Below are 706,203 nucleotides of genomic sequence, written 5' to 3' on the forward strand. Positions count from 1 at the left end.
CGTTCGTCCTGAGCCAGGATCAAACTCTCCATTAAAGACCAACCGAAGTTGGTTTATAGAAAGAGCGATAAGCTCATTTTTAATGCTAGCGATTCTTCTTTATAAAAGAAGAAATCTTTGTTTCATCATCCATTTGTTCAGTTTTCAAAGAACTTGTCTGTTCTCGTTCGTTCAACGAGCCAGGAATTAGATCATATCATGCTAGTTGATTTCTTGTCAAATCTTTTTTTTCGATTATCTTTTCAGCAACCTCGCTTCAAGAAATGATACTCTCAAAGCAACGTCTAATAATATATCATACCTAAAGTTATTTAGCAAGCATTTATTTATATCTATTTTATTTCCTACTATACAACAGATAATAAGGCAGCCACCCCGCCCCAGAGCGGAATGACTGCACTCATTGCAAAACTATTATTCTTGTTCCAGCAGTCTGATAAATTCATCCTCATCTTCTATGGTGTCAATTCCGAGCTGTTGGGCCTTAGCCAGCTTACTCCCAGCCTTTTCACCAGCTATGACTAGATCCGTCTTTTTCGATACAGCCCCCGCAACTTTGGCTCCCAGCGCCTCCAGCTTGGATGCAGCTTCGTCACGCGTAAGCTGATGCAAGGTACCTGTAAGCACGACCGTTTTGCCACTGAAAAAGCTGTCTGTCTTCTTCTCCTGCGGAGCTTCAGGGGCCTGAGCTTTCACCCCTAGAGACAGCATCTTCTCAATTCCCGCCTGAGTAAATGGATCTGCAAAGAAAGCAACAATGCTTTCGGCTACAATCCCGCCCACATCCGGTAGTTCTATCAGTTCTTCCACCGTAGCGGACATCGTCTTGTGCAAATCACGGTAGTGTTCAGCCAACATGCGTGTTGTTGCTTTACCGGTATTCGGTATACCCAGAGCATAAAGGAAAGAAGCCAAATCTCTCTCTTTACTCTTTTCAAGTGCCGCCAAGAGGTTACTGGCCTTTTTCTCACCAAACCGCTCCAGCTTCACAAGATCATCATATTGGAGTGTATACAGATCCGCAGGCTCGCGCACTTCCAGTTCGTCATGCAGCTGTATGGCCGTTTTGTCACTGAATGTCTCAATATCCATAGCATCACGTGAAGCAAAATGGGAAATACGAGCTACAATTTGTGGTTTACAACCCAGCTTATTGTCGCAAAATAAATGGGCACCTCGCTGCTGCAACGGAAACCCGCAGGCTGGACAATGATCTGGTACGACAATTTCCTCTCCGTCGTGCTCAGATGTTACCTTTCCTAATATCTCCGGAATGACATCGTTTGAGCGACGGATAAACACACGTGCACCCAAAGCAAACTTCAGGTTTTTGCGCTCGATGTCACCAGCATTGTTCAGTGTACAATTTTGTACAGTGACTCCCGCCAGTTCTACCGGCTCTACCCTTGCAAGTGGGGTGATTTTACCCGTTCGTCCTACATTCCACTCAACCGAGTTAAGCACCGTTGTTGTTTCCTCGGCTTCGAACTTATAGGCCACCGCCCAGCGCGGGAATTTATCGGTATACCCGAGAGCCTCACGTGTGCGCATATCTGTAATTTTCAATACTGCCCCATCAATGAGGTAATCCAATCCGGCACGAGATTCTTCAATCTCAATCAGTTGCTCCATTACATCTTCAAAATTATCAAAGTAAGTCAGGTAAGGGTTTACCTTAAAATGATTTTCACGCAGGAAAGTCATCATTTCCTGGTGGCTGTTAAACTGGATACGGTCTGCATAACCCACATTGTAGAAAAATGCATTCAATCGCCGTTCTGCTGTCACTTTGGGATTCAAGTTACGCAAAGCGCCAGCTGCGGCGTTGCGTGCGTTTTTAAGAGGGTCAGCGGCAGTCTCATTATATTTGGACAGTACAGAGAGATTCATTATCCCTTCTCCCTGTACTTCAATTGTTCCATTTCGAAAAGGAATTGTAAGTGGCACGGATTTAATCGTCTTCACCTGTGCCAGTATTCCCTCACCCACCACGCCATTACCGCGGGTAGAAGCCTGTACCAGCTGTCCATCAGTATACGTCAGGTTCAGCGTTAGACCATCAAATTTAAGTTCTATCGCATAACCTGGAGATGGCAAAGGTTGCTCTGGGTTCTTGGTATTGTAATCATTGACCAGCTTCACGACACGCGCGTTCCATGCACGCAGCTGTTCCATATTCTGAGCTTTATCAAGGCTCCATAATGGGGCAAGGTGGCGATGCGGTGTGAACCCTTTGAGTAACTCCCCGCCCACACGCTGTGTCGGCGAATCCGGCAGCACAAGACCGCTCGTCTGTTCAAGCGCTACCAGCTCGTCATAAAGCACATCATATTCTTTGTCGCTGATCTTGGGTTCATCCAGTGTGTAGTAATGATAGTTATATGTGTTCAGTTCAGCAACAAGCTGCTCCATCCTGTGCATTGGGTTCATGCAGGCGTATCCCTCCGGGAACTTCATCAGGGCAGAGGTCCTAAGCCAAGCTGCCACTCATGAGGTTCGAGATTTAATGATGTTTGAAATTTATTCTACTTTTGTAATCGGTGCAAAGCCAGCTAACAGTCGTTTAACCCCTACTGGAGCCGGGAAAGCAATTTGAAGCTCCATATCATTGCCCGTCCCTTTTACAGCTACAATAGTTCCAATCCCCCATTTACCATGCTGTACCTTGTCTCCAGCAGCAAAAATGGAGGGACCTCCTGCCAAAGCAGCCGGAGTGGGTTTCGCGGATGAAGATGTCGTTACTGTTACTCGGGGTGACGCGGAAGCGGACGAACCACTACGGCTCATCGTATCAAACGAGCGTTCTCCACCAAAGTTGCTGCCACTACCTTTATTCAGTCCGCGCCCACCATAAGATCCGCCTACATTGCCTGAACGACGGTAGCGGTCACGTTTGATGATCGTATCCTCTTTTAACTCGTCCGGAATCTCTTCGAGAAAGCGGGAAGGCGGGTTAGCTGTGGTGCGGCCAAACAGAGTGCGCATCTGTGCGCATGTAAGGAACAGTTGCTCCTCTGCACGGGTGATCCCGACATACGCCAATCTGCGCTCTTCCTCCAGCTCTTCGTTATCCAGAAAGGCACGACTATGAGGGAATACTCCCTCCTCCATACCGACAATAAATACGATGGGAAACTCCAATCCTTTGGCGCTATGCATGGTCATCAATACAACCGCATCGCTTTGCTCTTCTTCATCGTCATTCATGGAATCAATATCGGCAATCAGCGCAAGGTCGGTCAGGAAGGAGACGAGTGACTTGTCTTCCGCTCCTTTTTCAAATTCCATGGTTACCGACAGGAACTCATCAATATTCTCCAAACGTGAGCGTGACTCGAGTGTATTCTCGTTTTGCAGCTCCAAGCGATACTGGGTGGTTTCCAGCATTTTTTCTGTTAACTCGGTAACCGACAGGTAGTCTACCATCCGACTTAAACCTTCGATCATATCGTAAAACTCTACCAACGCATTGCGCGTACGTCCTGCAAAGCCCAAATCGTCTACAACTTGAAGGACACGGAAAATTGAAACTCCCCGTTCTGCTGCAGCTGCCTGCAATTTGCCGACGGTTGTGTCTCCGATGCTTCGTTTTGGCACATTAATGATTCGGATCAAGCTGATGTCGTCGTCAGGATTGGAGAGCAGGCGAAGATACGCCAGCAAATCCTTAATTTCCTTCCGATCATAGAACTTGATACCGCCCACGATCTGGTAAGGAATATCCGATTTAATCAAAATTTCCTCGACAACCCGAGACTGAGCATTCGTACGGTACAAAATGGCATGATGGCTATAGGTTTTGCCCGCATTAATATTCTTATGAATTTCGGAGGCGATAAAGTAGCCCTCATCATGCTCAGAGTCAGCACGATAAACTTTAATCTTGGCTCCGCCTTCTTTGTCAGTCCATAGTTTTTTCGGCTTGCGGCCTGTATTTTGACCAATCACTTCGTTGGCAGCATTGAGAATATTTGAGGTGGACCGGTAGTTCTGCTCCAGCAAAATGGTGCGCGCTTCCGGGTAGTCCTCTTCAAAATTCAAAATGTTGCTAATATCCGCACCCCGCCACCGATAGATGGATTGGTCACTGTCACCTACTACGCAAATCCGGTGATGCTTGTCGGCCAGCATTTTGCACAGCATGTACTGCGCACGGTTCGTATCCTGATATTCATCAACATGAATGTATTGGAATTTTTTCTGATAGAAATCCAGTACCTCAGGTACTTCTTTAAAAAGCTGAATCGTTGCCATGATCAAATCATCAAAATCAAGAGAGTTGTTATTTTTGAGTCGTTGTTGGTACTTGGTATATACCTTCGCCACAATCCCCTCAAAATAGTCGCCAATCTTGCGTTCATACATTTCGGGAGTGACCAGTTCATTTTTAGCCGTACTCATCATAGACTGAACCGCTTTGGGCTCAAACTTTTTGGTGTCTATATTCAGATCCTTCATGCAGCTCCGAATGACAGACAATTGATCCGTAGAATCCAAAATGCTGAAATTCGAGGTAAATCCAATCCGCTCGATATCCCGACGTAAAATACGCACACACATCGAGTGGAAGGTGGATACCCACACATCTCTTCCCTGCGGGCCAATCAGCTTGGATACGCGATCCTGCATCTCACGCGCGGCCTTGTTCGTAAAGGTAATCGCCAAAATGCCCCATGGAGCCGTCTTGCGGGTCGCGATGAGGTAGGCTATTCGGTGCGTGAGTACCCGTGTTTTACCACTGCCTGCGCCAGCCATAATCAGCAGTGGACCATCTACCGCCTCCACCGCCTGACGCTGAGGCGGATTAAGGCGAGCTACCGCCTCGTGTATATCTATTGATTGCATGCGTGCATGCTCCTTTCCCTGAGCTTCCATAAATTCACGTTCTATACTTCCAATTTCACAGCTACCGTCTCCAGCGCTTTCGCCAAGTCACGATAAATGATGTTTCCTACTACAATGGTGTCACAAACAGCAGCCGCTTGTAACGCGGTAGATTTATCCACGATACCTCCCCCGTATAGGACACGAGAGCGCTCCGTACTGCGATGTATTTTCTGCACCAGCTCCATATCCCCAAAAGCACCGCTATATTCCACATATACAATCGGTAGATGCATGAGCTTGTCAGCAATCTGTGCATATGAGGCGGCTGATGTAGCACCCAGCGAAGTATCTGCTCCGGTAAGCTTAGCAACCGTAGAATCACCGTTCAAAACAATATATCCTTCCGCCACAAGCAAATCCCACGGGATCATATAACCAAACTGTTCAATCGCACGTTGGTGCTGCCCTAGAATCCAATTACTGTCAGTGGTATTTAGTACCATGGGAATCATATATAGATCAAACCCCGGCACAACAGCCTCCAGATCGGACACCTCAAGCACACACGGCACCTCATAACGCCGAACTCGTGACAGCAAATCCACCGTATTTTCATAGGTAATACCTGAGGAACCTCCTACCATAATCGCATCCGTACCAGACATACACACGGCGTCAAGCGCACCATCATCCAGTTCCTTGTCAGGATCAAGCTTAAACACATGCCTCCATGATTGAATTGAATCTGCCAACACACATTCCTCCAGCATTCATTGCTTTTGTCATGATCCAGGCGAGCCGAATTCCAATATCCAAAAGCGTTCTATGCTAAGTCTATGATAGTGCTTAAAAGGTGTCAATGTTCGTATCAAATGGGAACACCCCGTTCAGACAACTCATGGTCGTAACGCATACAACCAACTGCGTTCACTAAGTTCTTTTTCCGTTAAAATATCTGTATAGAAACCTCGTACACCCATCTGTTCATACTCAGCCGCATCCTTCAACTCATTAATGGTATTTACGTAGCACACCGCCCCTGCCTGACGCAAACTTTCCACTAAAGCTCCACTCACCCGATTCTCTGGTAAAGTTACTGCCGTTATATCATTTTGTTGTACAAATCGAATGATCTGGTCGTCCTTATCTTCTGTGGCATAGAGCGTATATATAATGGATGGGTAAGGATAAATACTTCGTAACGTTCGCAACATTTCTTCATTATAAATTTGAGGAACAATACGGGACAAAAGCTCGGGGTTTTTCTCCTGTGCCTGACGAGTCAGTTGCGCAAACAACTGTTTGATTTGGGCAGGGTCCTGTTCTTTCGTATCGGTCACAATATAAGCATCCGGGTATGTTTCCAATAAATCCAATACATCCTTCCAATCTACTGGGGTATAGGAACCGTGTATGGGGGTGTTCTTAAATTGATGATAGCTCCAAGGTTTTCCGCCCTGTTCCGTAGCAACTGCATGTTCCTGTTGCATTTGCTCTGTAAAAGATTCTGTCCATTCATGGCGCGCCACCAATTGTCCATCCGATGTAAACATCAGGTCGACCTCGAATACGCGGCTGCCTTTTTTATAATTTTCCACAAACGCTTCACGCGCATTAGTATAGGCCAAACCATCAACGGCTCCCATGGCATGCGAAATCACACGGTGCGCGGTAAAGCCAGTATGTTCTTCTGTAGATTTTCCTTTGTATGCCAGTAAAAATGTGCCGATTAACATTAAAAGAATAACCGCAACAATCAATCGTTTCATGGGGTGTCACATCCTTTTCGTACAGGTCAATACCCCACATACGCATGCTCAAAACAACTGCCAGACGCAAAAGCACCCTCCGGCTAAACCGAAGGGTGCTTCTGTATTAATACGCGTTCTTGAAACCGTTGCGAATCGTGCGGAAAATAATTTTAATATCGAATAAGAGCGACCAGTTCTCAATATAGAAGATGTCATGCTTAATCCGTTCCTCAATAGATGTATCTCCACGCAACCCGTTGCTCTGTGCCCAGCCTGTGATTCCAGGACGAACATGATGCTTCACCATGTATTTTGGAATTTCCTCACGAAACTGATCCACATAATAGGGGCGTTCTGGGCGTGGACCAACGACACTCATATCACCCAGCAGAACGTTGAAAAATTGAGGTAGCTCGTCGAGACTCGTTTTACGAATAAAAGTACCAAAACGTGTGCGTCTTGGGTCATTAGCAGTCGTCCAGCCCGTATCTTCAGTTCCAGGAGGTAACACCTTCATCGAACGAAATTTGTACATTCGGAAGGTGCGACGATTCAAGCCCACCCGCTCCTGCTTAAAAATGATGGGCCCTCTGGATGTGATCATTACACCAATCGCCACTGCCAGCATGATCGGAGACGTCAGAAGAATCGCGAATAAAGAGAATAAAATATCGAATAGACGCTTAAACAATCGATTCCCCGCCACATCCAGTGGAATATCCCGTACATTAATCATCGGCATACCTGCAAAGTTATCAAAGTACGGACGAGCCGGCAAATAATCGAAAAAGTCGGGGATTATAAGCGTGCGCACTCCAGCCTTTTCACACATGTTGATAATCTTGGGGTACTTATCATGGGCATCCAGCGGAAGCGCCAGAATGACCTCGTCAATCATCAGACGCGACAGCGTAGCCTCCAATTGATCTAAGCCTCCAAGAATCGGGCGGAAATGCGCCGCTTCCTCTTCACTCCAATGCCGCTTATCATCCAGAAAACCCACGACCTCGTATCCTAGATCAGGATACTGTCCAAGATTATGATAAAATCGTTGGCCTAGAGTACCCGCCCCGAGAATAAGCATGAACTGCTTGTTGTACCCTTTTTGACGGAGAGCTTTAAGAACTTGCTTCAAAAAGAACCGGTAAAACAAAATAAGCAGCACATTCCCAACCATATAGATCGCCAGATAGGACCGCGAGATGTCGATTTGCTTCACGAAGAACATCACACTCAACAGCACGAACAGGCCAACAATATGAATTTGGGTGACGCGGAATACGTCATCTGCAAACCGCTTTTTGCGTTTGGGCGAATAGAGCGAGAATAGCATTCCTAGCACTACAGCAATCAGGCCGTAGATTAAGCTCCAGCCTCCATATACTTGAATAGGAAGCGGTTCTTTATAGGTGATCCATTCACTTTCAAATTTGAAAAACCAAGCGATCAGAAAGGACAACTGAATGACCGCGAAATCCGCCACAATATATAATTGGGTTAAAAAACGCTGATTTCTGCGTATCATGCTTTCACCTCAGTACGAGATTGTTCCCCGCTGTCCGGCTTGACCGGTGCGGACAACTTATTTTTTAGAAAGGCCATTCCAAATTTTACGGTAATTCCTGCATATACAGCCATATTGGTGATCCAACTATATTGCTGTTTATAATGCTTACGATGAAATACCCACATAGCTCTATGAAACTCATAAATAATTTTCAAAGGACGACGGCGAGCGCTGCCCCCTTTGATATGAATAATATATGTGCGCGGGTAGTAGTAAATGCCCCACCCGGCTTGCTTAATCCGGTAACACCAGTCAATATCCTCACCATACATAAAAAAGGTTTCGTCCAAGCCACCAACCTGGTCAATTGTCTCTCGGCGCACCAGCATAAAAGCACCTACCAGTACATCTACAGGATACTCATCGTCCGGGCTTAGATGCCCAAGCTGATATTGATTGTACTTCGGGTTATCCGGGTAACGCTTCGACCAGCCGAAAGCGTAGTAAAAAGAAGCTGACGGCGTTGGAAATCCTCGCTTACAAGCCTTGTCTAATGATCCATCCGGCAAGATGACCTTACAGCCCGTTGCTCCCATCTCCGGATGCGTATCCATAAACTGAATCATTATATCCAGCGTGTCCGGTTGCACCAACGTATCGGAGTTCAATAACAATACATAACGCCCGCTGGCTACTTCCATCCCCTGGTTGTTCGCCTTGGCAAAACCTGTATTATTCTTATTGGCTATCAACGTAATCTCCGGGTATGCAGCACGAATAGCCTCAACAGATCCGTCACTAGAGTGATTATCAATCACAATCACTTCATATCGGTACTGCGAGTTTGACGCATACACCGATTGCAAACAATCCAGCGTCAATCGACACGTATTATAGTTGACGACCAGTATGCTTACATCCATATTTAAAACGCTCCTGACAAATTCAGTAATCTATTCTACTATCGCCTATTATAGCATACCGCGCAGACCACGGGGCGCAAAAAAGCACATAACTTGTAACCTTACATAGTTAGCAAAATTTCAAAAAATTCGATTCCAGTCGCTCCAAAGTGCAAATATAGACAAACGAAACCATTTCGATCTATATATAGTTCATTGGAAGTCGTTTATTAGATTTTTGTAAAATCCTCGGTTGAGGTCTAAAATTCATCGTGGTAAGATATACATGGAAAAAGGGCTGGTGCCAGCCAGCCCCTGCGCAACCAACGCTCCAAGAGCGGACGGTTTTGGAACAATCAGGCCGAAAATAGACCCTTCCTTGCGGGGGCGGTCTATTTTCGTTTGTTAAACTCTAACAGTGTGACGATTAACGCCCCGAACGTCAGCATTAAACTGAGCGCCTCAAACACTGTCACAGGCTTCACCCCCCTCCTCGGGAGAGTTAGCCGACCGCCCTTGGCAGCTCTATCGGTTGCACGTTTCAATTATACTATATTTTTCCATAAAGGAACACGCATTCGATGGTATTTTGATAAATTCAATGTATTATTGAGCTTTTGATTTATTTTGATGATGACGAAGGGTAATCTTCTTTCTAAGTTGCCTTCTTTTCCCCCTAAGCTTGGGCAGTTCTTTAAAAAAAGTCTTCCAAGCTACAAGTACTTTGGGCTCTCTGAAAAGAAAATACAGATTACTTGCTATCTCATATGAAAGGAGAAAAATAATATTTCTCATCCATTCAGAGAAAGTATCATTTTTATACATCATTTTATAACGATTAATATATGAAAGTCTTCTCACAAACAACGATTGGGATGTACGACTCGTTTCCTTCCAACCACGTTCATGGTAGGCTATTGCTCTAGCATCATAGTAAGCTTCCCAGCCGAGCAAGGCTGCTCGCCAAGCTACATCTACATCTTCTTTGTATGCAAAAAAGCTTTCATCAAAAAACTCACCATTTAGACCAATGTCATTAATCATTCGCCGTGAATACAAAGCTGCTGCGCCTGAAACACCAAATACCTTTCCTGACTCTGACCACTGAACTGAAGGCTCTCCTGCTCCTCGATCAAAAGCTCTTCTGGCTGAATTCATAACAATACCCGTGCTATCTATCATCTCCCGGTTCGCTTTACGCAGCAATTGACCTGTAGCGCTGCCTATACGCTGATTATGCTCCATCACTGCAACCAGGCGCTCAATGTAATCAGGTTCTATAGTAACGTCTGGGTTAAGTACTAGCACATAGTCCGTATCGTTCAACGCTATTGCTTGATTATGGCCAGGGGCAAAACCAACATTTTGGACATTAGAGACAAACTTGAATTTTGAACCAAACAAATGCGCTATTTCTTTAACTTGTTCCTCTGTCTGATCCTTGGATTGATTATCTATGATAACCACTGCTTGTAGGGGGTAGCTTTGCTTGCTGACAGCCTCTAAGCACTCTTGGATATCTTTTTCACTGTTATACGTTACAATATGAACACTTACGGATTTAATCATAGATTTCATGTTCCTCGTTTATGAGATTTTGGCGTATTTACTCCAGATGTTCTTATTCCTATCATAGAGCAAACCAGCATAATTTCAAAGAGCTGCTACAGTCTATAGATTGTTATATACCACAATAGACGCAGTGATATGGAAAATGTTTCAATAAAACAAAAAAGCCGAGTATGAACTCGACTTTTTCAAATGATTATTGAGACCAAATATATTTGAAGTTAGGCCTATTTCTAAGCTTTTAGGTGCACAGTAAAATCTTCCTTATGATTGACTGCAATAATTCTGTATAAAATCACGCAATCCCTCACGCCAGTCGCGCAAATCATTCAATCCATTGGTTCGAATCGCTACATGCTCCATAACAGAATTACGTGGCCGCGCTGCTGGTCTGGGGAATTGCTCTGTGCTGCATGGCTCCAATTTCGCTGTGATCTTGGCATCTAATATTTCCGCTGCATCCTGTAAAATAGCTTGCGTAAATTCATACCAGGTACAGGAGCCGCTATTGGATGCATGGTATACGCCGTACTTCTCCGTTTGAATCAATTTCGCCAAAAAGCGTGCCAGATCCACCGTATAGGTAGGTGAACCCTTCTGATCATTCACTACCTGGAGGAGCGGCTTCTCCTGTCCAAGCTTCAGCATCGTTTTGACAAAATTGTTCCCATGCAATCCATATACCCAAGATGTACGAACAATAAAATACCTAGAGGAAAGTGTTTGGGTCAATACCTCTCCCGCCCGTTTGGACTTTCCGTAGATACTCTGCGGATTGGTATTATCGTACTCATGATATGGCTGCTTTGCCGTTCCATCGAACACATAATCTGTGCTGATATAAACTAGCTTGGCTCCTACCTTTTCCGCAGCCAGTACCATATTACGTGTGCCTACCGCGTTGACTTGATAAGCCCCGTCTACATCGGTCTCCGCTGCATCCACAGCCGTATACGCTGCACAGTGGATTACGGCATCAGGTTGGTACTGTTCCACGATCTTCACAGCCTGCTCCAAATCCGTGATATCTAATTGTTCGCGATCGTAACCCAGGACATCATGTCCTTGCTCCTGAAAAACCTTTACTACATCTTTACCAAGTTGACCGGATGCTCCAGTAACCAATACCTTCATTTTACGCATCCCCCAAGCGGGAACCGTACTGTTTAGCATAGTAGTGTTGGTATTCGCCGGATTGAATACGAGTCCACCATTCTTCGTTGTCTAAATACCAGCGAATCGTTTCTTTAATGCCGGTTTCAAAAGAGTGCTTTGGCTTCCAGCCCAGCTCATTCATGGTCTTCGTTGGATCAATGCCATAACGGCGGTCATGTCCTGGACGATCCTGCACATACGAAATCAGAGATTCTGGCTTACCCAGCTCCTCTAATACAGTTTTGACGATATGCACATTTGTCCGCTCGTTATTTCCCCCGATATTGTATACTTCACCCAGTTTACCCTGATGAATGACTAGATCAATTGCGCTGCAATGATCCTCTACATACAACCAGTCGCGAATGTTCAAGCCATCCCCGTATACAGGTAGCTGTTGGTCGCTCAATGCACGTGAGATCATTAGCGGGATCAATTTTTCAGGAAACTGATATGGACCGTAGTTGTTAGAACAACGCGTGATGTTCACTGGTAAACCGAAGGTTTCATGATATGCACGAACTAGCAGATCGCCGCCTGCCTTGGATGCAGAATAAGGACTATTAGGCTGCAACGGAGTTTCCTCCGTAAACAAGCCTGTTTCTCCCAAAGATCCATACACCTCATCTGTTGATACCTGTACAAACTTGGCCACGTTATATTTCTTGGCCGCGTCCAGTAGCACTTGCGTACCCAATACGTTTGTTTTCACAAACACTTCCGGTTCCAGAATACTCCGATCCACATGTGACTCCGCTGCAAAATTAACCACCACATCAATTCCCTGCTGCATCAGCTGGTCAATCGCTTGAGTATCAGTGATATCTGCCTTGATGAAGCTATGCTTGGGGTTATTTTCAATGGATTTCAAATTTTCCAGGTTACCTGCATAGGTAAGAGCATCTATATTTACAATTTCATAATCTGGATGCTGTTTAAGCATATACAATACAAAGTTACTGCCTATAAATCCGGCCCCACCGGTAACAAGAAGTTTCATACAGACCTCCTAAGCTGAGCAATGTCTAAAGTATATTAGACTTCTGACTCATTTTCTTAACTCAAAAGCATACAAAGTAATAATTTGTACTAGCTTCTAATCAAAATTAATTTCTGCATCTGTCAGAACCGGCTGCTGTCTATCCTTCTCTGACAGTATCGCCTTGGAGGTAGGCCAGTCAATACTCAATTTAGGGTCATTCCACAGTATCCCTCTGTCGTGCATAGGAGAGTAATATTCATCAACCTTATACAACACCTGAGTATTTGGAACAAGCGTACAAAAACCATGAGCAAAGCCCTTAGGTACCAGTAACTGGCGATGATTATACTCACTTAGAATGACACTCATCCATTGCCCAAACGTAGGAGAACTTTTTCGAATGTCCAAAATCACATCATAGATAGCACCTGTGAGTACCCTGATAAGTTTCGTTTGTGCTTTCGGATTTAATTGATAATGCAAACCACGTATAACTCCTGCGTCAACAGAAAGGGATTGGTTATCCTGAACAAATGTATGGGTCATCCCCTCATCTTGCATAACCTGTTGATTATAACTTTCCATAAAAAAACCACGTTGATCACCATGAACAATTGGCTCTATTACATTGGCGCCTGCCAACCTTAAAGGTATCACCTTCATGCTATACGTCCTTCCCTCAATGCTGTGAAACTTTGCTTTACAACTTTAACTTGCCAAATTCCTCACCAAATATAATCTTTTGCGAGAGTTCATTTGCTCTGGCAAGCGAAGTATGCGTTCCTGCATCCGTCCACCAACCTTGAAGAATATCATAGGTCAATGTTCCGTTAGCAATATACGCATTATTAACGTCTGTAATCTCCAATTCTCCACGTGTCGAAGGTTTTAGGGTTTTCACAATATTAAAAACATTATGATCAAACATGTAAATGCCCGTAACTGCATAATCGCTTTTAGGCATCTGAGGTTTTTCTTCTATAGATAGAATACGTTGATTTTGAATTTCTGCCACACCAAATCGCTGCGGATCATGGACCTTTTGCAATAATAATTTAGCACCAACATTCTGTTTACGAAAATTTTGCACAAACGGAGAGATATCATCCTCAAACACATTGTCCCCCAAAATGACGACCATTTGATCTTTGCCAACGAAATGCTCTGCCAGATCTAACGCCTGCGCAATGCCACCCGCTTCGTCCTGTACCTTATATGTAAAGGTTACGCCCATATCACGACCGCTTCCAAGCAGATTTACAACATCCCCCATGTGTTCTTTACCTGTTACAATAAGGATGTCCGTAATATCAGCTTTTTTCAGCTTATATATGGAATGAAAGATCATGGGATACTTACCGACAGGAAGCAAATGCTTATTGGTTACCTTGGTTAAAGGAAAAAGGCGAGAACCAGTCCCGCCCGCAAGAATTATACCTTTCATGATAACACCCCTCTACTTAAATGAAATTTTTCTGTTTCCTATATACCCTAAAATAGTATATAAACCTGAGGAGAACAATATAGATAAATTATTATATACTGTTCTATTTATAGGAAGACTAGCACCTTCAAATATTAAGATTAGTAAGTAACCTAAGTAATAAGCAATACAATAAGATGTTACACTCACAGCTATGAATTTTATAGAACTCTTTAGAATAGATACATCTGATTTAAATGTAAATCTTCTATTCAATATAAAACTGCTTATCATGCCTATAGCATTACCAATACTAGTAGAAATCCAGTAATTTAAGGAAAATACATTATAAAATAAATAAATTGCCGATAACCCAATAAGAGTGTTAATAATCCCCACTAAAAGATACCTTGTAAAGCTATTGTTAAATATCATCTTTTGTAGATGCAACCTCTCTATCAGAATAAATTGACTCTGTATAAATAAAATTATCATTGAAATTAATCTCTTCTTTAACTATATAAAGAGGCCTTCTTTTAGTTTCGTTATAAATACGACCTACATATTCGCCAATAATGCCAAGAGTTATTAACTGGACGCCTCCAAAAAACAAAATTGCTACCATCAAAGAAGGATACCCGGGCACTGTCTCAATACCTAAAAGCGTTCTAATAATTAGAAACCCAGCATACAAAAGTGACAAAATTGATATAGTAAAGCCTAAATACATTGCAACTTGGAGAGGGGCAAAGCTAAAAGAGGTGATTCCTTCAATAGCGAAGTTCCAAAGCTTCCAATAATTAAAACTGGTTTTACCAGCATATCTAGGTTCTCTATTATATTCAATACTCGTCTGTCTAAAGCCTACCCAACTAAATAATCCTTTCATAAAACGATGGTGTTCTGGTAAGCGGTTTATCTCATCAACAACTTGTCGTGACATTAGGCGAAAATCTCCTGTATCAGCTGGTATGTCCACTCGGGTAATTTTTTTCATAAACCTGTAGAAAAGGTGAGCTGTTGTTTTTTTTAAGAATGTTTCACCATCTCTTTTCAATCTAGTAGCATATACTACATCGTACCCTTCACTCCATTTTTTGACCATTTCAGGAATAACTTCAGGAGGATCCTGAAGATCTGCATCAATTGGGACTACTACATCACCTTTAGAATATTTTAACCCCGCAGACATTGCAATTTCTTTACCAAAATTCCTAGACAATTCGATAACTTTAATATGATGATCATTTTCTGCGAGCAACTTCAACTTTTCTAAAGTTCTATCTTTACTACCATCGTTAATACAAACTATTTCGTAATTATAGTTGTTCAAGTTCATAACTTGAGAAATTTTATTATAAAATAAATCGATATTATCTTCTTCATTATACATTGGAACTATTAATGAAATAGTTAGTTGATTCATAATAATCTCCTTAAAATCAATCTATTTGAGTAAATAAACATCTATTTACTATAACAAGTAACATCATAGGCTAAAAACAAAAATCCTCCAATGGGAGTTCCAGGCATCCACCTGTCTAAATCCAATGGAAGGATTTTTATATGGATAAAAAATATATACTATACAATAGCTCATAAAAAGACCCCGTGATAGTGACCTTCCCCCTCAAGGGTTCCTCTAGTCAACGGGACTGCAGCAACTTCCATTTAAAACAAAAACATACATATAGCTTTTTATTTTAGTTACTGCACTTCATATGCAAGCAGCATTAAAAATAATTTATTTTCCTAATCATTGAAAAAGGATGTTCCAAGCCAAGGCAAGATTATTTGTATTACTCTACAGGTTTTCCATTAACAAGATATAAGCTCCTAATATAAAGCTATATAGGCTGTATCGCCTTTAATAATCACTTGATTATCCTCATAACTGTTCCAGTCGCGTTCTAGAAAATACTGATTATAAATCTTTTTATCCATCTCCACCATTTCAAATTCTCTTCCAGTTACTACTGATAAAAGCGGTAATGCGGCCCAGTCAATACTTAACGCTCTTGAATGAATATCATAACTATTAGAGGTGACATAGGACCAAGTTGGATTAGTATCGTTAACTAACGCGATCTTAGTAACTCTTTTATTTGATAAAGTTTCATAGCGCTCAATCTTATTGTACATTTGTTGTGCTATTGCTTTATCAAGGGCATTGGTTACATTGTTATTAATGCCTATATTTTGTACGCCTAGAAAACTAACACAAATAAAAATAATAATATAAATTATACTTAAATATGATTTTTTTGAGTTTGAGTTACAATTAAGAAAAGTAAAAAGTATGCCTAATATTGATGGAAATGCCATGAATACAACTATCCCTCTTGGCGTTAAAAATCCATCATTTGCAATAGCAAAAGGAGCAACAATTAAAAGAAAAGTTAAAAAAATCAAACCTAGTTGAAATAAGAAAATCCCTTTAGTTTTATATATCTTTAAATCTTTAAAAATAATAAATGATAAAGAAACTATTAATAATATAAAAATAATAATAAATATAAATTGGGGAATTAGTTTATCACTATCAATCCAAAGCATTTTTTGAGCTTTAATAATATTCCAAATATTTGAGAATATTTTTGCTAGAGAAAAATCAGTCCTATGTCTACTGCTCAGTCTTTCTAGCAAGCTATTCGCTAAAATTGCCACAGTATATATAAAAACAACCATAACACTTCGCGAATAAACTTTTGCCATAGATTCTTTCCAATTTTTTAAAAAGAAAAGTGAAATAGCTAACATGACATAATATGGACCTATACCTTGATAGAAACACAAAGTAGCGAAAATCAAGATGAGAGAAATCATAATTTTCTTCACGCCTAAATCGCCAAATACAATTGTGTTTACAGCAATAACACACAAAAGTGTTCCAATAGAATAACACATTATAACTTCTGGAAAAATAAAAAGAGTAGCCATAAAAACATTATTAAATAGAGTAACTGAAGCAAGAAACAAGGTCAGAATCGATATATTCGTCCATTCTGATTTTATAGTTAATAAAGATTTTAGAAAAAGATAATGTGATAAAGAAAAAAATACAATTGATAAGAAAGTAAATATTGACTGGTTGTTCGCCAGACTAACATTAAAATAACCCAGAATATTCAAAAAAGAAAATGTCAATAATCTTCCTGCTCTAAATATGTCTTGCTCTATAACTGGCTTGGTATAAACATAAGTGTCAACTGCATAATGTGGATTTATGAAAATACCATAGAAAAGGAGGCAGGTAAAAAAACAACATATAAAAAGTATACTATTACGCCTTTGATTTTGAACAACCGTGATCATTATATCTATTTATCCTCCATGTTTTTGCATCAGATTCACAACTATTTATTAAATAAAATGTTTCTTATTTTACTTAATAATATTCCGGCCCTAGACTCATCCATAAACCTTTGATATTTACTAATAATTTTCCAAGTTCTCATACTATAAATTTTCTGCAACTCTAGGGAAGCCAATCCTTCTATAAGATCGCTTTTTTCATTTTCTTGTATGCCAGTTGATTTATTTAATTTCGAATTAAAATTAATTCTTTCATTCCAAATCCATTCTAAATCAGCCTCGCGTTGTAAAAACTCGCAATATAAAGTAATGTAATCATCAATTAAATTTGGCATTTTCTGCATGGCCTTAACTAAATCACTTTCAAGCGTTCCCTTGTCCGATATAAGCTTCAATAGTTCTTCTTCCAATTTTTGTATTAATAGGTTTTTATCAAATGATTCAATAATTTTCGCTCTGCAATTTTCACTTTTTCTCTGATACGTTTCTGAATCTTTCAATAAATCCATAATTGCAGTCACATACTGATCAATTTCCTTTTGACTGTATTCTTTACCAATTTCTATATCAATAAATTCTGTTTTTTTCTGTAAAAAAGGAAGGAGTTTTCCAACTCGATCGTCCACAAGTTCTTTTTGTCCACCTACGTCTGAACTAATAACGGGAACGCCCATTGCCATTGATTCATATGCTGTTAATGCAAGTCCTTCTCTAATTGAACATATTAAAGTTAAATCACTGACCTTATAGAAAGGTTTCATATTACTTTGCCTTCCTACTAAATAAATATTGTCCTCAAGCTTATCTTTTTTAATTTTCTGCTTAAGTTCTTCAAATTGGGGTCCATCCCCAACAACGAGAAATACAATATCAGGTATTTTTTCTATAATTTTCTTAGCTATAGCAAGCATTAAAAAGGGCCTTTTTTGCTCAGCTATTCTACATGGAAATAACACAACAGGACGGTCATTGTTGATTCCGAGTTGTGTCTTAATTTTAGATTTTGGAAACTTAGTAGGATCATACTCATCTATGTCCACACCAATATACAAAGTTTCAACATCACTTTGTTTCCTATTAAATGTTTTTATCATTAGTTCTCTTAGATGATCATTACATACATACGTCTTGTCAATTATATCACTAACTACTGCAGAAGTCCTTGCATATCCACCTGCTCTCCATCCCATTTCTTCCATGTGGACATAGTCTATAATTTTAAGATCAGGAAACTCCTTTTTTAACCACGGAATTAAGTAGTATCCATAGTAGCTATTTGAAACCATTACAACATTTATTTTTCTAGTTTTTATAAAATAATGTATAAATGCACTCCAATCTTTTACATCAAGAAATGTAGTTAAGTCAAAAATATCATTCGTATGTTTTTCAAATCTTTGCCTCCAACTTGAATCACCGGGATTTGTAGTAATTACCGACACTTCAAACTGGTCTTTATTTAAGCGAGATACAACATCAAGATTAAAGAGGTCAGCTCCACCCATTACCATATGTGGTAAGATCATCAGCATTTTCGTCTTATCATTTAGTTTCAGATTATTTCTAGTCCAATCCCATTTTCGAGGTTTTTCAAAATTGACACCTCTGAACCTAGGAAACTCAATTGCCTGGACATTGGTATCAACGTTTTTTCCTGTTTTTTTTATAATACTCATTGCATTTTCATGCCTAGCTACATTTTTACTAGTATTTGACAATCCGCCTGTGTCTGTTTTTCGATACCAGAAACCATACCAACTCATGTGAACCGGATACTTCCCTTTTGAAAGTAACTTAAGCCACAGAGCCCAGTCCTCATAATGTAGACTTTCAGAAACGTCATATCCCCCAACTTCAAAGAAATCTTTCTTTCTGATTCCGGCTGTGCATGTAAGTAAGTTTTCTGTTTTCATTTGCTCAGCACTAAAACTTTTCTTCCAAAGATATTCTTGGTTCTCAAATCCTAAACTATCACTATATGTCCAACTCGCTTGAGGGTTACAATAAAGAGACCAATAAACACATTCAATATAAGTAGGGTCAAGTAGATCATCAGCATCAAGCGGTATGATTATTTCAGTAGAAGATAATTCGACACCTTTATTTCGCGCAACAGATGGACCACCATTCTCCTGATGGTGTAATATAATTCTACTATCGCTGTCAGCAAGTTCAACAAGCATCTCAACATCTATTTTGTTGTTACTTCCATCATTGACAATAATCCATTCGAAATACGGAAAGGTTTGGTTGAATAAACTATTTGCCGTTTGCTCTATATATTTAGCGCTATTGTAAAATGGTGTAATAACGCTGACCAAGGGAGTCTCAACATGATCAACTTTTTTTTTATTTATTTTAATTCCCGGCTGTTGTGTATAGTTATAATCCAATTTTCAAACTCCTTTATCACTTATCATTAAGTTCTTTTTCTAAACTCTCTTTTGCCTCTATCAGCTGCTGATTCCACATTTTTAAATCATCTATAATAAAATTTTTGTTCCCCACTTCCTTTTTATAGTTTTCTAATTGGTTTTCAAGCCAATTTTTTCCCTTTTCCAGTTCATCAATCCAAACTTTCATATCTTCTACAACCTTAAATTGTATTGATAGATTTTCTTTATGATCACTAAGTTGCCCTTCTAACCATTTTTTCCCCTCTATTAATTCATTATTATATTTTTTCAAATCGATAATTGCATTCTCTTTAGAGTTAAGTTCAGATTCAAGTCTTTCAAGTTGACTTTCCAACCATTTTTTACCTTCTTCTTGTTTTGCGGCCCAATCCTTAAAGTCTAAAATAATAGGATAAACCTGATCATAGAACTCTAAAGCTTCAGTAAACTTTTCATCTAGAATTAAACTATATAATTTCCGGTTTAATTTATCCTTAGGCTCAATTCCTTTTTCATTACATTGTTTAAAAAACCAGTACATATTCTTGATGATACCTTTTTTTCGAGAATTAGATAATAAATGGCTAGAAAAAATATTATTGATATTGAAATCTATATATTTAACCAAAATAATCTCAAAAAGATTTTCTTTGTTAAATTTTCTAAAAAGATCATATGCAAGTAACTGGCTTTTATTGATTCCATAAAAATATTTTTCATCTAAAATATAACTAATTGATTTACTTTCTTTATTCCTAATTCTATAGTTATACACAATATCATTAAAAAAATATATTCCATTAGCACTTAATAAAGCATGAATATTGAATACAAAATCTTGAGAAACAATTTTCTCAGGAAATTCAATATTATTATTCTCTATAAATGATTTATTGTAAATTTTTGTCCATATCGAAGGAGCAATCTCTAATAACTGTTGATTATCCTCTATAGATTGTGAATCAATTTTATCAGGAAATCCCTTAGGCAAAACATTATTTTCCAAAATAATGCTACCGTCTTCTGATATAGATCTATATGAAGCAAAAGCAAAGTCAATATTTTTTTCTGATATTTTCTGATATAGTGAGTCACAAGCATTATCAGTATAATAATCATCTGGATCTAAAAACATTATATATTTTGCGCTCGCATTCTTAATGCCTATATTTCGCGGTTTTCCAGCGGCTCCACTACTGCTGCTCAAATGTATAGAGATAACGTTGGAATTCTCACTGGCAAATTTATCAATGATATTCTTACTTTCATCAGTAGAATTATCATCAACCATGATGACCTCTATATTATTAAATCCAATCGTTTGTCTTTTAAGAGAATCAAATGCTTCGGGAAGATATTTTTCAACATTATATATAGGTACAATTACACTGATCTTGTAATCCATATAACCAAACACCTCCTATATAAGTTCTCAAGGTCTTCCTATTGAATTATAGTTAATCCCTGAATCAATCATATCAGATCTTCTATAACAATTTCGTCCATCATAAACATTTGGGGATTTCATTAATTTTTTAAACTGACTGGGCTCAATTTGTTTTATCTGGTCCCATTCTGTAAAGATAAAGCAAACTTCCGAATCCTGTAATGCAATTTCAGGTGTTTTGGCATATGTAACTTTATTAGAATATATTTTTTTTACATTATCCATTCCCACCGGATCGTAAACCTCAACAATTGCTCCTTCACCAAGTAAAATATCAATATTGTTTATAGATGGTGCCTCACGTAAATCGTCAGTACCTGGCTTGAATGTCAGCCCTAGTACAGTAACTTTAATTCCATTAAAAGAAGAAAATTGTTTCTTAGCTTTCTGTATCAATCTTGTTTTTTGTAATTCATTTACCTCTATAGCAGCTCTAACGGTCCTTAATTCGTAGCCACGGTCTTTAGATAACCAATGTAATGATTTAGTATCTTTCGGAAAGCATGAGCCACCATATCCAATGCCCGCATTCAAAAATTTTGTTCCTATTCTATCATCAAAACTCATACCATGAGTAACTTCTCCAATATCTGCACCTACCAACTCGCATAAGTTAGCTATATCATTAATGAATGATATTTTCAGAGCTAAGAAGTCGTTAGAAGCATATTTGATCATTTCTGCACTAGTTCGACTTGTTATTACAAAAGGTCTATTAAAAGGTGCATATATCTGCTTTAGTAAGTTAGCAGCTTCTTGTGAATTAGCTCCAATAATAATACGACTAGCTTCCATTGTATCTCTAATTGCTGTTCCCTGGGATAAAAATTCCGGATTCGATAATACTTCTATATTAATATTATTGCTAACATTTTTTTTCATAAACCTTTCCACTTCGTCACTTGTCCCTACAGGAACTGTTGATTTAAGAACTATCGAACAATCACTTTGAAGGTTTTCAGTTATTTCGTTTGATACTTCATATACATAAGTTAAATTAGCAGAACCGTCAACATTTTCTGGTGTTTCTACTGCTATAAAGATAATTTCCGCCTCTTTATAAGCAGTCTTAAAATCAGAAGTAAATAGTATATTATGGTTTTTCTTCAATAATCCTTCTAATCCATTTTCATAAAAAGGGGGGATTCCTAACTTCAACAATTCAATTTTCTTTTGATTTTTATCTACACAAACCACCTCATGTCCTATTTCAGCTAAACATATACCAGTAACCAATCCAACATATCCGGTCCCCGCAATTGCTATTTTCACATAAAATCCCCCTCTAATTCCATTTTAATAAGTGTAAAATACTCCTTGAAGTATTATCGTTTTTTCACTTACGATAAATAACATTCTTAATTAATTTAATAAACGAATTTATATAACCGAAAAGATAAACTGAAAGGCAAAAAAGGAAGGGACCCTCCGTTAATCCTTGCTTAAGATATTCTCGCCTAATTTTACGATCGTATATAAGATGTCTAGTTAGTGAGGTATTCGTATAGTAATTCTCGCCACTATTCAAAGCATCTATCCTCTTATGATAGTTAGCCAAAGCCTTTGGTATAACACCAATTTTATATTCCAAGTAAAAACGCATATTAAATTCCCAGTCACCGAGCAAAGGTATATCTTTACGATATCCTCCTATCCTGTCATATGCTTCTCTTTTGTAGACAAACGAATTAGTTGTAAATAGGTTACACCTAGCTATTTTCCAACCATAAATTCTACGTAGTCTGTTATTGAAGTCATAACTATTAATAAAACAGATCTCGCTATTTTCTAATGTTTCCTCAATGATGGTAGTCTGAGTAACAACACCATCCAATTCCTTGTTTTCATTTAATAATGAAACGCATTCTTCTAAAAAAAAAGGAGCCCATGTATCATCATCATCCAAAAGTGTGACATAGTATCCGGTACTCTTTGAAACTCCAAGATTAATTAATTCATCTATATGAAGATTGCTATTTATATGAAGAAGTATAATATCATTCGAGCTTTTGGATTTGAAATAATGCATAATTGACTCAATTGAATCTATATTTTCTCCTGAATTGACAAGCACTATCTCCCAATTTGAATAGGTTTGTGACATGATACTCTCAATTGCCCTTTTAAGGAGAATAGGTCTGTCCTTTGTTCTAACAACTACAGAAATCTTATCCACTCTAATCACCTAGGAAATATTTTTGTATTTCTCTACAACCTTGGATATTTCATCAACAAGAACTAGCTCCCCTTTATTCAATAACAGAGCCCTTTGACACAATTTCTCGACTTGTTTTATAGAGTGCGAGACAAATAAAACAGTGGTACCTTTATTTATTAGCGAAGAAATATATGCTTCGCATTTTTCCTGAAACTTAAAATCACCAACAGATAAAACTTCATCTACAATTAATATATCTGGGTCTACAATTGTAGCTATAGAGAATGCAAGTCTGGCTAGCATACCTGAAGAATAATTTTTCAAAGGTACATCTATAAATTCATGAAGCTCCGAGAAATCAACAATTCTATCAAAGCATTCGCTCATAAACTTGTTAGAGTGACCGAATACCGCCCCATTTAAAAATATATTTTCTCGCCCTGTTAAATCGAGGTTGAATCCTGCACTTAATTCTATTAAAGGAGCTATGGTTCCGTTAACAGCAACTGTACCAGAAGTAGGCTTTAAAACTCCTGCAATGACCTTGAGTAATGTGCTCTTACCAGCACCATTTAATCCTACCAAACCAAAAACTTCTCCTTTTTTTATTTCGAATGAAATATTTTTCAAGGCATTAAACTCCTGATAAAAAAGTTGCCCTTTTATTAACTTTAAAATGTGTTCCTTTAAGTTATCTACCTTTTCCTGACTCATATTGAAGGTCATAGATACATCTTTGACCTCAATTGCCAATTCGCTGTCCATGTAATATCACATCCATTTATATATATAGAATAAAATCATCTTGCTTTCTTCGGAAAACTAAAAGTCCGATTATCAAGGTTACAACTCCTATTGATGCACAAATCAAATGCTGTTGTAGAGTAGGTGTAACACCGTACATAACTACATCCCTAAACATCTGAAGAGTGTAATAGAGTGGATTTAACTCAAATACTATTTTCAAATTATCAGGTATAATGCTCATTGGAAAAAATTGAGGCGTAAAATACATCCATGCGGTAAGAAGAACCTCGTATAAATATTTCAAATCTCTAAAGAAAACAGTGTATGCTGATAGAATAAAACTCAATCCAACACCAAATAAAAAGGTATAAAACAAAGGAATTGGAATTAGAAAAAGGTTAGGAGTCAATTTTACTCCTCCACTAACTATCGCAACTATAACTAATGCTATCAAAGCAAATGCAGTATTAACTAATGATGAGAAGCATTTAGAAAGCGGAAAAATATATTTGGGAATATAGACTTTTTTAATTAATGAAGCATTGCCAACTACAGAATCCATCGCCATAATAGTTCCACTTGAAAATAGATCCCAAATTATTCTTCCTGTTAGTACATATATCGCAAAATGTGGTATATTACTTTTGAATAGCGAAGCAAATACCATCGTTAAAACAATCATCATCATTAATGGTTGAAGGACACTCCAAATTACTCCTAATATTGAACGACGATATTTTATTTTAATATCGTTGATTACAAGTTGTTTTAATAAATATCGGTATTTATTAAAGTTCAAAAAATATTTCTGCATAATTTGCATAATTACCCCCAACTAGGTCTTAACATATTCACCTATTAATATTGATTAATTTAGTAATAAATTGGAATAATGGATTGGACTTAAAACTATATAGATAACGTTTAAAGTAATACTTGTTCTTACTAAAATAGACAATATCCTTTAACAGGGATATAGGGTTCTTTTTTAGTGTTAAGACTCCTTTGATGTAACTAAGAAATTGAAAAACCCTATTACTTGATATTGCGGTAATTTCATATTCCACGTACAAAGAAGTATAGTCATCAATTAGTCTTGGAAATGCTTTAAGATGCTCAGATATTCTCCTGTTATTTTCTTTACTACGTTGATATTTCCATGCTGTAAATTCTTCCTCAAAGTAACGGATCATATTAGTTTTCGTGAAGCCTTGTTCAATTCTTTCACGACATTGCTTGCTCACTTTTTCTTTATCTGCTTTATTCATACTAAGAATATCAAAAAGAGCAGCTACATATTCATCTACTTCTTCTTTCATAAAATGACGATTATCTAAGTCAGCCTCTTCATTTTGATAAAGGGGTATTACCCTACCCACCTCATTATTAATTAGTTCCTTCTGCCCCCCCACATCAGAGGTAACTACAGGTACTCCCATTGCTAATGATTCATAAGCTGTTAAACTTAATCCTTCTTTAAGTGAGCAGACGAGTGTGACCTGACTATCTCGGTAATAAGGTCTCATATCGTCCTGCCGTCCAACACATAATATTGTTTGCTGTAGTTTCTCCTTTTTTATTGAGCTTAATAGCTCATCCCATTGTGGACCATCTCCTACAACGATTACAATGACATTAGGCAACTGTGCTTTTAGCTTTTTTGTAATTTCAACCATTAAAAATGGTCTCTTTTGCGGATGAAGTCTACATGGAAACAAAATTAAAGGCTGATTTTGATTAATATTAAGAGAGGCCCTTATTTGACCTTCCTTCACATAATTCGGATTAAATTCTTCTTCATCAACACCAATATAAAGTGTTTCTACTTCATCATTTTTTTTATCAAAGGATTCAATCATGACATGTCTCAAATGATCGTTACATACGTAAGTTTTTTCTATAAAGTCACTGAGAGCACTTGAAGTCCTTGCATACCCCCCTGCACGCCAATACCACTCTTCCATGTGGACATAATCAATAATAGATATATTGGGAAACTCTTTTCTCAACCATGGGATTAAGTAGTATCCATAGTAGCTATTTGAAATAAACAAGACATCTATTTTTCTAGAAGTTATATAATAATGAATGAATGAACTCCAATATTCCATATCCAAAAAAGTTGTAAGATCAAATATATCAGTAACATGTTTCTCAAATCGTTGTCTCCATGTCGAATCACCCGGATTAGTTGTAATAATAGACATTTCAAATTTCTGTTTATCGATTCTGGAGACTATATCCAAATTAAACAAATCTGCTCCCCCCATTACCATATGAGGAAGAAGCATTAGCACTTTAGTTTTAGTACTCGTATTGATTGGAGCTCTATCCCAATTCCATTTTTGAGGTTTAGGAAATCCTTTTTTTAGATTGTATCTAGGAAATTCAATTGCTTTAATATCCGTAATACTTCTACCAACTTCCTTAATTAAATGGGAAGATTTTTTTTGAATATTTTTATTGGATTTTAAGTGTCCTAAAACACCATTATTAGTTCGTCGATACCAAAACCCGTACCATCCCATATGAACAGGAATTTTCTTCGCATTCAACAACTTAAGCCATAAGTGCCAATCTTCGTTAAAATAGGTTTCATTTGTTCCATATAATCCGACTTCATATAAATCTTTTTTTCGTATGCCAGCAGTACAGGTTAACAGATTCTCAATTTTCATTAGTTTCGAATTGAAAGGCTTTCTCCAAAGATACTCTTCATTCTGAAAACCTATACTATCTGTATAACTCCAGCTTGCTTCTGGATTAGTGTATAATGACCAATAGACACATTCTAAATAAGTAGGTTCAATTAGATCATCTGCATCAAGCGGTACAATGATCTCTGCTTGCGACTGATTAATCGCAAAGTTTCTTGCAGCAGATGGTCCAACATTTTCAATATGAAAGATTCGAATACGTTTTTCTAGTTTCCCCAATTCTTCCAGCAGCAAAACAGCTTCTTTGTTAATACTTCCATCATCTACAACAATCCATTCAAAATAGGGAAAAGTTTGGTTTATTACACTATTAAAAGTTTGATAAAAATACTCCTTTGAATTATAAAAAGGGGTAATAATGCTGATCAAAGGATTTTCATCGTCACTTGTATAATTAGCTAGTTTCACTCTACCAGGGGTTTGCTTATAGTTAAAATTAGAACTCAAAATGGTTACCTCCTGCCGTCGGCAGTTGCTTATTGATTGACTCATCTACGAGAAAAGGGGATTGTAGCCCTTGTCGAGTTCAGTATACGGGAAACATGCCAAAACGTCGACCCGTCACGGTAAAAGATCGGCTGTTTTTAAATGCTAATTTTTGGTGGAATTTATTTCTGACTTGGTCCTTTTTTTAATACTGAGACGAGTCTCTTCTTCCACTTTGTAATCGCACGCTCATACAGGTAGGTCACTAACATTGCGCTGGAAATAATGAACAGGAATCGCGCTATAAAGTATTTTGAAACCAATGGAAGATGCTCCCCATAAAAATTCAGTATATAAATTGAGAATATATGAAAAAAATAAAGATTTAACGATAATTTTGAATAAAAATATATAAAACGATTAAAAATTAGTTTTTGCACCCATGGCTTGTTAAAAATCAAATACAAAATGAAACTCACAAACAATCCATAACTGATATAATATATGGTTGGAGGGTATTTGAAGTCTTGTGTAGACTTAAAATTGTACAATACCATGAAGATAATAAATGTTGATAAAAATCCCCCTACCATTATTAATATTTCTTTTTTATTTAAGTTTTTAAACCTGATTCCTACAGCAGCAACCAGACAATATCCAAACGGTGTAAGAATATAAATTTGCAGGTTTTCCCCTAATGTCATCGGTAGTAATCCGTTTAGTTTAACCAAATAATGATGCAATATATATAAAGAAAATATTATAAGAAAGTAATGTTTATTATTTTCGAGTTGCCCACTTAATCGAAGGAGAAACGGGTTCAACAGTGAAACTACAAAAAAAACATACATGACCCAAACGTATCCTATCCCTCCATGAAAAGTGAAAGATAATACCATTGTCTTAACATTAAAAAATATATCTTCATTCGAAAAGAGAGAAAACATAAAAAATAGGGTGAAGAAAATCGACAAAAATATCCATGTACTAACAATTAATCTTTTAAATCTTTTTAGTGCATAACGATTGTAGTCTACTGGCTTTTCTTTTTGACTAATATAAAAAGAATTTCCCATTAATAGAACCATAAGTACTACATCAAAATTTCTAATTCGAAATAATAATTCATTTGGTGAAGCATGGGCCATCACAATGCTTATGATAGCTATGAATCTAAGAATATCCACAGTGCGACTTCTTTCGGTAGCTGTATTCAAAAATCTATCTTCCTTTCACGATCAACAATAAAAAAACCATGCTTACCCACGTGCCCTTGTTGGAGTAGAGAAAGAGACCACCCCGCTTAACGTTTCGGTGTTACATAAGACGAAGAAGCAGAAAAAGCTATCTTCCGTTTTAAAAAATGAAGCTGTTTACACAAAAGAGACTGCTAATTACCATCATCGCTAGTATCTTTTGTGTGTTAAGTCTTCTTTTTTGGCTCAATATAACAGAGGTCTGCTATAAGACGATTTATCATTGGATCTATGTGAAACGTTTTGGCGGCTGGGGAAGTTCGCGTATTGCGTCATATAGAGGATAACGGCGTAAACCTCCTGAAACACTTGGACGCTGTAGGCCAATTAGCCAGCAACCAAATGAATCCGCAAGCGGACTACCTTTGGTTATTGAGAACTCGACACCGTGGTATCCAGGCTTGGAAAAAGCACGGCTTGTGCTGAAACCTTTAATAAGCGTAAAACCCGAATGTATATTACTCTCAAGAAGCCTGGTCGAACCGTACATCCCAGGGAAGTCGCTTTTAGGGTTCTTGCCAGTCAATACCCGGCCGCGGCGGTTTTGACTGATACAGCGGATCGAGTTGTTATCCAGGCTTGGAACATTTTCACCACGTAAAAGTGTACTTCGCGGATCACTACGCCTCCTAGCAACGAGGATCCAATGATAACGGCAATGGCCCCCTTCGAAAATCCCCCCTCTTAGGAGATGTTTTGGCTGAGTTGTCGCACTTAGCTTGGCAATCCGTCTCAATCTTTAGTTCAACTTAAACAGAAGCTATCATAGGCTACTTTTTTATAACAAAAAAGTAAGCGTGGTGTCCTTAAAAAAGTTCGTATACTTCTAAGATTTGACAAACCAACAAACGTATTCTACTTTATTTCTTCAAACCAGTTCACTCTTTTCGTTACTGAACTGGTTCCTTTTAAAAGGGTATGCTAAAATGTTGACGTATCTACAAGAAAAGGAGATTGTAAACCTTGTCGAATCCAGTATACGGGAAACAGGCCAAAACGTCGACTCGTGACGATAAAAGGCCGGCTATGTTTTGGGTGTTAATTGTTGGCATGATTCTGTTTTTAGCTTGGGCTCCCTTCCAGGCTGCACTTTTTAATGGTCAAATGCTCGACTTTGAGAAGCCTCTGTATTGGGCTTTGATCATCAGCACGATTCTATTGATTTTAGGAATTGTAACCTATTATAAAAAATTCAAGCTGGAAGAGCAAAGGGATTGGCTGGCTGTATTAGTACTGCTGCTTCCCCTGTCTTATGTGCTTTCACTGACTTCAGCAGCTTCGCATTACCTGGCCATGAATATGGTGGTGGTACAGTGCATATATGCCGCTCTGTTTATCATCTCAATCTATCTACTCCAGGATCGCTTAGGCAATAAGATTATTCACAATCTGATTATGACTGTTGCTTATGTCATTGTAGGCTTTGGCTTTATTAACTGGTTTGGACAGTGGGTACTTGCCGGCAAGATGGTAGGCTGGTTTACCCAATATGTATACCAGTATCGTTATACCAATGCAGTTATGACAGATACAAATGGTCTCCGGCTGACATCCGTGTTTCAATATGCGAATACATATGCGGCCTTTCTAATGGCTTTTCTATTCGCTGCCGTTTTCTGTCTGATGAAATCAAAACTATGGTATGGCAAGGCTATTCACGGCTTCATGTTGGTGCCTATTCTGGTCTCGCTGTTCCTGACCTTGTCACGGGGCGGTCTGGTTATGCTGCCAGTCGTGTTCGTCCTGCTCTTGCTTTTCCTTAAACCTGCACGCCAAATTATATGGATTTTGCATTGCGCCATTGCTGGTGTAGCGTCAATATCTATCTTGTCGCCGATTACAAATATGGGATTACAACTCAATAAGACCTACAACGGCGGAGAGGCTGCCAAGGCTTGGGGATTACTTATTGGAGTCTCCCTTGCTGTCGCTGTCGTACTGTGGCTTGTTGAACGTTATCTGGCACCAAGGTTGGAAAGTGCCCTCACAGGGTGGACTTCCCGTAAGTTATCCAACCTGTGGCTGCCTGTCGGATCAGTTGTGGTGATTGGCTTGCTGGCTTTTCTGTTTATTGGAACTGGCCTACGCAGTGTTCTGCCTGAAAACGTCCAGGTCCGGTTTGAAAATATCAATTTCCGGCAGCATAGTGTACTAGAACGACTTGTATTCTATCAGGATGCTGCCAAATCGATTAAAGATCATCCTGTTATTGGCACCGGCGGCGGCGGTTGGGCTACTTTATATGAGAAATACCAAGACTATCCTTACACAAGCCGTCAGGCCCATAACTTCTTCATGCAGTACCTGGTTGAAGTTGGTATTCTCGGTTTTGTAATTTTCATGTCTTTCATCTTATTTATTTTCTACAAATATATCCGTAACTATATTAGACAAAATGATGAAGAACGGGATTCTCACTTTCTGTATCTCATTTTGGCGCTCTCGATCTTACTTCATAGCTTGCTGGACTTTAATCTGAGCTACGTGTTCATGGGCATACTGATATTTATGAGTCTTGGTGGTATGGCCGCTGCTATGGACAGCAAACCTCTTAGACGCTTGTCCATGAGTACTTCTGGTTTCCGAATCATGTATAGTGCAGTCATCGGCATTCTAAGCATTGTGGTGCTTTTTGCAGGTCTCCGCTTTGTGCAATCGGCCAATGCTGCCACATCTGCCAAACAGATCATGGCGGTCAGCACATCTTTTGAGGAAATCCAAAGTGCCATTAATAAGGATCTTGAACTTCGTCCTACGCACCCAGATTCGGTTATAAGATTGGCTGCACTGTACAAGAATGTGTATGATCAAACGAAAAAAGAGGAATTTTATAATGCTGCAATAGAGGTACTTAATACGGGCCTGAAGGCAGAACCGTATAATAAAATCATGTATAACTCCAAAGTTAACCTTTTAAAAGCAAAAGGTGAGCATGAGCAAGCCTTCAGTATTTTGGAAAATAACATTTCCAACTTCAAATGGGACAATGACTGGTACAACATGTTGATTACTCAAGCTTACTCTATTGGTGATAAGGCACGTGAACAGAAGGACACCGCCAAGGAGCAGAAATATTTCCAAGCAGGCCTTGCTGCATACCAGCAGGTTCTGGATGGGATAGCTCATATTAAGACGGTTCCACCTGAAATTCAGTTGACACGTACTTTTGAGGTAACTCCAGGTATTGCGCTCAGCACTGGCAAAATTGAATTCATGTCAGGCAAGCCTGCAGAGGCTGCCAGCATCCTGAAAAACGGTCTGAAGGACGATTTGAGTGATGCTACGAATCGTGAGGTCGCCCGCTACTATATCGCTGCTCTGCAACAGCAGGGACAGGATGACAAAGCATTGTACGATAAGCTGATTAAAGCTGATCCGAAGGAGAAGGAGCAAATTGCTCAGTTAAAATCGGAGAAATAGTATAGAAAAAGAGACTATCAGATGATGTTATATCATCCGGTAGTCTCTTTTTTATTTGGAGAAAGAGAGGTTTGGTGAGGTGTTTATTTTTGTTGATCAATATCTTCAATAACCTGTCTCATATAAGCCAGTACTTCATCCTTGATTTCGTTATGCTGTAGAGCATAATGGATCGTTGTTTCAATGAATCCCAATTTCTCGCCAACGTCATGGCGATTCCCGTCAAATTCGTAGGCCAGGATCGGATTCTTTTCTCCCAATTTGGACAATGCATCCGTCAACTGAATCTCCCCGCCTACTCCCGCAGATTGCTGACCCAGGATATCAAAAATATCAGGCGTCAAGATATAACGTCCCATGATCGCCAAGTTGGAGGTTGCTTCTTCCTTCTTTGGCTTTTCTACCAATCGTTCCGCTTCAGAGATTTTGGAAGTAAGTGCATGACCTTCAACTATGCCGTAACGATGTACCTCGTTCCAATCCACTTGTTTTACACCTACAACAGAACGCTGATACTCATCGAACACGTCTATCATCTGTTTGAGGCACGGATTCTCAGACTCAACGATGTCATCCCCTAAAAGGACGGCAAAAGGTTCGTCACCGATAAACTTACGTGCACACCAGATAGCGTGCCCCAACCCTTTGGGTTCCTTTTGACGAATATAGTGGATATCTGCCATCTCCGATGGTTTACGCACTTCATTGAGCAGATCCCATTTTTCCTTCGCAGTCAAATTATGCTCCAGCTCAAAGGAGTAGTCAAAATGATCCTCAATCGCCCTTTTGCCTTTACCAGTAACGATAATGATATCCTCTATACCAGATGCAACAGCCTCTTCAATAATATATTGAATTGTTGGTTTATCTACAATGGGAAGCATCTCTTTAGGCATGGCTTTCGTAGCAGGAAGGAACCGGGTTCCTAATCCCGCAGCAGGAATAATCGCTTTACGGATTTTCATAGGTTAAAACTCCTTTTGTCTTCAATATAACGGATAGATATACTGTCTATGATTATAACAGGAAGATAGATGAATTTGATAGGTTAAAGAAGAAGACATCTTCCCTCAAAGAGAACATGTCTTCTAATCACTTGCTTTCTATATGAATATATTATGCTGCCGGAATCTTTCTGGCTCCCGAACAAATATACAGTTATTTACTTCACCAGCTGCCCACGTGTAACACCCAACTGATTCGTCGCTTTCAGCGTCTTCCATACTTGTGTTCCACTGATTTCTCCGCGCAGGGCACGGTTATAGAGATCAATAACCTCATGCACTTGCTCCGGTGTCTCCTCTAAAAATTCCACGCGGTAACGGGACACGCCCAGCTCCAGGAAGTTGGACAGATATTCCGCGCCGGATTGCTCAATCGCGTTGTACACCGTGTTGCGGCAGCCTTCGTCCACACGGACCGGATGGGACATACCAATTCGATCACGCAGGGATGCGCGATGGTCCTCACACGGACGTCCACAGTTAGTGTAGTCGGTGCCTTCACTCATAAAGGTACAGTATACGCAATGTTCAGTATGGAACATGGGCATATGCTGCTGGATCACGATCTCCAGCTTATCGGTACGCGTACGTCTGAGCATATCGACCATTTGCTGAATGTTCAGATCGTACGAAGGCGTAACCAGGTCGCAGCCGGAATCCAGGAACAGATCAGCCGCTTTATGGTTGGCTATGTTCAGCGAGAAGTCACCAATCAATTGCGGGTGATGTGCGTCCGGGTTCTCCAACCGATGTCGCAAGTAGAAATACAGTGCCCCTGGATTGCGTACCAACACAGCATCCGGCTTCAAGCGCAGGATGTTGTTGTGGTAGCCATTTTCACCCGGCATGTGAATACGCGGGGTCGCCAGCGCAATTCGGCGGCCTGCAGCGTGCACAGCCTCTACGGCTGCCGGGAATTGCTTGATGAACTCGAAGTCGGCGTAGATGAATTCCACGCCGGCCTCGAGCGCAGCCTCCACCTGAGGGAGGCTGCGGCACAACGCGGTCAGCTCTGCCTGACCGCGTGCCACAGACGATGCCGGAGTCGATGCATCGTCATACACCTCGACCGCCCGCTTCGTGTACACGGGCGGTTTGGGACGCTCGCCCGCGAGCAGTTCCACCGCCTGGCGGCGGATACTGTTCAGCTCGCGCATCGGCACGATGACGTCCCCATGCAGATGGACGTCCAGCTCTTCCAGCTGGAACACCGTTCCGCCCAGTCGGCCGAACTGCTCTTCGAGCAGTTCATGCGTCATCGGACGCTTCTGGGCAATTTCGAGTTCCAGCTCGGAGTCCACGCGGACCGTTGTGCCTTTCTGCACGTCGGTCCACCATGTCGACAGCGGTTGCCCTGGGGAGCCGCTGACTCGTACATGTACCGGGAAGACCCGGTACGGCTTGTCGGTGTCGTACGACTGGCGCAAACGCTTGTCCAGCGCTGGGTCGTTGGTCTTCCAAATGCGGTCGCCCACGTGTACACGGCGCAGATCCACATCGTTGCGTCCCGCTACGATGTCAATGATCCAGCCTTCTCCGGCTTCGCCTTCAATCTTCACGCCCTTGCGGCGGATATCGTATACGCGTCCGCCTTCTTCCTTTTGCGTGGGATCTCCCGCATCGAATACAATACCATCGCCACGCTTGAGTGGGGCATCAATACGGCACACTACACCATCACGAAGGATTTGTTCCACTCGGCCCAGATACACCCCACGGCTTTTCGGGAACGTACCGTCAACCAGCTTCTTGTTATTGGTCCCTTCGAGAAAACCGTGCGTAAAGCCGCGTGAAAAGCTCTGCTGCAGCTCGCGAATATCTTCTTTGCTGGTCTTGGACGTATCGCCATCAAAATACTTATCAATGGCCTTGCGGTACTTGCTGACCACATTCGCCACATATTCAGGTGTTTTCAGTCGTCCTTCAATTTTAAAAGAAACAACACCCGCGTCGATCAGTTCAGGCATCAAGTCAATCGCTGCCAGATCCTTAGGTGACAGCAGATACGTCACATCTGCCATTGGTTTCTGCTCTCCGTCCACCATCAGATCGTAAGGCAAACGACATGCCTGTGCACACTCACCACGGTTAGCAGAGCGGCCGCCCCACATTTCTGAAGTCAGGCATTGGCCAGAATAAGATACGCATAACGCTCCATGTACGAATACCTCCATTGGAAGTCTCGCCTGATCGCCTATTTTTTGGATCTGTTTCAGGTTGTTTTCGCGTCCAAGCACGACCCGTTCCATATTGTACGGCTTTGTAAACTCTACCGCTTCCGGCGAGGTAATCGTCATTTGGGTAGAACCATGAATCGGAAAATCCGGTGAAATGTCGCGGATCATTTTCACCAATCCCATATCTTGGACAATTAAGGCATCGACTCCGGCATCAATACAGGCATCGACCAGCTCCTTAGCGTCCTCCAACTCGTTTTCAAATACCAATATATTGAATGTTAAAAAACCTTTAACTCCATAGCTATGCAAAAACGCCATAATTTCAGGCAGTTCCTCCATGCGAAAATTATTCGCTCGTGCTCGTGCATTGAACTTTTCCACCCCAAAAAAGATCGCATCGGCTCCGTTCGCCACCGCCGCACGCATGCAATCCCAATCACCTGCTGGTGCGAGAAGCTCGACATCTTCTCTTCGTACTGCTGATTTCATTATTGCCCTCCCCATATGCTGAAAACGAATGATCCCCCGAGGAATAATCGTTGTTTTCAGGGCAGCTATGCTGCTTACTTGGTAATCTCATGGATGTTCCATAGACTCATTCCAAAGCTGATCATGTTTAGTCAGGGGAATGGAAGCCTACTAAGAATCATATTTTAAATCCTATCCGTCTCTATCATCTTGTCCGATCATCCACACACTGAACCATCGGTTCCTCGCGTGAATTACATCCAACTCAAAAAATCCGCATCACAAACATCTGCGGCAGAATCATTCTTATCTTGTAACTAATCTAGTGTACCAGACTGCGACCTAAGCTTCTACACTTTCCAAGCGATTCCTTTAAAAAATAATACTAAAAACACCTCCAATCCCGTCAAGCGGTGCTTTGGAGGTGAGTCATCCTATCATTAACTAGGCAAAACTATACTTCGCAAGCATTTCTCCCCAGGGTGATATCCCCTTCTCCCTGAAGCCTGATTTACTATATAGCTTTCTAGCTAGTTCATTGTCTGGTTTATACCCAATCATGATAACATCCGTCCTATCACTGGCTTTCCTTATTTCGTCGATAACCAGCAACATCGCATTGTAGCCATAACCTTGACCTTGAAATCTTTCGTCAATCATAAATCGGTAAACCCAGTAATTTCCGTCATCCGGGTCTAAACCATACATTGTAAAACCAATTAATTCGTCATCATTATAAATTGCTTTAGATAAAAATCCATCTAAAAACTGACACTCCGCAATCGAAAAAAGGTTAGATACCATAAATCTTTTTTGCTCAGGTGTCGGTTCAAGTTCGGCACATGCTTCCCAATTATGTTTGTCGACTGCTTTTAGCGTAATCATTTTGGATTCCTCCTATACGGGGAAATCCGTATAGACTTCCCTAGTGCTTACTTCACTCATTATAAGATTGGTGGTATTTGGCGGGCGCCAGTGAAGCGGGCCATTTGAATCCGAAGAAGCGTCAGCGATCGTAGGATCAAATGGCACGCGTAGCGCTTCCCCCACAACCTCGCCAATCTTTTACCTACACCTTCTACTTCACAAAATTAAACGAATTTAACGTCGAATCCAGTGCGTTAGACTGTACAGCCGTGTTGTTCGCATCATTTAATGTTGTTGTCACAGTATACGTTTTTCCGTCACGTTCCAAAACCAATTGGTGGCCTGTGTAGCCAATGCCTTCCTCTATACGATGGAATGTAAAGGACACTGCAGGAACACCAGCAAACGTTACGTCCTTAACTTCCTCAACTTTGAGGTTTTTGTAGTTCTTTGCTTGCTTATCATAGAAATCCTTAAGCTGGGATACCGTTAGTTCAAATGATTGGTCGTTGTCGATTTTGATGGAAAAACGACCTCCGGTAAACTGGTACTCTACATCGCCCAATTCAAATTGATCGCTAATCGCGGTCCAATATCGTGGGATATTCACCGTATATTCATAGGCTTTTGACGTCTTTTTGACCGTTTTCGTTTTGTCCGTCAAATAGTCGTCTTCTTCCAACTGTCCAAAGTTACTTGCTACGGTTTGAAAATCGATTTGAAGCGAGGAGATGAGCGCGTTGAACTGATCATTTCCTTTGCTTACTTTTTCAGGCACTGCGTATTCAGCCAAATAGCGGTATCCATTTTGCTGAATCAGCACATTGTACTCTTTGACCCATCCATCACCAAAATTATAGCGGTACTCCTGTACTAACCCTTGAACGCCTGCAACCTCCAGCGGATACGTCTTCTGTGCCTCATAAGCCGTAGACACAAATGAATCGCTCAGCCATTTTTGCAATTGCTGGCCCCAGTTCTCCAACTTTCCATCCGCTGGAGCCGAGGTTATTTTCATGCGGAAGCTCGATCCATCATTACTTTCATATTGCATCCGTTGATCGTCCATTTTCCAGCCTGCGGGTATGCTGAGTGACACACCGTAGTCTGGATTTCCAGCCTCGCGTGTGCCTCCTACGACAGTGGACAAGTCTTTAATACTTTTATCCTGCGCATTAAAGGAGGTTTTGAAGGAATTTAACAGTCCCGCATACTGGGCCAGATCTTTATAATTCGTTGCTTTAGCATCGGAAAAATAAACTACATACAATCGTCCGTTGTCATAGTACTGACGATTTTCCCACAATACGCCGTCCCCATCCTTCGTAATGACACGAGCATAAGGTACCTTCGCTTTCGGGAAGGATTTTCGATCGATCACAGTTTCTCCCGTTTCCTTGGCTGCCTGCACTAATTGTTGCAACAGATCGTCCGCATTCAGTGGAACCGGCTGTGACGCTGTGTGCACCTCCATATAGTAGGCACTGTTCTCATCCATAAAAGTGGAGATACTCTCATCTCCACCTCCCTGACCGATGACGAGACCTGTTGGATAGTTCATAGACCAGCCATAGTAACTGTTCCCGATCTGCGTCTTGCCCTCATCATTATCAATGTTCGGTGTCTCTTCAGCTACCGTGCCCGCCTCTTCTTGTGCTTCCATCCGAATAATGATTCCGGCGCTGTTCTTCTCCAACTTACCGCCAAGCCCTTCTGCTACTTGACGCAGAGGCACCATGAGAATACCTGATGACATTTCCGGTGGAGCTGGAAGTGTCACCTTGTGACCTCTCACCCAAGCAGTACGGCTACCAATGGTCAGCGATACAACATGAGTTCCGCTAGTGATTTTAACCACATTATCTTCAGCCAATCGAATTTTGCTGTTAAATGCCTTTTTAAAAATACCAGCTGGAACCATCAGTGCACCACTTTTTGAATATGGCTTCGTAATATTGGCATTATGGCCGTTCACGATGGCTGTATTGCTGCCGCTTTGCAACCGCAATTCCAGCATGGTTTTATCTTGATCTGCTGCAACTGCTGGCAAAGCGGAAAGCAGAAGGGACAATGCGACAGCGCCGACCCCCAGCTTACGCATCATTTTTCTTTGAATATGCTTCACAGTAAATCTCCCTTTAGCTTTATTTTATAGATTCAAGAGCCGTTATTGTTCACTTTCCAGTAGTTGCCCCTTAAGCTGGCTCCGATGTTTCCTTAGGAAGCGCTACGCCGCCATCTTCAGCGGCCTCCGAACCGTTCGAATCTTCACCATCTTCTCCAGACTGAATGGACTCATAGATTTCACCATTATCCTGTGTCAGTACTAGCTTGCGCTTCACAATATCACCGTCCGACTGCATTAGTACACTCACCGTTTGACCTGGTTGATAGTTTTTAAGCAGCTCATTGACATCAATGGCCGAAGCCACACGCTTACCGTTAATGCTATACAGCTCATCGCCTTCCTTGATTTTGGCCTGAATGGCATTGGCTGAGGTAATTTTCGTAACTTTCAGAGGGTCCTCGGTAGGTAATCCAACGATAGCTGACCAGCTCTCTTCCAGACTCAGACCAAGACTGGCGCGCCGAACCTCTCCGTATTTGAAAAATTGGCCGATGACATATTTCACCGTATCCGACGGAATTGAAAAGCCCATATTTTCAATGCCGACCGCCGAGAATTTCATCGTATTGATCCCAATGACCTCACCCTTGAGATTGACCAACGGACCGCCGCTGTTACCAGGATTGATCGCGGTATCACTTTGGATCAAACGATAAGCAGCGTTGACACCACGGTTCAGCCCGCTAACAACACCTGAGGTTGCCGAATTGCGAAGTGAAAAGGATATAGGCGTACCAATAGCCACTACCTGCTCACCTACCTGTAGACTGTTCGTTGAAGCTGCCAAGGTAGCGGGTTTGAGACCGCTTGCCTTGATTTTGACTAATGCCAAGTCACTGATCGGATCGCTGTAGCTGTCGGTGATTCCGTAAGATTTTCCGTCCGAGGTTACGACCACGGCATCACCTAATCCTTCGATAACATGCGCATTCGTCACAATCCATCCATCGGTACGAATGATGACACCCGTGCCGTGAGCCAGGTTGTATCGATCTCCTCCTGCTACGGTCTCTCCCGTGGCTGAACGGCCTATGATACCGACCACAGAAGGAGATACATTTTTAACCACCTGCGGCACACGATCGGCCGATAACGTATATGTACCATTTGCGCTGTTATATGCGCCGCTGGTTCCTAATGCTTTATTCATATCGCTTACGTTAACATAGACTCCACCATTAATGACTTTGGCCTTTAACGCAGTTCCACTGCTGGCTGCACCTGCCGTTCCAGAAACACATAGAGCGCTGCCCAAAGCCAGAACAACTGCCCTTTTCCCCATCTTACGCATATACTCACCATTTCCTCTCTTACATGACCCTGTTCTATCAGTTAGTCCAAATCTACCATAGAGGGGACACGTATACAATCGCTTTAAGCCCTATCTTTTTCTAAAAGGCGCCGTTTGCTACATCCCTGTCCTCTCATGCTATTTATATTATAAATTTTCCAAATCCTTATATCAAAAAAATAAGCAAAAACGATAAATAATCGTTATACCGTTTAGGTCATTCCTTCGTTTACGGGCATAACCAACTATGATACCATCACATTATATCTTAGTTTTATTGTCGGAAATAAAGAATAAAATCATGAGTCCTCTATCCAAAACACTAAAGTATAAATAAGCACCCACAGGAGGTTAAAAGAATGGCCTACGAACCAATCTGGAACGCTCATCCCGATAAGCTTAACAAATTCGAGTTAGTCAAGCTGGAAAAGGACGGTCTCGACGTAATCCGTACCATTATCGAAAACTATGCCAACGAAGGCTATGACTCGATCTCTGCGGACGATATGGACCGTTTCAAATGGGCTGGGGTATACCAGCAAAAGCCCAAGGATGGTCATTTCATGATGCGGGTCCGCATCAACACAGGGATCATGACTTCAGCACAGGCACATGCATTGGCAGACATATCCGCGCTATACGGACGCGGTCTTGTGGATGTCACCACTCGCCAGGCGATTCAATTTCACTGGCTGACGGTCGAAAGCTTGCCCGATATTTTCGAAAGACTGGAAAAAGTCAATTTGTATTCCTTTGAAGCCTGTGGAGACTGCCCGCGTACCATTGTCGGTAATCCGCTGGCTGGCATCGATCCCAATGAATTGGTGGATACCCAGGAGATTGTAGATGAAGTAAACCGCTTTTTCTTATTAAATCGAGACTTCTCCAATCTGCCACGTAAGTACAAAATGTCTATCTCCGGTAATACGTACAACAATGCACAGGCTGAAATTAACGACCTGTCCTTCACTCCGGCCACCAAGATCCTCGACGGAAAAGAAGTGATCGGCTTCCATGTGATGGTTGGTGGAGGTTTGTCCGCCAAGCCACATATGGCACAGTCTCTGGATTTGTTTGTTCGTCCTGAGGAAGTACTGAAGGTTGCTATTGCTGTCACCACCATTTTCCGTGATTACGGCTATCGGGAAAAACGGCACCATGCCCGCTTGAAATTCCTCGTTGCCGATTGGGGCCCAGACAAATTTCTGGCTAAGCTCACCGAGTACATCGGTGAAATGCCCGGACGAGGCGAGGACAAAACGATTGGCTGGCAAGCCGCCTATTTTGACGGTGTGCATCCTCAAGCCCAAAAAGGTCTGAACTATGTCGGTCTGAACGTGCCTGTCGGTCGCCTTAGTGCTGACGAGTTACATGAACTGGCCGACCTGGCTGACCGCTATGGCGATGGTCAGATTCGTACCACGATGTCGCAAAATATTTTGCTGAGCGGCGTGCCGGATGAGCAAGTGGATGAACTACTGGAAGCCCCCGTGCTGCAACGCCTGACACCACAGCCCAAGCATTTTATGAGTCGTACGGTATCGTGCACAGGAAATGAGTTTTGCAATCTGGCGATAGTGGAAACCAAGAAACGGGCGGTTGACGTTGCCGAGTATTTGGATCAGCACGTACAATTGGATGAAAAAGTGCGCATTCATTTTATCGGCTGCCCGAATTCCTGCGGTCAAAAGCATATTGCGGACATTGGTCTGCAAGGCTCGCTTATTAAGACACCGGAGGGCTTGGTCGACGCGTTCGACATCGCTGTCGGCGGAGCGCTTGGAGCAGGCGCCCAGTTTAACAAGGCGCTCAAAGGTCGCGTACGCGGGGATCAGGTTGGACCTGTACTGGCAGAGCTCATTCTGTTCTACAAAGAAAACAGGAGCGCTGGCGAAAGCTTTTACGCATATGTACAGCGTGTAGGTATTCCGACTTTCCAGGAAAAGCTGTCTGCCATTTTACAATCCAGCCACGTTGCATCCTAAATATAGAGTCTATTAACAGCCTGCTTGTATCACATATACAAGCAGGCTGTTTCTGATCGTCATACAACCTCGCAATATCGTTTCCCTCAATTCCACAAAAAAAGACACCGGATTACTCCGGTATCAATATTTTCGCAAAATCCAGTACTGTTGGCTTATGAGCTCCTGTTGTAGATGTCACCACCACGTAGCCTGAAGGTATCTTGTATATCAATCCCGTATCGTATCGGATGCCGAAGGAATTATCCTCCTTATAATGAGTCCTCGTTTCCCACACCTTCGTACCGTTTCCTTTCAGGCCTGTAATAGTGATGCCATGCATCTTCGTGGTTTTACCCAGTGGATCATATTGATCACTGAACTGGACATACAACTGCTCCTCAGGCAGATACACCCGGTCGGCCGTATAGTCCTCTGTATTACTAAATAATTGTAGACCATTACTAAGCACCTGTGTACGCTTGCTGTTTCCTTTAAGCCCTGTTACAGCAATATGACCGCTCGGCAACTCACGTACTGCGGCAATTTCTTTACCTGATCCTAAGTCCAGATGGATGTCACGAATATCGCGACCATATACATCTGCTTGTACCCCAACGGGACCATCTGAGCTGTTCAAAAGCGCATAATATCCATTGTGACTGCCGACCAGCCAACCCGAGGTCACTCCGGCCGTCGTTCGATTCCATTGTAGATCGCCAGTTTCAGTGTATTTGAGTACAGTGAAGGACTGCTCCGCAAGGTTTAGATAGGAGACCAGGAAACTGCCATCCTCCAGTGTCTCCAAACCAACGTGAGAATCCTGCCCATGAGATATCAAGCCATCTGTGGGTAATGTTTTGGACCACAAGGTGTTTCCATCCTCGTCCAATCGGGAAGCCTGCAACTCTCGTATTCCGTTCGGTTTTGTATAATCAATCAGAAACAGCAAGCCCCTATCCGGCGTCTCCCGCTGGACTCCCCTGCTGCTTGTCCCGGGTTGTACGTTCAGGTCCTGCTGATGTTTCCATACAGCCTCCACAGAACTGTCCAGCTTGCCATATGTGACGTGTACTACACTTGCTTCTGTATCGTCCTCGACGTTCAGCATTAAAAACCCACCATTCGCTGCGGGTTGAATGTAATCATGAGCGTTTTCTAAATCCTTAATACTGCCAATTGCTGCACTTGTTTCGATTTCGGCTTGTTTGGGCGCAAACGCTTCAGACACCTCGGAGGCATAGGACGGTGCAGCACTATAACCCATCAAACATGCCGCCAAAGCAGCTCCTGCTGCCCATGAATATACACGTGTACGTAAAACTCTACTTTGCTTAATCTTCAAGCGTTCCAGCTCCCTTCATGACTTCCTCAAAGATGTTGTATGAACCTTAGATGTGATAAAACTACAGACGGTTTCGCTTCAACTTGTAATGGTTGTCACGCGGGCAAGGAACTCCGTATGATGCTAAGTAATCAATTATATATTTACCTCTTCAAGCCCGAGCCTAAACATCAAAAACTCTAAAATTTAAAGACTACTCAGAGACTTTCTGTCGATGAATATACGTATAGATTTATTATTCCAGCGCTTGGTAAACTATGTGTCACATGCTTTAACGCAGGAATTTGATAAAAGTTTTCTTTTTTTACAAAAAAAATAAAACCCTGCAAGACGAAGGCATCAATACACTATTCGTATTCTGCCTTCCTGCCTGTGCAGGGTTTTTAAATCGTACGTTAAATGGTATCTATAGATCGACTGTCTGAAGCGCTTGACTACGCTGGGTATCCCGTTCAAGGATCGGCTTTAAGTATCGACCTGTATAGGATTCTTCGACTTTCACGAGTTGCTCCGGTGTCCCGGTAGCCAAGATCGTTCCACCGCCGCTTCCGCCTTCCGGTCCCAAATCAATCAGATAATCGGCTGTTTTAATCACATCCAGATTATGCTCAATAACCAGCACCGTCTCTCCTGAATCAACCAAACGATGCAGCACCGTCAATAATCGATCAATATCGTGAACATGCAGACCGGTTGTCGGCTCGTCCAATATATAAATGGTTTTTCCTGTGCTACGACGATACAATTCGGAGGCCAGCTTCACGCGCTGTGCTTCACCGCCAGACAAGGTAGTCGCAGGTTGACCCAGCTTGATATACCCCAATCCTACATCCATCAGCGTCTGGATCTTACGATGAATCTTCGGAATATTTTCAAAAAACTCCGTTGCATCCTCAACCGTCATCTCCAGCACATCGGCAATACTTTTGCCTTTGTATTTAACCTCCAGGGTCTCCCGGTTATAACGCTTGCCTTTGCACACTTCGCATGGAACATACACATCCGGCAGAAAATGCATCTCAATCTTGATGATACCGTCGCCTCTACAAGCTTCACAACGGCCTCCCTTAACGTTAAAGCTAAAGCGGCCTTTCTTGTAGCCTCGTACTTTGGCCTCGTTCGTCTGCGAGAATAAATCACGGATATCATCAAATACACCAGTATACGTTGCAGGATTGGAACGCGGTGTACGGCCAATTGGCGATTGATCGATCTCAACAACCTTTTCGATATGTTCTAGCCCGCGAATTTCTTTATGCTGTCCTGGACGTACTCTCGCCCGGTTCAGATCACGCGCCAACGTTTTGTACAAAATTTCGTTGACCAGTGTCGATTTTCCAGAGCCGGATACACCAGTAACAGCTGAGAAAACACCCAACGGAATTTTGACATTCACATTTTTGAGATTGTTCTCCTTGGCTCCGCGAATCTCCAGCCACTTTTCAGCAGGCTTGCGCCGCTCGGTATTGACCGGAATGAACTTGCGTCCGCTCAAATACTGCCCGGTTAAGGAATTCGGGTCTTCCATAACTTCCTGCGGAGTTCCCTGCGACATGATCATCCCACCATGGATTCCAGCTCCTGGCCCAATATCAATGATATAGTCCGCCGCCATCATCGTATCTTCGTCATGCTCCACCACAATCAACGTATTGCCGAGATTCCGCATATGCTCCAAAGCACTTATCAGACGGTCATTATCTCGCTGATGCAGACCGATACTAGGCTCGTCCAAAATATAAAGCACACCCATCAGACTGGACCCGATCTGTGTCGCCAATCGGATACGCTGTGCTTCACCGCCTGACAACGTGCCTGCCGCACGGCTTAAAGTCAGGTATTCCAGACCAACGTTAACGAGGAATCCCAATCGGCTGTTAATTTCTTTTAAAATGAGATTGGCAATCGACTTCTCCTTCTCACTCAGCTCCAGTGTATGGAAAAAGTTTGAAGCTTCACCGATAGACAAAGCTGTCACAAAAGCTATGTTACGCTCTTGAATGGTTACCGACAGACTTTCTTTTTTTAGTCGGTGTCCCTTACAGGTGTTACATGGCTTTGCACTCATAAAGCCTTCAATAAATTCACGTATACCTTCAGAAGCCGTATCACGATAACGACGCTCCAGATTGGGGATAATCCCCTCAAAGGTCACATAGGCTTCCTTACGTTGACCAAAATCATTCTCATAGCGGAAACGGATCTTCTGCTCACCCGTTCCATGTAAAATGAGGTTCATTTGTTCTGTCGTCAATTGACTAACAGGAATGTCCTGCGGAATACCGTAGTGCTCGCATACTGATTGTAAAAATTGAGGATAATAAGTGGAAGTTCCACCACTCCAAGCCTGAAACGCTCCATCTTCCACATTTTTTTCAGGATCGGGAATGAGCAGATCAGGATCAACTACCATTTTAACTCCTAACCCATCACAATCCGGACAAGCGCCGAACGGACTATTAAAGGAAAACATTCTTGGAGACAGTTCATCTATGCTGAATCCACAAATAGGGCATGCAAAGTTGGAGCTGAAACGCAACTCCTCTTGCCCCATAATGTCTACAAGCAACTGCCCACCTGAAAGATTCAGTGCCGTCTCAATAGAGTCAGACAGACGCGCACGTACATCTTCTTTAACTACGATGCGGTCTACGACCACTTCAATCGAGTGCTTCTTGTTCTTTTCCAGCTCAATCTTCTCAGACAATTCACGTAGTTCTCCATTCACACGTACCCGTACAAAACCCTGCTTGGCTATATCCGTGAACAGTGTTTTATGTTCACCTTTGCGGCCGGATACCAATGGAGCCAGAATCTGAAGTCTTGTCTTTTCAGGATACTGCAAAATGCGGTCTACCATCTGTTCAACGGTCTGTGAAGTGATTTCAATGCCATGTTCAGGACAATGAGGATGACCCACCCGAGCAAACAACAACCGTAGGTAGTCATAGATTTCGGTAACCGTTCCGACAGTAGAACGCGGATTCCGACTTGTTGTTTTCTGGTCAATGGAAATGGCAGGAGACAGACCGTCAATCGAATCAACGTCTGGTTTCTCCATTTGCCCGAGGAATTGACGGGCATACGCAGATAAAGATTCCACATACCGCCGTTGCCCTTCCGCATAGATCGTATCGAAAGCCAGTGACGATTTACCTGAGCCGCTAAGCCCTGTCAGGACGACGAACTTGTCCCGTGGAATCGTCACGTCAATATTTTTGAGATTATGCGCGCGTGCGCCTTTGATGATGATGCTTTCATTCGCCAAATGTTTCATCTCCTTAGCCGTAGTTCACGTCATGCTATATCGCATTGGATTATCCCATGGAAGTGATATATCGCAAAGAGAACGACCACATAGGCCGCCCTCACTATTTTTAAAAGCAAAGCAATCAAACATTTTATTTTCATATATTTTGCTTCTAGCTTATTCTCAATGTTTAATCAGCTCGTAACTCCAGCAAAGCGTCACGCAGCTCGGCTGCCCGTTCGAACTGTAGGTTCTTGGCGGCGTCTTTCATCTCTGCTTCCAGACGCTGAATGAGTGATTGACGCTCCTTCTTGGAAAGTTTACCCGTCTCATTAGGAAGGTAATCATTCTTAGACTCTGCCACCTTGGTTGCTTCAATAACATCACGAATCTTTTTACGGATGGTTTGCGGGGTAATCCCATGTTCTTCATTGTACTGAATTTGGATCGCACGACGACGTTCCGTTTCCTTTATCGCTTTATCCATAGAATCGGTAATCTTATCGCCGTACATAATAACACGACCGTCACTGTTCCGTGCTGCCCGTCCGATCGTCTGAATCAGAGAGCGCTCAGAACGCAGGAAGCCTTCTTTGTCCGCATCCAAAATCGCGACCAGCGATACTTCCGGCAAATCGAGGCCTTCCCGCAACAAGTTGATCCCGATTAGCACGTCGAAGGTCCCTAGACGAAGATCCCGCAAAATAGCCATCCGCTCCAACGTCTTAATCTCGGAGTGCATATACCGAACCTTGATGCCTACTTCTTTTAAATAGTCAGTCAAATCTTCAGACATCTTCTTCGTAAGTGTAGTCACCAGCACCCGTTCTTCACGTTCTACGCGAAGCCGTATTTCACTAATGAGATCATCAATCTGCCCCTTGCTCGGACGCACCTCAATAATCGGATCAAGAAGCCCGGTAGGACGAATAATCTGCTGTACCATCGTTTCGCATTTCTCCATCTCATAAGGTCCTGGAGTAGCCGATACATAGATGATCTGACTTACCTTGTCCTCGAACTCTTCAAACTTCAACGGGCGATTATCCAATGCAGATGGCAAACGAAATCCATGTTCTACCAGTACATTCTTACGTGCTTGGTCACCGTTATACATGGCACGAATCTGCGGCAATGTAACATGGGACTCGTCAATGACGATCAGCATATCATCCGGGAAATAATCCATCAGCGTATATGGTGTCGCTCCTCGCTCGCGGAATGTAAGTGGACCTGAATAATTCTCGACGCCGGAACAAAAGCCAACCTCTTTCATCATCTCGATATCATAGCGGGTACGTTGTTCCAAACGTTGTGCCTCTAAGAGCTTCCCTTGCTCCTTCAACTCCGCTAATCGCTCTTCAAGCTCACGTTCAATGTTGACCAATGCTACCTTCATCGTATCCTCATGAGTAACGAAGTGAGATGCCGGGAAAATGGCAATATGATCACGTTCACCGATCAATTCACCCGTAAGCACATTAATCTCGGTAATTCGTTCAATTTCATCCCCGAACAGTTCTACACGTATAGCGTGTTCCCCATGGGAAGCCGGGAATATCTCCACAACATCCCCCCGTACACGGAAAGTACCCCGCACGAAGTTGATATCGTTCCGCTGATATTGAATATCGACCAAGCGGGACAAAATCTGATTGCGGGGTTTCTCCATGCCGACTCTAAGTGAAAGCAGCAGGCTTGAATATTCTTTCGGTGAACCCAAACCATAAATGCAGGAGACACTCGCTACAATAATAACGTCACGACGCTCAAACAGAGAGCTTGTCGCTGAGTGGCGAAGTTTATCAATCTCCTCATTGATGCTGGAATCCTTCTCAATATACGTATCGGAAGACGGAATGTATGCTTCCGGTTGATAGTAATCATAGTAGCTGACAAAATAATCGACTGAGTTATTCGGAAAAAACTCTTTAAACTCACTCGCCAGTTGAGCAGCCAAAGTCTTATTATGTGCAATAACCAGCGTAGGCCGATTCAACTTGGCAATGGTCTGTGCGATGGTAAACGTCTTACCTGTTCCCGTAGCACCCAATAGCGTTTGATGCTTCTTTCCTTCTGCAATTCCCTCTACCAATTCAAAAATGGCCTGAGGCTGATCGCCTTGAGGTTGGAATTCCGACTGAATTTCAAAAGTCTTATCGCTAACAACGATATCACTCATTGCCCTGCATCACCCTTATCGTCTAAAATGGAAACATCATGATTTTACACCAGTCGAGCTTTAACGTCTTTACCTGTAACTCTATGTCGATATTTCCCGAGCAATGATACTTGGGAAATATGGTTGGATAAGAATGTTTGTTCCCGTATTATACCTCTTTCTTACCGTGGATGCAAACGATAAGTCTTGAATAGGAGTGAATTAAATTTTGGATATCACCATCGTATTGGGCATCATCGCCGGAATCATAGCATTAATCGGTGGCTTCTTATGGGAAGGCGGCGAATTTACAGGGCTGCTTCAAGGTACATCGGCTCTCATTGTATTTGGGGGGACTTTCGCCGCAGTTGTGATCAGCTACCCAGCTTCCAAGCTGAAGACGATCCCCACCGCCCTACGGATGGCATTTAGCCGTGAGGACAATCCTACGAAGCAATATATAGAAGATTTGGTTTCCATGGCTGCCACCTCACGCCGATCCGGTGTGCTTGCGCTAGAGCGTACTTCATCAGAGCATCCGAATGCATTTTTGCGTGAAGGTCTTCAGTTGGTCATCGACGGCACCGAGCAGGAGCAGATCAAACAGATTTTAGAGCTTGAGTTAGATGCCATTGAACACAAACATGAAGGGTACGCCAAAATATTCGAATCCGCAGGCGGTTATGCCCCTACGATGGGGATTATCGGTACTGTCATGGGCCTTATCCATGTACTGGGCAGCCTGACCGAGCCTACTGCGCTTGGTCCGTCCATTGCTGTTGCTTTTATCGCAACACTATACGGCGTTGCTAGCGCCAATCTGATCTTCCTGCCCATCGCATCCAAAATAAGAGCTGCCAGTGAGAGTGAAATTATCACTATGGATTTGCTGCTGCAAGGTATTCTGGCTATCCAAAACGGAGAGAATCCAAAGCTTGTACGCAAAAAGTTGGAGTTCTTTATCCGCTCAGAGCAAAATATAGATCACAAACCGCCTCGTCGCTCACGCACAGAGGACGCTTCTCCAAAGGAGGACTTCCATGAGAGCGCGCGGTAAGCGCCGTGGGGGTCAAGGAGGCGGCGGAGACCATCGTGACCGCTGGATGATTACCTATGCCGATCTGATCACCCTGCTGCTCATATTTTTCGTTGTGATGTATGCCATGAGTAGTCTGGATGCTAAAAAATACGATGTCGTTGTTCAATCCCTCCAGGATACGTTCCACAAAGGAGATTCTATTTTGGAGCAAGGCTCGGGCATTACAGGTACTGCCGATCGTTACACCAGCAAGAATCCACCCACGACCAAGCAACCAGCAGCCGATAAAAAGGAAGCTGGATCGACAAAGCTCACCGAACGTGAACAAGCATTCCGCACGCAGGAAAAAGAGCTGCAAAATCTAATGGGTGTCATTCAAGAATATATTACGGACAACAAACTGGAAAACCAGATTTTCGTGTCAGATCAGCCGCGTGGTATTGTCATTACGCTAAATGACCGCTTTTTATTCGATCAAGGTAGAGCAGCACTCAAGCAAGGCTCTGCCAACACGCTATCTAAGTTGGCCAGTCTGTTTCGAGATTTGAAAACACCGATTAGCATTGAGGGCCATACGGACAACATCCCGTTCACACGCTCCTCGAACTCATCGACGTATAAGGACAACTGGGAGCTTTCCGGCGCACGGGCACTATCTGTACTCCGATTCTTTCTCGACAGAGAGCAACTTTCACCCTCAGGATTTCAGTATGCGGGTTATGCAGATACCCGGCCGGTTGGTGACAATAGCACCGAAGCTGGACGACAAAAAAACCGTCGTGTCGAAATCACTGTGCTGCGCCAGCTTCAACAGTAAAACCCAAAAACCTCCTGAGTCACGCAGTAACGTGAATCGGGAGGTTTTTTTGATGCCTATTTACATTAATACATGGCTTCCGCTCTGATGTAGACGCAGAACAATAAACCGTACGAACAACGTTTATAAGAGCGGCGTACGAGATGCAATAGAGATTATTTTGTTTATTCTATATCCCACTATGTATTAGAAGCCCTGGTGAAGTTAGGTTTTATCTTGTCATGATACTTGATAATTAATAAGATAGGACAAGCTCGTGTTGCTTCTCTTGTATTTGTGAACTTTGGGGTATGCTCTGTTGTCTGCGATAGCTATATTTCCAGTCACTGTATTTATTAAGGAGTCGATCCAACTCCATGGACTTGATTAACACCCGCCGATCCTTCAATCCCACCTCATTCGCCAAATCATTTAGTTCCTTCCGCTTTTCTTCGATGCATTCCTCCAATTGTTTCCATTTCACATCAATAAACCTCCTGTTCGGTGTGGTATTTACATTAGTTTACAAGCTGATACCTTCCCTACAGGTTAAAAATATAATAAAACCCAATTCATCCCTTTAACGGGGCGAATCAAAAAACCAGCCTCAGTAAGGCTGGTTTTTTGATAACTATTAACCTCCTGCACCATGTCCAAAAACAACAATGTTATGAGAGAATGCTAAAAAGCTAAAAAAACCCATAATCAGCATGTATTTAAGGTTTTTTACTCGCATTGATTAAAACCTCCTCCATGATACCTTCATATTCTGATTTTTGGTCTTTTGTTGCTTTGTTTCTAAACCTTTCAAATAATGCTGTACAAATCATAAACTTTTCTTTACTGCTGATTTCCAGACATTTCTTCAAGCTTTTTAAAACATAATAGATGCCTTTTTCATGGGAAAGGTTATTAAACATATATATGGCCAGTTGGTAACACAAATCAGCATAAGTGTCATAACTAAATGACTGTTTATAGTAGCTGGCTTCCATAGATAATTCATTATTAAATGAGGCCAATTCATGAGAAAACTGTTGGAGAATATGTTCAATTAAAAAACCGTGCTTGTTAGCCGACTCTACTATCGTTAATAAACCCAACAAAATCTCGGGTGGGTTATTTTTCAGAAATTGAATATACATTGGTAAACTACTTGTATCGCCCATAAGAATTTTCAAGCTAAGTTGATTAGCATTTGCCCAAAGGGTGAACTTTTGTACTTCTTTTTGTCCAATTCCCCCTAAATCTTCAAACCAACTCAAATCAGCATAGCCAGAAATATACTTCATGGCCTCCTCATATCTTTCTTGTTTTTCCAATGCAATTCCCTTCATCAAATAACCTTGACCATAGTAGACAACTAAATGTCTTTCAGTTTTCAATGTAAAACTCTTTTTATTAGTTTCTCTACTTTTACATACAATAGTTGTAAGCGCTCTTAATTCATCCGCATAACGCTCCGCTTCTTTCCATTGATGCAAATTGTGATAAAGATTTAACAGTTTAAGCAAACCATCTAAATGATATTCTAAGGGTACCCGATTTCTAAAGGGTACAAATCTTAGTGCGGCCTCCAAATTTCTTTCCATACTTTCACTAACAGAGATTGAAAAAATTCTATAATGACTAATTGCCAACCTCTCTGAATGTTGGTATTTCTCATTTTCAATGACACATTCATAGAAAGGAATTGCCTCTTTTAACTTCCCTTCTTCATAAAGCTCCTCTGCCAAAGCAAAGATTGTTGGAATGTGGTTAAGATCTTCCATTAAGCGTGAAAGCACTTTCTCAACACATCGCAAGTTTCCCACTTCAACACAACGAATCAGGAATGGCTTAACCCTTTTCCAATGTGGTCTTCCATCATAAAAACATTCATCCACATACAGATCATATAACCAGCCCTCTGGATAATTAAAGGCTTTGGTAATCAAGTCCATTTGTCTTACAGATATAGGTTTAGGTGGATTTCCGTTAAGCATAGCACTAAATATGCCCCGGTTAAGCCCCGTAGCTTGTCCAAAACTATTAAAAGTGTAGCCACCTAGTTTTAATTCTTTCTCAATTTCCGAACGGATCGTGGTTGCATTTTCCAATAAAAACACCCCCGGCGTATTCAGAGGATTTTAAAAAATCACCCTCCTCGACAATCAATTACAATATACTAGAAATTATATGAATAAATTGGATGATGGTCAACCCCTTTTCTACACTGTTTTATTATATTATGGAATTTGATGTTATTAAAATAGTTCTCACAAGAACTAAATGTCGAATAATTAAGGCAATTCAATTACCTCCACGCTTAATCTAGCTTTGTCTACACTCATACTATAGGAGTGTGGATGTCTATGGAAACAACGAAACTATTAGGAACAAAAATCCGTCAATTTCGAAAATTGCGGGGTATTACACAAGAACAGTTAGCAGAAGCATCCGATTCAACAGGTTCCTATATCGGCAAGTTGGAGCGCGGTGAGGTCAATGTGCAGATCAAAACACTGGAGAAAATAGCCGAGGCACTGAACACAAACGTATTCGCACTTTTTGACTATAATCCATATGAAGAACTCAAAAGCCAGCCCTGGATTTGGGAATGCATTCGTATACTTTCCCAGCAGAATGAAGCAGGGCAAAATAAAGCTTATCGTATTTTAAAAGAACTGTTTACCTCTTCAGAGCGTGAGCTTTCTGAAAATAACTTCGATGATTCAGGCAACTAACTAAAAAATTAACTTTTTCACGAGTAGTCATACACGTAATATGTCAAAAGGACTATATAATTTACTTAGAGTAGTAGATTATATAGCCCTTTTGTATTCTAAGAAGTCATTTCCTTGATATTGTTCTCCACTGCTTTAATCACTTTTTCATATTCTGTCCGTTGTTCATGTGTCGAATGACCCTTATATTTCTCAAACAACAACGTGATAGACTTGATATAGTAAGCCTTATCGTTTAACTGTGAAGTTGCTTTTAAACTATTCAGCATACAGTCTATTGCCTCAGAATAGTTCGCTTTATTAAAATAGTAGCGACTAAGCTCAAGAAAAAAACGGGAATAGTTTGCTAGATTATAATTCGTCTTGTAATAAGAAATATTTGTACGTAAGTCTCTAAACTCATTAATATTCTCTCCAAAAAGAATTAAAATTTCGTCTATCATATAATTATAAGTATTGGCAGACTCTAATATGGTTAGTAACCCAAGTAATATTTCCTGAGGATTATTCCTAATAAGTTCTACATAGGCAGGTAAATTAGTCATATCTCCCATCAGAATTTCTAAATTCAAGCGGTTTGCTTCCGCCCACATTTCAAATTTCCGTGCCTCTAACATACCAACCTCATCTAGACCTTCAAAATCAGTTAAATTTGCATAGTAGGGGATGAACTCCATAGCTTTTTTGTATAACCCCTGTTTCTCGTAGGCATTCCCCTGCGTTAAATAGGCTTGACCATAATAGACGATTAGATGTCTTTCTGTATTTAAAGGCTTAACTTCACGTTTTCTTAATCTAGCCTGAATCTGTTGCTGATAAATATTTGTAGCAATTACCTCAAGTTCTCTTGTATATTGTATAGTTGTCTCACAGTCATCAACTTGGTAGTACACATTTGCCAGCTTTAATAAAGCATCCAGTTGATGATTTTCAGGCAAGTTTCTGCGATATGGAGCAAATTTTATAGCTTGTTGACGATTATTCTCCAGATCTTTGTTTAAAGAGCAAGAAAATAGCCTATATTGGCTGACAGCCAGCCGCTCCGAGTGGTAATATCTCTCATTCTCTACCACACACTCGTAAAAGGGTATCGCTTCCTTTTCCTTGCCTGCTTCGTGCAGTTCTTCTGCAAACTCAAATACCGTCGATACATAGGACAAGTCCTCGGTTAGCCTCGACAATACCCTTCGAATACAGTCCTTTCTTCCTAACTCCACACAACGCATTAAAAAAGGCTTAATCCGTTTCCAGTGCCCTTTCCCCTCGTAAAAGCATTCATCTATGTACAACTCATACAACCAGCCTTCGGGATACCCTAATGCCTTAGTAATCAAGTCCATCTGCCGAACGGAGATCGGCTTGGGTGGGTTACTGTTCAGCATGGTGCTGAATGTACCACGGTTAATACCAGATATTTTACTAAAACTGCTAAAAGTATATCCCCTTAGCTTGAGTTCGGTCTCTATCGTCGAGCGGATCGTAGGTGTATGTTCCATTTCAATCCCCCTCAATATAGTTACAGATATATCGTAGGTCATACTTAACATGTGATTTCGACCATAAGAACTTCGGTTTATTACAAAATAACGAAAATAGTGAAATATATGGTCTATATAGTCATTTTATTTTATGATGCCTTAGAAGGAAGTCTTTTTTTAATGAATTCCGTGATATTTGAAAAGTTGAATGAAGTACATAAAGAGAAGCATAAAAGCAAACTTCAAGTTTTTTTGTTTGAATGTCACAAAAGCATACCTTTTTCAGTTATATAGGCAGAAGGGAGGGACGTTAATGGAAAAACTAAATACAAATAATCAAAACACAGATATCAATCTTGTCATAGAGCAGGTTCAAGCAGGCGACAAACAAGCATACACACATGTCATACGGCGTTATCAACAACAGATTTTTTTATACTGCTACTATTTACTTAAAAATCGGGAAGAAGCAGAAGATGCTGCTCAAGAAATATTCATTAGAGGGCTAGAACATATACATCATTTTGTACCTACCGTCTCTTTTTCAGCTTGGCTTTACAAAATCGCTCAAAACCACTGTACTGACTTATTAAAAAGAAACGCTAGAACATTCAAGTCCTTCATTCAGTACAAACTGAATCTAAAGCAACAGCCAATACACGAATATACAAATTTAATTCACGAGTTACTGGATCAGTTAACATTAAAAGATCGTCAGATTTTATTATTACGTTCGCTTGAGGATTACAACTACGAAGAGATTGCTACAATTATGGGTCTGAAATCATCCACGATCCGAAAAAGATATGAGCGACTCCGTAAAAAGCTAATCAACTACAATGAAAAGGGAGGAAAACAAATTGAGCACTCATTTAAACCCGGAAGATAAAGAAATTGAGCACTTACAAAAGCTCATTCGGAATACCCCATTCCAAGTGGATTTAATAGATAGAACTATGGAACGCTATAGTAATATGAAAACAAGACGCTATGAGCGCTCTAACTCTCGTTCAAAAAGGGTTCGCAATACTTTTTTCGGAACCTCCGCTGCACTTGTAGTAGCGTTTGCACTTGTCGTTAGTACTGGTTTTATTTCACCAACAATGGCTGCATCCTTAAAACAAATTCCAGGTATTGATTCTATATTCCAGCTTGCTGGTGATCTTGGTTTACAAACAGCGGACGAAAAAGGGCTACTATCCAAACCAAATCTTAGTGACACTCACGATGGCCTGACTCTCAGCGTACCGGAGGTCATGTTTGATGGAACACGTGTATCCATTGCCTTAGAACGACAAACCACTGATAAAAGATTTTTAAACACCGAATTACCCTTATTACTTGATGACTTAATATTTTTTATTAATGGAAAAGAAATCAACTCTTCTTATGCGCCTGCAAACACTACTAACTCTATTGACCCATATATGATACCTGGAAAAAATAAAAACTCAACAATTATACAGTTTTCAGATTTACGCAACCAAGGAGGTAAATCTTTCCCAGATAAGTTTGATTTAACAATTTCCATGCCTGTCTCTGGTATCAAGCAGCCCTTCAAAATAGAAATTCCAGTGGAAAAAAACACAAAAAATAACCTGACTTTTACGCCATCTCTTAAACGAAAGTACCAAAACATTGACTATACTCTCGAAAAAGTTGAGTTCACGCCTATTACAACCAGCATCACTACTCGCATAAAGCTACCTACTAATTCGAAAATTTCGTCACTTCCTTTTTTGAGTTATGAACTTTACGATGATAAAGGAAAGCAACTGAATTTTATTAGCAACAATGGTTGGAGTGCTACGGATGGAAACGTTCTGATAAATGATTCAAGATTTGAACCTTTCATCTCTCCCCCCAAAGCAATTACTATAAAGGTCTACAAAAATATCTTAAACAAGGATGATAAGAGCAAATTTGAACTAGGGAAAGATGGAAATCCGAAAATAGAGTATTTCCCTGATCTGGAGATTACTTACCCAATTAATCCGTAAAAATAAGTAAGTGAAGGAAGTGAAGCGTACTTCACCTCCTTCACTGCATATAAATACTATCTTTCAACCTTAAAAGTATAAACTCCAAGTTTGTCTCCATTAGATTTAAAGGCTTCAACCTGAGCTGAACCATAGCCAATCATCTTAGCTTTATTTCCATGAAGTTCGACAACATCACTTCCATACAAAATCATCCAGTTAGAACCATCCATTTTATACGTGCTACCTATGCCTAAACGAAGTACGGGACTATCCTGCTTTGTAATAGGTGGCTTTTCTCCGTTGGCAGGACTAAAGGTTACGGTTACTTTTGCTGGAGCTCCAACAGATATTGTTGAACTTACTGGTGAAGCGGATGCTATTCCCCCTAAAGATAAAGCTAACGCAGAAATTGATAGTGCTAAGATTGCTTTTTTCATTTGTCATTTCTCCTCTTTAATAGTCTTTTTTAAAAGCTCTTAAGCTACTAAATACCTTGCTTTATGTCTATGGCTACGTTTCTGTTACATTTTTTCACCTCCTTCCATCTAATTAATTCCATTCTAATTCTTGATGTGTTACAAAAAGAATAGGAATAAACATATCATTTCATTTTTTACAAAATAATCATATAGGGGTTTTCTCGTATAAAAAAATGAGCAGGTAGGATACTAAATCCCCCTGCTTATTTCAGCGATAGTATTTATATCATTTTAATTAGCTGTCGGTTCGGTTCCCCAGACAAGTATGCCGTTATGGTACAAGGTAGCCTTCGCATGATCGGCGAATGAAGTCTGCGTGCCTTTATACGAGTAATCGTCACTTTCGTTATAGTTCGACCAGTCTGTTTTATGAATACGGGTTTGAATTTCGCCCGTGCTTCCTCCAGGTGCTAACACGCCTGCATCCGAGTTGAAGCTGACTTCCAAATAATAATCAGCACCGGTTGCAGCGTTATCCATTTTAACCAACTTACCATTCAGCTTTGAGCAGCTCAGCGTCGCATAGTCGCAGTTGAATGTCTGCGCGCGGTCGCCGTCGATCGTGTAGTAGTAGCGAATTTTCAACTCGTTGATCGGTACAGAGGCTGTACCTTTGTTTACAATTTGGAAATGCGGGTTCAAGTGATTGTCGTTCACATTTGTATCCGCTGTGCGATACTGGAGCACCAGTCCCGTTGTCGGCTGCTGAGTATCCGCTTTCGGCGCTGCGCTAGCCGTGTTCGAAACCGTTTGACCTGCATCGTTCTTCGCTACGACTTGGTAATAGTACATCGTGTCTGCCGTTACGGCTATGTCGGTGTAGCTGCTTCCGTATACATCGCTCGCTACTGTGGCGAAAGCGCCGTTTTCAGCCGTCGAACGCTTCACTTCATAGCTTGCTGCATTCGCTGATGCTGTCCAGCTCAGCTTTACTTTCGCCGTTTCGCCCGCTGCGTTCAGCGTGAAGCTGCCCGGTACTGGTGGCTGCTCGGTAATACCATACGTTTTTAAGTTAGTCGGGAGCTTTTCAAGCGTAATGACGTTCGGATGATTATACACTTTTTTCAGATGCTCAAGACTGTTTTGTTTGCCGTCTCTCAAGAAATCCCCATACCATGTAGCGAACCAGCTCCAATGGGCTTGATACGCCTTCATCAGATCAGGGTCCGGGATAGGTCCGTTTTCGCTCATGGCAACTAACTTTTTGTCCTTACCCAACGTAACAAGGTCTTCGTATTTTGCAATTTGTGGGTTGTAGTCGCCTGCTTGCGGATAAGAGTCGAAGCTCAAAATATCCACATACTCATCCCCTGGATACCAGTCGGGAGCAACAGAGTTCCAGACCCAGATCAGATTGTTCAATTTGTGCACATTAGTCAAACGGTCGTGCATCAAAATATATAATTTTTTAACAGGCTCAGGACCTTTAGCGCCCCACCAGAACCATTTCCCTTCCGCTTCGTGCAAAGGACGGAACAGCACAGGAACTTTCGCATCCTGCAACTTCTTCAATTGCCCTGCAATCACATCGATGTCGCGAATAAGCAATTTATAATCTTCGGACTCTGGATGATTCATCGCATATTCTATATCGAATGTAGTCGAATCGGCATAGAAGCCTCTCCACCATTCTTTTCCCTGCGTATCGATCAGACCTTTCGGCGCGTTCCAGTGCCATGCAAAGGTAACAATTCCCCCTTGCTTATCCCATTCAATCGCCTTTTCCGTCTCTGTGGAACTAAGACCGTGTTCCGCTCTACTTGGCGAATAGTCGATCAGGTCAAGCGCTGCAATAGCCGGCTTTTTACCTACATTGGCTTGAAGCCAATCAATTTCGGTTATTTCCTCTTGACCGGAAAGCATATTCTTCCCGTATTGATCAACCAGATAGTTCATCAATGCCCTTGCTTCTACCGTCGCATTCGGATTGGTGAGCGTTTTGGTTACCGCATGTGGTGGACGGTCAGCAGCTGGCTCCAGCTTGACGTAGTCGATATCATACCAGCCCCAGCCTGTTTCAAAACCGATCGTGTTCGCCCCTGCATTCAACAGAACCTTGCCTCCGGAAGTTTCTTTAAAATCAGCCGTTTTCCAAAGTACTAGCTCGCCAGACGCTTTGCCGTTTAAAGAGAAATTCGTGCGTTTGTCATCATGAGGCGAACGGTAGCCGATTGTAAGATTGTACAAGCCTGCCGCCTCTGCCTGGATCGTCATCGTCAGGGAATCCCCTGCATTGTGGAAATTGGTTACATAACCAGTACCGGAGAAGCCGGTCCCGCTGGATTCCACAATGGTTCCCTTCAGCGTGCCATCTTCGGCTTCATAGCGATCCTGTCCGTCTACAGGCGTTCGCGGAACCGCTTTCAAAACATTGGATTCGCTCGTTCCCGCCTTTGTTTGTGCGGTTATTTTATAATAATAAGAAGTGCCGTTCGTTACGTTCGTATCCGTATAAGACGTTTCGGCCAAGTTGGATGCTACAGCAGCAAAAGGACCGTTTTCATACGTCGCCCGCTGTACACTGTAACCTACAACTCCGCTGGAAGCGTCCCAGGACAAATCGACTTTCCCATCGCCAGCCTCCGCCCTCAGCGCAAAGCTTTCAGGACCTTCCCCAGGCGGCACAGACGTATCATTGCCGGCAGTCAACACGATGTGATAAGCCGTCAAAGGCGGTACTGTATAGGTAAAGCGGTTGCCTGAAATTTGCGTGATTGGCGCTGCTTCCTTAATTTGCGAGCTATTTTTGTCGAAGCCCCATACTTTACCGGAACCGTAATTCGTCTCGCCGGAAAGATCAAATTGGGCAGCGAATGCGCTATCCATGCTTTTGTTCATGACAACGAGGTGCAGTTCTTTGTAGGATGCATCCGTTACGGAAGCATGCACCGAGCTATTAACAATATCCGACGTTTGCGCATGAACGCTGATATCACCGAAAGTAGAGCTTTTTCCGTCATAATTGCGGTAAAGCTTGTAAGCGGCACTAACGTAGTTGTTGGCACCATCCTTTAACTTCCAGTAGTTTGCCATATAAACGTCGTTTTTGCCCAAGATGCCTAACACATCGGTCATAGCGATACCGCCGGAAATATCATTTTCGCCACCGTAGCTATACTCGGTCAAGGCCAGCTTGGTTCCCGGGTAATACTGATTCACCGACTGCTTTAATCGAGGCAGTAAAGGCAAGAATTCACTGTTCCATTGAGCGATCCAGCTATCTTCCTTGTAGGTCGGGTCCCACAAGGTACGAGGCGCCTGCATTCTGGCCTTCTTCGTCTCGTCATTGCCTACCTCATTCGTAATTCGTATGCCTCCACCCATCGCTTCAGGATACCAGTGCACATCGAAAACATCCAGCAATCTCTTGCCTTCAGCTTGCGAACTGAGGCGCATTTGATCGAGGTAATAATCCACGAACCAGCTGTAGTTGCCTTTTACAGAGTTCCAATCAGGTGCAGTTTGAAGATCTTTATAGGCGCCAAAACCGTAAAGGACGGGCCCAAAAATTTCCGCACCCGCGTCAACCGCCTTAACGGCTTTGGATAAACTTACCGACCGCTCTACCAACTCTTTCGCTCCGACCTTTTCACCATGAATGCGCGGATGCGTATGCGACCAGAGAGCGGGTTCATTGTCGAGCGAGTATCCTTTCACACCTGTTTTTGTTGAAGCAGAGCCATACTTTTCCACTAAAAAGTTGACGAATTCATCCGCATAAACCTGATTGTCTTTCAGATCAGGCTGCAATTGAAATGGCGCATTTTTAGCGTTTACGACCTCATTCCACCGAGCGGAAGGAGCCTTTTCGCTTTCCTGCACACTTCCGTTTCCATCCTTGGCCACATAACCGGCCATCGGCAGCGTAACTAAAGAATAAGTGCCCTGCTTCAGCGATTGATCGTGAAACGAGGTTGCCACCGCACCTGGCTTTTCACATTCGGCTTTTGTCAATCCGGCGTTGTCGCATAAATAGCTATCGCTGGACTGCATCCAGTCGCTTCCTGCATTGGACATATTGTTTTCCCAGTTATATCCGGTCATTCGATTGCCACCAAGTCGTCTGGCAGTCAGATTCTCATCGCCTGACAACTCCTGATTCGTACCGTAAATATAAGGGCTAATAGGCTTACGATCCTTGGATGTATCGACTTTAATGGTAACAGTCTTTGCCGTTTGACCGTGAACTACAGTTGGAGTCGGTAGAGCACCCCCTACTATAATCGTGTATGCCATGACGACAGGCAGCCATTTGGAACGTTTGGACCAAATACTACTATTTTTCGCCTTCATGCCGTTTTCCTCCCTTCAATTTAAAAAGAGCGGCACCCATACGAATGCCCCTCCTTGAGGCTTTAAGGCCCCTTCCCTGTCCCCAAACGAGCTTATCGTTCCGTTGCAGCGTCATATCCCTGCTTGAAATGTTCCAGCCGAAAACAACACCCTCTTTCTTTGAAACTGGATTTATAATATTACCTTAACACAAAGGTATATTGACATTTTTAACTATTATTTTAATTAGATAGTATTAATTTCTTAAATAACTATATAGCTTGAGTATCCCAATAGCTCTTGCTCATCCACACTCGTCTTCCCTAGCGCACTTTATCCTTTTGAATAAGCTTATAATAGATGCGTGCAGGCTCTGATTCTCCAGTGGATAAAATGTATTCTGCCAAAGGTGCGCACAGCTTTTGGAGATAAAAGGAGTACAACAGCTCGGCCGTGTCAAAATGAATTTTCAACACTTGCTTCATCAAGCCTTCGAATTTGGAGTAATCCAGTTCTTCCGGGGTAATATCAAACGGGTATTCAGGAAAGGTTTTTTTCTGAATTTCAACAAACTGCTCCCTAAGCTTCGGTTGATTACCTGAACGGGCAGCCGAGAAATTCATCATAAAAAAAGATACAAAATCTGTCTCACGATCACTTAACTCATAGTACTCACACCAACGCATGAATATCAGCGGTTTTACCATATATAAATCTCCTTTAACAAAAGTTCAGATTTATCATGAATCTTACAAAAATCTAGCAGGTTCCATCTTATGTAATATATAGGTTAAGCCCCATTTTAAAATATGATTCCTTAAATGAATTTTGCTTTTTAACATATCCCCTTCTTATATATCCATAAAAGTGCACAACAAAAAAAGACCGTTTCAGCATCTCAATGACGCTGACCAAGTCTTCTCATAATCATCCGTATATTCACATTCGTATTTATTCTAATCCTCTACATAGCTGCAAAGTTACAGGCTGCAAGTGAACACATAAGCGGGCGGGACATTGCAGTTTACCTTTTTAATCTGAATGTCAGCAAAAAAGGTGCGGAAAAAATTGTGTTTGACCTTGCTGTACTGGAACGTAATAAATTTGCCTTCCTGGCCCAAAACCTCAGCCGTTTGTCCCAAAATAAGGCTGGATAATGCAGCGGGCAAGCTGGTGAAAGGGAGCCCTGACACGACATAATCCACCTTTGGGACCTCATACTGTCGTATATACTGAGCTACATGCTCAGCTGATCCGTGAATAATGTGTACCTTCTCCAAGTGTCCGTACTTGCTTTGTAGCGTTTTGTAAAACGATTCATTAGCTTCAATTACTAAAAGTAGCGTTTCTGGACGCTTGTTCAAAATAAGCTCTTGCGTAAACACACCGGTCCCAGCACCATATTCAATAATGCACGATGCTTTGTCAAAGTAAATCGGTGTGGCAATTTGTTTGGCCAACTGTCTTGAGCTGGGTATAACAGCGCCTACGCTGCGTGGATGCCTGATGTACTCTCGAATAAAGTGGATCGCGTTCATCTTTTCCTCTCCCTGCTTGAAACACATGATAGGCATTCGGTTCATCAACGCTTCTTATTACATATTCATTGTATACCGATCAGAATATTGATTTCAAGCAGGCTACTGTCGGCATATAAAAAGAGCGTAGTCTTATTCGACTCTAATCAAATAATGACTACCCTCTTGTTGTAACATCTATTTGTCCATGGTATCCAAATGTGCCTTCTCTGCCTGCGATGCCTGTCCAGCTTTACGTTGGCGTGCGCCTATGTGCATGGCAACAATCCGGTAGATGGAGGCTGGCTGTATGGATACGGCCCAGCTCGCGTCTGCATCAGGTGCAAGCACAACCCCTAGCTGGTGATGATCGCCATCGTACATGCCTCGCTGCACAAACTTGCTCTCGCCCTGCAGATTGCGTACCTCCAGCTTACAAAAAGCAGAGTTGATCCGCAAGGCCTGGTGTAACTCGGCACGGGTATTCACAACAATCCCATTCACGCGGTAAATGGCCTCGCCCGGCAGTATGCCCATGGCTGTCGCCGGACTGTCTGGCAGCACAGCGAGAACACGCATCCCTTGCTCTGGATGGACAAACATCGGGCTAAGACGACTTTCCTCTATATTACCATACCAGATCAGCGCCTCATGAGCCAGAAAGGAGAATAACGCTGCTAACAATATCAGCGGACTCCACCATGCAGCCAGCAAGCTCAGCAGAAGTAAAGCCACACTGTACAGGAGCAAACGGTTCGAAGTAAGTACCGCCTTCTGTCGTGGTAGCTGGCCTAGCGTCACGCTGCTGAAGCCCATCAGGACTGGCAAGGCTGCCAGCATATACCCGGTTCCGGCATCGCCGCCGAACAAAGGTGTCCAGGGAAGCGTAAATCCTCCCTGAGTCGGTACCAGCAACAACAACGGAATGGGCCAGAGGTCTTCCATTCGATAGCCGCCAACTAATCTTCCGCGTTTGCCCTCGACAAACAGTGGAGTGGCCGCCTTCCCCCCTTGCCAGCGAACCAACAGCGCCTCAGCCACATGCAGCACGGCGACCAACACCAACAGTGCTGGAATATCCAATCCACGGATAGCTGCTACTGATGTTCCGAGCGCTCCCCCAGGTTGCCAGCCACTGGCCACATTTAGGAAAAATTGAACCACACCTAGCAGACCTACCGAATAAGCGAGACACAGGTAACGGACGCGTACCAGCATGAGCAGTAATGTTGCTACCCACAGGCACACGATGGAAGCCGGGTTCAGATGCACGCTGACGAACATTCCGAGAGCGGATAGCGCCATTCCAGCAAGCAAACCACTCCATACGACACGCCAGGTCTCTGAAGCCCAGCTATGCATTTTGGTATGAAATAGCTTGCGCTCCAGCAGCATTTGCCGACGATAACCAAGTGCTACAATGAGTATTGAGATATAATAAAACGGCTGCAAAAGCAGGTACAAGCAAGCATTTAAGACGCTCCATCCCCATTGTAATGCCCATTCCAAGTCCATTCACACTCCTTATGCCCCTGGCCCGCTGTATAGCGGATCACGTACATTTCATATCCATTTATTCTATATGAAATTGCCAACGTAGGGAAGACAAACCGACAGACTGCAAATAAATCCCAATATAAAAGGAGGCTGTTTCCAGCCCCCTTGTTGTAGCCTCACTATTATTTCGCTACGCTTGTCTTCATTTCCTTCCGAATCTCTTCAATCCCCTGCTTGAGTTGATTATCATTTTTCGGATCACGAATTTTCTCAATCAGCTTGGCTTCCATCGCTGCTGCTGTCTTCGCATCAATGATGCCGCTAGCCGTCAGCTTCGCTTGTTTTTGAAAAGCAATAACAGAGCTTTCAGTTACTTCGTCAAAATAGCCATCCTCGCGACCTGGTTTGTAACCCAAGCCTTGTAGAATGATTTGTGCATTTTTCACATCACTGCTATTCATATTGTATTTCAGGGACTTTTCTTTATTCAGCGGTGCTGCTGTGAAGTATTCAGGCTGTTCGACCGCGATATTCGGCTTAATCCCTTTTTTATGAATCCACGTTCCATTTGGCGTTAACCATTTGGCAATCGTGATTTTAAGCAGGCTACCGTCACCCATTTGCTTGTCATAGCTGGTTTGTACAGTACCTTTACCAAAGGAATTTTCCCCGATCAACACGGCACCTGCGGATTGCTGGAGAGCACCTGCCAGAATTTCGGACGCACTTGCGCTACCTTTATTCATTAGCAAAGTCACAGGGTAATTTTTGCGTGAACCTTTGGATTTCTCTTCTTCACGCTTCTGATTCTTGTCTTCCACTTGTACAATCGTTTTACCAGAAGGTACAAATTGCTGTGCAATATCAATGACCACGGAAAGCACGCCGCCCGGGTTATTACGCACGTCAATGACGAGCCCTTTAAGCCCTTGTTTTTCGAGCTTCGCTAACTCTTCCTTGAAACGTTCTGCTGTATTCAAGGAGAACTGGGTGATCGTGATGACGCCTACACCGTCGCTTTCCATATGAGCCGTTACAGTTTCCATATCAATGTTGTCACGGGTAATCGTGTATTCGAGCGGATCAGGAGAGCCACTGCGCTGAATTTTGACTTTCGCCTGACTGCCTTTAGGTCCACGGATTTTGGAAACGGCCTTGTTTAGATCCAATCCGTCCAGTGTTTCACCATTAACAGACAAAATAATATCCTTAGAGCGTAACCCTGCCTTTTCAGCCGGGGAGCCTTTAATTGGCGTGACTACAACTACTTTCCCGTTTTCCGCTGCTACTTCAGCTCCGATCCCGGTAAAAGAACCTTCTATGGATTGCTCGAATTGTTGTGCAGTTTCTTTACCCATATAAGAGGAATACGGGTCGCCGAGCGACTCCATCATACCATTGATGGCGCCATCCACTAGCTTGGTACGATCCACATCCTGATAATATTGTCCCTGAATCAAGTCCATCGCCGTCTCAATTTTGCGGATATCACTTCTGGAGGTAGAACTGCTACCTGTCACACTCGCCAGCAGTCCTTCGCCCAGAGCGCTGTTCCCTACTGTAGTCGTTCCAGTATAGGCAAAAGTGAGCAGACTGCCGCCAAGCAGCCCGATCACCATCAAGAGTACCGCTGTACTTTTTTTCAACATCTAATCGTCCACCGCCTTCTCATTATCTTGTATCCTATTGCCTTACAACGCATGTCCATTCACGCAGTATACGTTTAGCTTGTACGGAATATGTTAATTGTATCCTACTCCGTGTCTCAATGCACATGTTCCTCATCGGGTAACAAGCTATGAAAGCAAAGCCCTATCTACAACCGTAATGGCTACAAATAGGGCTTACCTTATCTACTATAAATAGTTCATTGGATTTACAGGTTTGTTATTCTCGCGCACCTCAAAATGACAGTGAGGTCCTGTGGAATTGCCCGTCGAACCAACTTCCGCAATTTTTTGACCGCGCTTCACAGTCTGCCCGGTATGAACCACCGTACCGCCATTGCGAATGTGTCCGTATAGGGTCCATAGCCCGTCTCCATGGTCAATCACAACCGTATTTCCATAGCCACTCCACCATTCGGCAACAATGACAACACCATCTTCGGCTGCATGAATATCGGTTCCCTGAGGAGCCGCCATATCAACACCTGTGTGGCCTTTAAGCTTGCCAGTAATCGGATGTACCCGCATGCCAAAAGTAGATGAAAGTCGGTAATGGGATACAGGCGAAGCCAATGTGCCCGTTCCGCCTGTATACGTGCTGGCTGCCGCATGGCTGGAATTCGAGGCGGCACCTGAGGATGAAGATGCATATCGTTTGGCTTCAGCCGCACGTGCAGCCGCTCTAGCGCGTGCTGCTTTGGCAGCCTGCTCCGCTCTAAGCTTGTTCTTCTCCTGCACCAGACCCACACGTTTGTTAGCGAGTGCTACCAGCATGTCATTTTGCTCTTCGCTGATTTCATCTGACTCAGCTATATCATGATCGTAATTGGAAATCAGTCTTTGCTTCTCTTTTTCCTTCGAATTCAGTTCTGCTTTGGCGTCCTGCTTGAGCGCATACAGCTTCTTGGCATTTTTATATTCCGTGTCCAGCTGTTTCTTCTTGCTTACGACCAATGCCTTGTCCTTTTTATGCTCGTCCAACAGGATTTGATCCTGCTCCACGATCGTTTTCAGGGAATCTACTCGGCTGAGAAAGTCACTAAAACTGGACGAAGACATAAGCACGTCCATATATGAGACGGTTCCATCCGTATACATCAAGCGCACACGGGTTTCCAGCATTTTTTCCCGTGACTGGATACGATCAATGGCCTCGGCTAAATCTTTTTTAGTCGCACGCAGATTATCTTCCGTTTGATCAATCTGAACCGCAACACGAGTCAGCTGATCACTGACGCTGTTAATCTGAGCAAGCACAATTTTCAGGTTTTGCACGGTTTTATTTTTGTAATGTTGGGCATACTGTTTATCTTGAGCAGCCTTTTCCTGTTGTTGCTTGGCAGATTGGGCCTGCTTTTCCAATTTGTTCAGCTGCGAATTGATTTCACTCATGCTTTTGGCATATCCGTCAGAAGGCTGGATTAGCAATGCGGCTACCAAGGTAGCGGCCAACACAGATCCTGTTTTTTTCAACTTGCACTCCCCATCCTTTATCGCAAAATAACACCGGGCTTCCCCGTACTAATTGATATCGACCACGACGTCCAACCCGCGCTTCTTATACTTTTAAGAACTTGCGCATGGACAGGGTACTGCCAACAATTCCGACCAGCATCCCCAAAATAATCAGCAATGCACTCAACTGAATCCAAATGCCTTCAAGTGGCATAAGCTTCAACATATTCAGAGCTATATCACCCTGTACGGCTGTGAGCAAACGCTGATAGCCAGTAAATAAAATACCTACGGTAATCAAGGAACCAATGAGACCGATAAGCGCACCTTCGATAAAAAACGGCCAGCGTATAAAAAAGTTGGTCGCACCGACCAGCTTCATAATGCCAATCTCTCTGCGTCGTGCCAATATGGTCACTCGAATCGTATTCGAGATAAGGAACATGGACATGATCGCCAGTCCGGCGACGAATATAAAGCCTACATTACGAATAAGCTTCGTAATCGTAAAGAGTGTCTCTACGGTGCCTTTTCCATAACGAACCTTTAAAATCGGCTTCTCTGGATGCAACGTATTCAGCTTCTCAATCTTTTCGGCCACAAATGGAACCGTTGTTGGTTCAATAACTTCTACTACAATTTTGTCCGGTAACGGATTGCTGTCCTTATCAAAACCCTCCAGCAGCTCCTTGCCGCTGTCTCCCAGATCTTTGCGCAGCTCCTCCAAACCCTGAGCTTTAGTCACAAAGGTCGTTTTGCTGATTTCCGGCATCGCCGCAATTTCCTTTTGCAGTGTTTCGCGCATGTTCTGCTCTACATTTAGCTCCAGAAATACGTTAACCTCCACCTGACTATCTGCCTGATCAGCCAGGGAATTGACGTTGAGCACCAGCATGATAAATACGCCCAATATAAGTAATGACACAATAATCGAGGTGACGGATGCCACGGACATCCAGCCATTGCGGAATATGTTTTTGAAACCTTCCCGCACATGACGTAAGAAGGTATTAAAAGTCATATCCGTACTCCCCTCTTACCTGATCCCTTACGATGTTGCCATTTTCAATGGCAATTACACGTTTACGCATGGAGTTCACGATGTCCTTATTGTGGGTCGCCATTACAATAGTCGTGCCTCGAAAATTAATTTCGTCCAGCAACTGCATGATCTCCCACGATGTTTCGGGGTCCAGATTTCCCGTAGGTTCATCGGCAATGATCACGGAAGGATTGTTTACGATGGCCCGTGCAATCGCTACACGCTGTTGCTCCCCACCGGAAAGCTGGGCAGGCTCACGATTCATTTTTGTTTTCAAGCCAACCAGTTCAAGCACTTCGGGTACCCGTTTGCGAATCAGCTTCTTGGGAGCTTCAATAACTTCCATAGCAAAAGCCACATTCTCATAAGCCGTCAAACGCGGCAAAAGCCGGAAATCCTGAAAAATGACTCCGATGTTACGACGAACGTAGGGAATTTTACGCTGCTTGAGCTTCCCGATATTAAAACCATTGACTGAAATTTGCCCCTTGGTAGGTACTTCTTCTCTATAAATAAGCTTCATAAAAGTCGATTTCCCCGCTCCAGACGGGCCGACTACGTATACAAATTCATTACGGTCAATTCTAACCGATACTCCTTGAAGTGCGTGGGTTCCGTTAGTATAGGTCTTCCACACATCCTGCATTTCAATCACTCGATCACTTCCCGCTGCTTAATCATATTACGCATAACCTAATATCCATTCGACATATTCCATGCATTTCCTTTAAAAACTTCTCTATTTCATCATACCGTTTATCATTGTAACAAATTTGTTACCTAAATAGTACCGAAAGTTTTCTGCTTTCGGCACATATATATGAATATTATGGCACACGAATCGCTATCAAGCTTATCAGACAGGAGACATCTGCACTATGAAAAAAATTCATTTATCTGTCATTTGGATATGGTCTGGTGTTCTGGCGCTGGCCATGTTGTGGGGAGGACTTCATCTGTACGCCGACAGACAAACACTGCCGGAGGGAGTGAGAGTCGGAGGAGTCAACGTAGGAAGCATGGATAAAACAACCGCTCTCCAGCTGGTGGATAAAAAACTGGCTGCATTAAAGCAGCGCCCACTGCTTCTGACGGACAGTGACAGCAGTGCACAGGATATAAAACTTACACTCGGGGAAGCAGGAATTCATTATAAAGCGGAGGCATTTCGGAATGCCGTGAAGGCACTCAGCTCGGAGCATCTATGGACTCGTGTGCAGACACGTTTTAGCTTCGAGAAGGAATGGTCTATCACATCTTTCCGACAGGAGGAGATATTAAGGGCCCAATTCGGAGCCGATTGGGAGGAGCAACGATATGGCATGCCTATCAATGCTGTGCGACAGATTGACGGGAATGATCAGGTTCGTTATATTCCGGGGCGCTCTGCCCGACGCCTAGATTGGCCCAGATTGGACGCCGCACTAGATAAGGCGCTGCCCAAGGATTTTACCGATTCGGAAGAGCCCGTACGAGTGGAATTACCTTTCCGTCAGCTGGAACCGAAAATTTCGGTGGACAGTCTACGGAACGAAGGGATTGAGCGTAAAATCGTACAGTTCTCCACCAGTCTCGGCAGTAGCTCGGAAGGACGCGTGTATAACGTTAATTCAGCGGCAAGCACCGTTGATGGTCTAATTCTTAAGCCAGGTGACATATTCGACTACGGTCAATTGATTGCCAAGGCTGAGCGCACTCATGGCTTTCGTGAAGCTCCAGTGATCGTCAACGGTCAGTTGGAGTCCGGCATAGGCGGCGGGATTTGTCAGGTATCCAGCACGGTATATAATGCAGCGCTGCGAGTCGGTTTGGACATTGTTGAGCGCCGCAACCATTCTTTGCCAGTCAGCTACCTACCCAAAGGTCAGGATGCGACTTTTGCTACAGGGTCCATTAATTTTCGTTTTAGAAACAATACAGGCAAACATTTACTACTTCGTGCGGCTGTCCAAAACCGAACGCTTACTGTTAAATTTTTTGGTACATTTCCGTCCAATGTTTCGTATGAACTGGAATCCCATACGGTTCGCGTACTTCCCATACCGGAGAAGAGACTCCGTAATGACTCACTTTCCCCCGGCTTCTATCAAGTACTTCGGCAGGGCAAGGAAGGGTATGTGGTAGAAACATTCCGGGTAAAAAAGGTAGACGGAAAAACTGTAGATCGCACCCGAATCAGCCGCGATACGTACCGAGCGCAGCAACGCATTATAGCTAGTTATGGCGGTGGCACATCGTCTGAGCCACAAACACGTGAACCCGAGAAGTCTATTGTCGAGGACGGTATAAGCGAATAAACGAAAAATCCCCCTTCCACTGTCGGCTGGACTTGTTCCAGACAGAGTGAAAGGGGGATTTTAGCTATAAATTACTCGCTGCGTTTACCCAAAACAGAAATTTCTACAGGCTCACTTTCGTTACCGTCTGCATCTTCAGCTTTGATTACCAGCCTAACCGTTGCTTTTTGAGTAAGCACACTGATACTAAATGTGCCATCATCTTTGGCTACTGCACTACCGATAGGCAGTTCGTTGGAATAGGCGGTTACTGTGGAACCTGCTTTAGCTGTCCCCGTAATTGTACCTTCTCCATCATACACATTGTTGACTTTCAGTACTCCCGTAGTTGCAACTGTGTCTGTAGTGCTATCTGTAGTCGTATCCGTAGTTGTGTCGGTATCTGTGTTGGTATCTATTGTTGTAGAGTTGTCCGTAGTCGTGCTATCTGTGCTGGTACTTGTGCTGCTATCTCCTGTTTCGCTGCCAGAAGTAGTTGACGTGTTACCATAAGTGGAATCTGTCACGTTGCTGTATGTGGAGTCCGTCACCGTTCCACCAGGAGTCGTCGTCAGATTATCGACAGAGCTCAGGTTGTAACCGGAAGCAGCGTCCAGAATAGCAATCGCCTCTGCACGAGTCAGCGACTTCAGTGGCTGGAATTTACCATCCGGATAACCGTTGATGATTTTTTGCTCCGCAGCTGCCGCTACACTTTTCTTCGCCCAAGATCCAATTTTGTCGGAGTCAATGAATTTAGTAACATCTGCTGCGTTACCCGCAGTCAGTCCAATAGCTTTGCCTACGATAGCCGCAGCCTCTTGACGTGTTACCTTACCATTTGGTTTAAGCTTGTTATCTGCATAGCCGCTTATGTAACCTGCATTCACGGCACTTGTCAGCTCGTTGTATGCCCAGTGAGAAGCTGGAACATCTGTGAACGTTCTGCTTCCATTACCGTTTACTTTCACACCACCCGCATATGTTACGTCTGTCACTGCTGGAGTTTCCTGTGTGAACGTTCCCAAGCTGCGATTCAAAAGAACAATAAATTCGGCACGTGTGATCGCCGCATCTGGTTTTACCGCGCCGTCCAATTGTCCTGTGGCTGACCAGCGTTGCACCTGATCTCCTGCCCAATGTCCACTTGTAGTTTGAGGAGCAGCTGCCGCTGCGCTGAATGCGCTAAGAATAAGACCTGTACTCAATACACCTGTAACTGTGTTTCTTAACTTTTTTCCCATGCTATAAATTCCTCCTCTGATTGGATTCATCATTCTTTTTTAAACACTTTACCAGAAATCAAACCCAAATAACCCCCAAATTAAAAAAATCGTCCCATATAACCATACCCCCACCTAATGTAGGATAAATAAGAAGCGGGACTTAATACCTAGTTATTCACTTGGATATGTATATTTAGACAGGCTAAGGTATACTGAATGAATAATCGGTCATATGCTGGAACACCGCAATGAGGTCACAAAACCCTAGGAAAAGAGGTCTTCTTATGGCTCTTATTCAATGTCAGTTTTATTCGGAAGTTCTAGGTCTGAGCACATCCATGAATGTTATTCTTCCTCAGGCAACCCGTTCGCAAATCGGACTAGAGGGCAAGCAAGGAACCGGGCCACATCCGACGCTATATTTGCTGCATGGCCTGTCGGACGATGATTCAACCTGGTTGCGTCGAACCTCCATTGAACGCTATGTCGCCTCATTGGGCCTAGCTGTCGTCATGCCCCAGGTACATCGGAGTTTCTATACGAATATGGAGCAAGGAGCGGCTTATTGGACCTTTATCAGTGAAGAATTGCCGTCTTTGGCACGTTCATTCTTTCCTCTGTCCGACAAGCGTGAAGACAATTTTGTAGCCGGGCTTTCTATGGGTGGATATGGTGCTTTCAAACTGGCACTACAGCATCCAGAGCGTTTTGCAGCCGCTGCGAGCCTTTCGGGAGTCATGGATTTACACGCATCACGCACCGATCCTATGCAAAATGCGATGAGTCCAGCGGAATGGCTTAACATTTTTGGTCCAGATGAAATACGTGGAACGGATCACGACTTGCTGGAACTGTTACAACGTCATGCTGCCTTGGGGACCTCGCTTCCCCGGCTTTACCAATGCTGCGGCACGGAGGATTTCCTCTATAAGGGAAATCGGGCTTTCCGTGAAACATGTAATACTACCGGAGTTCCGCTGACCTACGAAGAAGGTCCTGGGGCTCATGAATGGGGATACTGGGACGCGAAAATTCAGGATGTACTGGCGTGGCTACCACTCAAAGAGCACTAAACAGGTTAAAAAAATCCCCGCAACTTCCCTCATCGCACCATGGCGAAGGGATAGGCTCGGGGATTTTTTTGCACATTACGGATTTGTCGTGGTCTCCGTCGATGGAGATTCTTTAGTTAGTGACTTGGGTAGCACCTTGTACAAGCGCCACTCACCGTTAAACTCACGTTCAAGCTGGACCCATGGAGCGCCTTTTTCATATAAATTCGGATATACCATATTGATTTTACTCAGTGGCATGCCTGACATGATCTTAGGTACAAGGATATAATCCACATGGTTATCCTGCGGATAACTTAATGCCTTATTGAACGAATAATCACTGGTGATCAGGAAGCGTTTGGGATATTGGCTGTAGACAATCATGGTGTAGGCTGAAGCCGAATCGGTCATAATGGTAGACTTCGGCAGATGCTCATCCAACCAGACGGCAATCTTACGATCTGACTCCTGTCTCACATAGTTCACATTACCCGTTCGTGTGAGAAAGCTGTTCTCATCCGGTGCAATATCCGGGCGAGTCAACGCATAGGAAAGTAATCCAGCGGTAAGCAGCAGACTGACGGATACCAGGCCAAAGGCTGCCCTCCGCCATCGTCCTTGAAGCTGGCTCAGCTCATAGGGTAACCAAGCTACAGTAATTGGGAACACGTACATAAAATAACGAAACCACCCATACGAAGATTGCTTCATCATGAGTAAAAACTGCAACCCCGGCACTGACAGGAACAGCAGCAAAATAATCAGCGTTCCCCATCGGAACAAGCGTCCACTCAACAGACGAATGAACAGAATAGCAAACAACGGTACCGAATACCAGAGTGTTTTGGAAGCAATAAATTTCAAGGCCACCAGCGGATTGGAGAAAATCTCTACAAACTTATCATCATTCAGCAGCTCTGCCGATTGGGCTGTGTTCGAATACTCCGAATTCAGGAAGTAAAAAGCATTCCCCATAATGAGATAGTTGAAGAAAATCCACAACAGCCCAGAAAAGACCACGGGGAGCAGAAGCAGTAACCAAGTTGCCTCGACCTTGTGCAGTTTTTCTCGCAAGGCCAGCTCACGTCTGCCCATGTTTCGATGTAGAAACAGGATCGCCAATACCACTCCACCCGCCATTGCCACGCCCAGAGGAACCGCTTCATAGCGAGTCCAGAACGCCATGGCAAGCGCTAATCCAGAAACAATCAGGCTTGCCGTCATGCGATCCTTGAGCCACAATGCAAACTCAATCACCGTCATCATAATGAAATATATGTATAGCGAATCGCTCAGCCCATTGGCACCAAACAGTAAAATAAACGGATTCAGTGCATACAGCAGTGCCAGCATGATGCTCATCCCTGAGCTAAGCCCTGTTCTGACCCCCGCCCGATACAGCAACATAGCGGTCAAAGCGGCAAAGGTAGCACTAAGAATGACAGCAGCCAATCCATAGGTGGCTAATGCCGGAAAGATTGGATACAGCAGTAGAATCACCATTTCCAGAAGACTAGGTAGTGGATTCCAGATAAATCCGATTGCGCCCAGATGCGGGTCACGGCTGTACAACACATAAAATGCATTAGCTACGCGACTGAGCGCGTCTGTGTGCATATATCCCAGAACATAGCTGAAATAGATGCCCGCAGACAACTCCAATGCAAGTATAAATACAAACAGACCTATAGCCATCCATCTGCTTGCAGACCATTTGCGAAAGGACATTCCTCTCGTTCCCCCTCAAACTTCTTGCGGTGATACAGCTGTAGCCCACTCACACCCTACAGCTGTATTCTTCCCTCCGCTACGATGCACTAAAATATAATAATTATTTCGATTCTTCATGCTTTATTTTGTACAGTCGCCACTGCCCGTCAAAGTCATGTACCAGTGAGGCCCACGACGCTCCCTTTTCGAATAAATCAGGATAGCTCCGGTTTACCTGATCCAGCGGTACCCCATCCACCAAGCGCGTGACCAAGACATAATCCACCTTGGAAGCAGGCAGATCCATCAAAGATTCTCCAAAATCAAAATCACTCGTAATCATAAACTTCTTCGGAATTTTGCTGCTCAAAATGATCGGATAGGCGGCATAAGAATCTGTCAAAATGAGAGATGTACCATAATGCTCATCCAGCCACGGCGCTATTTTCCGCTCAATAATTTGACGTTCGTAGCTTTCATTACCACTATGCGTCAAATAGCTGTGTTCATCTGCTGCAATCGCGGGGTTCGTCAGTGCGTAGGATAACAAGCATGCTGTTACCAACATTCCTGCTGTTACCAGAGAGATTCCGATCCCCCTCATTTTTCCCTTCAATAAACTTAGCTCATACGGCAACCAAGCCACCGTAATCGGGAACACATACATAAAATATCGGAACCACCCAAAAGAAGACTGCTTGAGCATCAGCAAAAGCTGAAGTCCAGGCACCGATAAAAAGATTGCTAATAGCGTAAGCGTGCTCCAACTCAACAGACGTTTGTCCAACAATCGTATGAGCAAAATGGCAATCAACGGAGCAGCATACCATAAGGTTCGTTGCCCGATAAACTTTAGCATCAGCACAGGGTGGGCAAACATGGCCACAAAGCGTTGATCCTCTAACAAAGCCGCTGATTGTGTGGAATTGGAATATTGCGAGCGTAAAAAGTAAAGCGGATCGCCCATGATAATCCAGTTAAAAAAGAGCCACAGCAGACCGGAAAAAACAAGTGGCAACAACAATAGAAGCCATGTCGCTTCCACCTTGTACAGGCGCTCTTTTAAAGACAATTCCGTTCTAACCATCTCTTTGTTTGTACGCCACCTATGCAGAAAAAAGATCGTCAGCAATACACCCAAAGCCATCGCAACGCCAAGCGGAACCGCTTCATAGCGTACCCAAAAAGCCAGTGCAAGCGCAAAACCGGATACGATCAAATTCGCCGCCTTGCGATCCTTCAACCACATACAAAATCGACTCACTGTCAACAAGATGAAAAAGATATATGGCGAGTCACTTAAGCCGTTGAAGCCAAACAGAAACATAAATGGATTCAGTGAAAATAATAGCGCAATCAGCAAGCTGGTTGCACCGTGAAGCCCCAACTGTTTGCCCGTCGCATACAATAATGCCGCGCTCGCCCCTGCAAACAGGCTGCTCACAATTACTGCCGCCAGCCCGTGGGAAGCGAGTACTGGCAATAAAGGATAAAACAACAGCACAATCAGTTCCATCAAACTGGGCAGGGGATTCCATACAAACCCGATAGCACCCAAGTGTGGGTCACGACTGTATAGCACATAAAATGCGTTAGCCACTCGACTGAGCGCATCGGTATGCATATAACCAAGATACCATGCAAAATACACACCCACGGCCAGTTCAAGGGCAGTAATACAAGCAAACAATGATAGAAATTTTCCGTGTTTTCTTAAAATCATGAAACCTCTTTCTGACGCTGTTGCGGAACGGAGAAGATCCAGTAGCGGTTCCAGAAATAATTATGAACAGGCACGATGATGGTAGTTAGTACTTCACCGATCAGATACGACCAACCGATCCAGTGAATGGTCACGTACATCAGAGCGGCATTTAAGAGCAAGCCACAGGTACAGACCAATAAATATTTAAGAAACTGGGTGCGGCTTCCCTCGCCGGTAGGCTCGAACGTCCAGTTTCGGTTCAGCACATACGAAACGAGCAATGTAACCACGAATCCGATTGTAGTAGCCGTTACTGCTGGTACCGTAAACAACTCCACCAGCAGCACAAGCACACCAACATGGATACCTGTACCCAGCAACCCCACAATACCGTATTTAATGATTGGATACTTTAGATATGAACGTCTGATCATGTTGATTAAACTCCCTGTCCACCCACAATCGGTCAGCATTCGCCCGTTTATCTGCTATCAGATAGCGAGGCCTAGCTTTGACTTCGTGATATATGGCGGCAATATATTCTCCTACCACTCCAATCGACAGCATGAGTACACTGCCAATAATCAAGAGCAGCAAAATTACAGTGGTAAAACCGGTCACAGCGTCACCCGTTAATTTGCGCATTAAGGTCTGAATCCCTAATACGACTGAAATCAGCATAAAAATGAGGCCCATCAGACTTACTACCCGCAACGGTACTGTTGAAAACGAAACGATCGCTTCTGCTGCCAGTCGAATCAGCCCTAACGGACTCCAGCGGCTTGGCCCCTCTTCGCGTGGAGCCACCCGGAATGAAATCTGGGTTTTGCGGAAACCTAGCCAGGCTGTCATCCCGCGGAAAAACGGCATCCGCTCTGGCATCGCCATCCAGGCATCCACCACTCGTCGATCCAGTAGCTTATAATCGGAGGCATCCTTGAGATTAAAGCCCGTCAAGCGGTTCAGGGTCGCGTAGAACAATGAAGCACCGAGCTTTTTGCCCACCGACTCTTCTCCCCGAAATTCTTTCACACATTCGACCAAATCATAACCTTCATTTTGCCATAAGCGTACCATTTCTCCAATCATTTCAGGAGGATGCTGCAAATCACCGTCCATGACAATAATCGCATCGCCAGAGGCATTTTCCAGACCTGCGCACAACGCCAGCTCCTTACCGAAATTCCGACTCAGCCGGAGCGCGAGCAAAGAGGGCATACGACGGGACAATTCGGACAGCTTGAGCCACGTATCGTCTTTGGAACCATCATCTACTATGATGAGCTCATAGCGTGAGGTGACAACAGACAATACCCCATCAATCACCTTAAGCGACCGCTCGAGATGTGAGCTTTCATTGTACATGGGAATGACGACGGATAAAAAAGGTGTTTTTGTCTCCATTCTTGCTCCTTCTTTCTTCATATTCAGGAGGACTGTGCCGGGGTATCATCCAAGTCGTGCATATCGGTCAGACCATGCGTGGTCTTCTCCCAATAGAACGGCTTGGTAATGAGCTGCCAAGCGGCTTTCACCGCAGCTATACTCATAAGTACCCAATATAACGGCGAGAGTAGCCCGTATTTGACCATCGCGTATGAAAATGTTCGTTCACCGCGCTCTTCCAGTTCCCCGATGACCCAATACATTCCGGCCACATTACTGAATACGAACAGAAAGTTACCGATATAAAACTCCGCGCTGGCCAGGTAATACACATAACCCGGGAATAGCTTGGGAATAAAGGACAACTCCCAGCCAAACCATAAAATAAGCAACCCCCAAAAAATCGGATTCAGCAACGGCAACATCGGAGTTGCCAGAATCATCACCTGAAAGCCGAAAAAGCCTTTCCAGCCCACTTCGCGCACCAGCTTAACCGGATTTCGCATATGAACCAGCCATGTCTGCATATACCCCTTGATCCAGCGTGACCGCTGACGAATCCAGTTGCCCACGCGGCTGTTAGCTTCCTCCCATGTGCGGGAATCGACAATAGCAGTTTTGTAGCCGCCTTTATACAGACGTATGCCCAGATCGGCATCCTCGGTTACATTGTAGGGGTCCCACGCATTAATATCTTTTAATACAGATACCCGAAAATGATTGGATGTGCCGCCTAAAGGAATTGGGGTATCTAACTGCATAATACCCGGCAGCAGTAGCTCGAACCACATACTGTATTCTTGAGTGAACCAGCGGGTCAGCAGATTTTGTGTACTATTAAAGTAGTTAAGCTTCGCTTGAATACACGCATAATGCTCAGGGAGTGAATCGAACGCTGCAATGACCTTTTTAAGCTGATCAGCGTCGGGACGATCCTCAGCATCGTAAATCACGACAAACTCGCCACGTGCCCGAATAAGTCCGTAATTACATGCCTTCGGCTTGGTTTTCGGCAAACCGTCTGGAACGACCAGTGTCGTGTAATAGGCCGGCAGCTTCATTTCCCGAAGTAGCTCAATCGTCTCTATGTCGTCCTCTTCAATCAGCAGCCGCACATCCAGCTTGGACTTTGGATAATCCAGTTGCTCCAAATTCCGCAATAACATCGGAAGCACGCCCGCTTCCTTATACATAGGTACAAGAATGGTATAGATCGGCAGTTTCTTTTCATCCATGGCGTCAACCTCTTCCTTCGTGAAACGAAGCTGCGCCCCACGTCGGGAACCGAGATAAATGATGCCAAATTTAAATAGCGTCATGGCAAAATAAAACAGCTGAATCATCATATTGATGATCAACACCGTTTTCCAACTGTTCCAGAGGAGACCGAGCAGTGTAATCATACCCATGGCCGCGAACACCCAGAGCTGTCCCTTTGTAAAGGTCGTCCGTGCTGAATTGTGTGGTTCTTTTTCCAATAGCCCGGTCGTGCTCTCCTGCATCATTTCTTCACCGTAGATTTTACCCCAGAGCTGCTCCATCTCTTCCTTCGTAGCAAGCACCTGCTCTACCGGCATACCCAAAATTTCCTCCAGCTTCAAGCGTCGCTCTTCTGGCAGCGGATCGCTGACCGCCACAATATAACGGTTCATATATTGATGGATGACGACCACGCCATATGCCATCGCCACTTGCTCGGGTAGTTTATACGCCGCATCCAGCGCGAGTTCCTCACCAATACGCCCGATTCGGTTCTGTGTAGCAATCGCGCGGTACAGATCCGCAGGTTCCAGCATTTGCAATGACAGCAAGATGTCTCCCAGTAGCCCGCCGCTCTTCGCCTGGAACTCCAGTGCGCGCTCCAGTTGTTCCGGTAATATATAGCCGGAACGAACCAGCATATCGCCTAGGCGCTCCTTGGACTCGTCGCCGCCAACCTGTTCTTGGAGCTGCTCAGCCGTAATGAAGCCCATCTCTACAAGAATATCGCCCAGCCTGCCACCGTAGCGCTTCTGGTTGCGGATGGCATCTGTCAGCTGATCGCGGGTAATCATCCCGTTCTCCACCAATTGATCCCCCAGACGGGCCTTGCCGTTTCGTCCGCTCTGCGTTCCTCTTGCGGCCTCTTCGCCTTCCGTACCAGAGATACTGGAAGCAGCGCCCATAGCGGTTCCTACCGCTACCTGTTCCTGCCCAGATGCATATTGGACTTGAGCCTCCTGCACCTGTCCATCCTGTAACCCTTCATCCAGCAATTGTTCCACAGCTGCTGCTGTATCATTGGCGTTCTGTATCGCCTGGATACGAAGTTCTGTATCCTGAAGTCGCCGTTCCAACTCTTCGATATGAAAATCAAGCTTGTACAGCACCGGGGCCTGCTCTAACCGCTGAGCCTCTAGCTGTTGTTGCAGTTGTTCGATTCGCTGACGCTCTTCTTTTATTCTTCTCTTGGTTTGGCGAATTGAAACTCCTCCAACCTGCCACCTAAGCTTGTCACCCATGAATTCCCGCCCTTTCAATCCAGCGCCGCTCTTCCGCAAGCGCATCCGCAAGCAGCTGCTTTAACTCCGCATCCCGCTGCTTTTTCCGTTCCAGCGCCGCGTGGAAAAGTTCCCGCTCCTCACGCAGTAACTCCTCCGCTTGCACCCGTTCCTCATGCAATGAAGATATCAGTTGATCGGCTTCAGAAGCGCGATAACCGATCCAAGCGCTCTTTAACTGACGCGCCGTCCTTTTAGTTCTCATAATACCTCCCTGGATCATCCCGACTCTGCCTTCAGCTACGTCGCTACTTTAGAGCTTTTACTTACCGTTCTCCCAAAACCAGGACATACCTATGTTCTCATTCAAGCCCTTCATTTACACATTTATGAAATTCGCCTGATCAAAAGAGCCCCTAGTAACTTGACATTTATTTATTGAATATAGTTCTTGTCCTATTGAATTGGTAATTCGATGAAAAACTTAGTGCTATTCTACCATAATCATCATAGGTGTAGTATACAAAAATGTAAATTCTAGAAACTTTCACACCAGTGTATTAATAGGTATTTGGAACTATGAATTAATGCCCCAAAAAACACAAAAGACACCGCGAACGGTGCCTTTGAAACCTAGATTGCTAATTCCTTAAAATTTGATTTTACACAGCATCCCGCTGCTATGCAAGAGAATAATATCTTTCTTTACTGATTAATTTTTCGGCTTGTGCCCTGCAAACCATGTTGATGTATTCGCCAGGAGCTGTTCACTGCGCCCAATAGCTGCCTGTACCTGCCCGGTAGCGGTTCCACCATATACATTCCGTGCATTCACTACCGCTTCCGGTTGAAGTACCTCATAGATACGCTCGTCAAACAGATCCGAAAACTGCTGGAATTCGTCCAGTGTCAGATCAAGCAAGTATTTTCCATGCTGGATGCAATACAGTACGGTTTTGCCAATGACCTCATGCGCCTGACGGAACGGAAGCCCTTTGCCGACCAAGAAGTCCGCAATATCCGTTGCGTTGGAAAAATCCTGATTGACCGCTTGACGCATACGATCCTTGTTCACCTTCATCGTGGCGATCATCGGTGCGAACAGTTGCAAGGCTCCTTCCAGCGTGGCAACGGTATCGAACATCCCTTCCTTGTCCTCCTGCATATCCTTGTTGTATGCCAGCGGCAAGGATTTCAATACAGTCAACAAGCCCACGAGGTTTCCATAGACACGTCCGGTTTTACCACGTACCAGCTCCGGTACGTCCGGGTTTTTCTTCTGCGGCATAATACTGCTGCCTGTGCAAAAAGCATCATCCAGCTCGACAAAACCAAACTCCGTGCTACTCCATAGCACCAATTCTTCGCTCAGACGAGACAAATGCGTCATAATCAGCGAGGCGCCAGCCAGGAACTCTACGATAAAATCCCGGTCGCTGACGGCATCGAGGCTATTTTCATATACACCATCAAATCCCAGTTGCTCGGCTACAAAGTGACGGTCGATCGGAAAAGTGGTCCCGGCCAAAGCGCCAGCACCGAGCGGCAACACGTTAATCCGCTTATAGCTGTCTTTGAGTCGGTCAATATCACGTTCCAGCATAGACACATACGCCAGCAGATGATGTGCAAATAAAATAGGCTGCGCACGCTGCAAGTGTGTGTATCCAGGTACAATCGTGTCCAGATTATCCTTTGCCTGGCCGATTAATGCAGCTTGTACGTCATGCAGCATACCCACCAGCGATACCACACGTCCGCGCAAATACAAGTGCATATCTGTTGCTACCTGATCGTTACGGCTGCGCCCCGTGTGCAGCTTACCTCCGACCGGACCAATGGCCTCGATTAAATTTTTTTCGATATTCATGTGAATATCCTCATCCGAAACGGAAAATTCAATTTCCCCACGGCGGATATGCTCCAGGACCGTGTGCAGTCCTTCCTTGATCGTGTCTGCATCCTCCTGCGGAATAATTCCGCATTTCCCCAGCATGGCCACATGAGCCAAACTGCCTTGAATATCTTCTTCCGCCAATGCCTGATCAAACCCGATAGAAGCCGTATATTCCTCTACCAGCTTATTCGTTTGCTTCGTAAACCGTCCGCCCCATAGCTTACTCATTGCATGATCCCCTCTCTGCAATACAAGCCGCCCTCGTCGTTTGGACAAGAACGGCCCGCATCCCGTACATTTTTTTAGGTTACATCATTATTTATGATTTTGTGTTACGCCCGCGTTGACCTTTAAACGCAGAGCATTCAAGCGGATAAAGCCTGTTGCATCGCCTTGATCGTAGGCTTGTGTCGGATCGGCTTCCATGGTTGCAATGTCCGGGTTGTACAAGCTAACCGGACTTTTAACGCCTGCGCCGATAACGTTGCCTTTGTACAGCTTCACGCGCACGGTACCACTGACATTTTTCTGACTCTCATGAACCAGGGCCTGCAAAGCGACACGTTCCGGTGCGAACCAGAAACCATTATAAACCAAGGTAGCATAACGGGTAATCAGACTATCACGCAGATTCATAACCTCGCGATCCATCGTGATGGATTCCATTTTGCGGTGAGCTGTGAACAGGATCGTACCGCCCGGCGTCTCATAGACTCCCCGACTTTTCATGCCGACAAAACGGTTCTCTACCATATCCACACGTCCGATACCATGCTTGCCACCGAGCTCATTCAGTTTTTCCATCACTTGCAATGGACTTAGCTGTTCTCCGTTCAAAGCGACGCAGTTACCTGCTTCAAATTCCAACTCCAAATATTCTGCTTCATCAGGAGCGTCCTCAGGCGCGTTGCTGAGCAAGAACATTCCTTTATTTTCAGGAGCACTTGGATCAAACCAAGGGTCCTCCAGCACGCCGCTTTCATAGCTGATATGCAGCAGATTACGGTCCATGGAGTATGGTTTGGCTGCAGAAGCAGTTACCGGAATGTCGTGTTTTTCCGCATAGGCAATCATTTCTGCACGGCCCGGGAACTGATTGCGGAACTCTTCCAGCCGCCAAGGTGCGATCACCTTGATATCCGGCGTCAACGCCGCCGCGTTCAGCTCGAAGCGTACCTGATCGTTACCTTTGCCTGTTGCCCCGTGAGCAATGGCTGTTGCTCCCTCGGCAATCGCAATATCGACCATCCGCTTAGCGATCAATGGACGTGCAATACTCGTTCCGAGCAAATATTGTCCTTCATATAAAGCACCTGCCTGAAACATCGGATAGATAAAATCCTTGGCGAATTCATCACGCAGATCATCAATGTACACTTTGGAAGCCCCTGTAGCGAGTGCTTTTTCCTCCAAACCGTCCAGTTCTTCCTTTTGACCAATATCTGCGGTGAATGCGATGATTTCAGCATCATAAGTTTCTTTGAGCCATTTCAGAATGACCGACGTATCCAGACCGCCGGAATATGCGAGTACGATTTTTTCTTTTGCCATTGTTGAAGTCCTCCCCGAATGCTTCTAGCCTTTATCTTCTTTACCTATCAATACCTATCAACCTTATGCCATTAAAGCAACTAGCAACGCTTTTTGCGCATGCAGACGATTCTCCGCTTCATCAAAGATGACCGAATTCGGACCATCGATTACGCCTGCGCTCACTTCTTCCCCACGATGCGCAGGGAGACAATGCAGGAATAAATAATCCGGCTTCGCCAGCTTGACCAGTTCCTCATTCACCTGGAAGTCGGCAAAAGCAAGCTCCCGCTCCTTCTGCTCTTCCTCAAACCCCATGCTCGCCCACACATCTGTGTAGATCGCATCCGCATCTTGTACTGCTTTCTGCGGACTCTGGGTTATAACGATCTCACTCCCTGTCTGTTTGGCAATTTCACGGGAAGCTGCGACCACATTCGGGTCGGGCTCGTAACCAGCTGGACTTGCAATGGACACATGCACTCCGAGCTTCGCTCCACCAATCAAGAGGGAATGCGCCATATTGTTACCGTCTCCGATGTAAGCCAATTTGAGCCCTTTTAGCTTACCCTTTTGCTCATACAAGGTTTGATAATCGGCTAGTACTTGGCATGGATGCGCCAAATCACTCAATCCATTGATCACAGGAACGGACGCATAACGTGCCAACTCTACCACATTATCGTGCCCAAAGGTACGAATCATAATGCCATCCAGATAACGTGACATGACTTGAGCCATGTCGCTAATCGGTTCGCCGCGTCCCAGTTGAATGTCATTTTTGCTGAGGAAAAGGGCATGCCCGCCCAATTGATACATACCGACTTCGAAAGATACCCGTGTACGTGTAGAGGATTTTTCGAAAATCAGTCCGAGCGTTTTCCCTTTTAACGGCTGATAAGTTTCCCCGTTTTTGTGCTTACGCTTAATTTCAATGGCGAGATCAATTAAATACTGGATTTCCTCTGGAGAGTAATCGTCCAGCTCCAGGAAGTCCCGTCCTTTCAAATTCATCTGCTGCAGTGCGCCGCTCTGGCTCATGCTATCGTCTCCTTTTACACTCTAGTCTATGATAATTTGGCCTTTACACTAAGCCAAATGCTCCCGAAACAATTCAGCAATCAAGGTTACAGCCTGATCTATTTCGTCTTTCGTTACATACAAGTTAGGCAACAGACGAATCACGTTTGGTCCTGCCGTAATGAACAGAATGCCCTTCTTCTGTCCTGCCAAAACAAGCTCCGCTACCGGTTCCGCACACTCAATACCAACCATCAGACCTTTTCCACGGATATCCTTTACAAAAGGACTATCTCCAAGCTGCTTTTGCAGACTATGGAAAAGGTAATCTCCCATCTCAGCTGCACGTTCTGGTAGCTTGTCATCAATAATCGTTTCAATAGTAGCTTGAACCGCTGCCATAGCAAGTGGCGTACCTCCAAAGGTAGAACCATGACTGCCCGCTGTGAACGCTTCACGCAAGTGTCCCTTGCCTAGCATCGCACCCACAGAGAAACCACTGCCCAGTCCTTTCGCCAATGTAAAGATATCCGGCTCTATACCATAATGCTCAAAGGAAAACAGTTTGCCCGTCCGTCCCATACCTGTTTGTACCTCGTCAATGATCAGTAGCAAACCATGCTCGCGGCACAGCTTTGTAATCACATCTACGAAAGCAGGGTCTACCGGATACATACCACCTTCGGCCTGCACCATTTCCAGCATAATTGCCGCCGTATGCTCACTGATGGCTGCTTTGAGCGCTGTCTGATCGTGAAGCGGAACGCTTTTGAACCCGGCAGGAAGCGGTAAAAAACCCTCTTTTACTTTCTCCTGACCCGTAGCGGTCAAGGTTGCCAGCGTCCGTCCGTGAAAGGATTGCGTGAACGTAATGATTTCGTAGCGACCGGTCTGCTTTACCTTCTGGTGGTAACGACGCGCCAGCTTAATTGCAGCTTCGTTCGCTTCGGCCCCGCTGTTGCAGAAAAACACGGCATCTGCGCTGCTATTGGCTGTCAGCAAGGCAGCAGCCCGTTCTTGCCCCGGAATATGAAACAGATTGGACACATGCCACAATTCATCGATTTGTTTTTTCAATCGTTCAGCTACTGCTTGAGGCGCATGGCCGAGATTGGTAACGGCAATGCCTGACATGAAATCCAGATAACGCTTGCCCTGATCGTCCCACAGCCAGCTTCCTTGTCCTTTCACCAGTGTAAGCGGGTATCTTGCGTAGGTTGGAAAAAGGGAGCTTTCTGTCTGCGCTTTTGCCGACACCTTTTCCGTTTGCACTCCGCTTCCATCCGTACTTGGCATTTCCTCGCTCACCAGCGTATTCGGTTCCTTACTCATTATGTTCACGCTCCTTTATCGTTTGGTTATATAGGTCGAGCTATATATTGCAATTACTGCATACGCACGATGCGTGTTCCAATCGATTCTCCGCCCAGCACACGGCTTAGTACCTGCGGTTCGCTACCGTTCACAATGACGACTTCCTTCACTTTGCCATGGATACAGGCAATAGCCGCTCTCACTTTCGGGATCATACCACCATATATTTCACCTGTGCTGATCATATCCTCAATCTCCTGTACAGTGATAGAATCCAGCACTTTCTTTTCTCCGCCATACTTCTTCAATATGCCTGGTACATCTGTAACGACGATCATCCGACTGACCCCCAGATGAGAGGCTACCGCACCCGCCGCTGTATCCGCATTAATGTTGTAACGCTGACCAGATCGATCAATCCCGATGGGTGCAATAACAGGCATATAGTCCATATCCAGTACACCTGTAATAATCGAGGCTTGAACGGACGTTACCTCTCCGACCCAACCGACCTCAGCGGCGTTCGACACAGGCTTGGATTCGATTAAATAGCCATCACTGCCTGACAACCCCAACGCTCGGCCCCCATGCATCCCTATTCTACGTACAATCTGCTTGTTAATGCTGCCTGCCAGTACCATTTCCACGACATCCAGCACGGGTTCGGTCGTTTTGCGTAATCCATGAATAAACTCTGTTTCGATCCCAAGCTTCGCCAAGTTGTCGGAAATCGCAGGGCCACCGCCATGTACAATGACAGGTTGAAGACCTTCCGACTGCAAATGCGCCAAATCTTCAAAAAAGGAATCAGGTAACGCAGCCAGCGTACTTCCTCCGCATTTCATCACAAAATTACGACGTGCCACTCCCGCATGATTCGCTTGATCCGCGTGTTCCACTGCCGATTGCATATCATCTCTCCTTTTCTTCTCTGCATATCCGTGCAATTTTCAAATGATACTGGACTTCCATCCGCTCGTTGCTTCTATTATCTACTATCCTTATTCAATCCGTATTATTCTGGTATCTATGTCCGATAAGCAGCGTTAATCCGCACATAATCATAGGTTAAGTCACAGCCCCATGCTGTAGCAGTTCCGTTCCCGTGATGCAAATCAACAATAATTTGCACCGTATCTCCCCTCAAATAGGCTAGCGCCTCTTCTTCGTCAAAAGCGACCGGACTCGATTGGCTTAGCACAACAATATCACCCAAGCGAATATCTACCGTATCTGGATTAACGGGCTCTCCAGCACGCCCTACGGCCGCAATAATCCGTCCCCAATTCGCATCTGCTCCGAAGACGGCTGACTTGACCAGACTGGACCCAACCACCGTCTTGGCTATCGCTTGAGCGGACGCATCGCTTACCGCTCCGCTTACAGACACCTCTACCAACTTCGTAGCACCCTCTCCATCGCGAGCAATTGCCTTCGCCAGCTCTCGGCAGATATAGGTGAACGCCTCGGCAAAAGCGTCCCAATCGGGATGCCCAACGTTCAGCTCACGATTGCCAGCCAGTCCGCTCGCCATGGCGATTAGCATATCGTTCGTGCTCGTATCCCCATCCACCGTAATCATATTAAAGCTGGTATCCGTTGCCTGCTTTAATAGTTGATGAAGCGCCGTCTGTCCGATCGCTGCATCACAGGTCATAAAAGCGAGCATTGTTGCCATATTCGGATGTATCATGCCAGATCCCTTGGCCGCCCCGGCGATGTGTACGGTCACACCGTCCACTTCAACCGCCACACACGCTTCCTTTTTAACTAAATCCGTTGTCAGAATGGCTTGCGTAAATTGCTCTGCTCCATCGTTTGCCCCGTTCATACGGTCAGGTAAGGAGGATATACCGCCAAGCACACAATCCATTTTCAAATGCTCGCCGATCACGCCCGTCGAGGCGACGGCTACATTGCTCTCAGCAACACCCAGTTCATGAGCCGCAGCCGAACGCATAGCGTAGGCATCCTGCTCTCCTTGTTGTCCCGTGCAGGCGTTGGCGTTCCCGCTGTTCACCACTACTGCCTGCAATCGGCCATCTGCCAAGCTCTCGCGGGTCACCTTCAGCGGTGCAGCCTGAAACACATTGGTGGTGTACACCGCAGCAGCTGTCGCTTCTACCTCGCAACGAATTGCCCCCATATCGTTGCGGTTCGAATTTTTCAGTCCGCAGTGTAATCCCCCGGCTGTAAAGCCACGCGGAGTTACGATGTTGCCTCCGTTTACTACTGTAAACTCTACTTTGCCCATAATTATGTGCCCTCGTTCGCAACATATTCGATGAATGACAGCTGCCTGTATTCGAAATTCCGCTCGCTGACGTTTCCGTATCCATGTTGCGGTTACTTGCTACTTACGGATATACCGGTATGAAGCCCAGCCCGAGGTTCTCCTCCCATCCCATCATCAAATTTAAATTCTGAATCGCCTGTCCAGCGGCACCCTTCACAACATTATCAATGACGGAAATAATCGTAAGGCGCCCGGTTCGAGCATCTGCTGCAAAACCGATGTCGCAGTAATTCGAACCCAATACTTCCTTCGTTGCTGGCCATATACCTTCACCACGTACACGGACAAAAGGATGCCCTTTATAATAATCCCGGTATAACCCGATAAGATCCTGATCTGTATGGTCACCCTTCAGCGTGACATAAATTGTACTCATAATTCCTCGGGTCATGGGAACAAGTTGTGTCGTAAACGTAATCGTAACGTCCTCGCCCGCAATATCACCCAGTACCTGTTCGATCTCAGGGATGTGCTGGTGCTTATTCACCTTATAAGCTTTAAAATTCTCGTTCATTTCCGCATAATGCGAAACGAGGCTTGTTCCCCTACCTGAGCCGGATACCCCGGATTTGGCATCTACAATCAGCGACCGATGGTCAATCCAATCCGCTTTCAGTGCAGGAATAATGCCCAGCAATGTTGCGGTCGGATAACAGCCTGGATTAGAAATAAAAGAAACGCCCGCCAGCTTTTCTGCATACACCTCACTGAGTCCGTATACTGCTTGCTTGAGATACTCGGGTGAAGCGGCAGGCTTTTTATACCATGCTTCATACGTTTCTCCGCTTCGAAGCCTGAAGTCCCCGGAAAGGTCAATGACCTTCAGTCCGGCATCAAGAAGCTGCGGCACTAACTTAGTACTAACGCCCGATGGCGTAGCAGTGAAAACCAGATCGGCCTTGGCAGCAATTTCGTGGACTTCGACACCGTCCAAATCCTGCACCACAATGTCCGTCAGATGTGGAAACCCGTCACTGATTGGGACACCCGCGCTGGATGAAGAAATAACAGATACAATCTCTACTTGCGGATGATGAACCAAAAAACGAATCAGCTCCACCCCGCCATACCCGGTGGAACCGACAATTGCCACTTTTAACTTGCTGCTCACAGACCTTCCTCCATTCCGTTCCTATGAAATATGTATTATTATACGACTCTATTCATATAAATACAACACCTCATGTCATGTTATTCCTCCAAATTTAAAATATGCGCTCTTACCTATTCTTTTGACGGGCAGGCAGTACAGGCTATAATAAAGGAAATAAAAAATAAACAGAGGGCCTCTTGAATACAGTCTGCCGTTTTGCATAAAGAAAAGGGGGATATTCCCTTTAAATTATTTCACATATTGGTATTCATCTCGATTGGTCATTTGCTGCACTTTATGAACTTGTTGAACATGAAGGGAGTACACGTAGCACTACACACAAGAGCAAATCACATGGGCTGCATCTAGTGAATCTGCGCAGAGGAGCCGCTGAAGCGGATAATTGGGGTCGAAAATAAACCAAAACGTTAGGAGTGCTACACATCGAAACATATACAGCGAATATCGTTATAGATGCAAAAGCAAAGTTAGGCGAGGGGCCTAGCTGGGATCAGCGGTTTCAACGTTTATTTTGGGTCGATATTGAAGGTTTTCAATTGCATATCTATGATCCCTCTACGTGTACAGATCGTACAATAGATGTTGGTGAACATATTGGTGCAGTTGTACCTTATCTCAAAAATAAAGTAATCGTAGCGCTGATTAGTGGTCTATATTGTTTGGATATTGAGACAGGGGCCAAAGTATTGATTCATGATCCTGAGGAAGGTAGACTAGGTAATCGTTTTAATGATGGAAAATGCGATCCTGCAGGGCGTTTTTTAGCAGGAACAATGAGCCTAAATGACGAACACGCGCAAGGGGCATTGTATAGTTTGAGCACAAAAGGCCATGTCTCCTTACTGGTTGATAAAGCCTCCATATCTAATGGATTAGCCTGGAGCGCAGATCATCGTACAATGTATTACATTGATACTCCAACATTGGAGGTCGTCTCCTTCGATTACGATGTGGCACAAGGTACGATTAGGAATAAGCAACTGGTGGCTAGATTGGATGAAAGTGAAGGGTATCCAGATGGCATGACAATCGATGCGGAGGGCATGTTGTGGATCGCGAGATGGGGCGGTAAACGTGTCTCCCGTATCCATCCTGCTCATGGAGAAGTGATTGCTGAGGTGTCACTCCCCGTCAATTGTGTGACTTCGTGCGCTTTTGGCGGTGAACATCTGGATGAGTTATATATTACGACTGCTCAAGATGATGATAGTGCCGATCAACCCTTAGCAGGCGGTCTATTCATGGTGAAAACAGGCGTAAAAGGGACGCCAACCTCGTATTTCAATCAAGGACAAACGGCAAATTGGCTTGAACGATTAGTAAAAAGAATCTAGTAAAGCCATTCTGAAGAGAGAGGAGCCCACTACATAAGTGGGCTCTCCTGCATGGATTCATTTAAGAGCATGCCTCCAGAAGGCCCTCTTGGTTTCAGCTTTCCTTCTTAAACCCTTCACCCAATACTTCACGAGTATTACTAATAATCACAAAGGCTTCTGGGTCTACCAAACGGACGAGCGTTTTAAGGCGAGTTACCTCGTTTTGTCCGACTACAACCATAAGCACAGGACGTTCTTCGTTCGTGTAACCGCCCCGTCCCGCCAGCTCTGTCAATCCCCGGTCTAAATCCTGCAAAATAGCCTGCGTGATCGTTTCTTTCTGATTGGATATGATGTAAGCCACTTTGGAGTAGCTCAGTCCCATTTCCACGGCATCAATGACCTTGCCCGTTACAAACAAGCCGATCAACGCATACAGCGCCCGTTCCGGCGAGAGGGCGAAACCAGCCAGTGTAATCACCGTGCCATCCATCAACATGACACAGAGAGAAAGACTAAAACCCGTATACTTTTGAATAATCTGCGCCAAAATAGCCAGTCCACCCGTCGAGCCCCTACCCCGAAACACGGTACCCAAACCCAGCCCTACTCCGATTCCACCATATAGCGAAGCCAGCAACGGATTTGTTGTCGGTACTGCCCAGTCCTTCGTCACATAAACGAATAGCGGGAGCATAATACTTCCCAGCAGAGAACGCAAACCGTATTTTTTCCCTAACAGCAGTACCCCTGCTATAAATAACGGAATATTCATTCCCCACTGCGTATAGGCTGGTTCCAGGCCAAACAGGTCCTCGCCCAAGATTGACAAGCCCGATACACCCCCGGATGCAATCCGGTTTGGGAGCAAGAACATGTTAAAGGTCAGCGCTGTAATGAAAGAGCCGAGTATAATCAGCAAAATATCGGTCACGTTGCGTGCGGGTCCGCTGGCGGCAATCAGAGGCTTGCGTCGTCTTCGGCGGGCAGCGGGAGGATTCAATTGAAACATCATTCGTGTTCTCCTTTAGTTAAAAAATACCGTTACACAAAAATTCCTACAGTCCGCAGGCACATGGTCTGCGGACTGTAGGAAAACGTACAGGCTATTATTCTGCGTCCAGCTTAATTTGGCTGCGCAGGTAACCATCGATGAATGGATCGAGATCGCCATCCATGACAGCTCCTACGTTGCCAGTCTCCACGCTAGTACGGTGATCCTTAACCATGCTGTATGGATGGAACACGTAGGAGCGAATTTGGCTACCCCATGCAATATCGGACTGTTCTCCGCGGATTTCGTCCAATTGCTGACGTTGCTCTTCGATCTTACGCTCGTAGAGCTTGGAACGGAGCATCGTCATGGCACGCTCTCGGTTCTTGATCTGGGAACGTTCATTCTGACAGGTCACGACAATACCGGAAGGTAAATGCGTAATCCGAACGGCTGAATCGGTCGTATTAATATGCTGACCGCCCGCACCACTGGCCCGGTACGTATCAATTTTGAGATCTTCCGTGCGGATTTCAATGTCCACATCATCCGCAATTTCAGGCACCACATCACAGGATACGAACGATGTATGCCGACGGCCGGAGGAATCAAATGGAGAGATACGAACCAGCCGATGCACGCCTTTCTCCGCTTTCAAATAGCCGTAGGCATTATAACCTTTGATCAATAGTGTTACACTCTTAATCCCTGCTTCATCACCCGCTAGATAATCCAGGGTCTCTACCTTAAAGCCCCGTTTTTCAGCCCAGCGTGTATACATCCGTAGCAACATTTGTCCCCAGTCTTGGGACTCAGTTCCGCCTGCTCCCGGATGCAACTCCAGAATGGCATTAAGTTTGTCATACGGCTGATTCAAAAGCAATTGCAATTCAAACTCCTGAAGCTTGCTCAGCAGAGAAGTGACACTGTTCTCGATCTCTCCAGCCAGTGTTTCATCGCCTTCCTCATCAGCCAGCTCAGCCATCATGCCAGCGTCTTCATATTCCTGACGAAGCTGTTCATAGCTGTCTACTGATGACTTAACAGCGTTCATTTCTGCAATTACACCTTGAGCCTTATCATTATCATCCCAAAAGTCAGGTGCAGCCATCTTTACTTCAAAGTTTGCAATCATTTCCTGTTTGAGATCTAAGTCAAAGAGACCCCCTAAGGTTTGTTAGTTTCTTGCCTATTTCTCGCAAATCATGCTTTACACTTGGATCAATCATGATGTCATTCTCCTTTTAATATATGGTTAGGGGGATGGAGCGTTGTGAGTTACGGCTGGTGGGTAGGCGCTGCGCGAATGATTTGATCTTACGATCGCTGTTGCAGCGAGATGCCCTTGATTGGATTAACACATTCAAAGGTGGGCATCTCACTGCAAAGGCGAACGCTGACGCTTCTCCAGATTCAAATCCTCCGCTTCGCTACCAACCGCCGTAAAGTCAAACGACTTATAGATAATCGGCTCAGGTATGTGAGCCGAGTCAAGAGCTGAATTAACTGACAAGCAAGCTAAGATCCTCTTGCTTGTCATAATTGTTTTCAAAAAATTTAAGAGCAATTAACCATCCACCAATATTCAAACTGATCCTCCAACAGAGAGCTATAAGTTGAACACATCAGTCTCACCCCTGTATGGCACAAAATGGCCGACGGTCAGTGGTTGAACTGCCGCCTGCCATTATATGCACTGCAGGGAATAGTGTATCTCAAGATCTCTCCCTTAATTTCCATCCGTTATTTTCTACGCGGACGCGAAGGAGCGGATTTCTTTTTAGGAGCCGCGGGTTCACCACTCGTCGAGATTTTGTCTTCGTCGATGACAGCTTGACGCTCTTGATTGGATTCAATTTGTGCTTTCATGATGTATGTCGCTACTTCCTCTTGGATGCTAGCAATCATAGCATGGAACATTTCGAAGCCTTCAAATTGATATTCGCGCAGCGGATCGGTACCGCCGTAAGCACGCAAGTGAATACCTTGACGCAATTGATCCATAGCATCAATATGGTCCATCCATTTGCTATCGACTGCACGCAGTACGATAACTTTCTCGAACTCGCGTACCATATCTTCGCCAATCATTTCTTCACGGCTGTGGTATCTGTTGGTAACTTTTTCGAAGATCATATCCACGATCTCCTCTTTTTCCTTGCCCCACAGGTCGTCACGTGTAAGTGTATTTTCCTCAAGCAGGTTGTTGTTCACATACTCTGCTACTTCTTCAAGTTCCCAGTTTTCAGGAATGTCATCACCGCAATGAGCTTCCACCACACGCTCAATGACAGGCTTGATCATGTCAAACACAATTTCCTTGATGTTTTCTGATTCCAGCACCTCACGGCGTTGCTTGTAAATAATAGCACGCTGCTGGTTCATTACATCATCATACTGGAGAACGACTTTACGCTGATCAAAGTTGTTGCCTTCGACACGTTTTTGAGCTGATTCGATAGCACGTGTAATCATACGGCTCTCGATAGGTTGGTCTTCCTCGAAACCCAACCGCTCCATCATATTCAGTACGTTGTCCGCACCAAAACGCTTCATTAGCTCATCGCCCAGTGATAAGTAAAATTGCGTAGAGCCCGGATCACCCTGACGTCCTGCACGTCCGCGAAGCTGATTATCAATACGACGGGATTCATGACGTTCTGTACCGATGATGTGCAAACCACCGAGTTCTGATACGCCTTCGCCCAGTACGATGTCAGTACCGCGTCCAGCCATGTTGGTAGCGATAGTAACTGCGCCAGCTTCACCTGCACGGGAAATAATCTCAGCTTCCTCAGCATGATACTTGGCGTTAAGCACTTTGTGACGAACGCCTTTGCGTTTCAGCATTTCAGAAAGAAGCTCCGAGTTTTCAATAGAAACCGTACCTACTAATATCGGCTGGTTCTTTTTGTTACGCTCCAGGATTTCATCTACCACTGCATGGAATTTGCCTTTCACGCTCTTGTACACTACGTCAGGCATATCCACACGCTGGTTGGGGCGATTCGTCGGAATTTGGAGCACTTCCAGACCATATATTTTTTTGAATTCTTCTTCTTCTGTTTTCGCTGTACCCGTCATCCCCGCCAATTTGCGGTACATACGGAAATAGTTTTGGAATGTAATCGTCGCTAGCGTCATGCTTTCATTTTGTACAATGATGTTTTCCTTCGCTTCAATGGCTTGATGCAAACCATCACTATAACGGCGTCCAGCCATCAGACGACCTGTAAACTCATCGACAATCAGAACCTCACCGTCAGCTACGACATAATCCACATCCAAACGCATAATAGCATTAGCCTTCAATGCCTGTACAATGTGATGATTGATTGTAACACTTTCCTGATCGTACAAGTTTTCGAGACCAAAGAAATTCTCGGCCTTGGATACGCCGTTTTCGGTCAAAGCAACCGACTTCACCTTAATATCCAGCGTGTAATCTTCTTCAACATTCAGGCTCTTTACAAAACGGTCGGCCGCGAAATACAGCTCTGTCGATTTCTGAGCTTGTCCTGAAATAATCAATGGTGTACGAGCTTCATCGACGAGAATGGAATCGACCTCATCAATGATACAGAAGTACAACGGACGTTGAACCATCTGTTCTTTGTAAAGCACCATATTATCGCGCAGATAATCGAACCCGAACTCGTTGTTTGTACCGTACGTGATATCACAAGCATACGCTTCCTGCTTGGCGGCATGATCCATATTGGCCAAATTCAGCCCTACGGACATTCCCAGGAAGTTATAAATCTGTCCCATTTCTCCGCTGTCACGTTGCGCCAAATAGTCATTGACCGTAACCACGTGCACGCCTTTGCCCAACAGAGCATTCAAATAAACCGGCAGTGTTCCTACCAGTGTTTTACCTTCACCGGTTTTCATCTCGGCAATTTTACCTTCATGCAGCGCAATACCGCCGAGCATCTGTACGTCATAATGACGTTTGCCCAGCACCCGCTTGGACGCTTCACGAACAGTTGCAAAAGCTTCCGGCAAGATTTCTTCAGCCGTAGTCCCCTGTTCGACCCGAGCTTTAAATTCCGCCGTCTTCGCTTGCAACTCCTCATCCGAGAGCTTTTCAAAATCCGGCTCTATCTTATTGATCAGTTCAACCGTCTTCATTAAACGCTTGACGTCACGTTCATTGGTATCTCCGAAGATTTTCTTAACAATTCCTAGCATGGTTTACCCCTTTCGCGCAAAACAATTAATAGAATCAATTTCACAATTAGAAAGGGTCCATGATGAAATTGATTCCCGATATGTTTGACAGGCCCGGCTGTACCAGCCCATCGTGCGATGTTCTTTGCATAAATTGTAACAGTTTGTAGGACATGCCGCAACACAAGCAGCCTCAGATTTGCATCCGGTTAAAGATACCAAAACAATTGACGCACGAAATACACAACTTGGTTACACTTATCCAAGTTTAATTTTCCTTACATTTACAAAAAAAACATATAAAAGAGCCCTATCCCGCCAGGTTCGCAAGGATAAGGCTCGTGTTGTTTTCATTTTCCTAATATCCATGAAGCATGCTTCAATCGAAATCGTTCTATTCATTTTAAAATGTGAAAAGTTCCTACTTACAGGCTATTCCCGTTCGATCAGACCGTATTTACCATCATTGCGCTTGTAAACTACATTAACTTCTTCGTTGTCAATATTGGAAAATACAAAGAAATTATGTCCAACCATGTTCATTTGAAGAATAGCTTCTTCCACATCCATAGGTTTCAATAAGAAACGCTTGGTGCGGACGACTTCCAGCTCATCCAGTTCTACATCCTCATCTTCAGCAACAGCCACGCCACCTGCCGGATCTTCCACAAAAAGGGTTTTCAAACTGCCTTCCTGACGGAATTTTCGGTTTAGCTTGGTTTTGTGCTTGCGAATTTGCCGTTCAAGCTTGTCTACCACGGCATCAATGGATGCATACATGTCATCGCTCTCGTCTTCGGCACGGAGTACAAGCCCCGGCAAAGGAATGGTTACTTCTACAGTGTGCAAATCTCTGGTTGTGCTTAACGTTACACTTCCATCAGACGTCGGGGGTGCATCGAAATACTTTTCAAGTCTGCTGAATTTCTTATCAACGTAGTCCTTCAAAGCGTCGGTAACCTCGATCTGTTGACCTCGTACTGTTAAGTTCATAGGGCACGCCTCCTTTGCCCCTTCAGTATAGCACATATGTTATCGCCAAGTAAAAAAAGAGACCAACATTCCGAAGCTATTTTACAAAATTCTTCTTTTTTCGCTAAAACGCTTCCGATAACGTCATTCTTTGAAAACAGGTATGTTTAAAATCGACTTGCATACATATGTGAATAATGAGTGCATATACGAATATTGCTCCGCTGACGTCATGACAAACAACTATTTTGGGCTTCATGCTAAGCGATTTTTATCGAAAAAGGGGGTGTCCCTTTCCCGCTGGACAGGTACATGGACTTGTGCGGTATGCAAGGCCTGGTTACAACCCAGACAATTTATACGAAAGGATTATTACACCCAGCCTAGCTGGCTCTTCCCTATACGGAGATCCCAAGATAACGGATTTGGAAGAGATGGAAAGTAGGAAGCTAATCCATGGCTTTTATTCAGCGTTACGTAACGAACCAGACGGGGGCTGTCACCTTTATAGGGAATACACTTGGGCTGGCACGCTCTAATTCGGTAGGAGTGCCGGGAACAACGACCAGCATTGGCGCGTTCATCACAACCAATACAGCCTCTCGCTTCGGCACGTATCCATTTGGCACGACTTCTGCCTTTACCAGTAACTCATCGACAGCATTCCTTGTGCTCCCTGCGGGCAGTACGGTGCTGTATGCTGAGCTTATTTGGGGAGGAAGTTATGCCAATGGCAGTACTAATGTATTGTCTAGCGCCAGCAACCCGGTCACATTTCAGACACCTGCTTTATCTACTACGGTCAGCCCTGAATCTGCAACATCAGTCAACGTCACCAGTCTCAGTACCTATGTGAGAACAACGAATGTCACAAATCTGGTCATTCAAGGCGGTGCAGGGGCATACACAGTCGGAAATGTGACGGGCACCATCACGGTTCCCGATTCCACCAACACCAACCATGCCGGCTGGACGCTGGCTGTGGTGTACAATAACCCATCTCTGCCCTTCCGTAACCTGTCGCTACGTGTTGGTGGTGAAGGGGTCAGTACTGCTACAGGCTCGGTCAATGTGGTGGTGAGTGGCTTTGCCACGCCCGTACAGGGGACTTTGCGTGGTAGGGCGCTGATTAGCGCCCAAGAGGGTGACGTGGACATCACTGGTGACCGTGCGTTGTTTGGACCTACCACATCCAGTTTGACTGCGCTGTCTGGGCCTAATAATTTTTCAACTAATTTTTTCGCTTCTCAAATAAACGGAGACGACGGTACATTGGTCACGACCGGGACCTTCGGTACAACTAATGCCGTGAATGGGGCACCTGGAACGCAGGTGACGGGCGGAAGGCAAGGTTGGGACATTACCAATGTCGATATTTCCTCCACGCTGCTCAACAGCCAAACCACAGGCGTCCTCCAGCTGACAACAAATGGCGACATTTACACTGTAAATGCCAATGCCATTCAAATTGATATCAATGCTCCGCTGGTGACCCTGACCAAAACTGCCAGCTCTACAGGCTTGGTTATTGGCGATACAGTTACCTATACGGTTAACATTTCGAATACGGGGCTCGTCAGTGCTTCCAACACAGTGCTTACCGATACCATACCAGCCGGGGCTACCTTCGTACCCGGCAGTGTTGTTGTCGCGGGCACAGCCCAGCCAACGGCCAATCCCGCTACAGGTATCACAGTGGGCAGTGTAGCTCCTGCTTCCACGGTGACCATTACATTCCGTGCAACTGTCACTTCATTGCCAGCAAACACCCAGCTGGGCAATCAGGCATCGGCATCCTTTTCCTTCCAAACCGTGCCTGGAGGACCTGTCATTTCCGGCAACGTTCCGTCCAACACTGCCAGTACACCAATCTACCAACCTGTTATTGGGATTGTTAAAAGTGCCAATACAACGGCTGCTACCGTTGGAGATACGATTACGTACACGTTTCAGATATCCAACACGGGCAGCATTGCTGCAAATCTCAGCTTTTCGGAGAGCATTCCCGCTGGATCATCCTTCATACCAAGCAGTGTGACCATTGGTGGTTCTTCCGTGCCTGCTGCCAATCCCGCTACTGGTTTTTCAGTAGGAACGATTAATACAGGTGCTACTATACCCGTGACATTCCAGACCCTCGTCAACGCGGTTCCCGCCTCTGGTAATTTGACCGATCAGGCGGCTTACACGTATACCTTTACACCGCCTGACGGACGTGTATTGAACGGAAGCGGGACGTCCAACACGCTCACCATTCCCATATCCTCACCAAATGTGACCGTGACAAAAGCCTCTTCCCTGGCGGCAGCCGCAGTCGGAGAGACTGTTCAATTTACCATAACCGCCACAAACAACGGAATCGCCAATGTGACCAATGTAGTCGTTACCGATCCGCTGCCAAGCGGAGTTGCCTTTGTACCTGGTAGCGTCACCGTGAACGGAACTGCTTCTGCGACTGCTACACCTGTGAATGGCATTCCGATCGGCACTTTAGCTCCAGGCGCATCGGTTACGGTTGTATTTCGGGCAGCCATTAATTCTCTGCCTTCTCCTGCACAGATCAACAATCGTGCAACTGTCAGCTTCACTTCTGGGGCCTTTACCGGATCATCTTTGTCCAATCTTGTAACCATACCTGTCGTTATTGCAGCGCCGACGATTACCAAAAGCGCCAGCTCCAACCGTGCCAGCGTTGGCGGGACGATTACTTATTCATTTCTCATCGCTAATACCGGAACAGCCGTATTAAACACGACCCTGACGGAAACTGTACCGACAGGCTCCACCTTTATTCCCGGAAGCGTCATTGTCGGCGGGTCCTCAGTGCCAGGCGCCAATCCTAATACGGGAATTTCAGTGGGCACCGTAAGCCCTGGTGCACAAATTACAGTCTCATTCCGGACGACAGTGGATTCCCTACCACCCGGGGGTGGGTTAAACGATCAGGGCCTACTCCAATATTCATATCAGTTGCAAGACGGAAGAACCCTGTCGGGCTCGCTTCTTTCCAATATTGTTTCCGTATCGATTTCGCTTCCCAACGTAGCAGTAACCAAGTCTGCGGGATTCACATCCGTTAGTGTTGGCGAAACGCTGACCTACAGCGTGAACGCCGTTAATAACGGAATTGACCCCATCACAAACACCGTGATTACCGATCCACTCCCTGGCAGCGTTTCATTTGTACCCGGGAGCGTAACCGTCGGTGGTTCACCTGTGAGCACAGCCGACCCAAGAAGTGGCATTCCAGTCGGCACCATTGGCGCAGGCGCATCCGTACAGGTGTCCTATGCTGTGCTAGTCAATGCCGTTCCGTCCGTACAGCCGCTGCAAAACACAGCCAGAGTCAGCTTCACCAGCGGTGCTTTTACCGGAACATCCCAGACAAATACCGTCTCTGTGCCGGTTTATCAGCCTCGCATCAGTGTGGCCAAATCTGCAAATACAACAGCAGCTACGATAGGCGACACGATTCTGTACACATTGTTAGTCACGAACAGCGGCAACTATAATGCTTCTGTAACGCTGACAGATGCTATTCCTGTCGGGTCCACGTTTATGGAGAACAGCGTGGTAATCAATGGTGTTAGTCAGCCCGGAGCCAGTCCAGCAGCAGGTATTTTCATCGGAACCGTGTCGCCGCAAAGCCCTATCACACTGACATTCCAAACTGTAGTGGCTTCTCTTCCAACACCATCCCAACTGACAGACCAGGCCACCGCCGCCATTTCCTTTACGTTGCCCGATGGGCGAGTGAGAACAGATAGCACATCGTCCAACGTGTTATCCATTCCTGTGTCAGCGCCGAATGTGTCCATTTCGAAGACTGCAGACCGTTTCACCGCCATTCCGGGTGATTCGGTGTTATACACCCTGACCGTACTCAACAACGGAATCCAGACCGTGAGCAATGTGGTCGTTTCCGATCCTATCCCGACCGGCTCTCAATTCACTGCGGGTAGCGTAACGCTGAATGGCTCCACAATAGCCAGTGGAGATCCATCTTTAGGTATCATAATTGGGAGCATTGCCGCTGGAGGGGGAGCTACGATCACTTTCAGGGCAACGGTATCCTCTCCATTGCCAAGTCCGCCGCAGCTCACCAATCAATCGCGTGTCAGCTACACCAGCGGTGCTTTTTCAGGCGTATCCGTATCTAACCCGGTGACAGTGGCTTTGAACGCTCCGGTGTTAAGCGTAAGCAAAACCGCCGAGCCTATATCAGCCACAGTCGGAAACATCGTAACGTACTCTGTGGCAGTAACCAACAGCGGTAATATTGCAGCTACTGCCACATTGATAGACAATATCCCCGCAGGCTCAGCACTGGTACCGAACAGTGTGGTCGTCAACGGTGTTCCTATTCCCGGTGCCAGTCCCGAAACAGGTCTGTCTATTGGCTCCATTGCACCTGGAGCCGTAACTCAAACAACTTTTCAGGTGGTGATTACTTCCGTGCCTTTACCTCCCCAACTCACCGACCAGGCGAATATCAGCTTTTCCTTTCAACCGCCGGATGGCCGGATTGTTAACGGCAATGTTTCGTCCAATATTGTCACAATTCCTGTATCATCACCCAATGTGCAGGTAAGCAAAAGTGCTTCGGTAGCTGACGCAGTTCCCGGTGATACAATAACTTATACCATTACAGCTACCAATAGCGGAGTCCAAACCGTGACGGATGTTCGGGTAAACGATACGATCCCGTCGGGCTCCACTTTTGTTCCTGGCTCGGTTATTGTAAATGGAACGACATTGCCGTCAGCCAGCCCCTTAACGGGGATTCCAATCGGCTCCATCGCTGCTGGAGCGTCAACAACCGTCACCTTTTCCGTGTCTGTCAACAGCCTGCCTGACCCACCTCAGCTGAGTGATCAGGCTACAGTTTCTTTTACCAGCGGTACACTGAACTTCACATCACTCTCCAACACAGTTGTCGTCCCTGTTTACCAGCCTATTATCAGTCTTGTTAAAACCGCAAATACGAGTCAAGCAACGGTAGGCGACACCGTAGTCTATACACTCACCGCCCAAAATACAGGTAATCTAGCAGCGACCGCCACCTTCACCGATGTCATTCCATCAGGCTCCTCCTTTATACCGAATAGCGTCACCGTGAACGGTCTGCCTGTTGCTGGAGCCAATCCCCAATCAGGGATATTGGTCGGAAACATTGCAGCAGGGGCTTCTGTCGCTCTTACCTTTCAAGTCGTCATTAACGCTGTCCCTGCTGGCCTGGGTCTATTAAATCAGGGTTCGGCCACATTCACCTTCCAGCCGCCTGACGGCCGCACATTAAATGGAAGCGTACAATCGAATCCGGTGTTCATTCCCGTGTCCAATCCGAATGTCACCGTGACCAAAACGGTCAATCAGACCTCTGTAGCCTTCGGCGATACCATTACGTATACCATTAACGCAGTAAATAGCGGTATTACACCTGTAACGGGAACTGTCTTTATCGACCCGATTGCTGATGGCACTACTTTTATACCTAACTCCGTACAAGTCAATGGTGTCAGTATACCGGGAGCCAACATCGCCACAGGTGTATCCGTAGGCACTATCCCTGCTGCCAGCTCAGTAACGGTCACCTTCCAGACCACGGTAACATCCTTGCCAGCGTCAGGTTTGTCAACGGATCAGGCAACGGTCTCCTTTAATTCCGGGGCTTTCGCAGGTCAATCCGCATCGAATCAGGTCAGCCTGCCTGTATTTCAGCCAATCTTGAATGTGACCAATACCCTCAGTGCAGATCGTGCAACCGTAGGGAATACACTTGGCTTTTTCATCACTGTAACCAATACTGGCAACGCGCCCGCAGAAACGGTCGTGCTTGATCTGTTGTCCAGCTCGCTTAGTCTGAATCAAAATAGCGTACTGGTCAACGGTTCGCCCATTCCCGGAGCAGACCCGATTACAGGCATTAATATCGGTTCGGTCGCCCCAGGTGCGACGGTAACCGTCTCGTTTAGCGCCGTGGTCATATCAGTACCACCAGGCTCCATACTAACCAACCAGGCCACTGTGAACTATACGTTCCAGCTACCAGATGGACGAACGCTGACTGGAAATGGTGCAGCCCTACCTGTATCCATTCCGATCTCATCACCGAATGTTACAGCCACGAAGGCAGCTGATGTGGCTGTCGCTGTCGTGGGTGATTCTGTCCCCTATGTCATAACTGCGTTTAATAATGGACTCGATCCTGTTACTAACGTAATCGTCACGGATACTATTCCTTTTGGAACTGCCTTTGTCCCGGGCAGCGTTACAATCAATGGCACTCCTGTTGTTACAGCTAACCCGCAAAACGGCATTCCTGTCGGAACGCTTGGAGCTGGCGGCGGAGCCACCATTCGCTTTTTGCTTAACGTACAATCACTGCCTTCGCCAGCGTCCATTACTAATGAAGCGACTGTCAGCTTTACTTCAGGTGCATTTAACGGATTTTCGGTATCCAATCCCGTTACCATCCCTGTGTATCAACCGATCGTCACTGTAACTAAAAGCGCGGGAACGGGAAGAGCTACGGTTGGAGATACTGTAACCTATACATTCTCCGTTACAAACTCTGGAAACATCGGCGCAGATACCGTCCTTAGTGATCCCATCCCGGCAGGGGCTGCCTTTATCCCTAATAGTGTAGTGATCAATGGCACCGCCGCACCTGGCTCAGATCCAAGTGTTGGGATTCCATTAGGTATCATAGGTGCAGCTACGACCGTCACTCTGACCTTTCAGGCAGTCATTACCTCACTGCCCGCATCAGGTACATTGGTTAATCAGGCGACTGCAGCTTACAGCTATCAACCTCCAGATGGTCGTGTCCTGACTGGAAGTGCAGTATCTCCGTCCGTGACCGTCTCAGTCTCTTCGCCAGATGTGGACGTTATCAAAACAGCCTCCGCTACAGATGCCGTAGTCGGAGATACCATTACGTATACTGTGATTGCTACGAATAACGGAATCAGTCAAGTCGTCAATGCCGTTGTATCTGATCAACTGCCGCCCGGCACCAGCTTTGTTCCGGGTAGCGTAACCGTGAATGGAACTTCGGTACCTGCTGCGTCGCCAAGCTCCGGTATCCCTGTGGGCACCATTGCTGTAGGTGGTTCGGCAGCAGTTACATTCCAGGTCTCCGTCGTTAGTCTGCCGCAACCGCCGCAAATAACCAATCAAGCGACCGTCAGCTTTACTTCAGGCGCGTTGACCACGTCTTCGCAATCCGATCCGGTCACCTTGCCCGTTTATCAGCCGATCATCGGCCTGACCAAAACCGTCAATACCGTCAATACACAGATCGGGTCCACATTGGTCTATACCCTGACGCTCACCAATACCGGAAATATTGCCGTTATACCTGTGCTGTCGGATAACATTCCTGCTGGCTCTGAACTACTGCCTAACAGCGTAGTCGTTAACGGCATCCTTGTACCAGGGGCTTCGCCAGTTACAGGCATAACGCTCGGATCACTGGCCCCTTCAGGCAGTATTACAGTGAGCTTCCAAACCATCGTCTCGTCTCTGCCAACTCCGCCTATATTGACCGACCAAGGGCAAGCGAACTTTACGTACTCACCGCCAGATGGTAGGGTGCTGAGTGGTTCCGTCACATCCAATACAGTCAATGTTGCTGTGTCTGCACCTAATATTCAGGTGACGAAAACATCCAGTCTGGCAGCCGCTGTAGTCGGAGATACGATCAGATATACACTGAGCATCACGAATAGTGGCGTGGATTCAGTCACAGATACTGTTGTAACCGATACAATTCCTGCAGGTACCTCCTTCGTTCCGGGCAGTGTCCTAATCGACGGAGTAGCCTTCCCTAATGCCTCTCCGGTTGCTGGAATTGCCATTGGAAACGTCGCACCTGGAAATACATTCGTCGTCAGTTTCCAGACAACTGTCCAGTCTTTGCCGCAGCCACCACTGCTCACAGATATTGCAGCCGTCACGTTTACTAGCGGAACGTTCACTGGCACTGCCTTTTCCGATCCACTCATCGTACCTGTGTTCCAACCGTTAATTGCAATTACTAAAGCATCTAGCACTCTTAACGCCTCCGTCGGCGATACACTGACCTACACGATTACGGCCGTGAATAGCGGCAATATTGCAGCAGCGCTTACCATCAGCGATAATATCCCAGCCGGATCGACTTTCCTTGCCAACAGTGTCAGCATTGCTGGCAGTCCGCAACCTGGATTGTCCATCGAAACTGGCGTTCCAGTTGGATCCGTGCTGCCAGGCGGAACGGTATCCGTAACGTTCCAAACCGTTATCAATACTCTGCCTAATCCACAGGTACTGGTCGATCAGGCATCAGGCTCATTCACTTTCCAACCACCAGATGGCAGAACTGTATCCGGATCAGCTGTATCCAATTCAGTTAGTATCTCTGTATCCTCACCAGACGTTAGCATCGTCAAGGGAACGGCGGCTACTGACGCCATTATTGGCGATATCATCACCTACACACTGGCTGTCTCCAACAATGGGATCAGTACAGCCAATAATATAGTGGTTTCAGATATGATTGCGGCGGGAAGCTCCTTTGTAAACGGCAGTGTTACCATAAACGGAACTTCCTTCCCTGATGGAAACCCTGGCTTTGGCATTGCCATCGATAGCCTCGCTCCAGGAGCCGTTGCTACCGTTACGTTCCAGGTTCGAGTCGACTTCTTGCCCACACCGGCACAATTAACTAATCAGGCATCCGTTAGCTTTACCAGCGGAGTATTTACTGGCAGCTCAACATCTAATGTGATAACCATTTCGGTCTTCCAGCCGATCCTGACAGCAGTCAAAACAAGCAATACCAATAATGCCACAGTCGGAGACATCATCACTTACACGATTGTCGTATCCAACACGGGTAACATTGCAGCCTCGACTACTGTAAGTGACAATATTCCAGACGGCTCTGTATTCCTTCCGAACACCGTCTCGATTAACGGCATTGCAGCTCCCGGTGCAAGCCCGGTTTCCGGCATCCCGACTCCAGCCATACCACCAGGACAATCGGCAACCGTCACTTTCCAAGTGCTGGTATCTTCCATCCCTGCAACCGTATTACTGGTCGATCAGGCTGAGGTAGACTATCGCTTTAATGCACCAGATGGGCGAGAGGCAGGCGGTTTCCATTTATCCAACATTGTTAAGGTAGCCGTGTCACCGCTAGACATCACATTAAGCAAAAGCGTAAGCTCACCTTTCGCCACTACTGACGATACCTTGACGTATGAACTCGTGATCCTCAACGAGGATACGAATACCGTGCAAGATGCCCGTTTGCTGGACACTTTGCCAGAGGACATCGAGTTTATTACAGGTTCAGTTCAGATTAATGGATCTACGGTGGCAGAAAGCGATCCCGGCACTGGCATAGCTTTGCCACCGTTAGAAGCGAATACCAAGACTGTCATATCCTTCGATGTCCGTATCACAGCGACAGAACAGCCAGGGCCACGTACGAATCAGGCGCGCTTGTTACTCTCAAATGGTGAAGAAGCCAGTGCCGTTTTGTCCAATGCTGTCACCATTGCCTTACTTCAGCCTGTGGTGAAACTGACGAAATTAGCCAGCACGGAGAGCGTACAGCCAGGCCAAAGCATCACCTATTCCATCGTCACAGAAAATACGGGAAATATCGGTGCGTTTGGCTTGTTAACGGACTCATTGCCATCGGAGCTTTCTTTTGTTCCCGGCTCTGTTTCGGTTAATGGAACCCCTCATTATGGGGTCATTCCAGGGCAAGGCATTGCCCTAGGTACCATCGCACCAGGAGAAAAAACGACTACCGTCTTCTCCGCGCTTGTCGTTCGTGCCTCCGAGTCTGGCACACTGGTGAATCAAGCTTCGCTGGCTTACTCCTACCAGCTGCCGGATGGACGAAGCACGAATCTGGTAACTGCTTCACCTTCTGTCTCGGTTAAAGTAGCTCCTACTGCTAGAGGAGCCTTGTCAGCCGTGCTACGCACAACAGTGTCTACTGTCGCATTAGGCGATGCTGTGCCTTATCAGCTGACTCTTGTTAACGATGGAGGCTCGGTCATTACCGATGTAGTGTTAGCCGATTACGTACCGAATGGAACCATCATAAACCCGGATAGCTTGAGAATTAACGGTTCTCCACCTGCTTCTAGCAAGCCGGGTGAACCATTATTTATCGGCAGCTTACAGGCGGGACAGACAATGGATGTATCCTACAGCGTGAACGTTCAGTCTCTGCCTCTCGGAGGACGTCTAAACAATAGCGTACGGCTTCAATATGCTGGCAGTGACGGTGCGAGCGAGGTTACCAGCAACACCGTGACTATAACTGTTTTTGATCCACAGCTTGCCGCAAGTATCTCTACGGAAAATACGGAGGCCATCGCAGGAGAAAGCCTTACTTATACGGTACTGCTCAACAACTTTGGCAACGTAACATCCGAAGTTACACTGCAACATTTCATTCCTGCCGGGACTCTATTGATTCCTGACAGCATACATTTGAATGGTCAGTCACTGTCGGGAGTCGATCCTGCCGTCGGTGTTAGCCTTGGGTCTGTGGAACCCGGACAGTCATTGACACTGACTTATCAAGTGACCGTATTAGAGACGCCTCCATCCGGCTACATCGTAAATCAAGCTGTCTTTGCCTACTCGTTTACGTTACCTGGAGGAAGAGTCGTATCGGGGACATTGAATACCAATACCGTTACGATCCCAGTTGTATTCCCACTGCTCGAATTAGTAAAAAAGGTGAGTACCACGGATGCCTCTGTAGGCGACACACTCACCTTCACCATACAGATTACTAACAAAGGGGGAATCACAGCGCAGTATCCGCTGTTCACAGACCCGTTGCCGCATGGACTCATTTATGTACCCAACAGCCTGACTATTCAAGAAAAAGCACAGCCAGGCGCTAATCTCGCTGCAGGTATCACGCTCCCGGATATTGCACCAGGGGAGACGCTCACCCTTACATTACAGGCACAAATCCGTGAAGCACCTGCAGATGGAACATTCAGCAACCAGGCCACCATCGAATATACCTCACGTCGTAGTGGAGGAGAGACCATTCAGGAAACCTCCCAGACCAACACCGTCGGCGTGACCGTTATTGCAGCCACCCCTAAACTTACGCTTAGCTCCAGCGCTTTGCGTGTCGGCCAAGAAGATACCCTGTCCTTTATCGTCCATGTGGAAAACATCGGAAACACCCCACTGGAAGAGCTCTTGCTCACTGCACCATTTGCAGCCGAAGATTTCATTTTGCTACGAACTGTCACCGTGAATTCTGTGCCACTTCCGCATCCTAACCTGCTCCAAGGTATTCCGTTAGGTCGGCTTGATCCAAACCACAAAGCAGTCATCGTATTCTCTTTCGACATCGAATCTGCGCTCCGCGCGTATCTGATCGCCCAGGTTATCCTGCGCTATCAATTCCGTTATCCAGACGGAAGCGTAGAGAAACAATCTGCCTCCTCCAATACCATTTTTGTGGAAATGGCTGACTTTGATGGTTCTCTAGAGTAAAAGTTCTATTGTGTTGAGCTCCTTACCACCGGGTAAGGGGCTTTTTTATGTAATTAGAAAACATAAAAAAGCCCTGGAATATATTCCAGGGCAGTTGCTAGCGCGTTATCCATTGCTAACCATCTTACCAATTATGTAGGTCGGCTATGCCGGGGATGATTATAATTTGGTTACGTTAGCGGCTTGTGGTCCACGTGCGCCTTCGACAATGTCGAACTCCACGTCTTGTCCTTCTTCAAGTGTTTTGAAGCCTTCTGTTTGAATTGCGGAAAAATGTACAAATACGTCGCCGCCGTCAGATGTTTCAATGAAACCATAACCTTTTTCTGCGTTAAACCATTTTACTTTACCTTGCATGCACTAACATTCCCTTCGTCATCAAATGAAGTGAAGCTCTCGCCCACATTTCCGACTATACCACCCAAAGTTATCCATTGTCAATTGGAATTGATAATGTTTTCATGTATAGTTATTCCATATATAATACAATGGGTAAATAGTCAATAACTTTGTTCCTTGAACGATTAGAACTTGGACTAAAGTAGACTTACTAATCATGTTTTAAACTATATTTTAGTGCCTGAAACAATAAATTGATAGATTTTTTTGTATAGGTCTTTTTTTCATTTAAACTCAATTAGTAGCTTTACAAATGTAAAAAAAGCTCTCGTCCACACAATATAACGTGTTGGGCAAGAGCTTTTTAAATTTATTTCCTACGATCCATTAGAAAGCTATCAGGCGTATAGTTAGTTTCATAAGCATTACGTTGCGATTTGGCTATATTTCTTTGGACAAGCCAATTTTGGGCTTCCTGTTTTAGCGATTGCATATGCTGATCAATTATTGCATCATGGCTTAGAATAGACTCTAATTTCTGTTTTTGCTCTGCTGTCATGGGCGTATTTATCAAGACACTCAGCAGTTTATTCACCTTCATTTGACGAACTTCGACAAAAATCTCAATTTCCTCGTAATTTGTCTCATTCAGTCGAAGTATGAATTGTTGGGTTAGTTGCTCTAATTGAGATAAAGCGTCATTTATCATAGCTTACTGTTCCGTTGACAATGACATACCTACCGTCAGCTTGTTCACTGCAATCCAAGTTTCACGCAATTCTTGCAGATAACCCAGAACTTCTTCACCTGACTCAATCTTTTTCTTGATATTGGTTTGAACTAATAAATAGTTCATATACTCATATAAAGCATATAAATTTTTGGAAATGTCATACGAGTAGTTTAACGTGGACATTAGCTCACTAATAATGGTTTGAGCTTTGACCAAGTTTATGTTGGTCTTAGCAATATCATTGGATGATATCCCATCAAGCCCAGCCTTTACAAAGCGAATGGCACCATCATATAACATAATAATGAGCTGCCCCGGAGTAGAGGTCTGCACCGAAGACTGTTTATATTTTTCATAAGGAGATGAGATCAAACGAATCACCCTTTTCTAGACTATTGTAAAAAGCTTGTCAAACTGGACGACTGCGACTGATACTTGCTCATAGCCGATTCCATAGCCGAAAACTGCTTGTAATAGCGTGTTTCAGCATCAGCAAGTTTTTTGGTCATCTCTGTAATATCGCTATTATAGTTCTTAAGCTGCTTTCCCATTATACTGTCTGCCTTTAAGGTCATACTAGCGTCTGTATCGAATTTTGATGTACCTGCTTTTTTTACAAACATGTCTAACGTAGTATCAAGCTTACTTCTTAATTCGCTAAAGAGAGGCTTGCTGTTTATATCATCAGATGACCCTTTGAAAATATTCAAAACCTTATCGGGATCTGCCGTCAAAGCAGCCTTCAGCTTCTCTTCATTAATTTGTAATTTACCATTCTCATAATATTGGCCTGTAGTAATACCAACCGAACTTAAATCACCTAATTTACTGGAAATAATCATTCGCATAGAAGACACAGCAGAACTTACTATGGAATCATTTTTCAGAAGACCACTTTTCGCCTTTTCTTCCCACTGCTTAATTTCATCTTCCTTCATGTCTTTCCTTTGATCGGCTGTCAGTGGAGGGAAATCGCGATACTTTTGTTCACTTAGTTTCTTATTAAATGTACTTAATAGGTCATTATAAGCATCCACAAAAGATTTAATGGTCTCCATAGCTTTTGTTGGATCTGATTGGGTTGTTATTTGGGCTGGTCCAGTGGTTCCCGTGGTCTCTAACAGAGTCAGTGACACTCCATTAACAACAAGGGAGTTCTTATCAGGATTATAAGTTTTAGAACTCGAATCCGCGGTATTCGTTACTATAACTTCCCCTTTTTCAGCCGCCTTTACATCTGAAGAGCTAATTTGGAATAAGTCCATAAGCGTACTGCTTTTAACCTGCTTATCCGCACCTGTTAATTTAATATTATTGCTATCCCCATAGTCTTTAGCTGTAATGGAGAACTTGCCGCTGATTTCATCAAAGGTTGCTGTTACGTTCGCCCCTTCTGAATTGATACGGGCCATCACTGCAGATATTGTATCGGTTTTAAGAAAAGTGATTGTTTTGTCATTGATATTTAACTCATAAGTATCTGACGCACTCCCACCTGCAATTTGCTCCAATGTAGTATTTTTAGTAGCATCTGCCGTACTGCTTCCGGCAGTACGTAGGCCTGTAGAGGTCTGCATATTGGACTTTGTTGCTAACTTGTTAACGACTACAGACATAGGTGTAGAACTAGCATCAGCATTAGCTTCCGCTTTAATAGCCGTTGTATTACCAGTTAACGTTGCTTTCTGAGTGTTCATTGCCTCTGACTTACTCATGCTGGATAGTTTGTCTCTAAATTGTACGATTTTAGTATTTAATTCACGATAGCTATCACGCGTCCACTCTAATGTCTGCTTCTGCTGATTCAGCTTGTTTAATGGAGACTTCTTCGCAGTCATTAATGAGGTGACCATACTGTCTATATCCATTCCTGAGAAACCGTTTATACGCATTTCATTTCCTCCTTATACTTTTTCATCGATAAGAATCCCTGCAATTTCCATCATCTTTGCTACTAAATCAAGGGTCTTTTCAGGAGGAATCTCTCGAATCAATTCCCCGGTGTCTTTATTGAGAACTTTGACCAAGATCTGATGTGTTTTTTCATGCACACTCATTTCTAACGTGGTTGTAGGTCCCTGAAGAGCTTTAACAGCTCTATCTATTGCCTTAATAAGTTGCTCATCCCCCATGGAGAATGAAACTCCCTGCCTTTCAAGCTTGCTTAATTCTGATCCATTTCTCACGGCCTGTATTTGCTGGCTATCCTGATTTGCTATAGCATCGCTATGTTGGCTTACGCCATTTGCTTTGCCACTCACCGCATTCGTCGAAAGAGAGAATTGCAGATTCATCTTACAACCTCCGATGGGATTATTTATTATATTTATCGGTTCCCAATGCATGAGTTTGAATAGAATGATTAAAATTGATTACCTCTATACATGTCGGTCATTGAAACTGCAAACTTTCATTTCTGACATATAAAATAAAGGTAACCCCCCCAAAAAAATGTCCGCTTGAGGGTTCTACCTTTATTTCATATGAAAACTAAAGAAGTAATGGCCATTTGTATAGATTAGTTTCATACTGTGCAATATAATTTTCTTTTATCCATCCAAACAATCTGCTTCATATTCAGCAATTTGCCGCTCACACAGTTCCTTTATATCTCTGCCTTGCAAATAACCAGCAACCCATTGAATAGTAGCCTCCAATGCTCTATCCAACTGCCACCTTGGAGCCCAATTAAGCTCCTTCAACGCCTTGGAGCAGTCCAGCTTGAGCATATTTGCTTCATGCATATGATCCTGTCTTATTACCTGATACCCAGGATGCTCATAAGGCCATTTGCTGAGCATCTGTTCGACTATCCATTCAACTGACCTAGCATCGCCGTCTCGCGGTCCAAAATTCCAGGCTTGAGCAAAATCGTCGCCGCCTTCTAAGTATAAGTTTTGGCAAAGCAGTAGATATCCCGATAAGGGCTCAAGCACATGTTGCCAAGGGCGGATAGCCTCAGGATTTCGTATTTGAATCTGCCTTCCACTCCTCAATGAGTTAACCAAATCAGGAATTAATCGATCTTCTGCCCAATCACCTCCACCGATCACATTGCCGGCTCTTGCCGTTGCCACTCTTATCTCGGATGATTGAAAAAAGGATCGACGATATGCTGAGGTAACCAGCTCCGAACAAGCTTTGCTACTAGAATATGGATCATGTCCACCCAGAGTATCAACCTCCCGGTATCCCCACTGCCATTCCTGATTCTCATAACATTTGTCCGTTGTAACATTTAATATAACACGTACCGAAGGACAACTACGTGCAGCCTCCATTACATTAACTGTACCCATTACATTTGTGGCGTATGTGTCGACAGGACTTTCATATGATCTTCTAACCAGGGGTTGTGCTGCCATATGAATAATGATCTCAGGGTTTGCCTTCTGCATGGATTGTTTAAGCTTTTCAAAGTCTGTTACATTCCCATCTGTTATAGACTCGACCAGAACATCCCCTATATTACCTAAATCAAATAAAGATGGAGTTGAGGGGATATCCACAGAATAACCTGTAATATGTGCACCCATACTATGAAGCCATAGGCTAAGCCAACCTCCTTTGAATCCTGTATGACCAGTGAGAAATACACTTTTTCCAAACCAAAAGTTACGATTTACAATACCCGTTTTCCCCATACAAGCTTCTCTACTTTCATATAGATTCATTTCCAATGTAGCTCATTTGATATATTTCATACGTACTATTCAATAAGGACTTCAGGTAATTCACTTCATTTTCTCTTCCATTACCCAAAAACTGAGCTATGTTCTCAACCATTTGGTCACTCTCAGGATTACGTTGTGGAGCATAATTCACAATTGAATAAAGTTCAAAACCATTAATTCTTGCTTGTGCACAAACCATATCTCGAATGTAGATTTTACGATCATGAACTGAATTTGACGAATTCAACATTTCATACAATGACTCGATACTAATAATGTTGTTAACCGTGAAGACCAACTTACCATTAGCATTCATTGTGTGAGAAAGGCTATAAAAGATTGTTTGCAGATTATCTGAATAACAATCCAGTGGTTTTTCAATGTATACTAAGTCAATACTTTTTTTCATAACTTCTGGTAGCTGGTTTAAACTATCGAGTGGAAATACTTGTTCTGCAATACTACTAACATCCACATCATACTTCCGCTCTGTTGTACTAACAGATAACTTTGGCTTTTTTCCATGTAATGACCAAATACGATTTTTTATTTGCAATAAAGTAGCTCCGCACTTTACATCAATACCTAGAATTGAATTCACCCCGGACAGAAGATTAGCCTCTATATCTAGGTATGTCGAACTCATACGCGCGTCCACCCAAGCGTCAAGTCCATATTTTTCTTTGAATGTTTCCCGACCTTCTTCAAGAGAATTGGTCTGATGGTCAGTTACCGTAGTCAGACTACCGTAATGATGCGTTACTGTATCTCCACAATATATGAGCTTATAACCAGCACGTCTAATTCTAAAACTTATATCATCATCCAGAAATTCACCACGGAAAAAGCGAGTATCGTAATATCCTATCCTGTTTAGAAGTGCTGTTGGACAACATAAAACGTTAGGTAGTAATACCACGCGTTCTTCCCATTTAGAGGGATCGCTTACATTGTACTCTTTAGCTTTTTCTTGAAAATCCTCTTTGGATATAAACGGAATAGAAATCTGCTGCAAGTTAGAAATAGAGGTTGCTCCTGGAGAGACAAATCCGATTTGATCATCTGATTCAATGCAAATAATTAAGTTTTCCAACCAATTTGGAGTAAAAATAAAGTCGTTACATACAGCTGCAGAGTATTTCCCTTCTGCTGCCATCAGGCCCATGTTAAATCCTTTAACAAGATGTATATTATATTTTAAGTGGATAACTTTCGCACCTGGAATAGAATCAAAATACTCTTTAGTTCCATCTGTAGATCCGTTATCTACTAAAATCAATTCATAATCTACATTATTAGTATTCATTAAAATGCTCTCCACACAATCTCTCGTATAATTGAGATTATTGTATGCTAATAAAACGATACTAACTTTACAGAGTGAATTCGCACCTTTTGCAGAAATATCATCATGATCCACGACTCCTATTTCAGGATAGAACCGCGGATAATCTCGTTTGCTAACCAAATCCTCTGCAATGTAGGCAATCTCAAACTCCAATATTCTATACAATGAACTAAAATGGAAGCGAAAATCATATAAAAATAGTCCCACATTATCATGAGTTGCATTCTCTTTAAGCTCATTGATATAAAATAGAATATTAGCATTAATTTCCTTCACGCGGTTAGGTATAGATAATGTAGCAGTGAAACTCTCCACCACACTCAGTAATTCTGACAGATCATCCAGTATTGCAAGATCCGAGATATTTAATTCACCACTTTGAATACAATTTTCCAAATGCCTGATTCCTTCATGTCCAGCTTGCAAAGACTGAAGGAGTTGAGTAGCTGTATAATTATCCATCTTACTCTCCCTTTTGTAACAAAACTGAAACTCCATCGGTATTCATATCAAAGTCTCCCCAACTTTCATCCTTCTTTGAAATAATTAAACGCTCGCTCTCAGGCCAATTTATTCCAAACACTTGATCATTCCAACGAACCCCAGACTCATGGGAGGGAGTATGATTTTCACTCATCAAATAGTGGATTATTGTATTATCTGTCATTGTTTGATAACCATGTGCAAATCCTTTGGGTATATATAAAGATAAGCAATTTTTATCAGATAGCGTTAGACCATACCACTTTCCAAACGTAGAGCTTTCACGATTAAGGTCTATAATAACGTCATAGATTGCGCCATTAAAACAAGTAACAATTTTATCTTCACAATAAGGAGGTAATTGAAAGTGCATACCTCTAAGAGTCCCAGCATTCTCATTAAATGTCACGTTAGATTGAGTCATTTCAAAAGAAATCCCACAGCTTATCATTGTCTCTTTACAAAAACTTCTAGCAAAGTACCCCCGATTGTCTTTAATAGGCTCTAGTTCAATTACTGCTGCTTGGTTCAAAGGTGTAGAATGAATTAACATCAATATCCCCCTATAATGTGCCACAAGCTATTTAATAACAAGTCTGTTCATGGTTAACAAACTTTTGCAGTGAAGTTAACCCAGTCAAAAATACGTTTTCCATTCGTACCTTCAACCAAATCGATATTCAACCTATTATATTTGAGTATTCCTTTATATCAATACGTAAGAAGGGCCTTCAGCATCTCATTCACAAATATTTCTATATTATCTTCCGGTAAAATTTCTAAATCGTTATATAAACTTGTAAATTGGAATTGAACGACCTGGTCATCTCCTTCTGGGCGAATGATCTGTACAGGAAGATTAAATTTTTCCAAAGCAACTTTTTGAACAAGATTTGCATAATGTAAGATGCTCATAGTTTCCTTTCCATAAGCATGTATAACACGATCAACCGGTTTTTTCTCTAGTGTCCATAGTATTTTTTTACACACATCAGAAATGCCTACAAAATTACGAATCTGATTACCTGGAGTTAAAAGGGTTATTCGTTGTTGCTCTACTGCTTCCTTACAAAACAGAAAAGGTACCAAATTCCATCTCTTGAATTTCCCTAAATTTGCCGGGACTCCAAAAAGATTAGAAGGACGGACTATCCATGCATTGATCTGTTTGTTACGATCAAACATTCTGACAGTTTGTTCAGCTGTATAATGTGCAAGTCCGTAATCATTACTTGGCGTGACATAGGAATCCTCTCTTAATAGTCCACTTTGCTTGCCAAAAACATGAAAACTGGAGATATATATAAAGTCACGAATGTTATTATTCTTACAGAAATCGATTGCTGCATGTATTCCAGCTGCATTTTCTGATAAGGCCCGATAAGGATCATGTCTGTAAAGATCTTCAGTTGGTGAAACCGTGTGTATCATCGCATCAATACCATGATAATTTAAGACAGATACCTTGGATGGAATTGAGAAATCCATCATAATATCTCCATCCGAGTCCCGTGTGGCCGTGATAACTTTGTAATTATTGGATCTTAGTAACTGTGCTATGTGAAGGCCTATATAACCACTTGCACCACTGATTAAGACTGTCCTCACTTTTAGAGACCATCTCCATTCGGTATGATTGGGACATTGAAAAACGATTGCACCCAAGATGTGCTAGACTTTTTAACATAATGTTGCCCAGTATCGATATGACGATAATACAACGACCTACTCTTCAAATCTTTATTTCTTAGCAAAGCCTGGTTTCCAATTGTAACCAGATCCCCTACAGTACAATCACCTATAATCGATGACTGAGGAGCCAAAATAACTCCTTTTCCTAGCTTAGGATAGATTCCATTAACGGCACCTACAGTAGATCCTTGATAACACACAAAAAAATCACTGTAGGATGCTTTGCCTAATACAGCACCACCATGTACAATGAGAAAAATGTTTGGCATCCCCGCATCATACATGCATAATACACCATTTAAAGTCTTATTTAGATTAAAAAGCTTGGATGCCAGTTCAGTATCTTCATATCTCTTCCATACCGAGTTGGATAAAAACCATAAAAACAAAGTATACTGATCTGAATGCAGATGAGAGAAAAATGTAGTCCCTTTGCGATGATATGCTTGTAAAGCTACATGCTGAAAGCAATACTCCGTACGTTCAAGCGCTTGATTAAATGATTGGTTGAATAATGTATCTTTACGCAATAAACGATTATCTGGATAAAAATTATTTAACTGCTGAAAAACATAATTTTGCAGATCATCTGTGCTTAAAGTTATTTTAAACATATTCCACTCCATAGATTACGTTTTATGAATCCGACCATACTTTCCAGGGAGCCTTCTGTTTTTCCCAAAGCTCATCAAGGATAATCTTTTCACGTATAGTATCCATAGGCTGCCAGAAGCTGTGGTGTCTATAAACGTTCAATTCCCCATCACGTGCCAGGTTTTGCAAAGGTTCTTGCTCCAAAATTGTTTTCTCAGTATCTTGTATATAATTGAATACTTCAGGCTGGCAAACCATAAACCCGCCATTAATCCAGCCTCCATCCCCTTTTACTTTTTCCGTAAAACCTGTAACGGACTCACCCTCCAATTCAAGTCGACCAAATCTTCCATCTGGTTGTACGCCAGTAATCGTAGCCAATTTGCCACCTTCTTTATGGCACTTTACCAGCTTCCCAATATTAATATCTGCCAAACCATCGCCATAGGTGAGCATAAATGAATTGTTCCCCACATAAGGTTCAATACGCTTTATACGACTGCCAGTCATTGTATTTAAACCCGTTTCAACCAAAGTGACTTTCCATGGTTCCACTGAATTTTGATGAACTTCTACAGTGTTTCCAGAGCCAGAAGAGAAGTCATAGGTAATTGCCTCTGACATATGTCGATAATAATTGGCAAAATACTCTTTAATAATATAACCTTTATAACCCAAACAGATAATGAATTCATTATATCCATAATAAGAATAGGTCTTCATGATATGCCACAGTATTGGCGCATCACCGATTTCAATCATAGGCTTAGGTCTTATATAGGATTCTTCGCTAATTCGTGTTCCTCTGCCCCCTGCCAAAATAACAACTTTCACCTCTACTCACTTCCCTATCTGATATTCAAACACAATGACCTCACCAAATCACATATAAAAATGGTTACATTCCACTTTCAGTGAAACATTCTACCCAGACATTAAAACTTTCGATAACTCTTGATTCCAGCACAGAAAGTGCTTGTGGAAAATCCCTATCATACGCAATTCGAAAATCCAGAAGAGAATTTTTTAACACATTAGTATTAATTTTCAAGTCTTTGTTATTATATTTCTCGCAAAGCGGGATTATTTCTTTCTCCAGTTGATTTGCTGCCTGCACTGTACCAAAGATAAGTGTTTGAATTGTTTCTGATTTCCCCTCTGAAATGTTATTATATATAAATTGGATAGCTTCCTTCATAGTTTCAACCAGCTGTACAATACCTTCTCGATCATAGTCAAACTCAGAAGTCATTTTTAATAACATATCTTTGTCTTCTTGAGTTATTCTCTTATACCAGACGAGACTTTGATTGAACCGATTATAGGATCTGCCGAAAATATCATCCAAGGCTTTAATTACTCCTGTATGATAACCCTCTATACCGTCTAAATGCTTGTTGTCACCATGCAAAAGATGAGGAGGAAGTTCATCTGCATAACACTCACAATCATGCCCCATTAATAGTCCGCCGACTTTAATTTTTCTTATTCCTTTGATTATATCCTGATAAACATAGTCATACGTATGGTTAGCGTCCACAAAAATAATATCAAAATAATCATCCTGTAGAATGTCCATGCCCACCGTTGAATCGCACACAATAGGCTTTATATTATCATAAACACCGGCATATCTCATTACGCTCTTAAAATGTTCAAACGCATTTTCATAATTTGCAATATTATGGCTTGTTGTATCCGGGCTACCCTGCCACGTATCCATACAGAATAAGATATTACTATCTGAGAACGTTTTGAGACTATTTGCAAAGAAATAACTTGAACATCCGAACCAACTTCCTACCTCTAGAGCCCTGATCTCAGTATGTTTCCCCGCCATTAATTCGTTGTATATAAGACTTGTAAGTGCCACGATATCAATCATCGTAGTTTCGCCGTAAGTATACTTTTGTATAGTTGAATAGTTTTCTAGCATGTGAATGTATTCTTGTAACAGCTTTGGCGAACTTATCGTTGTAAGGTTATTGTGAATCCCACCGAAATGTAGAACAGTTTCCGAAACATTATTTTGTGTATTTATTAACTTCACTTCATCATTTTGAAATGTTATTTCGATCACTGGAATTCCCCCATTAATTTAGATGTAATAAAAGATCAAGCTTATGGCATATATTAGTCCAATTAAAATTAGTTTCTGCGAAATTTTGAATTTCACAACATGTATGCTCCAATCTTATATTGTCATTACAAACCTCCATTAATATTTCAGATAATCTATAAGGATCATCTATAGGAAAAAGGGTTCCAAGTGTGCTTTCATTGGTAATATCAAAAGCCGGGTCAATTTCGGTAGAAACGATAAAGCAACCGTTATTAGCAGCTTCCGTGAAAACTAACGGGAACCCTTCGTATCTCGAAGTCAAACAAAAAATTTTAGCTTTTCTGTATTCATTTTCGATAATTTTCCTATTTTCTATTGGACCAACTAATTCAACCCTGTCTCTAAGCTCAGGATTTTCATTGAAAAACTCATGAGTATATTGAATGAAATGTTCCTCAACATTTCCTACAAGTTTAAGCCTCCAGTCAGGAATTTCTGAAGCAACTAATTTAAACGCTTCTAACATAGTTTCATTAGCTTTTTGGTGAGTTCCAATTCTCCCGACTGTTAAAATAACGTTTTCCTTTTCATTAAAATTCACGCTTGGACTTGAATGAAAATTATAAAATCCATTTGGAACATACTCTATTTTTAAGGGCCACTTTTTGTTTAAATAATGGTATAGTTTCTTACTTTCAACGCTGATTACATCGCATTTTTTAAGCGTCTCAAATAGATTATCCGTTAAATCAATGCTATTCATCCAATATATATTGGCGTCTAGCTTTAAATAGATTTTCCCCTTCGGATTTATACTTTTGTATTTCTCCATCCAACTTAACGTAAATGGATAAATTCCCATTAAGAATAATATATCAATCTCTTCTGCTCGTTGTGAAAGATAATCATTACCATCTGTTAAGATGTCTCCTCTATTTTCAACAGAATCGATTTTCAAGCCCTTTACTTCATCGTCTATATAAGGAAAATCCTCAATGCCATAACATGCTATTACAGAATCATAATCATGATATTTATGAAGAATAAACGGTATCATCCCCAGATCCTTAGTGAGATGAACATTTAAACATTCTGGCCACAGGGCTACCAAACGAGGCTTATTTTCTAACGTGAAATTTCCCATGTATACTCCTTATTTTGAGCATTCTATTATTTATTAAAAATTCTGTTTAGACCATGCACATAATGGGAACTTACGATTTATTTGAGTTAGGAGAGAATTCTTTGCAATTTGATCATCCACTCTTTCATATAACTCGTAAGCTCTCTCATAAGCCACATAATCATCACTAACTTCAAGTAATTTTGTATAAAAAAGCTGTGCATCTTGATAATATTCAGAACTAAGGCAGACATCACCCAGCATCTTAATAATACTTATGTTCCTTGGATGTTGTTCAAACAGTTTAACTAATAGATCAATGGCTATCTCGTTAAAACCATAACTCACAAGGTGCTCACAGACTTTAACCTTCACATTAACACTTCCTTGCCACAAATAATTCAATAACTTTTCAAATGTCTCGAACTCTTGTAATCGAATTAAATGCATCAGTACCCTTTCTAGTATATACTCTAAATGTGGTGTTAACTTAGCATCTCCTGAAGGTTCATCCATTATGATTTTGTATAGTTTTTTTTGTTCCTTTTGACTTAGATTAAGTAGTGTTTGGGCCCTTCCAAATAGAGTTTTATCTTTGAGAATCATCGATAATAATAAAATGTCCTCTCCGTTTTGCTCATCCATACCTTCTATTTCCAACCACAAGGCTTGTGCTCCATCATAATCCCTAGCATATTGTTGTGCAGTAGCCATTACATTATCTTGAACAGTCACGTTATACTCTGTCAGATATCTTTGCAAGAGGGGGTGTCTCAATTGATACATCACTTCTAACATTTTTTCCAGCTGACCACTATTTGATATCGGATACAACTGGTTTGTACTTACGAATACTTCTTCTAATGGAACATTTGCTTTCTCTATGATTTTAAAATATTTCCCCATAATCGGCGCAAAGTCATTTTTCAGCTTAAAAGCTTCTAAAATATGTTCATAACTCTTCGTCAAATCATTTTGCAGTTCATACCATTCTGCTAATCTAAAGTGTGCTATATAACTCCCATGACCTTCCGTAACGGTAATGCCTTGATCACCGATATCAAGACATTTTGTCATCGTATCTATAGCATCTCTATAGTGATTTATTTCCATATAGTAAAGTGCTTGTAGATGAAGCAGGTCTACCTCTGTAGGATGAACCACTACAGCTTCTTGCAAAATTTGTAAAGCTTCATTATACCTTTCCATTTCCCCTAAGCTTCGACATAAAGTAATGATCAAATCTGAAGCGATTGTTAAGTTTTTACTCATTGGGTAAGCCCTCTTCAGAAAGGTTATTGCTTTTTCATATTTCCCAACCCACATATAGGTTCTTCCCATATTAAATAGGTTATACACCGTTGGGTTTTCTTCAACTTCCTTCAACATAAGAGGGAGATTTCTTTTGGCTTTTTCCCTTCCCTCCATCATTTCATTTGTATAGCCAGTATGCATAATAACAAGTCCAGCTTGTCCACTTATCAAATTACGTTCTTCGTCCATAATATTCAAATGTTCATGAAGGCGGTTCTGATAATATAGGTCTTTACTATTTGAAAAAATTCGGATCGCCAAATGGTTTAAAGCACGTTCAAATGACATAATATTGTGTATTTTTGTGAAATAGTAGTCTGCACCTGAGGTAATTTCCTTTTGTAAATCAGCAGATTCTTCTAGATACTCGTCTGCGTCTAACACTAAAATATAGTCGGTAGTGGCAAATTTAATAGATTCATTTCTAGCAGCTGCAAAATTATTATTCCAATCCATATGATGTACATCATTAGTATATTCTTTAGCGATATTAACGGTTTCATCTGTTGAACCTGTATCTACAATTACAATTTGATCTACTTTGTTCTTTACGCTATCAAGACACCTTCTAAGATGCTCTTGCTCGTTTTTTACAATCATACATAACGCAATTGTTTTCATCATGTATTCCTCTCATTTCGCATTTACGAATCAGTTAGTATATATATCGGTTAATTGATAATTATAAGTTAGATTCGACTTATAAAATATGAAGGTAACAATAATTCCATATATGTAAAATATATTTTTAAAATCCAATAATCACACAGTCCCCTTCTCCAGCCGTACATCAGGTTTGCCGCTATAACCTTTCCAATGTTCGTAATCATGGCATGCAGATTACAATTGGTGGTTTCAATCTGTATTGACGAGTAAATATATCTTATCTTGGACAGTTGAACTCCTCCACTTTTCCCTTGTATCACAATGGCTATCACGCTCACGATAAATCAGTAAATAAATTAAGAAGGAGCAACAAAAGCAAAATTTAGCACAGAACTCAATCATGATAATACGTATGATGCCATCGAAAAATGAATCCGTCTACTACTAGAGACAGTATTGTTACAGAAGGATCGGCTACAAATGAATGAATAAAATAAAAAAAGGAAGTTAGAAGTAGTGGTTTTGTAGATATTCGGAGGGGGCAGAAAAAAGTAATAAAAGTATAGATTCATGTTTGAGGTGGAAACACATTCAACAAACTTAATTACCTGAGTAACAACTTAAGTTCCCGACCAAATTATAATTAGGTCGGGACGTTGATCTTGAAGCAGGCACAGAATTTTTGTTGTTAAAGCGTAACATCGTTTAATGTGCCCTGTGAGCTTGAGCGGTTTTAAGTTCATCGAAAAATCCCTGTATGGTATGCTGACACTACCTACAACCTTTTGAATATAGGAAAGGAGGAAAAAGAGTATAAATATCACGCAATCCCACTTTATTCTAATTGTTTTAGAACACTATTTCTCCAAGTCTGCAGTAGATATCTAACTCTATTGTAGTAGAGGAACTCATATATTTTTCACCGCGTGGTCAATGACTGCTTGCTTCAATTTTATTGCAATACCGTGCAAATAAGTCTCTTGACAGAAGATATTTGACATAGACCTGTACGTGTTCTGGATTATCTTTTTTTTCATCTATAAGCTTATCCACCAAAAAAAATTTTAAAGAATATCAACTTCATATAATCTTAAATAGTTTTGGCATCAATACAGTAAACCTCTTCTATATAGAATCGTCGATTTAAAACAAGATTTAAGTTTTTAGATTTTCAGAATATCCATTCCTCACAACAAAAATTTCGATTCATATTTTACATCAGATATATTAAAGGGAATTTTCAGACACAGGGACAATGCCCGAACGTTTTGCTTGCCTTAAGTTTCCCTTATCACACCATTCGATTTCAATCGTTACATTCTTAGAAGAGACTATTAGCTGCAAAGAATAATTACCTTATATATTTATTTTCTTTCTAATACAAAGGATCTGATCTTACTCACTACATATTCAATTTTTTCCTCGGTTAATCCCGGGTATACTCCGACCAAAAAAGTATCACGCATGATTTTATCAGTGTTTTTAAGGTCACCGCTAATTCGATAATTAACATTGCTGAATGCAGGTTGACGAGTTAGATTCCCAGCAAATAGCATGCGCGTTTGGATGCGATTTGCTTCCAAATAAGAAACAATCTCATTTTTCGTAAACTTTACGCCGTCCTGCACAGTCAGAATGAAACCGAACCAACTTGGATCAGATTTTTCAGTTGCTCTTGGAAGAAGAAAGTACTCTTCCAGATCCTTCAAACCTTCATATAGCCGTTTAAAGTTATCTTTACGTGCTTGAGTGAAAGTAGGGACCTTTTTAAGTTGTTCCACTCCAATGGCCGCTTGCATCTCAGTAACACGTAGATTATAACCAATATGAGAGTAAGTGTATTTATGATCATACCCATATGGTAAAGAACCTAATTCCCAACCAAAACGCTTATTACAAGTATTATCGCAACCTGATGGGCACCAACAATCTCTTCCCCAGTCTCTAAATGATTCGATAATTGACTTTAGCAGAGCATTATTAGTATAGACTGCACCACCTTCACCCATAGTCATGTGATGGGGAGGGTAAAAGCTTGATGTACCGATATCCCCATGCGTACCTGTGAGTTTGTCATTAAATGTAGAACCAAGAGCGTCACAGTTATCTTCAATCACCCACAAATTATATTTCGTAGCAATTTCCATAACTCTATCTAATTTAAATGGATTTCCCATTGTGTGTGCAATCATAATGGCTTTTGTCTTCGGTGTGATAGCTTCTTCAATACGATCAACAATGATGTTATATGTACCTAACTCAACATCAATAAAAACAGGAATCGCACCGTTCTGAACGATTGGAGTAACTGTAGTTGGGAACCCTGCAGCTACCGTGATTACTTCATCGCCCGGTTTGATCTGACGATCTTTCAGTTTTGGGGATGTTAACGTAGAAAACGCTAAGAGGTTAGCTGAAGAACCTGAGTTAGTAAGGAGTGCGTATCTTACACCTAGAAACTCTGCATATTCTTTTTCGAATTGTTTGTTATAACGACCGGCGGTAAGCCAAAAGTCCAAGGAAGAATCCACCAAACTTCGCATTTCCTTTTCGTCATACACACGCCCACCATATGATACCGTAGAAGATTTTGAATCAAATCCTTTATTTTTATCAAGATGGAATAATTCATAATACCCTTCTACCTTAAAAAGAATATCCAAGCGTAAAACTTTCTCAAGCAAAACAGGGGATATAGTAGTTACAAGTTCTAACTTATCCATCTTGATAATAGTCCTCAAACGTATATCAAGATACAAGGACTCAGTTTCCATCGGGATTTCAAGATGGTATTTATCCGAATGATTTTCCGGATAAACGTTTGAGAGGATATATACGCTAACCTCATTAACATTAACCTCATAAATTAACGCCTTCAGACCAGCACACTTACTCTCAATTATGCTTCCGATATTCAAAATTTTACACTCCTTATTATTCACTCGACTTTTTTAAAACATTAAGCAGATCCTTTTTTACAAAAAATCTTTAGAAAGTACAGATATATTTCATTCCAACAGCGTACCGGATCAAGCTAAAATTCGCAACTATCTTCTCAAGCACTCCAACCTCTATAATTTACCTAGTACACTCTTCTTAACAGGAGCAACCTTGCTCGAAATCTTGTTTACATACTCTGTTTCTTTTACCTACATCGCCTTTTGCAGTAAAAGTTTCTGGGTTTAATCCACAGTCTAAACCTGGCGCATACTAGCCGTCTATGAAGTTCGAATTCCTCAAGGTGAAGATATTCCCTGAATTCCTTCCGATTCTACCTCGCTGTGGGTATATCCACTTTATACTAACGGATGATAATACCATTGTCATTCGAAAATTCACATTTCAGATAATCTGCACTGAGGCATAAAAAAAACTGCTGAGAATAATCTCAGCAGTTCCATTAAAAAAACGATTAACGAAGCAATTGAAGAACGGCTTGCGGTTGTTGGTTTGCTTGTGCCAACATAGCTTGGGAAGCTTGAGCAAGAATATTGTTTTTCGTTTGGTTCATCATTTCTTTAGCCATGTCTACGTCACGAACACGGGATTCAGCAGCAGACAGGTTCTCGGAAGTAGTTCCCAGGTTGTTGATTGTGTGCTCCAAACGGTTTTGGTTTGCACCCAGTTTAGCACGCTCGGAAGATACCGATTTAATAGCAGCATCCAGAGTTGAAATAGCTGCGTTAGCACCTGTTTGAGTGGAGATAGAAACAGCGGAAATGCCCAATGATGCAGCACTCATGTTTCCAATAGACAATTTAATATTTTGGTCGATGTTAGCACCAATGTGGAAAACTGCACCACTGACACCAGCGCCGTCCAGCAATTTTTTAGTATTGAATTCAGTATCTGTGGAGATACGTGTTACTTCTGTTGTCAATTCTGCTACTTCTTTTTGAAGTTCCTGACGGTCAGCATCAGTATTTGTATCATTCGCAGATTGTACAGCCAGTTCACGAACACGTTGCAGAATGCTGTGTGTTTCGTTCAATGCACCTTCAGCTGTTTGGATCAAAGAGATGCCATCTTGAGCATTTTTGGAAGCCATGTCCAAACCGCGGATTTGACCACGCATTTTTTCGGAAATTGCCAAACCAGCAGCATCGTCACCAGCACGGTTGATACGAAGACCAGAAGACAGCTTTTCGATTGCTTTGTTTGTGTTAGTAGTGTTCGCGTTCAATTGACGGTGAGTGTTCATTGCAGCGATATTGTGATTGATAATCATTTTAAATTTCCTCCCTGAAGGTAAATGTCCCACATCCATGTGGTTTATTGTTGTTACAGCTATCCGTTGAAGTCGGCCGCCCCTCCGCAATAGCTTGTACTATATATATCGACATTCTCGTCGATCTTTTAATAGCATTTTAGGATTTTTTTTATTTTTCGTTATTTTTATTTATCATCTTGCGTAAAGCATCCAAATTTAACTGCGTATGGGCAGCAGATTCACGATTGGACTCTTGAATGGATAAATAGATTTCTTTGCGAAAGATGTCCATCTGTTTGGGAGCTGAAATTCCTATACGCACTGTATCTCCCTCTACTCCGAGCACCGTCACCTCAATGTGATCCTGAATGATAATAGACTCGCCTTTCTTACGCGAAAGTACCAGCATGATTATTCACCTTCCTTTGAACGGATGGTTTCGTCTTCCTTAGTGGGCCGCAGTGAATGCTTGGTCGAATACGGAGACTGGTGCAAAACAACCTGCTTGGCTTGCCTATTATCAGGATTGAATACCAAAGGTGCCAATAAATTGATCGTTGAGTTTTCTACCTGCTCATGTACTGTTAATATGCTGCGTACGACTAAATTAGATTCAATCTCCAATTCTTCCGTTTCACTATCAGGTAATTCAAACTCATATTTAGGATAAAAAATAAAAGGATCCACTAAGACAAAAGATAGTTCTTTCTGCTGAAGGGACTGGAGATAGTAAAAGGGTGCCTCATCATGATCAAGCAACACAAACTCAGTCGTCTCCTCAAATCCCGGAATTCCTTTTTCAAATCGATATACTTCTTTTTCATTAACTTCAATGTCACCCCAAATAGATGTGGATATAATCACTAATATTCCTCCAATATTTAATCAGATATATACATTTTATTATAAAAAAAAGGCTATAGTCGGCTTGAATAACCTCTATAACCTTACTTATTTTACATCGCGACATCAATTTCAGGTGGAATATAGGCCACTGATGGATACTGCTGCATATAAATCTCCAGTTTCCCCCGGGTATACTCAATCTCTGGACGATTAACGGTAACATGCATTTCCGATACAGCAGGTGTATATGTAATATCAGGTGCACGCGTTTCAACACGAATATCGACATTATCCATAGATGCTGGCCCCCTAAATTCAGGAAGCACATGCGTTCCAGTATCCTCTCCAAAAACATTAGCTACCGTATTCCCAGGAATGTGAATATCCGCCATTCGGTTACCTTGCTCCACTTTATGCGCAAGAGCTTGTAAAAAAATCTGTGGCACCCCTGAATAAATTCGATTATTCATCTCAAGGTAATTTCCACCGTTATAGGCAGAGAAGGCTGCACTTTGATCTATGGTCAGCTGTGGCTTATACTGGTGAATTTCCAGTTGAGCACGTCGTGTCGTTAATTCCATATCTGCCGAGGGCTGTCGAATCGAATACTGCCCTGGGTCTGCATCAATGTGCAGGATAGCCGGAGTTTGCCGGATCTGAAGCGTCGGAATGATGGACATCTTTCCCCCTCCTTAGACTATCTTAAGAAATCAACTAATGATGCGGATATTATTTTAGCTCCAGCTGACAAAGAAGCATTGTAAATATTCTCTTGGATCTTGGAATTCATTAAAAGCTCAGCGTAATCCGCATCTTCCGTTTTAGACTGCAAGTCCGTTAAGTTTACTTCCAGATCGCTTAAACGGTTTTGCATTAGCTCAACGCGGTTGGATTTAGCCCCCATTTCCGACCGGACCTTCAGCATTTTGTCCATACGCGTATCAATATTGGCCAGTTGATCCCCACTTGCTTTAATATCACCACTTGCCAAAGCCGCAGATAGCTGATTAAAAATAGTAAATAAATTATCGGTATCCGCGCTTGTTCCTACGACTTCATTGCCAGTAACATTAATAGGCAAAGCTACATTTTCACCTACTATAAAATTAACATTACCTGTATCCGTAGCAATTAATGCTGCTCCAGACGTATCATGCGTATTATCAGCATTCAAAGGGAAGTCATAAGGCTTCTTGTCGTAGGTCTGACCATTGAATATATATTTTCCGTTCAATTGGCTGTTCACAACATCAATCATTTGTTCCTTAAGCTGACCAATTTCTTTGTTGATACTGTCCAGCGCAGATTGTGGATTAGTTCCCGTAGAGGCCTGTACTGTAAGTTCACGTACTCTTTGCATAATTTGGCCTGCCTGATCCATGACCGTATCATTAAAATCAAGCCAAGACACTGCGCTGTCCACATTCCGTTGGTATTGTTCATTTGAAGACAATTCAGAGCGGTACCTTAAGGAATACGTAATCCCTACAGGATCATCAGAGGGCTTGTTCAGCTTACGTCCGGTAGCCATCTGGTTCTGCGTATTATTCATACGCTCAGAATTTCGATTCAAATTCAGCAAAAGCTGTGAGCTTAGCATATTGTTAGTAACTCGCATAATTATATCCCTCCGTAATTAAATACCCTTGTATACAGACTAAGATATTTAATCCCCATTCTTATCTTCCAACTACACCTGTGGAATTAATTAATTTATCCAATAACTGATCGAATGTGGTCATAAACCGAGCAGCGGCGCTGTAGGCATGCTGAAACTTGATCATATTGGACATTTCTTCATCCAGTGAAACACCACTCACAGACTGGCGCATAGTTTCCACCTGAGATACGAGGGCTGTCGAGTTTTGTGTCTGTCTTGTTGCTTCTTGAGCCTCTATACCCAACTGACCAACCATAGAACTGAAAAAGCTATCAATAGTAGCCGTGTTCCCTGTAGAAACAGAAGTGAAATTGTTTAATTTCAAATTGGACATGAGGGATGCCAATGTGTTATTACCCTTAACCAATTCCTCAGTAGGAGCAGTGCCTGTTACCCGAAGGGATGCTGCAATAGCGTTAGGATTATCTACTATAGCAGTGTTTAACGTGATATTACCTGCTGTTATTGTCCCACCATTATTTGAAGTTACAAAAAAAGGTTTACCCGCAACCATATTACCGTTAGCATCTTTATCTTCTTGGGTATAACCCAGTTGATGCAAACCATTAAGACCTTTAACTGTAACTGTTAAATCCGATTGAAGTGTTCGGCTGGTTCCAGTATAAGTCACTCCATTCAGTACAGTGCCTTCTGGCAATACTGAGCCTTTAGGTAGCGTTACAGAAATATCACCGTTTGCCAATGTGTTGGCGAGGTTATCCATTTGTGCAGTATAATCTGCTACAAATTGATCTCTGGAGATGATCATTCCATGTACTTCTCCACCTTGTAAATCATTGGAGGCAAAAGCGGCTTGTAAAAAAGCGCCGTTAATTCCAGTAGTCGGTGCAAACCCAGTTACTAATGCTTGACCACCCATATTAACGTTGTAGCCTTGATCAGTATCAGTTACCGTGACATTAACGATTTTTGAAATTTTATCGACGATCAAATCGCGCTGGTCACGAAGATCATTAGCGTTATCTCCCAAGCCTTCAATTTTAGTAATTGATTGATTCAGGTCCGCTATGGAATTCACATAACTTTGTAGCTCGCTAGACTTAGCCTCCACATTTGAGGTTAAATCCGCAGATAGATTGCTTAACTGTTTACTCATATGATTCATTGCATCAGTCAATGCAAGTGCGTTTTCCTTTACAATAGTTCGTGCAGTTACACTTTCTGGGTCTTTGCTTAAATCAGACCAAGATTTATAAAAGTTATCCAAAACCTTCCGAATCCCTGTATCGGATGGCTCATTCATAATCTGTTGTAGCTTATCAAGGGTATTACTTCGAATTGTCCAACTGCCCAGTTCGGTATTTTCTCCGCGATACTGGCTATCCAAGAACTTCTCACGAATACGTTCAATAGCGTCAAATTCAACACCTGTTCCCAATTGACCAGGTACATTAGAACGATTAATACCATAAGCCTCCATGGGGATGGAAGCCTTCATTTTGACCGTCTGCCGTGTGTAGCCTTCTGTGTTAGCGTTAGCTATGTTGTGTCCTGTTGTATTTAAAGCTGCCGTTTGTGTAAAAAGGCTTCTTTTAGCTGTTTCTATGGAATGAAATGTGGATGGCACTCTATTTTCCTCCTCGGATCAAGCCTTAGTGTCGAACAATCCAGGTCGTGCAAGTTGATTACTTTTCTGATCTGGATGCATATAAGTCATCTCCTGATTAGGACGACCTACAAGTAGATCTAACGAGTAATCAATAAACACCAACGATTGCTCGATGAGCTTTTGATTGATTGCATTAATTTCCTTTAATTCTGAAAGGGTGTGGGATAAGCGGCTCTGGACACTGAGGAGTTTGTTCTTATCTTCAGGATCAAAAACAAGGCGTGCCAGCTCGGTTATAGTCAAGTTAAGCTGAGACTTAATACCACGTTCACGAAGAAGCTCATACGAAACCTCCATACGAGCTTCCTCCAGCTGTTCCACCTGTTTAAGGAGTCTGGATTCCTGATTCAAATGCTGAACCAGGCTATCCATATCATTTTCCATAACAATCTTTTTTTTGCTTTTTGCTAGTTCTAACAAGATAAGATGCTTTTGGTCTAGCTGTTCCAGCACATCAATCAATCGATCTAAAGGCATATTCCTTCACCTAGCTTTCGGAAGACTGCTTGAAGTAAGGTAACAGCTTCTCTGCAATTTTATCGGCATCCACACGATAGGTTCCAGAAGCTACTTGCTGCTTAAGCTCCTGAATTTTCTTAACACGGTCTGCATCACTGCTGCGGTTCAGCATTTCCATTGCTTCCGGAGAAATCGAAACCTCATCCTTGCGGCGGGACTTCTTAAGCTCCTCTTGACGTCCTGTTTCAATATTTCGCTGATATGGATTAATAGCTCCGATGCGGTTGGTCTCGTTAATTTTCATAACTTCCACCTTCCTTAGTTATTTGATATGGTCAGAATGTATCAGACGACATAGCGTCGAACATGGTTCGTATTATGCCTCACTTCTTTATTTTGTGCATGTTGCTAAAAATAAAAAAACCGATAAGCTCTATAAAGATTATCGGCGGTATTTGAAACTTTTTGAATAGCTGAATGCGTTTTTAATTCCCCTGTACTACTTTCCACGAAGTTTATCAATCGCGCTGTAGGTACCTGAGCCCATATTATTACTTTGATCCTGATTACTACTTTCGCGTACAGCCTGATGCAGGTCTTTAGTCAGACGTGTTCGACAAGAATCGCACATATGCCCTTCACGAATCGGTATCCCGCATACCTCGCAAGGATACGTCATATTGGGCGCATTAGCAATGGAAATACGTCCCTCACGTATAAATGTCGTGATTTGCTTTACAGATACCTCAGTAGCCTCTGAAAGCTCATGCATATGAATGCCCTTATTTTCACGTATATGTTTGACACAGCGTTCGTATTCAATTTCAATTTCTTTAATACAGTTCTGACAGATTCCCCTGACGTTCTTAATAAACAGCTTTCCACAGCGAGGACAGTTATCCAAATTCATCCTCTGTAGCGCCCCTTTCCAATTTCCGATCTTTAATTACTTTTATCCTTACATTAACTTATAATGAACAGCCTCGTCTAGCAAATATTTCAAAAAAAGATTTTCGGATTTTACACAATTGCACATTTTATAAGTTATCATATTTAAAAGTATAAGAGAGGATGATCCATCAGCAAAAGTTTCTCTATATTTATATGCATCAATAATCAATGTCATATAAAATTAAGAAAGCCCATGAAAGCTAATAGCTCAGCCTAGTGCATGTATCTATTTATCGTCAAACATTACACCGTACTTTAGATAGAAAATAAAATAAGCGCCATTCCAGTTATTTTCGGGAATAGCGCTTCATTATACAATTAAAATAGCTATATATGAATATGAGTAAATGTAGAAATTAATTATCAAGATGAGGGAAAAACCGGGCGAAACAATCCTCAGAAGAATTCATGTTCACCTGTGCCCCGAATGACATCAAGGAAATCCTGTAAATCCGGGGGAACGGCGCCCATACGAATGCTCCGCACATGGAGTGTGGGTATTCATAAATCTCATGGACCTAACATCATCTCAACTTATAACATATCTGAAATCAAGCTAGATGCATCAGTGGAAATTTGCAGCCCAAAAAAACAAGCTATTTCACAAATAATTATTCAAAAAAGCATTGTTTTAATAGAGGCCTTCCCGTATACTATAGTCAAACGCTTGGTTTAAAAAACACACTTCATTATACATTTATAATGATATTTATTTATTTGTGTTTGCCTGCGGTACTTGCAGTTCTTGGCCTACTTTAACCAGGTTGTTGATTTTAACCAGTTCTTCAACAGTTACACCGTATTTTTCAGCAATAGAAGCCAATGTGTCGCCCTCTTGAACATTTACTGTTATTGTATTTACAGTTGCTGGTGTTTCAGTTGTAGTCGTTGCTGGTTTTGTGGTTGTTGCTTGATTGTTGTTCTCAGTAGCTGGTTGAGCTGGTGTTGTAGCTGCTGCATCTTTAGTAGTTACAGTCCCAAAAACTTTTGTTTCAAATGCTTTTTGCGCTTCTTCTTGCTGTTTGATGATCAGTTGCTCTTCAGCTTGATCCTTATTATGGTCAGAGTTCGATTTTGCCATTACTTGACCTGTTGCAAGTGGACTCAACAAAGATACTGCACCTAAACTAACTGCCAACATGCTAGATACTGCTACTTTTTTCATTACGTTTTTCATGATTTGTTCTCTCCTCTTTTTAGCTTTAAATTTTAATTAACTGCTTTACTACTGAGCGAGACACTCCCAATGTCCGCTCTTTAGTCATTAGCTAATCACTTATTACCAATCATGTTAGCTATCAACAGATAGAAATTGTACTCCTCTTTTCCAAAAAAATCAACCTCTAAATTGAAATATTCTGTTTTCATCCCTCACTTCCTTACTTTTTGTTTGTCTCTATATTTTTTATTATATACCTCTCTCTAGCTCGTTGTCAAATCCTGCTGATTGTACGGCTTAAAAGACCTTTGCTCTATCATTTAATCCTTCTTACAAGAGAATTATAACCTCTTTTTCATAGTTTCAAGCAAAATTTCATGGAAAATACTAGATATTTAGACTTATGATCTTGCTAAGGTCAGGCAAAAAATAGTCAAATGTATTCCTTGCTCTGATGCTTTTTCTCTCAAAACACGTGCACACGCCTGCAATGTGCTTCCCGTTGTATAAATATCATCTACAAGCAAAACGGTAACGGAAAGCTTGTTCTCCATAACACATTGAGATTCAGTTTTTAAAATAAAAGACTTCATCAAATTTGTCATATTGGGGTGGACAGAAAACGCGTTATTCATGGTGTTCATGCGTTCCTTTTTGGATTTAAAACTTTGTTTGCCTGTATCTTGTGGACGAGCAAGTAAAGATAGGAAGGGGAGCTTATTCCGCCTAGCAATCTCTTCTGCCAAGATCCGAGCCTGATTGAAGCCTCGCTCCGTCAGCCTCTTCTCACTTACCGGGACACAGGTCACTACATCTACACTCCACAAAGATTGCTTGAAACGAGAATGTTTAAAACTTGCAAACTCATACCTCATCGCCTGATAGGCTCGATTCATGATCTCGCCCAGCAAGGAGCCATACTTTTCATTTCCACGATATTTGAACTGCCCAATCCATTCTCTCATCATCGGTGTATAGCTGGTTGCACTCCGATTGCACACATAGTAACGTACTAATCGGTCAAGCCTTACGCAATCCGGGCAAGACGTCGGACGTCCACAATAAACACAACGAATATTGTAAACCCAAGGAATTTGAAGCGAACAAGAAGTACAAATTCCGGGAAATTCGGAAAAACGCCCTGTGAGAGTGCCGCAAGCCATACATGTTTGGGACTGGCGATGGAATAACCAATTCAAAAATAGACGGGTTGTTGGAATCATCCCCATACCAGTATGCACCTTTCTTGGTAGTTTACGTACCGACTTTGTTTCAGGTTTCACATTTCAAAAAAACTTTTTTTATTTAATGCATTTAGTGCTTCGCCTCCTTCAGGTATCCTCTTTTCCGAGCCAGTGCATTCATACGTTTAATCTGTCTAATTGCTCTCTTTTGACCTCGAGTCCATTGGGGGGATGTAAAAATAACACCTCCACATGGGTCATCCTTGGACCTTCCTGCGCGACCCGCCATTTGGACAAGAGAGGCTTCATCAAAAAGACCGCTGTCCGCGTCTAATACGTACACATCACTCCGTGGAACAGTTACCCCTCGCTCCAAAATAGTCGTTGTAACCAGCACACGTATTTCAGTAGCTCGAAATAAGCGCACTTTAGTGGTTCTTTCTTCATCCTGTGAGGAGGTGCCTGCAATAGGTAAATCAGGTAATTGTTTAATCAGCAGCTTCACAAGTCCCTGAATATGTGAGATCCGTGTCACAAACAGGAAAACCTGTGCCCCACGTTTTATGGATACGCGTAGGCGTTGAATAAAGGATGCGGGAAGCCGACCTTTTTGCAGCCAATGTTGCACTGAAGCAGTCCCCAGACGAAATGGGACAGGTAGAGGGTGACGATGAAAACGAACGGGAACCTTGGCGTATGGCAGTAGACCGCGTGCAGCCTCTTTCTGCAAGGATTGCGGTGGTGTAGCAGACAAATAGATAAACTTTCCCTTCGGCTTACATACTGCTTGTGCAGCAAAGGCAAGCATAGGATCATTGTGATAAGGGAACGCGTCTATCTCATCAATTACAACCAAATCAAAGGCTTGACGATAACGCAATAGCTGATGTGTCGTAGCCAGTGTCAACTGTCCCCTTTGCCACCGTTCTGCGCTCCCCCCATAGAGCGTCACCATGCTCACATCGGGAAAAGCGATGGCCAAACGAGGCGCTAACTCCAGTACCACATCACGGCGTGGTGTTGCCACAAGTGCCGTTCCTCCGTGGTCCAACACATATTGCAATAGCGGAAACATCATTTCCGTCTTGCCTGCGCCTGTTACAGCCCAGAGCAGAAAACGTTCTACCGTGGTATCAGGTACCTGCCGATCAGCGTTATGCCTCGCACCTTCTCCAGGTTTCGGCGAAGACTGCTTGCTGCGGGCAAGGTTGCTGCCCTGCGAAGCGGCAGCATCTGATCCCCGGCGCGCAACCCTAACGCGCCGGAACAACGCCCGGAGCCCACGGCCTTCCGGGCGAAAACGTCCCCGCACTTCGCCGTGCGGTGCGGCCAAAAAGCGCAGCGCCGCTTCGGCGGCGGCACGTTGTGCAGGGCTCAGCCCCCAGCGGTCGAGTTCCGTCGCCGGGGCCCTGCCTGCTGTGCACGGCAGGACGGGTTTTGCTACGCCACGAAGCAGCAGCGAGCATTCACGGCTGCGCCCGAGTGCGAGACATGTCTCGCAGTAAGCGCACGCCTTACGTCCGCACGATGCGCAGCTCGTGCGGTGCACTACCCCGCTGCCACAACGATTGCAGCGAAGTTCATGCGTACGCGCGGCAGACCAGCGCGTACGTGGTGCTGGAGCGAGGCCAGCAGCAAAGCTGAGTCGGCCTTGCAGATATGCAAGTTGTGCAGCGGATCGCCAAGTATGCTCCAAACCTGGCGCTGCCTCTGCCAGCAGCGCTTCGACTTCCGGAACGAGTAACTGGCGTCCTGACAACAAATTAGCCAGTTCATTCGCTTGTCGTGTTAAACACTCCCTATCCAATCCATCAATTTCCGTGATGAGACTCCTTTTTTGAATAGAACGTAAAACTCCGTCTGTTTCCCGTCCCTCATCCCCACCTTTTGTGCAGTAAGTCCACCCTTGTACATGATCGCAAATGCATATATTTTCTACTCCTCCAGACAAAATTCGTTCTCCATCAAAAGGCTCAAGAGCCAGTTCACTTTTTAGCTGTGCGAGAATATAAGCCCACCACTGCCGTTTTCCCCATCGCTCCATATTTGCTAATTCCTTAAATGTTTCGCACAGCCTTGTCCCCCAGGACAAGGGAAGCTCATCTCCTAATAACACCCATCTTTCGACAACATTCTCTTGCCCCTCATCTTGATTCATCCACCATGTCATATCTACTCGAATATCCGCAGATAATCGGAGAGTCCAATTCCCTTTATACCTCACTGCATATACTACAATCTTCACCTTCCCCTGCTCCTCCCATTCATGATTTTTGCGGTTTTTGTTACCCCAGAGAACAGCAAAAAAGCACACTCCTATGGCTAATAGCCTGAAGTGTGCTTCACATCAAGTAGATCTCAACGAAATCCCTGTCGTCTTGCCTATGCAACTGTTTTAAAACATTTATATCCGATTTTAACCACGATGTCCACAATCCCCTATCGCTAAGGAACAAATGGGGCGTCCGCCAACGACTTGACCGTTCTAAGATCAATAACAACCTGCTTTTCACCGCCTGACTTCGGTAAGACCGGGTTCCCCGGTGAAAAACGACTTGAAATGACTGAAACATCCATATGACTATAGCGTAGTAGCCGTGTCAGAATCGGTAGCGTATCGTCCATAGATTCATCATCCAGTACCGTCACATGTAGCGGCCTCCGGTGTAGCCAGGCAAGTATGTTCAGCGAACGCATCACCCATTCCACACGATCTCCGTCATTGGACGTAATCACAATATAGCGAGTCGCGCGATGACCCGGAGATATTGCGCGTGAATCTTCACCATTGTGATAAGCCTGAACCGCCTGTCGTATATACATAAGATGAACGACTGCGGCTCCCACACCGTATATAAGCAATATCCAAACCAAGTGAGCCGTCACGAGGGTTCCACCTCCTCCTATAGCGACAATATATGCCGTATAACAGGAAGAGGTGTCACGGTTATGTACTGGGTTTCCGTATGAGCGGACATATCGCTCCCAAAGAAAGGCGGTACAGCATTCATATCTATTAGCAGCTGCATCGTCTAATGCATGGAAAGACTACACTTTACAGCGTAACCCATCCATATTTAATTGAGTTAATAACTGCTTGTGTACGGTCATCAACTTCCATTTTTTGCAGAATGCTGCTGACATGGTTTTTGACCGTTTTCTCACTAATGAATAAATATTCACCGATCATCTTGTTGCTCTTACCTTCAGCCATCAGACGCAGCACTTCAGCTTCACGACGGGTCAATGGATTATTTTCACCTGCGACAAACTTCACGCCGGCTTCCTTCGTATGACCTTCAGCCATAGCCCCTGTTTCATTCAGGTAGGTCATCCGGCGAAGCTGCTGAATGAGCTTACCCGTTACCTTCGGATGGATAAACGCATATCCTTCATGAACCGAACGAATTGCATTAATGAGGGACTCGGCCTCCATATCTTTTAACAGATAACCATTGGCTCCCTTGCGCAACGTCTCGAATACATAGCTTTCATCATCATGAATGGATAAAATGATAACTTTGACATCCGGGAACATCTCACGCAGTTTTTCGGTTGCCTCTACACCATTTTCAATTGGCATATTAATGTCCATCAGAACAATATCTGGTTTCTCTACGTTACAGAATTCCAACACTTGAATACCATCGCCACATTCTCCGATGACCTCAATGTCGTCCTCCATATTCAAAATACGTTTAAGTCCTTCACGGAACAACTGATGATCGTCCGCTAAGAGAACTTTAATGGGTGCATTGCTAATTTCCTGATTTTCCATGTTGTTACTCCTTTCCCTTTTCCACGTTGGTTGGGATATGAATCACTATCTTGGTGCCTTGATTCTCAGCTGATTCGATCTCCATTCTCCCCTCGAGCAGTTCAACCCTTTCCCGCATACCAATCAGACCAAAATGCCCATGATCTTTGCTTTTTTGCTGAAAAAGCTCTGGCTTAAAGCCCAAACCATTATCCTGCACCACGATTTTTACAAGCTGCGCCTGATAGGTAATCTCAACAAGCACATAGGTAGGATAAGCATGCTTGGCAGCGTTGGTCAAAGCTTCCTGGATCAGACGGTAAATGGCTGCTTCCATCGCGGAAGAGAGACGGTGTTCCTTGCCCCTTGTTTCAAAAAGCGATCTAATTTTCGTTTTTTCTTCAAAATCCTGCACATATTTCCGGAGCGTCGGAATAAGTCCCAGGTCATCCAGGGCCATAGGACGCAAATTGAAAATGACCTTTCGCATTTCCTCAAGACTGGAGCGAACCTGTTTCTTCAAGTCTACTATTTCGTCCTGAACCATCTTAAATTCCTGCTTGGCGATCATTCTTTCCACAATTTCCGTCCTAAGCACTAGATGCGCAAGGAGCTGCGCAGGTCCATCGTGAATTTCACGGGATATACGTTTGCGCTCCTCTTCCTGAGCCAAAATAATTTTCAGACCAATAAACTGCCGGTTTTTGGCCGATTCGATGATCCGCGTCACTTGCCCCAATTCACCCGACAAATATTCCAGCACGACCCCCATCTGCGAACCGATGGTTTCAGCGCGCTCGACAGAAGCCTCGACACTTTTGGCCCGCTTTTGAAGATCATCTCTTCTGGCTTTGAGATACATTTCCTTCTCGCGGAAAATCATCACATCGAGTTGAAGCTGTGTTGCCTTCTCATAAGCCTGCTTGATATCCTCTTCCGAATAGCGAACGAAGTCGCGGCTGACCTCAGTCAACCGAATGCGGGACCGCCGATAGTTCATTTCCAGCTGGTCCACCTTTTCGATCGTTTCTGCTGTTTCCTTCAAGACGCTCTGGAGCTCCTGATTTAACGTGACCAGCTCGGTCCGGGCCGTGTCCAATATTTCGAACATCTGATATTTGCTGTTCTCCATCACCTGGATGGCATTTTTAATGACTCGGTCTATGATATCGGCTTGAAAGTCCACAAATGTTCTACTCCAATCCTAGCATTTCAAGTATATATCATACCATATCATGACTGGAGGGTGATGGTCTTCGTTTCTTGTTCCCATTTTACAGTCATTCCTAACTGCTCAGATACGAGTCTTAACGGGACTAAAGTCCTACCCCCTAGCACAATGGGTGCAACATCAGTGCTTTGACGCTTCCCGTTCAGAACAACTTCTTTTTTCCCTACGGTCAAATCCATCAGCACACCGCCGCGCATAATGGTGATCCGCTGATCGCCCGCATTCCATTTGGCTTGTCCGCCAAATGCGTCCAGTACATACTTGATCGGAACATACGTTGAACCATCGCGAGTCATCGGAGCGGCATCAATCGTGGTCGGCGTTCCGTTCACCGTCATTGATTTTTGTCCAATCGTCATTTGAGCTGTTCCTTTTTTGAGTCCTTCTGTACCGACCGTTCCCGGTGTATTAAAAGAAATATTATCAAAAGCAATATTACCTGTTTTAGCACGCTCGTCCTGACCCTCCGCTACATTGACCACATAAAGACGCTTCAGCTTCGCCGGATACGAAATATTCAAACCGCTCATATCTGCGTTAATGGTTTTCCAGCCGTTCCAGTCGATCACTTTAGCGAGATCAATATATGCTGTTTTGCCTTGAGCATCCTCTAACTCCGCACGCAGCCAGTTCAGACTCTTATCCCCTCTGACATCAATCGAGATGGAAGTAGCCGCCTGTTCAAGTGTTTTCCCGGATGTGCCGTTCAATTGAGCGTAAGCATACATTTTACCACTGCCATTCGTCATATCGTAGTTCAGCTCTAGCACTTTGGAATTGGCATGGTCGCCATCTCCTTGTACAACAGCCGCTGTGCCGGTAACACCTTCCACATTCGAAGTAAAATCAACCGGATACGAAACATTTTCGAAGTTCTCCCAGTTGTTTGTACTTGCTCCGCCCGCAGACAGGAAGACGACAGCGCTGAAACCATCATAGCGACCGATGGCATAGCCCGTTTTCACGCCTGCATCCACTGTATTTACCGTAAGCTGATTGTCCTTGACACTTCCCTTAAAGCCGATGAACTCCCATTTGAGCGCATCTGACGTAATGCTGACACTCTGTCCATCTTTTGTCTTTGCCGTTACCGGTACAGCCATTTTAGCTCCAGCGGTAAGCGAGCCACTTCCAGTGCCAGCGGTAAGTGATGAAATTTCATCTGCTCCAAGCACCGTGACCTTGGTTGTAGCGCTGGCTGAGCCACTGGATGCCGTTAAAGTAGCAGTTCCCGGTTTGGCTCCCTTTACAGCGCCGCCGCTCACTGAAACAACAGCCGGATTGCTGGATTTCCACGTCACTTGTACTTTCGAGGTATCGAATGGATTGTAGTAGTTGTCATAACCTTTGAAGGAATAGCTTCCGGTCTGACCAATCAGCAGCGTTTTATTGCCCTTGATGGTGAAGCCTTTGAGCGTTCCTTTAGGAGCATTGGTATATACCCCCACTCCATTTACAATACTACGCTGCTCTGTGCCATATTCTGTATTGAACGTAAGCCCCGCTGTCGTATCTCCCAAATCACGAGTCACCATGGTGGTAGAGCCGCCCCCGTCAAGGTTCATACCTTTCCAGACGCCAATATCTTTCATCAGCGTTTGCAACTCGCTCAGGGATACACCAACGCTGTTCCCATTCTTCTCAACAGCAATGACATAAGCGTAACGCTTGTCACGAGAATATCCCAGAGCTGTACGCGCACGCGTCCCGCCTATGCTTGTTGTGCTTCGAGAAAAAGAAGTTTTCTGACCGTCATTTACTAATATGGTATGTCCACCAATCATCATTTGAAGGTTAGAAGGATCTACTTCGCTCCCTGTCGATTTAACCCGAAGGTGATAGCTTGTTTCTACCGTCTGTCCCACGGTCAGATGCGCTTTGGCATAATCAGCAGCTTTACCATGAGTACGTAAAATATAGCCATCCTGCGGAACGGTCATATTCAACGTAGCATTGTCGGAGACTTGTGTAACCACACCATTTTGTACCAATATCTCGGTGGGCGTTGTCGAACTGTTTTTGGGCCGCTCAATCGCTTTCCAAGCAGATGTATAAATATACATAGCATTAGAGTGGCTATAGCCGCCCCCACTCGTCTCAGGCGAATACGAAGCCTTGTTCATCCCTGCCAAAGAGAAGGACGACCCATCTCCAGCTTTTACTGTACCTTCAAAAGTAAACTGCTCCACCATGGGAGAACCATCCTTGGTTACAGCAAAGGCATACATACCCGTTAAATCAGACGGAGTAGACATCAACACACCCTTGGATACTTGTCCACCGATCGGCGCTCCCTCGCTGGAGGTATTAAAATAATCTCCGTTTACACCAGCAACCGCGCCGGTCTCTTTTGCCATGCCACCTGTACTCTGACGGGTCGTAAACTGTCCATTCTTCCCCGTCATGACATCCAGCTTGACGTACGGATTTTGTAAGTCCACTCGAATGATATCAGCCAGCGCTGTTCCTTTGGACCCTTTAAAACGATATTTCAATAATGTTGCACCCGAAGTAATGATCTCTTCGCCAAATTTTACAGTTGAACCAGAGGCTGCACTTGCGATTGGAGCAGACATCCAACCATTCAAGGGGATTACAGCCCCAGTTCCAGCAAACGGACCGACCCATAATACCCCTGCCAGTGTTAATACGGCCCATCTTTTAGCAATTCCTCTGCCATTTACTTTCACTTCACTCTGTTTCTTATTACTTAAAAACATTTGGATAATAGCTCCCATCTCCAGTGTATTCAAACGGTTTTATTCCGCACGTGTACTCTATCAATAAACAAAAAAATCCTCTTATGTTAATAGACTTATTATATAGGCAAAAGTTACGAAAATCCCGTCAACTAATTCATAAAATCTAAAACGATGAATTGACGAATGCAATATCGGCGCACTATAATACATTCGAACTTATTAGTTCAAATAATACTGATTAGTTCACAATTTCAATTATGACCCTATCGGAAGGATTGATAATCATGAATAAACAACGGGCCATCATCATATTCACTTTATCCCTGAGCATCGCAATGACCGGATGTTCTACAGAAAAAAAAGATGCCGCTCTAGGCTCATCTGCACAGCCAACCGTTGTGCGCACCGCAATCGTCAAATCCACGCCACTTCATACGGCCTATAACTTGTCAGGCACTCTTCAGGCTTATGAGGAGAACACACTGGCTTTCCAAAATGGAGGCACTGTAGCCAGTGCATATCTCACTGTCGGTACTGCTGTACAGAAGGGCGCCGTTATTGCTAGTCTGGATGACGCTGACTACAAGCTTCAGGTGGCACAGGCGACAGCCTCCATCTTGGAGGCACAGGCTGGTATTGATAACGCACAGGCTAATTTACAGGCTGCTACCTCCGCGATTCAATCCGCCGATGCCGGCATTACAGGAGCTCGCGCGAATGTTAACAAGGTCAATAAAGGCGCACGTGCTCAAGAGAAGCAACAAGCGCAAGCTACTGTAGATAAGGCACAAAGCGCTTATAACAAGGCCAAGACGGATAGCGAGCGTACACAGAAGCTATTTGAGGCAGGAGCTGCTACCGCATCAGATAATGAAAATGCTCGCCTGAATGCTACCGCAGCCCTGAAAGACCTAGAACAAGCCAAGGAATCCCTGTCCCTTTTGCTGGAAGGAGCCACAGCCGAAGATCATCAATCCGCCCAAGCTTCCTTTCAAGATGCGCTTGCAGGTAAAAGCAAAGCCCTCGCGGCCAGTGAACAGGCTGCAGCTTCCCAAAAACAAGCCCATGCCAACTACGAAAAAGCCCTTGTTGCCAAGGGGCAGGCAGAACTTGCACTTTCACGCACACGTCTAATCTCTCCTGTGAACGGTGTAATCTTAGACAAAATCGTGAATACAGGTGATTTGGTCGCGTCAGGGCAAGCCGTCTATCGCATAGGCTCCATCGACCGCCTCAAAGTACTGCTTCCTGTACCAGACAGTGAAATTAAGGATTGGAAAAAGGGTCAACAAGTAGAAGTGGCGCTCTATGAAGAGACTCGTCAAGGTACGGTGTCTAACGTCTATCCTTCGACCAGCACCGACACGGGAAGGGTTAACGTAGAGATTGTTATAAACAATCCACAGCGAGACTGGTTACCCGGTCAGGTCATTAAAGCTGCTCAACAGGTGACCGACAAGAATGGGATTCTCGTTCCTGCCGAAGCAGTCATTAACACGGGAAGCAAGCCTTTTATTTTCAAAGACATTCAAGGAAAAGCTGTTAAAACCCCTGTGGAGCTTGGTAATCAGGTTGTAGATAATCAGTTGCAAATCGTATCGGGACTTCGTGAAGGCGAACGTATTATCGTTAAAGGGGCAGAAAACCTGTTTGATGGAAATGCGATTCAGTCGGAGGAAGGCGGACGCCCATGATTGAGTACATCGTAAAAAAACGAAAAATTACATTGCTGTTTTTTGTCATGCTGATTTTGGTCGGAATCTTCGGCTTTTTCCAGTTACCACAGCAGGAAATGCCGGATGTCACCATACAAAATGCCACGGTAACAACAGTCTACCCTGGTGCTTCACCACAAAAAGTAGAACAAACCGTAACCAAAGAGCTGGAGAAACGCATTAAGGAAGTTGAAGGTGTTAAAACGATTAGTTCGACTTCTGGTAACGGATTCTCCTCTATTTTAATCGAATCCAAAAACGGAGTTGATCCTCAAACGGTTTGGGATAATATGCGTAAAAAAGTGCAGGATGCACAAGCTGATCTTCCTCAAGGCGCTGAAGTGCCTGTTGTAAATGACAAGCTAACCAGCTCTTTTATCGGCTCCTATGCCCTAACAGCTGACTCTTCCGCACCACTGTATAAACTAAATGATTTAACAACAACTTGGAAAGATCAACTCAACACCATTTCTGGCGTATCTAGCGTCAAATTCAATGGTCTCCCTGATCAAGAAGTACGTGTTCATATTGACAACCAGAAGCTTCAGCAATACCAGCTGTCATGGGGACAAGTAGCTCAAGCGATCCAGTCTCAAATTGATCGGGTTCCTACTGGTAATATTGAATACAACGGACGTACCTATCAACTTATTGTTCGCGAAACCGAAAAAGCTGATGAATTGAATCAGGTCCTTTTGACACGCACCAAAGAAGGTAATCCTGTATATTTGAGAGATGTCGGCACAACGGAGCTGGCACATCCTAATACAGAATACTTTGCCTATGTAGAGGGTAAACCGGCCATTACGCTAAGTATTGGAGCAGAAACAGGCACAGATATCCCTTCTATGAGCGAAAAGGTCAATACCAAGCTCAAAGAACTGGAGAAAACACTTCCCGCAGGTGTTCACTTTCAAACTCTTTTTGCACAAAAGGATCAGGTAAGCCATATCTTTGACGACTTAAAGCGTGAAACGATTCTTGCGATTGCGGCCGTTATTCTCGTTTGTATGTTGGGGCTGAATTTGCTCACCTCTGCATTTGTTGCACTGGCCATTCCTATTTCGGTTTCGATTGCCATTATCTTTTTGCCTATGTTCGGCATCACTCTAAATCAGATTTCCGTTGTCGGTCTGATCATCGTACTCGGCATACTCGTGGATGATGCCGTAGTTGTAAATGATAATATTGAGCGTAGACTTACGGAATTAGGAGAATCACCCTCAGTCGCAGCTGTAAAAGGTACCAAAGAGGTCATGCTTTCTATTTTGGTTGCAACTCTGGCTACCATCTCAGCTTTCGCGCCATTGTTGTTTCTTCCTGGAAATGTAGGTGCCTTTATTAAACCTATTCCTGCTATTGTCTCCCTGACCATGCTTGCCTCTATGATCATGTCGCTCACCATCATCCCTATTTTTCGAGAATGGTATGAGAAGCGCAGACAGGCTCGTCACCCTCAGGGTAAGTCTAAACCAGCAGGCTTGCTCGGTCAGCAGATTCATTCTTTAAACAAGCTCTATTCACAAAAACTGATGCCTAAGGTCATTCAGCGTCCCTTGTTGACAGCCATGGTCGGACTCATGCTTGGAACAGCCGCCTATGGATTAGTTCCCTTTACCTCAGTTGAACTTTTTCCTGAGTCGGAAGATCCTCATGTTGCACTAAATGTAAAAATGCCTGTAGGCACTTCAATTGCGGAAACCGACCAGGTCGTTAAAGACCTGGCAGGCTGGGTGAAAAAGCAACCTGAAACTTCCAAGGTCGTCTACAGCGCTGGAGGGACTGCCCCACAACTGTTTAGTGACATTAATAGTTCGGGTGGAAATATTAGTTATAACGAAACGGTGGGGCAGATTGCTGTCGTCGGCAAAGAAAACGTATTCGATCTCAATACGACAGTTGATGCTTGGGAACAACATGTTAAGAAATCCTACCCTGGAGTTACAGTTACGATGTATGTTCCTCGTCTCGGGATTCCAGTGGGTAAGCCCGTTTCTATTCGTATCTCAGGTCAGGATCTGAATGAACTGCAAACCCTTGCCCAGAAGGCAAAGGAGCAGATCGCGACAGTAGAAGGCACAACAGGCATCGTGGATGATATAGGAATTGAACGATATGCATTGGAGCTTGAGGTCAACAAACAAGCGATGGATCAATACCTGGTAAGTTACACAGATTTGACTCGCACCCTGCTTCTATTAAAAGAAGGAGCCCAAGTCAGCCAATTTGATACTGGAAACAGTCTGGTAGATATTAAAATGTATTTGAATCACAGCGACGAGGAGCCAAGTAAGCTTTTCCAACAATTAAGTGTAGTTAATGCAGCTGGTAAGCAAATTCCATTAAACCAGCTTGTCCAGATTAAGCCGTCATTTGCTATTCAGCAAATCAAGCATTACAATATGGAGCGGACGATTACGGTGGAAGCCGATTTGAACGGACGAACTGCAAGCGAAGCGATGGTTGATGTTGAAAGTAAGCTGGCGCAAATGAAGTTCCCAGAAGGCTACAAATGGGAGGTTGGTGGGGAAACCTCTGACCAATCGACCATATTCAAGGACTTAGGACAGCTGGCGATCGTTGTAGTCTTGCTCATTTTACTCTTGATTACTATGCAATTTTATTCTCTCTCCATTCCTATTATTATTATGACGACCGTGTACCTAGCAGCAGCCGGCGGGATTATTGGTATTTTCTTGACCGGTATGCCTATTGGTTTTATGAGCATCATGGGAATTATTGCACTCGCGGGCATTGTTGTGCGGAATGGGATTGTGTTAATTGAATTTATCGAGGATGCACGACATGAAGGAATGGAATTAAAGGAAGCCGTAATACAGGCGGCCGCTGCTCGCTTCAGACCGATTTTATTGACATCTTTGGCAGCTATTGTAGGTATGATTCCATTAGCACTATTGGGAAGCCTGCTCTTTAAGCCACTGGCGTTTACCGTCATTTTTGGTTTGTTATTCTCGACCTTGTTAACCTTGTTTGTCGTGCCGTCCTTGTATATGATCATGGCCAAGTACAAGATGCGCCGTCAACTCAAAAAACAGCAACACACAGTTATCACACGTGACCAACCTTTGTGATGTATGAAGTGAATTCGATGCTGTCGAGTTGGCCGGTCCCTAGGGGGAAGTATGTATGGAAAGTAAGAAAAATGATATTTTACAGGCAGCCATTCGGCTGTTCTCCAGAAAAGGCTATTATTCAACATCTGTTGAAGAAATCGCCAAAGAAAGTGGGATGGCGAAGGCATCCTTCTATAAATATTTTCAGGGAAAAGAAGAACTTCCTCTAGAAATGTGTATCATTCTGGAAAATAACATTGAACAAGACATCCGGGCTCTCTACAGCAAACCTAATCTTTCTAAGCACGATAAACTGCACGGTTTTATTGTACTTTACTTGAAAAATCTCGTTGAAAACAAAGTGTATCTCATGATGGATCTTCCTGAGCCTTCCATGCTTATTTTTCAGAATGAACAACTTAATTACGCATTCGAGAATCATGAATACAAATTGTACAGATGGGTTCGCGACTGCCTGATCGATATTTTTGGACCGAGCATTGAAGATCATGCATGGGATATGACCTTTGTACTTAAAAGCATTGTGTTTGAATATATTCGCTTCTTTGCCGATCGGATGAATGATGAAACGATTGAACATCTAACACAGTTTATTATCTTCTTATCCAGTTCCTTGGCAACCAGCCTGAACAATGCTGATTCAGCTCCACATTTGTTCTGGAGCAAGCAAGGCTGGTTACCTGAAAGTGCTCTAAGTAACCCCTTTGACCAAGGCCGTCAAATTAACAGCCTTCTCCACTCCTTGGAAGACAGTATACTGCTGTCTTCGTGGAGTTCAGAGGAGAAACAGGAGTGTCAGCAAATCTACGCTCATTTAAAGGAAGAGGCTCTGAAATCGAACCCTCAAAAAGGCCTCCTGAAAGCCCTTTTTGCGTATTTGGAGCAGTACAAGGAACTGCAAAAGGTTTGTCGTTTACTTAAAAATTTATTGGACCATGCACCGATATCCGAGTAGTCACTCAGTATTCGGTACTTCGGTGCAAATTCATACTTAACAGCGAAACACATCAAAAAAAGACTGTTCATGCAAAGCATGAAACAGTCTTTTTGGGTTATTGCTTTTATTTTGATAATATACGAGGAATTACAGCCCTGCTTGTTCTTTTAGAATTTCAGCTTTATCTACGCTCTCCCATGGTACATCCAAATCTGTACGGCCAAAGTGACCGTAGGCAGCAGTTTGCTTATAAATTGGACGACGCAGATCCAACATGCGAATGATGCCTGTTGGGCGCAGATCAAAGTTATTTCGGATCAATTCAACTAGCTTCTCATCGCTTACTTTACCCGTACCGTATGTATCGACGTTAATCGAAACAGGCGTAGCTACACCAATGGCATAAGCAAGCTGAATTTCCACTTTGTCTGCCAATCCAGCTGCCACGAGGTTTTTCGCTACATAACGAGCAGCGTAAGCAGCGGAACGGTCCACCTTGGTCGGATCTTTACCGGAGAATGCTCCCCCGCCGTGACGCGCATAACCACCATACGTGTCCACAATAATTTTACGGCCTGTTAGACCTGCATCTCCTTGAGGACCACCGATAACAAAGCGTCCTGTCGGATTAATGTAATATTTGGTTTGCTCATCCAGTAATTCGGCAGGAACAACTGGCAAAATAACCTTTTCTTTGATATCTGCTTGAATTTGCTCCAAAGTAGTATCCTCCGCATGCTGCGTAGAAACCACAATAGCATCAATACGAACAGGTTTACCATTTTCATACTCTACCGTTACTTGGGTTTTGCCGTCTGGACGAAGGTAATTCAGTGTTCCATCCTTACGTACTTCAGACAAGCGTCGTGCAATACGGTGAGACATAGCGATAGGCAAAGGCATCAACTCAGGTGTCTCGTTCGTAGCAAAACCAAACATCAATCCTTGATCTCCAGCCCCAATGTTTTCCGTTTCTTTATCTACTTCGGCAGGATCACGGCTTTCCAAGGCAGCATTAACCCCTTGAGCAATGTCCGGCGACTGTTCATTCAAAGAAGTCAATACAGCGCAAGTATTATAGTCGAAACCGTATTTCGCACGTGTATAGCCAATTTCCTTAATCGTATTACGTACAATGGATGGAATATCCACGTATTCCGATTTGGAGCTGATTTCACCAATGACGAGAACGAGACCAGTAGCTACCGATACTTCACATGCTACCCGTGCATTAGGGTCATTAGCCAGAAAGGCGTCCAATACAGCATCGGATATCTGATCACAGATTTTATCCGGATGGCCTTCTGTTACAGACTCGGACGTGAACAAATGGCGGCCTTTTACAGACATGAATTTCAACCTCCCACAATTAAAATACATGAGGATTTATTAAAAAATCCTGACATGGCAATGGCATTATTCAGATACCTTCAAGCCAACAAATGGCGGGAGATATCTTGTTACCTTATTAATAAAAAATGAACCTTTTCCGGTAGGAAAAGGTTGCGTACAAGCCTCAAATGCCATGATATCCTATTTAAAACAAGGTGTCAATTCGTGCAGCCTAATTACAACATTCGAAATTGAGGTAAGTTTACATGCAAATCATTTTCGATTCACATGTAAATAACCCCAGTTTATACGCTACTATATGTTAAAAAACTGTAGAAATTATTGCTATTTACAATGTACCAAATTCAGATAAGCTACGTTCAGCAGATTGTATCAGTCGCTTAGTAATTTCACCACCAACTGAACCGTTCTGTCTTGAAGTCAAATCACGCCATGCTACATTTTGGCCCCCCGCAAACTCCCCCAATTCTGCAGCAAATTCACTGTCAGCATTGGGATGTATATGAGTATATTGAGGATTATAAACTGGTAGCCCAAACTCAGCAGCGATCTCATACTTCAAATCATCTAACCTGGCACGGCTTTCGGGAATTAATCGTCTTTGACCTCTTGACGCCATCGTATACACCCTCCACTAAACATATTGTCTTTCATGGGGTTAGTGTGCAGCGATTAGGTTCAATTTAGCCAAGAACAATTTGCTATCCCAAGCAGTATTTAAGAAAAAGGCCACCGAAAGCAGCTTATATACAAAAACAGTTTATTGAACAGTGTAACCGCCTCGTACCATAACGACCAGACCAAACTTCTGACCTTCTTTTACTTGAATACCTCTTCCTTCTCTAGGAAAGGATAATAAATGATTTTTTTCGACAGCCTGATTATGGACAATTTCCGTTCCAGAAGTAATATCAATAGCACCACTGGCATCCATACTATACACAACAGCATAACCATTACGTAAAATAAACTCTGACCCTGCTTTGGCAATCAGTTTTTGACCAGGCTTTACATCAACTACCTTTAAAGCCTCTGTCTGCTCTGGTGTGAAAGTTTTTCCTGCACCAGAAGCTCCTGACGCTGTTGTGTTAGAAGTAGTGTTTGTTGTTGGAGTTGTTGGAGTAGTCGAACTAGTCGTTTTACTACTCGTATTACTTGCTGGTGCTCCGCCTTTAATTGCCTGAGCAATTTTTTGGTCAACATAGCTTTTGGTTACGACTGGATCATCAGCTGTGCCAGGTTGTCCAGAACTGGAGGCACCATTAACTGAATTGTTCATTAAGGAACCAGCAACAATTCCTCCACCAAGTAAAACAGCAGCCAGCGATACTTTATAGCGTGATTTCATGAAATCCTCCTACTGCAGGTTATAACAAGTATAGTTAGGCATAAATTATTGCGCGCTTGCTCCAGCGGAACCTTGCATAGCCCAAGGCTTATTGAAAGCCAGCTTCAAAGTATCAATATTTGCAACTATATCTTCGGCCTGTTGCTCAGCAGTAGTGACTTTCAAATTAGCTTCATAAACCTGAAGCTCTGTAGCCAACCCAACATCAAATTGTTTCTTAGCCATATCAGCCGCACTTCTAGCACTCACCAAGCCAGCTTGAATCTGTGAATATTGACTTTCCAACGCTTTGATGTTGTTATAGATTGTTCTTACTGCTTCTTCGAGTTGTCTCTTTGTACCCTCTGTTGCATACTGAGCTTTCTCGACATTAAGTTGTTCAGCTTCATAAGGCGTATTTCCTGGAGTACTAAAGTTGTAAAGTTTCAAACTCAATTCAGCTAAATCCACTTTTTGCTCACTCAACCAAATGGCAGTACTGCTAGTAAGTACTTGGCTTACTTTAGTTTCCACATTATCTTTAAACTCATAATAGACAGGCTTATCCTTCAATTCATAACGTTGCTCCGGTTTGTAGCCAATCACTTGGTTCAACGACACATAAGCACTATCCAAATCTTTTTTTGCTTTTTCTAAAGCAGCTTGATTTTGAGTCACCTGATTGGTTGCTTGTGTAACCTCATAATCACTCGACATTTGATTGTCTCTTTTAATTTGTGCAACTTTTAGCTTGCGCTCCGCATCTTCAATATTCAATGCAGCCAACTTGACGGCATTCTGCTTTTGAAGGAGCTTGTTATAAAGATCCTTTACGTTATATTCAATACCTTCTTTGGTCATATCCAAGTTCTTTTTAGCAGCCTCGTAGTTAAGGTTAGTCTGAGCATAACCTTTGAAAGCTTTATCAGAAGCTTCATCACCTGCTTCTGCTGGAACAAAGTCAATATTCTTGCCAGCTTCCTTCATGATTTTCCCAGTTTGATCAATATTCGTTTCTGCTGTTTTAACTGTAGTACTATCAGCTATAGCCAGTTTAACTGCATCATCATAGGTCAACGAATCATTATAATAGGTATCATAAGTAACTTGAGTCACAGGAGCTGTGAGAGGCTTGCTGGACAAACTATTGGCTTCGCCAACTGTACTTCCATCTACTTGGTTTGAAATAGTAATTGTACGTGTACTTTGATCCCAATTTACTTTGGCGCCTAATGATTGGCTCACAAAACGTAAAGGAACAAGTACTTGACCCTTTTGAATTTGAGTCGCTGCATCGAGCTGTACAGGATTACTATTTTTATAAGCAAGCTTGGAACCAACATTTAAAGCCAATGTATCTTCATTTTTAGATGCTGTCACTTTTTTAGCTTTGCTGTCCCAATCGACTTTCGCACCCAAGCTTTCGAAAACACCACGGAGAGGCACCAAGGTTGTATTTTGACTAACAACTGGGGACTGGGTATATTGCTGTGTTACACCGTTAATAATAACCTTTATATCACCTGGTTGAGCTCCTGCAAGACTGGCGAACGCAGAAGAAAGAACCAATGTGGACAGTACTGCCACTCCAAAACGTTTCATAATTTCTCTCCTTTGTCAATAAGACTAATAAAAGAAAAGGGCTCCAAAAGGAACCCTCTTCTCATCTAATTCAGTTAACTCAAAAGAGTTGCTCTTAAATTAGTTGTTGTTTTCAACAGTTACTGTTTTAGCAGTTGCATCATAGTTGATGGATGCATCCAGCGCTCTGCTCACCCAGAAGATAGGCAGTACAGTACGGTTTTTGTTAGTTACAGCTTTAACGTCCATACGAACCACAGAACCGTTAATAGTCAACAGGTTTGTGTTCAGTTTGATTTGAGCAACGCGGTCACCTTTAATCAGGGTAACTGTGGAAGTTGCTTTGTCAAACAGGATGTTTTGTGGGGATACACCCAAAGCTTCAGCTGCATAACGTACTGGCAAGTAAGTGCGTCCGTTTTCAGCATAAGCAGCTACATCAGAAGTTTTACTTTCGCCGTTCACAGTGTAGGAAGTGCTTCCCAGTGTGAAGACAGCTTTAGTTTTAGTAGCACCTGGAGCTGGAGTTCCAACAGTTGCGATTGCTACTTCAGCAGCTGCAGTGTTGTTGTCTTTCCAGTTTTGAGTGTTGTCAGTTGCGCCTTTGTATGCAGTGTAAGAAACTGCGCTACCTTTCAGCTTAGCAACGATGTCACCTTGAGCTACAGTACGGTCAACAGTCAGCTTAGGAGCCGAGATTGTGATTGTACTTGGAGTAGCACTTTCGCTGTCGATGTAGAAGCTCAGACGGCCTTTGTTGCTTTCGCCGTAAGTATCAGTAGATACGCTCTTCACTTTAACGTCACCAGCTGTAACTTTTACTTCTGGAGTAGAAGCAAAACGTACGCCTGTTGGCAATTCCAAGATTACTTCACGGCTACCGTCTTTCTTAACGAAAGCTTCTTTAGCAGCTTCAGTGATTGTGATATCGCCAACTTGTTGATCGCCCAGACCGATTGTCAGGGTTGGTTTGGAAGCAGCAGCCAGAGTAACTGCTTGTTTCACAGTTGCAACCTTAACAGTACCGCTCAGACCTTGGCTACCAGCAACATCAACGTTCAGATCGCCGGAGAAACCTGGTTGCGTAGCAACTTCAACGTTTTTCAGTTTCAAAGTACCAGCATCAGTTGTGCTGTTAGCGCTGTTGAAAGTCAATTTCAAAGTACGTTTGTCAGAGTCAGTATAGGAAACTTCTGCTCCGCCCAAACCGTTAGTGTTCTCCATAGAACCGGAGAAGTTGCTTCCTGGGGTATTGCTTTCAAAAGTTGACTGCCAACGAGCACCTTCAGGCAGACGCAAAGTTACAGTACGTCCTTTTACGAAAGAACCAGCAACAGTTTCTTTAATTGTTACATCACCAATTTTTTGCTCATCATGACCAGCAAGAATTGTTGTTGGAGTAGCAACGGAAACGCCACCACCGATTTGACCATAGCTACCTACTACGAGGGAGCTAACATCAGTTGTTGCATTACCAGAGATACTAACTGTTACGTCGCCTTCTTTAGCACTGTTTTCATCATCAACATAGAATCCTACAGGCAATTGGAAAGAAGTTTGAGCATCACTTACTGTTTTCAAAGACAAAGTAAGAGTATCGCCATCAGTAGAGTAGTTCACATCTGATGGTTTAATTGCTTTGTCTGTCTTGGAAGTAAACAAAATAGTAGCTGGGGATTTAGGAGCTGAATCCCATTTGAAACCGCTAGGCAATTTCAATTTAATGTTATTATTACCCAAAGAACCAGCAGTTTCTTCTTTAACTTTCAAAGTTGCAGTAAAGTTTTCTTCACTGGAAACTGTATCAGCAGCAGACAAAGATACTTGACCGGAAGAAACTACGTTTGCAATTGTTGCTTCACCGCTAGTAAAACCACTTGCAGAAGCTGCATCAAAAGTAGCTTTTACAGGTCCATTGCTAGGTCCGTTAACATTAATTTTACCAAAGTTCAGGTAAAGATCAACGCTATCTTTAGAGTTAGTAAAGTTGAAAGTCACTTTTGCAGAGTTATTAGTGAGTTTCTCTACAGTCACACCTTCACCCGGAACATATCCTGTTTCTGCACGAGCTGCAGCATCATCATTGTTATCGCCTGGATCAACGTAAACACCCAAACCATAAGTAGAATCAATAGCAGTAGGAACAACACCAGGATCAGTAGCGAATTCAAAGCCTTTAGGCAATGTAACTGTGAAAGATTCATTCTTACCAACAGAAGCTTGGCTTACGTTAACTTTCACTCTACCCAGAGTAGTGTTAGTAGTTTGGCTCGAACCAATACTAGGAGTATTAACAGCAACATAGCTAGAAGCCGCATGAATTGCAGTTGGTGCAGTCAATGCTGCGATTGGAGCTGCTACACCAGCAACCAATGTTGCTGTTGCCAGCACGTTGATCATTTTTTTATTAAACTTTGTCATAACCTTTTTTTCTCCTCCTTGAATATAACCAGAAATATTATTTTTGTCTTTTTGTCGGATCTTGTCACTCATCAGTCGTTACACCTCCTTTCCGAGCTTTATGAGAACCCTTATAAAATGATATCTGTGACAATATCACAGAAGCTTGGAATCTAGTTGAAAGAAAGCGACCATTTATGACGTACTCCAGTATTATACAATGTGATAACAATGCAGTAAAGATTTTTTTTAGCGAATTTTGTCTTTACGCTTTTGTACCCCTTTGTTTCATACTCACCCAATTAGACGTAGCATGGGTTCAAAAAGTTGCGTCCGTTTCAAAAAAAATTTTTATTTTTTTTTGATTATGTATTCCGCTTTCCACAGTCATAATTATACTATTGAACCTGTTCCTCCGTCATCCTACAACTTTTACCTTCTCAACCTTAAATGTACAAGGGTTATTTTCGTACATCTAAGTCGGTCTTTAATGGAGTATATTCGTTAAGAATTATCCATAGAATATATAAAGTACATAAAGTCTATAGATTCCCTTGAAATCTAATACTCTAATACACTTTAAGTAGTAGGAATGACGGAGTAACAGTGATTTACGGTATATAACCGAGACAAATTACTTCACTACATTAATCTTCGCGCCATCCGTAAGCAGACTAACGCCCTTAACGACAACATTTTGTCCTTCAGCAAGCCCCTTGGTTACCTCAACCTGTTTGGCACTCTCCTGGCCTGTCTGCACTTCTACCCGCTTAGCAACAGTTCCCTCCACTACATAAGCATACTTCTTCCCTGCCTGCTCCGTAATGGCATCCTGCGATACCAAAATGTTTTTAGGAGCTTCTGATTTCATGTATACAGTTACAACCATCCCTGATTTTAATTCACCAGAACCATTAGGGACTGAAATCTCGACAGGATATGCCTTGAGATCATTATCCATTACCGGATTGACAGCCGATACTTTGGCCTCAATTCGCTTATTTAACGAGTCCACGCCTACAGTTACAGATGAACCCACCTGCAACTTAAGAAGCTCAGATTCAGAAACGTTAACTTTGGCAATAATAGGATTGGTATTCGCTATTGTAGCAACCGCAGATTGTGCACTAACCATTTGCCCCTGGGTTCCTGTTACTACCGATATCGTGCCGGAAATTGGAGCTTTGACTACAGCATCCACCAATTGACTACGAGCTGTGTCTAAACTGGACTTAGCCTGATTGACAGAAGCACGAGCTACGTCAATGCCCGTTTTCTGTTGTGCAAGACGTAATGACTTTTGAGCATTATTATATGTTGTTTGCGCACTTTCCTTAGACGTTTGTGCATTATGAAGTGTGATCTGTGCATTCTCCACCGCAGTTACAGCCCTTCTATGCGCTATTTGAGACTGCTCTAACTCGGATTGAGAAAGAGCACCCGCACTAAACAGCTGTTGGTTGCGATTAAGCGTATTTTGAGCATCACGCACAGAACTCTGAGCATCTACCAGACTGGTCTGAGCTTGAGTGATCGTGTTGTCTTGCTGGACAAGCGCACTTTTGGCTTGATCCACGCTGGATTCTGCCTGCTGCACCGATTGCGCTGCACCTGACTCTGCCTGCTTTAAATTGGCCAGGGCAACCTGGTACGACTCCTGGGATTGCTTAATGGAGTCCCGCAAGTCCTTTTGGTCTATAGTAAACAATGTGTCGCCCTTATTTACTTTTTGCCCCACTGTAAGGTTAATGCTTTGAATTTTGCCACTAATTTTCGGAGACACCTGAGCCGTCTCTTTAGGAGCAAAGCTACCAATGATACCTGTTGAATCGTTAATGCTGCCCTTGGTGACTTTTGCCACTTGGACCGGAGTGGCCTGTTGGGCCGTAGTCGGTGCGGCAGGGGCCTCCCCCCCACCGCAACCCGCTAATGCAACTGATAAAAGCAAAGTTGTAGCAATCAGAGCACTTTTTTTATTCATTATGTTTCTCCACCTCACCTTATATATGAACACTTTTTTGTAGTTTCGCTTCTTTTTTCAATTCTCTCTTCGCTTGTCTTTTTAATTTCCGATTCTTACGTTTTTGTATCATATTATCCATGATGACGTAGACTACCGGAATAAGAATCAATGTAATAACAGCTGCGAAGGATAACCCGAATACAACAACAACAGCCATCGGTGCTTGTGTTTCGTTACCCTCTCCTGTAGCGAATGCCATTGGGAGCAAAGCTAGTACAGTAGCCAGCGTGGTCATCAAAATCGGACGCAACCGCTCAGAAGCTCCATGAATAATAGCTTCATCCCGATCTTGGCCGTCTTTTCGGAGCTGAATTATAAAGTCAATCATAACAATGGCATTGTTGACGACCAAACCGACGAGCATGATGTAACCCGTCAAAGCTGAAACGCTGAGACTCGCCCCGGTTACAGCTAAACCGATAAGCACACCAATTACCGTAGGTGGAACGGAAAACATAATAACAAACGGTGTGAGCAACGATTCGAACTGTCCTGCCATAACCATATAAATGAGCACGACAGATAGCAAAATAGCTATCGCTAAGTTCATGAAAGACTCCATCATTTGTTCATTTTGGCCGCCACCCGTATCTGCACTGTAGCCCTCTGGGAAGTGAGTAGTCTTCAAAAGAGCATCTATTTTTTGATTAATAGTAAGGATATCCCCTGTTCCGCCAATATCAGCTGTAATCTGCACTTGACGCGTTTGGTCTTCACGAGTAACAGTATCGGGTACAGTCCGTTTATCAATACTTACTACGGAAGACAAAGGTACATCAATACCTTGAGGAGTGGTAATCCGCAAGGCTTGTAGATTTGACAAATCATGGCGATTTTGCTCTGGCAATGATATCTTCACATCAATCTGATCTTCACCTGTACGATAGCTTGTAGCGACTGATCCATTAAAAGACGTATTCACTGCAGATAAGATTTGAGTTGCTGATAAGCCATATCGACTCGCAAGCTCCCGATTAACGGTAATCTCATATTCTTCGCGAACCGCACTCAAGCTACTTTTCACATTAACCGTACCCGGTATTTTTTTCACGTCCGCAACGAGATTGTCCGAGAGTTCTCTCAGGACGTCAATATCGTCACCTTTTAGATTAATGTTAACAGCCGCACCGCTTGAAAGGCCTGTTGTGGACGTTAGTGTGATCTCTGCATCCGGAATACTATCAAATTTCTTACGAAGGCCCTCAACTACAACATCTGTTGGCTGATGCCCATCCTTGAGCGTAACACTTAAATCTGCCGAGTTGGTTGGAGTTGCACCTGAAAAGGCAGAATTGCCACCAGACCCAACTGTCACTGTCATTTTATCCAAATCAGGAACTTTCAATATTTCTTTTTCTATATCTTGAACAACCTTTTCCGTTTCTTCCAAGACCGTTCCATTAGGAAGTTTCACATTAACTGTGAATTCCCCAGTATCGGATGCTGGGATAAATTCAGCCTTAACGAAAGGAACTAGAGCCCCAGCTGCCACGAACATTAATAAAGTAATAATTAACACAGATTTTCTATGGTTGATTCCCCACTTCAGTACACGGCGATACCCACCCTTAAATTTCTCGAAGCCAATATTAAACCACACAATAGGGTTAACACCCTTATAAGTACCTGAAGAGTATATGGATTCATCCGGTACGGTAGGTAGCCAACGTGAACCGAGCATCGGCACAATCAGAAGGGATACGACCAAGGCTGCAATGTGAGAGAAAATAACTGTTAACGCCAACGGTTTAAATAGAACTCCCGCTATTCCATCAACAAAAACAACTGGTAAAAATACTACGATCTGCGCAAGTGCAGATGCCATAACGGCATTACCCACCTGCTTGGAGCCATCAATAGCCCCTTGTAGCATACTCTTCCCTTCATGCCGCTGTCTAAAAATATTCTCAATAATAACAACGGCAAAGTCGACAAAGGATCCTAGCCCCAGAAGCAAACCGCTAAGTGAAATAATATTAATGGTTTGTCCGGTGAAATACATCATCATAAATGTTGCTACGAAAGAAATTGGAATAACAATAGTAGCAATAATGGTAGAACGTATACTATTCAAAAATAACAGCAACACAATGGCTGCGATAATAAGTCCCAATATAGCATGCTCTACTAGTGAGTGTACGGAGTCGCTAATAGGTTTGGAAGCGTCTGTTACCATCTCCAGTTGAGTCCCCGGAGGTAATTCCTTCCGTATGGAATCTAAACTTTCCTTCACAGAATTGGCGATGGAAAGGGTATTTCCCCCTGTAGCTTTAGTAACAGAAATATTGACACTTGGCTTTCCATTATAGGTAGAAATGGTCGTAACTTCATCCAAGGAATCTTCAACTGTCGCAATGTCCTTTAGCTTAACGCTTCCTTTCCCTACTGGAATTGGCGTTTCACCCATTTCTGAAACAGCTTTATACTCACCTTGAACCCGAAGTTGAATTTCTGTAGTGCCTCGGTAGACCGAACCAGCAGAACCAGCTACGTTATTAGACGATAGCGCCTGGTTAATTTGATCCAGCGTAATGCCATAGCTTTGAAGCTTGGCCTGATCTACAGTAATCTTCACAAGCCGTTCTTGCCCACCTGACATGCTGACTGAAGCTACACCCGCAATTCTTTCAAGCCTCGGCTGGATAATATCTTTAGCAATAGGCTTCAGCTTGTTAATCTCTTGGTCCCCTGTAAAAGAGAGGGTAATAACCGGCGTTGCATTAAGATCTAATTTAAGTACGCGCGGTGAATTTGCCGCCTTTGGAAGAGACCCTCTGACCCCATCAATTTTGTCTCGCATGTCGAGGGTTGCCTGATTTATATCTACTCCCCAATTAAATTGAATGATGACCATAGATGATCCTTCTGAAGATTCGGACTGGATCGTATCTACATTCTCAATAGAAGCCAGACTCTTTTCAATAGGTTTGGTCACCAATTCCTCAACTTCCGTCGGTGTCGAGTTCGGAATACTGGTCGCTACCACAGCGATAGGCAACTTCATATCCGGCATCTGCTCGACAGGAAGCCTTAACGCAAAAATACCGCCCCCGATTAGCAAAGCAATAATTAACATAAATACTGTTACAGGACGGCGTATTGAAAACTGAGACATCTCATCACTCCCCACTCACTTCTCTATGTAATATTTAAGCACACTCATCCACTACTACGATGAAATAGGCGTAAAGTTTCAGATAAATGTGCAAAAAAAACATATAAAAAAATAATAAACACATTTTGAGATAAACGCTTAAAAAAAAACAGTTAATTACATACGTTTAATGTGAATCGAAAATAAAAAACGTTGTAATGCTTAGCCAAAGTTTTCATCTCATTGATATTATGGCATAGGCCCTTAATCCCAGTCAAATAGCTGATTTATAAAAAACATCCCTCACATGTATATGAAAGGGAATTACCATTTCGCATGGAGGGATGTTTAATAAACTCAGGTGTTTTGTTGATTAGATTTTAGGAAGCAGTTTTTTATCAGCCATAACTTTAGCTACAATAATCGCTGCATCTCCGCGCAAGGTCAAGGAAGTAGGATTAAACATATATCCTTTTTTCAGATCACTTGCATCCACAGGCGACCCTGTGATAAAACCTTTCTTGGCGATAGCCAATATAGATGCTTGCGCATAGTAATCAATCTTGTCCGCATCTTTAAAGGTCTTAGACAGGTTCTTCATGATTTTGTCATGATCTGTTTCCAGCTTCAAATTCAATGCCTTGGCAATAATGACTGCTGCATCTTGACGCGTGATTACATCTTCCGGCATAAAGATTCTTGGTTGTGAACCTTTGACAATACCGGCACGCGCAGCTGTTTCAATATAACGATAATCGTATAGAGCATCTGCTGATATCGTATTTGGAATAGACACGTCGTCGAAATGCTTCGCTCCACTGAAATTAAGCGGAATTTGCAGACCTTTGACAATCATAGACGTGAACTCGCCTCTTTTAATGTAGCTGTCAGGTCCAAAGCTATTAATTGGATCCATTGGGTTCATGACACCTTTGGCCAAGATAGCTTCGATGTAATCTCTAGCGTATTTGTGCTTAATGACATCACTATACGTTTCTCCAACCTTAGCAACTACATAGTAGCCAAAACGATCAAACGGTACCTTAATGGTATGTTTTTTCGGATCCACTACACCACCAATGTTCTGCCAATCTTTAAGATCAGAATCGAAATAGAACACTGTCATTTGTTTCCCTGCATCCTGAGCAATACTGCTATCATACGTCAGCGTCAATGTAGCACGCTTGGATGGTACTAACTCGTTAGATGGGTCGCGCCAGTAGAAGTTTTTGATCTTGCTACTGTCATTTTGCGACTTGTTAGCCAATTGATAAGGATCAGCACCATAAGTTACCGGATCGTAATCATCCGTTTTAATGTCATCTGCTGTACCTGGATCAATCCAGAATACCGGACTCGACATATTAAAGCGGGCCGGAAAATCTCTGTTGAAGTATCTACTTCCATCTGCAATCAAGCTCTGCATATCGGACAATGCTTTTTCAGTTTCAAATTCATGACGGTCAACCACACCATCTTCGCTATTTGCTATTGCAAAGTACAAATTGTGACCAGAGAAAACCTGGTTTTTGAACTGTTGCGGTTGATCGTAGTCCCGACGAATCAGACTCGTTCCCTTTGCAAAAGCAAGTGTAAGATTACCATCGAACACTTTGTGCGATGTTTTCATCGCTTCCATGTACTGCTCGCCAGGGATATTAGTAGGCACATATTTAACAGTAATGGTCTGTTTCAGTTTTTCTTTACCTACAGTAACCACTACGTCAATTTTATTATCTTTGTTGGCTTTTAGACCTGTAACGATGGCTTTGTAAGTTGATGGATAATCAATGGTGCCATCATAATCAGAGTCGAAACCCTCTTGAACTGCTGTTTCTTTACCTACCGTAACACTATCTGCATTACCTGCATTTACAACAACTTGCACAAAGTTTTGATTCACGATTCTCTTTTCAGGGAGCGGACGCAAAATATCAAAAGATGTGGATTGACCGGATACTTGCAGTCGGAAAGTAGCAAATGGTCCGCTCTTACCGCTATTGTACAAGGTAATATTATAAGCTATTGGTGTTCCATCTTGCGAAATAGTTTGGTTTTTCAACACAAAGCTGAAATACTTTTTGTCCGGATGGTAGTACACAAGCAGGTCTTTTAAATCTTTATTTGTAAATTTGTCTGTAGTAGAACCGGAATTGTATGTTGTCTTAGCATCTTCTGCTGAGAAAAACTCGTTACTCAGTGTCCAGTTGACTTCACTGTCATCCGATCCCTTAATCTCCAAAATATATTGATCTTTATTAGCAATATCACTTAACGAACCATTTACCTGATCTGCTTTACCCAAATCAGCAATACTGAAAGTACCAAATACATTGATATTTTTCAGAGATGTATTGTAGTTGGTATCATCCACTTTGGTGAAATTAGCATCTTTTGATTTCGGAGCAATTTCGCTATATTTCGGCGTATTGCTCAAGCCGCTAACTGGTGTAAAAGGGATGATTCCTTGTGTGTTGGGAACAGGAATTACTGGAATATTCGTCTGTGTAAAGTTTACTTTTACCGTATTGCTGTACTCAATACCTGGCTTGTATACAAACTTGATTTCATTATTCCCGTTCGCCAAGGCATTGGCTGCGGCTGTGTCCGAGGAAGCAGCAAGCTTGAAGTCCGCTCCTGAACCATCCAAATCAACCAATACATTATTAATATACAGGAATACATTTCGGTTACTTCCAGTGTAATGAATATCTGCTGCATTGCTCACATCAAGCAATTTACCTTTAAAGTAGCCCAGTTGAGTCAATTTATAGGTATTCAAGTTTGAGCTGGATGTATTCAACGGAATTTGTTGCCCATCATAAATCGTATCGTATTTCATGAACGGACCCTGCAACAGATTCACCGTTGCTTTAATTAACTTGGTCGAGTCACCATTCAGATAAAAATTCAGTACATTTTGTCCTTCTTTAGGCAAAGTGTCTACATAAGCAACAATTTTCTTCACTTGCGTTGACTTACCATTAATTGTACGAATCACATCTTGAGGCGACCCTACAGTATGAACGGATACTCCAGAAAGCTCACTAATTGAAGAAGGTGCGCCATTAACAACGATAAACTCCATACCTACAGGTACAGATGCAGCATCTGTAGTCTTGTTCTTCATAGAGCTACCTGTTAATTTCATAGCTTCATCTAGGGCAGCTGCCTGATCAGACCCGCTTCCTTTAGTTCTGTTCAACAATTGAGTATTAAAATCAGGAAGATAGTTAACATCATCAATATACGGCTGAGTGCTGCTGCGCAATGTAAATTGGACAGCCGATGGAGCTGGAGGTGTACTGCTATCCGTATAAGTTATGCCCAGGGATGCTCTGGTCAAATGATCAAGTACAGCTTCCGAAGGTACAGTCACCTGAAATGGATATACTTTATAACCATTTGAAGTAACTACATTTGCAGTATCAATTGTGGCATCAACCCCAGTCGCACTACCCACAGCACTACCATTGTTACTCACATCGGTAAAACGTGCATTGATTGTGGCCACTCCTGGATCAGTTGCACCGCCTGGCACTAAAACATTACCTTTTAAAACCACACCACTTGTAGACGATACGGTAAAGTCAGGCGAAGTGGTCAAATCAGCAGAAACATTCCCATCCTTATTCAGGGTCAAATCAGAAAATTCCGGTTTACCCGTATAAATCGTAATTTCACGTGTAACTGTGAGGGCCTGAGTTCCGTTGCCCACTTTAATAGTCACTATATTTTTACCTGGACTGAGTACCACACTACCTGTTAATTTATATGCGGTATAAGAGTTAACTGTATACGTATTACTGCTTTTTGCAGACGTGAGCGTAACACTGTCAGCATTAGGAGCCGTACCTTGAATGACTACTTTCACATCATCCGTACCGCTATTGCGTGCGTCTGTCAGCACCGCTGTCTGATTCTCAAGCAACTGTTCGGTTTCACCATTCAACGTAGCAGATAGATCATAAAGCTTAGGCCCATCCTGATACTCAATGTAAATGGAGTCCTTCATATCAGCCGAATTTTGGCTACTTTGAAATGTAATCCGGTTCAAACCAGGAAACAGTTTAATGTCTGTAACTTTAAGCGTAGAGCCACTGACTGTAATTCCGCCTTTTTGACTCTCGTTCTTATTAACCACGTTAAGGTTTGTTCCATTTTTAGAGAGTTGGAATACACTATAAGATATAGTACTTCCGTTCACTCCGTTAATCGTACCGTTAACTGTAACTCGGTCAGTGTTTACCATTCTAGCCGAATCCACATCATATTTTTCACTTGGAAAAATAAAATAAGTTCCCGTCGCAGCATGAGCCGTACCTACCAGGGCCGCCGGCACCAAGCCAATGATGAGACCAACCGTCAGCAACATGGATAGCAATCGTTTCAAATCATTGTCCTCCTTTGATTCTGTCGCACCTTGGGGTACGTAATCATTCAATACTTTTTTTATCGGTAGTAAACATACAAAAAATTAGTAAATTCTCAAAAAAGGAGGGAGTTTTTTTACAGCAAACATCAAAAAAGCCTTCAAACCCGCGGTATACCGCCAAGCTTGAAGGCTTACTTTTTAAATTAAAATTATAATTTCGAACGCGTTTGGGAATCTGGCTTAGCCAGCAACCGAATCAGTGTGTTTATAACTGGGCGTTTGGTTTTGCCAACAAGACCAATAACCTCTGCACCAATCTGTAGGAAGAACATCATAATACAAATCACGACAAAGGTGACCCAGTTCGCTTCATTAAGCGCAGCAGAAGATTGAATCACGGCCAATACACCGAAAAATGCCGCAATACCGTAGATAATCAACACCGTCTGTCTGTGACTGAAACCTAGTTCGCGTAAGCAGTGATGCAAATGACCTTTATCCGGAGAGAAAATCGGTTTTTTCTGCAACTTGCGACGAATGATAGCAAAGAATGTATCTGACAAAGGTACACCGATAATAATCAATGGCGTAATAAAAGATACGATAGCAATTTGCTTGAAACCAAGCATGGATAGCATGGCCAGACAGAAACCTAAAAATAATGACCCTGTATCACCCATAAATATTTTCGCAGGATGAAAGTTGAAAAATAAAAATCCGATAATACTGCCCAGCAGTACAAGACAAAGCATAGCTACCATGTAATTGCCCATCAATACCGACATCACAAAGATAGTCCCAATCGCAATTCCTGAGACACCTGCAGCCAGTCCATCCAGACCGTCAATCAAATTGATGGCATTCGTTACACCTACGATCCAGAAAATCGTAAGCGGAATGGAAATCCAGCTTTCCAAAGATGAGTATGCATCCTGAAAAGGTACATTTACAAAATCTACACGAATATCAAAAGCAAACACGACCATACACGCAACGGCAATTTGAGCCAAAAATTTCAATTTTGCATTGAGATCAAAACGATCATCGAGAGCACCAATCAGTGTAATCAGCGTGCCGCCAATCAGAAAGGCTGCGATAAAGTTAATATCCCGAGAGGACAGCATTCCGTCAGGCACAAAAGGTAACACCGCCAATAAGGACAACAGAAATGCCAAGAAAATCCCCAGTCCGCCAAGACGCGGCATAATTCGGGTATGTACTTTTCGGGCATTCGGTACATCGACGGCTCCAACCTTCACAGCGAATTTCTTGACGAGCGGTGTCAGTAACAGCGCAAGTCCCAGTGCCATGATGAACCCAATAATATAGATCAATAACATTTGATCATTCGACCCCCAATTTTAAAGCAATCCCTTTTCAGATGTAACCGCATTGAATTATACTCTGATCAAAAATAAATACCAAGCTTCATATTCTGGCAAATTAGCGGGTTTTGAAGGCAGATTCAAGCTATTTATCACACTTTTGTGACGTTTTCTTTTTCGCGCATCACTTTCGCGGCGAATTTCGGCAGCGCAAGCATTCTTTTGTATCGGCTTGGCTCTTTGAGGAGTCTATATAACCATTCAGCCCGTAGCTTTTGGAACAATTTAGGTGCGCGTTTGGTTCTGCCTGATATAACATCGAAGCTACCGCCAACCCCCATCATCACCGGTACACCCAGTTGTTCCTTATATTTACCAATCCAGGGTTCCTGTGTGTCCGCTCCACGTGCTACAAACAACAAATCGGGATTTGCTTCACGAATGGCTGCAATCACCGCTTCATCCTCTTTAGGTCCAAAAAAGCCATCACGCTTGCCACAAACCGTAATCCGGGGATAAAGCTCATGTACCCGCTTTGCGGTCGCTTGAATCACCTCAGATGTTGATCCCAGTAAATAAACCTTCCAATGATAGTTTTCTCCAGCTGCAAGTAATTCATGTAACAAGTCAAAGCCCGCTACCCGCTCAGGTACAGGATGTCCTACATAGTTTGCAGCCCAGACCACGCCAGTCCCATCTGGAACAATCAACTCTGCCTGTTTCATCACGTCCATGTACACTGGATCTTCCAATGCAGCCATTACCATAATCGGATTGGCAGTGATCACTTGATGGGGCCGGCGAGACTCCACTGCTTGAATTAATACATTTAATGTATCTTTCATATTAAGCCTTGATACCGGAACACCGAAAATCGGGACGGTAGGCACATTCGTAACCTTATCAACTGTCACTGTATCCATCATCCTTTGCGACACAAGTAATTAACGATATGCTGTGCCGGTAAGCGAGCCTCACTTTTTAACAAAGCAATGGCCGCTCCCTGGCTCTCGATCCATTGACTTCGCTGATCCAGCAACCGCATAGACTCATTAGCCAGCGTTTGTCCATCCAGTGCCTCTGTAGTGCCTACAGGCTGGCTACCGACACGGCTGAGGAAATGATCAATTTTGGGATCGTAGGATATCCCCAACGGAGGCACCTGGTGGGATGCTGCATAGATCAAGCTGTGTAATCGCATCCCGATCATCAAACTGCAACGACTGACTTCCAAAAGCATCTGTTGAGGATCGGTGACTTGATCGCACATGCTGACAAGGCTTCCCGTCCCCCTAATATCCCCCAACAAATCCATTACCATCCTTGAAGCCTGCTCGTCATCAGGCAGATGGAAAGGTAAAAAGCGTAAGTGTACACGGCGCTCAGCAGCTAATTTTTTCAAGCCGTCCGCAATAGCCGTTAAATCGCGACGCTCCTTATCCCAGTAACGTACAGATACACCAACGATCGGAAGTTTATCCTTATCCGTTTCAGTTGCTGCTTTATGCAGCTCGGAACCCGAGGGCAATGGAAGCCCCATTACCGGATCAGGAACAACTTCGACAACCGGGTTCTTTAGTTTCATAGTACCCAGTAGTGCGGCAGACTGCTCATCTCTTACAGAAACATATTCACAGCGCTGAAACACAGAACGGATCATAGGATAAAATATCTTCCGTTGTACCGGACCAATGCCCTGAGCATATACAAACGTCGGTTTTCCAGCCCATTGGGCCAGTTTCAGAATCGCCAGATAATACGGAATAGTTTTAGGGCTTGTTGCATCCTGGAGCAAACTCCCGCCGCCACTTATTAGCCCATCGCTGTTTTTAATCGCTCTACGAACTTCCCCTAGACTCATCCGTGGTACAGCTTCTACTCCGTACATTTTCTGTGTCCAAGCGGGGTCAGAAGACAGAACAACAGGCTTGATTGTAATCCCCGCCTGACGACTCTCCTCCTCTAAAGCTGTCAAAATCGACTTAAGCACCGCCTCATCTCCACTATTGTTAAAGCCGTAATAACCCGAGATGATTATCGTTTGAGCTGTGGTGACCATTTCTTCCAACACCCTTCCAGCACTTGCCACACGACAATTGCGATGATTCCCAGCACCAGGCCCAAGCCCAATCCTAACAGCCCGCGACTAAGCGACAATGCCGCTGGAGAGTGAATGTGAGCAAAGGTATCCACCATAGAGGCTTGACCAATAGCAGCTATAATCAGCAAATAGATTGCTTTGCGATATTTCAAAGCCAGGAATGCCCCTGCAATAAACAGTGGGTGAGCCATCAAAAATTCCTTATTGCGCGGACGTACACCAAACGCATTTTCAAGGAAGTTCCGGAAGACCAACTCCGTGTTCGACACCGTACCCGCATTTCCGGTACGAGTCAAATAGTAATAACCTGCGGCTGCGATAACAGCCAGTGCGATAACCCACAATACAGTAATCGGCGTACGTAGCAGCTTGGAAATTTCCTCCCGTATAGAAACGCCACGATAAAAGAAAATATATATCGCTGCCAAGAAGATCGGCAGAACGTGAAGCAAGCTTACACCTCTAAATTGATTCAGCACAAGGCTGTAGGCAATACTGTTCAACAGCGCAATAACGAAAGGCACCGCAGCCAGCGACAAAATCGCCGTCTGCACGTACAGTATAAACGTTTGAATCAAACGCTGACCTACAGAAAGTTCAGCACCCTGTTCACGTTTAATTCTAATCGTACGCACAGCGATGATCATTGCAACCGTAGGTCCGCTAATCGCTGCGAGTAGGGCCAGGCCTTGCTCCATCAAGCTAGAGTTCAAAACATAAAGTCCTGCTGAACCTACCAAGCCAAGTGCAAATGCCAGCAAAGTCAATGCCGGGACGAAATAGGACACCATAATGGAGAAGAATGCCAGTGCACCTAGTACGACAATCATTTTCAGATAGCGCTGAATGGACGAATCGACGACTTGGAACGGTTCAGCCTGTCCGAGTTCAAACCCCTTTTTCTCCATCCGTTGTACAGCGTTACCCGGCTTGTCCAAGCTGTGGATTAGGTTATCTACCGAATCCTTCACCTTGGCTTCAGCAATACTACGGCTAGGCGCGGTATTCAGATACAACATGCGAATATTACGGTCCTTGGTGGCCAATGCAAAACGATCGGCCAACGTTTCAACATCGAGCGTTGAATCTTTATCGCTCAATGAGTATAAACGCACAACGTTATAGTGGATATCGTAAGCGAGCTTATTGAAGCCTGCTTGCGGTTTTTTTAAGTTTTCGATAGCAGCTAGGCCAATATCGTATTTGTTCAGCAATTTAGCAAATGCCGCTAAGCTATGCTCTTTCTCGTTATCGGTGAAGCCTTTGACTGAATCACCTTCAAACAAAATGCGTTTTACACCATTTTGCTGAAAGGAAGCAAGCATCTCTTCCGTCAACTCCTGGTTGTAAGGAAGACTGTCGCTCATCCGTGGAACAATAAAAAATCCTTTGCTCCGAAGCTGCTTCATCGCAATCGGGTCAGGCTGCATGGGCTTGAGATATGCATCCTCTGGAGATGTTTCCACAACTAAACCTTCCTGTCCCTGATAAGTCCAAGGTTTTACATTGATGTCCAGGCTTGTAAACGTACGTAAAATTAACGGCTTTAATGCCTCGGCATTTTCTTTATCAGCGAAAACAATATACGTAAAATTCTCATTTGCAGGTGAAAGCCGTTTTTCCATATCGGCAACGTTCTGAGTCGTATAGGTTACGACGCGACCCGCTTTACGGAAATCATCCAACGTACTTTCATACATCGCCATGCTGTTCACACCCGCTTGCTGTAAGCGGTCAAGTTGCTCATTCAGATAGTCCTGCGGGTGAGCCTGATACGAGGCTGCCTCCGTCAAATCCCGATAATCGAATACAATCTCTACTTTTTTACTCGAGGATTCTGTCTTCACACGATCGGCGATGACTGGAATGGAAGCCAGCAAGCCGACAGCCACCAAAATCCATAACCATTTTCGAGAAGCCGTATTCCAATACTGCCATTTCTGATACACCAAAGAACCTCCTTAATATTCGGGATTTTGCAAAATTCAATGCTGCCCACCTTGTCGTACTCAGCCTTTTGGTAGGTCACTCATTGAATTTTGCAAAATCCTCCGTTGCCGGAATAAGCCTATTTTCCCAAAGCCTCTTCCAGGTTATTCTGCAATACAGAAATGACCTCCACGGCGTACTGCCCTTTGCCGTGAGAGGTCACCGATTACTATATCTTATCCAATTACCTTAACCTATTCTATTATAAAGGGATTTTTCTCAAGCGTCTACGCGAGCCATAACAGCATCGACCAGATGGCTGATTCTTTGCTCCGCGTCTGACAGCGAGGAACCGCGTACCGCAAAGTATACTTTGATTTTCGGCTCTGTGCCCGAAGGGCGCAGGCAAAACCACGAACCGTCCTCCAGTAAGAATTTGAGTACATTTTCCTGTGGAAGTCCGTCCAGACCTTGTGAGTAGTCCAGTACCTTGTCTACCTTCACGCCTGCAATCTCTTGAGGCGCGTTGCTACGCCAATCGGTCATTTTGCCCTGAATTTGTGCCACTCCATCCTTACCCTTAAGGGTACGAGACTCCAGCTTCTCAAGGAAGTAGCCAAACTGCTCGTACAGCTCTTGTAAAACATCATAGAGCGTCTTACCTTGTGTGCTGTAATAAGCAGCAGCTTCAGCGATCAGCATAGCCGCCAAGACAGCATCCTTATCGCGAGCATAATTCCCTGCCAAATAACCATAGCTCTCTTCATAGCCAAACAGGTAGGTGTACTCGCCAGTTTGGTCAAATTGGTTCATTTTCTCGCCAATATACTTGAAGCCAGTTAGCGTGTTAAACACGGTTGCTCCAAAATGTTCGGCAATGACTGCACCCATTTCGCTGGTTACGATGGTTTTGATAACAGCCCCATTATTCGGAAGCTTGCCTGTTTCTTTCAGTTGATTCAACAAGTAGTAAACCATGATCGCGCCAGACTGATTACCGGACAATACCACATATTCGCCATCACGGTTTTTCACAACTGCACCCATACGGTCAGCATCGGGGTCTGTTCCGATCAACAGATCTGCACCAATTTTCTCACCCAGCGCAATTGCCAGCTTAAACGCATCACGTTCTTCTGGGTTTGGCGACTTGACAGTCGAAAATTCAGCATCTGGCAACTCTTGCTCAGGCACAATATGCACCTGTTCAAAACCAATTTTCTCCAGCACACGACGAACCGGTACATTTCCAGTGCCATGGAGAGGTGTAAACACAACTTTGAAGTTTTTGCCTGGTCCGGCTGCAATCAGCTCACGGTTCACACTCACACTGGCTACCGTATCTACAAACGCTTCATCTTCCTCTTCTCCAAGCCAAACCAACAATCCCTGTGCCTCTGCTTCCTCACGTGTCAGACTGCGAATGTCGGCAAACGAAGGAACCTCGCGGATATAACCAATTACCTGTTCAGCCTGATCTGGAACAAGCTGACCCCCTTCATCGTTGTATACCTTGTATCCATTATACTCAGGAGGATTGTGACTCGCTGTCACAACAATCCCTCCACTGGCTCCCAAATGACGTACACTAAACGAAAGCTGTGGCGTTGGACGCAAGGAAGGGAACAACTTAGCCACGATACCATTGCCCGCCAGCACCAAAGCTGCATCCAGAGCAAATTCTGGTGAAAAATGACGCGAATCATGTGCAATAACAACCGAAGGTTTGCCTTCTTTACCAGCATGCTGTTCTAAAATATAGCGAGCCAGCCCTTGAGTCGCCCGTCCAATGACGTAACGGTTCATCCGGTTACTTCCTGCCCCGATCACTCCACGCAGACCGCCTGTACCAAATTCCAGCTCTTTGTAAAAGCGATCCTCCAGTTCCTGCTCGTTGCCTTCCAATGCGCGCAACTCCTGTTTGGTCTCTTCATCAATATAAGGGTCTTGCAGCCAGCTCTCAATGCCTTCTAGTGCTTTTTTACTCAACTGCGTCATACGGAATTTCCCCTCTCCATTTTTGGGTTGTCAAAACAGGATTTCTATGTACACATGCACTCAGTACGTCGTGCTTATGTCGGCAGAGCTTTATTTATTGGGGAGGGTCAGATAAAGCAAACATAATTTCGCCCTCAGCTACTACCGTATCGCCTACTTTAGCCGTAGCTTTCCCTTTGCCAAATGCGCCTTTGGAACGAGTGATTTCCACTTCAAGCGTCAGTGTATCCCCAGGAACCACCTGCCCACGGAAACGGAAACCATCCAACCCTGCCAAGAACCCGATTTTGCCACGATTGCTCTCTAGGTGCAGTAATGCGACAGCCCCAACTTGAGCCAGTGCTTCGGTGATCAACACACCAGGCATAACAGGATACCCCGGAAAATGTCCAATGAAATGAGGCTCATTCATCGTTACATTTTTAATGCCTACTGCTCTTTTCCCTTCCTCCAGCTCAATAATACGATCCACCAATAAAAAAGGCGCTCGATGTGGGATAATCTCCTGAATTTGATTAACATCCAATTGCAATTTGTCCATTTACCTTAATAACTCCTCCCGCTTGCAGGTTTGACTCTGTATCAGTCATGAGTTACTGCAAGCATAATATTACCCCGCTTACGCTGCATAAAAACAGCTCATAACGGCAACAATGTTAGATATCCTTCACCTACTGCAGAAGTGGAGGTTGAGATAAGGGGCTTTTTCCGCCGGTTATGCAACCTGAGGCGCGAAGAAGCCCTTTTGCCCGTGCTTGGTTTTACCCCGCAGTGTTATAAACTTCCCCATCATTATACAGTTAACAGATGCAAAAAGAAAATTACGCGGAAGTACCATATTGGGTGCTCCTATTATGGGTAAAGTGGAGCTTCAATTGAGCAAAGGGGGACAGGCTGCGGGAATGGATCATTCTTCCGATCGCTGTTAACCTCGGATTTTTTCAATGTATAAGAATTCAAGGGTAAAATCCGAGGTTAAAGGCGAACGCTATCGCTTCTTCAGAACGATTCCATCCCCTCCGCCGAGTTACTCTTGGCTCAAAAAGAAAGCTCGCTTCAATAATGCTCGCTTGCCGTGAAGGGCAGAGAAAACCGAAGGCCTCTGTGATGGCCTTCATTGGCCACAATCCATGCGTGCTACGCTGGAGGCCCCTCCCTTAAAAGCATAACAAAACCCTGCGCCACTGGCACAGGGTTTTGTTATATACTACCCACACAAATTGCGGGTGGTTTATTTTAATAAAAGTGGCCTGATGGCGGGTAGCCAGCGGAGCGGGCAGAATTGTTCTGAAGAAGCGCAGCGTTTGCCTTTATCCCCGGATTCAAACCTCCAATGTTTTATAATCAAAAGGAATCTGGGGATAACAGCAATCGGAAGAACAATCTGCACGCGGAGCGGTCTTTTCCCGCCACCCCACTCTTTTAAAGTAAAATTAAGGCGCAAATATAAGATCAATGACATGCTGCCAGGTTTTCCACTCGAACACGCCTGACAACCCTTGCTTACCTACAATTACATATCCTGCAATTAAGCCGCCTAACAGCGATAACAGGAGCAGCAACGGAACTATGAAATAACGAGCAGTACGCCAGCGGGACTTCGTCTTTTCAGGCACCGGACGGGAATCAGATTGTTCTTCTTTCATCACCAAATCCTTAAGCCCTCAGATTGTTGGCCAGGTTCATCATCGTATCGCTAGAAGTTAGTGCCCGTGCCGCCATTTGATACATCCGCTGAACTTGCATCATATCCGTCATTTCGCCCGCTAAATCCACATTAGATTCCTCAAGATAACCGGAACGCACAGATACGTCCGCTGGAACTGCACCTGCCACACCTGCTGCTCCGAATACATTTGCCTCTGTTACACCATTCAACAACACGAATAGGTTATCATCCCGCTGTTCCAGTCCTTCTGGACGCTGTACATCCATTAGCTTGATTCTCTGACCAACCGTCGGATTCCCAATTCCATTAGCACGAATCAGCAATTCGCCATCCGAGTTAATAGCCACCTTGGAACCCGCTGGAGCAGTCACAGGAACATCATTGTTATCCAGCACGGAGTAACCTTCAGCAGTGGTCAACATCATCGTCGCACTATCATTCGGATCAGGAACAAAATGAAAGCTACCGTCACGGGTCCAAGCTTTTTGCCCATTTCCCTGGACTTCAAACATGGCATTACCTTGAATCGCCAGATCGGTAGGAAGTCCCGTCTCCTTGAGCGGACCTTGCTCCATATTTTTCATGATTGCGGCCGTTTTAACTCCGTAGCCCAAATTATAGCCGAGCGGCATGGCTCGTCCATTTTGGAGATACGTTGAAGGCTGTTGCTGCACATTGGCCAATACATCTTCAAAGGAACCCTGTTTACTCTTATAACCAACTGTATTGATATTAGCAATATTATCGGCAATTAAATCCAAACGCTGCTGCACACTGGCCATAGATACCATTGCGCCAATCATGGAGTTGTTCATCACTTACCCCCTGTTATACACGGCCTACTTCATTAACGGCCTTGTCCAAGCTTTTATCGTAAAATTGAATTACCTTCTGATTCGCCTCATACGCTCTTAACGCAGCCATCATATCCACCATCGACTGTGAAGCATCTACATTAGATACCTCCAGATAACCTTGACGAACGGACACAGCATCATTAGCGGTCATCATTCTAGCTGTAGCACCATCAGTATCATTCAGGCGGAAATTCCCATTGCCCTCACGAACGAGCTGGTACGGACGATCAATGACACTAATACCGAGCGTCGTCCCTAATGTCTGGTTGGACTGGCTATCTACCAATTCGCCTCGCTCATTTACTTTAAGCGCTGAGACAGCCCCCGTCAATTGAATTGGCTTTCCATTCGTATCCAGCACCGCTGAGCCAGTCGATGAAAGCAATGCTCCCGCTCCATTTACTTGAAAATGTCCATCACGTGTATAACGAACGTTACCATTACTGTCCCGCACCGAAAAAAACGCTTCTGGACGGTAGGTGACTTCACCGTTAGCATTGATGAATTTCCCTGCCTGATCAAAAGCCATAGGTTGACCAGTAGCTGGGTCGTTCACATTAATATTGGACTGTATCGCGAAATCCGTCGCTTGTCCACTGTCCTTTAATGCTCCCTGAATGTAAGGGGAGAGGCTTTCCTCAGCAAAAACGCCAGTATTGAGCTTGCCGACCGTACGGTCCGGGTTATCAGGGTTACCACCCGTCATGGAAATAAGCATTTCGGGGAAAGAACGCTGAACACTGTTCTCCTGTTTGTATCCCGTCGTATTCATATTAGCAATATTTTGCGTCACGGTGTCATGGCGTCGTTGTTGTGTCATCAATCCGGCGGCCGCAGTATATAAACCTCTCAACATGTATGGTGCACCCCAATCCTATACTCTGCTAAAATCATATGCTCGCGCGGAGGCAGGCAACCTGTCTGACCGCACACGAGTCTCTTATAGTCACTATCGGCAGATTAGAACTTTTTCTTAACCACATGATCCAAATTATCCAGCATAATTCCTGTACCTTTAACGACACAATGCATCGGATCTTCGGCAACCAGTACCGGAACACGCAACTCTTCAGCAAGCAGCTCGTCCAATCCGCTAAGCAAGGCACCGCCACCAGTCAAAATAACACCACGGTCAATAATATCAGCTGACAGTTCCGGTGGGGTCTGCTCCAATACAAACTTGGCCGCGGCAACAATCGCCGACACAGGATCTTTAAGCGCATCCTGCACTTCATCCGCAGAAATACTTAACGTTTTGGGCAATCCGGATACCATATCCCGTCCACGGATGTCCATTTCTGCACGCCGTCCGCTCGGATGCACAGTTCCGATAGCAATCTTGATATCCTCAGCCGTACGTTCCCCGATCAAAAGCTTGTACTTCGTTTTTACATATTTCATTATGGCTGTATCAAATTTGTCCCCTGCCATTTTAATGGAAGAAGCTGTTACGACATCCCCCATAGAGAGGACTGCAACGTCAGTCGTTCCGCCACCAATATCCACTACCATGTTGCCGCTAGGCTCAAAAATATCCATTCCTGCCCCGATGGCAGCCGCTTTTGGTTCTTCCTCCAAAAATACTTCCTTGGCCCCGCTACGCTCCGCCGCTTCACGAATCGCTTTTTGCTCCACTGAGGTAATGTTCGTCGGCGCACAAATTAGAATACGAGGGTGGCTGTACCAGCTTTTTCCCCCTACCCGATTGATAAAATATTTTAACATCGCTTCTGTTACTTCAAAATCGGCGATGACACCATCACGTAATGGACGGATGGCTATGATATTACCAGGAGTACGTCCCACCATACGGCGCGCTTCCTCTCCGACAGCCAGAACTCTTTTTGTATCGCTTTCTATCGCGACAACGGAAGGTTCGTCAAGAACAACCCCCTTCCCTTTGACGTGGATAAGCACGTTGGCCGTACCGAGGTCGATACCGATATCATTACTGAACATATTAAAAAGGCCCCCAAAGTGATATTTTAAAAGCTAAGATTCGACAAGAAGCGGCAAATATATGTATAAACCTACGGTTACATGTCATTTTTCGTCTTGTACCATCTTTTAACATATCATACTTCAGGGGGTTGATTCAATGGCTTTGCCAGCCAATTCACTATATATTTTTAGGACTTGCCGGAAACGAGGATCTCCCTTCGTTTGCCACTCGTTTTTTTGTACTTAATTTTCGTCGCTTCTCCTCCCCTCAGATGGCGGATGGATTTATGGTATTCGAGAATGTGCTTCACCTGATCGGCAAGATCCGGGTTGATTTCAGGCAGCCGTTCGGTCAGATCTTTATGCACCGTGCTCTTGGAGACACCAAATTCCTTGGCAATCGTACGGACCGTATTCCTTGTTTCCACGATACAGCGACCGATTTTGATGGTCCGTTCCTTGATGTAATCGTGCACGCTCCCGCCTCCCTACTGTGGATAGTTTGGTACATTATATGAGGAGCGTGCCTATATATTCGCGGTTTGGCGGGAAGACATGCTTCGGAAGGCCTATTTATTTGGCAAAAGCAGCTTATGTTTACCTTATGCACAAAAACTACACAAGAAAAAAGCAGGGAATATGGATTCCCCGCTTTGCATGCAAAGCCATGACCAAATTTATTTTTTAGGAAGCAGACCTGCTGGATTCACCGGCTTGTCATCCTGATACACTTCAAAATGCAGATGTGTTTTCAAATCCTTTTCAAGCTCGTTACGACCCGCTGAAGCAATCACATCGTTTTGTTTCACTTGATCGCCTTCTTTTACTTTCAGATCACTCAAGCTTTGGTACACCGTTTTGAGATTATTATCATGCGTGATTTCTACGACATTACCTACCAGCGGATGTTGTTCTACACGGGATACTTTGCCACTCAGGGCGGCTCTCACTTCAAACGCCTGATCGTCGGCCCGGGAAAGATCAATTCCAGTGTTAGCGGTAAATGTTTTATCGTACTCTACCATAGCTGCCGCCTGCTCATCAGCTGTTGCGTTCTCATCAAAGAACGGCTTTACGACTTGTACTGCGCCAGCATCTGTCACTGGCCATGCGATATTTTCCGACTGGGCAACTACTTCCACGCTTTCTGGCTGTTGTCCGTTAACATCGGTATTCACTGCACTTGTGCTTTGTACCGATGGACTAGCTGGGTCAGGTTTGAAAGACTTCTGGCTGGCATCCTGATAGACCCACACTAAGGTTAGTATAATGGCTGCTGCGGCAATGTAGGCTGCCGGGTATGCCCACCTTTTGGACAACAGCTTTTTCCACGAAGACGGCCGTGAAGCTCTTCCACCCTGAAAGGTTTTGGGTGTTTCTTCATGGTTTTGGTTCTGGTTTTTATTTTGTTCATTCATTTGCTCATCACCTCAGTAACCAGTGTTACCGGGTGCAACTCTTTTATACTTCAAAGTTTCGAAATATTTACTAACTTAGAATACGAGAGGCTAACGCAAAAGAAATGCCAGTATAATAGTGAAGGAGAATTTGGGTGGCAGTATGACCTTCCTTGGCCATTCCATTGGCTCCCCACTGACTCATACCAACACCATGACCATAACCATAGGTTGTTATAGCAATCCGATCCCCTTCAGCCTTCCACGTAAACTCAGCCGAACGTAACCCCAGTTTGTTACGGATTTCCGGCCCTGTAAAGATTGAGCCACCAACCTCAATCTTCTTGATGCGATGTCCTTCCGTCTTGGAGAGTATACGAATCTCTGGCATACTTCCTCCTCCAGTAGAGGCGGCAATTGCAGTACGACTCAATCCCAATCTATCGAACACACTCTGACGGCTCAGTGTGACGGTATCTGTATAACGCGGGGCCAACTGCTTGTCCCATGGACTTGACACACTTCGTAAATAGGGTACTGGCTTCGCCCATACATCCTCTGAATTTTCGGTATAGCCGTTGCTAGTAGAAAAAAAAGATGCCGTTATGGGCTTCCCCTCATATACCATGATCGTATCCTTGGTGTCTCGTACAGCCTGCTGAATTTTAGCCAGCTCTGCGGATTTACCAGAACGCCCCCATTCTCTAGTAAGTTTGGCTTTGGAGATATAAGCCTGATGTTTAACAGTATCCGTCACATCAGCTCCCGCCGGCGCACCGCTAGTGTCATCAGCCAGCAAACGTCGGGCAATGAAGGTACGCGCGGCAATAGCCTGTGCTTTTAGTGCCTCGCGCTCGAAGCTGGGCGGCATTTCGGCGGCTACTACGCCGACAATGTATTGCTCCAGCGGTAACGTCTCCGTGCGACCGGTAGACGTAACGTACACGCGCACGTCCGGCTCTGCTGCCACCGGCACGCTGCGCGCTGGAGCAGCGGGCACCGCCGGTATCGGCGGGACGCCCGGCAAGCGCGTGACGGGCGTCTCGCCCTTTGCCGTCACGCTAGGCGCAGCTGGTGCTGCCGTGCGACTGCTCGGCGGCAACGGCTGCGCCGTCTGGCGAGGCCACGCCATTAGCGCGGGCACAGCCATGGCAAGCACCAGCACCCCTGCCATGGCAGCGAATGGCAGCCATGGGCGTCTACTGCCCCAGCGCGGGGTACGCCCGGCGGATGGACGCAGGTGCGGCAGCGTCACTTGCAGCGGGGTTGCAGCGCGTGTGTCATGGGCCGCTGCTCCAGCGATAGGCAGAGCCGTATCAACGGAGTTCACAGCGGAAGGCACGGCTGTTGTACGCCGATTGGGCTTGACGCCAGTCGGCAATGTACCTCTTGTGTCCGGCTGCTGTTGCATAAGCTTATTTTTCTGTAACGAAGTAGCTATAGAGCCAGAGCGTTCCTCCGCAAGTGAAGCCTGGCAATGTTCCTTAGGATGATGAATGGGTATACGGATGCGAACCTGTGAATCTTTCATAGGCTGAAACCTCCATCAAAGGGCTAAGTGTCCGGCTGGAAGTACAGATATACTCCAGCAGATATTTTCAATCATATGAAGTCGTCCACTTTGATAGAACCATTTTAAGAGAACTGAAAGAATGAAAAAGACTGGCTGCAAACAACAAAAAACCAAGCCCTTTCGGACTTGGTTCTTTATTGTTCAAGAATATACTTATGCAACATGAAGCTACATACGTTAAGGCTTAGGCGAGGGAAGGCTGGATCTTCTTAAACAGATTCCCCGACGTCTCTTCCGGCATTACGCGCTCTGTACTGGGTGAATGATCCAGTTTGGACTCTTCCACGGTCACTCTGTAAATGTCCGCTCCCAATCCAGTCAGCTTCTCAGCCAAATGAACGTAACCGCGATCGATGTGATGTACGCCGGATACCTCCGTTGTACCTTCCGCAATGAGTCCGGTCAGAATTAACGCAGCACCTGCACGCAAATCTGTAGAGGTTACTTTCGCACCTGTCAGCTTAGCATTACCAGTTACAATGGCGGAACGACCTTCGACCTTAATTTCGGCATTCATGAGATGAAATTCATCCACATGCATGAAACGATTTTCAAACACGGTTTCCGTAATAATGCTCGTTCCTTCAGCGGCAAGTTGAAGTGCCATCATCTGAGACTGCATATCGGTAGGAAAACCAGGATAAGGCAATGTTTTAACATCAACGGCCTTTAACGGCTTATCTGCAATGACACGAATTCCGTTCTCATCAGGTTGAATGGTTACACCCATTTCTTCCATCTTGGAAATAACCGGTCCCAAATGATCGGATATTGCGCCTTCTACATATACGTTCCCGCCTGTGATCGCAGCAGCAACCATATAAGTACCTGCTTCTACCCGGTCGGGAATGACGGTATGTTTTACACCATGCAGCTTCTCGACGCCTTCAATACGAATAACGCCCGTACCCGCACCGCGTACTTTGGCACCCATTCCATTCAGGAAATTTGCGAGATCAACAATCTCAGGTTCCTTAGCAGCATTCTCGATGGTAGTTACGCCCTCAGCAAGAGTAGCGGCCATCATAATATTCTCGGTTGCTCCTACGCTGGCTACATCCAAATAAACTTTAGCTCCACGCAGACGCCCGTTACTTTTAGCTTCAATAAAACCTTGGCCCAGGCTAATCTCCGCGCCCAATGCCTCAAACCCCTTTAAATGCTGATCAATTGGTCGCGTTCCGATTGCGCATCCGCCTGGAAGCGAGATTCTTGTACGTCCCAAACGTGTAAGCAGCGGTCCCATAACCAAGAATGATGCGCGCATTTTCCTAACCCACTCGTAAGGGGCTTCACAGGAAATTATCTTCCGCGCGTCAACACGAATGACCTCATCTTGGTATGTAACGCCTGCTCCTAAGGACTCCAGCACTTTGTTAATGGTCATCACATCGTCTAGAGGAGGTGCATCAATAATAACACTTTCTCCTTCTTCTCCTAGCAGAGAAGCGGCGATGATCGGCAGAACTGAGTTTTTGGCTCCGCTGACTTTGACACTCCCGGTCAATCTGTTGCCACCGCGGACGATAAATTTGCTCATCTATGGTTCCCTCCGCGCGTCATTTCCCTTTTCCATTCTGGAAAAAAAGAACATATTCCGCTATTTTCATGCCTTGCTTTTTCATTACATAAAAAAACAAGGTTTTACTAATACCCTAACTGCCATCATACCACTGATTAAAACAAGTATACAAGCGTTTTTTGTACTTGATGACCATTGTACTCTAACTGATTCAGCCAGCTATACATGTATGGTTCTTTTGTTTACCATTGTTAACAATATGACGCGATGTTATTCGACAATTCCCGCAGAGACACAGTCATAAGGTCATATAACCCGCCTACTTCATGTTAAAACAAATTCTAGAGCATCTGGCTCCAAGAGATGTAGCTCAACAGGAACCCAGAAACCAACTGTCCCAAGATTATAGCAAGAAACAAGTGCAGCAATCTGCCCTGCGGTCCTTTGGGTTGCCGGATTAACAAATCCAGCTTCAAGCTCTGTAAAGCCCACCAAGCTAACGCTATACAGATAAGCGACACGATCATGGAGATCAGCGCGGTCATACTCGCCGATTGACTTAGCTGTTCAGCCAATTGCTGTTTCCCGTTCAACCATAATTCCTCCCATCTGCGTCACAGACTTCTTTATAATACTCGGCGAACGCCTAATATGCCAGTGCTATTTCTGCTTTTAGGACATTTTTTTCGACAAAATGTGATTAATCACTTCTGTTTTGTGAATTTAAAAGGTACTAAATACCTAGCAACCGGGCAAGAAATAGGACTGTACATTTTGGTAATAACAGCTAAAAAAAGGGCCCGATCACAGTGATCGAAGGAAGCAAGGTTCTCCCTCACCTTCTACCGGACATTCTTTGGCAGAAGTTATGAAGTGGTCTCCTTGTCGTTCCATCCGTATACTATGCCGAACCCTTTTAAAATTCCACTTAAAATCCAATATTAATTCTTATTGGTTCTGATGCTTGTAGCATTTAAACGGTTAAGCGCCCGTTGCAGAGCTACTTCCGCCCGATGGTGATCTATCTGTTCCTGTTTGCTCTGGAGCCGCAGTTCTGCCCGCTCCCTTGCCGCACGGGCACGCTCCACATCAATTTCTTCGGAACGTTCCGCACTCTCAGCCAAAATGACCACTTTATCCTTGCGGACTTCAAGAAAGCCCCCATTGACCGCGATCACTTCGGTTTGACCACCGATTTTAATGCGTATCGGTGCAATCTTCAAGGGAGTGACCAAGGGAAGGTGTCCGGGTAAAATCCCAAGATCGCCTTCCGAGCCGCGAACACTGATGCTGTTTACCTGTTCTGTATAGACCAGGCGCTCCGGCGTCACAATCTCTAGTAAATACGTGCTCACTTGAATCCCTCCTGGAAGCTGTCCACAGACAGCTCACTTCGTAAGGCTCGGCTATTCTTCGCCTGTTGTTTACAACGTTTTAGCTTTTTCAACTGCTTCTTCGATGGCTCCTACAAAAAGGAAAGCCGCTTCTGGAAGATGGTCATACTTGCCTTCCAAAATTTCTTTGAAGCTTCGTACAGTTTCTTTAACCGGCACATATTTACCTGGGAAGCCGTTAAATGCTTCGGCAACGTGGAAAGGTTGAGAAAGGAAACGCTGGATTTTACGTGCACGTGCTACCAACATTTTATCTTCTTCACTCAGCTCATCCATACCCAAGATCGCAATGATATCCTGAAGCTCATTGTAGCGGGCCAAAATTTGTTTTACCCCTTGCGCTACATTGTAATGCTCTTCACCCACAACGTCTGGAGCCAAAATACGGGAGCTTGATGCGAGTGGATCAACCGCCGGGTAAATACCCATTTCGGAAATTTTACGTTCCAGATTCGTTGTAGCATCCAAATGGGCAAACGTCGTAGCAGGAGCCGGGTCAGTGTAGTCATCCGCAGGCACATAGATCGCCTGAATGGAAGTAACAGAACCTTTTTTAGTAGAAGTAATCCGTTCTTGCAATTGACCCATCTCAGTAGCCAGCGTAGGCTGGTAACCTACTGCTGAAGGCATACGTCCCAACAAGGCCGAAACCTCAGAACCCGCTTGAGTAAAGCGGAAAATGTTATCAATAAAGAGCAACACGTCACGGCCTTCTTGGTCACGGAAGTATTCCGCCATCGTCAGACCTGTGAGAGCTACACGCAAACGTGCACCCGGAGGTTCGTTCATTTGTCCGAACACCATCGCTGTTTTGTTGATAACGCCGGAATCTCTCATTTCATGATACAAGTCATTTCCTTCACGTGTGCGTTCACCTACACCCGCAAATACAGAAATACCACCATGCTCCTGAGCGATATTGTTAATCAATTCTTGAATGGTTACAGTTTTACCTACACCAGCACCACCAAACAATCCGACTTTACCACCTTTGGCATAAGGAGCTAGCAAATCGATAACTTTAATACCTGTTTCGAGCATCTCTGCTTGAGTTGTCAGCTCATCGAAAGAAGGAGCTTGACGGTGAATCGGATTTCTAGCCGTTTCACTCATATCAGCACCATTATCAATTGGCGTTCCAAGTACGTTAAATACGCGTCCAAGAGTAGCTTCGCCGACAGGTACTGAAATAGGTGCTCCCAGATCTATGGCTTCAGCTCCACGAACCAGACCATCTGTGGAAGACATGGCAATACAACGCACACGGTTGTCACCTAGATGTTTTGAAGCTTCGAGCGTCAGGTCAATTTTGACTCCGCTCTCCAGCACAGTCCCAATATGAATGGCATTCAGGATTTCCGGAAGCTGTCCACGTTCGAACTCAACGTCGACAACCGGACCCATGATGCTCACTACGCGTCCTTTGTTCATCTTTTGGTTTCCCTCCTACAAGCTTGCACAGCCGCAAATCCGAACCACTCTGATTTGTTTTGCGCCCGCAATTTATCATAATAGTGTAGACATGCTATAAAACAGTCGCAACAAGCCTGATTAAGACTGAGCGCTTGCCCCTGCAACGATTTCCGTAATTTCCTGGGTAATAGCCGCTTGACGAGCACGGTTATAGGTCAAGGAAAGCTCACCAATTAACTTGGAAGCATTCTTCGTAGCAGATCCCATCGCCGTCATCTTCGCTCCCAGTTCACTAGCTTTACCATCCAGCAAAGCGCCGTAAATGAGCGTTTCCGCGTAACGCGGCAGCAATACTTCCAGCACTCCTTCTGGTGAAGGCTCATACTCATAGTTAATTGAGGATGAAGCTGTAGCTGAATCCGGTGTTGCCATTGGTAACAGACGGTCAACTGTTGGAATTTGAGTCAATGCGTTGACAAAGCGGTTATAGCATAGATAAAGCTCATCAAATTCTTTAAGTTCAAAGCCTTGTACAGCCTTGCTTGCAATTGTTTTGATATCTGCAAAAGCAGGTGTATCTGACAGATCTGTTACCGATTCAGCGATAGGAAATTCACGACGTCTGAAATAATCCCGTCCTTTTCGCCCAATGATGAAAATCACAAATTCATCCTGTGAACGGTGACGTTCAGCAATCGTCTGCGTAACCTGTCGCAAAATATTGGCGTTATAACCACCAGCCAGACCACGATCAGATGTAATGATGAGATAAGCAGTCTTTTTAACCGGACGCGTTTCCAGCATTGGATGCTTGATGTTATTCGCTCCAGAAGCAATGCTACTCACAACTTCCTTAAGCTTTTCTGAGTAAGGACGAGCCGACTCCGCTTTCTCCTGAGCTTTTCTCAGCTTGGATGCAGCGACCATTTCCATCGCTTTCGTGATCTGTTTCGTACTCTGCACACTTTTAATCTGACGTTTAATCTCGCGCATACCTTTTGCCATGATTTCACCACCTTTAAGCTCTAGCAAAGCCAAAGCTAACTTCGTAAGCAATCCCTTAGCTTAGCTTGGACCAAGTCTAAGCACTTCGTAAGATTCAAATCCAGCCGGACATATGTTAAAGGGCCTGTTATAGAGGGTAAAACATGCCAAGGAAGCCAAAACCCGGAGGGCACGCTTCCTTAGGACATCTTTCATCATAAACAGGCAATTCCAATGTATTAAACCGACGTGGCGAATGATTTTTTGAATTTCTCGATAGCCGCCTTCAAAGCCGCTTCGTTATCAGCCACCAAGTCTTTCGTGTCGCGGATAGATTGAAGCACGTCCTGATGGTCAGACACCATGAAAGACAGGAAGTCTTTTTCAAAACGTTTTACATCCGCTACAGGGATATCATCAAGGAAGCCTTTTACTGCAGTATACAAGCTCACTACTTGTTGCTCTACAGCAAGCGGTTGGTTAACGCCCTGTTTCAGAATTTCCATCATGCGTGCGCCGCGATCCAGACGGGCTTTTGTGGATTTATCCAAGTCGGACCCGAATTGGGAGAACGCTTGAAGCTCACGATATTGAGCAAGATCCAGACGCAGGGAACCTGCTACCTTTTTCATCGCTTTAATCTGAGCAGAACCACCTACACGAGATACGGAAATACCTACGTTGATCGCTGGACGTTGCCCTGCATAGAACAAGTCAGCTTCCAGGAAGATCTGTCCATCCGTGATGGAAATAACGTTAGTTGGGATATATGCAGAAACGTCGGAAGCCTGTGTCTCGATGAACGGCAATGCGGTAAGTGATCCGCCGCCCAACTCATCATTCAGCTTCGCTGCACGTTCCAGCAAGCGAGAGTGAAGATAGAAAACGTCACCCGGATAAGCTTCACGACCCGGTGGACGACGCAGCAACAGGGACAATTCCCGGTAAGCTGACGCTTGTTTAGTCAAGTCATCATAAACAACAAGGACATGCTCGCCTTTGTACATGAAATACTCACCCATGGCGCAGCCAGAGTAAGGAGCAATGTACAGCAATGGTGATGGTTCGGAAGCAGATGCCGTAACGACAATCGTGTATTCCAGCGCACCGTGACGACGCAATGTTTCAACAACTTGAGCTACCGTGGATTGTTTTTGACCAATAGCGACATAAATACATTTCATGCCATTGCCTTTTTGGTTCAAAATTGCATCGATTGCGATAGAAGTTTTACCTGTTTGACGGTCACCGATGATCAACTCACGTTGACCACGACCAATCGGAACCATCGCATCAATAGCTTTAATCCCCGTCTGCATAGGCTCATGTACCGATTTACGGGCCATAACACCTGGAGCCTGACTTTCAACCGGACGGAATTCTGTTGTAGCAATCGGTCCTTTACCGTCTACCGGTTGTCCCAGTGGGTTAACTACACGTCCGATCAGCGCTTCCCCTACAGGGACCTGCATGATCTGACCTGTACGTTTTACTTGACCGCCTTCACGAATGTCGGAGAATTGACCCAAAATAACAACACCGACATTGCTTTCTTCCACGTTGAGCGCCAAGCCCAATACGCCAGTGTCGAATTCAACCAATTCACCGGCCATAACTTTTTCCAGTCCGTAGACGCGGGCAATACCGTCGCCGACTTCAACAACAGTGCCGACTTCAACGACCTCGATATCATTTTTATATTGTTCAATCTGACTTTTAATCAATGAACTGATTTCCTCAGGTTTGATACTCAAGTGTGTTCACCCCTATCTTCTATACTCGTCTGTTAAAGGATTTCTCGAGACGATCCAGCTTGCCGGCCAGACTGCCGTCGTACAGTGTATCGCCGATAACCACTTTCAATCCGCCCAGCAGACTCGGGTCCACTATATTTTCCACGCGGATTGTTTTATGTTCACGGGCTCCGAATTGCTCGGCTACCGCTGTTTTTTCCTGATCACTTAAAGCATAAGTCGAATACACCTTTGCATGAGCAAGCCCCAGCTTATATTCCTGAATATCGAGGTATCCGGCAAGGAGAGATTCGAACAAATCTGCTCTACTACGCTGAATCAACAGTTTGATCGTGTTAATTAGCGAAGCAGACAGCTTGCCTTCAAAACTGTTAGCCAGAACTTGAAGCTTGACCGTTTCCGTAATGTTAGGAGAATTAATGAATTTACGGATTTCAGCATCCCCCGATACAGCCTCTACAAAAGCACGTAGCTCCTGCTCGGTTTCCATAATGGTCTGTTCTTGCTCTGCCACTTCAAACAAAGCTTTCGCATACCGTTTGGCAACTACCGTATCCCGGCTCATGCTTTGCCTCCTACCTCTTTAAGGTATTGGTCGACAAGCTCTCCTTGGACTTGGTCTTCCTTGATTTCCTTTTGAATCAGTTTGGAAGCAATTTGTACCGAAGCTTTACCCACTTCGCTGCGCAGTTCGGCAACCGCCTTATTACGCTCGCTTGTGATTTCACGAACAGCTTCGTCTTTCAGGCGGACAGCTTCGTCTTTAGCCTGAACAATAATTTGCTCCGCTTGCTTGTTACCTGTTTGTTTTGACTGCTCAATAATGTCGTACGCTTCCTTACGTGCCTGCTGGAGAGCCTGCTTTTGCTCCTCAACATAAGCAGCAGCCTGTTCACGCGTCTGTGCCGCTTCATTCATTTGCTGTAATACAAGCTGACGGCGCTTCTCCATAACGGAAAAGAGAGGGCCGAATGCATAACGCGTCAGTAACCAGTACAAGATCAAAAATGCAATGATTGTGAAAACGATACTTGTCCAATTTAAACTCAATTGAAGTCACTCCTTTCCGGTGAACGTCGGTCCTAGTTATCTCTTAAGCCAAGCAACAAAGAAGGCGCGGATGGCTGTGGCCTTCCCCGCCAAACCTTGCAAGTTTCAAATTATTATGCCTTAGCGTAGAAAATAAACGCCAGAACGACCCCGATAATAGGCAAGGCTTCAACCAGACCTACACCGATAAACATTACCGTTTGCAAAGTTGATTTAGCCTCAGGCTGACGAGCGATACCTTCAACTGTTTTACTTACGATCAGACCGTTACCAATACCTGCGCCGAGCGCACCCAAACCTACTGCGATAGCTGCTGCTATTAATGCCCAAGCTCCCATTTAAAAATCCTCCTTAGAGATGTGTATTTGTGTTATACATGTATTTGCAGTTAAGAGCGAAGCGTACTCCTGAACTTAACTAAAAACCCGAAACTAAATTTACCTAATGCTCTTCTTCATGCGTGTCAATTGCCTGTGAAATATATACGAACGTCAAAATGGTGAAGACGAACGCCTGAATACTGCCGACAAAAATACTAAACCCTTGCCAGACAACGAGTCCCAATACGGAAGCAATCCAGCCTCCTACACCAAGTGCTGTCAATTTCAGCAGGACACTGATCAAAACTTCGCCAGCAAAAATATTACCGAATAGACGCATACCATGTGTCAACAGTTTTGAAAACTGCTCAATCAAGTTAATTGGCAAAAAGAATGGAAATGGCTGAACGTAATGCTTGAAGTAAGCTTTGGTATTACGGAAGATCCCTAGGAAATGAACCAGGACAAAGATCATCAAAGCCAATCCAATGGATACCCCTGCATCTGCGGTAGGTGATTTCCACCAGCTGATGCCTACATGGGCAACTTCGCCCGGGTGAGACGCCTGTGCTTGTTCTAATGCTTCTTTGACTGGAATGATTTCATGTCCAAATACTTGGGCACTTTGCGCATTATCGAATTCGGTCACAATCCCGAACGGTAAGCCCAGCATATTCCCTACGAAAATGAACATGATCAGCGTCATCCCCAAGGAGAGGAACGGCTTCCCTTTTTTCAAATCCATCGTGCTGGTAATCAGTCCTTGAACGAATTCTACGACCCATTCCATAAAATTTTGCAGCTTGCTTGGATTGTCCACAGACAAATTGCGGGTTGCAGCAAATGCCAGTCCAAATACAATCGCACAAGTCACAATAAGCATAATAATGACGGACAAGTCAATGTTAAACCCGCCCAATTCGATAATCGGTGATTCATGCAACATGTTTTCTCACCCCTTTCTCAGTTGAGCCATCATTTTTCCTGTAGCGCGAATATGATGCCTATAATTAAAAGAAGAAATTGTCCAGTCACCAGGCTTGCCATTACAGCGATCTCATGGAAATAGGCCGGAAATTCTAGCGCCAGCACTACTGCCAAAATAGAGGTCCCTACTCGAACGCCAAAGCCAATGCCCACCTTTTTCTTCTTGCCTTCACCGGCGGCTGCACTTGCAACCTGTCGAATTTTGTAGGCCATATACAGCACATTAAGACAGCTTACTCCCGTTCCCAGAATGATTCCGTGAGCAATGTCACGATGTTGGGGCATGAAGGCGGAGACCAGGAAACACAGAGCCATAATACCAAGCGCTACGATCCATAACATTTTTTGCATACGGGTCATCTCATTCATGGTTATCCCTCAGTACCTTTCCGATCACAAGGGCAATACTTAATGCGCCTACAACCAAGCCTGCGAGAACGCTTACGCCAATCCAAATTCCGGAGCCACCAAGTTTGGCATCAATCCATTTTCCGACATAGAAACCACCCAGTGTGCATATCGCCAAATCAATGCCGATCGCGCTCACCAGTCCTATAGCCTTAAAGGCATTTCCGGTGTTATTTCGGTTGTTGTTTTGCTTGGAAGGTTTGACCACTTTTCCATGTCACCCCTGCAATTCCAGTCCATTTTACTTAAATATAAGATGCTTTGTCAATTGAGATATTTTAGCGCCCTAAAGTATAAAATCAAACGACAAAGCATCTTAAATTGCTGTATCCCTTGGTAACCGTACAGTTTAACTGTATGCTTGCCTTGTAAAGAATAATTATATCGGACGAACACCTTTTGTGAACATTGTGTGAAATTCTTCAGGACGTTCGGTTTGAACACCATAATGGTGCAAAATCGCATTGACAATTCTTACTGATGCTTGTCCATCGCCGTAAGGATTCGCTGCCTGGCTCATAGATTCGTACAACGCGGAATCTGTCAAAAGTGCCTTGGTCCGATTGTACACGTTCTCTTCACTCGTACCCACCAGTTCCAAGGTGCCCGCTTCAATTCCTTCCGGTCTTTCAGTCGTATCACGCAGCACCAGAACAGGTACTCCGAACGAAGGTGCTTCTTCCTGAAGCCCACCGGAATCCGTAAGGATCAGATGTGTATGTGGATAAAAATTGTGAAGATCCACGACATCCAGCGGATCAATCAGCTTAATACGCGGATGGTTGCCTAAAATCTCAAATGCAGGTTCCTTCACAGCCGGACTCGGATGAACCGGATAAACAATAGCGATATCCTCAAACTCATCCGCAATTCGCTTAACCGCATTAAAAATCTGACGATGCGGTTCCCCTTGGGATTCCCGGCGATGTGCTGTCATGAGAACCAGACGTTTGCCCTGAGCCCAGTCCAGTACGGGATGCTCGTAATCCTGGCGAACCGTATACTGAAATACGTCAGTTACTGTATTGCCTGTAACATATATTCGCGATTCAGGCTTATTTTCCTTCCGCAAATTTCCAGCCGATAAAGAAGTAGGCGAGAAATGCAGATCAGACAGCACGCCTGTGAGCTGACGGTTCATTTCTTCAGGATATGGAGAAAGCTTGTTCCACGTCCGCAAACCCGCTTCCACATGCCCTACTTCAATCTGCTGCATAAAGGCTGCATAGCTGGCCAGGAAAGTCGTCAGCGTATCACCGTGAACTAACACGATATCGGGCTTGGCCTCACGCAATACAGGCTCCAGACCTTGAAGTACCCGCATGGAGATTTCATTCAGTGTTTGGCGATCCTTCATTACGTCCAGATCATAGTCAGGGTGAATATTGAAAACTTCCAGAACCTGATCAAGCATCTGGCGATGTTGAGCCGTAACGCATACCACGGACTCGATATGCTCCGGATGACGCTGAAGCTCCAAAATAAGAGGAGCCATCTTAATCGCTTCCGGACGCACACCAAAAATTGTCATCACTTTGATTTTGGACATTTTCTGTTGAACCCCTTTTCATAATAAATGTCCGCTTCACAGGTCTTCCATTATTCAGAAAAACGACCTGTCATAACGTCCATAGATTTTGCCGAACCGCCAAGGGCAGTCTACTTGGTTCCGTACAAGCGGTCTCCCGCGTCGCCAAGACCCGGAATGATGTATCCATGATCATCCAGACGCTCGTCCAATGCAGCGACATAGATGTCTACATCAGGATGCGCATCCTGCACAGCTTTGACTCCTTCAGGAGCAGCAATCAGATTCATCATTTTAATTTGAGTACAGCCTCTCTTTTTCAATACATCAATCGCCGCAATTGCCGAACCACCCGTTGCAAGCATCGGATCAATCACGATCAATTCGCGCTCAGTTACATCTGTAGGCAGCTTCGTATAGTATTCTACGGGTTGCAGCGTCTCAGGATCGCGGAACAGTCCCACATGGCCTACCTTTGCTGCAGGCAGCAGCTTTACTACGCCATCCAGCATACCCAAGCCTGCACGCAGAATCGGAATAAGACCCAGCATACGTCCTGAAATCACTTTACCTTCTGTCTCAGCAACCGGTGTCTGCACCGTAATGCTTTCCAGCGGGATATCCCGTGTAATTTCATAAGCCATCAATGTTGCTACTTCATCCACCAGCTCGCGGAAATCCTTGGTGTTGGTCCGCACATCGCGGATAAATGTAAGCTTGTGTTGGATCAAAGGGTGATCGCAAACCACCAGTTTTGCCATAATATATTCCCTCCGTTGCTTCTTCAGATACTGTGTTATTTTTAATTACTTAGCAAGTATCCTTCATAAATCCTAATCATTATATCATTCTAACCGTGCTTTTACACTAAAGGCTATATGTACAAAAATCATAAACTAAAATTAGTATATCATTATATAGGTACTACTTAATCTTAAAGCTCAATGAACAAGAGACTGTCAAGTGACAGTCTCTTGCCAAAGTATTTCTTGATTAATTATAATATTACCATACCGCTTTCCCACTGCATGTATACGTGCAATTTGAACTACATGAAAAAGTACATGTGGTTGCACAACCACCTGTACAGGAAAAGCTACATGTTCCACAATAGCCTTGAACATCTTCTCTATTTCCAACATTTCTTTTGGAAAATAAGTTTCTCATATTTTTCACCTCCTTTCAGGTGTAAATATCAAACCATTATGCATTAACTTCACTCATTACCAAGTTTATTTCATTAGTATTAAAATCTATGGTCCAGTTAGAGTTTGGGTGCCTTTTCCATTGATACTTTTTAGAAGTACAAGTCCACCAGTTCTCCATAGCAACCATAGTCTGACCGAGATCTTTCACAATCCTCTCATATAAATCATTATGAATCATTGCAGTATCGGTAAAAGTATTTATTAGTTCTTGCAATGCAGTTTTTCGTTCATACATTTGTAAGATTTCTTCTTTTTCGGATTCCAGAACGACTCCTACTATTTCGTTTTTCATAATTTGCACCCCTTAGTTAAATAAATTTATTGATTAATCAATTGCTTTGACTTTGTTTTATAAAAATTATGAATAGGATCTAAATAATCTATACTTTTTAAAGCATTTCTAAATATTATCCCTTCTTTCTCTAAACAATTTTTAATCTGAACTGAACATTCCCTTTCAATATGACTAATGACACATTGAATTTCAGAAGGTACATTGATCTGAGTAGTGAGCTTATGATTTAAATATTTACATCTGCTGCAGTGGAATGCATCACATCCCTTGCATAAGGGTGATTGTTCCAAGCCCACTAATTCATTTGTTTGCAGTTTTGTATCTAGATCAAGATTGCACATATATTTTTCAGGGTCTTCAAAGTAAAAAGCAGGGCACATATAAATTCTTCCATTGGGGGCAAGTGTGAATGTATTCTCTCCAGCACCACAGTTACACATTTTATCCAGTTCTAAAATATCAGTCAGTACATTAATTTCCAAGGGTCTTCCCTCTTTATAACTTTCAATTATCAACGTTGAGAGTTTACTTAACTCTCTTTCATAATTCTCCAAATTTTCTTTCTTCCAAAGTTCGATATCATCTAAAATAAGGTTAATTCTATTAAAGTCAAGCTTTAAAACTTTAATAAACCTTTCGATATTAGGTATATTTCCTTTATTGATTTTGAGAATGCATAATTGATTATTATTATTTTTATCTATTTTTCTTTGAATTTGATATATGTCGTTGTCAAAAATTTGTATAAACTTGTTATCATTGTAATAATTCGTTTTACTCATTCGTAGTATTGAAGCATCAGCGTAAGGAAAATCTCCTAATAGTATAGGCGTCAATTTATGTTTTTCACAAAACTCCAGCCCAAGCTTATAAGTCTCCTCATCCATATATTCACTTTCTAATCTAATTTTACTTTTGTATGAACAATGCGTTGTTATGTGATCCGACTCCAAAAACATTAAGTACTTCTCTTTCCCATCCGGTACTGTTACTGTTGGTTTAATTCCCGTTCTTTTCTCAAATTCGTACCAGAAGTAATCATTTGCATTACAATTTGCTTTATGCATCTTACATATAAAAGTTGCCCTTTGAAATATAGTATCAGTAGATGCCGTATCATAATTATGTCCCACACACCATGCGCATCCAGTTGCAACTTCACAATTGATACATTCTTCCTTACTTTGATTTTGAAGATTAAGTAACATAAAGGGTCTTAAACGGTTTTTATCAATGCCAGTGTGTATATTACCGATCGAGTATCCGGGTCTATTGCTCAAGGAATAATCAACGAATCTAACACATGGGAAAAAGTCACCTTTATAATCTATAGCAAGCATTTTTCCAACTCCACAAAAATTCTGATTAAGCTTTTCCTCATCAAGTGGTTTACCTAAATTTTCTTCAAAAAATCTTACGTTATGATCCTTCCATAGATCGTGTTCTAGAATATAATCTGCTAATTCTTTGAGTTGGTTCTCAAAAATCTGGTCGTCTCCTTCCTCCCACACATCTTCAAATATTACATTTGCTGATACATCATTTATCCCTAAATCCCATAAACTAATTATACTATCTTTAAGGTGTGGTAAATCATCGTGTGAAAAGGTAGCCTTAGTATGACTGTTTGGAAACTGTTTCTGCCATAACGAAATATTATTCTTCACAAGATCGTATGAACCACTGCCATCAGGAAAAACTCTTTGCAGATCATGTTTGGTCTTATTTCCGTCTACACTAATTCCAATATTCAACTTACTATGATTCTTCTTAATAAATCTCTGAACCTTAGGCGTATGGTATAAAAGACCGTTCGACGAGAAATTAAAACGATAATTGTTAAACCAGAGATGATCCAATTGATACATCTGAATTTTTATATAATCACAAATTTTATCAATTAAATCAATTTCCAGGAATGGCTCGCCTCCAATAAAGTCCCAAATCACAGCTTTTTCTGGAAAATCTTCCGGATGACTCAATATATAATCAACTGCTTTTTTGGCAACATCAAATGTCATTTTATTTTTATGATTTTTACCCACTATATAACAATACTTACAAGCTAAGTTGCAGTCCTCTGTAACGCAAAAAGTAATTTGTTTCCCTTCTTCTGATCTCCACTCTTCTACGGTTTTACCCAACATATAGTTCAGTGTACTCATATTCTTCCTCCCAAAGTTCCCCTTTTTAATAATGAATTTATTTCATCATACCTAAAGTCTATTTTGCTAATTAATCTGGCTATATGACCACTTATGAAAGCTGCTGCTATACTTGAACCAATTAGATGCTTATAATTAGGAATTTCATCAATTTTTTTCACATTATTAACATTATCGCAAGCATAAAAATACTTATTAGTATAACAATAATTTTCTGGATCTAAATTAGACGTGCTCTTGACCCCAATAACATTCGCTAATCGAGCAGGTAGAGATCTCACTTTATCGTTATTAGCAGCAGCTACTACAAAGATTTTATGGTCTTGAGCTTCACAAGACAATCTTTTCAGCGGTTTTGCATATCTCAAGCTTTTGGTTCCAAGACTCATATGAACAATGTCAGGATTATATTCTATTGCTCTCTTAAAAGCATAAAGTAATAATCTTCCGTCAGATCTTAATTCTTCATTTAATATGTTCATACTTATAAACTCAATATTTGGTGTGATATGCTTTATTGCCATTGCAACTGCTGTACCATGATCGTTATTATATGAAAATTCATTTTTCTCCAATACAGTACCATTTCTATCTAAGCTAAAACGTATAGATTCTTTTACATGTTCTACGAGCCCCCCTTTGTCTATGTCTATTCCGCTATCCAACACCACAATTTTGACAGGTCTAAAAGCAAAAGTATTCGTTTGTCTCACACTCTTCCTCCTTATCATTAGATTGACATTTCAGAATTAAATAGATCTATATAATTTTTGTTATTAGTTAAACTAGTATGGATACCACTCTCAATAACCTTTCCTTGATCAAGAATGATAATTTTGTCACAATCAATAACATTAGATAAATGATGCGCTATAATAACTATTGTATGATTATGAGAGAGTAAGTTAAGTGTGCTATTAATAAAGTACTGTGACTCATTGTCAACAGAAGAAGTTGGTTCATCCAACAAAATAATTCTAGTATTCCTTAATATAGCCCTTGCAATTGCAAGCCTTTGTTTTTCCCCCCCCGATAAATTGGTACCGTTTTCACCAATTATAGTCTCATACCCATTTGGCAAATTAATAATAACATCATGTATGTAGGCCTTTTTACAAGCTTCATAAAGGTCCTCAATAGTAGTATCAGGATTAGCAACAAGCAAATTTTCTTTTATTGATCCACCAAAAAAATAGGGTGCCTGTTGAACAAGCGTAATATACTTCCTAAGACTAATTTCATCTATTTCTTGCAAGTCATAATCATCAATATATATCTGACCACTTATAGGCGAATAAAATCTAAGCAATATATTGAAAATTGTCGATTTACCAGCACCACTTCTTCCTACAATTGCTGTTTTGGAGAAAGGTGCAATTTCAAAGCTTACATTATCAAGTATTACACGATCTGTCTCATAGGAAAAAAACACGTTTTTAAAATTTATACTGCCCTTTAGATTTTCTGAATTTCCATTATTTTCAAATTTAAATTTGTATTCTTTTCTATCCATAACTGCAAATATTCTTTCAAGTGATACAACTAATCTTTGAAAATCAGTGTTAAATTCTGTAACTTGCATTAGTGAATTAATTAATTGAAATGAATATGTGTTTAAAGCAATAAAAATTTCTATAGATAATGTTTTAGTTTCAACAACAAGATATGCACCTATCAAAATAATAAGGATTTGGATAATAAAGCTAACAATCTGGGCAAGGTTCTGAGAAATAGCCTGTAAATGTACAATTCTAATTTTTTTTGATTTAAGTTCTTCCGTGGCTGTGCCGAAGTTAATTAAATTCTGATCTCGTATATTAAGATTTCTAATTTCCTTAATACCAATAAATGACTGCTGAACTATGAAATATATATAATCATTAATACTGGAGGCTTCAGTACTTCTAGCTTTAATATGCTTAGAAAATAATTTTATAATCAAATATAAAACTGGAATTAGTGCAACAATCAAGAGAGCTAATTTCCATTCAATGAAAAAAAGAGTTATACCTATAGCTAAAGACGTTAGTAAATTCACGATAAAGTGTACCGACTTACCCACAATGACGTCGGCAACGACCTCGGTATCATTGTGTAATTTAGAAATAAATTCAGACACACCTATTTTATCAAAATCATAAATTGATAAGTTCATTATTTTCTTATATAACGTTTGTTTTAAGTTTAAAATAATAGATTCATTTAAAAACGAAAAAAGGTGTGCTCTTCCGAGATTAACTAGAGTCTGAATTAAAAAGAATATTATAAAATAGAATGTAAATTTATATAGTTCATTTAAGTTTTGATTATATAAGGAAGTAAGAATTTTTGCCCATAATAAAGGTTGAGCAAGACTTAATATAACTGAAACTACTATCACACCTATATTTACTAAAAATTTCAATTTATAAGGACGAATTAGCACCCACATTCGTCCTAGTAATTTCAAGGTTATTGGATGTTTAATATAATCCATAATCTAGCCTCTCGCCTTGTGACTTTAAACTCTCTAAACAAATAATAATACAATTCATTCCATATTAATGTGATCATTCTCTCAAATAAATATTTTTTTGAATAAAAGCAATTTATATACAATAATATGCAAATTAAAAAGCTTATCCGATAAATGAATCGGAAAGCTTTCTCATCTACGTTTATCTATACTTCAAATTGTCCCATGCCCCCTGAAATTGCTGAAGCATTTCGTCCTTCGTGATAACCCCTGCAATATAGGCTTGCATACTACTGCTTAAATCCTGATTTAGCCCTTTCGGGAAGCGTTGAAAGTTCCAACTCCATATCTTGCCTTCCCTCACATGCCGAGATATTTCTGCACCTAGATCACCTGTCGTCTCGTCACTGGACGTGATACTTTTGAAGGCAGGAACAAACTTAAATTCCTTGATGATATAATGTTTGCCTGTTTCTGATGTGACCAACCAATTGAGGAATTCTTTTGCCTCCTGCTTCACAGGCGAATTTTTATTGATCACCCAGTTCGAGGCCACTCCCACCGCGAGTCTACCTCCTGTGGAGGGATCATTGTCTATAGGCGTAGGCAGAATACCCAAATTCAAGTTAGGATTAATTCCATCCATTTGCGGTTGCGTCCAGTTCCCCTGGTGCATCATAGCAGCCTTACCTGTCGAAAACAGTGTCACTTGTGTATTGTAATCCGTCGTGAGCGGATTGCGGTTCCCATATTTTATAGTCAGGTCAAGCAACTTTACCCATTGATCGAACACGGGGTTACCGGGGATGCGAGCCGTTCCTTTGTTTAAATCCTCAACGTAACTTTCCGGGTTCGGCTGTCTGGCAAACGGGATATTGATAAAATGGTTCCCCAGAACCCACCATTCCGCATACCCGTTAGCAAAAGGTATAATCCCTGCCGCTTTCAGTCGCTTGGCTGCTTGCTCCAGTTCATCTATCGTCTGAGGCAGTTTGGTTATGCCCGCTTTTTTAAATAAATCCTTGTTATAAACAAATCCAAATCCTTCCAGATTCATAGGCTGTCCATAAATCTTACCGTTAACCGTCATCGGCTTACGAGCGAAATCGTCCAGATCCTTCACCCATGGCTGATCCGACAAATCCTCCAAGTACTCCAACCACGTATCGCGGTCTTGGTAGCCCTCATTTGTAAAAATGTCCGGCTGATCGCCTGATGCGAATTTTGCCTTCAACGAAGCACCGTAGTCCGTACCACCACCGACAGATTGGATATCCAGCTTGATGCCAGGGTGGGTCTTTTCATATTCAGCCTTCAGCTTGTTTAACGGTTCCGATATCTCTACTTTGAATTGATAAATGTGTATCGTTTTTGTCTTACTCTGTTGAGCCTTCGTATTTCCACAACCTGCAAGTGTACATGCGAGCAGCACCATCAAGGAGATGACAAGTAACGCTGTTTTTTTCATCGATTATCTCTCCCTTCAGCCTTTGACCGCGCCGGCTGCAATGCCAGAAACGATGTATTTTTGCATCACCAGAAAAAACACAACAATTGGCGTGATCCCCAACACCAGTGCTGGCAGCGCCAAGTCCCATTGCTTGGTGTACTGACCAAACAACATATAGGTTGCAATCGGAATGGTACGCAGCTCAGGATCATTCAAAATGAGTGAAGGCAACAGATAGTCATTCCAGATCCATAAGGTATTCAAGATAAGCACGGTTACGAACATAGGCAGCAGCAGCGGACAAACGATGCGAAAGAACACCCCGTACCGGGATGAACCGTCCACCCTTGCCGCCTGCTCGATCTCAATAGGTACCGCTTTAATAAAGCCATGAAAAAGAAAAACGGATAAAGGCGCTCCAAAACCCAGATAACATAAGATCAGTCCCGGTATACTGTTGTTCAAGCTCAATACGTTGGACACTTCCATAAGCGGCAACATAATCGATTGAAAGGGAACTACCATCGCAGCCACAAGCAAACCGAACAGGAACCGATTAAAACGAGTGTCATGCCGAACCATCTGGTAAGCGGCCATCGAGCTGATTAGTAGCAAAAGCGCATTACTGACGATCGTGACAATCAGTGAATTCCCCAGTGCTGTGGGAAAGTTTATTTTATTCCAGGCGTTAGCATAGTTTTCAAAACGGAAGGTTGTCGGCCACGAAGCGGAATGGGCCAAAATGTCGCCAAAGGATTTAACGGAGTTTACGAGCAAAAAATAAAACGGAACCAGAAAGATTAACCCGATCACAATTAGCATTATTTCAGCAGCCCATGTGCCCAAACGATAGTTTGACGTTTTTCCCATTACATTTCGACCTCCTTTTTCTTCGTGAGACGCACCTGAATGCTGGTTATGATTGCAACGACCACAAAGAAAATCATAGCTTTGGCAGTCCCTAATCCAAGTCGATTATTTGTAAACGCTTCATTATATATGTCCAACGCTACAGACTCTGTCGACTTGAAAGGTCCCCCCTTTGTGAGAGCCAAATTCAACTCAAATATTTTAAAGGACCAGGATATCGCCAGGAACAAGCAGACGGTCACCGCTGGCATAATAAGTGGCACTACAATATGACGCAGAATCTGTCTTCGGCTCGCACCGTCGATTTGTGCCGATTCAATAAGGGCATGCGGGACATTATTTAACGAGGATATGTAAATAACCATGAGATAACCTGCATATTGCCACACAAACACAATGACAGTTCCCCAAAAAGCAGTTGGCCCATCACCCAGCCACGGCAGTTTAAAAAAAGAAAGCCCTGTTGCCTCACCTACTGCAGAAAAGCCGCGTACAAATATAAATTGCCAGATAAAGCCGAGCAGCAAGCCGCCAATCATATTGGGCATAAAAAATACAGTTCGCAGTGCATTACGGGTACGCAACGGTTTGGTAAGTGCATAGGCTAGGAAAAAGCCAATCAGGTTCGTCAGAACGACACCACATACGGTAAACCGGACCGTAAACCAGAATGCATTACGAAAATCTGGATCATCCCTAAAAATATGAATGTAATTCCCCAGTCCGAGCCATCGGATATTTTCAGATACTCCATCCCAGTTGGTCATAGAATAATACAGCCCCAGCAGGAACGGAATGACCATAATCAAGACAAAAAACAACGCCATCGGTCCTACAAATACGAGTTGCTGCAAAAATTGCGCGGATTTTCTTTGACTCAATGCAATCACTCCTTTGTCGTCGATCATGAAGGATAGCGCGCATAAACCCTTACTGTAATCGCTTATTACCCAAAAATGTATGTTTCGAGTCGTTCGGAAGCAAAAAAAGACTGTTCTCCTCCGGCTTACGGAAGGAAAACAGCCTATAACATAAAAATTATGAATGTCGATGAATTAGTATTGAGTTCCTGGATAAATCGGGAACTTATCTGTCAACTCGCCAACCGCTTGGCTTGCTTTGGACAATACAGTATCATCTTTCGGGTTTTTAAGGGTTTCAGCAATGATTTTACCGATTTTGACCATAGCCTCTTCATCCATACCACGAGATGTTGCAGCAGGTGTACCAATACGAATTCCGCTTGTTACGAATGGACTGGTCGGGTCAAAAGGAATCGCATTTTTATTGACTGTGATGCCCACGGAATCCAATACATGCTCCGCTTCTTTACCTGTGATATTCAAATTGCGCGTATCCAACAGCATCAGATGGTTATCCGTACCACCGGATACAATGTTAATCCCTTCAGCCAACAGTGTTTCAGCCAGCACCTGTGCGTTGCGAACTACGTTTTGCGCATAGGTTTTGAACGATGGCTGGAGCGCTTCACCCAAAGCAACCGCTTTGGACGCGATCACATGCATCAGTGGCCCCCCTTGAGTACCAGGGAAAATAGCTTTATCAATCGCTTGCGCCCATGCTTTGCGAGTCAGAATCAGACCCCCACGCGGACCACGCAGCGTTTTGTGTGTCGTTGTTGTTACAAATTGGGCATGCGGAACTGGACTTGGGTGAATTCCCGCTGCCACGAGACCAGCGATATGTGCCATATCCACCATAAACAGAGCGCCTACATCATTGGCAATGGAAGCAAAAGCTTCAAAATCAATAGTACGCGGATATGCACTCGCGCCAGCTACAATCAGACGAGGACGGTGCTTAAAGGCTGCCTTGCGCACTTCATCGTAGTCGATGCGGAAGTTGTCTTCGCGTACACCGTAAGCAGCAAAGTTATACAACAAGCCGGAAGCGTTAACCGGACTTCCGTGTGTTAAATGGCCACCATGCGCCAGATTCATACCCAGTACAGTATCTCCAGGTTTGAGAGCTGCCAGATACACCGCCATGTTGGCTTGTGCTCCAGAGTGAGGCTGCACGTTAGCATGCTCGGCGCCGAACAATTCTTTTGCGCGGTCACGTGCGATGTCTTCAACGATATCTACATGCTCACAGCCACCATAGTAGCGTTTGTTCGGATAACCTTCAGCATATTTATTCGTCAGCACGGAGCCCATGGCTTCCATTACTGCTTCACTGACAATGTTCTCGGATGCGATTAACTCGATATTGTGGCGTTGTCGTTTCAGTTCAAGTCCCATTGCTTCCATCACTGCCGGGTCACTTTTACGCAGGTGTTCCATCATGATTGATTACTCCCTCTCCATAGTCAATTGTTGGGTATACAAGCAAACGCCTGCTCCTCTGTTGGGTACCTCATCATCAATGCAAAAAAGATTAGTACAAACATGCCGCCATGCCAAATGCTAATCGCAGTTTCCGCCGACTTCTTGCTCCAAACTATACACTGCCCGTTGTCCACCAATAAGCGGAGGACGGGTGAATGCCGCTGTCACACGTGCTTCGCCAATCCAGCGAAGACTTGGGCGAAATGGAACAGCAATGGGTCGCAGATGCATGCCAATCAGCGTTTCGCCGATGTCTATCCCGGCATGGGCCTGCACGTTCGCCGCCAAACACGCGTCACTCATAGAACGATAGGCGACGGTGGCCATAGAGCCTCCTGCTGTACGAACAGGAACAGCTGCAACCTCCGTCAGTCCCAGTCGCTCCAGCACAGCCCGTTCAACGACCAGCGCTCGGTTCAAATGCTCACAGCATTGAAACGCCACATCAAAGCCATACTTCCTGCGGACGGACTCTACTCCAGACAACAGTTGCTGAGCCACATCGAGCGCTCCCGCCGTACCAATCCGACTTCCAGCCACTTCACTTGTGCTAACGCCAATAACTAGCAGGCGGCCAGCCTTGAGACTGGCTGCTTCTGCGATTTCCCGCACGACAGAAGTGGTCTGTGCTTCCAGCGAAATCTCATGATCCAATTGTCCCACTATTGGAACCTCCTTTGGTTGAACAGCCTCTCAGAGACTAGGCACGGTCTCATGCCCCAAATTCAACACACTCTCTCCTGATCACAATCTGACTATATTATAGCCGATGTTTCAGATTTCGAGCAGAAAAAATGGAAGAACCTTTAAAGGAATCAACTCTCAGCTAACAATCTGGCTCAACTTGTATATGAAAAAAAGAGCAGTCCACACCTATGTGGAATTGCTCTTTTGCCCAGGCGACCGGCCGTATATCCGATGCTCCATCGTGGTTAATCCCACTTTTGTCGCCAGTTACATCGGATTCTCATTTTTCCACCTTATCTTAACGGATTAGCCGCCGAAAATCAACAGATTCCGTACAAAACAGATGAGTAATACCAATTTTATTCGGAAGAAGCCTTTAGCTTGTCCAGCAGCTTATGCAGCGCCGTACGGATTTCCGCAGCTGTGACATCGTAGTCTTCTCGCGAACCGCCAAACGGATCTGAAATATCAAAGCCCGGAATCCGTTGGTGTAATTCAATCATTCGTTCACGCTCCTGCGCCGATAGCTCTTGTCCGAGTGAAGCCATCAACTGCTGTGAAGCATATAACCCATCCAACTCCTGTACATCATTCAACACCTCATCCCGGTTCTCCACATATTCCTTAAGCGTAAATACTTTGCCCGCCGTTTGGGGAAAGCGCTGAATGACGTGCTGTTTATGTCCTTGCGTCAAGGTTAAGATCAGATGCGCCCACCCGGCAAGCCCGTCGCTCAAAGGGGTTGAAGTGATCTGATCGGATATATCGTGATCACGTAGAACCGCCTCTGCATGTCGGGATATCGGCGCGCCTTCCATCGCGGCTACTCCCGCAGAACGCACTTCCAGTTCTAGCCCCTGCTCAGCAGCCAACTTACGCAGCATCCCTTCAGCCATTGGACTGCGACAGGTATTCCCTGTGCATACGAATAAGATATTCTTCAACGTTTTCACCCCCCGTATGTTAAAAAAATATATAAACAGAGGATTACTATAATCCTAATCCTTTACGATAACCCTGCACTTATTTTACACTGTCTACGCTAAAATCAAAACATAAACATAAAGCCGAATGCCAACAAAATGGCACCACCCACTGCTTCCCCATAATCTCCTAGATTACGGCTGACCTTGCGACCCAGCAGCAGGCCCAGCATCGCCATTGCTCCCCCGCAAAAACCAAACGCCAGAACGGATAGCACCAGATCACTCTGGAACATACCTAGTGACACTCCTACAGAAAATGAGTCAACGCTCACCCCAAGTGCAAACAGCAAAAGGCCTAAAGGCGAACGATGATCCAATACCTGTACGCCGTCCCCTTTAAAGGAATTATACACCATATGCCCGCCCAAAAGGATGAGTAGACCCCCTGCGAAGTAGGCCGTCACATGACCTAATAAAGAACTCATATAATGGCCTGTGAACATTCCCAGTAATGGCATCAGAATGTGAAAAAAGCCAATGACAGTACTGATGCGCAGCACGTCTCGCAGGCGTATCCCCTTCATGCCGATCCCTACGCCCAGTGATAACGCATCCATTCCTAGCGCTACCGCCATGATCAGAATCGTTACAACCTGCCCGGCATGGGCAGAGGCTGCCAGCATACTCCATCCCTCCATTATCCGTCTGTTCTTGTACACGTTATGCGGACAAGGGGCAAATCAGTACAAGCATGTACTGAAAGTACCCAATACCGAGACGAGGAGGGAGGAAAATTTAATATAAGAGGCTCTGATTCGACATAAGCTACAAGCGGACGATTCGGTGACCTGCCGCTTTAAGCAGGCGGTTCATGACGGCGTCTCCCAATCCCTTCGGCGGACAGGATTCCGCCAAAATGTAGGTGACGCCGTCCTCGTCGCAGCGACGCAGCACGCCGTACAGGCGCTGCGCCGCCTCATGGAGCGCGTCCAGCTTGCCTAGCGTGTAGACGCGTTCTCCGGCGTAACCGGCGGCATGCTCGTCGAACGCGAGCACTGCCGTGCGCTCTCCGCGCGCGGAAGCCTCCGCCAGCGCGGCGCGAATCCAGCCCGTCACCTCAACGGACGACGGGCCTTGTACCACGCTCAAGCGGCCTCGCGGCGCGTAGTGCGTGTACTTCATGCCTGGCGAGCGCGGCGCCGGGCTGTCCGCGTCTTCCCCGGGCGTAACAGTCAACGCCGGGTCCAGTACGACGGCGCGAGCAACCGCAGCGAGCTGCTCAGCCGTCACGCCGCCGGGGCGCAGGATGGTGACGGTTCCGTCGTCACCCGCCTGCACCACCGTGGACTCCAGCCCCACCCCCGTGGGACCTCCGTCCAAAATGCCGCCGATGCGGCCCTCCAGATCCTCTCGCACATGCTGTGCAAGGGTGGGACTGGGTCTTCCCGACCGGTTGGCGCTTGGCGCAGCCAGTGGACAACCCGCTTCAGCGATCAAACGAAGGGCTATCGGATGATCCGGCATGCGTACACCGACTGTATCCAGCCCGGCTGTCACACGCGATGACAGTGCCTGCGGCACTACCGGCAATACGAGAGTCAGCGGTCCCGGCCAGAACATATTTATCAGCGCTCGGGCCGTATCGTTTATTTCTGCTACCATACCCTCTAATTGATCAGCATCAGAAATATGTACAATGAGCGGGTTATCGGAGGGACGTCCTTTGGCAGCGAATACCGCCTCCACCGCTTTTGTACTACGAGCATCGGCCCCCAGGCCGTACACGGTCTCCGTAGGAAAGGCTACCGTCTCTCCAGCTTGGAGGAGTACGCCAGCCTCCCGTATGCCCTTTTCCGCCGCGATCCGAGTCTGTTCAGCCCAAACTTGGTCAGAAACATCCCCGTCAATGTTGCTCACAGGAACCAAACATCTTACATCCCACCATTGGGTATGGGAAGACCTCAATGCCTGCTTCAGCTCGCAATTTTCCTGTTCGTCCAGCTTTTGCTCCGATTTTTCCTTTTGCACAAAATCTCCGCGCAAGTCTTGCATTTGATTCGATTTATCACTCATATCAGATCATCCCATATCTTATTGTCATATACAGGCCAGTGATTTCGCTTGATCCTATAAGGCTACTTTGAAAGATCAGTTTATTTGGCTCTGCCATGTGTGTATCTATCGTAAGCTCCATTATAGCATATGGGGAAACTTACACTCCTCAACGTTTAGGCAAACAAGCCACTCACCCAGCTACACAGTCCCGCAAGTGCATCCCACAGAAAAAAACGTACTTCCGGCTCCTTGTCAGCGGCATTCGTCCGACTTTCTCCGTGATCCGTTTTTGCTGATACCGTTTGTGCCGCTGCTTCCCCACTGCCTGCATCAATAAAGCACAGCGGAGGAAACAGCACGCACCACCAATTTTGCCCTTTTCCTTGCCCCAGCGTAACCCGAAGCGCTTCATAATTTCCTGCTGGGTAGACCAGACCACCGTACATTTTCGTCGGGAAAGGTACGCTCGCCAGTTCCACCTGATGATCATATGCAATGCCGCGACGAGCCAGTTCCGTACCTACCAAACGGTCAATTTCAGGTAAATGAGCACCAATCAATGATCTAGCTTGATCTAAGCTTTGCGGGTTTTCCAGCTCACCCACCCAGGCATTCATCTGCTGTACAATAGCGTCCCGTATTTCGCGTTTAACCAGCTGATCCTCCGGACGATCCGAGTTGGCCAAAATACGCAGTCGAATGGAGTCATGTGGAATCACATTCAGCCCTGTTGTAGCTACTCCTGATGCTAAGGTTCCTCTTGTTCCAGTGGTCATAGCAGCATCCGTCTTTTGACCTTCCCAAGACATCATTAATATCGAAATACAAAATAGTATCATTGCAGCTTGCTTGATCCAATTTTTCATCTTCGTCTCCCCCAAACCCAAACTCTATCATGTCTATCAGTCTGTCCGGTTTGGGAGAGTCTAAACCTATGAATCTTATAAAAGATTCAGGAACACTTTACAGATTTTCTTCAATACACCCTCAAATCATGCTACACCAAGCTTCTGACCCTCACCGAGGAATATAAAAAAGCCCAGATTTCACAATCTGGACTCTTTCGTTGCACCGTTTCAACTCACACAAATGCCAATCAGATTCAAGCCAAATCCACCTGCACTAGGCTTTTTTCGCCTTCGTCAAGCTTACTCTGGAAGGCTGCGGCAGATCGTCCTCCAGCTCTTGGCCGTGCACCTTAATACTCATAACCAAGCCGATACTAGCCATGTTAATAAGCAACGAGGTACCACCATAACTTATGAACGGGAGCGTAATCCCGGTAAGCGGCATAATGCCCAGAAACGCACCAATATTCTCAAAAATCTGGTACAGCAACATGGACACAATCCCGACAATAATATACGGTCCGGCGCGATCCCGGCATTCCAGCGAAATCAGGATCATTCGGTGAATCAAAATAAAATATAACAATAGCAGCACTGAAGAGCCTACAAAGCCAAATTCCTCCGCTACGACCACAAAAATAGAATCCGCGTACGTATAAGGAACACGCCCGGACTGTACCGAGGTTCCTTGCAAAAAGCCCTTGCCCATCATCCCGCCAGAGGCTATCGCCAGCTTGGCATTTTTGGTATGATAAGACGCCTTCGCGGTTGCCTCTTCCGGTACCAACCAAGGGTCCAAACGCTCAACCCAGTGACTACGGCCAATCCCCTTCATAAAGGAATCAATCTCATCGTGAAACGAAATATAAGCCTTGATTCCGCCGCCAACAGCGACTGCAAATACGATGAATCCGATCAACGCATGGGATGCCTTCACATTACCAATCCATAGCATACCGATGACGATGACAATGTAACCGAGCGCATTACCCAAGTCATTTTGTGCCATAACCATGGCAAACGGGACAAAGCTCACCAGAGCGACTGGAAGAACATCCTGAATAAAATACAGCTTGCTCTTGCGCTTTTTGATCAGCATATAAGTCAGAAAAATGATAAGGACCAGCTTGAATACCTCAGCAGGCTGAAGATTCAAGCCACCAACTTTCAGAAAGCCCTGAGAGTTGTTAACCGTCCCGCCAAAAAATCCGAGACCCAGCAGGAATATTCCGCCCCCATATACGTAGAGGGCTTTTTTAATGAATATCCGAAAATCGACTATCGCTAAACCCAAGATCGCCACAAAACCCAATATATAATACCCGATCATCTTTTGATAGTCATTGCCGTGCTCTGCCAAGTTCGTAGGTCCCCTACCTGCGCTGTATACCGTTATGATACTAATCGCCATGAGCAAAACCAGAATAAAGATAACCGGACCGTCAATTTTTTTCAATTTCTGAAGCATGATTTCCCCCTGAGCCGTTTCTCGGTCATACTCCTCTTATTCTAAAGGAAAGACTCGCAAAAAGAAAATGCAGCACTACTCCGAGACACCTAGGACATGTCGTTCGATCCCAGCAAGGTCAGGAACGATTATAATGTTCTTCCAATGACCCGCCTGTTCCAGCAGGTCAGCCACGTCTCTGGCCTGTCCCATCCCCAATTCAAACCCGATTAGCCGGGGCGGAGCCTGAAGGAGTCCGAGCTGCTCCAGCATTGCCCGATACGGGCCGAGCCCGTCAGGACCACCATCCAACGCCATCCGCGGCTCATGGTCGCGGACCTCCGGCTGTAAGCCAGCGATGTCAGCAGCCGGGATGTACGGCGGGTTGGACACGAGAATGTCCACCGTCGTTCCCGCAAATGGCGCCAGCAGATCGCCCTCGCGGAATTCTACGGCTGCGCCGTTCGCAGCAGCGTTATGAGCCGCTACTTTTAAGGCGGCAGCCGAAATATCCCCTGCCGCCACGCGCCAGCTCGGTCGCTCAGCCGCCAGCGTCACGGCAATCGCACCGCTGCCCGCGCCGATGTCGAGCGCCTGCGGAGCGCCGCTTGGCCACAGCCGATCACCGTGCTGGAGTATCGCCTCGACGAGCAGTTCTGTCTCCGGGCGTGGGATCAGCACCGACGGCGAAACCATGAACGGGCGGCCATAGAATTCCTGCCGTCCGATAATATACTGCGCCGGTTCACCCGCAGCTTTGCGGGCTATGATCCGTTCCCACGCCTCCTTGGCGGTGGAAGGGAACGGATCACCCAGAGCGGCGTAAAACGCCGTACCTTCCAACCCGAGCACATGCTCCAGCAGCAAACGGGCATTATGCTGCGGCTCCAGAACGCCACAGCTTCCTAAAAAAGAAGAAGCCTCAACTAAGGCTTCTCTGACACTCATGTTCCGTTCCGGCGACATCCGATACACACAATCGCGTTCGTTTCCCAAAACTTAAACCTCTTGTTCCATCAAATCAGCCTGCTCTGCAATCGTGAGCGCCGATACGATTTCTTCGATCTCCCCGTTCATCACCTGGTCCAACTTATGCATAGTTAGGCCAATACGATGATCCGTTACACGGCTTTGCGGGAAATTGTAGGTACGTATACGCTCACTGCGGTCTCCAGTACCTACTTTGCTCTTACGCTCGCCTGCATATTTGGCTTCCTCTTCCTGACGCAACATATCCGAAATACGGGCACGCAAAACTTGCAGCGCCTTCTCCTTATTGGAGTTCTGGGATTTTCCGTCCTGACAGGTTGCCATAATACCTGTTGGCATATGCGTTACACGCACCGCCGACTTGGTCGTATTAACGGACTGTCCGCCCGCACCACTGGAACAGAACGTATCCACGCGAATATCCTTATCGGAAATTTCAATATCCACTTCTTCGGCCTCAGGCATAACGGATACTGTAGATGTCGACGTATGAATACGCCCACCTGATTCCGTCGTCGGAATCCGCTGTACGCGGTGTGCGCCGCTTTCGAATTTCATCTTGCTGTATGCACCACGACCGTTAATCATGAAAATAACCTCTTTAAAGCCCCCGAGATCATTCATGTTCGCGTCCATCAGCTCTACACGCCAGCCTTGAGTATCGGCATAACGAGTATACATCCGATACAAGTCAGCTGCGAACAGTGCCGCTTCGTCACCACCTGCTGCACCACGAATCTCAATAATAACGTTCTTATCATCATTCGGGTCCTTTGGCAGCAGCAAAATACGGATTTTTTCATCCAGCTCCCGCTTGCGAACACTCAGTTCTTCAATCTCCATTTTGACCATTTCACGCATCTCGTCGTCCAGCTTTTCACCCTGCATGGTTTTTGCAGCTTCCAGCTCTTCAACGACATTTTTATATTCGGTATATGCTTCATAAGCAGGCTGTAAATCAGACTGTTCTTTGGAATAATCTCTAAGTTTTTTGCTATCGTTCGCTACATCCGGATCGCAGAGCAGTTCGCTCAGTTTATCGTAGCGGTCCGCCAATGATTGCAATCGGTCCAACAAGCGATTCACCTCTTCAGTTAAATTAATATGAAACCAGCTTCAATTTCACTGGCTACAGCTCTTTATTATACCAACTAATTCATGAATTAGCTACAAGAAATACTGACTAATTTAGGATTTTGCAAAAATCCACACAACATGCAAAACAATAAAAAAAGTCGCCGCCCTAATATAGGCAGCGACCACGTAATCTAGCACCTTTCAGAACACACATACATGAAGTCATCGTCTTTTATATATCCGAATCAGGTATTGTATTCTGGAAATTATATATTAAACATTAAAACGGAAATGCATAACGTCTCCGTCCTGCACTACATATTCCTTACCTTCCAGACGAAGCTGACCACGTTCCTTAGCCCCGTTCATCGAACCAGCAGCGACCAAATCGTTGTAGGATACAACCTCGGCACGAATAAACCCGCGTTCAAAATCCGTATGAATTACGCCCGCAGCACCCGGTGCCTTCGTTCCTTTGTGAATCGTCCAAGCGCGTACTTCCTGCACACCTGCTGTGAAATACGTATACAGGCCCAGCAAGCGATAAGCTGCTTTAATCAGACGGTTCAATCCAGATTCAGCTAATCCCAGCTCCTCGAGGAACATCGCCTTGTCTTCGCCTTCCAGTTCAGCGATTTCAGATTCTACCTTGGCGCTGATCGGCACCACTTCTGCATTTTCCGCCACGGCAAAATCGCGTACCTTTTGCACATATGGATTGCTGTCCGCTTCCGTTACGCCATCTTCGCTAACATTAGCTGCGTAGAGTACAGGCTTCATCGTAAGCAAATGAAGATCGCGTACAATCAACCGTTCTTCATCCGACAACTCTAAGCTACGCGCAGGTTTATCAGCATACAGCGATTCCTTGATCCGCTCCAACACTTCTACCTCTTGGGTGTACTGCTTGTTGCCACCCTTCATGTTTTTGCGGGAACGTTCAATACGCTTGTCTACACTTTCGATATCCGCCAGAATCAGTTCCAAATTAATGGTCTGAATGTCGCTGATCGGGTCAATTTTGCCGTCCACATGGGTAATGTTCTCATCTTCAAAGCAACGTACCACATGTACAATCGCATCCACTTCACGAATATGAGCCAAAAACTTGTTACCCAGACCCTCGCCCTTGCTCGCACCGCGCACAAGTCCTGCAATATCAACAAATTCAAATGCCGTTGGCACCGTTTTATTCGGCACAACCAGTTCGGTCAGCTTATCCAGCCGCTCGTCTGGTACTTCAACGACGCCTACATTGGGGTCAATCGTACAAAATGGATAGTTTGCGGATTCCGCACCCGCCTGCGTTATTGCGTTAAAAAGTGTTGATTTGCCCACGTTCGGCAAGCCCACAATCCCCGCTTTTAAAGCCATAATCAGAACAACTCCCGTTTATATAAAATATGCGTTATGCCATCCGTTAGTTTACCAACCCACATTATATATGAGAACCTATACACGCGGCAAGCATACGGTTATGAAATTCAGGATATTGCTATATCCCTATTTAGATTTCTTTGCTCATCTGGATATCTGTAATCCGATAGCCCGACTTGCGATATACATGCAAAGCTCGCTCATTATGCCCAAATACATGCAAACCGATGCGTACAGCTCCCAGCCTGCGAGCCTCCTGTTCCAAAGCCTCCATCGCCAGCGTGCCTAGACCCCTCCCCTGGTATGAATCGTATACAAGAATATCCAGTAGAAAAGCTTCTTTTCCTTGCACGCCGTCCGTAATATTGAACCAGATGTAGCCAGCTTCCTCCTGACTCTGCCCCCCGGCATCGGAAAACATCAACATATACAGGTGAGCATGAGGTGTGTCTAGTCTCTGTGGCAGGTATCGAGCAAAACTTTCTGCCGCACGTTCTGGTGCTTCTTCTACCGTCCATGTACCTGCTTGGATTTTCTCATCCGCATAGTCGGCAAGCGAGCGTTGTTCAAATCGATCATATTGCTCTGCATTCATCGGAACCAATGTAATAAGTCCGCTCATCCGTTTACCTTCTTTCTTAGTCGAGTCGTATCTTTGAGTCCTTCTATTCCATCTACCCCAATACCAAACATAACCGTGCGGAGTTCCAGTTCGACCTGCTCCAAACGTGCCTCCAGCGCTTCCCTAGAGGCAACCGCAGAACCGAGCAAAGAACGCCCGAAGCCTGCCATGTCAGCTCCCAAAGCAAGCGCCTTCGCTGCATCGACACCGTCCCTCAGTCCACCGCTGCCGATCAGAGCACCATGTGGCTGAGCGGCTCTGACTTCCACGATACAATCAGCGGTCGAGTTGCCCCAATCCGCAAATGCCTCCGCCGCCGCGCGACGCACAGGATCAGGATTGCGAAATTTCTCCACTTGGCTCCAGCTTGTCCCGCCTGCGCCAGCGACATCTATAAAGGCTGCACCCGCATCATACAGTCTCGATGCCGTCTCGCCATCTATGCCCCAACCTACTTCCTTCACTCCTACAGGCACTGAAAGCTGACGACACAACTCCTCAATGCGCTGAAGCAAACCACTAAAATCCAAATTCCCTTCAGGTTGAAAAATCTCCTGCAATCCGTTCAAATGCAGCACCAACATATCTGCTCCGGCAATTTCCACTGCACGGCGACAATCGTCCACGCCAAATCCGTAGTTCAGCTGCACCGCACCCAGATTGGCAAGGATCGGGATACTGGGTGCCAGACGGCGAACCGCAAAGGTTGAAGCCAGTTCCTCCCTTTCCACCGCAGCCCGTACCGAACCGACCCCCAATGCCCAGCCGCGTCTCTCCGCTGTCTCTGCTAGTCGCTCATTAATCGCTCCTGTCTCGGCGCTACCGCCTGTCATGGAGCTAATAAGCAGCGGTGTTCGTACAGCTCGTCCTAAAAAAGTAGTATCCAGACGAACCTCGTCAAAATGCAACTCCGGCAGAGCGCAGTGCTTAAAGGCATATCGCTCCAGCCCACTGGTGATGCCATGTCCGGCTACATCTTCTTGCAAACAAAGGCGGACGTGCTCAATCTTCCGTTCGCCTGTCCTCGCGGCAGGCAACAAAGAGCCGGATCTATTAAAACCGTCAGGTGCTCCTTTTTCATTTTCTGTACTACTCATCTATGTTCCACCTCATCCAAAGTCACTCTGTTTATTGTATCAAGTTCAAGAAGCACAAATAAGACCGTTCCCGAACACGGTAACCGATCTATTTATCGTCTCTTATATTCAATACCGTAGCCCTTAAAGTGGCTGTTTTAAGATACTTTCATTGTATCATGGATGGAAAAATATATACACGATCGTGAACATTTTTTCTTACCCATGGCCATGTTCAAATTTTGCAATAAACCAGTTATTTCGGAAACTCTACAGAAAAGCCGCTCCTAATGGAGCTGCCGCTTTTCTGCAAAATGCCTATTCGAAAGGACGATCCCTATCCCAGCAAGATAAAGGTCATACAATCTCCTTCATCCCTTCATCGAATCAGGTACAGATGAAATGCTTTCTGCTTGTTCCTTCGTACGCCCATGCCCAAATTTGAATACCAGAATACCACCAATAATGACCAATACTCCGATCAACTTGTTAAAGGTAAACGGAATCTTTTCTAATCCCAGCCATCCTAACGAATCCCACAACAGGGCCGTACCTAATTGCGCCGTCAATACTATGGAGATCGCATAGGTCGGGCCAAGTCGCTTCATTCCTTGCACCAGACAGAACACAACACCGACACCAATCATGCCACTGAACCAGTACCACGGCTGCATATGCTGTAAAGTAAATGTATTTTTCCCTTCAAAAATAAGACTTCCGAGTAAGGAAGCCACGAACCCTGTTCCCAGCACCAATGTTGTTGTAGCCCACGATCCTGTCCGTTCATTCACCTTATTATTGAATATCGTTTGCAAACTGACCAAGGCACCTGCGATAATCGCCAATACAATTCCTAATAACATATGTTAACTCTCCCTTGATGATCCTTGATATTCTTCTGCTTTTATAAAAGCCCATATTACAATGATTCATAAATATTATGTCCTGCCAGTTCGCTCAAACCTTTTCTGTCTCTAATGACAATGTAGCCTTTTGTCCGTTCAACCCATCCATCTTCAATCATTTTGCGAATAACACGGTTGAGATGTCTATAGCTGGTTCCGATCAAATTCGCCACATCTACCAGACTGGATGCACGTAATTCCTCATGAAAAGCCGTATTCGATTCGTCAAAAGAAACCGATAGCAGGTAGCTCGCCAGCCTGACTTCCACCGGATACATGAGATTGAAACTGGAAAAGTCGGAGTCCAGGCAAAACTTTCGCGTGACAATATCCAATAGAAATTGCAGCAAAGGAGCATAGTCTCTGCCGTATTTGTTCATCCATTGGTGGTGAATACCGATCACATAGATCGGAGACACTGCCTCTACTGTGTTGATGACGTGACTACTCCGAATATATTCAACATCTCCTATAACCTCGATCGGTGTTTTGAAGCAAAGGATCAGGGTTTTCCCTTCGGTAGAGCTGGTATAAATCTTGACCTTGCCCTGCACCAGTATATATAGATGCTCGATGGGGTCCCCCTGTAAACAGAGCTTTTCCCCTTGCTCCAAACGATGCAACGACAAATAAGGATGTAGTGGCTCGTAGAGTATGGATTCCAACTCATGCAGCTGCAAAAAATATTTTAGCTGCTCTTGATCCTGAATTTCTCTCATTCCTAAGCTCACCTTCAATCTCTACATTCTAAGCTTTCTTTACAAGTTAAATTTCTATTTTAAAGCTTCAGAATAATTACACCCGCGATCATCATACCAATACCTATAAATTGTGGCAGCTTCATCTTTTGCTTCACTATACCGAACCATCCCTTAATATCTACCAGGAAGGTTAAACATAACTGCGCAATCAACAACGCCGAGATCGTGAACGTAACCCCAATATGTTGGATTGCCGTGACTTCACTAAATATAATAATTGCTGCAAAGGCACCGCCCCAAAGATACATCGGCTTCACCTGTTTCAGTTCAGCCACATTGCCATCCCTTGTAAACATCCAGACTAATGCTGCCAAAATAAAGCCTATTAGCTGAGTAACAGTGGCCGCCTGCCATGTACCGATATCCTGACTAATCCGTGTATTCGCTACCCCCTGTAGCGTAATACACGCTCCTCCCAGAAAAGCAAACAAGATTCCTCTCATAAATCGTTATTCTCCCCATGTAAATGACTTTTCTATATATTAAATTATAGGGCAGACTTTCTATAAAGGACATATGTCCTCAACGAATAGTAAACCATCTTACATTTCATTCTATTTAGTATCCGCGTCAATCCTGTACACTTGCGTTAATAACTTGACAGTATCCCATCATAAAACTGCATGTTCCGGCACGATAAAATGGAATGCAGCATTCAATTGAGGAGTTGATCGTCATATGACTACACGTGATCCGCTGCATTCTGTGCCGGAATATCAAAGAAGAACTGAGAAAAAGGGTCGGGCTTTTAAAATCGCCATTCTGGTACTTATCCTCTGGCTGATTACCGTCATGCTGTATCAGACCCATAAACCCTTGCCTCCGTTCGTCTCTTATGAGAGTCAGGAGTATTCGACCCATGAGGTAAACTTCTGGACAGATTTGACCTATCCCACCGGGGATGGAAGCACTGCACAGCATGAAGGTCAAATTTTGAATCGTATGCTCGGGATCATTGATGAAGCTGAGCAATTTATTGTCATCGACCTATTTCTGTTCAATGACTATAAGCATAAAGGTCAGCACTTCCCCCAAGTCAGCGCACAAATGACCGATCATCTTATTGCCAAAAAGAAAGCTCATCCGGATATGCCTATCTTTTTCATTACAGATGAAGTCAATACCAACTACAATTCTGCCCCCAATCCTTTGTTGGAGAATATGAAGCGAGCAGGGATTCAAGTCGTGCAGACCGATGTAGACCCGTTGCGGGACTCCACCCCCATCTATTCGGCAGTGTGGCGTACCTTTTTCCAATGGTTCGGGCAGCAGGGCACAGGTTGGATTCCCAACCTGATGGCCAGTGACGGACCTGATGTTACGGCTCGCTCCTATCTTAAGCTGTTGAACGTCAAGGCCAATCACCGAAAATTGGTTGCCAACGAACAGACAGCGCTCATTTCTACAGGCAACGTGCACGACGCGAGCGCCTATCACTCCAATGTAGCGCTGGAGGTGAAGGGGCCTATCATCGGAGACATTTTACAAACAGAGCAGGCGGTGTTGGACTTTTCGGGCGGTGGACAGCTTCCTGCCTATACACCAAAGGCCGAACCCAAAGTTCCATCGAGTAAGGACAGCTATCGGATCAAATATCTAACTGAGGGCAAGGTGTACACCTCAGTTCTGGATGGCATTGCGCAGACGAAGAAAGGTGACAGCATTCATATGGGCATGTTTTATTTGGCTGACCGCAAAGTATTGAACAGCCTGCTGGATGCCTCTGCGCTCGGTGTAAACATCCAATTGCTGCTGGACCCCAATGAAAACGCGTTTGGTCAGGAAAAAATCGGCATCCCCAATCGTCCGGTTGCCCAGGAGTTGTCCGATAAATCGGGCGGGAACATTCAAATTCGCTGGTATCATACCACCCATGAGCAGTTCCATACCAAACTGATTTATATCGCCAAGGCGCAAGGAGAGCATATCATTTGGGGTGGCTCTACCAATCTGACCCCCCGTAATCTGGATGATTTGAATCTGGAAAATGAATTGTGGGTGGCCGCTCCGGCGGACAGCAAGCTGACCCGACAGGTTGCGGCCTATTTTGATAAGCTATGGAATAATCAGGGGGCTGAATACAGTTTGGATCTAGCAGCTTACGAGGATCATTCAACATTTTGGAAAGATATTATATACCGTCTACAGGATATTTTAGGCTTTACTACATTTTAACTACGGGATACCGCTGTAGTGAATTCGTTTATGCTTACAGCAGCGGTGAAAGCAGCCGCGCGAGCGATTCCATCAAACGTTTGAACAGACGTTTTTTCATGAATTCTTCGCGTACGATCAGACTGGCAGAGTGCAAATCTCGTTCGTAGTCTGTTACCATCTGCTGCACACTGTGCGTTTGAATTAACAGGGCGTTAACTTCAAAATTTAAATGAAAGCTACGCATATCCATATTGGCTGTCCCGATCGTCGCAACTTCCCCGTCAATGATGAGGAGCTTGGAGTGGAGGAACCCCTTTTCATATTCATATACCTTGACTCCAACCTCCAGTAACGACTGGAAGTACGAATGAGACGCGAGAAACGGTAGCCATTTATCCGGTTTTGCGGGAAACAGAATACGCACGTCCAACCCGGACAAGGCAGCCATCCGTAAGGCAGTCAGGATATCTTCATCCGGGATAAAATAAGGAGTGGCAATCCAGACTGATTTTCGGGCGGACGTGATCATGGAGAAAAAGAGATTTTTGAGCACTCTCCGCTCATTATCCGGGCCACTGGCAATAATCTGCACGCCTCCGTCCGTAATTGGTTCAATATTGGGAGACAGATATTCGCTATCGAGCACCGACTCACCCGTCATGTGAAGCCAATCTTGTAGAAATATAAGCTGCAACGTCCGTACAGCTTCGCCCTTCACAATCATATGCGTATCACGCCAAAAGCCATAGGCTTTGTTGCGGCTGAGATACTCATCTCCCACATTTAGACCGCCAATTAATCCGATATTACCGTCGATGACTACAATTTTACGGTGATTACGATAGTTTACCCGGCTGGAGAAGAACAAGATCCGAGCGCCGCCGTACGCAACAACCTCTACTCCTGCATCTCTCATTTCCTTCAAAAATGACTTCGACAACTGAATACTGCCCACCGCATCGTACATAAACCGAACCTTAACACCCGCTTTAGCCTTTTCGATCAGAATTTTTTGAATGCTGGTACCGATATCATCCGACCGGAAAATGTAATATTCCATATGGATATGATGCTGCGCCTTGCGCAGTTCTTCCAGCAAAGTGGAGAAGGTTTCATCTCCATTGTTCAGAATTTGAGTTTCTGTCGCAAAATAAATCGGGGAGCGGGCCAGTCTGCGGGCCAAACGCATTAACTGCTGCTGCTCACCTGTAAAGCAGGTCAGATCTCGTTTGACTCGCAAAGCATCCTTTTCTATGCGGTCGTAAGCCTGTTGGTCACGTAATGCCTTTTTATCATACTTGCGACGCTTGAATACATTTTGCCCAAACAGAAAATAAAGAGGAAGTCCAACGACTGGCAGCAATGCCAGCAGCAAAATCCAGGACATCGTAGTGGAGGGATTACGATTCTCCGTAAAAATAATCAGACTGATGGAGATCACTGTCAGGGTGGAAAAAATACTGATGACAGTTCCTTCATTTTTGCCGATGTAATTAAACAAGCCAAAATAATAAATAATAAACACCATAGCCGCGATCAATACGGCCAGTAAGCTTCGCCTCATAACTAACCTCACTTCCAGTGGACTGCATTTGACAAGTATTCTTCATTATATTGTACATGAGCCCCTTATTTCTTCCCACTTATTTATTAAAATGTTGATAAAAAAAATCCAAAGAAAAGCTTTATACAAAACGCAATGATGCTGGGTTGACACTTACTTTTTTTCGTGCAAGAATAAACTAACGAACGTTAGGTAGGTGACAATAATGGGGATGGAAGAGATTCGAAAGGCCGCTCTTTTTCAATTTGCCACCAATGGGTATGAGGGAGCCTCCTTGAGCAGTATTGCCGCTGAGGTCGGTATCCGAAAACCGTCTATATACGCGCATTTCCAAGGCAAGGAGGATCTGTTTCTACAGGTGGCTAGGTACGCTTTTCAAGAGCAGAATCTACGTATTTTCGAATACTTTACGGAACGTAAAGATCAGCCGCTTAAGCATACCCTGCATGACTTCTTGTTTTGGATGGGACAGGAATATGAGAGCAACGACTCAGCCAAGTTTATGCTTCGCTTTTCCTTCTTTCCGCCTGTATCGTTGTATCACGAGGTGCTGAATATTGTTAATCCTTTTCTGGATAAAATGGAGCGAAAATTAACTCGCCGCCTCCGGAATACACGGGATCGGGAACCCTTTGGGCATATGGAGCCAGTGGATGTGGCTTTGGCTTACATGACCCTGGTGGACGGGGTCATGGTGGAGCTCCTATACAGTGGAAGCATCAACTACCACCGAAGGCTGAACGCTGCATGGCCTATTTTTTGGCGTGGGATTACGTTAGCCTCACCTCATGAAGCGTGAAGCCGTCGAACTTATAAAATTTATTTTTAAGGAGAACATTCATCATGAATCGCAGTTGGATTTACGTTTTTGTTGGAGGCCTGATTGAGGTGGTATGGGTATCGGGTTTGAAGCATGCGGACTCTATACTCGCCTGGACTGTAACGGTGCTGGCCGTGGTGGCCAGCTTTTATTTAATCATGAAGGCTGCGAACCGACTGCCTGTAGGCACAGTGTATGCTGTATTCACCGGACTAGGGACAGGGGGAACAGTCGTAGGCGAAATGCTGCTATTCGGAGAACCGTTTCAATGGTCCAAAACACTATTAATCGCCCTTTTGCTGGCAGGTGTGGTCGGTCTGAAGTTAGTTACCGACCGTGATGTTCAGGAAGGGAGTGGCGCATAATGGCTTGGATTGCACTGGTTATCGCGGGGTGCTCGGAAGTGTTAGGAATCATCGGTATGAAGGGAGTTACGGTGGGCAAAGGCTGGAAGTCCTTAGTGCTTATGGTCCTATCCTTTGTTCTTAGCTTCTCTCTACTCAGCTATGCCATGAAAAGTTTGCCTATGGGCACCTCCTATGCGGTATGGACAGGCATCGGAACGGTTGGCAGCACAATTACAGGCATGTTCTTGTACGGTGAACAAAAAAGCGTACTGCGCGTTTTATTCATCGCCATGATTCTTGCCGCAGCATTGGGATTAAAGCTAATATCTTAGCATGAGCGAATGGCATCAAATATTGCGAATTGCTGATCTTAAAGGAGTGACGCCTTGTGATTACCACCGTAACGCTTAACGCGGCTGTGGATAAAATCTACACGGTTGCAGGCTTCGGTTTGAATGCCGTCCACCGCATTGAAGGCGGCCTGACGGTACCGGGCGGCAAGGGCGTGAATGCCGCCCGCGTCATCCGCACGCTAGGCGAGCCTGTACGAGCGACCGGGTTTGCTGCTGGACACACGGGACGGCTGCTCATTGACGGGTTGAGCGCAGAAGGCGTAAGCGCCGATTTCATTGAAACGGCACATGGGGAGACCCGTCTCGCCATTACCGTGCTCGACCCGTCCGCGCGCACGCAGACCGAGCTGATTGAGAGCGGACCGACCGTTGGGCCGCTTGAATTAGCCGCACTGCGGCGCAAAATCGAGACCCTTGCCGAGGATTCGGCTTGGGTCGTCCTCTCCGGCAGCCTGCCACCCGGCTGCCCGCCCGATCTGTACGCCGAGCTGTGCACGCTGGCGAAGGCGCGCGGCGCGCGGGTAGCGCTGGACGCGAGCGGTGAGGCGCTGCGCTTGGGGCTGCGCGGAAAGCCCGACCTCGTGAAGCCTAACGAGGACGAGGCTGCTCGCTTCGCGGGAATTGACGCCGCGCGCCCGGATGCCGCTGAAGCAGCGGCATCAAAGCTGCTGGAAGCCGGAGCGCAGCTGGCCGTCATCTCGCTCGGCGCGCGCGGGGCGCTGGCGGTAACGCACGATGCGCGCTACCGCGTGAGCCTGCCAGACGCGGACATTGTCAGCGCGCTCGGCAGCGGTGACGCTATGGTCGCCGGGCTGGTCACCGGCGCAGCTACGGGGCTGGATCTCCCTGCCATGCTACGGCAGGGAGCGGCCTGCGGCACAGCGGCAGCTCTGCACGCCATGGCCGGGAAGATCGAGCTCCAGGACGTGAAGCGTCTGGAGCAGGGCATTACGGTGACGCTGTTGTAATTCAGCGTCATTTTTTTATTTCATCCAAGCATTCGCTTATCTTCATTTCACAAATACAGTTATTCCGAATGCTCTATATTCCAAATGTGGGTTTTCGAGTTGCTTACAGCAAAACCCTGTTTTCCAGTATATTTTTCATACAAATATGCGACTTCGAAGGCCCCAGCTTAACTAATGAATCCTGAAGCTCTGCAATTTCCTCTACCGACGCGGTTTGCACCTTAATGAGATAATTAAATTCCCCACTGATGCGAAATAAATCGGTGACTTCCTTCGCCTCTCTACAAAATTCAACCAACTCTTGGCAATGTTCCGTCTTTATTAGAATAAATGTAGTCGTTCCTCGATTCAGTTCCCGTAAATTAAATACGGTACTATATCCCGAAATAATCCCTCGTTCTTCAAGCTTGATTACCCTTTCTTTAACAGACGGCTGTGACATCGAAATTTCTTTACTGATTTGGGAAATAGTTATCCGAGCATCATGCTGTAGCAATTTCATGATTTTGTGATCTATATCGTCTATGTGATGCTGCATATCGAGCCCCTCCTGACCTGAATTTTAAAAAATAATATTTTTCACCCAAATTATCTTTTATTTCATAACTAATATAGTATAAAGATCTTATTTTAAGTATATATGTCCTCAATAATTATTCATATAATAAGGCTTACTCACATATAAAGGAGGATCTGAAATGAGTGTAAAGGGACTAGCGCATGTTGCCATACAAGCCCGTGACTATCAAGCGACCATTGCATTTTATACCAAGGTATTGGGATTTAAAAGAGGACATCACTGGAGTCTTCCGTCTTTTCGAATTCAAGAGGCTTCCATGCTGATCTCACCCGATCAGAGAACCTGTCTCGAAATTTTTGATAATGATGCTGTCATTCCTGCCCAAGGAAAAAAAGCTGCATCCGAGCAAGAGATTGCCCACGGGGCTTTATTACACTTGGCATTTTACGTAGACAATGTGGATGAAATATATCAAAAAGCCCTTGCCCACGGAGCAAGAACCTTTGTGGAACCCAATCAGCTTACACTTGGTGAACCTCCTCTAGTTGTAACAAATGCATTAGTCCACAGCCCCAATGGTGAGGTTATCGAATTTATCGAGGATGTTGATTTTGATATGTCCTTATCTAGCAATAAGTAATTCTCATAGCTATTAAACGGTTCCTAAAAAACATCCGATATATTGATTATCGCTTTGTTTAAAGGAGTAGATTATCATCTCAATTGATTTCAATGTGTATTGGTTTCATTTTAGTTCCGATTTGCTGATGCCATTGTTCAGCTTGATTGGACTGCTACTCATCTATTTTGGATTCAGAACGATCCGTCGTCATCGTTATCGCAAACGCAACTGGGTCCGTACCAAAGGGCAAATCGTAGATGCGCATATCGAAGTAGACATTGATGTCGTTCCCTTTGACCGAGACGATCCAGTAGATACTAGCTACACCCGCCGATTAAAGGTGCGCTTCTATACAGCTTCAGGTGAAGCCGTAGAATTCTGGAATCCTTATAGTACCAACCTAAGCCTCAACCGGGTTGGCAGCAAGATTAAGGTATTATACAATCCATCTAACCCTCGGGACGCCCGAATTGCAGGTGGTGTAAATGGTGCAGGCTGTCTGGCCTTTATGCTGTTTTTGATCGGTGTTCCCTTTGCTTTGAGCGGGGTATTCGCTGTATTGAAGTTTTTCCTTTAACCAGGCTTGGATCACATACTGGTAATAAAATTTATCGCCATATACATTGCCAGGCCTAAAATAATCAGTGCCGATATTTTGTTGAGCACAGTCCCAAACTTCCCTTCTGAATCCATACGTCCCACGAGACGCCCTGCCGTTGCCAGACCGATAAACCATATCCAAGATACGGACACGGCGGCCAGACCAAAGGCCCAGCGTTCCCCGGCGTCATATTGGAGGGAACTGGTTCCAATTACGCCAACCGTGTCGAGTATGGCATGTGGATTCAATAGCGATACCGAAGCGGCAAAAATCATCTGGCGTTTCGGCCGCATCGCCTGACTTTCTCCCGAGGAAGCTGCCTTCGATCTCCATAAAGTCCAGGCCATATACAGCAGAAACAAACAGCCCGCCGCATAAAGTACGTTCGTGAGCCATAGAAATTGCTGCAAAATAAGAGACACGCCCCCAACCGCCAGCGTGATCAGGATTGTATCACAGACACCCGCTGTAATGACAGCTGGCAGTGCATTGCGAAACCGAGACTGGGACGCCCCCTGATTAAACACAAATACATTTTGTACCCCCAAAGGCAAAATCAATCCCAATGCCAATAAAACGGCATGTATAATAGCTTCCAGCATAATTATATTCCCCCAAATTTAGTCCATCATATTTCTCTAGTATTTGCTCTCCTAAATAGTCCTCGCGCAGGAAGCTTGTACGTTTCTAATCCTCTCGTATTTCCTTTAAATTCTTCACGTTCTGCGTGTTCTGTTGTACACTATGCTTCAACTGCTCTAACGCAAGCTCGTAGTCCCGCGGATTATTCATATTGAACGCGGCCTTATGCCACATGTCTTCACTCACCCGCGGCAAATCCTCTACCGTCGCATAACGAACGTTCAGCTTGTTCAACCAATCGGTGAGACGAAGCTGTCTATTGCGCAAACATTCCTCGGCAGACGGCAGCACGCTCCGATGGTACACAGCCAGCAACGGATGTATACGTCCATCCATAGAAGGTATTACTGCTTGCAATGTTGGTTCCGTCGTTCCATGCAACTCCATCCATTTCTCAGTTACAACGAGCAGGTCTTGCAGCACCTCTAGCTGTATAAAAGGCATATCACAAGCGACAACCATTCCCCACTCCGTAGTAGATGCAGATAATCCCGCATGAATACCGCTTAGGGGTCCCATACCTGGAAAAACATCAGACACAGTTTCCATATCACTCAGACCATATCCTTGGTTGTCACGAGTGACTACGACAACCCGCTGGGCAGCCTGCTGCAATGTAGTATACGTCCGTTCAAGCATAGTGGCTCCATTGATCTCAAGCAAAGCCTTATCCTGTCCCATTCGGCTGGAACGTCCTCCTGCGACGATAATACCAGTCACTTTCACAAATAAATCCTCCTTTTTTTCAGAAAACAATTGCAAATATGCATATGAATTTTTGAACAAAATTTAATTATTACATAATTGTTAATTTATTGGTTTGTTAACCCTTTCAACACATGATACATTGGAATAAAGAACCTCCCCACAGATCGGCATCGATGCGCAGTTCTCTATCGGGCTAAGAAAGGAATGGCTTGTCTTGCAAAAGAGAGAAATTCAAGAGACTCCTCTATATTCCTTAAAACTGTATAATTTTTTTCTATATGGAGCTATGGTCATTTTCTCCAGCTTCTTCCCGTTGTATCTGCAAGATATCGGCATGGACAAGCTGGAGATCGGGAGTCTGATGGCCATCGGGCCTTTTGTATCCGTATTCGCGAACCCTTTTTGGGGCTATACAAGCGACCGGAGCCGTAACCTCCGACGTATTCTGCTATTTATGATTATAGGTACCTTGTTATTGCTACAAGCTTTGTTTCATGTCCATACGTATATCATGATTTATGTGTCGATGATTGGTTTTTATTTTTTCCAAAGCCCTTTATTTGCGCAAAGCAACAGCCTAATTCTCAGCTATATTGAGGGCACAGACCGGAAATTTGGTGCATTCCGTATATGGGGCTCTTTCGGTTGGGCAGTGACAGCAGCAGTTGCTGGCATAGTTATTGACCAAACGGGGATATCCAGCATATCCACCATCTTTACGGTACTTCTTCTGGCTGCATTGATCTGCACCTTGTCGATTCCACCACTGAAAAGCACTGTGGAGACAGCAACCATCCATTTACGCGGCTTTGGCAGTGTTTTAATGAACGGATACTTTATATCCTTTATTTTATTGGGCATCCTTGTATCCATCCCGAATTCAATCAACAGCGCCTTTATGTCCCTGTACATCACCGAGCTGGGTGGGTCCAAACAGATGCTTGGTTTTGCTGTTTTTATGTCATCGGTATTCGAAATTATTGTATTTTTGCTGTTTGATCGCTTCTTGAAGAAAAGAATGACCGTGATGGTCGGCTGTTTGGCACTCGTCAGTTTGCTGTTTGCCTTACGTTGGGAACTGATGGCTCTGGCCACAGACCCGATTCAGATTGTGTTCATTCAGGCACTTCATTGCGTCACCTTCGGTGGATACTTCTATGTAGGCACCCAGTTGACCGTCCTATTTACCCCTGCAGCATACCGATCATCCGGACAGGCCGTATATACCTTGACCTGGAGTGGTATATCCGGTATCGTAGCAGGTTTTGCGGGAGGTTGGCTATTCCAGAACTTTGGTGGAGAAATGATGTACCATGCAGGGGTGTTCTTCGCCCTACTTGGATCTGCGGGATTCGCTATCATGTGGTATATGCTGTACAAGAACGGTTATCAGCCAGGACTGCCAGCGGGCACAAACGAATAGAAGAAGCCCCTTAACAACACTAGAGGAATGAGCTATCCTCTCTTCCCTTCTGGTTAGCAAAGACAATAGAGTATCGTCAAGTCAATGATCATGTATAAAGAGTGTGCATGCGTAAAATAAAGGAGTCTGCCGACGGCAGACTCCTTTTCAACTTGGTCGCACGAAGCTACCATCTCTCTCACACTTTCCACCAGCCTATTGCTTAGGCAATTGGAAAGAGCTTTTCAACGATACAACACGGTTAAATACAGGCTGACCCGGTTGGGAAAGCTTCGGATCGACACTGAAATAACCATGACGGAAAAATTGGAACTTGTCCTGTGATTGAGCTTCTTTCATGTTCGGCTCGACATAGCCATGAGCAATTTCCAAAGAGTTCGGGTTCAATTGGTCAAGGAATGTTTTTTCCGATGCATCCTCTTCAATCTCTTCCGTGTCCTCTGCGTTAATCAAAGGCTCATACAAACGGAATTCGGCAGGTACAGCCTGAGTAGCCTCTACCCAGTGGATCGTGCCTTTCACTTTACGTCCAGTAAAGCCTGATCCGCTCTTGGTTTCTACATCATAGGTACAGTGGATTTCCGTTACATTTCCGTCTGCGTCCTTAATCACATCGTTACATTTAATGAAGTAAGCATGCTTGAGACGTACTTCATTACCAGGGAACAAACGGAAGTATTTGCTCGGCGGATTTTCCATGAAGTCCTCACGCTCAATATAAATCTCACGGGAAAACGGTATTTGACGTGTACCGAGTTCCGGATTTTCAGTATTGTTTTCCGCCTCCAGCATTTCAACTTGTCCTTCAGGATAGTTTGTGATAACTACCTTCAACGGATCTATGACTGCCATGGTGCGGGGTGCCTTAAGCTTCAAATCCTCACGTACAAAATGCTCCAGTACCTGCAAATCGATGACTCCGTAGGCTTTGGAAATGCCTGTCTCATATACGAAGCTGCGGATGGCCTCCGGCGTGTAGCCGCGACGACGTAAACCGGAAATCGTCGGCATACGCGGATCATCCCAACCATCTACGTGCTTTTCATCGACCAGAAGCTTGAGCTTACGCTTGCTGGTTACGGTTTGAGCCAGGTTCAGCCGTCCAAATTCGTATTGGTGCGGTACCTTTTCCATCTCACATTCAGCTACAACCCAATCATACAGCGGGCGCTGATCTTCGAATTCCAGCGAACAGAGCGAGTGCGTTACTCCCTCAATCGCATCTTCCAGCGGATGAGCATAGGAGTACATTGGATAGATGCACCATGTGTCGCCTGTATTGTGATGTGCTGTGTGTGAAATGCGGTAAATAACTGGATCACGTAAATTAATATTTCCTGAAGCCATATCAATTTTGGCACGCAGCACCTTTTCACCATTTTGGTATTTGCCTGCACGCATCTCTTCAAACAGCTTCAGATTGTCTTCCACACTGCGATCCCGATAAGGGCTATTTTGCCCCGGTTCGGTCAGTGTACCACGAGTTTCACGGATTTGGTCCGCGCTTTGGTCATCCACGTAGGCTTTACCCTTTTGAATCAGCAGGATGGCACGCTTGTACATTTCTTCGAAATAATTGGAGGCAAAATGTTTTTCCTCCCATTCATAACCGAGCCACTTCACGTCCTCCTGAATGGAGTTCACGTATTCCGTGTCTTCCTTCGCCGGATTGGTGTCGTCAAAACGCAGATTTGTGCGTCCTCCGAATTCATCTCCCAACGAGAAATTGATCCAGATAGCTTTGGCATGTCCAATATGCAAATATCCGTTTGGTTCAGGCGGAAATCGTGTAACAACCTCCTTTACCTTACCCGTACGTAAATCCTCTTCAATAACATTTTTAATAAAATTGGGGGGAGTGATCGGCTTCTCCACGCTAATCAACCTTTCTTCCGTATAATCTGTGTAAAACCTGTTCCCTTAAATATACCCTTTCACACCGCATAACTCAATAAAATGAAAATCCTTATGCTCTCTTCAGCAAAAAAAGTGACAAGTTATGAAAAAGAGTTAACATTTTCGGCAAATAAATTCGTTATAGTGTATATATCTTTTATTTTGCCCGGAAAAGGAGACCCACCCGTGTTTAAGCTGCTCATTGTGATCCTGCTGTCTATGCTTTTGTCCTCTTCCGTCATGACTTCCGGCCATCCTTCATCGGACCCAGTGAACGAAACCGTACAATCTCGTCCGCTAGCCAGCGCTCCAGAAGACTCATCCGTCCGCTTATATGCCGTTAATCCGTCACAGGGATTATTCCAATCAGCTGTACTGGAAATCGGCCAGCAACGCCGCACATTCCGATGGTCAGGCTCGGCGGATATCTCCACCGCACCACAATTATTTTACAGGGATGTGAACGGGGATGATGTCCGTGAAGCCGTCGTGATCCTCACTCGTGCCTCGGGAACGGGTGTCGAATTGCAGGAATTGCATATTGTTAACGCACGCACGATGGAAGAATATGCGGTCGAATCGGCAGTAGATGCTGTGTCCCAGCGCGTACATAGCTCAGTGGAGCTACGTGACCACAACCGCCAGGTTCATATTGCTGTCACGATTGACGGTGTTACACACACGATAAACCCTAAAGCATCCGTATTTTACGATGATCCAGCCCAATTTACAAAGTATCTCGATTTTAGCTCTGTCGTAATGTATGATGCTGAACAGCTTCCTCTGCAAGCCACTGTATCTGGCAGTGTATCCCCAACCGAATTTGTAGGGGATTTGGATCTAAAATATGTATACGAGCATGAACGGTTCCGGGTGGGACCTATTGAATTTGAAGCTTCCTCTCCCTTTTGACGACTCTCGCAGAATAAGGTAGCATGGGATTAAATGCTAGACTGGCTGGTTTAGCGATTTTCCGAGTGAAAGAGGGGATCAATCATGTTTACATATGCGTTGGACGAACGCACAGTCCTTCGGCCGCTCACCAAGGAGCATGTGCAGCCTCTGTTTGAGCTGATCGAAATGTCCCGTGACCGCCTGCGTCAATGGCTTCCATGGGTAGACTCTACCACGGAAATCAGCCACACAGAGCAGTTCGTGCAGGGCGCCTTGAAACAAGCCGCAGAGAACGGTAGTCTGACCGCCGGAATTTGGATAGACAACGAGCTTGCTGGCATCATCAGCTACCATGAGATCAATTGGACTCACCGCTCCGTTAGCATCGGATACTGGCTTGGACACGGGTACGAAGGACAAGGTCTAATGACCAGCGCCTGCCGCGTATTCGTTGAATATGCTTTGATGGAGCTGGACTTGCATCGGGTCGAAATCCGTTGCGCAACTACAAACCGCCGCAGCCGCGGTATTCCGGAACGTTTGGGCTTTGTGCTCGAAGGCATTGTACGCGAAGCGGAATTGCTGCCCGACGGCTACATGAACCACGCAGTGTACGGTATGCTCCAAAATGAATGGAAGCAACTTCGGTAATATTGTATTGTACAACAACGCCGCAGACCTGATCAGGTCTGCGGCGTTGTTGGTTTAGGCCGGGCATACAACCGAATTGCTGTCTGTAGCCTCCCGCCTATTTCAAGAAATAGGCCATTAACACATCATCTACGAATTGGCCTGCTATGTAAAACTCCTCATGCAAACGTCCTTCAATCGCGAAACCGCTTTTTTCATAAAACATAAGGGCTTCCGTGTTGCATGAGAGTACACGCAAACTCAACTTACGTATGCCCTCCGCAGCTGCAATGTCCTTCATGGAGTTCATGAGGGCCGTCCCAATACCTTTGCGATGATAAGCTGGATGTACAGCTATATTTATTTCGAGTACATGACAGTTACTAGCCAACAGCGTTGGAGGACGAAATCCAATATACCCGCAGAGTACTTCCTGTTCGATGGCAACCAGTTGAGAGCCTGGAGGCGTATTGCGCAGAAACTCTCCACGCGACTTCCAAGACAATGAAGCGGGAGCCGTGCGTTCATTCCATACCAATTCATCCAGCGCGATCAGATCAGGAGCATCCTTCATCTCCGAATGACGTATCGTCAAGGGTTGACTTGTAAACAATTCCTTTCAATCCTTCCTGTGAAGGCTTTCCTGAAGCAATAACTACAACCATCCGTCACTATTGTACCATAATCACAGCATATTACTGCACTTTTATTAGGACTTAAGAACTGGGAGCATCCACCTTGGACGTCGTAGTATCCAAAGTATCCGAATGATGCCGGAAACGGTTCAACCAACTATGCAGGACGAAAAACAGGATCGACAACACCGCTACGCCTGATGCCAGCCAAAGTGTAGGCGGTAACCCACCGCCATCATACAACTTCCCCATAATATAAGGCCCCATTACCCGTCCGGCTGCGCCAATGCCCCCCACAAGCCCAATGTAAAAGGGTGCACCCCGACCTCCATGATCAGACAGGAATGCTGGAACCGCAGGTGCAATCAGCATTTCTCCCAGGGTCGCCAGAACCATAGCGAATATCATTCCAGTATAGTTCTGTGTGCCCAGCATGACAATATAAGCCGCCAAATAAAATCCTCCGGCCCATGTCATTTGCGCTGAAGCGTGATGAGCGTACAGTCGTTTTATCCAAAAAATAATGGGTTGTGCGGCAAAAATAAGGATACCATTCAGTGTCCATAGTAATCCATACATCGTTTTAGGCAAGCCCTGCTCAATAATATGGGGAGACACTCCTGTATTCCAGATCGAATTCCCGAACCATAAAAAAAGCGAACCTAACCCCACAAAGAGATACAGTCTGGTATCACGAAACAGCAATCGAGCTGGTATTTCCTCTCTTTTTTTCACGGACTTACTGAGCTGCACTTCTCCCTCTTCCCGATCCACCCTGCTTAGATAAGACCAGAAGAATCCAGCAAATACCGCAGAAGTCACTCCGTTCATCACGAAGCTGAGCTGATAGGAAAGGTCAGCCAGAACGCCACTCAATCCCGTACCCACGGCAACCCCAATATTGTTAGCGACATAAATAATATTAAACAGCTCACCACGACGGTCAGCAAAACGAAAACCTACAAAGGCCTGAATCGCAGGCACAGATACGACATTAAAAAAACCGATAAAGCCCATCATGATGACAAACGCTACCCAATGGCCACTGGTAAATGGAAGCGCGAGAAGTCCCAGCGCGTTCATCGCGAGTGAGCCAACAATCAGTTTTTTGGCTCCAATACGGTGATAGAGGGCTCCGCCCAGCACTTGACCAAAAATTCCGCCCAGAGATTGCACTAAAATCGCAATCCCTGCATCTCCCATACTACGGTTTAGCTCGTCAAACACATACATGCTAACTAACGGCCACATCAGGGAACTTCCAGCGGAATTAATCAGGCTAGCAACGAGAAACACTTTCACTTCTTTCGGATAAGACTCCAACCATTTCATATCTTTTGTTTCTCCTTTTGCATCTGACGCCATAAAAGGCATTATCTCATTGGCGCTTCACATTCACCACCGTTGAGAAGAAAGTAGCCCCCTGTCCCATATCCGACAGCCGATCAGAGGTTAACACATTGGCACGCTGTCTGCGTCCTTTGCCTTCCCACCATAATCCCTGACTAATCACTGTACCGGGCAGCATTAGATCGGTGACTTTCGCTTTCAGCTCATACGTCCCCCGATCATTCCATACGGTAACCAGGTCCCCATCCGCGATGTCCCTTGTCTGAGCATCCTCCGGGTGAATTTGTAGCAAGGGCTCCCGCTCCAGTCGCTGATGCTTGGGCAAGTTAGCGAAAGTAGAATTCAGAAAATTATGGTTTGGCGGTGAAATAAACATTAATGGATGCCGCTCGTCCGCTTGCGGTCGATGCTCTCCGTCGTACCCTTCAATCAGCGGCACATAAGAAGGCATCGCGGGCAGACCTGCTTGTTTCATTTTTTCCGAATACAACTCAATCTTGCCTGAAGGCGTGGTTAAACGATCCAAATAAGTAGCCTTTGGCGTCATATCGAGCTTTACAAAAGGTGACTTCTTTAAGGCTTCCAAAGTTACACCGTTGAGATAAGGGTTCGTTGGATTATCAAGCGCGCCCACTATCATGTCCTCTTCACTTTCCGTAAAGGCAGCTTCGTCAAAGCCCATAGCCCGTCCGAGCAGGCTAAACAGCTTATAATTGCTTTTGCTTTCCCCGAGCGGAGCAATGACGGGTTCCTGCATCTGAACATAGTGATGCCAGTAGGATTTATATAGGTCTGTACCTTCAAAGGAAGATGCTGCAGGCAGCACAATATCGGCATAACGGGCCGTATCCGTAAGAAACAGGTCATGAACGACTGTGAACAAATCCTCTCGTCCAAATCCTTCAGTCACCCGTTCCGAATCGGGGGCTACAACTACCGGGTTACTGCAGTATACGAATAACGCCTTAATCGGCTGTTCCTTTTGTAGCAGCGCTTCTCCGATCCGGTTCATGTTGATCACCCGTGCATCCGGATTCTGTCGCAGATCAGGACGCGCCAGATTGGCGCCGTTAAACTTGCCATAAGCGCCATTAGAGCGTGACGCTCCCCCGCCGTGCTTCAGCCATTGTCCAGTGAGCGCAGGCAAGCATGTAACCGCACGTACGTTCATACCGCCATTATCATGATGCTGAAGCCCATTGCCGATATTGATATACGCTGCTCGCGCAGTTCCGTACATTTCCGCCAAACGGATGATATCCGCTTCCGGTACGCCGGTAATCCGCGAAACTCGCTCTGGTGTATATGTCTTAACATGCTCGCGCAGTTCCTCATGGCCTACCGTGTAGCGATGTAAAAATTCGTCGTCCGTCAGTCCCTGAGCGAACAGCACATTCATAACACCCAGCGCAAGCGCCGTATCCGTCCCCGGATATAACGGAATGAACCAATCCGCCCATTGCGCCGTCCGGTTGCGATGAACGTCAATAACGACCACCTTAGCACCTTTTTTACGTGCTTTCTCAGCCAAAACGACCTGATGCATGTTAGTGCTAATGACATTTCCACCCCACACAATAATGAGGTCTGCATCCTCCGTGTCCTCCGGGCTGGTGCCGCCCTTAAAACCCATAACGGACGCCCAGCCTTCATTCCCTGCCACGCTACATATCGTCTGATCCAGTTGGCTTGAACCCAGCGCATTAAAAAATCTGCGGTCCATTCCATCCACACTCAATACGCCCATATTGCCATAAAAGCTGTAGGGGAGAATAGATTCCGGTCCGTCCGTACGTATCAGCTCCTTGAACCGACCTGTAATGGTATCGACTGCCTCCTCCCAGCTAATACGTTCAAATTTCCCTTCTCCTTTGGGGCCTATACGTTTCAACGGATAGAGCACCCGATCAGGATCATATACCCGCTCCGTCATATTGCGAACTTTGTTACAAATAGCCCCTTTGGTAATAGGATGATCCGGGTTCCCAGTCACCTTGACTATCTTTCCATTTTCCTTGTGAAGCAGGAGCCCACACGTATCCGGGCAATCTAACGGGCATACAGCCGGAAAAATACCATCCTGCTGCTCCGTCATCCGCTGTCCCCTTTGTAAGTCTTGTTGAAGCGTGGCCTCAGGAGGCGCGCTATTGCGATGATCCATAGTGTTGATGCTCCTTTCCGTTACCGTTTCCAAAAATTACACTGATCTTATCATATCCACAGCTTTGGCCTATGGCAAGAGAAGGATTCTCCCATACAGCCGCTCTCCAAAATATTAAAAAAATCCGTCTGCTGCATAGAGCAAAACGGATTTTTTTTAGAATCATAATTTTTTTTCAACATCCTGTTTCATCATTTCTTACCGAGGGTAAAAGAGATCAAGGCATTATGGGACGAGAGCACACTCATCCTCCATGCCAAATCATGGACCACTCCCAAAAAAATCCGCCATGACAGGTTTCGTTCCCCCGGGCCTGTCATGGCGGATTTGCTTTGTTCATTGCTGTTTAAAGTACCGTAATTAAGCAGGACCACTCAACGGATTTGATGTGCAACCGAAGAAGTAGTTGGAGATTCATTCACTGGATGTGCGTTGGTTTGAGGCTTTTTCAAATAGGCCAACCAGTAGGCTCCAGCCACAAACAGGCTACCTCCTACCAAATTCCCCAGCCAGACCGGAATGAAGTTCATAACATAATCTGCCCACGAAAAGTGGCCTGCAAAAATAGCCGCCGGAATGAGAAACATATTGGCAACAACGTGCTGAAATCCAATAGCGACAAAGGCCATTGTCGGGAACCAAATCCCCATGATTTTGCCACCGATAGAGTCTGTGCTATATGCCAGCCATACAGCCAGTGCTACGAGCCAGTTACATCCTATACCCGATATAAAAGACTGCAAAAAGCTTTCATGTAGCTTATGTCCTGCCATATCCACCACTTTGTCCAGGTAAGGGCCCGTTTCTGTCAAACCCAGTACATGCCCAAAGAAAAATGCAACGAATAACGCACCTGCAAAATTACTGAGCGTAATAATCGCCAAATTACGAAGCATGGCTCCTGTCTTAATCCGTCCTGCCCATCTCGCCAAAGGGACCGCCATCATATTGCCGGTCAGCAATTCTCCGCCGGCGATCAAAACTAATACCAAACCTACGGGGAACACCGCAGCTCCAATAAAGGTGGCAATGCTTCCCCATTCTTTAGGCGCACTTGCAATAACACGTATATCCAGCAAAAACCCGAGTGCAATAAATGCACCTGCCAAAAATCCCAGTACCACCGCCACAGTCCACGGGTTGTTCGCCTTGGCCACTCCTGTTTCCACCGTCTTTTCAGCAATTTGCCCCGGTTTATAGCTCGCCATATGTCCCCGCTCCTTTAATATCTTTTCACTAAAATATTCTTCTTTCATATTTTATTTAAAATCAGTGATTATGTTTGTGAAAAAAATCACTTTCTCAACTATAAAAAAAACAGCCCTTGGAAAAAGGACTGTCTTTCTGTATTATTACATCTACTGCGCTACTACGCGCTTTACATTTAGTTGTATTCTTCCTTTTCAACTGCTCTCAAGAACCAAATAACTCCACCGAGGCCTACCAGGGCCACGACTACAAGAAAAAGGATATAAAACAAATCCATAAGCTACTTACCCCCTAATCCTTATGCTACTCTATATTGTACTATAAGGATTCGTCCGTACGTCTCAGATTGTTGACAAACTTATGAACAATGTCACAGACAAATCTAATTATACAGTAACTGGGTTCCGTTCTGATATTGTAGGCAATGCTTGTAAACCTGCTGCATTCAGGAAATTCCAAGGCTTGTTATAATGCGGCTGGAAGAAGAAATCGACAAAGGCCAACTGGTCAATGGTCATATGATTTTGAATGGCTACGGATAGTGTGTTAATGGATTGCGTCAAATCCACCTTCGACATAATTTGAGCCCCCAAAATTCTTCGTGTCTCCTGCTCATATACCACTTTCAGTAATACCTTTTCGGAGGTTGGCATAAATTCAGGCCGGTAGCTGTCCTCAATGGTTACAGCTTCTACAGTCATGCCTTCGTCCGTTGCCGCCGCTTCCGTCAAGCCTGTTCCTGCAATATTGTCTTCGTAAATTTTGATACCCGAAGTTCCTTGGGTTCCCATGTAGGCAATGGTTGGTTGTACCAGATTACGTGCTACCAGTGTACCCATACGAACTGCGTTGGTTGCCAAAGGGATATAAGCCGTTTTACCTGTCGGATTGTAGCGGATTGCACAACTATCACCTGCTGCAAACACGTCCGGGCAGCTACTTTGCATATAGTTATCCACAATGATCGCACCGTTAGGCAACATATCTACCTGACCTTTGAGCAGATCCGTTTGAGGTCGGAAACCGATGCAGAGAATAACAAGCTCTGTTTCATATTCTCCTTTAGAGGTCACCACTTTAGTCACCTTACCGTTCGTACCCTCAAAACGACTCACCGTCTCGCCAAGCACCAGCTTAATGCCATGTTCCTTCAGGGAACTTTCAATCCGGTCTGTATACTCATGGTCCAAATACTTATTCAATATACGATCAGCACTGTCGATCAGCGTTACGTTTTTACCGTTCATTTGGAAAGCTTCTACCAGTTCAACACCAATGTATCCAGCCCCGACGACTGTAATGTTCTGTACGTGCTGGGCTTTCTCAATGATATCATTGGAATGATTATAGTTTTTACAGAGCAAAATATGATCAAGTTCAATGCCCTCCAGCTTTGGAATAATGGGCCATGATCCTGTGGTCACAATTAATTTATCAAATGTGTCTGTAAATTCTTCACCTGTTTGGAGATTACGTGCATGCAGCGTCTTGCCTGCCGTATCCACACTCGTTACCTCATGAAGCATCTTGGTCACTACACCCAAGTCAGACAGTTGATCTGGAGACGAATAAAACAGGCCGTGTGGATCTTTAACGACACCACCTACATACAGCGCAATACCACAAGATAAAAATGAAATATTATCATTACGCTCGTAAACGGTAATTTCTGCATCTGGATAACATTTAGCTGTGTTGACGATAGCTGCCGTGCCTGCGTGTGTACATCCGATAACTGCTACTTTCATGTTAAATTCCTCCTTGGTGTGTGGGCATAAAATGTATAATAATTGTGAATAGTTTCACGTAAACAGCTCGTTTGCGTTTGTGATTTATTTCACTTCATGCGCTTATTATAGTGTGATATTTTTCACATTACAATAGCTTTTCGTGATATTCACAATTTGTCCACATTTAAAAAAGAAAGGATATACAAAATCAACGGTTTGCTGAAATATTTTTTTGCTCCATTCAGTTTTCCCTGTAAGCCCCCTGATTATGCCCTTGGAATCGACTTTCACATGATGCGCCCCCCCTTAAACAAATGCACATGTAGAGAACAAAAAAAGGTCCGTTTCCCGGAGACACGCAGGAAATCAGACCTTTTTAAACATATACTTTGGAGTTAAGGCAAAGCTACTATAGCAATTGCTCAATGGCTGCTTTCATCGCTTCTGGTGACTCCTTCGGTTCAAAACGACCCACAGGTACGCCTTCACGATTCACAATGAATTTCGTGAAATTCCACTGAATTGTTCCATCTTCCTGTTCTCCAGGCTGTTGCTTTTTCAAATATTCAAACAGAGGCGCTGTATCCGGTCCGTTGACGTCCACTTTGGCGAATACCGGGAAACTAACCCCGTAATTCAGTTGGCAAAATTCAGCCGCTTCCTCGCTGCTGCCCGGCTCCTGACCGCCAAATTGGTTGCAAGGAAAGCCTAATACAACTAATCCCCGATCCTTATATTCATCATAAAGCTTTTGCAAATCCCCATATTGCGGGGTAAGGCCACATTTACTGGCGGTATTCGCAATAACCAGCACCTTACCGGTGTAAGTATCCAGAGAAACCTCCTGATTCGCTGGTGTTACGGCATTATGTGAATAGACAGACATACAGCATCCTCCTTCGTGTCGCTTGGTTTAGGTTACATAACCTATTTTAACCAAAAGGTGACGGACATGCCAACATTCGCAGATCCTTTACCGTGATGCCATCACTTCGAGTCTGCGTTCTTCACGTTCGGAAGCGGACATTTTTGGGCAAGCATAACAATACCGCTGGCCTCCACCTGTCTTGTAATATTGGCAACAGGACGGTTTCATGTAGGTATTTTCACCGGGGCGGTAAGGATTGTCCAATTCAATGAGACGAACCGTAAACGGATTTCTTTTACGCCCGAATACCTCTCCCTTCAGCTCACGTGTCACATACATATAATCTTGTTCAAAGCGCTCCACATCCTGAGGATCAGTCAACGATGGCTGTACTCTATCCTTAAAATACAGCAATGTCAACGGAAACTGTCCCCACATTTGCCCAATAGATGCGCTTCCCACTGCAGCTATTGCCTCCATTATGGGCCGCATCTGCAAACTGTAAAAGTCACGTAACACTTGCTGAGCCTTTTCGGAAGAAGGGTCATCCCCATTGTTCCGCGTATTGTCCAGCTCTGTGAGGTCGATGACCTGGAGGCTAATAGAGGGATATTGACCTTCATAACAAATATGAAATCTGAGATTAGATACGGACAGATCCAAACGGCGTTCACACAGTGACACCATAAAATGCTGTGCAAACACGAGACCACGCAACTGGTTCACAAAATAAACGGCTGCGGTTAAATCGTCTTCAGCACGCAGAAGATCGCCGTAATACTCCATCACAGAACGGATCTTCTCTGGTTCAAGCCATTCGGCCACTGGCCCGGAATATACTGCATCCTCCGGCGTGACTCTCACTATTTTCGCTAGTTGCTCAAGCTGATCGTAATCCAGTGGTTTCATGGTATGTCCTCTTTAACCTCTTGCCGCTACTTGTGCTCTAGCATCACGTCGCTCAGCAACAGAACCCATGAGTTTCTTATCTTCCACATTCATTTCTTTTACTGCTTGGCTCACCGCAGGCTGTCCAGCCAAAGCATACGGAAGACAGAGCGGTACACCCGTACGAGGATCTGCTACAATATCCGCCTCGATCCCGAACACCTCACGCAGCACATCAGGGGACATAACCTCTGTTGGAGTTCCTACCGCCTCGGCCTTCCCCTTTTTGATTGCAATCATATGCTGAGCATACCGGGCGGCATGGTTTAAATCATGCACGACCATAACAATGGTGCGCTTCTCCGAAGTATTTAGATACTCTAGCAAATGCAGCACTTCCAGTTGATGTGCCATATCTAAAAATGTCGTCGGCTCATCTAGAAACAAAATATCCGTATCCTGCGCAAGCGCCATAGCAATCCAGGCACGCTGACGCTGACCGCCAGAAAGCTGATCAATCGGACGATCGTGGAACTCGCTCATTCCCGTTACTTGAATGGCCCACTCCACCATTTTGCGATCTTCCGCTTTCATAGAACCAAAACCTTTTTGATAGGGAAAACGTCCGTAAGATACCAGTTCCGTCACGGTTAATCCTTCCGGTGCAGTCGGATTTTGTGGCAAAATAGCCAGCTGCTTAGCTACTTCCCGGGTGGATTGCTTATGAATGGATTTACCGTCAAGCAGAACACTGCCGCCCTTAGGATTCATGATGCGAGCCATCGTCTTCAGAATGGTGGACTTGCCAGAACCATTTGCGCCCACCAAGGCTGTGATTTTCCCTTGCGGTATTTCTACGTTCAGATCTTCTACAATCAATCGATCTTCATAAGCAATATCCAGATTTGCCGTTTTCAGACGAAACATTTGGAATCATCCCTTTCCCTTATCCAATATATATAGTCACGGGCTTAACGCACGACTTTCATCAAAACTTCATTCTATCTTTATATAATAAAGATATTGATAATCATTATCAAGTGTTAACTGGTTTATTTCCTATATCATACAGTGCATATCATCTAATATTCCCTCAAAAAATTCAAAAAAAGATCACAGCTCCTCGAAGCTGTGATCTTTTAAATCCGGCGAATCGCATTATGACTGTATAGAAGACAGTCCAAATGCTTCAGCCATGAGACGTATAGATTTTATTTTGGCATCAAAGTCGTGAATAATGCTCGCAACCATGATCTCCTGTGCATTATAGTCCTTACTTAACTGCTCAATCTGACGCTTCACCTGTTCGGGCGAACCGACCACCATACGTTTGCGATTCTCACGAATCCGCATCCGGTCAAACGGCGTATACGGATACGCCAGTGCCTTTTCGACGGAAGGTGTTCCAGCGGAGCGCATTCCCTGCTCTAATAGAACAAGAGACAAGTCCATACTGGAAGCCAACCGATTCGCCTCCTCTTCGGTATCCGCACAGATCGCAAAAACGGCAACAAGTGAACGCGGTTGGTCACTATGCTGGGAAGGCTGGAAGCTTTCCTGGTATTCCTTCATAGCCCCTGTGCCGCCTTCACCATTAATGAACTGTGCAAACGCAAAGCCCACGCCACGCTCGGCTGCCAGACCTGCGCTATCACCACTGGAGCCGAGCAACCACATTTCCGGTACAGTTTCTATAAGCGGCATCGCCTGTAGCGAACCGAAACGGTGATTATTGCCCGTGCTGTCATGTAAATAAGCTAACAGGTCATCCAACTGCTCAGGGTATAGATCTACACCACCTCGCATTTTGCCTTCTTGCAGGGCTCTGGTAGCAATGGGCATTCCTCCGGGCGCTCGTCCCAGACCTAAATCAATGCGTCCCGGATACAATCCCTCCAGCACACGGAAGTTTTCCGCTACTTTATAAGCGCTGTAATGGGGCAGCATCACACCACCCGACCCCACTCGAATGGTTGAGGTACGTGCGGCCAGATGTGAAATCAGTACCTCCGGACTGGAGCCTGCGAGATTTGCGGCAGAATGATGCTCTGATACCCAAAAGCGATGATAACCCAAGCGTTCCGCCTCTATAGCAAGCTCAGCGGTCTTTTGTAATGCTTGTGCATGCGTCATGCCTTCCGATACCGGAGATTGGTCAAGAATGCTGAGTTTTATCATAAAAGTCTGACCTTTCTATTTTGGAATAAGGATAGGCATTAATTATAGCACGCGAAGCCACAGTTACCCAAGAGGGGGCAATATCGATTTTATAGTGGAAAAGTTTATTTTTCGTAAAGACTTGTGTTCCCTTTATCCGCCTCATAGAGATGCGAACGCTTTTTAAAGAAACTGTACAAATGTGTAACGATTACTTTCAAGACAGCATACCCCGGAACCGCCAGTACGATTCCCACCACACCAAACAAATTGCCTGCCGTCAGAATAACAAAGATAATCGTGATCGGATGTACTCGAAGAGATTTGCCCATAATTTGTGGAGAAATAAATTTACCCTCAATGAGCTGTACGACTGTCCACACGATAACCATCTTGAGCAGCATAATCGGTGAGGTGACCAAGGCTACAATTAACGCAGGTGTAATGGCAATGACGGGACCTAAGTAGGGGACAACGCTCGTAAAGGACGCAATGACTGCAAGCGTCAGAGAGTAGTCTAATCCAATGATTAGGTAACCAATATACAACAACGCCCCAATACAGAAGCTGACAATAATCTGCCCACGAATATAGGAACTGACCTGATGATTCATCTCGGTCATAATGCGATCTGTTTCTTTACGAAACATAGGCGGGAGCATTTTCAGGATAAACTGTGGCAGCTTGTGTCCATCTTTTAGCAAGTAGAACAGAATAAATGGAACCGTGGCAATCGCAAGTACCGTTTCTGTAACCACGCCCAAAAAGCTGCCCACACCCGTCCATGCATTATTAATAAAGCTAGATAACTTTTCAGAAGCTTTGGAGGCCAGCTCAGATGGATTAATTTGAATGGTGTTCTGGAACTGGTTTACAAAATCGCTGCCGATCAGTTTCTCGAATTGTCGTTGTACTTGCTCGCTATAGGCAGGGAAATTCTGGATAAGCCCCTGTATTTGATCGCGGATTACAGGTACCACCGATGTAACCACAATCGCAATAACCCCTATAATGAGCAAAAACAGTACAACAATGGAGTATATTCGTTTCACCTTGTTACGCTCCAGTACATCAACCAACGGGTTGAACAGATAGTACAACACGCCGGATAAAATGACAGGGAGAATTATCGTTTTTAACAACACCATGACAGGTGTGAATATGTATGAAATTTTGGTAAGCACCAAGATATTCAAGCCGATCAGCAGCAGTACCAGCAGGAATAACACAAACTTGTTGTTCAGAAAAAACTTCTTGAATCGGTCTTTCCATGCCGGAGTTATTTCCACACCACATTCCCCTTCTCTTTACACAAATGAGTAGACGTTCTTCATAGATACGATATATTTTTGGAACAAAATATACAAGGTTATACCCAAATAAACACAAAAGCAAACAAAGTTGTACGTCATCGTACGAACTTCGCTTGCTTTCGAGGGTTATGGAGTATCATTTATCGTGGTTGCAGCATCCACCGTCGTGGTCACAGGTTTGTTCTCCTGTTCAAAAAGATTCTGTATGAAGCGCTTGAGCTTTCTTTCGTCTACACCCAACACCTGCGCACCCTTAATGGTTTCACCGCGCACCAATTCATTCGGCGGGATTTGCTGCTTCGCTACTGTTGTTGCATCGATATTAAAGCCCAATGAAGCCAATTGCAGCATTTCCGTAGTGCTGAGATTCGTTTCAATATAAGGAGAAATGCTATTTAAAATACTCGGCAGTTTAATTAGAGATGAGGTTGACTGAATTTTACCGCCAAGCTCGGTAATGAATTTGCGTTGCCGTTCCGTACGCGTAAAATCGGAAGTTGCATCATGACGGAAGCGTACATATTGCAAGGCTGTTTTACCGTCCATGTGCTGCATTCCCTTTTTCAAATCAATATCAAACTGGTGTTTATCTGCCTTGGAGGTATAGTGCATATCTTTTTCAACATCCAGGTCAATACCACCCACAGAATCAACCAGCGCAATAAAGCCATTAAAATCAGTATATACATAATATTGAATCGGTATGCCCAGCAGGTCGCTCACGGTCTGTCTGGTCAAATCCGGTCCACCGTAGGAAAAAGCAGCATTCAATCGACTTTGCCCATGACCTGGGATATTGACGTACGTATCACGAAGAATCGACATAAGTGTAGCCTTTTTCGTAACCGGATCAATAGAAGCAACCATAACGGAGTCAGAACGCCCTGAATCCTCTCCACGGGAGTCGCCGCCTAGCAGCAGAATATTCACTCTTTCTGTCCCATCCCATTCCGGTGGGAGCGATACCTCTACAGGTTGTACATTGGTTTGAGTTTGTGCCTGCGGTTTGAATTTCGAATCCTGTCCGGAAGCAACCGAAATTTGATTCGTAAAATGATAAATAGAATACGTATAATAACCGCCCACTAAAAGAACCGCTGCAGTCACAGAAATGCCTAACCATTTTAAAAATTTTCGCATATTTTCGGGTAACCTCGCTTTTATTCATCATCGTTCGGCTTTTAAAAGCATACCCTTCCTGCAAGTTATCTGTCAATTTGTGTCGTCTGTTCTAGTGGTCGTCCGCATACCATGGATTCAAATGGACAAGCACCTCATAAACCCGCGGTTCCCGCTTCATAACAGCCCCCTTAATCAGTCGGATAATATCGTGTCCCTGCTGAATCGTCAAAGAGGCATCCACTGAAGCGCGGATATCCACGATGATATAATGGCCGTGCTCACGGGCACGGATACGGTCAATACGTTGAACCTCGGCTACACTCAGTGCGGCTGCGGCGTAGCTTTCAATTTCCTCCGTTGCAATCGCTTTTTCCATAAGTACATCTATGGATTCACGGCCCATTTCCCACGCCAATTTCAGAACTAGCAATGCCACTACAAATCCCGCAATAGGGTCGCCGTAAGATAAGATTGAAATGCTCCAGTGCTCCCCAATTAGCCCTAAGCCGATACCCAGTACAGCAGCCCCAGAGGCGTACACATCAGCGAGATGATCTTTTGCCGTTGCAATAAGACCCTGACTATTGGCCGCTCTCCCGATACGAATCGTGTAAATATACAGCCACTGTTTCCAGAGCAAGGAAATAATAGCGGCTACCAATGCCAGTATATGCTCCTGTGGCATCGGTTCGAACAGTGCTGCAATGGAATGATAGCCGATAAATATGCCCGCTCCAAACAATATGACCGCCACCACGCTTGCACCGATCACTTCTGCTTTGCCGTGACCATAAGGATGATCCTCATCCGGCGGCTGGCTGGATATGCGCATCGCTCCCAGTGCCGTCGCAGAGGCAATCACGTCTCCGGCATTATGCACACCATCGGCTACCAGCACCTTACTGTTGAACATAAGTCCTGTAATAATCTTAATGCCGGTTAATAGGATGTTGCTAATCAGGCTGATCCATGCTGAGACCATGGCGCGCTTGCCCATATCCTGTTCCTGCATGATGTATAACCCCTCCAAATTTATCTTTTGAAAAATGTATCCTAAACGCTAATCGTGTATTTCAAGGTAGCTCCGCTACTCATGTCATCTTATGGTGCCGCTCCTTCAGCGGTATGGATGAAGATTACAATAGCCCCGGAAGATGAGCCTCCCCGGGGCTATTATGATAACCATAGTGGAGTATTCTATGAGAATACTCCTGTTTTAACTATCTGGACCGTCCGCGACGGCCTCCTTGTCCTTGACCACCACGCGGGCCGCCTTTGGCTTGTCCACCGCGGCCACCTTGGCCTCCGCGTGCAGAACCGCCGCTGCTGCGGTCATATCCACCGCGTTCGCTGCTTTGTCCTGCCGAGCGGCCCTGACCTCCGCGTGCAGAACCGCCGCTACTGCGGTCATACCCGCCACGCTCGCTGCTTTGTCCTGTCGAGCGGCCTTGGCCTCCGCGTGCAGAACCGCTGCTGCTGCGGTCATATCCGCCGCGCTCGCTGCTGCCGCGGCTAGAGCGACGTTCGCCGCTTGCACTGTCACGACGGCCCGCCTGTTCGCGGCCGCTGCCCCGGCGCCCACCGCCGGAGTCGTTGCCGCCGTAGGAACGGCGGTCGTTTCTGCCCGAACGGCGTTCTCGACCCTGCCGATCAGCCGTATCGGAAGCAGGTCTACGCTGTCCGCCGCCCTCACTGCTGGTGAATGTGACACCAGCAACTCTTTGGATGTTCCGAAGCTCTGGAACATCCCTTGGCGTCGCGAGCGTCACCGCCACGCCTTTGCCTCCGGCACGGCCGGTACGCCCGATGCGGTGGATGTAGCTTTCGGCATCCTGCGGCATGTCATAGTTAAAGACATGCGTGACGCCTTCTACATCCAAGCCGCGTGCAGCTACATCAGTCGCTACGAGCAATTGGAGTTTCGCTTCCCGGAACGCCTTCATCACTTGCTCCCGCTTGTTCTGGGACAAATCTCCGTGAAGCTCACCGCTCTCGAAGCCCATCTCTTGCAGCTCTTCGTTCAGTTTGGCAGCTCGTCGCTTCGTACGGCAGAAAATAACAGCCAAGTACGGACGATCTGTATTCAGCATATCCACCAATGCCTGTTGCTTACCACGGTCTGTTGTTTGCACAACGACCTGACGGATTTGGCTCACCGGAACGGAAGAAGCGGATTTCACTTTGACATCTACGGGTTCGTTCATATATACACGAGCCAGCTTGCGAATACCGGCTGGCATCGTAGCGGAAAACAGCATCGTCTGTCTCCGGTAAGGAACCTCCTGAAGAATCGTCTCCACATCGTTCAAAAAGCCCATGTGTAACATTTGGTCGGCTTCGTCCAGGACCAGCATTTTAATGCCACCCAGATCCAGCGTGCCACGTCTCAGGTGATCCAGCAGTCGCCCAGGTGTACCAATAATCAGTTGTGCGCCGCCTTTCAGTTTACGAAGCTGACGCTCTACGTCCTGTCCTCCATATACAGCCAGTAATGACAGGTTCGGCTCCGTAGCAGCCAAGCATTTTGCTTCCTCCGTAATCTGAAGCGCCAGTTCACGCGTAGGTGCAATCACGAGCGCCTGTGGGTGTCGCTTATCCAAATTCAGCTTTTGTAGAATCGGCAGTAAAAACGCAAGTGTCTTCCCGGTTCCCGTATGTGCCTCGGCGATAACATCCTGACCTTCCATCAACAGTGGAATCGACTCCTGCTGTACAGGAGTTGGGGATGAAATTCCCTGTTCTTTTAAGGCTTCTACCCAATGCTGCTCTACGCCTAATGCTGCAAAATTCTTCAAGTGGTATTCACTTCCCTTATCTGTATTCAATATGTGTCACGTAAAATAGGTTCATGTGCCATATGACATCTATCGTTCCATAGTTCAGAATTCCCATTTTTGTATCGGTTCTCATTCTACCCTTTTCAGGAAGGGAGCTTATCCGTTATCGTTGAATCTGTTCATGTAACCAACATACGGCCGCCATGCGGCTCAGGCCCGTTCCATGTATGACTTTCCTAGTATACGCGAAGTTGAACTGGTTTCCAAACGATTTTAATGAACAGTACCACAGTCAATGTAAAAGGTGAATTCAATCTTCATGTCATATATTATGGTATAAGAATTGGTAATTCATGAATAAAGGATGGATGCTTGTGGTTAACAACCTGCAAGAGCTGCTCCGCATTGTAACCGATGATGAATTGATTCCGCTGATGCTAGCTATCGAGGCTCCCAGTATCAAATCATCCTATAACAAAGGGACAACGCCGGAAGTGTACATTCTTTTGTCCAATGACCCCATGTGCCAATCTTCTAATCATTGCGGCATGCTCGTTTCAATCCGTCAGGACGTTTATGAAAATATCGACCAAGCAATCGTCGAAGACGTTATGATGAAGCTGAGCCAGTGGTTAAAGGCACACAAGCTGCTACACAGCCCGCGTAACTTTTATGCTGGCAGTAAAGCACGCGCTATTATGGATATTGTTCCATTTATGCTCGAACAGGATACACCGGATATGAAGTATATTTTTCAATCGTGGACTCCGTTCCCTTTACCACACACTTAAACAATCCGCCATACCATTAACCCTAGGAGGCTGCAATTTATGCAAATTCAAGTTCAAAAGGTTGAAAAAAAAGAGAACGAATATCTCATTCATTATCAAGCCGGGGGAGCGTTGCCGTTCGTTCCGCATGATATTGTTCTGATCCATGGCAAACAGTATTTTATAGGCACGATTTTGAAAGTAGAGCCGGAACAAGCCCTTGTACGTATCAATCCAGAATATGAAGACCAACTGGCAGGGTCCATCGGACTGGAACTGGCTTTCTCTCCAACCGTTTCTATTCAAGGTGCAGACAGCATTGTTGAAAAGCTCGGCTATTTTCCTCCCTTTCATTATGACCGAATTACGGCTGCTAATATGACGAAAGACCAGATTACGCTGACGATTGAGCTATCCTACGCTAGCGTGCTTGTCCCTAGATCACCGGATCTGGAGCCTTCGGCTGAGGCACCTGTAATCCCTGAAGCTCCAGCAAAAGACGTCCCACGCTATGCAGTGACTTTTACATTTCTGGAAACCAAAGAACATGTATTAACTCCTGTAGAAACAGAAAACATCATCTTGCAGCTTGATTTCCGCTATGAAGAAGCAGACATGGTCGTTGATATCGATGCCTTGTCGGGACTGTCAGGTAGCTTTCTGTGCAGAGGTATCCGCGCAGAGATTAAGGAACTGAATGAATAAACAGGAGGCTCGCGAGCTGTTACGTTGTCATTCTTTTATTCACGATGATCTGGATCATCCCAAAATGCAAAACGGATTTCTAGGGATGCTCCGCCCCTTCCAGGGAGAACTGATTGAGGATAATTTCCATGAGCTGATGACCATCATTGAAGTTCTGGCAGATGAGTTGGAGAAACCATCCGTAGAACGGGAGCTGATTGCCGCTCTGTGGGGGATTTGCCAATATACACGGGCATGGGCATTGTATCCTGATAGTATGCTGCAGCGAAACAATCTGCTGACCGTAGCGCAGATCAACACCCTCGACGATTGGATGGATACGATCTCCTATGCGGTTATGGTGCTGTTGGAGGGTGGCGGACCGGAAGAAGCTTTATCGAGCTACAGACATGAGAGTTGATCCGCAGTGATACATATTTCTTAGTCAAGGAGGCCGCTTTTGCATTGCTTCGCGCACATAAAAGCATGCCTTTCGCACAACATGCTCTGAAACAATTAGTAGAGCATGAGGAATTCGGTGCATCTGCCAAACGGGAGCTTTCCACATCATCGACATCCAAAGGAGAATCACTCTACTTATGCGTGTAAGAATATTTATATTCATATTGATTATCGGAATTATATGTGTGCCTGCCTATTTCATTATGAGCAGCTTTGGGTTATTTCAAAATGAAAAGGTGCTTGTACATTACAAGCTTGCCATTGAGGTAAAGGATAAAAAGTATGATGCCTGGCCTTTAATTAGCAGCTATACCGCTATAGATAAAAAAGGGGACAATCGTCAGCTCTACTATCAGGCGGAGGGCTCAGGCATAGAGTATCTGTTTCAACTAGCCTACGGACACTATGAACTCCGACCCTCCAAGGAAAATCCCTTTCTGGACGGGGGAGTCCACTACACCATGGACCATCCTGAGTATGTGCGTGAGGAAAAGCAGTATGAGAATGCTAACGACTACACGGAATTAACCCATTATTACAATCAGCAGGAACAGATCATTTATACCTATAATCCCGAAGCCAAGCTCGATAAAACATACGTCCGTTCCATCATCACCGCTGGGATGACTCGCACAACCGGTAGATCAAGCCGTGCGGTAAAGGATGACTATATCAATATCAGCAAGCTGTTTAAGGATAAGCTAGGAGTAAATGTAAAGGTCGATGTGGATGAGGACAACAAAATCGTCACCTTATCTATGACATGATCTCACAAATGATGCCCCACTAGCGATTAATGATGAATTTCTGGATGAAATCAATCATGTCGAGAATGCTTTGTTGATTGGTGCAGATGCGGGCGACAATTTCTACGTTCTGATATGTAATGAATACACCGCGTATGTGTACTACTGGGACCGCACACATCTTCATGCTTATGATGACAAACTGAACTATGATATTGCAGAGCAGGACCAATGTGGACATTTGTATCTGGTGGCAACAGACTTTACAACGTTATTTAACCAGGTAATTGAACGACTCAACGAGCAGAAAGGGAGGTCTACTAATGACAGAAATACATAATCCTAAATGGGGACCGGCTTATTTGGAAGGTTGGGTTGTACCCGAAAACCCGGAGGCATGGATTGAGCAGGAGTGGACAGGTAAGCTCCGTTCACAGGCCGGACATACGAAATTCCACATTTTTTATTATGGAGAGCTTATGGACGAGCTTATCGCTGTAACTGAATTTGCACCCCAGCTCATTATTGCAGAAGATGCAGTCACAGGTGAACAGATCGTGATTTTTGACGGAACCCGCCATGGTTACGATGCTCTGCTATGCGAAGTTTATACCAAGGAACAGCAGAACAATCGCACTCCCCTGCTGCCCTATCTGGACGAAGATGGTGAAGATACTTTCGAGGTAAGCTTGACCGCTTTTTATAATGTGGATTGGGATGACGAGTTTGCAGACGATGTGGATGAGAATGGACAGTTAGAGCTGATCAACGGCGAACGATGCGATTTTGAAGATGCGAAGCGGAACGGCTATGATGCGATCAGCATTACGATTACCAGCGCTAAAGGTCTAAAAACAGAGATCATTCAGGAAGAGCTGGCCTGACGATGGTGTTCAAAAGAATCAAGCATCGGGAAGGCGATATTTTTGTTATTCCCATGCATGACGGCCGATTTGCGGTATGTCAGGTGATCTGCGCACTGTATGGTAGATTCAAAAAAGCGTTGTTAAAAAGGCTCGAATGTATAAGGGAATGGTGTACGATCTGTGCCCAATACCGACTTTACGCGCTCTTCATCCACCAACGCTTCGACGAGGCTATACAAATCCGAGGCTGCATACCGAAAATTGCCCCATGTGCGTAGATTCAAAGCATAGATTGGGAATTCTCCCCGTTCATCAGGCGATTGAATATCCCAAATCAGCAGGTCATTCCCTTCACTGGAAGCGAAGGGAACCGCATGCTCCAAAAGTTCTGGAAAGCCATCTGGCTCCAGCGCCGCTTCTTGTAAAACCTCTTCCGATTCGAGTAAATCATCAAACCAGGCCCGCCAGTCATGATAACGATGAAGCCATGAATCCGGGTGATCGCCAAGAGGAATATGAATGTTCCATAAGCCGCATAGTCGCCCGTAACCAAGAGTTTTGACATAATCTATATAAGAAGGCGGAAAACCCATACCATTTTCAAAACGATGTTCTATTAGAAAAGTCTCGTCATAATAAGCCTGAAACTGCGGACGTTGCAGCCCTGTAAAAATGCTCATGTTCGCCCTCTCCTTTTGCACGTCCTATTCACCTTTTCACCCTTCGGTGCATTGAAAAGGCCATTTTCAAGTGTTAAAATGGGAATAAGATGTATATTCTAAAAAAAGAGTGAAGATGCGTCAACATCCTCACTCTTTGGCAACAGCCGCTTTTAAGGGCGGTAGCCGTGTCAAAGGATGATCATTGAAATAGACCGCTTGCCTTTGTCGAGGGCGGTCTATTTCTTTTTATGGAAGGAAAGAATCAGGACCGTCACCTCCTTTACAGGAGACTAGCCGACCGCCCATCTAAGCCATTCTGTTGTTGAGGAATATTATAACATATGAATCATAAAATTTACGTTTTTACGCTCTTTCCGAAAAGGAGGAACGAATATGGAGCAAAAGCGCTTCAAAGATGAACATGGATATAAATATGACTTTGCCGCCGTGATCTGGAGAGGAGAACAAGTAGCTGTTCACTGTCCCCGTTGTCAGGGCCAAGCTTTTATTTCCAGATCCAAAAAAGACTGTTATTACGTTGTTCGATGCTCTCATTGTTACTACACGTATCAGCAGCCAGAATCTTATACATTCTATGCACGCGGCGTATGCAACCATTGTGAGCGGTATTTTAATATCGAAATCCATGATGACCGAACGAAACTCCATAAAAATACGAATATAAACTGTCCGCACTGTGAGACACGCAATCAGGTTCCGGTGCATCGTGTTCAATCACGCGAATGGCATACGGACGTGATCCAAAACGGAAAAGACCCTATTTTCCAGCTCCAGCTGTACTTCCTTGATTACTATCGGGGTAAACCTGTCTGGGCTCTTAACCGGATACACCTGAATTACCTGCTCTCCTATATCTCTGCCGAGTTGCGGGAAAAGCCTACATCCGGTATGATGCGTACGGCTTCCCATTCCATTCCCAAGTACATTAAGGATGCGAAGAATCGCCAGGCCATCTTAAAGATATTACAAAAGCTACAGCATAAGCCACCGGCTAAGAGAGGAGCCTCCATACATGAGCATACAAACTTTTGACAGCCTTGAAGCACTGGTCCATGCCGTTGACCAAACAGAAATCAATGAATGGGTATTTGCCAATCTGGAACGTGTTCAAAGTAATCCGCTCAATTCTACCTACTACATCATTCCCGAGGAAGAATTGTGGGAGCTGGAGGATGCCGGTCTCACCGTCACCAATCATCGTGATGAAAGTATCCCTACATCTCTGCCAGACCATCACGTGCAATCTTGGCTGGAGGTGGCGACTGTACAGGATGTCATTGAAGTGTTACGCCACAGCGGAAGCGAGCCGGATATTGAACGCATTGCGCAGGGACTGCGATATTATCATGAATATGATGCTTTTATGGAATAAGCGTCTCCAGCAACTCTTTCACCTCAGGGACAGCCTGCTTCAGGCTGTTTTTTAGTTTCTTCGCGCCACCCCATATACGATAAACAAGCACCTCTTGTTCATAGTCCTCCAGCTTCTCAAGCTCCTCCACCAGTACCTGTGCCTGCTCTACAGTTTCGATTCCGGATGACTTCAGGGGTTTGGCAGACTCGTTGCTTGCCAGTAGAATCCTCGTCCAAACGGGGATCGTGTCAGGTGTTAGCCCATGCGCTTCGGCAAAAGCAGCCGCGTAACCATCCTGTACGGACTGATGCTCACTGTCCACCAGCTTCATATAACGATTCACTAATGGGAAATAGTTCGTTCCTTTCAGTCCTAATCCCATTACCGCATAGGTTCCCGGCATCGCCGACTTTTCACCGGGCTCTACATCGTTATACCATTTGAATTCTTCCATCACGGTTTCGGCATATTCAGCCAGCAACGGATGCAGTGACGGATACTCAAGTGCATTGGCGAAGAAACGATGTAGCGTAGATTTAGCCAACTTGGGTACAGGCAGGTAGTTTTTCACCTTGCTTTTGAACTTCATCCGATATTCCTTGGTAAAGCCCTTCTTTAAAATATCGCATAAATATACAAGTGCTTCTCTATAGCTTTCTTCTTCCTCTGAACGAATCTGAATCTCCAATGTTTGCAAAATGTCATTAGCTTGGCAGATGACTCGCTCGCTTGTATGTAACGCTGGGATGCTTCCTGATCCGCTCTCAAGCCACACGGAAGCCTGCTCCGAGCCTAGCTGTGCAGCAATCTCCAAATATTTCTGCCGTGCATCGGCATCGGTCGAACCCACCCGCATCGCAGTAAGCAGGAACATCTCCATGGCTGGCGCGGGAATTTCCGAAGGGAGAATATCGGGCTTCACTTTATAATCCAACCCATAGCTTTTTTCCCGATCCGCATATTTCAGCAAAAATTCATCTTCAGCCCAATGCTTTAAGCCACTGCTGAGCTGATACCTCCATGCTTCCTCACGCTTGCGGCTGACCTTCACTTTGGCATCCATTATATGGAGCAACTCATCCACCCGCTGGGCATCTATAGCGTACAAATGAGGATCAAGCAAGTGTCTCACTAAGAAGAAATCGTCCTCTTCCTTCGGAATAGCTCTACTGGAGGGGTTGAGCTTCTGCTCCACAAACTGCTGGATAGTGGCTAACAGTTGCTGCCGTTTATCTTCATTTAGGAGTGAGAATGTAAAATGATTGGCCTTATTCTCCAAGACCACTTCCAGATGAAAATCCAGCCGATAACGAAAGAACATGGAGCTGAATTCTTCCGAATTAAATAGCGCCTCTATCCGTTCCCTAAACACAGGCATCCATTCGTCCTGAACCTGCTGCAGTGTTACCCCCTTCGTAAAACCAGAAATCTCCATGTTCGGTCTACGATGATCCCAATCAAACGGTTCGTAGGTATCCACCCACAGCCCATCCTTCTTACAGGTAACTTTTAAGTATTCATGAATCCCTTCGTGAAGGACACTTTTGATTTGGAATTCGGCGATGCGCTTTTGCTCAGAAGCGTACGCCTCATCAATCGCCTCAAAAATTGGATCTATGTAGGCTTGTACCCCTGATGTTGTCATAAGATGTGTTCCTCCTTCATCCCCTCACAAATTGTAGTTCCTATGGAATTAAGATAGACTAATCTATAACTATTTTATTTCCTAATTATAGCATATCTCTCATTTACTTTTGATCTCTATCCCTATAGATAGAGTGCCGGAAAGCAGGTGCATCCTACATGTATTGGGTTTCCACACAACATACGACGGTGGCTGCCGATGAACTGACAACTTTTGAACTACCTATGGATTAACTTTACCCCCTTCCTATGTAGCATTCCTCACCCGCTACGGGCCGGGGACCTATTGCGGCCTGCTAATGATTGAAAGGCCTGATCCTCAACTATTGCAAGCCTATGCGGATTACGAACTGTGGACGCATGATGATAATTGCCCAATTACAGCGCAGCAGCTGGGTGAGTGCGTGGTCATTGGCAGCTCCATAGATGGTGACTTCCTAGCGATTCACCCTCAGGTCGAAGGCTTGCTGTGGCTGCCAACGAGCAAGCCCTGGATTTCGCTCCGGCATCCATACAAGCATTGGCTCAGCAGTTTAAACAGCATTTTGCCTCAAATCTATGGATTGAAAATGAGCATATCTGCATGGCTTTTCTTCAGACTCTATGCGGATACGTGCGTTTTAACTATGCATATGGACGCGAAGTGGCGATCATTTATGAACCGAAAGCGATAGCACTTCGTGATGAAATTCTAGCATTCTTGCAAAAAGAGCATTGTCGGGTTGTAGAGTAAGAGGAGGACGAATACGAATGACAGTACATTTTGCACAAACCTTAGAAAAACTGGAACAAGTCGTTGATCGTCTGAGACAAAGTGGGATGCCTGATGTGGTATACCAATGGACGGAGGGGATTTCTACAGGTGAACTAACTGAGCTGGAGGAACGGCTGCGGATGCCTTTGCCTGCCTCCCTGTCTGAATTAATACAGCGGTGTGGCAGCTTAAATTTACTATGGTGCCTCCCCCCACACTGTATTGTAGCTGATGGACCGGAGTGTTCATATAAAAACAGCAATGATCTTGAACAAGAGCAGATTATCCTAGACGATATCACAGGAGAATTTGGCTGGAATCATGAGTATATTGGCTATTTTACATCCTATGGGGAAGATACCGATTCAGCAGCGGACGAGCAACGATATCTGATCCTTAATTATAATGGTGCGGGTGATCCGATACTGCTTGATATGGCGACATCCACTACAGAGCCAGCGGTGTTCTGCTATCATCACGAGCTGGACCAGTTCACGCTGCTTGCGGAAAATCTACCTGCCTATATAGACACCATGCTCACCTTGCATGGGCTATGGCTATGGGATTGGTTTAAAGTGGCCGATGAGCATGGCATTCAGCTAAACAGCCCACCACTGCAATTCTGGCTACGCTGGTTGAACATGTTTTGCACGATGAAACTGGAGGATGCGCAGTCGTTGGAGAAGCTGATCCATTACACCACCATGCATGGCGTAGATCATCCTGCTGTGTTGCAGGCTTTTCAAGCCTATGATCCAAAGGATATTTTTCTTGCCTGGGAGCAGCACTGGCAGAACATTCAGCATAGCCAGGTTCCATTCTCTACTTGGGCCGTTTTGGTAGGGGAGACCGCGGGGATGGGGGCCGCTAATTGGGTCCGCTCCTTGTGGGAACCGGAAACCGCGCAAGCATGGACATCTTTAGCTCAAAACAATACCCTACATGCTAAGGGTGCATTTGTGTCCACACGTGCCTATCTGAGCGCCCGTTGCCTACCCGAGCAGGAAGGCTTGGTATGTGTTTGCAATCACCTGCTGCTACAGGATTCGGCTGCAGAAGACAAATTAGAAGGATACACCGCTAATGGGCAGCTACAGCATTTTCGTTCACCACAGATCATTAACTGGATGCGGGATAAAGTCAATCATCCGGTGGATGGCTGGGCAATACTTTTTGCTCACTCCCGTCCTACAGCTGAGCAGTTGATTGAATGGCTATCCGATAGCGAGCTTCATCAGAAAATTGCAACGGAGGCGCTGGATATCATGATTCATCGGGATCTCCTTCCCGCTCTGGAAGCAGACGCTTGGGCCAATATCTCAGATCTGCTTCTTGCTTCTTTACAGCTCGTTATGCTCAAAAAAGATAAACGGCGCATTGAAGCCGTGCTTAAGCAGCTTTCAGACGCGGATTCGCATGTACAGTGATGCGAGGTAAAGAAAGTTAGCCGCTGCGTCAGCGACTTAACCCTCTGAGGAAAGTATCTATAGTGAATGCGATCAATTCATCATTGGATTTTGCCATAGGAAGTTCAAAATTCAGGAGCAAAGAAGTCAATCCGTGCAGCATGCTCCATACGGATCTGGCGATCAGGCGCTCATCTCCTTGCATGATGCAGCCTTCCTCCATAGCGGCTTTGAGCCCAGCTTCAAGCAGCTCAAAGCCTTTAAAACGCCCACTGTCTATAAGGCTGACTAAGCTTACAGATTCCAGGTTGCTGATAAACAGGATGTTGTAATATTCCGGGTTAGCCGTTCCAAAACGAACATACGCATCAGATACCGTTTTCAGTGTGTCCAGAGCGTTCAATCCCGCTGCCTGTGCTTCATCCACACGCTGCTGAAGAGCCTGCAGGAACAAGGTATTTCCTTCTACCAGCAGTTCACGGACCACGGCTTCCTTATTGGCAAAATAATGATAAATAGTTGTTGGTGAATATTCGATCTGATCTGCAATTTTGCGCATGGAGACTTCGGCATATCCTTGATTCAGGAAAAGCGACCGGGCGGCCTCAATGATTTTCCGGCGGATCTCACTGCTTTCACGTTCTCGGCGTTTGATATGTTTCATGAGTAGATGTACTTGCCCTTTCTGCCTACCCCAATTTGGCGGCGATACGATCAGCTTCCATTATACCCGAGTTCATAACCCCTTGAAACCCACCCCCAGGCTGTGTCCAGGCCCCTACCAATGACAGACGATTCACGGCTGATTTGTGCTTCAGTCTTTTTATACCGGACTGCCGGACCGTTTGTGCGTAGCCATAAACGGCCCCGTCGGGATTAGCGGTATAACGCTGCATCGTGCGCGGTGTGCCCAACTCGGCCACCACTACCTTGCTGCGAAAACCTGGATACAGCTGTTCTAGACATCCCAGTATCTGCTGTGTCACGGCTTCTTTTTTGGCTTTATATTCGGGACGTGCGGCAGGCCAGTTCTCCAATCTGTCCAAAAATGTAATTGCAATGACACCCTTTCCCGGTTCATTGAGCTTAGGGTCCATGGCGTTATAATTTGTGAGCATCCAGTTGCCTTTGGTATACTGGCCGCTCATCATAACTTCATAGTCTTTTTCCGAATCCGGCTCATTGCACAGGATTAAGTCTTCTTCGGTGATGCCAAGCTCATGAGGCTCACATGATAATCCCAGATATAGCTGGGTGAGAGACGTGCCAGTCTCCAGACTGCTGACAGCTTCCAGCTCACGACGGGCAGCATCATGGTTTTCCAGTAGGCGGCCATACGTATGATGGGGACTGATACCAGACACAATCCAGTTGGCTTTATATACATCGCCTTTTTTCAATCGGACTCCAACTGCTTTACCGCGTTCGAGTATAATCTCAGATACTTGACTGCGCAGGTGAACTTCTCCTCCCGCTGACTTAATAGCGTCAACCAATGCATTGGATAAAGCCTGTGCGCCTCCCTCAATGTAGTACGTCCCCTCCAAATGATAGCCGATCCAGGGAATGAAAAAATACAAGGCTGCAAGCCGTTTTGGAGGCAATCCATAATAGGCCCACAGCGCGGTAAAAAATTCCGTGAATCGTTCAGACAACCCGAATTGTCTTACAGCTTCCCAGGTTGTCATTTGCGTCCAGCGGAAGAAGGTTCCTGCTTTGAGCAGGCCAACCGCCTTGCGCCAGGAAGTGAGAGTAGAAAAAGCAGAAAAGCCTGTTTCAAAACGGCGAATGCCCGCGAATAAACTGTCAATGCCTGACACCTCAGCAGGAAACATATTTTTGAGGAGCTGCACATACTCCTGAACATCGGACGGAATATCAATGGTCTGTCCTTCCCAACGAATGGAGTAAGGGTGCTTTTTGCGGAGAGGAACAATTCGCTGGTCCGCATTGCAGTCCTTTAACAGCCGACCGAAGCTGCCCTCCTCGAGTCCGCCGACACCGTGCAAGGAGACATCAAAGGTATATCCCTTTCTTGTAAATTCAGTTGCGAAACCGCCAGCCAAAGTATGGCTTTCAAAAACAGCTGTTCGGTAACCGAGCGCGGAAAGTCTTGCTGCACAGGACAAGCCACCCAGTCCTGCACCGATGACAATAACATCGTATTGGTTCATGATTTCATCCCCTTTTGTTAACATCGTTATATAAGTTAACACTGTTAAGTTAAGGAGATTATATACCACAATATTACCGTTGAAAAGCCCGGTATCTTGGTTGCCCGCTATAGATGAATACCATGAGTTCGACATATCCACTTCTAATTGCAAGTTGCTTTAAGGATTTTTGTAGAATCATCCGTAACGAAAGTAAAACTTTTTTTTAAAAAACACCCAAAAATGTAGCGCTTTCACTTGTCAGATTCCAATGAAGGTGTTATCCTTCAAGTGGGATTGTTACTGAAAAGGCAAAACCCGAGTACACACGTGTACCCGGAGTTTGCCTTTTTTTGATTTGTATGAATTCCACAGCTTACAGTCAACCATCCCGAACATGTAGTAAGCGCTTTAAAAAATGACACCAAAGGAGATTAATCTCATGCAAAGAAGACGTTTTGCCCTTGTTTTATTATCTTTCGTGTTCATGTTAACGATCTTTTTCCCATCCTCCAGCTCTGCCGCAGCAGCCGATGTCCCAGCGCCACAGGCTACCCTGCTTACTCAGGTACAGCCTTTGGGTGAAGTCGTTTCTGCTGTCGTACTGAAATACAGCACCAATATTGACGGGGCATCCTTATCCACGTCCAGCTTTCAGGTTCAATCTGTACTCAATGATGTATATACCGACAGAACCGTAACCGGTGTATATACCAATGATACTGGAGCCATCACCAACCGCAGTACTTATGGTAAATATGTCGTGATTGAGCTGGATACACAAGATAAAAATGCAAGTACCCTTACTTACGATGCAACAAGCGCAGTTAACCGCATCAACACGCTGAATTATACGATTAGTCAAAAGAAAGATATTGCAACTTCAAAGAAAACAGTCATCCCAGCCTCTACACAGACTGTAAAAGCAACGGATAAAATTACACCAATCGTGGACGATTTCCAAAAAAACACCTTTGAAAATAAAGAAGGCTTCAAGCTGAACTACTTTACATTTGAACCTAAAGTAGAACCAGGCAAAACCTACCCGTTGGTTGTATTCCTGCACGGAAACGGCGAACGCGGTGATGGAAACGGAGTCAACCTGTTAGCGAATGCTGGTGCTGTCACTTGGGCTTCTCCTGAGCAGCAAGCCAAACACCCATCCTTCGTCATCGCTCCTCAAAGCCCGATTGACCTGGAGCATAAATTCATTTGGGCGGATGAGCCACGCAACAGCGCTGTAGCCGATTTGGTACGTGATACGGCGTTAAAATACCCGATCGATACCAACCGAATCTATATTGTTGGTATTTCTCAAGGAGCCATGGGAACGTGGAGATTGTTGGAAAAAAATCTGGACTTGTTCGCCGCAGGTGTGCCGATTGCCGGTTTGACCAACTATGAAAAAGCCGTTAACATGTATGCGCCTGTTGAACCTACACACGTCGAGGCATTGAAAAACGTTCCTATTTGGGCCTTCCATGCTGCAGACGATACCACAGTAAGTCCTAAAAACTCGCAAGAAATGGTCGCTGCCATTAAAGCACAAAACGGAAACCTCATTCACTTCACTGAATACGAAGCAGGGATTATCAAACCTACAGGACACTTTTCCTGGGTTCCCGCTTTGCAAAATCAGGATATGATTGAATGGCTGTTTGCACAAAAGAAATAAATGTAGTTTTTGTATTAAAACCGAACTTAAAAGTTTCATATTGTGCCACTACGCAGTCGGATAGTGCTTCCCATCGCCACCGCCCCCGGATTTCTTGAACAAAGCCTTTTATAGAGTAGTAATCCGGGGAGGTGATGCTTCCGAAGCGCGCTTTCCTACGGAAAGCTTTTAAAGCGATCGCTTCGCTTGTACAGCACTATTCCGTCTACTCCGTTTTTATGTTCATTTTGAGTTTGGTTTTTTTATATCTCCAAATAATGCGCCAGAACGGTTCGATACCCGCCTGGCGCTTTTTTATTATTCAAAAAAAGACACCTACTTTCCTGTGTACCACCATCAGGAAGGCAGGTGCAATATCAAAACGAGGAGACTGAAAAATTTGACACTGGTATTGCCATTTGCAGTTAACTTGGAACCTGCTACTTCGCGCGTTTCGCAGCTTTGATCGTTCTCAAAGCTCGTCTGCGGGTTACCTTGTTCGGACTCCGAAGCTGTCTTCTGGCAGTTGCCACATCTGCTTTAGCCATGTGCACATCACCATCCTATTCACTTAGGCTCATATTGGGAGCATGCACCTAAAGACTGTTATTAATGATTATGATTCTCATTATCATTTAAAATTATATAATGAAATCTACTATCATGCAAGAGCTTTGGGGGTGGAAGTATGTATCTTTATTAAGGAGTTGCCAATGACCCCTTTCCCCCATATTAATAAAGAAGCGTTGGGCTTGTAGTCCCAACACTTCTTTATAGTAAAACAACAACTTATACTATGATTAATCCACTTTGCCGCCCTCTACGACCAATTGATCTGTAAAGCCTTCTCCGTAAACAGAGGTCAGTGTGTCCTTGTAGGCTTGATGCACAAAGTTTTCCTTGCCTAATGTAGCCAGCTCATTGTTGATCCAGTCTAATAACTCCTTATTTCCCTTTGCTACTGCGGGTGCAATCGTATCTTGACCACCAAAGGCCGGGATAGTTACGGTAAAGCCAGGGTTGGCTTTTGCCCAGGCGATCAGCTCTGTATTATCGTTGGCAATGGCGGCGCCGCGTTTGTCTTTGAGGGCTGAGAAGATTTCTGTGTATTGATCGAATTTAAGCAGCTTGATATCAGGGTAATTTTTCGTGAAATAGGTTTCAGCCGTTGTTCCCTTTGCGACAATCAGCTTCTGATCCGAATTCTTCAATTGGTCAATCGTGGTGATTGGAGCGCTATCAGGCGACACAATGCCAAAGGATAATTTCATATACGGGTTGGCAAAATCGACTTTTTCCTTACGCTCATCCGTCACCGTAAAGTTAGCCATGATGATATCTACCTTGTTGGATTCCAAATAGGCGACCCGGCTGGCAGCATCCACCAGAACAAATTCCACCTTGGACTCGTCACCCAAGAGATCTTTGGCGAACCGCTTCGCAATATAGACGTCAAAGCCTTGATTCTTCCCTTCCGAATCCACGTAGCCAAAAGGCGGCTTATCTGCAAATACACCTATTCGAATCTTGCCATTCTTTTTAATATCCTTAATCGAAGCAAATTTAGCCGAGCCTGAACTACCGTTGGTATTTCCGCCTCCTGCACATCCCGCCAAACCAACAATCAGCAAGCTCAAAGCCAGTAATAACGTCGTGAACTTCATTCCTTTTCTCATCTGTATTCATCCCCCTGTTTATATCGTTTCGTACTGAAATATATCCAGAAAGTGCTGGGCACGCTCTGTTTCCGGTTGGGTAAAAAATTGCTGTGGCGTAGTCATTTCGCATATCTGTCCTTGATCCATAAAAACGATACGATCCCCTACCGACTTGGCAAATCCCATTTCATGCGTCACGATAATCATGGTCATGCCCTGCTGTGCCAGCTCTCGCATGACATCCAGCACCTCTCTGACCATTTCCGGGTCCAAGGATGCGGTGACTTCATCAAAGAGCATAATTTCTGGGTTCATACACAGGGCGCGCACAATTGCAATCCGTTGCTTTTGCCCGCCTGATAATTGTCTCGGATACGCATCTTTGCGATCCAGCAGACCCACTCGCTCCAATAGCTGCTCCGCTTGCTCAAGTGCCTCCTGCTTGCTTCTCCGCTGAACTTTAAGCGGGCCGAGTAGTATATTTTCTAAGACCGTCATATGCGGAAACAGCTCGTAGTTCTGGAACACCATTCCGATATGCTGCCGCACCTCACGCCAATTCACTTTCTTATCCGTCAGGTCCTGCCCTCTATAACGGATATCTCCACTCTGGACCGGCTCCAGACCATTGAGACATCGGAGGAGCGTGCTTTTTCCACATCCCGAAGGACCGAGAACGACCACGACTTCCCCTTTCGTTACGTCCAGATTAATCTGTTGCAGTACTTTTCGGTCTTCGAAGCTTTTGTGCAGCCCTCGAATTTCGAGTAAAACCTCCACAGCCTCTCCCATGACATCCACCCCATCCTGCTAATTTTGCCATCTGCGTTCAAATCTTTTGGAAAGTCTGGATAACGGATAGCATACGAGAAAATACAATATGAAAATAAAGCCGTACACCCAGAAGGATGCCGAGGGCGCCTTGATTACACCAAGCTCAATAATCTGCTGCCCGACCTTGACCACTTCCACTACACCGATCAGCACCACTAATGAAGTGGTTTTGATCATCCGTGTCGCCAGATTAATAGAACCGGGAAGCATTCGGCGCACCGCCTGGGGAATGAGCACATAGCGGTATAACTGTCCATATGTCAATCCCAATGCCTGCCCGGATTCCACCTGATGCTTGGGCAGTGATTCCAATGCACCACGAACGATGTCACCAATCTCGGCCGCTCCCCACAGGCTGAATACGATAATTGCTGTCAATTCCCCGCTGATATTCACATTCAACAAAGGAGTAAATCCAAAATATACGACATACAACCATACCAGAATTGGAATAATGCGGAATGTCTCCAAATATAATTTCAGCACAAACCGAATCGGTCTTGATTTTAAGGTGCGCAGCAACCCCATCAAAATGCCTAGTAGAGTACCGATAATAATGGAAAGTAACGCAATCTCCAGCGTAACGAGCAATCCCCCTAATAGACGCTCGAAATTGGAACCTTCAAAGAGCACATTAATCCCCGAATTCAGCATATCGCACCTTCCTTTCCACCCACGTCAGCAGTATCGACAAAGGTAAAAGCAGGACGAGATATGCCAATACCAGCAGAATTAGCGATTCTGTTGTTTTGTAGTACATGCCAATCAGGTCTTTTGCGACATTCATCAGATCTAATAAGGCAATGGCGCCAACAATGGAAGTCTCCTTGAGCAAAAATATCGCATTCGCTCCCAGAGACGGAACACTGATGGCAAAAGCCTGTGGCAAAATAACATATCTCGCCAGTTGTATCTTGGACAGTCCGAGACTCAGCCCGGATTCCGTCTGGGTTTTACTCACTGCTTCCATTCCCCCACGGAACGCCTCAGCCATATAACCCCCGCCCAAAAAGGTCATGCCCACAATGGCACACGTCATTTCGCTCATATGCAGACCTATTTTCGTAAACCCGTAATACAGAAAATATAACTGTACAAGCAGCGGCGTATTTCGGGAAAGCTCAATATAGGCAACAACGATGCCGCTAATTCCCCTTACCTTGTAATACAGTACTGTGCTGCACAGCAAACCGACGACTAATGAAAATAGAATAGCAAAAAAGGCGATCTTCAATGTCAACCACATAGCTTCTCCATATAACGGCAAGCTCTCTACAATAAACTCCCAGTCTAAGTTCATATGTGTATACCTTTCGATTTTCAATTATTCCTATGTACTTGCTCTGCTTAATAACAATGATTGTATTCCTGCCCAATTATTACGTCAATACTTTGATGAAAATTTGTCATATTTATCTATGATTCAGGAAGAAAAGTGTTGTTTTATTTCAGAAATAAATAAAAAAAGCTTGAAATGAATAAATTTCATTTCAAGCTTTGATTTATGCTATACGATTCATCATACGAGCGGCTCGGTAACAAGAGGGCCGCCGAGCTTCTCTACAATTAAACGGCTCTCCTCATTTAATCCCCGCAGGGTGATGGATTTGCCGGATTTCGTATACTTTTGTAACACCTTGCCGATGGCAGTAACTGCGGAGTGATCCCAAATATGGGAATGACTGAAGTCCACCACGACACGTTCTGGATCATCCGAAGGTTCGAAATGATCGACAAAATGAGTCGTTGAAGCAAAAAACATCGGACCCCTGACATGGTACACCTTTTCGTCGTTGTTCTCCGTTGCGCTGATGCGAATTTTAGCCATTTTCCAGCCAAAATGCAGAGCACTCAGCAGTACGCCTACGATCACGCCCTTAGACAAATCATGCGTAGCCACCACAATGATCACCGTGACCACCATAATAAACGTGTCCGCCTTGGGTACCTTAGCAATGTTTCGGAGCGATTTCCAGTCTACGGTTCCGATACACACCATAAACATGACTCCTACCAATGCACCCATTGGCACTTCCTTTACAACCCCGCCAAGCACGAGCAGCAGAAAGGCCAAGAATACCCCAGCCGTAAAAGTGGACAAACGCCCTCTTCCACCTGAGCTGACATTAATGACGGATTGTCCGATCATGGCACAACCACCCATACCACCAAAAAAGCCATTTACAAAGTTGGCAATCCCTTGCCCGCGGGCTTCCCGGTTTTTATTGCTCTTCGTTTCGGTCATTTCATCCAAAATACTGGCTGTCAGCAGCGATTCCAGCAGTCCAACCAGTGCCATCGTAAAGGAATACGGCAACAAAATCCGCAAAGTATGCCACGACCACTCAATTTGCGGCAAATGGAATGAAGGCAGCGAGCTGGTTAGCGTACCGATATCTCCTACCGTTTTCACATTCAATCCAAATACATACGTAATGATCGTCATGATGATGATTGCCGTCAATGGAGCAGGAATGCTTTTCACAAATCTCGGTAAAATATACACAATGAGCAGCGTCCCCGCTACCATCGCGTACATGATCCAATTAGCTCCATGAAAGTGGGTGAGTTGCGCCATAAAGACGAGGATCGCCAGCGCATTCACAAATCCGGTCATAACCGGCTGCGAAATAAAGCTGATAAAGCGACCTATTTTCAAAACACCCAGTAGCACTTGAATGATTCCTGCCAAAATGGTAGCTGCAAACAGATATTCCACGCCATGATCCTTCACCAGGCCAACGACCAGTACCGCTACCGCTCCAGTAGCTGCCGAGATCATCGCCGGACGTCCACCTGCAAAAGAGATGACAATTGCCATCGAGATGGAGGCGTACAGTCCGACCATGGGATTGACCCCTGCAATGATCGAGAAGGCAATCGCCTCGGGAATTAGTGCTAGCGCCACGGTCATGCCCGCAAGTATATCGGCCCGGATATTACCGAACCATTGTTGTCTAAGATTCATACCGTCTCGTTCCAGCCTCCTATATTTACGGAGAGTAGCGTGTTGACTCGCACCCCGTGTGTTTCGGGTCTCCGTCCAGCGACCAATCGCCAAGGCTCTCCTATCATTCAGTTCGTCTCTCTCAAACGAACCCGGTCCGTTACATTCAGTCCATCATTATAACGTAAGGAATTCGCAGAGACGAATGAGTTAAAAGGCTGTTTACAGAAAGAAATCATCTATTTCCTTGAAATAACGATCATTATCTTCATCTTATTCGTTTTCTTATAATTAAAATTTTCGCAATTTCTGTACAAGCTCCGATAGGGATTCAGCAATCTCAGAGTTCGCATGCTGCTGGAGTAAGCTTTCAAAGTCAGGCAGTGCTTGCTTCAATAATCGATAACTATAGTCATAATAACTCCAAAAAGCTACCGGATCATAACCGCGTGCTTCTTCCTCTTCCCACTCCAGTTCATCTTCTTCTGGATCGCTGTCTGCCGGCCATAGATATTTTTCGTCCAGCAGCATGGTTAGGGATTCTACAGACTTCTGTGAATCCTCTTGTGCGTTTTCCATGTCCAATGCTCCAACAACCGCATGGTACAGTTCCAACTCACTCCGCGTGATATCATCCGAATTTCTCATATGCATATTACGCAATAAGAAAAGTAACACCCATGGCGTAACCTGCCACAATGTGCCTTGATGCTCTATCAGATCAGCAATGGCTGCGTACTCCCCGTTGGATATCAATTGTGGCAACTTCGTGCCCCTACCATAAGGAGTAGTCAGGCGGTGCCATGGCACATCTGCAATTTGGAGATTATTCATCTTATGTGTATCCATAAGTTTTCCTTTCTGGTCAGTATCTAGAATCTTCCCGATTTAAAAATGGAATATAGCAAAAAGGCAACCATTAAGAGGGCCACAACAAAGCCGATTTCAATGGCAGGTACATTCCACAGCATGGTCGCCTGATGATTCAGCGATGAACCGATAATCAGTCCGACCATAATAATGCTGAACGCTAATAGCACGATACTGAATGACAGGCGGTTGCTGATCTGATCCAGCCTGCGCAGAAGCATTTCCAGCTCCGGCACAGTAACCTCCAGCTTAAGCTTGCCCTTGCTGATAATCGAGGCCAAATGCCTCGCATGTCCTGGCAGTTCCATCAGCGTCTCCACCAGCTCAGTCGCACCACCCAGCAGCTTGCCTCGGATACGACGACCGCTGAAGCGTTCCTTCAACAGCTTGTTACCAAAGGGCTCAGCCAAAGCGATAATACTAAGATCGGGGTCCAGATGCTCCACGACCCCCTCCAGTGTCAGCAACGCCTTGCCTAGCAACAGGACGTCCGACGGCAAACCAATCCGATGGCGCTGCGCTGCGCCAAATAGGTCGTTCAAAGCATCACCAATACTGACCTGTGAGAAAGGAACGTCTGAGTAATCTTCGCGTATCTTGTCCAGATCGGCACGCAGCGCATTCAGGTCGGTGTCCGGTTCGACCAGACCCAAACGTTCGATAGACCGAACCATGGCATCGGTATTTTTGCGCATCAGGGCAATAATGAGGGAAGCGAGATGATTCTTCATCTCTTCGCTCAACCTTCCCGTCATGCCAAAGTCCAAATAAGCAAGACTGCCATTTTTCAAAACGAGTAAATTCCCCGGATGGGGATCGGCATGAAAAAATCCCTCTATAAAAATTTGATGCAGCATGCTGTTCACCAGCCGCTGCGCCAGTTCTTTCAAGTTATATCCACGGCGTAATAGCTCTTCACGACTACCCAAGTGAGTTCCGTCTAGAAACTCCATAGTCAGTATACGGGAAGAGGTATGATCCCAGTATATTTTCGGAATATAGATATGTGGGTCCTGCTCAAATTGGAGCGCAATCTTCTCTGTATTACGGGCTTCATGGTTGTAATCCAGCTCCTGAATGAGCGATCTCCCTAGCTCCTCCACCATCTGGCGAAGCTGATACCGCTCTACCCATTCCCAGCGCTTGGCTGCCATAGCGGTTAGTTCCCGCAAAATGTCCAAATCTCGCCGAATGATGCGATTAACGCCAGGACGCTGGATTTTAATGGCGACCATTTCGCCGCTGTGCAGCTTGCCCAGATGCACTTGCCCGATCGAAGCAGCAGCCAGCGGAACATCGTCAAAACGAACCAGTATGTCCTCTAATGACGTGTTCAGCTCTTGCTCCAGAATGCCACGCGCCGTTTCAGATGAAAACGGTGGTACCTGATCCTGAAGCTTAACCAGCTCACGGATAATAGGCTCCGGCAGCAGGTCAGCACGTGTGCTTGCCAACTGTCCAAGCTTGATGAATGCAGGCCCCAGATCCTCCAGCACAAGTCGAATCCGTTCACCTAGCGTTTTGGACTCGGGAGTTTCTCTCGTCAGCCACTTGCGAGGCAATGACAGCAGCTGGAACAGTCCCATTTCTTCCACCATATAGCCAAAGCCATGACGCGCCAGCGCCATGGCAATTTCCCGGTAACGACCGGCGTGCTTCATACGAACCGCCATTTTAATCCAGCCGGTTCGCTTCTTCAGCGTCGCTCGAACCCGTAAGCGCCGCCTTTTCTTTTTCCAGCTCCGCTACCTGTTTTTCCAACAATGCCACACGCTGCTCCAAACTTGTAACATCATTTTCGGTAGGTACTTCCAGCTCCTGCAAAATGCGGCTAACCTGTTCGCGGATCACTGTTTTGAATTGTCCCTGTTCCTCTGCCCCTCGTTCGATCAGACGATCGACCAACGCTTTGGATTCCGAGGGCGCAAGTTCTCCCCGGTTTACAAGATCCTCGACGGCTTTCTCCACCTTTTCTTTGCTGACAACGGTGAGGCCCCACCCCAATGAGATGGCTTTTTTGAACAAATCGCTCATAATATATCCTCCCCTACCTGTGATTACCTATAGTATAACCTGAAAAGGGGAGCCGCATAAAGTTCGCAGCTCCCCTTCCTCAATGAATGGAATGATCTATGTTTAACCTGGAAAGCGTCCAGCCCACTTGGCAGCCTGAAGCAGCAGCTTGCGGTATCCCTCGTGTTGGAAGCTTGGCTGATTATGTCCAGGCATCAAATAGACGATCCGACCCAAGCCATAGGACAGTGACCATGCCGCCGGCCACCACTGGCCTTCGTGTTCATATTCCATCAGTAGTGTTTTTTCAGTGAATGGATCAAAATCAAAACGATACGGCTCCTCTTGCATCTCAAACGGCTCAATTCCTTCCATAATCGGATGATCCGGCTCCGTTACTTTGAAGGAAAGTGGACCTGCAGCCGGGTGTCGCAAGAAACGTGCCCCCATTAACTGTGCAATTTCATACCGTCCTTGCAATGTGATTCCGTTATGCAGCACAAGCAATCCACCCCCGCCGCTAACATAAGACAGCAATCCTGCTGTTTGTTGAGGTGACAGAACCTCCTTGCGGCTATCGCAGTACGAGATACATAGATCAAATGAGGTTAGATTTTCCTTGAGCAGCATTTTACGATTCTCACTACACTGTACCGTCATCCAATCCTGTAAAATATGGCTAATCTCTTCGTCCACCCCTTGCAGCGGGTGAAACTCCGGATACGAATAATCTCCTAACAACAATGCTTTTCTTTTTTCCATGATAAATCCTCCTTGCCTGACTTGTATATAAGGACTTTAAAGGCGGGGCCCGTGTCATTTATTCTTGTTTGTGGGGTCAAAACGCTCAGAAAATTCCGTTTGGCCCTTATCCATTTCCCATAACACCGCCATCATTGTCCGAGCTACGGCATATATAAATAATTCTACAGACGACCTATTAAATCCTTTAGCAGACGATTATAGCATATATGTTCGCTCGGAATAAACTTATTAAAACTTATTCAAAATTTATAAATCTGAACGATGGCGATTCGGCCTGTTTATGGTATACTCGTAAGAAAAAAAGTGCGTCCATGCTTGATTAACAATGAAGGGCGCTTTTTGTAAGAATTTATGCTTGCGGTTATAGAATTGATAAGAATTGCCTCAAACCTTATACATTCTATAAATCTTAAAAAACCGGGGAGGTTGCATGAATGAAAAGGACTGGAATGACCCGGCCCTTGGACAGCTTGGGGCGAATTGTGCTTCCTAAAGAGTTGCGCATGACGATGGAGATTGACATCGGCGATCCATTAGAGTTTTTTATTGAAGACCAGACACTCATGCTCCGTAAGTACAAATCAACCAACTGTATATTTTGCGGTGCGGTTGATACCAACACCTACTTTAAAGATCAGTTTATCTGCGATGAATGTGCAGCCTCGATGAAAACGGAAGATTTAGTTCCGGTCACAGCGACTGAAACCCATTCACCCCCACTTAAGCAAAATATGCATATGAAAAAAATTTATCAGCGCACAGACGTTATTTTGGAAAAGATGAGAGAGCTTATGGAAGAACATCCAGCATCTTCACAAAAGCAACTTGCCTCCATGCTTGGCGTGAGCCAGGGAAGGATTTCCCAGCTGAAAAAGCTCATGTAAGCGAGTCACCAAAAAAGTAATGTATACGCTTCCATACTATGTAAGGTTTAAATCTATTGAAATTTAGAAAAGCCGGACCCTTTAGGGGACTCGGCTTTTTTCGTTTATATGAAGTAGTGGACTCGTTTGCAAACCTATTGACCGTAAGCCCGGCATTGTTCTACCCAGCGTGCTGCCGCCTTGGGAAGAGATGCAAGATGAACATGCGTGTAGGCTGCCAAAAGGTTCCCTTTCGCATAGCCCTCGCTCTGGAGACCACGCATCCCCTTGGTTTGATAGGCGTAGGAGTAGGGGGCGGATGATTCATCATAGTGCATGACAGAATAATGAAATTCATGTCCCCGAATGGTCTCTCCAGCTTCCAGCAGCAAGCAATCCTGCAAAGCGGTTGCTTCCCGGTATCCCAGTGCAGCCCGTTTCTTTTGCATGCGGACGTCCGACGGAATAACCCCGGCCATGTGATAGGCATTCCCCATACGATCCGTAAGTGTCCGTGCCAGTACCATATAACCGCCGCATTCGGCGAATACTGGCATATCCCGGCTTACCGCGTTGCGGATATCTTCCAAAAAGCCCGTATTTGCAGCGATATCTGCGGCAAACTCTTCGGGGAAACCGCCGCCCAGGTATAGGCCGCTTGCCTGCTCAGGTACGCGTTCTCCCGCCAGCGGACTGAAATAGACAATCTCTGCTCCCGCCTGACGTAGCAAATCCATATTTTCCGGGTAGTAAAAATTGAACGCCGCATCTCTGGCGACGGCGATGACGGGACGTTCCCCGGTATCAGCTTCATGCCCTGCTGATGGAAGCCAATCCGGGGGAAACAACGGTTGTGCGGGCAGAGACAACGGCGGAGCCGAATCCGCCAATGCCCGCAGTGCATCCAGATCCGTACCCGCGCGGATCAGCTCTGCCGCCCGTTGGAAAAGCGGCTCCAGCTCGCCGCGTTCCACAGCGGGTACTAAACCCAGATGACGCTCGGGAATATCCAGCCCGTCATCACGCTTTAACCAGCCGAGCACGGGGATGCCGCACTCCTGCTCAATCGCCTTTTTGACGATGCCATAGTGCCCTTGGCTACCGCAGCGATTCACAATTACGCCCACAATGCGCAGCTTGGGCTCCAAGCGCTGAAAGCCGAGCACAATAGCGGCGGCGCTTCGTGCCATACTGCGCACGTCGACCACCAGCAATACAGGACTGTCCGTCAGCATGGCGATCTCAGCGGTCGAGCCGGTGTTGCTGAGCGGGTCCTTGCCGTCATACAGCCCCATGACGCCTTCAATCACGGAAATATCCGCGCCTTCGGAAGCACGGATAAAGGTTTCACGCACCGTATCCGGTGAGGTCATCCATGAATCCAGATTACGGGAAGAAGTCCCGGTCGCGGCAGTATGATAGGTCGGATCGATATAATCCGGCCCGCATTTAAACCCCTGCACTCGCAGGCCGCTGTCGGCGAACGCCTTCATCAGCCCGAGGGTAACAGTCGTTTTGCCTGCGCCGCTGCCTGTTCCGGCAACAACAATACGGCTTCTGCGCGTAGCGGCAGACGGATCAGACTGTACAACCTGCTTCATGACGTCAGTCATAGGAAACCCGCGCTACAGACAGCGTCATATTGCCGCTTTTTTTCTTCTCCAGCAGCCAATGGTCTGCACCAGAAGACAACAAGGCTGAAGGTTCACTGACCCCATATGCGCCAGTGTATTTGAAGACGGTTTCCGATGGATTGGGAAGCTGAACCGTATTCAGCTCTGACGGAGTATACGTCACCAGTTCCCAACCGTATTTGGCGCAAAGGGCAAGTAAGCCCTCTTCGTCCTTTTTCAGATCAATGGTGGCAATATTCCGTACGCTTTTCACGGACAAACGCAGCTCTTGCAAGGTGTCCAGCACACCCGCCTCCAGTTCCTCCAATGCAGTCCCACGGTTGCAGCCGATGCCGAGCACCAAGCTTTTCGGACGGTACAGCACGCCATTAGAAAGAAGCTGCTGCTCTTCCTCCGGCTCCAATAAACGGTCACTCACGACCAACGCGGCGTTAAACGGTTCTTGCAATGCTTCTGCCGTCGAAGCATATACCTTGATATGTCCAGGTACAGGCTTGTCATAACGCCACCAGTTCCGTTCGCCTGTCTCTTGTATAAGCGCAACAGGCTCCTCGTTCACAACAGCAGCGCTCACAGGAGTCGCCTTGTCGAAGCTATCGACCACCCAACCCAATTCCCGACCAAACATGTCCACCGGGATCGTGCCCTGCACGTCCGATGCAGTCGTGATTACAGCACGTGCGCCTAGTACAGCCGCTACATGGCGGGTCAATTCATTGGCGCCACCCAAATGGCCAGACAATACGCTAATGACATGCTCGCCACGATCATCAATGACAACTACCGCCGGGTCTACCTTTTTATCCACCAAAATTGGTGCAATCATACGAACCACTGCACCGAGAGATATAAACAAAATAATACCGTTATATTGTTTAAATAAATCCGGCAAAATCAGCTTGACCGAGCCTTCAAACAATTGAATGCCACGCTGCTGCTCGTCGCCACGCTCAAACTTGGACATGTAATACACATCCGTGCCCGGAAAGCTGGCTCCCAAATTGCGGACCATTTCCACTCCATGCTTCGTGATCGCCACAGCGGCAAATGGATTACTCACCGGGCTTCACTCCCTTCCGGTAGCCATGGGTGAACGACTTGTCATACAGCTTGGAACGATGCGCGTCCTTGTCCACCAGTCCCGGATCGAGCGCCCAGCCTGCCAAAATCATGGCATGCATCGTTATGCCTGCTGCACGCAAATCGGCGGGTAATTGAGCAAGCGTCGTGCGTACGATCTTTTGGTCCGGCCAGGTCGCACGCTGCACAACTGCTACAGGTGTGTCCTCACTCCAGCCTGCCGCCAGAAACTCAACGACCACCTTCTTTGCCAGCGTTGCGCTGAGGAACAGTGCCACTGTACAGTGATGGGATGCCAAGTCACGCAGCTTTTCCCGATCCGGTACAGGTGTACGGCCTTCGGCACGCGTCAGAATGACCGTCTGCGTCAGGTCAGGCACAGTTAGCTCTGCACCCAGCACCGCCGCAGAAGCAAAGACCGAGCTGACGCCTGGTACGATTTCATATGCTACTCCGCGCTGCTTCAGCAACACCATTTGCTCCAAAATGGCACCGTACACTGCCGGATCACCTGTATGTACGCGAGCTACACTGCGTCCAGCCTGCACAGCCTCGCTCATAATCTCGACCTGCCGCTCCAAATCCATGCCTGAGCTTTGCAGTACCTGCGCCTCTGGCTTGGCCGTGGCAATCAGCTCGTCGTTCACGAGTGAATCCGTGTACAATACCACATCGGCCGTGCGTAGAATCCGGGAGCCTTTGACAGTAATCAGCTCCGGGTCGCCTGGACCTGCTCCTACGATATATACTTTGGGCTCCAACGTCATTTGCTCACCACCATTAAACTCAAATATTCAAGCTCCTGTCCGCGCAGCTCACGTGCGTCGCGCCATACCATTTCATAAGGGGAAGTGACCTTGGTAATGACTGATGCACGGTCCCCAAGATGGAGTTCATCCAGCACATCCAAAATCAAATCCAGCACCTTGGCAACCTTGATAAACACGACCGTATCGTGATTCTCAATCGCCCGCTTCATCGCTTCCCGATCATCCGTAGCCGGAATAATACCGACCTGCTGATCTCCGTCTGCCAAAGGCAATTCCAGCGCTGCCGCCGCTCCCAACACAGACGAAATGCCCGGAATAGATACAATCGGCACCTCAGGATGGATATCCTTCATGAGCCGTGCCAAATGAATAAAGGTACTGTACAGATTAGGGTCTCCCTCTGTGACAAAGGCTACATCCTTGCCTTGGCTCAGTGCCTCCCAGCAAGCAACCACCGTTTTGTTCCACTCACGCTCCAGTACAACCGGGTCCTTGGTCATTGGAAAAATGAGTCCCAGCATCTCCTTTTCCTCCGGGTTGACGTACAACTCCACGATCTCGTGAGCATACGACTTACCTCCCCGGCGTTTCTTCGGATAAGCCACAACTGCACATTCCTGAATCATGCGATACGCCTTGACTGTAATCAGCTCGGGATCACCCGGCCCCACGCCTACGCCGTAAAGTGTTCCTGTTGCCGCCGTATTCATGCTGTCTCTCTCCCCCTCTTGAATTACCAGCTTACTCCCCTGCTACTTCGTCAGCCACGTCCACCGACGGCTGTCCTGTAATAACATATATCGGATTGAGTCCCTCAAAACGAGTCATATTCAAAATCGGCTTGCTGCGCGCTGTTTGCAATAACGTCACTGAAGTTTCGAGACCTGCTGCTTGCATCGCCTTCATCCCATCATGCAGCGTCTCAATCGTTGCAGCATTCACTACAATTCGTCCATCCTTCCGCAGACGGGAAGCACACAGACGAATCAGTTCGGCCAATTCCCCCCCGCTCCCGCCGATAAACACCGCATCCGGGTCTGGCAGATCTTCCAGTCCGGCAGGCGCTTTGGCATGAATAACCGGGAAATCGGTACGGAATTTGATTTTGTTTGCTTCGACATTAGCCAGATCGCCTTCGTTCTTCTCAATGGCAAATACTTGCCCATACTTGGCCAGCCGCGCACATTCCACCGCTACAGAGCCGGAACCTGCGCCGATATCCCATACGATGCTTCGCTCGGTCAGACGCAGCTCGGACAAGCTGAATACGCGTACTTCACGCTTCGTGATCAGTCCTTTTTCCGGCTTACGCTGGTGAAATTCCGCATCCTCGAAGCCAAATCCCCGACGAATTGCAGGCACGTCTTCACCCTTACGGCGGCGCAAAATAACTACATTCAGTGGTTGGAACGTTCTCTGCGCCATCTCATCCAACGTATAATGCTGATACGCCTCATCCGGTCCGCCCAAATGCTCGCCGACAAAGGCCTCATATTCCGTCATGCCATAATGCAGCAGATAGGCAGCGACTGCGGCGGGATGATTTCGGTCGTCCGTCAGCAGCGCGACCTTGTTCTGTCCATCGATCCGCTGCGCCAATCCGGTCATCGGACGGCCGTGTACGCTTTCCAGCACCGCATCCTGCCAACTTTCACCGAGACGCGCAAACGCCAGCTGAACCGAGCTGAGATGCGGCAAAATATCCAGATGTTCCGCCCCCAGCTTGGTAGACAAATAACCTGCAATTCCAAAAAAAAGCGGATCGCCTGACGCAAGCACGACAATATCCTTGTCCTTACGCAACCGTCCCAATTCTTCTACCACGGCAGATAAGCCGCTCTTTAATGTTCGTTTTTCCCCTGCGAATGCCTTGAAAAAGGCTAGCTGGCGTTCTCCACCAACCAGCAGGTCGGCACGCTCAATGTGCTCCAGCGTCTCCTGCGACAGACCTGCCGCTCCATTTTCACCGATACCAATGACACGAATCACTCTACTCACCGACTCTCGCCCTCCCCAGCACGTTCCCTTTCATCGTTACCAGTACCATTTCCACGACAATTCCACCACCTGCATGGTCCAGACAATGCTGACATCCATAGGTACACAGCTTTTCAAAAAAGCTAAGCGCATTCGCTTCGGTCATCATATCCGCCACCTGCGTAGCTGTATTGGCCTCTGCCACTGCCGCTGCAAGCGACTCGTCCACACCTGCTTCACGCGCGACCTCAGCCAAAAAGCCAAAATCCACCGGAGCGCTCTTGGAGTGTACCATCATGACACCTTGAGCTACCTTCGACAGCTTGCCAGGCATACCGACGAGAATAATCTTTTTCATTCCCAACCGTTTCCCATGCTTAATGGCAAAGCCGACAAAATCCCCCATCTGAATAAAGGCCTCTTCCGTCAGCTGATCGTACATTTGCATGGCATATTTTTCACTGCTGCCGCCTGTGGTCAGGACTATTTCCTGGCAGTTCATCGCTTGTGCAACCGATATGGCCTGCACGACGCTGGCTTTATAAGCTGACGTGGAAAACGGAACGACCACACCACGCGTGCCTAGTATGGAAATACCGCCAAGAATGCCAAGACGCCCGTTCAGCGTTTTCTTGGCGATTTCTTCGCCGTCCGGTACGCTGATGACGACACGGACACCTTTGGCCGATCCGTGCTCTTCAAGCACGCCTGTCACAGCCTCCATAATCATACGTCGCGGCACCGGATTAATCGCTGCTTCCCCGACAGGCACAGGCAGACCGGGCTTCGTTACCCGCCCTACGCCGATGCCGCCATCCAGCTCAATACCCGGCTCCTCGCGCCAGCTAACAGAGGCGATAATTTTCGCCTGATGCGTGGCATCTGGGTCATCGCCACCGTCTTTGATCGTCGTGCAGGAAGCTTCGTCCGCGTCCAACACAGGCTCGATCAGCTCAAACGCATGATCGAATCCCGCGGGCAGCGATATCACTGCTTCCTTCGGTGGAATGCCCGTGATGAGCAGTTGTACCGCTCCTTTGGCCACTGCAGCCGCACAAGCTCCAGTCGTAAAACCTGAACGCATTGGCTTGTCCGGCGCGGGAGCTTCACCGCTTTTCATCCGTTTGGGCCTGTTGGCGGACGCCGCTTCCTTTTCCATGCCAATTCCTCCTTAACCTCTTCTGCTGATCATGTTCTAATTCATTTCATGATACAGCAAACGGACAACCGCATCTAGCGGATAGCCATTAAGGAGATCGCATTCAATGCTGCTACGACAATTGTACTGCCACCCTTGCGTCCAATATTCGTAATGAACGGAATATCCAGCTTGCGCAGCTCATCCTTGGATTCTGCTGCCGATACGAAACCGACGGGCATGCCAATCACCAGTCCGGGCTTAGCCGCTCCTTCTTTTACCAGACGGATCAACTCCAGCAACGCTGTCGGCGCATTACCAATGGCATAAATGCCACCTTCGCCCGCCTGAATCGCTTTGCGCATCGAAATAATGGCGCGTGTCGTATTCAGTCTTTTCGCTTCTTCCATGACGTCAGGGTCAGATATGTACACATGCACATCCCCGCCAAATTGACGGATACGATCCTTGCTCAGCCCCGCTTGAATCATCTGCACATCCGCCACTACCTGCTGTCCTGCGCGAATAGCTGCAATCCCAGCTTCAATCGCCTTTGGATGAAACACCATGCTGCGGCCCAGCTCAAAATCAGCAGATGCATGAATGACACGCTGTACAACGGGATATTGCTCTGCTGTAAAAGGATGCTCTCCCAATTCTTCTGTGATCATCTCGAAGCTTTTGCCCTCAATTTCCTGCGGCTGCACCGTTAGCGGTTTGAATTCTGTTTTAAAATCCATGGTAGACCACTCCCTTATGGAAAATTAGAAAATAGTTTAGGAAAATGACAATTCATTGCTACAAAATCATAGATACCTCTTAAAAACACCTGTTTTAAGATGACTATATTTTAAATACATGCCAGAAGTCGTTCCTGATGGACTGGACTCGCAGGGGTAAGGCTCAACTCAAATTGAAGTTCTCTCTTTTGTTGTGCGCAGTGCGTCGATGACTCCGCCGAAATGATCAAATACTGTGCCAAATTCCACTTCCGGCCTGGAAATCAAAAGTACGTGAATCCCCAGCTCCAATGCAGATTGAACCTTTTCATCCACTGCTCCCGTGCGTCCGCTTTCCTTGGTGACCATCACGGTCGTGCCATAGTGCTTGTACAATGCTTCGTTCATCTCGCGGGAAAAGGGTCCCTGCATGGCAATAATATTCTTTTGCTCCATGCCCAGTTCGCCGCATTTCTCCATATTGTCCAAGCGCGGCAGCATGCGTGCAACCAGACGAATCTCCGGGTCTCCGAGTAAATGCTTGGTGAACGTGCCGAGCGTCTTACTGCCTGTCGTAAGCATTACAGAGCCTTTGAGTTGCTTCGCTTCTAATGCGGCCTCTTCATAGGAAGACACGATGTGGAGCAATGGATGATTGTCATACACCAGTCCCGCCCGCTCGTAGCGAATATAAGGAACTCCGGATTCGCGAGCGGCTGTCATTGCATTCGCATGTGCTTCTTCTGCAAAAGGATGACTGGCATCAACAACCGCCTGTATTCCCTGCTTCCGAATCATTGCACTCATTTCATCGGCTGTCATTCGGCCTGTACGTACGTCCAGTCCTGCCTCGGACAAGCTGGCTGCCGCGCTTTCGGTTACAACCGAGGTCAATACGTTGAAGCCATGGTCACGGATTTGCAGCGCCAATTCCCGAGCATCGCTCGTTCCACATAGCATGAATATCATGAGCCCTTCACCTGCCCGCTTCCATTCACTACAGATGGCGTATGAGAATGCTCGTGATGGTGATCATGGTCATCATGGCTGTGAGCATGGACATGCTCATGAGTGTGATCGTGGCTGTGTGTATGGTGATCATGATGATCGTGCTCATGTGCATGATGATGGTGATGATGCTCATGATCGTGATGGTGGTCATGGTCGTGGTGATGATGGTGGTGCTCCTGCGCCTCCAGACGGAACTGGCAGTTATCACAATTGGCCGTAACCTTGCCGAACAAGCCTTCCTTAGCTCGCTCCAGCACCAGTTCAATCAATTGAGGATGGAAACCAAAATATCCTCCCATTTCCACTTGTAATGTAGGGTGAGCCTCGGCAAATTCCTGGGTCATTTCTCCGATGCGCTTAATCAGCACACCCGTGAACAGAAAATAGGGAAGCACGATAATCTTTTTGGCCCCCAGTCGTACACAACGCTCCAATCCATCGGGAAAAGAAGGCTGCGTCACACCGATAAAGCTGCTCTCTACCCACGTATAAGAAAGCTGTTCCCATAGCATACGGGTGATTTTGAAAAAGTCACTGTTCGCATCTGGATCGCTACTTCCGCGTCCTAACACAAGTACCGCCGTTTCTTCGTCGGATACCTCGGCAAATGCCTCTACAGCGCTATTCATTCCCGCTGGAACTGCAACCGGACGGGCCTCTTTCAAGCGGCTTTGCAGAATGCTGACGATTTTCTCGTGAACGCCAATCGGGCGTCCATATACAAATTCCACCTGCGGATATTTTGCTTTTGCCCGATCAATAGCCATCGGAATATCAATTTTGGCATGTACCGCTGCGAACAAGATAATCGGAATGAGAACGACACGCGTCGCACCTTTCTCCACACATGTTTGCATCCCATCAGCAATGCTGGGACGTGCCAACTCCAAGAAACAGGTTTCCACGCACATATCCGGTACCCGGTCTGCCACTGCCTGTGCAAATTCCAGCAGTTCCTGGTTCCCCTCCGGGTCCCGACTTCCATGTCCAACTAACAATATTGCATCCACTGCTGTTTTTTCCTCCTCTTTAATAGGGATAGCCTGCATGACGCCCTATTTTATATATATGCTTGTATCCAGTTCATCAGGCCTTCAGTCCATTAATCACCACAAACCGCATTCACTTCTACCGTTGCTGGTGCATCTTCATGCCGGAAACCCGCAACGACACCTACACGTTTAAAAAATTTATGAAAACGCTCATTCGGATGCCCTTTTTCCTTATATTCAGCGATGACGTTCTCCACAATGTCAGTAATTTGATCACTCGGAATCCCTTCCGCTACGGGCTGAGCGGCATGAGCATTGCGACCGAATTTTTTGCCACCAAGGAAGAGGTCGTATCCTCCCTTGCGATAGACGATGCCGATATCCTCTAGCACCGCTCCATAGCAGGCCATACCGCATCCATTCAAAGCAATGCTCGTTTCCTTGGGTGCCTGTAATCCGCCAAGTACAACCTGTAAATGCTCAGCCACAGGCACAGCGTCATCCTTCTCCATATTGCAGAAGTCGCACGCCTTCACCTTAAACACATCGCCAATCGGCATGACAATGAATCGTTCATCCCGCAGCCGTCCGACCAGTTCCTCGGGGTCTGCACACGGTACGCGCAGCACGATCTGATGATCTGGCGTGTATTCCAGCTCGCCGTCATCACCCGCTACCTCGGCGAGCAGCGCCATCTGGCGAGCGGTGAACTTCTTGTTTCCCACCCCCGGGGAAACGCCCACCTCAAATAGCGCAGGCTTGCCAAAGCCGCCTGTCGCCATCCCGACCGGGGCCCCCGCTCCGGCCACCGCTGACGTTCCGGCGGTGCTCTCGACAGTAGGCGCTTGCCCGCCCCAGCGAGCGTTGGCTGCGCCAGGCAGCTTGCCGCCAACAGCGAGGCGGCTTAGTGCCTCTGCCGCCAGCGATGCCGGGGCTGCTGCGCCGGTTTGCACAGCGGTCGTTGCCTGCACGGCAGCCATCGCTTGCGGGCGTGCCTGCGTCGCAACCGCAGCGCCGCTCGCGGAGGGTATAGCGGGCGTAGTCGGGGCTGCGCCTGCCTGCGGTGTATCCTCTTGTGCGCCCAGCGACCACGGCTCCGCTTCCGTGCGGAGACGCTGATGTGGCTTGAGCGCTTGCTCGGTCGCATCCAGCGTGTATTTGCGCTGATATCCGCGCGGAGTCACGATCAAGCCGTCATACACCGTTGTCGAGGAATTGCCGATGATTACAGTTGTCAGCATCCCGATGTCATGATTCAGCATATCTTCCAGCGTCGTTACAATAACTTGCTGACGTTCACGATAAGCACTTTTCACCAACCCAACTGGAGTTTGCGGATCGCGGTAACGCAGCAAAATGGACTGCGTCTCCACAATCTGGCGGGTACGCCGACCACTGCGCGGGTTGTATAATGCAATCACAAAATCGGCCGAAGCCGCTGCTTCTACACGCTTCACAATCGTTTCCCATGGGGTCAGATGATCACTCAGACTGATCGTGCAAGCATCATGCATAACTGGCGCCCCCAACAGTGAAGCACAGGACTGAATAGCCGATATCCCCGGCACGACTTCTACCTCAACCCCGTCCTCGCGTCGCCAGCCTTTTTGCATCAGCACTTCGTACACCAGCCCTGCCATACCATAGACTCCTGCATCTCCACTGGAAATGACAGCTACCTTCTTGCCCATCTCTGCTTGGCGAACCGCCTCCTGCGCACGGCTCACTTCCTCTGTCATCCCTGTGCGTACAATCTCTTGTCCGTTCAACAACGGACGGATCAAATCAACGTAGGTATTGTAGCCGATAATGACCTCACTTTCGGCCAGCGCATCCAGCGCCCGTTTTGTGATATGTTCCATATCTCCTGGTCCAAATCCAATCACCAGCAATTTTCCTAATGGGCTCATCGTGCTCCTCCTATTCACCCTTTTCAGGGCAGCTATCCTATCTATTTCAATGATTTATGGACATCCTGTAACTCAAAAAACCCCATCCTGCCCGGATGGGGTTTCTATGTACGTATCTCTCATCAGACGAACAAACAGCGTAAGAAGACACTATTTGTCTTCCTCCAGCCTGCCGTTGTTTTCCACCTGTCTGTTTACGCTTCAAACGCTGCTGCACGTTCATATCCACGCAAACCTCTAACCAACATGGAAAAAGCAACGTGTGCCTGATTTCCTGATTTCGTACACCCATCCTCTCCGCGAAGGTTAACGGTGCATACAGATCAAGGTAGGTCTCCTGGCTTGGCATCAACAGATTCTTTCGTCTTCCCCGTTTTTCACGAGTGACCATTTAAAAAAATCCTCTTCCTTACAGTGGCGGGACCGCTCGGGATTTGCACCCGATTCCCTGTTACCCTTTGCTCAACCGCAAAGGCACCTTGTCTGTCCGCTATTTGATTATGGGTCTTATCATAACCTTGCCTCAATCAGTTGTGCAAGCACGAAAAACGCTTTATTTCAAGTTCTCTGCTTTATTTTTTAACATATGTAGCAATTCGTCCGGGTCGGCAGAGATGCTTAGTAGCGCTGGATGCTCAGACCCAGTAAACCCTTCTTGCACGCTATGACGCACCATTTCTACTAACGGGTCAAAATATCCATTCACATTCAGCAGCCCAATCGGCTTGCGATGAATGCCAATTTGCGCCCAGCACAATACCTCGAACAGCTCTTCAAAGGTTCCCAAGCCACCCGGAAGGGCAATAAACGCATCGGCCATCTCGCTCATTGCCGCTTTACGCTCATGCATGCTTGCTACCTCAATAAATTCGGTAACCCCCCGATGAATGATCTCTGCATCAAATAACAGGGTGGGCATAATGCCAGTGACCTGACCGTCACCCGCCAGCATTCCATCCGCCACCTCTCCCATCAGCCCCCTACTGGAGCCACCGTAGATCAGACGGATATGATGGCGAGCCATGGCTTCTCCCAGCTTGCCTGCCGCTTCAACATATACCGATGAATGTCCAGGTCTGGACCCGGCAAATACACAAATAGAATTCATTAACGTCTCAGCTCCTGTCCTAAGTATCATGCATCGAAACTTATTCATTATATTAGCTAAATATTTTCGCTATAACAAAAATCTTTGTCGATGCATGTCCAATAAAAAAAGATAAAGACCTCGCAGGCCCTTATCTTTATTTTACGCTGTATCCAAAAATATAAGTTCATTTTTAGCATACTATATTTATAATTTCTATCTCATTTCAATGACCATTCACGATCTTCAAACCACAGCCATGCACCGAATCGTTATGTTCAAAATATTTGCCCAGCTCCACCATCATTGCGCCCATGCGCTCTTCGGTTGGAAACACGACTCGATCAATCCCCTCTTCCACAATAGACTGCGCAGTCACCTTCCCTACTGATACAGCAATCACATCCTCACGGAAAGCTTCCAATAATTCCTCAATTCGATTTTGCTCTCTCGCATATTGGGCTAAAAATCGAATTTGCGGACCACTCGTGAACGTAACAGCATCAACATTACGATGGATAACATCCTCCAGTAACGCCTGCAATTTTGCTTCCTCAGGTGGGATATGCTTATAAGGAAGTACCTGGCGGGTCACTGCCCCCTGCTCGTCCAGCCACTTTACCAACCGTGGGGCTGGATCGCCATGCAGTTGCAACAATACTTCTTTTCCCTTCAGATCGTATGGGGCGAAAGCTCCTGTCAATCCGATCAAACTTCCGTCCTCGTCTCGTACTGCTGGCGTAAAGCCACGCTTTTTGAGTCCATTGACCGTCTTGTAACCCCGCGCTGCAATGTTGGAAGATTGCAGCAACTCCATAATCTGCTCAGCCACGCCCATATCCTCTGCCATATCGAACAGGGCATCCAGCCCCATACCTGTCGTGAAGATGTACCAGTCCGGAGGGTGCTTCACCCACGATACAACAGCGTTGCGCAGCTCGATATCATCCAGAAAAACGGTACCCTGGGCCGGGCGCTGTACTGGCTCACCCCCCATCTTCACAACTAGCAGCGCCATTTCTTCTGCTTTACGGGGACCAGCAAGAGCGACTCTCTTGCCTGCCATGCGTTGTGCCATTCTGTTGCCTCCCTTGTAGATGTCGTATTTCTTTCTACCAAGTATACAATCAGAGGGGTAAAAGACAAATAAGAATTACTTTTCCGATGAATACAGTAATCTTATAAGTGGCCGTGTCCTGTTCTGCCTTCATGCTGGCTTTCTTTCTGACTACTGCTATCCCGCTCTCCGTTAGATGCCCTATCATCTCCGCCTTTCCCTTTAGATTTGGGTCGGAGCAACATCCATAGCAACAAAGGCATGATAACAAAAAAAATGATCATCACCGCGGTCCACTCCCGGCTGAACTCATAAATTTGCACAATGTTGGAGAACAGCATAAACGAACAGACATAGCCTAACAAACCTACGGGCCAAACCATCAGGCTCCCCCAGGCTTGGGCAAACATCCGCTTTACCGCCAAACTGGTAACGTACAGATCAACCCCAATCTTCGTAAGAAAAGTCGGTACAGTCAGTGCTGCCACGAACAAGTCGAACCGATCCAGAAAGTCCGTTAGCTGCAATTGACGCACCAGTTCATACGATGGATAAAACAGCCGTGACAAGATAGGAACACCAATAACCAACTCGGATAGCAGCACCAGCATGGTCAGAAAAGCGGTTCCGAGCAAATGCCCAAACCACGCACTACGCCCACTATAGCTCTTCCCAGAAATCACAAAGGGGACTATCATAATATCGGCCATATAACCCAGCATGCGCCAACTCCCCTTGATTACTCCCTCTACTTCTGGATGTAAGTAGGGTCTCAGCATCGAAAAATCCATATTACGCCCAAAAAAAAGCGGCATGGTCAACAGCGTCACAATCAACAGCGGTATAAAATTCTCGGTCATATTCACGATGGTGCTTATTCCGCCTTTAGCCATAAATACCAGAGTCAACAGCACAATAAGAGAAGTGACCACAATCGGAGTCAGCGGCAAAAGCACCACCTCCACCAGATCCGTAATAATCCTCAAATCCCGTGCAAAGATGATCAGGAATAAAATAAGGTAGATTGCAAGCAGCACACGGCCCAGCACAGGGTGAGAGCTCACCATCGCCTGCATCAGATCCTGATTAGGGAACCGGCGTTTAAGTTTCAACATCGCCCAGATCGGCAAGCAGAGCACGATAGCCGCAATTATACAGGTCCAGTAAGCATGCTGATTCGCGTGATCCGCTGCCTGCGTCGGAGCATGTATAAGGGTAATACCGACCTCCATCAATACACCAAGCAGCGCAATTTGTCTGGTTGTGAACTGTTTCATGCAGGTACATCCTCCTTTTGCCCGCAGGCATCCATTACACGATTTACAACGTAGGGGGGAGCCACATGGCAATAAAACGGGTTAGCCATGTAGCCACATAAACGGTGCTCTTCGTTGATGTTCCGTAAATCCAGATACCAATGCTAATAACATACAGTACGCGGGAGACCCAGCGATTGATGGCTGGGGCATTGTGAATATTTTTACGGTCCATCAGATACATGAAGAGCATAACCAGCACCAAAGGTAACAGAAATACTTTATTCATTGGATTTGCTCCTTTTTGACCCCGAATGGTTTGGTGACCGCACCGATATTCTCAATATGCACGACCGGATTTATGGTGACCTTCACCTTGGGATACAGTTGTTCCCATTGGGGTTTGATCCGTTTCCATTCATACGGTTGACTCGTAATAATAGCCCGGCCCAAACCAAGTACGTCTGAACGATACTTTTGCTGAATCACCTGAACAGCCTCTCCCAGCTCCCTCTTAATTTCCTCGGCTGTCTGCTGCTCCAGCCACTTCAAATTTTCCTCGTTGGAAATATCGAAACTCGTCTCATTTTCCTTCACATTCCCATTGCAGTTCATATGAATGGTCATTCGAATCTCATCCCCTTGAATATGGGGCTTAATTTGGACTTTATTTTCGATGAGGTGTACAGATATGTAACCTCTACCTTTGGGAGGGGGAATAAATATTTCTGTCTCCTTGGCTTGCTCCATACCCAAAAGCAGAAACCGACTGAGGTGGTTATCAATAATTCCTGTTAACCTGTCTTTGCGAAACACAGCCAGTCCATCGACCTGAATATTCGTTTTCTTGTCTTTAAGGTTAGGGGGCCCATTCTTCACCAGAGACATTACTGGTACCACCGGGTCAACGCCTTCCAGCAGGACGGAATTCATCAACAGCTTAACGGAACGAGGTTTTTTCATATAGGAAATATTGAGCTCACGCACCATTTCTGCTGGATATTGCTCTATCGGAGCATCTGCCTGAAGCAATTCCATCGTTGAACCCTTCGTAATAACAACCAGGGACGACAGACGGTTCTGCGGAACACGTGCCAGTACATCCATCATTTTGCTAATCCCTTCTCGTGCCAGCGCCTCGCCGAACAGCAGCACCCGCCGATGGGAGTAATTGAGTGTTCGTGAAACTCCGCGCTGTTCCTCGGTACTTGCTCCTCGAAAGCTTGGGCCTATTTTGGACTCCAGATAGTAGGATTTCGTACCACTGGTACCTCCCCCTCCTCCTGTACTGCCCGAAGATCCGAGTTGTCCGGGTAGAGCGATTTGCATCGTTACCCGGTATTGATCGCCTTCCTTGTCCAGCCCGGTACCCATCACGAAAGCCACATCATTCACTTCACGGCGATCCCAGCATCCTCCCAAGAGAACAGAGCATAGCAGCAGACAACAGAGCACAGCGACTTTACGTATTTGTTGTGTATTCGATTTGGGCTTCATCACCATCCCTCCTCGCTTTTAGGCGTTCCATTCATCTTTTCCTTCGCTCGTTTGTTGTTGTCTTTACCAATCCAGGAAGGACGTTTGGTCATTTTCCACCAAGGCGCGCGGACGACGATATCCTTTTGATCCATATGGTTGTATGGGCTATATCCACTCATATAAGGGACACCAAACGAGGTTAGCTTGGTTAGATGCGTAGCAATCAGCGTTGTCGCAATAATGATCCCAAACAATCCGAATAAACCCGCCATCAGCATGATGGGAAATCGCAGCAGACGAACCGTGATGGCAAAGTTAAAACGCGGTATGGTAAACGACGCAATACCTGTGAGCGACACAACAATGACTATGGGCGCCGATACGATTCCTGCCTGTACTGCGGCCTGCCCAATGACGAGCGCACCAAGAATACTGACGGCCTGACCGACCGTTTTGGGGAGACGAATCCCTGCTTCCCGTAATGCCTCAAAGGAAATCTCCATCATCAATGCTTCCACCAGTGCTGGAAAAGGGATGGATTCGCGAGCCGCCGCAATACTCAGGATGAGCGTCGTCGGCAGCATATCATGATGAAAGGTCGTCACCGCTACATATAATGCAGGCAGAAAGAGAGCCATTATGAGAAAAAGAAAACGAATCCAGCGCACCATATTACTGATGAAAAAGCGCTCGTAATAATCCTCGCTCGCTTGCATCATCTGCCACATGGTGACTGGCCCAATCAGAGCAAAAGGCGTTCCGTCCACAAAAATGGCAAAACGTCCTTCCAGTAACTGCGCAGTGACGGTATCCGGACGTTCAGTGTATTCCATTTGCGGAAACGGTGAAAACGGATGATCCTCAATCAGTTCCTCAATATACCCCGTCTCCAGAACACCATCAATTTTAATATCGCTGAGCCGTTTTTTTACATCCTCCACCAGCTTCGAATCTATGATCCCTTCAATATAAGTAAGGACGACGCTCGTTTGAGTTTCTGTTCCGATGGTCATGCTGTACATCTTGAGCTTGGAGGTCTTCAGCTTGAAGCGTAACAGTGCCGTATTAACGCGAAGAGTCTCAGTGAAGCCCTCACGCGGACCTCGAATAACCGCTTCTGTCTGTGGTTCCTCTACGCCACGACGGACACCGCCCTTGGCGCTAAAAATATACGCACGAGGCGTGCCATCTACGAACAAGGCGGCATTGCCGTCCAGTATCGCTGCCGATACCATCTTCCATTCGTCCATCGTTTTGGTCTGGGACATGGAGATACGAGTTTCATCCAGCGGCTCCAATTTGCCGTTCACTTCAGGGTCCTTGAGCATCATGCCCAGAATGACAGGCCGCAGGATATGATCCTGCAAATCCTCCGATTTTACCGTACCTTCAAAATAAGCCAACACCCCTTTGCGTTCAGGGGAAATCATGAGCTCTCGATAGACGATATCAGAGCAATCCTTGAAAATATCACGCAAAGCAATCAAATTGTCTTCCACACTGCTACGTAGCGGCTGTTCCAGCCACGAAGACTCAGGCAGTCCTTTAGGCACATTGGAATTTCGTGTCTTGCTGTCTGCGGCTGGAATCGCTCTCCGGCTCCACGGTGGCTTCGGCAACTTGGGAAAGCGCCCTTTCTTCATCGTTATTCCCCCTTTACGAATGAGCCGAACAGATAATATGACATATAGGATGTACCAGCCTGCAAAGGATTATGTATCCAATGAACTCAACATATTGAACGGATAACAAAAAGACCCTGCAATGATGCAGAGCCTTTGAAAAATCCATTATATATCTGAAAATTTATGATAAAGGAATGATTAATCTCCCCAATACTCCTCGGGATGGTATTCAATCTCAGAACCAGCTTCGAACGTAAGCTTATCTGTCTGATCATGATATTCCACGCTTTCCGGGGTGACGTAATACCAATGCTTCACCAGGGGGCCATCATCTACCGGGGTTACAAAACGAAATACGTTCAACTCCCCGCTATAACGCACAATCGCCTCCGCCATCTCACGCGGCAACTCTTGAAGCGTAAAGCGAAACACACCGTCCACCGATTCAAAATGACAATCGAAACTCTGCTTGCGGCTGTCAGCAAAGCTACGTCCCGTGACGGCATGCTTGATCAGCCATGTTTCCTGCTGCGCCATTGTGCGCACCTCCTTTTAGGGCAAATCAATCAACATATAAAAAACAGAATCTTCTGCTTTCAGTGAGAGCTTCGGCTCCTGCTCAATACGAGCGGAATCGCGTCCTTGCAGAATATGTTCACCGTTCACACGCAGCGAGCCTTCGATGACGAACAGGAACACGCGCCGACCCTCGGCCTGTGTGAATTCTACTTGTTCTCCAGGCTGAAGCTTGCTTAAATAAATCGTTAAATCCTGGTTGATTGCAGCTATTTCACCCTCCGTGCCTGGTACGCGCTTTCCGGCAACGACAGGCAGAAGCTGACCGTAAAGACGCTCAGGATTGAATGCTGTAGCCTCATATGACGGTTTCAGTCCTCTCGTATGCGGGCTAAACCACAATTGCAGCAGACTGACATCCTCCGTTTGTGAAGCGTTGTGCTCCGTATGAATGATGCCGTGGCCCGCTGACATTCGCTGAATGCCTCCAAAACGGGTTACCGCTACATGTCCACGGTTGTCTTCATGACGCAGTTCCCCATACAGCACAATCGAAACAATCTCCATATCACTGTGCGGATGCGCCCCAAATCCCCGTCCCGGTGCGATGACATCGTCATTACAGACACGCATAGGGCCAAACGCTGTATTGTTCTCATCCTGATACTCCGCGAATGAAAAGCTGTGACTTCCCCGCAACCAGCCCTTATCGAAGCTGAATCGGGAAGCCGCCGGATATATTGTAAACATAATAGCCCTCCTTCAGGAAGAAAAATGAGATCAAATCCCTCTCATTGTAACCGAGCCCAAGCGATAAAGCTACGCCTCTGTCTGAGTGATAATCTCATCTATAAAAGACTGCAAAGTACTGGTAACAAAGGCTTCCTTACGCCGGATAAACACCGTTGTTACTTCATTGTATGGCTCAGGCATCGCATGACCGCATACAAGGCCTTGAGCCACCAGGCCGCTGATCGACGATTCGGGAAAAACAGTCATTCCAATACCGGCCGCCACACTGCCGATAATTGTCTCAAATGTCCCAAACTCCATAATCTGCTTGGGAATAATCCCCTCCATCTTGAGCCAAGTTTCCAGCCGTCCCCGGTAGCCGCAACCTTTTTTATACAGCAGGAGTGGACGGGTTGTAAGATCCTCGACAGAAAAATCATCTCCTTGGGATACGAGGACCAGTTTTTCCTGAAACACATCAAACTGTTCAATCAGCGGATGCTTGACCGGCCCGGTCACAAAAGCTCCATCCAGCCGCATTTCTGCAACCTCCTGCACCAGAGACTCTGTAACCCCGGCCTTGAGGGACAACTCGACATCCGGGTACTTGCTATAGTAAGCATGTAAAATGGCCGGGAGGGCAATGACAGTCTCCACAATGCCAATCTCCAGTACCCCAGAAGGTGTAGAGGTATTCTGAAACGCATGTTTCATTTCCTCAAATTGCGATAAAATGCTTTTCGTATATTGCAGCAGACGCTTGCCCTCTGCATTGAGGATCATTCCCCGCTTATGTCTATTAAATAAAGGCGTTTGCAGTTCCTTTTCGAGCAGCTTGATTCTGGCCGTTACATTGGACTGGACATAGCTAAGCTCGGCTGCAGCCTTGCTGACACTGCCATGCGCAGCCACCGTCTGGAAAATGTTTAAATCGTTCAGATCCACTACTGCTCCCCCTTATTGTGAAGGACAAGGGGCCATCAAAATTGACGCGCCTTGTCACTTATTATCATTTTAAATGATCATAATGTTTATTTTCAATCATTTTACCAACAGCTTCCTATCCTTTATGATGTGTCCATAAGATATGTCCGCTGAGACCGGCAAGGAGGAGCTTTTGTACATCATGAACAGACAAATCATGACCGGATCTTTATTATGCCTAATCGCCAGTATGTCCTGGGGGGCGATGTTTCCGGTTTCGCACATTGCATTACAACATATCAATCCACTGTACTTTTCATTTTTGCGCTATTTATCGGTTACACTCATTTTAGTCGTGCTATTGTGGCTCAAAGAGGGACGGACGGCATTTCGCTTTGAGGGCAAGGGCAAGACGTTGTTATTCTTTGGGACCATGGGATTCACCATTTATAATATGGCCGTTTTCCAGGGACAGCACGCGATGGGGGCAGCAGGTACTCTGGTAGCTTCTATAATGGAAGTGCTAATGCCGATGATTTCCATTGCGATGGTGTGGATCATGACCCGTAAAATGCCTCCGAAATATACACTAATCAGCATGGTGATTGCGCTGGCTGGGGCTTTACTTGTGATCACGAACGGAAAATGGACCTTTTTCACACTTGCCGGACAACATTTACTGCCGCTGCTGCTTATTTTCGTAGGCGTCGTCGGATGGGTCGTATATTCCATGGGAGGCAGCCACTTTGCAGGATGGTCTACTCTTCGGTATTCAACCCTAACCTGCCTGCTTGGAACTCTCGTCTCCTTCGTAGTCGTCACATTTGCCTCTGCTTTCAACTGGATTGTGGTGCCGGACTGGCAGGCTGTGTGGTCAGTTAAATACGAAATGAGCTTTATGATCCTGCTTCCAGGGCTAGCTGCCCTGCTTAGCTGGAATGCCGGAATCCGAAAGCTGTCTCCACTGAACGGAATTCTATTTATTAACTTTGTACCGATTACCACGCTGGTACTCATGTACTTCCAAGGTTATGTCATTAGCCGTTTTGAACTATATGGGACAGTGCTAGTCATTTTCGCACTGATTCTGAACAATATGTTTCAGAGAAGTTCGCTGCGTCCTTCCGACAGCTCACGGGATGTCCGTTTCCGCCTGGATCGCCGCAAGTCCTTCCAACGTTAACTTCTAACCCTGCAAACCAGAAATTATGCTAAACACATTAAAAAAAGCGCCTGTATACAGAGTACAATCTCCTGTATCCGGGCGCTTTTTATCATTTTAGGATTTTCCTTCAACCTGAAAACGTCCAACCAGTTCGCGCAATTCCTCTGCCATTTGGCTCAGGTCCGCTGTAGATGAAGCAATTTCCTCAATAGAAGCGAGCTGTTGCTCAGCCGCTGCTGAGATCGACTCGGTGTTGCTCGCTGCCTCGTCCGAAATGTGGGCAATATCGCTCATAATATCTACGACACCTACAGTCCCCCGTGCCATTTCCTGAGTCACTCCGGTAATGTCATTGATATGTACCATAGCTCGTTCCACGGCCTGGCTGATCTCCGCAAAGGATTGCTCAGACGTGGTTACCGAATCAATGCCTTCCGTCACCCGTGTCCGCGCTTGATGCATAGCGCCCAGAGCATGATTCATATCCACCTGCATCGCTTCAATGCGCTCCGAGATCAAAGTAGCCGATTTCGCTGATTCCTCAGCTAGCTTACGTACCTCCGTGGCGACCACGGCAAATCCCTTACCATGATCCCCAGCACGTGCGGCCTCAATGGACGCATTCAGAGCTAACAGATTCGTCTGTTTGGCAATACCGGATATAACGCTGATAATATTCACGATTTCACCGGAGCGCTCATTGAGAGAGTCCATGGCCTGTCCGAGATCGTTAACGGTCTCGTCGATGTCATGCATCTTCTGGACAGCCTGCGTAGCAGCCTTGCTGCCCTCCTGAGCCGACTCGGCGTTCATCTTCACATGTTCAGATACGCCCACCATACGCTCGGATACGTTCGCTGCTTGCTGAGCAAGCTCCTCCATATTTACGGAGCCGTGCTTGACGCTCTCCACCTGACGTTCGCTGCCCACAGCTACTTCCTGGATAGCAATGGTGACATGCTCAATCGCTTGGGTTGTCTGATCTGCACCCGCAGCCAGCTCCTCCGCTGAAGAACTTACCCGATCTGTCGTTTCGTGTACGCTTCGAATCATCGTGCGCAAACTATCCACCATGGTTTGAAAGTGAGCAGACAATTCGCCCACCTCATCCGTTTTTCCAGTTTCCAAATCGCCCGTCAAATCTCCTTCACTGATTCGTTCTGCTGATTTTTGCAGCTTACGAATCGGTACCAAAACAGAACGGGTAATCAGGAAAATCGCGATAAGCGCAATCACCAGTGAGGCAGCCAGCACGAAAATGGTTACATAACGCATGGCAGCGGTGGCATCGCTAATCTCGGATTGATAGAAGGTACCTGCAATTTTCCAGCCGGTATCCGTATTCGTTACATAGGTCAAATATTTCTCGCGACCTTCATGCATATAGTTGAAGTTCCCGCTCGGCGCAGTATACAACCTATCAAGCGAATTCTCCTGAGGAGATGAGCCCGCTTTAGCCGTAGGATGGACTACGAATTTCTTCGTATGATCCAAAATGATGATATACCCCTCCTGGCCCACTTTGATAGAGGCCAGTTTACGTACACTCTCCAGATTTAGAGAAATCCCGATAACCCCGGACTTGTCGGAAAGCGTCTGAGATACTACGACAACAGGAATACCCGATGAATTGATGATCACAGGCGTAATTGCAACCTTACCGGGCTGCTTCATCGCTTCGATGTACCATGGGCGTGTGCGAGGGTCAAATGTCCCTTCATCCTCCTTGGGCACCCCCCGGATCATCAGCCCCTCCGGTGTACCAACAAAAATATCCGTTGCATCTTCGTGCAAACCCTTGTATTGGATCAGCTTGGGCTGAATCAAAGGGCTGTTTCGACCATCTATCATCGAACCGTCCAGACGCTCCGCCAAATAACTCGCATCTTTAATTTTACTGGCGATTGCGTATTCAATAATTGAGTTAGCTGTCGCTACCCCCTGATTCGCACTGCCGTGGAGCTGTTTCTCCATAGCATTATATGATGATTTATAGGTCGCAGTGGAAATACTTAAGCTCGGAATCAGCAAAACAAGTAAAAAGCCTAAACTTAGCTTGTTCCTGAGTGTCCATATCGTTTTTCTCTTTCGCGTTGTTCCCATGTTTTTTCCCCTTTGCTCATAAACCGATATATTTGAATTACATTCCGTGTTAGTTATATCGGTTGAAAGTAGCAAATGATTTACAATAAAATTTCACAAAGGAGAAAAACAAAAACCGCGCCCTATAAGACTAAGGACGCGGTTATATGAACATTTAGACCTGTACGTTACTGTTTTCAGCCTTTTTGCGGCCAAATAACTGATCCACTGCCAGAAAACGTCCACCGACAAGCGCTTGCTGAAGGCTGGTGAACAGAATCAGCAGATCAAATTCAATCGAGCCAAAAGGCTGTCCTTTTTTAGCGGTTAGCAATACACCAATCATAACAATGGTCAATGCCGCTCCAGCCAGTCGTGTTCCGATACCCAGAACCAGTGCAATTCCTCCAACCAGCTCAACCGTAGCGACCACAGGGGCCATCCAACCAGGGAGTCCGATACTTTGGAAGAAGCCGGAGGTTCCGTCTAATCCCTGAAACTTTTGTGCACCGTGAACGATAAAAATAACCCCTGTAAAGATTCGTACCAACAATAATCCAATATTCATAAGCGTTTGATTCATTTGCTCATCTCCTTTTAAATTGTATAAAAATCCTGCAACAAACTACATAGTGTAGTGTATTGCACATTGAGAATCGGGAGCGCGAAAAGCGCCACCCGTAAGAAACATCTTGTCCAACTAGATTAGCGCCAGTGCGAACATAAGTGTCAGCATCACTAGCACATAGCTGGAAAACATAATCGAACGCCAAGGCATTTGAATGACAGGTTCTTGCTGAGGGTCTAAAATACGTGAGATACGATAATTAATGGACGTTTCTGCAAACGAGGAACAAGCGGCCGAGTTTACCAGGCGAGTATTGGCAGGTGTCATACTCAGAAGCTTGAGCAATGCGCTCCCAATCCCAACTGGTGAACCGGCTCGATGAATCGCTTCGTTATCAGCCAAAATTTCACGGGCCGTCTTATAATGATTGGTAATGTGACGCAGCACCGGCAAGTAAAACAGCTGTTTAGCACACACTTGCAGCAACCAGGTCTTCAACGGATCATAATGTTTCATATGATAGGCTTCGTGGTATATGACAGCCTCTTCCTCGTGCTTGTCCAGTACGGACAATAGTGCAGAGGACAATACAATGCGTGGCTTCCATAATCCCATGGTAAAGGCGGCTGGCTTGGCATAATCAATGACCCATATCCGATCGGTCCCGAGTTCATGATATCGCTCACCCAGTGCTTCGGTCAGCGGGAGGTCACGCATTCGGTGCAGTCTGCGAAAAGCTGCCCTGGTAGCCATACACTGTCTGACTGCTTCTCCTCCGGCGATAGCGAAGGTAACGAAAACCAGCCCGCTGAGCGCATCCACCATGTAGCCAATTCCGTAGTGCTGCAACAAACTTCTGCAAATTTGAAACACGTTATAATTCAATTTCCAGCCGAAAACATGCTGCCCGGCGTACATACCCATCTGTATAAGGGCGAAACCCGAAATCAAGGCGCCTGCTGTAAACAGTAATTTAGAACGTGTTTTCCACATCGCTACATATCCTTTTTCCATTGTTTAATTTTTTGTTCCAGACGTTCGATCAACTTCGGATCGGCCACCTCCAGAGCATCAATCATATGATTGACAGCAAGCGGACCAAATTCATCCACCAATTCGTGACTCAGTCCCTTGGATTGCTCATCCATGAACTCTTCCCTACTTAAAACTGGACGATATAAAGACGTTCTCCCACGTATACTCTTACTCAGTATTCCCTTGTCCACTAAACGGTTCATCACGGTCATTACCGTATTGAAGTTAAAGTCCCGATCCCCCTCCAACGCGGTCTGCACTTCTTTGATACTCCGATCCGAAGTGGACCATAAAATATCCATAATCTTGGCTTCCAGAGGCCCGAAAAATCGGTTAAGCCCGGTTTCGCCAGCTTTAAAATTCAGTCGTTTCATAAGAAGCACCTCACACTACCGATTGTAGTGTATATATCCGGCTAAAGTCAACCGTCACACCTAATGTCAGTTTCTTCATGTAATCATATACAAACCGCCGAATGTCTCCATCCGGCGGAAATTCATCGGTATTCATAACTTTCAGGTCAATCTGCCAATCTGTATCCTACACCTCTTACGGTTGCAATATATTCAGGTTCCGCAGGTCGATCATCTAGCTTCTTACGCAAACTTTTGACGTGCACATCTACAACGTTACTGCCGCCTACAAAATCCGTCTCCCAGATATCGTGCATCATTTGCTCGCGAGAGATCACTTTGCCTTGAGCATCAATCAACTTCAGCAGCAAATCGTATTCTGTTTTAGTCAGATTCAGTTGACTCTCTTCTTTATATACCAGCATTTTATCTCGGTCAATCCAGATGTCCTTGAACACCGTACGACGGCTGGCTTGCGCTGCCTGACGGGAAGCGGCAGGATGGCGTACAATCATCCGTTCAATGTCATGCACCATATGATTGGAAGCCAGCGGCCACACCAGCACCTCTTCTGAAGGAAGCAGCTCATTCGCATGTACAGACACCCGATCCTGAACCACGTACATAACCGGTGTGTCTTTCATGTGTTCTACCTCCAGACGATTGCGAATATCCAGTAATTCACTCTGTGGTTCGGTGGCGGTCAAATCGTAAATCAACAGATCGCTTCCCAGATGACGCTGCACTTCAGGCTCCCAGCGATGAAAAACCATCACATCAAAACACGCATCTGACAACGTACTCACCAACCCGTGAACTACACCCGGTACCGAACTGATTAGAATGATACGACGTGTGGTCGGACAATACAAAGGCTCATTAGAGGGAACGGTCTGCACCGTAGGTGTAGAGGGAGCTGCTAACATCGATGTCCAACTACCCTTCACCCGTCTAGGCATGTCAGCCACTTTGAAACGATTCGTTATCTGATTCGCTTGCTTTGACATTCCTTACACACTCCTCCGAATACGACATGGGCATGGGCAATAGTATACCCCGTTTCATGCGCAACCGTGTCAATCCAATCATGTGGGACTTCACTCATCACTTCATCTACCCGGCCGCATACCTGACAAATAATATGCTGATGATCGTCCATCCGTCCGTCATAACGACTAGCAGCTTCCCCCAGCTTCAATTCACGGATTAATTCCTTATCCGTCAAATAACGCAGTGAATTATATACCGTTCCATAGGCCAGATTATATCCGCGCTCCATCAACCGATTCATAACATCGGCCGCAGTAGGATGATCGTGAGCTTCACGAACCACATCATATACCGCTTGGCGCTGCGAAGTTAAATTTAAAGTTCTCATAGCGCATCTCCCTTAACCAACGCAGATTATATTAATTACAAACTTACAATCATAATAAAGATCAATTTAGAATAAGTATAAATCTTAATTTATTTCAAGTCAATGGGATCGGATAAATTGAACGGCTTTGCAACACAATGTATACATGGTACATCTCAGCTCATACACATCGGAGGAATATTTATGAAGGTATTGTGGATATTTACACTCTTTATGATGCTTATGCTCGGCACCATCCTGCTAGTGAACTGGCTATTCGGTACTCATACCCCGTGGGAGCCCATGGCATTGGCTTTTAGCACTATGCGTCCATCCGAATATATCGTATTGGCAGGAATGCTATTGTTGTTCTTTGTAACCGTAGGCAAAAAGCAAATTGGATACTCATTTCAATTCCTTTTCTCACGATGGTCGCGTTTTCTGAGAGTTCCCTCTTCTAACTCTGCTTCTTCGCACAAGAGCCAGCAGAAAAAACAGAACGGGGAAAATGTAAACAAATAATGGATGAATATAGATTAGGGACTGTCGCCCAAATTCAAAATGCTCGCTCAGGCTTGGCGTTTCTATCTGAGACCACAATAAAACAATGACACCGCAGGAAAGCAGCGTTTTTCGGTATGGTAAACCAAATATATCAGATATCGCTATCGCGGCTGCATAAAAGAACAGAGCCACTTTAAAAAAGTCGCCGATGATAACGGACATCAGTACAATTACATCGGGACGTTGCACATATTCCGAAAGCTGTACATTCGCAAATGTACTTAGTAATGGAAAAATAGAGCACTCTGTTATAGCCGTACCTAGCACGGTTACATTTAATATCGCGACTTCAATTAAAACGATCCCCCCAGCTAAAATGCCCCCATAACCTGCTCTGGTCATCTGTGAAGGCTTATGTACACAAGGGATAAACATCATGAAACAGATCATTTCACCGTATGGGTTGGCCAGACGTTCCCTTATGGCTGATCTGAGCACAGGTTTAAAGCCCTGACTCATTACGGGCTTCAGCTCTTTCAGACGAATGCTGCCCGATAAGATTAATAATGTATTTCCCAAGATAATAACGATGTATTCCGTTCATATTCGTTATCCAAATTAATAATGACTGAGTTTCCCAGAATAAAATGAAACATGAGAATGTGCATTTGCCCGGTGCTGATATATGTTTTGTTGGCAAAACGTTGACTCACGACGCATTCTCCTCTCCTTTTTTATTCCGAGTCTTTTTCAGCCATGACACGATAAGCAGCAAGAAAGGAAAAAACACGGCAAATATCGGAAACAGCCATTTCAGCACAAACTCGCCTATTACAAGATGGTGTTGATAGCCCAGAGCCATCAATACGCAAGAAACGAGCATGATCAGCCCAAACGGCAGGAGCAATTTACGGTAAGATATTCTTAATACATCCTCCGCAGCCTTAACCGCCGCATAATAGAAGATGAAGATTTTGAAAAAATCAAAAATAATAACGGTCATGACGCCGATGACATCTACCCTGTCGATAAAATCAGATATTTCTACCTTACTGATCATCGAGAGCAGCGGGTAATTCGCCCGTTTGAACACGTTCTCTCCCAGTGCAAGCACATTGGACAATGTAACAACAGACAGGAGCAGCCCCCCCAACAATACAGCGGTCACCCCTACCCCATTGGCACGGTAGCCCTTTTTTAATGTGGGGAGGATCATAGCAAACGTAACCATCTCGCCGTACGGGAGCATCACGGCTTGCGAATAAACAACTTGCCATATCGGCTGCCAGCCATGCTCGGCTATGGGCAATATATTGCCCACATCCACAATGCCTGCCAACAAAATCAATATATTCGTAGCCAGGCCCAGCAGCAGCAGCAAAATCAACATGATGATGGCCGTCCGGCCTGCAACCTCGATTCCCAGATGCATCACATACATCACAAGTCCAATCATCAAGGCACAGATGACTGTCAACGGCGTATGCTGAAGTGTCCGGTCGGCAATCAGTATCCCCGTGTCCCGAAGATCCCGTGCTCCGCCGTAAAGAAAAAACACGATATATATAAAAGCAAGCGCACTCCCTGCTTTCTTGCCGAAAAGGGTTCTGCAGTACTGCGTCATGAGCAAGTCGGGAAAGCGTCGGTGAAGGCTGCCATAGCATACAAAAAGCATTGCCCCAAAAACCGTGGAAATGAGGATGGCGATCCATGCATCCTTCCCCGCATTCCTTCCGGGAATAGACATCATGGATGTGCCCATCTCAAACAGCACCATAAGAGAGATCATCTCTTTTGCGTCCATCTGTGTCTTTTTCATGGCCTTCCCTCCTTGTTCTATTTCCACTAGTCTGATTCCCCCTTGGAATATGGGTTAGTCCGCGACTGCGTGTGTTTCAGTACAGAAGTCACTTGAATACGGACGGTGCTTTCCGCAAAATAACGTCTCCATTCGGAAGAGAGTTTTTCCCATTTTTTAGGATAACTCCTCTCCAGCGCAAGGCCGAAGCCTATTACATCGCTGTGGGTACGCTGTACCTCCCTGACTGTTGAACTGATCACTTTTTTCGTCTCCTCTGTCCATTGCTCCTGCAATCTTTTCATCGCCTCCGAACTTTGCAAGTTAATCGGGCACTCGGCTTCCTGTACCGCCCCGGTCTGTTTTAAGTTAATCACAAAAACAGGCTCCCCTTGCTCCATCTGAGTGTGTATATTGGTTGCAGAGAACAAGGTTTCGATGCCAATAGTTTCCCCATTCTTACCGCAGTTCAATGTTGTTTGGGCACTTTTTACCTTGTTGTTGATCATAGACAGTCCAATGGCCTGTTCATCGTCCAACCAGCGGACAAGCCGGTCCTTTTGGAACACCCCCATTCCGTTAATATGAACAATTGCTTTCGGTAAAATATTGTCCACATTGTTCTTGCTTGGGGCCTGCTCCAAATTCCCATCGACCTCTATGCCCGTCAGCACAGGACCGCCACCCTTATTGGACATGCTGCGAATGACATCGTCGATAGTCACCGCGTAATCCCCGGCATACAAACGCTCCGATGTTTCCAGCTTTCCTGAAATATCATTGGCGGGAATACGGCCGATCGCGGTCATGATTGCCAGCACATCCTTCCCAGTATTACCGCGTGCCACCATCATTTTCACCGGCAGCCGGATTTCTGTAGACCTTTCCAGAAAATCCAGCGTATCGCCGATTCCAGCCCGTGCCAGCTTTTCTCCAATAACGACCAGTCTGGTATGCGCCAGAGAAATGATCCGCGAAACCCTCTGTGAAGCTCTACGGATCGCTTGAAACAGATTCTTGCCCTTTTCCTGATACAAGACGACAGGGGTGGCTCCTCTCGCTTTAGCTCCAGCTATTTCATCTGCCACGATTACCTGCAGGGAAACCGCATAGCCCGACTCCCCATCCTCATCAATACCTATAGCCGCTACTACTGCCCTCTGATTCAGCTCCACGGAATCCCAACAGCCAGATAGAAGTGGCATCAATAACAGCCCCGTCAAACTCAGAATCCACACTCTCCACTTGAGGGTTATTGTTCTCCGTTCATTCCCCTTCCCCTGATGCACCCTGAACGCCCCCCTCCTGCATCGGTGAAGTTTTATTGGAAGGGGAAATTCCGCTTCCATCCTTCATTCGTTTCTGATTCGTAGATGCGATACTTTTAGGACGTTTCCGCATCATCCAAAATGGGAGCCGCAATACGGCATCCTTTTGACTCTCCAGCACGAAGGGACTGAAAGGGGCCATGTAGGGCACTCCAAAAGAACGCAGACTGTTCATATGGGCGATCAGCGCAATCAACCCCAATGTAATGCCATACAGCCCCATAAACGCCGCCAATATCATAAAAACAAACCTGAACAGTCTCCCGGCTACCGCCATGTTATATGTCGGAATCGCGTAGCTGGCAATCCCCGTCAGCGCTACTACAATCGTGAGCAGCGGGGTGACAATTCCAGCCTCCACAGCCGCTTGTCCCAATACAAGCGCACCGATAACGGATACCGTTTGTCCGCCCACACGCGGCATTCGAATACCTGCTTCTCGCAAGATTTCAAAGGTGATTTCCAAAATAAACGCCTCCAGAAATGCCGGAAAAGGAACGGATTCCCGCTGTGCTAGTATGCTGATCAGTAGTGGGGTTGGTATCATTTCATAATGATAAGTGGTTAAGGCGATGTAGAGAGAAGGTCCCAAAATCAGAATAATAAAGCTGATATACCGGATGAGTCGGACGACTGTCGCCATGTCGTAACGTTCCGAATAATCGGAAGAACTTTGAAAGAATTGAGCAAATATAGTGGGCATCACCAGTACAAATGGATTTCCATCGACGATGAGTGCCACCCGACCCTCCATAATGTTGCTGCTTATCGTATCCGGTCTTTCTGAGTTATAGATCGTTGGAAATGGTGTGAGATTTTGGTCCTGTATCATCTCTTCCACCATGCCGGCTTCGAATATTGCGTCAATATTGATGGATTTTACCCGTTGACGAACTTCATCTACGACACTTGCATCTGCAATATTCTTCATATACAGTATGGCCACATTCGTGAGGGACGTGCTTCCCACTTTGAACATTTCCATCGTAAGATCGGAGCTTTTAATCCGTCGGCGTACAAGAGAGATATTCGTGAACAGGGATTCCACAAATCCGTCCTTCGGTCCCTGGACGGCAGACTGTGTGGAAGGCTCGTTGACCGCCCGTACCTCTCCTCCACGTGTGCCGCACGCAATGGTCTTGTTACAGCCCTCCAGTAAAATAATCGTATCTCCCATTAAGAGTTGTTCCATCATGGAATTCCAATCATCGCATTCCTTCACTTCACCCAGTTCCAGCGCATGAGCCTGTATCCGATTGTAAAGCTCTTCTGCACTTTCTACCTCAGCAGCCACCTCGGCAGATGGGCGGCTAAGCAATGATTTCATGACGAGCTCATTCACCGTATCCGTCTTGACCATACTATCTAGAAATACAATGGCGGCAGGAACATCCGCCTTTAGGCCGACATTAAAACGGCGAATCAAGAAGTCTGGGCTGTTAGACGTCGATTCCTTAATTTGCTGCAAGTTGGTATCCAAATGAGCCTCGATCTTTAAAGAACGTGAAGAATTTTCTTTATTCTTGTCCGCATCCGACTTTTTATTATGTTTGCGATAGGGATAGCGAATCATGAGCAAACCTCATCTCCAGTAAGGCAGCAATAGTTACCGCCCATTTTTCCTTATTCTTGTATCTTTGGAGTATGCTCAATCTATTCCCAGTTATGCACCAAACATGTGAACGAAACGCTATAAGCGCACTCGCGTAATAAATTTCAATAAATTCTTCATTTGCAAGCTTAATGTCAGTTTTTTTGATAAAATGAAGGAATATGCCTCTCGGGAGGGTTAGCATCTTGTTCAGTACGTTTTTTGTAAATACCTGTATCCTTGTCACCTTTTTGTACATAACCGGCCTTATATCACAAAGATATAAAATCCGGCTGCACACCTTGAAGCGTAAGATACATTGGATTGGAGGCGCCCTTTTTGGGTGCTACGGCATTGTTATGATGTACTATTCAATTCCAGTAGGATTTAATACGATTGCCGATCTTCGTCATTTGGCCATCGTAGCTACCGCAACGTATATCGGCGCCCCAGCAGCACTCATGGCTACCCTGTTTATATGTGTAGGTAGATTATTACTGTTTGGTATTAACACTCAAGCCATCGTAGGCGCTATTTTTATGATGCTCGCTGGGCTGGGGTGTGCTTTATTGTCACATCTGTCCTGGTCACGTTTACCCAAGCTGATTATGATGAACGTTTTTGCTTTGGGCATTATATTCTGTCCTCTTATGATTAATTTGAAAAATCTTGATGATGTTCTGCACGTGTATCCGCTCCAATTCTTCATTTCCATGGTCGGCGGATGTCTTCTGTACCTCATTGCTGAATCTATCAACACATCCAATGAGCTGTTACTTCGACTGGAGCATACCTCCTACACAGACCATCTCACTAATTTAAGCAACAGAAGACAGCTTGAGTTTTCATTGGAAGAGAAGCTCCCTCAAGCTCGCCAACGTCATGAGCACTTATCTGTACTGGTGTTGGATATTGATCACTTCAAGGAAGTCAACGATACCTACGGACATGCAGCAGGAGATGCAGTGCTGCGCCAACTTGGGCAGATTTTAATGGAAAAATGTCGTCCTAATGATGTAGTCACCCGCAGCGGGGGGGAAGAATTCACCGTGCTTTTGCCGAATTGTGCTTTTCGACAAGCGCTACGCATAGCTAATCAGATTCTTAGTGGAGTAAATCAGCACGAGTTTATTTTAGCGGACGATCTTGTTCTTAAAGTCACGGTGTCCATCGGCGTGACGACCTTTCCTGGTACCGGGGAAGATATGTCCGGAGCAGCCCTGCTGGAGCAGGCAGATAAAGCACTATACGAAGCTAAAAATGCAGGACGTAACCGGGTTTGCTCATATGAAATATAATTTGAGACATGACCATTTCATAGAAATAGCCGATACAACCCTCTCTTGAGAGTCGTATCGGCTATTATCATTTTGAATCTTCATTATGATTGCATTTCCCTACCACGAGTGATGTACGATTGGCAAGTGAAGCCAGCGTATGGGACCCCCATACTTCTAGCATACGTTGTTCGCTCTCGGCTAAAATTTCGGATACGGCTATCGCCAACTCCTCACAAAAAGGATTGGTTTCCGGTTCATGCATCATACCCGGGAAAATTGGATCACATATTTCAATGGCGTGGTATATATCGGCAAGTGTAATATGGTCGGCCGAACGGGTAAGCACATAGCCTCCCTCACGACCTTCGCGTGCTGCAATCAAATCTGCCTGTACAAGTCGTGTCAGCACCCTGCGCACCAAAGTGACTTCGCAGTCAATGGAACGGGCAATAGAACCGCTGGCACAGAGTTCTCCGTGCTTTTCCAAATAGACAAGCGCCTTTACCGCCACCCCAAGCCATTTGGGCGTTGCGGTGCGTAGTCGTTTTTCACTATTCAAATGAGATGACACCCCTAAGCTGTAGAAACTTCGTTGAATGCATTGTACGTGATGTCAGAAGTAAGTTCAAGCCTGAAAGCCGGAATCCTCTGTAGCATTAGCGCCCAAAGTAAAATGAGCTAGCCGCACTTCCCCGCTCAACAACAGGTATACATCACGTGTGCCAGAGACTGAATGTACCGCTTCCGCGAGCGTAGTCCATGCTTGCGCCCCTCCTGTATTGCCCACGTTCACACGTGCCACAGCTTCGCTGTCCGGCGCATCCAAACGCAGCTCAATTGTGGCATCGCTGCTGTTGCCTGACACGCGGCACTGAAGCTCGACCACACTCACCGTATCCATGTCTACGCCATGAAAGACAATCCAACCGGAACGTTGAGGTGTGCGCGGACGTACACAGGCCTCCCTTTGCTCCTTGCTTTCATCCAGTGCGATGTCGGAGCAATCATCAAAGTTTTCAGCGCGGATACTTCGTCCGGCTTGGCGTGGCGGAATAACTTCGCCACGAACGTACACAGGGTGCTCCAACCGGATATCCGCTGAGGAAGCGCCTGCCAGCAGTGTATATTCCCCCGTTTCAACGCAATAGCAATCCCGTGTAACATCCCAAATTGCCCAATCCTTCATCCGAATCGTAAAGGAAACCGTTCGCGTCTCACCTGCCTCTAAGCGAATACGTTGAAAACCGCACAATGTCTTCAGTGGTCGCTTTACTCGTGAGGCACCGGGCCGTACATAGAGTTGTACAACCTCTTCACCAGCAGCTACGCCCCGATTCGTCACCTCTACCCACACCTGGAGCGTATCCACGGCATCCAGTGCAGCAATAGACTTTAGGCTATCCTTTGGGGCATCCGTACGCAGGTCATTATATTCAAAAGGCGAATACGTCAATCCATGACCAAACGGATATAAAGGTTCACCTTCAAAATATTGATAGGTACGACCGCCGCGAATAATATCGTAATCTTTAATGTCGCCTAATTGATCCTCGCTCTGAACCCAAGTCATGTTCAAACGCCCCGCTGGCGCGTAGTCTCCAAATAACACATCCGCTATTGCTGTACCATGCTCTTGTCCCGCATGAGACGTGTATACGATCGCTGGAATATGCTCCTGAACCCAAGGGATGGCAAATGGATAGCTGCCCGTCAGAACCACAATCGTATTCGGATTGACGCGATACACTTCCTCGATAAGCCGTTGCTGGGAAGCTGGCAGTTCCAAGCCTGGACGGTCATTCTCTTCCTTTCCATTGATGAGCGGGTGATTTCCAACAAATACAATTGCTGTATCTGCCGCTTGCGCAGCGGCTATCGCTTCCGCTAAACCATCTGACACCGTCTCTACCTGGAATGTTGTATGGCTCTGTCCTGAAAATGTCGAGGCTGTCGAGACGTTACTCCCTACAGCGTTAGGTGCGGAGCTTTCAGCTACTTTTAATGAGCCCTCCGTTCCCGCAATCACTGGTTTGCCATTCCATGTTGTCCACAGATGCTCTCCTTGTTCAACAGGAGTCAGCCCAAAGACCTCTTTGACATACCAGCCATACGCTTCATCAGCTGTCACACGGAGCGTCTCCTCATCACTCGTCACGTAAGTACCCAGATGCTCATCATGTAACGTCACACTGCCATAGCCCCAATCCGTCATGGTCAATACCGTGGGCTCTCCATCCTGGGACAGGCGCATCTCACCAGAAGAATCGACTGTGAGCTTCGCTCCGTCATTCGCCGCCGTCAAGGTCACGCGATTCTTGGCATCACGGTACACGACGCGTTCCCTTGCATCATCGCCTTCCAGTTTGGCACGAATCGCCTCCAGCGGTGTAACCCGGTAGGGCAGCGTACCGGAATACCAGTCGCGGTACACCTCATTGCCATGCGTACCAATGACCGCTACTTTGCCGCACCGGGCAGGGTTCAAAGGCAAGAGTTCATGCTCATTTTTAAGCAATACGATCTGCTCCCTCGCCGCACGCAACGACAATTCACAGGCTTGCTCTGTCAGGAGAGCTTCCTCTCCGATTGAGGCATAAGGATTGTCTGCCGCCGGATCAAATTCCCCCAAACGAAAACGGACACGGAACGTATGGAACAATGCCCGATCCAAGTCTTCTTCTTGTAGCGTTCCTTGTGCCAAGGCTTCACGAATCGCCTGTTTGGAGAGCTCTGCATCATCTGTAATGCTGTCAATTCCCGCCCGAATAGATTCGGCCACACCTGGCGTGTGGGAATCGTAATACTGATGATCGTTGACAATCCCCATGACATCACCCGCATCACTTACGACAAAGCCGTCCATCCCCCATTCGTCCCTGACAATATCGTTAACCCCATGATATAACGTAGCAGGTGTTCCATTAATCAGGTTGTAAGAAGTCATCATCGACTGGGCACCGCCTTCCGTAAAAGGCTTCTCAAAGGCTCTTAGGTAATATTCTCGCAGGTTTCGTGGATCTATACTGGAGGAGCCACTTCCCCGATCCACTTCATTATTGTTACCCAGAAAATGTTTTAAAGTGGCAACCGCTTTCAAATATACCGGATGATCCCCCTGTATCCCCTTGACTAACTCCTTTGACAGCTCTCCCGTCAAATATGGATCTTCGCCGTAAGCTTCCTCATTGCGTCCCCACCTCGGGTCACGCTCCATATCCACTGTAGGTGCCCACAGGGTCAGACCGTTTAATTTGGGATCACGACGATAGTACACACGCGCCTCATCTGCGATAACAGAGCCGATGAGGCGCATTAATTCCGTATCCCAAGTACATGCCAATCCTACAGGCTGAGGAAATGAAGTCGCCTCACCCAACCACGCTATCCCGTGTGCCGCTTCCGTACCGTGCTTATAAGCTGCGACTCCCAATCGGTCAATGGCCGGCTGGTATTGCAACATGGATTCAACCTTTTCCTCCAAGGTTAGTCGCGACACAAGATCCCGTACACGCTCATCCAGATGAATCTTCGGATCTTGAAATAAATATTCGATACCCGTTGTTTCATGACTCATATCCGTCATCTCCCTAGCTTAATTAAGATGATAAAAAGTTCATTCATGAAAGCGTTTTAATATATCATAGCTAAAAAGGGGTACCCCGGCAACAATACCGAAAACATCCTATACTGGTTGAAAGAGAGACCGCAGCATAAAGACAAAAAAAGTTGTATTTTACCTTCAATATACAAAGCTAAAAATAATATTTTTTGGTATAATCAGGATATATCACTAAAGGAGGAAGCGCTAATGAAAAATACCGGAATGACAAGGCCTCTCGATCAATTGGGGCGGATTGTACTCCCTAAGGAAATGCGCACCACAATGGATATCAATATCGGTGATTCACTTGAATTTTTCGTAGATGAAGAAGGGTTTGTACTAAGAAAATATACCGGTGTCTCCTGCAAATTTTGCGGCGCGGTGGATCATTTAACTTATTTTCGCGACAGCTTTATTTGCGCAGAGTGCATCCAGGTATTAAAGACCGATGAAAATGTGCATGCCACAAGCACCGATGCTATCCAGGCTCAAGAAGATTCTAAGCCGACCCGAACCAACACAACCTGGCAACCCAAGCAATCTAGAGTGCAGCAAGGTGAAATGGTAAAAAAGCTACGCAAGCTGATTCAGGAACACCCGAACCTGCCACAAAAAGTATATGCCGAAATGCTAGATATTTCCCAAGGCCGGGTGTCCCAGTTGAAAAAGCTACTCTAAACCTTCTCAAAACAATATCCCAAGATCATATACTATGTACTCGCAAGCCTATCATTTTCATCGCAACTACGATGGCCAGATATAGAGTAAGGTGCATATCCGTGGATGTGTCCCTTACTCTGTATCTGGCTTTTTTATGCTGCCCGCTCCTACCAATGTGACAATAGTCACATACTCTCAATGTATACGTATATACAATATATAGATCGAAACAATTGGTTAACACAAGATATCATCAATATGTTGTTTTTGTGAAAAATATATATATTTTACTATATGGAGGGTTTTACGATGAAGGTGCTGGAGGAACATCAATTATACGACATCGGCGAGCGGGTCATTGGGGCACAAGATCTGGACATGCTGCGGGAGAATGCAAATTTGAATGGGGAATCGTTCAGCGGCAAAATGAGCAAGCTTGGGTCTGAGTATGCCAAATGGTATGCGCGCCTGCGGGTACTTCCGCCTGAACTGACGAACGCGATTGACCACGGGTATGTATATGTTCACGATTTGGACCAATATGCACTCGGAACTACAAATTGTATCTTTATCCCTTTTGGTCGTTTACTGCGAGACGGCTTCAATACAGGCAACGGCTCTGTGCGCACACCGCAAACGATTATGTCTGCTATGGCACTAGTCGCCATCATATTCCAGTCTCAGCAAAACAGCCAATTCGGAGGTGTCTCTGCCAATAAAATCGATTGGGACCTTGCCCCATACGTTGCCCGGTCCTTCCGCAAGCATCTGCGCAAGGGACTCCGGTTGTTCGAGGAAGAGATAGAATCCAGTCTGTCTGACGACGAACTACATATGGCCAATCCCCATTTGCAAGAAGTCTGCCCTCGTTCCTACGCATTCGCACGCGAAGAAACGGAGACGGAAACCCGGCAGGCTGCTGAATCGCTCATTCATAACCTGAACACCATGAGCAGTCGAGCGGGGGGACAGATTCCATTCACTTCACTGAATTACGGAATGTGCACGTCTGCTGAGGGACGACTTGTTACTCAATCGCTGCTGGAGGCCACTATTCGCGGCTTGGGCAGCGGGGAAACTCCTATTTTTCCACAACATATTTTCCAATGTAAAGAGGGAATCAACCAGGCAGAAGGCGACATCAATTATGATTTGTTCTTACGGGCGGTAGAATGCTCTAGCAGACGGATGTATCCCAATTTTGTGAATGTGGATGCCACCTTCAACTTGCCTTTTTACCGTGCTGATGATCCAGACACCATTATAGCGACAATGGGTTGCCGTACCCGCACCATTTCTGACCGTTTCGGTAGAAACCGGCAGAGTGGCAAGGGGAATCTCTCCTTCAATACCATTAATCTGGTGCGGCTTGGCATTGAGTATGGTATTTGCACAGGCAAACGCCTGACACCTGACCGTGATCGCTTTGATGCGAGACTAGAAGAAGTTATGCGCATTGCGGTAGATGGCCTAATTCATCGCTATCAAATCCAGACCAGCCAACCGGCCAAAGCCTCGGACTTTATGATGCGCGAAGGGGTATGGGAAGGTGGAGAACAACTGGCACCAGATGACAAGGTGGGAGGCGTACTAAAACACGGTACGCTTTCGATCGGGTTCATCGGGCTGGCTGAGTGCATGAAGGCACTATATGGGAAACACCACGGGGAGGATGATTTTGTATACCGAGAGGCACAGCGAATCATCACTTCCATGCGCGTGTATTGCGATCGAATGAGTGAATATCACAATTTAAATATTACATTGTTCGCTACGCCTGCCGAAGGTCTGTCGGGCAAGTTCACATTGCTGGATCAACGTGATTTCGGGATTATTCCTGAGGTAAATGATCGAGAATATTACACGAATTCTTTTCATATTCCCGTGTATTACACGCTCCCGGCTGCTCGTAAAATCAGCTTGGAAGCTCCGTTCCATAACCTATGCAACGCTGGTGCGATTTCATACATTGAGCTGGACGGTAATGCGCGGAATAACCCGGATGCGTTTCTTAAAATTGTTCAGTACGCGCTGCATCAGAACATCGGCTATTTCTCCATCAACCATCCGGTGGATCGTTGTACGGAATGTGGTTATGAAGGGATTATCGGGACAAGCTGCCCCCAATGCGGCACAGATGAGGAGCACACACACTTTCAGCGCTTACGTCGGGTAACCGGATATCTGACAGGAGATTATACCGTTCGCTTTAATGCCGCAAAACAGGCAGAAGTTCGAGACCGGGTGAAACATAAGTGAATTTGTGTGGCTACATTCCGGAATCTCTGAACGAAGGATACGGCCTGCGCACCGTTGTGTTCATTAGCGGTTGCCGTCATGCCTGTCCTGGATGCTTTAATCCAGAGTCATGGAGCTTCCGTGCAGGCGAGCCATTCACCCCCCAACGACAACAGGAGGTCATTCGTGACATCATGGAAAATCCGTTGTTGGACGGACTGACTCTCTGCGGGGGAGACCCGTTTTTCTCAGCAGCAGAATGCTCGCAATTTGTGCGTGACTTCCGCGAAGCCTGTCCCGACCGAACCGTGTGGGCTTACACTGGCTTTGTCTATGAAGATCTACTCACAGATCCGGAGCGACAGGAACTGGCGCTTTTGTGCGATGTGATTGTGGACGGTCGTTTTGTAGAACAGCAAAAGGACCTGACCCTTCCCTTCCGGGGCAGTCGCAACCAGCGTCTGGTAGATGTGAAAGCCAGTATTCAGGCAGGTTATGCCGTTTCATTGACATAAGGCGATGCTTACCCAGCAAGCAAGATGCTATATCTAATCTAAGACAAGCCCCCATCATGGGTAAGGCTTGTCTTTTTTCATATGGCTAACAGATTCCATTGGAGTTTCTATTGCGCATCCTGTAAGTTTCACTTATGATGGTGAACAAGTATACGAGTGCATAATTATTCGTCATACCTTAACCGCATAGCTTGGAGATAGGTGTCTGTTCTATTCAGATCAGGCTTAAAAGGGAAGCCGGTGCAAATCCGGCACGGTCCCGCCACTGTAAACGGGGAACTTTCAGCTGTTCATATATCCACTGGTCCACAGACCGGGAAGGAATGCTGAGCGTCATGATCCGTAAGTCAGGAGACCTGCCTATTTTAACAACATCGCAAGTACCTACGGAAGATAGGGAGGTGTTAAGAGCAGTCGCCGTATTTTTGATTTTTTAATCACGGAGGCATTCTTTCCCTTACTTATTTTTAACCTTGGGGGAAGAATGCCTTTTTTGGTACGTAAAAGTAAAACAGCTACCCGCTAGGAGGAAAAGTACATGTCCATTATTGAATGGCCTGAATTGTCCGGCTTAATTAGCAGTAATCTGGGATATCCGCGTATCGGCGAAAATCGGGAATGGAAGAAAGCACTGGAACGCTTCTGGAACGGCAGCATTAACGAAAGCGAACTGCAGACGGAGATGAAAAGATTACGGTTGGAGCATCTGAGCAAGCAGCGGGACAAGGGGATTGATCGCATTCCTGTCGGAGACTTCTCCTATTACGATCACATGCTGGATACATCTGTGATGTTCGGTCTGGTTCCCGAACGGTTCAACTATCGTCCCGCGGGTCCGGTTCCTCTATCCGTGTATTTCGGGATCGCTCGTGGACAGAAGGGAGCAACCGCCAGTGAAATGACCAAATGGATGAATACCAATTATCACTACATCGTTCCTGAATTGGCGAATGCAGTTCCGGTGTTCACTGAAAATAAACCTTTACAGGCTTATCGTGAAGCAAAACAAGAACTAGGTATTGATGGGAAACCGGTCCTCATCGGCCCCTATTCATTCGTTACCCTTTCCAAAGGCTATGATCGTAAGGAGCTTGCCTCTATTATAAGAACCTTCCTGCCTTTATACACCCGTGTCCTGTCTGAACTAGCAGCAGAAGGTGTTCAGTGGGTCCAAATCGATGAACCTGTCCTGACCACCTCATTCCCAGTAGAGGATCTGGACATTATCCAGGAAGTCTATGAAGCTTTGAACCAAGCTGCGCCCTCCTTAAATATAATGCTGCAAACCTACTTTGGCAGCCTAGATCATTATGAGCGTCTGTCCGTACTTCCAGTACAGGGGCTGGGTCTTGATTTTGTGTATGATGATGGCGAAAATCTTCAGCATATATTGCAGCATGGCTTTCCTAAAGGAAAAACGCTGGGCGCTGGTGTCATTGACGGACGCAATATATGGCGCAGCGACCTGAACGCTGTAGCTGCTCTGCTGGGTCAGTTAGCAGAACAGACCACTGCCGAGCAGCTTATCGTACAGCCATCATGCAGTCTGCTGCATGTGCCAGTCAGCCTGGAGGCAGAGCACAAGCTGGACAAGGAGCTGGTGCAAGCGCTGGCCTTTGCTGATGAAAAGCTAGAGGAAATCGCCATCCTGACGGCTGCACTTGGCAAACACGATCCATCCGCACTCACCAAGCTTGGACAAAGTACAGATGCGGTAGCCCGTTTCAACAGTTCAGCGGCACGCGTACAGACAGCTGCCGATCTGGCCGACCTGTTGGCCAAAGAGCCTCTGTCACGCAGCGTTCCTTTCGCCGAGCGTCGTGAGATTCAGCAAAATAAGCTAAAGTTGCCTCCACTGCCTACGACGACCATTGGTAGCTTCCCGCAAACCGCCGAGATCCGCAAGGCCCGCCTGCACTATCGCAAAGGAGAATGGTCTGCCGAGCAATACCGAACGTTCATCCAACAGCAAATCAAGGAATGGATTGATATCCAAGAGGACATTGGCATTGACGTGCTTGTACATGGAGAATTTGAGCGGACCGACATGGTTGAATTTTTTGGCGAAAAGCTGAACGGCTTTGCTTTTACGCAAAACGGATGGGTGCAGTCCTACGGCTCCCGCTGTGTCAAACCGCCGATTATATACGGAGACGTTTCCTTCGATCAGCCCATGACCGTGGAAGAAACGGCATTCGCCCAATCGTTAACTTCCAAGCCTGTTAAGGGAATGCTTACGGGTCCTGTGACCATTTTGAACTGGTCTTTCGAACGTAATGATATTCCACGCAGTCAAGTTGCTTTACAGTTGGCTCTGGCACTACGGGCAGAGGTAGAGGCACTGGAACAAGCGGGCATCGGCATGATTCAGGTCGATGAGCCTGCAATTCGTGAAGGGCTTCCGCTGAAAAAAGAACAGCAGCAAGCCTATCTGGATTGGGCGGTTCAAGCCTTCCTTGTGACCACGGCCACCGTTGAGCCAGCGACCCAAATCCATACGCATATGTGCTATTCCGAATTTCAGCATATGATTCAGTCCATCTCCGATATGGATGCCGACGTTATATCTATTGAAACCTCGCGAAGCCACGGAGAACTGATTGTCAGCTTTGAAGATCAGGTATACGACAAAGGCATCGGTCTGGGCGTGTACGATATCCACAGCCCGTGCATCCCCGATGTATCTGAAATGCTAAGCATGATCCAGCGTGCCCTGCGCGTACTGCCATCAGATTTGTTCTGGGTTAATCCGGATTGTGGTCTGAAAACCCGTACCAAAGAGGAATCTGTCGCCGCCTTGCGACAAATGGTACAAGCGGCTCAAGCAGCCCGGGCTGCATTGGCTGTATCCAACTAATTTTTTTATCGTATCCAATCGCGCCATCATTTTCGCCTTATCCTATTCCCCTTTCCGGCCCTTATTGCTAAAAGCTAGGAAGGGGGATTTATTCTAGATCATATAATGTATATACGCCTTGAATATGCTCCATTTTCATCTGCTTCATATGTACGCCTAAGCCATGTTCTCGATCCCAGGAGCAACTAAAATTCAAATACAGTTCATCCTTTGCCGATGAGTCGGAAATCAGTATAGACATAAGCTGTATTCGATCCAACAATTGTTCCGGCCGCTCCACATAAGGCGCATATTCATCTGGGTCCTCTCCCCATGTACTGTAAGCATTCCGGTACTTTTCCACTATGCCAGCATAATGATGGTGTATGGACTCCAACACTTGAGGATGAATAGTTGACGAATATTCCATATACTGCTCCCATGTCTTTTTTTGCAACTGTGTAGGTTCTTCTATAGTCTGTGCCTGTTCTTCGGAGTCGGCTCCCATGATAAATTCGACTTCTACTTCCGAGGGCTGCCCGCAAAAATCAACATGTACTACACCACGCAGAACAATCTCCTCAGATACATCCCAAGACTCATCATCGTGTTCCAGTTCCATATACCAGTGTTTCCAATTCACCCTTTACCACCTCTTCATAAAAAGTAATCTTTAAACCTATTGAATACTTTACAATCTATCATTTTAATGAATGAAATTAAAGCGGCATCCTATTTGGGCTTCCAGCCAGATTTCGAGGAATTTCCAAATGAAACTACTTTTTTCTACAACATTCGCTATTCAATAAAGCCTTCAAGAAAGAAAATCTGCCCATTTCGGCACAAATATTTTATTATTAAAAATTTAGTACCTTGCATTAATCAGTACATGATGTTAAATTATACCTGACTACTGTTCTATAATTAGTACCCGTGACAAATTATGCACAAACACACGTTTCTTCCCCTTATTCCGAACGACACCTATGAATCATTGATAACATCCAGGAAGGGAGCACCGCTCGTGAATGTGAACATCCAATTCAAAAAAGGGGTACTGGAACTGTGCGTTCTAGTTCTAATTGGACGCAGAGACCGTTATGGCTACGAGTTGGCTCAAGCCGTCTCCCGTCATATTGAAGTAGCTGAGGGTGCCCTATATCCACTGCTTCGCCGTCTGGTATCAGAAGGATACTGCACAACGTATTTACAGGAATCGACCGAGGGACCTCCCCGTAAATATTATCGGCTGACTGATACTGGAAGCCATTATACAAAAATACTTACGCGGGAATGGAATGATTTTGTCCATCATGTCGCAAGCCTACTGGAGGAAGGAAATTCCGATGAATAGAAAACAGTTTCTTACAGAGGTGGAGCAGCGTCTTTCTCCTCTCCCTGCAGAGGTACGCAATGAGCTGCTTAGTGATTTGAGCCAGCATTTTGACTACGGGTTGGTCAATGGAAAAAGCGAAAGTGAGATTGCCAATGAGCTGGGTAACCCAGAGGATATTGCCCGAGAAGCGTTGGATGATCCCAATGCAGCTTGGAACGCTTCTCCTCCGCTTCGCCAGGGAAGCTTCGCACGCAATCTTTTTACTTTCTTAGGACTGCTGTTTCTCAACTTGCTGATCTCCATCCCGATTATGGCTACCCTATGGGTAGTATGGGTTTCATTGACCGTGGTAGCGGTCAGCTTCATTGCAGCCCCCCTTCTCGCCGTTACTGATTATGCGCTGAACAGCACCTTTTACCCGGCCAAATTCTTTTTCTCTATCACGATGACGGGTATAGGTCTATTGCTGCTGCCTGGAGTACGTTATCTCTTACTCCTTATGGTCAAAGGCACAGTACGATACTGGAAATGGAATCAGACTACCCTGAGGGGAGCTTACTAACAACATGAATAAAAAGTGGTTTATTGCAGCAGGTCTGTGCATTGTGATCGGTGTAGCCGGAATGGTGGCTTACGGTGCCCCATGGAGTCAACAAGTCATGAAGGAAACAACTGCGATTAACAAAAAATGGACGTTCACACGTGGTCAGCTACAGAAGCTGAAAGTGGACAGTTCTGATGATGTCTCTATTTTGTTTACTCCCGGCTCTGGCGACCAAGGTACGATACGCATTAGTGGAGAAGTTCAGACAAAGGTAGCCGACCAAATTCATAATGCCCGAATTGAGAACGGTAAGCTTACGATTCACTCGGAGCCGGCCGCTTCCTTGTCATTTCTTTCGATCACCCCTGATTTAGATCAAACGATTACCGTAGAGATGCCCTCCGGCGAAACACTAACTGACCTACAGGTAGATGCACATTCAGGGAATGTAAAACTTCAAGATGCCTCCGTGCAGAATACTTCCATCACCGCTACTTCAGGCACTGCCGAGATTACAAACCTCCAAAGTACCCACCTGATCGCAAATTTAACATCCGGCAATTTTACAGCCAGTCAGCTTGCAGCAGATCTGGAGTTGAAGCTTACTTCAGGCGATGTTACCATCCGCGAATATAGCGGTAATGGCCTTATTTCCCTAACCTCAGGGGAGACAAATATTACGCAACGTGCCGTAGCCAACTTGGAAGTGAATGCTGATTCTGGTGACGTGAAGATTAAACAAGCTCCCGATTTTAAAGGTGTGTATAATGTCCACTCTGACTCTGGGAGTATAGATACTCCCGAGTCTGTTCCCGGTAGTGTGAACGTGATAAAGGTAGAAACCACCTCAGGGGATATTAATATTTCCAAATAGGAGACCTCTAGATGAATACCTCATCAGAGGCGAAGTTTGGTTCAATGAGTTTAACCTTGTATAATGTAACCATGTGCTCACATGCACAACCACGTTATGGAGTGAAAAGGAGGAGACTGGATGGAACTTAAGAATAAAACAGCCATTATTACAGGAGCCAGCAAAGGAATCGGTAAAGCAATTGCCGAAACTTTAGCCAAGGAAGGCGTTAACCTGGGATTAATCTCACGAACATTGACTGACCTGCAAAAGCTGCAGGATTCGCTGGGGAGTACATACGGTGTGAAAGTGATGAGTGCTGTTGCAGATATATCGGATCGTGCACAGGCCGCTGCCGCTGTAGCTTCACTGGAACACGAGTTGGGCGCTGTCGATATTTTGATCAACAATGCAGGCATTGCTACCTTTGGCACAGTCGCAGATATGGACCCCGAAGAGTGGGAACGTATTATTCGCGTAAACCTTATGGGAACCTATTATGTTACACATGCTGCTCTTCCAAGCATGCTGGCACAAAAGAGCGGAAACATTATTAATATCTCTTCGACGGCAGGAGAACGAGGTTTTGCAACAGGCTCGGCATATTGCGCATCCAAATTTGCTTTGATGGGCTTCACGGAAGCACTGATGCAGGAAGTTCGCAAATCCAATATTCGCGTCACCGCGCTGACTCCAAGTACTGTCAATACAGAACTGGCGGCAAACGCAGGATTGCCTATTGGTGATGAGGATCGCATGCTTCAACCGCAGGATTTGGCCGATCTGACATTAGCCGCATTGAAACTGCCTCCACGGGTTCAATTAAAAGTAGCCGGTATTTGGACAACCAACCCACAGTAATTCGACATGACATCTTAGATTCATTGGCTGTACCATGCTCCGGCAGACGTAATTGTTCGTCATGCCGGAGCTTTTTTTTCAGCATAGCTATACCAAAACAAACTGTAATATAAGCGCTTTGTACTTCCAGCATATATACATACAATTCCTACAACTATAAGCGCATTTCAGGAAAGGGGAAAAATGATGAAGAACACAGGAATGACACGGCCATTAGACCATTTGGGCCGCATTGTGCTGCCCAAGGAGCTGCGCAATTCTATGAATATTAATATTGGAGATGCCCTCGATTTTTTTATTACCCCAGAGGGACTGATGATTCGCAAGTATACGGGGGTTTCTTGCTATTTTTGTGGTGCCGTAGATCATTTGAGCTATTTTAGGGATCATCTGATATGTAAAAGTTGTATTGAAAATCTGAAGAGCGATAATCCTTCCAGTCATTTGAGTGAATCCCGTCCTGTCCAGCCCAAGAAAAGAAGGAGTTACAGAAATCAGAATGATCTCCTGAATAAACTAAAACAGCTCATGCAGGAGCATCCTAATGTATCTCAAAAAGAATTAGCCGAAATGCTCGAACTATCCCAAGGACGCGTGTCGCAGCTTAAAAAGCTACTTCTTTAAATCATCCGACCCGATCTCGTCTGTTCTAATCAACAAAAAAAGAGCCTGACGGCTCTTGGATCATCATCGTTACGCAATGTCGGACTGCTCTATAACCGGGACCCGATAGGCCAGCAAGGACTCGTCTATTACGGCAGAAATAAACGTTGCTTCTATTTCAGGCACCAGTCTAAGCGCATAATTCCATGCGTTTTCTTCAATTTGCAGCGCAAGTCGTTGCCGGGTCCCTATCCCGTTCTCTTGCTCCAACGCATCGGAGAGGTCCACTAATTCCGTATCGGCGGCGTGCCCGATCTCATGTGCAAGCACAACCGTAAAATACTCCTCAACTCGATCAACGCTGCCGAACATCTGTACACACTGTGTTTCAATAACATCCGTATACATGGTAATGGCGTGAGCATTCATGGCATACTTGCCCCCAATCAGCCTTCCACCAGGAAAACGTTTCTCCAGCTTGACTGTCACACCTATAGCAGCCCGTTCCAACAGCTCAGCGACAATGCGCTCTGCCTGATTTCTTTCCAACTTAGCTTCGCTCCTCAAACCAGGATATATAAAGTTATATTTACTTTAAACTTATGAAATCATGGATGTGTTCATACCATATACAGTACGATATTATACCTTTTTACAAAGGAGAATACCATGTCAGAAGATTATTATATAGGTTGGGGAACGCTTGCCCTGATTAATGCCGGCTTGGCACAGTCCAAAAATCGGAGCGGGCTAAATTGGTTTCTGCTCTCCCTATTAATAGGGCCACTGGCTACCCTTTTTATCGTTGCATGGGATAAGCTGGAGTCCTAATCCAGCCATTAGGTCATTCCCATCGTTATCCGGAATGAAAAGGGCAGCCTTGGCGCTTCTGCTGAAGCACTGTGTCTGTTGCTGTACTAGTAGCCTGTCTCGACGTATACGGCTTCTCTTGAACTCCGAAATTCGGCTTCACAAGCCGATTATCATAGGAGCTATGAAAAATATGCGTTGTCGCCGGGGATAGCGGGGGGATCAGCCATGTCCAATTGCCTGTCAGTGCGCGCCCAGCCTTGGCTTCTCGTTCCTCAAACAGCTGAAATTGTGCCGCTGCGGTATGGTGGTCGACAATGCTGACTCCCGCTTTTTTAAAAGAATGCAGCACAGCAATATTCAATTCCACCAGCGCCCGATCACGCCAAAGCGTTGTTTCACTCGTCGTATCCAGCCCCATCAGCTTAGCCACCTGTGGCAACATATTATAGCGGAAGGTATCCGCAAAATTACGGGCGCCGATTTCTGTTCCCATATACCAGCCGTTAAAGGGAGCCGCTGTATAGATGATACCGCCAATCTCCAGCGTCATGTCCGAAATCATAGGCACGGCATACCAACGTAATCCCAAGGAAGCGAAACCCGAAAGTTCTGGATGCTCAATGGCTACCTCCATCACCAAATGTTCAGGAATATCAAATAGCTCTGGAGACCGTCCGCCTGCTTCCACAACCAGTGGCAATATATCAAAAGGAGTCATCGCCCCTTGCCAGCCCATGTCTCTACAAGCTTGGGTAAAATCCACCGAGGCCGGGTCTCCTATGATCCCTTGATCGGTTTCATATCCAGCGTAACGAATGAGTTGATGGTTCCAGATGCGGATATTCGGCTGCCCCGGCTTGGAGGCACGAAATACAGTAAGCGTTGGCTTAATTTTACCGCCATTCGTTCCTATGCGTATATGCTCCAGTAGCTCGCTGGCCACCTCCGTCGCATCTGATGCGCCCCGCGCATCCCTGACCAAAAGCTTGTCCCAAAATAAGCGCCCGATGCAACGATTGCTATTGCGCCAAGCCATGAGCGCTCCGTGCTCCAGCTCTTCGTAAGTATGATCATACGTGCCCGTAGCCTCTATGTCGTAACGAATATTAAGAAGCCGGGCTTCCGCTTCATCGCGGCTTCGGCCCAGCTCCTCATAACATGTATATATAAACTGCTCCGCTTCATGCAAAAGCTGTTGTTTTACTTCCATAACATACACCCCATCCCGGCAGCTCCATGACTCTAGAGCCCGTGGTCTTCCACGCCTTCTCGTCATTATACTCCAGTGGCAGACTGGAACCAACGGGATGTGTATCTTGTTCACCTGATCTCCATATACATGGAAATATACACCAATTAATTATCCCAAATACGCACTCAGCATCCAGATATGTTTATCCATTGCTTCTCTCAAGCCGTTAAGAAGATCCTCTGTCGCTTTATCCTGTGCTGCTTCCGCTGCTTCCATCCCATTAGCCAGTTCAACAGTGATGGTTTTAAAATCAGCAACAACGGACTTCACCATATCGTCAGCTGTCTGCTCACCTGAGGACTCCTGAATAGCTGAAAGTTGCAAATGCTCCTTCAAGGTCGCAGCCGGACGGCCACCAATAGCTAACAAACGTTCAGCAATCGTATCTAGATTAGCTGTTGCTTCATTGTAAAGCTCTTCAAATTTAGCATGCAGTGTGAAGAATTTAGGTCCTTTCACATACCAGTGGAAATAATGCAGTTTCGTATACAATACAGACCAGGTAGCTACCTGACGATTCAATGCCTTGTGCAATTCTTGAATAGCCTCTTGTGTAGGTGCGTTCGTATGATTTAATGTACTCATGTTAAAATCCCCTCTCGTTTTCATTCAAAATATAGTTGGTGTAAAGCTTGGATACTCGTTAACAGTAGTGTCTGATTTTCTTCAAAATCCCATGCGTGAATCCAATAAATATTTATTAATTTAGACTTAATCTAAATCCTGTTTTAATTATAACACTGTGTCGATGTTTTTCAAGTCTTAATTCGGTTTTAATCATGAAGATTACGTGAATTGATTGTAAATCAAACTCTATAGGCAATAGGATATCCAGAATCAAGACTTATTTATCTTTTATACATAGGTTACATCAATAGGAGTAAAGAAGATGTTAACTTTGTCTGCTAAAGTATCTGTATTGTAGGCAAAGTCCATAACCTACTACCTCATACCTAGCCACGACAAAAAAGAGCCGGCCCGTAAGAGGGTCGGCTCTTTTATTATTCTTACATCTCTGAAGGTTCCACGATTAAGGATACAACCTTGCCAGCATTTACATCAATCAGGCCGTGATCGGTAATTTTCAAGGCCGGGCTGACCGGCAAAGAATGCGTACTCAGCGACATGATTGGATTGTAATGGCGGTAGCCCAGAGACAGCAAGGCTGAACGAAGCTCCTTCACATGGGCCGCAACCATTTCCAGCGGTCCTTCTGTTAAAATCCCGCCTACGGTTAACGGCAAATGGGACAGCACCTTGCCATTTTCAACTACGCAAAAGCCACCTTGGCTGGATAGAACCGTATTCGCAGCCAGTATCATATCTTGCTTGTTATGCCCTACGACCAGCAAGTTATGGTTATCGTGCGAATAGGTGGTTGCCACTGCCCCACGTTTAATCGTATCTCCCCCGATCAAACCGTAAGCACGATTGCCATTCTTTCCATACCGTTCAAACGTAGCAATGAGTCCATGTTCACCATGTTCCCATACCAGTTCACCCTGCTCCACATGTGCAGGTGCAATCCGTTCGCTCGTAAAAGTTGAGCCATCCTTGACCATCATAATACGACATTGATGTGTGCCATCAGCTACATCCATCTTTACCGTAAAATCCTGCTCCGTGAGCGGATTGAGCTTCACACTTTGATAAAAATGGGCGGGGAAGCGGCTTTTTATCGGTGCTTGATGGTATTCCTCGAACTTATCGAATACCTTGAGTCCGTCCTTATAGACTTGCTCCACATCAAATTGACCAAGATCGGACAGCAGTACAAAGTCAGCTATTTTTCCCGGTGCAATTGTTCCGCGGTCATGCATTCGCATCCGTGCAGCAGGAGTAAACGTAGCTGCATAAATGGCATCCTCAGGCTTCATGCCCATTCCGATTGCTTTACTTACAATATGGTTCAGATGCCCTCGCTCTACGAAAGAGTCTGGCATCACATCATCCGTTACGAAGCAAAAATGCTGTGCCACATCTTCCTGAATAAGATAGTCCATCACTTCAGGGGTCATGGATTTTTCTTGGATTTCAATAAACATTCCGGCAGCCATCCGCGCCTTCATACCTTCAATACTTTGGTGAGTATGGTCCGAGCCTATTCCCGCATAGATCAACTGATGCAGGTCCAGATCAAGCAGTTGCGGCGTATGGCCTTCAATGATCAGCTCCGGGTAGTGCTCACGAACATGGCGTAAGATGCGATTCGTCTTGCTCTCCGGATCACGAATGACATCCACATAGTTCATAATTTCACCCAGGCAGATCATTTCGCCGGTTTGCAGTAGCGCATCAATCTCGGGAATACCAATCTCGCCCCCTGAGGTTTCGAGCGGCGTTGCCGGGACAGAGCTTGGAATGCCGTAGAACATATCAGCCACGCAATCTTTGCTGGCTTCCATCATTTCCTGAATGCCTTCCAATCCGAAAACATTCGCCATTTCGTGCGGTTCCGGTACAATCGTCGTTACCCCATTGCGAATCAGCCCATAGGAAAAGGTTGCCGGTGTCACCATGGTACTTTCGATATGCAAATGGATGTCGATCAGGCCAGGAATCATATATTTCCCGTGCCCTTCGACAATTTCAGCCACCTCGAAAGACTCCAGACCACGCTGACCGATATACATAAACTTACCGCCAAGTATAGCTACATTACCTTCTTCGAACGTCTTGTAGTAACTGTTATACACCTTAACTTGTAAAATCATTTTGTCTGCACGCATGATGTATCTCCTTCATCGAACCCGCTGATTATTGGACCAGCACCATTTTATCTGCCGGAAAATGCAGGGTAACCCGCTGACCACTCAGGTAAGGCGTATCCATTTCCTGATTAGCCGTAAAGTTGCCTTTCGCCGTTTCTACCACATACTGATAGCTACGCCCCAGGTAAGTACTTACTTTAATAATACCGGGAAGCTCATTTTCCCCTGTCTCGTTGCCTTCTGTTCGAATGACCAAATCATCCGGGCGAATAGCGCCCTGACGAGCACCCGGTTGGTTAGTACCCTGATTACGCGCTACGCCGAACGAAAGATCGCCTGTATTCAGTCGAATACGATCACCTTCTTCAGTACGCTCGTCAAAACTTAGAAAATTATTAAACCCAATAAAACGGGCGACAAATTCGGTCGTCGGATATTTAAAAATGGTCGATGGAGCATCTAATTGTTCGATGTTCCCCTTATTCATAATCGCAACCTGGTCAGAAATCGAAAAACATTCCTCCTGATCATGCGATACATACACAGTAGTGATGCCCAGTTCCTGTTGAATACGGCGGATTTCCACACGCATATTTACACGCAGGTTAGCATCCAAGTTACTCAGAGGTTCATCAAACAACAGCAGATCGGGTTCAATCACAAGCGCTCGCGCAATCGCAACACGTTGACGCTGTCCGCCTGACAATTCACCGGGGAAACGTTTTTCAAATCCCCCCAGGCTAACGGTATCCAGCATGGTCATAACGCGGCGTTTCACATCATCTTCCTTTACCTTACGTAACCGCAGACCAAAGGCAACATTATCAAAAACGGACAAATGCGGGAAGAGTGCATAACTTTGGAATACAAAGCCGAAGTTCCGTTTATTCACCGGAACCCGAGTATAATCCTTATCGCCAAACAAAAATGTTCCTTGTTTAGCTTCGAGAAATCCTGCAATGAGACGAAGTGTGGTCGTTTTGCCACAACCACTCGGTCCGAGCAACGAGAGCAATTGCCCCCGTTCGAGCTGCAAATCGAAATCCTGCAAGATCAGTTGGTTGTCATAAGCGACCGATACGCGATCCAGAGTAAGCAGTGCCATAAGGTTGAAGCCTCCATTACCTTTTAGTGAAGTAAGACAATCCCATCAGTCGTTCAATCAAGAACATCAGGATACCGGTTAAAATCATTAGCATAACCGAAATCGCTGCAATCGTCGGATCAAAATAATTTTCGACGTAAGTCAGCATTTGAATGGGCAGGGTGCTGAAGCCCGGTCCTGTCATGAAGACGGAGATGTCGACATTGTTGAATGATTCCAGAAAGGCAATCAGGATAGCCGCAATAATACCTGAGCGGATGTTGGGCAGAACCACCTTGAAAAAGGTTTCCAGCCGTCCAGCCCCCAAACTAAGCGCTGCTTCCTCAATCGCAAAATCAAAGTTAGACAAACTGGATGCAATGACTCTAATAATGAACGGCAACATAATCACCGTATGTCCGATCAATAGTCCAGCATATACTGGTAAATGGTAAACAATGATCAAATAGCGCAGCAGTGTAAAACCAAGAACGATACCCGGTATAAGCAACGGGGAAAGGAACAAAGCATTCAGCGCATCCTTCCCGCGAAACGAAAAGCGACTAAGTGCATAGGCGGCAGGCATACCGATCAGCAGTGCCAAGATGTTGCCTAGCAGAGAGACGACAATGGACGTTTTGAACGTGGACATAAACAAATCCACTTCAAAAATATTTTCATACCAGCGCAAAGAAAAGCCCTGCGGAGGAAATTTTAATACCGTGCCCGGCTCGAAAGAAGTGACCGATATGATCAACAGCGGACCGAGCAGAAAGATGAAGACCAGCAGGCTAAAGAAGCCTAGTCCGTAATGTTTCTCCCGCATATCCACCTACCCCTTCGGATTGAGTTTATGGGCCGCCTTATTTAAGAGACCGACCACGATAAATGTAATAACAATCATAATTGTTGCAATAACAGAAGCTAAAAACCAGTCGTTTAGCGTCATCGCGTTCTGATACAAAAATGTAGCAATAACCCGCTGTTTTCCTCCAAGTAGTGCTGGTGTCGTATATGCAGTCAGGCTGCCTACGAAAACGAGAATGCTTCCAATGATCAGGCCCGGCACAGACAGCGGAAATACGATTTTACGAAATGCGCTGAATCTGGAAGCCCCGAGGCTCTGAGCAGCATGAACAAGATCACCGTCGATATTTTCGAGCACACCAATCAGTGAAATAATCATCAGCGGTAAAAACAAATGAACCAGACCAATAATCATCGCTGCCGGGGTGTACAAAATATTCAGCGGCTCATCTACAAGTCCTAAACCGATGAGCACGTTATTTAACAGCCCCTTGCGACCCAGAATGACCATCCAGCTGAATGACCGCACCACCGGACTCGTCAATAAGGGAAAGATAGCCAGCGCAAGCAAAATACCTTTACGACGCGGGGCCTTTTGCGAAATATAATAAGCCGTCGGGAAGCCGAGTAATACGCACACGAGTGTCGTTACGACACTGACTTCCAGCGTAGTCAGCAATATTTTCAGAAAATAAGGGTCCTTGAAGAAATGGAGATAGCCTTCTAGGGTGAATGAGCTGTTCTGTACGAAGGTCGAACCGATCGTCAACACAATCGGAATGACCATGAACACCGCCAGAAAGAGCAGACCTGGCAGCAGCAGCCAATACAAGTATGTTTTCTTCATGGGTAGCTCCTTGCGGTTATCAAAATGTTATTCCTTATTCAGCACCTGGATAAACAGCTCCAGAAAAGCTTCGCTGTCCACCTGTTCGCACACATTCATATTGGGGCTATGATTGAGGCGGTTCTGCACATCGCCCACCGTTTGTCCGTCACATATACGACTGGAGGTTTCCACGTCGACATACAACGACGAGGTATGTACTAACCTCGAATTTAATGCGACACCCACGGCAAGCGGGTCATGAAGCGCACACGCTTTTACCCCGTTGCGTTCTTCATAACGCTTGGTATAAACAGCCGTACTTTCAGCTACATAATTACGAATTGCAGGATGGGACAGATGAGCAATATGATCGGCAGTCAGCAGAGCCTTCCGTGTTACATCCAGTCCCACCTGTATCAACCGACCAAATCCTGCATGAAATACGATCCGTGCGGCTTCAGGGTCAGCATACATGTTGTACTCCGCTACAGGTGTAATATTGCCGCACCCGTGAATAACACCGCCCATAAAAATGACCTCATCGACGTGATCCGTCAGTTCGGGACACTTCAGCAGCGCCAGTGCCAAATTGGTGAGCGGCCCGGTGCAAATGAGCGTCACTTCCCCCCGGTGAGCCATCACGGTATCGATGATGATATCCGGCGCAAAACCTTCGGACGCAGACATCGCTGGGACTACTCCACTCAATGCACCTCCAATGCCGTCTTCTCCATGGACACGGTGCTCGTGCAGACCTTTACGTATTAAGGGAGCCTCCGCCCCCCGATAAACCGGAATATCCGGTCTATCCAAAAGGTCGAGGATTTTGCATGTGTTCAATGTTGCTTGTTTAAGTGAAACATTACCGCATACTGTAGTAATCGCTTGGATATCCAACTGACCACTTTTGGCGGCCAGTAAAATACCCAACGCATCATCAATGCCCGTATCTACATCTAATATGACCTTTTTCATTACTGTGCTACTTCCCGGTTCCAGCGATCTGTCCATGCCTTGATATGATCGTTAACGAACTTCATATCCAGCTTGGTCAACTTGTTCACTACATCTGTACCGTACGTAATTCCTTCTGTATCCGCACCGGACAGTACCACCTGCGTGTTCACCGGAGAATCAACCTTCGCCTTGGCGGATTTTTCTTGAACTTCCTTGCTCAGCTGCCAGTTGATAAATTCCTCAGCCAGCTCCTTCTGGTCGGAGCCTTTCACTACATTAATCGTGTTCATTACTGCGTAAGCACCTTCACTAGGTGCTACAAATTTCGCTCCTGGCACAGCCGCCTGCAAATCTTTGAAGTACATTTCCATGATCGGACCGCCCGCAATTTCTTGTTGACTAAACATGTTCACGAACTCGGACGTTTTGCTATAAAACTTAACGATATTCGGACTCAGCTCTTTCAGTTTTCCGAAGGCTTGGTCTTCATTAAACTCCTTACTCCCCGCTACCTTGGAGGCTGCATCTACCATCATCGGTCCGGCAGTCGCCGTAATATTCGGCAAAGTCACGTTTCCTTTGAACTCAGTTCCCCACAGGTCAGCCCAAGAGGTCACATTCTTTTTCACCAGCTCCGGATTATAGGCAATACCGAGACGCCCGACCGTATAAGCAGGACCATACTCCTCACCCAGCGGCGCTTTGGCAATATCATAAATTTGGTTCAGGTTCGGCACCTTGCTGCGATCCAGCTTCTCAAACAATCCCTGTTGGATTCCCTGTTGAGCATAATAATCAGACAGATAAATCAGATCGACATCAGTGCTGCCTTGACCGATTTTGTTCAATCGCTCCGCGTTATTTCCGATTTCTACAACAATATCAACGTTATGTTCCTTTTCAAAAGGCTCGTACACTTCTTTATTAAAAAAGTCCTCGGAGAAGCCCCATGTGGAAATAACTAGTTTCTTCTTCCCATCAGCTGAGCCATCTTTTCCATCTGCCTGACCGCCAGTAGCATTACTGCCGCAACCTGCCAGTACCACGGATGCCAAGGTCACAGCCATAAACCCTTTAAACCATTTTTTCATATGAAACTCCCCCTATTTTTTTATTATGCACACCTTATGACACAAAAAAGAAAAGTACTCTTGTAAAACAAGAATACTTTTCTTCGTAAACAAAGAATAAGTTGATCCCGCTGCGCGTTATAACAGGTTCTCCCCTCAGATAGATCCGAAGCGAAAAGCCGAATATCCAATTTTATTAGGATTCTTTCAGTATGATGTTCGTAATTGCCCACTGCGTTGCTGAATCATAATCACGCAGTAAAGCTTCTATATCGAGCTCCATATCCTCAATCAGCTTCTCGCGAAGTCTCTTCTTGTACAGCATGGACATTCGGAAATCCACTTCCAGCTTCAAGCCGGGGGCTTCCACTTCCAATGCCGCCGAGCGTGGAGAACGCCGGTGCTTCGCCACAAAGGTAACAATGTTGTTCTCAACGGTGGCCCGCAGCAGCGTGGTCCCGAAGCCGAACAGTTCCTTTGAAACTTCATTGTAAATCTGGCACATCCGCTTCTTGCTTTCGTTACTGTCGAGCAGCGTCATGAACCCACCCTCATCAGCATATTACGTACAATCAATCTTTCAACACGATAGATTATACATAAATATACGATAAATAGCAAACAAAAATCCCTAATCTAATAACATATGATGCGAAAAAGCGAACAATATGTCGAACTTTGTAGCTTTTCAACATTTTTACACTTTTTCGTCTAACCCTTAAGTTTTCGAACACTGCTATATTCCCCGCAGGAAAATTAAAGTAGACTACAAAGTCGTTATCGTCACCTCTCTGGGAGAATATTTTTTTCTACTACTATATATGTAGTTTTTATACGCATTTAACCGTACCCCGCGGGAGCCCCCTAGCGATTGTACGGTTTTTTATGTTATGTAGCTGACTGGCCAGATGGGAACCCCTTCAAGAAAAAGCCGATTGAATCCACGAGGACACTACAAGAGTAGCTGGCCACAGCAGCATAAAGTTAGCTATGATATACGCCTTCTTAAAAGCATAACGATGATAAAAATACCAACAGCTCCATGAGATAAATACTCCTATCGGGTAGCTCATTATGACATAGGCAAAAATATAACTGATGAGATAATCTCCAGCTGTTGGTGCATCGAAAGAAAATACGACCACCATCAGCATGGCCGGATAGGCAAATAGCGTTAAGCCATAAACGATATTCAATATAAGTAAAATGACAAATGCATTTTGATCTTTCATGATGTTCTCCTAACTATTGCAGTCTGCCTGTATCACCATTGTGCAGCCCGTTTGCGTCTCTCCTCACGCCGATCAGCTTCTTCCATTTTCCGAATATAACGTTTCAACTGCTCTTTATGATCGTCCAATTCCTGTATTCGTACAGTTGTACCTTGGAGAAACGTCTCCATTTTACGTGTTAATTCAGCAGCCGATTCGCCCCTCCAGTCTTGCAGACGACCATATATATTCCTCATCTGCTGCTCCTGATGCTGAAGTCTTTGCTTTAGCTGCTCGCATTGCTGAACAGCCCTACGCAGATCCCCCAGGCTCAAAGATATTCTACTCATCTCTTTTGCCTCCCGTTGTGTTCTTCCAGCTGCTCTTTTTTATTGATCCACCATCGTAAATTCCTGGCCCTTGCGATCTATATACTCTGCTATCTCTGTAATCGATTCCTGATACCAGCGATTGATCCGATCCAGCGTTGCCGTTGCACTATGCGCAATTAGGGTCAAAGACTGACTTTCACTTGTCCCGATATGAGCCTGAAATAACTGGATGGATGCTCGGGTATCGCTAGAAAATCCATGCAGGCTGGAACGCATCTGGTTAGCCGCATGCTTTAGCTCCTCAGGTGTTAATTGAATTGTGCCCCCATTTTTGTTGCCTACAAAATATGCACCGCCATTGGAGCGACCATTCTGTTGTCCTACTCCCAGGATATTCACTCCCAGTGCATTAGCAGCAAACTGCCCGAAGGCCCCCATTTGTCCACCGTAACGTTCAACCAGATCGCCCATGACTTCCTTGAGCTCTGCTCGCGCGGCCAGCATCTGCTCGTACGCCTGCACCCGTGGATTGCCTTCCACCAATTGACCGTCCATGGTGTACAGTGGATTGCTGATATTACCGGTACGATCGTCAAATGTAAAGTGCGCCATTCTATGAGTATGCTCTCCCCCTAATAAAGAATTATAGAACTTGGTGAATGCATCTTGCTGCATCATAGGCAATGTAATCGGAACATAAACAATAGGAGTCCATTTGGGGCCAAGAATAAGTCTTTCCAATTCGTTTTTTCTTTCCATGGGAATTGAAACAGGAATAGTAAACTTGGCTGCATTGGCAGTCTTATAATCACTCCCAATATGATACGTTTCTCCTACATGTTGATTAGCTTTAGTAGCTCCCCCGCCAACGGTATCTCCGGGATGGGCAAAAGCCACATTTGTTTTCTTAAACTCTCCTGCTTCTACCCTCTTTTGAAGATCCTCAGGTAGTAAGTGTACAATACCGGGAGCATTAAAACTCACGGATGATAATCCGTTCCGTACCGCAACGTACTCTGCTTCGGCTCCTCCAAGAGAATGGCCTGTTGTAGAGATTTCAGCAGATGGATACTTTTTCTTCACTTCATCGTACAAGTTTTGGGCATGCGTAAATTGATTATTTTGATACTGTGTCTCATATTGTTTAAATGAACTTTGCACCTGTGGAGGGAAGGTTTTTACCTCTTCCGGATTATTTACATAATAATCATGAATTTGATTCAGAGTTTTCGCCCGTCCACCTACGACATCGTTGATATCCGTTTCCCAGTCCATTGCTACACTCCACTTGGGGCGATCCGGCGGCTCTGTTCCTCTATAACCGATAATCACCTGATTGGTTTTTTCATTATGGAATACAGTCGCATCGAATCCAGAACCGTTCGTGTCATGTAATAGTTTCTCATCAAGTTTTGCTACTTCCCAGCCTGGAGGGGTTTGATCCTTGTAACCCTTTGGATGAGGTTCCCTTTCATAAGCTTGGTCGGCAAGCTGCCAATATATCTTGTCTTCAATGAATGTCAATGTATATTCCCACCTTGTTTACTAAGTAAATATATTATAAAGTTACATAATAGAGGTAAAATAATCAAAAAGGAGCTCATCAAATTGTATAGAAATTTAAGGATTGCTCTTACAATTATTCTAGTCACCATCCTTATAGGAGGTTGCTCAAGCATGTCCAGTAAGGAAAAGGAAGAAACCGTAAAAGCAGCCACAGCTAGCGGCGTAAAATATATTAAATCCCACTATAATTCCGACTTCACTTTAAAAAAGTATGAAATAGAGGAAAATACCGTTCATGCAAGAATTCATCTTTATGGCTATATAAAAGGAAACAATAAAGATACCATCATTATTTCATATGATTTAGACTCGAAAGAAGTTGTCAATGTTACGGGACCGGATTGGTTTATTGATAGTAGAATTATAGACAAGAATGCACCTTTCTCCTAAAGAAAGCGAGACGTATCTGTTACATAAAATAAGATTCGCTTTATTCAGTAATCAAGTTCACTCTTCCATTCTCAGGAAGTAGTATCATTATAATGTATTATGTTTATTTCGAGTATCAATCGGAATACAAATGAGAACAAAGTCGGAGAGGATTGCATTATTGATCATAATTCATACCTAATAACGATTAGGACTTTGTAACTGTATGTTAGAAGAAATTTGCATATATGAACATAATTTTCAGAGGTTGTATTGAGCTAATCCTTATATTGGCTATAATGATCTATTCTATTATTAACAAACAAAGCAATAAGGTTCCTGGGTATATAATAAGGAGATAATAAGGAGAAGAATACAACTTGAAGAAGAAAAAGGTTTGGGGAAGCATCCTTATATTACTTTCAATCCTTGTCGGAATCTTTTGTTACATGCAATATACAGCAAATACAGAAAAAGAAGCATACGTTCAATCTGGCATACCCATCGGAAAAGAATACATTAAGAAGTATTATAATGCCGATTTTGTTTACCAAAATAACGAGTTTATTGGCAGTTACGTTAACTCTACCGTTTATCTCCGTGGCTATATAAAAGGGCATGAAGGCCAAATCATATCTATTGCTTATGATTATAAAACCAAAGAAGTGATCGACGTCTCTGGACCTGCTTGGTTCATCGATAGTAGAAATCCTAAAAAGAATTAGAATATTGAACCATGATTGCAGAAAAGGCTCCCTAGGAGCCTTTTTCAGTCGTCGTTAGTCATATTTAACGCTATTCACCTTAGGTGCTATGCTTAGTTACATGAATAAAAGGATATTCGCCTTTGCTTATTTTACGTTTCCACTCTTGTATCATGTCTTCTTGGGTAGGCGGTTTCTCATTCACGATTGCTCCTGTAGTTACTTTAGCCATGGTTTACCCTCTCTTGATGGTTTTAGTTATTGCGTCTTTATCTTTTCTCCAGTCATTTTGATGTTACCATCCATTTCTACCAAACTCGTTTTACATTTTAAACCGATAGCATCCTTCGCAGTGACCTGTATTGTATTACCCGCGTTGAATACCAGGTTCCCGTCAGCTTTTACACGGATATCCTTTTTGCTTCGCAGTTCAATTCCATGGTCATCCAGTAGTCGAATCACCACTTCATCGTCGTTCCCCGTAATTAAAATTTCGTTTTTCTCAAATATAATGGCTTTGCGGTACTTGGTCATAAAGATTTTTGTCGACGGGTCCTTAATAAAGTCACCGCCTTTGGATCTCTTGCGGATCGAGTGGGTTACGATGGCATCTTTTTCTGTAGAGGTCGGAAAGTAGATATCTACAAAGTCAAACAGCTCTGGCATGCAGTACCATCCGGTATTCCCTTCCGATGTATAAAATGTAGCCGTTGGAAAAGCGTAGGTTTCCTTGACGTTAGGCTTGACCTTGTCCATTTCATAAAAGAAAACTTTCACATGATCCTGTTCAATTCCAATAACCTTGGACTTCAGCGAGATGCCACGAATACTCTCATTTACAATCAAATCCTGTTTCATTCCATCCGATGTGGTCAGCACATATTCATGCCACAAGACACTATGCCGTATAAACGCAACCGATTGCAGGACGTATAATGCTTTCCCTTTAAATTTAACCTCCGCCCCAATTTGCAGCAGGACATCTCTAGCTCCTGTCGTTTGCACTTTATAATATAAAAAGTTGTCATCCTTGCTGGCTCCTGGTTTGGTTTTTCTGGTCATCGAGTAGTTATACTGTTTGAGCTCACCTTGATTGACACCATCCGGTAATCCAAAATAAAACTGCGGTTTGTCTCCAATCGGATCAGGTATCAGTCCCCAACCAAGCCGAGACGCTATACGTTTCAGAAACAACCAGTCCGTCTCATCAAATTGCATCGTAAATTCCTGTAGAAGCTGATCTTTTAAGCGGCTCGTACAATTCGCTTTGGGATATGATTTGAGTACATGTTCAAGCAATGCCTGCACCTTCATCTTCACATTTTGAAAAGATTGTCTATGAATCACTTCATCCAACTGGCTTGTATAGGATAGGGCTTCGACGACCAAATAGGCTACATTGGACACCAACTTGATTCTGAACTGTGTGACTAATCCCCTAAATAATACAATCTGCTTCTGATCATCATTCACATAAGAAACGACTAACTTCGCCCCTGCCTCCATATGATCTGTGTACTCTTCCATTTGGGCACCCGTTAACACACCCGTCAAAAAGACTTTCACATGCTCATTCATTTTCTGTACAACTTTAACTTTTGGATTTTTAAGAGATAAAACTGTTCCATTATACTTGATGATTGGATATCCCATGTTACCGCTCCCTTTTGTCGGTTAGTTTACGTTTATCCGTTGTTTGCTTACGTATTGAATGACATCTTTAATGGTTTGATTATGTCCTTGATCGTTGAGAGCCTCATCTAATGTAGGAATCGTGGTAAAAGTTTTATTTTTTTTCTGAAAATATATGTCCGCTATTGGGAATGGAACTACACCCTGGGGACCGGCCCCTGTAATGTATTCCCCAATGATCACGATATCGGAGTATCCATCGTGATTCACATCTTTGAAAGAAATAGCCTTTACTCCCTCCAACATGCCGTTATTATTTCCACTAAATTCAGGGAGAGTATATAAAATAGTACCTGCGTTATCTAATAGAAAAAAACTCGCCTGATTTAACCCATTGGTATCCCTTGTAGCGGATACAAACTTTACTTCTCCCCACCCATTCAGGTTGGTAGTAAAGGATTGGCTTTTGTCTATGGCATATTGATTGTGGTCTATTTTTCGCTGTACTTCCCCATCAACATTAGATGATTTAAATTCTTGGTATATTTCAACTCCTTTTCGAGAAAATTGAACGATTACATTTGGAACCATATCACTTGTAATCAAGAAACCATCCATATTCTCTGAAATCCCTATATTCATTTCTATATGCTGCTGGTTTTCTACAGTTAGTGTGTTATCTTCGATACTCAGGTCCCAAAAATCAGTAGAATTGATTATATTAGTGAAACTATGATTCTTCTCAGACCATTTTTGATTATCTAACTCCCAAGAAGAAACAAATACAGGCTTAGGTGAATACAAAGAAAGGTAACCTCCCAATAAAAGCTCTACCTTACCTTTATAAGTACTAACCACAAAATCTGTAACCTTCTGTGCATCTTCATTCAAAACTAATTGAGCACGTACATGTCCCTCATCATTCCACCACTGAATAATTGTAAAATTATTTTCCAACGTACCCTTTAGATCAATAGGAGCTTGAAAATTAATAACTCTAACATTCAATTTGTTGTCTTTAAGAACTACCACTTTAGTCGACGAAACAACCGTTTCATCAAGTATGTCACTAAGTTCATCACCCTTTATTTTTGTACTATCCTGCATATTCATTAGAGCAACTAAACCCGATGTAAACTGCTCCAAGTTGCTTTGTCTTATATCACTCTTTAAATCTTCACTTTTAATGTTACTTAGTTTACTTTTCAATTGTTCCAACTCAATTTGAAAAGAACCGCTTGAGTTTATGTCATTAATATGAGACGAGCCCCTATCTGATTCTGATTGGAAGTTAGCACATCCATCCAAGGTAATACACAACAATAACAATAGAAGAAAAAGCAAGATTCTCATTTAATCCATATCTCCATTTTCACTTATAATGATTATTTGCCAGATTGAAGTCACGTTGAAGATCATAGGATTTACCATGCACAGTTCCGGTTCCATTAACAATGGTAAATTTTCTAGAACTTACGTCTTCCCTATATTTCGCTTTCGATTTATCAACTGCTGCTTGAGCTATAACTTTCAAAGCTTCCTGTTCACTCAGGTTTCCGCTTTTTATCTTCTGCTGAATCGTGTTTGTCTGCGATTGTTTAAATCCACCATTTTGTACAGCTATATCAAAGGCAAGAGCCAGTCCTCTTTCTGTTTTAAGATTAAAATCATTCGCTATAGAGTAGGCTTTGTTGATATACTTGTCCATTGCTTTGTTCTGTATTTCTTGAAATTCTTTTGAATTACACATAGCAATCAGTTGCGCTTTCCAATCTGACTTTATCTTATTACGATTATCATTTATAGACCTTGCCCAATTCATTTGATCTTGCTTAGATCCTTGCAAGGCTTTTGCTAATGAGGCGTAATTCTCTCCGAATATTTTTTTTGCCTGATTATTATATTTATTCACAAATGATATTAACATTGGTTGTAGAGTACCTTGCCCTATATTCCACTGTAAAATCCCTAAAGAAAGGCCTTGATTGTCAAAATTACCAGCTATGTTGGTATAGCCACTTCCTTCAAAAGAAGCCGTAATTTTTATAGCCTTTTGTATAGTATCATCTTTCTGAGTCGTTGCAGGCTTATCAGTTTTTTCTGTAGTCTTAGTAGTGTTTTTCTCTATAGGCTTTTCTTCCACCAACGGTTGCGATTTGCTATACTTCCCAATAATCGCCTGTGCTTCTTGACTATACTTATCCATTGCAGCTTTTAAGGTTTTTGGGTCTTTACTTAGATCCTTGCCATCGATGATGCCATGATCATGAGCCGTATACCATTTTACTGTAAAATCAGTTAACTTATCGGCATCTGCCTTAGACGTTTTGGCAATTGTATTAATCAAAGTGACTTTATCGCGAAGAGCTTTACCTGCATTTTCTGCCGCTTTCTTTTGCTTGATATTCCCGCTTGCCTCAGCGTTCATCCAACGAACGGTTTCTTTTTGCATCTGCTCTTGAGCCCACTTGGGAAACGTAGCTATTTCGCGTAATTTGCTTCGAAGTCCCTCTGCCAGCTTTTGCGCTTTACGCATGCCAACCTCGTCACCATTGGCTTGAGCGATGTACCAATCCTCTTTGTATTTACGCATCCAGGTCTGGGCCCAATCAGGATAATTCAGTTTTTGCTTCTTCTGTTCTGCTGCAAGGTCAAAAGCCTTAGCTTTTCTGTGCGCATTAGCAGTTGTTAAAGCTTTCAACATAGGTGTTGCGCCAAACGTTGGTTCTTTCCACTTCATATGCCTTCTCCTTTGTTAGAAATGCTTAGAAGAATCGTATCTCCGACATACAGGTATCGTGATATTTGCTTCCTTTCTCTACTGCCTCAATCGTTATTTTTACGAATGAAGTATGAATGGCACTATTGGGAAACTCATTACTCAAAAAATCATTATCTACCATTATGGTCTGCCCATTCGAGAACTCTAGTTTCATTCGCTTAACTCTGTTATTTACTTGGAAAGCATTAGATGACTTAGCCAAGCCATTGATGAGTTCGAAACCCCTCAATTCTTGCACAGAGCCAAAATCAACCTTGACCCACTCTCCAATCCCGTCTCCCTTAACTCCTTCGCACCAAGCTGTGCTTGCATCTCCATCCATGATGTTACGGGCAGCATAGGAGTTCCCTGCTTGATCAGAAAGCGTAGAAGATGCGCTAATCTTCTTTGCCGGGATACTTTTCTGATATTTCATTAAATCCGTTGTAGTCTGTACCCATTGTGTAGGGGACACGTTATAGCCTATCCTGTAGAATACATTAGAGTATTTTATAGACAGACCTGTTTGAATATCTTGTTGTTGCATTTCACCCTTTGAATTCACATAAGCAACCCTGTGGTTATCTAAAGTTAAAACAGGAGATTCTGTGGCTTTCATCAGTTGCTTCTTCTCTCCTGTCTGTATATTGAACATATACGACTTATCATTATCATAAGAAGAGAGAAGCAATTGATCGTTATAAAGCCACTGTTCAATCTGTATTCCCTCTATCCCTAGCTTGATTTGTTGAATTTGCTTTTTCTTAGACAAGTCATAGATCAATACATTATGTTTACGATCTACAAGGGCAAATTGGTTACCGTCAGGTGAAAACACTGGAAGATTGAGATAGTGACCATCATTCAAACGCCCCAATGCTTCAGTTTTCTGTCCTCGGTTCATATAATAAAAACCGGCATCATCATCTGTGTAAACACATTTGCGTAAGTCAGGAGACATAACAGCGTAGTCCCTATTCGGCACCTTAAATTCATATAATTTCTTTGTGGTAGATAGATCAAAGATTTTGATCACTAAATAATTCAATTCGGTTGACTCTCTACATAAGGCAATACGCCTGCCATCATCCGAGAACCCAGCCAGATACAACTCATATTCAGGATACGTTTTACCTTCACTTGCATGTAATTCACCTATAATGTCATCTAAATCAATATAGGTATTACCTGTAGGATCATCCATGTCAGCTAAAAAATCCATAGGCATATTTCCATTTTCCGCTTCAAACAACAACCAATTTATGGGCCTTTTTGCTGGAGGAAGTTTCTTGGGCTGAGAGACAGCAGCATGAGTTTCATTCTGCTCCCGCGCTTTTTGGTCCCCATTCGATTGTATACACCCGCCTAGTATAGAAAAGATCAAGACGAGCAACGCAATTTTATTTATCTGCATCATAGATTTTCCTCATTTTCTACAATTCATCACAATAACTTCAGCTCACCTATACATGTATTTGGGAAGTCCGCGCCTTTTTTCACTTCCAGGATGGTAATCTTAACGAAAGAAGTCCGTATAGGTTCATCAAATTTGAAACGTGCGTCACTGCCCTCAAACACTTCAGATTGCCCATTCGAAAAATCAAGTTTCATTTTTTTGATTTTACTTACGTCTAAATACTTATTATTAACCCACATGAAGTTATCGGTTATATCTATACCTCTCACCTCTTGAGTTGAACCCAAATCTATAGTTACCGTTTCCCCTACTCCGCCCCCCTTGGTACCTTCACACCAAGAGGTTGAATAATTTCCATCCGTTAAATTGTCCACATTAAAAGAACGAATACCCTGAATAGGTAGCGTAGAAGAGGCAATAATTCTTTTCACTTTAACCTTGTTGCTATACTTCATATAATTGGTTTTTGCTTCGATCCACTGTATTGGAGCCGTGCGTATTCCTTGGTTTTTAGTAAAAGAGGATATATCCTCCTTTCTTCCATCGCTCAGATGAACCAGATACATTTTTGAAGCTTCGTATTCTGCGGACAGCGCCAATTTCTGATCAGGGGATAGTATAAATGGTGCCGTACTTTTAGTTATCCACCTTTTTTCTCCGCTCTCTATATCAAATGAATAGACATCTTTTGTGTAATTGTCGTCCTCTTCAGAAAGTGTATAAATTAATTTATCTTCTTGATCCCATTGCAAAAGCGAAACCATAGACCCTGCAAGTAAACGTTTTGCTCCACTAATGCCGGACAGATTCAGCATGATGATACCTGGTTGGTCATTTTCCTCAAAACAGAATCTAGTGCCATCTGGAGAAAATAATCCTGAACTAATGATACCTAAATCTATTTTACGTTTCCCAAGGTCTATTTTTGTCGCTTTCCTCTTTACTGCATCATATAAATACACTTGCCCATTCAACTCATAAAGATATTTACTTAAATCAGGAGAGACTACAGGGTAAGACGTTGAAGGCAGTTCAAACTCGGACTCTTTTTTTCCTGAGTTCAGATCATATACCTCAAGAATGTGTTTTTCGTCCCCTTCTTCCACATCAGAGATTGTCCTTACGATCGCCATTCGACTTCCATCATTTAACACTCTACTGACAGTTACTTGGGAGCCGCGATATTTTATTCGCTCTTCTTTAGTTTGCATCGCATCTACCAAGTCATCGATTCGTATATAGGTCTTCCCTGTAGGATCATCTAAATTGGTCAAAAATTGAGTCGGATATGGGTCTTCTTCTCCATTTAAAAGCCACCGTGCTTCTTTTTCAGTAACATTTCTATTATCTTGTGTGACCCTGTGTGATGATATTTCTTGGGGGTGAGGAGACGGGACAGCTTCCTCTCCTTTAAACCCACTACATGCTGATATAATGGCTACAAAACTAACAATCAGTATGATTTTTATAAAATTCACTTTCTTACCACTTCCTCTTCCGTTCTCAATTAAAGCCTACCTAGCTAAACGGGGCAGTACTTTTTTCTCCTGAGAGAATACCTTAGAATCAAATATTATTATGATGTTTAAGCTATTACTTACTTTCTTATTTATAATTGATTGAGCCATCATTTTGTATAATACGTCTAACTGCGATAACGTTTGAATATATAAGACCATAACCTTTTCCCCAATTTGTGTTTAATTTATCTATTGTTACATTATGAGATGGCTTGTGATCCTTTTTCATTTCGGCAAGATTTTCTGCTTGACCATGCTCGTGAATGAACTTTCCATCTCCCACATATATTCCTACATGATCTACTTTGAATTTGGTTTTCCCCCCACTCCCCCAATCAAATAAGATTAAGTCACCTAACTTCAGATTTTTATAATCTCCACTGGATCGCAAACTTTTGTAGTCAACCTCTGTCCCCCGAAGGATTTGATCTCCTGTATTACCGCCTATATGCACATTTAATATGGTCAAGTACACGGAGGAACTAAAATCAGAGCAGTCCATATATATAGGAGGATTATTGGGATCAAGCTTCATTGTTGTAATTTTTTTATCCCTACAATAAGGAATCTTTCCTAAAAACTTCTTAGCGAATTCTACGATTGCTTTCCTTTTCTCCTCGGCAGAACTGTTGGATGGTGTAGGCTTCGTTTCCTCCTTCTGCGGCTTTTCAGGAGTAGTCGGTGGCTTCTTGCCCGGTTCCATTTTCGTTGTTGTCGTCGATGGAACTGCTGGCGTTGCAGCCTTATTAACCTTGGGCCATGGAAGAACGCCATTGGCTACTTGATGTAGGTACACTGCGAGCACATCACGTCCATAGCCCTTATTCTCCAGGCCGTATTTTTTCGCAAAATCTTGCAGTGCGGCGTTAAGCGCCTTATCCCAATCGCCTGTAGTTGGAAGCTTGTACGAGAAGCTATCTGGATACTTCTGGGCAAGCTTGTTCAAATTCTCCCTGGCAAGCTGGCTGTTCACGCCATACTTACTTCGCAGAGCAGCCGCTTCCTTGGCTAAAGCCTTTTGATCAGCAACGGTCAGCTTATGGGCTGCATCTGAATATTGCCCGGACAGCTCCTCCAGCCGATTCGCATCCAGATAGGATTTGGCTGAATGCCCACGAATCAGCTCGTTGATTAGCACATTGTCACGCAGTTGGTTGGCGAGAAGATGCATCTGCTTTTGCTTGGCCTTGTCGTTGGCGCCATGTGCTTCCCACCATTGGGACGTGTATTCGTGCATTTGCGCTCTGGCCCAGGCAGGCATACGATCTATTTCTGCCACCTGTTGGCGCAATTGCTTGGCCTTGGCTGCTGCTTCCTTGGCCCCCTTTTTATCCCCTGTTGCCACGGCTTTGTAGTAGTCCGTTTTATATTGTAAAAGCAAATTCTGCACCCATTGCGGATACCCTTTTCCCTTCAATTCTTGAATCAGGGATTTATAGGCTTTCAGTTCGGCATCAGGCACCTGATTTTTCATGAACTTACTAGCCTTGATATGAAGTGTTCCATCGGTTCGGATATAGCTGGTTTTGCACGTTAGAGATATTTCGCGTGTAGCGTTCATTTGTACTTTTTTGCCGTGCAGCACCAGGTCTGTATCGGCGTGAAAGGTGAGATCATGATGACTATACACGTGAATACCGGATGCAGGGTTTAAGCGTACAAATATTTTTTCTTTCTGGGTGGAGAGGGCTAATTCCTTATCATCGAATCTCGCCACTTTTTGTGTTTTGGTATGAAACAGCTTTCTTGACGGCTTGCTGATTTCATCTCCTTTGTAGTCTCTTTTACGCAGGGATTGAACCACACGAGCTTCCTTTTCTTTGTTAGATGGAAAATACAAATGGACATGATCCCCTAGCTCAGGCATGCAATGCCAACCGATCCCATCCCCGGTATACGTGGTGGGGTAAGAGAACCAGCACCCCTCAACTTTGGACTGCATAGAATCCACGGACAAGTGAAGTTTAACGGATTCGTTTTCACTATTTAAATCAATAACTTTCCCTTCAATAGAGGTACCTTTGATTAACGGGTTATGTATAACCTCCCTCGGAATGCCTGCTCCCGGAACGAGAACGTAGCCATATGTCATAATGCCTTGCTTCATCTCTGCATGAATCTGATCAATAACCCAATGCTTTCGTTGAAACATGACGACATCTCCAAGTTCAAAACGCTTCGTATCCTCCACTTCAGCATATGTATACTGGGGACCTGACTTTGTTTTTTGGAGGGAAAAGTTAATGCTACGCAATTCACCTTTTACCTGTTCTTTCGATTCACCTAACCATAATCTCGGGAACACGGATGTAATCTCGGCAATGAGTCCAGTTTGCAGATGAGAGGCCATTCTTTTTAGAAACTCCCAATCACTCTCCTCATACTGAATAGTAAAGCCGCCCAGCTTTTGATCGCTGTCCGCCAGGTCAATAAAATCCCCATGTGGATAGGCATCTATAAGTTCGCGGAACAGTTGATAATACGTCAAGTTGCTGTTTTGAAACGAACGGTTTTTCCGTTGTTGATCCAATAAATATGTAAAAGACGCAGCCTCAAGGTACATGTGATATACGCCATTTTTGAAGGCAATTCTAATATTGGTGACCATTCCTTTAAAGATGCTAACTGTCCCTCGGTCTTCATCCGTCTCATATACCTCTAGCACATCTTCATCGTAAGCTAATCCATCATACTTTGCATGATCCTCATCCGGTATGAGAGCAGTGATGTACACCTTGCCGTGCTCATTTATCTTCTGTGTCAATTCAAAATCAAGTAGCCGGATAATTTCATACGGTGCATTCACTCTAATATTTCCATAAGTCAGCATAGTTCCTGCCAGTCCCATCTTACTCCCCCCGTTTGCTTTTCATATGATGCAAATCCTACAATCTGTTAGCTATTCCTGCCCATCTGTCGTGAATGAAATTTTGCCGCACCACATGCATAAGTTCGTGGAGCAGCTCATAAGAGCCGGAGATTGATCTACGTATACATCCTTTTTTCCATTCAACCAAGGCATAGAAACGCTCGGTTTGCAGGGCTGCGGAATGATTTTCCCGGAATTTCCTTTGTTAGCAGAAGAGACTGCAGGATTATGCATACTACGGCACATTCCGAATGCAGGGATATGCGTCTGTGGATGAAAATCCTCAATATTCCCCTGCAATTTATCGCCAATGCTAATTCCCCTGTTAGCTGAAACACTAAATTTTCCCGTATGACTTCCATAGCTACAATGTATCTGTGCCCCATCTACTACATAGCTCTCACTCATTCTTGGACTCTCCTTTGTATAGATGGCCCCTCTGTATCGACCTTTTGTAATTTCAAGCCTGACAGATTGAACTTCAAAATACATTCAGCCACATCGAGGTCTACAATGATATGATGATTGGCATCCTGAATCCTGAATATTTTATGATTCTCTACTTTATATTCATCTAGAATGATTTTCTTCAGTGTACCGTCCCTATGATATTCACTACGTGGTGATAAACATATCAGGCTAGGCGGATTTGCCAGCCAATACCTTGTTTGCTGCATTCGCTGCATATCGGCAAAAACAACCAACTTCCAGCTTAATCCGTATTGATATATATCAAATATTTCCTTTAGTTGTTCCGAAACGATGGATACCGGATGCTCTATAAAATCAATATAGTCCGCATCACCTGATACATAAAATTGTAAAATAGATTCTTCATCGGCACGTGATGAGCCTTCTGCCCATTCCAACAACTGCCTGCGATTTGTCTCTACTGGATACATATACTCCGTAATACGATTATCCTGTTGAATCATGTAGTACTCCATAAGCTGTTGAATACACCACCTCACTGATTCCTTTATACTCCCCTATTCTTACTTCCAAATCGTCCTCACATTTCAACGCCTTGAATTCAGGTAAATGTACAGCTTGCTGAATAGCATCCTTCGCTAATTTCAGAATATATTGATGGAATTCCCCTGTAGCCTGGAGTACAAATCGCTCCACATCAGGCTGAAAAATCTTATTCATATAGGGTTTTCGAAGCTGATTCAATTCATCCTCCAATTCTGCTAAAAAGCTGAATGCCCAGCCTGCATCATAGATTCCATAACAAGGTTGAGGATCAAAGAACCAATTTTTATCATAGGCTTCGACCACATAGTTATAGTTACGGTCCATCAGATACGTGCGCCTCATAGAATAGGTAATGTATCCGATCCTCGTCTTGGCCACTTCTGCAGAATGGGCTTGCAGGCAGATCGATTGAAAGGATTGAATAAAAGAAGAGATGAGCTCATCTTTTCTCTGTTCATATAAAGACGCTGCTTGATGTAATTTCTGGTTCAATGCATCTTCTGCATAGGTCTTAAGGAAGTGTTGTAGGGCTTCCTGTCTATTCATAATTCCACCTCTGAACCTATTATATAGAATATTTACATGATATTACTGGTTCTATCCTCCTGTTTTATTACACAATTTTCATATCATGAGATTACATATGAATTTATGAAAACAGAATGGAAATAATCATATTTTTTCGTGAATGTGTAATATTATATACGAAAATTCTCCAAGAAAGGCCAGCATTAGACCTAAGAAATGAAGGTTTGTGCAAGCGAATAGGTAAATCGAAGTAGAAGACTCAGGTTTATAACGAAATAATCATGTATAATTAATAATACGCTCCAGCAATACTTTCAGAGGACTAGGAATGGGATACACAAACCATTAGAGTTTTGTTAACCACCACTTTGCATCAAGATTGGAGACATATGACTACTTCACCTACAGGTTTTTATAATAGTATTCAAGAGGCTACCGCGCATGTCATTGATGTGTTGAGTGATATTTTACATGTTAATACCATTTTTATTGCCGCTAATGATGGGGTTACAAATGTAATTGTAGATTCATTTAACCGGGAAGAGGTGCTGGTTCGTAATGGAGAGGAGCTTCCTTTTGAGCTTAGCTATTGCAGTCTGGTGCTGAACCATTCTGCGGATTACCTCACCATTTCGGAAACGTCTACTCATCCACAAACACGTGATTTAGATGCGACTAAAACCATTGGAAACCACTCATTTACAGGAATCCCTATTCGCATGAAAAATGGTCAGGCTTACGGAACCATTTGTATCTTGGACGCGCCATCTGTACATTTGACAGAATCAGAACTGAAGGCACTACAGGCTATGGCCGTATTTCTGGGGTATGTAGTTGAACTGGAGAAAGGCAAGATCGATGCTGAAATCTCTTCCATGAGCAAGCTGGATTTGATATCTTCCCTGAGTAATAAAATTCGGTTTTCGCTGACCGAAATATGGGGAGCCACCGATCTCATGCTGACGACGGAGTTAACCGAGGAACAACAGCAATATATGAGCATCATGGAGTCGAGCAGTCGCTCGCTCATGACGTTATTGAGTAATATTTTGGATTACAGCCATATGGAATCCAGGCAGATTGATGATATTGAAGATCCATTTGATCTGAGAACGATGATGGAAAATGTGTTGAGCCTGTATGCAGAAGTAGCCGCGCAGCGGAATCTAGAGTTGAAGCTCGACTGGAATCTCACCAGCTCGCCTATTTTTATCGGGGATGAAGCTAAAATTCGCCGTATGCTGATTAATTTGGTAGATAATGCAGTAAAGTTTACAAGCACAGGAGCTGTCATCTTATCTGCAACCGCCCAATCCGTGACCGATGCACCTGAGGTTGAACTGGAATTAAAGGTGAAGGATACTGGGATCGGTATATCTCCTAACAAACTGAAATTGTGGCTTGAGCATGACCGTGGGAACTCTCCCTCATATGGCAATCCAGGATTGGGTTGGCAGATTACCAAACATCTATTAAAACGAATGAATGGTAAAATGACTGGGATCAGTGAACCTGGTAGCGGGACAGAAATAACGCTCCAGTTCACTCTGAAAACATACCAGGAGTCAGCATGAAATAGGGACTAACCTGTTATAAATATAGGACACATCATGTAATAGAAGCCCGTGACGCATAACGTCACGGGCTTTATGTTATGGTTACGTGTCACTAGGCAGTATTATCACCCTATGCCGCACGTTTGTGCATAGTCAGACTTAGTAACGTTTGGGAGCAGCCAGCTTGGCCAAATCCGCCATATACGTAAAAAAGGCTTCTGGATCTGTATCGTATACCAGGTTCACAGGACGTCCCTCTGCCTGTTCCACCGTTCTGCCCTGACTTGGACCTTCTGCGATAACGCTGCAATGCACCGTCTTTTTCTTGACAATGTCCGGGCGTCCTACGGATGCAGTGGTCAGTACATCCCACAAGTAGTAGGTTGAGTTCGTTTCGCTATAGACGAGCGGCGGACATCCAGCATAGCAATTACCCAAGAAATCCACGCCTTCATATCGGCGCTCGGCCGCCCAACGATTGCGTACTGATGGAGTTAATGGCACTTTGCTTGTGCTTTCCAGCGCTACCAGATCAATCGTGATGCCGCTTTGCCACACCCGATATGCCGCTTCTGGGTCCCAGAACACATTCCACTCTGCTGTGCCGTCATGCTCCGGCTCCTCCACATTCCCTTTTTCAAAGGTGCCGCCCATCCATACCAGCTTTTCGATCTTTGCTTCAATATCCGGTGCTTCATCCAGCGCTCGCGCCAGATCGGTTAGCGGTCCAGTGAATAGCAACAGCGTCTTACCTTCAGCTCCGCGTACCTTTTCGATCAGATGCTGATGAGCTGGCAGGGATGAAAGTGGAGCTTCCATTCGCCCCGATTCATTCAGTACCGGTAATGCATCCACATAGAAGGAATGTAAACGCCAAGCAGCAGGAAACGGATTTTTACCGCGTGAATTAGACTTTGCGACTTCCACAGGCCCTTTATTTTGTCCAAAACGATCAATAATTTTACGGCTGGCATCCGTTGCAGGCTCCAGATAACCATCTGCTGGAATCACCGATACTCCGGTCAAATGAATCTGTTCCATCTGAAGCAACATAAACAGGGATACTAGATCATCCACTCCACCATCATGATTAAAATAAACGTTTGTCTGACTCATCTGTCTCTTCCTTCCTTTATCCCCGTAAAACAGGCTTGTTCTTATCGGCAACCACCCTTCATTATGCCTGATCGCTTCACAGGAGTAAATGTGCGATAGTGTGTGGATCAGGGATTTTTTGCTTACTCCATGCTTAAGATAGGTAGAAATGTGTGTAATAACAGGGTAGAATCATGGGTCCTAATCGGAAGCGTATGAAGGAGAGATGCATATGACAGCCCGAACAATAGAAGAGTTGGAGCAGATCCGTAGAGAGTGTAAATCCATGGTGACGAAAAGGGCTGCGGCTTCTGGTGGAGCGGTATTAGTTCCAGTTCCAGGGGCTGACGTTCTTGCAGATGTTGGCATTTTGATGCAGCTACTGCCAGCCATTAATGGAAAATTCGAATTATCTGAGAAGCAGCTGGAAGGTCTGGACGCAGAAACAAAATCCATGGTGTATGGTTTTATCACCTCAATTGGCAGCAAGCTGATCGGGCGACTCATCACCCGTGAAGTTATCGTGCAGATTTTGCAAAAAATGGGCATTCGTATCGCTACCAAGCAGGTTAGCAAGTTTGTCCCCCTTCTGGGGCAAGGGCTAGCCGCGGCAATTGGCTTTACTGCTATGCGAACCATTGGTAATCGGCATGTCGATCAATGTTATGAAGTAGCCAAACGCTTGCTGGAGCAGCGAACTGCCGCAGATACCGCGCGCAACTGGACAGTTCCACAGCAACCTCTAGAGCCTGTGGGAGTGGATCATTTGCCAAACCGGGACCCGGGAGCAGCGATTCCACTACTGCCGGCACCCCCTAAAGATTAAGTTCTTCACATTCGAGTCAACCATCCATTTCACCCGCACGGGGTACCGCAGATCGAGACGGGTCCTGTATCCCGTGCTTTTTAGCCTTCCACCTTGGCTCCATAGGAGCGGGCCACCGCTACTGCCTGCTCGATATCCAACTTGGCTCCGGTGATGTCCAGATCTTTAAAATTCACGCCATCCATCTTCGCACCGCGCAGGTCTGTTCCTTGAAGATGGGCTTTGTGCAGTCTTACCCGGGTAAGATCCGCCTCCCGCAAATCTGCTTTTTCCAAATTGCATTCGGATAAGTCGGCTTCCTTGAATCGTATTTTTCGCAAATCTTGTTTTCTTAAATCTGTATGACGCAAATTCGTATAAGACCAGTCTCCGCCCGTAATTGTGATACCATCCATATTCGCCCCCGCAAAATCTGAACCTACCAGCTTGCAGTTATCAAACCGAACTACAAACAGATTGGCGCTGGTGAACAAACAATTGGTAAAAGCAGACTCCTTGTAGTGAGATGCATTCAGAATGGCTCCGGTAAAATCACAGTCCACAAAAGTACAGCTTTCCACGAGGGACTCATTCATCTCCACACCCCGAAAGCGACATCGGGTAAACTCACAATTTCTCCACTCGCCTTCTCTGGCATCCATTGAGCCAAAATCACGGGCTTCATAGACCTCATCTGTATAAAAGAACATGTTCTCTCTCCTATTCCTTACTCCCTATATTAGGAATTCAGCATTTCGGCAAGGACCGCTCAAAACCGCCCTTCATTTTTCCCAGTAAACCCTTCATCATCTTATGATCCTGCGGCGTAAACTCAGACATACACGACCGAATCAACTTCGTATAATAAGGGACTATCTTACTTAACAGCTCTCGTCCTGCCTCTTTTAATCCGACAGTCACCATCCGTCCGTCACTCTCATGAGCCACACGTTCAATCATGCCATCTCGCTCTAATCCGTCGATCAGCCCCGTCATGGTTCCACGCGTCACATCAGCTTTTTCCGCCAACTCTGATGGTGTCATGCGATGCGGCGAGTGGCAATGCAACAGGCTAAGAACAATAATCCGACCCTGAGAAGCCCCCAACTTGCTAAGATCCGTATCCATTTCTCTGAAAATACCATTAGCCAAGCGCGCAAATGTCACAAAAGTCTCTATATTATCCACTTCGGCATCTTCATGCCCAAAGCTACGCAGCACCCCGCGTATGGAGTCATTATGAAAATTAAAGTTCATAGTCTATCCATTCCTTCCTTAATCCCGCTTGTTCCGTCAGACGGTAGCTTTTCCATTCGTCAGGCAGCAAAGAAGCATATGGTTCCTTGGCAAAACGATCATCTACCAGGACCAGCAATCCTTCGTCGTGCTCCGTGCGAATAAGTCTGCCACCTGCCTGAAGAACCTTGTTCATTCCCGGATATACATACGCATAGTCGAAACCATTCCGTCCCTGTTCCGAAAAATAATCCCGCAGCACATCCCGCTCTGCTCCAATTTGCGGCAAGCCGACGCCGACGACCACTACCCCATTTAAGCGATCCCCAGGTAAATCGACACCTTCAGCAAACACACCACCCAATACGGCAAAGCCAAGCAAGGTGTGCTCTTGCCCAGGCTGGAAGGCCTCTAGAAATTGATCCCGCTCTGGTTCGGTCATCCCCGGACTTTGTACCAACGTATTTGCGGACACGTCCCGAAGCATGAATTCCTCATACACCTCACGCAGATAAGGATAGGACGGGAAAAATACAAGGATATTTCCTTTCCGTTCCACAACCAATGCAGCCAGCATATCCGCAATCGCCCCTTTGGAACGCTCACGATCCCGATAACGGATGGAGAGCGGCAGCAGACGTACATCCCACTGCTCCTGATGGAAGGGCGAAGGAACCTGTAACGTATAATCTTCCTCGTTTGCTCCAAGCATGTCCCGGTAATAAGCAAGCGGTGTCAACGTCGCGGAAAAATAAATGGCTGAGCGGTAGCCCTTAATAGCTTGTCCCAACAAGTGAGAAGGATCGAGGCAGAACAGCTTGACCCTCACTTCACTGCGTCCTGCTTCCACAAAAGTAACGTACCGTTCATCATATAAAGCTGCAATTCGCAGCATATTCTGAGCGGTAAAATACGTATCTAGAAGCAATGCATAAGCCGTATCCTCACCGCTTGCATGGCTTGTACTGCCCCCCGTCACCAGTTCACGTTCAGCTGCTTCTACAAAAGGCACCAACAGCTCCAGTACCTCTTGCGGTGCTGCTGTCTCCACTGCTTTTCCTGTATCTGCATATTGCTTGCGCAGCGTAATCATATGTGCGTTCACTGCACTCGCAGCCGCAGCAATCTCCGGGCTTAGCAACTTAAATTCCCGTTTCAGTTCCAAAAAAGAAGATTTCAAAATTTCCGCCGAAAACATGTCCCGGCCGCGTTCTACCAGATTATGCGCCTCATCCACCAGTACAACACCTTTTCGCTTGTGCTCCTCCAGCAATCTTTTCAAAGAAATCCGTGGATCGAAAACATAATTATAATCACTGATTATACCACCCGAGGCATACGCCACATCCAGCGAAAATTCAAAGGGACATACCTTATGCTTGCGCGCATAATGCTCAATCACCGCCCGAGTCATTAACGTCTCATTCGCCAAAATATCGGAAACCGCACCGTTGATCCGGTCGTAATAGCCCTCGCACATGCTGCATGATCCAGCATCACAATCATTTTCATCCTTGAAGCAAATTTTATCCTTCGCAGTCAAAGTCACCACATGCATGTGCAGCCCTTGGACCTGCATTCTGGCGTAAGCTTCTTCGGCTGCTGCCCGAGTGGTGGTACGAGCCGTCACATAATATACTCGTCTCACCAACCCTTCGCCGATCGCCTTAATCGCAGGAAACAAGGTGGATACCGTTTTACCAATACCTGTAGGTGCTTTGGCAAACAGGTTAACCCCTTCGGCAATCGTCTTGTACACCGAACCCGCGAGCGTTCGCTGACCCGAACGATACGTGTCAAAGGGAAAGTTCAACATAGCAATGCTGGCATCCCGCTTTTCCGCATGTGCTCTCAGCAGGAATGCATACGGTGCATAACCAGCAATCATCTCCTGTGCAAAAGCTTCTAGCTCAGTAAAGGATAGTTCCCGTCTGAATCGGCGAATGTCTTCACTGTGTGCCTGTACATAAGTAAGCTGGACCTGCATCGAATGATGTTGTTCCTCACGAGCAATCATATAGGCATACAGAAATGCTTGTGCCCAGTGTATAGGTTGGCCGTCACCCTGAATATCTTCGAGGGGCAAAGAGGTCGATTTAATTTCATCGACCGTCCATACGCCATCCAGCTCAATCAGTCCGTCACAACGGCCTTCAATGATAAACAATTCGTCCTTATACGGAATTTCTGTACGTAAATGTACCTCTTTGCGGTCATGCTCCTTGTAACCTTTCTGGATAACCTGATGCACGCGAGTTCCTTCGAGCATACTGCTATTCGATCGAAAGCCGCTATGAATGCTGCCGCTCCGATGCACATATTCCACAAGTGGACGCACCGATATGTGAATTGGTTCCTTCATACGATCACCCGTTCCGGTCATAGTCCTTTCACTGTACCACGTAGATAAACGAAACGTAAGGGACATAAGAATCGTTTGTATTCAATTGGTATTCACTCATGCCTACTTTTTACCGAAATATAGAAACGAGGCCTTTTGCTTTATTCCCCACGATACTACAACTCTCAATACAGCATAAAGGATAGGGATATGTTAAAAGAATTAATTAACAATTTTGCGTTATTAACAAGCTTCTTATTCTTTGGAAATTTATTTTTCCGGAAATATGAACGTTACCTAAAAAAACATGTATTCATTTATCGGGTAATGAACGGTTTAATGCTGGGTCTGTTTGGCATTCTGTTAATGATGACCGGTTTATGGGTCCGTGGGCACTTTGTGGTCGATCTGCGCCAATTGGCGATTATCATATCTGTTTATATGGGAGGATCGGTATCCGGTCTGCTGACCACCTTGATCATAAGCCTGTACCGTATTTACATCACAGGTGGTTGGACAGATGTTTCTCTGACTGCTGCCGTCAATTGTTTCATGACACTGGGCATTTCACTTATCTTTATTCGAGAAAAAAGCCTAACACTCCGCAAGTGGATGTCGGCCGTACTTGGAGCTGCTGTAGTGTCGCTGTTATCTACTTTCTTTGTAGTTAACCCTCCTGATAATGAATCTATTATAATAATCACAACTGTTAAGTTGCTTGGCGGCCTGTTCACTTATTTTATGATGTCCTATATCAAAAAAACAGAACGGGCTGTTCATCTGCTGGAAGAAGCTGCAAATCGGGATCATTTAACCGGACTCTACAGTCCACGTGCTTTCGATGCGCTATTTGAAGAGGTCTTTCATACTTCCAAGACTACAAAACAACCCTTTGGACTCGTGATGCTGGATATTGACCACTTTAAAAATATTAATGATACGTATGGTCATTTGAACGGAGATACCGTCTTAAGCCAATTGGGAATGCTGTTAACCCGGGAATCTACAACGAGGGCGTACCCCTCCCGTAAGGGCGGAGAGGAATTTGCCATTCTGATTGGAAATTGTGATAGTCAGAAAGCAGCAAGCTTTGCCGAAAAAATTCGGAAAGCTGTGGAAAATGAACGTTTTCTTTTGAATGACGGAACCTCGATCTCTCTAACCGTATCCATCGGAGCAGGCAGTTCACCTGTCATTGCATCGAGGCACTTACTGGAAAAGTCAGATGAGGCATTATATGAAGCTAAGCGTTCAGGACGCAATCAGGTGAAACTGGCAAAACCATAGATATTAGTCGCTAAATGTCAGGAAAGCTGGATTATTGTTAATAAAAAGTGGTAAAATGGAAATAACATCGTTATCAAAAAAACTTCTGCCGCTAGTGGAGACATGCCTTACAATCGACATGGGGGGTGGGCTTTGTGAACCTCGAACAATTGGAAAAACTCATGGAAAAAGAACGCCGTGAACTGAATCGCATGGCTGACTTACACGGATTAAAAGATGAACGTGTATTGGACAAATCCTCCAGACTTGACCGTATTATGGACAAGTACCTTCACACCAAGCGTGCAATAAACCAAACACACTCATAGAAGCAAGCTACATCGCTGCCCCTCAGGGCAGCTTTTTTATGATGTAAGCAGTATTCGTCCTCCTTCGGTACACATCTGCATCGTACTCACCTTCTCGCGGACTGACTACTTCCCGCCATATTCCGTCCGCAACAATTGCTGTGTGAACGATATCCATTCTCTGGCGGCAAAGGACAGATAACGATCGTTCCGCCAGATCATCCCCAAATGCCAAGGAATGACGGGGTCCACCAATGGAAGAACACGCAAGCGCTCAGAATCCAGATCTCGGCATATAGCCTCCGGCAACAGCGCTACTCCCAGGTTTGCAGCAACCATTTCGCTAATCAGATCCCATTGCGAGCTTTCGTAGACTACACGCGGCTGAAAGCCAGCACGGACACATTCGGCAATGATACGGTCATGCAGCGTAAAATCCTCACGAAACAGTACAAACGCCTCCTCCGCCAGCGCAGATAACGGTACCTCCTTGCACTCTGCCAATGCATGCGTAGGATGAACGAGCAAGTTCAGCTTTTCCTCCACAAACAGAAATGTCTCAAACATATCTCCAACCGCAGGCAGCACAATCACCCCGATATCCAATGCCCCGGCTTCTACGTCCTGTTCCACTTTCTTCGCCCCGTCCTCAAATAATTGAATGGTCACATCAGGATATGCCTTATGAAATTCTCCAATGACACGCGGAAAAAAGCTCGATCCGACCATAGGGGGCAGGCCAATACGGATATGTCCTTTTTTCAGGTTCATCAAATCACTCAGCTCCGAGGACAGGCTCTGAAAGGACTTTACAATCGCTTGTGCTTGAAGCTCAATTACCTTGCCCGCGTCCGTCAGTTCGATTCTTTTGCCAATTCGGTCGAACAAAGCGACCCCCAGTTCATCTTCCAGACTTTTAATCGTCTTACTGATCGTCGGCTGGGTAATAAACATGCTCTGGGCTGCCTTTGTAAAGCTACGCAACCGCGCGACTTCCAAAAAATATTGTAAATGTCGGATATCCAAACCTACACCTTCTCCCATAGACAAACGGAATAGATTACATTCTTTATATGCATTTTACTCATGAAAGCTTGTGATGTAAAATTTCATTACAGTTTGAAAATAACCGATCTCAAAGATAGGAGCCATTATATATGAAAAGCTTCATACGCGGTGTCCTCCAGATCGCCGTCCTGATGGCCTTTTCGCTCATCCTGAACGCGGTAGTCTCCTGGCTCCACCTGCCTGTACCCGGTAGTATCATTGGTATGCTGATCCTTTTTATTCTGCTGCAAACCGGCTTGGTCCGACTAAGCTGGATTGAAGTTGGCGCAAACTGGTTGCTGGCCGAGCTGCTATTATTCTTTATTCCCTCCGCTGTCGGCGTTATGAATTATTGGCCGATGCTGGAACACGATGGTATGAGCATCATGCTGGTCGTGTTGCTCGGCACCTTTCTGGTGATGGCCTGCACAGGTATGGTCGCCAGTCTGCTTGGTAAACGAAAGGAGCATAAATCATCATGACCGGTCTTCTATGTATTGTATTGACACTCGCTATTTACTGGATGGCCAAACGCATGTACCGCACACTGCCCAAGGTGTATTTGTCTCCATTGCTCATTACACCTATTGTTATCATTTTGATTTTGACGCTGACGGGTGTGAACTACCGTTCTTATAATTCGGGGGCTCGCTTGCTGTCCATGCTGCTACAGCCAGCTACGATTGCATTTGCGGTCCCTTTGTACCGATATTTCCCTGTGTTAAAAAAACACGCGACTCAAATCGTGCTTAGCGTGCTGTCTGGGTCTGTTGTAGCCGTGTTGTCCTCCATGGCGCTTGCCAAGTGGATGCATCTGAATTCTTCGTTGCTGAGCAGCCTGATTCCTCGCTCCATTACGACACCCATTGCGATGAATGTATCGCAAACGATTGGCGGCAATCCGACGGTCACGGCTGTATTCGTTATTCTGACCGGATTGAGCGGTCTTATTATCGGTCCGATGATTGTAAAACTGTTCCGTATTGAAAATGAAGTCTCACGTGGGGTGCTGCTCGGTACCGGTGCTCATGGTACTGGCACTTCCAAAGCCTTCGAGTTCAGTTCGCTGACGGGGACGATATCCAGCATCTCGATGGTGCTCGCCGCTCTCTTTACCTTGGCAGCCGCTCCGTTCCTGTTCCACTTGATGCTGTAAACAATCTGTATACAAAGAAGCAGCGATTCTCCTGTTATTGAAGAATCGCTGCTTCTTTGCTTTCAGTCCATGTCTCAAAGCAATGGGCGGCTCAAGGATATAACTCCCCTCGCTGCATCAAATAGCTTTAACGTCGCCGGGTTTCGTCTCTACCTCTACAGGCGTTACAGCTTCATACAGGTAAGCATCCAGCTCAGCCGTATATTGTCGTTCTTGCGCGGCGCTCCAGCCTGCATGTTCGGACATTAATGCAATGGCGGGCTGTTTCCAGCGCTTCACCTCGTCAATCTGGAAAAATAGCGCCCCCGTTCGGCGTATGAAAAAATCAGACGGTGTCACCGTCATTTCCTGTTCCATCGCATACAGGAGCGGGACACGCACTTCCACAGGCAGTGCCGCTTCCTTCTCGGTAGCCTCCTTCATGCTGCGTGCCGCTATGGCAAACAGCCGCTCTGTATTGGAGCCATAGCGGGTTGCCCATGCTCTAGCCGTTTCCGGCGACAGGCCGAGCGCAACACCCGCTGCGGCTTTCTTGCTCACGAAGGAGCCCCAGCCCGCCGAGCCGCCTACGCTGCCTCCTGAAATTGGGATATGCCTGGTGCGGCATGCCCGGAAGCTTTGCCCGTGCAAGCGTCCCAGCTCCCGTACCGCACGATCCACGACGAGTTCGGACATTTTCCGGTAGCCCGTCAGCTTGCCGCCTGCAATCGTGATCAGACCTGAACGGGATTCCCAAATTTCGTCCTTGCGTGAAATTTCCGAAGGACTTTTACCGTCTTCATAAATGAGCGGCCGTACCCCTGCCCAACTGGATTCTACATCCGTAACAGTCAGTTTCACATCTGGGAACATTCCGTTGATCGCTTGAAGCACATAGGCCCGATCTTCGGCGGTCATCCGAGGATGCGCCGTATCCCCTTCATACACCGTGTCGGTCGTACCTGCATAGGTTTTTCCATCACGTGGGATGGCAAATACCATGCGTCCATCTGGTGTATCGAAGTACACTGCCTGTTTGAGTGGAAAGCGCTCAGCATCGAACACCAGGTGAATACCTTTCGTCAGGCGTAGCACCTTGCCCTCTTTGGAGCGATCCATTTCCCGCAACGTATCTACCCATGGTCCGGCCGCATTAATAACCAGTGAAGCTCGAATTTCGTATGGCTTTCCCGTTACCCGATCCGTTACGCTTGCACCGCTTATTCGTCCTTCGTCATACAGCAGCTTGTCAGCCTTGGCATAGTTCACCGCCAGCGCCCCTCGTGTAACAGCTTCCTTCATGACCTCAATCGTCAGGCGAGCGTCATCTGTGCGGTACTCCACATAGCTGCCGCTTCCCTTCAGTCCATCACGCTTCAGCAAAGGCTCGCGCTCTAGCGTAGCCTGGATGTCCAGCATCCGACGGCGCTCACTACGCTTAACACCAGCAAGGAAATCATATACCAGCAGCCCGACAGAGGTGGTGAATGCGTTAAACGTGCCGCCCTTGTGAAAAGGAAGCAGCATACGCTCCGGTATGGTCACATGTGGGCCATTTTCGAATACGATGGCCCGCTCCTTCCCGACCTCGGCTACCATCTTAACTTCAAACTGCTTCAAATAACGAAGACCACCATGCACTAGCTTGGTCGAGCGGCTGGACGTACCTGCTGCAAAATCCTGCATCTCCACCAGTGCTGTCTTCAAACCACGATCCGCCGCATCCAGCGCAATACCCGCCCCTGTAATACCGCCGCCAATGATTAAAATATCAAAATGCTCATGTCCCATTCGTTCCAAAACAGCGGTTCTCTCCTGCGCAGCAAATCCCTGTTCTCCCATCATGTATCCCTCCAGCTTTGTATATATTCACGATGCAATCTGCCAACCGAATCATCATAAGGTACAAAAAAAGACCACGAACATCGCTACGGCGGATGCCGAGCGGTTCATGGTCTCTCCAAGTCTCCTGACGAGTATTAACTTATCTATATCGTAGCACACACGCTACGCTATGAAAAGGGAAATCTGCCTGTTGCCAGATGGCTGCCTTCTATCGTAAAACCATCCCTACTTGAACGCCATTGCGGCATGAACTGCCTTTTTCCAGCCACCATAAAGCCCAGTTCGCACGTCTTCACTCATGGACGGAGTAAAGGTATGATCACTTTGCGCATATCCCCGGACTTCATCCAGACTGCTCCAAAACCCAACTGCCAGTCCCGCTAAATACGCCGCACCGAGTGCAGTTGTCTCGTTCACAGCAGGTCGTTCTACAGGCAGATCGAGAATATCGCTCTGGAACTGCATCAGGAACTCGTTCATCACTGCACCTCCATCTACACGCATTGAACGCACAGGTACACCCGAATCGCTCGCCATGGCAGTTAGGACATCTTTAGTCTGGTAGGCCAGTGATTCCAGTACCGCTCGTATAAAGTGCTCCTTGGTCGTTCCCCGCGTCAAACCAAATGTCGCACCGCGCACGTCACTGTCCCAATACGGGCTGCCCAGACCCACAAATGCCGGGACAAAATATACCCCTTCCGTCGAGGTCACACGCGCCGCATACGCTTCACTATCTTTGGCTTCGCGGAACATACGCAACCCATCACGCAGCCACTGAATAGCAGATCCGGCTACAAAAATGCTGCCCTCCAGCGCATACTTCACCTGACCGTTCAGCCCCCATGCAATGGTTGTAATCAGTCCATGCCCCGATTCACAGGGTTCATCTCCGGTATTCATCAACATAAAGCATCCCGTACCGTAAGTATTTTTAATCATGCCCTTGTCAAAGCACCCCTGACCGAACAGAGCTGCTTGCTGATCACCCGCCGCTCCGGCAATAGGGATTTCCTGTCCAAAAAAGTGATAATCCACCGTATGCGCATATATCTCAGAAGATGATTTCACCTCTGGTAGCATAGACGAAGGAACGCCGAGAATATTCAGCAACTCCTCATCCCATTTTAGCTCATAAATGTTGTACATGAGTGTGCGGGCCGCATTGGAGTAGTCCGTTACATGTGCTTTACCACCAGACAATCTCCAGATTAGCCAGGTATCAATCGTACCCAACAGCAAATCCCCGCGCTCTGCTTGAGCTCGTGCCCCTTCGACGTTGTCGAGTATCCATTTGACCTTAGTGCCAGAAAAGTAGGATCAATGAGTAGTCCCGTTTTGCTATGAAAAATATGATCAAATCCACGGCTTTTCAATTCCTCGCAGATCCCGGCTGTTTGCCGTGACTGCCATACCAGTGCATGATATACAGGCAGACCCGTATGTTTATCCCACACCACTACGGTTTCCCGTTGATTCGTAATACCAATCCCGGCAATTTGGCTGGCTTTCACACCTGATTCCGACAAGCAGGAGGCGATGACAGCCAAAATAGAGCTCCATATTTCATTTGCGTTTTGCTCTACCCACCCCGGCTGGGGAAAATACTGTGGGAACTCCCGTTGTGCCTTGTATACCACTTTTCCCTGCCGATCAAACAAAATGGCCCGCGAACTGGTTGTGCCCTGATCCAAGGCAAGAATGTATTGCTCCATCGTTTCCCAGCCTCCTTGCATATTTATGTATTGTTGCCCACTTGATTCAAATAAAAGCTATTGCTTATAATGCTCGAACAGTTGTTTATTGGAGGTCGTAACTGCTGTAGCTCCCGCAGCCAACGCCGCTTCCACATCTTCAGGGGTGCGAATAAGTCCGCCCGCCAAAATAGGAATGCCCGTGCGTTCGCTGACCTCCTTAATCATCGGCGGAACAACACCGGGCAGCACCTCAATATAATCAGGTCGTGTTTTTTCCACCAGCGCGTAGCTTTTTTCCAGCGCAATCGTATCGAGCAGGAACACCCGCTGTACAGCAAGAATCCCCTTCTTTTTAGCGGTTGCAATCACCCCGGACCGGGTCGAAATAATCCCAAACGGCTTAATTTCCTGACACAAATATTCAGCCGCATACTCGTCATTCTTCAAGCCTTGCACCAGATCGGCATGCAGGAGCATTTGCTTGCTGCGACTTCTAGCCATCTGGTACAGGTTGCGCAGCTGCGCTACATGCGTATCCAGAAAAACAGCATACTCATAAGAACTGTCCAAAATACCCTCCAGCTGCTTCATATGCTTAGCTGCAGGTAAAATGCGTTGTCCCTGAAATGGCATGGATATCCCCCTTAGGCTGAATGTCGATCAAACTCATTCAAATTTTATATTATCACTCTGTTCGACGAACGTGAAGCGGTTTCATTGCAGATATGTATAAAGGCTGCCTTCCCTGCAATAGATGTCAGCAGGAAGAAGACAGCCTAATCGTTCAAAGGAACTGGATCAAATCACACGACGGCACCCTTAAAACACTCTATAGTGTACTAGCCCTCAAACCCTTGGCGCAGCCATGAGGTAGCGAGCGTGATCGCACCGCGCTTGGCCGCGGTTTCCGACAATGGGTTCAGCATCACAAAGTCGTGGATGATGCCCTGAAAGCGTGCAGCGGTTACCTCTACCCCTGCTTCACGCAGCTTGTTCGCATAGGCCTCACCTTCATCGCGCAGCACATCGGCCTCGCCTGTAATGACCAGCGCACGCGGTAGCCCTTTGAGCTGTTCTGTGGTGGCACGTAACGGGGACGCCGTAATCTGCGCTCGTTCATTGGGATCTGTCGTATATTGATCCCAAAACCATTGCATTCCTTCGCGGCTTAGGAAATATCCTGTGGCGAACTCCTTGTAGGATTCCGTGTCAAAGGAAGCGTCCGTCACCGGATAAAATAACAACTGCTGCCGGATGGCAGGACCACTGCGTTCTTTGGCCAGCAGCGTTACAGCCGCGGTCATGTTGCCGCCGACACTGTCTCCGGCTATCGTCAGCGTATCGGGCTTCAGTCCATGCTCGCGCCCATGCTGTGCCACCCATTGAACGACCGCGTAAATTTCCTCAATCGCCGTCGGATATTTAGCTTCAGGTGCCAAGCTATATTCCGGGAATACAACGGCTGCCTGTGAGCCGACTGCCAATTCACGAATCAGACGATCATGCGTGTGGGCATTACCGAATACCCAGCCTGCTCCGTGAATATATACAATGACCGGCAGATCGCTTGTCACTTGTTGTGGACGAACAATTCTGACCTTTACCTCACCGCCAGGCCCACCTGGAATAGTTAGATCTTCTACATCTGCGGCAGGTTTGTCTGCTGGACCGGATTGAACCTCATTGACCGTTTCACGTCCTTTTTCAGGACCCAAATCATATAGAAACGGAGGCTTGGCATTATCGTCTGCAAATTTCTGTGCTGCGGGTTCAAGCTGTACTTTTTTACTCATATCGGTTCACTCTTCCCTTCTTATTCTGTGGTCTACATATATCCAAAATGGCTTAAGTTTGCTCATTCAGGTTCACCTTATATATTTAAACGAGTTCCTCTCTTTCCAATCGGAGGACTTTAGTTTGCCCAACAGAAGAGCTTGACTTTTATTTTGTATTGTAACTATAATAGTTACATATTAAAGTTCGTAAATGCACTGGGTACACTTACGATCAAACGAATGAATCATCCACATCATATTTATAGGAGGCTATCTATTATGAAAATTGCAGTTATTGGTGCAACCGGTAAAGCAGGAAGTAATATCGTAAAAGAAGCATTAGACAGAGGGCATGAAGTAACCGCCATCGTCCGTGACTCGGCTAAAGTAACAGAAAATCGTGCTACTGTAGTACAAAAAGACGTTTTTGATCTGAAAACAGATGATCTGAAAGGCTTTGACGTAGTCGTTAATGCATTTGCCGCTCCACTCGGACAAGAGCATCTGCATGTCGATGCAGGTAACGTACTAATTGAAGGCCTGCGTAATGTATCCGGTACTCGCCTGATTGTTGTAGGTGGTGCAGGCAGCTTGTTCACTGACGAATCCCAAACACTTTTGGTAAAAGATGCTCCCGGCTTCCCTGATTTCGTATATCCAACAGCAAATAACCAAGGAAAAAACCTGGAAATTTTGCGTGGTACCAGCGACCTGAACTGGACTTTCATTAGTCCTTCTGCGGAATTTTCTCTGGGTAAACGCACAGGCTCTTACCAAGTGGGAAAAGACACGCTGTTGGTTAATTCCAAAGGTGCAAGCTATGTCAGCTACGAAGATTATGCGGTCGCCGTAGTGGACGAAATCGAAAAACCACAACATCTGAACCAACGTTTCACTGTCGTATCCGAGTCCTAATTACTGTATTCTCGCAGCATATTTAGCATAAAAAAGACCCTTTGCCCATTCTCTCATGCAGCACGCTATGAGAAATTGAACCCGAAGGGTCTTTTTGTTATGACCTGTTGATACTCTCGTTATGACTTGTCAGTGCTGACCTTTTTTTCTGTATCGTGAGCGGAAGTCTCCCTCTTATCGCTAAAACACAGCTTGAGAATCGGAGGCGAAGCCAAGGTCGTCAGAATGATGGCAATGATCACCGATGTAAAATATTGCTGTGCCAACAGACCCGACTGTAGACCGGTAGCTGCGATAATAAGTGCGACCTCGCCGCGAGATATCATCCCGGAGCCGATCGCAAGGGCAGAACGGTTATCGAAGCCCGTCAGCCGCGCCCCGAGTCCTCCCCCGATTAGCTTTGTCACCAGCGCAATCAGTGTCAAAACAACAACAAATCCGAGCTGCTGCCCTACTCCCTCAAAGGAAACATTTAATCCGATGCTGACAAAAAATACAGGAACAAAGATGGAATAAGCGATGGGTTCCACCTTTTCTTCTACGACGTGCTTAAAGCTGGTTTGTGCAATGGCAATCCCGGCCGCAAAGGCTCCGATAATCCCTGCCATCCCCAACATATCCGCAAAATACGCAAACCCAAAGCAAATAATCAACGCAGTCGTGATGACCGCTTCAGTCACCTTGAGCGGAGCAAGTATTTTCATAATCCATGGAACAACGAACCAGCCCCCCAGAATAGCTACGACGAAGAAAACTAGCTTTTTGCCAACAAGAAGTCCCAGCGAAGTTTCTCCACCCATACCGAATATACTCATTACTACCGCTAGCAGCACCACGACAAGCACATCATCCAGCACTGCCGCACCCAAAATGGTTGAGCCTTCCCGGGTATTCAGCTTATTCATATCCTTGAGTACCTGTACCGTAATGCTTACCGAGGTAGCACTCAGAATAATTCCTAGAAACCAGCCTTCATGTACCGAGAATCCAAAAGCTTCCCCTACACCAAAACCACAAATTAGCGGTAAAATAATACCTCCAACCGCCACAGCTACCGCAGGCTTCCAGTTACGTCGAAGTTGATCCAAATCCGTCTCCAGTCCAGCAATGAACATCAGCAGCAGCACGCCGATTTCAGACATATCATGAATCAGTGAATCATTCTGAACCCATCCCAATACGGCTGGACCCAGGACAATTCCTGCGATCAGCTTTCCCAACACCGCTGGTTGACCGAGCTTGACAGACAAATGACCCGCGACTTTTGTGAACAATAGAATTAGCAGAAGATATAGTATAAATTGCATAGGCTGATAACCTCCTTTTATTTAATCCTTGAACTCATCTGCGCATAACCCACAATATTGAAGATACTGATAATCATAAAATGCTAAACAAACGTGCAAAATATGTGTCTGACCTGAAACAAACGGCTCGCAAAATAAAAAGGGAAACCCGAAATACAGCACAGGTTCCCCTAAAAAAGACATAAAGGAGCCTTGGTGACAGGCTCCTCCGGTAAATTCATATATTCTTTTAATGTTGTCGGTCATACTTGCGCAAACAAGCAATTTTATCTTTTAATTATATCTCTTCTGCAAACCCGTGTAAACGTGTTGAATCAATTTTCTGCTTTTTTCACATAGCGGTCGCGGTATTCGTGGTCCAGCATACTCATCAGAATCGAATCATGGTATTCATAATTGTAGAATAAAGCATCCCGCTGCACACCTTCGCGCTGAAAGCCTACTTTTTCATAGCAACGAATGGCGCGTTCATTAAAATCAAATACATTCAGCTCAATCCGATGCAGATTACAGATACCGAATCCGTAACCCAGCATGAGTACAAGCGCTTCGGTGCCGTAGCCTTTCCCCTGATTTCCCTGCTCATTGATCGCAATACGGATGTTGGCACTGCGGTTTAGGCTGTCCATATCCTGCAGGGCTATATCCCCAATGACACGATCATCTTCGCGAAGCGCAATCAACAGCAGCAGGCTTGAGGTGTCCTGTCCTTTAGCTTCAATATATCGGGCAATTTGATCCTTGGTAAAGCTGCGTTGTGTGCCTGTCAGCCTCCGCACATCTTGATGGAACAATGTATTATAGTATAGCTCGGTGTCCTCTACGTTAACGGGACGCAAGTACACCCGTGATCCTTCAAGTAACCGTGCCACAGGCTCTGAGGCTGAAGTTTGTTGAGTCATCATGATCTCTCCCATGCTAAAAATATAAATGACGAAAATCAAAGCAAATTATTGTGCAAGTTCGACTACGCAAGGTCTGCATTTTGCTCTGTAGTCAGGCTAGAATCAGCGAGGGACTCGCGCCAAATTACGGATTGAAGCAGCAGGCCTGCCAAACCCAAGATTCCAACAGTCATCCCGATCCAGACAAAAGCCGTTCCCGCCCCTGCTATTCGGATCAATACTCCCCCTGCAAGCGGGGAAACGACCATGATTGCTCCAATCACGGTACTTTGGATACCAAAGACGCGCCCCACCATATCAGCAGGGGTTTTGGCTTGTAATATATAATTCTGGGTGATAATGTACAGGCCGTTGCCCACGCCCAGCACGGCCCCAATCATAAGCAGTCCGGGCAATCCTGTTCCGGGTTGTGCCCAGCCTAAAGCAGCAATAGCTCCGCCAACCAGCACATATCCACCACCGAGCCCCCAGCCTGCGCTTATGCGATTCAAGCGATTAAGCACAAGCATGCAGCCGACGGCGCCAGCACCAATGGCTGAAACCAGCCAGCCAAGCAGTGATTCATTACCCGGAGCAAGCACCCGCAGCAATGTAGGGAACTGGTAGTCGATCATGAGAATGGCGATCAAACCGAAAAGTCCGAATATAAGCGTATGCAAAAGCATTCGACTGCGCCATAAGAACGCCCAGCCCTCACGCCATTGGTTGAAAAAACGAGATGCGCGGACATGCTCCTCCCGCATTTTGGCTTCATCGGCCTTAGGCGCTGTATGCGCAGCCGACTTTCCTTGCTGCCCGGCTGCAACAGCTTGTTGGTCTGCGCTGACCAGCGCCGGACCGATTCCCCGCAACGGCCACAGCAGCAGGCCGGAACAGAGACGCAGCAATGCATTGAGAATAATGCATGCCTGAGGGGACAACACAGTCAAGGTCATAGCGCCCAGTAATGGCCCCGCCACTTTGGAAGCCTGATTGACCAGCCCATTCAGCGAGGTCGCCCGAAACAGGTCGTCGCTGGCGACTACCGTGCGGGTTAAGCCTTGCTGTGAAGGCATTTGGAATACGCCAGCCGCCGCACGCAGACCGAGCAAAGGCAGCAGCCACGCCGGGCCCGGGACGGCGAGGATCGCCAGCGTCAATAAGGCAATAGCTGCATCGCAGACGATCATCAGCCGGGCCTTGTGTACCCGGTCGGCTAACGTGCCCGCGATGGAACCCAGCAGCAGACCCGGTAGGGCCATCACTACCGGAATCAGCGCAATCATCATAGGGTCGGCTTCCCAGCGATAGGCAACAAGCACCTGAATGGCGATAGCATCAAACCAATCGCCAAAGGAGGCAGCCGTGTGCGCCGCAAACATCCGCCGAAAACGGCCATTGCGCCAAATGCTAGGCGTGGATTGCAGTTCTTTCTTTTCCTTCATTATCTACTCACCCTGCTCTCATTTTCAGCTTCTTTTAGCTATAAGAACATTCTAGCGGGTCTATATCAGAGGAAAATCAGACAGCTAAAAACATCAGACGACAGAAAGTGTTTGCTCCAACCAGTGCCTTAGCGCCTGACGATGCAGTGTTAAACTGTTATCCCTGTCAAGCCGATCATATTGAGCCGCATATTTCTCTTCCAGCGCGGGATAAGAACCGCAGAGCTTCAAAAAACCGCGGATTTGGCAGACGGCCTTGATTTTTAGCAAATTCTGTTTAGCCATATCAAGGGTATCCAACCCTTCATCCATAAGCCGCTCGGCATTGTTCACATCTCCAGTACGCAAAAGCATAAGTCCGCGCATCATGCGATAACGGCCCAGTTCACGCAAATACGGAGCCTCCGACAGCATGCCTTCCAGACGATCAGACAGTTCCGCAGCCTTTTCCATTTGATTGGAAACCAGATGCATGTACATCTCCATCAGTGCAACAGGCATCACAAATTTATCGAGATCATCCCGCTCCATGACCCTCCAGGTAAGTGGTAGACCTGCCTGTGCGCGTTCAGGTTCTCCATTTTCCACATAAGCCTCCAAAATGTTGAGAATGCGTAATTCCCGTTCCTGTTCACTGGACAGCAGCCTGCTGGAAAGCGCACACTCACATAGAGCAATCTCCTCATTCGTTACCCCTGCTGTGCCCGTAAATAGCAGCAACATCCAATACAATCGGTCTACAAGGGCAAAATCCTCCCGCTTCAAGAACCAGGACACATCCGCCTGTACAAAACGGGTATACATTTGATAAAAGGCGGACATTTGAAAACCCATCTGCTCCTGCTGGGCAGCCAGCGCTACGATGGAATTTCCCTGCCCCAACAGCTGGTATTTCCGGAAAAGTCCATGTACGGCGTCCTGCACCTCCTGATCGAGCAAGGACGGATGATTCTGTGGCTGCACGTCAGTCAAGGTCAAGCTGTAGCCATACCCTCTAACCGTATGAATACGGAGCCCATCCCATGACTTCAGTTTTTTGCGTAATCTGTAGATATGATCATCCACCGTACGCTCCACCGGATACTCCAGCGGCCACACACGATCCAGCAGTTGTTCCCGGGTGAACACCTGATTCCGGTTATCGTACAGAAAGCGCAACAGCGCAAATTCTTTAGCCAACAACATAACACGATCTGCATTACAGACCACGCTGTAGCCATCTGCATCAAATTGTAGCCTGATCATCCACCTCGCCTCCGACATATCGTTTCTTAGCTGCACCTAGCCCTATAAACATAAGCAACACACTCAGACACAAGAGCAGCAGCAGCGGGATTGTCCAGCCTTGCGTCGCATCATGCAAATAACCGAACAGCGTCGGTCCTGTTGCTGCTAGCAAATAACCAAAGGATTGTGCCATACCAGACAGCTCTGCTGCCTGCTGCGGTGTCCGCGTCCGCAAATTAAAGAACATCATCACTAACGGGAAAGCAAAACCACCCGCTATACCGATACAAATGACCCAAATCACACTCCACTGTGTAGCCCCAAGCAGAAATCCACCCAAACCGATAAAATACAGCGCAGCCATAATCAGAACCAATACCCGCTGATCCTTCACCCGCGCTGCCCAAATAGGCACAATAAAAGTAAATGGCATTTGTGAAAACTGCAGCACGGACAGCATCCATCCCGCAGTCTCTGAATCCATCCCCTGTCCGCTCATCATTTCGGGAAACCAAGCGGCAGGAACATAGAACAGGGCAGATTGCAGCCCCATAAACAGCGTCACCTTCCAAGCCAAAGACGATGTATACACATTCACGGTTCGCGCGGACACTGCCGCTTTATTGGCTGTTTTGCGCGCCTTAAGGAGCTGGGGCACCCAGAGTAAAATACCTACGACACCCACAATCGCCCATATTCCCAAAGCACCTCGCCAGCCCATACCTCCGTTCAGAGCCAGCGGTATACTCAGCCCGGATGCTGTTGCAGCAACCACATTCATGGATACTGAGTATACGCCGGTCATCAGTCCGCTGTTGCGAGGAAACTCCTCTTTGATCAGACTGGGCAGCAACACATTACACACGGCAATAGCCAGTCCCAGCATGGCGGTCCCGACAAATAATGCGGTCACCCCCAGCGTTGAGCGCACCACAATACCTGCGGTCAACAGCAGCAAGGCTGCAAAAATAATAAGAGATGACCCGAAGCGGCGCGACAGTTTGGCTACAAAAGGCGACAACAGAGCAAAAGCCAGCAACGGCAATGTCGTTAATAGGCCACTCAGTGTATTCGAAATATGCAAAGAATCCTTAATCAAACCGATAAGAGGTCCTACCGAGGTAATCGAGGCGCGCAGATTGGCACCTACCAGAATGATCCCTATGGCAAGCACCCAAGGACCGGCATGCCACAAAGATTTGTATACCAAAGCTCGTTGGTGTTGCTGTGAACTCATCTCTCCATTCTCCTATCTATCTGTGTTATGCTCAAAGGCTCCAACCAAGTGTACGGCTGGAGCCTAGCAATTTTTATCTCATTAAATTATAAAGGCATTCGTGCCATATGCATAGGACGGATCGAAACAGCGCTCCAAGTCTTCAAGTTCAGCATATAGCTTCATTAAAAAATAAAAGCTGCCTGAAAGGATAGTTTCCTTTTGAGGCAGCTTTCAGTTCATAAACTTCGATGCGACCAGCGCTGCTTAACGTACCAGCCAGCCGCCGTCCACCGCCAAGATATGACCGTTCATATAGTCGGAACCCTGACTAGCGAGGAAAACCACAACTCCCATCAAATCAGACGGATCGCCCCAACGACCCGCAGGAATACGCGACAAGATTTCTTGATTGCGACTTTCATCCGCACGGATTGGAGCTGTATTTGCCGTAGCAATATAACCCGGTGCAATCGCATTAATCTGAACGTTATGAACCGCCAGCTCATTCGCAAATGCCTTGGTCAAACCAGCTACCGCATGCTTGCTCGCTGTATACGGCGGAACGAATTTGCCACCCTGAAAAGCAAGCATAGAAGCGACATTGATAATCTTCCCGCTTTTTTGCTCTACCATCACCTTTGCCACTTCCTGGCTCAGGTGATATACGGCATTCAGGTTAATCTCCATAACAGCGTCCCAATCCTCATCTTTATACTCCAGCAGAGGGGCGCGACGAATCGTACCTGCATTGTTTACAAGGATATCAATTTTACCGAATTCATTGACGCATTCTTCTACAATTTTTTTAATGGATTCTTTCTCTGTCAGATCAGCCTGATAAAAGGCAACCTTCACACCCGTTGGCTCCAGCAAACGTCTTGTTTCTTCATATTCATCATTGTTAGCTACAATGAACAGATTTGCACCTGCTTTGGCCAAAGCTACGGAATATCCTTGACCCAAACCAGTGTTGCCTCCTGTTACAATCGCCGTTTTACCTTTTAGACTGAAAAAATCCAATGAAAAATTGTCCAGACCCATGCCTACGCCTCCATCACAAATTAGTTTAAAACCTATAATTCCTGAAGCCTACAGCGCTGCGCGTACTTCCTTATATTTAGCTACATAACGTGCTGCATTTTCTGTGATCAAGTCGTAGCGACCTTCCTTGGCTGGAGCCGTCAAATTACCCCCAATTCCCACGGCTACACATCCGTTACGCAGCCAGGTTTCCATATTGTCCAGATCAACGCCACCAGTTGGCATAATCTGTACATGAGGCATTGGACCTCTGACAGCCTTAACAAAGTCCGCCCCCATTGCACTGCCTGGGAACAACTTCACGACATCGCTACCCAATTTCATGGCTTCCTTGATCTCATTCAGCGTCATACAGCCGGGCATATAAGGAATCGCGTACAAATTGCATAGCTTCGCTGTTTCTTCTTCAAAAGAAGGACTCACGACAAACTCTGCTCCGGCTAGAATAGCAATTCTTGCCGTCAGTGACTCCAGTACCGTTCCTGCACCAATTACTGCCCGATCCTTAAATTCGTCTCTCAATCTTCGAATGACCTGATCCGCATCCGGCGTTGTAAACGTAAGCTCAATATTATCCAAGCCGCCTTCAATGCAGGCTTTAGACATTAGATATGCTTCCTCCGCCGTGTTTCCCCGAATGACTGCGACGACACCTACTGAAGTGATATGTTCCAAAACTTTCTTTTTCGTCATGTTCCTGATCCTTTCCACGAATGGGATGACCATGTACCCTCAGCCACTTGCAGATTCACGCCCCAATACACTAATTGGATTAACGCAACTCGCTCATGGCAACCTGATCCATGTCTTTGTATGTTTTATTTTCACCGGCCATGCCCCAAATGAAGGTATAGCTGCCCGTAGCCGCACCGCAGTGGATAGACCAAGGTGGAGAAATAACGGCTTCATCATTTTTCATCACCAGATGGCGCGTTTCGTTCGGTTCACCCATCAGGTGGAACATTCTCGCATTCTCATCCAGTTCAAAGTAGAAATACACTTCCATCCGACGGTCATGAACATGTGTCGGCATGGAGTTCCACACACTGCCGTTCTCCAACGTCGTCATCCCCATAACCAATTGGCAACTTTGAATGCCTTCATCATGGATAAAGCGACGCAACGTACGGTTGTTAGCTGTTTCCTGCGAACCCAGACTTTCAGACGGTACATCGGCAAAAGACTGCTTCGTCGTCGGATACGTGGTATGAGCCAGGGCCGAAACGATATAAAATTTCGCCGGCTTTTCACTGGAATCGCTTTCAAAGATCAACTCCTTGCCCCCTCTGCCTACATAGAGACAGTCTTTTGTGGCCAGCTCGTAAGTTTCACCGTCCACCTTGACCGTACCGCTGCCGCCGACATTAAAAATGCCCAGTTCGCGGCGCTCCAGGAAAGTTTCTGCTTTGATTTGATCGTTACCTTCCAGCGCAACAGATTTATTCACGGGATAAATGCCCCCGATAATGACACGATCTTCATGCGTATAGACCAGCTTTACCTCCTCAGGTACAAACAGTTCCTGGATCAAATAGTGCTGACGCAACTCTTCAGTCGTAAAATGCTTGGCATGTTCGGGATGAGTTGAATAACGCATTTCCATAAAAACATTCCTCCTGTTTAGATAAACTTTTTTATCAACGGAATTGTTATAAAAGCGGTTTCTAACTCTACTTCTTAGCTAGAATTGTAATAATTATCTAAGAGGGTGTCAACCCAAAACTTCACTATTCCTAGAAAAACCCTTAGTACATACGAAGTTTTACACACTTTTTACCTTTTGATAAACAAAACCACATTTTTTTATCTGTATTACCTAAAAAGTTTTTAGCCAATATATCAACTTCATCATTGTGAAAAACCGATTTATGTGATAATTTCAATTTATTCAGTTGGTGCATGCGCTTACAGATTAAGTTTACTAAACATAAGGAGGAATACAAATGACCGCAACATTGGATGCTGTTACCTTCGGAGAACCGATGGCCATGTTTTATGCCAATGAAGCAGGCTCTCTGGATGAGGTGCGTTCATTCACCAAAGCGTTGGCCGGGGCAGAGACGAATGTTTCAGCCGGTTTGGCGCGTTTGGGTCTACGGGCGGGACTCGTGACCAAACTCGGCGAGGATACGTTCGGCAAGTTCATTGCCAGTGCGCTACGTCAGGAAGGGATCGACACACAGAACGTCATGTTTACCAAAGACCACTCTACCGGCATGCTGATTAAATCCAAAGTTACAAGTGGGGACCCCGAGGTGGAATATTTCCGCAAACATTCCGCCGCTTCTACATTAAGCATCGCAGATTTTAACGAGGCTTACTTTTCCGGAGCTCGCCATCTGCATTTTACAGGTATTTCTGTCGCCCTCTCCCCTGAGTGCCGTGATTTCGCACGTCATGCGCGGCAATTTATGAAAAAGGCTGGCAAAACCGTATCCTTTGATCCGAACCTTAGACCTAAGTTATGGCCTGACACGAAAACGATGGTGGAGGCGATTAATGAGGCATCTGAGGGGTGCGACTGGCTTCTACCCGGCATTCATGAAGGTAAAATATTAACAGGCTACACCTCACCGGAGGATATCGCTTCGTTCTACCTCGATCGCGGCACCTCGCTGGTCATTATCAAGCTGGGAACCGAAGGCGCCTATTACAAATCCGCAGATGCGGAGGGATATGTCAAACGTTTCCGCGTAGATCATGTCGTGGATACCGTCGGTGCCGGTGACGGATTTGCCGCAGGCGTTATCAGCGCGCTGCTGGAGGGCTTGCCCCTGGCAGAAGCAGTCAAACGCGGGAATGCCCTCGGCGCACTGGCCGTCATGTCAGCCGGAGATATGGACGGCTATCCGACACGAGCCGAGCTGGAATCCTTTTTGCTCAGCGCCAGCACAAATTAGTCGGGGTTTATTCCCCGCATAACCTTCACCGCTATAAGCGCAAGCTCAACAAGGCCGAATCCAAAGTCAGCCTTAACTTCCAATAGCCCGTATTCGCGTTTGTACGATCTGAGCAGCATACGCATACTCAGATCGTACAAAGGAATACGGGCTATTTTTATAATATATGACACATTGCTCGTCTACAGTGTTTTGACGGATTCTCCCCGATTGATATCCGGCACAAATCGGTAAATAATCGGGACTGATTCTCCGCCTTCCTCAATGCTGGACAGCAGTGTTTTTGCCGCCTGCTTCCCCATATCCGCAATGGGTTGTGTAATGGTCGTAATCGGCGGATTGTAAATATGGGCAAACTCCGCATCGTCAATCCCGATAATGGACAGCTCTGCCGGAATACGTATACGACGGGCATTCACATACTTCAACACCTCAGCCAACACGATATCATTCCCGGCCAACAGCGCAGTCGGCGGCTCCGGCAGTTGGAACAACTCCTTCAGCGTCTGCTGGATTTCTTCTCTCGGCACACTGTGCATATATTCTTCACGAGATGGCAAGCCATGCTCCTCCAGCGCCTTTTTGTATCCGCTTAGCCGCTCCACTCGTGGAGTAATCCGATTCAGGCCAAGGGGCAAGGTAATCAGCGCAATTCGCTCATGCTTGTGAGCCACAAGTTCCTGAATCGCCAGCTTAATCGCCATTTCGTTATCCAGTAGCAGGCTGCGCGTATTTACCCCATCTACCAAACGGTCCAAAAACACTAACGGATACTTTTCACGAATGAGCTGGTTGTAAATATCTGCATGCTTGCCTGTCGGGAAGATGATCAGGCCATCTACCTGCCGAGCCTTGAGCATCTCAATATACTGACCCTCCTTGTCTGGATTTTCATCGGCGTTGCAAATAATCACCTGAATGCCAAAACGCTGCAATTCCTCCTCAATCGCACGGATAGACTGGATCGAAAGGGTATAGTCAATGTTGGCTACAATGACCCCCACCATAAACGTCCGGTTTTGCTTCAAGCTGCGGGCCAGCCCGTTAGGCTGATAGTTCAGCTCTTGAATAACCTCGGCAATCCGGTCTCTGGTCTGGTCGCTCATATATTTATATCGTTTGTTCAGAAATTGCGAGACAGTGCTTTTAGACACTCCTGCCTTCTGGGCAACATCTTCAATCGTCGGCTTCTTCATCGGTACACTCCTTGTCTTTCATGTACTGCGTTAGTGCAACAAAAGTATATCTTTTTTTTAGTAAATTTACCATACTTCTATTTATGGATGCCATTATGATATAAGTCGAACTTCAAAGTTGCCTATCGTGCCCCCGTGTAGAAGTATGGTTCTCCAGCAGCAAAAAGAGGCAGTTCAAGATGTTCTCTTGAACTGCCTCCGCGTACACAACTTTATCGAAAAGCTAGGTTCCAGCTGGCCCTAAATGCTGCTCGACATCAATGTGCCGGAACGGGCGTTGCAGACTGATCTGGTGTATCGTGCTCGACCAGCGCATGCTTTTCCCATAAACGGCTTTTCCAGCGGGCATACATGATGACAGCACGAGTCCATTCATCAGCAGCAATGGCCAGCCACACACCGGCGAGCCCCATGTCCAGCTTGAACACAAGCAGATAACCAAGCGGCAAGCTCATACAGACCATGGAGATCAGACCCATAAAGACCGGGAACTTCGCATCTCCAGCAGCACGTAACGAGTTAATAATGACGATATTCGTGGTCCGGCCAGTTTCTAGCAGAATGCTAAGTAAAATGACCTGTGCTCCCAAACGAATAATTTCAGGGTTTTCCGTGAACAAACCAAGCAAGGGAACACGGAAAAAGATGACCACCGCATCAATAATCACGGTCACGAGCAACGCCCATTTCACACTGGTCAGTACACGTTTATAGGCAGTATCCTTCTGTCTGGCTCCCACGAGCCTTCCTACCACAATAGCCGTACCCATACCGACTGCCATACTGAACAAGTAAATATAGCTTGAAATATTATTCGCATATTGACGTGTCGCCATTGCTTCTGCGCCCAGATAAGTCACGTACAGTGTGAAGATGAGCTGACACGACTGATACATAATGGACTCCAGCGCGGATGGTACACCAATGCGCAATATTTTAGAGATGAACTTTTTGGACAATTGGACGTAATATTTCCACTCGACACGAACCTCAGTGACCCGGTACATCAGCCAGAAGAAGATCAGGAGACAAATAAAGCGGCTACCTACTGTAGAAATAGCAGCACCTTCTACTCCAAGTGCAGGCATTCCCCAATGCCCAAAAATCAAAACATAGTTGCCGACCACGTGGATCACGTTCATAAAAACCGATACATACATTGTTTCTTTGGTAAAACCATGTGTACGAATAGTCGCCGCCAGCGCATTAATCAATGCTTGAAGAAAAATGGCACCTCCGACGATGCTCATATAAGACTCCGCGTAAGCCAGAATCTCACCCTGGACATTCAGCCATTGCAACATGTGCGTACCAAATACGAGAAAAATTACGCTAAGCAAAAGACCTACCATCAAATTCAACGTAATGGCCGTACCTGTAACCTGGGCCGCTTCGACTAGTTTCTTAGAACCGATATATTGAGCTACGACGATAGCAGCGCCGTTGCCGATAACCTCCAGTACAAGGATAGCAATTGAAATAATTTGATTGGACGCGCCCACACCCGACACCGCATTATCAGATACAGAACTGATCATGAATGTGTCGACGCTCCCCATTAGCATAAACAGAAACAATTCAAGGAAAATAGGCCATGTTAAACGGAACAAATTCAGTTCCTTAGCTTCGGACAATACCGAACCTTTTTTTAGTGCTCTGGTTGTCATTCATTCACCTTTCTTCATAGATTTATTTAACGATCAAAAGGTATGTTAGCACAGTCATTCTGAAAATACATCCCGTTTACGTAAAATGATTTGCAAAATGCGTAAGAATTCATTTATCACCCTCTTTATAATTGATTATCGAACTTTATTGAAACAGGATATTGCAAGAATATATCAGTAGTCTGGTCTTTTCGACGCAATTATGAGCTAAAGAGTATAATAGAATACGAGCCTGTGAGCATTGCCGCTGACAGGTTGTGAAGATTGTTGTATGCTTCCTAAGCATAATTTGTGAATTAAAGATGGAATATATAGGATATCCATAGGGTTAAAAGGTAATAAAGGAGGCTTTTACAGATGACTCAATCATTTCAAGCTCTTGTCGTCGATCAGACACAGGACGGTGAAGTTCAAGCAGAGGTACGTTCTCTGGAAGCTAGCAGTTTACCTGCTGGAGAAGTATTGATTCGTGTCGCTTATTCCAGCATCAATTATAAAGATGGGCTTGCTGCCCTCAAGGATGGCAATATTGTCAAATCCTATCCGTTCGTACCAGGCATAGATTGCTCGGGAACCGTCGTCTCTTCGGAGGATAGCCGCTTTAGCGAAGGACAAGCGGTGCTCGTTACCGGATATGGGCTGGGTGTGTCTCAATTCGGAGGATTCAGCCAATATGCACGCGTGCCTGCGGACTGGGTGGTTCCACTTCCAAACGGACTCACGCCGAGAGAGGCAATGATTTTCGGGACAGCCGGATTCACCGCAGCCCTGTCGTTATATCGACTGGAACAAAACGGCGTTACTCCCGAGCAGGGCAAGGTACTCGTCACCGGAGCGACGGGCGGCGTAGGCGGGGCAGCCATTGCCTTGCTGAACAAGAGAGGCTACCATGTCGTAGCCAGCAGTGGCAAGGCCGATGCGCTCGATTACCTCAAGGCGCTCGGAGCAGCCGAGGTTATTTCCCGCGAGGAGGTCTACGACGGTGCGGAGAGCATCCGCCCGCTGGGCAAGCAGCTTTGGCAAGCAGCTGTTGATCCTGTAGGCGGAAAGCCGCTCGCTTCGCTGCTCAGCCAGATCGCCTACAACGGCTCCGTTGCCGTGAGCGGCCTGACGGCAGGCACCAAGCTGCCTACGACGGTGCTGCCGTTTATTTTGCGCGGCGTAAGTCTGCTGGGCATAGACTCTGTCTTCTGCCCATACGACACTCGCGTAGCAATCTGGAAGCGGCTCGGCAGCGAATGGAAGCCGGAACAGCTGGAGCAGCTCGTTGAGCGCGAAGTCGGATTGGCCGACCTGCCAAGCGCGCTCGAAGACATACTTGCAGCCCGCTCGCAAGGAAGAACGCTAGTACGGCTGGTTGACTAAGCGGAGTAGTCCGCAAGCTATCCATTGACGTGTTTTCGCGTGAAGAAGTGTCATCCCTTAGGGTCTAGCTTAGGAACATGTAAGAAGCCTGTAAATCTGCAATTTTGAGATTTACAGGCTTCTTTTTTCGTGTGGTACATTTGAAGCAGACGGTTTACTTTTCGCAACCAAATGAACCTTTTGAGAACCTCAGTTGTTATATAGATAAACTGCACGAGAAAGGAGAGCACATCATTGGAGAGCAATCGAGAGTTGTTTGATTTGTATCAACGAGATGTATACCGAACCTGCTACTACATGGTACATAATGCATCGGATGCAGAGGATTTAACGCAGGAAGTGTTTATCATCCTGTTTCGCAGCAATCGTGAACAGATCGAACAACTAAAAGCCTGGATTATGAAGATTACGGTCAATCATTGTCTGAATCACCTTAAACGCCAGAAAAGCCTGCATTTGAAGGTATCGGCTAATCCCTATCTATTTAGCGGGGCGGAAGGTAAACCTGTAGACAGGCTGGTGGAAGAACGCGAATCGGCAGAGGAATGGGCCGTTTATATGAATCGCCTTCCGGCCAAAATCCGCGCTGTGCTGACACTCCGCTATATGCATGATTTCACGCTGGCGGAAATATCCAAACTGCTAGAAATTCCGCTGGGAACCGTCAAATCGAGGACTCACAAAGGACTAAAGTTATTGGAGCAAATATTGCGGGATGCAGGGGTACAAATTCCCGAGATGGAAGGAGAGAACTATGAACAACATAGAAAAGGCATTGAAGCGCAAGTTAAATGATGATTCGGAAATGGCCTATCCTGACTTCGGTGAGATGTGGAACCGGATGGAACAGACAGGGCATACTGCCCCTACGCTAACCGACACTTCCGATTCATTCACTCCCCACCGACACAGAAACTGGCGCAAAATAGCTATTGCCGCCTCTCTAAGCGCACTTCTGGTTGCAGTTCCTGTCTATGCCGCCATCCACTACAACTGGGACAATCTGCTACGCGGAAGAAGTGGCATCCAGACAGCATTAAAGCAAAACCTCGGGCAACCGTTGGAGCAGTCCGTGACCAGAGACGGAGTGAAGCTGACGCTGCATACCGCTATTGTTGATGAAAACCGGACCGTGATTCTGTACAGCTTGGAGGTCGGAAAACGAGCAGACAACGAGTTTTGGAATGTCAAAGGCGTATCGCTAAAAAGTGCCGCGGGGGAAAGCAGTGCAGGGGAATATAACTTTCAGCAATGGGACCCGAAAAATCAACGGTACAACGGGTACTTTGAAAGTGACTGGACACCGCAGCAAGAAACAGAGAACGTGCAGCTGACCATAGATCATATAGAGCTCACCAGCGTTCAGGAACTGGATTTGCCGCTCGATATTCGGTCGCCTCAAATACAGACGTTCAAGCTGGATCGTAGCGGCTTACAAGATATGAAGGTACAGGTATTCGAACAAGGTAAGGACAAACTGATGCTGTCCTCAGCGATTACCTTCGATTCGTCCATACCAAAGAGATGGGACAATCCACAAATTATTGCCTACAAAGGCGACGAGCCTGTGATGTCGCAGCCTGGAGGGGCTTTTGGCAAACCCGGTGATAACGGGGAGTATACCGCACAACAATATTTTACTAAAGCAGATATACCGGAAGGACAGACTGCTTTCAAACTGCAATATGCACAAACTGAGAAAAGTATACATGAACCCATAAACTTTGATCTGCAGCTAAGCAAGAAGAAAATGGAAAGCGGGACGATTAAAAGTGCGCTGAATATCCCACTGGAGAAAGGCAATCCAAATGTTTTGCTAGAACAAATGATTGTCACACCTACGCAAATCCGTGTCACGATCAGAAGCAAGGAGAAATTCGCCATGTTACCTTATCAAAAGTACTTTCTTTCTGTGAACGGCACAACATTAGAAGGTAGTCGTTGGTCTTCACCTGATCAGGAACACGATCTGAACACGATCCGTTTTGAACGACCTTCCAATCTTGTGATTACCAAGGACACTCCTATTACTTTTACAGGCAAATACAAGGTTACGACCCATTCGGATGACAAAACGCCACAGCGTTTAACTGATATTTCTGAGCAAAAACAGACACTAACGACGCAAGTCGGTGGCTATCCTGTGAAGTGGACCTACTACAAACAAGGATCAGACTTATTCGTAGAAACCGAAAGCGAGGATGCTCACTTTGGAGGGATTAACCAGACGCATATTGGCCTGGGTAAAGAACGGATTATCGGCAAGCCGATCACAGCCAATTTTGCCGGAGACGGCAATAACAAGGCAGTGGATGTCTACAAGAACTTCAAAAAGAAGGAAGCTTCTATCTATATGTTCTACTATACAACGGACGACCCGGAAGCAGAGACAACCGTACCCTTGCAGCCTCTGACAAGCAACAGCAAAGCATCCAAATAGCAATGCTATAAAAAGAGGGTCCTCTATACCTGTGTGAACCGTGGTATAGGGAACCCCTTTTTATTTTCCTATGAAGGCACAGTCTGCCTGGAACGATTGACTCCCGTCCTACTTTACAGAACCTTGCGTAACGCCATTGATAATCCATTTTTGTGCAATCAGATAGACAATAATCATCGGCAGCAAGGCCATCAGGTACGAGGCAAAGGCCAGATTAAAGTCGGTATTGAACTGCCCCTGAAATACATACTGGACGAGCGGTAGCGTATATTGCTCCGCATCGCTGATAATAATGAGCGGCAGCAGGAAGTCGTTATATGTGGACAGGCAGGTGAGAATCCCCACGGTAGCACTGATCGGTGCCATCAACGGAAAAATAATTCGCCAGAACGTGCCCCATGTCGTCGCCCCGTCTACCGTAGCCGCCTCTTCCAGCGCCACCGGAATGGAACGGATATAGCCGACATAGACGAAAACATTAAACGCCAAACCATACACCGTATGCAGCATAATCAGGCCAAACAGATTGGTCATATGAAGTCCCGAGGCCAATTTAACAATCGGCAACATAATGATCGGGAACGGAATGAACATGGCGCTCACAAAGTAAAAATATAATCCCTTAAACAAGCGTCGCTGCATATTACGGGCAATCGCATAAGCGACCATCGAATTGGTTAGCAAAGTCAATATGACCGTCGATGTCGTGACCATTACACTGTTCTGAAAAGCGCTGAAGAAGTTGGTCATTTCTACTGCACGACTAAAATTTTCCCAATGCAGCTCGGTCGGAAAGGCAAAGGCGGAGTGCGCCATCTGTTCGGGATTTTTAAGTGCTATCGTTACCGTCATATAGAGGGGAAACAGGATAAATATTGTCCCCAACGCTACCAGAAGCAGCACAGGCCAGTTGGTACGTCTGCTTGTTTTCATCAGTTATCCATCTCCCTTCTCTGGAGGAATCGCAGCTGTAAGATGGAAATGATCGCGATCACAATAAAGTAAATAACAGAGTTAGCCGACTGATAAGCAAATTCTCCGCCTTTAAATCCCCCGGTGTATATCAGGTGGGAAATCGACTGGGTGGCTCGTCCCGGCCCGCCATTCGTCAAAGCCACGATCTGATCGAACACCATCAGGGAATTTTTCATCGCCAATACCATATTAATCGTGAAAAACGGAGCAATTAACGGAAAGGTAATGCTCCAGAATTCGCGCCATTTACCCGCACCGTCCAGGTTGGACGCCTCATACAGACTTGTCGGAATGGTTTGCAGCCCGGCCAGATAGAGAATCGTATTAAAGGCAATCCCCTGCCATACAGCTACGATGACAACCCCCACCCAAGCCAGTTGTTCACTGCCCAAAATGTTCGTCGACAATGAGGTAATACCTAAATTTTGCCCCCAAATCGTAAACACGTTCGAGAACAAGTAATTGAATATGTAACCCACGATCAACACGCTCAAAATATTAGGCAGAAAATAAATACCGCGGAAAAAGTTACGAAACCGTATTTTAGCATTCAGCCCTAGCGCAATCAGCAAACTAAGGATATTAGTCGCAATGGTAACCACAATCGCAAATTTGAAAGTAAACCAGTATGCGTTCCCCACATTGTCGTCCTGAAACAAATTAATATAGTTCTTAAACCCGACAAAGTGATACTGATGACCAAAGCCGTTCCAGTTCGTAAGCGAATAATAAAAGCCCTGCAAGGCAGGCAAGGTCAAAAATACAAAAAACAATAGCACCGCCGGCACCGTCATCCAGTAAAAAGTCGTTAGTCGCTTATTCATGTCTCCTCCTCCTCTCCTATCGGCGGTTAGCTACCTTATCCCATTCTCGGTCCAGCTTGGCCAGATAAGCGTCGATGTCTCTGTTTTGCAGGAAGGCCTGCACAATCGAATTCAATTGGACCGCCTTGGGAATATAGTGATCGGCAAAATCAACGACGCGACCCGATTTAAAATACGGCAACAGCTCTGCCACACTCGGATCATCCTGCGTGACTCCCTTCACCGCCGAAAACAGCGTTTGCTCTGTAATGTATTGCTTGCTGTTCTCCGGCTTCAACAAGAAGGCAATGAACTCCTCGGCTTCCTTTTTATGCGGAGTGCTCTCCGATACGGCTAATAGCGTATCTATACCGGACACCAGCTTGACCGCCTTTTCGTCATTCCCTGTTGGTAATGGGAAAAATCCAAGCTCCACTTTCGGATTGGCTTTGCGAATTTCAGATATGGCCCACGAGCCCTGAATGTACATCAATCCCTGCCCGTTAGCGAAGGCACGGTTACCATCGGCATAGTTTTTGCCAAAATTATCACCATGTCCGTATTTCAGTAGCTCCAGCTGCTTTTCCGCAACCTCGCGGTACTTGTCCTGAAAAGTGACCTGATTTTCACGCCGTTGTAGGAAAAAATCAATGCCCACCAGATTCGGGCCCAGCGCATTAAAGGGGAGGTTCGTTTGCCAATCATCTTTATATGTAAAATAGAACGGGATTTTTCCAGCTGCCTTGATCTTTTGCGCCGTTGCAATCAGCTCATCCCACGTTTTGGGTACCCGTAATCCCATTTCCTTGAAAAGCGTTTTGTTATACATCACACCATTCGCATTCGCAGCATAAGGAATTCCATACACGGGATCGGCCCCGGTTACATCCTTAAGCATTTTGAGGTAAATCGGGTCAATCGTACGTGGCAATTCTGTATTCGCCAGGTCCGTAAAAATACCACTTTGTGCCAAAATGGAGTAGGTATCGGTGGCCCCAAGCCCTACAATGTCAGGTACATCGTTTTTGACAACCCGGGTCAATAACACAGTCTCTGCCTCTGGCGGGTTGACCTGTGTCACTTCAATACCGGGATGTTCCTGATTGAATTGAGAGATTAGCTTATCGAATGAACCCTTGGCCTCCGGCTTGTTTTGAAAAAACTCAATTTTCACCTTACCCGAAGCATCGTCCTTGTTGCATGCGCTTACAAAAAAAGCCAATAAAAGGATCGCCGCCAGTGTAGACAGCTTTTTGACCCAACACCACATGCTCATACCTCCTTTTCCCCTATGTCAATCTATGCGGGACTAGACAATTAATACCCGTCCCTTATGGAAAAGAAACGATACTGCTACAACAATCTGATAACAGGAGGAACCAATGTTAAAAAAGATCCAATTGACCCTCAAACGGTCGGTTGGATCTTTCTTTTACTTTTATGATGTTCAGGTTACAAGTCTTATTTCTAAACAATCTTTTTTTCCCATCGTGTAAAACTAATAATGATACTTACCAGAATCAATCCACCTGCACACATCCAAAAATTAAAAGAACTGTCTACTCTTAAAGCAAGCATTATTTGCTGAAATGGGTCCATTAACATAATGAGGGGCCTAAACAACTCAAAGAGAAATACGGATAAGATAAGAATCACTATATAAGCAAATAGTGGCCGTGACACGAACAAACATACAGTGCTACTCAACATGAGCTTTACCAAGCAAACCAGCGTTAATACCAAATAAAACGAAAGTATGTAGGGTACGGCATCTGATGGGGAAGAGGCGACGGATGAACCATATTTAAAAAAAGTAGAGCTGTGTGGGAAAAACAACCATCCAGCGAATACACCTATAAGCAAGCTTGTCCCCATAAAAATGGCCGTTGAGACTGATAGTGCGAGCAACTTGGCAAACCAAAAATGAAAACGTCGATACGGTCGTAGCATATATAGCCTATATGCTCCAGAATAGAGATCGCCGCTTAACTGATCCACGTACAGAATGGGCAGGATTGCTGTAACTAGAAATAAGGCAACCTCACTCATCATCAGCCACGGCAGGTTCAGATTATTTACGACCACAGTTCCTTCACCAAAACGTAAGACCTTCGTACCCGTTACTTTATGGCTCCATATAATTGCAACCACGATGAATATATAGGCTATATATAATAAAAGAGTGGATTTGCGATTCCAAATTCGTTCCATTTCACTTCGCCAGATTGCCAGCATGAGGAAATCCCCCCCTAATACAGATAATCATCAGTCACAAAACGGCGGTATGCGCCCCAAGTAAACAAGATCAGATATAGACTAACAACAGTGATAATCGCCCCATTCACAGACGAATTGCCCATTAAGGACCTATCTAATCCTGTATGCTGCATATATGGAATAATCATAAATGCGATCACATTGTATAGGTATGGGATATGGGAAACAAAAGAGGCCAATTTTAAATATAATGAATCAAACAATAGAGAACCCAGATTGTATACCATACAAACACCGATGGCATACGTTACACTTTTGCTATACATAGCGACGAAACAATAGAAGGAGCATATTGCTAATAATGAGGCAAGCGCCCAACCATAGTATTTAAGCATCTGCAGTCCTTGAGATTCGGACAACCCCGCATCACTTACATCATATGAAAGAGTCCATACTTCAACGATCACCTGCGATGATACTGCAAATACAATGAGAAGAAACAAAATAGTAGCATTTAAAACCAGCAGTTTACTCCAGAAAATCTGTCCGCGGGTAAATCGGCGCATAAATAACAACCGCAGTTGCCCGCTTCGAAATTCCTCTGTATATACAGCAGCAGCTAAAGCAGCTACAGCTATGTTGCATACTAAAAACAAATTCTCACGCAGACCAGTAACGACAAAGTTTAAAGATAATACCTCAACAGGAACCTTCATCGTGCGCAAAAAATATACTCCTGTCGAACAAGCAAGCAGCGGCGTACATAACACCATGAGCCAGAACCACTTTCGTCTCCATAATCGCTCGAACTCACTGTATATTAATGATTTCATAGTCCCATCAATCCCATGAAAGCATCCTCTAGCCGTTGGCCGTCCTCTACTAGTTGATCAGCAGGTCCCTGCCAAACTAGCCTGCCCTCTTTGATAACAATGAGTTCGTCACACATCTGTTGCAGTTCATCCAACAGATGACTGGAGATAAAAAAGGCATAATTCGCTGAATCACGTAGCTGAAGCACGATATCTCTCAGCTCCCGCATTCCCATAGGATCAAGCCCATTAGACGGTTCATCCAGCAATAAAAGCTCAGGAGCACCCAGCATGGACTGCGCAATACCTAGCCTTTGCTTCATTCCCAGCGAATAGGTCTTCACCTTGTCATCTCCCCGTGTTTCCAGTCTCACCTTTGTAAGCAACTCTTCAATATGTATCTCCCGATCTGAGGGCACAATCTCAGAGTGTAACCGTGACAAATTGCGCAAAACCTGTCTGCCTGTCATATAATCAAAAAAGACCGGAGATTCAATGATAGCCCCCACCTTGGACAGCGCCTTTTCCCGATCCGTCTGTACATCATATGAAGCTATCTTTACAGAGCCGCTGGTTGGCTGCATTAATCCGGTCATGATTCGCATCATTGTAGTTTTACCAGCTCCATTAGGTCCGATGAATCCATATATCTTCCCTTTCTGAAGCTTAAAGGAAACACGGTCTAACAAATGCCTTTTCCCCATTCTTTTCGTTACCTGACTGACCTCCAGCAAGGAGTCTGACATACTATTCCCTCCATCCATAACAAATCACAACATAGCCAACGCGTGCATTTGATATGTAAGATCATGATGGACAACACAGACTTCGCTTAACAATGAAACAAATTATTTATTCAATTTAAAAAATATCACATGTTGCGAAATGCAAACAACTCACTTTATATGTAAAATATAATGATAATGACACATCAATACCATTTATCTTAATTAATGGTCATTAATTTTCGTGATGATATCTTTGTCTTTACGCTGCAAAAAAGGTAGCCCCTCAGTAAACGCTCTACCTCAGGGCTACCCTCTATATAAAATAAACTGTTTTCTATCCAGTAACTACTAACCTGTCACCTACTCCAGTTCAACCCACTCGCCGAGCAACGTGTCCAGCTCCGCTTGCAGTCGCTCACGCGCGTCCCACAGCTCCGCCATGTGTATCGTGTCGTCGCTTGTGCCGAGCAGCTCCAGCTCGGCATCCGCCGCCACCAATTCTGCTTCTTTGGCGGCGATGGCCTGCTCCAACCGCTCGCTGGATGCAGCGGGCGTGCGTGATGGCTTCGCGGCGGCCTTCGCTTCGCGTGCTCCAGACCCGGTAGCGGGCGAGCCCAAGCGACCTGAGCGTGCACGGCTCGCATCGTCTTCCGTAGTCGCTCCCGTATGCACAGCCGCCCCCATGCCATTGCTCGCTGCACTGGAATGTACAGCTGAGCCCGAGCCCGAGCCGCCACCCGATGCGGCTCTGCTTGCAGATGTCGGGCGTGTCCCGGTATCCCCCTCGCTCTGTAGACGAGCGTTCTCCAGCTCACGCTTCTTCGCTCGGTACTCATCAAAGCTGCCTAGATAAAAGGTCAGCTTTCCAGCCTCCAGCTCCCACACGCGCCCTGCCAGCTTGTTCACAAAGTAGCGGTCATGTGAAATCGCCAGCACCGTTCCCGTGTAGGTGTCCAGCGCTTCCTCCAGTGCCTCGCGTGAGTCAATGTCCAGATGGTTCGTCGGCTCATCCAGCACCAACAAATTTGGCTTTTTCATGACCAGCAACGCCAGCCGCAAGCGGGACCATTCGCCACCGGACAGCATGCTCACGGGCTTAAACACATCGGCACCGTAAAATAAATACTTCGCTAGCAACCCGCGTGCCTCGCCTTCTTCCACCCCTGCTTCCTCCTTGAAGTAGGCAAGCACAGTCGCCCGGCTATTCCGTTCTCTTTCTTGCTGCGCCAAATATCCGTACTCCACGCGCGCACCCCACTGGACCGTGCCTGCATCTGCGCTTTCCTGACCAAGCAGAAGCTTGAGCAACGTCGTTTTACCTGACCCATTATCACCCAGCAAGGCCACCTTTTCGCCAAATTCCAGACTACCCGTTGCCCCGTTTAATATCTGTCGCTCTCCATAGGCTTTAACAATTTCTTCAAACTGCAGTACTCGGCGACCGGAACGATCCTCCAGCTTTAAGTGAAATTCCGCCCCCTGCGGGTCCAATACAGGCCGCTTCACCAGTTCCATGCGCTCCAACGCCTTACGAATGGAGGCTGCTTTTTTGAAAAACTTTTCGTTATCGCCATTGCGACCCCACTCTTCAAAACGCCGAATGGCCTCTTTCATCTTTTTGATCCGCTTTTGCTGTTCCTTATAATCTTCAAATTGTAGTAGCAATCGTTCTTCCTTTTCCTTCACATAGCCGCTGTAGTTCGTATAATACGTAAACGCCTCGCCATCCTCAAGCTCAATCATTTTAACGGCGACCCGATCCAGAAAATAACGATCATGAGATACAACCACACACGCACCTGTATAGCCCTGCAAAAATTGCTCCAGCCACTCCAGCCCTTTCAAATCCAGATGGTTGGTCGGCTCATCCAGCAGCAGCAAATCCGGTCGTCCGATGAGCTGTGATGCCAGCGCTATTTTTGTTTTCTCTCCACCCGACAGCGAGCCGAAGCTGCGCGTATACATGCCTTTGGGAATACGCAGCCCATCCGCTACCTGGTCAATGTTTGCATCCATTTCATAGCCACCATTGCGTTCAAACCGTTCCTGCAAGGCAGCATACGATTGCAGTAGCTTCTCCAGAAGGCTCGCATCCGCTGCCACAACCGGATCTGACATTTCCCGTTCCAGTGTGGTCATCTGATTACGGCAATCCTTCAGCTCACGATAGGCGTAAGCAAGCGTTTCGTACACAGTGAAGCTCTCAAACTCCGCCGGAATTTGCGGTAAATAGCCAATTTTTGTATCCTTGGCGATGACGAGCTGCCCTTCATCCGGGCGGGACAAACGTGCGATTAGGCGTAATAGGGTGGTTTTACCGCTTCCGTTGCGGCCGATGAGCCCCACCTTTTCTCCCGTATGGATATCAAACGATGCACCATCCAAAATCAGATTAGCAGCGTGGTATTTTTTCAATTGTTGACCGTTTACTATATACATGTTCAGGCTCTCCTTTATTTAGGAAGACCCTTACCCGGGTAACACAAAAAGAGCCGCAGGAGCAACCCCGCGACTCTTCGGAAGATACAGCAATCCGTTCGAGTTAAGGTAGGCGTCTTCTCGCGATGTTTACAACCGTATGATTAAAATTGGACAGACTTCTCCCGTTGTATGGAAAAGCATGAACAATGCCAGCCATAGCAATCGGCAGCTGGCTAATACGGTTGTTCAGCATCTCGTGATTCACCTACCTCACCTCCTTCTTCATAATTGTGTGTAGTATAACATGTTTGCTCGTATTATGAAAGAGGACGATGGTCCATCGAACTATGAAACAGAGTGGTGTCCTCTGACAGCCTGCGAAGTCCCGGCTCTGGTAATCGAAAATACGCCGCAGACAAAAGCAACAATCACAAATGCCCCACCTACCCAAGCGTTCGTGGCAACAGATTCACTATTCTCAATCACTACTCCTCCCAAGGCAGAGCCGAGAGCGATCCCGACCTGGAGCGCGGAGAAATTAAAGCTTTGCTGAATACTACCCGATTCGGGTGCATTTTCAATAAGATAACTTTGCATCGGGGGCGACAAGGCCCAACTCAGTATGCCCCAGATAATCAGTAGTGGCGCAAATACATAAATCGAGTGAATTGAGAATGGCAGCAAGAACATCACGGCGATAAACACGCCTACGACGACTAGAATACTTTTCGCTGTGCCGAACCGATCTGCCAAAGAGCCGCCAATAAAACCACCGCTCACTGCCGCCAGCCCAAAGACAAAATAGGCCACACTAACCCACGAAGCGTTCAAGCCCATCATATTTTCTAAAAACGGAGTGAAATACGCATATAACGTGTAATGGCCCGCCAGTGTCAGCGTGGTCACCAAATGAGCACTGATGACTTTAACATTTTTTAAGGATTTCAACTGATCACGCATAGGTACAACATGTTCTGTCGGAATCCGCTCCATAAACAAGTTGATAACGATCATAGCAACGACCGTCAACAAAGCAATGATCAGGAAAAGCACCCGCCAGCCAAATGCATTTCCAATCAGCACCCCGGCTGGAATACCTAGAACGATGGAGGAGCTAACCCCCATGGAGATGACACCGAGGACACGGGCTTGATAAGCCTTGGACACCACTTTGACTGCAATGGTCAGTGACAATGTAACGATCAGCGACCCGCTTGCAGCGGTAATGATACGGGATACAAACAAGACTGCATAATTCGGACTCCAGAAGGCCAGCAGACTTCCCAGAATAAAGATAAACATCGACCACAGGTACAGTCGTTTTCGTTCAATTTTGGCTGTCAACGCCAACAGAGTTGGCCCAGCAATAGCATACACGAGCGCATAGATCATGATAAGCTGTCCTGCCGTGCTTACGGAGACATTCAAATCCTGTGCAATTTGGGGTAGCACGCCACCGATAATCAGCTCCACCAGCCCCACCGTAAAGGTCGCAATCGTTAAAATAACTACTTTGAAGTTCATTACATTAGCTCCTTTGCTGTCATGTAAATTCCCTCGTATTACGCAAAAAAATCCTGACCACAAGAAATGTACAAGACGTACACTTTTTGTAATCAGGATTTATCGGTTCCTGGTAGAGACCCTCAAACCATATTATTGAGGTTATACAAATGGGGCATTCATTTATTACGCATTCACGAAGGTTATAGCTATTACTATAAAGGAGCCTGCGGCTAAGTTCAACCCCCTACAGCCGCAAAAATTCGCTCATAGCACGATCTGACAGATAAGGTAGGTACTCATGACCGTATTCGTGATACAGGAGTATTTCCTTGTCTGATACGATTTTATTGTACACCGCAAACTGCGTGGAAGGCGGACAGATGATGTCCGACAGCCCTGTCACAAACAACACACGACCACAAATACGATCTGCCAAATGTTGAATATCGATGTAGCCTAGTCGGTGAAAGAGCTCCTCCTCGCGCAGATGGTTCGGATCAAACCAACGAAAATAATAAACCAGTTCTTCATATGCAGATGTAGTGGCATCCAGCGCCCAGGCTCTTTTATAGTCCGACAGAAACGGATATACCGGAACTGCCATACGGACACGCGGCTCCAATGCAGCACAGGCAACCGTTAAGGCCCCTCCCTGGGAGCAGCCAAATGCGCCGATCCGTTCAGGGTCGACCTGCTCCATAGACATCAGAATGCGCACTGTCTGCACGGTATCCAAAAATACATTGCGGTAATACAACCGATCCGGGTCCGGGTCGTCAATCCCTCGGATGATATGGCCGCGTACCGTCGTTCCCTGAACCTGCAAATTGTCCTCGGACAGCCCACCTTGCCCCCGGCAATCCATGGCCAGCACGGTGAATCCGTGTGCCGCATAGCTTACCTTGTCGAACCAGTCGCCACTGTCGCAGGAATATCCATGAAACATGGCCAAAGCTGGCCCTTGTTCCGCAAGGTGCTTGGGACGAGCCAGCTTCCCATGAACCTTTGCTCCGCCCACTCCAGTAAAATATAGATGGTAACACTCCACCATCGGAGAGATAAAATCAGCAGGCTCCAGTGTATAATCAAGCGGCTGCCGCTCCAGCTCCTGTAATGCCCGTTCCCAGTATGCGTCAAAATCCGGTGGCTTCGGGTTACTCCCCATATATGACTGCAATTGCTGTAAAGACATATCCTCCGGCATTCAAGTTCCACCTACATCCGGCCTGACTCACGGTCGTCTGCGACCACTTCATCCGTTGCGATGACATACTTCATAATGTCGGACACTGTCGTGTATGCAATACCTACATACGTGTCAGCGGCTCCATAATAAATCGCAATCCGCCCGGTGTCCGCATCATGCAGCGTAGCACACGGGAACACCACATTCGGCACAAACCCCCGTTCTTCGTACCATTCCTCCGGGGTCAACACGAAATTCGAGGAACGATATTTAACTTTAGACGGATCATCCAGGTCAAGAACGGCTACGCCCATACTGTAAACCAGCCCATTGCACGTGCCCGTCACCCCGTGGTAGAACATCAGCCAGCCCTCTGTCGTCTCAATCGGAGCCGGTCCGCCGCCAATCTTTACCGATTGCCACCAGCCCTGTCCGCCCTTGCTCATGACATGACGGTGCTTGCCCCAATAGACCAAGTCAGGACTTTCACTCAGAAAAATGTCGCCAAACGGTGTATGTCCGCTGTCGCTCGGACGAGATAGCAACATAAAGTTTCCATTTAGCTTGCGGGGCAACAGCACACCATTACGATTAAACGGCAGGAACGGATTTTCCAATCGTACAAAGCTTTTAAAATCCTTCGTTTGTGCTATCCCCAATGCTGCACCGTAAAAATCTGTACACCAGATGATATAATACGTGTCCTCCACGCGAACCAGACGCGGATCGTAAGCATAATTTGGCTGATAATCGTTCCCTTCCTCATCAACCAAATGCAAACGTTCTGTCTCAATGTCCCAAGCCAACCCGTCGTCACTCCAGCCTAGGTGCAAATGCGGACGTCCATTAATCGTTTCAGCCCGGAATACTCCTACAAACCGTCCCTCATACGGAGCTACTGCACTGTTGAAAATACGGGCAATGCCCGGTACCGGATTCCGTCCAATGACCGGATTCTCACTATGTCTCCATACCGGAGCCTCACTGCCTTCAGGCTTATCCTGCCACGGCATTTCCGGCAGACTACCTCCCACAATTCGTACGCTATCTACTCCCAAATCCACATTCAATTTATTCATACGTGTATTCCCCTCTCACCGAGATATTTGATTCGCCAGATTTTCGATTTCGCCATTATTCTATTTCACCGAACCCTGCGCGAAACCGTTATAGATATATTTTTGTAATGATAAAAACGCAATCAGCGTCGGAATAATGGCAATGATTATGCCCGCGCTAATGACTTCCCATTGCGAGCCATATGGCCCTTTAAACTTGAACAGCGCCGTCGATATGACCTGAAGGCTTGTTTTGGGCATATACAGGAACGGGGTGTAAAAGTCGTTGTAAATATTAACGCCCTTGATAATGATCACCGTCACAATGGCAGGCTTCAGCAGGGGCAAGATAATGCGCCAGTAGATCGTCAGATAGGAGGCCCCATCCAGCATGGCCGATTCATCCAGCGCCACCGCGATGGAATCCAGAAATTGCAGAAAAATATACACCGCAATAATATCCGTTCCCAAATACAGCAAGATCGCCGCCCAAGGCGTGTTAAACAGTTCCAGCTTGTTGATAATTTGGAATGTCGACACCTGTGTCGTCACCCCCGGAATGAGCGTGGCGAGCAAGAACGCACCCAGCATGAGACTTTTGCCCTTAAATTTAAAACGGTTCAAAATATACGCAATCATGGAACCGGTCAACGTAGCTCCGATGATTGAAATCAACAGGATAAAAGCTGTGTTCACAAATCCGGTTAGCATATTTCCGTTAATAAAGGCTTTGGTATAGTTAGCCCAATTCAGCCAGTTTACGGGGGGAGTCAGAGGACTGGTTGCCGCATATTCAGCCTTCGTCTTCAAAGATGCAAACAAAATTACGACAATCGGCAGCAGTGCAATGAACGCACCTAGTAGTAGCGCGGCATACTTGATGCTGCTACCCAGTATTCTTTTCAGCTTATACATGATTAGTCCTCCTCTCCCCGAATTAGCAACCGTTGAAGCAGCGTAACAGCAATCACGATCAGCAGCAGAACGACTGCCATCGCTGAGGCCAAACCGACCTTGCTGTATTTGAATGCCACATCAAGCGTCTGAATGACGAATGTTTCACTGCCGTTAGAGCCACCGGTCATAATATACGGGATGTCGAACGCACTGATCGCCCCGCTAATCGCCAAGATGAGATTCAACTGCAAAATCCGCTTGATACTCGGCAAAATAATAGAGCGGAACTGATGCCAGCGGTTAGCCCCGTCTATATCAGACGCTTCATACAGATCACTGGATATGGAAGAAATCGCACCGAGAAACACGATAAAGTTAAAGCCCATGTATCTCCAGATCGACGTGCCAGCCAGCGAAATATTGATAATCTCCGGGTTGCCCAGCCACAGCTTGACATACGAACCCAGCCCCATCGCCTGAAGCAGTGTATCAAGGGTACCGTCTGGCTTAAAAAAGAATAAAAAAATAAAACCAATAGCTACCCCGTTCATCAGGGAAGGAAAAAACAAAACGCCTTTAAAGAAATTTTTAAACCAGGTTTGAAAGCTGAGAATGGTTGCAAAATAAAGGGCCAGCCCCATCTGTACAAACGTGGCTACAAAGTAATACAGACTGACCTTAAACACCGAGAAATACTCGGGGTCGGTAAAGATTTTGATATAGTTTTCAAAACCCACATATTCCAGACGCTTACTATAGCCGTTCCAGTCCGAAAAGCTGTACTTAAACATAATGATCACTGGCAAGTACGCAAAAGTGATCAGCAGCGCTAGCGGAATAATTGAAAAGGCAACAATAATCGCCAATCTTTGTTTGGAGTAGCTGAGATTCGAAAATTTTAACATGCTGCACCTCCTGGCTATCCGTCCATCGACTGCTACGTCGATCCTTTCTTTTCGTCAGTTCAGATGGCTATTTCGCTTCCTTTGCAGCCACTTCAGCACGCGCCTTCACCCATGCGTCGTTCAGATCCTTCATAATGGTGTCATACGATTCCGGGCGGTTACCGACCGCTGCCTCAATAATGCGTTTTTTGAAGTCAGGCTGCCACAAGCCGATTTCTCCCTTTTTGTCGATTTTATCGACAATCCCTTCCTGTCCTTTTGGAGACGGAGTAAGCGTTTCAAAAACGACTCCCTGATCTTCGTATTGTTTCAAAATGCTAGGCATTGGGGCACCCTTCAGCGGGCTAATGCTACCTGCCTGCTCGACGGCATAGTTGGACTTTTCGGTAAACCAATCCACCCAGGCACGGGCCGCCGGTTTATTTTCACTGTTTACGTTAATACCGAGGTTAAAATCACCAGCTAGAGGCACAAGTACCTTGGAGGCATTCGTCGGGAAAGGCATAAAACCGATATCATCCTTGTTAGAAGCTGTGCTTTTGATCTGGTCAATCGCCCAAGAGCCAAGCACCATTGTACCGATTTTGCCTTGAGCGAGATCCGCCTTGGAGGTCTCCCAATCTGTAGTCGTTGGATCTTTTTCAATCAGGCCTTTTTTAGCCGCATCGTACAGGACCTTATACAGTTCATAGTGGGGCTGGCCCTTCGTGAAATTGTCATCTGTATTCGGTTGTGTGACATTCACATATTCCTTCGTACCCGCCAATGTTGCCAGACTAGACTCCCACTGGGTCAGTGCCCAACCAGAGGCATAGTTCGTAAACAGCGGTACTGCCTTGGTTTTGTCCTTAATCTGCTGTAACGCTGTCAGGAATTGGTCCGGTGTTTTGGGAAGCTGCGTGATTCCTGCGTCCTTGAACACCTTTTTGTTATAAATCACACCAGAGTAAACCATCGCAATTGGAATACCGTAGCTGTTATGATCCACCGTACGTTCTTCAAGGCCGGTATACTTGTTTTTCATCTCCTCATAAGTACCCAGCGGCTCGAAAAAGTTGGGCAGCTCTTCAACTGGAATACTGCCAGGAATCAGCAAAACATCTCCATAATCCCTGGTCCCCATCCGGATTTTAATTTGACCCTCATAATCGGCCAATGCCTGAAAATTGACCTTCACGTTCGGATAAAGTTTGTTAAATTCCTTGGCGTAATCCTGAAATACGGTATCCACAATATCAGTCCGCTGTGTGATAACCGTAATTTCACCTTCCACACCCTTCGGATCAGAGCTGGCAGCTGGCTCATCCTTCTTTGAGGTACAGCCAGTAAACAGCCCCGCTAACAAAACCACGGATAGTAATGACATCAAAACCTTGGACAACTTCATGAGACGACTCCTCCTGTTGTTTTCAAATAAGGTTATCGTTAAAGTAACAAAATCATTTTATTATGTTAGCGCTTACTGTGTCAATTACAATATTCTTTTTGTAAAGTGGAATGGGTCGCATCTTATGAAAAAACACCAATTTAGCATGGTTGACAGTTTACAAACAGCTAGATATGATACTCCTGTAAAGTTAACGATAACTTAATAATTTATTTTCCGAAGGAGGCTTTGTCTCTTGGAAACATTACTGGACGAAATTAGACAGGAATGGAAGGAACACATACTCCCATTCTGGCTTGGACTGAAGGATGAGACACACGGTGGGTTTTACGGCGAGGTGGACGTGGATCTGCACATTCATAACCAAGCCGACAAAGGAGGGATTGCCACTGCACGGCTACTCTGGTCATTCTCGGCGGCTGCCCGTGTAACAGGGGAAGATACCTATGCAGAAGCCGCACGACATGCATTCACATTCCTGCGAGATCACCTGCTTGATCCATTACATGGAGGAATGTACTGGATGGTGGACTACACCGGGCAACCCGTGGACACGTGCAAGCATGTATACGCGCAGGCATTCGCGATCTATGCGATAGCAGAGTATGCACGTGCCACAGACGACCCGAATGCATTACCACTAGCTATGGGGCTGTTCCACCTGCTGGAGCAAAAAGGATATGATCCCACCCGGCAGGCATACGGCGAACAATATGACCGCTCGTGGAACACGCAGCCTAATGAGCTACTCAGCGAAAATGGGGTTACCGCGCATATCACCATGAATACGCATATTCATGTTTTGGAGGCGTACACCCAATTGCTGCGCGTCTGGCCAAATGAAGAGGTTCGAGAGGCACTGACGAACGTACTGGATATTTTATATCATCGTGTTTACGATCCTTCTGCCCGACGACTGGGGGTATTTTTCGACCGTGAATGGCGCTCTCTGCTTGACCTAACCTCATATGGTCACGACATCGAAGCCAGCTGGTTGATTGAGGACGCTATGAGTGTGTTGGGTTATTACCCGTCAGAATACGTGGATATGGTGATAGATATTGCCAATGCGGTAGCAGAGCGCGCTGTTCAGCTGGACGGATCGCTCATCAATGAGCGGGAAGGAGAGCGGGTAGACACCTCACGTATCTGGTGGGTACAGGCCGAGGGGATGGTTGGTTTTTATAATGCGTTTCAACGTACAAAAGACGAACGTTTTTTGCAAATTGTGGAAAATCTATGGTCCTATACCCGGCAACATATCATCGATCCGCGCCCCGGAGGCGAATGGTTCTGGTCAGTTCAAGCGGATGGTAAGCCTGATGCGAGAGAGATTGCAGGACCCTGGAAGTGCCCTTATCACAACAGCCGATTTTGCATAGAAATGCTAGAAAGGATGGAAAACCAATGATCCATAGCAAATATAATGAGCTGCGGTTGCAGCAAGAGGAACTGATTACACGCCCCAATGAGGTTAAAACTACCTTTTATAATGGTATCTACGAACGCTACATCTACCCAGTGCTCACACGCCATCATGTTCCACTTCACTGGCGGTTTGATCTGGATGCGCAAACCAATCCCTTTTTCATGGAGCGGCTGGGTGTAAATGCGGCATTGAATCCAGGGGCGATCTATCATGAAGGAAAATACATTCTTGTTTCGCGCACAGAGGGACTGGATCGAAAGTCATTTTTTGCTTTGGCAGAGAGCGATAACGGCATTGATCAATTTCGATTCATTGACGCTCCCCTCGTATGGGAGGATATCGACCCGGAAGAAACAAATATGTACGATATGCGATTGGTAAAGCATGAGGACGGCTGGATTTACGGTATTTATTGCTCGGAAAAAAAGGACCCTGACGCACCACCCCACGATACCTCCAGTGCTGTCGCTCAGGCCGGACTGGTCCGCACTCGTGATCTTCGTACATGGACCCGGCTTCCCAACATCACTACCCAGTCCCCACAGCAGCGCAACGTTGTCTTGCACCCTGAATTTGTGGACGGTCAATATGCCTTCTATACTCGTCCCCAGGACGGGTTTATTTCCACCGGTTCAGGCGGAGGCATCGCCTTCGGCCTGTGCAAAGATATTACACAACCCGTGATTGAACACGAAACCGTCATTGATGAGCGCTGTTATCATACGGTGTACGAAGCCAAGAACGGACAGGGGCCTGCCCCGATCAAGACCAGTCGCGGCTGGATTCATATCGCTCACGGGGTACGCAATACAGCCGCCGGGCTGCGGTATGTGCTGTATACCTTTGCCACCAGTCTGGAAGACCCTACGCGCGTCATTGCTAAGCCCGGCGGGCACTTTCTGGCTCCTTATGATGAGGAACGCGTGGGCGACGTTTCGAATGTTATTTTTTGCAACGGGGCTGTTGTTAACGAGCAAGATGAAGTCTTTATTTACTACGCGTCCAGCGATACCCGTATTCACGTAGCGACGACCACCATCGCTCGACTGGAAGACTACACCTTCAATACACCATCCGATCCCTTGCGCTCTCTCGGCAGCGCCGCTGTTCGCCGTGAGCTAATTCATCACAATGAAGCGCTATTGCAAGCACTCTCCCGTCCTTCCCAGCAGACATAGGCCGCAAGCTTTATCCTGCTTGCGGAACCATGTATACTATCCATAGAACAACTGTTACCCGCAGGCTAATAGTTATTCTATGGGCAGCTACGCTGCTAGGTTTTTTTGGATTTTACAGGCGGCTAAGCTACGGATATATTCCCCAGCATTTTGCATCCATTCTCTGGATTAGGCAAAATGCTTATCTTTTTAAAATTGGAAGGCGGAACAGGAATGAAGAGCAACGTAACGATGCGGGATATTGCAGATAAGCTGGGAGTAAGCAGCGTGACCGTGTCGAAGGCGCTCAATGACAAGGATGGGGTTAGCGAGGAGCTAAAAGAGCGTATTAAGACGCTCGCGGGCGAAATGGGTTATCGTTTCAATACCGTTGCCAAGTCCATGAAGGAGGGCCTCACCTATAACATAGGTGTTGTCATTCCTGAACGTTTTACTGGCCCCGGCCAATCGTTTTATCTGCACATCTACCAGCAAATTTCACGGGCACTGGAGCCATACGGCTACTATGGCATCCTTCACATCCTTCATCGCGAAGACGAAGAACAGCTTAATCTGCCACGTATCTATTACGACCGCAAGGTGGACGGCTTCATTCTCCTGGGTCAAGTGAGCAAGCCATATATCGAGCTGGTACAAACCATGGATCTACCCAAAATGTTTCTCGATTTTTATGATGAACATGCCGATATCGACTCCGTGGTGACGGATAATTTCTACGGAGCCTATGAGCTGACCAACTATTTGATCGCCCAGGGGCATCGTGATATTGCATATGTAGGCAATATCTATTCCACCAGTAGTATTCAGGATCGTTTCCTCGGCTACTATAAATCCTTGCTGGAGCACAGACTGCCCCTCCGTAACGAGTGGGTGCTCAGTGACCGGGACGACGAAGGTGCTTTTGTTGAAATGGAGCTGCCTCAGCCGCTACCGACTGCCTTTGTATGTAACTGCGATCAGGTCGCTCACAATCTGGTACACAAGCTCATTGCTCTGGGATACCGCGTGCCTGAGGACTGCTCTGTAGTCGGATTTGACAACGATGTATATGCCACTCTTATTGTTCCGCAACTGACCACAGTCGGCGTAGACATCGAGCAGATGGCACGTACCGCGATTGATTCGATGATGAAAAAAATAAGTCATCCCGGCGGCCGCTTTGGTCGAGTCCTCGTGCAGGGTCATATTGTATATCGTGATTCCGTACAGCCCATCCAGAGACCATGATCAACACACACTTTACTTGGGGAAAGGTCACCCCTACCCCAATATTCACAACCAAAAGCCGCTCAGCATGTCGCTGGAGCGGCTTTTGGCGTTCATAAATTCTGCAGTGTGATCATCGTACTCACTTTCAATGGTGGATTTTTCAAAATCCTGGATTAGGAGCGCTGGGCGACAAAGGAATTGCCCGCCCGATTGAGAATCGGCAGCATCCGCATTTCCTGCCCCATCGAGGCTTGACAAAATGGACAAGCTGGCTCGTTCAAAAAGGTGAAATCCGTTCGCATCCAACCGTTGCAACCCTCGTTTGTACACGACCAAATAGCCGTATTTTCCTCTGGAATGATTTCCGGGGCCTGGCGTCTGTACATCTATATCCCCCCTCGGTTTTTATAGGGTAATATCCCCTGTCGGCTTACTGTTAGTTCCCACCTGTGCGGGTATTAATATGCTCCAACCTCCAAAAAATATGCGCAATTTACCAAAATGTTTATTTACGGATAGCCTTAGTCCAGAAGCCGCCATGAAACTGCTTCGGCTCTACCGTAATGACAAAAGCCTTAGGGTCCAGCTCCAGAATGGACTGATACAGCTTATTCTGGTTTTTTCGTTTGGCCAAAATTTCCATTACCAGGCGCTCTCCATCACGTCCACTGCCCAGCCAGGCTGTGACGCCGTATCCTTTGTCCCGCAGCGCATTGGCAATTCCTCCATTGATCTCATTGCTGATCACCTTAACGGTGACATAACCGAGCGCTATTTTTTCCTCAATCCATGCTCCAATAAGAATGCCCAATGCATAGCCAATGGCGTATACTGCAAGACTTGCCACTTGATCCAGGTACTTAAGCACAACATTCAAGCCCAATACATAGACCGTAACCTCCACGGTGCTAATGAGCGCAGCAATGTACTTCTGTCCTTTCAGCGTCAGAATCATGCGCAGTGTATACGCCGATACGTAAATAATTTGAATAACGAGAATAAACAATAAAATTTTGAGCATGCGCTCACTCCCCACTTCACGTTCTGATTTAATCCGTATCCAACATTATACCCCCGTCTGTGATATACAGCCTCTGGTTTCGTATTACCCTCGCTCGGGTAATGACTAACTACAGCATGCTGAATGAAAGTTCGATCACATAAGGAGGGCTATAACATGAAGGATAACGGAACTAGCGATAAAATCAAAGGTAATGTGAACAAAGCCAAAGGTGAAATCAAGGATCAAATCGGGAACGCTACCGATAATAAGTCCCTTCAAGCCGAAGGCAAACTGGATAAGGCCAAAGGCCATCTTCAGGAAACAGCAGGCAAACTGAAGGACGGCAAATAATCCTGAATGGATAACCTCGACGCACTGTTTTACCAACAAGTCACGCTGTCTTGTGCAGCGGGCTTGTTTTGTGTTGTTCGGATACTTTTGGAAAAACTTTTGCGCAAACAGGGCAACTTTTACGGTTGCTGTTGCGTCTAACCAATATAAGCACAACCCATAATGACTCTCCAAGCTGTTGGATTTTGTAGGCATTAATGTTACTCTAGTCTATGAACCAGGCTATAATTCTTAAATAAAGGGGTAGACCAACGAATGAAATCACTGAAATCTATCAAAAAACCTGTCATCATCACTGCCGTATCCGCCTTGGCCATATCCGGGGCTCTTTTCAGCCAATCCACATATGCCGCACAAGTGACTAAGCCGATCCAAGCAGTATATAACAATATTAAAATTATCTACAACGGAACCGAGGTTCCTGCTGATGCTAAAACAGAACCATTTCTGCTGGATGGCGTGACGTATATCCCACTGAAGCTGGCAGGTACAGCTTTGGATAAAAAAGTAACATGGGATGGAACAAACAAACGCGTAGTCATTGCCGACAACGGCGTTCCCATTGATCAGTCTACAGTTACTGCGTTGAACAACCAGATTACGACGCTGACTCAAGAGCTCAACACAGCGAAAGCAGCGAACACGACGAAAGACGCTACCATCGCTCAATTGCAAAAAGACAACCAGACGCTAAAAGATGAAGCAAGCAAAAATAGCTCTAGCTCCTTGAAGGATCTTCAAAAGAAGCTGAACGATGATCACAGCGATGCCTATAGCACCAACTCTGATATCACGTTGGATGGTAACAAAAGCGATATTACGGTGACCATCGAAATGACGAAATCCAGATGGACTGACCTCACCGACAGCAGAAAGGAAAGCTACCTGGAAGACATCGGTGAAGATATTTTGAAAGAGTATAAAGATGCCGATATAGAGGGTACGGTTAAAAACTCCAGTAATAGGGATAAAATGGCAACTTTTACAATAAACAGCAGAGGCAAGGTTTCTTTGAGGGATGTAGCTTCTTCTCTGGATGCAAGTACGATCCAACGTAACTTGTCCGATAGATATGGCACCTATAATGGGGTCGGCTTTGATTTCACAGTAAGAGGCGACAGCAGTGAAGCTATCGTCGAAGTTTATGTAAATTCGGATGACTGGAATAAATTGTCAAACAATCAAAAAAACAACCTGACAGACGGCGTTACTGATTATCTTAAAGATAAACAGTCTGTATCCAAAGTCGTTGGATATGTACGTAATAAAGGAAACAATAGTCAAATCATTACCTTCTAAGATTAATCTTTCAAAAAAAGCGACAAAGGCCCTTAAGCCTTTGTCGCTTTTTTATGATGTACAAGCAACATACATTCCACTACTTAATTAATCTGCCAACAGAAGTAATATATATTATATAGTCTTTATCCGCATCGATTGTATCGATATTTCTCGTATAAACCAGATTACCGGGACTGGTTATTTTAACTTTGTAAAACATACTGGGTTTAGAATAAGGATTTACACTATAGGTCCCTTTGCTATACACAATCAGAGGATTAAAGTCGATTTGCCTGGAAGCAGGTGATAAGCTGCTCTCGTACATAGCATGAATATTCAATACACCTTGCCTTTGATCCCAGCCAAAGGAAATAAGATCAAAGGCATTCGCATCAATGACTTGGGCCAAGTCTTGTCCCTTAAACCTCATAAGAACTGGACTTTCCGTAAAGCTGTCATGCCTTAGCTTCAATAAGCCACGCTTGGTATCCCACTCCATCTTCGCATCTGTATCCTTCAACAAAATGGATACTGGTAAAAACATCGCATTACTTTTCATGATGGGGACTGTATCCATTGTCACTGGCTCACCATTAACCGATATTTCAGGTGATCCGATCGTAGCCGCTACATTACGGCCCAACAGATCAACCGAAGCAGTTTTGTTCGCTGCATTATAAGTTACTTTGCCGCCCAGTATATCCTCAGCCGCTTGGAGCGGTATAAGCAGTCTCCCCTTCTTATCCACAAAGGGTGATGCAGGGTAGGTGTATAAAACGTAATGATCATTGACCTTCAGGTGTATGGGGGTTTGAGCTTGAGCTGATGTCGAATTCGAGTGTGCACCAGCAAAACTTAGTAGAATCATAAGGCAGACCAACAGTCTGATTTTCATTTATAATGCTCTCCTTTGTTAGCGTTTAGGCTAAAATAAAAATTTGTTTAAGCAACCTTCTTATAGTTACTTTTTCTTAATTAGATTACCCTCACAAAATCACAACGTCAACCATAATTTATAATTTTTACCTAACAGCCATATAATTCATAAATACATTAATAATACTCATAAACATAAAGGTATTTAGCAATAAAAGCAGAATATATCACTGTACTCCAATTCAGAAAGGGGCAAATGTGTATGATGAGAAGTTTTGTTAAACGTAAGGTCAGGAAAAGTATTGCAATAATACTAACATTATTATTAGCAATCGCAAGCGCACCATTAGGTGCAAGTGCAATAGACGCGGCGGTAACGGTGCCAGACCAGAATAATAAGCAGGATGCGCCAACCTTCTCTAATGTATCGGTTCATGACCCTTCCATTGTCAAAGACGGTGACACTTATTATGTATTTGGGTCACACATCTCTGCGGCGAAGTCAAAAGATCTTACAAACTGGACTTCTTTTGCAAACGGTTACACTACGCCTGGGAACACACTCTACGGGGATTTATCGAAGAATCTAGCTGGATCTTTCGCTTGGGCGGGTGAGAATGATGCGGATAGTAAGGGAGGATTCTCGGTATGGGCGCCCGATGTATTTTGGAATGAGCATTATGTCAATGAGGATGGGACAAAAGGGGCATATATGATTTATTATAGTGCATCTTCCACCTACATTCGTTCCGCGATCGGCATTGCAGTTGCACCCAAAATCGAGGGTCCATATCAATATGTGGATACCATTATACACACTGGTTTTACGAAGGAGACTGCATTCGATAAAGATAGCAAGGTAGATAAAAAATGGACAAATACGCCGATTCAACAACTCATTAAGGAAGGCAAGCTTGAGGGTCTCAGACCGGGATGGTTTAATACCGATGGTTCTTATGCGAACCGGATGTTCCCAAATGCAATCGATGCAAGCGTCTTTTACGATGCAAATGGGCGCTTGTGGATGACGTATGGATCATGGTCCGGGGGAATATTTTTACTGGAGCTAGATAAGGCAACTGGCAAACCCATGTATCCAGGTCAAGATGGAACTACGGAGGACGGCCGTCTGATTGATCGTTATTTTGGCATTAAGATCGCAGGTGGATACGGTGAGTCCGGGGAAGGTCCGTATATTGAATACAACCCAAAAACGGGTTATTACTATTTGTATGTAACCTACGGCGGTCTTGCAGCCGACGGAGGGTATAACATGAGGTTATTCCGTTCCAAGAAACCGACAGGACCTTATAAAGATGCCAAAGGACAGAATGCTGTTTTGCCGGCAAACACCAAAAATACAACTTATGGCAACAAGTTGATAGGTAATTTCTTGTTCGATAGTAAAATAGGCGACCCCGGTACAGGCACTGGATACGGCTATGTTTCCCCTGGACACAATTCTGTATACACCGATCCTGCTACTGGACAAATGTTTGTCGTCTTTCATACCCGATTCCCTCAGCAGGGGGAGACACATGAGCTGCGTGTACACCAAATGTTCATGAATCAGGATGACTGGCCTGTCGTAGCTCCTTACCGTTACGGTGGCGAGACGCTTACAAAGCTGGATGAGAAACAATTCATTGGCGATTATCAATATATTAATCATGGCAGTGATTCTTCGGCTACGATCAAGAATACACAATTCATTCAGCTTAGAGCAGATCATACCATCGAAGGCGATGTGCAAGGAACATGGCGCAAGTCGGGAGATGCGAATATCCAATTAACACTGGATGGTGCTGTATTGGATGGGGTGTTCTTAAGACAATGGGATCAGGTTACGAATCAATACATCCTGGCGTTTACAGTTTTATCGAATAAAGGTGAAATGGCTTGGGGCAGTAAGCTCCCTGATATGACCGATACGACAGTAGTGGACAGTGTGTATCGTGAGTTAGATCTTGGCGATACAAGTCGGGTGACGGCTAGCCTGAATCTTCCGAAGGAAGGCAGTCGGCAAACCCGGATTACCTGGAAAACTTCAGACCAAAGCGTCATTACGGATACAGGTGAAATCAAGCGTCCAGGAATCGGAGAAAAGGCTGCATCTGCCACTTTGACGGCTACCATTACCAAAGGAGAACGTAGTCGGGACAAAGTTTTTAACATCACGGTATCCCCTTATGAGAAAGCAACATTGACTGCGTCATACACATTTGAAAATAATCTGGAGGATCAGCAGGATGCTTTTGCTAATGGCAAAGTTATCGGTGACCGAATCGATCGCCAGGGAGGAAGTGTATCCTACGCTGAAGGCGTAAAGGGCCAAGCTATAGTCCTTGATGGAAAGTCAGGCATTGCTCTACCTGGAGGACTCATATCCAGCTCAGCATATTCCGTTTCACTGTGGGTAAAACCAAGCGATTTAACTCTGCATACACCAACCTTCTTTGGAGCTATGGATAGTAACCACTGGATTAGCCTTCTGCCCAGAGGACCCGAGAAGGATAATACAATGGTCTGGTCCGGCAGCTCACTTTGGTATACCGGCAGTACTGGCCTAAAGATCAAAACAAATGAATGGACCCATCTCGCCTTCACTGTAGAACGTGGGGTGTTAGCCGTGTATGTGAATGGCGAGCTTCAATTTATCGGCTCAGAATTCCCAGATGTCTTTACCTCCAAATCTGGAACATTCAGCTTAGGTGTCAACTGGTGGGACCCTGCGTTCAAAGGATCTATTGATGAGCTGAGTATATTTGAAGGTGCGCTCCCCCCTGTACAGGTGGCAGAGCTAGCGAAGATGAAGTGAATTAAGACTAATGAATCGTAAGCAACTCTAGTGTCGAAAAGAAAAGCTACAAAAAAAGAGAGCGCTGAATAGCGCTCTCAGGCTGTCGAGAAACCCCCTGTTTTTTGCAGGGGGTTTAAAACTGTCTTAGTGGTCTAAAAACTAGGGTCCTCAGATCGTTTTAAATCGATTTTTGTTTTAAAAGATGCGTCTCCCCATATAAAAATAGAAGTGTCGAAAAGTCCTCTGGACTTTCTCGACACTCTGAGAGCGCTGAATAGCGCTCTCTTCCAATGAAACATATAAAATATAAGGAATATTAATAGGCCAATGCAAAAAGTCCTTTGATGTGGGACAAGTAACGGATGTTACTGCCTTCCTTCATCAAAGTAGCTACAGCGCCTTTCAGTTGGGTGCCATTCGCGCCTACAGTACCGATCGCGTCTGTTCTGCCCAAGCTGCCCAGTGTACCGGAGAATACTGGTGTAAAGCGTTCCATTTTCGCTCCGTTGAAATAAGCAAAGATGTTGTAACCAACTAATTCGCCCATTTGCCAAGCCAACTGTGCAGTTGGAGGGTATGGACGCTCGCCTTCACCCGGGAACACCACTGCGCTGTCGCCAGCGAGGAAGATGTCTTCGTGAGAAGTCGATTGCAGTGCACCATTCACAGTTGCGCGACCACGGTTTACTTCGATACCAGATGCGCCAACCAGTGCATTACCTTGTACGCCGCCTGTCCAGATCAGTGTGTTCGTTTTGATCGAACGTCCGTCTTTCAAGAGAACTTCGTCAGCTTTCATTTCTGTAATCGGAACACCCGCTACGATTTGAACGCCACGTTTTTCAAGGCTTGTTACTGCACGATCAACCAGTGGTTGAGGGAAGCCTGCCAAAATAGATGGTCCAGCTTCTACGCAATACAAGTTGATATCTTCGTAGTTAATACCTTTTTCGCGACAAATTACAGGCAATTTGTCAGCATATTCACCCACCAGCTCAACGCCTGTGAGACCGCCACCACCGATAACGATTGTAGCGTCTGCTTGGTTACCGGATTGCTTGTAAGCATCCAGACGAGCTTCCACATGTGCGCGAATGCGATTGGCTTCTGCCACTGATTTCAGCGTGAAGCTATGCTCTTGCAGTCCTGGAATACCGAAGTAAGCCGTTTCGCTGCCCAGGGAAATAACGAGAGCGTCATAGCTCAACGTAGCGCCACTGGCCAAGGTTACTTTTTTATCGTCAGGCTTGATTTCGGAAACAGTATCCACTTTCAGGATAATTTCTTTGTTACGCAGCAGCTTTTCCAAAGGAAGCGCAACAGCTTTTTCGGCAATTGTACCTGCCGCCAAACGGTGCAGTTCTGTAATAATTTGGTGCGACGCAAAGCGGTTAACCACTGTAATGGTGGCTTGGCTAGCGTCCATATGCTGGCGTGCTGTAAGAGCGGCTAGCAATCCGCCGTACCCGCCGCCCAAGATCAAAATTTGCTTCGACATGTCCATCCTCCGTTCTCGATCAGGTAATTATTTGCTTTCGCGTTGGCGCTCATTCAGAATATCCAGGAAAGCCTGGCTGAAACGCAGCGTTTTTTGTACATTCGGATCTTTAAGCATTTTGAGCAGGCCAAACAGACCTACACTGCCGTCCGTAGTTTGCACACGGTCATTTGCTTCAATTGCAGCAGAAGCCAATCCTTTAGCCGAATCTGTAACAGGCTTCACAAACTCTCCCATGGAGCTTTTCATATCTCCGATAAAGACAGGGTCAGTCGCCAGACTGCGAGCTACATCATAAGCGTCGGTCATCAAAGTAACCATCTCAGTCAACTTGGGCAGATTCTCTACCAGTACGGTCAGCGATTGCTGAACCTCCGGTTTCATCAATTGGTCCAGTACATCCCGAGACTCTTTGGTAGCTTCTTGTGTTACTGCCACCTCTTGTTGGTTTTCAGACATGCGTGAACGTCCTCCTTTACTGTGAAAATAGAAGTCCATCCTCTCTCGTAACCTGTATCCATAAACTCTAGCAATAAAACGTTCATTGAATTCACGCCCTTAAACATGCAAGAAGCACAGCTTAAACCGGCCTATACCCTACAGGGCAAGACTGATTTATCGCAGATGCCAATTGTATATTGCTCAGACGTTATTCTGTTGTTACTGCTGCGGAATATCCCACGAAGCGCTCCTTCGTGACTACAACAGGCCGAAACGGAACCCTATACCTCTATATTACACCTTTCACGACACAATCGTCGAAGAAATTTTAAATTTGCACAAATTTCTGCAAAATTTTTATTGTTATTTTAGATAAAAATTAGAATAAGCTCGATTTTTGTCCAAGTTTCCCTTAAAAAAAGGGTCATCTTATGCTAGAGGAGGGTAATAAAGAGAGTGCGTTTTAGTTCGATAATATGAAAATAACACAAAATATATTCATACGGAGGTTTTAAATGATGGCTAAAACATTTGGAGATATGGTTCAAGAAGCGAGGCAGCACGTTCAGGGCATTGATTCACAGGAGGCACGTCAGCGAATGGAGGCAAATCCAGATACATTCGTTATCGATGTACAGGACTCCCATGATGCAGGCGCTTGCGGTCTGATTCGCGGAAGCGCCAATATTTCATTGGGCATGCTGCCCATCCGCGCTGACTTGGAGGTTCCACAGGATTTGCGTGACGAACGTCTACGTGACCGTAACCGCCCCATTATCACCACTTGTGGGGCAGGTGGACAAGCTGCATTGGCAGCTTATACACTCCAGCAGATGGGCTTTACCAATGTAGCTTTTATCGAAGGCGGAACAACAGCCTGGAAGGAATCCGGCTTTGAAGTAGAACTGTACTAAGGGACCTACGCTCCAAGAATCGCCCTACGTATGTAGGGTGCCTTCAGAAGCGTCAGGATTATCAGGTGCTTCGAAATCATCAGGAGACGGCTGCGGCACACCAGACTCAATAAACTCATCTACATCGCGGGCAGCCTTAACTTGATTGCATTCATTGCAAGCACATACACAATTGACCGGCGTCGTGTGCCCCCCTTTTGCCCGAGGCAGTAAATGATCAATCGTGTCACCGTAGCCCCCGCAAAAAAAGCAAGTATAACGGTCACGCTTAAGCACATATTGACGAAATTCCTTGTTGCTATACAGTCTACGCACGGTGTATGGATTAACAATCACCGCCATACGCTCTCTGACCAGGGTCATGGCCAGATCAAGCTCAATCTCTTGATGCCAGCGTCTCCCCTGGTCGGTTTTGCCTCTTAGCCGAATCATGCCATTGCGATTGAGCCGCAACGCCCGGGTATCCGCAGGCTTCAGCCTGCTAAGCAGATGCCGAACCCGTTGCCGATGGCGCTCACGCGCTTTGTCCGTGACCGGCTTCCTGCGGGGGCGTTGTGCCTCCATAGGTAGCGACGCCTCTAGGCTGTGCGCAGCCGTATTTGCTTCAAGGCTATGCTGCATCACGGGAGCAGCCGAGGGATTTGTTTCCTCGCCGGAGGGAGCGGACGTAGCCGCACGTTCTTGTGGGGCCAATCCTCGGCAGGAACGGCAAGGACCACGCCGGGAATAAGGACCAGCCCGGCGACCCGTTCTGCGCTGAAAGTCCGTTAAAGGTTTCATCTCCTGACAATACGTACATTTTTTAATCAGCGGTTTGCTCGCTTCATCCTTGTTCTGCTGCGGTTCTGTCACGTCCACTCCTCCTTTCCTCTGTTGCTCGCGCTTCACAGTTTGCCCAAAACCCGAACTATTGTTAAGTTAGATTCATTTTACCGTTTTCACGTTCTCTTTTCTAGCTACCCGAGTCGTTGTGAACACTCAGGTATAACAAATTTTAATGATTCAGCATACGTTATACAGCGATCCTTGTTCTTCATTCAGCATCATATTGACCGTCTGACGTTTAGCCCCCCTCACTTGGTGGGTAACTTGTTATATATGAAGGAGGGACGTACATGAAAAGGAACCATACGATGATGCAATTTTTCGAGTGGAATGTCGAAGCTGACGGTTCTCACTGGAAAAAGCTTACCCGCCTGGCGCCGGAACTGAAGGCCAAAGGAATTGACGCGATATGGATTCCACCTGTCACCAAAGGCCAATCGCCCGAGGATACGGGATACGGCGTCTATGACCTTTATGATCTGGGCGAATTTGACCAAAAAGGTGCGGTGCGCACCAAATACGGAACCAGGGAAGACCTGCTGGAGGCTGTTGCCGCCTGTGTTCGCCACGGCGTGGCCGTCTATGTCGATCTGGTCATGAATCATAAGGCCGGCGCGGATGAAACTGAAGTATTCAAGGTCGTCGAGGTTAACCCGGATAACCGCAATGAAGTCATTTCCGAGCCCTTTGATATCGAAGGCTGGACTAAATTTACGTTCCCCGGCCGTCAAGGTCAGTATTCCACATTTCAATGGAACTTTGAACATTTTAACGGAACCGATTACGATGCAAGCCAGGACCGGACAGGAATCTATCGTATTTTAGGTAAAAACAAAAGCTGGAGCGAAAATGTAGATGATGAATTCGGCAATTATGATTATTTAATGTTCGCCAATATTGACTATAATCATCAGGATGTGCGCAAAGAGATGATCCGTTGGGGGAAATGGCTGATAGATACTCTGCAATGCAACGGATTCCGTCTGGATGCAATCAAGCATATTAATCATGAATTTGTACGAGAGTTTGCTACAGAAATGATTAAAAAACGCGGGCAGGACTTTTATATGGTAGGCGAGTTTTGGAAACCGGATCTGGAATCGTGTCAAAAGTTCCTGGATACCATTGATTATAAAATCGACCTGTTTGACGTATCCCTCCACTACAAACTACATAGCGCTTCCTTGGGTGGCAAGGATTTCGATTTAAGCACCATTTTCGAGGATACGCTTGTTCATACCCATCCCCTGAACTCGGTTACTTTTGTCGATAATCATGATTCCCAGCCGCATGAAGCGCTCGAATCCTGGGTGGAGGACTGGTTTAAGCCTAGCGCCTATGCACTCATCTTGCTGCGCAAGGACGGTTATCCCTGTGTGTTCTACGGCGATTACTACGGTATCCAGGGGCAAACGCCCGTGAAAGGCAAGCAGGCTGAGCTAGACCCGCTTCTATATGCCCGGTACCATAAAGCTTATGGTGAGCAAAAAGATTATTTCGATGATCCCCATACGATTGGATGGGTTCGTCAAGGCGTGCCTGAGCTGGAAGGCTCCGGATGTGCTGTGGTGATCACCAACGCAAATGACGGAGAAAAGCGCATGTTCGTAGGCAAACAACGTGCAGGGGAAGAATGGATGGATTTGACCGGACATCACGATCATACCGTAAAAATTGAGCAGGATGGCTACGGCATATTTCCCGTTCGTGCCGGCAGTGTATCGGTGTGGGCACTTCCCGCAGAGGAAGACAGCCAGGAAACAGAAGAAGAGGAAGCGAACGCTTAATCTATACCCAACACAAAGAGGACAGGATGCGAGGAAGCGCCCTGTCCTCTTCGTGTATGGAAAGTCACTCCGTTACCTTGCTTTGGTTGGCCACGGCCTGCTTCTTAGCCTCTACATGACTCGGATCACCGAGATAAAAACGCCGGATAGGATCTATATGCTCATCCAGCTCGTACACCAGTGGAATGCCTGTCGGAATATTCAAATCCAGCAAGGCGGTTTCGTCCAGATTCTCCATATACTTGATTAAGGCCCGCAAAGTATTACCATGTGCAGAAATGATAACTCGATCCTTTTTGAGAATCAAAGGGACAATCCGCTGCTTCCAAAACTCACCGACCCGATGCACGGTGTCCTCCAGGCTTTCCCCAAGCGGCAGCTCTTCTGGCTTAATATTGCGATAACGCTCTTCCCGATGCGGACTCCGCTCGTCCTGCTCATCCAGCATGGGGGGCCGCACCGTCAGACTACGCCGCCAGATATGAACCTGTTCCTCGCCGTATTGCACGGCGGAATCCAGCTTGCTAAGCCCCTGAAGAGCACCGTAATGGCGTTCATTCAGCTTCCATGATTTCTGCACAGGTATCCAGAGATGATCCAGCTCATCCAAGATGTGATACAGCGTGCGGATAGATCGTTTTAGCACAGAGGCGAATGCCAAATCAAACGTATAACCAGCCCCCTTGAGAATACGTCCCGCCTCAATGGCCTCATGAATCCCTTGTTCAGTCAGGTCCACGTCCGTCCAGCCCGTAAACAGGTTTTGTCGGTTATACACGCTCTGTCCATGCCTAACCAGCACCACTTGATACATGCACTCACTCCTCTCCTGTCTGTCTTTATGTTTTACCCAACTTCTATGTATTTAACGTAAAATGCAATTTTTAAACCGTCTATTTAATACAAAAAAGGACGGCATTCAGCCATCCTTTTCTTCTCACCCTGCACTTAGTCCCTCTTACTGAATTTGGCCAACAGATCCAAAATCCGTACATACAGCCATACTAGAGTCACCAGCAATGCAAAAGCACCATACCATTCCATATATTTGGGTGCGCCTTGATCTGCTTGCTCTTCAATAAAATTGAAATCAACCAGCAGATTCAAAGCCGCAATGATCACGATAAATAAGCTAATGCCAATACCCAGCCAACCTGTTTCATGGATATAGGGAACATTCATACCGAAAAAGTTCAAAATAAAATCAACCAGCGTCACCAGAAAAATCGCCATCGTACACAGGACAACGAATGAGATAAAGCCGCGTGTCACCTTGATGATTCGCTGTGTGTACATAAAGAGCATCAAGAACAAGATACCCACGGTCAGCAAAATGGCATTGGCTACAATTCCAGGGTACTCATACTCCATAAAAGCTGAAACGCCACCCAAAGCAAAACCACTCAGAATCCCATATACAGGAGAGAGTAATGGAGCCGTTTTGGGAAAAAAGGATATCGCAAGTGCTACGCCTGCCATACCAATAAAGCCTGCCGTCAGCAAGGATAGCACCTCTACGGTTCCTTCGTAGGTCATGTACCAGGTAATACTTCCAGAGACGATGAGCAGAACCAGCAGAAGCAACGTTTTGTTCACCGTTCCTCCGATGGTCATGCGTTGTTCACTAGCTTCTCTTTCATCTTCGCGCAAAAAGATGTCATCACGTAAAACCGGATTGCTAAAGCTCATACAGGGTACTCCTTTTCGATGTTGTTGTTTGCTATGCTATATGTATATATCGGCACAATATGAAAAAAGTTTCAGAAAATTTCAAACAAAAAAACTCTAACCTTGCCATACGGCAAAGCTAGAGTTAGAGGATCAGGTCGTTACAGGTTAAAAATCAGCTGTCGCAATCTGGATCGTACCCGTAGCTGCTCCAGCTGCGGTAGTCTGCAGAGCAGCTACCAGCAGTAAAGCAACCTCTAACGTGAGGCTGTTAGTTGGGGGGATAACATAAGTGATCACAGGTGCATTGACACGAGTTACGACAAGATCGATCGGTGCCGGACCGTTATTATTAACGGTAATTGTAGCATTCGCGCCACCGTTCAAGTTTTCAAAGTATGATTTACCAATATTAGCTGCGAGAGAATAGAATTGCTGAGGTAAAAGAATCGCCATAGTTTTCACCTCCCTTGCGCTTGATAGTGTATTCTATGCTTCCAATCTACGAGCGTAACGTTAAGTGACTCAGTAATAAGACACAATTTGAAAGACTTATAGATTAACGTACCCTAACCTATGCTAAAAAGGAGTTGCCCTCTCAGATTCTTTGCAGAATCTGCGGACAACTCCTTATTAAATAATAGAAGTATCAGACAGTATAAAAGCAGTTAGCAGGATTGTATGTTGCCTTTGCTTCCTTATTGCACGTCAATGCTCAATTCCTGCAAACCGAAACGAGAAGGCGCTGAAACCTTCACGCGGATATTGCCAGCCTCACCCTTTGTACGAATCCAGAATGCAATACGTCCACCAATTAGGGATAAGCTTGAAGGACCGATCAATTCACCCACTCCCTCGACCTCCACCGAAACAGGATCTGCATAGAACGGCAGGGCATTGCCGTATTCATCCAGAGCATCCACTACTACTCGGGTTACGTCCCAATCGCCAGCTTCCAGTACCATATCATCTGCAGCTACCCGTAGCTCTGTCAGCACCGGATTACGTGAATAGTATTTGCGGATCACTTCTTGCCCGTCTACGTACCCAATGAATACAGCGTCTTCCCACTTCATGCCCCAGTGGCCTGTCAGCTCGTCGATCACGACAGGGGGGTTAGGAAGCGCCGGGTACTTCTCTCGATTCGGACGATAAATACCTTTGCGCTCATGACCGTAGATGAACTCCACCTCATCGCAATTGGTGAACACGACCAGCGGCACGATACCCCCGATATTCCGCTCGCCACGAGACCAGTAAGTGACCGGCTCCATAACGATTTCCTGTTCGACGTTCTTCTGGCTTCGATACACACTGGCTGCAAATTTAGGCAGGCGGAACATATCCATGACACCGTGGTAGCAGATTTTATCACCGGAACCAAAATCAGCATGCGTGTTATAGTCAAAAGCACACCAGCCAATCGCTCCGGCAATGCCCTCATCGGCATAGGAAGCATTTTGGACCCGCGTATGGCGCAGTGCATGCTCCATTACCCGTTCCTCCTGGTCAAAACGTTTCGTCGGGTACATATGCCCGTTATATTCCGTTACCAGATAAGGGACCGGATGATCCAGCTTTGTAACGAGAGACGGCTGGCGCAAGCCTGTCGTTTCGCCATCTACGCCTTCTGTATCGTCATACGTATCAAAATTGCGGATTTCCTTCGCCAAATATTTTTTGTGCCCACCATCATGAACAAAATCATTTATCGTATATACATCTTCCAGCAGCTCACTGCCTACAATATAACGCACACCACCCGTAGCACGGGTCGGATCTAGCTTTCGTGCCAGCTCATTGGTACGCGTGTACAGATCATGGTCATCCTGCGACTCATTAATTCGTACGCCCCAGATTACAATGGAGGGATGATTTCTATCACGGATAATCATGTCCTCTACGTCCCTCACCGCCTGCTCCTTCCACGCTTCACCGCCAATATGCTGCCAACCCGGAATCTCTTCGAAAACGAGCAATCCGATTTCATCACAGCGGTCTAGAAAATGACGGGACTGAGGGTAGTGGGATGTCCGTACCATATTCAGCCCCAGCTCCTCCTTGAGCACATCTGCATCACGACGCTGCGCTCTTTTGGGCATAGCATAGCCAACGTACGGATAGGACTGGTGACGGTTCAAGCCGAGCAGCTTGATCTTCCGCCCGTTCAAGTAAAAGCCGTCCGTCTGAAATTCAGCCTCGCGGAAGCCAAAGCGCACGGTCACCTGATCCAACTCCTCTCCGCCTCGTAGCAGCGTCAACTTCGCTTCATACAGCTTGGGATCATCTATATCCCAAAGCCGCAGGCCGCCCAGCTCTTTCAGCTCCAGCGTTACTTCCGTCGCCGTCACCGCTGCCAGCTCGGTCTCCGCCTTTACGCTCGCTCCGTCCAGCAATTGCAGCACGACCGTCAAGTCGTCCTGCTGATCGCCGATGCCCTCCAGCTCCACGACCACACGCACCGCCTTATTTGCCGCAAGCGGCTCCGGTGTCTGAATGAATATCGTTCCAAGGTGTACAGGCTCCACTATTCGCAGCTGCACTTCGCGGTAAATACCGCCATAGGTCAGATAGTCAATGACTGCCCCAAAGGGAGGGATGTCGTCCCGTTCCGTGGAATCGACAATGACTGTGAGCACATTGGAGCCGCCATACTCGGCAAGTTCGGTCAATTCAACGCTGAACGGTGTATATCCACCTTTATGCTCCCCCGCTTTTACCCCGTTTAGATATACCTGGGCATAGGTCATGACTCCTTCAAAATCAACATACACTCGCTTACCTTTGGCATCTGCCGGAATGTTCAGCTCTCTTTTATACGTAGAAATAAACTGAAATGCCTTGTCGTCAAAATAATTATACGGAAGCTCTACATTGGTGTGCGGCAGCTGAATTGGCTCATACCGACCTGCATCAATGCCTGCGCTTATTTCGCTCTCGACATATTCAGGAAGGTAAAACCATTGGTCATTCAACGGCAAAATGGTACGCATGGGCAGTCACCTCAACCTTTTATTTTCCACTCTTACACCATAGTAGAATATTTAAGTAAAAATGATGAGTAAAACTTAGTAAAATAAATATATGTTCAATGTAAGCATTTCCAAGACAATTGTCAATCCATTTTTGTATCTTTTCATACCAAAAACAGCCCCGGAAGGCGGGGCTGTTCAAATCCATAGCGTCGATTTTATTTGGTATCGGTATGCAGCGGCGCACTGCTGTTGCGAATCATTAGCTCGGTCGGAATGATGACCTTGCGCCCCACCTCGTTTGCACCGTTGCGTACCGTATGCAGCAAGAGCTGAGCGCCCGTTTCTCCCATCAGTTCGGTATGCGTTTTGACTGTTGACAGAGATGGGGTCAAATATTCCGCTGTCGGAATATCATTGAAGCCAACAATTGAGATACGTTCCGGCACCGCAAGGTGATGCTGCTCCAGCGCCTTCAACACCCCAATAGCCACCGAATCGCTCGCGACAAAGAAGGCTGTAGGCAGGTTTTCTGGTCCTGCCAGAATAGCCGCTTCCATCGCACGGAAGCCGTCTGCCGCTGTTCCTCCGCACACATGAATATCATCCGACGTGCATAGCCTATGCTGTTCCTGATACCGCAAAAACGTCTCATAGCGGGCATCTAGCTCGACTTGTTCGGAATCATGGGACTGCTCATCCTTACCCATACCTACATATCCGATGTGACGATGGCCCGCGCCCATCAAATAATCCAGTGCATCAGCCGCAGCGTGAGCAAGGTCAATGACCACATAGTCTGCCCCTGTACGCTCTACCGGATGATCCAGAAAGACGCAAGGAATGGGCAGTTCCAGCATACGTTTTACCTCTTCACTGCTAAAATGCCCCAGCACGATCAGTCCATGTAGCCCTTCGGATAATGCCTTCAGTGTAGTTAGGTCCTCTCTTCTGAAAATACGCTCCAGCTGCGCCCCACTTTGGCGGCACTCTTTTTCCACGCCAAACCGAATAGATAGATAATAAGGGTCTTCCAGTTCCTCGTACGCACTAAACCAGTGCACCATACCTAACCGGATGGGTCCCTCTGCCTTCTTGCGGGGCTGACGACCAATACCGCCATTTTTACGTTTAACCGTCGTATATTTCATGCGCTCGGCAACCTCAAAAATTTTACGCCGCGTTTCCTCTGATACAGACAGTGTTTCATCATAATTCAGCACTCGGGAGACCGTGGATATCGAAACCTCTGCCTCCTGGGCGATATCTTTTAACGTAGGCATTGCAGACTCCTTTAATCGTTTTACTCTATTTTTACTTTTATTTTACTATTATCTTACTCGTCTCCCCTGTGCAACACAACCCGTCATTCCTAAAAGGGTCAACCATTTTTTTCATATTATAAGCCTAATCATGATAAAATACGTACCATAATAGAAATGACACTAAGGAGGATACACACATGAAACAGGAACTGATTGACCGCCTGACTACATACGTTCAGGTAGATACCCAATCTGATGAAAGCAGCCACACTTGCCCCACTACACCCGGACAGCTCACATTGGGCAACCTCTTGGTGGGCGAATTGAAAGCCATTGGTATGACAGACGTAACTATTGATGATAATGGTTATGTGATGGCGACCCTTCCTTCCAATACGGATAAAGAGGTTCCCGTCATCGGTTTTCTCGCTCACCTCGATACGGCTACCGAACTGACTGGCGCAGGGGTAAAGCCGCAATTGACGGAGAACTATGATGGGGGCGATATCACGCTGAATGCTTCGCTTGGTGTGGTTCTTTCTCCACGTGAGTTTCCCGAACTAACTCAATATAAAGGCCACACCCTGATCACAACAGATGGTACCACCCTGCTCGGTGCAGACAACAAAGCCGGGATCGCAGAAATCATGACAGCTATCCACTACCTGATTGACCATCCAGAAATTCAACATGGCAAAATTCGCGTTGCCTTTACACCGGACGAAGAGATTGGAAGAGGGCCGGAACGCTTTGATGTAGCCGCTTTTGGCGCTGAATATGCCTATACGGTAGACGGCGGACCGCTCGGAGAACTGGAGTATGAGAGCTTTAACGCCGCAGCCGCCCATATTACCATTCACGGTGTGAACGTGCATCCCGGTACGGCTAAAAACAAAATGATCCACGCTGCCAAAATCGCTATGGAGCTGCACAGTCGGTTACCTGCAAACGAAGCCCCAGAATATACAGACGGATATGATGGCTTCTATCATCTCTTGGAGTCTACAGGCACGGCAGAACAAGCTAAGCTATACTATATTATCCGTGATTTTGACCGCGAGAGCTTTGAAAACCGGAAAGCTTATTTAACAAATGTAGTCAAAGAGCTGCAGGCCGCATATGGAGAAAACCGTATTGCGCTGGAATTGAGAGATCAGTATTACAACATGAAAGAGAAAATAGAGCCAGTCAAGCATATCGTCGATGTCGCTTATGAAGCAATGACAAAACTGAATATCGAACCCATTATTAAGCCGATTCGTGGCGGTACAGACGGTTCACAGCTATCCTACATGGGACTGCCTACCCCGAATATTTTTACAGGCGGGGAGAACTACCACGGTAAGTTTGAATACGTGTCGGTGGACAACATGGTACTTGCTACCAAAGTTATTGTGGAAATCGCACAACTGTTCGAGCAACGCGGCAAGTGAACTACCTATACACAGCACTGACACGTTAAGATTAAATAGAAGGCATATCGTTCCGTAATGGAAACGGTATGCCTTTTTTTCTGAAGCTTTCATTTCCCTTTAAATTTTCAATATCTTTATAACTTTTATCCGTCTTTAGACCGACAACTATATACGAGACTATAAAAAATATATCTAGTAAAGAAAGGTAGGTTATCTATTTGAATACAATAGATGCATTAATTGCAGCCATTCCCTACATACAACAGATTATGCGTGAGAAAGTGACCCTTGCTCTCTTCGACCGCACTCATGTCCTTATGTATACCCAATCGGAGGGTATGGACCTCGGCTTTGAAACGGGCTCGGAGCTGCTCGAAGACTATAAAGATTTTGCCATGCTTAAAAATGGACGTGAGCCCAGCCTGACCCACATCCCTGCTGAAATCCTAGGGTTTCCTCTTGACATGATCAGTATTCCTGTATTTGACGAGAAAGGTGAAGTCATCGCAGCATTTGCGGCCTCTTATAATTTGACTAACAAAAATCAACTGGATCAAATCGTATCCGAGAACCTCTCCATCACTGAGCAGCTCATTGATATGGTACAGCATGTGGCGGCTCATTCCGAGGAGCTTCAGGCAACCAGTGAACAGATTTTGAAAAACACCCAAATCGCCGTACAAAACTCGGGTAAAATCAATCAGGTAGCTGTGTTCATCAAGGAAATTTCTGATCAAACCAACCTGCTTGGATTGAATGCAGCGATCGAGGCCGCGCGTGTCGGAGAAGCAGGTGCAGGCTTTGGTATCGTCGCTCAAGAGGTTCGCAAGCTATCCGTAGAATCCAAAAAGGCGACGGTCGATATTGAAGGAGCCCTTAAGGATGTACAAAACTCCATGCGTCAAATGGAGCAGGAAATTGAGCAAATTGTTTCTTCTTCTCAGGAGCAGGCGACTCTGGTAGGCTCTTTCACTGAAGTGATGGAGCGTATGCAAAAGGCGAGTGAAACGATGCAACATCTGGCCAATGACCTGACTTCGTATGTCGTAAAATAAATCTTGGCATAAAAGAGGGGAGCACACTGATCGCAAATGCGTAAAAGTGTGCTCCTTTTATGTACAAAAGCCCTATCGGGCTTGAAGGTCTAATTCTGACTCAAGCAGTATAAGAAAAAACACCATGATTTGAAGGAATTACAGGGTCTAACCCTCCCAAAATATTTCCCACCGGAAGAGCAATACTAAGAAACGCCAAGACCATAGTTACCGAGATTAATGCCTTTTTCATTATGAAGCCCCCTTAATAAAATGGTTTGGTATTGCTCTCGCTGTGATGGTGTTGCCAAATCTCGATAAGTCTCAAACAGAGCAACCAGTGTCCTGAAATCGGCATCCGCTTCTACACTGGCAGAGAATTGCAGAGAATCAAGGACATAATTTAAGGCAACAGAATACTGCTTCTTCTTGAAATGGTAAATGGCCAATTGGTTGACCAGTTTTAAATAATATACGCGGTTTGCTCTATCTTCATAACCTTCAAATATCTTAATATCATCGGCAAAATCGTTCAGCAGGTCGTCTATATTCCAATTATTCAGGTTAGCTGCTTCGGCAATACCAACCAATCCTGGAAGTAGCTCCTCGTCATTGTCGTGAAGAAATTGAACGTACTCAGGCAAAAGTTCCCTTCTCCCCGAAAGTAATTCAATCGTAAATAAATTGGCCTTGGCGAGGAAACGGAATCTCTCTACTTCTTCGTGACCGCTCTGATCCAGCCCCATAAACCAACCCATTTCGCTATACTTCATAATATAGTTTCTGGCTTCCTCATACTTGCCCATATTCTGATAGTAAATAGATTTCGCCAAATAACTGTAAGCATAATAAAACACTAGCGGGTGTTTGGTGTCCAATGTCTCATACTTGCCGTCTGCAGCATTTCTCAGTTGGGTGTGATACAGGTTTTCAGCCAACGTATGCAGATAGTCTGCTACTTTGTTCGCTTCATCCCAATCATTATGTGTGTAGCTGATTCTAAACAACTCACAAGCTTTATCGAGTTCGTGGCTGTCCGACAACAAATAAATGGCTTCCCTTTGGTTCAGGACCTCTTCCACTAAAACCCGCCTCCCTATCCTGAAAATTGCGATTACCCCTTAGCACAGCGGCTACTCTTCAGGGTAGTTATACTCTTAGCCTCCATTTTTTGTATACCATTATATTACAAATATAGTCAAAACCTAACTTGAAGTCAATTCAATCATCACTACCTTCTTTTTTTGCAACCTTACATTGCTGTGTACGGTTATCGGTTATGAATAGTCGACTCCCCTTATAGAAATAATGCTAAAAGAAAACAAAATGTAGGCTCTCTCATGGATGGTTTTTATGATGCTATAGTATCGTGGGGGTAACTACGTTACGAATTAGTGCGTACTTTTCAACCGGGTAGCTGGGCCTTACAATCAAACCTGTGCATGAAACTAAAGTATAGATTGATACTCAACAGAGCATGTACCTGTTCATCAAAATATAAATTCACTTAAGGAGTGAAGTTAATAACATGGAACTTCAATTGGCTTTAGACTTAGTAGATATCCCGCAAGGGATTGCATTGGTAAAAGAAGTAGAGTCGTATATTGATATCGTAGAAATCGGTACGCCGATTGTCATCAATGAAGGACTTCATGCAGTAAAAGCAATGAAAGAAGCATTCCCGAATCTGAAAGTGCTGGCTGACCTGAAGGTTATGGATGCAGGGGGCTATGAAGTGCTAAAAGCTTCCGAGGCTGGTGCAGATATCGTTACGATTTTGGCTGTAGCTGAAGATGCAACAATCAAAGGCGCAGTAGAAGAAGCGAAAAAACAAGGCGGCAAAAAAATCCTGGTGGATATGATCGGTGTTAAAAACCTGGAGCAACGTGCGAAAGAAATCGACGCTCTGGGCGTTGACTACATCTGTGTGCATACAGGCTACGATCTGCAAGCTGAAGGACAAAGCCCGTTCGAAGCACTGCAAACCGTCAAAAAAGTCGTGAAAAACTCCAAAACTGCTGTGGCTGGCGGTATTAAGCTGAGCACATTGGCTGAAGTCGTAAAGGCTCAACCGGATCTGGTTATCGTCGGCGGTGGTATCACTGGCGAGGACGACAAAAAGGCTGTAGCTTCCCAAATGCAACAGCTCATCAAACAAGGTTAACCCCAATGGAAACCTCTCAATATTTATCTGAGGTACTCAAGGAGCTACAATTGGTTCCACAATTGATCAGTGATACGGAATCGGAACAGCTGATCCATTCCATCGCCGTTGCCAATAAGGTATTCGTGGCAGGTGCGGGCCGCTCAGGGTTCATGATTCGCTCGCTGGCAATGCGGCTGATGCATATGGGAATTCAAGCTTACGTAGTCGGGGAAACCGTAACTCCCGGTTTGGGCGAGGGCGACCTGCTCATTATCGGTTCAGGCTCTGGTGAAACCAAAAGCCTGATCTCCATGGCAGAAAAAGCAAAGAAACTCGGAGCCTCTCTGGCGCTACTAACCACTTCTCCCGGTTCCACCATTGGCAAACTGGCCGATATCATCGTCAAGCTGCCTGGTGCGGCCAAGGACCGGTCCAACAAGGACTACCAGACGATCCAGCCCATGGGCTCATTGTTTGAGCAAACCCTGCTGTTGTACGGTGACGCATTGGTACTCAGAACGATGGATCTGCGCAAGCTGACCTCCAAATCTATGTTTGGTCAACACGCCAATTTGGAATAAAAGTGCACTCCTTTACGATAGCAAAGCAGGCTGTTCTTTACATGTCACATGTGAAGAACAGCCTGCTTTTATGCTTGTATAAGGCGACGTTCGATACAGCATAGAATAAGGCAAAACAAGCCCGGCATGTATTCAAACCATTTATTCGTTGTTCCCTGCTGGCAACGACGGGACTTTGGACGGATCAGCAAGTGCCCAATAGGCATATTTGGCCTTTAACCGTTCGTCGAATAGTAGCGGTTTATCCAACCGGGCTATCGGAAACGTGCTGAGCCACGTATTTCCATCATCCGTACCCCAAATCGTCACATTGCTGATATGTTCCTGCTGTCTTGAAAACATATCGAACAGCGCCCGATAGCGGTGAGCCTGCCGGATGAGCATAGATTCTGGAATCGTTTCATAGCGATCTGTGTCATTGGAATAAAGACCCATATCCAGCTCGGTAATTTGATTATCCAGACCAAGCGAAGCAAACTTCTCTATGGACTGCTCAATCTCGCTAATAGCGGGAAACTCCAGGCGGATATGCGATTGGTGACCTACCCCGTCAATCGGTACACCTTTAGCGAGCAGATCACGTACCAAATTGTACAGAAAATCCCGTTTCTTCGGCTCATGCGTGTTGTAATCGTTAATGAATAGCCGTGCGTTCGGACCCGTCGCTTCCCTCGTGACACGGAATGCTTTTTCAATATAATCAGTACCGGTAATCTGATACCACTTGCTGCGGCGCATGCCATCCGGCTGATCAGGATCAATGACCTCATTCACCACATCCCAATCGGTGATGACATTTTTATATCGGGCTGCAACAGCGCGTATATGCGTCTCCAGCCGATCCAGCAAAAGCTTTTTATTCTCAGCAGTCGGCGTCATCGGCTGTCCATTCTTATCCTTGAACATCCAATCCCCAGTTTGGTTATGCCACACCAAAGTATGGAAGCGAATTTCCAGTCCATGCTGTCTAGCAAACTGCACAATTTGGTCTGCTTCCTCCCAATGGAATTGTCCCTCGGACGGTTGTAAGGAGATCGGCTTCATCGCATTCCCTGCAACGACGCTGTTAAAATGCTTCTGTACCAACTCTCCGTAAGCCCCTTCGGTCTGGAAGGCTTCAATCGCCGTGCCAATGCTAAACTGCCCCCCATATAATCCATACAAAGAAGGAATGTCCTTTTCAATAGCCAGCGGTGGTACAAGTGACAGCTCGAAATCATCCATATAAAAGGAAGACGTTCCTTCTGCCGTTTCCAAATACATGGAAACGGTGTCTGCATCATGCGCAAGCGTATACATACCAGACAAATGCATCCATCCCCCTGTCGTAGTAGCCGTGTCGCCTACAACAGTTTCATACGCACTATCCCCTTGGTGATCACGCTGTACGCTGAGCCTCACCTTGGCAGGCTGCTCACCCGGCGCCAGCTTCACCCAGGTACTGACCGTATATCGGCTGCCCTTTTGCATCGTAGCAGTCACATCCAGCTTGGGTCCGGCATATGTCTTTTGTCTGCCTGTTGTCAGCAGACTGTATGAGCCGCTTCGTGCATCGGCGTCCGAAACCTGCACGGTCTCATCTCCCATACGGGACACCCATCCTTGAGCCGTACCATCTTCAAACCCGGATACGATACCATTGGCCGGCTCCGGTGGCGTCTTCGATACCTGTGTTATTTCTATCTCATCCACATAGTAGGCCTGCGCGGGATTCGAGCTTTCCACATACAGCTTCAATGCATCCATCCCCCCGGTAAAAGTATATTTCCCCTGAAGTTTGACCCACGATGTATCCGCCGTCTCCGTCTGCGTCACCGTCTTCCATGTCGTAGTCCCGCCTGTGGGCTGCTGCTCCACTGTAAGTTTAACCATGCTCGGAACCGCAGAATGACCATCCAGCTTCACATAGCCACTAATTTCATACTCCACATCCGGCTGCAACAGCGACTTCACATCCAGCTCCGCCCCGTTCCAAGCCGCTGTACGAGCGGTTGCCTTCAGACTGTGCGTGCCGCCATATGCTGCTTCCGTGACGGATGCAATTTGGGTTTAAGTTCCTCGCGGCTTCCAGCCGTCGCTGTTTCCTTGCTCAAATCCATACGTTCCAATGGTCTTATGAATACTACCCGCCGATAGCACCACATCCGAAACGGGCGGGGAATGTTCTATAGACGGAGCTGCCTTCACTACAGACGCTCCCCACCAACCGACAGGCGATAACAACAGCGCTCCAGCCAGTACCAGACAAAAAGGCTTAACCCAACATGACCGCAAAGCAATCCCTCCCGTACTCCAATTTTTTGGAATTGGTATTTGGCACCATTGGTTTTCATTTACTATCCTTTGACACCGCCCAAGGTCATACCCTTCACAAAGTATTTTTGCAAAAAGGGATACACTAAAATAATAGGTACTGAAGCGACAATCGTCATCGTGGCCCGAATCGAGGTAGGCGTGACCGACTTCGCCAGATTTTCCGAACCAGCGAATTGGCTCGCATAGTCCTGACCGTTAACAGACGTGTTAGAATTTTGCAGGATTTTCATCAGCTCATATTGAAGAGTGCTCCATTGCTCATATGATGAATTGTACAAAAACACATCGAACCAGGAATTCCATTGTGCCACCGCTGTAAACAGCGACACCGTCGCCAGTACGGGAACACACAGCGGCAAAACGATGCGCATAAAAGTGGCAAACTCCCCAGCCCCGTCAATACGCGCCGACTCCAAAATCCCTTCCGGCAATCCCTCAATAAAGGAGCGAATGACAATCACATTAAACACCCCAATCAATCCCGGCACGACATACACCCAGAAAGTCCCCAGCATCCCAAGCTCACGAATCAGGAGAAAGTTCGGAATTAATCCACCGCTAAAATACATCGTTAAAATAAAAGCAATCGAAACAAATTTGCGCAGCACATATTCCGGCCGGCTGATCGTGTACGCCACCATCGCGCAGCAAAACACCGAAGTCACTGTGCCTACAACTGTACGTAATACAGAAATCAGCGTAGCATGGAAAATCGTCGCTTCCTTGAACACAAATTCATAATTACTCCACGTAAATTCACGCGGCCACAAATAGATCCCGCCCCGAATCGAATCATTCGCTTCATTTAACGAAACCGCCAGCGTATTTAAAAACGGATACAGCGTGAACACCATCAGGCAGAGCATAAACCCGATATTGCACGCATCAAAAATTCGATCTGAGGGGGCCCGAAATCGCCCGTGTACGGCCTTCCCTTTGCCCATGACTTCCGCTCCTTTCTAAAAAATAGCTTAAGCACCCAGCCATGTAATTTATACGATTAGTATTGTTGAAGCTCTGGTGCTATTAATTGAAACGGTTATATTAGTGGCTACAATAATAGGAATTCGAGTAAAAATCTGAGTAGCTATTTGAGCAGACTCTTATTGATTATTAGTGGCAATTAGAAGTTGTAAGGTCAGCGAAGCGGCCTGCTAAAAATCCACTGACTTGCACCTGTAGTATGCATGAGCACGCACCTTCTGTTATCGCCTCGAATAGCACTGTCCCAAAGACACCCTTCAATGGCGATAGCGAAGCTGAGCCAGCTACCATGACGCATTTACCCAAGGAAGCGCGAGTCACGCGCCTTCCTTAAGCTCTCCCCTGCCCTACCCTCAGTTCTCCAAAAAAGTGACTTTACGGCGGGTAGCAGCGGAGCGGGCGGAATTGTTCTGAAGAAGCGGAGCGTTCGCCTTTATCCCCGGATTTTAACCTATGATCTTTATTCCAATAAGAAAATACGGGGATAACAGCGATCGGAAGAACAATCCGCACGCGAAGCGGCCGTCCCCCACCATAACTCACTCCTTTTTCAGAACAGCCTCTCCTCCCCTAACCGCTTCGCAATATGATTGGCGCTAAACAGTAAGATGAAGCTGACCACCGTTTTGAACATCCCAGCAGCAATAGAAAGTGAGAAATTGCCCATCTGGATACCATATTTCAGCACGAAAATATCCAGATTTTCCGAGTAATCCACGTTCATACCGTTGCCCAGTAAGTATTGCGGCTCAAAGCCGGATTCCAGTAAATTGCCGATGTTCATAATGAGCAGGATGATAAATACAGGCTTCAACCCCGGTAATGTCACATGCCAAATCCGCTGAAAACGCCCTGCTCCGTCCATTTCGGCTGCCTCATACTGCGAGGGATCAATCATCGTCATCGCGGCCAAATAAATGATGGTGTTCCAGCCGACATTTTTCCATACCTCCGATGCACCGAGAATGCCCCAAAAATAGCTCCCCTCGCCCAGCCACAGAATAGGCTCCTTAATCAACCCCAGCCACATCAGCACCTCATTGATGATGCCGCCATCCGCAGACAGCGCCGTACTGATGATGCTAGCCGCGACCACCCACGAAATAAAATGTGGCAGATAGCTGACCGTCTGCACGACCCGCTTGAACATGATCTGACGAAGCTCATTCAGCAAAATCGCTAATGTTATAGCGGTGACAAAGCCCAGCACCAGATTAATAAAGCTCATCGCCAGCGTATTGCGCATGACCCGCAGAAAGTGTTCATCCTGAAATAGAAAATGGAAATGTTTTAATCCGACCCATTGCTGATCGAGCAACTTGCGGGCAGGCTTAAAATCCTGAAAGGCAATCGTCCAGCCCCAGATGGGCAAATACTTGAAGATGAACAGCCAGATTAAAAAAGGGACGGACATCCATACCAGTGCCCGTTGCTGATTCAGCTTGTGCATAAATCCCCTAAAGCCGGTTCGCCGCGAGGGCGGCAAATGATCCGAGGAGATCGTGACAGGTGGTGGTGACGAGTGGCCCATAGCTGCTTCCTCCTTTACTTTTTACCGGGATTTTCGATTTTTTTGGCAACCTCCTTCGTGATCAGCTCCTCATACGCCTTTACATCCAGCTTGTTGAATTCATTGGTGTATTCATTCCAAATTGCATCAAACTGCTCCGGTGCAGATAGCACCAAACGCGGGAAATATTTGCGCTGTAGGTCCCCCTTCTTTTGCTGGAAGAGCTGCGCAGTTGAGCCTTGAGCAATCGGAATACTCCAGGCCGGATACCATGGTCGCTCGTCAGGTGCGGAAAACATTTGCGAGAAGGACTCTACACCATAGACTTTTAGTAGCTTTTTATCTCCCTCGGTGTAGGACATACGCGCAACCTCAGGCTGCCGTCCGGGGCCAACCGAGTTGCCGTCAGGCAGGGTAGAACCGCTACCGTATCGCGGCCAACTGTATTCAAAATATTTGAACCCAAATGATTCGCGGAACGCGTCCTGACCAGTCTGCTTAATTTGCTCCTCAGTCCGGTAAAAGCGTCCTTTTTTATCTACATCATAGGTTTCTCCCTTGATTCCCCAGTTGGATAATATCTGGTTTTCGTCCGTCAGCAGGTTGTCAAAAAATTTGATGATACGCACCGGGTCCTTGGCACTGACCGTAATTCCTATGCCTCGGTTATTAACGAATGATGAAGGATCAATGTACTGATCCTTTATATTCTGGTCGTATACAACAGGCAGCCCTATATACTCCATATCATCATTGCCCGATTGCTTGGAAGCCTCTTGCAGATTATTCAGGGCCTGCCCCGCCTGCCAGCGGTAGTCGAAAAAGCCCAGCACCTTACCCGAGGTCAGCTTTGCCAAATATTGATCGTAATTGTCCACAAAGGACGATTTATCAAATAGGCCCTCTACATTGAGCTGATTTAGCTCTTTCAGATACCGCTTTGTGATTTCCATATCTCCATAATCCGTGGCCCGGTGTGTTTTCATATCAATAATCGTGCCGCCATCATTCGGATAGCCTGCCAGATGCATCGGCGCGTTCGTAAGAGCATAAAACCTATCCTGCGTGGTTAACGCTAGGTACCCAGTCAAGCCCTCATCTGCATGCTTTTTCGCATAGTTACGAATCAGAGCTAAATACTCGTCAAGTGTTTTGATTTTTGGATATCCCGCTTCTTTTAATACCCTGCGTTGCACCCAAAAGGCTCCTTGCTCTAAGTTAGGCGCAGGTAAATAATCGCCTACCACCGCACTTAGCGGCAGAAAGTAAATGTTCCCATCCTCCGCCTTCATCAAGTTGTAGTACGGTCCATATACACGCTTAATATTTGGTCCATATTTGTCGATCAAATCATTCAGGGGAATAAAAGCCCCGGCATCCAGCAGCTTATCGATCGTGCCATCCGGTACTATGACATCCGGGTAATCGTTACTGGCAATAAATGTACCGATCTTCGTATTGGAATCACCCACCAAATGCTCCAGCTTCCAGTTTACCCCCGTCTGATCCTCCAGGATTTTGCCGATCCGCGTTTCATTGGTATTAATGTCCCTCCCCGCAGTGGCATTAAAATACGTGAATGTGACCTTCTCCTTGCTATCTCCTGACGCCGGCTCCTTGCCCGAGCTCCCTGAGCAAGCAGCGATCATAGACGCCATCATAACCATTACCAGACTGATGATTCCGAACCTTTTGCTTGTCATGCCAGACCCTCCCCTTTCGCCCTCTTTTGTCGATTGTGTGTGAATATCGTGCGCACGTACCTCAAGCACTGAGAATCCCGCACACCCTAAATTGTAAGCACTTTCATTTTATAAAATGCTGTTCATTTCGTTCACCTGTCAATCTAAAGGTGTTACTTAGAAAACTATAGGTAAAGCTTCTTCAACGCAAAATAGGTACTACTCTCCATCTCACTCCCGATCCGCAGGAATCCTAATTCGAATCTCCGTACCCTCGCCGGGTGCACTGCGAATGGCAAGCTCAAAGCGGCTCCCGTAGTAAAGTTTAAGACGATATATGACATTTTGTAGACCTATACGCTCACCCATTTCTTCCTGCCTTTGCATGTAACTATATAAGCGTTGTACCTGTTCCTCAGACATGCCCACCCCATCATCCCGAACCGTTAGAATCAGTTGTCCTTCCTCATGCTCAAAATGAATCTCAATGCGTCCTCCATGCTTTAGCGGCTCAATGCCGTGGATGCTTGCATTTTCAACCAGTGTCAGCGCGACCATTTTGGGAAGCAGATTGTCTAAGTCTTCAGAGCGCGCCTGCACTTCGTACTGTATTCGCTCACCAAAGCGATATTGCTGGATTTCCAGAAAACAACGGATCAGCTCCAGCTCCTCCCGCAAAGTAACCCGATCCTTGTTCCACACCAGCGAATTGCGGAAAATCCGTGCCATGTTATGAATAATGCGCGCTGTCTCATCCTCATGCTTCATCAAGCTCCGCATGCGAATCGTCTCCAGTGCATTGAACAGAAAATGTGGGTTGATCTGGCTGTGAAGTGCATTCAACTGGGCATGTCTGCGCTGAATTTCCAGATTTTTTCGCTGTATATCGGCCATATAGACATCGTTAATCAGTCGCTTTATTTTCAGCGTCATCCGATTAAACTCACCTGTTAATTGCCCGATCTCATCTCGCGACTCTATACCGCGAATCAGCTCAAAATGCTGGTTTTTCACCTTTTTCATGTGCTTTAAAATACGATGAATCCTCACGTTCAACGAACGTGTAATCCAAATAATGATTAATGTAGGCAGCAGCATATTTACACAGGTTAACAAGAGCACAAAATTGCGGGATTCCTGCATTCCATACAGCACTGCATCTCTCGACACCGCAGCCACAATGCTCCAGCCATTCAGATTGCTCGTAAGCACATAATTCGTCTTGAACTCCATGGTGTCCTCGGGCAGCTTGAGAGTGTTATAGGCTACATGTTTGTGGTTTATATCCACTTTGGGGTCCGTTGTATATTCGATTTCCCCTCGTTCGTTCAGCAGAAAGAGACTTCCCTGCAAATTCAGGTTATTGAAAATCTCTCGAATGGACGACATTCGCAGTTCTATTTTCAGTATTTTTTCACGACCATTTTGGGAATAAAAGTAGTTCATCCGCCGAATCAGGCTAAAAGGGTACACCTGTTCACCTGTACTGTCATCGGTACGTACAAATATAGGCTTGGACTGGCGTCCAGGCGAGATTTTGGTATACCAGGGCAAACTTCTGACTCCCTCATCTATAAAGCTGATTCCACCGGAATTCAGCAGCGTTGAATTATTGGTGTAGATCGTAATTCCACCTACGGAATGGTATGCAGGACTGTAAGTGTTGTTCAAGATATGACGTAAATAAGAGTCATAAGCGGCGATATAGTCAGCAGGGTGGGGATATGTTTCTTCCAATACCTCATTGAGCTGATGATCCGTATAAAAGATAGACGAGATTTCCATCGCATCTTCAAATTCACGGTAAAATTCAATTTTAATCTGTTCCAGTGCGCGCGAAATATCCTGCATACGCTGTTCCTTCACGTTTTGCGAGGTGACATGGTAAAAAATCAGATTGGTCAGCACTACAGGCGTAAAAACACAGAGAAAATAAAGCAGCAGCATTTTATCTCGCAGTCGTACATGATCAAGAGTCATTCTCAGCATCTTCATTCGCCGGCCCTCTCTGACTCGTTGCCAACAATCAGGCTGTTGCGGTATTCGCTTGGTGTGGCATGTGCCATCTTTTCAAACTGGGTAACAAAATAGTCTGAACTGCCGAAGCCCACGCGCTCAGCAATTTCATAAATCCGCAGATCCGTCTGCCGCAACAAGCGTTTCGCCTCCTGAACGCGCAATTTCAGCAGAAATTCGTTAAAGTACACACCATACGTTTTTCTGAACAATTGACCGAGGTATACCGGGTTCATGTAAAAGCGAGCCGCAATACTTTTCAGGCTTATATTCTCGGCGGCATGCTGCTCAATGTAAGCACGGATGTGCTGGATGCCTCCCTGCTGACAATCCTTGCGCAGAACCCCAATATACCTTCCACTTTCCTCTGCAAAAGCTGTAAACAATCGCTGTAGTTCACCCAGGGACAGGTTCATGTCCTGCCAGTTCATCATCGGTTCTAGTGACTGAAGTGAGCGCTCATCTCCCTGCATGTTTTGAATGACCCGAACGATACTAAGTACGCACTGATGCAGACTCATTTTCATAGCCTCAGGAGCATAACACTCCTCCCGAAAGCTGCTAAATAAATAATTCACGGCCACACGCAGCTCATCCAACCGCAGTTCCTCAACTTGTTCCGTCAAGCGATCCAGTACGTCCTGAGGAATGGTCTTATAGTGAAGTGGTGGCATTTCCTTCTGTAGATATACAACAATACCGCCATGGTCATAAATGTATTTATGGAGCACTGCCTCCTTCGCACAGGCATAGGACTGCTGGATATCCTGCAACCGATTCACAGGCTTTCCTGCATAAATGAAAACTCGACTTCCCAGCTGATCTTTTAGTGTCTTCATCCCCTCTATCTCGCGTTGTAGCGCTTTCATAAAAACTTCGACCTTGCCTTCAAAACACTCCAAAAGGAAGTCCGGTACGATAAGACCAATCCGGTTACGATGCTCATGAACATAGAGAGGGTACTTGCCATCCATTAAACGATGAAGCGCTTGCTCTATAAGCTCCCTGAATTGGAAAAGCGATAGCATGATATTATTGCCACCGGAGCGCCAGGGATGTTGGTCATTCAGCTCGACGAGTACATAGTACATATAAGTGGCTTCCCCAAGCCGTAGCTGCTGCTCCCACTGTGTCACCACTACATCATCCACTGGGTTCATCATCACAGTCTCTAACAGCCCACCTGCATGGTGTTTCTGATCTCGTTGCGCATTCTGCTGTTCACGATGCAGTCTTTCACTCAGCTTGCGCAATGTAGCCGAAAAGTCACCCTCATCAATCGGCTTAAGCATAAAATCATGAACCCCATAGCGGATTGCCTGCTGCGCATAAGCAAAATCACTATAGCCGCTTAAGATAATAAACGCGGGATGTTCTGTACTCTGTTCGAGTACAGACCGAATCAGCTCTAATCCGTCCAGCACAGGCATCCGAATATCGGTAATGACCAGGTCCGGGTGAATACGGCTGATTAGCTCCAGCGCATCCTCACCGTTATCAGCTTCTCCTACGACTTCAAAACCACAGGCTTGCCAATCCATGAGTTGAAGCAGCCCTTTACGAGTAAAGGTTTCATCATCCACCACAATGGCTCGATGCAGCTTCATAACACGCTTCCTCCTTTTGAAGTATGCCTATTTTATTATTTTGGTTAACTATTCCAATGATCTCAGTCACTATGGTAATGTAAAACATCAGGAATTGGAAATTTTCGTTACGCCTATTATATGACGAACAGAGGGGGGCAAAGCATGCGCACGCCAGCGGCCAAGCCAAAGCAGCAAATATACAAAAAGGAGACGAATCCCTGAATAGGGGTTCGTCTCCAGGCTGTCGAGAAACCCCCTGTTTTTTTGCAGGGGGTTTAAAACTGTCTTAGTGGTCTAAAAACTAGGGTCCTCAGATCGTTTTAAATCGATTTTTGTTTTAAAAGATGCGTCTCCCCATATAAAAATAGAAGTGTCGAAAAGTCCTCTGGACTTTCTCGACACTCTGGAGACGAATCCCTGAATAGGGGTTCGTCTCCTTTTTTGCTATTGCGTAAAAAGCTTTATTCTCTTATTCGTGAATTCAGGCTATCGCTCAGCGATGATACTGACCGCTTGCAGATGGTCGGCGTACTTTACAAACTGCTTGCGCATACCCATAACCCTTGTCCGGGCAGCATGGTTACGCATAAGGTTAAAGGAAATTTTCCCAAATCTCAACCAGCCCTCGTCCTGAATGATACGTGGCAGATGCAATAAGTGCATGGGAACCGTATAGATTTTAACGACCTTAAAGCCTTCCTCTTTCAGCAGCTGTTCCCACTCTGACACCGTCAACGGTGTCGCATTAACTCTCATGGCTACAGCCAAATCCTTGTAAATTTGTTTTCTGAGCGCAGGCTCAATATGGTTAGAAGCAAGGCACATCTCATGAATAGCATACTTCCCACCTGCTTTCAAAAGCCGCCTGGCTTCCGAAATAATCTGCGCTTTCTTGGCCCTTGTGTGCATCGTCAGCATGGCTTCCCCATATACCACCGTCGCAGAGGCATCCGGCAACGGAACCTGTTCAGCATCGGCAATAATGACTTCCCGATTTGCTCCGCTTGCATACGTTTTTACGATAGAAGCCGCCTTCTCATTCTGTTCAATCGCAATATAACGACGGGGATTAAGCCGCAGTGTGATTTGGGCAGTTATACCCAATCCGGGGGCAAACTCAATAACCTCATCCTGCCCGGTTACGTCAAGTCCCTCTATCATCCAACGTGTCGTTTTTAACCCTCCGGGCCTAAGCACGCGCTTACCGAGACTTGCTAATATCCAGTGCCCTGGCACCTGTTTGTAATCTACTGTCTGCATTGGCTATTAACACCTCTTCTTAAAATTTGATAATGATATTCATTATCAATACGAGTGTAAAAAAAATAACCTTTTTCTTTTTTTGATATGAGCATGTTGCATCATTCAATATCTATATATTGCCGATCGGAGACCCGCTCTTACGATTTATGCCAATGCCCCATTTATACAATGATGGTGCTGTGTCCTCTTTTATATGTTCTGCGCATAGCTTTCGCATGGCGTTTGGGTTAACACTACATGCAGACTGGAATTCGCCTCTGCACCGCCACGATAGGAAAAGTGCTCATCTCCCGTAACATGAATGATATCCCCTTGGACAACTTCCGTTGCTTCGCCGTTCACAGTTACAGTCCCGCTGCCTTCAAGAACAAGCAAATATACATTCGCTCCTGGGTGATTATGTGTTGGCAACTCCGCATTAGGAGTAAAGTTGAGAATAAAAATTACATTGTCGGCTTCCTTATGCACAATTCGTTTTGTAAACGCAGCTTCTTTATATTCCTGAAATTGAATGAGGTTTGATTTTTTCATATTGGTTCACGCTCCTGTTTGAAATTAAATTTGCTTAAGATGGATGAATACCTTTATTGTATTGGATTATTTCGCTCGCCTTGTGATTGCAATCACAAAACTAAATTTAAGTAAAAAATACTTTTAATTATTTAAAAATTTGATTTCAATCATCTTTTTCATCGACACATCCAACTAGAATTGGATTATGCAAGATGCTAAAACAATAACAAGCAGGAGGTTATTCCTATGAAGCCCGGATTCAAGCTGGCAAAGGATATTTATTGGGTAGGAAAAATTGATAATCGTGAGGTTCCCTTTCATCGTCTTCTACTATCAAAGGGTACAACTTATAATGCATATCTATTAAAAACCGGAAAGCCAACCATTGTGGATACCGTGGATATGGCGTTCGGTAGAGAATTTGCCGAAGCTGTAACCGAATTGATCGATCCATTGGACATTCAATATATCATCGTCAATCACACGGAACCAGATCACTCGGGCGGATTGGCGGCGCTTGCTTCCAAGGCTACGAACGCTACGATTGTCTGCACTGAGATTGCCGTTCCGGAAATTCAACAAATGTACAAGCTTCAGCATCGCAACTTCCTCGTAATCAAGGATGGGGATCAACTGGACATTGGAGGCAAAACGCTACTGTTCAAAGAAACTCCTTATCTGCATACGGAAGAAACCATGATTACGTATTGTATAGAAGATAAAATCTTGTTCCCTTGCGATATTTTCAGTACACACGTGGCTGTAGAGCATCTATTTGCCGATGAGGCTGGTTTTGATATCACCGAGGACTTTGTCGGATACTATCAGGCTATTATTCATCCACATCGCAGATATGTACGTACATTAATCGAAGCTGTATCTGACTTGGAGATTGAGATGATTGCTCCTTCCCACGGCTTCGCGATCCGACATGATATTGCCAAGTTTATTGATTTGTACGCCTCTATGAGCACCGAAACCAAGGATGATAAAAAAGTAGCAATTGTTTATGCCACCCTGAAAAATAATACTAAAAAAATGGCAAACATCCTGAAGGACTGCTTTTTGGAGAACCAAATCAAGGTGGAGCTATGGGACGTGGATAAAGCGGATGAAACAGAAATATTGAATAGTATTGCCTCAGCAGATGCTGTGTTCGTTGGTAGCTCTACTAAATATGCCGATATGACGGGCAAATTGGAAGACCTATTGCAACAAATGCAAAAGATGAATCTGGAAGGCAAGCTGGCTGCTGCCTTTGGTTCCTACGGTTGGAGTGGGGAAGCCATTGAAGTTGTACAGGATTACTTGAACGGCACTAATATGAAGGTGCAAAGCACTTCAGATGTAATCAAATCAACGGGTATGACCCATGTGGAATTCCCGGTACGTATTCGTTTCTCTCCTACAGAAGTTGAGAAAGTGAAAAAAATTAAAAATGCCGCTGAATTTGTCTCAGATCTACTGCTTAGTGTTATTTAAAACACAGTAGCGTATAGCGAATAGGAGAGATACTGAATGGGTAACCAACATTACGTTATTATCGGAGGCAGTGTCGCCGCCGTCAACGCGGCAAAAGCGATTAGAGATCATGATGAGCTGGCCGAAATTTCTATTTACGGGGAGGAAGCATCCTTTCCGTATAACAGAGTCAAACTTTCCAAGGGACTATTTACTGATTTGCACAGTGACAAAATCCTAATCAAAAAGGAAAAATGGTTTGCCAATCAACGAATTCATGTGTATTCCGGCATCAAGATAACCGAGATACATCCAGAGGATTGTACTATCAAAACAATAGATGGACAAACCGTTGCTTATGACAAGCTCCTACTGTGTACAGGAGCTCACAACCGTAAGCTTGTGCTGGATGGGGCTTCTCTAAGGAACGTTCACAATATCCGTTTTCGACAAGATGCAGATAGCCTTAAAGCAGAATTGCGACAGGGAGACCGGATATGTATCATCGGGGGCGGTATTCAAGGTGTGGAAACCGCCTGGTCCTTCCAGCAAGCCGGGTATGCTGTAACCATACTGGAAGCTTCGCATCGGCTTATGCCCCGCCAGCTAGATGAAAAGGCCTCCGCTATTTTGACCGATCAAATGACCGAACGGGGTACTCAGATCCACCTTGGGCAAGGCGTAAAAGGTATTAAAGGCACAGATCACGTAGAAGGTGTGGAACTACAGGACGGCTCTGTTATCCCTTGCGAGCATGTCGTGTACTCTATCGGAATTGTACCGAATACGGAGCTTGCTCGCCAAATCGGCCTTGATATTAGACAAGGCATTCTGGTGAATGCACAGATGGAGACCAGCTCCGCCAATATCTATGCAGCAGGTGATGCAGCCGAATTTCAAAGTAGAGTAGATGGGTTATGGGAAAGCGCAATGGAGCAGGGAAAAATAGCAGGCGCTAATATGGCGGGCGCATCCGTCAGCTATCAGCGTCCCCTCCCTGTAACCCTTTCAAACTGCTATGAATCTCCTCTCTTTTCCATCGGTCTGGTAGATGAACAAGTCTGCGACACCAGCCTGATTATTAAAAATCGAGCTTCTTATACACGTATGTTTATACAAAACGGCTCTATCTGCGGCGTGATTGGCTTTGGAGATGCCCTTGCTTCACTACCATACAAAACAGCCATCATGCAGGGACTCAAACCGGACGCACCAGAGCTTACAAAAATTTTGAATGACAAGGAGAACTAGAGATGGAAAAATATGTTTGTCAGCCCTGTGGATACATTTATGATCCTGCTATCGGTGACCCCGATGAAGACGTTATGCCTGGTACAGCGTTTGAGGATCTTCCAGAAGACTGGGTTTGTCCCGTCTGCGGTGAGGATCAAAGTCATTTTGCCCCAATAGATGATACAGAATAACAACCATGCGCTATAACCTGTAGTTTCCGGTTTATGAATGGAGTGAATGAATGTGAATGCGATGTCCTGTCCCTGCCAGTGCGAAAAGGAGCCCTGTGCCCGCAAAGTGCCTATCTTTTCCTCTTTGTCCTGCGAAGATTTGTGTAAGGTCAGCTCTATGATCCGACACCGAAAATATCAGAAGGGTGAAGCCCTGATTATCGAGGAACAAGCATCCGATACGCTGTACATTATTAAAAGCGGGCATGTCAAGCTACTGAAGATGACGCCTCAGGGCAAGGAGCAAATTCTGCACATTCTGACAACTGGCGATTTTTTTGGCGAGTTGAACATATTTAACAGCGATGAGCTGAGTAACTTTAGTGCGTATGCCTTAAAAGATACTGATATTTGTATGCTCACCAAGGATGATATGGAGCAGTTGATCCGCAACAATCCCGATATCTCTTTGAAGCTGCTCAAAACCATTACTAAACGCTTGGCACATACCGAAAACCTGGCTCAAAGCCTAGCTACCAAAGACCCGGAAATCCGCATCGCCTATATGATTCTTGAGCTTGGACATAAATACGGCAAGCCGGATGGTTCCTACATTAAAATAAACCTCCCCCTTTCACGCGAGGAAATGGCTAATTATGTGGGTGTCACCCGCGAAACCATCAGTCGCAAATTCGGAAAATTTGAACAGCTGGGGATTATTCATAGCAGGGGTACAAGAGAGATTACCATCTGCGATGTACAGAAACTGAACGAATATATGGATTGAGACACATAGATACAATGTTACTCTAACATGAGGACAACAAAAAACCGCTTCTTTAACTTATGGATTGCAGTTGATCTATCAACCACTTCCATTTCGTTAAAAGGCGGTTTTTTAGCATATTTTATACTCCACTAACTATCAATTGTCGTGTTTACACCTTGGGAAGACGCTCCCCATGCAGGCCGCGCTGAAGGAAGTTCTGGCGAAACTCTGTCTGTGGAAGGAGCAGCCTCAATCGTGGTCGATTTGGAGCAATCCCACACTACTTTGATCAAATACCCAAACAACAACACATTCAACAATGATGTCACACACAAAATAATACCGTATTGATCCCGAGAGTTGGAGCTATAGAAAATATCAAAGGTGTTCAGGAAAATCGTAAGACTGAATCCACCCGCAAGCCACAAAAATCTGCGGTCTCGTAAATACAGATACGCCAGTACAGCTAACGCGGCCGCAGGGAACAAGTACCGTTCATGCATGCTGGAAGCGAAGGTAAATACACCTGCAATGAGCACCAGCGCAGCTGCTGCTGCAAATTGTGGTTTGCGACTGCCGATATACATCCACCATGTAAATAGAGTCATCAACACAATGCAGATCATACCCCATGTATGGTAACTGAACAGGAACAATGTTGTAGTGTCCTGCGTATAATTGCCACCGATCAATGCAAAAAAGTTATACGCGTTCACCGAAGCATACGGATATTCGCCAACCGTTCCCTTGTATAGATCTAGCAGCCATAACGGCTCCTGCCCCCACGAAAATGGCAATATGACCAGAATGGTCGTCACAACGGCACCGCCAATGGACAACAGCCAAGGCTGTATTTTACGTTGTCTCAACAGCTCAAAGAACAGAACAGGCCCATAAATAATTCCCTGCGGCTTCATCAATACGGCTACCGTAAACAATACGGCGGACCAGCCGACCCGGTTTTCCACAAGCAGCACAATCATGCCCACAATCAGCATAGTAAAGAAAGAATCTACCTGCCCCCAGAAGGTCGAATTGATAAACACCGCCGGGTTAAACACGTAGAATATAGCCAATCCAAGGCTTATTCCATAGCCGACCCGTTTGCTCGCCAACCGATATAGCATGTACGCTGTTACGATATCAGCTAATATATTGGGAAGCCGCAGCAGCACGGACATATAGGGACTGAAAGTATCCGTAGTGCCGATTTTGCCAATCACATATAAAATATAAATATAGAACGGCGGATAATCACTTGATCCGTTCGTGTAAAAGCCCGATAAGCTATCCGCTGCTGTCGTAGCCCAGTTCCGGAATAGCATTAAATCCATGTGACCCGAAATCCATGGGGCGATCGCCATTCTTAAAAAGAAACCCACACCCAGTACAGTCCACAGCATCAGTCCTCGATTACATTCCCCGAACTTCCATTCACGAGCCCGAAACCGGTACGCAATATACACGAACGCACCGAAGAACAAAGCGGCGAAAATCGCCAGCGGAGTAGCATAAGCAGATGAGGAGTTCCCACTTCTTCCACCACCCATACCACCGCCAGGACCGCCCATGCCAGATCCGTTACCAGACATGCCACCGGGGCCTCTGTGCTGTCCGTCTCTGGCAACACCACTGCCGCCCGATACAGACGTATCATTCCCGGTCGTTGTACCTTTGTCACCCGATGTCGATGTCCCCTCAGTGGAGGAGTTGGTAGTTTGGTCTGTCGTCCCCTGATTCTTGCTGTCAGCGCTATTCGCCGAATCCGTCCCCCTCATACCTCCGCCAGGTCCGCCTCCTCCCCCAAACCCGCCGGATGGTCCCTGCCTAACAGCCGTAGACTGGGACGCAGAACTACCTGAATAACTCCATAACGAAACGACACTAGCGACAGCACACAATATGAGACTACATAGAAGTATATATTTCAGACCGTTCGCTTTCCAAACGTTCAAATCCGATGCACCTCTCTCTGTTTCTATTTTCCCATATTGTATCTGCCTTAGCTTAGGACTTTGTGAGTTCTGGCTGAATGTTGGCTGAATACGAAATCATCACACTGAAGATTGTCGTTCCATCTCCATAATCGCCCTTTCCAGCTGAGATTGTGGATGCTTCAGCATGTTACCGTGACCGACAGCTAATAAAGATGGATTGAAACTCGCCAGCTTTTTGGCGCTTTTCAGCGAAATTTCCTTGTTCCAGGTAGCCAGTGCCGGAAAAGGAAACAGCGGCTTAAGCCTTCCCGATACCGCTATACCACCTCGGGTCTGAAAGGTGTCGCCTGCAATTAGCGCTCGGGTGCGAGTATCCAAAAATGCCATCGAGCCCGGCGTATGTCCTGGTGCACTGATCGCCAACAGCGAACCTACATGATCCCCATCCTCCAGTAAAACGTCAGGCTGGGTAAGGATATGCTTCGGTACATCGCCTCGAATAGGAGTATCCGGTTCTCCTGTCTCCAACGATACATCGCCCTGTAGCAGCGGTGCGTCCCGCCTGGAAATGAACACTTGCGCGTCAGGATACCTTGCCTTGAGCTTATCCAACGCACCCACATGATCCCCATGGGCATGGGTAAGTACAATTCGAATAATCGGCTGCCCGATCCGCGCCGCAGCCTGCTCTATACCACGGGTACTGTATGGCAATCCGGCATCTACCAAGGTGAGCCCCTCTATCTCCTCCACCAAATAACAGTTCACCGGGAACAGCCGGGGCATAAACGTCAATTGATACACATGCTGCACCTGAACAATACGCATTTATCTCATCTCCTTGACTTAATTATAAACTAATTATATTAGTATTATAAATAATATAATTAGTTTTAAGCAAATACTTTTGCTGCTATTCAGCTGGAGTTGGAGCTTGGAACTGCTACGGGGACGGTCGTACTGAGAAAACAGCAAAAAGCATCCCCGGGACTCTGCCCCCGGGGATGCCTCTCAAAACAAGAATTAATCTTTTCCTCCTGTTATTAATAACGAAGCCTTCTTGGCTATTTCCTCTTTATCAAACAGAGTAATTCCAGATGCCCATAAATAACCAGCCTCATGTATGATGTTGGCATGAATAGGTAGGACATCTTTCAATCTTCATCCGTAATTACAGCCGGATTGCCTCAGCAATAGGCGTACTGCCAGACACCAGATTAATTGCACGATGATACGTCTGCTGTTCCTCCAGCGCTGCTACCACCGCTGCCGCCACATCTTCACGAGAAATGGTGTGGCTGGTGAGCTCCTCACCGGTAGCAACTTTTCCGGTGCCCACATCATCCGTCAGGCCACCCGGACGAAGAATCGTGTAGTCCAGGTTGCTCGCTTCCAACAAGCGGTCAGCGTAATGCTTCGCCACATAATACGGTTTAATGGATGCAGGCCACTGCTCCCGATTCTCCGCATGAAGGGCGCTGACCATAACGAAGCGCTGGATACCCGCTTGTTCGGCAGCTTCCATCGCCTTGACCGCTCCATCCAGGTCGATAAGCAGCGTTTTATCCGCTCCTGTTTTTCCACCGGAGCCTGCTGTGAACACGACAGCATCGCTGCCTTTTATAGCTGTGGCAATATCACCAACCGTCCCTTCGAGGTCAGCTACCACCGTTTCTGCTCCCAAACGTTCAAGCGCTTCGGCCTGATCCGAATTGCGGATCAACGCCTTTACACGATGCGATTTATTCTGCCCCAGTAGGCGAACAAGATGTCTGCCTACTTTTCCATTTGCGCCAATCACCAGTACGTTCACTCATACCCCTCCTGTATTCGCAGTCTCTCATCTACATTATACAGATGTATTTTACCCTTCGGGTCTGCGACGCAATCATGTTAGCTGCATCAGGTTGAAATCAGACTTCTTTGGTAAGCTCGGCATCTCGCTTTTGCCGCACACGCAGACCTGCCAAAAAGGTAGCCATCATCACCTCAATGCTCTGGTCCACCTCCACAGGTAAACCAAAGCCGCCCTTTTGTTCAAGCGAGGCGAATCCATGAAGCAGACTACGGAATCCCCTCGCTGCATGAATGCAATCTTCTTCCTTAAAGCCATAACCACTGGATAGGACGGTAATGACCAGCTCGGCCACGCGATCCGCAGCCTGCCTCATTTCGGTATCATTTCGATCAGTTGCATACAGCATCGCTTCATACAAACCTGGTCGCTCGCGAGCATACCGCATATACGCGTTCCCCATAGCGGTCAGCGCATCTTCGCCCGCTCTACCAACCGCTGCGCTCATCAAAGCTTCCTCCAACTGTTCGAGGCTGTGCAATGCCAGTACTTGGCGCAGTCCATTCAATCCGTTCACGTGGTTATACAAGGACGGAGGGCGAATGTGCAGCTTTTGCGCCAGTGTGGTGAGCGTGACATCCTCCATCCCTTGTTCATTGGCAATGTCCTCGGCAGCCCGCAGGATATCTTGCAGTTTTACTCCGTTTCTAGGCGACATCATCCCGCCTCCTTCCATCTAATTTCTATGTAATCCGGTTCCTTATACATATACTGAGTCGATCCAGATTCTATTTTAACTAATCCTGTTAGTTTATACAAAGAAAATGCCGTTTACAACAGCCGACCTGCATCGAACCTTTATAGAAGAGCATAGCAGGCATTACTGATATAATAAAAAAATAAGATCATAAACGGAACGGATCTGATCCCTTTCTCGATCACTTACAAAGGAGCTAGCTATATCTATGGAACCCAAGCCACTTCCAGCTATTGAATTCAATCACATTATCAAATATTTCACCGGGTCTGGACAGCAACGTGCTGTTCTGAACGGGATTACAGCAAAAGTCTCCCCCGGCAAAATCACCACGTTGGTCGGTCCATCGGGGTCTGGTAAAAGCACGTTGCTTTCACTGTGCAACCTCCTAATGACACCGGATGAAGGAGACATCCATGTCCTCGGCAAACCTATATCGGAGTGGGAGATCCCTGAACTGAGACGGAAAGTAGCATTGGTTTTTCAGGATGCCCCCATGCTTCAGGGAACGGTCCTATACAATCTCCAAACCGTAGAACGGCTGCACGGTACAGTGCTGGATGATCCTGCCGGCCTGTTGGAACGCGTAGGACTTACTCGCGACCTGTTGGAACAGAAGGCGCAGGAACTGTCCGGCGGACAAAGACAGCGCTTGGCCTTGGCGCGGACACTCGCGAACCGTCCGGATATTTTACTGCTGGATGAGATTACTTCTGCACTGGACCCTGCCTCGGTCAAAGAGGTTGAGGAACTGTTGCTGCAAATGAACAAAGAAGAGGGAACAACGATGGTCTGGATTACGCATCATATGGAACAAGCCCGCAGGGTAGGCCACGAAACATGGCTGATGATCGACGGAAGACTGATAGAACAAGCGGATACGGAGACGTTTTTTGATGCTCCACAGCATAGTGAGACCCGCAGGTTTGTAGCAGGAGAATGGGTATGACGATTGTTGCCTTGATTCTCTCTCTCGGTTTTGTATTTATCGCCATCGTCATGTCCAAATCCTTCAGACTCGGTCTGGACCGAGACATGATCATCGCCACGATCAGAGCGTCGGTTCAACTGCTGGCGATTGGATATGTATTGCATTTGATTTTTGGGATGCAAAGCTACGGATTTATCGTATTATTCATTCTGCTCATGATTACCGTAGCCTCACAAAATGTTGCGCGCAAAGGACGATTTATCCCCGGTCTCATGTGGAAATCATTCCTGACGCTGCTGTGTGTGGAAATCGTTACACAGACATTCCTCATTGGCCTGCATATCATTCCTGCGACAGCCCGGTATATGATTCCGATTAGCGGCATGATCATTGGCAGTTCCATGATTTTGTCCAGCCTGCTGGTGTCTCGGCTCAAGTCGGAAGTCCTGCTGCGCAAGCCTGAAATCATGCTCATTCTGGCGTTAGGCGGCACGCCTAGACACGCCATCTTCCCTATACTCAAGGATTGCATACGTTCCAGTATGATTCCAACCATTGAGGGGCAGAAAACGCTGGGGCTTGTCCAGCTTCCCGGCATGATGACCGGACAAATCATCGCAGGTGCCAATCCGATTGCCGCCGTGCGTTTGCAATTGCTAATCGTATTTACTACCATGACCTCTGCTATTTTGACCAGCGTGCTGCTCAGCCTGTTCATTTATCCGGCATTATTTAACCGCCAGCAACAACTGCACACAGAAGCATGGGAACGCTAATCAGGTGAATATCCCCAGTTATCTGTGATTTCGCAAAATAAAAGAGACATGTTTAATTCCTGACACAAAGGTTAATAGATACACGTACCCGCTTTACTAAAATTCGATGAGGAGTGATTGAACATGGCTAACAACAACCAAAATGGCAAAATGAGTCGCGAAGAGGCAGGACGTTTAGGTGGAGAAGCTACTGCTAAAAATCACGACAAAGAATTTTATCAAGAGATTGGCGAAAAAGGCGGCGAAGCCACTTCCAAAAGTCATGGCAAGGACTTCTACCAGGAAATTGGTGAAAAAGGCGGCGAAGCCACTTCCAAAAACCATGACAAGGAATTCTATCAAGAAATCGGACGCAAGGGCGGCGAAGCCCGTGGCAACTCAGACCAAAGTGATAGCGACGGGAAAATGAGCAGGGAAGAAGCTGGCCGTAAAGGCGGCGAAGCCCGCGCACGTCAGCGTAGAGATAACTGACAATAGGGAGTATGTGGTCGGTGCAATTGCAATGTAGAGGCACAGACTGCATATAAACATGAAGTATAGTGGACGTTTATGTTATAAAAGCCTATCTGCCGGAACAACGGCAGATAGGCTTTTTGTGTGAAAGTTACTTTCGTCAAACGATCATACGCCTTACAATATACATAAACAGGTTAATTAACCAATCATACATATTTTATTACAAATGAACGAATATATCCGTCAGATTCTTTTCTCATGTCATCCTACTTATGGCGAACAAGACAACAAGGACTAACACAGCCCTTGGTTAAAGCTTCATGGATACAAAAGAGTGCATGCAACTCAAATCAAATATTCCTGCATTCCGGCTGTTAAGATGGAGTCGAAAGGAGGGAAACCTCGTGTACGAAACCCACCCTTCAATTATTTAAAAAACAACGGAGACGTTATGAGAATAGTGGAGGAGAAGGCTTGGAACTTTGACCCTAGCAGCCTAGGGTATGAATGGGATGAGGAAACAAAGCAAGATTATCAGCGGCATTTCCCAGAAGGATACGGATACGCAGTGTTACGTCCAGTGAAAAAAGTGTAGAGAAAAAGAATCCCAAGAAGCCGCTACGATCAGGATGCTGTTCATCCTCTTGCTAAAGTCTGTTGAAAAATAATAACAGTTTATTACTAACGAGTTCCATTTTGAGGTGCAATACACATCGAATTGACATTGTGGACACAATACGATGTAAATATAGAGTAAACCGATCACTGAATCATACAGTGATCGGTTTATTCTTGATCAGCATTTTTATTTTGCAAGTAACTATCAATGATTTTAACCCAATCTGGTAACAACGCCACATGATGCTTTATCGTTTCACTATCTGATTCCAATACAATCACGCCATCTGAGCTACTGTTGTCAATGACAATTAAATGATCGATAAGTTTAAGATGTAAGAGAAGATTGTCCAGCGAGGTCTGATGCCGTCTTATAATATCAGCGGTATCAATGTGGTGACCCCCATTTCGAACTCGTGCAGCAACTCGCTCGATATTAAGACGATAATCACCAAGGCCCACATAAAACATAATAACTTCAAAGCCCTTTTCTTTTGCCATTCGCATTTGTCGAATCACATTGCCACCAGCAAGTGTCGTCTCTACGGTAAAATCTCGTTTATTTCTTATACAATCCCGCGCTAGCTTAATCGCTTCCTTTCCTGCCGATACTTTGTGTCGATCAGGGTTTTCACGATCAATCCCTCGCGCTAACGCATCTGGATCGATATTAACACTTACACCAAGTTTATCAACGATTAGATTACGAATTGTACTCTTACCACTTCCGTTGTTTCCTGCGAATACAAACATAGTAGCAAACGGCTCACTCATGATAAAATATCCTGTTCTTTAATTCGTTCGACTTGACCATTACTGTACTCTTTAACAAATTGACCATCCGGTGTTTTGTAGACGATATATGTGCCATTTGCTTTAGCGTCCAGTTTTGCTCTATCTCCAGTTAGTTTGATTAGCTTGCCTAGGTCGTGTGTACGATTCATTCAGCCATCACCATCCCATACAATTCATATATCGAGAGTATATCATAAATCGAAAAGTCTGAAAGAATCCAGCGTCACTCAAATCCATACGAATACCGCACGGTTAAAAATCGTGACAAGTAAATAGGATCGAAATATCATTCTTTTTAATACATTTTAATAAATAAATTTGGAATAAATGCTACCTTCAGCTTTTTTATTCGTCTATTACAACAAATACAATTGCGGAGGTACAGGCAATGAAATCTTTTCGTTTTTGGCTAGTCCTAATCTCATGCCTAGTTATTACTGTAAATTTTACGGGGTACGACGACTATAATATACTATTGGCTATCATTAGCCCGCTAGTTTGGATGTATGAATCATTTCGATTTGTGCGAGAGGCAGACATCCCCATAACTATTGTTTACTTCACTACACTAATTTTCTGGTATCTCATTGGATACGCTTTGGACCGTTTGATTAGAAAATTGAAAAATTAAAATCACTTGAAATTACCTTCTAAATTGTCGTCTACTTTATCAGGCTCGTACTCGACCGTTCTGTAGTCAGGTGATGAAGGAATCATATTGATCACAACATTTCTCATTTGTAGCTTGTACTTTCCTTCCTCAAAAGCAAGAATATGCTTAATGGAAGGTAACTCCATATCCTCATACTTCGTTATCGACGAAACAACAATCTTGGAAGGGTTAGAATCATCCACAGACACGATACGATAATCAATCAGTGTTCCCTGGGCTTTTAGAAAATCAAGCCGTGCCCGTTCTGTTTTAAAGCGATAATCATCAGACAGTGAAAGCATCTTATCGTAATCGCGACTCATAGAAGCGTTCATATATTCTGAAAATGTCGAGACAGCAGCCTCTTTGGGCTTATCGGGAAGTTTATAAGATTCCTTACCTCCTCCAAAACCTGTAGCAATTACGGTCAAAATCCCTCCTAAGACAACCAAGCAAGCCAACTTATTACGCGATACAATCCTCAATAAACAAAACCCCCTTTGTTGTAAATTTTACCACCTATTTTCAACGTATCTCAACTTACAAAGCCACTGTAAAACGCAGCATAACTTCTTGTAAAATCCCATTCATTTAAATCCAAGGCCATTCTTTTAATATAATTTTATTTTAACGTAAATGCTCACTGAATACCTTTGTTACCTTATGTAATGTCGTCTTCCCATCCTGTAAACTAAGTTCCATCAAGCGGTAACCGCTGGATCATAGAGAGGATGAGATATTTATGGGTTTGGATAATAGAGTTTTTGCGATACAAGCTGGTCTGGACGGACGTGTAAATGCAGTTATAGATCAAACCCTTGCCGAGAAGCGCCTGGTCGGCGCAGTCGTCATGATATATATGGACGGTTCACCCGTGTATGTCCGAGCGGCGGGGCTGGCTGATCGAGAAGAACAACGTCCTATGCATGAGGATGCTTTATTTCGGCTTTCTTCTGTATCCAAACCGATTGTATCTACTGCGGCTTTGGTTTTGGCAGCCCAAGGATTGATTAAGCTCGATGAATCTATTGAACGCTGGTTGCCCGATTTTCGCCCCCGATTAATCAGTGGTGAGCAGCCCTCCATTACAGTACGCCAATTGCTGACACATACTGCCGGGTTGACCTATGGCTTTTTAGAGGAAGAAGGCGGCGGTCCCTATCATCGTGCAGGCGTATCAGATGGCATGGATTTCTCAAATCTTACACTGGAAGAGAACTTGCAACGTTTGGCTTCTGTGCCTCTGTTATATACACCGGGTAAAGCGTGGGGATATTCGATTGCTACTGATGTGCTCGGCGCTATCATTAGCCGTGTATGTGGCACAACCCTTGATGCTGCTGTTAAAAAGCTCGTTACCGAACCTCTCGGTATGCACGACACCAGTTTCGCGGTCGCGGATGCTGGACGGCTTGCGGCTCCTTATGTCAACGATATATCAGAACCCCGGCGGATGCGTGAGCTTGAGGTTGCGCAGGTTTTTGAAGGCACCGCAGGACTTCGTTTTCAGCCTGCACGAGCCTTTGATCCCACGGCTTTCCACTCTGGTGGCTCTGGTATGATTGGCAGCGCAAAAGATTTCATGCAGCTGCTGGAAACACTGCGAAACGGCGGTAATCCGTTACTTTCAGAAGAATGGGTTCGTGAAATGGGCACCATCCAGACCGGGAACCTCCCCTTGGCAGGCTGGCCGGGGCGGGGCTTTGGACTAGGATTCACCGTACTCCAAAATCCCGACGAAAGTGGAACAGCAGAATCACCCGGAACGTGGCGTCTCGGAGGAGCTTACGGTCATTCGTGGTTCGTTGATCCCGCACTAAGACTTAGTGTGGTCGCCTTTACCAATACAGCATTCGAAGGGATGTCAGGTCCGTTTACAACCGAGCTTTGCCAAGCCATTTACGGTAGCTCAAATAGGATCTAATAAAGTGGGGGTTACATGTTTATGGTCTACAGGCGAGGACAGGACAATTAACGTGGTAGAGTGCCCGTGCTTTCCACACTCATCCCCGAACTGCTCCAGCTTGAGCATAGACTCAACCATGACTTTCAGTAAGTAATTTTGCTCGCCGCTGATTCTATGGCACTCAATGACTTCAGGTGCAGATTGGCAAAACTCAACAAATGAATTGCATTGATTCGTGTGCACGAGCACGTGAGCCATGATCGGCTTTCCGACTTTCTCATGTGAAACTATGGCACGATACCCGGTGATAATACCTTTATCCTCCATGCGCCGCACTCTTTCCGTTACGGCAGGCTGGGAAAGCCCAACCTCCTTACCCAGCTCGGTCATGGAGATACGCGCCTGGTTTTGTAGACACAACAAAATTTTATGATCCACTTGATCCATCAAACCATCCTCCTTAAGTTCAAGGTAATATTACAAAAACACAATTATTATTATGTATTATTTCGAATATTGCCTTATTATTTTATGATTTAATGAAATATTAGCATGCAAAATCAAGGACGTAAAGCAGGAAGACGTGGAGAGGGAATGAAACCAATGAAATATAGTAAGCCCCTGCTTTTCATTGCGCTTGGCCTATTTGGTGTATACACGATTGAGTTCGGTGTGGTTGGCATTTTGCCGGTCATCATTGAACGTTTTCATATTACGGCAGCTCAGGCCGGGTTTCTTGTCAGTTCATTTGCATTGATCATCGCGCTGTTCGGTCCCTTCATGGTGCTATTGATGTCCAGGTTTAACCGCAAGCGAATCATGACAATGTCGTTGTTTGTTTTTGCCATAACAAGCTTGCTGTCAGCCTATACATCCAACTTTTATCTACTAGTGATTTTACGTATCATTCCGGCTCTGTTTCACCCGGTGTATTTCTCGCTTGCCTTTGTCGCTGCCACTGCGTTGTATCCCCCGGAAAAAGCAACACAAGCTTCTGCCAAAGCCTTTCTCGGCACGAGCATGGGAATGGTACTCGGTATTCCAATTACAGCCTATATCGCCAATCAATTTTCATACGAGGCCTCCTTCTGGTTTACTGCGGTAGCGAATGGGCTTGCAGGGATCGGTATTTTATTTATGCTGCCGGATACACCACAAGCCGAAATGTTCTCCTATCGCAAGCAGCTTGGCATTTTGCGTAAAGTATCGCTGTGGCTCAATATCGGGGCGGCTACTTTTATTTTTGCAGCCATGTTTTCGGTGTATAGCTATTCTGCCGAATATTTGGGGCAAAATACAGGGATGAGCAGCAAGGTTATCAGTTTTCTGCTTATTATTTTCGGCATCGGCGGAATGCTCGGCAATCTGTTGGCTGGCAAGCTCATGGGCTTGCATAAGGTACGGACTGCTCTTTTTCATCCAGTAGTCTTGGGGGGCACCTATTTGCTGTTGTACGGGATCAGTTCTTCATTTATCCCTACGCTCTTCATCATTATCGTGTGGGGGGCCGTTCATACGAGCGGGCTGATTGTCGCCCAGATTTGGGTGATTGATGAGGCCAAAGAAGCTCCCGCGTTTGCCAACAGTCTGTATATCTCGTTTATTAACCTAGGAGTGTCACTGGGCTCGCTGGCAGGGGGGTGGTTTATTGCCAGAGCGGGAATCCATGGGACGCTGTGGAGCGGTTTGCTGTTCGCCATGCTGGCGATGATATGCATCGGGTCTAAGTTGATTTATCCACGTATTTTGCGAAAATATAAAGGGTTAGATGTGCAAAGCTAAAAAGTTGCAAGAGGGCCAAGCATGTTATCATAAAAAATCGGTTCAACACTTTGTATGGTGTTGAACCGATTTTTGTTTAAAGATTGATTCCTGCCTGTCGGATTGGATCATGCCCAGCGATCACGATGCTTGCCCCTGCTTTACTACTTCTATGGCTGTTGCCAGCCCTATACCTGCACTGCCGCCAATCACGACAACACGTTGATTATGTAAATGCATATTATTGTCAGCTCCTTTATAAGGATTATATCGTAACTATTTTTAAGACATACTCATTTTTATTCGTATGGGCTTTCCTGTACCGTGCTTTTGCGATAGGATGTCGGCGATTGGCCCGACCAGCGCTTGAACTGTCTGCTAAAATGCGCAATATCCCCATAGCCGAGCATATCGGCAATTTGTTGCACCGACCATTGCGGGTCAGCTAACAGCAACTTGGCCTCATGCAGCACAAGCTCAGATAGATATACACGGGGAGATACGCCGAAAACGCTACGGAATACACGATTACAATGGGACACGCTAATACCTAGTTCGGATGAAATCCCCTCAATCCCATCCTGTTTTTCCACCGATCCAGCCTGTCCATAAGGCTGATTTACTCTGCCCTGAAGACGACTGGCAATCTGATGGGCAAGCTCTGCCTGCACATATCCACGCCCCGGCAGATGGGCCGCTTCACTGGATACAGCCTCCCACAATGTTGCGAACAGTTCAAACACAGCAGATTGAATTCGCATACGCTTTGCCACCGAATCACTACCTACTCCTATGTCTTCTGGCGTTGAAAGATCGAGCAGCTTGCTCAACGCTGGTCCCAACTGCCCTGCTACTGTTCCCTCGACTGGAAACAGCACCTGCTCCAGACGACTCAGCAGCGAGAGAAACAGTTTATCATCAATATCGAAATGCATACAAAAATACGTAAATCCCTCTCCGTTACTATGGCTGGAATGGACAATGCCCGGGCGCAGCAGCACCAGATCACCCTGTCGCTGGGTATAGCTGCGACCATCCACAACCATGATCTGTTCTCCCGCAAGCACGATGTTAATTTCATATTGAGGATGCTCGTGTGGCGGATAGCTCCACTCTCTTCCGACACTTCGTGTATGAATGGCAAACAAATTGACCGTGGTCCGTACATCGGGAAAAAAGAATTCCTCTCCGGCAGCTGTAAGGTCTGGATGATGGGGATGCTTCGGTAAACGTGGTGACGACATGTTTTCCCTCCTGGTTACTTACATGGATATACTCCAGTATATCGCTTTCCGCGCGATTTGGATAAATAGTTGCGCGATTTGACAATGGTTCCCCGCCACATGACATGCTAGGCTCTAAGTGAAGTTAGTCAAAGTTAAACCTTACTATGAAAGGGGTTTCATTATATGGCGAAAAATATATTTTATAACACACAGCATGCACCGATCGGTTCTTTTTCCAGCTTTACGCTTGGATTTAAGGGCAATCGCGGCGGACTTGGTTTGGAACTGGGCAAGCCTGCCGATGAAAATGTATATATCGGGCTGCAATCCAGAGATGGCGAAGCATACGAGGCGCTTCCATTTTTTACATCCACACAGGATGAAAGCGCCCGCTACGACGTGGAGAAAAAGGGTAAACGAACGGAACCACAGCTTATGGCCTTTGCCGATTCAGACATTACCCGTGAGCTAAAAGCAGGAACGGATACATGGCAGGCTGGTGATTTGACGTTCCGGCTGTACTCTCCTGTTCGCCCGGTGCCCGAGCCGGGAACCGCGGGTATGGATGAGCTGCGAGCAGCGTTGGTCCCGGCGGTATTCGCTGAGCTAACCGTCGATAACACGCAGGGAACTGCAGCACGAAAGGCTTTTTTCGGCTATCAGGGCAGTGATCCGTATAGCGGCATACGCATTATAGGAGAAGATCCGCGCAGGGACACTACGGATTCTACCCCATTGGAGGGAAGACTCACAGGCATCGGCCAAGGGCGCAGCACAGCCATTGTGACCAACAGCAGCGAAGCAGTACCTGCCAGCGGATTTGCAATGGAGAAGCTGCTTGGGGAGACCATGGCCGAGAATTTATCCTTTGGCCTAGGCGTGACGGGTGCGCTTCTGATGGACGTTCCCGCAGGTGAGAAGCGCACGTATACCTTCGCCATATGCTTCTATCGCGGCGGCATCGTAACGACAGGCATCGAAGCATCGTATTACTATACCCGGCTGTTCAAGGATATTGAAGACGTGGGGAGCTATGCATTGAAGCATTTTACAGACCTCACCGCAGCCTGTGTTCAGGCTAATCGCTGGATGGAGTCGGCCAACCTGAGCCCGGATCAGGAATTCATGCTCGCTCAGGCGATCCACAGCTACTACGGCAGCACCCAACTGCTTAGTCACCAAGCGGACGGAGAACCGATCTGGGTTGTGAACGAAGGCGAGTATCGGATGATGAATACACTCGATTTGACGGCAGATCAGCTCTACTATGAATTGATTTTAAATCCATGGACGGTGCGCAACGAGCTGGAGTGGTTTGTCCAAAGGTACAGCTATCGGGATGAGGTACGCTTTCCGGGAGAGGAACAGACCTATCCGGGTGGTATCACGTTTACGCATGATATGGGCGTGGCCAACGTGTTCTCCCGGCAGGGATACTCCTGTTATGAGCTGGCAGGGATTGACGACTGCTTCTCTTACATGAGCCATGAGGAGCTGGTGAACTGGCTTTGCTGCGCCACGGTATATATCGAGCAGACACAGGATCAGTCATTTACAACACGCATGCTGCCTGTCTTGTGTGACTGCTTCGAAAGCATGCTACGGCGGGATCACCCCGACCCGGCACAACGAAACGGCTTGATGGGCTTGGACAGCTCTAGAACCCGGGGAGGGGCCGAAATTACGACCTACGACAGTCTGGACGTATCTCTGGGTCAGTCCCGCAACAACATTTATCTAGGCAGCAAATGCTGGGCGGTATATGTTGCACTGGAAAAAATATTTGCCTCAAAAGGGCTTAACTCCCTCTCACAGGAGGCTGGCTTACAGGCGGACAAATGCGCAGCCGCAATCACAGCACATATGACAGACAAGGGCTATATTCCTGCAGTTATTAAGGAAGGCAATGACTCGCAGATTATTCCTGCCATTGAGGGGCTGATCTTCCCTTACTTTGCAGGATGTGAGGCTGCGCTTAAGCCTGATGGACGGTTCGGTGGATATATCCAAGCACTGCGGCGCCATTTGGAAACTGTACTGGTACCGGGAGTTTGTCTGTTTGAAGACGGAGGCTGGAAGCTGTCCTCGACCAGTAACAACTCCTGGCTGAGCAAAATCTATCTGTCACAGTTTATTGCCCGCGAGCTGCTGGAACTGCCTTGGGAAGAAGCTGGGCAGGCCGCAGACGCTGCCCACGTCTCATGGCTCCTTCACCCTGAAGAATCCTATTGGTGCTGGAGTGATCAGATACTGTCCGGTGTTGCTCACGGCAGCAAATACTACCCACGCGGAGTTACTGCTATTTTGTGGCTGTATGAAGGCAACGGCAACTGTCTGACTCTCCCTGAGCATATGAGTCAGGATCAGGAACAGCATGCCTGAGGATCATCTTCACCTGCCCAAAAGGAGGCTCCAATATGAGCAAGCTTATGGATATGCCAAAAGAGAGCGGCTATGCGGCTTGGCTGCATTACAGCCGCAATAGTAAGGTAGAAGAGCTGCCCGCTTGGTGCAGGGTCATCGTGGTCCATGAGACAGATGAAGTGCTTCAATCGGCTGCGAGTGAGCTTCAGCACGGATTGACCTCCATGTTTGGACAGCAGCCGAAGATCAGCGCCGTTCCTGTGAATGCGCCATTCATTGCGCTGGGTACGTTCCCAGCGCATCCTTTGGTCGCAGAACGATTCTGCGCAGAGGAACAGGCAGAAGTGGGTGCAGAAGGCTACCGAATTCGCGGGATAGAGATGCTAGATCCGGCATATTCAGCTTCGCATGGTAACGATGAGTTCAAAGGACAATACGTTACAGTCGCAGGGCAGACCTCCAAAGGCGTATTGTACGGAGTCTTTCATCTGCTGCGCTACCTGCAGGGAGGACTAGATGGGAAGTTGAAGCCCACCATCGAATCATTGCACGCCCCCATTCTAGACCAATTATCCAACCCTGTTAATCCCATCCGCATGATCAACCACTGGGATAACATGGATGGTAGTGTTGAACGTGGATATGCGGGCGGATCTATTTTCTACGACAATAATGCCTTTACTACAAATATGGAGCGCCTGCGAGACTACGCCCGTCTGCTCGCTTCTGTAGGCATTCAAGCACTATCCATCAACAATGTGAATGTCCATCAGGTAGAAACCGAGCTGATTACAGATAGATTCCTACCGGATGTGGCTAAAGTAGCTGCGGTGTTTCGCGCCTATGGCATACAGATCTACTTGAGCATTAACTATGCCAGTCCTATTCAGCTCGGCGGGTTAACCACAGCCGACCCCTTAGAATCAGCTGTAGCTGAATGGTGGCAGACCAAAGCCCAGGAAGTTTACGCCGCCGTTCCTGATCTGGGTGGTTTTGTGGTCAAAGCCGATTCCGAAAATCGGCCCGGACCGTTCAGCTACGGGCGCCATCACGCCGATGGAGCCAATATGCTGGCAGATGCGTTGCAGCCCTATGGCGGACGCGTGATTTGGCGCTGCTTTGTCTACAACTGCAAGCAGGACTGGCGCGATCGCAAGACGGATCGGGCCCGCGCAGCCTTTGACCATTTTAAACCGCTGGATGGGCTGTTTCGGGAAAATGTCATTTTACAGATCAAAAATGGTCCCATGGATTTTCAGGTGCGGGAGCCTGTCTCCCCCCTGTTCGGTGCGCTAGAATCCACTCAGGTACTGCTGGAATTTCAAATTGCGCAAGAGTACACCGGCCAACAGAAACATCTATGTTACCTTGTTCCGCAATGGAAGGAGATATTGGATTTTGACACCTACGCCCGAGGAAAAGGCTCCACCATCAAGCGTATCGTGAGTGGCGCTTTGCATTCTCCCAAGCATACCAACTATGGAATAGCCGCTGTATCCAATATCGGTGCAGACACCAATTGGACCGGACATTTGCTCGCCCAATCCAATCTTTATGGCTATGGCCGGTTGGCATGGGACCCGGACCTGTCCGCAGACGAAATCGCTGACGAGTGGGTTCGGCTGACGTTTGGCAGACAAGGGAATAGCGACGGCGACACAGATTTAATTTCTACCCTTAAGCAGATGCTGCTCGATTCATGGAATATCTACGAATCCTACACCGCCCCTCTCGGGGTCGGCTGGATGGTCAGTCCCGATCACCACTATGGGCCGGATGTAGACGGGTACGAATATTCTATGTGGGGCACCTACCATTTTGCTGATTGCCGGGGGATCGGGGTAGATCGCACGTCCGCAACCGGAACGGGCTATGCAGGACAATATTTTTCTCCCAATACTAATATCTACGAATCTACGGACACCTGCCCGGATGAGCTGCTTTTATTCTTTCACCATGTTCCTTATACACACTTGCTCCACTCCGGCCAAACTGTCATACAGCACATTTATGATACCCATTTTGAAGGTGCAGAACGTGCGGCCCATCTCCGAGACACATGGGTTAGTCTACGAGGGCAACTGAATGATGCCATGTATGAACAGGTGCTGAAGCGGCTGGAGCATCAGACTGAGCATGCCAAAGAATGGCGGGATCGGATCAATACGTATTTCTACCGTAAAAGTGGCATTCCGGACCAGAAGAATCGCCCTATTTATTAAGCAAGCTGTCTCGGCAATACTTTCATACAGACTGGAACAAGGCTTCTCTACGCCTAGGTTCAGCTTTCTACTATACTGGCATTGTCTATCCGCACATTACTAAAAGGCATGCGTCTTACTCAGACCTATGCCTTATTTTTTTGCCTGGAAACTTTTAAGCACACGGTTGCTTACGTAAAATGTCATATTTGTCCACTCTGAGTGTGCAATAAATTCTTCTTTTTATGCAACCGCTTGCTTTATACTATTTTTGTAGACGTTTACAAAATGTTGTCGAATTAGACTATGCTTTGGGGAGGATGATCGGTTTGACCTTGTATCGAAGTCTATGGAAAAAAGGGTGTATGCTTCTACTAAGCCTTGTGCTGTCTCTGACCGCCTTCATTGGCTCACCCTCTAATACTGCGAGCGCTGCGGTTGCAGATGATTTTCAGGCTTCCGTTATGGGACCGCTGGCGAAAATTAATGACTGGGGTTCCTTTAAAAAGCAACTGCAAACGTTGAAAAACAATGGCGTGTATGCCATCACTACCGACGTCTGGTGGGGCTATGTGGAGAGCGCAGGAGATAACCAGTTCGATTGGAGCTACTACAAGACCTATGCAGATGCCGTGAAAGAAGCGGGACTGAAGTGGGTTCCTATCATCTCAACGCATAAGTGTGGAGGAAATGTGGGAGATGACTGCAACATCCCACTGCCAAGCTGGCTGTCGAGCAAAGGCAGTGCAGATGAAATGCAGTTCAAGGACGAAAGCGGTTTTGCCAATAACGAAGCCCTCTCTCCATTATGGAGCGGGACTGGTAAACAATATGACGAGCTATATGCCTCATTTGCTCAAACCTTTGCTAGCTACAAAAGCATCATTCCCAAAATTTATTTAAGCGGTGGGCCCTCTGGAGAATTGCGATATCCTTCATACTATCCGGCAGCGGGATGGAGTTATCCTGCACGGGGCAAATTCCAAGCCTACACTGAAACAGCCAAAAGTGCGTTCCGCACGGCCATGAATGAAAAGTATGGATCAATGGATAAGATTAATGCGGCATGGGGTACCAAGCTGAGCAGCCTTAGCCAAATCAATCCGCCGACTGACGGGGACGGATTTTATACGAACGGCGGGTATAATTCCACGTATGGAAAGGATTTTCTGTCGTGGTATCAAAGCGTGCTTGAGAAGCATCTGGGCGTCATCGGAGCTGCTGCACACAAAAACTTCGATTCTGTGTTCGGTGTCCGTATCGGAGCCAAGATTTCCGGTCTGCACTGGCAGATGAACAATCCTGCCATGCCTCACAGCACAGAGCAAGCAGGTGGGTATTATGATTACAACCGTCTCATCGAGAAGTTCAAAGATGCGGATCTGGATTTGACATTTACTTGCCTGGAGATGAGTGACAGTGGCACAGCACCGAATTATTCGTTGCCGTCCACCCTGGTTGATACCGTCTCCTCCATCGCGAATGCCAAGGGTGTTCGCCTGAATGGTGAAAATGCACTCCCGACAGGCGGCAGCGGCTTCCAAAAAATCGAGGAGAAAATCACGAAGTTCGGTTATCACGGGTTTACGTTATTGCGCATCAATAATCTCGTCAACAATGATGGCTCACCAACCGGTGAGTTGAGTGGATTCAAACAATATATCATCAGCAAAGCCAAGCCTGACAATAATGGCGGTACAGGCAACAAAGTAACGATATACTATAAAAAAGGCTTCAACTCGCCTTACATTCACTACCGTCCGTCTGGTGGTAGCTGGACTGCTGCACCGGGTGTGAAAATGCAGGATGCCGAAATTAGCGGCTATGCCAAAATTACCGTCGATATCGGGTCTGCCTCCCAATTGGAAGCCGCTTTTAATGATGGCAATAACAGCTGGGACAGCAACAACACCAAAAACTACTCCTTCAGCACGGGTACTTCTACGTACACGCCCGGTAACAGCGGCAATGCGGGAACGATCACATCTGGCGCTCCAGCGGGTACGATTCCCGGGGATGGCGGCGGTACAACTAACAAGGTAACGGTATACTACAAAAAAGGCTTTAATTCGCCTTACATTCACTATCGCCCTGCCGGCGGAAGCTGGACTGCTGCGCCTGGTGTGAAAATGCAGGATGCCGAAATTAGCGGCTATGCCAAAATTACCGTCGATATCGGGTCTGCCTCCCAATTGGAAGCCGCTTTTAACGACGGCAATAACAGCTGGGACAGCAACAACACCAAAAACTACCTTTTCAGCACGGGAATTTCTACCTACACACCCGGCTTGAACGGAGCTGCAGGATCTATCCGAACGGGGGCACCTTCAGGAAGTGCCGTCAGCGTAGTGACTTCCACCTACACAACCGACCTCAACGAAGTGGCATGGCCTATCCAAACAGAAAAACTTTCGGGTGCATCCTTAAATGTAAGCACTTCTACCTACACACCCAATGTTAACGGAGTTGAAGTAACTGCTCAAACGGAGGCGCTTTCGAGCGCCTTCACCTCTATAGATCCGGGTACCCTCTCCAAGCCCACTCCCCTTGGCACAGACTGGAGCAAACAGAGCATTTATTTTATCATGACAGACCGTTTCAGCAACGGAGATACATCCAACGATAACTACGGTGGCTTCAATTCCAACAACAGCGATCAGCGCAAGTGGCACGGTGGCGATTTTCAAGGTATTATTAACCAACTCGACTACATTAAAAATATGGGGTTTACCGCCATCTGGATTACTCCAGTAACGATGCAAAAGAGCGAATACGCTTACCACGGCTATCATACGTATGATTTTTATGCGGTAGACGGACATCTCGGTACCATGGACAAGTTCAAAGAGCTGGTTGGTAAGGCACACGACAAAAATATCGCTGTTATGCTGGACGTAGTTCCCAATCACACAGGTGATTTTCAGCCGGGGAACGGGTTCGCCAAGGCTCCTTTTGACAAAGCAGATTGGTATCATCAGAATGGTGACATTACAGGGGGAGACTACAACTCCAACAACCAATGGAAAATTGAAAACGGTGATGTGGCTGGACTGGATGACCTAAATCATGAAAACCCCGCTACCGCAAATGAGCTTAAAAACTGGATCAAATGGCTGCTTAATGAGACAGGCATTGACGGACTGCGGTTGGATACCGCCAAGCATGTACCGAAGGGTTTTCTAAAGGATTTTGACCAAGCCGCCAATACCTTCACCATGGGTGAAATTTTCCATGGCGACCCTGCTTATGTGGGGGATTACACCCGATATCTCGATGCCGCATTAGATTTTCCGATGTACTATACAATCAAGGATGTGTTCGGACACGATCAATCTATGAGGAAAATCAAGGAGCGCTACTCAGATGATCGTCACTATCGCGATGCCCAGACCAACGGGGTATTTATCGACAATCATGATGTAAAACGTTTCCTGAATGACGCCTCTGGCAAGCCGGGTGCTAACTATGACAAATGGCCTCAGCTCAAAGCTGCCTTGGGCTTTACTTTGACCTCACGCGGGATTCCTATCATCTATCAAGGCACCGAGCAAGGCTTTAGTGGCGGAGATGATCCTGCCAACCGGGAAAACGTTGTGTTTAACGCCAATCATGATCTGTATCAGTACATCGCTAAGCTGAACCGTGTGCGCAACAGCCACCCTGCCCTGCAAAACGGGAGCCAAAAGGAAAAATGGGTAGACGACTCCTTTTACAGCTTCCAGCGCTCTAAAAACGGCGACGAGGCCATCGTACTTATCAACAACTCATGGAGCGGTCAAACTCGCACGATTGGCAACTTCGACAATCTGTCCAACGGTACCCGTCTGACCAACCAGCTGAGCAACGACTCCATTCAGATTAACAACGGTTCGATCACCGTGACTCTCGCTCCAAAGGAAGTTAAAGTTTTCACCAAATAAGTTACACCGAATATTCAATTGTGCTAAAATAAATGGTAGAAGGATATACTAAAAAAAGAGCAAGGATGCTGTAACATCCCTACTCTTGGCAACAGCCGCTTTGAAGAGCGGTCGGCAGATAAGGGCTAGCTATTAGAGATAGACCGTGTTTCCCTCTCCAGGGCGGTCTATTTCTTTTTGTTATACTCTACTTATTTTTCTATACGAACATAACTTCGCAACGCTAAAAAAAGTCCCAGCACAAATATAAAGAAAATACTGATGACCCCTCCAGGAACATACGTGAATGTTCTGCCCATTTGTCCATGGGGAGAAAACAATAACGGCACTGTCCATGGATAAAAGGTATTCCCCGGTGTATTAATCAAAACAAAATTTAAGCACATAACCGTACACATCCCAATAATGGCGGGTACAAATTTTTTCCAGCTAATAGCAAAGAACGTGATGATCGGGATGAGCATTGCATGCATGACAATCATTTTAGCGAAGATCCCAAGCTGATACATAACGACTTCAAAGGTTAGCGGTCTGGCCGTAATAAACATACCCAATATCGCAGATAGCACAAATGCTAACAGCAGGCTAACAGCGATGTACATATAGATAACGAGCAGCTTGCTGAAGTAAATCCGAGTTCGGCGAACTGGGTTTGTAAACAGTGCAATATGAGTGTTCTCCTGGTATTCTCTCGCATAGATATAGCAGGTCAAAATGTAATAGCTCATATATCCAGTTATTAAATTAATGGAGGATACCAAATCCATAAAGTATTCATTCCATCCATCACGATCCAAGGAAAGTTTAGGATTTATGGCGTAAGTACTAAAAGTCAAAAATACGGTTGCTATTAAAATAAACACACTTAGAAAAAGAATTTTAGTTCCTTTCAGCTTCAAGCACTCTGCTTTAAACAGGTCAAGCATAGTAACCCTCCTCTCAAAAACTCTCCATTTAGTCTTTTCTTTGATATGTCCATATGGATAAAAACAATCCAAGAAGAAAGATCACGGATAAGCTGAGCCATGCTATTGAAACATTGGTAGGTATAGTCGCATTTCTTTCATTAGGAGATAAGAGATAGGGCACAATCCAAGGGTACCATTCACTTTTGTATATAAAATTCAAAAATATTGCAGTACAAACTAGGAGTACAACCACCATGATGCTCTTCCAGCGTATAGCAAAAAAAGAGGCGATTGGGATTAACATCGCATGCATCACACACATTTTAGCAAACACTTGGATTTGGTATACCCAGATAGCCATCGTTAAGGGACGATCTGTAATGAGCATGCCTAATAATGCAGACAAAAACAGCACGAAAAATAAGGACACCATTATAAATCCATAAATAAGGACCAATTTACTAAAATAAAATTTAACCCTGGTGACAGGCGTGGTAAACATAAACAGATGCGTGTTTTCCTGATACTCTCTTGCAAAAATATGACCCGTTAAAATGTAATAGCTGATAAATCCGGCTGCAATATTGACCAAGGAAACAATATTTGTAAAATAGTAGTCCCAACCTAGATTATCAATTGAATATCTGTAAAAAATAGCGCTCAATCCAAACATCAACAGTACAACAGCCAGTAATATAATATAGCTCAACAAGAAGGCTTTAGAGCCTTTAAGCTTAATAAGTTCTGCTCTAATCATGCCGCTCACCCTCTTCTGAAATGAGTGTTAGAAAGTACTCCTCCAGTGTCTGCTTTGTGGTGTGTATCTCATAGACTGAAAACTGATGATCTATTAACTGCTTATTTAACGCAGCTGTATTCTCAATCTGACTATGAATTCTTAGTTGTTGTGGGGATATCACATTAGATTGAAGTTGCTTCATGTGCTCTTGCAGAAATGCTTGCACTGCTTCTGCATCGTCTACCTTTACATCTGTATATTGCTCAAAACCTTCCTCTAATCGGCTCAAACGATCTTCCGCTAACAGCTTTCCATTATGTATAATCCCGATGTGTGTAGCTAACTGCTGAATTTCGCTCAAGATATGACTGGAAATAAGAATCGTTTTTCCTTCTTCCTCGCACAACCGCTTCAATAGCTGACGAATTTCCTTAATTCCAGATGGGTCCAGTCCGTTCGTCGGCTCATCTAATATAAGCAACTCAGGGTCATGAACAAGCGCCCTTGCAATCCCTAATCTTTGCTTCATCCCTAGGGAAAAATCCTTAAACTTTTTTTTGCCGGTATGCTCTAATCCCACCGTGGTTAGGGTACGTTCTATCCTTCCATCGTCCTGCACCCCCATATACATACAGCAAATTCTTAAATTATCGCGTGCACTCAAATTTTCGTATAAACCGGGTGTTTCGATAATTGTACCTATTTTCGAGAAAATAGAAGGATAGTTTTTCTCCAGCCGCTCGCCAAATAAAAAAACCTCCCCACTTGTAGGCTCAATTAGCCTCATTAGCATGCGGATAGTGGTTGTCTTACCAGCTCCATTTTCACCGAGGAAACCGTAGATACTGCCACGCTCCACATGTAAGGATATGTCGTCTACGGCTACAGCCCCCCCAAACTGTTTGCGGAGCTTTTTCGTTTCGATAATATATTCCACTTTCAAACCTCCTAATCACTAAATAATACAAGTATACAAAATATAACCACTACTACGTGTAAGATTGCTTACACTGTACCATCTGTCCATAAAACAAAACAGGCACCTGACGAAGCGTACACTTCGTTGCAGGTGCCTTGTTTATATATAAACAACGTGGGATTACTTAGGCCTCAGTAGCCACGTTGATATTGTTCAGGTATGGAAGGCTCCTCGCCGCGCAGCGTCACTGCTGCATGAATCGCCCAATATGGATCGCGCAGCAATCCGCGTCCCACAGCGACCAGATCGGCATCCTCGTTGCCGATAACGGACTGCGCCAAGGCTGGGTCATCCAACGAGCCTACAGCAATCACCGGGATGTTCAGTGCCTCGCGAATTTGGCGTGCGAACGGCACTTGATAGCCCGGATAGTTGCCCGGCTTTCTGACGCCAGCAGGGCCTTCCCCGCCCGAGCTAACATGGATCACGTCTACGCCTGCCGCCTGATATGCACGGCTCAGCTCAATGGCATGATCCACATCGTACCCACCATCTACGTATTCCACCGCACTGATGCGTAAGATTAACGGCATACCCGCAGGCATTTGCTTGCGTACAGCCTGAATAACCTCAACACCGAAACGGGATAAATCCTTACCGTACTCGTCGTCCCGCTTGTTTGTAACTGGCGAATGGAATTGGTGAATCAAGTAACCATGTGCCCCGTGAAGTTCAATCGTATCCACGCCCGCTTGAACTGCACGCCGGGTAGCGTCTGCGAATTTCTGCACCATGCCACGGACTTCCTCCGTCGTAAGCGCGCGTGGCTGTTTATAATTCGCATCCGGGTATGCAATCGCGGAAGGAGCAACTGGCTCAGCTGCATCCTCAGCTTTACGACCCGCGTGAGCAATCTGGATGCCTACCTTGGACCCGTGCGCATGAATGCCGTCAACCAGCTTCTTATAAGCTGGGACATGCTCGTCTGACCAAAGACCCAGATCATAATCTGTAATCCGTCCATCCGGTTCCACGTCCGTCATTTCTATAATAATCAGGCCCGTGCCTCCAATAGCCCGGCTCAGGTAATGGACATGATGCCAATCATTCGGAATCCCGTCCTTGGCTGTCACCGAGTATTGGCACATCGGGGGCATCACCACACGATTCTTTAATTCCAAATCTTTCAGTGTATACGGTGTAAACAACGAATTCGTCAAAACGTTCATCTCCTTTTTATCTTCGTCACATAAACGAAAAATACGCTTCAAATTACACGGTCTATTAAAAACATAATCGGCATAGTCCAAACGGAATAAAAGAGATTCCCTCCAACGGGGGATCTCTCACATTTGCAACTTGCAGTCATTATGTATGTCGTATGGTGTAGATATATTGCACACAACCTATTATCCACAACTCAATAACTTTTTGCAAGTAAATATTTAAATATTATTAAATATTTTTTTGTCCATCCCCTCTCCGCCTCCTAGCTATAATACAAAAAGACGCCCTTACGGACGCCTCTGCGGAACCAATCTTATTGTGCTGAACCTAATTGCACCCATGCCTTCTCAATCTCTGCAACCGCCTGATCCTTATTCATGTTACCGCTGATATATGCCTGCATCAGCTCGCCAAATTTTTGGTGGAACGTATCCAGCGAGTAGTTAACAGACAGATCACCGGACTTCGACGTTTTCAAAATGCTTTCCATTTCCTTAGGCATTTCCAGATCAGGAAGCGGTGCATCCTTAATTGGAGGAATCACCTTCGCTACCTGGGAGAACCAGTTCTTACCGTATTCCGAAGTGTACAGCCAGTTGAAGAATTCAATTGTTTCCTTGGATACTTCGGAATCCTTGTTGATACGTAGCGCCTGATCTGCACCGGTAATGATGACCGATTGATCCGCTTTGTCACTCACCGGATATCCCATGATGCCAATCTTGAGATCAGGATTAATTTTCTTGATTGCTTCCTCATCCCACGCACCTTTACCCGTCATAAACGCAGCTTTTCCAGATGCAAAATCACTTACTTCCGCATTGCTGTCCCGTTCCAGTGGCTTGTCTGTGCCATGTTTCACCGTCAAATCAATGAAGTTAAAGAAGTTATTGTACAGCACTGGGTAGTCCTTGATTTTTGCTTTGCCTGCGATAAAATCACTAACGAGTTGCTTCGGTTCCACGCCTGCATCCTGCGCGGCAGCATCTACATAGTGTTGGAAGATATGTTTCCATACCCACCACTCTTTATATGCGTTGGCAAATGGAGTAATGCCCTTCGCCTCTAGCTTGGTGACCGCATCCTGCATTTCTGCAATCGTCTTTGGCGGGGAAGTTACCCCAGCCTTGGTAAGCAAATCCTTATTGTAAATCAGCGTAAACAGGTTCCCTTTTACCGGGAGTCCCAGCACTTTCCCGTCACTGGAGCTCATATTCGCTCGAACAGCATCCGTCATGGCTGCTGCCAGCGGCTCATTGGTCAGATCGGCGCTATAATCTGCATACGTGTCGATGTCGCCTCCTGCCGTCGTTTGGAATACATCCGGTGTACTACCTGAGGCTATTTTCGACTTCAGAATCGTGTTGTAGTCTGCCTGCATGATCTCCAGATTGATCTTCACGTTAGGTTTGACATTCTTATACTCCTCGATATACGCGTTAAAAGCATCGGTATACTCTGGTGAAGCTGTGAACATGTTTATTGTAACCGTTTTCAAATCTTCTTTGCCGCCAGCACTTTCTTTCGACGCATCCGTGCCGCCGCTACTTCCACATCCGCTCAACAAACCGACCGTCAAAAGCAAACTGCCGGATAACGCCATCATCTTCTTTAACATGGATACTCCCCCATTTGTTTGTGATCAACGTCCATGCGCTCATTCTAAAAAATATACTGCAATTTAAAAAGGCAGATTAGTGAAGCATTAAGGGTAAAAAAGTGGTTTATTGCAGGCTCACGCGATACTCAGACGGTGACACCTGATAATAATTACGAAAAGCCTTACTGAAATAATTTTTATCTTTGTAGCCGAGCATATCCGAGATTTCCTGTATTTTCAGGCTAGAATCACCCAGCAGCTCCTTCGCCTTGTCCATTCTAACCTTCTGTACATATTCGTGAATACCGTAACCAAACTGCTGCTTAAACAGCTTCATCAGATATTCCCGACTCAAAAAATAGGTTTCGGCAAAAAAAGAAATTTTGATATCCTCAAAATAATAACGGTCGATGTGCCTTTTGATATCCGTTATGTCAAAGGGCTGGTTCCCCGCTTGAGCATGTTGGACCCCAGCAATGTAAAGCTCCAGCATCCGATTCAATCTCTGACCGTAGTGGACAAAGCTCGTAAAATCAGCAGATAAATCGCTTTCCCCCACTTGCTCCGGTTCTTCCAAAGCTCCATCTTGATTCAACGCTGACGTAGACGCACCCAACTCAATCGCAGCTTCTCTCAGTAAAAAATGGAACTCCTTCATCATTCGATCCGCATCCTGTAAACGGAAAATAGGGCCTGATGCCAATTGTTTTAGCAGATCGCCCAGCAGTACCTTTGCCCGGTTCGCCTGACCTGTCTGAGCATCCTTTTGGATCGACAACAGTCGCTCCGTCCATGACATTTCCTCTAACGTACCCATTTGCCGTGGCACTGTATGAAGAATGGATTCCCCTTCCAGCTTCAACACATCCGTGCTGTGAATGAGCGTCTTGGCATCCATATAAGCAGACGCTAGCTCCAATACATCTGTGCAGAGCTTACCCAATCCGGCAACTACCACCATGCTGAACAGCCCATGCAGGTTCGCCACCGCCTTCTGTGTCACTTGTGCCAATAGTAAGGCCATATGTTCTTCTTGTCCTGGGGCCAAGGTACAGATCGAAACGACCTCACGCTCCCGTCGCGGATGGGAGAAGCTAAAACAACTCAACCGTTCATCTGACGTCTGAGCTAACACATTGGTCACGGCAAAATCCATCAGATCGGCATCGCCATGAAAACGCGTCCTGCGAATCTCATCCCTGTTCAGCAGCCGCAGCACGATCACCCCAAAGCGATTCCCCGGCTGATCCGCTCCGATCAATGGGAGCAACGCCGTATTGGCCTGCCTTTTGAAGCTACCGTCCAAAATGGACAAATATAGCTTCTCTTTCAGCTTCGGCAGTGACATATTCAGCGTAATGTTCTGGCTAATGAACTTGTTTTTGCTTTGCTCTCGACTTTCCAGAATGTCCACTGCTTTGCGCAGTGCCTGGTTCAGATCCTGACGATTGATAGGTTTGAGCAGATAGTCCACCACCCGGGATTGAATCGCCTGCCGTGTAAATTCAAAGTCATTGTAGCCACTAATGACAATCGTCAGCAGGTGGGGATATGCCTTTTCGATGGCACGAAGAAATTCGATACCGTTCAGCTCAGGCATTTTCATATCGACCATCACCACATCTATATGGTGCTGACCCAACAGCTCCAGTCCCAACCTTCCATTCGTCGCCTCATAAATATGTTCGATGCCCAGACCGTCCCAATCCCCGATAATACGAATGGCTTCGCGCAATGGCTCCTCATCGTCAATAATCAATACGTTATACATGACTACTTCCTCCCCGGGGAATTTGCATTCTCATTTCCGTTCCCGTTTCATCCGTAAGTATGAATAATCCTGCCTGATCTCCATACAAAAGCTTCAACCGTGTGTTCAGATTTTTCAAACCAATATGCTCGCTCTCCCGTTCTTCCCATTTTTCATGGAATGAATCCAGCACCATTTTCAGCTTGTCCTCTGAAATTCCAGGTCCGTTGTCCCTGACTGTAATTGTGGCATTTGTAGAACTCGATTCGGCTGAAATGACGATCAGAATATCGCTTGATACTTTTTCCAACGCATGCTTGATAGCGTTTTCCACCAACGTCTGCACAGATAATCTCGGAATCGGCAGCTCCATCAGCGTTTCTTCCCATACCACTTCGACCCGCAGTCTCGCTCCGAACCTTGCTTTTTGCAGACCTATATACCGTTCAATGTGCTTGAGCTCTTCGCGGGCAACTACGATATCCTTGCCGTTGATGGAATACCGCAACGTTTGGGCCAACGCATCCACCATATCCGCCATGTCGAACATCTCCCGCTTTAATGCCTGTGTGGATATGGCTTGCAGGGCATTGTACAGAAAATGAGGATTAATTTCAGCCTCCAACGCCTTGAGTATGGCGTTCTTTTCGACCAGCTTCATGCGATAGCGCTCATTAATAAGTTCTTCGGTTCTTTGTACCATTTCGTTAAAATGCAGCGACAAATATGCAATCTCGTCATGTCCCTTCACAGGAGCTGTTGCTCCAAAATCTCCGGTGCTAAACCGCTTCATCTGGGTGGACAGCTTATGTAAAGGTCGGGTAATGGCGTTCGAGGTCAGTGTCACTAATATAATAGACACACCTAAAAATAAAGCTCCGATGGCATAGCTCCAATTCCGTGTTGTCGTAGCTGCTTCATAAATCTGGCGGTATGGGATGGGCTTAATGAGCTGCCACCCCTCTTTTTCACCAACATCATAGACGACCAAATACTCCTGATCCCCACTGCTATCTGACCACGTTACTCGCCCGCTTCCTCCCTTGCCGATCTGTGTCAACACTCCAGAATCACGCATCCGCTCATACAGCGGAAAGCTGTTCACATAAAAGGGAACCCCTTTAGGGCTCATTAGCATCAATTGGTCCCCTTTGCCCAGTGGAATGTTCTGCATGATTTCGTCCACGGCGCTCGTATTGTAATAAAAGGACAGCACCGCCTGCGGATGGCGGGATGCAATCGACCTCAGCACTCGATGGTATGCCATAAAGCTGGCTTGTGGTGCCACATAGCCCATATCAGAGCGGGACCCCACAAAGGATTGAAATGATTCGTTCGTGGTACTAGCCATCGCCTCTTTATACCAGGGAAGCTTGGGAATATCCGTGTTTATTCCTTTGCGCACCGTAATGTTGTATGTCTCCCTGGTGACCACATAGTATTGATGTCGGTCCGCCACGTACAGATAGATCGCTTCCAGATCATTACGTGAATAAAACATGCTGCGCAAGTAATTTTCAATGACCATTCTCGAAGCATAGTCTCGATTCTCATTGGCAATGGCGTTCATGATATCGTTATAACGAAGCTGCGGAAGAGCCAACTGCTGCATTCCCTCCAAGTAATCCTCCAAATTCTGATTGACCAGCAATAGATTATTGGTCGTGCTGGCGATGCTATGGTTAACCGACTCCTTTTCAATCATCTGATAGGAAATAATTGTGAGTGAGCCCACCACCAGAATAATCACCGAGGTAAAAAGTAGAATGAGCTTGTTCACTAATTTTTGCGTGATCCTCCTCCACATAGAGCGAAGAAACGTTCCTACACGCTCTGACATCATGATAATCGCCCCTTTTGAAAGCGTACACATTTTTACCCTCAACTGTTTTCTTAAATCCATTGGTCCGGCCCTAGGGGCTATCCTATACTTTCATTATATCTTAAACAGCTTGGAGCGAAAGAGCGGAAAATGTTGAGAAAAAGAGGTGCGTTATGCTGAAAAAAAGGGGAACTTGGGGCGACAAGGGCAGTAAACTGGAGTTCGGTTTATTCACACTGCCCGTAATCCTGTGCATTACGATTGCATTTTATATTCCGTTTTTGATGACGATACGCTATTCCCTGACCAAGTGGAACGGCATATCCAAACATCCGAAATTTGTAGGTCTGGATAACTTCAAGCAAATCCTGCTTGGGGACGCCAATTTTGCACATGCAGCCTGGTTTACCGTCAAGTACGCCATTCTGTACATTGTATTGGTGAATGTGCTGGCCATTTTGCTGGCGCTCGTTCTCGATATGAAGCTGAAAAGCTCGGCTTGGCTGCGGGCGGCTTTCTTTATCCCGTATATCCTCAGTCTCGTGATTGTCGGCTTTATATGGAAATTCATCTTCATGCAAGGCTTTGAGTCACTGGGACACAGTACAGGCTGGGGCATCTTCCAGCTAAGCTGGCTGGGTGAGGAAGGGCTCGCGTTTATTTCCATTTTGGCGGTATCGATCTGGCAATCCATTGGCTTTTACATGGTCATTTATATTGCAGGCTTGCAATCTGTGCCAGAGGATTTAAAAGAAGCTGCCATTGTCGATGGCGCGGGGCCGATTCGGAGATTTTTCAGTATTATTCTACCGATGCTCGCACCTTCCATTACGATCTCAGTCTTCATGGCACTGACCAACTCGATCAAAGTGTTTGACGTCATTTTATCTCTGACCGGCGGTGGGCCAGGTGGTACAACATACAGCATTGCGTATGATATTTACCGGGACACGTTCCAGAACAATCTGTATGGCTACGGAACAGCCAAAGCATTGATTTTATTCGTTGCAGTCCTGATCATTACGATTATTCAATTGTCTATTTTCAAACGCAGGGAGGTTGAAGCCTGATGCAACGCAGCCGTACGGGACGTATTTTGCTAGAAGCGGGCATGATTGTATTATCATTGTTATTTTTGTACCCGCTGTTTCTCGCCATTAACAATTCGTTCAAAAGTTTCGCTGAGGTCATGACCGACGTTATTGCGCTGCCCAAGCAGCTTTCGCTGGATAACTACGTATATGTATGGAAATTCATTGACTATCCGCGCCTATTTCTGAATAACACCATTATCACCGTCGTCGGACTGGCAGGTATCGTACTGATATCTTCCATCGCGGCCTACAAGCTGGCAAGAACCAAAAGCAAATGGAGCTCCGTGATTTACATGCTGTGCATTATGCCGATGCTGATCCCATTTCAGTCCATCATGCTCACTGTCTTGCGACTGGCGAAAGACTTAAATCTGGCAGATAGCACTTGGGGACTTGGCTTGCTGTATTGGGGCTTCGGCGCACCGCTGGCAGTGTTTATCTATCACGGCTTCGTGAAAGGTATTCCGGCTGAGATTGATGAAAGCGCCAAAATCGATGGGGCCTCGGGCTTCCGGCTTTTCTTTTCCGTGATTTTTCCCTTGCTGAAATCAGTCACCGCCACCATTGTCATTATCGACGTGATGTGGATTTGGAACGATTTTCTGCTTCCGTTACTCATGGTCAATGGCTCACCCAGCACCAAAACGCTGACGCTGGCCGCCTACACCTTTGTCGGACAGTATACGTCAGACTGGCAATACGCCATGACCGCGATGGTAATGGCTGTTCTGCCTTCGATCATCGTATTTATTTTTCTGCAAAAATACATTGTTAAAGGCGTCGTCGCTGGAGCCGTCAAAGGCTGAGTCAAGGAATCGAAGCCAGATGCAAAAAAAGAGGACTTGCGTGTTGTTCGCGCAAGTCCTCTTGGTTTCAACCTGTTCAGGCCTAAACAGGCTTGTCCATGGTACACATGCTAAGCCTTAAATTGGCCTAGCGCCTTAAGTGAGGAATCCCCCCCCTCTTAGGCGCTCTTATATTATTTATGCTTAACCCATTGTGCGCTATCCACCGGCCAAAAAATCACATCCGCACGGCCAACAATATCTTTAATAGAGACAAAGCCAATAGCACGACTATCCCTACTATTATTGCGGTGGTCGCCCATCACAAAAATATACCCCTCAGGTACCTTGGAATCGGTTATGGTTCCATTTGGAAAATCAACATTGTTATATAGTTCTCCCTTGGCGTGCGCATCCTGAATAGCTCCCTGAATGTATGACTCCTCTACTTTCTTACCGTTCACATAAAGATTGTCGCCTTGATACTGAATCGTATCTCCAGCCACTCCAATAACACGCTTAATAAAGTCTCTTTGTTCCTTTCTCACATGGAATACAACAACCTCACTCGGCTTGGGATCACGAAAATCGTAAATCACCTTGTTCACGACCACTCGTTCATCTGTCTTGAAATTCGGTTCCATGGACGCTCCCTCAACAATAAATGGCGCAAATAATAGCCAACGTATAATGAACACGAGCACAATGGCTACAATAATGGCCTTAAGCCAATCGATCATCTCATTTTTCACTCGTGGCTGCTTTTCCTGCAATTGTTCGACAGTTGAATCCGTCAAATGATTTCCACTCTCCATGCGCTAAACCCACCCTTTCCCACAGTTTTCATTCCTATTATATGTATAATGTTTAAGTATAATCAAATTTTCCCAGTCTGGCAAAACTACATTTTTAGTTGAAACAAAAGTGTGAACTTTTTTTCACAATATCAAAAAAACAGTAAAAAACTGTTGATGCAAACGTTAACATATATTACACTGTGCATATACTTCTTAGAGCGTTTTGGACTAATGGTAGATCAATCTATTCCCCCAGGAGGTGTCCTGTTTTTAGTGGAAAGACAGCATGAGTCACTTTTATAGATGCTATCTTCTTTTAAAATATGAGCTCAAATAAGGAGGAAATTACATGTTTAAACGAAATGATCGTCCAAAAACCGGCTTTAACGCTCTAAGACTCGGTGTTTCTTTTGTTTTTGCTTCTTCTTGCCTTATTGGAACCGCTTACGCAGATACGTTATCCAACGACATCCCTTCTTCCGCACTCACAGAAGAGGCAGTTAGTACAACCGACTCAACCACCGTCTCCACAACGTTAGCGGCAGGAGATTTATATGTGGCGCCAAATGGTAACGTGTCCAATCCGGGTACAATATCCAGTCCTACCACGCTCGAAGCAGCACTTACACAAATTGCTCCTGGTAAAACCATCTACCTGCGCGGTGGTAACTACACCTACTCCTCAACGATTACAATTCAGCGTGAAAATAGCGGCAATAACGGCTCACTCAAAGGGTTGGTCGCTTACGGTAGTGAAAAGCCGATACTTGATTTCTCTGCTCAAGCCTTTGGTTCAGCGAATCGTGGACTTCAGCTTAACGGAGACTTTTGGCTGGTAAAGGGCCTTGAAGTCAAGGGTGCCGGAGATAATGGTATCTATATCGGCGGCAGCAATAACCGAATCGAAAACGTGGAAACTCACCACAACCGGGATACTGGACTTCAGCTTGGACGTTACTCCCCTAACGCTTCCACTAGTGAGTGGCCTTCGAACAATTTGATTTTGAATTCTTACTCTCACGATAACGCTGATCCCGATAATGGTGAGGATGCCGATGGCTTCGCTGCCAAATTGACTGTGGGATCAGGCAATGTGTTTGATAACTGCTTGGCTGCGTACAACGTAGACGATGGCTGGGATTTGTATAGCAAAACCGAAACGGGTCCTATCGGCGAAGTAACCATTTTGAACAGTGTGGCCCACCACAACGGGCAGACCGCAGATGGAACGTCTACCGCGAACAGCGACGGCAATGGCTTTAAGCTGGGTGGAGACAAAATCAAAGTCAACCATATTGTGAAAAACAGTATTGCTTTCCAGAACAAAAAGCACGGCTTCACCTACAATAGCAACCCCGGCAGCATTACGTTGACCAATAATACTTCGTGGGACAATGGACAAAGTAATTTTGCTTTTGACAAGGGTGATCACGTGTTCATTAACAATCTTTCTTTTGAAGGAACAGCAAGTGATAAAACAAGCGGTACAGATCAGGACGACTCTAGCGTTTGGTGGAAAAACAAGAAATCGACGAATGCCAAAGGTCTGGTAGTCAGTGCAGACGACTTTGTTAGCCTCACGCCTTCTATCACTCGAAGTGCAGACGGTTCCATCCAGCTAGGTGATTTCCTTAAGCTGGCCAAAGGAAGCGATCTGATCGGCTCGGGTACTCCGAGCGGAAAAAATATAGGGGCACGTTAAAAGCCCCGCCTAATCAGGACGCCCTGGCCCATCTACCAACTTAGACAATTTTGCATAATATAGCGACCGGTGATTGTCCTCATAACCAGACAAAATATGAGGTGAACAGATCATGGAACGAAGAATCACACTGAAACATACACTCGCCTATGGAAGCGGTAACATGCTGGGAAGTGGCGCACTTGCTATTAGCGGTGCATGGTTAATGTACTTTTATACAACCTTTTGCGGACTGTCTCCCGTTCAGGCCGCGGCCATTTTCTCTGTTGCCAGCATCATAGATGCAGTCAGCAATCCGGTCATGGGCTTTATCAGCGATAATTTTCACCGGACCCGCTTGGGCCGTAAATTCGGCAGACGACGCTTTTTCATCATGATGGGTATCCCGCTGATGCTCGTGTATCCGATGCTTTGGGTAGATGGGTTGGGCTTCTGGTATTACCTGAGTACGTACGTGCTGTTTGAACTGGTGTATACCTCTGTCATGGTGCCGTATGAAGCACTAGCGTCAGAGATGACACGGGACTTCGGCGCACGCTCCAGATTGACTGGATGGAAGGCCATGTTTGGCAAAATTGCCAATTTCGCTGCCGCTTTTATCCCTGGTCGCTTTATTGCCGAGTATGGCAAAGACTCTCCATTGCCTTTCTTTTATACCGGTCTCGTTTTTGCAGCTATTCTGCTGATTGCGATGGCATTCTTGTACAAAAACTCCTGGGAACGTCCAAGTGAGGAACTGCAAAAGGAACTGGAAGGTGAAGCTCCGCTTTCCTTTATAGATTCGATGAAAAAGTTGTTTGTCGATATTTCCTCTACCTTCCGAGTCAAGACGTTCCGTCATCATCTCGGGATGTACCTGGGCGGCTTTTCAGCTGAGTGGCTGTTTACTTCTGCTTTTACGTACTTTATTGTCTTCTCCTTGTTCCAAAGCTCGGAGATGGTATCCAATTTGAACAGCTTTAACTCTGTCATTCAATTGATTTCTACCTATTTCTTCATCCAATTCTGCGTGCGTAAAGGGTTCCGTATGCCTTTCATCGCCGCACTCGTTGTCGTTTGCTTTAGCGTAGCAGGTTATGGCCTGCTCTATATAACGGGAGCCTCGAATACGATGGTATGGCTATATGTCATCACCCTGTTCATGGGGCTTGGTACTGGGGGCGTCTACTACATCCCTTGGAATCAATACACGTTCCTTGCCGATGTGGATGAAGCGTTGACCGGCCGTCGCCGGGAAGGTATTTATGCAGGTATGATGACTTTTGCCGGAAAAATGGTGCGGGCCGTTGTCGTCTTCATTCTCGGCTGGGTGTTACAGCATTTTGGCTTTGTATCCGGGGCTGATAGTCAGCCCGTCGCTGCTCAGCACGCCATCTTTTATGTACTTGTGGTTGGTACTATCGTTCTCGCGATCATCGGTATGATTGCTTCTGTCGTGATGAAGCTGGATATTGACAGCCACAAGAAGCTAATCGCCGAAATTGACCGCCTCAAAAACGGTGGCTCCATGAAATCAGCCAAACCGGAAGCCCGGAAGGTATTCGAGGAACTGACAGGCTTCAGTTACGATCGGTGCTGGGGTAACAATAACGTGGGCTTCAAGAACAAACCCGTTGACCCTAAGACACACACTCCATCTATGTAACAACAATAACAATTACAGATTAAACATTTACTAAAGAGGTGACTGTATCATGGCAAATCCAACATCACAACCAACCACCAGTCCTACAAAAACAGATTCTTGGGCTGTACGTATGAGCGATTCCGTTCTGCAACGTAGCCCGGAATTTTATGAAAAATGGGAATATGACCACGGTGTCATTTACAGAGGTCTGGAATGGGTTGGCGAACTGACAGGCGACCCCAAGTACATGGAATTTATAAAAAAACATATGGACCATTTTGTTGACGAAAATGGCGTAATTCAGCGCTATAAAGTAGATGAGTACAATATTGACCACGTGAATAACGGCAAGCTGCTCTTCTCGCTGTATCGTGCCACAGGAGATGAACGATACAAAAAGGCAGCCTACCAATTACGCAGTCAACTGGAAAAACACCCACGCACAAGCGAGGGCGCATTCTGGCATAAGCAAATTTATCCGTATCAAATTTGGCTCGACGGCTTGTACATGGGTGCCCCGTTCTATGCTGAATTCATCCGCGAATTCGGAGATCCATCAGAGTTTGACGATGTGACCCTGCAATTCAAGCTCTGCTACGAACATACGCGTGATCCTGAAACAGGTCTGCTCTACCATGCTTGGGATGAGAAGGGTGAGCAGCATTGGTGCAACCCGGAAACAGGCTGCTCTAAAAATTTCTGGGGACGCTCAATGGGTTGGTTCGTTATGGCGCTCGTTGACGTGCTGGACTATATTCCAGAGGATCATGCAGACCGTCCCGTCCTGATCGATATGCTGACGGAAACACTGGAAGCCCTGCTGAAAGTGCGTGATAAAGAAAGTGGAGTCTTTTATCAAGTGCTCAACCTGGGCCATGTGAAAGGCAACTATCTGGAGGCCTCTGCTTCCTGCATGATTCTCTATGCTATTGCCAAGGGCGTTCGCAAAGGCTATCTGCCAGAGCAATATCGTCAAGAGGTCGAAATCATCCGTAAGGGAATTATCGATGAATTTATCACGATCACTGAAGAAGGACTCGTGAATCTGAACAAAACAGTGCAAGTAAGCGGTTTGGGTGGTAAAGATCGTCGGGATGGTACCTTCGCTTACTATATCAGCGAGCCGATTATAACCAACGACCCCAAAGGTATCGGTGCTTTCATTCAGGCGATGGGTGAAGCAGAGCGCATCTAAAACACGCGAACGATATACCTTATTAGCAAAAAGGACGGTGGCCATCAGCCCCGTCCTTTTTGTTATATAAACGTATCTTACTTCATAACCTTAAACTCATATCCCTGTTTTTTTAGATATTCTATAATTTGCGGCAAAGCTTTTGCAGTTTCTTCTTTACCATAGGTGTCATGCATGAGTATGATGGCTTTTTCTCGACCTTTCACTGACCTCATAAATTGGTTGATTAGTCCGGGGGCTTTCTTCGATGCTCCCTCTGCATCCTTCGTTAATACATTCCAATCTACCTGATGATAGTCCTTTTGAAGTAAGACTTTATCCAAAGCAGCCATCCCCTGTGGATCTCTTCTATTCCATGTCATGTGGCCCCCAGGAAACCGGATCATTCTTGTGGTGAATTCTGGCCCCAGAATACTTTTTAACACCTTATTGTTCCTCTCAATATCCTGCATAACATGGTCCGTGCTTACCCGCCTGTTAGGATATAAATACTTATAATTATGAGAGTACGTGTGGTTTCCTATCGCATGACCCTCTTTAACAATTCTTTTGATAATGTTCCTGGTATGTTCATTTTCATCGGCTTCTTTTCCTACGATAAAAAAGGTCGCCTTGACCTTCTGTTTTTTCAGAATGTCCAATATTTTAGGTGTTACCGTCACGGATGGACCATCATCAAAGGATAAGTAGGCCACTTTTTTACCATCGGCTCCATCGGGCATCTGCCCTAGCATTTGCTGCTTTAAATATTTTTCGACAAAGGCACCATCTTCTACTTCGGGGTCGCTTTTTGGAGAGACCGCTTTACCTTTTGATGAGTCCTTGGATACGGAATCTGTTTTTTTAGCAAGCTCCTGTGTTGGCGCATGTGTTTTGTTATCTGAGACCTTTATTGCAATGAAAGTAATACAACCTGCCACAAATAATAAAATAGCAATCCAAATGAGTCTTTTTCTGTTCCTCTTCAAGCGGTGCTCCATTGTCCTACTATGTGAATAGCCCTTTTCCATTAGCTTATGTACCTCCATACTAAAATAAGAAAAACCACCGGATCAGGGTTGGTGTACACACCTTAGAATAGACATTGGAAAAACCCTTAGGTTTAGCCGATGAAAATTTAGGGATGTGCTTCAACCAGAGGACAACCTACTCCCGGTGGCTTTCTTGTCTTGCATTTACATAATTTATGAGTATCATTGCAGTTTATTACGATTGCTTCGTTAGGGCCTGAGCCAACAAGGACGCATAAGCTTTAGCACCTTTAGGTTTTAAATGTACTCCGTCATGCTCGAAATATGAATTTTTACCAGAGCTGGCTCCATACCAGTCAATCATTGTAATTCGCGGGTCCTGGGACGCTGCTTCGGCAAGATGCTTGTTCACAATACTCTCCCATGGCCGAGGCACACGGGTATTCACAAGTATAATACGCTTCGCATCCTTCAGGCTGGCCAACAGATCGGATAACTGGTCCTTGGTGAAAGCGCCGTTCGTGCCCAGCTCAATAATAACCGTCTTACCCAACTGTCCGTTCTGTCTTAGCTGCTCCAGTACGGCAGGCGCCTCCGCCATCTGACGGCCGATCCGCCCATCTACAACAGCTCCCGGGAAGGATTCCTGAATGTACGACTGTACATCCAACATGACAGAGTCTCCAATGGCGGTAACACTCGAGCCATCACCTGTCATAGGCGTAGCTTCTTTGGGTTTGTCCGAAGGTTCCGACGGTTTCGTAACATCGTCCGTAGTACCAGCCTGGACCGCCGTATTCTTAGGCGTCTGGGTTTGAGACGGGACTGGGGTCTGCGCCTTGCTGCCCTCGGACCCTTGCAGCTTGATGGCTTGGGGCTCCTTGGAAGCCACGGATACCGTTCCGTGAAGCGGCGGCATCGCCTTTGCCTTTGCGACTGGATTCTCATCGCTTGATGCCGCCTGAATAGTTGCATCAGGAGAAGCCACGTACAGGTGGACGGTACCCACGAGAATACCTACAAACAGCACAGCCGCTGTAGTTGTAGGCATCCATCTCCACCGCGCCTGTCTACGAACCGCAGAACGGATTCCTGTGATCCAGTGGCGGAATCCTCCATGGCGGATCGGCTCCTCGATATATTTAAACGAGAGAGACGCCAGCAATACGGTAGCTAGCAATTGTAAAATGATGCGCAGCACATGTACGCCATCGGTATCTACCTGAGGCGTCGTTAGCGTGATAACCGGAACATGCCACAGATACAGTCCGTAGGAACGGGCTCCAATCCAACGTAGCGGCTTGATTCCAAGCAGACGACCAAGGTGGCTTACCGGATGTGCCAATGCTGCGACCACAATAGCAGTGACTAAAGCTATGCCCAGCAGGCCGCCCCGGTACAGAGATGGGTCATATTCATTCGAGGCCCACGCCCAGTGGCAAAGCAACAGCAAGCTTATTGCACCGATGCTGTCCAGAAGCATACGCGCCTTAGCAGAAGCTTGCTCTTTCAGCTTGCCGCTTGGCCACACCAAGGCCAGTGCCGCACCAATTAGTAAAGCAAATCCACGCGTATCCGTGCCGTAATACACCCGGCTCGGGTCGCTTCCCGGTACGTAAATCACGGCCATCAGGAGCGCAGATATTAATGCCAGACAAGTTACCCAGCCTGCGAGCACAATACGCTTGGGCATGAATTTTAGCCCGAGCGCCAGCAGTAAGGGCCACAGGATATAAAACTGCTCCTCCACCGCCAGCGACCACAGATGCCCAAGCGGAGAAGGTGGGCCGAAACTTTCAAAATACGAAACCTGATGGAAAATAAACCACCAATTGCTCATATACACCAATGCGGCAGGTACATCTCCGCGCAAGGCCGTTAGCCGTGACGGATCGAAAAGCAACGAGCACAGGACAATGACAGCCACAACCGTCAACATGGCAGGCAGCAACCTTCTGGCACGACGCAACCAGAAATCTTTCATTTTAAAACTATGATATGTATCCCACTGACTCACCAAAATATCTGTAATCAGATACCCCGACAAAGTAAAAAACACGCCTACACCCAACAAACCACCCGGCAACCAATCCGGATTCAGATGATACACAATGACTGCGATGACCGCCAGCGCTCTTAAACCATCCAAACCTGGCATATAACGACGTTGTGACGACAACCGATTAGACTTCATTTCAGCCGCCGTCCTTCTTGCAAATTCAAGCTCCCTGTCTGTTTCAATGCTCTTCTGCCCTTTCCCTCTCCTGCACATCGTCTGCGATGCCCTGTAGCCTTTTCATTCATTATATAAAACTTCATAATCGTAATGATTTCAATGAAGTTAAAATTAATGACAATGTTTTTATTATATCATTCCTTTCCACAGTTAGGTAACCACTGATAGATATACAAAAAAAGGCATCTCTTCCCTTAGGAAGAAAATGCCTTTTTATTAGTATTCTATTCTCTTAAAATTTGATGATACCTGAGGTATGAAGGAAGACCAACAACATCAGGATCGGTGCAACATACCGAAGACCGAATAACCATACGTTGAACCAGAAGGGTTTGATGTTCGCATGCTCAGCCGCAGTCTTCCAGTAATAACCTGTGAATATAACAATCAACAAACCGCCTAACGGTAAGAAGATATTGGATGCGGTAAAGTCTACGAAATCAAAGAATGATTTATCCCCTACTTTTAGTTCCGGCACCAGCCCCATGGACAATGCAGAAGGGACGCCCAGCATCAAGCACAGGACCGATACGACGAGAACGGAGCGAACCCGGCTCCAACGCATACGCTCCATGACATAGGCTACTGGAACTTCCAGCAAGGATACCATAGAACCTAATGCAGCAACCGCCAGCAGTACGAAGAACAAACCGCCGAAGAATGCACCAAAAGGCATTGCCGAGAAAGCAGCCGGTAAAGCAATGAAAACCAGCGATGGTCCTTGAGCCGGATTAATTCCGAAAGAGAAGGTTGTAGGGAAAATAATCATACCTGCGATAAACGCATAGATTAAATCTCCGCCACCAACGGCCAGCATGGCTCCACCCAGCGATTGACGGCGATCTACGTACGCACCGTACGTGATCATAATTCCCATCCCCAGTGAGAGTGAGAAGAAGGCATGTCCCAAAGCAACCAATGCAGACTCTATACTTAGCTTAGAGAAGTCGGGATTCAGAAAGAAGGATACGCCCGCACCAGAGCCTGGCAGCATAAGAGCGTTAATCATCAACACAAGCAACAGGATGACCTTGGCAGGAATCAAAATTTTATTGAACTTTTCAATCCCGTTCGATACCCCAAGAGTAACCACGACTGCTGTAAATGCAAAAACAACTAACAGCCAAACCAACGGCGCATAGCCGGAGGAAAAGGAAGCGAACTGTCCAGCAAAATCATTATTCGAAAACAGATTTCCGCTAAATGCCTCAACGGCATAATGCAGTGTCCAACCTCCTACAATGGCATAGAACGACAAGATAACAAACGGCACGATAACAAACATGATGCTCATCTTGCCCCAAATCGGATGACCGCCTACTTTTACCATTGCAGAAGCAGCACTTCCTCGACCTGCACGACCAAGCGCAAGCTCTGCTAAAAGTACAGGCAAACCAACAAGCAACAGGCAGACAATAAACAATAAGAAAAATGCAGCTCCGCCATATTGTCCTGTAATATACGGAAATTTCCATATGTTACCTAGTCCTGCCGCACTCCCGATCGCCGCCAATATAAATCCAGCAGACGAGAAGCGTTCATTTTTATCAGACAGGCTATTCTGCCCCTTGCTCAAATTCATTATATCCCCCTCATTCTCTCTACTTACGCATAAACATGAGCATGCGTACATAAATAATTTTTACTCATTATAGCGTAAGTAGGATGTAAGGTCATGCATAATTTTTCACTATTACCGGATTTATTTTCATAATGTTCGGTATCTACAAAATACAACAGAAAACTACATATTTTCTTCAACATCCTTCTTTATTATGGTCTCTCCCATGCGATTAGATACTTTTTGATAAATATACGAAATCGCCAACAGTACAACACCAAAAGAGAAGTAGGCTACAATCGTACTTCCTGTCGTTAACAGATGTAGATCATACAACAGCAGCTTACCTGTCGACAGCAAGGTCAAGCCCAATCCAAATCTGCGAATGTAGACCACTCGCTTGAGGAAGCCGTATACAATATACAAAATGGCCAGCAGCAAATACACCAGACTGAAAACAAGACCAGCATCCCCCAGACGGAACTGAACTCCGAGAAAGGCCGTTATGATGCCCAGCAAATATACACCCATAATGACCGGATACAACTCATTACTTCTATAATGTCGGGTCATCAGTGCATTCAGGAAATCCCTGCTGCTGAAAAATACCAACACATTAAAGGCTGCGAGTACCACCAATGCCACATAATCAGCAGCCGTATTTTGCGCATAATTTTCATGCAAGGTCGGAATCGTTACGGTGACCACCAGTGCCAGCGCGTAGCCTATGACGTACAACGCCAAGCTGTAGTATTTAATCACCCGATCATACAGCAACCTCACCTTAGGCAGGAAATAAGCCAACACCAGCGATACGCAGGCATACGACAATACTTTGTACAAGGTGTAATGAGCAAACTCGTCGGATAAGACGATGTTATACCAATGCCCTGCTTCATACAAAAGGTAGAAATATACGTTCACCAAAGCTACATATTTAAATCCTTGCATGATATGCATTTCGTACAATCGATTGTTTTTGAAAGCATTCGGACGGCTAAATTCAATCGCATAGAAGACGGTAACGATCAACATTCCCAGTGTAATGAGCGTATATTTGAGTCCAAAATAGTCTGTCTCAAATCCTGACAACAGATATATAGGGAAATCGACGAAAAAGAATGCGCCCAGACACAGTAATAAAATGCCCCAGCCAGCTCGTTCCAATTCCTTCAACCGGTAACGGTGTCCATATAATGTAAGAAGAACTGCTTCGATCAACCACCCCATAGATAACCATCTAACTCCAAACTGGAACGGAATCATGAGGATGGCAAAGGTCAACGAAGTCGCATAAAATAATATTTTGGTTTGTTTCTCCTCTGGAATATATCGACGGACCCATTGTCCCAGACCTCCGTACACCAAGCAAAAGACCAGAGCCAGCAAGCCTTTATAATCATCCAGGCCTGCATCGCCGAATAGAGAATACAGAACGGAACAGCTCACAACTGTATTCAGAGCCAATAGGGAGAAATCCAGCCATGACAGTTTTGTTTTTAAACGGAACGGCACCCACAGCGTCATCCCGAGGTACATCGCAAATGTAATGACTGCATACAGCATGCTCGCTACGGTGCTTTCCGATAACCACGCCAGCACAATCATCAAGGGCGTATTAAGCAGAAAGCTGATATATTGCACGACGACCCACCGTTTGCGGAAGGATACAAGCAGAATCAGCAGGTTTAACAGGAACAAATAGCCCATGGCGATATACACGGCGTTCCCTTCCAGCCCGTTGGCTGCCATATAAGAAAAGAGCGGAAGATACCCCCCTACTAAACCGAAAGAGCATATCGTTCGGGATTCATACCTTAATGACAGTAGCACAGCGGTCACCGTAACGAGTACGGACAAGCCTATGCCTGTATACATTCCTATGATTTCTAACAAAAAGTAGCTGTAAAAAATCGATCCGTACAGTACAGAAATACCGCCGCCCAAAATACCGAGCGCAAAGGTCTGCTTCTGCTTGCGGTACAGCCATTCGCCGCCTCCTAGCATCAGCGCTCCTAACAGAAAGAAGGCCACGCCCTTCATATTTCCTGTGAACCAGTTCGAGTATGAGTATTTAAAAGCGGCTCCCACACCCAATATAATGAGCAAAATCCCCAGCTTGTTGATCCAGTTCAAGCCTAGCTTCATTTCAAACTGATTTTGCTTCATGCGCTTCTGCATCGTTTCTTCGCTGATCTCTTCTTCTCCGAGTTGCTGAAACTCGCTTGCCGTCTGATGAAGCAATTGGCGCTCGGCCTCCTGAAACCGCTCGCGTTGTTCCATGATCCGGTCACGAATCTCCTCTGAGAACAGTCGTAATCTGGCGACGATCTCGTCCTGATCTTCTTTAAGCTCATGCGTAGTTTGCTGAATAAGCTGGTCCACCCGGTTTTTAGCCCCATATTCAAAGGATGTCAGCCGATTTTTCCCTTCTGCGGTTCTAGAAGCAAAATAGGTCTCCAGCTTTTCACGTGAAATGCGAATCATATTCGCCTTTTCACTCAGCATTTGCTCCGTCAGCGCAGTGCGCAGCTTTCCATTTTCCTGCTCAATATGTCGTACTCGCTCTTCCAAGTGAATGCAGCGAGCCTGATAATCCTCGAACTTTTTTCGCAGAACCTCATTCTCCAAAATAATATCTGAGGCTTCATAGTCCGCGATTAATGTTTGATACTCCTTGAGCAGCTTGTTCTGTTCTTGGCGGATCGTATGTAAACGATCTTTAAAGTCCTCCATGTTCTCCTCCATCGCTGTCCATTTTGGTAATCATTACATTTTACATGAAATTAAAAAGTCATTATAGAGACTATAGCCCATTTTGGACGTTAAATTGGGGCTTTTACTTATATATTCTTCCAGTTTCATGATCGCAGATGAAGTAGAATGGATATACATATGAAATAAAGCCTACCTTTCCCCTTCGCAAACATGAAATCCGCATGGATGTGTTGCAGAGTCTACGCTGTGTATTTATTTTTATTGGAAAGATCACAATGAAAAAAGGAATTAATCCAATGTGCAGACTCATGCCCTTGATTACCCTGCCGAAAATCCGTATACTAACAAAAAAGCAAACGATATTATGCCTGTGAAGAGCATCCAACTCGGAGGCGTTTACGCCAAGGACCATACGTTAGCGTAGGATATGGCGATATGTACCTAAGTAAACCGGACCCGCCCGTTACAGCGGAGCAAAGTGGATTGGAGAGTCATGACATCAGTCATGCTGTCCGGTCAATTTGGGTGGCACCGCGAGATCAAAGCGCTCCTCGTCCCATGTGGATGAGGGCGCTTTTTGTATTTTTATCCGAAAAGGAGTGCGGTGTCATGTTGGATATCAAATGGATCAGAGAGCATCAAGAGCAAGTTCAGACGGCAGCAGACGGCAAAGGAATACAGGTATCGGTCGCGGAGCTGTTGACCCTGGATGATCAGAGAAAACAGCTACTTCAGGAAGTGGAACAGCTTCGACAGAAGCGTAATCAGTGTAGTCAGGATATTGGCGCGCTAATCTATGCCGGCCAGAGTGAACAGGCAGAAGGGGCGAAGCGGCAGGTCAAAGAAATTAACGGACGGCTAGATCTTCTGGAAACCCCGCAACAGGAAGTAGAGGAACAGTTTCAACAGCTCTTGCTTCTGATGCCTAATATCGTATCGCCAGATACACCACGGGGGAGATCGGATGAGGATAATGTGGAACTGGAGCGGGTCGGGTCGGGTCCGAACTTCGAATTTGAACCAAAGGATCATATGGCGCTCGGTGAGCTTCACAAGCTTATCGACGTCCCTCGGGGTGTCAAAACAGCCGGTACCCGTAACTACTATCTGACGGGAGCAGGGGTTGCATTGCATCGGGCTGTGCAGCAGCTTGCGGTGGATTTACTGACTGCACGCGGATTCCATTTGTTGGACGTCCCACTGATGGTACGTGCAGAGGCGATGCGCAGCACTGGTTTCTTCCCGCTCGGACTGGATCAGACGTACCGCATTACAGGAGAGGATCAGTGGCTTGTAGGCACTTCGGAAGTGCCACTGGTCTCGTATTACAGCGGTGAGATCGTGGATGTTACCGACCCGATTCGACTGGCTGCCGTGTCCGTATGCTTCCGCAATGAGGTCGGCTCGGCCGGAAGGGATGTGCACGGACTGTATCGTGTCCACCAGTTTGCCAAGGTTGAGCAGGTCGTCATCTGCGAAGCCAGCCTGGACGCTTCGGAACAGATGTTTCAAGAAATTACGCGCAATGCGGAAGACTTGCTTCAACAGCTGGAGCTGCCTTATCGCAAGATGGCTGTCTGTACAGGCGACATGGCACAAAAAACCTACAAGCAGGTGGACATCGAGACATGGATGCCCAGCCGCCAAGCTTACGGCGAGACACATTCGTCGTCCCAGTTGCTTGATTTCCAGGCACGCCGTTCCAACATCCGGTACCGCAATGCGGACGGCAAATTGAAATATTGTTACACGCTCAACAACACAGCGGTCGCTTCACCCCGGATTCTGATTCCGTTGCTGGAGCATCACCAGCAAGAGGACGGTTCGATCCGTATTCCGGAGGCTTTACGCCCATATATGCCGCGAGGTATGGAATTTTTGCGTACTCCCTTGTTATGAAAACAGGAGCGCATTTTGAAAAGTAGTACCCAATGAGCAGGATTTTCGATTGTAATCATCGCAAAAAAGACGAAGGATATTTATCCTTCGTCTTTTTTGATGTTTCATTGTGTCATTGTGCTTCTGCTTCCCATGCGCTGGCAGGACCAAAGAATTCATAGTGGATATCCGAAGTAGGGATATTCCACTCCTTCAACAGGCCGTATACCGATTGCATGAATCCCTCAGGGCCGCAAAAATAATATTGGGCGTTCCGATCCGGTATCACGGATTGTAACCAGGCCAGATCCAAACGGCCTTCCTTGTGGAAAGCCTGTGCCAACCGATCCTGCTCCGTTGGTCTGCTGTAACACCAGCGAACTGCAGCCTGTGCATGTGTGGCGACCAGCTTTTCTACCTCATTACGCAAAGCATGGTTATCCCCATTGACTGCTGCGTGGACAAAAGTGATAGGCCGATGCGGAGCAGATTTCACCAAGAAAGCCAGCATACTAACCATCGGGGTTAGCCCGACCCCTCCGCTGATCAGCACGACAGGTCTGCGATCTGTCCGATCCAGCGTAAAATCACCCGCCGGTGCAGATACTTGAAGCACATCGCCCTCTTGCACCTGCTCATGCAGATACACGGATACTTTACCTGCCGGGCGGGACTCTACAGCATCCTCACGCTTTACAGATATCCGGTAGTGAGATTGGCCCGGTGCATCCGAAAGACTGTATTGACGAATGTGGGTATTGTGTTCGCCCGGAATTTCCATCTTTAAGCTGATATATTGCCCAGGCTCGAATTCAGGCAACACCTGCCCATCCTGCGGCACCAAATAAAAGGACGTAATTTGGTCGCTTTCCTTAACCTTTTTCTGCACAACAAAGCTCTTAAAGTCTGACCAGCCTCCCTGCTGCTGTCCAGCCTCCTTGTACATTTCAGCTTCCATGTCTATAAATACGTTAGCGATCACACCGTAGGCTTCGGCCCATGCGGTAATGATCTCGTCTGTAGCAGCATCCCCCAGTACGTCCTTGATCGCAGCGAGCAGATATTTTCCGACGATAGGATAATGCTCGGGCTTAATTCCCAAACTGCGATGCTTATGTGCAATCTGGCGTACCACCGGAAGAATTTCCTCCAGGCGGTCAATGTGCTGTGCAGCCGCATATACAGCATTGGCCAGCGCTCCCTGTTGACGTCCTTGCTTCTGATTTGCGTGATTGAATATATTGAGAAGCTCGGGATGGGCCTCAAACATCATCTGGTAAAAACGCTTGGTGATTGTAGTTCCGTGTACCTCCAAAACAGGTACAGTCGATTTGATCGTTGCAATGGTTTGCTCACTTAGCATCTTTGTATCCCTCTTCTCTCCAAAATAAGATCAACAAAGGGTGTTCAACATTAGCACCCATTTGTAACCCTCAATTTAAAGCAAGTATACCCACATAAAGTAACCGTTTATGTGATTCCAGTCACTTTAAATTTGAAATAATGTGAACGTGTCAATGACAAAACGCACAATTACAAACACTTCCCACATAACTGACGAGCTTTCCCCAAAGTTTCAAATATCTATATACCCTTTTTGTATGTAGTGATCAGATTCGTCCTTTCTCCTAACAACAGTTTCAACAAGCTAAAGACTTCAATTTATTCCACTTGTAAACGCTTACAATTAGGATAGAATCGAAGATGAGGTGCCGGACAAGCCATTCCGACCCATCCTATCCGTGTTAAAGGAGGCAGATGATATCGTGAAGTGGATCAACAGCAGCAAATGGTTAGCCGCATGGATTTGTATCCTATTCGCAGTGGCCAGTGCGGGTCTTCAACCCGATACAGCACATGCCAATACAACAGGCGTTACGCAAGCAACCTACGGGACCGAGGTGAACCAAGCGCTGAATGGCTTGGACGTCGCCAATGCCGAACTATCCCTGAGCGCAACAGCAAGCACAGCCATTACGAACGGAACGGATTGGAAAGACACCGCAGGTAACCCGATTCAGGCGAACAGCGGTAATATTCTAAAAGTAGGTTCTACTTATTATTGGTACGGCGAGCACGCCGAAAACTGGAAATTTGAAAAAGTGAACGTATATACCTCAACCGATTTGAAAAATTGGTCCTTCCGCAGCAGTATTCTCACCAAAGATTCCGCCCCTGAGCTGAATTCGAGCAAAATCGAGCGTCCCAAAGTCATCTACAACAAAACCACCGGAAAATATGTACTATGGGCGCACTATGAAAATGGCACGGACTACTCACTCGGTCGTGTAGCCGTCGCTACCAGCGATACACCCGACGGAAATTTTGCCTACCAAGGCAGCTTCCGCCCGCTGAATTACGAGTCTCGTGATATGACGGTGTTCACGGATACTGACGGTAGCGGCTACCTTATTACAGCTTCCCGTAAAAATGGCGGCGCCAATGATACGATGGCGATCTTCAAGCTGACAGCCGATTATACAGGCGTACAGTCGTTCGTTGGCTGGATTTTTGAAAATGGCTATCGCGAAGCTCCTGCTGTTGTGAAAAAGAACAATACCTACTACCTGTTCACCTCGCAGGCATCCGGCTGGTATCCGAATCAGGGCGCTTACGCAACCGCCAGTTCCATGACTGGGAGCTGGTCTGCTCTGTCGCCCTTCGGTGACCCGGCAGCTTACGGCTCGCAAATCCATTCCATCGCCACAATTACGGGTAGCTCAGGAACCAGCTACATCTATATGGGCGACCGCTGGAATCCGCTCAATCTGAGCGACCACAAATTCATCTGGTTGCCACTAACTCTGAATGACTCCAACAAAACAGCAACCCTGAACTGGTACAGTAGCTGGGATCTGGATGCTGCGACAGGCACAGTAATCCTACCGTCCTTTGTGAATCACGCACAGGGCAAAACAGCGACTGCGAGCTCAGCCGCATCCAGTTCTCCAGCTTCACTGGCGAACGATGGCAACGCCCAAACCTCGTGGAAAGCTGCTTCCGCATCCTGGCCCGCTTGGTGGCAGGTCGATTTGGGCAGTACCAAGACCATCAGCGAAGTGGATATTTCATGGTTTATGTACAAAGGATCTGAAGCGTATTACAAATATAAAATTGAATACAGCAGGGATGGAGTTAACTACTCCACGATTGACCGCACAGGTAATACCACGTATGGTTTTACCAGTGACAAAGTCAATTTTCAAGCTCGCTACGTGCGAATCAACCTTGTAAATGCAGTGCTATTCAATAATCCGAACAACTGGTATACTCCGACGGTGCATGAAGTAAGATTGCTTGGCAATTAACTTGCTTCATTAAAAAGAACATGGCAGGAGAGCACCCACATAAGATAGGCTTCTTCTGCCATGTTTGTTTTACTATCCGTTTGGTACTCACTCGCTCAACGCATCCGATTCACTGTGGTAAACACAAATTTATCGTACCGATGCCGCGAGAACGAGTATTCAAATGGTATACCTGTATCCAGATAACCCACCTGCTCAATTTCCAAGATTGGATCATCCGCTGCACAGTCCAAATGCTCCCGATCCAGTTCCGTCGACTTGGATGCCCGGATGGTACGGTGTGAACCGACAATATTAAGTCCCAACTCCTCCTTAATGTGTTTGTACACCGAGCCATACAGCACCTCCTCTGTGATACCGCTGATCAGCTTCGTAGGCATGTATGTGCGCTCGATAACATAGGGCTCACCCTCCACGACACGCAGACGGATCACATGGTATACAGGAGAATTGGCATCAATGAATAGATGGGTCGCAACCTCTTCGGATGGAAATTGAACGTCAAAGGCGACGATTTTATTTTTGATTTCTTTCCCGCGCAGTACGTTGGTTAACCCCAGCATTTCATTTACGACAACGTTAACAGGGCCATTGTGAACCGATTTGACGATAAAGGTTCCATGTCCTCTTTTACGATTTAGCAACCCGTCCATCACCAATGTGTCCAATGCCCGCTTAATCGTCATCCGACTTACACGAAACTCTTTTGCCAGTGAGATCTCATCGGGAATCGGATCATCACTGCTATAGGTCTTATTCATAATCCGCTCTTTGACCTCTTGTGCAATCCGCTCGTATTTGTTCATCTGTCTACCACCTGTACTAAAAATTATTTTATGTCAGCATTTTACCAAAACATCGGTAGCGCTGGTTCTTTTTGTTCTGCAGGCGGGACGTTAAGGTATCACGGTATAAGTAAGTATACCGAACATTATACTTTCTCACCAGCGGCGTACAGCACAGTTCTATGATGATGATGAAGAAAAAAAGGCGGTCCAGAGGACCACCTTAGAATCCGTTATTCTCGATCACCTGTTTGAACCAGTGCCCACTCTGTTTAACGGATCTCTTGCCACCGTTCTGAAGATCGACAGACACAAAACCATAGCGATTCTTATAAGCATTCGTCCAGGACCAGTTGTCCATAAACGTCCATAAGTGATAGCCCTTTACATTGGAGCCTTCTGAGATCGCTCGTTGGACCCATTTGAGATGCTCACGGATAAAATCAATGCGATAGTCATCGCGGATCATGCCCTGTTCATCTCTGAACTTTTCTTCACCTTGAACGCCCATTCCGTTTTCTGAAATGAAGCATTCAATGTTGCCATAATTTTCTCTGACATTGGTCAGGATGTCGTAAATGCCTTTCTCATAAATCTCCCAGCCCCGCATCTCATTCATCTTGCGACCAGGCATGACGTAATAATCGAAGAAACGTTCCGGCACAAAAGGAGCATCCGGGTTCGGCAGACTTTCACGAGCCTTGACTCTGCGCGGCTGATAATAGTTAATACCCAGCAGGTCCACAGTGCCCTGGCGTATAATCTCCCGATCTCCGTCTTCCATGCTTGGTACATATCCCTCTTGGCGTAACAGCTCCACGAGCAAAGGATTGAATTCTCCCGTCACAGATGGGTCTAAAAAGGAACGGTTAAAGAACGCGTCGCATATTTCAGCAGCCTGCACGTCTGCCGGATGCTGACTACGCGGATAAGTCGGCGTCAGGTTCAAAATAATTCCGATTTGGCCCTTATAACCGCCCTCTCTGTAAGCCTTAATGACACTCGCGCTCGATAACAGGGTATGATATCCCACCTGTACGGCTTTACCGAAATCCACTTCATTCGGATAGTGGAAATCGTATAGATAGCCGCCTTCCACCGGGACAATCGGCTCGTTATGCGTAAACCATTTGGCTACACGATCCCCGAATAGCTCAAAACAAGTGTTAGCGTAATCCACGTAAGCTTCGACCGTCTCCCGGTTCACCCAGCCTCCATTTTCCTGTAAAGCCATCGGCAAATCAAAATGATACAGATTCACAAACGGCTCAATACCCGCCTGATGCAACTCCTCAATGACGGAAGTATAGAATTGAACTGCCTGCTGGTTTATTGCACCTTTCCCTGCCGGAAACAGGCGTGACCAGGAAATAGAGAACCGGAAAGAGTTGTGGCCAAGCTCTTTCATGAGTGCAATATCCTCTTTGTAACGGGTATAGAAACGGGACGTATCGACAGGGCCAACCCCATCATAGAAACGGTTCGGCTCCTGCTCAAACCAATAATCCCAAATGTTCGGTCCTTTGCCGTCTCCCTCCACGGTTCCTTCTGTTTGGGTAGCCGAAGCTGAGGAACCCCACCAGAAGTCGGATGGAAAATGGTATTGAATGGTTTGCTGCTCTATATCTTTCATTTCGGTATGATTCACAGCTCTACTCCTCTCTCTTTTGCAGTGAATAAACTGCTAATCTAGCAGCTTATTCACATTACATTCCAACAGTTTGATCCTTACCTGCAATGGCTGCTTGGCTAAGCTCCTCTTCCTGCTCTTTACGAACGTTCATCCGATCAATAATTTTCAGGAACGGGAACCAGATGACAAAGACGACAGCCATATTAAACAACTGCAGCACGCCACCCATCAGGGAGCCTGTAGCCATCATTCCACTAAAGAACAACGGCATCGTCCAAGGAACCTGTATTCCGTTTGGCGGCGGCACAATCCCGGTTGTCATAGCAAAGTAAGTAATCAGCGTAACGATCATTGGAGAAATGACCCATGGAACAAAAATAAGCGGATTCATCACAATCGGCAGACCGAATATGACGGGTTCGTTGACATTAAACAGACCCGGTCCAAGGGCCAGCTTACTGACCTGCTTCAATTGCTTACTCTTCAGGAAGATCAGAATCGAAAGCACGACAGCCAGTGTCATACCTGTACCACCGATACCTACGGTGTAAATATCCACAAACTGCTTGGTGATGATATGCGGTAGTTCTGCTCCTTTGGAGTACGCTTCATAGTTTTCAAGTGCCAGCGTATTCCAGATTGGGTCCATAACCGAGTTAATAATAATTTGACCATGAAGCCCAAAGAACCATAAAAGCTGAACAAAGAAAATAGCAATCAATGTAGGTATAATGCCACTGCCCAAATGCACCAGAGGTGCCTGTACAGCATGATAAATCAGGTCATGCAGGTTATTATGAAGGGTCAGTGTAACTACAACATTAATGATCAAAAATATGCCCAATGTAATACATGCCGGAAGCAAAGCGGCAAACGATTTGGCAACTGCCGGCGGAACGCCTGGAGGCATTTTAATGACAAAATTTCGCTGCGTCACCTTTCGGTATATCTCAGCCGCGATAAAAGCGACGATCATACCAAGGAACATGCCTTTGGCACCGATCCGATCAACCGGAATGACACCAGCAATCGTGGCACCGCTTTCTTGTGTCAGCACAAACGGGGTGAGCATCAAGAAACTGGCCAACGCAATCATCCCGCCGAATATGGGCTCGACCTTATAACTTCGAGATAAATAATACCCAATCCCGACGATTACAAATAAGGTCATGATATTCAGTGTGGCATTAGGCGCAATGTTCAACAGACTGCTAAAAGTCGCATAATTGCCGTCGCCCATCCACCCTTTTAGAAACGGCAGATTGATAATAACGACGATAATGGAGCCAAAAACAGTTAATGGAAATGACAGCATAAATGCATCACGCAGTACAGTAAGATAGCGGTTGTTGTTCAGTTTACCGGCAATAGGTATCAGTATCCGGCTTAATTTTTCAAACAAAGCCTATTCCTCCCCGCGAAGTGACTTGCATCAATAGGGTTGCAAGCTTTTCATGTCCCAAATTTCACAAACTTACATGTTCCGTTATAAATTTCTGGATTTGAACAGCTCCAGCAATTCTAGAACCAGATCCTTCATGGTAACCGTGGACATCAGATGATCCTCGGCATGCATTAGAAGGAGCGAGAAAGGAGTTTGGGTACCTCCCGCTTCCTTCTTAACCATTTGAAAATGGATATCATGCGCAGCACGTAAATCCTGCTTGGCTTGTTTGAGCAGTTCGTCCGCACCCTCTACATTCTCATTTCGGTATTCGGTCAGCGCCTGAATCACTTTACTGCGAGCGCTTCCACTATGAAGAATAAGTTGGAAACTAATTTGCTCTTCCGTCAGTTCGGCTATATTGACTTTATCCATTTTTGCGTTCCACCAGCTTCACTGCTTGCTCATAGGCTTTCTTACCGTCAACCATCCCGTATGCCATCATGTCAATCACTTCTACATGAATACCATATTGGGCTGCTTCCTTTTCCAGCTGTCCTTTAAGAAAACTCATTTGCGGGCCAATCAATACTGCGTCAGCCTTAGCCATGTCTTCTGCCGCCTGATCTTGACCTACTGCCCAAATTTCAGCCTCGTCTCCAATGGACTTAGCATAATCCTGCATCTTAGTAACCAGCAAACTTGTAGACATACCTGAGCTGCACGCCAGCAAAATTTTCTTCATGATTGTTCCTTCCCTTCAAGGTCTGATTGGATGTTAACTACTAGAAAACGTTTACAGCGTAATTATAAATCCAGTCTTTTGATTTGTCTATACATTTAATATATATGTATAGACTTTTTTTAAAATGACACTGTTTCTTCACTTTTTTTCTTGAAAATGAACGTAATCTCTTATCTTTAATCTCTCAATAGTAATCGATTTTCACTATAAGAGGTTCTGCCAAATGAAATGTTATTCGGTTCTGTAAAATGTTAACATGAGCTTACGGAGTAACTTAATAGCCCCTCCGTAGCCAAAGAATAGCTGAGGTGAGAAGAGATGAGTAGAGTCAAAGTAAAACCAAGCAAGAGTTAGACCGGGTCGTGTTCATCGGCCGCACGTTTGAGGAGTACGTCCAAATGTTCAATTTGCACATTCCTGAACTTGTAGGCAAAAAGATTTTGGACTGTCCTGCGGGAGCATGTTCCTTCACCGCTCTGGGCACCAAAGCCTCGCTGGATATCACCGCAAGTGATATCGCCTACGATCACAAGATTGATGATCTGAAACGCAAAGGCCTATTGGATATTGAGCATGCAATGGAAACGCTAGAACGTGCAAAAGATAATTATGTTTGGAGCTGTTATGGAGATGTGCAAGGGCTTAGCGAGCAGCGCCATCAAGCACTCCAGGATTGCACGCAGGATATGAGGAAACACCCAGAACGCTACGTTGCTGCGGTACTGCTGGAGCTTCCCTTTGAAGATGAACAGTTTAATATCGTGCTGTCTGCCCATTTTCTATTTATGTATAGTGATCGACTCGACTATGAGTTTCATAAGAATACGGTACACGAACTGCTGCGAGTGGCTTCAGAGGAAGTCCGCATTTTTCCTCTGACCGATTTAACGGGAACTCGTTACGATCTGCTAGATCGTTTGATTCTTGAGCTGGAGGCAGAAGGCTTACGGGTGACAGAGGCCAAGGTCCCGTATGAGTTTATGCGTAACGGCAACTCTCTGTTAAGCATCCGAAAGATATAAGGCAGGTTCAGGTGTAGAGGGAGCAAGCGATTAGCTTGCTCCCTCTCTGGTTATTGAGATGAAAATTAGAAAAATTTAGAATATCAAGAAACATTCCTACATTTTTATCGTCTATATTATGGAATACCTTACGTATGAAGGTAAGATTTTCCGAAGCCCGAAGTTAAAAAATCAACTCACAAAGGAGCTTATGCATGTTAAAAAAGTTAGGATTAGCTGCATTGATTCTGGTTACTAGCCTCTCCGTTATGGGAACAGGCTGGGCCGCATCCGGCACAACAACCATTGAAGTTTCTAAAACTGCTCTGGATTACAACGTTGCTCGCCCGCTGAGCGATGGTGCTTTTCATGATGGCTTATTGGCTGCTGAAACATCTGCTGGAAACCTCGTGTATTACAATACCAAAGGAGAGAAAGCTTTCTCACTTCCCGCCGAGCTTAAACCCATTGGTGATTTTCATGAGCAACGAGCCGTAGTCAAAAATACAAAAACCAATCTCTATGGATACATTAACACCAAAGGGACACTGGTCATCCCTTGCCAATATACCGAAGCCAATTTCTTTTCCGAAGGAAAAGCCAAGGTTACCATAGCAGACACCAAAGAAAATGCAATTATAGATCGAACGGGAAAAATCATTTCTCATTTTAAAGAAAATGGGGATTCAGAATATATATTTACGGACGGTCTGGCTCTTGCCTACGCCCCCAACACTGGCAAGATCGGTTTTGTGAATGCCTCTGGTCAACTAGCAATTCCTTATAAATATAAATACAGTCGTGGTTTCTCGGATGGCTTGGCTATTGTTCAGAATAGCAAAGGGCTATACGGATATATCAATACAGCAGGAAAAGAAGTTATTCCTCCTCAATATCAATCCGGTGGAGACTTCTCGGAAGGATTGGCTCCAGTCCAAAATGCCAAGGGAAAATGGGGATTCATCAATAAACTGGGAAAAGTCGCGATTCCCTTTAAATTTACGGATGCCCAGGATTTTAGTGAAGGCCTGGCGAGTGTGAAAAATGCAAAAAACGAAGTCGGATTTATTGATAAAAACGGAACGCTGGTCATTAAATATCAACAAAAATATGATGTTACTTCTCCGTTCAAAGAAGGCTTAGCTTTAGTCGGTAAACAAACACAATCATCCGTCTCAGACGGCAAATTTGGCTACATCAATCGTCAAGGGCAACTGCTAACTAAACTTGAGTACAGAGTGGAATCCTCCTCCTTCTCCAATGGCTATGCTGTTGCTTTTATCAAGCCAGGCAAAGCGTTTATTGTATCTAAACATTCCGTTTCAAAATAAAAAAGACGACCCCGGAGGCAGATCGAGTGGATCTGCTTCCGGGGTCATTAGATTTCCAATATCTTGTATACAATTAGTCGTGTGTGTAGAATTTTACCCCAGGCAGATCTGCTGCCACCCACGAATAATTAATGGTATTACTGTTGTAATTTTTGGTCCCCGCCTGTGCAACCTGTACCTCCTTCAAAATCGTGATCGATGAACCCTTCGGTCTGACAACGACCACATGACCATGCCCATCTGCTTTTTTGATTCCGATGGTAGGATACCCGAGATTTGCTCTTTTTTGAGCATCCTGAAAGGTTACAGAATCCCAGCCCGGCGCCTTTTTATTCAGTAAAGCATCAGCCATTTGATTGGCTAAGCCACTTGGCAAGGGTGCCGACATCGCAGACATCACATCTTGCGCAAAAATATTACATTTCGTTCCACCTACCGGCGAATACTTTTTGTTCGTTTCTACCTTAAAACCGTCAATTACAGATGCGTAAGTACTTGCACTTCTAGCCATTGAAATTCCCCCTGAATATAAGTTGTAGAGGAAACGACGGAGTCGCTTGAACATCTGAATGGCTCCACATTCAATCGATGTTGGCCTCAATTCCCTCTCAACTATTAGGGTGATTTCCGGCTTACTTTAACAACGTAATACTACAAAAAATTAACTTCATTCTCATAACTGAAGGCTCTCTTCACTGATTACGGTTGGAACGATAAGCTCAGGAGTAGTCGTAGGCTTAGCTTGTGTTAAATAGTCTGCTGCCCCCATCATCAGAGCGATGCCGATAAATAGCACGACCCAATTACGATTCTTTTTCATCATCTGTACCTCTCATTCTTCACTCCGCCCGTTCAGCCACTTGAACCAATGGAGCAGATGACTGAATCGGTATTCATGCTGCGAAGCGTACGTCCATACTTCTGGCTCTTCACCGGGCTCCTTCCAGACGAGCATGGAAAAGTGACCTTCTTCCTCGCTCGCAACCGATAGCAGCGAAAGACGATCATCCCCGAATCGGTATGGAGCCGATTCCACCCAGTAATTCCGCATATCGCTGATCCAGCTGCGGAACTGCTCTGTACCTGCGATCCGCAGGACTTCATCAGGTAGGAGCAGATGCTCGTCGATATCCTTCCAATCCCCCGCATATCGGTACCGCGCTGCCAGCATTGGACTGAGTGGTCGGATTTTACCGGGAGCCAACGTAGGCATATAGGCGACGGGAACGACCGGACCGATACTCTGGATAGCATAAGACCGAGCTTCCTCCTCACTCATTCCGTAAGACATAGCCTCCACGAGAAAATCGTTCCGTCTTACACCAAACTGATGCTGATACTGTGACATTTCATCCTGTAGCTCCAATACCTTACCCTGTACCGTTTCTGTTCCGATCATTCCCAAACACCTCTCATTCCAAAATATAGTCGTGCAATTCCCGTTGCGCTCGATACTTTGCCCAATTGAATTCAGGCCAAGCCGATTCTTCTCTCGTCATGCTCGTCAAACGGGCTTGTAAAAACTCATCTAGTGATCCATGTTCCTTACGACTAAAGTCAATCAGCAGCGGAATCGCGTCCGCCGATAGCTCACTCAAATATTCCTTATCTATCACCGATGTCGTGCGATACCGTTCGAGATTATTTTCAGCAATCCGTATATCAATGCCCACATAGTTCACGACGACATAGGCGACCAGAGCGAGTACAATATAATATTTCGCCAACGGCAGTTGACGGAAATGAATGCGCATTGCTGCAATAAGCAGTAGCAAGCCCAGAAAAATCATAAACGCGTGTACCAAATAGCGGGTGTACGTATAGCCGTATGCTTCTTCGTACATAACCAGCCGGGTATATCCCGAATACAGCATCACACCCGAACAACCCACGAGTATGTACAGCAGGCCACTGTTCATTTTTTGCACTATACCTGAGCCAAATTCAGTCCACTTCAATACACTGATCATCAGCACAAAGTTGATACCTGTTACCATAACCAGCTCCCCGAATCCTCTTCTCGCATATTCGGCATACGAGGTTCCTTCGGGCAGAGCACCTTCCCATGCACCAAACAAATATCCAAACTGCAACACGACGAACACAACATACACCAGATTCATGACAATCAGCACCGTAGCGGTAATGACAGGGTCAAATTTAATCGCGACCGGCTCGTGGTAAGGCACCGTTGGTCGGTCAATCATCACTGAAGAGTGACCATCATACTCGGTGGTTTGGCCATTCGTGCGCTCATCTAACCCGTGCCATGATTGGGTCTCTCTCTGCGTATTACGCGGAGCAGGCTGTACAAATCCCCACAAATAACAGAAGAAACAGAAGGTGAAAAAGCAGGTCCAGATCAGCCGTAGCATGCCACTCCCAAAGGACAGCGTTCCGATCCATTCGGGTACTCCAGCTAACAACTTTTCGAACATCCCATCCGCCGAAGCCAGCAAAGATATGATAATGAACAGTAGCGGCAAGGCAATAAGTAAACCAATCATCACTTTGCCCAATACACGCTTACGCTCATCCTTTACATTCCGAAGGGCTACTGTCTTGACCATCCGAAAGGGGGTCACGATATGACGAAAGTTTTGATAAAACCAATGGCTTAACGCCTGACCAATAATACCGGGTTCTGACCAGCCATGCCTTTTCTCCCCAAACAGCAGCACCATATGTACGCTAATGAGAGCAGGTATCGCCAGCGCATTTAACACATACAGGACCGGATTATTGAACAGCGCGTATGTCAATGCCAGCATGAAAATGATCACAAACAGCAAACGCCCTATCCATGATCTGGACTGGAAACGATCTCGATTAAAGGCATACATATAGACGTAAAACACAATAACAAAAATTGGCATAGATACGCCCAGCCCATGTCCGTAAAACAGATATTGATGAACCAGCGCCAACACAATTGCGCCAGCAAAGGCGGACAGAAACGACGTTTTCGGCAAAGACGTTCCATTCATCTTGTCATGCATGGTAAATACCTCCACAAATATGCTTTATAACCCTTATTGTAGATGATAAAATAAGAAGATAAAGAGAAATTAATTCAAACAAAATTTCCTATTTTATAAAAGTGACTACGCTTTTAATCAAATATAGGGGAAACGGAGCAACCTTGAATGAAACTCCATGCCCAATTTTTACGGCTTCACTCACACGCAGCTGACAACAAGGACGAAAACCATACCATAGAGACGACGCTGGATGAGCTTGCGGCTATTTTTGACTGTACTCACCGCAACGCCTTGATGATCATTCAGAAAATGGAGCAGCATGACTGGATACAATGGACTCCCCGCCGAGGCAGAGGTCGTCGCTCCAGTCTGCGCTTCCTCATTCAACCGGAAGACATTGCCGTGCAATCCATGATGCAAGCCATAGACCGCCATGATATCAAACGCGCGCTGGATGAAATTCGAGTTCATTCACGCTCCTCCACCATGCAGGAGCATTTGCAAGGCTGGTTGCTGAATTATTTTGGGCATCACGCAGAGGTGCGCAGTGATCAGCAGCAGATCGACACGCTGCGTCTGCCTATTCGCCAGCAGCTCTATACGCTGGACCCTTTGTACTTGAACTGGCTCGCCGAGTCCTTCGTATCCAGCCACGTCTTTGATGGTCTGGCCCGCCGGGCGAACGAAAGCGGCGAGATTTTGCCGGGATTGGCGCACGCTTGGGAGGTGGATACCACTCGTACACAGTGGACCTTTTTCCTGCGTAAAGAAGTGTTGTTTCATAACGGAAAAATACTGACCGCTGAAGACGTCGTCTATACCTTTGAGCGACTGAGTCGGGCGCCGGGAAGGAGACTTTACCATTTTATCGTCCGGCAAATTCAGCACGTCCAGGCGCTAAGTCCAACGATAGTACGCTTCGTACTAAAGGAGCCGAACGAGCTGTTTCTATCCTTCCTGTGTACCAGCCGGGCTGCGATTGTGCCGCGTGAGCTTAATCAGGTGGGTGAAGCCGCCTTTGGCATCCGCCCTGTCGGTACAGGGGCATTCAAAGTCACGGAAATGAACGAAAGCCTGTGTACACTGGAGGCTTTCGCACCTTATTTTCAAGGCCGGGCTCATCTGGACCGAGTGGAAATTGTCCAACTCCCATGGGCGACTAAGCTAGAATCGTCGGATACGGAAGACACCGCTTCTTCTTTTCACATTATCCATAATCCCGTATCGGCGGGAGATACGGATACCGCATGGAGCCAGATTCACTCGGCGGCTTCGGTACGCAAATTTATCACATGTAATACACATAAGGATGGACCACTACGCAATCCAGAAATACGTGCCCGCATTGTAGCATGTCTGGATCATCGCTCCCTTCCCCCAGCAGTGGATTCATCTAACGATTTGTATGAACCACTGGCGGCGCTGCAAATTGCTACCATTCCTGAGTATAAAGCAGACGCAGACCGGGTTGCGGCTCAGCTCGAATCCTGTGGGTATACCTGTAACATCGTGGCCGCATCTATGAACGAATTCAAAAGCTCATCTATCCGTATGGAGTCAGACTTAATCATCTTTTCTCTCTTTCGTGACCGTGATGAGCAATTACGCCTGTTTGACTTGTATCTCAATGTATCTGGGCATGTGGAGCCTCATAGCCGTGTGGATATCGAAAGACTGCTGCGTGAAATTGCACGGGAGGCCGATCATACTGTTAGGGCGCAGCAATTCGAACATATCGAAACTCGGCTCATGGATGAGCACCAGCTGCATATTTTATATGAAAAGCCCGTTCAGACGGCCTATCTCCCTTCTGTACGTGGCGTATCTTTTAACAGTCAGGGCTGGGTGGATCTGCGTCATGTCTGGTTTCCGCCTGCTCAACTTCCAGCTCCCCACTCTTGACGGCAAAAGTGCTCCTTCAAATGCACTTCCACATCAAAAAAAGGTATCCTCTTCTTCATAAGAGAATACCTTTTTGAATGCCGCTTTCTAGATCCTCTAAGCGGATGGTTCAAGGGATGAAAAAGCCCATCCCCCCAACCCATGACTGTGGACGTCGCTAGGATCTTCCATAGGGGGGGTAACGGGTGAAAAATTCAATAGGACAAAAACATTAAATGCGAGCAGAGAAAAAACGATCTTTTTTATCATGGATGTACTCTACCTCTCCAAGTAAGTTTTTATATTCCTCTTTGTCCTCAGAAGTGGCAGTATGCCGATACTTTTCAAATAGTCCTACACATTTAATGGTGACAGGATTACCATTCAGCACTACAGAATAGGAAAGACTCTCAAGCAAGAATTTCATGCCTTTGGTATAACGGTGTTTGTTGAGATCATAACAAGCCATCTCTGCCAAAAATCGTGCATAAAGATCTGCTGACATTTGCTCCGTATAGGTGCCTACCTTGACATGCTGATCTGCAAATGCCTCAATTTGTTTTTCAAAGTGCAACAGTACATGATCTACATTAAAATCATAACGGTTGGCCGCTACCATAATTTTATGCAACCCCACCAGAATTTCGCCTTCGTTTTTTTCCAAATAATCCACATATTGTGGAATCACATCCAGGCTGCCTGACATCAACTGATACAAATACCCGTTGGCCTCAGCCCAGTTGCTACAAAGGGCCTTCAAACGCCGAGCTTCTTCCGTATCCTCTTGCACCCAGCTCAAATCAGAGTATAGGGATACAAATTCCAGTGCCTTCTGATAATCCCCGCGCTCATCCCACACCCCGGCACGCAGCACGTAAGAATATACAATATACATAAACAAAGGACCCTTAGGTTCCTTGCCACGCTCCGGTCTTCTGGTATTTCCGTATTTTTGTTCATATTGTACCTTGGCCCTGTGACCCATTTTTTCAGCTAACCACTCTACTTTATCCCAACGTCGCAAGGAAGCATAGGTATTCGCCAAGTCTTTTAAGGCATCCAGCTGATCTGCTTCACCCAATCGTTCCACAAAGCTTTCAAAGTGTGTGGCTGCCCATAAATTTTCGTCCTGGTCATCGCCAACGGCAATCGTAAATAAACGGTATTGGCAGAGCGCCAGACGCTCTGAATGTTGGTACTTCTCACTTTCCGAAACATTTTTATAAATAATTGCCGCAGCCTCGAACTTACCTTCACTGAATAATTCTTCTGCTGTCTCAAACAAAGCTGGGGCGTATATGAGATAGTCCATCATAAACTCCACGACTTGCTTAATACAATCCAGTTTGTTCAGCTCTGCACAGCGATGCAAAAAGGGACGAACCCGTCGCCAATTCGGTGCCGTATTCCGTATAAATTCATCAATGTATAACTCATAGAGGCTCCCTTCTTCAAGCCCCATGCCTGCACCAATCCGATCCAACAGCAGCATCGCAATCGGACGATTACCGTTAATAATGGCACTGATCGTTCCTGCATTAATACCTGTGTTCTCCCCAAACTTACTAATCGTAATTCCTTCTCGTCTGATGTACTGCTCTAGCTCTGCGCGAATTGTGGTTGTTTCCTTCAAATCAGGCACCCCCAGGGATTACTTGCATGATTACAATACAAAAAAAGAAAATTCCCGTGAATATTCCCTTAATTATACAAAAGAAAGCCCACTTAGCCAACCGCTCAAGTAAATTTATATCAAAAAATTCAATAATTCTCCGAATTGCCGTATACTACGGGGAGGTGAGCCGAACAGCTGCACCCAATCGGTACGCAGGAAAGGATACGACAAATGGACAACACCCCTACAACAGAACAAGAGATTGCACAATGGATGGTCGCGCAGATCCGTGAAGTGGGCACCCTGAAACAAGAAGATGCAATTGCATATGTACGCTCTGAGTATGGAGAGCAGTATGTGTTTATAAGCGAGCATGGTCATGTATCTCTGGAAAAAGAAATCAAAAAAGCATTCCGCAAGCTTCATGGTGGCAGAATTGCCTGGGATCGTGACGGATTTCTCTGGGCCTGGACTTAACAAGCAAAGCATCTGCCCTAGGCAGGTGTTTTTTTAATCATTTATCCATATATCCTCTGGAGTCGGTTAATTTCTTCCTTCACAAACTGTCGGAGTGTTACAGGCTCCACAACTTCAACCCTACCGATCCAATCCATAGCATCGCGACAAGCCGCTTCATAACTATACATGTTGACCGTTAGAGTACAATGACTGCCTTCCTGTACAGACTGGATGATGTCCATTCTTTTCGCTATAATTCCTGCTTGCTTCTTATTTGTTCGGATCAGAACGGGATAGTATTCTTTCTCTGTACAAAGCTGCTTAAACGCGGTTTCTTGCCTCATCCAATGATATTCCAGCGAAAAATAATGGATGATGAATATTGGAATATTGGGGACGGGATTCGGCGCGTATCATGCCTCACTGTTAAACAACCATCCCAAAGTAAACAGAATCATGGTATTTGGAAGGAACGAAACCAAGCTGCAAAAGCTGAAAGAGGAGCTAAACGTAGAAGTCACCCAAAATATAGAGGATATTCTGCTGGACCCAGACGTGGATATCGTCGATCTATGCCTGCCCTCCCAGCTGCATAGGTCCTATGCCGTGGATGCGCTGAAGCACGGTAAGCATGTATTTTGTGAAACACCGGTTTGCTTTGATCTCGAAGACGCTCTTCTTATGCAACAAGCTGAGAAGCAATATGGCAAAAAGATTCTGGTCAACCAGTTCATTAAGTTTGATCCCGCCTATACCTATCTGTATGAGGCATACCGCCAACAGAAATACGGGAAGCTCATCTCCTTATCTTTGAAAAGAGAAACGCCTCCTCTGTGGGGAGATCTTGGACTAAGCTCCATTCCTACTCAGTTCATGATTCATGAACTGGATTTATTGACCTGGCTATTAGGCCCCTGTGATCCATATACAGTCTGGGGTACAGAAGTTACCCATCCTGAACAAGCACAGGTTCGGGCTCACTTTCAGCATCGGGATACATTCACAGAAGTCATCGCCTCATCCCACATGCCGGGAAGCTCCCCCTTCACAGTGGCCTATGAGGCTTATTTTGAAAAGGCCAAGCTGGTATTTCATGAAAGCGACGAAAACGATCTTATACCTACCGCATTATATGAGTATACCGCATCAGGACAGGCAAAAAATCAACCTCGAATCTGCCAATCCATATAAAAAAGGTTTGGATCATGCACTTGAATGCTTTGGCGGACATTCGGAAAGCCTGATTCCACTGGAATCGGCTGTACAAGCGCTGAAAGTGGCTGTTGAGATTAAAAGCAGACTGGGGCAAGCCTAGCGTTAACCCCGTATTTTTTCTTATGCCTGTTCTTATCTACGGAAATCAGCCTCCTATAAGGAAGCTGTATCCGCAGGCAAGGAAACTTCGTCCGCGTAGTTCGTTGCCATAATCTTGGCTACCCCTGCCGGGTCGGTCGTCTGCCCCAACGCCCACATCATTTTCGTCACCAGCGCTTCCGTTGTCATGTCATACCCCGGAATAACGCCCTTCTCCAGTACCTTTTGCCCCACTTCGTAAATCGTCAAATCTCCGCCCTCATAAGGACATTGAGTAGTCACGACAATACTCATACCGTCCTTCATCAGCTCCTCGATTTTGCTGATCAGGCTTCTTTCTTTAAAAGGAACGCCACCCATACCAAAGCCCTCAATGACGATACCTTTATAGCCCAAGCCCTGAATGGCATCGAAAATCGCCGGATTCGTACCCGGAATCAGCCTGAGCAGAAATACCTCCGAAGCATACCCGTCGTTGTATGGGTGACGAGCGGTACCACGATTTGCAAATACGCCCTCCGTATAGACCACCTTACCGTTCTCCACGAGTCCGATATACGGATAGTTAATACTCTCAAAAGCATTATAGCTGCGTGTTCTGATCTTCGAACTGCGGCTGCCATTAATAATTTTGCCGTTAAACACGACAAAAACCCCGGCCACCTCGCCACATGCGGTCAGGAATGAGTCGATTACATTTTTTTTGGAATCGCTGTGCTCCGCCAAAATGGAAACCTGCGAACCTGTCACGACGACGGGTTTGTCTACGGTTCCCAGCATGAAGCTCAAGGCTGAAGCCGTATAAGCCATCGTATCCGTGCCGTGTGCAATGACAATACCGTCGTATTGATCGAGCGAACGATGTACCATCCGGGCGATAGAAGCCCAATCCTCAGGTTGTGTATTTGTGCTATCAATGCTCATCAGATTATGAGCATCAATCTCGCAAATCTCCTTCAGCTCCGGAATTTCCGCCAAAATATTTTCAGCCGATTGGGTCGGTGTCAGGCCGTTTTCCTGATAGGAGGAAGAAATGGTCCCTCCGGTATTAATGAACAAAACCTTTTTCATATGCCAATGTTCCTTCCCGATTACATCTTCACTGTATTGTTCTTAGAATTTATCATGAATAAGTGTGATAAGCTACTTTGTAATGGAAAAGAATTGGTGATATGGGGGCCAAAAAAGCACGACAAACAAGCGCGGGCTTTCCTTCCTCCTGCGACTTGTCTAACGTGCTTTTTACTATAGGTGCAATACTCTACAGCGCTGCACATACCTATAACCCATCCACGTACTTCTTATGGGGATACAGGCTGCTCCTGTGGCGCTCTCTGTACCAACGCTTTGCCCAGAAACTGCCGTGTCCGTTCTTCCTTCGGATTGGTGAAAAACTGCTCGACGGGTCCCTGCTCCACGATCACGCCATGCTCCATTAGTACAACCCGATCCGCTACATCTCTCGCAAAACCAAGCTCATGCGTGACAATAATCATCGTATTGCCTTCACTCGCCACCTTTTGAATCACGGACAGCACTTCATCCACCAGTTCAGGATCAAGTGAGGAAGTCGGTTCATCGAACAACAACACCTGTGGATTTAGTGCTAAAGCACGGGCAATCGCAACTCGCTGCTGCTGTCCACCCGAAAGCTGGGCAGGATAATAGGTCATACGATCCTTTAACCCGACCTTTTCCAGAATGCCTTCACTGATCTCTCTCGCCTGCTTACGATCCAGCTTTTTCACACTGGTCAGACCAATCATCACATTGTGGAGTGCATTCAAATTTTTAAACAACTGATATTGCTGAAATACCATTGCCGTTGCCATCCGTAGTCCGAGAATGTCCTTTTTTCCCGCCTTGGCGGCATCGACCTTTACACCGTCAATTTCAATAACACCACTGGTCGGCTGTTCCAAAAAATTAATGCTGCGCAGCAGCGTGGACTTCCCCGATCCGCTTGGGCCCAGGATCACTACGACTTCTCCCTTGCCTACCGTCAGGTCTATGCCCTTCAACACGTGATGCTGTCCAAAATGCTTATGAATTTGATGAAGTTGAATCATACCCTTACTCACTTCTTTCGTAAATTCGAATACGCTTCTCCAGCACGACAAGCCCGCGCTCAATAATAATGCACACCAACCAGTAAATCAGAGACACCGCAACATATACCTCAAAAAAAGCCAACGCTCGCGCGCCCATAATTTTAGCCTGTCCCATCATATCGACGACACCGATCATAAAAATAAAAGACGTATCCTTCACCGTACTGATCAGCGTGTTTCCCAAATTGGGCAAAGCGACCGTCAACGCCTGCGGCAATACAATTTTGAGCATAATTTGTGTTTGGCTCATACCGATGGAATTAGCAGCCTCAAATTGTCCCCGGTCGACTGAATGAATCGCCGCCCGGAACGTCTCCGACAAATATCCCCCGAGGTTCAATGAAAATGAGAGCAACGCAAACAGCTCGGGCGGGATGACATAGACATTGAATTGCTGTAAGAATCCATATTCGCTCTGGAAATAATACAGAAACTTGGGTATTCCGTAATATACGAGAAACAGCTGCACAATGAGCGGTGTTCCCCGAATGTACGAGACATACAACGTAGACAATGGCGCCAAGACAGGCACCTTGTATATCCGGATTAAGGCCGTAGCTAACCCGATGATCCCACCCAGCAGCATGGACACAAACGCAATCCATAAGGTCACGGGAAGATACTCGACGATCTGGGGAAGGCTTTTCAGCATATAATCAAGATCAAACAGCTTTTCCATAGGAACCCCACTTTACCCTTTACATTGTTATTACTGAGGAATAAATTCTCCACCTGTCCACTGCTCAGACAATTTTTTCAGTGTTCCGTCCGCTTTCAGCTCTTTAATAATCGGGTCGATTTTAGCTTTCAACTCTTCGCCCTGCTTATCCTTTTTAAACACCAGGTTGATGTTATCGCTTTGCACCGGCTCACCCACAGCTTCCACCTGCAAGCCTTCCTTCTTGATCGTTGCCGCCGCCATAACCGGATCATTCACATAAGCGTCCACTCGGCCATTTTGCACGTCTTGAAGGTTATCGGACGAAGTACCTGTATCATTGTATTTCAAAATAATTTTATTTCCGTTCTCCGCATTATACTGTTCCAGCAACTGTGTGTAGGAGTCGCCTACCGAGGCTGCTACCTTCTTGCCTTCCAAATCCTTGAGGGAATGAATATCCGTTCTACCCTTTTTCACAATAATAACCGACTGAGCCGAGAAATAGGACTCATCCGAGAATAAATACTTCTTCTCACGTTCGGGATTTTTGGCAACTTCATCGGCGATCATCTGAACTTTATTTGAATCTAGTGCAAGGAATATCGCATCCCAGCCCGAAGGCACAAATTCAATCTTATAGCCGTCCAGCTTCTTGTCGATCTCCTTGACTACTTCCACATCGTATCCAGTCAGCTCGTTTTTATCATTCGTAAAAGCAAACGGTGGGTAGTCATTTTGTGTGCCGACATAGATTACCTTATCCCCCGATGCCGCATCCTTCGAGGAACATCCACTCAAGGCACCCGTTAATAACACAAGAGATAGGCCAATCGCTGCTACCAAAGCAGATTTCTTCATATTATGACATCCCCTTTTTAATATCCAAGTAATTTACTATGATTTTATATTATAACGGGTTATTCAAATAATACAACAAGTAAATTTCATATTGATTATTTAGCTATATGTTGCACAAAAAAGGACCCTTGCGGGTCCAATGTCATCCATGAAGCGGAAAACGCTCTGCTGGATGTTCCGGCAAAATGGACGAGATCAACCGTCGTACAGCCGGATGAGCAGATTCAAAAATCTGATCCTTCTCATCACAGCGCTCAATCAGTCTCCCCTGCTCCATCACAGCAATGCCATCGCAGACAGCATAAGCTGCCCGAATATCATGCGTGATGAACAGATATGACAATCCAAACGAAGATTTCAGTTCTCCCAGCAGGGATAAAATATGCATCTGGTGAACCATATCGAGGCTGCTGACGGACTCATCCAGCACGATCAGCTTTGGTTTGAGCGCAATCGCCCGTGCAATATTGATCCGCTGCAATTGTCCGCCACTGAACTGATGCGGATATTTAATCCGATCCTCCGGCTTGAGGCCGACCCGTTCCAGTAGGCTTTCGACCGTTCTTTTTTGTTCCTGCACCGATAACCGTTCGTAATTGTCCAATGGCTCCCCAATAATCTGCCCGGCGGTCATTCGGGGGTTTACAGCAGAGTAGCAGTCCTGAAATACGACCTGCATATCCCGTCGCATTCCCCTGCGGACTTGGGGGCTCGCATTATAAATGTCCTGTCCCTGGAACAGCACCTGACCCTCCTGCGGCTTCTCCAGCCCCAGAATAACCTTGCCCAGCGTGCTTTTACCGGCTCCACTGGTTCCAAGTAAGCCTAGGCAAAACCCACTCTCTATAGTAAGTGAAACGTTAGCCAACACAGGGGGGCGTGGTTCAGAACGGCCCAGCCATTTGCGCCTTCCATAGCTATGAGTTACTTTCTTCACTTGTAGCATACGCATTCGCTCCCCTTTTGAAAGTGTAACTGTCGAACAGGCGACTAATCACCTACCTGATTCATGTCCCGAATGGACAACTTGGGTCTGACATGCAGCAGCATTTTCGTATATTCATCCTGCGGGTGATCGAACAACTGATGGACCTCAGCCTGCTCAACAATACGACCCTGCTGCATGACAGCCACTTCATCCGCCAATTGGGAAATGACACCCAGATCATGCGAAATCAGCAAAATGGACGTATCGTATTCCGTACGCAAGCGATCCAGCTCTCTTAGCACCTGTAGCTGATTGACCACATCAAGCGCCGTCGTTGGTTCATCCGCAATAACCACTGCTGGCCGCAGGCACATGGAAATGGCAATCATGACCCGTTGCAGCATCCCGCCGCTCAACTGAAACGAATAACGCTTCATCAGCTTGGCTGGATCGGGCAAATTCATATTTTCCAGAGCCGTAATGGCAAGATCACGCGCCTGTCGTTTGGTTAATCCAGTGTGCGTACGGACCGTTTCCATAAACTGAGTTCCGATCGTATACACTGGCGTAAAGGCGCTCATCGGATTTTGCATAATAAACGCGATTTCCTTGCCCCGAATACGCCGCATTTCCTCGGCCGCCATTCCGTTCAGTTCACGCCCGTTCAGACGGACACTACCTTCCACGTCCATCGTCTGGCGATCCAGCAATTGGAGCAACGCTTTACAAGTCACCGTTTTGCCGCTTCCACTCTCACCGACAAGACCCAGAACTTGTCCCCTTTTCAGCTCAAAATGAGTTGGCTCCAGCAGAGATACCGCCCCGGCATCGGTTTTGAGCTTCACCTGTAAGCCGCTGACCTCCAGCACCTTCGCCCTGTCGTCCATCGTTGTAACTCACTCCTGTTTTACTGACGTTTGGCAATTCCGTATCGGTCGGACAGCGCCTCCCCCAATATATTGAAGGCCATCACCACCACCAGAATCATAACCCCCGGATAGATCATTAATTCCGGGTGACTGCGGATGTATCCCGTTCCCTCATGAATCATCGCTCCCCATTCGGGAGTCGGCGGTTGGATGCCCAAACCGAGGAAAGACAATGCAGAAATATCCATGATCGCCCAGCCCATTTCCAGCGTACCAATGACCACAATCGGCCTTAGTACATTTGGAATGATATGCCGGCGGATAATGGCCCCTGAGGAGGACCCGCTAATCCTTGCGGCAGCTATAAAATTCCGTTCTTTCAGACTGACGACCATATTGCGGCACATTCTGGCATAATACACCCACTGCACCATCATTAAAGCAAGCAGCACCTGCATGAGGCCCGGTCCAAAAATACCGACAATGCCCAGCACAAGCACCAAATTCGGAAACGCCATAATACCTTCGCAAAACCGCATCAACACACTATCGACCCAGCCACCCACATAACCTGCAAGCGACCCGATCACAACGCCGATGCTAAGCGAGGACAGGAAAATTAATGTCGCAAAGCCGAGGGAAATCCGCGCTCCATACAGCAACCGGGATAAATTGCATCGACCCAAATGATCGGTCCCCAGCCAGTATTCTTTCGAAGGTCCCTCCAGCTTGTGCAGTAAATTGACTTTAACCGGATCATGGGGAGCCAGCCAAGGAGCTAGCGCCATAATGATAAAAATAGCAGCCAGTACGACAGAGCAGACCACGATTACCTTTTGACCTTTGAACATTGTACGCAACCTTATCATCACTGCTCTGCTCGTCCCTTCGATGAAATTCGGGGGTCCATATACAAATGCACCAGATCAACGAGCAAATTGCATACGATGAACAGGCATGCCGCCAAAAACACATAGCATTGTATGACGGGAATATCCCGGTTAAAAATCGCTTCCACAAAATAACGGCCAAACCCGGGCCATGAAAACACCTGCTCCACAATAATTGTTCCGGTCAGAAGCTTGCCCAGATTCATACCCATACTTGTAATCAGTGGAGCAATGGCAATTTTCAGTACATGCTTGAGCATGATCACCCGCTCGCGGATTCCTCTAGTTCTGGCATACTGCACATACGTTTCCTGAAGCTGCTCCAACACACTGGAACGCAGCAGGCGCGTATATAAAGCAATCAGAACCAGCGACAGGGTTAACGTGGGCAACACCAGATGCTGCCACGTTCCTCGCCCCTCTACAGGGAGCCAATCCAATCGGACAGAGAAAAAGAAGATTAACAAATATCCCAGCCAGAACTGGGGTATAGACGCGCCAAAATATGAAATTCCTCGACTAAGCAGGTCGATCCAGCCATTTTTACGCATCGCCGCCAGCACGCCCAGCGGAATACTTACCACAATGGATAGCAACATACTGCTCACAGCCAATTCAAAAGTGGCGGGCAGCCGAACCTTGACCTCATCCCACACCGGCTTGTTGGTCAGATACGAAGTACCAAAGTCCAATTGACTGATTCTTTGAAGTGTATGCATATACTGCGTCAGCAAAGGCTGATCCAGCCCGAACTCATGTCTTTTCTGCTCCAGAATCTCTGGAGTAGGGTAAATATGAGCAGCCGTCAAATAGGCCTCGGCCGGATCAACTGGTGAAATATGAATGAGTGCAAAGGTAACGAGGGTGGCAAAGAGAACAATAGGAATGACCGCTACCATTCGCTTCCCGATATAGCTGATCATGAGTTGTCCTCCTATCCTGTAAACTACCGTTACCCATCGGCTTCAGCTACTTTCCGATTTCAATTCCCTCAAACGGATTTTCATCCCGATTAGCCGGGAATACAAAGTTTGTAATCTTTTTCTGGTACACTGCCGTTTTCTTAATATACGAAATAGGTACAATGGCAGATTGCTCCTGGAGCGTCTTCAGAATCGAAGCATACAGCTCTTGGCGCTTGGTTTCATCTGTCGATGAGAGCGCTTGGTGTACTTGCTGATCCAGGTCTTTCTTCATCGGAAGGGCGCTCAGCACCTCGGAAATTCCGAAGCTCTTCTTAGCAATAACATTAATAAAGGAATGTGGATCATAAGGCGCACCATAGTTGTACCAGAAGTACAGATCAAACTGGTTGGATCTAAGGCGCTTAATTTGAACCGTCAGCTCCAGTCCGGTCAGGTTCACTTTGACACCCAGTTCTCCCCATTCAGCCTGAATGGTTTCAGCCATCGCCTTTTGGATCGGATCAGTCTTATCAAAAATCAGCTCAAAATCAAGCTGTTGTCCGTCTTTTTCCCGTACTGTACCGCCTGCGGGCAGCTTCCAGCCAGCCTCATCCAGCAACGATTTGGATTTTTCCACATCATAGCTAACAGGCTGTAAGTTTACATTCGTATACGGATAGTTTTTGGATAAAACCGTATCCGCTGTTTCCTCCAGACCTGAGGTTACACCTTCTACCATTGCCTGCTTGTTAAAGCCATGTTGGAGTGCCAGGCGTACCCGAAGGTCTGCCAGCTTGGGATTGGATGAGTTGAGTAACAGGCTTCTTGTACCGACAGGCTCGGACAGCGTGGTAACATACTGATTCGTGTCGCGAAGCTGTTTGAAAGCATCCAGACTAATGACACCCTCTCCATAAATCAGATCCAGATCGCCTTTTTCAAAGGCCATTACACGGGTTTCGCCATCGGGAATGATTTTTACCGTAATTTTATCCACCTTGGGTGCAGTACCCCAATAATTTGGATTACGCTTAAAGGTTGCATATTCATCTTGCTTGTATTCATCCAGCATCCAAGGTCCTGTACCTACAGGTTTCTTGATTCCTTTGGACGTATCTCCATCATCCGGGAACCCCGCTTCACCCAGAAAACGGAACGGGCGAACGACAGACAAATCCTGAAGCACTGGGTAGTATGGTTCTTTGAGTGTCATTCGGAAGGTGCTGTCATCTACAGCTTCAGTTTTGTCGAGAACGCCTACTATACCAAGCCAGCTGTGCGTTTTCTCATTTTTCATAATAGCGTCAAAGTTCTTATTGACAATGGCTGCATTAAATAGCGTTCCATCCGAAAATTTCACACCTTTGCGCAGCTTAAATGTATATATTTTGCCGTCCTTGGAAATGGTCCAGGATTCAGCCAAAGCAGGCTCCAGCTTGCCTCCTTGCTTGTAGCTGACTAACGGCTCATAAACCATGGATTGTGCAAAAAGTTGGGAAGGATTGTATACGTGAGGATTCATCGTACCAATGTCACGCGGCCACGATAGCGTGATCGACTTTTCATTGGCAGCTCCGTCAGTAGAGGTGGATGCAGGTGTGTTCTCCTGCTTCGCGCAGCCCAAAACAACGGATAATAAGAGGAGCGCCACCAACATAAGGGTGGCAGTCTTGCGGTGTCGAACGGACATCAATGTATTTCCCCTTTTCTATATATGTGATAATGATTATCATAATCATATTTAGAATAGGTACCACGTTCTATTTTGTCAACAACATTCGACAAGCAATCCTCTTATTTATTTTAAATTTGTAGAATGAGGATTTTGCAAAAATCCAATAAGCGACTTCCAATGAACAAGATATAGATCGAAATGGCCTAGTTCGTCTAGATATTGCACTTTGGAGCGACTGGAATCAAATTTTGCAAAATCCCAAATTTATGGATTAATTCGCCAACGTTTGAAACAGAGCACGTGTGTACTCATGCTGTAACAAGTCTTCATCCCATTCCTTAAATATTTCCACGATCTCCCCCTGAACCATAACAGCAACGCGGTCACAAAACTGACGAGTAGATTGGAGATCGTGAGTGATGAATAGGTAGGACAACTCACGTTCCTGCTGCATTCTCTTAAGCATACCCAGCACGGAAAACTGCGTTGTCGTATCCAGATTGGCGATCGATTCATCGAACAAGATAATATCCGGCTCCACCGCCAACGCTCGGGCAATACATACCCGCTGTTTTTGCCCGCCACTTAGTTGTGTTGGGTATTTTTCCAGACATTCCGTGTCCAGCCCCACAGATTCCAGTAAAGACTGGCAAATATCCAGTGCTTGCGCTTTTCGTCCGGGAAAATAGTTGTGGATTGGCTCCTCCAAAATATCTCGTATGGTCATGCGAGGATGGAGCGAGGAAGACGAATCCTGTGCGACCAGTTGGATTCGTTTGTACAGATGGATATCCTTCACCCTTCCGGTGTGAATGGGCTGGTCATCCAGCCAAATCTCTCCTGAGGTCAACGACTCCAGCCCTAGAATACATTGTGCCAACGTGCTTTTGCCACTTCCACTTTCTCCAACCAGTCCGAGACATTCCCCCTGTTGTAACTCCAGACTCACCTTCTTCACGGCCTGTTCGCTATCTTGCGTGCTGAACCAGCCTTTTCTCCGTTTGCGGACAGGGTATGCTTTGGTCACATTCTTCAATTCCAGCATCACTGGTGCATCCTTCCTTCCGGGCTCATCTCCAACACTCGATCTGCTATGCGACTCATACCCTGGCGATCATGTGAAATCAACAATATGGTGAGATCAAAGTCTTCTCTCAATTGTTGCAACAATGCCAGAACCTTATCGCGGTTGATAACATCCAACGCCGTAGTAGGCTCATCGGCAATAAAGAGGCTCGGACCGGAGCTTAACATTGCAGCCAGCAGCACCCTTTGACACATGCCTCCGCTTAGTTCAAAAGGATATGACGACAAAATATGCTCAGGATTTGCAAATCCAACCTTGCGGAGCAGAGAGCGCAAATAGGCCTCCCGCACTGGAGTAGCGCCTCCTCTGGCTATCTCCGTGGCACGGCTCAGCATCTGCCGCATCCGTGGCAGCACGCCCAGCGGGTGGACTTGCTGCGGTGCAGTATGGGATGGGACAGCATCAGCGTGCCCCGGCTCCATCTGGTCATGCGGCATCCGACGCCGCCCGTGCAGTCTAAGCGTATCCATCAGCTGGGCGCGGACAGTCCGGATCGGGTTCAACCCGCTCAGCGACTGTTGAATGAGCAGGGCAATATCCTCTCGGCGCAGCCTTTGCCAGCGCCGTTCCTGGAACGGGAGAATGTCTTCCCCGTTATAGTAGATACGCCCTTGCGTAACATTAATACCTGGCTCCAGCATGCCTGCGATTGCGTGGGCGGTCAGGCTCTTGCCGCATCCGCTCGGTCCGGTCAGGGCCACAATCTCCCCTGAATATACGGAAAAGCTCACATCACGCAGCAGTGGTTTGCTCCCGCTTCCGCTTGCTCCTACGCCTGTGCGGCAGATTTCCAAATGTTCCACGTGTAACAACGGTTTTCGCCCTGCCACTTGCTCTATCGTATCCTTGCACCCAAGGGCTGTTTGATCCTCCACTATTTGGCCGCCCCCTTTTCCGAAAAGCGGTCGCCCAAAAGCTGGCAGGCAAGTACGAATAGCATAATCGCCAAGCCCGGGAAAATCATGACATGCGGAGCCACCTGAAAATATGAGGTTGCATCATGCAGCATCACGCCCCACTCTGGCTTGGGCGGCTGTACACCCAGTCCAAGAAAGGACAGCCCAGCGATCATCAGCACCACGCGCCCGATATCCCATACCGCATAAACCAACAACTGCGGCAATGCTTGTGGCAATACATAACGGCTCAGTATACGTACGTGTGAATTGCCGGATAAACGGGCATATCGAACGTAGTCCTCCTGACAGGCTTTTTGAACCAGACTACGGATATACCGGACATAACCCGCCCACCGTACCGCAATAATCGCAAGGGTCATGTTAACAAAACCTGGGCCCAAAATGCCCACAATTGCCACCGTTAAAATAATATCAGGAAAGGCCAGTACACCGTCGATTCCCCGCATGATCAGCTGATCCACACGTCCACGCACATAACCAATGAGCAACCCTATAGGCAGACTGAAACACAACGTAGCTACAGTAATTGCACATGCGATTAGCACGCTCATCCGAATCCCGTAAATTAGCCTTGACAGCACATCCCGACCCAGATGATCCGTACCGAAAGGATATTTCCGACTGGGTGGTGCCAAACGGTTCAAAAGATCCACTTGAAGAGGATCATGAGGAGCGACCCATGGAGCCAATAGCCCAAGCAGCACGATCAGACCAAACAGTACGCCTCCTGCCAGCAAGCTCCCTTGAAAGGAAAGCCGTATCTTTTTCATTTTCAGCTTCCCCCTTAACGCAAACGCAGCCTCGGATCTATCGCCGTCTGGACCACATCCACCAAACACTGAACTCCTACAATTAAAAATACGGCGAAAATAACATATCCCTGAATCACCGGATAATCTCGCTGTGTAATTGCATCTATAAAATACTTGCCCAACCCCGGCCATGAAAAAATGGTCTCTACGATGACATTACCTGCCAGCATAAATGATAGATTGGTACCTAGCAGTGTAATTATAGGCAGAACCGCATGCTTAAATATCTCAAAAAACAGGATATGCATACGGGAAAAGCCTCGAGCCTTCGCTGCTTTCACAAAATTCCGGTCACCCAGCTCTAGCATTTGAGCGCGCAGTACACGGGCTTGCACAGCTCCCAAACCTGCACCAAGAGTCAGCGCTGGGAGCACTAAATGTATCCAATCCTCCCTTCCCATGGATGGGAGCCAGCCCAAGCGAACGGAGAATAGATAGATCAACAGAAACCCAAGCCAAAAAGAGGGGATCGACGATCCCAGCAGGGCGAACAGCCTGCCCAGACGATCCAGTGGGCCGCTGATTTTTAGCGAGGCAGCCAGCCCCAACCCCAGCGTAAGCACCGTCATGACGGCAAAGCCCGCAGCAGCTAGCTCCACCGTAGCAGGCAGTCTGTTCCACAGTTCGGCTAGCACGGATTCCTTGGATACATACGAGGTGCCCCAATGCCCTGTGAACACATCCCGCAGCCAGTTCACATATTGAATATGAAACGGTTCGTTTAAGCCCAGTTCCTGCCGTAGCGTCGTCAACGCCTCCTCAGAGGCAGGGACATTATGCGCGGTGAGCAAAATGGTAGCAGGGTCACCAGGAGCCAGCCGCATCAGTACAAAAGTCAGCGTGGATACAACGAATACAATGATGAGCAGCTGCGCCACACGTTCCAGTATAAAACGAATCATAGGATACGCCGCTCGTTATTCCGCAATATCGGATTGCGCTGTAATGTAGTAATACTCGATCGGATGGGGTGTAAAACCCTCTACCCCTTTTTTCACACCAAACACAATGTCAGGATGCACAATGAACGACTGTGGCAAATCCGTATTGATGATATTCAGCGCTTGTAGTGTCACAGCATTACGCTGCGCTGTATCCTTCGCCAGCTTCAAGCTGTTAAGAATACTCTCCAGCGGTTTGGAACTATAACGGCTTACATTGGCTTCGCTTTTCGAAGAATAAAACATGTCCATAAAATATTGTGGCTCTCCTGTATGAGCAGTAAGCATACTGTACATAGCAAAATCCCAATCGTTTTTGGTCAACGCCTCGTCGATATTTTCCACCTTGCGAATCTTGACCTGGATTCCCTCTTTCAGCAATTGGCTTTGGATGACCTCAGCCATAACAGAGAGCTCCGGACGCTGAGGAAAAGTCAGCAGCGTAACCTCGAACGGCTTGCCTTGCTTAGTCCATGTCCCTTGGGCGTCCTTCTGCCAGCCATCCTTCGTTAACAGCTGATCCGCCGTTCCGTCCAGCGCTTTACGCTCAACTTTACCGAAGGGAAGAATGCTCGGGAACGGACTGCTTGCTTCCGTACCGAAGCCCCTCATGACGGCGCTCACAATCGATGTGCGTGGAATCAGGCTGTCCACCACCTTACGGTTCGCCGCATCCTTGAATACTGGGGATTCCATATTGTACACGAGCATATGGGTGCGCAAGGAGGGAGCCGACAGCACTTGTAGCTTGTCGTTCTTTTTCAGTACCTCTGCGTTATCAACCGGAATATCCGTCGCTACGTCCACCTCGCCGGATTGCAGCGCCATCAGGCGCGAATTCCCGTCCGTAATGAACTTCATTGTCGCCTCAGCCAATCGTGCCTTTTCGCCCCGGTATCCGTCATAACGCTCTACGACCAAGGATTGGTCCTTGTTGAACGCTTTAATTTTAAAGGCGCCTGTCATCGCTGGGTAACTCTGCTCATCTTTCATCGATGCCACATCCAGTACAATCGTCGATGGATCAGCTAGATTGGACACCAACGCCGCATTCGGCTGGTTTGTCGTGATTTTCAAAGCCAGCGGGCCGCTTACATCAATGGACTTCACATTCAGTAAATCCTTCGCCAGATGGCTTTTCTCGATAGAGCGTAGCAAAGATGCTTTTACACTTGCTGCATCCATACTCTTTCCATTATGAAAAGTGACTTTATCCTGCAAGCTGAACGTCCAAACTGTAGGACTATCCTGCTTCCACTCCTTTGCCAGCCAAGCCACAGGCTCCAGCTTTTCATTCAAACGTACCAGTGTCTCACCTGCACCAGATCGCATCACATCCCAGCTATTATCTCCGTGCGGGTCAACACCTGACGGTTTCCATGTATACGCCATTACCAGCTTTTTACCTGTCGCCGTTTGTTGTGCTGACGCGTTCTCATCTTTGCCGGAGCTATTCGACGTCTTATTGCTAGTACATCCCGAAAGAGCCATAACTGCCAGTAACAGCATCACCCCTGTACATATCAACCATGAGCGCCTGCTACGATTGCTAATCATTCGATGAATCCCCCTCTATCTTGTAAAATCATATAAACCTAACGCAAAACGCGAAAAAAGCATTCCGGACCACTTGATCAGCAGTCAGAAATGCTTTCATTATAAAATGTCAAAACACACCTCGAAGCCAACTCCAAAAACATAGAAGGGGTCAGATCGGTTTCAGACATTCCGTATGCAGCACGCCTAACCACCTCCCCAGCATCCCGTGGGTCTGACAGTGATGTCAAAACAGGCAGGTCTCCTGACTCCAGGCGTATCTTTCAGGCCTTCCCGGTTCTTCACAGTTCCAGTGGCTGTTCTGAAAGCTCCAGCAGTATCCTGCTGATGCCTGTATACAGTGGCGGGCCCGTGTCGGAATCAACCGAACTTCCCTTTTAAGTGAGCACGCTCAATAACTATCCACATGGTCTCAACAAAACCCCGTACATAGAGTCGTCCGGCTCACACCTGTTTTCTTCCTTTATTTCTTTCCATTACGATCTTATTTTGTTGTCACAGGCTTGTCAATAAATGCTGTATAATAATTCAAATTTGAATGATATGGCGAGAATGAAGGTAATGGCTATTCATTGCGTGCACGAAATGAACGTGCTAAAATTAGGTATAGAGATAACCTTCGTGTCCGTATACTAAAAAGAGTCTTCGCCGCGCCAACGGCAAAGACTCTTAGGACTTGAAAGGCTGTGGATCACCACCACGGCGCGCTGCACAACTAAATGTTAATGCAAACGAAACCCACCGTTAGGGGCCAACCTAATTACGCGGTGGGTTTTCGCTTGTTCCGAAATTTCCGACGTAGCCAGCGATAAAGTTTACGAATACTAAACACCAGGCTTAGTAACGTAACCATCCAACGCAACACATCGTAGCACGATACAAGTGTGACCATCGGCTTCACCCCCTTTCGGGAAGCTGCACCGTGGTCCGAAAACATCCACCACTATTCAAAATCCATAATTTAGATTATATCATGCCTCTTCCTACCACTCTAGCAAATTCTTCTAGCGCATAAACTGGAAAACGCACCAAATTAGAGCTACCCATTTCATCCCGCAGCTTTATCTATATGTCCCCAGACGGCAAGGGGATCTACTATCTGGATAACTCCATGCCAAAAAGCCGGAAAAGAGGCATACGTCCTCTCTCCGGCTATCTTTATTTATTCCTAATCATCAAACCTTCTGTGGAACCTCCGAAACCGTCACGCTTTTGACCGATTCCCCTTGTTTTCTCGTCAAAACAATGTTCAAGACAATCGCTGTAATCGAACCCGAAACGATACCATTTTGCAGCAGCATTTTGGCAAAGCTCGGCAGCTGGTCGAACATTTGTGGCAGAACGGCAGAGCCTAGGCCCACGGCAATACTGCATGCTGCGATCAGCAGATTGCTTTCCTTCCGCAGATCCACTTCTGACAAAATAGACATGCCTGATGCAGCAACCGAGCCGAACATGACGATCATCGCCCCGCCCAGCACAGCGTTAGGAATCACTGTCGTTAAGGCAGCCAGCTTAGGCAGCAAACCGAGAACAACCATGATCCCGCCCGCAGCAAAAATAACGTTCCGCGATTTGACGCGTGTGAGTGAGATCAGGCCAACATTTTGCGAGAAAGCTGTATAAGGAAACGCGTTAAAAATACCCCCAAGCATAATCGCGAGTCCTTCGGAACGCAGACCATTGACGATCTGCTTCTGTTCCACCTTCTGATCAATCGCTTTGCCTACTGCTAGATAAACGCCTGTAGACTCAACCATACTGACAATATTGACGATAATCATCGTACATACTGCCATCATGCTAAACTCTGGCTTACCAAAATAAAACGGCTGCGCGACACTCACCCATGAGGCCTCCGCCACGAGAGCAAAATGCACCATTCCCATTCCATAAGCAACCACCGTACCCGCGAACAGACCAATAAGCACGGAAATCGAGCGCAAAAAGCCTTTTGCCAACCGATTCACAAGCAGGATAACCAGTAGTGTAACTAACGCCAACAGCAAATTACGTGGCTGTCCAAAATCCGCGCTGCCCTGGCCCCCTGCTACATTGTTCATCGCCACCGGAATAAGAGATAGACCGATAATCGTAACGACCGAACCCGTAACGACCGTCGGGAAAAAGCGTAGCAGCTTGCCATACAACGGTGCCGCTAATACCACAAATATACCGGACAAAATGATAGCACCGTACGCTGTCGCTAAATTTGAGGTCGAAGCAATCGCGATAATGGGCCCTACTGCCGTAAATGTACAGCCTAAAATGACAGGCAGTCTACTACCGAAAAAGCGTGTGCCCATAATCTGTAATAACGTAGCAATCCCGCAAGTGAACAGATCGGCAGCCACCAAATAAGCCATCTGGGCTGGTGTCAGGTGCAATGCTCCCCCTACAATTAGAGGTACAGCAATTGCTCCAGCGTACATCGCCATGACATGCTGGAAGCCCAGCGCGAATAACTTTTGTTTACTTAACATCCCACATTCTCCTTAACGGAAGGAATCACCGCTCCAGCTTCCTCTATAAAATGAACCTCGCCTGGTGCCATGGAAGCGATACGCGCAAGAGAACGGACGGCAATGCCTCTTTGCTCCAACAGTCCACGGCCTTCCTGGAAGCTCTTCTCAATTACACAGCCAACCCCGGCCAGCTCCGCTCCTGCTTCCTTCACAATATCCGTAAGTCCAACCAAGGCTGCGCCAGTAGCCAGAAAATCATCCACGATCAGCACATGGTCGCTAGCATCGAGATATTTTTGGGAAATGCTCACCTGATAGGTTTCCTGCCGAGTGAACGAATGAACCTCTGCGAAGTATACCTGCTCATTCAGCGTGATTGCCTTCTTTTTCTTCGCATAAATGAACGGGACCCCCAAGGCAATAGCAGTAGCCATAGCAAATTGAATACCACTAGCTTCAATTGTAAGCACCTTGGTGATCGGAGCACTGCCGAAAAGGCGTGCAAACTCCTTACCAATCTCCAAAGCTAATGCTGTATCTACCTGATGATTCAAAAATGAATCTACCTTTAATACGGTGTCAGATAAAATTTGTCCTTCTTGACGAATACGTTCCTCCAAAGCTTTCATTATGCGAGTATCGCTCCTTCTGTACTTTAAAATAGTATAAAACCTGCCAAAACCAAAAAAGGACAGGCTCCCTTGAGTTGTTTCTCAAGTGAAGCCTGTCCTTGGGGTTGTCATCCCTGACGGATTGGCGCACAAATAAATGCCCGCATTCATCCAAAGCCGATGCGCTATCACTCATAGTCGGACGATTACAGTGGTCATCCGGTAGAAACTTTTGGGCCATATCCCCAATATTATACGAGTCATATGAAATTGATATCTTGTATACTACACCCTCTGGCGGGCGGTTTCAAGACTATTTTTCATACAGACAGCGACATTTGGAGAACCTTCCACAATTGGAATATCGTAAAATCAAATCGAACTTTGTTCAAGGTATATATATTGTGAGGACTTTGCATTATCCTGATTGTAGAAAACAGATAAAAAAACAAAAATGCATACAAAACAACACTTAATTTTAATTATAATTTTAGAAAACAAAAATAAAACCACAAATCTCACTTCCGTTTCTGTTGACTGCAAAGAAAAACGGAAGTAGTATGGAGTTAGTTAAGAAAACAAAAGGCAGACTTTCAGGCTGCCCGTATTTTATCCATGCAAGGAGATTGGATATGAATAATTATCTTGCTGTTGATATTGGAGCTTCAAGCGGAAGGCTCGTAAGTGCAACTCTGCAAGGTGACCAGCTACACTTGCAAGAGCTTCACCGTTTCAACAACTCCTTTACCGAAAAGGACGGACACGATTACTGGAATATCGACGAACTATTGAATGAGATTATTGAGGGCTTGCAAAAAGCTAAACAAAAAGGGATTCATTCCTGTACGCTCGGCATTGATACATGGGCTGTAGATTACGTGCTGCTTGATCAGAAAGGTAACCGCATTCATGAGGTATACGCTTACCGGGATGCACGTACCCTCCATGCACCCGATAGGCTGCATCAGCTCATCAGTCGAGAGGCTGTGTATGAGAAAACAGGCATTCAGGAATTAAACTTTAATACCCTGTATCAACTGTTCGTCCATGATCGGGAACAGCTTGCCCAGGCGGATAAAATATTGATGGTCCCCGATTATCTGTACTATCGCCTGACAGGCATCATGATCAATGAAATGACGAATGCGTCCACGATGCAGCTTCTCAACGTGAACTCCCGAGAGTTTGATGAAGACCTGCTCTCCCTGCTCCAACTGCGACGCAATCAGTTTTCAGAGCTTGCCGAGCCTGGACGGGTCCTGGGTTCTCTTTTGCCGGAGCTTGTTCAAAAATACGATCTTCCGGACTGTCAGATCATTCTTGCGCCGACTCACGATACTGCATCGGCTGTTGCAGGTGTACCGTCACAGCGGGAAGAACCTTGGGCTTATATTAGCAGCGGAACGTGGTCACTACTGGGAATGGAACGATCCGAAGCCTTGAATACCAAGGCAGCCATGCAGGCGAACTACACGAATGAGTGGGGCGCTTACGGTACGTACCGTTTTCTGAAAAATATTATGGGATTATGGATGATTCAGGAGGTTAGGAGAGAGGGCGGTTCCGCACATAGCTTTGCCGAATTGGCCGAACTGGCTTCAGCAGAGGCACCGTTTGTCAGTCTCGTCCTCTGCAACCGGTCCTCATTCTTGAATCCGGATAGTATGACCGTTGAAATCCAGCGATTCTGTGAAGGAACAGGCCAGCCCATCCCCAGGACGCCGGGTTCACTCGCCCGCTGTATTTTTGACAGTCTGGCCTTAAGCTACCGCGATGCCTTACACGAACTGCAATGTTTAACAGACGAAACAATTACCAGATTGCACATTGTTGGCGGAGGCGCTAACAACGAATTACTATGTCAGCTAACCGCCGATCTCTTGGGAATTGAGGTTCAGGCAGGTCCTTCCGAATCTACGGCCATCGGCAATATTGTCGTGCAATTAATTAGCTCTGGTGTTCTTGAGGATCTCAAAGCTGCTGGCCGAACCATCGCCCGCTCCTTTCCGACTCGGCTATATGAGCCACAATCGGTGGAAGGCATGCAAGAACTTTTGGATCGCTGGGAGCACCTTAAGATACAAGCAACATCCTCTATTCACATATCTCAATAAAGGAGTAAAGCCATGAACGAAGCTATTGAAGCCAGTTATAACGAAGCGAAAAAGCTGTATGCCCGCCACGGTATTCAAGTTGACGACATTTTACAGAAGCTTTCACAAATCAAAATATCACTGCACTGCTGGCAAGGAGATGATGTTCAAGGATTTCTGTTCAAAGATAAACAGCTTAGCGGGGGGATTGCCGTAACGGGCAGCTACCCGGGCAGAGCAGGCACGCCGCAGGAGCTGCGTCAGGATTTAGAAAAAGCTCTATCACTCATTCCGGGTAAACACAAGGTCAATTTGCACGCAATCTATGCGGACACCACTGAACAAGTGGATCTGGATCAACTGGAGCCACGCCATTTTCAGAACTGGGTAGACTGGGCCAAACAGCAAGGGCTCGGGCTTGATTTTAATCCAACTTTGTTCTCCCATCCCAAAGCGGAAGACGGCTTCACACTGAGTCACAAGGATTCGGAAATCCGTGATTTCTGGATCACACACTGCAAAAAATCACGCAGGATTGCAGAGCATTTTGGCAAAGAACTCGGTCAGCCCTGTGTCACAAACCACTGGATGCCGGATGGCTATAAAGATACTCCGGTTGATCGGTTGGCTCCAAGAGAACGGCTGCGTGATGCGCTGGACGAAATTTTCAGCGTGGAAATCAGCGAGGAATACAACATCGATGCGGTTGAAAGCAAGCTGTTTGGCATCGGCTCGGAAAGCTATGTCGTGGGCTCACATGAATTCTATATGGGATACGCCCTGACACGCGGTAAATCCATCTGTCTCGACGCTGGTCACTTCCATCCAACCGAAGTCATTTCAAACAAACTGTCCTCTGTGCTGATGTTCACCGATCAATTATTGCTCCATGTCAGCAGACCGGTTCGCTGGGACAGTGATCATGTCGTGACGATGGACGACGAATTGCTAGACATTGCCCGTGAGCTGGTTCGCGGTGAATTACTTTCCCGAACCCATATCGGTCTTGATTTCTTTGATGGAAGTATCAATCATGTAGCAGCATGGGTCATCGGAACACGCAACACGATCAAAGCGCTGCTTCGCGCTATGCTCGAACCGATTGAAGCATTAAAGCAGGCGGAAGAGGAACGGGACTTTACCACTCGTCTTGCTCTGGTCGAAGAGTTTAAATCGTATCCGTTTGGTGCCATATGGGATTACTATTGCGCTCAAAACGGCGTTCCTGTTCGTGAGGAATGGCTGGCCGAAGTTAAAAGTTATGAACAACAGGTACTGCTGAAACGTTAACTACTGTACTGATAATGCTTATATTCATATCATCCAAAAGGGAGAGATTATCCATGACTACTGTACTGGAGAATCAAAAAGAACGAAAATCGGGACTGGATATCCCATTTGTTCGCGAGATGGCGGAAATTACACAAAACATGTGGAAATTCGGCTGGGATGAACGCAATGGAGGTAATGTAAGCTATATTCTGGATGAAGCTGAGGTTGCAAAATATATAGATATTCATCAGGTCATTCGGACGATTAAACCTGCTTTCCCAGTGAATGAACTGGCTGGTAAATATTTTATCGTCACCGGATCAGGGAAATATTTTAAAAACGTAATTGCAGATCCAGAAGCTAACTTAGGAGTCCTTCGTGTCTCCCAGGATGGCGAGCAATTGGAAGTCTTATGGGGCCTCAAACATGGCGCAGTGCCTACCAGTGAGTTGCCTTCCCATTTTATGAGCCACATTGAGCGCTTGAAGGTCGATCCTAACCATCGTGTTGTGATTCATAATCATGCCACCCATGTTATTGCCATGACCTTCATTCATAGTCTGGACGAAAACCAATTCACCAAAACGCTGTGGGAAATGTGTACTGAATGTATTGTCGTCTTCCCAGACGGTATCGGTGTAATCCCTTGGATGGTACCAGGTTCCAGCGAAATCGGCCGCGAAACGGCAAAAAAAATGAAGGATCATCACGCTGTATTATGGCCTCATCATGGCATTTTCGGAACGGGCAGCTCCATTGATGAAGCATTTGGCCTGATTGAAACGATTGAAAAAGCAGCGCAAATTTATATGCTCATTGCTCACCATGATATTCAGCAACGGATTACAGATCAGGAATTGGCCGATCTGGCCAAAGCCTTCAACGTTACTCCAAAAGAAGGAATCCTGAACGTATAAATATAGACTAATCTCCATCTCATAATACAGAACTTAAAAGGCTCCATGGATCGTCTTAAACTGGCCATGGAGCCTTTGGCATACCTAGTTTCAATTATATAACCCTTAATTCCAATGAATTAACTTGTAATTATGCTTTCCTTTATATACAATAAAATCAAAATTCCCTTATCTCCACCAAAGGAGAGGTGACAAGTTATGAAAAGAGCAAAAAATGAAGATCACTTCGACATCGTGGAAGACCATTATTTCACAGCCACCGAACTGGAAAAATCCAGCGCCGTTTGGCCTGTCAGACTAGGTATGGATATTTCGAAAACAAGCTGCCATGTCGGTCCCAAGGCTGTTCCTTATTTTTATTTGATATTTGTACTTGAAGGTCAGGCTGAGTTTATTTATAAGCAACAAAAATACCGTGTCCAAAAGTCTGATTTATTCTGTTTTTTTCCGCATCTTGCCCATGAATATTACACCGATCAGGAGCACCCGTTGCAAAAGGTATGGATTGCCTTTGAGGGACCCAAGTCCCTCGCATTGATGGAGCGGATCGGAATTAATCCCTCTACGCCATTTATGGCTAACGCAGTGAGCGAGGAAATCCTCAGACTTATCTCCAAGCTGTTTTCCATCGTACACGACAACAGCAGACAGGGCAGCGATCTGGCCCGCTTGATTACACTGCACCAGATCTTCGAGGAGTTATCCCGCAACACATCTGACGTGCTGCGCAACTTTGTATGCTCTGATTATTGGCTCCAGCAGGGGAAAGATTACATTGAATTGCATTATTGTGACCGTGTTACGATTGAACAAATTGCCGAGCATGTAGGTGTGGATCGTGCGCATTTTTCACGTAAATTCCATTCCACCTTCCTCATCTCTCCCGCCAAGTATTTGCAAAACCTCAAGATTAACGAAGCCAAAAGATTACTGGAGCAGACGACTTACAATTTGTCGATCATAGCCCAGTCCATCGGCTATACCGATATGTCCACCTTTTCCAAGGCATTTAAGAAAACAGCAGGGATTCCACCGCGTGAGTATCGCTTCCGACATCAGTCCCGGCAAGAGATTCGTACCGTCAACGCTTAGTCGGAATCCAGTAACGTTAAAGAGAGCCACCGTATACGGTGTCTCTCTTTTTATGACCTGATCCTAATTCCCACTTGGTTCTGAGCCCTTGCAACGCTATAATAGGCATCAAACCAACAGGAAAGGTACGTGAAATCCATGCTGCGATTCAATGCGATACGTACGGGCTATCTGCTGGGCATCTCACTGATACTGGCCGCAATTATTTATTTTTTCGCCTCCAATTGGGGCGGACTGGATCGGACATTCAAGATTGTACTTGCTGCTACGCTTATTGTTCTGTTCTACGGCTTGTCTTTTGTATTTGCACGGATACGTGCTGTTCCCGGTCAACAAGCTTTTCTGTCTAATATGTTTTTGGTGGCTGGCTGTATAGCCTTTGGCGTTTCCGTGGCATTGCTCGGTCAAATTTACAATTCCCATGCGGACAGCTATGGATTGTTTATCATTTGGTCGGTGCCGGCTCTACTGCTTAGCTGGATTACTCGCTACAATCCTTTTTATATGCTGTCTTATGTACTAATTCATCTTGGTTTGTGGCTTTATTTTTACCCTACGATGCAAAGTGTGCCTTATAGCGAGCTGGAATCGTTGTCCATTGCCGGAATGTTCGCAATAGTCAATCTGCTGCTATTTTTATTGACGTTCCTTCATCGTATACACTCTGCTCCACTACAATATATGAGCTTTACGGTTTTCCATATAGCCATGTTAGCGATGACCAATTCTTTTGCATTTGATGAGTATGGCCTGATCATGAATGTACCGCATATTGCTGTGATTACTTTAGGATTTTATATATTTATCAAGGTGCGGCTGAATAAAACGCTACTGACCTTGAATGCATTGGCACTTTCGGCGTTTGCTGTCTTTAAATTTATAGAGCTGGCTGAGGCGTACTCCTCATCTCTGTTTTTTGTTTTTGGTTTGATTTTTGTGGCGTTGCTGCTGACGGGTAACGTGTGGTTTTTCCGCTATTTGAATCGTTTGGGGAAAACACTGCCGGATTCAGGGACAACGGACATCAGTACATCAAAGAATGAGACGACCGTCCACGAGGAACATGGCAGTGAATGGATTAGCAAAACCGTATCCCGTGTGATCAAAGTGGTTGGAGTGCTGATCGGTAGTATATCTCTCATCGGATTGATTATGATTAGCACGAATGTAAACCACACCGAATACGTACTGTTGGTTGTGTCGTTGCTGCTTATGATCTCGATGATTGTCATACCGGAATCCAAGCTGGATTCGGTAATACGTTATACACTGCTGACCATCAGCTATATTACAGGCTTGGCGGCCATTCTATGGTCAGATCAGTCGCTGCTTTCGGTATTATTTCTGATCGTTTCCATCGCTGGATGGTTCCGCTCCAAGGGGAAAAGGCAGTTGTTTTTTGCCTACACCTTTGTAAACCTGAATCTGGCGACCATTTTATTTCAGCAGTATCAGGAGTGGGATGGTTGGAACTGGACCTATAAGTTCATCATCTTCTCTCTTTTCATCGTCAATGCCGTGTTATATGGGGTAAGTTACTTTATATCCAAGACGGAGTTGAAAGAACATCTACGGAATAGCTCATTATTTTTCAGCTTGCTGTTCCTGTTTTGGGCGACGTTTTTCGAGGATGTCGTTCCACACTCTTATATGTTCATTAACATTTTTTATTTTGTTATCGTTACCGGGATGGTCTTTGCCTTTGCCCGTCTGAAACAAAAATCGGAGGCCATCACGAGCGTTGTCTTCTGGTTTATTTTTATCGGTTTCAAATACTATGATTTATTGTGGACGCTACTGTATAAATCTTTTACGCTGGCGCTACTGGGGATCATTGCGCTCGGAATTACCTGGTGGGCGGATCGGCGAATGGCCCATAGCGGCAAAGCAGCATTCGATGCCGATCACCGCAGCTTTAGCTTTATGCGCTTAAGCCCGTTACTCATTGCCATTGTCATCGTGCTACAGCTGGGGATCATCGGCTATCAGACGGCGAGAAGTGAAACCCTGCTCGCCACAGGGGCTTCCATTAAGCTCAAACTAGCTCCTGTAGACCCGCGCTCCCTGCTACAAGGCGATTATGTGGCACTGAATTACGACATATCTACCCCGCCTTCCAAGACCCCTCTTCAGGAGGAGGAATGGAGCCGAGGCAAGGTCAAAGTCGTTCTCACACCAGATAGCCAAGGAGTATACGTCGCGGATCGCCTATATCAAGATGGTGAAAAACTTGCCAGCCATGAGGTCATTCTAAATGGACAATGGTATGGTTCTCGTATTCTGTACGGTATTGAGAATTATTTCATTCCTGAGGGAACCGGACGTACTGTAGAACAGAACGCACATTTTGCCCATATTCGGGTGAGCCGCAATGGAGACGCGCTGCTGGAACGTTTGGCAGAAAGCTGACCGGATCGGCGAAGGTAGTAAACAAAGCAGGCTGAACCAAGCCCCTCCATTACTGGAGCACAACTTGGTTCAGCCTGCTTGTTCTTTTTCGGACCATCGTTTATCTCCGTTTATTCATCTCTCGACCATGATGCTATTTCCTCAATATCCTGCGGCTGAGTCCGGCAACAACCGCCAATCAGACGAGCTCCCGCTTCATACCATTGGCGGGCACTTTGTCCAAACGTCTCTGCACAAGTGCTGCCGTGCCATGTCTTGGTGACCGGGTCATATTCCTCCCCCAGATTGGGATATACCACCACAGGCTTATCCGTGTGGCTGCGTATTTCGTGAATAAGCGATGGAACGAATTTCGGCAAAGTGCAATTGATTCCTACAGCAGCCACTTGCTCATGCCCATTCAGCCACTCAGCACATGCAGCGGCAGACTCACCATTGCTGATATGCTGTCCATCCTTTGCGCTAAAGCTGATCCAGGCATACGTGCCAGGGAATTCCTTCAGCAATCGGGCAATGGCCTTGGCTTCAACCAGACAGGGTATCGTTTCACAGGCTAAAATATCTGCTCCCGCCTCGATCAGAGCTTTCATACGTGGCCTGTGAAACTCCACTAGCTGTTCCTCGCTCAGCTTGTAATCGCCGCGATACTCTGACCCATCTGCCAAAAACGCCCCGTAAGGGCCAACAGAGGCCGCGACTAGCGGCTTGGGACGATGTCGCTGACTTGCAGTAGCCGTCACGTCAGCCCAAAACTCATCGCGTGCCTGTACAGCAATCCGCACCGATGATTGAATCAACTCCAGCGCCTCATTTTCGCTTAGGCCTCGTTTAACATAGCCTTCAACGGTGGCCTGATAGCTCGCAGTAATCGCACAGTCTGCCCCAGCCTCAAAATAATTTCTATGCACACGCTTGATCGACTCTGGATGCTCATGGAGGATTTTAGCTGACCATAAGCTATCGTTCAGATCATGTCCATGACGCTCCAGCTCGGTCGCCATGGCGCCGTCCAGCACGATCAGCTGAAATTCGTCCAGTATATGTTGTATCGGATTCATGAGGCCCCTCCTGCTCTTCTTTTCTACTTAACCCACTAATCAAGTGGGTTTTAATGATTTACATTATAGCACGAATGTTGATGAGCACTCACAAAGCCAAGAAATAATCATTCCGTGAAAACGTCCCCTCTCGTTTCATTTGCCATCTGATGTAACGTATAAATTTTTTAAATTAGTTTCATAAGTTAAATTAATTAGATATTGTTCTTTTTTTCACAAAGTCATTTTACTATAAAAGTGCAAACCAACACTTTGGCCAAAAGATCAGGGAATTGCATCGTCACATTCTGCATCGTCATTTATGTGAAAAAAGGTACAAGAGAGGGTTTTATCTATGTCTTTACTAGAAATGATTACAGCGACCTTAACAGATAACAAAATTGTCAGTTCTATCGCTTCCACCGTTTTTATTATCCTTCTTGGTTTCTTTTGCCGCAAGAAGGGGATTTTTAACGCAGCAGTAGGAAAGTTGTTATCCAAGGTTGTTCTAACCGTGGCTCTACCAGCACTAGCCTTTAATTCTTTCATGCAGGACATTAATCCTACAATGTTAAAACAAGGAATGAATGTTTTAATATGGGGAGTTCTAATTTATATTATTCTCATCTTTATTTCTAAACCGTTCTTTCTGAGCTACAACAAGGATAAACAGGATGTTTTACGGGTGTTAACCATCTTCGGTTCTACGACTTTCTTCGGAATTCCAATTGTCGGAGCCATTTACGGTCCTACCGGAGTGATGTACAGTTCCATTTTTAACATAGGGTACCGCATTTTCTTATACTCCTATGGCTATATCAAAATGAGCGGCTTAAAAATGGAGCTTAAAAATCTCAAAACCATGTTTTTGAATCCCATCGTTATCGCCACGTTTCTAGGCTTGTTTGTTTGGTTGTTTCAAGGTTATTTGCCACAGATGAGTGTAGCTACAGAGGATGGGGCCATTCAGCAGTTCGCCTTTCTAAGAATTGATCAAACCGCTGTCTGGCTGTTCAAGCCCATGACCTACCTAGCTGGACTAGCTTCTCCGTTAGCCTGGTTATCGATTGGCTCGACATTGGGGGAGATCAGCTTCAAGTCGGCAGCTACTGATAAGACCTCTTGGTATTACAGCATAGTTAAGGTTTGGCTTGTTCCTATTGTTAACATCGTCTTGCTGGCTTTGTTGACTGTATCCCATATTCTGTCAGTCGATTCTGTCGCTTTAGCCACTATTGTCATCATGATGGCTACTCCTACAGCTACCGTAGCCGCAGCCTATGCGATCAGTTTTGATAAGGAAGCCATATTGACCTCCAATGCATCGCTTCTATCAACTATTACTTCTGTCGTCATGATTCCAGTGTGGATCGTTACGCTCAATGTCATTGATAAAATTGGAATTTTCTAAATCAGGGGGAAAACAACATGTTAAAAATCATTTGCTATGGTGTCCGTTCTTATGAGAAACCCTATTTCCAGGATCTCAATAAATATAACTTTCAACTAACGCTGGTAGAAGAGTTGTTAACCACTAGCAATGCAGAATTGGCACAGCATCACGATGCCGTTTTGCTAAGAGGAAATTGTGCTGCCAATCGGGAAAATATCACAAAATTCAATGAATACGGCATTCGATATGTTTTTACCAGAACAGTCGGAATCAACCACATTGATTTGGATGCCTGCAGCGAATTCGGAATGAAGGTGGCACGCGTGCCATCCTACTCTCCGAATGCCATCGCCGAGCTCTCCTTAACCTTAGCAATGATGCTGTTCCGACACACCGCTTATATGACTACCAAAAGCTCGTTCAAAAATTTCATTGTGGACGAGCATACATTCAGCAAAGAGATTCACAATTGTAAAGTTGGGATTATTGGGGTCGGCCGCATTGGTCTGACAGAAGCCAAATTATTTAAAGGATTAGGTGCCTCTGTTATCGGCTATGATGTGTACCAATCGGACGCGGCCAAGGAAGTCATTCCATTCACGACCTTGGATGAATTACTGGCAGAGAGTGATGTCGTTAGTGTGCACGTTCCTTATCTGCCGGGACAGAACGACAAAATGATTAACGCCAGCTTTTTAGCAAAAATGAAAAAGGGATCTATTCTCATCAATACCTCACGTGGAGAATTACAAGATAACCAAGCCATTTTGGACGCTTTGCTCAGTAACCATCTGGAAGGCTTTGCTACGGATGTCTTCCCTAAAGAAGATGAATTATTCTTTAAAGCATTTGAACCATGGCAAATGCTCCCGGACCCCACGATCCAGAAGCTTGTGGAGCTGTATCCAAGAGTTTTGGTAACGCCTCATGCTGGCTCGAATACCGTTACGGCGTTATCCAACATGATTGAAACTAGCTACGACAACTTCCATGATATCGTTACAACTCATTCTTCAGATAACCTAGTCCCACTTCCTGTTCTCTCTATGAAATAAATAATTAGGAAGCTCGGCACTCTTGTTGAACAAAAAAAGAACCGCTATTTCCAGATTACAATGGAAATGGCGGTTCTTTTATATCAGGATTCAACTGATAGAGCATTAGCGGCCTGCCAACCTTGTGGTATTCTATCGATTCAACCAGGAAGCCATCGTCCACCAGGAATTGAATATATTTTTTTACCGTGATACGGGACAAGTCCACTTCTCTGGCTAACGTTTCAACCGAGAATGGTCCGTCCAGCTCTTGAATACTCTTCAGTATCGTAGTCATGGTCAGTTTGGACAAATTTTTAGACAGGTTTTTCGGTAGATTATGCGATGGATGTTCAACAGGTTTTTTCTTCTCCACACCCGTATACTCTTCTTTATTAAAATAATGGTCAATGACAGCTTGATTAATGCCGTTCCCTTCCTCCATCACCGTGGCTAGGCGCTGGATTTTCTCAACAGCCAGTCTAAAGCGTTCGAATGTAAAGGGTTTAATTAAATAGTCTGCAACACCATAAAAAACAGCTTCCTTCACCGTCTGAATATCTTTTGCAGCCGTAATTAAAATAACTGAAGCATGATACTGATGCTCCTGCATATGTGATAATAAAGTTAATCCGCTTTTTCCAGGTAAATAAACGTCCAGTAATACCAGATCCGGTGACCATTTTTGAAGGCAGTCCTGTGCTTTCTTGACGGTATCTGCCTTACATACAACGTCCAAATTGTCCATGCGCTCGATAAACTGTTGATTGAGCTCAGCAACCATCGGATCATCCTCAACAATTAGAACTTTCATTCATTTGTCACCTCCAATGTACAGGGCAACTCTACATAAATACTTGTTCCCAGACCCGGTTGGCTATCAAGCTCAATGATTCCTTGATGATTTTCCACCATGGTTTTAACCAGATTCAAGCCGTAGCCTCTGTCTTCTCCTTTGGTCGAAAAGCCATGCTCGAATATTCTTTTTTGCATCTCATAATCAATCCCCAACCCATTATCTTTCACTTTCAAAATGAATACATTTCCCTCACACTCATAGTTCAATTTCAGTTCAATTTTGCCGGGCTCTTTTTTTTGTAAGATGGAATCTATGGCGTTGTCAAAAAAATTGCCCAGGATGTGTATGACATCATGAACGATATCCTGCATCTCCACATTAGAGACATCCGAGCTTTCTGCAAGAAGAACCGAAATATTCTGTTCGCGTGCTTCGTTGATTTTACCCATAATAAAACCTGCTAATGCCGGAACTTTAATTCTCTCAGTCAAAAAGCCTACCTCATCTTGATACCGGTGATTTAGCTGCTGAATATATTGACTGACCTCCGCATATTTCCTCATTTCAATCAGCCCAGATATTACGTGCATTTTGTTCATAAATTCATGGGTCTGTCCGCGAAGGGAGTTAATATAATATTTTGTACCACTTAACTGGTTGCTAAGATGGATCATCTCGGATTGGTCGCGCAGCGTTGCAACTGCCCCAAAAAACTCATTTTCAATATATATAGGGGTTACTGTCGCAATGACTTCTATACCATTCACATAAAATGAGCGATCCTTGATTTTCTTTTTGTCATCAAACACTCTCTTGAAGAGTACGTTATAAAAGTTGGTATCTAGCTGCTCGCCAATCGGGGCTTTCATCTCTTGGTTTGCCAGTTGATACTTGGCCTGAGCTTCTTTGTTCATGAGCATAATTTTCTTGTCAGCCGAAATGGCTATAATTCCTTCAGCGACCTCATTTTCAATAATTTCTTTTTCGCGTAATCGTGTTGCTATCTCTTGCGGCTCAAGCCCAAATAAAATCGTTTTGATTTTCTGAGCCAGAATGATCGCCCCCAGAACTCCACTAAAGAGCCCCAGCATCAGCCCCCCAAAAATGGTATACTGCGCCTGCATCAAATCATGATTTAGGGTTCTCATGGTCAGCCCTACACATACAATGCCAATGACCTCATGCTGTTGATTAAATATCGGCGTAAAATATCGGTAACCTTCGCCCAAAATACCTATATTCTCAGAAAAATGTCCCTGACCGGATAGCGCTCTTCTGGCATCATTCAAATCAGAGAACGGTTTGCCAACCATCGTTGCATTCGGATGAGATAGCCGAATTAAATCGTGGTTCAAAATGACAACGAAATCCACATTAACGTTGTGCATGACTCCAAGCGAGTAGTCTTGGATCTGCTTCACAGGAACTCCCTGCTCAACATTACGAATAACATCGTTGTCACTGGCAACCATCTTGGCAATACCCGAAAGTTTTTCCTTCGTATTATCAAAATGCTTGTTAATCACGAAATTACGAATGAGAAGCAAGGATATAATTAAGGAAATAATAATAACTAAAACAACCAAAATAATAATCATGAATTGTAGCGAAACCTTGAATTGTCGTCTCGGCTTCGACTTACCTATTAACCGCAATCCCATCACCCAGCTTCTTTGTCAAGCTCTCCATTAGGAAAAAGAGCCTATCTCTTTCCCTATAATCCCTTGTTATTCGACACCGTTTGACAATTTCCTTCTTATTTCGCAAGCCATTCATCGGCTGGAAAATCAAATTTCGTTCATCTTGAATAAGTGCGATATTAACCACTAGTTGAAGCTTGGCTATTTCAGTAAAATAAATAAAACCGACTTGTCTTTAAAAGACAAGCCGGTTTTACATGAATTAGTGTATGCAAAAAGGTTCTAAATTCACAAAATTCCTCGTATCTCATCCAATGACTGCACCTTTTCCTGCTGCATCCATTGTTCAAGTCCCTGTACCAGTTCAGCCCCTGCATGTAAATGGACAAAGTTGTACGTTCCCACCTGAATGGCAGCGGCCCCTGCCATGGTGAATTCAATAATATCCTCTACCGAGCTAATTCCGCCCATCCCGATTACCGGAATCGACACCGCCTGCGCCACCTGGTGAACCATGCGCAAGGCAATTGGCTTAATTGCCGGGCCGGAAAGACCTGCATACGTGTTGGCGAAGACACTGCGACGCTGACGTATATCTATTTTCATTGCAGAAAATGTATTGATCAGCGAAACTCCGTCTGCGCCTTCTTCCTCGCACATAACCGCCATCTGCGTGATGTTCTCTGCGTTTGGAGACAGCTTGACGACCAACGGAAGCGCAGTCACATTGCGCACCTGACGCACAACCTCCCGCGCTACCTCAGTCTGGATACCAAATTGCATTCCACCCTGCTTCACGTTGGGACATGAAATGTTCAATTCCAGCATATCAACGCCTCTTCGATTCATCGTGCGTCGTTTTTGCGCGTTTTCCGTAATCATCGCTACGGCCTGAACATATTCCTCCAGATTGGAGCCGCCTACGTTGGCAATAATAGCCGTGTTCCAGTGAGTCATGTCATCCAGTTCATCCTTCAAAAAGGCGGCAACCCCCGGATTCTCCAGCCCTACACTATTGAGCATTCCGGATGCTGTCTCATGTATTCGTGATCCCGTATTACCAGCCTTCGGATGCAGGGTTAGTCCCTTGCCGACGATACCGCCCAATAATTCAGGAGAATAAAATTCCGCATACTCACGTCCGAATCCAAACGTACCGGAAGCCATGATGATTGGGTTCTTGAACGGTACACCCGCAATATTACACGCCATGGAGATCATCGAACTCCACCTCCTCCACCGGGAATACAGGCCCTTCTTTACATACCCTCCGATTGCCCCCACGGGTACGCATCGTACAGCCCAAACATGCGCCAATACCACAGGCCATGTGTCTTTCAGTTGAAATATATAAACGGGACGACGTATCCACCGTTTTCATGGCCAGTGCTTGCAACATCGGAGTTGGCCCGCAGGAGAACATATTTGCATAGAGCGTCGGATCGATCTGTTCGACGATGCTTCCCCCTACCTTGACCTGTACAGATGCCGCCACAGCTTCAAACGCTTCAACTCCGAAGGCTTGCTGTGCAAACCCCAGATAAACATGCGCATGCGGGTAATACTTTGCAGCCAACAGCAACGGAGCTGTACCCATGCCACCGCCGATTAAAGCCAAACTACCCTCTACCTGCGGAAAACCGTTTCCAAAAGGTCCTTCTAACTGAATCTCCTGACCAGGCTGTAATTGGGAAAACAAATTTGTCCCCTCTCCAACAACCCGGTACAAAAAGGAAATACTCTCTTCCCCGATATCATAAATGCTGATGGGTCTAGGCAGCAGTGGATAACCTGTCCCGCTGCGCAGCATGTAAAACTGCCCCATGTTCCCTTTAAACTTTCCCTCTATTTTCATCACATAAATGCCCGGAACGAGCGCCACATTCGAAATTACGTTAGCCATATAACCCCTCCACTAACCACTCACTATAACGTAAAAGCAGCAACTGTTACGTGACTATTTTCACATTTATATGCAACGTTTCGCCCTGCGACTCGCGATATAAAAAAGCGTACTCCTGTTAGAGAGTACGCTTGTGTATTTATTTAACTAATGGCTTCGCGCTCCGCATTGCGGCTACCCTTGGCATCCTTGCGAATTTGCTTGCTACGTAGCTGTCCGCAGGCTGCGTCAATATCGACTCCATGCTCCAGCCGAACACTACAGCTAATGCCTTGTTTTTTCAGCACATCATAGAAGCCCGTAATCGACTCCGACTCACTCCGCTGGTATTGGCTATGCTCATCCACCGGATTGTACGGAATCAGGTTTACATTGGCCAGATTACGACGATGGCCCACCAGCTCAGCCAGTTCGAGCGCATGCTCCTTACCGTCATTAACATCCTTCAGCAAGATGTACTCCAGCGTAATCCGACGATTTGTTTTGTCCAAATAATAATCAATCGCCTGCATGAGTTTCTCAATCGGAATCGCACGGTTGATCTTCATAATGCGAGTACGAATCTCATTATTCGGAGCGTGGAGGGAGATCGCCAGATTGACATGCAGGTCGGAATCTGCAAATTCAATGATTTTATCAGCAAGTCCACTTGTGGAAACGGTAATATGCCGCGGCCCAATCGCTAGCCCTTTGTGATCCTTAATGACCCGAATGAAATCGGACAAGTTCACGAAGTTATCAAACGGTTCGCCAATTCCCATCACCACGACATGACTGACTTGGTCGCCCGGACGTTCCTGATCCAGATACAGCTGGACCTTCATAATTTGCTCTACAATTTCACCGCTGGACAGGTCACGGCTCTTCTTCAACAATCCGCTCGCACAGAAGCTGCACCCAATGTTACATCCTACCTGCGTAGTCACACATACGGATAAGCCAAACTTATGCCGCATCAATACCGTCTCAATCAAATTACCATCCTGAAGCCGGAACAAGAACTTGACCGTCCCGTCTGCTGACTGTTGCTTCACGTGTTCTTCAAGTGTTTCAATGGAAAAGTGCTCTGCCAACAGGCGAGTACAATCCTCATGAACCTCTGCCATCGCTGCAAAATCAGTAACCCGCTTCCGGTACAATGCGTCCCATACCTGCAATGCCCGGGATTTCTTATGTCCATGCTCGATGAGCCATGCTGTCAATTGATCTAGCGTTAATCCATAAATGGATTCTTTTTTCATGTTCGATCCTCTTTTCAAAACATTCAAATTCGTCTTCCTCTATATAAAACTAAGCACGCACCATTCGTCTCAACCATCATTGCATCATAGCATGTTTAAGCAATCTGCGCTATTTAAACGCCTCTTTCATTGTCCCAAATTTTAATTATGAACACAAGGGGGCAGGCACATTGTTTCTCCAAAATTTCATTGTGAAATTATGTCTTGAGCCAAGTACAAGCCACATTAAACTAGGCGACAGAACCTGTTCAACTAGAGCACGCAAAGACAGGATTACAGATACTCCTAATGATATGATTACAGCTAAGGAAGGTGATGCGGTTGGAATGGTTGCTTCGGATCAAGAACGCACTGGATCTGATGGAAGAGAGAATGCAGCAGCCACTCGATATCGATGAAATTGCAAAGGCAGCCTATTCGTCTCCTTTCCATTTTCAGCGTATGTTTCATATGCTAACCGGCGTCACGGTAGCAGAATATGTGCGCAAACGTCGATTGACCTTGGCTGCTCAGGAATTGAGTCTTTCTTCCGCCAAGGTGCTGGATGTAGCGTTCAAATACGGATATGATTCCCCCGAATCTTTTTCTAAAGCGTTCCGTAAGGTACACGGTATTTCTCCCTCTGAGGCCAGAAACCCTGGGGTAAACCTGAAAGCCTTTCCACGCATCACCTTCCATCTATCGTTGAAGGGAGATCAGGAAATGGATTACAAAATTGTAGAGAAAGCGGCCTTTACGGTCATTGGCAAGTCCATTCAAGTCACTACTAAGAACGGCGATAATCTTCGAGAAATCCCAAAATTCTGGAACGAACTGAATGCGGATGGTACATCGGATCGGATTCATGCCTTGGGGACAGGCGACGATATACTCGGTATATGTTTGGACATGAAACATGGGGAGGAGACGTTTAGTTACTTAATCGCCGCAGAAGGCAGCGAAGACGTAGCGACCGCGAATGGGCTGGAATCCAGAACCATTCCGGCTTCAACCTGGGCAGTGTTTACATCCATCGGCCCTATGCCTCACTCGATCCAAAAGGTATGGCAAAGAATTTTTCAGGAATGGTTCCCTGCCAGTAATTATGAGCATTCAGGCGGCCCGGAACTGGAAGTGTATACGATGGGAGATTCACATGCTGAAGACTACCGAAGTGAAGTTTGGATTCCGATTAAGAAAAAGTAAACAAACCGAACCGACTGCGTATCGCAGTCGGTTTTATACCGTACTGCATTTACATCATAAGGTGACAGAAAACACAATTCCCTGCATACTCGCTACTCTAGCTCAATGCACCGAGGACCATTCCCCAAGCTCCTCCTTCAACACAGAATATAGCCTTGAGCTTGCCAGCCTTAGCGGATAGTCTGTTGCTTTGCAAAGAAGGCCGAAAGTCATATCGATCAGGCTGCCGCTTAATTCCCTCACCGCTACTCCTGCCGGAATAGGACTGACCAGAATTTGTGGCACAAGGGCAATACCCAAATCGCTTTCCACATAAAATTTCAGAGCCGTCATGCTGCCAATTTCCATCGTGTCTAGCGTGGTTATTCCATATTCCTTCATGACCATTTCAAGTTTGCGACGATATGGACAGGTGGCCGATGTAATAAGCAACCGATGCCCCTGTAAATCCTCTGGCCCAATGTTTTCTTTTTCCGCAAGCGGGTGACTTTCAGGCATTAAAACTACAAAATTCTCCTTAAATAAAGGTTCAAAATATAGCTCTGTGCCCACATCCGGTGTGGAACACAGCGCTAAGTCAATATCTCCCTTGAGAATACGCTCGCTTAAGGTAGGGGTATTCCCAAACTCAACAGAAACCCGAATATTCGGATAATGGGTTAAGAAGCATTTTAAAATTTCTGGTAGTCGATAACTGGCAGTCGGTTCGGTCACTCCTATACGAATGTTACCTGTAGTCCCTCTTTGCAGATTGTCCATATTTTCATGCAATTGCTCCATATCCTTTACAATATGTAGACTTTGCTCGTAAAACATCCTGCCCGCTTCAGTTAACTTTATTTTCTTGCCCCGTTCGATCAGTTGAATTCCCATATCGGACTCCAGCTTCTGTATTTGCATCGTCACGGTAGACTGTGCATAATTCAACTCTTCCGCTGCACGCATAAAACTCCCGTAATTCACAATCATTTGAAATGTTTTGAGTGTTTTAATGTCCATTCTCAGTCTCCTATATGCACAATTAATTCAATTTTATTGAATCATAAATTCAGTTAATTCAATTATACAGAACACAATACATCCTCTACAATGATACATATCAGATCATATTATTTTCAGCGCAAAATGAACTGGTTGGAGAAGGAGCGAATATCTATGGATTTACATCAAAAAGTAGCACTGGTTACAGGTGGAGGTACAGGAATTGGGAGAGCCGCATGCATGGCCTTGGCAGATCGAAAAGCTACAGTAGTCGTAAACTATTCCCGCTCTAAAAACGATGCTGAGGAAACGGTACGTATGATCCTTGAAAAGGGCGGATGTGCTATCGCATTACAGGCAGATGTTTCCCGAGATCAGGAAGTTCGAACTATGGTTGACCAGATTGTCCAGCAATTCGGTACAATTGATATACTCGTGAATAACGCTAGCATTACACATCACATTCCTATGGATGATCTGGAGGCAGCCACGGAAGAGGTATGGGATGATCTATTTGATGTAAATGTAAAAGGCATGTTTTACTGTGCCAGAGCCGTAGCTCCTTTTATGAAGCGTAGTAAACAAGGAGCTATCGTCAATCTGGGAAGTATAGCAGGACAAACAGGGCTAGGTTCCTCTCTTCCCTATGCGGTATCCAAAGCGGCCGTCCACGGGCTGACCAAATCTTTAGTACGAGCACTGGCACCGGATATTCGCGTCAATTGCATCGTGCCGGGAGCCGTAGCGACAAGATGGTGGGCAGGCAGAGAAGAACAAATGAATCAACTGTTTCCTCATTTGCTCCTACAGCGCATTTCTACGCCCGAGGACATTGCCAGCATGATCTGCTCTGCTTTGGAACAGGAAGCCATGACAGGCCAGATTATTACGGTGGACAGCGGACAAACACTGTAAAGATACTGAGACTTCTGGGTAAAAACAAGCCGCCTTCTCAGACAGAAGGCGGCTTTTGAGCTATCGTATAACGTCGTTGACTACGTTTTAGCTTATAGATACCGCAATTCGTGTTCCTTTCACGAATTTAGCAAATAAGTACCGAACAAGCGGCCCTACAATTAAGATCTGCAGAGGGAAAGCAAAAATAAAATTCTTAAAAACTAAAGATAAGTAATTTTTAAATAATGAATCTCCCGAAAGACCATTAAAAAAGTAAGCTGTCCCCAATCCATAAAGTGACATACAAAGAACCATTCCAATGACCATACAGCATGAAAGGGACAGAATCACAAATACCTTTTTAGATTTGTCGTATGGTAATGAGAAGGCTATTTTCTTTGCTAGTGGACCGACAATAAATAATTCCAATACGAAAGCAATGATAAAACATAAAATAAATTGAAGAAACATTACTTTTAGAGATATTGTGCCAATCAAGTCATTTGTATATAGATTATAAGATGTCATGAATACGACCATTCCCAAGCACATCATTAAACCAAAATAAAAATCTTCTTTCTTCGTTGTTGGCAATTCCATCATCCCTTCTGTGTACCTTGGTAATTATATAAATAGTCGAAACCTCCACATAAGTGAACTTTCTGTGAACTCTATAGTAAGCGCTTCCCTTTATATATATATAAGAAATAGGCATCGTTCAGCTCAACGATACCTCGGAATGTTGCAGTCATATCCCTCAATGATCTGCTTCTAAATCTAAGCCAAATCTCTTCAGCTCAATAAAAACACTTTCCAGTCGCTTCCCTTTTTCCGTTAACGAATATTCAACTCGCGGTGGAACCTCGGCATATACCTTTCTTTCTAACAGGCCGTTATCTTCAAGTTCCTTCAGGCGTAGGGAAAGCGTTTTGGGACTAATCCCCTTCATGGATTTCTGAAGTTGGCTGAATCTCAATGTTCCTTCGATAAGCAGGTCACGGATGATTAAAAAAGTCCATTTCGTTCCGATCAAATCAAGTGTTTGGGCAATAGGGCACGGCTTGCCTGGTATTCCTTTGGTCAATTCAATAGGTTCTTGGGCGTGCATGGGAACTCCTCCAAAAATCATCTGTTAAAACCAATGGTATCACAATAGTTCCTTTTAAGAAACTATATGAATTAAATATCACTACTTCCCTAAATAAACTTACTACATATACAATATCGCTGTAGCAAGTCATGTTTTCTCTAATACGAGGAGGTAATCCATTTGCAAAACAAAAAGATTGTCATTATTGGTGGAAGCTCAGGTATCGGTTTAGAAACAGCTAAGCAAGTCATTTCGCTTGGAGCGGAAGTGGTAATCGCCAGCCGCTCGGAGGATAAATTGCACAAGGCCAAAGAAATGCTGGGCCCTCGTGCTGCAATATATGTGCTGGACACGTCAGATGAGCAGCAGGTAAAATCTTTCTTCGAAAAAGTCGGTCCCTATGATCATCTTATCGTTAGCGCCGCAGAAACATCAGGCGGGTCATTCCTTCAGTTGGAGACGGATCAAGCCCGCAAGCTCTTCGGAAACAAATTTTGGGGCCAATATTATGCAGCTAAATACGGGGCTTCCCAACTCTCAACCAAGGGTTCCATTACTTTATTTTCAGGAGTGGTGGCATACAAGCCGATGATTGGCTCCTCTACGCTCGGTGCTGTGAATGCAGCGGTTTCGAATCTTGGTCAAACCTTGGCGTTAGAACTTGCTCCCATCCGCGTAAATGTCGTCTCACCCGGCATTATTGATACACCTTCCCGCAGCAAAATGCCTGAAAATACGCGTAATCAATTCTATGATACGGTCGCGCATAAGCTTCCTGTAAAGCGAGTTGGACTTGCGGAGGATGTTGCACGAGGTGTACTTTACTTGATTCAAAATCAGTTTGTGACCGGAACCGTCCTTCATGTGGATGGCGGACATATTTTAACATAAAAGCTTCGTCTTAAATCCGTCAGTCATTTAACAAAAAAAACGGAGAACGCTCCCGCATCTTTGCTTGGGCGTTCTCCTCCTTTTCTTATCAATGAATGATTTCAAAAACTTTATCCTAGTGATGAATACGACGTTTGTTTCTCAAAATGTTGCGAATCATCTTGTGATTGGGGAGCTGCCTGAACAACATATGTCCGGGATGCGGATTGGCCTCGATAATCCAGATTTGACCGCTCTTTTCAATAGCAAGATCGATGCCCAACTCGCGAACCGGATGATTTTTATCTATCGTGTCGGCAATGATTCTAGAAAGCTCGATGATCTGGTCCAGAATCTCTTTCATTTTTATTCTGTCATTTTTAAAGACCCTTAAAAGCACTTTGGACAACGGCGCCGCATGTCCTCCCTTCCGATAGTTGGTAACGACTTTTCGAGGTGCAGCGACACGACCGGTTATTCCTGAAATGACCCATTCCGATTCCGGCTTCTGCATATACACTCTGGCATCAAAAATGGAACCTTTGTACTTGGCTAACTTAAGTCCTTGCTGTACCAAATAACGACGATGAGGTCTCCGATAGGTTCTAACTGCTCTTCTTACGGCGTGGGATCTAACGACTCTGCGACTGGAGCCACAACGAACCTCATACTTCCTCCCCAGCTTTTTCGCACGTATGATGCCAGTTCCTCCACTCCCATAATTAGGCTTGATAAAGACTGTGCGATAGGTATCCAGCATCCGTAAAGTCCTTGCATTACTGATCCAGCGGGTTTCGGGCAAGTGAGAACGTAAAATGGGATGTTGTTGCATTTCCTTGTATTGAATCATCTTTCCAATGGGCACGAATATCCCTCGATTCTGTTGGGTTTTTGCACACATTACATGAATATGCATCTATATTCTATCTTGGTAACGGCGAATGCCACAGTTTGCTATGAAAGAGGCAAATCTCCTACTTTCTTTAAGGCGAGTCTTCTTTGATTTCAAGAGAGAGATGGACAATGTGATCTGTGTGACGGAGTTATTGTAAATACCTATAAAGTTGATCCCAATAATATATTAGACCAATAATAATTCTGGATATATGATGTATTAAATAATAACGTGAGGAGGAACGTTAACATGTCTATTTATGATTTTCAAGCAACCTCAATTAACGGGAAACCGATTGAATTCTCAGACTACAGAGGAAAGGTTCTCCTCATTGTAAACACAGCCAGCAAGTGTAGCTTCTCCAGTCAATTCGCGGATCTGCAGAGGCTCTACGAGAGACGGAGGGAACAAGGCTTTGAAATCCTCGCGTTTCCTTGTAACCAATTCAATGAAAAAGAGCCGGGCAGCCATTCGGAGGTTCAGGGATTCTGTCAAATTAACCATGGAGTAACCTTCCCGCTCTTTGAGAAGACGGATGTAAGAGGCTCATCTCCTCATCCTTTATTTCAATATCTGACCCAACAGGCACCGTTTCAAGGCTTCGATACCCAAACCAAAGACGGTCAATGGATGGAGGATTTCCTGCGGGATAAGTATCCAGAAATATACGCTGGCGACGGTATCAAGTGGAATTTTTCTAAATTCTTGGTCGATCGCGATGGCCAGATAAAAGGAAGGTTTGAAGTAACAACGGAGCCCTGCGCCATTGATCCTGTGATCGAATCGCTATTGTAGTTTTTCTGTTCACTTCTTTGGATTCTTAAAAAAAAGAGTATCAAATGACAAAAATGAATATTTGTCATTTGATACTCTTTGTGTTATCCTGACTTCAAGGAGGTGACTCACACGGCACTTGACCGTGTCCCTATGGAAAAATCCTCAGATGTGCTAACCAAGGAACAGATTCTCATTGCTACTGAAGACACACTTAGGCGTTTTGGTGTAGCCAAAACCTCCGTAACCGATGTTGCCAAAGTATTGGGAGTAAGTCATGGCACCATTTACCGACACTTTAAAAGTAAGGCCGAGCTTCTTGAAGGCGTGACCGAGAAATGGCTGAACGAAAAGATTATTGGCCCGTTAACGGAGGTCTGTCAGAATTCATCTATACTGGGAACGCCACATTTAAAACGATATATACAGACCTTGGTTGAACTCAAACAGTATTATGCTCGCGACGACGAGGAAATGTTCGAGATGTATACGAGGGTCACCGAGCAAGCCGCTGATTTAATCGACCAGCATATCGACCACATTGTAGATCATCTCGCTGATATCATTGTACGCGGGGACATCATATCAGATCAGCCAGCCCAACTGGCGCGTACCCTTTTCTATGCCACGGCCCGTTTTCATCACCCCGCTCATGCTTACGAATGGAAGAGCCCTGTGATTAATCAGGAGTTTTCGGATGTGTGGACGCTTTTAGAAAAAGGAATCACTTAAAATAGATATGGAAAGCAGGGCTGAACACATATGAAGCATTTGGACGGAAAAACAGCAATTATCACCGGGTCCTCCAGAGGGATTGGACGTGCCATTGCCGAGCAACTGGCTGATCTAGGCGCTAATGTAGTCATCAATTATGCCAGCAGTACGGATAAAGCCCAAGAAGTCGTGGAGGGCATTATCCAAAAAGGCGGCAAAGCCATAGCACTTCACGCTGATCTGGGAAAAATGAGTGATATTGAAGCATTATTTACAAATACGATTGCTGAATTTGGTAAAGTGGATATTTTGGTTAACAACGCTGGGCTGATGATCACCCAACCTCTGGCTGAGGTAACCGAAGCTGATTTTGACAAACAATTCGCACTGAATGTAAAGGGCACTTTCTTTGCCTGTCAGCAAGCCATGAAATATATGGAGGACTACGGAAGAATTGTGAACCTGTCCACATCCGTAATCGGACAAATGTTCCCGACATATAGCGTATACGCAGGTACCAAGGGCGCAGTGGAGCAATTTACACGTCAGCTAGCCAAGGAGTTCGGAAGCAAGCAAATTACGATCAACGCCGTGGCTCCCGGTCCTGTGAACACCGAGCTTTTCCAAGCAGGAAAAACCGAGCAGCAAATCGAAGGCATGAAAAAAATGAATGCTATGGGGCGGCTCGGCGAACCGGAAGATATCGCTGATGTGATTGAGTTCCTGGTCAGCGCCAAATCACAGTGGGTTACCGGGCAGACGATCCGCGTCAATGGCGGGTTCATCTAAAAGCTGGAATACATGGAATGGAGGCTGTTTACGTTCATGATATTACACAAAGGCGAGACCTTATTTCGACAAGGAGAATCCGGTCCTTTATATCACTTAAAGAGCGGCTTGTTAAAAATTGTCCGAGTCCATGAAGACGGCTCGCAAATTTTAGTTAATGTGATTGTGCCCGATGAAATCATCCCGCACCACTCCCTGATCAGCCCCAATCCTTATTATGGTACAGCGGTGGCGTTGGTAACCTCTGAGATTGGGGTTTTGTCGCAAAAAGAATGGTATCTAAAGCTGGAGCAAGACCCAGCTCAATGTCGGGAGATCGCTTTGCAGCTACAGGACAAATTGCGCATGATGCAGCAACGAATTGACCAGCTCACCGAGGTGTCACCTGCCGAGAAGCTTCGGAAGCTTCAACGCTGGTTCCACTCCTACATCGCACCCGCCACGTTAACGGACGTGCTGACGCAGGAGGAAATCGGCCAGTTTATAGGGCTGCGTCGGGAGACGATTAATCGGCTATTGCGTGCTTCAAGCGCTCCTTCTGCAAGAGATGATGACGATAATGCATCTCGATGAGCGAAAACCACTCTCCAGCATTCAGCGCGCCGAATCTGGGATGAGAGACGGTAGACGGCCCTGTTGATTTCCGAACGGTTGGCTCAATCTCTCTCATCTTGCGGATCACGACGTTTAATCCCTCCACAATTTCTTCTTTGCTAGTGGGTTGTTGGGGAGTGTACTGCGGGGATGGTGGAACTTGGATACGCATTGGTGGAAAGCTCCCCAGATTAAAAATGGCCGTGCCTGCCTCCGTTTTAACTCCTATCTCCCCATTAGGCTGTAGACAAAGATCAATGTTCTTAAGATGCATATACAGTGCAGAGTTCACCAAATGAAGATACATTTGTCCAAGCGACCATTGACCCTCCTGAGGTGTGTACTGCAGTTGCTCCAAGCTAAAGCTGTCCAATTCAAGAAGATAGTGTTGTGCCGTTTCTTCGAAACGCTGTAATGTTTCAGTTGTATTCATATATTAATAATTGCCCCTCTCTATCAAAGTAGCTTTACTATACAAAAATGCTACTGACAGCATTATGTCAGTAGCATTTCAACATTTTTTCCACTTCCGTACGTATCCGCTCCCGGAGCGACTCAGGCTCCAGCACAACCATATCCGCGCCCCATCCAATTACCCATTGCAGTAATTCCTCCGGCTGTCTGACGCGGAAGAGTATATGCAGTCCATCTGCACGCTCCTCTATGGCCTCCATATAAAAGTTGTTCGCTTCCTTCACCTTATCTGCGATATCCGAACGTGCTAGTATGCGAACAGTTACATGACGGTCATCGGTTTGCTTGTAATCCTGCAAATGAAAATCGACAGGCAACTGAAACCTGTCCTCCAGCACGATAAGCTCGTCCATACGTGACAGACGGAAATGGCGAAGCTGCTGCCTCAATTCACATTGCCCAATTAACACCCAAGAACCACGGAGCAGGACAAGACCATAAGGAGCGACCACACGCACACTTTGACGATTCCCGTCAGCCTCTGGCATTCTTTTGGAGTAGCCAAACTGTACTTTCCGTTTTTCCAATACAGCGAGACGCAGCGTTTCCAAATAGGTTTTCTCTCTATGGTTTGCTCCTTCACCCACCGCGAGCAGTCTGATGGTCTTACGCACCCGGGAGACTTCCCTGCGGACGCTCTCCGGTAATATAGCTTCAATCTTCCTGCGGGAGGTTTGCGCCTTGATACCGTAGTCTGTATCAAATTTTTGTTCGACAAAATCCGTTCCGATTAGCAACGCCACAGCCTCTTCTGCGGTAAAGCTCAAGGGGGGCAGGAAGTACCCCTCCATCAAGGAATATCCAATGCCCGGTGCTCCTACAATCGGTACGCCCGATTCACTTAGAGCCTGAACATCTCGATAGATGGTCCTCACACTCGTTTCGAATATGGCTGCCAAATCCTCGGCTCGTACAATATCCTTACGCTGCAACTCTAGCAAGATCGCTAGCATACGATCTGTTTTATTCATGCCACGGCCCCTCTCTGGAAGGATCAAAAATGCAGAAATACAAAAAAGCAATAAGGACAGTACAGTCACTGCGACTTATTGCTCTTTTTTCATATGGAAGTTACTCCATTACTTAAAAAATACTTTTTCGACGTTATATTTAGCCTTTTGTGAATTGATGATGTAGGTTTCATAAATTTCTCGCTCTACTGCATCTTCCACAATACAAACCTCAATAATCGCTACTTCGTTCCGCTTGTCCTTGATCGGCGATACGGTATCTTCAAAATGCTTTTTGATTCTTTGTCTCAGCTTTCTTGCTTTACCAACGAACAGCAATTCCTCCTGTGTGTTGTAGAACATAAAGATACCAGCCTTATCTCTAGGGATCAGGTGAAAGTCGGTAAATCCGTAAATATGGCTAAGCTCAGGGTTAACCTGTTTGGTAATCGTGATATCCGGAGTTGGAATTGTTATATTAATCACTATGTCACTTCCTCATTCTATATAGGTGTAAATATTATCACAAATCCTGCGGTAACACCATTTAATAAATCCTTGCCCCATCACAAGACAGATCGGTAGAAATTTTATAACTTACCTACTATGCGAGTACGTCGGTTTCCGTTACAATATGTCAGTGTGATTCTGGCATCGGCAGATTGACGCGTACTTGAACATTATTGGAGGCTCCTATTTTTTTATGCAAAATGAATCTCATTCTAACGTAAAAATCATAACGGCCGATCCGAGTGCGATCGGCCTGTTTGGCTTGGCTATTGTAACGCTTGTGGCTTCATCCCAAAAGCTTGGCCTCACCGAAGGCTTAAGCTTCATCATCCCTTGGGCTATATTTCTCGGTGCTTTTGCACAGCTGTTTGCCTCCATTCAGGATGCAAAACATAACAACACCTTCGGCATGACGGCATTTGGTGCTTACGCCTTCTTCTGGTTGGCCGTAGCCAGTAGCTGGATGATTAAAATGGGCGTATTCGGCTCAGAGCTGGCATCTGCTGTAGATGGCAAACAGCTCGGCTTTGCCTTTGCGGGCTATCTCATCTTTACCCTTTTCATGACCATTGGAGCGATGGAGACGCATAAGGTTTTATTCTTTATTTTTGTGTTGATTGATTTTCTGTTCCTCGGTCTTAGCTTCGATGCATTCGGCGTTGCCCCAGAGGTGTTCCATACCATCGCCGCTTATGCTGAAATGGGCATTGGTCTGCTCTCACTGTATGGTACAGGAGCTGCCGTTCTGAATGCTCATTTTGGCCGTACATTCCTGCCCGTCGGGCGTCCTTTCGGCATTTTTAAGCCACGTCCTTAGCTGTATATGTAAACCTACAAAGCCGCCTTTCGCGCCGATCCGCGTTAAGGACGGCTTTGTTTCTTTTCCATCACTCCCTCCGTATCAAAAAAATACTAAAGAGAGTCGTTTAGTGAATATAAAAGCCCACAATGATAACAATATACATAAATTGTAATCAAAGGGGTATTTGTAAAAATGACACAAGGCGAATCTCGTACCACATTTCCGCAATTTCCAGAATCGTATTGGTTAGCTTCAACTGACGTCCCCAATTTCCCCAAGCTTAATGAAGATATTCAGGTGGATGTTGCCATTGTAGGTGGGGGGATTACTGGTATTACCACTGCTTATTTACTTTCTAAAAAAGGACTAAACGTCGCAGTCGTCGACGCAGGGCGGATACTTCATGGAACAACGGGCCATACGACCGCCAAAATTACCGCACAACATGATTTGATCTACAGCGAGTTTCTTTCACATTTTGGCAAGGAAAAAACCCGACTCTATTATGAAGCTAACCGCGATGCTCTTGAATTTATCAGACAAACGGTAGAAGAGTATCATATCGATTGTCAATTTACAGAAGAAGATGCCTACGTTTATACATGTGCGGATACGCATGTGGAAAAAATCAACGACGAATATAAAGCTTACAAGGAACTTGGCATCCCGGGAAGTTATGTCGAACAAACACCTCTGCCCTTTTCAACTAAAGCAGCTATTAAGATGAAAAACCAAGCCCAGTTTAATCCGGTACCTTTCTTAAGATATTTGGCAAACCAAGTCATCCGTCAGGGCGGGAAAATTTATGAACAAACCACCGTTGTAGGTGTGGAAAAAGGGAACCCTGCCATCATTACAACAAGCGACGGAAAGAAAATCACCTGCAATCATGTCGTATCCTCCTCGCATTTTCCATTCAATGATCCAAACGGTCTTTATTTTGCGCGATTGCATGCCGAACGGTCTTATGTACTAGCAGTCAAAACCGATAAAATCTATCCGGGTGGTATGTACCTAAGTGCGGAAACCCCCAAACGTTCGCTTCGCTCTGTACTAATAAACGGTGAACCGATGGTTATCGTCGGTGGGGAAGGCCACAAAACGGGACAAGGAATCTGTACTTTCCAGTACTATGAAGCTTTACAAAAGTTCGCAGAGCAAACCTTTGGATTAAAGGAAATCGTTTATCGCTGGTCGGCTCAAGACTTATATACACTAGACAAACTCCCTTATATTGGGCAGGAACTATCTAACACTTCTAACATCCTCGTTGCTACGGGGTATAGAAAATGGGGGATGACCACAAGTGTAGCGGCAGCTTTATTAAATACGAATCTGATTACCAGAGAGGAAAGCCCGTATCAGGATCTTTTCTCCCCTTCAAGATTTCATATGGACCCCGACATTAAAACATTTGTGACTCAAAATGCGAATGTGGCTAAACACTTGATTGCTGGGAAATTGGGGATCAACTACAAAAAAGCCGAAGAACTGCAGCACGACGAAGGGGCGGTCATTCGGGTAAACGGCAAAAGAGCGGGCGCATACCGAGACCCACAAGGAGCATTACACCTAGTGGACACAACATGCACCCATATGGGTTGCGAAGTCGAGTGGAATGAGGCGGAAAGAACATGGGATTGCCCTTGTCATGGCTCACGCTTTTCATATCAAGGCGAAGTCATTGAAGGACCGGCCAAAAAATCGCTTGGCAAGGTTGAAGTCGGCAAGAGCCCTACATGAAGAGCTACACCCCGGTAACCCAACCTTTTCATAGCTCTGAATAAACATAGTTACGCTGGACAACATACCTTTGAGAATCATAAAAGAAAGGTGATCCTATGATAAGCCAACAGTCTGCATTAGCGGCGCATGAGTCTCTAGAGATCCACGAAGCGCTTAATTTTAAAACGTTATGCTTAGCTAAGTCCAAATTAATGCAGGGCTTAGTATTCGATCAAGAGCTAAAGGATTTAATGGAAAAAGATGTTCAGCAATCTATACAAGCTATTGCCGATTTGCAAGCATTGTATGGTAAAGCACCGTTTCAGGCACCTGTTCCAGAATTCCGACCAACACCAATTTTAAATTGAGGTGAATGATGTGACATTAAATCAGACCCAGTCCGCAAGAATGGATTATGTGGATCCAAAAAACTCATTAAATATGCCGGAAATGGCAGACATGACATTTGCGATGGACTTTCTGATTCGCGTCAAGGAAGGGGTTCGAAATACAGCCATAGCCTTGACGGAAACCGTCTCTCCAGATGCTAGAACTCTGTTGCGCAATCAATTGCATCAAGGCATCGCGTTTCATCAGGAAATCACTGATCTTATGGTACGAAAAAAATGGTTTCATCCCTATGATCTGCAAAAGCAGTATCAATTGGATCAACTATCAGCCAACAAGACGGTGGACATCAGTAAAATGAAACTGTTCCCAGACGATACCACCCGCAAGGGTATGTTTGATCGCACGCCGGACGAACATATGGGAGGAAACCAGGCATGAAAGCAGTGACCTACCAGGGTATTAAAAACGTTGTGGTTAAAGATGTTCCAGACCCGAGTATTCAAAAAGCCGATGATGCGATTATCAGACTGACAACAACCGCTATTTGTGGTTCAGATCTGCATCTCATTCATGGAATGATTCCGAACTTACAAGAAAATTATGTAATCGGTCATGAACCGATGGGGGTTGTAGAGGAAGTCGGCAGCGGCGTAACCAACTTGAAAAAGGGAGACCGCGTGATCATTCCGTTCAACATAGCGTGCGGTGAATGCTTTTATTGTAAAAACCAATTGGAAAGCCAATGTGATCATTCTAATGAGCATGGAGAAATGGGCGGTTTTTTCGGCTATTCAGGAACAACTGGTGGATATCCGGGTGGACAAGCTGAATATTTACGTGTGCCTTTTGCCAACTTCACTCACTTCAAAATTCCGGAGAGTTGTGAACATCCTGACGAGAAGCTTTGCCTGATTGCTGATGCCATGACTACTGCATTTTGGAGCGTCGATAATGCCGGAGTGAAGAAGGGGGATACTGTCATTGTTATTGGCTGTGGGCCGGTAGGTTTGTTAGCGCAAAAGTTCGCCTGGTTCAAAGGGGCAAAACGAGTCATTGCGGCAGACTATCTGGATTATCGTCTGCAACACGCGAAGCGCACCAATCACGTGGAGATCGTTAATGTGGAATCGCAAGAAAACGTTGGCAACTACCTGAAGGAGATGACCAAAGGAGGCGCGGACGTAGTTATTGATTGCTCCGGCATGAGCGGTAAAATGTCTCCGCTGGAATCCTTGGCTTCTGGTCTCAAACTTCACGGTGGAGCTTTAGGAGGATTGGTCATAGCCACACAGGCTGTCCGCAAAGGCGGGACCATTCAAGTTACCGGTGTATACGGCGGACGATATAACGGTTTTCCTTTGGGAGACATTTTTCAGCGAAATGTTAATTTACGTACGGGACAGGCTCCCGTTATTCACTATATGCCCTATATGTATGAGCTGATTGATACGGGAAAGGTGGACCCAGGAGACGTTGTTACACACGTCATTCCGTTAAGCGACGCCAAACGTGGATACGAAATTTTCGATACCAGACAAGACAATTGCATCAAAGTGGTACTTAAACCTTAACTATATATTGGAGTATTGGAGGTAAACGTCATATGGTGTATGGCCTGCATGAAACCCTTGAAGTCCATGAACTGTCAGCGTTCAAAGCAGTATGTCTTACCAAGTCCAAAACAATGCAAGCATTAATCTCTGATCCGACTCTCAAAGCTATATTACAGCAGGATGTTGACTTATCAACCCGCCAATTACAAGAACTCGGCACCCTCTTAGATCAAGCCATTTCACAGGAGGTTAAGCCATGAATACACTGTTGGAGCATTTGACCGGACTGCATACCTTAACGGACCAAGTCATTGCAGCCGATTTTCTGAACGCGGCCAAAAGCGGTGTGAGAAATTACGCTATGGCCGTAACAGAAGCGGGAACTCCAGAAATTAAGGCGATTCTTACAAAGCAACTGGATGAAGCTATTGATACGCATGAGCAAATTTCCACGTACATGATTGAACGCGGCTGGTATCACCCTTGGAACGTAAAAGAGCAGCTTTCGGTGGATTTGCAAAATATCAACACTGCATTGCAAGCTCCCGTTTTGTAAAAAGAAAAAGTACGTTCTTGCTTATCTATGAAACCCGCAAAGCCTTCTTTCACGCCGATCCGCGTGAAAGAAGGCTTTGGGGTTTATCTCATTATCTTCATTATTCAGCTTGCCAATTCGGCATCCGCTCTGCAGGATAGCGAAGGCCTGCTGCCATTCCTTTGGGGATGATTGCGTTAATAGTCTCCATTTCTTCTGCGGACAAAACCACATCAACTGCTCCTGCATTTTCCTCTAGATACGTAACCCGCTTGGTTCCTGGAATCGGTACAATTCCCTCTTGCGCAAGCAGCCATGCCAACGCCAGTTGAGAAGGTTTGACCCCTTTTTGGGCGGCAAGGTCCTTAACATGCTGCACGAGGTCCAGATTTTTCTGGAAATTCTCAGGTTGGAAACGTGGCACCGAGCGACGGAAATCATCTTCTGCAAAATCATCAAACTTCTGAATTTGCCCGCTCAAAAATCCGCGTCCAAGTGGACTGTAGGCCACAAATTCGATACCCAACTCCTTACACGTCGGTATAACTTCATCTTCCGCTTCCCGGCTCCATAAGGAGTATTCCGTTTGCAGCGCTGTAATCGGATGTACCTTGTGAGCGCGTCGAATGAGCCCAGGAGAAGCTTCGGACAGCCCCAAATAGCGGACTTTTCCCGCCTGAACCAAGTCACTCATCGCACCCACCGTTTCCTCGATAGGTACATTCGGATCGACACGGTGCTGGTAGTACAAATCAATCACATCTACACCCAGTCTTTGCAGGCTGCGGTCACATGCCTCTTTTACATATTCAGGACGACCGCTAACACCCAGGAATTCGCCATCTTCCCCACGCATAATGGAAAATTTAGTAGCCAATACGACTTCGTCACGGTGGCTCCGCAGGACTTGGCTAATCAGTTTTTCATTTTTTCCCACACCGTAGACATCGGCAGTATCCCAGAAGTTTATCCCTAGCTCCAGCGCACGATGAAGCGTTTTGATCGACTCCTGATCATTCAACTCACCGTAATATTCGGACATACCCATGCAGCCCAGACCCAGTGCAGATACTTGAAGGTCGCTGTTACCCAGTTGTTTCTTTTTCAATTTCTATCACTCCTAAATTATCAGAATAGTCATCGCATTTCCTAATCACTACGTCACATTCCGTATGTTACTACTTAAAGTTAACTTGAAGTCAAGCATTGTCTTGTATATGCTATTTCAAAGTTTTTTAGAAAAATTTGATTTCCGGGTTGTAAGAGGCAGCTGTAAATTTCCTATATATATGAGAAACGAATTATCGCGCGAGATTCGGTTTCAAAATAATCCAATTGGAGGTTTCCCATGCCAGCAAACTATTCTTACACCAAAACGTCCGATGGTTTCCATGTTATCATCACGCCAGCTTCGAATATTCAAAATAAAAATATTCGAAGCCGGATCACACAGCAAACCGATTACGGGATTAATGGGGGCTTCTTTAACCCAATCAGCACAACAAAGGCGCCGACCGAGTGTTTGTCTATCGCGGTCACACCTAATAATACCCATGATACTAAGGCGAATGCCAAAGGGAATAGCCGTGGTACAGCATTTGTATACACGGAGAGCAACAAAACAAAAATAGGGATTACCCGTGCTTCAAGTGTGACGGATCTCAAAAAACAAATGGGGACTTCGATTACGTATAAGTCTATTATTAGCGGCGGTAGCCTGTCGCTGAAGAAAGAGGAAGAAGCATGGCTTGAGGATTTAAAAGATATTGAAAAATTTGATTTGAACGGAACCTTGCGATACACCGATTCCACCGGGCGAACTGGCCTGGGCTTCAAGGTCGTAAATAATGTTTGGCAAGTCTACCTGGTTGTTCATGAAAATGCGACACTGAAACAACTTCGCAATTATTTTATTAAACAGGATTGCTTTGAAGCCATTCTTCTTGATGGTGGAGGCTCGTCCGGTATTCAAGTTAAAAACTCTGCAGGCACTATGGTTAAGTATGAGCAGACACGTTATATCTACAACATGGTAAAACTCATTAATATCACCTAAGCCTTATGATATGACGTGCTTTCATAGGAGTAAGGAGGCCTTACTGGCCTCCTCTACAATTCATCCAGCACGACCATTTCCAATGCTAGGAAAACAGGTGTTACAGGATACACATAAGAAACTTCAATCGGTTGCCCTACCTGTAATTCTGCTGGATTGATTAATTGCCTCCGCTGACCATCCATCTGCTTATAAATATGTGTATCTGGGACAGATATATAGACCGATTGGATAGGTTTTTCCGTTGGATCATCACTTTGGGGTAGTTCTTTAGCAAATTGAACAGGCTGTTCAAATCGGACCAAATAGTCCATGGTGGGGGCTGCTAATGGTTGTTCTACTTCTTTTTCAATTCTTTTAATACTTTCGATTTTGGCACGCCCTGTGTATACCGTTGTGCTTTCCAGACGGTCTAAGTCAAAAATAGATTGAGCCACCGCTCCATTAGATTCGTTAACCGGCGTAGCCGATTCTGTTGTAGAACATGCGGGCAGTAATGCTGCCGCAAGCAAGACAAGGACAAGGGCAGAAACTCTATTTTTCATAAGTGATCCTCCCTAATCTGGTTTATAGAATATGTTCACTATTAAGACGCGGACAGGAACAATTTGGTTGCCTTAATCTGTATTTATCTATTACATTTTGAAAGGTGTGCAATTATATGTTAAAAAAACTCGGTTTGGCAGTCCTCGCTGCATCAACACTTTTAGTAGGAAGCTCTATTACGGCAAGCGCTGATTCTACTGTAAATTACGATCATTTGCTCTCGGCAGGGACCACTAACGCTTTCCTGGCCATGGAAGATGGATCTTCATTTTATGCAACGGGAAGTAACAGTGATGGCAAGCTCGGCGTAGGCGCTGGCGGAGGGAATAATAAAACAAGCCCAATGCAAGCAGATGTATCCGACATCGCAATGATTGATGCTGGTGATTTGCATTCAACTTTGCTCAAAAAAGACGGAACCATCTGGTCTTGGGGGTTTGCAAGTTACGGCGAACTAGGGACAGGGAATAAGAGGGATACGGCAAGAGTACCTGTTAAAAACAAATATATTGATAATGTTAAAGAAGTGAGAGCAGGAGGTCAATTTACGCTTGCGCTCAAAAATGACGGCACAGTGTGGGCTTATGGAGAAAACAACTTTGGACAGCTGGGGATTGGCACAAAAGGAGTTTCCGCCTTTTCCGTTAAGCCTGTTCAGGTACAAGGTTTAGAAGATATTGTATCCATTGATGCTGGTGACAGTTTTGGCGCAGCCCTGGACAAAAATAATCAGCTATGGGTATGGGGACGTGGTTATGACGGCGCACTGGGGCAGGATGACAAAGAAAACCAGCTTACCCCTGTTCAATATCGAATTGATGATATTAAAACTTTTACTGCCGGAGCTGACCGCATTTATGTACTAACGAACAGCGGAGAAGTATATGCTTCCGGGAGTAACACTTCTGGAAAGCTTGGGGATGGAACCTCTACTTTTAGAAGATCACCCGTATTGATCAATGTTTCCAATGTAAGTAGATTGAAAGCAGGCAAAACTCAAACTTTTGCACTTAAAAATGATGGAACTCTTTGGGGCTGGGGAACCAATAATGAGGGACAGGTAGGTGACGGGACCGATGTATTTTCTGTTAAAGTCCCTTCCCAAGTTGTAGATGACACAAACACGCCACTAACCGATGTAGTAGCATTCAGTGCAGCAGGAACCCACTCCCATGCTTTGACAGCCGATGGGACGGTTTGGTCCTGGGGATATAACAAAAACGGCGAACTGGGAATCGGTAGCACCAAGGAACAATATGCTGCCACGAAATCGAATTTCCCGAATCCATTTTCCAAATAACTAATATTCTTATCCTTAATAAATTGTTTAAGGAATACGCTTAGCCCTCCGTTTTTTCCAACCCCAAAAAAGCAATAAGGGCAGTTCAATCAACTGTCCTTATTGCTTTTTTATTTTCATATAAAACCTGCTTTATTTTAAATAAAACTATGATTATGTATGAACAGAAGCGCTTCAGTAGCTTCTGGACGGTAGGGAAATTCATTTACAGAGCTAAGGCCTCTTCCGTAATCTTTTTGATATCAATGGATGAGGGCGTTTCTTCCTTGACCATATCGGGCAGGATATTTTCCAAAAAATAATTAACGCAGTGTAATTGAATATTCTTGATTTTCACAAGTGCATTACGATACATGACTATAAATTCCTTTTCAGTATTTCCCCGCTGAAGCTCAGCAAATGCCTCGTACACCTGATCCATTTTGTCCGCAACTTCAAGGATTAAACCTTCTACAGAATCATCTTTACCCTCCCTTAGCTGTTTGCGAAAAATGGCTTTAAAATCCTCGGGAATATTCTCTTCAATAAAATACTCAACCATACCTTCTTCGACCTGCTGGATTAATAGCCGTAGTTCCTTAGAAGAATGCTTAACTGGCGTTTTGATGTCTCCAATAAAAATCTCCCCGTAATCGTGACTGCTCGTAATCTCGTATAGCTTTTTCCAGTCAATACTGACACCATTTCTTTCTTCAATATCAGCCAGCGTTTTGGCATATTGCACCACTTTCCAGGAATGAGCCGATACGCTGTGTTCCTCAAATTTAAACTTACCTGGACAACGGATGATTCTTTCCAGCTCATTTAGCGACCGAAAATACGTGTGAATTCCCATCATTGCATCCATCCTTTAAAATATATGAGATAGTCAATATAAACCCACTATAAACCTCAACTATTAACAGTAGATTATCGCAATATCAAGTTGAGTCCACCATGTAGCACATACACAATTTTTGCTATACACTTTATAAAAGAGGAGTTTGCAAAATCCAATAAGCGACTGGAATCGAATTTTCCAAAAACCAAAAAAAGTAAAAAGTGGTGAAATCGTTGTTCAAAATCTTACTAATTGAAGATGATGAAACTTTGTTCCATGAAATGAAGGAGCGGTTAACTCAATGGAACTATGATGTGTATGGCATCCATGACTTTAATAAAGTCATTCAGGAATTCACAACGATAAAGCCTGATCTGATCGTGATAGATATTCAATTGCCGAAATTTGATGGGTTTCATTGGTGTCGAATGATTCGATCCCACTCTAACGTCCCCATCCTTTTCTTATCGTCACGGGATCATCCTACGGATATGGTGATGTCGATGCAGCTTGGAGCGGATGATTTTATCCAAAAACCGTTTCATTTTGATGTACTCATTGCAAAATTACAGGCGACACTCCGCCGCGTATATAATTACAATACAGAACCCGTCTCCCTGAAAACATGGTGTGGAGCGACGGTCGATTATGAAAAAAACGTAGTAGCCAATGAGGCTGGCTCCATCGAATTAACCAAGAACGAGATTTTTATTTTGAAGTTGCTAATCGAACAAAAAAATAAAATTGTCGCACGAGAGGAATTAATTAAAAGCCTCTGGGATGATGAACGTTTTGTCAGCGACAATACCCTGACCGTCAACTTGAACCGCCTGCGTAAAAAATTAGACGAGCTGGATTTGGGCCGTTTCATTGAAACGAAAGTCGGACAAGGCTACATGGCTACAGAAGAGGCACCTTCCTATGATTAAAAAATATCTTATAGAGAGGCGGAGCTGGATTCTACTGTTTGTATGCCAGCAATTTCTGATCCTGTTCATTGCTTATGTGGATGCAGCAATTCCGTTAATGCCCATCCTTTATATCGTCTTCTTATCCATGATGATTTTCTTGGTTTTTTTAATCATGCGCTATCCCAAGGAAACCAAATTCTATACAACACTAGAAGAATGGAGGAGCCCTCTTGAACTAACGGGTATAGGCGAACCGGAGAGTCCGTTTGAGCAAATCATTGAACAAAAAATCACTGACCAGACCGAACGGTTACAACAGATCATCTCACAAAATCAATTGACACTTGAACATGAAAAAGATGAACTATTATCCTGGATTCATGAGGTAAAAACGCCTTTGACCACCATGCATTTGATGATTGAGCGGTTGGACGATAAGCCCCTAAAAGCTCAGTTAACCTATGAATGGCTACGAATCCACTTACTGCTGGATCAGCAGCTCCATCACAAACGCATATCCTTTATTGAAAATGATCTGTATGTCGAGCAAGTGAATTTAAAATCTCTGGTTTTTAATGAAATCAAAGCATTACAGTCATGGTGCATCCAAAAAGGGATCGGTTTTGACATCCAATTGGAGCACATGGAAGTGCTGAGTGATGCCAAATGGCTGGCCTTTATCATCAGACAGCTCTTAACTAATGCCATCAAATATAGCGATGCCAGTGATATTATCATTCACAGCTATGAACAGAGGGATCGAATACAGCTTGAGATCCAAGACTTTGGGCGCGGTATTGATCCGAAGGATATACCCCGTATTTTCGAGAAAGGTTTTACCTCCACAACCCAACATTCTGATCATACTTCAACGGGCATGGGGTTATATTTAACGAAAAAGGCAGCCCAGTCCTTGCTCATACATATAGATGTGCACTCCACACGGAACGTGGGTACAACCTTCACTTTAATTTTTCCCAAACGAAATGATTTCGTGAGCATGGTGAGCATGTGACAGAGATGTCACATGCTTTTATGCATTGTTCGCCCAATCAAAGGAAAAACATCGGCTCTATTTTTATAATAAGGCTACAAGAACAATAAGGAGTGCATCGAAGTGAATATTTTAGAAGCCCATAAAATTCATAAAAGCTACGGTAATAAGTTAAATATGCAGGAGGTTTTGAAGGGAATAGATATCGTCATTGAAGAAGGGGAATTTGTCAGTATTATGGGAGCCTCCGGCTCAGGTAAAACCACACTGCTAAATGTTCTTTCCTCTATTGATAAAGTGAGCCAAGGTTCCATTAAAATCAATGATATCGAAATGACGAAAATGAAAGAAAAGCAACTGGCTGAATTTCGCAAACAGCATTTAGGCTTTATTTTTCAAGAGTATAATCTGCTGGATACGCTAACCGTGAAGGAGAACATTCTCTTACCGTTATCCATCACCAAAACGCCTAAAAAAGAAGCCAACCAAAAATTTCAGGAAGTAGCTACAGAACTGGGAATTTATGAGCTCAAGGACAAATACCCCAATGAAATCTCGGGTGGACAGAAGCAGCGTACATCTGCGGCCAGAGCGTTTATTCATGAGCCCAGTATTATTTTTGCCGATGAACCTACGGGTGCGCTGGATTCCAAGTCTGCTTCCGATTTATTAAATAAGCTGGGCCAGTTGAACCAAAAACGCAAGGCGACCATTATTATGGTCACGCATGATCCTGTCGCAGCCAGCCATTGCAGTCGGGTCATTTTTATTAAGGATGGGCAGATGTATACGCAGCTTCATAAAGGCGAGCAGGAAAGACAAAGCTTCTTCCAGGATATCATGAAAACCCAAGGGGTCTTAGGCGGGGTCCAATATGAACATTAATCTGCTCATTCTAAAGAATTTGAAAAAAAACCTGAAAAATTATTACCTGTATGTTTTTGCTCTCATTTTTAGTGTTGCGCTCTATTTCGCTTTCGTCACATTACAATACGATCCTTCCATGGACGAAGTGAAGGGTTCTGTTAAAGGGGCAGCTTCCATACGGGCAGCTTCCGTTTTACTGGTTGCCATTGTCTGCATCTTTCTTTTATATGCTAATAATATCTTTATAAAAAGACGCAGCAAAGAAATTGGCCTATTTCAATTGATCGGAATGACCAAAAACAAAATTTTCCGCATCCTGAGTGCTGAAAACTTAATTCTATACTTCAGTTCCCTGTTTATTGGAATCGGAGTTGGATTTTCCTTTTCCAAATTAGTGATCATGATCTTATTTAAAACGACAGGCGTCGAAGCCATTGCCACTCTATATTTCTCTAACCAAGCACTGATTCAAACACTCATCGTTTTTTGTATCATCTACCTGTTGATCATGCTCATGAATTATTCCTTTATCAAGAGACAAAGTATTTTATCTTTGTTCAGAGTGAACTCAACCACCGAAGGGAAAATCAAGAAAATAACGATCTATGAGATGATCATCGGGATCATTGGCATCTCTCTCATCGCTTTAGGTTACTATGTTTCCTCCAAATTATTTGGCGGAGACTTTACATCCATGAATGAGTTGTTTATGGCTATGGTGTTTATTTTGGGCACTGTCATCATCGGAACACTACTTTTTTATAAAGGATCTATCCGCTTTATTTCCAATATCATCAGAAAAAGTAAAGGCGGCTATTTGAACATTAATGAGGTGCTATCTCTCTCATCCATTATGTTCCGCATGAAATCCAATGCTTTGTTGTTGACCATTATTACAACAGTATCGGCACTTGCCATCGGTTTACTTTCCTTAAGCTATATCGCCTATTATTCTGCGGATCAATCAGCTGAGGACAATGTACCTTCCCATTTTGCAATGACGAATGAACCGGATGCTGAGAAATTCAAAACGTTACTTCAGGAGCATGACATAAAGTATCGTGAGAAGAAAATTGAAGTTATTCAAGTCAGTGTGGACACAGTGCAAATCATGGAGACTCCTCTGGAAGGATTAAATATCGGTGCGAATTCCATGACGTTGCCTGTCATAAGCGATCAATCTGTGGAGGGTACGGATGTATCTCCAGGTCAAGCAATTTTAATGGGCTATAATGATCTGTTACAGAAATTTATGTCCTTGAAAAACTTTGGTCCATTGGATTTGAAGGGAAAAAAAAAAGTCATACATCAACAATATTTGGGTCTAAAAAAGGAGTATGTGATTCCCTACTATTTTACAGCCGGGGGGGTACCCACTGCCATTGTAGACGAAACCATATTTGAGCGGTTAAAGAAAGATGTAAATCCTGAGATTCAAAAGAAATCATCCTTATATATTGGAATTGATATGATAAATGCAGAACAGATTGAAGAAGCCAATCGTCTCTTTGCAGCTGCAGATTTTAATGATCAACAAACATCACGCCTTGAAATGAGCAGCAATCAGAAGCGGAACATGGGAGTGATCATGTTTGTAGTTGGATTTTTAGGACTCACCTTTCTCATTACATCAGGCTGTATCCTTTATTTTAAGCAAATGGATGAGAGCGAAGACGAAAAAGCCAATTACACCGTGTTAAGAAAGTTAGGGTTCACTCAAAGTGACCTGCTTAGAGGCATTAAAATAAAACAACTCTTTAACTTCGGCATCCCATTAGTGATTGGCCTTTCACATAGCTATTTCGCCGTCCAATCCGGCTGGTTCTTGTTTGGAACTGAAATTTGGATGCCTATGATCATCGTTATGGTGCTGTACACCGCCTTATATTCCATTTTTGGGATACTATCCATCCTGTATTATAAAAAGGTCATTAAATCAGCATTGTAATTGGTAAAAAGCAAAAAAGTCCCAGGCGAAAGTGCTGGGGCTTTTTCAAATATTTGAGCATTTTCGTTCCTACATGTACAATAAAATAACTATCATCGTAACCCCAAAGGGGGAGAGCTTATTTTATTATTAATCATCAATGGCATCGGCATCTTAGCCAATATCATACTTGGTTCCTCTGTAGGCGTGGCTATTATCGTAGGAATCGTCTTTTTCCTGATTGGCTTGCCTGAGTTTAAAAAATCGCCGAGACTTACGAAAGAGGCTAAAAAAGATATCACCTATATTATGTCAACCCTATTAACTCTTCTTATATTCGTAGTTATCGTTTCTTGGAACCTCCATACTTCAGGTGACCTGTTTCTTGAAGGTCCGCTAACACCGCAAATGAAGTTTCACTGGGGACAAAAGGTGTTGATGCTAGGATTACTGGAGGGTTTATGGGCTGTCATCAGCCTAAAATGGCTGTTGCCCATCTTTTTTGATCCGCTGGATCTCAGTAAAAAGCAGATCCTTGTTTTAGTGAGCGGGATTGTATTTAGTGTGGGTTCAGGTATTTATGCCATGCTTGAAGCAAGTTAAAAATGCTTAACGCAAAGGTTCAAAACCCTCTGCTTGCTTCAGAATTCGCTCAATTTCCACGCATGTCTCCGGTTGTAGCGTCACTTCGACTGCTTTCACATTTTCTTCGATTTGTGCCGGTTTAGTAGCCCCAATGAGTGCAGCGCTGATACCCGGTTCTCTCAGAATCCAGGCAAGCGCGAGCTGTGACAGGGTGACACCCAAGCCCTTCGCCAGCTTATCCAGCTCTTGGACACAGTTTAGAACGGTATCGTTCATGTAACTGCTGATGACATTATTGACCGAGGCATCAGCCCCGCGGCTACCCGTCGGTAAAGGTTGTCCAGGCTTGTATTTACCCGTGAGGATCCCTTGAGCCAGAGGCGAAAATACAATTTGGCCGATACCTATCTGCCCGGATACAGGAAGTACCTCATGTTCGATATAACGTTCGAACATATTATAGATTGGCTGATTGGCAATCAGCGGGCGCAAATTAAGCCTTTTTCCAATCCCATAAGCATCCGTGAGCTGGGCAGCACTCCATTCACTGACAGCAGCGTACAGAATCTTCCCCTGAGCCTGAAGGTCATCGAGCGCTCGCAGCGTCTCTTCCAAAGGAGTATCCGAATCATAACGATGACAGAAGTACATGTCGATATAATCCGTACCAAGACGCTTCAGACTCGCTTTACATTGCTCCATAATGTGCTTGCGTGACAGTCCCCTGTCATTGGGACCGGAGTCCATAGGGAAGTACACCTTGGTAGATAACACATAGCTCTCTCTTCGATAAGGCTTCAAGGCAGCTCCCATAGCCTTCTCGCCTTCTCCCCGGTTATACGCGTTCGCGGTATCAAAGAAATTAATCCCGAGTTCAAAGGCTTTGGCAATACAGGTATGAGCTGCTTCCTGCTCGGCGGCTGTACCGTACGTCAACCAGCTCCCTAGACCGATTTCACTAATTTTAAGACCACTGTTGCCCACATTTCTATATTTCATATCTACTCCTTCTTTCATAAGAAGATCATATTTTTATATTTTAACATGTAAACCCTTTCATTAAAACAAATGAGGATTTTGCAAAATCCTGAAATAATAAAGGATTCATGGAGTTACATGAAGGACATCTACCATCCAACCTATTTGGATGGTAGATGCTCATAGCCTCACAATCTCAAATCATGTCTACTTGCTTCCTACAGGGAAAAGCGCATCATAGGCAGGACAAGGCAGTTTGTCGAGGAACTCCTGAAGCTGCTTCGGTTTATTTTTGTAAATATCCTTTAGGGATGTTCCATTATAAATATTGCCGATGACCACAGGATGGCATAGCTCACAGATCAGGATGTCCCCGTTCCCGTGAAGATGGAGCTGTTTTTTACCATCAACGCAGTTGGAAAAATAAACACCCGGCTGCTCCTTGAAGCCCAGTGCTTCTGCAAAACGGTCCATACAGGTGAAATACAACACAGTATCGTCCTTTTTATGTGCAATCAGGTCATGAACGGAACGAATAAGCGCTTCCTTGGTAGAAATAGCGTTCCAGTTCGTATGATCCATCACGATACTGTTTTGGATTTCATGGATGCGCACACCGAGTTCATATACCTTTTCGCTAATAGCTGGCATGTTATTCTGCGTCTCCGCAAACAGCAACGTCTCCAGCACCGTTTCTAGCTTGGCTTCGGTACATAACCGAATATTCTGTACAATCTTCTCATACATGCGAGGATGTACATGATAATAAGCTGCATACTTATCGGCATCCGTGAAGTTGAAGGAGATATGAATATTGGAAAGTCCTGCATCACGCAGTTTCTCAATTCGTTCAGGGCTGAGCAAGCTGGCATTGGTGTTGAGCTGGGTAGCGATGCCCTTGCTTGAACAGTGAGCCACGATGTCCAGACAATCCTCATATTTCAAGGTCACTTCTCCCCCGGACAGTCGCACACGTTTTAACGTTGGAATGTCATCAATAATATCAATGACTTCTTTGCTGCTGATGCATTGCCCGTCGTTCCGCTGATACGCACAGCAGTAATCACACTTGAAGTTGCAATTGGAGGTAACCCCGACTTCCAGTCCCTCCAGCTCGTAGATGCCCGGCTTTTCCAGTTCAAGTGCTTTATATTTGTTGTCTATACTCACTTTCTCATGATCCTCCCGATCTCAGGCTTGTGTCTTGAATTCCCTTGAGATTATACAGATGGGAGCGGTTTGTAGATATGACATTGGTAACGGTGGGTCCAAACAGATACAATAGCGGTAGCGACCTTGGAATCCGCCTATCAGAGCTAAAAAAATTAATTTGACAAGTACTGCTGAACTTAGTAAATTCATATTAGTTAAGTCCTTAACTACATTTATGGTGGTGATCGTTTGAAAGACCTACAGGATTACGTACTTGATTTGCCGCTGCATTCTCTGGTTTTCTTTTCACTGGTAGAAACGACAGCCGGATTAGTCGATGTCTCAGAGAAATACTGGCATTCGAAGGGAACCAATGGAGCCAGAATTCGAATTCTGGTTGAAATCATGAAGGAAGGAGGCACAATTCTTCCATCTGTGCTCGCCCAAAGGATCGGTGTCACCAAATCAAATATTAGCCTGCTGCTCACCCCGCTCGAAAACGAAGGGTTCATTCGCCGGGAAGGCCATCCCATGGACGGCAGAAAATCGGTAATTTCTATCACAAGCGAAGGGCAAAGCCTCCTGTTGCGTAATTTACCCGAAAACCGGCAGAGGATTGAGGAAAAAATGCAGGTGTTGAATGATCAGGAATTGAAGCAGCTCATTTCCCTGCTCAACAAATTAAAGAGGACGTAATACAGCTTTTTACTCAATTGGTTAAGTCCTTAACTAAAATCCCATTTGTATAAAAAGGAATGATATCCCATGTCGATTGTTATTACTGGAGCCAATGGTCAATTGGGGAGCCTAATCATACAACAGCTCCTTCAAAAAGTCTCACCTCATGAAATTACCGCTTGTGTTCGCCACCTTGAAACCGGAAAACACTATGAGGCACAGGGAATTACAGTACGATTGGGTGACTACGATCAACCCGATTCACTTGAGCAAGCATTCGCGGGTGCTTCCCAACTGTTGTTGATTTCCAGTTCACATCCCGACGATACGATTCGTATTCGTCAACATACCCATATCATAGAAGCAGCTAAAAAATGTGAAGTAGAACACATTTTATACACCAGCTTTGCCTTTTCTGAAGCCAGCTCTATCCCCCTCTCCAATCTGCATTTGGCAACAGAACACGCCATTTGTACCACTGGAATTCCTTACACTTTTCTACGGAATGCATTGTATACCGATTTTGTCAAAACTCTCGACCTGAACGCCGCCATAGCGAAGGGCGCAATCGATATTTACCCTGGGGAGTGGAAATTTAACACCGTGACGCGTTGGGATCTTGCCAGAGGGATCGCAGCAGTGCTATCCGGTCCAGACCGCCATATGAACAAGAAATATGAATTTGTCTCCTCCAGTCCCTGGACCTTTTCAGATTTGACAGCAGCTTTGACCGAGCTCACAGGCAGATCCGTCTCCCTCCGTCATGACCCCCAAATCAAAAATTGGATATTTGGGTTCTTGAGCAAAATAGATACGCGCTCCACGTCGGATGATTTGGAACAGTTGATCGGTGGTCCGCTCACTTCATTGAAAGAAAGCATCCGGCCCTTTATCTCCATATGAAAAGCAACGATAAAAATTTCTTGGCAACACCCACTCCATAAATTGTGATCAATATGTGAACTGGGCATACTTCTCATTCCCCAATCCATACTGAATATATCTGTTGGTAATGGAGGCGGGAATTATGGATAAAAGGATGAATCTGCTTATGTTCAGCGGCGATTATGATAAGGCAATGGCTGGACTGATTCTGGCAAATACGGCACGGGAATTGGACGTGGACGTGACCATGTTTTTTGCGTTCTGGGGACTATTTCTGGTTCGTGACCCTGACAAGATGACGTTTGAGGACAAGACGATTTATGAAAAAATCATGGGCTGGATGACTCCAAAAGGACCCGAGGAGCTGCCATTGTCCAAAATGAATTTTAGTGGCCTTGGCAAGCTGATGCTGACGGAAATGATCGAAGATAACGAAGCCCCGAAGCTCATTCATTTCTTGAAAGGAGCGCGAAAGAAAAATGTAAAATTTTATGCCTGTAAGCTATCGGTCGATATTATGGGTTTTAAACCGGAAGAATTTATACCTGAACTGGAAATTATCGAGGCCAAAACGTATCTAAAAGATGCGCTCGAATCCGATATGCAGTTGTTTATATAAGATAGACCTACTGCCTTATCCCGCTTTTGGATGAGGCTTTTATTGTGACTAAATGATGACACTCGCCTATTTTTTTTAACCCATTCGGGCCTACCTACGTACCCTAAGAAGACAGAACGACTTGGGAGGCGCCGTATGCTCATGGCTCGAATTGGAAGCAGTAATTGTAGGTATCAGCCTTCTAACGAGGCTTATTTCCAAAGGTATCGTGAAAGTACAATCGGATATCACCAGACCTTTGAATCTCCATACGGGCAAAAAAAGCTGATTTATGCGGATTGGGCAGCCAGCGGCCGTCTGTATGGACCCATCGAGTCGAAAATAGCTAATGAATTAGGCCCTTTCGTGGCGAACACGCATACGGAGTCTAATTTGACAGGAACTCTGATGACCCAAGCCTATGAAGAAGCGAAACAAATCATTAAAAACCACGTTCATGCCAATGAACATGATATCATCCTGTTCGCCGGGTCCGGTATGACAGGTGCAGTGAATAAGCTTCAGCGACTGTTAGGATTGAAAATACATGAAAATTTAAAGCCTCTCTACCCCATCGCCGAAAAAGAACGTCCCGTTATTTTCGTTACCCACATGGAGCATCATTCCAATCATATTTCCTGGGCAGAAACCATTGGAGACGTTGTGTGTCTTCCTCCGGGTCCCGGCGGAATGGTCGATCCAACTCATCTCGAACGACTGCTGCTTCAATTCCAGCATCGCCCTATCAAAATCGGCGCCTTTACCGCTTGCTCCAATGTTACAGGGTTCGAAGTGCCGATTTACCAGCTAGCCCGCAAAATGCACGAACATGGTGGCGTTTGTTTCATTGATTTTTCGGCAAGCGCACCTTACGCCGAGATCAACATGCACCCCACAGATCCGCTTGAGAAACTGGACGGGATTGTATTTTCACCCCACAAATTTCTTGGGGGTCCCGGTACAAGCGGCGTTTTAATTATGGATTCGAGGCTGTGCCTCCATTGTGCTCCAGATCAGCCTGGAGGGGGCACAGTTAGCTGGACCAATCCTTGGGGTGGATACGAGTATAAAGATAATGCTGAAGCCCGTGAGGATGGAGGGACGCCTGCCTTTCTACAGGCCGTTCGAACCGCGCTCTGCATTCGGCTGAAGGAACAAATGGGACAGAAGCGCTTGTTGGAGCGCAAAAAGGAACTGACATCATTATTACTAAAGAGCTTGAGTACCATACCAGGGCTACACATTTTAGGAGGAAGCAGCCAAGAACGAATGGGAATCGTTTCTTTCGTTGTCGGCCATATTCACTATAACCTGATTGTAAAACTATTGAATGATCGGTTTGGCATTCAGGTCCGGGGCGGTTGCTCTTGTGCAGGCCCCTACGGACATTATTTGCTGGGCATCGACCCACAAACATCTAAACAAATGACAGACCTGATCCATGCGGGAGACTTATCTCGAAAACCCGGCTGGGTGCGTCTGTCGCTCCATCCCATGATGACGAATCAGGAAGTCTCCTATATCGCCTCTTCCATACGAGCAATCGTGGAAAACATCACGACCTGGCAAAAAGATTATATCTATCAACCAGATACGAATGAATGGCGATCTATGAATGAACATCACAAAATAGACATCAGCAAATGGTTTAATTTTAGTGATTAAGAGACTCCTGTCCATTCCCTTCTTTCAAAACTCTCATAGGATACACTGTAAATTACTATATGAGGAAAGAAGTGACGACAATGGGTCTCAATTTTCGCAACAGTACTAGTGCGGCTATCTTTGTGGTCTTCGCCTACCCGGACTTCAGCTGTACTCCTGTTAACTACTCTAAAACAGGCTGGTACCGCGTTAACCCCGGACAGACTGTTCAGTTGTGGAGCGGCTTCGCAGGAGGTAATACGTTCTTTTATTACGCTGAAGATGATTTTGGACGCGAATGGCGGGGTTCATATTTCACTCAAGTTCCTGAGAATGCCTTCAATTGGTGCTGGGATACAGGCTGTACCACTTGTAGAAGCGTGGGACTGCGGAGAATCGCAGTTAGCCCGTTCGTCTTCGACTATACTATCAACTTTGTAACGAGCAGCAGTCAAAGAAAACCTGCATCTTCCACACTCCGCATGACATTGCCTTCCAAAGCAACCCAAGAGAAACCTATTTTGCGCAGAGTTCCTGCAACACCTAAGAGACTAAAACAAGGGAAGCCTCAATTACAGAAACGCATCACGCATAAAAAACGGACAAAATAAAAAACGATCTATCAGCTCACATATAGTTTTTTAGAACCCAAAAAAGGAGCGACCTCACCCCCATGGCCTGCTCCTTTCTCTTTTATCTATGAGGTAACCCACTTATTTACTCTCGGATTCCCACTTGGATATCTCTTCACGCACCCGTGGTGCTACCTCTGTTCCCAATAGCTCAATAGCTCTCATGACATCATCATGCGGCATCGTCCCGACGGGTACGTGGAGCAGAAAACGTGTAATGCCTACCTGTTTACGCAGATGGATGATTTTCTTGGCAACCGTGTCGGAATCTCCTACATACAACGCTCCTTCAAAGCTGCGTGCGGCATCGAAGCTAGAGCGAGTGTAAGGACCCCAACCCCGTTCACGCCCAAGCACATTCATGCTCTGCTGAGTAGAAGGGAAGAACTTATCCGCTGCCAGCTCAGTCGTCTCTGCGATAAAACCATGTGAGTGTGATGCAACTGGAAGCAGCGAGTCATCATGACCGGCATGCCTAGCGGCTTTTTTGTACAGTTCCACCAACGGGGCAAACTGTACAGGACTACCCCCAATAATCGCCAGAACCAGCGGCAATCCGAGCAAGCCTGCACGAACCACAGATTCCTGATTGCCCCCACTCCCAATCCATACGGGCAACGGATTTTGAACTGGACGCGGATACACACCCAAATTGTTGATTGCCGGCCGATGTCCACCTTTCCAGGTAACTTTCTCGGATTCTCGGATTTTCAATAACAGCTCCAGCTTTTCATCGAATAACTCATCGTAGTTATCCAAATCATACCCAAATAACGGGAACGATTCGATAAAAGAACCCCGGCCTGCCATAATCTCAGCTCGTCCATTCGAAATGCCGTCCAGTGTAGCAAAATCCTGAAACACACGCACGGGATCATCCGATGAAAGCACCGTAACTGCACTGGTTAACCGAATTCGTTGGGTCTGCGCAGCAGCAGCAGCGAGGATAACAGCCGGAGCAGATGCTGCATAATCTTTACGATGATGCTCCCCCACGCCGTACACATCCAGCCCTACCTGATCTGCAAGCACAATCTCCTCGACAACTTCACGTATTCGTTGTGCATGACTGATGACCTCACCCGTTTGGGGATCCGGTGTTGTTTCTACAAACGTGCTTATCCCTATCTCCACTTGTTCTACCCCCTATTTTCATGCCCTATTCTCATACGGCTGCTTTCGAAGCCAATCATTTTAAAAACCGATATCTTTATATTGAACCTTTTTTGCATCTTTTTCAAGCTCTCTTTTTCTGAGTCTGAAAACCAGCCAAGGGAAGTGTCTAGATTCGCCGCAGGAAAAGAAGTCTCTTTGTCGAATATTGTATGGAATAAAGAAGATTCCCATCCCACAACATGAATACAACAAGGAGGCACATACATTTATGGCTTTTGTCATTAACAATTTAAAGGATAACAGCAATGTTGCCATCACTGACCAATTAGGCGGATTTACGGTACTGGAATACATAACAGATTTGAGTTCCACCTCGGTGGAGGCTGCGAAAAACAATTACTATATGAGCAAAAGTAATATGCGCCGCAAACAACTCATGATCGAAATCAACAATAGCGAGATTATGATGAAGGCGGGAGCCATGCAGTATACTGTAGGTAGCATGGAAATGACTACCGGTGTAAAAGGCGTTGGAGGCTTAATGCGAAACTTGGTGTCCGGTGCTGTAACCGGGACAGGTGCCATTAAACCACACTATAAAGGCACGGGTACCATCATGCTGGAACCTACCTACCAATATATTTGGCTTATTGATGTGGACAATGATGATATTGCCATCGAAGACGGCTTGTTTTTGGCTTGTGACACGACGCTAGACATATCCGTCGTTGCACGTAGTAATCTTTCCTCTGCTGCACTGGGCGGAGAAGGGTTATTTAATTTAAGCGCCCGCGGAAAAGGAGTGCTGGCACTTCAAGCGCCGATCCCTTCCGAAGAGGCGGTCGTTATAGAATTGCAAAATGATGTGCTGAAGGTGGATGGTAACTTTGCCCTCATGTGGTCTAATACCTTACAGTTCACCGTCGAAAAATCCGGGAAAACCAAAATGGGCTCGGCTGCTTCCGGCGAAGGGCTGGTAAATGTGTACAGAGGAACAGGAACCGTATGGTTAGCACCATTATAAACATAAAAAAGGAGAAGCCCTAGACTTCTCCTTTCTTGCATTTTAATTCTTTTTTACAAACTCCGATTTTAGCTTCATTGCTCCAAAACCATCAATTTTGCAGTCAATATCGTGATCGCCATCCACCAGACGGATGTTTTTTACTTTGGTCCCGATTTTCAAGACGGATGAGCTTCCCTTCACTTTAAGGTCTTTAATGACCGTTACAGAGTCACCATCCTGCAGGATGTTACCATTCGCATCTTTGACGACCTTTACGTCTTCACTGCTTGCTTCTGACTCGGTAGACCACTCATGAGCGCATTCCGGGCAAATGAATAGACTGCGATCCTCATAAGTGTACTCTGAATTACATTCAGGACAATTTGGTAAATTAGACATGGTATTATGTACTCCATTCATTTTCAAATTCTACTGCTATGCTAAGCTTCCTTGATAGACCAAGCCTGCTCCAAGTCTCCCTTGGAGTTCCCTACAAGTATATTGGATAAACAGTCACGATTCCACTCATGAATAAAATTAATCTGAGTATTGTACCGAAACGTAAGCGCCTTGCCTCTGAAAATGCCCAGAGGGTGAACATGTAACTAAAACGGATGCTGACCTCTCTAGGCAGCATCCGTTTTAGACATAAGCAGTATCATATGTTGAAATTGTACTCTACGGCACGTTTATTATGCTTGGGTTTGCTTGATCAGTTCACTCATTCCTTGGCTAAGCGGCGTAAGGGGGCGTTTCAACAGCTTCTCGAAATCGTTGCTTACGACATCCAGGGCTCCTTCACGAATCGCTTGTTGAATACCGACCACAATAGGGATTGCACCTTCCGGGACTCCCGCACCGAGCATAACCTCGGCATACGTAGCATCATCCACCTGCTGTACAGGAACGTCTTTGCCCAGAACCTCAGCAAGTACTGCTGCAAACTCTTCTTGGGTAATCGGCTTACCGGAGAGCTCGTATATTGTATTCTCATGCCCTTCGCCAGACAAAACAGTTGCAGCTGCTTGCGCATAATCTGCGCGGGTAGCCCAACCTACTTTACCGGACCCTGCCGAGGTTAGCCAAGGAGCCCCCGCGAGTACGGATTGGATCGTGCCTGCCTCATTTTCCAGATACCAATTATTACGCAAGAAGGAGTAAGGAATACCTGACTCGCGAATGAACTCTTCCGTGATACGATGTACGGGTGCAAGGAATAGAGTGCTGTCAGCGGCATTGGCAGCGCTAGTATAGGCGATGAAGCCTACTCCAGCACGTACAGCAGCATCAACAGCCGCTTTATGCTGACGGATTCTAGTATCATTATCACCGTCTGCGGATATAATCAGCAATCGGTCTACTCCAGCAAACGCCTGATCCAGCGTCTCCGGTTTATCAAAGTCGCCATGACGAACGTCGACGCCACGAGACCTTAAGTTCTCTGCTTTTTCTGGATTTCTTACGCTAACAATAAGATCGTTTGCGGAGACAAATGTAAGCAACGTATCTACCACGATGGAACCCAGTTGCCCCGTTGCTCCTGTTAATGCGATTTTCATGTGAAATCCTCCATTCAGATTTTATTTACTTTTATATAGTAACTAAAAATATAACACATGTCTAATCTAGAGTCTAAAGGTCTGCTTTTCGGGTAAGAGTGGGTAACCCAAACTTTCCCCAGAGAAAGGAACCTGTATATGAAGAAAGCTATGATCATTGTAAATCCCTCTTCTGGCAAAGAGGAATCCCTCCAACATGTCAGAAGCGTAGAAGAAATTCTACGTGATCAAGGATACGTTGTTACGGTTAAAGAGACGGCAAAGGAACTGGACGCCACCCGTTTTTGCGTTAATGCGTGTGAGGAAGCTTGTGACCTAGTCGTTTCCATCGGTGGGGATGGCACACTTCACGAAACCATCAACGGCTTCATTGATCAAGACCACCGTCCAAGACTGGGTGTCATCCCCCTTGGGACAGTCAATGATTTTGCCCGTGCCTTACACATTCCGCTAAGTCCTGAGCTGGCGATCCGTACACTGACTTCTACCCGCGTGAAAAACGTAGATATGGGCCTCTTAAACGGCCGAATGTTTGCCAATGTGGTTGCCACAGGTTCGCTTGCTGAATCGCTATCAGCTGTATCATCAGACGATAAATCCATGTTTGGCACGTTTGCCTACTTCAAAGAAGGCATGAAAGAGCTTATCAGCCATCCTGCCCACTCACTTATCGTCCGCTATGATGACAAGACCTGGGAAGGGAAATCTCCACTCTTTTTGGCCACTTTAACCAATTCAGTTGGCGGATTCGAGAAACTGGCTCCCGATGCAGCTGTTGACGATGGTCTACTTCACTGCTTTATTTTCAAAAACCTCAATATATTGAACACCGTGACGGCCAGCATATCCTTATTTTTAGGCAACCTGAAGGATCATAGTGATATCGTTTACTTTACCGCAAAGCATGTAAGTGTCAGCTCCGCAGAACCGGTCAGTACGAATGTAGATGGTGAGGAAGGGCCGTCTTTGCCTATCGAGCTTGGTATTTTACCTCGTCGCATCGAGGTAATTGTGCCGGAAGAGGTTTAAGTAATGCGGTGCTGGTCCTCAAACTTGAGGATCATACTCGCTCAATTTCCCCTCGTAGATCAAATGGAATCGATCACTTTGACGAAAATCATCTGGCGTAACAAGAGCGGGCAGTTTGTTCCATATTTTTATGCCGGATCGCTGTAAAATTTCCGCGACGAATTGGGAACAAAAATAGGAATTGCTGAACTCGACTGGTTCTTTGAGTGCAATACCGATCAAACCCAGTAAGTTATACATATATTTTTGACGACTTCGGATAAATACATGTAAAACTCGCTTCATTTTTTCAACTTCACGGTCGGTTACTTGAAGCTCGTAGATAACGCATGTTGTATTCGGAAATCTGCTGTATGTACCTGTCTTAATATCCTCTTTCACGAAACCACCATCCAGAGGGTTATTCGGGGTCTTTCTTCCGAAGCTGTATAACTCCGAAAGTTCCCGGTTGAAGGAAATGGAGGCGTGATTGTATGGCGCTCTCGTATAGCTTTTAATGACTCTCGTAAGAAACGTTCCCGTATTCGTAAGCAAGATAAAGACGGATTGATCTGCTACCATTTACGAAATTTCCCCTTATCAAGTTTGAATTATTCCTTCATAATAACATAGGAACCCTAATGGAACCCTATTTCGCGATAAGTTGGTGAGTGGTAATGGATAGTTCGCTATTAACGTTAATCCTTATTTTTACAGCCTTATTGGTCATCCATCTGATTTACATAGTAGTAGTCAAAACACAGCCAGACAAAGACTATGCAGCCATTGGGCTTCGCATCAAGACATGGTGGGGTATGTTCTTTATCTTTTGCTTGGCAACTCTTTTCAATCCGATCGTGTCACTGCTTTCCTTGATGGCACTCACCTTTTTTGCGCTAAAAGAATACTTTTCCATGATTAGATCCAGAAAAGCTGATCGCAGATTGTTTCTATGGGCGTACTTGGCGATTCCCGTACAATTTTATTGGATTTATATCGGGTGGTACGGAATGTTTATTGTCTTTATTCCTATCTATGTATTCTTGCTGCTACCGCTTCCGCGATTGATCAACAAAGGAACGGTTGGTTTTTTGCGCAGTGTCAGCTCGACCCAATGGGGACTCATGCTGATGGTTTTCGGGTTGAGTCATCTGGCCTATTTTCAGTTTGCTACGCCGCAATACGGAGCGAAACTTGTACTTTTTCTAGTGGTACTGACGCAGCTCAATGATGTCGTACACTATCTAGCATCACTCTATTTCGGAAAGCGGAAAATCGTCCCGACATCCAATCCCAATATAACTTGGGAAGGCTTTGCATTCGCTTTTCCCGTAACTATAGCGGCCTCCTATCTCATCTATCCCTACCTGACGCCGTTTGACCTGAAATTTGGAATTATTTTCGGCATGCTGATCAGCTTGAGCGGTTTCTTCGGCAGCTTAACGGTTTCCGTGCTGAAGCGGGATTTATTAATCGGCGATGATGATAAGTTCGATGCTTTGAAAAAAAGCTATTTAAGCCGGGTGGATAGCTTGACCTACACCTCGCCCGTCTTTTTCCACGTAATTCGTTATTTTTTTGACTTTATGTAGGATCAACTGTATTTTTCTTGGAATCTCTCTACTCTGTTTTTCTTCATCACTCTACGATACTCTGCTTGCTTCTCACGTTTTCACTTTAGTTAGTCGGGGTAAGTACACTATATCGGAAAAGTCCTTATCCCTTAAAAACAATCTTGAGGAGGCATTAGAAATGGCAGAGCACAATCATGTTGTAAATAAGGAAGGCGAATTGGCATTGAACAAAGTAGATAACGCATTAAATCGGATAGACGACAGCAAAAAGGATGACATTCTGAACAACTTTGACTCATTCAAAAGTTATTTGAGCGACAAGATTGAAATGGCTCAAAATATTGGTCTGAATGAAGAATTGATCGCAAAAGCAGCTGAGAAGATAGCTGGATATCTGGCAGCCAAAGAAGAACCTCGAAACAGCGAGGAGAAGCTCCTTCAGGAGCTGTGGAAAGCGGGGGACAAAGAGCAGCAGCATGCGCTTGCCCATATGCTAGTACGCATGGCACAATCCTCGTAAGAATACATGCTTTAGAAAAAAGAGGCTCCCGGCTGAAACCTCGGGAGCCTCTCTTCTTTAATTCAAGTTCTTATCGCATTGAATTAATGCACCTGATCCAGCAATTGATATGCTTCTTCCTTCGTTTTAACCGCCAGGAGCGCTTCTCTGAAATGATCGTCCATCAGCTTACGCGATAACATTTGCAATACTTTCAGATGCGCATTTTCCTTGCTGTTGCGCGGTACGGCAATCATGAAGATCAGTTTTGCTTCACTTCCGTCTGCACTATTCCAGTCAACACCACCCTGCTTGATGCCGAAGACCACGCTTGGCTTCAGGACAGCTTCCGATTTGCCATGAGGAATGGCAATATTCATTCCAATGCCTGTGGAGCCTTCTTCCTCTCTGGCTAATATCGCCTGTTTGAAATCACTGGCAGAGCTTATGGCTCCAGTTCTCTCAAGTACTCCGATCATTTCATCAACCACAGCATCTCGTGTCGTTCCTTCCAGATCCAAATTAATCAGATCCATCGTTACAATATCCGTCAGTTTCTCAATGTGAATGGCTTGTGGAGAAACGGCTGGCCCATTATTTGTAACAGTTGTTGAAGCAGATGACTCCGTAGCGGCCGTTGTAGTAATCGCAGATTGTCCAGCTTCCCCAGCAACATCTGGAGTTACAGTTGCTGCAATATCTTTTTTCAGCAAGCTCACTAGGACAACCGATACGGCTGCGCCGACAATAACGGCGATGAAGAACATAAGCACATGGTCCACTGCACCAAGTACAGCTACAATCGGTCCACCGTGAGCTACCTTATCACCTACATTCCCCAACATCGCAATGACTGAACCGACCATGGATCCTACCATGATACTAGGAATAACACGTAGTGGATCTTGCGCCGCGAATGGAATTGCACCTTCGGTAATACCGAACAACCCCATTGTGAATGTTGCCTTCCCAGCCTCGCGTTCCGCAGGTGCAAATTTACGTTTGTTGATCATCGCTGCAAGTCCCATCCCAATCGGCGGAATACAAATCGCAACGGCGATTGGCCCCATAATTTCATAATTCCCTTCGCCGATCATGGCCGAACCGAATAAGAAAGCAACTTTGTTCACAGGGCCGCCCATATCAAAGGAGATCATCGCACCTAGAATCAATGCCAATAGAATTGAACTTGTACCTTGCATACCTGCAAGCCAACCTGTCAAAGCTTCAAACAATTGTGCGACTGGAGCACCAATCACAAAGACAAAGATTAATCCAACAATTAAAGATGCCAATACAGGGATAATAATTATAGGCATGATCGGCTGTAATGCTCGGCCAACCTTGATTTTTCGAATCCCAAGTGCAACATAACCCGCCAGGAAACCGGCGATAATGCCGCCGATAAATCCAGCCCCCGCCTCACTTCCATAAAAGCTGCCGTTCGCAGCAATGAATCCGCCAATCATACCCGGTGCAAGCCCCGGTCTATCTGCGATACTCATCGCGATAAATCCGGCGAGGATCGGTATCATAAAGGTAAACGAAGCCGAACCGATATCCTGAACCGTCTTCCAGAATGAACCGTCCGGTATAACCAGACCGCCTGGTGTCTTCTCACCGCCAATCGTCAACGCAATGGCAATGAGCAATCCCCCAATGACGATGAAGGGTACCATATAGGATACACCGTTCATCAAGTGGCGGTAGATGGGATTTTGTTTCGGTTTGTTCTCCTGTGAGCTACCTTCGGCAGAACGTAACTCTGCTTGGTACACAGGTACATTACCCTTCATCACCCGCTGGATCAATTCCTCTGGACGGCGAATGCCATCCTGTACGCCAACGACCAGCAGTCTCTTACCGACGAAGCGGTCTTTAACCACCGTTTTATCCGCTGCAATAATAATGCCATCTGCCTCACGGATCTCCTGCTCAGTCAGTCGATTTTCGACTCCAATGGAGCCTTGTGTCTCGACCTTCATCTCGACGCCCAGCTTTGCTGCTGCCTTTTGCAGATTCTCAGCTGCCATATACGTATGTGCAATTCCGTTAGGACATGAGGTAATCGCCAATATCTTCATAGTCATTCCCCTTCTCTCTGTTGTTTCCGCTTACATTGATAGTATAAACGCCTATCTTGCTGTTATCGGACGAACTTTTTACCGGAACTTTCGGAAAAAAGGAATTATACCGGCAAAAAACAGGACTTATCTATAAGTCCTGTTCCAGAGCACAGCTTTTTAGTTTATCCCTTCATTCTCCCTAATAATCTCATCGCATCGGTCTCCTTAGATAAGGCATGAACCAAAGCAGGCTGCTCACTGATCAGGGACAATTCCTTAAATAACTGGCGCATTTCTTCCCGCCCATCCTGTTTGACCGCAAGCAAGAACACAAGCTCTACTTTCTCGGTTCCCCAGGTAAGCGGCTGCTTCAAGGTAGCGATTACAATGGAGGACTGCCTTATCCACTCAGAACCGCCATGCGGGATGGCTATGCCTCCCCCAATCGTCGTGGCGGACATTTTTTCTCGCGCCAGTACGCTGTCCACATAACCAGGCTCCACATATCCTTTGTCCTCCAGTATTTGCGCCAGCTTGGAGATCAATTGTTCCGGATGCTGCACTTCCTGCTGGGGAAAGACCAAAAAAGGTGTTGTATATTTAAAAAATACCGATTCTTCTGCTGCCCTATGTTCCGGCTCATCCAGTCGTCGGATCACTTGCTCCAGTCGACGTTCGTCCTTGGCATCCAGCAAAGGAGAGACGAGAATGTGCGGAATGTTCATCTCTGGGAGATCTACAGTGGTAATGACGAGATCCACCTCCTGGGCTGCCAGATAGTCCTGGACTTCTGCTTTGGAAAGGGTTGTCTCCACATGTACAGCCGGAAATTTACGTTCCACCTTGGTGCGTAGCAGTTGGGACATACCGATGCCCATGTGACACACGATGATGGCTCTCTGGGGATGACTCTCTTTCTGGTGCAATCGCTCCACAGAAGCCTGAAAATGCAGCGTTAAATACGCCGCTTCCTCCTCGGGGAAGGATAGCCGGGTCCATTTCCCCACCTCTTCCAGTGTAATAATAACTCGGTCGAACATGTAGGGGTACATCTTCTTGATCTCGGCCAGCATAGGATTGGACACAGTCAACCCATATTGAAGACGGTTCAGGGTCGTATATAAATGGACATTCAACCCTTTCAGTAACATCTTGTCCTTGGAAAAGGCAATCATATTCAGCTCGGACATCCGCCGAACTAACTGCTCAATCAACTCAGGCAAAAGCGGGTGGCTATCTGCCAGCTCACCTTGTTTTCCTGTTCTCCCCTCCTGCTGGTAACGGAACTTCCCGCTAAGCAGGTGCAGAGTTAAATACGCCGTCTCTTCCTTGGAAAAAGGCACAGCAAACAACTTTTGCAACTGCTGCAAAAAAAACGTAGCCCATGTAAATTCGCGTCTCTCCTGCAAAAAGGCAATGTCCTGCTTGGAGAGCGAAATGGGTTGTCCCATCTTGGTTCGTTTGACCATTAAGAGGATATGCAGCATTAGAGCTTCGAAAGCTTCGTCAGTAAAGCTGAGCTCATGGCGTTTTTGAAATGCTTTTAATTCATGATTTATGGTTGTAATCTCGTGCGATTCAAACTGTTTGCGCATCATCTGTCCTGTTAACTCAGGACTGTCAATCAGCTGGTTCATCCGCGCCAAAGCGATGCGCTTATTTTTCTCAGAGCCTTGAATGGTCAATCCAACGCGCTGCTTGGTAATCAAGGCCAGATCAAAGCTGTGCAGCCAGCCATCGATCTTCTCTATATCTCTACGAATCACCGTCTTGTTCACATAATACTGTGAAGCTAGATCCTGGATAGTCACAGGCTTGGCATTCATCAAGAGCCGATAGGCGACATGCAGCACCCTTTCCTCATCCGACTCATGTTGGGCTGTACTCTCGTCCGCATACAGTCGATGGAACAATTCATTCTGATCCGCTTCACCCATCTCCAGATAAATGCCGCGTCCCGGCCTTCTCACCAGATTGGCATCAGAATGCTTGACGATATAATCTTCAATTACTTTCAGATCGTTGCGGATCGTCTTTTCAGAGCAGTCGGTCAGATCCGCCAGATCCTGCGCTAACCACAACCGGTCCGGTTCAGTTAACAACATGCGTAAAATTTCCATTTGCCTTTTATTCATTCCATTCTCCCATCTTCCAAAATAAAGAATGTCCAGGGCATTTCGAGCTATATTTTTTCTGGTTTTGTGTTGACTTTAAGTATACTCCAAGTAGTACATTTAAAGCATGGTGGCCGCCAAATTCAAGAATAATGAAAAGAGGAATCGCTCATGACTATTGGGAAAACAGCTCTTATTACTGGGGCCAACAAAGGCATCGGGTATGAAACAGCCAGACAATTGGGGGGGATGGGTCTTACAATCCTGATTGGCTCACGGAATGAGCAGAGCGGCCGGGAAGCGGTGGCTAAGTTGGCTAATGAGGGAGTAGAAGCCCGATTGATTTTGTTAGACGTGACGAATCAAAGTACGATTGATTCCGCAGTCCAACAGATCAAACAAGAATTCGGTTCCCTTGATGTACTCATCAACAATGCCGGCATATCTTTAGGAGGAGCCACTCCTCCAAGTCAGTTCTCTTTGGACGATTTAAGAGGAACGTATGAAACGAACTTTTTCGGTTTGGTCTCGGTGACGCAAGCCATGCTGCCTTTATTGCAAGAATCTCCATGCGGTAGAATCGTTAACTTGTCGAGTGGCCTTGGTTCGTTAACCTATAATAGCGATCCTGAGCATGAGCATGCCCAATTTAATTTGCTTGCCTACAATAGCAGCAAAGCAGCGGTTAATATGTTCACCGTCACCCTTGCCAAAGAATTCAAAGACTCACCTCTCAAAATTAATTCGGCTGACCCTGGCTTTACCGCCACTGACTTAAATGGCTTTACAGGACCGGGCTCGGTACAGCAAGCTGCTGCTGTCGTTGTTCGTTTAGCCACTTTAAATAATGACGGGCCGTCAGGAGGGTTTTTCGACTCGAATGGAGAAGTGCCTTGGTAATCGTTACAATTAAGGAGTGGGATACTTTGCAGGAAATTCCGGAGACCATAACCTCTATTAGTCAAGCTGCAGAACTAACAGGTTTAACAGAGGATACCATACGCTATTATGAGCGAATTGGCTTGCTGCCTTATGCAGAACGAAAGGCTAACGGACACAGGTTCTACAGTAGAGATCAGATTCTGGGGATTATCTTTTTGACCCGATTAAAAGCCACTGGAATGACTATAGAGGAAATGAAGCATTATCGAGAACTTTCGATGCAAGGCAACAGCACCATTCCGATCAGACACTCCTTACTTGAAAAACATAATCAGAAGATTCAACAAGAAATTTCCAGACTGATGGAAACCCAAAAAATTATTGAATATAAGCTCAACCATTATCGTGACCTCTCTACCAATCCTGATCTTAGCGACACGAATTGCAACCCTACAACACACAGCACCAATCCCCTTTTTTAAGGGGTTTTTTTATTTTCAGCGGGAGATTGATGGAGCTCCCTTAATTCCCTATAATCCAAATATAGTATGAATTTCTAGGGGGAATAACGGTGATCACCTATGTGAGATGCAATGACGTCAGTATGGAACACATTTTTCAAGCGTTTTCGCTTGGGTTCTCGGATTATTCCATTCGCCTGACCATGGATCAGGACGATTTCGCAGCACGTTTTTTTGGTCCAGAGGGTAATACACGAAATCACTCTTTCCTTGCCATGGATGAGGATCAACCGATCGGCTTAATTCTCGGCGGTGTCCGGCAGTTCGACGGGTACAAGACCATGCGTTGCGGCACGCTATGCATCGCTCCGGCTTACCGCGGTCAGGGGATTAGCAACAAGTTGCTGGAATTACATAAACAAACAGCCATCTCCGCGGGTTGCCAGCAGCTATGGCTCGAAGTCATCAAGGATAATCATCGGGCCGTCAAATTATACGAAAAGCAAGGCTATCAGCCACGCTATACGCTGAAATACTACAACGGCACTCTGCCCTCCGCCCCACCCGCTGCCCTCTCATCTTCGTATATTCTTAAGGAAGTTACATTTGATGACATCGCAGCTTTTCGTAAGACCCTCACCGACTGCCACATCCATTGGCAAAGCGACACACCTTATTACGCCACCAGTACACAGGAAGCCTTTCTCGGCATCTACGAAGTGAATCAAACGTGCCTCGGCATGGTAAGCATGAGTGCTAAGGGCAAAATCAACTTTCTTTGGGTCGATCCTAAGCATCGCAACCAAGGATTAGGATGCACGCTCCTTCATAGAGCAGCAGAGATCCAAAAGATTGAAAAGGTGTACATTTGTCTGTCTGACAATGAGTCTCTTGAAGGCTTTACCCAAAAAATAGGTCTCTCGAAAGACCCCATTGAGCAATATGAAATGGGTATGCCGCTGAAGGTCGATCATGTTGTACAATGATCAACCTTCTTCCTATCCATGCTCCCCTGCTTGATTCACCTACATCTATCATTTCTGAGAACGATTGATATACTCTGATTTGACCAATGCGCACATGTAAAGATCATCATATTTCCCTAACGTAAATTCATATTGAGAGAGGAGCCCTTCTTGCCGAAAGCCTGCTTTTTCAAGCAACCGCAAGGATTGGGCATTCTCTGGCTCTACTAGCGCCTGAATACGGTTCAACGAGAGAAAGGGATATTTATAATAATTTCTTTGTTTATAGAATGTTTTCCTAAACATGGATTATAAAATGACCGTTAATATAAGGAGTGTGTTTTTAATTATTAAGAAGAGGTGTATTTTTTGGACGAACAGCACATATCACACAATCCGCAGGAAACTTCAAGACAGATGTACATTCGGCATGGTCAAAACTATGGGGTAGATCCAAACAGGATGGCGGCGTTATCAAAAACATACGGAAATTCTACTCTGTTTAGACGGTGGGGAGCAACGGTTTTTGATTGCATATTTTTTGTAATCGGATATATTTGTTTTTTTATTTCTGTCATTCAAATAACGGACAGATGGTTTTTACCTTTAGCGATTGCATCCCGTTGTATTCTGCTTATTGCTTTCTTCAGCTATTATTTGCTTTTGGAAGGTTACACAGGCTATACGCTGGGTAAGTTCGTTTTTCGTATTCAGGTGGTTAACGGGGAAGGAAAGCCTCCTGGTTTTCTTAAATCACTCATTCGTACGCTGCTCAGGCTAATCGACACCAATCCATTGCTAATGGGTGGGATACCTGCTGGTATCAGTGTGTTAGTAACTGCATCAAGACAACGAATTGGTGATTTAGCTGCAGGTACATATGTTGTAAAGGTACGGGATTTAGAGCCGATTAGCAAAAAGACAATGAAACGTTCGCTCTTTATATTTTTTACCGCAATGGTGATCTTGGGAGCCTCGTTTGTAAATGCTATTTTTATACTTTCAGACAGTTACGTACCTCCTGAAGTTCCGGTGAGCAAGAAAGAGCAAAGCTATGTAAGTAAAGATGGACGGTTTCAAATCACGGCCCCGCTGGACTGGTCAACAGACCCGGACCGTGAAGGAAAGGCAGAGATTGCAATATTCAATCCGTACATCCAAAAATCCGTTGTGGTACTATCCCACTCAAAAAAGCAATTGGGCAATATAACTCTCCAACAGTATGGTAAGAAAGCTGAAAATAACTTAACCAAAGAGTGGAACCTGTCCAGTGTAGGACCTGTCTCTAACACAACCATTTATGGATATCCTGCCCTTGAGTTCGTGATTAAAGGCAAGAAAAATGTGGACAAATATGTTACCCATGTAGCGATTATTGAGACCGAAAGGAATTACTACCAGGTGCTTGGATATACACCAGCGTCTAAAGATGCCCGTTTAAAGAAAGAACTACACGACATTACCTATAGCTTCCGCGAGGTTCGTCATTAGACAGCGTGGCTGGCAATAAAAAGGATAGACACAAAAAGCAGGTGCTCCTATGAGCCCTGTTTTTTTGCGTACAACTATACTCTTCCTTAGATTACACTCAATACAAAAATATATAACATCGTCTAATGGATTATCATAATACGCTGCAATTTCACATCTATGATAAAATTGACTGACATGTTCGGTAATCCGCCTTATCATATTGTTCAGATGCACAATGAATTGAAAACCCTTTCATTAAGGTGGTACATTAAAATACGCTATTATCACTATAGATAAAGGAGGAATCCGGATTTTGTTTCAGCTCTCCGAAAAACAAGCCCAAGACATCGTAGACAAAATGATGAAGGATATTCCATACAATATCAATATTATGAATGAACGAGGCATCATCATTGGCAGCGGCGAGAGTGAACGAATCGGAACCATTCACCAAGGAGCTGTTCAGGCGCTCAAAACTGGGAAAATGGTTGAAGTGTGGCAGGACGGCCACTATGAGAAAAAGGGAACCAATGAACCGATTGTCATTCATCATGAGTTAGTTGGCGTCATTGGTATTTCAGGCAATCCTGATGAAGTGCGTCCTTTCTGCAATATTGTTAAAACTACGGTGTCTCTCCTGATTGAACAGCGGATCTCATTGGAGCATCTGGCCCACGAAGCCAACCGCAAAAAATCTGTGCTGGAAATGTTGTTAAATCATCAGGGAGCTTACACGCAAAAAATAAAAAAAGAAGCAGCTCAATATCACATTGATTTGCTTCTAAAAACTTCGGCTGTATATGTAAAGTATCTGCCTGCTGATCCAGCTCATTTAGCCGAGTTGTCCAATATATTCATGCAGCATCCGTCCTTTCGTATGGAGGAAGACTGCTATCTCATCCTGATACAAAATCAGGAGCCGACAGACAAACTGCTAGAGCCACTTGTACGCAGCCATCCCGATGTGCTGATTACGGTCAGCAGACAAGAGCACAACATTGCGGATGTTTATATGCAGGCCAAGTCGGCTATGAATGTTTTACTGGCTTTGCGCCCGCCTGTGCAAAAAATTTCTTTTGCGGAAGTCGAGTTTCTGGTCAAATTGAGTCAAACGAACCTGACGAACACGATCTATCTGGTTAGCAAGCTGGAAGATACTGTAGATTTGCTGGATACGCTGCGAAGCTTTATTAACCATAACGGCAGTGTCTCCTTTACCGCAGATGAATTAAATATTCACCGAAATACGCTGCAATACCGCCTGAAGCGTATCCATACCTTAACCGGTAAAGATCCCCGGAACCTCCTTCAGCTTTTTGAGCTTACGCATGGCTTATTGGCACTGTATCAATGAACTCTGTTTCACGCCAGACCATGCGCCAGTAATATCATATTTCCGCTCGCCGTCACTCCCCAATTTCTCAGTCAATCCGGCTTTGGCTAAGTTCGGGATTACAGGCGAGCGCTCGTATTATATCGTATTTGTATGATGCCGTTTTATGTTTATAACCCACTTCTCCATCTGTTCATTTCTCGCTGAACTGAAGTACTCTTGCGATATTCTCGCACGTACGCTCTACGTTTTGCGGCCCTTCGGCCAGCAGCTTACCGAGCTCCGAGGCTCCCGGCACGATGCCAAACACCGCATCTATCCCTTCCTTGTACAACGTGTCGATCCCTTCCCCGATATAACCTGCGACCGCAATGACCTTTTTACCAGACTGTTTTGCCGCCTGAGCTACTCCATAAGGAGTTTTACCGAATTTGGTCTGAAAATCAATACCGCCTTCCCCCGTCAAAACGATATCGGCAGTGGCGAGCTTTTGTTTTAAACCGGTGTATTCAATCACAATTTCAATGCCTTTTTGCAGCGTCGCCTGAGTGAAAATTAATAAGCCCGCACCCAATCCACCTGCTGCGCCTGCGCCTGGGAAATCGCGCACATCCTTGCCCAGCTGCTGCTTCACCACATCGGCGTAATGGGCAAGATTGGCATCCAATTGCTGCACCATCTCCGGGGTTGCCCCTTTTTGTGGCCCGAATACTTGAGATGCCCCATGCTCTCCGCACAGCGGATTTGTCACATCACAGGCTACAATCAGTTGTATCTGCTGCAAGCGGTCATCCAGTGATGAAATATCAACACTGGCCAGCTCGCCCAGACTACCGCCGCCGCGCGGAAGAGTATTGCCTGTTGCATCTAGAAATCTGGCGCCCAGCGCTTCCGCCATTCCTGTACCGCCATCATTCGTTGCGCTTCCACCAATGCCGATGATAATTTTTCGAATTCCCTGGTTCAGACATTCACGGATTAACTCCCCTGTGCCGTAGGTTGTTGTCTTTAACGGGTTTTTGTTATCCTTGTTAACCAGATGGATTCCGCTGGCAGATGCCATCTCGATTGCCGCTGTGGTGCCGTCTCCCAGCAAGCCGTATGCAGCAGTTACAGGTTCACCAAGCGGTCCTGTCACCTCGATATAACGAATCTGCCCGCCTGTCGCATCCACCAGTGACTGCACCGTTCCTTCACCGCCGTCCGCCATCGGTACGTGGACATAATTCGCCGCCGGATAGACCTTGCGCAGTCCTTTCTCCATCGCGATACACACTTCTTTAGCCGTCATGCTTTCTTTAAAAGAATCTGGTGCCAGCACAAATGTTTTCTCTCTCATCTTCTCACCCCATCGTGAATATTAAAGGAAAAATCCATACATAATTGTCGCTACAATTGCCATCGTTCCACCCACAATAGCTTCGTAAGGAATCAATCCCATCCGTTGTTTAATGCTCATTTTCATGCTGTCTGCCGTGACGTGAAAATAGTTGCCCTGCGGCAAGGAATCAATGACTGTAGCTCCTGTATGCACCATCACAGCTGCAGCGAGTGGGGCCGTTCCCATGTTCAGAATGGCTTCCCCAAACGAGCCTGTCGCCAAAATAACGCCCGTCGAGGTGGACGCCGTAGCAGCTGCCATCAGAATACCTGCAAGCGGTGCCAAAAATGTACCGGAAACTCCCGAAGCTTCAATCAGACCAACCACCTGAGCAGACAAGTTGGAGGCAGAGATCAGACCCGCAATCCCGCCTGCACCGATCAAAATCAGCACGGTCGCCGTCATTTTATTCAAACCGGAGGCCGAATACTTCAGGATATTGCGCCCTTGTCCCATGGCCAGCATACCCACAATCCCAGCGATCGGCAAAATGTACATCGCATCCACCTTGAAATTCGAAAGTGCTTCAATACCAGAGATGGAACCAATCGGGTTAATCATCAGCAAAATAACAGCTACCAGCGGGGCTACAATCGCCCGTCCCAACGCCGGGTATTTCGATGTATCGACATCACTGTCCATGATATCCTGGTCGGACACCTTAACACCTTTGGTCTTCAACATAGATGCCACCAAAACAGTCATGATTAAACCGCATATCGCAGGAACCACACCCGCCAACATCACGTGGCTTAAATCCAGATTAAATCCGCGCGCCGCTGCAATCGTATTAGGATTGGGAGAGATGATGTTCCCCGCTTTTCCGCCTCCAGACAAAGCCAACAGGAGCGCCAGCTTGGAAATCCCCATTTTGTTACCGACCGACAATGCAATAGGTGCCACAATCAGCACGGCAACGGGAATAAATACACCTACCGCCGTAATAATCATCGTCGCCAAGGCTAGTGCGAGTATCGCTTTACTGCCGCCGAACTTCTTTACAATAGCCTGCGCAATCGTCTCCGCCGCCCCAGATTCCATCATTACGCCTGCCAATACACCTGCGGCAAGCACACGAATGACCGTCCCCATCACACTTTGCGTACCGCTTATTAACACGCTGATCGTCTGTTCCAAGTTGGCTCCGCCCAATAAAGCGCCTACAATAGCTCCCAAAAATAAAGCGTAAACCGGATTCAGCTTTCTTAATATCAGAATAATTGCAATAGCCAGCCCTGCCAGAGCTCCTATCCAACTGATCGTCAATCCTTCCATCTGTCTAACCCCCCGGGCAATTTTTGATTACGCTTTCATTATATCGATTGCCGCACGTTAAAAATATTGAAGAACAGACGAAATTGATTGTGCATTTGAACAAAAAATCCGAACAGGATCTATGTCTTAATATACAATTTTCATTTTATGTATAGTGGCGTTACAAAACAAATTTAATGTATACGCTTGCAAATTTAAAATTTCAGATTATAATACCTGTATACAAGTATACTTGATTAATTGAGAAGGTGAAATGATGGTCGAATCAGAATTCCTATATCCCTCCAAATGGCTTTTAAAAGCCTCTGCTGGTGATCGCGTAACATCCGAGCTTAGAATGCGCATTATTTCTGGCGGGATTGAAAGCGGTACCATATTGTCTGAAAATAAACTAGCTGCTGATTTCACTGTAAGTCGCTCACCCATTCGTGAAGCATTAAAAATACTGGCATCCGAAAATATCATTCGATTAGAAAGAATGGGAGCCGTTGTTATTGGTTTATCAGAAAAAGAAATAGAAGAAATTTATGATGTCCGTCTGCTCATAGAATCCTTCGTATTTGAACGTCTTGTAAAGATGGACACTAATGATTTGGCGAAGGAACTTAGTAAAATACTCGAAATGATGAAAGTTGCCGTCAAATATAATGATGCTGATGAGTTTTCATATCAAGATGTCTTGTTCCATGAAACGATTATTCGTGCAGTCAATCATTCACATATTCTGATGATCTGGAATAATTTAAAGCCTGTTATGGAAAGTCTCATTCTTTTGTCGATGCGTATGCGTTTCACTGAAAAGTATGAAGATTTTACAAGGATTATAAACAATCACGAACTTTATATTGAAGCAATCAAAGTAAAAGATAGAGACCTTATGATCAAGTCTTTACATGAAAACTTTGATGATGTTCAAGGTAAAGTAGAAGACCTATGGATGTCACAACAAATGCTATCTAAAGGAGTAGTGCAACAAAATGACTAACTATATGTTAGGTATAGATATCGGAACCACAAGTACGAAAGCCGTTCTATTTAGCGAAAAAGGCGAAGTCATCCAACAAGAGAATATTGGATACCCGCTTTATACACCAGATATAGCGACAGCTGAACAAAACCCAGAAGAGATTTTTCAGGCTGTCCTGCAAGCCACTTCGAATATCATGAAACATCACTCACAAAAAAAGCTATCGTTTGTTTCATTTAGCAGTGCCATGCATAGTGTCATTGCGATGGATGAAAATGACCGCCCACTGACGTCTTGTATCACTTGGGCAGATAATCGAAGTGAAGCATGGGCACATAAAATAAAAGATGAGCTGAATGGCCATGAAGTCTATAAACGAACAGGAACACCCATTCACCCCATGTCACCCTTAACAAAAATAGCTTGGATTGTGAATGACCTTCCTGAAACCGCTGTCAAGGCTAAAAAGTATATCGGAATTAAAGAATATATTTTTAAAAAGTTCTTTGATCAATATGTAGTGGATTATTCCCTAGCTTCTGCCATGGGTATGATGAATCTAGAAAAATTAGATTGGGATGAAGAGGCATTAAAAATTGCTGGTATAACCCCTTCTCAATTATCTGAGCTTGTGCCAACAACCAGGATATTTACCAACTGTAATTCAGATTTAGCAAAAAAGATGGGGATCGATCCACAAACATCGTTTGTCATTGGAGCTAGCGATGGAGTCCTTTCTAATCTAGGTGTAAATGCGATACGAAAAGGCGAAGTTGCCGTCACAATCGGGACAAGCGGTGCCATTCGAACCATTATAGACAAGCCTCAAACAGACGAAAAGGGAAGAATATTTTGTTATGCCTTAACAGAAAAGCACTGGGTTATTGGGGGGCCGGTGAACAATGGCGGGATGGTCCTTCGCTGGATCCGTGACGAACTTGCCTCATCAGAAGTAGAAACAGCGAAAAGACTAGGAATTGATCCATATGATGTACTAACCAAGATTGCTGAACGTGTAAGACCAGGATCTGACGGATTGTTATTCCATCCATACCTGGCTGGTGAACGTGCGCCATTATGGAACCCAGACGTACGTGGCTCATTCTTCGGTTTAACGATGTCACATAAGAAAGAACATATGATTCGCGCAGCCCTAGAAGGAGTCATTTACAATTTGTACACCGTATTTTTAGCATTAACCGAATGTATGGACGGTCCTGTGACCCGAATTCAAGCTACTGGAGGCTTCGCAAGATCAGATGTTTGGCGGCAAATGATGTCTGACATATTCTCATCTGAAGTCGTCGTTCCAGAAAGCTACGAAAGTTCTTGTCTAGGAGCTTGTATTTTAGGCTTGTATGCCACCGGACAAATCCAGTCCTTTGAAGTCGTTTCTGAAATGATTGGCAGTACCAACAAACATACACCAAAAGAAGAAGCGACCAAGGAATATAGGAAATTGCTGCCGATTTTCATTAACCTATCCAGAGTATTAGAAGATGATTATACACGGATTTCCAATTATCAAAGAAGCTTAATTAAACACTAAAAAGATAAAAAGCAGGGGGTAATTACAATGCCATTAGTTATCGTAGCAATTGGAATTTTAGCATTATTAGTTTTAATAATGGGTTTCAAATTGAATACCTTTATTTCATTAATCATTGTATCGTTCGGCGTCGCTTTAGCACTTGGAATGCCATTAGAGGAAATTGTCAAAACCATCGAAGCCGGATTAGGCGGAACACTTGGCCACTTAGCGTTAATCTTTGGACTTGGAGCGATGTTAGGTAAGTTGATCGCTGATTCTGGTGGTGCTCAACGAATTGCCATGACCCTCGTAGACAAATTTGGTGAAAAAAATATCCAATGGGCAGTCGTAGCTGCTTCATTCATTATCGGTGTGGCGTTATTTTTTGAAGTAGGATTAGTATTGTTAATTCCAATCATATTTGCCATTTCAAAAGAATTAAAGGTTTCTATTTTATATCTCGGGATTCCGATGGTTGCAGCTTTATCCGTAACACATGGTTTCTTACCTCCACATCCAGGGCCAACAGTTATTGCTGGTGAATATGGCGCGAACCTTGGTGAGGTTTTACTTTACGGTTTCATTATTGCCATTCCAACCGTTATTTTAGCTGGACCTGTATTTACTAAGCTTGCCAAAAAACTCGTACCTGCATCATTTACGAAAACCGGTAATATTGCCTCTTTAGGTGAACAAAAAGTATTTAAATCCGAGGAAACTCCGGGATTTGGTATCAGTGTATTTACTGCAATGCTTCCTGTTATTTTAATGTCTATTGCTACGGTTATTACTTTGCTTCAAAAAACAATGGGATTTGAAGATAGCAGTTTACTAGCAGCGATCCGTTTTATTGGTGATGCATCAACTTCCATGTTAATTTCCTTACTGGTAGCTGTCTACACCATGGGAATAGCACGAAAAATTCCAATCAAAAATGTAATGGCATCTTGTACAACGGCTATTACTCATATTGGGATGATGCTCTTAATCATTGGGGGTGGCGGAGCCTTCAAACAAGTACTGATTAATGGCGGCGTAGGTGACTATGTAGCTGAATTATTCAATGGAACTACATTATCACCCATCTTACTTGCCTGGATTATCGCTGCAATATTACGAATTTCCTTAGGTTCTGCAACTGTTGCAGCTTTAACAACCGCTGGTTTAGTTATTCCGATGTTAGGACAATCCGACGTTAATCTTGCTTTAGTTGTGCTTGCAACGGGAGCGGGTAGTTTAATAGCTTCACATGTTAACGATGCTGGTTTCTGGATGTTTAAAGAATATTTTGGTTTAAGCATGAAAGAAACATTTGCAACATGGACATTACTTGAGACCATCATTTCTGTAGCTGGATTAGGATTTATTTTAGTACTAAGTTTATTCGTATAAATCATGATTCCCGGGCGGTAGATCCCCCACTTATTTTTCTTAGAATCTTCTAAGCCTATAAGTGAGGATCTACGGCCTATTCATTTCAAATAAAAGGAGCAGAAAAAATGTCCAACACAATTGGTGTCATTGGTTTAGGGGTAATGGGCCGTAATATCGCTTTAAATATGGCTGGTAAGGGTGAGCAAGTCGCTGTCTATAATTATACGAGGGATTTAACGGATGATCTTGTTAAAAAAAGTGAAGGTCACTCCATCCATCCCTACTACGAAATTCAAGATTTTGTGTACTCCTTAAAAACTCCAAGGAAAATCTTCCTTATGGTAACAGCGGGCAAACCGGTCGATTCGGTAATAGGTACATTAGTACCCTTCCTTGAAGCAGGCGATGTGATCATGGACGGTGGTAACTCCCATTACAAAGATACGGAACGTAGATATGATGAATTGAAGTCAAAAGGAATCGGTTATTTAGGAATCGGTATCTCCGGCGGCGAAGTCGGGGCTTTAAATGGACCTTCGATCATGCCTGGTGGAGATAAAAACGTATATGAAAAAGCAGCTCCTATTCTAACAAAAATAGCAGCCCAAGTAGACGGGGACCCTTGCTGTGTTTATATGGGTCCAAAAGGGTCCGGTCACTTTGTAAAAATGGTACATAACGGAATCGAGTATGCAGATATGCAGTTAATCGCAGAAACCTATACATTTTTAAGAAAAAGGTTACGTTTATCTGTGGATGAAATTGCTGATATCTTTGAAATATGGAATCAAGGGGAACTGAAAAGTTATTTAATCCAAATCACCGCAGAGATTTTACGGAAAAAGGATGATGTAACAGGCTTACCACTAATCGATGTGATTCTTGATAAAACAGGGCAAAAGGGCACAGGTAAATGGACAAGCATTCAAGCAATTGACAATGGGATCCCATCATCTATTATTACAGAGTCATTGTTTGCCCGTTACATCTCCTCTTTAAAAGAAGAAAGAGTTTATGCAGAAAATATTCTAACAGGACCAGGGATTGATCAGCGAAGTTTAGATAAAGATGTGTGGATTGAGTACATTAGACAAGCTTTTTATATGGGTAAGATTTGTGCCTACGCGCAAGGATTTATACAATATAAAATGACTTCTGAACTTTACGGATGGAATTTACCTTTAAAGGATATAGCCCTTATTTTCCGTGGTGGTTGCATCATTCGTGCTGAATTCTTAAACGTAATAAGCGAAACATATCAAGAACAGCCGAATTTGGCTAATCTGTTAATCGCCCCGTATTTTGCTGAAAAAGTTAAAGAGTATCAAAAAGGATTACGAAAAGTTGTCTGTGAGGGTATTAATTCTGGCACTTCGTTTCCATGTTTAAGTGCTTCACTTACTTATTATGATAGTTACCGGACAGGCATTTCGAATGCCAACCTTTTGCAAGCACAAAGGGATTATTTTGGTGCCCATACTTATGAACGAAGTGATGCAGCAGGGTCCTTTCACACAAACTGGCAGTGATCTATAGTGGTAGTAAATCTCCAGTGCCCTAATGAAGTGGTTTTTCCCTTCATTAGGGCACTCCTTTGGAATACATTTTCTCTACAATGTCCTTGTGTCTATACTATTTCATCTCATTTTTGAACGATTGAACTCGTTGCTTCTGTTGTTCCTTTTGCCTCACCATGTCCTGCACCAAATAGGTTCAGTACCACCACGCCAATAACAATTAAAGCAATACCTGCGATACTTCCTGTATTAATTTTTTCTTTCCAAATCAATACTGAAATAAGCGTTGTAGCAACGGCTCCTACACCTGACCAGATGGCATAAGTCATATTTAAGGGGAGCGTCTTAAGGGATAAGGAGATAAAGAAGAAAGAGATCACGAACGCCACAATTGTGAATAGAGTCGGATACAGTCTGGTGAAACCTTCTGAAGCTTTAAGCATTGAAGTTCCAACAAGTTCACCAACAATAGAGATTGCCAAGAAAAGATAAGCCATTATTCATTCTCCTTTATATATGTTTTCAATTCTCCCATCATTTTTTGCCTCATTTCTTCATTGGGAGGAGCAAGCCCAAACATTTCAGCAAACCACAAACCGTCTATAGCTAATCGGACTATCGTGGAACGAACGGGGTCCAATTCGTCGTTTTCAATTTTATTTTGGATATTCTCATACTCGTCCTGAAGTAATTTTAGCATGTGAGGGTTCGTAAACTGTGCTGCTGAGAGAGCGGTATACAGGTCACTTGCATTCCGATCGCCAGAAAATGATGTATTCATATACGCGCGAGTCCATCTTCCTTTGGAATGCATATCGTTTTCTGCTCTCTCATTAAATTCGGAGACAAAGCTGGTCGATAGTTGTTCAACCATTCCCAAAATCAATTCATCTTTATTCGGAAAATGGTAAAGCAATCCTCCTTTACTTATTCCCGCTTTCTTAGCCACCGCTTCTAACGTTAATTTCTCTACTCCTTCTTCGTGCACAATCATCGAGGCCGCTTTAAGAATTAATTCTCTTTTTAATGCTTTTTTAGTTGTATTCATATTGATCCCCCCTCTTAACTATACCGTCCAGACGGTTTTATTTCAAGTGGGTTAAAGTGATGGATTGGGTATGTAAGCCTAATTGAGTTGGATTAGGTTTTGATACGTTAGGTTTAAGCTAAATAAAAAGAAGCCTTGGGCGTATAACATTTCAGCCAAGACTTCGTCAAATAAACATCTACCCAGCCCAGACATTTGGCAAAAGTTCGCATCTGTTGGGTTTTAAGTGCCACCTATAGTTTAACTCTGCACATATTGTCTCAGCCATTGGAGCGCGGGACGTTCCGTGCCGTTAGAATTCAGCAGATGTGTGTTCGGCTTCCAAGTTTGTCCCTGGATATACCCCCAGAGCGTAACTCCCTTCACCGCAGAATGCTTCCATAATACCGGAAATTTCTCCTTGTATCTGGCAAGCTGGGTGTTGTCGTCCCCAGTTATATCCAGTTCCGACACATAGATTGGCAATCCTGTTGCCGCCAGCTTGTTCAGTACAGTGTTCATCGTGTTAACTGAAACAGTGTCCATGCTAAACTGATGGCATTGAATACCAATTCCGTCAATCAGGCCTCTGCTCTTGAGCTGATTAATAATATTGACATATTGGTCGGTTAACGAGGGATCGTTGATAATTCCATATTCATTAATCATCAGCTTGGCATTGGGAAAAGCTTGTCTTGCCTGTTGGAACGACCATATGACCCAATCCCATCCGGTCGACCCGTCACCGCCTATGGCATTGCGGAAGGATGGCTTCTGATGCAGTGGCTCATTCACCACATCTATAAACTCCGCATTCGGATAGCGTTGACCTGCTGCTTTAATCCACTGGGTTACTTCCGCCTTCTGATCAGAAGCCGACAGTCCGCTAATCCAACCTGGCTCCTGAGCACCCCATACCAATGTATGGAACTTGAACGGGAATCCATTGTTACGGGCATAATTGTAGGCGGTATCCGCCTGCGACCAGTTCATGTTGTTACGGTTGCCTTCAACCGACCCCCATTTGGTCGAATTCTCTGGCGTCACCTGGTTCCAGTATGTTCCGAAACTTGCAGGGACACTTCCAGCAATGATATTTCCGAGGAATTTGCCACCGTTCGCCATACTGGCACTAGCCGGGTTTATCAGAACTGATGATAACAACACACCCGCCAACGCCAAGCTGCTTACCAACTTGCCCACTTTAAATTTCGACATTCAATCTCCTCCTCATACGTATAGTTTTTTAATATTCCTACTCCTAAATAAATCGCTTACATTTCCAATTATAAGAATGAAAGGTTATTATCCGCTACATGTAAAAGTAAAGATTTTACCCGAAAAACTTTACATCATTGCGGGGCGACTGAACACCTGGTGCTCCTTTAACACATCGTTTCGGTTAAAATCTAGCCTCGTATCAAACGACAAAAAAGATTACTGCAAAAAGTGATATGCTCCCTTACAGTAGCAAGTTTTATTATTTAACCTGTCTACTTTTTTGGGAAGCATATCACTTTGGAGACTGCCCATTTAATAGTTTAATGATTAAGGGCTCTTGCAATTGCGTCTACATAACTTTGGCTAGCACGTTGGCTTACTTCTGCTTGCGGAACCATCCCTTCAAAGTTGTGGAATGTGCCGGGATACAGATGGAATTCGACGTCCACCCCCGCTTGGGCAAGGCGTGCTACATATTCGATCGTCTCATCTCGGAACAGATCGAGCTGGCCTATGCACGTATAGGTCGGCGGTAGCCCAGCCAAGCATTCCGCTCTCGACGGCACAGCGTATGGGGACACCTCGGTGTCTTCAGTACGATCCCCCAAGTACATGTTCCAGGCCGCCAAGTTGTTCTTCCGGTTCCATGGTGCGTTATCGGCCGTAATTTCATGACTTGACGCCGTAATACTGCGGTCATCGATCATCGGATACAGCGGCATTTGGAAGCTGAGGGCTGGCCCGCCTTTGTCACGAGCCATTAAAGCAAGTGCTGCGGTCAGACCGCCGCCCCCACTTGCTCCGGCAATTGCGACCCGATCTAAGTCGATGCCCAGCAGCTCAGCTTCATCGGTCATCCACGTCAAAGCGGCATAACAGTCATCGATGGCAGCTGGGTAGGGATGCTCGGGAGCAAGTCGGTAATCGACCGATACGACGACGCATTTGGCCGCCTGCACGAAGCGTTCGCACAAAGCATCGTCCATATCAGGATGCCCCATCACATAGCCTCCCCCGTGAATCCACAGCGTGGCCGGAAGCTTAACGTCAGTTCGCTGGGCAGGTTCGTAGATTTTGACTAATATCTCGCCTGCTACGCTCGGAATCATCCGGCTTGTCGTGCGTACGTGCTCCGACTGCTCAATGGGAGAACTCGACAAATAGCTTCTGCTCAGTGCTAAATTTTCTTCCAGTTGAAAGCCAGGAAATTGTGCGATTACCGACCTTAATTCTGGTAACAAACGATTTTCAAAACCCATGCAAATCACTCCTATGTTGGTTTTTATAATCTTTTTTCCGTCTCCGCTTCCCACTGGGCTATTTCCTTCCGAACTCGGGGTGCTACCTCTGTTCCCAGCAGCTCAATGGCTCTCATCACCTCGGCATGCGGCATTGTACTTAACGGAACATACAGCATAAAGCGTGTAACACCTACATGTTTGCGAAGGTGAATGATCTTCTGGGCAACAGTCTCAGGATCGCCAACATACAGCGCACCTTCAAAGCTGCGCGCGGCATCGTAGCTAGAACGATCATAATGCGCCCAGCCCCGCTCCCTGCCTAATCTATTCATACCTGCCATCGTAGAAGGGAAATATGTATCTGCAGCTCGTTCATTATTCTCTCCGACAAATCCTATCGAGTGCGATCCAACCTTAAGCTGCGATTCGTCATGACCAGCGCGCGCTGCTGCTTTCTTATAAAGCTGCACAAGCGGTGCAAAATTCATCGGATTTCCACCAATGATCGCCAGCATCAAGGGCAGTCCTAACAGACCTGCACGGATAGCAGAATCCTGCCTGCCCCCGCTGCCAACCCATATCGGTAAAGGATTCTGAACCGGCCGTGGGTACACACCCAAATTGTTGATCGTTGGCCGATGCCCTCCCTTCCAGGTTACTTTTTCGGACTCCCGTATTTTAAGGAGCAATTCCAAATGTTGTTCAAACAACTCATCATAGTCTTCCAAGTCATAGCCGAACAGTGGAAAAGATTCAATAAAGGAACCTCGGCCCGCCATAATCTCCGCACGTCCATTCGAAATACCATCCAGCGTAGCAAAATCCTGAAAAACGCGAACGGGATCAGCTGAAGAAAGCACTGTCACTGCACTGGTCAGCCGAATCCGTTTCGTCTGCGCTGCAGCCGCTGACAGTACAACTGCTGGTGAAGATGCCGAATAATCCTTCCGATGATGCTCACCTACACCGAACACATCAAGTCCCACTTGATCAGCAAGGATAATTTCCTCGACAACTTCGCGCAATCGCTGTGCGTGACTTATCACTTCACCTGTCTGAACGTCAGGCTTTGTTTCTACAAACGAAGTAATACCTATCTCCATGGTCCATCTCTCCTATTCTAATAGCTTTCTTTGTATGACAATCAAATACTGATAAAATATCATACTGATCGGTAAAATATTTTTCCCAGTAAATATAACTCGCCAAAAAGAATACTGTCAATAAATATAGTAAAAATACTTTAATTTATCCTCATGCTGATATCTCCTTGGTGCGATAAACCAATCTGCATTTGACAATATAACAGGCTAATTATAAGATAATAACATACTAATTGGTACGCAAATAAAGACCCCTGACAATTATGATCAGAGTCATTGAATTAAGAATAAAATTAAGAGCAATGAGAGGTATTGATTATGGGACGAATCCGCGAATTTGATGAAGATAAAGTATTAGATGCAGCAATGCAAATATTTTGGGAGAAGGGATATGAAGCTACCTCATTGAGTGATTTAACTTCCAGAATGGAAATTCAACGACCTAGTATATATTCCACTTTTGGAGGCAAAAAAGAATTGTTCGAAGCTGCGCTGCGCAAATACATGATGTCCCGTGCTTCTCTGATCCGAGCCAAGCTTCAAAGCAAACCATCTGTAAAAGAAGCATTTCGAACTTTTTTTGAAGGTGTGGTCGATGAGGAATATACAGAAGACCCTAGAAAAGGATGCTTTTGCATCAATACAATGGTTGAACTTGCGCCCCATGATGAGAAATTTGAAATTCTTACAAGGGAACATCAAATGTACCTATCAGTTATATTTCAAGAAACCATTGAACGAGGTATACAATCAGGTGAACTTGAGATCGGGCTCGATGCGAAGGCTGTATCTCAGGCGTTAGTCGTATCGTTAATTGGACTGACCGTAATGATAAAGTCTCGTCCAGAACGATCATTTATTGATAACACGATAGAGGTGACACTTACACTGCTTAAGTAATTCGGAGTGAATTCAATTTTTACGAATGGGTGTATTCTCGACGCACATGTCCCTCAGCGCAACAAAGGCTACCGGATACATTTTCTCGGCAGCCTTTGTTGCGCTCATATTACATACTTTTTCGCATTTACATGAGTTCAAACGATTCCTTCACTGATCTTAATTTTGTATATATATACTTAATGTTGTATATTAATTCAAAACTAATGAAAAGGGAGTACATCTAATGTCATTTTTAATAAGAAACGCTAAGCCTGATGATTTAAGCAGTTTGACCGAGTTAATGTATGAGTACATCGTTGGTTTTTATCAAAACCCTAGGCCACCTATCGAAAAAATTCATAATTTGATTCAAACCCTTTTTGAGCAGCAAAACGGTATACAATTTGTGGCGGAACAAAATGGAGAATTAATCGGCTTTGCTACATTATTCTTTACCTTTAGCACGATGAAAGCAGACAAAATCACAGTTATGAACGACCTATTTGTAATGGAATCATTTAGAGATACAGAAGTGGAATCACAGCTTTTTTTAGAATGTCAAAAGTACTCACAAAATCATGGGTATGCTCATATGACCTGGATAACTTCTACTGAGAATAAACGCGCTCAAATTTTCTTTAAAAAGATGGGTGCTGTCCAAGGGAGAGACTGGGTTCACTTTTCATCGTAACAATACTTTTGATACGGTTCTCCGCGCTAACGGCAATTCAAAGGGCACCCGATTGGGTGCCCTTTGTGCGTAACACATGTTTTCACGCATGCGGATATCGAAACATGCCAATACAATTGAAGATAAATATAGAAGTTTTATTAATGTCCGCGATGCTTTTCTTTCGCTTTTTTCTCCTTTAATTCCCTTACCCGTGCCTTCATGGCTTCCCTCTGTTGTTTAGAGTAGGCCCGTTTCTCCAGCTTGCGCTTCTCATACTCTAACTTTAGGGCCTCTTGTGCATAGGAGGAGACCCCTTTTCTCCTTAATTCATACGCTGCCTGCCTTGCTAGCCGCTTCGGATTGACCTTCTTCGTTTCAGACAACTTTATGGCCACCTCTTGTGAGAGTCTACTAACAAGTTCCCACATTTCCTCACGGATAAAATGGAGAATTTCCTCGTCCTTAGGCTCTGTACCAAAAGTGTACCTAGCTGCCTTCAATTTCCCTTGGTCCTGCTCTTCCACGACTCCAACCCAATACTGACCATCTTGATAAACCGTAAGCTTCATTGTAATCCCCCTCATTTTAAATCGAAACGATGGACATCCCGAGGGGGGAAGGTTACTGACATGGCACGCTTGAAATTATAGAGTCGTCCATGTGTCTGGACTACCAACCAGACTGTGTTTTTTCGTTCCAAAAAAATTATAGTTACCTTACTGGAAAACAGCAAGACAAAATTAATTCTCCATGAAATTGTTCAACGTAGATCCATATGGGGTAAAGTTTGTCGGTCGTTAAACGCTCCAAGGATACGATTAAACAAACGGTTAATCATCGATATGTATTAGAGTGAATCCGGATATAGAGTATACTATATGAGTATAAGTTCGATACACGATGACATTATATATGTAATGGTATTCAAATACAGCGCAGAAGAGGTTAAAAATGAGTCAGAAGCATTTTACAGATTACGCATTAAGTGAAGAAATTGTAAGAGCGCTGAATAGCTTGGGCTATGAGACGCCAACAGAGATTCAGACGGAAGTCATTCCAGTTGCGCTTGAGAAGAAGGACCTTGTCGCCAAATCGCAAACAGGTAGCGGCAAAACAGCGGCATACGGTATTCCACTTTGTGAGCTAGTAGATTGGAATGAGAATAAGCCCCAAGCTTTAATCCTGACGCCAACCCGTGAACTTGCATTACAGGTCACCGAGGACATCACGAATATTGGACGCTTTAAGCGGATAAAAGCAACGCCCCTTTATGGAAAACATCCTTTTCATATACAAAAGGCCGAGTTAAAACAAAGAACACATATGGCTGTAGGTACGCCAGGACGTGTACTGGACCATATTGAACGAGGCACGCTATCGTTAGATCGAATGGCCTACCTCGTGATTGATGAAGCTGACGAGATGCTGAATATGGGCTTTATCGAGCAAGTTCAGTCGATCATTCAGGCCCTACCTAGTGACCGGGTTACCATGTTATTCTCCGCTACTTTTCCTGAGGATGTAGCCAGACTGTCACACAAGTATATGAACGATCCTGTTGAAATTGAAATAAAAGCAACCGGTATAACGACCGCTACAATTGATCACTCTCTTATTCAGGTGAAGGAGTCAGACAAGCTGGCACTACTGCAAGATCTGCTCATTGTTGAGAATCCTGACAGCTGCATTATTTTCTGTCGTACGCAGGAGAATGTAGATACATTATTCAGAGCATTGGCTGATCTTGAATATCCATGTGATCGCATTCATGGTGGCATGGAGCAAGATGAGCGATTTGAGGTAATGAATGCATTTAGAAGGGGTCAATTCCGTTACTTGATCGCGACAGATGTTGCCGCCAGAGGGATCGATATCACGAATATCACCCATGTCATTAACTACGATATCCCCCTTGAGAAGGAAAGCTATGTTCACCGCACAGGACGTACGGGACGTGCTGGCAAAACGGGGAAAGCCATTTCCCTCATCACTCCTAAGGATGGCCGAAGATTAGCTGATATTGAAGCATATATCGGGTTCGCGATTCCGCAGGTAAAAGCCCCCTCAGAAGAGGCTGTTGATCTGCGTAGAGAAGATTTTGAGCAGAAACTGCATGTAAAAACCGCACTCAAAAAAGATAAGCGCGAGCAACTAAACCAACAGATTATGAAGCTGAACTTTAACGGCGGTAAGAAGAAAAAACTTAGAGCTGTCGACTTCGTGGGGACCATCGCTAAGCTTGACGGGGTCACTGCAGATGATATCGGGATTATTACGATTCTGGATTATGCGACAGATGTTGAGATTCTGAATGGTAAAGGTCCACTGGTGCTTGAGATTATGAAGAATACAACCGTAAAGGGTAAGCTGTTAAAGGTACGCAAAGGGAATAAGTAGAAGATACGCTGCATTAAAGAGGGTGAGGCAACCCCGCCCAGTACAGCCGATGGTTTTCGTTAGCTATACGGGCGGGATTGCCGAGTTTATCTCTTGATCATTTAATTCATCTTTCCATTTTTTCTGCAGTGCAATTAATGCCCTTCTTCTGACATATTCGTGTTCATCATTCGAGAGCTTAGACAAAAGACTATTTACTTCATCCCTCATTCCTTTTACTTCACCTAATCCATAGGCTATTTGCCATCTGGCTTCGTAATCAGAGTATGTAATTGCACTGTAGGCTAAAGACAACAATATTTTGGGTTGTACAATTAACAACTGCAATACATTCTCAACCTCATTATCCCTTGCCAATGTGTATAAGATCAGTTCATAAACCTCTGTCTGCCATTCAGCTAATAAGGTATGTTCTAAGACTTCCTCAACAGCATTATAAAGCTTATCCCAATAAAGATAATTCGCTTCCCATTCTCCATGTTTTTCAGCTATGCTAGCTTCCCATTGTTTGAATGTTATGACTTGCTCTTGAAGAGTGCGGAATAAAGCATTTTCTCTATTATCATAAAACCCCATTTCCCATCTCCTTTTTTCTTTACAATCTATTTTTTAATTTTTTTGATAGGTATATTTTATCATTCTATTTATTTCCACAATAAAAATCCAAGCTCTATGAAATCAACAACGTTGGTGATAATTGTTCTGCTTTATCGTATTCTCTTAGAGGGTTGATTTAATACTTAAAAAATTTTAGAAAAGATGTCCCTTTGGTTCATCTTCATTTGTTATACAGATATAGTTTTCTTTTTAATCAGAGGGGGTGCCTAAATCTTTGAATGAGGAAATCGAATATAGAATTAAACGGGTCCAAGCTGGCGAGATCCAGGATTACGCCTACATTGTAAAGGAGTATCAGCGTCAGATTTTTGTGTACTGCTGGCGGATATTAGGAAGTGAGCAGGAAGCGGAAGAGGCTGTACAGGATATTTTCGTTAGTGCTTTCGAGAAAATCAGTATGTACAAGCCCACAGTGGGCTTCTCCTCCTGGCTGTATAAAATGGCTTATCATCACTGCCTGAACCTGATTCGCCGGAAGAATCTGCAGCGCAAATTTAGAATTAATTTGTTTACCTCAACTAACATGACCGCAGACAGCGCCGCGCAGGTTATGGAACGTCAGCTTTTCAGTGAGCCGCTAAGCCGGGCATTGGGCCAACTGAATGCAGAAGAACGAAACCTGCTGGTGCTACGCATTTTTGAAGAAAAATCGTTTGGAGAAATCGGGGAAATTATGAACAAAAGCGAGGAAGCTATCAAGAAAAAATACGGCAGAACAAAAACAAAGCTCAAAAAAATGATGGAGCCCATAAAGGAGGACCCAAAATGCGTGAATTACAAGACAGAACTCAGGAACAAGGTCTGAAATACACCGATCTGAAAGACAAAGGCTTAAAAAATATGGACATGTTGACGGAGCCAGAGAACGCCTTAAAAATACAAGCCTTTGACGTCTCTGACAAAGTGATGGAACAGGTCTACCAAAAGGCGAAACCCCAAAAGGGACTCATCGTAAAAATGCGTCTTCAACCGCGCATCACCGCTCCTATTATGATCTTACTTTTTGTATTGGGCGCCTCTGTGACTGGGTACGCCGCTTCGCAATATCTGGAATTACGTAACGGCAAAGGCGATGTCGTATTAAATACCGCCAAAACACCTGCCGAAACGGACGCTTCCCAAACGTATACAACCACCTACACACAGTGGAACGAAAAGGTGAGAGACCGTCTACAGCCTGGAGAGTATGCCGCCTATTACGTTAAGGACGATTCTATGAATCCAAGAAATTCGTCTAATCCTGTCCTGTTTGCATACAAACCTACTGAACTTTCTAGCTTCAGCAGTCTGCAGGATGAAATCAAGCGTACAGAAGCCCCACTGTTGCATAGTCCCACTCATCTGCCAGATGGCTACCGATTTGATTTCGGATACGTCTATCCAGTCGCTGCATATCCTGGGATGATGAACAAAGAGGAATATCGGGCTTTAACGGATAAACTGATGCAACAGGTCAAAGCTGCACCGAAAGGTGAAAATCTGTTTATTCAAAAGCTGAGCTGGGACAAGTCAGACTTCACCTTTGCCCGGTATGCAAGAGGAAATGACTATGTAAACATCACCGTCACCAAGTACGCTCCCGAAGTCACAAAGACGACCGTGATGCAAAATGAACAGGATTCGGCTGAGGAACTGATGATCAAAGGAACCAAGGCCTATTACATCAGGGCAAGCGAAACAAGCACGCCCTTGGAGGTAGGGAAAAATCGACTGGGATGGCTCGATGAAAAAAGGCGTTTACACTACAACATATCTGATAACCAGGACAGCCCGCTGAGCAAAGAAGACCTGGTAAAAATAGCCGAGGATTTGCTTAACGGTTCACCGCAATAGCTATAAAGGAAAAGCTTTGAAGAGAGACCATCCTTTTTTAAGGGTAGTCTCTTTTTGGAGAATAGTCCTTATACCTTTCCTCACAAACTATTACGGCATGTTCCACAATCTTTTTACCTCAACTAATTCCTGATCATTGAATTCCATTCTGTATACGTCTGGTTTGGATGTGTGTAGTAAAAAATTCAAATCGTACTGCTTGTCATAATACCCCATCATTAAAGTCATCACAGCTCCATGAGTGCCTAATGCGACTTTCCGTCCTCGGTAGATTTTTAACAATTCCTTTAAGACCGTTATACTTCGGTTCTGACAAACTGCATTAGACTCTCCTCCCGTTAAAGCAAAGTTGGGATCAGAAAATGACTTATCTAACAAAGGGAATAATTCATCATCGGGCATTCGGTTGTCTTCACTAGAAAAAATTCTTTCTTTAAGATCCTCGAATATTAAAACTTCTTGTCCTGAGCATTGAGCTAATTCTTGAATGGTTAGGATTGCCCGTTGATATGGACTTGAAACGAAAACCTCGATCCCCTCTTCTCTTAATAATTCAGTTATTTGAAAAGCATCTGACTTGCCTTTATCAGTCAAACCTCTTGTTCTTTCATTTCCTTCCATCTTCGGTGATTCGCCATGTCTCACCATGTAAATGAAAGTTTTCATAGTATCCTCCATGAAGAGCTGATGAATTTTTATTACATGATATTCGTGACTAACTACCAAGTCACCTTTTGCTAGGATAGTCTTCTCTTGTCTTATTGCATAAATTTTTCTTGAAGGTGACGTTACGTCATTTGCTATACTGACTGAGAACGACATGCTAGAGCAATCAATTGGATGTGAGCAATGGATGGACAAAGAGAACTGTCTGACGACAGGACAGCTTGCCAAACGTACAGGGATAACGGTCAGGACATTGCGATATTACGATCAAATTGGACTTCTGAGTCCAGGAGGTCATCGCACTGGATCCATAAGACTGTACAACATGAAAGATATGGAAAGATTACAGCGAATTCAGATGTTGAAGTATCTAGGGTTATCGCTTCAAAAAATAATGGACATTTTAGATGCAGAATCGCCATCCAACGGAGAGATCAGACATTCGTTGCAAGCACAACTCGATGTTTTACAAAAGAAAATTGCCCATACGGAGCACGTAGTGCATGCAATACGAGATGCTATGGAAATGTCGGCCTATGGCTCCGATTGGAACCATTTGGCGGATGTTATCCAAACCGTGCAGAGTGAGCAAAATTGGGGGGAGCAATATCGGACGGCGAACCGCCTGCAAACGCGGATACATCTTTACGACAAGTACAGTACGAATCCCCAAGGCTGGCATCGTTGGATCTTTGAACAACTGGAGGTGCAACCGGGAGCCCATATTCTCGAGTTGGGCTGCGGCGACGGCACCTTTTGGATAAGAAACGCCGAACGAATTCCAAGCAGCTGGCGTATCACGCTTACCGATATGTCAAGCGGAATGGTGGAAGAAGCACGTTGCCGCTTGGGAAGCAACAATTCGCAGTTTAAGTTTTTATCTGTTGACGCGCAACAGATCCCCTTCCATGAAGAGCAATTCGATATGGTTATCGCTAACAACATGCTGTACCACGTGCCGGACATCCCTAGAGCAATCCGCGAGATGCACCGTATCTTAAAGCAAGGAGGTATAGTATGCACCTCTACAATGAGCACTCAACACCTACAAGAGGTCGAACACTTGGCGGTATCGTTCGATCCTGAGCTTCATGTGTTGGATCATGCTATTAAACGGTTCCACCTGGATAACGGAGGGGACTTGCTGTCTTCTTGTTTTTCCGATCTTCGGTTGCTTCGATACGAGGACTGTTTGTTGGTCGACGAGGCGGAACCCCTGATCGAATATATAATTTCGACTCCGATGAACGCAAGAGAGCGACTTGTCGGAGCGGCTATTGACAAGTTTCGAGACCACGTCAATCGGCTTTTGCAGCAGAACGGAACTCTCGAAATGACTAAAGAGAACGGAATCTTTCTAGGGAGGAAATGAGATGAAGACACAACAATATCACCCAAGAGTACGGATTGTAAAAGAGGAGCTTCTATCGGATAACTGGTACATCTTAAATAAGGTCACATTCGAGTTTGAAAAAAATAATGGACAATGGGAGACACAATCCCGTGAAGTGTACGATCGTGGCAACGGCGTAACGATCCTGCTCTATAATCAGCACAAACAAACCGTTGTACTGACCAGACAGTTCCGAATGCCTACTTATCGGAACGGTAATGAAACTGGAATGCTTATCGAAACCTGTGCAGGACTACTCGATAAAGAAACACCGGAAGAAGGTATTCTTCGGGAGACGGAGGAGGAGACGGGATACCGTATCGACCGTGTGCAGAAAGTTGGCGAGGCCTATATGTCACCGGGCTCCGTTACCGAAATCCTGCACTTCTATGTAGCCGAGTATAGTGAAGATATGACAACGGGTGGCGGTGGTGGCCTTGAGGAGGAGCAGGAAAACATTGAAGTGATGGAACTCCCGTTTGCTCAAGTGCTAAACATGGTCGAAAGCGGCGAGATTCGTGACGCCAAGACGATAATGCTGCTCCAATACGCTCAGATCCAGGGCCTCTTGAAAGTGAAATCGAAACCGCTTCATATCCTTATCGCAGGCCCTTATCGATCTGGAACGAATGATGATCATGTATTAATCGATAAGAACGTCAACTACATGAATGAAATTGCTCTTCAAGTTTACGAGGCTGGTCACATGCCTGTGCTGGGAGAGTGGTATGCTTTGCCCCTTATCGCGACAGCCGGTTCCACTGCTCTGGGAGATGAGACCTTTAACAAAATCTTTCACCCGTCTTCCATTCGCCTGCTTGATTACTGTAACGCCGTGCTTCGGGTTGGAGGACCCTCTCAGGGTGCCGATGAAATGGTAAGGATGGCGAAAGAGAAAGGATTGTTGATTTACGAACGGCTCGACGAACTTCCGTTGGTGTGATATATCCTCCTTGACCAGACCAAAGACAACTTGCTTTGGGCCTCCTCGACAGATCACCCGAAGAATCTCTCAATCAACTGAGACACTAAGGGAATTGCGCAAATGTTTAACATCACTCATCGGTGGACGCCCAAACATGCGTCCATATTCCCGGCTGAACTGCGAAGGGCTCTCATAGCCAACGCGAAAGCCTGCATTGGCGGCTTCCAATCCCTCCGAGAGCAGCAAGCGGCGTGCAGTCTGCAGTCGAATGGCCTTCTGATACTGCAGAGGACTTATAGCCGTTACCTTTTTAAAATGCTTGTGTAAGGAAGAAGGGCTCATGTTTACTTCCTTCGCCAATTCTTCAATCACAAGAGGCTTAGAGTAATCGCGGGTTATCAGATGGATCGCTTGGGAGATGCTATGTGCATAGCTACCAACTACGGCAAATTGCCTGATTAAAGCCCCCTGCTCACCTTGTAATACACGATAAAGGATCTCGTGCGTGATAAGCGGCGCAAGAAACTGAATATCCGCAGGCGTATCCGAAAGTCTGACAAGCCGAAGCAGCGCATCAAGCAGCAGAGGGTCAAATTGGCTCACTAGTATGCCGCGTCCAGTCTTTACGGTACATTGAGGAGGACTCTTCTTGATAATGTCCAGAATGACGTCTGGACTAATGGATAATTGAAGACTTAGATAAGGAAGCTCCGACGAGGCTTGAGTTATTTTACCAATTACGGGAAGTTGAACTGATGTGACCATATAGGTTGTTGGATCGTACACATAGTTTTCTCCAGCCAGCATTGCTGTCTTTGAGCCTTGTGCAACCACGTACAGGGAGGGCATATGGACCGTATGATTCAGCTCGGACACATGGCTTGCACGTCTGAAATAAAGTCCTGGCACAGACGAGACAAACGTCCCATCCGAAGACGCATGTTGATCAATTAGATGAATCAGTTCTTGTAGATTCGTAGAAATATCAGAGGGGGGAGGAGACGAAATCATTCATGCTTCACCTTCCTTTCCGTTGAACGCTAATATTGATGTGCTAATTATATGCGCGCCGAATAGGATTAGGCAAGAATTGGACTTGATCGGTCTACCTGTCTCAATCGAATTCTACTTAAAATTTACTTGCAAGGCCAACAGAGGGCCTAAGGCAAATAGATCAAAGGAAGAAGGATTAGGCTATGCATTTGGAAGGAAGAATAGAGAACAAAGTCGTCGTGATTACAGGTGCAAGCAGCGGAATTGGAGAAGCAACAGCACTGTTGCTTGCCGAGCGTGGAGCAAAAGTCGTGCTTGGAGCGCGCGGAGCGGAGCGCCTTGAAGCGCTGGCGACACGCATTTCCAATGGAGGTGGCGAAGCTGTTTATGCACGCACTGACGTGAGACGGCGCGAGGATCTGTGCAATCTCGTTAATTTGGCTTGCGAACGGTACGGGAAGCTGGATGTTCTCGTCAGCAACGCTGGCGTTATGCCTATTTCCCCTCTCGAAGATCTGTGTGTCGAGGACTGGGAGGACATGATTGACGTCAACATTAAAGGCGTTTTGTACGGTATAGCCGCAGCGTTGCCTATCTTTCGCAAGCAGGGTTCCGGACATTTCGTGAACATCGCTTCTGTAGCAGGACATAAGACTGTGCCGAACCAGTCGGTCTACTCTGGTACGAAGTTCGCCGTGCGCGCCATCTCAGAGGGATTGCGCCAGGAGGCTGGCGACAAGCTGCGCGTGACCATCATTTCGCCTGGTATTGTGCAGACGAATTTCACGGAGGGTATGACCAATCCAGAATTGAGAGATCAACTCGCTGCCATTCGGGATGAACTAGCCATGACACCTGACGCGGTAGCCCGTGCAATTGGATTCGCAATTGAACAACCGGCCGATATTGATGTGAACGAAATCGTAATCCGTCCAACCGCACAAATGTAATATAAATAGATAGGGGCACCTCCTCTTGTGAGTGCGCCCCTATCTATTTAGCATAAAGCTTTACCATGGAAGCTGTTCATCCATGTAATAGAATCCGCCCGTTGGACCATCCTCCGAGAGGGTCGCCAGTCGGACCGCCGTTTTCGCTCCATCCTCCACCGACAGCTCTGCCTTTTCCCCGCCCATCTGCGTTTTAACCAAGCCGGGGTAGCAATCCGCTGCACCAGTTCATTGGACAACTGGAACTGAATAGAGCCTATAGTGCTGCTTTCTTTTCTGTCTGGCTTCATCCTATCATATTGGGAACGGTCGTTAAGTAATTATTCCCACCCTAAGGATTGCAAAATTTTGTATTGTTAAGCAAGCATTTTAGCGGTGGGGGCTTCCCACCGCTTGGTGTTGTTGCTTATTCGACTTTAAAATATATCGTAAGATTACTGTACAGTAGTGGGATGATCCAGTTACCAGCCATGCAAAAATTAACGATGAAGCGGTTCTTTTTCGCCCAGACCCAGCACCTCCGTTGTGGAATTGTAAATTTCTTGGTAAAGCTCTGGGTTTTCCGCTAGTGACACCCCATAAGAAGGAATCATCTCTTTTATTTTTGGTTCCCACTCTTCCATATGTTGTGGGAAGCATTTTTCCAATACTTCCAGCATAACGTGAACAGCAGTAGAAGCACCCGGAGAAGCGCCGAGCAGTGCAGCTACCGAACCATCAGCGGCACTAACCACTTCCGTACCAAATTGAAGTGTTCCTTTTCCACCCTCCGTATCTTTGATCACCTGCACACGTTGGCCTGCTACCACGATCCCCCAGTCCTCGATTTTGGCGTTCGGAATAAACTCGCGTAATTCTTCCAGACGCTTTTCATTCGATAACATTACTTGCTGGATCAGATATTTGGTCAATGCCATCTCTTTTGCGCCTGCGGCCAACATCGTGATGAGATTATTGGGTTTTACAGAACCGATCAAATCCAAATTTGAGCCCGTTTTCAAGAACTTCGGTGAGAAGCCGGCAAACGGTCCAAATAGCAGTGCTTTTTGGTTACCGATATATCTTGTATCCAGATGCGGAACAGACATGGGAGGAGCACCAACCTTAGCTTTACCATATACTTTTGCATGATGCTGGGCGACAACCTTAGGATTGTTACATACCATAAATAGTCCACTTACCGGGAATCCCCCGATATATTTGGACTCAGGAATACCGGTTCTTTGTAGCAAAGGTAAACTTCCACCCCCACCACCGATAAAGACAAATTTGGCATTATGGTATTCGATTTTACCGTTGTCCAGATTATGGACTTTGACTTTCCACGAGCCGTCGCTCGCACGTTTAATATCCTTTACACTATGTTTGTAATTGATCTCGACGTTTTTACTTTTTAAATGCTCAAACAACATGCGTGTTAAAGCACCAAAGTTGACATCTGTTCCAGAGTCGATTTTGGTTGCCGCGATGGGTTCATTCATTGTACGGCCTTCCATAATCAGCGGAATCCATTCCTTCAGCTTTTCAGGGTCGTCGGAAAATTCCATGCCTTGAAACAGAGAAATAGTTGAAAGCGCTTTAAACCTTTTTTTCAAAAAAGATACATTTTTTTCTCCTGTTACCAAACTCATATGAGGTATTGGTTTGATAAAGTCCTGTGGATTACGAATCAAATTGCTGTTTACAAGAAAAGACCAAAACTGTCTTGAAAGCTGAAACTGCTCATTAATGTCTACAGCTTTACGAATATCTATAGATCCGTCAGCTTTCTCGGATGTATAGTTCAGTTCGCACAGTGCAGCATGGCCTGTACCTGCATTATTCCATTCGTTAGAGCTTTCTTCTCCCGCGTTTGCGAGTTTCTCAAACACTTGAATTTCCCACTCCGGTGCTAACTCTTTCAGCAATGATCCCAGAGTCGCGCTCATGACTCCGGCACCGATTAAGATAATGTCTGTTTTTTTCTGAATGCTATTCATAAAAACCTTCCTTATCTCTTATATTTGCAAAAAAGAGCAGGCCCTCCTGCTTAGGTGATACAAGAAGCAAGGCTCCACTCAGGAACATATCTTTTCTGTCTCTATTATAACTAAAATATAATCTTTTAAAAATTATATTGTCTATTATCTGATAATTATAAATCATTTCTGCTAAAAAGTGAGAATTTTCTTTGCAGAAATAATAAGAATGGATCTCAGCACGCTGTATTATTTGGGCTTCACTTACTAGCAGTAATAACAGACACCAAAAAAGCGTTTAGAAGCAAATGATGTAGAGTACGAATTTCCAATGATTGAATCAACATTCCATGTATATGAATAACTCGGTAAAATATGTCTTTACGGGATAGGCCCTTATAAATACTTCATTATGATATTCGAAACGGTCTGTTGTTGATTCCCCCAATCATAATCGGAGTTATCCATAATAAACGATTGAAAAGGAAGTTGCTCAATAATTTGTAATTCTAGCTCTCGTCGATGTTCAAGGAACTGAATATATCCCTCATACCCGTAAAGCCCCTTATTCTTTCCATAATCTTGCTCCGTATGGTACCAAATCGCGAAATCTAACCATTCTTGAGATCTCATTGTTCTAACTCGCTCAATCGTCTCACGCACATTCGGTTGCTTCAAATAGAACAAAATTGGATTTAACTCCTGAATTTGCTCCGCAATCTGTAATACATGCTGAATAAAACGATCTTCTCCAGCGTTATGTCGGGCGAGTAGTGCACACCCCGGGTTCTGTAAAAAACAGCATTCGAGTATTATCAACTTTTCTTTTTCTCGCTGATCTTTAACAAAAGACTTCCAACGTTGAATCATCAACTCACAGTGCTTTTCTACGGGTACTCCATCGTAAATTTCATAACGCCGAATTTCCTCATACAAACTAGAAGGGATTCCATTTGGAGCTGATTGCTGCGCAAGTGCATATGCGATTAAAGAGTCGTTGCCATTCACAGATACAAACGGATCAATGTAATGAAACACCTCAGAATAGATAGATCGGAGCCGATCAAGTTCTTCGTTCGGCATACATGCAACCGATTCATAATCAGCGGGATGTCGTAAGTTCCCTTCTAAAAATAGTTCCGATTCTATTTGATGTGTGTTTAACATGTCATGTATGTGTCTAGATAATGTGGATTTGCCAGAGCCAGGTATACCTTCAACGATAACCAGTTTCGTTTTCGTAGCTGGTACATTCGCCATAGTATCACGTCCTTATGAATTAAATGACTACCTTAAGGAGAAACCAATTATCCCGTTATAACGTCAGGTAGCTTAGGAACCTTCCCTTATCTCGACATCCTTAGAAAACCAATAAAAAGCACTGGGTCCTGAGGACTGACCCAATGCTTTTAGTAGATGACTCTCTTCTAGTTACTTAATAATTACATAGTCCAGGTTAACCAGTTTTGCATAAGTAACAATTTGGTCTGTGGTTAGATTCAAGGAAACCACGGTATGGTGACCGCCGCCGTTCTCAATCCATGCTTTAACCCCATCTTGGAAGTTTGGCTTCACATTCCACAGTACACGGGCCACTGGAAGATTTGGAGCAGGAACTGTCGGTTCAAATGCAGTAACCTCATTGATCAACAGTTTATAATGCGTGCCAAAGTCAGCCATGGAAACAACTACACCGTCTCCTGCCTTGCCGTCAAACACCAGACGAGCTGGATCTTCACGATCGCCGATACCTAACGGAGAAACGATGATTTTAGGCTTGTTGCTTGCCAACGTTGGGTCAACTTCAAGCATATGGGATTGAAGGATCGATTCCTGACCAGCCGCTAATTCATAGGTGTAGTCTTCCATAAAGCCAGTGGATTGGTTATGGCTCATTACTTTAAGCAGTCGATCGAGCGCTGCAGTCTTCCAATCTCCTTCACCTGCGAAGCCGTATCCTTGTGCCATCAAACGTTGAACGGCAAGACCAGGGAGTTGTTTCATACCATAGAGGTCTTCGAAGTTCGTAGTGAAGGCAGTATAGCCGCCATGATCCAGGAACCGTTTAAGGGCAATTTCATAGCTTGCTTGCACTCTTACGCTGGCTTCCCAAGCTTCCTTGCTGTAAGTACCATAATCAAATTCATAGAGTTCGGAGTATTCCGCGAACAAATCATCAATCTCTTCTTCTTTCACAGCATTGACGTACTGAACAAGGTCGCCAATTCCGAAGTAGTCAACGGTCCATCCAAATTGAATTTGAGCTTCGACCTTATCACCTTCCGTAACGCCAACGTTACGCATATTGTCGCCAAAGCGAGCAACTTTGATATTGAAGCTTTCGTTATAAGCAACCGCTACATCCATCCACTCTGCGATTTGCTTTTGCACTTCTGCGCGTTCCCAGTAACCTACGACCACTTTATTCTGTTTCTTCAGGCGAGCATTGATAAATCCATATTCACGGTCACCATGAGCTGCCTGATTGAGGTTCATGAAGTCCATATCAATCGTAGCCCAAGGAATGCTTTCATTATACTGTGTAGCCAAATGAAGTAGCGGCTTTTGCAGCAATTTAGTACCACGAATCCACATTTTTGCAGGTGAGAAGGTATGCATCCAAGTGATGACACCAGCAACCTCGTCACGATAGTTGACTTCTTTCATGAGATTGGTGATTTTGTCTGCACTAACCGCCAGATCCTGCAATACAAGCGGATAAGGCAGAACGCCACTCTTATTTAAGGCATCGGTCATTTCTTGTGCGTGTGCTTTAACTTCTGCTAATGCTTCTTCCCCATACAGATGCTGTGAACCTACGACAAACCAGAACTGTTTTGTACCTACTGTTGACATCATTCATCCTCTTTTCTTAATTTTTTAGTTTATATTACTTTTGCCCGTAGTACGCGTCTTTCCCATGTTTGCGTAAATAGTGTTTATCTAGAATGCGCTGCGGCAATTCTTCAGCAAAATGATTCAATTCTCGTGCGAATAAATTCATTTTCGAAACTTCTTCCAACACGACGCTATTCATGACTGCCGATTTTGCATCTTTGCCCCAAGTGAAGGGAGCATGACCCTTAAGCAGAACACCCGGCACTGCTAAAATATCCAGCCCGCGCTGCTCAAAGGTTTCGATGATGACACGTCCGGTTTCCGCTTCGTAACCACGATCAATCTCCTCTTGTGTCAAGAAACGGGCACAAGGAACAGAACCATAGAAGGTGTCTGCATGAGTAGTCCCCATTACAGGTACATCCAAGCCTGCTTGAGCCCAAATGGTCGCCCAAGTCGAATGCGTGTGTACAATACCGCCGATCTCTGCATAATGCTTATAAAGTACGGCATGAGTCGGTGTATCTGATGAAGGTCTCATTTCTCCTTCAACAACATTGCCATCAAAATCAACTACCACCATATCGCTAGGTTTCATCGTGTCATAACTAACACCACTTGGTTTGATAACGAATAAGCGGCTCTCACGATCAACAGCGCTTACGTTACCCCAGGTGTATTTCACGAGTCCATGTTTAGGCAAATCCAGATTGGCTTGATATACTTCTTCTTTCAGTTGCTCTAACACGTCAATTCCTCCAGTTTTCCACTAGATTATCTACAGCAGCCTGTTCAATCGCCAGGCCTTGTGTGTAGCGTTCCATGAATGCTTCAAATCCCTTAACGTCGGAACTGTCGGGAGAAATTTCTTGCCCCTCAGCATCTCTAAATACTTTTTGGTCGAGGAAGTCTTCCAGACTTTCTTGTTGATCCTTGTTCATCATGTAAGAAGCCAGAATAGCAATACCCCACGCCCCACCTTCTCCAGCTGTTGACATCACTGATACCGGGACATTCATGGCAGCCGCAACAATTTTTTGTCCGACGATAGGGGTTTTAAATAAACCACCGTGAGCCAGAATGCTGTCAATTGCGACATTTTCTTTCTTTGTCAAAATATCCATTCCGATTTTCAAAGCAGCAAACGCAGTGAAAAGATGAGTCCGCATGAAATTGGCCAAATTGAAACGGCTTTCAGGAGAGCGGACAAACAATGGCCGACCTTTCTCTATTCCGGTGATATTCTCCCCTGACAAATAGCCATAGCTGAGTAAACCGCCGCCATCTGGATCTGCTTCCAAAGCCTTGTTCAGCAGCACACTGAACAATTGATTCGGATCCGCCTTTTGCCCCATTGCCTCAGAGAATTCACGGAACAATCCCAGCCAAGCATTGATATCACTTGAACAGTTGTTGGCATGAACCATTCCGACCGGATTACCATTCGGTGTAGTCACCAGATCAATTTCCGGATATACCGCTGAAAGGTCCTTCTCTAATACAAGCATGGCAAAAACCGAGGTTCCCACAGAGACGTTGCCCGTCCGTTTTCTCACACTATTCGTAGCGACCATCCCTGTTCCCGCATCACCTTCTGGAGGACAAAGCGGAATACCTGGTTGTAAATCTTCGGATTTATCTAAGATTTTAGCTCCCGCGGCGGTTAGTACACCTGCCTGCTCGCCTGAAATATAAACTTTAGGGAGAATTCCTTCTAGCTTCCAATCGTAACCTTTGGCTGCAATGAGTTCATCAAACTGCTTAACCATCGATTCGTTATAATCATGTGTAGTCTCATCAATTGGGAATATGCCCGAAGCATCCCCGACGCCAATAGCCTTATTGCCAGTCAGCAGCCAGTGAATATATCCAGCTAACGTCGTCATAAAATCAATCTGAGGGACATGTTGCTCTTCGTTCAATATAGCTTGATACAGGTGAGCAATACTCCATCGCTCAGGGATGTTGAATTGGAATTTATCAGTTAACACTTTTGCGGCAGCACCGGTTGTCGCATTCCGCCAAGTCCGGAACGGAACAAGCAACTCGTCCTTGCTGTCAAAAGCCATATAGCCGTGCATCATTGCAGAGAATCCTATAGAACCAACGGTACGAAGGGTAATCCCATATTTTCGTTCAACCTCTTGCTTCATTTCACTATAAGCCTCTTGCAGACCCGTAATAATACTCTCTAAGTTGTACGTCCAATAACCGTCCACCAAGAGATTTTCCCACTCATAGCTTCCAGATGCGATGGTTTCAAAATGATGATCAATCAGCACTGCCTTGATACGTGTGGATCCAAATTCGATACCAAGTGAGGTTTCTCCCTTAGTAATCGCTTGTTTAATGTCTTGATCCATGCTCACGTTACTCCTCTCTCTGAACAACTGTTATAATCGCAATAATTGAAAGAAGGCGCTTTCTTTAATTTACAACCTTAGTATATTTTTTGTTCGTACATTTGTCAACACACATACATAGTTATACATACAAATATTCTGATAAACCGAGAATTTATCTATTTTTTCTTTAGTATTAATGCATGTTAGGCTATGGATTATAATAAGCTCATAATTATGCTAAAATATGTACATACAAATATTATGGGTAGGTAAATTAGTATTAGGACAACCAGGAAAGAAGGAATAAAGTGAAACCAAAGTATCAGGTCATCCTTGAGGATATAAAGAGCAACATTCTATCAGGAGCATACAGCGTAGGAGAACAAATTCCAACGGAATCGGCTTTGCAGGATATGTATAAAGTTAGCCGCCAGACGGTACGTAAGGCAATTTTAGAACTATCCAACGAGGGTTTTTTAAGAAGTGAAAAAGGATCGGGCACTTATGTCAGTAACCAATTTCGATCAAAAAACGGCGGGAATTCCAGTAATAAAACCATCGGAGTCATCACAACCTACATTTCCGATTACATCTTCCCTTCTATTATTCGCGGGATTGAAGCCAGATTGAATGAAGATAATTATTCATTGCTATTAGCTAGTACAAATAATGATGTCGCACAGGAAAAGAAAGCTTTGGAGATGATGTTGTCCTTTGGTGTGGATGGCTTGATTATTGAGCCTACGAAGAGCAATCTATATAATCCCAATATCTCTTACTATCTGACGTTCAAGGAGCAGGATGTTCCGTTCATCATGATTAATGCTTATTATGAAGAGTTGGAGGTTCCATTCTTTTGTCTCGATGACGTACAATCCAGCTATCTGGCAACAAAAGAATTGATTGCTAACGGACACACACACATTGGTATCATTGCCAAAATGGACGATTTACAAGGAAAGCATCGAATGAAGGGCTATATCAAGGCGCTTGGAGAAGCCAAATTACGGTTTTACCCAGAGCAAGTGCTCTCATTCTATACAGAGACGAAGCAAGACCTGTCCACCAACTTAAAAAAATTCCTAACCGAACAAAGAGACGGGTTATCCGCAATTGTCTGCTATAACGACGAGGTAGGATTAGAAGTTGTACATGTATGCAGACAACTTGGTATATCTGTTCCTGAAGACATATCCATTATTGGTCAAGATAATTCCTATATTTCCAAGAATGCAAACATCAAACTTACGACATTAACACACCCACAGGAACAAATGGGACGTGATGCCGCCGATTGGGTTATCAAGAAACTGCAAGGGAAGAAAGATCTACGCAACCACACCTATTATCAACCTGTGTTAATTGAAGGAGAGACGGTAAAAAAGAAACTGAAGTGAAGGGGTCCAACATTCATTGTGAACAATCAAATGGACACACCCAAAAACGATATTACCATTGAACACTAGGCACCTAGTGCCTAATTGTCATATGACACTTTGAAGTGACTGGTATAGGTCGGTGACGAAATGTAACTTGTTGGTATGACAAGTCCTTTGCCATACTTGGTTTTGCCGGACGCTATGAGGCAAAAATACATTTCAAGGAGAAATCATTCATGAAAAAAATGATTCACACCAATCTCGCGGTTCTACTGTTATCTGCTACGATAACTACCGCCTGTATGGCACCCAACGGCGCGTCAGTTGCCGCACCCGTTAACGCACCAGTTGCATCTGAAAAGGCTAGCTTGGAGGGGCCGCGAAATGCCAAGGAACTAGAAGCTTTTGCAGATGGTGTTTTTGCAGACAAGATGAAGAAGTTTAATACAGTTGGTTCTAATTTTGTGGTCGTCACGGGTGGGAAAGTGATGCTAAGCAAAGGTTACGGTTATGCCGACAGGGAAAAAAGAATTCCTGTTGATAAAAATACCGTTTTCCAAATCGGCTCTGTTACAAAGTCATTCACTGCATTGGCAGCTATGCAGTTGGTGGATAAGGGGAAAATGGATCTAAAACACGATATCCAAGAGTATTTAGGAGGAATAAAGGTTCCGAATAAAACAGGAAAAAAACTGACGATGTTTGATCTACTTACATATTCAAGTGGATTTGATGAACCAGATATTCTCATGGAAATGCATCCAGAATACGCGGACAAATATTTTCCAATGAAGAAGTACATTGCATCAAATATGCCAACTGTTGTCAGGCCTCCAGGAGAAGCGTACACTTATGACAATTTTGGTTTCATGCTAGCCGGATATGCAGTAGCAAACGTAACGGGCATGTCATATTCTCGATATATGGAAAAGAATATTTTCAAACCGTTAGGCATGACTTCGACGAATGTGCGGTTTACCCCCCAATTGTTAAGCAGAATGGCTGCTCACTATGGACCAACAGGTGAATTGATACCCTTGGACGGGTTTAAACCAACGGAAAAACCTGAAGGCGGTATGGTTTCAACAGCAGATGACATGGCGAAGTACCTCATGATGCACCTGAACAAAGGCAAGTACAAAGGTAAAGAAGTGGTGAGTCCAAAGAGCATAGAGCAAATGCACACATACCAATTATTCCCTGACAAGGAGTTCCCGGTTACAACAATTGGATTCGAAGGCTACTTCAAAGAGAAGATGAATAATCAGCATGTGATTCTAAAAGGAGGAAATGTTACAGGCCATTCTTCCTTGATTGTTATTCTGCCTGAGAAGAATACAGCGATGTACATGTCCTACAATAACGACTCCATGATGAGTCTTGACGTGTATGAGGAATTTATGAATCATTATTATCCGAGAAAAGTAGAAGTTCCAAAGTCAACCTACGCGACAATAAGTGAGCAGCAGGCCCAAGACTACGTGGGATTATACCAAAACACGCGTATCGCTGCCTTAAGGACGAAGGTTTCGTATTCGGACGGGAAATTAATAATGGAGACAGGAACATCAGGCAAACATACACTAAAAATGATCCACCCTTTATTATTTGAAGATGAATCAGGTAATAAATTGACGTTTAATAAAAATGAAGCAGGCCATATTGCATATTTGTATTACATGCAGCTCCCAGACCTCGTTGCTTATGCGCAAAAAATAAACATTGATTCACCATTTTCTGATGTACCTGCGGATAGTAAATATATTTCATATATAAACAACCTTAATGCTTTGAAAGTCATGAGCGGAAAGTCAGCCAACCTCTTCGATCCGAAAGGAACGATGACTCAGGGAGAATTCTCAGAAGTGCTGCTGCGCGCCCACGGGTGGTATAAACAACCTTTCATGATTGAACCGAATAAGAAGCAGATGATGGCCGGACTACGTAATTATCAGCCGAATTCTCCTATCACTAGACAAATGGCGGCGGTAATGATCCAGAACCTGAAACAGGTTGAGCCTGGAACTAAGGTTAAATTGAGTGGCGAAACGGATGCTTGGGCAGTTAAAGCAGTCACAGCTCTTGTTTCCCAAGGTATCATGGACCCGGATACCAAGATCAACTCAGACGGCTCCATAAACTTCCGCTCCAAACAGCTTTTGAAGCGTCAAGAAGCCAGTGCCTTATTGGATCAAGCATTTAATTACTATACGTTGCCAATCAGTCACTAATTCAAAAGATTAACCAGAAAAAGTAAGATAATGATACTTTATATAAGGTTTCCTGAACCCCCGATCAAACTGGGGGTTTTCTTGTACAATAAGAAACAAGCGGCTGCTGATGCTGCCGCTTGTTTCTTAGTTTTCTCCATATCCAACGGAAATCCGCATCGAGCCGTAAGGTTTATTCCAGAAGCCCTGCCTCCCGGGCTTTTTGCACCGCTTCCTCCCGGTTGCGAACCCCCAGCTTCAGATAGACCGATGACGCATAGTTTCTAACCGTACCATCAGATAAATACAATTTGGAGGCAATGGTTTTATATCGCAGTCCTTTCGACACGGACTGTAAAATTTCAAGCTCCCGTGGAGTTAAGTCATAGGTCGCGGCCACTTGAGTTGTCGACGGATCTTCCCCACTCTTGTCTGCTTCCAGCTGTGCAAACAATTTGTGCGACATCTCCTGATCGATCAGCGTGCCTCCGCGATAGACCGTGCGTATTGTTTCGGCGAGCTCTACCGGCTTCATCGACTTCAATAAGTATCCGTCCGCTCCGCTTCGCAGCGCTTCCAGAGCCTGTCCAGTATCTTCGAACGTGGTGAGAATCAAGATGCGGATGTGGGGCCACGTTTGTTTTATGGTACGGGATGCGGAGATTCCGTCCAGGTTCGGCATGTCCAAATCCATGAGCACCAGCTGAGGCTGAACCTGCCTGCACAGTTCGATGGCTTGCTCGCCATCTTCTGCCACCCCTACGACTTGCAAATCTTGCTGCTCCTCCAGAAGAGTCCGCAGACTTTCACGGATAAAAGGCTGGTCATCGACGACCAACAGACGGATGACTTCATCCTTAAGCTCCGTTTGCCGTGGTAGGGTGCAGGTAACGAGGGTGCCTTCGCCCGGTTGGGTATAGACGCCAACATGACCTTGCAAATTCATTGCTCGCTCTTTCATGGCGTTCAAGCCGAAACCATCCCGTCCATGTTCCATCCCGCGGCCGTTATCCTGAATTTCGAGCCTCGTCTGCTGAGGCTCGAATTGCACCAAAACCGTAATCTCCGTCGAGTGTCCATGACGCACTGCATTCGTCAATGATTCTTGCAAGCAGCGATACAGCGCTATCTTCGCTTGCTTCGTTACAGGGTATTCCTCCCCGAAGGCCTGGAAACGAACCGACACCTTAGCATGCTCTTGAAACTCCTCTGCCAGCTTCCGCAAAGACTGAAGCAGTGGGAGTTCCTCATGCGGCGATTCGATTTGATGCACATAGCCTCTCACTTCATCCATATTCTGGCGGGCCAGGTTCAATAGGGAATCGAGCCGTTTCGTTCCTGTATCCGTTTCTAGCTCGGGGCGCAAGGTTTCCAACCCCATAATGAGGGAAGTGTACGCATGACCGACGGTATCATGGAGCTCTTTAGAGAGCCGATTCCGCTCTTCGGCCAGCGTGATGCGCTCGATTTGGGACAAGTACTGCTCCAGCACCGCATTTTGCTCGCGTATAATTTCGCTTTGACGATGATTGACCATCAATAAATGGAAGGAAAATCCGAATGCATAAGCCGTCCCGAATTGAATGGTCATAACCCAAAAATCAGTCTGCTCTACAAGCAGCTTAATTATAGCGGGTAGGAGCAATACCGATAAAGGACCTGACCAAAGATATGTTCTTTGTTTACTGTTAGCGGCAATTAAAAATGGATACAACAGGAATGTGAGGTAGGCTTCCGGAAAAAACGAAGCTAAATACAAGCACAGCCCGCCCGGGATCACAATCTCGGTAAGCAGGTAGTATCTATAATTGAGCTGCAAGCACAGCCAGGGAACGGAAAAAGCAATAAGCTGCCAAAACACAAGAACCCAAAGCGGCAGCGTGAAATGAGACTGCCGCTCTATGATAGTGAGCAGGAGAGAAGTACTGCAAATCAGGCGGATCATAAGCATGAACCAGTCGTACCAGAACCACTGCTTTACCATATCGAACAAAACCATCAACCCCTAAGAACTATCAGTATGACATTACGTAACTATTATAGAGCAGAACATTATCCAACAATACTTTTAAATCCAGACAGGGACATTCCGGCTACCGGTTCACACTCTTGATCATAAGACGGGTGTAACCGCCTAGCATACGCGTCAAGCTGTTCGCAAGCCTATAACTCACCATAGTGAATACGACTCCTGAGGCCGAAACCAGTATGGATTTCATTACAGTATCTACAATAAAACCCATAAAATAATAATTAGAAAACGGAAAGAGAAGCGGGGTCACAATCATCGCGAGTGGAGCTATATAAAGCAAGGCCGCACTAATGAGGCTTAAAATCCCCACCGGGAGCTTCAGCATCAGCCAGCCGATAGCGATCCAGTTGCGCCGATTTAGCAGTTCCTTCCTTGCTTGAAGCCAGATAGAGGCATCGGTGTTTATTGGTTTAACGTAAAGCTCGGTGGTAATATCCGTATAGATCTTGGTCTGTGTGCGTTCAAATTGCAGGAAGGCGTATGTAGTTCGCAAAATGCGAGTAATCAGAGGAACGCCCGCGACGGTAAACGAAAGACTCAAGCCTAATGTAAGAGCGACCAGATAAAAGCAAAAGTAAAACAATCCGGTAGCGAAAGTAAGCAGTAGGAAATAGCCATTTTGAATAAAGCTGACGACGGTTCTTGTCATCAAAGAGCCCACATCCTTTACAAGTAGTAGTCGTATCCTACGGCTCTTGATGTCAAATCTACCAGTGCCATAATGTCATATGACATAAGGCGAAAGCGGTCTGCAAACCTAATGAGGAAAAACAACTGGTTCTTCGCCATTTTTTAAATATCGCATAGTAATGGTAATCGTCTTTGCAGAGTCAAGCGGCTTTTGATCCAATCCCTCTGCGATGCATGAGAAGACACAAAGCATGGTTTCCGGTAAGGAGAGCTGATTTCTGCCTAAAAGTTTTATTTTTGAGAATCAAGAATAAACATAGATGCATCTTGTCCCATGAATATTTTACTTCCGTTAAAAAAAGTTTTGGACTGAATATCTCTATATCCTATCTTAGTCATAATGTCAGTCAGCTCTTCTTGATTAAATCCGTTATGAACTATATCTGAAACTACTTTTTCATTTTTATTAAAATCTACGATTAGTAAATGTCCTCCTTCATTTAGAACATCAAATAGCCTTGATAAAACGAATTCAACATCATGAATATGGAGTAGAACCTGAGCCATAAAAATATAGTCCGCATGTAAATCCGTTAGACCTTCCTTTTCAAAATCAAAACATAATGTATCTGCATTCTGAATATGAAGATCAGTAATTTTTTGCTTTATTTGATTAATCATGTTTTGTGAAGTATCCAGAAAAAGCATAGAATTAAAATCATTTAACAAGCTCATTCCGACAAGGCCCGTTCCACACCCAAAATCAATAGCATTCTTACTATTAGCGTCAACTACATATTCACGAATGGCATCAGATGATACCTTTGCAATTTGAATTCTTTCAGAAGTGTCATATATATTAGCTATCATTTCAAACTTATCCGTATTTCCCATGATTACCTCTCCAATTTTCAACATTTTCGCCCTTATTTGTGATACGGTTCACCAACCTACCTGTAACGGCAAGTAAAAAGACCACCCGCTAAAAGGATGGCCTTTAGGACTGCTAATCTATTCTAATTGCCTCGATATAAAGCTCGATTCCCACTTCATTTCCGACGATAACCCCACCTTTTTCCAGAGGCGAGTTGAATGTCAAGCCAAATTCATTGCGTTCGATACTGGCTGTTGAATGAAATCCTACACGTTCCCGGCCGCGAGGGTCCTTGTTAAGTCCTTCAAAAACGGTATGAAAAGTGATGGGTTTGGTTACTCCATGCAGAGTTAGATTGCCCGTAAGTTCATATTGCCTTTCGCCAGCAAGGACGCAGCTGGTGCTTTGAAACGTAATGGTTGGATACTTGGCTGCATGAAGGAAGTCGTCACTCTTCAAGTGTTCATCTCGTTGCGATTGGCGAGTTGTAATACTATTTGCATCTATGGAAGCCTGAATACCCATGGTTGTTAAATCGTTGGGGTCAAAACTCAAGATCGCTTGGAAATGCTCGAATACTCCTTTAATTCTACTAATCATTAAATGCGTCACCGAAAACTCGACGGAACTGTGGTCCGGATCCACTTCCCAATTGATATTGCTCATAAATAAATTCCACCTCTATGATAAGATTTTGAGAAAGGTCGCCCCATCTCCAAACACTGCGCTATTCGCATACTCCTAATGTACAAAAAAGCTACTGACAACGGGATGTCAGTAGCTCTTTTTCATTTTTTTGGTTTCCTCGTAAATCCGATTTCGGAATGTTCAGGCTCCGCCACGTCAAATTAAATCGAAGGTGAGCTGAATAATTCATGTACACCTTCTTCACCATTCGTCTTTGTCGAAATAATCATCTGGCAAATGTAGCTCTCGCAAACAACCGATAAATTTTTCTCTGAAATTCGGATTGCTTTTGTATTGCGGCCATACCTCCTTATAGTAAGGCAGCAACTTCTCATGTGGAATAATGCCCCAGTATAAAATCGAGTTATTCAGAACCTCCGGGCCGCCCCCCATCAACATCTGTTCAATGATCTCCCAGCTTCCCAGCTTGTTTTCGCAACTGCGCGCGACATAGATGGCAGTGGTTTGCATTTTCGGGTCATCGTGACACAAGAAAGACGCAAAGTCCTGGAGAGTAATCGCACCATAATCCTCCAAGATATACCCTGCATAACGCAACGTTTCCGGGTCGTAAATCTTGTCAAGCCTTTGCAAGATCACTGGAACAAAATCCGTTAAATTCGCAGTTTTACTGGAAGTATGTAGAATCTGTAAAGCTTGCAGAAAACCCTCATGCCCATCCGATTGCAATAGCTCCAGAAGATATGTTCTACCCGCGTCAAAAGAAGTTTGGCAGATGAGCCAAATGGCTATGGTTCGATTTTTGGGGCTTTGCTCCGCAATATTTTTCAAAAAATCAAGGGTTGGCTGAGAGACTTTCTTAAACTTGAACATTCCATTAAGCGCTTTGGCTTGGATTTCTTCGTTTGGAGCACTCTGATAAATCTGGATCAGCGCATTCTCATCACCCGGCATTCGACTACCAAACCACCCGATATCATAATCCAGAATAATTTCATCCAGCCAGCGCTCGTACCAGTCCAGAAAGCTGTCTTCATAGACAAAGAAAAAGGGATGATCGGGATGAAAATCGGAGATATACACAATTCTCCCCCTGTATTTCCCTTCAAGTACGAGATACATGTCGTATTCGCAGCCTTGGGTGCCTATGCACAACATGCCGCCCAGCACCTTATTACAGGTGGCGTCGTATTCCTCATCGGGAATGTCCTCGTCCTTGGTCAGGGGCTCAACCAGATGGTTCCATTCCTCTTTGGTCATCCCGGGATGCAGAACGGATTTTGCAAGGAGTGCCTGGCGCTCGGTGTAGGAAGTTGCCTTTCCAATTGAATAGATTCCATAATAGGGTCCGGCGCCTCCGTTGCCGATTTTCGTTAAAAACAGCGCGTAAGGCTCAGGAAGTGTAACCTGATTGTGGACTTGCCAGTCCGCCAGCTCTTTTACTGTAAGCTTCTCTTTAACCCTATATTGATGTGAGGATGCTCCAAACACTGAGAAATCCGCGTCTTTGTGCATAGCTTGACTCAGTTTGTTTTTTATTCGATCCAGTTGCGTTTCTTTCTTCCTAAACCACATATTGAACCCTCCTGTTGACCATAGCCAGGTTTCCTTTGTTTGCTTATCCAGCAATTTTATTATTTTTTCTATGGGTCGTACCTCTTTAAAATGATATGTATCTTTAAGTAATCTTTCATTGTAGCTTCTCTTAAGGTCACCACTGAACCACCTTAGAGTACCACAGAACAAAATCCATATGAATGGAATCCATATGGGGGCCAACACGAATTTGTTAGGAAACGGACACTTGGCAAATTTGATGACAAAGAACGTGATCATTTTTATTCTTGTTAGAAAATGATGGTGTGGACTAGCCCCCTTTGACCACTCAAAGGAGGCTTAAAGTCCACAGGGATACGATTATTCGTTATCTGGCGTGGCTGGACTGGCCGGGGGCATCAAGCCTTTAACGGCGCCGAGAAATGGACGAATGGACTTGATCATACCGTAGCCCATCTTCACGACCGGAACAAATTTCTGGATCATGCCGAACAGCCGCAAGCCGCCGCCGAGCATACCGCCAAGCCCTCCTGCGCCCGCAGTGGAGCCGCCAAGGCCGCCTAACAGCGAGCCCATCATCGGCAGGAATGCCGACACCTTGGCGTCCGGCTTGCGGGAGCGCGAACGGCCAGACGGCTTGCGCGCGCCGCTTTTCCGGTTACCGAGACGGACGCCCGGGGCATGCGCACCAGCTCTGCGTTTGAGAGATCGGGAATCTTGCTTCCCGGAAGAAGTGCGTGGGGGGACTCCAGCGCTGGCAAGTACCAACCCGCCGTAATTAACGTCAGTGATGTAGCCGACGTAAGTCTCTCCGCTGTGCAGGGTGACACAGACCGGACGGCCTTGAAACTTCTTAGCCCGTGCACGCATCTCTTTCGATTGTGCCATGGAAGTTCACCTCGCTCACTGATTATAATTCAGTTTACGCCAGGGGCGGGCTGTCTGCTTGTGCGAATGGGACATACGCACGCCAAAAATCGCTTGATGATTAGGCATTTTACAACTCTCCCTCAAGAAACGCGAATGCCCTTACTCCGCTGCTTCCACCAGCCATGCTTGCATAGCCGGAGACTCCGCCCGATTCAAACGTAAGGCGATTTCGGTATTGGTCTCATCCGGCGGCATGACCTCGGCAAGGACGCATACAGCCTCTCGCGGTTGATTCAAGGCAAACACGCCTTCATCATCGAGCATTTTCATCGCCAGCTCCATGGCCTTCAGCCTCGAATCAAATTCACGATTCCATTCGTCAGCTTCAAGCTCCGCAATAGAAGGACGCCTCATAAACAATTGTTTAACATCATCGAAGTCCTCATCCCTGAAACAACAATAGGGTGAATCGGCATAGGACCATTTGATGAGTTCCGCAATCGTTGACCCCGGCATGTCACTTTCTTCTCCTTGCCGGGCCGCTTCCCTCTCCAAGGCCTCCCATGACCAGGCGGAGATGCTTGGCGCATGTCCCTCTCCAGTAGTAAATAGCGTTTCAGTAATAGTAACGTTCGCCATTTTCGAAAAGAGTGCGAAAGGACGTCCTAGCCACATTGGCAATCTCTGCCGCCAGCGCCTCTATTCCTTGCGTCGGTTTCATGACATTCGCCCCTTAGCCCTATATATATCTTATTTCCATTATAAAAATTGTTTGTCCTAAATCCACCTACTTTCTACCTGAATCCTGGAAATATGGGCGATTCACTCCTTCATGATAAAAAGAGGATGTCTCTCCGTTATTTTTCGGCTTTGAGACACCCTCTTTTGAACTATTTTGCATTCACTACAACATTTTACCGTCACTTGAGGTATGGTTTTTTGCTCTCCTACCTGGAGTTTCATCCTCATTAGAGCATGCTCATTCAAGGTTCTAATTCAAGGTGCATCTTGGTTTCCGCCTCATCCCATGGCACCGAGTAACCCGCCCCCTTGGCGCAAAAGATGGAGGAGGAGGTATACAGTGGGTCCGCCCCTTTGCGGTAGCCCATCCGCTCTATGACTTCCTCCGTATTATGGCAGCGGTCGTAGCCGCTGAACACGCAGCGGATACTGCCTCGTCCATGCGTAAAGGATGCAAATTCGGCACTGTAGTTCATGAAAGTCGACACGGGCACCCTGCCCGTGACCACCGCTTGCGTTCCGGTTGTCTGCGGCGGATTAAAAATACCCGAAGCACGCTGAATATCGGACAGCACCCTGCCCATTTCATCGATAGCGACCTTGATTTTGAAATCGTAATAGGGCTCCAGCAGCACGTTGTCCGCCTTCTCCAGACCCTGTCGTAGTGCTCGAAAGGCAGCCTCACGAAAATCGCCACCATGGGTATGTTCTTTATGCGCGCGGCCCCTCAGCAGCGTAATGTTCACGTCGGTGACCGGCATGCCGGTCAGCAGTCCGTGATGCTCCCGTTCATAGAGATGACTCCGAATCAGATTCTGATAGCTGACATTCAGATCATCGGCATGACATCTGCTTTCGAACATGATGCCGTTGCCCCTTGCTCCCGGTTCAATCAGCAAATGCACTTCCGCATAATGCCTGAGCGGTTCGAAGTGGCCGTACCCTTTCACAGCCGATTGAATCGTTTCCTTATACAAGATTTCCGGTTGTCCAAAAGAGATAGCAAAGCCAAACCGCTCTCTAACAAGCTGCTCCAGCACTTCCAGTTGAATCAATCCCATGACGCGGATAGAAATCTCCTGCAATTTCTCATCCCAAACGACGTTCAGTGACGGCTCCTCCGCCTCCAGCATGCGAAAAGCACCGAGCACCTTCTGTACATGTATCGAGTTGTCGAATAATACCTTCGATTGTAACGTCGGTTCCGACTCGTAAGCTAACTTGTCCGATATCGACCCCAGGCCTTGTCCAGCCCCGGCGGCGGACAAGCCGGCAACCGCAAACAAATCGCCAGCTTCCACTTGTTCCACCGGCTGCGATTTAAGGCCGTTAAACAAGAAGAGCCGCGTAACTTTTTCGTCATATTGAACCCCGCCACTCTCGTAACTAAGCTGTTCTCTCACCTTCAGCCGACCACCCAGCGCCTTAATGAACGTGAGTCTCGCTCCGCCTGCATCGTGCCGAATTTTATAAACCCGCCCCTGGAACGAAGCATTCTCGTCATAAGTGGTGGTTGTCAGCAGATGCAGCTGATCCAGAAATTCAATGACGCCTGTATCCTGAAGCGCAGAGCCGTAAGCACAGGGGAAGAGAAGACCCGCCGCTATCATCCTCTGCAAAGCCTCCAGCCAGAAGCCGCAATCCTCTCTCCCCTCCAGGAATGCTTCCAGCAAAGCTTCATCCCGCTCCCCCATGGCCTCCCGCAGCGGCTCGCCGACTATGTCGTCAGAGAGGCTCTGTGTAATGCAGCATACTTCCCCCGTCAACTGCTGACGGATATCCGCCTCGGTTCTGCCTACATCCGCGCCGATCCGATCCGTCTTGTTGATAAAGAAGAACGTCGGAATCTGATGCTTGCGCAGCAGCTGCCAGACCGTCTCCGTATGACCCTGGACACCTTCAACTGCGCTTACAATCAGGATGGCATAATCAATGACCTGAATCGCCCGCTCCATCTCCGGGGAGAAATCGACGTGTCCGGGCGTGTCTATTAAATAATAGCTGTCTCCTTTATATTCTATTACCGCCTGATCTGCGAACACCGTAATGCCCCTTGCCCGCTCGATGTCGTGGCTGTCCAGAAACGCATCCTGATGATCCACCCGCCCCCGCGACCGGATACTGTTCGTATGGTACAGCAGCTGTTCCGCAAAAGTTGTCTTACCTGCATCCACATGGGCGAACAGGCCAATCGTTAGTCGCTTCATAGAATCCCACTTTCAACGCTTCTTGTTAATACTGCTCATTTTATTAAAGCATAGAAATCGGGAGAGTGGGTAGGTGCCGCTTTTTATAGTCCTGATAAATTTCGCAATTTCAAGTTTCGCCCTACTTGTGGTACGGTTCTGGGTATCATCTCGAAGGCGAAAAGAAAAGCCCTCCAACTTGGAGAACTTCGCCTAACCATCATTCCCGACCTCATTATTGTTATAGTCGTCAATAATTGACATCGTTTTATTTGCCACTTCACTACCGAGCGAGGCATACAATTTCTTATCGCCGATCACATAAAATTCTTCTTTAGCTCGCGTCGCTGCAACATTCATCATATTGGGATCAGAGACAGCCCATCTTGCTGCCCCACTGCTATCAGAGTCCGCTCCAAGAACAAAGTAGACGACTTTGGCTTCTTTCCCTTGAAAAGTATGAACTGTACCAATATTCGTTGTCTTCCCGTTTTCTCGTTTTGTGAATTTAATCTCATCTAAAACCTGGGCAAGCTTATAAGCCACATTTCTAAATGGGGTGATCACATAGATTTCATCCGCTAAATCCGGATCTTCCTGCAAACGTTTATCAATCATTCTTTTCAATAAGTCAGCTTGTTCCTTAACAAATTTGTCATTTGCTTTACCGGTTGAATCATACCATTGTGATTTCCCTTGTGCCTCATCTGCTGATTTACCTTGTACCATCAACCCCTCATACGAAATTTCATTTGAAATCGTAAACATCGGATAGTTCGAGCGTCTGTGTACCCAAAGGGGTATGCCAATCCATTCATCCTCATTTTTTTGGAAACCATACTGACTTGTGGCATCCACAATGGTTTGAGTAGACGCATCAGCAGAAACAAATTTCTCATCGACTTCATAGTGTCTTCCAATTAAGGTTAAAACATTTGAACCCAGCGTCATTACGGGTTTTATTTGTGATGGATCTCCAACGACCATAACCTTTTTACTTCTAAAAATGGCACCAACACTAGCTTGTGGCAGTGCTTGGCCCGCCTCGTCTATAAACAGATTACCTATTGAATCTTCATTAAGATTTTTAAACATTCGACCAAAACTAGCAAAAGTAGTGCTAACAACGGGGATCGTGAAATTCAACCAATTCCATGATTCTGAAATTAGCTGCTGTCCATTCTCTTTTCCCAAGTATTCAGACTGCCTATTCCAAATATTTCTCGCGGCTTTTAAATTCCTTCTGTTTTCATACAGAAATTGCTTTCTAACTTTTAAAGCTGAAATAAATAGCTCTGATTGTAATTTGCGGAATTTCACTGTAAACCATGGATTAGACTTTTGCAGCTCATCATACGATTGTGAAAAATCTGGTTCCTTAATGCCACTTTGATACTTGAGTTTTTCTAACAATACAATTTCTCGTTCCACTTTTTTAAAACCATTTTGTTGTTTGATCATCCATCGATCGAAGTTAGCTCTTGTGTCCTGAGTTTGTTTTTGAACATACTCACTTTTCGCAACATTTTCCCTTAACCTATTTTCGAGTCGCCTACGGTCATTTAACCATTTCGTTTTTTGTTTCGATAGATCATTTAAATGATCATTCGCATTATTCAAATCTTTGAAGTACTGCTCAACTTTTGCCTTTTTAAATATTTTCTGAAGCCACAAAAAACTTGGCTTTTGAGAAGTAACTACGTCATAATTCCTTTTAGCTTGAGCTTGTAAATCAATTAGGTTTTCTATCTCAACAGAAGCATCTGACCAATCCTCTTGGAGATTTTCAATTTCTTGTACCAGTCTTTCTAGTTCACGTCTCGCTTCTTCTTCCTGTGAGATTAAATCTGTTCGTTTCTTTTTTTCTTCTTGTTCAAATGCAAACACTTCCTCTTTATGCTTGGTTTTTAATTTTTGAAGAGCATACATTTTCTCGCTATAGTCTTGCATTTTATCTCTTTCGATTTTTAATTCAGCATACAGACGGGAGAATTCTTGATATACACTTTCACATGTATTTGCTTGATCATGATCCTCTAAATCTTTTTCGATTGCTTTAATGGTTAAAAGTAACTTGTTCATGTTTGTTGACGCGCCGCCCTCTAACGAGAACACACCCCAATTTTCCTCATGTAAAAGCTCACTTTTAATCTCGCGATTCTGTCCAAAACCTTCACTGGTTAATTTAGAATTGGAAACCTCTTTAAAATAATCTGCTTCATCTAGTAGCTTTTGAAAATCGCCCGCAATCGTTTCTTTCTTTGGTAACTCCTTAACAATATTTTGGACCGCCCCATTGTTTGAACTTGCAACAACAATGTTTTTATCTGAAATGGAGTGTGGTAAAACACCAAGCTTAAAATCTTTCCAATAAACCAGACTCCCTTTAATCCTTTTATCAGAAAGCTGCACAATTTCCGCTGCCTGTTGTACGACTAAATCAGCAAAAATATCTTTTAACAGTGTTGTTTTCCCTGTTCCTGGCGGGCCATTGACACTACGAATATCATTTTTATCATTTAAAGCTAGATTCACCGAAACCTGCTGCATAAATGAAAGCGCGAAACCAGGATTACTTGGGAACCGCCCGAGCGGATAGAACTTAGGTTGTAAAATAGTTGTCTCGAAAATTCGGGGGTTAAAATGAACGGACTCTTTATTGCCATCCAGATTGTGCCTATGTCCCGAAAAGCCATTAAAATATCGATCCAAATTTTTATTAGTGATTGTCTTTGCTTTGTTCAGATCTTCAATAAAGAACGAATGTAGATTTACATCTCCGTTATCCAGGTTTTTCACAAATGCATAGCGGAAATTTTCTGCGGAAATATGATATTTATGAAAAAGCTCAGAGATGGTGGTATGAAAACCTTCTTCAAATTTGCTGTTCAAATCTTCTCTAAATACGTTTTCAACTTTCAAAAAATCTTTCGGTAATTCACCATGTTGGCGGATATAACCACTCATTGTATAAAACAATTTGTCTGCTAGAAAATTCAATTCGTTATCAAAATAGATAGAGAAGGTGAATTTGTCAGATTTACTAACTTCCTCGTAGGTTTTAGCAATCTTGTATTTCTCCCTCAATAGTTCAACAACTTCTTGAAAATCGAAAATATCGAAATATAATGCTAAGCCCGATTTCTTAAAGAACTTATCTGATACATCTTGTTGTTTTTTTTGCTTCATTAAAAAGTCTGAAAAAAACTGATTCCAATCCTCTTCCATTGTATGTATGAGCTTTAGCGATTTGTCTTTTTTATTAATAAAACCTTCGGATAACTGCTCGATCGTAATCCAAGCATTTAAAATATCTTGCCGTTTATTCATGAGTCTCCCCCCATTATCATCTGTAATTACTATTATAAAGCTCTCACCCTGTCATCTAAAGACAAAAAGAAAAGCTCCCCAACTTAGAGAGCTTACCAATGTACCATTCAATTATATAAGATTTCACTGCTTTTAACAGTGTATTGTATTCCATTCTTATTCCAGCTCTGTCTTTGAGTTAATCTTAATGACATTGTGCATGGGCAGGTTTACTAAATGCTTGTCATTTCCTGTTGCTATTATTTTTCAGAATGCCCAACGAAGCGCTGAATATCTTCCCCAATCAAGACCAGCGCATCTCTCCAGAACTCTGGTGAACGCACATCGATACCCATTAACTGCCCGGCATCTGCAACCATGGTGGTGCTGCTGGCGGTCAGGAAGGCTTGAAATTGCTCGGCGAATCCGCCTTCACGTTTCTTATACTGCGCGAATAGCCCTTTAGAGAACAACAGCCCAAACGAATACGGGAAATTCAGAAACTCATTGCCTGTCATATAATAACCAGCCTTGCTAACCCACTGGTAGGAATGAATAGAATCCGGGTCAATACTGCTTCCATAGGCCGCAGACATGGCATCCTGCATCAGGCTGTTCAGTTCTTCCACCGTTAGCGAGCCTGATTTCCTATGCTCATAAAGCTGGCTTTCAAACAGATAACGGGCATAGAAATCAACGATATAATAACCGGCATCCGAGAGGCTCCGCTCCAGGATCGGCAAGACTTCTCCTTCCGATGCACTCAGCAGTAACTCTTGATTAATCAGACCCTCACAAAAGATCGACGCCGTCTCGGCAATTGGAATCGGATAATCTATATTGACCATAGTCTTTCCGGCAAGACAGCTGCTATGGTAGGCATGACCAATCTCATGCGCCAGTACACCAACATCCATATAGCTCCCGGTGAAGCTGGTTATAATCCGGCTCTCTTGGATTGGTGCGATATCAATGCACATGCCAAAGTTCCCTTTTCCTGACCGTGACTCCGCATCGATCCATCTGGAGATGAACACCTTGCGGGCGAACGCACCCAGTTCTGTACTGAACGAGTTAAACCCGGCAACAATAAGCTCTTGTGCCTCCGGGTAGCTAATTTTGACGGAAGAATCCTCGCCAACCGGAGCAAAGATATCATGGAAAGGGAGCGGTCCTGCGTGGCCCAGAAGCTTTGCTTTGTGAAGATAATACTGATGAAAGGCAGGCAGGCTCTCCTTAATCGCTTGCAGCATTGCTTCCAGCGTCTCCTGATCCATACGTGAGGTCTCCAGTACTTTATGCAGCGGCGATTTGTACCCTCTTAGCTCATAGATTCCTATCGCCTCTCCACACACCGCATTAAGACAAGCTGCACTCTGTTCGGCAACACTACGGCAAGCCTTGGCTTCCGCTTCATATGCCGCCTGCCTAACCTGAGAATCATGGTCGCACACCAGATTGCGCAGCTCCGTCAAAGACAGCTGATGCGCTGCCCCTTTCATCTCCACCTCTACACGCAAGGTAGACTGTATCTTCATGTACAGCCTCTCCCACGCTTTGGCGCCGGTAAACTGCATCCGGGCAATGACCGCCTCAGCTTCTTCACTGAGCAAATACCTTGACTGCTGCTGCAGCTGACGCAAATAAAAAGCATGTCGACCCACATACTCACCCGAGCCAATAATAGTATCAAGCTCTTCCCCACTCATGCTTGCTAGCCATTTGCTGAAGCTTGCTAGAGCTTCTTCGGAACCCACGGCCATTTCTTCCAATGCATCCATCTGATTTGCAGCTTCTGTATTCCCGTTGTCAATGCTGAATACCAGTTCTGCATAGCTGAATAAGCACAGATACACGCTCCTGAATGCATTATATTGCCTAAGAAAATCTTCCGTTAGAATCGCAGCCTTCTCTTGAGTGTGTAAATGAAGCTTTGCCCTCGCACCAAGTTCATCTGCAAGCTCTGCTGCATGTTTATAATCCTTTTGATATTTCTCCGACTGGAATGAGGAATACAGACTCTCCAAGTCCCATGTTAAGTTCATCGCCGTTAATCTCCTTATCGTAAACACAAGCGACGCTATACGTATCCCGGCAACCGGCCATATCGAACGTATAGCAGGCTGCGTTATATTTTATTGGGATAATTCGAATATTGTATTCTGCGGCTAAGACTTACATGTTTCCACCTCTTCCGGTACTATGTTAAGCACAGTTAATGTCAAGTATAACACGCCCACTTATTCCCTAATATGTGATAAGTCGCTGACCAATCTTCTTCTTCACTCACACCAAAAAGCCCCGCATCCGCAGGACTCGTCTCATTTTATCTTATTCATACCCTACAGATTGGTATCTACCTGTTTTCAGGCGAATGTACTCGCTGTATCTCAAGGTCATCCCTCCATATGTATCATTGATAAAGTCTAAATAGAGTAGAGTAAATTTCGCCCTACTTGTGATACGGTTCACCGCTCTGGCTGTAACGGCAAGTCTTTGGAATAACCCTGCTTATAAAGGATAGTCAATCTTTAAATTACATAGCCTTAGTCTTCTGCCTTTCTTGATTTTGCTTTAATTTTAGCGAGCTGCTACTTATTCCAGTCACAGGGCTCGTTCTCGATGAGGTCACCATGCTAGATTTGAATTACTCCGCCTCCAGCTTCGTATCTTATAGGGACAATTTTTAACAACGATCAATAATTTACCTCTTAAAATAACAAACATGCTTTAAAAATATACAGTAGCTAAGTTATACCAGCATACTACTAACTTAATAACCATAATGATAAAGCTACCTATAGTATAAGCCGAACAACATACTAACAAAAGAATAGCCGTTACCTGCATGAGACGCCTTCTTAAACGAATCCAAAATAAACCCTTGTTAATGCCTGTTGCACCCCAACTGGATGGCATAAACATTAGTCTGTCCCATAAATCATTACCTACACTCCTAAGCCAGGTGATTTCATAAGGCAAAATGCGTTTACCAAAAACCCTTATATATTTATACCGATTAAGTAACAAGAAATGAGTTCTTATAAAGTATGTCCCATAAATCTTGATATTTTTTTCTGGCCCTTTATTTGACTCCATGGAGATAATCTCGGTATGGAACTCATTCCAGTTTGCTTCCTTTTTATGCTCAACAAGTTTATCAATTCTTATGCCTTTTCGTGATAGAATAGCATCCTCAATAAAGGGGATTTCATCTACTTTATAATGATTATCATAAAAAATTACCTTGCCTACAATATTTTTTATATCATAGCCAGTAGTGTTCAGAATGCGTACTTCACGCAAAACTCTCCACTTCCCATTATCTAAAAAGTTATCATCAAATACTTTAGTTGATATGGGCGTCTTTTCTTTTGACTCATATATTTTGGGCTGGTAACTCTCTTTTATTTCTTTATTAAATTTAGAATCGCTAATCCTTAGTACAATAACTATAAAACCAATTAAAATAGAGTATAAAATTAAACCCACTAAATTTTCAAACAAGATAATACTACTGTAATTTAGTACATCTCTTATAAAAACGGGTTGCCAAATATATAACAATATTAATAAAACTGAAATTAAAAAAAGTTTGATAATCTTATTGTTTATTTGAATTGATCTTCTTTTATTTTTTTCAATGTCCGTTCTCAAATTCAATTCCGGATAATGCTTATTTAGTTCCATAAGATCAGTTGCTAAATCTTGAATAAGATCTTCCCAAAACAGCATTTGTATGGGGAATTTATGTTCCTCTTTACGATGTTCAGATAGCATACGTATGTCTCTCTGGAGTTTAGCATCACGAGATGCTGTTGTTGCTATGTAGTATATGTCCAGATAAGGAACAAAATTTTCAGCTTTTAAAACCTCTGAGACTACAACTTTCAAGTTTAATTCCCCTTCTATTAGTTTACACTGCACGCCTGCCTTTCTTCCTAAATCATCATTGCCATAAATATCAACACCGTGTTGAACTTGTCCCTTTCTTCCAATTCTACTCAAATTTTTATTTTCCCAGCGTATCCGTAAGCAACTAGCAACTATATCCTCAAATTCATTCCATTCTCTTGGAGCTGGTATTGATGAGTTTGCCATTGTCGGCATTGCCTTCTCCCCTCTCTCTCCGCGGATTTCCCTCTTATATTCAAATAATATTTAAATACGTAAAGTAGGATTAGTTAACGACAGAATATGCATTTATTTCAAATGAGCAATACTACATCTAATAAAATTTTGATTGTTTCCGCTATATTTTCACTTATTTCAATTATATTTTAATTTCCCCCTTAAATCCCCTTCTTCTCTTAAGTGTGTGCAATAATATTTCTTTTTAGGTACGACTATGTCTTGCGTTCAATTCCCAAACATCTAAATTTCCTAAGCGTATCAGGCATAAAAACTCGTTTTCGACATCCCACTTATAAAGACCACCTGTATTACCTGAGAAAGCGAGGCTAGCCCCTTTTTTCTGAACCTTAGGTAATTATATGACTTGGGCTTCTCATCACTCTGAAGAATTAAAGGCCGCTCCTTTAGGAATGGCCTTTAATTTTTAGTACATGATGTAAATACAGGCTCCTGCGAGCTTTTCTTCAAAAAGCTTGCCCCCACCTATAGTATGGTTCAGTTGATCACGCTAATAGGGAAAATCATTTAAGGATTTGAGAACTAGTTTCCTCAATGCTTTTCTCATTTTATGCTCTATTTAATAATACGTTTCATTAATTCATGATACGAAATGATAGAAAAATCAAGTCTCTTATACCGAGAGGTAAATAATTTGTTAGTTACCATGTAAGGGACAACTTCATAGTCCAACGCATCCAATTTTAATGCAGCTATAATCTTACTAAGGTTGTTCTTTATATAGTCAATCCTTCTCTGAAATTTCTCATCATCTTTGTGTTGGTAGAAAAAGCTCTTTTGTTGCATTTGATCTTCGTAGATAGAACCTACTTTTTGAAGCACCTTACTCTCAATCAGCCATATTTCTTTTTTTGATTTATCTACAGCAATAACATCATAGTCACCTAAGTTATCTGGAAATTCATTCTGAGGAAATCTTGATGCCAGTTCTAATTCTGGAAGAACAGGATAGAAGCCCTTATCTAGAAAGGCATTAGCGATATCTTGTACCATTTCATCTTCATATCTTTTTTTCCATTTCGTGAGTACTAATTTCACATTTTCCATGTTTATTTCAAAAGGAATATACCATTCTAAAAAACCGCTTTTCCAATACGTGGCTAATTGTTTAATAACAACAGGTGAAAATATACATTTACCATCTTGCATTACTACAGGCTTAACATCAAATCTGTTATCACGTTTTTCCCGATCCCAAAATGGTAAAATATCATGAATTGTACCATTTAGGAGTTTTAATTTATTACAATCTAATGTTATAAAATTCAGGGCATTCTCAGCTTTTTTCTGATCATCATCTTTGAGTTCTAAAAAAAGCGTAAGGAATTCATTAATTAATTCATCTGGTTGGGCTTGAAATACATTTGGATAAATTTCTTCAACAAAAGGATTTTCCAAAACTTTTAACTGTAAATATTCGAGCAAAGAGATCAGCATACCCAGTTCTACTCCGGTATCTACGAAAAAGGCACTTGCACATTGAATCAGATATTCCTTATCTTTTTCATCATTTTTTATTGGGTAATCTTGTTGCTTATACTTACGACGAAGTATATCCTCATACTGTAGCACTCCAATTTCAGAAAAAATATTATCGACCTTGTACTCATCATCAATTTGAATTAATACATCGAAATCTGTAAAGTGGCACGTATCAGCATTGTCTTGTAGCACAACAAGTCAGTCAGAAAAAGCTAAAAGATTTTCAAATTCATCTTTTTTACAATCGGAAGTATTATCCTGATGTTGAATTGCAAGGTTACTTTCTAATAAATACTGGGCCGTTCTTAAATTGCGTCTAAACTCTTCTCGGATATTCCTTGTTTTCTCCTCAAATTCTTCTTGAACAACAGGATCTAAATTATTAAAGCTTGAATAGCGCTTGCGATTAACAATTATTCCGTGTAATTGAGTAGTGTAATAGTTTAAAACTTTTGTGTGTAAATGTTTTTTGTTGTATTGGGAGATTTGATCTTCAAAAACTTTTACAATGGATGTTTGCATTCTTCTAATAACACGAGTTGCTGATTTTCCATGATACTCTCCTGGCTCTGCCCCTGCTGAAAAACAAACTCTTGCTATTTCTTTCCTTGCTTTCACAAAGTTATGTGCTTCTGATTGAACACTAATTGCCATATCAGAGTAAAAATAGTCTTGTTCAATAGTAAAAACGCCCACTTCTTTTTTTAGTGAAAAATCTTTAATAACAGCCGACTCTAATACTGAAAAGGAAGACTGATTATGTTCTCTCAGCGGCTCTAATAGCTCCAAAAAGTATGCAGATTCTACACTTTTATCATCAGCATTCATCATAGCAAACATTAGGTCTTCTTGATTTACTGCATATCGAATAATTATTGTGTCTGTATCAATATAAATATCACTATATACATATTTCTTGCTTCTATTTAGGGTGAAACCAGAATGGTCAACTTTTTTTGCGTAATGCATAGGCATAAACATAACTTGAAGCACTTTACAATATAGACAAGGTAACCCAGAAAGTATTTCGCCATATCTGTTAAAAAGACGCTGATTTAACTCATCAATTGTTCTCAGAGCTGTATGATTGTTCGGTGAGAAATCTTCTTTTATAAAAAATTCAACATTCTGTGCGAGAAAAAGAAAGGTGGAGGGGCCAATTTTCTTAATTTCACCGCCAAAACCTAAACAACCTTTATGTTCAACATGTGAATAACCCCATTCACCCTCCTTAACTTTCCAACTATATGGATCAGCAAACATTTTGGATTGTAAATTGAACGGATAATTCATAAGGTCCTTAGTAAAGTACTCATAAACATACTCATCTGTACTTCCATATGAAACAGAAATTGAATTGTACTCAATTGCGCCTGATGCAATATGATAATGCGCATTTTTCCACGTAAAAAATAGATTACTTTTACCGCCTATGATCATTATTTCTGCTTTTTCTGTTCTATCATATTCTAGGAATTCTATCAGTTCATTAAAATCCTCCATAAATCCCAACATATAAAACAAGTCTAGAGCAGAACATGAAAACAACTCTCCATCTTCACCCAAAAATGCCCCATGGGCTGTAATATCGGTGAATGGCTCTATTAGCAAAAAATGAACCGGCATTTCGGCCAAAACATCAAATGCATAGCCTCCTTTTAATTCTTTCCTGTAATACGTCTCGCAAAGTCGCAGCTGATTGCTCTCATGCAATAAATTAAATGCCATGATTTCAGCGTCAACGCTTTCAAGATTATCAAAATCACCTTTATCTATTGCAACTAATACTCTACCTTCGCTAACAGCCATAAATGCTAAACGGTTATTTGTAAATGGTTCCCCTGTATCTTTATTAAAAATTCTAGGTGCAATGAGAACTCGCGAACGATCATTATTTGAAAAATTGAAAGTATCTTCTATTAATTTCCCCCATGTTAAGCTGATATGGCGATGGCATTCTTCTGCTGTTGCCAAAGAAAGCAGCTTTTTGTACAAATCGACCAGAATTGATGCATTATAAATTGGGTAATAATCTTTCTTATAAACGAAGAAATGACGCATTTCGATTGGACATTCTTGATATCCCATTATTTGAAATGCATGCTTAGAAAGTTCTACAAACTCTTTTGAATTAAACAGGGAATTCACTGCTACCCAAAATTGTTCTGAGGGCATCTCAAATGCGATATCATAATCTTCACCAGGAGAAGATATGTTACTATCAGTAAGCATATTTATTATTTTTTGGTTATAATGCAATACAGCCTTAAGCTCACCCTTCATTTCAAGAACTTCGGCTAACTCAGGAAGAAAATTCATTACAGCATATACTTGTTCGTGACCAGTACCAACAACTACTGGATAAGTCTCACCATCAACAATTATTTTAACTTCACCAAAGTCATTTAGTGTCAAATCTTCTCTATAGGTAATCGGCAAATAAATAGAAATTGCATCAAAGAACTCTTTGAATTCGGAATATTGCTTAATATTTCGATTACCGAACTTTGTAGTGTTACTTAATGAATGGTTAAGTGTTAATGCTTGTGCTAACGCCGAACGATTATCGGCCCAAGAATTGATGCAAAATATAGCTCTGGTGACATCATCAATGGTATACAGGGATATGATTTTTTCAAGTTCTTTGGAGGTAGCCTCAATATATTCGAAATCAGAAACACACTCATCAATTAGGACCGTATTTGTATTTGAAGCTTTTCTTAATGGTTTATTAATACAGCACTTTTTGTACTTCTTTCCACTTCCACAAATACAAGGATCATTACGACCAATTCCCATCTCCAAAGCCTCCCGTCATTTTACTTAGGTATAGGACAACCAGAATTAACTTACCTTCAAATGGGCACCTAAATCAATTATGTAGAAAGCAATTTCTCATAGCTGTTAAGAAAATTTTACCTTCACCTCAATAAAAGAGTAAGAACAATCCTACCAAGATAATTGTTTTTTATATTAATGGAATAAAATTTCTACTTTCTTCGACAACTTAGGCGATATGGACAACGAGCAAGTACAATAATTATATAATAATTCTGAAACGAAACCAAACATAAGTTCCTACGTAATACGCTTATACATAAATTTGGGAGGACAGTAATATGAGGAGAAATACAAATGCGAACAACCAACAAGATCTTTCTTTTGGAGAAAGAACAGGAAGATTAGTTCTTGTAACTACTGTAATTGGCGTTTTAGGAGTCGGTTATTATAAGCTTTTAATGCTTGCTATTAACATTCTCTCTACCAAAATGTATATGAAATTTCCTCTTTCAATAGAGCACATTATTGTAACTTGCATGCTCTCAACCGGATGCCTAGTTCTAGTAAGCGCAATTTACTATTCTTACTGCGAATTTTCTGCCCTTAACTATACGCAAAGGGGAGTAACGAGGAGAAAAAATGTCAATAGGGCAGACGAAAGTTATTCTTCCCTGTTCAAATTTTCTTCCTTATATGCAGGCATCTCAATGATAGTTTCTTTGTTGTTCATATTAACTGTTGGGCTTATCTTTCAAAATCGTTTTGTTATCGTCATTACATTTTTAGTTGTAGTTCCCTTCGTAATTGCATTGTTTTTCAAGAAATTCAGAAAAGAACTACGCAAAGGAATAGTAAAACTGCGAAAATACGTGATGAAAAACTGGAAAGTAATAGGCGCGTGGATGTTTACTGCTTATCTTGTATTAAGCATCTTGATTCTTGCTATGAGCAATTTACAAAAACCCAGTTTTATCATTAACTTTGTTAATGATAAAACTGTACCAATTAAGTTTCATTTTGAAAACAAAATTCCAGAGAAAGTGATCCTGAGCTTTTATTCTACAGATAATAAAGGAAATAATGCTGTTCTCACCCAAGAGGTAGAAGTAAATAAACTAGATTTTAAACGTTCATTTATAGAGGTGACTGAGAAGCAGATTTCAGAGAAAGCCTCGTCTTCTATGGCTAACTTCCTGAATAAAGAAATGAATAAAGGTTTGAACGAAGCATACCTACCCGATAGAAGTCATTATGATTATAAATATGAAATTAATTCATCTGATTTCTTGAAATCAGGGAAAAATTTTGTGATTATTCAATTCGAAATAGATTCCTTGAGTAATAATCGAGTATACAAAGTTGTCAATGAAATCGATGTTAAAGATAGAGAAACATTCATAATTAATACAGAAGAGTTCTCGTCAGGAAATTAAATAACCTGAGGCTTTTATGATGACTTAGCTAAATCTAATAATAAGAAGTATAGTCGAAGAGGAGAGATTGCTATATCTCGTAATATATTCTCCTCCCCAATCATGTGACCTAACCCACTCCTACAGTTATCATGCTGAAAATACAGGCTCCTGCGAGTTTTTCTCCAAAAAACTTGCCCCTACTTATGATACGGCTCCCCCCGATTAATCTTCACCGCCCGATAAATCTGTTCCACCAGCACCAAGCGCATCAGCTGATGTGGCAAGGTCATCCTTCCGAAGCTCAGCTTCTGCTGGGCACGGCGGAGGACTTCGTCAGAGAGACCATGGCTGCCGCCAATGACGAAGACAACATGGCTTGTACCGTAAGTGCCGAGCTTATCCAATTCCTCCGCAAGTTCTTCCGAGCTCCACAATTTTCCATCAATGGCGAGTACAATGACGTGTGCTTCACTTTTCACATGAGCAAGGATGCGCTCTCCTTCCCGTTCCTTGACCTGTCGGACTTCCGCCTCGCTCAGTGTATCAGGAGCCTTTTCATCGGCTACTTCGATCATTTGAAACTTGATGTATGGCCCTAGCCGTTTGGCATATTCCTGAATGCCCATGACCAAATACTTCTCTTTTAACTTGCCAACACCTATAAGCTGAATAAACAAATTTCATACCCCTATCTATGTCGAATGATAATGTAAAATCGCATTTACGATCCCAAACATGAAAGATACCTTTAACATAGTTATTTTAGCACCTGAAACGTCTCTTACCTATCTATTTCCTCTCCACTACGAGCCTATTCCCTGTTCAGGTCATAGCGGATTATCCATTACGCTCTTCACAATGAAATGCCTATCCGTTTCGTATTCATCAAGACTCTGCATTAGCATCTGTCGGTATTGGCTGATTTGTTCCGTAGTCGCTGACTCACGCAGTGATTCAAACAATGCTGTACATTTCTTAAATTGACCATCATTGCCCGACTGATCGGCTAGTTGCATCGCCTGCAAAGTAAGTCCCACTGCATCCTGTAATCTATCGTACTCCCGATAGTACAAAGCCAAGTGATAGCAGTAGCTATAATAGTAAGATATGTTCTCTGCGTCTTCATAACTCCCGAATTCATCAATCTGCTCTGCAAACGTATGTAAAATATCCTCTACATCCAAATGATACATAAGCGCTGCCTGTAATATGGTATTCAGCCCCGGTAGTATTTCCTCTAGATTATCCTGCAAAAAGGCTACGTATTCCTCAACAAGCTCTATATTCCCGGACAAAATATCTACTGCATATAAATTAGTTTTGGCTATAAACCTGAATTCCTCGACAACCTGAATGTCTTCTTCCTTTAAATCCTCCATCCACCCCAGCTCAGCATATTTATAGATGCACTCCCTTGCCTGCTCATATGCACCCTGGTTCTGGTGAGCCATTCCACACATCAGGTGACTGAATCCAAAATAATATACCAACGGACGTTCTAAATTGACATGCGGGATGGATAATTTCATTGCTTTATGATACTGCCGTTCTTCATAGATACGCTGTACACATTGGTACAAAATATCTGCCGTCTCCATCACCTTCTTCCAATTTTCAAAAGCCACAGCCATCTCTAACATTTCAACAATGATGTCCGGTTTGAGTGATTCCAGGATAGAAGTTCTCAAGAGTAGCCCCTCCTTACATTTCCATTCACAACCAATTGTATAGAAAGTAAAAAAGGAGGTCAATATAAAAAGCACTTATAAGTACAGTTTTATATGTATTTATTTTGTATAAGATGGTCTGTAACGATATTCTCTCCTCTTCTAACCTTAAGTGGAGGTGATTACATGAGTTTACCAGAAAGTGTCGGAAACCGAATACGAGAACTAAGAAAAGCTAAAGGATGGACACAGGAACAACTAGCAGAAGCAGCAGGACTTCATTACAGTTATATTGGTGGAGTAGAACGTGGAGATCGAAATATTTCATTGGAGACATTGGAAAAAATAATTCTAGCATTAAAAGTTCCAGCCTTTGAACTTTTCCAATTCGACGAAAATACGGATCGAAAACAGATCATAAATGAACTTATGGTGCTCATAAATTCAAGAGAAACAACAGAGCTCGAAATCCTTACTACTATAACTAAAAATATTGTTGGTTTAGTTGAGTTACAACAAAAAAAGAATTGAGCAGTTCTCTTCTACCTGACTTTTACACTTCATCTTCCATAAGCTTGTTATGAGGTGGTTATATGACAAAATTACGGAATTCGGTTGGAGATAGAATTAGAACGATTCGGAAGGCTAAGGGACTAACACAGCAACAACTTGCGGAACTTTCAGGATTAGATGATGCATATATCGGATCGGTAGAGCGTGGCGAAAGAAACTTTTCGATTGATACCTTGGAGAAAGTGTTAACTGCCTTAAACGTGTCTATCAGTGAATTAATGTTTTCCAAAGAACATATGACTAAAGACGAAACTATTCGGCAAGAGGCGGTAGATGAGTTTGTTGCGTTGACCAGCAGATTGAATGAAGAGCAAATCGGGATTCTCAGACGAGTTAGTAAAGAAGTTTCACGTGCGTTTGAGTAAGGCCATACCATCTCAGAAAAGCTTAATTACAACCAAAAAAGAGCACCTCACAGGTGCCCTCCAAATCTTTTATAAAAATACTTAAGCATACAACATAAAAAAGCTCACTTCATGTCCCAGTTGCTTCAGATAATTATAAATCTGCGAACGATGATGGAATACGTGGGTCAAGGTCTCAATCTGCCATTGAACCTGTAAATGTCCGTGCTCCATATAGAAAGCCTTCGTCGAACGATTCAGATAGTCGTCTTCGCTAAGCGAAAGAATGTAAGCCTTATAAGCCTCAAAATTCTGCCTGAAAATCGCAGCCAAGCGCTCGGGATCTTCCACCCCGGACAGGCTGTTTTCAATGCTTCCCACTTCACCCTCAGACTTCTCCTGCATTATCGCAAGATCCGAAGCTGGAATAAGCACAAAGTGATGCACTAACTCCAGCAGCGAACGGAAATTATCCTGTGGACGAAAGCTCCAATCCTCTGGACGTATTTTACGGATTAAGGCTTCCCCCGTCCGTACTCCGGTCTCCAGCTCATTCAGCAAATGATCTCGAACTTGCAGCGTTCCACTCATATTCTCATCTCTCCTTTGCCATTCTTATTCATATTTTGAGTATAGCCGAAGCCTCTGGGCGTGTATTGTAAAAATCGGACAACTTCCGTAAATCCTTAGCCGCGGTAAGCGGGGAATCTCCATAAAACCTGCGAAAATCACGGATTAGATGCGCTTGATCGAAAAAGCTGTGCTTCAATGCCAGCTCCGTCCAATCCAGACCCCCGCCGCCTTTGATACTGTGCAGAACGCTCTGGAAGCGGACGACTTCACTGAACTTTTTGGGGCTGATTCCGATCCATTGTCCAAACTTACGATTGATCTGCCTTTCACTGATCGCCTCACGCTCCGCAAGCTCCCTAACCTCCACACTCCCACCGCTCACAAAGATGCGATGCAGCAAGTTTTTCATCAGGTCACAATCGTTCGTGCGTTGGCGCAGCAGAAGCCGGTTTAGATACTCATCCATTATGCGCACCCGTTCATTAAAATTCTGCGCTTCCATAATGCGCTCACCTATGACGGCGATGCTTTCGGGCCAGAGATCTTCCAAGCGATAATTACCGCCTGTAAACAAGTGAGTCGGCATCCCGTGAAAATAATGCGCACCACCCGGGAAAAATCGCACCGCAAAAATGCGTGTCTCGGACCCTGCTTGTCTGGCAGACACAAACGGTTGCGTAAATGTCCCGCAGTACGAGAGTTCCTGACGCTTATTCACCGGATCATATTCTAATAGAATATCCGTACAGCCGTCAGGTAATACCCGCTCCATGGTTTCTTCCTGCGGCAGGCTTAACGAAGCGGTGTCTTCGTACGAAGCTGCTAGATTCCCCTCTACCACCCTATTAGCCGGACCGGACTCCCAATAACAGGCCACGTAAGCTTTCAGTGCAGCAGACGGCTTTTGTTCGATATAATACGTGGAGAGATCACTTCCATTGACTTGAAGCGGACGAAATAGTGAATGCAGCAAAGGGTCCATCCATCGTTCACTCCTATCTCAGCACGTGGTGGGAATAAATATAGCTCTATGTATGGGGTATTTTTGCAATAAATCCTGGTATACAAAAAGGACGTTTCTCCCCGAAACGCCCGTGCTTGTTTTTTAGACGACCAAAAACTCTGCTTTCTTCTCACATTCCTTGCACTTCACCGGAGGGTCCCAATCCGAAAATTTCGTTTCCTTGAGATCGACGACATCCGGTGCATCCTCGTATTCATCGACGAACATATCAATTGCTAGTTCCACATGCTCTTTACATACCACGTACATTCCAGTTGCATCCCTTTCCGTTTGAAGCTCTTCCTGTTGTAGGTGTGTCAAAACTGCCTTCTTTTGTTCTACCACACTTGACGGGGAAAGGAAAGGGCTTGCTTTTTACCCGAGGCGTCTGGTTGTAAAAATAAGAAAATTACTGACATTCAAGTCCTCGTGAAAATGGGGATATTTCTCCAACATTTCGGCAGACGGCTTGGGTTCGATCATCCCTTCCAAGAGCAAACCCGCCTCAATAATGGTCTGTACATAGCTGCCCATCGTACGATGAAAGTACAAAAACTTTTCTTCCTGATCATAAGGGATCGCTTGCTCCAATGGGCCTTCGTTGAAATATTGGTCCACTTTCCAATACAGCTTTTTCCCTGTCTCATCCTTCACCCAACCACTCTGCGGTGTCTGAAAGCATGGATGCAGAATAGAAAAAATAAAGCGGCCCCCTGGGACTAATAATCGCTGCATTTCGGCAATCGCCTGCTCATAATGAGCCAAGTCCTGGATGACCATATTGGACACGATCAGATCAAAGTTCTGGTCTCCGAACATCTCCAACTTTTCCAGATTGCCATGGTGATATGTAATTCCCAACCCTGACGGCGTTCGCTCTCTTGCAAGCTTCAGCATCTCTGTCGAGTAATCGACGGCTTCCACCGATGCACCCGCCTTGACCATTTTCCGGCTCAGATAACCTTCGCCACACCCGGCATCCAGCACTTTTTTGCCCCCGAGAGGTCCCATACAGGCTTGCAATGCCGGATTCAGCAGTACTTCGCGAGATCGATCTCCTTCCTCAGTGTACTTGGCGGTAAAGTTTTCTGCATGCATATCCCAGCGTCGAATGGCCTCTTCCGTGTCCCACTTATTCATATTCATCTCCTTCTTTCTTTTGTATTTACAAATCCGATGGTATACTACAATCCACGTAGGGCCATAGATTCTACACTCATTTCTGTATTTTTTCAATAATAACGCTTACAAAATTAAAATATCTAATTAACACATGATTTTTACATGAATTATACAGGTATTCCATATTCAAATAGTGTGGTAGTGTTTTATTGGAAAGCGCTTTCAAAAATAACTTTGTAAAGGGGCCTGTTATGTTAAAACGAAGACCCGTTTCATTGCTGTCGTTGACGCTTGCCATCACTCTATTGTTATCTACGTTCGCATCCGTTGCCGCTGCTGCCGAATCTGACGGACAAGCACCGCAAACTGCGGCTGCGAGCAGCATGCAATCGTATGTGGAAGCCATGCAGCCCGGATGGAATTTAGGAAATTCTCTGGATGCTGTCGGGGCGGATGAAACAGCCTGGGGCAATCCGCGTATTACCCAGGCGTTGATCCAGCAAATTGCTGCCCAAGGCTACAAAAGTATTCGTATTCCCGTCACCTGGGATAAGCACATTGGAGCAGCACCGAACTATACCGTTGAGTCTGCCTACATGAACCGTGTGGAAGAGGTTGTTCGCTGGGCACTGGATGCCAATCTGTACGTCATGATCAATGTGCATCATGATTCATGGACGTGGGTAAGCAGTATGGAGCCCAAACATGATGAGGTGCTGGCTCGCTATAACGCATTATGGACACAAATTGCCCAGCGCTTTAAAGATCAACCTAACAAGCTGATGTTTGAAAGTATTAACGAGCCCCGTTTCTCTGAAGGGGGGACAACGGATGAAGCGAAAATGAATCAGATGCTCCAAGAACTGAATGTATCCTTCCACAAAATCGTCCGCGCCTCTGGCGGTAAAAATGCCACTCGCCCCCTTGTTCTGCCTGGCTTGGATACATCACCTGCTCAGGCTAAAATCAACGAGCTGTACAATACGATAACCAAGCTGAACGATCCCAATCTGATTGCCACCGTCCACTATTATGGTTATTGGCCTTTCAGTGTAAATATTGCGGGTCATACTACTTTTGATAAAGATACTAAAAACGATATCATCCAAACCTTTGATAACGTCTATAACACCTTTGTAGCCAAGGGGATCCCGGTCATTATCGGTGAATACGGCCTACTCGGCTTCGATAAAAATACAGGCGTTATTGAACAGGGTGAAAAGCTAAAATTCTTCGAGTTCCTGACCTATTATATGAAGGAGAAGAAAATAACAGGTATGCTCTGGGATAACGGCCAGCACTTGAACCGGACAACGTACAAATGGTCTGACCCTGAACTCTTCAATGTCATTAAGTCCAGCCTAAAAGGACGTTCCTCCAATGCAGCCAGTGACCTCATTCACTTGAAGAAGGGCACTCCTGCTCAGGATGCCAAGGTCATTTTAAACCTGAACGGCAATCAGTTGAAATCACTCCATACCGGCAGTAAGCAACTGAAACAGGACACCGACTATACGCTGAGCGGAGACACATTAACACTAAAATCCAGCTTGCTCACCAGCCTGACCACTTCCGGTAAATATGGGGAGAATGCCGTCATTACCGCTAAGTTTAACAAGGGGGCAGACTGGAATTTCAAAGTAGTCGTGTACGATACTCCAAAATTAAGTGCTGTCGAAGGGACTACACAAACCTTTACCATTCCAACGGAATTCCGCGGTAGCCAGCTTTCCACGATGGAAGCCGTTTATACGAATGGTGGCAATGCAGGTCCACAGGATTGGACATCTTATAAGGAGTTTGGCAATACCTTTGCCCCTGCCTATGATGCCAATGGCATCAAGCTGCTGCCTGAACTTTTTAATAGTGTAAAAGATGGTGACGTCACGCTGAAGTTCCATTTTTGGAGCGGCGATGTGGTGACATACAAGATCATCAAGAGCGGAACCCGTGTGACGGGAACGACATCTTAATCTAAGGCGCAGCAGAAGATCGAAAAAAGGCGTTCCCGGAAATGAGCCGGAGAACGCCTTTTTATAGTTAAGCCTATAAGTTAAACCTTAGCCTTCCGGCTTATCTGTTAATTTTAACGTCACCGATTCTTCCTTGCCTGCCCGGTAAAAAGTAACTTTCAGCTCATCGCCAATCTTCTTGTTATCGTACAAGTAGCGACGTAAATCAAGCGTAGAGTTAATCGGTTCGCTATCAAACGCAGTAATGACATCGTTCAGCTTCAAGCCACCCTCCTTGGCAGGACCATGGGCCTCCAGAACGACTGCCCCATTTTTCACGCTGTCCGGCAACTTAAGCTCCTTGCGCTGAGTTTCATCCAGCGGTGCATATTCATTATTGAGGTCGACCGTGTATACCCCCAGATAAGGGCGAGTGATCTTGCCGTCCTCAACCAGTTCATTCACCGTCTTCATCACCTCATTGGCGGGAATGGCGAAGCCAAGTCCCTCAACACCTGTATCAGCGATTTTCATCGTATTGATGCCAATCACACGTCCGTCCAGATCGACTAGGGCGCCGCCGCTGTTTCCCTCATTAATCGCCGCATCGGTCTGGATAACATGCTGCTCCCAGTCATACACGCCATCCTGGTTAATGGAAATCGGAATGATGCGATTCGTATAACTCACAATACCGGAGGTAAGCGTGTCTCCCAGGCCGAGCGGATTGCCAATAGCAATGACCGTCTCACCCAGACGAAGTTTACTGGAGTCGCCAATATCCGCTACCGTGCTAATGCCTTTATCGTCCACTGCCAGTACAGCGATATCACTAATGCGATCCTTTCCGATCAGCTTTGCCTCTTTTCTGACACCGTCTACCGTTACAATATCCAGATCATCTGATCCTTCGACCACATGGTTATTTGTCATAATGAAGGCTTTGCCCGAACTCACTCGGAAAATGACACCCGATCCAAGCGCGGATTGTTCCGTGCTTTTACCATCTTCCTCTTTTAGATTCACAATGCTGACGACGGCTGGGCGCACCTTGGCTGCCGCCTGCACAATCCGGTCATACGGATCACCCGCTGCTTGCCGCAAGGGATAGTGACTGGCTCCGGTTACCGCTGTAGTGGAGGGCAGACCTGTAATAAAGCTGAACAGAAGCACGGCAATCACTGCACTGACTGCACCGCTAATGACAGCAGCTTGCACCGGACTTACTCCACGCTTCCTGTGTGGCCAACGTCCCCGTCCTCCACGGCGCGCCTTAAATGCCATTTTTTTAGCCGCACGTGTGGATACCTTCGTTGAATAAAAATCGTCCTCAAACAAGCCCATGCTAATCCTCTCCCCTTCGTTGTCATGCACCGACACTCACTAAAAAATTAGGGCTATTCGGGCTTGCGCCAACCTATGCTACAGAGAACCTGCTCCGTTGAACATCTCAAATGGATTGAATATCCCTTATCATCGGAATCCAGCAACCAATCGTTCCGGCCTACTTATTAATCACCACAAATGGTGCCTTCCTAAGCAACCGAATCTCATAAATTAGCATACACGCCGAATCTGACTCCGAATAGAGGAAAAAAGAGGAATGATTTCCAAACCAATGGACTACAATAGTAACAAGTCTTCTATTCTATTACAAAATGATCGTCTCATAGAGACGTTCTGGCCTGTTCCCGTCCGCTTAAAGCTGCCTATACTTTCGATGAGAGCCTTCCTTCAGAAAGCTTTCCGTTATTAGCTTTATTGTATCACAGCACCCAGCAAAACCACAGGCAGAACCAAGCTCATTGCACGCCATTTCTAAAATATTTTTACAGGAGGAATATATGATGAATTCACATCGTTCAGCTATGGATGAAGTTCGCATGGCTGCCAAGCTTGCGGATTTGAAAGACGAGCACTACCGCAATACACTGGCGCTAAGTACATTGATTGAACTACTGGTGGACAAAGGCGTAGTGACCCGTGAAGAGGTAGAACGCAAAGCCGCCGAGCTGGACAGCTTTATGGCTCACTTACCTTATCCCAAGGTGTAGGACGATCATAGTACGTATCGCACAATCGAAACTCACTGTCCTTGTAAAAACAGCCGCGGTCTTCCATCGCCCCACGTACAGTCAGCTTCGCAAGTTCCATCATATTGTGGTCGCGGCTCAAATGTGCCAAATACGTTCGCTTCGTACGACCTGTCAGCAGCTCGCTAAGAATCGCACCCGCCATCTCATTGGATAAATGACCGATATCGCTGAGAATACGGCGCTTGATGTTCCACGGATAACGCCCCATACGCAGCATTTCCACATCATGATTAGACTCCAGTACCAATACGTCCGCGTCTGATATCGCCTGTTTCACTTTGTCGCTGACATAGCCGAGATCGGTCGCTACACTGAGCTTCTCTGCCCCATCATAAAAGCTATACCCTACAGGCTCAGCCGCATCATGGGATATGCCAAAAGACTCCACGCGTAATGACTCAAATTCCCGCGTTGCGCCTGTCTCCAATATTCTGCGGTTATCGTCTGCGATTTGCCCAACAGCATTGCTGATGGCAAACCATGTCTTCTCGTTAGCATATATAGGTAAATTATATTTACGCGCCATGGCGCCTAGTCCTTTAACATGATCAGAATGCTCATGCGTGACCAAAATACCATCCAACTCTTCTCCGCTCAGATCGCGTTCTTTCAGCAATTCGTCAATACGCTTCGCGCTGAGACCTGCGTCGATGAGCAATGTCGTGTCTTCGTTCCGCACAACGGTAGCGTTGCCGGTCGAACCGCTCGACAGCACGGTAAATGAAATCCCCATATCTGTTCAAGACCCTTCTGTATGTTCTGTCTTTGGACTAATGACATCTCCGTTCATCTGCACATAATACACACCTTTCCCGTTGTCCAGCATAAACCGCCACACGGGGGCAGCCACCTGGCTATCGGAGTTAAAGGTCTGTCCGTAATAACCGAGCCGGATATCCTTCACAATCGTATCACGCGGCAAATAGCCATCGATCAGCCTTGCCAGTGCTTTGGACGCAGGCAGCATTTTCTTTGCCTCATCCGAAGGCTGGAGATCGACCTTAATTTTGCGATACCCTGTAATCTTCTGATTGCTGTAAAACAGAGCCAACTTCACATTAAATAGCGGCCATTTGCCCTGAACCAGCGGATGAAGTACAAAAGCATCTGCTTGTCCGGATGCCAATTCCTCCTGAACATCCAGCGGATCATACTGAAAATTATCGATATCCTTGATTTGTGGCTCCAATGCCTCAACTAGCGCGTCATGGGTGAATACCAGTTTGCTGTCCACCGGCTTCACCAGCTGCACACGATCATCCTTTTCTCCACTATGAACATATGTGTAAGAAAGTTTAGGCAGCTGCGGGGTATCCCCGGGAATCGGAGCCAGCACCTGAATGCTTTTCTCTTCCATTAAACGCTGCGTATTTTCATCCAATGAAGTAAAATCCAGATTCGGCCCTGCCGTTTCCTGTGCATCATGCCACAATTGGTAACCCAATACCACATTGAGCAGCAAAAATGTACAAATCAATACGTTCTTGGCGCGGCTCCAATCCATTCCCGTTCCCCCTTCCTGTCACCTCTTTGTCTCCCGGTCTGGCTTCGTTTGTGTTGTGTTGGATGCTGTCGTTACAGGAACAGCATGAATTTCTGCAACAGAACCGTCACTGAGCGTAACGCGCCACTCAGGAGCAAGCTTCAATCCATCATTGGTCAGCTCCGGTTGATACACGGGAGTCAGATCACGAATCGTCTTCCCTTTTGCTACAGTCTCCAGTTGCTTCTTCAAGGGCTCGCCACCCAGCAGCATAACCTTCTTCGAGGATTGCTCTCCTCCCTTGAGGTACAGCAACGAACGTTCATAGACAGAAGCCGTTTCTTGCTGGATTTGCAGCGAAATTGTACCAAAGCGGAACGATGGTGTGTCCAGCACCGGATAAGCACCATAATACTGCTGAAACATCACAGTCGTACGATTTTCATCACTGCTTCTCAATTTCAGCTGATATGAAGCATCCCAACCGCCATGCTGATTCACAAAATCAACTGCGGCCAGTACATCCCTAATTGGACTGCTTCCACTTGCCCCTGGCGCACTGGGATCGGTATAGCTCATCCATCGTTGCTCCTGCTTGATTTGCAGACTACGCTTGCTGTCCGTGTAAATTTGTGAGCCGTCCTTCTCCTGAATATTGCGCGTAATCCCCGGATCGAAGAACAAGTTCCGCTGCATTTGCTCCGTCGTAAACAACCCAGCATACACCACAGGCTGCACTGTTTCCAGGTCATTCACGGGAATGTAGTACTGATTATCCACCAGCTCGTACAACGGGGCATTTTCACCGAAATTCACATGCTGCCGAATATCCTCTACCGTCATATCGAACTGGTTCGCCTCATACACCACATCGCCTCTGGCACTGAAAAAGAGCGCGTGTGGCTTGGCATTTTTTTCGTCTATATAGATCCAAATGCGGTTAATCGTCTCTCCCTGAAACACCGAATCCGGCGTCAGACGCATGACCCGTTCCAGTAATGAAACCGGGACTCCGCCTGAAAAGGATAATTCGATGCCTTCATTTTCGCTGCGAATCTGCGCCCAGTCCGCCGATTGGATACTTCGACGTTGGAAGTTGTTAAAGCTCCGGCTTTCCAGCCGTGTATAAATTAAATCGTAAAAAGTAACACCCGGATAAAAAACGGTATGCTTCTTCTCAGCTTGATGAATGAGCATTTTATCAGGAAACACAAGGTTCTCAATCTTTTTCTCCTGCCCCATGCTTTCGGTTTTGACATAGTTCGTTTCTGAAGTGAGTACAGAATCACTGCCTGGAAGGCGGTAAATCAAAAAATAAGTCTGTACCAGGCTGGAAGCAACCAGCAAAATAAGCGTCCAGGACTTCAAACGTTCCTTCACTGTGCTTCCCTCCCTTCACTCGACATGGGTAGCGTAAAGGTCGTGCAGGTTCCCTGACCGTATTCCGATTCCAGAAAAATCTGGCCCCCATGCGCCTTTACAATTTCCCGGGCAATCGACAGCCCCAGTCCCGTGCCACCCATATTGCGCGATCTCGCCTTGTCTACACGATAAAACCGTTCAAAAATCCGGTCCAGGTCTTTTTTGGGAATACCAATTCCGGTGTCTTGTACCGAAATGGACAGCATTCCCTCACTGTTGCGGCGAGCTTCAATCCGAATACTCCCGCCATCTGGCGTATATTTCAATGCATTAGACATCAGGTTGTCCAACACCTGCTCAATTTGGTCCCGGTCGATCACGACCTTCCCGATTCCCTGCTCTACGAACATCCCTGAACGAATGTGCTTTTGCTTCATTTGAAAAGAAAACCGATCTGCGACCTCGTCCAGCATCTCCATCACATCTGCAGGCTGCATCCGCAAAGGTGCCTCATTGGAATCAAGCCGTGACAGATGCAGCAAATCCGTAACCAACCGGATCATACGCTCTGTCTCGTTGCGGATCACGCCTACAAAACGCTCTGCGAGCTGCGGTTCAGCCATCGCGCCGTCATCCAGCGCTTCAGCATAGCTGCGGATGGTCGTCAACGGAGTGCGCAGCTCATGTGATACATTCGCTACGAATTCCCGGCGTGTCGTCTCCATCTCCTCCTGCTCCGTCACGTCCTGGAGCACGGCAATCGTCCCCGTAATGCCAATTTCCCGCCGATGAATCGGCGTGAATGTCACACGGATGACGATGGGTTCATCCTGACCGGCTGGCTCCAGCTGCAAGAGCGTGGAGGCCGAAGATCCGCTATACAGGGCCTCGGTTTCCTCCGGGTCGATCCCCAGCAGTACCGCGATATGCCTGCCGGTCATTTCGTTTTCGTTCACGCCCAGCATGGCGCTGGCCCGACGGTTGACCAGAATGACCCGGCCGTTGTCATCAGTAGCGACCACACCGTCGCTCATATTGGTCAAGATGGAGGAGAGCTTCTCCTTCTCCTCTTCATTTTGAGACAGTGCCTCACGCAGACGGCCTGTCATATAGTTAAAGGCCACGCTGAGCCTGCCGATCTCATCATCCCCAAATACAGGCATCTGCTGGTCAAATTTTCCTTCGGCAACCTCTGTTGCATGACGTGTCATCACCTTAATCGGGTGCGTAATCGTGTGGGCCAATACCACGCCCAGCACAGCCGTTAGCGCCAGCGCAATGAGCATACCTGAGAGAAACACATTGTTAATGCGTTTCATCGTATCGTACAGCTCGGTCATCGAAGCGGCGATGTACACCGCGCCGACAATCTTGCCTTGGCTGATGACGGGCTTGGCGACGACCTTCTTGCGGACGTTATCCTCGTCCACCATGTATTCCTCGTTATCACGGATACCTTGGAGTGCGCGGCTAACCACTGTCTGTGTATTTTTGCGTCCAACATAATCGGCGTGTGAACCTTGGGAAGTAATTAACACTTTGCCGCTGGCATCCAGCACCTGAATTTCCGCGCCGCTGAAATCAAACAAATTATTTACGCGTGCACGCAGGCTTTCCACGCTGTCTTCTTCCATTTTGCCGTCACTGCCACTCAGATCCTGCTCCGCCAGCACGGACAGCATCTCCGCCCGTGCTTGCAAATCCTGCGTAAAATTACTCGTGAGAGAGTTCTTCATCGAGCTGACAAAATAGACCCCAATCAGCTGCATAGCCACCAAGATAAGCAGCACATAGATAATAATCAGCTTTGCATGAATGGTACGAAAGAAAGACAGCCATCTCATGCCCGCAGGCCACCTTTGCCCCCGCTCACGATATATCCAAGACCACGGCGCGTCAGGATGGTCTCCGGCTTGCTCGGGTTCTCCTCAATCTTCTCGCGCAACCTCCGAATGGTCACATCTACTGTCCGCACATCCCCGTAGTATTCGAAGCCCCATACTGCCTGGAGCAAATGCTCCCGCGTCATGACTTTTCCAGCATTCTTCGCCATATAGTGCAATAGCTCATATTCGCGGTGCGTCAGGTCAAGCGGTGTTCCGTTTTTGTAAGCTGTATACATATCTGTATCAAAAAAGAGGTCGCCCACGCGCAGCCCCTGCTTATCCTCCTGCGGTCGGCTTTCCGACGTGCCTGCCCCGCCACGTTGCTGTCTGCGCATCTGTGCCTTCACTCGTGCCAGCAATTCCCGTGTGCTGAACGGCTTTGTCACATAATCGTCCGCACCCAGCTCCAGCCCCAGCACTTTGTCGATTTCGCCGTCCTTGGCGGTCAGCATAATAATCGGCGTCTGGAGCTGATGCCCGCGCACCTCGCGGCATACGTCCATGCCATCCATGCCCGGCAGCATCAGATCCAGCAGAATCAGGTCAGGCTGCTGCTTGACCGCGATATCCACTGCGCTGATTCCATCGAAGGCGCAAATCACCTGGTAGCCCTCTTTTTCCAAATTAAATTTCAAAATATCAGCGATGGGCTGTTCATCATCCACTACTAGAATCGTTCCCTGCATATAGCGTTCACCTCTCTTCACGGATCATAATCTATAATTAACTTTCGTTTGTCAGTACCTATAAGATGTTTATTTTATTCTATTCTATCATACCCGTGCGCCATTCCCTTACTTCTCCAGACCCTTTTCTTTACGCAGAAAAAAACCATGCCTGCACCTACCGTTAAGCATGCAGAAAAACATGGCCTTTCCCCTTGATCCTCATAAATCATGTAACTCTCGATATAAACATCCAGCCTATCTTAAATACGTCATTGGGTTGCGTGGCGTATTATCTTTACGAATTTCAAAATGCAGATGCGTTCCTGTGGAGCGTCCTGTGTTCCCCATGACCCCGATCGACTCGCCTTGCTGAACCACCTGTCCTACATGAACGCCAATGCTGCTCAAATGCCCGTACACGGTTTGGTAGCCGTTGCGATGATCGATCATAATGACATTGCCGTATCCATTCTGCTGACCTGCAAATGTTACCACGCCTTCATCTGATGCGCGAATGTCAGCACTACCGACCAAATCGACACCCTCATGCATACGTCCCCAGCGTGCGCCAAAGCTACTTGACATCGATGCGCCGGACACCGGCCAAGCGAACTGCCCTGAGCCTTCTCCCACAACCTTCGTTCCTCTAAGAACCACCTCAGTAATAGACGGTTGCAGCACCTTTTGACCGAGCCATTCCTCTTGCACGACCTCACCGTTCTCCTTGGTCAAACGATAGTCCATCTCTTTAAGACCTGCTTGTCCCGGTCTGACCACTTTGGTGACTCCTGCCTTCAGTTCATCGCTCTGGCGAATCTCAACCTCAGGCTCGATGGCAATCTGTTCGACGACCTTCTCTACTGTTCGCACTGTAACTGGAGCCTTCGGAGCAGTGAGCTTCAATTCGTCTCCAATTTGCAAATACAGCTCACGCGAGCCGGGATTGTTCTGCTTAATCTCCCAAGCGGTCATATTAAATTTAGTTGCAATCGACGACAAAGAATCGCCTTCTTGCACTGTATATGTGATAGGAGCCTCACGCCCCTCAGTCAACACTTTGACTGCTTCTGCCTCCGTCAGCACCTTGTTCGGGTCTGCTTTCACAGGCTCGTACGCGATTTTCTCACGGATACTGGCAGACTCCAGCCATGCTTTAGGGGTTTTAGTACTAGCACTCGCATGGCTGCTGCCCACGGATGTTTTGCGAACCAGCCCCTTGATGCCTGTAGATGTACCCTCACCCACAGGTGTGTACTTCTTCTGTACTTGCTTTAAAGCCGCCTGTGCAGTCGCTTTATCCTTTACAATGCCAACCGTCTGACCGTTGACCTTCACTTCTACCCCTTTGGCATACGCTGTCAACATACCATCCAGCTTCTTCAGCGTGGCTGCGCTGTCGATATCCGCTTTATATGCCTTCTCAATATCTGTCGTTACCGCGCTCGTATTGAGCACCATATCGACGCCGGGATACTTATCCTTATACTGTTTGCTCTTCGTTGCGTACAGCTGTTTAAGTTGTTGCTCATTCAAGATATTTCCGACCTCGACGCCTTTTACATACACTTTATAATAAGGAACTGTGTTAGCTCCGACATACTGATTACTCGCAAAAATAAGACTGCCTGCAATCACCACACCGCCTGCTGTCCAGCTCAACCATTTTCTCCGACCGCTCAACCACTTTGCTATTTTCCCCGCTTTCACAGCAGACTTATCTGCAACGTCGGAAGCTGCATTCCTGCTGTCTGGTGAATCCTGCTCCTTCAAATCCAAAATGACTCTCTCCTTTTCAGCATATCTTATCTCTATATAAATGCGTTCGTTATTGGTCTTTCACACTATGGATCTAGCCTGTATTCACAAGCATCTATGATATTAGTCGCTATCTACCATTGCATAGTTGCGTAAAAGGTTTCAAAAATTTAACCTTTTCACAACACTGTTTACTTTAACATAGCCTTTACAAAGAATTCAACTACACTCCAATTCCTTCCTGGAACGCAAAAAAATCCGCGCATGGCGCGGATTCTACAGTCCTATTTTGAGCATACACATTGCCCCTGAATTCATCGTTATTTATTCAGGATTTTGCAAAATACTCATTTAAGCAAATCCATCAGCTTGTTATATTCCTCTTTGGTCAAATACTTCGCTAGCACCTGTTGAATATCCTGAAGCTCCTGCTCGGTGAGACCGCCTTCCATCGCAGCTGATATCTTCTGCATCTCCTCCGGCGGCAGCTTATTCATCAGAATCGCAAAAATCTCCTGCTTCTGTGCCGCCGGTAAATTGTTCTTCTTTTCCGTCAAATGGTCGGGCGTAATAACCAAATCATGGCCTTCAATACTTGTTTCAGGTGTAGCTGTTGTACCTTCTGCCTGCTTCCGAGACTCATTGCCTGATGTTCCCGCCGACGTGGCACCCTCCTGAGATGCCTTGCCATTGGCTGCGCCACCAGCCTCACTTCCGCTTTCTTCTAAGCCCTGTCCCATGACAGGCAACGCATCATCAGGCGGTGTTACACTTCCCGAGTTGCTCCCTGTCGTCTTGTTCTTCCCCGTGTCTGTGCTTTGGTCCGTACCCGCATTGCCCTTTAGCCAACCCAATCCCCATATGGGCTGATGATCAAGCTGAATGTTAAACTGCCCCAGCAGCGATTGAACATAAGCATTAACGACTACACCTGTCACTGCCAGCGTCAGTGCGCTAACCAACACGACTGTCATTCCTTTTTTGAGCAGCCATCCAAGCCACCTCATATCCCGTTACCTCCTTATACGCATCCTGCCATGTGTGTATCATCATGAAGTGCATATAGATCAGTATTGACGAGATATGACGATTTTTAACCCATGGAATATGTAAAACTAGCACAATTCAATAGGAGATGCCACCTTCTGATCGAATCAGCGCGTACGACGCACCCAGAAACGGAAAATGTCACTGCGGACGTAATCCAGAGAATACAGCACCTGCCTGTTCATTTCATCATAGTGAAGCTGCTTCAATAGTAATACCGTAGCCTGCGGATGCTTCAGCAGACGTGTCATATGTGCGTCGTCATAGTTGGGAACGGTGAGCTCAGAATACGCTCCGACAATTCGTACCCCCGCCTTGAACTCAAGACTCTGAAAAAGCGAGCCTGAAAAAGAGTCACCTTCCAGAATGGGTCTGGCTAATTTCTCTGGCATCCAGTTGATAGAGTGGGCTACAGCCTCTCCGTTGGCAGTGCGTGTACGCTCTAGAGCAATCATGGGCTCATTCTCGGAAAATCTCATCTGTTCGGCAATATCAGGAGGACAAACCGAGATTCTCTGAATGGATTCTAGCTGCTCGTCTTCCCGTAACCCTGCCGAACGAATCATGTCCCCGATGCTGTACAGGCGGTCCAGCGAGCTTGGAATACTCGGCAGCGGGCAAGTCGCAAACGTGCCACTCCCGTGTTTTACAAGCAGCTTACCTTCCGATTCCAGTTGGCGAATAGCTCCCCGTAGCGTCGTACGCGAGACACGAAACGATTGGGAAAGTGCAGTTTCCGACGGCAGCCGATCCCCCGGACCCATTTGATTAACCTTCATATATTCTTCTATAAGCTGCTTTATGTTCTCTTGTTTTGTTGACACCGTCCGAAGCCCAGCCTTTCTATTGTGTTAAGCCATATAAATCGGATTCGTAAAAGCAATCATCATCACGCAGTCTTCCATGCAGCCATAAAGCTCCGCTCGTATCCAGCCCTTTCCTAGCGGATCTTGCAATGACAGCGTATATACTCCTGTGTGAGCAGGGATCTGAATCTCGGAGCATATTCCGTGACTACTTGTCAGCAGAAGACGAAGATTCTGAGGCTTGAGGTTGTAATGGGCTGCTCTTGCTTCCACATCCAATTGAACCGTCACCGATAGTGAATCTTCTACAGTCAGCTCTATGCATTCGCCGATGTGATAACGATGTTCTCTGCCCTTAATCTGTGCCCACATCGTCAGTAACGGTCCCATCGTAACTGACACTGAACCGTGGCGAATCGCCTCAACTGCCCGGTCTGCTAAGCCTTCTCGCTCTTCTGCTTCATCATGAACCCCCAGATACGTAACAGCCGGAAGCGCATCATCCGGTTTAGATACATGCCAGTCCCGACCGCTTACCGCAGTGATGCGATACCCCTGATTCAACAAATCGGTCCACATGGCAAACGCCCGCTGGCTATCCCGCTTAATAGATGGCATAAGCGTTGACCAGACTTCTATATAATCCACCTCATGCCAATCCTGAATCGTGTATTCCCAAAAGCACCCCGTACAGATCGGACTTCCGATCCTGAACGGATGGGCAATCCCTGCAATGCCTCCCTGCTCATGCACCTGCCGAATCCCCTCATGGATGTCATCTGGTCCCAGCACACGCCAGTCGATAAAGCGGTCAACCCCAAGCGTCAGCATATGCCCGTAAAAGGTCGTCCACTCCATCCCTGAAATGATCGGGAGACCAAACTGCCGCTGAACCTGTTCCTGATCCGCAAGTGCCGATTGCGTGTTGTGATCCGTCATAGCGATGCACTCAAGTCCCAGATTCACTGCGCTTTGAACAAGCTCCTCCAGCGTTTGCTTTCCGTCGCTGTGAAGCGTATGGGTGTGAAGCTCAGCTGGAATCCATTTAAGCATATGCTGCTTCCTCCCCCAATACATGAATTTGGTAGGCAAGCGTCTCGGTTACAACGGCATGCAGACTGACCGTAATCCGCCACATGCCCGCCGGATTATCTCCTGCGAGGAATCCCGGCGAAGCCGCAGACGAACCGAGCCAATGCTCCTGCTGCATCTCGGGACGGTGCGCATTTCCACGGTGACGGAGAGAATCATCGACAGACAGCGTTAATAAATTTTGCAGCGGGACATACTTCTTCCATAGATCGGATGAATGCCCCGGCTCGTCGTATCCGTATTTGCTCATGCTTTCCTCAATGATTCCTCGTGCTTGCTCTTGATCCTCCAATAACTTGGGCGTGTAAGAGAAGTGAATACGGATCGTTTCAGTCGGCTGTAGAATATGAAAAGAGTACGTAATATGGCTCTGAGTGCAGGTTCTGTCAACCGTTCCTTCCACATACAGTAGTCTGCTCATGATTCCCCATCCTGGCTAGACAGTTCATCCACAACATGCTTTACCATATCATTCACAGGATGTTCTTCATCACCCGACATGTCTTTGTCTGCCGCCCATAAAACACCCATGGGTTGAAGCCGCGTCAGCTCAATTACCCGGTCTGTACGAATACCTGGAAACTGCGGGAGATTATCCTCGTTTAACGTAAAGGCACACAGTCCGGCTACTTCCATGCTGTCAGCACCGCCTTCCAGCAATACGGCTCTGATTTCAGCTATATCCTCGAGCACAGCCTCTCCAGACAGCTTGATTGTGGTAGAAAAATGTGACTCTGCTCCCTCATAAGCGGCTCTAAAATCCCCGAGTCTCAGATCATAATGGCACGATGAATACCACTGCTCCGAGCCGTGAAGACGAAGCTGGACATCGACACAGGCATCTTCCTCACGCCGATTGAAGCCCGGCTTGGACACTGGAGCCGATTCTCTGTCTGAATTTCGTAAGGGGCGTTTGGAAGTCTGGATAAACACATAGCTACGCTGGTGTGCAAGTGCAATGGAAGAGGCTTGTGACGGTATTTCCAGCTCCTGCTGACGTTCCATCTCCCACCCAGTGACCTGATAGGCAAAAGGAAAACGGCTCATGACCGCCTCACGTGGCTCTTCCTCTGGTTTCCAACGGAAAGCAGGCGGCAGCATAAAACGATAGTCCGATGTGATGTCATCCTTAAAATTTCCGTTAGTTGTTGCGGATTGGAGAACAGGATGCCCACCCAGATCATAATTGCCATTAAACGCGGTCGTAATATGATGTTCCCCCTGGAAAACAGCTTCCAGAACGTTACCTTCCGCATCCAGCTCGACGCGGTACATCCATTCGATATCGGTGGTTCTTCCCCATTTGCTCATAAGCAGCGGCGCGGGCGTTCCCTCATCTTCATGGCTGAACATCATCTGATATTCGATGACTGTCTTCTCCTCATTCCCTTCCACGGAATAGAACAAAACAAGCGGTGTATCCGTAAAGCGATTCTCATAGGGATGTGACAGATTGCGGCCATATAAAAGCGGGGTATGGCGATAAATCAGCGATCTTGGAGAGGAATCAGCCACGCAGCGCAGTTCAACCCCATCGATCCATGCTCGAGATACAAGCGGAGCTGATTCCAGTTCGCGAAATTCGGCATAGACCTCATAATCGCCTTCTTTTAGATATCCCAACAAACGGGTATACACTCCCTGACTGCTGCCATAGTACAAAATGACATCTTGATTATAGGCTTCATTCAGGTAGAGGCGTACGAAGGCAGATTCTCGATCTTTCGCAGCCCAGTCACTGTCTGATCTGGCGAACAGATCAAGCTCCGCGTATCCGTCTTCTGGCATGGAGAACCTAAACCGGAACCCGTTTCCCGGGCTGAGCTCAACCTCCGCCTTGTGTAAGGCAATCCGATAACCGCAATCCAGCAGATCCTTTTCCCACACTCGCCCACTAAACCCGGTAATTTGCACCTCTGCTTGGCTGTTCATCCCTGTAACCTCCTTAGTGTATAACGGCGGTCTAGCTGGCATCCGCATCCTTCACCATTGTCCGAATATAAAAGTAGCCCATAAAAGAACACAGTAAAAACATAAACACTGCCATTGCACTGGCCGTATGCGTCTCCTGATAGCTGGAAAACACCTGCTGCATCGCAACACCCAGCACTTGTGGCGAGTTGGCACCGATCAGGAAGGGAGCCGTAAAGCTACCCATGATTCCCATGAAAATGAAGGTCACCGCAACCCACATCGTTTTGTAGGAAAGGGGTAAAATAAAGCGACCAAACAGCTGCATCGTGCTGGCTCCGGCATCTCTGGCGCTTTCGACGACAGCGTTTGGAATACTGGCAAGCGCCGAGCTGAGCAGCATGGTTGCGAACGGAATGTTGAACCACAAATTAGCCAGTACCAGCCCTTTGTAGTCATAAATAATCCTCGGAATCGTCTCAATGCCAAGCGGCAGCAAAAGACGTGCAGCCCAACCGTGATTACCATACATGGTAATGATCGCATAAGTTGCAATTACACCGGGAACAAACATCGGAATAAAATACAACCGACCTATCCACTTCACGACAACCCCTTTACCGAATCTCAGATAAACCGCCAAAGCATAGCTGATGACCAGAGTAAGGGCCGTCGAGACTAACGTGACATTAATCGTATACATGATATTTCTACGCATGGCAGGTTCCGTGAACAGCCGAATATAGTTGGCCAGACCGTAGCCCGTTCCATATTGATCAATCAAGCTTTCCTTCACGGCATAAAGAATCGGAATAATAACGACGACCAGCAAAATGAGAAAAGACGGGATGACCAGAGCAAGCCCCAGCATCCCCCTTTTGGACAATGAACTCATGCTCAACCGCCCGCTACTTCACTTTGCCAGCGTTTGTAGATTTCCTGCTGAAGCTCTCCGCTGTTAAAGCTGCGGTATCCAGAAGATACACTGTTGAATTTCTCTTGCAGTTCCGTTGGCATCAGATTCCACTTAATCCCCGGATAGCCGTACATTTTATTAATAACCACCGTTTGCGCTTCAGGCGTCAGTATATAATTCAAGAATTCCTGGGTTGCTTCTTTTTTGGAGGAAAGTGAAGGAACCATCAGATAAGAGGGGCCACCTGTAAAAGCAGGGTCGATCTGTGTCAGCTTCACCGTGTCTGGAAGCAGCCCTTTAGCCAGTTGTTCGAGCGCCATATCAGACCAGGCTGGAACCATGTCTACCTCTCCACTTGCTAAAATATCAAGCGTACCTTGGTTCTTCTTAGGATAGACTCCTTTTTGGTACATTGAAGGGCCCAGTTCCTTGAGCAGTGAGAAACCTTGATCCCATTTTTTCATATTTGCCGGATCATCACTGTTCATCGCCTCTGGCGGAAGGAAATTATAGATAACCGTGTTCACAAATGAGCTGCCTGATCCACCTGTGGACGGATCATTATAGGCGAACTTGCCCGGATGCTGGCGAATCCACGTGTACAGCTCTTCGGCTGTTTTCGGAGGTGTCGCTACTTTTGCACTGTTATAGGCAAGGACAACCGAAGAAGCACGGTATGGAATGGCCTGATTGTTGACTTGCTTGAGATACGTTTCATCCACATTCTTCAAATTTGGAACCTTGGCAGCGTCCACCGTTTCCCACAGTTTTTCGCCTACCCCTTTGGTGATATCATCCAGACTGCCTTCGTACAGGTCGATATCTGTATCAGTTTGTCCGCTTTTCTTGGCTGCGATCAGACGGTCCAGTGTAGATGCACCTCCGGTTCCTGCTGGCAAATACACCAGTTTGACCTTAACGTGATCATTTTTAGCTTCAAAGTCCTTGATTAACGTTTCCCACAGCTCTTTAACGTTCAGAGACCCTCCAGTGTACAAGGAAATTTCCGTTGTTCCCGTAGCGGCTCCCGCTTTGGTAGACTTGGCTTCCCCTGTAGCCGTGGCGGCATTACCACCGTTTCCACAGCCAGCCAACAACGATAAACTAAGTACCCCTGCCAAAACCAGACCCATATTCTTTTTCCCAAACACGTTGTTGCCTCCTTTAGATAGTTGCACAAGTTCGCAGCATCACCAGATGATGCGTTCGTGATGGACATTGATGCGATATAGAGGTTGATCGTGAATCTTCACTGTGCTGCTGGAAAAGTAACAATTTTACTGAAGCTGAATCTGATATGCTCTCCACTGCGCAGCTCGGTCGCTCGTTCACGCGGCACAAACATTTTCAGATGATGGGTACCGCTATCCAGCGAAACTTCCGCATAATGCCCGAGAATCATCACTTGTCTGATCGTTCCGGCTAGAGAACCTTTTTCTTCCGTCGTTAGAACAATATCCTCTGGCCTTACACCAACCATGGTTTTACCCGTGTATTCATGCTCTTGTGCAAACGGTATTCCGCTCACAGAGACACTGCGACCTGTACTCACCCCCTTTAATAAATTGATCCGGCCAATAAAACCTGCTACAAAAAGTGACTGTGGCTTGTCATAGATCTCCTGCGGTGAAGAGAGCTGCTCAATTCGGCCCGCATTCATAACGACGATGCGGTCGGAAATGGACAGCGCCTCCTCCTGATCATGGGTGACGAACACCATCGTCATCCCTGTCTGGGTCTGGATATCGCGCAGCTCCTCTCTCATCTCCATACGCAATTTGGCATCAAGCGCGGAAAAGGGCTCGTCCAGCAGCAATACATCAGGCTTTAGCAGCAGAGCCCGAGCGAGTGCTACCCGCTGCTGCTGACCGCCCGAGAGCTGTCCCGGCGTTTTACGCTCTGCGCTCTCTAGCCGAACCAGCGCTAGCGCTTCCTTCACCTGACGGTCAATCTCTGTCTTCTTCACCTTTCGAATCTTCAACCCGAAAGCCAGGTTGTCATACACGGTCATATGCGGCCACAAATTATAGCTTTGGAACACCATAGCTGTCGGACGCTTTTCGGGCGGCAGCTTGAGTACGCTTTTACCCTGAATCTGAATGTCGCCACTGTCCGGGTCCAAAAAGCCGCCAATGGAGCGAAGCACGGTTGTTTTACCACAGCCGGAAGGTCCCAGCAGTGTCACCAGCTCTCCCTTCATCACGTCAAGTGAAATGCCTTTGACTCCGTCTCCTGTCTTGAAGCGCTTGGTTAACTCTTGAATGGATAATTGAATGGGCATTAGCTTAGGCTCCTTTTTCAGGATTTTACAAACTCCTCTTTTGACCAATTACGTTATTTCACCTGAAATCCGCCTGCCAGGACATCCGCACTTACAAAACGCTTGGCTGCCAATAGCAGAATGATTGTTGGCAGGGTAAGAATGACTGAGAAAACAGCACCCGTTGTGCTCGGATAATCAGCAATGATGGAATACATGATGACTGGCATTGTTTTATAGTCCGGCGTTCCGACAAGGAGTGTCCCCTGTGCTTCATCCAGTGAAGCAAGAAAGGTAAAAATGGAGGCGACCACAATGCCGGGCAGCGCCATAGGAAATGTGATTTTCCAAAACACCCGAAATGGTCCGGCTCCAGCATCCCGCGCTGACTCCTCTTGTGCACGATGTACGCTGCGGAAGGCAGAGGATGGAATCCAGGTCATATACATGAGCGTGTTTACCATATGGATAAGCACAATGCCTGCAAAGGTGTTCATCAACCCGAATTGGTAGAATAGTACGGCAATAGACACATACAAACCCATTTTCGGAAAAGCATGCGTAAGTAGGAATGAGAAAAGGAACCACTTACTGAACGGGAAAGAAATTCGTGCAAAGGCATAAGCAGCAGGAATACATACGATAATGGAGCAGACCGTAACGGTAATCGCAATCAGGAAGGATAGAGAAATCGAGCTGAGTACATCATCCTGGGTAAGTACAAACTTCCACCATTCCAGTGACAAGCTCTGCGGGAGCGGTGCAGGATACTGCCATTTTCCCGAAACCGCCAAAAGGAGAAGATTGGTCAGAGGACCTAGGAAAAAAATGACGAAAATGATAAGCACAATGAACTCCACAATTTTGCGTGTGCCGAGTGAGCGAAGATACCAGTTCATAATTCATCCCTCTCAAGACGTCTAGACGTCCGAATCTCTTTTCTATTTGGATTATAGAGAGGGTTTGTTATCACAAATCGACAAGGAAGATAAGATTATGTAAAGGGGAAGGAACCATTTAACACTTCACAGAATAAAAAAAGAGAGAGGCTGCTAACAGCCTCTCTCTTTGAACGTATATCAATAGCTATATTATTCTTGTCCTACAAATAAATCGGAAGCACCTGATTCGTTTGATCGCGATTACGCCCAACCGAGAAAATAGCGATTGGGATACCTGTCAGATCAGACACGCGTTGTACGTAATTGCGTGTAGTCTCAGGCAGTTCCTCCAGCGTTTTCACACCAGTGATGTCTTCGCTCCAACCCGGCATTTCTTCATATACCGCTTCGCATTCCGCCAGCATTTTCAGGCTAGCCGGATAATGCGTAATCACCTCGCCGCGGTACTTGTAACCTGTGCAAATTTTCACCGTTTTCAGGCCAGTCAATACGTCCAGCGAGTTCAGGGAAAGACCCGTTAACCCACTGACACGACGGGCATGACGCACAACGACGCTGTCAAACCAGCCCACACGACGAGCACGACCTGTAACCGTACCGTACTCATGACCTGTTTCACGAATGTAATCGCCGACTTCATCGTTCAGCTCAGTTGGGAAGGGTCCATCACCTACACGAGTTGTGTACGATTTAGCTACACCGATGACTTGTTGAATCTTGGATGGTCCCACACCGGAACCAATACATACGCCGCCAGCCGACGGGTTAGAGGACGTAACGTATGGATACGTACCTTGGTCGATATCGAGCATAACGCCTTGCGCACCCTCGAACAGTACCTTTTGATTTGCGTCAATCGCATCATTCAACACGACAGACGTATCGCCTACATAAGGACGGATAAATTCAGCATATTCCAGATACTGTTTCAGTATTGCTTCTACATCCAATGGCTCGCCGCCATATACTTGTTCAATCACTTGATTTTTTTCTTTCGTTTGGTGGCGCAGCTTCTTTTCGAATTCCTCTGCATCCAGCAAATCAGCAATACGAATACCGTTACGTGCAGCTTTATCCATATAAGCAGGGCCAATCCCTTTACGGGTAGTACCAATTTTGTTAGGACCTTTGCGGTCTTCTTCCAGCACATCCAGCGTCATATGGTACGGCATAATCACATGTGCACGGTCACTAATGACCAGATTTTTCGTGGAAAAGCCATTATCATGAATGTAAGTAATTTCTTCAATAAGAGCGGCTGGATTGACTACCATGCCGTTGCCAATAACACACTTTTTATCTTCATAAAAAACGCCGGATGGAATCAGGCTCAGCTTGTACTTTTTACCGTCAATGAGAATCGTATGACCAGCATTGTTTCCGCCTTGGTAACGGGCCACCACTTCAGCGCTTTCCGCCAGATAGTCCGTGATTTTACCTTTGCCTTCGTCTCCCCATTGTGTTCCCACAACGACTACAGTTGACATGTTTCATTCCTCCGTGGAGTGCCCACAGACACTCTGATTTTGAGCTGACACACTACGCATATCCGATTTCAACCGCCTGAGCGAGCAGATATGGAGCGTTCTCGGACAGCAGGAAAAAACGTCCGTCGCAGACATTCCGTAGGTTCGGAAAGCCCCGGGCGTAATGATCTCCCCACTGCGTTGAAGCAGCACTATAAGTGTAACAGCACCATTTTTTAAAGTCAAATAAAAAGCGAACATTATATTACATGAAAATAGTATTGTTCGTAATTGAGAGTTTCATTCCTTATATGAAAATACGTGAATTCTATAAAAAAAGACCCTTTCGAGATCGCGAAATCCGCGTCGAAAGAGCCTTTTCTAATGATACTAATATGTTATCCGGCGAACGCATCCGAATGGGCACGCTCGTAATTAGCGAATTTATTATAATTTTTGAGAAAGACCAACTCTACCGTACCGACCGGGCCGTTACGCTGCTTGGCAATGATAATCTCAATAATATTCTTCTTTTCTGTTTCCTGATTATAGTAATCATCCCGGTACAGAAACGCCACGATATCAGCATCCTGCTCGATAGAACCCGATTCCCGCAAGTCACTCATCATCGGCCGCTTGTCTTGACGCTGCTCCACACCCCGACTCAGCTGGGAGAGGGCAATTACAGGCACTTCAAGCTCACGAGCGATTTGTTTCAATGTCCGTGAAATTTCCGATACCTCCTGCTGCCGGTTCTCGCCTGCTTTGCCTCGTCCGTGGATCAGCTGCAAGTAGTCAATTACGATCATACCCAGTCCCTTTTCCGCCTTAAGACGACGGCATTTGGCACGGATATCAGCCACAGTGATGCCGGGTGTATCATCGATATAGATTTCTGCCTCTGACAAGGCTGCAATGCCCATCGTCAGCTTCGCCCAATCGTCGTCGCCTTTAAATTCACCTGTCCGCATGACGTTCGCGTCTAGATTGGCCTCGGCGCAAATCATCCGCTGCACGAGCTGAGCGGCCGACATCTCCAGACTGAAGATGGCTACTGTCTCTTTTGCCCGAACTGCAACGTTTTGCGCAATATTCAGAGCGAACGCTGTTTTACCTACGGATGGACGGGCGGCCACAATGATCAAGTCATTGCGCTGGAAACCCGCTGTCATCTTGTCCAAATCAACAAATCCAGACGGAATTCCGGTCGTATTGCCCTTGTTCTGATGCAGCAATTCAACGCGGTCAAACACTTCCATCACGACATCGCGGATGGCAATAAAGCCACTACCTGAGCGCCCGTTGGATATCTCCATAATCTTGCGCTCAGCATCGCTCAGCATACCAGCGACATCCTCGCCACTGCTATAGCCTTCGCTCACAATCTGTGTAGCTGCACGAATCAAGCGACGAAGCATCGCTTTTTCTTCAATGATCTGGGCATAGTAATCCACGTTAGCCGCTGTTGGCACCCCGTGAGCCAGCTTCGCCAGATAACTGACACCGCCGATATCCTCTAGCTGTCCCTTGTCCTGAATTTTCGAGGTCAGCGTAACCAAGTCAATCGGCTGTCCGGATTCACCCAGCTCAATCATTGCTTCGTAAATCATCTGATGAGCCTTATCATAAAAGTCCTCGGTCTGCACCCGCTCCATTGCGGTAATCAGTGCTTCAGACTGGAGCAAAATAGACCCGATAACCGCCTGTTCAGCCTCCAGATTTTGCGGAGGAATCCGATCAAAAAATTCGCCGCCCATAATTATTCTTCAGTCACCTGTACTTTCAGCGTAGCTTTGACCTCAGGATGAAGCTTAACGGTCATTTGAGTCACGCCCAACGTACGAATCGGTTCTTCCAGCTCAATTTTGCGTTTGTCCAGCTTGATGCCAGTTTTAGCTACTGCCTCCGCGATTTGCTTGCTTGTAATCGCGCCGAACAGCCGTCCACCTTCACCAGCCTTCGCCTTGAGCTGAACCGTTGTCTCTTCCAGCTTTTTGCCGAGTGCTTGCGCCTCTTCCTTTTCCTCTTGCTTACGCTTTTCCTCCGCAGCATTCTGATTTTCCAGCGTCTTCATATTTCCTTCTGTCGCTGGACGGGCAACACCACGCGGCAACAGGAAATTCGCTGCATAACCGTCCGAAACTTCCTTAATTTGCCCCTTCTTGCCTTGGCCCTTCATATCTTTAATGAATATCACTTTCATTCAAATAACCCCTCTTCCCCATCAATTTCGGCCAGCACGTCGACCACTCTGCGCTTAGCTTCCTCCAGCGGGCAATCCAGCTGAACCGCCGCATTCGTCAGATGTCCTCCGCCGCCTAGCCGTTCCATGACGACCTGTACGTTCATGCGTCCGAGTGAACGGGCGCTGATCCCCACCAGGCCGTCAGGACGTTCACTGACCACAAAGGAGGCCAGTACATCCGTCATATTGAGTAATGAATCCGCCACCTGAGCAATCAGGAGCTGCGGTATTTTCTGTCCGGGCTCAGTTACCGCAATTGCGATATGCCCATATATCATTTTAGCATGCTTAATAATTTCCGCCTTAGCAATATATTCATCCAGGTCCTCTTTTAACATGCGCTGGATCATAACTGTATCTGCCCCGCTACGCCGTAAAAAGCCGGCTGCCTCGAATGTACGCGAGCCTGTATGCAGGGAAAAATGCTTGGTATCCACCGTAATCCCTGCCAACAGTGATGTTGCCTCCAGCGGTGTCAGTTGGACCTTCTCATGGATATATTGCAGCAGCTCGGTCACCAGCTCACAGGCCGATGACGCATAGGGCTCCAAGTAGATCAGAACCGAATCGTTAATAAATTCCTCGCCCCGACGATGATGGTCGACAACCACCACCCGACTGGCCGTCTGCACTAGACGCGGCTCAATCGTCATGGAGGCCTTGTGCGTGTCCACCACGACCAGCAGACTGTGCTCAGTCATTAGCTGGAGCGACTGCTCTGGCGTCAGGAGCGCTTGCGATAACTTCTCATCCTTGTTTACCTGCTCCATCATTCGGTCGATAGACGGATTAGATTTATCCAGTACGATATGTGCCTCTACATTGTAAAGCGCCGCAGCCTTCCACACACCGATGGCCGCTCCCACTGCATCCATGTCCGGTATTTTGTGTCCCATGATCAGCACGCGGTCGCTCTCCTGCATCAGATCACGCAGCGCATGTGCAATGACTCGGGCACGCACTCTGGTCCGCTTCTCGACAGCATTGGACTTGCCTCCGTAAAAGGACAGGCGTTGTCCCGCCTTCACTGCAGCCTGATCGCCTCCACGCCCAAGCGCCATATCTAGACTGGATTGGGCCAGCTCCCCTAGCTCCTTGATGCTCTCTGCACCGAAGGATAAGCCAATACTCAGTGTCATCGGTACTTTCAAATCCGCTGTCATTTCCCTTACGGTATCCAGAATGACGAATCGACTTTGCTCCAGCTCCTGAAGCGCTTTATGATTTAGCATAATGAGATAACGCTCAGAAGATAATCGACGCAAATAAATATTGTACTGATTAGCCCAGGATGTAATCTCGCTTGACACCTTCGCAATAAGCGCGGTACGCTGCTGATCGTCCATCCCCTGAGCAGCCTCGTCCATATTATCGAGCATGACGATACCGAGCGCCAATCGCTCGTTTTCATACTGCTTGCGTAGCACCGCCAACTCCGTGACTTCATACAAATATATCAGACGCTCATCGGGCACGATCAGAAACTGATAATGACGCTCATCATGCTGTAGCTCCACCTTCAGCTCACGAGCAGGCTCCTTTGTTTCCTTCTTGGTGCTTAGAGCACCTGCGAGTTGAGGAAACAAATCTTGAAGAGATTCACCAATCAGTGATTGCTCCTCGAACATCTCCCCGGCAAACCGATTGTGCCATTCTACCGTTCGATTTTCACTGTATAAAATGATGCCGAACGGCAATGCACTAATCGCTTCCCCTTCCACCCGCTTGATCCGGAAGGAAAGACCGCTGATATATTGATTCAGTTCCCGACGAAAATCCAATTCCGTCTTCAGCATCAGCCCGCCGAGCAAGAATGACAGCAGCAGTCCTATCACACCCAGTTCCCAGTTGTACATGGAAATACATATGACAAGCACCAGCAGCAGTAAAAACGCCCAGACCGTCTGATAGCCGTGCCAGCGTTTTTGTAGAAATTTAGGCATGACTGTTCACCCTATTTCTTTGATCTTGTAATAGCTTCACGCAGCGGAAAGGCCAAATCAATAATACCTATAATGCGGAGCGGCTGGAACACCAGAACGACGAGCGACAGCAGCAACGCAATCACCGGGCTCATTTTACGGCTATGCGTCCAGAAGTATACAAAACCAATCGTCTGGATAATAAAACATGCATGGATCAGCGGCAGCATACTAATGGAAACCATTTGAATCCAGCTGCTATCAGAAGACCCTGCTATCCATTCAATTACAATTGCCAGCAGATAATACCAGATCAGCGCGCGCGGTAGCCTCCACTCGCGGGCAGGCTTCATTTTGCGTACCGGTACGTCGAGACTGCTCAATGCCGGACGTGCCAAAGCATGCGTAATCACCGCCAATATGAACGAGGTCACGATCAGCACATACGGAATTTTTCCAATCAGCATTGTGCCGAGTTTCTGCGTATCCTCTGCCGTCCAATTCATGTTTGAAAACATCGGATTAGCACTCAAAACCTGCTGTACAATACTTGCCGATATCGCAGCCTGATCACGAAGGTACTGCGAAAGATCAAATCCAAAGGAATACGTAGCGATAAACAGAACAACCAACAACTCGGCTAAAATAACGCCCATCCCGGTCATCAACGCTTGAAAAGCAGGTCCTCCCTTTTTATAAATCCGTCCCATCATTATTGAAGGAATCAGAAAATAAATCGCAGGGAGCAGCGAATACACATCGAGTAGCGCTATAATTAACAGCACCGGTATGACGTGGACCAGAAATCCTTTGAAAGGCAGCGATGAAAACAATACAGCGCCAGGCACAATCAGCAAAAATACGGTAATGATTCTTAATGGTGTCAATAGAGTCAGCAGCAGAAGCAAATAAATGACGCTCCATGCTACAGTTGCCAAGCGGAATTTCAACGTTTTCACCTCTTACGCATATGTTCTTCCAGTGCGGAAATGTCCTGATACCAATCCTCCAGCTGGTGTCCTTCTTTTCTGTGCTTTCTTAGCTTGTCGATGAGTAGATCATCCAATTCACGGTAAGACACTCCAAGGCGCCTCCCCAAAATATAACTGCTCATCACCAAACTCGCCAAACAATCACCGATGCGGGCTGTACTGCCTTCCCACATCGCCTTAAACAGACGGGAGACTTGGTCAAGCACCTCTGTTTTAAGCCATTCAATAACCTTGGCTCGTTTAACTACATCCATTTCTTTAGGCATATGATGAAGAGTCACACCCCTCTGAAAAAGCTTTATTCTCCATTATAGCATATCCTATTCTGAAAATAACTGTTACCCCATAGGGTAAATCGTTATTTTCGGACCAGCTTTGCTGCTTATTTTAGCTTGAAGTATTAAGCGATTCCCTGGACACAAATTTTTCACAATACTCAATAATCTGGCTGCGACGTACAATGCCAATAAACCGTTCCATATCATCTACAACGGGCACAAAGTTCTGTACCTTCGCCAAATTAATTAAATCCTCCATGTTCGCGTCAATGGATACGGGCTTCATCGTAACCCGCAGCGGAACGTCCTTAAGCATGAACTTAGAAGCGTTTTCAAAGGTGATTTTCCCCTCGGACTCTTTCATATGCCACAACAGATCACCTTCTGTAACCGTACCTGTATATCTACCTTCCTTATCCAAAATAGGAACCGCTGTAAAACGGTGATACTCCATCCGTTCCAACGTTTGCCGTAAAGTAGCATCCGCCGTTACACAAGCAACTTCCTGTTTGGGAAGCAAGAAAAAAGCGATATTCATGAGAAACGAATCCCCCTCAAAATCAAATATAAATCCATTGATTATTCACTGAATGTCCTGCTTGTCGGGAAGCCTCAGCGTCTGCGGGGTTGTATCGGAATCTAGCCAGTTGGCAATCATGAGTCTGGCATATTCAAGTTCCTGTTCATTAGCCCGGTCATAATACAGGCCCTTCTTCTTGAACCCTTCCCCCGTAATCGTAAAACTTGAAATTTGTGGATTCCCCTGCGAAATAGCTTGCTTGCCAAGCCCAGTAATAAAAGTAGGTTCCATATCGGTTTTAAAATTGGCTCCCATAATATCGAGCAGCTCCGGGATCTTGGTAATTCCGTTGATATTCAGCAGCTTATCCGCCATAGCGTTCAAAAATATTTGCTGCCGTTTTGTACGGTTGAAGTCACTATCTTCCCGATATCTAACATAATACATGGCTTCCTCACCATTATAAAGCGGCTTGCCTGCCTCAATACGGAACTTGATATGCAGAGGGTTTTTATTCTCAATGGGCTTGTCGATTGGAAGCACAACTCCACCTACTGCATTAACCGCCTCCTGAATACCCTGGAAATTAATCGTAGCATAATAATCGGCCTTATGCTCCATCAACTTCTCTACTGTAGCCATGGACATATCTTCGCCTCCGAACGCATAAGCATGCCCCAACTTATCAAAATCATCCTCGCCATCGCGATTCGGATCATGTCCGGCAATCTGTACGTACGTATCCCTTGGAATGGAAACTAAAAGCACACGCGATTCCGCGGGCCGTACTACTGCATACATAATCGTATCCGAACGACCACGCGCCTTTTCATTTGGCCTTTGATCTGTACCCAGTAACAGCGCCGAAAAGGGTTCCTTACGGTAAGCTACTGTCTCTTGCTGCTGCTGTTCCCCGGATTGTCGCGGCTGATAGGATTTCTCCAGCTTGCTTTCCAACGTCGGTGATACAAACCAATCAAAAGCCACCAGTGTCAGCTGTTTGCGGAACAGGTAGCCTCCCACTGCAATCAAAAATAAAACAATACATGAAATATATAGAGCGGTAAACCTCTTTTTCTTTTTGGGCTTTCCACTGGTCCTTCTCTTATGTCTTCTCTCCATAACAGGTACCTTCCTTCTTTCCGTCACAAATCCCATCTCTTCATTAAACCAAATTGGTCCCACATGAAGCTGAAACTTCCCCTCAAAGCATAAAAGGTCTACTACCTTGTTGTCAAAAGTGTCATGGCGTGGTCAGCTCCTCGAATTCATACCAAAAAAGGCTTCGACCTCACGGTCAAAGCCCCAATTCATGTTTATATTCGTATCCTATGTAGCTTTCAAAATCATTTTTTGCCTTAATGTGGAGCCAGTTTCACCAAATTTTGCAGTCTCACCGGGAAAGAAGTCGACAGGGAAAAACCATAATCGAATAACTTCCGTGTCTGCTCAAAACGCTCTTCCTTGCTCGGTGCACCCAGCACCACAGCAACTAGCCGTCTTCCATGCTGCTCAGCTGTGCCCGTGAAGCAGTATCCAGCATCGCTTGTGTACCCTGCTTTCAGTCCGTCCGTTCCTGCGTAAGAGTACGGTCCAGCCAAGGAAGGCAGCATCCAGTTCGTATTACTAATGTAGATGCCTTTATCCTTCAACTCCATTTGCGTACGACTGGACGTTCTCAAAATCTCCGGGTGTGACGTAATCAAATAGGAGGCCAACTTTGCCGTGTCGCTTGCTGTCATTTTCGTTTCTCCCTGAATATCCTCAGGGTGATTCGGCCCCAGTTCACTCTGACCTGCCCCAGACGCATTGCTAAAGCGACTATCGGATGACAACCCGATTTGGGCAGCTTTCCCATTCATACGCTTCACAAAAGCTGATTCGTTCCCTGCTGAACGCTCCGCTAACGCGACAGCGGCATCATTCGCTGAATACACAACCATACTCTGGAACAATTCGGATACGGTCATCCTTTCACCATACCGGAGGGAGAGATTTACACCGCCCACTGTACTGGCGTAACGGCTAATTCGCACTTCATCATTCCAGCCTAACCGTCCGGCCCGAATATCCTCCAGCACCAATAGCTCAGTCATGAGCTTGGACATATTTGCGGAAGGCATAGGCGTATCACCATTCACATCCATCAGCAATTCCCCAGTATGCATGTCCATCAGCACCGCAGCCTCTGCATCCACATTCGGCTTTCCGATCAACAGGCGGGGCCCAAGCGTAATAAAAATCAATATAATAAGTACCGGGACGACAATAGCCCAACGTAACCAATGTTTTTTCATCATCGTATATAACCTCCATACTTTATTAGACGATGAAAAATCCATTTTGTCTGCAATTTTTCGAAAAAAAGATACAATTTTTTTACCTTTTTTATTCCACGCCAAAATATCCGTCAATTCTGCTTTCAGGATGACGGATATTTTGCTTCCTAATTATTATATTTTAGGCAAAGTGACAGGCTACAAAATGCTGATCGCCCGCATCGCGGTATACCGGAGTCTCTGTTTTACAACGTGCTTCTGCCATAGGACAACGTGTATGAAACTTGCATCCTGAAGGCGGATTGGCCGGAGATGGGATGTCTCCTTTCAACACAATCCGTTGTCTCTTGATCGTGGGATCGGGAATCGGTACAGCCGATAGCAGCGCCTTCGTGTACGGATGAAGCGGATTACTGAACAGTTCCTCCTTGGAGGAAAGCTCTACCATTGAACCCAGATACATCACACCAATCCGGCTACACAGATGCTCGACTACACTTAGATCATGCGAGATGAACAGATAGGTCAATTGGCGTTCCTGCTGCAAATCACTTAACAAGTTAATGATCTGGGCCTGAATAGACACATCCAGAGCAGATACCGGCTCGTCAGCCACAATAAAATCAGGATTCAAAATCAAAGCCCGTGCAATCCCGATCCGCTGGCGCTGACCGCCAGAGAACTCATGCGGATACCGATCATAATGATACGAGGACAGCCCGCAAATGTTCAGCGTTTCATTGACCTTCTTCCGCAGCTCACTACGATCAATCAACCCGTGATCCAGCAACGCCTCTCCAATGGCTTCACCGACCTTAATTCTCGGATTCAGTGAGCTAAAAGGGTCCTGAAAGACGATTTGCAACTTCGGACGAAGCGCACGGATCTGCTCTTTGTTTAACGCGTGCAAGTCTTCGCCTTTATATCGTACCGATCCCTCTGTCTTATCCATCAATCTGAGAATCGTACGTCCAATCGTACTTTTGCCGCAACCCGATTCTCCTACCAGACCGAAGGATTCACCCTTATGAATGTTAAAGGATACGTCATCGACTGCTTTCACATGTCCGACAGTACGCTGAAAAATTCCGCCTGTGATCGGGAAATACTTTTTCAGCCCTTCCACTTGAATCAAAGGCTCGTTCATATCCGTTGCCCTCCTTCTTTCTCATATAGCCAGCAGGCAACCTTATGACCATTCTCCTTTTCATTCAAGGGAGGAGCCTGATCCTTGCAAATTTGCATACAATGGGCGCACCGATCATGAAAATGACAATTTTCTCCCAGCTCAATTGGGTTTGGAACCTGTCCTGGGATGGAATAGAGTCGGTCCATTTTCTGATTAATGACTGGCTTCGCCTTTAATAAGCCTTGAGTATATGGATGTTGCGGATTTTTAAACAGCTCAATGACAGGCGCCTCTTCAATGACGTTTCCAGCATACATAACAACTACATAATCAGCCATTTCTGCCACGACGCCCAAGTCGTGCGTGATGAGCATAATGGACGTTTTAAGCTTATCCTTCAAATCCCGCATTAAATCCAGAATCTGTGCCTGAATCGTAACATCCAGTGCCGTTGTTGGTTCATCCGCAATCAATAGCTTCGGATTACAGCTTAATGCGATGGCAATCATGATCCGCTGGCGCATACCGCCACTCAATTCATGAGGATAGGAATGAAATATTTCCTCTGAACGTGAAATCCCCACCAAATTAATCAGCTCAATTGCCCGAGCATGTGCTTCTTTTTTACTCATTAATGTGTGCATCAGCAATGGCTCCGTGATCTGTTCCCCAATCGTAAGCACGGGATTCAGAGAAGACATGGGCTCTTGAAAAATAATCGAGATGTCATTGCCGCGAATCTGCTGCATTTGACCTTTATTGAGTTTTAGGAGGTCCTTGCCCTCAAACCAGATTTGTCCGTCTGAGGTGTGGGGAGAATCAATCAACCGCATCATCGTCATCGCTGTTACACTCTTACCGCAGCCTGATTCTCCTACCACACAGAGCGTTTCACCCTCACGAATTTTAAAACTGACGTCATTGACCGCTTTGACAGTTCCGTTAGAGGTATGAAAGTGGGTTTTCAGGTTACGAAATTCAATCAAAGCATTTTCCATAAACGTTCGTCTCCTACTTCTTCATTTTAGGGTCCAGCGCGTCACGCAAACCGTCGCCAATCAGGTTAATCGCTACAACGGTAATGAGAATACACATTCCCGGTGGGACCCATATCCAAGGCCGTTTGCGGAAGTCAATCAGGTTATTCGCAGCTGATATCATGTTTCCCCACGAAGGTGTGGGCGGCACAACGCCAATCCCCAAGTAACTGAGCGCAGATTCTGTAATAATCGCACCCGCTACTCCAAGCGTAGCCGTAACAATAATGGTAGGAATCGTGTTCGGCAGCAAATGTCGGAATATTTTGCGGCGGTCTCTCAAACCTAGCGCTTCCGTCGCCTGCATAAACTCCTGTTCACGCAGCGTAAGAATCTGCCCCCTGACCAGACGGGACAAGCTCGTCCAGCTCAGAATCCCGATAATGAGCATCAGAAAATAAATGCGATTCGACGGATCGACCTTCAAATCCGACAGAACAGCACCTAAAATAATAAGCAGCGGTAATGTAGGGAGTGCCATGAAAATATCGGCAATCCGCATAATAACCGTATCCACGCCTTTACGATAAAACCCTGCCAGCGCACCCAACGTCGCCCCGATCATGACCGAAATAAACGTGGCAACTAGCCCCACCGTCAAGGAAATACGGCCGGCCAGCATCGTACGCAGCAAAATATCTCTACCAAACTTATCCGTCCCAAGCCAGTACTTAGCATTAGGCGATAAATTTTTGTCAGCTAGCTTGTAATCATCTAAATGATAAGGTGAAATCATCGGTCCAAAACTACAAATGGTAACCATCAGAATTAATATAACGAGACCAGCCAAAGCCAGACGGTTTTGGTTAAAACGGCGAACGGCGATTCTCCATGGAGACGCTTCAGGACGGATCGCCGCCTTTTGATTCGTTTCAATCGTGACTGTTTCTGCGGACAATAGTATCCCTCCTACTTCAAGCGAATTCTTGGATCTGCCATGCCATACAATACATCAGAGAGCAAATTACCGATAAGCGTAAGTACCGCTAAGAAAATCGTGAAGCCCAACATAAACGGATAATCCCGCATACTGATCGACTCCAGATAGACCTGACCCACACCCGGCCACACAAATACCTTCTCCAGAATCATCGCTCCACCAAATAAGGCCGGAAGCTCGAAGCCGAGTAGTGTGATGGCTGGAATCAGTGCATTGCGCAGTGCGTGCTTGAAAATAACCGTACGTTCCTTCAGGCCTTTGGCGCGTGCGGTACGAATGTAATCCTGACGAATGACCTCCAACATGCCTGTACGGAAGTACCGGGTCAGGCTTCCTGTGCTCAGCATCGTAAGTACGAGTGTCGGCAGGAACATATGCTTGAGGACATCTACCATATAAGCCCATGAACCTGGCTCCATCCCTGCTGTGGTCATGCCCCCAACCGGGAGAATTCCCCACTCCAGGGCAAATATTTTGATGACCAATAGACCAATAAAAAATGAAGGCAGCGACATACATAAGAAAATGAATAATGTGACAAACTTATCGAATAACGAATATTGAAACTTGGCTGAAAATACTCCTGCAATAACCGCAATCAACCAGCTAAATATAAGACTAAAAAAAGCGATAATAAATGAGTTCCATACATAATTGCCAATGACCTTCGTTACCGGCTGCTTATGCTGTAATGAATCCCCCATATTCCCCTTTAACATATTACCGGCCCATATAAAATAGCGTTGGTATTCCGGTTTATCCAGCCCGTAGATATGTCGTAGCTGCTGCGCCTTTTCGGCCGTCATATTCGGGTTCTGCTTGGCTGTAATATAATCACCCGGCACCATGGCTGAAATCGCAAATACGATAATGGATATGCCAATAAGTGTGGGGATGAGTTGCAGCAGTCTTCGAATAATGTACTGCTTCATATTCATTCCTCCAGACGAATAAAGTGATATGCCCAGCTCGTGAGAGCTGAGCATACGATTGGCAACCCTTATTGAGCGATCTGAGCGTTATGCAGAGTGAACTCAAAATCTTTGTATGGTGTAATTTCCAAGCCGGTTACACGTCCATTAACTGGCCACATATCTCTGCGTTGGTACATAAAAATAGTTGGCAGATCCTTGTTCAACTCTTGATAGAGTTGTTTATAAATCTGTTTGCGTTTCTCTTGATCCAGCTCATGCTTACCAGCAAGCGTTAGTTCATCGACCTTCTTATTGGAATATCCGATATCATTTTGTGCACCATTCGTAATAAAAGTCGTTGTATCCGGGTCTGGAGTTAAGCCCCAAGCCGCGAAGAACATATCAAACTTGCCTGTGTCCTTTTTATCCATAATGGCGTTAAAATCTAAAGTTTCGGAAGTCAGCTTGATGCCTAGCTCCTTATAGTTATTGGACATGATCGGTAGCAAGGCCTCTACTACTGGATTATCAGCGGTCGCAGAGAAGTTGATGGTCAGCTTTTCTCCATCCTTTTCACGAATTCCGTCAGCACCAACCTTCCAGCCTGCCTCATCCAGCAAGGCCTTCGCCTTAGCTGTATCAAATTCGTATTTGTTGATACCTTCATCCGTATAAGACCAGGATTCTGTAGATTGTGGAATGTTAATAACATTCGCATATGGACCATACACGCCCTGCACAATCTCCTTGCGGTTTAACCCAATAGTTAAAGCCTGACGTACTTTAGGGTCCTGAAATTTCTTTTCCTTATGATTAAACGCAATGTATCCATAGCCGTTTGTCGGCATAATATTCACGTCCAAGAAGCCCAACGCCTTTAATTCCTCTACATTGTCTTCCGTAACTGTGATGTTGTCCATGTCCGTTTCACCTGTTTGCAGCATAGACAGGTTCGTTTCTTCTGTTGTTGTTTTAAAAATAACTGATTTCACCTTAGGTGCGCCTTTAAAGTAGTTTGGATTCGCATCCAATACGACTTGTTGACCTGGGGAGAAGCTCTTCAGTACATACTGACCAGAGCCGATCGGCTTATTATTAAGCGCCTTGATGCTGTCCAGGCTACCTTTTTTAAATCCTTTTCCGTAATAAGCTTCTGGCATAAAGTATTGCTCACCCAGAAAATCCTTCGTATACGCTGTTGCTTCTGTAACGGTGACCTCTACTGTATTATCATCAATGACCTTGATCCCCGAGATATCATTTGCTTTTCCATCGTGATATTCTTTACCGCCTTTAATCTTAAAAGACAATACATCGGTTTCTCCATCATAATTCGGATCATGCAGCACTTTGAGTACAAAAGCATAATCCTTCACGGTTACTGGAGTACCGTCACTATACTTCACACCTGGTTTCAGATGGAATGTGTATTTTAGACCATCCGGCGATACATCAACCTTTTCAGCCAAACTATTTTCATATGTACCATCCGCCTTCACCTGTAAGAAGGAATCAAATACTGTTCTGACTACATATAAATCGTAAGTCGTTTGCCAGAATAGCGGGTTGAATACCCCTTTAGGTGATGTCATACCTACTACAATGTTATCTTTCCGATTAGTCGCTCCCGAAGGGTTTTGCGACAGATCAGTTGCTTTAATAACGCCCTCCGTAACAGGTGCACTTGCTTCATTTCCCTCTGTTTTATTGCCCGCATTGCCTTGCTGTGGCTGTGCCTCATTGGCACCTCCGCTACATCCTGCAAACAGAACACCAACGATCGTAAGCATCATAAGCAAAGAAACCCATTTCTTCGTCTGCATCATCCTGTTAATCCCCCTTAGTCGGTTCTTTATTTAACAGCCTGTCTCATTCCTGCGGTGATTCGTTAAAGCTTGAGGTTTGAAAATGAAGTTTGCACATCCTCCTTACTATCTTTAATAGCGTAAACACGTGTTTTAGACCTCTGGTCAATTTTGTGCGTTAACAACCATTACATTTTTATTAAGGTTTATCTTAAGTGTAAAATAATATCACGTCAATATCTTTTTTTATGTAATATAAAAATGCAAAATATCTATTTATGTAAACTTTATGAATTTTACTTGTGGAAAATGACAAAAACTAAGATTACATGTAATATAAAATAACATTCCGGAAGACCGAAATGTTTACTCTGGCGAGTCGAGGAGCTTGCAATTTCACAAGCCATTAAAAGGTATACTATGGTTTATGGGTAAACATGGATTGTATTATTAGTAAGTTACAATAGATGGCACTTGTTGTCAATATAAAAGATCACAAAAAAAGACATTCCCGGGATCGGGAACGTCTCTTTTTTTCCACTCACTACTATTCAGTAGTGTAAGGAAGCAATGCGATTTGACGGGAACGTTTAACAGCGATTGTCAACATACGTTGATATTTCGCGCTTGTTCCAGTCACACGACGAGGAAGAATTTTTCCACGTTCGCTGATGAATTTTTTAAGCAGGTCTGTATCTTTATAGTCAATGTGAGTAATTTTGTTCACAGTGAAGAAACATACTTTACGACGTTTGTTGCGACCACCACGACGAGCTGGTCTTTTGTTATCGTCTCCGCCTTCTCTTTGTCTGAAGCCCATTCTTTGTCAGTCCTTTCCCAATTAAAATGGTAAATCATCATCCGAAATATCGATCGGTTTTCCGTCATCGGAAAAAGGATCCTGATTGTTTCGCGAGTTATTATTCCCGCGTCCACTATTGCTGTTACCGCCTCCGAAAGGAGACTCCTCACGCGCAGCTCCACCGCTATTGCCGCCACCGTTACCGCCATCGCGGTTAGATTCCAAGAAACGCACATTATCAGCTACAATTTCAGTCACGTATACACGTTTTCCTTCATTGTTCTCATAATTACGCACCTGGACACGGCCTTCAACAGCCGTTAAACGACCTTTGCGAAGATAGTTAGCGCATGTTTCAGCAAGCTGACGCCAGGTTACGATCGGCAAGAAATCCGCTTCCCGTTCGCCGCCTTGACTCGTAAACGGACGGTCTACAGCCAGGGTGAACTGGGTTACTGCTACACCAGACGGTGTATAGCGCAGCTCTGGATCTTTGGTCAAACGACCGATCAGAATGACACGGTTCAACAATCCAATCCCCTCCTTTGAGCGTTGTTCATTACATAATCACGTACAATAATTAAGCTACGTCGTTCGTAATGAGATAACGAATTACTTCGTCAGAAATTTTCATGATACGCTCAAGCTCAGTAACAACAGCAGGTTCTGCTGTGAAGTTTACCAGAACGAAAGAACCATCACGGAATTTCTTGATCTCATACGCAAGACGGCGTTTAGTTACATCGTGACTCGTAATTTCGCCACCGCCGTTAGAGATGATACCTTGGAATTTATCGACTGTCGCTTGAACAGCTTCTTGTTCAATGTCAGGACGAATAATATACATCGCTTCATATTTGCGCATTCTTTACACCTCCTTATGGACATAAGGCCCTCAATCTCAGTTGAGAGCAAGGAACGAGCCTAAGCTCGCACTAAAACAGTTTACCAAATCGAGCAACTGAATGCAACCTACAAATTCAATACACAAGCCTAACACGGCTAAATACACTGCATATCATTAGCTTTATACAATTTTATAAAACATCAAAAATTTCGCATATATAAAGGAAATCATTTGATTCACTCACTATCTGTATACCCGATTTCGCATGTTTCTGTTCAAGACAGCGCACAATAACCGTTGCAGTTCAAAATCATTTATCTAAGGAGGTAACACGGTATGGGTGAAAAGACTGAGTTCGAACCAGGGGATAAGGTCCCAAACGACGGCGTATACATGGAGGTCGGAGAAAAGAGCTTCCATACTGAAATCCAAAACCCCCAGCAAGTAACGCTGGAAAGAGGCGATTCTTTTCCCGAGACCGCCAACCATAATCGCAAATGGAAGAAAAAAACGAAAGCTCGTGTCCACTAATGTATATTTCCTCGGAATCCTGGCCATATTATGATTAGGCGATACAACAGAGAGGTGTGGTTCCGTTGGATGACGTAGCCGGACAAACTGTTAGGAGATCCATTCCGGGCATTAGAAGCGTTAGGTTTGTGTAAAAGGACACTGTCTTTTCAACACGGTATTGCTTGTCAGTACACCGAGTTTCATGATGTGATTGGACAGATCGTATCCTGTTAAAAATGTATCGCCTACGATGGAGGACCTTTGTGGTCCTCCTTTGTTGCATTATCGGACTTTTTGCATATCCTGGTAAAATGCAGATTAATTCAGCTCCTTCTGCTAGAATATATCCAAGTACAAAGACCTACTATCTACGGAGGTTTAAAGATGAGCTATTCTCGAATATTAAAGTGGATATCAGGTATATTCGAATTGGTGCTTGCCGTACCGATTGTGGGGGGAGCTATTGTCATGGGGACCGGCTACTCGGCTCTGGGATTTATGCTTGTCCTGCACGCAGTAACACTTATCCTGTCGTTACGCAATCAGGAAGCGATCTACGGCTCCGTATGGGGAGTACTCACTTCTTTGCTGGCCTGGATACCCTTTGTAGGCTGGGCTCTCCATTTGATTGCAGCGATCCTTCTGATGATCTCTGGCTCAAAAAAAACAAAACGCTATCATTACCCGCCTAACCAGCTATAACAAAAGAGTGCTCCTAACGGCAATAATTTCCCCGCTGTCAGGAGCATTTTTTTGCTATAACGCCTTATTCATTACCCAATAGATTTGTAATCGTTTCTTCCATCTTACCCTCATGGTTTATCTTAGTGCTTTTCACTTTATCACAGTCTGTTGACCTTTTATTCCACAAACAAAAAATCCCCTACATCACAGACGTAAGAGATTGGTTTATTTAATGAAGTTAGTGGCGGAAAGAGTGGGAGTCGAACCCACGCACGCCTTGCGACGCCTAACTGATTTCGAGTCAGCCCCCTTAGACCTCTTGGGTACCTTTCCGCAGCAAGGATAATTATATCATCATTGCAACTGTGACGCAAGCTGATTCTGGTTCATCGCCATTCATCTTTCTTGGCTCAATTTGCTTCTGTGTTTTGCTCGTCGGCATTAGCCTTTGATCGCAGCACTTTCTTCATATTCTTTTCGAACTTGGCACGTGGAATCAGCACACTATGCTGGCAACCGACACATTTGATTCGAATATCCATCCCCATGCGGATAATTTCCATTTCATTCGTTCCACACGGATGAGGCTTCTTCATCTGTACAATGTCCCCTAGTTCAAATGACTTACGCTCCACCCTTCTCTCCCCCTTTTCTTCCTTGTTCATCTTCTTTTTCTAGGGTTATCGCTGTCTCCAAAGCGGCCTGACGATGTTCCTCATCCTCTAGGGCCTTCTTGATGTTATTCTGAATATCACGCTCTACCACGGCCCCTGTATTCGGCATACATTCTGCCACAACACGCACAATATACTCTGAGGTAGTCATGGACTGAACCCCTAATACATCCGGTATATTAAGTATCTGTACATTGGACTCTTCAATACCTTGGATTGCCTGTTTTACCAAACCAACTGCTTCCTCCAGGCTACGCTCGGCCTTCATTGGCACATCCACTACCGCTAACGCGTTGGACATAGAGAAGTTCGTTACCGTTGTAATTGAGCCGTTTGGTAAAATGTACACCTCACCTTTCCAGCTCACCAGTCTGGTTGTACGCAGCCCGATCATTTCTACTGTACCCTTGAAAGTACCTGTCTGAATGACATCTCCTACGGCAAATTGATCTTCAAAAATAATAAAGAATCCGGTAATTACATCCTTAACCAAACTCTGTGCCCCAAAACCAACAGCCAATCCAAGCACTCCAGCTCCAGCAATCAGAGGGCCGAGATTAATACCCATTTGCGATAGCACCAGCATAATCAAAATGAAATTAAATACAATATTGGTTACATTTTTCAACAGTTCCCCAACAGTCGTTAACCGTCTTGTATTCAATCGGAACCTGCCGTTATCTCCCTTTTGTTGCATCGACTTATCTATTATTTTATTAATAACTCGAATAAAGATACGTGTGATGATAAAAATAATCGCTATTTTCAAAATCACAAACAAAAGGGTCGACCACATCGTACTATCAGTGAGCCATTTCCATACAGCATCCTTCCATTGAATCGCATCTTTCACTACGTCATCCGTACCTACATTACCGGCCAACCAATGTATTAAGGTCATGCTGTACTCCTCCTTAAACAAGGGAACTACTCTTCCTGCTTCCCGAATTCTATTTCCTACTATATAAGCTTATCTACTGACTTCAAACATATGGCTATGAATAATCTACTTCCTTCGAGTATAAAAGCACAAGTTTATCCATATACTAGCTACTATCTTGAGCATAAATGTTACCCGCAGGCTAATTGTTATTCTCCAAGGTACAGCGAGCGTAACCCGCACACTCCATTACAGAGCGAAAGGAAGATTCCATGACTCATTCATCTGACTTCATTCCGGGGCAAGAACCCCTAAGCCTAAAAATATCACACACAGACCCCGGGATCCAATCAGCCATCATCCATCGTCTGCTGTTCCATCTGCACCAGGCGCCGAGTCTGCAAAATATCGTCATTATTTGCATCGGCACCGACCGTTCCACTGGAGATTGCCTGGGTCCGCTCGTAGGTACGCATTTAGCACGCTACAAAAGCCCTCTGTTTAACCTATACGGTACATTAGAAGAGCCTGTACATGCCATGAACCTGCAAACGACGCTGAACGGCATACAAGACCGGTATGAACAGCCTTATATCATTGGTATAGATGCATGTCTTGGACAAACCTCCAGTGTTGGATGCATTCAGGTTTCAGAAGGCCCTCTCAAGCCGGGAGCAGGTGTAAATAAAGAATTACCGCCGGTCGGCGATATCCATTTGACTGGTATCGTTAACGTCGGCGGCTTCATGGAATACTTCGTGCTACAAAATACAAGACTAAATTTGGTAATGAAATTATCAGATATCATTGCTGGTAGCCTATACTCCGCGATTAAGGAGTGGCATTACCGTTCTGTCCTGCTTGCTGCGCAAGAGTAACGGCTTCTTTCTCTTCAGGTGATAAGGAATAGGTGGATTGTCCCGCTTCTAGAGGCTTGGCATACACATATGAACCATCTCGGTTATAAATGCCGGTTAATACCATACCATCCTGATTGTCGTCTACAATAGCCAGAGAGAAGCTTAAATCACTTCCTCTCTCACCAAAGGCATTATAGCGTTTAATGCCTATATGTCCCTTCAAGCCAGTCAGTTTGCTGCGTAGTGATTTCATACTTGCACGATGGGTTTCCTGCTCATCCTCAATCGTATCCATCTGTACCTTCAAATCAATCAGCAGCGTTTCCAAATTCTCGACACCGCTGCCTGCCATCATGGTTTCATACTTTCGCCGCATCTTCTTCAGCTTTGCACCCTGCACGATAATAACAATCAACAGGATGAGCAAAATAAGCACGATCCCTGCAACGATTCCGGCAAGCTGTTCCATGATTAGTCCATTCAATTCAGCCATATGCTTGCTTCTACTCCTCTACCTCAAAAATCATGTACCTGCATACTTATATTTTATACGTTTGAGAACAGCGAAACAAATAACACAAGGCTATTAGTTTATCCATCAAAACCATTCTAATTCCTGCAATTCCAGACAAAGCAAAGACATATCTCACTTTCCATTTTGCTCAAGGAGACATGTCCATATTTCAACAAACTACTGTAATAGCTCCAGTAATCTTTCCAAATCCTGCTGGCTGTAATAATTTAATTCAATTTTGCCTTTATCCTTATTGTGCTTGATCTTTACAGTTGTTTTAAAGCGTTCACGCAGGGACTCTTCCATATGGTCAATATAGGGGTCCTTTTTTCGTACCTTTGCTTTGGCTTTCGCCTCACCAGGTTTATGATCCAACTGCTGTACAGCTTCCTCCAGTTCGCGAACACTCCACTGCTGTTCAATACATTGCTGTGCTAACTGTTTCACCATGTCTGGATCTTTGAGTCCAACAATAGCCCTAGCGTGTCCCATAGACAATGTTCCACGTGAAACATGATCTTTAACTTCTTCAGGCAATGCGAGCAAACGAAGGAAATTGGCAATATGAGAACGTGATTTTCCCACTTTCATGGACAACTCTTCCTGAGTTAAAGAAAATTGATCCATTAATCCCTGATAAGCTACTGCTACTTCCATAGCATTCAAATTCTCACGCTGCAAATTCTCAATCAGGGCAATTTCCATCACCTGCTGATCCGTAAAATTGCGAACAACTACAGGTATAGTCGGATTCCCACAAAATTGAGACGCCCGAAACCGCCTTTCCCCGGCTATGATTTCATATCCTCGCAATACACTACGTGCAATAATAGGTTGGATAACACCGTGCTGACGAATAGACTCGGCTAATTCCTTAATGGACTCTTCATCAAACGTTTTTCGAGGTTGGTACGGGTTTGCACGCAACTGGCTGAGCGGAATGTCAACAACCTTATCTTCTTCATTGACCATAAGGGAGGGAATGAGTGCATCAAGTCCTTTTCCCAACCGTTTACTCATAAGATACCACTTCCTTTGCCAACTCAATATATACCTCTGCCCCACGGGAACGGGGATCATACGTAATAATGGACTGGCCATGTGATGGTGCTTCGCTGAGTCTCACATTGCGTGGAATAATCGTCTGATAAACCTTGCTTTGAAAATACTTTTTCACTTCTTCAATCACCTGAATACCCAAGTTCGTGCGGGCATCAAACATGGTTAACAACACACCTTCAATTTGCAGTGAGGTGTTCAGGTGTTTTTGCACTAATCGCACGGTATTCAACAACTGACTTAATCCTTCTAATGCGTAATATTCACACTGGATTGGAATAATGACTGAATCGGAAGCCGTCAATGAATTAAGCGTCAAAATACCCAGCGATGGCGGGCAATCAATTAATATATAATCATAATTATGCTTAACGAGTTGAAGCGATCTTTTTAATCTCAATTCGCGAGAAATGGTCGGCACCAGTTCAATTTCCGCGCCTGCTAACTGAATGGTTGCCGGAATAATATCTAATCCCTCAACCTGTGTACTCATAATAGCTTCGCTAGGATCAACCTCGTTAATGAGTACATCATAAATGCAATTTGCCACGTCCGCCTTATTGATACCCACACCGCTGGTTGTATTACCTTGCGGGTCGATATCCACGAGCAATACCCTTTTGCCGAGGGAAGCAAGTCCGGCGCCCAAATTAACGGAAGTAGTTGTTTTGCCTACTCCGCCCTTTTGATTGGCTACGGCTATTATTTTTGACACTTCATTCACCTCATAATTTAATCGGAATCCTGCTACACTCCATAGCTACAAAACATTCTATGGAGACGTTACTTAGTCCTTAACTTACGGATAACGGCAATTTCAGAATAGAATTGAGTATGCTGCGGTTTTATTCGGCGTTAGACAGAAAAAGCGGCAATTGCTGCCGCCTGTACGCTTCATCCCTTACTTACGTTTGGGAATTTGAATGACAATCTCATAGTGATCCTCATGATCAGATTCCTTGGTCTTGATATCCAAGCCTGAGCCAGACACCATATCAATGGATTGACGAATCGTATTCAGCGCAAGCCGGACATCCTTGGTAAAGGAAATCCGCTTCGATTTCTTATTGGTGGATACTTGTTTATAAAAGGCAACTCGTGCCTCTGTCTGCTTCACATTGAGTTCCTTGGAAATGACTTCATCTAAAACCTTGTACTGTAGTTCTTCAGTCTCTAATGACAATAATGCACGAGCATGACGCTCGGACACCTTCCGTTCCATTAGAGCCTCTTTCACTCTCTCCGGCAGATGAAGCAGCCGTATCTTGTTAGCAATAGTGGATTGGCTTTTGCCAAGTCGTTGAGCGAGGCTTTCCTGGGTGAGCTGATGTAGATCAATCAGCTTTTGGTAAGCTACAGCCTCTTCAATCGCAGTTAACCCTTCCCGTTGAAGATTTTCAATCAACGCGATGGATGCAGCTTGTGAATCATTAAACTCACGAACAATGGCTGGAATAGTTTCCATACCCAGCTTGGTGACAGCTCTCCAACGACGTTCCCCTGCTATAATCTCATATTGTCCATTACGGAAACGAACGACAATCGGTTGAATTACACCATGCGTCTTAATGGTCTGGCATAGCTCATCAATCTTCTCGTCGTCAAATATGGTACGGGGCTGATAAGGACTGCTGACAATATCCCGAACTGGAATTTGTTTTATTTCGTCCCCAGTAGATCGCTCCGTCAAACCAAATAGCTTGGAAAATTGTTCTTTCATTCCGTATAATACCACCTAATTTCATAATAGCACCATACTAACAGCGCTTCGTGAAAAACAGTTCCTTACGCGGATCGTAGACCCTTTTATATGAAACAGCGCCGTAAGCGGGTACACTCCACGTACACCCCTGACATTTGTTGTCCCACTGCCCTATATGTATATCTGAATTCATGGGTACGGGAGCAGTCAACTTACATTAAAACGATTATCTCTATTCTATCACTTTTCCAGCCATAATCCTATCGTCTCTATCAGCTTTTCGGAAGGATCAGATAATAAATTATGCATCCTCTTTGACAACTATCTATCCATCTTCTTCCCCCATGTAAACAAGAACGCATGTTAGCAAAGTGTCTTTTATGTAAAGAGTCTGTCAGCCATAAAAAAAGTGAATGTTTCACGTGAAACATTCACTTTCTTTCAAACAATTACACTAACGGCGTCTTCAAAGGAGTACCCGGCTTACGTGGATATTTCCGTGGTGTAGCCGCTCTTTTTTCAATAATAATCATATGTCTGGCTGCATCTTCAACAGGTAGCTGGAAAGCCTGAACATGTTTGATTTTTCCCTTTAGCTCTTTCAAACTGTAGGAAGCTTCCTTGATTTCCTCCGTAGGATCACTACCCTTCATCGCGGCAAAGTGTCCCCCTTCACGGACAAACGGCAAACAAAATTCATTCAATACGGTGAGACGAGCAACCGCTCTGGCTGTCACTAGATCATAGCTATCGCGGTATCCTGGTTTACGCCCCAATTCCTCTGCCCTGCTGTGAATCAGTTCAACATTTTCCAAACCCAACTGCTCTACTACATGGGCCAAGAATTGTATACGTTTGTTCAATGAATCTACAATAGTCAACTGAATCTGCGGAAAGCATATTTTCAAAGGAATGCCTGGAAAACCTGCACCTGATCCAATATCAGCCAAGCTTCCCACATCATTTAACGGAACATAAAAGGCCAGGGAAAGAGAATCATAAAAATGCTTGGTGTACACTGCATCGCGCTCAGTAATACCCGTCAGGTTCATTTTTTCATTCCACTCAACCAGCACACGGTAATATGTTTCAAACTGCTCTAACTGACTGTCATTAATTACAATACTATGCTCTGCCAGCCGCTGCTTAAATTGCTGTTGTATCGCGTCCATTATGATCCCCTTGCTGCCGTTACGCGGTTATAATGCTCCAGATAAACCAGCAAAATGGAAATATCCGCAGGAGTTACACCCGAAATACGGGATGCTTGGCCAATCGACATCGGACGGATCTTTTCAAGCTTCTGCTTGGCTTCAATGGCCAGTCCTTGAACTTCATTGTATACAATATCCTCTGGGAGCTTCTTCTTCTCCATCTTTTGCAGACGCTCCACATGCATCAATTGCTTCTCAATGTAGCCCGCATACTTAATCTGGATTTCCACCTGCTCCTGTTCTTCCTCAGTAAGAGCTATAGGTGAAGGTGAGATTTGTGCTACTTGCGCATAACTGATCTCTGGTCGACGTAGCACCGTTAACAAATTACTGCCATCCTGTATTGGTGCAGATCCGCCTTGCTCCAGCATCTCATTTATATCAACCGGACGAACCTTCGCCAAGCGCAAACGCTCAATCTCTTGCTCTACCTTTTGCTTTTTATCCAAAAAGCGCTCGTATCGTTCATCCGTAATTAGGCCAATATCATGCCCGATCGGAGTCAATCGCAGGTCCGCATTATCATGACGCAATAACAGACGGTATTCTGCACGCGACGTCAGCAGACGATAAGGCTCATTCGTCCCCTTCGTCACCAAATCATCGATCAGAACCCCAATGTAGCCTTGCGAACGGTCCAATACGACGGGTTCTTTGCCCTGCACCTTACGAGCTGCGTTAATCCCTGCCATAATTCCTTGGCCCGCAGCTTCTTCATAACCAGAGGTACCGTTAATTTGACCTGCTGTGAACAAGCCAGGAACTTTCTTCGTTTCCAAAGTAGGCCATAACTGCGTAGGTACCATTGCATCATATTCAATAGCATAGCCATTGCGCATCATCTCTACCTTTTCCATCCCCGGAATCGAACGCAGCACAGCTAATTGCACATCCTCTGGTAAGCTGGTCGACAAGCCTTGAACATAGTATTCAGATGTGTTTTTACCTTCAGGCTCCAAAAAGATTTGGTGCTTAGGCTTATCACTGAAACGTACCACTTTATCTTCAATAGATGGGCAATAACGTGGTCCCGTTCCTTCAATCAGACCAGAGAACATGGGTGCACGGTGCAAGTTATCATTAATAATCTGATGCGTTTCTACTGAAGTATATGTCAGCCAGCAAGGAAGCTGTTCATTATCCGAAGACTTCGTTTCATAGGAAAAGAACTTCGGTTGATCATCACCCGGTTGTATTTCCGTTTTGCTAAAATCAATCGTGTCCTTGTGTACACGTGGTGGCGTTCCTGTCTTAAATCGAACCAGATCAAAACCCAGTTCTCTCAAATGCTCAGACAATCTCAACGAAGGCTGTTGATTGTTCGGACCACTCTCATACATCAGCTCGCCCATAATGATTTTTCCCCGCAGATAAGTGCCTGTGGTTAGGACAACTGCTTTACTTCGATACTCTGTGCCCGTCTTCGTAATTACACCTACGCAATGGCCGTCTTCCATAATCAGCTCTTCCACCATACCTTGGCGTAAGGTTAGATTCGGTTCCTTTTCCATCGTTTCCTTCATCGCATGCTGATAAGAAAACTTGTCTGCTTGTGCACGCAATGCATGAACCGCCGGACCCTTACCAGTATTTAACATTCTCATTTGGATAAATGTCTTATCAATATTCCGACCCATTTCGCCGCCCAGTGCATCAATTTCTCGCACCACATGCCCTTTTGCAGGACCGCCAATAGACGGGTTGCAGGGCATGAACGCGACCATATCCAGGTTAATTGTGATCATCAATGTGCGGCAGCCCATCCGTGCTGCTGCCAAGGCTGATTCTACGCCCGCATGGCCCGCGCCTACGACAATTACGTCATAGTCGCCTCCTTGGTAACCCATACCTTTCTTACCTCCTTATACATTCCGGTCTTCACGCCGAATATGCTCTTGTATATCTATAACGATAGCAGGCTTATATCAGCCATGCTTGAATGTTCTATTTGCCCAGACAAAATTGTGAAAATATTTGATCTATCAACGCATCATGCGCAGTATCGCCTACAATCTCGCCCAAATGCTCCCATGCCAGCCTTACATCAATCTGGATCATGTCGATCGGAACAAATTGATCAGCGGCTTCATAGGCATCTACCAGCGATTGGCGCGCCTTCTTCAACAAAGCAATATGCCGTACGTTGCTGACATATGTCATATCCGCTGATTCCAGCTTGCCGCTAAAGAATAACTTGGATATCGCCTGCTCCAGTCGGTCCGCTCCCTCATTTTCCTTCACAGACATCGGTACGATAAGCTCTTCGGGAACATAACGCAGCAACAAATCCCGGTCTACTTGGGCCGGTAAGTCCATTTTATTCATAATGACAATCGCTTGTCTACCGCGGATTTGTTCCATTAATGCCATTTCATCCTCATGCAGTGGTTCGTTGGCGTTAATGACGATGAGCAGCAGATCCGCTTCACTAACCGCCGTTCTCGAACGTTCTACTCCGATCCGTTCCACTACATCCATCGTTTCACGAATCCCTGCTGTATCCAGCAACTTGAGCGGAATACTATTAAGCGTCACATATTCCTCAATAACGTCACGAGTTGTGCCCGGAATATCGGTCACAATGGCCCGCTCGCCCTGAGCCAATGTGTTCAGCAGTGACGATTTGCCCACATTTGGCCTTCCAACAATCGCTGTGGTCAGCCCTTCGCGCAAAATCTTTCCCTGCTCCGCCGTATGCAGCAGCCGATCAATTTCCGTCATAACCTGACTGCTTTTATCCTTGATTAAGTCAGATGTAAAAGATTCAACATCATGCTCAGGATAATCAATGTTCACTTCAATATGAGCAAGTGTCTCCACCAAGACATGACGCAGACGACGAATATTCTGGGACAGTTGTCCATCTACCTGCTTCAAAGCCACCGAAAAAGCTTTATCTGATTTGGAGCGGATTAAGTCAATGACGCCCTCTGCCTGACTCAGATCAATACGACCATTCAGAAAAGCACGTTTCGTAAATTCACCTGGCTCAGCCAGACGTATATTTTGCAGCAATAGTAAATCCATCACCCGTTTGACGGCTACGACCCCGCCATGAGTGCTGATTTCTACGACATCTTCTGTCGTAAAAGAGCGTGGCGCCCGCATCACTGTAACTAAAACTTCCTCCACCTTTTCCTGGCTTTGAGGATCTATAATATGTCCATAATGTACTGTGTGAGTTGGAGCCTTGCTTAGAGGTGTTTTACTACGGAACAAAGCCTCCACTTCTGTGACCGCTTCTGGACCGCTGACTCGTACAACCGCAATGCCGCCCTCGCCGACAGCCGTTGCAATGGCAGCTATAGTATCACTCAGCATAAAGTTTCTACCTCCTATCAAGTAGAAACGACATTGCCGTCCTTCATCAAGGACGGCAGCCGTTTCAGCGAGAATTATAAGAAAAAAAGCAATGGCTTCTGCATCTTGCAGAGAGCCATTGCGTCGGATTATTTTTTAGCAATGATGACGCGCCGATTGGGCTCGTCCCCCTTGCTGTATGTTCTAACCAGCGCATGCTGTTGGAGCTTGGCATGAATCAGCTTCCGCTCCTGTGACGGCATTGGCTCCAGTACCACTTCCTTGCCATAACGAATAGCCTGGTTCGCCAACCGATCTGCCAAATCTTCCAGCGTTTTTTGCCGACGTGCACGGAATTGCTCGGCATCCAGCACAATTCGGATGAACTTGTCAGAATGACGGTTGGCAACGATATTCGTCAGGTACTGCAATGCATCCAACGTCTGTCCTCTGCGGCCGATCAACATACCGAGCGACGGACCGGAGATATCCAGTGTACTTTCATCCTTGCGGTGGCGGACATCGACTTTAACGTCCAGTCCCATTCCTGCTGCTGTTTCACGGATAAAACGCACCGCCTCTTCATAAGGATCTATATGTCCCGAGGGTGCTTCCGTGTTCATCTGTGCTTCCTGTGCAACAGGCCTAGTTTCTTTTGATAAAGCCTGTCCCACGCTAGAAGGTGCTTGAGCCGATATATGAAGTTCAGCCGCGTGTGTGGTTTCAGGAGACGGCTCAGAGAGCAGCGTAAGCTCCACCTTCGCCTTCTTGACCCCGAGCCACCCCAGGAATCCTTTTGACGGCTGTTCCAACACGCTTACGGTTACCCGTTCACGGCTTACTCCCAGCTGGGAGAGTCCTTGTCTTACAGCATCTTCAACGGTTTTTCCTGATGTCACGACTTTGGTCATCTCGACTTTTTAGCCCCCTTCGTGTTTTTACCACCTTTTTTCTTACTATTGGAGGAACCAGTTTTCGCGAGACTGGCTGTTTTCACACTCGCCAGTGCTGCTTCTTTATCCTTATTCCGATAAAGGAAATAGTTTTGAATGATCGTGTAAATATTACTGTAGAACCAGTATAACGGCAAAGCGGATGGGAAGTTGTACGACATGAACAGAATCAGCACCGGATAGACGTACAGCAAAAATTGCATCGGTCCCTGCTGCGGCGTCGGATTCATTTTCATCATCATCCAAGTTTGGACAAATGTCGTAATCGCTGCCAAAATCGGCAGGATAAACAAGTGATCCGGTTTACCTAACTGGAGCCACAAGAAGTCATGATCCCGCAATGCTGAGTTATAATAAATGGCATTATAAAGCGCGATGAAAATTGGCATCTGTACTACCAAAGGAAGACAGCCAGCCATCGGGTTGACCTTGTTTTCCTGGAACAACTTCATCGTCTCTTGCTGGACCTTTTCAGGCGTATCCTTGTACTTCGCTTGGATTTCTTTTAATTGCGGCTGAATGGCCTGCATAGCTTTGGAACTACGTACTTGCTTGAGTGTAAGCGGCAAAATAATGGTTCGCACGATAATCACCAGAATCAGTACGGCCAGGCCATACTCTCCAGAGAACCATTGGGCAAATGTATCTAGCGCATACGAAAACCAGTAAACGACATATCTTTGCCAAAACGATCCATTGGCCAAGTCTGCCGTCGTGTAAGAATTGTGGGCCGTCTGGGCACATCCGGACAGCACAGCAACAAGTGCCAATAAGGCAATCAGGAGGAACCATTTTCCCCGTTGAGTCTTCAAACGCGACACTTCATAACCCCTTTCTTAACCAATCCATTCCAACGTAAATCATACCATATCCTGTAGGACAAAGATACTGACTATCGGCGTGAAGACTTGAGCAGCGAGGCTTTGCGTAGAACGTGCAGCACGCTTTTCTCCAGCTCTTGATACGACATTGTAACCGCACCTTTACGAACGATAAAAATCAGGTCAATCTGCTCCACCAATTCATGCTCATGATGGCGCACAATTTCCTTAACGATTCTACGCATCCGGTTGCGAACCACTGCATTGCCGATCTTCTTGCTGGCCGAAATTCCGACGCGGAACTGCTCTACCTCTCTGCGGCGGAACCAGTACACCACAAACTGATGGTTGGCAAAAGATTTGCCATGGCGGTATACGCGCCCAAAGTCCGCCCGGTTTCGTAGACGCAATTTTTTTTGCACGGCGCTTCTCCTTGCTCATCTCTTTTACACATGTCGGTAAGCTTACCTTTACCTTTTATATAGTAAGAAGTATGGACAACATTCCAACATGGTAATCTCGCTTATTTTATATCCGTTTTTAAAAGCTTCATCTAATATAGGACAGGATGCTGGACTTCTCCCTCTACTTTCGCTACATTTTTACAACAATAGAAGAAGGGGGCCGATCCCTGAATACCTCAATTATGAAAAAAAAGACCACCGTAGTGGTCTTTATGCACGCATTACGCACTCAATACTTTTCTACCTTTTTGGCGACGAGCTGCCAAAACTTTACGGCCATTCTTCGTGCTCATTCTTTTACGGAAGCCGTGAACTTTTTTACGTTTGCTGACATTCGGTCTGAAAGTCGGTCTCATTGTGCTGCACCTCCTTACAAGGAATACGTTTTATATGGAATATACCTAACGTAGCAATCTCCACAAAAAACACCTTTGTACATTTAACCACAAATAGCGGCCAAAGTCAATGTACTTGTGAATCCTCTCCCTCTTTTTCGAATCAGGAAGCCTCCTCCCCTTCCCCCGCTCACTCACTTCACTCTTTTATTCCCTTATTTCATAAAATTTCTTTCGCCTCTCCTCCGTTATCAGCATTCTATTTGTAGTTTTCACTCCTCCAAAAACTGCTCTTTTTACATTTCTTCATTCTGTGACTTGAATCCATCCTATTTTCAGATCGACGTTATCGGGTTCGTTCAAAAATAATGTCGGAAACGTTACCGGAAATTTTCAACAGAAAAATAAGCCTCTGTGACCAAAAGGCAACAGCTGTTATACACAGATCCCCAAAAAGAACTGAATTGTGATTTAAATGGTCATAACCTGTGCATAACATTTTAGAGTAAAAAAGAGTTATTGTCGAAAACTGAACAAATTATAAACAATATCTTGTGTTGTGAATAAAAATTGTACACAACAGATTGAATTTGTGGATAAATAACCACCAGTCATTGAAATACAAGGCTTCTTTTGCTATGATGATATTACTTTTGAATGTGAATATGTTGTTTTACCCTCCATATTATCAACACCCTGTGGATAAAGTTGTGAACAAGTTCAATTTATCCATCTTTTTATTTTTGTGCGGATTTGGGATTCTGGGGATATATTCTACATTTTTCATTTGATTTCGACATATTGCAGTCCCGTTTTGGCCTGCGGGATCAAGAGAACGGATCGTGCCGCACATTCCCTCCTGAGAAATATCGCCTCTCTTCTGCTGATCAGCAGCGGAATTTCCATTAGCTATTTTTCAGGGTCATTTTGTGCTGCGTTCTCTCACCACACTGCCGCATGATTTAGGCGGCGGTATGTCTTTTTATGGCCTTCAACAACATTTTTGGGATTTTAGGCGTTTTGCCGAAGCGCCGAGAGCAGCTCTCTGCAGCTTAATTCGGTAAAATGTCAGGATTTAAAAGGAGTGACGTCTGTGGACAGCCATACCTCTGAACTATGGCAGCAAATTCTATCCATTATACAAACCAAGCTGAGTAAGCCGAGTTACGACACTTGGTTTAAGGCTACCAAGGCAGCGAAACTAAATGACCACTCCATTGTGATTTCTGCACCGACAACTTTTGCCGTGGAATGGCTTGAAAGCCGCTATACCAAGCTAGTCGGAGCAACGGTTTATGAAATTTTGGGCAAACAGCTAGAGGTCAAGTTCGTTATTGAAGAGAACAAGCCCGCCGAGGTCGACCTTCAGCAACAACCTCAGCAGCAGCCGGTCGTTCATGAAGAAGCTGTGTCCCATATGCTGAATCCCAAATATACATTCGATACATTCGTCATCGGATCGGGGAACCGTTTTGCCCATGCGGCATCGCTGGCCGTCGCCGAGGCGCCGGCCAAAGCTTACAATCCGCTGTTTTTATACGGTGGTGTGGGGCTGGGAAAAACGCATCTGATGCACGCTATCGGGCACTATATTTTGGAGCACAATCCGACCAGCAAGGTCGTTTATTTATCGTCGGAGAAGTTTACGAATGAATTCATTAATGCCATCCGGGACAACCGCGGGGAAAGTTTCCGGAATAAATATCGCAACATTGATATTTTGCTCATTGATGATATTCAATTCATTGCGGGCAAGGAATCGACGCAGGAGGAATTTTTCCACACGTTTAACGCGCTTCATGAGGAACGCAAGCAGATTATAATCTCAAGCGATCGGCCGCCTAAAGAAATTCCAACGCTGGAAGAACGGCTGCGCTCTCGCTTCGAGTGGGGACTTATTACGGATATTCAGCCGCCGGATCTGGAGACGAGAATTGCTATTCTTCGGAAAAAGGCGCGGGCGGAAAACCTGGATATTCCCAATGAGGCCATGATGTATATCGCTAATCAAATTGATACGAACATCCGTGAGCTGGAAGGGGCGCTAATACGCGTTGTCGCCTATTCTTCCTTAACAAATCAGGATGTAACAAGTCATCTTGCGGCTGAAGCGTTGAAGGACATTATCCCGTCCAGCCGTCCAAAAATGATCACGATTCAGGATATACAGCATCAAGTCGGGGAATTTTACAATCTACGGCTGGAGGATTTTAAAGCGCGTAAGCGGACGAAGGCTGTAGCTTTTCCACGGCAAATTGCCATGTACCTGTCTCGTGAGCTAACCGACTATTCTTTGCCGAAAATCGGCGAAGCTTTCGGTGGGCGTGATCATACGACTGTCATTCATGCGCACGAAAAAATCTCCAAATCCATTCAAGTGGATCAGGATCTGTTTAAAGTTATCAACAACCTAATAGAAAAAATCAAAAATCCAACCTGAACAAGTTCAGAGCCTATACACAATTTATACACATGTGGATAGGCTTGATTTTATTAGGGTTACAGTGACTTATCCACATATTCAGTGCGCCTATTACTATTACTAATATATTTTAAAGATATACATCACCTAAATAAGGCCCGCGTCAACGCGTGCTTGAAGGATTAAAACCCGTAGGAGGAACTTATGAAGATCAGCATTCTGAAAAACGTTTTGAACGAGGCTATACAACATGTATCCAAAGCGATATCAAGTCGGACTACGATTCCAATTCTGAGCGGTATTAAGCTGGATGTGAATCACCAGGGAGTAACGCTGACCGCCAGCGATACAGACATCTCCATTCAATCCTTTATTCCGATGGAGGATGGTGACCAAACTGTTGTTCAGGTTGAACAACCCGGTAGTGTTGTGCTGCCAGCCAAATTCTTTGTCGAAATTATCAAAAAGTTGCCGTCTCAGGAGATCCGTATGGAGGTAAAAGACCAATTCCAAACCTTTATCTCGTCCGGTGCAACTGAAATTCAGATTGTTGGCTTGGACCCTGAAGAATTCCCGGTGCTTCCCAACATTGAAGAAAATCAAGTCATCTCTGTGCCAGGAGATTTACTTAAAAATATGATTAAACAGACGGTGTTCTCCATTTCCACCCACGAAACGACACCGATTTTAACCGGCGTGTTGTGGAATCTGGCTGAGGGGGAACTGAAGTTTGTGGCAACGGACCGCCACCGCCTTGCCACCCGCAGCGCTCATTTGGAGACGTCTGAAGGCTTGCGCTTTAGCAATGTTGTCATTGCGGGCAAAACGCTAAATGAGCTGAGCAGAATTATTCCAGACCAAAATATGCTTGTGGATATCGTAGTAGCGGACAATCAGGTATTATTCAAAGTAGATCGGGTGCTATTTTATTCCCGCATCTTGGACGGCACCTATCCTGATACTTCTAGAATTATTCCGACCTCCTACAAAACAGAACTGATTGTGGATACAAAAAGTTTAAGTGAGTCAATTGACCGTGCTTATTTGCTGTCCCGTGAGGAAAAAACGAATATTGTAAAAATGCAGTCGCTGGAAAATGGCGGCTTGGAAATTTCCTCTAGTTCCTCTGAGCTTGGCAAAGTGCGTGAGGAAGTAACTGTGTCCAAATTTGAGGGAGAGCCGCTCAAAATTTCGTTCAACTCCAAATACATGCTCGACGTGCTCAAGGTGATTGACAGCGAGCAGCTGACGATTGCTTTTACCGGCATTATGAGTCCCATTATTTTAAAACCGGCAGATTCCAGCAATGCGCTGTATATCATCCTGCCATATCGCACAACCAACTGACGTTTAGCTTTAACCCACCCGAGGACAAGCGAAAGGATGAACAAGCCTTGAAACAGATATCTATACAGACCGAATACATCAAGCTCGATCAATTTTTAAAATTAGCCGATTGTGTATCCACAGGAGGCATGGCTAAAGCCCTGCTGCAAGAGGGACAAGTCCGTGTGAATGGTGAACCGGAAGAACGTCGTGGAAGAAAACTGTACCCGGGTGATACCGTAGAAGTAGAGGACAACGGAAGTTTCGAAGTTACAGCAGGAGCATGATCGCCTGGGTGGCAAGGACTCCTTTTAGGTACGGAGTAACAAGGGGGACCCTATGTGTTTGTGAACAACATTGTTTTGCAGCAGTACCGGAACTATGAACAGCTGGAGCTGAATGAATTTGGTCCCGTTAATTTGCTAATCGGACAAAATGCGCAGGGCAAAACGAATCTGGTAGAGGCGATTTTTGTACTGGCTTTAACCAAAAGTCATCGAACGTCCCGCGATAAGGAGTTAATCTCCTTCGGGGCTACTTCCACTCACCTGGCTGCGGATGTGGATAAAAAATACGGGAAAATCAGACTGGATCTCGCGTTATCCACACAAGGCAAAAAAGCAAAGATCAACGGACTGGAGCAGCGAAAACTGAGCGATTTTATCGGTTCGTTAAATGTGGTCATGTTTGCACCTGAGGATCTCGAAATCGTCAAAGGAACACCGGGGGTTCGCCGCCGGTTTCTTGACATGGAAATTGGACAGGTTGCGCCAGGATATCTGTATCATTTGCAGCAATACCAGAAAGTATTGGTGCAGCGAAATAACCTGCTCAAGCAAGCTTGGGGTAAGGATATGGCTTCAGTGCAGCTGATGCTGGAGGTTTGGAATGAGCAACTTGTTGAGCATGGTGTTAAAATTGTTAAAAAGCGGAAACAATTTATAACAAAGCTACAAAAGTGGGCTCAGGCCATTCATGAAGGGATTGCAGGTGGGACAGAAGAGTTAAAATTAACCTATGTTCCCTCCTTCAGTGAGCCAGAGGAAGAAGATGAAGCTGTCTTATTGGAGCGATTTATGATAAAGTTATCCCAAATGAGGGAACAGGAAATCCGCCGTGGCATGACTTTGGCGGGACCCCATCGTGATGATTTGGCCTTTGCCATTAACGGCAGAGAAGTGCATACGTATGGCTCGCAGGGGCAGCAGCGGACGACGGCCCTGTCCTTGAAGCTGGCCGAAATAGAGTTAATTCATGAAGAAATTGGTGAATATCCTGTCCTGCTGCTGGATGATGTTTTGTCCGAGCTGGACCCCTATCGTCAGACTCAGCTGATCGAGACTTTCCAAAGCAAGGTACAGACCTTTATCACGGCAACCGGGGTTGAGACTTTGAACGCAGAACGACTCAAGGATGCCAATATTTATCACGTCCACGACGGGCATGTGGAACACTAAGGAGTGAGTGACCGCTATGTATATTCATCTGGGTGGAGAAAAAATCATCCGCTCTTCAGAGCTTGTGGCTATTTTCGATATCTCGATTGAAAAATCCTCTAAAATCTCCAAGCAATACGTGAACCACGCCCAACAGCAGAAGCATGTCGAGATGATTGGCGAAGAGGAAGCCAAGTCCATCGTAGTGACTCAGAATACGGTGTATTATTCCCCCATCTCCTCAACAACACTCAAAAAGCGGGCAAACCAGTTTGTTGCCAATGCTTAACCATAGAATCTATAGAAGTAGGTGAAAGGCATGTCTATGAATCAACCGTCTTATGATGCGGGCGAGATTCAGGTCCTTGAGGGCCTGGAAGCGGTTCGGAAACGTCCCGGGATGTATATTGGCTCCACGAGCGCCAAAGGTCTCCATCATTTGGTCTGGGAAGTTGTGGACAACAGCATTGACGAAGCGCTGGCGGGTTACTGTGACAGCATTCAAGTTGTCGTTCACGAAGACAATAGCATTACCGTTACAGATAACGGTCGCGGTATTCCAGTAAGTGAACACGCCAAAATGAAAAAATCTGCGCTGGAAGTCGTTATGACCGTGCTTCACGCAGGTGGTAAATTTGGAGGCGGAGGGTACAAGGTATCCGGTGGTCTGCACGGGGTTGGTGTATCCGTAGTAAATGCCCTCTCCAGCAAAATGATCGTGCATGTTAAACGGGACGGACATCTGTATGAGCAGGAATATCATCGTGGTGCTCCGCAGTATGATGTCAGAGTCATCGGTGACACAGACGAGACGGGTACCCAAACGACTTTTTATCCTGACGATCAAATCTTTACAGAAACGACCGTATATGACTATGATACGCTCCAGACGCGGATTCGTGAGTTGGCTTTCCTGAACAAAGGTATTGCAATCAGCTTGACTGATGAACGGACGGGCGCCAGCGATACATTTCACTACGAGGGCGGAATCAGTGAATATGTGCAATTTTTGAATCAAAAAAGAGAAGCGCTGCATGAACAGCCGATTTATGTCGAAGGCTCGCGTGATATGATTCAAGTCGAAGTGGCATTGCAATATAACGACAGCTATACCGAGAATATTTATTCTTTTGCCAACAACATCAACACCCATGAGGGCGGAACTCACGAATCAGGTTTCAAGAGTGCATTAACCCGGATTATTAACGATTATGCACGTAAAAATGGCTTGATTAAGGACAACAACGCCAACTTGACCGGTGACGATGTGCGTGAAGGATTGACGGCGATTATCTCCGTCAAAATTCCAGAACCACAGTTTGAGGGTCAGACCAAGACAAAGCTTGGTAACAGTGAGGTGCGAGGGATTGTCGAATCCCTATTCGCAGAGAAACTCCAGGAATTCCTAGAGGAAAATCCGTCTGTTTCCCGCCGGGTGGTTGATAAATCCTTACAAGCAGCACGTGCCCGGGAAGCAGCGCGTAAAGCGCGTGAGCTTACACGTCGTAAAAGTGCGCTGGAAATCAGTTCGCTCCCAGGCAAGCTGGCGGATTGCTCCTCTAAGGATGCTTCGATTAGTGAACTGTACATCGTCGAAGGTGACTCAGCAGGAGGATCTGCCAAGCAGGGTCGTGATCGTCACTTTCAAGCTATTTTGCCGATTCGCGGTAAAATCCTGAATGTTGAAAAGGCACGCTTGGACCGTATTTTGTCCAGTGATGAAATCCGGTCGATGGTAACAGCAATGGGTACAGGGATCGGAGACGACTTTGACATCGCCAAAGCCCGTTATCACAAGGTCATTATCATGACAGATGCGGATGTCGATGGTGCCCATATTCGTACGTTGTTGCTGACGTTCTTCTATCGGTACATGCGTAAAATCATTGATGCAGGCTATATTTATATTGCTCAGCCACCACTATTCAAAGTGGAGCGTAACAAAGTTGTACGTTATGCGAACTCCGAGGCGGAACGTGATGAGATCATCAGGGAATTTGGAGAAAACGCGAAATACAATGTACAGCGCTATAAAGGCTTGGGTGAGATGAATGCGACCCAACTTTGGGAAACTACGATGGATCCTGAGAGTCGTACTATGCTTCAGGTAACTGTCAGTGACGCGATGTTGGCTGATACACTGTTCAATACCTTGATGGGTGATAATGTAGAACCTCGTCGTGACTTTATCCAAGAACATGCGAAGTACGTGAAAAATCTTGATTTTTAATGTGTGATGTTCCTTCCTAGTGGCTGTATTACGTGCTCATTAGGTAGTATTTTGTAGGAGTTCACAAGGGGCGCCCAAATGGGCGTCCCTTTTCTTCTCATTAACCAGCCCGGGTGTATTTGAATATTTGAACTCATTGTTTTAGGCTTTTTTCTTAGAGCGTATGGTTTTACCCGTGGATGAAGAGTACCGGCCGTAGCCTACTGCATATCTGAATATTTTATGATAGAGGCTCTTGTTTGGAAGAGAAGAGAACACCTTAATTGCTGGTCTCGTATTAACCTCCAGAATCCACGGATAATTTTGCTGATCCAGTCCCACATCTAATCCAATTTCCCTTAAACGTGGGTATCTTTTTTGCAACTGCCAGGCTACCCGTTCGCCCATTTTTGATAATTTTTGCTCCAGTCGTACAGCTTCCTTTACATCCATGTATGGAGCGACCAGCTCATTGAAAAAGCGCGTTGTTCCACCGCTGTGATGATTGGTGACGACTTTGTCAGGAGCAGCTACGCGTCCTACAATAAGCGTTGTTTCCCATTGGTGTCTCAAATTCATCTGGGTTAATACCCTCAGATCGAAAGGGCGTGCTTCATGCTGAAGAAGTGGAATTCCACGCTGGATCAGATATGGACGTTTTCGTATGCGGGAAGAAACCACTTTATGCAGATCTTCTAGACTTTCGAAGGTGAAGGTATCTACTTCATAGCGAAGCACATACCAAGTTCTCTCTTCGATAATTCCTTCTTCTGTCGGTGGAAGCGGCTCTGTCAGCCTCTCTGCCCGCATAACCCCTTTTCCATAAGTACCGTTATCCGGCTTAATATAGACAGTACCATACACAGCCAACATTTCGTTCAAGTGATCAAATGTGTACAACCGTGTTTCCGGTACATAAGCGGCCAATGTCGGATTGGGGAGAATGGCATTTGTTTTGGTCCACTTACTGGATACTCGCTGAATAGACAAGTAATCTCATCCCTTTCTTTTCGAAATATGAGTCATGTACTTGGAATCCGCAACACTTTGACAAAACAAGGGAAACTAAAGGACAAGCGCGTAAAACAATGATATAATAGAGAAATACGGCGTTTTTCGGAATTTTGCTAAGTGAACCCTGACCGTATACGTATTGTATGTGGAAAAGGCCCTTAGGGTGGGGGCTAATCCCCAGCTCTGGGGAATTTGTTATAATCAGGGCTTGTGAGTTGTACAAGAGATAGCAATCTGCTACACGCAGAAAGAGAATGACGAGGGATTTACGCTGTAAAGAGGACAGATGCGTTTAATTGTGCTCTTTTTGTGAAAGTAATATAATTACACAGATGAGGATTTCAGCCAAAATCCTGCGCAGAGAGCGGAGTGTATAGGCAGTATCTTGTTAGGCTTTTCACATAGAGAGCATTGTATTGAAGGATAAGAAGGAGGACCAGCATGGCGGATCAAAATAACTCGCAAATCATCAATAGGGATATCGGAGTGGAAATGCGCGAATCCTTTATGGATTATGCCATGAGTATTATTGTTAGCCGTGCCTTGCCTGATGTGCGGGACGGACTGAAGCCGGTACACCGTCGTATTCTGTATGCGATGTCCGAGCTAGGCATGTCGCCAGATAAGCCTTACAAAAAATCGGCAAGAATCGTCGGCGAAGTTATCGGTAAATATCACCCTCATGGTGATACGGCTGTATATGATACGATGGTGCGGATGGCGCAGGATTTTTCCTTGCGTTATATGTTGGTGGATGGACACGGTAACTTTGGCTCCGTGGATGGAGATATGGCGGCTGCGATGCGTTACACCGAAGCACGGTTGTCCAAGATTGCCATGGAAATGCTACGTGATTTGAACAAAGAGACCGTTGATTTTATGCCGAACTACGATGGTGAAGAGAGCGAGCCCGTCGTATTACCTGCACGTTATCCTAACTTGCTGGTGAATGGCGTCGGCGGAATTGCAGTCGGGATGGCTACCAATATTCCTCCGCATAACTTGGGAGAGGTTATCGATGGTGTACAAGCACTGATCGAAAACCCTGACATTACGCCGATGGAACTTATGGATTATATTCAAGGGCCCGATTTCCCGACAGCAGGTTATATTTTAGGACGCTCTGGTATTCGTCAGGCGTACCAGACTGGCCGCGGATCTGTGACCATGCGTGCGAAGACCACCATAGAAGAGATTGGCAATAAAGCACGGATTATCGTGCATGAGCTGCCTTACCAAGTGAATAAGGCTCGTCTGGTCGAGAAAATTGCCGAATTAGTACGTGACAAACGTATTGAAGGCATTACGGATCTTCGGGATGAATCGGACCGTACGGGTATGCGTGTCGTTATTGAGTTGCGTAGAGACGTGAACCCGAATGTCGTTCTGAATAATTTGTTTAAACATACGGCCATGCAGTCGAATTTCGGTATTAATATGCTTGCCATTGTAAACAACGAACCGAAGATTTTGAACCTGAAGGATGTCTTATATCATTATCTCAAACATCAGGTCGAGGTTATTCGTCGCCGGACAGAGTTTGACCTGAAAAAAGCCGAAGCTAGAGCACACATTCTGGAAGGCTTGCGCATTGCCCTTGATCATCTGGACGAAGTTATTGCCTTGATTCGCTCTTCCCAAACTGCAGAAGCAGCTCGTGAAGGACTGATTGAGCGTTTCTCGCTCACTCTTGAGCAGTCTCAGGCTATTCTCGATATGCGTCTGCAGCGCTTAACCGGTTTGGAACGTGAGAAGATCGAGAACGAATATAACGAGCTAATACAAAAGATTGCGGAATACCGTGAGATTTTGGCGAATGAGCATCTGGTACTCAACATTATTAGCGAAGAGCTGAATGAACTTAAAGAACGTTTCGCTGATGAACGTCGCACTGAAATTACAGTGGGTGAAGAGAGTATTCTGGATGAGGATCTCATTCCGCGTGAAGATGTTATTATTACTGTAACCCATACAGGATATATCAAACGCCTTCCTGTTACTACCTATCGCAGTCAAAAGCGCGGTGGTCGTGGTGTAGTAGGTATGGATACCAAAGATGAGGATTTCGTAGAGCATCTGTTCATTACGAATTCACATCATCATTTGTTATTCTTTACCGACAAGGGTAAGGTATATCGGATTAAGGCCTATGAGATTCCTGATCTAAGCCGGACTGCCCGGGGGACACCGATTATTAACCTGATTCAGATTGAACAGGGTGAGTCGATCAATGCGGTAATTCCAATCGAGGAATTTGTGGAGGATAGCTATCTATTCTTTGCGACCCAGCATGGAATCATTAAGAAGACACCTCTTGACGACTATGCAAATATCCGCAAAGGTGGCTTGATTGCCATTAACTTGCGTGAAGATGACGCCCTGATCGAAGTGAAGCTGACGGACGGACAGCAGGAAATGATTATTGGTACAGCACAAGGCATGTCTATCCGTTTCCCTGAAAGTGATGTACGGTCTATGGGCCGTAGCGCTACAGGGGTTAAAGGGATCAACCTTGATGAGAGTGATGCTGTAATAGGTATGGATATCGTAGATACCAGCCTGGATATCCTGATTGTAACGGCCAAAGGTTATGGCAAGCGTACCCCTGTTGTGGATTATCGTATCCAAAGCCGTGGAGGTAAGGGGATCAAGACGATTAATGTTACGGATAAAAATGGTCCGGTTGTCGGTCTCAAGGTTGTAAAAACCGAAGAGGATCTGATGATCATTACAGCTAGTGGCACCTTGATTCGGACTAGCATGGGGGAAATCTCCACGATGGGTCGGAATACACAAGGGGTAAGGCTGATTAATATTCGCGATGATGATTCGGTTGCAACTGTTTGTCGAGCGAACAAGAATGAGGAGCAGGATGAACTGCTTGAAGAATTATTAGAGGATGGGGAAGCTGGAGAGGGCTCCTCTCTATCATCTGTTGAACCAACTCTCGAAATGAATACAGAAGATACGGAAGGTAACGACCCAGAATCTTCTGAGGGCGAATAAGAGCCTGCATATGGAAACAACAATAGTTATTAAATTTTAGATGGAAGAGACTCTCTGACTATTTGGTCGGGGAGCCTTTTTCTTTTTCTGGCTAGCGAATTCAGACAAGTATGCTTTAAATGGCATAAAATGAATGTACAGGATCAATCCCAAGTAATATAATGACATCATAACTGGCAGCTGGAGCAGCTGTTGTGAGAACAGAGAGGTTGACCATGACAACTGTACCCGTATCCGAATTAAAAGCAGGACTTAGATTGCAAAGCGATGTATTTACAGAAATGGGCAGCTTGCTGCTACCGAAAGGGCGCATTCTACTACCGCGTGACTTGGAGATTTTACAGGCGTTCCTGATCCAGCAAGTTGAGGTAGGGACGGATGATCTTGCAAAATCCAGTAGCGAGTCTACGACTGTTCGATCTGGAATATCTGAATCGCAAGGACCTTCGTTAGATGGGCGAGATGAATCTGAACAATTTCAGGATGAGTATGACAAAATGGTGATGCTCGTTAAGAACGCATTTCAATCGGTACTCGTATCTAATTTATCTATATATGAACTGCGAGGACAATTGGAGTCCTTACTGGTGCACATTCAGCGCTATAATGTAATGACCTATACTCCGCCCGCCATGATTGAAGTGGACTATATTTTTCACAACGCCGTGCTAACCTCCCTTACTTCCTACTCCATTGCACAATGGATCGGATTACCTCAAAAGGATTGGATGCAGGTGGCTTTTGCTGGATTGCTTCATGACATAGGGAACGCTAAAATGGACCCGGCCATTCTGTACAAGCCCTCCAAACTAACGTGGGAAGAGCAAGAAGAAATACGTAGTCATACATCACTAGGATACCAGTTGCTTAAAAATGTGAAAGCTATTAACGAAGGTGTGCGTTTGGCAGCTCTTCAGCATCATGAGAAAGTGGACGGTACTGGATATCCACTGCGTCTTAAAGGAGAACAAATCCACATCTACGCTAAAATCGTTGGAGTGGCTGATGTATTCCATGCTATGACTCTAGAGAAAACATACCGGCCTGCCCAATCACCGTATCTAGTTCTAGAGCAAATCAAGTCAGAATCATTTGGAAAGCTGGACCCAAGTGTCGTACAAGTTTTTATTCATAAGTTAACCCAATTCAATAATGGAACCAAGGTGCGCCTCAATGATAGCCGTACAGGGGAAATTATATTTGCTGATCGAGATCATCCGACTCGTCCGTTGATTCAAGTAGATGGGGAAATCATTAACTTAATGCTGCAAAGAGAGCTTTATATCGAGTGTATTGTTACTTAACTAAGTATTTTAAAAAAACAGTTGCACAATATAAAGAAAGTATGATATATTATTTCTTGTCGCTTCAAGTGTTATCAAAAAGAGCGAAAAACACTTTTGAAAAAAAGTGTTGACATGACTCTGGGGAATATGATACACTATAAAAGTTGCTGAGGGGTTGAAAGAAACGCCGAGGCGGACAATGAATGTTTGATCTTTGAAAACTGAACAACGAGTGAGTAAAACGATTTTGCTTGCAAAATCAAACAAGAGATATTTTTATCTCGTCAGTTTCAACATGAGCTTATCGCTCTTTCTATAAACCAGCTTCGGTTGGTCTTTAATGGAGAGTTTGATCCTGGCTCAGGACGAACGCTGGCGGCGTGCCTAATACATGCAAGTCG

616 protein-coding genes, 1 tRNA gene, 1 rRNA gene, 5 pseudogenes and 6 riboswitches are annotated in these 706,203 nt (G+C 45.4%); of the genes and pseudogenes, 173 read left to right on the plus strand and 450 right to left on the minus strand.

All coding sequences use genetic code 11. The features are described from left to right. Positions 1 to 414 precede the first annotated feature (414 nt). The 23 genes from ligA to NLX73_RS10215 all read right to left on the minus strand — a co-directional run bounded on the left by ligA (position 415) and on the right by NLX73_RS10215 (position 28,539). Complete coding sequence (gene ligA, locus NLX73_RS10115) at positions 415 to 2,430, minus strand: NAD-dependent DNA ligase LigA (RefSeq protein WP_254326061.1); 2,016 nt, start codon at positions 2,428 to 2,430, stop codon at positions 415 to 417. Positions 2,431 to 2,520: 90 nt separating this feature from the next. Continuing rightward, positions 2,521 to 4,845: a DNA helicase PcrA gene (gene pcrA / locus NLX73_RS10120; protein ID WP_254326062.1), complete on the minus strand. Its 2,325-nt coding sequence runs from the start codon at positions 4,843 to 4,845 to the stop codon at positions 2,521 to 2,523. 41 nt (positions 4,846 to 4,886) lie between these two features. Further along, positions 4,887 to 5,579, minus strand: a complete 693-nt coding sequence (gene pcrB, locus NLX73_RS10125) for a heptaprenylglyceryl phosphate synthase (RefSeq protein WP_480281627.1) — start codon at positions 5,577 to 5,579, stop codon at positions 4,887 to 4,889. Positions 5,580 to 5,723: 144 nt separating this feature from the next. After that, positions 5,724 to 6,596, minus strand: a complete 873-nt coding sequence (locus NLX73_RS10130; protein ID WP_254326063.1) for a phosphatidylinositol-specific phospholipase C/glycerophosphodiester phosphodiesterase family protein — start codon at positions 6,594 to 6,596, stop codon at positions 5,724 to 5,726. 106 nt (positions 6,597 to 6,702) lie between these two features. Then, positions 6,703 to 8,103, minus strand: coding sequence for an undecaprenyl-phosphate glucose phosphotransferase (locus tag NLX73_RS10135; protein ID WP_061831729.1), 1,401 nt, complete (start codon positions 8,101 to 8,103; stop codon positions 6,703 to 6,705). Next, positions 8,100 to 9,008, minus strand: coding sequence for a glycosyltransferase family 2 protein (locus NLX73_RS10140; protein WP_254326064.1), 909 nt, complete (start codon positions 9,006 to 9,008; stop codon positions 8,100 to 8,102). Before NLX73_RS10140 ends, NLX73_RS10135 begins: the two co-directional genes overlap by 4 nt. Positions 9,009 to 9,379: 371 nt before the next feature. After that, positions 9,380 to 9,472, minus strand: coding sequence for a putative holin-like toxin (locus NLX73_RS25115; RefSeq protein WP_219727884.1), 93 nt, complete (start codon positions 9,470 to 9,472; stop codon positions 9,380 to 9,382). Between the two features lie 121 nt (positions 9,473 to 9,593). Then, entirely contained in the window at positions 9,594 to 10,556 is a 963-nt protein-coding gene (locus tag NLX73_RS10145; RefSeq protein ID WP_254326065.1) for a glycosyltransferase family 2 protein, read from the minus strand. 264 nt (positions 10,557 to 10,820) lie between these two features. Then, positions 10,821 to 11,690, minus strand: a complete 870-nt coding sequence (gene rfbD / locus NLX73_RS10150) for a dTDP-4-dehydrorhamnose reductase (protein ID WP_254326066.1) — start codon at positions 11,688 to 11,690, stop codon at positions 10,821 to 10,823. Position 11,691: 1 nt separating this feature from the next. Beyond that, positions 11,692 to 12,711: a dTDP-glucose 4,6-dehydratase gene (gene rfbB, locus NLX73_RS10155; protein WP_254326067.1), complete on the minus strand. Its 1,020-nt coding sequence runs from the start codon at positions 12,709 to 12,711 to the stop codon at positions 11,692 to 11,694. A 96-nt stretch (positions 12,712 to 12,807) separates the two neighbouring features. Then, entirely contained in the window at positions 12,808 to 13,356 is a 549-nt protein-coding gene (rfbC, locus tag NLX73_RS10160) for a dTDP-4-dehydrorhamnose 3,5-epimerase (protein WP_254326068.1), read from the minus strand. Positions 13,357 to 13,393: 37 nt separating this feature from the next. Next, the gene (locus NLX73_RS10165; RefSeq protein ID WP_254326069.1) at positions 13,394 to 14,137 is read right to left on the minus strand and encodes a sugar phosphate nucleotidyltransferase; all 744 of its coding nucleotides are present in this window, start codon (positions 14,135 to 14,137) and stop codon (positions 13,394 to 13,396) included. Between the two features lie 12 nt (positions 14,138 to 14,149). Beyond that, complete coding sequence (locus NLX73_RS25120) at positions 14,150 to 14,611, minus strand: GtrA family protein (RefSeq protein WP_367997097.1); 462 nt, start codon at positions 14,609 to 14,611, stop codon at positions 14,150 to 14,152. After that, positions 14,541 to 15,542, minus strand: a complete 1,002-nt coding sequence (locus tag NLX73_RS10170; protein ID WP_254326070.1) for a glycosyltransferase family 2 protein — start codon at positions 15,540 to 15,542, stop codon at positions 14,541 to 14,543. The genes NLX73_RS25120 and NLX73_RS10170 overlap by 71 nt, the downstream gene beginning before the upstream one ends. Positions 15,543 to 15,952: 410 nt before the next feature. Beyond that, positions 15,953 to 17,431: a glucosyltransferase domain-containing protein gene (locus NLX73_RS10175; RefSeq protein ID WP_254326071.1), complete on the minus strand. Its 1,479-nt coding sequence runs from the start codon at positions 17,429 to 17,431 to the stop codon at positions 15,953 to 15,955. A gap of 41 nt (positions 17,432 to 17,472) precedes the next feature. Next, entirely contained in the window at positions 17,473 to 19,824 is a 2,352-nt protein-coding gene (locus tag NLX73_RS10180) for a glycosyltransferase (protein WP_254326072.1), read from the minus strand. A gap of 16 nt (positions 19,825 to 19,840) precedes the next feature. Continuing rightward, positions 19,841 to 21,232, minus strand: coding sequence for a glycosyltransferase family 2 protein (locus NLX73_RS10185; protein ID WP_254326073.1), 1,392 nt, complete (start codon positions 21,230 to 21,232; stop codon positions 19,841 to 19,843). A 27-nt stretch (positions 21,233 to 21,259) separates the two neighbouring features. Beyond that, the gene (locus NLX73_RS10190) at positions 21,260 to 22,546 is read right to left on the minus strand and encodes a UDP-glucose dehydrogenase family protein (protein ID WP_254326074.1); all 1,287 of its coding nucleotides are present in this window, start codon (positions 22,544 to 22,546) and stop codon (positions 21,260 to 21,262) included. Positions 22,547 to 22,610: 64 nt separating this feature from the next. Next, complete coding sequence (locus tag NLX73_RS10195; RefSeq protein ID WP_254326075.1) at positions 22,611 to 23,450, minus strand: glycosyltransferase; 840 nt, start codon at positions 23,448 to 23,450, stop codon at positions 22,611 to 22,613. Positions 23,451 to 23,459: 9 nt separating this feature from the next. Then, positions 23,460 to 24,197 (minus strand): ABC transporter ATP-binding protein, encoded by a 738-nt coding sequence (locus NLX73_RS10200; protein ID WP_254326076.1) that lies wholly within the window; start codon positions 24,195 to 24,197, stop codon positions 23,460 to 23,462. Between the two features lie 16 nt (positions 24,198 to 24,213). Further along, positions 24,214 to 25,002: an ABC transporter permease gene (locus NLX73_RS10205; protein WP_223821960.1), complete on the minus strand. Its 789-nt coding sequence runs from the start codon at positions 25,000 to 25,002 to the stop codon at positions 24,214 to 24,216. Positions 25,003 to 25,030: 28 nt separating this feature from the next. Beyond that, the gene (locus NLX73_RS10210; RefSeq protein ID WP_254326077.1) at positions 25,031 to 27,343 is read right to left on the minus strand and encodes a glycosyltransferase; all 2,313 of its coding nucleotides are present in this window, start codon (positions 27,341 to 27,343) and stop codon (positions 25,031 to 25,033) included. 161 nt (positions 27,344 to 27,504) lie between these two features. Next, positions 27,505 to 28,539 (minus strand): acyltransferase family protein, encoded by a 1,035-nt coding sequence (locus tag NLX73_RS10215; protein WP_254326078.1) that lies wholly within the window; start codon positions 28,537 to 28,539, stop codon positions 27,505 to 27,507. Between the two features lie 239 nt (positions 28,540 to 28,778). Here NLX73_RS10215 and NLX73_RS25220 point away from each other — a divergent pair. Both NLX73_RS25220 and NLX73_RS10220 read left to right on the plus strand, forming a co-directional pair. Continuing rightward, positions 28,779 to 29,208 (plus strand): annotated as a pseudogene (locus tag NLX73_RS25220) (transposase family protein); the annotation flags it as partial. Between the two features lie 333 nt (positions 29,209 to 29,541). Beyond that, positions 29,542 to 31,998, plus strand: a complete 2,457-nt coding sequence (locus tag NLX73_RS10220; RefSeq protein ID WP_254326079.1) for an O-antigen ligase family protein — start codon at positions 29,542 to 29,544, stop codon at positions 31,996 to 31,998. An 83-nt stretch (positions 31,999 to 32,081) separates the two neighbouring features. Here NLX73_RS10220 and galU read toward each other — a convergent pair whose 3' ends face one another. From galU to NLX73_RS10245, 5 genes are all read right to left on the minus strand, one after another. Next, a complete protein-coding gene (galU, locus tag NLX73_RS10225; protein WP_013312210.1) occupies positions 32,082 to 32,963 on the minus strand; it encodes a UTP--glucose-1-phosphate uridylyltransferase GalU in 882 nt (293 codons plus the stop codon). A 197-nt stretch (positions 32,964 to 33,160) separates the two neighbouring features. Continuing rightward, the gene (locus NLX73_RS10230) at positions 33,161 to 35,671 is read right to left on the minus strand and encodes a U32 family peptidase (protein WP_254326080.1); all 2,511 of its coding nucleotides are present in this window, start codon (positions 35,669 to 35,671) and stop codon (positions 33,161 to 33,163) included. A gap of 423 nt (positions 35,672 to 36,094) precedes the next feature. Beyond that, a complete protein-coding gene (locus tag NLX73_RS10235; protein ID WP_254326081.1) occupies positions 36,095 to 36,535 on the minus strand; it encodes a GNAT family N-acetyltransferase in 441 nt (146 codons plus the stop codon). 193 nt (positions 36,536 to 36,728) lie between these two features. Next, a complete protein-coding gene (locus NLX73_RS10240) occupies positions 36,729 to 38,642 on the minus strand; it encodes a stalk domain-containing protein (RefSeq protein WP_254326082.1) in 1,914 nt (637 codons plus the stop codon). A gap of 70 nt (positions 38,643 to 38,712) precedes the next feature. After that, the gene (locus NLX73_RS10245) at positions 38,713 to 39,936 is read right to left on the minus strand and encodes a S1C family serine protease (protein WP_254326083.1); all 1,224 of its coding nucleotides are present in this window, start codon (positions 39,934 to 39,936) and stop codon (positions 38,713 to 38,715) included. Positions 39,937 to 40,295: 359 nt separating this feature from the next. On the opposite strand from NLX73_RS10245, the gene NLX73_RS10250 reads away from it, so the two are divergent. Further along, the gene (locus NLX73_RS10250; RefSeq protein ID WP_165177609.1) at positions 40,296 to 41,921 is read left to right on the plus strand and encodes a nitrite/sulfite reductase; all 1,626 of its coding nucleotides are present in this window, start codon (positions 40,296 to 40,298) and stop codon (positions 41,919 to 41,921) included. 112 nt (positions 41,922 to 42,033) lie between these two features. On the opposite strand, the gene NLX73_RS10255 is transcribed toward NLX73_RS10250, so the two are convergent. The 3 genes from NLX73_RS10255 to uvrB form a co-directional block, all read right to left on the minus strand. Then, on the minus strand, positions 42,034 to 43,245 hold the full coding sequence (locus tag NLX73_RS10255; protein ID WP_254326084.1) for a hypothetical protein: 1,212 nt from the start codon (positions 43,243 to 43,245) through the stop codon (positions 42,034 to 42,036). Between the two features lie 406 nt (positions 43,246 to 43,651). After that, the gene (uvrA, locus tag NLX73_RS10260) at positions 43,652 to 46,513 is read right to left on the minus strand and encodes an excinuclease ABC subunit UvrA (protein ID WP_254326085.1); all 2,862 of its coding nucleotides are present in this window, start codon (positions 46,511 to 46,513) and stop codon (positions 43,652 to 43,654) included. A 172-nt stretch (positions 46,514 to 46,685) separates the two neighbouring features. Then, the gene (gene uvrB / locus NLX73_RS10265; RefSeq protein ID WP_254326086.1) at positions 46,686 to 48,677 is read right to left on the minus strand and encodes an excinuclease ABC subunit UvrB; all 1,992 of its coding nucleotides are present in this window, start codon (positions 48,675 to 48,677) and stop codon (positions 46,686 to 46,688) included. A 208-nt stretch (positions 48,678 to 48,885) separates the two neighbouring features. Between uvrB and NLX73_RS10270 the strand changes: the two genes are divergently transcribed. Together NLX73_RS10270 and NLX73_RS10275 are read left to right on the plus strand one after the other, a co-directional pair. Beyond that, positions 48,886 to 49,713 carry a flagellar motor protein gene (locus tag NLX73_RS10270; RefSeq protein ID WP_028542113.1) on the plus strand — a complete coding sequence of 276 codons (828 nt, stop codon included), beginning with the start codon at positions 48,886 to 48,888 and terminating at the stop codon, positions 49,711 to 49,713. Beyond that, positions 49,697 to 50,512 (plus strand): flagellar motor protein MotB, encoded by an 816-nt coding sequence (locus tag NLX73_RS10275; RefSeq protein ID WP_013312222.1) that lies wholly within the window; start codon positions 49,697 to 49,699, stop codon positions 50,510 to 50,512. Before NLX73_RS10270 ends, NLX73_RS10275 begins: the two co-directional genes overlap by 17 nt. A gap of 235 nt (positions 50,513 to 50,747) precedes the next feature. On the opposite strand, the gene NLX73_RS10280 is transcribed toward NLX73_RS10275, so the two are convergent. Both NLX73_RS10280 and NLX73_RS10285 read right to left on the minus strand, forming a co-directional pair. Further along, entirely contained in the window at positions 50,748 to 50,975 is a 228-nt protein-coding gene (locus tag NLX73_RS10280; protein WP_023990607.1) for an aspartyl-phosphate phosphatase Spo0E family protein, read from the minus strand. Positions 50,976 to 51,207: 232 nt separating this feature from the next. Continuing rightward, a complete protein-coding gene (locus NLX73_RS10285) occupies positions 51,208 to 52,590 on the minus strand; it encodes a DNA-binding protein (protein WP_254326087.1) in 1,383 nt (460 codons plus the stop codon). Positions 52,591 to 52,845: 255 nt separating this feature from the next. Between NLX73_RS10285 and NLX73_RS10290 the strand changes: the two genes are divergently transcribed. Beyond that, entirely contained in the window at positions 52,846 to 53,217 is a 372-nt protein-coding gene (locus NLX73_RS10290; protein WP_254326088.1) for a helix-turn-helix domain-containing protein, read from the plus strand. A gap of 98 nt (positions 53,218 to 53,315) precedes the next feature. Here NLX73_RS10290 and NLX73_RS10295 read toward each other — a convergent pair whose 3' ends face one another. Continuing rightward, the gene (locus tag NLX73_RS10295) at positions 53,316 to 54,713 is read right to left on the minus strand and encodes a DNA-binding protein (protein WP_254326089.1); all 1,398 of its coding nucleotides are present in this window, start codon (positions 54,711 to 54,713) and stop codon (positions 53,316 to 53,318) included. A gap of 295 nt (positions 54,714 to 55,008) precedes the next feature. Between NLX73_RS10295 and NLX73_RS10300 the strand changes: the two genes are divergently transcribed. Continuing rightward, positions 55,009 to 55,584 carry an RNA polymerase sigma factor gene (locus NLX73_RS10300; protein WP_254326090.1) on the plus strand — a complete coding sequence of 192 codons (576 nt, stop codon included), beginning with the start codon at positions 55,009 to 55,011 and terminating at the stop codon, positions 55,582 to 55,584. Beyond that, positions 55,556 to 56,695 (plus strand): DUF4179 domain-containing protein, encoded by a 1,140-nt coding sequence (locus NLX73_RS10305; protein ID WP_254326091.1) that lies wholly within the window; start codon positions 55,556 to 55,558, stop codon positions 56,693 to 56,695. Before NLX73_RS10300 ends, NLX73_RS10305 begins: the two co-directional genes overlap by 29 nt. Positions 56,696 to 56,751: 56 nt before the next feature. On the opposite strand, the gene NLX73_RS10310 is transcribed toward NLX73_RS10305, so the two are convergent. The 9 genes from NLX73_RS10310 to ftsE form a co-directional block, all read right to left on the minus strand. Beyond that, positions 56,752 to 57,114, minus strand: coding sequence for a BLB8/JUQZ-1 family protein (locus NLX73_RS10310; protein WP_061829959.1), 363 nt, complete (start codon positions 57,112 to 57,114; stop codon positions 56,752 to 56,754). A 273-nt stretch (positions 57,115 to 57,387) separates the two neighbouring features. Next, positions 57,388 to 61,449 (minus strand): glycosyl hydrolase, encoded by a 4,062-nt coding sequence (locus NLX73_RS10315; RefSeq protein ID WP_254326092.1) that lies wholly within the window; start codon positions 61,447 to 61,449, stop codon positions 57,388 to 57,390. A 302-nt stretch (positions 61,450 to 61,751) separates the two neighbouring features. Continuing rightward, positions 61,752 to 62,135, minus strand: a complete 384-nt coding sequence (locus NLX73_RS10320; RefSeq protein ID WP_023990615.1) for a hypothetical protein — start codon at positions 62,133 to 62,135, stop codon at positions 61,752 to 61,754. Between the two features lie 273 nt (positions 62,136 to 62,408). After that, positions 62,409 to 62,966, minus strand: a complete 558-nt coding sequence (locus tag NLX73_RS10325; protein ID WP_061829955.1) for a class I SAM-dependent methyltransferase — start codon at positions 62,964 to 62,966, stop codon at positions 62,409 to 62,411. 177 nt (positions 62,967 to 63,143) lie between these two features. Then, a complete protein-coding gene (locus tag NLX73_RS10330; RefSeq protein ID WP_254326093.1) occupies positions 63,144 to 64,460 on the minus strand; it encodes a PDZ domain-containing protein in 1,317 nt (438 codons plus the stop codon). 164 nt (positions 64,461 to 64,624) lie between these two features. Then, positions 64,625 to 66,091 carry a S41 family peptidase gene (locus NLX73_RS10335; protein WP_254326094.1) on the minus strand — a complete coding sequence of 489 codons (1,467 nt, stop codon included), beginning with the start codon at positions 66,089 to 66,091 and terminating at the stop codon, positions 64,625 to 64,627. Between the two features lie 207 nt (positions 66,092 to 66,298). Further along, entirely contained in the window at positions 66,299 to 67,582 is a 1,284-nt protein-coding gene (locus tag NLX73_RS10340; protein WP_134902712.1) for a M23 family metallopeptidase, read from the minus strand. 85 nt (positions 67,583 to 67,667) lie between these two features. Then, complete coding sequence (gene ftsX, locus NLX73_RS10345) at positions 67,668 to 68,585, minus strand: permease-like cell division protein FtsX (RefSeq protein WP_013312238.1); 918 nt, start codon at positions 68,583 to 68,585, stop codon at positions 67,668 to 67,670. Continuing rightward, positions 68,575 to 69,261: a cell division ATP-binding protein FtsE gene (gene ftsE / locus NLX73_RS10350; protein WP_023990620.1), complete on the minus strand. Its 687-nt coding sequence runs from the start codon at positions 69,259 to 69,261 to the stop codon at positions 68,575 to 68,577. The genes ftsX and ftsE overlap by 11 nt, the downstream gene beginning before the upstream one ends. A 223-nt stretch (positions 69,262 to 69,484) precedes the next feature. On the opposite strand from ftsE, the gene NLX73_RS10355 reads away from it, so the two are divergent. Beyond that, entirely contained in the window at positions 69,485 to 70,903 is a 1,419-nt protein-coding gene (locus NLX73_RS10355) for a VanW family protein (RefSeq protein WP_254326095.1), read from the plus strand. Positions 70,904 to 70,974: 71 nt separating this feature from the next. On the opposite strand, the gene NLX73_RS10360 is transcribed toward NLX73_RS10355, so the two are convergent. Beyond that, positions 70,975 to 72,126, minus strand: coding sequence for an S-layer homology domain-containing protein (locus tag NLX73_RS10360; protein ID WP_254326096.1), 1,152 nt, complete (start codon positions 72,124 to 72,126; stop codon positions 70,975 to 70,977). Positions 72,127 to 72,392: 266 nt separating this feature from the next. On the opposite strand from NLX73_RS10360, the gene NLX73_RS10365 reads away from it, so the two are divergent. Further along, complete coding sequence (locus NLX73_RS10365) at positions 72,393 to 73,181, plus strand: alpha/beta hydrolase (protein ID WP_254326097.1); 789 nt, start codon at positions 72,393 to 72,395, stop codon at positions 73,179 to 73,181. Between the two features lie 75 nt (positions 73,182 to 73,256). Here the strand turns inward: NLX73_RS10365 and NLX73_RS10370 are convergent, their stop codons facing one another. From NLX73_RS10370 to argC, 13 genes are all read right to left on the minus strand, one after another. Next, complete coding sequence (locus NLX73_RS10370) at positions 73,257 to 74,891, minus strand: glycosyltransferase family protein (protein ID WP_254326098.1); 1,635 nt, start codon at positions 74,889 to 74,891, stop codon at positions 73,257 to 73,259. Between the two features lie 103 nt (positions 74,892 to 74,994). Then, positions 74,995 to 76,596, minus strand: coding sequence for an ArnT family glycosyltransferase (locus tag NLX73_RS10375; protein ID WP_254326099.1), 1,602 nt, complete (start codon positions 76,594 to 76,596; stop codon positions 74,995 to 74,997). Further along, positions 76,593 to 77,012, minus strand: a complete 420-nt coding sequence (locus tag NLX73_RS10380; RefSeq protein ID WP_025721701.1) for a GtrA family protein — start codon at positions 77,010 to 77,012, stop codon at positions 76,593 to 76,595. Before NLX73_RS10380 ends, NLX73_RS10375 begins: the two co-directional genes overlap by 4 nt. Further along, entirely contained in the window at positions 76,975 to 77,982 is a 1,008-nt protein-coding gene (locus NLX73_RS10385; protein WP_025721702.1) for a glycosyltransferase family 2 protein, read from the minus strand. Before NLX73_RS10385 ends, NLX73_RS10380 begins: the two co-directional genes overlap by 38 nt. A gap of 23 nt (positions 77,983 to 78,005) precedes the next feature. Further along, on the minus strand, positions 78,006 to 80,465 hold the full coding sequence (locus tag NLX73_RS10390) for a cyclic di-GMP-binding domain-containing protein, MshE-related (protein WP_254326100.1): 2,460 nt from the start codon (positions 80,463 to 80,465) through the stop codon (positions 78,006 to 78,008). Next, positions 80,458 to 80,709: a hypothetical protein gene (locus NLX73_RS10395; protein WP_069292030.1), complete on the minus strand. Its 252-nt coding sequence runs from the start codon at positions 80,707 to 80,709 to the stop codon at positions 80,458 to 80,460. The genes NLX73_RS10390 and NLX73_RS10395 overlap by 8 nt, the downstream gene beginning before the upstream one ends. Before the next feature lie 447 nt (positions 80,710 to 81,156). Then, positions 81,157 to 82,569 carry an argininosuccinate lyase gene (gene argH / locus NLX73_RS10400; protein ID WP_254326101.1) on the minus strand — a complete coding sequence of 471 codons (1,413 nt, stop codon included), beginning with the start codon at positions 82,567 to 82,569 and terminating at the stop codon, positions 81,157 to 81,159. Positions 82,570 to 82,656: 87 nt separating this feature from the next. Next, positions 82,657 to 83,892 carry an argininosuccinate synthase gene (locus NLX73_RS10405; protein ID WP_061829944.1) on the minus strand — a complete coding sequence of 412 codons (1,236 nt, stop codon included), beginning with the start codon at positions 83,890 to 83,892 and terminating at the stop codon, positions 82,657 to 82,659. 63 nt (positions 83,893 to 83,955) lie between these two features. Further along, complete coding sequence (gene argF / locus NLX73_RS10410; RefSeq protein ID WP_254326102.1) at positions 83,956 to 84,912, minus strand: ornithine carbamoyltransferase; 957 nt, start codon at positions 84,910 to 84,912, stop codon at positions 83,956 to 83,958. 48 nt (positions 84,913 to 84,960) lie between these two features. Then, positions 84,961 to 86,223 carry an acetylornithine transaminase gene (locus NLX73_RS10415; RefSeq protein ID WP_254326103.1) on the minus strand — a complete coding sequence of 421 codons (1,263 nt, stop codon included), beginning with the start codon at positions 86,221 to 86,223 and terminating at the stop codon, positions 84,961 to 84,963. Positions 86,224 to 86,276: 53 nt separating this feature from the next. Beyond that, a complete protein-coding gene (gene argB, locus NLX73_RS10420) occupies positions 86,277 to 87,116 on the minus strand; it encodes an acetylglutamate kinase (protein WP_254326104.1) in 840 nt (279 codons plus the stop codon). Between the two features lie 116 nt (positions 87,117 to 87,232). Further along, the gene (gene argJ / locus NLX73_RS10425) at positions 87,233 to 88,459 is read right to left on the minus strand and encodes a bifunctional glutamate N-acetyltransferase/amino-acid acetyltransferase ArgJ (RefSeq protein ID WP_069290523.1); all 1,227 of its coding nucleotides are present in this window, start codon (positions 88,457 to 88,459) and stop codon (positions 87,233 to 87,235) included. Between the two features lie 103 nt (positions 88,460 to 88,562). After that, a complete protein-coding gene (gene argC / locus NLX73_RS10430) occupies positions 88,563 to 89,612 on the minus strand; it encodes an N-acetyl-gamma-glutamyl-phosphate reductase (RefSeq protein ID WP_069290524.1) in 1,050 nt (349 codons plus the stop codon). A 416-nt stretch (positions 89,613 to 90,028) separates the two neighbouring features. On the opposite strand from argC, the gene NLX73_RS10435 reads away from it, so the two are divergent. Then, positions 90,029 to 90,949 carry an SMP-30/gluconolactonase/LRE family protein gene (locus NLX73_RS10435; RefSeq protein WP_254326105.1) on the plus strand — a complete coding sequence of 307 codons (921 nt, stop codon included), beginning with the start codon at positions 90,029 to 90,031 and terminating at the stop codon, positions 90,947 to 90,949. Between the two features lie 94 nt (positions 90,950 to 91,043). On the opposite strand, the gene NLX73_RS10440 is transcribed toward NLX73_RS10435, so the two are convergent. From NLX73_RS10440 to hpf, 5 genes are all read right to left on the minus strand, one after another. Next, a complete protein-coding gene (locus NLX73_RS10440; protein WP_235308283.1) occupies positions 91,044 to 91,943 on the minus strand; it encodes a YitT family protein in 900 nt (299 codons plus the stop codon). 97 nt (positions 91,944 to 92,040) lie between these two features. Further along, positions 92,041 to 93,154, minus strand: a protein-coding gene (prfB, locus tag NLX73_RS10445; protein WP_155765234.1) for a peptide chain release factor 2 whose coding sequence is annotated in 2 segments (ribosomal slippage) — positions 92,041 to 93,081 and positions 93,083 to 93,154 — 1,113 coding nt in all. Because the reading frame shifts where the segments join, the coding sequence is not laid out codon by codon here. A 149-nt stretch (positions 93,155 to 93,303) separates the two neighbouring features. Next, complete coding sequence (locus NLX73_RS24950; protein ID WP_258012365.1) at positions 93,304 to 93,438, minus strand: hypothetical protein; 135 nt, start codon at positions 93,436 to 93,438, stop codon at positions 93,304 to 93,306. Between the two features lie 230 nt (positions 93,439 to 93,668). Further along, a complete protein-coding gene (secA, locus tag NLX73_RS10450; RefSeq protein ID WP_134903256.1) occupies positions 93,669 to 96,119 on the minus strand; it encodes a preprotein translocase subunit SecA in 2,451 nt (816 codons plus the stop codon). Positions 96,120 to 96,530: 411 nt separating this feature from the next. Then, on the minus strand, positions 96,531 to 97,091 hold the full coding sequence (gene hpf / locus NLX73_RS10455) for a ribosome hibernation-promoting factor, HPF/YfiA family (RefSeq protein WP_013312261.1): 561 nt from the start codon (positions 97,089 to 97,091) through the stop codon (positions 96,531 to 96,533). Positions 97,092 to 97,526: 435 nt separating this feature from the next. Here hpf and NLX73_RS10460 point away from each other — a divergent pair, with 435 nt between their 5' ends. Beyond that, on the plus strand, positions 97,527 to 108,602 hold the full coding sequence (locus NLX73_RS10460; protein ID WP_254326106.1) for a DUF7507 domain-containing protein: 11,076 nt from the start codon (positions 97,527 to 97,529) through the stop codon (positions 108,600 to 108,602). Positions 108,603 to 108,761: 159 nt separating this feature from the next. On the opposite strand, the gene NLX73_RS10465 is transcribed toward NLX73_RS10460, so the two are convergent. The 31 genes from NLX73_RS10465 to NLX73_RS10615 form a co-directional block, all read right to left on the minus strand. Continuing rightward, positions 108,762 to 108,959, minus strand: coding sequence for a cold shock domain-containing protein (locus NLX73_RS10465; protein ID WP_013312263.1), 198 nt, complete (start codon positions 108,957 to 108,959; stop codon positions 108,762 to 108,764). 352 nt (positions 108,960 to 109,311) lie between these two features. After that, the gene (fliT, locus tag NLX73_RS10470) at positions 109,312 to 109,650 is read right to left on the minus strand and encodes a flagellar protein FliT (RefSeq protein ID WP_254326107.1); all 339 of its coding nucleotides are present in this window, start codon (positions 109,648 to 109,650) and stop codon (positions 109,312 to 109,314) included. Between the two features lie 3 nt (positions 109,651 to 109,653). Continuing rightward, positions 109,654 to 110,046: a flagellar export chaperone FliS gene (fliS, locus tag NLX73_RS10475; protein ID WP_254326108.1), complete on the minus strand. Its 393-nt coding sequence runs from the start codon at positions 110,044 to 110,046 to the stop codon at positions 109,654 to 109,656. 20 nt (positions 110,047 to 110,066) lie between these two features. Continuing rightward, a complete protein-coding gene (gene fliD / locus NLX73_RS10480; protein ID WP_254326109.1) occupies positions 110,067 to 111,566 on the minus strand; it encodes a flagellar filament capping protein FliD in 1,500 nt (499 codons plus the stop codon). 12 nt (positions 111,567 to 111,578) lie between these two features. Beyond that, on the minus strand, positions 111,579 to 111,968 hold the full coding sequence (locus tag NLX73_RS10485; RefSeq protein WP_165146235.1) for a flagellar protein FlaG: 390 nt from the start codon (positions 111,966 to 111,968) through the stop codon (positions 111,579 to 111,581). A gap of 255 nt (positions 111,969 to 112,223) precedes the next feature. Beyond that, complete coding sequence (gene rfbG, locus NLX73_RS10490) at positions 112,224 to 113,348, minus strand: CDP-glucose 4,6-dehydratase (protein ID WP_254326110.1); 1,125 nt, start codon at positions 113,346 to 113,348, stop codon at positions 112,224 to 112,226. After that, entirely contained in the window at positions 113,335 to 115,158 is a 1,824-nt protein-coding gene (locus NLX73_RS10495; protein WP_254326111.1) for a glycosyltransferase family 2 protein, read from the minus strand. Before NLX73_RS10495 ends, rfbG begins: the two co-directional genes overlap by 14 nt. A gap of 1 nt (position 115,159) precedes the next feature. Continuing rightward, the gene (rfbC, locus tag NLX73_RS10500; RefSeq protein ID WP_254326112.1) at positions 115,160 to 115,732 is read right to left on the minus strand and encodes a dTDP-4-dehydrorhamnose 3,5-epimerase; all 573 of its coding nucleotides are present in this window, start codon (positions 115,730 to 115,732) and stop codon (positions 115,160 to 115,162) included. 158 nt (positions 115,733 to 115,890) lie between these two features. Then, complete coding sequence (locus tag NLX73_RS10505) at positions 115,891 to 116,787, minus strand: NAD-dependent epimerase/dehydratase family protein (RefSeq protein ID WP_254326113.1); 897 nt, start codon at positions 116,785 to 116,787, stop codon at positions 115,891 to 115,893. A gap of 2 nt (positions 116,788 to 116,789) precedes the next feature. Continuing rightward, positions 116,790 to 117,485: an LbetaH domain-containing protein gene (locus NLX73_RS10510; protein WP_254326114.1), complete on the minus strand. Its 696-nt coding sequence runs from the start codon at positions 117,483 to 117,485 to the stop codon at positions 116,790 to 116,792. Positions 117,486 to 117,507: 22 nt separating this feature from the next. Beyond that, positions 117,508 to 118,299, minus strand: a complete 792-nt coding sequence (gene rfbF / locus NLX73_RS10515) for a glucose-1-phosphate cytidylyltransferase (RefSeq protein ID WP_254326115.1) — start codon at positions 118,297 to 118,299, stop codon at positions 117,508 to 117,510. A 64-nt stretch (positions 118,300 to 118,363) separates the two neighbouring features. After that, entirely contained in the window at positions 118,364 to 119,545 is a 1,182-nt protein-coding gene (locus tag NLX73_RS10520; RefSeq protein WP_254326116.1) for a class I SAM-dependent methyltransferase, read from the minus strand. A 13-nt stretch (positions 119,546 to 119,558) separates the two neighbouring features. Next, entirely contained in the window at positions 119,559 to 120,671 is a 1,113-nt protein-coding gene (locus NLX73_RS10525; protein WP_254326117.1) for a glycosyltransferase, read from the minus strand. 33 nt (positions 120,672 to 120,704) lie between these two features. Continuing rightward, complete coding sequence (locus tag NLX73_RS10530; RefSeq protein ID WP_254326118.1) at positions 120,705 to 122,588, minus strand: TPR domain-containing glycosyltransferase; 1,884 nt, start codon at positions 122,586 to 122,588, stop codon at positions 120,705 to 120,707. Positions 122,589 to 123,934: 1,346 nt separating this feature from the next. Continuing rightward, complete coding sequence (gene rfbH, locus NLX73_RS10535) at positions 123,935 to 125,488, minus strand: lipopolysaccharide biosynthesis protein RfbH (RefSeq protein ID WP_254326119.1); 1,554 nt, start codon at positions 125,486 to 125,488, stop codon at positions 123,935 to 123,937. Between the two features lie 494 nt (positions 125,489 to 125,982). Further along, on the minus strand, positions 125,983 to 126,798 hold the full coding sequence (locus NLX73_RS10540) for a flagellin N-terminal helical domain-containing protein (RefSeq protein ID WP_235306493.1): 816 nt from the start codon (positions 126,796 to 126,798) through the stop codon (positions 125,983 to 125,985). A gap of 151 nt (positions 126,799 to 126,949) precedes the next feature. After that, complete coding sequence (gene csrA, locus NLX73_RS10545) at positions 126,950 to 127,189, minus strand: carbon storage regulator CsrA (protein ID WP_254326120.1); 240 nt, start codon at positions 127,187 to 127,189, stop codon at positions 126,950 to 126,952. A gap of 2 nt (positions 127,190 to 127,191) precedes the next feature. After that, on the minus strand, positions 127,192 to 127,644 hold the full coding sequence (gene fliW / locus NLX73_RS10550; RefSeq protein ID WP_254326121.1) for a flagellar assembly protein FliW: 453 nt from the start codon (positions 127,642 to 127,644) through the stop codon (positions 127,192 to 127,194). A gap of 92 nt (positions 127,645 to 127,736) precedes the next feature. Beyond that, positions 127,737 to 128,306 carry a DUF6470 family protein gene (locus NLX73_RS10555; protein ID WP_250266803.1) on the minus strand — a complete coding sequence of 190 codons (570 nt, stop codon included), beginning with the start codon at positions 128,304 to 128,306 and terminating at the stop codon, positions 127,737 to 127,739. A 17-nt stretch (positions 128,307 to 128,323) separates the two neighbouring features. Continuing rightward, the gene (flgL, locus tag NLX73_RS10560) at positions 128,324 to 129,244 is read right to left on the minus strand and encodes a flagellar hook-associated protein FlgL (protein WP_250266804.1); all 921 of its coding nucleotides are present in this window, start codon (positions 129,242 to 129,244) and stop codon (positions 128,324 to 128,326) included. Between the two features lie 61 nt (positions 129,245 to 129,305). Then, a complete protein-coding gene (flgK, locus tag NLX73_RS10565; protein WP_254326122.1) occupies positions 129,306 to 130,874 on the minus strand; it encodes a flagellar hook-associated protein FlgK in 1,569 nt (522 codons plus the stop codon). An 18-nt stretch (positions 130,875 to 130,892) separates the two neighbouring features. Then, positions 130,893 to 131,393: a flagellar protein FlgN gene (locus tag NLX73_RS10570; protein WP_254326123.1), complete on the minus strand. Its 501-nt coding sequence runs from the start codon at positions 131,391 to 131,393 to the stop codon at positions 130,893 to 130,895. 10 nt (positions 131,394 to 131,403) lie between these two features. Continuing rightward, positions 131,404 to 131,679, minus strand: a complete 276-nt coding sequence (gene flgM, locus NLX73_RS10575; protein ID WP_039271505.1) for a flagellar biosynthesis anti-sigma factor FlgM — start codon at positions 131,677 to 131,679, stop codon at positions 131,404 to 131,406. 195 nt (positions 131,680 to 131,874) lie between these two features. Continuing rightward, a complete protein-coding gene (locus NLX73_RS10580) occupies positions 131,875 to 132,285 on the minus strand; it encodes a TIGR03826 family flagellar region protein (RefSeq protein ID WP_044648603.1) in 411 nt (136 codons plus the stop codon). A 750-nt stretch (positions 132,286 to 133,035) separates the two neighbouring features. Continuing rightward, positions 133,036 to 133,503 carry a LysM peptidoglycan-binding domain-containing protein gene (locus tag NLX73_RS10585; protein ID WP_254326124.1) on the minus strand — a complete coding sequence of 156 codons (468 nt, stop codon included), beginning with the start codon at positions 133,501 to 133,503 and terminating at the stop codon, positions 133,036 to 133,038. 383 nt (positions 133,504 to 133,886) lie between these two features. Beyond that, on the minus strand, positions 133,887 to 134,453 hold the full coding sequence (locus tag NLX73_RS10590; protein ID WP_254326125.1) for a ComF family protein: 567 nt from the start codon (positions 134,451 to 134,453) through the stop codon (positions 133,887 to 133,889). A gap of 346 nt (positions 134,454 to 134,799) precedes the next feature. Beyond that, the gene (locus NLX73_RS10595) at positions 134,800 to 136,914 is read right to left on the minus strand and encodes an ATP-dependent helicase ComFA (protein WP_254326126.1); all 2,115 of its coding nucleotides are present in this window, start codon (positions 136,912 to 136,914) and stop codon (positions 134,800 to 134,802) included. A 200-nt stretch (positions 136,915 to 137,114) separates the two neighbouring features. Then, positions 137,115 to 137,555: a hypothetical protein gene (locus NLX73_RS10600; protein WP_061831630.1), complete on the minus strand. Its 441-nt coding sequence runs from the start codon at positions 137,553 to 137,555 to the stop codon at positions 137,115 to 137,117. Between the two features lie 169 nt (positions 137,556 to 137,724). Further along, positions 137,725 to 138,447: a response regulator gene (locus NLX73_RS10605; protein ID WP_007432713.1), complete on the minus strand. Its 723-nt coding sequence runs from the start codon at positions 138,445 to 138,447 to the stop codon at positions 137,725 to 137,727. Between the two features lie 4 nt (positions 138,448 to 138,451). Continuing rightward, entirely contained in the window at positions 138,452 to 139,612 is a 1,161-nt protein-coding gene (locus tag NLX73_RS10610) for a sensor histidine kinase (protein ID WP_013312293.1), read from the minus strand. Positions 139,613 to 139,659: 47 nt separating this feature from the next. Beyond that, a complete protein-coding gene (locus NLX73_RS10615) occupies positions 139,660 to 142,377 on the minus strand; it encodes a stalk domain-containing protein (protein ID WP_254326127.1) in 2,718 nt (905 codons plus the stop codon). A gap of 266 nt (positions 142,378 to 142,643) precedes the next feature. On the opposite strand from NLX73_RS10615, the gene NLX73_RS10620 reads away from it, so the two are divergent. The 3 genes from NLX73_RS10620 to NLX73_RS10630 are packed head-to-tail and all read left to right on the plus strand — an operon-like array spanning position 142,644 to position 148,124. Next, positions 142,644 to 144,053 carry an efflux RND transporter periplasmic adaptor subunit gene (locus tag NLX73_RS10620; protein WP_254326128.1) on the plus strand — a complete coding sequence of 470 codons (1,410 nt, stop codon included), beginning with the start codon at positions 142,644 to 142,646 and terminating at the stop codon, positions 144,051 to 144,053. Beyond that, positions 144,050 to 147,166, plus strand: a complete 3,117-nt coding sequence (locus NLX73_RS10625) for an efflux RND transporter permease subunit (RefSeq protein WP_254326129.1) — start codon at positions 144,050 to 144,052, stop codon at positions 147,164 to 147,166. Before NLX73_RS10620 ends, NLX73_RS10625 begins: the two co-directional genes overlap by 4 nt. Before the next feature lie 55 nt (positions 147,167 to 147,221). Next, the gene (locus NLX73_RS10630) at positions 147,222 to 148,124 is read left to right on the plus strand and encodes a TetR/AcrR family transcriptional regulator (protein ID WP_254326130.1); all 903 of its coding nucleotides are present in this window, start codon (positions 147,222 to 147,224) and stop codon (positions 148,122 to 148,124) included. A gap of 129 nt (positions 148,125 to 148,253) precedes the next feature. On the opposite strand, the gene metK is transcribed toward NLX73_RS10630, so the two are convergent. From metK to NLX73_RS10915, 57 genes are all read right to left on the minus strand, one after another. Further along, on the minus strand, positions 148,254 to 149,456 hold the full coding sequence (gene metK / locus NLX73_RS10635) for a methionine adenosyltransferase (protein ID WP_013312298.1): 1,203 nt from the start codon (positions 149,454 to 149,456) through the stop codon (positions 148,254 to 148,256). Positions 149,457 to 149,787: 331 nt separating this feature from the next. Then, positions 149,788 to 150,078, minus strand: coding sequence for an alpha/beta-type small acid-soluble spore protein (locus NLX73_RS10640; protein ID WP_061831635.1), 291 nt, complete (start codon positions 150,076 to 150,078; stop codon positions 149,788 to 149,790). 141 nt (positions 150,079 to 150,219) lie between these two features. Continuing rightward, positions 150,220 to 150,807, minus strand: coding sequence for a hypothetical protein (locus tag NLX73_RS10645; protein ID WP_254326131.1), 588 nt, complete (start codon positions 150,805 to 150,807; stop codon positions 150,220 to 150,222). Positions 150,808 to 150,852: 45 nt separating this feature from the next. Further along, entirely contained in the window at positions 150,853 to 152,388 is a 1,536-nt protein-coding gene (locus NLX73_RS10650; protein ID WP_254326132.1) for a stalk domain-containing protein, read from the minus strand. A gap of 99 nt (positions 152,389 to 152,487) precedes the next feature. After that, positions 152,488 to 154,860 (minus strand): copper amine oxidase N-terminal domain-containing protein, encoded by a 2,373-nt coding sequence (locus NLX73_RS10655; protein ID WP_254326133.1) that lies wholly within the window; start codon positions 154,858 to 154,860, stop codon positions 152,488 to 152,490. A 541-nt stretch (positions 154,861 to 155,401) separates the two neighbouring features. Next, positions 155,402 to 156,748, minus strand: a complete 1,347-nt coding sequence (locus NLX73_RS10660; RefSeq protein WP_254326134.1) for an efflux RND transporter periplasmic adaptor subunit — start codon at positions 156,746 to 156,748, stop codon at positions 155,402 to 155,404. Between the two features lie 19 nt (positions 156,749 to 156,767). After that, positions 156,768 to 159,905, minus strand: a complete 3,138-nt coding sequence (locus NLX73_RS10665) for an efflux RND transporter permease subunit (RefSeq protein WP_254326135.1) — start codon at positions 159,903 to 159,905, stop codon at positions 156,768 to 156,770. Between the two features lie 352 nt (positions 159,906 to 160,257). Continuing rightward, positions 160,258 to 164,277 (minus strand): S-layer homology domain-containing protein, encoded by a 4,020-nt coding sequence (locus tag NLX73_RS10670; RefSeq protein WP_254326136.1) that lies wholly within the window; start codon positions 164,275 to 164,277, stop codon positions 160,258 to 160,260. 191 nt (positions 164,278 to 164,468) lie between these two features. Continuing rightward, complete coding sequence (locus tag NLX73_RS10675; RefSeq protein WP_013312307.1) at positions 164,469 to 165,599, minus strand: glycosyltransferase family 4 protein; 1,131 nt, start codon at positions 165,597 to 165,599, stop codon at positions 164,469 to 164,471. Positions 165,600 to 165,736: 137 nt separating this feature from the next. Continuing rightward, positions 165,737 to 166,498: a WecB/TagA/CpsF family glycosyltransferase gene (locus NLX73_RS10680; protein WP_165177723.1), complete on the minus strand. Its 762-nt coding sequence runs from the start codon at positions 166,496 to 166,498 to the stop codon at positions 165,737 to 165,739. 8 nt (positions 166,499 to 166,506) lie between these two features. Next, complete coding sequence (csaB, locus tag NLX73_RS10685) at positions 166,507 to 167,643, minus strand: polysaccharide pyruvyl transferase CsaB (RefSeq protein ID WP_254326137.1); 1,137 nt, start codon at positions 167,641 to 167,643, stop codon at positions 166,507 to 166,509. Next, on the minus strand, positions 167,619 to 169,634 hold the full coding sequence (locus tag NLX73_RS10690; protein WP_254326138.1) for a DUF5693 family protein: 2,016 nt from the start codon (positions 169,632 to 169,634) through the stop codon (positions 167,619 to 167,621). The genes csaB and NLX73_RS10690 overlap by 25 nt, the downstream gene beginning before the upstream one ends. Before the next feature lie 259 nt (positions 169,635 to 169,893). Next, positions 169,894 to 171,612: a phospho-sugar mutase gene (locus NLX73_RS10695; protein ID WP_254326139.1), complete on the minus strand. Its 1,719-nt coding sequence runs from the start codon at positions 171,610 to 171,612 to the stop codon at positions 169,894 to 169,896. A gap of 94 nt (positions 171,613 to 171,706) precedes the next feature. Next, positions 171,707 to 172,153, minus strand: a complete 447-nt coding sequence (fabZ, locus tag NLX73_RS10700) for a 3-hydroxyacyl-ACP dehydratase FabZ (RefSeq protein ID WP_013312312.1) — start codon at positions 172,151 to 172,153, stop codon at positions 171,707 to 171,709. A gap of 892 nt (positions 172,154 to 173,045) precedes the next feature. After that, positions 173,046 to 173,258 (minus strand): DNA-directed RNA polymerase subunit beta, encoded by a 213-nt coding sequence (locus NLX73_RS10705; RefSeq protein ID WP_061831651.1) that lies wholly within the window; start codon positions 173,256 to 173,258, stop codon positions 173,046 to 173,048. Positions 173,259 to 173,268: 10 nt separating this feature from the next. Next, positions 173,269 to 174,096 (minus strand): flagellar hook-basal body protein, encoded by an 828-nt coding sequence (locus NLX73_RS10710; RefSeq protein WP_061831646.1) that lies wholly within the window; start codon positions 174,094 to 174,096, stop codon positions 173,269 to 173,271. 13 nt (positions 174,097 to 174,109) lie between these two features. Next, positions 174,110 to 174,994, minus strand: a complete 885-nt coding sequence (locus NLX73_RS10715; protein WP_069010009.1) for a flagellar hook-basal body protein — start codon at positions 174,992 to 174,994, stop codon at positions 174,110 to 174,112. Positions 174,995 to 175,098: 104 nt separating this feature from the next. Then, positions 175,099 to 176,097 carry a rod shape-determining protein gene (gene mreB / locus NLX73_RS10720; RefSeq protein ID WP_254326140.1) on the minus strand — a complete coding sequence of 333 codons (999 nt, stop codon included), beginning with the start codon at positions 176,095 to 176,097 and terminating at the stop codon, positions 175,099 to 175,101. A gap of 170 nt (positions 176,098 to 176,267) precedes the next feature. Continuing rightward, entirely contained in the window at positions 176,268 to 176,555 is a 288-nt protein-coding gene (gene spoIIID / locus NLX73_RS10725) for a sporulation transcriptional regulator SpoIIID (protein ID WP_007432737.1), read from the minus strand. A 201-nt stretch (positions 176,556 to 176,756) separates the two neighbouring features. Further along, positions 176,757 to 177,497, minus strand: a complete 741-nt coding sequence (locus tag NLX73_RS10730) for a M23 family metallopeptidase (protein WP_069290539.1) — start codon at positions 177,495 to 177,497, stop codon at positions 176,757 to 176,759. Positions 177,498 to 177,567: 70 nt separating this feature from the next. Next, positions 177,568 to 179,007 (minus strand): stage II sporulation protein D, encoded by a 1,440-nt coding sequence (gene spoIID, locus NLX73_RS10735; RefSeq protein ID WP_254326141.1) that lies wholly within the window; start codon positions 179,005 to 179,007, stop codon positions 177,568 to 177,570. A gap of 226 nt (positions 179,008 to 179,233) precedes the next feature. Beyond that, on the minus strand, positions 179,234 to 180,589 hold the full coding sequence (gene murA, locus NLX73_RS10740; protein ID WP_013312320.1) for a UDP-N-acetylglucosamine 1-carboxyvinyltransferase: 1,356 nt from the start codon (positions 180,587 to 180,589) through the stop codon (positions 179,234 to 179,236). 323 nt (positions 180,590 to 180,912) lie between these two features. Beyond that, positions 180,913 to 181,164 (minus strand): DUF1146 family protein, encoded by a 252-nt coding sequence (locus NLX73_RS10745; RefSeq protein ID WP_013373430.1) that lies wholly within the window; start codon positions 181,162 to 181,164, stop codon positions 180,913 to 180,915. 348 nt (positions 181,165 to 181,512) lie between these two features. After that, complete coding sequence (locus tag NLX73_RS10750; protein ID WP_013312322.1) at positions 181,513 to 181,926, minus strand: F0F1 ATP synthase subunit epsilon; 414 nt, start codon at positions 181,924 to 181,926, stop codon at positions 181,513 to 181,515. Between the two features lie 69 nt (positions 181,927 to 181,995). Further along, entirely contained in the window at positions 181,996 to 183,396 is a 1,401-nt protein-coding gene (gene atpD, locus NLX73_RS10755) for a F0F1 ATP synthase subunit beta (RefSeq protein WP_013312323.1), read from the minus strand. 120 nt (positions 183,397 to 183,516) lie between these two features. Then, positions 183,517 to 184,383 carry an ATP synthase F1 subunit gamma gene (atpG, locus tag NLX73_RS10760; protein WP_039271553.1) on the minus strand — a complete coding sequence of 289 codons (867 nt, stop codon included), beginning with the start codon at positions 184,381 to 184,383 and terminating at the stop codon, positions 183,517 to 183,519. Positions 184,384 to 184,601: 218 nt separating this feature from the next. After that, positions 184,602 to 186,116 carry a F0F1 ATP synthase subunit alpha gene (gene atpA / locus NLX73_RS10765; protein ID WP_013312325.1) on the minus strand — a complete coding sequence of 505 codons (1,515 nt, stop codon included), beginning with the start codon at positions 186,114 to 186,116 and terminating at the stop codon, positions 184,602 to 184,604. Positions 186,117 to 186,135: 19 nt separating this feature from the next. Beyond that, positions 186,136 to 186,681 (minus strand): F0F1 ATP synthase subunit delta, encoded by a 546-nt coding sequence (locus NLX73_RS10770; RefSeq protein ID WP_061832042.1) that lies wholly within the window; start codon positions 186,679 to 186,681, stop codon positions 186,136 to 186,138. Next, entirely contained in the window at positions 186,678 to 187,166 is a 489-nt protein-coding gene (atpF, locus tag NLX73_RS10775; RefSeq protein ID WP_023990709.1) for a F0F1 ATP synthase subunit B, read from the minus strand. Before atpF ends, NLX73_RS10770 begins: the two co-directional genes overlap by 4 nt. A 113-nt stretch (positions 187,167 to 187,279) precedes the next feature. Next, positions 187,280 to 187,504, minus strand: a complete 225-nt coding sequence (gene atpE / locus NLX73_RS10780) for a F0F1 ATP synthase subunit C (RefSeq protein ID WP_025683777.1) — start codon at positions 187,502 to 187,504, stop codon at positions 187,280 to 187,282. A gap of 103 nt (positions 187,505 to 187,607) precedes the next feature. Then, complete coding sequence (gene atpB, locus NLX73_RS10785) at positions 187,608 to 188,432, minus strand: F0F1 ATP synthase subunit A (protein WP_103047405.1); 825 nt, start codon at positions 188,430 to 188,432, stop codon at positions 187,608 to 187,610. Between the two features lie 29 nt (positions 188,433 to 188,461). Then, positions 188,462 to 188,842: an ATP synthase subunit I gene (locus tag NLX73_RS10790; RefSeq protein WP_103047404.1), complete on the minus strand. Its 381-nt coding sequence runs from the start codon at positions 188,840 to 188,842 to the stop codon at positions 188,462 to 188,464. Continuing rightward, positions 188,835 to 189,089: an AtpZ/AtpI family protein gene (locus NLX73_RS10795; RefSeq protein ID WP_103047403.1), complete on the minus strand. Its 255-nt coding sequence runs from the start codon at positions 189,087 to 189,089 to the stop codon at positions 188,835 to 188,837. The genes NLX73_RS10790 and NLX73_RS10795 overlap by 8 nt, the downstream gene beginning before the upstream one ends. A 171-nt stretch (positions 189,090 to 189,260) precedes the next feature. Then, positions 189,261 to 190,430, minus strand: a complete 1,170-nt coding sequence (gene wecB, locus NLX73_RS10800) for a non-hydrolyzing UDP-N-acetylglucosamine 2-epimerase (protein WP_254326143.1) — start codon at positions 190,428 to 190,430, stop codon at positions 189,261 to 189,263. Between the two features lie 110 nt (positions 190,431 to 190,540). Then, entirely contained in the window at positions 190,541 to 191,170 is a 630-nt protein-coding gene (gene upp, locus NLX73_RS10805; RefSeq protein WP_013312332.1) for a uracil phosphoribosyltransferase, read from the minus strand. A gap of 442 nt (positions 191,171 to 191,612) precedes the next feature. After that, positions 191,613 to 191,909 carry a CXXX repeat peptide modification system protein gene (locus NLX73_RS10810; RefSeq protein ID WP_254326144.1) on the minus strand — a complete coding sequence of 99 codons (297 nt, stop codon included), beginning with the start codon at positions 191,907 to 191,909 and terminating at the stop codon, positions 191,613 to 191,615. 26 nt (positions 191,910 to 191,935) lie between these two features. Next, positions 191,936 to 194,077, minus strand: coding sequence for a radical SAM peptide maturase, CXXX-repeat target family (locus NLX73_RS10815; protein ID WP_254326145.1), 2,142 nt, complete (start codon positions 194,075 to 194,077; stop codon positions 191,936 to 191,938). Next, complete coding sequence (locus NLX73_RS10820) at positions 194,074 to 194,790, minus strand: S8 family serine peptidase (RefSeq protein ID WP_254326146.1); 717 nt, start codon at positions 194,788 to 194,790, stop codon at positions 194,074 to 194,076. The genes NLX73_RS10815 and NLX73_RS10820 overlap by 4 nt, the downstream gene beginning before the upstream one ends. A gap of 17 nt (positions 194,791 to 194,807) precedes the next feature. Next, the gene (locus NLX73_RS10825) at positions 194,808 to 196,553 is read right to left on the minus strand and encodes an ABC transporter ATP-binding protein (protein ID WP_254326147.1); all 1,746 of its coding nucleotides are present in this window, start codon (positions 196,551 to 196,553) and stop codon (positions 194,808 to 194,810) included. Positions 196,554 to 196,734: 181 nt separating this feature from the next. Continuing rightward, on the minus strand, positions 196,735 to 198,000 hold the full coding sequence (locus tag NLX73_RS10830; RefSeq protein ID WP_165177739.1) for an ABC transporter substrate-binding protein: 1,266 nt from the start codon (positions 197,998 to 198,000) through the stop codon (positions 196,735 to 196,737). A gap of 15 nt (positions 198,001 to 198,015) precedes the next feature. Continuing rightward, positions 198,016 to 198,852 carry a carbohydrate ABC transporter permease gene (locus tag NLX73_RS10835; protein WP_165177741.1) on the minus strand — a complete coding sequence of 279 codons (837 nt, stop codon included), beginning with the start codon at positions 198,850 to 198,852 and terminating at the stop codon, positions 198,016 to 198,018. Further along, entirely contained in the window at positions 198,852 to 199,733 is an 882-nt protein-coding gene (locus NLX73_RS10840) for a carbohydrate ABC transporter permease (protein WP_165177744.1), read from the minus strand. Before NLX73_RS10840 ends, NLX73_RS10835 begins: the two co-directional genes overlap by 1 nt. A gap of 174 nt (positions 199,734 to 199,907) precedes the next feature. Then, on the minus strand, positions 199,908 to 201,158 hold the full coding sequence (locus NLX73_RS10845; protein ID WP_013312336.1) for a serine hydroxymethyltransferase: 1,251 nt from the start codon (positions 201,156 to 201,158) through the stop codon (positions 199,908 to 199,910). Positions 201,159 to 201,278: 120 nt separating this feature from the next. Further along, complete coding sequence (locus tag NLX73_RS10850) at positions 201,279 to 201,866, minus strand: TIGR01440 family protein (protein WP_254326383.1); 588 nt, start codon at positions 201,864 to 201,866, stop codon at positions 201,279 to 201,281. A 220-nt stretch (positions 201,867 to 202,086) separates the two neighbouring features. After that, positions 202,087 to 202,168: riboswitch (ZMP/ZTP riboswitch) on the minus strand. A gap of 78 nt (positions 202,169 to 202,246) precedes the next feature. Then, positions 202,247 to 202,831, minus strand: a complete 585-nt coding sequence (locus tag NLX73_RS10855; protein WP_250260251.1) for a low molecular weight protein arginine phosphatase — start codon at positions 202,829 to 202,831, stop codon at positions 202,247 to 202,249. A gap of 104 nt (positions 202,832 to 202,935) precedes the next feature. After that, the gene (locus tag NLX73_RS10860) at positions 202,936 to 203,496 is read right to left on the minus strand and encodes a manganese efflux pump MntP (RefSeq protein WP_023990719.1); all 561 of its coding nucleotides are present in this window, start codon (positions 203,494 to 203,496) and stop codon (positions 202,936 to 202,938) included. Positions 203,497 to 203,638: 142 nt separating this feature from the next. Next, positions 203,639 to 204,886, minus strand: a complete 1,248-nt coding sequence (locus tag NLX73_RS10865; protein ID WP_254326148.1) for an L-threonylcarbamoyladenylate synthase — start codon at positions 204,884 to 204,886, stop codon at positions 203,639 to 203,641. Between the two features lie 155 nt (positions 204,887 to 205,041). Further along, on the minus strand, positions 205,042 to 205,734 hold the full coding sequence (gene spoIIR, locus NLX73_RS10870; protein WP_254326149.1) for a stage II sporulation protein R: 693 nt from the start codon (positions 205,732 to 205,734) through the stop codon (positions 205,042 to 205,044). Positions 205,735 to 205,990: 256 nt separating this feature from the next. Continuing rightward, a complete protein-coding gene (locus NLX73_RS10875; RefSeq protein WP_165177755.1) occupies positions 205,991 to 207,184 on the minus strand; it encodes an FtsW/RodA/SpoVE family cell cycle protein in 1,194 nt (397 codons plus the stop codon). 75 nt (positions 207,185 to 207,259) lie between these two features. Further along, positions 207,260 to 208,159, minus strand: coding sequence for a peptide chain release factor N(5)-glutamine methyltransferase (gene prmC / locus NLX73_RS10880; RefSeq protein ID WP_254326150.1), 900 nt, complete (start codon positions 208,157 to 208,159; stop codon positions 207,260 to 207,262). A 3-nt stretch (positions 208,160 to 208,162) separates the two neighbouring features. Beyond that, positions 208,163 to 209,230: a peptide chain release factor 1 gene (prfA, locus tag NLX73_RS10885; protein ID WP_013312344.1), complete on the minus strand. Its 1,068-nt coding sequence runs from the start codon at positions 209,228 to 209,230 to the stop codon at positions 208,163 to 208,165. A 273-nt stretch (positions 209,231 to 209,503) separates the two neighbouring features. Further along, positions 209,504 to 210,604, minus strand: coding sequence for a redox-regulated ATPase YchF (gene ychF, locus NLX73_RS10890; protein ID WP_039271572.1), 1,101 nt, complete (start codon positions 210,602 to 210,604; stop codon positions 209,504 to 209,506). Between the two features lie 133 nt (positions 210,605 to 210,737). Further along, positions 210,738 to 211,229, minus strand: a complete 492-nt coding sequence (locus NLX73_RS10895) for a GNAT family N-acetyltransferase (RefSeq protein WP_039271574.1) — start codon at positions 211,227 to 211,229, stop codon at positions 210,738 to 210,740. Continuing rightward, positions 211,226 to 212,326: a type 2 isopentenyl-diphosphate Delta-isomerase gene (gene fni / locus NLX73_RS10900; RefSeq protein ID WP_254326151.1), complete on the minus strand. Its 1,101-nt coding sequence runs from the start codon at positions 212,324 to 212,326 to the stop codon at positions 211,226 to 211,228. The genes NLX73_RS10895 and fni overlap by 4 nt, the downstream gene beginning before the upstream one ends. A gap of 350 nt (positions 212,327 to 212,676) precedes the next feature. Beyond that, positions 212,677 to 213,168: a DMT family transporter gene (locus tag NLX73_RS10905; protein ID WP_039271577.1), complete on the minus strand. Its 492-nt coding sequence runs from the start codon at positions 213,166 to 213,168 to the stop codon at positions 212,677 to 212,679. 56 nt (positions 213,169 to 213,224) lie between these two features. Then, positions 213,225 to 213,929, minus strand: coding sequence for a Crp/Fnr family transcriptional regulator (locus tag NLX73_RS10910; RefSeq protein ID WP_165177763.1), 705 nt, complete (start codon positions 213,927 to 213,929; stop codon positions 213,225 to 213,227). A 59-nt stretch (positions 213,930 to 213,988) separates the two neighbouring features. Beyond that, a complete protein-coding gene (locus NLX73_RS10915) occupies positions 213,989 to 214,414 on the minus strand; it encodes a DMT family transporter (protein WP_039271579.1) in 426 nt (141 codons plus the stop codon). Between the two features lie 235 nt (positions 214,415 to 214,649). On the opposite strand from NLX73_RS10915, the gene NLX73_RS10920 reads away from it, so the two are divergent. Continuing rightward, positions 214,650 to 216,146, plus strand: coding sequence for a phospholipase D family protein (locus NLX73_RS10920; RefSeq protein WP_254326152.1), 1,497 nt, complete (start codon positions 214,650 to 214,652; stop codon positions 216,144 to 216,146). A gap of 34 nt (positions 216,147 to 216,180) precedes the next feature. Here NLX73_RS10920 and cls read toward each other — a convergent pair whose 3' ends face one another. Further along, positions 216,181 to 217,692 carry a cardiolipin synthase gene (gene cls, locus NLX73_RS10925; protein WP_039271582.1) on the minus strand — a complete coding sequence of 504 codons (1,512 nt, stop codon included), beginning with the start codon at positions 217,690 to 217,692 and terminating at the stop codon, positions 216,181 to 216,183. Positions 217,693 to 217,897: 205 nt separating this feature from the next. Between cls and NLX73_RS10930 the strand changes: the two genes are divergently transcribed. From NLX73_RS10930 to NLX73_RS10945, 4 genes are read left to right on the plus strand one after another with little or no spacing between them, the layout of a single operon-like run. Further along, a complete protein-coding gene (locus NLX73_RS10930; protein WP_367997098.1) occupies positions 217,898 to 218,491 on the plus strand; it encodes a TetR/AcrR family transcriptional regulator in 594 nt (197 codons plus the stop codon). 44 nt (positions 218,492 to 218,535) lie between these two features. Beyond that, entirely contained in the window at positions 218,536 to 218,877 is a 342-nt protein-coding gene (locus NLX73_RS10935) for a DMT family transporter (RefSeq protein WP_254326154.1), read from the plus strand. Next, positions 218,877 to 219,191, plus strand: a complete 315-nt coding sequence (locus tag NLX73_RS10940; RefSeq protein WP_254326155.1) for a DMT family transporter — start codon at positions 218,877 to 218,879, stop codon at positions 219,189 to 219,191. The genes NLX73_RS10935 and NLX73_RS10940 overlap by 1 nt, the downstream gene beginning before the upstream one ends. A gap of 56 nt (positions 219,192 to 219,247) precedes the next feature. Continuing rightward, positions 219,248 to 220,180, plus strand: a complete 933-nt coding sequence (locus NLX73_RS10945) for a 1-phosphofructokinase family hexose kinase (protein WP_254326156.1) — start codon at positions 219,248 to 219,250, stop codon at positions 220,178 to 220,180. Positions 220,181 to 220,283: 103 nt separating this feature from the next. Here the strand turns inward: NLX73_RS10945 and NLX73_RS10950 are convergent, their stop codons facing one another. Then, positions 220,284 to 220,718, minus strand: a complete 435-nt coding sequence (locus NLX73_RS10950; protein WP_254326157.1) for an Lrp/AsnC family transcriptional regulator — start codon at positions 220,716 to 220,718, stop codon at positions 220,284 to 220,286. A 160-nt stretch (positions 220,719 to 220,878) separates the two neighbouring features. Between NLX73_RS10950 and NLX73_RS10955 the strand changes: the two genes are divergently transcribed. Continuing rightward, positions 220,879 to 221,340 (plus strand): VOC family protein, encoded by a 462-nt coding sequence (locus tag NLX73_RS10955; protein WP_165177775.1) that lies wholly within the window; start codon positions 220,879 to 220,881, stop codon positions 221,338 to 221,340. 94 nt (positions 221,341 to 221,434) lie between these two features. After that, positions 221,435 to 221,899 (plus strand): DUF3592 domain-containing protein, encoded by a 465-nt coding sequence (locus NLX73_RS10960; RefSeq protein WP_254326158.1) that lies wholly within the window; start codon positions 221,435 to 221,437, stop codon positions 221,897 to 221,899. An 11-nt stretch (positions 221,900 to 221,910) separates the two neighbouring features. Here the strand turns inward: NLX73_RS10960 and NLX73_RS10965 are convergent, their stop codons facing one another. Continuing rightward, positions 221,911 to 222,525: a LysE/ArgO family amino acid transporter gene (locus NLX73_RS10965; protein WP_254326159.1), complete on the minus strand. Its 615-nt coding sequence runs from the start codon at positions 222,523 to 222,525 to the stop codon at positions 221,911 to 221,913. An 85-nt stretch (positions 222,526 to 222,610) separates the two neighbouring features. Then, positions 222,611 to 223,291, minus strand: coding sequence for a molybdenum cofactor guanylyltransferase (gene mobA / locus NLX73_RS10970; RefSeq protein ID WP_250260242.1), 681 nt, complete (start codon positions 223,289 to 223,291; stop codon positions 222,611 to 222,613). Positions 223,292 to 223,487: 196 nt separating this feature from the next. Between mobA and NLX73_RS10975 the strand changes: the two are divergent. After that, a pseudogene (locus tag NLX73_RS10975) lies at positions 223,488 to 224,710 on the plus strand (MFS transporter). 181 nt (positions 224,711 to 224,891) lie between these two features. Here NLX73_RS10975 and NLX73_RS10980 read toward each other — a convergent pair. After that, positions 224,892 to 226,571, minus strand: a complete 1,680-nt coding sequence (locus NLX73_RS10980) for a glutamine--tRNA ligase/YqeY domain fusion protein (RefSeq protein WP_165177787.1) — start codon at positions 226,569 to 226,571, stop codon at positions 224,892 to 224,894. 207 nt (positions 226,572 to 226,778) lie between these two features. Here NLX73_RS10980 and NLX73_RS10985 point away from each other — a divergent pair, with 207 nt between their 5' ends. Then, positions 226,779 to 227,504, plus strand: a complete 726-nt coding sequence (locus NLX73_RS10985; protein WP_069290562.1) for a copper amine oxidase — start codon at positions 226,779 to 226,781, stop codon at positions 227,502 to 227,504. A gap of 84 nt (positions 227,505 to 227,588) precedes the next feature. Beyond that, entirely contained in the window at positions 227,589 to 228,137 is a 549-nt protein-coding gene (locus NLX73_RS10990; RefSeq protein ID WP_028540721.1) for a GNAT family N-acetyltransferase, read from the plus strand. A gap of 97 nt (positions 228,138 to 228,234) precedes the next feature. Here the strand turns inward: NLX73_RS10990 and NLX73_RS10995 are convergent, their stop codons facing one another. The 13 genes from NLX73_RS10995 to NLX73_RS11055 form a co-directional block, all read right to left on the minus strand. Then, positions 228,235 to 228,729, minus strand: a complete 495-nt coding sequence (locus tag NLX73_RS10995; RefSeq protein WP_039271600.1) for a GNAT family N-acetyltransferase — start codon at positions 228,727 to 228,729, stop codon at positions 228,235 to 228,237. Between the two features lie 103 nt (positions 228,730 to 228,832). Beyond that, positions 228,833 to 230,083 carry an MFS transporter gene (locus NLX73_RS11000; protein ID WP_069290563.1) on the minus strand — a complete coding sequence of 417 codons (1,251 nt, stop codon included), beginning with the start codon at positions 230,081 to 230,083 and terminating at the stop codon, positions 228,833 to 228,835. A gap of 46 nt (positions 230,084 to 230,129) precedes the next feature. Next, positions 230,130 to 232,262 carry a molybdopterin-containing oxidoreductase family protein gene (locus NLX73_RS11005; RefSeq protein WP_254326160.1) on the minus strand — a complete coding sequence of 711 codons (2,133 nt, stop codon included), beginning with the start codon at positions 232,260 to 232,262 and terminating at the stop codon, positions 230,130 to 230,132. Positions 232,263 to 232,636: 374 nt separating this feature from the next. Next, a complete protein-coding gene (locus NLX73_RS11010) occupies positions 232,637 to 233,470 on the minus strand; it encodes a formate/nitrite transporter family protein (RefSeq protein ID WP_254326161.1) in 834 nt (277 codons plus the stop codon). A 387-nt stretch (positions 233,471 to 233,857) separates the two neighbouring features. Then, on the minus strand, positions 233,858 to 235,219 hold the full coding sequence (locus NLX73_RS11015; protein ID WP_254326162.1) for an FAD-dependent oxidoreductase: 1,362 nt from the start codon (positions 235,217 to 235,219) through the stop codon (positions 233,858 to 233,860). A 391-nt stretch (positions 235,220 to 235,610) separates the two neighbouring features. Beyond that, positions 235,611 to 236,087: a glutathione peroxidase gene (locus tag NLX73_RS11020; protein ID WP_039271605.1), complete on the minus strand. Its 477-nt coding sequence runs from the start codon at positions 236,085 to 236,087 to the stop codon at positions 235,611 to 235,613. Positions 236,088 to 236,174: 87 nt separating this feature from the next. Continuing rightward, complete coding sequence (locus NLX73_RS11025; RefSeq protein WP_254326163.1) at positions 236,175 to 236,978, minus strand: hypothetical protein; 804 nt, start codon at positions 236,976 to 236,978, stop codon at positions 236,175 to 236,177. A 12-nt stretch (positions 236,979 to 236,990) separates the two neighbouring features. Next, a complete protein-coding gene (locus NLX73_RS11030) occupies positions 236,991 to 237,884 on the minus strand; it encodes an ABC transporter ATP-binding protein (protein ID WP_254326164.1) in 894 nt (297 codons plus the stop codon). A 231-nt stretch (positions 237,885 to 238,115) separates the two neighbouring features. Further along, the gene (locus NLX73_RS11035; protein ID WP_250266840.1) at positions 238,116 to 239,135 is read right to left on the minus strand and encodes an LLM class flavin-dependent oxidoreductase; all 1,020 of its coding nucleotides are present in this window, start codon (positions 239,133 to 239,135) and stop codon (positions 238,116 to 238,118) included. A gap of 104 nt (positions 239,136 to 239,239) precedes the next feature. Then, on the minus strand, positions 239,240 to 240,403 hold the full coding sequence (locus tag NLX73_RS11040; RefSeq protein ID WP_254326165.1) for an AI-2E family transporter: 1,164 nt from the start codon (positions 240,401 to 240,403) through the stop codon (positions 239,240 to 239,242). Between the two features lie 150 nt (positions 240,404 to 240,553). Continuing rightward, positions 240,554 to 241,567, minus strand: coding sequence for an LCP family protein (locus NLX73_RS11045; protein WP_013312376.1), 1,014 nt, complete (start codon positions 241,565 to 241,567; stop codon positions 240,554 to 240,556). Between the two features lie 91 nt (positions 241,568 to 241,658). Next, positions 241,659 to 242,561 carry a cation diffusion facilitator family transporter gene (locus tag NLX73_RS11050; RefSeq protein ID WP_013312377.1) on the minus strand — a complete coding sequence of 301 codons (903 nt, stop codon included), beginning with the start codon at positions 242,559 to 242,561 and terminating at the stop codon, positions 241,659 to 241,661. A 208-nt stretch (positions 242,562 to 242,769) separates the two neighbouring features. Continuing rightward, positions 242,770 to 244,344 carry a DEAD/DEAH box helicase gene (locus NLX73_RS11055; protein WP_254326166.1) on the minus strand — a complete coding sequence of 525 codons (1,575 nt, stop codon included), beginning with the start codon at positions 244,342 to 244,344 and terminating at the stop codon, positions 242,770 to 242,772. 335 nt (positions 244,345 to 244,679) lie between these two features. On the opposite strand from NLX73_RS11055, the gene NLX73_RS11060 reads away from it, so the two are divergent. From NLX73_RS11060 to NLX73_RS11085, 6 genes are all read left to right on the plus strand, one after another. Then, positions 244,680 to 245,117, plus strand: coding sequence for a hypothetical protein (locus NLX73_RS11060; protein ID WP_254326167.1), 438 nt, complete (start codon positions 244,680 to 244,682; stop codon positions 245,115 to 245,117). 39 nt (positions 245,118 to 245,156) lie between these two features. Next, on the plus strand, positions 245,157 to 245,801 hold the full coding sequence (locus NLX73_RS11065; protein WP_250266845.1) for an immunity 50 family protein: 645 nt from the start codon (positions 245,157 to 245,159) through the stop codon (positions 245,799 to 245,801). Then, on the plus strand, positions 245,794 to 246,201 hold the full coding sequence (locus NLX73_RS11070; protein WP_254326168.1) for a hypothetical protein: 408 nt from the start codon (positions 245,794 to 245,796) through the stop codon (positions 246,199 to 246,201). The genes NLX73_RS11065 and NLX73_RS11070 overlap by 8 nt, the downstream gene beginning before the upstream one ends. A 178-nt stretch (positions 246,202 to 246,379) precedes the next feature. Beyond that, positions 246,380 to 247,009, plus strand: a complete 630-nt coding sequence (locus tag NLX73_RS11075; protein WP_254326169.1) for a hypothetical protein — start codon at positions 246,380 to 246,382, stop codon at positions 247,007 to 247,009. A gap of 73 nt (positions 247,010 to 247,082) precedes the next feature. Next, positions 247,083 to 247,328, plus strand: a complete 246-nt coding sequence (locus NLX73_RS11080) for a hypothetical protein (RefSeq protein WP_254326170.1) — start codon at positions 247,083 to 247,085, stop codon at positions 247,326 to 247,328. Beyond that, positions 247,312 to 247,872 carry a hypothetical protein gene (locus tag NLX73_RS11085; RefSeq protein WP_254326171.1) on the plus strand — a complete coding sequence of 187 codons (561 nt, stop codon included), beginning with the start codon at positions 247,312 to 247,314 and terminating at the stop codon, positions 247,870 to 247,872. The genes NLX73_RS11080 and NLX73_RS11085 overlap by 17 nt, the downstream gene beginning before the upstream one ends. 122 nt (positions 247,873 to 247,994) lie before the next feature. Here NLX73_RS11085 and NLX73_RS11090 read toward each other — a convergent pair whose 3' ends face one another. After that, on the minus strand, positions 247,995 to 248,534 hold the full coding sequence (locus tag NLX73_RS11090) for an HAD family hydrolase (protein WP_254326172.1): 540 nt from the start codon (positions 248,532 to 248,534) through the stop codon (positions 247,995 to 247,997). Positions 248,535 to 248,909: 375 nt separating this feature from the next. Here NLX73_RS11090 and NLX73_RS11095 point away from each other — a divergent pair, with 375 nt between their 5' ends. Continuing rightward, positions 248,910 to 249,569, plus strand: coding sequence for a hypothetical protein (locus NLX73_RS11095; protein ID WP_254326173.1), 660 nt, complete (start codon positions 248,910 to 248,912; stop codon positions 249,567 to 249,569). Next, positions 249,550 to 249,909, plus strand: a complete 360-nt coding sequence (locus tag NLX73_RS11100; RefSeq protein WP_254326174.1) for a DUF7716 domain-containing protein — start codon at positions 249,550 to 249,552, stop codon at positions 249,907 to 249,909. Before NLX73_RS11095 ends, NLX73_RS11100 begins: the two co-directional genes overlap by 20 nt. Here NLX73_RS11100 and NLX73_RS11105 read toward each other — a convergent pair. Then, positions 249,899 to 251,536, minus strand: a complete 1,638-nt coding sequence (locus NLX73_RS11105) for a DUF6138 family protein (RefSeq protein WP_254326175.1) — start codon at positions 251,534 to 251,536, stop codon at positions 249,899 to 249,901. The genes NLX73_RS11100 and NLX73_RS11105 overlap by 11 nt on opposite strands. 468 nt (positions 251,537 to 252,004) lie before the next feature. Here NLX73_RS11105 and NLX73_RS11110 point away from each other — a divergent pair, with 468 nt between their 5' ends. Together NLX73_RS11110 and NLX73_RS11115 are read left to right on the plus strand one after the other, a co-directional pair. Further along, positions 252,005 to 252,268: a hypothetical protein gene (locus tag NLX73_RS11110; protein WP_254326176.1), complete on the plus strand. Its 264-nt coding sequence runs from the start codon at positions 252,005 to 252,007 to the stop codon at positions 252,266 to 252,268. 17 nt (positions 252,269 to 252,285) lie between these two features. Continuing rightward, positions 252,286 to 253,716: an SMI1/KNR4 family protein gene (locus tag NLX73_RS11115; RefSeq protein WP_254326177.1), complete on the plus strand. Its 1,431-nt coding sequence runs from the start codon at positions 252,286 to 252,288 to the stop codon at positions 253,714 to 253,716. A 28-nt stretch (positions 253,717 to 253,744) separates the two neighbouring features. Here the strand turns inward: NLX73_RS11115 and NLX73_RS11120 are convergent, their stop codons facing one another. Then, entirely contained in the window at positions 253,745 to 254,359 is a 615-nt protein-coding gene (locus NLX73_RS11120; RefSeq protein ID WP_061831995.1) for a TetR/AcrR family transcriptional regulator, read from the minus strand. A 25-nt stretch (positions 254,360 to 254,384) separates the two neighbouring features. Next, entirely contained in the window at positions 254,385 to 255,869 is a 1,485-nt protein-coding gene (locus NLX73_RS11125; RefSeq protein ID WP_254326178.1) for a phytoene desaturase family protein, read from the minus strand. A 421-nt stretch (positions 255,870 to 256,290) separates the two neighbouring features. Between NLX73_RS11125 and NLX73_RS11130 the strand changes: the two genes are divergently transcribed. Then, positions 256,291 to 257,523: a PHB depolymerase family esterase gene (locus NLX73_RS11130; RefSeq protein ID WP_254326179.1), complete on the plus strand. Its 1,233-nt coding sequence runs from the start codon at positions 256,291 to 256,293 to the stop codon at positions 257,521 to 257,523. Between the two features lie 419 nt (positions 257,524 to 257,942). On the opposite strand, the gene NLX73_RS11135 is transcribed toward NLX73_RS11130, so the two are convergent. From NLX73_RS11135 to NLX73_RS11180, 10 genes are all read right to left on the minus strand, one after another. After that, positions 257,943 to 258,050, minus strand: a complete 108-nt coding sequence (locus NLX73_RS11135; protein ID WP_158451783.1) for a putative metal homeostasis protein — start codon at positions 258,048 to 258,050, stop codon at positions 257,943 to 257,945. A gap of 252 nt (positions 258,051 to 258,302) precedes the next feature. Next, positions 258,303 to 259,178 carry a cysteine ABC transporter substrate-binding protein gene (locus NLX73_RS11140; protein ID WP_254326180.1) on the minus strand — a complete coding sequence of 292 codons (876 nt, stop codon included), beginning with the start codon at positions 259,176 to 259,178 and terminating at the stop codon, positions 258,303 to 258,305. Between the two features lie 18 nt (positions 259,179 to 259,196). Then, positions 259,197 to 259,952, minus strand: a complete 756-nt coding sequence (locus tag NLX73_RS11145) for an amino acid ABC transporter ATP-binding protein (RefSeq protein WP_165177831.1) — start codon at positions 259,950 to 259,952, stop codon at positions 259,197 to 259,199. An 18-nt stretch (positions 259,953 to 259,970) separates the two neighbouring features. Continuing rightward, entirely contained in the window at positions 259,971 to 260,648 is a 678-nt protein-coding gene (locus tag NLX73_RS11150; protein ID WP_250266856.1) for an amino acid ABC transporter permease, read from the minus strand. Then, positions 260,629 to 261,294: an amino acid ABC transporter permease gene (locus NLX73_RS11155; RefSeq protein ID WP_039271644.1), complete on the minus strand. Its 666-nt coding sequence runs from the start codon at positions 261,292 to 261,294 to the stop codon at positions 260,629 to 260,631. The genes NLX73_RS11150 and NLX73_RS11155 overlap by 20 nt, the downstream gene beginning before the upstream one ends. Positions 261,295 to 261,513: 219 nt before the next feature. Beyond that, a complete protein-coding gene (locus tag NLX73_RS11160; RefSeq protein WP_039271645.1) occupies positions 261,514 to 262,962 on the minus strand; it encodes a SulP family inorganic anion transporter in 1,449 nt (482 codons plus the stop codon). Positions 262,963 to 263,232: 270 nt separating this feature from the next. Further along, the gene (locus tag NLX73_RS11165) at positions 263,233 to 263,790 is read right to left on the minus strand and encodes a hypothetical protein (protein WP_254326181.1); all 558 of its coding nucleotides are present in this window, start codon (positions 263,788 to 263,790) and stop codon (positions 263,233 to 263,235) included. Between the two features lie 23 nt (positions 263,791 to 263,813). Continuing rightward, positions 263,814 to 265,484 carry an ABC1 kinase family protein gene (locus NLX73_RS11170; protein WP_254326182.1) on the minus strand — a complete coding sequence of 557 codons (1,671 nt, stop codon included), beginning with the start codon at positions 265,482 to 265,484 and terminating at the stop codon, positions 263,814 to 263,816. A 1-nt stretch (position 265,485) separates the two neighbouring features. Continuing rightward, positions 265,486 to 265,845, minus strand: a complete 360-nt coding sequence (locus NLX73_RS11175) for a phasin family protein (RefSeq protein WP_013312404.1) — start codon at positions 265,843 to 265,845, stop codon at positions 265,486 to 265,488. 102 nt (positions 265,846 to 265,947) lie between these two features. Next, positions 265,948 to 266,586, minus strand: coding sequence for a ThuA domain-containing protein (locus NLX73_RS11180; protein WP_165177843.1), 639 nt, complete (start codon positions 266,584 to 266,586; stop codon positions 265,948 to 265,950). A gap of 437 nt (positions 266,587 to 267,023) precedes the next feature. Between NLX73_RS11180 and NLX73_RS11185 the strand changes: the two genes are divergently transcribed. After that, complete coding sequence (locus NLX73_RS11185; protein WP_025721620.1) at positions 267,024 to 267,473, plus strand: AbrB/MazE/SpoVT family DNA-binding domain-containing protein; 450 nt, start codon at positions 267,024 to 267,026, stop codon at positions 267,471 to 267,473. Between the two features lie 134 nt (positions 267,474 to 267,607). Here NLX73_RS11185 and NLX73_RS11190 read toward each other — a convergent pair whose 3' ends face one another. From NLX73_RS11190 to NLX73_RS11280, 19 genes are all read right to left on the minus strand, one after another. Continuing rightward, entirely contained in the window at positions 267,608 to 269,065 is a 1,458-nt protein-coding gene (locus tag NLX73_RS11190) for a cobyrinic acid a,c-diamide synthase CobB (RefSeq protein ID WP_254326183.1), read from the minus strand. After that, positions 269,058 to 270,146 carry a cobalt-precorrin 5A hydrolase gene (locus NLX73_RS11195; protein ID WP_254326184.1) on the minus strand — a complete coding sequence of 363 codons (1,089 nt, stop codon included), beginning with the start codon at positions 270,144 to 270,146 and terminating at the stop codon, positions 269,058 to 269,060. Before NLX73_RS11195 ends, NLX73_RS11190 begins: the two co-directional genes overlap by 8 nt. Beyond that, positions 270,139 to 270,933 (minus strand): precorrin-4 C(11)-methyltransferase, encoded by a 795-nt coding sequence (cobM, locus tag NLX73_RS11200; RefSeq protein ID WP_013373518.1) that lies wholly within the window; start codon positions 270,931 to 270,933, stop codon positions 270,139 to 270,141. The genes NLX73_RS11195 and cobM overlap by 8 nt, the downstream gene beginning before the upstream one ends. Then, positions 270,930 to 271,646, minus strand: coding sequence for a precorrin-2 C(20)-methyltransferase (gene cobI, locus NLX73_RS11205; RefSeq protein WP_254326185.1), 717 nt, complete (start codon positions 271,644 to 271,646; stop codon positions 270,930 to 270,932). The genes cobM and cobI overlap by 4 nt, the downstream gene beginning before the upstream one ends. A 31-nt stretch (positions 271,647 to 271,677) precedes the next feature. Further along, entirely contained in the window at positions 271,678 to 272,934 is a 1,257-nt protein-coding gene (cbiE, locus tag NLX73_RS11210) for a precorrin-6y C5,15-methyltransferase (decarboxylating) subunit CbiE (RefSeq protein ID WP_254326186.1), read from the minus strand. Then, the gene (locus NLX73_RS11215) at positions 272,927 to 274,072 is read right to left on the minus strand and encodes a cobalt-precorrin-5B (C(1))-methyltransferase (RefSeq protein ID WP_254326187.1); all 1,146 of its coding nucleotides are present in this window, start codon (positions 274,070 to 274,072) and stop codon (positions 272,927 to 272,929) included. Before NLX73_RS11215 ends, cbiE begins: the two co-directional genes overlap by 8 nt. Positions 274,073 to 274,146: 74 nt before the next feature. Further along, complete coding sequence (locus NLX73_RS11220; protein ID WP_254326188.1) at positions 274,147 to 274,791, minus strand: precorrin-8X methylmutase; 645 nt, start codon at positions 274,789 to 274,791, stop codon at positions 274,147 to 274,149. A gap of 168 nt (positions 274,792 to 274,959) precedes the next feature. Continuing rightward, positions 274,960 to 275,739, minus strand: coding sequence for a precorrin-6A reductase (cobK, locus tag NLX73_RS11225; protein WP_254326189.1), 780 nt, complete (start codon positions 275,737 to 275,739; stop codon positions 274,960 to 274,962). Continuing rightward, positions 275,736 to 276,791, minus strand: coding sequence for a sirohydrochlorin chelatase (locus tag NLX73_RS11230; RefSeq protein WP_069290591.1), 1,056 nt, complete (start codon positions 276,789 to 276,791; stop codon positions 275,736 to 275,738). Before NLX73_RS11230 ends, cobK begins: the two co-directional genes overlap by 4 nt. Positions 276,792 to 276,883: 92 nt before the next feature. Then, positions 276,884 to 278,683, minus strand: a complete 1,800-nt coding sequence (cobJ, locus tag NLX73_RS11235; RefSeq protein WP_254326190.1) for a precorrin-3B C(17)-methyltransferase — start codon at positions 278,681 to 278,683, stop codon at positions 276,884 to 276,886. A 310-nt stretch (positions 278,684 to 278,993) separates the two neighbouring features. Then, a riboswitch (cobalamin riboswitch) is annotated at positions 278,994 to 279,179 on the minus strand. 57 nt (positions 279,180 to 279,236) lie between these two features. After that, positions 279,237 to 279,791 (minus strand): LOG family protein, encoded by a 555-nt coding sequence (locus tag NLX73_RS11240; RefSeq protein WP_250260206.1) that lies wholly within the window; start codon positions 279,789 to 279,791, stop codon positions 279,237 to 279,239. 205 nt (positions 279,792 to 279,996) lie between these two features. After that, positions 279,997 to 280,848 (minus strand): uroporphyrinogen-III synthase, encoded by an 852-nt coding sequence (locus tag NLX73_RS11245; protein WP_068938986.1) that lies wholly within the window; start codon positions 280,846 to 280,848, stop codon positions 279,997 to 279,999. A 101-nt stretch (positions 280,849 to 280,949) separates the two neighbouring features. Beyond that, entirely contained in the window at positions 280,950 to 282,104 is a 1,155-nt protein-coding gene (locus tag NLX73_RS11250; RefSeq protein ID WP_254326191.1) for a GerAB/ArcD/ProY family transporter, read from the minus strand. A gap of 43 nt (positions 282,105 to 282,147) precedes the next feature. Beyond that, positions 282,148 to 282,372 (minus strand): hypothetical protein, encoded by a 225-nt coding sequence (locus NLX73_RS11255; protein ID WP_254326192.1) that lies wholly within the window; start codon positions 282,370 to 282,372, stop codon positions 282,148 to 282,150. Further along, complete coding sequence (locus tag NLX73_RS11260) at positions 282,369 to 283,580, minus strand: Ger(x)C family spore germination protein (RefSeq protein WP_254326193.1); 1,212 nt, start codon at positions 283,578 to 283,580, stop codon at positions 282,369 to 282,371. Before NLX73_RS11260 ends, NLX73_RS11255 begins: the two co-directional genes overlap by 4 nt. Then, the gene (locus NLX73_RS11265; RefSeq protein ID WP_254326194.1) at positions 283,580 to 285,205 is read right to left on the minus strand and encodes a spore germination protein; all 1,626 of its coding nucleotides are present in this window, start codon (positions 285,203 to 285,205) and stop codon (positions 283,580 to 283,582) included. Before NLX73_RS11265 ends, NLX73_RS11260 begins: the two co-directional genes overlap by 1 nt. Before the next feature lie 180 nt (positions 285,206 to 285,385). Beyond that, positions 285,386 to 285,724 carry a hypothetical protein gene (locus NLX73_RS11270; protein ID WP_254326195.1) on the minus strand — a complete coding sequence of 113 codons (339 nt, stop codon included), beginning with the start codon at positions 285,722 to 285,724 and terminating at the stop codon, positions 285,386 to 285,388. 15 nt (positions 285,725 to 285,739) lie between these two features. Next, entirely contained in the window at positions 285,740 to 286,453 is a 714-nt protein-coding gene (locus tag NLX73_RS11275) for a pirin family protein (protein ID WP_254326196.1), read from the minus strand. A 69-nt stretch (positions 286,454 to 286,522) separates the two neighbouring features. Further along, positions 286,523 to 287,380, minus strand: a complete 858-nt coding sequence (locus NLX73_RS11280; RefSeq protein WP_254326197.1) for a LysR family transcriptional regulator — start codon at positions 287,378 to 287,380, stop codon at positions 286,523 to 286,525. Positions 287,381 to 287,561: 181 nt separating this feature from the next. Between NLX73_RS11280 and NLX73_RS11285 the strand changes: the two genes are divergently transcribed. Continuing rightward, positions 287,562 to 288,542: a DMT family transporter gene (locus NLX73_RS11285; RefSeq protein WP_039271680.1), complete on the plus strand. Its 981-nt coding sequence runs from the start codon at positions 287,562 to 287,564 to the stop codon at positions 288,540 to 288,542. 96 nt (positions 288,543 to 288,638) lie between these two features. Here NLX73_RS11285 and NLX73_RS11290 read toward each other — a convergent pair whose 3' ends face one another. The 6 genes from NLX73_RS11290 to NLX73_RS11315 all read right to left on the minus strand — a co-directional run bounded on the left by NLX73_RS11290 (position 288,639) and on the right by NLX73_RS11315 (position 293,940). Continuing rightward, positions 288,639 to 290,627 (minus strand): methyl-accepting chemotaxis protein, encoded by a 1,989-nt coding sequence (locus NLX73_RS11290; RefSeq protein ID WP_250266867.1) that lies wholly within the window; start codon positions 290,625 to 290,627, stop codon positions 288,639 to 288,641. Between the two features lie 154 nt (positions 290,628 to 290,781). After that, positions 290,782 to 291,189, minus strand: a complete 408-nt coding sequence (locus NLX73_RS11295) for a DoxX family protein (RefSeq protein ID WP_028540751.1) — start codon at positions 291,187 to 291,189, stop codon at positions 290,782 to 290,784. Positions 291,190 to 291,306: 117 nt separating this feature from the next. After that, a complete protein-coding gene (locus NLX73_RS11300) occupies positions 291,307 to 292,167 on the minus strand; it encodes a M56 family metallopeptidase (RefSeq protein ID WP_254326198.1) in 861 nt (286 codons plus the stop codon). Between the two features lie 2 nt (positions 292,168 to 292,169). After that, on the minus strand, positions 292,170 to 292,583 hold the full coding sequence (locus NLX73_RS11305) for a BlaI/MecI/CopY family transcriptional regulator (RefSeq protein WP_039271686.1): 414 nt from the start codon (positions 292,581 to 292,583) through the stop codon (positions 292,170 to 292,172). A 146-nt stretch (positions 292,584 to 292,729) separates the two neighbouring features. Then, the gene (locus NLX73_RS11310; protein WP_254326199.1) at positions 292,730 to 293,569 is read right to left on the minus strand and encodes a winged helix-turn-helix domain-containing protein; all 840 of its coding nucleotides are present in this window, start codon (positions 293,567 to 293,569) and stop codon (positions 292,730 to 292,732) included. Then, on the minus strand, positions 293,545 to 293,940 hold the full coding sequence (locus NLX73_RS11315) for a Fur family transcriptional regulator (RefSeq protein ID WP_069290605.1): 396 nt from the start codon (positions 293,938 to 293,940) through the stop codon (positions 293,545 to 293,547). The genes NLX73_RS11310 and NLX73_RS11315 overlap by 25 nt, the downstream gene beginning before the upstream one ends. Before the next feature lie 183 nt (positions 293,941 to 294,123). Here NLX73_RS11315 and NLX73_RS11320 point away from each other — a divergent pair, with 183 nt between their 5' ends. Continuing rightward, positions 294,124 to 294,441: a YczF family membrane protein gene (locus NLX73_RS11320; protein WP_254326200.1), complete on the plus strand. Its 318-nt coding sequence runs from the start codon at positions 294,124 to 294,126 to the stop codon at positions 294,439 to 294,441. Here the strand turns inward: NLX73_RS11320 and NLX73_RS11325 are convergent. The 5 genes from NLX73_RS11325 to NLX73_RS11345 are packed head-to-tail and all read right to left on the minus strand — an operon-like array spanning position 294,343 to position 299,122. Then, positions 294,343 to 295,002, minus strand: coding sequence for a GerAB/ArcD/ProY family transporter (locus NLX73_RS11325; protein ID WP_254326201.1), 660 nt, complete (start codon positions 295,000 to 295,002; stop codon positions 294,343 to 294,345). The two genes, NLX73_RS11320 and NLX73_RS11325, sit on opposite strands and share 99 nt — an antisense overlap. Continuing rightward, the gene (locus tag NLX73_RS11330) at positions 294,984 to 295,136 is read right to left on the minus strand and encodes a hypothetical protein (protein ID WP_231109455.1); all 153 of its coding nucleotides are present in this window, start codon (positions 295,134 to 295,136) and stop codon (positions 294,984 to 294,986) included. The genes NLX73_RS11325 and NLX73_RS11330 overlap by 19 nt, the downstream gene beginning before the upstream one ends. Then, the gene (locus tag NLX73_RS11335; RefSeq protein ID WP_254326202.1) at positions 295,133 to 296,242 is read right to left on the minus strand and encodes a GerAB/ArcD/ProY family transporter; all 1,110 of its coding nucleotides are present in this window, start codon (positions 296,240 to 296,242) and stop codon (positions 295,133 to 295,135) included. Before NLX73_RS11335 ends, NLX73_RS11330 begins: the two co-directional genes overlap by 4 nt. A 26-nt stretch (positions 296,243 to 296,268) precedes the next feature. Beyond that, positions 296,269 to 297,510, minus strand: coding sequence for a Ger(x)C family spore germination protein (locus NLX73_RS11340; protein WP_061830460.1), 1,242 nt, complete (start codon positions 297,508 to 297,510; stop codon positions 296,269 to 296,271). Continuing rightward, positions 297,488 to 299,122, minus strand: coding sequence for a spore germination protein (locus tag NLX73_RS11345; RefSeq protein WP_254326203.1), 1,635 nt, complete (start codon positions 299,120 to 299,122; stop codon positions 297,488 to 297,490). Before NLX73_RS11345 ends, NLX73_RS11340 begins: the two co-directional genes overlap by 23 nt. Before the next feature lie 224 nt (positions 299,123 to 299,346). On the opposite strand from NLX73_RS11345, the gene NLX73_RS11350 reads away from it, so the two are divergent. Then, positions 299,347 to 300,438 (plus strand): diguanylate cyclase, encoded by a 1,092-nt coding sequence (locus NLX73_RS11350; RefSeq protein WP_367997099.1) that lies wholly within the window; start codon positions 299,347 to 299,349, stop codon positions 300,436 to 300,438. Positions 300,439 to 300,505: 67 nt separating this feature from the next. On the opposite strand, the gene NLX73_RS11355 is transcribed toward NLX73_RS11350, so the two are convergent. Together NLX73_RS11355 and NLX73_RS11360 are read right to left on the minus strand one after the other, a co-directional pair. After that, positions 300,506 to 300,979 carry an Rrf2 family transcriptional regulator gene (locus NLX73_RS11355; RefSeq protein ID WP_254326205.1) on the minus strand — a complete coding sequence of 158 codons (474 nt, stop codon included), beginning with the start codon at positions 300,977 to 300,979 and terminating at the stop codon, positions 300,506 to 300,508. A 66-nt stretch (positions 300,980 to 301,045) separates the two neighbouring features. Next, the gene (locus NLX73_RS11360) at positions 301,046 to 303,994 is read right to left on the minus strand and encodes a glycoside hydrolase family 3 protein (protein WP_254326206.1); all 2,949 of its coding nucleotides are present in this window, start codon (positions 303,992 to 303,994) and stop codon (positions 301,046 to 301,048) included. Between the two features lie 234 nt (positions 303,995 to 304,228). Here NLX73_RS11360 and NLX73_RS11365 point away from each other — a divergent pair, with 234 nt between their 5' ends. From NLX73_RS11365 to metE, 4 genes are all read left to right on the plus strand, one after another. Continuing rightward, the gene (locus NLX73_RS11365) at positions 304,229 to 304,699 is read left to right on the plus strand and encodes an AbrB/MazE/SpoVT family DNA-binding domain-containing protein (protein WP_023990816.1); all 471 of its coding nucleotides are present in this window, start codon (positions 304,229 to 304,231) and stop codon (positions 304,697 to 304,699) included. Positions 304,700 to 304,990: 291 nt separating this feature from the next. Next, on the plus strand, positions 304,991 to 306,940 hold the full coding sequence (locus NLX73_RS11370; RefSeq protein WP_061830470.1) for an anaerobic ribonucleoside triphosphate reductase: 1,950 nt from the start codon (positions 304,991 to 304,993) through the stop codon (positions 306,938 to 306,940). Continuing rightward, positions 306,937 to 307,434, plus strand: coding sequence for an anaerobic ribonucleoside-triphosphate reductase activating protein (gene nrdG, locus NLX73_RS11375; protein ID WP_254326207.1), 498 nt, complete (start codon positions 306,937 to 306,939; stop codon positions 307,432 to 307,434). The genes NLX73_RS11370 and nrdG overlap by 4 nt, the downstream gene beginning before the upstream one ends. 182 nt (positions 307,435 to 307,616) lie before the next feature. Further along, positions 307,617 to 307,812, plus strand: a riboswitch (cobalamin riboswitch). Between the two features lie 160 nt (positions 307,813 to 307,972). Continuing rightward, complete coding sequence (gene metE / locus NLX73_RS11380) at positions 307,973 to 310,291, plus strand: 5-methyltetrahydropteroyltriglutamate--homocysteine S-methyltransferase (protein ID WP_254326208.1); 2,319 nt, start codon at positions 307,973 to 307,975, stop codon at positions 310,289 to 310,291. An 88-nt stretch (positions 310,292 to 310,379) separates the two neighbouring features. Here the strand turns inward: metE and NLX73_RS11385 are convergent, their stop codons facing one another. Beyond that, positions 310,380 to 310,913: a DUF6985 domain-containing protein gene (locus NLX73_RS11385; RefSeq protein ID WP_254326209.1), complete on the minus strand. Its 534-nt coding sequence runs from the start codon at positions 310,911 to 310,913 to the stop codon at positions 310,380 to 310,382. A 381-nt stretch (positions 310,914 to 311,294) separates the two neighbouring features. Here NLX73_RS11385 and NLX73_RS11390 point away from each other — a divergent pair, with 381 nt between their 5' ends. The 5 genes from NLX73_RS11390 to NLX73_RS11410 all read left to right on the plus strand — a co-directional run bounded on the left by NLX73_RS11390 (position 311,295) and on the right by NLX73_RS11410 (position 314,488). After that, positions 311,295 to 311,624 (plus strand): PadR family transcriptional regulator, encoded by a 330-nt coding sequence (locus NLX73_RS11390; RefSeq protein WP_061830478.1) that lies wholly within the window; start codon positions 311,295 to 311,297, stop codon positions 311,622 to 311,624. Then, complete coding sequence (locus NLX73_RS11395) at positions 311,617 to 312,168, plus strand: DUF1700 domain-containing protein (protein WP_250266875.1); 552 nt, start codon at positions 311,617 to 311,619, stop codon at positions 312,166 to 312,168. The genes NLX73_RS11390 and NLX73_RS11395 overlap by 8 nt, the downstream gene beginning before the upstream one ends. A gap of 4 nt (positions 312,169 to 312,172) precedes the next feature. After that, positions 312,173 to 313,024 carry a DUF4097 family beta strand repeat-containing protein gene (locus tag NLX73_RS11400; RefSeq protein WP_254326210.1) on the plus strand — a complete coding sequence of 284 codons (852 nt, stop codon included), beginning with the start codon at positions 312,173 to 312,175 and terminating at the stop codon, positions 313,022 to 313,024. A gap of 120 nt (positions 313,025 to 313,144) precedes the next feature. Then, a complete protein-coding gene (locus tag NLX73_RS11405) occupies positions 313,145 to 313,864 on the plus strand; it encodes a 3-ketoacyl-ACP reductase (RefSeq protein ID WP_254326211.1) in 720 nt (239 codons plus the stop codon). Between the two features lie 186 nt (positions 313,865 to 314,050). Further along, positions 314,051 to 314,488 (plus strand): AbrB/MazE/SpoVT family DNA-binding domain-containing protein, encoded by a 438-nt coding sequence (locus NLX73_RS11410; RefSeq protein ID WP_013312449.1) that lies wholly within the window; start codon positions 314,051 to 314,053, stop codon positions 314,486 to 314,488. Positions 314,489 to 314,557: 69 nt separating this feature from the next. On the opposite strand, the gene NLX73_RS11415 is transcribed toward NLX73_RS11410, so the two are convergent. Continuing rightward, entirely contained in the window at positions 314,558 to 315,016 is a 459-nt protein-coding gene (locus NLX73_RS11415) for a hypothetical protein (RefSeq protein ID WP_061830488.1), read from the minus strand. Between the two features lie 120 nt (positions 315,017 to 315,136). Between NLX73_RS11415 and NLX73_RS11420 the strand changes: the two genes are divergently transcribed. Next, complete coding sequence (locus NLX73_RS11420) at positions 315,137 to 315,298, plus strand: hypothetical protein (RefSeq protein ID WP_013312451.1); 162 nt, start codon at positions 315,137 to 315,139, stop codon at positions 315,296 to 315,298. A gap of 25 nt (positions 315,299 to 315,323) precedes the next feature. Here NLX73_RS11420 and NLX73_RS11425 read toward each other — a convergent pair whose 3' ends face one another. The 12 genes from NLX73_RS11425 to NLX73_RS11480 all read right to left on the minus strand — a co-directional run bounded on the left by NLX73_RS11425 (position 315,324) and on the right by NLX73_RS11480 (position 327,057). After that, a complete protein-coding gene (locus NLX73_RS11425; protein WP_254326212.1) occupies positions 315,324 to 316,490 on the minus strand; it encodes a nitric oxide synthase oxygenase in 1,167 nt (388 codons plus the stop codon). 150 nt (positions 316,491 to 316,640) lie between these two features. Further along, on the minus strand, positions 316,641 to 317,117 hold the full coding sequence (locus tag NLX73_RS11430) for a Dps family protein (RefSeq protein ID WP_254326213.1): 477 nt from the start codon (positions 317,115 to 317,117) through the stop codon (positions 316,641 to 316,643). 422 nt (positions 317,118 to 317,539) lie between these two features. Beyond that, on the minus strand, positions 317,540 to 319,261 hold the full coding sequence (locus NLX73_RS11435) for an adenine deaminase C-terminal domain-containing protein (RefSeq protein ID WP_254326214.1): 1,722 nt from the start codon (positions 319,259 to 319,261) through the stop codon (positions 317,540 to 317,542). 28 nt (positions 319,262 to 319,289) lie between these two features. Next, entirely contained in the window at positions 319,290 to 320,348 is a 1,059-nt protein-coding gene (locus NLX73_RS11440) for an ABC transporter ATP-binding protein (RefSeq protein ID WP_254326215.1), read from the minus strand. Positions 320,349 to 320,364: 16 nt separating this feature from the next. Next, a complete protein-coding gene (locus tag NLX73_RS11445) occupies positions 320,365 to 321,153 on the minus strand; it encodes an ABC transporter permease (protein WP_013312456.1) in 789 nt (262 codons plus the stop codon). Positions 321,154 to 321,159: 6 nt separating this feature from the next. Beyond that, the gene (locus tag NLX73_RS11450; RefSeq protein WP_013312457.1) at positions 321,160 to 321,981 is read right to left on the minus strand and encodes an ABC transporter permease; all 822 of its coding nucleotides are present in this window, start codon (positions 321,979 to 321,981) and stop codon (positions 321,160 to 321,162) included. A gap of 27 nt (positions 321,982 to 322,008) precedes the next feature. After that, complete coding sequence (locus NLX73_RS11455) at positions 322,009 to 322,938, minus strand: nucleoside hydrolase (protein ID WP_254326216.1); 930 nt, start codon at positions 322,936 to 322,938, stop codon at positions 322,009 to 322,011. Continuing rightward, entirely contained in the window at positions 322,938 to 324,011 is a 1,074-nt protein-coding gene (locus tag NLX73_RS11460; protein WP_254326217.1) for an ABC transporter substrate-binding protein, read from the minus strand. Before NLX73_RS11460 ends, NLX73_RS11455 begins: the two co-directional genes overlap by 1 nt. A gap of 175 nt (positions 324,012 to 324,186) precedes the next feature. Beyond that, on the minus strand, positions 324,187 to 324,531 hold the full coding sequence (locus NLX73_RS11465; protein ID WP_013373571.1) for a hypothetical protein: 345 nt from the start codon (positions 324,529 to 324,531) through the stop codon (positions 324,187 to 324,189). Between the two features lie 379 nt (positions 324,532 to 324,910). Next, entirely contained in the window at positions 324,911 to 325,222 is a 312-nt protein-coding gene (locus tag NLX73_RS11470; RefSeq protein ID WP_013312461.1) for a hypothetical protein, read from the minus strand. A gap of 32 nt (positions 325,223 to 325,254) precedes the next feature. After that, positions 325,255 to 325,551: a WXG100 family type VII secretion target gene (locus NLX73_RS11475; RefSeq protein ID WP_014278615.1), complete on the minus strand. Its 297-nt coding sequence runs from the start codon at positions 325,549 to 325,551 to the stop codon at positions 325,255 to 325,257. A gap of 39 nt (positions 325,552 to 325,590) precedes the next feature. Next, positions 325,591 to 327,057, minus strand: coding sequence for a Tle-like phospholipase domain-containing protein (locus NLX73_RS11480; protein WP_254326218.1), 1,467 nt, complete (start codon positions 327,055 to 327,057; stop codon positions 325,591 to 325,593). Between the two features lie 153 nt (positions 327,058 to 327,210). On the opposite strand from NLX73_RS11480, the gene NLX73_RS11485 reads away from it, so the two are divergent. Further along, the gene (locus NLX73_RS11485) at positions 327,211 to 327,489 is read left to right on the plus strand and encodes a hypothetical protein (RefSeq protein WP_226887720.1); all 279 of its coding nucleotides are present in this window, start codon (positions 327,211 to 327,213) and stop codon (positions 327,487 to 327,489) included. Positions 327,490 to 327,848: 359 nt separating this feature from the next. Further along, entirely contained in the window at positions 327,849 to 328,193 is a 345-nt protein-coding gene (locus NLX73_RS11490; protein WP_254326219.1) for a hypothetical protein, read from the plus strand. A 79-nt stretch (positions 328,194 to 328,272) separates the two neighbouring features. Here the strand turns inward: NLX73_RS11490 and NLX73_RS24955 are convergent, their stop codons facing one another. The 10 genes from NLX73_RS24955 to NLX73_RS11535 all read right to left on the minus strand — a co-directional run bounded on the left by NLX73_RS24955 (position 328,273) and on the right by NLX73_RS11535 (position 339,895). Beyond that, complete coding sequence (locus NLX73_RS24955) at positions 328,273 to 328,404, minus strand: hypothetical protein (protein ID WP_302055376.1); 132 nt, start codon at positions 328,402 to 328,404, stop codon at positions 328,273 to 328,275. A 26-nt stretch (positions 328,405 to 328,430) separates the two neighbouring features. Beyond that, positions 328,431 to 329,825 carry a phage late control D family protein gene (locus NLX73_RS11495; protein ID WP_254326220.1) on the minus strand — a complete coding sequence of 465 codons (1,395 nt, stop codon included), beginning with the start codon at positions 329,823 to 329,825 and terminating at the stop codon, positions 328,431 to 328,433. 21 nt (positions 329,826 to 329,846) lie between these two features. Continuing rightward, entirely contained in the window at positions 329,847 to 331,157 is a 1,311-nt protein-coding gene (locus NLX73_RS11500; protein WP_254326221.1) for a hypothetical protein, read from the minus strand. Between the two features lie 19 nt (positions 331,158 to 331,176). Beyond that, the gene (locus NLX73_RS11505) at positions 331,177 to 332,544 is read right to left on the minus strand and encodes a hypothetical protein (protein ID WP_254326222.1); all 1,368 of its coding nucleotides are present in this window, start codon (positions 332,542 to 332,544) and stop codon (positions 331,177 to 331,179) included. A 25-nt stretch (positions 332,545 to 332,569) separates the two neighbouring features. Next, a complete protein-coding gene (locus NLX73_RS11510) occupies positions 332,570 to 333,982 on the minus strand; it encodes an NADase-type glycan-binding domain-containing protein (RefSeq protein WP_254326223.1) in 1,413 nt (470 codons plus the stop codon). Between the two features lie 26 nt (positions 333,983 to 334,008). Then, entirely contained in the window at positions 334,009 to 335,460 is a 1,452-nt protein-coding gene (locus NLX73_RS11515; RefSeq protein ID WP_254326224.1) for an NADase-type glycan-binding domain-containing protein, read from the minus strand. A 127-nt stretch (positions 335,461 to 335,587) separates the two neighbouring features. Beyond that, entirely contained in the window at positions 335,588 to 338,350 is a 2,763-nt protein-coding gene (locus NLX73_RS11520; protein WP_254326225.1) for an NlpC/P60 family protein, read from the minus strand. 51 nt (positions 338,351 to 338,401) lie between these two features. Continuing rightward, complete coding sequence (locus NLX73_RS11525) at positions 338,402 to 338,779, minus strand: DUF4280 domain-containing protein (protein ID WP_250266885.1); 378 nt, start codon at positions 338,777 to 338,779, stop codon at positions 338,402 to 338,404. After that, the gene (locus NLX73_RS11530) at positions 338,776 to 339,306 is read right to left on the minus strand and encodes a hypothetical protein (RefSeq protein WP_254326226.1); all 531 of its coding nucleotides are present in this window, start codon (positions 339,304 to 339,306) and stop codon (positions 338,776 to 338,778) included. The genes NLX73_RS11525 and NLX73_RS11530 overlap by 4 nt, the downstream gene beginning before the upstream one ends. Continuing rightward, positions 339,290 to 339,895, minus strand: a complete 606-nt coding sequence (locus tag NLX73_RS11535) for a hypothetical protein (RefSeq protein ID WP_254326227.1) — start codon at positions 339,893 to 339,895, stop codon at positions 339,290 to 339,292. Before NLX73_RS11535 ends, NLX73_RS11530 begins: the two co-directional genes overlap by 17 nt. A gap of 371 nt (positions 339,896 to 340,266) precedes the next feature. On the opposite strand from NLX73_RS11535, the gene NLX73_RS11540 reads away from it, so the two are divergent. Continuing rightward, a complete protein-coding gene (locus NLX73_RS11540) occupies positions 340,267 to 341,451 on the plus strand; it encodes a GAF domain-containing sensor histidine kinase (RefSeq protein WP_254326228.1) in 1,185 nt (394 codons plus the stop codon). Between the two features lie 141 nt (positions 341,452 to 341,592). Here the strand turns inward: NLX73_RS11540 and NLX73_RS11545 are convergent, their stop codons facing one another. Then, entirely contained in the window at positions 341,593 to 342,549 is a 957-nt protein-coding gene (locus NLX73_RS11545) for a nucleoside hydrolase (protein ID WP_254326229.1), read from the minus strand. A gap of 211 nt (positions 342,550 to 342,760) precedes the next feature. Here NLX73_RS11545 and NLX73_RS11550 point away from each other — a divergent pair, with 211 nt between their 5' ends. After that, positions 342,761 to 343,354, plus strand: a complete 594-nt coding sequence (locus tag NLX73_RS11550; RefSeq protein ID WP_254326230.1) for a hypothetical protein — start codon at positions 342,761 to 342,763, stop codon at positions 343,352 to 343,354. Between the two features lie 80 nt (positions 343,355 to 343,434). On the opposite strand, the gene NLX73_RS11555 is transcribed toward NLX73_RS11550, so the two are convergent. Genes NLX73_RS11555 through NLX73_RS11565 form a run of 3 tightly spaced genes read right to left on the minus strand, consistent with a single transcriptional unit; the run spans position 343,435 to position 346,952 of the window. Further along, on the minus strand, positions 343,435 to 344,043 hold the full coding sequence (locus NLX73_RS11555) for a pentapeptide repeat-containing protein (protein ID WP_254326231.1): 609 nt from the start codon (positions 344,041 to 344,043) through the stop codon (positions 343,435 to 343,437). A gap of 37 nt (positions 344,044 to 344,080) precedes the next feature. Continuing rightward, positions 344,081 to 344,590 carry a MarR family winged helix-turn-helix transcriptional regulator gene (locus NLX73_RS11560; protein ID WP_039271748.1) on the minus strand — a complete coding sequence of 170 codons (510 nt, stop codon included), beginning with the start codon at positions 344,588 to 344,590 and terminating at the stop codon, positions 344,081 to 344,083. Further along, positions 344,580 to 346,952 carry a helicase C-terminal domain-containing protein gene (locus NLX73_RS11565; protein ID WP_254326232.1) on the minus strand — a complete coding sequence of 791 codons (2,373 nt, stop codon included), beginning with the start codon at positions 346,950 to 346,952 and terminating at the stop codon, positions 344,580 to 344,582. The genes NLX73_RS11560 and NLX73_RS11565 overlap by 11 nt, the downstream gene beginning before the upstream one ends. A gap of 168 nt (positions 346,953 to 347,120) precedes the next feature. Here NLX73_RS11565 and NLX73_RS11570 point away from each other — a divergent pair, with 168 nt between their 5' ends. Both NLX73_RS11570 and NLX73_RS11575 read left to right on the plus strand, forming a co-directional pair. Then, the gene (locus NLX73_RS11570) at positions 347,121 to 348,197 is read left to right on the plus strand and encodes a GGDEF domain-containing protein (RefSeq protein WP_254326233.1); all 1,077 of its coding nucleotides are present in this window, start codon (positions 347,121 to 347,123) and stop codon (positions 348,195 to 348,197) included. 134 nt (positions 348,198 to 348,331) lie between these two features. After that, positions 348,332 to 348,505, plus strand: a complete 174-nt coding sequence (locus NLX73_RS11575) for an aspartyl-phosphate phosphatase Spo0E family protein (RefSeq protein ID WP_013312483.1) — start codon at positions 348,332 to 348,334, stop codon at positions 348,503 to 348,505. A 105-nt stretch (positions 348,506 to 348,610) separates the two neighbouring features. Here the strand turns inward: NLX73_RS11575 and cidR are convergent, their stop codons facing one another. Then, complete coding sequence (gene cidR, locus NLX73_RS11580; protein ID WP_023990853.1) at positions 348,611 to 349,510, minus strand: cidABC operon transcriptional activator CidR; 900 nt, start codon at positions 349,508 to 349,510, stop codon at positions 348,611 to 348,613. 131 nt (positions 349,511 to 349,641) lie between these two features. On the opposite strand from cidR, the gene NLX73_RS11585 reads away from it, so the two are divergent. Continuing rightward, positions 349,642 to 350,013 carry a CidA/LrgA family protein gene (locus NLX73_RS11585; RefSeq protein ID WP_013312485.1) on the plus strand — a complete coding sequence of 124 codons (372 nt, stop codon included), beginning with the start codon at positions 349,642 to 349,644 and terminating at the stop codon, positions 350,011 to 350,013. Next, entirely contained in the window at positions 350,010 to 350,687 is a 678-nt protein-coding gene (locus tag NLX73_RS11590) for a CidB/LrgB family autolysis modulator (RefSeq protein WP_039271755.1), read from the plus strand. The genes NLX73_RS11585 and NLX73_RS11590 overlap by 4 nt, the downstream gene beginning before the upstream one ends. A 117-nt stretch (positions 350,688 to 350,804) precedes the next feature. Here NLX73_RS11590 and NLX73_RS11595 read toward each other — a convergent pair whose 3' ends face one another. From NLX73_RS11595 to NLX73_RS11610, 4 genes and pseudogenes are all read right to left on the minus strand, one after another. Then, positions 350,805 to 352,508 (minus strand): glycerol-3-phosphate dehydrogenase/oxidase, encoded by a 1,704-nt coding sequence (locus NLX73_RS11595; RefSeq protein WP_302055396.1) that lies wholly within the window; start codon positions 352,506 to 352,508, stop codon positions 350,805 to 350,807. A gap of 228 nt (positions 352,509 to 352,736) precedes the next feature. Continuing rightward, positions 352,737 to 354,226 (minus strand): annotated as a pseudogene (glpK, locus tag NLX73_RS11600) (glycerol kinase GlpK). Between the two features lie 57 nt (positions 354,227 to 354,283). Next, positions 354,284 to 354,841, minus strand: a complete 558-nt coding sequence (locus NLX73_RS11605) for a glycerol-3-phosphate responsive antiterminator (protein WP_023990856.1) — start codon at positions 354,839 to 354,841, stop codon at positions 354,284 to 354,286. Positions 354,842 to 355,047: 206 nt separating this feature from the next. Continuing rightward, positions 355,048 to 356,001: an alpha/beta hydrolase gene (locus NLX73_RS11610; protein ID WP_254326235.1), complete on the minus strand. Its 954-nt coding sequence runs from the start codon at positions 355,999 to 356,001 to the stop codon at positions 355,048 to 355,050. A gap of 261 nt (positions 356,002 to 356,262) precedes the next feature. Between NLX73_RS11610 and NLX73_RS11615 the strand changes: the two genes are divergently transcribed. Continuing rightward, positions 356,263 to 356,898, plus strand: coding sequence for an NAD(P)-dependent oxidoreductase (locus NLX73_RS11615; protein WP_254326236.1), 636 nt, complete (start codon positions 356,263 to 356,265; stop codon positions 356,896 to 356,898). Between the two features lie 119 nt (positions 356,899 to 357,017). On the opposite strand, the gene NLX73_RS11620 is transcribed toward NLX73_RS11615, so the two are convergent. From NLX73_RS11620 to kduI, 8 genes are all read right to left on the minus strand, one after another. Continuing rightward, the gene (locus NLX73_RS11620; RefSeq protein WP_039271763.1) at positions 357,018 to 358,205 is read right to left on the minus strand and encodes a cation:proton antiporter; all 1,188 of its coding nucleotides are present in this window, start codon (positions 358,203 to 358,205) and stop codon (positions 357,018 to 357,020) included. A 314-nt stretch (positions 358,206 to 358,519) separates the two neighbouring features. Further along, positions 358,520 to 359,110, minus strand: coding sequence for a GNAT family N-acetyltransferase (locus NLX73_RS11625; protein WP_414126120.1), 591 nt, complete (start codon positions 359,108 to 359,110; stop codon positions 358,520 to 358,522). A gap of 62 nt (positions 359,111 to 359,172) precedes the next feature. Next, a complete protein-coding gene (locus tag NLX73_RS11630) occupies positions 359,173 to 360,534 on the minus strand; it encodes an MFS transporter (protein WP_254326237.1) in 1,362 nt (453 codons plus the stop codon). A gap of 93 nt (positions 360,535 to 360,627) precedes the next feature. After that, positions 360,628 to 361,779, minus strand: a complete 1,152-nt coding sequence (locus NLX73_RS11635; protein ID WP_250266901.1) for a winged helix-turn-helix domain-containing protein — start codon at positions 361,777 to 361,779, stop codon at positions 360,628 to 360,630. Further along, a complete protein-coding gene (locus NLX73_RS11640) occupies positions 361,760 to 362,998 on the minus strand; it encodes a CynX/NimT family MFS transporter (RefSeq protein ID WP_165177966.1) in 1,239 nt (412 codons plus the stop codon). Before NLX73_RS11640 ends, NLX73_RS11635 begins: the two co-directional genes overlap by 20 nt. Before the next feature lie 246 nt (positions 362,999 to 363,244). Beyond that, positions 363,245 to 364,021: a 2-dehydro-3-deoxy-D-gluconate 5-dehydrogenase KduD gene (gene kduD, locus NLX73_RS11645; protein WP_061831955.1), complete on the minus strand. Its 777-nt coding sequence runs from the start codon at positions 364,019 to 364,021 to the stop codon at positions 363,245 to 363,247. A gap of 48 nt (positions 364,022 to 364,069) precedes the next feature. Continuing rightward, the gene (locus NLX73_RS11650) at positions 364,070 to 364,714 is read right to left on the minus strand and encodes a bifunctional 2-keto-4-hydroxyglutarate aldolase/2-keto-3-deoxy-6-phosphogluconate aldolase (protein ID WP_025683172.1); all 645 of its coding nucleotides are present in this window, start codon (positions 364,712 to 364,714) and stop codon (positions 364,070 to 364,072) included. Positions 364,715 to 364,793: 79 nt separating this feature from the next. Then, complete coding sequence (gene kduI / locus NLX73_RS11655; protein WP_061831956.1) at positions 364,794 to 365,624, minus strand: 5-dehydro-4-deoxy-D-glucuronate isomerase; 831 nt, start codon at positions 365,622 to 365,624, stop codon at positions 364,794 to 364,796. A 340-nt stretch (positions 365,625 to 365,964) separates the two neighbouring features. Between kduI and NLX73_RS11660 the strand changes: the two genes are divergently transcribed. Then, entirely contained in the window at positions 365,965 to 366,921 is a 957-nt protein-coding gene (locus NLX73_RS11660) for a sugar kinase (protein ID WP_250266903.1), read from the plus strand. A 182-nt stretch (positions 366,922 to 367,103) separates the two neighbouring features. On the opposite strand, the gene NLX73_RS11665 is transcribed toward NLX73_RS11660, so the two are convergent. Together NLX73_RS11665 and NLX73_RS11670 are read right to left on the minus strand one after the other, a co-directional pair. Continuing rightward, positions 367,104 to 368,117: a LacI family DNA-binding transcriptional regulator gene (locus tag NLX73_RS11665; protein WP_061831958.1), complete on the minus strand. Its 1,014-nt coding sequence runs from the start codon at positions 368,115 to 368,117 to the stop codon at positions 367,104 to 367,106. A gap of 257 nt (positions 368,118 to 368,374) precedes the next feature. After that, complete coding sequence (locus NLX73_RS11670; protein WP_023990870.1) at positions 368,375 to 369,784, minus strand: MATE family efflux transporter; 1,410 nt, start codon at positions 369,782 to 369,784, stop codon at positions 368,375 to 368,377. A 357-nt stretch (positions 369,785 to 370,141) separates the two neighbouring features. Between NLX73_RS11670 and NLX73_RS11675 the strand changes: the two genes are divergently transcribed. The 3 genes from NLX73_RS11675 (at position 370,142) to NLX73_RS11685 (ending at position 373,589) form a co-directional block, all read left to right on the plus strand. Next, a complete protein-coding gene (locus NLX73_RS11675; RefSeq protein ID WP_250260157.1) occupies positions 370,142 to 371,149 on the plus strand; it encodes an acrylyl-CoA reductase family protein in 1,008 nt (335 codons plus the stop codon). 234 nt (positions 371,150 to 371,383) lie between these two features. Continuing rightward, complete coding sequence (locus NLX73_RS11680; RefSeq protein WP_250266904.1) at positions 371,384 to 371,944, plus strand: RNA polymerase sigma factor; 561 nt, start codon at positions 371,384 to 371,386, stop codon at positions 371,942 to 371,944. Continuing rightward, positions 371,904 to 373,589: a DUF4179 domain-containing protein gene (locus NLX73_RS11685; RefSeq protein ID WP_250266905.1), complete on the plus strand. Its 1,686-nt coding sequence runs from the start codon at positions 371,904 to 371,906 to the stop codon at positions 373,587 to 373,589. Before NLX73_RS11680 ends, NLX73_RS11685 begins: the two co-directional genes overlap by 41 nt. A gap of 108 nt (positions 373,590 to 373,697) precedes the next feature. On the opposite strand, the gene NLX73_RS11690 is transcribed toward NLX73_RS11685, so the two are convergent. The 14 genes from NLX73_RS11690 to NLX73_RS11755 form a co-directional block, all read right to left on the minus strand. Next, positions 373,698 to 374,522 carry a carbohydrate ABC transporter permease gene (locus NLX73_RS11690; protein WP_250266906.1) on the minus strand — a complete coding sequence of 275 codons (825 nt, stop codon included), beginning with the start codon at positions 374,520 to 374,522 and terminating at the stop codon, positions 373,698 to 373,700. After that, positions 374,522 to 375,388: a carbohydrate ABC transporter permease gene (locus NLX73_RS11695; protein WP_069290633.1), complete on the minus strand. Its 867-nt coding sequence runs from the start codon at positions 375,386 to 375,388 to the stop codon at positions 374,522 to 374,524. The genes NLX73_RS11690 and NLX73_RS11695 overlap by 1 nt, the downstream gene beginning before the upstream one ends. Before the next feature lie 16 nt (positions 375,389 to 375,404). Continuing rightward, on the minus strand, positions 375,405 to 376,637 hold the full coding sequence (locus NLX73_RS11700; protein WP_254326384.1) for an ABC transporter substrate-binding protein: 1,233 nt from the start codon (positions 376,635 to 376,637) through the stop codon (positions 375,405 to 375,407). A 197-nt stretch (positions 376,638 to 376,834) separates the two neighbouring features. Then, positions 376,835 to 377,602 carry an ABC transporter permease gene (locus NLX73_RS11705; RefSeq protein WP_250266907.1) on the minus strand — a complete coding sequence of 256 codons (768 nt, stop codon included), beginning with the start codon at positions 377,600 to 377,602 and terminating at the stop codon, positions 376,835 to 376,837. 14 nt (positions 377,603 to 377,616) lie between these two features. Further along, on the minus strand, positions 377,617 to 378,417 hold the full coding sequence (locus NLX73_RS11710; RefSeq protein ID WP_250266908.1) for an ABC transporter permease: 801 nt from the start codon (positions 378,415 to 378,417) through the stop codon (positions 377,617 to 377,619). Beyond that, the gene (locus NLX73_RS11715; protein WP_250266909.1) at positions 378,414 to 379,142 is read right to left on the minus strand and encodes an ABC transporter ATP-binding protein; all 729 of its coding nucleotides are present in this window, start codon (positions 379,140 to 379,142) and stop codon (positions 378,414 to 378,416) included. The genes NLX73_RS11710 and NLX73_RS11715 overlap by 4 nt, the downstream gene beginning before the upstream one ends. A gap of 342 nt (positions 379,143 to 379,484) precedes the next feature. Further along, positions 379,485 to 381,563 carry a ribosomal protection-like ABC-F family protein gene (gene abc-f / locus NLX73_RS11720; RefSeq protein ID WP_250266910.1) on the minus strand — a complete coding sequence of 693 codons (2,079 nt, stop codon included), beginning with the start codon at positions 381,561 to 381,563 and terminating at the stop codon, positions 379,485 to 379,487. Positions 381,564 to 381,666: 103 nt separating this feature from the next. Then, the gene (locus NLX73_RS11725) at positions 381,667 to 381,810 is read right to left on the minus strand and encodes an RAxF-45 family protein (protein ID WP_016822706.1); all 144 of its coding nucleotides are present in this window, start codon (positions 381,808 to 381,810) and stop codon (positions 381,667 to 381,669) included. A gap of 80 nt (positions 381,811 to 381,890) precedes the next feature. Continuing rightward, positions 381,891 to 383,069: an MFS transporter gene (locus NLX73_RS11730; protein WP_235306641.1), complete on the minus strand. Its 1,179-nt coding sequence runs from the start codon at positions 383,067 to 383,069 to the stop codon at positions 381,891 to 381,893. Between the two features lie 69 nt (positions 383,070 to 383,138). After that, positions 383,139 to 383,238: riboswitch (purine riboswitch) on the minus strand. A gap of 57 nt (positions 383,239 to 383,295) precedes the next feature. Continuing rightward, on the minus strand, positions 383,296 to 384,255 hold the full coding sequence (locus NLX73_RS11735; protein ID WP_250266911.1) for an acetylxylan esterase: 960 nt from the start codon (positions 384,253 to 384,255) through the stop codon (positions 383,296 to 383,298). A gap of 11 nt (positions 384,256 to 384,266) precedes the next feature. After that, entirely contained in the window at positions 384,267 to 385,316 is a 1,050-nt protein-coding gene (locus NLX73_RS11740; protein WP_250260146.1) for a glycoside hydrolase family 130 protein, read from the minus strand. 60 nt (positions 385,317 to 385,376) lie between these two features. Then, on the minus strand, positions 385,377 to 386,210 hold the full coding sequence (locus NLX73_RS11745) for a carbohydrate ABC transporter permease (protein ID WP_025721962.1): 834 nt from the start codon (positions 386,208 to 386,210) through the stop codon (positions 385,377 to 385,379). Between the two features lie 2 nt (positions 386,211 to 386,212). Further along, positions 386,213 to 387,097 (minus strand): carbohydrate ABC transporter permease, encoded by an 885-nt coding sequence (locus NLX73_RS11750; protein WP_254326238.1) that lies wholly within the window; start codon positions 387,095 to 387,097, stop codon positions 386,213 to 386,215. A 67-nt stretch (positions 387,098 to 387,164) separates the two neighbouring features. Further along, complete coding sequence (locus NLX73_RS11755) at positions 387,165 to 388,484, minus strand: ABC transporter substrate-binding protein (protein ID WP_235306645.1); 1,320 nt, start codon at positions 388,482 to 388,484, stop codon at positions 387,165 to 387,167. A 235-nt stretch (positions 388,485 to 388,719) separates the two neighbouring features. Between NLX73_RS11755 and NLX73_RS11760 the strand changes: the two genes are divergently transcribed. The 3 genes from NLX73_RS11760 to NLX73_RS11770 all read left to right on the plus strand — a co-directional run bounded on the left by NLX73_RS11760 (position 388,720) and on the right by NLX73_RS11770 (position 392,318). Then, positions 388,720 to 389,895, plus strand: coding sequence for an AGE family epimerase/isomerase (locus NLX73_RS11760; RefSeq protein WP_254326239.1), 1,176 nt, complete (start codon positions 388,720 to 388,722; stop codon positions 389,893 to 389,895). Further along, a complete protein-coding gene (locus NLX73_RS11765; protein ID WP_254326240.1) occupies positions 389,892 to 391,091 on the plus strand; it encodes a glycoside hydrolase family 130 protein in 1,200 nt (399 codons plus the stop codon). Before NLX73_RS11760 ends, NLX73_RS11765 begins: the two co-directional genes overlap by 4 nt. Positions 391,092 to 391,304: 213 nt before the next feature. Beyond that, positions 391,305 to 392,318 carry a substrate-binding domain-containing protein gene (locus NLX73_RS11770; protein ID WP_061829539.1) on the plus strand — a complete coding sequence of 338 codons (1,014 nt, stop codon included), beginning with the start codon at positions 391,305 to 391,307 and terminating at the stop codon, positions 392,316 to 392,318. 155 nt (positions 392,319 to 392,473) lie between these two features. On the opposite strand, the gene NLX73_RS11775 is transcribed toward NLX73_RS11770, so the two are convergent. Next, complete coding sequence (locus NLX73_RS11775; protein WP_025721956.1) at positions 392,474 to 392,686, minus strand: cold-shock protein; 213 nt, start codon at positions 392,684 to 392,686, stop codon at positions 392,474 to 392,476. A gap of 119 nt (positions 392,687 to 392,805) precedes the next feature. Beyond that, entirely contained in the window at positions 392,806 to 393,321 is a 516-nt protein-coding gene (locus NLX73_RS11780; RefSeq protein ID WP_023990890.1) for a DUF2179 domain-containing protein, read from the minus strand. A 156-nt stretch (positions 393,322 to 393,477) separates the two neighbouring features. Here NLX73_RS11780 and NLX73_RS11785 point away from each other — a divergent pair, with 156 nt between their 5' ends. Together NLX73_RS11785 and NLX73_RS11790 are read left to right on the plus strand one after the other, a co-directional pair. Next, positions 393,478 to 393,654 (plus strand): CsbD family protein, encoded by a 177-nt coding sequence (locus NLX73_RS11785; protein WP_013312524.1) that lies wholly within the window; start codon positions 393,478 to 393,480, stop codon positions 393,652 to 393,654. A 255-nt stretch (positions 393,655 to 393,909) separates the two neighbouring features. Next, the gene (locus tag NLX73_RS11790) at positions 393,910 to 394,953 is read left to right on the plus strand and encodes a stalk domain-containing protein (RefSeq protein WP_061829471.1); all 1,044 of its coding nucleotides are present in this window, start codon (positions 393,910 to 393,912) and stop codon (positions 394,951 to 394,953) included. Between the two features lie 79 nt (positions 394,954 to 395,032). Here the strand turns inward: NLX73_RS11790 and NLX73_RS11795 are convergent, their stop codons facing one another. Next, positions 395,033 to 395,830, minus strand: a complete 798-nt coding sequence (locus NLX73_RS11795; RefSeq protein ID WP_061829472.1) for a copper amine oxidase N-terminal domain-containing protein — start codon at positions 395,828 to 395,830, stop codon at positions 395,033 to 395,035. A 243-nt stretch (positions 395,831 to 396,073) separates the two neighbouring features. Between NLX73_RS11795 and NLX73_RS11800 the strand changes: the two genes are divergently transcribed. Further along, a complete protein-coding gene (locus NLX73_RS11800; protein ID WP_061829473.1) occupies positions 396,074 to 398,629 on the plus strand; it encodes a LamG-like jellyroll fold domain-containing protein in 2,556 nt (851 codons plus the stop codon). A 298-nt stretch (positions 398,630 to 398,927) separates the two neighbouring features. On the opposite strand, the gene NLX73_RS11805 is transcribed toward NLX73_RS11800, so the two are convergent. Beyond that, positions 398,928 to 400,109, minus strand: coding sequence for an NAD(P)/FAD-dependent oxidoreductase (locus NLX73_RS11805; RefSeq protein WP_061829474.1), 1,182 nt, complete (start codon positions 400,107 to 400,109; stop codon positions 398,928 to 398,930). 27 nt (positions 400,110 to 400,136) lie between these two features. Further along, positions 400,137 to 400,568 carry a DUF1641 domain-containing protein gene (locus NLX73_RS11810; protein ID WP_013312528.1) on the minus strand — a complete coding sequence of 144 codons (432 nt, stop codon included), beginning with the start codon at positions 400,566 to 400,568 and terminating at the stop codon, positions 400,137 to 400,139. A 500-nt stretch (positions 400,569 to 401,068) separates the two neighbouring features. Here NLX73_RS11810 and NLX73_RS11815 point away from each other — a divergent pair, with 500 nt between their 5' ends. Further along, entirely contained in the window at positions 401,069 to 401,464 is a 396-nt protein-coding gene (locus tag NLX73_RS11815; RefSeq protein ID WP_023990896.1) for a rhodanese-like domain-containing protein, read from the plus strand. Between the two features lie 24 nt (positions 401,465 to 401,488). Here the strand turns inward: NLX73_RS11815 and NLX73_RS11820 are convergent, their stop codons facing one another. Beyond that, complete coding sequence (locus tag NLX73_RS11820) at positions 401,489 to 402,316, minus strand: HNH endonuclease (protein WP_061829475.1); 828 nt, start codon at positions 402,314 to 402,316, stop codon at positions 401,489 to 401,491. Positions 402,317 to 402,579: 263 nt separating this feature from the next. Between NLX73_RS11820 and NLX73_RS11825 the strand changes: the two genes are divergently transcribed. Next, positions 402,580 to 404,076 (plus strand): alpha-amylase, encoded by a 1,497-nt coding sequence (locus NLX73_RS11825; protein WP_250266917.1) that lies wholly within the window; start codon positions 402,580 to 402,582, stop codon positions 404,074 to 404,076. A gap of 64 nt (positions 404,077 to 404,140) precedes the next feature. Here the strand turns inward: NLX73_RS11825 and gpmA are convergent, their stop codons facing one another. From gpmA to NLX73_RS11850, 5 genes are all read right to left on the minus strand, one after another. Beyond that, positions 404,141 to 404,890: a 2,3-diphosphoglycerate-dependent phosphoglycerate mutase gene (gpmA, locus tag NLX73_RS11830; protein WP_254326241.1), complete on the minus strand. Its 750-nt coding sequence runs from the start codon at positions 404,888 to 404,890 to the stop codon at positions 404,141 to 404,143. A 134-nt stretch (positions 404,891 to 405,024) separates the two neighbouring features. Then, on the minus strand, positions 405,025 to 405,765 hold the full coding sequence (locus NLX73_RS11835) for a Bax inhibitor-1/YccA family protein (protein ID WP_250266919.1): 741 nt from the start codon (positions 405,763 to 405,765) through the stop codon (positions 405,025 to 405,027). A 147-nt stretch (positions 405,766 to 405,912) separates the two neighbouring features. Further along, on the minus strand, positions 405,913 to 406,200 hold the full coding sequence (locus NLX73_RS11840) for a hypothetical protein (RefSeq protein WP_061829478.1): 288 nt from the start codon (positions 406,198 to 406,200) through the stop codon (positions 405,913 to 405,915). Positions 406,201 to 406,442: 242 nt separating this feature from the next. Next, positions 406,443 to 408,737 carry a glycoside hydrolase family 2 protein gene (locus tag NLX73_RS11845; RefSeq protein WP_250266920.1) on the minus strand — a complete coding sequence of 765 codons (2,295 nt, stop codon included), beginning with the start codon at positions 408,735 to 408,737 and terminating at the stop codon, positions 406,443 to 406,445. Positions 408,738 to 408,934: 197 nt separating this feature from the next. Next, positions 408,935 to 409,999 (minus strand): LacI family DNA-binding transcriptional regulator, encoded by a 1,065-nt coding sequence (locus tag NLX73_RS11850; RefSeq protein WP_254326242.1) that lies wholly within the window; start codon positions 409,997 to 409,999, stop codon positions 408,935 to 408,937. 179 nt (positions 410,000 to 410,178) lie between these two features. On the opposite strand from NLX73_RS11850, the gene pepT reads away from it, so the two are divergent. Then, positions 410,179 to 411,414 (plus strand): peptidase T, encoded by a 1,236-nt coding sequence (pepT, locus tag NLX73_RS11855; protein WP_061829481.1) that lies wholly within the window; start codon positions 410,179 to 410,181, stop codon positions 411,412 to 411,414. A gap of 200 nt (positions 411,415 to 411,614) precedes the next feature. After that, the gene (locus NLX73_RS11860) at positions 411,615 to 412,451 is read left to right on the plus strand and encodes a methyl-accepting chemotaxis protein (RefSeq protein ID WP_250260136.1); all 837 of its coding nucleotides are present in this window, start codon (positions 411,615 to 411,617) and stop codon (positions 412,449 to 412,451) included. A 185-nt stretch (positions 412,452 to 412,636) separates the two neighbouring features. Here NLX73_RS11860 and NLX73_RS11865 read toward each other — a convergent pair whose 3' ends face one another. Continuing rightward, positions 412,637 to 413,512, minus strand: a complete 876-nt coding sequence (locus NLX73_RS11865) for a DNA-binding protein (RefSeq protein ID WP_250260135.1) — start codon at positions 413,510 to 413,512, stop codon at positions 412,637 to 412,639. A 446-nt stretch (positions 413,513 to 413,958) separates the two neighbouring features. Here NLX73_RS11865 and hxlA point away from each other — a divergent pair, with 446 nt between their 5' ends. Further along, positions 413,959 to 414,594 (plus strand): 3-hexulose-6-phosphate synthase, encoded by a 636-nt coding sequence (gene hxlA / locus NLX73_RS11870; protein WP_013312540.1) that lies wholly within the window; start codon positions 413,959 to 413,961, stop codon positions 414,592 to 414,594. 5 nt (positions 414,595 to 414,599) lie between these two features. After that, the gene (gene hxlB / locus NLX73_RS11875) at positions 414,600 to 415,157 is read left to right on the plus strand and encodes a 6-phospho-3-hexuloisomerase (protein ID WP_250260134.1); all 558 of its coding nucleotides are present in this window, start codon (positions 414,600 to 414,602) and stop codon (positions 415,155 to 415,157) included. A 141-nt stretch (positions 415,158 to 415,298) separates the two neighbouring features. On the opposite strand, the gene NLX73_RS11880 is transcribed toward hxlB, so the two are convergent. The 9 genes from NLX73_RS11880 to NLX73_RS11920 all read right to left on the minus strand — a co-directional run bounded on the left by NLX73_RS11880 (position 415,299) and on the right by NLX73_RS11920 (position 427,048). Beyond that, positions 415,299 to 417,200, minus strand: a complete 1,902-nt coding sequence (locus NLX73_RS11880) for an endo-1,4-beta-xylanase (protein WP_367997102.1) — start codon at positions 417,198 to 417,200, stop codon at positions 415,299 to 415,301. 6 nt (positions 417,201 to 417,206) lie between these two features. Further along, positions 417,207 to 417,431 carry a hypothetical protein gene (locus NLX73_RS11885; RefSeq protein WP_254326243.1) on the minus strand — a complete coding sequence of 75 codons (225 nt, stop codon included), beginning with the start codon at positions 417,429 to 417,431 and terminating at the stop codon, positions 417,207 to 417,209. A gap of 62 nt (positions 417,432 to 417,493) precedes the next feature. Further along, a complete protein-coding gene (locus NLX73_RS11890; RefSeq protein WP_165178020.1) occupies positions 417,494 to 418,417 on the minus strand; it encodes a carbohydrate ABC transporter permease in 924 nt (307 codons plus the stop codon). Positions 418,418 to 419,007: 590 nt separating this feature from the next. Further along, positions 419,008 to 419,988, minus strand: coding sequence for an ABC transporter permease (locus tag NLX73_RS11895; protein WP_165178022.1), 981 nt, complete (start codon positions 419,986 to 419,988; stop codon positions 419,008 to 419,010). Positions 419,989 to 420,002: 14 nt separating this feature from the next. Continuing rightward, the gene (locus tag NLX73_RS11900; protein WP_250260132.1) at positions 420,003 to 421,670 is read right to left on the minus strand and encodes an ABC transporter substrate-binding protein; all 1,668 of its coding nucleotides are present in this window, start codon (positions 421,668 to 421,670) and stop codon (positions 420,003 to 420,005) included. Between the two features lie 210 nt (positions 421,671 to 421,880). Beyond that, positions 421,881 to 423,644 carry a sensor histidine kinase gene (locus NLX73_RS11905; RefSeq protein ID WP_250260131.1) on the minus strand — a complete coding sequence of 588 codons (1,764 nt, stop codon included), beginning with the start codon at positions 423,642 to 423,644 and terminating at the stop codon, positions 421,881 to 421,883. Continuing rightward, entirely contained in the window at positions 423,641 to 425,272 is a 1,632-nt protein-coding gene (locus NLX73_RS11910) for a response regulator transcription factor (RefSeq protein ID WP_250260130.1), read from the minus strand. Before NLX73_RS11910 ends, NLX73_RS11905 begins: the two co-directional genes overlap by 4 nt. 468 nt (positions 425,273 to 425,740) lie before the next feature. Continuing rightward, positions 425,741 to 426,514: a class I SAM-dependent methyltransferase gene (locus tag NLX73_RS11915; protein WP_254326244.1), complete on the minus strand. Its 774-nt coding sequence runs from the start codon at positions 426,512 to 426,514 to the stop codon at positions 425,741 to 425,743. Positions 426,515 to 426,706: 192 nt separating this feature from the next. Next, a complete protein-coding gene (locus tag NLX73_RS11920) occupies positions 426,707 to 427,048 on the minus strand; it encodes a cupin domain-containing protein (protein ID WP_254326245.1) in 342 nt (113 codons plus the stop codon). 228 nt (positions 427,049 to 427,276) lie between these two features. Between NLX73_RS11920 and NLX73_RS11925 the strand changes: the two genes are divergently transcribed. From NLX73_RS11925 to NLX73_RS11940, 4 genes are all read left to right on the plus strand, one after another. Beyond that, positions 427,277 to 428,512 carry an FprA family A-type flavoprotein gene (locus NLX73_RS11925; RefSeq protein WP_254326246.1) on the plus strand — a complete coding sequence of 412 codons (1,236 nt, stop codon included), beginning with the start codon at positions 427,277 to 427,279 and terminating at the stop codon, positions 428,510 to 428,512. A gap of 36 nt (positions 428,513 to 428,548) precedes the next feature. Next, positions 428,549 to 429,742, plus strand: a complete 1,194-nt coding sequence (locus NLX73_RS11930) for an NAD(P)/FAD-dependent oxidoreductase (RefSeq protein ID WP_254326247.1) — start codon at positions 428,549 to 428,551, stop codon at positions 429,740 to 429,742. A gap of 2 nt (positions 429,743 to 429,744) precedes the next feature. Then, on the plus strand, positions 429,745 to 429,915 hold the full coding sequence (rd, locus tag NLX73_RS11935; RefSeq protein WP_235306667.1) for a rubredoxin: 171 nt from the start codon (positions 429,745 to 429,747) through the stop codon (positions 429,913 to 429,915). Between the two features lie 61 nt (positions 429,916 to 429,976). Further along, complete coding sequence (locus NLX73_RS11940; protein ID WP_254326386.1) at positions 429,977 to 430,681, plus strand: Crp/Fnr family transcriptional regulator; 705 nt, start codon at positions 429,977 to 429,979, stop codon at positions 430,679 to 430,681. Positions 430,682 to 430,812: 131 nt separating this feature from the next. Here the strand turns inward: NLX73_RS11940 and NLX73_RS11945 are convergent, their stop codons facing one another. The 4 genes from NLX73_RS11945 to NLX73_RS11960 form a co-directional block, all read right to left on the minus strand. After that, positions 430,813 to 432,618: a glycosyltransferase 87 family protein gene (locus NLX73_RS11945; protein WP_254326248.1), complete on the minus strand. Its 1,806-nt coding sequence runs from the start codon at positions 432,616 to 432,618 to the stop codon at positions 430,813 to 430,815. 99 nt (positions 432,619 to 432,717) lie between these two features. Then, positions 432,718 to 433,428 (minus strand): MBL fold metallo-hydrolase, encoded by a 711-nt coding sequence (locus NLX73_RS11950; RefSeq protein WP_254326249.1) that lies wholly within the window; start codon positions 433,426 to 433,428, stop codon positions 432,718 to 432,720. Positions 433,429 to 433,771: 343 nt separating this feature from the next. Further along, the gene (locus NLX73_RS11955) at positions 433,772 to 434,413 is read right to left on the minus strand and encodes an SDR family oxidoreductase (RefSeq protein ID WP_254326250.1); all 642 of its coding nucleotides are present in this window, start codon (positions 434,411 to 434,413) and stop codon (positions 433,772 to 433,774) included. A 100-nt stretch (positions 434,414 to 434,513) separates the two neighbouring features. Then, the gene (locus tag NLX73_RS11960) at positions 434,514 to 435,113 is read right to left on the minus strand and encodes a TetR/AcrR family transcriptional regulator (protein WP_254326251.1); all 600 of its coding nucleotides are present in this window, start codon (positions 435,111 to 435,113) and stop codon (positions 434,514 to 434,516) included. Between the two features lie 247 nt (positions 435,114 to 435,360). On the opposite strand from NLX73_RS11960, the gene NLX73_RS11965 reads away from it, so the two are divergent. The 4 genes and pseudogenes from NLX73_RS11965 to NLX73_RS25130 form a co-directional block, all read left to right on the plus strand. Then, positions 435,361 to 436,101, plus strand: a complete 741-nt coding sequence (locus NLX73_RS11965) for an ABC transporter ATP-binding protein (RefSeq protein WP_061829500.1) — start codon at positions 435,361 to 435,363, stop codon at positions 436,099 to 436,101. Next, positions 436,098 to 436,859 (plus strand): ABC transporter permease, encoded by a 762-nt coding sequence (locus tag NLX73_RS11970; protein ID WP_254326252.1) that lies wholly within the window; start codon positions 436,098 to 436,100, stop codon positions 436,857 to 436,859. Before NLX73_RS11965 ends, NLX73_RS11970 begins: the two co-directional genes overlap by 4 nt. Positions 436,860 to 436,982: 123 nt before the next feature. Further along, complete coding sequence (locus NLX73_RS11975; RefSeq protein WP_061829502.1) at positions 436,983 to 437,330, plus strand: KGG domain-containing protein; 348 nt, start codon at positions 436,983 to 436,985, stop codon at positions 437,328 to 437,330. Between the two features lie 397 nt (positions 437,331 to 437,727). Beyond that, positions 437,728 to 437,910: pseudogene (locus tag NLX73_RS25130) on the plus strand (AraC family transcriptional regulator); the annotation flags it as partial. Between the two features lie 191 nt (positions 437,911 to 438,101). On the opposite strand, the gene NLX73_RS11980 reads toward NLX73_RS25130, so the two are convergent. The 3 genes from NLX73_RS11980 to NLX73_RS11990 form a co-directional block, all read right to left on the minus strand. Further along, positions 438,102 to 438,707: an ATPase gene (locus NLX73_RS11980; protein ID WP_254326253.1), complete on the minus strand. Its 606-nt coding sequence runs from the start codon at positions 438,705 to 438,707 to the stop codon at positions 438,102 to 438,104. Next, a complete protein-coding gene (locus NLX73_RS11985) occupies positions 438,704 to 438,877 on the minus strand; it encodes a hypothetical protein (RefSeq protein WP_023990932.1) in 174 nt (57 codons plus the stop codon). The genes NLX73_RS11980 and NLX73_RS11985 overlap by 4 nt, the downstream gene beginning before the upstream one ends. Positions 438,878 to 439,361: 484 nt before the next feature. Next, positions 439,362 to 439,865: a hypothetical protein gene (locus tag NLX73_RS11990; RefSeq protein WP_254326254.1), complete on the minus strand. Its 504-nt coding sequence runs from the start codon at positions 439,863 to 439,865 to the stop codon at positions 439,362 to 439,364. A 257-nt stretch (positions 439,866 to 440,122) separates the two neighbouring features. Between NLX73_RS11990 and NLX73_RS11995 the strand changes: the two genes are divergently transcribed. Continuing rightward, positions 440,123 to 441,304 carry a serine hydrolase domain-containing protein gene (locus tag NLX73_RS11995; RefSeq protein WP_254326255.1) on the plus strand — a complete coding sequence of 394 codons (1,182 nt, stop codon included), beginning with the start codon at positions 440,123 to 440,125 and terminating at the stop codon, positions 441,302 to 441,304. Here NLX73_RS11995 and NLX73_RS12000 read toward each other — a convergent pair. Continuing rightward, positions 441,290 to 441,733, minus strand: a complete 444-nt coding sequence (locus NLX73_RS12000) for an Lrp/AsnC family transcriptional regulator (protein WP_023990936.1) — start codon at positions 441,731 to 441,733, stop codon at positions 441,290 to 441,292. The genes NLX73_RS11995 and NLX73_RS12000 overlap by 15 nt on opposite strands. Before the next feature lie 156 nt (positions 441,734 to 441,889). On the opposite strand from NLX73_RS12000, the gene NLX73_RS12005 reads away from it, so the two are divergent. Then, positions 441,890 to 443,068: an MFS transporter gene (locus tag NLX73_RS12005; RefSeq protein WP_254326256.1), complete on the plus strand. Its 1,179-nt coding sequence runs from the start codon at positions 441,890 to 441,892 to the stop codon at positions 443,066 to 443,068. 120 nt (positions 443,069 to 443,188) lie between these two features. Here NLX73_RS12005 and NLX73_RS25135 read toward each other — a convergent pair whose 3' ends face one another. After that, positions 443,189 to 443,287, minus strand: coding sequence for a hypothetical protein (locus NLX73_RS25135; protein WP_367997100.1), 99 nt, complete (start codon positions 443,285 to 443,287; stop codon positions 443,189 to 443,191). Between the two features lie 59 nt (positions 443,288 to 443,346). Beyond that, entirely contained in the window at positions 443,347 to 444,291 is a 945-nt protein-coding gene (locus NLX73_RS12010) for a helix-turn-helix domain-containing protein (protein ID WP_254326257.1), read from the minus strand. A gap of 165 nt (positions 444,292 to 444,456) precedes the next feature. Between NLX73_RS12010 and NLX73_RS12015 the strand changes: the two genes are divergently transcribed. From NLX73_RS12015 to NLX73_RS12025, 3 genes are all read left to right on the plus strand, one after another. Then, the gene (locus NLX73_RS12015) at positions 444,457 to 446,655 is read left to right on the plus strand and encodes a glycoside hydrolase family 52 protein (RefSeq protein ID WP_254326258.1); all 2,199 of its coding nucleotides are present in this window, start codon (positions 444,457 to 444,459) and stop codon (positions 446,653 to 446,655) included. A 35-nt stretch (positions 446,656 to 446,690) separates the two neighbouring features. After that, positions 446,691 to 448,859, plus strand: a complete 2,169-nt coding sequence (locus tag NLX73_RS12020) for an alpha-glucuronidase family glycosyl hydrolase (RefSeq protein WP_254326259.1) — start codon at positions 446,691 to 446,693, stop codon at positions 448,857 to 448,859. Between the two features lie 308 nt (positions 448,860 to 449,167). After that, positions 449,168 to 452,758: a family 14 glycosylhydrolase gene (locus NLX73_RS12025; RefSeq protein WP_254326260.1), complete on the plus strand. Its 3,591-nt coding sequence runs from the start codon at positions 449,168 to 449,170 to the stop codon at positions 452,756 to 452,758. Between the two features lie 191 nt (positions 452,759 to 452,949). On the opposite strand, the gene NLX73_RS12030 is transcribed toward NLX73_RS12025, so the two are convergent. From NLX73_RS12030 to NLX73_RS12060, 7 genes are all read right to left on the minus strand, one after another. Next, a complete protein-coding gene (locus tag NLX73_RS12030; protein WP_254326261.1) occupies positions 452,950 to 453,684 on the minus strand; it encodes an ABC transporter permease in 735 nt (244 codons plus the stop codon). A gap of 28 nt (positions 453,685 to 453,712) precedes the next feature. Beyond that, positions 453,713 to 454,423 carry an ABC transporter permease gene (locus tag NLX73_RS12035; RefSeq protein WP_254326262.1) on the minus strand — a complete coding sequence of 237 codons (711 nt, stop codon included), beginning with the start codon at positions 454,421 to 454,423 and terminating at the stop codon, positions 453,713 to 453,715. Further along, complete coding sequence (locus tag NLX73_RS12040) at positions 454,416 to 455,342, minus strand: ABC transporter ATP-binding protein (RefSeq protein ID WP_254326263.1); 927 nt, start codon at positions 455,340 to 455,342, stop codon at positions 454,416 to 454,418. Before NLX73_RS12040 ends, NLX73_RS12035 begins: the two co-directional genes overlap by 8 nt. A gap of 173 nt (positions 455,343 to 455,515) precedes the next feature. Beyond that, the gene (locus NLX73_RS12045; RefSeq protein ID WP_254326264.1) at positions 455,516 to 456,544 is read right to left on the minus strand and encodes an NADH:flavin oxidoreductase/NADH oxidase; all 1,029 of its coding nucleotides are present in this window, start codon (positions 456,542 to 456,544) and stop codon (positions 455,516 to 455,518) included. A gap of 320 nt (positions 456,545 to 456,864) precedes the next feature. Then, positions 456,865 to 458,169: an ABC transporter substrate-binding protein gene (locus NLX73_RS12050; RefSeq protein ID WP_254326265.1), complete on the minus strand. Its 1,305-nt coding sequence runs from the start codon at positions 458,167 to 458,169 to the stop codon at positions 456,865 to 456,867. A 106-nt stretch (positions 458,170 to 458,275) separates the two neighbouring features. Further along, complete coding sequence (locus NLX73_RS12055) at positions 458,276 to 459,922, minus strand: response regulator transcription factor (protein WP_250260111.1); 1,647 nt, start codon at positions 459,920 to 459,922, stop codon at positions 458,276 to 458,278. Next, on the minus strand, positions 459,915 to 461,774 hold the full coding sequence (locus NLX73_RS12060) for a cache domain-containing sensor histidine kinase (protein WP_254326266.1): 1,860 nt from the start codon (positions 461,772 to 461,774) through the stop codon (positions 459,915 to 459,917). The genes NLX73_RS12055 and NLX73_RS12060 overlap by 8 nt, the downstream gene beginning before the upstream one ends. Positions 461,775 to 461,896: 122 nt before the next feature. Between NLX73_RS12060 and NLX73_RS12065 the strand changes: the two genes are divergently transcribed. Together NLX73_RS12065 and NLX73_RS12070 are read left to right on the plus strand one after the other, a co-directional pair. Beyond that, the gene (locus NLX73_RS12065; protein WP_134904268.1) at positions 461,897 to 462,793 is read left to right on the plus strand and encodes a carbohydrate ABC transporter permease; all 897 of its coding nucleotides are present in this window, start codon (positions 461,897 to 461,899) and stop codon (positions 462,791 to 462,793) included. After that, the gene (locus tag NLX73_RS12070) at positions 462,793 to 463,623 is read left to right on the plus strand and encodes a carbohydrate ABC transporter permease (protein WP_013312583.1); all 831 of its coding nucleotides are present in this window, start codon (positions 462,793 to 462,795) and stop codon (positions 463,621 to 463,623) included. The genes NLX73_RS12065 and NLX73_RS12070 overlap by 1 nt, the downstream gene beginning before the upstream one ends. A 173-nt stretch (positions 463,624 to 463,796) precedes the next feature. Here NLX73_RS12070 and lepB read toward each other — a convergent pair whose 3' ends face one another. Then, positions 463,797 to 464,417 carry a signal peptidase I gene (lepB, locus tag NLX73_RS12075; protein WP_250260108.1) on the minus strand — a complete coding sequence of 207 codons (621 nt, stop codon included), beginning with the start codon at positions 464,415 to 464,417 and terminating at the stop codon, positions 463,797 to 463,799. A gap of 331 nt (positions 464,418 to 464,748) precedes the next feature. Here lepB and NLX73_RS12080 point away from each other — a divergent pair, with 331 nt between their 5' ends. The 3 genes from NLX73_RS12080 (at position 464,749) to NLX73_RS12090 (ending at position 468,923) form a co-directional block, all read left to right on the plus strand. Further along, positions 464,749 to 466,101, plus strand: coding sequence for a right-handed parallel beta-helix repeat-containing protein (locus NLX73_RS12080; protein ID WP_254326267.1), 1,353 nt, complete (start codon positions 464,749 to 464,751; stop codon positions 466,099 to 466,101). Positions 466,102 to 466,213: 112 nt separating this feature from the next. Beyond that, positions 466,214 to 467,746: an MFS transporter gene (locus NLX73_RS12085; RefSeq protein WP_254326268.1), complete on the plus strand. Its 1,533-nt coding sequence runs from the start codon at positions 466,214 to 466,216 to the stop codon at positions 467,744 to 467,746. A gap of 49 nt (positions 467,747 to 467,795) precedes the next feature. Next, on the plus strand, positions 467,796 to 468,923 hold the full coding sequence (locus tag NLX73_RS12090; protein ID WP_254326269.1) for a glycoside hydrolase family 88/105 protein: 1,128 nt from the start codon (positions 467,796 to 467,798) through the stop codon (positions 468,921 to 468,923). 77 nt (positions 468,924 to 469,000) lie between these two features. On the opposite strand, the gene NLX73_RS12095 is transcribed toward NLX73_RS12090, so the two are convergent. From NLX73_RS12095 to NLX73_RS12110, 4 genes are all read right to left on the minus strand, one after another. After that, on the minus strand, positions 469,001 to 469,933 hold the full coding sequence (locus NLX73_RS12095; protein ID WP_250266952.1) for a polysaccharide deacetylase family protein: 933 nt from the start codon (positions 469,931 to 469,933) through the stop codon (positions 469,001 to 469,003). Between the two features lie 196 nt (positions 469,934 to 470,129). Continuing rightward, the gene (locus tag NLX73_RS12100) at positions 470,130 to 472,088 is read right to left on the minus strand and encodes an acyltransferase family protein (protein ID WP_254326270.1); all 1,959 of its coding nucleotides are present in this window, start codon (positions 472,086 to 472,088) and stop codon (positions 470,130 to 470,132) included. 274 nt (positions 472,089 to 472,362) lie between these two features. Next, on the minus strand, positions 472,363 to 473,712 hold the full coding sequence (locus tag NLX73_RS12105; protein WP_061829525.1) for a sodium-dependent transporter: 1,350 nt from the start codon (positions 473,710 to 473,712) through the stop codon (positions 472,363 to 472,365). 162 nt (positions 473,713 to 473,874) lie between these two features. Further along, positions 473,875 to 476,427 carry a DUF2339 domain-containing protein gene (locus NLX73_RS12110; protein ID WP_254326271.1) on the minus strand — a complete coding sequence of 851 codons (2,553 nt, stop codon included), beginning with the start codon at positions 476,425 to 476,427 and terminating at the stop codon, positions 473,875 to 473,877. Positions 476,428 to 477,018: 591 nt separating this feature from the next. Between NLX73_RS12110 and serS the strand changes: the two genes are divergently transcribed. Beyond that, positions 477,019 to 478,308: a serine--tRNA ligase gene (gene serS, locus NLX73_RS12115; protein ID WP_254326387.1), complete on the plus strand. Its 1,290-nt coding sequence runs from the start codon at positions 477,019 to 477,021 to the stop codon at positions 478,306 to 478,308. A 112-nt stretch (positions 478,309 to 478,420) separates the two neighbouring features. Here serS and hmpA read toward each other — a convergent pair whose 3' ends face one another. Further along, positions 478,421 to 479,650 carry an NO-inducible flavohemoprotein gene (gene hmpA, locus NLX73_RS12120; protein ID WP_254326272.1) on the minus strand — a complete coding sequence of 410 codons (1,230 nt, stop codon included), beginning with the start codon at positions 479,648 to 479,650 and terminating at the stop codon, positions 478,421 to 478,423. A gap of 403 nt (positions 479,651 to 480,053) precedes the next feature. On the opposite strand from hmpA, the gene NLX73_RS12125 reads away from it, so the two are divergent. Continuing rightward, complete coding sequence (locus NLX73_RS12125; RefSeq protein ID WP_254326273.1) at positions 480,054 to 481,595, plus strand: family 43 glycosylhydrolase; 1,542 nt, start codon at positions 480,054 to 480,056, stop codon at positions 481,593 to 481,595. A gap of 95 nt (positions 481,596 to 481,690) precedes the next feature. On the opposite strand, the gene NLX73_RS12130 is transcribed toward NLX73_RS12125, so the two are convergent. From NLX73_RS12130 to NLX73_RS12150, 5 genes are all read right to left on the minus strand, one after another. Further along, complete coding sequence (locus tag NLX73_RS12130) at positions 481,691 to 482,401, minus strand: GntR family transcriptional regulator (protein ID WP_023990962.1); 711 nt, start codon at positions 482,399 to 482,401, stop codon at positions 481,691 to 481,693. A gap of 202 nt (positions 482,402 to 482,603) precedes the next feature. Next, positions 482,604 to 484,013, minus strand: a complete 1,410-nt coding sequence (locus tag NLX73_RS12135) for a glycoside hydrolase family 1 protein (RefSeq protein ID WP_254326388.1) — start codon at positions 484,011 to 484,013, stop codon at positions 482,604 to 482,606. A 73-nt stretch (positions 484,014 to 484,086) separates the two neighbouring features. Next, positions 484,087 to 485,415 carry a PTS cellobiose transporter subunit IIC gene (celB, locus tag NLX73_RS12140; protein WP_023990964.1) on the minus strand — a complete coding sequence of 443 codons (1,329 nt, stop codon included), beginning with the start codon at positions 485,413 to 485,415 and terminating at the stop codon, positions 484,087 to 484,089. 84 nt (positions 485,416 to 485,499) lie between these two features. Continuing rightward, positions 485,500 to 485,832 (minus strand): PTS sugar transporter subunit IIA, encoded by a 333-nt coding sequence (locus NLX73_RS12145; RefSeq protein WP_013312602.1) that lies wholly within the window; start codon positions 485,830 to 485,832, stop codon positions 485,500 to 485,502. Next, on the minus strand, positions 485,825 to 486,142 hold the full coding sequence (locus NLX73_RS12150; protein ID WP_013312603.1) for a PTS sugar transporter subunit IIB: 318 nt from the start codon (positions 486,140 to 486,142) through the stop codon (positions 485,825 to 485,827). Before NLX73_RS12150 ends, NLX73_RS12145 begins: the two co-directional genes overlap by 8 nt. 398 nt (positions 486,143 to 486,540) lie before the next feature. On the opposite strand from NLX73_RS12150, the gene NLX73_RS12155 reads away from it, so the two are divergent. Both NLX73_RS12155 and NLX73_RS12160 read left to right on the plus strand, forming a co-directional pair. Then, on the plus strand, positions 486,541 to 487,164 hold the full coding sequence (locus NLX73_RS12155; protein ID WP_254326274.1) for a class I SAM-dependent methyltransferase: 624 nt from the start codon (positions 486,541 to 486,543) through the stop codon (positions 487,162 to 487,164). Positions 487,165 to 487,358: 194 nt separating this feature from the next. Further along, positions 487,359 to 488,474 carry a WG repeat-containing protein gene (locus NLX73_RS12160; protein ID WP_254326275.1) on the plus strand — a complete coding sequence of 372 codons (1,116 nt, stop codon included), beginning with the start codon at positions 487,359 to 487,361 and terminating at the stop codon, positions 488,472 to 488,474. A gap of 73 nt (positions 488,475 to 488,547) precedes the next feature. On the opposite strand, the gene NLX73_RS12165 is transcribed toward NLX73_RS12160, so the two are convergent. The 4 genes from NLX73_RS12165 to NLX73_RS12180 all read right to left on the minus strand — a co-directional run bounded on the left by NLX73_RS12165 (position 488,548) and on the right by NLX73_RS12180 (position 491,473). Continuing rightward, positions 488,548 to 488,985 carry a hypothetical protein gene (locus tag NLX73_RS12165; protein WP_025718346.1) on the minus strand — a complete coding sequence of 146 codons (438 nt, stop codon included), beginning with the start codon at positions 488,983 to 488,985 and terminating at the stop codon, positions 488,548 to 488,550. Between the two features lie 162 nt (positions 488,986 to 489,147). Beyond that, a complete protein-coding gene (locus NLX73_RS12170; protein ID WP_172828237.1) occupies positions 489,148 to 489,297 on the minus strand; it encodes a hypothetical protein in 150 nt (49 codons plus the stop codon). 9 nt (positions 489,298 to 489,306) lie between these two features. Further along, a complete protein-coding gene (locus tag NLX73_RS12175) occupies positions 489,307 to 489,873 on the minus strand; it encodes a hypothetical protein (RefSeq protein ID WP_254326276.1) in 567 nt (188 codons plus the stop codon). 13 nt (positions 489,874 to 489,886) lie between these two features. Next, positions 489,887 to 491,473: a DUF4153 domain-containing protein gene (locus NLX73_RS12180; RefSeq protein WP_254326277.1), complete on the minus strand. Its 1,587-nt coding sequence runs from the start codon at positions 491,471 to 491,473 to the stop codon at positions 489,887 to 489,889. Positions 491,474 to 491,620: 147 nt separating this feature from the next. On the opposite strand from NLX73_RS12180, the gene NLX73_RS12185 reads away from it, so the two are divergent. After that, entirely contained in the window at positions 491,621 to 493,357 is a 1,737-nt protein-coding gene (locus tag NLX73_RS12185) for an ABC transporter substrate-binding protein (RefSeq protein ID WP_254326278.1), read from the plus strand. A 211-nt stretch (positions 493,358 to 493,568) separates the two neighbouring features. Here NLX73_RS12185 and NLX73_RS12190 read toward each other — a convergent pair whose 3' ends face one another. Continuing rightward, the gene (locus tag NLX73_RS12190; protein WP_302055377.1) at positions 493,569 to 494,969 is read right to left on the minus strand and encodes a transcriptional regulator; all 1,401 of its coding nucleotides are present in this window, start codon (positions 494,967 to 494,969) and stop codon (positions 493,569 to 493,571) included. 213 nt (positions 494,970 to 495,182) lie between these two features. Here NLX73_RS12190 and NLX73_RS12195 point away from each other — a divergent pair, with 213 nt between their 5' ends. Beyond that, positions 495,183 to 495,428: a DUF6953 family protein gene (locus NLX73_RS12195; protein WP_013312611.1), complete on the plus strand. Its 246-nt coding sequence runs from the start codon at positions 495,183 to 495,185 to the stop codon at positions 495,426 to 495,428. A 41-nt stretch (positions 495,429 to 495,469) separates the two neighbouring features. On the opposite strand, the gene NLX73_RS12200 is transcribed toward NLX73_RS12195, so the two are convergent. Beyond that, positions 495,470 to 495,754, minus strand: a complete 285-nt coding sequence (locus tag NLX73_RS12200) for a WCX domain-containing protein (RefSeq protein ID WP_254326280.1) — start codon at positions 495,752 to 495,754, stop codon at positions 495,470 to 495,472. A gap of 28 nt (positions 495,755 to 495,782) precedes the next feature. Here NLX73_RS12200 and NLX73_RS12205 point away from each other — a divergent pair. Continuing rightward, positions 495,783 to 496,725, plus strand: a pseudogene (locus NLX73_RS12205) (Gfo/Idh/MocA family protein). Positions 496,726 to 496,778: 53 nt separating this feature from the next. Here the strand turns inward: NLX73_RS12205 and NLX73_RS12210 are convergent. The 16 genes from NLX73_RS12210 to NLX73_RS12285 form a co-directional block, all read right to left on the minus strand. Beyond that, a complete protein-coding gene (locus NLX73_RS12210; RefSeq protein WP_029518796.1) occupies positions 496,779 to 497,795 on the minus strand; it encodes an asparaginase in 1,017 nt (338 codons plus the stop codon). Positions 497,796 to 498,025: 230 nt separating this feature from the next. Continuing rightward, positions 498,026 to 498,793, minus strand: a complete 768-nt coding sequence (locus NLX73_RS12215; RefSeq protein ID WP_029518797.1) for an amino acid ABC transporter ATP-binding protein — start codon at positions 498,791 to 498,793, stop codon at positions 498,026 to 498,028. Positions 498,794 to 498,797: 4 nt separating this feature from the next. Beyond that, positions 498,798 to 499,514 carry an amino acid ABC transporter permease gene (locus NLX73_RS12220; RefSeq protein WP_013312615.1) on the minus strand — a complete coding sequence of 239 codons (717 nt, stop codon included), beginning with the start codon at positions 499,512 to 499,514 and terminating at the stop codon, positions 498,798 to 498,800. 30 nt (positions 499,515 to 499,544) lie between these two features. Then, the gene (locus NLX73_RS12225; RefSeq protein WP_039271912.1) at positions 499,545 to 500,354 is read right to left on the minus strand and encodes a transporter substrate-binding domain-containing protein; all 810 of its coding nucleotides are present in this window, start codon (positions 500,352 to 500,354) and stop codon (positions 499,545 to 499,547) included. A 142-nt stretch (positions 500,355 to 500,496) separates the two neighbouring features. Then, positions 500,497 to 501,306: a nickel import ATP-binding protein NikE gene (nikE, locus tag NLX73_RS12230; protein ID WP_039271913.1), complete on the minus strand. Its 810-nt coding sequence runs from the start codon at positions 501,304 to 501,306 to the stop codon at positions 500,497 to 500,499. A gap of 38 nt (positions 501,307 to 501,344) precedes the next feature. Beyond that, complete coding sequence (locus NLX73_RS12235) at positions 501,345 to 502,169, minus strand: ABC transporter ATP-binding protein (protein ID WP_165178115.1); 825 nt, start codon at positions 502,167 to 502,169, stop codon at positions 501,345 to 501,347. A 20-nt stretch (positions 502,170 to 502,189) separates the two neighbouring features. Further along, a complete protein-coding gene (nikC, locus tag NLX73_RS12240) occupies positions 502,190 to 503,020 on the minus strand; it encodes a nickel ABC transporter permease subunit NikC (protein ID WP_165178344.1) in 831 nt (276 codons plus the stop codon). Further along, the gene (nikB, locus tag NLX73_RS12245; RefSeq protein WP_165178117.1) at positions 503,020 to 503,964 is read right to left on the minus strand and encodes a nickel ABC transporter permease subunit NikB; all 945 of its coding nucleotides are present in this window, start codon (positions 503,962 to 503,964) and stop codon (positions 503,020 to 503,022) included. The genes nikC and nikB (NLX73_RS12245) overlap by 1 nt, the downstream gene beginning before the upstream one ends. A gap of 46 nt (positions 503,965 to 504,010) precedes the next feature. Beyond that, on the minus strand, positions 504,011 to 505,636 hold the full coding sequence (gene nikA / locus NLX73_RS12250) for a nickel ABC transporter substrate-binding protein (RefSeq protein WP_165178119.1): 1,626 nt from the start codon (positions 505,634 to 505,636) through the stop codon (positions 504,011 to 504,013). A gap of 256 nt (positions 505,637 to 505,892) precedes the next feature. After that, the gene (locus tag NLX73_RS12255; RefSeq protein ID WP_254326281.1) at positions 505,893 to 506,669 is read right to left on the minus strand and encodes an ABC transporter ATP-binding protein; all 777 of its coding nucleotides are present in this window, start codon (positions 506,667 to 506,669) and stop codon (positions 505,893 to 505,895) included. Further along, on the minus strand, positions 506,666 to 507,583 hold the full coding sequence (locus NLX73_RS12260) for an ATP-binding cassette domain-containing protein (RefSeq protein ID WP_165178123.1): 918 nt from the start codon (positions 507,581 to 507,583) through the stop codon (positions 506,666 to 506,668). The genes NLX73_RS12255 and NLX73_RS12260 overlap by 4 nt, the downstream gene beginning before the upstream one ends. Next, positions 507,583 to 508,398 (minus strand): ABC transporter permease, encoded by an 816-nt coding sequence (locus NLX73_RS12265; RefSeq protein ID WP_165178125.1) that lies wholly within the window; start codon positions 508,396 to 508,398, stop codon positions 507,583 to 507,585. The genes NLX73_RS12260 and NLX73_RS12265 overlap by 1 nt, the downstream gene beginning before the upstream one ends. Positions 508,399 to 508,412: 14 nt before the next feature. Continuing rightward, entirely contained in the window at positions 508,413 to 509,342 is a 930-nt protein-coding gene (gene nikB / locus NLX73_RS12270; RefSeq protein WP_254326282.1) for a nickel ABC transporter permease, read from the minus strand. A gap of 15 nt (positions 509,343 to 509,357) precedes the next feature. Next, entirely contained in the window at positions 509,358 to 510,938 is a 1,581-nt protein-coding gene (locus NLX73_RS12275; RefSeq protein ID WP_254326283.1) for an ABC transporter substrate-binding protein, read from the minus strand. A gap of 217 nt (positions 510,939 to 511,155) precedes the next feature. Beyond that, positions 511,156 to 511,359, minus strand: a riboswitch (cobalamin riboswitch). A gap of 754 nt (positions 511,360 to 512,113) precedes the next feature. After that, positions 512,114 to 513,421 carry a nucleobase:cation symporter-2 family protein gene (locus NLX73_RS12280; protein WP_254326284.1) on the minus strand — a complete coding sequence of 436 codons (1,308 nt, stop codon included), beginning with the start codon at positions 513,419 to 513,421 and terminating at the stop codon, positions 512,114 to 512,116. Next, on the minus strand, positions 513,415 to 514,032 hold the full coding sequence (locus tag NLX73_RS12285) for a xanthine phosphoribosyltransferase (RefSeq protein WP_254326285.1): 618 nt from the start codon (positions 514,030 to 514,032) through the stop codon (positions 513,415 to 513,417). The genes NLX73_RS12280 and NLX73_RS12285 overlap by 7 nt, the downstream gene beginning before the upstream one ends. Positions 514,033 to 514,189: 157 nt before the next feature. After that, positions 514,190 to 514,293, minus strand: a riboswitch (purine riboswitch). A 353-nt stretch (positions 514,294 to 514,646) separates the two neighbouring features. Between NLX73_RS12285 and rhaB the strand changes: the two genes are divergently transcribed. The 5 genes from rhaB (at position 514,647) to NLX73_RS12310 (ending at position 521,797) form a co-directional block, all read left to right on the plus strand. Continuing rightward, positions 514,647 to 516,128 carry a rhamnulokinase gene (rhaB, locus tag NLX73_RS12290; RefSeq protein ID WP_254326286.1) on the plus strand — a complete coding sequence of 494 codons (1,482 nt, stop codon included), beginning with the start codon at positions 514,647 to 514,649 and terminating at the stop codon, positions 516,126 to 516,128. A gap of 12 nt (positions 516,129 to 516,140) precedes the next feature. Further along, entirely contained in the window at positions 516,141 to 517,397 is a 1,257-nt protein-coding gene (gene rhaA, locus NLX73_RS12295) for an L-rhamnose isomerase (RefSeq protein WP_254326287.1), read from the plus strand. Between the two features lie 53 nt (positions 517,398 to 517,450). Continuing rightward, positions 517,451 to 518,296 (plus strand): rhamnulose-1-phosphate aldolase, encoded by an 846-nt coding sequence (gene rhaD / locus NLX73_RS12300; RefSeq protein WP_029518813.1) that lies wholly within the window; start codon positions 517,451 to 517,453, stop codon positions 518,294 to 518,296. Between the two features lie 198 nt (positions 518,297 to 518,494). Continuing rightward, positions 518,495 to 519,388: a helix-turn-helix domain-containing protein gene (locus NLX73_RS12305; protein WP_254326288.1), complete on the plus strand. Its 894-nt coding sequence runs from the start codon at positions 518,495 to 518,497 to the stop codon at positions 519,386 to 519,388. A gap of 138 nt (positions 519,389 to 519,526) precedes the next feature. Further along, a complete protein-coding gene (locus NLX73_RS12310; protein WP_254326389.1) occupies positions 519,527 to 521,797 on the plus strand; it encodes a GDYXXLXY domain-containing protein in 2,271 nt (756 codons plus the stop codon). Positions 521,798 to 521,907: 110 nt separating this feature from the next. Here NLX73_RS12310 and mmuM read toward each other — a convergent pair whose 3' ends face one another. Further along, entirely contained in the window at positions 521,908 to 522,855 is a 948-nt protein-coding gene (gene mmuM / locus NLX73_RS12315) for a homocysteine S-methyltransferase (RefSeq protein ID WP_254326289.1), read from the minus strand. A 334-nt stretch (positions 522,856 to 523,189) separates the two neighbouring features. Between mmuM and NLX73_RS12320 the strand changes: the two genes are divergently transcribed. Together NLX73_RS12320 and NLX73_RS12325 are read left to right on the plus strand one after the other, a co-directional pair. Next, on the plus strand, positions 523,190 to 524,245 hold the full coding sequence (locus NLX73_RS12320; protein WP_061829816.1) for an AEC family transporter: 1,056 nt from the start codon (positions 523,190 to 523,192) through the stop codon (positions 524,243 to 524,245). Positions 524,246 to 524,262: 17 nt separating this feature from the next. Further along, positions 524,263 to 525,282 carry a 2-hydroxyacid dehydrogenase gene (locus tag NLX73_RS12325; RefSeq protein ID WP_254326290.1) on the plus strand — a complete coding sequence of 340 codons (1,020 nt, stop codon included), beginning with the start codon at positions 524,263 to 524,265 and terminating at the stop codon, positions 525,280 to 525,282. 55 nt (positions 525,283 to 525,337) lie between these two features. On the opposite strand, the gene NLX73_RS12330 is transcribed toward NLX73_RS12325, so the two are convergent. The 5 genes from NLX73_RS12330 to rlmN form a co-directional block, all read right to left on the minus strand. Next, a complete protein-coding gene (locus NLX73_RS12330; protein ID WP_254326291.1) occupies positions 525,338 to 526,075 on the minus strand; it encodes a response regulator in 738 nt (245 codons plus the stop codon). Further along, positions 526,072 to 527,721 (minus strand): ATP-binding protein, encoded by a 1,650-nt coding sequence (locus NLX73_RS12335; protein WP_254326292.1) that lies wholly within the window; start codon positions 527,719 to 527,721, stop codon positions 526,072 to 526,074. The genes NLX73_RS12330 and NLX73_RS12335 overlap by 4 nt, the downstream gene beginning before the upstream one ends. 267 nt (positions 527,722 to 527,988) lie before the next feature. Next, on the minus strand, positions 527,989 to 528,921 hold the full coding sequence (locus NLX73_RS12340; RefSeq protein ID WP_254326293.1) for a dihydroorotate dehydrogenase: 933 nt from the start codon (positions 528,919 to 528,921) through the stop codon (positions 527,989 to 527,991). Beyond that, on the minus strand, positions 528,902 to 529,603 hold the full coding sequence (locus tag NLX73_RS12345; RefSeq protein WP_061829811.1) for a dihydroorotate dehydrogenase electron transfer subunit: 702 nt from the start codon (positions 529,601 to 529,603) through the stop codon (positions 528,902 to 528,904). The genes NLX73_RS12340 and NLX73_RS12345 overlap by 20 nt, the downstream gene beginning before the upstream one ends. A 143-nt stretch (positions 529,604 to 529,746) precedes the next feature. Continuing rightward, on the minus strand, positions 529,747 to 530,844 hold the full coding sequence (rlmN, locus tag NLX73_RS12350) for a dual-specificity RNA methyltransferase RlmN (protein ID WP_023991003.1): 1,098 nt from the start codon (positions 530,842 to 530,844) through the stop codon (positions 529,747 to 529,749). Between the two features lie 315 nt (positions 530,845 to 531,159). Here rlmN and NLX73_RS12355 point away from each other — a divergent pair, with 315 nt between their 5' ends. Continuing rightward, the gene (locus NLX73_RS12355; protein WP_254326294.1) at positions 531,160 to 532,029 is read left to right on the plus strand and encodes an AraC family transcriptional regulator; all 870 of its coding nucleotides are present in this window, start codon (positions 531,160 to 531,162) and stop codon (positions 532,027 to 532,029) included. A 102-nt stretch (positions 532,030 to 532,131) separates the two neighbouring features. Here the strand turns inward: NLX73_RS12355 and NLX73_RS12360 are convergent, their stop codons facing one another. Beyond that, positions 532,132 to 533,028, minus strand: coding sequence for a LysR family transcriptional regulator (locus tag NLX73_RS12360; protein ID WP_254326295.1), 897 nt, complete (start codon positions 533,026 to 533,028; stop codon positions 532,132 to 532,134). 156 nt (positions 533,029 to 533,184) lie between these two features. Here NLX73_RS12360 and NLX73_RS12365 point away from each other — a divergent pair, with 156 nt between their 5' ends. After that, on the plus strand, positions 533,185 to 533,925 hold the full coding sequence (locus NLX73_RS12365; protein ID WP_254326296.1) for an SDR family NAD(P)-dependent oxidoreductase: 741 nt from the start codon (positions 533,185 to 533,187) through the stop codon (positions 533,923 to 533,925). A gap of 87 nt (positions 533,926 to 534,012) precedes the next feature. On the opposite strand, the gene NLX73_RS12370 is transcribed toward NLX73_RS12365, so the two are convergent. Then, positions 534,013 to 534,501, minus strand: coding sequence for a DUF2798 domain-containing protein (locus NLX73_RS12370; protein ID WP_254326297.1), 489 nt, complete (start codon positions 534,499 to 534,501; stop codon positions 534,013 to 534,015). Positions 534,502 to 534,664: 163 nt separating this feature from the next. Then, positions 534,665 to 535,015 carry a winged helix-turn-helix transcriptional regulator gene (locus NLX73_RS12375; protein ID WP_069290696.1) on the minus strand — a complete coding sequence of 117 codons (351 nt, stop codon included), beginning with the start codon at positions 535,013 to 535,015 and terminating at the stop codon, positions 534,665 to 534,667. 162 nt (positions 535,016 to 535,177) lie between these two features. Here NLX73_RS12375 and NLX73_RS12380 point away from each other — a divergent pair, with 162 nt between their 5' ends. Beyond that, complete coding sequence (locus NLX73_RS12380; RefSeq protein WP_254326298.1) at positions 535,178 to 535,888, plus strand: SDR family oxidoreductase; 711 nt, start codon at positions 535,178 to 535,180, stop codon at positions 535,886 to 535,888. A 115-nt stretch (positions 535,889 to 536,003) separates the two neighbouring features. Here NLX73_RS12380 and NLX73_RS12385 read toward each other — a convergent pair whose 3' ends face one another. Continuing rightward, the gene (locus NLX73_RS12385) at positions 536,004 to 536,732 is read right to left on the minus strand and encodes a YheC/YheD family protein (protein WP_231109436.1); all 729 of its coding nucleotides are present in this window, start codon (positions 536,730 to 536,732) and stop codon (positions 536,004 to 536,006) included. Positions 536,733 to 537,011: 279 nt separating this feature from the next. Between NLX73_RS12385 and NLX73_RS12390 the strand changes: the two genes are divergently transcribed. The 4 genes from NLX73_RS12390 to NLX73_RS12405 all read left to right on the plus strand — a co-directional run bounded on the left by NLX73_RS12390 (position 537,012) and on the right by NLX73_RS12405 (position 539,612). Continuing rightward, positions 537,012 to 537,557: a glutathione peroxidase gene (locus NLX73_RS12390; protein ID WP_254326299.1), complete on the plus strand. Its 546-nt coding sequence runs from the start codon at positions 537,012 to 537,014 to the stop codon at positions 537,555 to 537,557. A 132-nt stretch (positions 537,558 to 537,689) separates the two neighbouring features. After that, positions 537,690 to 538,268 carry a TetR/AcrR family transcriptional regulator gene (locus NLX73_RS12395; protein WP_254326300.1) on the plus strand — a complete coding sequence of 193 codons (579 nt, stop codon included), beginning with the start codon at positions 537,690 to 537,692 and terminating at the stop codon, positions 538,266 to 538,268. A 30-nt stretch (positions 538,269 to 538,298) separates the two neighbouring features. After that, positions 538,299 to 539,039, plus strand: a complete 741-nt coding sequence (locus tag NLX73_RS12400) for an SDR family oxidoreductase (RefSeq protein ID WP_061829803.1) — start codon at positions 538,299 to 538,301, stop codon at positions 539,037 to 539,039. Between the two features lie 36 nt (positions 539,040 to 539,075). Next, positions 539,076 to 539,612: a Crp/Fnr family transcriptional regulator gene (locus tag NLX73_RS12405; protein ID WP_061829802.1), complete on the plus strand. Its 537-nt coding sequence runs from the start codon at positions 539,076 to 539,078 to the stop codon at positions 539,610 to 539,612. Here NLX73_RS12405 and NLX73_RS12410 read toward each other — a convergent pair. The 3 genes from NLX73_RS12410 to NLX73_RS12420 all read right to left on the minus strand — a co-directional run bounded on the left by NLX73_RS12410 (position 539,545) and on the right by NLX73_RS12420 (position 541,543). Beyond that, positions 539,545 to 540,066 (minus strand): DinB family protein, encoded by a 522-nt coding sequence (locus NLX73_RS12410; RefSeq protein ID WP_061829801.1) that lies wholly within the window; start codon positions 540,064 to 540,066, stop codon positions 539,545 to 539,547. The genes NLX73_RS12405 and NLX73_RS12410 overlap by 68 nt on opposite strands. 67 nt (positions 540,067 to 540,133) lie before the next feature. Next, positions 540,134 to 541,078: a helix-turn-helix transcriptional regulator gene (locus NLX73_RS12415; protein WP_254326301.1), complete on the minus strand. Its 945-nt coding sequence runs from the start codon at positions 541,076 to 541,078 to the stop codon at positions 540,134 to 540,136. A 108-nt stretch (positions 541,079 to 541,186) separates the two neighbouring features. Next, a complete protein-coding gene (locus tag NLX73_RS12420) occupies positions 541,187 to 541,543 on the minus strand; it encodes a nucleotide excision repair endonuclease (protein ID WP_023991017.1) in 357 nt (118 codons plus the stop codon). 217 nt (positions 541,544 to 541,760) lie between these two features. Here NLX73_RS12420 and NLX73_RS12425 point away from each other — a divergent pair, with 217 nt between their 5' ends. The 7 genes from NLX73_RS12425 to NLX73_RS12455 all read left to right on the plus strand — a co-directional run bounded on the left by NLX73_RS12425 (position 541,761) and on the right by NLX73_RS12455 (position 546,554). Then, entirely contained in the window at positions 541,761 to 542,384 is a 624-nt protein-coding gene (locus NLX73_RS12425; protein ID WP_069290703.1) for an acetate uptake transporter, read from the plus strand. A 177-nt stretch (positions 542,385 to 542,561) separates the two neighbouring features. After that, positions 542,562 to 544,112 carry an FAD-dependent oxidoreductase gene (locus tag NLX73_RS12430; RefSeq protein ID WP_254326302.1) on the plus strand — a complete coding sequence of 517 codons (1,551 nt, stop codon included), beginning with the start codon at positions 542,562 to 542,564 and terminating at the stop codon, positions 544,110 to 544,112. Between the two features lie 98 nt (positions 544,113 to 544,210). Next, positions 544,211 to 544,462, plus strand: a complete 252-nt coding sequence (locus NLX73_RS12435) for a spore gernimation protein GerQ (protein ID WP_254326303.1) — start codon at positions 544,211 to 544,213, stop codon at positions 544,460 to 544,462. 40 nt (positions 544,463 to 544,502) lie between these two features. Next, positions 544,503 to 544,883, plus strand: a complete 381-nt coding sequence (locus NLX73_RS12440; RefSeq protein WP_235306746.1) for a spore coat protein — start codon at positions 544,503 to 544,505, stop codon at positions 544,881 to 544,883. Beyond that, complete coding sequence (locus NLX73_RS12445) at positions 544,880 to 546,016, plus strand: zinc-dependent alcohol dehydrogenase (protein WP_254326304.1); 1,137 nt, start codon at positions 544,880 to 544,882, stop codon at positions 546,014 to 546,016. The genes NLX73_RS12440 and NLX73_RS12445 overlap by 4 nt, the downstream gene beginning before the upstream one ends. A 32-nt stretch (positions 546,017 to 546,048) precedes the next feature. Next, positions 546,049 to 546,258 carry a hypothetical protein gene (locus NLX73_RS12450; RefSeq protein ID WP_061829795.1) on the plus strand — a complete coding sequence of 70 codons (210 nt, stop codon included), beginning with the start codon at positions 546,049 to 546,051 and terminating at the stop codon, positions 546,256 to 546,258. Then, entirely contained in the window at positions 546,255 to 546,554 is a 300-nt protein-coding gene (locus tag NLX73_RS12455) for a spore coat protein (protein ID WP_254326305.1), read from the plus strand. The genes NLX73_RS12450 and NLX73_RS12455 overlap by 4 nt, the downstream gene beginning before the upstream one ends. Positions 546,555 to 546,654: 100 nt before the next feature. On the opposite strand, the gene NLX73_RS12460 is transcribed toward NLX73_RS12455, so the two are convergent. Further along, entirely contained in the window at positions 546,655 to 547,641 is a 987-nt protein-coding gene (locus NLX73_RS12460) for an aldo/keto reductase (protein WP_254326306.1), read from the minus strand. Between the two features lie 240 nt (positions 547,642 to 547,881). Here NLX73_RS12460 and NLX73_RS12465 point away from each other — a divergent pair, with 240 nt between their 5' ends. After that, on the plus strand, positions 547,882 to 548,589 hold the full coding sequence (locus NLX73_RS12465) for a phosphodiester glycosidase family protein (RefSeq protein ID WP_023991026.1): 708 nt from the start codon (positions 547,882 to 547,884) through the stop codon (positions 548,587 to 548,589). A gap of 53 nt (positions 548,590 to 548,642) precedes the next feature. Here the strand turns inward: NLX73_RS12465 and NLX73_RS12470 are convergent, their stop codons facing one another. Continuing rightward, positions 548,643 to 549,134, minus strand: a complete 492-nt coding sequence (locus tag NLX73_RS12470) for a hypothetical protein (protein ID WP_061829793.1) — start codon at positions 549,132 to 549,134, stop codon at positions 548,643 to 548,645. Positions 549,135 to 549,250: 116 nt separating this feature from the next. Here NLX73_RS12470 and NLX73_RS12475 point away from each other — a divergent pair, with 116 nt between their 5' ends. Next, a complete protein-coding gene (locus NLX73_RS12475) occupies positions 549,251 to 550,435 on the plus strand; it encodes an RCC1 domain-containing protein (protein ID WP_250266994.1) in 1,185 nt (394 codons plus the stop codon). 205 nt (positions 550,436 to 550,640) lie between these two features. On the opposite strand, the gene NLX73_RS12480 is transcribed toward NLX73_RS12475, so the two are convergent. Continuing rightward, on the minus strand, positions 550,641 to 551,270 hold the full coding sequence (locus NLX73_RS12480; RefSeq protein ID WP_069290707.1) for a YfbR-like 5'-deoxynucleotidase: 630 nt from the start codon (positions 551,268 to 551,270) through the stop codon (positions 550,641 to 550,643). 218 nt (positions 551,271 to 551,488) lie between these two features. Between NLX73_RS12480 and NLX73_RS12485 the strand changes: the two genes are divergently transcribed. The 5 genes from NLX73_RS12485 to NLX73_RS12505 all read left to right on the plus strand — a co-directional run bounded on the left by NLX73_RS12485 (position 551,489) and on the right by NLX73_RS12505 (position 556,557). Next, the gene (locus tag NLX73_RS12485; RefSeq protein WP_254326307.1) at positions 551,489 to 552,184 is read left to right on the plus strand and encodes a response regulator transcription factor; all 696 of its coding nucleotides are present in this window, start codon (positions 551,489 to 551,491) and stop codon (positions 552,182 to 552,184) included. Continuing rightward, positions 552,177 to 553,181 carry a sensor histidine kinase gene (locus NLX73_RS12490; protein ID WP_254326308.1) on the plus strand — a complete coding sequence of 335 codons (1,005 nt, stop codon included), beginning with the start codon at positions 552,177 to 552,179 and terminating at the stop codon, positions 553,179 to 553,181. Before NLX73_RS12485 ends, NLX73_RS12490 begins: the two co-directional genes overlap by 8 nt. 102 nt (positions 553,182 to 553,283) lie before the next feature. Then, positions 553,284 to 554,045, plus strand: a complete 762-nt coding sequence (locus NLX73_RS12495) for an ABC transporter ATP-binding protein (protein ID WP_061829789.1) — start codon at positions 553,284 to 553,286, stop codon at positions 554,043 to 554,045. Then, entirely contained in the window at positions 554,035 to 555,975 is a 1,941-nt protein-coding gene (locus NLX73_RS12500) for an ABC transporter permease (RefSeq protein WP_254326309.1), read from the plus strand. Before NLX73_RS12495 ends, NLX73_RS12500 begins: the two co-directional genes overlap by 11 nt. A 186-nt stretch (positions 555,976 to 556,161) precedes the next feature. Beyond that, positions 556,162 to 556,557 (plus strand): hypothetical protein, encoded by a 396-nt coding sequence (locus NLX73_RS12505; RefSeq protein ID WP_254326310.1) that lies wholly within the window; start codon positions 556,162 to 556,164, stop codon positions 556,555 to 556,557. 6 nt (positions 556,558 to 556,563) lie between these two features. Here the strand turns inward: NLX73_RS12505 and NLX73_RS12510 are convergent, their stop codons facing one another. Both NLX73_RS12510 and NLX73_RS12515 read right to left on the minus strand, forming a co-directional pair. Then, positions 556,564 to 557,538 (minus strand): aldo/keto reductase family protein, encoded by a 975-nt coding sequence (locus NLX73_RS12510; protein ID WP_254326311.1) that lies wholly within the window; start codon positions 557,536 to 557,538, stop codon positions 556,564 to 556,566. 186 nt (positions 557,539 to 557,724) lie between these two features. Beyond that, positions 557,725 to 558,687 carry a radical SAM protein gene (locus NLX73_RS12515; protein WP_250266999.1) on the minus strand — a complete coding sequence of 321 codons (963 nt, stop codon included), beginning with the start codon at positions 558,685 to 558,687 and terminating at the stop codon, positions 557,725 to 557,727. 231 nt (positions 558,688 to 558,918) lie between these two features. Here NLX73_RS12515 and NLX73_RS12520 point away from each other — a divergent pair, with 231 nt between their 5' ends. From NLX73_RS12520 to NLX73_RS12540, 5 genes are all read left to right on the plus strand, one after another. Beyond that, on the plus strand, positions 558,919 to 559,365 hold the full coding sequence (locus NLX73_RS12520; protein WP_254326312.1) for a MarR family winged helix-turn-helix transcriptional regulator: 447 nt from the start codon (positions 558,919 to 558,921) through the stop codon (positions 559,363 to 559,365). A gap of 69 nt (positions 559,366 to 559,434) precedes the next feature. Then, positions 559,435 to 560,250, plus strand: coding sequence for an NAD(P)H-binding protein (locus tag NLX73_RS12525; protein WP_254326313.1), 816 nt, complete (start codon positions 559,435 to 559,437; stop codon positions 560,248 to 560,250). A gap of 124 nt (positions 560,251 to 560,374) precedes the next feature. Continuing rightward, complete coding sequence (locus NLX73_RS12530) at positions 560,375 to 560,851, plus strand: DsrE/DsrF/DrsH-like family protein (protein WP_023991039.1); 477 nt, start codon at positions 560,375 to 560,377, stop codon at positions 560,849 to 560,851. A gap of 135 nt (positions 560,852 to 560,986) precedes the next feature. Beyond that, on the plus strand, positions 560,987 to 562,495 hold the full coding sequence (locus tag NLX73_RS12535; protein WP_254326314.1) for an aminotransferase class V-fold PLP-dependent enzyme: 1,509 nt from the start codon (positions 560,987 to 560,989) through the stop codon (positions 562,493 to 562,495). An 80-nt stretch (positions 562,496 to 562,575) separates the two neighbouring features. Beyond that, on the plus strand, positions 562,576 to 563,085 hold the full coding sequence (locus tag NLX73_RS12540; protein ID WP_254326390.1) for a DUF1036 domain-containing protein: 510 nt from the start codon (positions 562,576 to 562,578) through the stop codon (positions 563,083 to 563,085). A 102-nt stretch (positions 563,086 to 563,187) separates the two neighbouring features. On the opposite strand, the gene NLX73_RS12545 is transcribed toward NLX73_RS12540, so the two are convergent. Next, positions 563,188 to 564,240, minus strand: coding sequence for an LLM class flavin-dependent oxidoreductase (locus tag NLX73_RS12545; RefSeq protein ID WP_235306759.1), 1,053 nt, complete (start codon positions 564,238 to 564,240; stop codon positions 563,188 to 563,190). A 250-nt stretch (positions 564,241 to 564,490) separates the two neighbouring features. Between NLX73_RS12545 and NLX73_RS12550 the strand changes: the two genes are divergently transcribed. Further along, the gene (locus tag NLX73_RS12550) at positions 564,491 to 565,246 is read left to right on the plus strand and encodes an AIM24 family protein (RefSeq protein WP_068939217.1); all 756 of its coding nucleotides are present in this window, start codon (positions 564,491 to 564,493) and stop codon (positions 565,244 to 565,246) included. 42 nt (positions 565,247 to 565,288) lie between these two features. On the opposite strand, the gene NLX73_RS12555 is transcribed toward NLX73_RS12550, so the two are convergent. Both NLX73_RS12555 and NLX73_RS12560 read right to left on the minus strand, forming a co-directional pair. Next, positions 565,289 to 565,627 (minus strand): zinc ribbon domain-containing protein YjdM, encoded by a 339-nt coding sequence (locus NLX73_RS12555; protein WP_013312677.1) that lies wholly within the window; start codon positions 565,625 to 565,627, stop codon positions 565,289 to 565,291. Between the two features lie 293 nt (positions 565,628 to 565,920). Beyond that, positions 565,921 to 566,787, minus strand: a complete 867-nt coding sequence (locus NLX73_RS12560) for an SDR family oxidoreductase (protein ID WP_254326315.1) — start codon at positions 566,785 to 566,787, stop codon at positions 565,921 to 565,923. A 138-nt stretch (positions 566,788 to 566,925) separates the two neighbouring features. Between NLX73_RS12560 and NLX73_RS12565 the strand changes: the two genes are divergently transcribed. Further along, positions 566,926 to 567,816, plus strand: a complete 891-nt coding sequence (locus tag NLX73_RS12565) for a diacylglycerol/lipid kinase family protein (RefSeq protein WP_254326316.1) — start codon at positions 566,926 to 566,928, stop codon at positions 567,814 to 567,816. 18 nt (positions 567,817 to 567,834) lie between these two features. Here NLX73_RS12565 and NLX73_RS12570 read toward each other — a convergent pair whose 3' ends face one another. Beyond that, entirely contained in the window at positions 567,835 to 568,377 is a 543-nt protein-coding gene (locus NLX73_RS12570) for a hypothetical protein (protein WP_254326317.1), read from the minus strand. A 95-nt stretch (positions 568,378 to 568,472) separates the two neighbouring features. Between NLX73_RS12570 and NLX73_RS12575 the strand changes: the two genes are divergently transcribed. Further along, entirely contained in the window at positions 568,473 to 569,387 is a 915-nt protein-coding gene (locus tag NLX73_RS12575) for a phosphatidate cytidylyltransferase (protein ID WP_023991047.1), read from the plus strand. Positions 569,388 to 569,547: 160 nt separating this feature from the next. Beyond that, entirely contained in the window at positions 569,548 to 569,889 is a 342-nt protein-coding gene (locus tag NLX73_RS12580) for a DUF3243 domain-containing protein (protein ID WP_254326318.1), read from the plus strand. A gap of 83 nt (positions 569,890 to 569,972) precedes the next feature. Here NLX73_RS12580 and NLX73_RS12585 read toward each other — a convergent pair whose 3' ends face one another. Next, positions 569,973 to 571,952 (minus strand): PTS fructose transporter subunit IIABC, encoded by a 1,980-nt coding sequence (locus tag NLX73_RS12585; protein WP_254326319.1) that lies wholly within the window; start codon positions 571,950 to 571,952, stop codon positions 569,973 to 569,975. 164 nt (positions 571,953 to 572,116) lie between these two features. Beyond that, the gene (locus NLX73_RS12590) at positions 572,117 to 574,069 is read right to left on the minus strand and encodes a BglG family transcription antiterminator (protein ID WP_254326320.1); all 1,953 of its coding nucleotides are present in this window, start codon (positions 574,067 to 574,069) and stop codon (positions 572,117 to 572,119) included. 150 nt (positions 574,070 to 574,219) lie between these two features. Here NLX73_RS12590 and NLX73_RS12595 point away from each other — a divergent pair, with 150 nt between their 5' ends. The 5 genes from NLX73_RS12595 (at position 574,220) to NLX73_RS12615 (ending at position 579,183) form a co-directional block, all read left to right on the plus strand. After that, positions 574,220 to 574,948, plus strand: a complete 729-nt coding sequence (locus tag NLX73_RS12595) for an SDR family oxidoreductase (RefSeq protein WP_254326321.1) — start codon at positions 574,220 to 574,222, stop codon at positions 574,946 to 574,948. Beyond that, complete coding sequence (locus tag NLX73_RS12600) at positions 574,942 to 575,412, plus strand: MerR family transcriptional regulator (RefSeq protein WP_254326322.1); 471 nt, start codon at positions 574,942 to 574,944, stop codon at positions 575,410 to 575,412. Before NLX73_RS12595 ends, NLX73_RS12600 begins: the two co-directional genes overlap by 7 nt. 89 nt (positions 575,413 to 575,501) lie before the next feature. Beyond that, positions 575,502 to 576,377, plus strand: coding sequence for a GNAT family N-acetyltransferase (locus NLX73_RS12605; RefSeq protein ID WP_254326323.1), 876 nt, complete (start codon positions 575,502 to 575,504; stop codon positions 576,375 to 576,377). Between the two features lie 348 nt (positions 576,378 to 576,725). Further along, complete coding sequence (locus NLX73_RS12610) at positions 576,726 to 577,847, plus strand: RDD family protein (protein WP_302055379.1); 1,122 nt, start codon at positions 576,726 to 576,728, stop codon at positions 577,845 to 577,847. A 295-nt stretch (positions 577,848 to 578,142) separates the two neighbouring features. After that, positions 578,143 to 579,183 carry a CdaR family transcriptional regulator gene (locus tag NLX73_RS12615; protein WP_254326325.1) on the plus strand — a complete coding sequence of 347 codons (1,041 nt, stop codon included), beginning with the start codon at positions 578,143 to 578,145 and terminating at the stop codon, positions 579,181 to 579,183. Between the two features lie 172 nt (positions 579,184 to 579,355). Here the strand turns inward: NLX73_RS12615 and NLX73_RS12620 are convergent, their stop codons facing one another. Together NLX73_RS12620 and NLX73_RS12625 are read right to left on the minus strand one after the other, a co-directional pair. After that, complete coding sequence (locus NLX73_RS12620) at positions 579,356 to 580,501, minus strand: glycerate kinase family protein (RefSeq protein WP_254326326.1); 1,146 nt, start codon at positions 580,499 to 580,501, stop codon at positions 579,356 to 579,358. 21 nt (positions 580,502 to 580,522) lie between these two features. Next, complete coding sequence (locus NLX73_RS12625; RefSeq protein ID WP_254326327.1) at positions 580,523 to 581,818, minus strand: GntP family permease; 1,296 nt, start codon at positions 581,816 to 581,818, stop codon at positions 580,523 to 580,525. Positions 581,819 to 582,071: 253 nt separating this feature from the next. Here NLX73_RS12625 and NLX73_RS12630 point away from each other — a divergent pair, with 253 nt between their 5' ends. From NLX73_RS12630 to gnd, 4 genes are all read left to right on the plus strand, one after another. Beyond that, positions 582,072 to 582,803, plus strand: coding sequence for a GntR family transcriptional regulator (locus tag NLX73_RS12630; protein WP_254326328.1), 732 nt, complete (start codon positions 582,072 to 582,074; stop codon positions 582,801 to 582,803). Continuing rightward, positions 582,796 to 584,334: a gluconokinase gene (gene gntK, locus NLX73_RS12635; RefSeq protein ID WP_061829763.1), complete on the plus strand. Its 1,539-nt coding sequence runs from the start codon at positions 582,796 to 582,798 to the stop codon at positions 584,332 to 584,334. The genes NLX73_RS12630 and gntK overlap by 8 nt, the downstream gene beginning before the upstream one ends. Positions 584,335 to 584,361: 27 nt before the next feature. Next, positions 584,362 to 585,708 (plus strand): GntP family permease, encoded by a 1,347-nt coding sequence (locus NLX73_RS12640; protein WP_023991059.1) that lies wholly within the window; start codon positions 584,362 to 584,364, stop codon positions 585,706 to 585,708. A 107-nt stretch (positions 585,709 to 585,815) separates the two neighbouring features. Next, on the plus strand, positions 585,816 to 587,219 hold the full coding sequence (gene gnd, locus NLX73_RS12645) for a decarboxylating NADP(+)-dependent phosphogluconate dehydrogenase (RefSeq protein WP_254326329.1): 1,404 nt from the start codon (positions 585,816 to 585,818) through the stop codon (positions 587,217 to 587,219). 113 nt (positions 587,220 to 587,332) lie between these two features. On the opposite strand, the gene NLX73_RS12650 is transcribed toward gnd, so the two are convergent. The 5 genes from NLX73_RS12650 to NLX73_RS12670 all read right to left on the minus strand — a co-directional run bounded on the left by NLX73_RS12650 (position 587,333) and on the right by NLX73_RS12670 (position 591,799). Next, positions 587,333 to 587,704, minus strand: coding sequence for a DMT family transporter (locus NLX73_RS12650; protein ID WP_069290722.1), 372 nt, complete (start codon positions 587,702 to 587,704; stop codon positions 587,333 to 587,335). Next, positions 587,704 to 588,255: a TetR/AcrR family transcriptional regulator gene (locus NLX73_RS12655; protein WP_235306774.1), complete on the minus strand. Its 552-nt coding sequence runs from the start codon at positions 588,253 to 588,255 to the stop codon at positions 587,704 to 587,706. Before NLX73_RS12655 ends, NLX73_RS12650 begins: the two co-directional genes overlap by 1 nt. Positions 588,256 to 588,495: 240 nt before the next feature. Then, on the minus strand, positions 588,496 to 589,452 hold the full coding sequence (locus NLX73_RS12660) for an endo-1,4-beta-xylanase (protein ID WP_254326330.1): 957 nt from the start codon (positions 589,450 to 589,452) through the stop codon (positions 588,496 to 588,498). Positions 589,453 to 589,775: 323 nt separating this feature from the next. Next, on the minus strand, positions 589,776 to 590,714 hold the full coding sequence (locus NLX73_RS12665) for an alpha/beta hydrolase (RefSeq protein WP_254326391.1): 939 nt from the start codon (positions 590,712 to 590,714) through the stop codon (positions 589,776 to 589,778). A 23-nt stretch (positions 590,715 to 590,737) separates the two neighbouring features. Beyond that, positions 590,738 to 591,799: an LLM class flavin-dependent oxidoreductase gene (locus tag NLX73_RS12670; protein WP_254326331.1), complete on the minus strand. Its 1,062-nt coding sequence runs from the start codon at positions 591,797 to 591,799 to the stop codon at positions 590,738 to 590,740. A gap of 318 nt (positions 591,800 to 592,117) precedes the next feature. Between NLX73_RS12670 and NLX73_RS12675 the strand changes: the two genes are divergently transcribed. Both NLX73_RS12675 and NLX73_RS12680 read left to right on the plus strand, forming a co-directional pair. After that, the gene (locus NLX73_RS12675) at positions 592,118 to 592,699 is read left to right on the plus strand and encodes a TetR/AcrR family transcriptional regulator (protein WP_254326332.1); all 582 of its coding nucleotides are present in this window, start codon (positions 592,118 to 592,120) and stop codon (positions 592,697 to 592,699) included. A 226-nt stretch (positions 592,700 to 592,925) separates the two neighbouring features. Next, on the plus strand, positions 592,926 to 593,372 hold the full coding sequence (locus NLX73_RS12680; protein ID WP_254326333.1) for a GNAT family N-acetyltransferase: 447 nt from the start codon (positions 592,926 to 592,928) through the stop codon (positions 593,370 to 593,372). A gap of 140 nt (positions 593,373 to 593,512) precedes the next feature. Here NLX73_RS12680 and NLX73_RS12685 read toward each other — a convergent pair whose 3' ends face one another. Further along, a complete protein-coding gene (locus NLX73_RS12685; protein ID WP_250260029.1) occupies positions 593,513 to 593,923 on the minus strand; it encodes a YjdF family protein in 411 nt (136 codons plus the stop codon). A 382-nt stretch (positions 593,924 to 594,305) separates the two neighbouring features. Here NLX73_RS12685 and NLX73_RS12690 point away from each other — a divergent pair, with 382 nt between their 5' ends. After that, positions 594,306 to 595,751, plus strand: a complete 1,446-nt coding sequence (locus NLX73_RS12690) for a DEAD/DEAH box helicase (RefSeq protein ID WP_235306776.1) — start codon at positions 594,306 to 594,308, stop codon at positions 595,749 to 595,751. A gap of 63 nt (positions 595,752 to 595,814) precedes the next feature. Here the strand turns inward: NLX73_RS12690 and NLX73_RS12695 are convergent, their stop codons facing one another. Beyond that, a complete protein-coding gene (locus tag NLX73_RS12695) occupies positions 595,815 to 596,327 on the minus strand; it encodes a HEAT repeat domain-containing protein (protein WP_254326334.1) in 513 nt (170 codons plus the stop codon). A 256-nt stretch (positions 596,328 to 596,583) separates the two neighbouring features. Between NLX73_RS12695 and NLX73_RS12700 the strand changes: the two genes are divergently transcribed. Together NLX73_RS12700 and NLX73_RS12705 are read left to right on the plus strand one after the other, a co-directional pair. Then, positions 596,584 to 597,174, plus strand: coding sequence for an RNA polymerase sigma factor (locus NLX73_RS12700; protein WP_254326335.1), 591 nt, complete (start codon positions 596,584 to 596,586; stop codon positions 597,172 to 597,174). Further along, the gene (locus NLX73_RS12705; RefSeq protein ID WP_254326336.1) at positions 597,135 to 598,202 is read left to right on the plus strand and encodes a DUF4367 domain-containing protein; all 1,068 of its coding nucleotides are present in this window, start codon (positions 597,135 to 597,137) and stop codon (positions 598,200 to 598,202) included. The genes NLX73_RS12700 and NLX73_RS12705 overlap by 40 nt, the downstream gene beginning before the upstream one ends. Before the next feature lie 90 nt (positions 598,203 to 598,292). Here NLX73_RS12705 and NLX73_RS12710 read toward each other — a convergent pair whose 3' ends face one another. Continuing rightward, on the minus strand, positions 598,293 to 598,868 hold the full coding sequence (locus NLX73_RS12710; RefSeq protein WP_254326337.1) for a histidine phosphatase family protein: 576 nt from the start codon (positions 598,866 to 598,868) through the stop codon (positions 598,293 to 598,295). 187 nt (positions 598,869 to 599,055) lie between these two features. Between NLX73_RS12710 and NLX73_RS12715 the strand changes: the two genes are divergently transcribed. Further along, on the plus strand, positions 599,056 to 600,240 hold the full coding sequence (locus NLX73_RS12715; RefSeq protein ID WP_254326338.1) for a MerR family transcriptional regulator: 1,185 nt from the start codon (positions 599,056 to 599,058) through the stop codon (positions 600,238 to 600,240). A gap of 1 nt (position 600,241) precedes the next feature. Continuing rightward, on the plus strand, positions 600,242 to 601,204 hold the full coding sequence (nudK, locus tag NLX73_RS12720) for a GDP-mannose pyrophosphatase NudK (RefSeq protein WP_254326339.1): 963 nt from the start codon (positions 600,242 to 600,244) through the stop codon (positions 601,202 to 601,204). A gap of 69 nt (positions 601,205 to 601,273) precedes the next feature. Here the strand turns inward: nudK and NLX73_RS12725 are convergent, their stop codons facing one another. Then, on the minus strand, positions 601,274 to 602,197 hold the full coding sequence (locus NLX73_RS12725) for an AraC family transcriptional regulator (protein WP_254326340.1): 924 nt from the start codon (positions 602,195 to 602,197) through the stop codon (positions 601,274 to 601,276). A gap of 185 nt (positions 602,198 to 602,382) precedes the next feature. Between NLX73_RS12725 and NLX73_RS12730 the strand changes: the two genes are divergently transcribed. Beyond that, positions 602,383 to 603,129, plus strand: a complete 747-nt coding sequence (locus NLX73_RS12730) for an SDR family oxidoreductase (protein WP_254326341.1) — start codon at positions 602,383 to 602,385, stop codon at positions 603,127 to 603,129. 60 nt (positions 603,130 to 603,189) lie between these two features. Here NLX73_RS12730 and NLX73_RS12735 read toward each other — a convergent pair whose 3' ends face one another. The 6 genes from NLX73_RS12735 to NLX73_RS12760 form a co-directional block, all read right to left on the minus strand. Further along, entirely contained in the window at positions 603,190 to 603,330 is a 141-nt protein-coding gene (locus tag NLX73_RS12735) for a Rossmann-fold NAD(P)-binding domain-containing protein (RefSeq protein ID WP_231109433.1), read from the minus strand. A 278-nt stretch (positions 603,331 to 603,608) separates the two neighbouring features. Further along, entirely contained in the window at positions 603,609 to 605,108 is a 1,500-nt protein-coding gene (locus tag NLX73_RS12740; protein ID WP_254326342.1) for a malate:quinone oxidoreductase, read from the minus strand. Positions 605,109 to 605,483: 375 nt separating this feature from the next. Next, a complete protein-coding gene (locus tag NLX73_RS12745; RefSeq protein WP_254326343.1) occupies positions 605,484 to 606,347 on the minus strand; it encodes a P-loop NTPase family protein in 864 nt (287 codons plus the stop codon). Between the two features lie 171 nt (positions 606,348 to 606,518). After that, positions 606,519 to 607,943, minus strand: coding sequence for an L-arabinose isomerase (gene araA, locus NLX73_RS12750; RefSeq protein WP_254326392.1), 1,425 nt, complete (start codon positions 607,941 to 607,943; stop codon positions 606,519 to 606,521). Positions 607,944 to 607,977: 34 nt separating this feature from the next. Continuing rightward, positions 607,978 to 608,673, minus strand: a complete 696-nt coding sequence (locus tag NLX73_RS12755) for an L-ribulose-5-phosphate 4-epimerase (protein WP_068939259.1) — start codon at positions 608,671 to 608,673, stop codon at positions 607,978 to 607,980. 1 nt (position 608,674) lies between these two features. Further along, the gene (locus NLX73_RS12760) at positions 608,675 to 610,288 is read right to left on the minus strand and encodes a xylulokinase (RefSeq protein ID WP_254326344.1); all 1,614 of its coding nucleotides are present in this window, start codon (positions 610,286 to 610,288) and stop codon (positions 608,675 to 608,677) included. A gap of 290 nt (positions 610,289 to 610,578) precedes the next feature. On the opposite strand from NLX73_RS12760, the gene NLX73_RS12765 reads away from it, so the two are divergent. Beyond that, on the plus strand, positions 610,579 to 611,667 hold the full coding sequence (locus tag NLX73_RS12765; RefSeq protein WP_061829743.1) for a GntR family transcriptional regulator: 1,089 nt from the start codon (positions 610,579 to 610,581) through the stop codon (positions 611,665 to 611,667). A gap of 218 nt (positions 611,668 to 611,885) precedes the next feature. Next, positions 611,886 to 613,880 (plus strand): serine hydrolase domain-containing protein, encoded by a 1,995-nt coding sequence (locus NLX73_RS12770; protein WP_254326345.1) that lies wholly within the window; start codon positions 611,886 to 611,888, stop codon positions 613,878 to 613,880. A 172-nt stretch (positions 613,881 to 614,052) separates the two neighbouring features. Here the strand turns inward: NLX73_RS12770 and NLX73_RS12775 are convergent, their stop codons facing one another. The 13 genes from NLX73_RS12775 to NLX73_RS12835 form a co-directional block, all read right to left on the minus strand. Next, on the minus strand, positions 614,053 to 615,852 hold the full coding sequence (locus tag NLX73_RS12775; RefSeq protein WP_254326346.1) for a helix-turn-helix transcriptional regulator: 1,800 nt from the start codon (positions 615,850 to 615,852) through the stop codon (positions 614,053 to 614,055). Between the two features lie 100 nt (positions 615,853 to 615,952). After that, positions 615,953 to 616,540 (minus strand): sensor domain-containing protein, encoded by a 588-nt coding sequence (locus tag NLX73_RS12780; protein ID WP_254326393.1) that lies wholly within the window; start codon positions 616,538 to 616,540, stop codon positions 615,953 to 615,955. A gap of 272 nt (positions 616,541 to 616,812) precedes the next feature. Further along, positions 616,813 to 617,415, minus strand: a complete 603-nt coding sequence (locus tag NLX73_RS12785) for a class I SAM-dependent methyltransferase (RefSeq protein WP_254326347.1) — start codon at positions 617,413 to 617,415, stop codon at positions 616,813 to 616,815. A gap of 112 nt (positions 617,416 to 617,527) precedes the next feature. Beyond that, positions 617,528 to 618,061 carry a YceI family protein gene (locus NLX73_RS12790; protein WP_254326348.1) on the minus strand — a complete coding sequence of 178 codons (534 nt, stop codon included), beginning with the start codon at positions 618,059 to 618,061 and terminating at the stop codon, positions 617,528 to 617,530. Between the two features lie 222 nt (positions 618,062 to 618,283). Then, the gene (locus tag NLX73_RS12795) at positions 618,284 to 619,618 is read right to left on the minus strand and encodes an SMI1/KNR4 family protein (RefSeq protein ID WP_254326349.1); all 1,335 of its coding nucleotides are present in this window, start codon (positions 619,616 to 619,618) and stop codon (positions 618,284 to 618,286) included. A gap of 342 nt (positions 619,619 to 619,960) precedes the next feature. After that, positions 619,961 to 620,488 carry a hypothetical protein gene (locus NLX73_RS12800; RefSeq protein ID WP_254326350.1) on the minus strand — a complete coding sequence of 176 codons (528 nt, stop codon included), beginning with the start codon at positions 620,486 to 620,488 and terminating at the stop codon, positions 619,961 to 619,963. A 141-nt stretch (positions 620,489 to 620,629) separates the two neighbouring features. After that, positions 620,630 to 621,109 carry a DUF4303 domain-containing protein gene (locus tag NLX73_RS12805; protein ID WP_254326351.1) on the minus strand — a complete coding sequence of 160 codons (480 nt, stop codon included), beginning with the start codon at positions 621,107 to 621,109 and terminating at the stop codon, positions 620,630 to 620,632. A 344-nt stretch (positions 621,110 to 621,453) separates the two neighbouring features. After that, positions 621,454 to 623,418 carry an elongation factor G gene (locus tag NLX73_RS12810; protein ID WP_254326352.1) on the minus strand — a complete coding sequence of 655 codons (1,965 nt, stop codon included), beginning with the start codon at positions 623,416 to 623,418 and terminating at the stop codon, positions 621,454 to 621,456. Positions 623,419 to 623,610: 192 nt separating this feature from the next. After that, positions 623,611 to 626,727 (minus strand): DEAD/DEAH box helicase, encoded by a 3,117-nt coding sequence (locus NLX73_RS12815; RefSeq protein WP_254326353.1) that lies wholly within the window; start codon positions 626,725 to 626,727, stop codon positions 623,611 to 623,613. A 239-nt stretch (positions 626,728 to 626,966) separates the two neighbouring features. Beyond that, entirely contained in the window at positions 626,967 to 628,751 is a 1,785-nt protein-coding gene (locus tag NLX73_RS12820) for a M3 family oligoendopeptidase (protein ID WP_254326354.1), read from the minus strand. 685 nt (positions 628,752 to 629,436) lie between these two features. Further along, a complete protein-coding gene (locus NLX73_RS12825) occupies positions 629,437 to 630,816 on the minus strand; it encodes a hypothetical protein (protein ID WP_254326355.1) in 1,380 nt (459 codons plus the stop codon). A gap of 597 nt (positions 630,817 to 631,413) precedes the next feature. After that, positions 631,414 to 632,532, minus strand: coding sequence for a hypothetical protein (locus NLX73_RS12830; RefSeq protein ID WP_254326356.1), 1,119 nt, complete (start codon positions 632,530 to 632,532; stop codon positions 631,414 to 631,416). Positions 632,533 to 632,538: 6 nt separating this feature from the next. Beyond that, a complete protein-coding gene (locus tag NLX73_RS12835; RefSeq protein WP_254326357.1) occupies positions 632,539 to 635,139 on the minus strand; it encodes a YecA family protein in 2,601 nt (866 codons plus the stop codon). A gap of 320 nt (positions 635,140 to 635,459) precedes the next feature. Here NLX73_RS12835 and NLX73_RS12840 point away from each other — a divergent pair, with 320 nt between their 5' ends. Next, positions 635,460 to 636,554: a hypothetical protein gene (locus tag NLX73_RS12840; protein ID WP_254326358.1), complete on the plus strand. Its 1,095-nt coding sequence runs from the start codon at positions 635,460 to 635,462 to the stop codon at positions 636,552 to 636,554. Between the two features lie 179 nt (positions 636,555 to 636,733). Here the strand turns inward: NLX73_RS12840 and rlmH are convergent, their stop codons facing one another. Beyond that, complete coding sequence (rlmH, locus tag NLX73_RS12845; RefSeq protein ID WP_013312768.1) at positions 636,734 to 637,213, minus strand: 23S rRNA (pseudouridine(1915)-N(3))-methyltransferase RlmH; 480 nt, start codon at positions 637,211 to 637,213, stop codon at positions 636,734 to 636,736. A gap of 150 nt (positions 637,214 to 637,363) precedes the next feature. Beyond that, a complete protein-coding gene (locus tag NLX73_RS12850) occupies positions 637,364 to 638,224 on the minus strand; it encodes a DNA-binding protein (RefSeq protein WP_254326359.1) in 861 nt (286 codons plus the stop codon). A gap of 165 nt (positions 638,225 to 638,389) precedes the next feature. Between NLX73_RS12850 and NLX73_RS12855 the strand changes: the two genes are divergently transcribed. Both NLX73_RS12855 and NLX73_RS12860 read left to right on the plus strand, forming a co-directional pair. Continuing rightward, on the plus strand, positions 638,390 to 638,734 hold the full coding sequence (locus NLX73_RS12855) for a helix-turn-helix domain-containing protein (protein ID WP_254326360.1): 345 nt from the start codon (positions 638,390 to 638,392) through the stop codon (positions 638,732 to 638,734). 62 nt (positions 638,735 to 638,796) lie between these two features. Next, positions 638,797 to 639,141 carry a helix-turn-helix domain-containing protein gene (locus tag NLX73_RS12860; RefSeq protein ID WP_254326361.1) on the plus strand — a complete coding sequence of 115 codons (345 nt, stop codon included), beginning with the start codon at positions 638,797 to 638,799 and terminating at the stop codon, positions 639,139 to 639,141. An 81-nt stretch (positions 639,142 to 639,222) separates the two neighbouring features. Here the strand turns inward: NLX73_RS12860 and NLX73_RS12865 are convergent, their stop codons facing one another. From NLX73_RS12865 to NLX73_RS12880, 4 genes are all read right to left on the minus strand, one after another. Next, positions 639,223 to 639,711: a DinB family protein gene (locus NLX73_RS12865; RefSeq protein WP_254326362.1), complete on the minus strand. Its 489-nt coding sequence runs from the start codon at positions 639,709 to 639,711 to the stop codon at positions 639,223 to 639,225. Positions 639,712 to 639,739: 28 nt separating this feature from the next. Continuing rightward, positions 639,740 to 640,675, minus strand: coding sequence for an AraC family transcriptional regulator (locus tag NLX73_RS12870; RefSeq protein ID WP_254326363.1), 936 nt, complete (start codon positions 640,673 to 640,675; stop codon positions 639,740 to 639,742). 123 nt (positions 640,676 to 640,798) lie between these two features. Continuing rightward, positions 640,799 to 640,966 (minus strand): CxxH/CxxC protein, encoded by a 168-nt coding sequence (locus NLX73_RS12875; protein ID WP_013373879.1) that lies wholly within the window; start codon positions 640,964 to 640,966, stop codon positions 640,799 to 640,801. A 105-nt stretch (positions 640,967 to 641,071) separates the two neighbouring features. After that, positions 641,072 to 641,836 (minus strand): class I SAM-dependent methyltransferase, encoded by a 765-nt coding sequence (locus tag NLX73_RS12880; protein WP_254326364.1) that lies wholly within the window; start codon positions 641,834 to 641,836, stop codon positions 641,072 to 641,074. Positions 641,837 to 642,069: 233 nt separating this feature from the next. On the opposite strand from NLX73_RS12880, the gene NLX73_RS12885 reads away from it, so the two are divergent. Further along, entirely contained in the window at positions 642,070 to 643,791 is a 1,722-nt protein-coding gene (locus NLX73_RS12885) for a cellulase family glycosylhydrolase (protein WP_254326365.1), read from the plus strand. A gap of 87 nt (positions 643,792 to 643,878) precedes the next feature. Here the strand turns inward: NLX73_RS12885 and NLX73_RS12890 are convergent, their stop codons facing one another. Beyond that, positions 643,879 to 645,114, minus strand: coding sequence for a S1C family serine protease (locus NLX73_RS12890; protein WP_254326366.1), 1,236 nt, complete (start codon positions 645,112 to 645,114; stop codon positions 643,879 to 643,881). Between the two features lie 503 nt (positions 645,115 to 645,617). On the opposite strand from NLX73_RS12890, the gene NLX73_RS12895 reads away from it, so the two are divergent. After that, entirely contained in the window at positions 645,618 to 645,824 is a 207-nt protein-coding gene (locus NLX73_RS12895) for a hypothetical protein (RefSeq protein ID WP_025723164.1), read from the plus strand. On the opposite strand, the gene NLX73_RS12900 is transcribed toward NLX73_RS12895, so the two are convergent. The 32 genes from NLX73_RS12900 to rpsF all read right to left on the minus strand — a co-directional run bounded on the left by NLX73_RS12900 (position 645,793) and on the right by rpsF (position 679,148). After that, positions 645,793 to 646,599 (minus strand): MBL fold metallo-hydrolase, encoded by an 807-nt coding sequence (locus NLX73_RS12900; RefSeq protein WP_023991120.1) that lies wholly within the window; start codon positions 646,597 to 646,599, stop codon positions 645,793 to 645,795. The genes NLX73_RS12895 and NLX73_RS12900 overlap by 32 nt on opposite strands. 6 nt (positions 646,600 to 646,605) lie before the next feature. Next, the gene (gene yycI, locus NLX73_RS12905; protein WP_028540969.1) at positions 646,606 to 647,370 is read right to left on the minus strand and encodes a two-component system regulatory protein YycI; all 765 of its coding nucleotides are present in this window, start codon (positions 647,368 to 647,370) and stop codon (positions 646,606 to 646,608) included. 18 nt (positions 647,371 to 647,388) lie between these two features. After that, the gene (locus NLX73_RS12910) at positions 647,389 to 648,729 is read right to left on the minus strand and encodes a YycH family regulatory protein (protein WP_254326367.1); all 1,341 of its coding nucleotides are present in this window, start codon (positions 648,727 to 648,729) and stop codon (positions 647,389 to 647,391) included. After that, a complete protein-coding gene (walK, locus tag NLX73_RS12915; protein ID WP_039272088.1) occupies positions 648,726 to 650,555 on the minus strand; it encodes a cell wall metabolism sensor histidine kinase WalK in 1,830 nt (609 codons plus the stop codon). The genes NLX73_RS12910 and walK overlap by 4 nt, the downstream gene beginning before the upstream one ends. Next, a complete protein-coding gene (gene yycF, locus NLX73_RS12920) occupies positions 650,552 to 651,283 on the minus strand; it encodes a response regulator YycF (protein WP_023991124.1) in 732 nt (243 codons plus the stop codon). Before yycF ends, walK begins: the two co-directional genes overlap by 4 nt. A 237-nt stretch (positions 651,284 to 651,520) precedes the next feature. Beyond that, entirely contained in the window at positions 651,521 to 653,041 is a 1,521-nt protein-coding gene (locus tag NLX73_RS12925; protein ID WP_254326368.1) for a M23 family metallopeptidase, read from the minus strand. A gap of 326 nt (positions 653,042 to 653,367) precedes the next feature. Continuing rightward, entirely contained in the window at positions 653,368 to 654,027 is a 660-nt protein-coding gene (locus NLX73_RS12930; RefSeq protein ID WP_254326369.1) for a hypothetical protein, read from the minus strand. A gap of 147 nt (positions 654,028 to 654,174) precedes the next feature. Next, the gene (locus NLX73_RS25140) at positions 654,175 to 654,891 is read right to left on the minus strand and encodes a GntR family transcriptional regulator (RefSeq protein ID WP_367997101.1); all 717 of its coding nucleotides are present in this window, start codon (positions 654,889 to 654,891) and stop codon (positions 654,175 to 654,177) included. A gap of 27 nt (positions 654,892 to 654,918) precedes the next feature. Beyond that, positions 654,919 to 655,926, minus strand: a complete 1,008-nt coding sequence (locus tag NLX73_RS12940; RefSeq protein ID WP_254326371.1) for a CehA/McbA family metallohydrolase — start codon at positions 655,924 to 655,926, stop codon at positions 654,919 to 654,921. Further along, on the minus strand, positions 655,919 to 656,386 hold the full coding sequence (locus NLX73_RS12945) for a hypothetical protein (RefSeq protein ID WP_254326372.1): 468 nt from the start codon (positions 656,384 to 656,386) through the stop codon (positions 655,919 to 655,921). The genes NLX73_RS12940 and NLX73_RS12945 overlap by 8 nt, the downstream gene beginning before the upstream one ends. Further along, complete coding sequence (locus tag NLX73_RS12950) at positions 656,383 to 657,897, minus strand: hypothetical protein (RefSeq protein ID WP_254326373.1); 1,515 nt, start codon at positions 657,895 to 657,897, stop codon at positions 656,383 to 656,385. The genes NLX73_RS12945 and NLX73_RS12950 overlap by 4 nt, the downstream gene beginning before the upstream one ends. A 31-nt stretch (positions 657,898 to 657,928) precedes the next feature. Then, a complete protein-coding gene (locus tag NLX73_RS12955; protein ID WP_023991131.1) occupies positions 657,929 to 658,771 on the minus strand; it encodes an ABC transporter permease in 843 nt (280 codons plus the stop codon). 2 nt (positions 658,772 to 658,773) lie between these two features. Then, complete coding sequence (locus NLX73_RS12960; protein ID WP_254326374.1) at positions 658,774 to 659,943, minus strand: extracellular solute-binding protein; 1,170 nt, start codon at positions 659,941 to 659,943, stop codon at positions 658,774 to 658,776. Positions 659,944 to 660,041: 98 nt separating this feature from the next. Continuing rightward, positions 660,042 to 661,073, minus strand: coding sequence for an ABC transporter ATP-binding protein (locus tag NLX73_RS12965; protein ID WP_254326375.1), 1,032 nt, complete (start codon positions 661,071 to 661,073; stop codon positions 660,042 to 660,044). Positions 661,074 to 661,126: 53 nt separating this feature from the next. Next, the gene (locus NLX73_RS12970; protein ID WP_039272106.1) at positions 661,127 to 661,951 is read right to left on the minus strand and encodes an ABC transporter permease; all 825 of its coding nucleotides are present in this window, start codon (positions 661,949 to 661,951) and stop codon (positions 661,127 to 661,129) included. 203 nt (positions 661,952 to 662,154) lie between these two features. After that, the gene (locus NLX73_RS12975) at positions 662,155 to 663,441 is read right to left on the minus strand and encodes an adenylosuccinate synthase (RefSeq protein ID WP_029518946.1); all 1,287 of its coding nucleotides are present in this window, start codon (positions 663,439 to 663,441) and stop codon (positions 662,155 to 662,157) included. Between the two features lie 377 nt (positions 663,442 to 663,818). Beyond that, on the minus strand, positions 663,819 to 665,177 hold the full coding sequence (gene dnaB, locus NLX73_RS12980; RefSeq protein ID WP_013373892.1) for a replicative DNA helicase: 1,359 nt from the start codon (positions 665,175 to 665,177) through the stop codon (positions 663,819 to 663,821). Positions 665,178 to 665,179: 2 nt separating this feature from the next. After that, positions 665,180 to 665,623 (minus strand): 50S ribosomal protein L9, encoded by a 444-nt coding sequence (rplI, locus tag NLX73_RS12985; RefSeq protein ID WP_013312788.1) that lies wholly within the window; start codon positions 665,621 to 665,623, stop codon positions 665,180 to 665,182. After that, positions 665,620 to 667,608, minus strand: a complete 1,989-nt coding sequence (locus tag NLX73_RS12990) for a DHH family phosphoesterase (RefSeq protein WP_039272108.1) — start codon at positions 667,606 to 667,608, stop codon at positions 665,620 to 665,622. Before NLX73_RS12990 ends, rplI begins: the two co-directional genes overlap by 4 nt. An 11-nt stretch (positions 667,609 to 667,619) precedes the next feature. Continuing rightward, entirely contained in the window at positions 667,620 to 668,537 is a 918-nt protein-coding gene (locus NLX73_RS12995) for a DUF2232 domain-containing protein (protein WP_165178320.1), read from the minus strand. Between the two features lie 5 nt (positions 668,538 to 668,542). After that, positions 668,543 to 668,845 (minus strand): MazG-like family protein, encoded by a 303-nt coding sequence (locus tag NLX73_RS13000; protein WP_013312791.1) that lies wholly within the window; start codon positions 668,843 to 668,845, stop codon positions 668,543 to 668,545. A gap of 121 nt (positions 668,846 to 668,966) precedes the next feature. Continuing rightward, the gene (locus tag NLX73_RS13005; protein WP_013312792.1) at positions 668,967 to 669,395 is read right to left on the minus strand and encodes a CBS domain-containing protein; all 429 of its coding nucleotides are present in this window, start codon (positions 669,393 to 669,395) and stop codon (positions 668,967 to 668,969) included. A 45-nt stretch (positions 669,396 to 669,440) separates the two neighbouring features. Continuing rightward, positions 669,441 to 670,499, minus strand: a complete 1,059-nt coding sequence (locus NLX73_RS13010; protein ID WP_254326376.1) for an LCP family protein — start codon at positions 670,497 to 670,499, stop codon at positions 669,441 to 669,443. 236 nt (positions 670,500 to 670,735) lie between these two features. After that, the gene (locus NLX73_RS13015; RefSeq protein ID WP_061830438.1) at positions 670,736 to 671,677 is read right to left on the minus strand and encodes a D-alanyl-D-alanine carboxypeptidase family protein; all 942 of its coding nucleotides are present in this window, start codon (positions 671,675 to 671,677) and stop codon (positions 670,736 to 670,738) included. A 160-nt stretch (positions 671,678 to 671,837) separates the two neighbouring features. Next, complete coding sequence (locus NLX73_RS13020; RefSeq protein WP_250259981.1) at positions 671,838 to 672,803, minus strand: ABC transporter ATP-binding protein; 966 nt, start codon at positions 672,801 to 672,803, stop codon at positions 671,838 to 671,840. Continuing rightward, a complete protein-coding gene (locus NLX73_RS13025) occupies positions 672,800 to 673,783 on the minus strand; it encodes an ABC transporter ATP-binding protein (protein WP_149034876.1) in 984 nt (327 codons plus the stop codon). Before NLX73_RS13025 ends, NLX73_RS13020 begins: the two co-directional genes overlap by 4 nt. A gap of 13 nt (positions 673,784 to 673,796) precedes the next feature. Further along, positions 673,797 to 674,720: an oligopeptide ABC transporter permease gene (opp4C, locus tag NLX73_RS13030; protein WP_039272121.1), complete on the minus strand. Its 924-nt coding sequence runs from the start codon at positions 674,718 to 674,720 to the stop codon at positions 673,797 to 673,799. 11 nt (positions 674,721 to 674,731) lie between these two features. Continuing rightward, positions 674,732 to 675,694, minus strand: coding sequence for an ABC transporter permease (locus NLX73_RS13035; protein WP_061830440.1), 963 nt, complete (start codon positions 675,692 to 675,694; stop codon positions 674,732 to 674,734). Between the two features lie 68 nt (positions 675,695 to 675,762). Next, positions 675,763 to 677,502, minus strand: a complete 1,740-nt coding sequence (locus NLX73_RS13040; RefSeq protein ID WP_254326377.1) for an ABC transporter substrate-binding protein — start codon at positions 677,500 to 677,502, stop codon at positions 675,763 to 675,765. A 526-nt stretch (positions 677,503 to 678,028) separates the two neighbouring features. Then, complete coding sequence (gene rpsR / locus NLX73_RS13045; RefSeq protein WP_013312800.1) at positions 678,029 to 678,301, minus strand: 30S ribosomal protein S18; 273 nt, start codon at positions 678,299 to 678,301, stop codon at positions 678,029 to 678,031. A gap of 21 nt (positions 678,302 to 678,322) precedes the next feature. After that, positions 678,323 to 678,814 (minus strand): single-stranded DNA-binding protein, encoded by a 492-nt coding sequence (gene ssb, locus NLX73_RS13050; RefSeq protein WP_013312801.1) that lies wholly within the window; start codon positions 678,812 to 678,814, stop codon positions 678,323 to 678,325. A 49-nt stretch (positions 678,815 to 678,863) separates the two neighbouring features. Continuing rightward, positions 678,864 to 679,148 (minus strand): 30S ribosomal protein S6, encoded by a 285-nt coding sequence (gene rpsF / locus NLX73_RS13055; protein ID WP_013312802.1) that lies wholly within the window; start codon positions 679,146 to 679,148, stop codon positions 678,864 to 678,866. Positions 679,149 to 679,466: 318 nt separating this feature from the next. Between rpsF and NLX73_RS13060 the strand changes: the two genes are divergently transcribed. Both NLX73_RS13060 and NLX73_RS13065 read left to right on the plus strand, forming a co-directional pair. After that, positions 679,467 to 679,661, plus strand: coding sequence for a YjzC family protein (locus NLX73_RS13060; RefSeq protein ID WP_013312803.1), 195 nt, complete (start codon positions 679,467 to 679,469; stop codon positions 679,659 to 679,661). Between the two features lie 366 nt (positions 679,662 to 680,027). After that, positions 680,028 to 680,345 carry a hypothetical protein gene (locus NLX73_RS13065; protein ID WP_013312804.1) on the plus strand — a complete coding sequence of 106 codons (318 nt, stop codon included), beginning with the start codon at positions 680,028 to 680,030 and terminating at the stop codon, positions 680,343 to 680,345. Positions 680,346 to 680,569: 224 nt separating this feature from the next. Here NLX73_RS13065 and NLX73_RS13070 read toward each other — a convergent pair. The 3 genes from NLX73_RS13070 to NLX73_RS13080 all read right to left on the minus strand — a co-directional run bounded on the left by NLX73_RS13070 (position 680,570) and on the right by NLX73_RS13080 (position 681,902). Beyond that, positions 680,570 to 680,660 (minus strand) — tRNA-Ser (locus NLX73_RS13070). Positions 680,661 to 680,737: 77 nt separating this feature from the next. Further along, on the minus strand, positions 680,738 to 680,962 hold the full coding sequence (locus NLX73_RS13075; protein WP_025723137.1) for a DUF951 domain-containing protein: 225 nt from the start codon (positions 680,960 to 680,962) through the stop codon (positions 680,738 to 680,740). Then, complete coding sequence (locus tag NLX73_RS13080; RefSeq protein WP_235306825.1) at positions 680,952 to 681,902, minus strand: mechanosensitive ion channel family protein; 951 nt, start codon at positions 681,900 to 681,902, stop codon at positions 680,952 to 680,954. The genes NLX73_RS13075 and NLX73_RS13080 overlap by 11 nt, the downstream gene beginning before the upstream one ends. A 251-nt stretch (positions 681,903 to 682,153) precedes the next feature. Between NLX73_RS13080 and yyaC the strand changes: the two genes are divergently transcribed. Then, complete coding sequence (gene yyaC, locus NLX73_RS13085) at positions 682,154 to 682,759, plus strand: spore protease YyaC (protein WP_254326378.1); 606 nt, start codon at positions 682,154 to 682,156, stop codon at positions 682,757 to 682,759. Here the strand turns inward: yyaC and NLX73_RS13090 are convergent. The 11 genes from NLX73_RS13090 to rpmH form a co-directional block, all read right to left on the minus strand. After that, positions 682,713 to 683,234, minus strand: a complete 522-nt coding sequence (locus NLX73_RS13090; RefSeq protein WP_013312808.1) for a DUF4446 family protein — start codon at positions 683,232 to 683,234, stop codon at positions 682,713 to 682,715. The two genes, yyaC and NLX73_RS13090, sit on opposite strands and share 47 nt — an antisense overlap. A gap of 198 nt (positions 683,235 to 683,432) precedes the next feature. Next, on the minus strand, positions 683,433 to 684,275 hold the full coding sequence (locus NLX73_RS13095) for a ParB/RepB/Spo0J family partition protein (RefSeq protein WP_039272130.1): 843 nt from the start codon (positions 684,273 to 684,275) through the stop codon (positions 683,433 to 683,435). Then, positions 684,268 to 685,029 carry a ParA family protein gene (locus tag NLX73_RS13100; protein ID WP_013312810.1) on the minus strand — a complete coding sequence of 254 codons (762 nt, stop codon included), beginning with the start codon at positions 685,027 to 685,029 and terminating at the stop codon, positions 684,268 to 684,270. The genes NLX73_RS13095 and NLX73_RS13100 overlap by 8 nt, the downstream gene beginning before the upstream one ends. A gap of 186 nt (positions 685,030 to 685,215) precedes the next feature. Further along, positions 685,216 to 686,034 (minus strand): nucleoid occlusion protein, encoded by an 819-nt coding sequence (noc, locus tag NLX73_RS13105; protein ID WP_068939317.1) that lies wholly within the window; start codon positions 686,032 to 686,034, stop codon positions 685,216 to 685,218. A 431-nt stretch (positions 686,035 to 686,465) separates the two neighbouring features. After that, entirely contained in the window at positions 686,466 to 687,188 is a 723-nt protein-coding gene (gene rsmG / locus NLX73_RS13110) for a 16S rRNA (guanine(527)-N(7))-methyltransferase RsmG (RefSeq protein WP_254326379.1), read from the minus strand. Beyond that, a complete protein-coding gene (gene mnmG, locus NLX73_RS13115) occupies positions 687,188 to 689,077 on the minus strand; it encodes a tRNA uridine-5-carboxymethylaminomethyl(34) synthesis enzyme MnmG (protein WP_103049706.1) in 1,890 nt (629 codons plus the stop codon). Before mnmG ends, rsmG begins: the two co-directional genes overlap by 1 nt. Before the next feature lie 97 nt (positions 689,078 to 689,174). Next, positions 689,175 to 690,551, minus strand: coding sequence for a tRNA uridine-5-carboxymethylaminomethyl(34) synthesis GTPase MnmE (mnmE, locus tag NLX73_RS13120; protein WP_254326380.1), 1,377 nt, complete (start codon positions 690,549 to 690,551; stop codon positions 689,175 to 689,177). A 128-nt stretch (positions 690,552 to 690,679) separates the two neighbouring features. Beyond that, entirely contained in the window at positions 690,680 to 691,441 is a 762-nt protein-coding gene (gene jag, locus NLX73_RS13125) for an RNA-binding cell elongation regulator Jag/EloR (protein WP_254326381.1), read from the minus strand. Beyond that, positions 691,438 to 692,304, minus strand: a complete 867-nt coding sequence (locus NLX73_RS13130) for a YidC/Oxa1 family membrane protein insertase (RefSeq protein WP_254326382.1) — start codon at positions 692,302 to 692,304, stop codon at positions 691,438 to 691,440. The genes jag and NLX73_RS13130 overlap by 4 nt, the downstream gene beginning before the upstream one ends. Positions 692,305 to 692,375: 71 nt before the next feature. Beyond that, positions 692,376 to 692,726: a ribonuclease P protein component gene (gene rnpA, locus NLX73_RS13135; RefSeq protein WP_013312817.1), complete on the minus strand. Its 351-nt coding sequence runs from the start codon at positions 692,724 to 692,726 to the stop codon at positions 692,376 to 692,378. Between the two features lie 263 nt (positions 692,727 to 692,989). Beyond that, the gene (rpmH, locus tag NLX73_RS13140; protein WP_007433250.1) at positions 692,990 to 693,124 is read right to left on the minus strand and encodes a 50S ribosomal protein L34; all 135 of its coding nucleotides are present in this window, start codon (positions 693,122 to 693,124) and stop codon (positions 692,990 to 692,992) included. 1,072 nt (positions 693,125 to 694,196) lie between these two features. Between rpmH and dnaA the strand changes: the two genes are divergently transcribed. The 6 genes from dnaA (at position 694,197) to gyrB (ending at position 700,517) form a co-directional block, all read left to right on the plus strand. Continuing rightward, on the plus strand, positions 694,197 to 695,543 hold the full coding sequence (gene dnaA, locus NLX73_RS13145; RefSeq protein ID WP_103049703.1) for a chromosomal replication initiator protein DnaA: 1,347 nt from the start codon (positions 694,197 to 694,199) through the stop codon (positions 695,541 to 695,543). Between the two features lie 186 nt (positions 695,544 to 695,729). After that, positions 695,730 to 696,872, plus strand: coding sequence for a DNA polymerase III subunit beta (gene dnaN / locus NLX73_RS13150; RefSeq protein ID WP_029518977.1), 1,143 nt, complete (start codon positions 695,730 to 695,732; stop codon positions 696,870 to 696,872). A gap of 47 nt (positions 696,873 to 696,919) precedes the next feature. Continuing rightward, positions 696,920 to 697,138: a S4 domain-containing protein YaaA gene (yaaA, locus tag NLX73_RS13155; protein WP_023986416.1), complete on the plus strand. Its 219-nt coding sequence runs from the start codon at positions 696,920 to 696,922 to the stop codon at positions 697,136 to 697,138. Between the two features lie 54 nt (positions 697,139 to 697,192). Continuing rightward, a complete protein-coding gene (recF, locus tag NLX73_RS13160; RefSeq protein ID WP_013308098.1) occupies positions 697,193 to 698,308 on the plus strand; it encodes a DNA replication/repair protein RecF in 1,116 nt (371 codons plus the stop codon). Between the two features lie 16 nt (positions 698,309 to 698,324). Next, entirely contained in the window at positions 698,325 to 698,576 is a 252-nt protein-coding gene (gene remB / locus NLX73_RS13165; RefSeq protein WP_007433255.1) for an extracellular matrix regulator RemB, read from the plus strand. A 30-nt stretch (positions 698,577 to 698,606) separates the two neighbouring features. Continuing rightward, positions 698,607 to 700,517 carry a DNA topoisomerase (ATP-hydrolyzing) subunit B gene (gyrB, locus tag NLX73_RS13170; protein ID WP_061830445.1) on the plus strand — a complete coding sequence of 637 codons (1,911 nt, stop codon included), beginning with the start codon at positions 698,607 to 698,609 and terminating at the stop codon, positions 700,515 to 700,517. Positions 700,518 to 700,658: 141 nt separating this feature from the next. On the opposite strand, the gene NLX73_RS13175 is transcribed toward gyrB, so the two are convergent. Continuing rightward, a complete protein-coding gene (locus tag NLX73_RS13175; RefSeq protein WP_103049701.1) occupies positions 700,659 to 701,486 on the minus strand; it encodes a YheC/YheD family protein in 828 nt (275 codons plus the stop codon). A 465-nt stretch (positions 701,487 to 701,951) separates the two neighbouring features. Here NLX73_RS13175 and gyrA point away from each other — a divergent pair, with 465 nt between their 5' ends. From gyrA to NLX73_RS13190, 3 genes are all read left to right on the plus strand, one after another. After that, a complete protein-coding gene (gyrA, locus tag NLX73_RS13180; protein WP_061830447.1) occupies positions 701,952 to 704,516 on the plus strand; it encodes a DNA gyrase subunit A in 2,565 nt (854 codons plus the stop codon). 215 nt (positions 704,517 to 704,731) lie between these two features. Then, entirely contained in the window at positions 704,732 to 705,820 is a 1,089-nt protein-coding gene (locus NLX73_RS13185) for an HD-GYP domain-containing protein (RefSeq protein WP_254326394.1), read from the plus strand. Positions 705,821 to 706,139: 319 nt separating this feature from the next. Continuing rightward, positions 706,140 to 706,203: ribosomal RNA gene (locus NLX73_RS13190) — 16S ribosomal RNA — on the plus strand; the annotation flags it as partial.

Source organism: Paenibacillus sp. CH40, assembly GCF_024213605.1.
GTDB classification, from domain to species: Bacteria; Bacillota; Bacilli; order Paenibacillales; family Paenibacillaceae; genus Paenibacillus; species Paenibacillus polymyxa_B.

Excerpts from the sequence above, each read along its gene's own strand:
- cobJ (WP_254326190.1), bottom strand. The coding sequence starts at position 278,683 with ATGAGCCCATTAGGAAAATTGCTGGTGATTGGATTTGGACCAGGAGAT.
- NLX73_RS11910 (WP_250260130.1), bottom strand. The coding sequence starts at position 425,272 with ATGAAGCTGCATCGAGCCATTGTGGTGGATGATGAAACCTTTACTCGT.
- NLX73_RS11085 (WP_254326171.1), top strand. The coding sequence starts at position 247,312 with ATGACAGAAATACATAATCCTAAATGGGGACCGGCTTATTTGGAAGGT.
- NLX73_RS13090 (WP_013312808.1), bottom strand. The coding sequence starts at position 683,234 with ATGGCTGAATTGAATGGACTAATCATGGAACAGCTTGCCGGAATCGTT.
- NLX73_RS12675 (WP_254326332.1), top strand. The coding sequence starts at position 592,118 with ATGGGACGAATCCGCGAATTTGATGAAGATAAAGTATTAGATGCAGCA.
- NLX73_RS11405 (WP_254326211.1), top strand. The coding sequence starts at position 313,145 with ATGGAACTTAAGAATAAAACAGCCATTATTACAGGAGCCAGCAAAGGA.
- NLX73_RS12225 (WP_039271912.1), bottom strand. The coding sequence starts at position 500,354 with ATGAAGAAATCTGCTTTGGTAGCAGCGATTGGCCTATCTCTTGTGTTA.
- NLX73_RS11115 (WP_254326177.1), top strand. The coding sequence starts at position 252,286 with ATGACAGTACATTTTGCACAAACCTTAGAAAAACTGGAACAAGTCGTT.
- NLX73_RS11525 (WP_250266885.1), bottom strand. The coding sequence starts at position 338,779 with ATGAGTGAGAGCTATGTAGTAGATGGGGCACAGATACATTGTAGCTAT.
- serS (WP_254326387.1), top strand. The coding sequence starts at position 477,019 with ATGTTGGATATCAAATGGATCAGAGAGCATCAAGAGCAAGTTCAGACG.
- NLX73_RS11825 (WP_250266917.1), top strand. The coding sequence starts at position 402,580 with ATGAAAAGGAACCATACGATGATGCAATTTTTCGAGTGGAATGTCGAA.
- NLX73_RS12785 (WP_254326347.1), bottom strand. The coding sequence starts at position 617,415 with ATGGGAAATACGGATAAGTTTGAAATGATAGCTAATATATATGACACT.
- NLX73_RS13005 (WP_013312792.1), bottom strand. The coding sequence starts at position 669,395 with ATGAATATCGCTTTTTTCTTGCTTCCCAAACAGGAAGTTGCTTGTGTA.
- fliT (WP_254326107.1), bottom strand. The coding sequence starts at position 109,650 with ATGATAAATGACGCTTTATCTCAATTAGAGCAACTAACCCAACAATTC.
- NLX73_RS11850 (WP_254326242.1), bottom strand. The coding sequence starts at position 409,999 with ATGCCTACGTTAAAAGATATCGCCCAGGAGGCAGAGGTTTCGATATCC.
- NLX73_RS12035 (WP_254326262.1), bottom strand. The coding sequence starts at position 454,423 with ATGATTAGAGCAGAACTTATTAAGCTTAAAGGCTCTAAAGCCTTCTTG.
- NLX73_RS10730 (WP_069290539.1), bottom strand. The coding sequence starts at position 177,497 with ATGAATGAACAAAATAAAAACCAGAACCAAAACCATGAAGAAACACCC.
- abc-f (WP_250266910.1), bottom strand. The coding sequence starts at position 381,563 with ATGTATATAGTAAACGGTCAACAATTGAAAAAATACCACGCTGCTAAT.
- NLX73_RS12690 (WP_235306776.1), top strand. The coding sequence starts at position 594,306 with ATGAGTCAGAAGCATTTTACAGATTACGCATTAAGTGAAGAAATTGTA.
- NLX73_RS11455 (WP_254326216.1), bottom strand. The coding sequence starts at position 322,938 with ATGAAAAAGGTCATATTAGATGTAGATACGGGCATTGATGATGCGTTG.
- NLX73_RS11620 (WP_039271763.1), bottom strand. The coding sequence starts at position 358,205 with ATGCAATTTATACTATATCTTCTGCTAATTCTATTGTTCACAAAAGTC.
- NLX73_RS12210 (WP_029518796.1), bottom strand. The coding sequence starts at position 497,795 with ATGAAAAAGGTTTTGTTCATTAATACCGGAGGGACCATTTCTTCCTCC.
- NLX73_RS10415 (WP_254326103.1), bottom strand. The coding sequence starts at position 86,223 with ATGAGTAAGGAACCGAATACGCTGGTGAGCGAGGAAATGCCAAGTACG.
- NLX73_RS11365 (WP_023990816.1), top strand. The coding sequence starts at position 304,229 with ATGAAAAATACCGGAATGACAAGGCCTCTCGATCAATTGGGGCGGATT.
- NLX73_RS10940 (WP_254326155.1), top strand. The coding sequence starts at position 218,877 with ATGGCTTGGATTGCACTGGTTATCGCGGGGTGCTCGGAAGTGTTAGGA.
- NLX73_RS12500 (WP_254326309.1), top strand. The coding sequence starts at position 554,035 with ATGAACATTAATCTGCTCATTCTAAAGAATTTGAAAAAAAACCTGAAA.
- NLX73_RS11750 (WP_254326238.1), bottom strand. The coding sequence starts at position 387,097 with ATGTTAAAATTTTCGAATCTCAGCTACTCCAAACAAAGATTGGCGATT.
- NLX73_RS12855 (WP_254326360.1), top strand. The coding sequence starts at position 638,390 with ATGAGTTTACCAGAAAGTGTCGGAAACCGAATACGAGAACTAAGAAAA.
- NLX73_RS12530 (WP_023991039.1), top strand. The coding sequence starts at position 560,375 with ATGGATAAAAGGATGAATCTGCTTATGTTCAGCGGCGATTATGATAAG.
- NLX73_RS12235 (WP_165178115.1), bottom strand. The coding sequence starts at position 502,169 with ATGGACGACAGGGCGAAGGTGCTGGAGGTCAGCGGCTTACAGGTGAAG.
- rsmG (WP_254326379.1), bottom strand. The coding sequence starts at position 687,188 with ATGGACGCGATACAACAGCAATTTAAGCAGCGGCTGGCAGAGCATAGT.
- hxlA (WP_013312540.1), top strand. The coding sequence starts at position 413,959 with ATGGAACTTCAATTGGCTTTAGACTTAGTAGATATCCCGCAAGGGATT.
- NLX73_RS12745 (WP_254326343.1), bottom strand. The coding sequence starts at position 606,347 with ATGGCGAATGTACCAGCTACGAAAACGAAACTGGTTATCGTTGAAGGT.
- NLX73_RS11460 (WP_254326217.1), bottom strand. The coding sequence starts at position 324,011 with ATGAAAAAATGGTTTAAAGGGTTTATGGCTGTGACCTTGGCATCCGTG.
- lepB (WP_250260108.1), bottom strand. The coding sequence starts at position 464,417 with ATGGAGAGTGGAAATCATTTGACGGATTCAACTGTCGAACAATTGCAG.
- NLX73_RS12740 (WP_254326342.1), bottom strand. The coding sequence starts at position 605,108 with ATGAATAGCATTCAGAAAAAAACAGACATTATCTTAATCGGTGCCGGA.
- NLX73_RS12005 (WP_254326256.1), top strand. The coding sequence starts at position 441,890 with ATGAAATATAGTAAGCCCCTGCTTTTCATTGCGCTTGGCCTATTTGGT.
- walK (WP_039272088.1), bottom strand. The coding sequence starts at position 650,555 with ATGAGATGGCTGTCTTTCTTTCGTACCATTCATGCAAAGCTGATTATT.
- NLX73_RS12780 (WP_254326393.1), bottom strand. The coding sequence starts at position 616,540 with ATGACAAGAACCGTCGTCAGCTTTATTCAAAATGGCTATTTCCTACTG.
- NLX73_RS11260 (WP_254326193.1), bottom strand. The coding sequence starts at position 283,580 with ATGAAGCCCAAATCGAATACACAACAAATACGTAAAGTCGCTGTGCTC.
- NLX73_RS11555 (WP_254326231.1), bottom strand. The coding sequence starts at position 344,043 with ATGTTCTTTTATACAGATGAGGTCTATGAAGCCCGTGATTTTGGCTCA.
- NLX73_RS12865 (WP_254326362.1), bottom strand. The coding sequence starts at position 639,711 with ATGAGTGGAACGCTGCAAGTTCGAGATCATTTGCTGAATGAGCTGGAG.
- NLX73_RS10460 (WP_254326106.1), top strand. The coding sequence starts at position 97,527 with ATGGCTTTTATTCAGCGTTACGTAACGAACCAGACGGGGGCTGTCACC.
- NLX73_RS12110 (WP_254326271.1), bottom strand. The coding sequence starts at position 476,427 with ATGGAGGACTTTAAAGATCGTTTACATACGATCCGCCAAGAACAGAAC.
- NLX73_RS11170 (WP_254326182.1), bottom strand. The coding sequence starts at position 265,484 with ATGGCGGTTCGTATGAAGCACGCCGGTCGTTACCGGGAAATTGCCATG.
- NLX73_RS11050 (WP_013312377.1), bottom strand. The coding sequence starts at position 242,561 with ATGCAGGAACAGGATATGGGCAAGCGCGCCATGGTCTCAGCATGGATC.
- NLX73_RS12760 (WP_254326344.1), bottom strand. The coding sequence starts at position 610,288 with ATGGATCAAGACATTAAACAAGCGATTACTAAGGGAGAAACCTCACTT.
- NLX73_RS12550 (WP_068939217.1), top strand. The coding sequence starts at position 564,491 with ATGGCTTTTGTCATTAACAATTTAAAGGATAACAGCAATGTTGCCATC.
- nikA (WP_165178119.1), bottom strand. The coding sequence starts at position 505,636 with ATGTCCGTTCGACACCGCAAGACTGCCACCCTTATGTTGGTGGCGCTC.
- NLX73_RS10630 (WP_254326130.1), top strand. The coding sequence starts at position 147,222 with ATGGAAAGTAAGAAAAATGATATTTTACAGGCAGCCATTCGGCTGTTC.
- NLX73_RS10145 (WP_254326065.1), bottom strand. The coding sequence starts at position 10,556 with ATGATTAAATCCGTAAGTGTTCATATTGTAACGTATAACAGTGAAAAA.
- NLX73_RS12730 (WP_254326341.1), top strand. The coding sequence starts at position 602,383 with ATGCATTTGGAAGGAAGAATAGAGAACAAAGTCGTCGTGATTACAGGT.
- rfbC (WP_254326068.1), bottom strand. The coding sequence starts at position 13,356 with ATGAAGGTGATACCTTTAAGGTTGGCAGGCGCCAATGTAATAGAGCCA.
- NLX73_RS11780 (WP_023990890.1), bottom strand. The coding sequence starts at position 393,321 with ATGCTCAAAATTTTATTGTTTATTCTCGTTATTCAAATTATTTACGTA.
- NLX73_RS11985 (WP_023990932.1), bottom strand. The coding sequence starts at position 438,877 with ATGAATCGTACACACGACCTAGGCAAGCTAATCAAACTAACTGGAGAT.
- NLX73_RS11250 (WP_254326191.1), bottom strand. The coding sequence starts at position 282,104 with ATGAAACAGTTCACAACCAGACAAATTGCGCTGCTTGGTGTATTGATG.
- NLX73_RS12800 (WP_254326350.1), bottom strand. The coding sequence starts at position 620,488 with ATGGCACAATCGAAAGAGATGCGTGCACGGGCTAAGAAGTTTCAAGGC.
- NLX73_RS10660 (WP_254326134.1), bottom strand. The coding sequence starts at position 156,748 with ATGAATAAAAAAAGTGCTCTGATTGCTACAACTTTGCTTTTATCAGTT.
- NLX73_RS11130 (WP_254326179.1), top strand. The coding sequence starts at position 256,291 with ATGCAAAGAAGACGTTTTGCCCTTGTTTTATTATCTTTCGTGTTCATG.
- NLX73_RS10845 (WP_013312336.1), bottom strand. The coding sequence starts at position 201,158 with ATGATGGAACACCTGCGTAAAAGTGACCCGGCAGTGATGGAAGCAATG.
- NLX73_RS11190 (WP_254326183.1), bottom strand. The coding sequence starts at position 269,065 with ATGACTGACGTCATGAAGCAGGTTGTACAGTCTGATCCGTCTGCCGCT.
- NLX73_RS11810 (WP_013312528.1), bottom strand. The coding sequence starts at position 400,568 with ATGTCTGAAAACCAACAAGAGGTGGCAGTAACACAAGAAGCTACCAAA.
- NLX73_RS12145 (WP_013312602.1), bottom strand. The coding sequence starts at position 485,832 with ATGGATAAAGTCAATATAGCCGAACTGACGGAAGAGCAAATTAGTTTC.
- NLX73_RS11335 (WP_254326202.1), bottom strand. The coding sequence starts at position 296,242 with ATGAAAAAGACACAGATGGACGCAAAAGAGATGATCTCTCTTATGGTG.
- hxlB (WP_250260134.1), top strand. The coding sequence starts at position 414,600 with ATGGAAACCTCTCAATATTTATCTGAGGTACTCAAGGAGCTACAATTG.
- NLX73_RS11755 (WP_235306645.1), bottom strand. The coding sequence starts at position 388,484 with ATGAAGTTGTCCAAGGTTTTGATGTCATTACTATCCGTGGTTTTGTTA.
- NLX73_RS11265 (WP_254326194.1), bottom strand. The coding sequence starts at position 285,205 with ATGAAGAAAGGGCGCTTTCCCAAGTTGCCGAAGCCACCGTGGAGCCGG.
- NLX73_RS11995 (WP_254326255.1), top strand. The coding sequence starts at position 440,123 with ATGGGTTTGGATAATAGAGTTTTTGCGATACAAGCTGGTCTGGACGGA.
- NLX73_RS11445 (WP_013312456.1), bottom strand. The coding sequence starts at position 321,153 with ATGCGGGAGAAACATTACGGACTAGGCTTCTTTAGCCTGCTGGTCTTC.
- NLX73_RS11730 (WP_235306641.1), bottom strand. The coding sequence starts at position 383,069 with ATGAACTTCAAAGTAGTTATTTTAACGATTGCGACCTTTACGGTGGGG.
- NLX73_RS12405 (WP_061829802.1), top strand. The coding sequence starts at position 539,076 with ATGATATTACACAAAGGCGAGACCTTATTTCGACAAGGAGAATCCGGT.
- NLX73_RS25135 (WP_367997100.1), bottom strand. The coding sequence starts at position 443,287 with ATGCATTTACATAATCAACGTGTTGTCGTGATTGGCGGCAGTGCAGGT.
- NLX73_RS10130 (WP_254326063.1), bottom strand. The coding sequence starts at position 6,596 with ATGAAACGATTGATTGTTGCGGTTATTCTTTTAATGTTAATCGGCACA.
- NLX73_RS12450 (WP_061829795.1), top strand. The coding sequence starts at position 546,049 with ATGGTGTATGGCCTGCATGAAACCCTTGAAGTCCATGAACTGTCAGCG.
- rhaB (WP_254326286.1), top strand. The coding sequence starts at position 514,647 with ATGAATAATTATCTTGCTGTTGATATTGGAGCTTCAAGCGGAAGGCTC.
- rlmN (WP_023991003.1), bottom strand. The coding sequence starts at position 530,844 with ATGAAAAAAGAATCCATTTATGGATTAACGCTAGATCAATTGACAGCA.
- NLX73_RS10810 (WP_254326144.1), bottom strand. The coding sequence starts at position 191,909 with ATGAAAAACGAAATAGTAGGAGTCGTTCTGGAATCCGAAAAAGAAGAA.
- jag (WP_254326381.1), bottom strand. The coding sequence starts at position 691,441 with ATGACCAAAGTCGTGACATCAGGAAAAACCGTTGAAGATGCTGTAAGA.
- NLX73_RS12535 (WP_254326314.1), top strand. The coding sequence starts at position 560,987 with ATGCTCATGGCTCGAATTGGAAGCAGTAATTGTAGGTATCAGCCTTCT.
- NLX73_RS11285 (WP_039271680.1), top strand. The coding sequence starts at position 287,562 with ATGAACAGACAAATCATGACCGGATCTTTATTATGCCTAATCGCCAGT.
- NLX73_RS11535 (WP_254326227.1), bottom strand. The coding sequence starts at position 339,895 with ATGAATAGACAGGAAGCCCTACAACACTTCCTTAAGACCTATGCAGAA.
- NLX73_RS11300 (WP_254326198.1), bottom strand. The coding sequence starts at position 292,167 with ATGTGGAAAACACGTTCTAAATTACTGTTTACAGCAGGCGCCTTGATT.
- NLX73_RS12580 (WP_254326318.1), top strand. The coding sequence starts at position 569,548 with ATGGCAGAGCACAATCATGTTGTAAATAAGGAAGGCGAATTGGCATTG.
- NLX73_RS11440 (WP_254326215.1), bottom strand. The coding sequence starts at position 320,348 with ATGGCACTGCTTACTCTGGATCGCGTATCGGTCGCTTATGACAACCAA.
- NLX73_RS10935 (WP_254326154.1), top strand. The coding sequence starts at position 218,536 with ATGAATCGCAGTTGGATTTACGTTTTTGTTGGAGGCCTGATTGAGGTG.
- ychF (WP_039271572.1), bottom strand. The coding sequence starts at position 210,604 with ATGGCTTTAAAAGCGGGGATTGTGGGCTTGCCGAACGTGGGCAAATCA.
- NLX73_RS11545 (WP_254326229.1), bottom strand. The coding sequence starts at position 342,549 with ATGAGTCAGACAAACGTTTATTTTAATCATGATGGTGGAGTGGATGAT.
- NLX73_RS11150 (WP_250266856.1), bottom strand. The coding sequence starts at position 260,648 with ATGCTGAATTCGGGGATTAATGTGCTCTTTGAAGGTTCCAATTTCGAG.
- NLX73_RS12565 (WP_254326316.1), top strand. The coding sequence starts at position 566,926 with ATGAAGAAAGCTATGATCATTGTAAATCCCTCTTCTGGCAAAGAGGAA.
- NLX73_RS11155 (WP_039271644.1), bottom strand. The coding sequence starts at position 261,294 with ATGAACTTAGACTGGGAGTTTATTGTAGAGAGCTTGCCGTTATATGGA.
- NLX73_RS11670 (WP_023990870.1), bottom strand. The coding sequence starts at position 369,784 with ATGACAACCAGAGCACTAAAAAAAGGTTCGGTATTGTCCGAAGCTAAG.
- cobM (WP_013373518.1), bottom strand. The coding sequence starts at position 270,933 with ATGACGTTGGAGCCCAAAGTATATATCGTAGGAGCAGGTCCAGGCGAC.
- NLX73_RS11360 (WP_254326206.1), bottom strand. The coding sequence starts at position 303,994 with ATGAGTCATGAAACAACGGGTATCGAATATTTATTTCAAGATCCGAAG.
- NLX73_RS11465 (WP_013373571.1), bottom strand. The coding sequence starts at position 324,531 with ATGACGCTGCTCGACAGTAACGAAAGCAAGAAGCGGATGTGCCAGATT.
- NLX73_RS11015 (WP_254326162.1), bottom strand. The coding sequence starts at position 235,219 with ATGAAAGTAGCAGTTATCGGATGTACACACGCAGGCACGGCAGCTATC.
- NLX73_RS12955 (WP_023991131.1), bottom strand. The coding sequence starts at position 658,771 with ATGAGTTCATTGTCCAAAAGGGGGATGCTGGGGCTTGCTCTGGTCATC.
- NLX73_RS11135 (WP_158451783.1), bottom strand. The coding sequence starts at position 258,050 with ATGGCTAAAGCAGATGTGGCAACTGCCAGAAGACAGCTTCGGAGTCCG.
- NLX73_RS13000 (WP_013312791.1), bottom strand. The coding sequence starts at position 668,845 with ATGCCTAAAGAAATGGATGTAGTTAAACGAGCCAAGGTTATTGAATGG.
- spoIIR (WP_254326149.1), bottom strand. The coding sequence starts at position 205,734 with ATGAAAAATTGGATCAAGCAAGCTGCAATGATACTATTTTGTATTTCG.
- rfbB (WP_254326067.1), bottom strand. The coding sequence starts at position 12,711 with ATGAAACTTCTTGTTACCGGTGGGGCCGGATTTATAGGCAGTAACTTT.
- NLX73_RS11240 (WP_250260206.1), bottom strand. The coding sequence starts at position 279,791 with ATGAATTCTATTTGTGTATTTGCCGGGTCCAGACCTGGACATTCATCG.
- NLX73_RS11485 (WP_226887720.1), top strand. The coding sequence starts at position 327,211 with ATGTCCAGTAAGGAAAAGGAAGAAACCGTAAAAGCAGCCACAGCTAGC.
- NLX73_RS10695 (WP_254326139.1), bottom strand. The coding sequence starts at position 171,612 with ATGACGCAGTTGAGTAAAAAAGCACTAGAAGGCATTGAGAGCTGGCTG.
- galU (WP_013312210.1), bottom strand. The coding sequence starts at position 32,963 with ATGAAAATCCGTAAAGCGATTATTCCTGCTGCGGGATTAGGAACCCGG.
- NLX73_RS10605 (WP_007432713.1), bottom strand. The coding sequence starts at position 138,447 with ATGGAAAATCAGGAAATTAGCAATGCACCCATTAAAGTTCTCTTAGCG.
- NLX73_RS12105 (WP_061829525.1), bottom strand. The coding sequence starts at position 473,712 with ATGAATTTGAGCAAGGGGCAGAATAGCCTGTCTGATAAAAATGAACGC.
- NLX73_RS12030 (WP_254326261.1), bottom strand. The coding sequence starts at position 453,684 with ATGCTTGACCTGTTTAAAGCAGAGTGCTTGAAGCTGAAAGGAACTAAA.
- NLX73_RS11640 (WP_165177966.1), bottom strand. The coding sequence starts at position 362,998 with ATGAGTTCACAGCAACACCAACGAGCTTTGGTATACAAATCTTTGTGG.
- NLX73_RS10370 (WP_254326098.1), bottom strand. The coding sequence starts at position 74,891 with ATGTCCTTTCGCAAATGGTCTGCAAGCAGATGGATGGCTATAGGTCTG.
- NLX73_RS11970 (WP_254326252.1), top strand. The coding sequence starts at position 436,098 with ATGACGATTGTTGCCTTGATTCTCTCTCTCGGTTTTGTATTTATCGCC.
- NLX73_RS11140 (WP_254326180.1), bottom strand. The coding sequence starts at position 259,178 with ATGAGAAAAGGAATGAAGTTCACGACGTTATTACTGGCTTTGAGCTTG.
- rplI (WP_013312788.1), bottom strand. The coding sequence starts at position 665,623 with ATGAAAGTGATATTCATTAAAGATATGAAGGGCCAAGGCAAGAAGGGG.
- NLX73_RS10770 (WP_061832042.1), bottom strand. The coding sequence starts at position 186,681 with ATGAGCCGGGATACGGTAGTTGCCAAACGGTATGCGAAAGCTTTGTTT.
- NLX73_RS11735 (WP_250266911.1), bottom strand. The coding sequence starts at position 384,255 with ATGCCGGAGGATATGTCTTTACAGCAATTGCAGTCATATATGGGGAGT.
- NLX73_RS11805 (WP_061829474.1), bottom strand. The coding sequence starts at position 400,109 with ATGTCGAAGCAAATTTTGATCTTGGGCGGCGGGTACGGCGGATTGCTA.
- spoIID (WP_254326141.1), bottom strand. The coding sequence starts at position 179,007 with ATGAAAGATTCACAGGTTCGCATCCGTATACCCATTCATCATCCTAAG.
- NLX73_RS12540 (WP_254326390.1), top strand. The coding sequence starts at position 562,576 with ATGGGTCTCAATTTTCGCAACAGTACTAGTGCGGCTATCTTTGTGGTC.
- NLX73_RS10140 (WP_254326064.1), bottom strand. The coding sequence starts at position 9,008 with ATGGATGTAAGCATACTGGTCGTCAACTATAATACGTGTCGATTGACG.
- NLX73_RS12725 (WP_254326340.1), bottom strand. The coding sequence starts at position 602,197 with ATGATTTCGTCTCCTCCCCCCTCTGATATTTCTACGAATCTACAAGAA.
- NLX73_RS12885 (WP_254326365.1), top strand. The coding sequence starts at position 642,070 with ATGTTAAAACGAAGACCCGTTTCATTGCTGTCGTTGACGCTTGCCATC.
- NLX73_RS12020 (WP_254326259.1), top strand. The coding sequence starts at position 446,691 with ATGAGCAAGCTTATGGATATGCCAAAAGAGAGCGGCTATGCGGCTTGG.
- NLX73_RS10965 (WP_254326159.1), bottom strand. The coding sequence starts at position 222,525 with ATGCTGGAAGCTATTATACATGCCGTTTTATTGGCATTGGGATTGATT.
- NLX73_RS11315 (WP_069290605.1), bottom strand. The coding sequence starts at position 293,940 with ATGAGAACTTTAAATTTAACTTCGCAGCGCCAAGCGGTATATGATGTG.
- gntK (WP_061829763.1), top strand. The coding sequence starts at position 582,796 with ATGACTAACTATATGTTAGGTATAGATATCGGAACCACAAGTACGAAA.
- NLX73_RS12525 (WP_254326313.1), top strand. The coding sequence starts at position 559,435 with ATGTCGATTGTTATTACTGGAGCCAATGGTCAATTGGGGAGCCTAATC.
- NLX73_RS10620 (WP_254326128.1), top strand. The coding sequence starts at position 142,644 with ATGAATAAACAACGGGCCATCATCATATTCACTTTATCCCTGAGCATC.
- NLX73_RS10380 (WP_025721701.1), bottom strand. The coding sequence starts at position 77,012 with ATGATCAGACGTTCATATCTAAAGTATCCAATCATTAAATACGGTATT.
- NLX73_RS10910 (WP_165177763.1), bottom strand. The coding sequence starts at position 213,929 with ATGAGAGAAATTCAGGATCAAGAGCAGCTAAAATATTTTTTGCAGCTG.
- mmuM (WP_254326289.1), bottom strand. The coding sequence starts at position 522,855 with ATGAATCCGATACAACATATACTGGACGAATTTCAGCTGATCGTGCTG.
- NLX73_RS10165 (WP_254326069.1), bottom strand. The coding sequence starts at position 14,137 with ATGAAAGGTATAATTCTTGCGGGCGGGACTGGTTCTCGCCTTTTTCCT.
- fabZ (WP_013312312.1), bottom strand. The coding sequence starts at position 172,153 with ATGGACAAATTGCAATTGGATGTTAATCAAATTCAGGAGATTATCCCA.
- NLX73_RS12310 (WP_254326389.1), top strand. The coding sequence starts at position 519,527 with ATGCTGCGATTCAATGCGATACGTACGGGCTATCTGCTGGGCATCTCA.
- NLX73_RS11715 (WP_250266909.1), bottom strand. The coding sequence starts at position 379,142 with ATGTCAGACTCCTTGCTGGAGGTCAGTCAGGTAACGAAAAGAATGGGG.
- NLX73_RS12305 (WP_254326288.1), top strand. The coding sequence starts at position 518,495 with ATGAAAAGAGCAAAAAATGAAGATCACTTCGACATCGTGGAAGACCAT.
- NLX73_RS10315 (WP_254326092.1), bottom strand. The coding sequence starts at position 61,449 with ATGAAGGCGAAAAATAGTAGTATTTGGTCCAAACGTTCCAAATGGCTG.
- nudK (WP_254326339.1), top strand. The coding sequence starts at position 600,242 with ATGAAGACACAACAATATCACCCAAGAGTACGGATTGTAAAAGAGGAG.
- NLX73_RS12090 (WP_254326269.1), top strand. The coding sequence starts at position 467,796 with ATGGCAAATCCAACATCACAACCAACCACCAGTCCTACAAAAACAGAT.
- NLX73_RS12945 (WP_254326372.1), bottom strand. The coding sequence starts at position 656,386 with ATGAGCAGACTACTGTATGTGGAAGGAACGGTTGACAGAACCTGCACT.
- NLX73_RS12180 (WP_254326277.1), bottom strand. The coding sequence starts at position 491,473 with ATGCATGACAAGATGAATGGAACGTCTTTGCCGAAAACGTCGTTTCTG.
- NLX73_RS10360 (WP_254326096.1), bottom strand. The coding sequence starts at position 72,126 with ATGGGAAAAAAGTTAAGAAACACAGTTACAGGTGTATTGAGTACAGGT.
- NLX73_RS24955 (WP_302055376.1), bottom strand. The coding sequence starts at position 328,404 with ATGGCTAAAGTAACTACAGGAGCAATCGTGAATGAGAAACCGCCTACC.
- yycI (WP_028540969.1), bottom strand. The coding sequence starts at position 647,370 with ATGGATTGGAGCCGCGCCAAGAACGTATTGATTTGTACATTTTTGCTG.
- NLX73_RS10335 (WP_254326094.1), bottom strand. The coding sequence starts at position 66,091 with ATGTTGAAAAAAAGTACAGCGGTACTCTTGATGGTGATCGGGCTGCTT.
- NLX73_RS10790 (WP_103047404.1), bottom strand. The coding sequence starts at position 188,842 with ATGAATGAGATGACCCGTATGCAAAAAATGTTATGGATCGTAGCGCTT.
- argB (WP_254326104.1), bottom strand. The coding sequence starts at position 87,116 with ATGCAATCGGCAGTGGAACACGCGGATCAAGCGAATCATGCGGGAGTG.
- NLX73_RS10365 (WP_254326097.1), top strand. The coding sequence starts at position 72,393 with ATGGCTCTTATTCAATGTCAGTTTTATTCGGAAGTTCTAGGTCTGAGC.
- NLX73_RS10295 (WP_254326089.1), bottom strand. The coding sequence starts at position 54,713 with ATGGAACATACACCTACGATCCGCTCGACGATAGAGACCGAACTCAAG.
- NLX73_RS11745 (WP_025721962.1), bottom strand. The coding sequence starts at position 386,210 with ATGTATAAGCTGAAAAGAATACTGGGTAGCAGCATCAAGTATGCCGCG.
- NLX73_RS11675 (WP_250260157.1), top strand. The coding sequence starts at position 370,142 with ATGACTCAATCATTTCAAGCTCTTGTCGTCGATCAGACACAGGACGGT.
- NLX73_RS10590 (WP_254326125.1), bottom strand. The coding sequence starts at position 134,453 with ATGATGAGAGAATGGATTGGGCAGTTCAAATATCGTGGAAATGAAAAG.
- NLX73_RS12825 (WP_254326355.1), bottom strand. The coding sequence starts at position 630,816 with ATGCCGACAATGGCAAACTCATCAATACCAGCTCCAAGAGAATGGAAT.
- nikE (WP_039271913.1), bottom strand. The coding sequence starts at position 501,306 with ATGCGTATGCTACAAGTGAAGAAAGTAACTCATAGCTATGGAAGGCGC.
- NLX73_RS12835 (WP_254326357.1), bottom strand. The coding sequence starts at position 635,139 with ATGGGAATTGGTCGTAATGATCCTTGTATTTGTGGAAGTGGAAAGAAG.
- NLX73_RS11175 (WP_013312404.1), bottom strand. The coding sequence starts at position 265,845 with ATGAGCGATTTGTTCAAAAAAGCCATCTCATTGGGGTGGGGCCTCACC.
- kduD (WP_061831955.1), bottom strand. The coding sequence starts at position 364,021 with ATGGGTCTGGACAATTTTTCATTGGATTTTTTCAGTCTAAAAGGTAAA.
- NLX73_RS10495 (WP_254326111.1), bottom strand. The coding sequence starts at position 115,158 with ATGGATAATTATACAGCTACTCAACTCCTTCAGTCTTTGCAAGCTGGA.
- nikB (WP_165178117.1), bottom strand. The coding sequence starts at position 503,964 with ATGATCAGCTATATCGGGAAGCGAATGGTAGCGGTCATTCCTATTGTT.
- NLX73_RS11145 (WP_165177831.1), bottom strand. The coding sequence starts at position 259,952 with ATGGGAGAGGCTGTGGAGGTTTTACTCGAAATTCGAGGGCTGCACAAA.
- NLX73_RS11165 (WP_254326181.1), bottom strand. The coding sequence starts at position 263,790 with ATGGATACACATAAGATGAATAATCTCCAAATTGCAGATGTGCCATGG.
- NLX73_RS12965 (WP_254326375.1), bottom strand. The coding sequence starts at position 661,073 with ATGCCCATTCAATTATCCATTCAAGAGTTAACCAAGCGCTTCAAGACA.
- NLX73_RS10955 (WP_165177775.1), top strand. The coding sequence starts at position 220,879 with ATGAGTGTAAAGGGACTAGCGCATGTTGCCATACAAGCCCGTGACTAT.
- atpE (WP_025683777.1), bottom strand. The coding sequence starts at position 187,504 with ATGGGAGCTTGGGCATTAATAGCAGCAGCTATCGCAGTAGGTTTGGGT.
- NLX73_RS11915 (WP_254326244.1), bottom strand. The coding sequence starts at position 426,514 with ATGCAGACAGTAGATTACAAACAGGTGCCAGGGCACTGGATATTAGCA.
- NLX73_RS10655 (WP_254326133.1), bottom strand. The coding sequence starts at position 154,860 with ATGAGTGACAAGATCCGACAAAAAGACAAAAATAATATTTCTGGTTAT.
- NLX73_RS10920 (WP_254326152.1), top strand. The coding sequence starts at position 214,650 with ATGACTACACGTGATCCGCTGCATTCTGTGCCGGAATATCAAAGAAGA.
- NLX73_RS11925 (WP_254326246.1), top strand. The coding sequence starts at position 427,277 with ATGAAGCCCGGATTCAAGCTGGCAAAGGATATTTATTGGGTAGGAAAA.
- NLX73_RS12015 (WP_254326258.1), top strand. The coding sequence starts at position 444,457 with ATGGCGAAAAATATATTTTATAACACACAGCATGCACCGATCGGTTCT.
- NLX73_RS11450 (WP_013312457.1), bottom strand. The coding sequence starts at position 321,981 with ATGAAGAAAACATACTTGTATTGGCTGCTGCTGCCAGGTCTGCTCTTT.
- NLX73_RS12275 (WP_254326283.1), bottom strand. The coding sequence starts at position 510,938 with ATGATTAGCAATCGTAGCAGGCGCTCATGGTTGATATGTACAGGGGTG.
- NLX73_RS11585 (WP_013312485.1), top strand. The coding sequence starts at position 349,642 with ATGAAAAGCTTCATACGCGGTGTCCTCCAGATCGCCGTCCTGATGGCC.
- NLX73_RS10320 (WP_023990615.1), bottom strand. The coding sequence starts at position 62,135 with ATGGTAAAACCGCTGATATTCATGCGTTGGTGTGAGTACTATGAGTTA.
- NLX73_RS12655 (WP_235306774.1), bottom strand. The coding sequence starts at position 588,255 with ATGAATACAACTAAAAAAGCATTAAAAAGAGAATTAATTCTTAAAGCG.
- NLX73_RS11785 (WP_013312524.1), top strand. The coding sequence starts at position 393,478 with ATGAAGGATAACGGAACTAGCGATAAAATCAAAGGTAATGTGAACAAA.
- yyaC (WP_254326378.1), top strand. The coding sequence starts at position 682,154 with ATGACTCATTCATCTGACTTCATTCCGGGGCAAGAACCCCTAAGCCTA.
- NLX73_RS11605 (WP_023990856.1), bottom strand. The coding sequence starts at position 354,841 with ATGCCATTTCAGGGACAACGCATTTTACCTGCAGCTAAGCATATGAAG.
- NLX73_RS11930 (WP_254326247.1), top strand. The coding sequence starts at position 428,549 with ATGGGTAACCAACATTACGTTATTATCGGAGGCAGTGTCGCCGCCGTC.
- NLX73_RS11435 (WP_254326214.1), bottom strand. The coding sequence starts at position 319,261 with ATGCGTGCAGACAAAATGATTTTACAAGTTAAGGTGTATAACAGTTAC.
- NLX73_RS10375 (WP_254326099.1), bottom strand. The coding sequence starts at position 76,596 with ATGATTTTAAGAAAACACGGAAAATTTCTATCATTGTTTGCTTGTATT.
- NLX73_RS13035 (WP_061830440.1), bottom strand. The coding sequence starts at position 675,694 with ATGAAGCAGTACATTATTCGAAGACTGCTGCAACTCATCCCCACACTT.
- NLX73_RS12375 (WP_069290696.1), bottom strand. The coding sequence starts at position 535,015 with ATGCACGCCCAAGAACCTATTGAATTGACCAAAGGAATACCAGGCAAG.
- mreB (WP_254326140.1), bottom strand. The coding sequence starts at position 176,097 with ATGTTCAGTAATGATATCGGTATCGACCTCGGTACGGCCAACGTGCTT.
- NLX73_RS10715 (WP_069010009.1), bottom strand. The coding sequence starts at position 174,994 with ATGTTGAGAGGTTTATATACTGCGGCCGCCGGATTGATGACACAACAA.
- NLX73_RS13010 (WP_254326376.1), bottom strand. The coding sequence starts at position 670,499 with ATGGAGAGAAGACATAAGAGAAGGACCAGTGGAAAGCCCAAAAAGAAA.
- NLX73_RS11560 (WP_039271748.1), bottom strand. The coding sequence starts at position 344,590 with ATGAACTTTAATTTTCATAATGACTCCATACGCGGGGTGCTGCGTAGC.
- NLX73_RS11765 (WP_254326240.1), top strand. The coding sequence starts at position 389,892 with ATGATCCATAGCAAATATAATGAGCTGCGGTTGCAGCAAGAGGAACTG.
- argF (WP_254326102.1), bottom strand. The coding sequence starts at position 84,912 with ATGAGCCAGAGCGGCGCACTGCAGCAGATGAATTTGAAAGGACGGGAC.
- NLX73_RS12070 (WP_013312583.1), top strand. The coding sequence starts at position 462,793 with ATGCAACGCAGCCGTACGGGACGTATTTTGCTAGAAGCGGGCATGATT.
- uvrB (WP_254326086.1), bottom strand. The coding sequence starts at position 48,677 with ATGAGTGATATCGTTGTTAGCGATAAGACTTTTGAAATTCAGTCGGAA.
- NLX73_RS11370 (WP_061830470.1), top strand. The coding sequence starts at position 304,991 with ATGAAGGTGCTGGAGGAACATCAATTATACGACATCGGCGAGCGGGTC.
- NLX73_RS10175 (WP_254326071.1), bottom strand. The coding sequence starts at position 17,431 with ATGATCACGGTTGTTCAAAATCAAAGGCGTAATAGTATACTTTTTATA.
- NLX73_RS11960 (WP_254326251.1), bottom strand. The coding sequence starts at position 435,113 with ATGTCGCCTAGAAACGGAGTAAAACTGCAAGATATCCTGCGGGCTGCC.
- NLX73_RS13020 (WP_250259981.1), bottom strand. The coding sequence starts at position 672,803 with ATGAACGAGCCTTTGATTCAAGTGGAAGGGCTGAAAAAGTATTTCCCG.
- NLX73_RS11320 (WP_254326200.1), top strand. The coding sequence starts at position 294,124 with ATGAAGGTATTGTGGATATTTACACTCTTTATGATGCTTATGCTCGGC.
- NLX73_RS12705 (WP_254326336.1), top strand. The coding sequence starts at position 597,135 with ATGCGTGAATTACAAGACAGAACTCAGGAACAAGGTCTGAAATACACC.
- ftsX (WP_013312238.1), bottom strand. The coding sequence starts at position 68,585 with ATGACTTTTAATACCTTCTTACGTCATGTGCGGGAAGGTTTCAAAAAC.
- NLX73_RS11660 (WP_250266903.1), top strand. The coding sequence starts at position 365,965 with ATGACCGCAACATTGGATGCTGTTACCTTCGGAGAACCGATGGCCATG.
- NLX73_RS13185 (WP_254326394.1), top strand. The coding sequence starts at position 704,732 with ATGACAACTGTACCCGTATCCGAATTAAAAGCAGGACTTAGATTGCAA.
- NLX73_RS11430 (WP_254326213.1), bottom strand. The coding sequence starts at position 317,117 with ATGAGTACATTAAATCATACGAACGCACCTACACAAGAGGCTATTCAA.
- NLX73_RS12710 (WP_254326337.1), bottom strand. The coding sequence starts at position 598,868 with ATGAAAACTTTCATTTACATGGTGAGACATGGCGAATCACCGAAGATG.
- NLX73_RS11345 (WP_254326203.1), bottom strand. The coding sequence starts at position 299,122 with ATGATTCGCTATCCCTATCGCAAACATAATAAAAAGTCGGATGCGGAC.
- NLX73_RS12560 (WP_254326315.1), bottom strand. The coding sequence starts at position 566,787 with ATGAAAATCGCATTAACAGGAGCAACGGGGCAACTGGGTTCCATCGTG.
- rpmH (WP_007433250.1), bottom strand. The coding sequence starts at position 693,124 with ATGAGACCGACTTTCAGACCGAATGTCAGCAAACGTAAAAAAGTTCAC.
- fliD (WP_254326109.1), bottom strand. The coding sequence starts at position 111,566 with ATGCGTATAAACGGTTTCTCAGGAATGGATATAGACAGTATGGTCACC.
- NLX73_RS12950 (WP_254326373.1), bottom strand. The coding sequence starts at position 657,897 with ATGAACAGCCAAGCAGAGGTGCAAATTACCGGGTTTAGTGGGCGAGTG.
- NLX73_RS11625 (WP_414126120.1), bottom strand. The coding sequence starts at position 359,110 with ATGATGACTCAACAAACTTCAGCCTCAGAGCCTGTGGCACGGTTACTT.
- NLX73_RS10895 (WP_039271574.1), bottom strand. The coding sequence starts at position 211,229 with ATGAGCGGACTTATTACATTGGTTCCGATGAATGCAGAGCAATATGAT.
- NLX73_RS11835 (WP_250266919.1), bottom strand. The coding sequence starts at position 405,765 with ATGAGCTTTAGCAATCCGGTTTTACGTGATGACATCTTTTTGCGCGAA.
- NLX73_RS11010 (WP_254326161.1), bottom strand. The coding sequence starts at position 233,470 with ATGGCGAGCTATAAACCGGGGCAAATTGCTGAAAAGACGGTGGAAACA.
- NLX73_RS11705 (WP_250266907.1), bottom strand. The coding sequence starts at position 377,602 with ATGCTGGCAATCTGGCGAAGTGAAATGGAACGAATTTGGAATCGCAAA.
- NLX73_RS11005 (WP_254326160.1), bottom strand. The coding sequence starts at position 232,262 with ATGGATCATCGCAATAGCGCGCCTCCTGAGGCCACGCTTCAACAAGAC.
- NLX73_RS12620 (WP_254326326.1), bottom strand. The coding sequence starts at position 580,501 with ATGAGAGAGAAAACATTTGTGCTGGCACCAGATTCTTTTAAAGAAAGC.
- NLX73_RS11500 (WP_254326221.1), bottom strand. The coding sequence starts at position 331,157 with ATGAGAATCTTGCTTTTTCTTCTATTGTTATTGTTGTGTATTACCTTG.
- NLX73_RS12490 (WP_254326308.1), top strand. The coding sequence starts at position 552,177 with ATGATTAAAAAATATCTTATAGAGAGGCGGAGCTGGATTCTACTGTTT.
- NLX73_RS11695 (WP_069290633.1), bottom strand. The coding sequence starts at position 375,388 with ATGAATAAGCGACTAACGACTTTTTACTGGATGACGGTGCCGGCGGTG.
- NLX73_RS12100 (WP_254326270.1), bottom strand. The coding sequence starts at position 472,088 with ATGAAGTCTAATCGGTTGTCGTCACAACGTCGTTATATGCCAGGTTTG.
- NLX73_RS10640 (WP_061831635.1), bottom strand. The coding sequence starts at position 150,078 with ATGGCGTCAAGAGGTCAAAGACGATTAATTCCCGAAAGCCGTGCCAGG.
- NLX73_RS12940 (WP_254326371.1), bottom strand. The coding sequence starts at position 655,926 with ATGCTTAAATGGATTCCAGCTGAGCTTCACACCCATACGCTTCACAGC.
- NLX73_RS11650 (WP_025683172.1), bottom strand. The coding sequence starts at position 364,714 with ATGACGAAAAAGAAAGTTTTGGAACATATCACTTCAGTAGGTGTCGTC.
- NLX73_RS11475 (WP_014278615.1), bottom strand. The coding sequence starts at position 325,551 with ATGAGTAGAATATCTTTGAGCCTGGGGGATCTGCGTAGGGCTGTTCAG.
- NLX73_RS11710 (WP_250266908.1), bottom strand. The coding sequence starts at position 378,417 with ATGAAATCATTAATATACAGTGAGTTCGAGCGATTATGGAGACGAAAG.
- secA (WP_134903256.1), bottom strand. The coding sequence starts at position 96,119 with ATGCTAGGAATTGTTAAGAAAATCTTCGGAGATACCAATGAACGTGAC.
- NLX73_RS12590 (WP_254326320.1), bottom strand. The coding sequence starts at position 574,069 with ATGAATAAAAGGCAAATGGAAATTTTACGCATGTTGTTAACTGAACCG.
- NLX73_RS11840 (WP_061829478.1), bottom strand. The coding sequence starts at position 406,200 with ATGGCGATTCTTTTACCTCAGCAATTCTATTCTCTCGCAGCTAATATT.
- NLX73_RS11770 (WP_061829539.1), top strand. The coding sequence starts at position 391,305 with ATGAAGAGCAACGTAACGATGCGGGATATTGCAGATAAGCTGGGAGTA.
- kduI (WP_061831956.1), bottom strand. The coding sequence starts at position 365,624 with ATGGAAATGCGTTATTCAACTCATCCCGAACATGCCAAGCATTTTACG.
- NLX73_RS12465 (WP_023991026.1), top strand. The coding sequence starts at position 547,882 with ATGCCAGCAAACTATTCTTACACCAAAACGTCCGATGGTTTCCATGTT.
- NLX73_RS12390 (WP_254326299.1), top strand. The coding sequence starts at position 537,012 with ATGTCTATTTATGATTTTCAAGCAACCTCAATTAACGGGAAACCGATT.
- NLX73_RS11125 (WP_254326178.1), bottom strand. The coding sequence starts at position 255,869 with ATGAACCAATACGATGTTATTGTCATCGGTGCAGGACTGGGTGGCTTG.
- NLX73_RS11245 (WP_068938986.1), bottom strand. The coding sequence starts at position 280,848 with ATGGCACAACGCATGGCAGGCAAGAGAGTCGCTCTTGCTGGTCCCCGT.
- NLX73_RS12285 (WP_254326285.1), bottom strand. The coding sequence starts at position 514,032 with ATGAAAGCTTTGGAGGAACGTATTCGTCAAGAAGGACAAATTTTATCT.
- NLX73_RS10830 (WP_165177739.1), bottom strand. The coding sequence starts at position 198,000 with ATGAAAAAAACAGCGTTACTTGTCATCTCCTTGATGGTGCTGCTCGCA.
- NLX73_RS11895 (WP_165178022.1), bottom strand. The coding sequence starts at position 419,988 with ATGGGCCACTCGTCACCACCACCTGTCACGATCTCCTCGGATCATTTG.
- NLX73_RS12335 (WP_254326292.1), bottom strand. The coding sequence starts at position 527,721 with ATGGGATTGCGGTTAATAGGTAAGTCGAAGCCGAGACGACAATTCAAG.
- NLX73_RS11045 (WP_013312376.1), bottom strand. The coding sequence starts at position 241,567 with ATGCGAAAATTTTTAAAATGGTTAGGCATTTCTGTGACTGCAGCGGTT.
- NLX73_RS11510 (WP_254326223.1), bottom strand. The coding sequence starts at position 333,982 with ATGATGCAGATAAATAAAATTGCGTTGCTCGTCTTGATCTTTTCTATA.
- NLX73_RS11075 (WP_254326169.1), top strand. The coding sequence starts at position 246,380 with ATGCGTGTAAGAATATTTATATTCATATTGATTATCGGAATTATATGT.
- NLX73_RS11950 (WP_254326249.1), bottom strand. The coding sequence starts at position 433,428 with ATGCGTATTGTTCAGGTGCAGCATGTGTATCAATTGACGTTTATGCCC.
- NLX73_RS12220 (WP_013312615.1), bottom strand. The coding sequence starts at position 499,514 with ATGGAAAAGCTGTTTGATCTTGATTATATGCTGAAAAGCCTTCCCCAG.
- NLX73_RS10570 (WP_254326123.1), bottom strand. The coding sequence starts at position 131,393 with ATGCCTTTAGATCGATTGATTGATGTGCTGGAACAGCTAGACCAAAAG.
- NLX73_RS11630 (WP_254326237.1), bottom strand. The coding sequence starts at position 360,534 with ATGAAGGAAAAGAAAGAACTGCAATCCACGCCTAGCATTTGGCGCAAT.
- NLX73_RS11400 (WP_254326210.1), top strand. The coding sequence starts at position 312,173 with ATGAATAAAAAGTGGTTTATTGCAGCAGGTCTGTGCATTGTGATCGGT.
- NLX73_RS12320 (WP_061829816.1), top strand. The coding sequence starts at position 523,190 with ATGTCTTTACTAGAAATGATTACAGCGACCTTAACAGATAACAAAATT.
- NLX73_RS12195 (WP_013312611.1), top strand. The coding sequence starts at position 495,183 with ATGGACAACACCCCTACAACAGAACAAGAGATTGCACAATGGATGGTC.
- NLX73_RS12160 (WP_254326275.1), top strand. The coding sequence starts at position 487,359 with ATGTTAAAAAAGTTAGGATTAGCTGCATTGATTCTGGTTACTAGCCTC.
- NLX73_RS12355 (WP_254326294.1), top strand. The coding sequence starts at position 531,160 with ATGCGGTTGGAATGGTTGCTTCGGATCAAGAACGCACTGGATCTGATG.
- NLX73_RS10405 (WP_061829944.1), bottom strand. The coding sequence starts at position 83,892 with ATGGCAAAAGAAAAAATCGTACTCGCATATTCCGGCGGTCTGGATACG.
- NLX73_RS10290 (WP_254326088.1), top strand. The coding sequence starts at position 52,846 with ATGGAAACAACGAAACTATTAGGAACAAAAATCCGTCAATTTCGAAAA.
- NLX73_RS12065 (WP_134904268.1), top strand. The coding sequence starts at position 461,897 with ATGCTGAAAAAAAGGGGAACTTGGGGCGACAAGGGCAGTAAACTGGAG.
- NLX73_RS10245 (WP_254326083.1), bottom strand. The coding sequence starts at position 39,936 with ATGCGTAAGATGGGGAAAAGGGCAGTTGTTCTGGCTTTGGGCAGCGCT.
- gyrA (WP_061830447.1), top strand. The coding sequence starts at position 701,952 with ATGGCGGATCAAAATAACTCGCAAATCATCAATAGGGATATCGGAGTG.
- NLX73_RS11540 (WP_254326228.1), top strand. The coding sequence starts at position 340,267 with ATGACTACTTCACCTACAGGTTTTTATAATAGTATTCAAGAGGCTACC.
- csaB (WP_254326137.1), bottom strand. The coding sequence starts at position 167,643 with ATGGTCACCACAGCTCAAACGATAATCATCTCGGGTTATTACGGCTTT.
- rfbD (WP_254326066.1), bottom strand. The coding sequence starts at position 11,690 with ATGAAGGTATTGGTTACTGGAGCATCCGGTCAACTTGGTAAAGATGTA.
- NLX73_RS12165 (WP_025718346.1), bottom strand. The coding sequence starts at position 488,985 with ATGGCTAGAAGTGCAAGTACTTACGCATCTGTAATTGACGGTTTTAAG.
- NLX73_RS11530 (WP_254326226.1), bottom strand. The coding sequence starts at position 339,306 with ATGATTCAACAGGATAATCGTATTACGGAGTATATGTATCCAGTAGAG.
- NLX73_RS10615 (WP_254326127.1), bottom strand. The coding sequence starts at position 142,377 with ATGTTTTTAAGTAATAAGAAACAGAGTGAAGTGAAAGTAAATGGCAGA.
- NLX73_RS12410 (WP_061829801.1), bottom strand. The coding sequence starts at position 540,066 with ATGAATACAACTGAAACATTACAGCGTTTCGAAGAAACGGCACAACAC.
- NLX73_RS11595 (WP_302055396.1), bottom strand. The coding sequence starts at position 352,508 with ATGGGAGAACAGGGATTTGCTGCGCAGGAGAGAACCGCTGTTTTGGAA.
- NLX73_RS10645 (WP_254326131.1), bottom strand. The coding sequence starts at position 150,807 with ATGAAATCACGCTATAAAGTATCGCTGGCTGCTGTTTTACTTGGTGGA.
- NLX73_RS11000 (WP_069290563.1), bottom strand. The coding sequence starts at position 230,083 with ATGAAATGGTTGGAGTCTTATCCGAAAGAAGTGAAAGTGTTTCTCGTT.
- NLX73_RS10555 (WP_250266803.1), bottom strand. The coding sequence starts at position 128,306 with ATGTCCATCATTCCGACGCTTCAGATCCGGCAAACTCCGGCTATCCTG.
- NLX73_RS12435 (WP_254326303.1), top strand. The coding sequence starts at position 544,211 with ATGATAAGCCAACAGTCTGCATTAGCGGCGCATGAGTCTCTAGAGATC.
- NLX73_RS12440 (WP_235306746.1), top strand. The coding sequence starts at position 544,503 with ATGGATTATGTGGATCCAAAAAACTCATTAAATATGCCGGAAATGGCA.
- NLX73_RS11305 (WP_039271686.1), bottom strand. The coding sequence starts at position 292,583 with ATGAAACGACTGAATTTTAAAGCTGGCGAAACCGGGCTTAACCGATTT.
- NLX73_RS12360 (WP_254326295.1), bottom strand. The coding sequence starts at position 533,028 with ATGGACATTAAAACACTCAAAACATTTCAAATGATTGTGAATTACGGG.
- NLX73_RS12640 (WP_023991059.1), top strand. The coding sequence starts at position 584,362 with ATGCCATTAGTTATCGTAGCAATTGGAATTTTAGCATTATTAGTTTTA.
- NLX73_RS10650 (WP_254326132.1), bottom strand. The coding sequence starts at position 152,388 with ATGAAACGTTTTGGAGTGGCAGTACTGTCCACATTGGTTCTTTCTTCT.
- NLX73_RS11965 (WP_061829500.1), top strand. The coding sequence starts at position 435,361 with ATGGAACCCAAGCCACTTCCAGCTATTGAATTCAATCACATTATCAAA.
- NLX73_RS11220 (WP_254326188.1), bottom strand. The coding sequence starts at position 274,791 with ATGGATTTTAAAACAGAATTCAAACCGCTAACGGTGCAGCCGCAGGAA.
- NLX73_RS12175 (WP_254326276.1), bottom strand. The coding sequence starts at position 489,873 with ATGATCGGAACAGAAACGGTACAGGGTAAGGTATTGGAGCTACAGGAT.
- rfbC (WP_254326112.1), bottom strand. The coding sequence starts at position 115,732 with ATGTTAATTCATTCTACACCTTTGAACCAAGCAGCAGTAATTGAACTA.
- NLX73_RS11095 (WP_254326173.1), top strand. The coding sequence starts at position 248,910 with ATGGAGCAAAAGCGCTTCAAAGATGAACATGGATATAAATATGACTTT.
- metK (WP_013312298.1), bottom strand. The coding sequence starts at position 149,456 with ATGTCTGTAAAAGGCCGCCATTTGTTCACGTCCGAGTCTGTAACAGAA.
- NLX73_RS12870 (WP_254326363.1), bottom strand. The coding sequence starts at position 640,675 with ATGGACCCTTTGCTGCATTCACTATTTCGTCCGCTTCAAGTCAATGGA.
- NLX73_RS12470 (WP_061829793.1), bottom strand. The coding sequence starts at position 549,134 with ATGAAAAATAGAGTTTCTGCCCTTGTCCTTGTCTTGCTTGCGGCAGCA.
- flgM (WP_039271505.1), bottom strand. The coding sequence starts at position 131,679 with ATGAAAATTAACGAGACCAACCGCATCGGAGCTATTAATCCATATCAG.
- NLX73_RS10390 (WP_254326100.1), bottom strand. The coding sequence starts at position 80,465 with ATGGGTGACAAGCTTAGGTGGCAGGTTGGAGGAGTTTCAATTCGCCAA.
- NLX73_RS11060 (WP_254326167.1), top strand. The coding sequence starts at position 244,680 with ATGAATAAAGGATGGATGCTTGTGGTTAACAACCTGCAAGAGCTGCTC.
- NLX73_RS12510 (WP_254326311.1), bottom strand. The coding sequence starts at position 557,538 with ATGAAATATAGAAATGTGGGCAACAGTGGTCTTAAAATTAGTGAAATC.
- murA (WP_013312320.1), bottom strand. The coding sequence starts at position 180,589 with ATGAGCAAATTTATCGTCCGCGGTGGCAACAGATTGACCGGGAGTGTC.
- NLX73_RS11090 (WP_254326172.1), bottom strand. The coding sequence starts at position 248,534 with ATGAGCATTTTTACAGGGCTGCAACGTCCGCAGTTTCAGGCTTATTAT.
- argH (WP_254326101.1), bottom strand. The coding sequence starts at position 82,569 with ATGAGTAAGCTATGGGGCGGACGGTTTACGAAGCAAACGAATAAGCTG.
- NLX73_RS12805 (WP_254326351.1), bottom strand. The coding sequence starts at position 621,109 with ATGGCGAACGTTACTATTACTGAAACGCTATTTACTACTGGAGAGGGA.
- NLX73_RS10525 (WP_254326117.1), bottom strand. The coding sequence starts at position 120,671 with ATGGGAAATTTCACGTTAGAAAATAAGCCTCGTTTGGTAGCCCTGTGG.
- rhaA (WP_254326287.1), top strand. The coding sequence starts at position 516,141 with ATGAACGAAGCTATTGAAGCCAGTTATAACGAAGCGAAAAAGCTGTAT.
- NLX73_RS11185 (WP_025721620.1), top strand. The coding sequence starts at position 267,024 with ATGAAAAGGACTGGAATGACCCGGCCCTTGGACAGCTTGGGGCGAATT.
- hpf (WP_013312261.1), bottom strand. The coding sequence starts at position 97,091 with ATGAACTTAACAGTACGAGGTCAACAGATCGAGGTTACCGACGCTTTG.
- NLX73_RS10230 (WP_254326080.1), bottom strand. The coding sequence starts at position 35,671 with ATGAAATCAGCAGTACGAAGAGAAGATGTCGAGCTTCTCGCACCAGCA.
- NLX73_RS13040 (WP_254326377.1), bottom strand. The coding sequence starts at position 677,502 with ATGATGCAGACGAAGAAATGGGTTTCTTTGCTTATGATGCTTACGATC.
- NLX73_RS12135 (WP_254326388.1), bottom strand. The coding sequence starts at position 484,013 with ATGAAAGATATAGAGCAGCAAACCATTCAATACCATTTTCCATCCGAC.
- NLX73_RS12585 (WP_254326319.1), bottom strand. The coding sequence starts at position 571,952 with ATGAAGATATTGGCGATTACCTCATGTCCTAACGGAATTGCACATACG.
- atpG (WP_039271553.1), bottom strand. The coding sequence starts at position 184,383 with ATGGCAAAAGGTATGCGCGAGATTAAACGTCAGATTAAAAGTGTGCAG.
- NLX73_RS11520 (WP_254326225.1), bottom strand. The coding sequence starts at position 338,350 with ATGGGACTGGCAGGAACTATGCTGACTTATGGAAATATTAGAGTGAAT.
- NLX73_RS11030 (WP_254326164.1), bottom strand. The coding sequence starts at position 237,884 with ATGTTTCGTCTGAAAACGGCAAATCTGGATATTGCTTATGAAGATCGA.
- NLX73_RS10485 (WP_165146235.1), bottom strand. The coding sequence starts at position 111,968 with ATGAATCTGCAATTCTCTCTTTCGACGAATGCGGTGAGTGGCAAAGCA.
- NLX73_RS10235 (WP_254326081.1), bottom strand. The coding sequence starts at position 36,535 with ATGATTACGCTAAAAGCAGTCGACAAACATAATTGGGAAGCATGTGCC.
- cls (WP_039271582.1), bottom strand. The coding sequence starts at position 217,692 with ATGAGGCGAAGCTTACTGGCCGTATTGATCGCGGCTATGGTGTTTATT.
- NLX73_RS11980 (WP_254326253.1), bottom strand. The coding sequence starts at position 438,707 with ATGAGTGAGCCGTTTGCTACTATGTTTGTATTCGCAGGAAACAACGGA.
- NLX73_RS12665 (WP_254326391.1), bottom strand. The coding sequence starts at position 590,714 with ATGGGTTTTGAAAATCGTTTGTTACCAGAATTAAGGTCGGTAATCGCA.
- NLX73_RS11790 (WP_061829471.1), top strand. The coding sequence starts at position 393,910 with ATGAAATCACTGAAATCTATCAAAAAACCTGTCATCATCACTGCCGTA.
- NLX73_RS10950 (WP_254326157.1), bottom strand. The coding sequence starts at position 220,718 with ATGCAGCATCACATAGACGATATAGATCACAAAATCATGAAATTGCTA.
- nikB (WP_254326282.1), bottom strand. The coding sequence starts at position 509,342 with ATGATTCGTTTTATACTGGAACGTGTGGCGCAGCTGCTCATCATTGTA.
- NLX73_RS12080 (WP_254326267.1), top strand. The coding sequence starts at position 464,749 with ATGTTTAAACGAAATGATCGTCCAAAAACCGGCTTTAACGCTCTAAGA.
- NLX73_RS12715 (WP_254326338.1), top strand. The coding sequence starts at position 599,056 with ATGGACAAAGAGAACTGTCTGACGACAGGACAGCTTGCCAAACGTACA.
- NLX73_RS11815 (WP_023990896.1), top strand. The coding sequence starts at position 401,069 with ATGGCTAAAACATTTGGAGATATGGTTCAAGAAGCGAGGCAGCACGTT.
- NLX73_RS11255 (WP_254326192.1), bottom strand. The coding sequence starts at position 282,372 with ATGAATAAAGTATTTCTGTTACCTTTGGTGCTGGTTATGCTCTTCATG.
- gyrB (WP_061830445.1), top strand. The coding sequence starts at position 698,607 with ATGTCTATGAATCAACCGTCTTATGATGCGGGCGAGATTCAGGTCCTT.
- NLX73_RS10395 (WP_069292030.1), bottom strand. The coding sequence starts at position 80,709 with ATGAGAACTAAAAGGACGGCGCGTCAGTTAAAGAGCGCTTGGATCGGT.
- NLX73_RS10860 (WP_023990719.1), bottom strand. The coding sequence starts at position 203,496 with ATGCTGGCAGCCTCTGCCCATGCCGGGCAGGTTGTAACGATTCTGATC.
- NLX73_RS10310 (WP_061829959.1), bottom strand. The coding sequence starts at position 57,114 with ATGAAAAAAGCAATCTTAGCACTATCAATTTCTGCGTTAGCTTTATCT.
- NLX73_RS10355 (WP_254326095.1), top strand. The coding sequence starts at position 69,485 with ATGAAAAAAATTCATTTATCTGTCATTTGGATATGGTCTGGTGTTCTG.
- NLX73_RS12695 (WP_254326334.1), bottom strand. The coding sequence starts at position 596,327 with ATGGGGTTTTATGATAATAGAGAAAATGCTTTATTCCGCACTCTTCAA.
- NLX73_RS11775 (WP_025721956.1), bottom strand. The coding sequence starts at position 392,686 with ATGTACAGACGCCAGGCCCCGGAAATCATTCCAGAGGAAAATACGGCT.
- fni (WP_254326151.1), bottom strand. The coding sequence starts at position 212,326 with ATGAGTAGTACAGAAAATGAAAAAGGAGCACCTGACGGTTTTAATAGA.
- NLX73_RS12650 (WP_069290722.1), bottom strand. The coding sequence starts at position 587,704 with ATGGCTTATCTTTTCTTGGCAATCTCTATTGTTGGTGAACTTGTTGGA.
- NLX73_RS12575 (WP_023991047.1), top strand. The coding sequence starts at position 568,473 with ATGGATAGTTCGCTATTAACGTTAATCCTTATTTTTACAGCCTTATTG.
- atpD (WP_013312323.1), bottom strand. The coding sequence starts at position 183,396 with ATGAACAAAGGACGCGTAGTGAGCATCATGGGTCCGGTTGTCGACGTT.
- NLX73_RS11635 (WP_250266901.1), bottom strand. The coding sequence starts at position 361,779 with ATGATCAGGCTACAATTTGATGCAGATGGCTACAGCGTGGTCTGTAAT.
- NLX73_RS13095 (WP_039272130.1), bottom strand. The coding sequence starts at position 684,275 with ATGAGTAAACGGTTGGGAAAAGGACTTGATGCACTCATTCCCTCCCTT.
- NLX73_RS12340 (WP_254326293.1), bottom strand. The coding sequence starts at position 528,921 with ATGATCTCCATGGCGTGTAATATTGCGGGTGTACCGTTCAAGAACCCA.
- NLX73_RS11290 (WP_250266867.1), bottom strand. The coding sequence starts at position 290,627 with ATGGGAACAACGCGAAAGAGAAAAACGATATGGACACTCAGGAACAAG.
- NLX73_RS11425 (WP_254326212.1), bottom strand. The coding sequence starts at position 316,490 with ATGGAAGTAAAACAACAGCTTTTGCATGAAGCGGAGCAGTTTATATAT.
- yycF (WP_023991124.1), bottom strand. The coding sequence starts at position 651,283 with ATGCAGGGAACGATTCTAGTAGTGGATGATGAACAGCCCATCGCTGAT.
- gpmA (WP_254326241.1), bottom strand. The coding sequence starts at position 404,890 with ATGTATCAAGTGGTGCTGGTTAGGCATGGACAGAGCGTGTATAACCGA.
- pcrA (WP_254326062.1), bottom strand. The coding sequence starts at position 4,845 with ATGCAATCAATAGATATACACGAGGCGGTAGCTCGCCTTAATCCGCCT.
- NLX73_RS12130 (WP_023990962.1), bottom strand. The coding sequence starts at position 482,401 with ATGAACAAATACGAGCGGATTGCACAAGAGGTCAAAGAGCGGATTATG.
- NLX73_RS10440 (WP_235308283.1), bottom strand. The coding sequence starts at position 91,943 with ATGTTTCAATTGAATCCTCCCGCTGCCCGCCGAAGACGACGCAAGCCT.
- NLX73_RS12185 (WP_254326278.1), top strand. The coding sequence starts at position 491,621 with ATGAAACTCCATGCCCAATTTTTACGGCTTCACTCACACGCAGCTGAC.
- NLX73_RS12280 (WP_254326284.1), bottom strand. The coding sequence starts at position 513,421 with ATGTTAAGTAAACAAAAGTTATTCGCGCTGGGCTTCCAGCATGTCATG.
- NLX73_RS10325 (WP_061829955.1), bottom strand. The coding sequence starts at position 62,966 with ATGAACGCGATCCACTTTATTCGAGAGTACATCAGGCATCCACGCAGC.
- NLX73_RS12010 (WP_254326257.1), bottom strand. The coding sequence starts at position 444,291 with ATGTCGTCACCACGTTTACCGAAGCATCCCCATCATCCAGACCTTACA.
- NLX73_RS10915 (WP_039271579.1), bottom strand. The coding sequence starts at position 214,414 with ATGAGAGGAATCTTGTTTGCTTTTCTGGGAGGAGCGTGTATTACGCTA.
- NLX73_RS12840 (WP_254326358.1), top strand. The coding sequence starts at position 635,460 with ATGAGGAGAAATACAAATGCGAACAACCAACAAGATCTTTCTTTTGGA.
- NLX73_RS10930 (WP_367997098.1), top strand. The coding sequence starts at position 217,898 with ATGGGGATGGAAGAGATTCGAAAGGCCGCTCTTTTTCAATTTGCCACC.
- NLX73_RS10540 (WP_235306493.1), bottom strand. The coding sequence starts at position 126,798 with ATGATTATCAATCACAATATCGCTGCAATGAACACTCACCGTCAATTG.
- NLX73_RS11025 (WP_254326163.1), bottom strand. The coding sequence starts at position 236,978 with ATGAAACCACTGGATTACGATCAGCTTGAGCAACTAGCGAAAATAGTG.
- NLX73_RS10835 (WP_165177741.1), bottom strand. The coding sequence starts at position 198,852 with ATGGGAAAAACGTCAAACTATCGTTTGGGCACATGGGCTGCTGAAATA.
- NLX73_RS12595 (WP_254326321.1), top strand. The coding sequence starts at position 574,220 with ATGACTATTGGGAAAACAGCTCTTATTACTGGGGCCAACAAAGGCATC.
- NLX73_RS10205 (WP_223821960.1), bottom strand. The coding sequence starts at position 25,002 with ATGCAAATTATGCAGAAATATTTTTTGAACTTTAATAAATACCGATAT.
- NLX73_RS11800 (WP_061829473.1), top strand. The coding sequence starts at position 396,074 with ATGATGAGAAGTTTTGTTAAACGTAAGGTCAGGAAAAGTATTGCAATA.
- NLX73_RS11295 (WP_028540751.1), bottom strand. The coding sequence starts at position 291,189 with ATGAATCAAACGCTTATGAATATTGGATTATTGTTGGTACGAATCTTT.
- NLX73_RS11845 (WP_250266920.1), bottom strand. The coding sequence starts at position 408,737 with ATGCGTACCATTTTGCCGTTGAATGACCAATGGTTTTACCTTCCTGAA.
- rpsR (WP_013312800.1), bottom strand. The coding sequence starts at position 678,301 with ATGGGCTTCAGACAAAGAGAAGGCGGAGACGATAACAAAAGACCAGCT.
- NLX73_RS11890 (WP_165178020.1), bottom strand. The coding sequence starts at position 418,417 with ATGGGCAAAGGGAAGGCCGTACACGGGCGATTTCGGGCCCCCTCAGAT.
- NLX73_RS11495 (WP_254326220.1), bottom strand. The coding sequence starts at position 329,825 with ATGGGATATCCAATCATCAAGTATAATGGAACAGTTTTATCTCTTAAA.
- NLX73_RS10135 (WP_061831729.1), bottom strand. The coding sequence starts at position 8,103 with ATGATACGCAGAAATCAGCGTTTTTTAACCCAATTATATATTGTGGCG.
- ligA (WP_254326061.1), bottom strand. The coding sequence starts at position 2,430 with ATGAACCCAATGCACAGGATGGAGCAGCTTGTTGCTGAACTGAACACA.
- NLX73_RS10385 (WP_025721702.1), bottom strand. The coding sequence starts at position 77,982 with ATGGAGACAAAAACACCTTTTTTATCCGTCGTCATTCCCATGTACAAT.
- rfbG (WP_254326110.1), bottom strand. The coding sequence starts at position 113,348 with ATGAATCTATATGAAAGTAGAGAAGCTTGTATGGGGAAAACGGGTATT.
- NLX73_RS10275 (WP_013312222.1), top strand. The coding sequence starts at position 49,697 with ATGAGAGCGCGCGGTAAGCGCCGTGGGGGTCAAGGAGGCGGCGGAGAC.
- mnmG (WP_103049706.1), bottom strand. The coding sequence starts at position 689,077 with ATGGGTTACCAAGGAGGCGACTATGACGTAATTGTCGTAGGCGCGGGC.
- gnd (WP_254326329.1), top strand. The coding sequence starts at position 585,816 with ATGTCCAACACAATTGGTGTCATTGGTTTAGGGGTAATGGGCCGTAAT.
- rpsF (WP_013312802.1), bottom strand. The coding sequence starts at position 679,148 with ATGCGCAAATATGAAGCGATGTATATTATTCGTCCTGACATTGAACAA.
- NLX73_RS12095 (WP_250266952.1), bottom strand. The coding sequence starts at position 469,933 with ATGGAAAAGGGCTATTCACATAGTAGGACAATGGAGCACCGCTTGAAG.
- NLX73_RS11410 (WP_013312449.1), top strand. The coding sequence starts at position 314,051 with ATGAAGAACACAGGAATGACACGGCCATTAGACCATTTGGGCCGCATT.
- NLX73_RS10710 (WP_061831646.1), bottom strand. The coding sequence starts at position 174,096 with ATGAACAACTCCATGATTGGCGCAATGGTATCTATGGCCAGTGTGCAG.
- NLX73_RS12050 (WP_254326265.1), bottom strand. The coding sequence starts at position 458,169 with ATGTTAAAGAAGATGATGGCGTTATCCGGCAGTTTGCTTTTGACGGTC.
- NLX73_RS11690 (WP_250266906.1), bottom strand. The coding sequence starts at position 374,522 with ATGAAAACAAGCAGACGTACCAACTGGCCTGTGCTGCTTCTGGTAGCG.
- NLX73_RS11685 (WP_250266905.1), top strand. The coding sequence starts at position 371,904 with ATGAACAACATAGAAAAGGCATTGAAGCGCAAGTTAAATGATGATTCG.
- NLX73_RS12445 (WP_254326304.1), top strand. The coding sequence starts at position 544,880 with ATGAAAGCAGTGACCTACCAGGGTATTAAAAACGTTGTGGTTAAAGAT.
- NLX73_RS12395 (WP_254326300.1), top strand. The coding sequence starts at position 537,690 with ATGGAAAAATCCTCAGATGTGCTAACCAAGGAACAGATTCTCATTGCT.
- NLX73_RS12330 (WP_254326291.1), bottom strand. The coding sequence starts at position 526,075 with ATGAAAGTTCTAATTGTTGAGGATGATCCGATGGTTGCTGAGCTCAAT.
- NLX73_RS12970 (WP_039272106.1), bottom strand. The coding sequence starts at position 661,951 with ATGAACTGGTATCTTCGCTCACTCGGCACACGCAAAATTGTGGAGTTC.
- NLX73_RS10625 (WP_254326129.1), top strand. The coding sequence starts at position 144,050 with ATGATTGAGTACATCGTAAAAAAACGAAAAATTACATTGCTGTTTTTT.
- NLX73_RS12975 (WP_029518946.1), bottom strand. The coding sequence starts at position 663,441 with ATGTCAACTGTAGTCGTTGTGGGAACACAATGGGGAGACGAAGGCAAA.
- NLX73_RS12155 (WP_254326274.1), top strand. The coding sequence starts at position 486,541 with ATGTTCAATTTGCACATTCCTGAACTTGTAGGCAAAAAGATTTTGGAC.
- NLX73_RS25120 (WP_367997097.1), bottom strand. The coding sequence starts at position 14,611 with ATGATAATTTTATTTATACAGAGTCAATTTATTCTGATAGAGAGGTTG.
- NLX73_RS12930 (WP_254326369.1), bottom strand. The coding sequence starts at position 654,027 with ATGAGGTGGCTTGGATGGCTGCTCAAAAAAGGAATGACAGTCGTGTTG.
- NLX73_RS10300 (WP_254326090.1), top strand. The coding sequence starts at position 55,009 with ATGGAAAAACTAAATACAAATAATCAAAACACAGATATCAATCTTGTC.
- NLX73_RS10170 (WP_254326070.1), bottom strand. The coding sequence starts at position 15,542 with ATGAATCAACTAACTATTTCATTAATAGTTCCAATGTATAATGAAGAA.
- NLX73_RS10510 (WP_254326114.1), bottom strand. The coding sequence starts at position 117,485 with ATGTTTAAAATAACTTTAAGCACAGATGATCTGCAAAATTATGTTTTT.
- NLX73_RS10580 (WP_044648603.1), bottom strand. The coding sequence starts at position 132,285 with ATGAATTTGGATAACTGTCCTCGCTGTGGAAAGCTGTTTATTAAGAAC.
- csrA (WP_254326120.1), bottom strand. The coding sequence starts at position 127,189 with ATGCTGGTACTTTCGCGTAAGAAAGGCGAGTCTATTATCATTCAGGAT.
- NLX73_RS11590 (WP_039271755.1), top strand. The coding sequence starts at position 350,010 with ATGACCGGTCTTCTATGTATTGTATTGACACTCGCTATTTACTGGATG.
- NLX73_RS10990 (WP_028540721.1), top strand. The coding sequence starts at position 227,589 with ATGTTTACATATGCGTTGGACGAACGCACAGTCCTTCGGCCGCTCACC.
- NLX73_RS10905 (WP_039271577.1), bottom strand. The coding sequence starts at position 213,168 with ATGTTATTAGGAATTGTATTGGCGATTATCGCAGGTGCCTTGGTCAGT.
- NLX73_RS11160 (WP_039271645.1), bottom strand. The coding sequence starts at position 262,962 with ATGAATCTTAGACAACAATGGTTCGGTAATATCCGGGCCGATATACTT.
- NLX73_RS11505 (WP_254326222.1), bottom strand. The coding sequence starts at position 332,544 with ATGAAGTGGAAAGAACCAACGTTTGGCGCAACACCTATGTTGAAAGCT.
- NLX73_RS12325 (WP_254326290.1), top strand. The coding sequence starts at position 524,263 with ATGTTAAAAATCATTTGCTATGGTGTCCGTTCTTATGAGAAACCCTAT.
- NLX73_RS11615 (WP_254326236.1), top strand. The coding sequence starts at position 356,263 with ATGAAAATTGCAGTTATTGGTGCAACCGGTAAAGCAGGAAGTAATATC.
- rhaD (WP_029518813.1), top strand. The coding sequence starts at position 517,451 with ATGACTACTGTACTGGAGAATCAAAAAGAACGAAAATCGGGACTGGAT.
- NLX73_RS12795 (WP_254326349.1), bottom strand. The coding sequence starts at position 619,618 with ATGTGGTTTAGGAAGAAAGAAACGCAACTGGATCGAATAAAAAACAAA.
- NLX73_RS12000 (WP_023990936.1), bottom strand. The coding sequence starts at position 441,733 with ATGGATCAAGTGGATCATAAAATTTTGTTGTGTCTACAAAACCAGGCG.
- NLX73_RS11020 (WP_039271605.1), bottom strand. The coding sequence starts at position 236,087 with ATGTCTGTCTATTCACATAATGCCGTAACACCAGCGAATCAGGAGGTT.
- NLX73_RS12685 (WP_250260029.1), bottom strand. The coding sequence starts at position 593,923 with ATGAAGCTTACGGTTTATCAAGATGGTCAGTATTGGGTTGGAGTCGTG.
- NLX73_RS12400 (WP_061829803.1), top strand. The coding sequence starts at position 538,299 with ATGAAGCATTTGGACGGAAAAACAGCAATTATCACCGGGTCCTCCAGA.
- nikC (WP_165178344.1), bottom strand. The coding sequence starts at position 503,020 with ATGATAAGGTTGCGTACAATGTTCAAAGGTCAAAAGGTAATCGTGGTC.
- NLX73_RS13015 (WP_061830438.1), bottom strand. The coding sequence starts at position 671,677 with ATGATGAAAAAACATTGGTTACGTTGGGCTATTGTCGTCCCGGTACTT.
- NLX73_RS11275 (WP_254326196.1), bottom strand. The coding sequence starts at position 286,453 with ATGTTTACAATATATCCGGCGGCTTCCCGATTCAGCTTCGATAAGGGC.
- NLX73_RS10815 (WP_254326145.1), bottom strand. The coding sequence starts at position 194,077 with ATGAGTACACTGAACTATATGTTGGGTAAAACCGTAGAAGAGTGGAGA.
- NLX73_RS12895 (WP_025723164.1), top strand. The coding sequence starts at position 645,618 with ATGAATTCACATCGTTCAGCTATGGATGAAGTTCGCATGGCTGCCAAG.
- NLX73_RS12425 (WP_069290703.1), top strand. The coding sequence starts at position 541,761 with ATGCAAAATGAATCTCATTCTAACGTAAAAATCATAACGGCCGATCCG.
- NLX73_RS12475 (WP_250266994.1), top strand. The coding sequence starts at position 549,251 with ATGTTAAAAAAACTCGGTTTGGCAGTCCTCGCTGCATCAACACTTTTA.
- NLX73_RS11940 (WP_254326386.1), top strand. The coding sequence starts at position 429,977 with ATGTCCTGTCCCTGCCAGTGCGAAAAGGAGCCCTGTGCCCGCAAAGTG.
- flgL (WP_250266804.1), bottom strand. The coding sequence starts at position 129,244 with ATGCGAGTTACTAACAATATGCTAAGCTCACAGCTTTTGCTGAATTTG.
- NLX73_RS11100 (WP_254326174.1), top strand. The coding sequence starts at position 249,550 with ATGAGCATACAAACTTTTGACAGCCTTGAAGCACTGGTCCATGCCGTT.
- NLX73_RS11270 (WP_254326195.1), bottom strand. The coding sequence starts at position 285,724 with ATGGCGCAGCAGGAAACATGGCTGATCAAGCATGCCGTCACGGGACGT.
- NLX73_RS11105 (WP_254326175.1), bottom strand. The coding sequence starts at position 251,536 with ATGACAACATCAGGGGTACAAGCCTACATAGATCCAATTTTTGAGGCG.
- NLX73_RS11420 (WP_013312451.1), top strand. The coding sequence starts at position 315,137 with ATGTCAGAAGATTATTATATAGGTTGGGGAACGCTTGCCCTGATTAAT.
- NLX73_RS11565 (WP_254326232.1), bottom strand. The coding sequence starts at position 346,952 with ATGACCGGAACGGGTGATCGTATGAAGGAACCAATTCACATATCGGTG.
- NLX73_RS12680 (WP_254326333.1), top strand. The coding sequence starts at position 592,926 with ATGTCATTTTTAATAAGAAACGCTAAGCCTGATGATTTAAGCAGTTTG.
- remB (WP_007433255.1), top strand. The coding sequence starts at position 698,325 with ATGTATATTCATCTGGGTGGAGAAAAAATCATCCGCTCTTCAGAGCTT.
- NLX73_RS12570 (WP_254326317.1), bottom strand. The coding sequence starts at position 568,377 with ATGGTAGCAGATCAATCCGTCTTTATCTTGCTTACGAATACGGGAACG.
- NLX73_RS11180 (WP_165177843.1), bottom strand. The coding sequence starts at position 266,586 with ATGGAAAAAAGAAAAGCATTGTTGTTAGGAGATTATTCGTATCCGGAG.
- NLX73_RS12215 (WP_029518797.1), bottom strand. The coding sequence starts at position 498,793 with ATGATTCAACTTCATCAAATTCATAAGCATTTTGGACAGCATCACGTG.
- NLX73_RS12480 (WP_069290707.1), bottom strand. The coding sequence starts at position 551,270 with ATGGGAATTCACACGTATTTTCGGTCGCTAAATGAGCTGGAAAGAATC.
- mnmE (WP_254326380.1), bottom strand. The coding sequence starts at position 690,551 with ATGCTGAGTGATACTATAGCTGCCATTGCAACGGCTGTCGGCGAGGGC.
- NLX73_RS13065 (WP_013312804.1), top strand. The coding sequence starts at position 680,028 with ATGAGCTATTCTCGAATATTAAAGTGGATATCAGGTATATTCGAATTG.
- NLX73_RS11920 (WP_254326245.1), bottom strand. The coding sequence starts at position 427,048 with ATGAAAAAATCAAACCTCATTCAATTTCAGGAATATAAAGAAGCTGCG.
- atpB (WP_103047405.1), bottom strand. The coding sequence starts at position 188,432 with ATGTTGCATGAATCACCGATTATCGAATTGGGCGGGTTTAACATTGAC.
- NLX73_RS10200 (WP_254326076.1), bottom strand. The coding sequence starts at position 24,197 with ATGGACAGCGAATTGGCAATTGAGGTCAAAGATGTATCTATGACCTTC.
- argJ (WP_069290523.1), bottom strand. The coding sequence starts at position 88,459 with ATGGGCAAAGTAGAGTTTACAGTAGTAAACGGAGGCAACATCGTAACT.
- NLX73_RS11215 (WP_254326187.1), bottom strand. The coding sequence starts at position 274,072 with ATGGAAAAGGAAGCGGCGTCCGCCAACAGGCCCAAACGGATGAAAAGC.
- NLX73_RS10675 (WP_013312307.1), bottom strand. The coding sequence starts at position 165,599 with ATGTTATTGATCTATATTATTGGGTTCATCATGGCACTGGGACTTGCG.
- NLX73_RS10875 (WP_165177755.1), bottom strand. The coding sequence starts at position 207,184 with ATGCTTCAGAAATTGAAAAAAATTGACGGTCCGGTTATCTTTATTCTG.
- NLX73_RS12170 (WP_172828237.1), bottom strand. The coding sequence starts at position 489,297 with ATGATGAAAAAGAATCGTAATTGGGTCGTGCTATTTATCGGCATCGCT.
- NLX73_RS12265 (WP_165178125.1), bottom strand. The coding sequence starts at position 508,398 with ATGAAAAAGATACGGCTTTCCTTTCAAGGGAGCTTGCTGGCAGGAGGC.
- NLX73_RS11610 (WP_254326235.1), bottom strand. The coding sequence starts at position 356,001 with ATGAGTAAAAAAGTACAGCTTGAACCCGCAGCACAGAAATTTGCAGAC.
- NLX73_RS10705 (WP_061831651.1), bottom strand. The coding sequence starts at position 173,258 with ATGAAAGAAGAACAATCTGATTCCCGTCCGGTGCCTGAAAAGACGAAG.
- NLX73_RS12555 (WP_013312677.1), bottom strand. The coding sequence starts at position 565,627 with ATGTCTAATTTACCAAATTGTCCTGAATGTAATTCAGAGTACACTTAT.
- rd (WP_235306667.1), top strand. The coding sequence starts at position 429,745 with ATGGAAAAATATGTTTGTCAGCCCTGTGGATACATTTATGATCCTGCT.
- NLX73_RS10665 (WP_254326135.1), bottom strand. The coding sequence starts at position 159,905 with ATGTCTCAGTTTTCAATACGCCGTCCTGTAACAGTATTTATGTTAATT.
- noc (WP_068939317.1), bottom strand. The coding sequence starts at position 686,034 with ATGAAAGAACAATTTTCCAAGCTATTTGGTTTGACGGAGCGATCTACT.
- NLX73_RS13025 (WP_149034876.1), bottom strand. The coding sequence starts at position 673,783 with ATGGAAAATGCTTTGATTGAATTTCGTAACCTGAAAACCCACTTTCAT.
- hmpA (WP_254326272.1), bottom strand. The coding sequence starts at position 479,650 with ATGCTAAGTGAGCAAACCATTGCAACGATCAAATCGACTGTACCTGTT.
- dnaB (WP_013373892.1), bottom strand. The coding sequence starts at position 665,177 with ATGGGCGGCGAATTTTTTGATCGGATTCCTCCGCAAAATCTGGAGGCT.
- NLX73_RS12200 (WP_254326280.1), bottom strand. The coding sequence starts at position 495,754 with ATGAGGCAAGAAACCGCGTTTAAGCAGCTTTGTACAGAGAAAGAATAC.
- NLX73_RS12630 (WP_254326328.1), top strand. The coding sequence starts at position 582,072 with ATGATGGTCGAATCAGAATTCCTATATCCCTCCAAATGGCTTTTAAAA.
- pepT (WP_061829481.1), top strand. The coding sequence starts at position 410,179 with ATGAAACAGGAACTGATTGACCGCCTGACTACATACGTTCAGGTAGAT.
- NLX73_RS11570 (WP_254326233.1), top strand. The coding sequence starts at position 347,121 with ATGTTAAAAGAATTAATTAACAATTTTGCGTTATTAACAAGCTTCTTA.
- NLX73_RS10185 (WP_254326073.1), bottom strand. The coding sequence starts at position 21,232 with ATGGATTACAAGATCAGTGTAATTGTACCTATATATAATGTTGAAAAA.
- NLX73_RS12345 (WP_061829811.1), bottom strand. The coding sequence starts at position 529,603 with ATGGCTAACGTAATTTCGAATGTGGCGCTCGTTCCGGGCATTTATGTG.
- NLX73_RS11035 (WP_250266840.1), bottom strand. The coding sequence starts at position 239,135 with ATGATAAAACTCAGCATTCTTGACCAATCTCCGGTATCGGAAGGCATG.
- NLX73_RS12415 (WP_254326301.1), bottom strand. The coding sequence starts at position 541,078 with ATGAATAAAACAGATCGTATGCTAGCGATCTTGCTAGAGTTGCAGCGT.
- NLX73_RS10865 (WP_254326148.1), bottom strand. The coding sequence starts at position 204,886 with ATGAGTGATAAATCGAATCAAATGCAAGACTTGCGCGGAGATTTTGTG.
- NLX73_RS11310 (WP_254326199.1), bottom strand. The coding sequence starts at position 293,569 with ATGTCAAAGCAAGCGAATCAGATAACGAATCGTTTCAAAGTGGCTGAC.
- NLX73_RS12860 (WP_254326361.1), top strand. The coding sequence starts at position 638,797 with ATGACAAAATTACGGAATTCGGTTGGAGATAGAATTAGAACGATTCGG.
- NLX73_RS12770 (WP_254326345.1), top strand. The coding sequence starts at position 611,886 with ATGAAAAAAATGATTCACACCAATCTCGCGGTTCTACTGTTATCTGCT.
- NLX73_RS12085 (WP_254326268.1), top strand. The coding sequence starts at position 466,214 with ATGGAACGAAGAATCACACTGAAACATACACTCGCCTATGGAAGCGGT.
- NLX73_RS12990 (WP_039272108.1), bottom strand. The coding sequence starts at position 667,608 with ATGCCTAAATTTCTACAAAAACGCTGGCACGGCTATCAGACGGTCTGG.
- NLX73_RS12430 (WP_254326302.1), top strand. The coding sequence starts at position 542,562 with ATGACACAAGGCGAATCTCGTACCACATTTCCGCAATTTCCAGAATCG.
- NLX73_RS12900 (WP_023991120.1), bottom strand. The coding sequence starts at position 646,599 with ATGGGGATTTCATTTACCGTGCTGTCGAGCGGTTCGACCGGCAACGCT.
- NLX73_RS12880 (WP_254326364.1), bottom strand. The coding sequence starts at position 641,836 with ATGAATAAGTGGGACACGGAAGAGGCCATTCGACGCTGGGATATGCAT.
- cobI (WP_254326185.1), bottom strand. The coding sequence starts at position 271,646 with ATGAATACGGCGGCAACAGGAACACTTTACGGCGTAGGCGTGGGGCCG.
- NLX73_RS11740 (WP_250260146.1), bottom strand. The coding sequence starts at position 385,316 with ATGAATAAATTGAATGTGGATTTGGGAGTAGATAGCGTACGAATTGTG.
- NLX73_RS11700 (WP_254326384.1), bottom strand. The coding sequence starts at position 376,637 with ATGTGGTGTTGGGTCAAAAAGCTGTCTACACTGGCGGCGATCCTTTTA.
- NLX73_RS13060 (WP_013312803.1), top strand. The coding sequence starts at position 679,467 with ATGGGTGAAAAGACTGAGTTCGAACCAGGGGATAAGGTCCCAAACGAC.
- cobK (WP_254326189.1), bottom strand. The coding sequence starts at position 275,739 with ATGATATTCATGCTATGTGGAACGAGCGATGCTCGGGAATTGGCGCTG.
- NLX73_RS11120 (WP_061831995.1), bottom strand. The coding sequence starts at position 254,359 with ATGAAACATATCAAACGCCGAGAACGTGAAAGCAGTGAGATCCGCCGG.
- NLX73_RS11065 (WP_250266845.1), top strand. The coding sequence starts at position 245,157 with ATGCAAATTCAAGTTCAAAAGGTTGAAAAAAAAGAGAACGAATATCTC.
- NLX73_RS12365 (WP_254326296.1), top strand. The coding sequence starts at position 533,185 with ATGGATTTACATCAAAAAGTAGCACTGGTTACAGGTGGAGGTACAGGA.
- NLX73_RS11665 (WP_061831958.1), bottom strand. The coding sequence starts at position 368,117 with ATGAAGAAGCCGACGATTGAAGATGTTGCCCAGAAGGCAGGAGTGTCT.
- NLX73_RS12875 (WP_013373879.1), bottom strand. The coding sequence starts at position 640,966 with ATGTACGTGGTATGTAAAGAGCATGTGGAACTAGCAATTGATATGTTC.
- NLX73_RS10530 (WP_254326118.1), bottom strand. The coding sequence starts at position 122,588 with ATGATGAAAACAATTGCGTTATGTATGATTGTAAAAAACGAGCAAGAG.
- NLX73_RS12810 (WP_254326352.1), bottom strand. The coding sequence starts at position 623,418 with ATGAAGCGACTAACGATTGGCCTGTTCGCCCATGTGGATGCAGGTAAG.
- NLX73_RS12890 (WP_254326366.1), bottom strand. The coding sequence starts at position 645,114 with ATGGGCTTGTTTGAGGACGATTTTTATTCAACGAAGGTATCCACACGT.
- araA (WP_254326392.1), bottom strand. The coding sequence starts at position 607,943 with ATGTCAACAGTAGGTACAAAACAGTTCTGGTTTGTCGTAGGTTCACAG.
- NLX73_RS12150 (WP_013312603.1), bottom strand. The coding sequence starts at position 486,142 with ATGAAGAAAATTTTGCTGGCGTGCAGCTCAGGTATGTCTACAAGTTTG.
- NLX73_RS12790 (WP_254326348.1), bottom strand. The coding sequence starts at position 618,061 with ATGAGCAATATCAATTGGGAAGTGGATCCGGACCACAGTTCCGTCGAG.
- NLX73_RS11900 (WP_250260132.1), bottom strand. The coding sequence starts at position 421,670 with ATGACAAGCAAAAGGTTCGGAATCATCAGTCTGGTAATGGTTATGATG.
- wecB (WP_254326143.1), bottom strand. The coding sequence starts at position 190,430 with ATGTCCAAAATCAAAGTGATGACAATTTTTGGTGTGCGTCCGGAAGCG.
- NLX73_RS11070 (WP_254326168.1), top strand. The coding sequence starts at position 245,794 with ATGAATAAACAGGAGGCTCGCGAGCTGTTACGTTGTCATTCTTTTATT.
- NLX73_RS12815 (WP_254326353.1), bottom strand. The coding sequence starts at position 626,727 with ATGAATAAACGGCAAGATATTTTAAATGCTTGGATTACGATCGAGCAG.
- NLX73_RS12055 (WP_250260111.1), bottom strand. The coding sequence starts at position 459,922 with ATGTATAACGTATTGATTATTGACGATGAGGAGCCATTGCGCGAAGCC.
- NLX73_RS12625 (WP_254326327.1), bottom strand. The coding sequence starts at position 581,818 with ATGGAAGGATTGACGATCAGTTGGATAGGAGCTCTGGCAGGGCTGGCT.
- NLX73_RS10465 (WP_013312263.1), bottom strand. The coding sequence starts at position 108,959 with ATGCAAGGTAAAGTAAAATGGTTTAACGCAGAAAAAGGTTATGGTTTC.
- NLX73_RS10585 (WP_254326124.1), bottom strand. The coding sequence starts at position 133,503 with ATGAAAAACGTAATGAAAAAAGTAGCAGTATCTAGCATGTTGGCAGTT.
- NLX73_RS11975 (WP_061829502.1), top strand. The coding sequence starts at position 436,983 with ATGGCTAACAACAACCAAAATGGCAAAATGAGTCGCGAAGAGGCAGGA.
- upp (WP_013312332.1), bottom strand. The coding sequence starts at position 191,170 with ATGGCAAAACTGGTGGTTTGCGATCACCCTTTGATCCAACACAAGCTT.
- NLX73_RS12670 (WP_254326331.1), bottom strand. The coding sequence starts at position 591,799 with ATGGAGATAGGTATTACTTCGTTTGTAGAAACAAAGCCTGACGTTCAG.
- metE (WP_254326208.1), top strand. The coding sequence starts at position 307,973 with ATGTCCATTATTGAATGGCCTGAATTGTCCGGCTTAATTAGCAGTAAT.
- NLX73_RS10825 (WP_254326147.1), bottom strand. The coding sequence starts at position 196,553 with ATGGATTATATTAAACATCCAATAACCTTGAAATTACTAGGACGAATG.
- dnaN (WP_029518977.1), top strand. The coding sequence starts at position 695,730 with ATGAAGATCAGCATTCTGAAAAACGTTTTGAACGAGGCTATACAACAT.
- NLX73_RS10330 (WP_254326093.1), bottom strand. The coding sequence starts at position 64,460 with ATGGACTTGGAATGGGCATTACAATGGGGATGGAGCGTCTTAAATGCT.
- NLX73_RS10250 (WP_165177609.1), top strand. The coding sequence starts at position 40,296 with ATGGCCTACGAACCAATCTGGAACGCTCATCCCGATAAGCTTAACAAA.
- NLX73_RS11550 (WP_254326230.1), top strand. The coding sequence starts at position 342,761 with ATGACAGCCCGAACAATAGAAGAGTTGGAGCAGATCCGTAGAGAGTGT.
- NLX73_RS11905 (WP_250260131.1), bottom strand. The coding sequence starts at position 423,644 with ATGAAGATGCTGAGAATGACTCTTGATCATGTACGACTGCGAGATAAA.
- NLX73_RS11470 (WP_013312461.1), bottom strand. The coding sequence starts at position 325,222 with ATGAAAGATCAAAATGCATTTGTCATTTTACTTATATTGAATATCGTT.
- NLX73_RS13080 (WP_235306825.1), bottom strand. The coding sequence starts at position 681,902 with ATGACCTTAATACATTGGTTGGCCGGTAATGTAGGTACGGATGACGTA.
- NLX73_RS12820 (WP_254326354.1), bottom strand. The coding sequence starts at position 628,751 with ATGAACTTAACATGGGACTTGGAGAGTCTGTATTCCTCATTCCAGTCG.
- NLX73_RS11795 (WP_061829472.1), bottom strand. The coding sequence starts at position 395,830 with ATGAAAATCAGACTGTTGGTCTGCCTTATGATTCTACTAAGTTTTGCT.
- NLX73_RS12060 (WP_254326266.1), bottom strand. The coding sequence starts at position 461,774 with ATGTGTACGCTTTCAAAAGGGGCGATTATCATGATGTCAGAGCGTGTA.
- NLX73_RS11395 (WP_250266875.1), top strand. The coding sequence starts at position 311,617 with ATGAATAGAAAACAGTTTCTTACAGAGGTGGAGCAGCGTCTTTCTCCT.
- NLX73_RS12660 (WP_254326330.1), bottom strand. The coding sequence starts at position 589,452 with ATGTCGAAATTTAAAGTGGGCAAGTTGGTAAGCAGCTTGGCGTTGGCG.
- NLX73_RS12455 (WP_254326305.1), top strand. The coding sequence starts at position 546,255 with ATGAATACACTGTTGGAGCATTTGACCGGACTGCATACCTTAACGGAC.